Origin of the sequence: Erwinia sp. E602 (assembly GCF_018141005.1) — a bacterium.
Lineage (GTDB): Bacteria > Pseudomonadota > Gammaproteobacteria > Enterobacterales > Enterobacteriaceae > Erwinia.
The window spans coordinates 1,090,359-2,013,104 of sequence record NZ_CP046582.1 but is presented as its reverse complement, the minus strand read 5'-3'; the positions used below and the strand labels follow the sequence as shown (position 1 = coordinate 2,013,104).

Below are 922,746 nucleotides of genomic sequence, written 5' to 3'. Positions count from 1 at the left end.
ACCGCGGCCGGGATACGATCGACGCCGGCGATCGCGCACTCCGGCCGCTCGCTGGCGATGGCCAGCGCAATCGCGCCGGTGCCGGTGCCGAGGTCGAGCACCTGGCCGGGGCCGGCGGGCAGGCGCAGCAGCGCCTGTTCCACCAGCACTTCGCTGTCCGGCCGCGGGATCAGCGTCTCCGGTGACACGCTGAGCGGCAGCGACCAGAACTCGCGCTCGCCGGTCAGGTACGCCACCGGCTCCCCCGCTTCGCGGCGCGCCAGCAACGGCTCCAGCGCGGCCAGCTGCTGCGCGTCCAGTTCGCGATCGTCAAAGGCGATCAGCCAGCTGCGTGATTTGCCGGTCACCTGCCCCAGCAGGATCTCCGCATCCCGCTTCGGGCTGTCGCTGGCGGCCAGCCGCTGGGTGGCCGCACGCAGCCAGCTGCGGATCTGCATCAATCCTGCCCGGCGAGTGCCGCCAGCTGGTCGGCCTGATACTCCTGCACGATCGGCTCGATCAGCGCATCAAGCTTGCCTTCCATCGCCTCATCCAGGCGGTAGATGGTCAGGTTAATGCGGTGGTCAGTAACGCGCCCCTGCGGGAAGTTGTAGGTACGGTTACGGTCGGAGCGGTCGCCGCTGCCCAGCAGGTTACGCCGGGTGGAGGACTCTTCCTGATGGCGACGGGCCATCTCGGCGGCGTGAATACGCGCGCCCAGCACCGACAGCGCCTTGGCTTTGTTTTTGTGCTGCGAACGCTCATCCTGACACTCCACCACGATGCCGGTCGGCAGGTGGGTGATGCGGATCGCCGAGTCGGTGGTGTTCACGTGCTGACCACCGGCCCCGGAGGAGCGGAAGGTGTCAATTCTCAGATCGGACGGGTTAATGTCCGGCAGCTCGGCCTCCGGCAGTTCCGGCATCACCGCCACCGTACAGGCCGAGGTGTGAATACGCCCCTGCGATTCGGTTTCCGGCACGCGCTGCACCCGGTGGCCGCCGGATTCAAACTTCAGACGCCCGTAAGCGCCCTCGCCGATCACTTTGGCAATCACCTCTTTATAGCCGCCGTGTTCGCCTTCGTTAGCGCTCATCACCTCCACCTTCCAGCGGCGGGATTCGGCGTAACGGCTGTACATACGGAACAGATCGCCGGCGAAAATCGCCGCTTCGTCGCCGCCGGTGCCGGCGCGCACTTCGATAAAGCAGCTGCGTTCGTCATCCGGATCCTTCGGCAGCAGCAGGACCTGCAGCTGCTGCTCAAGGCTTTCGCTGGCGGCGCGGGCCGCGGTCAGCTCTTCCTGCGCCATTTCACGCATTTCAGGATCGCCGAGCATCATTTCTGCGGTTTCGATATCTTCCTGGGTCTGCTGCCACTGGCGGAAGCACTGGGTGACATCCGTCAGCTGCGCATACTCCCGCGAGAGCGCGCGAAAACGTTCCTGGTCGGCGATCACGCCGGCGTCGCCCAGCATCGCCTCCACTTCTTCGTGGCGCTCCTGCAGGGCTTCCAGTTTAGCAACAATAGAAGACTTCATTGATGGTGTTTTACCTTGTCAAAAAGAGGCGTAAACGCTATTCCAGCCCGAGGCCGTCGCGTAAAATTTGCAGGCGTTCGCCATCGCCATCGCGGGCGGCCTGCTGAAGGGATTTGGTTGGCGCGTGGATCAGGCGGTTGGTCAGTTTGCGGGCGAGGTCACGCATCACCTCTTCGGCGTTAGCACCGTTCTGCAGCGCCGCCAGCGCGCGCTCTTCCAGCTCGCTGCGCACCTGCTCGGCCTGCGACCGGTACTCGCGAATGGTTTCCACCGCGCTCTGCGCACGCAGCCACGACATAAATTCGCCGCTCTCCTGCACCACGATGGTTTCCGCCTGCACGGCAGCGGCTTTGCGCTGCGCCAGGTTGCTTTCGATAATCGCCTGCAGATCATCCACGCTGTAGAGGTAGGCGTTAGCCAGTTTGCCAACTTCCGGCTCCACATCACGCGGTACCGCAATATCCACCAGCAGCATCGGCTGGTTACGGCGCTGCTTCAGCGCGCGTTCAACCATACCTTTACCGATAATCGGCAGCGGGCTGGCGGTAGAGCTGATAATAATATCGGCTTCGGCCAGCCGCGCATCAATCTCCGGCAGGCTAATCACCTCCGCCCCCACTTCATCGGCTAAGGCCTGAGCGCGTTCGCGGGTGCGGTTGGCGATCATCAGTTTTTTTACTTTATGCTGACGCAGATGGCGCGCGGCCAGTTCAACGGTCTCGCCCGCCCCGACCAGCAGCACGGTCACATCGGCAAGGGATTCGAAAATCTGCCGCGCCAGGGTACAGGCGGCAAACGCCACCGATACCGCATTGGCGCCGATTTCTGTTTCGGTACGCACGCGTTTGGCGACGGAGAAGGATTTCTGGAACAGGCGTTCCAGCTCGCTGGAGAGCGAGTGGCCGCGCTGGGAGTCGGCAAAAGCTTTCTTCACCTGGCCCAGGATCTGTGGTTCACCCAGCACCAGCGAATCCAGCCCGCTGGCCACGCGCATCAGGTGGCTGACCGCCTCGTCACCCTGGTGCCAGTAAAGGCTTTTACGCACCTCATCGACGCTGAGCTGATGGTAATCACACAACCAGCTGACCAGCTGCTCCTGCAGGTTCTCCTGCTGTTCTACACTGAGGTAGAGCTCGGTGCGGTTACAGGTAGAGAGCACCACACCGCCCTGCACCAGAGGCTGCGCGTGCAGGCTGTTGAGCGCCAGCTCAAGCGTGTCTGGTGAGAAGGTCACACGCTCGCGCAGTGCAACAGGGGCCGTTTTGTGATTGATGCCGAGAGCCAGTAACGTCATGGTACGAGGTTGGGGTAATCCCACAGTTGTCAGGGTTTTGTGAAGCGCATTCTACAAGATGCGCGGGATCAATAAAAGCTATGCTTCATCTATCACTGTAACAAGCTCTGCCTCATATCCTTATTTTTGAGACCTTTTAAGCATTGACGCCGCCGCGTTAGCTGGTTAGCGTGACGGCTTGCGCGGCATGACTGCCCGAAACGAGTACAAGGAGCTTTTCTGACTATGTTAATGCCGACTCGCCGCCTGATGCGGCTGCTTCCTCTGGCCGCCGTGGTGCTGGCTGGCTGCGTAAGCACTACCGACCAGACCGCAAAACCGGGCCAGAGCCCCGACTCCCCGCAGTGGCGCCAACACCAGCAGGCGGTGGCTAAAATCACCCAGTTCCAGACCCGCGGTGCCTTCGCCTACCTGAGCGATAAGCAGAAGGTGTATGCCCGCTTTAACTGGCAGCAGACCGCGCCGGATCGTTACCGCCTGCTGCTGACTAACCCGCTGGGCAGCACCGAGCTGCAGCTCGACCAGCAGGGCCAGGTGGCACAAATCGTCGATAACAAGGGCAAACGCTACGTCAGCCGTGATGCCGCCGATATGATCTCCCAGCTGACCGGTATGGCGATCCCGCTGGAGAACCTGCGCCAGTGGATGCTCGGCCTGCCCGGTGAAGCCAGCGACTACCGGCTGGATGACCAGTACCGCCTGCGCGAGGTTAACTACAGCCAGGGCGGTAAACAGTGGCACGTCACTTACCAGGGCTACGACAGCAAGCAGAACCCGACGCTGCCATCGAACCTTGAGCTGACCGAAGGCAGCCAGCGCATCAAACTGAAAATGGACAGCTGGACCGTTAAATGACAACCGAATGGCCTTCGCCGGCAAAGCTGAACCTGTTTCTTTACATCACCGGCCGTCGCGCTGACGGCTATCACGATCTGCAAACGCTGTTTCAGTTCCTCGACTACGGCGACACCCTGCGCATTGAGCCAACGCAGGATGGCGAACTGCGCCTGCTTACGCCGGTGCCCGGCGTGCCGGATGCTGAAAACCTGATCGTGCGTGCCGCCACGTTGTTGCGCGATCGGGCGGCAGCACGGGGTACCCTGCCCGAATCTGCCGGAGCGCGGCTGGCGGTAGACAAGCGCCTGCCGATGGGCGGCGGGCTGGGCGGTGGCTCTTCCAATGCGGCTACGGTGCTGGTGGCGCTTAATCACCTGTGGCAGACCGGCTTCAGCCTGGCCGAGCTGGCGCACTCCGGCCTGCAGCTGGGTGCCGACGTGCCGGTATTCGTGCGGGGCTTTGCCGCCTTTGCCGAGGGCGTGGGTGAACAGCTGACGCCGGTGACACCGGCCGAGAAGTGGTATCTGGTCATGCATCCGGGGGTCAGTATCGCTACGCCACAGGTGTTTAACGATCCCGACCTGATTCGCAACACGCCAAAGCGACCTCTGGTGCAGCTTTTACAGGCAGATTTCCACAATGATTGTGAGTCAGCCGTAAGAAAACGTTTTCGCGAGGTTGAATCGCTGCTTTCATGGCTGCTAGAATACGCGCCGTCGCGCCTGACCGGAACCGGTGCTTGTGTGTTTGCCGAATTCAATACCGAGCAATCCGCCCGTCAGGTGCTTGAGCTGGCCCCGAAAGGGCTGCAGGGTTTTGTTGCGCGGGGCGTTAACGTCTCGCCGCTGCACCGCACCCTTTCAGAGCAACTGAGCTGATGTGACAGTGTCACCCGATCCGGATACTGCACATCGCTAACCATTTAACCCTGAGTAGCCGGTACCGCGTACACTATACTCAGGGGGAAATACACCCGTATGAAAACGTTTGCGGTATGTCGCCCGGTACCGTTTACGCTTTTTCATTCTCTGGACGCAAGCCTGAGGTTCTTCTCGTGCCTGATATGAAGCTTTTTGCTGGTAACGCCACCCCGGAACTAGCACAACGTATTGCCAACCGCCTTTACACCAGCCTGGGCGACGCCGCCGTCGGTCGTTTCAGTGATGGTGAAGTGAGCGTACAAATCAATGAAAATGTACGCGGTGGTGATATTTTCATCATCCAGTCCACCTGTGCCCCAACCAACGACAACCTGATGGAACTGGTTGTGATGGTTGACGCCCTGCGTCGCGCTTCCGCTGGTCGTATTACTGCGGTTATCCCTTACTTTGGCTATGCACGTCAGGACCGCCGCGTGCGTTCTGCCCGTGTGCCTATCACCGCCAAAGTGGTAGCCGACTTTCTCTCCAGCGTAGGCGTTGACCGCGTTCTGACTGTGGATCTGCACGCTGAACAGATTCAGGGCTTCTTTGACGTCCCGGTTGATAACGTATTTGGTAGCCCGATCCTGCTGGAAGACATGATGCAGATTGGCCTGGAAAACCCGATCGTGGTTTCCCCGGACATCGGCGGCGTGGTTCGCGCCCGTGCTATCGCTAAGCTGCTCAACGACACCGATATGGCGATTATCGACAAGCGTCGTCCGCGTGCTAACGTCTCCCAGGTGATGCATATCATCGGCGATGTTGCGGGCCGTGACTGCGTGCTGGTTGACGATATGATCGATACCGGTGGCACCCTGTGTAAAGCCGCAGAAGCGCTGAAAGAACGCGGCGCTAAACGCGTCTTCGCTTACGCAACTCACCCAATCTTCTCGGGTAACGCGGTGGAAAACCTGCGTAACTCGGTGCTCGATCAGGTGGTAGTGTGCGATACCATCCCGCTGCCTGCTGAGATCAAGGCGCTGCCTAACGTGCGCACCCTGACCCTCTCCGGCATGCTGGCTGAGGCGATCCGCCGCATCAGCAACGAAGAGTCTATCTCTGCGATGTTCGACCACTGATCGCCCTCGCCCGCCTGTCCGGCGGGCCTGGCCATCGGCTAAAGGGACCGGCTTAACCGCCGGTCCTTTTTTTATGGCGCAAGGCCGATGTGTTCTGCCAGATAGTCAATCAGCACCCGCAGTTTTGGCAGCAGATGGCGGTTGCCCGGCCACAGCAGGGAAAACTGCCCGCCGGCGGTAATATGCGCATCCAGCACGCTGGACAGTTCTCCGCTTTCCACATATTCCTGCACCGCGAAATCCGGCACGTAGATCAGCCCCAATCCGCGCCGGGCGGCGGAGATCTGCGCCTCCAGGTTGTTAAACACCAGCGGGCCACTCAGTGCCAGCCCGCTCTCTGCCCCACCGGTAAACTGCCACGGCTGCAGCTGGCCGCTGCCGGAAAAACGGTACAGCAGGCAGGCATGAGCCGTCAGATCCTGCGGCCGCTGCGGTACGCCGCGCGCGGCAAGATACTCTGCTGATGCCACCAGCCGGAAACGAAAGCTGCCGAGCCGGCGTGCCTTCAGCCGCGAGTCGGCAAAATCACCGCTGCGCAGCACCGCGTCATAACCTTCGCCGATCACGTCCACCAGCCGGTCGTTAAAATCCAGATCCAGCTCTATCTCCGGATAGCGGGCGGTAAAGCCGGGCAGCAGCGGCAGCAGCAACCGGTAGCCTATCGCCGGAAAACTCAGCCGCAGCCGCCCGCGTGGCTCTGCCATCAGCCGCGACAGCTCCTGCTCCGCTTCTGTCAGCTCCTGCACCACCCGCAGACTGCGCTCAAAAAACAGCAGCCCCTCTTCGGTCAGGCTCAGGCTGCGGGTGCTGCGGTTAAACAGGCTGACGCCGAGGCTGCTCTCCAGCCGCGCCACGCTTTTACCAATCGCCGAGGCCGACACGCCCAGACGCTCGGCGGCGGCCACAAAACTGCCCAGCTGCGCCGCCTGCACAAAGGCATGCAGCCCGCTCAAACTTTCCACGCTGCTCATTCGCGACTTTTTGTCCTTTATCTCCGGTCTTAAAGCCCGTTTATCACTCTGTCACGCCAATTTATCCTGCTTCTTTAATAATGAGAAGTGGAGATTACCGATGAGTTCACTGACCCTTGCGGCACATAGCAGCCGCTGGAGCATTGTGGCGGTGTGCAGCGCCGCGCTGATGCTGCCGCTGAGTTTTTCCGCCGGGGTGATCGCCACCCCGGCCATCGCCGTCAACCCTGGTGGTTCGCCGCTGGCACTAAGCTGGATAACCAACGCCTTCCTGCTCAGCTTCGGCAGCCTGCTGATGGCGGCAGGCACGCTGGCTGACCGCTATGGCCGCAAACGGCTGTTTATGACCGGCGTCAGTCTGTTTACCCTGCTGTCGCTGCTGACGCCGTGGCTGCCATCGGTGGTATGGCTGGATGCCGTGCGCGCGCTGCAGGGCGCGGCGGCAGCGGCGGCACTGGCGGGCGGCAGCGCCGCGCTGGCTAACGCCTTCGAGGGCCACGCGCGGGCGCGCGCCTTCAGCCTGCTCGGCACCAGCTTCGGCGTCGGGCTGGCCGCCGGGCCGGTGATCGCCGGGATGTTGCTGGCGTTCAGCGGCTGGCACAGCGTGTTCCTGTGCTGCGCGCTGTTTGGCCTGCTGGCACTGCTGACCGGCCAGCGGTACCTGCCCGAATCACGTAACGATGACCCGCGTCCGCTCGACTGGCCGGGGATGATCGGCTTCAGCCTGGCGCTGACGCTGTTCACCTGGGCACTGCTGCAACTGGCCGCCAGCGGCAGCAGTACCCTGACCAGCCTGCTGCTGGCAGGCAGCCTGCTGGCCTTTGTACTGTTTGTGGTTATCGAACTGCGCAGCGCCCAGCCGATGCTCGACCTGAGCCTGTTCCGCTACGGTCGCTTTATCGGCGTGCAGCTGCTGCCGGTGGCCACCTGCTACTGCTTTGTGGTGCTGCTGGTGCTGTTGCCGCTGCGTTTTATGGGTTTCTACGGCTTTGATGCCTTCACCACCGGCCTGCTGATGCTGGCGATTTCGCTGCCGATGCTGGTGGTGCCGGGGCTGGCGGTCAGCCTGACCCGCCGCTACTCCCCCGGAGCGGTGAGCTGTGCGGGACTGCTGCTGGCCGCCGCCGGCATTGTGCTGCTCAGCCAGGTGACGCCACAGAGTTCCCTGTTTCTGACCCTGCTGGCGATGGTGCTTATCGGCAGCGGCAGCGGCCTGCCGTGGGGGCTGATGGATAATCTGTCGGTCAGCGTGGTGCCGCCGCAACGGGCGGGGATGGCCACCGGTATTTTCAGTACGGTGCGCGTGGCCGGTGAAGGCGTGGCGCTGGCGACGGTGAGCAGCCTGTTCAGCCTGCTGGTGACCAGGCAGATGAACCTGGCGAACACGGCGCCGGAGCCGGCATCGGGTTTTTTAAATGGACTACCCTCGAATCCGCAGCTTATACCCATTATCGAAACTGCTTTTAACCAGCTGTTACTTGCACTGGCGGCTGTCACCTTGCTCTGCACCTGTGGCATCTGGTTGTGCCTGGTACGACCTGAAAATCGCTGAATGAATTCAGCCGGCTAAACGTCGCCACTTCGCTGTAAACAGTTATTCCGGAGTGGCGTTAACGACATTTTACTATCCCTTTAATAACTCAGCATAAATCATCGCAAATTAAAAATTACATATAATTACACTTCCGGAACACCTTTGAAAAATAACAGCGCTCGCCTTTCTGTTAAATAAATCCAAAACAAGACTGCAACTTATATCCGGTCGCTTATTTACTTAAGGGGAAATGAAATGCATGCTGATCGCGGTTACTGCACATCGATCGTCATTACACCTCATTATTGAAACGGAGATTTGACTATGACTTCTAAAAAAACCATCAGCATGAAGGATAAAAAATTCGATAATCAGAAAAGAGAGTATACTCTCAATAAGTCACCGGAATTTCTGGTGATAAGATTTAAACCTGACGCAAAAGCAGATGCTGAAAAAAACCTGGCCAGACTGCCTGTGGAAATACATTCAAAATTCGAGGCGGCCAGCGTGTTTGTCATCAGGGTCAGCGATCCATCTACAACAGACAACATTAAATCCTCGCTCCTGAAAAATCCGGACACGCGCTTCGTCGGCCATGCCTTTCTTATTAATGACGAGCCTGTCGTTTACACAGAAAACATCATCATTATCTTCAATGATAACAAGAGCGAATCTGACTGCAGGCGTTTCTTCAGTGAAAAAAATCTGACGGTTAAGCAACATATTCAGGAAACGGGCAGTACCTGGCTGGTAACACCTCAGCAGTCTCCCGGCAGCGACGTTTTCGAGCTCAGCAAAACGTTACTGGATGCCCCTGATGTTGAAGCCTGCTACCCCGAAATTGTCCAGCTGAAGAAAAAGAAAGTCATCCACCCTAATCAGTGGCACTTAAAACCAACGCTAATTACCTGGCAGGCAGTAATCAACGCCAGCGCCAATGTCGAAGAAGCACATAAATTTACTCGCGGGGAGGGAATTGTTATCGCCATTATTGATGATGCCGTTGATATTACCCATCCGGAATTCTCCTCTCCGGGTAAAGTCGTCAATCCGGCAAATTTTTCTGGCCGGGTTTTCGATACCAACCCGATGCCGGATAACGCCCGTCAGTCACACGGCACCCCGTGCGCCGGAGTGGCGGCTTCATCAGGGCTGTATGGCGCAACGGGCGTTGCGCCTGCCGCACATATTATGCCTGTCAAATATACGGAAGATCTCGGCTCACTCAATGAAGCCAGGCAGTTTATCTGGGCCGCCGATCGTGGTGCAGACGTTATCTCCTGCAGCTGGGGGCCACTTGATGGCGATCCCCTGGTTGAAGGCGATCCGCTTCACCACAGAAAATTCCCTCTTGCCCCTCACGTGAGGCGTGCCATTGAATATGCTGCCACCAGGGGCCGTAATGGCAAAGGATGTGCCATATTTTTCGCAGCGGGTAACGGCAACGAATCCGTTGATAACGATGGTTACGCCAGCTGTCCTTATGTTATGGCCGTTGCCGCCTGCAACTCTGAAAATATCAGAAGCTATTATAGTGATTACGGTAAGGCTATTTTCTGCGCTTTCCCGAGCAATGATCTGCTCAGTACTTCAACGCCCGGCATCTGGACAACCTCACTTACGCGTTGCGTTACTCACACAGAGGGTACGCTGAACAAGGGTGATGTTTATGGTAACTACACCAATAACTTTGGCGGGACTTCCAGCGCCTGCCCCGGTGCTGCCGGGGTGGCCGCACTGGTTCTTTCGGTTTATCCGGATATCTCACTGGACGAGCTAAGAAGCATCCTGAGGAAAACCTGCGATAAAATTGGCCAGCAGGGGCCCTCTTCTGACAAAAACTTCACGACATATGACCGGTCCGGACACAGTCTTGCGCTGGGTTATGGCAGACTGAATGCAGGTGAAGCCGTTAAGCTTGCGTTAAAACGTAAGAAAATTGCATCGGCGAATCTGCACTGTTGAAAATTGGTCAACGGCAGGTCGCCCGGAACGACTGGCCACCGAGGGTGGCCAGGACATCGCCTCCCCTCCTTTTTTACTCCCGGAGTTCAGCTTCCCCCTTTTGAAGAAGGGTCATTGGTGATACTTTGCTGTCATTATTATCTTAGGAATAATCCGAATATGGCGCTTGACGTCTACACGCTGTTCGTCTGCGAACTCAGTGTGCTGATGTTTTTAATCATCGTACTGCTGTTCGCATGGCGCGGCGCCCAGTACAATCCGGTGCTGGGGATCAACTGCCTGTCACTTACCGCCACGCTGTTAGCGATCGTTTTTAGCAGCCTGCGTAGCCAGGGTTACGTGTTTTTACCGCTGGTGGTGGGCAATATGCTGATGCTGTTCGCCTACGGCATTTTACTCTGCGCGTTCCGCTATTTTCGCGGCGCGCGCGCCGGGAAGCTGTGGATGGCAGGCATGGCGGTGTGGGCCTTACTCTGCCCGATACCGGCCTTCTATCAGTCGATGCCCCTTCGGGTACTGGTAATCTGCGTATTGTGTATTCTCTACACGGCCGCGATGATGCGCGAACTGTGGCGCGCGCGCAGCCTGCTGCCGGTCACCTTCTGGCCGGCGCAGCTGCTGCTGTGGATCCATCTGCTGTTCCACATCGCCCGCATACTGCTGGATGGCGGTATTCCCAGCCCGTTACACGGTGCGATCGGCGGATCTGTGTTCTCGGTTTACGTGATTCTGGAGTCGATTCTGATGGTGATCGGCATGAGCGTAACGCTGATGGCGATGGTTAACGAACGCACGCTGCTCAGGCACAAGCAGGCAGCCCTGCTCGATCCGCTGACCGGCGTCTGGAACCGGCGGGCGCTGTTTGAAAAGGCCGAAGTCACCCCGGCGGGCTGCGTCACCCCGCTGAGCGTGATGCTGCTGGATCTCGACCATTTCAAAAGCATCAATGATCGGTTCGGCCACGACCAGGGGGACAGAGTATTAATTGATTTCTGCTGCCAGGTGAAATCGGTGCTGCCGCCCGGCGGCTTTTTTGCCCGCCTGGGGGGCGAGGAATTTGCCACCGTATTAGCGCTGGGTGAACGGGAAACGATGACCTTTGCGGAGAGCATACGCGCGACGGTTGAGCACTCTACCCCTGGCGGCGTTAGCTATACGGTGAGTATCGGCGTGGCCAGCTGTCAGCCGGGGCACGACCATCTTGACGCGTTGCTCAGCGCCGCCGACGAGGCCCTGTACCAGGCTAAAACCGACGGCCGAAACCGGGTGAAGGCTTTTAAACCGGCATTAAGGGCTGAGGTGAGTATCGTACCGACAGCGACAGCGACAGGTTAAGCCGAAGCATGTCGCGGCAGATTAGAGGCCCGAGGGGCCGAAACAAGCCGCCGGGTGCGGTCACAGGCAAAGCTGACACAGACTTTGCGCCATAACAGCAACGCCTGCAGCGAACGGAGTCGCCGAAGGCGGAGACGTTATCAGGGTGGCAATGATGCTCAGTTGCCACCTGCCCGGCACTCAGTGCGGGCGATGATGTGAAGCGCTGTCCCCCTGGCGGCAGCGCTTGTCACCGCAGTGACGCACCCAGTAATAGCGGTCGGTGATCTTTTCGCGACCGCTGACGCGGGCGCCCACCAGCCACAGCAGCGCACCCAGGAAGATGCTGAAAATGGCCCCCTGCACCAGAAACTCATCAGAAGAGAACTGCGGCATCTGATTGACCACCGCGTAGGCCACGCCGGCGACCATCATCAGTAGCCCCAGGCCCATCAGACCATTACCTGCTATATGCGTATGTTTGCGTTTCATTAACCACCTCCAGTCCATCGTCGGGGCAAGATCCATTGCCGGATAATGCAAGTGTAGGAAATTGATCGTGCGGGTGGTGCTGCTTTGATCACACTTTTGGTACATTCTTTGACACAACTTTACGTCTAACCCGCTGAATTTGTATCAAAATTGAATAATCACCTGACTGAATTACTGTGAGCCAGCGCACAGAACGCCCCGCCCTTTGAGTTATCCGCCGCGCTTCAGTAAACTAGCCGCCTCGAACCGACCCTTCAGGGAATACACCACGTGAGTAGCATTAAACTGATTGTTGGCCTTGCCAACCCGGGCGCAGAGTACGCCGCCACGCGCCATAACGCAGGGGCGTGGTACGTCGATTTACTGGCTGAACGGCACAATCAGTCGTTAAAGGAAGAGAGCAAGTTCTGGGGTTATACCGCGCGCCTGAACCTCGGCGGTGAGGATGTACGCCTGCTGGTGCCGACCACCTTTATGAATCTGAGCGGCAAGGCGGTGGCGGCGATGGCGACCTTTTACCGCATTGCCCCGGAAGAGATTCTGGTGGCACACGACGAGCTGGATCTGCCGCCCGGGGTGGCAAAGTTCAAACAGGGTGGCGGTCACGGCGGCCATAACGGCCTGAAAGACATCATTAGTCGGCTGGGTAACAACGTCAATTTCCACCGCCTGCGCATCGGCATCGGCCACCCGGGCGATCGTAACAAGGTGGTCGGCTTCGTGCTGGGTAAACCGCAGGCGGCAGAGCAGACGCTGATTGATAATGCGGTGGATGAAGCGGCGCGCTGCACCGAGGTGTGGCTGAAAGAGGATCGCCTGAAGGCGATGAACCGCCTGCACAGCTACAAAGCGGGCTGAGTTGAACGGGCGGCGGCAAACGACGCGGCCCGCAGCGTTATCCGGCGGAACCGCCCTGCTCCAACGCGCTGAGCGCCACAGATGGCGCAAAATAGCCCTGCACGCCCCACACCTTACTGCGCGCCAGAATGGCGATCTGCGCCTGAGCGCTGACCCCCTCCACGATCACCCGGTTGGTATACTGACGAATATGGCTAATCAGCACCGAAAAAAACGGCTTGCTGACGTTATTCAGGTAGAACTGACGATCGAGCTTAACCGCTTCAAACAGGCTCGACTGCAGCGCATGCAGGTTGGCATCCCCGGCGCCCAGATCGTCCAGCCACAGAATATTCAGCTGTTCATGCAGCGCGCGCAGCAGCGGATTATCCATCCCGTCGTGCAGGTTAGGAAAATCCTCCGACAGCTTGAGCCGGATAAACGGCAGGTGCGTCAGGATCTGCTGCACAAACGGCGACTCGGTGATCGCCCGTGCCAGTTGAAAATCGATCGCCACGCTGCACAGCAGCCCGCGTTGACGGAAGTAGCCGGCGTACTCTTCAACGATCAGCAGCTGATTGAGCAGGCGATCTTCCGCACTGACCGGCCGCAGCAGCGTCTTTGAGGCCGTATCATGAACCTGCGGCCGGTAGCTGAGGTCGATGGCCACCAGCTCGCCGGTAAGTGACTGAACAGGAATACAAACAAAGTCATTTTTCATGCCATTGAGCCAGTTAACAGGCATCCTGCCCTGAATATATGCGCTGAGCAGATTGATTATAGGAGAAAATTCTTTAATCGCCGCCCCGATAAACGGGATAACCCTATTATCGGCAGCGGCGAGTTCAGCTTTATGGTTCAGGCATCATTGCTGGCGACTTTATAGTCGGGATCGTCCAGCTCGTGGCTGCAGAACGGGCCGGCCTGCTTAAGCAGGCTGATGCAGTCTTCGCTCAGATGCCGCAGGCGCAGCGTTTTACCGGCCTGCAGATAGCGCGCCGTCAGCTTATCGACAGCCTCCACGCCGCTGGAGTCCATTACCCGGGTACGGGCAAAGTCGATCACCACCGTCTGCGGATCGTTTTCGGGCTCGAACAGCTCCTGGAAGCTCGCGACCGAGCCAAAGAACAGCGGGCCGTCCAGCCGGTAGGTCTTCTGGTCGTTCTCCTGCTGCTGCGAAACGATGGTAATGCGCGCGTGCTGCCAGGCGAACACCAGCGCCGAGATAATGACGCCGCAGATCACCGCCATCGCCAGGTCGGTGAAGATGGTGATCAGCGTCACCGTCAGCATCACCACCGTATCCGCCTTCGGCATGCGCTTAATCCGCTTCAGCGTGCTCCATTCAAAGGTATTGATGCACACCACAAACATGATCCCGGCCAGCGCCGCCACCGGCAACAGCGCGATCCAGGGCGACAGGCTGATCACAAACAGGATCAGCAGCACCGCGCCGACCAGGTTGGAAATGCGTCCGCGTCCGCCGGAGGTGAAGTTGATAATCGACTGGCCGATCATCGCGCAGCCGGCAAAGCTGCCGAAGAAGCCGCAAATCGTGTTGCCAATCCCCTGCGCCACGCACTCCTGATTGCCTGCACCCTTCTTGCTGCCCATCTCGTCCAGCACCGCCAGCGTCAGCAGCGATTCGATCAGGCCAACCAGCGCGATCACCACCGCATAGGGCAGCACAATGGTCAGCGTTTCCCAGTTGAGCGGCACGGTGGGCAGGTGGAACGACGGCAGCGTGCCGGAAATATCCGCCAGGTCGCCAACGCGTTTGGTGTCCAGCCCGAAGCCGATGGCGATGGCGCTGATGGCGATCAGCGCCGCCAGCGAGCCGGGTATCGCTTTGGTGATTTTTGGAAACAGCCAGACTATCAGCATCGCCAGCGCTACCAGCGCGTACATCACCGGGCCCTGTCCCTTAATCATCGGCAACTGGGCCAGCATAATCACGATTGCCAGACCGTTGACAAAACCGTAGATCGCCGGCTGCGGCACCAGACGGATAAACTTACCCAGCCGCAGCACGCCGATCGCCAGCTGGATCAGCCCGGCCAGAATAGTCGCCAGCAGCACGTACTCGTAACCGTGCTGGACGATCAGGCTAATCAGCACCACGATAATCGAACCGGCCGCGCCGGAAATCATCCCCGGCTTACCGCCAAAGAAGGCGGTTACCAGGCCGAGGATAAAGGCGGTATGCAGGCCGATGGTTGGCGACAGGCCGGCCAGCAGCGAGAAGGCGGTGGCTTCGGGGATCAGCGCCACGGACACCACGGCTCCCGCCAGTACGTCATTTTTGACGCTTTTAGCGCTGAAGTTGTTCAGGTTAAACATGTTTTTCCACTATTTTTTAATATGCAGGCGTACACCCCGTCGTGCGGGGCGTGAGTGTTGTCGCAGGGACAACGGCAGGCAACGTGGCGTTGCGCAGACAGGATCGCGGTTTCAGGGTGGCGTGGGCAGCGAGCAAGGCATCTGCGCAGTTCTCCGGCATTCGTCAATTTTCGTCAGTATGAAAAAATGTGAGCGCTTTCACAAGTGAAAGCTGACTCGCCGCCGAGAAATCTGCGCCATCGCCACGATAATTACGTGTATAATGCGCGGTAACTTTTTCTGTCATTCGTCGCTGACGACGTCGGGGTCAGTAACCAACCCGATTTTTAGCTTATTAAGGTGATTCAAACATGGGATTCAAATGCGGTATCGTGGGCCTGCCAAACGTTGGTAAATCCACCCTGTTCAATGCGTTAACCAAAGCGGGTATCGAAGCTGCTAACTTCCCGTTCTGTACCATTGAGCCAAATACCGGCGTGGTGCCAATGCCTGATTCACGTCTGGACCAGCTGGCGGAGATCGTTAAGCCACAGCGCATCCTGCCGACCACCATGGAGTTCGTCGACATCGCTGGCCTGGTAAAAGGGGCGTCGAAAGGTGAAGGCCTCGGCAACCAGTTCCTGACCAACATCCGCGAAACCGAAGCCATCGGCCACGTGGTGCGCTGCTTCGAGAACGACAACATTATCCACGTGAATAACAAAGTGGACCCGGCCGACGATATTGAGACCATCAATACCGAGCTGGCGCTGTCTGACCTCGACACCTGTGAACGCGCCCTGCAGCGCGTGCAGAAAAAAGCCAAAGGCGGCGATAAAGACGCCAAAGCCGAACAGGCCGCGCTGGAGAAGTGCCTGCCGCACCTGGAGAAAGCCGGCATGCTGCGCGCGCTGGATCTGAGCGAAGATGACAAAGCGGCGATCCGCTATCTGAGCTTCCTGACCCTGAAGCCGACCATGTACATCGCCAACGTGAACGAAGACGGTTTTGAGAACAACCCGTACCTCGACACCGTGCGCGCCATCGCCGCCGCCGAAGGTTCCGTGGTGGTGCCGGTGTGTGCCGCTGTAGAATCGGACATCGCCGAGCTGGAAGACGGCGACCGCGAAGAGTTTATGGCCGAGCTGGGCATTGAAGAGCCGGGCCTGAACCGCGTGATCCGCGCCGGCTACGCCCTGCTGAACCTGCAGACCTACTTCACCGCCGGCGTTAAAGAAGTGCGCGCCTGGACTATCCCGGTCGGTGCCACCGCGCCACAGGCCGCGGGTAAAATCCACACCGACTTCGAGAAAGGCTTTATCCGCGCCCAGACCATCGGCTTTGAAGACTATATCGCCTGCAAGGGCGAGCAGGGTGCCAAAGAAGCCGGCAAAATGCGTTCAGAAGGTAAAGACTACGTCGTGAAAGATGGCGACGTGATGAACTTCCTGTTTAACGTCTAAACAGATTGCCGGGGTTCGCTGAACCTCGTCAATGTGCTGAACAGCTGAAAAATCCACGCGAAGGCGTGGATTTTTTCTTTTGCGGCTGACAGAGGGAAATCATCTAAAGATCATATTGCTGCGCGACTGGCTGGGTTGTGCCAAAAGCGGACGTTGCTAACACCGGCATGTACTGATCTGCGGGTAGCATGTCAAGACCTTACGGGCAGGGTTTAACAGGCATTCAGGCCATAAGGGGTTCGCTGATAGAGGGGGGCTTCAAGTGTTATGTTTAGAGTCGCCTGCAGGTACGAAAAAACCGCCAATCAAGGCGGCTTGCTGTAACTGAATTGCTGATTAGTAATCACAAATCAACTTTTGGTACGACTTCGTATATTGCTGCGTTGTTGATGTTACGATTTTGGAACTCAACTATAAACTCTTCCACTTCTGCCTTATCCCAGAGTTCATTAGCAGTGGTGCGGTGAATGGAGGTTATCCTGCGAAGAAGGTATAAAACCGCCCTTTCTGCTCGCTGTAAAATTAGCCTGCAGAGGGGCGGTTAAGCGACAGATACATGTCATAGTCCGCTGCATCGTGCTCGGTAAAGCTCTTGGGTATGAAGATGCCCGCAGAGTTCACCATCAGGCTGATGTCACGGTGATGCGTATTGATTTCCTGACGGATGGCGTTCATGCCTTCTTCAGTCATCAGGTTGGCGGCAATCACCGACAAGGAACCGGAGCCATACTGGCTCAAATCAGTTTTTACCGCTTCGGCTTTGTCTTTCCTGTTGCCCGTCAGCACCACGCTGCCGCCGGCGTTGAGCACCATACGCGCCGTTTCCAGACCCATACCGCTCGTGCCGCCAACGACCAGCAGCTTTTTACCTTTAAAGAAATCGCTCATTTCTGACTCCACTGTTTACAGGTTTTATTCTGCCGGCAGCCAGACTGCCGGCGTCGGGCACTCAGATACTGCAGCCACCGGTGCCACAGGTCTGACCGGCTGTTCCGGACAGTTCATCCTGTTTTTCATCCCAGACCTGGCGCAGGGCGCTGAGGAAGTTTTCGGCGGACTGGGCACCGCTGATGGCATATTTCTCGTTCAGCAGGAACATCGGAACGCCGCTGACGCCGATGGAACGGGCGTGTGCCTCATCTTCCGCCACGGAGGACCGGAAGGTCTCGCTCTCCAGCGCACGGCGCGCTTCATCCGCCTGCATCCCGGCTTCTTCAGCCAGCCTGATAAGTTCCGAGGGGTCAAAAATGGAACGCCCTTCGGTGGTGCCGGCCAGGTACAGGCGCTCTGCAACCGCATCACCCACGCCCGCCTGGCGTGCAGCAGCCAGCAGCGTCAGCGCATCTTCAGTATCGCCAAACAGCATGGTGTCAAAATTGTACTGAAGGCCTTCTGACTTACCGGCCGTTGCCACCTGATTCATCATCAGTTCGGCGCCCTGCTGCCCGCCGAATTTTTTATACAGCGCTTCCCGGAAGGGAAGTGCCGGGCGATCGCCTGAAATACGGAACGCGTGGTGGCGTATCACGACGCTGTCGCGGTGTTCGAAGGCGGCCAGCCCTTTTTCAAAGCGTTTTTTGGCGATCCAGCACCACGGACAGACTAAATCTGACCAGATATCCAGGGTGATAACAGGCTTGAGGGTTTGCATTTTTGTACTCCCGATAAATAGTTAAACTGGTCATTCCGGATGCCGTTACCCTGCGATGCCGCCGGGTAACGCGCCGGAAGGCATACCTTATTCAGCTGCCCAGACCGGATAGTCGGTGTAACCTTTTTCCGGATTGCCGCTGACGCCGTAATAAGTTGAGCGATCGCTTTCGGCCAGCGGCCAGCCGTTCTGCATCCTTTCGACCAGGTCCGGGTTAGCGATGTACGGGACCCCAAACGCGATCAGGTCGGCTTCGTTTTCTGTCAGCACGTCTTCGGCGAGCTCACGGGTGAATCCGCCGGCAGCGATAAGCGTCCCGCCAAATGCCTTGCGGAAGGCCGCTTTGAAGCCTGCGGGTACCGGCGCCTGGGTATAGACGGGCTGGTAGTAAAGATGCACGTAAGCCAGCTCGCGCTGCCCCAGCGCCGTTGCCATTTCACTCCAGGTTTCCTCTTCACCTTCATAAGGCGCGAGATCGTAAATACGCCCGAACGGGGAGAGCCTTACGGCAACCTTCGTGCTGCCAACGGCCGAAGAAACGGCGTCGATGGTTTCCAGCAGGAATCGCTGGCGGTTTTTAACGGTGCCACCGTAACCGTCCGTACGCTGGTTCAGGCCGCTGCTGAGGAACTGGTCAAAAATAAACCCGTTAGCCGCCATGATTTCCACGCCGTCAAAGCCGGCTTCCACTGCCAGACGGGCTGAATTAACGAAGTCCTGGGTAATGCGACGGACTTCATCCGTTTCCAGCGCACGCGGCACGCTCGGCGTTACGGGACCCGGTTCTCCGGAGTCAGTAAATGCAAATACAGTGGTGTTGGTTGCCTGCACGGTCCCTGACGAGACCGGTGCCGTCTGGCCCGGCAGCAGGGAAACGTGGGACATGCGGCCAACGTGCCACAGCTGGGCGAAAATACGACCGCCTTTTGCATGGACGGCGTCCGTCACCTTGCGCCAGCCTTCAACGTGCGCGTCGGTGTAAATGCCCGGGGTATAAAGGTAGCCACGCGCTTCTTCTGAGACCGGGAGTCCTTCCGTAATAAGAAGGCCTGCCGATGCACGCTGCGCGTAATAAAGCGCAACAACCTCATCCGCAACGTCATTCATCGTGCGGGTGCGGGTCATCGGGGCCATCACCACACGGTTTTTTAATTCGAGACCGGACAGGCTGTATGACGTGAATAACGTGCTCATTGAATACCTCGTAAATCATTGATTGAAATAGCCAGAATCGGGAAGTGGTTGCAGACATTTCAGGAGTCTCCTGGTGACGTCTGTATGCAGCATTCGCCGGTCAGCTGATGAAGGCCACTATACCTACCTACTAGTTGATAGGTCAACAGGAATTATTTATACTGTTTTTCATGTTCAGGAAAAGCTGATGCTCCGTTACAGGAATATCACATAAAAATCATTAGGATAGATATATAGTGCGTGAAATCACCAGCTACAACGAAGATAATTTTCGCGATATTGAACGCTATGAGGGGCTGTCAGTGGTGCGCTTTTCTGCTCCGTGGTGTCCGCCCTGTCAGACCAGTGAAGTATTTTTTAACGCCCTGGTCCTCCAGCTTGACGACGACGTTCAGGTGGGCAGGGTTAATGTCGATCAGGCGCCCGTGCTGACGACCAAATATGAAATCTGGGGCCTGCCAACGGTGCTGATATTCAAAGAGGGGCAGATGGTGAGGCGCATACCCGGCGTAAAGCATGCGGCCTATTATGCCAGCGCGATTGAAGAGGTAAAAAAAGGGCTGTAAGCCCTTTTTTATCGACCGTTGAGCGACTGTCAGCCTCTCATCTGGCTGACGGCATCCAGCGTGCGTGCAGAATAGACTGCGGCCGCGCCGGCATTCAGGTTGATGGCCACGCCCAGTGCCTCTGCAATTTCGTCATCGGTGGCACCGGCTTTGATGGCGGCCTCCGCGTGAAACGCAATACAGCCGTCGCAGCGGGTGGTGACTGCACAGGCGAGCGCGATAAGCTCGCGGACCTTTGCGCCAAGCAGATCGGTTTTGTTACCCGCGCTGCCGAGCGTCACCACGCCCTTCATGGTGTCAGGGGCAAGCTTGCCAAGCTGGCCAAGGCGCTGCATCAGTTCTGTGCGGTAATTGTTCCAGTCCTGCATTTTTTTAAGCTCCGGTTTTGAGATTCAGAAACATCAGTATATGTTTGAGGCTGTTGCTGAAGACTTCAGCTCTGCCCGTTGCCCGTGCCACGACGCTCGCCCCCTCACAGAGGTTAATAATCATCAGTGCGGCATCCGTGGCGCCAATTCCTGTAGAAAATTCACCGGCAGCAATCCCGCGCTCAACAATGCCTGTCAGCCAGATGATCTGCATATCGAAATAGAGCGACGTCTGCTCAATAATATTCTGGGGAAGGTTAGCCGTTTCGGCCGACAGCGCGCAGCACAGCGGCAGAAGTGAGGCCCGGTAACTCTGTACGAAGAGGTCCACGTAAGCGGCTATCTGCTCTGCCGGCGAGCTTTTTGTCGCCAGGATTTCATCAAAGGTTGCCCGGGTATCGACTAACGCCTGCCTGACCACCTGCTCACCAAGGAGGTCTTTCGTCGGAAAGTGATGGTGTATGCTGGGCTTGGTGATGCCGATAATTTTGGACAGATCGGCATAGCTGAAGGCAGAATAGCCTTTTTCCCGCATGAGATGCTCGGCCTCGCCGAGGAGTCGTTCCCGCGTCATCGTTGTCATAATTAACCCCATTCAATCTACTAGTTGGTAGATTATATTGTCATCATGGCTTTATGACAAGCCTTGTAGTAACAACATTCACCCTTGTTGTTACCGCGTGCCTGCATAAATTCTGCTGAATGACGGGAGTTTCGCGGGTCAAATTTGACTACCTATCAGTTGGTAGTTTACGCTCTGCCCTTTTTGGGAGCCCACGACCATGCGATTTTCCGTTGTTATCAAGATTGTTACTGCCATGCTCGCCTTTGCGGCGAATTCGATAATTTGCCGCGTTGCCCTCAGGGGCGGGCATATCGATCCGGTGACATTCACCGATCTGCGGCTGACAAGCGGTGCGCTGGTATTACTGCCGTTGTTAATCCGGCATAAAGAGAAGCTACGCGGTTCGCTTAACCTGAAAAACGCGCTGTTTCTGATGGCGTACGCGATGTGCTTTTCGGTTGCCTATATTCACCTTGATACCGGAACAGGCGCGCTGCTGCTGTTTGGCGTGGTGCAGCTGACAATGGTCGTGCACGGCGTACTCGCAGGAGAACGATTGACCATGCTGAGGACCACGGGACTGGTCGTGGCCGCAGGCGGCATTGGTGCGCTTCTGTTGCCTGGTGCGAAGGCCCCTCCGGTCAGCAGCGCGTTAATAATGGGCCTTGCAGGACTGGCCTGGGCGGCTTACACCCTTGCTGGAAGAAACCAGTCCGGGGGAGCCGTTGCCACCGCAGGAAATTTTCTTATTGCCGTGCCGCTGGCGCTTATCCTCACCCCGTTTATCAGCAGCGGCCTACATTCTGACGTTCAGGGAGTTATCCTCGCCGTGGTTGCCGGTGCGGCCGCCTCTGCCGGTGCTTACGTTCTCTGGTATTCCCTTTTGCCCCATCTTGACTCGGTAACGGCCAGCACGGTTCAGCTGAGCGTTCCCTGTCTTGCGATGCTGGGTGGCGTGTTGTTTCTGGGGGAATCCCTGAGTCTCAGGATGCTGCTGTCAACGGTGGCCGTGCTCGCCGGTATTGTTCTGGTGATCGGTGCCCCGCGCCGGAAACGGTAACACCGGGACGTCAGCCGCAGGAATGATTATGACTTGACAATCCAACTAGTAGGTAGGCAATCTCAGGGCAGGGCATAACCTCATGCCCATCCCCCTGCAGACTTACTCGTCGTAGGACTCGCGCAGGGCCGAGATTGTTAAAATACTTAACTGGATACCTGGATGAGATACGACTTTGATGAGATTGTCGACAGATCGGGAACGGACAGCCTGACCATTGAGGGCTGGCGTGAATATATGTTTGGCGGACATACCGGGGGCCTACCATCGGCACCTGAGGGCGGTTTTATAAACCTGTGGGTGGCGGACATGGCTTTCGCCACCCCCCAGCCCGTACTCGATGCTGTTCATGAACGGCTCAATAAAAAAATCCTCGGTTATACGCGGGCATATAACCCCGAATATCTGGAGATTTTTGCCAGCTGGTGCCAGCGACACTATGAATACCGCTTTGCGCCCGAAAGTATTGTGCTCTCACCGGGCATTATACCGGCACTCAACCGCCTGGTTCCTTTACTGACGCGCGAGAACGAAAGCGTACTGATCCTTACCCCTTCCTATGCGCCGTTCAAGAAAGCAGGAGAATACAGCGGACGCCGGGTCGTCAGCTGCCCTATGGTTCATGCCTCCGGAGAAATGTCGGTGGACTTTAGCGACCTGGAGCGGCTTGTTAAGGATCCGCAACTGGGCATAAAGGTCTTCTTCCTGTGCAATCCTCATAATCCAACCGGTCGCGTATGGCGCCGGGAGGAGCTGCACCGGATGGCAGAGATCTGCCTGCAAAACGACGTATGGGTCATCTCAGATGAAATACACTGTGATTTATCCCGCACGGGAATCAAACATACGCCGGCGGCTTCTCTTTTTCCGGACAGTAATAAGATTATCACCTGCATGTCTTCAAGTAAGACCTTCAATCTGGCGGGCAACCTGCTTGCGCATATCATGATCCCCGATCCGGTTATCCGCACGTCGTGGCTGAGGCTGTACGATGACATGCTTTCACCGCTGAGCCTTGTCGCCAACCTTGCCGCCTGGTCACAGTGCGATGACTGGCTGACGCAGGTCCGGCAATATATTGACGGCAATTTTGTATTTCTTCGCGCATGGCTTGAAGAACATCACCCACAGGTACGTTTTGATATTCCGGATGGCACCTATCTTGCCTGGCTTGACCTGAGCCCCCTTTCATCCGTCAGCGGAAAAGAATACACCGCCCTGTACTTCGCTCAACAGGCGGGAGTTCTGGTAGAGGATGCGGGAATGTTCGTTGGCAACGGCGATGGGCACATCCGGCTGAATCTTGCCTGCCCCCGCGCAATGCTGGAAGAAGGTCTTCGCCGCCTGACCCGATCGCTCAACACGCATTTCTGAAACGGCTCAGATATGTGCAATGCGCTGTCCGGAGCTGCAAGTATGAAGAGTGCCTATGTCTGAGCTGCTACTGGCGGAGAAGCAACGGGGCAAAAAGTGATGTGGCGCGCCGTGCTCAGCGAAAATGCGGATACCGTATCGAAGAGTTCAGGCAGTCATGAGAGATATTTGGAGGGACGACAGTGCGGGCTTCCAGCCCCCTGCATCTTACTGATGCAGGGGGCTGCTTCACGCTGATATCACGCTCTGGGCAATGATTAGACCAGGCGGGTGTTTACCGGCACCGGGTTTGCAAGCGTGTCATGGATCGGTGAGCTTTCCGGCAACAGCTGAACCAGCTCTTCGAGCTGCTCACGGCTGGCGGTCTTGCTGTTCAGACGAACGTCCACACGAATACTCTTCGCACCTTTGCGTACGTTTTTATCCAGGCCAAGGAATCCCTTCATATCGATGTCGAAATAGAGGTCGAGATCGATGCTTTCGAGCTCCACGCCTTTTTCAGCCGCCATCAGGGTGAGAGTCGCAGTATAACAACCCGCCAGCGCCTGCAGAATGTACTCAGTCGGGCTCATGCCTGAATCGGTGCCTAACAGGCCTGGCGGTTCGTCACCGATATTAGAAAACTTGCCAATGCGGCTGCGATCTTCCTTGCCATCCTGGAACGACGATCCAGTTTCAACGCGAACCGCCAGTCCACCATGGGAATGGGCTTTCACCTGGAAAGACATATTGCCCAGACCGGGCTCTGCGCGTACGGCTTCACGAACGTTGCTGATATCTTCGGCGGAAGCATGAGGTTTCACTAAATTAGACATTGGAGCTCCTGTGTTTTCATTAACGAAGGGTAGAATACTTAACTACTAAACTACCTACTAGTAGATAGGTTAGATGAACAAACTGAATTTGTCCAGCTTTCTGAGAAATGTGTAGCCGCAGGCAACTTCTGAGCGTGGGCCGTCCCGCAATCAAATGAGTAATAAGATGGAATGTCCGCTTATCGCTCATAGCAGACACTCTGCATTGCTTTTATCCTCCCCCGTACCGAGATCATGCACCCTATTCTGAGCAGATCTTCATGCGGTAACGTGGCACAAAGCTGTTGATGCAAACGTTGCCTGTTCTTTTCCCGCAAACTGAAGTCGGCCTTCCCGCCCTCACCCACCCGGTAACTTAATAGTCCCCTGCAGATCTAGGCGAAAACCATAGTCATCAAAGAAGCGCCGCCGGATTTCATGATCAATCACCGTAAAAGCGTCGCGTTTTTTATTGCAGCCAAAGGCCTTTTTATGGCGGTACGGGCTGAGATCGTGATGTTCCTGCAGAAAGCTTATCGTCGACTGCAGTTGTTCAATGGCCTGACTTTGCCAGGGCGGGATCTGCTCCTTTAACTCCACCAGATACAGCAGATTATCCGTGGTCAGCATACCATCACAGCGGCCGCGCCCGCGTTCGTCACTATCCTGCAGCACGCACTTATCAATCGCGGTAAAGGTGACAGCAAGCTGCGCCGGGTTCTCAACGGTCGCCACCCAGTTCTGCTGGTTTTCGGTATCCACATAGGCGGGCGTGCTGTTCTGGTTGTCACAGACGCCAAAGGTCTGCTGGGTAAAAGGGCCGCTCTGGCAGGCTGCCTGAAAAAAATCCATTTAAAGCTCCTCTTCCAGCTCCAGCAGCTGATCAAACAGCGTATTACCCATACGTAGCCACTCATTCAGCAGGTTTTTATCGGAGGGGATGCCCTGGTAAGAAGCCAGCCGGGTGATGCTGCAATCCTGGTCGTTACACTGGTAGATCGCAACGTCGTCTGGGGCCAGTAATGCCGTCTCAGGGATCAGGGCGCTGAGGCGGGGTAATAACGTTTCCCGCCCGTTCTCCGCGATGCGCTGCTGCAGATGTTTGCCCTGCACCGCCAGCGACAGATAGCTGACAATATAGGGGCTGTGGGTAGTGAGAACCAGCTGGTTGGCCGCCCCCTGGCGGTTAAATGCCAGCAGGCTTTTCAGCATTTCCCACTGCGAGGACGGGAACAGATTCTGCTCCGGCTCCTCCACAACATTAATAAACGCACTCTTGTTAAAACGTCCCGAAAGCACCGAAACGGCCACCCGTTTCTGCTCGGTAGTCAGACTGTTATTATCATAAATAGTCCTGATCTCCTGCCCGAAACGCGCAATCTCATCGGCGCTCATTGAAGCGGTTTGACTCTGGTTCTGCACCGCATTCGCCAGGTGCTGGCTGACTAGGTACAGCGGCACAAAAGACTGGAATCCGCTGGAGGCATCCGTCAGGCGCAGTTTATGGTCAGGACCTTTAAGGTTAACCACATCATTGAGCCGGTCATATTCGATCTCGCTGTTGTTGATCGGCAGTCTGACCGCTTTGCGCAGGCTCTGTTTCGCCTGTTCGAAAGCCGACAAAAACTCCTTCAGCGACTCAGAGGAGAGTTTCAGCTCACCCGGGCTGCGCACATAAGAGATAAAGTTGCGTTCAGCGGGCACATACATCACCTGCGGCAGCGCATAATTCTGACCAGGCAGCTCGCTAATACTCAGCTGGTTGCCGTTATAGCGGATTGCCCAGGCTTCCCCTTCGTACTCGATATCCGGCTCAGCGCCTTTATCCGCATGCTGATAATTTTCCAGGCGGTGATACGCCAGAAACATGCTTTTAAAACGTCCTTTGCGCTCAAACCACTTTTTGGGATAGTCACCGCGCACCAGCGCTTTTTCAATCCAGCAAAAGGTGGAGAATAGTTTGGCAAGTGTGCTCTTACCCGCGCCCTGGTTACCGATAAACACCGTGACAGGTTTAAATTCGATCCAGCCGTCATTCTCCGCGAGGCCCGGCCCTACCGGTCCGAAGTTTTTAACGCGCATACGGATCATGTTGTTTCTCCTGTTGGATAAATCGTTCAGTGCTGCTTGCCGCTGGCGGAACGCTCTCCGCCAGCACGCTGCTATCATCTTATGCTAACACACGAAAAACCGTGATATTTTTGTTGTTCCGCTTCATGTCGGTTGTGCGCCTGGCCCCATGCCCAGCAGCGCCTGCAACCGCGCCTCTGACTGCTCCCGTCCCTGCTGTAACATCGCCAGAACCGCCTGCTCTTCCCGCTGGTGCTGCGCGCCAAACAGGTCGATGCGATCCAACATATAGACGGTCAGCACGGTGCCCAGCCCGGTAATACAGCCGGTCAGCACCGCAACCAGCAGGGAGATCATATCGCCCGGCAGGATACTCAGCACCGCGCCGAGGGTTGTACTCAGGTACTCTTCCAGCAGCACACCGCCAATCACAAAGGCACCGCTGACGGCGATCTTCAGCCCTGCATCCAGCGCATCGGCACGGCGGGTGCCTTCAGGGCGCAGCAAGACGGTTTTCGCGGCGCGGAACAGCGAGAACACCCCTTCGCGGATCATCCGCACCAGATTTTTGGCGGTGGTAAAGAAGGTATTCAGCAGCGTGGTCAGCAGGCTGCTGATCAGGCCGCTGATCGCACCGTCACCAAAGGCGGAGAGCACGCCGCGCCAGTTATCCAGGCAGCGGGTGGCGACCCGCCCGGCGCGAAGTTTTAACGCCTCCCACACCTGTGGCTGGTCCACCGCGTCGCAGAAGCCGTTGTGCCAGCTGTCGTGGATCTCCAGCAGCAGGCCATCGATAAAGTCGGTCAACACCAACCCCATCGCCTGTTGCAGGCCCATTTTCCCTGCACCGATGGCGCTGGATTTCAGTAAGTAAGCGCCAAATTTCGCACTGCCGTAGTAACCCCAGCGCAGGCTGCTTTCATACTGCTGGCGCGCCTGCTGATCCAGGTCCTGCATCTGCTGCTGATCGACCGCATTCTGCTGCCGGCACTTCTCCAGCGCGTTCTGCTCTTTATCTTCCAGCGGGCCGTTCCTGGCTTTTTCCTCCAGCCGGGCAATCACTTTGTCACGATCCGCCCGGTTGTTATTCAGCCAGGTAATATACTCCTGCGTGCTTTTTTGCTGTTTGGATTCGTTGATCGAGTGGTGCGTATGGTGCAGGTTGCTGTCATGATTCGCCAGGTCAGCCCCGTTTGCCTCAGCCAGCGCCACGGCGGGATCATGGTGGATCTCATAGGCTGAAATCAGATGGTCCTGCTGGCTGCTGGTATTCCGCGCCAGCGGCTGGCCGGTGTAAGCATCCACTGCCTCACCCGCTTTCTTCTGTTTACTGTGCGTATTATTGTTCTTCTTGTAGTCAGTGTGCGAATGGTACGGGTCGCGATCATATTTGCCCCGGCTGTCATAACGTGCCTGCTCCTCTTTACTGGCATACACCCCGGCGCGGGCATTGTGCAGGGTATCGACGCTGCCGCCGGTTTTATCCCAGGCCGCGACCAGCGTGCCCAGCCCGAACGGGCCGATAATGCTGTGCAGCAGCCGCTGGCGGCACTCGGTCAGCATCACCGCCGTCTGCTCTGCCCGCCACTGCTGCTGAAAGTGCGCTACCCGCTGATGAGCCTGCCACGGGCTGGCTGCCGGAAGAGGAAGCGGCGCGTAAGCGCCAGCTTCCGTTGCGGCCACCGGCGTCACCGCCTGCTGACGGCGCTGCTGGTTCAGGCGCAGTAAAAGTGCTTTTTTGTCCATCATCCTCTCCTGTTACGATGCATCAGCAGACTGCCAAAACGCCTCATGCAGCACCGCGATCAGCGTGTCGGTCTCACTGCTGTCGATGCCGAGCGCCACAGCAGCGGCCAATGCATCCGTCAGGCTGGCCGGGCGGGTGATCTGGCGTTCAACTGCCGCCTGCATCACCTCTGAGAGATGGCTGCTCATCATTCCCAGGCAGCAGGCTTCAATGTCGCTGCGCACCGCTGACGGGGCAATCCCCTGTTCCTGCGCATAGGCGAAGGCCACGGCCAGCATCGCGGCACAGCGCTGCTCAAAACACCGCACTTCCTCCATGCGGGCAAACACCCGGTCGGCATACTCTTCGGTGGCCTGCTGGTGCCCGGCTGCCGTGCCCTGTTCAAAGGCGCTGTTGCGCTCGCGGCGAACGCTGGCCGCCGTGGATAAACCGACCATGCGCAGCATATTCGCCACCCAGCTGTCCGCATTCTGTTCATCCTGCCAGCGGTGGTACTCCCACCACACTTTGTCGGCTTCCGGCGTGGCATGAATGCGCTGACGCAGCAGCGCCACCTGCACCACCGCCGGAATGGTGACGCGAAACGCCGGGCCGGAGAGATCAAACGCGGTCCACAGGCCGCTGATCATCCAGCCCAGCGGGCCGAGGAATGAGGCGGCACCGCGGGCGGCCACAAAAGAGACGGCGGAGCTGACCACGGTGCGCCCGAGCAGTTGGCTGGCGAAAACGTTAGCAATCAGTGACGCCAGCAACAGGCCGTAGAAGTGGCTGGTCTGCAGCTGTGCCATTAGTTTCTCCTGCGGGAACAGCTGCGTGCTGCTCTGGCTGAGATCCATCTGCGTCAGCAGCTCGCGGCGCTGGGTTGCATCCATCCCTTCCCAGGCCTTGTGGGTGATCGCCGCCAGTACTGCCAGTTCGATGCGCTCCACCTCCCACGCCTGTTCATAGCTGGCCTTCAGTTTGTCAGCCACATCGATCACCACGGTTTTCCACTCCGGCCCGCTGCGACGGAACAGGTTCATCACGGTATTCCCGCCAAATTCACGCAGTTCTTCGGCGATCAGGTCGGCATACTGGCTGTGCGCCGGCTGATGCTGTTTGTAACGGGGTTTACTCTCCAGTCCGCTGCTGAACGCTTTGGTGATGTATTCCACCAGCGGGGCCAGTTCACTGTCTGAGGCCTTACGCAGGACGGGCAGTAACTGATGATCAACTGTACTCATGGCTCTGTTCCTGTTCTGTACTGAGATGTTCTGTGTCAACACTGTCTGGTCGCTTTGCCATAGCTGCCCCTTAAATGCTCCCTGCAGACGTAACGTATTTATGCTGTTCAGCTTTATCGGCAAAGAGCGAAAATACTTAAGCATGGCTTGACTCTCTGTAAGCGAACAGGCACATCATGCCTTAAGATGGCGACAAATTACCTCGCAGCGGCAGACCATCTCATCCCCTCACAGATTGCACAGTTAGCAACCTTCATGGAGCTCCATCCGTTAGTGTGCTCGCTGAGTCTTTGCTGCAGATTCTGTGCTGTGTTAGATCAGGCCGCGATCTGAGTTACTGTGCATTATTGAGATTACTCTTATTGCATGATATATATGCCAGTAGCAAGGATGCGTCTCATTCTCATGGAGAAGTTATCAGACTGCCTTTTGAATTCGCCTCCCCGCTCAGTTTTTTTTTATTAATTTAAACCTCACATTTAATCCTGTTAATTTTAGGGCTATGGAAAGTTCATGAAATTTACCCGGCATCTTGCCTCTTCAGTATCCTGTATTGCTTTAACACTCTGCCTGACCTCCTGTCTGACTATCCGTCAGGGCACGCCACGCCCAGGCGGCGTCATTGATATGATGGAAACACAGCACCGCGACAGCACCCGTTATGTCCATGAACATGGCGGGGAGGTGACGCTGCATACCTCACCAGTCCATTTTATGGAGCTCAAAGAATATTGTGTAAAAATCGGTGGTCAGTATGAGCAGTTGAGCAGCCTGGCTGGCTGGTGTATGAGCCCGCAAAATATTCCTCTATTTATAATTGGTTACGATCGTTATGACTACGATGTTGGCACCTTCTCGGTGTCAGAAAAAGGGACCGGCGTCAGCGATGCGTGGTGGCTGAAATACACTAAAGAAACCTATTCCAGCTTCTGGAATCTGCACAATGAACAATAAAAACAAGGGTTTTGCCACACTGTTAACGCTGCTGCTACCGGTGTTAGCGGGCTGTTCAGCCGATGGAAAACTGCGCATGGGGGAACCGCCGCAGGACGGGGTGATCAATTATATAGAAACCCGCTATCCGGCTCTCGCCGGGGGGATGGTCAGTTCCTGGCCCTATGCCACCCTGCACTCTGACGGCACCGTGTTTACTAAGCTGAAAAAATATTGTGCGGATCAGCAGGCTCTGTTTGAAAATCCGGTCTCCGGAGTGGGCTGGTGTCTGAGCAGCGAAGAGGTGCCGCTGTTCATCTTTTATAATGACCCAGCCGGTGGCACGGCAATCCGTGAACGCTCGACGAAAACCACACCGACAGAGTGGCTCAGCTATACACAGAAACAGTTTGCTCCATTGTGGAACCTGCACCGTCTGAAACCCGGCCAGTAAATCCGCCACACCCTGGCAACTCCGCCAGGGTGCACGGCCCCCCCACACTCTGCCTGGTTGAGATCGTTGGAGTAGCATCGGCTATCCTGTACCCGCCTGGTGGTTAAATTGTCATCGTGATTTCGGCTAGTGATTAGGCTTTCAATTTGTGCTACTGCTCTCCTGCCACCGCAGCGGATCTTGCCTTTCGCTGTGCCTGAGCCGTTGACGTCAGCGGGTAGCAAAAAACATTTTCACTGTGCTCAATATTCCTGTCATGCTCTTGCGCACGCAAACCCGAAGCAGAGGAAACGATGTTAACGCAGCAAACCCGCCAGAAGTTCGCGATCTACGCCCTGATGTTTCTGCCTGGCTTCACCTGGGCTTCATGGGTCAGCCGCACGCCGGTGATGCGCGACTCGCTCAGCGCCACCACCGAGATGATGGGGATGATCCTGTTTGGTTTCTCCTGCGGTTCAATGTTCGGCGTGTTTATCACCGGTAAGCTGATCGCCTGGATTGGCGCACGGCGCACCATTTTATACGGCATTCTGGTGCTGCTGGCGGGCGTCGTTACCCTGATGCTCGGTCTTGAAGAGCAGAGCCGGGCGCTGACCTTTATCAGCCTGATGTTGCTCGGCGCCGGCACCGGCATGGTCGATATCGTGGTCAACGTTGAAGGTGCGGCGTTTGAGCAGACGCTGAGTAAGTCGATCATGACCGTCATCCACGGCTTCTTCAGCCTCGGCACGCTGGTCGGCGCGCTGGCGGGCATGGCGATGACCGCGCTGGATATCTCAACCCTGTATCATTTCACCGGCGTGCTGGCGGTGATCGTCGCCATGACCGCCATCGTGCTGCGCCACTTCCCGACCGCCAGCGCCCAGGCGCACGCCGACAATCCGCCGACCGGCAGCTTCACCGCTCAGGTGATGCGCGAGCTGCGCGACCGTCAGCTGTTGATCCTCGGCGTGGTAATCCTCGCGATGGCGCTGGCCGAAGGTTCGGCCAACGACTGGCTGCCGCTGATTATGATCGACGGCCATAATCTCGGCCACACCGCCAGCACCCTGGTTTACGTCGGCTTCACCGCCGGGATGACCGCCGGGCGTTTTCTCGGTGGTTATCTGGTCGACCGGCTTGGCCGCGTATGGATGCTGCGCGCCAGCGCGGTGTCAGCGGCGGTTGGGCTGGTTATTGTGATCTTCGTTGACCAGCCGTGGCTGGTCGGTGCGGCGGTGCTGTTCTGGGGCATAGGTGCGTCGCTCGGCTTCCCGCTGACCGTTTCCGCCGCCGCAGAAGGCGGCAACAGCGCGGTGCGGGTGACCATTGCCGCCACCCTGGGCTACTTCGCCTTCCTCGTTGGCCCGCCGTTCCTCGGCTTCCTCGGCGAGCACGCCGGCCTGCGTCTGGCGATGCTGCCGGTGCTGGTGATGGTGCTGCTGGCGCTGTTCTGCTCGGGCTCGGCGAAAAAGGTGCAGGCGGCCTGACGACAGGTTAACTGGCGGGCGCGGGCTGTTCATCCCTCGCGCCCGCAGCCGGGTATCAGGTACACAGTCCCCACAGGGTTGATACGGTGCCCGCCGCTTTCAGAGCACAACATCCGTAGGGTGCCCGAAAATCACGCAACCGCCTGCGGATGCCACTGCCGTTTGCCATCAAGCGCATCGAATCAAAGGGGTCAACGCGTGTTGTACGGCTCAGTCAGCGGCAGTAGGTGGTTCAGCCGTACTTTTGCTGGTGTTTTTTCTTCCGCGCCAGATAGTCCTTATCCTCGCGTAGCCTGTCCCAGCAGGCCTTAAACACCGCGGCAGCGGCTGCCTTCTCTTCATTGAGTTGATAAGGCAGGATCTTCTTATCCGCATCGTACTTGCGCCCGCCCGGATGATTGGCATAACGGCGGGCGCGGGTGTAGCCCATCTGAATAAATTTGCGAGCCATATCCATGCCGACGAAATCATCCTGCTCACGATACTGTTCGAACAGCTGCATGATTTTTTTCGACGACTGTTCGGCTGCTGCGACATCCTTAAAACGCCAGTAAGGCAGGATCTCACTTTTATAGGGTTCGACCATTAAAACCCCCTGTTCGCCGCGCCCGACCTGATAGCGTTGCGGATCCCTGCGGAAGTCGATCTGTTTAAAGTCCTGCTGGTAATCAAACGCCTTCATGCCCAGGCTCCTTTCGTCCATACCGTTAATGTGCTGCTGTCTGTTCAGTGCCTCCGTAAGCCTGGCACAAATCCGCTAATGCCCCACCCCGGCAGGATGTTGAGCATTACCTCTGCGCCAGGCTTATCGGGGGCTCGGGCTGGCCATGGTGTCGCTGGGGTGTCGCTTCGGAGTCTGCGCCTGGCTTATCGGGGGGGACATCCGGAACGCGGACACGCTGTAAATACGTCCCTTGTATCTTGAATCTTGTAGTGGGTGGTGGTTAGCTACCACCATCTGAAACAGGGTGAATTTGATACATCCATAAGGTTATGACCTTGTCGTACAGCCTAAATCCCCTGTTTCGCCTTTCACGCCAGAACAGACTTTGAACGGCTGCCGGGAGCACTGACTCCGCATGCACAAGGATAATGGGCGTGATGGTTATATGTGAAAGGAGATGCATGATGATCCAGTTAGGTATTGACGTTGGAAAAAGTAAAATCGACCTCTGCCTGCTTCCCGACGGTCCCGACGGCAGGAAGAAAACGAAAGTACTGAGCAATGGTCCACGGGTTGCAGCGGCCGTTCTTGAATGGGTTGTGGCCAGGAAAGTGAACGTGGCCGACCTGCAGGTCGTTCTGGAACCCACGGGCACCTATCACGAACATCTGGCCTTTGGCCTTTACGACCAGGGCGTCAGAGTGGTTATCGCTAATCCGGCCCGCGTGAGGAACTTTGCTAACGGCATGGGGATCCTGACGAAAACGGACCGGGTGGATGCGTTTGTTCTTGCCTGCTACGGTGAGCTGAGAAAGCCCGAAGCGTGGAAGGCACCTCCTAAAGAAATCAGTGAGCTGAAGGCGCTACTGAGCAGGCGGGATGCTCTGCTTAAGGATGCGATGCGGGAAGACAACCGGCTGGAAAAAATCCTGTCAACGCGCCCTTCTCCTCTGGTTGAAACCTCCGTTCGTAAGATGATAGCCGTGTTGTACGGCGAACTTAACGCGGTGGAAAAACTCATTGATGAACATATCAACAGGTATCCCGGCCTTAAGCGTGACCTGGATCTGCTCACGTCCATCAAAGGCGTGGGGCGTCAGATCGGTCCGAACATGCTGGTCGCCCTGAAAAGCCACGACTTTGAGAGTGCCCAACAGGCCGCGGCCTGGTTTGGCCTTGTACCTAAGGAGAAGCGTTCAGGCACCTCGGTACACTATCGCGCCCGGCTGTCGAAAAACGGCCCCGCACACCTGCGGGCAAAACTGTTTATCGGCGCACTGGTTGCGGTGAAGTATAACAAGCCAATGAAGGCCCTCTACGAACGGCTGCAGGCAGGGGGCAAATGTAAGATGTCGGCGCTCGGAGCGGTGATGCGAAAGCTGGTTCATGAGTGCTTTGGGGTGCTGAAACATCAACGCTGCTACGATGAAAATTATGGTGCAGTGGGTTGACGTTCAAGACGGTAGCTGTACGCTCGGCGTCGCACATCCCTGTGCTCCGACGGTCCGCTTATCCGGATGTCCCCCCCGATTGCCTTTTAACTGTTGTGTCGCTGCTTTAAAACCTCTGTATTGGATCCAGCAATCAGCATATGAAATCCACCACTGACTGCAACACGATCGCATGACTATCTCACTGAGTACAAAACTCCGCCCTTAACAGCAATGCGGATGCCAGCAAGGGAGGCCGTTGGTGAACAGGTTAGCCGGGCGTATGCCGCAGGACGCGGCATCCGAGCCTACACGGACGTATTTACGGCGTCCCGGCGTTCTGTCACCAACGGCCGAACCCGGCACCCAGACAAAAAGCGATGCCCTTAATACAGCAACGCAAATGCCAGCAAGGGAGGCCGTTGGTGAACAGGTTAGCCGGGCGTATGCCGCAGGACGCGGCATCCGAGCCTACACGGATGTATTTACGGCGTCCCGGCGTTCCGAACCCGGCACCAGGACATACAGCGGTGCCCTTACTTACTACAGCAGCTCCGTTATCGCTTCTGCACTGAGCTGAACCAGCCCGGTTACCCCATAGTGATAGCCGGTTTTAGCGTGTCGAATGCGGATTTCACGGATGTGCGGGTTCGGGCTGGCGTCCAGCATCTGCCGGGTCAGCGGCAGAATCGCATCACCGTAATCCTCAAACAGCTCACCGGTGGCAATCACCAGGCGGATATTGTGGATCGGTGCCGTACAACAGATGGCGAAAAACAGCGCTTCGGCAGTGCGCTGCACGCCGGCGGCGCGATCGTCCCCGGTGACGTTAAACGCCTGCTCGATCCCCCCCGGCCAGGGCAGGTGCACAATCTCCGGGTAAAAACCGTTCTCCCCGAGCCCAGGCACGCCGTGGGTGCTGTAGCCATAGCCGAGACTGCCGAAACCCGGCATAAAGGCGACGTAAGACTCCCCCTGTGAACGCTTCGCCAGCAGCGAGTTGGTACAGTGGGCGATATTGTAGATACGGGTGACAATCCCGGTGGCCGCCTCAATCAGCGCCCTGAGGTTCACGTGGGTTTCGCGAAACAGCGGACAGTAGCGCACCACGCCGGTGTCCTGCTCAATTCCGCCCTGCAGCGCCAGGCTTACCACTCTGACCCGCGAGCGTGCCACGCGGGGGACGGCACAGAGCGCGGCAATGGTCGCTTCGGTAAAGGCCACCAGCTCATCGGGGGCCAGCCGCGCGGGCAGCAGTATCTGATGGCTGGCGAGGGGGGCGGCCTGGGTCTGATAATCGTTAAGCGTGGCCTGCAGGCTACTCTTGCGCAGCATAATGTTAATACTGAACAGGCTGCCGGACTTCACCGCCAGCCTCTGCTGCGGGCGGCCAAAGGTCACGTCGGCCATTTCCCGCTCCTCAATCAGCCCGTCGGCCAGCAGCTGTGCGGTCAGCTTGGTAATGTAAGCTTTGGTCACGCCAAGCCGCCGGGTCATCTCCGCCCGTGAAGCGTTTTCGCTGTGCAGGATGTTGAGGATCTGCTTCTTATAATCCACGTAAAAGTGCCTTAGCCTGTCCGGTTGCTTTGATCCCGCTAATCATAGCACTGCGACAGGCGGCTGGCTTTTGGTCACTCAGAGAAATTGCGCGGAGTGGTGAGGCAATCTGGCCGGGCAGGCAATTACTTCACCGTCACAATTATCCGCCGGTATGAGGTCAGCGACGGTTTGCCGTTATCGGTTACCGCGAGGATTAGATGCTCCGTGCCCGGACGCAGCGCTTTCACCTCAGCCTGTTCACCGCCGTTGTTACCCAGCGACAGCACCGCAGGCGCGTTCAGCCGGTCTTCACCCATGGTGCCCTGCAACGCATCCAGCGCCACCGGCGTTGAAATCGCTGAGGTGGCTTCCGGGTAGCGGAACCAGTTGTAGCTGAGTTTATCGCCGTCAGGATCTTTACTGCCTGCCGCATTCAGCGTCATCACGTCACCGGCCTTCGCCGTCAGCCTCAGCACCTGCTGACTGCTGTCGCCGTTGACCACCACCTGCGGATTATGGTTAGCCTGCTCAAACGGCTTGATCCCCCACTGCATACGCGCCGCGAAATCATGCTGGAACGCCTCACGCCAGCGCCAGATCGTTGCCTGGTTAGAGGTTACCGTTTTTCCGTCAGCGCCGGTCACCGTATCCGCACCGTTCGGGCTGCCGGGATAGAAATCGCCGCCGCTGGTCCAGACTGGCCGGGATTCATGCAGCGGCTGGCGCACGATATAACGCCCGCCCCACCCGCCCCAGCCGGGGTTCTGCTCGCTGTTCAGGCCGTTACGGATCAGGCCGAGAAATGCCGGGGTATCGCCTTCCATAATAAACATATACTTCAGATAGCCTTTGCCCATCGGCCCCTGGCTGCGGATGTGCTGATCCAGCCAGTGCTGCGACACGGTGGTGAAATCAGCGCCACTGCCGTTGCGGTAGTACATATCGCCGCTGATCCCGGTCCAGGTGGCACGCGCATAGTCCTCACCGCTCTGGCTGGACGGGTCGACGATATAGGTTATCTCCGGGTAGTGTTCCCGCACCCAGCTGCCCGCATCGTCCTGGTCGGAGATGGAGTAAACGATCAGGTTGCGGGTCAGCGCGCGCACCTGCTCCGCCGTCTGCTGCTGCGACAGATCCTGCAACGCCTGCGCCAGAGTATTGGCCCCGCCCCACAGGTTGATAAACAGCGGTCGGGCGCTATCCGTGCTGCGCTCAATGGCCTTCAGCAGCAGCGCGGAACCGTCGGTGCTTTTACCCGCACCGGTTGCGGCCATGCCGTAGCTGGCCTGCCCGGGGGCGATCAACGTCTGCAACTGCGCCACCGCCGGATAACCCGGCGCGTGTTTCAGCAGGTTCGGCTGCACTTCGCCATAGTGCCCGACCACCAGCTTAATCATATCGGTGTGCACTTTTTCCTTCTGCCAGGTGCTGGTGGTGGCCACCAGCCCTTCCACCTGCATCTCGTTGGCGTAGAGCAGGAAACGGGTCAGCGACATCTGGTCGTCCGGCTCGTTACCGATATCGGTCAGCACAAAGACGCGTGGTTTCTGCTGGTACGGCAGCACCTTGCCGGCCAGCGTCTGGATCGTCGTTTCCGCCTGCACGGTGACCGGCATCGCCGCCACCAGCGTGCCGCACAGCGCGGCCAGCAAGGTTATCTTCATTGTTACTGTCTGCTTCTTCGCCATCACTTTCCCGTTTCCCTGTTATTGCGCGTAGCGCCTGAATCACCGGCGTTCAACATAGTTAACCAAGGAAACAAAGTAAAAATAATTGGGCTGTTTTTGTGATATGGGTTGGATTATTCCTCCGACACTACTTTACAAAGAATAACTTGTTTCCAGGCGGTTAATCCTTATCATAGCGCGCACTGACTTAATGAGATTCTTAATGCGCACGCGACACACTCACGCCAGATGGCTTCTGCTGATTACCTGCCTGATCATGGCCCTGTGCCTGATCCAGCGGTCGTGGCTGCTGCGTGATGCACCCGTTGAAACGTCGCCGCAGGCGCAAACCCTGTCGGCTGTGTCAGCCACCGGGGCGTCGGTGCAGCAGGATCTCACCGTGAGTGGTAAACCTTGTGAGCTCAGCGCCCAGTCGCTGTTGGGCGCACAACCGCTGTTCTTCGATAGCGCGATCCCCGTACTGATCTCCTTCCTGCTGCTGCTCGCCGTGTTCAGCGAACTGCGGCTCGAAATCTGGCGGGACAAACCCGACCCTCTTCCCCGATCCCGAATCCATCTGCAAAACTGCGTTTTCCATGAATAAATAACGGCCTTTATTTCATTTAAGGTCAAAAAATTTCACTGGAGAAAATAGAATGTTAGCTACCATCAGGGGTGTATTCCTCCTGTTGCTGCTGTGCGCCGGTATTGCGCAGGCGGCAGACACAGGCTGGATGCAGACCCCACAAAATACTCACGCCCGCGTTCGTATCAGCGCGGAACAGAATCAGAACAGCGTTAACGCACTGCTGCAGGTTGAACTGGCCCCCGGCTGGAAAACCTACTGGCGTTCACCCGGCGCGGGCGGCGTTGCGCCGGCAATTAAGTGGAGCGGCGACACCCGCGCGCAGTGGTTCTGGCCAACCCCGCAACGTTTCGATATCTCTGGGATCAGCACCCAGGGCTATGACCGGCAGGTAACGATCCCGCTGGTTATTGAGCACAGTGGGACCGCACCGCTGTCCGGCACCCTGACGCTGTCTACCTGCAGTAACGTTTGCGTGCTCACCGACTATCCGTTTACCCTCGATCTCAACCAGGGGGGCGACGCGCAGTTTGATCGCGCATTCAGCGACGCCATGGCAACCATCCCTGCTCAGGACGGGGTAACTCAGGAAGTCAGCGCGCGCCAGCAGGGCGACCAGCTGCTGATCACCGCCCGTAAGTCCGACAACTGGCAGCTGCCGTCGGTCTATTTTGATCCGTTAAGCAACGGCGTTACGCCAGGTGAACCCACGCTTGAGGTAAACGGCAGCGAGCTGACCGTGAAGGTGCCGGTCACCGACGAATGGGGCGAAGGAGCAGGCAACCTGAGCGGTGAACCGCTCTCAATGGTGATTGCCGACGGCGACAAAGCACAGTACGTAACGGCGACGATTAACCAGGGTGACGCGACTGCCGGAACGCAGCCCGCCGCCGCCGGTTCACTCTGGGCCATGCTGCTTATGGCGCTGGCCGGGGGGTTGATCCTCAACCTGATGCCGTGCGTGCTGCCGGTGATGGGTATGAAGCTCGGTTCGGTGCTGAGCGCCGGTGCCGATCGTCAGCGCATCCGCCTGCGCTTCCTGCTGACCACCGCCGGGATCCTGACCTCGTTTGCCGTACTGGCCGCGCTGGTCACCGCGCTGAAGCTGAGCGGCATCACGCCGGGCTGGGGCACCCAGTTCCAGAACCCGTGGTTTATCGGCTTCCTCGTTGTCGTTTCGTTCCTGTTTGCGCTCAACCTGCTGGGGCTGGTACAGCTGCTGTTACCGTCCGCGCTGAACAACCGGCTGGCGACGGCCGGTGGCAACTCGCTGTCCGGCAGCTTCTATGAAGGAGCATTCGCCACGCTGATGGCAACCCCGTGCTCCGCGCCGTTCCTCGGTACCGCCGTCGCCTGGGCGTTCTCGGCCTCACTGCCTGAGATGTGGCTGATTTTCCTGACGCTGGGGCTGGGTATGAGCCTGCCGTGGCTGCTGGTAGCCCTCGTTCCACGCGTGGCGCTGTGGCTGCCTAAGCCTGGTCGCTGGATGAATACGCTGAAAGTGCTGCTGGGACTGATGATGTTCGGCTCCAGCCTGTGGCTGGTTACGCTGCTGAGCAGCCATACAGGACCAACGGTGGTCGCGGTGATTTCGCTGGTGATGGTCTGGGTGACGCTGGAAGCCTTACTGAAAACCCAAGATAAAACGCATCGTGGTGCCCTGCTGCTCACCGCCGTGCTGGCCGCCGCCGGTGGCTGGCAGATCCATGCGCTGGTCGATCCGACCTATGTGAATGAAAAAACCAGCCGCAGCGCCGCCATCAACTGGCAGCCACTGAGTGAAGAGGCGCTGAGCCAGGCACTGGCCGCCAATAAAAAAGTGTTTGTCGATGTATCAGCGGACTGGTGCATCACCTGTAAGGTTAACGAACTGCGCGTTCTGAAGCGTCCTGAAGTGATCGAGGCACTGAATCAGCCCGACGTAGTGGCGCTGCGCGGTGACTGGAGCCAGCCTTCGCAGGCCATCAGCGACTTTTTGCAAAAGCGTAACGCTTACGCTATTCCATTTAATCAGGTGTATCAGCCCGGCGACGATCGCGGCCATACCCTACCCACGCTGCTGGATACCTCCGGTTTGCTTGATGCACTAAACAAGAGCAATTAATGATGAAAAAACTTATCCTTGCCACGCTGCTTTTCTCCGCCTCACTGCAGGCGGCGGCCCCCTTCACCGCGGAACAGGAAGCGCGTATTCAGGCGCTGGTGCAGGAAACCCTGCTCGCCAACCCGCAAATTCTGGCGCAGGTGGCGGAAAAACTGAATCAGCAGAACACGGCAGCCAGTGATGCACAGTTCCGCAAAACGCTGCAGGAGAACCATGACGCCCTGTATAACGATGCCAACTCACCGCGCATCGGCGCAAAAAAAGCCGACCTGACGCTGGTGGTGTTCAGCGACTATAACTGCCCGTACTGCAAAAAATTCGATCCCTACATGGAAAAGATCGTGGAGAAGTACCCCAACGTCGCCGTGGTGATCAAGTTCCTGCCTTACCGCTCGGAAAGTTCGCTGACCTCAGCACGCGATGCGCTGACGCTGTGGAAACAGCAGCCCGATCAGTTCCTTAAGTTTAACAAGGTGCTGATGTCTAAGGTCGGCTACCACGATGACGCCAGCATCGCTGCGGCGAAGAAGAAAGCCGGTGTCAGCCTGACCAAAGCCGATGAGCAGAGCAGGCAGACCGTTGAACAGAGCCTGGCGCTGGCCGAAAAGCTGGGCATTCAGGGCACACCGGCCACGCTGATTGGCGATCAGATGCTTTCCGGCTGGGTGCCATATGAGCAGTTTGAAGCGATGGTTGGCGAAGCGCTGAAGAACGCGAAATCATAATCTTAGCGGCAGGCGTTAGGCGCCTGCCGGGCAAACGGAGTGAATTATGCCTTACCGGTATCTGACTTTGCTCACGGCTCTGCCGCTGATGGCCGGGGCCAGCGAAACGCTGCCCCCGGCCGTGCAGCACATTGAGAAACAGGGCATCACCATTATTAAAGAGATCAAAACACCGGGCGGGCTGCGCAGCTGGCTCGGTGAGTATCAGGGGACCGGGGTGAATATCTGGCTGACGCCGGACGGTCAGCACGCCATTTCCGGTTATCTGTACGATGCCGAGGGTAGTAACCTCAGTGAGCAGGTGATTACCCGTGAGCTGTACGTGCCTCAGGGGCGTGAACTGTGGAAAAAACTCAGCGCAACGGCGGGGATCCGCGAAGGTAACCCGGCGGCAAAACGCCAGGTGGTGGTATTTGCCGACCCGTTCTGCCCGTACTGTAAACAGTTCTGGGCCGCCGCCCAGCCGTGGCTGAAATCCGGCAAGGTACAGCTGAATACGCTGCTGGTGGCGGTGATGAATCCGCAAAGCGGCCCCCACGCTACCGCGATCCTGAACGCCGCCGATCCGGCTAAGGCATGGAGCGACTATGAGCTTTCCAACGGTAAAACGCTGCCACCGTTCCCGGAACAGACGCCGAAGGCGATTTTCAACGCCCTGCAGTATCACCAGCGGCTGATGGATGAAACCGGCGCTAACGCTACCCCGGCTATCTACTATATGAATGATAAGCAGGAGCTGCAGCAGGTGGTCGGTATGCCGACGGAACAGCAGCTGCAGGCGATGTTTGGCGAGAAGTGATTGCTGAAAAACCGGCACTCTCAGTACGCTGAAACAGAACGTTTGCTTAGCGGTCCTGCGGCTTAAGGATTATATCAGCGGTTATAGCGAAACAGAGAAGCACTCTGCGTCCAGCAGGGTGAAGCTGAACTGACGCTGCGACGAGCAGATCACCTGCCGATCGCGGGTAACGAAAATGGCCTCAATTTCCGGCTGATCTTTAAGACATCTCAGACCCTGCTCCACGCCCATGCCATACAGCAGCGTGGTCCAGATATCGCCGTCGATCGACTGGTCTGAGATTACCGTCACACTGAGCAGTTCGTTATCCAGCGGATAACCGTTTTGCGGGTCAAGGATATGGTGATAGCGGCGGCCATTCAGCTCAAAATAGCGTTCATAAACACCCGAGGTCACCACCGATTTTCCGCTGACCGAGACTACACCGATCGGTTCGCCTTCGCCGCCATACGGCCGCCTCAGGCCAATCCCCCACGGCTGCCCGGCACTGTTGCCCAGCGTCTGCACGTTGCCGCCCAGATTGATCAGCGCATCCACCACGCCCTGCTGGCGCAGATAATCACGCACCACGTCGGCGATATAGCCTTTGGCAATTGCGCCGAGGTCGATTTCCATCCCGGCCTGCGGCAGAAACACCGAGCGGGCGGCCGGATCAAGCACCACCTGACGGGCATCCGTCAGCTTCAGCAGCGCGGTAACGTCGGCCTGCGGCGGCACGCTGTTGCCCTGAAAGCCGATTTTCCAGCGCTTGACCAGCGGGCCGATGGCGAAGTTAAAGGCGCTGCCGGGCAGCACGCTGACCTGATGTGCCCGCGCGATCAGGTTGAACACCGGCTGACTGACCTGCACCGGGTGCTGACCGGCCGCCAGATTGACCGCCATCACCTGGGACAGCGCGGTGCGGTCCGCAGCGGTGTCCGGCAGCGGACGGTTAACGGTCAGCAGGTTCTCCTGCTGTTTAATCAGCCGAAAAACGTTGCGGGCCAGCGGCTCGTCCGGCTGCGGCAGCTTCAGCAGGATCGGCGACCCCATCATGACAGCCCGGTAGGCGTAGAATCCCGGTTGTGACATTGTCACGTCTCCAGTAAAAAAGGCAGGGAGTTCTCCCTGCCTGTATGCGGCGTTAGCGTCAGGATAATATGCTGTGCACATTCCTTCAGACAAGCGCACGGGTTGCACCGGTTTACTTCATGCCGCCAGCCCCGCTCACACGCCAGACTCACTAAGCAGGGTTAGCAACTCAGCAACTAAGCCTGCGCCCCCTGCCTGGCAAACGCCGCCGCGTTCCGCCCGGAGAGGATACCGAAGATAATAATATCCGCCACCGCGTTTCCGCCGATGCGGTTAGCGCCGTGAATGCCGCCGACCACTTCACCGGCGGCCCAGGCCCCCGGGATCACCTGCTGCTGTGCATCCAGCACCGCGGTATCGGTATTAATGGTCACGCCGCCCATGGTGTGGTGCACGCCGGGGGCGATGCGGATGGCGTGGTACGGGCCCTGATCCAGCGGGTGGCGCAGCGCGGTAGTACGGCCAAAGTCTGCATCGTTCTGCAGCTCAACAAAGCCGTTATAGCGTTCCAGCGTGCTCTGCAGGCTGGCCTTGTCCATATTCAGCTTCACCGCCAGCTCGTGCGGCGTTGGCGCGGAGATCACAAACCCTTTGGCGATATACTCATCGGCGGCCTTATTGTTGCGCCGCACCTGGTCGTCAAAGACGATCCACGCGCTCTTCTCCGGCAGGGCGATAATCTCAGCCGATACCTTATCGCGGGTCTCCATTTCGTTACAGAAGCGCTGACCGGCCTGGCTGACCAGGATCGCTCCGCCGCCGCGAATCGCCTCAGAAACGAGGTAAGAGGTGGTCTGCTCAACGGTCGGGTGGATCTGAATTTCGCCCATATCCACGGTGCCGGCGCCAATCTTCTGCAGCATGGCAATGCCGCTGCCGGTCGCCCCTTTATGGTTGGTGGTAACAAAACCGTCCAGCTCTGGCCGGTACTTCACCACCATCTCACGGTTGGCGCTGAAGCCGCCGGTGGCGACAATCACGCTTTTAGCATTCAGGATGCGGCTGTCGTTATATTCGTCCACCACCTTCACGCCGCAGACCGCGCCGTTCTCGGTCAGGATCTCCTCGACCGAGGTCTCCAGCAGCACCTCGATATTGCGCTGGTTAACGTTCTTCACCAGGCCGCTAATCAGGAAGCCGCCGACCGCCGAACGGTCCGCCGGGCGGTGGGTGCGGTCAATGCTCATGCCGCCGGTAATGGTAATATCGTTCAGCTCGATGCCGTTGCCCGCCAGCCACTCAATGGCCTCCGGCGCCAGGTTGACGAACTCGCGCAGCAGCTGCGGGTTGTTTTTAAACTTGCCGCCCTTCAGCGTCTCGTCATAAAACAGCTCTTTGCTGTCCTCAATACCTTTCAGCTTCTGGAAGCGGGTTTCTGCCGCGTTCATGCCCACCGAGGCTTTAATGGTGTTACCGCCGATGGTCGGCATCTTCTCGATAATCACCACGTGCGCCCCGGCGTCGCTGGCCTGAATCGCCGCCGCCAGCCCGCCGCCGCCGCTGCCGATCACCACCACATCGTAGTTCTGCGGCGCCTGCGGGTTACCGCCCTCTTCAATCACGTGCTCTTTGCTGGAGGTGGTCATCGCGCGGGAAACGGCTTTTTTCAGCGCCTCGCTCTGGGTGGTCGCCCCGGTAATCGCATCGACGTGCGGGCTGTTGGCCACCAGCATACGGTTACGCAGGCTCTCGAAGGTGCTGGTAAAATCGACGTCCAGCGAGTCGTCCGGCACCAGGGTAATATCGGTGATACGGTCAGTATCCAGCGTGACGTTGATTTTCAGCTTCAGCGCTTCGGCTTCCACCTTCTCCTGATAGACGCCGGCCTTGTATTTACGGCCACCGACGCTGACGTCGCGGATCATCGCATCGACCAGCGAGAAGCGCCACAGCGGTTCGGGAATGTTCAGCTCTTCACGGCGGGTGCTGTCGATAAACAGCTCCAGATGGTCGTTATTGATAATCCGGTCGGCCCAGTCCGGGTAGGCGATACAGGCTTTACCGATCGCCACCAGATCGTAACCGTGTTCCAGCGCACTTTCGGCATCAGCCTTGTTGATCACCCCGCCCACGCCGATCACCGGCACCTGCGCCAGCCGCGCCGAGCGCTCGGCCAGGTAACGGGTGATCAGCGGCGTAGGGTCATCGCGATCGACAATCGACGGGCGCAGCAGCTGGCCGACCGAGAAGTGCACGTAGTCCAGCCCCTTTTCAGCCAGCTTATCCAGCAGGAACAGGGTGTCGTCGAAGCGGATGCCCGGCACCTCGATCTCTTCCGGCGAGAAGCGGTAGCCGATAATAAAGTCGGCGTCGGCAAAGCGTTGCGCCATTTTATGGGTGATATCCAGCACCGCCAGCGGGAAACGTGCGCGGTTATCGCGGCTGCCGCCCCACTGGTCGTCACGCTGGTTGGAGTTCGGCGAGAAGAACTGCTGGATCAGGTAGGTATTAGCGCCGTGGATCTCCACGCCGTCGAAGCCGGCCTTAATGGCGCGGTTTACCGCATCACCAAATTTGGTGATCATCACTTCGACCTCTTCACCGCTCAGCGCGGCGGGCACGGTGGCCCCGGCACGCGGCGCGGCAATGGCGCTCGGTGCCACCGGCGTGCGGCCGCCGATCAGCTCCGGCTCGACCATGCGGCCGCCGTGGTAAATCTGCAGAATCGCCTTCGAGCCGCGCGACTGGATCGCCTCGGCGATACGCGCCAGGCCAGGAATTTTGTTATCGCTGTCGATGGCGATGGCGCCGGGGAACGCCGGCCCTTTGGCATCGATAAAACAGCACTCGACGATCACCGTGCCGATGCTGCCGGCGCGGTCGCGATAGTAGTCAACCAGTTCGCGGGTCACCGAGCCATCGTGAAAGCCGGTACAGGTGGTCATCGGTGCCATCAGCAGGCGATTTTTCAGCACGGCACCGTTAGGAAGTGTGAGTGGGTTCAGGACTGGGGTGAGCGTACTCATGAGGTGAACTCCAAATTAAACGTTTTGAATTCTTTTGCAAGCGCCAACTTTTTCAAGTGGTCAGACAACATGGAATTAATATACCCGTTTACATGGCTTAATTGCTATTAATTTAGTAATTCGCTGCGTTAAAAAACGGACGTTATTTAATTGAAGAAGGAAGGTGATCGCCAGACACTGATTGTTAACCAGGCATTGACAAAAATCAACTTTTCATTTACAAGATAAATAACCCCTTCGTGATCATAACGTTAAATTCATGCACTGGACTTGTCGTGCAGGGCGACTACAGTTAAGTGGGTCAAAATCTCACTGTAAGAAAATCCTTACTATTTAAATGATGACGATTTAACGCAAATAAAAGCTCAGCCCGATTTTTATTGATCCAGATCAAACTTCTTATTTACGGAAGTCGCATCATATTCACATAAAGCCAATATCGTCAGATGTGCTAAGACACAAACGATAACCCAGGCAGATGCTCAGGTTAAGTAACCGGACGATTACAAAAAGCACCTGTCATGCCGGGGCGCAAAACGATTCTTCTCAACGTGCAGATAAAAACTATGAAAACAACAGTGATAAATGACCCGCGCAAGGCGCAAGCCTCACCGGGCGCAAAGAAACACCTGCTGATGCTGTTCCTTCCGGTACTGGTCGCGGTACTGCTGCTGCTGGTGCCGGTCCCCGCCGGGCTGGAACCCTATGCCTGGCACTTTTTCGCCATCTTCGTTGGGGTGATTGTCGGGCTGATCTTTGAACCGCTGCCCGGCGCGGTGATCGGCCTGACCGGGGTGGTGATTATCGCCCTGTTCAGCCAGTGGCTGCTGTTCAGCCCGGCCGAGCTGGCCGATCCGAAGTTCAAAACCGCCACCCAGGCGTTTAAGTGGGCGGTGAGCGGCTTCGGTAACTCGACGGTGTGGCTGATCTTCGGTGCCTTTATGTTCGCCGCCGGCTACGATAAAACCCAGTTTGGCCGCCGTCTGGCGCTGATTCTGGTGAAATATCTCGGCCGCCGCAGCCTGACGCTCGGTTACGCGATTACCTTTGCCGACCTGCTGCTGGCCCCGTTCACCCCGTCGAACACCGCGCGCAGCGGCGGCACCATCTACCCGATTATCGCCAACCTGCCGCCGCTGTACGGTTCCAAACCGAACGACCCGAGCGCCCGTAAAATTGGTTCTTACCTGATGTGGGTAGCGATCACCGCCGCCTGTATCACCAGCTCGATGTTCCTCTCGGCGCTGGCCCCGAACCTGCTGGCGCTGGCGCTGGTGAAAAGCGTGGTCGGCTTTGATATCTCCTGGGGCATGTGGTTCCTCGCCTTCCTGCCGCTGGGCCTGCTGCTGCTGCTGACCATGCCGCTGCTGGCTTACTGGCTCTACCCGCCGGAAGTGAAGTTCAACGACGAAGTGCCACGCTGGGCGGTCAGCGAGCTGGAAAAACTCGGCCGCCTGAGCCGCAACGAGATCCTGCTGCTGGTGTTTGTGGTATCGGCGCTGCTGATGTGGATCTTCGCTACCGCGTGGATTGAACCGGCGATGGCCGCGCTGCTGGTAGTGGTGCTGATGCTGTGGACCGGCGTGCTGAGCTGGAACGACATTACCAGCAACAAACCGGCCTGGAACACCTTCGCCTGGTTCGCCACCCTGGTGGCGCTGGCGGATGGCCTGGCCCGCGTTGGCTTTATCGCCTGGCTGGGCAAAGAGGGCGGCGAGCTGCTGCAGGGCTATGACCCGCAGGTCTCCGCGGTGGTGCTGATGATCGCCTTCTACCTGCTGCACTACCTGTTCGCCAGCACCACCGCGCATACCACCGCGCTGCTGCCGGCGATGCTGACCATCGCCGCCGCCATCCCGGGCATCAATATGCCGGTGTTCTGCCTGATGATGTGTACCTCACTGGGCGTGATGGGCATTATCACCCCGTACGGCACCGGCCCGAGCCCGATTTACTACGGCAGCGGCTATCTGCCAACCAAAGACTACTGGCGTCTGGGCACCATCTTCGGCCTGCTGTTCCTGGTGCTGCTGATGCTGATTGGCTACCCGTGGATGGTGTTGATGTTCTGATTCGTCCAATCGGAGATGAAGATGTTGCGTTAGTGTTATATCATCCTTTCCCGCCGCCCCTCCCGTGGGGCGGCACCATAAAAATAAACTGCATTTCCATTTAGCCTGAACCGCAGCGGACTCCGTGCGGCTGCGGCTGATTAAGTGAGCAAACCATGTCAAACAAAGCGTTTTACTATCAAAACCCGTTTCCCCTCGCGAAAGAAAAAACCGAATACTATCTGCTGAGCAAAGAGCACGTCTCAGTCGCCGAGTTTGACGGCCAGCCGGTGCTGAAGGTCGAACCACAGGCGCTGACCCTGCTGGCGCAGCAGGCGTTCCACGATGCCTCGTTTATGCTGCGCGCCTCCCATCAGCGCCAGGTCGCCGCGGTGCTGGCCGACCCGGAAGCCAGCGAAAATGATAAGTACGTGGCGCTGCAGTTCCTGCGTAACTCCGAAATTGCCGCCAAAGGCGTGCTGCCCACCTGCCAGGACACCGGCACCGCGATTATCCTCGGCAAGAAAGGCCAGCGGGTGTGGACCGGCGGCGGCGACGAAGCGGCGCTGTCACAGGGGGTGTATAACACCTACCAGACCGATAACCTGCGCTACTCGCAAAATGCCGCGCTGGATATGTACAAAGAAGTGAATACCGGCACCAACCTGCCGGCGCAGATCGACCTCTACAGCGTCGATGGCGAAGAGTACAAATTCCTCTGTATGGCCAAAGGCGGCGGCTCGGCCAATAAAACCTACCTGTATCAGGAAACCAAAGCGCTGCTCAGCCCCGGTAAACTGCTGGCGTACCTGACCGAGAAGATGCGCAGCCTCGGCACCGCCGCCTGCCCGCCCTATCATATCGCCTTTGTGATTGGCGGCACTTCCGCCGACAGCACGCTGAAAACGGTGAAGCTGGCCGCCACCCACTACTACGACGAACTGCCGACCGAAGGTAACGAACACGGCCAGGCGTTCCGCGACACGGAGCTGGAGCAGCAGCTGCTGCTGGCCGCGCAGCAGCTCGGCCTCGGCGCACAGTTCGGCGGCAAGTACTTTGCCCACGATATCCGCGTGGTGCGTCTGCCGCGCCACGGTGCCTCCTGCCCGGTGGGCATGGCGGTCTCCTGCTCGGCCGACCGTAATATCAAGGCGAAAATTAACCGCGACGGCATCTGGATCGAGAAGCTGGAAGAGAATCCGGGGCAGTATATCCCGCTGGAGCTGCGCCAGCAGGGCGAAGGCGACGTGGTGCAGGTAGACCTTAACCGGCCGATGAGCGATATCCTGGCGGAGCTGACGAAGCACCCGGTCTCCACCCGCCTGTCGCTGAGCGGCACCATTATCGTGGCGCGCGATATTGCCCACGCTAAGCTGCAGGAGCGCATCGACAGCGGTGAAGGCCTGCCGCAGTACGTCAAGGATCACCCGATCTACTACGCCGGCCCGGCCAAAACTCCGGAAGGCTACGCATCAGGCTCCCTCGGCCCGACCACCGCTGGCCGCATGGACTCCTACGTCGACCAGCTGCAGGCCAACGGCGGCAGCATGATTATGCTGGCCAAGGGCAACCGCAGTAAGCAGGTCACCGACGCCTGCCACAAACACGGCGGCTTCTACCTCGGCAGCATCGGCGGCCCGGCGGCGGTGCTGGCGCAGCAGAGCATCAAGAGCCTGGAGTGCGTGGAGTACCCGGAGCTGGGTATGGAAGCGATCTGGAAAATCGAGGTGGAGAACTTCCCGGCGTTTATTCTGGTGGATGATAAGGGCAATGACTTCTTCCAGCAGATTAACGACAGCGCCTGCGGGAAGTGCGTGCGCTAGGTTTTTCAGGCCACCACCGTACTCGCCAGCGCCCGGTACAGCTTCTCCTCCGTCACAGTGAAGGGTAAATGGACGGCGCTGGCAGGCGGGACGTGAATATCGCGGGCAATCTGCCGCAGAATTGCCTGCGGCTCAGGCCCCAGCGCGGTCAGGCTCAGCGGGCTGTTAAAGCGCTGCAGCAGTTGCAGTAACTGCGGGTCGGCCACGCCATCATACTCCAGCAGCGACTGGATCAGCAGGCTGTAGCCGACCACTTCACCGTGCAGCAGACCGTGCAGCTGCGGCTGATGGGTCAGCCGGTTGTGGATTTCGTGCGCCACCCCCGCCGTCGGCAGCGCATCCTGAATGCTGTTCGCCAGCCCGGCCAGCACAATACTGGCTTCGATGGTTTTTTCCAGCGCCAGGCTAACCCGCTGCTGTGACACCGCCGCCACCCCCTCTTCCCCCCAGCGCAACAGCGCGTCCCGCGCCTGAGCGGCAGCCGCGACCTTAAGCTCCAGCCCCAGCCGGTGCGGGTTCTGCCGCAGGTAAGGGGCAAATTCATACCACTTAGCCAGCGCGTCGACGATCCCCGACTCAAGATAGCGCACCCCGGCGCGGGCGATCACCTCGCTGTCGGCCAGCGCCAGCAGCGGCAGCTTTTCCAGCAGCACGCTTTTCTGATGGCCGCCGTGCGGATGGTAAATCACCGCATAGGGCGACCAGGCCGCGCAGGTGGCAGCCTGGGTGGCGAAGCAGAATACCGCCACGCCGGGCAACGCGGCAGCGGCCGCTTTGCCGCAGTCCAGCACCCGGCCACCGCCGATCGCCAGAATACCCTGCGCCCCCTGCGCCAGCGTGCGCTGCTGCAGCCCGGCAATGGCGCCGTCGCTGCACTCGCCGTCAAGATAGTCAAGTTGCCAGCTTATCCCGGCGCGTTCCAGGCTGTGGCTCAGCGCCGGATCCACCGCCTGCCAGGCACGCGGTGAGGTCAGGATACGCAGCGTGGTGGCATGCGGGCGGATCAGTTCGCCGGTGCGGGCGGTCAGTCCCGCTTCCAGCAGCCACGCCTGTGGCGAAAGAACAGAGAGCATAGGTTTTTCCTGTGGGTTTCAGAGTGAGCAGGACGCGCTGACAAACGCAGGCGGCTGCCATGTCGTCACGTCCGGCAGCAACTGGCCGATGGATCAGGGCCGCTATTCACGGCGGATGCGCCGCGCCAGGCGGCTGCCCGCGGTCTGGATCAGCTGCACGATAACGATCAGCACCAGCGCGGTGAACAGCGTGGCAAAGGCGTCAAAACGCTGATACCCGTAGGTGATGGCCAGATCGCCAATCCCGCCGCCGCCGACGGTGCCGGCCATCGCCGTTGCGCCAAGCAGGCCGATGGTGGCGGTGGTCAGCGCCAGCGCCAGCGACGCCGCCGCTTCCGGCAGCATAAAGTGCCAGATGGTCTGCAGCACCGTGGCGCCCATCGCATCCGCCGCTTCGAGAATGCCGTCATCCACCTCCAGCAGCGAGTTCTCCACCAGCCGCGCAATATAGGGTGCGATAAACACCACCAGCGGCACGATCGCCCCGGCCGTCCCGATGGTGGTGCCGACCAGCATGCGGGTCACCGGCAGAATGGCGATCAGCAGAATAATAAACGGCAGCGAACGCACGACGTTAATCAGCGGGTTAAGCACCCGGTGAACGCTGCGCAAGGGTGCGATGCCGCCGGGGCGGCACACCACCAGCAGAATGCCCAGCGGCACGCCGAGCAGAGAACCCAGCCCCAGCGAGACGCCAATCATCAGCAGCGTATCGTGCAGCGCCAGCAGAAACTGCTCGCCGGTTACGGCGGTATTAAAGAACTCAAACATGGCTGATTGTCACTCCTGAAGCGCGCAGATCCCCGGTTGCACGGGCGACGGCCTGCGCATCCCCGTCTATCTGCACAATCATAAAACCGAGCAGGGTCTGCTGCACGTCGGCCATACTGGCAAACAGGATATTCACCTCAATGGCGTGATCGCGGATAATGCGGTTAATCACCGGCTGCTGTGCGCTGGCTCCGGCAAACTCCAGCCGCAAGGCCGGCTTCTGCGGCGTCTGTTGCAGATAGTCCAGCACCTGCTGCGGCAGACGATCGTGCAGCACCGACTGCACAAAACTGGCCGAAACCGGGTGCTGTGGCCGGGCAAACAGATCGAGGACCGATCCCTGCTCCACCACCCGCCCCTGCTGCATCACCGCCACTTTGTGGCACAGCGTCTGGATCACCGACATCTCATGGGTAATCAGCACGATGGTAATGCCGTAACGCAGGTTGATCTCGCGCAGCAGCAGCAGGATTTGCCGGGTGGTGTGCGGATCGAGCGCCGACGTGGCTTCGTCACACAGCAGCACCGACGGATTAGTGGCCAGCGCGCGGGCGATGCCCACCCGCTGTTTCTGCCCGCCGGAGAGTTCGTTCGGGTAGCTATGCGCTTTATCACTCAGGCCGACAAACGCCAGCAGCTCCGTCACCCGCGCCGCAATGGTGGCCTTATCACGCCCCAGCAGGATCAGCGGCAGCGCGACATTGTGAAATACCGTGCGCGAATTCAGCAGATTAAAATTCTGGAAAATCATGCCGATCTCTTTTTTCACCGCCCGCAGCCGCTGCGCCCTGATGCCGCCCAGCGATTCACCGTTAATCACTACTTCGCCACCGTCCGGCTGCTCCAGCCGGTTAATCAGCCGCAGCAGGGTACTTTTACCCGCGCCGCTGTAACCGACAATGCCGAAAATATCGCCTTTATCAACCTGCAGCGTCACCGCATCCAGCGCCTGGATGCGCCGGCCTTTGCGGGTAAAGGATTTACTCACCTTATTGAAGGCGATCATCGCCGCACTCATTTCAGATAATCGGGCAGCAGATACCCCTGATATTGTGGCGATGACTGAATATAGGATTTAAATTCCGCCGAGTGATAACCGGCAATAATATCCCTGGCAAACGCCGCCTGTTTATTTTTCCCGGCCACCGTCACCACATTAATAAAATTACTGCTGGCGTCTTCCAGCTTCAGCGCCGAGTTCAGCTTAATGCCGCTGGAGACGGCAAAATTACCCTGAATCAGGCCGTAGTCGACATCCGGCAGCGAACGCACCTGCTGGGCATTGTCGATCTCTTTCAGCACGATCTTATACGGGTTCTCACTGATATTGCGCTGCGAGAAAGTGGCAGGGTCGCTGTCTGCGCTGAGTTTAATCCAGCCGAGGCTTTGCAGCACCAGCGCGGCACGGTACTCGTTAGAGGCCTGATTCGGAACGGAAACGGTGGTGCCCGGCGCGGGCGGCGTGGCCAGAGTTTTCAGCTTACCGCCGTACAGCCCCATCGGAGGCGTCGGCACCTGCACGATGCCGGTATTGTCGATACCGAGACGCTCATTAACCGACTTCAGGTACACCGGGTGCTGCATAATGTTGGCATCAATGCTGCCCCGCGCCACCGCGTCGTTGACCTGAATACCGTCGCTGAAATCTTTATATTCTATCTGATACCCCTGCTTAATTAACCACGGGGCCACGCCTTTCTCGAACTGCTCTTTATACGGGCCGGGGTTAAAGCCGACACGGATCAGCTTACTCTCTGCCGCCTGTGCGATATTCACCCCGGCCATGCTGGTCAGCAGGGTCAGTACCGCCGCTGAAATAAGGTTCTTTTTCATTATGATTTTTCCGTTGTGTTTTAGCTATTTCGGATTAAACCACATCATTTTTCGGGTTGTAAGCGTCTGCGCCGGGTTTCATTTTGCTTTTTTATCACATCGATAATTGCCGCTGGCATATTCAGAAACCGGCAGCCGTTAGCGGATATTATTCTTAAGCGCGGCAGGCAATCGCTGCCCGGACGGCGCAGCGCTGTGAGATAGTAGATTAAAATAAACAGACAGAGAAACATCATGGCCGACTTTGCTGCCTCCCCGCTGGTTAACGCGCTGGAGGAGAATATTTTTAGCATCCTGGAAAAACTGGCCGCCGGTATCAGCAGCCCCACGCTGCCGCTGATTGACCTCTCCAGCGGCAGCCCGCGTCAGCCCACGCCGCCGGAAGTGGTCGACCGCCTGCAAAGCGCGGTGCTCGACGAAGCGAACCATCAGTATCCGTCGTTCTGGGGCAAGCCGCAGCTGCGCCAGGCCATCGCCCGTTTTTACCAGCGGCACTACGGCGTGGAACTGGACCCGGACCGTGAAGTGGCGGTGTTTCAGGGCTCGCATATCGGCGTCAGCGGGATTCCGCGCGCGCTGCTGCAACCGGGACAGTACCTGATCTCCACCGATCCCTGCTACCCGATCTACCGCTCGGCAGCGCTTCAGGCACAGGCGCAGTTTTACGGTATCCCGCTGGAAGCCGGGCGGCAGTTTCTGCCCGACTTCAGCGCGGTTCCGCAGGAGGTTGCACGTCAGGCCGGACTGTTAGCGCTGAACTATCCGCACAACCCGACCGGGGCGATGGCCACTCCTGAGCTGTTTGATGACGCGCTGGCGTTTGCCGAACGCTATCAGCTGCCGGTGTTGCATGACTTCGCCTATGCGGCGATTGGCCGTGAACCGGCGGATGCCCCGGTCAGCCTGCTGACACGCCCCGGTGCCAGAGCGCGGGCGGTGGAAACCTATACCCTGTCGAAAACCTTTATGATGGCGGGCTGGCGGGTGGGCTTTGCGGTGGGGAACGCCTCGATCATCGCCGCCTTTAAAAAGCTGCACAGCCACAGCTACAGCACGGTATTTGGCGCGGTGCAGGATGCGGCGATCGCCGCGCTGGCGCTGCCTGCCTCACGTATTGCACAGGGGGTGGCGGTGTACCACCAGCGCCGTCAGCGGGTGCTGGCGCGGCTGGCGGCGATCGGCTGGCCGGTACCGCCCGATCAGGGCAGCTTTTTCCTCTGGCTGCCGGTGCCCGCCGGCTTTCGCGCCCAACAGTTTACCGAGTGGCTGCTGCACAAGGCGCATATCCTGGTGGCGCCCGGCAGCGGCTTCGGCCCCGGCGGCGAAGGCTATATCCGCATCAGCCTGACCACCGACGATCGGGCGCTGGAAGAGGCGCTGACGCGTATTGCGCAGCTGAAATTGTTTGCTGGCTAAGCCGCCGGACTGGTCCTGTTACACTCCTGGCTTCTCCCCCCGCACAGCCGCCGGAGAAAGCGGAAGCGCAGCGGTGGCCCGTCTGGATGCTGTCCAAAACCCCTGACGGGATAAACGGCAGGCGATGAGCGCAAGATCGGTGGTGCCGGGAAAGAGGCGACGGCCCGCGGAAAAGCGGGCCGCCATGATAACAACGAAGGGATTAATGCAGGCTGACCTGCTCGCCGCCAGCGGGGGCAGTCGTCGGCCATTTGCGGAACGCCAGCACGGCGATGGTCAGCGCCATCACGCCAAACGCGGCACCGGCGTAGCCCACCGAATTCAGCGACAGGTTCATACTGACCGACTTGCCCAGCAGCGCGCCAAGCCCGATGCCGATATTAAAGATGCCTGAGAACATCGCCATACCGATATCGGTGGCCTCGGGTGCCAGGGTCAGCACCTTCAGCTGCATACCCATGCCGATAATCATAAACGACATGCCCCACAGCATGCTCAGCGCCACCAGCCCGTAAGCGCTGTGCGCCACCGTCATCATCGCGGTCAGGCACAGGGTCAGGGTGGCAATCGCCGTAATCATCAGGCCGGACAGGCGTTTTTCCGCATAGCGGCTGAAGATCACGCTGCCGGCAATGCCCGCCAGGCCAAACAGCAGCAGCAGCAGGGTGGCAAAGTTATGGCTCAGCCCGGCGATCTCCTGCACAAACGGCTCGATATAGGTGAAGGCGATAAAGTGCGCCGTTACCACCACCACCGCCAGCAGATAGAGGCTGAGCAGCGCCGGGTTACGCAGCAGGCCCGGCAGGCTTTTCACCGAACCGCTCTGCTCCGAGGTTACTTTTGGCATAATCTTCACCAGCACCGCCAGCAGCAGCATCGCCGCCACGCCAATCGCCAGGAAGGTAAAGCGCCAGCCAAAGCTCTGGCCGATGATGCGCCCCAGCGGCAGGCCCAGTACGGAAGCCAGCGCGGTCGCGGTCGCCAGCAGGCCGAGCGCCTGAGCGCGCTTGCCCGCCGGGGCCAGGCGGATTGCCAGCGAGGCGGTAATCGCCCAGAACAGCGCGTGGGCCAGCGCCACCCCGGCGCGGCTCACCAGCAGCACGTTAAAGTTCCACGCCACAAACGACAGCGCATGGCTGGCAGAAAACAGGACGAACAGGCAGAGCAGCAGCACCCGCCTGTCGACCTTACTGGTCATCAGCATCAGCGGCAGCGACATCAGGGCGACGATCCACGCATAGATGGTCATCATCACCCCGGCCTGGGCACTCTCCATGCCAAAGCTGGCGCCGATGTCTGACAGCAGACCGACCGGGATATATTCGGTGGTGTTGAAGATAAATGCCGCAACGGCCAGCGCCAGTACGCGCAGCCACGCGACTTTGCGTGACACGAGAGTAACGTCAGACATGATGGACTCCGCCAGAAAAAGAGGACAAGTAAACAGCGTGCTTATGATAGAGCCGCTGCCGCCCCGCCTTCAAGCGAAATGTGATCAACATCCCATTTTTTACACAAACTGCTTGCACTGATAAATACAGCTAATCCAGTTAATTAGAAACCTTTATCCCAAAAGGGATTGACGCCGTTATCACGCTGGAATATCTGCACGAAATACGTGACCGGGCAAGGTCAGGAAAAACGGTGGCGATAGCATGTAAACCGCCACGTCGTTTATCCGTTCCCGCTGCTGTAATAAGAGCGGGCGCTTACGCCCTTCTCTTCGCCGTCTGCGCATCCAGCGCCTGGTTAAACTGCGCCGCGCTCCAGCCCGCGTTCAGCGCTTCAGCCACCAGCTGCTGCTGGGTCTGCGGCACCAGTCCACCGAGCGGCGGATCGGTATCCAGATTGGTCGGGAACGAGTAGCCGCGCGCCGCCACCGCAATCAGCGCCTGACGCTGCGGCTCGTTCAGCGGTGAATCCAGCAGCTGCGGGTAGACCTGTTTCAGAATACGCTCATGGTTCACCTCCTCCATCGGCACGCCAAACGCCGACGACACCTGCAGCAGGTTGGCGGTGCGCACCTGATCGGCGGTGCTGTTATTACCGGCAGCGTGGAACAGCGCCGGGTTGAAGAACAGGCCATCGCCTTTTTCCAGCGGCAGCTGGATATAGTTTTCAGCAAAGTACGCTGCAAAATCCGGCTGGCGGTAGGCAATGTAGCCCAGTTCGTACTGATGTGACCACGGCAGCAGCCTGGTCGGGCCGGAGGCCAGCGGCATATCGCTGTGCGCCACCGCGCCCTGCAGGGTCATATACTGCGAGAGGATCTGCGCCGGGATCGGAAACTCAGCGGCAAAGGCGCTCTGCTGGAAGCCAAGGTGATAGTCGCGGTGCGCCTGCTGCGCCTCGCCGCCCGGCCGCACCTGGTTGACCTGCGAGGTCATGCGCCAGGCCGGGCCAAGCCACGCGTGGCAGATAAGCCCCAGCGTCGGGTTGGCGTAGTACTCACTGAATACCGCCGCATCGGTTTCCGCCAGCTTCTGCAGCGCGTTCCAGATGCGGCCGTTATTACCGGCTTTGGAGAAGTGATCGGCCTGAACCTTCGACTTCGCCTCCTCCGCCATAATCAGCTCAAACACCGCCGAGGCGCGATCGACCACCGCCGTGTCGGCATACAGCCCTTTCACCACCAGCACGCCCGGCCCGTATGACAGCGCCTGATGCAGCTCGCTGAGTACCGCGTGGCGGTCGCGGGCCGCCGCCGCGTCCAGCGCATCGCGCTGATAAATCAGTACCTCAGAGACCACCTCGCTGGCCAGCGGATAGTCAGCGGGGTTGACCCGCTGTTCGCAAAACGTTTTGAAGTCGGCAAGGGACGTCTGGTTCTCACTGGTAAAGTATTGCGCTGTCATGGTGACCTCATTATTCGGCAGTTTGCAGGGCGATGTGCCTTGTCTGTCACCAAACTAACAGTTACATTCAGGCAACAACACGGCAAAAACACCTCATAAACACCTCACATAACCATGAAGAAATTCAGCCATAAGCAGATTGCCGCCCAGTCCGGGCTGAGCCTTGCCACCATCGACCGGGCGCTGCACCAGCGCGGCCGGGTGCATCCGCAGACGCAGCAACGCATCCGCCAGGCGATGGCCGACCTGGACCTGCAGTATAAAGCCGGCCTGGCGCAGGGGCGCACGCTGTGGTTCGACGTGATCCTGCACACGCCCGAACGCTTCAGCGAGCTGGTGCGCGAGGCGTTTATCAGTCAGATTGCCAGCTTCGCGTCGTTTCGCATTCAGCTGCGTTTCCACTGCTTTGAGCAGATCGGCGTGGCAGAGGTGGACGCGCTGCTGAAAAAATGCGGTTCGGACAGCCACGGCATTATCCTTAAGGCGATGAACGACGCACTGCTGGTGCCCACGCTGGCCGGGCTGTTAAAGCAGCGGGTGCCGGTGGTGACGATCGTCACCGACGTGCCGGAGAGCGCCAGGCTGCGCTATATCGGGATGGATAACGCCAGCGCCGGGGAAGCGGCGGCGTTTCTGATGGCAAAGTGGCTGAAGCGGGGTAATGCACGGATTATGGCGGTGACCGGCAGCGGTGATTTTACCGGCGAGCAGGAGCGAATCGCCGGCTTCCGGCGGGCGATGCGCAGCTTTGATCCGGGCTGCACTCTGGACGTAGTGGCTGGCGGGTTCGGCATCGATGCGCAGATGCACCGGTGCGTCAGCGAGGCGCTGGCAAACGGCGAGGTGCCCGATGCGCTCTATACGGTCGGCGGCGGCAACGGCGGTATTCTGCAGGCGCTGGAGGAACGGGGCATCCGCCCGGACGCGGTGATCGCCCACGATCTTGATCGTGAGAACCGTGCGCTGCTGCAGGCCGGAAAGATCGATGCGCTAATCGAACATAACCTGCAGCTGGACGCCCAGCACGCCTTTCGCACCCTGCTGGCGTTTCACCACTTCCTGCCGGAGAGCGAACCCTGGGCAGCCTGGTCACGCGTCAATATTATCACCCGTTACAATATGCCGACCTGAGCGAGTAATATGACCTCGCGCTACGACAGGCCTGCCGGGGCGGTTACGCCCGTCGCCTTTCCGGTTGGCTGCATATCGGGCGACGACCACTGTGTGCGACTGTTCGCTGCTGCGCGCCTGGCGCGTACCCTTCGCCGCCTGCCGTGACAGTTTCAGCTGTACAGCGGCCGGATCCACGCTGAGTTCTGTTCGTGGCTGTCGACCACCGCATCGACAAAGGCCACGCCTTTCAGTCCGTCATACACGTCAGGGACGTAAACCCCGGCCGCCTGCGGTTCTCGCTGCTCATCCCGCGCGCGCAGCGCCTCGGCAAACCCGGCATACAGGCAGGCAAACGCCTCAATATAGCCTTCGGGATGGCCCGGCGGGGTGCGGGTGCGCGCCCGGGTCAGTTCGTCCAGCTCATTGCGGCCACGCTTGACGATCTGCGTGGTACCTTCCAGCGGGGTGTAAAGCAGCTCGTTGGGCTGTTCCTGGAACCACATCAGGCTGCCTGTTTCACCAAACACCCGCAGACGAATGCCGTTGGAGCAGCCAATCGCCACCTGCGACGACCACAGCAGGCCGCGTGCGCCCCCCTGGTAACGGATCATCACGTGGGCGTTATCATCGAGCGCCCGGCCAGGGACAAAGGTCGCCAGATCGGCGGCCACCCCTTCCGCCTTCAGCCCGGTGACGTAACCTGCCAGATGATAGGCATGGGTGCCGATATCGCCAATCGACCCGCCGCGACCGTTTTTGGCCGGATCGACGCGCCAGGCAGCCTGCTGATTGTTCTGCTGCTCAATGCCGGTCGCCATCCACTCCAGCGGATACTCCACCTGCACAGTGCGCACGCTGCCAATCAGCCCGGCCGCCACCCGCTGCCGCGCTTCGGCAATCAGCGGATAACCGGCGTAGGTGTAGGTAACGCCGAGGAACCGCCCGCTGCGTGCCACCACTTCCGCCAGCGCCTCGGCATCCGCCAGAGTGGCGGTCAGCGGTTTTTCGCATATCACATCAATACCGGCCTCCAGGCAGGCGCGGGCAATGGGATAGTGGGTAAAGTTAGGCGTGCAGATGGCCACCACGTCCACCCCGTCCTTACGCAACGACTCCGCCGCAATCATCGCCTGATAGTCGTCATAGGAACGATCGGCGGCGACAAAGTTCTGCGCGGCAAACGCGTGGCCGCGCTGTGCATTGACGTCAAACGCCCCGGCCACCAGCTCAAACTGGTTATCCAGCCGTGCTGCAAACCGGTGAATGCCGCCAATATAGGCCCCCTCCCCGCCGCCCACCATGCCGAGGCGAATGCGGCGGCCCTTCAGTGAAGATCGTGTCATCTCTGTCTCCTTACAGTCCAAGAATTCTGCGGTTAAGTGAACGGTCGGCATATGACTTACAGAAGTCATCAAAGGATTTGCCGGTAACGTGGATCTGATGGTCGCGAATAAACTGCGCCCCTTCGCGTGCACCATCCTCCGGGTTTTTAAAGCAGCACTCCCACTCCAGCACCGCCCAGCCGTCAAAGTCGTAGCCGGTCAGCTTTGAGAAGATCGCGCCAAAATCGATCTGCCCGTCCCCCGGCGAACGGAAGCGTCCGGCGCGGCGCGTCCACGGCTGATAGCCGCCGTACGCGCCGGTTTTACCGTCCGGGCGGAATTCGGCGTCTTTGACGTGGAAGGCTTTGATATGCTCATGGTAATGGTCGATATACGTCAGGTAGTCGATGCCCTGCAGCACCAGATGGCTGGGGTCATACATCATATGGCAACGCGGATGGTGGCCGGTTTTCTCTAAGAAACGCTCGAAGGTCAGGCCGTCATGCAGATCTTCCGTCGGGTGGATCTCATAACAGACGTCGACGCCCTGCTCGTCAAAGGCGTTGAGGATCGGCGTCCAGCGCCGCGCCAGCTCGCTGAAGCCCTCCTCGATCAGCCCCTCCGGCCACTGTGGATAGGGGTAGAGATAGGGCCACAGCAGGGTACCGGAGAAGGTGACATGGCGATCCAGCCCGAAGCGCCGTGACGCGCGCGCCGCCAGCAGCAGCTGTTCGCTGGCCCACTGCTGGCGCGCGACCGGATCCAGCCGCACTTCGGCGGGTGCAAAACTGTCGGCAGGCAGGTCAAACGCCGGGTGCAGCGCCACCAGCTGCCCCTGCAGATGGCTGGCGAGGTCGGTCAGCACCAGACCGTGCTTGTCCAGCACGCCGAGGATCTCGTCAGCATAGGTCTGGCTCTCAGCCGCCCGCTGCAGATTAATCAGCCGGGTATCCCAGCTGGGGATCTCCACGGCGCTGAAGCCTTTTTCCGCCGCCCAGCCGGCCAGGCCGTCCAGCGAATTAAACGGCGTATCGTCACCGGCAAACTGTGCCAGAAATACGCCGGGGCCTTTAATAGTTTTCATTTTCACTCCTTAAAAAAAGGCACCTGCCCCTACAACAGGTGCGAACACCTCAGCCTTTAATCAGGCGGCCAGCAAATTTTTATTCAGGCCAGGCTGATAACAAGGGTTAAACGTGATTATCTGGTCATAAACTGCTGATAGTTTTCTGGCGTCACCAGCTGGAACGGAATAAAGTTAATATCCTTAATCGCTTTGCCTTTCGCTGCCTGTTCCGCCATATCCACCGCACCATAGGCCTGGGATTTAGCATCCTGGAAAACGGTAACGGTCAGCATACCGGTTTTAATCGCCTGCAAACCATTTGGCCCGCCGTCGGTGCCGCCGACCAGAATATCTTTGCCGACTTTCAGCCCGTTGCTTTTAATCGCCATCGCTGCGCCAATTGCCATTTCATCGGCGTTGGCGGAAAGAATATCGATTTTCTCTCCGGCCAGGATCCAGTTATTCATCAGGTTCAGCCCCTCTTCACGCATCCATTTCGCGGTATCCTCCACGATGACATGCATATTCGGGTGCTGCGCAATCACCTCTTTCGCGCCCTGGGTACGGAAGCGGGTGGCATCATTGCTCAGCAGGCCTTTCATAATCGCCACATTCACGCTCGGGCGGTCTTTCACCAGGTCGGCCAGATAGGTCATCTGCAGGCGGCCGGCTTCGATCTCATCGCTGCCGATATAGCTGATGCCGTTACCCATCGTCGAATCACCGGGCATCCGGTTAAGGTAGATCAGCGGTATTTTCGCTTTGCGGGCGGCTTCGGTAATATTTTTGGTGCCCTGGGTATCCACCGGGTTAACAATAATCACGTCCACTTTGGCGCTGATAAAACTCTGCACCTGGCTTAGCTGTTTATCCACCGCCCCCTGAGCATCCTCAAACTGCAGTTTCATATCCGGGTACTGTTTTGACTGCTCAATCACATAGCCTCTCAGCCGTGAGAGAAACACATCATCCATCTGGGCAATCGTCACTCCAACCTGAGTGGCGAAGGCTGCGGGTGCAGCGGTTAATACGGCGAGACAGAGTAAGATTGTTTTTTTCATGATAGCGTTTTACCTTGTAGAGTATTCGACAGCCGGTGGCTGACAAACGGGTTCTATTATTTACGGCTATTATGTTGGGATTATTGCTGTAACATTGACTAGACACAGACTACCGGTTTACTGATGCAGCCGCGCGGCTGCGCAACCGCATCAATTTGCTGATATCGGCTAACAGGGTTCAGGTGATATTTCAGAGCCTGTCCCACCTGGCGTCATTTATTACAGCAACGCCTTCAGTCGGATGGGGCAGGCTTTTATCAGGGCGATCGCGTGGCAGGCGCGATAACCCTCTCAGATTACAGCGTCACCCAGCGCTGCTCTCTGGATGACACCAGCGCCGCATCCACCAGTTTCTGAATTTCCAGCGCCTCGCGGAAGTCCGGCCCGCTGCGCTCACCGGTGCGGATCGCCTGCAGGAACTCCAGCATTTCAATGGTCTTCAGATCGTTAAAGCCGATCTGGTGCCCCGGTGCCGGGCAGAACAGCCCGTAAGGCGGATGTTCCGGCCCGGCCACCAGCGTGCGGAAGCCGTTCTGCTGCTCTTGGTCACCGCTGCGGTAGAACTGCAGCTCGTTAAAACGCTCCTGGTTAAAGATCAGCGACCCTTTGCTGCCGGTGATCTCAAAACCGAGCTGCATCTTATGTCCGGTCGCCACCCAGTTGGCTTCAATCTGCCCCCGGCAGCCGCGGGCGAAGCGCACCGTCAGGCGGGCGATATCATCCACCTCCACCGCTTTCATTACGCTCGATCCGGCAGCCTCCGGGCGCTGCTTCACTACCGTATCGAGATCGGCAAACAGCGCCTCAATCGGGCCAAGCAGAAAACGCGCCATGCCGAGGATATGGCTGCCGAGATCGGCCACCGCCCCGGCGCCACCGGCCGGATCGAGCCGCCATGACCACGGCAGCTGCGGGCTGGTCATAAAGTCCTCGGCGTGGATGCCGCGAAAACCGCTGATTTCCCCCAACTCGCCGTCGGCAATCATCTGACGCGCCAGCTTCAGCAGCGGGTTTTTGACGTAGTTAAAGCCTACCTGGGTCTGCACCCCGGCCTGCTCTGCGGCGGCCGTCATCCGCGCCGCGAGGCTGGCGTCCGGTGCCAGCGGCTTTTCGCAGTGCACATGTTTACCGGCGGCGATGGCGGCCAGCGCCTGCTCAGCATGAAAGCGGTTCGGTGAGGTAATTGAGATCACCTCCACTTCCGGATCGTCAATCAGCTGCTGCCACTCCTGCGTCCAGCGCTGAAAGCCGAACTGCCGGGCGGTACGTTCTGCCGCTGCACCATCAATATCGGCCACGCTGACCAGCACCGGCTGTATATCACCGGAGAAAGTGGCGGCAGCATGCCACGCCATGGCGTGAGAACGCCCCATAAAACCAGTGCCGATCAGGCCAATTCCAATCCTGCGCATCTCTGTTTCCTTAGTCGAGGGTGACAACACTTCGGGTATCTGCGGAACGCTGGGCCGCATCGGCCAGCCTCAGCGCCTGGCAACCGTCGTTTACCGTGACCGGCATCGGCTGGTTAGCGCGCAGCGCGGAGATAAAGGCGTCGATCTCCAGCCGGTAGGCCTCGGTGTAACGGGCCATAAAGAAGTCCAGCAGCGGGCCGCGCGCTTCGGTTTGCTGCGCGTTGTAATGGCGCACGCTGGTTTCCCGCAGGTTGTCGTTGAGCAGCATGCCGGCGGAACCCAGCACTTCCAGCCGCTGATCGTAACCGTACACCGCGCGGCGGCTGCAGTTGATCTGGCACTGCTTACCGGAGGCGGTACGCAGCTGCACCATTACCGTGTCGTAATCGCCCAGCGCCGCCAGCTGCGGGGCAAACAGGCGGCTGCCGCTGGCAAACACCTCCACCGGCTCCTCGCCGAGGAACCAGCGGGCGAGATCGAGGTCGTGGATCACCATATCGCGGAAGATGCCGCCGGAGGTTTGCAGATAGCCGTAGGGGGCCAGATCCGGGTCACGGCTGGTGATCAGCAGCTGATGGAAATCACCAATTTCGCCTTCGGCAATACGGCGGTGGATCTCGCTGAAGCCGGGATCGAAGCGGCGGTTAAACCCGAGCATCACCCGGCGGGCATCGTCACCCAGCGCATCGCGGGCGGCAAAGGCTTTTTCCAGATCGAGATCGACCGGCTTTTCACACAAAACCGCTTTTCCCGCCCGTACCGCCGCCAGCATCAGCTCAACGTGGGTATGGGTCGGGGTGCCAATCACCACCGCGTCCACCTGCGGGTGGTTAATTGCCTCCAGCGGATCGGCGAAGGCGTGGCCGCCCCAGGCGTCGGTCAGCTGGCGGGCGTTTTCCACCAGCGGGTCGGCCACCGCCGCGAGGACCGCATGGGGGTGACGGGCAATATTAGCCGCATGAACCTGGCCGATACGGCCGGCACCGAGCATGGCAATTCTGATCATTCTGTTCTCCGAAACGGTTCAGGGTTGACGGCTCAGGGAAGCTGGCCCATCAGGGTGGTCAGTGCCAGCACCTGGGGATTCACCACCAGGCGCGGGTCCAGTTTGCCGCGCCAGAACGCGACAATATTTTCGGCCGCTGCCACCGACATTCGTCTGGCGGCTTCGGCGGTCAGCCCGGCGGAGTGCGGGCTTAAAATCAGCCGGTCGCGTTGTGCCAGCAGCGGCGAGTGCAGATCGGCCGGTTCGTCACGCAGTACGTCCAGCCCGGCACCGCCGAGGTGGCCACGTTCCAGCGCCGCCGCCAGCGCCGTCTCATCCACAATCCCGCCACGGGCGGTGTTAATCAGCAGCGCACCGGGCTTCATCAGCGCCAGCTCTGCGGCACCGATCAGCGGACGTTCACCGCTGAGCGGCAGATGCACGCTGACCGCATCGGCCTGCGCCAGCCCGTCGGCAATACTGGTCACCCGCTGCACCCCCTGTTCACTGAACGCCGTATCCGGCAGGTATGGGTCATACGCCATCACCTGCATGCAGAAACAGGCGGCCAGCCGGGCGACTTCGCGGCCGATGCGGCCAAAGCCGAGCAGGAACAGCGTGCGCCCCGCCACTTCTCCGGCGGAAAAACCGTTGCGGCGCTGCCACTCCCCTTCTCGGATACTGCGGTCGAAGTAGCAGACGCGCTTGGCCAGCGCCAGCAGCAGCGTTACCGTATGTTCGGCCACCGACAGCGAATTAACGTCGCCAACGATGGTCAGCGGGATCTGACGATCGGTCAGCGCATTCACATCCACCGAGTCATAGCCAACGCCGTGGCGTGAGACAATTTGCAGGCGCGGTGCGGCCGCAATCTCCTTCGCCGTCAGCGGCTGGGTACGGATCAGCAGGCCATCGGCCTCCGCCAGATACGGCGCGTAGCTCTCCACGCTGACCTCAGCCACCTGCTGCAGGGTAAAGCCCGGGGCCTGGCGCAGCACCTCCACCCCGGCCGGATCGATATTGCCGGCAATCAGAATATGTGGCATCTCAGTCGCTCCTTTCCGGGGTATTCGCGCCAGCTGGCAGAGCGGACGCGCTCAGCTCTGCATCCGTGATGTTTCCGGTTATCTGTAGCGTTAGCATCTCAATACCCCCCCTGCTGTTCAGTCGCCCGGGCCTGCCCCGCCGCGTCGCTCAGCTGGCGATAGTGCGCCACGCTGGCCGCCGCCGCGCCGCGCAGCAGCTGCACGTCGTTGGATACCGTCACCAGGTCGAAGCCCCAGCCGGTGGCCCGGGCGGCATACTCCGCTGAACCGGTATGCAGCCCGGCTTTTTTACCGGCCCGGTGTGCGCAGGCCAGCACCTGCTGAATCGCCGCCAGCATCTCCGGCTCTTCACGGTCAAAACCGGTACGGTATTTGCGCCCGGTCAGCCCCAGCGTCAGATCGGCGGGGCCGATATAGACACCGTCCAGACCCGGCGTGGCGAGGATTGCATCGAGGTTATCCAGCGCCTCACGGGTTTCAATCATCGCAAAACACACCACCTGCTGATCGGCGTACTGGCCGTAATCGGCTCCGGCGGCGAAGCTGACGCGGGTCGGGCCAAAGCTGCGGCTGCCCGCTGGCGGGTAGTGCATACAGGCGACCAGCTCGCGCGCCTGTTCGGCGGTATTGATCATCGGGCAGATAATGCCCCACGCCCCGGCGTCCAGCGCCTTCATAATGCTGCCCGGCTCCAGCCACGGCACCCGCACCATCGGGGCGACGCCGCTGGCGCGCATCGCCTGCAGCATGGTGGTGGCCTGTTCGTAGCCGACAAAACCGTGCTGCAGATCGATGGTCAGCGCGTCATAGCCCTGGGCGGCCATAATCTCGGCGGTAAACGGGCTGGCAATACTCAGCCAGCCGTTGAGCACCGGGTTGCCGTCCTGCCAGCGCTGGCGAATGTTATTGGTTTTCATCAAAGCTCCTTTACAGCACAACCTGGGTCAGTTTGACGTTGAGGTAGTCGTGGATGCCTTCTGACCCGCCTTCGCGACCCATACCGCTGGCTTTACTGCCGCCAAACGGCACTTCGGCGGCGGCCAGCGCGTAGCTGTTAATCCCGACCATGCCCGCTTCCAGCCGGGCGGCGGTTTCGCGGATCAGCGCCGGGTCGCGGGTAAAGGCGTAGGCGGAGAGCGCATACTCAGAGCCATTCACCCGTTGCCACAGGTCGTCGGTGTCGCTAAAGGCGGTGATGGCGGCAATCGGGCCAAAGTTCTCTTCGGCGATCGCCAGCGCCTCGTCGGGCAGATCGGCCAGCACCGTCGGGGCAAAGAAGTGGCCACCGTTGAGGCTGATGCGTTCCCCGCCGGTCACCACCCGGCCACCGCGCTGGCGTGCATCGGCGACAATCGCCTCCATCGCCTGCAGGCGCTGCGCGTTGATCAGCGGCCCCATCTGCGTGCCCTCATCCTGGCCGTACCCGACCTTCAGCTGGCTGGCGCGGCGGGCAAAGCCCTCAACAAACTGCGCGTAGAGGCTCTCATGGACATAAAAGCGGTCGCCGGTGACGCACACCTGGCCGCAGTTGGCGAATTTGGTCGCTACCGACAGATCCAGCGCCTTCTCAATATCAGCATCGGCATAGACGATCACCGGCGCATTGCCGCCCAGCTCCATGCTCAGGCGCTTGATGGTGGCGGCGGAGTCGCGGATCATCTGCTGACCCAGCCGGGTGGAGCCGGTCAGCGACACTTTTCTCACCTGCGGCGCCTCAATCAGCGGCTGATAGGTGTCGGCGGCCGGGCCAATCACCAGGTTTGCCACCCCGGCGGGCAGCCCGGCGCGGCGCAGGCACTCGAAAATCAGCATCGCGCAGCCCGGCACCTCGCTGGACGGACGCAGTACCACCGTGCAACCAGCGGCCAGCGCCGGGGCCAGCTTGCGTGCCACCAGCACCACCGGGAAGTTCCAGGCGGTAAAGGCTGCCACCACGCCGACCGGCTCATGAGAGACTTCACATCGCCCGCCCGGCACCCGGCTCTCAACGATACGGCCATACAGCCGCCGTGCCTCTTCCGCGTACCAGATAAACTGATCCACCGACAGTTCCCACTCACGCTTCGCCTGCGCCAGCGGCTTGCCGCTCTCCTGCGAGATGGTCAGTGCCGCCCTGGCGGTAATCGTCACCATCTCAGCGGCGACCTTTTGTAACAGCGCGGCACGATCCCAGCCGGCCGTGGCCTTCCAGCCGCTCAGCGCCCGTTCTGCACTGGCTAACGCCCGCAGGGTGTCTGCTCGTGAGGCAGCCTGCATCTCACCCAGCGGCTGATCGTTACCCGGATCGCTGACCTGCACCGTGACGCTGCTGCTGCCCGTGCACCATTTCCCGTCGATAAACTGTTCGAAATTGTCGTACATGATCGCCTGCTCCTCCGCTGTCTGGCTCCGTGCAGGCCCTGCTGGCCTGTTCAGGATAAAATCCGCGGGTCGGGTTACGCCTGCTGCGGCCCTCTCACGGCATCAATAATTGCAATACTAGTTTGATAGCAACAAAAATTGCAATAGCAGCAATGGAGGTGATAAAACAACGGTCACGGATAATTTAATCTCTTTAAATCAATAAAATGAACTCAAGCTATTTTCTCCGCCCGCTGCGAGGCAAAAAAAGTTAATGTGATTTTTTAGAGCAAAATCACAACTTTCACCGGATGTTTTGCGCGGGCGCAGCGGAATCGGTTAGAAATAATTGCATTGCCGTTTTACTTGCAATTTTTATTGCTGTAGCGTGCTGACCATCATGGCAACCGCCCCGACAGGAATCAGGAATGGGAAAAGAGAAAGCCACGCCAGCCGCCGTACCGCCGCTGCCGCACAGCAGTTATGAGCAGATTGTGAACGAGATCACCCGGCGCTATCCGCAGCTCTCCGACCGCTACCAGCAGGCGGCGCGTTACATTACCCAGAACCCCAACACGGTGGCGCTGGAGTCGATTAACGCGGTGGCCGCGAAATGCGGTATGCATCCATCGGTGCTGGTGCGTTTTGCCCAGGCCTTCGGCTACAGCGGGTTTAAGCAGATGCAGAGCGTGTTTCAGACCCGGCTGGCCACCGCCGCGCCGGGCTATAACGAACGTATTACCGCGCTGGAAGTCGACCTGAAAAAGAACCACCATCAGGGCAGCCTCGGTTTCCTGCAGAGCCTGGTGATCCGCGATATCGCCACGCTGCAGGCGCTGATCACCAGCACCTCAGAGCAGGATCTCGATGCCAGCGCACAGCTGCTGAAAGCGGCGGAGACCATTTATATCAGCGGCCAGCTGCGCTCCGAGCCGGTGGCCTCGCTGCTGCGCTATATGCTGACCATGCTCGGCCGTCGGGTGGTGTTGCTGGATGCGGCAGGCGGGCTGGCGCCGCAGATGGCCAGCCATATGCGTGACGGTGATGTGCTGATTGCGATTGCCTTCCGCCACTACGCCAAGGAGGTGATCGCCATCGCCGATGACGCCGCCGCCCGAGGCCTGCCGGTGGTGGCAATCACCGACGGCCCGCTGTCACCGTTGGCTAAAAGCGCCCGCGTGCTGTTTAACGTGCCGGAGGAGGAGTACAGCTTCTCGCGTTCGCTGGCGGCCCCGGTCTGCCTGGCGCAGAGCATCGCCCTGGCGTTAGCGGCGGTGCTGCAGCCGGAAGAGCAGGAGCCGCAGATCGACACGCTGACCGCGCTGGAAAAACGCGAAACCGGGCGCAAACGCGGCCGCAGCTGATTCTGGCTCCACCCGATAATTAACCGGTAAGCCCTCTGCCCGTTCGGGAAGGGGGTATTATCGCCCGAAAATGCAACTTTTATTGCAAAATATATTTATTACGCAATATCTGTTGTAACAGTAACCCCGATGCCGCTCCCCGGCATCCCGGCAGAGTGAGTTCCGATATGACTACAGTACGTTGCACCACCGCTCAGGCAGTCGTTCGCTATCTGAGCAATCAGTTTACCGAGATCGACGGGGAACGGCTGCCGCTGTTTCCCGGCGTGTTCGGCATTTTTGGTCACGGCAATGTGACCTGCCTCGGCGAAGCGCTGGAAGCGGTGCAGGACACTCTGCCCACCTGGCGCGGCCAGAACGAGCAGTCGATGGCGTTTGCCGCCGTCGGTTTCGCCAAGGCCCGGGTGCGCCGGCAGATTATGGTGGTCACCGCCTCCATCGGCCCCGGCACCACCAACCTGCTGACCGCCGCCGGGGTGGCGCACACCAGCCGCCTGCCGCTGCTGATGATCTGCGGCGACAGCTTTGCCCGCCGGGTTCCCGATCCGGTGATGCAGCAGGTGGAGCACTTTAACGACCCGACGATCACCGTTAACGATGCCTTTAAGCCGGTGTCGCGTTACTGGGATCGCATCAGCTGGCCGGAACAGATTCTATCGTCGCTGCCGCAGGCGGTGGCAACGATGCTCGACCCGGCCGACTGCGGCCCGGCGTTTATCGGCATCTGCCAGGACGTGCAGGAGCTGGCGTACGACTACCCGGAAGAATTTTTCCAGCCACGGATTCATCAGATGCCGCGTCCACGCCCCGACCAGCGGGTGCTGGCGCAGGCGGTGGAGGCGCTGCTGGCGGCAAAACGCCCGCTGATTATCGCCGGGGGCGGCGTGCGCTACTCGCAGGCCGAAGCCGCGCTGGCGGAATTTGCCGAAGCGCGCGGTATTCCGGTGGTGGAGACCATCGCCGGCAAAGGCAGCTTCAGCCACCACCACCCGCTGCATATCGGCCCGGTGGGCATTCTCGGCTCCACCTCCGGCAATAAGCTGGCCGCCGGGGCCGACGTGATCATCGCCATCGGCACCCGCCTGATGGACTTTGTTACGGGTTCGTGGACGGTATTTCATCCGCAGGCGCAGTTTATCGCCCTCAATGCCGCCCGCTTTGACGCCTGGAAACACCGCGCCATTCCGCTGGTCGCCGATGCGCGTGAAGGCCTCAGCGAACTGCATGCCGCGCTGGGCGACTGGCAGGCCGATCCGCGCTGGCTGGCCAGCGGCCGCGAGGCGTTTGACGGCTGGAACCGGCTGATTGCCGAAAAACAGGCCGATACCGGTGCCACCGTGCCGAGCTACGCCCAGGTGATCGGCGTGGTCAACGCCCGCGCCGCCGCGAATGACTACATTATCAGCGCCGCTGGCGGCCTGCCGGGCGAACTGGTAAAAGGCTGGCAGGTGAAAAACCCCGGCACGTTCGACTGTGAGTTCGGCTTCTCCTGCATGGGCTATGAACTGTCCGCAGGCTGGGGCGCGGCAATGGCCGGGCAGCATGAGGATGTCTTCGTGATGATCGGCGATGGCACCTACATGATGATGAACTCGGATATCTACTCCAGCGTGCTCTCCGGCCACAAATTTATCCTGCTGGTGTGTGATAACGGCGGCTATGCGGTGATCAACCGCCTGCAGAACGCCAAGGGCGGTGCGTCCTTTAACAACCTGCTGAAAGACTGCCGCGTGCAGGAACCCTTCCCGGTGGACTTTGTCGCCAACGCCCGTTCAATGGGCGCGCTGGCCCGTCAGGTCGGCTCGCTGGCCGAACTGGCCGACGCCATCGACTGGGCGAAAAGCAACGACCGCACTACGGTGATTTCCATCGTGACCGATCCGCACTGCTGGACGCCGGGCGATGCCTGGTGGGACGTCGGCGTACCGGAGGTCAGCGCACGGGAAAGCGTTAATGAGGCGCGTCGCGAGCACGTGGCGGGCCGTAAAAAACAGCGTACTGGCATTTAACAGAGAGAGTTGATCATGACGTTACAAGCAAAACTTGGCATCGCGCCTATTGCCTGGTCCAACGACGATTTGCCGCAGCTGGGCGGCGACACACCGCTGGAGACCTGCCTGGCGGAGAGCCGCGAGGCCGGCTTTCAGGGGGTGGAAACCGGCGGCAAATTCCCGAAAACCACGCCGGAACTGCGCGCCGCGCTGAACGCGCACCGGCTGGAGCTGGTCTCCGGCTGGTACTCCGGCACCCTGCTGGATAACAGCCTTGACGCGGAGATCGCACAACTACTGCCGCAGTTAACCCTGTTCCGCGACTGCGGGGCGGCCTGCCTGGTGTATGGCGAAACGGCGGGCACCATTCAGAACCAGCAGCAGATCCCGCTGGCGCAGCGCCGCCGCCTGACCGACGCGCAGATCGCGGCGTACGGCGACAGGCTGTCGCAGCTGGCGACCTTCTGCCGTGAGTTCGGCGTGCCGCTGGCCTTCCATCACCATATCGGCACGGCGATCGAGGATGAACACGACATCGACCGGCTGATGGCCGCCACACACCCGGACGTCGGCCTGCTGTTTGACGCCGGGCACCTGGTGTTTGCCGGCGGCGATCCGCTGCGGGTGCTGGAAAAACACGGCGCACGCATTAACCACGTCCACACCAAAGATGTGCGGGCAGAGGTGCTGACGGCGCTCGACTGGCAGCGCGACTCGTTCCTTGATGCGGTGCTGAAAGGCGTCTATACCGTACCCGGCGACGGCGCAATCGACTTTACAGCCATCGTCAGCAGACTGGCGGCCATCGGCTATCAGGGCTGGTTTGTGGTGGAAGCAGAACAGGATCCGGCCAAAGCACCGCCGTTGCAGTACGCGCGAATCGGTTATCAGACCCTGCACGCCGCACTCCGTGCCGCAGGCTACCAACTTAACGAAGGAGAGTTAGCATGAGTCAGTTAGCGAATAAAGTGGCGGTTGTCACCGGTGGCACCCAGGGGCTGGGGGCGGCGATTGCCGCACATTTTGTGCAGCAGGGTGCCGCTGGCGTGGTGATCTGCGGCCGTAATCAGGCCAAAGGCGATGCGGTTGCCGCACGGCTGGCGGAGCTGGGGCCGACGAAGGTGCTGTTTGTGCGTGCCGATCTCTCTTCGGTGGAGGAGTGCCGCAATGTCATCGCCCTTACCGACGCTAAGTTTGGCCGGGTTGACGTGCTGGTCAACGCCGGCGGTAAGACCGATCGCGGCTCGATTATTGATACCGACCCGCTGCTGTTTGACCAGATTTTTGCCACCAACGTGCGCGGACCGTTTTTCCTGATGCAGGAGGCGATCAAAGTCATGCGCCGGGAAAATACTGAGGGCAGCATCGTCAATATCTGCTCGATGTCCGGACTGGCCGGGCAGCCGTTTATTGCCGCCTACTGCGCGTCGAAAGGTGCACTGGCCACCCTGACCCGCAACACCGCCTATGCCCTGCTGCGTAACCGCATCCGCGTTAACGGCCTGAATATCGGCTGGATGGCCTCGGAAGGGGAAGACCGGATTATGAAGCAGTACCACGGTGCGGAAGATAACTGGCTGGAAGCGGCGGCCGCCTCCCAGCCGTTTGGCCGCCTGATCCAGCCGGAAGAGGTGGCACGCGCCGTCGGCTTCCTCGCCAGCGCCGAGTCCGGCCTGATGACCGGTTCGATGATCAACTTCGACCAGTCGGTATGGGGTGGCTACGATAATGCGGCAGCCCCGGCCGCGCCGCTGTAACGGCTACGCCATTGCTTCGGCAAGCAGAGCATAATCTGCACCCGGCTTAACCGCCGGGTGATCTGCGTTACAGGCGAGACCTGTATCATAAAGCATCTGCGTGCTAATTTTTGCTGTCGCAGCGCTGCCTCCCCTGAGAATTCCGCCCCTGTCTATTCTGCCCCCAGCTATCGCAAGAACCATCCAGCCTGGTTCATCGTCCTGCCTGAACACGCGGCTAAAAGAGAAACTTTGCCGACGTCATACAGAGTGCGGCCACGCCGAGAATGGTGGCGGTGATCCATTTTGTCTGTGCGCTGATCTCCCGGTGAAGCCCACTGACCTCACGGTGCAAATCCGATTTAGTTGCAAACTCTTCGCAGCGAGCTGTCAGTTTAGCCAGCTCCGTTTTGGTGGCAAACTCATCGCAGCGCGCGGTCAGCTTAGCCAGATCCGTTTTAGTGGCAAACTCATCGCAGCGCGCGGTCAGCTTAGCCAGATCCGTTTTGGTGGAAAATTCTTCCGAGCGGGTGACAAGCCGGGTCAGGTCGACTTTTATCTGGCCGACGTCGGTCTCCAGATGTTCCACTCGTTTCTCAAGTCTTTCCAGCATAGTGCCTCCTTTATTTGCCACTCGCCTGGCGCCAGGCTGATACGACAACGCCCTGTCAGAAGCCACACAATTAACGCAATAATTCATCGCGTCTTCCTGTATCAGAACATTCATCGCCAGACTCCTGTCATTGCTGAATTCGTCATTTTCCGGCCTGAAAAGACGGTAAAGACCACCGCCGAATTCATTTTCATTAAACTATTCACGGCTTCCTCATGCTTTCTGCCCTGACATGCGTTGAGATTAACATGATGCAGGATTATCTTCGTTTATATTTTGTACCCAACAGCGTAAATAGCATCTAAAGCAAAATCACAACACCATGTTAACACTGAAAAAAACCTGAAAATCCTCTTATTTTTTGTCATCACCAGTGTTTATATATAAAAACTGGAACAGAGCTCGCAAATATCACAGGCATGGAGAGGGGTATTAACAAAACACCTAATTCAATAGGGAGGTTAAATAAACGAATAGTGAGATATACCTGATGGAGTACGTGAGTGGAATTCTGGTAACGACATGATGTAACATGATTCAATAAATAACATCAGCTGTCGCACCGTTTTTTCCGTGCGCTGATCCTGCCAGATAATGGCGTTGTTCAGCGGCAGGCCGCTTTGCGCGTCCCAGGCCACCACGCTCTCGCCCTGATGCGCAAGGCCAATGGCATCAACAACGCCACAGTGGTTCAGGCAGGTACGAATATTGCGCAGGATCTCCAGCGGGTCGTGCTCCACCCAGCCCGGACTGGGAGTGAGCGGCATGTGGGCGATGGCCGCCGGTGAGATCTTGCGCTGTTTTACATCCTGCTTATTCAACCTGATCGTTTTTCGAGCAAAAAATGCTTTTTTAGAAATAGAAACAATTGCTAATAATAAAACAGCCATGTCTTACTTATTCGTTACACGCTTTCCGGTGTCAGCCGTTGGGCAATAACCTTTAAAACTTTTCCCTTACAAAACTTCCCCACTGCTTTTTAGGAATAATACTCAAACCCTGCTACGTTAAAATGATCTATAGTTCTCCTACCAACAGATAAAAAGGTGACACCATGAAAACCAAACTGATTATTCTTTCCGCACTGCTGGCTACTTCCAGCGCCTTTGCCGCGACGACTACCCACTCTTCTGATGCGGCAGTAGCTGAAGCGCACAAGGGTGCCGACACGGCCAAAGAGAAACTGCATCAGTCACAGAACGAAGGCAAAGAGCTGAAATTAAAAGCGGAACATGCTCAAGAAGGTAAAACCGGCACTACCGGCAGCAAAATTTCTGAAGGATCACAGAAAGCCTGGAATAATACCAAAGAAGGGACCGAAAAAGCCTGGGATAAAACCAAACAGGGTTCTGAAGAACTAAAAAACAAAGTCACTAACTAATCGTTATCAGGTCTGGTTAGCGTTTAGAAATAACCCCGGCGTGCATTGCGCCGGGGTTATTTTTTTCGTCTGGTTCTGCAACGCTTTTATCCCCTTGTCGCATCCTGTTTCAGGCGCATTACATTCTGCATACTCTGTCATCTACCGGCGTCAGATTGCACCCTGGGAGACCCTCCACCGCGATCTGAACAGGCAGGAAGAGCAGATTGTCGCCTGACGGCACTTGCCTGCCGCTCCGGTACCTGCTGCCAGGCACTGCGCACCTGCGCCATATCTCTGCCGCCGCGGTGACGAGCCTGCCGCAATATCGCCGGGGCGGTTGAAAACCGCCCACCCGCCGTGTGCAACGCCACGCCGTTTATCCCTTGCGGCACCCCGTGCCCTGCCATTAGGATAGAAAGCCAAAAAAGTCTTACCTCTGATAAAAGGACTCTGCATGGCGCTACGTCGCACGCTTGCCACCCCGCTGCTGGTCACCTTTGCCCTGCTCTCTGCCGCCGCACTCCCCGCCCACGCGGCCTCCTTCGACTGCCAGAAGGCCAGCGCCGGTATTGAGCAGGCGATTTGTGCCAGCAAAACGCTGAGTACGCAGGATGAGCAGCTGGCAGAGCACTATCAGCAGCTGATGACGCTGTCGCCGCAGACCGGCCGCGTGGCGCTGCGTAACGCCCAGCGCGACTGGCTGAAACAGCGTAACGCCTGCAGCAGTGACGCCGCCACGCGGGATGCCTGCCTGACACAGCAGCTGACCACCCGGGACGCCGTGCTGGTGCAGCTTCTGCAGCAGGCGCTCGACGCCTTTGACGCCGCGGTGGTGCTGATCCCGCGCGACCCGGCCACTGCGGCCAGGCAGCTGCGCCAGTTTGGCGGCCTGCAGGCCAATGCCTGGCTGGTTTATCTGCAGCAGTTTGAAGCCGCCAGCGGCCTTAGCCGACAGGATACGTTACAGGCGCAGAAAGAGGCGGATGCCGTGCTGGCCGGTCAGGACAGTTTCGCCTGGTCGATCCTGCAGGATACGCGGAAAGATGCCAAATCCACCCCGGCGGACAACGCCCTGCTGCTGCTGCGTATGAGCATCGAGCAGGATCCGTACCGCGAGGCCGGGCCGGCAGGGAAACCACGTGCAGAGAACCACTGCTTCGTGTTCAGCCGCCAGGGCGATGCGGCCTACACCGCGTTTGGGCCGCTGTATGGTTCCACCCGCGACGGCTTTGCACCAATCTGTGCCCCGCAGGGTGGCCTGTTTGAAAAAGCGGCGTGGAAGGAACTGGAGACCCAGTTCAATGCGCCGGAACGGGCCGTTTCATCCGGCGCGGGCACCATCCGGTTTGCCAGCTTTGCCGCGTGGCGGGTCCTCGCCCTGCGCGCCACGCTGACGCCGAAGGATTTTCTGCAAACTGACCGCCCTGTACCAACGGAAGACGCTGCGCCGCAGGGCGATGGCGCACAGCGTATTAAAGACTGGACGGACGAACGCGTGTGGCCGGCCACCCAGCGCCAGCAGGCGATTGCCGCCATCGATCCGGCCGTCGCCGCCACCGTGAAGTGGCTGCAGCAGGAGCGCGGTTTCAGTGAGGCAGAAGCGCAAACGGCGGGTAAAAATATCGTGCAGCAGTGGCTGGCGGAGCACCTCGATTACCTGAGCGATAACAGCGACAGCGAGTAACAGATCGTCCGCCCCGGTGGGTCCGGGGCGGCGATACGCAGCGAACGCGCCCGTCACCGCCTGCCCGTTGGTTAAGCCGCTGCCTGTTGTCGTTACGCTGCCTGTTTATCCGGGGTTCGCCCTCTCTTCCCTTCCGGCGATCAGAAACCGCTCTCCCTTAATCCCAGCGCCGCCACCCGCCGCCAGACACTACTGAACAGCGATTCGGCGTGCCCGTTGATCAGCACCACGCCGCGCAGCGGTTGCTGTACCACCGCGCTGCCCGGCTCCGGCTCCATCTCAACGCTGTACCACGCCTGAACCGGGCGCGGGCGGCTCTGGTCGTCACGCCGTACCGCGATCGGGCCGCCGCGATCCGAGGCCAGCGTTTCGCGATCGAGGACGGATGCCCCGGTCGGGGCGATCGCCGTCAGCCGCACGCTGATGGCCGCCCGCCCGGCATCGTCGGCAATAAAGCGGCCGGTTTCACCCGTTGCCAGCCGGTTAAGCTGCTCTTCCGGCAGGTAACCGCGCAGCCGCGCGGTCTGCTGGCTGACCACCCGCAGAAGGGGCAGATCGGCCGCCAGCCAGCGTCCGGCTGTCAGGTCATTCGCCAGGTCGCGCACCTGGCCATCTGCCGTGGCGCGGATCTGCAGCCGCTGCTGCTGCGCGGCCAGCCCGCGATACTGCGCCAGCGACTCGGCCAGCTCCTGTTGCAGCACCAGTGCGTCGGCTACCGTGTCCTGGCGTGCCGCCTGGCGTTTCAGCTGCAGCTGCAGAATGGCGATATGCTGGCGGGCAATGGTCAGCTGCGCCTCCAGATCCGGCGAAGCCAGCTCCAGCAGCAGCTGCCCGGCCTGCACCGGCTGGTTGTTCTGCACGTGCAGCCGCAACAGTTGTGCCGCTACCGGGGCGTACAGAGTGCTGACCTTCTCCGCTTCCAGCACCGCCGGCAGGGTCACCTGGCTTTTCCACGGTACAAACAGCACCAGCAGCAGCACCGCGGTCACCAGCGCGCTGCGCAGCAGGTTGCCACGCTGGCTGAACTGGCGCTGCTGCCACCAGTGGCGCACCTCTTTTATCACCGGCAGGCCAATAAACCAGGCCACTTCAACCATCATCAGAAAGATCCCCAGCACCTTGAAAAAGTAGTGATAAACGGTCAGCGCAATGCCCATAAACAGGAAAAAACGCCACAGCCAGGAGGCGTAACCCCATGTCAGCAGGCGGCGTGACATGCGCGGCGACCAGCGCTCCGGCGGCTGCTCGCCGTAGCCAAACAGCCGCTCGCGCAGGTGCCAGCGGCACAGCGCAAAGGCGCGCCCCTGCAGGTTATCCACCCGCAGCAGGTCGCTGAGCATAAAGTAGCCGTCAAAGCGCATCAGCGGGTTGATATTGACCAGCACGGTGGTGACCCAGGTGGCGCTGGAGAGCAGAAACGCGGCGGTGTGCAGCGGGCCGTCCGGCAGCAGCGACCAGGCCAGCAGGGCGACCACCGCCAGCAGCAGCTCCGCCAGAATGCCTCCCGCGCCGATCAGCAGCCGCGTGCGGTGGCTCTGTACACGCCAGGCGTCGCTGACGTCGGTGTAGAACATTGGAAACATGACGATAAAGGCCACGCCCATACTGCGCACCCGGCAGCCGGCGCGTTTGGCCATATACGCATGGCCCAGCTCGTGAATAAATTTGGCGAACACCAGCGCCACCCCGAAGGTGGCTGCCCCGGTCAGGCTGAACAGCCAGGAAAAAGAGTGGGTGTAGCGCGGCCAGTCACGGCTGACCAGGAACAGCCCGCTGAGCAGCATCAGCGGCATCAGCCCGGCCAGCAGCCAGACACCGTGTCGCTGCAGCAACGGCCAGCTGCGGTTGATAAAGCGGTCCGGCCGCCACAGCGGAATGCGGAAGAACAGGTACTGGTGCAGCGCCCGTTTCAGCAGGCTCTGTTTGCGCATCACCGCTTTCATCGCGTAGCTGCCGCGCTGTTCGGCATCGCTGGCGGCGATCAGGTCGTGGCTGCGCAGAAAGCGCAGCAGCTCGTCGAGGTCGTCCTGGCCCAGCGGCAGCCCGGCTTCGCGGTTGGCGGCCACCAGCACCCGATCGCTGTCGCCCAGCCGCCAGTGACGCAGCAGGCGCAGTGCGGTGACGTTGAGTTTGAAATACTGGCCGCTGAGGGCATCGGCCAGCGTCCACTGAGGCGCGCCGTCCAGCGCCGGGGCGGCCGGGGTCAGCTGCAGGTCGTCGCGCAGCGCCGGTAACAGGGCCATCGCTTACACTCCCAGCGTTTTACGCAGCGCCGCCAGCGGGCGACGGAACAGATAAACGCCCAGCGCCACCTTCTCACCGCTGACACGCGCGGTGCCACGCAGGCCGATGCGCGGGGCACGATCGGTAAAGCGGGCGTCCAGCCGGTAGGCCAGCCCCCCGCCGGGAGTCTGTGCAGCTTCATAGGCTACCCGTTCCAGCCGGGCATCGTAGCGCGTCAGCGGGTCGCTGTCCGGGAACAGCGCCACCGCCGCCTGCGCCGGGAATTCAATCGCATCCCCCACGTCGAGTTCAATTTTCAGCTCTGACTGCGCCGGGTCGGCCAGTTCCATCAGCCGTTCACCGGTGCGCAGCGGTTTGCCGGTCATGCGGTCGGCATCAGCAAACACGGCAATGCCGTCGCGTTCGGCACGGACTTCACTGCGCTGTAGCAGATCCTGCGCGTAGGCCAGCTCGGCGCGCTTCTGCGCCACGGTGGCCGCCAGCAGATCAAGACGTGATTTCGATTCGGCGTCCTGGAAGGCACGCTGGGAACCGGTATGCAGTTCGGCTTCGGCCACGCCAAGGGCGCGGGCGGCAACATCGGCCTGCGCTTTCTGCACGGTGTTGTCGAAGCGTACCAGCAGCTGGTCTTTCTTCACCGGCTGGTTGGGTTTAACCATAAATTCCGCGATTACGCCGTCCAGCGGCGCGGTGACCACCCGGCCGCCAAGCGGTACCACTTCCGCCGGGGCCAGCACCGTCTGGCGCACCGGGAACAGCAGGGCCAGCGCCGCCAGCACCACCGCGACGATCGCTTTCCGGCGTAAGCGCTGAGGTTGCCAGATTTTACGCGGCTCAAGCGCCAGCCAGGCGTGGCTCCAGGCCCCGGCCAGCTGTTCGCCCAGCAGGTATTCGGCCGGTTGCCAGGGGCGACCGCGTGCCAGCCAGACGCCGCCGAACACGCCACCGTCGCGCCCTTTCAGCGGCAGCCACAGCGCTTCCGCCGCCGACAGCGCCTGCCAGTCGTCACGGCTGGCCGCGTCCAGCCACTCTGCGCTGACCACGCCCGCCGCAGCGTGATGGTCGCCCTGCTGCAACTGTAATGCCGCCCGTTCGATAAAGGCGATAAACGGCGCGTGCGGGTCCGGTACCGATACCCCGGTCACCGCCCGCACCCGGCCGCCGATCAGCAGCGCCACATGACGAAACTCAAACAGGCCAAGGCCGTCGTTCACGATGCTGTAAGCGAGGGCTTCACTGCTGGCCGCCGCCCGCGCCTGATTCTCCAGCTGCAGGAAGGTGGCAAACGCGCGTTCGCCGGCGCTCTGCTGTGGCGCGGTCACGGCGCCACCGCGAACTGCGCGCTGCCGCTCATACCCGAGAGCAGGCCGTCAGCGTTACCGACCACTTTGCCGGTCAGGCCCAGCGTCTGGCTGCTTTCATCGATGCGTGCGCCGGGGCGCAGCACTTCTGCCGCCAGCGGCGTGCCGGTTTCATCCGGGGTAAAGGTAAACTTCTGCCCCGGTTTCAGCTGCGCCAGCCAGCGCGACGGCACCAGCAGGTGGATCTCCAGGTGACGGTTGTCAACGATCTCCAGCAGCGGCATGCCCTGGCCGATAAACTCGGACACCTGCGCCTTGCGCGTCACCACCTGCCCGGCGAAGGGGGCGATCACTTTGCAGTGGCTGGTCTGGATCTGATAGACCTGGCTTTCCGCGGCGGCCTGCGCCACTTTCGCCTCCGCCAGCGCCACCGCGTTGCGGCCGATCGACTTCAGGTCGGCCAGCTGGCGGTTCTGGCTCAGCTCCTGCTGTGCGGCGCGCATCGCCGCCTGTGACGCCGCCAGCTGCGCCTGATAGACGGCGCAGTCGAAGCGCACCAGCAGGTCGCCCTTCTGGAACGCCTGACCTTCGCGGAACGGCATCTCGACGATGCGGGCGTTCAGCTCGCTGGAGAGCGTGGCCTGATCGACGGCGCGCAGCACGCCGCGCGCCTGTTTACCGGCATCCGCCGTGGCCGCCGGTGCCGTTGTCTGCAACGGGTCGGCCAGCGGGTCCGGCGCTGTCTCTGCCGCCGGCAGCGGCGAGGCCGCTGCCAGCAGTGCCGCCATCATCCAGCGGGCGGCACGATTATTTGCTCTGTTCACGGGGAATTCCTGCTTAGCGTGCAATGTTACCGGCATCCCAGCGTTTTTCCGTCTGCGCCAGCGCGCGCTCTACCGAAGCCAGATCGGTCAGCTGCTGGCCGCCTGCCAGCGGGTCAAGACCCACGGTTACGAAGATCTGACCGTAAGCGTTGCGCAGCTCGGCGTAGGCAAGATCGTTACGCAGCGAGGTATTGACCGCGTTCAGTTCGCCCTGGATCAGCTGCAGTTCACCAATGCTGCCCGCCTGGAAGCGGTTGTTCAGCTGGGTGAGGATGTCGGCATCCAGCTGCTGCAGCTCTTTGCCGGTGTGGTACTGACGCTGCGCCTCGTTAAAGTTGGCGCGCGCCACGTACAGCTGCGCGAGGATCGCCATCGACATCGCCTGACGGCGCACTTCAGAGACGTCCTCACCGGCTTTCGCCACTTTATACGCCTGCGGGCCGCTGAACAGGTTAAACAGGTTCCAGGTCACTTTCGCCCCGGCGTCCACCCAGTGCTGATTGACCAGGAACGAGTTGCTGTCGTAGTTGCCGCCCACGGACAGCTCAATGCCCGGCAGCATGCGCAGCAGCGATTTACGCGTTTCCGCCGCGCTGATGCGCACCTGGTAATCCTGTTCGCGCAGCTCCGGGCGGTTAACCAGCGCCGCGTTTTCCAGTTCGGCGAACGGCACCTTCAGCGCCGGTTCCACCAGCTGCCCTTCCGCCGGCAGCGCCAGCTTATAGTCGCTGCCCAGCGGCAGGTTCATCAGCGTGGCCAGTTCGGTTTTCGCCAGCGACAGCGCGCGGCGCTGCTCTTCCAGCTGACGGGTGGCATCCAGCAGCGCGCGCTGGTAGCTGTAGGCTTCGACGATATCGCCCACTTTGCGCACCGACTGGGTGCGGCTGTTTTCACGCGCCATATTGACGCGCTCAATCAGCGCATCGATGCGGCCCAGCAGGCGCTCGGCCGCCACCGCACGCCAGTACGCGGACTGCACGTCCTGCACGATGGTATGGGTGACCTTGCGGCGGCGCTCTTCGGCGATCCAGCGTTTATCCGACTGCTGATGCGCGGTAACGTAGCTGACGCCGAAGTCGAGGATGTTCCACACCATGGTCAGGTCGCCAACTGAACGGGTCTGATCCTGCGAGGTGGACGGCTCCAGCGACTGGTTACCGGACAGCACGCTGCGGCTGCTGGAAGCGCTGATATTGTCACGGGTGGTGTAACCGGCCTGCGCCGCCATTTTCGGCAGCATATCAAAGCGCGACAGATCGACCTGCTGCTGTGCCAGCGCGCTCTCCATCACCTTCAGGCGCGATTCAAGGTTGTATTTCAGCGCCCGCGCGGTGGCGTCATTCAGGGTGATCGGCGCGGTGACCGGCTCCTGGTTGCTGAACATGGTCTTCAGATCGGCAGCCGCGCGCTGGCGGCTTTGATCTTTGTTGATCTGCTGGGTAGAGACGGCACAGCCGCTGACGATTAAGGCCAGCAGGGTCACACTGAAAACTTTTGCGCACTTATGCATATTCTTTTTTCACCCTTAATGGTGGTTTAGTTGTACGTGGTTCACCGATGCCCTGATTAAGCCTGCGGTGTGATGTCTCGTAATGCGCTTTCCAGCGCGGCGATCTGTTCTGTCCGTTCCGCTTCCGGCTGGCTCAGCTGCTGGCTGAACAGCGGCGTACCAAATACCGAGGTTGGCTGTACGGTCTGGTTAATAGTGTTGTCACTGACCTGCTGCCAGCTGCTGCCGGAGAACACTTCCAGTCCGGTGGCGCCCGGCAGCGCCGGGATAGCGAACTGGGCGGCAAGGCTGGAGCGGCCACTCATATCGCCGTTGACGTCGCTGCCGTGGCTGCGGCCGTCCACAGGCTGATAGTGGTTAACACCGTTCTGGCTGAACACGCCTGCCAGGGTTGAGGATCCGCTGCCGTCACCGCCCTGCTGGCCGCTGCTGAACGCCGCCGTAATCGACGGTGCATCGCCTGCCGGGGTGCCCTGCGGAGTAAACAGCGAGCCGCTCTCCTGCGGGCTGCCGTCACCCTGCGCCAGGCCGAGCAGGGTCAGCTGTTCGCGGGAATAGCTGGCGTTTTGCCCGCTGTCCACCGCGCTGTGACGCTGCTCGCTGCGGAACTGCGGATCGCCGTTGAGGAAGTCGGCGGTACGCAGGATAAAGCTGCTGCTGACCGATTCACCGAAGTGGTCGGTGGCGGTGATGCGCACGGTGATACTGCCCGCCAGCGTTGGCGTGCCGCTCAGCGTGCGGGTGGCCGGGTCGAAGCTCAGCCAGCCGGGCAGAGCCGAGCCATCGGCCAGCGTGGCCCTGTAGCTCAGCGCGTCTGCGCTGTCCGCATCGCTGAACGCACCGGCCGGCAGCGTCAGGCTGAACGGCTGCTGCTGGGTGGCCAGCGCATCGTTCAGTCCGCGGGTTTGCGGGGTGCTGTTGCTGTACGAAGCGTTGCTGATATCGCTGCCGACGCCGTTACCTGCGGCATCCGTCGCCAGTGAGGCGCTGGCGTTATAGCGCAGCTGCAGCGTGCCGTTGCCGGTGACGTTGGTCAGCTGGATCTGCCAGTGCGTGGCATCAATTGCGGTAACCGAAGTCAGTGTGGCGTTCAGCGAACCCGTGGTCAGCAGGCTGAAATCGGCCACGCTGAGACCGCTGACCCCCTCCGACATTTCCAGCTGATAGCTCAGCGTCTGCGCTTCGCCACCGGCGTTCAGCGTCAGGCTGACCGGCTGCGGATGCTGCGTGTCGATGGTGAAGTTGCCGGACGACACCAGGCCCTGACCGATATTCCCGGCCGCATCACGCACCCAGGTCTGGTTGAGCACCAGCTGGTTAGTCGCATCGGTCACGTCGGCGTTCGGCGTGTAGGTGCCTTTCCAGGTAATCCCGCCGTCGGTGGTGATCAGCTCGGACAGGGTGCCGTTCGGCGCGGTCAGCGCGTCGCGGGTCAGGCCGGAGACGGCTTCGCTGAAGGTGATGGTCACGGTGGACGCCTCACCCGCACGCAGTGCGGTGTCGCTCAGCTGGATAGTGGCGGTCGGCAGCTTCGTGTCGATGGCGAAGTTGTCAGACTCCACCAGCCCCTGTCCGGTGTTGCCTGCGGCATCACGAACCCAGGTCTGGTTCAGCATCAGCTGGTTAGTCGCGTCGGTCACGTCGGCGTTCGGCGTGTAGGTGCCGGTCCAGGTGATACCGCCGTCGGTGGTGATCAGCTCGGACAGCGTACCGTTCGGCGCGGTCAGCGCCTCGCGGGTCAGACCGGAGACCGCCTCAGAGAAGGTGATAGTCACGGTGGACGTTTCACCCGAACGCAGCGCGGTATCGCTCAGCTGGATAGTGGCGGTCGGCAGCTTCGTGTCGATGGCGAAGTTGTCAGACTCCACCAGCCCCTGTCCGGTGTTGCCTGCGGCATCACGAACCCAGGTCTGGTTCAGCATCAGCTGGTTAGTCGCGTCGGTCACGTCGGCGTTCGGCGTGTAGGTGCCGGTCCAGGTGATCCCGCCGTCGGTGGTGATCAGCTCGGACAGGGTGCCGTTCGGCGCGGTCAGCGCTTCGCGGGTCAGGCCGCTCACAGCCTCAGAGAAGGTGATGGTCACGGTGGACGCCTCACCCGCACGCAGTGCGGTATCGCTCAGCTGGATGGTGGCGGTTGGCAGCTTTGTATCAATCGCAAAGTTGTCAGACTCCACCAGGCCCTGGCCGATATTGCCTGCCGCATCGCGTACCCAGGTCTGATTAAGCACCAGCTGGTTAGTCGCGTCGGTCACGTCAGCGTTCGGCGTGTAGGTCCCTTTCCAGGTGATCCCGCCGTCGGTGGTGATCAGCTCGGACAGGGTGCCGTTCGGCGCGGTCAGCGCCTCGCGGGTCAGGCCGGAGACGGCTTCGCTGAAGGTGATGGTTACAACGGACGTCTCACCCGCACGCAGCGCGGTGTCGCTCAGCTGGATGGTGGCGGTTGGCAGCTGCGTGTCGATGGCGAAGTTGTCCGACTCCACCAGGCCCTGGCCGATATTGCCTGCCGCGTCACGAACCCAGGTCTGGTTCAGCACCAGCTGGTTAGTCGCATCGGTCACGTCGGCGTTCGGCGTGTAGGTGCCGGTCCAGGTGATACCGCCGTCGGTGGTGATCAGCTCGGACAGCGTGCCGTTTGGCGCGGTCAGCGCTTCACGGGTCAGGCCGGAGACGACTTCGCTGAAGGTGATGGTCACGGTGGACGCCTCACCCGCCTTCAGCGCGGTGTCGCTCAGCTCGATAGTGGCGGTTGGCAGCTTCGTGTCGATGGCGAAGTTGTCCGAGGACACCAGGCCCTGTCCGGTATTGCCCGCCGCGTCGCGCACCCAGGTCTGGTTCAGCACCAGCTGGTTAGTCGCGTCGGTCACGTCGGCGTTCGGCGTGTAGGTGCCGGTCCAAGTGATCCCGCCGTCGGTGGTGATCAGCTCGGACAGCGTGCCGTTTGGCGCGGCCAGCGCTTCACGGGTCAGGCCGGAGACGGCTTCGCTGAAGGTGATGGTCACGGTGGACGCCTCACCCGCACGCAATGCCGTATCGCTCAGCTGGATGGTCGCGGTTGGCAGCTTTGTATCAATCGCAAAGTTGTCAGACTCCACCAGGCCCTGGCCGATATTGCCTGCCGCATCGCGTACCCAGGTCTGATTAAGCACCAGCTGGTTAGTCGCGTCGGTCACGTCAGCGTTCGGCGTGTAGGTCCCTTTCCAGGTGATCCCGCCGTCGGTGGTGATCAGCTCGGACAGGGTGCCGTTCGGCGCGGTCAGCGCCTCGCGGGTCAGGCCGGAGACGGCTTCGCTGAAGGTGATGGTTACAACGGACGTCTCACCCGCACGCAGCGCGGTGTCGCTCAGCTGGATGGTGGCGGTTGGCAGCTGCGTGTCGATGGCGAAGTTGTCCGACTCCACCAGGCCCTGGCCGATATTGCCTGCCGCGTCACGAACCCAGGTCTGGTTCAGCACCAGCTGGTTAGTCGCATCGGTCACGTCGGCGTTCGGCGTGTAGGTGCCGGTCCAGGTGATACCGCCGTCGGTGGTGATCAGCTCGGACAGCGTGCCGTTTGGCGCGGTCAGCGCTTCACGGGTCAGGCCGGAGACGACTTCGCTGAAGGTGATGGTCACGGTGGACGCCTCACCCGCCTTCAGCGCGGTGTCGCTCAGCTCGATAGTGGCGGTTGGCAGCTTCGTGTCGATGGCGAAGTTGTCCGAGGACACCAGGCCCTGTCCGGTATTGCCCGCCGCGTCGCGCACCCAGGTCTGGTTCAGCACCAGCTGGTTAGTCGCGTCGGTCACGTCGGCGTTCGGCGTGTAGGTGCCGGTCCAAGTGATCCCGCCGTCGGTGGTGATCAGCTCGGACAGCGTGCCGTTTGGCGCGGCCAGCGCTTCACGGGTCAGGCCGGAGACGGCTTCGCTGAAGGTGATGGTCACGGTGGACGCCTCACCCGCACGCAATGCCGTATCGCTCAGCTGGATGGTCGCGGTTGGCAGCTTTGTATCAATCGCAAAGTTGTCAGACTCCACCAGGCCCTGTCCGGTATTGCCCGCCGCGTCGCGCACCCAGGTCTGGTTCAGCACCAGCTGGTTAGTCGCATCGGTCACGTCGGCGTTCGGCGTATAGGTGCCTTTCCAGGTGATCCCACCGTCGGTAGAGATCAGCTCAGACAGCGTGCCGTTCGGCGCGGTCAGCGCCTCGCGGGTCAGGCCGGAGACCGCCTCAGAGAAGGTGATGGTCACAACGGACGTCTCACCCGCACGCAGCGCGGTATCGCTCAGCTGGATGGTGGCGGTCGGCAGCTGCGTGTCGATGGCGAAGTTGTCCGACTCCACCAGGCCCTGGCCGATATTGCCTGCGGCGTCACGCACCCAGGTCTGGTTCAGCACCAGCTGGTTAGTCGCGTTGGTAACGTCGGCGTTCGGCGTATAGGTGCCGGTCCATGTGATCCCGCCGTCGGTGGAGATCAGCTCGGACAGCGTGCCGTTAGGCGCGGTCAGCGCCTCACGGGTCAGGCCGGAGACCGCCTCAGAGAAGGTGATGGTCACGGTGGACGCCTCACCCGCACGCAGCGCGGTGTCGCTCAGCTGGATGGTGGCGGTTGGCAGCTGCGTGTCGATGGCGAAGTTATCAGACTCGACCAGGCCCTGTCCGGTATTCCCGGCAGCATCGCGAACGTAAGTCTGGTTCAGGACGATCAGGTTAGTCGCGTCGGTCACGTCAGCGTTCGGCGTATAGGTGCCTTTCCAGGTCACGCCGCCGTCGGTGCTGGTCAGCTCGGACAGCGTGCCGTTCGGCGCGGTCAGCGCTTCGCGGGTCAGGCCGGAGACGGCTTCGGAGAAGGTGATGGTCACAACGGACGTTTCACCCGAACGCAGCGCCGTATCGCTCAGCTGGATGGTGGCTGTTGGCAGCTGGGTGTCGATGGCGAAGTTATCAGACTCGACCAGGCCCTGGCCGATATTGCCCGCAGCATCGCGAACCCAGGTCTGGTTCAGCACCAGCTGGTTAGTCGCGTCTGTCACGTCGGCGTTCGGCGTGTAAGTGCCGGTCCATGTGATCCCGCCGTCGGTGGTGATCAGCTCGGACAGGGTGCCGTTCGGCGCGGTCAGCGCCTCACGGGTCAGGCCGGAGACCGCCTCAGAGAAGGTGATGGTCACAACGGACGTTTCACCCGCACGCAGCGCGGTGTCGCTCAGTTCGATAGTGGCGGTTGGCAGCTGGGTATCGATCGCAAAGTTGTCCGACTCCACCAGCCCCTGGCCGATATTCCCGGCGGCATCGCGCACCCAGGTCTGGTTCAGCACCAGCTGGTTAGTCGCATCGGTAACGTCGGCGTTCGGCGTATAGGTGCCGGTCCAGGTGATCCCGCCGTCGGTGGTGATCAGCTCGGACAGGGTGCCGTTCGGCGCGGTCAGCGCCTCACGGGTCAGGCCGGAGACGGCTTCGCTGAAGGTGATGGTCACGGTGGACGTCTCACCTGCTTTCAGCGCGGTATCGCTCAGCTCAATGGTCGCGGTTGGCAGCTGCGTGTCGATGGCGAAGTTATCAGACTCCACCAGGCCCTGTCCGGTATTGCCCGCCGCGTCGCGCACCCAGGTCTGGTTCAGCACCAGCTGGTTAGTCGCATCGGTCACGTCGGCGTTCGGCGTATAGGTGCCGGTCCAGGTTATACCACCGTCGGTGCTGATCAGCTCGGACAGCGTACCGTTTGGCGCGGTCAGCGCCTCACGGGTCAGGCCGGAGACCGCCTCAGAGAAGGTGATGGTCACGGTGGACGCCTCACCCGCACGCAGCGCCGTATCGCTCAGCTGGATTGTCGCGGTTGGCAGCTTTGTATCAATCGCAAAGTTGTCCGACTCCACCAGCCCCTGACCGATATTCCCGGCCGCATCACGCACCCAGGTCTGGTTCAGCACCAGCTGGTTAGTCGCGTCGGTCACGTCGGCGTTCGGCGTGTAGGTGCCGGTCCATGTGATCCCACCGTCGGTAGAGATCAGCTCGGACAGGGTGCCGTTTGGCGCGGTGAGCGCTTCGCGGGTCAGGCCGGAGACGGCTTCGGAGAAGGTGATGGTCACAACGGACGCCTCACCCGCACGCAGCGCGGTGTCGCTCAGTTCGATAGTGGCGGTCGGCAGCTTTGTATCAATCGCAAAGTTGTCGGACTCCACCAGCCCTTGGCCGATATTCCCGGCCGCGTCACGCACCCAGGTCTGATTGAGCACGATCTGGTTGGTAGCATCGGTCACGTCAGCGGCCGGGGTATAGGTGCCCGTCCAGGTCACGCCGCCGTCGGTGGTGATCAGCTCGGACAGCGTACCGTTTGGCGCGGTCAGCGCTTCACGGGTCAGGCCGCTCACTGCTTCAGAGAAGGTGACGGTAATAACGGACGTTTCACCTGCACGCAGCGCGGTGTCGCTCAGTTCGATAGTGGCGGTCGGCAGCCTGGTATCAATCGCAAAGTTGTCGGACTCCACCAGGCCCTGGCCAATATTCCCGGCCGCATCACGCACCCAGGTCTGGTTCAGCACCAGCTGGTTAGTCGCGTCGGTCACGTCGGCGTTCGGCGTGTAGGTGCCGGTCCAGGTCACGCCGCCGTCGGTGCTGATCAGCTCTGACAGCGTGCCGTTAGGCGCGGTCAGCGCCTCACGGGTCAGGCCGGAGACGGCTTCGCTGAAGGTGATGGTCACAACGGACGTTTCACCCGCACGCAGCGCGGTATCGCTCAGCTGGATTGTGGCGGTTGGCAGCTGCGTGTCGATGGCGAAGTTGTCCGACTCCACCAGGCCCTGACCGATATTGCCTGCCGCATCGCGTACCCAGGTCTGATTGAGCACCAGCTGGTTAGTCGCGTCGGTCACGTCGGCGTTCGGCGTATAGGTGCCGGTCCAGGTGATACCGCCGTCGGTGCTGATCAGCTCGGACAGCGTGCCGTTCGGCGCGGTCAGCGCCTCGCGGGTCAGACCGGAGACCGCCTCAGAGAAGGTGATAGTCACGGTGGACGCCTCACCCGCTTTCAGCGCGGTGTCGCTAAGCTCGATCGTGGCGGTTGGCAGTTGCGTGTCGATGGCGAAGTTATCAGACGACACCAGGCCCTGTCCGGTATTGCCTGCGGCGTCACGCACCCAGGTCTGGTTCAGCACCAGCTGGTTAGTCGCGTCGGTCACGTCAGCGTTCGGCGTGTAGGTCCCTTTCCAGGTGATCCCGCCGTCGGTGGAGATCAGCTCGGACAGCGTGCCGTTAGGCGCGGTCAGCGCCTCGCGGGTCAGGCCGGAGACCGCCTCAGAGAAGGTGATGGTCACGGTGGACGCCTCACCCGCACGCAGCGCGGTGTCGCTCAGCTGGATGGTGGCGGTTGGCAGCTGCGTGTCGATGGCGAAGTTGTCAGACTCCACCAGCCCCTGTCCGGTGTTGCCTGCGGCATCACGAACCCAGGTCTGGTTCAGCATCAGCTGGTTAGTCGCGTCGGTCACGTCGGCGTTCGGCGTGTAGGTGCCGGTCCAGGTGATCCCGCCGTCGGTGGTGATCAGCTCGGACAGGGTGCCGTTCGGCGCGGCCAGCGCGTCGCGGGTCAGGCCGGAGACGGCTTCGCTGAAGGTGATGGTTACAACGGACGTCTCACCCGCACGCAGCGCGGTGTCGCTCAGCTGGATGGTGGCGGTTGGCAGCTGCGTGTCGATGGCGAAGTTGTCCGACTCCACCAGGCCCTGGCCGATATTGCCTGCCGCGTCACGAACCCAGGTTTGATTCAGCACCAGCTGGTTAGTCGCGTCGGTCACGTCGGCGTTCGGCGTGTAGGTGCCGGTCCAGGTCACGCCGCCGTCGGTGCTGATCAGCTCGGACAGGGTGCCGTTCGGCGCGGTCAGCGCTTCGCGGGTCAGGCCGCTCACAGCCTCAGAGAAGGTGATGGTCACGGTGGACGCTTCACCCGCTTTCAGCGCGGTATCGCTCAGCTGGATGGTGGCGGTTGGCAGCTGGGTGTCGATGGCGAAGTTGTCCGACTCCACCAGGCCCTGGCCGGTATTGCCTGCCGCGTCACGCACCCAGGTCTGATTGAGCACGATCTGATTGGTAGCATCGGTCACGTCAGCGTTCGGCGTATAGGTGCCGGTCCAGGTTATACCGCCGTCGGTGCTGATCAGCTCGGACAGCGTGCCGTTTGGCGCGGTCAGCGCCTCGCGGGTCAGGCCGGAGACCGCCTCAGAGAAGGTGATGGTCACAACGGACGTCTCACCCGCACGCAGCGCGGTATCGCTCAGCTGGATGGTGGCGGTTGGCAGCTGGGTATCAACCGTATATGGATCGGAAACGGTTAGCCCCTGCAGGGTATTCCCGGCACGGTCTCTGATGCCGCTGTTATCAAAGAAGATCTTATTATCAGCCCCGTCATTATCACTTTCCGCCGTCAGGATACCGGTCCAGGTGATACCGCCGTCAACAGACGTGAACTCACCCAGCGTGCCGCTGGTCGGGTTGAGGTTATCGCCGCTGAAGCCGCTGACCGCCTCGGAGAAGGTGACCGTTACGGCGGTGCTGGCACCGGCCTTCAGCGTGCTGTTATCCAGCGCAATGCTGACCGTCGGCCGCACGCCGTCGATGTCATAGCTGATGCTGGTGCTGCCCTCGCCCGCGTTGCCCGCCCGATCGCTGACGCCGGCATTATTCAGGGTGATCTGATTGCCTGCGGCAGTAATGCCCGTCGTCGGCTCCAGGCTGGCCTGCCAGGTCACGCCACCGTCGCTGGTGAACAGTGTACCAAGCGTGCCGTTTTCCACGGTGATATCGTCACGGGTCAGGCCGGTCACCGCTTCGGTAAAGGTGATGGTGACGGTGGCGTACTGCCCCATCCCCAGCAGCGGGTTATTAATGCTGATCGTGGCACCCGGCAGTACCGTATCCACCACGATCGCGCTCTGCCCGCTCAGCGAGTTCTGCGTACCCGCTTCCGGCAGCGTCAGATCGGCCGCCGTTCCCGCTGCACTTTGCAGCGTCGCACCGTTCAGTTGCAGCGCGGCGTTGCCGCTGACCTCAAGATCGGCGCTGTTGTCACCCGGCTGAACCAGATATTCGAACTGCAGCTGGTTCGCAGCGTTCTGCCCGCTATAGGTGGCATAACGGGTCGCACCGCCGACTTCAAGCTGCAGTGTCGGGCGACCATCGGTGGTGTCGACCACCATATCGGCGCTGTAATTAACGGTAATCACCACCGTCTGGCCACTTTTGTAGTAACCATCCGGGCTGGAGGCCGTCACGCTGGTGACCTGCGGGGCTTCTACTGGCGTGCCCTGCTCGACAATGACCAGCGAGTTCATCCACACGTTCTGGGTATCGATACCGCCATTCGCCGTGCCGCCGCTGTCTTTCACTCCGATCAGGGTGAACTGACGAAGTGTCCCGGAATTAACATCCCCGCTGGTGGTGTTGCTGGTGTTGCTGTAGCGGATCCCTTCCACCAGAGTACTGGCGGCTGCACCGCTGATGCCCCCGGCAGAAGAGAGGACCAGGCTGGCCGAAGATCCCGACACAATCAGACTCCAGCTGAGGCCATTCAACGCGGTGGTGCCAGAGGCCGACTGTCCAAGGGTGATGGTGGTGCCGTCAACACTCAACACCTCATGGTTGCCATCAATCAGCAAATCGGCCGTCAGGGTCAGTTGCGTTATGGTCTGTCCGGCTTCCACCGGATCGATGGTGACCTGGCTGAACAACTGGGCCTGTGGCGTGCCTGCGTTGAGCCAGGTGAGGCTGTTATTCAGGCTGATTAGCGGCGCGTCGTTAACGCCGTTCACCTCAACCTGCAGGGTGGCGGTACTGCTGGTGCCATCGTCACCGTCGCCGATCGTGATGCTGATACTGCGGGTGTCGGTGGACGGATCGCTGTTGTTACTGTTCTGGTAAGTCAGCGCACGGGTCAGCGCCTGCACCGCCTCCGGCGTGGCGTTCGCGTTAAACGCCACCACCAGGTCGTGCCCCTCGCTGCCGCCGCTGACGGTACCGATCTCCACGCCGTTATAGCTGACGCTGCTGCCGTTCACGCCGATGACGCTACCCGCTTCGCCGCCGGTACGGATGCTCAGCACATCTTCGCTGCCGTGGCCGTTAGCGGTGATCGACACGGTCAGGCTGCCGCCGTCAAAGTTGGCCGAGTCGCCGTCGGTGACGGTGGCATCGCTGCCGGCATCCAGCAGCACCGGCGCAGCGCCTTCAGTGTAAGTGACGCTGTCGCCGTCCAGCCCGCCGATCGTCGGCGCGCTGTTGGCCGCCGGGGCGATACTTAAATTGACCGTCGCGGTGATGCCGCTCCAGCTGCTGTCACTGCCGCCATTTTCCGTGCCGCCGCTGTCCTTCACGGTGTTCAGTACAAACTGGCGAATCGGGAACTGATCCGCCCCGCCACTGTTGCTGTAGGTGATCCCCGATATCACCGCGCTGGCCGCGGCGGCACCGATCCCCTCCGCCTTCGACAGCGTCAGGATATTCAGGCCAAGGTCGGTGGCGATCGTCCAGCTCAGGCCGTTGATCGCCGTGGTGCCGCTGCCCGCGACTAACGGGATCACGCTGCCGTCGATGCTCAGCACATCATGGTTGGTGTTATTAAACACGAAGTTCCATGAAGTGAGCGTCAGCTCAGTGATGGTCTGCCCGGCTTCCACCGGATCGATGGTGACCGGGCCGAACAGATTGACCTCGGCGCCGGGCTGCGTATAGAGGATGCTGTTGCCGTTGCCGCTAACCAGCGGCGCGTCGTTGACGCCGTTCACCTCAACCTGCAAGGTGGCGGTATTGCTGGTGCCGCCGTCCCCGTCGCTGACGGTAATGCTGATGCTGCGGGTAGCCGTGGACGGATCGGTATTGTTGGCATTCTGATAAGCCAGCGCGCGCGTCAGCGCCTGCACCGCGTCCGGCGTGGCGCTGGCGTTAAACGCCACCACCAGATCCTGCCCTTCGCTGCCGCCGCTGACGGTGCCGATCGCCACGCCGTTGTAAGTGACGCTGTTACCGTCAACGCCAATCACATTACCCGCTTCGCCGCCGGTACGGATGCTCAGCACATCTTCGCTGCCGTGGCCGTTAGCGGTGATCGACACGGTCAGGCTGCCGCCGTCAAGGTTGGCCGAGTCGCCGTCGGTGACGGTGGCATCGTTACCGGCATCCAGCAGTACCGGGGCAGCGCCTTCGGTGTAAGTGACGCTGTCGCCGTCCAGCCCGCCGATCGTCGGCGCGCTGTTCTGCTCTGGCTGGATCGCCAGGTTTACCCAGGTCGTGATATTGGCAGAAGAATAATCAACGCCGCCGTTATCCGTCCCGCCATTATCCCAGACGGCAGCGAACAGAATTTCACGCATGCCGGTGCTTTCGGTATTGTTATTGCGGTAGGTGATACCCGCCACCAGCGCCGTTGCGGCTTCCGCGCTGATGCCCTCTGCCTTAGTCAGGCTCAGGTAGCTCTGGCCGCCCGTCTGCGAGACGCTCCATCTGAAGCCATGATCCGCCGTGACGCCGCTGCCATTGGTCAGCGGCAGATCGCTGCCGTCGATATGCAACACTTCACTGCTGTTGGCGGAGCTGTTGTAGGACCAAATGCGGATCACAAAATCAGTGATGGCCTGGCCCGCTTCAACCGGATCGATGTTGATGCCGTTGAACAGGGTTAAGGCGCTGTCGCGCTCGCTGTAGCCGTAGCTGCCGCCGCTGCCCGCAACGACAGGCGCATCATTGACGCCAGTCACACTCACCTGCAGGGTGGCCGTATTGCTGGTGCCGCCGTCGCCGTCGCTGACGGTGATGCTGATGCTGCGGGTGTCAGTCGACGGATCGCTGTCGTTGCTGTTCTGATAAGTCAGCGCACGGGTCAGTGCCTGTACCGCTTCCGGCGTCGCATTTGCGTTAAACGCCACCACCAGATCGCTGCCATCGCTGCCGCCGCTGACGGTGCCGAACGCCACGCCGTTAAACGTCACGCTGTTCCCGCTCACGCCGATGATGTTACCCGCGTCGCCGCCGGTAAGGATGCTCAGCACATCTTCACTGCTGTGACCGTTAGCGGTGACGGCAGCGGTCAGGCTGCCGCCGTCGAAGTCGGCGGAATCACCGTCCGTTACCGTGGCATCGCCATTGGCATCCAGCACTACCGGGGCCGCGCCTTCGGCGTAAGTCACGCTGTCGCCATCCAGCCCGCCGATGGCCGGGGCGCTGTTGACTGTCGCGTCGAGCATGATATCAAACCAGGTGGATACCCCCGTCCAGTTCATGGTGTCGCTGCCGCCGTTTGCCGTGCCGCCGCTGTCCTTCACGCTGCTCAGCTCGAACTGACGGAAACCGTACTGCGCGTCGCTGCCGGTGTTGCTGTAGGTGATAGCAGACACCAGCGCGCTGGCTGCCGCGCCGCTGAGCCCCTGCGCTTTCGACAGCGTCAGGATTGAGATGCTGCTACCGCCCGATATCGTCCAGCTCAGACCACTGATTGCCGTGGTGCCGCTGCCAGCGGTTAACGGGATCACGCTGCCGTCAATGGTCAGCGCATCATTCATGTTGCCGTCGTTCCAGTAGTTCCAGATGGTCAGCTGCAGTTCGGTGATGGTCTGCCCGGCTTCCACCGGATCAATGGTTACCGAGTCGAACAGGGTCAGTTCGCTGCCGCGTTGCTGGTAGATCTGGTAATGACCACTGCCGTAAACCAGCGGCGCATCGTTCACGTCGGTGACGTTAACCTGCAGCGTGGCCAGGTTGCTGGTGCCACCGTCGCCATCGCTGACGCTGACGGTAACGGTGCGGGTATCGGTGGATGGATTGAGGTCGTTGCTGTTCTGGTAGGCGATCGCCCGCACCAGCGCCTGCACCGCTTCCGGGGTGGCGTTGCTGTTCAGCGTCACCACCAGATCGTTGCCGTTGCTGCCGCCGGTGTAGAAGCCGATATCCAGGCCGCTGTAGTTGACGATGCTGCCGTAGGCGGTGATCTGTTTACCCGGTTCACCGCCCGTGCGGATAGTCAGAACGTCTTCGCTGCCGTGGCCGTTAGCGGTGATGGAAACGGTGAGTGCGCCACCGTCAAAGTTCGCCGAATCGCCGTCGGTAATCGTGGCATCCGCCCCGGCATCCAGGGCCACCGCATCCTGCCCTTCGGTATAGGTGATGCTGTCGCCATCCAGGTTAGCGATCACCGGGGCGCTGTTCGCTGCCAGCGGGGCCAGCGCCATATCAAACAGGCCGATCATAGAGGCACTGTCGCTGTCCTTACCGCCGTTTGCCGTGCCGCCGTTGTCTTTCAGCAGCGACGCGCTAAAGGCGCGGTAGGTGATGGTACTGTCACTACCAATGTAGCTGTAGGTGGCCTCATTAAGAATGGCGCTGGCCAGTTCCGGGCTGACCCCTTCCGCTTTGCTCAGCGTCAGCGTGTAGCTCCCGTCTGCACTCTGCGTGACCGACCAGCTGAAGCCATTGTTCTGGGTAGTGCCACTGGCTTCAACCAGCGGGATAGCGCTGCCATCGATATGCAGAATATCTCCGGCACCATAGATACCATCGTTGCCGGTGTCGGTGTTGACGCCGCTTTCGCTGTCGCCGTAGACGTTGCTGACACTGCTGATCGCCATTTCCGTGATTAGCTGCCCGGCTTCCACCGTATCAATGTCCACCCCGAGAAACAGCAGCGCTTCACTGCCGCGTTCGGTGATGGTCTCCCAGTTACCGCCACCCGGGTTCTTCGGCGCATCATTGTGGCCGATCACCGCCACCTCCACGGTGGCAGGGGTGCTGGTGTGGCCATCGCCATCGCTGACCGTGATGCTGATGCTGCGCGTGTCGGTAGACGGTTCGCGCATGTTGCTGTTGCTGTAGGTTAAAGCGCGGGTCAGCGCCTGTACCGCTTCCGGGGTGGCGCTGCTGTTCAGTGACACCACCAGATCGTTGCCCGCCGTGCCGCCGGTGACCATACCGATTACCGTGCCGCCCCATGTAACGCCAACGCCGTTAAAGCCAATCTGCCCGCTGCCGTTTCCGTCATTGCGGATGCTCAGCACATCTTCGCTGGCGGTGCCGTTGGCGGTAATCGAGACGGTGAGTTTGCCGCCGTCAAAGTTGGCGGAATCGCCGTCGGTAACGGTGGCATTACCACCGACGTCCAGGGTGATGGCCGGGCTGTCTTCGATATAGGTGAGGCTGTCGCCGTTGAGGTTGCCGATCGCCGGCGCGGTGTTCTGCGCCACGCCGCCGATCGGTTTGATATCGATAATGTCAAAATTCTGCAGGACGGTCATTTCTGAAGAAGTGAACACCGCCTGAGTGATATCGTTGAACGACCCCTCCATATAATCCCACAGGGTCGGCGTGCCGGCGGCGCCAGAAAGACGCATGGCACCGGTGGAGCCATTGGCATAAGTGACTTCAACATCGACCAGATTAGTTTCAGACGCCAGCCTGAAGGCGGACAGGTCGAAGGTATAGCCGTCCGGTGCCCTGATGGTCAGCACCGTGCCGTTGCCGCTGACCGAATTATAATCAAAGGCATAAAGCCCCTGCAGCCCCCCTACCTGGTCAATGCTTAAGAAGCCCCCGGTCTGTGGCGCTGCAAAGGTAAAGGTATAGCCACCGATGTTTTTGGTGGCATACCAGGGGTCACCTCCGGTACCCGGAGCGATGTCGCTTCCGGTCAGCGTTACCTGAGTCAGCAGACCCTGATAGCCCTCCACCGCTAACGCGGTAGTCTCAATCTCCCCGCTGTGCTTCTCAAGCAGCCAGTTACCGCCCAGCAGGCTGCTGCCGGTGGCATCGCTGGAGGCGGCCACATCCGCGCCGGTGGCGGTAGCGAGATCGCTGATAAAGGCACTGCCGGTTGCGCCGGCACCGACATCGCAGCCGTAGAGCAGCAGATCGCCGTCGGCGGTCAGTGCCTGGCCGAGGGTGGTCAGCGCGGCCTGTACGTCGGCGGTGTGGATCGCGCTGTCGTTCAGCACGAAGCTGCCGAGGTTAATCTGACCATCAACGCCGTGGGAGAAGATATGCACCGCGTCGTAGCCGCTGTGGGTTGAGGCCCAGTCGGCGATCTGCTGCAGGCCGTTGCTGCTGCCGTCAATCAGCACCACCTCGACACCCGGTTTAATGCCCTCAATCAGGCTCTGATAGCCATCCACCGAGGTATCGACAAAGGCCACTTCTAGGCGTGGCGTGGCGGTGGCGGTGGCCGCAATCGCCACCGCATCACTGCTGGCGTTCGGGTCGCTGTTCTGGCTGACATCGCTGTTGTGGCTCTGCTGTTCAGCGCCCGCATCCTGCGTGGCGTCGCTCTGGCGGGTATCGCTGCTGGCGCTGGTCTTTGCGCTGTCGGCATGGTCATCGGCCGTTTTCGCTACCGCGCTGTCGCTGTTGCTCAGCGTGGTGGTCACCGTGGCGGCGACCGCACCATCGAACAGCATACGTGGCTCCAGAAGCCAGGCGGAAGGCGCAGCCGCTCGCGCGCCAGCATTGCTTTTTTGTCCACGTTTACCCCGGCCGGCGGCCGGTGCGTTGTTAACGTTTTTAAACCAATTCTGCCATGCCATGCTGACACTCCTGTGCAACGCCGCCGAAGTAGCTTCGCAGCGAAATAAAAACCGTTGATTGAATGTTGTAATTTCCGGCAGCGTCCAACCTTGACAGGGGAACGAAACCTGCTAAAAGGACGAAGATGCCGTTATATTTAGCAAAAAATATTTACGATTTAAAGAGGGGGAATAAGAAAAATCTTAATTTGAGATAAGGATAAAAATCGCGTTAAAACAGAGAAATAAAAAACCCGCGCCGGGGCGCGGGGGGAAATTTGCGATAAGTCAGAATTAAGTAAAATTAACGTTTTTACATTATCCCGCGCGGCGCTGACGCAGGGCATAATTCAGTACCACCGCAAAGCAGAGCAGCGGCAGCAGATAGGCCACCGCCGTGCTGTAGCGATCGGCCAGCGCCCCCATCAGATACGGCATAATCGCACCGCCGACAATCGCCATAATCATCAGCGAACTGGCGCGTTTGGTGTGGGTGCCCATGTTTTTCACCCCCATGGCAAACAGCGTCGGGAACATGATCGACATAAAGAAGAATACCGCCACCAGCGCCACCACCGACACGCCGTCAATCCCAGCCACCACCAGCGCGCTGAGCAGGATATTGATCGCCGCATAGGCCACCAGCAGCGTGGCCGGGCGAACATAGCCCATCAGCCAGGTGCTGAAGAAACGGCCGACCATAAAGCTTACCATCGCCACCGACAACAGGTAGGAGGCGTTCTGGTTCGACAGGGTTGCCCAGTGTTCGGTGGTGTAGTTAATAAAGAAGGCGCCGACGCCGACCTGTGCCGCCACGTAGAAGAACTGGGCGATGACCCCGCCGGTAAAATGGGCGTGCTGCCACAGCCCGCGACCGTCGTGGCTGCTCTGTTCCGCCTCCTGGCTGCGGATATCCGGCAGACGGGTGCGGCCAAAGATAAAGGCAATCACCAGCACCAGCGCGGCGATCGCCACATAGGTGGTTTTTACCGAGTCCAGGCCTGCCGTTCCGCTCTGCTGTGTGGCGGAGAAGAACAGCGAGCCGCCGATCACCGGCCCGACAAACTGCCCCAGCCCGTTAAACGACTGCGCCAGGTTGAGCCGCCGCTCCGCCCCTTCCGGCGCGCCGAGCACCGTGGCATAGGGGTTGGCCGCCGTTTCCAGGCAGCCTAATCCCAGCGCGATCACAAACAGCGCCAGCAGGAACAGGGCAAAACTGGCCGCCCCGGCGGCGGGCACAAACAGCAGCGCGCCCAGCGCGTAGAGGCACAGGCCAACCAGAATCCCGGCCTTGTAGCCGTAGCGTTCCATAAAGAAACCAGCGGGAAGCGCCACCACAAAGTAGGCTCCGAAGTAGGCCGCCTGCAGCAGGCCGGACTGGGCTTTGGTCACGTGCAATACTTCCTGGAAGTGCTTGTTGAGCACGTCGAGCAGCCCGTAGGAGAGCCCCCACAGGAAGAACAGTACGGTGACCAGCATAAACGCCAGCCGGAAAGCGGCAACAGCGGGCTGACCGGCGCGCTGCGCCGGGTGAACGGATTTATTGACGAGCATGTTTGGTTCCTCGGTTACTGTGGCCAGTACAGCGAAAAACACCGGCAATAACTGGCCCTGACGGGCCAGCGGATGAGTCAGTTACGGTTGGTCGGTCAGTGAAAAGATGTTTTCCATCGGCACCCACTTCTCGCCGTCCGGCGTCCATGGGGTGGCACACTGGTAGCGCCACATCAGCGCTTCCCACTCCTGCACCTTCGGGTGGCCGAGGCTGGCGGCGTTAAACGCGGCGGCATCGTAGTCAGCCCCGGTCTCCATCACCATCACCAGCCGGGTGCCCAGCAGGTAAATCTCCATGCTGAGAATGCCGTGCTGGCGCAGATGGGCGGCAATCTCCGGCCAGATACGCTGATGGTGCTGGCGGTACTCCGCGATCAGCTGCGGGTCGTCCTGCAGATCCAGCGCCTGGACGAAGCGCTTACCGCCGCTCATGTCAGCGCCCGGTCAAGATGCTGATAGCCGCCGTCCACCGACAGCCACTGCCCGGTGGTGTGCGACGCTCGCGGCGAGAGCAGGAACACCACGCTGTCGGCGATCTCCTCAGCGGTGGTCATGCGCTGCCCCAGCGGGATGTTCTGCGTAATCTGCTGCAGCTTCTGCTGCGGCTGGTCAAAGGTGCCGATCCAGCGCTCGTACAGCGGCGTCATCACTTCCGCCGGGATCACCGCGTTAACGCGAATGCCGTCAGCCAGCAGCGCCGCCGCCCACTCGCGGGTCAGCCCCAGCACCCCGCCTTTCGCCGCCGCGTAGCCGCTGGTGTTGCCCTGCCCGGTCAGCGCGGTTTTGGAACTGATATTGACGATCGCCCCGTGGCTTTCGCGTAAGGCATCCAGACACAGGTGCGCCATCAGGTAGTAGTGCACCAGGTTTTTCTCCAGCGACGCGACAAACGCCTCGCGCCCCGCCTCCAGGCCAACGCTGTCGTTGACCCCGGCGTTGTTCACCAGCCCGTCAATGCGGCCAAACTGCGCCTGCACCTGCGCCACCGCCGCCCGACACATCGCCTCATCCTGCAGCTCGGCGTGAATAAACTCTGCGGCGGGCTGCTGCTCATGCAGCTGCGCCATCAGTCCGGCAGGCGGCACGCTGTTGCTGATAATCACCGGTATCGCCCCTTCCTGCGCCAGGCTCAGCGATATCGCCGCGCCGATGCCGGAACCGCCGCCGGTCACCAGCACCACTTTGTCTTTCAGGTACAGATCCATCACCCTTCTCCAGTTATAAGCCTGTGCCGTCAGGCTCCAGGTAAATGCGGCTGGCGTTGCCGCCCAGTATCGCCGCCTGCTCGTCGGCTGACAGCGTGGCAATCGCCTGCTGGCACAGCTGCCAGCCGTGCTGATACGGCCCGTCCAGCAGGCACACCGGCCAGTCTGAACCGAACAGCAGGCGCTCAGGTCCGAACAGTTGCAGCGCCGCATCATAGAACGCCAGCAGCTCCGCGTCACCGCATCCGGCCGGTCGCGGTTCGGTCAGCAGGCCGGAGAGCTTGCAGCTGACGTGCGGCAGCGCCGCCAGCGGCGTGACCTGCCGCACCCACTGTGCCACCCCGGCGGCGATATCCGGCTTGCCGAAGTGATCCAGCACCAGCGCCCCCCGATCATGGCGGGCAGCGAAGGCCGTCGCCGCCGCCAGCTGATCGTGCGTCACCAGCAGGTCGTAGACGTAACCCGCCCGCTGGATCTGCTGCATACCGCGCGTTACCGCCGGCTGCTGCATCCAGCCCGCGCCGTCCGCCTCATCCTGGATCTGATGGCGGAAGCCGCGCAGTTTAGCCTGCCCGGACACCTCCTCCAGCGAGGCGGCCAGCGCCTCACCGGCCAGATCGACCCAGCCGACCACCGCCAGGATCTCGCGGTGGTCGCGGCTCAGCTGCAGCAGCCACTGCGTCTCCTGCCAGTGCTGGCGCGCCTGCACCAGCACCGCGCCATCCAGCCCGCGTTCCGCCAGCAGCGCCCCCAGCTGCGGCGGCAGAAAGTCCTGCCGCAGCTGCGGCATGGCGTCGCTTATCCAGCCGTACTCCGCCGGCTGGTAGCGCCAGTAGTGCTGATGGGCATCAATACGCAGCGGCATCGGCCAGCTCCGGCTGCTGATAACGGTACTGTTCGATGGACGACGCGTGCATCTCAATCGAGAAGCCCGGCGCGGTCGGCGGCATATAGGCCGCACCTTTGATCACGCACGGGTCAACAAAGTGCTCGTGCAGATGGTCGACAAACTCGATCACCCGCCCTTCGTGGGTCGCGGCAATCGACAGGTAGTCGATCATCGACAGGTGCTGCACATACTCACACAGCCCCACGCCACCGGCGTGCGGGCACACCGGCAGGTTGTACTTCGCCGCCATCAGCATCACCGCCAGAATTTCATTGACCCCACCCATGCGGCAGGAGTCAATCTGCACCACGTCAATCGCGCCGCGCATAATGAACTGCTTGAACATAATGCGGTTCTGACACATTTCGCCGGTCGCCACCTTGACCGGTGCCACGCCCTCGCGGATGCGGCGGTGCCCTTCGATATCGTCCGGGCTGGTCGGCTCTTCGATAAACCACGGGCGGGCGAAGGCCAGCTGGTTGACCCAGTCGATCGCCTCGCCGGTTTCCCACACCTGGTTGGCGTCGATCATCAGCTTACGATCCGGGCCAATCACCTCACGGGCGATGGTCACGCGGCGGATATCGTCCTGCAAATCGCGGCCAACCTTCAGCTTCAGATAGTCAAAGCCGGCGTCCACCGCCTGCTGACACAGTTTACGCAGCTTGTCGTCCGGGTAGCCCAGCCAGCCCGCCGAGGTGGTGTAGCACGGATAGCCCTCTGCCAGCAGTGACTGCAGGCGCGCTTCTTTCCCCTGCGCCCGCTCATGCAGCAGCGTCAGCGCTTCGTCCGGGGTAATGCAGTCGGTGATGTAACGGAAATCGATGCAGCGCACCAGCTCCTCCGGGCTCATCTCGCCGACCAGCTGCCACAGCGGCTTGCCTTCCGCCTTAGCCCACAGATCCCATACCGCGTTAACCACAGCGCCGGTGGCGAGGTGGATGGCACCTTTATCCGGGCCGATCCAGCGCAGCTGGCTGTCGCTGGTAAACTCACGCCAGAATTTGCCCATATCGGCGGTGATATCCGCCAGCCTGCGGCCCACCACCAGGTGCTGCAGCGCTTTGATCGCCATACAGCAGATCTCGTTGCCGCGGCCGATGGTAAAGGTCAGCCCGTGGCCGTTCAGCGCCGGGTTGTCGGTTTCCAGAATCACGTAGGCCGCCGAATAGTCCGGGTCCGGGTTCATGGCGTCGGAGCCGTCCAGCGACAGCGAGGTCGGGAAACGGATATCTTCGGTGCGTAAGGCGGTAATGGTGGTCATCGCTGCTTCCTTTTATTGTTATTTATGCCTGAACGGTTAACTGGCGCTGCTCGCCCAGCCCTTCGATGCCAAGACGCATCACCTGGCCGGCGCGCAGATAGACCGGCGGTTTCTGGCCGAGGCCGACGCCCGGCGGCGTGCCGGTAGAGATCACATCACCCGGCTGCAGGCTCATAAAGCGGCTCAGGTAGCTGATGATCTGCGGGATGGTAAAGATCATCGTGCGGGTGCTGCCGTTCTGATAGCGCCTGCCGTCCACTTCCAGCCACATGCTCAGGTTCTGCGGGTCCGGGATCTCATCGGCGGTGACCAGCCACGGCCCCAGCGGGCCGAAGGTGTCGCAGCCTTTGCCTTTATCCCAGGTACCGCCGCGCTCAATCTGATATTCACGCTCAGAAACGTCGTTGATCACGCAGTAACCGGCGACATGCTCCATCGCCTGCGCTTCGCTGATGTAGCGGCCGCCCAGACCAATCACCACCCCCAGCTCGACTTCCCAGTCGGTTTTCTGCGAACCGCGCGGGATCTCGACGTTGTCGTTCGGGCCGCAGATGGCGCTGGTCCATTTGTTAAACACCACCGGCTCCTGAGGGATCTCCGCGCCGGTTTCCGCCGCGTGATCGGCGTAGTTCAGACCGATACAGACAAATTTACCCACCTGACCGACGCACGGCCCGATGCGCGGGTTACCCTCCACCCGCGGCAGCGCGTTAACGTCCAGCTGGCGCAGTTTGTTCAGCGAGTCCGGTAACAGCACCTCGCCGCTGATATCGGCAAAATCAGCGGGCAGCGCGCGGATATGGCCCTGGTTATCGAGGATGCCAGGCTGCTCCGCGCCCGGCTGTCCGTAACGTAATAGTTTCATAAGTTCTCCTGGTGTTGGCGCGGCAGCTTAGTTGCTCCAGCCGCCGTCAATAATCTGTACCGTGCCGGTGGTGTACGAGCTGGCGTCGGAGGCCAGATAGAGCGCCAGCTGGGCGATCTCTTCCGTGGTGCCGATGCGGCCCACCGGCTGACGCGCCACAAACGCCTGATAGACTTCATCGATGCTGCGCCCCTCGGCGGCGGCCTGCTCGGCAATGCGCTGGCGCAGCGACGGCGACTCCACGGTGCCCGGGCAGATGGCGTTGCAGCGGATCCCCTGCTTAACGTAATCCGCCGCTACCGAGCGGGTCAGGCCGATCACCGCCGCTTTTGAAGCGCTGTAAGCAAAACGGTTCGGCACCCCTTTCACGCTTGACGCCACTGACGACATATTGATAATCGACCCACGCTGGCGCTCCAGCATCGCAGGCAGGAAGGCGCGGATAGTGTGGAACATCGCGGTCACATTCAGATCGAGGGCAAACTGCCACTCCTGCTCGCTGCAGCTGAGAATATCGCCGCTGTGCACCACGCCCGCGCAGTTGAACAGCACGTCCAGCGTGCCGATCTCCCCGGCCAGCTGGCGAATGGCCGCGCCGTCGGTCACGTCCAGACGGCGGGCGGTGATCCCCGGCAGATCCAGATTGCTGATATTGATATCGGTGGCGATGACCTCCGCCCCGGCGGCAGCAAACACTTTGGCGCTGTTCAGGCCAATCCCCTGCCCGGCGGCGGTGATCAGCACTTTTTTACCCTGCAACTGCATAGTGACTCCTGTACTTAAAGGACTAATGGTCAGGCCATTAAAGGTGAAAAAAAACGTTTTAAACCGAAACCGTATTGTTAAGATGAGGCAATGAATGGTGGTTTAAAACGACTTTTAATTAACGTAGTTGTCACACGTGAAAAACAATTCGGCAAGGAGTTTTGCCGTTAAATGCTAGCTGAATCGCTTAAGCTAAAAAACAAGCTGGGGCCACATGCCAATAAAAAAATTAGAAAATCCAAGGATTTACCGTCAGATTGCCGATCAGCTAAAAAACCTGATCGACAGCGGTGAGTTCCCGCCGGGCAGCAAACTGCCCGCCGAACGCGACCTTGCCAGCCAGCTGCAGGTGAGCCGTGCCTCGGTGCGTGAGGCGCTGATCGCGCTGGAGGTGATTGGTCTGGTGGATGTGCGGGTGGGCAACGGGGTGATCGTCTGTGACACCGGCAGCAAGCGCGCGGCGCCGTCCGCTGAACCGGTGATGGCCCAGGCCGGGCGCAATCAGTGGGCGGACGTTGACGATGAGCTGGATATCCAGCTGGACTTCAGCGCCGAGCTGCCGCCCTTCTCGCTGCTGCAGACCCGGCGGCTGATCGAGCCGGAAACCGCCGCGCTGGCCGCCCGCCACGCCTCTGACGCAGAGCTGCGGCTGATCCGCGAGGCTTACCAGCAGAACTGCTTTGATAACCGCAATAACTCCGCCACCCACCCCGGCGACCGGCTGTTCCATATCCGTATCGCCCAGGCCAGCGGCAACCCGGCCTACGCCTTTATCATCGCCCACCTGCTCGGCCACCGCTACGGCACCATGTTCCGCAGCCTGCAGCAGCACTATACGCCGCAGGATATGCCGCACCGCTCGGAGATCGAGCACCTGGCGATCCTTAACGCGCTGGAAGCCCGCGACGCCCGCGCGGCGAAAAAGGCGATGAAAGAGCATCTGGATGCGGTGATTGCGATATTTGGGCGGGGATGAAAAAGCATATGCATAACTACACAAAACAATTGCATATAAACGCATTTATAAGGTGTAATGGCAGCATGTAAACTCATAAACAGTCAATTCATCGTGATGCGTGTTTGGTTAGCCTGAGCGCCGAACATCACACGCGCCCCGGTAACACTGTTTCCTCTTTCTTAAAGGCAAAGGCTGTAATGACTCAAACCTATCGCGTGTTTATTGATGGTCAGGCGGGCACCACCGGCCTGCAGATCCAGCAGCGGCTGGCAAATCACCCGCAGATTGAGCTGCTCCAGATTGACGACGCGCAGCGTAAAGACGCCGCCGCCCGTCAGGCGCTGATGCAGCAGGCGGACGTCACTATTCTTTGCCTGCCGGACGAGGCGGCGAAAGAAGCGGTAGCGCTGGCCGATGCCGTTGGCGCGCGCGTGCTGGACGCCAGCTCGGCGCACCGGGTGCAGGCGGGCTGGGTGTACGGCCTGCCAGAGCTGGACGCAGGACAGCGCGACCGCATCCGCAGCGCCAGCCACGTCTCGAATCCGGGCTGCTACGCCACCGGCGCGATTGCACTGCTGGCGCCATTAACCCGCGCCGGCCTGCTGGCGGCGGATCGCGAGCTGGCGATTAACGCGGTTTCCGGCTACAGCGGCGGCGGCAAGGCGATGATTGAGAAGTACCAGCAGGCGGGCACCGGTTACGCCGGTTACGGGCTGGGCTTTAACCATAAGCACCTGAAAGAGATTCAGGCGTGGAGCGGGCTGAGCAGCCGGCCGATCTTCCAGCCGGCGGTAGGCGACTACGCGCAGGGGATGCTGGTGTTTGTGCCGCTGAACAACAGCGACGGCGCGGCGCTGCATCAGGCGCTGGCCGACTTCTATGACGGGCAGTCGTTTATCAGCGTCCGCGAGCACAACAGCTACGATGAGGAAACCGCCCCGTATCTGCTGCCGGAAGCGCTGAACAACACCAATCAGATGGAGCTGTTTGTGTTCAGCCACGCGGAACAGCGCCAGAGCATGCTGGTAGCGCGGCTGGATAACCTCGGTAAAGGGGCATCCGGCGCGGCGGTGCAGAACCTGAATATTATGCTCGGCCTGGCAGAAGAGACCTGCGTTAATCTCTGATACCGCCGGCGGTGCGTAAACCGCTCCCGTTCAGGCCTGTGTGCACGGTAACGGCATGCAGGCTTTACGGGCGCGGGTTTCCCTCTTCAAGTCTGTAACGCACTTTTTCCCTTTTGGCCGGCCAGAAAAACGCCGTCTGCCTCACATTTCCCGGTCACTGGCCGATCTTTTCGTGATTCTGGTCTAAAGTTTTGTGCAGGGTCAAACACTTACAGACCACTCTGGTCTGGACAAGGAGCACAGACGATGAAAAGTGTCGAAAAACGTCAGAGCCACAGCCGCATGTTCGCCCCGCTGCTGCTGGCCGGGCTGATGGCCGCCGCGGCCGCACAGGCGCAGGATAACCAGCGAATGCTGAGCAGTCATCCGCTGCCGCCTGACGTGCGTCTCGGGCCGCTGTTCCACGCGGTACAGTCGGCAAAACTCTTCCCGGATCAGAAAACCTTCGCTGACGCTGTACCGAAGAGCGATCCCTCGGCGATCCTCGCCGACTGGCAGATGCAGAAGTCACAGGGCAACTTCGATCTGAAACGCTTCGTTGCCACCAATTTTACCCTGCCGTCCGAGGGTGAGAAGTATGTGCCGCCCGCCGGGCAGAGCCTGCGTGAACATATCGACGGCCTGTGGCCGGTGCTGACCCGTTCCACCACCCGGGCCAGCGAGTTTGATTCGCTGCTGCCGCTGCCGAAGCCCTACGTGGTGCCGGGCGGCCGCTTCCGTGAAGTCTATTACTGGGACAGCTACTTCACCATGCTCGGGCTGGCAGAGAGCGGCCACTGGGATAAGGTGCAGGATATGGTGGATAACTTCGCCAGCGAGCTGGATAAGTACGGCCATATCCCCAACGGTAACCGCAGCTACTACCTGAGCCGTTCGCAGCCGCCGTTCTTCAGCATGATGATCGACCTGCTGGCGCAGCACGGCGGCGATGCGGTATACGCGAAATACCTGCCGCAGCTGCAGAAAGAGTATGACTACTGGATGGCCGGGGCGGATACGCTGGCCAGCGGCAGCGCGAAAGAACGCGTGGTGAAGCTGAAAGACGGCAGCGTGCTTAACCGCTACTGGGACGACCGCGACGTGCCGCGCACCGAATCCTATATGGATGATATCGCCACCGCGGAAAAGGCCCACGGACGCGATAAGAAAGAACTGTATCGCGATCTGCGCGCCGGGGCAGCCTCCGGCTGGGACTTCAGCTCGCGCTGGTTCGACAAGCCTGGCGATCTGTCCACTATCCATACCACGCGGATTATTCCGGTGGATCTCAACGCCCTGATTTACCATCTGGAAACCACCCTGGCGAAGGCCAGCGAAGTGGCGAAAAACGCGGACGCGGCCAAACGTTTCACCACGCTGGCCGAACAGCGTAAAACGGCGATCAACCGCACCCTGTGGGATGAGAAGCAGGGCTTCTACAGCGATTATGACTGGCAGAAAGGCAGCATTCGCCCGCAGCTCACCGCCGCAACGCTGTTCCCGCTCTGGCTGAAAATCGCCTCCGGTGACCAGGCCAGTCGCACAGCCAGCGCGGTACAGTCGCAGCTGCTGAAGGAAGGCGGCCTGCTGACCACCACCGTGAACAACGGCCAGCAGTGGGATGCCCCCAACGGCTGGGCGCCGCTGCAGTGGGTGGCCGTGGTGGGTCTGGATAACTACGGTAAGCCGGAACTGGCGAAACAGGTTGGCGTAAACTTCCTGCAGAACGTGCAGGCGACTTATGACAGGGAGCATAAGCTGGTTGAGAAATATGTCGTGGAAGGTAAAGGCCTTGGCGGCGGTGGCGGCGGAGAATATCCGCTGCAGGACGGCTTCGGCTGGACCAACGGCGTCACCCTGATGCTGATGGATCGCTACTGTCCGAAGGGGGTCACCTGTAATAACGTCGGCGATCTCACCCGCGCCGCGGCGCAGCCGGCAAAATAGACCCGTTCTCCTGCGGGCAGCCTCTGTGCCCCGCAGGAGACCTCAGCCGTCGTCAGGCGCAGCATACTCACTCCAGTGGTTGCCCGGCGCTGCCCCCCTCTTCTGGTCCGCTATGGCGGCTTTGCATCTGCAATGCTTACCGTAACCGGGGTTACAGGCGTAAAAAAAGGGAGGCATCTCTGCCACCCTCCTGTTTAGACCGTCAGGTTACGCTGGCGTTTTAACTGCGCACCTTACGGTAGATCCACAGCACCACGATGGCACCGATCACCGCCACCACAAAGCTGCCGAAGTTGAAACCATCTACTTTACCGAAGCCAAACAAGGTACTGATCCAGCCGCCAACCACCGCACCGACAACACCCAGAATAACGGTAATAATAAAACCGCCGCCGTCTTTACCCGGCATAATCCACTTGGCGAGAATACCGGCGATCAGACCAAAGATGATCCAGGACAAAATACCCATTTACAGCTCCTTTACGTTCACAATAAGAAAGACCCACGTTCTGTGCTGAACAAAGTATAGGACACAGATTCTAACCTTGTGATTTCAGACACGAATTTTTGTGGAAATTTTTACTCCGTCAGGTAAAAAAAACGTAAAGATTCTGCTTTAATGGCCGATATACCACGCTGGGCTGAGTGCCCGTGGTCCGCTACTTATCGGAGTTGCAAGTGAAACAGGAAGACAAAGAACAATACCTGAAACGTGGACCACTGGCCGTGCTGGCAGTCCTGCGCGAACTGCTGGAAAACCAGACCCCGGTGATGATCAACCACACCCGCGGGCAGTTTATCACCCGCCTGCTGGCTGCCGATCGCGATCGGGTGGTGATGGATTACGGCAGCAACGACTACGACAACCAGCTGGCGCGCGAAGCACAGAATTTACACGTGACCGCAGAAACGCGCGGTGCCAAGGTGGAGTTCGCTCTGCCTGCGCTGCAGGCCGACGAGCTGGATGGGCTGCCGGCCTTCACCGCCGCGCTGCCGGAGGTGCTGTGGATGATCCAGCGCCGCGAGTTTTTCCGCGTTCATGCCCCGCTGACGCCGGTGTTCTACTGCTATGTTCCCTGGCCGGACGGCAGCGGTGAAGGCCGCCTGCGCCTGCAGGATCTGTCGCTGGGCGGCATCGGCGCGCTGGCCGAGGGTCCGTTACCGGAAACGCTGCAGGACGGCGACACCATTAAAAAGCTGCGGGTGGATATGGGCGAGTATGGCCGCTTTGAAATCGACACTCAGCTGGTCACTATCAGTCAGCGCAGTGTGATTGGCAGTAAAAATCAGACTATCGTCACCCCGCGCCTGAGCCTGCGATTTGTGGCGCTGGAACCGGGCCAGGAGCGAGAGCTGCAGCAGGTGGTGTTTGCGCTGGAGCGGCTGGCCCGGGATAAAGCCAACCGCTTCCAGTAACGCAGAGGATCAGATGGTGCGGTAGGTGCTGTTCACCTTCCACAGATAGCGCGGTGCCTGCGCCGCCGGATGTTTATCCTGCACGTGGCGGGTGAACTCTTCCGGACTCATGGCGTTAATCATCGCAATGGCCCGGTCGCGGTCGCGTGAGAAGGTGCGCAGCAGCGCGCCGGCACCGTTAACGTAGGCCACGATGGTGGCATAGCGCAGCGTTTCCGGATTACGGATGCCGGCCAGCTGCTGCTGCTGCAGGATGCGCAGATAGGCGGTGCCGATATCGATATTTTTTACCGGGTCGCGCAGTTCAGACTTGCTCGGCTGGCCGCCCTTGCCCTGCGAACGGTACACTTCACGCCCGGCCGTCGAGGCTTTGATCTGCATCAGCCCCACCGCGTTCGATTTGCTGACCACCGTCGGGTTGCCGCCGGACTCCACCGCAATAATCGCATCCACCAGCTTCGGGTCAACGCCGTAGTTATGCGCCGTATGGCGGGTTACGCCGGACCACGGCTGCGTGGACTGTTTCGGCGGTGTGGTAATCAGCGGTGAAGAGGGCTGACTGACGATTCGTTTTGGGGTTTCGCTGGCGCAGCCCGCCAGCAGTAAGGCAGCGGCTATCGCTACCGTCTTCACGCTTGTTTTCACGCTTGTCTTATCCTCTGCGCTTTCGCTTCGCGCTACATATTACGGTATCGTAACGAACTGAGAATTACCGTAATTCTTAATTTATTAGCCGCCGTGAACGACTTAGCGTAAAGTTTTGTTTATCATCGCTCTGATTGGACATAACAGGCGAGAAATGATTCATTTCTGAGCGCGTAAATTTTCAGCAGCGCGCGGCGCGGCTGATTCTACCCCAGGTTATGTTCATCATTTATCGATCGCACAGTGGCGTCACGCGCGCCCCGCAGGGAGAAAAGTAAGCATTATGGCAATCACTCCGCGCAACATCCATCTGATCGCCCCTTCCGGCTATTGCCACAATCAGCCGGCGGCCCGTCTTGGCGTCGCGCGGCTGCGCGGCTGGGGGCATCGGGTCGATAACACTGCGGTCATTGAGCGCCGCGACCGGCGCTTTGCCGGCGACGACGATACCCGGCTGGCGGATATCAACCGGCTGGCCAGCATGGCCGAACTCCCTGATATCGTGCTGGCGGTACGCGGCGGCTACGGCGCCAGCCGCCTGCTCCCCCGGCTGAACTATGCCGCTCTCGGAGAACGACTGCGCGATGCGCCGCTGGCGCTTTGCGGCCACAGCGACTTCACCGCCATCCAGCTCGCGCTGCTGGCACAGTGCGGGGTAAAAAGCTTCAGCGGGCCGATGCTGGCCGCCAACTTTGGCCCGGAAACCCTTAATGACTTTACGCTTGGGTGCTTCTGGCAGGCGCTGAGCAGCGAAAGCTTCACCCTCGACTGGCAGACCAGCGAGGCGGCAGGGGAAGTTAACGCCAGCGGCACCCTGTGGGGCGGAAACCTGGCGATGATCGCCTCGCTGGCCGGCACGCCGTATCTGCCCGCGATTGAGGGAGGGATTATGGTGATCGAAGACATTAACGAGCACCCATTCCGCACCGAACGTATGCTGCTGCAGCTGCTGTACAGCGGCGTGCTGGCGCGGCAATCCGCTATTGTTACCGGCAGCTTTACCGGCGCAACGCTGAGTGATTATGACGGCGGCTACGATTTCCCGGACGTCTGGCAGCTGATCCGTAATCTGACCGGCCTGCCGGTAGTCAGCGGGCTGGCTTTTGGGCATGCCGCCGATACGGTGACGCTGCCGCTGGGGGCGCACGGCAGGCTGGCCGTTAGCGACGGCCACGCCGCACTGACCCTGTCGGACTATCCGCAGCTGCGTTAGTGACAATTTTTATCGTCACGCGCCGCAAAACCATGCTGCGACTGATAAATCCTGTTGAACCCCCCGACGGATACCTGTATTTTTATACAGATAAAAATCGTAAGGAGCAGAGATGTTTGTTGAACTGATTTATGACAAGCGCAACGTTGCCGGGCTGGCCAACGCCGGGGAGTTGATTCGCAACGAACTGGAAAAACGCGTGCAGCGCGTGTTTCCGGAAATGGAGGTCAAAGTCAAAGCGATGCAGGCGAACGGGGTGAAAACTGACGTCAGCAAAACGGACAAAGCCACGCTGATGCGGATTATTGAAGAGATGTTCGACGAGGCCGATCAGTGGCTGGTGTCCGAGTCTTTCTGACCAAAGCTGTACGGGCTGATGATATTTGCATAAATTTACACAAGGTTGCGGCGCTTTCGAGTTGCATTACCTGAGATTAGTCTTATTATTATTTTTAATCGATTTCCCTGGTGTTGGCCCGCAACTGAGCGTTTAGCGGGCTTTTTTTTGTCCCCAATATTAGCCACCCTGACCTGCCTGACTCTCCCCTCCTCCCTTCTGTTAAAGAACTCCGCGCGTTTATCCGTGCAGATCCGCCCTTTTTTTCGGTGAATATAGCCAATTACATTCATCGCTGAATGTATTAAATGCATTAATATATTGAGAAAAATCATCCTGTGCGAATCGCGTCGCAATTTTTGATCCCACGCATTGCACAGGCTGCGGCCTGGGGCCAACATAGCGCTGTGAGTCACTCCTGATAAGAAGAACAGACATGATGAACGCTGCCATACTCTGCGCCCTGCTGCTGGCGGGTGGTCCACTGATGGGATTTCTGGTGATTATTGCCGCCTGCCTCTCCGGCATGCTGCTGGAACGGCTTTGTCACCGGCACCCGGCGTCAACCTGACGACAACGGTTCGTCAGGATTGCGTTGCCCGACGGGCAGAGGCAACGCAATGGCGGGCAGCCGGGGGACCGGGCCGCCGCCGGGCGGTTAACGCTGGGTCAGATCGAAATGGCCGTTGCCCAGCATCGGGTCCCACTCCTGATCGGTCAGATCGTCAAAGGTGCTGTTGAATTTATCCCACTGATTGTCCCGCAGATAGCTCTGTACCGCCTGCGGCAGCTTGTCGAACACCAGCTCATCCTGAATGGCAAACAGGCTGTCGGCCAGCGTCAGCGAACGGATCTCGTACAGCGTCCAGCCATACTTTTTCAGTAACAGATGGTGCAGCGCATCCCTTCCTCTCAGCGCAGAGTAAAGAGACGCATTTTTAGTGCGGTATTCGTCCAGCAGACAGTCGAGGGAGAACAGCAGGAAGGCGCGGTTGTGAATTTTGATCCGGTCATCCGGCTCAACATCCTCGTCGTTGGTCAGGCCGCGAACTTTCGCAATCCGGTCTTTGATTTCCTGGAACAGATCGCCTAAACGTTGTGTCATATAACCCCCTTGATGACCAGACGATAATGCCAGGCTGAGATCCATGCCTGGGAGAACTGCCAGCGGGATTTTTTCGCCCCGCTTGTTAACAGTTTACATCAGAATGTTAAATTGTGTGGTGTTAACAGCAGATAACTGTCTGATGTCGGTATTATTTTCTGTCCGGGATCACAGAGCGTACACTTACGGCTGGCGACCACCGCATCCGCTATGCGCCTGGTGGGCAGGTGGGCAATAAGAGCCATATGGGGCAGACGCTAAGCCAGGGTTCCCGCTTCTGCCCGCCGGGCCAGCCAGGCGGCACCGCGCATTCCGCTGCTGTCGCCGTGCACTGCCGTCAGTACCGGCGTGCAGAAAGTATCGGTAAATACGTTGGGTGCCACCTGTGCGCCTATCTCCGCCACCAGCAGCGGCTCGTTTGACAGCCCGCCCCCCAGTACGATGACGTGCGGATCGACCATATTGACCACCGAGGCCAGCAGCCGCGCCAGCTGATCGCGGAAACGCGCCACCTGCTGCAGCGCCAGCGCATGGCCTGTGCGTGCCAGCTGCAGAATTTCCGGCGTGCTCAGCGCATCGCCCGTTAGCTGTAAATACCGCTCAGCAAAGCCGCTGCCGGAGATAAAAGACTCGCTGCAGTTATCGCGCCCGCAGTAGCAGGTCACCGCCGGGCCATCCGCCGCCGGGTGATATCCCGGCAGCGTCAGGTGCCCGCACTCTGCGGCATTGCCCCAGGCGCCGCTGAATATCTGCCGGCCGATGGCCAGCCCGCCGCCGCAGCCGGTGCCCAGCGTCAGCCCGAAGACCACCTCACTGCCCCGCCCTGCGCCATCGCAGGCTTCTGATAGCGCGAAGCAGTTGGCATCGTTTGCCAGAGAGACCGTTCTGCCCAGCCTCGCCCGTAGATCCTGCTGCAGATCTTCACCGTTCAGCAGCAGAATATTAGAATTTTTGATTTTACCGCTCAGCGCAGATACGCTGCCTGGCAGAGCAATACCGGGGGTCAGCGTTTCCCCGATATCCTGCTCAATCTGCGCAATAAAACGGATGACCTCATCAATAAACTGACGGTAGCCGTTTTTTACCGTCGCCGTGCGATAACGCCCCGCTTCCGTGCCGTTGCTGTCGATCACCACCGCCGCCATCTTGGTACCGCCAATATCTATCCCCAGATACATGCCGAATAGCCTCATCGTTAATTTAAAAAAAGTCCGTTTACTGCGCTATGCAGCGGCAAAGACACAGGCAAGCCCTGCATAATCCACCGCAGTAAACGTAGCTAATAAAGTGATTAATCAGAAATGGTATTTAAATCTTACCCGGGCACCGTAGCGGTCTTTATCATCCTGCTGCTGTTCGATATTCAGCTTCGACCAGTAGGCACCAAGATAAATATCAAAATTATTCATCTCCATCACGTTACGGATACGGTAAGAGGTGTGCAGCGTATGGATGGTGTATTTACCCAGAATAAATTCACCGTCACTGTTTACATCCAGGTTCGCCAGATTAAACTCTTTGACGTCATTATTGGCGTAAATATAGCCCAGCTCCAGATCGTGCCAGAGAATATTACTGCCGGCGCTGAAGTCTTTCTCCCCGGTGGCATCCAGCCAGGCGGTGCTCAGATTCAGCACCACGCCATCTTCCGGGTTAGCGCGCTGGCCGTTCCAGGTAAAGGTGGCACCGTAGCCGTTACGCTTTGACTGGTCGCTGAACTGGCCGTTACTGTCAGTGTAACCATAGGCGTTGCTGACCACGTTGCGCTCCATGGCGATGGCGGCAGAGAGATCGTTATACGACCAGGCCACCACCGGGCGCAGGTAAATGGTGTTCTTTTTATTATCCAGCGCGTTGCCGTGATAGTTCCTTTCCTGGAACAGCGTGGTGCCGTCGCTGGCCTGCGCATTGACTTCGAAATAGAACGGGCCGCTCTGTTTGCTGAGCTGCACGGCACCGCCGGAGCTGCTGCGGCCGCGCCCCTCTTTCATCATATAAATGTAGCCGTAGCCGTCGTTATAGAGGTTATTGGCAGTGTTACCCGAGTACTCAATCAGCGTATCCTGATTCAGCGGGAACATATCATAGGCTTCATAGCGGCCCACTTTGAATTTCCAGTCCTGCTCTCTGCCAAAGAAGAACGCGGCATCATCGAGGTTCATTGAGCCGGTCAGGTCGGCCAGCGGCTGCACGGTAAAACCGGCAAAGTTGCGGTTATCCATCAGCCGATAGCCGTCCAGGCCAATCAGGATGCGCCCGTTTACGTCCCAGCGCTCCGCATCACCGGCTTTCCAGTCTTTACCGGCGCTGGTACGCAGCGAAGTTAACTGCCCGGTGCGGCTGGCGGCATCGACGTTAAATTCAACGTCACCGTATAATTTAAGGCTGCCCTCCGGTGTATCAAAGGTGATCCCCGCCACGGCCGGAACGCTGAACAGGGTTAATACACAGAGGTAATTTCTGATATTCATGTTAACTCCATTATTATTTTAGATTAACTACATACCCACAGATATCCCGCTTAACCCGTTTATTCGGGTTAAGCCTGTAAAAAATAGTTCTCCGAGCGCAGAATAAAATCGTTATGGCTGTCTGACTGACTTAATTTATCAATCACGTCATCATCCAGAATATTGGTCAGGTAATCATAGATCAGCATACTGTCGGCAAACGCATCCCCGCTGATGGCCAGCATAAAGACCAGCCTGACAACTTTGCCCTCATCCCATTCGATGCCCTGCGGGAATATCGCCACCGCCACCACCGTACTGAGCGCCACCAGCCCCATCGGATGGGGGATGGCAATTTTATCATCCAGCAGCGTCGAGGCGCGCGCCTCACGCTCCATTACCGAATCCGCGTAGCTGGTATCCACCCGGCCACTGCTCTGCAGCTGCCCGGCCATCATGGCAATCAGCGCGGCTTTGTCGTAGTCCGCATCGCGAATGATGGTGAAATGTGCCGCCGGGAACCAGTTGCTCATCGCCTCCGGCGACGGTCTGGCCACGGACAGCAGCGGCTTAATGCTCTCCAGCTGGCCGCGATCGGGCAGCGGTGGCAGGCTGATGGTTCGCGGGTGCTTCTCTTCCACTTCCGCCAGCGTGACCACCAGGTCCTCCTCCACCTGCGCCAGCTGCTGATAGCGGGCCACAGAGAGGCAGCGATTAATCATAATGTTCGGGTACATACGGATAATCTTCTGGCACACCAGCCGGGTGGCGGCGTCTCCCTGATCGCTGACCAGCAGCGCGGTGACCGGGTGCTGCGCGTCCCTCGACTGCGTCTCCTCCAGAATGGCCCCGATATGCATCACCAGATAACCGATCTCGTCGTCGCTGATCGGCCCGCTGAACCACAGATCCAGCTCGCTGAACGCCGCCAGCGTCATTTCATAAATCAGCGGGTAGTGGCGTTTAATCTGTTCAATCAGCGGATTGATAATGGTTATGCCGAAATTCACCCGAATACGCATCGCGGTAATGTGTCTGAGCAGGTTTTCCCGCGACAGATCGTCATAGTTCAGCTCACAAAACCAGGCGCTGCTGATGTAGCTGAGAAAATGATTCATCACCGCCTGTTCGGCCACGTACAGGCCTGCGTTGGGCTGGCCGAGCGGGAGCGCGGAACAAAATGCCGCCAGGTTCATCGCCAGATAGTCCACCTCGCTCTGTTCCACCCCGCTGACCGCCAGCTGCAGCTGCAGGATCTCGCCGGCAAGCTGCTGCCACTGCGGCTCGACGTCGGGGAAGGTAAACCCGCCGATCGCCCTGCCGGCGCGGATCCTGCCGCAGGCGATGGCGCAGATCAGGGTAAAAAAGCGCAGGTTGACGTCGCTTAACGCCAGCCCCTGCAGCAGAAACGCCTGGCTGAGCGACTGTTTCAGGTCGGCAATCCTGCCCGACGTGGCAAACAGTGTCTGATACTCCTCTTCCACATCCTTCGCCTGCAGCAGATGTTCATAGATGCAGCGCCGCAACGCGGTTTCACTGCCGGCCAGGGTCAGCCGATCCTGGCCGTCGGCCTGCACCGCGATAGCGTAGTGGGCAAAGTGCCGCCGCAGCACCGCGACATCGTTGCGCAGGCTGTAGATACTGATAAACCAGCGGGCTTCCAGCGCCTCCAGCGACACCGCGCCATCCTGATGCAGCAGTGCCGTCAGCAGCGCGCGGCGACGCTCTGCCGCACAGCGCGCCTCTTTCCACGGACGCTGCGACTGTTCGAGCAGCGAACTGAACCCGGCGCGGTCGGCCACGTCAATCGAAAACCCTTTTTTACGATCGTAAATAAGACTGTTACCCGAGTGGCTGACGATATCGCTGAGCGCTTTCAGATCGCTGCGAATGGTCCGCGTGGAGACGTTCATCGCCTGCGCCAGCGCGCTTTGCGTCACGGTGCCCTGTGCAATCTGATTGAAAATATCTCTGACCCGCTTGTTGGTGAACAGTCTCATTTTTCCCTCGTTATTCCGTTTCTACATACAGCGTCTGCACATCGTTGCGGTTCAGCTGCTGCCTGGCGACCATCGGCGTCCGTTCATCCAGCATCACAAAACGCGCCCCGGTCAGCGACGGCACGCTGACCGCCCGGTCGCGCTGCGGATTGTACAGGCGCACGATGATGCCGCTACCCTGTTCCGCGCATTTGACCACGCTGACCAACGCATCATCCGGCCCGGCAGGCAGGTTAAGCAGGCTGTACTCGCGCGGCAGGTCGCGCGGCTGGTCCGCCAGACAGAAGCGCAGGCGTCCGTTAAGGAAATCGCTGTCCTGATACACCGGGAAGGTGGTCAGCCACTGTTTAGATACCCGGCCGTGTTGCGCCTGGTCAAAGGAGCCCTGGCAGATGCGCCAGGCGAAGCTGAAGCGCAGCTCCCCCTGCAGTTGGGCATCCGGCGTGGCGACCACCGACTCACCCGAGGCGCGGCCAGGACGATAGAGCAGATTTTCACGGCCCATATGGCTGAAGGTACGGAACAGGGTCAGGGACAGGGTATCGAACCGCTCACCGACCACTTCATACTCGCGCACGCCGTTGGTGTGCAGGGTGAAACCGTGCTGCTCTTCGTGCAGGCTGACGTAGCTCTGCATCGGTTCAATGGCGATCGGTTTTTCATGCCAGTTCTCCGCCTGCCACACCTGCAGTGATTCGCTCAGCGCAACCGGGCGGCTGACCACGCCGAACAGCTGGTCGGCATGGGAGACGCGGGCGGAGATATCGCTGGCAAAATGCACGCACAGGCGGTGGCTGAGCACCTGGTTATCCACCTTCACGTCAAAGCGGATCAGCGCGTCCTGTTGCAGCGTCACCGTAGCGGACAGGGTCATGCTGCCGCCGGTGACCCCCTGCGCCCGTTCGTTGAGGTCGTGCGGCACCGCCAGGCGGTACGTCAGCTCAAGCGACTGGCTGAGATCGTGCCCGCTGCGGCTGGCCGCCACCAGCGCCCCCTCAGAGGTGACGATCAGATCGTCGCGCGGCGGCGAGTAGTTGTAGGAGTCGCCGTCGTCGCCGTTTTCCACAAACAGCATCTGTCGCGGATAGCGTTTGCCGCTGGCTTTGTCGGTAATGGTCAGCAGCCCGTCCGCATCCACCTCGATGCGGTAGCTGGCGTTCTCAATCACCCGCTGGTCGTCCTGCTGCGGCCAGCTGGCGCCGTCGGCGCTGAAGTCGAGATGCCAGCGGCTGTAGCCGAGCGCCGGCAGTTCGCTGGCCGCCACGGTCAGCCGGGTACGGTAGACCTTTTCCGGCTTATGGTAAGGCTTGCCGGGGTTGAGGCGGATAGTCTGATTCAGCACGTAGGCAGTCAGCTCCTGCTGCTCTTCAATCACGTACGGCAGCGCCCGGCCGCGGGCATCACGCAGGGTGAACGGCAGCCCCGGCAGCCAGGCCTCAAAGGTGATCTGCGGTGCCAGCGGGCTGGTCAGCGGGTTAAACACGGTGAAGCTGTACTCTTCATCACGCGGTATACGCTGGCTGATTAAGCGGGTGTGCAGCTCCAGCAGACTGACCGCCAGATCGCGCGCATGAATATAGCGCTGGTGAATATCGCGGTTGGTCGCGTCGCTGTTGCAACCGCCAATGCTGTCGTGGGCGGCGTTATAGAACATCAGCTTCCAGATATCGGCGACGATCCTGGCCGGGTAGTCCAGCCCCAGCCCGCGGCCAATCGCCAGCACCGGTTCGAGGGTGTTGACCAGCAGCGCTTCGATCTCATTGTTCAGCTGTTTCAGATCCGCCCGGCAGGAGAAGATCGACTTGTGCACCCGCGAGTGCTTGCCTTCGGTCAGCTCGCCCGGCAGCACCCGCGCCTGCCCAGCGACCTCCGCCTCCAGCGCCTGCACAAACGCCAGCGGGCTGGCGACCTGATAGTGGCGCTGCGGGTCGCACTCGTTGAACTGGCGCACCAGCTGCGGCAGGTTTTCCCGGACCGGGGCCTGGTCGAAACCGTGCGGATAGAGCAGATGCTGTCGCTGGCTGCGCGCTTCGATGGCGGCCATTTTCTCATTCAGAAACGCCGGCAGGGTTTCCGGGGTTTCATCCAGCAGGCCACCGTAGTGATAGCCCCACGGCATCTGTACCGCGAACACCTGCTCACCGTTGTCACCCTGCCAGAAGAACTCGGTTTCGTGCAGCGTATTGTCGGCGATGCCGCGCCAGAACAGCGCGTGCTTAATACCGAACTGGCGGAAGATCTGCGGCATATTGCCGCCCTGGCCAAAGCAGTCCGGGATATAGCCGAGCGGCATCGCGTGCCCGGCCTCGGCGGCAATTTCCATGCCGTACCACAGGTTACGCACCACCGACTCCTGGTGCACCACCAGCATATCGGTCTGGGTAAACCACGGCCCGGTCAGCAGGCGTTGCTCCCTGACCAGCTTATACAGCCGCTCGCGGTCTTCCGGTGCCCACTGCAGGTAGCTTTCAATCAGTGAACTTTGCGCATCCAGCAGGTAGCAGGGAAAATCGGCATTCTCTTCCAGCACGCGCAGCAGATTTTTCACGTGGTTAAACAGATAAATCCGCGAGCGGGACTGGGTGAAGTACCACTCCTGATCCCAGTGCGTGTGGCTGTAAATATGAACGGTTTTCTGCTTCATCATCTCTCCTTAAGAACCGGACCAGGCGGTTAATCAAATTTGATTTCAATCTCTTCAGCGGCGACCGGACCGTTTTCATCGCCGGCGGCGCTGTCGTTAAAGTTGACCAGCATATTGGCCCCGATGGCGATTACCGCGGTACCCACCAGCGCCCCGGCAAAATAGGCCCAGGCGTTGCCGACGGTAAAACCGCCGTACAGCCCGCCCAGCGGCGGCATAATCGGGTAGGCTTTCAGCAGCGCCACCGTCATCGCACCCAGCGCACCGGCCAGCACGTTAAGCGGGATTAAACGCGCCGGATTTTTCAGGGTGAAGGGGATCGCCCCTTCCGAGATGCCGAGAATGCCCATAATCACCGAGCCGTTGCCCGCCTCTTTCAGCGTCTGGCTGAAGTTGCCGGGGCGCAGGAAGCGCGCCGCCGCGTAACCGAGCGGGGGAATAATGATCGCCACGTTGACGAGGATCGCCGGCATATAGACGCCGCTGAGGAACAGCACATTGCCGGTGCCCCACGCGGCCTTATTGACCGGGCCGCCGAGGTCAAAGCAGATCATGCCGCCCAGCACCACCGCCAGCAGCACCGTGCTGGTGCCGTCTTCGGTCATCTGCTGCACCCAGGCCATCAGCGAGGTGTTCAGCCAGCTTAAGACGTCGCCCAGCAGCAGCAGCATCACCAGTACCTGCAGCCCGACGGTGATAAACGGCAGAATAATCAGCGGCACCGAGGTGGCCGCAGACCCGGTGATCTGCACTTTGCGTGAGACCCACTCAGAGGAGTAACCGGCCAGCAGCCCACCCAGCGCCGCGCCGAGAAAACCGGAGCCGGTCAGCGAGGCGATCAGCCCGGCGGTAAAACCGGCGGCCAGCCCTTTTTTCCCGGCGATGGAGTAGGCCACGTAGGCACCCAGCACGTAGTTCATCAGGCCGATGATTTTAAAACCGGTCTCCTGGGTCAGGTACAGCCAGTGGCTCAACCCGTCCTGTTCGGCAAAGGCATTGAGATCGGCGGCACCGAAGGCCAGGCCGATAATTTTCGCCACCGCCACCATCAGCGAACCGGCAATAATGATCGGCAGAGCGAAGGAGATCCCGGTCATCAGATGGTTCTTGATATCGACCATTATTTTTTTCATTGCGGCACCTGATTTATGATTGCTGACGGGCGGCAACCGCCGTCACGCATTTGGCGATCACCTCGGCCGCATGGCCGACACACTGGCCGATTTTCACCCGGATAATCACTTTCCCGGCGAAGCGCTCCTCCTCTTCAATCGAGCGGTCGGCGGCGATCAGCACAAAATCGGCGGCGGCCACCTCCTGCGGGGTAATTTTATTCAGGATGCCCATCGCCCCCTGCTGCTCAATTTTGATCTGATGCCCCAGTTTGCTGCCCTCTTTCTCCAGCGATTTTGCCGCCATCGGCGTATGCGCCAGTCCGGCAATACAGGAGGTCACTCCGACAATATTCATGCGTCTTCCTCAATGGCAATGCGTGATTTCATAAATTCGAACAGCGCGTTTTCGCTTTCTGCAATGAACAGAAACTGCCGAAAATCATCCTCAACGATCTGGCTGGCCAGGCTGTTAATGATCTGCAGATGTAAAACCTTCGCCCCGGATTCCGGCACCAGTAAGCCGAAGATAATTTGTACCGGCTGGTCATCGAGGCTTTCCCACTCAATCGGCTGCGCCAGGCGAATAAAGATCACCCCGGTCTGGCTGACGTTGGCGGTTTTGGCGTGGGGAATGGCGATCTGATTTTCAAACCCGGTGGAGTACTGCTGCTCGCGCTGCCACAGGTCGGCCTCAATCGCGGCGGCGCTTTCCGCCCAGCCCTGCGCCACCGCATGGCGCGCCAGAAAGCGAAATATCTCCTGCTTACTGGTGAAGGCCTGGTTCAGAAAAATGTTCTCTCGTGCAATTAACATAAGGCGGCATCCCTTTGCGCGTGTCGGTGAATGTGAAGTCGAATTACAGTCTAAACCGGCTGACGGCGGGGTACAGACAGCGGGTTTCCGGCCGAAGGTGGAAATGGCTTATTGAACGGCGCGCAAACAGTGAGGTGATTCAAATAATGCGCACGTTTTGTGATAGCGGCAGGGTTTTCAGCCCCCCTTACCGCTGATTTTAAATATAAAAACTGTGAAGCGGAGGGGTTTTTAGTGATGCCCACAGGGCTTTTATTCGCCATTGCAGGCAGGGAGCGTGCGCCGATCCCTGTGCGTCAGGGCTTCAGAGCGTCAGAATATGGCAACACAGGCAACACAGGCGGCACAGGCGGCACAGGCGGCACAGGCGGCACAGGGATAGTACAGCGACGATTGACAAAGCGGCAGCGTTTGACAAAATGCCCCTCCTTTATCGGTCACTCATTTAACGGCCACGTCGATACGACGCGGGCCCTCAGGTAAAACGCATATCGCGACTATGAACACTATCCCCGTTACCCAGCTTGCGGATACGCCCGCCGTCACCTGTTCCACCTGCGCCGCCTGCTGCTGCCAGCTGGAGGTGATGCTGATCACCGATACCGGGGTGCCGAAACGGTTTATCGATTACGATGACTGGGACAGTGAAGTGATGCTGCGGCTGGACGATGGCTGGTGTGCGGCGCTGGACCGCAACACCATGATGTGCACCATTTACGAAAACCGCCCGCTGATCTGCCGGGAATTCGAAATGGGTGCCGACGAGTGCATTACCGAACGCCAGGGGATGGCGACGATGTATCGCTGAACCCGCTTACAACCGGCGCTTGCGTCAGGCTGCACAACGGATAACCGATACGGCATAAAATCTCCGCCCGCCGGGCGAGAATAAACGGTTTATTGGTTTCACCGTGGCCGAATACCGGGTAATAGTAGACTGGATAACTCACCCGCCCGGCAAAATCCTTAATCACCTGACGATACAGCTGCTTCTCGCTTTCAGCTGCACCCATCGCATAGAACTGACCAAAAATCACCGCCTTTGGATGGAAGTTTTTGCTGTACGTCAGCTGATGCAGCGTTCTGTCCAGTTGTTTGGCGGTGACGTTGGTATCCTCCAGCATCATCACCACACTCGCCTGCAGCTGACTCTTCGAGCCGTAAGACACTACCCGGCACAGTCCGTGATCCGTGCATTGAAGCCGATGATGTGTCAGCGACGCTGAGTCAATGGAAGGATAAGCGCGTCAGGGCTGCTACGGCAGCCGTGTGCCAGAAGCGGACGTTATCATTGCATGATTATCAATGCGCACAGGTCCATTAATCGGACACTAATGCTCTGAATAGTAAAAATAAATGTAAGGATACTCACAAAAACAACAACTTGCAGCCCTGTAAATTATGCACTTATGTTGCTTGTGTACATGACTCGTGTGAACTTAGATTCCGTAAGTGGTGAATGTTTATGATTTAGATAACATTAATTTAGTCTTCCCATGTTAAAATGCACAAATTTATCATTTGTTGATATCTATAGCGCAAGGGATTTTTAAAATAATTCAAAAGGAGTGTCAGTGATGCCAGGCATTATCAGCTTAACTTGGTTTGATATTTTAATGTTATTCATTATGTTGACAGCCCCTTTTTTCATGGGGTTTGTCACTCTATTTTTGTTGGTAAAATCCACCAGCCATTCAGGGGCTCGCTCCCTTTTTCTATGGCTGGTTTTACCTCAAATCCTGGCTACATTATTTTTCTGGTGGGTGCTATATTTTTACAACGTTTATACATCTATAAGCATAATCCCCATTGCTTCTGGATCAATACTGGGAGGGGTGGTGATTAGCTATCTCTTTTTCAGAGCAGATGCCCCTGTCATTTCCGGGATATTATGCGGGCATATTATTTCCCTTACATTGTTATTTATCACCATTAACACCACCAGTCCAAATTTACTTACAGAGTTGCAGACTGGACGAGACATCCACCAACTACTTAATATAGGTAAGAGTAAGGGAAGTGAGAGTTTCAATCGACGACTTGAGGATGTGGAGTTTCGTCAAGAAATGTTGGTTGAAGCTGTTAATAATTCAAACATGCCTGAAACGACGTTCCGGGAATTACTGTCCAGAGGTGCTAATCCGTTCCGGAAATACGCATTTAATGGTTCTATCTTTTCAACAGCGGTAAAGAATAATAATCTTAATGCGGTTCGCGTGTTTACCGAAAAGCTGGATGGTGATGATAAACAGGCAAAAAGCAACCGAGAATTTCTGCGTGCGAATAATCCATTAGATCAGCCTTTATACTTTTCAAGTACACCTACAGAAGAACAAAAAAGACAGTATATGGCTAGCGCGAAAATTATCCTCGATAAGATGCCTGAACTACTGAACGATAGGGTTTACTACAGAATAATACCTGAAGCTAACGCAGAGCTTATTCAATTTTTATGGGACTACCATCCTCCTGAAAAACCTGTTTACCGCATTCAGGCAGAAGCGCTTCTGGGGATAGTGGAGGTAGCGGATAAAATTGCCGCCGCTCCAGATATTCTTAAAGAGAAGCCAGCCGCAGATTACGCTGATTCGCTGTGGGAATACCTTGTTGAGTATTCTCCCCACGCTGTGATCCAGTCCATACTCGAGAGAAATGTGGTGCAGTGGGCTGATTATAAAGATAAAAAAGGGAACAATCCGGTGCTGGAAAAAGCTATCGGCCGGGCAGAAAAATACACTGGTGACGATCCGCAGGTACTGATCCTCGTGATGCACGACATACTAGCACAGGGTGCTGCATGGTCGCCGTCACAACTTGCTCACGGATTTTATACCGAGGGGGAGGGATCGCATGTGGTCAGTTCATTGCATAGTGCGGGTATAACCTGTACGCAGCTACGGGAAGCGCTGTCTAACTTTGTTGCTGGGAATACCTTTGATAATGGGGATCAACGAATCAAGGAGGTTTGTCAGGCGGGAAAATAAGTTTATACGCAAAACTAACTAAAACCTGATAACGGATCTTCCTGCTCTGGCGCTTAACGATGAAATTGTGCGATATGTTAACCACATAACGGGCCAGTAAGCCTGCGCAGTTGATGGTCTTGCACCGCCCCAGAACCTGTTCCTTATCAAGGATTCTGATGCAGAATGGCATTCTGATCCGAAACTGCGCATTGCCAACGCGCCGGGATGCAATCCCGGCAGCGCACACAATTCTGAGAAAGCCGCGTTCTCTCTACGACAAATTCAGCCAGCCAACCGGTCGGCGCGAAAACAGGGCTAAAGGGCTACGCTGCTTTCCACTTCATGCTGGAAAACATACGGGTCGGAGAGCAGCTCGAACTCTTCATCGTCCGGGTAGGTCACCGCCACATGATAGTTTTCTCCGGCAAAGGCTTTTACCGACTGCAGATCCTGCCAGTAAGTCGCCAGGAAGAAATGCTCCCAGCCGCCCTGGGTTTCCCTGCGGACATATGCACCTTTGTTGCCGGGGATGCTTTCTGAATGTTTTACCCCTGTCTTTTCCAGGTGTCTTGCAAAACCTTCAGCATGTTTAAGCGGAACACATCCGTGCCAGGTCCTTACAATCATTAGCTTTTCCTCTTTCTGTGGCAAAGAGTTAACCCTATCACTCTGAGCACCATTTGTGTATTTTTTGCAGTACTGTCCCCTGCCCACACGATCTCCAGCCCGCTCACGCCCTCGAAATCCCCGCCACGGGGCAGCGACTCCCCACTGATTTGGATCACAGAGACTGTTTAGCATGAATGCTGTTGAGGGATCACCGCAGATTTAAAAGCAGATTGCGGATTTGGGCTGACTCAGGTTTTATTTAATTCGCTCGCTAACCTGCCAGGAGTTATTCAATAAAGTTGTGAAGGGCAAAAATGACCAGCAGCCCCCCTCCGCAGGTGTTGACGTATTTTTTTAACCGGGATGGATTGCTCTTTTTTGCTGAAAAAATCAGGGTGTAGCTGATAACGATAAGCCAGACGCTCATAACCAGCACGTGCACGGAGGCTAAGGTCAGGTAATTGCCAACGCCACCCTGCTTACCGGCAAACTGGGAGACAACGGTCAGATAGAAAATGATGGCTTTAGGATTCAGAACGTTGGCAAGCCACGCCTCTTTTACCGTAACTGCAGACAGGCTTTTTTTGAGTTGAATGGGCCTGGCATCCAGGCCACTACGGATGAGCATCATCCCTAACCAAAGAAGATAGAGGGTTCCCGCAATTTTCAGAAAACCATAGACCGCCGGAGACGAGACAATCACGGCAGTTATGCCGAGTCCGATCAACAGCGCATGGGTGTAGATACCCAATGCTGTTCCGGCAAGGGTTCTTGCAAAGTCCGCTGCGTCCACCGGCCAGTGCGCTGCTCATAACAAGCGTGAAGCTTGCGCCGGGAGAGAGTGCAACGGGCAATAGTGCTGGAATAAAGCCGGTCAGATTGATGTCCATATGCTCCATTTAGCCCGTTCTGGGGAAGAGTTTTGCGGAAAGGTTTTTTCAGGCAAAAAAACGGGGGCCACCAGGGCCCCCGCTTTCACAATCACCCACTCACCACATTACATGTGAGAGATCATTGCATCGCCAAACTCTGAAGATTTCAGCAGCTTAGCGCCGTCCATCAGACGTTCGAAGTCGTAGGTCACGGTCTTGGCTGCGATCGCGCCTTCCATGCCTTTGATGATCAGGTCTGCGGCTTCGAACCAGCCCAGGTGACGCAGCATCATTTCAGCGGACAGGATCACGGAACCTGGGTTCACTTTATCCTGGCCCGCGTACTTAGGTGCGGTACCGTGGGTGGCTTCGAACAGCGCGCACTCGTCACCGATGTTTGCGCCAGGAGCGATACCGATACCGCCAACCTGTGCAGCCAGGGCGTCAGAGATGTAGTCGCCGTTCAGGTTCATACAGGCAATCACGTCGTACTCGGCCGGACGCAGCAGGATCTGCTGCAGGAAGGCGTCGGCGATCACGTCTTTGATCACGATCTCTTTGCCGTTGTTCGGGTTCTTGATTTTCACCCACGGGCCGCCGTCGATCAGCTCGCCGCCGAACTCCTGACGCGCCAGTTCATAGCCCCAGTCCTTGAAGGCACCTTCGGTGAACTTCATGATGTTGCCTTTGTGAACCAGGGTCACTGAGTCACGGTCGTTGGTGATCGCATATTCGATCGCCGCACGGACCAGGCGCTTGGTGCCTTCTTCTGAACACGGCTTAACGCCGATACCGCACTGCTCAGGGAAGCGAATTTTCTTCACGCCCATCTCTTCGCGCAGGAACTTGATCACTTTCTCGGCTTCCGGCGTACCCGCTTTCCACTCGATACCGGCATAGATGTCTTCGGCGTTTTCGCGGAAGATCACCATATCGGTGTCCTGTGGGCGTTTTACCGGGCTTGGGGTGCCGGTGTAGTAACGCACCGGACGCAGGCAGATGTAGAGGTCTAACTGCTGGCGCAGGGCCACGTTCAGGGAGCGAATACCGCCGCCGACCGGGGTGGTCAGTGGGCCTTTGATGGCCACGCGATACTCTTTAATCAGTTCGAGGGTCTCTTCCGGCAGCCAGACGTCCTGACCGTACAGCTCTACGGATTTCTCACCGGTGTAAATTTCCATCCAGGAGATTTTACGCTCACCGTTGTAAGCTTTCTTCACGGCAGCGTCGACAACTTTGATCATCACCGGGGAAACGTCTACCCCAATGCCATCACCTTCAATAAACGGGATGATTGGATTGTTAGGTACGTTCAGTTTTCCCTGATCCAGGGTGATTTTCTGACCTTCCGCCGGAACAACTACTTTGCTTTCCATCAACCTCTCCTTCGAGCGCTTTTTTGTTAATGACTTGTAAGATGCGCGTCAATACTACTCGAATATTGACTCTGCGCCAATCCTCTGAAGATTGAGGTATAATGCGCCTATTGTTCTCAAGTGCAAAGACCATGCGAAAAACTTCTGTTGCTAATCACCGCGTTAAACGCTCCAGCCCGCCACAGCGCCGCCCGGCTGCCCCCAAAGGGCCCCGCTGCGTGGTGCTGTTTAACAAACCCTTTGATGTGCTGCCGCAGTTCAGCGACGAAGCCGGGCGGCGCACGCTGAAGGATTATGTTCCGCAGCCGGGGATCTATGCCGCCGGGCGACTGGATCGCGACAGCGAAGGGCTGATGGTGCTGACCAACGACGGCGCGCTGCAGGCGCAGCTGACCCAGCCCGGTAAGCGCACCGGCAAAATTTATTATGTGCAGGTGGAGGGCGAGCCGGCGGAGAGCGATCTGCAGGCGCTGCGCAGCGGCGTGGTGCTGAACGATGGCCCTACCCTGCCCGCCGGCGTGGAGCTGGTGGCCGAACCGGCGTGGCTGTGGCCGCGCAATCCGCCGATCCGTGAGCGGAAGGCGATTCCCACCTGCTGGCTAAAAATCACGTTGTCTGAGGGGCGTAACCGCCAGGTGCGGCGAATGACCGCCCATATCGGTTTCCCGACCCTGCGCCTGATTCGCTTCTCAATGGGCGCGCTGCAGTTACAGGGGCTGGCACCCGGCGAGTGGCGCGATATTACCGACCAAATTTAACGCTGACCGCCCCCTGGCGCGCAGCAACCGGAGCCTGAAATGTTTAAACCCCACGTTACCGTCGCCACCGTCGTACAGGCCGCAGGCCAGTTCCTGGTGGTGGAAGAGCGGGTGCGCGGCCGCGCCACGCTGAACCAGCCCGCCGGGCATCTGGAGGCCAACGAAACGCTGTTGCAGGCCGCCGTGCGTGAGCTGTCGGAAGAGACCGGCATTGATGCCGTTCCGCAGGCCTTTCTGGCGATGCATCAGTGGATCGCGCCGGATAATACGCCGTTCCTGCGTTTCCTGTTCAGCCTGGATCTCCCGGCGATGGTCGAGACCTACCCACAGGATAAAGATATCGACCGCTGCTGGTGGCTGCCGCCAGAGGAGATCCTCACCTCGAAGAAGCTGCGATCGCCACTGGTGGCGGAAAGCCTGCGTATTTACCAGCAGGGAACCCGCCATCCGCTGGCCCTGCTCAGCGCCTTTCAGTGGCCGTTTAGCGAGGATGCGCGCGCCAGCAACGCATGATAGAATATGCCGCAATTTTATCAGAGCCGCCTTTAACGGCTCCTTAAAACCTCAGGTTGGGTATTAAATGTCGAACAGTATGAACAGCCAGAAAAAAGTGATCGTCGGGATGTCCGGCGGCGTGGACTCCTCCGTTTCTGCCTGGCTGCTGATGCAGCAGGGTTATCAGGTCGAAGGCCTGTTTATGAAAAACTGGGAGGAGGACGATGGCGAAGAGTACTGTACGGCAGCCACCGACCTGGCTGACGCGCAGGCGGTGTGTGACAAATTAGGGATCCATCTGCACACCATCAACTTCGCCGCCGAATACTGGGACAACGTCTTCGAGCACTTCCTGGAAGAGTACAAGGCCGGACGCACGCCTAACCCGGACATCCTGTGCAATAAAGAGATCAAATTTAAAGCCTTCCTGGAGTTTGCAGCCGAAGACCTTGGCGCGGACTTTATCGCCACCGGCCACTACGTGCGCCGCCATGACGTTGACGGTAAAAGTCAGCTGCTGCGCGGGCTGGACGGCAACAAAGACCAGAGCTACTTCCTCTACACCTTAGGCAGCGACCAGATCGCGCAGAGCCTGTTCCCGGTCGGCGATCTGCCGAAGCCGGAAGTGCGCCGCATTGCAGAACAGCTGGAGCTGGTCACCGCGAAGAAAAAAGACTCCACCGGCATCTGTTTTATCGGCGAGCGCAAGTTCACCGAGTTCCTGCGTCGCTATCTGCCCGCGCAGCCCGGCCCGATTGTCTCCGTAGCCGGTGATACCGTCGGTCAGCACCAGGGGCTGATGTACCACACCCTCGGCCAGCGCAAAGGCTTAGGCATTGGCGGCACCAAAGATCACGGCGAGGAGCCGTGGTACGTGGTGGATAAAGACGTGGCGAACAACGTGCTGGTGGTGGCTCAGGGCCACGATCACCCGCGCCTGATGTCGGTCGGCCTTGTTGCCCAGCAGCTGCACTGGGTGGATCGCACGCCGCTTACCGCCCCGCTGCGCTGCGTGGTGAAAACCCGCTATCGTCAGGAAGATATCCCCTGCACCGTCACGCCGCTGGACGATGAGCGCATTGAGGTGCGTTTTGATCTGCCGGTGGCGGCGGTGACGCCGGGCCAGTCCGCGGTGTTTTATCTGGATGACGTCTGCCTCGGCGGCGGTATTATTGAACAGCGTCTGCCGCTGGTTACTGCATAAAGCCGGGCCTCCCGCACGACGCGGGACGATAACAGGAGCCACCGTGGCAAAGAATTTTTATGATATTACCCTGGCACTGGCCGGCATCGGTCAGTCGGCGCATCTGGTACAGCAGCTGGCCCATCAGGGCAGCTGCCCGCCGGAGGCGCTGAAAGTGTCACTGAACAGCCTGCTGGATCTGAACCCGTCCTCCACGCTGGCGGTGTTTGGCAATGACGAGGCCAACCTGCAGTTTGGCCTGGAGACGCTGCTGGCGGTGCTGAACAGCAACAGCCGCCAGGGGCTGGGCGCCGAGCTGACGCGCTACACGCTGAGCATGATGGTGCTGGAGCGCAAGCTCAGCGCCAGTAAAACCGCGCTTAACGAGCTCTCCAGCCGCATCGCGCAGCTTGACCGCCAGCTGGCGCATTACGATCTGGAGTCGGATACGCTGATTAGCGCCATGGCCGGCATCTACGTTGATGTGATCAGCCCGCTCGGCCCGCGTATTCAGGTCACCGGTTCACCGGCCGTGCTGCAGAATTCGCAGGTGCAGAGTAAAGTTCGTGCGGCACTGCTGGCGGGTATCCGCTCGGCGGTGCTGTGGCAGCAGGTTGGCGGTGGCCGCCTGCAGCTGATGTTTTCCCGTGGCCGTCTTGTTAACGAGGCGAAAGCGATTCTGGCCCGCCTGAACGGGACCCCAACCTGATGTTTACAACCGATCCAGGAGTTGCACCAATGGAATTATCCTCTCTGACCGCCGTCTCACCCGTTGATGGCCGTTACGGCGACAAAGTCAGCCCCCTGCGCGGCATTTTCAGCGAGTTCGGCCTGCTGAAGTTCCGCGTTGAGGTTGAAGTTCGCTGGTTACAGAAGCTGGCGACCTGCGCAGAGATCAGGGAAGTTCCTGCATTTGACGCCGACGCAAACGCTTACCTTGATGCAATCGTCAGCAGCTTCAGCGAAGAAGACGCCGCGCGGATTAAAACTATCGAGCGCACCACCAACCATGATGTGAAAGCGGTTGAATACTTCCTCAAGGAGAAAGTGGAGAGCGTACCTTCCCTGCATGCGGTATCTGAATTTATCCACTTCGCCTGTACTTCAGAAGACATTAACAACCTGTCGCACGCGCTGATGCTGGAAACGGCACGTCGCGAGGTGATCGTGCCGTACTGGAACAAGATCATCGCCGCAGTCAAGGATCTGGCTGTGCAGTACCGTGATATCCCGCTACTCTCACGCACCCACGGTCAGCCTGCCACCCCGTCCACCCTCGGTAAAGAGATGGCCAACGTTGCCTACCGCTTCGAACGCCAGCTGCGTCAGCTGGAGCGCATTGAAGTGCTGGGTAAAATCAACGGCGCGGTCGGCAACTATAACGCCCACATCGCCGCGTATCCGGAAGTAGACTGGCACCAGCTGAGCGAAGAGTTTGTCACCTCGCTGGGCATTACCTGGAACCCGTACACCACCCAGATCGAGCCGCACGACTACATTGCCGAGCTGTTTGACTGCATGGCGCGCTTTAACACCATCCTGATCGACTTCGATCGCGACGTGTGGGGCTATATCGCACTGAACCACTTTAAGCAGAAAACCATCGCCGGCGAAATCGGTTCTTCCACCATGCCGCATAAGGTTAACCCGATTGACTTCGAAAACTCCGAAGGCAACCTCGGCCTGGCCAACGCCGTGATGCAGCATCTGGCCAGCAAACTGCCGGTTTCCCGCTGGCAGCGTGACCTGACCGACTCCACCGTGCTGCGCAACCTCGGCGTCGGCGTCGGCTACGCGCTGATCGCTTACCAGGCCACCCTGAAAGGCATCTCCAAGCTGGAAGTGAACCGCGACCGCCTGCTGGCCGAGCTGGACAGCAACTGGGAAGTGCTGGCCGAGCCGATCCAGACCGTGATGCGTCGTTACGGCATTGAGAAGCCGTACGAGAAGCTGAAAGAGCTGACCCGTGGCAAGCGCGTGGACGCCGAAGGCATGAAGGCGTTTATCGACGGCCTGGCGCTGCCGGAAGATGAAAAAACCCGCCTGAAGCAGATGACCCCGGCTAACTACCTTGGCCGCGCGATTCAGATGGTTGACGATCTGAAGTAATTTCCCCTGCGGGCCGTGTTTAGCGGCCCGCGTTAATCTGCTGTTTACCCCCTTTCACCTATACTGTTCCCGGTTTATGCTGGTGAACAGCGACGTCGTTTCTAAAGGAAAGAGCTATGCGAGTGTTAGTGGTGGAAGATAATCAACTACTGCGTCATCACCTGGCGGTACAGCTGCGGGATATGGGGCACCAGGTGGATGCGGCCGAAGATGCCAAAGAGGCGGATTATTTTCTCAGTGAGCACACGCCGGATATTACCCTGGTCGATCTCGGGCTGCCGGATGAAGACGGCATGGCGCTGATCCGCCGCTGGCGCAGTGAAGACGTACGCCAGCCGATTCTGGTGCTCACCGCCCGTGACGGCTGGCAGGCCAAAGTCGAGGCGCTGGAAGCCGGGGCCGATGATTACGTTACCAAACCCTTTCATATTGAAGAGGTGGTCGCACGGATGCAGGCGCTGATGCGCCGCAACAGCGGGCTGGCGTCACAGATTATTACCCTGGCCCCGTTCCAGATCGACCTCTCCCGCCGTGAGCTGACGGTCAATGAAAACCAGATCAAACTGACTGCCTTTGAGTACACCATTATCGAAACGCTGATCCGCAACGCCGGTAAAGTGGTCAGTAAAGATTCGCTGATGCTGCAGCTTTACCCGGACGCCGAGCTGCGCGAGAGCCACACCATCGACGTATTAATGGGCCGCCTGCGTAAGAAAATTCAGGCCGAGCACAGCGCGGAAGTGATCACCACGGTACGCGGTCAGGGCTACCGCTTCGACCTGTAACCCGATGAACCTGTTCTGGCGCAAAAAGCCGCTGTCGCTGCGGTTCCGTTTCCTGCTGGCCACCGCGGCGGTGGTGCTGATCATGTCCCTCTCTTACGGCATGGTCGCCGTGGTCGGCTACGTGGTCAACTTCGATAAAAACACCTACCGTGTCCTGCGCAGCGAAAGCAACCTGTTCTTTACCCTCGCACAGTGGCAGGACGGCCGGCTGAGCATCGTGCAGCCAGAGCGGATGACGCTCAACTTTCCGGCGCTGGTGTTTATCTATGACAGAAACGGCAAGCTGCTGTGGCAGCAGCGTGACGTGCCGGATATCAGCAGCAAAATCCGCCCCGAATGGCTGGATAAATCAGACTTCTACGAAATCGATACCAATAACCGAACCAGCCGCGAAGTGCTGGGCAACGACCGCGACGCGCAGAATAAACTGACCGCCTACGACGATGACGGCAACGACACCTTTACCCACTCGGTGGCGGTCAACCGCTACGAGGCCAGCGCCAACCTGCCGCCGCTGACCATTGTGGTGGTCGACTCCATTCCGCAGGAGCTGCAGCACTCCGACGTGGTCTGGTCGTGGTTCAGCTACGTACTGCTGGCCAACCTGCTGCTGATTATTCCTCTGCTGTGGCTGGCGGCGCACTGGAGCCTGCGGCCAATTGGCGCGCTGGCCCGCCAGGTGCATGAGCTGGAGAACGGCACCCGCGACGCGCTCGACCCGGCCCCCCCGCAGGAGCTGAAAAGCCTGGTCCGTAACCTCAACCTGCTGCTGGACAACGAGCGCCAGCGCTACACCCGCTATCGCACCACCCTCAGTGACCTGACCCACAGCCTGAAAACGCCGCTGGCGGTACTGCAAACCACCCTGCGCTCGCTGCGCAACGGCAGAAATCTGTCGGTGGAGCAGGCCGAGCCGATTATGCTGGAGCAGATCAGCCGCATCTCGCAGCAGATCGGCTACTACCTGCACCGCGCCAGCATGCAGGCCGATCACCACGCGCTGAAGCGCGATCTGCACTCGGTACCGGCGCTGCTCGATGGGCTGTGTTCGGCGCTGAATAAGGTCTACCAGCGTAAGGGCGTGGTGCTGACGCTGGATATCTCGCCCGAACTGGTGTTCGTCGGCGAGCAGAATGATTTTATGGAAGTGATGGGCAACGTGCTGGATAACGCCTGTAAATATTGCCTGGAGTTTGTTGAGATCAGCGCCCATCTTACCGAGAATTCGCTGCTGCTGATCGTCGAAGACGACGGGCCGGGCATCCCGGAGAGCAAACGTGACCTGGTGTTTATACGCGGCCAGCGTGCCGACACCCTGCGCCCCGGCCAGGGGCTGGGGCTGGGGCTGGCGCGTGAGATCCTTGAACAGTACAGCGGCGAAATCAGCGCCCATGAAAGCCCGCTCGGCGGCGCGAGGATGGAGGTCATTTTCCGCCGCCAGGAAGTGCTGCACGGCATCCCTTAGTCCTCGGACAGCGGTGGCCTGACAGGAACGGCCGCCGATGCACCCAGCGTTAATCCGCACCTGCTGATGACATTACCCTCCGGCTGCCCTGCCCTGTTATACTCTCTGCACATTGCCGCTGCACTCAGCCGTTTCAGGAAATTATCATGGATTATCAGCTCGACCTTAACTGGCCCGAATTTATTCAGCGCTACTGGCAAAAACGCCCGGTGGTACTGAAACGTGGTTTTAAAAACTTTGTTGATCCGATCTCCCCGGACGAACTGGCCGGGCTGGCGATGGAAAATGAAGTCGACAGCCGGCTGGTCAGCCATGACGAGGGCAAATGGCAGGTGGCTCACGGCCCGTTTCAGAGCTACGACCACCTGGGTGAGAACAACTGGTCACTGCTGGTGCAGGCCGTTGACCACTGGCACGCGCCGTCTGCCGCGCTGATGCGCCCGTTCCGCTTCCTGCCCGACTGGCGTACCGACGACCTGATGATCTCCTTCTCGGTGCCCGGCGGCGGCGTCGGCCCGCATTTCGACCAGTACGACGTATTTATTATCCAGGGCACCGGCCGCCGCCGCTGGCGCGTGGGTGAGAAAACCGAACTGAAGCAGCACTGTCCGCACCCGGACCTGCTGCAGGTCGAGCCGTTCGACGCCATTATCGATGAAGAGATGGAGCCGGGCGATATCCTCTATATTCCACCGGGGTTCCCGCACGAAGGCTACTCGCTGGAGAGCGCGATTAACTACTCCGTTGGCTTCCGTGCGCCGAGCGGCCGTGAGCTGATCAGCGGCTTTGCCGACCATGTGCTCTCCCGCGAGCTGGGCAGCCACCGCTTCAGCGATCCGGACGTGCAGCCGCGCGAAAACCCGGCGGAGATCCTGCCGTCCGAGCTGGAAGGCATCCGCCAGATGATGCTTAACGTCATCGACCAGCCGGGTCAGTTTAACCAGTGGTTTGGTGAGTTTATCTCGCAGTCGCGCCACGAACTGGATATCGCCCCGCCGGAGCCGCCTTACCAGCCGGATGAGATCTACGACGCGCTGCAGCAGGGCGACGAGCTGACCCGCCTGGGCGGACTGCGCGTGGTGTCAATCGGCGAGGCGGTGTTTATCAACGGTGAACAGCTTGATTCGCCGCACCGCGCCGCGCTGACCGCGCTGGCTAATCAGCTGACCCTGGGCCAGGCGCAGTTTGGCGACGCGCTGGACGACCCGTCGTTCCTCGCCCAGCTGGCGGCGCTGGTCAACAGCGGCTACTGGTATTTCGGCGACGAGGAGTAAGGCGATGAACCGCGAGCGCTGGGCGCAGGTCGACGGCTGGCTGGTGGAAACGCTGCTGCCGCAGGATGACGGGCTCAGCGCGGCGCTGGCGGCCAACCAGGCGGCGGGCCTGCCCGCCATTGACGTGGCGCCGAACCAGGGCAAGCTGCTCAACCTGTTCGCCAGAATGATCGGCGCAAAGCGGGTTCTGGAGATCGGCACCCTCGGCGGCTACAGCACGCTGTGGCTGGCGAAGGCGCTGCCGGAAGACGGTCAGGTATTTACGCTGGAGTTTCAGCCGCACCACGCGGCGGTAGCGGTGGAGAATATCCGCCGCGCCGGGCTGGCCGATCGGGTCACCGTGCTGGTCGGCCCGGCGCTGGAGAGCCTGCCGCAGCTGGCCTCGTCTGCGCCCTTCGATCTGGTGTTTATCGATGCCGATAAGCAGAATAACCCCGCCTACCTGGAGTGGGCGCTGAAATACTCCCGGCCGGGCACGCTGATTATTGGTGATAACGTGGTGCGCAACGGCAAAGTCGCCGACGGCGACACCACCGACTGGAATATTCAGGGCGTACGCGACTTCCTGCGGCTGATCGGCAACGATCCGCGGCTGGAGGCTACCGCGCTGCAAACCGTGGGCGAAAAGGGCTGGGATGGCTTTGTGCTGGCGCGGGTGAAGTAACGCGCTGTATAAATATGAAGTTCCGTTAGATGAGAGGCAACACAACTTCGTTTATCACTTTGAGTGCCAGGATGAATTCACGCGTGAATACGGGTACCAAAAAAAAAATTTAATCAGGGCCTGGACTGGTACCGGTTAGCATAAGGCACCATCATAGCCAGCGATACCAGCACGCCGCAGAGGGCGCTGAAAATCATTGAAAAGATAAACAGATCGGTATCGCGCAGCGGATTGGTTAAGTCAAGCAGCACCACGATATAGAACAGGCTGGAGGCCAGCGTCACGCTGGAGAATACCTGGTCAGCTTTGTTCTTCAGTGTGCTGAATGAGAATGGCGGCGTTTTATCTGACCGCCAGTCCCAGACAACATGCATCACCAGATAACTTACACATATCACTATATAGAAGTGGCACAGCTGCTGGTGATCGTGCGGGAAGTACCAGGCAGGCTGCATTACCGGGACTTCCAGGCGGCAAAAATATACAACGATGCCAGCACGGCAGCGCCCCAGGCTGCTCCGCTGTACATGACGTGCGTGGTCAGCTCAACCGAAGGTGCAATCAGCGGGACAAATCCGGACAGGCCAAACCCCCAGCCCGCCCCGCCGAATGTGGCTTTCAACAAGGTAATTAAACTGAAATCCATGCTCACCTCTCTTAGTTATTTCCGTAATAAACAGCAGAATCGCTGCAACGCAGAAAATAATAACGCGGTGAACAGAAATTAAAATCGTAAAATATCCAGTGACACCCACACAAATTCTGTTTTACGAGGCGTACCGCAAAAAATGTGTGGGCTTAACCGCTATTACATGCGTAATGCCGGGAAGCGTTCCAGTAATAAAGTAAACAGTGACTGCATTTGTTCCGTCAGCGGTAATTCACTACCCTGCCCGGCTTTTACCGCAGTGAACACCTCATGTTTCAGGAAATGCCGCCAGACCACCGGTCGTTCGGCAAGAAATGCCGTTAACAGCCGGTAGCGTTCCGGTGTCCACAGCGCTTCAAACGCCCGCCGCGCATCGCCGACGTCAAAATGCTCCCCGTCGGGTGCCGCCATCTGCGCCCGCAGCCGTGCGGTGCCTGCAGGATCCAGCTCGCCCTGCTGAACCGCCACGCCATACTGCTGACGCGCCGCCTGTTCGCTGAGAAAACCGCACTGCACGTCGCGCAGTACCGCCTGCGGATCGCGCCGGCGCGGATCGCCGTAGCCCCCTGCCCCCGGGCCTTTGACCGAGACAATATCCCCCGGTCCGCAGTGGATCACGTCGGTATTGCCATGCTCGGTCACATGGCCATCGGCGTGCCGGGTGCGGAACCACGAGGTACTGCCCGCCCGGCCGCCCGCCGCACCGGCGGAAGAGAAGACCGATCGGTTACGGTTTCGGGCGGTGATGGTGGTATTGGGCGCGAACACCTCAAAGGCCATCTCGGTGGCCAGGCCGCCGCGATACTCCCCCGCCCCGGCGCTGTCCGCCGCCAGGCCGTAGCGGTGGAAACGCACCGGCACTTCCGCTTCGTTGATCTCGATCGGCGTGTTTTTCAGGAACGCCGAGAGGCCGCCGGAGCCATCCGGTCCGTCGTGCTTCGGCGTGCCGCCCGCGCCGCCGCCCACCGGCCCCAGCGACGCCACCAGCGTGCGATTCTGCGCATCCACGGTACGGATGTTGATAATCGAGTTACCGCCCGGCGAGTTGGCGGGCAGCCGGTCCGGCAGCGCCAGCGAGAACGCGCCGACCGTGGCAATCTGCGACATCGCGCAGGTCAGCGAGCGCATGCCCACCGCCGCCGGTGCCTCACAGTTCATAATGGTGCCCGGCGGCAGGATCGCGCGGGTCGGCCGCAGCGTACCGGCGTTGAGCAGCAGTGAACGATCGAGGGTGGAGAGCACGTAGGTCACGCCCACCAGCGCCAGCGGATGACGCTCACGGCCGCCGGTGGGCATATTCAGCGACGACATCAGCTGCGGGTCGCTGCCGGTGTAGTCCAGCTCCAGGCTGTCACCCTTAACCCGCAGCGTCACCGCGATGCGGCACGGATAGCCGCCTTCACTGTCCTCATCGGCGTAGTCGGCATAGAAATAGTCGCCGTCGGGAATAGTGCGGATAATGCTGCGCGCCTGCTGTTCGGCATAGTCGAGAATGCCTTCCACACCGGTAAGGAAGTCGGCAATGCCAAAGCGGGCGATAATCTCCTGCACCTTGCGTTCACCGATGTTCACCGAGGCGATCTGCGCGTTAAAGTCGCCCCAGTTCTGATCCGGCGCGCGCACGTTCAGCCGCATAATCTGCGCCACCTGCTCGTTAAGCACGCCGTTGCTGATAATTTTCAGCGGCGGGATGCGGATCCCCTCCTGCACGATCTCGGTCAGCGACCGCGACAGTGAAGCCGGCACCGCGCCGCCGACGTCGGTATTGTGAATATGGCCGACCACAAAGCAGGCGATTTCGCCCTGATGGAAGACCGGTTTCCAGATATGGATATCCGGGGTATGCGTCGCCACGTTACCGGCGTAGGAGTCGTTAGTGATGCAGATATCCCCCTCCTGATAGCCGTCGATCAGCGCCAGCACCGGCCCGTAATCGATGCCGCTGTACCAGGGCGCACCGAAGCTGCGCGGCGAGGCAAAGGCCAGCCCGTCGCGGCTGACGATCTGGCAGGAAAAATCTTCCGTCTCTTTCACGAAGGTGGAGTGCGCGGTGCGCATCAGGGTAAACGCCATCGCATCGGCGGCGGCGGCACAGTAGTTGGCAAGAATTTGCAGGTTACGTCCATCAATGGCCATCAGCGTCTCCGGTTTGCGGGGTAATGATCAGGTTGCCGTAGCGGTCGACGTCGACCTGCATCTGCGGCGGTACACAGGTGGTGCAGTCGTCCTGGGCGATAATCACCGGCCCGGTGAGCCGGTGTCCGGCACCCAGCGCGCTGCGCGAAACGAGATCGACCTGCCACCAGCGGCCATCGATCCACGCGTCGACCTGGCGCTGCACCGGCACCGGACCACTGGCGCCAGCCAGTTCGGGCAGCCGCGGTTTTGGCGTTGGTGAGCTGAGCACCAGCCGCAGGTTGATCAGCTGCACGTCGGCGTGCGCGTCGTGATGGCCAAACAGCCGGGTGTGATGGGCGTCAAAGGCGCTGCGGATCGCTGCCAGGTCGCCGGTCAGCAGCCAGCTTTCCTGCAGCACCACGTCAATCTCAAACGACTGACCGCGATAGCGCATTTCGGCCGAGAAGCTGAACTGCGACGGCAGGTTCGGGCCATACTCACGGCTCAGCCAGCCGCTGGCCTCGTCGCGCAGCTGCTGTGCGTTAAGCCGCAGTGCATCGCTGACCGCCGGCGTCAGTTCGCAGTAGAGCGTGCGGATAAAGTCATTTTTGATATCGGCCACCAGCCCGCCAAAGGCGGCCAGCACCCCCGGCGTGGGCGGCACCACCACGCCCTTCAGCTTCAGTTCACGGGCGAGGAAGCAGCCCATCATCGGCCCGGCACCGCCGAAGGCGAGGAAGTAAAACTCACGCGGGTCGAGTCCAAAGCGTGAGATCAGCCCGCTGGTGTCGCTGTACATGCTGGAGATGGCCAGCGCGATGATGTTTTCCGCGGTCTCTTCGACGCTGATGCCCAGCGGCTGCGCCAGCTTCTCCACCGCGGCACGCGCGCCGGCCACGTCCACCTGCACGGCGTTATAACCGAGGTCGCCGTGGCCGATCAGCCCACAGGCGGCAAAGGCGTCGGTCGCCGTCGCTTCGGTGCCGCCGCGACGGAAGCAGACCGGGCCCGGCAGCGAACCGGCGCTGTCCGGGCCCACCTGTAACACCCCCAGGCTGTCGATCCAGGCGATCGAGCCGCCGCCCTGGCCGACCGAGGTGACCGACACCGATGGAATATAGATCGGGAAGTCACCGATAATTTCGCCGCTGCCGTACTCAGGGCGGCCATCAATGATTACCGCTACGTCGGCGCTGGTGCCGCCGATATCCAGGCTCAGCAGCCGGTCAAAACCACAGGTTTCCGCGATATAGCTGGCCCCAATCACCCCGGAAGCGGTACCGGACAGGACCATCTGCACACATTCGGCTTTGGCCTGATCCAGCCCCATCACCCCGCCGTTGGATTTGGTGATGCGCGGCGGCACCGGCACGCCCATCTGCTGCAGCGCCCGCTCAAAGGCCTCCAGATAGTGAATCACCTTTGGCTGCACGTAGGCGTTAATCACCGCGGTAATGGTGCGTTCGTACTCTCGAATAATCGGCCAGATCTCCGCCGAGCAGGAGGTGAGCAGTTCCGGTGCCAGCTCAGCCACGATTTCACGCACCTGCGCTTCATTACTGCCGTTGCGATAGCTGTGCAGCAGCGATACCACGATCCCCTGACAGCCCGCTTCGCGGGCGGCGGCCACCGCCTCCTCCACGCTGGCACGATCCACCGCCTGCAGCACCTTACCGTCACGATCGGTACGCTCGCGGATGCCAAACACCCGATCGCGGGAGATCAGCGGCACCGGGCGGCGTGAAAACAGGTCATGAATATGCGGGATCTTCAGCCGCGCCAGCTCCAGCACGTCGCTGAACCCGTCGGTGGTGAACAGCGCCAGCTTGACGCCTTTACGCTGGATCACCGCATTAACGCCAACGGTGGTGCCGTGGGTGAAGTAGCCGATCTCTGCCGGGTTAATGCCGTCGCGCTGTTGCAGCTGCGCGAGGCCGGTGGTGATTTCACTGCCGGGGCTGTCCGGCCGCGACAGGACTTTCAGAGTGCGGATGCTGTTGTCACGTTCATCCAGCACGGCAAAATCGGTGAACGATCCGCCGATATCGACGCCAACGCGGTAACTCATGGGGTGCGGTCCTCTGGTGGGGTGGGTATAAATTCCATTAGTCGCTCAGGCTTCGCCACCGCCTGCCAGCCGGCACGGCGATAGACGTCGTGGGCATCGTCGGTGGCCAGCATCCAGCGTTTGATGGTGCGCAGGTCGGGGTGGTTCAGAATGGCCGACGCAAACCAGCCGCCGAGGCCTTTACCCCGGTGCCCGTTATCAATAATCACGTCGCTGAGGTAGGCAAAGCGGCTGTAGTCGGTGATCAGCCGGCCAAAACCCACCTGCTGCTGCAGGTGCCAGATGCCAAACGGCATTGAGGCCGCCAGCGAACGGCGCGTCAGTTCGATGCTCTGCCCCTGTGCCCAGTAGCTGTGTTCGGTGAGCTGGCGATGTACCCAGTCAATATCAATTTTCTGCGGGTCACTGCTGAGCAGGTATTCATCACGCCGCCATTCGGCGAGGCGCGGGACAAACGGTTGCATAGGGGCTCCGGGGCTGTTTTCTGGCGATTAAGAAGAGTGTACGGCGATTGCCACGGGGAGTTTTTTGGTAACGCCGGGTAACTACGGCGTTTTGTGGGGAAATGCGTGCAGCCGGGGAAATTTTCTGCCGGGCGATCAAATGGCCCGTTCACTGTGGGTTTTGCGTTGCTGTCTTAAGGGCATGGCTTTTAGTTCGGGTGATGGGTTCGGCCGCGGGCGAAAAGAACGCCGGGACGCTGCAAGTACGTCCGTGTAAGCTCGGGCGGCGCTCCCTGCGCCGCACGCCCGGCTAACCTTTTCACCCGCGTCCTCCCTGTTGGCTGTTGCGTTGCTGTCTTAAGGCGTGGCTTTCGGTGTCGGGTTCGGATTCGTACTGACTTGGTCTGATTTGGTCTGATTTGGTCTGATTAGGTTTATTTGATTTTTTTGTCTGGTTTTAAAACAGCGACGCAGAAAATAGCAGGCAATCGGGGTTTATCCGGATAAGCGGACCTTCGGGCACACGGACGTGCCCGGCAGAGCCCAGGGACGTTACTGGCGTGTCCGCGTTCCGGATAAACCCCGATTAGCCGGGCACCGAAACCCGAAGCGACCAGCGGCCAGCAGCCAGCAGCCAGCCATTATCCGGGACAGGATTAAAACTCCACCTGCGTATGCCGCGCTATCAGCGAGCGCAACGGCACGGTGCTTTTCATAATCGGGGACTTGATCACGATGTAACTGAAGTACTTATCGATGCCCACTTTGGCATCCAGCAGCCCTTCAATCACCTCCTGATAATGTTCAATGCTGCGGGTGATAAAGCGTAACAGGTAGTCGTAACCGCCGGTGATCAGATGACACTCCATCAGCTCATCCACCTCACGGATCGCCTGCTCGAACTTGAGAAAATCCTCGCGACGGTGCCCCGAAAGCGTCACCTCGGTAAACACCGTCACCGAATCGGTAATTTTGGTCAGATTGATATGCGCCTCATAACCGGTAATAAAACCGGCGGTCTCAAGGCGTTTCACGCGTTGCAGGCAGGGGCTGGGCGACAGCCCAACGGCATCGGCCAGATTGACATTACTGATGCGGCCATCTTTCTGCAGCTGCACCAGAATATTAATGTCGATACGATCCAGTTTCATTAAGCCGTTCATAGCACCCCTTAAATTCACAACTGCGTCACATTATGCTGAAGATATAGCACGCTTTTTATCTGCCACGCCAGCGTTTTACTGCGCTATATCTTCAGGCCGTTATTATAAAAACTATAATAATATCAATAATAAATCAGTTTATGTGACCCTGCTGTCACCCCAGACGGCCGGTGGCCCGCGCCAGCGCAATATCAAAAATGTGCAGCGCCTCTTCCAGCTGCGAATCGCTGGTCACCAGCGGCGCCAGGAAACGCACCACGTTACGGTGCAGACCACACTTGATCAGCAACAGCCCTTCCTGGCAGGCGCAGTCGAGGATCTTTTGCGTCAGTGCGGCATCCGGTTTGCCGGTTTCAAAATCAATAATCTCTGCCGCCTGCATAAAGCCGATGCCGCGCACTTCGCCAATACAGGCGTACTTATCGGCCAGCTGCTGCAAACGTGCGTTCAACTGCTCGCCGAGCTGGTTAGACCGCTCCAGAAGATTGCCATGCTCCAGCAGATCCAGCACCGCCAGCGACGCCGCACAGGCCAGCGCGTTACCGCCGTAGGTGCCGCCAAGGCCGCCCGGGGTTGGCGCATCCATAATCGCCGCCTTGCCCACCACGCCGGAGATCGGCAGACCGCCGCCGAGGCTCTTCGCCACCGTCACCAGATCCGGCACGATGCCGGTGTGCTGGAAACCAAACATCTTGCCGGTGCGGCCAAAGCCGGTCTGCACTTCATCACAAATCAGCAGAATACCGTGACGCTCGGTGATTTCACGCAGCGCCTGCATAAAGGCTGGGGAAGCCGCGAGGAAGCCGCCGTCGCCCTGCACCGGTTCGATGATGATTGCCGCCACGCGCTCCGGCAGGATCTGCACGGCAAACAGCGTCTCCAGCGCTTTCAGGCAGTCCTGCTCTGAGACGTTGTGGAACGCGTTCGGGAACGGAACGCGGTACACTTCGCCCGGGAACGGACCGAAGTTCTGCTTGTAAGGCTGGCTCATCCCGGTCAGGGTGCAGCCCAGCAGCGTGCGGCCGTGGAACGCGCCGTCAAAGGCGATAATGCCGGAACGGTTGGTGTAGGCGCGGGCGATCTTCACCGCGTTCTCTACCGCTTCCGCACCGCTGGTGAAAAACACGCTCTTAAACTCTTCACCGGCACCCACCAGCCTGTTAAGACGGGACGCCAGGTCAATATAGCCCGGATAAGCCGCCACCTGGAAACAGGCGTGTGACACCCGCTGCAGCTGCTCGGTGACCGCATTCACCACCGCCGGATGGCTGTGGCCAACGTTCAGCACGCCAATGCCGCCGACGAAGTCCAGATAACGGTTGCCTTCCACGTCCCACACTTCAGAGCCCTTGCCTTTGGCAATCACAATCGGATGGGCGGTCACCACGCCGCGCGGGACGTTCTCACCGCGCTTGTCGAGGTACAGGGCGTTATCGGAAAAAGTCTGCTGCTCAGCCAGTAAATTATGCATATCTTTGCCTCATTGACATCAAGATGAAGAGTTACCCTGTTCGCCTTCAGGCAGCGCGGGCATAGGTCAAGTATCGCAATAAGCCGGACGCTGCTGCTGCCGTTCCCGGAACGGCAGCAGCATTAACTGTTGTAATCAATCGACGAACATCACTTAAATTTCTGCCGCCAGCGTTTCCTGCACCAGCGCCACAAACCAGCGGATGCCGTACGGGATCACCGCGTCGTTGAAATCAAATTCAGAGTGGTGCAGCGGGTGGCTGTCCGCCGAGCCCAGCCACAGATAGGCCCCTGGTTTCGCCTGCAACATAAAGGCGAAATCTTCCGAGGTCATCGCCGGTTTTGGCGCTTCGCCATACTCCAGACCGGCGCGGCGCGCGGCGCGCAGGGCGATCTGTGCCTCTGCCGCACTGTTAATGGTGGCCGGGTAGTAACGCTTATAACTGACCTCCGCCTGCAGGCCGTGCGCGGCGGTCACCGACTGCGCCAGCTCGCGCATGCGGCGTTCAATCACGTCCTGCACGCCGCCGTCAAAGCTGCGCACCGTGCCCATAATCTCCGCCTGCGCCGGGATCATATTGTGCGAGAAGCCGCCGTTGATTTTGGTTACCGTCAGCACCGCCGGATCGCAGGGGTCGAGGTTACGGCTGATAATGGTGTGCAGCTGCACCACCAGTTCGCTGGTGGCCAGCAGGGTGTCCGGGGTCAGCTGCGGCTGCGCGGCGTGGCCGCCGCCGCCGTGAACGGTAATGTTAAACACGCTGCCCGCCGCCATAATCGGCCCGGCGCGGGTCTGCGCCACCCCGGCAGGCAGCTGCGGCCAGTTGTGGATGGCGTAGACCGCATCGCAGGGGAAGCGGGTAAACAGGCCATCGTCGATCATCGCCTTCGCCCCCGCCATCCCCTCTTCCGCCGGCTGGAAAATGAAGTACACCGTGCCGTCAAAACCCGGATCGTCGGCCAGCGCCGCCGCCGCGCCCAGCAGCATGGTGGTGTGGCCGTCGTGGCCGCAGGCGTGGCAGACGCTGGCCGTCTGGCTGCGCCACGGCTGACTGCCGTTGTCCTGCATCGGCAGCGCGTCCATATCGGCACGCAGGCCGATGCTGCGCGAGCTTAACCCCCGTTTCAGCACGCCGACCACGCCGGTTTTACCGATGCCGGTGTGCACCTCCAGCCCCAGGTCGCTGAGGATCTCAGCCACGATGCCGGCGGTGCGGTGTTCGTTATAGGCCAGCTCCGGGTGCTGGTGCAGATCGCGCCGCAGCGCGACTAACGCATTAATATCCATATTAATATCCTTGTTGACGGTCGACGACGCCGACCATAGGTTCTCCGCGCTGATGGCGACGAATGTTGGCCAGCAGCGCGACAACGGCACTCTCCGGCTGGGTCTGGCTGGCGATATGTGGCGTCAGCCAGATCTGCGGATGGTGCCAGAATCGGTGCTCAGCGGGCAGCGGCTCGGGGGCGGTAACGTCGACCACCGCCGCGCTCAGCTGACCGGCGTCCAGCGCGTCCAGCAGATGCTGATGGTTCAGCTGCGCGCCGCGCCCGGCCTGCACCAGCGCCGCACCGGCGGGTAACTGGCCGAACAGATCGGCGTTAAGCATCCCTTCGGTGCGTTCGGTGAGCGGCAGCAGGCAGATGAGGATATCGCTGCGCGCCAGAAACTCACCCAGCTGTTCATCCCCTGCCCAGCAGCGTACCCCCGGCAGATCGCGCGGGGTGCGGCTCCAGCCGCCGCAGTCGAAGCCCATCGCCACCAGCGGTTTGAGCACCGCTTCGCCCAGTGTACCCAGCCCCATCACGCCGATGCGGCGTTTTGCTGCGGTTTGCACCGGGTGCGCCTGCCAGACGCCCGCACGCTGCTGCTGCAGGTAGCGCGGCATATCGCGATGCAGGCCGAGCACGGCAAAGGTGACGTACTCGACCATGCCGCTGGTCAGCCCCGGTTCGATCATCCGTACCACCGGCAGGTCGGCGGGCAGGCGTGAGTAGTCAAACTGATCGGCCCCGGCCCCGACGGAGAACAGCACCTTAAGATTGGGGAACTGCTGCATGATGTCTTCCGGCGGCTGCCAGGCGACCAGGTACTCCACCTCTGCGGCATTGCCCACGTCCGGCCACTGGCGGAAGCTGGCCTCCGGGGCCATGTCAGCCAGCAGACCGGCCCAGATACGCCCGCGCTCCGCTTCAGATTTGTAGACGATATTCATCAGGCCATCGCCTGGGACATCAGCCCGAACGCCTGCATGCCGCCGCTTTCCGGCCGCCACGGGGTCCCTTTAATCATGGTGGTCGGCGCGTCCACTTCCGGCAGCCCCTGTTCGGTCAGCCACGGGCCGATACCGGCCTCGCGGTCGGTGTCGATACGGACAAACTGTCCGCCCAGCGTACTCAGCAGCTGGCCGATCAACAGCTTCGCCGCCGCCGGAGTGCGGGCGGTCACCGGCCCAATGGCGTAACCGTGGCCGAAGCGGCGCAGGCAGGCAAAACCGGCCGCGGCCCCCTGCTCTTCCAGCACCAGAATGCGCTCCGCGCTCTCCAGCAGGTTAGCGATCAGCCGTGGCCGCTGCTGGCCGGTGGCCTGACGATCCAGCGCGGTCAGCAGCGTGGCGTCCTGCTGGCGGGCGCTGCGGATCTGCTGGTGCGCGGCGCAGGCAGGCGCGGCCACCGCCGGCAGCTGGCGGCACTGGTGCTGTTCGACGTGGCCGGTGGCGACAAAACCGAGCTTTTCATACAGCCCTTTGCCCGCTTCGGTGGCGTGCAGGCGGATATTGCTGCCCGCCAGGGTCTCAAGCCCGGCCAGCATCAGCTGCTTACCAATGCCGCGCCCCTGCTGAGCATCGTCAACGATCACCAGCCCGAGGGTGGAATAGTCCGCCCCCCAGCGCCAGGTGATCAGGGTGCCAATCAGCTCGCCGTTCTCCACGGCGGCAATCCCCTCGCCCAGCAGCAGCGCCTGCTGCCAGTCGCCCGGCCGGTGCGGCCACTGCAGTTTCTGCGTCAGCGCGAACGCCGCATCAAGGTGCGCGTCGCGCAGCGGAATAAATTCTACGGTCATGGTGATTCCTTACATCAGCCCGGGCGCTTTTAGCCCGGAACCGTCGGTGAGACGTTCGTAACGGAACGGGGCCGGGTCAACCACCGGCGTATCCAGCGTGGCAAGGTCGGCGGCCAGACGCCCGGCACCCGGGCCGATGCCGAAGCCGTGGGCGCTGTAGCCGGCGGAGATCACCAGCCCCGGCAGTTTGCCCACGGTGGAGATCACCGGCACCGCGTCCGGGGTGCTGTCAATCATGCCGCCCCACGCCTGCTCCAGGCGGATCTGCTGCATCTGCGGGAACTCGCTGCGCATCGCCGCCAGTCCCTCTTCGACCATCGCCATATCCGGGCGCGGGTCAAGAATACGCACCTGTTCAAACGGTGAGATGCCGTCCATCTGCCAGCGCGCCGGGGCTTCCGGGCCGCGGATAAACGGGGCAAGGCCGAGGTTCAGGGTCAGATTTTTACGCCGCGCCTTAAAGGTCGGCCAGAACTGCCGCGCGTAGCGCAGCCCCTGCGCGCCCGGCTCCAGGCGGCCACGGCCGGAGACCGACATGGTGTAGCTGCCGTCCAGCTGCGGGCGACAGGCAAAGCCCGGCGTGTAGAGCGGCAGCGCGATTTTCTGTTCGATCGGCGCGGTGCGGAAGGCGGTGCCGATCACGTTACCCAGCGGCAGATCGATGCCGTGGCGGCGGCAGAACATCGAGGTCCAGGCCCCGCCTGCGCAGATAACGCTGCTGGTTTTGATCAGGCCGCGTTCGGTGATCACGCCGCTGACCCTGCCGGCGGAGATATCCAGCCCGCGCACCGCGCACTGCTGGAACACGAATGCGCCCAGCCGCTGGGCGGCAATCGCCAGTCCGGGAGCCGCCAGCGCCGGTTCGGCGTGGCCGTCGGTCGGCGAGGAGATGCCGCCCAGCCACTGGCTGGTGCTGCCCGGCGTCAGCGCTTTGGCGCGTTCGGCGGTAAGAATTTCGCTGCTAAAGCCGTAGTTAGCCGCCATGCGGTTCCAGTTCTCCCAGGCGTTGATGTCGTCCTGGCTTCTGGTGGCATACACCAGCCCGCTGCGGCGGAAGCCCAGCTCTTCGCCGGTTTCGGCCGCCAGTTCGCTCCAGCGCTGGATGGCGTAGATCATCAGCGGCAGCTCGCGCTCGTCGCGGTTCTGCTGGCGGCACCAGCCCCAGTTGCGGCTCGACTGTTCGCCGCCCACCAGCCCTTTCTCAATCAGCACCACGCTGACGCCTTTTTTTGCCAGCTCATACGCGGCGGCGGTACCGGCAATACCGGCGCCAATCACCACCACGTCCGCCGACGGCGGGAAATACGGGCTGTCCTGAACGTATCGAATCGGTGCAGGCATGAATGTTCCTTACCAGTAATCGTTTAATTGGGTCATGTTATCGTCGGGCGGCATCTTCCCGCCCGTTCAGCATCGGCCTGCGCCGCTGACGTCAGAGGGCGATATCGCTCTCTTCATGTTCATCCAGCCAGCCCTGGCGCAGTTCCGGCACGGCGCGCTTCAGGCGCTCGTAGTAAATTTCCGTTGATGGCTTGTCGTAGTCAGCCCGCGCCACCTGGGTGACCATGCGGCCGTTTTTCATCACCACAATTTCGTCACACACCGAGCGCACCGCGTGCAGATCGTGGCTGATAAACAGCACCGTCAGCCCCAGCTCGCGGCGCAGCTCGGTAATCAGATCGAGTACCGCCGCCGCCACTACCGTATCCAGCGCCGAGGTGACCTCATCGCAGAGGATCAGGTCCGGCTCGGCGGCCAGCGCCCGCGCCAGGTTGACGCGCTGCTTCTGCCCGCCGGAAAGCGACCAGGGCTTGCGCCACAGTACGCTGCGCGGTAACCGCACCAGATCCAGCAGTTCGAACAGGCGTTTTTCCAGCGCGGGCCCGCGCAGGCCGTGAAACAGCTTCAGGGGCCGCTTAAGGATGGCCTCAATGCTGTGCGCCGGATTCAGTGCGGTATCGGCCATCTGGAACACGTACTGAATGCGCCGCAGCTCGTTTTCGGGGCGGCGATGCATATCCCCGTCAATGTAGTGGCCGTTAAACAGAATGTGGCCGCCGCAGGGCCTGTTCATGCCGGCGATAGCGTGCGCCAGGGTGGTTTTGCCGGAGCCGGACTCACCGATAATACCGATCGACTGGCCGCGATACAGGCTGAAGTTGATATCCTGCAAAATTTTCACTTTCGGCTGACCGTCCGCGTCGCGCGGGCCATAACCGGCCGCCAGGTCGCGCACCTGCAGCAGCGGTTGTTCCTCATTCTGCTGTGCCTGCCACGGGCTGGGGCGCGGCTGTTGCCGTGCCGCGTCCAGCAGCTGATGGCTGTACTCCGCCTGCGGGGCGTTCAGCAGCTGGCTGGTGGTGCCGTACTCGGCAATCTGCCCCTTCAGCAGCACCAGAATTTTATCGGCCATCTGCGCCACCACCGCCAGATCGTGACTGACGTAGATGGCGGTGGTGCCGCGCTGACGCACCACGCGGCGGAAGGCCTTCAGCACCTCCACCTGGGTGGTGACGTCCAGCGCGGTGGTCGGTTCATCGAGGATCACCACTTCCGGATCGCCAATCAGCGCCATGGCGGTCATCAGGCGCTGCAGCTGGCCGCCGGAAACCTGGTGCGGATAGCGATCGCCGATGGTGTCCGGGTTCGGCAGCGCCAGTTCGCGGAACAGCTCCACCGCCTTTTTCTCGGCCTCCGCGCGCTTCATCACGCCGTGGATCACCACCGGCTCGACCACCTGGTCCATGATTTTCATCGCCGGGTTGAAGGAGGCGGCGGCGCTCTGGGCAATATAGGCCACTTTGTTGCCGCGGAACTGGCACAGCTCAGCGCGTGACAGCGAGGTGACGTCGGTGCCGGCCACGTGAATGGTACCCCCGGCAATATGGCAGCCGTGGCGGGCATAGCCCATCAGCGCCAGCGCGATGGTGGTTTTACCGGAGCCGGACTCGCCGATCAGCGCCAGCACCTCGCCCTTCTGCACGGTGAAGTGAATATCCGAGACCAGGGTAATCTCCCGGCCGTCGTCGGCATGAGCGGTGACCCGCAGGTTGTCAACGGCGACCGTCGGTGTTGCAGTGTGCGGCATAATATTCATGCGGTCCCCTTAGCCAGCGTTGCCATCGGGCGCATCGCCTGCAGGCTGTCGATAAACAGGTTGGCACCGATGGTCAGGCTGGCAATCGCCACCGCTGGCATCAGCACCGCCGGTGAGCCGTCAAACAGGCCCTGTAGATTTTCACGCACCAGCGTGCCCCAGTCGGCGTACGGCGGCTGTACGCCGAGGCCGAGGAAGCTCAGGCCGCTGAGCAGCAGCACGATGTAGACAAAGCGCAGGCCGAAGTCGGTGAGCATCGGGTGCAGCATATTCGGCAGAATATCGTGGATCGCCACGTAGAGGCGGCTCTCGCCGCGCAGCCGTGACGCCTGCACGTAGTCCATTGACCGCAGGCTGGAGGCCATGGCGTAGGCGATACGATAGGCACCCGGCCAGTAGGTAAACACGGCGGTGATAATCAGCATCGGCAGCGAGGAGCCAAACACCGCGACGATCATCAGCGCCAGAATTTTCCCCGGCAGTACCAGCATCGCGTCGTTAATCCGCCCCAGCACCTCTTCCAGCCAGCGGCCGGCCACCGCCGCCAGCAGCGCCAGCAGCGTACCGACCAGGCTTGCCAGGATCGCTGCGGTCAGCGCCAGGCCAATCGAGTAGCGCGCACCGTAGAGGATGCGGCTGAAAATATCGCGGCCGAGGTAGTCGGTGCCGAACCAGAACTCGCGGCTGAACGAGCCGAACATCGGGCCGGCACCGATGTCCTCCAGATTGTGCGGCGCCAGCGCGGTGCCAAACACCGCCATCAGGATCCAGAACAGGGTGATCAGCAGGCCGCAACGGCCGCTGACGTTGAGAGATTGAAAGAAGCGCCACGGTAGCGTCAGTGTATTCATCAGCCCCTCCACTTAGGATTAAATGCAATGGTCAGCACGTCCGCCGCCAGTAACAGGGTCAGGTAGCAGGCGGCGAAGAACATCACGCACATCTGCACCACCGGCAGATCGCGGTTGCTCACCGCATCCACCAGCTGGCTGGCCACGCCCGGATAGCTGAAGATACTTTCGATAATGATCACCCCGCCAAACAGGTATGAGAGGCTGAGTGAGATGGCGTTGGCAATCGGCCCGACCGCGTTCGGCAGCGCGTGGCGCAGCATCGCGCGCAGCGGACTGACGCCTTTAAGCAGGGTCATTTCCAGATACGGGCTGTCCATCTGGTTGACGATAGCGGCGCGCGTCATGCGCGCCATCTGGGCAATAATCACGCAGCACAGGGTCATCACCGGCAGCGCAAAGGTGCGCAGGAAGCCGAGGAAGTCCTGATGGGTGGAGCCGAGCGACATCGCCGGCACCCACTGCAGCTTAACGGCGAAGATCAGCACCGCCACGGTGGCAATCAGGAATTCCGGCACCGCCACCACCGCCATGGTGCTGACCACCAGCGCGCGGTCCAGGAAGGAGCCGCGCTTCATGGCGGCGGTGATGCCGATGGCCAGCGCCAGCGGTACCGACACCAGGGTGGTGGTAACGGCCAGCTGGAAGGTGGCCGGAATGCGCTGGGAGACCAGCTGCGACACCGGCACGTTGCTGGCGAAGGAGGTACCAAAATCGCCCTGAACCATACCGGCCAGCCAGCTGACGTAACGTACGAGCAGCGGCTGATCCAGTCCCAGCTGCTGGCGCAGTGCCGCCACCGTTTCCGGGGTGGCTGACTGGCCAAGGATCATCTGCGCCGCATCGCCCGGCAGCAGGCTGGTGATAAAGAACACCAGCGCCGAGACGATGAAGAGCGTAAGTAAACCCGACCCTACACGCCGGAGTATCAGTTTGAGTATGTACCTGTTCATCGCCGTTCTCCTGCTTATGCAGCCAACCAGGCAAACTCGTGGAAACGATAGCCCATCATCATGCCAGACGGCCAGGCTTCCACCCCTTTCACTTTCTTACTACAGCCGTCCATCGAGCTGATGAAGGCCGGGATCAGCGTGCCGCAGTTGTCGTAGACCAGCTTCTGCATATCGCCGTACATCTGCTTGCGTTTGCCCTGGTCGCTTTCGCCACGGGCGGCGGCCACCAGCTGATCGAACTGCTCGTTTTTCCAGCCGGACTCGTTCCACGGCGCGGTGGAGAGATAGAACTGGGAGAACAGCATATCCAGCGTCGGGCGCGGGTTGACCGAGCCGTAGCCGATCGGATCTTTCATCCAGTGGGCTGACCAGTAACCGTCGTACGGCACGCGGCGCACCGCGACGTTGAGGCCGGCCGACCGGGCGATCTGCTGTACCAGCTGGCCGCCTTCCACCGCGCCTTCAATGTTTGGCGTGGTGATGATTTCGATTTTCGCCCCGGCCATATTGGCCTTCTTGATGTGGAATTTGGCTTTGTCGAGATCCAGCGGGCGCTGCGGCAGATCCTTGTTGAACATCGGGTGCCACGGCGGAACCGGGGTATCGTTACCGATATCACCAAAGCCCTGCAGCACGGTTTTAACGATCAGTTCACGCGGCTGCAGGTACTTCATCGCCAGCACGAAATCGGCGTTATTGCCTGGCGCGCGGTCGGTACGGATAATCAGGTCGCTGTACATGCCGGACTTGCTCTCCAGCACGTTGAACTGGCCGTTCTTACGCAGGCGGTTGACGTCACCGGCGGAGAGCGTGGAGACCATCTGCAGGTCGCCGGACATCAGCGCGTTGACGCGGGCGGCCGGGTCGGTCACGCCCATCAGCTCCACTTCGTCGAGGCGCGGCAGGCCCGGCTTCCAGTAGTTTTTGTTTCTGGTGCCGACGGTGCGCACGCCCGGCTGGAACTCTTTCAGCACAAACGGACCGGTGCCGATCGCCTTGCTGAAGTCTTTGGTGCCGTCCGGTACGATCAGGAAGGCGCTGGTGGCGAGCAGCGACGGCAGGTCGAAGTTCGGCTGGGTCAGCGTCAGGGTCAGCTCGCCGTCACTTACCGCCTTGATATCGGCAATCTGGCTGGCCAGGGTAATGGCGGTGGAGGCCACGGCCGGATCTTTATGGCGGTTCAGCGAGTAGATCACGTCGGCGGCGGTCAGCGCCTTGCCGTTGTGGAAGGTTACGCCGGAACGCAGCTTCACCTGCCAGGTCTTACCGTCGCTGCTCTCAATCGATTCGGCCAGCGCCGGCTGCGCCTTCAGCTCTTTATCCAGCTCGGTCAGGCCGCTGTAGAACATAAACTGGCGGCAGTAGTCGCCGCTGTTGCTGCCGCGCGCCGGGTCCAGCGTGTCGGTGGCAGAGGCGTTGGCCACCGCCGCGCGCAGCTTGCCGCCCATTACCGGGGTTTCAGCGGCGAAGCTGAACTCCGGGAAGCCGATCAGGCCGGTGCTCATCACCGCGCCGGCCGACAGCAGTTTCATCATCCCGCGGCGGGTAATGGCCACGTCCGTGATGGCCTGGGTTAAGGTCGGGTTAGCCTGGCTAAATTCTTTACGAAATTTACTCATCTGTGCACCCTCAAGTCGTTGTGTTTTTGTACCCTGGCAAATTCAGGCTGCGGCCAGCGCCGCAGCACGAAGCATGACGGGTTGTTATGAAAAGCGATCCTTCGCCTTGTAGTACAGTCCGGCCACCGGCAGGAACCAGGGTTTCCCGAAGTAACCGGGAACCGCCGGCCAGCTGCTGCGCTGCCACGGATTATCATTGGCTTTTTCGGTCAGCAAATCGGCCATCACCCGGCCCATCCACACCGACATCTGGGTGCCGTGCCCGCTGTAGCCCAGCGAGTAGAACACGCCATCCTGCTCGCCGGCGTGCGGCAGGCGGTCGGCGGTCATATCCACCAGCCCGCCCCAGCAGTAGTCGATGCCGACGTTGCCGAGATTGGGGAACATCTTCTGCATACCGGCCTTCAGCACGTCGCCGCTTTTAGCATCCGAGGTCGGGCTGCTGATGGCGAAGCGCGCGCGGCCGCCGAACACCAGACGCCGGTCGGCGGTGGTGCGCATGTAGTTGCCGAGGTTCAGCGAGGTGACGTAGGTGCGGTCGCCGGGCAGCATACGCTGCAGCACCCGCTCTTCCAGCGGCTCGGTGACCACCACAAAGCTGCCCACCGGAATAATGCGGCGCTGGAACCACTCAAACGGGCCGACGTTGGAGCAGCCGGTGGCCATCAGCACCTTCTCGGCGGTAATGGTGCCGCGTGCGGTGATCACCTGATGACGGTGGCCGTTCAGCCGCGTCAGGCCGGTAACCGCCGTCTGTGGATAGATTTTCGCCCCGGCGCGGGCGGCGGCGTTGGCGAGGCCGACGCCGAACTTGCCCATATGCATCTGGCCGCCGTGACGTTGTAACAAACCGCCGTGGAAGTCCGGTGAGTCGATCTCCCGCGCCACCTCTTCCCGGCTCAGCACTTCCACGTCCGGGTCAACATGGCGCTTCATCATTTCGCAGGCGGCGACCAGCGACGGCAGGTGGGAGGCCTTGCTGGCCAGCTTCAGCTTGCCGCAGCGGCGGAAGTCGCAGTCGATCTGCTCGCTGGCGACCAGCCCCTGCACGTAGTCCACCGCGCCGGCGAACGCCCGGTAGTAGCGGGTAGCCTGCTCAACGCCCTGGCTTTCGACCAGCGCCGAGAAGTTCTGCGCCACGCCGGTGTTGCAGTGGCCGCCGTTGCGGCCGGAGGCCTGGCTCATCACCTCGCCCGCTTCCAGCACCACCACGCTGACGCCGCTGCGCGCCAGGCTCAGCGCCGCCGAGATCCCGGTAAAGCCGCCGCCGATCACCACCACGTCGGCGCTGGCCGGTAAATCGCCGCCTGCCGCACCGGTGAACGCCGGTGCCGTTGCCTGCCAGAATGATTCGAGTTTCATCGCCTGCTCCTCTGCGCCTTACAGGCCAACCACGCCCGGAAGACCGCCAATATCGCGGATTTCGGTGTACTCATAGGCCGGGTTCGCCGGTCCGTGACCGCGGTTAACAAACACCTTGTTTTTGATGCCGAGGTCATAGGCGGTCATCAGGTCATAGCGCAGGCTGCTGGAGACGTGCAGGATCTCTTCCGGGCCGCAGTTGAGCTTGTTGAGCATGTACTCAAAGCCCTTCATCTGCGGCTTGTAAGCCCCGACCTCTTCGGCGGTGATGGTCATATGGATCGGTGCGCCAAGACGCGGGATATGGTGCTGGATCAGCTCGTCGGTGGAGTTGGTCAGCAGCACCAGCGGGATCTCTTTGGCCACGATGCTCAGTCCGGCCGGCACGTCCGGGTGCGGGCCCCAGGTTTTGCAGGCTTCCATCACCGCCGCGCAGTCGGCTTCGGTGCACTCCACGCCCCACTTGTTACAGGTGCGGTACAGCGCACCGGCCACCACCAGCGGGTAGAGTTTGAAGGCACCGAGCACTTCATCCATACGGTAGTTAGAGAAATCGTCGGTAAACGCCCTCATCTGCTCCGGCGCGACGCGATCGGCAAAGATGGTGGCGGCGGCGCCGGCCATATCAAAGTTAATCAGCGTGCCGTAACAGTCGAAGGTGATGAATTTCGGTTTAAACACAGCCATTGCGTTACCTCTGGAGAGTTCGTTACAGGGAGAAAATCAGAAATCGATCAGCACGCTCTTATAGCGCTGGCAGGCTTCAAACGCCTGACGACCGAGGTCTTTGCCAATACCGGAGCCGTTAAAGCCGCCAGTGGGGATGATAAAATCGCCGGAGCGACCGTAACGGTTGATCCATACCGTGCCCGCCGCGATGCCACGCATCGCCCGCAGCGCGCGGTCAATATTTTTGGTGTGCACCCCGGCGCACAGGCCGTAAGTGGGGTGTGAGGCCAGCGCCAGCCCTTCGGCTTCATCGTCGAAGATCTGCACGGTCAGCACCGGGCCAAAGATCTCCTCCTGCACCGCCGGATTATCCTGCTCCAGACCCGCCAGCAGCGTCGGCTGCCAGAAGTAGCCTTCGCCGGTGTCGGCAAAGCGGCCGCCGCCGACCAGCACTTCCGCCCCCTGCGCCCGGGCGCTGGCGATCACCGACTCGACCTTGCAGGCCTGGCGGCTGTCGATCATCGGCGCATAGCGGCTGCTTTCGTCCCAGGTGACGCCGGGGCGGAAGCTCTGGCACAGGGTGATCAGCTTCGCGATCAGCGCATCGGCAATGCCGCGCTGGACGATCAGCCGGGTGCCGGCCACGCAGGCCTGGCCGCCGTTGGCGGTGAAGCCGCGCAGGATGCGCCCGGCCACTTCATCCAGATCGCCGGCGTCGTCAAATACCAGCTGCGGGCTTTTACCGCCCAGCTCCAGCGTTACCGGCTTCATGCCGTTAAACGCCGCGTCGCTCATAATGCGTGCGCCGGTGGCGGTGGAGCCGGTAAAGGAGACCTTGCGCACCAGCGGATGGGCCACCAGCGCGCTGCCGGTGACGGCACCACCGCCCTGCACGATGTTCAGCACCCCGGCAGGCAGCCCGGCCTGCAGCGCCAGTTCGGCCAGCCGCACGGTGGAGAACGGCGTCAGCTCGGAGGGCTTCAGCACCACGGCATTACCTGCCGCCAGCGCCGGGCCACATTTCCACGAGGCCATCGACAGCGGGAAGTTCCACGGGGTGATGGCCCCGATCACGCCGTACGGCTCCGGCACCAGCATGCCGAGGCTGGCGTCGCGGGTTGGCAGCACGTCGCCGCTGAATTTGTCGGCGCATTCGGCGTAGAAGCGGATCGCTTCGGCGGTGAACGGGATTTCGTGGTTGACCACGTCGTGGATCGGCCGGGTGGAGCCCAGCGATTCCAGCTGCGCCAGCTGCGGGTCGGCGACGATCAGGTCGGCCCAGCGCCGCAGTACCGCGCCGCGCTGGCGCGGCGGGCAGCTGGCCCAGCCGCTTTCACGCACCGCGCGGTCCGCCACGCTGACCGCTTCATCAACCAGCTCGCGGCTGGCTTCGGTCATCTCTCCCGCCAGCAGACCATCGGAAGGCCGGTTAACCGCAAGCCGATCGCCGCTGCCGGCAACGTGCTGACCGTTGATATAATGCCCTGCGGGTAAGGCGATGTTTTCCGGTTTAAAACTCAGCATCTCGGCTTCCTCTGGCTCTGCTAATAAACAACCCGCTTGCCTGGGTTATTCGTAATTGTTTTAAGTAATGCAGAAAGTATGCCAGCCGTGGAAAAAATAATAATGCGTAGAAAGCAGCCCAAAAAAATTTTGTGCCGTAATGGCAGGCCTTTTTTGACAGATAAACCGACTGCTTAAATAGATGATTTACATCACAAAATAAACGCACCAGCATGGTGAAACTGGTACTAAACCTGCACCAGCGTGGCGCACCACAATAATGGGAAAATAGTTAAGTTGCGGGTTTTTCAGGCAAAAAAAAGCCTGCCCGTTTCGGGGGCAGGCTTTTTTTGAAGATTAAAACGTTATTTACAGGCTGCCAAAGTGGAAGGCTTTTGATTCCAGGTATTCGTCAATGCCGTAATGCGAGCCTTCACGACCGATGCCGGAGAGTTTTATGCCGCCAAACGGCGACTCGACCAGCGATACCGATCCGGTGTTGAAGCCGACCATGCCAAACTCCAGCGCTTCGCCGACCCGCCAGGCGCGGCGGATGTCTTCGGTAAAGAAGTAGGAGCCGAGGCCAAACGGCGTGTCGTTGGCAATGTCGATGGCCTGCTCTTCGGTATCAAAGATAAACAGCGGTGCCACCGGGCCGAAGGTCTCTTCGTGGGCGATGCGCATCGCCGGGGTGACGTCGGTCAGCACCGTTGGCGTGACAAAGGTGCCGGGGCCGCTGCTGGTGCCGCCGGTCAGCACCCGTGCGCCGTGTTTTACCGCGTCTTCAATGTGCGCGTTAACCTTCTCCACCGCCGCCGGGTTGATCAGCGGGCCGATGGTGCTGCCCGCCGCGAAACCGTCGCCGACTTTCAGTTTCGCCACTTCTTCCAGCAGGCGTTCGGCAAAGCGTGGATAGATGCCGCGCTGCACGAGGATGCGGTTGGCGCAGACGCAGGTCTGTCCGGCGTTACGGAATTTGCTCATCATCACGCCGGGGATAGCGATATCGAGGTCGGCGTCGTCAAAGACGATCAGCGGGGCGTTGCCGCCGAGTTCGAGGCTGAGGCGTTTGATGCTGTCGGCGCTCTGCTGCATCAGCAGCTGGCCGACGCGGGTGGAGCCGGTGAAGGAGATTTTGCGCACGGTGCGGCTGGCGGTAAGGGTTTCGCCAATCTCTTTCGGCAGGCCGGTGACCACCTGCAGTACCCCGGCCGGGATGCCAGCGCGCTGTGCCAGTTCGACCAGCGCCAGCGCCGAGAGCGGCGTGAGTTCAGAAGGTTTGACGATAATCGGGCAGCCGGCGGCCAGCGCCGGGGCCACTTTGCGGGTGATCATCGCAATCGGGAAGTTCCACGGGGTGATGGCCGCCGCGACGCCGACCGGCTGTTTGAGGACGAGGATGCGGCGGTCGCCGGACGGTGCCGGGATGGTGTCGCCGTAGATGCGGCGCGCTTCTTCGGCGAACCATTTGACGAATCCGGCACCGTAGGTCACTTCACCTTTCGCTTCCGCCAGCGGTTTGCCCTGTTCGGCGGTCATGATCGCCGCGAGGTCGTCGGCGTTGTCGAGGATCAGCTGGTACCATTTTTCCAGCAGCTGAGCGCGTTCGGCGTTAGGGGTTTTGGCCCAGCTTTTACGCGCGGCCTCGGCAAAGGCGATAGCCTGTTCGGTTTCCGCGGCACCGAGCGCCGGGATGGTGGCCAGTACCTCATTGGTTGACGGGTTGATGACCGGCAGGGTTTCACCGTTGATAGCATTTTGCCAGCGGCCGGCGAAGTAGGCCTGCTGGCGCAGCAGGGTTAGGTCCTGTAAGCGGGTTAACGGCATGAGTTTCTCCTTGAGGGTGAGCTGCGGGTTTGGGCGCAGCAAAGGCACAATTTCGGCGGCAATAAGCGCGATGTCACCACTGTAGCGGAGTGGCGGCGGCGGATGCTGCGCTATCGGTGTGGGGGATACGCTGGCGGCAGGGTTTTGTGACGGGAAACGAAATTTTATGCCGTGGGGGTGAGCGGCGGGTCGCTTAGCGCCGTAGGTCGCTTTGGATTTTAAGCCTGACTTATCGGGGCGTGGCTTCGGGGCCGCTTGTCGCTTCGGGTTCCGGTGCCCGGCTAATCGGGGAGTGGCTTCGGGGCCGCTGGTCGCTTCAGGTTTTGGTGCCCGGCTAATCGGGGCGTGGCTTCGGGACCGCTGGTCGCTTCAGGTTTCGGTGCCCGGCTAATCGGGGCGTGGCTTCGGGACCGCTAGTCGCTTCAGGTTTTGGTGCCCGGCTAATCAGGGTCTGGCTTTGGGGCCGCTGGTCGCTTCAGGTTTCGGTGCCCGGCTAATCGGGGTTTATCCGGATCGCGGACACGCCAGTAACGTCCCTGGGCTCTGCCGGACACGTCCCTGTGCCCGAAGGTCCGCTAACCCGGATAAACCCCGATTGCCTGCTATTTTCTGCGTCGCTGTTTTAAAACCAAAAAAAATCAAATCAAACTAAATCAGACAGCTTCCACGACTTAGTCTTCAGTATCCTGCCGAAAACGATGCCCTTTACAGCAACGCAGTAGCTGACAGGGAGGCCGCGGGTGAAAAGGTTAGCCGGGCGTGCGGCGCAGGGAGCGCCGCCCGAGCTTACACGGACGTACTTGCAGCGTCCCGGCGTTCTTTTCGCCCGGGGCCGAACCCGTCACCAGAGCGAAAAGCTACGCCCTTAAACAGCAACGCAACAGCCAACAGGGAGGCCGCGGGCGAAAAGGTTAGCCGGGCGTGCGGCGCAGGGGGCGCCGCCCGAGCTTACATGGACGTACTTGCAGCGTCCCGGCATTCTTTTCGCCCGGGGCTGAACCCGTCACCAGAGCGAAAAGCTACGCCCTTAAACAGCAACACAACAGCCAACAGGGAGGACGCGGGCGAAAAGGTTTGCGAGGCATAAGCCGCAGGGATGCGGCCTGGCCCGTCGATGATTTAAATCTGATAATCGATCACCGGTTCTTCTTCTTCCAGCGACAGCGCCTGGCGCTTAATCTCTTCCAGCGACAGATTGGCGTTGCACAGCTCAAGGAACTGCCAGACGTAGTTGCGCTGCAGCTGGCCACGCTTCAGCCCCAGCCACACCGTGTTCGGCTCAAACAGATGGCGCGCCTCCAGCCGGGTCAGCGGTGAGTGTTCGTCCAGCTGGCAGGCCTGGTCGGCCAGAACCCCTACTCCCAGCCCCAGCTCGACGTAGGTTTTCACCACGTCGGAATCCTGCGCACTCAGCACAAAATCCGGCTTCAGGCTGGCGGCATGAAACGCCCGGTCAACTTTGGAGCGCCCGGTAATGCCCTGGCGATAGGTGATCAGCGGATAGCGGCTCAGCGTAGCCAGGCTCACAGGCTGGTGCTGCTCCAGCTCATGTCCTTTCGGCACCAGCAGCGCATGGTGCCAGCTGAACCACGGGAAGGCGGCCAGCGCCGGATTATTGACCACCTGCTCGCTGGCGATGCCGATATCGGCCTCACCGGCCACCAGCATTGAGACGATCTCCTGCGGTGAACCCTGGTTCAGCTCCAGCCGCACATTGGGGTAAAGCGCACGGAACGCCTTAATCACCTTCGGCAGGCTGTAACGCGCCTGGGTGTGGGTGGTGGCGATGGTCAGCACACCGCTCGACTCGTTGGTGAAGACGTCGGCCAGGCGGCGTACTTTGCCGGCCTCATCAAGAATGCGTTCGGCAATGGTTAATAACGCCTTACCCGGTTCGGTCATGCCCAGCAGGCGTTTGCCGCGACGGATAAAGATCTCCACGCCCAGCTCATCTTCTAAATCGCGAATATGGCGGCTGACCCCGGACTGGGAGGTAAACAGCGCGTTTGCCACTTCGGTGAGATTGAACTCGCAGCGTGCTGCTTCTTTAATGATTTTAAGTTGCTGAAAATTCACGCGCGTTGCTCCCTCTGTTATCTGTTGGTTTACCTCATGTTAAGGATGCACATTGATAGCAACAAATAATAAAAAGAGGTTTTATATGCTTTTTGGTGATAAGAGAGGGAAGTGAGGCGCGCGGTGGCGCGCCCGGCACGGCGGATTAACCTACCAGCATCAGCTCGCGCTCTTCCGCTAACGGCTGGTTTATCAGTGACAGCAAAATGGTTTTTACCGCCTGGGCGGATGGCGACAGCGGCTGACGCGCAGAGACGTTGAGCGACAACGGCAGATTCAGCGACGGGCTGCCGATACGGGCCATCCACGCGTTGGTGCTGCTGACCAGCGAACGGGCCGCGGATTCCGGCAGCACGGTAACGCCCATTCCGCTGGAAACCGCGGCGGTCAGGGTGGCGATCGATTCGATTTCACCGATGATGCGTGCGCTGAGGCGGCGCAGCGAGAAGGCTTCATCAACGCGTTTACGTACCGCACTGTAGTCGCGCGGCAGGAACAGGTTCATCTGCGCCACGTCGGCAAGATCGACGTTGCTGCCAGGGCATGCGTCGGTGCCAACCAGGTACAGCTCCTCTTTCATCAGCGGCACGCTGGTGATCCCCGCAGTTGGGGTGCGATCGTAGAGCACCGCCATATCCAGCTGGCCATTCATCAGTTTCTCATTCAGCGATGCGCCGCTGTTTTCGTGCAGATAGACCAGTACTTCCGGGAACTGTTCACGCACGGTCTGCAGCAGCGGCATGGTCAGCGAGGAGGCTGCGGTGCCTGGCGCAAGGCCAATGGCGACCTGGCCGCTGAGCACCTGGCCTGCGTTGATGACCGCCATCTGGGCCTGTTCGCACTGGCGCAGGATGGTACGGGCATGGGAGTAGAGAATTTTACCGGCTTCAGTTGGCGTGACGCCGCGTTTGGTACGGATCAACAGTTGCTGGTCCAGCTCGTTTTCCAGCGTCGCCACCTGCTGGCTGAGCGCGGGTTGAGCAATATGCAGCACTTCCGCTGCCTGGGTCAGGCTGCCGATATCGACGATTTTCACAAAATATTTCAGTCGTCTTAAGTTCATGTTGCCTCCGTCCGGTGTACCGGTTGCCAGTTGCGCTGGCGGTTATAAGTTTTCACTCTGACCGGGGAGGTATTGCAAGGGGTGTGCCAGGAATTATCTGGCTGATATAAGAATAGGATTAAGGTCTTATCCTTATGATATACTTAACGTTAATTTATTAAAGTAAATAAGCCTTAATTTCCGGTCATAACTTTTTCATCGGCAATACCCGTGATATTGCACACCGGTGGTGCATTCTTTGCCTTCGTGCTGTGCAGGAAAAGTCTGGAGAACAGAGTTGAGTCAGGGTCGCTTCAGGTTCTGGTGCCTGGTCTGTCAGGGTGTGGCTTCCGGGACGCTGGTCGCTTCGGGTTCCGGTGCCTGGCATGTCAGGGTGTGGCTTCGGGGACGCTGGGCGCTTCAGGTTTTAGTGCCTGGCCTGTCAGGGTGTGGCTTCCGGGCCGCTGGTCGCTTCGGGTTCCGGTGCCCGGCTTATCGGGGTTTATCCGGAACGCGGACACGCCAGTAACGTCCCTGGGCTCTGCCGGGCACGTCCCTGTGCCCGAAGGTCCGCTTATCCGGATAAACCCCGATTGCCTGTTATTTTCTGCGTCGCTGTTTTAAAACCAAACAAAAAAATCAAATAAACCAAATCAAACTAAATCAGTCTAAATCAGACCTAATCAGACAGCTTCCACTAATTAATCTTCGGTATCCTGCCGAACAACGACGCTCTTTACAGCAACGCAGTAGCTGACAGGGAGGACGCGGGCGAAAAGGTTAGCCGGGCGTGCGGCGCAGGGAGCGCCGCCCGAGCTTACACGGACGTACTTGCAGCGTCCCGGCGTTCTTTTCGCCCGCAGCCGAACCCGTCACCAGAACGAGAAGCTACGCCGTTAAACAGCAACACAACAGCCAACAGGGAGGACGCGGGTGAAAAGGTTAGCCGGGCGTGCGGCGCAGGGAGCGCCGCCCGAGCTTACATGGACGTACTTGCAGCGTCCCGGCGTTCTTTTCGCCCGGGGCCGAACCCGTCACCAGAGCGAAAAGCTACGCCCTTAAACAGCAACACAACAGCCGACCCCATCACCAGAGCGAAAAGCTCCGCCTTAAGGCAGCAACGCAACAGCCCACCCCGCCATCAGAGCAAAAAGCCACGCCCTTGAAAGCAAAACAGGGTGCTGCACATACGCGCAGCACCCTGTTGTTGTTCTTTTAAGACTCAACGTTTCTTACGGTTACGGTACATATCGATGGATACCGCCGCCACGATAATCATCCCCTTGATAATGTCCTGCACGTAGGCATCCACACCAACAAAGGTAAAGCCACTCTTGATCAGGCCGAGGATCACCGCGCCAATCAGCGTACCGGTAATGCGCCCCACCCCGCCCATCAGGCTGCTGCCGCCGATCACCGCCGCGGCAATCGCATCCAGCTCGTAAGAGAGGCCCATGCTTGACTGACCGCTGCTGACGCGTGCCGCCAGTACCACCCCTGCCAGGCCAGAGAGTGCGCCGGCAATGGTGTAAACGATGATCAGATATTTGTTTACGTTGATGCCGGAGACTTTCGCCGACACCATATTGCCGCCGATAGCGTAAACGTATTTGCCGTAGCGGGTGTGCTTCAGGGCGATATGGAACAGCACCGCCACCACCAGGAAGATAATCACCGGCATCGCACCCTGACCAATGGCGGTGAAGCCGTCTGACAGGAAGCTGATTGGGTTACCCTGGGTGTAATACTGTGCCAGGCCGCGGGCAGATACCATCATGCCGAGGGTGGCGATAAACGGTGGAATACCGGTTTTAGTAATCAACACGCCGTTGAGAATACCGCAGATTAAGCCGACGGCGATCCCTGCGCCTATCGGCAGGACTGCAGGCATATTCACCAGCGACGGGAACATCGGCGACAGGCTGTCAGAGGTTTGCGCCAGCGAGGCCGCGACCACGGCGGACAGGGCGATAACCGACCCCGACGAGAGGTCAATACCGGTGGTAATAATGACCTGCGTAACCCCTACCGCGATAATACCGATAATGGCAACCTGCAGAACGATCAACACCAGACGGTTCGGGTTTAGCAGGAATGACTGATCGCGAACATACCAACCGAAGGCTTCAAAGATCAGCGCAATGCCGACCATTACAACGAAAATACCGGTATCTTTAGGCATTCTGCCTTTCAGACTGCTGAAGAAAGAAGGCGTTTCAGCGTGCTGTTGCGTTGTCATTTTCATATCACTCATGTGTGTTTACCTTTCGCCCTTACTCGGACGCCAGCGACAAAATAGTTTCCTGGTCAGCATCTTCTTTATTGAGGATGCCGGTAATACGTCCGCCGTGCATAACCATCACCCGGTCGCTCATGCCGAGAATTTCCGGCAGCTCTGAGGAGACCATAATGATTGCCACGCCACGGTTCGCCAGTTCGCTAATCAGGCGGTAGATCTCCGCCTTAGCACCGACGTCGATACCACGGGTAGGTTCGTCAAGGATAAGAATTTTCGGTTGTGCCAGCAGCCAGCGCGCAATCAGCACCTTCTGCTGGTTACCGCCGCTCAGGTTATTAATGATCTGGTCCATGGTCGGCGTCTTAATATTCAAGCGCTTAATCTGTTCCAGACAGTCTTTGGCCATCTGTGAGTGACTGACAAAGCCCGCGTTAGCGCTGTAGTTGGTCATCTTCACGATACTCATGTTCTCCAGTACCGACAGCACCAGGAACAGGCCGGACTTCTTACGGTCTTCGGTCAGGAACGCCAGCCCTTTGTCGATCGCCGTGGCCGGCGAGTCGATGCGGGTTGGCACGCCGTCGATGAGGATCTCACCGCCGTCGATTTCGGTCATACCAAAAAGGCTTTCCATCACTTCACTGCGGCCGGCACCCACCAGCCCGGCTACGCCGAGGATCTCGCCGCGGCGCACGTTGAAGTTGATGTCGTGGAACACGCCCTGACGGGACAGATTACGCACCGTCAGAACGTCTTCACCAATATTGGTATCAAATTTCGGAAACAGCTGAGTCAGCTCGCGACCCACCATCTGAGTGATCAGCGACTGACGCGTGTAGAACGACGTCTCGTTGCTGGCCACCCAGGTGCCGTCACGGAATACGCTGACCTCGTCGGTAATGGTAAAGATCTCATCCATCTTGTGGCTGATATAGATGATTGCTTTACCCTGCTCACGCAGATCGCGAATGATGGTGAACAGATGCGCCACTTCGGTTTCCGTCAGCGCCGAGGTCGGTTCATCCATAATCACGATATCTGAATTCCAGGAGACAGCTTTGGCGATCTCCACCATCTGCTGGGAGGCGATACTGAGATCGCCAACCATTTGTTCAGGGCGCAGACGGATATTCAGCTTAACCAGCAGATCTTTGGTTAAACGGTTGAGCTTACCGTGGTCAACGAAGCCGAGTTTCATCGGTTCGCGACCGAGCCAGATGTTTTCGGCGACCGTCATATGCGGTACCAAATTAAGCTCCTGGTGGATCATTGAGATTCCCGAACGCAGTGCATCCAGCGTATCGGTAAACTGCACAGGCTCCCCTTTAATGCGGATTTGCCCCTCATCGGGACGGTAAATCCCGATCAGGCACTTCATTAAAGTGGACTTTCCTGCGCCATTCTCACCCATCAGGGCATGCACCGTTCCCGGCTTAACGCGCAGTGACACGTTATTTAATGCTTTAACACCCGGGAAAAACTTACTGATGCCTTCGGCTTCTAGCGCATATGCGGACATTTAACACCTCCGTACAACTGTTTCGGCTACGGTTCTTATTTAAGGTTTTTGCTGGTAAATGCTTCGTAGTTATCTTTGGTGATCAGCTGGAATGGGATATCGACCATTTTCTGAACCTGCTCGCCCTTAGCCAGTTTCACTGCGGTCTGCACGGCACCTTCGCCCTGGCCTTTGGCATCCTGGAAGACGCTGGCAACCATCTTGCCGTTCTTAATCATCTGCAGCGCATCCGGTGTACCATCCACGCCCGCGACCAGAATTTTGTTGTCATTTTTACCCAGCGCCTGCAGGGCACCGATCGCCATTTCATCGTTGTTAGACGCGATGGCCTGGATATCGTCACCTGCCGTCAGCCAGTTACTGACCACGTCTACCGCGTCGTTACGGGTAAATTTGGCGGTCTGTTCCTGAACCACTTTCAGGCCAGGATATTTAGCCACAACGGCTTTCACGCCCTTGGTGCGTTCACGAGTGGCTTCGTTTGCCAGGTCACCCAGCAGAATTGCCACGTTGCCTTTATAATCCAGACGCTTGGCCAGCGCTTCCATCTGCAGGCGGCCCGCCAGTTCGGAATCAGAGCCTACAAAGGCCATTTTGCCGGTCAGTTCGGTGGCGGGTTTACGGTTAACGAACACCAGCGGGATGCCGGCTTTGGTGGTGAGGTCAACAATTGGCTTCACGGCGTTAGTGTCAACCGGGTTAACGATCACCGCGTCAACGCCCTGGCTGATAAAGCTCTGTACCTGTTGCAGCTGCTGAGCGACGTCGTTCTTGGCATCTTCAATCTGACCGTTAACACCGTCTTTCTTCATTTCCTTGCTGATGGAGTTGCGGACAATTGTCAAAAAGTTGTCGTCAAACAGTGCCATAGAGACACCTACCTGCACCTCTTTCGCGAAGCTGGTAACAGGTAACATACACACTAACAGTGACGCTAAAATTGTTTTTTTCACGTTCATGGCGGAGCCCTTTTATCGTTAGCATGCGCAGGCTGGCTGATACGACGAATGAAAAATATCTTTTACATTCACTCAACATCACCGACGACTTAATTAAAATGTAGGGGGTTATTATCTCGGGTCTATCTTTTTCTCCGATCGCCTTCGCGTCAGAATTTTTGTATTTTTTACAACAAGTTGAAAACCTGCCACTGCCAGACTTTCTCCCTTACTGTTCCACGTTGTCGTAAAACAGTTTTTTTGTTTCATAATCACGTCATTTGAAACTTTCGCTATGAAACCACCGAAACGCGTGTTTTAAAATCAGCAAATAACAAAAATTTGACACAGCTCTAACATCGCTCAGCTAATCGCTGGAAAGTGGGATCTGGCGCAAGAGATTGAAGATTGCCCGCTAACGTTAAAAAAGCGACAGGTTGCTGTTTTTGGCAGCAAACGCATCGGGAATGTGGAAATGGGCTTTGACAACGGCAGGCCATGCCGTTAACATGCGCCCCGTTCACACGATTCCTCTGTAGTTCAGTCGGTAGAACGGCGGACTGTTAATCCGTATGTCACTGGTTCGAGTCCAGTCAGAGGAGCCAAATTTGAAAACCCCGCTCAGGGAAACCTGAGCGGGGTTTTTGCTTTGGTCTGGCTTGTCACGGATGCAGCTTTATCTTTCCGGCGCTGCCCGCTCAACCGAGGGGTTGGGGCATCCAGGAACTCTGTAAATCTCAGCAACCACCTGCATCGTTGCTTCTTCGATGCTTCCTTCATTACGGCACAATACCCAGCCGCGATCGGCAATTTCTCGCTCGAACGCGCGGGTACTGGCGACATGCTCTTCCAGCTTATGCATCACGGTGCTGCTTAGCCCTCGCGATCGGGCCGCCGCCCTCGCCCATGAAATAGCTGGCGCGGTAACCACCCCGACATGCAGGTCTGGGGTTTGCACGTCTCGCTCAAGGTTAAGCTGTAAAATCTCTGCAAAAGGCACCATCCGGCGAAACGCGGCTTCCGACGGATACCAGCGGTCCATCAGGATAATGCTGCCCGGCGGCTGTCTGGTCAGCACGTGCCGGGAAATCCACGCGCGGCTATTGGCAAAGCGCTGACACACTTCCCGTTCCAAATCCAGGCTGGGATTTCTGACGAGCCGGTTAACAAGGGCCATGGTTTCCCCTCGCCAGGGATCGCTTTTTTTCTCACACAGTCGGACTACCTTCCGGTTGTCTGCCCTGAGTACCTTAGTGATGGCCTCCAGGAGCGTGGTTTTGCCGACCCCCTTGGGCCCATCCAGAGAAATAAAGAGCGGACGACTCATGGTTGAAACGACAACTGACAGAGGGTTTTTGTACAGTCTGAATCTGGCAACAGCATCTTACTTCCCTGGTGTAAATAGCGCCTCCGCTCCTGGCTCGTCGGAGCCACCTGGCGCGTCAGCGCAAACCGAAGGGAGGGGTGTTATCAACAAAGACGGATGAACGTCCTGACAAAGGTTTCTGACTCACGAGTCTGAAACCCAGAATTACAGCCGTTGAGGGTCATTGTGTATCTGTGTGACCTGCGTGCTGTAGTTTATGGGATCCGCTTAGAAAACGGAAAACTTCCCCTGTTAAGAGCGTTGATTAAGCCTATTCCCGGATCTACCGCTCACCAACGCGTAATAGGTCCCAGGCGGACATCCTGTTCTGCCCGGGTACCGGCTTAGCTAGCGCAATTTCTCCAGCAGCTGCTCGGCGCCTTTATCCACCCCCGTTTCTGCCGCACTCATTGATCCAAACGTAGCGCCTACGTTCATTGCGTTAGGATACTGCTCCGCGACGTAGGCCAGCAGAAGTTCGCCGTTCGCGGCATCTTTCACCTCAACGGCATAGTTGACGTATCCGCTCATCAGGCCGCGCCCGCCGCGTACGGACTGAACGATATTATAGGGGCCGCCGGCCAGGTCGAATTTCGTAATGGTCCCCACAAACTGGGGCGTCGTGTCCGCGCCGGCCAGCGTCAGCTTAAGCCGGAGAGCGGGAGCGTTCCCGGCGGAGGTGTTGACAGTAAACTTCTCCGCCAGCACTTCGGCGAACTTCTTCTGCATGTAGTCGGCCAGATTGCGCCGATCTTCCTGCGGCAGGTCATTAAACTGCGCGTCGCTGCCGCCGTAAATCTCGACGGGTTCGATAGTGATGCTGCGGTATTTGCTCCAGTCAACCGGGGCGGCGTAGCGGAAAGGTATCCGCGCGCTGTCGTCAGCCGTGTTGGGTAGCATTCTGGATGTGGCCTCGATGCCGGCATATTTCACCGGCGAGGTGGATGAACACCCCGCGGCGGCAATGATGGCGGTCAGGATCAGCGTGCGGGACAGCTGTTTAGTCAGGCAAACCATAGAAACACTCTCCGATCAGGTTTTTCAAAAATAAACTGTACGGTTTAGTTAACATGCTTTATCCTGACTCTGTCAACAAAATGCTTCATTTCGTATCTGTAATTTACTCATGGGGAGTCCGATATGATCGCATGGCTGATCATCACGCTGGAGAGTACGCCGCTGCGGCAATGGTTCATCTATGGGACTATGACGATAGTCGTGGCACTCACCTTAGCGATCACCGGTGGCAACCTCAGGGAAATCTGGCGCATCCGCCGATTCAGGCTGCATCGGGCCAGGTTCTATGCCATCAGGGTATGGGGATGTTCAGCCGGGCTGCTGCTGATTTTTTTGCTGGTCGAATGCATCGTGGTGGATACATTGGGGGTATTGACGCTTCTGGTACTGAGCGACGTGACGCTGTACTGAAAACCTTTCCGCGTCGTCAGCGGGCTGACGCGCCAGCGGTAAATACGTCCACGGCACTTTTAACCATCGCCACGATATCCTGCTGCGTATAAACCGGCATGTCATGTCTGAGAAAGAGCTCGTCAGCTTCGGCCCTTACCAGAGCCGAAAACTGTTTCGCTCTCAGTTCGGGGCTGGCGGGCCGCATGTCGCCAGCGTCAATGTGCTGCTCCATCAGTGCCGCCAGCGCGTTCATACTCTCGCGTACGCCGGACTCATAAAAGATATCGCCAATGCCGGAATGCCCCGCCTCACCGATAACCATGCGATACAGCTGAAGCCCCTTCCAGTCGGACGTCAGTGCACCCAGCATGCCTTCACCAAAGCGCTGCAGCCGGTCATTCAGAGAGAGTTTACTGCTGTCCTGACTGTGAAGATCGTCCGCCGCGCGCGTCAGAAAGTTGGTGCCGTAAGCCCTTACCACGGCATCAAGAAGACTTTCTTTGGAGGTAAAGTAGTTATAGAGCGTGGCTTTAGAGCATTCGGCCGTTCTGGCTACCCCTTCCATGGAAGCACGTTCATAGCCCTGTTCAAGAAAGACGGCCGTGGCAGCGTTAAGGATGTCATTTCGTTTCTGTTCAGTCAGTTTTCGCATGTCGTTTCTCCCTGTTAACTGCTGTCAGATTAACAGAACCGGCGGGTTCATTGAAGTTGCGCCAGGCAGAGGTTTTCACCGCTGATAAATCTGTGCCTCGTAAGGGCGTAAGCTTTGCCGTTGCCCCTGTTGCTGATAATTGCCCAGCAGCCGTTGCCAGCCTTCCAGTGGCAGCTGTTGGGGATCTATCTGCTGCTGATGGTCACTTACCCTAATGCGGCTGGCACAGGAACTCAGCTCAACGAGATTGTCCGCCCCCTAATGCCCTCAGCACACCTGCCGCCATCTGTTGTTTTTCCATATTCCCTCCTGAGCCTGTCGTGTTTTCCGCAGTAGCATAGGAGCGGCATCAGGCGAAGTGAAATTGATTTATCGCTGAGAGAAATAGAATCCATCTATACGAGCTAAAAATCGACAGCACCCTGACCTGTTTACAGACGGCGTTTAACCCTGCCCGATAGCGCCAGCAGATTATCGACATGGCGGCGTTATTCGGCGACGAGGTGATTTCACATATTGAGTTCCTGCGCGACAATAACGGAAATATCACCGCCAGCGGTTTACAACTGGTGCGTTATACCAGCGAAGCAAGGCTGAACGAGATCATGAACATCCTCCGCGTGCATGACGTGAAAATTAATAATCCCCACGTGTATCAGATTGAAGACGGTAAACAGGGAGAGATCAAACCTGAGGTCGTTTCCGTGAAAAACTGCTTTGAACCCAATGGATTACTCAACCTCAGTAAGCTGCGCAGCTGGGACGTGAGCGACCAGCTGTTATTGGATAAGGTTCCGCTTTTATTGTCTGAACGGTAACGATAATTACCTGCTTCAGCGCCAGAGATAAACGGCGCGCTGGTGACGCCTTTCGCGCACAGCACCTCGTCCGGCCCGTATTTGCCCAGCCGTTCTTTACCAGCACCCAGGACCTGGGCAGTGGCAACACCTACTCAACCGACCTGTACTGGAGCGCGACGGACAGCCTCTCAGCCGCTACTCGTTTATAGATTTAACCCAGCGCTGGCGCATCGAGCAGCAACAGTCTGAATATCTGGTATACGGTACCTGGTACTTCGGCGGTATGCTCAAAGGGCTGAGTCTGACTGATTTTGTCGGTGTGTAAACCCGATCAACTTCAGACAACCCTTTCTGGCAGAACCGGTTAGCGCTGGAATAGGCTTTTTAAGCAAAAAAATCGCTCAGGGGTAGCTGAGCGGTTTTTTTGCTTTTGGTGTTTCCAAAAAATGTTAACTTCACTTCCTTGCATCGCTCCGCCTCAACCTTAAGCAGCTACCCTTTTCTACCACATGCGTGACAGAGAGGGTGGCAGGCTTATCAGTTAATCGATGTACAAATCATTCCTGACCCCTTAGCTGAACGTCCAAACTCACTGTCAAACATCTAAAGTGGAGGTTAACATCTTAGTTTCAGCATGCTAAACGCTCTGTACGAAAAGCAATCATCACGAAAAAGGTCGTAACAGACTTAAGTCTTCCAGAGAAAACGTTTCTTACTCTGATAGAAGCAAGATAACGCTGGCATCTTGACTGAAACGAGATTAGGATTTGCAGAGTAGTTGCGGTGTCCGGTGAAAGATGATTCCTGCTGCACATACTTAAGTAGTAACTCCCCATTCCTCTTCGGTTTGGGTGACGCTCTTTTTCAGCGTAAGAACAACTGAAACTTTAAAAATCATAATAAAATCGGCAATTCTTACTTTTAAATAAAATCCATTCGGAAATTTTTTCAATTTAAGGATTTTAATATTACCCCAGGATAAGTTTTATATAATTTCACATGCACTATTAAATTGATGATTAATTATACAACTGAGGTATAAAATGGAAATTAGTGAAAAATTAGCAGCGCTTTCAGCAAAAATTAAAAGCCAAACTCATATGATCCAAACTGAAGAGGCAACAAAAGCTGCATTCGTGATGCCTTTTATAAGTACCATTCTTGGGTATGACGTTTTTGATCCCGAAGAAGTTACACCTGAATACATCTGTGACATTGGAACAAAAAAGGGTGAAAAAATAGATTACGCCATCAAAAAAGAAGGGGAGATACAAATACTAATCGAGTGTAAGAAAATAGGGGATCCGCTTTCAATCAATCATGCACAACAACTGTTTAGATACTTCCATGTTACAAGTGCAAGAGTGGCTATCCTTACAAATGGACAACACTACAAGTTTTTTACCGACCTGGACAAACCCAATAAAATGGATGAAAAACCATTTCTTGAATTGGATATGTTGGAAATTGACGAATATGCAATACCTGAGTTAATAAAACTAAATAAGAAAACATTTGATGTTGACTCAATTGTTAATGCCGCTGGAGAATTGAAATACGTAAGTCAAATCAAAAAAGTCATATCATCCATCCTTAACGAGGGTGATGATGACTTCACAAAATACATAGCCTCCAAGGTTTATGACGGTGTGGTTACTCAAAAGGTGAGGGATTTATTTACTATTTTAATTAAGAAAGGTTCGGCACAGTATCTCAATGACCAACTGAACATTCGTTTAAAAGGCGCAATGGTTAATACTAGCGTAGCCACTGAGAACATATCGCTAGGCAGTGATGTTATTACAGAACAATTAGATGATGATGCAATCATCACCACTGAAGATGAAATCAACTCATATCTTATTATTAAAGCTATTGCCAGCAAAAAAGTTTCCCCTGCAAGAATTTTCATGCGGGATTCTAAGTCATATTGCGCTATCCTTTTTGACGACAATAACAGAAAGCCCGTATGCAGACTGAGGTACAATACCTCACAAAAATACCTAAGCCTTTTTGATGCAGAAAAGAAAGAAATTAAATATCCTATCGATACACTTGATGACATTTACACTTATTCCGAACAACTACTCTCCTCTATCGAGGCATATTTAGAACCCTAAAAAAAATTCACAATTATATCATTCGGCAGCCTCGCATTAAAATGGCTGCCGCTTTTTTTCAGATTACATACCACCCCACGCTTTCTACTTCCCCCAGCAGTACGAATTTTCCAACATTAAGTCAGTGTGAAATACACCCCAGTTTATCCAGTGCGTTATTAATCGACTCTGCCCCACCGTAGAGATCGCTGCCGCTAATAGCGTGCGTCTTTCCCGCCACGGTGACCAGCAGCAGAGGCACGCCGGAGATGCCGTTGGAGCGCATTAACCGTTGTACGCCGCTGATGCGCTGCTGAGTGAGGTCGGCCAGTTCCGAGCCTGGCGCAAAAATGTCGGCGGTCAGTGACGGGGAGAGATGCGGATGGTGCACTGCGGCGTATGCCTGGCTGATTTTCAGCACCACGTCGCCGCGTGCCGTATCCTCCCCGCGCACGTAGCGTGCCGCCTGCAGTTCATGTAACAGACCGGCTTCTGCCGCAGATGAAATCTGCCTAAACGCCGTCAGGGCAAGGTTAAGCGCCCCGGAGTCAAAGCGGGCACCGGACAAAAGCAGGTGATGATACTGCCCGCTAAAAGGCTGACCGGTGAGCTGAGCGATCCTCTGGTCGTTTTTCCAGGCATGTGCTGCCCACTCTGGCGTTATCGGGCGGGCACCCTCCCCTGCAAACAGCCCGCTGGGCAGCAGGTACAGCTGGTGCGAAAAGGTGGCCGCCAGCCAGTCCAGCGCGGGTGCGCTGGCGTAGCACCAGCCGCACAGCGGATCAAAAATATACTCCAGTTTGTCAATCGGCATGTCGTACTCCATCGGGTTCGAATCTACCGATCATAGGTGCATTCAGGGATATGCAAAAGACGCCCAGGGTAGACACACTGTTGCACAAAGCGAACAAATCGGCCTTTTCATGATCGGTTGGGTAACGATCTGCGCCCGCTCAGAGAAAACCGAGCGGGGCTTTTGCGGTTTACCGGCTGCTCGCCAGCAGGAGGGTTTACATGCTATTCCCCCTCGGCGGGTCCGGCAGAATTCGCCCGGATTTTAAACCAGATGGCGTACATCGCCGGCAGGAACACCAGCGTAATAACCGTGCCGCCAAACGTCCCGCCAATCAGGGTATAGGCCAGCGTGCCCCAGAATACCGAGTGGGTCAGCGGGATAAACGCCAGAATGGCCGCCATCGCCGTCAGCAATACCGGCCGGGCCCGCTGCACCGTCGCCTCCACCACCGCGTCAAATGGCGCCAGCCCTTGCTGTTCGTTGTGATGGATCTGACCGATCAGGATCAGCGTGTTACGCATCAGGATCCCCGACAGCGCGATCAATCCGACCAGCGCATTGATGCCAAACGGCTGGTTGAACAGCAGCAGGGTGGGCACCACGCCGATCAGCCCAAGCGGCGCGGTGAGGAACACCATCACCATCGCCGACATCGACCGCACCTGCAGGATAATAATCAGCAGCGTCATGGCGATCATGATCGGGAACAGCGGTGCCATCGCTTCGGTGGCTTTACCGGACTCTTCAATCGACCCCGCCTGCTCGATGCGGTATCCGGGCGGAAGCGAAGCGATAAGCGGCTGCAGCGCCTTCGTGATGGCGGTGGAGACATCCGGCGGCTGCAGATGTTCGGCGATATCCCCGCGGACCGTTATGGTTGGGGTGCGATCGCGACGACGCAGAACAGGATCTTCCATCTGCACCTCAACCTGGCCAATCTGCGACAGCGGAATGCGCTGGCCGGCAGAGCCCACCAGGGTAAAACCGGCTATTTTTTCCGGATCAAGACGGATATCCCCTGCCGCACGCCCCATAACCTGCACCGAGCGGATATCTTCACGCACCGGGGTGATCGGAATGCCTGAAAGCAGGAACTGAAGCTGCTGCGCGACCGCGGTCGACGTCAGCCCCACCGCCTGCAGGCGATCCTGATCCAGCGTGAAGTGCAGCGCCGGCACCTTAGGCCCCCAGTCGGTGTTAACGGTCCTCATCATCGGGCTGTTCTGCAGCACCTGTTCTACCCTGTCAGCAATTTCGCGCAGTTTGCCCACATCCGCCCCCATAACACGCCAGGCCACCGGATAGGGTGAGTAAGGCCCAAACACCAGCTGAGTCACGCGCACGCGCGCCTCGGGTGCCAGGCCCTGCGCCGCGGCTTCACGAAGCCGGAACTTCAGCGCCTCACGGGCTTCCGGGTTGTCCGTCAGCACCACAATTTTCGCAAACGACGGATCGGGCAGCTCCGGCGCCATGGCCAGGAAGAAACGCGGTGAACCCTGGCCGATATAAGACGTCACCATTTTGGTCTCTTTCTGCTTTCTCAGCCAGGCTTCAACCTTCGCGGTTGCCGCGCTGGTTTGCTCAATCGACGTGCCGTAGGGCATCTGCACTTCGATCAGCACTTCCGGGCGATCGGAGGTCGGGAAAAATTGTTTTTTCACCAGCCCCATGCCGAGTATCGCCACCGTAAAGACGGCAATTACCGACCCGGCCACGATCCACTTACGGGCGATCACCCACGTCAGTAAGCGGCGAAAGCGGTTGTAGTGGCGGGTGTTGTAGATCGCCGCGTGCCCACCCTCTACCGTTTTGATCTCGGGCAGCATCTTCACGCCAAGATAAGGGGTAAACACTACCGCCACCACCCAGGAAGCAATCAGGGCGATCCCCACTATCCAGAACATGTTGCTGGTGTATTCACCGGCGGTGGATTGTGCAAAGCCGTTGGGCATAAAACCGACGGCGGTCACCAGCGTACCGGCCAGCATCGGCGCAGCCGTGTGGCTCCAGGCATAGGCCGAGGCTTTGACGCGGTCGTAGCCTTCTTCCATCTTCACCACCATCATCTCGATGGCGATGATCGCATCATCAACCAGCAACCCCAGCGCCAGGATCAACGAGCCCAGGGTAATGCGGTCAAAGTTTTTGCCGGAGGCCTCCATCACCACGAAGACAATCGCCAGCGTCAGCGGCACCGCCGCCGCAACCACCACGCCCACGCGCCATCCCATACTGACGAAGCAGACCACCATCACTACCAGCAGCGCGACAAAAAATTTGGTCATAAACTCGTCGACCGACGAACTGATGTTAACGGCCTGATCGGTGACTTTGGCAAGAGTCATCCCCAGCGGCATCCCCTCATTGATGCTGGCCGTTTCCGCATCCAGTGCCTTACCCAAATCCAGACCGTTCCAGCCGTCCCGCATGATGATGCCCAGCATCAGCGCCGGTTCACCCTGATTGCGGATCAGGAAGGTCGCAGGATCTTCGTAGCCCCGTTCAACGGTTGCCACGTCAGAAAGCTGCAGGGTTCTGCCCTGGACAATAATCGGCGTTTCGCGGATTTTCTCCAGTTTGTCAAAGGCACCGTCCAGACGGATAAACACCTGCGGCCCTTTGGTGTCAATCGAACCGGCGGGGGTCAGTACGTTCTGGCCGTTGAGGGCGGAGAAAATATCCTGCGGCGCGATGCCCAGCGTGGCCAGACGGTCATGCGAGAACGAGACAAAGATGCGCTCAGACTGTTCGCCGATGATATTGACCTTTTTGACCCCCGGCACATGCAAAATTCGCTGGCGTAACGCTTCCGCATCGCGCACCAGCAGCCGCTGTGGCTCCCCCTTCGCCTTCAGCGCAAACAGCGCAAAGGTCACGTCGGAGAATTCATCATTGACCATCGGCCCGATGACGCCGGCAGGCAGGTTTTTAGTTTCATCAGCGAGCTTTTTACGCGCCTGATAAAACTCTTCCTGCACCTGAGAAGGCGGCGTGCTGTCCTTCAGTGACAGCATGGTAAAAGCCAGACCGGGACGCGTGTAGGTCTCACTGCGGTCATACCACCTGAGCTCCTGCATGCGCTTTTCCAGCGGTTCAGCCACCTGGTCCTGCATCTCCTGCGCGGTGGCACCGGGCCAGGCAGAAATAATGGTCATCTGCTTGACGGTGAAGGGAGGATCTTCCGCCCGCCCCAGTTCAAAAAACGACAGGATACCGGCCACGGTGATCAGGATAATCAGGAACAGCGTAACTGAGCGCTCGCGTACGGCCAGCGCTGAAAGATTGAATCGCCCCCCGTTCATGGCTGGCTCCCGGCGATGTTGCTACCGCTCTGTTCAGCCAGGCGCACGGCCTCACCGTCATGCAGCAGATGCGCCCCCAGAGCGACCACCTGTTCCCCCGGTTTTACGCTGCCGGTCACCCGCGCGGCATCGTCACCTACCCCCTGCACCTGCACGGGCCGCCATGACACTCTGGCCGGTTTTCCTGAAATCACCCACACCCCCGGCCCTTTGCCCGGATCGTAGAGGGCCGCTAAAGGCACCTGCACCCTCTGGCCCGGCAATTTATCGTCGCTGATTTGCAGCGTCACCGTGGATCCCAGCGGCGCGCCGGCCATTGTCCCCTCAAGCACATATCTCGCCTCAAAGGTGCGCGTAACCGGATCGGCCGCCTCGGAAAGGAGCCGCAGTTTCGCCGGAGCTGGCTGCTTAACGCTACCGTACAACGTTGCCTCCGCCTCGCTTCCAACCGCCGGGCGTAACGTTTCGGGCAACTGCACGATGGCCTCACGCTGCCCTGCTCTGGCCAGACGGACCACCGGCTGACCGGCAGTGACAACCTGACCGGGTTCCGCCAGCGTTTCCATCACCACGCCGTCGGCGTCGGCCAGCAGCACGGCGTAGCCCGTCGCGTTTTGCGCCACATTCGCCTGCGCCTGCGCCGCACTGAGTTCAGCTCTGGCCGCATCGGCGGCGGCCTTAATCCGATCGTAGTCCGATGCCGATACCGCACCTGTGGCGACCAGCCCACGGTAGCGCGCCTCGTCATCGCGGGTTTGTTTAGCCCGCGCCCGTACGGCCGTGACGGCCTGTTGCTGAGCCTGCGCCTGCAGGCTGAGGTCAACCGGATCCATACGCATCAGTGGCTGGCCGCGTTTAACGGTCTGGCCGGTATCGACCAGACGTTCAAGGATTTTACCCTGCACTCTGAAACCGAGATCGCTTTGAACCCGGGCGACCACCACCCCGGTAAATGCGCGTGAGGCATCCAGCGCATTGACTACGGTCGCAGACCTGACCAGGGGCGGCTGGGTACGGGGATCGTCGGTACCGGTAGTGTCACCGCAGGCCACGAGAGCAAGCGGCAACAGGCAGACAGCGAAGGTGGCAGGATTGAGCCTGAGCATGGATTACCTTAATTGATTGAGCAGGACGGTAAGCGTATTCTCAAACCAGTGACCAAAAATGTCAATGGTCACTAATGGCGCTGACAGACCTCGCAGTATCATTGAGGATAAGAGCGCTGAGGGAGTCGCTGCTATCATTAGGGTTCAGTTGAGGTTTTCGACTAAGCGGCTGGCGCTGTGGCAACGCGGCCAGCATCTGCTGGATAAACTCGATGCAGGAGAGTCACTGTGAAAAAGAGCGAACTGCCGACCAAAATCTGCACGGTATGCGGACGCCCTTTCAGCTGGCGAAAAAAGTGGGAAAAATGCTGGGACGATGTGCGGAAGTGTTCAGAGCGCTGCCGGCGGCAAAAAGACGCCTCATAAGGGCCTGGAACGCGCTCGCCTGATAACCAGACAGAGCGAACTCACGCTGGAATAGCACTAATTCTTATATACTTACTGTAAGTATAAACATGTCATTAATAACAGTATTGACACTGGTTTTAAAATCCGTAGATTGGGCTTTAACGGCGGTGAAATATCAGATCGCCGTTCAGGTTGAAAGTGTTAGTTAATTTGAGTGTGAAGTGTAATTTGCGATAAAGGCCACGAAGTTTGTTGTATGGGACGTTGACGATAAGCGATGTTTGTTCTACGTCGACACAGCGTTAAGGCCACGTAATCATTTGCAATAATCGCAAATTTATGAGGAAACGCGACGATGTAAGGCCATGTTTTAAAAGTTATTACTTGCGATTCGATGGTGAAATCTCGTTGAGTTTAACGATCGCAACGGAAGTCAGGCCACGCATCAAAGAGTATATGTCGCGAGGGGAGATGTACCTGTTTAGAGTGCCATTCCTTCAACGTTACGAGGATGGCAGGTTAAGTATAACGGTCAATAGAGGGGGTTTTAACTGTTAACACCCAATATTATCTGTGTTAAACGCGTACATTTAAAAGCAGTATCACCGTAGTCTTCCTTTAAGTCTGTTAATGTTAAATTCGAAGTTCGTAGTAGATTAAAAGCCCTGACTGCAACGGTCGGGGCTTTTATTTATGTGGACTGACCTGTTGACCGGCGCACTCATCCCTCCTCTCACTGTTACCCCTGCGATGCTTCCCCAATAGCCAGACGCACCTGACGCACGTCACGAATCGGCGATACGCCGAATTGCCGCAGATACTCGCGGCTGAACTGTGACGCGCTCTCATAACCGACGATAAACGCCACGTCAGACGCGCGATACTCACCGGCCAGCAGCAGCTGGCGAGCCTCCTGCAATCGAAGCTGTTTCTGATACTGAACGGGGCTAAGGCCGGTCAGCGACAGAAAGTGCCGATGCAGGCTGGCCCGGCTCATGCCGCTGATGTCACACAAGGTTCCGATGCGCAACCGGGTGGTCGCGTTGTCTCTGATCCAGGCAACGGCGCGGCGGATGTTGCTCAGTGCGCCATCGGGCTGGGCAATTTGCCGCAGAAGTTGTCCCTGAGGCCCCTGCAGGAGACGATAAAGCAACTCCCGTTCAAGCATCGGGCCCAGAACCGGAATATCGTCGGGCGCGTCCAGCAAGGATAATAAACGGAGTAAGGTGTCGCGCAGCGGCGCGGTCATCGGATTGAGGGTGAGGCCAATTACCTGTTGCTCACGCTCGCGAACCGCCGGCATGGTCGACGCCAGCTCCGCCAGCAGGGCCGGCTCCAGCACCAGTGATACCGCAACGTAGGGCTGCCCTGCTTCATCATCAAAAATTTGTCCGCTCAGCGGCAGGTCCAGCGCGCTGATCAGATAATGTTCCCGGTCGTAGCTGAGGAGATGCTGGTTAAGCGCGACGCGTTTCGAACCCTGCAGGATAAAGCAGATCATCGAGCGATACAGGCAGGGTGCCTGCTCCGTAGAGCCTTGTCCGACGCAGAGGTCAACCCGCGGGATGCGCGTGGCGTTCAGCCCGGGCGAAGCGTGCCGCAGGGCGATAGCAAGATGGGGAGCTAAATCGTTATTCATCGCACGAGTATACCTCTGAGCGTAAAACAGACAATATGATTGAGACAATCAGGCAATATATTGAGCCGATCCGGCGTGTGTCCGCCCTCGGTCATTCCCTATCATAAGCGGGTCAAGAAAGCACCCGAGGGTGCACCCACTAACCTGAAAGAGACCGCTTATGACTGAAAAAATCGCACTGATCACCGGCGCCAGCCGTGGCCTTGGCCGCAACATGGCACTGCATCTCGCCAGGCGCGGCGTACATATTATCGGTACCTGGCGCAGCGCTGCCGTCGAAGCAGCGTCGCTGAAAGCGGAGATCGAAGCGCTGGGTGGCAAGGCGACGATGCTGCAGCTTGATATTACCGACCGCGCCAGTTTTGAGGATTTTTCACACACTTTAACCCATCGGCTGCAGGCCGACTTTGGCCGTGAACGCTTCGACTTCCTCGTCAACAACGCCGGCAACGGCCTGTTTTCAAACTTTGCAGATGCGACTGAAGAGCAATTTAGCTCACTGATCGCCACCCACCTGCAGGGGCCAATTTTTCTGACCCAGAAGCTGTTACCGCTGCTGGAAGACGGTGGCCGTATCCTCAACGTTTCATCCGGTTTCGTCCGCTTTACGTTACCGGGATACAGCATTTATGCGGCGGTGAAGGCCGCCGTCGAAGTGCTGACCCGTTACATGGCGGTAGAGCTTGGCACGCGTCAGATTCGGGTGAATGCCATTGCCCCCGGAGCTATCGCCACCGATTTTGGCGGCGGTGCGGTACGGGACAATGAGAATATTAACGCCTGGGTCGCTCAGGGGATTGCGCTGGGCCGGGTCGGTCTGCCGGACGACGTCGGTGGCGCGGTGGCCGCTATCCTGTCCGATGAGATGGCCTGGGCTAACGGGACCACCTTCGACGTTTCGGGCGGGCAGTTGCTGTAACCGCGGCCGCAGGTTTCTTGCCCCGCTCAGAGGATCCTGAGCGGGGCGTTGGCTGTTTACCCGCCGCGACAGCAACAGTATCAGTTAGCAGGGGGAGGACTGAGCATGGGTGATCTTAATCTGACTAAGGGATAGTCACCGCACTGGTACTATAGTGACCAATATTGTCATCGTTCACCACTCAGGGTGCTAAACTGCGCAGTATCAGCGATGAAAGCAGCACCGCGGCCGACGACGCCGTCTCAAGATTATATTGCAGCTGCACCGGGCAGATATAGGGCTGCATTACCAGACAGATCGCATCGGCCGTCTCATCCAGCGGCGTTTTTCGTTCAAACTCACCCGCCTGGCGGCCGGCAACAACGATCTGCTCAACCAGCTGACGCAGCCGTGCCTGATACGCCTCTGCCGACGGCCATTTATCACGTGAGGCAACCGCCGCAATGTCATAAAGCCTGCGATCGTGGAAAAACAGATCGCTGCCGGCTTCGGTCAGGGCACTGAACAGGCGGCGTAATTTTTCTGTCGCGCTGGGCGCGTCGGCGATCGCCGCATCGACAATCGCCATAATCATCGCCAGCCGGTTGCTGCAGATCACCTCACCGATCGCCTGCTTGGAGTCGAAGAACTTATAGATATAGGCTTTGGAGAAACCGATCGCTTTAGCCAGATCGGAGACGGTGGTTTTTTCATAGCCGTAATGGCTGAAATGTTCGGTGGCGGCTGCCACCACCCGATCGCGGACGCTGTGGTCCAGCGGGCCCCGAGGGGGATGAAGTTCTGTTTGTTTACTCATTTTTCCAGCTTAGCCTAATAAGGTACTGACAGACAACGAGTGACTGACTAATCATAAAGTCACAAGTAGATTAACACTGGTCCTCTCCGATGACGCAGTGAAGGCGGCCACCGAAGGTCGCCGTTCTCCAGAGGGAAACGATGCGTCGTGCGCTGCCCCCACTCAGCTAACGGCTAAGGCGTATCCACGTAAAGCCGGTTGCGGCCGGCCTGTTTGGCGCGATACATCAGCCGATCGGCTTGTTTGACGACGTCGGCGGGTTTTCTGCCGCTGACCGGCCAGCCGGCAATACCCAGCGAAACGGTAATAGTGCCGACGCCATTCACGGCTGAGCCAGCCACCCGCTTACGCACCCGCTCACCCACTTTTGCCGCCTCAACCAGCGGGGTCGCCGGCAGCAGCAGCATAAACTCCTCTCCGCCGATGCGGCAGACGATATCGCCCTCCCGGGAACACGCCTCAAGCAGCCGCGCCAGATGGCACAGGGTGGCATCGCCGGCCTCGTGCCCCCAGGTATCGTTAATCGCTTTGAAATGGTCGATATCCAGCACCACCACCGCAAATGGCTGGCCTGCGGCCTCCATCTTTCTCAGCGCTTCTCGTTTTGCCCGCCGGTTGGCCAGCCCGGTTAGCGGATCGGTGTGCGCCTGGGTATTCAGGCGACGGATGGTGTCCTGCATGGTACCCATGCCCTTCAGCAGCTCCTGCTTTATGCTGAAGGCTTCGCGGTACCAGGTCAGCACGCCGCGGATCCGCTCAATATTTTCACGTGTGTCAGGCCCGGCAACCCCACGGGCCAGCAGGCGCAGCGGCCGCGAGATCAGATGGGCCAGCCACCAGATAGCGACGACAATGGCAATTGCAAAAGGAAGGATGCTCAAAAACATCTTCCGGATCAGCGGTTCCAGCGCCACCAGCGTGGACGCCCGCGTGCGCTCAGAAACCACCAGCCAGCCGGATAAAGGCACTCTGGCAAAACCGGCAATAACGCTGTCCCCCTCGCTGGTCTGCAGTAGCAGCGGGCCGCTGCTTTCGCTCCGCGCGCAATAATACATTAACGCCTTGTCCACCAGCGTGCCGACGCGCGCCGGGTCCGGATGATGGATGATCCGGCCCACCCGATCGACAATGTATGTGCGGGTGCCGTCGCGGTTAAAGTGATCGCTGGCCAGGGTATGCAGCGTTCCCTGCTTGCGCACGTTGATCGCCCCACCAATCAGACCCCGATACTGACCGCCCTTGTCCCTGACTGGCATGGTAATAAACACCACCTGCCCGCCTGAGGTCGCCTCAAACACGTTGCTGACCATCGGCCGCTGCTCGCGCAGGGCCTCTTCACTGCCGTCGGCGTGCGTCACCCTCCCCAGCAGCCCTAACCGCTCAGGGGTCGCCTTGAGTATTTTACCTGCCGCATTAATGATGATGACGGCACCGAACGACGCATCCTGATCCAGCAGCCGGTGGGACTCCTCCGTTAACAGACGATCGTCCGTCAGCGCATCGCCGATCAGCGCGGCGCTGTACCCCAGCCTGCGGTGCGCTCCGTAGATGAAATCATCCACCCCGGAGGCGACTTTCAGGGCATAAGCCCGGCTGGACTCCTGAGCGTTTTCCAGCAACGCCTGACGCTGAACCTGCCAGGCGACAAATAAACTAATCAGCAACGTAACGACGAGGATGAGCAGGGAAGACAGGAGAATCACCCCGCGCAAATCTATCCTGGCGAACAGACCGGCAGATTTAATTCGTTTAAGCATAAGCCCTCGCACAGCGTTGCAGTCTCCAGATCGTTCCGGAATCCCTGATACCACACTACCACCTGAAACCGCGGGTGAAACCCTTTGGCTAACCCCGGCAACCAGGGGGGCTTAACCGTTGCCTACGGGGCACAACTGTCCAGCCACCGTCAGTCTGCAATTGGTCACCGGTAAGCGCAAGCGTTGGTTGATGTACGGGGTGATTTTCCGCCTTTGTAGCAGGGTGCCTGGTCCCCTGGCGGCGGCGATGCTTTATGACTTGCTTAACTATTTCTTGCCGCAGGTGAATAACATACAGACATACTTCAGCTAAAAATCACCATTGAAGCATGATCCACCCCACTTTATTTTCAATACAAAATGGACATCATAAGATGATTAGGTATTGAACTTCATTTAACCAAACAAAAAACACAACCCCCCCCGTACCACATAAAATACGTTCGTTATTGAAAACTCGCTCCCATATATCAGGGCTCCGGAATTTTCAATAACTCCCGGATTTACCTTATTCTGCTGATGCCTCGCGGTTTATAAATATCGCCTCCGGCTGCACAAAGTTATGCAATCTGAGCCGCGTCAGCGGCCACTCACCCACCTGGCTACGCAGCAGTCACGCGATTTCCAGCCCCGCCGACTTCTTCAGCGCCTCAATCAGCCTCCTCGTTACTCCGGTCAGCTGCTCCGGCGCATAGACCGCATAGAGGTCGGCCGGGATCGCCTGCACCATCGGGCGGAAGGTAACGCCCGGCCAGCTCATCTGCGCGTAGCTGTCGGCCATTATAGTCAGGCCAAGGCCGATACTGACCAGCGCCAGCACCGTCTGCGGCTCCACCGCTTCGCGCACCACCTTAGGGGTGAAACCGGCCTCGGCACACACCTTCTGCAGAAAGGTCCAGTCGGAGTGGACGGCGGTCATGGTGACAAAATCTTCCTCGCGCAGCTGACGAATGTCGATCGCCGGCTGCTGAGTCAGCGGGTGCTCCACGGGCAGCGCCACCATAAAGGTGGCGTCGTTAAGCTTTTCGCTGTGCAGCCCGCACGGCGGGTGGGTCTCCATGCGCCAGATGCCGGCGTCGATCTCGTTGCGCTGCAGCAGCGCCAGCTGGTCGCCCGGTGATTTTTCGTAAAACAGAATTTCGCTTGCCGGGTAGTCCTGCATATAACGGCGGATCGCCGGGCGCAGGCCGCCCCAGATGGCGGTGCCGACAATCCCCAGCCGGATGCGCCCGCTCTCGCCCCGGCCTATCTGCTCCACCTCGGCAAAGGCGCACTCGACGCTGTTAAGCAGCGCGCGGGTTTTATTCAGCAGCACCTCCCCGGCGTGGGTCAGCACCACGCTGCGCGAATGGCGCACGAACAGCTGGGTGCCGAGCTGGGATTCAAGCTCTTTGATATGGAAGCTGAGCGGCGGCTGCGACATATTCAGGCGGGTGGCGGCGCGGCCAAAGTGCAGCTCCTCCGCCACCGTCTGAAAGTAGCGCAGCAGCTTGAGGTCCGGGCGGTGCGGGCGGGATGACGGGTTCATGGGGTTTCCATAGCGGGAAACCCCATAATTTACCACCGCATTAGCGGCTTGTACCAGACGGAACGCTAATGGGTGACGGCGGCGGACGCGGCCGTGCGCGAGTGGCGCCAGGAGAAGCTGAACTGGAACACCACCGCCAGCACCAGCGCGTAGGCCGCAAATACCAGCCAGATGCTGGTCCAGTCTTTTACCCCGGCCACGGAGAAGTAGTCCACCACCCAGCCGCTGAGGATCGCGCCCAGCCAGGCGCCGACGCCGTTGACCATGGTCATAAACAGCCCCTGCGCGCTGGCCCGCATCCGCGAGTCCACCTCCTGCTCAACAAACACCGAACCGGAGATGGTGAAGAAATCAAACGCGCAGCCGTACACCACCATCGACAGCAGCAGCAGCACAAAACCAAACGCCGACGGGTCGCCCCAGGCAAACAGCGCAAAGCGCAGCACCCAGGCGATCATGCTCATCAGCATCACCGTTTTGATGCCGAAGCGCCGCAGGAAGTACGGAATGGTGAGGATAAACGCCACTTCCGAAATCTGCGACACCGACAGCAGCATCGACGGATAGCGCGTCACCAGGCTGTCGGCGAACTGCGGCTGGCGGGCAAAGTCGTGCAGGAACGGGCTGCCGAAGGTGTTGGTGATTTGCAGCACCGCGCCGAGCAGCATGGCAAACAGGAAGAACACCGACATGCGCGGGTTTTTAAACAGCACCAGCGCATCCAGCCCCAGCCGGTTGACCCAGCTGCGCGAGGGCAGCCCTTTGACGATCGGCGTGGTCGGCAGGGTCAGCGCATACAGCGCCAGCAGCAGCGATGCCCCGGCGGCGATAAAGAGCTGCACGTTGCTCAGCTCCAGCTGCAGCAGGCTGACCGCCCACATCGCCGCGATAAAGCCGACCGTGCCCAGCACGCGGATGGCGGGAAAGTGGCTGACGGTATCCAGCCCGGCCTTCTCCAGCCCGGCGTAGGCGATGGTGTTGGAGAGCGCCAGCGTCGGCATAAACGCCATCGCATTGCCCAGCATCGCCCAGAACATCAGCTGCGGCTGGCTGGCCCCGGCCGCCCACACCAGCATGCCGGCGCAGGTCAGGTGGCACAGCGCGTAGACCCGGTTGGCTGGCAGCCACTTATCGGCGACGATGCCAATCAGCGGCGGCATCAGCAGCGCCGCGATACCCTTGGCGCTGTAGACCAGGCCCACGTCGGCCCCGCGAAAGCCGAGGGTGTTAATCAGATAAGCACCCAGCGTGACCAGCCAGGCCCCCCAGATGAAGTACTGCAGGAACATCATAATCTTCAAGCGTAGTTGTATCGCCATCACGCTGCCCGCCGTTTAGTGTCTGCTCAGGATAGTTTGCCGAGGAAGCCGCAGATCAGATTGATAAAGTTCTGCTTAGAGAGCTGCGCGGCCGCAAGCGTTTGCGCATGGGAGAGCTCAACGTCACCGAGGCCTTCGGCGAGGTTGGTGATCGCCGCTACCGCCACCACTTTCAGGCCGCAGTGGCGGGCGCTGATAACTTCCGGCACCACCGACATGCCGACCACGTCACCGCCGATGATCTGCATCATACGGATTTCGGCGGCGGTTTCGAAGTTCGGGCCGGGATAGGAGACAAACACCCCTTCGGTCAGCGGGAAGCCCTGCTCGCTGGCCACCTGCTGCAGCACGCCGCGGTAGTCAGCATCGTAAGCGTTAGCCAGTGAGAAGAAGCGGTCGCCAAAGCGGTCGTCGTTCGGGCCGACGGTCGGCGTGCCGGGCATGGTATTGATATGATCGTTCAGCGCCACCAGGCTGCCGGGGCCGACCTCCGGGCGCAGAGAACCGGCGGCGTTGGTGGAGAAGAGGATTTCGCAACCGAGCAGTTTAAAAGTACGAATAGCGCTGGTCATCACCGCCATGCCGCGCCCTTCATAGAAGTGGCCGCGCCCCTTCATGCACAGTACCGGCACGCCGGACAGGGTTCCGGCCACCAGCTCACCGGCGTGGCCGTGTACGGTGCTGACCGGGAAGCCCGGCAGTTCGGCATATGAGAACACCACCGGATTTTCGATCTGCTCCGCCAGTTCCCCCAGGCCGGAACCGAGGATAAAGGCCACGCGCGGATTCAGGCCGTTGAGGCGTGAGCGGATAATATCGGCGGCGTAGAACGGGGAATTATCAAGAGAGGTCATCGGCTTAGCAGCTCCATATGTCGGTAGTAAGAAAGTAATGTGACGCTACTCTTATACCGATTTCCTGCAAAGCTTAACCAATACCGTTTAACCGCATGATTGATAGCGTAAATGTATCAATTGAAGATCGCGCCCGGGCGGGCCAGCACCTCAGCAATTATTTTGTCGGGGATTGCCTCAAGCCGGCTGCCCTGTCTGGCCTGCATATCAGTAATGACTCCTGAAGACTCCAGATAGTGCTGCATGGTGGAGCAGTGCCTCAGTGTCAGTACAGTTCAAGATGCAGCCTTCCCTGCCCCAGCAACTGCGGCCATAACTCACCCTCTGGCCACCCTGCCTCACGCGCCACCGCATCCAGCGCCGCCCGTACCGCGCTTTCGAGATGGTGCCGGTTGCCACAAAGGTAGAGATGCGCGCCGCGCTGCAGCAGCCCGGCAATCTGGTCAGCGTGATCGGCTATTGCGTGCTGCACGTAGTATTTGCTGTCGCCGTCGCGGGAGAAGGCGGTCAGCAGGCTGCTCAGTACCCCGTCGGCCAGATGCGCTTCCAGCTCCTGACGATAAAGGAAATCCACCTCGCGCTGTTTATCGCCAAAAATCAGGCAGGTTTCACGCTGCTGCCCGCTGGCCGTCATTTCACGAGTCAGGCCGATCAGCGGCGCGATGCCGGTGCCGGTACCGACCAGCAGCAGCGGGGCGTCAGCGTCCTCCGGCAGCCAGCAGGCGGGGTTGCTGCGCACAAAGATCTTCACCGCGTCCTGCGCCAGCAGCCAGCCGGTCGCCATCCCCTGGCGCGGGCGGCCGTCGCGCGCATAGCTGACTTCGCGTACGCAGAGATCCAGCGTCTGCTCATCGCCGGCCGAGGCGATCGAGTAGGCGCGCGGCAGGCACGGCGACAGGATCTCCAGCAGCTGCGCCAGGCTGACGGAGCCGGGCGGGCAGTGGTCCTGCAGCACGTCCAGCAGGTCTGCGCCCCACAGGTACGCTTCCAGCGCCTTACGCTGGCTGCTTTTCAGCAGCACCTTCAGCGCCTCGCTGCCGCCCAGCTTCGCCAGTTCGCGCAGCACGCCCTTACTCAGCTGGCGCAACTCTTTATCGCGCAGCTGGGTAATCGCCTGTTCATCGCCCAGTCCTGCCGCCAGCCCGGCCAGCAGCGTTGGGTCGTTCTCTGGTAAAACCCAGAGCGTATCACCGGCACGATAGCGGATGCCGCTGCCGCGGATATCCAGCCGGATATGCCAAGCGTGTGGCGCACTGCCGCTGAGGTGCGATCGTTCCAGCACCCGGGCGGTAAAGGCGTTCTGCTCGCCGTAAGGCGTCACCTGCAGCCGCAGCGCCTGCCCGGCCTCAGCATCGCCCTGCAGCACCTTTTCCACCACCGCCAGCCACTGGCGGAAGAAGTCCTGATAGCCAGCGTCGGCATCTACCCGGTTAATCAGCGCCTGCCCGCCCTGCGCGGCCAGCGCGGCGTCGAGCGCCTTGCTGAAGCCGCAGAACTGCGGATAGGCGGTATCGCCGAGGCCGAAAATGGCGTAGCGCAGGCTGCCAGGCGCGGCGTAGTGCGGCAGCTGCTCCAGCAGCCGGTCGGCGTTGGCGGGCGGTTCGCCGTCACCGAACGAGCTGGTCAGCAGCAGCAGCAGGTCGCCCTCATTCGGCTCCGCCTGCAGCAGCTGGTTCAGTTCCGTCACCTGCGGCGCGAAGGGCTGCAGGAATGTCGCACCGCCCAGGTATTCGGCCAGCGCCCGGGCGTTGCCGGATTCAGAACCGTAAGCGATCAGCACACGTTCGATGGGTTTGTTCATGGCTTAGTTGTCGTAAAATTCGTCGAACTGCTCTTTGGAGAACTCCACCGCGTCAAAGTCGGTCATCAGATCGTTGATCACCCGGCGGATGCTGATGTAAGCGTTGATATTGCCCTGCTGGTCATACAGCGGCTGCACCGTGGTATCGACCACGTACAGGCCACCGCCTTTACCGACGTTGGGGATGATACCGGTCCAGATCTCGCCCGCTTTAATAGTGTCCCACATCTCCTTATAGGTGGCTTTTGGCACCGAAGGATGGCGCACGATGCTGTGCGGCTGGCCGAGCAGCTCTTCGCGCTGGTAGCCGGTCAGGGTACAGAACAGATCGTTAACGTAGGTAATGGTGCCCTGCAGATCGGTAGTGGAGATCACCATCACGTTGTCGAGAGCGCTAATCAGCTGTGCGGAGTCGAGAGTCTGGGTCATAGGTCGTTCCTTGTGGTAAGCCTGGCCGTCGCTGCCAGTGCAGGGTGGAGTAACGTTGTTGCATCAACCATAAGATGCATTTCAAATACACCTTATACGATCCGCGATCAAAAAAGCAATCAAAAGCCGCGTAAAAAGAAACGGTATTATTGATGTAAATCAATAGATTGAATTATTACCAAAAGGTTAATCAGATGATGCGGGTGGGTTTCGCTTTGCCAGCAGGCAGCTGGCAGCGCCTGTCGCCGACGCCGCATACAGGACGACTGATGAGAATAAGTATCATTTAATTTACCACTGAAATTACCGATGCTATTATTGGCGCTATCCGACGTTCAGACCTGAGCGGCCCTTCCCCCAGCCAGCGGAGTTCCATGAATACACAGCGACATGCCCGCCAGGAACAACGCTTCTCGGTGGCAAACTTTCTTGAATATGGCCAGCGCCACGCCATTGACTACCGCTTTCCGGCGCTGGGCAGCGCGCCGCAGCGTTCGCTTGCCGCCACCGTGGTGCAGGGTTACGTCGACGAGCATCTGTTGCCCTCCGGGCTCAGCGTTACCTGCTCCGACCTGCAGATCGTCCAGCCGTATGAAACTACCTCCGCCGGCCACTCCCCGCTCTATATTCTGGTGGTGGTCAGCGGCTGCGTGCAGCTGTGGCTGAACGGCGAACCCCAGCTGATGCGCGGCGGCATGGCGCTGGCCACCTCAATTGGCGACCGGCTGGAGCTGAAGGCGCGCCACGACGCGGGCCAGCGGCTGGTTGCCATCACCCTGGGCATTAATCCGGCGCGGTTTCAACCGGGATCGGAGATCGCTACCCTGCTCGGGGCCTGGCAGCAGCGCTATCCCGGTTCGGAGGTGTGGCAGATCCCGGACCATCTGCTGACCGGGCTACGGGGGGTGCTGCAGCCCTGTGCCGATCCGCTGGTGCGCCAGCTGATGCTGGAGGGGCTGCTGCTGCTGCTGCTGGCGCAACAGCTGCTGGCCGAACCGGCCGAAGCCGCTTCACAGACGGGTACAGCAGGTACAGTATCTCGTTCAGGAATGGCGAAAACTGCGGGTAACACGGCGGCCATCCCGCAGGAAAGCCCACCGGCATTTGCCTCCGCCGCCGCTGAAGCCAGGGCAGACGCTGTGGCGACCGCCGGTATTACCCGGCCCGTTGCCGCCGCATCGCCGCAAAGCGGCATGGCGGTTGCCTCGTTAACCCCACCTTTGCCGCCCGGTGAACGGGCGCGGCTGGAGCAGGTGCGCCAGCTGATCGCCGCCAGCCCCGAGCAGCCCCATACGCTGGCAGAGCTGGCGCGGGCGGCGGCGATGAGCCCGAGCAGCCTGCGCAGCAAGTTCCGCCAGGCCTACGGCGACTCGGTGTTTAACTATCTGCGCGACTGCCGGCTGGCGCAGGCCAGGCGCTACCTGCAGCAGGGGCACAGCGTGCAGCAGGCGGCGTGGATGTCCGGCTACCAGCACGCCAGCAACTTCGCTACCGCCTTTCGCCGCCGCTACGGCGTGGCACCCAGCGCGCTGCAGGCCGGTTGAGCAAACACCCGATCCCGGTCGTCCTGTTCGCCTGTGACCGGGGCCCGCCTCATCACGAGCTGACCGGGCTGGAGATAGTTCCTGAAAGCAACGGACATTATCGCCGGGATCCTGACTGTGAATTACGCCGGATAACAGCGCCGTGGCGGTTGCCCCTGCCTCTGTCCGCCCGCTTTTGTCATCCCGCATACGCAATCCGGCAGTTCGCATAGGTGCGAATGCGAATCTTTCAGCAATAATAGCCGCCGCGAATTTGATAAAAACAGAGAGACTTTCTTTATGGCAAGGCACGGTTACCGGCATTTCTCCCTTCTGGCGCTCAGCATTGCGGCCTCCCTCTCACCGCTGGCGCAGGCCGCCACCGCTAACAGCGACGGCACGCTGGTGGTCACCGCCGGTGGCGGTAGCGCCGAAAACAGCGTTGCGCCCTATACCAACAGCGCCAGTAAATCGGCGGTGCCGGAAAGCCGTACCGCGCAGACTATCGATACCATCAGCAAGGCGGAAATTGAGAAGCGCCATGCAAATTCACTGAATGAGATCCTGCGCTACGAAGCGGGCGTGGCGACCGAAATGCGCGGCTCCACCACCTATATGAGTGAGTACAAAATTCGCGGCTTCAGCGCCGAGCACGAGTACTACAACGGGCTGCAGCTGCCGTACAACGTCAGCGGCAATACCAAAGCCGGCATCGATCCGATCCTGATCGAGCAGGTGGATATCCTGAAAGGCCCCTCCTCGGTGCTGTACGGCAACGCCTCGCCGGGCGGGCTGGTGAATATTCAGGGGAAAACGCCGAAAAAAGAGCAAAGCACCGAGGTGGAGTTCACCACCGGCAACCGCGCGCTGCGTGAAGGCACGCTGGACTCCACCGGCCAGATCGCCGACAGCGACTGGAACTACCGCTTTATCGGCAAGGCCAGCGCCGGTGACGATCAGGCACAGACCACCAAACATGAAGGCTATCTGCTGGCCCCGTCCGTCAGCTGGCAGCCATCAGACCAGACGCGCCTGACCATCGATGCCATCTACCAGGATCAGCCGAGCCTGACGCCGTCCAACCCGCTGCCGCTGGCTTACCTGCGCAGCGGTTCGGCCAGCCGTGATGACTACGCCGGCGACCGCTGGAACGGCTTCAAACAGCGCCAGACGCTGATCGGCTACACCTTCGAGCACCAGTTCGACAGCGGCTGGGGCGTGGTGCAGAAAGCACGTTATGCCCACGTGGAATCATACCAGCGCAGCATCTACTCCACCGGCACCAGCGGCAGCGACACCACACTGTCGCGCTTTGGTTACACCACCGATGAGTCGCTGAACAACGTTAATATCGACAACCAGCTGACGAAAACGCTCAGCCTGGGCGAGTGGAAACACCATCTGCTGGCCGGCGTTGACTATCAGCGCCTGAACGCCAACTTTAACTATGATTACGGCAGCGTTTACCCGGCGATCGATATGCAGAACCCGGATCACGGCGTGGTCACCGATAACAATCTCGGCCTGTATGCGGCCACGCGCCAGCATATGAGCTTTAACCAGGCCGGTTACTATCTGCAGGATCAGGTCGAATTTGGCGGGCTGAACCTGATCGCCAGCCTGCGCTACGACGACTACCGCTCCACCACCACCGATCACCTCAACGGTGGTGATAAAAGCTGGGTCGACCAGGATCGCGTCACCAAACGCCTCGGCGCGCTGTACCAGTTCGACAACGGCATCGCGCCGTTTATCAGTTATTCGGAAGGCTTCCTGCCGGTGTCGCCGATTGGCACGCTGAGCGCCACCCAGGTGAAACCGACCACCAGCAAGCAGGTGGAAGGCGGGGTGAAAACGCTGCTGGCCGACTACGCCACCACGCTGACCGCCTCGGTGTTTAAGATCAATCAGAAGAACGTGCTGACCACCGATAACACCTACGTGGGTGGGCTGGCGAACTACCGCCAGACCGGTGAGATCGAATCGAAAGGGTTTGAGTTCAGCGCGGTGAGCCGTCCGCTGGAGAACCTGAACCTGATCGCCAGCTACGCCTATACGCGGGCGATTAACGTGCAGGACGACCGCTATCAGGGCCAGCGCGCCACCCAGGTGCCGGAAAACACCCTGAACCTGTGGAGCGACTACACCTTTGCCAGCGGCCCGCTGAACGGGCTGATGCTTGGTGCCGGGATGCGCTATCAGGGCAAAACCGCGATTACCCCGGACAACTCGGTGCCCGCCATCGGCGGCAATACCCAGTTTGACGCCGCCGTGGCGTACGACATGGGGGTGGTCAGCAACAGCCTGAAGGGCTTAACCGTGAAGGCCGGGGCGCAGAACCTGACCAATAAGTTCACCTACACCTGCTACGACAGCAACTACTGCTGGATCGGCCGCGACCGCAGCTGGCAGGTGGGTGCCAGCTATAAGTTCTGATTTTTTCAGCATCTGAGGGCGGCAGGGAGGCCGCCCGCAATAGCGCAGCAAAGCCAGTGAACAGACCATCGAGGGGGTGACCGTAAAATTAATTAACGAACAAGGTTTTTTACGTTCTTGATTACTACTCTTTCAGTCATGCATTCTTTTGAGAAGATCGGCTACTGAGGAGAGTACCCCAATCACCTCGTCGTCAGAGGGAAGATCGCCGTCGTAAACCAGTTCAGAAAAAGCACCGTGGAAAACACCCCTGATATTTTCCCCGGTTTCAAGTGGCTGGCTGAAAAGCACACTCTCATGCAAAGGCTGATCAAGCCAGATTCCTGCATCTTCGAACTGATCTCTGTCGGCCTGTTTCACAAGATCGACCATATCCAAAAGTTCATCAGAATAAAAAAGCTGACTGTATTGTGCATCACGTTTAATCATGCATAGATCATATATATGCCGAATTTTATCAGATAATGCCTGCTGTGGGTCTTCGGACCTGGATGCTCTGACCAATCCTAATATTTTTTCCGCAACCGTTCGTTTGATGTCGAGAACGTTGATTGCAAATCTTTCCAGTCCGAAGCGTATAATCACCGCATCACCACCCTCAATCAGCCCTTTCCTGATGAATTCTGCAATCAGTGATTCAACAGGCATAGGAGAAAAAGGCTCAGGTGAGGTAAAACTGTTTATTTCCAGCAGAATAACATCCGAGGCGTGACCAAAATCTCCATCAACGATTCGTGGAAACTCATAATAGACTTTCCGGAATTGACTTCCTTTGGACTCACCAGGCCTCTCAACATAAGTCAATCCGGCAGAAATCCTTTGCTCAGCGGCCCTTATACGCTTTTTAATCTGGTTACCGCTAAGCGCCCGATGGTTAAACATGGCCAGATCGACATCTTCTGAAAACCTTTGAATCAGACCAAAGACCTTGGATAACGCCGTTCCACCTTTAAAAATAAAATCCTCCCTGAACTCAGACTGGCTTAGCTGGAGAAGGACTCGTGTAACCCAGTAATCCTTCTCGACATAAACCTCTGGGATCTTAAAGTGATCTGCTGTCCGGTTAATCAGTTCAAGAAACATTTCTGGATTATCATGAAGGTTCATTCGACATTCCATTTATCAGCATTATCCCAGGAACCGTCCAGTCCAACTCGGTAGCGAGTAGTCGGATTGAGCTGTTTTTTGATATTCTCCGCCATATTTATATTAATTTTCTCTGTCAACAACCCTAACAAGGCTCTCGTTGCAGGCGAATAAAAACCGGCCAGATTAATAATCTCATCAAGATCACTTTTGTCGATATCCTTCAGTTTCCCTGCCATCACCTTCATGACGGATGAAGGATTACTGTCCGGTATTTTCTTAATATCTGAAAGTACATCAAGGATCTCAAGATATTCTCTGTTGGATTCCGAAACAGGTGCTTTAGCTTTCACTAATTTAACTTCGATCGTGCCAAGATTCTTGCGCTGTGGTGATTTGTTACTGGCAATGGTAATCGTTCTGGGTACCTGAGTGGTCAGACCCAGTCTGTTATAGAGGCCTGTTCCCGTAACATAACCTCTCCGCTTGCCATCCTGATAGATGAAGGTGTTCAGCTTCTCAGTATCACTGAGCTGCATTTCGCCAAAAATCCCTTTCTTTGGACGATAAAACTGCCCTTTTGCGAACCTTTTAATGTCGCCATTCTTCACCAGGCGACTGACAACCTTCACCGTAGTTTCAGGATTTGAAAGAAATGGAGATAAATCTCCATAGGTAAAAATTTTACCCGGTTCAAATCGAGTTATCTCATTCTCAACCAAGGGTTTAATCTTCATATTGCTTCCCTCCTGATAAGTATTCTACACCCGCCTTAAAAAATGGAAAGTTTTTTTGCAGAAAAAAATGACATTTAGAGTAAATGGATTTACCATTTTCTAGCAAGAACATATGTTTAACTTATTGTATTTATTGAGTTAAATTTTAAGCCGCAACAACAAATAAGCGAACCAGCAGAGAGAGGAACTGACAGAGTTTAGGAGCAATCCGGCAGCCGCAAAGACTGCCGAATTAAACCGGACCCGGCAGGCGCCGAATCCGTGGTAGCACAGAGCGTTAGCCCAGCACCTTAAAGCGTTTGTCGTCTTCGATATAGGTTTTATCTTTCGCCGGGGCCTGGACAGAACCAAAGTTCAGGTGCGCGCGCAGTTTCCAGCTGGCCGGGATATCCCATGCCTCGCGCACGTCGTTGTCGATCAGCGGGGTGTAGTGCTGCAGGTTGGCACCGATCTCCTGCTCGGCCAGCGCCAGCCAGACGGCGTACTGGGCGATGCCGGTGCTGTGCTCAGACCAGATTGGGAAGTTATCGGCGTAGCTCGGGAACTGCTCCTGCAGGCCGGCAATCACGGTTTCATCTTCGAAGAACAGTACGGAACCGGCGGAGGCGGCAAACATATCCATCTTATCGCTGGTGCCCTGAAAATTCTCGGCCGGGACGATTTTGCGCAGCTGCTCGCGGGTGATCTCCCACAGCTTCTTATGCTCTTCACCGAACAGCACCACCACGCGGGATGACTGTGAGTTAAAGGACGACGGTGCCTGACGGACGGCTTCTTTAATCAGCGCTGCAACGTCTTCTTTCGACAGTGGCAGATCGTTACCCAGTACATAGATACTGCGACGCTTCGTGGCGATTTCTAAAAAATGACCCGACATAGTTCCTCCTGGCTGAGTTTCTCCGGGAACACCCCGGAGCCTTTCATACTATGAAAATTCTGATGAAAATGGCAGCCAAAAAATCTGTGGGTGTTGTTAAAAAAAACTGAACGGCCGCGGGCCGTTGCACGGTGGATTGCTTTCGCCTGCGCGATAACGTAATAGTAACCGCTCCTGAAATTGCGCCGTGTTGTGCCATGTCCCATTCCGATCGCTTTTATGAAAAAATTGAAACCACGCTGGGCGTGGATTACATGCTGCGCGCCGGTGAAGGCGTGCCGGTGGACGGCGTGGCGATCCGCCCGCACGTGCATCTGGAACATGAGATTATGTGGTTTCGTCGCGCGCGCGGCGCGTTCTCGATCGGCAGTGAAAAATTCAGCGTGCAGGACAACACCCTGGTGTTTGTTGGCTCGATGGTGCTGCACGATATGGAACTGGAGCACAGCGGCGATCATCAGCGCTTTTTACTGCAGTACCAGCAGGCCGTGCATCATCGCCTGAAATACCCGTTTCAGCTGGGCGATCTGCAGGCCGGTTTTGTGCTGCAGCTTAACCCGCAGCAGGCCGAGCGGCTGCAGTTTCTGTTTACCTGGTTTAGCGAGCTGCACGCCGCGCCGCAGGGCCCGGAGCAGATCGATCCGCTGCTGGTGCTGCTGCTCAACACGGTGTACGGCTGCGGCGAACAGGCTGATAAAGTCATCGTCAGAGGCGATAAGGCAGGCCCGTTCGATACGCTGATTGATTTTGTGGTGTGGCTGGAACACCAGCAGCGCTTTACCCTCTCACTGACCGAGGCCGCCGCCCGCTGCGGGCTCTCCACCAGCCACTTCTCGCGCACCTTTAAAAAGATTATGCAGGTCGGCTTTAAGGAGTATCTGATCCGCAAGAAGATCGCCCGGTCCGCAGAGTTGCTGAGAAACAGCGACCTGAGCATAACCGACGTCGCCTACCGCTGCGACTTTACCGACAGCGCCTACTACTGCTACAAATTTAAAGCGCTGATGGGGGTATCACCGAAAACCTTCCGCCAGCGCAGCCGCACCACCCGCCAGCTCTCCTCTTACCATGACGTGGCCGTGCTGACGCCTGCCGCCGACGGGTAGTGCGTCGCTATCATCATCCGCCTGACCAGGGCTTATCTCTGCGTTACCTGACTGAAACACTGCCAGCACCCTCGCCCAGCTGACCGCCCAACGGCTTCTTTGCAAAACAGTGATCGCCGTTACCCCTCCTGCGCAAGAAAATTATATTCCACTCGTTTTCCATTACATTATTGCGCCCTGATAAGGCCTATTTTTGATATCGCAAGCCCGGCTTGCCTGCCCTGACAATAAAATCAAAAAAGGACTCCCTATGTCTGCACTGACGTTCAGAGAAAAAATCGGTTACGGCCTCGGTGATGGTGCGTCAAACATCATCTGGCAAACCATCATGCTGTTTATGGCCTTTTTCTACACCGACATTTATGGCCTCAGCGCCTACCATATGGGCATTATGTTCCTGGTGGTCAGGGTGCTGGACGCCTTTTTCGACGTCTGGATCGGTTTCCTGGCCGACCATACGCTGACCAGGCACGGCCAGTTCCGCCCTTATCTGCTGTGGTTCGCGTTGCCGTTCGGCGTAATTGGTTCACTGACCTTTTACACGCCGGAGTTCGGCGAGACCGGCAAGCTGGTTTACGCCTATATCTCCTACACCGCGCTGTCGCTGCTGTATACGCTGGTTAACGTGCCCTACTGTGCGCTGATCAACAACCTGTCGCAAAACCCGGCGGAGCGGGTGTCGATGCAGTCTTACCGTTTCGCCTTTGCGGCGCTGGGCGGCGTTCTGGTATCGCTGGTGGCGCTGCCGCTGACCAAAGTACTGGGCGGCGGTAACCTGCAGCACGGCTACTTTTACGCCATGCTGCTGATGGGCGGGCTCAGCACGCTGATGTTTTACCTCTGCTTCGCCATGACCCGCGAGCGTTATATTCGCCCGGTAGACCGCAGCCAGAAGTTCAGCAGCGTGTTCAGCGAACTGCGCTATCTGGCGGCGGATGCCAACTGGCGCAAGCTGTTTACTCTCAACGTGGTAAACCTGACCGCCGGGATTTTAAAAACCGGTGGCGCCATGTACTTCGTGACGTATTACCTGCAGCGCCCGGAGCTGGTCAGCGTGGTGCTGACGCTGATCCTCGCCGCCAAGTTTTTTGGCTCAATGCTGACCCCGCTGGTTGCAAAACGCATCGAACGGCTGCGGGCTTATAAACTGGCGATGTCGCTGCAGGCGCTGATTATGATCGGTCTGTTTTTTGTCCCCTCGCAGCAGGCCGTCGCCATCTGCGCTCTCATTGGCATTATCCACCTGATTAACTCAATGGCCACGCCGCTGCAGTGGAGCCTGCTGAGCGACATCATTGACCATGTTGAACGGCAGGCGGCGAAATCATTTAGCGGGCTGGTGTTCTCCACCAATATCTTCGCCATTAAGGTTGGCATCGCCATTGGCGGTGCGCTGATGGGCTGGATATTAACGTTCGGCGGCTATACCGGGGGCGCGACACTACAGAGCGAGAGCGCCGTGCTGTGCATCCGGCTGATTTTCACCGTGATCCCCGCACTGCTGCTGCTCAGCCTGATCCTGATCCTCAGAAACTACCGCCACCACCCGGTTGCTGCCGAACACGCGCCGGCAAGTCCGCAACCCACCGTTAGCTCACTGGCTGACGCTCAGGGAGAGATAAAATGACCCCCATTACCAATCCAATTCTGCCCGGATTCAACCCGGACCCGTCGATACTCTTTGCCAACGGCGCTTACTATATCGCCACGTCGACCTTTGAGTGGTTTCCCGGCGTGTGCCTCTATAAGTCGTATGATTTAAAGCACTGGTCGCTGATAGCCCATCCGCTTAACCGGGTCAGCCAGCTGGATATGAAGGGCAATCCGGACTCCGGCGGCGTTTATGCCCCCTGCCTGAGTGAAAAAGATGGCGTGTTTTACCTGGTCTACAGCGACGTGAAAAACCTCAGCGGCCGCTTCTGGGACGTCAACAACTACGTGGTCACCACCCGCGATATCGAAGGCGAGTGGTCAGAGCCGGTCTACCTGAACGGTCGCGGCATCGACCCGTCGCTGTTTCATCACGCTGACGGCAGCACATGGCTGGTAAGCATGGAGATGAGCTACCGCGACGGCGGCAAGCCGGGCTTCCCGAAGTGGAACGGCATCATTATCCAGCAGTATGACCCGCAGCAGCAGCGCCTGACCGGCGAGTGCCGCACGATCTACGGCGGCAGCGAGCTGGGGATCACCGAAGGGCCGCATCTCTATCAGCGCGACGGCTGGTTTTACCTGCTGACCGCCGAGGGCGGCACCTTTTACAACCACGGCGTAACGATGGCGCGCTCGCGTAATTTACTCGGCCCCTATGAGACTGACCCGATCGGCCAGATGCTGACCTCGCGCTACGACTGCCGCCTGCCGCTGCAGCGCACGGGCCACGCCGACCTGGTGCAAACGCCGCAGGGCGACTGGTTTATGGTGCACCTGTGCGGCCGGCCGCTGCCGTCACGCGGCCGCAGCACCATGGGGCGGGAAACGGCGATCCAGGCGGTGTACTGGAACGAAGAGGGCTGGCTGCGGCTGACCAGCGGGAAAAACACCCCGCGGCTGCAGGTGCACTCGCCGCTGGCTGAGAGGCCGTGGCCGGCTCTGCCGGTGCGTGAGGATTTTGATTCACCGACACTGCCGCTGTGGCTGCAGACGCTGCGTATTCCGCTGCCGGAGTCGGTGTGCAGCCTGCAGGCACGTAAAGGCTGGCTGCGGCTGTACGGCCGCGAATCCCTCAGCTCGCGCCACTGCCAGAGCCTGGTGGCGCGGCGGCAGACGGATTTCGCCTTCACCGCGCAGACCTGCGTCGATTTCCAGCCGACCTCGTTCCAGCAGATGGCCGGGCTGGTGTGTATTTACGACACCACCCACTACCTCTATCTCTACCTGACGCGCGGCGCTGACGGCAGGCGCGTCGTTAATCTGATGATTAACGATCTCAACCGGCTCAGCCAGCCAACGGAAAGCGGCACGGAAACGGGCCATGACGGCCCGGTGTATCTGAAAGTGGAGGTCAGCTTCGACGCCGCGTTCTTCTTCTGGTCCGCCGACGAAACCACGTGGCAGCCGGTCGGCGGCTATGTTGAGTTCAGCAAACTGTCGGACGAATACTTTAAAGAGCGCGGCATCGAGCGCTTTACCGGCACCTTCGTCGGCCTGTGCTGCCAGGACTTTACCGGTGAAAACGCGTATGCCGACTTCGACTACTTTGAGTACCGGGCGGAGGAGCAGTGTGGTGGCGTGCTTACTTAGCGATCGTCTCCGTTGCGGTGTGCGTCAGCGCGCTGATCGCCGCGCTGGCTTCGGCCAGCCGCTGCGGCACCAGCTTGTAGAACACCCAGTTTTTGATGCGTTTTGAGGTTACCAGCCCGGCCTTCGCCAGCAGCTGCAGGTGGCCGGTAACGGTCGGCTGGCTGAGGCCAAGCTTTTCGGTGATAAAGCCGACGCAGACGCCATCCTCAACCAGATCGCCGTCGCGCTGGGCGGGAAACCAGGCGCACGGATCGGCCAGCCAGTGCAGTATCATCAGCCGCTGTTCGTTGCCCATCGCCCGCAGCAGTTCTGCCGTGGTCGTCATCTGCTTGTTCATATAGCCAAATACCTATATAGTTATTTCACAATACACTTACCGAGCCACTACTATGACAGACCCACAGCAAACGGCAACCGACACGGTCAGCGTGCAGGATATTGTTGCCGCTGCGGAGCGCATCCGTTCCACGGTGCGCACCACGCCGTTAGATCCCTCCCCCGCCCTCTCGGCACGCATCGGTGCGGAGCTGCGCCTCAAGCTGGAGAGCCAGCAGCTGACCGGCAGCTTTAAGCTGCGTGGAGCGACCAACGTGCTGGCCAGCCTGACGCCCGAACAGCGGCAGACCGGCGTGATTGCTCCCACCGCCGGCAACCACGGGCTGGGTCTGGCCTGTGCCGGCCATGCCACCGGCGTGCCGGTCAGCATCTACCTGCCGCACGCGGCAGATCCGGGCAAGGTCGCCACCATGCGCGATTTTGGCGCGCGCTTAACCTTCTTCGACGACGTTGAACAGGCTCGCCATGCGGCGCTGGCCGAGGCGCAACGCTCGGGTGCCGTCTTTGTGTCGGCCTACAACAACCTCGCCATGGTGGCCGGCGGCGGCACGGTCGGGCTGGAGATCCTGCAACAGTGGGCCGACGCGGAGATCATCCTCGTCAACATCGGCGGTGGCGGTCTGGCGGCCGGGATCGCAACGGCGGTGAAAGCGATCAATCCGGCGATTGAAGTATGGGGGATTCAGAGCGAGGCCAGCCCAACCTTCGCCCGCTGGATGGATGCGGGTGAACCCGTGCCGGTTGCGCACAGCCCGTCGGTTGCCGAAGGCGTCAGCGGCCCGATTGAAGCCTCCACCCTCACCTGGCCGCTGGTGCGCGACCGGGTGGATCGGGTGCTGACCGTTTCGGAAGCGGAGATCAAAGCCGCGATGCGCATCCTGCTTGACGTTGAGCGCCAGGTCGCTGAACCGTCCGGCGTACCGGCGCTGGCCGGGGCGCTGCGCTATGCGGGGGAGATCGCCGGACGCCGCACCGTGGCGGTGATCAGCGGCAGAAACGTGGCGGGTTCGCGCTATCTGTCGCTGCTTAACGACGCCTGATCGGCAACGTCAGCCCGATCGGGCTGGCTGCTGTAGCCCGCCTGATTGGCAATGGTACCTGTCAGCACGATTGCATTAGCCATCCTGGCCGGCAATGATGACCTGTCATCTCCACTGCATTAGCCATCCTGACCGGCAATGATGACCTGTCAGCCCAACTGCATTAGCCAGCCCTGACCCGTAAGGTCGGTGGCGTTACTTGTCTGCCTCAGCGCTCAGCCCGCAAATGACTGTAGCGAAGCCACGGTGGCGGTGGATCCGCCACAGACAATCACCAGCACGTTGTTCACCCCGTCCAGCGGCAGCTTCCGGCAGTACAGCGCCGCCAGCGCCGCGCCGCAGGCGGGTTCCACCAGCACGCGCTGGTCGTCCAGCAGGCTCAGGCAGGCATCCACGGCCTGACGATCGCTGACGGTAACGGAGGTAATATTCAGCTCACGGCTCAGATCCACGGCGCGCTGGCACACCTGGCGGGCACCCAGCGACGTCGCCACGCCGGACAGTTGCGCCAGTTCCACCGGCTGGCCCGCCGACAGCGCCGCCGCATATGACGCCATCCCCGCGGTTTCGACGGCATACACCGGCACATCCTGTAACCCGTTACGCAGCAGCCCTTCGCCCACGCCGGCCAGCAGGCCACCGCCCCCTACCGACAGCACCACCGCATCCGGCCGCACCCCAGCCGCCACCACTTCATCAATCATCGTCGCGTGGCCCTGCCACAGCAGCGGATCGTCAAACGGATGGATAAAGGCATCGTTGTCGGTCAGCAGCGACAGCGCCAGATCGTTCGCTTCTGCCCAGGTGCTGCCATGTACCCGGACCTCCGCCCCTTCCAGCACCAGCAGCTGGCGGGCGCGGACGGAGGCGGTTTCCGGCACCACCACGATGACCGGTACGCCAAGCTGCCGCCCGGCATAGGCCACCGCCAGCCCGGCGTTACCGCCGGAAGAGGAGATAAAGCGGCGGGCACCGCGCGCGTAGTGGGTTTCACAGGCGTGGCCGACGCCGCGAATTTTAAACGAGCCGGAGGGCTGCAGCGCCTCCATCTTCAGCCAGACGCGGGTCTGATTCAGCTGTCCAGGCGGCAGCGACTCCAGCAGCGGAGTGGTGATACTCAGTGGCATGTAACGCTCCATCGGAAAAGGGGATCCGGCAAAGGGATAGCGAGGATTTATTTCAACAAAATAGTGAAATTAACTCGAATAACTCTCACAGGACGTGGAGTAAATTACGCTTACAGACCACTTAAATCAACAATTTGTTTAACTAGTCTGACAGCTCAGCTGCTGTCCTGCTCAGCCCCCGCGAATCGTCCCGCGCCAGATAAATTCGGCCTGATAGCTGCGCGTCTCACCGGCGGTTTCCAGCCCCGCGTTCGCGCTGTCCCGCTCCTCCTTACGCTCCTGCGCCACCAGCCAGTTCACCGCGTCTTCGGCAAACAGCGCCACCGGTTGGGTGAAGGTGGTGAGGTTGTACGAGGACCAGCTGGCCTGCGGGATATCATCGTAACCGGCGATGCACAGGTCTTCAGGGATGCGCAGGGCAAAGCGGTGCCGCGCCTCATCCATAAAGCCGCAGGCCAGCAGGTCGGTGACGCAGAACACCGCGTCCGGGCGATCGCGGCGGGTCAGCAGCCGGTGGGCGAGGATCTGCCCGCTCTCGTAGGAGGTGGTGCCAAAGCGCTCGACGCTGACCTGCAGCCCGGCCGCTTCCGCCGCCTGCACAAATCCCTGTTCGCGGGCCATCAGGCTGGGCGTGCCGGCCAGCGAGTTGGCAAAGGCCAGACGGCGGCAGCCGGCGCGGGCGAAGGCCATCACCACCCGGCTGGCGGCCTCCTGACTGTCCTGATTGATGCTCAGCGACCCCGGCAGCACGTCATTACGGTTGATCAGCACCAGCCGCTGGCCGTGCCTGTGACACTGGCGGGCGATGGCGCTGTCCGGCATGCCGGAGAGCAGAAACGAGGCGTCGGCGCGGAAGTTAATCGCCTGCTGCAGCGCGGCGGCCACGCTGTCGTCGGAGCGGTCGGTGTTAATCAGCATGGTGATTTTACCGGCCGCCTGCAGCTGCAGGGTCAGCAGCCGCACCAGGCTGGCGCGATACGGGGTGGCCAGCTCCGAGACGATCAGGCAGACGATGCCGCTGCGGTGGCTGACTAACCCACGCGCCAGATGGTTGACGTGATAGCCGAGAGACTCCGCCGCCTGCATCACCCGTTTACGGGTGGCTGGCGATACGCTGGCTCCCGGCGTGAAGGTGCGTGACACCGCCGAACGCGACACGCCGGCCAGGTCGGCCACATCTTTTGCACTGACTACCGCCTTCTCCACTGCCATGCTGCACCCCCGCTGGTAAACGAAAACTGATTTTGTCGCAGTTTGCACGCATGTGCAAATAATATTGTTGCAATATTGTTCTGTTTTTGTGACGCAACCACTGAAATGCCATGCAACGCGATTGACAGGTTAATTGTTGTCCATTAATTAATTGCACACAAGTGCAAAAAAAACTCCGGCGACACCGTATCGCCACCCTACAGAACCAAGGAGAACACTATGTATCGTCTGACCCTGATTGCAGCCGTCGTCGCCGGATCCGCGTTCGCCGCCCCGGCCCAGGCGGCCGGCAAGCTGAATATGATCTGTTCCGCCGACGTGGTGGTGTGTGAGCAAATGACCAACCTGTTTGAAAAGCAGCACCCGGATATCAAGGTCAGTATGGTGCGGCTCTCCGCCGGGGAGGCCTATGCCCGCATCCGCACCGAGGCACGTAACCCGCGTACCGATATCTGGTGGGCGGGTACCGGCGATCCGCATATGCAGGCCGCCGACGAAGGGCTGACCCAGCCTTATCAGTCGCCGCTGCTCGGCGAGCAGCAGGAGTGGGCGCGCAAGCAGGCAGAGAGCGCCGGTTACCGCACCGTCGGCGTCTACGCCGGGGCGCTGGGCTGGGGCTACAACACCAAACTGATCGCCGACAAAAAGCTTAAGGCTCCGGCCTGCTGGGCCGACCTGCTGGATCCGGCGTACAAAGGCGAGATCCAGATGGCTAACCCGAACTCCTCCGGCACCGCCTATAACACTCTCGCCACGCTGGTGCAGATTATGGGCGAGGAGAAAGCCTTCGACTATCTGAAAAAGCTTAACGCCAATATCTCGCAGTACACCAAATCCGGCTCTGCCCCGGTGAAGGCGGCTGCGCGCGGTGAAACCACTATCGGCATCGTGTTTATGCACGACGCGGTGGCGATGCAGGTGGACGGCTTCCCGGTCAAGGCGGTGGCCCCGTGCGAAGGCACCGGCTATGAAATTGGTTCGATGTCGATCGTCAAAGGCGCGCGCAACCTCGCCAGTGCCAAAGTGTGGTACGACTGGGCGCTGAGCGCCGACTCACAGTCGCATATGAAAGATGCCAAATCCTTCCAGCTGCCGTCTAACCGCAACGCGGCGATCTCCGAGTACGCGCCGCGCTTTGAGAACATCAAGCTGATCGACTACGACTTTAAAACCTACGGCAACTCGGAAAAACGCAAAGAGCTGCTCAGCCGCTGGGATAAAGAGATCGGTGCCAGCGCGCAGTAACGCCGCCTACCCTGACGTCTGACGCCGTGCGGCCAACCCGATGCGCCGCACGGCCTGTTCCCTGACACCCGATGACCGAGGTGAAAATGAATGCGCAAAACCGCCGCCTGAACGGGGCTTTGCTGCTGGGTGCCTGCGCCCTGCTGCTGCTGCCGTGGTACAGCCAGGAAGCCGGCTTTTTCGATTTCGGCTGGCTGAGCACGCTATGGAGCGAGGCCGACAGCGCCCCCGCACTGTGGCAAATCGTCCTGTTTGAGCGCCCGTGGCTGGCCGTTGCCGTGCTGATGCTGGCGCTGTGCGGGCTGGCCCGCCTGCAACAGGCGGGGCCGCGACGCGGCACCCTGCTGATGGCCGCCAGCGCGGCCGCGATCCTGTTTTTACTGTTTGAAGGCCATGCCATCGGCTACAGCGGCTGGAACTGGCAGTGGAGCGAGCAGCTGTTTGGCACGCTCAGCCAGGGGCAGCCCGCCTTTGGTGGCGGGGCGATCCTGCTGCTCACCAGCCTGCTGCTGCTGTTCGCCTTCGGGCTGGCCGAGCGCGGCGCGCTGAAAGGCGATGCCTTTGTGGTGGCCGCGCTGGTGCTGCTGACCGCGCTGGTCAGCACCTTTGTGCTCTATCCGGTGCTGGGGATGTTTGTTGCCTCGGTGCAGGACGTCGACGGTTCGTTTAAGCCGGACGGGCTGATCGCCAACATTCAGGATCCGGCGATCTGGAGCCTCGGCTGCCTTGACGGCGGCACCTGCGGCACCGCCTGGCGTACCCTGTGGCTGGCGCTGATGACCGCCACCGGCTCCACCCTGCTCGGGCTGGCCTTCGCGCTGGCCGCCACCCGCACGCCGCTGCCGTTTAAAAAGGGGCTGCGCCTGCTGACGGTGCTACCGATCATCACCCCACCGTTTGTGATTGGCCTGGCGCTGATGCTGCTGTTTGGCCGCGCCGGCGTGGTCACCGAACTGCTCTCCACGCTGTTCGGCATCGAGCCGGGCCGCTGGCTGTACGGCCTGACCGGTATCTGGATCGCCCAGGTGCTGTCGTTCACCCCGATCGCCTTCCTGGTGCTGATCGGCGTAGTCGAGGGCGTCAGCCCGTCGCTGGAAGAGGCCTCGCAGACCCTGCGCGGCAACCGCTGGCTCACCTTCCGCCGCGTCTCGCTGCCGCTGATGGCTCCCGGCCTGGCCAACGCCTTCCTGATCAGCTTCATCGAAAGTATGGCCGACTTCGGCAACCCGATGGTGCTCGGCGGCAGCCACGGCGTGCTCTCCACCGAGATCTTCTTCTCGGTGGTCGGCGCGCAGAATGACCCGAGCCGCGCGGCGGTGCTGGCGATGATCCTGCTGTGCTTCACCCTCAGCGCCTTTATTGTGCAGCGGGTGTGGCTCTCCGGCAAAAGCTTCGCCACCGTCACCGGCAAAGGCGATGCCGGAACGCACTGCGGGCTGCCGCGCGGCCTGCGTTACGGTGTCTACGGGATGGTGATCCCGTGGGGCCTGTTTACGCTGGTGATTTACGCGATGATCCTCGTCGGCGGCTTTGTGCAGTCGTGGGGGCTGGACAGCAGCCTGACGCTGGCGCACTACGCCCGCGCCTTTGGCCTGACATGGAACGACGGCCAGATCCTGTGGACCGGCGTGGCGTGGAACTCGTTCTGGACCACGCTGGAGATCTCGCTGATTGCCGCACCGCTGACCGCCGCCGTCGGCCTGCTCACCGCCTGGCTGATCGTCCGGCAGAAGTTCGCCGGCCGCCAGACCTTCGAGTTTATGCTGATGCTCAGCTTCGCCATCCCCGGCACGGTGATCGGCGTCAGCTACATCATGGCCTATAACCTGCCGCCGCTGGAGATCACCGGCACCGCGATTATCCTCGTCGCCTGCTTTGTGTTCCGCAATATGCCGGTTGGGGTGCGCGGCGGTATTGCCGCCATGAGCCAGCTGGACCGCAGCCTCGATGAAGCCTCGCTGACACTGCGTGCAGGCAGTTTCCGCACCCTGCGTAAAGTGATCCTGCCGCTGCTGAAACCGGCGATCAGCGCCGCGCTGGTGTATGCCTTTGTCCGCGCCATTACCTCAATCAGCGCGGTGATCTTCCTCGTCAGCGCCCAGTACAACATGGCCACCTCCTATATCGTCGGGCTGGTGGAAAACGGCGAATACGGCGTGGCGATCGCCTATTCATCGGTGTTAATCGTGGTGATGCTGGTGGTGATCCTTGGCTTCCAGCTGCTGGTCGGTGAACGCCGCCTGCGCCGCACCACCCGACTTGCCACAATGCCGGTGGCCGCGCCACCGGCCCTGCATCAGGAGAAAGCAGTATGACCACAATCCGTTCCGGTTCGGTGGTGTTTGATAACGTCACCAAACAGTTTGCTGATTTTACCGCCCTGCCCGGTCTGTCGCTGACCGTGGAGCCGGGCACGCTGGTGACGCTGCTTGGCCCCTCCGGCTGTGGCAAAACCACCACCCTGCGCCTGCTGGCCGGCCTGGAGCACCCGACCTCCGGCCGCATTCTGATCGGCGGTAAGGACGTCACCCGCCTGCCCGCTAACGAGCGCGACGTGGCGATGGTGTTTCAGTCCTACGCGCTGTTCCCGCACATGAGCGCGCTGGACAACGTGATGTACGGCCTGCTCGCCAGCCGCCTGCCGAAAAAGGAGGCGCAGGACCGCGCCCGTGAAGGGCTGAAGCTGGTGGGGCTGGAGGCAATGGGCCAGCGGCTGCCCTCGGAGCTCTCCGGCGGCCAGCAGCAGCGCATCGCGGTGGCGCGCGCGCTGGTGCTGGAACCGCAGGTGCTGCTGCTGGACGAGCCGCTCTCTAACCTCGATGAGCGGCTGCGCCGCCGGGTGCGCAGCGAGATCCGCGAGCTGCAGCAGCGGCTCGGCTTTACCGCCGTCTACGTCACCCACGATCAGGAGGAGGCGCTGGCGGTCTCCGATAAGATTATTGTCATGAAAGAGGGGCATATTGCCCAGCAGGGCGCGCCCCGCGAGCTGTATCACTCGCCTGCTTCGGTATTTATCGCCGACTTTATGGGTGAGGCCAATATTCTGCCGTGCGACGTCGAGCGGGTGGAAAACGGCGAGGCGATCGTCGCCCTCGGCAGCCGCCAGTTTCGAGTTGCGGGCGCGGATGCCCGCCCTGGCGCGGCGCAGCTGTCGGTACGCCCGCAGTTTATCAGCCTGCAGGCCGCCGACAGCGGCGCGCTGACCGGGGAAGTGACCCACAGCACCTGGCTTGGCGATCACGTGGAGTATGAAGTGCAGAGCGAGCTCGGCACGCTGTTTATCGTGGATACGCAGATGGAACGCCAGCTGGCCCCCGCCACGCGGGTGGCGATCGATTTTAAACCTCAGGGGTTGGCGCTGATTGCCCGCTAATCCCCTTTTGCAAAAGGATGTTCTATGAGCGAACAGATTTCCCGGCGCCTGGCGCTGGCTGAACAGGTGGCACGCGAAGGCGGTGCAATGGCGCTGGACTATTTTACCCGCCGCGACAGCCTGGTAATAGAGACCAAACGTGACGCGCAGGATGTGGTATCGGAAGCCGACCGTAACGTCGAGTTACTGATCCGCGACCGTATTGCCGCTCAGTTCCCGGACGACGGCTTCCTCGGTGAAGAGTATGGCCTGCAGCCGGGCAGTTCCGGCTACAGCTGGGTGGTGGACCCCATCGACGGCACCAGCCCGTTTGTTAACGGCATGCCCAACTGGTGCGTATCGGTGGCGGTGATTTATCAGGGTGAACCCGTGATAGGCGTGATTATGGCCCCCTGCCAGCAGGAGTGTTTTGTCGCGGCCCGCGGCCAGGGCGCAACGCTGAACGGTAAAACCCTGCGGGTGGATCCGGCGCGTACGATGCAAAACCACGTCACCGGCTTTGGTGCCAACAGCTACGTAACGCCGGAGCGCGTCGGTGAGATTGCTGCCGATATAGTGCGCGCCGGCGGTAACTTCTTCCGCAACGGCTCCGGGGCGATGATGCTGGCGTGGGTAGCGGCCGGGCGGCTGGTGGGTTATTACGAACCTTATATGCACGCCTGGGACTGCCTGGCGGGATACTGTCTGGTGAATGAAGCCGGGGGCTGGACGCACGCATTTGATACTGAAGGTGAAAAACTCACCCGCGGTGCGCCGGTGCTGGCGGTAGCGCCGGGGGCAAAGGAGGAATTGCTGCGGATTGCCGGGCTGTAAAGCCCGGCAACTGTCTTTAGCTCAGATCGCTGCCGTTGGTGGCGATCACCTGCTGATACCAGTGGAAGGATTTCTTCTTATAGCGGTTGCCGCTGCCGTTGATGTTGTCATCAAGATCGACGTAGATCATGCCGTAGCGCTTGCTCATCTCACCGGTGGACATACTCACCAGATCGATACAGCCCCACGGGGTGTAACCCAGCAGATCCACGCCATCTTCAATTGCCCCGGCCATCGCTTCAATGTGCTGACGCAGATAGTTAATGCGGTAGTCATCGGCGATGTAGTGGTTTTCATCCGGCTTGTCGATCGCACCCAGGCCGTTCTCAACGATAAACAGCGGTTTCTCATAGCGGTCGTACAGCTGATTCAGCGCAATGCGCAGGCCGACCGGGTCGATCTCCCAGCCCCATTCGCTGGCTTCAAGGAACGGGTTGCGCGCGCCGCCCAGCAGGTTGCCGCTGGCGGCCTCGGCGGCCGGATCGGTTTTATAAATGGTTGAGGACATATAGTAGCTGAAGCCGATGTAGTCCACGGTGTGCTGCTTAATCAGCTCCAGGTCGCCCGGCTGAATGTCCAGCGTCACGCCCAGCGAACGCCACAGGCTCTGCGCATAGTACGGATATTTACCGCCCGCCTGCACGTCGGCGCAGTAGTAGTTAAACGCCTGGTTCTCTTTCAGCGTTGCCAGCTGGTTGATCGGGTCACAGTCCCAGGCATAGTTGGTGGCGAAGAGGATCATGCAGCCGATCCGGATCTGCGCATTGGTCTCATGAGCGATTTTTACCGCCAGCGCGCTGGCGACAAACTGGTTGTGCCACGCCTGGAATTTCGCCTGCGGCTCCAGCGCACCGCTCTGCACGGTCAGCCCCTGGCTCATCATCGGGAAGTGGGCGGCGCTGTTGATCTCGTTAAAGGTCATCCAGTACTTCACCTTATGCCCAAAACGCTCCAGCACCGTGCGCGCAAAGCGCTCGAAGTGGCCGATCAGCTCGCGGTTTTTCCAGCCGCCAAAGGCGGTGGCCAGGTGCAGCGGCATCTCGTAGTGGGAAATGGTGATCACCGGTTCAATGCCGTGGGCGATACAGGTATCGATCACCTGGTCGTAGTGGCTCAGGCCGGCTTCGTTAGGCTGCTGCTCAATACCGTTCGGATAGATGCGCGTCCAGCCGATGGAGAAGCGGTAACACTTGAAGCCCATTTCGGCAAACAGCGCGATATCTTCACGGAAACGGTGATAGTGATCGATGCCCTTATGGTTCGGATAGGTGTACTTATCGGCGTCGACGGTGAAGTCAAACTCCTTTGATGCGACGATCGCCAGGCGCTGCTTGCCGCCCGGAATGGCGTCAACGATCGACAGCCCTTTTCCCTCGGCGTCAAACGCGCCCTCTACCTGATTGGCGGCGGTGGCACCGCCCCACATAAAGCCCTGCGGAAAACGCTGTTGCATACACTGCTCCTGTAATCCCTGAAGTTCTCAGACTGCGGACGATGAGCCGGCACGATTCAGCCAGCTCTGCGCGGCAGATTTTAGAGGATTTAACCCGGGTGTAACAGGAGGACGTGCAGCAGGATGCCAGGCGGGCTGCCTTTACAGGAGTCAGGGTGCCGGTACCGGCAGTAAAGAGTAGGAAATATGGGTGCCGAAGATCAGGGATCCGGCAGCGGTCATCCGCGCCGCCGGACCCTGGTTCCGTCAACTCAGTCGCGCCAGCCGAGGCCCGGAGCAACGTGTTTCAGAATCGCCTCAATGGTATGTGCGCAGTAGTCGACGCCCAGCTGATTAGGCACGGTCAGCAGCAGCGTGTCCGCTTCGGCGATCGCCTCATCGGCCGCCAGCTGTTTAATCAGCACGTCCGGCTCGGCTGCGTAGCTGCGGCCAAAGATGGCGCGGGTGCTGGCATCCAGATAGCCTACCGAATCGCCCTCTTTACCGCTCTGACCAAAGTAGGCGCGGTCCGTATCATTCACCAGCGCGAAGATGCTGCGGCTGACCGATACGCGCGGTTCGCGGGTATGCCCGGCCTCTTTCCACGCCGCGCGGTAGGCGCGGATCTGCTTCGCCTGCTGGATATGGAACGGCTCGCCGGTTTCATCATCCTTCAGCGTCGAACTCTGCAGGTTCATCCCCAGCTTCGCCGCCCACACCGCCGTGGCGTTGGAGCTGGCACCCCACCAGATACGATCGCGCAGGCCGGCAGAGTGCGGCTCCAGCCGCAGCAGGCCAGGCGGATTAGGGAACATCGGCTGCGGGTTCGGTTCCGCAAAGCCCTCCCCTCTCAGCACCTCCAGCAGCGTTTCGGTGTGGCGGCGCGCCATGTCCGCGTGGTTCTCACCTTCAGCAGGCGCGAAACCAAAGTAGCGCCAGCCGTCAATCACCTGTTCCGGGGAGCCACGGCTGATGCCCAGCTGCAGGCGGCCACCGGCGATCAGATCAGCCGCGCCGGCGTCTTCGGCCATATACAGCGGGTTTTCATAGCGCATATCGATCACGCCGGTGCCCAGCTCAATGGTTCTGGTTTTTGCTCCGGCCGCCGCCAGCAGCGGGAAAGGTGAAGCCAGCTGGCGGGCAAAGTGGTGTACGCGGAAGTAGGCGCCGTCGGCCCCCAGCTCTTCAGCGGCGACCGCCAGGTCGATCGACTGCAGCAGCGTGTCGGCCGCTGAGCGGGTGGCCGAGTGTGGTGACGGAGTCCAGTGACCAAAGGACAGAAAGCCGATCTTTTTCATTAAAAAAACCCTCAGTTAGCAGCGAGCCGCTGATTTCAATCATATTACGTCCATTTTGCCGGGGACGACAGCGGGCAGATTAAGCCGTGCGTGCTTCCGGCTAAGCAGTAACCCTGACAGTGCGTTACATGAAATCTGCGTGAAGCCTCTGAAGATCAACAATCTGTCACCCGGTAAACCCGATTGAGCCTGCTCACTGTGCTTTTTGGCGATAAAATGATCACAAATCACTTGAAAGTACGAAATTTAACGTACAAAATAAGGAGGCGTTATGGGATTCAAGGACATTAAACATCAGGTAATACGTTGTATGCAGGCCGGGGCCTATCTGCACGAGACCCGACGTGACATTAACGCAAAAAACTATCTGGCTAACGGACGCCTCAATCGCGAGTGGGTCATTGAACTGCTCAGTCGCACCCGCGGCGATGAGTGGCGTTGTACGCCGCATCATCAGCACAGCGACATCGACGTGCATGTGTTCAGAACAAGCAGAAACGGCGTTGACTGGTACGTGAAGTTTTATTTCGTTGAACCGAATACGGTCTTCATCAGCGTACATCCAGCCATTGCCGGGGAGGAACAGAAATGAAAGTGTTCAAAGAGGGTGAGAACATCGCCGTGGTTTGCTACCAGTGTGGCAAAAGCACGGCCACTTTCCGGCTACGCGACGTTGATTTTGATGACCACAGCGGTACGGTGAAAAATATTCTGGCCGGGGTGTGCGACCAGTGCGATACCGTTGTCGCTATACCGCCGCAGTCTGAGCCGCAGATTAAGCGCGAATATGAACGGACGCACTCGGCGCTGGAGGTGCGGGTACCGGCGCACTTCCTGAATATCCTCAGCCTGGCAACGCTGAAAATTGCACCAAGGGTCAGTGACGAGTTCAGTAAGGTGCTGATCCTGTACTACCTGCACGCGCTTAACAGCGGACGCTTTGCACAGGATCAGTTAAAGACGCTGCTTGCCAGCGATATGGCTAAGGCCCGGGCGTCTAAACGCATTTCGATGAAAGTAAGCCATAACCAACTGGCCGAGCTTAACAGCCTGATGAAACAGCTGGCGCTGACCAAAACATCGGATGTTATCCGGGCGGTAATATTGAAAATCCATCAGGATTTGATTGAAGAGAAGGATCTTAGCGCCCTGCCGGAATTACGCAACGTGGCCGCGGCGCTGTATTAAGTCTGCAATAAGCCGTAAACCGTAAAAAGGCGGGAAACCTCTCCCGCCTCTGTCTTCTTTCAGGGAGTGGCCGCACGGTCGCGGCCAGCCCTGGATTATTTTTTCAGGCGGTACGCCACCACGCTGTCCCCCAGCGTGGTGCCCAGCGAGCCGTGCCCACCGGCAGCCACCACCACATACTGGCGCTGGTCGCTGCCCATGTAGGTGGCTGCGGTAGCCTGCACGCCGGCCGCGAGCTCCTGCTGCCACAGCAGCTCACCGGTGGTACTGTCATAGGCACGGAAGAAGTTATCCGCCGTTGCCCCGTGGAACACCAGGTCCCCCGCCGTCACCAGCTGACCGCCGTGCGCCACCATCCCCATCGGGAAACCAATCGGGAACGGCCCAGGCAGGAAGGTGGTTTTCAGGTTTTTGGTGCTGCCCACGCGGCGCAGCCACCGGGTTTTACCGGTGGTCAGATCCACCCCTGCCAGCTGCCCCCACGGTGGCGCGATGCACGGAATGCCCAGGCTGGAGGCAAAGCGCTGGATGTTAATCGCATTATCGCCCTGGTAGTTTTCGTTCCAGAACGGTGTGTTCTCTTTGGTGAACAGGCGCTTTTCTGCCGTTTGCGGCGTGCGCTTAATCAGGTTGTACTTGTAGGGCAGACGCACGGGAGAGGCGATCAGCAGCTGGCGCTGTGGATCGATCGCCACCGAGCCCCAGTTAAACACGCCGATATTGCCCGGGAACACCAGGGTGCCGGACTCGGTCGGTGGCGTCCACGGGTTGCCGTCATAGCGCAGCGAGTGGAACTCGATGCGGCAGGCCATCTGATCGAACGGCGAGATACCCCACATCGCTTTTTCATCCAGCGCTTTCGGAATAAAGTTCAGCGCGGATACCGGCTGGCTAGCGGCAAAGCTCTGACCGGTGACGCCGCCGCTGGTGGAAACTTCCTGCTGGTTAACCGGGTACACCGGCTGGCCGGTCAGGCGGTTAAGCACAAACAGGTTGCCGGTTTTGGTTGGCAGGATCACCACCGGCTGTTTCTGGCCCTGATAATCAATATCAAGGATCGAAGGCTGCGACGGATTATCGCGATCCCACAGGTCGTTGTGGGAAGACTGGAAGCGCCACTTAAAGGCACCGGTGTGCAGATCCAGCGCCACCAGGGTGTCACGGAACTTCTCAGTATTGCTCTCCGGCTGGCGTTCAATACCCACTTCATCCGGCGCGGCGTTACCAAACGGCACGTAGACCAGGCCATTTTTTACGTCGGCACTCAGGGTGGCCCACGCCAGCGGCGAGTCATGTGGATACTGCTGGTCAGCCGCGATCGGCTGGGTGTTTTCCGGATTGGCCGGATCAAAATTCCACACCAGTCGGCCGGACTGCACGTCATAGGCGCGGATCACCCCGGACGGGTTGCCGTTGCTGTAGCCGTTATCCATCGCCGCGCCGCCGACGATCACCAGATTACCGGCCACCAGCGGTGCGGAGGTTTGCATCAGCGCGTTAGGACGCACTTCTCCCATACTGGTATGCAGATCCACCACGCCCCGATTGCCGAAATCTTCGCACAGTTTGCCGGTGTCGGCATCCAGGGCAATCAGCTTCGCGTCAATGCTGGCGTTAAAAATACGTTTGCGGCATGCGGCAGCTGTCGCAACCTGTGCCTGAGCTGTCTCTGCGCCCTGCGGCTGTACCGAGCCGTCCCAGTAGCTGACGCCGCGGCAGGTCTGGTGCTGCCACATCAGCGAGCCATTATTGGTCGGCTGGTATTTCCACTTAACCGCACCGGTTTCCGGATTCAGCGCATGTACTTCATCGTGCGGTGTGCAGAAGTAGAGCGTATTGTTCACCTTCAGCGGCGTGGCTTCAAAGGTGTATTCGCTGGCGTCTTTCGCCGTATCACGCAGGTCGCCGGTATGATAGGTCCAGGCCACCTCCAGATCGCCTACGTTATCTTTAGTGATCTGGTTCAGTCGTGAGAAGCGCAGGCCGCTGTCGCTGCCGCCATAAGCCGTCCACTCCTCGCCTGCGCCATCGGTCAGCGCGCTGTTACGTGGCGTGGTAATGGTCCCCGGCTGCGGGAAGGGATCGTAAAACATCAGCCCGATAACGATAACGATCATCACCGCCACGGTGCCGCCCAGCAGCGGATGGAAGCGGCGCTCGTGCCCGGCCGCGCGGGTCAGCGGGCGCACAACCCACGGCAGCGCCAGCCACAGGCCGATCAGGCCGATCAGGTCGCCGCGAGGGATCCACTGCCATTTATCAAAACCAACCTCAAAAACAGTCCAGGCCAGCACCAGCCACATCAGAATGGCATAAATGGTCAGCGCAATAGCCTTATTACGGAACAGCGCAATGGCGGTTATCAGCAGCCCTACCGCAATAATGGCGTAAAACGGCGTACCCCCTGCCAGCAGCAGCTGGCTGCCCACATAGAGCATCGCAAGGCCGACCAGCGCAATCACCACGCTGGTAAATTTGTTAATCATGACTCTCCCCTGTGTGTTAATGCTGCCCGACAACGGCCGTGGCATACTTACGAATCTTTACCATAAGAATACATAAACATAACAAAATGGGTCAGTGATCATAACAACAGGCGATACAGGGTTATTAATCAATAACCTCCAACATTTTGAAATATATGGAAATATAATAAAAAAAAGCGTTGAGGGTTTTCCCTCAACGCCGTGCAGATAGCATAAATTGCTAATTTATCGGCGGCAGCTGCAGGTTGCTGCGGAAGTCATGGCCCGGATAGTCTTCATCGATCAGCTGGCGTTTACGCAGCTCCGGCAGCAGGCCGTTGAGCAGCAGATCCTGCTGGTCCGGCTGGCCCAGGCCGTGCAGCGAAATGACGTCCAGCACGCCGGCGCGGTAACGCTCTTCAATCGCGTCGGCCAGCGACTCCGGCGTGCCGGCGACAAACCAGTGGCCGGTCTCTTCTGCCTGAACGATCAGCTCGCGCAGCGTTAACCCCTGGCGGGCAAACCCGACGAAAATCTCCGCCCGACCGCGACGACGGTTTACCGCGTCCGTATCCGGCAGCAGGCTTTCCGGGATCGCTTTATCCAGCGGCAGTTCGGAGAGGTCGATCTCGCCGCCGAGCATATCCGCCACCCGCAGCCGGCCGCGATCCAGGTTAATCCGCTCATGTTTTTCCCGCAGGCGGCGTGCCACGTCTGCCGGGCTGTCGCCAATAATCGAGTGGAACGAGTTCATCACCAGCGGCAGCCCCTGCGGGCGGCCAAAGCCCTGTGCCCTGCGGCGAATTTCACTGACGAAGGACACGGCAGCGGCCAGCGTCGGCTGCGAGGTATAAATCACTTCGGCATACCGGGCACCGAGGGTAATACCTTCCTCCGACTGCCCCGCCTGAAACTGCACCGGACGGCCCTGCGGCGGCGGCGGCACGTTCAGCGGGCCGGCCACGGTAAACACCTCACCGCGGTAGTTGGCCGGGTGCAGCTTACGCGGATCGACGCTGACCCCGCCGCTGGCGCTGCGGGTGACCGCCTGTGGATCGTTGGCGTCAAACAGCGCGTTAACCACCTCAACAAACTCGGTGGCTCGCGCGTAACGCGCCTGCGGCGACGGCAGCACTTCGCCGAAGTTCTCCTCCCCCACCGACGAGGTGACGGCGTTCCAGCCCGCCCGGCCGCCGCTCAGGTGATCGAGGGTACCGACCTGCCGGGCCAGGTTATAGGGATGCTGGAAGGTGGTAGTGACGGTGGCAATCAGGCCGATCTGCGACGTGGCCTGGCTCAGCGCGGCCAGCGCGATCAGCGGGTCCTGGCTGCCGGTAATGCCGGCCAGCCCGGCCGGATCGCTCTGCAACAGATCGGCGGTAAACAGACCGGTGATTTTTTCACGCTCGGCAATTTTTGCCAGTTCGACGGCGCGGCGGATGCCGGTTGCCGGATCGGTATCACTGGCGGCGGCGAGCACGCTGGCCGCGCCGACCAGCGTTTTTAAACGTCTGCGATGAGTAGTCACTTTTTGTTCCTTTAATTCAAACGGATATCCGTTCAAATTAGAGAAATACGCAGTTAACGCCACCAACAAAAATGAATGTGGTTGGGTAAAAAACGTATAAGCCCGCGCGCGGTCGCCCGAAAAAACCGTTGCCGCCCCGCGCGTCGGCAGGCATCATGCTGTCGCCGAATTTTCCTGCCGTCTGCCGGTCGAAGGCCCGCCATGCACAACCGCTTCCTGCCCACCGCACTCGGGCTCTATCTTAACTATCTGGTTCACGGGATGGGCGTGCTGCTGATCGCCCTGAATATGCCGCCGCTGATGCAGCAGTGGCACACCAACGCGGCCGGCGTGTCGGTGGTGGTGGCCTCGCTGGGCATCGGGCGGCTGGCCGCGCTGCTGCTGGCCGGGGTGCTGTCTGACCGCTTTGGCCGTAAGCCGTTTGTTTACCTTGGGATGCTTTGCTACCTCGGCTTTTTTGTCGGTATCGTCAGCGCATCGTCGGTCGGCGTGGCCTTCGCCTTTGGCCTGCTGGCCGGCGTCGCCAACAGCCTGCTGGACGCCGGCACCTATCCGGCGCTGATGGAGTCGTTTCCGCATACGCCCGGCACCGCGCTGATCGTGGTCAAGGCGTTTGTTTCAGCCGGGCAGTTTCTGCTGCCGTTCCTGGTCGGCGCGCTGGCGCTGAGCCACGCCTGGTTTGGCTGGTCGTTTATGGCGGCAGCCGCGGTGATGCTGCTGAATGCCCTCTGGCTGCTGCGGCGGCCGTTCCCCGATCGTCATTACGCTGCGGCTGCCCGCACGCCAGCGTCTGCGCTGGCCGCCAAAGGCCAGCTCGGTGATATTCTCTGCTTCACGCTGTATGGTTATATTTCGATGGCCACCTTCTGGCTGGTCAGCCAGTGGCTGGCGCAGTACGGGATGACGGTGGCCGGTTTAGCCTGGGATTCCGCCCTGCGTCTGCTGAGCCTGTATACCGTCGGTTCGCTGTGCGGCGTGCTGGTGACGGCCGTACTGGCCGATAAGCGGGTGCGCAGCGCCACGCTGCTGCCGTGGTACAACGCCATTTCGGTGCTGGCACTGCTCACCGTCTGCCTGTGGCCCGGCCCGGTTACCGTGCGGCTGTTTGCGCTGGTATTCGGGTTCTCGGCGGCGGGCGGGGTGGTGCAGCTGGGGCTGGGGCTGATGGCGCAGCGCTTTCCCGACGCGCGCGGCAAAGCAACCGGGATCTATTACAGTGCAGGCAGCGTGGCCACCTTCACGGTGCCGCTGGTGGCGGCAAAGCTGTCGCAGACCAGTATCGCCAGCATACTGTGGTTTGATCTGCTGCTGGCCGCCGCCGGGCTGCTGCTGGCGGGGGTGATTAGCCTGCGTCAGCCCTCGCGCAAGGCCGCAGATAAAAAAACACGGCTCCGCCAGAGCGAAGCCGTATCAGTGGAGCAGAATTCCTCTCCGTCTGCAGAAAAACTGCGTGCAGATTAACGCACGATCAGCCCCAGCAGAATACCCAGCGCACCGAAGTCAGAGTCGCTGAAGGTGGTGTTCGCCAGGCCAATGCTGCCGAGCACCGGCAGCAGGAACACCGGAATAAAGGTGATCAGCAGGCCGTTGGTGAACGAACCGAGGATCGCCCCGCGACGCCCGCCGGTGGCGTTACCAAACACGCCCGCCGCCGCACCAACGAAGAAGTGCGGCACCACGCCCGGAATAATCACCGTCATGTTCAGCGCATACAGGATAAACATCCCCAGCACGCCGGCAACAAAGCTGCTGAGGAAGCCCACCAGCACCGCGTTCGGCGCGTACGGGAACACCACCGGGCAGTCCAGCGCCGGTTTGGCGTTCGGCACCAGCCTGTCGGAAATTCCTTTAAAGGCCGGGACGATCTCGGCAATAACCATACGCACGCCCTGCAGCACGATATAGACGCCGGCGGCAAAGGTGATCGACTGCATCAGCGAGAACATAAACCAGTTTTTACCACCGGCGTTCATCTCTTTCACCGCTGACGGACCGGCCACCAGGCAGGTGAAAATGAAGATAAAGAACATGGTGAAGGCAATCGCCACCGGCGTGTCGCGCAGGAACAGCAGGCTTTTGGGTACCTGCATATCTTCCGTCGACTTCTCTTTATTACCAAACTTGCTGCCGATAAACGCCGACAACAGCTGAGAAATTGAGGAGAAGTGGCCGAAGGCAACGTCATCCGACCCGGTGACTTTCTTCATATACGGGTGAATAATCGCCGGGAAGAACACCATTGATACGCCTACCACCAGCGAACCTACCGCAATCAGGCTGACGCCCTTCATGCCGGCGGTCGCCAGAATCACCGCCACCATCATCGACATAAACAGCGTATGGTGACCGGTCAGGAAGATGTACTTCCACGGCGTAAAGCGCGCAATGGCGATGTTAATCACCATGGCAAAGAACATGATCATCGCCATTTCGGTACCGAAGCTCTTCTGCGCCACGGCAACGATCGCTTCGTTATTCGGCACCACGCCCGGAATACCGAACGCATGATGGAAGATAGCGGCAAAATCGCTCAGCGAGGAGACGATCAGGCCGGCACCGGCACCGAGGATCAGGAAGCCCATCACCGTTTTGACCGTACCTTTAATCACTTCGGTGGCGGGCTTTTTCTGCGCCACCAGGCCAATCAACGCAATCAGCCCGACCAGGATCGAGGGTTCGGACAGCACATCACTCATTAAAAAACGGAAGAATTCCATTTTTAGCTCCGGTTACAGTGCGCCGAGTTCGGTTAAGGCGGCAGAAATACGCTCTTTCATCGCCACCTTATCCACCATGTTTTGCAGCGAGACGATCTTACCGCCCACCTGCTGCGCTACCAGCTGCTCGGCGATATCGGAGGTGCCAACGAAGATATCGCTGCTGGTCCCTTTCGCAGATCCCAGGTCAACGTGATCGACTTCAGCCGCCACACCCAGGTCTTTAACGATATTTTTAATGCTCATTTCCATCATCAGGCTGGTGCCCAGGCCGTTGCCACACACTACGGTAATTTTCATCTGTTGGTCCTCTGGTTGAATTCAGTAACGCGAAATAATGGATAAAATCTGACTGACCTCTGTCGCCGCCATCAATGCCGCGGTATCCTCAGGGGTATCAAAAAGCTGCGCCAGCGCGGTCAGGATGCCGATATGGCTGTTGCTGTCGGTGGCAGCCAGCACGATCAGCAGGTGCACCGGATCGTTACCTTCCGAGTCGAAGTTGACGCCCTGCTGTACCACGGTCAGGCTGACGCCGATCTTACAGGCACCCTCTTCCGGGCGGGCGTGCGGCATTGCAATGCCGGGGCCGACCACGTAGTAAGGGCCGATCGCTTCATGCGAGCGGTAAATAGCCTCGACGTAACGGGCTTCGATAGTGCCGTTATCGCGCAGCGGCTGGCAGCTGCGGGTGACCGCCTCACGCCAGTCGGTGCAGGCGGGCAGGATCTGAATGACCTCTGGAGTCAGTAAATCTTTCAACATGGGATGGTTACCTTAATGAATTTTCACGGGCAGAGTAGTGGCTCAGACAGCGGATTAATGTGACCAACATCTAAAAAGTTAACGCTAACTGTTATAACTATCATTAAATGTGACCGGCTTATCATAAGCCGGTGAAAGGCTTGTGCTCTGAAGACGGCAGCGGCACACTGCCCGCAGTCATCGCGCCGTTGGCGGTAGCAAAGGGAGAAACCAGGATGCGCAAGCGTCGTAGTAGTGGTCGGGTTACGCTGCAGGATGTGGCCGATTATGTTGGCGTGGGGATCATGACGGTGTCGCGAGCGATGCGCACTCCGGAGCTGGTCTCTGATAAAGTTCGCCAGCAGGTAGAAACTGCGGCCAGCCAGCTGGGTTATCAGGCCAGCCTGCCAGCCAGTGAACTGGTTGCTACCCCGGCTAATGGCCGGGTGACGCTGCAGGAGGTGGCCCGCCACGCCGGCGTCGGGCCGATGACCGTGTCCCGCGCGCTGCGCGATCCGTCGCTGGTTTCCGAATCTGCGCTGCAAAAAATTCAGCAGGCGGTGGCGGCAACCGGCTACGTGCCCAACCAGGCGGCGGCCGCGCTGGCCTCCGCACAGCTGCACACCGTGGCGGTGCTCTACCCTTTTCAGCACGACCGCGCCAGCAACCGCTTTGTGCAGGCGTTGCAGCAGACGCTGAGCAAACAGCCGTTTCAGCTGATCATGGCCTGCCACGAATACCATCAGTACGGCGAAACGCCGCTGGTGGAAAAGCTGCTGCAGAACCGCCCCTCGGCGCTGGTGCTGTTCGGCGCGCAGCTGTCAGAGAAGACCTGCGCGCTGATTGCCCAGGCCGAGCTGGTGACGGTGAACGTCTGCGGCGCGGAGCGCTTTCCTGCCGATATCACGCTGAATATGGCGATCGGTGACGCCGCCGAGCGGCTGACCCGCTATCTGCTGGACAAGGGCTACCGGCGCATCGCGTTTATCGGCGCACACACCGATAACCGCCTGCACCGTCAGCAGCTCAACGGCTGGCACAAGGCGATGCTGGCGCATTACCAGAACGCCGACCTGATGATCACCGTGCCGGAAGCGCCCACCCTGCAGCAGGGCCGCTACGCGCTCGGCCAGCTGTTGCAGAACCAGCCGGACCTCGACGCAATCATCTGCAGCCACGAAGAGCTGGCGTTTGGCGTGCTGGCCGAATGCCAGCGGCGGCTGATGAAGGTGCCCTATGACCTGGCGGTGGCCTGCCTCGACGGTTCCGATAACTGCGATCACACCTTCCCGGCGCTGACCTCAATGCGGCTGAACTATGAGCAGCTCGGCCAGCAGGTGGGCGAACAGCTGATGGCGATGCTCGATAACGCACCGCCGGCGCAGGAACAGCAGCTGAAATTTACTCTGGAGCCGGGGGCAAGTAGTTGAGCTCCGGTTCAGCAACCGCGGTCCGGCGCTCTGATCGCCGCCCGACAGCCTGCGCGCGCAGAGTGCCATTTTGCAGGAGAAGGTCCGCCGCAGAAGCACACTGCAACTGTTCGCTGCTGATGACAAACAGCCGGTGCGGATGCAGATCCCGGTCATTCCCCCACGCATAGCCAGCCCAGAAGGCGTGAAATTCACCCCACGAAGGAATGGATTTCAAAGGCCTTCCCTCCTCGCTGCCGTCCGAGAGGTAGACGTGGTAGTCCGGCTGGGCAAGGGCCCAGGCGATCATCACTTCCCAGAAACGTTTGCCGTCGCCGGTGTGTTCACTGTCTGACACCACGATCGCATAGCGTGACAGGAAATGGCGGAAGAACCGTTTCGCTATGCCGCTTACCACATCCTGGTGCTGCGGCAGCACGGTACGCCAGACCATAATCTGCGTACAGGTTTCGCGTAACGGGACAATATGTTTTAACAGCAGCAGCTTAACGGCATAAACGGTTTCCGGCTCTTCGGTTTCCGCAATCAGCCGGTACTGGTCTTCCTGCAATGAACTTACCAGCCGATAGCCCGGCGGCAGGCTGAACCCTTCCAGTGTAAAATCGCGCACGCCTTTGGCCAGAAAATAGCGCGTATCATCGCTGTTTCTTCCCGAAATAACGCTGCCGAATTTTTCATCAAAACCCGCAGCGGGTATCAGAAATGGCATCCCTGAATTCCTTATGGCTGTATTCATCCTCACCCTCCTTTTGCGTCACTCTGATTAAACCCGAACGCAGCAGGCGGCACCGCCGGTGGTCAACCCACCGGTAACGCTCACCTGACGCTACGCATCGCCGCTCTGACGATCAAGTATGCTGTTTTTTTCTACAGCATGCTTCCCAAAATATTTCCGAAAAGCACAATAGTTACATTCCGCTTGCGCACCGTCCCGCATCTTCGGATAGTCTGTGGTACAGACCCGCCACTATTCAAGGAGATAACATGACGCAAAACCTGACGGTCACCGCCGCGCTGGATACCCTGGAGACCCATTATGCGGCGGCGGTCGATGCGCTACGCGACGCCGTTACCGCCTTTATCGCCGATGGCACCCTGCCCGATGCCGCCGCGCGCGCCGCCGGTCTGTTCGTTTACCCGCAGCTGCGCGTAAGCTGGAACGGCGCGGCCCCGGCGCAGCGGCTGACCCGCGCCTTTGGCCGCTTTACCCGCCCCGGTAGCTACAGCACCACCGTTACCCGCCCGGCGCTGGTGCGGCGTTACCTGAGTGAACAACTGGAGTTACTGGCGTCGGAGTACCCGGTCACCATTGAGGTACTGCCCTCAGATCAGGAAATCCCCTTCCCCTACGTGATCGACGGTTCCGGCCTGGCGCTGGACCGCAGCATGAGCGCCGGCCTCGCCCGTCACTTCCCGACCACCGAGCTGGCGCTGATCGGCGACGAGAACGCCGACGGCCTGTTCCAGCCGGGTGAAACCTTCCCGCTGTCGCACTTTGACGCGCTGCGCACCGACTTTTCGCTGGCGCGGCTGCGCCACTACACCGGCACCCCGGTGGAGGATTTCCAGCCTTACGTGCTGTTTACCAACTACACCCGCTACGTGGATGAGTTTGTGCTGTGGGCCTGCGAGCAAATCGCTGACCCGGACTCGCCCTATCAGGCCCTCTCCTGCGCGGGAGGCATCACCATCACCCGCGACACGCCGCACCCGGAGCAGACCGTCACCGACGTGGCGTGGAAAAAGCACCAGATGCCGGCCTGGCACCTGATTGCGGCGGATGGCCACGGTATTACCCTGGTCAATATCGGCGTTGGCCCGTCGAATGCCAAAACCATCTGCGATCACCTCGCGGTGCTGCGCCCGCACGCCTGGCTGATGATCGGCCACTGCGGCGGCCTGCGTGAAAGCCAGACCATCGGTGACTACGTGCTGGCGCACGCCTATCTGCGTGATGACCACGTGCTGGACGCGGTACTGCCGCCGGATATCCCGATCCCAAGCATTGCCGAAGTGCAGCGCGCGCTGTACGACGCCACCAAACAGGTCAGCGGCATGCCGGGGGAAGCGGTAAAACAGCGCCTGCGTACCGGCACGGTGGTCACCACCGACGACCGCAACTGGGAGCTGCGTTATTCTGCTTCCGCGCTGCGCTTTAACCTCAGCCGCGCGGTGGCGGTGGATATGGAGAGCGCCACCATTGCCGCCCAGGGTTACCGTTTTCGTGTACCCTACGGCACGCTGCTGTGCGTCTCCGATAAGCCGCTGCACGGCGAAATCAAGCTGCCGGGCCAGGCCAACCGCTTCTATGAGGGGGCAATCTCCGAACATCTGCAGATTGGTATTCGCGCCATCGACCTGCTGCGCGCCGAGGGCGACCGCCTGCACTCGCGCAAGCTGCGCACCTTTGATGAACCGCCGTTCCGCTGATTCTGCGGCAGTACCGTATCTGCTGCCTGCGCGCTATTGCGGCTGACTGAATCGCACCCGTGCCGCCACGGCACGGGTCGCGTAAAAACACGGCGGGCCTTACGCCATGGCCAGGACAGATAACAAGCCACCCGCAGGTGACACCTGTCGCTGTTACAGGTGTCACATCCCGCCCGGTGCACCCCGGCACAGTGGTTCCGGTCAAAATTAACCCATTGAATTAAAACAACTTCACTTAACCTCCCGATCCTGGCACGCTTTTCGCAATTCCCTGCGCGAGTCTCTGCTCCGGCTGATGCATAAGGCACAGCAATGGACAGGGTTAAGCCAGTCTCAGGGAGACAGTATGAAAGCAGCTCGTTGGTATAAAGCACGCGACATCCGCATCGATGATATTGAAGAGCCCCAGGTTTCCGCCGGTCAGGTCAAGATTAAAGTCGCCTGGACCGGGATCTGCGGCAGCGATCTGCATGAGTATCTGGCCGGGCCGATCTTCGTTCCGGTCGACCAGCCGCATAAAATCAGCCATGACATTGCGCCGATCGTGATGGGCCACGAGTTCTCCGGCGAAGTGGTGGCGGTGGGCAGCGGCGTAACCCGCGTTAAGGCCGGCGACCGCGTGGTGGTCGAGCCAATCCTCTCCTGCCAGCAGTGTGAAGCCTGCCGCGAAGGCAAATATAACCTGTGCGGCGACCTCGGCTTCCATGGCCTGTCCGGCGGCGGCGGTGGCTTCTCCAGCTTTACCGTGGTGGCCGAGCATATGGTGCACCGCATGCCGGACGCGCTGAGCTATGAGCAGGGTGCGCTGGTTGAACCGGCCGCCGTTGCGCTGCACGCGGTACGCATGAGCAAGCTGAAAGCGGGTGACAAGGCGGCGGTATTCGGTGCCGGCCCAATCGGCCTGCTGGTCATTGAAGCGCTGCGCGCGGCCGGGGCGGCGGAAATCTACGTGGTGGAGCTGTCGCCACTGCGTGCGGAGAAAGCCCGCGAACTGGGTGCCAGAGTGGTGATCGACCCGAGCAAAGAAGATGCGGTGGCCAAAATTCGCGAGCTGAGCGCGGGTGGCGTTGACGTGGCCTATGAAGTGACCGGTGTGCCGGTGGTGCTTAAGCAGTGCATCGACAGCACCCGTTATGAAGGCGAAACCGTTATTGTCTCGATCTGGGAAGGTGAAGCCTCATTCCACCCGAACAAAGTGGTGCTGGCCGAGCGCAGCGTGAAGGGCATTATCGCCTATCGCCATATCTTCCCGGCGGTGATGGACCTGATGACCCAGGGCTACTTCCAGGCCGACAAGCTGGTCACCAAGCGCATCGAGCTGGAGCAGCTGGTCACCGAAGGCTTTGACGCGCTGGTCAAAGAGAAACAGCAGGTGAAAATCCTGGTGCGTCCGCCGCAGGACTAAGCACGGCCGCTAACGGCACGCTGGCCGCATCTTTGTTCCCCTGAAGAAGCCTGCCTTCGCGGCCATCAGCCCAGCCTGCGCACGTTACACCCGTTACGGTGCGCAGGTTACTCTTCCCACAGTATGTGCCCCTGCTCAATACGCCCCCATTAACTCCTGTGCAGCGGCGACCGTATGCCGTATCGCTGCATACGGCGGTAGAGCGTCATTCGGCTGATACCGAGCAGGCGCGCCACGGCGCTGTGGTTCCAGCGGGCGGCGTGCAGATGCTGCTCCAGCTCCTGCGCTTCCGGCGGTAAGCCCGGTGGGTTTTTCTGTCCGCTGCAGGCGGCGGCAGCTCCGTGACCTGACGCGCCGGCGTGCCCGGTCGCAGGGGCTGCCGGATGGTCTGCCGCACCGGCATACGACAGCGCCCCCTGTTGAGACGCCCCGGACGTAGCTGAGTTCATAACAAGATCCTGCGCCGCTGCGGCACGGGGAAAAATCTCTGCACTGGCGATGCCCTGCCCGCTCATCTGCAGCGTGTCCGGCAGATCGGCAGGTTCAATACGCCCGTTCAGGCTCATCGCGCTGGCGTAGTCCAGCGCGTTACGCAGTTCGCGCAGATTACCGGGCCAGCGATGTTGCTGTACACAGCGGCGCGCGGCGGGTGCCAGCTCCGCTTTACCGTCCAGCAGCGTGTCGATCAGCCAGTCCAGATCGCTGCGATCGCGGAGTGCGGGCAGCGTCACGCGTGCGCCCTGCAAGCGCCAGAACAGATCGGCGCGAAAATGCCCCTGATCCACCCGTTGCTCAAGCCGATGGTGCGAGGCCGAAATCACCCGAATATCCACCCTCACCGGCCGCGTTCCCCCCACCGGCAGCACCTCTTTTTCCGCCAGCACCCGCAGCAGCCGGGTCTGCATCTCCAGCGGCATATCGCCGATCTCATCGAGGAACAGCGTGCCGCCGTCTGCGGCCTGGATCAGTCCCGCCCGCGCCTTACTGCCGGCACCGGAGAAGCTGCCGGGCAGATGGCCAAACAGTTCACTCTCGATCAGCTGTGCCGGGATCGCCGCGCAGTTAACGGCGATAAACGGCCGTGCCCGGCGATCGCTGGCCTGGTGGAAGGCACGGGCAAAGTACTCTTTGCCGCTGCCGGTTTCACCCTGCACCACCAGGTTCAGCGAGGCGCTAAGCAGCCGGGCGGCACGCTGCAGCTGCTGATGCAGGGCCGCATCGCCGCCACACAGTGCCGCCAGCGGTGCGGGCAGTTCTGCGCACGCGTGCGCGGTGGGCCGGTTCGCGACACCGCGCGCTGCGTGCAGATCGGCAGACGCGCCCGCGGCGGGACGGTCAGCGACACCGCAGGCTGCATGCAGAACGGCGGACGCGGACGGGCGGTTAACGCCCTCTCGTGCAGCGTGCAGGTCCGCAGATACGTGCGCGGCGCGGCGTGCCGGCCGCAGCGGTGCAACCGCCGTGACAAACAGCTTATCGCCGCTGCGCGCCTGATCCAGCGTGGCAGGCTGCCCGCCGGCCAGCCACTGCGGCAGGCAGTCGAGGGTGGTGTTGAACAGACGCTCGATCGGCATCCCCAGCAGCGCGCTTTTGTCACCCGGCGGCGGCGCGCTAAGCCCCAGCTCGCCTTCCAGCAGGCGCTGGCCACGGTGGTTGTGGCCGACCAGCCGTCCGCGATCGTCGAAGGCGATCAAAAATTCCGGGCTGCCACCGACAAAGGGTGCACCCGCACTGAGCTGCAGCGTCCAGTTGTTCTGGTGACGATGGGCAAACCAGGCGTTCTCAATACGCGCAGCCCAGACCTGAGCAAGCTGCAGCGCCAGATGCTGGCTGGCGCGCGGCTGCGGCGAGCTGAGCGCCGAAATATCCAGAATCGCCTGCAGCTGCCCCTCGGGATCGAACAGCGGTACGGCGCTGCAGGTCAGCGGGATATGGGTTGCATCGAAGTGATCGGTCTGGTGCACGGTCAGCGCCCTGCCGGTAGCCAGCGCGGTGCCGACCGCACAGGTGCCGGCTACCGCTTCGGTCCACTCTGCGCCAAGAAACAGCCCGGCGCGGCGCAGGCTGACCTCCGCGTGGGCATCGCCCAGGTAATCTACAGTAATGCCGCTGGCGTCGGTCAGCAGCAGCACGTAGCCGGCCGCTGCGATCTGCTGATAGAGCTGCGTCAGGCCGTGGTGGGCGATATGGCGGAACTCCTCCATACGCTGGCGGTGTTCGCGCAGCTGCTGCCACGGCAGGATGCGCGCCTCCTGCATGCGCCCCGGCTCAAGACCGTGATGCGTGACGCAGCGCTGCCAGGAGTCGCCGATCAGCTGCTCCTGCGGCGAACGGGCCAGCCAGCGTGCAGGTTCAGACAGGTGTGCCATCACGGTGGCAATATGTTCACGCTGGTGCTGATTCACGGGATCCTCCTGTGGCGACATCAATAGTTGGCTGGCGCGGCTGACGTGGGCCGTTATCATACACCGTTTTGCCCGGACGACGTCGCCATGCGTAACGGGTCTGAACATTCGCGGGAATTTTTTTACCAGTCTGGTAAGGCTTCGGTGCGGTGCCGCAAAGCCAGCGCGGTTAGCCGTTAAAAAACGCGGACGGGGTTCAAAAAATGCCAGAAAAAAGCCGCCTGTAGAGGCGGCCCGGATGATTAAAGGCAGGTTGTCATAACAAAGCGTCAGACAACCGCCCTGAAGGCGTTACCATTTGTAGTCAACTGACGCAATTACCGAGCGACCGGTGCCGTAGAAGCAGGCGGAGTCACCGCTGCAGGAGGCCACATAATGCTTGTCACTGAGGTTCTGCACGTTGAGCTGCAGCGTGGCGCCGCGCAGTGAAGGCACCGCTTTACCCAGTTCATACTGCGCCATCGCGTCATACAACGTGTAGTGCGGTACGGTGTAAACCCCGTCGTCGCTGCCCGGCGCGGTACCGGTATAGCGCACGCCTGCACCCAGGGTAAGGCCGTCCAGCGGGCCGTTGAGGACGCTGTAGCTGCCCCAGGCCGAAGCCGCATGGCGCGGGATTGCCGCCGGGCTGTGGCCGACCTGCGAGGCATCCACCGACTCTTTGGTGACCACGGCGGTGTAGGTATAGGCGGCGGTCAGCTTTACCTCAGGAACCGGCTGCGCGTGCAGTTCGGTTTCCACGCCTTTCGAACGTACCTTACCGATCTGGCGGTAGTAGCTGGTAGCGAGCGCGCTGTCCCAGTAGAAGTCGGCGACGTTCTTCTGCTCAATATCAAACAGCGAGACGGTGATCATCGCATCACTGCCGGTGGGCTGATACTTAACGCCGATCTCCGCCTGCTTACCGGTGGTCGGCTTCAGCGGGCCGCTGCCCGGTCTGGCGTTCTCCAGCACCGGTTCGAACGAGGTACTGTAGCTGACGTACGGTGAAACGCCGGAGTCAAAGGCGTACAGCAGGCCGGTGCGGTAAGTGAACTTGCTGTCGTTAACGGTTTTATCGGTGCCGCCGCTGGTGCGGTCCCACAGACGCCCCTGCGACCAGTCGTTACGACCGGAGATCAGCAGGTTAAATCTGTTCCACTCCAGCTGATCCTGCAGATAGACGCCCACCTGATTCAGGGTTTTCTGCGTGTCCAGCGAGGTGTAGAACGCGCTCTCATTGACGTCAATATCAACCGGATTGCTCCAGTCGGTGTAGTCGGCATCCTGACGGGTAATCCGCGTGTTCACGTGGCTGTAGCGGTAATCCACCCCACCCAGCACCGTATGCTGCACGTCGCCGGTGGCAAACAGCCCTTTCAGATGGTTATCCACCCCCACTTCGTTGGTCAGCGCGGTTTCATGCTGCGGGCGGCGGCCGATGGTATGGTCGTTGGCATCATCGTTGAAGGTATAAACGATATATTTATAGTCTTCATCGCGGTGGGTGTAGCGCAGGTTCTGCTGGAAGGAGAGCGCCTCGTTAAAGCTGTGATCCAGCTCGTAGCCGATCGACAGCTGCCTGCGGTGCGATTTGTAATACTCTGGATCGTTGGCGTTGACGTTGTAGTCATACGGGATATACCCGACGCTGGTCGGCAGCAGCGTGCCCAGCGCCGGCAGGAAGTTACGCGACCCGGCGTTCGGTTCATACTGGTAGCTGGTCAGCAGCGTGAAGCTGGTGTCTTCATTTGGCAGCCAGGTGATGGCCGGGGCGATGGCGATGCGCTGCTGCTTATTGCCCTTCACCTCTTCATGCTTAATGCTGCCGATGCCGTTCAGACGGTAGAACAGCGTATTGTCATCATTTAAGCGCCCGCCAAAATCAAACGCCGCCTCGCCCAGGTGATGATTGCCGGTGCTGAGCTTCACTTCATGAATGCTCTCCGCCGTCGGTCGTTTGCTGGTCATCACCAGCAGCCCGCCCGGGCTGACCTGGCCATAGAGCACTGAGGCCGGGCCGTGCACCATCTCCACCCGCTCCAGCAGCCACGGATCGAACTGCCCTGCGCCACCGTTTTCGCTGGAAAGACCAAAGTGCAGGCCGTCCAGCAGCTTCGGCGCGTAGCGGAAGCCGCGGCTGATCACCTCATCGTTGCGGTTGGAGTTACCGCGATAGTTGGTGACCACGCCGCTGCTGTATCTCAGTGCGTCGGCAACCGAGGCCGGCCGCTGGTCGTCCATCTGCTCGCGGGTGACCACCGAGATCGCCTGCGGGGTTTTGCGCAGCGGAGTGGCGCTTTTGGTGCCGGCAGCGCTCTCTTTCGCCACAATACCGCCGGACGGCGCGGTGACGCTTTCGCCAGCCTCAGCGGTTACGGTCAGCGTTGCGTCCGCCGCGGCCACGGCATGGATGGCGGGCAACAGCAGCAGCGAGGACGCCAGCAGCAGGCGCACTCCGCAGGCCTCAGCGGGAAGGGTTATAGCGGATTTTGCCGGTTTATTTTGTTCAGTCTTCATCGTTATCCCTGTCTTACGACAGCCTTGCTAAATAAACACCAGAGAAGGCCGGTCGCCCTTTTTTAGGCGCGATCCGGCGAACATGGGTAACCCTTCGCCCCAGCAGGGTGGGTTACTTTTATTGCTGCGCGAAAAAAGCCTTACACCCACAGGAGTTAGCACCATTATCAGCAGCGCGAACGCATATTATTGCAAATGTAAATAGTTCTCAATACTATTCAGATTAGCATTATTATATTTGTCGATGCCGATGCAGATAACCTGTCGACATCTCACTGTGAACTAAGGAAAAAATCGTGATAAACGCGAAGTCGCTGCTCCCTCACGCGCAGCCGCGCGGCTGTGCCGCCGGCTGGCTGGCCGCTGACCACGTCGGGGAAGAGGCCTGGTGGCGAGAACTGGCGCACTGCGGTACGCCGCTGATCGAAACAGCGGACGACGACGCGCTGCTGATAAGCTTTTTCTGGCGCGATCCGGCAGGCGATGAAACGCGTTCGCCGGTGCGTCAGGTCTATATCAGCATTAACTGCGTCACCGATCATCATCACCCACAGCCGCAGAGCCTGCACCGCCTGCCGGGCACCGACGTCTGGCACTGGTCAGTCACGGTCGACGCCCGCTGGCGCGGCAGCTATTGCCTGATCCCGGCGGGCAGCGCCCAGCTGCCGCCCGCCTTCAGCGGCGATGCCGCCGCGCGCGCGCATCAGCAGCGCGAATGGTGGATTTCGCTGTTCCCGTTTGCCATCGCCGATCCGCTTAACCCCCGTGCGCCGCACTACAGCAGCCAGCGCCATCCGCTCTCTGCCGCCCATATGCCGCGCGCGCAGGAGCAGTCGGCCTGGCATCAGCTGGACGCCGGTCAACCGGCGCTGGCCGACCCGCAGCGCCTGCACAGCTTCAGCTGGGAGAGCAAACTGCTGGGCAACCGACGCCGCATCTGGATCTACACCACCGGTACCAACCCGACCCCGGAGACGCGGCCGCTGGCAATCCTGCTTGACGGGCAGAACTGGGTGGAGGGGCAGCCGGCCTTTGCCGCGCTGGACTGCGCCACGGAGAGCGGCCAGCTGCCGCCGGCGGTCTGGCTGTTTGTTGACGCGATCACGATGCACCACCGCGAGCAGGAGCTGCCCTGTAACGCGGCGTTCTGGCAGGCGCTGCAGCAGGAGCTGCTGCCGCTGGTAAGGGAAAAGGTGTCGTTCAGCGGGCAGGCCGACCACACGGTGGTGGCCGGGCAGAGCTACGGCGGGCTGGCGGCGCTGTACGCCGGGCTGCACTGGCCGCAGCGCTTTGGTCGGGTGCTCAGCCAGTCCGGCTCATTCTGGTGGCCGGAAGTACGGCTGATTAAAGAGTTTAACGGCGATCTGAACGGGCAAACCGGCTGGCTGACCGCGCAGGTGCAAAGCGGCGCGCTGCCGCCGTCGCGGCTGAAGATCTTTATGGAGGCCGGCGACCGCGAAGGCGATATGGCGGCGCTCAGCCAGCAGATGCATGAAGCGCTGCAGCCGGGCGGTCACGCGATTTATTTTCGCATCTACGCCGGCGGCCACGATGGTTTGTGCTGGCGCGGCGGCCTGATCGACGGCATGCGCTGGCTGCTGGCCGACCTGACGATCGCCACAGATGAGCACGCCACTGATGCCTGATCGGCTACCGTAGCGGCCTGATGCTCAGGTGCCGGACAGGGTCTGCCTGAGCGGTCACCCTGCGTCTGCACCCGTGATCCGCTGCCTGGCGCATAGCGTCTGACGGTCACCGATGCCCCTGGCCCCACCCGTTGCCCACACGGGCTGCGCGCTGCGGCCAGTTATCCGGGGCGGTGATAGCGCCCGCACGGGACGATCATCGGCGTGTGTGACACCGGATCGTCAACGATCACGCTCGCCATGCCAAACACCTGCTGCACCAGCGCGGCGCTGATAATCTCCGCCGGTTTGCCTTCCGCCACGATCGTGCCAGCGCGCATTACGATCAGATGGTCGGCGTAGCGGCAGGCCTGGTTGAGATCGTGCAGCACCGCCACCAGCGTGTGGCCGTGCTGCTGGTTCAGCTCGCGGAACAGATCCAGCAGCTCGATCTGATGGGCGATGTCCAGCCAGGTGGTGGGCTCATCCAGCAGCAGCAGCGGCGTCTGCTGCGCCAGCACCATCGCCACCCACACCCGCTGCCGCTGGCCGCCGGAGAGTTCGTCTACGCTGCGCTGCGCCAGATCGCTGACGTTAGTCGCCGCCATTGCCGCCTCGACCGCCTGGTGATCGGCCTCGCTCCACTGGCGCAGCAGGCTCTGATGCGGATAACGCCCGCGCGCCACCAGATCGGCGACGCTAATCCCCTCCGGCACGATAGCGTGCTGCGGCAGCAGGCCAAGCTGACGCGCCAGCGCTTTGGTCTCCATCTGGTGAATATCCTGACCGTCCAGCAGCACCTGGCCGCTGCGCGGTCTGAGCAGGCGGCACAGCGAGCGCAGCAGCGTTGACTTGCCGCAGGCGTTCGGCCCGATAATCACCGTGAACTTGCGGTCCGGGATCTGCACGCTGAGGTCGCGGGCGATCACCTTCTGTTCATAGGCCAGCGTCAGGCCGGTGGCCTGCAGGCGGGCTGAGATAGTATCCATCAACGTCGTGACTCCCTGATTAGTAATCCGATCAGATACAGGCCGCCGATGCTGACGGTGACGGCACCGACCGGCAGCTGTATCCCGTTAAATCCCTGCTGGGCGAGAGCGTCGGCCAGCAGCAGCAGCAGCGCGCCGGTGGTGGCCGCCGAGAACAGCGGCACGCCGGGCGCGGCGGTGAGCCGCCGAGAACAGCGGCACGCCGGGCGCGGCGGTGAGCCGCCGGGCGATCTGCGGCGCGGCCAGCGCGATAAAGGCAATCGGCCCGGCGGTGGCGGTGGCAACGGCGGTGAGCACGATCGCACCAAACATCAGCTGCAGGCGGCTGCGCCCGGTGTTGATGCCCAGCGCGCGGGCGCTGTCGTCCCCCATCTCCATCAGCTGCAGGCGGCGGCCCGCCAGCAGCACCGCGACCAGCGTCAGCGGCACCACCAGCAGCGCCGGCTGCCCTTTTGCCCAGGTCAGGCCGTTCAGCGTGCCTGCGCCCCACAGCGCGGCACTCATCGCCTTCTCCAGCGAAGCGCTGATAATCAGCCAGGTGTTGAGCGCCGACAGCACCGCACCAACGCCGATGCCGACGATAATCAGGCGAAATCCGGCGATGCCCTGCCGCCAGGCCAGCAGCCAGACCAGCGCGGCGGCGGCAATGCCGCCCAGCAGCGCGCCGAAGGCGGTCTGATAAAAGCCGCCGTTAAACAGCACGATCGCCACCAGCGCGCCGGTGTAAGCACCGGTATTAAAGCCGATCACGTCCGGGCTGCCGAGCGGGTTGCGGATCGCCGACTGGAAAATCGCGCCGCTGACGCCCAGCGCGGCACCGAGCACCAGCGCCAGCACCACCCGCGGCGCGCGCCACTGGGTAATCACCGTCACCACTCCGCGCGGCCCTTCGCCCTGCAGCGCCTGCCACAGCTGGCCCGGCGTCACCGTCAGCGTACCGTGCGCCAGGGCAAACAGCCCGGTCAGCAGCGCCAGCAGCAGCAGAATTAAGTTAACCCACAGTACCCGCCGCGACAGCCGCAGGCTGAGCGGGCCGCCGCGCCGGCCGATCAACACAACAGAATCAGACATCGGCGGCTCCTGACGATTTTTGACGGCGTACCAGCCAGATCAGCACCGGTGCGCCAAACAGCGCGGTGACCACCGAAACCCGCAGCTCGCCGCTGACCATCAGCCGCCCGGCGATATCCGCCGTCAACAGCAGGATCGGCGCCAGCAGCAGCGACCCGACTAATATCCAGCGCTGATCCGGCCCGGCCCAGCGCCGGGCAATGTGCGGCACCATCAGCCCGATAAAGGCGATCGGGCCGACCAGCGCGGTGGCCGATCCACAGAGCAGCGTCACCGCCAGCAGCGCCAGCAGGCGCACCGCAATCACCCGGGTGCCCAGCGCCGCCGCCAGCTCTTCGCCCATGCTTAGCGCATTCAGCGATCGCGGCGTGGCCAGCGCCAGCAGCAGGCCGACGATAATCGCCGGCGCCACCAGCAACAGGTTGTCCACCGAGCGAATATCCAGCGTGCCGGCCTGCCAGAAGCGCAGCTGGTCATAGGTTTGCGGGTTAAGCAGCGAGACCGATGAAGTGAAACCGTTAAGCACCGCGGTCAGCGCCACCCCGGCCAGCGTCAGCCGCACCGGACTGACCCGCCCGCCGCCGAGCGAGCCGATCAGCCATACCGCCACGCTGGCCAGCAGCGCGCCGGCCCACGCCAGCCCCAGCCAGCCCGCCATGCCGCTGACGTTAAACAGCGTGATGCCCAGTACCATGGCAAAGCTGGCCCCGGCGTTAACGCCGAGGATGCCCGGATCGGCCAGCGGGTTGCGGGTCAGCGCCTGGATCACCGCCCCTGCCCCGCCCAGCGCCAGGCCGACCAGCAGCCCGGCCAGGGTACGCGGCAGCCGCGCCTCAATAATCAGGGTAGCGTCCGCGCTGTGCAGCTGGCCGCTCAGGCTGTGCCAGACCACCGCCGGCGCGATGCTTTTCGCACCGATAAACAGGCTGGCGATGCTGACCAGCAGCAGCACCAGCAGTGCCAGGGCGATCGCGGGTAGCCGCGATCGCGAGGCGCGGTCGGGCGCAGAAGATCCGCTCAGGATTGCAGGGCTCACGGCGTTTTAAAGCGCTGTTCAATGCGCTCCAGCAGGTTGCTGGCGCTGTAGTAATCCAGCCTGAAGGTGTCCGGCCCGAACGCCCATACCCGCTTCGCCATCACCGGCGGCAGCGCTGCCAGGAACGGGTTGCTCAATACCTTAGCCACCGTGTCGTCGTCGGTGGCAAACAGCAGCACTGACTGACCCGTTATTCCCGCCGCCATCGTTTCGCCCGAGAGCTGGATAATATCGTTGCGCCTGCCCATGCTGCTGCCGCCATGCACCTCCGCCGGCGGCATTGCCAGGCTGAAGCCCAGTTCAGTGAGCAGCTTGCCCTGCGCCGAGGCCGGGGTCCACAGGTTGACCCCGCGCCCGTCCTCATAATAAACCAGCGCCGACACCGGCTGCGGCGGCAGGGTAATCGCCTGTTTCACCCGCTGCACGCGCTGCGCAAAGCGCTCGCTGACCCGTTTTGCATCGGTCTCATGGCCGGTGGCCGCACCCAGCTCCGCCGCCAGCTGCTGCCAGCTTTTATCGCCGTAGTCGACCACCAGCACCGGCGCTATCGCCGCCAGCTGCTCCTGCAGTTTCACCGCCGAATCGCCGCCGGTCGCCGCAATGACGATCAGATCCGGTGCCGCAGCGGCGATGGCCTCCGCATTCGGTTCACTGACATAGAGCGGCTGCAGGCCGCGTTCGGATGCCACCTGGCTGCACTGGGTGAAAAAGCCGCGATCGTCGGCCACCGACGTCCTGCGCGCGGTCGCCCCCGATCCCACCAGCGGCGCGTTAATTGCCAGCAGCGTGCCGGTCAGCGTCACGCTGGTTGAGACGATGCGCTGGGGTTGCTGCTGCAGGGTTAATGGCCCCTGCGGCGTTTGCAGGGTACGCGGCCAGCCGCTGGCTGACGGCTGAGCGTTGTTTTGCTGAGGTGCAGCCTGAGCCTGGTCGTTGCCTTTCTGCATCGCGGCCTGCGGCGGTTCCACGTGATGATCATCCGTGGCTGACGCCGTCGCTGAATCAGAGTGCGCTTGCGCAGCTGGCGCGGTGGTGTTTGGATCCGATTGCGTATTATCGCAGCCGCTAACGGCAAGAACGAGCAGTAGCGAGGTGAAGGTCATCGCGCGGCGCAGAGCGGAAGAGGAGAAATTCATGGCGATCAACTGACTGAAAATGAGTCTTATTATCATACCTGCAGACGCAGTGAAATCAAACGCTTTGCACTGCAGCCACGCAGTTGTCCTTTCCCATTTCCATTCCCCTGGCTACCCTTTTCGCCCGCGTCCTCCCTGTTGGCTGTTGCGTTGCTGTCTTAAGGGCGTAGCTTCCTGCTCTCGTGGTGGGTTCAGCTGATGCGTTGCTGTATTAAAGGCGCAGCTTTCTGTTCTGGTGGTGGGTTCGGCTGATGCGTTGCTGTATTAAAGGCGTAGCTTCCTGTTCTGGTGGTGGGTTCGGCTGTTGCGTTGCTGTCTTAAAGGCGCAGCTTTCTGTTCTGGTGGTGGGTTCGGCTGTTGCGTTGCTGTCTTAAAGGCGCAGCTTTCTGTTCTGGTGGTGGGTTCGGCTGTTGCGTTGTTGTATTAAAGGCGCAGCTTTCTGTTCTGGTGATGGGTTCGGCCGTGGGCGAAAAGAACGCCGGGACGCTGCAAGTACGTCCATGTAAGCTCGGGCGGCGCTCCCTGCGCCGCACGCCCGGCTAACCTTTTCGCCCGCGTCCTCCCTGTGAGCTGTTGTGTTGCTGTCTTAAAGGCGTAGCTTCCTGCTCTGGTGGTGGGTTCGGCTGTTGCGTTACTGTCTTAAAGGCGCAGCTTTCTGTTCTGGTGGTGGGTTCGGCTGATGCGTTGCTGTATTAAAGGCGTAGCTTCCTGTTCTGGTGGTGGGTTCGGCCGCAGGCGAAAAGAACGCCGGGACGCTGCAAGTACGTCCCTGTAAGCTCGGGCGGCGCTCCCTGCGCCGCACGCCCGGCTAACCTTTTCGCCCGCGTCCTCCCTGTGAGCTATTGTGTTGCTGCCTTAAAGGCGTAGCTTTTGGTGTCGGACTGGGCTTGGGGTTGGGCTTGGGGTTGGGCTTGGGGTTGGGCTTGGGGTTGGGGTTGGGCTTGGGGTTGGGCAGGATACCGAAGATTAAGTAGTGGAAGCTGTCTGATTTGGTCTGATTTAGTTTGATTTGGTTTATTTGATTTTTTTTTGTCTGGTTTTAAAACAGCGACGCAGAAAATAGCAGGCAATCGGGGTTTATCCGGATAAGCGGACCTTCGGGCACACGGACGTGCCCGGCAGAGCCCAGGGACGTCACTGGCGTGTCCGCGTTCCGGATAAACCCCGATTAGCCAGGTACCGAAACCCGCAGCGACCAGCGGCCCAAAAGCCACCCCCCGATTAACCAGGCACCGGAACCCGCAGCGACCAGCGGCCCAAAAGCCACACCCCGATTAGCCGGGCACCTGAACCCGAAGCGATCCGGCCCAAAAGCCACACTCCGATTAGTCAGGCACCTGAACCCGAAGCGACCCGGCCCAAAAGCCACGCCCCGATTAGCCGGGCCCCAAAATCTGAAGCGACCAGCAACCCTGTTTCGCTCTGATTAGACGTTAATCCAGCGCCCTTCAGTCGCCGATACGGCGATCGCTTCCAGCACCTTCGACACCTGCAGCCCTTCGGCGAAGTCTGGCCACATGCGGTCACCGGCCGCAATACCGTTAATCAGATCGCGAACTTCCACGGTCTTCTGATCGTTAAAGCCGATACCGTGCCCGGCAGAGATGCAGAAATTGGCATAATCCGGGTGCGCCGGGCCGGTAAGAATAGTTTTAAAGCCCTGACGGCCGGCGGGCTCATCGTGGATATACAGCTCCAGCTCCGCCATCCGCTCCTGAGTATAACGAAGCGTACCTTTGGTGCCGGTGACCACGTAGGTCAGCCCCATCTTGCTGCCGCAGGCGATACGTGAGGTTTCAATCACGCCGTGCGCGCCGTTGTCAAAACGCAGCAGCGCGCTGGCCTGATCTTCGTTCTCCACGTCGCGCAGCACCGCCGGGTTCTTCGGATCCGGGCGCTGTTTGATCACCGTCATCATATCGCCGCTCACCTGGTCGATATTGCCCACCAGATAGTGCGCCATATTGACGATATGGGCCGCCAGGTCGCCCAGCGCGCCGAGACCGGCCAGCGCCTTCTGGCAGTGCCAGTCCAGCGGTGTGGACGGATTGGCCAGATAATCTTCATTGTGGGTGCCATAGAAGTGCACCACCTCACCGATCTCACCGCGGGCAATGATCTCTTTCGCCAGCTGGCTGGTCGGGTTCTTCATATAGTTAAAGCCGACCAGCGTTTTCACTCCGGCCTGCTGTGCAGCACGCACCATCTCTTCGGCGTCCGCCACGTCCAGCGCCAGCGGCTTTTCAGAATAGACGTGCTTGCCGTGACGAATCGCTTCCAGCGCCATCTCTTTATGCAGGAAATTCGGCGCGCAAATGTCGACCACGTCGATGTCTGGATCGGCCACCAGCTCACGCCAGTCGCCGGTGGAACGGTTAAAGCCAAAGGCCTCCGCCTTTTCCCGCGCCAGCTCCGGGGTAACTTCCGCCACCATCTCGCGCACCAGCTCGCCTTTCAGGTTAAACACCGTCGGTGCCTGAGCGTAAGCAATGGCGTGGCAACGTCCGATATAGCCGGTGCCGATCAATCCGATTCTGACTTTTTGCATGGTGGGTCCTTAAGCGTAGGGGTTACAAAAATGAAATAAACGTGCAACTGGGATGGAATGTATATTCCGTTTATCGCCAACTCAAACTGAAAAGAGAGTAATCGTGATCGCGCTTGCGAAAAAACCTGCAACAGCACTGCAACGCGTGCTACAGGCTGCCAGACAAGGCGCAAAACGCAGATAAAAAGTCTGAAAAGCACAAAACCACGACAAAATGATGATTAATTCAGCAGTTGAACTAAATTCTCAGATCAGGCTTTGACATCCCCCCCACACCCCGATAATATCCGCCCCGTTCACACGATTCCTCTGTAGTTCAGTCGGTAGAACGGCGGACTGTTAATCCGTATGTCACTGGTTCGAGTCCAGTCAGAGGAGCCAAATTTGAAAACCCCGCTCAGGGAAACCTGAGCGGGGTTTTTGCTTTATCGGCATCACCTGCTAACTCCCGCTAGGCGGTTCGGTGCCCGATACCCGGCAGCCTGGTTTGCAGCTCCACGGGCAGAGATTCAGCTCATGTCTATTCTGCTATTCCCAATGGTTGTGACGTAGCACCCAAAGCATATTCGGTGACCACGATCCAGGTCGATCGGGGGCGGCGGCGGGATGATGTGGTCGCCGTGATGGAGCGGCTCAGGCAGACTGGAGATCGCCTGCTCAGCTAACGTCGCTCAGCCATCTCTCTCCTCCGCCCGGCACATGGCTTAACAGCTGCCGCGTGTACGCCGCCTGCGGGTCGGTAAATAACGTCTCCGCACTGCCCTGCTCGACCACCCGCCCGCGCTGCATCACCACCACGTAGTCGGAGATTTGCCGGATCACCGCCAGGTCGTGGGAGATCAGCAGATAGCTCAGCCCCAGCTCGCGCTGCAGGCGGTCCAGCAGGGTCAGGATCTGCGACTGCACCGCGGCGTCCAGCGCCGATACCGGTTCATCCAGCACCACCAGCTCCGGCGCAATGGCCAGCGCACGGGCGATCGCCACCCGCTGCCGCTGGCCGCCGGATAGCGCCCCCGGCCGGGATGCCAGCAGGCGCTGCGGCAGCTCTACGCTGTCCATCAGCTCTGCGGCGCGCGCGCGGCGGCTGCGGCGGTCGCCGATCCGAAACGCCTCCAGCGGCTCGGTGATAATCTCTTCCAGAGTCAGTTTTGGGTTCAGCGACGCATAGGGGTTCTGATAAACCACCTGCACCCGACGGCGAAACGCGTGGCGCTCGGCGCGCGAGGGGTGGCTGACGTCCTGACCGTCGAATTCTATCCGCCCGGCATCCGCCGTTTCCAGCCCGAGCAGCAGGCGCACGGTGGTCGACTTGCCCGAACCGGACTCGCCCACCAGGCTGGTGGTGGTGCCGCGCAGCAGCGGAAAGGAGACGCCGTCGACGGCGGTAAACAGCCCGCGACCGCCCTGTGCCGGGAACCGTTTCACCAGCCCTTCGGCGCGCAGCAGCACCTGTTGCGTCTTAACCGCCCGGCGCGGCGGCACGGCGAAGAAGGCCGGCGAGGCCTGCAGCAGCTGGCGGGTGTAAGGGTGGCGCGGCTGGGTAAACAGCGCGGCGGCCGGGCCGCTCTCCACCACCTTACCCTGCTGCATCACCAGCACCCGGTCGGCACGCTCCAGCGCCACCTGCAGGTCGTGGGTGATCAGCAGCAGGGCAATGCCCCTGCCGCGCACCATCTCATCCAGTGCATCCAGCACCTGCTTCTGCACGCTGACGTCCAGCGCGCTGGTCGGCTCATCGGCGATTATCAGCTTAGGGTGGTGGCTCATCGCCATCGCCAGCAGCACGCGCTGGCGCATGCCGCCGGAGAGCTGGTGCGGATAGCTGTGCAGCACCCGCTGCGCGTCGCTCAGCCCGACCTCGGCCAGCAGGCTTTCCACCCGCAGCGCCGCCTGATTTTTCGGCACGCCGTGCAGGGTCAGCGCCTCGCGCATCTGCGTGCCGATGGTCTGGATCGGGTTCAGCGCCTGCGCCGGGTCCTGCGGCACAAAGCCAATCTCCAGCCCGCGCAGCCGCTGCCACTGCCGCTGGCTGGCGTTTTCCAGCGGCTGGCCGCCGAGGGTTATCGCGCCGCTCACCCGGCGGGCGCTTCTGCCCAGCAGGCCCACCAGCGCCGAGGCGGTGGTGGATTTTCCCGAGCCGGAGCCGCCGACGATCGCCAGCACCTCGCCGGCGGCGATCTGCAGGTCAAGGCCGTCGACGGCGCGCAGCGTCTGGCCGTCCGCCAGCGCATAGTCAATGCTCAGCTGTTCAACCTTCAGCAGCGCTGGCTGATTAATCTGTTGCAGGGTCTGGCTCATCGTTCCTCCGCCTGGTCCTGAATAAAGCCCGCCACCCGGTTGGTGGCCAGTACCGCCAGCACGATCATCAGCCCCGGCAGCGTGGTGTACCACCAGGCGGCGGCAATGTAGTTGCGCCCTTCGGCGACCAGCAGCCCCCACTCCGGCTGCGGCGGCGGTGCGCCAAAGCCAAGGAAGCTCAGCGACGACACCGACAGCAGGGCGAAGCCCAGCTCCAGCGCGGCCAGCGACAGCACCGGTGCCAGCGCGTGCGGGATAATGTGGCGGCGGATTATGGTCAGATGGCTGACGCCGCCGGCCCGCGCCGCCTCGACAAACAGGTTCACCTTGCTGCGCAGCACTTCGCCGCGCGCCAGGCGGGCAAAGGTCGCCACCGACGACAGCCCGACGGCTACGGCGATATTCAGCGTGCCGAAGCCGAGCACGGTGACGATGGCCATCGCCAGCAGCAGGCTGGGAATGGCCATCAGCACGTCAATCGCCCGCATAAACAGGCGATCGGTGCGGCCGCCAGCGTAACCGGCGGTCACCCCGATACCGGCCCCGGCCAGCAGCGCAATCGCCACCGAAAACAGCGTCGCCTGCAGGGTCAGCGCGGTACCAGACACCGTGCGGCTGTAAATGTCGCGGCCTAAATGGTCGGTGCCAAACCAGTGGGCGGCGGAGGGCGGCTGCAGCGCCTGCTGCGGCACCCCGACCAGCGGGTCCTGCCCGGCGAAGAGGCCGGGAGCGATGCCCCACAGCGCCACCAGCAGCAGCACCAGCAGGCTCAGCCACAGCGTGACGGCCAGCCGCCGCCGGCTGCTCAGTCGGCGTTCGCCGGGTAAGATCAGGCTCATCGTGCCCCTCCGGCCGAAGCGTGGCTAATCCGCGGGTCTAGCAGCGGATAGAGCAGATCGACGATAAAGTTGACCAGCACAAAGATCGCCGCGGCGGTCAGCACCACCCCCTGCACCAGCGGAATATCCTGGGTGGAGACCGCGCCCTGCGCCAGCCGCCCGACGCCTTCGCGCGAGAAGATAGTTTCGGTGATCACCGCGCCGGCCAGCAGGTGGCCGAAGATCATCCCGGTCAGCGTCAGCAGCGGGATCGCCGCGTTGGGCAGCACGTGCCGCCACAGAAGGTGCGCCGTGCCCGCCCCCTTCAGCCGCAGCGCGTCGATAAACGGCCTGCGCCACACTTCACTCAGCGAACGATTTAATACCTGTGCCAGCGTTGCCGCCGTCGGCAGCGCCAGCGTTATCGCGGGTAACACCAGCGACCGCCAGCCCTGATTGCCCATCGCCGGAAACCACGCGTTGCTGAAGGAGAAGGCCTGCAGCAGCAGCAGCCCGAGCCAGAAGGTCGGCAACGCCGCCCCCAGCGACGGCAGCGCCAGCAGCGCCGCCTTCAGCCGACCGGCCGGCAGTACGCTGATCCCCGCCGCCAGCCCGCCGCCAAGCGGCAGCGCCAGCACCAGCGCACACAGCGCCAGCAGCAGGGTCGGCGGCAGCGCCTGTAACAGCAGCGCGGTGACCGGCTTACCGATGACGATCGAGCTGCCCAGATCGCCGTGCAGCAGGTCCCACAGCGACCAGGCATACTGCAGATAAAACGGCTGGTCGAGGTGGTACTGCGCCTTCAGCGCGTTCAGCTGGGCAATATCCACCGTGCTCTGCTCGCCCTGGTTCAGCATGATGGTGACCGGATCGGACGGCAGGATATAGAGGATAAAGAAGGTCAGCGTATACGCCGCCCACAGCACCGCCAGGCTCATCAGCACCCGCTTTAGCAGCCAGTGGAGCTGCGGGCGCGGCGCACGGCTGACCACAGAAGGATCCGGCGGTGCCGTCTGTGCACTGTTCTCACTCATCGGTTAATACTCCTCGATTGTCACCGCTCGGTTCTCACCAGTCTCTGGCATTTATCGGTGCTTACCCTCGGTTTTCACCGATCGGTTCTCACCGTTCTCAGACACTTATCGGTTATCTCCCACCCTTCCCCGTTCCCGCGTTACCGCCCCGGTTCAGGATTTTGGTGCCAGCCAGGCGTCGTACAGCTGGAAGCGTGACGACGCGTCAAAACGGAATCCGTGCACGTTGCTGCCGGTGGCGACCACCGTCGACAGTTCGACCAGCGGAATAGCGTCACCGTCGGCGATCAGCCCGCGCGCGGCTTCACTAATCAGCGCCTGGCGCTGCTGCGTATCCAGCGTCTGGCTGGACTGGTACAGCGCGGTATCGATGGCGTTCGCGGCACGTTTATTGACGTTGCGCCCGCCCGGGCTGGCGTCAAACACCGTGCGCAGCACGTCCGGATCGGAACGCGTCAGGTTGTAAAACTCGGCGACCAGGCTGCCGCTGGCCTGGCGGGCCACCACCTGGGCAATCGGCGTCTTCTCCAGCTGCATCTCAATGCCGGCCAGCTTCAGCTGCTGCTGCACCAGTTCAATAAAGGGAGCCGACTGCCAGTAGCTGACGGTAAAGCTCAGCCGCTGGCCGTCCTTAACCCGAATGCCGTCAGCGCCGGCCTGCCAGCCGCCCTGCTCCAGCAGCGCCTTCGCCGCAGGCAGATCCGCCTTCAGCTGGCCGCTGAGGTCCTCGTACAGCGGAGTGGTTTTCGCCAGCACCGAGCTGGCCGGTGACTGGTAGCGCGACAGGATCGGCTGCAGCGCGGCGCGGTCGATGGCCAGGTTAAGCGCCTGACGCACGTTTTTATCCGCCATCAGCGCCTTTGACTGGTTAGGGAACAGGCTGTAGACCACCCCGGGGTTGGCGCGGGCGATAATCGGCAGATCTTTCGCCAGGATCAGCGGCTCATCCTGCGGCGTGACGCCGGCGTTGAGATCCAGCTGGCCCGAGACCAGGCTGCCGAAGCGCACGCCGGACTCCGGGATCACCCGGTACTCGATCGCTTCCAGGTAGCTTTCACCCTGGTGCTGCGCCAGCGACGACGGCCACTGATAGCCGCTGCGACGGGTGAGGTCCACCTTCTGGTTGTGCACAAAGGCGGAGACGACAAAAGGCCCGGTGCCGATCAGTTCGCCCTGGCAGCGCGCTTCCGCCGACGCCTGCACCGTTTTACTGGCGAAAAAGCCGAGGCTCATGGTCGAGGTCGCCTGCAGGAACTGGGCGTTGGGCTGGGCAAACACTACGGTGACGTGCTGCGCGTCCGGGGTTTCCACGCCGGTCAGCCCCTTCAGATAGGTGGAGCCGAGCGAAGCGCGGGCACCTAACGCCACGATGGCCTGCAGGTTCTCCTTCACCGAGGCGGAGGTAAACGGCGTGCCGTCGCTGAAGGTCACGCCGTCGCGCAGGGTAAAGGTGAAGCGGCGGTTATCGTCGCTGACCTGCCAGGCGCTGGCCAGCCAGGGAACGATTTTGCCGCTCTGCGGGTCCTGATCGGTCAGCGAGTCGGTGATCTGCCGGCCGACGTTGAGCGAGTTGTTGTTGCCGGCCTGCTGCGGATCGAGGCAGTTAGGGTCGGTATCAATGGCGAGGGTCAGTTTGCCGCCGGAGACCGGCGTCAGCGGTTTTGCATCCGCCGTGCTGGCCGCATCCGGCTGGTCGCAGGCGCTGAGCGCCCCGGCAAACAGCAGCGGCAGCGCGAGGCGGCGCAGCCGGAACGAGTGAAACAGTGAAGCGTAACGATGGCCTTGTTGCACGTCCCTATCCTTTTATTTTTTAACCAGAGTTTTCTGGATAGTTCCATAAAAGGCGATGAGCGCTAAATATCAATACTTCCTATCCTCTGCCACGGTGCGGATATACCCTCAGGCGATCGGCGGCGGCGATTGGCATGTTTATCAGCGCTGCGCTGATGCACTTCGGCATCTCGTCCGGTTCCGGTGAATCTGCGCTGCTGATCCCGATCTTCTCACCGCTCGGTGACAACCCTGACCTGACACGTCAGGTTATGGTGCAGACGGTGCTGCTGGGTGAAGGCATTGTGAACTGCATCAGCCCCACCTCCGGGGTGCTGATGGCGGTGCTGGCCACCGCCGGTATTCCGTTCGGCAAGTGGCTGCGCTTTGTCGGCCCGGTCGTGGCGGTGTGGTTTGTTATCTGCATCGTGATGCTGAGCATTGGGTCCAGGCTGGCGGAAGTTAGCTCAGCCCCTGAATTCCCTCTTCCAGCAGGCGGATCTGCAACAGCGTCTGCTGGTCGCTGACCAGCTTTGGCTGCCCGTGGATCAGCGTGTCGTACAGGGCGTCGTAATAGCGCGCGTAGTCGCCGCGCTCAGAGACCACCTTCTGTTCGTGGAATACGCCCTGCTCGTCCACCCAGCTCAGCACGCCGTACTCTTCCGGCGTATCAAGGCCAAACCCGGGCTGATGCGGCAGATAAAACAGCTTCAGGTGCTCCTCCTGACGATCTTTTTTGTGCTTAACAAACGTGCCTTTGCTGCCGTAAACCACAAAGCTCGGGCGCTCTTTAACCCGGAAATAGCTGGATTTCACCGACACCTTCAGGCTGCGGTAATAGAGATCGACATCAAAATAGTCGTTCATTCGCCCCGGCCCCAGCAGCTGGCGCACGTCGTAGTGCACGCGGTCCGGCTCGCCAAACCAGGCGATCACCTGATCGAGGGTGTGGCAGCCGTGGCCATACAGGTAAGAGTCGATCTGGCTGAAGTGCGTGACCGACTGCGGCACCTCCGGGCGGAAGTAGTCGTAGTGCATCTCCAGCTCCAGCAGCTCGCCGAGCACGCCGGAGTCGATCACCCTGCGGGTGGTCAGGTAGTCGCTGTCGAAGCGGCGGTTCTGATAGCACTGGATCATCAGCCCGCGCTCTGCCGCCAGCGCAAACAGCCGTTCGGCTTCGGCCAGCGTGGCGGTAAAGGGTTTCTCCACCACGCAGTGTTTGCCGGCCAGCAGCACCTGTTCTGCCAGCGAAAAGTGGCTGGCGGAAGGGGTAGTGATCACCACCAGCTGGACCGCCGGGTCGCCCAGCAGCAGTTGCAGGTCGTCGGTGTAGTCAACCCCGGCCTGGCGCGGCCACTCACCGGCGGTTAACCGGCGGGCGTAAATGGTTTTCACGGCGATCTTATCGGCCCGCGTCAGCACAAACGGCAGATGATAGCGGTTGGTGCTTTTGCCGTTGCCGATAAAGCCAATGGTCAGTTTCTCTGTCATGCTCATGATACCGCTCCCGCTTCGTCGGCCGGGAAGACGATCCCCTGCTGCCGGCGGCCCTCTTCCATCACCTCGGCCACCTGGCGGCTGACGGTGAGCATTTTTTCTGCGCTAGCAAAATCGCGGCCGTCGATGATGCGGGCAAACTCCCGGAACTCATACAGCAGGCGGTGTTCCCCGTCGGTAAAGTCGTAGTGTTCGCTGCTGCCATCGTGACGGATCAGATCAAAGCTGACCGCCTGGCTGACCGGAAGCGTCAGGCTGATGCTGGCCTTTTCGCCCTGCAGCACCGACACGGTCGGGGCCTGGCAGTCTTTGGCCCCGATGCACACGCACTTAAAGCTGCCGTAGTCGAGGATCATCACGCCGCTGGTATCGATACCGCGCTGAATATTGGCCTGATAGCTGACCGCCTGCGGCTTGCCAAACAGGCCGATGGCGAAGTGGACGTTGTAGATATTGATATCCATCAGCGCGCCGCCCGACTTCTGCGGGTCAAAGGCCGCGTGTACCTCGCCGGCCTGGAACGCCGCGTAGCGCGAGGAGTACTGGCTGTAGTTGAGGCTGACCAGCCGCAGCTCGCCCAGCGCCGGCAGCGACTCACGCAGCGCGCGGTAGCTGGGCAGCGCATGCACGTTCATCGCTTCCAGCACCATCAGCTGCTTTTCTGCCGCCAGCGCGCTCAGCGCCGCCAGCTCGGTGGCGTTGCTGGTGATCGGTTTTTCGATGATCAGGTGTTTACCGGCCTGCAGCGCCTGGCGGGCGAAGGTAAAGTGCAGGTGGTTTGGCAGGGCGATATAGACCGTATCCACGTCGCTGGCCAGCAGCTCTGCGTAGTCGTAAAACACCGCGCCGATGCCGTACGTTGCCGCCAGCTGCTCCGCGTGCGCGCGGCTGCGAACGGTGGCCAGCAGCGACAGGGATTCAATCTCTACCTTATGCAGGGTGGTCAGCAGGTCCTGCACCATCTTACCCGTTCCAAGAATGGCTAATTTCATGATACCCCTCGTTAATGTTCTGATTCTGCCTCAGGGCAGCGGGCCGCTATCAGCCTCTGCGGCCAGCCCTCCGGCGGCCACAATCCCGCGCCCTGAGATCGCAATCGCTTATTAATAGCATAAAAACGCGCATAATAAAGCAAAATCACTTACAATCACTTAAGCGATATGCCATTTTATGGCAACGGGTGCGTCAGCGGTTGGCGTAACGCACCTGCCCCTTAAGCGTAACTGACGGACGTGATATGACCCAGGATGAGCGGCTGATTGAGCTGGAACAACGGATAAAGCGCCAGGGCAAGGTGACGCTGGAGGAGATCTGCCAGCAGTACGGTATCTCGACCGATTCCGCGCGGCGCGATCTGGTCAGGCTGAGCCACAACCCGCAGATTATGCGCATACGCGGTGGGGCGATTCTGGCCGAAACGCGGGTGGGCGTGCCCTTTGTTAACCGCCCGCAGTTTGACGAGACGAAGCAGCGCCTGGCGCAGGGGGCGGTACAGACCATCGCCAGCAACGAGATCCTGTTTATCGACGCCGGTACCACTTCGGTCGCCCTCGCCCGCCAGCTGACCCTGCCCGCGACGGTGATCACCAACTCGCCGGAGGTGCTGAACGAGGCGATCGGCAAGCCGTACGTCGCCATTACCGTGCTCGGCGGCAGCCTCGACGCCCACTCGCACGCCATCCTCGGCAGCACCACCGTGGCGCAGATCCGCCAGTATCACGCCGATCGGGCGATTATCGGCGTCAGCGCGCTGTCGGCCGCCGGCATCACCACCGAAACCGAAGCCGACGCGCAGCTTAAGCTGGCGATGGCGCAGCAGGCACGCAAGGTGGTGTGCATCACCGCGTTTGAGAAATTCAATACGCAGCTGATGCACCAGTCGTGCGGCTGGGCGGATATCGATCAGATCGTCACCGACCGCACGCCGCCGCAGACTATTCTGGCGCTGATTGAGCGGTTTGAGATTGAGTTGCTGGTGGTGGATAAAGACTCATTTTGATCAAAAAACAGACAGCTGCGTTCATAAATAAATAATTTTCAAACTGGCCAGGGCATTAACCCCTGCGCCACGCTTAGCCCATCTTTAAAAAACATCAAGGCACCTTCGGTAAATACAGGATAAATAATTAATTAAAGCCTTGTCAGACGACGCCGATAACCCAGAACTGTATTTTTTAACTTTACATCAGGGTTTATATGACTATCACACAACGTTTGTTGTTGGCATTTTTTCTGCTGGCATTATCCCTTTTCTCACTGGTTGCCGTTTCACTCTCGGTGATCTCGGGTTTTCAGTCGCGCTTTGAATTTGTCCAGGCGAATGCGATACCCAGTATCAAAGATCTGAACAAATCAATCAGTGCGACCAATCAGCTGGGCATTGCGCTGTACCGCCATCAGACGGCGACTAACAACGCCGACAAGACCGCCGCCGAGCAGAGGATCAACGGCCTGATGGACACGTTGAAATCGCTTACCGATTATTACATGGCGAACGACATCTCCAGCGATGAGGATAAGATGATGACCGAGCAGGCATTCGCGAATATCGATGCCGTTCGTGCAGCCCTGCCTGCTTTTTTAACCGCTTCCGCCAGCAATAACAATGATGCGGTTTCTCTGGACCTGCTCAAAGGGGAGAATGGCGTGGGTGCAGCCACCAGAAAAATGGAGTCAGCATTTACCAGGCAGATTGATTTAAATATTAAAATTGGTGATGAATTAAGAGTCATAAATAAGCGGATCTACTCGCAAACGTTTTGGATCATGACCGGTGTTTCGCTCGCCGTCATTCTGCTGCTTGGTCTGTTTTCTGTCCGAATCATCCTTGGCATTAAGCGCAGCCTGAACAGTATGCAAAACACCATGACCGAGGTCAGTAATACACTTGACCTGACGCGAGTGGCTTCCGTGCTGAGAAATGATGAAATCGGGCAAACCGCCACGGCGTTCAACAACCTGCTTAAAAAGGTTTCGACAACCCTGGTGTCGGTGAACCATGCGGCACAGTCTGTCAGCACGGGCTCTACCCAGATCGCCGCAGGTAATGAAGATCTGTCTTCACGCACCGAGCAGCAGGCAGCGTCGCTGGAGCAGACTGCCGCCAGCATGGCCACCTTAAGCGATACCGTCAGGCAGAACGCAGAGGGTGCGGTCCAGGCCAGCACGCTGGCGAATAATGCGAACGATCTCTCCCGGCAGAACGGCAATGCCGTCAGTCAGATGCTGGAAACCATGTCCGATATTCGCGGCAGCTCAGCAAAAATTTCTGAAATCACCGGGCTGATTGAAGGAATTTCATTCCAGACCAATATCCTGGCGCTTAACGCGGCGGTTGAGGCCGCACGCGCAGGTGAGCACGGCAGAGGGTTTGCGGTGGTGGCTTCTGAGGTGCGTAACCTGGCACAGCGCTCTTCTTCTGCCGCGCGCGAGATCAAGGACCTGATTTCAGTTTCCGTTTCACAGGTCGAGCAGGGACTGGAACAGGCAACGCAGGTTGGCGGCAATACAGAAAATGTCAGCACGGCGATTCAGCAGGTGGCCGATCTGGTTAATGAAATTGCTGCAGCAACCTCTGAACAGAGTAAAGGCATTGAGCAGGTTCATCAGGCCATCGGGCAGATGGATGAAGTCACACAACAGAACGCCTCGCTGGTGGAAGAAGCGTCCGCGGCATCAAAATCCCTGCAGGAGCAGTCGGAAACCCTTTCCGAACTGGTCTCCACGTTTACCCTGGAAGAGGATACTACCCGTGCCGTGCCACGGACTCAGGCCCCGCTTAGCCGAACGTCTCAGGCTCCAAAAAAACCCCATTTGCCTGCCGCAGACGCGAGTAAAGTAAACTGGGAAAGCTTTTAAGTTTTTGCGCCCCGGCACCTGAGAACACACCTGTCACAAGCGCTGGTACGTCAGCGCTTGTGATGTACTCATACTGAAATCTCCGCCATTGTGGGAAATGTGAGTCGGGGTGCCTCTCAGGGACGTTCAGCTGACATATCAGAGATTTCATCTACCCCGTCTGCAAAGGGTGGTCAGTCCACTTATCCCGGCGCTAACGGATAGATTACTCCGCTCCATTACTTAACAGGAGACTCGAATGTCACTGATTTCACAGCGCGTTGCGTCCGCCAGAAATGGCACTAACGATAAAGTTATCTGTCGTATGCCGTCCGGTTGGGCGGTGATGGGTGATGTTCAGTTCCTGACCGGTTACTGCCTGCTGTTGCCTGACCCGGTGGTGCCGGCTCTCAACGATCTGGATACAGCAGCCCGGCAACAGTATCTGCTGGATATGGCTCTACTGGGAGATGCCATGTTAGCGGCAACAGGGGCGTTGCGGATTAACTATGAAATTCTGGGCAACTCTGAACCGGAACTGCACTGCCATCTCTTCCCGCGCTATGCGTCTGAACCGGAACAGAAGCGCAGAATGCCGGTCTGGTTTTATGACTGGAAAACGGCTCCCCCTTACAGGGAAGATCAACACGGCGCGCTGAAGCATAAGATTGCCACTTTGTTGGGTGATGCGCTTCTCAGCAGATGCCCACAGAATCAACCCCGTTGAATTAACATTTTAAATATCGTATAACAACCGCCTCCGAGGGGTGTCCTGTGATGGGCTGAGATGGCAGCAATGCCGAACCCTTTGAACCTGATCTGGGTCATGCCAGCGAAGGGACGGGTCGACACCACAGCACCAGACTGCCTGTTCAGCGCGCCATTACGCCCGGATCTCCATACACTGACTGGAGGTCCTATGTACTATAATTCCGCTTCTCCTATTGATTTCAGCCACGGGCTGTTTGGCCGCCTGCGCGCCGCAACCAACGCCGACTGGCAGCACTACGTTAACCATCCGTTTGTGCAGCAGCTGGGCGCGGGCACCCTGCCCCACGAGGCGTTTCGCCGCTATCTGACCCAGGACTATCTGTTCCTCGTCCACTTCGCCCGCGCCTATGCGCTGCTGGTCAGCAAGTTCCATACGCTGCCGGAGATGCGTGCCGCCACCGCTTCGCTGAACGGCATCGTCGGCGAACTGCCGCTGCACGTCGGCTACTGCGAGAGCTGGGGGCTGAACGAAGCGCAGATGGCCGCCGAGCCGGAAGCGATGGAGACCATCAACTACACCCGCTACGTGCTGGATATCGGCCACTCAGGCGACGCGCTGGATCTGCTGGCGGCGCTGCTGCCCTGCGTGGCCGGTTACGCCGAGATTGGCCTGACACTGTTACGCAGCCCGGCCACGGTGCTGGAGGGCAATCCTTACGCCTCGTGGATCGCCAACTACGGCGACAGCGGCTATCACGCCAGCGTGCGCGCCTCGATCGATCTGCTGGAGCAGGCTGGCCGCGATCGCGGTGCCGAAAGCCGCTATGCCCGGCTGACGGAGATTTTCGCCACCGCCACCCGGCTGGAGTCGGCCTTCTGGCAGATGGGGCTGAACGCCGTTGGCCAGGCGGAACGCAGATAATGTCACAGCCGTTAACCACCCCGCCGCCCGGCATTCAGGTTCGCGACCTCAGCCTGCGGTTTGGCGCACGTACCATCTTTGAGCGGCTGAGTTTTGATATCACCGGCGGCAGCTTTGTTGCGCTGCTGGGGGCCAGCGGTGCCGGTAAGACCAGCCTGCTGAAGATACTTGCCGGGCTGGAGAACGCCAGTAGCGGCACGGTGAGCGGCAGCGACGGCCAGCCGATTGCGGGGCGCATCGCCTGGATGGGCCAGCAGGACCTGCTGTATCCGTGGCTCAGCGTGTTGCAGAACATCACTCTCGGCCCGCGCCTGCGCGGCGAGCGGCCGGATATGTCGCGGGCGCAGCTGCTGCTGGAACAGGTAGGGCTCGGCGGCCACGGCGACGATCTGCCCGCGGTGCTCTCCGGCGGCATGCGCCAGCGCGCCGCCATCGCCCGCACACTGTATGAGGATCGGCCGGTGGTGCTGATGGATGAGCCGTTTTCGGCGCTGGATGCGATTACCCGCGCCAGCATTCAGACGCTGGCGGCCACGCTGCTGGCCGGGCGCACGGTGCTGCTGATCACCCACGATCCGCAGGAGGCCTGCCGACTCAGCCACCGCCTGCTGGTGCTGCACCGCCATCCAGGCGGCATTGATGACGGCCACACTATCGCCGGGCTGCCGCCGCGCGCACCGGATAACGCCGATCTGCTGAGAAGCCAGGGCGAGCTGATGCGCCAGCTGTCGGGGGAAGCCGAATGATGCTCCATGAACGACGCCCTACCCGCTGGCTGACCGGAGAAGCCGAATGATGCCCCGTGAACGACGCATTACCCGCTGGGTGACCGGTGAAAACAGAATGATGCACCGCGACAGCCGTTTTACCCGCTGGCGGCGTGGGCTGACGGTGTTTGCCGGGCTGCTGCTGCTGTGGTGGGGAGTCACTACCTTTGGCGCGATCCCGGCCTTTCTGCTGCCCTCGCCCGCCGCCGTGGCGCTGGCGCTGTGGACCGGCCGCGACTATCTCGCCTGGCACACGCTGATTACCGCCTCGGAGGTGTTTTCCGGGCTGATCCTCGGCGTGCTGTTCGGCGCGCTGCTGGCACTGGCGATGATCGGCTCACCGCGCCTGCAGCGCTGGCTGATGCCGCTGGTGCTGACCAGCCAGGCGATCCCGGTGTTTGCCCTCGCCCCGCTGCTGGTGCTGTGGTTCGGCTTTGGCATGAGCGCCAAGGTGGCGATGGCGGTGCTGGTGATCTTCTTCCCGGTCACGTCGGCGTTCTTCGACGGCCTGCGGCGGGTGGACAGCGGCTGGCTGGATCTGGCACGCACGCTGGGCGCGTCGCCCCGGGCTCAGCTGCGCCACGTGCGGCTGATGGCGGCGCTGCCCGCCTTCGGCACCGGCCTGCGCATGGCCGCCGCCGTGGCCCCGATCGGCGCGATTATCGGCGAATGGGTCGGCTCCGCCGAGGGGCTGGGCTACGTGATGATCAACGCCAACGCCCGTATGCAGCCGGAGCAGTGCTTTGCCGCGCTGTTTATCCTGATTTTAATGACCGTTTCACTCTGGATAGCGGTGGATGCGCTGCTGCGGCGGCTGATCCGCTGGGCACCGGACAGCCGCTGATTAACAACGATAATAAGGGTTTACCATGCTGAAAAAGAACGCCTGCGCGCTGCTGTTAAGCGCCCTCTGCACCACCCCGGCGCTGGCCGCCGAAAAGGTCACGCTGATGCTCGACTGGTACGTGAATCCGGACCACGCGCCGATCCTGGTGGCCGAACAGATCGGTGCCTTTAAGGCCGAAGGGCTGGACGTTACGATCGTGCCACCGTCCGATCCGTCGCTGCCGCCGCGTCTGGTGGCGGCAAAGAAAGCCGACCTGGCGATCACCTATCAGCCGCAGCTGCACTACTTTGCCGATCGGAACCTGCCGCTGGTGCGCGTCGGTACGCTGGTCAACACGCCGCTGAACACGGTGATGACGCTGGATAAAAGCATCACCACCCCCGCCGGGCTGAAGGGAAAAACCGTTGGCTTCTCGGTGAGCGGCATTGAGGACGCCACCCTGAACACCATGCTGAAGCATGAAGGGGTAGCCACCACCGACGTTAAAATGATCAACGTTAACTTCCAGCTCTCCGGCGCGCTGCTGGCGGGCCAGGTGGATGCGGTGATCGGCGGCTATCGCAATATCGAAGCGCTGGAGCTGCAGCTGCAGGGCAGGAAGCCGGTGGTGTTTAACGTGGAAGATTACGGCACCCCGGCCTACGACGAGCTGATTATCGTCGCCAACCGCGACGACGTGGCCGCGCCGAAGGTGAAGAAATTCCTCGCCGCGCTGAAAAAAGGCGGCGAGTATCTGCAGGCGCACCCGGACGAGACCTGGAAAAAGTTTGCCGCCACCCATCCTGAACTGAACACCGAGCTGAACCGCCTGGCGTGGAAAAAGAGCCTGCCGCTGTTTGCCGCCGATCCGGCCCACCTGGATACCGCCCGTTACCAGGCCTACGAGCAGTTTATGTTCGACAATAAGCTGATTAAGAAAATCACCCCGGTGGAGCAGTACGCGGTAGAAATTAAATAATCGCGCTGCCGCAGTGAAAAAAGCTGTCCGAGGGAGATAATGAGAACTATTATCATATCGGACAGTTTACCCAGGAGCGGCGTTATGACTCAGGCAGTATCCTCCCTCACCACCGACTGCTGCATCGTCGGCGGTGGCCCCGCCGGGCTGATGCTCGGCTACTTACTGGCCCGCGCCGGCGTTCAGGTGGTGGTGCTGGAAAAGCACCCGGACTTTCTGCGCGACTTTCGAGGCGACACCATTCACCCCTCCACCCTGCAGATCATGCACCAGCTCGGGCTGCTGGAGGAACTGCTGACCCTGCCGCACCAGAAGGCCGAACGCCTGCAGGCGGAAGTGGGCGGCGAAGAGGTGACGCTGGCGGACTTCCGCCGCCTGCCGGTGAAATGCCGCTATATCGCCTTTATGCCGCAGTGGGACTTCCTCAATTTTCTCGCCGCCAAAGCCCGCGCGCTGCCCGGTTTTACCCTGCTGCAGTCCACCGCCTTTGGCGAACTGCGCTATGACGGCGATCGCGTCTGCGGCGTCACCGCGTTAAACGGCGAGCAGCAGACTGAGATTACGGCACAACTGGTGGTCGGCTGCGACGGTCGCCATTCGCGGGTGCGCCAGCAGGCAGGCTTAACCGGTCAGTCGTTCGGCGCGCCGCGCGACGTGGTGTGGTTCCGGCTGGATAAACAGGCGGACGATCCGCAGTGGGGCATGGGCCATAAGGGGCCAAAGCAGAACTTTATTATGATCGACCGCGGCGACTTCTGGCAGTGCGGCTATTCAATTATGAAAGGCGAGTATGCCCAGCTGAGCCAGGGGAATGTGGATGCGTTTAAGCAGCAGATTGCCGCCGTTGCCCCCTTCTCCGCCGAACGGTTAGGGCAGTTACAGGGCTGGCAGGACTTCCGCCTGCTGGAGATTAAAATTGACCGGCTGGATGCCTGGGCAAAACCCGGCCTGCTGTGCATCGGCGACGCCGCGCACGCGATGTCGCCGATTGGCGGCGTGGGAGTAAACCTGGCGATTCAGGATGCGGTGGCGGCCGCCAATCTGCTTACCCGCCCGCTGCTGCGAGGCAGCGTCAGCCTGCAGCAGCTGCAAAAGGTACAGAAGCGCCGCGCGTTTCCCACCCGCGCCACGCAGTTTATCCAGATTAAGATGAGCGGCAAAAAGCGCCCCGAGGGGCAGCCCAGCCCGCTGCCGCGCATTATCAAGCGCTACCGCTTCCTGCCTTACGTGTTTGGCTGGATCATCGGCCTGGGCTTCCGACGGGAAAAACCCCGGCTTTAGCTGGGGATACGCATCAACGGCCCGGCATCATTAACGCAGCGGTCAGAGCCGTTCGCCGTTCAGCCGTCGGATCTGGCGCAGGATCGCGCAGTGATCCAGCTCACCGTCACCGGCGGCGATCATCTGGGTGAACAGCTGATTGACGGTGGTGGTCAGCGGCAGCGACAGGCCCAGTTCGTCGGCCAGCGCCACCGCGCTGCGGGTGTCTTTCAGCTGCCATTTGGCCGGGCCGCGCGCGGCGAAATCCCCGCTGACCATGCGTTCACCGTGCTGGCGCAGAAGGGTGGAGTCGGCAAAACCGCCGAGCAGCGCCTCGCGCACCTGCACCGGGTCAGCCCCGCCGCGTTCGGCCAGCAGCAGCGCTTCCGACAGCAGTGACAGTGTGCCAGCCACCACGATCTGATTGACCAGTTTGGTCAGCTGCCCGGCCCCGACCTCGCCAACCCGCGTAACCCGCCCTGTTACCGCCAGCAGCGGTTGCAGACGCTCAATCAGCGCCGCATCGCCGCCGGCCATCAGCGACAGCGTGCCCTGCTCTGCGCCGCGCGTGCCGCCGGACACCGGCAGATCGAGAAACTCAACGCCGGCGGCGGCGGCCCGTTCGGCCTGCCCGCTGACAATCTCCGGTGACAGGGTGCTCATCATCAGCAGCGCCGTACCCGGGCGGGCCGCCGATAACGCCGCGCCGGGGGCGAAAATCGCCTGTTCACAGGCGTCAGCATCGCTGAGCAGGCAGATGAGTACTTCGCAGTGCGCCGCCAGCTCAGCGGGTGTGGCGGCCGGCGTGATGCCCTCGGCCACCAGCGGGGTTAGCTTCTCCGCGCTGCGGTTCCAGGCACTGACCTTCCAGCCCGCCACCGCCAGCCGCCGCGCGATCGGCGCGCCCATCAGCCCGGTACCCAGTATGCCAATATGATTATCACTCATCTGCTCTTCTCCTTTACCGCTACGTATCGTCATTACAGCACCTGTGCCCCGGTAACCACTACCGCCAGACGGTTACTGCGCGTCAATATCCTTGCCTCACTCATGCCGCCGGCCACGTATGTCGCATAGCAGACGCGGATCCGTTGCTGCTGCACGGCGGCCGCCAGAACGGTGCGGCGAAAGCCTGGACAGCATAAAGGCCAGTTTTGCAGCAAAATATGACCCGGCCTTACAATTTAGTGACATTTCTTTAAGAAGTTTACCTATTGTTTAAGGAGAATGATAATAACTATCATTCCTCTATTCTGAACTAACGCCGGATCTGCACACCATGAACAACACCTTCAAACTTAAGCTTTCCGCCCTGCTGCTGAGCACGCTGCCCGCGCTCGCCTTCGCCACCACCTACCCGCTGACCGTAACCGATATGGACGGCCAGCAGGTCACGCTGGATAAAGAGCCGCAGCGGGTGATCCTGCAGGACGGCCGCGATATTCTTAACCTGGCGCTGCTGGACCGTGAGAACCCGTTTAAACGCGTGGTGACGTGGAATAACCTGCTGAAGAAGCAGGACAGCGGCAGCTGGAATCTGTTGCAGCAACGCTGGCCGGAATCCGCATCGATTCTGGATATGGGCTTCTCCGATCAGGGGCAGGTGAATCTGGAAACGGTGATCTCGAAGCACCCCGACCTGATGATCGCCCAGCTGCGCGCCAAACCGGCCCTGCAGCAGACCGGCGTGCTGAAGCAGCTGGCCGACCTGAAAGTGCCGGTGCTGTTTATTGATGATGAGCTGCACGCGGTGCAGAATACTGCCAACAGCGTCACCCTGCTGGGTAAGGTGCTGAACCAGGAGAGCCACGCGGCGGAGTACACCACCTTCTATAACCAGAAGCTGACGGCCATTCAGAACGCGGTAAAAAACGTGTCGCCGAAGCCGCGGGTATTTATTGAACCGATTGCCGGCATCAGCGGCGGCGGTGACTCCTGCTGCTTTACCCATAGCCACAACGGCTGGGGCGGGCTGGCGGAAGCGGTGGGTGCGGTGAATATCGGCTCTGAACTGCTGCCGGGCGCGACCGGCGTGATCCCCGTGGAGAAAGTGATTAGCGAAAACCCGGACTACTATGTGATGAGCGGTTCCAAACGCGGCGGTAAAGGCAGCACCGTGATCCCGCTGGGCTATAACACCACCACCGATGAGATCAAGGCCACCTTTGACAGCCTGCGCAACCGTACCGGCGTAAAAGATATTCCGGCGGTGAAGGCGGGTAAGGTGGCGGCGGTCTACCACCACTTCTATAACCACCCGTATAACATTATCGGCATGGAGATCCTGGCGAAGGACTTCTACCCGCAGCAGTTTAAGGATCTGAACCCGGAAGCGGACTACCGCACCATCATCAGCCAGTTCACCACCATTCCGGCGGCACCGATCAACCTGCAGTACCATCCGGCGAAATAACCCCTCGCCCGCCCCCTCTGCCGCGCACTGCCCGCCAGCGCGCGGTTTTTTTTTTGGCTTTCAGCATGAATATTGCGGGCCTGCTTCCATCTTGTGGCTTCACCTGTTCTGTTCGCACAAAATGCCTCTCTCCGATTTGCCTGCACTGCGTTTACTGTTCGCCAGACGTGGTGCGGGAACTCTGCGATTAACGGATAACTTCAGAGACCGGAACACGTTAGCCTTTGTAAAAAGGTGGGGCTCAGGTCATTCACGACGTCAGTTCCTGTGTTACCATTGCTCACTTATCACACAGCGAGGTGCTTATGAAAAACGTGAATGCTCCAGAGGTAAACACTATTCTGCAACAGGCCGCTAAGGTGCCTGGAGTGGAAATCAATGGTCGCTCCCGGGAAGCACTTCGCCAGCAGTTCCGTCTGGCGCGCAAGGGAGCAACCAACGCCGAGGGAACCCCCATTGATAATCCGAAAAAGTATTACGTCGGTTGAGATCAATCCACATTTCGATGAAGTCAGCCTGTTTTTTGGTTTCGATAAAGAGGTTGTCGAATCGTACGAAGAGGACCTGCTTAATCTGATCGAGCTCTGGCTTCAGCAAGGCTTTGTCGATGTCTATCAACATGGCGATCTTTTTGCTTATGGCATGGTGAAAGACTCCAACTCCACGACTGGCTCCTCTCCCTGGTATATTGGTATTAATCATACCCGAGTCGATCGTACGGATGTCGATCCCCTGCTGGTTGTCACCTTCAGGGACGAACACCACGATGGGGGGATCGGGACGATCATGGTGTTACATAACCTGATATCCCATGACGAGATGTTCGGCTCTCTCCGACGTAAATACGATCGCGACTATATGCGATCGATTCGCGAGCGTCTGAGCGGGCAGATAACCCGCTAAACAGCACCGTGCGCGGCTGCCCCCCGGCGTTCCCACAAGGGAGGCGCACGCACCGTGCCACTGCGCCAGCTTAGATCTCTCCCGGACGTATCGCGGTTGCGCCCGGACGCTTTTCTGCCGTTACCGCTGCAGCCGGCGTTAACGGTGGCGCGACCGGCGTGACCCCGTGATCGTACTTCTGCTGCAGCGCGCGCTGCATCTGCTGCAGAACGTTGCCGTCCAGTTTGTAGTGCCGCAGATAGATCCACAGCGTCAGCATAAAGAACAGCAGCGGCACGACGATCATAATCCCCTGCATGCCGATCACCGTACTGGCCGACTGCACCGCACCGGGCACGTAGCCGACGATGCCCAGCATCACGCCGATCAGCAGCCCGGCGAAAGCCGCACCGGCCTTGACCACCATGGTCTGCACCGAGTAGGCGATGCTTTCGATACGCACGCCCAGCGCATAGTCGCCCCAGTCAACGGTGTCCGCCACCATGATCACCAGCAGCACCCAGAAGAACGCGCTACCGACGTTCGCCAGGATGCCGGAGAGCGAAATCAGCGTGGCGCTCTGCGGCGCAAACAGGCTCACCGCCAGCAGCAGCAGACAGCTGAGCACCGGCAGCACCGAGGCGCTGATCCACAGCGCCCGGCGCGAGAAGCGCGCCACCAGTTTCGGGAAGCAGAGGATGGCTACCAGGTTAGCGATGCCGGCGTACATCATATACCACGGGAACAGCTCCGCTTTGCCGACCACGTAGGTGAAGTAGTAGATGGCAAACGCGGTGATGACGTTGTGCGCGAGGTTCCACGCCAGCGCCATCAGCAGCAGTGCAAACAGCGGGCGGTTGCGGAAAATCATGCTTAACACCGCCTTCAGGGTGGTGTGTTCAGCGGCGGCAGGCGTGGCCGAGGAGGAGTACTTCTCTTCAATATTACGCAGGGTGATGATGGCGGAGGCGATAAAGAACGCCACGAGGATCAGAGAGAACAGCATAAAACCCTGCCCCTTATCGCCGTTGCCGAGGGCATTGACCAGCGGCAGGCCAATCACCCCGGTGGTATAACCGGCCAGGCTGGCGAAGAAGCGCGGCCACGGGATCAGCGCCTCACGCTCCTTTTTATCCAGCGTGATGCAGGGCACCAGCGACCAGAACGGCACATCCATCAGCGTGTAGGTAAAGCCCCACAGCAGATAGGTGGCCCAGATCCAGGCGATCAGCGCGCCGCCTTCAAAGTGGTGGGCGCTGAACACCGACACCAGCACCGCCGAGTTGGTCAGCGTGCCAGCCAGAATCCACGGCTTAAACTTGCCCCAGCGGCTGCGGGTGCGCTCGACGATCCAGCCCATCACCGGGTCGAACAGCGCATCCAGAATGCGCGCCACCAGGAACAGCGAGGCGACCATGCTGACCGACACGCCGACCACGTCGGTGTAGTAGTACATCAGGTACATATAGATAATGCCGATGGCAAAGTCCTTGCCGAAGGCACCGAGTCCGAAGCTAACCTTGGTTTTCAGTGACACGCTCATTGCTGCTCCGCACGTCCCCGACCGGCAGGCGATTTGCGCCACCTGCCGACCTTTCAGTGAGGGTTCCGGTTAAGGGTAAGTTTGGCGGGGGATCCCGGGTATGCGTTAGCGGTACGCCGGCAGCCAGTCACCGTGGGCGGCGATCAGCTCGTCACACAGGCGGATGGTGTCATCAATCGACAGCTCTGCCGAGGTATGCGGATCGAGCAGCGCGGCGTGGTAGATATGCTCTTTTTTACGGCTGACCGCCGCTTCAATAGTCAGCAGCTGGGTGTTGATATTGGTGCGGTTCAGCGCGGCCAGCTGCGGCGGCAGCGCACCGACGTGGCACGGCGTTACGCCCTGGCCATCCACCAGGCACGGCACCTCGACGCAGGCCTCCGCCGGCAGGTTGGTAATCAGCCCGTTATTCAGCACGTTGCCGCCGATCTTGTACGGCACGTCGGTCTCCATCGCTTCGATCATCCACGACGCATATTCGTGGCTGCGGGTATGGGTCAGGTTGTCATTCTGCGTCAGCCGCTCGCGCTGCAGCTGCCAGCGGTCAATCTGCTCAATGCAGCGGCGCGGGTATTCGTCGAGCGGGATGTTGAAACGTTCGATCAGCTCCGGGTAGTTACGCTTGATCCAGTACGGCATGTACTCGGCGTTATGCTCGGAGGATTCGGTGACGTAGCAGCCGAACACGCGCATGATTTCATGGCGCACCATATCGTCGTGCCTGTGCTGCAGCGCGGCGGCGCGGCGCTTGATTTCCGGGTAGAGATCTTCACCATTGCGGCTGATGTTCAGCAGCCAGGCCATATGGTTAATACCGGCGATTTGCCATTTTACGCCATCCGTCGGCATATCCACCGACTTCAGCAGCGTTTCGGCGCAGACCTGCACGCTGTGGCACAGGCCAACGGTTTTGATCCCGGTGTGCCGCAGCATCGCCCCGGTCAGCGAGGCCATCGGGTTGGTGTAGTTAAGCAGCCAGGCGTCCGGGCACACCGCTTCCATATCACGAGCAAACTCCAGCATCACCGGGATGGTGCGCAGCGCGCGGAACAGCCCGCCGATGCCCAGCGTATCGGCGATGGTCTGGCGCAGGCCATATTTTTTGGCAATCTCAAAGTCGGTAATGGTGCAGGGATCGTAGCCGCCAACCTGAATGGCGTTGATCACATAGCTGGCACCCTGCAGGGCGCGGCGACGATTTTCCACCCCGGCAAATTTTTCGATCCGTGCTTTGCCCTGGCTCAGATTGGCGTTGAGGTTATTCAGCATCTGCCAGGAGTCGTTGAGCCGCTGCTCATCGATATCGTAAAGGGCGATATCGACCTGCTGCAGCGCCGGGGTAGCCAGAATATCCCCCAGTACGTTTTTGGCGAAAACGGTGCTGCCGGCACCGAGAAAAGTAATTTTCATGGTCAGTTCCTTATCAGACATCGGGTGAAGTTGAACCCACTCTAGGCAAAGCCCGCGGGCCTGCCTATGTCATTTTTTGACATTGATATGGTGAAAAATGACGCTGAAATTGAACTGTGATCTGGCTCGCTAATTCGCCTCAGGAAAGCGTTAATAAAATGCTCAGGCTCACATCCTGCAGATATCGGGTCTGTTTTTTATGAAAAATATTGCTGTAATTCAGTCAACTACGGGAGAGTGGCATGATTCAGAAAGATATTAATCCGGATGATATCGCGCAGTTCGGGCTGAACATTTATCAGTACGGCCATGAAGTCTGTACCAGCCAGCACAGCTATGGCCCGGCGGTGCGTCAGCACTATCTTTTGCATTATGTGATACAGGGTTGCGGCACGCTCCATACTGAACAGCACAGCTGGCCGGTCAGACAGGGGGAAGCCTTTCTGATCTGGCCGCACGAAATTACCACCTACGTGGCAGATAAGCGCACCCCCTGGGAGTATATGTGGATTGAGATGGATGGCCTGATGGCGGCAAGAAGCCTGGAAAAATGCGGATTACGGCGCGATATGCCGCTGTACCGTCCAAAAGACCCTGATTCCCTGGCCGGTGAGGGCCGACTGCTGCAGGCGTTGATCGCCGAAGATCCACAGCATTCGCTGCGCATTACCGGGCTGACCTGCCTGTTTCTGGACGCGCTGATCGCCGGCAGCGCCAGCAGCCGCGCGGGCAGTGAAACCTCCAGCATCAGCCGGCATCTGGATAACGCGACGCAGTATATTGAACGCCACTACCACCGCAATTTCAGCATTGCCGAGGTGGCGGAATATTGCAATATAGACCGCAGTTATCTCAGCCGGCTGTTTCAGCAACAGTTTGGTTACGGGCCAAAACACTATCTGCTGCAGCTGCGTATGAATGTGGCCACCACGCTGCTGGCTGACCGGTCACTACCGGTGAAAGTAATCGCTTATTCAGTGGGCTACGGCAGCCAGATGCAATTCGCCAAAGTGTTTAACCACTACTTTCATTGCTCGCCAAGCGAATGGCGGCGCAGACAGGCCAATAGCGATATTTAAGCCAACGCTCACAGCACCGGTCGAAATTACGCCTGCGGCCGGCGTACGGCCGTTTTATCGTCCCGAAGCTGCGTGACCGCGCACCGCTATTTGTAAACTGCCCCGGCTGAGGGTACTCTGAGCGCGGTTTCCACAGTATAGAGAACGGACTGTCACCCGCTATGAACGCCCCCGCCAAACGTAAAAACGATCCCGAAGGGTTAAAAAAACGCATTCTTGCCAGCGCCCTGACCACCTTTGCCGAGTTCGGCCTGCAGGGCGCCCGCATGGAGCAGATTGCCGAAAATGCGCAGACCACCAAACGCATGGTGGTGTACCACTTCAGCAACAAAGAGCAGTTGTATATTGACGTGCTGCACCTGGTCTATCAGGAGATCCGTTCCCATGAGAGCGGACTGAATCTGGCGGAGATGTCACCGACCGAGGCGATTGCCCGGCTGGCCGAGGCCAGCTTTGATTATCACATCAGCCACCCGGACTTTATGCGGCTGGTGTGCAGCGAGAACCTGATGCGCGGCCGTTATATCAGCCAGTCGACGTCTATTAAGGCGCTGAACCAGAGCGCGCTGGACGTACTGGATAGCGTGCTGGTGCGCGGTAAGCAGAGCGGCGAGTTCGATCCACAGGTGCAAACCGTTGACGTCCACCGCCTGATCAGCAGTATCTGCACGCATAATGTTGCAAACCGTTACACCTTTCACACCCTGTTCGGCGGCGATGAGAGCGAACAGCAGAGCGTGGCCCGCAACCGCCAGCTGGTGGTGGAGGCGACGCTGCGCTACCTGCGCCCTGCCCGTTAAATCTGTACAGATAAATCCGTAATGTACAATTTTACCCCGTTACGTCTGCGTAACGGGGTTTTCTGGCTACCCTTAATACTGTGTTGCGTAACGATGTACGCAAAAGTCAGGCTTAAAGAGGTGCCGTCAATGACGCAAGAACGCTATCCCCGCCGCCAGCCGCAGCTGCCCGAGTCCCCCTCGCGCCAGTGGAACTGGGCGCAGAACGCCACGCTGGCGCATATCAGCCAGATTGATTACCCCGCCAGTGAGGCCGAACTGCAGGCGTTGTTGTGTGCCAGTCATGGCAGGGTGCGTATTATGGGCAGCCGCATGTCACCTGGCAGAATGCTGGCGCTGGCCGATGCCGGTGACCGTTTGATTGATACCTCGCAGCTGCGCGGCCTGCTTGCCAGTGATGAACAGAGCGCAACCTTCGCGGGGGGCACACCGCTGCATGAAGTCTACGAGGTGCTGACCGGCATGAACCGTATGCTGCCGGCTTCCCCCGGCGTTATCGCCGCACAAACGCTGGCCGGTGCGCTGGCGACGGGAACCCACGGCCAGGGGCTGCAACAGAGCACGATTGGTGACGAGGTGCTGGCAATCCGCATGGTACTGGCCGACGGCAGCATCGCTGAATTCGATCGTCAGCACGCGGATTTCCCCGCCGTACAGCTGGGTCTGGGCTGCCTGGGTGCAGTGACCGCCGTCACCCTGCGCACCTGCCCGCTGGGGATTTATACCTGCCATAAAAGCGCGGTCAGCGCTGACTCGCTCGCGGAAGATCTGCTGACCTGGAACCAGGACTACGCCTTAAGCAAAGCCTGGTGGTTCCCCGGCGAAAACCAGGTGCACCTGTGGACGGCGCGGGAAGCCACGGATGAGGAGCGGGAAAACTACCGCCTGAACGGCGACGATCTGCTGAAGTACCATGAAACTAACGATGCGATGAATCAGACGGTAGACCGCACGCTGGAGCATATGCGCAGCGACACGCAGATCGCCGATGAAAACGGCAAGCCGTTCCGCACCGTGACCCGCTTTAAAGACTTCACCGACGTGACCGGCGATATCTATCAGGTATTCTGTCGCGGTATTGCCACCCCGCAGATCAACGTTGAAATCGCCATCCCACTCGAACGTGCGCCGGCGGTGATTGAACGCATTAAGCGCTGGCACGCCGACGAACAGCCGCATATGCACTATCCGGTGATCCTGCGCTGCACGGGCGCATCAGAAAGCTGGCTGAGTCCGGCGTATCAGCAGGCCAGCTGCTTCTTTGGCTTTGTGGTCTATTACGCTGAAGACGGTTCACTCTCTGAAGAGGGGCTGGCGTTTATCACCGCGGTGGAAAAACTGCTGGCGGAAGAAGGTGGCCGGCCGCACTGGGGCAAATACTTCGACGCCTCACTGTATAACTGGGATCGGATTTACCCGCAGCTGGCGGCATTCCGGGCGGTGCGCGAACGGCTCGATCCGCAGCACCGTTTTAGTAACACCTTCAGCCAGCAGCTGCTTAAGGAGGCCACAGCATGATGGCATGGGCAACCCTGCTGACGCAGCCGGACTACCTGATCGGCGTGCGCGCACTGAACCGTTCTTTGCGGCTCAGCGACAGCCGTTATCCGCTGGTGGTGATGGTCACGGAGAATATCGCACCCGCAGCACGCCAGCAGCTGGAGTCAGAGGGCGCACTGATACGCGAAGTGGCTCCGCTCAGCCCCAACCCTGAGCTGGCCAACCGCTACGCCAACGCACGTTTTGCCGAGGTGTGGAGCAAGCTGCGGGCGTGGCAGTTAACCGAATTTTCCCGCCTCGCCTTTCTCGATGCCGATATGCTGGTAACGCAGAATATGGATGAGCTGTTCGGCCTGCCGCTGGCACCGGGTACCATTGCCGCCTGCCACGCCTGTCGCTGCAACCCGAATCAGATTGCCAGCTACCCCGCCGACTGGGTGCCGGAAAACTGCTTCTACAGCGTTTGCCGTGGGGTGGATCACGTTGAGCAGCCGGATAAAGTGGATAACTATCTGAATGGCGGTTTTCTGCTGCTGACGCCGGACCAGCAGGTGTTTGACCAGATGCTGGCGCAGCTGGCGGCGCTGGACGACCTCTCCGGCTATCTGTTTGCCGAGCAGGACTTCCTGAACCAGTTCTACCGCAACCGCTGGCAGCCGCTGCCGTATATTTATAACGCGCTGAAGACCCTGCCGCATCAGCACCCGGCCGTCTGGGATATCGATCGGGTGAAGAACATCCACTACATTATCGATAAGCCGTGGCAGCAGCAGCCCGATCCGCAGAGCCGCTACTATGCGCTGGATAAGGCCTGGTGGCAGGTGGCCGCTGGCCTGTAAATGGCCGCAAAAAACAGGCAGCGCGTCGGGTTAGTCAGCAACGCCTCACACGCGTCTGCCCTTGCAGCCACTGATCTGAAAAGAGTGGCTGGCGGGAAGCCGGGTAATCAACCCGGCACGTTGTCCTGAAGGCTCCGCCCGCCGGGGCGACGATGGCGGTATGCCACCTGTCTCAGCCCCTTAACGCACCGGTTCCGGCGTAAACAGCGGCACCGGCTGGCCGCTGATATAGCGTTTGCGCAGCTTCGCGGAGAGGGTGTCCATGGTCATCACCACCACCACCAGAATCAGGGTGATAAACATCACCACGTCCCAGTTCCACAGGCGCATATTCTCAGCGTAGATCAGGCCAACACCGCCCGCGCCGACAAAGCCGAGCACCGCCGCCGAGCGGGTGTTGGACTCGATCTGATACAGGCTTAGCGCCAGGAAGGCGGGGAACGACTGCGTGAATATGCCGTAGCGATGCTTCTGCAGCGCGTTGGCTCCCACCGCGTTCAGCCCGCGTCCCGGCGAGCGATCCACCGCTTCGTGGCCTTCGGCGTAAAGTTTACCCAACAGCCCGACGTCCTGCATCACGATCGCCAGCACCCCGGCCAGCGGCCCCATGCCCACCGCGCGCACGAAGATTAGCCCCCAGATCGCCATATCAATGCCGCGCATCACGTCCAGCAGACGGCGGATGACCAGCGCCAGCGGACGCAGCAGCGGCCCGGTCATCACGTTACGCGCCGCCAGGAACGACAGCGGCAGCGCCAGCAGCGTGGCGGTAATGGTGCCGGCAAACACGATAGCAATGGTGATAAAGATCTGCGTAAAGTAGTAGGCGAACGGCCAGCTGGCCACGTCATGCCAGACAAACATGCGCAGGAAGTAGTGGCCCAGCTGGGTCATTCCCACCGTCAGCTGCTGCCAGCTGATGCCAAAGGTGACGAAGAACCAGACGTACCACAGCAGGATCGCCGCGGCGATCAGGCCGATGCGCTGCAGATAGCGGCGCTGCAGGGAAAACAGCGCCTGGTGCTGCGCGCGCATGCGCTCCAGCTGTTCCGTACCGATCAGACCGATCATGCTTTGCTCCCTTCCACTACGCGCTGACGCAGACGCCCGGAGAAGGTGTCAAGCAGCGTGACCACCACGATGATCAGCAGCAGCGTCATGCTGACCTGATCGTAGCGATCCAGTTTAATGTTGGTCATCAGCTCCTGGCCGATGCCCCCTGCCCCCACCAGCCCGAGAATGGTCGACTGGCGGAAGTTGATCTCCAGACGCATAAAGCCGTAGGAGAGAAACGCCGGTTTTACCTGCGGCCACAGCGCAAAGCGCATGCGCTGCACGCGGGATGCCCCGCACGCCGCCAGCCCGCGCACCGGCTTGTCGGAGGCACTTTCAATCGCCTCATAGAACAGTTTGGTCAGGCTGCCGACGGTGTGCAGCGCCAGCGCCAGGAAACCGGGGATCACCCCGATACCAAAGGCCATCACAAACATTACCGCCCACGCCAGCTCCGGCATGGTGCGTAAGAAGGCCACCAGCGAGCGGATGGCGAAGCTGACGCCGCGCGGCGTGCCGGTATTGTTGGCCGCCAGAAAGCCGAGCACTGCGGCAATCATCACCGACAGCAGGGTGGCACCGAGCGCCAGCTGCAGCGTTTCCCAGATCAGCGGCAGCTGGATGTGCAGGCGGTAGCCCCAGTACGCCAGCGATCCTTCGGTGTGGCCGTCGGCAAACAGCAGCGCGACGTTCAGTCGCGGAATGGTTTCGGCCAGGTAGTCGAAGAAGTTGGGCAGCGAGACCCAGATGGTGTGCAGATTAAATTCGGCCATATAACCGGAGGCCAGATAAAGCACCACCAGCACCAGCGACCACAGCAGCGTGTCGCGCTTTTGCCGGCCGCGCACCTGCTGGTAATAACGCTCGAAGTCGGGATTTGTCATGGGTAACCCTGAGAAAAGGGCCGGAGATCCGGCCCCTGAATGCAGAAGGTAAGGCGGTGATTAACGGGCTTTGGTCAGCTCACGCTTCATGTCGATCACGGTCTGGTAGTCGGCCACGGTCGCTTCACCAATGTGCTGGGCACCGCCGACGGCTTTCACGAAGCAGCTGTGGTTCTCTTTATCCAGCTTCTTAATCGCGGTGATCAGCTTCGCCTTGAAATCGGCCGGCAGTTTGTTGCTGACCAGGATCGGGCCGTTGGGGATCAGCGGCGACTGCCAGATGATGCGTACTTTTTTCATCAGGTCCGGCTGGCCGGCGCGGATCATACGGGTGAAGGCGCCGCTGGTGTAGCCGGTGTTGTGGTCACCAATCATTGAGGCCCAGGTGACCGCACCGTCGAACTGGCCGTTCAGCACGCCCAGTACGTCCTGCTCGTGGCCGCCGGAGAAGGTGACGCTGGAGAAGAAGCCGTTGTATTTGTCGTCAACCGTGCCGCCGAACAGCTTTTTGAAGCTCTGGTTCGGGAACAGGAAGCCGGAGGTAGAGTCCGGGTCAGCCATACCAAAGGCTTTGCCCTTCAGGTCTTCCAGCTTCTGGTACGGGCTGTCGGCCTTGACCACCACTACGGAGTGGTAGCCGCGCGATTGGTCCTTGTCATCCACCACGATGCCGACCACGTCCACCGCTTTCGGGTCGTTGATATAGACCGAGGCAAAGGAGGAAGGTGACATGCTCAGCACCATATCCACTTTGCCGCCGATCAGTCCCTGGATGACGCCAGAGTAGTCGGACGAGTTGCGCAGTTTGGTGTCAACGCTCAGCTCTTTGTCGAAGAAATCTTTCACACACTGGTTATCACCGATCTGCTGGGTGGCGTTTTGCCCGCCCAGAATGCCCAGATTCAGCTCCTTTGGCGCATCGGCAGCACTGACGTTAGCGGACAGGGTGCTGATTACTGCGGCGGCGACGAAGATTTTTTTCATTGCTGTGTTCCGTATCCCAAAAGGTGTTAGTGAGGTTGGTTCAGTTCTTCGCCATACAGGGTATGGAGAAGGTCGTCGTTCAGCTGTGACGGGTGTCCGTCGAAAACAATGCGTCCTTTGGCGATGCCAATGGCGCGGGTGCAGTACTCTCTGACCAGTTCGACCGAGTGCAGGTTGACCATGACGCTGATGCCGTTTTCACTGACCTGGCGCAGGACGTCCATGATGCGGCGGGTGTTTTTCGGATCGAGCGAGGCGACCGGTTCGTCGGCCAGCAGTATTTTGGGGTTTTGCATCAGCGCCCGGCAGATCGCCACGCGCTGCATCTGGCCGCCGGAGAGGTTTTCCGCGCGCTGCAGCGCCTGCGGCAGCATGTTGAGCCATTCGAGCAGGCCGATGGCGCGGGCGCGGTCGGCGTCCGGGAAGACTTTGAAGAATGATTTGAGCGTGGAGGTCTGGCTGAGGCGGCCAAGCAGAACATTGGTCAGCACGTCAAGGCGCGGGACCAGGCAGAAGTCCTGGAAGATCATGCCGCATTCGCTGCGCCACTGGCGCATTTGCCTGGCGTTCAGCTCAACGATGTTCTGCTGCTGGCCGTTGTCCTGGAAGTTGACGATTTCGCCTTCGCTGGCCGGGAGGGTGCCGTTGAGGACGTGCAGCAGGGTTGATTTTCCGGCACCGGAGCGGCCGATGACCGCAACCAGTTCACCGGCGTGCAGGTCGAAGTTGATGTCGTGCAGGACGCGGGTTTGCGTGCCGTAGGCTTTGCCGAGTCCGTTTACTGCCAGCACTTTGGCCCTGGCTGCCGTGTGCGGGGCCGAGTTGTGCTGGTGGGCAATTTTTAACAGTGCCTGTGCCATAGTGTTACCGTCGTTGATCCGGCGGGTGCCGTGGTGCGCCCTATTAAGGGTTAGCGCGATGACGATTTAATGACGGGGAAGTGATGGAAAAAAGACAGCCGGGCATTATGGGGGGCCCGAGGCCAAAGGTGGCTTCTGGTTTCGGTGCCTGGCATGTCAGGGTGTGGCTTTGCGGCCGCTGGTCGCTTCAGGTTTTGGTGCCTGGCCAGTCAGGGTGTGGCTTCCGGGCCGCTGGTCGCTTCGGGTTTTGGTGCCTGGCCTGTCAGGGTGTGGCTTCCGGGCCGCTGGTCGCTTCGGGTTTTGGTGCCTGGCCTGTCAGGGTGTGGCTTCCGGGCCGCTGGTCGCTTCGGGTTCCGGTGCCCGGCTAATCGGGGTTTATCCGGAACGCGGACACGCCAGTAACGTCCCTGGGCTCTGCCGGGCACGTCCCTGTGCCCGAAGGTCCGCTTATCCGGATAAACCCCGATTGCCTGTTATTTTCTGCGTCGCTGTTTTAAAACCAGACAAAAAAATCAAATAAACCAAATCAGACCAAATCAGACCAAATCAGACCAAATCAGACCAAATCAGACAGATTCCACTACTTAATCTTCGGTATTCTGCCGAAAAACGATGCCCTTAACAGCAACGCAGTAGCTGACAGGGAGGCCGCGGGTGAAAAGGTTAGCCGGGCGTGCGGCGCAGGGAGCGCCGCCCGAGCTTACATGGACGTACTTGCAGCGTCCCGGCGTTCTTTTCGCCCGCGGCCGAACCCGTCACCAGAGCGAAAAGCTACGCCCTTAAACAGCAACGCAGTAGCCGACAGGGAGGCCGCGGGTGAAAAGGTTAGCCGGGCGTGCGGCGCAGGGAGCGCCGCCCGAGCTTACAGGGACGTACTTGCAGCGTCCCGGCGTTCTTTTCGCCCACGGCCGAACCCACCACCAGAACAGGAAGCTGCGCCTTTAAGACAGCAACGCAACAGCCCACCCTGCCATCAGAGCAAAAAGCCACGCCTTTAAGACAGCAACTCAACAGCCAACAGGGAGGACGCGGGTGAAAAGGTTAGCCGGGCGTGCAGGTTACTCGCTGCGTTCTATCTTCTTTGCTGCGTCGTCCAGCGCGTCAACGATCGCATACAGCGTCTGCCGGGAGATGCCCGGCTGCGCCAGACGGCCGTTCAGCGCCGTTTTGAAATTGTGGATCGCCCGCTCTATCTCCGGCAGGCAGCGGTTGTGCACCAGCACCGCCAGCGACGCCAGCCGCTGCATCGCCTGCGCCAGCAGCGGTGCCTGCTGCTGCAGCGTGGCCTGGCCCTCCGGCAGTAAGCGGTAGGCTTTACGCGCCGCCTGCGCATCCAGCACCGCGATCTGCTGTGTCTCTTCCAGCAGCGTCAGCGCCGGGTAGATCATGCCGGGGCTGGGGCTGTACTCACCGCCGGAGAGATCTTCAATAGACTTGATCAGCTCATAACCGTGCGCCGGGCTGTGGCTGAGAAAATGCAACACCAGCAGCCGCAGATCGCCAGCGTCGAGCATCTTTTCACGCCGGCGGCGGCGCGGTTCGCCGCAGGAGGATGGCGCATCGACGCCGGGCTGGGGTACAGAGGAGGATTGTTTCATCAGCGGCCTGAGGTAAAAAGCATCAACGTGCCGCCCAGCGCGGGCGGCGTAAACCTTACTTGTTGTGCCAGTATGCCACAGCACGCACGAAGCGTTCATCACAGCCGCGCTGGCCGATAAAGTAATCGCTGAGTTTTTTTACCGCCTCACCCTCCCCGGTAAGCCAGATAAAGTAGTCATCAGACGGGATCGTTACCGTATCCAGGGTGTTAATCAACGTATCGATGTGTGGGCCCTGCATATGGCCGCTGCCCAGCCAGTGAACGTGCAGATCGTTATGCACCTCCAGGTAGGCCGTGCCCGGTGCCGGATCGGCGAAGGCGTACAGGTGGCTCAGCTGCGCGGTCTGGGTCAGATTACGGCGCTTAAAGGCCGGCAGGCCGCTCTCGTCGGTGACGTAAAGCTGGAACCTGTAATCTTCCGGTACCACCAGCGAACCGCGCGGGCCGCCAATGGCCAGCGCATCACCGATCTGCGCCCTGTCCGCCCAGCCGCTGGCAACGCCGCCGTCGTGAATATAAAAATCGAGGGTCAGGGTTTGCTGCTCCGCGTCAAAAAACAGCGGTGTATAGTCGCGCGAGACCGGACGGGCGCCCTCTTTCCACACCACGCCGTCGGCCGTAACCTCTGGCAATGACAGTATGCCGCTGGCGGCATCCGGGAAAAATACCTTGATATGGTCGTCAAAGCCTGGCGAGGTGAAACCCGCCAGGTCGGCGCCGCTGAAGTCAATGCGCCAGAAGCTGTCAGCGATGCGGGTTTTTGCGGTGACGGTTAACTGGCGGAAGCGCAGTTCATTACGCACGCGTTCTGGCAACCGGCTGGACGTTTCGGACATGGTGGTTCTCCTGGTAATCGGAAATGGAATGATTCTTATTTGAGAATAAAAATATATCTATGATATATCTTACGCGCAAGCAGCATTTCGCCGGACGCTGGCAGATTTGTTGACAATCCGTGCTTATTCAGCAGCGGTCAGGGGCAACAGCGCTCACCTGCAGCGCGGGCGGCTGGCAGTCGGGGCACAAGCGTTTGCCCGCAGCGCCAGCGGCTGGCAGTCGGGGCACAAGCGTTTGCCCGCAGCGCCAGCGGCTGGCAGCCGGGCAACAGCGCTCACCTGCAGCGCCAGCGGCTGGCAGCCGGGCAACCGGTAACGGCCCCCGCAGCGCTGGCTAACCGCTGCCAGAAAACTGCCGGCAGCATGTGCTGAGCTGGACAGCCATTGCCTCACTCTGCCGGTTTACTTTCCGTGTTATCCCCACTCTCCGCCCTCTCCGCCTGCGGACGGTACTGCCACAGCCAGCGGCCGCTGTCGAGCCGTCGCCAGAAGCAGCGCCCCCGGATCATCCAGTCAATCACCATGCCCAGCCAGATGCCGACCACGCCAAACCCGAGCACGATGCCAAGCAGATAGCCCGCCACGATACGCCCGCCCCACATGCTGAGCAGCGACACCCACATGGTGTAACGGGCGTCACGTGCGCCTTTAAGCCCGGCGGGCAAGACCCACGAGGCCGCCCAGAATGGCATGAAGGCGGCGTTAAGCCAGACCAGCGTTTTGACCACCTCGATCACCGCCGGGTCTTCGGTATAGAACGCGGCGAGCACACCGGCAAACGGCACCGTCAGGAAGGCCAGCAGGGAGAGCGCGATGGTGGACATCCAGAAAATATGCCGCAGCTGGCGCTCCGGCTGTAGCAGCTGGCCACGGCCAAGCCGCGAGCCGACGATAATGGTGCCCGCCGAGGCCAGCGCATTGCCCGGCAGGTTGATCATCGAGGCGATAGAGAAGGCGATAAAGTTGCCGGCGATCACGTCGGTGCCCATTCCGGCGACAAACACCTGGGTCAGCAGTTTGCCGCCGTTAAACAGCACCGACTCAATGCTGGCCGGTACGCCGATGCCCAGCACCTCGCGCAGGATGCCGATATCCAGACGGCTGAAGTAGCTCTTAAGTGAGATTTTCAGTACCGGCACAAAGCCGATCATCAGCACATAGATCACCGCCGCCGCGCCGATATAGCGTGAGATAGTCAGGCCAAGACCGGCACCGATAAAACCCAGCCCGTCCCACGAGAAGCAGCCGTAGATCAGCACGCTGCTGATGGCGATATTGAGGATGTTCATACCGCCGTTGATCAGCATCGGGATTTTGGTGTTCCCCGCCCCACGCAGCGCGCCGCAGCCGATCAGGGCAATCGCCGCCGCCGGGTAGCTCCAGGCGCTGATCTGCAGATAGGAGAGCGCCATCATCTTGACCTCCGGCTCGGCCGCGCCGGCGATCAGGTCGATGATTTGCGGGCCGATAAACTCAATGGCTATCGCCAGCAGCACCGCAAACAGCGTCATGATCACCAGCGACTGCCGGGTAGCGGCCAGCGCCCGTTCGCGTTTGAGTTTGCCGAGGCTGAAGGCCACCACCACCGTGGTGCCGAGGTCAATAGCCGCAAAGAAGGAGATCACCACCATGTTGAAGCTGTCGGCCAGCCCGACCCCGGCCATTGCCTCCTTGCCCAGCCAGCTGACCAGGAAGGTGCTGAGCACACCCATCAGCAGCACACACAGGTTCTCAAAGAAAATCGGCACGGCCAGCGGCGTAATTTCACGCCAGAACAGCACCCGATAAGAGCGTCTTTTCGGGTACCACGCGCTGCGCCTGACGGCCTGCAGCAGCGAGTCGGTGAGTTTTTGCACGGTTGTACCAGCTAATAATTAGCAATCGAAGGAAGGATCACAGATATGATGGTAAAGCGTGCCGGATTATGCAAAATCTTTTTTGTTACACCAGCGCTTTCCCCAGGTGATCCTCAAGCACCCGCAACGGCGCGTTATCCGCCTGCTGCATATCCGCTACCGCCAGTAAAAACGTCTGCTCCAGCAGATATTGCCCGGCCATCGCCGCGTGGGGTGTCTGGTCGGAGAAACAGATCCAGCTGCTGCCCGCCGGAGGGCAGCACCGCTGTAAAAGCTAAACGCTGGCCCTGCGCAAGGGCCAGCGTAGCGCGGGCAGCCGGGTACCCGTCAGCCTGACGGCGAGATCCGGAAACGCGTCCGGTTAAAACAGACAGGCCGGGTTAGCCGTTATCACTGGATCTGACTCATCATTCGAATCACGGTTATCAACCGATGCCAGCTAGCGCACCCAGCGGCCGCGAATCGGCCGGGCGAAATACGCCAGCACCGCAATCATGCAGATCTCAATCGACACCGACCAATAGATATGGCCGAGGATTTCGCTGCTCAGCTCGGCCGCGTTCAGGTGCCATAGCCAGCCGGTAGCGCCGTCCGCGTAGACCGGGTTGCGGAAGCCGAGCACAGGTATCAGCAGGCCATGCATCACCACCGTGATGATTACGCCATACAGCGCGCCGAACCCCAGGCGGATTTTCGGCCAGTACACGGAGCCGACCACATAGACCAGCGCAAAGGCAAAGCTGAACAGCCAGTGGTAGAGCGTTACCGCGCCGGGCACGTTGATGCCCTGATAGAGGTAGTCCAGCGAGTGGGAGTTGATCCCCAGCCAGCCCAGCCAGGCATCAATATGCGCGCCGGGCGGCGAAATCTCACCGGCCATACGCGGCGGCATATTCACTTCCGAACCCCATTTCACCAGCGAACTGATAAATCCGCCGACCAGCGTGGTCCAGAGGATGACCTGACGGTTAGTTTTTATTTGCAGCATTGCATACCCTTTATGAGATGAAAAATAAGTTTCACTCATGCTAACGCGGGCAGTCAGAGGCCATATTGACCCACGTCAACGCCGCTTTCTGCACGGATTAAGACAACAGGAAACGCCCGACGTCTGACCGCCGGGCAGGCATTTTTGAACGCGGCTGTCAGACAATGGCCAGGAAGATGCAGACAGAAACTGGCGATTGTTTGCGCATTAATCTGCCCAAAAAAAACCAACCATTGACGAGAAGTTCAGCTGACGCTGGCTAAGGTACATGGACATCAACCCAGGGAGGAAACAGAACTATGAACAGTATCGTCAGGGGAGTGCTGAGTGCCGCAATGCTGATGATCCTCAGCGTATTCAGCAACGTGACTTTCGCGTACCAGGCAGAGGCGCAACTGGCTGAAACCAATCAGACGTCTTTGCCCCATCAGAGCATTGCCAGCGAAGGGACGGTGACCGTTGGCGGGAACAAGATTCCCTACCTGGCTGAAACCGGTCTGATGAACCTCAACACCAGAGATGTGCAGGAACCGGTTATCAGCCTGTTTTATGTCGCCTACTTTAAGAAGATTCAGCAAGGCGATCGTATCCGCCCGATCACCTTCATCTATAATGGCGGACCGGGATCCGCTTCTGTCTGGCTGCATATGGCAGCACTGGGGCCGAAGCGGGTAGCGCTCATTCCCCCACAAACAAATCAGCTCACATCAATGCCGTTAAAGGACAACGCTTTCAGCTTGCTGGACGTCAGCGATTTAGTTTTCATTGACGCACCCGGCACGGGTTACAGCCGTTTCATAAGCAATGCCGGCAGCGCAGAGGAACGGGCACAACAGAAAGCAGACAGTACGAAAAGCGTTTACAGTATCAGGGGCGATGCGGGAGCTTTTACCCAGTTTATCGTGCAGTTTCTTACCACTTACCAGCGCTGGGACGCGCCGAAATATCTGCTTGGCGAAAGCTATGGTACAACGCGAACCATAGCGCTGACACAGGAGTTGAAGAAACGGGAAATCGATGTAAATGGCATCATCCTGCTATCAGCCTTTCTTAACTTCAATATCACTAATAATGATGCGGGGAATAATCCCGGCATCGATCAGAGCTACTTCCTGACGCTACCGAGCTATGCGGCCACCGCATGGTACTATCACCGGCTGGCAGCCGGTTTCCAGAGCTTGCCTGACCTGCTGCAACAGGTTGAGACGTTTGCCAATGGCCCTTATGCGCAGGCGCTGATACAGGGCAACGCGTTAAAAAAGGCAGATCGCCTGCAAATCGCACGCCAGCTCTCGCAGTTTACGGCTATTCCGGCAGATGTCTGGCTGCGGGCTAATCTGCGGCTCAGCGCGGATGCCTTCGCCAAACGGCTGTTGCAGGACCGTGGTCAGGTGGTGAGCAAATTCGATACCCGCTACAGCAATCCAGAGATTGATTTTCTTAACGCGCCAGAAGACTATGATCCCTTGCAAAATACCCTGGCCCCCTCGCTGGTTGCGCAGTTTCACCGCTATCTGCAAAGTAGCCTGCGCTGGCAAAGTGACGAAGATTATTACGCCAGTAATGATGCGTTCTGGTACTGGAATTTGAACAGCGAGAGGGGCGTTGGCCGCTTTAATCTGTTACCGGATCTGGCGCAGGTGATGAAAATGAATCCAGCAATGAGGGTGCTGGTGGTGGGGGGAATTTATGACCTGTCGACGCCGTGGTATGTCGCCCGTTACGACATGATGCATCTGCCTGTGCCTGACAGCCTGATGAAAAACATCTCTTATTCTGCCGGTGAAACCGGGCATCTGCCCTACGCTGATGAAGCCGGGCTAAAGAAATTACACGCCGATATCAGCGCCTTTATCGGCAATACAGGCAGCTGAGGCCCGATAAATACCCTGACGTACAGTGGAGAACGAAACGCAGCCCTGCCTGCACGCCCCGTAGATTCGCAAGGATCCACAGGACGTGCAGCAAGCAGAGGGTTACTCAGGCTTCGGTTCACCCATCGCTTTCAGTTTTTTCGACAGGTCACGACGCTCTTTCGACAGGTCGGCGTTTTTGATGATGTAGTCATCAACGCGATCTTCGTAATCCACACGCATGCTGGCGATGATCTCCTGAATGGCTTCCACGCTCATGCCCGGTTTGATGTACTCGCTCAGGTTGTCGAGCAGCAGCACGCGCTTCTGGTTATCACGAATTTTTTTCTCGTTATCGTGAATTTCACGCTGCAGTTTGTTCTTGCGGCGGAACATCCGTACGAACTCAAGTACGTCCTGAAACGATTGCTTTGCATTTTCCATGAAGACACCTTTCATTTGGGCCTGTAATCACAGGCAACATTATCGTGACCAATACCCAGGCTGAGCGCTGTTGGGTACCTCAGCTTAGCGGCGCACCGCTGCCGATGGCAATTATCACTTTGCAGAATCGGATAGCGCTTATCTTACCCTGAAGACGTTATTCTCGCAGTAAGTACTTGCTGAATCGTTTTTATTTTCGCATCGCCAGGCGGATCAGTTCGGCCAGCCGCTCCAGCTGACGGGCCATTTCCAGGCTTAACCACAGGTAACCGTAGATCGGCGTTTCCACCCGCGGGTCGTTGCCTGAGTCGGCGATCAGCTGGCGCAGTTCGGCGCTGATTTCCGCCAGCGCTTCCCCGCTGAGGGCAATTTTTTCACCGTTACCGTCGATCAGCGCGCGGGAGAGCGCGCGCAGCGTCTCTTCGCTGGTCTGCTGCCAGCGCCGCAGCGCCGGGGCATGCAGCATAATCAGATGGCTTTCACGTGACGACCACCAGGCGTTGAGCTGCAGCTCAAGGGTGCAGACCAGGTTGCGGTTCTGCGTCTGGATGGCTTCAAACACCGAACGCGGAATGCGCGTCTCTTTGCTGGCCGGCTCCAGCAGCGCGCGCATTTTTACCACCTTGCCCAGCAGGCGCTGCAGTGGCCGGTTCAGCCGCGGCTGCTGCACCTGGTTGGGCGTAAACCCGGCGTGGTAGAGTTTGGCGGTCTCCAGCAGCGCGTCCGAGAGCTGAATGCGCCAGTGGGTCCAGGCCTTCTGCGGCCAGATGCTGGTAAACAGCAGCGCCAGCAGGCTGCCGAGGATCACATCACCGCCGCGCCACAGCGCGCTGGTCATATCCCCCGGCCTGCCGCCGCAGATCACCGCCAGGGTAATGCCGATCAGCAGCGCCATATAGGGGTGTTTACCCAGCGTGTAAAAGCCGCTAATAAACATCACGATCGCGCACCACACCAGCATCACCGGCAGGGAGATCAGCTCCAGCTTTAGCGCAATCAGCCCGGACAGCGAGCCAAATATCGTGCCGCCGATGCGCTGCAGCGCGCGGGGAAACACGCTGCCCCACGATGAGATCGGCCCCATCACCACCACCAGGGTAATCAGCGGCCAGCTGCCTTCGGGGATCTGCAGCAGGCGCACAAACAGAAAGGTAAGGATAAACGCCAGCGCAATGCGGATGCCGTGCACGGTACGGTAATTGCGGTAAACGCTGAACTGCAGGGCCGAAACCGGCTGGTCGGGTCGCACGTCTGGCTCCATAAAACCAAGAGAATGGCGCGACATGATAACCGAAACGCCGCGCCTGAACAGGCGCCGGCGGCGGATTTTTGGCGGAATTTCAGCCCGCCGGGCAGAAAAAACCATCGCAGCGGCGGGTGATAACAGAAACGTTACCACCACGTACCATCGGATTGATTTTATTAACGTTAAATCAACATAATACCGGTAAACACCTCAGCCCTGACCACCTGGCGACCTGAACAGGGCGGCGATGGCGGCGCGCAGGTAGTCCAGCAGCGCCGGCGTCAGCCAGGTGCCCTCAGTCAGCGACGGCTGCTGCTCCATTGCGGTACGGATCTTCTGCTGCGTGGCCGGGTTATCCCCCGCCCAGGAGTGAAACAGCTCCAGCCAGCGGCGGGCCAGCGCTGCCGCCTGCGGCGACTCTGCCGCCACCTGCTGCTCCATCGCCGTTTTAAAACGGGCAATCAGTTCAGGCCACTCGTTGATACGGTCAAAATAGTGCGCACGAACATAGGCGTATTCATTGTCATCCAGATAGCGGCGGTAGATCTGCAGCTTGCTCTCGGCAAACGCCCGGGTGATATACGCGGCGATCGCCGGAGTCACGCCGCTCAGCTCGCGCATCGCCGGCTGCTCCTCGTGCATCGCGTTCAGCTTCGCGAGAAACTGCGGGTTGCCGCCGGTATCACGCTCCAGGCAGCGCATCCAGCGGCGCGCCAGCTGCTGCGCATCGTCGGCTTCCGCTGCAACGCCCGCCGCCATCAGCGTCTGTACCTGCCCGGTCATCTCGCGCCACTCGGCTTCACGGGCCGCATCGGGCTGGCAGAACGGCAGCTGGTGCAGCTCATCAGCGGTAAAATAGTTGTCGTACATAGTCATCATCTCCAGCGTGGTCAGCCAGTCGTTAAGCTCCGGATCTTCACCCGCCTGCAGCTGCTGGTGCAGCGTCAGCAGGCGGCCGCGCAGCGCGGTGATTTCCGCCAGCTGCCGATCCAGCGCCGTGAGTTGCTGAGCAATCAGTGGCGTCAACGCCGATGAGGGCCGATCGAGCACCGCCTGGATCTCCGCCAGCGACACCCCCAGCCGCCGCAGCGCCTGAATGCGGTGCAGGCGGCTGACATCCTCGCGGCTGTAAAGCCGGTAACCGGCCGCGCTGCGCGCGGAAGGCACCAGCAGCGCGATCTGATGGTAGTAGTGCAGCGTGCGGATGGTCAGGCCGGAACGTTTTGCCAGCTCACCGGGTTTAAGTAACATCGTGCTCTCCTGTTATTACCGGGCTAAGGCTAAAGCCTGACGTAGCGTAAGGGTCAAGCACGGCGCTAAAAATGTTGCCAGGAGTGCGCCAGGTGCTGCCGCAGCCGCTCAATAAACAGCCGCACGCGCGGCGGCTGGTGACGGCCGCTCAGCCAGATGGCGTGCAGCGGCGCGGCCGGCAGCGGGTAGTTCTCCAGTACCGGCAGCAGCGCGCCGCTGCGCAGGTCGCCGGCCACGTCCCAGATCGACTTCATGGCGATGCCGGCCCCGTGCAGCGCCAGCGCGTGGGACGCCTCGCCGGTGTTGACCTGCAGGCGGGCGCAGATCGGCACGCTGCGCTGCTGCTCGCCGCTGCCAAAGCGCCACTCGGTGATGCCGGTATCACCGGTAACGATGCACTGATGGGAGCTGAGTTCTTCCAGGGTTTGCGGCAATCCGTGACGGGCGGCATAGGCCGGCGAGGCGCAGAGCACGCGGCGGTTGCCCGCCAGCTCGCGCGCCACCAGCCGTGAGTCGGCCAGCGCGCCGTAGCGGATCGCCAGGTCGTAGCCGCTGGCGGCCAGGTCGATCACCCGATCGCTGAGGTGCAGCTGCACGTTGACGCTGGGGTGATCCAGCATAAAGTCGTTGACGATCGGCGCCAGCCAGATGCGCCCCATGCTGTGGCTGGCGGTGATGCGCAGCGTGCCGCTGGCGCGGTCCAGCCGGTTGGCCAGCGCGTTGTCGATCGCCTCCAGCTCGTGCTGCAAACGCTGCGCGTGTTCGGAGAACACCAGCCCTTCGTCGGTCAGCGACACGTGGCGCGTGGTGCGGTGGAACAGCCGCACGCCGAGCTGCTGCTCCATCTGGGTCAGGCGCTTGCTGACCACCGCCAGCGACAGGCCAAGCTGACGCCCGGCGGCAGAGAGCGACCCGCTGCTGACAATTGCGTTAAACAGGGCGACATCGCGCAGATCTTTCAGCACAGGCAGGTTCACTTGTTGGGGGATGTGTCGGCTATTCTGGCACAGATTGCCTGTGAAATCAGCTGGCTGCAGGATATAAGGATAGTCGTGCGACGTATCTGTATGACGGTGCCGGACAAATAACGATGCTGTCAGACGTGGGCAGCAGCAGGCCAGGGAGCGAACTCTCAGCGTGTTTATCCCGGCAGGTAAATCACATGCAGAGTCAAAAGGGGAAAAAGGTGCTCAATAAACTGATCGACCTGGAGATAAAAACCATCATTTTCAGCAGCAAGGCAGGCAACATCATCGTCATTCTTCTTGCGGCATGTTTTTTCGCTGTTATCTGCTGGAACATCCCTGATAGGCGCTGGCTGGTGATCTTCACTGTAGTACTGATTATCTGGGAGCGAATTTTAATTCTGAAAATTAAAGAATTAAAAAACCATCAGATGACTGAGAAAGTAAGAATATCATCACCGTCCAGGTCTGACTGAGGCATAAGTTCAATCAGGCAACTTATCGGGCCGCGTCCAGCGCGGCCCGACTTATTCTGCTGCCGTTACAGCTTCTGCTTAATATAGTCGGTGATGCGGGTAATAATTCCGGCCTGCTCTACAGGTTGCAGCGTCACCAGCGGATAGCTGGCCAGCTCATTATCGCCCTCCACCAGGCGGATGGTGCCGACCTGTTCGTGCAGCTTCAGCGGCGCTTCCAGGTCTTTGCGGTCGATAACGTACTTCGCCTTCACCTTCTGCACCTCATCGCGCGGTAGGGAGAGATAGACGTCCTTATCGCTGCCCAGTGAAACGCGGTGCGGGTTTCCGTACCAGACGTTCTCGTGGCCGATCTCTTTACCGGCGTGGAACAGCTGCACGGTATCGAAGCTGTTCTGGCCCCAGGTCAGCAGCTTACGCGCCTGCTCTTCACGGCCTTTCGGGCTTTTCCCACCCATAATCACCGCAATCAGGCGGCGCTGCCCCTCGGTGCTGGAGGCGATAATATTAAAGCCGGCGCTTTCGGTGTGGCCGGTTTTCAGGCCGTCGACGTGCAGGGTTTTATCCCACAGCAGGCCGTTGCGGTTCTGCTGGGTGATGCCGTTCCAGCTCAGCGACTTCTCGCTGTACATCTGGTAGAAGTCCGGTTCGCCGCTGATGATCGCGCGCGACAGCACCGCCAGGTCACGCGCGGTGGTGAACTGCCCCGGCGCGTCCAGCCCGTGTACGGTTTCAAAGTGGGTGTTGCTCAGCCCGAGTTTGTCGACGTAGTGGTTCATCATGGTGACAAAGTTTGCCTGACTGCCCGCCACGTAGTCGGCCAGCGCCACGCAGGCGTCGTTGCCGGAGTCGATAATCACCCCACGGCTCAGGTCGCGTACCGAGACCTTTTCGCCGGGTTTAAGGAACATCAGCGACGAGCCTTTAAACACCGGGTTACCGGCCCCCCAGGCATCCTGACCCACGGTGACCATATCATCGCGGGTGATACGCTTCTGATCGATGGCGCGATCGACCACATAGCCGGTCATCAGCTTGGTCAGGCTGGCCGGGTTACGGTGTTCATCAGGATTACCGGCGGTGAGGATCTGCCCGGTGGTGGCGTCCATCAGCACCCAGGAAGCGGCGTCAATCGCCGGTGGCGTCAGGGGAAAGGCCAGCGCGGGTGCGCCGCTATCGGCGTGGGCAACGCTGCTCACCAGCACGGCCACCGTTAAACTTGCTACATGACGCTTCTTCAACACCTTAATCCTCATTGCTCAACAGGTAAAAAACTGCGCCTGTTTTACGGGATCTGGTGTGGCAGTGTGTGTCTTAATTGCAAGAAAATGTGTTTATTCAGCGAATTAGCCGATTTTTATATTCAACAACAGCCTGCATCAGGACGTTGCACAACTTATACCGGTGATTTTGCCGGATTAACTGACAAGGATTTCTTTATACCTCAGGCAAAGCACAGATGCGCGGCAGGCTAAGGGGTTTCGGTAATCCGGAGCTTCGCTCTTGAACAAAACCAACGGAATACCAGGGCGCTGATAACCAGAATGCGTGCGCTCAGCCCGTCGACATCTGAAATTTCGCCCGTGCCGGAATATGGTTTACCATGTAAGAAGCGGTGTTCGATGTCGCTCAGAACCCGATAATTTTTGGTACACGGCTAAACGTGGATTCTGTACACATTGGGTACAAGAAATGGCATGTACCCCCGCGAAAAGCAGCAAATCACTGTCAACGCGTACATAGTAAAAAGGTGGAAGAGTTAGTGTTAACGCTTTCGAATCAACAGGTTATTGAACAAAACTGAACGGATTTAAAATTTGAAGAACGAAACTGCACAGCCTACCTTCCTCTTCCATGATTACGAAACCTTCGGTAAAAGTCCGTCGCTGGACCGCCCTGCGCAGTTTGCGGCGATCCGCACCGATATGGATTTCAACCCGATCGGCGAGCCGGAGGTGTTTTACTGCCGGCCTGCCGACGACTATCTGCCGCAGCCGGAAGCGGTGATGATTACCGGCATCACCCCACAGGTGGCGCGGGCGCGCGGCGTCAGCGAGGCGGAGTTTACCCAGCGCATTCACCAGCTGTTCAGCCAGCCGAATACCTGCGTGGTCGGCTACAACAACGTGCGTTTCGACGACGAAGTGACCCGCAACCTGCTGTACCGCAATTTCTACGATCCGTACGCCTGGAGCTGGCAGCACGGCAACAGCCGCTGGGATCTGCTGGACGTGATGCGCGCCTGCTATGCGCTGCGCCCGGACGGCATCAACTGGCCGGAAAACGATGACGGCTTCCCGAGCTTCCGCCTGGAGCACCTGACCCGCGCCAACGGCGTGGCGCATGAAAATGCCCACGACGCGATGTCCGACGTCTGGGCGACCATCGCCATGGCGAAGCTGGTGAAGGAGAAGCAGCCGCGGCTGTACGATTTCCTGTTCAGCCACCGCAATAAGCAGAAGATCGGCACGCTGATTGATATTCCGCAGATGAAGCCGCTGGTGCATATCTCCGGCATGTTCGGCGCGGCGCGCGGCAATACCAGCTGGGTTGCGCCGCTGGCCTGGCACCCGGATAACCGCAACGCGCTGATCACCTGCGACCTGGCCGGCGATCTCACCCCGCTGCTGGAGCTGGACGCAACACAGCTGCGTGAACGGCTGTATACCCGCCGTGATGAACTAGGTGACCTGACGCCGGTGCCGCTGAAGCTGCTGCATATCAACAAGTGCCCGGTGGTGGCCCCGGCCAATACCCTGCGCCCGGAAGATGCCGAACGGCTGGGGGTGGACCGTCAGCGCTGTCTGGCAAATCTCGCCCTGCTGCGCCAGCACCCGGAAATCCGTGAAAAAGTGGTGGCGCTGTATGCCGAGGCCGAACCGTTTGCCGCTTCAGATGACGTGGATGCGCAGCTGTATAACGGCTTCTTCAGCGATGCCGATCGCCAGGCGATGAACATTATTCGCCAGACGCCCCCTGCCCATCTGCCGGCGCTGGATATCACCTTTAACGACGCGCGCATAGAGAAGCTGCTGTTCCGCTTCCGCGCGCGCAACTTCCCCGGCACGCTGGACGACGCCGAGCAGCAGCGCTGGCTGCAGCACCGCCGCGAAGCGCTCAGCCCGGAGCGGGTACAGCGCTATCTGCAGGAGCTGGAGATGCTGGCCAGCCAGCATGAAGGGGATGAGGCGAAACTGAGTCAACTTAAGGCGCTGTTTGAGTACGGCCGCGAGCTGGTCTCGTAAGCCACAGTGGCTGGAGGCCAGGCAAGTTGGTTAAGACCTGTTTGCCTGCCCTCTCACCGAGCAGTCCACAGTCACTGGCTAGTCTGTCAGTTCTTCACTGGAAAAGTACAGAGTACATCAGAGTTAGGTGAGATAAACTGTTCACTTAAGATAGATAATGTTAGGTCATTAAAAGTGCAGTATGAGTACGTCCGCAAGCTGATTTTGTAACCTGCCACCATTAAACCGCGTTATGAAAAAAACGCCGCAACGTCATTCATTAAGTCTTCAATGCACTGCGGCACGGGGTTAAGCAAGCTTCCGTTGACAATGGCCAGCACACGGAGATCCACAAAAAAGTGATGACGCTGTACGTCGAAGCTGAGCCCTTTTTCGCCTCAGATAATATCGGTGCGCAGCTGTATAGATGCTGGGGAGCCAGTATGAAGGGAATGAGGCGAAAACAGGCCAGTCAAAAGCGATGCCTCTGTATGTCCGCAAGTGTATGTCGTAACCGGCAATGCCTGGCTATTGGTATGGAGAGGCCGGTCGGTTTTTTAGCGTTTTTTGAAAGAATTAAAAAAGGCGTGCTGGTATAAATATCATGATTCTTTTAGCTATTATTAATATCATCAGGTAAAATCATATGTCTTCCGTTTCAAGTTGCTCAGTTTTTCAATCTCGAGAAATTATTAATTCGATTGCTGATAAAGTGAGTAGTAAAAGTCGAGTCTCCACCAATAATCTTCAAAAGCTTTTGAAAACAATTAAAAACACACCTGAAGGCTTTAGTTGTAATGAATATAAAAAAACAAGAGAAAAACTTTACAAGATGGCTGATATTTTGGAGAAACAAAACTCAAAAAAATATGAAAAAAAATCACTTGTTTTAAATAATGCCTGTAATTTGCTGGAAAAAAAACTTTCCCCAGAAGGGATAGCAGATCGTGTTAAAGTCGCGAAGGATAGCTTCACGAAAGAAATTAATGAAGCAGTGAAAACCATCAAAAACAAAATGGAAGTGATAAAGGGAAAAGCAAATTCATTTGAAGAAGAATTAAATAAAACCATCGAAAGCCTTCCTTCAAAAGAAAGTAAAGAAGAAGCAATAAAAAATATCAATAAAAGAAGTCTCAGTATTTTCAGGGAAAATTCAGCCACAACTCGCAGGTTATTCCCATCAACACTGGTCAAAGTTGAGAGGGAGTATTCACTCCAAAACCAGAGACATAATCACCGTGATTTAAATAAATGGACATCAATTCCGCATATATCAGAACAATTAAAGGATGCGAAAAATCTCTTGAATAAGGCTGAAGGATATATATCTGACTCAAGAAATCTGGAGTTTAATCAACCTGATGAAGTTGGCCGATTTGATCGTACCACACACCAAACCGACCTGGTTAAGTTTGCGGCAGAAATTAATGACCATGTTAATAATTTAGACTATCCCAATGTAAAGTTCTGAAAAAACAAGTCAGATAAACTGTTCACAATAATGCCCGGTCATTAAAAGTGCGGTTTGACCCGCAAACTGGTTTGTAACCTGGCACCATCACACCGCGTTATAAAAAGACCGCAACGTCATTCGTTGCGGCTTTTTTTATTTTCTTAGGTCACCGGGCTGAATCCGGCGATAGACCGAAGAGCATTTTTTTACATCAAATATTCACTACACTGCGGCACCGGGTTACGGAAGTTGCGGGTGACAAAGGCCAGGTAGATCAAATCAACCGCGCCCCGGATCAGGCCGAGCACCATTGAGCTCTCCTCCGGGTTAACCCACAGCGCCCAGGGTCAGCGCATCGAGCAGCGGCAGGATCAGAAAGGTGACGTTGTCTTTCAGCGTCTTATTATGCTTTTCACGGATCCAGAACTGCGAAATCACCGACAAATAAAGCAGCTGAAACTGCTGACCAGCAACCACCAGGAAGACCAGAATAAAAATGCTCAGTCAAAAGCGCTGTTTTAGAATACCCGCAAGTGGGTGTCATAAGCCACAATGGCTGGCTAACATGTGCCGTGGATCCGGCCAGCTTGCCTGGTCTCCCTTACTGAACCGGACATGTTCACTGGCTGTTCTGTCAACTCACAAGAAGGTTGAACCAGATAAATTAGGGTCACAGGAATGATGAGTGGATGAGCTCTCTATGTTTTAAAATATCCGACAATGTTAAACCATACGACTTAAATGTCGTTTTTTGATAGACGAAAAAATAAAATCAGTATAAATTGCAACCGTTTTCAGAGTTGATTAACAACATCCCTGGGAAATAGAAATCAACCCAAAAACCCATCATAATTACGGTGCTTTAGTCTAGAAAAAATAAAAAAAAGATAAATCAAGAAAAGTCTATTATTTAAGACTCGTTACCCTAGTATATAAAAATACTTATTGCCTATGATTTAACAATTCACCAGGAACCTTATGAACAACATATCACTATATTTCAAGGCTAAATATATCAATAGTGCAACTGCAGCTGTTGAGTTAGCCAAAAACAAGCCTTCTGAAAAAAATATCAAATTTGCAGAAAAAATATTAAGTGTTAAAATGGCTGCTGCAGATATATTGCTGGAAAGATCATCTGGTTGCAAAGGTTTTCACCAGATAAAAGCAGAAAAATACAGCTCATTGCTAAAGTGCATTGAATCATTGAAAAGTAATCAATTTCATGACACTTCCATTTCGAGCATTGTAAAATCATTACCAGAGAAACCCGAAAAATTACAACCCCCAGAAATAAAAGACTTTAGCGATAAAATGCTTTATAAATATGATCTCTCTGGTAAAGACTTGAGAGATTGTAATTTTCACAATGCAAATAAGTCAGGATGCATTATTGAAAGATTTAATAAGGAAGCTGATGACTTCTCTGGTTCATATATAGATGGGGTCGATTTAAGCAATACCCTTTTCACCTCTGTTAGTTTCTCTAACGCAAGCCTTATTGGCACAAAAGTAATCGCTAATTCAGCAGATTACTCTGGTTCAAAACTTGACAATGCAACTATTTCCTTCGATCTACCCGATCGATGGTGTGATTATGACATAGATGTCCTATTAAATGACTTGAATAATGACAGTACACTCTTTCATACAATTAGCACTATAAGTGATAATTATTCCGACCTCAAGACGACTCTTATGGAAAAAATTGTGAGATCTATTGAAGATAGCAATCTCGATATCAATCCAGCCTCTTTCCCAAGAGCATCGTTATTAAAAAACATTAACTCAAAAAATTATTATATGAAAAGTGATATAATAAAAAACTTCACTACAAAAGTAGTAAGTAGTGAATTGCAAAATGCTAATGATAAGATTACCCTGAAAAAATTATCACCAGAAGCTTTATCTCTTTGTGTAAAAACTATCGCTCAAACCACCAATGATGCAGAATTTCATAAACACACCATTGGCAACAATGGTTCTTTTATTCAATTAATGGTACTCAGCAATCATAATGATAATTTAGAACTTCAGAATCAGGCCAGATCGCTGTATAGTACATATCTTAGTATGGATGAAGTTAAACCTTTTGTCGAAAAAGAAGAATTCGGTAATGGTGAAAAAGAACCAGACTGGTCTGATAAAAGCAGCCTGAATTATATTCTAATTAATAATAACAAGGCTATGATTATTGATCAAAACAATATAAGTAAAATGTTACATCTTGAGAAAACCGCAACCAATGTACAATGGGATCATTTTTATCTTTACGATAATAATGAATGTCAGGCTGCAGGCGATATTAATCAAAAAGAACTGTTTGGTAATGATTTCAAGATATTTGAGGACAGCTACACCTATGACCTCAATCATTCCAGTATTTTTAATTTATTATCGACTCTGAATCTATCTGATTATCATGATCGGTTTAAATCAGTTTTGTCGGGTGAAACTGTGCCTGCTGAACTTAAGTTGGTTAGAACTGATGATCAATTGAAGCTTAATGATATATTCGCAAAAATATTGACTCGCCCAAATGATAGTGCAAAAGAAACTATGCTTATAACAGAGCACTATGAAAAACTAATTTCTGCATTCGATCTCGACTCAAAAAACAACACCGTCAAATCTCAAACTTTACTCAGTCTTGCAGCAATGTTTTCCAGATATTCATCAAGCTCAGTTTTTGGTACAGAAAGTGAATCTCCTCAGGTATTGAGGGATTATGCCTATGCTTTGATGAGCAAAGCAAATGAATTAAACCCAGAAGTAACAGGTGGTAATTTCAATGATTGGAAAAACAGACTACTTGGATTGAACGATGCATTCACTTGTACGGCCATACTTGCTTCAATAATGACTGAACATGCAAAAGCAAGTTTCAATGAAGTTATATCTAAAATAATCCCACCTGTTTGGGCATAAGTCACCTTACCTCAAAATAACTTTATGGTCATGAAAAACGTGACCATAAAGAATTTTGCCCATTAATTTATATACTTTATAAGCCAGTTAACAGCTCATGATGATTATGAGTTAGAGGAAAAACATCAGGAAATCGGACAATACGTTATTTATTAAAAAGGGTACCTGAATCGTAGGCCAGCCAACGCAAAGTAGCATAAAAAAATCCGTAATCACTGGAAGATTACGGATTTTTGTACAACAGCACGATCGTTTAGTCAGGAATTACCCGTCTCAGACAATTACATCAAATCTTCACTGCACTGCGGCACCGGGTTACGGAAGCTGCGGGTGACAAAGGCCAGGTAGATCAGGCCAACCGCGCCCCAGATCAGGCCGAGCACCATCGAGCTCTCCTCCAGATTAACCCACAGCGCGCCCACGGTCAGCGCACCGAGCAGCGGCAGGATCAGGAAGGTGACGTTGTCCTTCAGCGTTTTGTTACGCTTTTCACGGATCCAGAACTGCGAAATCACCGACAGGTTAACGAAGGTAAACGCCACCAGCGCACCGAAGTTAATCAGCGCGGTGGCGGTGACCAGGTCCATGCTGATCGACAGCAGCGCGATCGCACCCACCAGCAGCACGTTCAGCGACGGGGTGCGCCACTTCGGATGAATGTAGCCGAAGAAACGCTCCGGGAACACGCCGTCACGGCCCATCACGTACATCAGACGCGAAACGCCCGCGTGGGCGGCCATGCCGGAGGCCAGCACGGTGACGCAGGAGAAGATCAGAATGCCGAACTGGAAGGCTTTACCCGCCACGTAGAGCATGATTTCTGGCTGCGACGCGTCCGGATCCTTGAAGCGTGAGATATCCGGGAAGTAGAGCTGCAGGAAGTAGGAGACCACCACAAAGATCACCCCACCAATCAGCGCGGTGAGGAAGATGGCTTTCGGGATCACCCGTCCAGCGTCTTTGGTCTCTTCCGACAGCGAACTGATGCCGTCAAAGCCGAGGAACGAGAAGCAGAGTATCGTCGCCCCGGTGATCATCGGCACCACGTGTGCGTTCTCCGACCAGAACGGCTTAGTGCTGACCAGCGTACCGGCCCCTTCGCCGTGCGCCACGCCCCAGACCACCATCGCCATAATGGCGACCATGACCGCGACCTGCAGCACCACGATAACGCTGTTAAAGTTGGCGACGGTTTTAATGCCCTTCAGGTTAGAGAGGGTCATAAAGCCGACCAGCAGAACCACAAAGATCCAGGAAGGGACGCCGGGGACCAGCGCTTCCCAGTAAATCTTCGCCAGCAGAATGTTGATCATCGGCATAAACAGATAATCAAGCAGCGAAGACCAGCCGACCATAAAGCCGACGTGGGGGCTGATCGCCTTCTGTGCGTATGTATACGCCGAACCCGCGGACGGGAAGCGACGCACCAGCTGGCCGTAGCTCAGCGCGGTGAACAGAATAGCAATCAGCGCAAATGCGTATGCGGTAGCCACGTGACCATCGGTCAGGCCGGAAACGATGCCAAAAGTATCGAACAATGTCATAGGCTGCATATAGGCCAGCCCCATCATTACGACAGGCAACAACGTCAGCGTTTTTTTCAGGTGTGCGCGTGGCTGCGCGGAGGTATTAAGCGACATGGCTCAGCCTCCCCATAGCGTCAACCTTGCCGGGTTGAACCACAGGGAAACGTCGCGTAGTGCGCGAGTTTTTCATTTGAGGTGTCAGAGTAGTACGGGCGGGGGTGCAGGTGAAACCTGACGCGGCGCCGTAGTCGTCGCGCTGGCGGATACCGGCGCTGACGGGAGTAAGGTGGTGTTGCCCCATTGTTGTTTCCTCAGTAAAAACACGTCTCTACGCGTATGTAAAAGCGACTATCTATCCGGCATTTAACCGGCCTCGTTTGGTGCGAAATTGCGTTTTCCTGCACAAAAAAAAACCGGCCGCCGGAGTAAATCAGCGTCGGTTGCGATGGTCTTCTTTTTGCAGAGGCAATATTTTGCCCCAAAATAGCGCGCGATGGCAAGCCCCTTTGCCGGGCGGTAACAATTATTCACAACAAAAGCGGATACCTGCGTCTGTTCGGGCTTACGGGCCCTGGCAACCCGTACGCTAACCTCAGGCGTTTTTCAGCATCCAGTCAATTTCAGTGGCGGTAACCAGCCGCTCGAAATGCATCAGTTCATGGTACTTACAGCTGTGCCAGACAAAGGCGAAGCGCTGGCCGAGCTGTTTCTGCAGCGCCAGGCTCTCTTCAAAGGCGACCAGCGCGTCGCTCTGGCGGGTCGGCAGCGGCCTGCCGTCGGCTTCATGGCCGTTACCGGTAATCGCCGCCGGCAGCGGCAGCGGGTTGTCCAGCCCGTGCAGGATGCCGGCGAGGATCGCCGCCATCACCAGATAGGGGTTGGCGTCCGCGCCGGCCACCCGATACTCCACCCGGTGGTTATGGCGGTCGCTGCAGGGGATGCGCAGCGCCACGGTGCGGTTGTTGTGCCCCCACGAGGCCTGCAGCGGCACGTAGGAGTCCGGCAGAAAACGCCTGTAGGCGTTGACGTTGGGGGCCAGCAGCGCCATTGAGGCGGGCAGCAGATCGATCATTCCTGCCAGCGCACGTTTCAACAGCGGGGAGTCGCCCCCGTCTTCCAGCGCAAAGACGTTGCGCTGCGCCTCGTCAAACAGGCTGATATGCACGTGCATACCGCTGCCGGCAAACTCTTCATAGGGTTTTGCCATAAAGGTGGCGTTCATGCCGTGCTGTTCCGCCACCTGGCGGATCAGGCGCTTCAGCTGCACCGCGTCGTCGCAGGCGCTGAGCACGTCGCGGGTGTGGTGCAGGTTGACCTCAAACTGGCCGGGTGACGCTTCGGCCAGCGCGCCGTCCGCCGGAATGTTTTGCAAACGGGCGATGGTGTCTATCTGGCCGAGAACGTCGGCGAAATGATCGAGATTATCGACTGAATAGACCTGATTTTGCAGATTACGCTCGTCGCTGCCCGGCGCGCACGGCGGCTGGATATACCCTTCCGCATCGCGCTCCTTATCGACCAGATAGAACTCCAGCTCTACCGCTACCACCGGAGAGAGTCCTCTTTTGCGCAGCTGCTGCCACAGCGCATCGAGCACGTTTCGGGGTTCAACGTCAAAGGGAGTACCATCTTGATTACGCATGGTCAGCAACAGCTGCGCGAGGTGCTGCGGGTCTGCCGCGGAGGGAATTAGCGTGCCGCCAACCGGCAGGCAGAGGTTATCCGGTTCACCAAGCGACTGCCCGAGCCCGGACTCTTCAACGGTATTGCCAAGGATGTCCATGGCGAACACCGAGGCCGGGAAGTAGCAGCCCTTCTCAAGCTTACGCAGGCTGGTGATGGGGAGGCGTTTACCGCGAAACACGCCGTTAAGATCGTTGAGCAGGATATCGACATACTGGGTTTCGGGATAGCGTTCCAGGTAGCCAGCAACTTCTGCCTGGAACGCGCTGGTTCGTTTCTCTTCACTTAAACGCGTGAAATCTTCCACTTCGACAATATTGGTCATAATGCCACCCGTCAGGTTGTGCCAGCTGAGAGGAAGGCTGCTCAAAATAACAGCCACATATTTAACATAGCGCTTACGCATAGGCTGCGCAACGCGCAGGAATGCGACTTTTTTAGCCCGATCACGTTTGAATATTGACCACCCGGTTGCTAGATTGAAAATATATTGCACAGTCCGGCGCTTCACGCGCCATTCCGGTTGATATTTTTTACAACGCAGCAGGGAGTGGGATGGACACTATTTTTGACAGGCCGCTGATTGGCGTGGTGATGTGCCAGGCCGATCGCCATGACCACCCGGTGCAGATGGTACATAACAAGTACCTGGACGCGGTGCAGGAGGCCGGTGGCGTTCCGCTGGCGCTGCCGCACGGGCTGTACTCTCCTTCCCTTTTAGACCGCGCGCTGTCCGCGCTGGATGGCATCTTACTGACCGGCAGCCCGAGCAATATCGAACCCCACCACTACGGCGAATCGGGCGAAGAGGCCGATGCCGATCCTGGCCGCGACCGGCTGGCTTTTGCGCTGGTCAACGCTGCACTGGCACAAAAGATGCCGCTGTTCGCCATCTGCCGCGGGTTACAGGAACTGGTCGTCGCCTGCGGTGGCTCGCTGCACCGCCAGGTGCAGCGGGTACCGGGCCTGCAGGATCACCGGGAAGACGCGTCGCTGCCGCTGGAGCAACAGTATGCCCCGGCTCACGACGTCTGGCCGGAGCCGGGCGGCGTGCTGGAGGCGCTGCTCGGCCACACTGCGCCGCAGGCGGTGAACTCGCTGCACCAGCAGGGGATCCGTTCGCTGCCCGCTGAGCTGCGCGCAGAAGCACGGGCGGCAGACGGTCTGGTGGAGGCGGTCAGCCACCGTCAGCATCCGTTTGCGCTCGCGGTGCAGTGGCACCCCGAATGGCACAGCCGCGAGTCGGCGCTTTCACGCAGCCTGTTTGACGGTTTTATCGCCGCCTGTCAGCACTTTCATCAGGAATACCGCGCATGACCAATACCACACTTGCACCCGGCCGTCGGCTGGCCGATTTGCGCCAGGAGAAAGGGCTGTCGCAACGCCGGGTTGCCGAACTGGCCGGCCTGACCCACAGCGCCATCAGCACCATTGAGCAGGACAAAGTCAGCCCGGCGGTCAGCACCCTGCAAAAGCTGCTGAAGGTGTACGGAATGTCTCTGTCGGAGTTCTTCTCCGATCCCGTTTCCCGGCCGCCCAGGGTGGTGATTGAAGCCAGCGAACTGATCGAGATGGGCAGCCAGGGGGTGTCGCTGCGGCTGATCCCGAACAGCCGTCCGCAGCGCACGCTGGGCATGCTGCTGGAGACCTATGCGCCGGGGGCGACCACCGGCGAGAAGCTGCGCCATCAGGGCGAGGAGACCGGCACCCTGCTGGAAGGCGAGATTACCCTGACGCTGAACGGCCAGAGCTATCTGCTCACCGCCGGGCAGAGTTACGTCATTGATACCGCGCAGCCCCACAGTTTCAGCAACGTATCCGCCACGTATTGCCGCATTATCAGCGCGCATACGCCGGCCACTTTCTGACCGTACCGCCAGCCGGCAGGCGGGTTATCTTAACAAGGAGCAGGTGATGGAGCATGTGAACAGTTATTACGCCGCAACGGCCAACGATCACCCGCGCTGGCCGCGGCTGGAGGGGCAGGTTGAGTGTGACGTCTGCGTGATCGGCGGCGGCTTTACCGGCCTTTCGTCGGCGTTATTCCTCACCGAAGCAGGTTACGACGTGGTGTTGCTGGAAGCGGCGGTGGTCGGTTTTGGTGCCAGCGGGCGCAACGGTGGCCAGGTGGTGAACTCTTACAGCCGCGATATCGACGTGATCGAGCAGCGCTACGGCAAAGAGAGCGCCCGCCTGCTGGGCAGTATGATGTTCGAAGGCGCGGAGATCATCCGCGACCGCATCGATCGCTACGCCATCGACTGCGACTACCGCCCCGGCGGTATTTTCGCCGCGCTCAGCGCGCGGCAGATGCGGCATCTGGAGAGCCAGCAAAAAGTGTGGCAGCGCTACGGTAATCACCATCTGGAGCTGCTTGATCAAACCGGCATTCGCCGTGAAATAGGCAGCGAGCGCTACGTCGGCGGGCTGCTGGACCTGCGCGGCGCGCACCTGCACCCGCTGAACCTGGCGCTGGGCGAGGCGGAAGCGATTCGCCGCCACGGCGGGCGTATCTACGAGCAGTCTGCCGTTACCGGCGTCACCTACGGCGCCCCGCACCGCATCACCACCGCCGGTGGCGAGGTGCGGGCGCGGTTTGTGATCTTTGCCGGCAACGCCTATCTGGCACCGCACCTTGAGCCACGGCTGGCCAGTAGAAGCCTGCCCTGCGGTTCGCAGATTATCACCACCGCCCCGCTTTCCGCGGATCTCGCGCTGTCGTTGTTGCCGAACAATCACTGCGTGGAGGACTGTAACTATCTGCTGGACTACTTCCGCCTGACCGCCGATCGGCGGCTGCTTTACGGCGGCGGCGTAGTGTACGGCGCGCGCGAGCCGCAGGACGTGGCGGCGCTAATCCGGCCGAAGCTGCTGAAAACCTTCCCGCAGCTGGCCGGCGTAAAATTTGATTACGCCTGGAGCGGCAACTTCCTGCTGACCCTGTCGCGCATGCCCCAGTTCAGCCGGCTGGAGAACGGCGTGTACGCTATGCAGGGCGACAGCGGCCACGGCGTTACCCTTACCCACCTGGCCGGCAAGCTGATCGCCGAAGCGCTCAGAGGCGACGCAGAGCGCTTCGACGCCTTCGCTGGCCTGCCCCATCTGCCGTTCCCCGGTGGCCGCCGCCTGCGCGTACCGCTGACCGCCATTGGCGCGGCCTGGTATGCGCTGCGCGACCGGCTGGGGGTATGACGCCGCATCACCCCCCGCCCGGCATCAGGCCGGACCAGACGGTGCGCAGCGGGTGACCGGCTGTATGAATGGTCGTGCTGCTCTGCAACCGGACGCGGCGGTGACGCCGTGCGCAGTTCAGGCCAGCGGCATTTTCCCCGGATCGGGGTAGCGATAGCTGAAGCCCAGTTCGCGGCAGATTTTGCTGCCGTCGATCAGCTTACCGCCGTTGCGGGTGGCGCTATCGGCGACAAAGGTCGGGGGCGTCAGCCCCAGCTGGCGTGCCACTTCCGGGTAGAACTGCTGGCGGGCGGGGTGTAGCGGCGCGCTGAGGTTGTAGATGCGCCCGCCGCCCGGCGTGGTCAGCAGCAGGCGGATGGCCTCAACCACATCTTCCAGGTGCACCAGGTTGACCCCTTGTGCGCCGTTGCTCAGCCCCTCTTTGCCGGCGAGGAAGCGCCCCGGATGGCGCGCGGGGCCGACCAGCCCGGCCAGCCGCAGAATATCGACGGAGGTATTCGGCAGCTGATGCAGCCAGCTCTCCAGATCCTGCAGCGTGTGCCCGGCCACCGTCACCGGCGTTAACGGGCTGTTTTCATCGGTCAGCCCCGGCCGGTCGCCGTACACCGAAGTCGAACTGGTAAACACCAGGTGCGGCACCCCCGCCGCCAGCGCGCTGTCCACCAGCTGCTGCACCGCCAGCAGGTAGTTTTCACCGCCGGCGGCCGTACGACTGGCCGGCAGGGTAATCACCAGCGCGTCGACGTCGAGCAGCGCCGCCAGATCGTCCGCCTCGCAGACGATCTCCGGGTTCAGCGACAGCTGATAGCCGTCAATGCCACACATGCGTGCCGCCTCCACGCCGTCCGCCGTGGTTTTGCTGCCGCTCACCAGCCAGCCCGTCGCCGTCAGCGACAACGCCAGCGGCATGCCCAGCCATCCAAGCCCTACTATCGCGACCTTTTTCATCCTGGCTCCTGTGATTTTCGCCGTTGCCCGTTCAGGCTACGCCAGCCACCGCCGGGTGACAACCGACAGTTGATGAGAGAATCTTTCCGCCGTTAACAAAAAAGGGTTGCGCGGGGACGCTATTCTGGGTAGGTTATTTGTCACGATATGAATAGACATTCATGCAAAGAGATTACTATGACCCGCGTTCAGTTTAACCATCATCACCACCATCACCCTGACTAGTCTTTCAGGCGATGTGTGCTGGGAGACGTTCAGGATCTTCCAGCGGTGCAGAACGCGAACTCAGCCCCCGGAAGATCACCTTCCGGGGGCTTTTTTTTTGATTTAAATCGCCGCCAGAACGCAGAGTCAAGACGTTGAGCGCGAAGCAAACACCACAAGATCAGACAGGAAAAGGAAGATTAACCGATGTTAGATAACACCCGTTTACGCATAGCTATGCAGAAATCAGGCCGTTTAAGCGATGATTCACGCGAATTACTCGCCCGCTGCGGTATCAAAATCAACTTACAGCAGCAGCGCCTGATCGCCTTCGCCGAGAACATGCCGATTGATATTCTGCGCGTGCGCGATGACGATATTCCCGGCCTGGTGATGGACGGCGTGGTTGACCTCGGTATTATTGGTGAGAACGTGCTGGAAGAGGAGCTGCTGACCCGCCGCTCACAGGGCGAAGATCCGCGTTACACCACCCTGCGCCGCCTTGATTTTGGCGGCTGCCGCCTGTCGCTGGCGATGTCGGTCGATGACGAATACACCGGCCCCGAGTGCCTGCACAACACCCGCATCGCCACCTCTTATCCGCACCTGCTGAAAAAGTACCTCGATGAGAAAGGCGTCAGCTTCAAATCCTGCCTGCTGAACGGCTCAGTTGAAGTTGCTCCACGTGCCGGTCTGGCCGACGCGATCTGCGATCTGGTCTCCACCGGTGCCACGCTGGAGGCCAACGGCCTGCGTGAAGTGGAAGTGATCTACCGCTCGAAAGCCTGCCTGATCCAGCGCGACGGCGAAATGCCGGCCAACAAGCAGGAACTGATCGACAAAATGATGACCCGTATTCAGGGCGTGATTCAGGCGCGTGAGTCCAAGTACATCATGCTGCACGCGCCGAGCGACCGTCTGGAAGAGATCATCACCCTGCTGCCGGGCGCCGAACGCCCTACCGTGCTGCCGCTGGCCGGCGACAAGAGCCGCGTGGCGATGCACATGGTCAGCAGCGAAACGCTGTTCTGGGAGACCATGGAGAAGCTGAAGTCGCTGGGTGCCAGTTCAATTCTGGTGCTGCCGATTGAGAAGATGATGGAGTAAGCCGATGTCAATCGTGATGACCCCCGTAATCTGGCAGGAGTGCAGCGCAGAGCAGCAGCAGGCGCTGCTGCAGCGCCCGGCGCTGGCGGCTTCTGACAGCATCAGCAGCACGGTACGCGGCATCCTCGAGAAGGTGAAAGCCGAGGGCGACGACGCGCTGCGCTACTACAGCGCCACCTTTGATAAGACCGAGGTGGACCAGCTGCGCGTCAGCGAGCAGCAGATTGCCGACGCCGCTGCAAGGCTCGGCGATGAGATCAAACAGGCGATGGCGGTTGCGGTAGCGAATATCGATAAGTTCCACGTGGCGCAGCAGCTGCCGGTGGTGGATATCGAAACCCAGCCCGGCGTGCGCTGCCAGCAGATTACCCGCCCGGTGGCTTCGGTGGGCCTGTATATTCCCGGCGGCTCTGCGCCGCTGTTCTCCACGGTGCTGATGCTGGCCACCCCGGCGCGCATCGCCGGCTGTGGCCGCGTAGTGCTCTGTTCGCCGCCGCCGATCGCCGATGAGATCCTCTACGCCGCGCAGCTGTGCGGCGTGCAGGAGGTGTTCCAGGTGGGCGGCGCGCAGGCGATTGCCGCGCTGGCGCTCGGCACCGAGTCGGTGCCGAAAGTGGATAAAATCTTCGGGCCGGGCAACGCGTACGTTACCGAAGCTAAACGCCAGGTGAGCCAGCGTCTGGACGGTGCGGCGATCGATATGCCGGCCGGGCCGTCGGAAGTGCTGGTGATCGCCGATGCAGGCGCAACCCCGGATTTCGTCGCCTCTGACCTGCTGTCGCAGGCCGAGCACGGGCCGGATTCACAGGTGATCCTGCTGACCCCGTCGCTGGCGATGGCCGAAGCCGTGGCCGACGCCGTGGCCCGTCAGCTGCAGACCCTGCCGCGTGCGGCCACCGCCGCCAAAGCCCTCGAGAGCAGCCGCCTGATCGTGCTGCGCGACCTGGACGAGTGCGTGGCGATCAGCAACCGCTACGGGCCGGAGCACCTGATTATTCAGACCCGCCAGGCGCGCGATCTGGTCGACCGCATCACCAGCGCCGGGTCGGTGTTCCTCGGCGACTGGTCGCCGGAGTCGGCGGGCGACTACGCCTCCGGCACCAACCACGTGCTGCCGACCTACGGCTACACGGCGACCAGCTCCAGCCTCGGGCTGGCCGATTTCCAGAAGCGCATGACGGTGCAGGAGCTGACGCCCGCCGGGTTCCTCGGCCTCGCCGCCACCATTGAAACGCTGGCCGCCGCCGAACAGCTGGTCGCCCACAAGAATGCCGTTACGCTGCGCGTTGCCGCGCTGAAGGAGCAGTGATGAGTGCGATTGAGAACCTGGCCCGCGCCAACGTGCGCGCGCTGACCCCGTACCAGTCCGCGCGCCGCCTCGGCGGCAACGGCGACGTCTGGCTGAACGCCAATGAATACCCGCTGGCGGTGCCGTTTGAACTGAGCCAGCAGACGCTGAACCGCTACCCGGAGTGCCAGCCGAAGCTGGTGATCGAGCGTTACGCCGCCTACGCCGGGCTGAACGCCGACCAGGTGCTGGTGAGTCGCGGTGCCGATGAAGGCATCGAGCTGCTGATGCGCGCCTTCTGCGAGCCGGGTAAAGACGCGGTGCTGTTCTGCCCGCCGACCTACGGCATGTACAGCGTCAGCGCCGAAACCATCGGCATCGAGTACCGCACGGTTGAGGCCGGCGAAGACTGGCAGCTGAACCTGCCGGCCATCGCCGACCAGCTGGACGGTGTTAAGCTGGTCTACGTCTGCAGCCCGAACAATCCGACCGGCAATCTGGTCAACCCGGACGACATCCGTCAGCTGCTGGAGATGACCCGCGGCAAAGCGCTGGTGGTGGCCGATGAAGCCTATATTGAGTTCTGCCCGCAGGCCTCGCTGAGCGGCTGGCTGAAGGACTATCCGCACCTGGTGGTGCTGCGCACGCTGTCGAAAGCCTTTGCGCTGGCCGGCCTGCGCTGCGGCTTTACCCTGGCCAGCGCCGAGGTGATCGCGCTGCTGATGAAGGTGATCGCCCCTTACCCGCTCTCCACCCCGGTGGCGGATATCGCCGGCCAGGCGCTGAGCGACCAGGGCATTGCGCTGATGCGCGAGCACGTGGCGCAGCTGATTGCCAACCGTGAACAGCTGATTGCCGACCTGCGCACCCTCGATATCGTCGAGCAGGTGTTCAGCAGCGACACCAACTATATTCTGGCGCGCTTCGCGGCCTCCAGCGCGGTGTTTAAATCGCTATGGGACCAGGGCATTATTCTGCGTGACCAAAACAAACAGCCGGGTCTGGCCGGATGCCTGCGCATCTCCATCGGTACCCGTGAAGAGTGCGACCGCGTGGTCGCCGCCCTTAAAAACCTGCCCGGTGCTGCCGGGTCGACGGAGCAAGCATGAGTCAGAAAGTCCTTTTTATCGATCGCGATGGCACCATCATCTCTGAGCCGCCGGAAGATTATCAGGTTGACCGCATGGACAAGCTGGCGTTTGAGCCGGACGTGATCCCGGCCCTGCTGGCGCTGCAGACCGCCGGCTTTAAGCTGGTGATGATCACCAACCAGGACGGACTGGGCACCGACAGCTTCCCGCAGGCTGACTTCGACGGCCCGCACGATCTGATGATGCAGATCCTCAGCTCGCAGGGCGTGAAGTTTGACGAAGTGCTGATCTGCCCGCACAAGCCGGAAGACGGCTGCGACTGCCGCAAGCCGAAGACGAAAATGGTCGAAGCCTGGCTGGCCGAAGGCGCGCTGGACACCGCAAGCAGCTATGTGATCGGCGACCGCGTCACCGACGTGCAGCTGGCAGAAAACATGGGCATTACCGGCCTGCTGTACGGCAAAGACGGCGTGAGCTGGAGCAGCATTCAGCAGCAGCTGACAAAGCGCGACCGCTACGCGCTGGTCAACCGCAACACCAAAGAGACGCAGATTAAGGTGGAAGTGTGGCTGGATCGCGAAGGCGACAGCAGGATCAACACCGGCGTCGGCTTCTTTGACCATATGCTCGATCAGATCTGCACCCACGGCGGTTTCCGTATGAACATCGACGTAAAGGGCGACCTGTACATCGACGATCACCACACCGTGGAAGACACCGGCCTGGCGCTGGGCGAGGCGCTGCTGAAGGCGCTGGGCGACAAGCGCGGCATCGGCCGTTTTGGCTTCGTGCTGCCGATGGACGAGTGCCTGGCGCGCTGCGCGCTGGACATCTCCGGCCGCCCGCACCTCGAATATAAAGCCGAGTTCAGCTACCAGCGCGTCGGCGACCTGAGCACCGAGATGGTCGAGCACTTCTTCAGCTCGCTCTCCTACTCGATGGCCAGCACCCTGCACCTGCGTACCAAAGGCAAAAACGACCACCACCGCGTCGAAAGCCTGTTTAAAGCCTTCGGCCGCACCCTGCGCCAGGCGATCCGCGTGGAGGGTAACACCCTGCCCAGCTCGAAAGGAGTGCTGTAATGGACGTGGTGATCCTCGATACCGGCTGCGCTAACCTGTCGTCGGTGAAGTGGGCGATCCAGCGGCTGGGCTACGACCCGCAGGTCAGCCGCGAAGCCGATATCGTGCTCAACGCCGATAAGCTGTTTCTGCCGGGCGTCGGCACCGCCCAGGCGGCGATGGATCAGCTGCGCGAGCGCAATCTGATCGAGCTGATCAAAGCCTGTACCCAGCCGGTGCTGGGGATCTGCCTCGGCATGCAGCTGCTCGGCTCCGGCAGCGATGAGAGCGGCGGCGTGCCGACGCTCGGTATCATCGACCAGTCGGTGGATAAAATGCAGGACCTCGGCCTGCCGCTGCCGCATATGGGCTGGAACCAGATCACTTCACAGGCGGGCAACCACCTGTTCCGCGGCATTGACGACGGCGCCTACTTCTACTTCGTGCACGGCTACGCCATGCCGGTGAACGCGCACACCATCGCCCAGTGCAACTATGGTGAAGCCTTTACCGCCGCGGTGCAGAAAGATAACTTCTTTGGCGTGCAGTTCCACCCCGAACGCTCCGGTGCCGCCGGCGCGCAGCTGCTGAAAAACTTCCTGGAGATGTAACCGGCATGATTATTCCGGCGTTAGATTTAATTGATGGCAAGGTGGTGCGGCTGCATCAGGGTGATTACGGCCAGCAGCGCGACTACGGCAGCGATCCGCTGCCGCGCCTGCAGGCGTACGAGGCGCAGGGCGCACAGCTGCTGCACCTGGTGGATCTGACCGGCGCGAAGGACCCGGCTGCGCGGCAGATCCCGCTGCTGACCCGCCTGCTGGCGGGCGTCAGCGTGCCGGTGCAGGTTGGCGGCGGCATCCGCACCGCGCAGGACGTGGAGGCGCTGCTGAATGCCGGCGCCAGCCGCGTGGTGGTCGGCTCCACCGCGGTGAAGCAGCCGGAAGAGGTGCAGCGCTGGTTTGAGCAGTACGGCGCGGAAGCGATCGTGCTGGCGCTGGACGTGCGCATTGATGCGAACAACCGCAAGGAAGTGGCGATCAGCGGCTGGCAGGAAGCCGGCGGCATCACCCTGGAAGAGGTGATTGAACAGTTCCTGCCGTTCGGCCTGAAGCACGTGCTGTGCACCGATATTTCGCGTGACGGCACGCTCAGCGGCTCTAACGTGGCGCTGTACCAGGAAGTGTCCGCACGCTTCCCGCAGATCGCGTTCCAGTCCTCCGGCGGCATCGGTTCGCTGGACGACATCGCCGCCCTGCGCGGCAGCGGCGCGCAGGGGGTGATCGTCGGTCGCGCCCTGCTGGAAGAGAAATTCACTACCGCGGAGGCGATCTCATGCTGGCAAAACGGATAATCCCCTGCCTCGACGTGCGCGACGGCCAGGTGGTCAAAGGCGTGCAGTTCCGCAATCACGAAATCATCGGCGATATCGTGCCGCTGGCGCAGCGCTATGCTCAGGAAGGCGCGGACGAGCTGGTATTTTATGATATCACCGCCTCGTCCGACGGCCGCGTGGTCGATAAGAGCTGGATCTCGCGCGTGGCGGAAGTGATCGATATCCCGTTCTGCGTGGCGGGCGGCATTAAGTCGGTGGAAGACGCGGCGCTGCTGCTCTCTTACGGCGCGGATAAAATCTCGATCAACTCCCCGGCGCTGGCCGACCCGGAGCTGATCACCCGGCTGGCGGACCGCTTCGGCGTGCAGTGCATCGTGGTCGGTATTGATACCTGGTACGATGCGGAGACCGGCAAATACCACGTCAATCAGTACACCGGCGATGAGAGCCGCACCCGCGTAACCCAGTGGGAAACCCTCGACTGGGTGCAGGAAGTGCAGAAACGCGGTGCCGGTGAAATTGTACTGAATATGATGAACCAGGACGGCGTGCGTAACGGCTACGACCTGCTGCAGCTGCAGAAGGTGCGTGCGGCGTGCAAGGTGCCTCTGATCGCCTCCGGCGGTGCCGGCACCATGGAGCACTTCCACGAAGCGTTCCGTGATGCCGACGTGGACGGCGCGCTGGCCGCGTCCGTATTCCATAAACAGATTATCAATATCGGTGAACTGAAAGCGTTCCTGATTGAACAAGGTGTGGAGATCCGCGCGTGTTAACAGAACAACAGCTGGCCCGGCTGGACTGGGTAAAAACGGACGGCATGATGCCGGCCATCGTGCAGCACGCCGTGTCCGGTGAAGTATTGATGCACGGTTATATGAATCAGGAAGCGCTGGAGAAAACCCTGGCCACCGGTAAGGTGACCTTCTGGTCACGCACCAAACAGCGCCTGTGGACCAAGGGTGAAACCTCTGAGCACTTCCTAAACGTGGTCAGCATCACCCCGGACTGCGATAACGACACGCTGCTGCTGCTGGTTAACCCGGTGGGGCCTACCTGCCACCTCGGCACGTCCAGCTGCTTCTCGCCGGCGGCGGCGGACTGGACCTTCCTTTACCAGCTGGAGCAGCTGCTGGCCGAACGCAAGCACGCTGACCCGGAAAGCTCTTACACCGCGAAGCTGTACGCCAGCGGCACCAAGCGCATCGCGCAGAAGGTTGGTGAAGAGGGCGTGGAGACCGCGCTGGCCGCCACGGTGAACGACCGTCACGAGCTGACCAACGAAGCCTCGGACCTGATCTATCACCTGCTGGTGCTGCTGCAGGATCAGGATCTGAACCTGTCGACGATTATTGAGAATCTGCGTCAGCGTCATAAGTAATCCTGTGGGGCGCGTTCTGCGCCCCGCTTTTTTGCCATCGCTGGCAAGAGCCTTGCCCCCCTTCCCCCCTGCTTTCCACTCAACGGGTTAATGCCCGCCGACGTTCCTGCGGCTGCCGAACCGGTGGCGGTACCAGCGCGAGCCGCCGTTCAACATGCATTTTGCGCATAAAGGGTTTTCAGCACTGCCGCCAGCGGTTACTCTGTCTGGCCGTATCAAAGAGTCTGAGAATAATAGCAATTATGGCAAACACATCACTGAAAACCCGTCTGCGCCAGGCCGCAGCCCTCTCCCTGCTGGCCGTCTGTTCCTTCGGCGCACAGGCCAAAATCGATCAGATCCGCTTCGCCGTCGACCCGACCTACCCGCCGTTTGAGTCAAAAACCGCCGACGGCAAGCTGGTCGGTTTTGATATCGACCTTGGCAACGCGCTGTGCGCACAGCTGCAGGCGAAGTGCGTCTGGGTGGAGAGCCAGTTCGACGGTATTATCCCGGCGCTGAAGGCACGTAAGTTCGACGCCATCCTCTCCGATATGGGCATCACCGAAGAGCGTCTGAAGCAGATCGACTTCAGCGTACCGTTGTATGACACCCACGCGCAGCTGATCGCCCGTAAAGGCAGCGGCGTGCTGCCGACCGCCGAATCGCTGAAGGGTAAAACCGTTGGCGTGCAGCAGGGGACGGTGCAGGAGCGCTACGCGCTGGCAAAATGGCAGCCGCACGGCGTCAATGTGGTGCCTTACGGTGACCAGGCGCAGGTGGAGAGCGATCTGGTTGCCGGCCGCCTTGACGTGGTGTTTACCGATGCCGCCCAGGCCGCGATTGGCTTCCTGAAGCAGCCGCAGGGGCAGGACTTTGCGCTGGCCGGCCCGATTGTCGAAGATCCGATTATCGGCCCGGGCACCGCGATTGGCCTGCGTAAGGGCGATACCGAGCTGAAAAATGCTATCGACGGTGCCTTTGCCGAGATCAAGAAAAACGGCACCTTCGACACCATCCAGAAGAAGTACTTCGCCACCGACATCTCTATCCAGCAGAAGTAATCTGCCGGCCGCGCCCCGCGCGCGGCCTTTTCTTACCTGAAGGCTCTCTATGCAACAACGCCATCATCCGCTGCTCAGCGCCTCGCTGGGGACCCAGCGCGACATTATCAGCTATCACTTTGGTCAGCCCGGCGCGCGCCAGGTCTATATCCAGGCCGGACTGCACGGCGACGAACTGCCGGGCGTTACCGTCGCCTGGTACCTGAAAAACAAGCTGCAGGCGCTGGAAGCCGCCGGCCGCGTCGCCGCGCAGATTACCCTGGTGCCGGTGGCGAACCCGATCGCCCTCGGCCAGCACCTGCACGGCACCCACCTCGGGCGTTTTCACCTGCCGTCGGGACAGGACTTTAACCGGCGGTATCCGTTACCGGGCAAAGCCATCGCCGCCCTGCTGGCCCCGGTACTGACCCAGGACGTGGAGCAGAACCGCCAGCTGATCCGCCAGGCAATCAGCGACTGGTTCAGCCAGCAGCCGCCGCTCACCGAGCTGGACTCGCAGCGCCAGGTGCTGATGCAGATGGCCTGCCAGGCCGATCTGATGATCGACCTGCACTGCGACTGGGAGTCGCTGCCGCACCTCTACACCACCCCGCAGGCCTGGCCCGCCATCGAACCGCTGGCGCGCTACCTCGGCAGCCGGATACATCTGATTGCTGAGATCTCCGGCGGCGAGCCGTTTGATGAGGCCTGTACCGAACTGTGGAACAGCCTTAATCGTGAGCTGGGCGACCGTTTCCCGCTGCCGCCAGGCCTGCTGCCGGTGACGCTGGAGCTGCGCGGCGCGCGCGACGTCAGCCATGCGCTGGCCGAACAGGACGCCGACGCCATCCTTAACGCGCTGACCTACGCCGGGTATCTGTCGGGCAGCGCCCCGCCGCTGCCGCCGCTGGAGAACCCGCCGGTGCCGCTGGCCGGCTGCGAGTATCTCTCTGCACCGCATGCCGGGGTGATCCTGCACCGCCGTGAGGTGGGCGAATGGATCGCGCCCGGTGAAGTGGTGGCCGAGATCCTTGATCCGCTCAGCGACAGGCTGACCCCGCTGGTTGCCGAATTCGGCGGGTGGCTCTATGCCCGCCACTGGGTACGTTTCGCCACCGCCGGGATGCTGGTTACCCGGCTGGCCGGCGGCAACGCCGAACGCGAAGGTCCGCTGCTGGTGCCATAAGCGGCCACCAAACAAAAAAGGGCTTCCCATCACGGGAAGCCCTTTTTGCGTACGTCACCCTTTCAGGCGATCGTTATTTTCCGCGCAGACGATACTGGCGGCTGGCAAAGCGGCCGATGACCACGGCAGAACCGAGTACGGCACCGAACACCAGCGCGAGAAGCAGCGTCAGCGAACGCTTAGGGCTGTCACGGCGGAACGGGGTGTCGGGCTGAGAGATAAAGCGGAACGACTGCAAATTATCCACCTGAATTTTCAGATGTGTCAGAGAGAGCAGCGCACGCTGAGTTTCGTAATAGAGATCGTTAAAAGTCAGCGGCCGGGTATCTTCATTCGCAATCATCGCCTTCAGCGATGAGACGCCAAGCAGATACAGCGTGTCATCCGACAGGAATTCCGCCTGGCTGAGCTGGGAGTGGGTAATGTTAGCCTCTTCCGCTATTTTCAGCGATTGTCTGATCACCGCCATACGCTGCTCTTTCTTATCCAGCGCGACCTGTTTCTGCGCTGCCAGCGAGTCTGAAAGCTCGCGGGTTTTAACACTCAGACTGCGACGAATATCGGCACCATAATCTTCGACGACGTCATCATTCACTTTACTGATATAGCCGTTAAGCGCTTTTTTCGCCTCTTCTGCTGAACCGGCACAAAGGCAAACCGCAGCGAATCATTGCTGTTCTGTGAGACAGGCTCAACGGTCAGAGACTGTGGCTCGCCCTGATTTTTCAGTTCGCTGGCAAGCGCGCTCATCGATGCGCTGAAGCGGCCGAACAACTGTTGCTGGAGCTCGCCCAGAGCAGGTTTATCTCTGGGGTTCTGTTCATAGAGCACGCTGAGCGCTGCATTATAGTTAGCAACCTGTCCGGCCGCGGGCAGCGTCACAATCGCGCTGGAGGTCCATTTCTCTTTAACCACCGCCAGATAGCCGCAGGCCAGCAACAGCGCTATCAGCATGGTGGACAGGATAATGATTTTTCCGCGCCACAGTTGAGCGATAACATCCAGCAAGTCCAGGTCATCCTGACGATAGGTCGAATCACGGGATGCAGCAGCATACCCGGACATTTGATTGTCTTGGTGCATAATTGATTATTCCAGCGAGAAAAAAGCCAACACGGCGAGCGTGCTTAGATGAAAAAAAGAGTAGAAAAGTTAAGGCGATAAAGCAGTGTATTCTGCATAAAAACGGAAAAATCAGAAAGAAAACCTCCCGCCGGACGGCGGGAGGTCAATGGCAGATTAGTCCAGCCACTCGGTGTGGAACACACCGTCTTTATCAATACGCTTGTAGGTGTGAGCACCGAAGTAGTCACGCTGCGCCTGAATCAGGTTAGCCGGCAGCACCGCTGAACGGTAGCTGTCGTAGTAAGCGATAGCGGCAGAGAAGGTCGGCGTCGGGATACCGTTCTGCACGGCATAGGCCACCACGTCACGCAGCGCCTGCTGGTATTCGTCGGCGATGTTCTTGAAGTACGGTGCCAGCAGCAGGTTAGCGATGTCGGCGTTGTCGGCGTACGCATCGGTGATCTTCTGCAGGAACTGGGCGCGGATGATGCAGCCCGCACGGAAGATCTTGGCGATCTCACCGTAGTTCAGGTCCCAGTTGTTCTCTTCAGAAGCGGCTTTCAGCTGTGAGAAGCCCTGTGCGTAAGAGACGATCTTACCCAGGTACAGTGCACGACGCACTTTCTCTTCAAACTCGGCTTTGTCGCCAGACACCGGCTGCACGGCCGGGCCGCTCAGCACTTTAGATGCCGCAACGCGCTGAGTTTTCAGCGAGGAGAGGTAGCGGGCAAACACGGATTCGGTGATCAGTGACAGCGGCTCGCCGAGATCCAGTGAACTCTGGCTGGTCCATTTACCGGTGCCTTTGTTCGCTGCTTCATCCAGAATGACGTCAACCAGGTAGTTACCCTCTTCGTCTTTCTTGGTGAAGATATCTTTGGTGATGTCGATCAGGTAGCTGCTCAGCTCGCCTTCGTTCCACTCGCTGAAGGTTTTTGCCAGCTCGTCGTTGCTCAGGTTCAGGGCATTTTTCAGCAGGGAGTAGGCTTCTGCGATCAGCTGCATATCACCGTATTCGATGCCGTTATGCACCATCTTCACGTAGTGACCCGCGCCATCCGGACCCATATAGGCGACACAGGCTTCGCCTTCGGCGCGTGCTGCGATCTGATCCAGAATCGGTGCTACCAGCTCGTAGGCTTCTTTCTGGCCGCCAGGCATGATTGACGGACCCTTCAGCGCGCCCTCTTCACCGCCGGAAACGCCGGTACCGATGAAGTTGAAGCCCTGCTCAGACAGCTCGCGGTTACGGCGAATGGTGTCTTTATAGAAGGTGTTACCACCGTCGATCAGAATGTCGCCCTTGTCCAGGTGAGGAGTCAGAGAGGCGATGGTTTTGTCGGTCGCTTCACCGGCCTGCACCATCAGAAGAATACGACGCGGTTTTTCCAGGGAGTCGACGAACTCTTCTACGGTGTAATGCGGAACCAGGTTCTTACCCGGGTTCTCAGCAACCACTTCGTCCGTCTTCTCACGCGAGCGGTTGAAGATAGAGACTGAATAGCCACGGCTCTCAATGTTGAGTGCCAGATTACGGCCCATAACAGCCATACCCACAACGCCGATCTGTTGCTTGGACATACCTACTCCTGTCTACGTGATGTTTCCTGCAGTAATGTGACTGCGGTCAATGTTCTAAACATGTTAACTCAGGTTTAGGTGCAGTGGGTAGTGATTGATGCGATAGATTTTGACTGAAAATGAAAGGCGATTTATCGACTAACACGCTCATTTTATGGGGGTTTAAAACGCATTCCGCCATTTTTTTTCTCAAAAAGCTATCACGATTCAGCCTCATCGACTGGAAAAACGGAACTGACACTTCCCCTGAGGAAACATTCATTCATCGGTATAGAGTTTCAGATACTGTTTCAGGCAGTTTGACAGAGGAAAATGCTCAATAACGTGCTGACGACCAAACCGACCAAATTCCGCAGCCAGTGAAGAGTCGGTCAGAATGCGATACAGACAGTCTGCCTGGGCCGCGTAGTCATCGGCACTGCATATCAAACCCATTTTATTGGCGATCACCACCTCCGGGATGCCCTCGACATCAGAAGCGACGATGGGACGCGAGAACAGCGCAGCCTCGGTGAAGGTAAAACCGAATGCTTCGTAGAGAGAGGGGCAAAAAAACACGTCACAGCGTGCATAGAAGTGTTCAGGGTTGCCAATCCAGCCGTGGAACGTCACCTGTTGTTCAATGCCCAGTTCACGCACCAGCGCTTCACAATCTGCTCTGAGTTCACCATCGCCGACCATATCGAAATGCGCACCGGGCAGCTTACCCAGAAGGCAGGCAAACGCGCGGATAGCGGTCAGGGGGTTTTTCTGCGTATCGAGCCGGCCGACAAACAGGACCCGTTTTACCGCTTTGCCTTCTTCAGCCTCAGATAACGAGGGAGTAACCGGCGCCTGGTTTATCCACTTCTCAGGATTAATGCCATTATAAATAAAGCAATTCTTTTTCCAGAAAAACGGGCGATAATAGCGAAGATAGAACTTATTGACCGATACGTTAACATGGCCAAATTGCAGAGCGAATGCTTCAAGACCGTAATAAAACACTCTCTTAAGCAGACTTTCGTGCTCATGAAAGGCAATGCCATGCACGGTATGAATGACCTTTTTAATTCCCGCAAGTCTGGCGGCAATACGGGCGATAACCCCGGGCTTTGTCGAATTGGTATGAACGATGTCAAAACGATAGCGACGAAATATCTGCCACAGCTCGAGGGTTGCAGCAAGATCGTGAGGCCCTGTCGATCGGCACAGGTGCTTTGCCCAAATGATTTTTACGCCGGCCTCGGTGAAGGCCTGAATAAACTCCTCCCGCTGCCCTTCCGCTACCTGCTCTGCCTCAGAGCAGATAAGATATTTTTCGTCAAAGGGCAGATCTTTCAGAATATGTAAAGAAAAGTTCTGTACGCCGGATAATTTCGGCATAACCTGGACATGCGCAATACTAGGCATTGACCATCCTTGTCAGCAGCGACAGCATAAGATCTTTACGATAAAGCAGTTTTGTTTTCAGACTGCGTTCGCTTTTGAACCCGCAATGCGTTACCGCGCTGCCGTGACGACGGTAAAGAATATAGGGCTGAGCCAGGAATGTTACTTTTCCCCGCCAGCAGGCCATCAGGCCAAGCCACGTGTCATGGCCGATATCCCGGTCCGGGAACGGCAGCGCGCGGCGTAATACCCCGGCGCGAAAGGCCATACAGCATCCGTGGAAAGAGCTCTTCCACAGCGTGCGCAGCAGGCTCTTGCTGGGCGGGATGAATTCATACCAGGAGTTAATCAGCGTCTGGTGGTTGTCATCAACCACTTTGCAGTCGCAGACCACCAGGTCAGCGCCACTCTGCAATTCGGCCACTGCGGCCACAACGCGGCCCTCCAGCCACTCGTCGTCCTGGTCGGAGAGGAAAATAAATTCACCCTGTGCTTTCTCCAGCGCAGAGGAAAAACTGTTTTTCACCCGTGAAATGACGGGGGTGGCAGCCGGCAGCCAGTCACGCGAATGGCTGATAACCGTTACTCGTGGATCGTTAAACGCAGCAATAACCGCTAACGTACTGTCCTGACTGCCATCGTCGGAAATGATGACTTCATCATGCTCGTCCAGTTGTTTTAAAATACTCAGCAGCTGTTGGTGAATATAGTGTTCGCCGTTATAGGTGGCCATACATACTGAAATCATACTTCTTCACTTCTCCTGAAAATGTATCCTTTGATGAAAATCTTCAAGAAATCGAGATTACGGGTGCGCGCGGTCAGTTTTAGCATTCGCAGCGTCACAATCATCAAATACTGCAGGCTGTCGAGAGCAGAATCACGTTCGCAGCCCAGGGCACACTGGCAATAGAGTTTAAAACGACGCGCAAGCGCGGAAACATCGCGGGTGTCATTTGAAAAATCCTGCGTTGCGACAAAGTCGACAATACAGAATTGGGAATATTTTTTCCTTAAACGCTCGATAAACTGAAAATCGCTGAAGTCGAGGAAGGCGCGTTCATTATAGCCACCGACCTCCAGCAGTTTTTCAGTTGAAACCATCATACAGCTGTTGATGGGAGCCCAGTGCCGAAAGTCCGCTAAGCCACGGTGGACCTCTTTGGGCGAAAAGCCGCGATGGAAGCGGTACTCACAGGGTGAGCAGATCGCCCCTTGTTGAGTTTTAAGCACCGGGGCAAACAGCGGAAGCTGCGGATGCAACAGCATGGCATCACGATAACGTTCCAGGGCACCGTCCGGTAACAGGGTGTCCTGATCGAGCAACAGCAGCCAGTCGTAACCCTGTTCACTGGCGTAACGTGCGGCGGTGTTATAGGCACGGCTGACGCCGGAATTCTGCCGATCGTGATGATAGATAACCTCAACCGCTGCCGCGTCGGTGCCTGGCTGTTGAGGACTGGCAACGGGAGAATTATCATAAACGAAAATTTTATCGATCCCGAGCACACCGATATTCTGCGCCAGCAGAGAACAGACGCTCTGGCTGCCATTCAGCTTTGTTTTGTACAGAACAATAACGGGCAAAACTTTCATCATCACTCCCAAAATACCGACCACGGCAAAAGAATTTTATTATGATAAATATTAAGATAAAACATAAACAGGGTTATCGAAATGATTATACCTAACCCAACAGACTTCCTGGCGGACACCGACATCAGGCAGGGAAGCAGAAACACCTCTGAAAATCCAAACAACTCTGATATACGAATGCTAAAGGCAGGAATATCAAAAAACATCACCCAGAATAAAGAAGAAAAAATATAGAAGCGAAACATTGTATTATGAAACGGAGAGTGGCTGTATCTGCGGTTGGCAAATAAAAATATCAACGCAATTACTGCCAGCTTCAGCATCTGCATCATACTGAAAACATTGACTGGCTGCAGGGCTCCCGAGCGTGTTTCCTCACTATAGGCAAGGAACTTCTCCTGTACGAAGCCGATAGGTATATAGGAGAACACGCTCGCAAGTCCAAATTTCATAGCATACAAAACGTATGCAAAGACCAGCACAAAGATATAAATCAGAAGTTCTTTATTTTTGACCCTTCCCTTAGGCAAAAATGGCACAATTAAGAACATCAGTGCGGAATAATGGAAAAGGAAAGAGATGAAGATCAACAGATAATAGGTATATCTCCGGTTACTGAACCAGCAGACGATCGCGGCGAAAGCAATACCAATCGCAACACCGATGCGTATCTGCGTCATATCATGCAAAATATAATAATTGCAGTAATAAATCAGCAATGACAGCAGCGGATAGAGACTATACTTTCTCAGTAACTCATGTTTTACCGTGAGGGAAATAAAGGCAAACCCTATAAAAATCAATGCAGGGCTGTTAATCAGGTAATAAGAAAGCCATGTAAAGAAATAGAAGGCAGGCTCAATCAGATAAGTCTGCCCCTGAGTAATATAGCCGTAGATATTCAGATAACTATGATGATCGGGATCAATGTCTCCGCGTAGCGCGCAAAACACTAACAGCGTAACACACATAAATGAGAACATCAGCCGGGACAAATAAACCGGACATCTTCTGTCAACGGATACCAGCAGCATCCCCAGCAGAATCATATAACCGAAAATATAAATTATCATAGTTGAAAACTATTTGATGAAGCAGATATTTAGCTGCGCATCTTTTCCCTGGAAAAACTGAATGCCTTTCCAGGAATGACCGCCAACGCGAAAACACTTACTGATTAAAATAATGCCGGATTTCATCAATCGCCTGGATCACGTTTTGACGTGACTTTTCATGTTCGGCGAGAATATGTTCTGACACTTTATGGCGCGTGGCAGCGGCCCACTCCAGCTGCTGCGGCTCAAAACCGTAGGCCAGCCCGTAACGGTCGCTCTCCTGCGGGTACCAGTCAGTGATGCTGCGCCCTTTCCCCGGCACGACGATCGATTCACAGCCACTCAGCACGGCAAAAATAGAGTACGCGGTGTAATCATCATAGGAGATAAAACGTCGGGCGCGCCGGAACACGTTCGCCATTTCCTGATGGGACAGCCCATCCACCGCGACAGATCCTGCAGGGTGAACAGCGGGTTTATCGGTGCCTTTTCTCACCATATGGCAACATTCCAGCGTCCTGTTATCATCCGCACCTTCCACAGGCTGATAGATATCCAGCGGATAATAGATAACCTTGAGTTCATGCGCGGACAGCACCGAATCTGCACGGGAAAAGTCATCAATGGCGGAATTAAACTTGAACCAGAGTTCACCCTTACCGTAGTCAATCACGCCGGTATGATACCCCGGCTGGTGCAGAAACCAGCGGACCACGCGCTTCGCCCGCAGCGGATTGCCGTTGGTCACTTCAGGATAGACGACAACCGCATCGTCCGGCAGCTTGCCGTTCTGCCAGACTGGCGTCTGCCAGAGTGGGTTGGTCTGAAAACGTCGCTTACCGTAAACGTACCACTTGAGCTCTGCGGCAATCCTTTTCGGATCGGGCCGGTTAGTGCTGAGCGGGGTCGCGCCCACCAGCCAGGCGCGGCACCCTTCCAGCTGATTGATCAGGTGGCACAGACGGTGCAGAACAAGGATCCCGCCACTGTTCCCGTCATAGCTGTTGGCATAAATAAAGACATTCATTGGACACTGGCTCTTATTGTAATGTTAATTTTATTTCTGATAAGCAAAATGTAGCCACCGGTAAGAACCGTTCCCCCAAGGCCCTTCAGCATCAATATAGCGAAACTGACAACGCGACTTGTGGAGGGGATATCCACCCGGGCGATAAACCAGAACCAGACCAGCGAAATGAGTATGACCGGCAGCAGCATCTGGTAGAGCAATGCGGCTCCGGAGACAAAATAACGATGAAAGTTATAGCCTGCCCACAGCAGGAACAGCAGACCGCTGCTGGCCGCAAAAAACAGCGATGTCCCCTCACCCTGCCAGACGCGGGCAACAATGACGTTGAGAGGGACCACCAGCACGCTGAAGAGCAGATAGATCAGCGTATGGTTTTTCAGCTGGCCGGAACTGTATCGCAGTAAAAAACAGAGGTTAGAAAGCACGGCAAACACGCTACCGGCAAACAGCCACGGCAGGTAACGCGCGGCGCCCTCAGCCAGAACACGATCGTTGCTCCAGAGATAGAGAAGATCGTTGGCAAAGAAAAACATAAACGCGCTCAGCGGCACCAGCAGCAGGCAGACAAAACTGTAGGCAGCAAAAAAGAACCGCGCAAAGACGGCGAAATTTTTCTCATGCCAGCTACGCGTGAGCCTGGGCAACAGCACCTGGTTGAGGGGATCGCTGATGATGGCAACCACGGTAGTCAGTGACACCGCTACGCTGTATTTTGCGTAATCAGACAGCGCCATAAATCGGGTAAGCGCCAGCTTGTCTGACTGATTAACGATAATCCACAGTATGGATAACAGCGAAAGCTGTAACGCGAACAGCAGCAGGCTTCTTAACGACAGACGGTTGACCACTTCATTAACGTCGCGAAGTCCGGCAACAATCTTCCGTTTAACCCTCTCGCCGTAAAATATCATCAGCGAGGTGTTAATTATCGCGGCAATCAGCTGGGCGAAAAAATAAAATTTTATATCCTGCCGGTAATAGATCAGCAGCAGCAGGGCGCCGGGCTGTGACAGAGACATATAGACAAAGTTGATGGTAGCAAGCGTCGCCTGACTTTCATTCGAAAGCAGTAAACTTCGCCACGGCCCCTGAATATAGTGTACGGCGAAAATGCAAAACATCAGCGACGTACAGAATGCCACTTCCTGATGGCTGAGGCTGGTGTTCAGCCAGCTTTTACCGTAGTGCTGCGCCAGCAGGCTGCCCAGCAGCGCTACCGCGATCCCCACCGTCACAAACAGAATAATGACTTTACGAAACACACTGAGGAACTGACTGAACTGCCCCCGGCTGGTACGTGACACGATCGCCTGCCGGGTTAATACGCCGCCGATGCCGGCATCCAGGATGTTCATGCAGGCCAGCAGAATAGCAAAAAAACCTACCAGCCCGTACGCATCATAGCCGACCAGCTTTATGACCCACGGAACCAGAACAATGCTGATCGCAGCGGCATAAATCCTGACGCTGTAAATATAGGCCAATACATTAAGGTGTTTATTCATTATTGCGGAGGATCATAAGAATTTTTCAGCAGCGGCATCTTTCTCAGAAAGCAGAGGGCCGCCGGACGGCAGCGGCCAGCGGATATCCAGTACAGGATCGTTCCAGGCGATCCCCGCATCGCTCTGCGGATGGTAGTAAGCCGTCGTTTTGTAGACAAACTCAGCGCTGTCGCTCAGAACCAGAAAACCGTGTGCAAAGCCTTCCGGTATCCACAACTGACGTTTGTTTTCCGCCGAGAGGATCTCCCCCACCCACTGGCCACGCGTCGGCGAGCCGGGGCGGATATCCACCGCCACGTCAAACACCGCACCGGCGACACAACGCACCAGCTTGCCCTGAGCGTGTGGCGCACGCTGGTAGTGCAGGCCGCGTAATACGCCTTTAGAGGATTTAGAGTGGTTATCCTGCACAAAACTCACCGGGTGACCGACTGCCTGCTCAAAGACCTGTTGGCTGAAGCTTTCAAAAAAGAAGCCGCGATCGTCGCCAAACACCCGGGGTTCAAACAGCAACACGTCAGGTATTGCCGTGGTGATCACATTCATTATCAGTTCAGACCTTTAATCATTTTCAACAGATACTGACCGTAGGCGTTTTTCGACAGCGGTTCGGCCAGTTTGCGCACCTGCGCAGCATCAATAAAGCCTTTGCGGAAGGCGATCTCTTCCGGGCAGGAGACTTTCAGCCCCTGACGTTCTTCAATGGTCTGAATGAAGTTGCTGGCCTCGATCAGGCTGTGGTGGGTGCCGGTGTCCAGCCACGCGAAGCCGCGCCCCATCATCGCTACTGACAGCTCGCCCTGCTCCATATACAGGCGGTTAATATCGGTGATCTCCAGCTCGCCGCGCGGTGACGGCTGCAGGCTTTTGGCCATCCCGACTACGCGGTTGTCGTAGAAGTAGAGCCCGGTAACGGCGTAGTTACTCTTTGGTTCGGCTGGTTTCTCCTCCAGCGACACCGCCACGCCGTCCGCGTCAAACTCGACCACGCCGTAACGCTCGGGGTCATTGACATGATAGGCAAAGACCGTTGCGCCGGAAGTCTGGCCCACCGCCGACTGCAGCTCTTTTGGCAGGTCGTGGCCGTAGAAGATATTGTCGCCGAGCACCAGCGCACAGCTGTCTTCACCGATAAACTCTTCACCGAGGATAAACGCCTGCGCCAGCCCGTCCGGGCTCTGTTGCACCACGTACTGCAGGTTAAGGCCCCACTGGCTGCCATCGCCAAGCAGCTGTTCAAAACGCGGCGTGTCCTGCGGGGTGCTGATAATCAGGATATCGCGGATGCCGGCCAGCATCAGGGTGCTGAGCGGGTAGTAGATCATCGGTTTGTCATAGATCGGCAGCAGCTGCTTGCTGACCGCCATTGTCACCGGATAGAGACGGGTGCCGGAGCCGCCCGCCAGAATAATTCCCTTACGTGCCATCATGATTCTCTTATTTTTTACGTCCGCTTCGTGCGGAGCGGAAATGATTATTTTACCTGCAACGGCAGAATTTCGGCCAGCATCCGCTGAACCCCCTGCTGCCACTCAGGCAATTGCAGGCCAAACGCCTGCTTAAATTTTGCCGTATCCAGCCGCGAATTAAGCGGTCGCTGTGCCGGAGTGGGATAACCGCTGGTCGGCTGCGGATTAAGCTTCCGCAGCGCCAGCGGCAGGCCGGCTGCATCGGCTTCACTAAACACCAGCCGGGCATAGTCGTACCAGCTGGTCGTGCCGCCCGCCGCAAGGTGGTAAACCCCGGCCAGCGCCGGGTTAGCCAGCGCTTTAACCAGCGCATGGGCGCTACAGTCTGCCAGCAGGTCCGCGCCGGTCGGTGCGCCAAACTGGTCATTAATCACCGCCAGCTCTTCGCGCTGCTGGCCAAGACGCAGCATGGTGCGGGCAAAGTTATTACCGCGGCTGCCGTAGACCCAGCTGGTACGGAAGATCAGGTGCTGGTCACAGGCCGCAATAATTGCCTGCTCGCCGGCCAGCTTGCTGGCGCCGTACACGTTCAGCGGACCGGTGCTGTCGTCTTCCCGCCACGGTCGTTCACCGCTGCCGGAAAAGACGTAATCGGTGGAGTAGTGAATCAGCCATGCGCCCAGCTGCTGCGCTTCGCGGGCAAGCACTTCGACCGCCTGCGCATTCACCTGATAAGCGGCCTGCGGCTCGCTTTCGGCAAGGTCAACGGCGGTCCAGGCGGCAGCGTTAACAATCACATCCGGCCGCAGCTGGCGGACAGTCGCCGCCAGCAGTTCAGGCTGGCGCAGATCGCCACAGTAGTCGGCCGCATCGCTGGCCAGCGCCGTCACCTGGCCTAGCGGCGCCAGCGCGCGCTGCAGTTCCCAGCCGAGCTGGCCGTTTTTCCCTAACAGCAGGATCTTCATTGCTGACGACCCTGATAGTTGTGGTCGATCCACGCCTGATAGGCGCCGCTTTTCACGTTGGCAACCCATTCGGCGTTATCCAGATACCACTGCACGGTTTTGCGGATGCCGCTGTCGAAGGTTTCCTGCGGCTGCCAGCCCAGTTCACGGGCGATTTTGCCCGCGTCAATGGCGTAGCGGCGGTCGTGGCCAGGGCGGTCGGCCACGTAAGCGATCTGCTGGCGGTATGGCGTCTCTTTCGGCACCAGCTCATCCAGCAAATCGCAGATGGTTTCCACCACCTGCAGGTTCTGCTTCTCGTTGTGGCCGCCGATATTATAGGTCTCCCCCACTTCACCACGGGTCAGTACGGTATAGAGCGCACGGGCGTGATCGTCGACGTAGAGCCAGTCACGGATCTGGTCACCCTTGCCATACACCGGCAGCGGTTTGCCCGCCAGCGCGTTGAGGATCACCAGCGGGATCAGTTTCTCGGGGAAATGATACGGGCCGTAGTTGTTTGAACAGTTGGTCACCAGCGTCGGCAGGCCGTAGGTGCGCAGCCAGGCGCGGACCAGGTGATCGGAGGCGGCCTTAGACGCAGAGTAGGGGCTGCTTGGCGCATAGGGGGTGGTTTCGGTAAACAGCGGCAGGGGGTGCCCGTCGCTGACTTCGTCCGGGTGCGGCAGGTCACCGTACACTTCATCGGTGGAGATATGGTGGAAGCGGAACGCCGCTTTACGCGGCTGATCCAGTTCATTCCAGTAGCCGCGAGCCGCTTCCAGCAGCACGCTGGTACCGACGATATTGGTATGGATAAAGTCCGCCGGACCGCTAATCGAGCGGTCAACGTGGCTCTCTGCCGCCAGGTGCATCACCGCATCGGGCTGATGACGTGCAAACAGCTCCCGCATCGCCTGAGCGTCGCAGATATCGGCCTGCTCAAAGGCGTAGCGCGGGTCGGCTTCAACGCTGACCAGCGACTCTGGATTGCCGGCGTAGGTCAGTTTGTCGAGATTCACCACGCTGTCGGCTGTGCAGTTAATAATATGACGTACTACGGCAGAGCCGATAAATCCGGCTCCGCCGGTCACTAAAATTTTCACGCGTCAATTCTCTCTGATTATTTACGTCAACCGTTACCGGCGCGGCCCATTATCTGCATAATGTACCTGAAATCACTTTATTTAACAGTCAGTAAGCGAGCAAACGAAAGCTTAATGCGATAGGATGCGCCTACCCCGTACAGCAGGAAGAAGGATGCCGGCAAAAACAGCAGCAGCTGCCAGCCGTCCGGCACGTGGCAGCCATCAAGGATAATACCGGTCATTGCGCTGAAGACCTGTGCGGAGGTCATCACTAACAGCGTCCAGCGGCCGCTTAAGCCGGCACGCATCAGTATATGGTGCATGTGCTCACGGTCAGCGCGGAACGGGCTGACCCCGCGCAGCACGCGGCTGACCATCACCCGCAGCATATCCACCAGCGGTACGGCAATCAGCCACAGCGCGGTTACCGGGCTCATTACCGCCTCTTCGCCCTGGGTGGCAAGGATCAGCAGCCAGATCACCGTAAAGCCAATCAGCATACTCCCCGCATCCCCCATAAAGACTTTGAACTTGCGCCCCCACGGAATACCGAGGTTAAGCAGGATATAGGGAATACAGGCGGCCATCAGCCCCAGACACCACATCGCCAGCTCCGCGTTACCGCCCATCAGGAACACGATGCTCAGTGAACCGAAGGTCACGCAGGAGAGCGCGCCCAGCAGGCCATCAATACCGTCCACCATATTGAAGGCGTTGATGGCACCGATAACGGCAAATACGGTCATCAGCCAGCCGAGCCCGCCAAGCATCAGCGGATAGCCAAACAGAATATTGCCAAAGGAGGAGAGCGACAGCCCGCTGAGCACCATAACGATAGCCACGCCTGCCTGAATGCCTGCGCGAGGCAGCACCGGCAGATCGAAGCGATCGTCCAGGATGCCGACCACCAGCAATACGCTGGCGCACAGCATGTAAAGCGAGAAGTCCGGCAGCCAGCCCGGCTGCAGCAAATACATGATCCACAGTGAAAAATAAATTGAGACCCCGCCTACCAGCGGAATCGTGCCCTTGTGCTGTTTACGTCCGCCGGGTTTGTCAACCAAACCGACGCGGCGGGCAATTTTACGCGCAATAAACAGCAGTGCCATGGCACCGAGAAAAATAATGAGGATGTCCTGCATATCTCTGCACCCATAATCATTCAGATTGTGCGCTTCGCGCGTTTTTCCCACGCTACCGCCCCTGGCTTTCGCTACCAGCAGGCATAGGTGATGTCCATCATTGTTGGTAAGGCTAGAAGCTTTGGAACGGATTGTGTTCAGGAATAATCCTGAAAAGTCTATTCTGCTGCCGGACTGACTGCCTCTGACAGCCTAACTCCCGGTTACTACAGAGAAAACCCTAATCAGCAAACATCTTAAAATACGTTAAGAGTAGGGATTAAAGTCTGATTCTACGCCAGAAGCCTGCGGAGTATAGATTCAAACTGCATTTTTGGCAAAAAGTGTTAAAAATTAAGAAGTAAGAATAATCTCATTACGATCAAGGAATTAGAATTGCGAGGGAATATGAATGGGCGTAACTTACTGAAAAATAAAAACTTCCGCACGCGGAAGTTTTTTTACGAAATAATAAAGCTGTTCTGATGTTTTCTAACGATAGCCGTTCGGGTTTTTCGACTGCCAGTTCCAGGTATCTCGCATCATCTCATCGATACCGCGTGAGACGCGGAAGTCGAGTTCACGATCGGCCAGCGAGGCATCGGCCCAGAAAGCGGCCAGGTCACCGGCGCGGCGCGGCGAGATCTGATACGGCACCTCACGGCCTGAGGCTTTCTCAAACGCCCTGAGCATCTCCAGCACCGAATACCCTTCCCCGGCACCGAGGTTGTAGGCTTTATAGCCGCTGATGGCTGGCAGGTGATCCAGCGCCTTCAGGTGGCCTTCGGCCAGATCCATTACGTGAATATAGTCACGCACGCCGGTGCCGTCTTTGGTCGGATAGTCGCCGCCAAAGATGCCAAGCTTCTCCAGCCGGCCGATCGCCACCTGGGCAATGTAGGGCAGCAGGTTATTAGGGATACCGTTGGGATCTTCGCCAATCAGGCCGGATTCATGGGCGCCGACCGGGTTGAAGTAGCGCAGCGCGATAATCTGAAACTGCGGTTCGGCGACGGCGAAGTCGCGCAGGATCTGCTCGACCATCAGCTTGGAGGTGCCGTACGGGCTGGTGGTGCCGCCGATTGGCGTGGTTTCCACATAGGGCACCGGCGCGTCGGCACCGTAAACGGTCGCGGAAGAGCTGAAGATAAACTGATGCACGCCGGCAGCGCGCATCTCTTCCAGCAGCACCAGGCTGCCGGTGACGTTGTTCTGGTAGTACTCCAGCGGCTTGCGCGTCGACTCCCCCACCGCCTTCAGCCCGGCGAAGTGGATCACCGCATCGATGGCGTGGCTGGCGAAAATATCGCGCAGGCAGGCGCGATCCAGAATATCGCCTTCCACGAAGGTGGCGGTTTTACCGCTCAGCTGCTCAACGCGCTTTACCGCTTCGCGCGAGGCGTTGCTCAGGTTATCCAGTACAACCACTTCGCTGCCGCGCTGCAGCAGCGAAAGCACGGTGTGCGAGCCGATATACCCCGCCCCACCGGTGACTAAAATTGCCATGATGACTCCTTGCGGGCCACGCCAACGGGCAGGGCCCTGATTAACGTTGGCTTATTTCGCCAGGATTTTTTTAATCGCGTCGCGGAAATCGGCGCCCTGAGCATGGTTGCGCAGGCCAAGGGTAACGAACGCCTTCATATAACCGAGCTTACGGCCGCAGTCAAAGCTGTCGCCGCTCAGCAGGTGGGCATCCACCGGCTTTTTCTTGCTCAGGTTGGCGATGGCGTCGGTCAGCTGGTAACGGCCCCAGGCACCCGGCTCCAGATTTTGCAGCTCCGGCCAGATATCGGCGGAAAGCACATAGCGGCCCACCGCTGACAGCGTGGAGTTAAGCGCCTGCGGATTTTCCGGCTTCTCTACGAAGTCGACGATCGGGCTGACTTTACCCGGAATCGACAGCGGCTCCTGGGTGGTCAGCACCGAGTACTCGGAGAGGTCAGCATCATGCAGGCGGTGCGCCAGCACCTGGCTGCGGCCGGTCTCTTCAAAACGGGCGATCATCGCCGCCAGGTTGTAACGCAGCGGGTCGGCGGTGGAGCCGTCCAGCAGCACGTCCGGCAGCACCACCACAAACGGCTGATCGTGCAGCATCGGACGGGCGCACAGCAGCGCATTCGCCAGGCCCAGCGGCTGCGGCTGGCGCACGTTCATAATGGTCACGCCCGGCGGGCAGATCGACTGAACTTCGCTGAGCAGCGAGCGTTTTACGCGGGCTTCCAGCAGCGCTTCCAGCTCGTAGGAGGTATCAAAATGGTTTTCGACGGCGTTCTTAGACGCGTGAGTCACCAGCACAATCTCTTTGATGCCGGCGGTCACACACTCATCGACAATGTACTGAATCATTGGCTTGTCGACGATAGGTAACATCTCTTTAGGAATGGCTTTGGTAGCGGGGAGCATGTGCATACCAAGGCCAGCGACCGGGATTACTGCCTTAAGCTTGGTCATAGTTTTTCCAAATCAATAAGAGTGTAATTGTTCTTCGATTATGCATTAAAGGAATGATTCTTCAGTATAATCTTATTCTGAAATTTAAAAAGATCGCGGCAGAATAAAAAAACCGGCACAGCATGCCGGTTAACGTTCAAGATCTTTCAGCAACTTGTTTGCATCGCCGCTGTTTTTCGCTTCCGGGTTACGCCCCATCCACTCCTTCAGCCGCTGTTTCGCTTCATCACGCAGCTGCGATCGCAGCACCTGGTCGACCTTCAGGCTGTAGTTGATCTGCGACCAGGGCCCGTAGATGCGTAGCGGCACCGGGGTGGTCTGCAGGCGCCGCACCAGCGAATCATCGCCCTGCCAGCCGTCGGTCACGGTGACGCCGAAGTTCATATCCAGCGCGCGGTTGGCCAGATCGACGTTGCCGCTGCCGTTATAGTTGAGCGCAGAGCCACGCGCGTCGAGTTTGACAAAATCGAGCCGGCCGTTGTTCAGCGTGGCGCTGCCGGTAATCTGCTGCAGGTCCGGCTGCCCCTCCTGGCGATCGCCGCGCACCTTATCGCTGCTGTTCTCCACCGCGCGCTGCACCAGCTGTTGAAAATTAAGCCCGGCGATCTGTGCGTCGGCCAGCCGCATCTCGCCCTTACCGCGCCACTGGCGCTTAAAGGCGTCGACGGTTAAGCCGTCGCCGCTGAAAGCGCCGCTGAGCGACAGCTCGCCGCTGACCGAGTCCGGCAGCGCAAAGGCGTTAAGCAGCGGGCCAAGCGGCATCGACTTCAGCAGCGGCCGCACGCTGACCAGGGTCTGCGTCGGGGTGATCGTCAGAGTGGCAGGCAGAGAGAAACTGCCCGGCCCGCTGCGCCCGTCAAACTGGCTAACGGTCAGCTTACCGTCACGGTTGTCCGCCGCCAGCTGCACGCCATCCATATTGATGCCGCGCCACTGCAGGCGGTCGGCCTGCAGCGCCAGCGAGCCGTTAAAGCCGGCAAGCACCGACCCGGCGTGATCGTGCAGCGGCATATCGGCGATCACAGGCCCGCGCGAGGCGGCCGCAGCAGGCTGGGAAGCGGTACTGGCGGCGACCGGCATCGCCAGCAGCGCGTCAAGATTCAGGTTGCTGGCGTGCAGGCGGGCCTGCAGCTGCGGCAGCTCACCCAGCCGGCCGCTGAGGGTGCCGCTCAGCTGGCTGTCGTTGGCGCTGAGCTGCAGATCGCTGAGGCTGAAGTCACCGCTCTGGCCGTTCCAGCTGGCCTGCATACTGGCGCTGCCGCTGATGCCCTCAGTGGGCAGGTCAGCCCCACGCAGGCGATAGTCGAACCGGGTGATCGCTCCGCTGAGCTGGCGCGGGTAGCCGCTGAGGTCAACGTCGCTCTTCAGCGTCAGCTGCAGCTCGCGCTGGTCACGGTTAATGCGGCTGCTGACCTCCAGCTTTGCCTGCCGCGGCTGCGGCTGATCCAGCTGCAGGTTAAAGTCACGGACGTTAAGCTGGCTGCCGTCGCGCTGCTGCCACACCAGCAGGCTGTCGACGATCTTCAGATGCGCGATATCAAACGACCAGCCGTGGGTAACGTCGTCAAGCGGTGCAGAAGCAGAGGAGCCGGCCGGACCGATCGGCGCGTCCGGCGGGCTCTGGCGTTCGCTGTCGGGGATTAAGCGCACGACCGCGCCTTTCAGCATCACCTGTCTGACCGCCAGCTGATGGGAAAGCAGCGGCAGCAGGGCAACGTCCAGCCGCATATTTTCGGCGCTGAGCACCGGCTGGCTGGCCCCCGGTGCGGTGAGGCTCACCGGGCCGGAGAGGATGCTGAGCTGCGGCCAGACGTGCCAGCGCAGCTCGCCCGTCAGCGCCAGGCGGTAGCCGCTGCGCTGCTCCACCTGCCGGGTCATATAGCTGCGAAAGTCATTGGGATTGACCAGCACCACCAGCGCGGTCATGCCTGCCACTATCACCACCAACAGAATGGCTAACGTGGTTATCAATCTCTTCATGCCTTCCGCTCCTTAGTCTTCGTCAATACGGCTCGCGTCTGCGCCCTGCTGGCCTTTGTATTTGGCATCCTGCCGGCTGTTATACGGGCGGGCGGCAGGCCCCGAAAGGGGTTCGAAGCTCAGCGCGCCGATCAGCATGCCGGGGCGCAGCGCCAGCGGCAGCTTACCGGAGTTATAGAACTCCAGCACGATGCGGCCCTGCCAGCCGGGATCGATGCGGTGCGCGGTGACGTGCACCATCAGCCCAAGGCGGGCTAACGACGAGCGGCCGTCCAGCCAGCCGACCAGATCGTTCGGCAGGGTAACCGACTCCAGCGTCACCGCCAGCGCCAGCTCGCCGGGGTGCAGGAAGAACGCCTCCCCTTCCGGCAGCACGATCTCATCGCTCATTACCCGATCCAGCGCGGCGCTGACTTCGTGCTTCGGCCCGCTCAGATCGATAAAAGGCGCGGTGTGGCCGCGAAAAGTGCGGAACTGGTTGCCGAGGCGCACGTCGACGGTCGCCCCGCTGATGCGTTCAACCGGCGGGCGCGGCTCGATGCCTAGGCGGCCATCGTCGAGCCAGGCTTCTATATCGCGGTCACATAATCTCATTCGCTGACTCCCCTGGCATCACTGCCCGTAACTTATTCAAAAAACTGGGTGATTTTGGCCTTGAGGATATCGATAGCGATGCGGTTTTTACCGCCGCGTGGCACGATGATATCCGCATACTGCTTGGACGGCTCAATAAACTGCAGGAACATCGGCCGCACGGTCTTCTGATACTGTGCCATCACCGAGTCCATTGAGCGGCCGCGTTCGTTGACGTCACGCTTCATGCGGCGCATCAGGCAGATGTCCAGCGGCGTGTCGACGAAGATGGAGAAATTCATCTCGTCGCGCAGCCGCGCGTCGGTCAGCAGCAGAATGCCTTCCAGAATAATCACCTTCTTCGGCTGCAGCGTAATGGTCTGCGCGGTGCGGGTGTGCTCCACGTAGCTGTACACCGGCAGTTCGATCGCCTGGCCGGCCTTCAGCATCTGCAGATGCTGCAGCAGCAGGTTGTGATCCATGGCGCTGGGATGGTCGTAGTTAGTTTTAACCCGCTCTTCCATGGTTAAGTGGCTCTGGTCTTTATAGTAGGCATCCTCCGGGATCACGCCAATGTTTTCATCACCGACCCGTTCACGCACTTCACGGTACAGCGTGCTGGCGATAAGACTTTTTCCCGAGGCAGACGCGCCTGCGATACCTACAATGACGCACTGGTGTGACTTGTCAGTCATATTAAAGACCTGGTTCCAAAACAGAGAAATGAGAAGTAGCCTGCAAAATCGGCTTGCACAAAAGCGGCCAGCGCCCCGGCAGCCGAAGTTCATCAAGGCTTTGCGGGCGCAATTATAGGGAGTTCAACCGGTTGATGCCAGAAAAATGCGCCACGGTGATTTTCAGAGTTTCCCGTTTGGCGGCGCGGGATTTGCCGGGTAGAATCGCCTGCTGAATCGTTAAACAAGGAAAGGCCGTGTCGAACCCTGCAATGCATATTTTAACCTACTTCGGTGACAGTATGCTGTTGATCCCCACCGCGGTGATAATGGCGCTGCTGCTGCGCTGGAAAAATGACGACCGCCGGGCGGTGTGGTTCTGGCTGCTGGCGTTTGGCTGTGCCGGCGCGGTGGTGAGCATTTCGAAGATCGCCTTTCTCGGCTTTGGCATCGGCAGCGTGCGCTTCAATTTTACCGGCTTCAGCGGCCACAGCGCGATGTCCGCTACGCTGTGGCCGGTGATGCTGTGGCTGTTAACCGGGCGGCTGGCGCGCGGGTGGCGGCTGGCGGCGCTGGCGATTGGCTACCTGATCCCGCTGCTGGTCGGCATTTCGCGGCTGGCGCTGGACGCCCACTCGCCGAGCGAAGTGGTCAGCGGGCTGCTGCTGGGCTATACCCTGAGCAGCGCCTTCCTGATCGCCCAGCGCGGCATGCGCCCGCACGGTTTTTCGCTGGCGCAGCTGGCGGTGGCGCTGCTGCTGCCGGTGCTGCTGTTCAGCCAGGGGCGGGTGGCCACCACCCAGCAGTTCCTGCAGCGCCTGTCGGCGCAGCTGGCCGGTATTGAACAGCCGTGGACGCGCGCCGACCTGCTTAATCAGCGACGTTAAGCCCGCCGGGGCAGAGACGATTTAGCCACTGCCCACCTCCATTGTTATGCTAGCATTGCACATATGATCAAGAATGCGCCAAACCTGGCGCCGCAGTGGATATTTATGGATGGCAACCGAGACTCTGGTCAGCGTATCGCGCACCCGCACCACGTGGCTTAACGCCCTGCAGCTGGCACTGCTCAGTTTTACCCTGACGCTGTTCTGCCTCGAGCTGATCGTGGTCAGCGGCCATATCGCACCGCTGTGGCTCTCTACCCCGCTGATGACCATCGTGGTGTTCCGTAACCCGTCGCGCAGCCTGCCGCTGCTGCTGGCAGGCTGCGTGCTTGGCGTCAGCTGCGCCAACGCGCTGCTGCTTGGCCCCGCGTTCTCCAACGTTAAATTTCCGCTGATCAATCTGGCCCAGGCGCTGTTTGGCGGCCTGCTGCTGCGCCGGCTGCTTGACGCAGAGTCGCCGCTCGGTTCGCTGTTCGACTGGGCTAAAATGGTGTTCGGCGCGGTGCTGCTGGCACCGATGTTCGGCGCGCTGCTGGCCAGCTGGTTACTGCATATAACCCCGGGCGGATCGCCGCACTATTTTATCTCCTGGGTGGTATCCGAAGTGATCGGCATGCTGGCGATCGGCCCGGTCGGACTGCTGTGGCAGCGCAGCACGGTAAAACGGCTGCTGGCCGAGCGTGGGCTGGAGATCCTGCTGACCGGCCTGGCCACGCTGGCGCTGGTGTGGCTGGCTCTGCGCTACGTGCCCTGGCCATTTACCATGCTGGTGGTGATCCTGTTTTACAGCGCGGTGCGCCTGCCGAGGCTGGCGGCGTTCAGCGTGTTCCTGCTGGCGATCGCGCTGGTGACGCTGATCCTGACCTTCGAGCTGGCCGGCCACGACAGCCCCAACAGCCAGCTGTTAAAGGTTACCCCGTGGATCCCGTTTTTGCTGGCGCTGATCCCGGCGCATATGATGACCCTGGTGATGCACGCCTTCCGCGCCGACCGCCGGGGGATCATCGAGAGTGAAGCCCGCTTTCGCCACGCGATGGAGTTCTCGGCGATCGGCATGGCGCTGGTGGCACCGGCCGGACAGTGGCTGCAGGTGAACCGCGCGCTGTGCCTGCTGCTCGGCTACAGCGAAGCGGAGCTGAAGCAGATGACCTTCCAGCAGCTGACCCACCCGGACGACCTGCATGCCGACGTTGCTCAGGCCCACGCGCTGCTGGCCGGCGAAATGCAGAGCTACAGCCAGGAGAAACGGTACTACCGCCGCGACGGTGAACTGGTGTGGGCGCTGCTGGCGGTGTCGCTGGTGCGCGATGAGCAGGGGACGCCGCTCTACTTTATCAGCCAGATTGAAGATATCACCGCCATGAAACACACCGCCGGCGAGAATCAGCGACTGATGGCGCGCCTGACCCAGGCCAACGAGGCGCTGTATCAGGAGAAAGAGCGGATGCACATCACGCTGAACACCATCGACGAGGCGGTGATCGGCACCGACCGCGAGATGCAGGTCAACTTTATGAACCCGGTGGCAGAAGAGATGAGCGGCTGGCTGCAGCATCAGGCGATGGGGAAACCGCTGGCGGAGATCCTGCGCATCACCCGCGGCAGCCACGGCGAGGAGCTGGAGAACCTGCTGCAGAGCGGGCTGCCCTTGGCGGTGACGCCGCTGGTGGAAAACGACCTGGTGCTGCACAGCCGCAGCCACGCGCAGTTCGCCATTCACTACAGCTTCTCGCCGCTGACCACGCAGCAGGGCGACAGCATCGGCAGTGTGATGGTGATCCGCGACGTCAGCGAGTCGCGCGAGATGATCCGTCGCCTGAGCTACAGCGCCTCACACGATATGCTGACCGGCCTGCCAAACCGCGTCAACTTCGAGCAACAGCTCAGCCTGCTGCTGGAGAAGAACGGCGACCGCCCTACCCGCCACGTGCTGGCGTTTATCGATCTCGATCGTTTCAAGGCGGTGAACGACAGCGCTGGCCACGCGGCGGGCGATGCGCTGCTGCGCGAGCTGGCGATCGTAATGCGTCTGCAACTGCGCTCTCGCGATCTGCTGGCGCGGCTGGGCGGCGATGAGTTTGGCGTGCTGCTACCGGAGTGCGAGCTGGCGACGGCGATCGGCATCATCGAGCGGCTGGTGGCGGCGGTTAAAGCGCACCGTTTCCACTGGAATAAACAGGGTCATCAGGTGGGAGCCAGCGCCGGGCTGACGCGGCTGGACCCCGGTTTTACCGCCTCGGAGGCGATGGTGCAGGCGGATATCGCCTGTTATAACGCCAAGCACAACGGCCGCGGCCAGCTTTCGGTCTGGCAGTATCTTTAGCCCTTCCCCCGCCACCGGTGGCGGCCGTGGCGCGCGAATCATCCCGCCGCCGCTCTCTTCACTTGCCGTAACGCGCCAGACAGGCTAAAGTCGCCCCCTTTTTTTTCCCACACTCAGCGGAGGGGACGATGTTTATCGGTTTCGATTACGGTACGGCTAACTGCTCGGTAGCCATTATGGAGAACGGCGCGCCTAAGCTGCTGCCGCTGGAGCAGGGCTCACCCTATTTACCCTCAATGCTGTGTGCGCCGGTCCGCGAAGCGGTGAGCGAGTGGCTGTTCCGCCATCATCAGGTGCCGACGCCGGACGCCGATACCCAGGCGCTGCTGAAGCGCTCCATTTCCCTTAATCGCGAAGAAGATATTGAGGTCACGGCGGGCAGCGTAAAGTTTGGCCTGGCCTCGCTGGCGCAGTATATGGCCGATCCGGAAGACGTATGGTTTGTGAAGTCGCCGAAATCGTTCCTTGGTGCCAACGGTCTGAAGCCGCAGCAGGTGGCGTTTTTCGAAGATCTGGTGTGCGCGATGATGCTGCATATCCGTCAGGCGGCGGAGAGCGGGGTGCAGCAGAGCGTGCGTCAGGCGGTGATCGGCCGTCCGGTGAACTTCCAGGGGCTGGGTGGCGATGAGGCCAACCGTCAGGCGGAGGGGATTCTGGCCCGCGCTGCCAGCCGTGCCGGGTTTAGCGACGTGGTGTTTCAGTTTGAGCCGGTGGCGGCCGGGCTGGATTTTGAGGCGACGCTGAGCGAGGAGACCCGGGTGCTGGTGGTGGATATCGGCGGCGGTACCACCGACTGTTCGATGTTGCTGATGGGGCCGCAGTGGCACGATAAGGCCGATCGCAGCGCCAGTCTGCTGGGCCACAGCGGTTGCCGCGTGGGCGGTAACGATCTGGATATTATGCTGGCGTTTAAGCAGCTGATGCCGCTGCTGGGTCTGGGCGGTGAGACGCTGAAGGGAATGGGGCTGCCCGCCCTGCCGTGGTGGAATGCGGTGGCGATTAACGATGTGCCGGCGCAGAGTGATTTTTACGCCGCGGCCAGCCGTAAGCTGTTGCAGGATCTGATCCGCGACGCGCGCGAGCCGCAGAAGGTGGCGCATTTGCTGAAGGTGTGGCAGCAGCGGCTGGGCTATCGTCTGGTGCGCGCGGCCGAGGAGAGCAAGATCGCGCTGTCGCAGCAGGATCGCGTTGAGGCGTCGCTGGCGTTTGTTGATGCCGGTTTGTCGGCGTCGATTGGCGTGACGGATCTGGAGGCGTCGATCGTGCAGCCGCTGGAGCGGATCAGGGAGCAGGTGGCGGTGGCGCTGGAGAGCAGCGGGACGCGCCCGGATGTGATTTATCTGACCGGCGGGAGTGCGAAGTCACCGGTGCTGCGGGCGGCGTTGCAGCAGCAGCTGCCGGATATTCCGTTGGCCAGCGGCGATGATTTTGGTTCAGTTACGGCGGGGCTGGCGCGCTGGGCGCAGGTGATGTTCCGCTAAGGATGGTCGCCGGGGTCGCTTCAGGTCCCGGTGCCTGATAGCTTCAGGTCCCGGTGCCTGGTCGCTTCTGGTTCTGAGCCTGGCTTATCGGTGTGTGGCTGTGGGGCCGGGTCGCTGCGGGGTCGGGTGCCTGGCTTATCGGTGAGTGGCTGTGGGGCCGGGTCGCTGCGGGTTTGGGTGCCTGGCTTATCGGGGTTTATCCGGAACGCGGACACGCCAATAACATCCCTGGGCTCTGCCGGGCACGTCCATGTGCCCGAAGGTCCGCTTATCCGGATAAACCCCGATTGCCTGCAATGCCTTGTGTCGCTGCCTTAAAACACGTCCTGGATATACCTTTCAAATTCTTCAAATTCTTCAAATTCTTCAAATTCTTCAAAAATGAGTGTGTTTTGTTTTTGAGGCAGCAACGCAAATGTCAGTATGGGAGGCCGTTGGCGAGCAGGTTAGCCGGGCGTATGCCGCAAGGATGCGGCATCCGAGCCCCCAGGGAAGGGTTTACGGCGTCCCGGCGTTCTGTCGCCAACGGCCGAACCCGGCTCCCGGACGAAAAGCGACGCCCTTAAACCAGCAACGCGAACGCCAGCGGCCGAACCCGGCTCCCGGACAAAAAGCGATGCCCTTAAACCAGTCACGCAAAAGCTAAAAGAAGGGATGGACGCCCTCCCTTTAACGGCATCGGTGTGCCAGAGCCTGAGCTCAACAAGGTGAGAGCGTCCGTTGAGCCCGTACATCAGAACAGTTAAACGTCTTTGTGCTGGATGCCGAAGAGGGCAATTTCTATCCCTATGACGGTGAGCGGGTCCGCTATGACCAGCAATCTATTCCGGAAGGTGAAATCTGGAGCGTTCAGCCGGATGAAGCGCGGCTGGGTATTGTTCTGGTCGCCGAGGATGCCAGAAAGCATCCCCGGATTGCTGCCTGAAGATAGCTTAGTAGCTGCTGACCTCAGAGAGCAGGCGCAGATCGCTGTCGCTCAGCTGCAGCTCTGCGGCTTTGGCCAGCTCGTCGACCTGTGCCAGCGAGGTGGCGCTGACGATGGGGGCGGTGATCGACGGGCGGGCAATCTGCCAGGCCAGCGCCACCTGGGTCGGCGAGGCGTGATGCGCTTCGGCAACCTGCACCAGCGCATCCACAATACTGAGTCCGCGCTTGTTCAGATACTTCTCAACCACTCCTTTGCCGCGCGCGCTCTTCGATGCGTCTTCTGGCTTGCGGTATTTGCCGCTGAGGAAGCCGCTGGCCAGCGAGTAGTAGTTGATGACGCCAAGGCCGTGCGCCTGCACCACCCCTTCCAGATCGCTCTCATACTCACGGCGATCGTAGAGGTTGTACTCCGGCTGCAGCGTCTCGTAACGGGCAAAACCGTTATCACTACTGACCTGCAGCGCCTCTTCCAGCCGTGCGCCGGAATAATTTGAGGCACCGATGGCGCGCACTTTGCCCTCTTTCACCAGTGCGTCAAAGGTGGCCAGCGTCTCCTGCAGCGGCGTGTCCTGGTCGTCACGGTGCGCCTGGTAGAGGTCAATATAGTCGGTTTGCAGGCGCTTCAGCGAAGCCTCCACCGCCTGGCGAATATAGGCCGGGGCCAGGCCGGTTTTCCCGTTGCCGAGATCCATACCGACCTTGGTCGCCAGCACGATCTGGTCGCGCTTGCCGCTCCTGTGCAGCCAGTTACCGATAATGGTTTCCGATTCGCCGCCCTCGTTACCGTCCACCCAGCGCGAGTAAACGTCGGCGGTATCGATAAAGTTCAGCCCCTTCTCCACCAGCGCGTCGAGCAGGGAAAATGAGGTGGATTGATCGGCGGTCCAGCCAAACACGTTGCCACCAAAGGTCAGCCGCGGAACCTGAATGCCGGAACGGCCCAGCTGGCGATGTTGCAGATTGCTCATCTTTTCTCTCCTGTGGGGAATTAGGTGCGGATTGCGGTCTTAAAGATTAGCAGACTTATTATTTGGTGCTTCGCAATTATGTGGCAAAGCTTTACTCAATCAGCAACAGGGTAAGACTTTTCCAGACAAATGAGTAAATCGTGCCGGATGCTCAGCTGACAGGCATTTTTTCAGTGAATCGCAACGTTACCAGCGTTAAGGTCGATACGTTTTGCCAGGGAGAGAAAGGGAATTATGTTATCGCTTAAAGAAGTTCACACATTTTCAATCAACGCGTTACAAAATAAGCAGACTGAATCAGGTTTGTACCGCCGCTGCGAATATTTTATAGTGTGATTATTGAGCATGTCATGCCGCCCTAACGGAAATCTGCATCTACTAAGGAGAATATTATGACTTTTCAGGATTTACAGTTCGATGTTGCCGATACGCTGACTTCAATTGCTGAGAGCACCCACTTCTGGCTCAGTTTCGATGCTGAAGCGCTGGAGACGCTGACCAGCCCGGCGCTGGACCAGCTGGGTGACAATGCCGCCGGTAAAGCCGCCTGAAACCCGCTCTGCGGGTTTTTTATTGCTGTTTACCCCGCCCGATTTCTCCGCGATCTCACCGCCAGCCGGGTAAACCCGGCTATAGCGGCCTGGCTCTTCAGCCGACAAAAACGTCAACCCCCTGTTTTATTAGGGATTACACCGCTATACAGTTATCCTTATTCTCTTCATTATTCACGCTGCGATTTTAGCTAGACTTACTTCACTATTTTGCGGGTGCCCGCTTGCCCCGCCTGGGCCTGTGTCCCTGCTACCGGAGAGCAACATTTCATGAAAAAACAGCGTCGTGTGCCGCTAATCCCCCTTGCGATTATCATTGCTGCCCTGATCGGCGGCGGCGTTTACTGGTGGCATCAGCACGGCGCAGAGAGCAGCGCGCCAGCGGCCAGCGCCGGAGAACAGGGGCAGCGCGGTAAAGGGGCGGGCGGCGGGCGGCGCGGTGCGGGTGGCGGCACCGCCGCGCCGGTGCAGGCGGCGGTCGCGCGTGAACAGAGCGTCCCGCAGTACCTCTCCGGGCTGGGCACCGTCACCGCCGCTGGTACCGCCACGGTGCGCAGCCGGGTGGAGGGCGACCTGCTGGCGCTGCACTTTACGGAAGGCCAGGAAGTGAAAGCCGGGCAGCTGCTGGCGGAGATCGACCCGCGCCCGTACCAGGTGGCGCTGACCCAGGCCCAGGGGCAGCTGGCAAAAGACCAGGCGACGCTGGCCAACGCCCGTCGCGATCTCGCCCGCTATGAAAAGCTGGCGAAAACCAGCCTCGTTTCGCAGCAGGAGCTGGACACCCAGCGCGCGCTGGTCAGCGAAACCCTCGGCACCATTAAAGCCGACGAGGGTAGCGTCGCCAGCGCTCAGCTCAACCTCAGCTACAGCCGCGTCACCGCGCCGATCGCCGGGCGCGTTGGCCTGAAACAGGTCGACGTCGGTAACTACATCTCGTCGGGCGACACCACCGGCATCGTGGTGATCACCCAGACCCACCCGATTGACCTGATCTTCACCCTGCCGGAGAGCGATATCGCCAGCGTGCTCAGCGCGCAGAAGAGCGGCGAGGTGCGGGTAGAAGCCTGGGACCGCAGCAACACCCGCCTGCTGACCAGCGGCCGCCTGCTGAGCCTCGATAACCAGATCGACACCACCACCGGCACCGTTAAGGTAAAGGCGCGTTTCGATAACCAGGACGATACGCTGTTCCCCAACCAGTTTGTCAACGCCCGCCTGCAGGCCAGCACGCTGGAAAACGCCATCGTGATCCCGCCGGCCGGCCTGCAGATGGGCAGCGAGGGCCACTTTGTCTGGGTGGTGAACGGCGAAGGCAAGGTCAGCAAGAAGGCGGTCACCGCCGGTTTCCAGGACAGTGAAAAAGCGGTGATTACCGACGGGCTGAACGCCGGTGAACAGGTGGTGACCGACGGCATCGACCGGCTGACCGAGGGGGCGAAGGTTGAGGTGGTGGCGCCGCAGTCGACGCCGCTGACCTCGGCGCGCCACGCCCAGCCGGCGAAGGGAGCCAGCGACTGATGGAGGCGATGACACCCACGCCCGGCGGCGGCCCGTCGCGCCACTTTATTCTGCGCCCGGTGGCGACCACCCTGCTGATGGTGGCGATCCTGCTGGCCGGTATTATCGGCTACCGCGCCCTGCCCGTCTCGGCGCTGCCGGAAGTCGACTACCCGACCATTCAGGTGGTAACGCTCTATCCCGGTGCCAGCCCGGACGTGGTCACCTCGGCGATCACCGCGCCGCTGGAGCGCCAGTTCGGCCAGATGTCCGGCCTCAAGCAGATGGCGTCGCAGAGCGCCGGCGGCGCGTCGGTGGTGACGCTGCAGTTCCAGCTGTCGCTGTCGCTGGACGTCGCCGAGCAGGAGGTGCAGGCGGCAATTAACGCCGCCACCAACCTGCTGCCCGGCGACCTGCCCAACCCGCCGGTCTATAACAAGGTTAATCCGGCGGACCCGCCGATCATGACCCTCGCCGTCACCTCCACCAGCCTGCCGATGACCCAGGTGCAGGATATGGTGGAGAACCGCGTGGCGCAGAAGATCTCGCAGGTGAGCGGCGTCGGGCTGGTGACCCTCTCCGGCGGCCAGCGCCCGGCGGTGCGGGTGAAGCTGAACGCCCAGGCGCTGGCGGCGCTCGGCATCAGCAGCGAGACGGTGCGGACCGCCATCAGCAACGCCAACGTCAACTCGGCCAAAGGCAGCCTCGACGGCCCGGAACGCGCCATTACCCTGTCGGCCAACGACCAGATTAAAACCGCTGAAGGCTACCGCCAGTTAATCGTCAGCGTGCAGAACGGTTCGCCGGTGCGCCTCGGCGACGTGGCGACCGTGGAACAGGGGGCGGAGAACAGCTGGCTGGGGGCCTGGGCCAACCGCCAGCCGGCGATCGTACTCAACGTGCAGCGCCAGCCGGGGGCGAACATCATTGATACCGCCGATAATATCCGCCGCATGCTGCCGGCGCTGACCGCCTCGCTGCCGAAGTCGGTTGAGGTGCAGCTGCTTACCGACCGCACCACCAACATTCGCGCCTCGGTCAGCGACGTGCAGTTTGAGCTGCTGCTGGCGATCGCGCTGGTGGTGATGATTATCTACCTGTTTCTGCGCAACGTGGCGGCGACCATTATCCCCGCCGTGGCGGTGCCGCTGTCGCTGATCGGCACCTTTGCGGTGATGTACTTCCTCGGCTTCTCGGTCAACAACCTGACGCTGATGGCGCTGACCATCGCCACCGGCTTTGTGGTCGACGACGCGATTGTGGTGATCGAGAACATCTCGCGCTATATCGAAAAGGGCGAGAAGCCGCTGGCGGCAACGCTGAAGGGCGCGGGTGAGATCGGCTTTACCATTATCTCGCTGACCTTCTCGCTGATTGCGGTGCTGATCCCGCTGCTGTTTATGGGCGATATCGTTGGCCGGCTGTTCCGCGAGTTTGCGATGACGCTGGCGATCGCCATTCTGATCTCGGCGGTGGTGTCGCTGACCCTGACGCCGATGATGTGCGCGCGCATGCTCAGCGCGGAATCGCTGCGCAGGCAGAACCGCTTCTCACGCGCCAGCGAAGCGCTGTTTGAGCGGATCATCGCCCGCTATGGCCGGCTGCTGACCCGGGTGCTGAACCATCCGTGGCTGACGCTGGGCGTGGCCTTTGCCACCCTGGCGCTGACCGTGCTGCTGTGGCTGCTGATCCCGAAAGGCTTCTTCCCGCTGCAGGATAACGGCATTATTCAGGGCACGGTGCAGACGCCGCAGTCGGTGTCGTTTGCAAGTCAGGCGCAGCGCCAGCAGGCGGTGGCCTCCGTGATTATGAAAGATCCGGCGGTGAAAAGCCTGACCTCGTTTATCGGCGTCGACGGCACTAACCCGGCGTTGAACAGCGGCCGCCTGCAGATCAACCTCAAGCCGCTGGATGAACGCGAAGACCGCATTCCGGCGGTGATCGCCCGCCTGCAGCAGCAGGTGGCCGGGCTGCCGGGGGTGAGCCTCTATCTGCAGCCGGTGCAGGATCTGACCATCGACACCCAGGCCAGCCGCACCCAGTATCAGTTCAGCCTGCAGGCCGGCAGCCTCGACGCGTTAAGCCGCTGGGTGCCGCCGCTGCTGGAAGAGCTGCGACAGCTGCCGGAGCTGCAGGACGTCAGCAGCGACTGGCAGGACCAGGGGCTGGAGGCGTTTATCCGCGTCGATCGCGACACCGCCAGCCGCCTCGGCATCTCGATGGCGGACGTCGATAACGCGCTGTATAACGCCTTCGGCCAGCGGCTGATCTCCACCATCTACACCCAGGCCAGCCAGTACCGGGTGGTGCTGGAGCACGACACCAGCGCCACGCCGGGGCTGGCGGCGCTGCAGAGCGTGCGGCTGAAAAGCAGCGACGGCGGCAGCGTGCCGCTCAGCGCCATCGCCCGCGTCGAGCAGCGCCACGGTGCGCTGACCATCAACCATCTCGACCAGTTCCCGTCGACCACCTTCTCGTTTAACGTCAGCGACGGTTATTCGCTGGAGCAGGCGGTCAACGCCATTACCCGCGCCGAACAGGATCTGCAGCTTCCCGCCGATCTCATGACCCAGTTCCAGGGCAGCACCCTCGCCTTCCAGGCGGCGCTCTCCAGCACCGTCTGGCTGATCGTCGCGGCGGTGGTGGCGATGTATATCGTGCTTGGCGTGCTGTACGAGAGCTTTATCCATCCGGTGACCATCCTCTCCACCCTGCCCACCGCCGGGGTCGGCGCGCTGCTGGCGCTGATGTTCAGCGGCCACGAGCTGGACGTGATCGCGATAATCGGCATCATCCTGCTGATCGGCATCGTTAAGAAGAACGCCATCATGATGATCGACTTCGCGCTGGCCGCCGAACGCGAGCAGGGGATGACGCCGTACGACGCCATCTACCAGGCGTGCCTGCTGCGCTTCCGGCCGATTCTGATGACCACGCTGGCGGCGCTGTTTGGCGCGCTGCCGCTGATGTTCAGCTCGGGCGTCGGCGCCGAGCTGCGCCAGCCGCTGGGCACCGCAATGGTCGGCGGCTTAATCGTCAGCCAGGTGCTGACGCTGTTTACCACCCCGGTAATCTACCTGCTGTTTGACCGGCTGGCCCACGCCACCCGCCGCCGCCTGGCCCGCCCGGAGGCCGAGTGAGATTCTTCGCGCTGTTTATCCACCGGCCGGTGGCCACCCTGCTGCTGACGCTGGCGATCCTGCTGGCCGGCGGGCTGGGTTTCCGCATGCTGCCGGTGTCGCCGCTGCCGGACGTCGATTTTCCGGTGATCGTGGTCTCCGCTTCGCTGCCCGGCGCCTCGCCGGAGACCATGGCGTCGTCGGTAGCCACGCCGCTGGAGCGGGCGCTGGGGCGCATCGCCGGGGTCAGTGAGATGACCTCCAGCAGCTCGCTCGGCAGCACGCGGGTGATCCTGGTGTTCGACTTTGACCGCGACATCAACGGCGCCGCCCGCGACGTGCAGGGGGCGATTAACGCCGCGCAGAGCCTGCTGCCGAGCGGCATGCCGGGGCGGCCGACCTACCGCAAGGCCAACCCGTCCGACGCGCCGATTATGATTCTGACGCTGACCTCAGACACCTTCTCGCAGGGGCAGCTCTACGACTACGCCTCGACCCAGCTGGCGCAGAAGCTGGCGCAGATTGAGGGGGTCGGTGACGTCAGCGTCGGCGGCAGCTCGCTGCCCGCGGTGCGGGTCGATCTCAACCCGCAGGCGCTGTTCAGCCAGGGCGTGTCGCTGGACGCGGTGCGCGAGGCGATTGCCAACGCCAACGTGCGCCGCCCGCAGGGAGCGATCGAGGATAAGCAGCAGCGCTGGCAGCTGAAGACCAACGACGAGCTGCAGACCGCCGCCGAATACCAGCCGCTGGTGGTGCACTATAACAAGGGCGCGGCGGTGCGGCTGCAGGACGTGGCGACGGTCAGCGACTCGGTGCAGGACGTGCGCAACGCCGGCATGGCCAACGGCAGGCCGGCGATCCTGCTGATGATCCGCAAATCGGCGGACGCCAACATTATCGAAACCGTTGACCGCATCCGCGCCCAGCTGCCGGTGCTGAACAGGATCGTGCCGGCCTCGATCAGCCTGGAGCTGGCGCAGGACCGCTCGCCAACCATTCGCGCCTCGCTGCATGAGGTGGAGCAGACGCTGGTGATTGCGGTGGCGCTGGTGATCCTGGTGGTATTCGCCTTCCTGCGCTCGGTGCGCGCCACGCTGATCCCGGCGCTGGCGGTGCCGGTGTCGCTGATCGGCACCTTTGCCGCCATGTACCTGTGCGGCTTCAGCCTGAATAACCTGTCGCTGATGGCGCTGACCATCGCCACCGGCTTTGTGGTCGATGACGCCATCGTGGTGCTGGAGAACATCTCGCGCCACGTCGAGGCGGGGATGAAGCCGCTGCAGGCGGCGCTGCAGGGGGTGCGCGAGGTCGGTTTTACCGTGGTGTCGATGAGCGTGTCGCTGGTGGCGGTATTTATTCCGCTGCTGCTGCTCGGCGGGCTGCCCGGCCGTCTGTTCCGCGAATTTGCCGTCACCCTGTCGGTGGCGATCGCCATCTCGCTGCTGATTTCGGTGACGCTGACGCCGATGCTCTGCGCCCACCTGCTGCGTAAAACGCCGCCGCGCCGGCAGCCGCGCATCCGCGGCTTTGGCCGCCTGCTCACCGGCCTGCAGCGCGGCTACGGCCGCAGCCTGCAGCGGGTGCTTAACCACCCGCGCTGGACGCTGCTGGTGTTTGTTGCCGCCATCGGCCTTAACGTCTGGCTGTTTATCAGCATCCCGAAGACCTTTATGCCGGAGCAGGACACCGGGCGGCTGAACGGCTTTATCCAGGCCGACCAGAGCATCTCGTTCCAGGCGATGCGCGGCAAGCTGCAGGACTTTATGCGCATCGTGCGTGACGATCCGGCGGTGGAGAACGTGGTCGGCTTTACCGGCGGCTTCCGCACCAACAGCGGCTCGATGTTTATCTCGCTGAAGCCGCTCAGCGAACGCGGGGAGAGCGCGCAGCAGGTGATCGCCCGCCTGCGCGGCAAGCTGGCGAAGGAGCCGGGGGCCAACCTGTATCTGATGGCGGTGCAGGACCTGCGCGTCGGCGGCCGCGAGTCGAACGCCGGTTATCAGTACAGCCTGCTCTCCGACGATCTGGCCGCGCTGCGCGAGTGGGAGCCGAAAATCCGCCGCGCCTTTGCCGCGCTGCCGCAGCTGGCCGACGTGAACTCCGATCAGCAGGACGGCGGCGCGGAGATGGCGCTGACCTACGACCGCGAGAGCATGGCGCGGCTGGGCATCGACGTCGCCGACGTTAACGGCCTGCTGAACAACGCCTTCGGCCAGCGGCAGATCTCCACCATCTACCAGCCGCTCAACCAGTACAAGGTGGTGATGGAGGTCGATCCGCGCTGGACCCAGGACATCAGCGCGCTGGATCAGATGTACGTGATCAACGCCGACGGCAAGCCGATCCCGCTGTCGTACTTTGCCAGCTGGGCACCGGCCAACGCGCCGCTGTCGGTGAACCACGAAGGGCTGTCGGCCGCCTCGACCATTTCGTTTAACCTGCCGGAAGGGGTGTCGCTCTCCGAGGCGTCGGCCGCCATCGACCGCAGCGTCACCGCGCTCGGGGTGCCCTCCAGCGTGCGCGGCAGCTTCTCCGGCACCGCCGCCGAGTTCGAACAGTCGCAGGGCAGCCAGCTGTGGCTGCTGCTGGCGGCCGTCGCCACCGTCTACATCGTGCTCGGCATCCTTTACGAGAGCTACGTGCACCCGCTGACCATTCTCTCCACCCTGCCCTCTGCCGGGGTAGGTGCCTTGCTGGCGCTGCAGCTGTTTGGCACGCCGTTCAGCCTGATTGCGCTGATCGGCATTCTGCTGCTGATCGGCATCGTCAAGAAGAACGCGATTATGATGGTCGACTTTGCCCTGCAGGCGCAGCGCGGCGGGGCCAGCCCGCGCGAGGCCATATTTCAGGCCAGCCTGCTGCGCTTCCGGCCGATTATGATGACCGCCCTGGCGGCGCTGTTCGGCGCGCTGCCGCTGGTGTTCAGCGCCGGCGACGGCGCGGAGCTGCGCCAGCCGCTGGGCATCACCATCGCCGGCGGGCTGGTGATGAGCCAGCTGCTGACGCTCTACACCACGCCGGTGGTATTCCTGGCAATGAATAAGCTGCGGCGCAAGGCTAAAATGCAGCCGGTTGCGGAATAAAGGAGACGCTGATGCCCCCACTCAGTCACCCCGATCTACAGAGAAAAATTCCGGCGCAGGACGCCGGCCTTTCTGCCCGGCAGACCGGCGTTCAGCGCCCTGTTACCGATGTTTCGGGGGGCTGACATGGCGACTCATCCGGCCTCTGTGCGCTGGCAGCTGTGGATCGTGGCGTTTGGCTTCTTTATGCAGACGCTGGATACCACCATCGTTAACACCGCGCTGCCGTCGATGGCCGCCAGCCTCGGCGAAAGCCCGCTGAATATGCATTCGGTGATCGTCTCCTACGTGCTGACCGTCGCCATCATGCTGCCGGTCAGCGGCTGGCTGGCCGATCGCTTCGGCGTGCGCAACGTGTTCTTCAGCGCCATTATCCTGTTCAGCGTCGGCTCGCTGTGCTGCGCCCTCTCCACCAGCCTGGACCAGCTGATCCTCTCAAGGGTGCTGCAGGGCATCGGCGGCGCGATGATGGTGCCGGTGGGCCGCCTGACGGTGATGCGGCTGGTGCCGCGCGCCGAGTATATGGCGGCGATGACCTTCGTCACCCTGCCGGGGCAGATTGGCCCGCTGCTCGGCCCGGCGCTGGGCGGGGTGCTGGTCGAATACGCCAGCTGGCACTGGATCTTCCTGATCAACATCCCGGTGGGGGCGATCGGCGCGGTGGCCACGCTGATGCTGATGACCAACTTTACCGTCGCCACGCGACGCTTCGACTTCGCCGGCTATCTGCTGCTGGCGGCCGGCATGGCCGGGCTGACGCTGGCGCTGGACGGCCAGCGCGGTGAGGGTATGTCGCCGCTGCTGCTGTGCGTGCTGATCCTCGGCGGGGTATTTTCGCTGCTGTTCTACCTGCTGCACGCCCGCCACAACGAGCGCGCGCTGTTCAGCCTGACGCTGTTTGATAACCGCATTTACACCATCGGCCTGCTCGGCAGCCTGGCCGGGCGCATCGGCAGCGGCATGCTGCCGTTTATGACGCCAATTTTCCTGCAGATCGGCATGGGCTACAGCCCGCTGCACGCCGGGCTGATGATGATCCCGATGGTGCTGGGCAATATGGGCATGAAGCGCATCGTGGTGCGCATCGTCAACCGCTTTGGCTACCGCAACGTGCTGACCGGCTCCACCGCCGCGCTGGCGCTGGTGGTACTGCTGTTCCCGCTGGTGGCGCTGCTCGGCTGGGATCTGCTGCTGCCGGTGGTGCTGTTCCTGCAGGGGATGGTCAACGCCATCCGCTTCTCGGCGATGAACACCCTGACGCTGAAGGCGCTGCCGGACGCGCAGGCCAGCGAGGGCAACAGCCTGCTGTCGATGGTGATGCAGCTGTCGATGAGCATCGGCGTGACCGTGGCCGGGCTGCTGCTCGGCACCTTTGGTCACCAGGGCGCGGCGGGCAGCCCGCTGCTGCAGGAGGCCTTTATCTACACCTATCTGTGCATGGCGCTGGTGATCCTGCTGCCGGCCGCGGTGTTCTGGCGCGTGCCGCCGGAATCTGACCTTAACGCGCCGCTGGCGCGCCGGAGGAGATCGTAATGTTCGCCCGACTGCGTTTTGGCATCAGCGCCAAGCTGTTTACCGCCATCTTCTCCACCTGCATTCTGGTGGTGATTATCATGCACTGGGGGATGCGGCTGAGCTTCGAGCACGGCTTTATCGACTACATTAAGCGCGGTAACGAGCAGCGGCTGGTGCTGCTGAGCGACGCGCTGGCCGATCAGTACGAGGCGCACGGCAGCTGGGATTTTCTGCGCAACAACAACCGCATGGTGTTTACCATCCTGCGTTCGCTGGAGCAGAACCCGGACGCCAGTAAACCCCTGCCGCCGCACGGCTGGCGCACGCAGTTCTGGGTGCTCGATCAGCAGTATAAAGTGATGATCGGCCCCAGAGGCGATCCGTCGCCGGAGGGCACCCGGCGCAATATCACCACCAGCAACGGCAAGGTGGTCGGCTGGGTGGTCGGCTCGTCGTCGGAGACGCTGACCCGCAGCGCCGACATCAACTTTGACCAGCAGCAGAGCCGCACCAGCTGGCTGATCGTCGGGCTGACTACCCTGCTGGCGGCGCTGGTCACCTGGCTGATGGCGCGCGGCCTGCTGGCCCCGGTTAAACGGCTGGTGGAGGGCACCCACCACCTGGCGGCGGGCAACTTTGCCACCCGCGTGCAGGCCAGCAGCCGCGACGAGCTGGGGCGGCTGGGCCAGGACTTTAACCGGCTGGCCGGCACGCTGGAGAAGAACGAGAGCATGCGCCGCGCCTTTATGGCCGATATCTCCCACGAGCTGCGCACGCCGCTGGCGATCCTGCGCGGCGAGCTGGAGGCGATTCAGGACGGCGTGCGTAAGATGACCCCGGAGTCGATTCTCTCGCTGCAGAGCGAGGTCACCACCCTGACCCGGCTGGTGGACGACGTGCACCAGCTGTCGCTCTCCGACGAGGGGGCGCTGGCCTACCGCAAAAGCGACACCGACCTGGTGCCGCTGGTCGAGATGGTCTGCGCCAGCTTCCGCCACCGCTTTGAGCAGCGCGGGCTGGCGCTGGATCTGCAGCTGCCCGATGAAGCGCCGCAGTTTGGCGATCCGGACCGCCTGATGCAGCTGTTTACTAACCTGCTGGAGAACAGCCTGCGCTATACCGACGGCGGCGGCGGGCTGACCATCAGCCTGCAGACCGATACCGGAGGCAACCACCTGCGGTTTGACGACAGCGGCCCCGGCGTCAGCGACGAGCAGCTCGGCCAGCTGTTCGAGCGCTTCTACCGCGCCGAAAGCTCGCGCAACCGCGCCAGCGGCGGCTCCGGGCTGGGGCTGTCGATCTGCCAGAACATTGCCGAGGCCCACGACGGCACCATTACCGCGCAGCACTCGCCTGACGGCGGGCTGCGCGTTACCCTATCCTTACCGCACAAGCCACACTGACCGGGAGCCGCGATGACTGAGCCAACCGCACCACTGATTTTAATCGTGGAAGATGAACCAAAACTCGGCCAGCTGCTGATCGACTATCTGCACGCCGCCAACTACCGCACCCACCACCTGCTGCGCGGCGACGAGGTGCTGCCGTGGGTGAAGCAGCACTCGCCGGACCTGATGCTGCTGGACCTGATGCTGCCGGGCCTTGACGGCCTGTCGGTGTGCCGCGAGCTGCGGCGCTTCAGCGAGATGCCGGTGATTATGGTTACCGCCAAAACCGAAGAGATCGACCGCCTGCTGGGTCTGGAGATCGGCGCGGACGACTATATCTGCAAGCCGTTCAGCCCGCGTGAGGCGGTGGCGCGGGTGAAAACCATCCTTAAGCGCTGCCTGCGCCCGGCGGAGGAAGCCCAACAGGCCTCGCTGCTGAAGATGGACGAGCACCGCTTTCAGGCCAGCTGGGACGATAAGCCGCTGGACCTGACCCCGGCCGAGTTTCGCCTGCTGAAAACGCTGGCCCAGGAGCCGGGCAAGGTGTTCTCACGCGAGCAGCTGCTGAATCAGCTGTATGACGACTACCGGGTGGTCACCGACCGCACCATCGACAGCCACATTAAAAACCTGCGCCGCAAGCTGGAGCTGCTGGACGCTAATCAGCCGTTTATCCGTGCCGTGTACGGCATGGGCTACCGCTGGGAAGCCGACGTCTGCCGTTTGATGTAGATCAACACCTGCTCCTATCCTGCCCCGTAAAATCTCCCGCTTTACTGCGTCACCGCCCTGCTCCGGCCAGCTTCAGAAATGAAGCTGGCAGCGCTGCCAGCTTCAGAAATGAAGCTGGCAGCGCTGCCCCCGGCCCCGCAGCGGCCGCTGAGATAGCTTAACAACGCGTGGCGGTGCGCTGCTGCAGGGTGACCACCTGCAACCACACCGAGACCACATGATGTTTAAACCCGAACTGCTCTCCCCTGCCGGATCGCTGCGCAATATGCGTTACGCCTTCGCCTACGGTGCCGACGCCGTGTACGCCGGGCAGCCGCGCTACAGCCTGCGCGTGCGCAATAACGAATTTAATCACGCCAACCTCGCCACCGGCATCGCCGAGGCTCACGCGCTGGGCAGGAAGTTCTACGTGGTGGTGAATATCGCGCCGCACAACGCCAAGCTGAAGACCTTTATCCGCGACCTGGAACCGGTTGTCGCCATGGGGCCGGACGCGCTGATTATGTCCGATCCCGGCCTGATTATGCTGGTGCGCGAGGCGTTTCCGCAGGTCGATATTCACCTGTCGGTGCAGGCCAACGCGGTCAACTGGGCGACGGTAAAGTTCTGGCAGCAGCTGGGGCTGACCCGGGTGATCCTGTCGCGCGAGCTGTCGCTGGAGGAGATTGCGGAGATCCGCCGCGAGGTACCGGAGATGGAGCTGGAGATTTTCGTGCACGGCGCGCTGTGCATGGCCTACTCCGGCCGCTGCCTGCTCTCCGGCTATATCAACAAGCGCGACCCTAACCAGGGCACCTGCACCAACGCCTGCCGCTGGCAGTACGACGTGCAGGAGGCGCGGGAAGATGCGCTGGGCAATATCGTTGACGCCGCGCGGCCGGTGACGGTGCAGGAACGCGCGCCGACGCTGGGCTGCGGCCAGCCGACCGCGAAGGTGTTTACCCTGACGGAGGCGCAGCACCCCGGCGAGGTGATGAGCGCCTTTGAGGACGAGCACGGCACCTACATTATGAACTCGAAGGATCTGCGCGCGGTGGCGCACGTGGAGCGGCTGACGCAGCTTGGCGTGCATTCGCTGAAGATTGAGGGGCGCACCAAGTCGCACTACTACTGCGCGCGCACCGCCCAGGTGTACCGCCGCGCGATTGACGACGCCGCCGCCGGTAACCCTTTCGATCCACAGCTGTTGCAGTCGCTGGACGGGCTGGCGCACCGCGGCTATACAGAGGGTTTTCTGCGCCGCCACACCCACGACAGCTACCAGAACTATGACTCTGGCCACTCGGTTTCCGACAGCCAGCAGTTTGTCGGCGAGTTTACCGGCGAGCGGCGCGGTACGCTGGCGGAGGTTGAGGTGAAGAACAGGTTCAGCACCGGCGACAGCCTGGAGCTGATGACCCCGGCGGGCAATCTGCACTTTACGCTGGCGCAGATGGAGAACGGTAAGGGCCAGCCGGTAAGCGTGGCACCGGGCAACGGCCACCGGGTGTGGCTGCCGCTGCCGGAGACGGTTGAAGTGGCGTTTGCGCTGCTGGTGCGCAATCTGCCCGCCGCCGCAGACCCGGCTGAGCTAAGCAATCTGGCGAAAGAAGTTTCATAATGTAAATGATTTTTGATTGACGTCACATCTTACCGGCGACTTCCCGGTTATGATGCACCCGCTTCTAACGACGAATTAAAAAGGCGTTATCCGGTTATCTCCCCCACGCGGCTTACGCATCAGCAGCGTGCAGGTTCCCGGTCAGAACCACCTCATTAGGCCCGCCCGGCTCCCCCGTGCGGGCTTCTCTTTTTCTGAAATTCCCTTCACTTTTGACCGGCCGTTACCCGCTGGCGGCAGGATGTGCTATATGTTGATGCAATCCGTTGACCTTTCAGGAATATAAAATGGAAACACAACCTCTTACGCTGGCGATTCTGAACGGCAAGAGCGCCGGTAATGAAGAGCTGCGCGCGGCGATTAGCGCCCTGCGTGATGAAGGCGCGGCGCTGGAAGTGCGCGTGACCTGGGAGCACGGCGACGGCGATCGCTACGTGCGTGAGGCGCTGGCGCGCGGTGCGGCGACGGTGGTTGCCGCCGGCGGCGACGGGACGATTAACGAGGTGGCGACCGCGCTGGCGCGTCTGCCGGCGGGCAATCGTCCGGTGCTGGGTCTGGTGCCGCTGGGTACCGCCAACGATTTTGCCACCAGCTGCGGTATTCCGGCGGAGCTGGAAGCGGCGCTGCGGCTGGCGATTTTTGGCCGCGCGACGCCTATCGATCTGGCGAAGGTAAATGACGATCGTTACTTTATTAATATGGCGACCGGCGGGTTTGGTACGCGGATCACCACCGAGACGCCGGAGAAGCTGAAGTCGGCGCTGGGCGGGGTGTCGTACTTTATTCACGGGTTGATGCGTATCGATCAGTTGAAGGCCGATCGCTGTGAGATTAGCGGGCCGGATTTCAGCTGGCAGGGTGATGCGCTGGTGATCGGGATTGGCAACGGTCGTCAGGCGGGCGGCGGTCAGCAGTTGTGCCCGAGCGCGCTGATTAACGACGGTAAGCTGGAGCTGAGCGTGGTGACGTCGCAGGAGCTGTTGCCGACGCTGTTGCACCGGTTAACCAGCGAGGAGAAGGACCCGAATATGATTACGGCGTCGCTGCCGTGGCTGACGATTAGCGCGCCGCATGAGATGACGTTTAATCTGGATGGTGAGCCGCTGAGCGGGAAGGAGTTTCGCATTGAGGTGTTGCCGGATGCGCTGGAGTGCCGGTTGCCGCCGTCGTGTGAGCTGCTGGCGTAGCATTCGGAGCGCTTTGGGGCCGGGTCGCTTTGAGTACGGTGCCCGGCTTATCGGGGGTTTTGTTGAGCCCGGCGATGCAGGGGGAGACAAACAGCGTGCCGGTCCATGCGCCGCGGGCGGTTTTGCTGGCGACCAGCAGCCACATTAGCGCCAGCAGGCCGGTGAGCAGCGCGCCGAAGAGGCGGAAGAAGCTGACGTCCACCAGGGTAGCCAGTTTCAGAGTGGTGAGGGCGAAGACGCCCAGCGGGAAGGTGAAGCCCCACCAGCCGAGGTTAAACGGGATGCCGTCATGGCGGTAGTGGGCGGTGATCAGCAGCGCCAGCAGCATCCACCACAGTCCGCAGCCCCAGAACAGCAGGCCGGCGATCAGGCCGAAGCCCTGCGCCATGCTGGCGATCGCCGGCAGGTGGTTGGCGGCGAAGATCGCCGGGGCGTCGCCGCCGATTACCAGCATGCCCAGCGCGCCGGTGCCGATCGGGCCGAGCGCCAGCCAGCTTGAGGCCGCCATGCTCTGATGCGGCAGTTTGTGCAGCGCCATGCGCAGCAGCAGGATCACCAGGATGCTCATCGCGATCGGTACCGAGAACGCCCAGAGGACGTAGCTGGCGATCAGCGTGTGCAGCTGCGCGGCGCTGTCCGCCAGGTGCGGGGCCAGCAGGCCGCCGCTGACCGCGGCGACTTCGGCGGCGACCACCGGCAGCAGCCAGACGGCGGTCATCTGGTCGATGCTGTGCTGCTGGCGGGTGAACATCATGTAGGGGATGCAGATGCCGCACAGCAGCGACATCGCCACGTCCAGCCACCAGAGCGCGTGCGCCACGGCGATGACGTCGACGCCCCAGCGCGGCAGGCCGAAGGTGAGCAGGCCGTTGATGATGGTCGCCAGCCCCATCGGGATGGTGCCGAAGAACATCGAGACGGTAGAGTGGCCAAAGATGCGTTTGGCTTCGTCGAAGTACATTACCCAGCGCGCAAGGTAGAGCAGCGTGAACAGGCTGAACAGGACGATGTTGAGCAGCCACAGTCCTTCGGCGACGGCGTGCAGGCCGGGGATTTGCCACGGCAGGGCGGCCAGCGCCAGCGCGAGGATGCCGGTGCCCATGGTGGCGGCGAACCAGTTGGGGGTGAACTGGCGGATGGCCTCTTTCGGGCCGCGGAGGGCGGCCAGCGGGCGGCAGCCGCTATGTAATGCTGGGATCGTTGTGCTCATTATTGTTATCTCGCAGGTGATACGACAGCGTTACTCTACGTTCTAATCCCGGATTCCGGGAAACGACTTATGGCGATGGAATCTACCGCTTAAAGTGGTTTAAATTGAGTTAATCATCATTTTTTAAGGTATTTGTGCGGGATGGGGGATCGTTTTGAGGCCGCTGGTTGCTGGGGGTTTCGGTGCCTGGTTAATCGGGGGGGGCTTTTGGGCCGCTGGTCGCTGCGGGTTTCGGTGCCTGGTTAATCGGGGGGTGGCTTTTGGGCCGGGTCGCTTCAGGTTTTGGTGCCCGGCTAATCGGGGTTTATCCGGAACGCGGACACGCCAGTAACGTCCCTGGGCTCTGCCGGGCACCTCCCTGTGCCCGAAGGTCCGCTTATCCGGATAAACCCCGATTGCCTGCTATTTTCTGCGTCGCTGTTTTAAAAACAAAAAAAATCAGACCAGACCAGACCAGACAGCTTCTACTACTTAATCTTCGGTATCCTGCCGAAAAGCGATGCCCTTAACAGCAACACAACAGCCAACAGGGAGGCGTTACCACCACTGGTAAAAGTGGTGCACCGGACCGATGCCGTGGCCGACCTCCAGCGAGTCGGCCGCCTGCAGCGCGCCCTGCAGCCAGGCTTTGGCGGCGGGGACCGTCTCTTCCCAGCTGTTGTGGCGCGGGCGCAGCGCGGCCAGCGCGGCGGAAAGCGTGCAGCCGGTACCGTGGGTGTGGCGGGTGTTGACGCGCGGCGCGGTAAAACGCATCGCCCGTTCGCGGGTGAACAGCCAGTCCGGGCTTTCGGCGTCGCTGAGGTGGCCGCCCTTCATCAGCACCGCACCGCAGCCGAGCGCCAGCAGCGCCCTGCCCTGATCCTGCATCTGCTGTTCATTGACCGCCGGGGCGCACTCCAGCAGCGCCGCCGCTTCCGGCAGGTTGGGGGTAATCAGGGAGACCTGCGGCAGCAGCGCCTCGCGCAGGGTGGCGACCGCCTCGCTGGATAACAGCGGATCGCCGCTTTTGGCCAGCATCACCGTATCCAGCACCACCCAGGGCACCGACGACTCGCGCAGGCGCTGTGCCACCACCCGGACGATATCGCTCTCCGCCAGCATGCCGATCTTCAGCGCATCAATACGCACGTCCGACAGCACCGAGTCGATCTGCGCGCCGACAAAGGCCGGTTCGATGCGGTACACCGACTGCACGCCGCGGGTGTTCTGCGCCACCAGGCCGGTCACCACGCTGGTGCCGTACGCGCCCAGCGCCGAGAACGTTTTCAGATCGGCCTGGATACCGGCGCCGCCGCTCGGATCGGTGCCGGCAATGGTCAGGGCATTGATGCGTTTCATACCAGCGCCTCCGGGTCGAGCAGAGAGAGGGCATCGAGGAACGCCGGGATAAAGCTGCCGGGCCCGGCCGCCTGCGCGGCGGCACGTTCACCGGCCAGCGCCACCACCCGGCAGGCGCTGGCAACGTGTACCAGCCGATCGCCCGGCAGCGCGGCAAAGCCGGCGACCAGCGCCGAGAGCGCGCAGCCGGTGCCAACCACCCGGGTCAGCAGCGGTGAACCACCGGCTACCGCCAGGGTGCGGCTGCCGTCGGTAACGTAGTCGACTTCGCCGGTCACCGCGACGATCGCCCCGCTCTCCTGCGCCAGCCGTACCGCCGCCGCCAGCGCCGCATCGGAGCCGTGCTGCGTATCCACGCCGCGCCCGCCCGCGGCCAATCCGGCCAGCGCGAGGATCTCCGATGCGTTGCCGCGAATGGCGGACGGTTTAAGGGTGAGCAGCTGATGGCAGAAGGCGGTGCGGAATGAGAGTGCGCCCACCGCGACCGGGTCCAGCACCCAGCTGCGCCCTGCCCCGCTGGCAGCGGCCACCGCCGCCAGCATCGCTTCGCTGCGTTCACGCGTCAGGGTGCCGACGTTAATCAGTAAGGCATCGGCAATCGCGCTGAACTGCGCGGCTTCTTCCGGATCGATGACCATCGCCGGCGAGGCACCGGCGGCCAGCAGCACGTTGGCGGTAAAGGTCTGCACTACGTCGTTGGTCATACAGTGAATTAACGGGGCATGCTGGCGGAACAGCGCCAGCGAACGGGCCACATCTGCGTGGCCGAGGGGTACGGGTTGGCTCATCTTCTCTCCCAACCGGCGTTCAAGAAGGCGATGCCAGCACGGGCTGGGGCATCTGACTTCCCTCCGCTGGCATTATCCAGTTCAGGTGGTACGGGTTTTATCTCAGCCTGCGGTTAAGCAAGGGCACCCCGAGTCATAGTTGCGCGGGACAGGATAAGGGAGGGGGATGGGGGAAAGCAAGGGAGTAGTAATCTTGCTGCAGAGCACATTGCAGCCCATAAGCTTAAGTACCGTTCCATTCTGCAGACGCTCTAGAAACTGGCAGTTTAGCTGAGATGAAGAAACAGAGAGGTGAAACGATCAAGAAACCATTTAGCGAGAATGAATAATTCGCAAAAGGAAAAAAACTAGTTTGATATGACGGAAATTAGATGGATAAAAAATTTGATCATGCATATAGTGAAGAATTAATTAGAGATTTATCTAATATGTCATTAAGAAAAGTCTGCATTTAATTAACCACATTCTTTCAAAAAGTGATGGATTTATAACAAACTCAAGATATAGAAAGACGTAACACTTTCATAATTCTGTTCTGAACAGTTCGCATCAAGCCCTTATCAAGCATACAAGAGAGGAAATCAAAAGTATATTCAGTAGAGTTATGATATGGTATACTTGCCTCAGGTATAGTCCCCCCTGTAAATTTCATTGAAATACAATGCATATTAAAAACAGACCAGAGAGAAATTTCATGTCAACCATAAAAACAGATAGAGACCTAAGAATTGATCTTTTGAGGGTTACAGGCCTATTTTTAATCATTTTAGCGCATGTATCTCCCCCATTCTCCATTTTTCAACTCAGATCCTTTGATGTTCCATTGATGGTTTTTATTTCAGGAATGGCATACTTTGCATCAGAGAAAAAAGAAATAAGCATCACCGAGTACTTTTCCTCGAGAATTAGAAGATTAGCATTTCCAGCATGGGCTTTTCTGACAATTTTTTTCCTCACTATTTATATATGTAAAATTGAGATTTTTTTCGAATTCCTAACCTTATCAAAAATTATCCATTCTTATGCAATGGTTAATGGCATCGGATACGTCTGGATTATGCGAATATTTTTGATGATTGCTTTGCTCTCACCATTTTATATTAAAATATCAGGGCGGTTCAAAAACTGTGGGTTAGTTAACTTTTCATTTTTAATGATTATTTCTGCAAGTATCATATTTCAAGCAAGTAATGACTTCTCTAGCAAATTTGTAAGATTTCCTATAGATGAGATCATATTACCAGCCATATCGTATGGTGCACTGTTTATGCTAGGTTATAGATATAAAAGCTTTGATACGAAGGTGAAAATTCAGATCTTTGTCATCAGCTTACTAGCTCTGGTTGTCATTGAAATGTTCGCAATTAAAATCACAGGGGGGTATATATATCCACAAGACTATAAGTACCCACCGCAATCAGTGTACATTTTTTATGCCTTGACAACTATTCCTTTAATTGAATTAATAATGTCAAAAGTAGCATCTTATTTGAGTGGCCGCATAAAAGATTCGATTATTTACCTATCATCCAATACAATATGGATTTATTTCTGGCACATTCCTATTGTAGAATACTTTAGGATAAGTGGTGTTATGAATATTTTCTATCTGAAATGGTGCATTGCAATAATACTACCAATAACAGTATATTACTTTCAGAGAAGAATCATAACATACATATCCAAAAAAATTAGTAATAAAAAGCTATCTGTATTTATTAAGCAAACCTTCACTGGCTAAAAAAAAAGGAAGGTGTAATCACCTTCCTTTTATTTACACAGTAACTTTTTTTAGTTTTTTATTTTTGAAAAAACTTACCATTTTCTTTTCTAGTAGAGTGTAGATCAAGTATCCGAAAATTATAGAACATAGAACCATCAATACAAAAACGACATATACATTGAGAGAAAGGTGGCTATTTAAAATCGAAATTCCTTGGATGACAAATGGATGCGAAAGATAAAGGCTAAAAGAGATGTCACCTAAAAATAGTAAAAACAAAGATACCGGACCTTTCCAGGAAAATTTGTTTTCAACTACTAAAAACATTAATACTAATATGAAAGCATGTAAACCTTCATTAAGCACTCTCCCGCCTAAACCTGTATTGAAGAAAGCTATAGAATAAGCTAGCAAAAATGCTAAAACGGCATATAAATAGTCCTTCTTGAAAAACAGGTAAAGCCCTATCCCCAGGATAAATTCATACTTGATACTATATGAAGCAAAGCTTTGCAGACCAAAAAATGAAGATGAAACATCTATAGCCAAAAAAGTCAGTAGAACAAATATCAATTTCTCTCTATCTGTCCGAACCAAGAAAAAAGAGAATGCGAAATAAAAAAGGAACTCATATGTTAGAGTCCAGCCATTTTGTATAAGAAATTTTGTTCCATTCGGAACCGGGAGAAGGATGAATGATTGCAATATTCCGGTATCACCGCCTGATGAGTTTATTGATCCAGGCATTATACAAAAAATAGCCAAAGACAGAATGGTAAAAAACCAATACAAAGGTATTATTCTTATAATTCTGTCTTTAAAAAAACTCAATATATTTCTATTTTTGTTATCTTTAGCATCAACTCCAGTGATGAACATCATAATGAAGCCTGAAATCATGAAGAAAATATCAACACCAAATCCTGCGAAAGAGAAAAAGTCAGAAGTGAACAGTTTGGTTTGTGCAAGCTTATGCGATGAGTGTGAGAAAACAACACTTAAAGCAGCTATCCCTCTTAGTATCTGTATTGTATACATTTTATTTTGATGCATATCATTTCTCTGTTTTATCAGATGAGAGCTCATGAAGCTTTTTATTAATGAGGTTAATTTCCAGCAGTAAACAATTAATAATATTCAGCAGTCCACCGTTGTTTCCCTCAGCTGAAGATGACTTTATTAGCCCTATTAACTCAGGATTAACCCCCTCAGTTGTGAACGCCTCATTTATATTACCGACAATAGTATTGATATCACCATCCAATGAAAATACATCAGAGTACAATTGCCTGTATTTATCCCAAGCGGATAATATTTCACCGTTGGTGTGAAATTGTTTTTTACGTTCTAGCGATTTTTTAGAGTGATATAAACCATCAGAAACAGTGATGCTTGAAAGAGGACTTAGGTAGGTTCCGATATCTATGGCATACTGACCGAAAGTTAAAGAAGGCTGATTTTCGGTGTTAATTATCAATGGTAGTTTATTAAAGGTAAGTTTATGTTCGTTTTTATTATTCTCAAATGACAGAGAAATCCCTTCCTTGTTTAAGAAAGAAAGCTTAGTGCCAAAATGAATCTCGGAAAAATTTGAATAATTAATACTACCAACACTTATTTTCGAAGGAAGTCCAAACACACCTTCCCATTGTTTCTTTGTTGTAAAATCCCAAATTTGAAATGACCAATTAGATTGATTAATAGTACGTTCTTTTTTAGCCTGAAAACCTGTAAGGGATAGCTGAGTCAAACCATCGTACATCTGGAACGCTAGTCTAGAATTATAGCCAGACTCGACATCATCAGGAAATTCAATCCCAGACTTAGGATTCTGTAATCTTAGTGAACCTGAATGTGTCTCAACACCGTCAGGTAAAGAATTATTAATTAGAGGAAAAAGATTTTTATCGTTACCTGTGCCTAAAAGTTGTCCACGATAAGGTGAAATGAGATTTGTAACTCTTATACCCACGCAACCATCTGCAGGCATAAAATAATTAGGGACAGAATTATGATCGCCCTCAAAAACACAGTTCAGGAAGCGAGCATTCTGGAATGCAAAAAATTTCCTTAACCTATCTACCTCCCCCCAAACTACTGATGATGTATATGCGAGATCCTTAATAGTACCCTTTCTTGGAGACCAATTAATCGTCTCAGCGAGAAAGTTTTCAACAACGATATCACCACCAGAATGGGATTCCCCGTAAAATGATACCAAGCCTCCCTGATGGCTGCAATCTCGGTACCAATTGCGGTTGACACTATTATCGGGAGTCAAGCTGTTTTTCAAATATGTAAAATACCAAGAATTGACTACGTGTATCCTTTCAAAGGAACAGTAGTAAGCACCTGTGGAGTCGTACTTACCATTTTTTAATGGTGAGGGACCAGGTTGCATTTTTATTGCAATATTAACGCCACTAATATCAATATCCATTAATGTACAATACATATAACCCATATAAGAATCATCTAAGGAACTGAATGAGAATGCAGTTACACCAGAGTAATTCTTACTAAATCGAGTTGAGTCATCATTACATACTCTAACATTCTTTATCGTCGTTTGCGGACGAGATATTTTGAATAACTCAATGTTATGATTCCCAGGATAAAACCGTGCATTGCAAGCATCGAAGACATGTCGGAATAAAGCTTTATTATATCGGTCGTTTAGATAGGGGAAAAATATTGGTGATTTTAAAAGAAAAATGTCACTTGAGCGGCACTTTATGCTTTTACGCTCTTTAAGTGCTTGCAAAACTAAGCGTGAAAGCCCTAAAGAAGCATCCTCTTTCCCCGTAGTATCTATACCCTCTAAGTGCGGATGTAAATCTCCTCCTTCATTGACAGGTGACTTATTCAATGTTTCTTTAGCAGTAGCAGTAGCAGTTCCAACCGTTAACAATCCGAAGAGCTTAAAAAAGTTTCTACGTTTCAAGTTAGCTCCGATATTAACATTATTTGCTAGGTGTGATTTTTCCACCAAATAAAGTGAACAAATGACTTCTCAATATTAATTTTCTATTGAAAAAATAGTTTAGAATTGTGAGTGATAAAAACTCAGTCATGAGTGTTGATATTGAGGCACCAATAATACCGAACCAATAAATCGAAGGTAAATTTATCAAGACACTCAAAATTAAAGTGATGACAGTCTTTTTTGATAAATATTTATAGCCAGAAAATTTAGCAATAAGTCTTGCGGAAATAGTTCCAAGAGATGAGAAGCCAGTTGCTAAACACAAAATAACTAGAGGCCAATATGATTCACTATAGTCCTCACCATAAAGGAGGTTAATGAAAAAACCGCTGAAAAGGACGGCGCAAACAACAACAATTACTGTAATAATCAAGACTAAGATATTAAGTTTTTTATTTTCGCAAATGTGTCATCTAAGTTTTTAGATGCAAATATCCCAGGTAAGTTAGAAGTTATGAAAGAATTGGTAACAAAGGACCAGGAGCCCGCGAGAGTGACTGCAACTGAGTAAATACCAACAACAGCGTTAGATTCAAAAAAACCAATCGCGAAAAGTGACATTCGGGTATAGAGAGCTACCGAAATTGATGTAAAAACAAAAGTAGAACCCGTCATTAATAGATATTTAGAATATTTAATTTTTGCTCTATTTTTGAGTAGAGTTGAGCGATGTTTTGATTTAAATAAAATGTAACGTGCAAAAAAAGGTATCAAGCCGGTTAGGATGATTGGAATACAAAGATAAACTGCAGGCATGTCTGTATAAGCTATCCCCCATCGTATCGCGAGGCAAACCAGTAATGACAAACTATTTATAAATGTATTGAATTTCGACTTCAGAAGAGCGTCATAATAAATTGAATAAACATCTAGCGATGAAAAAAAACATGAAATACAGGCAGCTAAAATGTAATAGAAAGAATATTCTATTCTATTAAGGTAACACCAAGCTAAAATGGGAGCGGCAATGATACAAAATATAGACATTCGCAATAAGAATGTCGCATAGATGAGATTGACACCTGATTCAAGCTTCTTACTCAATCGCTTCATTATTATAATATCACTTCCCATCTGTGATATTATTTGTACAACTTGAAAGATTGATAATGCATAAGCAATGCTTCCGAAAACAGATGGCCCTACATATTTTGCCACATAGGATGTAACAAATATAAGTCCGAATATTCCTATAATCTTTTCAGACATCATCCATAAAGAATTATTCAATATTCGCCTATTCATTTTTTGCAATTCCGTTGTTCAATGAAATGTAGTGGCACTTTTAGAAACAAACTATCACTCTATTTAAAACACCAATAGAAGTATTAACTTTAAGTCCTGAAAAGGAAATTATCTGAGCATATCTGATTAAAGTTTTAATATATTCCTTAGGATTCTTAATGAAAACACTTACTGGAATTGATTTAAGCATTGCCTCTCGATTTATCAAATGACCTTGTAGATTATCTCTAAATGATGATCTACTTAAACGATTAACCTGAGAATCATCATTGACTATTCTCACAATCAAAGGAACATAAATAAAATCTAATGAATCTTTACTAACAACAGAAAAAAACCAATTTTCAGGAATGTATCTAACATTATTAGTTAAAGGAAAGAGATAATTTTTAATTAATTCTGTACGAAATAAATCAATCCGCTCTCCCTGCAGACTACTATTACTAAATTCGTTGTACCATGGTAACTTTATAGCTTCTTCTGAAATAGGCAAACCTATTTTCAATGCTCCGACATCTTTTGACTTCTTAGCTAAAAAACGTAGCCCGACAACATTTTTTTCGCCTCTAAATAAATTTAAAGATGTAAATAGATATTCCAAAGCATTCGGAGAGAATTCATCATCAGAATCTAAACCAATGAAATACTCCCCTTCCGATAGCATGACAGCCTTGTTCCACGCTGCTTGTTTACCTGCATTAGTTGTATGGAAATATCTGATTTTAAATTTGGGTGTGTCATTCAATATTTTTTGAATTGTCAGTTTAGTGTTATCTGTCGAACCGTCATCTATTATAATCCACTCAATTTTATCGAGAAACTTTTGTTCCTGTGTACTGATACTATTAAAACATCTTATTAATTCTTTTTCTCTATTATACGAAGGTGTAAATATTGAAATCAACATTTTATCTCTCTAAAACAGTAATCCATTGTTTAATGATTTCGTCGGTTGTAAAATTCTCAGACATCTCATAAGCTTTGGAAGAATATTCTTGTCTTATACTATCATCGAAGATCATTTTTTCGAGCTGCAATGCCAGTTCATTGACATTTTCAGGTTCAACGAGTACACCAGAATCATTTTTGAGTATATCAGCAGGTCCTGTTTCACAATTAAATGCTACTGCTGGTAACCCAAAGGTTAATGCCTCAACTAAGACTAAAACATACCCCTCGAATCTCGACGGGAGACAGAAGATGCCTGCTGAAAGAAAATGTTCCTCAATATTCCTTGTGGCTGGCTCGAAAAAAACATTATTTAACTTAAGATTTTCACTTAAATTTTTTAAATTCTGTTTTTCAATACCATCCCCAACAATCACTAATTTCCAATCATGTACTGATCTTATTTTAGCCCATGATTGAAGTATCATGTCGAATCCTTTCTGATGTTCCAATCTACCAATGCAAAGCACTGTCTTATTCTTATTATTATAAGAGTATTGCCTAGGAAAAGCTGATGGATTATGGATGGTTGTAATTTCAGCCTTTCTATTTTTTAGTTTAGATGCCCATAACTCACGATCGGTGTTAGTAAGAACAATCACATGATCTAGAAATCTTGAGGCAATCAACCTACCGATGTCCCTGCTTTTTTTGTTAAGATTACTATTGAAGTTAAAATGTTCCCAACAGAAATTACGTACTTTTTTCAAACCGAATGTAGCAGGAAAAGTATAGAAAGAAAGCGTGCTATCAACACAGATCAATGTATCAACTTTATTTTTTTTAATGAAATTTCGCAAAAAAACTATACCAGCGAGTAGTTTTTTAACTCCTCTAAGTTTTTTATTACCCGTGACAGATACCACACGAATATTACTATTTAGATCGAAGAAACTATCTTCAACTCCGTCCAACGTTAATATTGAAACATTATAACATCTCATATCTAATGCATTCGCAATAACAGTTGTTACTCTTTCCGTCCCACCAGCAGAACTTAAGCTATTTATTAAAAAACATAGTTCCTTCATTCGATCCCCTTAACAAGTAATCCTTCGAATTTTTTTCTAATATTCGTTCTATTTTCTAAATTAAAGTTACTTTTAATATATTGAAATGCTTTATATGAAGACTCTACTAACAGATCTTGATTTGAGCTTATTTTTTTTAAAACATTCACCAGATCATTAACATCATCGAAAATGAAACCATTCTCAGTATCCCTGATGTAATTCTTTATTTCTCCGACATTTCTAACTACAGGTGTTAAGCCAATGCTCATTGCTTCTAAAGTAGAAATACTCAGCCCCTCATACTCACTGGCCAAGCAAAACACATTCGCTTCATCAGAAACATTCGACAACCAAGCCTTAACAAAACCATGAAAAACAACTTGGTCTTGAAGGCCGAGACTTTTCGTCATTTTCTGGAGTTCTTGCTTAAAAGGACCATCACCATAAATATTGAGTTTAGCGATTATCCCTTGAGACTTAAGTATTGAAATGGCATTAATGATAACCTGATGCCCTTTGTTTTCAACCAACCTACCAACCGATGCAATATGCAATCCTTGATATTTTGTTGACCTTAATGGAATTTCATCTACATCGAAAAAACATAAAGGTATAACTTCGTATTCGAGCTTTTCAGGAAACACCCTTACTTTAAGTGATTCCAGGGTTGATACAGAATCAACCAAATAGGCATCACTTAAAAAATCAGTTTTTTTTATGAGCGTTTCTGCAATTTTTCTTCTGAACCTAGTGTTATGCTCAAAAGTCACTAATCTTATTTTGTTTTTTAAATTAGCAATACGACCTACAAGAGTCGCTTGTGGTAGAGAAGTAATTATAACGTCAGGTTCAAAGTCAGATATGATTTTTTTAAAATTATAGACAAATGATATAATATTTCTCATGGCTATGCCACGCGGGCTAAGATAGTGAATCCCTATCCTAGATTCAATTTCTTTCTGTAAAGATGTTTTATTTTTCCCCAATGACACTACTTTTAACTCAAAGTTATCGAAAAAACCTAAGTTGAGGAGATTGAGAAACCCAATTTCTGCTCCCCCTTCCTGAAATTCATTTATAATGTAGATAACTTTTTTTTTCATTCTTCTGACTTATCCTTAAGAATTCTAAACCCAGAACCTACTACCGTTAGATTCGATTCAATAGATTTCGTGACTACAGTACCAGCACCAATTGTGACATTATCACCAATCACTATATCATCACCAATAATGATTGCTCCGGCCCCGACACTTACATTATCTCCGATAGCAGTGGTGATAATTTCAAGACCAGCAGCAGAACCGATAGTAGTTGATTGCCTGATAGAAAAGTTGTCACCTATCGTAACACCACCATGAATAACAATTGCATATGGGTGGTAAATGATCAATCCCTGACCTATTTTAGTAGACGATGGAATCTCAACTGAAAAAATAAATTGGTTAAGTAACACATTTAATATATGAAAAGGGTACGCTAACTTACCAAGCACACCTTTTTTTCTGCTTAAAGTTGACATCCTGTATATAATCAGGACGGTCTTCGATTTTAAGCTAGGTTGCCGACGCAACTCTAAAAGTAAATTCCTGCTAAAGCTATTCTTCATCATCTACCCAATAAATTATATTTAATGTAAGTTTTTAGCAGAGCTGAAGCATTTTTCCTCGTCATACACCTGAACACATCCATTAAAGGAATCTTTTTTCCACCATTTATATAAAAACTACTAATCAAGTTTTTTTGATTAACTTTAGTGAGCAATTTCGCATGTTTTTCAATAAAGGATTGGATTCCTTTTAACCGTCTGTCTGATGTACTAATGCGCCCTTCTTCATGTTCCATATGGACAATATAGCTCAACTCTCCTGTGTTATACCCATTTCCATACTTTTGAAGTATCCTTATCCAACAGTCATAATCCTGAAAAGCTATCAAACTCTCATCAAAACCATTTATCGATTTTAAAAGTTCTGTTTTGATGAATATTTGATTTCCAATTTCATTACTATCGAGATTGTCCTCTATTACTAATTCCTTGCTTATACTATAAGCATGAATATCTTTCTTTTTAGTTCTGAAAACAAGTCCACTACTTATGAATGAATATTGGTTTTCTTTGTAGAATTGAACTAATGATAAAATTCTATCTGGAATAAACTCATCATCATCATCAAGGCCTGTTATAAACTCACCATTAGCAGCTTGTATAGCCAGATTTCTAGCATGGCATGCTCCCATACTAACTTGATTTCGAATGTATTTGATATTTGAATGATTTCCATATTCTTTCTCAACAAGCAGTTCAGTATCTGTTTGAGAACCATCATCTGAAATAATTATTTCTATATTTTCATAAGTCTGGTTTAATACAGAGTCTACTGCCCTTTTTAGCATAAGGGGTCTATTATGGGTCGGGATGTAAACAGTAACCATATCTTTTATCATATTATACTCCAGAATTAATTGTGTTTTTATAGAGTATCAAAGTCTCACTATTCATTTTATCTGATGTAAAATATTCAGAAAATGAAGAATAACCTAAAGATGATAATTTTTGTCTGTCATTTTTATCCAAATTGATTAGTACTTCCAAAAGCGTTTTTTTGTCATCGAGAGAGAAATGTATCCCACTATCTTTTTTTGAAATTAATTCGATAAATGGGGGTATATCACTTACTATTACAGGGGTACCATAGCTCATAGACTCCAGAGGGACCATGGCAAACCCCTCCCACCTGCTTGGCAAAATCACAAAATCCGACTCTAAATAATGCTTTTCAATCTTTTCCTGATTTAACCACCCCTTGTATGCGATGTTTAAATTATCATTAGATACGTTATATTTATCCCGAACATCGTTGACACTATCTCCGACAACGGTCAATTCTATTTTATATCTAAGCTCATCCTTATTAATAGAGTTAACAACGTCAATCAAGATATCAAATCCCTTTTGATAGTCAATTCGACCTACGAATAGGAGTTTAAAAACTCCTCCGTGATCATTTAACACCCTGCTATTTTTTTTTGTTTTTTTGTCTACACCATTATAAATCATCACCAATTTATCTTTTGCAAGACTCGCCTCTATCGCTGAAATATATTCATAATCACTAACACAGATTATCTTATCGCAAAAAAAAGACATTGCCTTTTCAATCTTGATATAACATTTTTTTTTCAGTGCTGATGTATCCATCAAGAAAGAGAAAGCATGTGGACTATAAATGATTTTGGTTTTTTTTCCACATATCAACCAAGCCATAGGCCTGGCAATCATACCTGCGAATGAGCTATGTAGATGCACTACGTCAGGCTTAGTCGAATACAATATACAAGCCGTTTTAAGTGCAAAATGTAATAGTGAGTTGATACTTCTCTTTTTTCTATTAAAAAAACGATACTCAACATCTCCATATAACTCAACATCCTTAGAATGCTCCAATGGGAGCAAGCAACTCACTTTTGTAACATCTGACTGTGATCTTTGATGGTGCACAAGTGAATGTAATACTGTACCAACACCACCCTTGGCTGTTTCCGCGATATGTAATATTTTCAAAGAATTCTCGACTATAGGCTTTTGATAGATTGAGTTTCAGCTGGAATATATTGACTAGGCTTTATATCTTCTTGAAGCAACGTTACTGTACTAGTAGTAAATAACTTGCCCCAAGATGGTAGATATATTCCACGGTATTGCCCTAGTGGTTTAACGCAAGCCAACAGTAGTGCACCTAGGAGTAAAAAATGCACTTTTTTTATTTTTGGTTTGAGCACATCCTGGGAAAACCGTTTCGCAAGATAGATCGACGCAACCAACTCTGTAAGGATCATATATCTGTTGAATAGTGTTGTCAGTCCAGAGAAAAGGAAGCAGATTATCAGCATCTGATATATGAAAAGTGATTCCCTATCATCTTTTTTATTCTTTATTAAAATAAAAGAATAAATTATCAATGGGATGAGAATGATCAGTTTCAGAACAAGATCATATCCATCTGAAGCCGAAAATGAGGAATACTCGCCAGACAAAACATATTGTTCTTTATACAGGTTCACTGCTGTTAGAATTGGTTTCAAAACTAAAAACAAAGCAGATATGAATAGATTTGCAACCCCCATTACCGCCATCAGCATAGACAATACGAGTACGGTTTTATAAAACCGCAAACTTACAAATCTAAATAAATTACCAACAACCAGAATCAAAATAGGCAATAGTATGAAAAAGTGTATTGCCGTACCAAGAGTAAAAATAACCACTGCGGTCTTTTTTTTGTTTTCAAAGAAAAAATAATAGCCCGCAATAAACAAACCTAATGCTGCTCCATTCCTCACTCCACTAGCACTGGCTATGAAGCTAGTACTCACTAAAACCACACAATAAAAGTAAAAGTTTATAAGATTGCTTTGACTATCTTTCTCTCGCTTTTTAAGTACCGAATATAACACAGTAAAAGTACAAAAAAATTGTATGAAAGTAGATATGGCTGGTATAAATTCCTTTTTTATATTGTTTTCTGACATGAAATCTATGAATGCGGAGATTGTTCCTATGTCAAAAAATATACTCATTAATGTGATACCTGTATAACCACCAGTATCATAGTAATCATAATACCTTACTATATCCCAACCAACATAAGGCCTCATCGTATAAGCCATTAGGGTGATTAAAAAAGTAAGGATTAAAACTGAAAAGTAACTATTCCTCCCTATATTCCTCAATGACATGACAAACCCAAGAATCGGGTTTATCATGAAAAACAGAGCGGAAAAGTACCCTTCCACTAAGTTATTCAACCTTATTTTCATACGATAAACCTTTCAAGTAATTCATTGAGTTATGAATAGAAAATTTTAACCCTAATTTATATCTAACTCATTTTGGCAAATTGAATTTACAAGTCAATTTATTGAGATCCAAGCGATTTCAATCCTTAATACTCTATTAGTACGCACCATCTCTTTTTAAAACAACTCCAACTGTTTTAAATAAAATGGCTATATCGTTCCACATTGACCAATTTTTTACGTACCATGCATCGAAATATACCCTGGTTTCATAATCAACATCACTACGACCACTAACCTGCCAAAGCCCAGTGATTCCAGGCTTACTCATTAAATAATATCCTACTTGTTCTCTGTAACGTTCTAGTTCCTCCTGAACAATTGGTCTAGGGCCAACTAAGCTCATTTCTCCCTTGATAACGTTAAAGAGTTGAGGCAGCTCGTCCATACTTGTGCGACGAAGCAAGTGACCTATCTTAGTAACCCGTGGATCATTTTTTAATTTAAAAGTCTCTTCCCATTCAGCTTTGGCGTTAGGATCTTTCAGCAAAAGTTCATCAAGTAACTCTTTGGAGTTAATAGCCATTGAACGAAATTTTAAGCACTTAAATTTTTTACCATTTTTACCTATCCGCTCGTGTCCATAAATTGCCGGGCCGCCATCCTTAGTAACTTTAGAACGGATGAATAATAATAACGGAGAAAGGATTAATATAATAAGAGAAGATGCGAGTACATCAAAGGTACGTTTTAAGATTCGAGACGACCATTTAGCTAAATTTTGATGCACTCTAAATATCATTACTTCGTGACTGAAGATAAACGACATATCTGTGCTATCTAACGGAACGCCTCGCAATGTCGGTATAACAGAGACGTATCTGAATCCTTTGAGCATCAGCTCTCTTAGCCAATCATTACGCAAATCAGCCTCATTATTTTCTACTGCAACAATGAACTGCATACGTTTATCAATTTTTTCATCCAAGTAACCGATGTTCGTGTTTATAACTGGAACGCCAAGTATTTCATTGGGTTTGAGCACCGCATCATTGCTATTAATAAAAGCGACAACCTGGAATCCTAAGTTAGATTCGCTGGTTATCGCGAGATACGCATCAATGGCATTTTTACCACTGCCAATTATAATTGTATCTCTACGCCATAAATTTAATCTGTGTAGAACTATTTTACTAACAACTCTCATGACTGGCATTATTAACAACAACAATATCCAAGTAAGCAACCAAAGATTCCTGGAAAAATACCATTTGGCAAAAGCAATAATCGCAATTTCAATAATAGCGAAGATAACTAAAGTACGTAAAACCTCTTTAAGTTCAAACCAAAAAGTCTTGCGATAAAAATAGTGTCGTAACCGCATTCCGAACCAAGCAATGCAGCATAATGCTAATGTCCAATGTACACTAATCCACCCGTCGATCGCCTCGTCAGGTATTCGGTCTGAGTAAATACCTGAATTAAAATTCAATATCCACATTGCAATGTATATTGCAGAAGTGAAGCTTATAAAATCAGATATACTCAACGTTAAACTTACCAAAAAATTTCTGGTTAAACGTGTCATGGTTCCTCACCATTTTCGCAAGATGATTGTTATTTATTAATTAGTTGTTATAAATTCTTACTGATACCCATAAATTAACATAAGTCACTACATATCTTTTCCAATTAAAAAACTCGACTTGACCTTAGGCCAAGTCGAAACTATCTATTTGTTTTTATCTTCGTATGAGTAACCATAGTTATTATAGCCATAACCATAATAACTACTTGCTTTTTTGATTACACCATTAAGGATACAACCTTTAATTGCTACTCCACTCTGTTCGAATCGTTTGAAACTAACTTCCATCTCTTTAGCTGTATTTTGTTCGAACCTAGCTACCAGTAATGTTGTACCCGCAAAACGACCAATAACTGCGGCATCGGTAACAGCCAGAATAGGCGGAGTGTCCACTAAAACTAGATCATAGTTATCACTAGCCCATTTCAACAGTTCATTAAAGCGAGGGTGCATTAATAGCTCGGCAGGATTTGGAGGAATCTGGCCTCTTGCAATGAAGTCGAACCCAGCATCTTTCACATTTTTAATTGAGTTATCTATTTTTACTTTACCAGACAGATAATCAGAAAGACCGTTATCTATACCAAGTCTGAAAATATCATGTGAATAACCTTTTCGCATATCTGCATCAATAAACAGCACGCGCTGTCCACTTTGAGCTATTACAGCAGCTAAATTAGTTGTTATAAATGTTTTTCCTGCGTTAGGACTGGCACCTGATATCATCAAGATGTTATTACTTGCTTCCATCATTGCAAAATGTAAGCTTGTCCGAAGGCTACGTATAGCTTCGATAGCTAAATCTGCCGGATTTTCAATTGCAAGGAAGCTTAAATTTTCTTTGCTCTTCCCTTTAACTTTCAGTAAACGTGCAGAAGCCTTACGCGCCATCCATTCTGAAACGGGTACGCTGGCATAAACATTAATTCCAAGTTCTTCAAGTTTCTCTGGAGAATCAATTCCTTTACGAAGAAATATCCTCAATAAAACAAGACCTACAGCTATAAATCCACCAAAAATCGTACCCAATAGCACAACTACTTTCTTATTAGGTTTAACCGGCTTTGGAGTAGTTGCTGCCTCATCTATAATTCTGACATTACCTATAGCACTGTTTTTTGCGATACTCAGTTCTTGTTGTCGGTTTAATAATTGCATATAAACCGCTCTACCAGATTCAACATCCCTGCTTAGACGCAGAACTTCTTGCTGAGTGCCCGGCATTGCAGAAACTTGTTTATTAAGCTTCTTCTTCTCCAGAAGTAAAGTTTCTCTTTTTTCAACTAGAGCTTTATAAGTCGGGTGCGATTTTGTATATAGTTGCGAAATTTCTGCTTCACGTAGAGTCATTTCATTCAATTGATTATCAACGTTTACTATCTGATCTAACGTTGATCTTGCTTCAAGATTCAGATCCACAGAGTCTTTTAACTTACGGTAGGCATTAAGTTTGTCTTCTGCACTGTCCAAATCGCTACGAACTTGCGGTAACTGTTGTTGTAAGAAATCTAAACTCTTAGTATCCTGGGCTGCCTGTCGGTCAATATTCTGAGCAAGATAATTTTCACTGATACTTTTGAGAATACGTTGAATCAATTCTGGTTTATCACCATTAATTGTCAAGTTTAGCATGCCAGTATCTTTACCTTGGTCTGCTGCACTAAACGACTTTTGAAGATTGTTTATAGCATCAAGGCGAGAGAGGTAATTAATCTTAAATATATCTCCCTGCTCACCTTTCAATTGCCTGACAAGTATTGACAAACCTTTTGCTTCAAGTAACTCCCCAACACGACCCTTTAATTCATAACCACCACCGGTCAATTCATAGCTATTTTTATCAACAACTTTCAATTCAAGCGGTGGTGTTTTCCCATCTTGATTTGCCACATACAGACGTGACACATCTAAATCGCCAGGCGGGTTACCTGTTAATCTTGCCCATCCTCTTCCAAAAATCGGAAAATACTTCTGAGATACTTGGGCTTGTAAATTAAGCTCATCGACTGTTTTCCCTAAAATCATCCTCGACTGAAGAAGAGCAATTTCCGGAGTAGATTCGGGCTGACTATTAGGTAACATCTGAGTCAAACTATTCAGAATAGCATTACCTTGTTTTTGTTCAACCTGAATCAAAGCATCAGCTTGATAAACTGGAGTTGAAAATAATGCATAGAAAATAGATAAAACAGTAAATACGGCAGTGATAGTGATAATGAGTTTACGATGGTCAATCAACTCACCAATCAATCTACTCAGATCAATTTCATCAGCATCCGGGCTGGCCGGTTTATTAGATAATACAGGAGACATAAATAAACTTCCTAAAGTTAACCACCCAATTTACGGACCCAGCTGTTGCACGCTTGATCGAGCAACTGGTAGACAAATTCAAATGCTTCCATACTTTGACGATAGGGGTCTGGTATCTCTTTCCCATCAAGCCAGTGACCATAGAGCATAGTCTTACCACGTGCTTCTGGTGCAATCTTAGTGACCTGCTCTATATGGTGTTTTTCCATAACTAGTATCAGATCATACTGTCTGCCTAAAGTGCCTGTAAATTGCTGTGCTTTGTGTCCATCCAACAGCAGTTCATGTTTTTGACTCACTGCAATTGCAGACGCATCTGCAGCATGATCAACTAAGGCCCCTACTCCTGCCGAGTCAATTTTTTTTCCTGGCAGAGCCTGTCGTAACAAACGCTCACCAATCGGGATCGACAGATATTCCCAGTACAAACTACTAGTATGGAATTAAACATTATTATTCCCAAGTTCTAATGTAGCGAACATTCTCAGTCATATCATGGACACCCGTTATCGTCGGCACTAACTGGGAAATCACACGGTTCCAACGTACCAATGGTGCAGTGGTGACATAGACAATATCGTAAGGCTGTAATTGAAATTCGGTACCTAACACCATCGCAGAAGCATCTTTAGCATTCAGTTGATAAATATTAGCAATTTTCCCGTTAGTTCGACCAGGCATCTGTCGAATCACAAATACACCTTGCGCATCGCCCATTGACTGAGAAATCCCCTCTGAACTACCAAGTGCTTCAGCTAAGGTCATGCCACTTCGATCCATTTTCAGGGTGCTTTGCTTGCCTACTTCACCCATAACAAATATTTTCAGATCATCATTACGTGGCACGAATAGAATGTCGCCAGGGAACAACATTTTGTTCTGAGTAAGATCGCCTTTTTGCATAAGTGCATAAAGCGAGATTTTGCTTTCCTTGCCATTATGAGTAAGCACCACGTTTCGCCAATCAGCATCGGCTGAGAGACCGCCAGCGGCATTGATCGCATCCATAACAGTCAGCGGAATGTTTGTAATTGGCTGCTGACCCGACTTTGAGACTTCGCCAGTAACATAGGCCTTTTGAGAGCGGAATGCGGCAACAGATACATCAACCTGTGGGCTTTCAACATAGGTAGCCAGGCGGTTTGCTATATCCTGACGAATCTCCGCAATAGTCTTACCCGCAACCTTTACCTTACCAATATAAGGATAGAAAATCGTCCCATCCGCATTCACCCAGTTGCCGGTGTCACTCGCGCTGCGGTACTGCCCCGCCGGGGTAGTCAGTTCCGGGTGGTCCCATACGGTTACCATCAGTACGTCACCTACGCCGATGCGGTATTCATAGCTTGTAATAAGGCTGTCCAGCTCTGGGTTCGGGCGGGAGATCACTGGCTCCGGACGCATACGATCGATTACGCTGGGGGTCAGTGGGAACACGTTGACCAACTGACTGATATCGAAGTTGCTGTCCTCTGCCTTAACTACGTCTTTGTCATAGGTGCTCAGTCCCTGCCCTGGAATAATCGTACAACCAGTTAACAGCCCTAAAGTTACTGCCACCGCCGAAAGCTTCAAAAGTTTTTTGGTCATAAGTTCGTATCATCAATGATTAGAATATTTATCTGCCCGCGGCCGGGCGGGGGGCCCCCGGTTCCGGCCACGAAATGTTAAGGACGGTTGCTGCCTTGATTGCAGCAGTGTAACCGTTTTAGGTTGAAGCTATTGTAGGTTAATCGCCCAAAAAAGGCTTTTTTTCAACGGGTCAACGCTGTGCGTTGGCCCGGTCAGGATAAGGTATGGTTATGTCTTGTCTGACGAATGCCGGATCTGGCGCAGTGAACGCCTGGGCTCATCGGCACCGGGCATCCGGGGTCGGGCTGAACTAAGCACTCTGAAGAGGTGGTCAGTAATGTAACGGGACCATAAAAGGACTGCATGTGAGGAGTGTACGCAACAGGTGACTCGTTCATCCAGCTGAAAACAGCCGTCACCTCACAGCAGTAAGGGTGCCCGCGGTTGACTCTTCCGCAGCCCTGGTCCCCTACTCTTTACCACGTTGCCATGCGCGTCTGTTCAATTATGGATCATCAAATTCGCGCGCTGAGCAATAAGAATCTAAGATAGTTAGTATTAGTACAGTGAATGAGAAATCGTGAAGCTGTGCATTTCATCGCCATTTTAGGGCGGTTCAGACAGGCTACCGCCCCAGGCTCAACAGCTACCAGTCCACTGTACGTCGCAATCATCACCAGCCCCCCCAGCGCGGGTTGTCCAGCGCCGGGTCGTAAGCAGTCTCAGTCATCTGATGAGAACTGTCTTAGGGGTGTACTCGTTAAGTAGGATTATTCTAAGTTAAATACTGTCGAAATGGGAGGGCTATCACGATATTTCTCTGACAGCTTATCGCAACGTGCCGGTTAGGAATAACGCCAGAATGCTCTGAAATAATCCAATTGAACCGATTCAAATCATTGAAATTTAACGAGTATTTTATTTCAACTTATTCCGATCTAAATTGTCAACCCGCGTCAAGTTTGTATAAATCAGATTTTTCTTAACTGGTCGGATATCTGGTAGATTCTTAGTCAATTTCGCTTTTTTTTTACCCTGTCCAGAAAGCAGGAATAATCAAGAGGTCAAAAATCAAACTTACTCATTAATAGTCCCGCAGGGTGATTTTCAGATGATATCATGCTGAGTTATAGCCGTCGTCGCCAGCCAAAACCGCCCAAATTCAATAAAAAACGACATAAACTGCCACGTAAAGTCAAAAGCCAGGCAGAAAAACCCTGAAACGGGTATTTAACCGCGTTATTTAGTTTATTCTGATTATTATTTAATGTTTTGCGATAAACTCTGTGACGTTGCCAGATGGCGTTTTGCTGCAGGAGTTTTACCCATGATCATCCGCCCGTTTACCGAAGCCGACCGGCCGTTTTTGCGTACGCTGTTCCTCGCTTCACGCAAGGCTAACTGGACCTGGCTGGACGACAGCGAGTGGCAGCTGGAGGATTTTGACCGTATTACGCTGGGTGAAACGGTGCTGGTCGCGGAAGAAGACGGCGAGCGGCTGGGTTTTGCCGCCCTGCTTGAGAACGATAACTTCCTGCACAGCCTGTTTATCGATCCGGCCCACCAGGGCAGCGGTGCCGGCAGCGCGCTGTTACAGGCGGTGCAGCAGCGGTTTACCTCGACCGGGGCGCTGAAGTGCCTGGCGGAGAATCTGCAGGCGCAGAGCTTCTATAAGAAGCACGGCTGGCGGGTGGTGGCGCAGGGTGAGAGCGATCAGGGCGAGTACCTGTTAATGCACTACAGCCTGTAGCAGCCCCCCTGCCCTGCTGACCACTGAACTGAATTTTTTACGGAAACCTTTACCCCCGATGAGCCACCGCCCTCTTTATGAGCAGGCCGGCATCAGCCAGAAAGCCTGGCTGATGCTGCAGTATCTGCACACCATCGCCCGCAACGATCGGGCCTTTACCCTGCAGGACACCGAGCTGAACCACCGCTGCAACGTCACGCCGGACAATAACTTTACGGTGATTAACGAGCTGTTTGAGGCGGGTAAGATCGATTTCGATTACCGCATGCTGGATGGCTTTGAACAGCGGCTGGTGCGGCTGGCCTGACCGGCCGTGGGGTCAGATGCCAGGGGCGTGCCCTGGCATCGACCGGCCGGTTATACGGCGCGGAAGGCAATGTCCTGCGGGATGACGTCGCCCTGCCAGTAGAGCTGCGCGGCCACCCGGCCTGCCAGTTCGCGGTACAGCGCGGTAAACTCGCTGTCCGGGCGGCGCACCACCGTCGGTTCGCCGAGGTCGAGGTCTTCGCGCAGGCTGATATGCAGCGGCAGCTGTGCCAGCAGGCGGGTGTGATACTGCTCCGCCAGCCGCTCCGCGCCGCCGCTGCCGAAGATCGTCTCTTCGTGGCCGCACTGGCTGCAGATGTGCGTGCTCATGTTCTCCACGATGCCCAGCACCGGCACGTTGACCTTCTCAAACATCACGATGCCTTTTTTAGCGTCAATCAGCGCGATGTCCTGCGGCGTGGTGACCACCAGCGCGCCGGTCACCGGTACGTTCTGCGCCAGCGTCAGCTGAATGTCGCCGGTGCCCGGCGGCATATCCAGCACCAGGTAGTCCAGCTCCGGCCACAGGGTCTCGTTCAGCAGCTGTATCAGCGCCTTGCTGGCCATCGGCCCGCGCCATACCGTGGCGTTATCGTCGGTGACCAGGTAACCGATTGAGTTGGTGGCCAGCCCGTGCGCCATAATCGGCGCCATATGGGTGCCGTCCGGCGAGCTGGGGCGCTGGTCATCGGTGCCGAGCATGTCGGGGATCGACGGACCATAGATGTCGGCGTCCAGCAGGCCGACCTTCGCCCCTTCGGCGGCCAGCGCCAGCGCCAGGTTGACGGCGGTAGTCGATTTGCCCACCCCGCCCTTGCCGGAGCTGACGGCGATGATGTTTTTGACGCCGTTAACGCCGGGGCGGTTTTTTACCCGCTGCAGCGTGGCCACGTCCAGCGTTAAGCGCCAGCTGATGGCGGCCGCCCCGGTCTGGCGCAGCAGTTCGGCGCTGAGCTGTTCTTTCAGCTGTTCAAACGTGCTCTGCCAGACAAACGGCATGCTCAGTTCCAGGTGCAGGGTGTTATCCAGCAGTGCGCAGTGGCGCAGCGCTTTCAGCGCGGTGAGGTTGCGCTGCAGGGTTGGATGTTCAAATGTGGTCAGCACGCCCACCACCACGGCACGCAGCGCTTCGGGGGTGTGGTGCCCCGGGGAGTGAAGGGTCATCCCGGCTCCTTGTTGACTGTTGTAAAATTGCCCATAACTGTCGGTAAGCATACCAGATCCCGCCTGGCCCGGCGCTCAGGGTGCTGAAAAATCTTCTGTTGCGTCGGCCTTAGTTGCCGCAGGGCGGCGCTTTCGGTTAGCATGTAAACCCCTTTTTCAACAGGTATAGCAAGTCTTACTATGACTCAAGTCGCGAAAAAAATATTGGTAACGTGCGCACTGCCGTACGCAAACGGCTCCATTCACCTCGGCCACATGCTCGAGCATATCCAGGCGGATATTTGGGTTCGTTACCAGCGAATGCGCGGCAATCAGGTTTATTTCATCTGTGCCGACGACGCACACGGCACGCCGATCATGCTGAAAGCCCAGCAGCTCGGTATCTCCCCGGAGCAGATGATCGCTGAAATGAGTCAGGAGCATCAGACCGATTTTGCCGGGTTCAATATCAGCTATGACAACTACCACTCGACGCACAGCGACGAGAACCGCGAGCTGTCCGAGCTGATCTACACCCGCCTGAAGGAGAACGGTTTTATTAAGAACCGCACCATTTCGCAGCTGTACGATCCGGAGAAAGGCATGTTCCTGCCGGACCGTTTCGTGAAAGGCACCTGCCCGAAATGTAAAGCCCCGGACCAGTACGGCGATAACTGCGAAGTGTGCAGCGCCACCTACAGCCCGACCGAGCTGATCGATCCGAAGTCGGTGGTGTCAGGCGCAACCCCGGAGCTGCGCGATTCTGAGCACTTCTTCTTCGATCTGCCGGAGTTCAGCGCCATGCTGCAGGCGTGGACCCGTTCCGGCGCGCTGCAGGAGCAGGTGGCGAACAAGATGCAGGAGTGGTTTGAGTCTGGCCTGCAGCAGTGGGATATCTCCCGCGATGCGCCGTACTTCGGCTTTGAGATCCCGGGTGCGCCGGGCAAGTACTTCTACGTCTGGCTGGATGCGCCAATCGGCTACATGGGCTCGTTTAAGAACCTGTGCGATAAGCGCGGCGATATCGATTTCGACGCCTTCTGGAAGAAAGACTCCGACGCCGAGCTGTATCACTTTATCGGCAAGGATATCGTCTACTTCCACAGCCTGTTCTGGCCGGCGATGCTGGAAGGCAGCAACTTCCGCAAGCCGACCAACCTGTTCGTGCACGGCTACGTGACGGTGAACGGGGCGAAGATGTCCAAGTCGCGCGGCACCTTTATCAAGGCCAGCACCTGGCTGCAGCACCTGGATGCGGACAGCCTGCGCTATTACTATGCCGCCAAGCTGTCGTCACGCATTGACGATATCGACCTGAACCTGGAAGACTTCGTGCAGCGCGTTAACGCCGATATCGTTAACAAGGTGGTTAACCTCGCCTCGCGCAACGCCGGCTTTATCACCAAACGCTTTAACGGCCAGCTGTCCGCCGAGCTGGCCGATCCGGCGCTGTATAAGACCTTTACCGATGCGTCCGCCAGCATTGGTGAGGCCTGGGCCAGCCGCGAGTTCGGCCGCGCCGTGCGCGAGATTATGGCGCTGGCCGACGTGGCTAACCGCTACGTTGACGAGCAGGCGCCGTGGGTGGTGGCGAAGCAGGAAGGCCGCGACGCCGATTTGCAGGCGATCTGCTCGATGGGCATTAACCTGTTCCGCGTGCTGATGACCTGGCTGAAGCCGGTGCTGCCAACGCTGAGCGAACGTACCGAAGCCTTCCTGAATCAGGAGCTGAGCTGGGACGGTATTCAGCAGCCGCTGCTGAGCCATACCATCGCCCCGTTTAAGGCGCTGTATGGCCGTATCGAGCTGGATAAGGTTAACGGCCTGATCGAAGCGTCGAAGGAAGATGCGGCGGCGGCGGCCAAGCCGGCGCTGACCGGTCCGCTGGCGGACGATCCGATTCAGGAGACCATCAGCTTTGACGATTTCGCTAAGGTGGATATGCGTATTGCGCTGATCCAGAACGCCGAGCTGGTCGAGGGTTCAGATAAGCTGCTGAAGCTGACGCTGGATCTCGGCGGTGAGACCCGTCAGGTGTTCTCCGGCATCCGCGCTGCCTATAACGATCCGGCGGTGCTGGTCGGCCGCCTGACGGTGATGGTCGCCAACCTTGCGCCGCGCAAGATGCGTTTCGGCGTGTCGGAAGGGATGGTGATGGCGGCGGGTCCTGGCGGCAAGGATATCTTCCTGCTCAGCCCGGACAGCGGCGCGCAGCCGGGGCAGCAGGTTAAGTAAGCTGGTTTGCGTTAGTTGTCTGTAAATGCGGTTACGATGGCTAGTCGTCTGTTAATGCGGGCTCCGGCTCAGGGAGCCCGTACACTCCGTAAAGACGCAAAAAACGTCATCCATGACAGCTCAGCACGGGCCTTCCCTGGCCCGTGATGCTTTACTCCGTGTACGGGCTCCCTTCGCTTTACGTTCTGTGTTGTCTTCAGATTGCTGTCAGATTCCCTTCGCTTTACGTTCTGTGTTGTCTTCAGATTCCCTTCGCTTTACCTTCTGCGTTGTCTTTAGCTTCTTGTTTGACTGCTTCGCTTTACCTGTTGCGTTGTCTTCATGTTGTTTGACTCCCTTCGCTATACATTGCATGTCGTCTGAATGCAGAACACGTGTTCGCTGCTGCTGGCAGTGGGCTGGCAATCGTCGTATGCTTAACGCTCTGAATTCCGGAGTGGTTTATGTCCCGCGTTCTTCTTATTGTGTTCCGCTATTGCCGCTCGTTTCTGGCGATTTACCTGTGCCTGATTGCCGGGCGCGGCATCTCGACCCTGCTTCCCGTTGCCATTCCCGGCAGTATTATCGGCATGCTGCTGTTGTTTACCCTGCTGGCGACGCAGCTGCTGCCGGTGGAGTGGGTGCGGCCCGGCTGCCAGCTGATTATTCGCTATATGGCGCTGCTGTTTGTGCCGATCAGCGTCGGGATTATGAACGACGTCGATATTCTCAGCGCGCAGTTTGCGCCAATCGTGGTCTCCTGCCTGGTGAGTACGCTGATCGTGCTGGTTACGGTGGGGCTGCTGTCTGAGCGTCTGCAGCGTAAGGAGGGGGATGATGTCTGATTTCGGTGATTTCTGGTGGGCGCTGCCGCTGACCGTTGGCGTGTTTCTGGCGGCGCGCTGGCTGGCGGCGAAGGCGAAGCTGTCGCTGCTGAATCCGCTGCTGGTCGCCATGGCGGTGATTATTCCGCTGCTGCTGGTGCTGCAGCTGCCCTACGCGCGCTACTTCGCCGGCAGCGCGCTGCTGAATAACCTGCTGCAGCCGGCGGTGGTGGCGCTGGCGCTGCCGCTGTATGAGCAGATCCATCAGATCCGCGCGCGCTGGAAGTCGATTATCAGCGTCTGCTTCATCGGCAGCCTGACGGCGATGGTCTCCGGCACCGCGATTGCGCTGTGGCTGGGCGCGACGCCGCAGATCGCCGCCACCCTGATGCCGAAGTCGGTGACCACGCCGATCGCCATGGCGGTTTCCGCTTCGCAGGGCGGAATTCCGGCGATCAGCGCTATCTGCGTGCTGATCGCCGGCGTCTCCGGCGCGGTGTTTGGCCATATGCTGCTGAACCTGCTGCGGGTGAAGCATAAGGCGGCGCGCGGGCTGGCGATCGGTAACGCCTCGCACGCTATCGGCACCGCGCGCGCGGTGGAGCTGGATGCGCAGGAGGGCGCGTTCAGCTCGCTGGCGCTGGTGCTGTGCGCCATTATCACCTCGCTGACCGCGCCGTTTCTGTTCCCGCTGCTGCTGCACTGGCTGGGCTGACAGCGGCACTCTCCCCTGCTCCCGTGCCCCCAGTGGCTCGGGAGCAGAATTTCTCTGTTTCCCTGTTACCTGTTACCTGTTACCTGTTACCTGTTACCCGTTACCAGGTGCCCGATATTCTATTCCCGCTGCCTGCTGCCCGCTGCACCTTGCCCGTCGCTGTTGTCCTCAACCTGCCGCCCGTGCCCCGTGCCCCCTACTCGCTAATCGTTACCCGCTGCCCGCTGCCCGCTGCCCGCTGCCCGCTGCCCGCTGGGGCAGTAAATGGTCTAAAACTTGCGATAAGTCTCGCATTTCTCACATATCTTTCATCTATTACATTGTCAGCGTGACATGAATCACATATAACAGGCTGCCGGCCCATTAGGATGGGCCAGTACTCCGTTTATGAGGTTCCGTATGCACCCACGTTTCCAGTCCGCTTTTGCCACCCTGCCCGCGGCGCTGCAGCAGGCCATTCAGCCGCTGCTTGACGCAGACGACTTTGCCGGTTCAATCAGCGCAGCCGACGCCGCCGCGCTGAAGCAGGCCAGCGGCCTGGACGACAGCCAGCTGGCGTTTGCGCTGCTGCCGCTGGCCGCCGCCTGCGCGGTTGCGCCGCTGTCGAACTTTATGGTGGGTGCCATCGCCCGCGGGGTCAGCGGCACGCTGTGGTTCGGTGCCAACCTGGAGTTCGCCGGGGCCACCATGCAGCAGACGGTGCACGCCGAGCAGAGCGCGGTGACCCACGCCTGGCTGCGCGGCGAGCGCGGGCTGGCGGCGATCACCGTTAACTACACCCCCTGCGGCCACTGTCGTCAGTTTATGAACGAGCTGAACAGCGGCAGCGATCTGATCGTTGAGCTGCCGGGGCGCGCCGCCGCCACGCTTGGCCACTATCTGCCGGATTCGTTCGGCCCGCGCGATCTGGAGATCGCCACCCTGCTGATGGATGAGGTCGATCACGGCGTGCAGCCGCGCGGCGACGCGCTGGAGCAGGCGGCGCTGGCCGCCGCGAACCGCAGCCACGCGCCGTACAGCGGAGCCTGGAGCGGCGTGGCGCTGGAAACCGACGACGGTGCGATCTTTGCCGGCCGCTACGCCGAGAACGCCGCCTTTAACCCGAGCCTGCCGCCGCTGCAGGGGGCGCTGAACCTGCTTAACCTCAGCGGCCGCAGCTTCGACCAGATCCGCCGTGGCGTGCTGGCGCAGGCCGGTGATGCGCAACTCGATCAGTCGTCTGCCACCGCCGCCACCCTGGCCGCGCTCGGCTGTCAACATTTCAGCCGCTTATCGCTGGGCGATCTGTAAGAATTTTTCTAATATTCGAGGATAATCGCAGCTTTTGTTATTGCGTGTTAACAAAAGCTGTACTTTCAGGCGATTTATTCTAGGATTGGCGCCACATCCCCAATCCCCACTGAGTAATGATTGCATGGAACTCGAGTACGAAAGTAAACGCCCCCTCTATATCCCTTACGCCGGCCCAATCCTGCTGGAATTCCCGCTGCTGAATAAGGGTAGCGCCTTCACCACCGAAGAGCGCCACGACTTTAACCTGCGCGGCCTGCTGCCGGAAACCGTTGAGAGCATCGAAGAGCAGGCGGCCCGCGCCTACCGCCAGTACCAGGATTTCAAGAACAATAACGATAAGCACGTCTACCTGCGTAACATTCAGGACACCAACGAAACCCTGTTCTACCGCCTGCTGGACAATCATCTGGAAGAGATGATGCCGATTATCTACACCCCGACCGTCGGCGCGGCCTGTGAGCACTTCTCTGAGATCTACCGCCGCGCGCGCGGCCTGTTTATCTCCTATCCGAACCGTGAAAACATCGAAGACATGCTGCAGAACGCCACCAAGCAGAATGTGAAAGTGATCGTGGTCACCGACGGCGAGCGCATCCTCGGCCTCGGCGACCAGGGCATCGGCGGTATGGGCATTCCGATCGGTAAGCTGTCGCTGTACACCGCCTGCGGCGGCATCAGCCCGGCCTACACCCTGCCGGTGGTGCTGGACGTCGGCACCAACAACCAGCAGCTGCTGAACGATCCGCTGTATATGGGCTGGCGCCACCCGCGCATCACCGGCGAAGAGTACGATAACTTCGTTAACGACTTTATCCAGGCGGTGAAGAGCCGCTGGCCGAACGTGCTGCTGCAGTTTGAAGACTTCGCGCAGAAGAACGCCATGCCGCTGCTGGAGCGCTACCGTGATGAGGTGTGCTGCTTTAACGACGATATTCAGGGCACCGCTTCCGTCACCCTCGGCACCCTGCTGGCGGCCAGCCGCGCGGCGGGCAACAAACTGAGCGAACAGAACGTGGTGTTCCTCGGGGCCGGTTCCGCCGGCTGCGGCATCGCCGAGCAGATTATCGCGCAGATGAAGTCCGAAGGGCTGAGCGATGACGAAGCGCGCGGCCGCGTATTTATGGTGGATCGTTTCGGCCTGCTGACCGACAAGCTGCCGAACCTGCTGAACTTCCAGAGCCGCCTGGTGCAGAAGAGTGACAAACTGGCCGGCTGGGACAGCCAGAGCGACTCGCTGTCGCTGCTCGACGTGGTGCGTAACGCCCGTCCGAGCATTATGATCGGCGTTTCCGGCCAGCCGGGGCTGTTCAGCGAAGAGATCGTGCGCGAGATGCACAAACACTGCGCGCGCCCGATCATCATGCCGCTGTCTAACCCGACCTCGCGCGTGGAAGCCACCCCGCAGGATATTATGGCGTGGACCGACGGCCAGGCGCTGGTCGCCACCGGCAGCCCGTTTGCCCCGGTCACCTGGAAGGATAAAACCTACCCGATCGCCCAGTGTAACAACTCCTATATTTTCCCTGGCATCGGTCTGGGTGTGATCGCCTCCGGCGCCACCCGCGTCACCGACAGCATGCTGATGGCCGCCAGCCGCGCGCTGGCCGACTGCTCGCCGCTGGCCAACGACGGCGAAGGCCCGGTGCTGCCGGAAGTGAAGGATATTCAGGGCGTGTCGAAGGTGATCGCCATGGCGGTGGCCAAAGCGGCGCAGCTGGCCGGCGTCGCGGTAGTGACGTCGGAAGACGTGCTGTCGAAAGCCATCGCCGCCAACTTCTGGCTGCCGCAGTACCGTAACTATCGTCGTACATCGATCTGATCGGCGTAAAGCGTCAGGGCTGCGGCCCTGACGCTGTTACCGCTGCACCTGCCACTCTCCTGCCAGCTTCCCGCACGCGATACCTGCTCCTGCTCCATACACCCGCTACCTGCTGATGCTGATGTTTTGTCCAGCGGCACGCCAGCTAGCCGCTGCCTCATCGTTAACCTGGGCCGGCAGACAACCCTTTGTCCCTCCTTTTGTCTGAAATCCCGCCAACCGGCACGCGTTGACTTGCGTCACCCCGCCGCCTCAAGTAGCCTTGAACCACCTTGCACTTGCTGAACCGGGTACCGAGCCGAATGCTGAAACGCCTGTTTTATGGTCTGATTATCGTCGTGGGACTGACGGGTCTGACCGCGCTTGGACTCGATCGCTGGATCAGCTGGAAAACCGCCCCCTACGTCTATGACGACCTGAAGTCGCTGCCGCACCGCCAGGTCGGCGTGGTGCTTGGCACCGCCAAGTACTACCGCACCGGCGTCCCCAATGAATACTACCTGTTCCGCATGCAGGGCGCGCTGAACGCCTATAACAGCGGCAAGGTTAACTATCTGCTGCTCAGCGGCGATAACGCCCAGCAGAGCTACAACGAGCCGATGACCATGCGCCGCGACCTGATCGCCGCCGGGGTCGATCCGGCCGATATCGTGATGGACTTTGCCGGCTTCCGCACCCTCGACTCGATCGTGCGCACCCGCAAGGTGTTCGATACCAACGACTTCATCATCATCACCCAGCGTTTCCACTGTGAACGCGCGCTGTTTATCGCCCTGCACAGCGGCATCCAGGCGCAGTGCTACGCGGTGCCGTCGCCGAAAAACATGCTTACCGTGCGCCTGCGCGAAGTCGGTGCGCGTCTCGGCGCGCTGGCCGATCTCTATATTATGAAGCGCGAACCGCGCTTCCTCGGCCCGCTGGTGCCAATTCCCGCCCGCCACGAAGTCGCCGAAGACGCCCAGAGCTATCCGGCGGTTACCCCGGAGCAGTTGCTGGGAATTCAGCAGCGGAAGTAAAAGGGAGCCAGTGATGGCTGCCCCGGACTGATGCTCAAGCCCTGACTGATATGGATGGGCAAATCAGATTGAGAACACAGTCAACGTATTCTGAAGCAAACCCGCTCGCGCCCCCCTGCCGTTTTCAATGATTGTAAGTTTCCCAGAAGCCAGCCATTTTCAGTTGCTGAGGGCAAAGACGTGAACTTTTTTTTGATTAATGGTGCCAAAATTAAAAAATGTCAGCTGACGAACATTAAAAAAGCCAGAAATGGCAAACTTAGAGATAATAATGATATAACCATGAAATCAATAAGGGCGAAAACTGCAAAGTGATCTTTGCAATGTATATGTGGTTTCTGAGCAAAGATTGATTATACCGGTAAAAGCCCTTCTATGATCACACATCCTGACCAGATGTAATCGTTCAATAGCATTTTACGAGGTGGATATCATGGCAACACCTGCATATTACAAAGATGGCGTGCCTTACACAGCCGAAGGCAGTCCAATCATCACTATAACCGGCGGCCCATTGGGCTCTAACTCTAACGAGGGCATAGGGTCAAGTCATCCAATTTATGTCGGTGTGCCGGGTCTTCCCCCCATGTCACACGGAATAGGCCCGATCAAAAACTATGACCCTAACAAATTAGGTCATTATAGTTTGGCAAAAATCAGGGATGCACAATCTAAAGTCAATGAACTGATTGTAAAAGCAAAAAAAGATTATCCAGAAAATGCAGAGGCCACTCTGGAGAACGCCAGGGTCATGCTGGCATCATTAAGAAAATCCGACATTATCGAACAACCCGATGTGAAAAATAAATCTTATGAACTGGAAGAAGCTATAAATGCTCTGGAAAAAAACATCACTCTCAAAATTGAAACAGAAAAAGAAATTAAAATAAAGGAAATAGCATCAGATAAAGCATTTGATGAATTTATTAACCGGAAGGACGTCCAGTTAGCCAACTTCAAAAAAAAACGACCCTCCGAGTTCGATTTTGCATTCAGTGTTAACCCTGTTTATCGTCATGTGGTTAAATTTTGGGATTCGATTTATTTATCAAAAATTCGTGAAGAGATGGTAGCTAAAAACAATTTAGTGACTTACCTGGATCGGGTAAAAGTAATTCGTGACGATCTAATAAAAAAAGAATCAGTGCTTGGTGAAATGAAAACATCTTTAAAGAAACCCACGGAAGAAAACACAGTAACAAGTAGCGATGACAATGCCCCTTACGAAAAAGCAATAAAATTGACTGCGAGTTTTTATAAGGAGTTAGCTGAAAAACTCGGAGATCGTGCAGCCAGAGCCGCTGAAGAATTAGCCATCAGCGTTAACGGGAAAAAAATTAGAAACGTTGATGAAGCTCTCAACGCATTTGATAAATACAAGGATGTTATAAATAAAAAATTTAGCACAAAAGATCGTGAAGCGATTACCAAAGCGTTGGAGTCAATTGACCGGGTCGAACTTGCAAAAAAATTCTCTATATTCAGCACTGCTTTCAAATACATTGGCAATACTGTTGATGTCTACGACGTTGCTATGGAGCTAAAAAAATCTATTGAAACTGGGGTCTGGCGTCCTTTTTTTGTCAAACTTGAATCTCTGGCAGCCGGGCGTGCTGCAACTGCATTAACTGCGTTTGCCTTTAGCCTCATCGCAGGTGCTCCACTAGGTATTCTTGGTTTTGCATTAATAATGACATTGATAGGTGCACTCGTTGATGATAAACTGGTCGAAAAAATGAATAATTTAATTGGATTATAAAATTTCACACCTGACCTTTCCTGGTCAGGTGTTTGATTGCGGTGAAAAGAGCATATCCTGTACTTAATGGTATAGCGAATAAAAAACAAAAAACAAACAAAATAGCTTGTAAACTGCCTCCTGTAGCGCTTGTGAAAAAATCCTTTTCCCAAAATTCTTTCTTTGCAAATTTTAATCCTATTTTTTTCATCACAAGATCAGAAAAAGGATAGAGTAAGCCACTGATAATAGAGAATAACAACATCACCGTTATTTTTTGACATCCTCTGTCTCTCACCCAGTCTTGAGAAACAAGCAACGCCGGTATACACCCCCAAATTAGCCTGATGAAATAACTCCTTAGTTTCATAAGCACCTCAAAAAAACCATATAAAACCATATAAAACCAAAAGTATATTTTTAAAATAATATAAAAAATTACCTTTTATGGCGCTTCCTCGGCCCGCTGGTGCCAATCCCCGCCCGCTTCACTGGCCGCCATCCGCCCTCCGCTGCGACAGCCTGATGCAGTAAACTGCCGGCAAAAAAAAGGGCCGCGATAAGCGGCCCTTGTGCTGATGGTGCAGAGATTACTTCTTACGCGCGTACTTCAGCGAGTCCAGCGCCACCGCGAAGATGATGATGCCGCCCTTGATGATGTACTGCCAGTACGGGTTGACGCCGATATAGGTCAGGCCGTAGTTGATCACCGTAAAGATGATTACCCCGGTTACCACCCCGGCCACGGTGCCCACGCCGCCGGCGAAGGAGACGCCGCCCACCACGCAGGCCGCGATCGCATCCAGCTCGTACATAAAGCCAAGGTTGTTGGTGGCGGAACCGATGCGCCCCGCTTCCAGCATCCCGCCGAAGGCGTAGAACACGCCGGAGAGCGCATAAACCAGAATCAGGTTGAACGGCACGTTAACGCCCGAGACTTTCGCCGCTTCCGGGTTACCGCCGATGGCGAAGATGTTCTTACCGAAGCGGGTTTTGGTCCACAGCACCCACACCAGCAGGATGGCGATAATCGCGTAGAAGGTGATGTACGAGAGTTTGAAGTCGCCGATGCGCAGGAAGCCCTGAGTAAAGGTGGAGAACTTCTCGTCAAAACCGGCCACCGGTGACGCACCGACGAAGTCGAAGTACAGCGAGTTGATGCCGTAAACGATAATCATGGTGCCCAGCGTGGTGATAAACGGCGTCACCTTCAGGTAAGCGATAATCACGCCGTTGACCAGGCCAATCAGCGCGCCGATCGAACAGACGATCAGGATCACCAGCGCAATCGGCATGGTTTCCAGCGTCGGGAACACCTTGTTAGCGTTGTCCATCGCCTGTAACAGCGTGGCCGCCACCACTGCCGCCAGCCCGACCTGACGGCCGGCCGACAGGTCGGTACCCTGGGTAACGATCAGCCCGGCCACGCCGAGTGCGATAATCACGCGCACCGAGGACTGGGTCAGAATGTTACTCAGGTTCATTAAGCTTAAGAACGTCGGGTCCTGGATAATGATGATCGCCAGCAATACCAGCAGCACCACATAAATCCCGCCCTCTTTTAAAAAGGTCAGCGCATTTTTCTTATTAACAGCGTTCATAGTAACAGCCCTTACATCATTAGAGGTGCAACGATGCCAGACGCAAGATTTCGTTTTGCGTGGTAGTTTTCGTTTCGACAATGCCCGCAACCAGGCCATTACTCATTACCAGTATCCGGTCGGTGATCCCCAGTAATTCGGGCATCTCTGACGAGATAATAATGATTCCCTTATTTTTCTTCGCCAGCTCGGCGATCAGCTGGTAAATTTCAAACTTAGCACCGACGTCAATGCCGCGCGTCGGTTCATCCAGCATCAGAATTTCCGGCTGGGTCAGCAGCCAGCGGCCGATAATCACCTTCTGCTGGTTACCGCCTGAAAGCGAACCGATCGAGGTATGGTGCCCCGGCGTTTTCACCCGCATTGAATCAATCACCCACTGGGTGTCGCTTTTCATGCGGCTGTTATCCAGCAGGCCGATTTTGTTTTTATACTGGCGGATATTTGAGATCAGCGAATTAAAGCCAATATCCAGGTAGGCGTAGATGCCGGTCGAGCGACGCTCTTCGGTCACCAGCGCAAAGCCGTGGTTAATCGCTTCGTTGGCGCTGTGGTTATTGATCGCCTTGCCGTGCAGCTTAATGGTGCCGCCCGATTTTTCACGAATGCCGAACAGCGTTTCCACGATGTCGGTACGTTTGGCCCCCACCAGCCCGGCAATGCCGAGGATCTCACCCTGACGCAGGTCAAAGGAGATATCGCGGATCGACGGCTGGCGCAGCGAGGTCAGGTTACGCACCTCAAGGATGGTTTCGCCCGGCACGTTGTGTTTGTCCGGGAAGCGCTGGTTCAGCGAACGGCCCACCATCATGGCGATGATCTTATCCATATCCAGCCCTTCCAGCGGCTGGGTGGCAATCCACTGGCCGTCGCGCAGAATGGTGATTTCATCACACAGCTGGAAGATCTCTTCCATCTTGTGCGAGATATAGATAATGCCGCAGCCGCGATCTTTCAGTTTACGGATAATGGTAAACAGGTGGTTAACTTCTTTCTCGGTCAGCGACGAGGTTGGTTCATCCATAATGACGATTTTCGCATTATAGGAGAACGCCTTGGCGATTTCGATCATCTGCATCTGCGACACCGACAGGTTAATTACCTTGTCGCGCGGATCGATATCGATATCCAGTTCGTCGAAGATCGCTTTAGTGTCGCGATACATTTTGTCGTGATCGACAAACAGGCCTTTTTTCGGATAACGGCCCAGCCACATGTTATCCATCACGGTACGTTGCAGAACCAGGTTTAATTCCTGATGCACCATCGATACGCCGTTTTCCAGCGCCTCTTTGGAACTTTTGTAATTAACTTCCTGCCCCTGAAAAAGAATGCTCCCCGCATCTTTACTGTAAATGCCAAACAGGCATTTTAATAAGGTCGACTTCCCGGCCCCGTTCTCACCCATCAGGGCATGAATGGAGTGCGGGCGGACTTTTAAATTGACATTATCCAGCGCTTTCACACCGGGGAATGACTTGCTGACGCCGGTCATCTCCAGCAAAAACTCACGCTCTGCTTTCACGTTATCACTGCCCATAATTCTACCTGGCTGAAAGAGTGTAAAGTCAGGTCACCCTGACTCAACGTCTGTTCCGGGGCGATTCACCCCGGAACAGAGGACGCTTATTTAGCGAACTGAGACAGGTTGTCTTTATCTACCGGTACATAAGCAACGCGGACTACTTTACCGTCCAGCTTGTAGTTGGTGCCTTCGGTGGCTGGCTTACCGGCCGCCAGGTTTTTCGCCATATCGAAGGTGGCTTTCGCCTGGTTGTCGGCGTCGTTCAGCACGGTACCGGCCATTGCGCCAGACTTAATCAGCGCCAGGGCTTCCGGCAGCGCATCGACGCCAAATACCGGGATGCTGGATTTGTTGTGCGCCTTCAGCGCTTCAACCGCACCCATCGCCATCGCATCGTTGTTGGCGATAATCACTTCAATTTTGTTACCGTTCGGGCCAGACAGCCAGGCGTCAACTTTGTCTTTCGCCTGTGCGGTATCCCACATCGCGGTATCCATATGCAGCTGCTGGGTTTTCAGGCCGTCTTTGTTCAGGGTGTCGATCACGTATTTGGTACGCGCTTCGGCATCCGGGTGGCCCGGTTCACCTTTCAGCAGAACGAACTGCACCTGGCCATCTTTGTTCAGATCCCAGTTCGGGTTGGCTTTCCAGTGCTTCTCAATCAGCTCGCCCTGCTTGATGCCGGACTCTTTTGAGTCGGTACCGACGTAGTAAGCTTTGTCGTAGCTGGCCAGCGCCTTAGCAGAGGGCTCTTTGTTAAAGAACACTACCGGGATATCGTTGGCTTTGGCTTTGCTGATTACCACCGCGGCGGCAGCCGGGTCAACCAGGTTAATCGCCAGCGCCTTCACGCCTTTCGCCACCAGCACGTCAACCTGGTCGTTCTGGGTAGACTGGCTGTTCTGTGAGTCATTCATTAACAGCTGTACGTCCGGGCTGTTTTTCGCTTCTTTCTCAATGTCTTTGCGCACCATCGACATAAAGTTGTCGTCGTACTTATAAATGGTTACGCCGATACGGGTATCTGCAGCCTGAGCCGTCGCGCCAAACATCATGCTCGCAACCAGTGCGGTAAGTGTGAATACCTTCTTATTCATGCTATCTCCGGTTTTATTGTAGGGTAGTACTCAACGTGAAATGCAGCGGTGGGCGGCACGTCACGGTCAATTAACTGGCGGTGTTACACCTTTGCGGTGCGTTACACCGGCCGACGATTGCTGACAAAACCCGACGTCCGTGTGCGGAAGACTTCCTGCTGGCTGTGTGGTAACGCTGCCATCATAGTGAAGGCGTTGTAATAGTTCTGTGAATTTACTCACAAATTGAAAACGGTTACACCGCTGAATCGCGCGGTAAAGTGACGGCCGCCACATTTTGCCGGATGGCGACCGAATGGCGACGCACCAGCGTCGGCATAAAGCAGTGCTGAGCGCTGGCGTCAAGCACGCCGGCCGCGCCCTTCAGCGCCAGTTCGGTGGCAAGTTTCGCCATAGAAACAATCGGATAGCGTACCGAGCTGAGCTGGGGATCGGTGTAACGGGAAATGGGAATATCGTCGAAACCGACCACCGAAACCTGCTGCGGCACCGCAATGCCGTTGTCCTTCAGCGCCGCCAGCGCACCGGCGGCCATGCTGTCGTTATAGGCGAACACCGCCGTCAGCTGCTGGTTGCGACCGAGCAGTTCGACCATCGCCGCTTCACCACCCTGCAGATCCGGCTCGCCGCTGGCGCACCAGCTCTCCTGCGGCGTTACGCCCTGCTCGCCCAGCGCCTGCGCCCAGCCGGCGTGCCGCTGGTCGTCATCCTCGATCGGATGCATCGACCCGAGATAACCGATGCGCTGGTGGCCATGCTGCTGCAGCATGCGCATCGCCATCAGCGCGCCGCTGACGTTATCGAGGCAGACGCAGCGGTGGGCAAATCCGGGGATCACCCGGTTGACCAGCACCATCCCCGGCACCTGCTGCATCAGCGAGGCCAGTTCGTCATCGCCCAGGGCTTTTGCGTGCACGATCAGCGCGTTACAGCGCTGACGAATCAGCACCTCAATCGCGTGGCGCTCTTTATCGGCCTGATGATAGGAGTTGTTGATCAGCACGTGTTTCTGCATACGCTGGGCGACGGTATCCACCGCTTTCACCAGCGCGCCAAAGAAGGGGTCCGAGACGTCCATCACTACCACGCCGATGGTATCGCTGACCTGGCTGGCCAGCGCCTGGGCGTTGGCGTTGGGCCGGTAGCCAAGGCGTTCGACGATTCTGAGCACCGCCTCGCGGGTGTCGACGGTGACCGCCGCACTGTTGTTAAGCACGCGCGAAACGGTGGCCACCGATACCCCGGCTTCGCGGGCCACATCGCGGATGGTAATCACAGGCGGATACCTGCGTTGAAAGTTTGCATAGCCGTTCCTGACCAGACGCTGTTACCGCGTATTGTGTCAGCCCTGAGCGCACCGCTGCGTGAAACAGGTCACAGCCTTGAAAACGGTTACATCGACCTGTAACAACTTTGTGATCGGGATCATGGTCCGCATATAAAAACGGCGGCTACCCACACCGTGGTAGCCGCCTTCTCTGTATTACTGGCGAGGGTCGGTCATTAATCAGCCCGGCTTGCCTTCGTTGATCTGTACACCGCCGGCAACCCCCGCCTCAAGCACCTGTTTATACCAACGGGCGATGACCAGCGGTGGGCCGTCAATCAGTTTGACCTCGCCCTGCTTATTACTCAGCTGCAGACAGGTTTTGCCATCGTTGCGGATAACAAAATCAGCCCGGCTGACAGAATAGGTGTGTGTATCAATCTTTACCTCCTTATCCGTCGCCAGCACCGTCCCCAAACGTACGGGGAGCGAAATACACAGCGTAGAAGATTTAAACGCATCGTGCGCCAGGGTCACCTTTTGCGAAATATTCAGCCCCTGCAGGTAACCCTGCTCGGTCAGGCTGATATCGAAAGGCGTACCATTGCTGACGGTAAACTGCAGCAGCCCTGCCTCTTTCAATCTGAATATCGACCGGCGAACGTTTGAATCGAACGTTTTCTCGCCCTCACGTTCTTTCAGCCAGGAAATGATCGATTTCAGCTGCGTTGCTGCGATTCCCCCGCGCTTCATCTCCATAAGAACTTTGATAATCTTGTTCTGTAAAGCCGATCTTCGAAACGATTTTTCGGAATCAGTCATAAACCGTACTGGGCACCTCCCTCAGACTTTAGGAATAGTTAGCCCTGCAAAGGCGCACTTCACAGAGTAACGACTTGGACTACGCTCTCACTTGTATTGCGACTGCGCTATTAATCAGGGTTAAGGTCACACCACAGGCTGACGGTAACCGACGGACAACCGAAGATACGGATAATAGTTAGTATCGCAATATCGTCTTATCAAGTTGATTTTGAAAAAAAATTAAACACTAATTGAGACTGTATCAAAAAGTCATCTGGCTGGGATATCTTGTGGCGGAACCTGAAACTTCAGTAGCGAAATTCCACAGTCAGAACAAATTATACTCATCAGAGAATTTTTCGCATTACGAAAATTCCTATACATGAAGCTGAGCAGATATCTTACGCGCACCGCAGGCTGTAAATTTTTCCTGTAATACCCCCAGGAGTGATAATTAAACATATTGTTAATACTCTCTTTTTCAGCTCATCGCATTATTAAATATAGCTAAAAAAACCCATTTTTCCAGCCGGACGTCTCCGGCCTGATTTTTCGGGGGCAGAAGAGTGATGGTTTAAATCACATCCCGGTATTCCGGCCAGGCAACGTGCGCCGCATCGGCCGGACCAAACCCGGCAAACAGTTCACCCTGGAAATTGATCACCCCTGCCGCCTCCAGCCACATCCACTCTTCCGCCTGGGTAATACCGGCAGCGACCGCGACAATTTCCATTGCCGAGCAGCAGCGGATAATCGCCTGCACCACCGCCTGCTTAGGCCCGCTGCGGTGAATGTCACGGATGATGCTGGCATCGATCTTCAAGCGTTCCGGCTGAATGCGCGTCAGCAAAGACAGCCCCGCCGCACCGGCACCGAAGTTGTTGATACACAAGCTGATACCGGCAGTTTTCAACGCGATTACGCCGGACATCAGCGCGCTAACGTCAGCAGGCAGCATTTTCTCATCGAGGCTGATCACGACCTGTTCCGGCACCAGCCCGGCCTCCCTGACCTGACGGGCAATCACCGACGCCACCGCAGGCACCGTCGCCAGCGTGTGCGCGGCCAGGCTGACGTTAAGCAGGGTTTTGTTATCGCGGCGATCGCTCCAGGCCGCCAGAATATCCTGCAGGCGCTGAAGATCGGCGGTGGCGTCCGGCGACTGCGCGGCATCATTTGCGCTCAGGCACACGCCCGCCAGTTCACCGTCCACGGCGTTAACCTCCCGCGCCAGCGGATCGACGATCGGCTGAAACAGCACCGGCGGGTGGCCGGCGTCATGGGTGGCCGGCGCAGCGTCGCGGACGGCCGCTGGCCCGGCGACAAACTCCCAGTATTCACCCGGTAACACCTCGTAATAATTCTCTTTTTCACGCGACTCAACGAAGGTGCGCAGGAACTGCAGCGCGCGATCGTTATAGGTCAGCTGATAGCGCGTGGTGCCTTTATCCAGCACCGCCTGCAGCACCTCTGACTTGTCATAGTCGCGCAGGTCGAACAGTTCCATCCCGGCGTTACCGAAGCGCCGGAGAGGGGCATAGTCGCGCATCAGCTCCACCAGGTTATGGTGCTTTTGATCGGCACAAATGCGCTGGTAAACGGCCTGTACACCTTCGCGAGGCCCTTCCAGCAGCTGAAAAAAGTGCGTACCGTTAAACAGCAGGATACCGGTGACCTGGTGGTGCGCGTTAAACGCGCTGGCCTTACTCACCAGGCTGGGCAGAGTTTTTACCGGCACATGCTCAGCGAGATGACTACGGTAAAGAATGGTGGTCAGCATCGGCTGCTCCGGTTGGGTTATCGGGGGCGCTGATATTAAAAATCAGACGCGTAAAATGAAACGGTTAATAAATATTTGCATGAAAATGGACGACTTGAAAGTCTCTGTTATGTAACAGCGATAGCCCCCGCGCCTCTGTTTTACTCATTAACAACCGCGTTATTAATTTTAACGGTCGGATATCACCCTGCAAAGGAGTAAAAAACATTAACCTGAGTGCTGCAAAGTTGATCTGTTTTGAGGTGATTAGGCAAAACAACACACGCTAATCACCTAAACGATCGTTTTTGCTAACTGAAATGAGGTGGGTTTTAAGATATTTCGGAAGTCGCGCAGTGCCGGCTACCGGGTGATTAAGCTGAGAAAATTTTTTTTGGCGAATGACGCCGCGTCACACTTTGCCGCAGGAGTTGCGTACGGCCAGGGGCGTGTCTCTGTTCACAATGATGAGATTTGAATAATAATCAACCAATAACGCTGTTCGGGCCCACATTAACCCTGAGGTTTCACCCGCACCACCTCCTTTTCACTCCCGTCAAAAAAAAAGGAGTGGTTGCAAACTGATTGCCGATAAAAACGATATTCCGAAGATAACGGTCAGAAAGAATGAAAATTATCAGAAATGATAATCAGTGCTCTTCTAAATCACCTTTGCAGCGGATGAAATTATTTACACCCGTTACAGCTAAAAAACCAGCGCCAAATTATACAGTTAAAAATGTATTGTACAGATATGTTTTCAGCTGTACAAACCCCTGTGATAAATAATTATGCTATTTACTGTTCTTTATTGTTCTTTTCTGTGCATGATGGAATACACGCAAACTCCGGCGGCTTTTGTCCTGCCTGTGAGAAATAAATTTGATTGCTCAGTTAAACAACAAAACGCAGCGGCCAGGCGAGGGATAATATGTCGACAGGTTTAAGCGAAACAGATGAACTCCGCGCCGTGATGGGCGCGGCGGTAACGACCATCATCAAAGCCGGGCAGCCGGTGACCCGGCTCAGCCTGATCGCCACGCTGACCCTTCTTGGCGGCCAGACCACCGACTCCCGGCGGCAACGCGTCTGCATCCGGGCACGCAGCCTGCTGGGAGAATACTTTACCTAGCCCTCTTCCCGCCGTTTGATCGCCTCAGCGGACGCTGCCGCCGCAGCGCTGCGTCAGCCAACGCCACAGCCACTCCAGCGGCCCCTGCCGGAACCGCTTAAGCCACAGCCACGAGAACAGCAGATTGACTGCCCAGATTGCCGGCACCATCAGCAGCAGCTGCGCGCGGCTGAACTGGTTAAACCACCCCAGACTGTTAAACAGCGTGGTACAAATCAGCGTCTGCAGCAGGTAGCTGGAGAGCGCCATGCGGCCTACCCGGCTAACCGCCGCGGTTAAACGCTCCGGCAGGGCCGGCCAGTAGCCGAAGCACAGCGCGGCGTAGCCCAGCGACTGCAGCGGGGCGCCGATCTCACGCGGCACCTGCAGGAAAAAACCGCTCCAGCGGAAATCCCAGCCGGTCAGGTACTGCAGTACGATTGACGGCAGCTCAATCGCCATCCCGGCCGCCACCAGTCGCCAGCCGGTGCGGCGGTAGTGGGCCGTGTCGAAGTGCCCCTGCAACCAGCCGTTACGCATCAGCGCAGCGCCGATCATCATCAATCCCGCCAGCTGCCAGACGTACTGTACCGCCAGCGCGATCAGCGCATCACCGACCATATCCAGCCGGTTCAGCAGCGCCTCGCTGCCGCCGTGGGTGCGCCAGAAGGTTTCGTACTGAACCGCTGCCGCCCCCGGCAGCCAGCCGCTACCCGGCTGTGAACCGGCCCCCATACCCAGCACCACCAGCACTCCGCTGCCAACCAGATACAGCAGCAGGCCGGTGTTAATCAGCTGACGAGGCGTCGCCACATCGCGGATCATCCGCCACACCAGCAGGCCGGTCAGCCCGTAGGCCAGCAGAATATCCCCCTCCCACAGCAGCAGCCCGTGCAGCAGACCCAACACGCACAGCCAGATAAGGCGTGACTGCAGCCAGCGCCCGCCGCGCGGCAGCAGCAGCTGCAGGCCGGCACCGAACAGCATGGCAAACAGGGTGAGAAATTTGGCCTGCGCCAGCAGATCCTGCGCCGCCCAGACCAGAAACTCACCGACTGTGGGCATCCCCTGCCAGGCCGGATTGACGTAAGCGGCTTTCGGCAGCGCAAAGGCGATAATGTTCATCAGCAGAATGCCAAGGATGGCAATGCCACGGATAAAGTCGAGGGTTACGATGCGGGGCATGATGGAGGTTCCGTCAGGCGGAGCGCTCCGGGCGCCCCGCCGGGTAAGGCTAATTAGCTGTGGCGCACCGCGCGCAGGAACTCCTGACGGGTGTTCTGGCTGGACTTAAACAGGCCGCCCAGCGAGGTAGTGGTCGTGGCGCTGGTGGCATCGCGGATGCCGCGCGCCTTCACGCAGTAGTGCACCGCGTCAATAGAAACGGCGACGTTGTTGGTGCCGAGCAGGGTCTGCAGCGCCAGCAGGATCTGCTGGGTCAGACGCTCCTGCACCTGCGGGCGCGAGGAGAAGAACTGCACGATGCGGTTAATCTTCGACAGGCCAATCACTTTGTCTTTCGGGATATAGGCCACCGTGGCCTTACCGTCGATAATCACAAAGTGGTGCTCGCAGGTGCTGGTCAGCGTAATGTCGCGCACCGTCACCATCTCATCAACCTTCATCTTGTTTTCGATCAGGGTGATTTTCGGGAAGTTGGCGTAGTCCAGGCCGGAAAACACCTCGTTAACGTACATTTTTGCGATACGTTTCGGCGTTTCCATCAGGCTGTCATCGGTCAGATCGAGGTTCAGCAGCTGCATAATCTCGGTCATATGGCCGGCGATCAGCCCGCGGCGGGTTTCATCATCCATTTCACGTGCTGGCGCACGTAACGGGGTTTCCAGACCACGGGCGAGCAGCGCCTCGTGAACAAGTGTGGCTTCCTGACTCAACGTCGCCATGTGCTTTTCTTCTCCGGCAGGTAAAAGCCGGGCATCGCGCGCCCGGCCGGGAATTCTGAGGCGGTATTCTGGTACACATTGGCCGCGTAATCCAGTGAATCAACCCTGTCAGTGATAAAACAGTGTCAACTGACGCCGCCAGCGCGCCGCCAGACCAGTATACCTGCCAGCAGCAGTGCGGCGGCGGCCACGTACAGCGCCGGGGCCAGCTGCCCGGTCAACGCGGTAGCGATCGCCGACAGCAGCGGCCCGGCGAGCTGGCCGATGGCATAGCCGGTGGTCAGCAGGCCGGCCATATAGCGGCTGTGCTCCGGCGCCAGTTCACGGCCATACTGCAGCGAGAGCTGCACCACGCAGAGGAAGCCGCCGCCCACCAGCAGCGCCCCCACCAGCAGCCCGGCCAGGCCCGGCAGCCGGTCGCTGGCCAGCACCCCCGCCCCCTGCAGCCAGAGGATCACCGCCAGCCGCCGGTTGCTCTGCCCCACGCGGCGGGTAAGAATGCCGAGCAGGATCCCCAGCACCGCTGCGCCGCCAAACACCGGCCAGACAAACTGAGAGACGATGCCAGGAAAGCGTTCGCTGGCCATCTGCGACAGAAAGGTGGCCGGCAGAATATAGCCGAAGCCCGCCAGGCTGTAGCTCAGCACCAGCCGCTTCAGCCCCGGCGTCAGCACCAGCGGCTCCGGCACGCTCTGCGGCCGGTGCAGATCGCCGCGCCGGGGCAACGAACGGGCGATGCTCACCACCAGCAGCAGCGCCAGCACCCCATAGGCCAGCCAGGCCCAGGCCGCGCTGGCTGCCTTACCGTGCAGCCATACCGCCAGCAGGCCGCTGAGGAAAATGCCGGTACCCGGCCCGGCAAACACCAGGGCGCTGAGCCCAGGGCGCTGATAACGGTGCAACACCTCATTGCTCCACGCCGCCACCAGCACCATCGCCCAGCCGCTGGCCCAGCCGATAACAAAGCGCAGCAGTCCGTGCAGCCACGGCCCTTCCACCGCACCTGAGAGCAGCGTCAGTGCCACCCCGCCCCACACGCCGGCCTGCAGCCGCCACTCCACCTGCCGCCGGGCGCGCATAGCGTCAAATGAACCGCACAGGTAGCCAAGATAGTTAAGCGCCGCCACCACCGCGGCGCTGGTCAGCGTCAGCTGATGTTCAGCTATCATTAAAGGGACCTGCGGGGTAAAGGCAAAGCGGCCGATGCCCATTGCTACCACCAGCGCCAGAAAGGCGCTTAGCGCCACGCGTACAGCCATGATGATGTTCCTTACTCTTTTAACGGTTGCCTGTAGCGTATCCGCCGGATATACTCACGAAAAGTGAATAATTAAAAACAAGTTACTTACAAATAGAGAATACATGGATCTGACCCAGCTAAAAATGTTCTGCGCGGTAGCGGAAAGCGGCTCGGTGGTACGCGCCGCGGAGCAGCTGAACCGCGTGCCGTCGAACCTCACCACCCGCCTGCGCCAGCTGGAAGAGGAGCTGGGCAGCGATCTGTTTATCCGCGAAAAGCAGCGGCTGCGGCTGTCACCGGTCGGCCATAATTTTCTCTGTTATGCGCAGCGCATTCTGGCGCTGAGTGAAGAGGCGCTGGCGATGACCCACAGCGGCGAACCGGCCGGTCATTTTGCCCTCGGCTCGATGGAGAGCACCGCCGCCAGCCGCCTGCCGGAGCTGCTGGCCGCCTTTCACCAGCGCTATCCGGCGGTGACGCTGGCGCTGACCACCGGCACCTCCGGCGAGATTATCGATCGGGTGCGCGCCGGTACGCTGGCCGCCGCGCTGGCCGATGGCCCGGTTAGCGGCGACGACCTCAACAGCTGCGTGGCGTTTCCTGAGCAGATGCTGTTGATCAGCAGCCTGGATCATCCGCCGATCGGCCAGCCAGCCGACGCCGCCGCCGCAACGCTGTTTACCTTTCGCAACAGCTGTTCCTATCGCAGCCGTTTTGAAAACTGGTATCGCGAAGCCGGTGTGCAACACGGCGCGGTCATGGAAATCTCCTCTTACCACGCGATGCTGGCCTGCGTCGCCAGCGGTGCCGGGCTGGCGATGCTGCCGGCGTCGGTGCTGGCGCTGCTGCCCGGCCACCAGCGGGTGCGTCAGCACCCGTTACCGGCGGAGCTGCGCGATACCGCCACCTGGCTGGTGTGGCGGCGTGATGCCTTCACCCCCAATGTGAAAGCGCTAAAGTACCTGATTATTGAGCAGTTTGATGAGAAGTCGAGCGCTTAATGGATTTTTTCCGATAGCCAGACTGAATCTATACCCCACCGCCCACGACCGCACCCCGGCGTGAGGCGACCACAGGAGCAAGAAATGCAGATGATTAAAACGCGTGCGGCCGTTGCCTGGGCAGCCGGCGAACCCCTGAAGATTGAAGAACTGGATCTGATGCCACCGCAGAAGGGCGAAGTGCTGGTGCGCATCACCGCCACCGGCGTCTGCCATACCGACGCCTACACCCTCTCCGGCAAAGATCCGGAGGGCGTGTTCCCGGCGGTACTCGGCCACGAGGGCGGCGGTATTGTTGAAGCGGTCGGCGAAGGCGTCACCAGCGTGGCGGTGGGCGATCACGTGATCCCGCTGTACACCCCGGAGTGTCGCCAGTGTAAGTTCTGCCTGTCCGGTAAAACCAACCTGTGCCAGGCGATCCGAACCACCCAGGGCAAGGGCCTGATGCCGGACGGCACCACCCGCTTCTTTAAAGACGGCCAGCCGATCTTCCACTATATGGGCACCTCCACCTTCTCTGAGTACACCGTGGTACCGGAGATCTCGCTGGCGAAAATCAGTAAAGAAGCGCCGCTGGAAGAAGTGTGCCTGCTCGGCTGTGGCGTCACCACCGGCATGGGCGCGGTGCTGAACACCGCCAAAGTGAAAGAAGGCGATACCGTGGCAATCTTCGGCCTCGGCGGTATCGGCCTGTCGGCGATTATCGGCGCGAAAATGGCGAAGGCTGGCCGGATCATCGGCATCGATCTGAACACCAGTAAGTTTGACCTGGCGCGTAAGCTGGGTGCGACCGACCTGATCAACCCGAAAGATTTCGATAAGCCAATCCAGGAGGTGATCGTTGAGATGACCGACGGCGGCGTTGACTTCTCCTTCGAGTGCATCGGTAACGTTAACGTGATGCGTGCGGCGCTGGAGTGCTGCCACAAGGGCTGGGGCGAATCGGTGATTATCGGCGTTGCCGGTGCCGGTGAAGAGATCGCCACCCGTCCGTTCCAGCTGGTCACCGGCCGCGTGTGGCGCGGTTCCGCCTTCGGCGGCGTGAAGGGCCGTACCGAGCTGCCGGGCATCGTCCAGCGCTATATGGACGGCGACTTCCAGCTTAACGACTTTATCACCCACACCCTGCCGCTGGAGCAGATCAACGAAGCGTTCGATCTTATGCACGAAGGCAAATCGATCCGTACGGTGATTCATTTCGATAAATGATTAGAAATTTTGCCTAAACAGAAGGTGCTGTATCAAGGCGGCAAGTGAGGCCATCCCCGGGAGCATAGATAACTATGTGACCGGGGTGGCCGAGCGCAGCCAACGCAGAGACAGCGCCTTCTGTGACGACATTAAATTTGCTAAACAGAAGGTGCTGTATCAAGGCGGCAAGTGAGGCCATCCCCGGGAGCATAGACAACTATGTGACCGGGGTGGCCGAGCGCAGCCAACGCAGAGACAGCGCCTTATGTGACGGCAAAGAGGAGGAAAAGTGGCTGATAATATGGAACTACTCGAAGAACACCGCATGCACGGCGGCTGGCAGCAACGTTACCGCCATCAGTCGGCGGTGCTGAACTGCCCGATGACCTTCAGCATCTTTCTGCCGGAGCCGAAGGACGATATTCCGCCGCCGGTGGTCTGGTTCCTCGCCGGGCTGACCTGCACCGATGAGAACTTTAGCGTTAAGTCCGGCGCACAGCGGGCTGCCGCCGAGCTTGGCCTGGTGCTGGTGATGCCGGATACCAGCCCGCGCGGCGAAGGCGTGGCGAATGATGAAGGGTACGATCTTGGCCAGGGCGCGGGGTTCTACCTCAACGCCACCCAGGCCCCCTGGTCGGCGCACTTCCGTATGTATGACTACATTAACGACGAACTGCCGGCGCTGATTGCCGACCGCTTTAAGGTCAGCGATCGTCAGGCGATCATGGGGCATTCGATGGGCGGCCACGGCGCGCTGACCCTTGCGCTGCGTAATCCGGGCAAGTTCAGCTCGGTCTCCGCCTTTGCTCCGATCGTCAATCCGCTGGAGGTGCCGTGGGGCCAGAAGGCCTTCCGCCACTATCTCGGGGACGATCGTCAGGCGTGGAAAGAGTACGACAGCTGCTGGCTGCTGAGCCAGACCAGCGACCAGCTGCCGATGCTGATCGACCAGGGCGACAGCGACCAGTTCCTCGCCGACCAGCTGCGGCCGGAGCGTCTGGCCGCCCTCGCCCGCGATCGCGGCTACCCGCTGACGCTGCGCATCCAGCCCGGCTACGATCACAGCTACTTCTTTATCGCCAGCTTTGTGGAAGATCACCTGCGCTTCCACGCGAAACATCTGCTGGTGTAGTCCCTCACGGGGCGGCATTCGCCGTCCCGCTTTTAAACCACATTTTTTCGACCTGCCTGCCTCATAAGCATTTTTTGATTTCAGGAATGACTGGCTGTGCTGTAGATTGCGGTTTTATTACACAACAGACCCCATCAGCCAGCCCGTTTATTCACAGGGGATGTCATGCCCGAACCTCTTTCAAAATCAACTGAGTACGCTCATCAGCTTATCGATATTCTCAAGTCAGGAGAACTGCTCGCTGAATGGGACCTGCACAGCTGGATCAGAAACATTAAAGCCTTAGGAAATTCAGCCCATGAGGAGTATCTGCTTGCCTTAGCCTGGGCAGCCTATGGTGACAGCGATAAAGCCTCTCCCCTGTTTGAGCGCGCGTTGTGTGTAGAGAGTGAAGCTGATGTAGTTGCTAAAAATTACCTTATTTTCGTTTCTCTGCGAGGAGAATTAGCCGATGCGGTTAAGCTGTCCTGGCGTCTCAGCCAAAAGTTTATCTCGCCAGAGATCCTCTGCAGAGCAATCTATTTGCATCTCTACTACGGTGAATTTGCAAAGGCTTTTGAGCTGAACAGAAAATTTCTCAGGATGGTTCCTCAGGCAGCAGAGCAACATTTCAGTGGCGACTTAGCCTCCCTGGAGTCCGGACTTGCCCGTTTCAGGTCGACTGCCAACATGTCCGATGCACAGTTTACTGTTCTGGTGAGATCCGTAGCCGCAATCATGCGTAAAAACAACGCCATTACCGAGCATTACTCTTTCCATTCACTGAATGAAGAAGCGATGAATGCGTACGTAGTAACCGTCGCTAACTGTAATGTCGATCGCGTGGCCGCTATGAATTTGCAGCTGGCCCTGGAGCTGGCAGAGCACGATGAACTGCTCAGCCTTAACTTTAGCGTCTGGTTTGAACAGGGCTCGATGCTTACAACACAGGAAACCGGACAATGCCAATAATTAGCACGGATTTTATCAATTTCGCGGAACAGTGCCTTGCCAGGAAGGATGAAATTGGCTTCAGAAACGCCGTTGGACGGGCTTACTATGGTGCTTATCATCACGTTATTTCAGCGATGAGCAGCGGCCCAAAGGACAGCCACAAAGATTTGATATCTTACCTGCAAGGCGATGCCTGGCGACTGGAAGCAGAAACGTACACCAGAAAAGAGCTGCTTGCTCTGGGCTATATACTCAAAGCAATGAAGGACCAGCGCACGATTAGTGATTATTTTTTAGAAAAAACAGTTACAAAAAACTCCGCCCTGATAGCAATTAAAAATGCCCACAACGTCATTGCACTCTGTAATCACGGGTACTAGTTACCCCGTCCTGCGATTTTAAATCATCACAGCGACGGGGGAACACGCCGCCAGGCCTTCTTTCGATTGAAACTGCAATTATCTCAGGCCACATCCCCCACCAGGCCATCAATCAGCACCTGCGGCGTACCGTGCGAACAGCGCTCAATGCGGCCGCGCACGCCGTAGACTTTCGCCAGGCTCTCCGGGGTGATCACCTCCTCCGGCGCACCGTCGGCAATCAGCCTGCCGTTCTGCAGCATCAGCACGTGTTCGCTGTGGCGCAGCGCGATGTTGATGTCATGCACCACCACCACGGTCACGATATTGCGCTGGCGGGTCTCGCGCGCCACCAGGTCCATCACGTGGAACTGGTAGTTAAGGTCGAGGGCGCTGAGCGGCTCATCGAGCAGCAGCAGCTCCGGGCGGCGGATCAGCGACTGCGCCAGCCCCACCAGCTGCTTCTGCCCGCCGGAGAGCTGATCGAGGAAGCTCATCGCCAGGTGGGCGATGCCCAGCTGTTCCAGCAGCGCCATCACCTCGGCTTCGCTGGCGGCGGTGCTGCGTCCGCCGGAGGCGCGCTGCGCCACGATAATCGACTCCAGCACGTGCAGGTGTACCCCGGCCGGCAGCGACTGCGGCAGGTAGACCACCCTTGATGCGCGGCGGGCAAACGGCAGGCTCATCAGCTCGTCACCGTTCAGCCACAGCTCGCCTCTGGCCTTATTCAGCCCGGCCAGCGAGCGCAGCAGCGTCGACTTGCCGCAGCCGTTCGGCCCCAGCAGCACGGTGATTTTGCCGCGCGGCAGCAGCGGAATGTTCAGGTCGGTAATCACCTGACGTTTTGGATAACCGGCGCTGAAGCCGCTGATTTTCAGTCCCTGCATCAGATATTCCCCCGATGGCGCAGAATAATACTCAGGAAGAACGGCACGCCGACCAGCGAGGTCACGATACCCACCGGAATGATCACCCCTGGCAGGATGTTTTTCGACGCCACCGAGGCCAGCGACAGCACCAGCGCCCCGGTCAGCGCGCTGGCCGGCAGGTAGAAGCGGTGATCTTCACCGAACACCATGCGCGCGATGTGCGGCGCAACCAGGCCGATAAAGCCGATTGGCCCGACAAAGGCCACCGCCAGCGCGGAGATAATACTGATGCGCAGCAGGGTGCCGAGGCGCAGACGACGCACGTCGATGCCAAAGCTCACCGCGCGATCCTCCCCCAGCCGCAGCGCGGTCAGTTTCCAGGCGCTCATCATCGAGATAGGTACCAGGATCAGCAGCGCAATGCTCAGCACCGCCAGCTTGTCCCATGATGAGCGCGCCAGGCTGCCCATGGTCCAGAACACCAGCCCCTGCAGGGTATCTTCGCTGGCGATAAACTGCATCATCGACACCAGCGCGTTAAAGGTGAACACCAGCGCGATGCCAAACAGCACCACCCCGGAGGTGGAGACCTGGGTCCAGCGGGTGACCGCGTCCAGCATCAGCGCGGCCAGCAGCGCAAACACAAAGGCGTTAGCGGAGATAAACCACTGGTCGGGAATGCCGGGAATGCCGATGCCCAGCACGATCGCCAGCGCGGCGCCGAAGGCGGCGGCAGAGGAGACGCCGAGGGTAAACGGGCTGGCCAGCGGGTTATTGAGGATGGTCTGCATTTCGGCACCGGCGAGGCCCAGCCCCAGCCCCACTACCACCGCCATCAGCGCATACGGCAGGCGGATATCCCAGACGATCACCCGGGTACCGGCATCCACCGACTCCGGCGAGATCAGCGTTTGCCACAGGGTGGCCAGCGACAGCCCGGACGGGCCAAGGGTAAAGTCGAGCAGCAGCGAAGCGAGGATCAGCAGCAGCAGCCCGCCCATAATCAGCAGCCGGTGCCGCAGCACCTGGTGATAACGGCCCATCGCGCCGTCGGGCGGGGTTTGGTCGGCGGACTGCGCCGAATCAACGCTTACACTCATCTTAAGACCCTGTTTCTCTGGTGAGGCGGCTACGCCAGCAATACGGCGGTAAAAGTAACGAAAACAAGAATAGTTATCAATGATATTCGTAACGGCGGTTAACAAAAAAAGGGCGCGAATAATCGCGCCCGGCAGGTTATTTCCGCTTACTTCCTGAAGGTGGGGAACTCCATTTCCCGGTACTTCACCACGCGGGTTTTGTGCGTCCAGCGGTAGCCCAGCCAGATCGCCAGGAACAGCGGCAGGCCAATATAGGTCGCCGCCACCCCGCCCCAGTCGATGGTATCGGCGAGGAACGCCTGATAGTTCTGGCCGAGGGTAATCATCAGGCACAGGACAAAGGCGAAGATCGGCCCGAGCGGGAAGAAGCCGGAGCGGTACGGCAGGTCGGCCAGATCCCGGCCCTGCGTCATATAGCCTTTACGGAAGCGGTAGTGGCTGATAGCGATCCCCAGCCAGGCGATAAAGCCGGTCATCCCCGAGGTGTTCAGCAGCCACAGGTAGACGGTCTGGTTGCCAAACATCGAAGAGAGGAAGCACAGCCCGGCGACCACGGTAGTGGCATACAGCGCGTTGCGCGGCACGCCGCCCTTCGACAGTCGGGCAAACATGCGCGGCGCTTTGCCTTCACAGGCCAGGGTATAGAGCATCCGCGTGGAGGCGTACATGCCGGAGTTGCCCGCCGACAGCACCGCCGTCAGGATCACCGCGTTCATCACCGCCGCCGCCGACAGCAGGCCGGCGTGCTGGAACACCAGCGTGAACGGGCTGACGCTGATGTCTTTCACGTCGTTGCGCAGCAGGCTCGGGTCGGTGTACGGGATAATCAGGCTGATCACCAGGATGGCAAACACGTAGAACAGCAGGATGCGCCAGAATACCTGACGCACCGCGCGCGGAATATTTTTCGCCGGGTCTTCTGACTCACCGGCCGCAATGCCGATCAGCTCGGTGCCCTGGAACGAGAAGCCAACGATCATCGCCACGCCAGTCATCGCCGCAAAGCCGCCGGCGAACGGCGCGTCGCCGGTCTGCCAGTTGTGCCAGCCGGCATTTTCAGCCCCGTGCAGAATGCCGACGATCATCGCCATGCCAACGACAATAAAGATAATCACCGTCACCACTTTAATCAGCGAGAACCAGTACTCCGCTTCGCCGAAGCCCTTCACCGAGATGTAGTTAAGCAGGAAGATCAGGCCGAGGAACAGCGCGCTCCAGATCCAGCCCGGGGTGTCCGGGAACCACCAGTTCATCACCAGCTGTGCGGCGACGAGGTCAACGGCGATGGTCACCGCCCAGTTGTACCAGTAGTTCCAGCCCAGCGCGAAGCCGAAGCCCTCTTCAACGTACTTTGAACCGTAGGTGGAGAACGAGCCGGAAACCGGCATAAAGGCGGCGAGTTCGCCGAGGCTGGTCATCAGGAAGTAGACCATCAGGCCGATCAGCGCGTAGGAGAGCAGCGCACCGCCCGGCCCCGCCTGAGAAATCGTGGCGCCGGAGGCGACAAACAGACCGGTACCGATCGAACCGCCAATGGCGATCATCGTTAAGTGGCGGGCTTTAAGTACGCGCCTTAAGCCAGGTTGTTGTGTTGTTTTTGTGTCATGATCCATGTGTTACCGCTGTCTGTGTCAAAAATGAGGCGCGATTATAGCAACCTGCCGCAGCGCGTATAGTGATTACCCTCGGTTATAAGTTAGGTTCATAATTTTGCCATAATTATTAGTTATGGCAGTTTTCGCAAGCGCGCTGGCCGCCAGGCTGAGGCCGGTTACGTCCGCCAGGGCCTACTCTTTACAGTAACTAAGGAAACGTTCCAGCGCCTTCGACAGGTGCTTCTGCCGGTGATGAATGCGGTACAGCGTGCGTTTCAGCTTCGGCAGTGGCGACGGCAGCGGCAGTTCCACCAGCGTGCCAATCTCCAGCTGCTCGGCGATCACCCGGCGTGACAGGCAGCTGACGCCCATCCCGTGGCGCACCGCGTGCTTGATCGCCTCTGAGTTACCCAGTTCCAGCGCCAGCTCAAAGCTCGGCAGGTGCGACAGCAGCAGATAATCGACGATCTCCCGCGTGCCGGAGCCGTGTTCGCGCAGGATCCACGGCGCTTCAGCCAGGCTGGCCAGCGTCACCGGCTGGCTGAGGATCGCCGCGCCGGGCGCGGTAAACACCACCAGATCATCCTCCAGCCAGGGCTCGGTCACCAGTTCAGCCATATGGCAGGGCCCTTCGATCAGGCCGATATCGGCCTGAAAATCGGCCACCGCGGTGATCACGTCCTGGCTGTTGCCGACGCTCAGCTCCAGCGGCAGCGTCGGGTAGTCGCGGCGGTAGCCGGCGATCATTCCCGGCAGCAGATAGTTGCCGATAGTGCTGCTGGCGGCAATGCGCAGCGCGCCGTTATCGTCGCGGAACAGCTGCTGGATCTCCTGGGCCTGCTCCAGCAGCCCGACGGCGCGTGGATAGAGCAGCCGCCCGTGCTCGTTCACCACCAGCCGCTTCCCGACCCGGTCAAACAGCTGTACGCTAAGCTGCCCCTCCAGATCGGCCAGCGCGGCGCTGACCGCCGACTGCGACAGCGACAGCACCTGCGAGGCCTGGGTGGTGGAGCCGCTTTTTAGCACTTCGGCGAAGACTTCCAGCTGGCGTAGCGTAATGTGCATAATCCTTCCCCTTCTGACTCTTGCTTCAAAAATGGCACTTAATGCCGATCGCTGCGTCGGCTGATTAATACTTATAGTGGTAGATTTCCAATATATAACCCGTGATTCTTTTAAGCAAATACGCGGCTCTTAAACTGCCTGTGAAGCAACTTCACTGACAGCTTACACCGGCAGGTGGGCTTTATACGGCATCTGTGAAGGCCATTTTCATCAAAACCTGCGTTCACCGCACGTTTGCAGTTATCATAACCGGCAGTAAAATCGAGTCATTAACAGGAGTAAGGCATGAAATTTATCGGTGCCCACGTTAGCGCCGCTGGCGGCGTGGACCAGGCGGTGAAACGCGCGGCAGAAATTGAAGCCACTGCCTTCGCGCTCTTTACCAAGAATCAGCGCCAGTGGCGCGCCGCGCCGCTGACGGATGAGGTAATTACCGCCTTTAAACAGGCGTGTGAGCAGTACCGTTTTACCCCGGCGCAGATCCTGCCCCACGACAGCTACCTGATTAACCTCGGCCACCCGGTTGAGGAGGCGCTGGAAAAATCCCGCGAGGCGTTTCTCGATGAGATGACCCGCTGCCAGCAGCTGGGGCTGAGCCTGCTCAACTTCCATCCGGGCAGCCATCTGCAGCAGATTAGCGAAGAAGCCTGCTTAAAGCGCATCGCCGAGTCGCTGAATATCGTGCTGGATAAAACCGAGGGCGTGACCGCCGTGATTGAAAATACCGCCGGTCAGGGCAGCAATCTGGGGTTCCGCTTCGAGCACCTGGCGGCAATCATCGACGGCGTGGAGGATAAATCCCGCGTCGGCGTCTGCATTGACACCTGCCACGCCTTTGCCGGCGGCTACGATCTGCGCAGTGAAGAGGAGTGTGAGAACACCTTTGCCGAATTTGAACGGGTGGTGGGTTTTCAGTACCTGCGCGGCATGCACCTGAACGATGCCAAAAGCGCCTTTAACAGCCGGGTTGACCGCCACCACAGCCTCGGCGAGGGCAATATCGGCAAGGCCGCCTTCAGCTGGCTGATGAAAGACCCGCGCTTCGACGGTATCCCGATGATTCTGGAAACCATCAATCCGGATATCTGGATCGATGAAATTGCGTGGCTTAAGTCGGAGCAGGTGTCGTCATAGTCGCGCAATCGCGGATGACAGATTAAGCCAGCATCAGGTTTGCGAAGCGGGCTTAACACCGCGTGTTGTAAGAGCCCACGATAATGTGGGCTCAGGAAGGATGCGGACAGGTGCTTATCTGCACCGATTTAAACCGGATAAATGCGCCCGCTTCCGCCAGGCATCTCAATGTTCAGACTGACCTTTCCGCCCAGTGCCTCAACGTACTTTTTTAAAGTCGCCAGCTTAATTTCCTCGCCTCGAGACTCAATCGCCGTAATGGCTGGCTGGCTGACGCCCATTTTAGCGGCCAGTTCACTCTGTGAAAGATGCTGTTCTTCACGTAACTGCCGCAAACGGATCTCAAGAATTTTTGCTTCCGTTTTCTCGCGAATACGCTGTTGAGACTCCGCAGAGCGCTCGGCAATCAGTTGGCTCAGTTTGGTCATGTGCTTATTCCTTCCAGATGCTTCGTGTATTCTGCATCAGCGATTTTTATCATCTCGCTGTAAAATCGCTTACTCTTCTGACCGGTTTTATCCCCCGCACACAGCACAATAGCCATTCTCAGGGGGTCAAAAGCAAAGAATGCCCTTACAGGGCGCCCGTTACTCTGAACACGCAACTCTCTCATATTTTTGAATGCAGAGCCTTTAATCTGATCAACATCTGGCCGTCCCAGTCTGGGTCCAAACAGCTCAAGCGTCTGCAGGCTGGAAAGCACATCCTCAATCATGGCTTCATCCTGACTTCTCAGCCACCGGTCAAAACGTTCTGTGGTATCAACAATCCATTTCTCCACCGCCAAATTCCTTTACTGTACACGTTGAGTCTAGCACTTTATATAAACCACAGTTTATATTTTTAGTTTTACGAGCGGGTCCGGATAAGAGGCAAAAAAAAGCCCCTGCGCAGGCAGGGGCTGGTTTGTATTACTCGGTGAATCAGGCTTTTGCCAGCTCTGCTTCCGGGCGCTTCAGCACCGCGTAAGTCAGGCCCGCCACCAGCGTACCGGCAACGATAGAGAGCAGGTAGCCAACCACCGGCGTAATCGCGCCCGGGATCAGCAGCACAAACAGGCCGCCGTGCGGTGCCATCAGTTTGGCGCCAATCCACATGGAGAGCGCACCGGTCAGCGCGCCGCCGACGATGCAGCAGGGCAGCACGCGCATCGGGTCACGGGCGGCGAACGGAATCGCGCCTTCAGAGATAAAGCACAGGCCGAGAACCAGCGCCGCTTTGCCGCCCTCCTGCTGACCCTTGTTGAACTTACGACGCGCAACCAGCGTTGCCACACCCATCGCCAGCGGTGGCACCATACCGGCCGCCATAATCGCCGCCATCGGCGCATAGGTCTGCGAGCTCAGCAGGCCGACGCCGAAGGCGTAAGCCACCTTGTTCACCGGGCCACCCATATCGGTACACATCATGCCGCCCAGCACCGCGCCCAGCAGCACCGCGTTGGCGGTACCCATGTTCGCCAGCCAGCTGGTCAGACCGGCCATAATGCCCGCCACCGGTTTACCCACCACGTAAATCATCAGCAGGCCGGTAATCAGGCTGGCGACCAGCGGGATGATCAGGATCGGCTTCAGCGCTTCCATACTGGTCGGCAGTTTGACCTTCTGGCTTAAGAACTTCGCCGCATAACCGGCGATAAAGCCGGCGATAATGCCGCCAAGGAAGCCGGCGTTGATGCTGGTGGCGATCATGCCGCCAATCAGGCCCGGGGTCAGACCCGGACGGTCGGCGATCGAGAAGGCGATAAAGCCCGCCAGCACCGGGACCATCAGCGCGAAGGCGCTGCCGCCACCGATCTGCATTAACGCGGCGGCCAGCGTACCCTGCTCTTTAAAGGCGGTGATACCAAAGGCGAACGACAGCGCGATGCTCAGGCCCCCTGCCACCACCATCGGCAGCATGTAAGACACGCCGGTCAGCAGGTGACGGTAGGCACCGGCCTTCTCTTTCTTATCATCACCTGCGGCGGCCTGCTGGCCACCCGCAGGCTGGTAAGGTTTGGCTTCCGCCACCGCTTTATCCAGCTCCTGCGCGGTTTTCTTCAGCGCCAGGCCGGTAGACGTACGGTACATCGGCTTGCCGGCGAATTTCGCCAGGTCCACTTCAATATCGGCCGCGACGATCACCAGATCCGCCGCCGCCACTTCTTCTGCGGTAATCGCGTTACCGGCACCCACGGAACCACGGGTCTCCACCTTCACCCACCAGCCGCGTTTTTTCGCTTCGGTGTCGATGGCTTCCGCCGCCATAAAGGTGTGCGCCACGCCGGTCGGACAGGCGGTTACCGCCACAATACGTTTCGGGCCGTTGCCCGCCGCCGCCACCGGTGCAGCCGCAGCAACCGCCGGGGCCTGGTAAGGCTGTGCATCGGTCTGCGCCTGCGCCAGCACCGCAGCCGGCTGGCTGAGCAGCTGCTGGATGTCGGCGAGGTAAATGGCTTTGCCGTTCAGCGTCGCGTCGGCCGGAATGTTTTTCCCGGCCACGATGATGCGATCGGCCTCTGCCGGGTTATCGGTCAGCGTCACGCCGGCGCTGGCCGCCGCGGCGGTGGTGATGTTTTTTGCCAGATGTCCGGTTGCCAGCCCCAGCGAAGAATCTATTATCAGCAGCGTTTTCATTATGGGTCTCCTGCTGTCAGGAATTGAAAGGTTTCAGGTCGACGCGCGCCATCATTGCGGCCAACTGGGTACGATCGGTAACGCCCACATTGCTCTGGCTGACGGCCATCGCCGCCACTGCCGTCGCCAGGCGCAGCGTGTGCTCGCTCGATTCACGCATCAGCAGGCCATAAATCAGGCCGCCAACCATTGAATCGCCGGCACCCACGGTGCTGACCACGTCACAGGCAGGGGGTTTGGCAATCCATTCCCCTGAAGCATTGACCCACAGTGCGCCTTCAGCGCCCAGCGAGATCACCACGTGGGCGATACCCTGCTCACGCAGCGCATGTGCTGCTTCAATCACATCTTGTAATGTCGGTAGTTTGCGGCCGGCCCAGATCTCCAGCTCGCGACGGTTCGGTTTCACCAGCCACGGCGCGGCTTTCAGGCCCGCTACCAGCGCTTCGCGGCTGCTGTCAAAAATGATGCACGGGCAGTGGCTGCGCAGCTGACGCATCCACTCGGTGAACGCGTCCGGATCGACGCCGGCCGGCAGGCTGCCGCTGGACGCAGACCATATCGAACTGGCCCAGCCAGGTCAGCGAGTCGGTGGTAAAGCGCTCCCAGTCCTGCCCGGTGACTTCAAAGCCGGAGAAGTTCAGGTCGGTGACGTCACCGCCCTGCTCGGTCAGCTTAACGTTGATGCGGGTACGGCCTTCCACCACCTGGAAGCGGTTGGCAATGCCAAGGTCGCTGAACAGGTGCTGGAAGCCGTCCTGGTTCTCTTTACCGAGGAAACCGCCGACGGTGACGTCGATGCCTAAATCTTTCAGCACTTTGGCAACGTTAATACCCTTACCGGCCGCGTGCAGCCCGGTGGTTTTCACCAGGTTGACTTCACCGCGTTCGATTTCCGGAATATAGCCGACCAGATCGTAAGCCGGGTTCAGCGTAATGGTGGCAACGCGTCTGCTCATTGTGCCCCCTCGCCCAGACCGGATGCGATGGCTTCGCCTACTGCATCCAGCGCCGCACGGGCATCTTCACCGCTGGCGGTGAAGCGCAGGCGATGGCCTTTTTTCACGCCCAGCGCCACCACCTTCATCAGGCTGCGGCCGTTGGCCGGCTTGCCGCTGCCGTCGAGGTTGGTGACGGTTACGTCGCAGTTAAACTGCTTGATCACGCTGACCAGCGCGGTGCCCGGACGGGCGTGCAGGCCGTGCTCGTTGCGGATCACAAACTCTTCGGTCAGCAGTTCGGCCTGCTCATCCACTATGCTGGTCAGCAGCGCGAGGATGCCGGCGGCGTCGGCCTGCAGCAGGCGATCGGCCTTCTGCGCAATCAGCAGGTCGCTCAGGTAGTTCAGCACGTGCAGCGGCTGGTCGTCGGCAACCGCCACGGTGACCAGCAGCGCGGCTTTCTCACCGTCAACCTCAAAGGCGTTCGCCGCGCGGGCAATCGCCACGCCGCTGGCGAGGTTGCCGACGGCGCTGTCGTTCAGCCAGATGCCCTGGCCAAGGTTCAGCGGCTTAGCGCCAATCACGCTGCTGACGAAGGCCGCGTCCACCGCGCCCGCCTGCTGCAGACGGCCGGCGTTCAGCGCCTGCAGGGTGATCAGATCGCCCGCCGCAACGTCGGTGGTAATCAGCGAAGCGTCAAATTTAAATTCGGCGGCCTGCTTTTCGCCCATCAGCAGCGCGCGCAGGGTTTCCGCCGAGTCGGTGCTTTTCAGCTGCTCTGCCACGCTGTCATCGCTCAGCACGTGGGTCAGCTGACGCAGCAGCGCCAGGTGTTCGTCAGATTTGGCGGCGATGCCGATCACCACCCAGGCGGTCTGATCGTCACCCCAGGCAATGCCCTGCGGAAACTGGAACACCTGCACGCCGGTGTTCAGCACCAGGTCGCGGGTGTCGGTGGTGCCGTGCGGAATGGCAATACCGTTACCGAGGTAGGTTGAGGTCTGCTGCTCGCGCGCAAGCATACCGTTTACGTAGCCTTCGCCGACGTTACCGGCGGCGGTCAACGCGGCGGCGACCTGACGGATGGCATCCTGTTTGTCGGCCGCCTGCGCGCCGGGCTTGATAGCACTCACTTCTAACTGGAACATGGAACCCTCGCTGCTGAATTTGAATCGTTTCAGCTTATCTGAGAATAAAAGCGTTATCACCGTGTCTGGGAAGCCGCAGGAGTAACGCTGAAACGTTTCAAGAAGTGTGGTCCCGACAGCCCGTTTTGTGCAAGATTTACCGCGTTTCATATAGCAGATTTTTGACGCTCCGCACATTTTTAGCTAAAACCAGCGCGGATTAATCCGGTGAAAACGACGGCCGGCTGACGCGATGCTGAACGCGATGGCCGATCCCGCTACCGGCGCTGACGCTGTTCAGCCTTTTGTGCAAAAAGTGCTTAAACCGGCATAGCTTATGCAACATCCGTGAAAGCGCTTTTTGATCGGCGGCAACAGGCGTAAAATTTGGCCGTTTTTATTCCTCTGACCGGTTCCCCTGACTATGCCTGTACCTTTAGCTTCCCCGCGCGCCCTGCTGCCCGACGGTAAATCGCTGGCGTTTCTGCTCGTCGCCTTCGTTTCCGGGCTGGCGGGCGCGCTGCAAACGCCAACCCTCAGCCTGTTCCTCAGCAGCGAGGTGCACGCCAGGCCGTTTATGGTCGGGCTGTTCTTCACCGTCAACGCGGTGATCGGTATCGTGGTCAGCCAGCTGCTGGGCCGCTACTCGGACAGTAAGGGCGATCGTAAAACGCTGATCTTCGTCTGCTGCCTGCTCGGTGCGCTGGCCTCAATGCTGTTTGCCTGGAACCGTAACTACTTTGTGCTGATGATCGTCGGCGTGTTTCTGGCCAGCTTCGGCAGCAGCGCCACCTCGCAGATGTTTGCGCTGGCGCGCGAGCACGCCGATAAAACCGGCCGCGAAAGCACCATGTTCAGCTCGGTGATGCGCGCGCAGATCTCGCTGGCGTGGATCTTCGGGCCGCCGCTGGCCTTCAGCCTGGCGCTGGGCTACGGCTTCCGCTCAATGTATCTGGTGGCCGCCGTGGCCTTTGCGCTCTGCGCGGTGGTGGTGCATACCATGCTGCCGTCGATGCAGAAAACCACGGTGACCACCGCCAGCGCGCCGCTGCAGGCACCGCGCCGCAACCGCCGCGCCACGCTGGTGCTGTTCCTCGCCAGTACGCTGATGTGGTCAAGCAACGGGCTGTACCTGATCGTGATGCCGCTGTACGTGGTCAACGATCTGCAGCTGCCGGAAAAGCTGGCGGGGATTATGATGGGGCTGGCGGCCGGGCTGGAGATCCCGGTAATGCTGTTCGCCGGGCTGGTGGCAAAGCGCTTTGGCAAACGGCCGCTGATGCTGATTGCCGCCGGGGCCGGGCTGCTGTTCTACGCCGGCACTCTGCTGTTCTCCAGCGAGCTGGCGATGCTGCTGCTGCAGATCCCCAACGCGGTGTTTATCGGGGTGATCGCCGCCATCGGCATGATCTACTTCCAGGATCTGATGCCCGGCCAGGCCGGGGCAGCCACCACGCTGTTTACCAACTCGACGCGGATGGGCTGGATCGTCGGCGGTTCGCTGGCCGGCCTGGTCGCCGAGGTGTGGAGCTACCACTCGGTGTTCTGGTTTGCGCTGGTGATGATGACGGCGTCGGTGCTGTGCCTGCTGCGGGTGCCGGAGCCTGGCGATCGACGGTAAACGGCTCAGGGCGCCGTAGCCGCTTCCAGATCCAGCAGCCAGACCAGCGCCGCCGCGCGGCTGCTGCCGCACATTTCGCGGTCGGGCTGCAGGCCAGCACAGACGGGCGGGCGCAGCGGCGAGCCAAAGATTTTACAGCGCTGGCGCTCGTCCAGCTGGATGCAGGGGGTGTTGGCCGGCTTGCCGTGCGGCATCCCCGGGATCGGCGATGAAATCGAGGGCGCGGTGCAGCAGGCCCCACAGTCAATGCGACACTCCATCTTCCATCCTTTATGCCGGGTGAGTGCGTGCACGATGCCCGCTTGCCCCCCTTAAAAAACGCGACAATAGCAGCAAGCCCGGCCAAATACTATCTTTGCGCTGCGGGGAAAGGGTGCCCGTTTTACGGCGATAAAATTTTCACGCAGCGGTACAGCAGACGCTTGCCTGGCGGGCTTTCCGCGAGTAACGTGTCGCGACAAATTATCCCGTTCAGCCAGTCGAGATCTGTGAAATGCCAAGAGCAAACGAAATCAAAAAAGGTATGGCCATCAGCTATAACGGTAAGCTGCTGCTGGTTAAGGATATTGATGTGCAGAGCCCGAGCGCGCGCGGCGCCTCCACGCTGTACAAAATGCGCTTCACCGACGTGCGCACCGGCCTGAAGGTGGAAGAGCGCTTTAAGGGCGACGATATCCTCGACACCATCTCCCTCAGCCGCCGCCAGGTCACCTTCTCCTATATTGACGGTGACGAGTACGTGTTTATGGATGATGAAGATTTCACCCCGTACAACTTTAAGCAGGAGCAGATCGCCGACGAACTGCTGTTTCTGCCGGAAGGCGGTATTCCGGGCATTCAGGTGCTGACCATGGACGGCCAGGTGCTGGCGCTGGAGCTGCCGCAGACCGTGGATATGGAAATTGTGGAAACCACGCCGGGCATCAAAGGCGCATCCGCCAGCGCACGAACCAAACCGGCCACCATGAGCACCGGGCTGGTAGTGCAGGTGCCGGAATACCTGAGCAACGGCGATAAAATCCGTATCCATATCCCCGAGCGCCGCTATATGAGCCGCGCCGACTAGTTATCGTCACCGGCAGGCCGCTGTTTTGTGTGCCGGGTTGCCGGGTTGCCGGGTTGCCGGGTTGCCGGGTTGCCGGGTTGCCGGGCAGAGTGGCGCATCGGCTGAGTGTTAAAGCCAGCGCGTAAAGGCCGTTTTAGGGGGGCGATGTCCGGTGACATCGCCCTTTTTGTTATGTTATAACAAAAGTAATATTCACCACGATTAAGGACGTAATGATGACCCGGGTTAACCTGATCACCGGCTTTTTAGGCAGCGGCAAAACCACCACCCTGCGCCACCTGCTGGCCAGCAAGCCGGAAGGTGAAAAGTGGGCGGTGCTGGTTAACGAGTTCGGTGAGATCGGCATCGACGGTGCCCTGCTGGCGGAAAGCGGCGCGGTGCTGAAAGAGATCCCCGGCGGCTGCATGTGCTGCGTTAACGGGCTGCCGATGCAGGTCGGGCTGAATACGCTGCTGAAGCAGGCGAAGCCGGACCGGCTGCTGATCGAACCGACCGGGCTGGGCCATCCGAAGCAGATCCTTGAAATGCTGACGGCCGATGTCTACCAGCCGTGGATCGACCTGCGCGCCACGCTGTGCCTACTCGACCCGCGCCAGCTGGCCGACCCTAAGGTGGTGGCCAACGAGAACTTCCGTGACCAGCTGGCCGCCGCCGACATTATCGTCGCCAGCAAGGCTGACCGCTGGGATGACGCCTGCCGCAGCGCCCTGCAGCAGTGGCAGCAGCAGGCCGGTGGCGATCGTCCGCTGCTCAGCGTGCAGCACGGCGCGGTGGATATCGCCCTGCTGGATACGCCGCGACGCAATCTGCAGCCGCTGCCGCAGCCGGAACATCATCACCCGCACGCAGCGCCCCGTTCGCCGCTGGCCGGAATGAAGCTGGACGCTGCGGCGCGCTGGCGGCGGGCGCTGAACCAGGGCCAGGGCTACTTTGCGGCGGGCTGGGTGTTTGACGGCGATACGGTGTTTGACACCATCGGCCTGCTGGAGTGGGCGCGGCTGGCACCTGTGTCACGGGTGAAGGGCGTACTGCGCATTGCGGAAGGCGCGGTGAGCATCAATCGCCAGGGCAACGACTTCCATATTGAGACCCGCGCCGCCGAGCCGCTGGACAGCCGCATCGAACTGATCCACGAGCAGCAGGCCGACTGGAATACTTTACAAACCGCTTTGTTGAAACTTCGTTTACACTCTGGGGCATAACCTGTGCGGCGCATTCCGCTCTACTTGATAAAGCCCCTGAAAAAAACATGACTTCAAAACGCCTGATACTGATTCTGCTGCTTAACGCCCTCGGCCTTGCGCTGTTCTTCTCGTGGTACCTGCCGGCCGGCCACGGCCAGTGGTTTGCCCTCGACAAGGCCATTTTCTACGGCTTTAACGACCACCTGGTGACCAGCAAACCGCTGCTGTGGCTGGTGGCGGTGACCAACTTCCGCGCTTTTGACGGCGTCTCGCTGCTGGCGATGGGCGCGCTGTACCTCTCTTTCTGGCTGAAAGAGACGCCGCAGGGCCGCCGCCGCATGCTGGCGATCGGCATCACCATGCTGATCACCGCCGTGGGCCTCAACCAGCTGGGCCACCTGATCCCGGTCTCCCACCCCAGCCCAACCCGATACTTCCCCGGCGTACACCACGTTGCGGAACTGACCGGTATATCAACCAAGGATGCCTCGGCGGACAGCTTCCCCGGCGATCACGGCATGATGCTGATGATCTTTGCCTGCTTTATGCTGCGCTACTTCACCCGCCGCGCCTTCGCTATTGCCGTGGCGATCGTGCTGGTGTTTGCGCTGCCACGGGTGATGATCGGTGCCCACTGGTTTACCGATATTGCCGTCGGATCGCTCTCCATCGTGCTGGTCGGCATGAGCTGGTGGCTGCTCACCCCGGCCAGTGATTTTCTGGTCAACGTACTTAACCGCAATTTACCGGGGAAATATAAACCGGTCGCATAATCGGGCTATTAGTTCGTCACATCGCTGTAACAGGGGGGACGTATATTCGCGTCCCACTTTTTCGTTTACGGCGTTAATGAGGATGCTTACCGGATATGATTAAGAGGATTTTGTTATATTTAGCCACTGCGGGCAGGGACCGGTAACTCGTTGTTGTCTAGCCGGATTATTCCTAATCTGACCGGGCAACCTGCTGACCGGCGCGATTTCGGGCGTTTTCTGTCTGGTACGGCCAGCAGATTGTCGAGAATATCGCCAATGCGTTATCCGGGATTTGACATCACAAAAAGCAATCAAAAACTCCTTAAAAATCCCTCGCCATGCGGCATCTAATGGGGTAATCTCGAATTCGATTAGGCAGGATGGCTAGAATATTTCAGGAATTTTACATTTTAAACTGTGCACAGTGCCACATTTTAAGCTTTCCGGAATTGTCTTACCGCACGGCGCTAATTACTCTCGTTTCGTTTCGTATTTTAACTAACGACGCCGTCGTTAAGGACCTCAAGGGATTACACGAACAATGGTCAAGTCTCAACCTTTCCTGAGATATATCCTGCGGGCCATCCCCGCCGTCGCCCTGGCGACACTGATGTCAGCATGCAGTTCGAACAGCGGACACCAAGTACAAACTGATACTCATGCAGTTAAGGACCAGAGTGGTTTTTTACTGCAAGCGTCTCAGGATGAATTCGAACAGATGGTGCAAAACGTGGACGTGAAGTCCCGTCTGATGGAGCAGTACGCCGACTGGAAAGGCGTGCGCTACCGTCTTGGCGGCACCAACAAACGCGGCGTTGACTGCTCTGCCTTCGTGCAGAACACCTTCCGTGAGCAGTTTGGTCTGGAACTGCCGCGCTCAACCTACGAGCAGGAAGACAGCGGTAAGAGCATTCAGCGCACCAAGCTGCGCCCGGGTGACTTAGTGATGTTCCGCGCCGGCTCTACCGGTCGCCACGTGGGCATCTATATCGGTAACGATAACTTTGTTCACGCCTCAACCAGCAGCGGCGTTACCATTTCCAGCCTGAATGAATCCTACTGGAAAAACCGTTACCGCGACGCGCGCCGGGTGATCAGCCGAACGCAGGGCTGACCTTCCCTGAGGTCCGCGAAAACGAGAGTAAAAAAACGCCGCTTGCGGCGTTTTTTATTGCCTGAAAAACAGCTAAAAGTTCCAATAATCAGAAGAAGATAGAGACAGCAGCCGCCCAACCGTTATATTCTGCTCCCTCACCAGAGAACGCAGTTTGCATTGATAAATAATAAAAAAACGGCTAAACGAGAGAACTTCCATGCCACTAGCAAAAACCTTCTCGCGGCACGTCAGCCATCCGCGCAGAATCATCTTTTTGAGTGCCAGCGCGGGATTGATTTTTTTTCTGTTGTTTATCAGTATCAGCCTCACCCTGAGCATGCAGCGTCATGCCGCCAGCCATGACCGGCTGGCCACCTGGACGCAACGCTACCTCAGCAACGTGTTCAGCGACCTGCAAAGCACGCTGGAACCGCTGCAGGCCGCCACGCTGGTCAGCTGCGAACAGGTGCGCGCAGACCTGACGCAGCGCGCGGCGTTTGCCGCCAATATTCGCGCTATCCTGCTGGTGAAAAACGATATCGCCTTCTGCTCCTCCGCCACCGGGCCGATGTCGCTCTCCATCCATCAGATTTCGCCGTTTACCGACGCCAGCCAGAGCCGCGACATTCGCCTGATCGCCGGCACGCCGATGGTGCGCAAACAGCCGGCGCTGGTGCTGTGGCTGGCCAACAACAGCCGTGCCGACAGCGGCATCTTCACCACGCTGAATATCGACCTGACCCCCTACCTGCTGCTGACCTCACGTCAGCAGGAGATCACCGGCATGGCCATCGCCGCCGGAGGCCAGGCGCTGACCACCTGGAATGAGCGGGTGATCGACCGCAGCGCCCTGCCCGACCATCCGCTGCGCACGGTAGCTGTGCCCGGCTATCCGCTAACGCTCTACCTGTACGGTGACAGCATGCCGCAGCGCGAAATCCATCTGATCCTGCTAAGCGGCCTGCTGATTGGCGTGGTGATTGCCTGCGCCTGCTACCTGCTGTTAATGCTGCGCCTGCGGCCGGGCAAAGAGATCCTGCTCGGCATCAAGCGCGGCGAGTTCCACGTTGAGTACCAGCCGGTTGTTGACGCACAGACCGGCCAGCCCTATGGCGTTGAGGCGCTGATGCGCTGGACCCACCCCACCGAGGGGCGCATCCCGCCGGATGCCTTTATCAGCTATGCCGAAGGGCAGAACCTGATCGTGCCGCTGACCCGCCACCTGTTCAGCCTGATCGCCCGCGACGCTCACCAGCTGCGCGAAGCGCTACCGGCCGGCACCCGGCTGGGCGTTAACCTGTCACCGCTGCATCTCAGCCACCCAACCTTCCGCCACGACGTAAACCGCTGGCTGGCGGCGATGCCGGAGGGACATTTTGTACCGATATTTGAAATTACCGAGCGGGCGATGATGTCGGGCAGAGAGGCGGACGATAACTTCGAGTGGATGCGACAGCAGCAGATCCGCATCGCCATCGATGATTTCGGCACCGGCCACAGCGCCCTGATCTACCTTGAAAAATTCCAGTTCGACTACCTGAAAATCGACCGCGGCTTTGTGCAGAGCATCGGTATGGAAACCGTCAACACCCCGGTGCTGGATACGGTGCTGGCGCTGGCGAAAAAACTTAACCTGAATACGGTGGCGGAAGGCGTCGAGACCGCCGAGCAGGCGCTGTGGCTGATCAACCGCGGCGTCACCCATATGCAGGGCTACCTGTTCAGCCGCCCGTGCAAGGTGCCGCTGCTGGTGGCGTACTACCAGAACGCCGCACGGCCAGCCGGGGCAACCTGTGCAACGGCTGACGGGAACTGTTAAAGCCGCCTGATTACCTTTACTATTAACGTTTAATTCCGAGGAGCCCGCAGGCCTATGATTGCGCGTCTTGTTGCCTTTGCTCTGTTCAGCCTGTCTGCGGCCGCTGTTCAGGCAGAAAAGATTACCGAGAGCTACAGCTTCGCCCAGCTGGGCACGCCGAAATATGCTGCCGGCTTCAGCCATTACGACTACGCCAATCCCGCCGCGCCGAAAGGCGGCAGCATCACGCTGTCGGCCATTGGCACCTATGACAATTTTAACCGCTATGCCATGCGCGGCAGCCCGGGTGCCGACACCGAGTCGATGTACGATCCGCTGTTTACCTCTTCCGATGATGAGCCGGGCAGCCTCTACCCGCTGGTCGCGGAGTTCGCCCGCTACCCGGACAACTATCGCTGGGTCGAAGTCAGCATTAACCCCAGGGCCCGCTTCCAGGACGGCACGCCGATCACCGCGGAAGACGCGGCCTTTACCTTCAATATGTTTATGACCCAGGGCGTGCCGCAGTACCGGGTGTATTACAAAGGGGTGACGGCCAAAGCCATTTCACGGCTGACGGTGCGCTTTGATCTGCCGCAGTCGGATCGTGACAGGATGATCTCGCTGCTCTCCTCGCCGGTGTTTCCGAAAGCGTACTGGCAGAGCCGTAAGCTGAGCGATCCCCTGCCCCACCCGCCGCTGGCCAGCGGCCCTTACCGCATCACCGCCTACAAAGTGGGTCAGTCGATTACCTATTCGCGGGTGAAAGATTACTGGGCGGCGGATCTGCCGGTTAACAAAGGGCGCTACAACTTCGACACTATCCGCTACGACTACTATCTGGATGATAACGTTGCCTTTGAAGCCTTTAAGGCCGGAGCATTTGATTTCCGTACCGAAGGGTCAGCCAAAAAATGGGCTACCCAGTATCGCGGCAGCAACTTCGACCAGGGTTACATTGTTAAACAGCAGGTGCCGAATACCGTCGCCACCGCCACCCAGTGGCTGGCGTTCAATGTGCAGAAACCTCAATTTTCCGACCGCCGGGTGCGCGAAGCGCTGTCGCTGCTGTTTGACTTTGAGTGGATGAACAAAGCGCTGTTCTATAACGCCTATCAGCGTGTCGACAGCTACTTCCAGAATACCGACTACGCCGCCCGGGGCTACCCGGATGCCAGAGAGCTTGCGATCCTCGCCCCGCTGAAGGGGCAATTCCCGCAGGAAGTGATCGACCAGATCTACCAGCCGCCGGTTTCCAACGGCAGCGGCTACGATCGCGGCAAGCTGCTGCAGGCGCTGACGCTGCTGAAACAGGCGGGCTGGGAGCTGAAAAATCAGCAGCTGATTAACGTGAAAAGCGGCAAGCCGTTCAGCTTTGAGCTGCTGCTGCGCAGCGGCGGCAACGATCAGTGGGTGCTGCCGTTTAAGCACAATCTGGAACGGATCGGCATCACCCTTAACGTGCGCCAGGTGGACAGCTCACAGTATCTGGCCCGCCTGCGCAGCCGCGATTTCGATATGCTGCCGTCGCCCTATCAGGCCTATGCCTTCCCCGATACCAACCTGCAGATCAGCTGGGCCAGCCAGTATATCGACTCCTCGTACAACCGGCCGGGGGTCAGCAGCCCGCTAATCGATAACCTGGTCGAACAGATCGTGCAGCATCAGGGCGATGAACAGGCGCTGCTGCCGCTCGGCCGGGTGCTGGATCGCGTACTGCTGTGGAACTACTACATGATCCCGATGTGGTACAGCGCCAATAACCGCTACGCCTACTGGAATAAATTCTCGATGCCGACCACCCGCCCCACCTATTCGCTGGGCTTTGACAGCTGGTGGTACGATGTCAACAAAGCCGCCCGCCTGCCGGCGCAGCGTCGTTAAGGAGCCTGACCTTGGGTGCATACATTGTCCGCCGTTTGCTGCTGATTATTCCCACCCTGTGGGCGATCATCACCATTAACTTTTTTATCGTACAGATAGCGCCGGGTGGCCCGGTGGATCAGGCGATTGCCAATATCCAGTTCGGCCAGACCACCGGCCTGCCGGGGGCGGCAGGTGAAGGCAGCGCCCACGGGCGCAGCACGCTCAGCAGCAGCCCCGGCGAAGGCCAGTATCGCGGTTCGCGCGGGCTGGACCCGGAGGTGATCGCCGAGATCACCCACCGCTACGGCTTCGATAAACCGCTGCACGAGCGCTACTTCACCATGCTGTGGAACTATCTGCGCTTTGACTTCGGCGACAGCCTGTTCCGCAGCAGCTCGGTGATTGCGCTGATCAAAGAGAGCCTGCCGGTGTCGGTGACGCTCGGTTTATGGAGCACGCTGATTATCTACCTGGTGTCGATCCCGCTGGGAATAAAGAAGGCGGTGCGCAACGGCAGCGCTTTTGATACCTGGAGCAGCACGCTGATCATCATCGGCTACGCCATTCCATCGTTCCTGTTCGGCATTATGCTGATCGTGCTGTTCGCCGGCGGCAGCTACCTCGACTGGTTCCCGCTGCGCGGGCTGGTGTCGCCGCAGTTTGACAGCCTGCCGTGGTACGGCAAGGTCACCGACTACCTGTGGCACATCAGCCTGCCGGTGCTGGCGACGGTGATCGGCGGCTTCGCCACTCTGACCATGCTGACCAAAAACTCGTTTATGGATGAGATCCGCAAACAGTACGTGGTCACCGCGCGGGCCAAAGGGCTGGATGAGAATAAAATTCTCTACCGCCACGTGTTCCGCAACGCCATGCTGCTGGTGATCGCCGGCTTTCCGGCCACCTTTATCAGCATGTTCTTCACCGGCTCGCTGCTGATCGAGGTGATGTTCTCGCTCAACGGCCTCGGCCTGCTGGGCTACGACGCCACCATTCAGCGCGACTACCCGGTGATGTTCGGCACCCTGTATATCTTCACCCTGATTGGCCTGCTGCTGAACATCGTCAGCGATATCACCTACACGCTGGTCGATCCGCGCATTGATTTTGAGGGACGCTGATGAGCCGCTTAAACCCGATTAACCAGGCGCGCTGGGCGCGATTCCGCCATAACCGCCGCGGCTACTGGTCGCTGTGGATCTTCGCCGTGCTGTTTATCCTCTGCCTCTTTGCTGAGCTGCTGGCTAACGACAAGCCGCTGATCGTCCACTACCAGGACCGCACTTACTTCCCGCTGCTGCTCAACTATAACGAAACCGACTTCGGCGGCGAGCTGCCGACGCCGGCCGACTACCAGGACCCGTGGCTGCAGGCGCGGCTGGCCAGCAACGGCTGGGCGCTGTGGGCACCGATCCGCTTCGGCGACGACACCATCAACTTCGCCACCACCCAGCCGTTCCCGTCGCCGCCGTCGGCGCAGAACTGGCTGGGCACCGACGCCAACGGCGGCGACGTGCTGTCGCGCATCCTCTACGGCACGCGCATTTCACTGCTGTTCGGCCTGATGCTGACGCTGTTTTCCAGCGTCATCGGCATCGTCGCCGGCGCGGTGCAGGGCTACTTTGGCGGCAGGGTCGACCTGTGGGGGCAGCGGATTATAGAAGTCTGGTCCGGCATGCCGACGCTGTTCCTGATTATCCTGCTCTCCAGCGTGATCCAGCCCGGCTTCTGGTGGCTGCTGGCGATCACCGTGCTGTTCGGCTGGATGAGCCTGGTCGGGGTGGTGCGCGCCGAGTTTCTGCGCACCCGCAACTTCGACTATATCCGCGCCGCACAGGCGATGGGGGTCAACGACTGGGGCATAATGTCGCGCCATATGCTGCCCAACGCGATGGTCGCCACCCTGACCTACCTGCCGTTTATTCTCTGCGGTTCGATCACCACCCTCACTTCGCTGGACTTCCTCGGCTTCGGCCTGCCGCTCGGCTCGCCGTCGCTGGGCGAGCTGCTGCTGCAGGGCAAAAACAACCTGCAGGCGCCGTGGCTCGGCCTGACCGCCTTCTTCTCGCTGGCGATCCTGCTGTCGCTGTTAATCTTTATTGGTGAAGCCGTGCGCGACGCCTTCGACCCAGGCAAGGCGGTCTGATATGGCACTTCTCTCTGTTAAAGACTTAAGCATTGCGTTCCGCCAGGGCGGCCAGCAGCGGGTGGTGGTCGAGGGCATGTCGCTGTCGCTGGAGGCCGGCGAGACGCTGGCGCTGGTCGGCGAGTCCGGTTCCGGCAAAAGCGTCACCGCGCTGTCGGTGATGCGCCTGCTGCCGACGCCGCCGGTGGTCTACCCGCAGGGCGAGATCCTGTTTGACGGCCAGAGCGTGCTGCAGGCCGACGAACGGACGATGCGCGGCCTGCGCGGCAACCGCATGGCGATGATCTTCCAGGAGCCGATGGTATCGCTCAACCCGCTGCACAGCATTGAAAAGCAGCTGTATGAGGTGCTGTCGCTGCACCGCGGCATGCGCAGCCAGGCGGCGCGCGCCGAAATGCTCAGCTGCCTTGACCGGGTCGGCATCCGCAATGCCGCCGGACGGCTGAACGACTTCCCGCACCAGCTCTCCGGCGGCGAGCGCCAGCGCGTGATGATCGCTATGGCGCTGCTGACCCGCCCGCAGCTGCTGATCGCCGATGAGCCGACCACCGCGCTGGACGTCACGGTGCAGGCGCAGATTATCAGCCTGCTGCACGAGCTGAAGCAGGAGATGAATATGGGGCTGCTGTTTATCACCCATAACCTGAACATCGTTAAGAAGCTGGCCGATAACGTCACGGTGATGCGCGAAGGCAGGGCGGTGGAGGTCAACGGTACCGCCGCGTTATTCAGCAACCCGCAGCATCCTTACACCCAGCAGCTGCTCAACGCCGAGCCGCAGGGCCGCCCGCAGCCGGTGGCCGCCGGCGTCGCGCCGCTGCTGCGGGTCAGCGACCTGCAGGTCGCCTTCCCGCTGAAAAAAGGGCTGATGCGCCGCACGGTGGGTTACCACCATGCGCTGAAGTCGCTGAGCTTCAGCCTGCGCCCCGGCGAGAGCCTCGGCTTAGTCGGCGAATCCGGCTCCGGTAAAAGCACCACCGGCCTGGCGCTGCTGCGGCTGATCGCCTCAAAAGGCGAAATCTGGTTTGATAACCAGCCGCTGCACCAGTGGAGCCGCCGGCAGATGCTGCCGGTGCGCCCGCAGATCCAGGTGGTGTTCCAGGATCCGAACTCGGCGCTCAACCCGCGCCTCAACGTACAGCAGATTATCGCCGAAGGGCTGCGGGTGCATCACCCGGAGCTGGACGCGGCAGCGCGCGACGCGCGGGTGGTGGCGGTGATGCAGGAGGTGGGGCTGGATCCTGAGACCCGCCAGCGCTACCCGGCGGAGTTCTCCGGCGGCCAGCGCCAGCGCATCGCCATCGCCCGCGCGCTGGTGCTGAAGCCCCGGCTGATCATTCTGGATGAGCCGACCTCCTCCCTTGACCGTTCGGTGCAGAAGCAGATCCTCAGCCTGCTGACGCGCCTGCAGCTTGAGCACGGGCTGGCCTACCTGTTTATCAGCCACGATCTGCAGGTGGTGCGGGCGCTGTGTCATCAGGTGGTGGTGCTGCGTCAGGGCGAGGTGGTGGAACAGGGCGAGAGCGAGAGCGTGTTCAGCGCGCCGCGTGAAGAGTACACCCGACAGCTGCTGGCGCTGGCCTGAGGTGCGGGCCAGGCCCGGTGCCCGTTAAGCAGCAGCGTCGATGCCGGAACAACGTCAGGTTCAGCGGCAGGTAAACGAAAGAGGACGGCGACGGGGACGTTAAGCTGCGCAGGTCAGTGGGTATAAGGCTCGGCGATGCCGACGCCGAAGTTTTTCAGCCGGCAGGTGGTGGTGCACTCATCCTGGCGGCAGACAAACAGGCACGGCTCCCCTTCCCACTCGACCACCGCGCACTCCAGCTCGATGCCGGCCAGCGCCTGCTGAATCGACTGCATAATATCCCAGGCGGAGGCCCCCTGATGGCTGAGCAGGCGCAGGCCGATCAGGTCGGCGTCTTCCGGCGGCCGGTTACACGCCTGGGCCACCACGCATTTTCCCTGCGCACCGGCACACCAGCGGTAGCTTTGCGGTAAACGATGTACCACAGAATGTTCCAGCGTATTCAAGCGGCGTTCCCCAGAGTGATTTTCAACAATAATTTCACAAATATTTTACAAGGTAAATCATCCGTTACCGGAATCAAGCCAACCTTCTGATTTTAATTGGAATTAAATGTTGAAGGAGATTTCTTACGGCATGGATGGTGCGTTTCGCGGTTTTTTTTTGAGAGCTGCCTCTCATTTATTTGTTATAAATACCGCGACTCTCGCCCGATGACAACCGTTTTCGCCATATTTTGTTACTTTTAGCGGGTTTGATTTTTACAAAAAATCAACAAACGCCGGGGCCACGCTGGCCACGGCGTCTGATTACGCGGCGCGCGCCGCCGGGCGGGAAGCCCAGCTAAACAGCAGCACCGACAGCGTGGCGCAGATAAAGATCGCCCCGACCATCGGCCAGGCGCTGGTAAAGGAGATCGTCGACAGCAGCGCACCGGCCAGCGCGCCGACGCCAAAGCGCAGGGTGCCCGCCAGCGATGACGCGGTGCCGGCGATATGCGGAAACTCGTCGAGGATCACCGCCATCGCGTTAGACGACACCATCGCCACGCAGCCGATAAACATCGCCACGCCAAACACCAGCGCCAGGAAACCGAGATCAAGCGCGCTGACCACCACCAGCCACAGCGCCATCGAGAACTGCACCAGCAGACCAAAGCGGAACATCACCAGCGGGCCAAAGCGGCGCACGCAGCGGCTGTTCAGCAGCGTCATCAGGAACAGGAACACCACGTTCAGCGCGAAGTAGTAGCCGAAATCCTGCGGGGAAATATGGTTCAGCTCGATGTAGACGAACGGCCCGGCGTTGAGAAACGAGAACAGCCCGGCAAACGAACAGCCGCTGGCCAGCATATAGCTGAACACCCGCCGGTTGCGGAACAGCGTCAGGAAGTTGCCCAGCGTGGTGCGCAGGCTGAAGCGCTGCCGCCGCTCTCTGGGCAGCGTCTCTTTGATCTGGGTCACCACCAGCAGCGTGGTCACCACCGCCGCCGCCGAGATGGTCCAGAAAATCGCGTGCCAGCTCCACAGCAGCAGCAGCCAGCCGCCGACGATCGGCGCCAGCAGCGGGGCGACGGTGGTCACCAGCATCACGAACGACATCATGCGCGAAAACTCCTCTTTCGAGTAGCTGTCGCGCATCAGCGCGCTGATCACCACGCTGCCCGCCGCGGCCGACAGGCCGTGCAGAAAGCGCATGTTAATCAGCTGCTCGATGCTGTTGGAGAGCGCACAGGCCGCCGCCGCCAGCGCAAAGATCAGCGTGCCGGCGGCGATCACCGGCTTGCGGCCAAAGCTGTCGGCCAGCGGACCGTAAATCAGCTGCCCGAGGGCAAAACCGAGGATATAGGCGTTGAGCGTCATCTGCACGCTGCCCGCCGACACGCCATACTCGCGGGCGATCTGCGGCAGCGCCGGCAGGTACATATCGATCGACAGCGGCATCAGCATCGCCAGCAGGCCGAGGATCACCACCAGCCCCACCGACGAGTTTTTTGCCGGCTCCGGCAGCGTCTCTTTCATCAGCGTGGCAACCCGACGCTGGCGATCTCGTCTGCCGTCAGCGCGCGGTATTCGCCCTCCTGCAGGGAGGCATCCAGCGCAATCGCGCCAATGCGCTCGCGGTGCAGCTCCACCACCCGGTTCCCCACCGCGGCGAACATGCGTTTCACCTGGTGATAGCGCCCTTCGCTGATGGTCAGCCGCACCACGTGGTCGCTGACCTGTTCAAGGCTGGCCGGTCGGGTCAGCGTTTTTTCGTTATGCAGCTGCACGCCTTCGGCAAACTGGCGTTCGGTGTCGTCGGACAGCGGCTGCTCCAGCGTCACCAGATAGGTTTTTTCACATTCGTGGCGCGGCGAGGTGATGCGGTGCGACCACTGGCCGTCATCGGTCATCAGCACCAGCCCGGTGGTGTCGATATCCAGCCGTCCGGCCGCGTGCAGCTTGTACGCGGTGGGTTCATGCAGGAAATAGAGCACCGTCGGGTGGTCCGGGTCGTCGGTGGAGCAGACGTAGCCCACCGGCTTGTTCAGCATAAAGTAGCGCGGGCCGTGCTGCTGCTGCAGCGGATTGCCGTCATAGGCTACTTCACTGTCTGCAGGTACTTTAAACGCGCTGTCGCGTACCACTTCACCGTCAATGGTGACGCTGCTGGCGCGGATCAGTCGCGCGGCGATAGCGCGGCTGACTTCCAGCTGCTGGGAAATAAATTTATCAAGTCGCATTAACTCTGCACTGCCTGTTATTGGAATCTGAACCGGACGAATATCGTCTGATGAGGTGTAAGCGTTCTGCTTATCCGGGGAAGCAACAGTATAGCCTGACTCGCCGCTCAGGCACAGGGGGTAACCTGCCCTCTGTGTGGATTCGTGGCATAATAGGCCAAACCTGCGCAAATTGAGTGTTCATGTCTTTTACGTTACGCCCCTATCAACAGGAGGCGGTGGATGCCACCATCGCCTACTTCCGCCGCTCGGCCGAACCGGCGGTCATCGTGCTGCCTACCGGGGCCGGTAAAAGCCTGGTGATCGCCGAGCTGGCCCGCGTGGCGCGCGGCCGGGTGCTGGTGCTGGCCCACGTCAAAGAGCTGGTGGCGCAGAACCACGCGAAATATCAGGCCTACGGCCTGCAGGCGGATATTTTCGCCGCCGGCCTACAGCGCAAAGAGAGCCAGGCGAAAGTGGTGTTTGGCAGCGTGCAGTCGGTGGCGCGCAACCTGGCCGCGTTTGACGCCGAATTTTCACTGCTGATCGTCGACGAGTGCCACCGCATCAGCGACGCCGACGACAGCCAGTACCAGCAGATCCTCGGCCATCTCAGAGCGCGCAACCCGCAGCTGCGCCTGCTGGGGCTGACCGCCACCCCCTACCGGCTGGGCAAAGGCTGGATCTACCAGTTTCACTATCACGGCATGGTGCGCGGCAGCGAGCAGGCGCTGTTCCGCGACTGCATCTACGAGCTGCCGCTGCGCTATATGATTAAACACGGCTTCCTGGTACCGCCGGAGCGGCTGGACATGCCGGTGGTGCAGTACGACTTCAGCCGCCTGCAGGCGCAGGAGAACGGCCTGTTCAGCGAAGCCGACCTCAACCGCGAACTGAAGCAGCAGCAGCGCATCACGCCGCACATCATTGCGCAGATCGTCGAATTCGCCCAGAAGCGCCAGGGGGTGATGATCTTCGCCGCCACCGTGGAGCACGCCCGCGAGGTGCTCGGCCTGCTGCCGGAGAGTAAAGCGCTGATCAGCGCAGGAACCCCGGGGCCGGAGCGCGACGCGCTGATTAGCGCCTTTAAGGCGCGCGAGCTGCGCTACCTGGTCAACGTGGCGGTGCTGACCACCGGCTTTGACGCGCCGCACGTCGACCTGATCGCTATCCTGCGCCCTACCGAGTCGGTCAGCCTCTATCAGCAGATCGTCGGCCGCGGGCTACGCCTGAGCCCCGGCAAACAGGACTGCCTGATCCTCGACTATGCCGGCAATCCGCACGACCTGTATACCCCGGAAGTCGGCGCGCCGAAGGGCAAAAGCGACAACCAGCCGGTGCAGGTGTTCTGCCCCGGCTGCGGTTTCGCCAACACCTTCTGGGGCAAAACCACCGCGGACGGCACGATAATCGAACACTTTGGCCGCCGCTGTCAGGGGGTGCTGGAGGATGATGACGGCCACCGCGAACAGTGCGACTACCGCTTCCGTTTCAAAAACTGCCCGCACTGCAACGCGGAAAACGACATCGCCGCCCGCCGCTGTCGCGAGTGCGACGCGGTGCTGGTAGACCCGGACGATATGCTGAAGGCCGCGCTGAAGCTGAAGGATGCGCTGGTGCTGCGCTGTGCGGCGATGCAGCTGGAGGCCGGCCGCGACGAGCACGGCGAATGGCTGAAGGCGCGCTACTTTGACGAAGAGGCCACCGAGGTCAGCGAACGCTTCCGGCTGAAAAGCCCGGCGCAGCGTACCGCCTTCGAACAGCTGTTCCTGCGTCCGCACCAGCGCGCGCCGGGGGTACCGCTCGGCTGGCAGACGGCGGCGGATATCGTCGCCCTGCAACCCCTGCTGCGCCACCCGGACTTTGTGGTGGCGCGCAAACAGCGCCACTTCTGGCAGGTGCGCGAAAAGGTGTTCGACTATCAGGGGCGCTATCGCCGTGCGAATGAGTTGCGTTAAAGCGACCGGCGTGATGTCAGCCAGTGAGCGCAGCAACAGGCAACCCTGACCCACCGCGCCGCAGATATCCCGTCAGTCCAGGGTATTAAGGCGGCTTTGCGGTTGTTATCTCGCGGCTATGCGGCTATAATGCCGCCCGCTTTTACCGGGATTTCCCGGCGAAAGTTGAACAATCAACCTGCTGATGGGTCGCCTTTAGCAGGAACAAAACTTAAAGAGATTTTAAAATGTTCACTATCAATGCTGAAGTACGTAAAGAGCAGGGTAAGGGTGCGAGCCGCCGTCTGCGTGTTGCTAACAAGTTCCCGGCTATCATCTACGGCGGTAACGAAGCAGCTGTTGCTATCGAACTGGACCACGACTCCGTAATGAACACCCAGGCTAAGCCAGGTTTCTACGAAGAAGTGCTGACTCTGGTTGTTGATGGCAAAGAAGTTAAAGTAAAAGTGCAGGCTGTTCAGCGTCACCCGTTCAAGCCAAAACTGCACCACATCGACTTCGTTCGCGCTTAATCGCCTGACCGAAACTGATGTAGAAGAAACGCCGCTCTGCGGCGTTTTTTTTGCCGGCTGCTCACTGGCTTACCGTTCAGCGCCGCTCAGACCGCGCACCTGTTCGGCACGGCCTGAGCGGATAAGGCAGATTATTTACCGCTGGAGCGGCGCTGCAGCTGGTCGCGCAGGTTCGGCGGCGTGCCTTTGATGGTCAGGGTATCGGTGGCCGGGTCCCAGAAGATACGCTCGCCTAACAGCATCGCGTCAAAGTTCAGCGTCAGCCCGCCGCCGCTGCCGGCAAATTTGGTCAGCTGGCGCAGGGTGCTGCGGTCGGCCGGGAAGGTCTCTTCCAGCTCGTAGCCCTGCTCGGCGGTAAAGGTCTGGAAGCTCTTCTCCCCCCACGGCGGCAGCTCGTCGGACAGCCCCTGCAGTTCAATCTCCTCCCCCGCCTTCAGCTGCTCGTTACAGTAGCTGTGGACCTGCTGACGGTAGTTCTGCCGCTCGTTCTTATCCAGGCTGACCTCGGCGCAGTAGTCGTCCACCGCCTGCAGCAGGCCACGGTTCTGCGCTTTGGTATCCAGCCCGACGCTGGCACCGAGGAAATCCATAAAGAAATCGGCCACCTTGCGCCCGACGCGGCCGCGCAGGAAGGTCAGATAACGGGTCGACTGCGGATTGGTTTCCCACTCGGTGAGATCGACGCGCGCCACGATATCGGCGTGGCTGATATCCAGATAAGCGGTGCTGCTGATGTCCAGCTCTTCGTTGACGCGCATGCTGTTCTGGCTGCTCAGCACCGCAATCAGCAGGTACTCCACCGCCAGATAGCGGTAGTGGCCAAACAGCACCACGCCGCCTTCGGCAAACGGGTATTTCCCCAGCTCGTCGCGCAGGCGGGCGCTGGCGGCGCGGCTGAAGGCGAGAAAATCGTCCTCGCCCTTACGGCAGTTGCGCAGCGCATCGGCCAGCTCGCTCTCTTCATTAAACAGGCCGTAGGCTTTGCTCTTGGCGCTGTAGACCCGGTGCAGCTCGTCCATCATCTCGCTGACGGCGGCGGTGGACGGCAGCAGCGTGTCGCGCAGCACCAGTTCAAGGGTCTGTTCATCGCGCTTGATCAGCTGATGAAGGGCAATCTGGTCGATATCGACACTCATGGGAAACTCTCCTGTAGGCAAGGGCGCGTATTCAACCATCCCGCGCGATTACAATCAACCACCACAACATTACCTGTCGCTGACGATAAAAAAGCAGAAAAAAACCCGCTGTTACGCTAAGATACCGCCTTTTCCTTCTTAGTAAAATTGACGCTATGCCACAATCATCCCGTTACAGCGACGAACGCGTGGAACAACTCCTCGCAGAAATGGTACAGGTACTGGAGAAAGACCAGACCCCTACCGATCTTTCCCTGATGGTGCTGGGAAACATGGTCACTAACCTGATCAACACCAGCGTTGCGCCTGCGCTACGCCAAACCCTGGCCAATTCGTTTGCCGAGGCGCTTAAGTCCTCGGTGCGCGACGATAAAGCCCACTGATAAGACGACGCTGATCCTGATATGGTAACAAACCAGCAGCGCTACCGTGAAAAAGTCTCCCAGATGATCGGCTGGGGGCACTGGTTCGCCCTGTTTAACATCATCGTTGCCTTTATTCTCGGCAGCCGCTATCTGTTTGTTGCCGACTGGCCGGCCTCGCTGGCCGGGCGCATCTATGCGTTCACCAGCTGGATCGGCCATTTCAGCTTTATCGTCTTTGCCGCCTATCTGCTGGTTATCTTCCCGCTGACCTTTGTGGTGATGTCACAGCGGCTGCTGCGCTTCCTGTCGGCGATTTTTGCCACCGCCGGCCTGACGCTGCTGCTGGTCGACAGCGCGGTGTTTGAGCGCTTCCACCTGCACCTTAATCCGGTGGTGTGGGAGCTGGTGGTCAACCCCGACCAGAGCGAGCTGGCGCGCGACTGGCAGCTGATGTTTATCAGCGTGCCGGTGATCTTCCTGGTGGAGATGCTGTTTGCCACCTGGAGCTGGCAGAAGCTGCGCAGCCTCAACCGCCGCAGCTTCGGCAAGCCGCTGGCCGGGGTGTTTATCACCGCCTTCTTTGCCAGCCACCTGATGTATATCTGGGCGGACGCCAACTTCTACCGCCCGATTACCATGCAGCGTTCTAACCTGCCGCTGTCGTACCCGATGACCGCCCGCCGGTTCCTCGAAAAACACGGCCTGCTGGACGCGCAGGAGTATCAGCGCCGGCTGGTGCAGCAGGGTAATCCGGAAGCGCTGTCGGTGGCCTACCCGCTCAGCGAAATCACCTACAGTGACAAAGGCAGCGGCAACAACCTGCTGCTGATCACCGTTGATGGCCTGAACGACGCCACCATGGCCACCGCGCTGCCGAACCTGACGCGCTTTGCCGAAAACAACGTGCGTTTCAGCCAGCACTTCAGCTCCGGCAGCAACGATGACGCCGGGCTGTTCGGCTTGTTCTACGGCATCTCCCCCAGCTATATGGACGGCGTGCTCTCGACGCGCATGTCGTCAACGCTGGTCAGCGCGCTCGGCCACCAGGGCTACCAGTTTGGGCTGTTTGCCAGCGACGGCTTTACCTCGCCGCTGTATCGCCAGGCGCTGCTGACCGACTTCTCGCTGCCGGCCGGCGGCGCGCAGCCTAATGCGGATACCACCCGCCAGTGGCAGAACTGGCTGGAAGGCCAGGCGAAAAACAGCGCGCCGTGGTTCTCCTACCTCTCCTTCTCCACACCGGAGGGAGCAGAGAACGATAAGCAGCAGGAGCGCCGCTACGCGCGCGGGGCGACGGCTGTCGATCAGCAGATTCAGGCGGTGCTGACCACCCTGGAGCAGAAGGGCCTGCTGGCCAATACCGTGGTGGTGATCACCGCCCGCCACGGCGTGGTGCTGGACGGCGAAGCCAACCCGGGCAACCGCGCCACGCGGCAGGTGCCGCTGGTGGTGCACTGGCCGGATACCCCGGCGCAGACCGTCACCCGGCTGACCGAGCATCAGGATATTATGGCCACGCTGATGCAGCGCCTGCTGCACGTGAATACCGCAGTGTCCGACTACAGCCAGGGTGAAGACCTGTTCGCCGCGCGCCGCCGCCACGACTGGGTGGCCAGCAGCAACGGCCACCAGCTGGTGGTGACCACGCCGCAGGAAACCCTGCTGCTGGACAACAACGGCGGCTATGCGGCGTGGAACCGCGCCGGCGAACCGTTAAAAGACCACAAGCCGCAGCTGACCCTGCTGCTGCAGGTGTTAACGGACGAAAAGCGCTTTATCGCCAACTGACTGACTAAATATAAGCCAGTCAACGATTTAGCCCCTTGATTTCGCAGAACGGTTGAGTAATATGAGGGGCAGATTTCGGCACGTAGCGCAGCCTGGTAGCGCACCGTCATGGGGTGGCGGGGGTCGAGAGTTCGAATCTCTCCGTGCCGACCAAAACGTTTAAAAAAGCAGCCTGTTAAGGGCTGCTTTTTTTATGGTAAGAGATGCCAGCTCCATTTTTATCTCTCTTTTTTATTGACTAAAAATCACTCAAAGCTGTTAACGATAACAACATGAGGGGCAGCTATCTGCTCAGGGAGAACTGGCTTATCCTTCTTACGAAAAGGTAGTTGCCAAGGAAAAGATATTGATGTAGCTTCCGCCGCCGTTCAGCGTGTTTCTCTTTCTCGCGATGATTTTTATTTCATCTTCCGTGCTGATAATGCCGATCTCTTTGCGCGCCAGCAGCGCCTTCTCTGCACGTATCGCGCCCCGACTGTGGCTGCGCAGCTCAAACCCTTACCGCACTTGTGCCTTTCACTGTCCACCACCTGACCGCGGTTCAGCAGATTTTTGCTGTCACGTTAAAGCATTAAAATGACATTTCCCCTGCATCAAAGATCGGTACACCACATCACGCCGGTTTAAAAAAACAGGCTACTTTTTGGGACGAATAAGTTTCCCACCTAATTCTTCAAGCGTGGCTTTACCGTCGAATAGCTTCTGACATCTATTCTTAATCTCATCGTCTCCGAGTGAAGCATCAAAGACTACCCTTTTGTTTTTCCTGATATCCCAGAGTCCAGGAAATGAATCTACAAAACAACTGAGATAAACAGGAGAAACATACTTGCCATCTAATGAAATTTTACCACCATACTGGTTATCGCCTACACCAAAAGGAATATCGCTATTTTTTCCACTAAAAAAACCCGGGCCTGATAGTAAGTTTTTATTACTGCCAAAGTTCGAAACTATAGCTGTATACGATAAAACCCTTACATCATTCAGTGCAACTAACAGAACCAGTCTTTTATCGAAATTTATATCGACAATGGTATCCAGCTTATCATCAGACTGCGGTATTTTATGAAGTTCTATACCATCTTCAGAACATCGAATAAGCTCATCGATTGACAAGTATTTATTAGTTGGGTAGATAAGCAACCCTTTTTCATCGTTGGTAATATCTATATACCCTCCGGTATTAAATCTATCTTCCCAGTTGTTTATTTTACATAAGAAATCCCCCCTCCCGTTATCATTAACAACATGGATGATGGAGCGTTCTTTTTTATCCATATACATCATGAAATCACTATAATGAATGACATTATTAGCACTGGCAGAGTAGGATATAAAAAGCAGAGTGGAAAGTAACGATTTACACTTCATCACTGAGAATCTCCTTAGCAGTCTTGGTGGTTTTTTTCCTGTCTTTAATACCAATGGCACCTCCATTAATTGCTCTGGTAACACTATCAACAACGTCGTTATCATCCCGCGACGTAACTTGATCAGAATCCATCACTTTTAATGTTTTATTTTTGAAGCACACGATATAAAACGCACCGGTATCAATGCAGTTATAGGGGTTTTCCGTCACTTTTTGTGGATCATCTATCTGAGGGGGCCTTTTAACCATCCCGTGAATGTTTTTTCTCCGGTACTGAGGATCTGTCCACCATGAGGCATCAAAACTGCTTTTTGATAACCATCCCCGGTATACCCAGTAGCTGGAGTAGGTATCCAGCCCGGTAAGCATTTTAAACCCACGCCCGCGAAACTTCTGCGCATCCACATCTCCGCAGTTACCATTGCGCCAGCTGTAGGAACTGGCTATAAAACCCCCGCTTCGATTATATTTATCACCAGAGAAATAGACATCCATTTCGGAAGCTATCGCACCATACCAGTGACCGAGTTCATTTGATTCATTTTTTTTAGAGTCATCTATGGTATCTCCACCAAAGTGCCTCCCATTTTCTGTAAGCTGTATCTGACTGTTTTCCTGCATAGAGCATAAATAACCTGACTCGACAGCCCCCTGCCCCAGGAAATGGCTTGCTCTGTTGAAGCCGGTAATGTTGTACTTTCTCATGACTACATTTATTGAAAAAAGATATTCTTCCGACTTATTTTTTATTTTTTTGATTTCATCTTCGCGCCTGACACTTGTAGTCGACGTCATTATTCTCTCAATCACCTCACACTCCAGCCATCCACATTTCCTGAAATGTGCGATAAACCGCCTCGGGTCAAAATGCCAGACCCGGCCCGTTGGTATCTCTGCGCAGTTCTCCAGCGCCAGTGCTTTCGCCAGCGCCACCAGTGAGCCCCAGTCCTGCCGGCTCATCGGCTCTTCCAGCACGGCGTTGGGCTGCTTCAGCCAGCCGTAGCGGCTTTCCACCGTGTCGGTGTCCCACTCCAGCGGGAAATGGCAGATCGTGCGGCTCAGATCCATACGGCCGGAACCCAGTATCGTCGGCGAACTGCACTGGCTGTTGCTGTCCTCGTCATCATCCACCAGTCTCCAGCCCGCCCAGTGCGGAAAATCCGCATCGCTGTATTTCTTTATGCTTTCCGCCGCCAGGTTGACGATGCCTTTTCCCTCCGGCGTATTGATGGTTCGCCACAGCGGCGCATCCGCCGGAGACAGCGTTTCATACCGGGTGTTGATCACCCGGCCAAAGCGCAGCAGCTCATAACCGGCGCTCGGGCTGCCGGGATAAAGCTTGAGCGCATTTTTGTACAGGCCGTATTCATATTCCGCCCCGTCTGCGTCGGTCAGCGCGTCGCCCACCTCGTCGTACTGAAGCGGGTCGATAACGTTCTGCCTGCGGGTTTTCATGATGCAGTGGCCGCCGCCCAGGGTCATTGAGACGAACAAATCAGCCGCTGTCGTCCTCAACGGTTCATCGCTGCTTTGCCCCGGCACCGCGCCGTAAACCGGCGTTCCGGCCGGAATGTAAAAGTGCATATCGCCGTAACAGGCGGTGGTGCGGCCATTTTTGCTCAGATCCAGCTCCGGAGTTGTGCGCCCGGTTATCCGGGCAATGTTCCCGTCGTCGCAGAATATCTGGAAGTGCACGCCACTCCTGTCATCCACCATGCCCACCGTGCCCAGCGGGGATTTGCGTTTCACCCGCTGGCCGGCGGCCACCGACGGAGCAAGATCCTTGATATGCATATACAGAGAGTACCAGGTGATTTTATCCTCCGGCTGGCTGCCGGTTTCGGCCACGTGCCTGATCAGCACGTAGCCGTTGTCGGTTTTGCCGTTGTAATTCAGGGGCGGATGCTGGCGTTTTGCGATATCAGAATGGCGGAATGAGACGATCCGGCCGTCGGCAATCGCGCGCAGCATCTCAGGCCGGCTTCCCGAATCCGCATGCCGGAGATGGATACCGCCATGCCAGGAGCGGTGCGCGTTCAGCGGATAGCCGCGCCGGGGATCGACCGGCATCATGCGCTCAATCCACGCTTCATCCGTTTCTGAATCACTTTTTATGCGCAAAAATGGCGGGCTGATTAACATGGGTACACTCCTTTGTTATGAAACGAAGAATTTCAGAGAGGGATCTTTCGCTTTCTCAGGCAGTTCGTGCAGCGGCTCATTTACACTGTGCCTCTGCTGCCGCTCATAGTGCCCCGCCCGGACGCGGTGATCCCCGAGCGTGGCGGACTCGATGGCGTTGGCGTCAATCGTGATGTAGCTTCCGCCGCCGTTCAGCGTGATTCTCTTTTTCGCGATGATTTTTATTTCATCTTCCGTACTGATAATGCCGATCTCTTTGCGCGCCAGCAGCGCCAGCAGGTCGTTCTGCGCCTGTATCTGTACCGGACCCTGGTTGGCGGTGAGCCTGATCCCCATCTTCCTGACGAACACGCTCAGCGCCTGGCCCACCCCGATAAACAGGTTTTTCACCACGCTGATGTCCGCGTGCTTTCCGGCGGTGGCCGTCAGGTTTTCGTCCGCCGTCAGCTGCAGACTGTTCCCGCTCACCAGCGCCATGCCGTCCGGGGCGCTCATCAGGATAACCGACTGCTTCAGTTCATTCAGACGCTGCTCCAGCAGCGCTATCTGCGCCTGCAGGCTGGCCGGACTGCCGCTGGCGGCCTGCGCATCATCGGATATCCCCTGCATCTGTGCCTGCGCGCCCTTCAGCAGGCTAATCGCCGCCTGCATCTCCCGCTGCTCACCCTGCGCCTTCGGCTGGCCGTCGGCGGTGATAAACAGTCCTTTCTCCGCCCGCAGCGTGCCCCAGCTGTCGCTGCGCAGCTCAAAGCCTTCACCGCGCTTCTGCTTTTCGCTGTCCACCATATGCCCGAGGTTCAGCTGGCTTTTGCCGCCGTACTCGGTGCTGAGCTTGATATGCTCCTGGCCCGCCGTGTCGTCGAGGCGCAGTTTGTTGTTCTTCGGCGTGCGCAGCACGTTGCGCCTGTAGTTGCGGATGGTGACGTGGTCGCCGTGCGCCGAGTCGTGCAGCACCCCGGCAATATACGGCCGGTCCGGGTTGCCGTGCTCAAAGGCTATCGCCACCTCGGTGCCCGCCAGCAGCGGCAGGTGCAGGCCGTAGGTGTCGCCCGCGTAGGGCCGCGCCTGGCGCACCCACAGGCTTTCAAAGCCGGTTTCCCAGCCCGCGCGGTCAAACAGCATATTCACGCGGTAGCGCCCGTCGCGGTCAATGTGGCCGTAGGTGTCGTTCACCGTGGTGCTGGTAACGCGCGCCGGTAACGTGCCCGCCATCACCGGGTGCGGGGGCGGTTCAGGGCGGAAGCCGTAGCGGTTGCCGAGCGGGATGCCCTCAAAGGCGGTTTCAAAGCTGCGGTCGCGCCGGGCGGTACAGGTGATGGCGGTGACCAGCACGCCGCTGCGGAACGCCCCGCTGACCTCCTCACCGCCGCTGACCGTCAGCTCGCAGCCGCAGGTCAGCTGCGGGCAGGTGGTGAGCGCGGAGACCCGCGCCTGGCCGTTCAGGTAGCGCTCGTGGCGCAGGCGGGCGTGGAACGCGCCGCTCTCGGGTTCCGGATGGGGGCTGTAGCCGTCGCCCGGCGTCAGCCAGTTGTCGGCCCAGTGGTAAGACTCGCCGTAGGTGGTGTCGTCGCCGCCGGTGACGTCCGCCTGCACGTTCATATCTTCCAGAGCGTTGCGGTAGTTATAGTCGCGCCCGCTGACGCTTTTCTCCACCACCGCAAAGCGGCTGGCGAAGCCCCACGCGCAATCCGTGGCGGCATCGTGCATGCCGGAGGGCGGTACGGCGGGCAGCGTCAGCCCTTTAACGTGGCCCTGCTTACCGTCGTAAAACGCCACCACGTCAATGTGCAGGCGGGCGTCGGGGGTGAAGCGGAACCAGATGCCGACCTCCCCCAGCAGGCGGGTGATAAACGTCAGGTCATCCTCGCCGTACTGCATCACCTGCTCGCGCGGCGGGTAGGCGTTGTTGAGGGTGAAGACAAAGTCCTGGCCGCGCATTCCGTGGCGCTCGCGCAGGATTTTCTCCACGATCTGCGGCACCGACATCTGCTGGTAAATGGCGTTCTGGCGGCTGCGCGACAGCAGGGCGAGCCGCGGCTGCAGGGTGACGGCGTAGTGGGTCTGGTCGGCGGAGGTGCCGAAACGTTCGAAACCGGTGACCACGCCCTGCACCACGCGCACCGGCTGCTGCACCTTTATGCCCCGGCCCTGGTCCGGCGGAGCCTGTAAGGTCAGCGAGGCGGGTTGCATCAGCATCGCCTCGCGGGTGATGGCGGGGTCGGCGCTGGTGAACTCAATGCGCCAGCGGAACGGCTCGCTCAGGCGCTCTTCGCCGCTAAACGCCAGCACGTCGGGCTGCGCGTCGCAGCCGCGCACCGCCAGCAGATGGTGGCTGTGGCTGAAAAAAGAGACCGGGTTGCTGCTCATGATGATGTCCTTATGTTTTGCTGCCGGAAGTCAGTGACAGACACGCTACCGCCCTTCGCTGTAAACCCGAGCGCGCGGGTCGACGGCAGGCTTCCCATTTTCTTACTTATATGCCCCCCATTGAGGTCAGATCAAACATTTACATGTGCTTCTCTAATCTCACTATAAGAAGAAATATTCATGTTTATTCCTTTAAAAATGGTGTTAGAAGCAAGTATTAAGCACACTTTTTTTACGTGTACACTGGTGACTATATAGTGAGCAGAACAACATAATCAATATGCAAATTGATAGAATGTGATCTGATTTATATAGGAATTATCTTACATTCGGGGTATGCAGATTGAGAAAAACAGAGAGTCGGCCAACTGAATAAATCCGAAAAATGAACAAAGAGAGCTGCTCAGCGATGTCCTGATAGGCTTCACTTCATACATATAATGAAATAATTTTAATGGATAACTAAAATGATAATCACTCATTGTGATTACATCAACTTCAGGTCTGTTTCGGAGATAAGTTACTGCGAATTTTGTTGTAGTCTTCTCCCCTGACTACCTGTGTCATGCATTTTATGTCATTGGTGACTGCTGCGGGCAGGGCTGGGTTTCGGGATTGAGTGCAGGAGGATGATCGTCACCTGTATCGCTCGCTTCAATCTACAAATTACGTTTGAGTTCACAAACGGCGATGCGTATGTCGTCAGCGATGAGGATTATCAATGATAAAAATACACCCCCCTCCACTACCCGGCGTCTGGTTTCCTGTCAGCCTGCCGTGTCGCCGGAGATGGCGGTAAACTGGCTGAAACACTGAAGTGAGTCAACCAGACAATTATACAGCCCCTAAAAATTGGTCAGGGTCATTTTCAGAAGTCACTCCGCAATAACTTCATTAGCAGACTGAGAAGCCAGTCAAGACACCGGGTAATCCCCAGCATAGTGGCAACGGTCACCACGAACTTTGACAACTCAGCGGGAGCGGCATACCACCCTGACAGAACCTGTACCCCGTTCAAAACGACACCGGCTATCAGTACTGATAAGGCAATAACTATCAGGCGGGACAGGCTGAACGTTTTGTATACCTTATCAGGTGTGTTGAGAATTTTTACCATGACCGGCTTCCAATGTAATCTCCTAAAAAAACCAATTAAAAAAATAGAATTATATTCCTAATCAGCACTCTAAGATAACAAGGGTAATTAAACACCACCTAATCAATAATTAATCTCAAAATTTAATCAGCGTCACATTATCTGAAAACTATTATAATAACAGGTCACACATCAGTGCTTTTGGCTAAAAGTACAATATAAATATAGATTTCACCCTGAATAAGCGAGAGTGTAAGTGTTGATCACCAGCTGGCACGACGCCGGTAACGAAGTTGTTTGGGATGCCATAACGCTCTCATCACCTGACATCTCAATACTTCAGTTCCATTGCCACTAGCGTAATGGTGGCGTACAACGGCGGGTAAAAACGTTAAACAACTTCATGGCGAATGCCCATACCACTTCCAGCAATTCCTCCGCCAAAAGCATAATCCAGGCCATTTGGGTTCCCTCTGTCAGACAAGGTCGTCCTCGGGTACGGCCGCAAGCTATCCGGGTCGTCCCGGATACGGCCTGAAGGGGATACATCTAAAAGGCTGTAAGATTGCCAGCCATCAACTTGATTTGATAAGTTTAAGGTCTGCTTTACGGCTTCTCTTCAGAACATCGTAAAAGTTTTCGTGAGAACCTAAACTTAGCAAATAGAGTTCTATCTTGCTTTCCACCCAGCTATAGCCCAACAACATCTGCTGGCTGTTTACTGAAAATTTGTGTACCCGCAGGTAGGAGAGGTCGCCTTTCTTTTGCTCTCCTACCGTCGGGTTTTCGATGATTTTTTCTATTTCATCTTCAATCAGCATCAACGAATCCTGATCAAATCGCTCCAGGCTTTTCGTGAAGCGATTGGTTTCGTACACATCAATCTGTGACTTTCTTTGTTCTGCGCACATATTTCTTTACCTTATTGTTTTCGACCTCACTTTGAGCGAGCAAAATCTCCCAGATAAAGCTAAACGGCAGGTCAGGGTTATCTTCAGCAATGCGCCCTATTTTTGCCCAGTATTCAATCTGTTTAGGGATGCTTCGGCTCGCGGCCTCGGCATGAACTTTTACATCGCTCACGAAGTCTTCATCAAGACGGACGCTGATGGCCATAATTTTTACTCCAGTAGCTCTTACTAACAACATGAACAGCAAGTGCGTTCGAAAAGTATAATGAGGTAACCTGGGGGGAAGCGGCTTGGCCTGGAACGAATCAGATATGAACATTGCAGGAGATTCAGTAAACCAGGCTAAGCGATGCAACCATCCGCACCTTTGCTCACATACGGTTACGAGAGATTACGACATTTAAGTGCATCAAGCAACATTTTGTCGCGTAATACCACCCTCTTCCAGAGAGCAGATAGCCTGTGCTGAAGATGAACTGATGGGCTCGCCTCTCATTCAAAATCCCTTCAAACCACGTGCTGCTCAACCGTTTATCAGCGTGCTGCTGAACTCTGCTCCCGGCATCATCTCCGTCAGGCCATCGGTGAGCATTTTTCCTGCCGCGTGTAACTCTTCCAGCGGCATCGCCGGCAGGCTTTCCAGAATAAACCACATCTGCGCATCTTCGGCGCACAGGCGGGTACGGATCCCCTGCCGCCAGTTCCAGCGGCGGCAGGGGACGCCCGCGTCGTCGCACCACACCACCTCCCCCGCTTCCGGGGACTCCAGCGCCGCCATGCTGCCGTCGCGCAGCACCCGTTTGCGCAGCGCCTCTGCCGAGCAGGGGGTACGCTTCGGTTTAGCGCCAAACTGGCGAAAGGCCTCTCTCATTCCATCAGCACTTCTCATTTGACTTAAAGAGCTTTCACAGACAATTTTCTTTCCAGACGGATTCTGTTCAGGAGTAGGATAACCGCTCGATACCATCACGGACCGAGGGGTTATTGAATGCCAGTCAATGAACGCATTAAACCGACATCAGGCACCCCTATTATGCCCGGCGGAGTCAGGCAGCTTACGATAGGTGAAATCGCTCTGGCGAGAACGCTGTACGGTGACAGCATTCGTTACAGCAAGGTGTGGGTGCACAGAGAAAGCTATCTGCCCTTCAATTTAATGCCTGTTGATATCGCCATGAGCCCTAACGGTGAAATGTGGTACAGAGAAGGAACTTATTCTCCCGATTTCTCGTTAGAACAACAATTAGTAAAAAAACACCGATTCATGCATGAAATGATGCATGTCTGGCAATCACAGAAGGGAATGTTCGTCAGAACCAGAGGGTTATTCTCTCGTTTTGCTGATTATAGTTACCATTTAGAAAAAGCAGATCTTTTTCACTATGGTTTAGAACAGCAGGCCAGCATTGTTAGTGATTACTGTCTACTTCTCAACTATGGTTTCAGCGATAACAATTACCTGCATGAGTATCTGGATTATAATCGTGAAGAGTCTACTTCTTCACTGATTAAAAGATATAAATCAGTTCTGAAAGGCTTCCCCGGATGAAAAATATCATTATTATAACACTTTCATTAATGTTAACCGGCTGCCCGGGTGGACCCAGAGCCCCTCACCCCAGATCCGTATTTATTAATGGCGACAATTTATGTTTCAGTCTGAATAAACATGATGTGTTGAACTACTACACAATAACATCCACTGAAACGGGTGACATTAAAACAATCAAATCATCAGGAGATAAAAAGCTGAATTTATCTTATCCGGAAAACTGCATAACAATAAAATGGAAGTATGGCTACAGCTATGTGATAAATTATGGACTCAATGACAAGAAATACACTCATGATTTTTTCATTGATAACAACGGACAATTAACCAACACAGGAGGTTTATGATGTCATTGCCCGCATATTTGTTTCTGTATGATGAGAGTGGAACACAGATAAAAGGTGATTGTATGGTACAAGGGAGGGAAGGTGCTATCGAAATAATGAATAGCAGTTTTGGTGTCAGGCAGAGTGTAGATAGCCATAGCGGTAACTTGACCGGCACACGTCAGCATGACCCCATTACAATCCACAAGCAACTCGATAAAATAAGTCCTTACCTTGCGGTCGCTGTTTGTGAATCAAGACGATTACAAAAAGCAGTTATTCAGTATTATGAAACAATTGAGTCTGGGATAGAGTCAATGATATATGAAGTCAGATTAGAGAACATCGTCATTTCCTCCGTTGATTTCACACATGTCTACTATCCTGGTAGTTCCTCTCCTAATATGCATGAGGTTGTAGGAATCAGGTTCAAAAGTATCGAGTGGTACTATAAAAAAGGCAACATTACCTACTCTGATTCGTGGATGAAAAAAAAGTGAATATCTCCTTCCTGCATGTTTGAAGTGTGTCGTGAGCTCCGGGATACTACTGTAGTAAATCCGGGCTGAGAGCAGAGAAACGTGGTTATCGGTAATGACCAGCATCGATTAGCCAGTGTGGCGCATAATGATGTCCTTGCTTAACATGCTCAGCCTGCAACCGCCAGCTGACTTTGTCACATAAAATAAAACAGGAGTCGCCATGTTTACCGGCCTTAGCGCTTTCCCCCTGACGCCGTTTAACGCGCAGGGCATTGATGAAGCGGCATTTATCCGCCTGCTTAACCGCCTGACCGCCGCCCGCGTAGATTCGCTGGGGGTGCTGGGGTCGACCGGCAGCTACGCATATCTGAGCCGCGAACAGCGCAGCCGTATTGCCCAGGTCGCCAGGCAACATGCCGGGGAGACGCCGTTAATGGTCAGCATCGGGGCGATTAGCACCGAACAGGTACTACATCTGGCCGACGACGCGCAGCGGGCCGGGGCAGATGCCCTGCTGTTACCGGCGATGAGCTATCAGAAACTGACTGATGATGAGGTATTTGGCCTGTTTGAGACGGTGACGCGCTATGTCTCGGTGCCGGTCTGTGTTTATGACAACCCAGGCACCACTCACTTTACCTTCTCCGACGACCTGCACGGCCGGATTGCCGCCCTGCCCGGCATTGCGTCGGTGAAGATCCCCGGCGTGCCGCCAGCGGCAGACGACGCCGCCGCACGGGTAAAGTCGCTGCGCGATCGGCTGCCGGGCCGGGTAACGATTGGGGTAAGCGGTGATGCCTTTGCCGCTGCCGGGCTGAATGCGGGCTGTGAGGTCTGGTACTCGGTGATGGGCGGCCTGTTCCCGCACGCCGCAAAAGCGCTGACCGACGCCGCCGCGCGCGGCGACCGTGCGCAGGTGGCTGAACTGGGCGCACGGCTGGAGCCGCTGTGGGCGCTGTTCCGCCAGCACGGCGGCAGCATCCGGGTGATCGCCGCGGCGGCCAGCGCGCTGGGCCTGACCGATGCCGACTGCCTGCCGCGCCCGCTGCTGCCGCTGGCAGCAAAGGATAGGGAAGAAGTGGCGCGGATTATTACACAGCTGGAGCTGGCCTGATCTGTTGCCGCTGCCAGCCACAGACCGGGAAGCAGTGGCGCGGATTATTATTCAGCTGGAGCTGGCTTGATCTGTTGCCGCTGCCAGCCACAGACCGGGAAGCAGTGGCGCGGATTATTATTCAGCCGGAACTGGCCTGATCTGTCGCCGCTACCTGTTTCCATTCAGCCCGCTGCACCCTTATTCGATACGCTTTGCCTCGTTCGCCCGGTAGCGGATAAACTCAAAGCTGGCGGGCTGACGATGATAAACCGCATCGACGCAGGCGATGCCGACAAACGAGCCGGTGAACTCGCCGTACTGACTGTATTCGTCGGAGAACAGCGCCGCGTCGTAACGCTGGCCGACCGGCTGATAGTGCACATCGTCGGTGGACCAGCTGAAGCCCATCTGTCGGCCGTCGATTTCCAGCCGCAGGTAGAGTTCACCGTCGGCCGGGTGGGCGCAGAGGTGGCGATCCTCCCTTTTCAACCCGTTATCCAGATGGACAACCGACAGTTCGGCCGAACCCGCGCGCTCGTCGAACGTTTTCTGCAGCAGCAGCCAGTTCATATTGTCGTAGTAGAGGATCAGCCCGGCGCTGTGCTGGAAAACGGCGGGTGAGAAATCCATGCGGGTGGTGACGGTGGCGTCCAGCGCGGTCAGCTTGCGCGCCAGCAGGCTGACCCGGTTTTCGGAACAGAGCGACTCCTGGCCGCGCAGCGTTACCCAGCCCGGTTTCACTGCGGTATTGGCGAAGGTCTCCGCCGCGATGCGCGGGGCGTAGAGGTGGATATCCAGCGGGCCGTCGTCAAAGCGGATCGCCCGATCGACGATCTCCGCAGGCTGTGGGCCTGCCACACCGGGAATATCAATCCAGTCGCGGGCGATATTGCCCCCGCCCGCCAGCCGCAGCCAGCCGTCCCCGGTCCAGTACGCTTCCTGAATCGCCGTTTCCCGCCCCAGCGGGCAGCACAGCTCCGGGCGCAGCGGGCGGCCGCACAGGTGCACCATATACACCCGGCCATCGTCGCACTCAACGTAGCTGGCGTGCCCGGCCTTCTGCAGGCCGGCATCCGGGTTAAAGCAGCCGGCGCGCAGGTAGTCTTTATCAAAGGCCGCCGCCGAGGTTTTGTCGATCACCAGCGGCGTATGCAGCCGGTCGGCGCTGGCCGAGGTGAGGATCGGGTTCTGCGGATCTTTCTCATACGGCCCGAGCACGTGGCGGGAACGCCCCATGGTGACGCAGTGGCCGTAGCCGGTGCCGCCTTCGGCGGTCATGATGTAGTACCAGCCGTTGCGTTTGGTCAGGTGCGCCCCCTCCGCGCCGATCTCGCCGTCGCCGGACCAGATGCGCTGCGGGAAACCGACCGTTTTGCCGCTGGCCGCGTCATACTCCACCACGCTGATCGCGCCGCTGTAGCCGTCGCGGGTTTCCCAGTCGACCGCCACCACCCATTTACGTCCGTCGTCGTCGTGCAGGATCGAGGCGTCATAGCCCGCCGAGTGCAGGTAGACCGGCTCGCTCCACGGCCCTTCAATATTCTCTGCGGTGATCAGGTAGTTATCGACGTCAAAGTAGCGCCCGTTCATCGAATTCATCACGCCGTACAGCACGTAGAACAGCCCGTCCGCCTCACACCAGGTGAGACAGGGTGCCCAGATGCCTTTGGCGGATCGCAGTTTCGTCAGGTCGGCCTGAGCGGAGGTGGTGATGACATGAGTTTTCAGCGTCCAGTTGCCCAGGTCGGTAGAGTGCCAGATCGGAATGCCCGGGAACCACTCGAACGAGGAAACGGCAATATAGTAGTCATCGCCACGGCGGCAGATCGCCGGATCCGGGTTAAAGCCTTTTAAAATCGGATTAGTGATAATCATTGATGCCTCACTCTTATTCGTTAACGTTAACTGACTTTTGCCAGGCCGGTGCGCACGCCGTTATCACTGCGGTAGCGGCCGATAATCAGCACCAGCGCCACCACCAGCAGCGCCGGGTAAAGGGTGAAAATCAGCCGGATGGTATGCACCGCGTCGGCGCCCTGCTGCGTTGCACCGCCGGTGTAGCCGCTCCAGGCCAGCAGCCAGCCGATCAGCGCGCCGCCCAGCGCGATGCCCAGCTTGATAGCGAACAGGTTAGTGGAGAAGACGATGCCGCTCAGCTTGCGGCCGGTCTGCCGCTCCAGCACGTCGACCACGTCGGAGAGCAGGGCCCACTGCAGCGGGGTGGCCAGCAGCTGAATAAAGTTAATCGCCACGATCAGCGCCAGGATCACCGCAATCGAGCCAGCGGGAATAAAGTAAAGGACCGCCAGCAGCACCGCTTCCAGCAGCATACAAATTTTAAAACCTTTAACCTTGTCGTAATTTTTAAAGAAAATCCCGGAGCACAGCGCGCCAAAAAAGGCCGCCACAATACTGACGGTTAAAAAGGTGGTAACCAGATCCGGGCGGCTCAGCACATAATTACAGAAATAGATCACCACGCCGGCTTTAAATATCACCGCCACCAGGTTCACCACGTTAAGAATAAATAGCGACAGCCACTCGCGGCTTTTAGTCAGTACCGCAATATCCTGCCAGACGCTGACGCGGCTGGTTTCAGGCGGGCTGATATATTTCTCGTGGGTCAGCCGGTAGCAGACCAGCAGCAGCACCGTGCCCAGCGCGCCGATCAGCACCATAGCGTGGAAGTAGCCCTGCTGCAGATTGCCGTGGCCCAGCCAGGCCACCAGCGGCAGCGCGGCCAGCGAGACGATCAGCCCGCCGCAGGCGCTCATCGCAAAGCGCCACGACTGCAGCGAAACGCGCCCGGCCGAGGTCTGGCTGAGATTGTTGATCATCGCGCAGTAGGGCACGTTGATGGTGCTGTAGAGCAGCGATAGCAGGGTGTAAGAGACGTAAGCGTAGGCCAGCTTACCGCCGTAGGAGAGGTCCGGCGTGTAGAAGGTCATCATACAGACCAGGCCAAAGGGTACGGCGAACCACAGGATCCACGGGCGGAACTGCCCCTTCGCGGTTCGGGTGCGGTCGGCCAGCGCGCCCATACCGATATCGAATACCGCATCAATCACCCGCACCGCCAGGAACATGGTGCCCATATGCGCCGGTGATAAACCGTAAACGTCGGTATAAAAATAAGCCATAAACAGCATAATGGTTTGCCAGACCAGATTACAGGCGGTATCCCCTAAACCATAACCAAACTTATCTGCACGCGTCAGTGTCGTTTCCGTCATTTTAAGCCTCGGTACCTGGAGAATATTATTTTGATTGTTTTTCTGGACGCAACAGCGCCGGCAATAAGATTATTGCTTTCCCCTGGGGGAGTCTGTATAAAATGGCGCGCGGGATATAAGAAAGGTGAACCTGATGCGTGATGACAATCCCATTTACGAAAATATAATTCTGTCTGACCACCGTTTGTTTTATCTGCAGAAATACGTGCTGCCTGACTACGCCGGCGAAGTTATCCCCTCGCACTTTCATTTTATGCCGGAAATAATGTGGTTCCGCCAGGCGGGCGGCAGCTTCACCATCAACGGCGACTGTTATCCGTTAAAAGACAATACGCTGGTTTACATCCCGCCGCTGATCCCCCACGAGCTGCAGCTCGACGCCGCCGCCCTGCACTACCGCTATCTGCTGCAGCTGGAGGACGATCTGCTGACCGGGCTGGCGGTCACCGGCTACCCGCAAAAGCAGAGTATCCCGCTGTTGATGGTGGTGCCGGAGCCGCTGGCCGGGCGGCTGGAAACGCTGTTCGCCTGGTGTGACGGCTATCAGCAGTTCCCGGCGCAGCAGGTGCTGTTTCGCAAAGCGCTGTCGCTGCTGCTGGAAGAGATCTTTCTGCTTACCCCCCAGCGCCACGACGGCTGGCAGAGTGAACGGCCCGGCTTTATGCACGACCTGCTGCAGGTGCTGCAGCAGATGGAGCGGGAAAACCGCTTTGAACTGGGTACGCTGGAGGCCGCGCAGCGCTGCGGCGTGTCAAAGTCCTACTTTTCCCGCCGTTTTAAAGCCCACTTTGGCATGACGTTTAAAGAGTACCTGCTGGTGAGAAAGCTGAAGTCGGCGGTGGGGCTGCTGCTGGCCGGTGAACGTAAAATCGCCGATATCGCCGAGGCCACCGGCTTTACCGACAGCGCCTATTTCACGCTGAAGTTCCGCACGCTGATGGGCTGTACGCCGACGGAGTTCCGGCTGCAGGCGGCGGGCGATCGCGGGGGAAAGGCGGTTTATCCGCCCCACGCGCCCGTCACGGCTAATGACTTTTTTATTAGCGCGAATGAATAGTCCGTATCTTTTTTAACCTTAATTTTACGCCAGCGTCCTGACCCCTGCTCAGCGTGGTGGCGCGGGGCTTGCACGGCGAAATCTGCGCTACGTGCCCCTTCCGGGACGTCGGTTCAGCTCAGACTAAACCCGTCATCCCCTTAAAGTCCCTGCTGGCGGCAGCCCGGTGACTGCCACACCCGCCGACAAAACGGGAATAAAAACGCGTGCGCTGAATCACAATGTCAGGTTCTGCAATATTTCTGTCACAAAAGCATCATATGCTGGTACTACACTTGAAGAGTCAAACGTTTAACGGAATTGAATAATCATGACAACCGTCAAGGCAACAAACCTGAAAGATGCGGAAGAGCTGCTCCACTCCGGGATCAACAAAGTCGAACTGGCTTACGATATCGGCAGCGACGACTTCTTCCGCCTCGCCAGCCGCTGGTGCGATCGTGGTGCGAAAATCTCCATGGGCCGTGATCATTTCGTGGTGTCGATTAAAGGGATGAGCATCCCACCGAACCACTAAGCCCCGGGATTTTGAAAACTGGCTGCTTACCTGTTTAAATAGCGTCTCAATCTGAACCGGTAAGTGGCTATGCACGCTGTCAGTCTTTCCGTCTGCCCCCCTTTTCTGCCGTCCGCCCGGCTGCAGCCGCTGGATTATGCCCCCGGCGTGATGCTGCTCGACGCCCGTTTTTACCCCGAGCATTTTGACGAATCGCTGTTTCAGCGCTTAGCCATTCCCGCGCCGGAACAGCTGCGCCAGGCGCTGCGCAAACGGCGGGCGGAGTATCTGGCCAGCCGTTACAGCGTGCAGCAGGCGCTGGCGACCTTCGGCATCGACGGCTTTATCCTGACCAGTAACGCGGCGCGCGCGCCCGTCTGGCCGGCCGGCCTTGGCGGGTCGCTGTCGCACAGCCATAACCGGGTGTGCGCGCTGTTCACCCGCGATAAGGATCGGCTGGTCGGTATCGACTGCGAGCAGGTGATGGCCGGGGCCACGGCGCGGGAGATGGCGGAGATGATCGTTAATCCGGCCGAGCGGCAGCGGCTGATGGCGCTGGATCGCCCGTTTCATCAGGCGCTGACGGCGGTGTTCTCGGTCAAGGAGAGCCTGTATAAGGCGGTCTGGCCGCATTTGGGGCAGTTTATGGAATTCAGCGATGCGGAAGTGGTGGCGGTCAGTGCGGATTGCCGGCAGATGCGGCTGCGGCTGACGCGAAACTGGTCAGAGACGTTTTATCAGGGGCGGGAATTTCAGGCGCGGCTGGTGTGGCAGCCCGATGAGGTGATGAGCACCGTCATCGGGTGGCACAACGACAGGCCGGATTAGTCACGCGTCTGATGCTCCCGTAAGGCGGGCAGGTCGTGCAGCTCCACGCCGTACAGTTCCACCATCGGCATCATCGCTTCCACCACCCGGCAGCTGTCCAGCGTCATCATGCCGGCCGGTACCTGAAAATAACGGGTAAAATGCAGCCATAAACCTTTCATCGGTGACTCCTCAGTTTTGCGGGCGGTTACCGGTTGCAAACGCCTTAACGGTAGTCAGTAAACCGCAAAACCGCCCTGCCACCAACCATCCTTTTCGCAAGCCTAATCCCGCGTTGTGGAAATAGACAGCGCGCAACGGCCGCGATGATTTCGGGAAATGAAAAAGGGGCGCGAAAGCGCCCCCTGCAGGTCCGGTTGCCTGTAGGGCAACCGGTTCAGTCGTTAACTCAGGTCCGCGCCGTTGCTGGCGATCACCTTCTGATACCAGTAAAACGATTTTTTGCGGGTGCGGGCGAAGGTGCCCTGCCCCTGGTCATCGCGATCGACCCAGACAAAGCCGTAGCGCTTGCTCATCTCCCCGGTGGAGGCGGACACCAGATCGATGCAGCCCCAGGAGGTGTAGCCGATCACCGGGATACCGTCGTCGATGGCGTCGGCCATCGCCTTGATATGCTCGCGCAGGTAGCTGATGCGGTAGTCGTCGTCGATCCCGCCCTGCGCGTTAACCTCATCCTTCGCGCCGAGGCCGTTTTCCACCAGGAACAGCGGCTTCTGGTAGCGGTCATACATCATATTCATGGTGATGCGCAGCCCTAACGGATCGATGCCCCAGCCCCATTCGCTGGCCTGGATATGCGGGTTTTTCAGCGATTTGACGATGTTGGCGGCGCTGCTGTTGTGCTCGTTCATCTCCGCCGAGGCGCAGCGCGAGGCGTAGTAGCTGAAGGAGACAAAATCGACGCTGTTTTTCAGGATCTCATCGTCGCCCGGCTCCATCACCACGCTGATGCCTTTTTCGCGGAACAGGCGGCGGGTGTACGAGGGGTAAGCGCCGCGCGCCTGCACGTCGATAAAGAACAGGTTTTCGCGGTCTTTCTCCAGCGCGGCCCACACGTCTTCCGGCTTGCACGACCAGGGGTAGAAGTTGCCGCCGGCCAGCATGCAGCCCACCTGATTCTGCGGGTTGACCTCGTGGGCAATTTTAGTGGCCAGCGCGCTGGCCAGCAGCTCATGGTGCGCCGCCTGGTATTTCACCTGCTCCGGGTTGTCCTGCGGCTCAAACACCAGCCCGGCGCCGGAGAAAGGGCTGTGCAACAGGATGTTGATCTCATTAAAGGTCAGCCAGTACTTCACCAGGCCGTCAAAGGCTTCAAAGCAGGTGCGGGCGTAGTGGGTAAAGAACGCCACCATCCTGCGGTTGCGCCACGAACCGTATTCGCGCACCAGGTGCATCGGCACGTCAAAGTGGCACAGCGTCACCAGCGGCTCGATGCCGTGCTTTTTGCACTCGCTGAACAGATCCCGGTAGAAGGCGATGCCTTCGGCGTTCGGCACGGTTTCATCGCCGTTGGGGAACAGGCGGCTCCAGGCGATCGAGGTGCGAAACACGCTGAACCCCATCTCCGCCATCAGCGCAATATCCTCTTTGTAGCGATGGTAAAAATCAATGCCTTCATGGCTGGGATAGAACTCATCCTCGCGCAGCGCAAAGCGTTTTTGCTGGCCGAGCTTAACCGCCAGCCGGTCTTTACCGTGAGGGATCATATCCACCGTGGTCAGCCCTTTGCCGCCGGCCAGATACGCGCCTTCGGCCTGGTTCGCGGCGAGCGCACCACCCCATAAAAAGTCCGCGGGGAAAACAGATGCTGGCATAGATACCTCTTCTCAGTTGGTCGTTTTTAAAACAGGTTGTTCAGCTAACGCGGGTGCCGCGCTGGCCTTGTCGGTTGCCGCTTCGGCCTCGACGGGAATATCGTCAAACCCCAGCAGCAGCGTGAGAATAAAGGAGAGCACCACCGCGAGGATCATCACGCCAAACACCCAGACGATGGTCATCGGGTTGGTCGGGTCAAAGAACTGCACGCTGGTGAACAGGCCCGGCGAGGCCATCGAGTGGCTGGCCAGGCCCGCGACGCCGGCCACGCCGCCGCAGACAAAACCGCTGATTAACGCCGCGATCAGCGGGCGCTTCAGGCGAATGGCGACGCCGTACAGCGCCGGTTCTGAAATACCTGCAACGATTGCCGAGGCCGCCGCGGCCAACGCCGTCTGGCGCAGCTCCGGGTTTTTGGTGCGCCAGGCCACCGCCAGTGAGGAGCCGCCTAACGACAGGTTGGCGCCGATTTCGGAGGGCATCACCATCCCCTCTTTACCGGTTTCGGCGATGGTCTGAATAATGGTGGGCGTAAACACCCGGTGCATCCCGGTCATCACCAGCAGCGGCCACAGCGCGCCCATGATCGCCACCGATAACCAGCCCAGGTAGCTGTGGATGGTGTAGACCAGCGCCGAGATGCCGCTGCCGACCCAGATCCCCAGCGGGCCAATCAGCAGGATGGCGATCGGCGCGGCGATCAGCACGATCAGCATCGGTTTAAGGAAGTTTTTCGTCACCGCCGGCGTGATGCGGTCAACCCAGCGTTCAATGTAGGAGAGCAGCCAGGTCATGATTAACGCCGGGATCACCGTGTAGGTATATTTCACCGCCGTGACCGGCACCCCCATAAAATCAACCGGCTGCCCCTGGGCCGCCTTCGCCATCAGATCGATAAACGCCGGGTGCAGCAGCACCCCGGCAATGGCGATCGCCAGCGACATATTGGTTTTGAATTTGACCGCGGCAGAGGCGGCCACCATCACCGGCAGGAAGAAGAACGCGCCGTCGCCGATGGCGTTAAGGATAATCAGCGTGGAGGAGCCTTTTTCGAACACCCCGGTCATATCGAGGATCATCGCCAGCAGCTTGACCATCGAACCGCCGATAATCGCCGGGATCAGCGGCGACATGGTGCCAATCAGCGCGTCGAGAATACCGGCCCCGATGCGCCTCAGGGTAAGCTTGCCTTTGGCAGGCGCGGGCTGTGCCGCCGCGGCCCCGGCGGGCAGCAGTTTCACCACCTCGGCATAGGCCTGTGAAACGGTGTTGCCGATAATCACCTGGCACTGATTTTCATTTCTCACCACGCCGAGCACGCCGCCGATCGCCTTGAGGCGGGCAACGTCAACGCGGGCGTCGTCGTTAAGCACAAAGCGCAGGCGCGTCATGCAGTGCGTTACCGCCGCAACGTTATTCACGCCGCCAACTGCATCCACTATCGATGTTGCTACCGCTGTATAATTTTTAGACATGAGGATGATTCTCGTAGGATAGGTAACCGGTCTCACACGATGTTGTTTATATTTTAAGTGAATATCAATAACTAAATTTAGTTAGCGCTTTTTTTGTGAACGGGATCGACATATGCAAAGGCAATCGGCGGGGAATCGCCTGCTCTGACGCGGGGTAATGTGTAGAATGACGGGTATTATTAACGGGTCAGGAAATCCCTATGTCGACCATGCAGGAAGTGGCAAAACTCGCCGGCGTCTCGAAAGCCACCGTGTCGCGGGTGCTCACCGGCAAAGGCTACGTCAGCGACGCCACGCGGGAGCAGGTGTTTAAGGCGATTGAACAGGCGGGCTATCGCCCCAACCTGCTGGCGCGCAATCTGGCCAGCAGTAAATCGCAGTGCATTGGCATGGTGGTCACCAACACCCTGTATAACGGCAGTTACTTCAGCGAGTTGCTGGCACAGGCGGCAAAAAAGCTGGAGGACAACGGCCGCCAGCTGATTCTGGTCGATGGCAAACACAGCGCAGAGGAGGAGCAGCAGGCGATCCAGTTTCTGCTCGGGTTACGCTGTGATGCGATTATCATCTATCCGCGCTTTCTGACCATCGCCGCGATGGATGAGATTATCGGCCAGCATAAGCAGCCGATCATGGTGGTAAACCGCCGGCTGCGGGTGCACCAGAGCCACTGCATCTGCTGCGATCACAAGGGGGCCAGCCTTAACGCCACCCGCCATCTGCTGGAACGCGGCCACCGCCAGATCGCTTTTGTCACCGGCTCGCTGGACTCACCGACGGCGATCGAACGGCTTTCAGGCTATAAAGAGGCGTTAAAACAGCACGGGATTGAACCGGACGAACGGCTGATCGTGCAGGGCAAATGGACGCCGGCCAGCGGGGCCGCGGCGGTGAGCGCATTGCTCAGCGATAACGTCTCCTTCAGCGCGGTGCTGGCCAGCAACGATGAGATGGCGATTGGGGCGATCAAGACCCTGACCCGGGCGGGCATCGCCGTACCGGCGCAGGTCTCGGTGATCGGCTTCGACGATACGCCGACGGCGGCCTGGCTGACCCCGGCGCTCTCCAGCGTGAAAGATCCGGTCAGCGGCATGATGAGCGAAGTGATTAACCGGCTGATCGCCATGCTCGACGGCGGTTACCTGTCGCAGGACAACCTGTTCAGCTCGGCGCTGCAGATCAGGGATTCGGTAAGCGAGGGGCCTTACCGGCAACAGTGATATGCGTGACGGATAGCCGGTAGCCAGAAGTCGGTAATCGGTAATCGGTAATCGGTAATCGGTAATCGGTAGTCGGTAGTCGGTAGTCGGTAGTCGGTAGTCGGTAGTCGGTAGTCGGTAGTCGGTAGTCGGTAGTCAGTGAGCGGCAAGCCTGGCGGCCCGCAAGGGTGGCCTGAATGAAACGTTAATCGCCACAGGCTGTGATGCCTGTGGCCAGGGTACGCCAGTAAACCTTATTATTCCCCCGCGACCAACCATCCTTTTCGCAACCCTAATCCCGCATTCCGGGATTAGCGGTTAATCCCGCCGTTTGAATGAGTTATGCCGGATTTGTTGTTTTACAGCCCTCCCCGCCCCCTTCAATAATTGCCGGTAATTGCTACGAACTCAAGGAACAGACATGGCTTACCGACTGAGCTTGCTGGATAAAAGCCCGGTGGCTGAAGGCGAAGATGCCTCTCAGGCGCTGGCCCGCACCGTAACGCTGGCGCAAAAGGCCGAGCAGTGGGGCTTTCACCGCATCTGGCTGGCGGAACACCACAACACCACGGCGCTGGCCGGCCCGTCGCCGGAGGTGCTGATTGCCTGGATCCTGGCGCATACCCAGAATCTGCGGGTCGGCTCCGGCGGCGTGATGCTGCAGCACTACAGCCCGTACAAGGTAGCCGAAAACTTTAACCTGCTGGCCTCGTTAGCGCCGGGCCGCGTCGACCTCGGCGTCGGCAAAGCGCCGGGCGGCCTGCCGCTCTCTACCCGCGCCCTGCAGCAGGGAGTGCATGCCGCCGAGAAAGGCGACTTCGCCAGCCAGCTGAAAGCGCTGGACGGCTGGCTGACCGCCCCACCGGCCGGTGCCGATGCCACAGACAGCCTGCAGGCCACCCCGCTGCCGCCGCACCCGGCCAGCCGTTTTCTGCTCGGTGCCAGTGAGGGCAGCGCGCAGCTGGCTGCCGAACTCGGCTGGGAGTTTGTCTACGCCGCGCACATCAACGGCAATGAACAGGACCTGGCGCGTTCGCTGGACGCATACCGCAGCCACAGCGGCGGCCGTCCTGCGCTGCTTGCGGTGCAGGCGATCGTAGCAAGCACCGCCGAACAGGCCAGCGCCCTCGCCACCGACCTGAAACACTTCCGCGTGCACGTCAATAACGGCCAGACCGTTAACGTTGGCAGCGTGGCCCAGGCGGAAGCCTTTATCCGCCAGTCCGGGGCCAGCGAACACCGGATCGAGCCGCGCGAGTCCACCGCGATTACCGGTACCGCAGAGCAGGTGCACCGGCATCTGCAACAGCTGCACCAGCGCTACGGCATTGAAGAATTTATTATCGACACCCCGGTCAGCCAGGGTGCCGCCCGCCTGAAATCGCTGGAGCTGCTGGCCAGCCACCAGCTGGTCGCGGCATAAGGAGCAGAGCATGAGCCAGACTTTAGAAGCACAGCTGGTCGCCTGGCGACGCGAGCTGCACCAGTATCCTGAACTCTCCAACGAAGAGTTCGCCACCACCGAACGCATTCAGAACTGGCTGCGCAGCGCGGATATCCGCCAGCTGCCGTTCGACCTGAAAACCGGCGTCATTGCCGAGATCGGCCAGGGCGAGCCGCTGATCGCGCTGCGCGCCGATATCGATGCGCTGCCGATCGACGAGGTCGCCCCGGTTGAATTCCGTTCAAAAAACCCCGGCGTGATGCACGCCTGCGGCCACGATATTCACACCTCGGTGATCCTCGGCGCGGCGCTGCTGCTGAAGGCGCGGGAGAGCAGCCTGCCCGGCCGCGTGCGCCTGCTGTTCCAGCCCGCCGAAGAGCGCTTTGGCGGGGCGAAAACGCTGATCGGGGCCGGTGCGCTGGAGGGCGTTAGCGCCATTTTCGGCGCACACAACGCGCCGGAGCTGCCGGTGGGCACCTTTGCCACCCGCGGCGGGCCGTTCTACGCCAACGTCGATCGCTTTGATATTGAAATTGAGGGCAAAGGGGCACACGCCGCCCGCCCGCAGGAAGGCGTTGATTCTATTGTGATCGCCAGCCAGATCGTTACCGCGCTGCAGACGCTGGTCAGCCGTAATTACAGCCCGCTGGAGTCGGTGGTGGTCAGCGTCACCCGCATTGAGGGTGGTAACACCTGGAACGTGCTGCCGCAGAAGGTGGTGCTGGAAGGCACCGTGCGCACCCATAACGATGCGATCCGCGCTGAGATCCCGGCGCGCATTGAGAAGCTGATTAGCAGCATCGCCGAAGGCTTTGGCGGCCGCGCACAGCTCAACTGGCACGGCGGCCCGCCGGCGGTGGTCAACACCGAACGCTGGGCGGAGTTCAGCAAACAGGTGGCGGCGCGCGCCGGTTACGAGGTGCGGCACGCGGAGGTGCAGATGGGCGGTGAAGATTTTGCCTTCTACCTGCACAACACGCCGGGCACCTTCGTCAGCATCGGCAGCGCCAGCGAGTTTGGCCTGCACCATCCCGGCTTTAACCCGGACGACTCACTGATTTATCCCGCCGCGCAGTTCTTCAGCCAGCTGGCCGAAGCCGCGCTGCAGGAAATTAACTGACCACGGCAGGCCGCAGGTTCATCTGCACTCCCCTGCCCGACCGTCAGCCCGGCTGCGGCGGCAGGGATAAAAAATAAAATAAGAGACATCACACATGATTAAAAAAGCCACACTCACCGCGCTGATCTCCGCCACCCTGCTGCTCAGCAGCGCCGCCTTCGCGGAAACCGTTAAGATTAACGGCACCGGCATCAGCGTTGAAGCCAATACCACGCCGATCCACGCGCCGGTTAACCCGGAAGCGGTGGCGCAGCTGCCGAAAAACCTGCGCCTCGCGGTGCCGGGCAAATTTACCGTCGCGGTCGCCGCGCTGAACTCGCCGCCGCTGGCGCTGTTCTCCGATGACAACAAAACCCTGCTCGGCAGCGAGGCGGATATCGCCCGCCTGGTGGCCGACAGCCTCGGCCTTGAGCTGAACATCGTACCGACCTCGTGGGAAGACTGGCCGCTGGGCGTCTCTTCCGGCAAATACGACGCGGCGATCACCAACGTCACCGTGACCAAAGAGCGCAAAGAGAAGTTTGACTTCGCCACCTACCGCCAGGACACGCTGGGCTTCTACGTGAAGTCCACCAGCAAAATCACCTCGCTGAAAAAAGCGGAAGATATCGCCGGCTTGCGCATCATCGTCGGCTCCGGCACCAACCAGGAGGCGGTGCTGCTGGCGTGGGACGCGGAAAACCAGAAGAAAGGCCTGAAGCCGTTTACGCCGATCTACGTGAAGGATGATGCGGCGCAAACGCTGGCGATCCAGTCAGGCCGCGCCGACGCCTTCTTTGGCCCGAACGTGATGGGCGCGTGGAAAGCGGCGCTGACCGGGCAGACCAGACTTGTTGGCATCGTTGACGGCGGCTGGCCGAAGGCGGCACATATCGCCGTCACGCTGAAGAAAGGCAACGGCCTGGTCACCCCGGTGCATACCGCGCTGAACGGCGTGATCAAGGGCGGCGAGTACGACAAAGTGCTGAACCGCTGGGGGGAAGGCGTGGAGCGTCTTGACCGGTCCGAAATCAACCCGCCAGGACTGGGCGACTAAAGGAGGCCGTGATGAGCCACGAACAGTTTCGTCAGCTCTCCCCGGAGGCGCCAGAACTGGCGCCGATTATCTCGGGTTTGTTTGATGAGTACAGCGCCCGCTACGGCAACTTCTTTGCGCGTCATGCCGAAGTTGAGCTGACCGAATGGTATCTGCCGCCGCAGGGGATGTTTATCGTGCTGGAGCGCGACGGCGAGATTATCGCCATGGGTGCCTACAAGCCCTATGACGCCGTGACCGCCGAGCTGAAACGCATCTGGACCCGTGGCGACCTGCGTCGCCAGGGGCTGGCGCAGAAGGTGCTGGTTGAGCTGGAACGGCGGGCGCTGGAGGCCGGCTACCGCCAGGTGTTTCTGACCACCGGCTTCCGCCAGCCGGAGGCGGTGCGCCTGTACCTCTCTTACGGCTACCAGCCGCAGTTTGATATCACCCGCGATCCGGTGGAGTACAGCCTGCCGCCGCACGACGGCCGCCTGCGCTTTCGCAAGCCGCTGGGCGATAACGTGCTGACGGAGGCCGTCGATGAAGCATCATGAACATCTGCGGGTGGTGCCCGCGCGCTATCCGCTGCGCATTCTGGGCGCGTTTCTGGCGCTGTTTATTCTCGCGGTGGTGATCCAGTCGGTGGCGTTCAACCCGCGCTGGGAGTGGGGGGTGTTTGCCAAATGGTTCTTTAACCCGGCGGTGCTCAGCGGGCTGGGGCAGACCCTGCTGCTGACGCTGCTCGGCACCGTCTTCAGCATCCTGTTCGGCGGCGCGCTGGCGCTGGCGCGCCTGTCGCCGTCGTGGCTGCTCTCCGGCATGGCGTTCGGCTATATCTGGCTGTTCCGCTCGCTGCCGCTGATCGTGGTGCTGATCATCCTCTACAACTTCTCCTATCTGTACGACACGCTGTCGCTGGGCATTCCCTTTACCCCGCTGAAGTTTGCTGAATACCAGACCATCGATATCCTCGGCCAGTTCAGCACCGCGGTGATCGGCCTGACGCTGGTGCAGTCCGCCTACACCGCAGAGATTATTCGCGGCGGCATTCTCGGCGTCGATCAGGGGCAGTTTGAAGCGGCAGCCGCGCTCGGCCTGCCCTCCTCGCGCCGCACGCTGCGCATTATCCTGCCGCAGGCGCTGCGCTCGATCATCCCGACCGGCTTTAACGAAATTATCAGCCTCGCCAAGGGCACCTCGATGGTGTACGTGCTGGCGATGCCGGAGCTGTTTTACACCATTCAGATGGTCTACAACCGCACCCAGCAGGTGATCCCGCTGCTGATGGTCGCCGCCGTCTGGTACCTGCTGATCACCACCGTGCTGTCGGTGTTCCAGCACTACGTTGAACGCTGGCTGGCCCGCAGCGCCACCCGTGAATCCTCCACCCCGCGCCGCCGCTGGTTTCAGCGCCGACCTGAAGCCAACATCACCCCGTTGAGGAGCTAACCATGTCAGAAGCTATTGCCATTCAGCCGCAGACGACGCGTGGTCATATTTCCATCACCAACGTCAGCAAACACTTCGGCCGCTTTAAGGCGCTGGACGACGTATCGCTGGAGCTGCCGCCGGGTTCGGTGACGGTGATCCTCGGCCCGTCCGGCTCCGGCAAATCCACCCTGTTACGGGCGATTAATCACCTGGAGCGGGTGGATGAGGGCTTTATCCGCATCGACGGCGAGTACATCGGCTACCGCCGCAAGGGTGACAGGCTTTACGAGCTGAAGGAAAAAGCGATCCTCAAGCAGCGCACCGAGGTCGGCTACGTATTTCAGAACTTCAACCTGTTCCCGCACCTGACGGTGCTGGAAAATATTATTGAAGCGCCGCTGGTGCACAAAAAGATGAACCGCGCCCAGGCGATTGAACGCGCCGGTGAACTGCTGGACGCGGTCGGCCTGCGCCACAAGGCGGACGCCTGGCCGCGCCACCTCTCCGGCGGCCAGCAGCAGCGTATCGCCATCGCCCGCGCGCTGGCGCTCGACCCACGGGTGATCCTGTTTGATGAACCCACCTCCGCGCTGGATCCGGAGCTGGTGGGTGAAGTGCTGGATACCATCAAAAAGCTGGCCCGCTCCGGCACCACGCTGGTGGTGGTCACCCACGAAATCGGCTTTGCCCGCGAAGTGGCCGACCACGTGGTGTTTATGGTCGACGGCCAGATCGTCGAGCAGGGCAACGCCCGCCAGGTACTGAACCAGCCGCAGCACCCGCGCACGCGGCGCTTTCTGGATAAAGTGCTGTAACCCCAGTCCCGGCGGCCTCGCCGGGATTTTTTTATTTCCCTCGCGCATAAAAAAACCGGCGGTTCAAAGTGAACTGCCGGTTATAACCATTTGGCAAGACGACGAGAAAGTTCAGGGAAGTTAACGGCGTTTGCAGTGCCGTTAAAAACAGCATACTCCCCCGCTAACCCGCTGACTAATAACAATAGTGGCTGAGGTTATGCGCTGAGGCGCTAGCGCCATTGTGCGCCGTTTACCCGCCCGGTTCCCCCCTGCGGCAGAACGCGTAACGCACTGGTCCAGGTCTGCGGAGCCGCTCGGTTAGCGGGTTAGCAGATTCACGCTTATTCCGGTCTCCGGGTCCGTTCCGTTACCAGCCTGGCAGCCCAGGCAGGTTCACGTTTATTCGCCGGTATCCGTACGCTGTACCGCGTCCAGCGTTGCCAGCTCGCGCTCGGCACCGGTCAGTTCGCTCAGGCGGCCGTCGCGCATCTCCAGCAGGCGGTCAGCGTGCTGGAAATAGTGATCATCGTGGCTGATGGCGATAATGGTTTTGCCCAGCCCCTGCAGCCACGGCAGCAGTTCACGATAGAAGATGCGGCGGAAGTGCGGATCCTGATCGGCGGCCCACTCGTCCAGCAGCAGGATATCGCGCTGTTCGGCGGTGGCCAGCAGCAGCGCCAGGCGCTTGGTCTGCCCCTTCGACAGCTTAAGGTCGAGGATGCGGTTGCCGTCCAGCTGGATCTTGTCCTGCATCTTCAGCCGTTCCAGCCACGCCTGCACCTGCTGCGGGTCGGCCGCTTCGCCCTGCTGGCCAATCAGCCGGTCAAACAGGTGCACGTCGGTAAACACCGCCGAGAAGCGGCGGCGATAGTTGTCCAGGTCGTTCAGGTCGACAGGCTGCCCGTCGATCAGGATCTGGCCGGAAACCGGCTGGTAGAGGCCGGTCAGCAGCATCGCCAGCGTCGATTTACCGCTGCCGTTGCCGCCGATCACAAACACCAGTTCGCCACGGTGCAGGGTCATATCGATCGGGCCGATGGCAAAACCGTTGTCACCGTAGTGGAACAAAACGTCACGCAGCTCAAGCGTCTGCCACGGCTGCGCCGCCCTGGCCTGCGGGAAGGCCGCGTTATAGGGTTCCAGTCTGAACGTCTCCAGCTTGTTAAACGCCACCTGGGCGGTCAGCAGGGTCGGCAGCGCGCCCACCGCAGACAGCATCGGCGTACGCAGGAACAGCAGGGTCAGCGAGTAGGTGGCCGCGACGGCGGTATCAGCCCAGCCCAGGGTATTCGCCAGGAAGAATGCGAGGCCGATCGCCCCCAGCATCATGATGTTCGACCAGTTTACCGCGCTGAGGTGATAGGTATCGGCGCGGATAATATTGTGCCGGTAGGTGCGCGCGTCTTCGCCGTAAACGTCGTCAAAAATCTGCTGCGCGCGCTGACGGTTCAGCGCCAGCTCTTTGCGACCTTCAATAATGGTCTGATAGTCGGTGTACAGGCGGTCTTCGGTCTCGCGCAGCGTGGCCAGGTGGCGGTAGACGCGCGCCACCAGCAGCCAGCCGCCGATGATGGTGATTGCCACCCACACCGAGGTCACCAGCAGCATTTTCGACGACAGCCAGCCCAGATAAGCGGCACAGCCGACGGTCAGGATAATGCCCTGAATCAGCTCCGGCAGGCGCACAAAGGCGATGGTTATCGCCCTTACGTCGCTGGTCAGCGCCGCCAGCAGCTGCGCGCTGCCGATCTGCTCAATACGCTCCACCCGGGTATCCAGGATCCGCTTGATAAACTCGCCGCGCAGTCGATAAACAAAGTGGTGGCCGAGCATGGTCAGCGCCAGCTGCGAGGCCAGCGTCACCGCCAGCAGCAGCAGCAGCAGTCCGAGGAATTTCGGCAGCACGCTGAGCGAGGTGTCCAGGTTAACGATCAGTTCGCGGTTGATAAAGGCAATCATACCGATCCCCAACGCCGCGCTGAGCAGGCTCAGCACGATGACCGCAATAAACGGCCAGCGATACTGTTTATAAACGACGTGCAGCAACTCCATAAAAACATCCCGGCTGGTAAAAAGCAGCCTGCAGTTTAATGAGATGCTTTTCGATAGCAATAACTATTCGCATTCCAGTAAATCCTGCCGCGGTTAACGGGCGCGGCGGAAGGTCAGATTGTAGCGAAACGCCCCGGCGTCAGGGTGGCTGCCCGGCTTGAGCGGCAGAATGCCGTGGAAGCGCAGCCGCGACGGCCCGCCCCACACCACCACGTCGCCATGCTCCAGCAGCAGCCGCTGCGTGGCGTCCGTGCGCTCAAAGCCGCCAAAAAGAAACACCGCCGGCAGCCCCAGCGACACCGAGACGATCGGCTGGCGCAGATCGCGTTCGTCCTTATCCTGATGCAGCCCCATCTTCGCCCCCGGCTCATAGCGGTTCACCAGGCAGAAGTCCGGGTTAAAGCCGCTGAATCCCGCCTCCCGGGCGCAGCTTACCGCCAGCTCGCGGAACAGTGCCGGCATCGGCGGGCAGCGCCCGGCATCGCTGCGCGGCTCAGCGTAGCCATAGCCCCGGCTTTCCGAGGCCCAGCCAAAATCACCGCAGTGGGTCATCGCCGCCGACATCCGCTGGCCGCCCGGCGTAAAGCGGTGCACGAACGGGTTCCGCGCGGCAATCTGCTGCACCTGCGCCAGTATCGCCCCCGCCTGCTCGCGGGCGCGACGGCGCAGCACCACCGCCCCCTCCGCCAGCGGCTCGGCCCAGGGCTCTTCGTCACCAAACAGATCGAGCATTACTCCCCCTCACTGCCGCGCCGGCGGCTGAATAAACGCGCTGAACTGTGGCGACATCCAGCTGGCAAACTGGTCGCCCTGCTTATAGATCAGATACACCGCCAGCTTCTCGCGCAGCGCCAGCGCCTTCGCCCGCTCGGTGCCCAGCACCATCAGCCCGGTGTCCCAGCCGTCCGCCTCCAGCGCGGTAGTGGCGATCACCGTCGCCGACACCAGCTTATGCTGAATCGGCTGGCCGGTGGCCGGGTCGATCACGTGCGAAATACGCCTGCCGTCCAGCTCATAATAGTTGCGATAACTGCCGGAGGTGCTGATGCCGTGCCCCTGCAGATCCACCACAGCCTGCACCGCGTTCTCCCGGTCAGTGGGCTTCTGAATCGCCACCTGCCAGCCGCGCCCCTGAGCAGGGGTCCCGCGCGTCAGCACCGCACCGCCCACCGACACCAGATAGTTATTGATCCCCTCCTGCTCCATCAGCCGCGCCAGATGATCGGTGGCAAAACCCTCGCCGACGGTAGAAAGGTCGACATACAGCTGGGGAAGATCCTTCTGCAGATAGGCCTGCCCGGCGCGGTTGATCACCTGCAGATGCTGCAGCCCGGTCAGCGCCTTCGCCGCCGCAATCTGCGCCGCATCCGGGATCTTCACCGGCTGCTTATCCGGCCCGAAGCCCCACAGATTGACCAGCGGCCCAACGGTAATATCCATCGCGCCCGCCGTCTGCTGGCCGATACGCAGCGCCACGGTCACGATATCCGCCATATTATTGCTTACCGGCCACGGCTCGCTGCCGCGATACTGATTAAACCGGGACAGCAGCGAATCGCTCTTCCACGTCGACAGCTCGCGGTCATCCGCATCAAGCTGCTGCTGCACCGCCTTTTGCAGCGCCTCGCGCCGCTGCGCATCCACCCCGGCCACGCTCACCCGCCAGAAGGTACCCATGGTTTTGCCTTCCAGCACCCAGGCTCGCTGAGCATCCTTCCCGGCCCCCTGCTCGCCACCACTATCACAGCCGCTCAACGCCGCAACCATCACCGCGACCATCACCGCTAACATCCATCTCATACGCATAACCACCACATCAACCCTAAACGCACCACCCCAAACGGGCAAAAAACACCACCATTCGTACCGAAGTTTGACAAACACCGATACTCACCTGTTCCAACCGGCAACGCGCCCCGGAACGCCCCTGCTGCAGAACCTGAAACACTGCGCAATTAACCACAGCCTCTCAAGAATCCGCCACACTGTGTCCCCCAATGCTCCTATCCATTCAATCAGAAACAACCCTCCTGCGCCCCCGATCGCCCAATCTGGTGCAACCTGCCCCATCACAGGGCGGCCACTCTGCCATAAACCGCCAACAACAGTTGTCGATCCGTGCGCTTGCACGCCACATTCCCCTGGCACGCTTCCTGCTTAATTAAACTATCGCCCCTCACCCAAGGCACCCAACCATGAACAACACCCACAAGCATAACAACGCCGCCAAAGAAAACCACGCCCGCAACCGCCTCTTGCGCTTCGCCCTCTTCACCCTCGGCGGCATGGGAATGGAAGGCACACCCCCGCCCAGCCCTGCGGACTCCCCGCTTAAATTTAAACCCTAGACGCAGCGCCCTAACCCCCAGCCCATCCCGAAGCCAATTATCAGGGAGGGCAGTGGGATGAGCCCGGAGCGGGGTAACCCGCGCAGGGTCGCCCGCTGACAGGCCCGAAACTCTCGATCCCACAGGCGACCAGCCCTGGCCCTTGCCTTAGCCTTAGCCCTTGCCTCAAGCCCTTCCCCCAGCCCACCCCAAAGCCGATTATCAGGGAGGGCAGTGGGATGAGCCCGGAGCGGGGTAACCCGCGCAGGGTCGCCCGCTGACAGGCCCGCCACTCTCGATCCCACAGGCGACCAGCCCTTGCCTTAGCCCTTGCCCTTGCCCTTGCCTCAAGCCCTTCCCCCAGCCCACCCCAAAGCCCGTCATCAGGGAGGGCAGTGGGATGAGCCCGGAGCGGGGTAACCCGCGCAGGGTCGCCCGCTGACAGGCCCGCCACTCTCGATCCCACAGGCGACCAGCCCTGGCCCTTGCCCTTGCCTTAGCCCTTGCCCTGGCCCCGAAACGTTTCACCCCCCGCCCCCAACAGGACATTTCACCGTCTATCCTTAAATTTCGACCTATATCCACATCAGACAATCTCGAGGCCACCGCATGGAATCTGCAACCGTATCCACCAGCTGGGGCGCCGAAACCCTCGCCCCAGACACCGTCTGGTTCCGCCTCTGGGCTCCCGGCCACGACCACATCACCCTGCAACTCAACGGCGAAAACAGCGACATGAACCCGGCCGCCGACGGCTGGTTCGAACTGCAGGTCAGCGGCGTCTCCCCCGGTGCGGAATACCGCTACCTGCTACCCGACGGCACAACCGTCCCGGACCCGGCCTCCCGCGCACAAAAGCACGACGTCAACGGCCCCTCCGTGGTAACCGACCCACACGGTTACAACTGGAAACACTCTGACTGGCGTGGCCGCCCGTGGCAGGAGATTGTCACCTACGAACTGCACATCGGCACCTTCACCCCTGAAGGCACCTTCCGCGCCGCCATCGAAAAACTGCCACACCTGGCCGACCTCGGCATCACCGCCATCGAACTCCTGCCGCTGTCGCAGTTCGGCGGCAACCGCGGCTGGGGTTACGACGGCGTCCTGCTCTACGCCCCGCACAGCGCCTACGGCACGCCGGATGACTTAAAAGCGCTGGTCGATGCCGCCCACGGCCACGGCATCTCGGTACTGCTGGATATCGTACTCAACCACTTTGGCCCGGAAGGCAACTACCTGCCGCTACTGGCCCCGGACTTCTTCGATAAACAGCGCCACACCCCCTGGGGAGCAGGCATCGCCTATCAGGCTGACGCCGCCCGCCGCTATATCGCCGAAGCCCCGCTCTACTGGCTGCGGGAGTACCGCCTCGACGGCCTGCGCTTCGACGCCATCGACCAGATCGAAGATGACTCGCAGCCGCATATCCTCGTGGAGATCGCCCGGCGCATCCGCGCGGAAATCACCGACCGGCCGATCCACCTGACCACCGAAGACTGCCGCAACATCATCGATCTGCACCCGCGCCACGCCGACGGCAGCGCGCCGCTGTTCACCGCCGAATGGAACGATGATTATCACAACGCCGTGCACGTGCTGGCCACCGATGAAACCCACGCCTACTACGAAGACTTCTCCCGCGAGCCGGAAGCCCAGCTGGCGCGATCGCTGGCCGAAGGCTTCGCTTATCAGGGCGAAGTCTCGCCGCAGAGCGGTGAAGCGCGCGGCGTGGACAGCCGCAGCCAGCCGCCGCTGGCCTTCGTCGATTTTATTCAGAATCACGATCAGGTGGGCAACCGCGCGCTGGGCGAACGGCTGTTAACGCTGGCCGGAGCGGAGCGTACCCGCGTGCTGCTGGCCGCGCTGCTGCTGTCGCCGCACAGCCCGCTGCTGTTTATGGGCGAAGAGTACGGCGAAACGCAGCCGTTCCTGTTCTTTACCGACTTCCACGGCGACCTGGCAGAGGCGGTGCGCAAAGGCCGGGCGAAGGAGTTTGCCGGCCACAGCGGCTACGCGGGCGAAGCGGTTCCCGACCCGAACGCGCAGCAAACCTTTGATGATTCGAAGCTGAACTGGCAGCAGGCGGACAGTGAAGACGGCCGCGCCTGGCTGGCCTTCACCCGCCGGCTGCTGCAGCTGCGCCATCAGCATATCGTGCCGCTGCTGGCGCAGGCTGGCGGCAACGCTGGCAAGGTGGTTACCACCGCAGCGGGCCTGGTGGCGGTCAGCTGGACGCTGCCGCAGGGCACGCTGTCGCTGGCCTTTAATATCGGTAAAAAGCCGCAGCCGCTGCCCGACCAGCCCGGTAAAACGATCTTCGCCTGGCCCGCTGGTGAAACCGCCAGCGGCAGTTCCGCTGCGCCAGAGCAGGCAGGAAAAGCCAGCGGCAGTTCCGCTGTGCCACAGCAGGCTGGAGAAGCGGCGCCGGCAGGCTCCAGGCCGGGCGGTGAGCTGCCGCCCAACAGCATCCTCGTGCGTTTGACAGCAGGGAAGAAAAAATGACCATTCCTACAGCCACTTACCGCATCCAGTTCCGCAACGGCATGACCTTTGACCGCGCGGCGGGCCTGGTGCCCTATATTAAACGGCTGGGCGCCAGCCACCTCTACGCCTCACCAGTCTTCACCGCGACCACCGACTCCACCCACGGCTACGACGTCACCGACGCCAACGAAATCGACCCGGCCATCGGCGGTCGTGAAGGCTTCGATCGCCTGGTTAAGGCGCTGAAGCAGGCCGGCCTGGGGCTGATTCTGGATATCGTCCCCAACCATATGGCCGCCTCGCTGGAGAACGCCTGGTGGCGCGACGTGATCGAACACGGCGCAGCCAGCCGCTACGCCGGCTACTTCGATATCGACTGGACGCAGCGCCTGACGCTGCCGTTTCTCGGCGACGATTTTGCCACGGTGCTGGAACAGGGCGACATCAGCGTCAAAGCCGATCCGCACAGCGGCCGCCCGGCGCTGGCTTATTTTGACAGTTTTTATCCGTTAACCCCGGCCAGCTGGCAGGGGCAGGAGGCGGCGGTGCTGGCGCTGACCGATAAGACGCAGATCGCCGCGTTGCACGATCGCCAGCCGTGGCGGCTGATGTCGTGGCGCGACGCCCCCGGTGAACTCTCCTACCGCCGCTTCTTCGAGATCACCGGGCTGGCCGGGGTGCGGGTGGAGGATCCTGCGGTATTTGCCGACAGCCACCGGCTGATCCTGGAGCTGGTGCACAGCGGCGCGGTGGACGGCCTGCGGGTCGATCACGTTGACGGGCTGGCCGATCCCAAAGGCTATCTGGAACAGCTGCGCGCGGCCGCCGGAGATGCTTGCTACATCACGGTTGAGAAGATCCTCAGCGCAGGCGAGCGGCTACCGGCGGACTGGCCGGTCTCCGGCACCACCGGCTACGAGTTTATTGAGGCGCTGGCCGACGTGCTGGTCGACGGTCAGCGCATTGACGCGCTGCGCGCCGCCTATCAGCAGCACGTCGGCCAGCCGCTGAAGATGGAGCAGGAGCTGCGGGCGGCGCGCGCGCTGATGGTCGATCGCAACTTTGCCGGCGAGTTCGCCACGCTGCTCAGCCTGGCCGTGGAAATCGCCGCGGCGGAAGGGGAAGCGCCGGACGATGACGCGATCCGCCACGCGCTGCGCGAGCTGCTGCTGGCCTTCCCGGTCTACCGCACCTACGGCACCGCTGCCGGGCTGCCGCAGGCTGACCAGGCGCTGCTGGCGGGCGTGGTGGAACAGGTCAGTCACGGCGCACACGCCGCCGACCCGCACGCGCTCGGCTTTATCGTGCGGCTGCTGCGCGGCGAAGCGGCCACCCGTGCCGAACGGGCGGACAGCTTCCGCACCCGCTTCCAGCAGCTCAGCGGCCCGCTGATGGCGAAATCGGTGGAGGACACGCTGTTCTTCCGCCACAGCATGAACCTGGCGCTGAACGAAGTGGGAGCCGAACCGCTGCCGCGCCGTTTCGATCCGCGGCAGTTTCATCAGGCGATGCGTGAACGTCTGCAGCAGCAGCCGGACGGCATCACCAGCACCTCGACCCACGATACCAAACGCGGCGAAGACGCCCGCGCCCGCCTGTACACGCTGAGTGAAGCCCCGGAAAGTTGGGCGGCGGCGGTGACGCGCTGGCAGCAGCTGAACCACAATGCGGTGCAACAGCTGGCCGATGGCCCGGCGCCGCGCCCGGCTGGCGAGTGGATGCTGTACCAGGCGCTGGCCGGGGTCTGGCCAGCGGAACTGCAGCCTGAAGATGCCGACGGGCTGCAGGCGCTGGAGGAGCGCTTCACCGCCTTCGTTGAAAAAGCGATGCGCGAAGCCAAGCTACGCACCGACTGGGCGGAGACCAACGACGCCTATGAACAGGCGGTGCTCGGCTACGCGCGGCAGTTGCTCAACCCGGCTAACCGGGCATTTCTGCAGGACTTTCACGCCACGCTGCAGCCGTTTATCCGCGCCGGGCTGCTGAACGGCCTGACGCAGACGGCGATCAAACTGACCGCGCCGGGCGTGCCGGATATCTACCAGGGCAGCGAAGGGCTGAACTTCAGCCTGGTCGACCCGGACAACCGCCGCGATCCGGACTTCAACCGGCTGCGACGGCAGCTGGAAGCCGGCCAGAAGCCGGATTCAATTTCGGCCGCTTTGCTGAACGGTCAGCTGAAACAACATACGGCAGACAACCAGCCCGACGCTATTCCGGCTGACCCGCTGAACGGCCAGCTGAAACAGCATGCGGCAGACAACCAGCCCGACGCCATCCCGGCCGCCTTGCTGAACGGCGAGCTGAAACAGCATGTGGTGGCTACGCTGCTGGCGCTGCGCAATGCTCACCCCGCCCTGTTCCGCCAGGGCGACTACCTGCCGCTGACCGTCGACGGGCCAGCGGCAGATCGCTGGCTGGCCTTTGCCCGCAGCGAGGGCGAAATCCGGCTAGTGGTGATTGTGCCGCGGCTGAGGCTGGACGATATCTACCGGGCTGAAGCCGGCGATACCCGTTGCGCTGATGCAGACGATGCGGCGCGGCCCGGCGCTGGCGATACCAGCTGGGCGGATACAGATGAGCTTAGCTGGGCCGGCGCCGGTGACACCAGCTGGGCGGATAAAGACGACCTGAACTGGGCCGGGGCGGGCGATAAGCGCTGGGACAGTGCAGAAAACGCAAACGGAGATCAACAGGCGGCAGGCGATGAAACAGCCGTTGCGGTTACCCGGCAGGCATCAGAAACACTCACTTTGCCGCCGCAACTGGCGCAGCGCCGCTATCAAAACGTGCTGACCGGCGAGACCAGCCAGCCGGGCAGCACGATTGCGCTGCCTGCCAGCGCAGAACCGGCCTTTATCGTGCTGGTGAGCCTTAACGGGAAGATTAAGTAATGACATTCGCTGGCTGAAAGAGCCTCCTTGTGATCCGACGCTGAGGCCTCCGGCGTTGAACACGGGACAGGGGCTTCGGGTTCAGCCAGCCTGTTGCTGTGTAGTGCTCGCGAATGGCTGACTCTCAGGAGTTAGCATTTTTATTCTGCTGTTAGCTGAAGTTCTGACCTTCTACGGAGAGAGTTATGTCACAGGGTACGCGTTTTGAAATTACAGCAGGACACGGGGAGCAGCTGGGTGCCAACTACGACGGCCAGGGCGTTAACTTCGCGCTGTTCTCCGCCTGCGCTGAGCGGGTGGAGCTGTGCCTGTTCGACCCCAGCGGCGAAAATGAGATTGCCCGGCTGGAACTGCCGGAGTATACCCACGAGGTGTGGCACGGCTACGTCCCTGGCCTCAAGCCCGGCACATTGTACGGCTATCGCGTTTACGGCCCCTACGATCCTGAAAACGGCCACCGCTTTAACCCTAACAAGCTGCTGCTTGATCCTTACGCCCGTGAACTGGCGGGTGACGTGCGCTGGAACGAGGCGCACTTCGCCTACGACCTGCACCACGAAGACAAAGACCTGACCTTTGATGAACGCGACAGCGCCCCCTTTACACCAAAATGCCGGGTCATCGATCCCAACGAATTTGACTGGCAGGATCACCAGCGGCCCAATATCGCCTGGCCGCAGGCGGTAGTCTATGAAACCCACGTCAAAGGCTTTACCCAGCTCAACCCGGCGCTGCCTCCTGCGCTGCGCGGCACCTATGACGGCATGGGCCACAAAGCCTCCGTCGACTACATCAAAAGCCTCGGCGTTACCTCGGTAGAGCTGCTGCCGGTGCACTGGTTCCCGGACGACCAGCACCTGCTGGATAAAGGGCTGAAAAATTTCTGGGGCTACAACAGCCTCGGCTTCTTCGCCCCGGCCAGCCGCTACTTTGGCCCGCGCGGCATCCAGGGCTTCCGCGATATGGTGCGCGCCTACCACGATGCCGGCATCGAGGTGATCCTCGACGTGGTCTACAACCACACCGCCGAAGGCAACGAACTGGGCCCGACCCTGTCGTTCAAAGGCATCGACAACTTCTCCTACTACCGTACCCTGCCCGACCAGCACCGCTACTACATCAACGACACCGGCACCGGCAACACCGTTAACACCTCGCACCCGCGGGTACTGCAGATGATTATGGACTCGCTGCGCTACTGGGCGGAATCGATGCACGTCGACGGCTTCCGCTTCGACCTCGGCACCATTCTCGGCCGCGAGCCGGAGGGCTTCGACCCGCGCGGCGGCTTCTTCGACGCCATGCGCCAGGACCCGCTGCTCTCGCGCCTTAAGCTGATCGGTGAACCCTGGGACATCGGCCCCGGCGGCTACCAGGTCGGCAGCTTCCCGCCGGGCTGGGCCGAATGGAACGACAAATACCGCGACACCGTCCGCGAATACTGGAAAGGCGATAACGTCACCACCGACTTCGCCGCCCGCCTGCTCGGCTCCGGCGACCTCTACGACCGCTTCGGCCGCCGGCCGTGGGCCAGCGTTAACTTTATCACCGCCCACGACGGCTTCACCCTCAACGACCTGGTCTCTTACAACGACAAACACAACGACGCCAACGGCGAAGACAACAACGACGGCCACAACGACAACCGCTCATACAACTATGGCGCAGAAGGCCCCACCGATGATGACAACATCGTCGCGGTACGCGAACGCCAGAAACGCAACTTCCTCGCCACCCTGTTCTTCTCCCACGGCACGCCGATGCTGCTGGCCGGCGATGAATCTGGCCGCAGCCAGCTCGGCAACAACAACGGCTACTGCCAGGACAGCGAACTCTCCTGGCTTCACTGGGACAACCTCCCCGCCAGCGCCGACGCCCTGCGCGACTTCACCCGCCACCTGATCGCGCTGCGCGCCGCCCAGCCGCTGCTGCGCCGCGAAAGCTGGCGTGACGGCCTTGACATCAAATGGTTCAACGCCGGCGGCGGCTTACAGCAGGACGAACAGTGGGATGAAGGCTCCACCATCGGCGTATACCTCGGCCGCGCCGACCTGCAGCCCGAGCCCGGCATCTGGCACGACGTGCTGATGCTCTTCAACCCCTTCGAAGGCAGCGTCCCCTTCCAGATCCCGCAGTTTGGCGAAGGCGGCTGGCTGCTCGAACTCTCCACCGGCGACCACACCCAACCCGGCCAGGCGATCACCAAAGAAAAAGACTTCGAACTGGAGGGCCGCAGCTTCGCACTGTTCCGCAGGCCATAAACACACTCACTCCCCCTCCCAGATAACGCCCAGCCATAACAGCCGTACATTATCAGGGAGGGCAGCGGGATGAGCCCGGAGCGGGGTAACCCGCGCAGGGTCGCCCGCATGACCGCCAGACACTCTCGATCAAACAGGCGACATGCCCTAAAAACCACAGCCAAAACAGCCATCAACAATCAGGGAGGGCAGCGGGATGAGCCCGAAGCGGGGTAACCCGCGGAGGGTCGCCCGCATGACCGCCAGACACTCTCGATCAAACAGGCGACATGCCCTAAAAACCACAGCCAAAACAGCCATCAACAATCAGGGAGGGCAGCGGGATGAGCCCGGAGCGGGGTAACCCGCGGAGGGTCGCCCGCTGACAGGCCCGACGCTCTCGATCCAGCAGGCGACATGCCCTAAAAAAAGCAGACGAAAAAAAACCGGGTTTCCCCGGTTTTCATCACATCAAACGCTGCAGCATCAGAACTGGTAAACCAGACCTACCGCTACCACATCGTCAGTATTCACACCGGCATCGCGGGTGAACTGACTCTCGTCCAGCAGGTTGATCTGATAATCAACATAGGTCGACATATTTTTGTTGAAGTAGTAAGTCGTACCCACATCAATGTATTTCTTCAGATTCTGCTTACCGTAACCCTCAACATCGGTACCACGAGAGTTAACAAACGCCAGCGACGGACGCAGACCGAAATCGAACTGATACTGAGCTACCAGCTCCCAGTTATCCGCCTTATCCGCGTAACCGTAAACATCGGCGCTGGTGCTGCTGCCGAAGCGGGTCGCATTGTAAGAACGGGTATACATTGCCGCCAGATAAACGTTGTTAGCGTCATACTTCAGACCACCGGTGTAAGCCGTGGCTTTATCACCGTGACCCAGCGCTGCCGGGCTGTTCTGATCGGTAGTACGGTCAGAAGAGAAGGTCGCCGCACCGATACCGAAGCCGGAACCGATGTCATAAGTGGTAGAAACACCCCAGCCGTCGCCGTTCTGACCCAGCACGTCACGGCCGTTATTCGACTCGGTGGCGCTGCTGTTCTTGCCCTGGTACTGCACGGCGAAGTTCCAGCCGTCAACCAGACCAAAGAAGTTGTTGTTACGGTAGGTCGCCATACCGTTACCACGGGAGAACATAAAGTTGTCCGCACCGTAGGTATCGCCACCGAACTCTGGCAGCACGTCGGTCCAGGCGCCAATATCGTAGGCCACGCCGTAGTTACGACCGTAGTCGAATGAACCGGCGTCGCCAAATTTCAGGCCGGCAAAACCAACACGCGTATAGCTGTTCGCGGTGCCCTGAGACTCAGCGCTGTTCAGCGCAGCCTGATACTCCCACTGGCCGTAACCGGTCAGCTCGCTGGAGATCTGGGTTTCGCCCTTAAAGCCAAAACGCAGGTAGGACTGATCGCCGTCGGTACCGTTGTCATCAGAGAAGTAGTGCAGGCCATCCACTTTACCGTTCAGGTCCAGTTTGTTGCCGTCTTTATTATAGATTTCTGCTGCGCCTGCGGAACCGGCTACCAGCAACGCTGGAACCATCAGAGAAAGAACGCGTAATTTCATTTCATTACCCTCTTGTTATCTGCTTATTTGCCACTGCGTGCTGAAGAGTAAAATTCAGCCTGAAATGTCATGTTAAGCCGTGGAGAGTAATTATCTATCGAGAAAATGATACTAATTTTCCAAAAGTGTTTCAAACATACTTACAAGTATTTCACTTTGTAATTTAAGCGGAACTTTTATGCAGCACAAATTGCAAAGTTATATAGCACTAATAATCAAAAAATAACAATACTCTTATTTTTCAGCAGATTAATCCTAATCATCAACCAGCGCACTGAATGGTAAAATTTTTTCGCGATCTGCCCTTATAATTACTCTGCTATCATCATTTTATTGAGCATTACCTTCATTCACCCCGAATGATTTGTTTTACCCCAGATTCCTGCCGAACCTCGTGTTCGGCTTTTTTTTTGCCGTTTTTTGCAGCATTGTCAACTCAGGTAAAGTTACCCCAGCTGAAAAAATTAAGCATGACTATTTCTGCACAATGTTATTCACCGCACGGATAAATCCGGCAGCAAATAGCGCCATCTTTACCACTTAATTATTACGGTTAAAAAATGGGTTACGGCCAAATTCCCTCGCGCACCTCTTGCGTCGCTTAACGGGATCGCCGCGGCGAAATGCTTCACTCCCCGCCACGCCGCCGACGGCGGCAGACAACCGCCAGCCACCCTCCTGCCCGGCTGTACACTCTGCCCGCATTTCGCCAGGAGTACTCTGGAAATTCTTAATAAGACGACGATTCCGATTAACAGCCCCCCACTTTCGGGTTATTACTTTGCCGCGCACCGGCAGTGGCTGAACGCAGGCCGCAGCGAGCCGATAAACACGCACTGGTGGGTGGTTTAGCTTCTTTAGCACATGTAAATGTGGTAAAAATCTGGGCTGAATTGGGACAGGCAGAACGGATAAAAATGACCACACTGGATGTACACATTACCGATAAGTCTGCGCGACTGACGCAACGCGCCACGCGCGTCGCCTTTCTCATCGCCGGTATCGGCATGGCCGCCTGGGCACCGCTGGTTCCTTATGCCAAAGATCGTGCCGCGCTCAGCGACGCCTCCTTTGGTACCTTACTGCTGTTTCTCGGCCTCGGATCGATGCTGGCGATGCCGCTGGCCGGGAGCCTTGTCAGCCGCCTCGGCTGCAGGCGGGTGATTACCGCCGGCAGCGCGCTGTTACTGTTGATGCTGCCGCTGCTGGCGGTGCTCTCATCGGCCCTTAGCCTCGGTGCCGCGCTGATGGTGTTCGGCGCGGCGATGGGCCTGGTCGACGTGGCGATGAATATTCAGGCGGTAGAGGTCGAAAAGCGCTCCGCGAAGGCGATGATGTCCGGCTTTCACGGTTTCTTCAGCATCGGCGGTATCGTCGGTGCGGGTCTGGTCAGCGCGCTGCTGGCGCTGGGCATGTCGCCGCTGCCCGCCGTGCTGACGATCGACCTGCTGCTGATAGTGCTGTGGTTCTGCAGCCAGCGCTATTTTCTTAACCGGCCGCTGCACCAGCCGGATGCGCCACTGTTTGTGGTGCCGCGCGGCTGGGTACTGTTCCTCGGAATTCTGTGCTTCATTCTGTTCCTGGCCGAAGGCTCGATCCTCGACTGGGGCGCGCTGTTCCTTACCCAGCATCGCGAGATGCCAACCGCTCAGGCCGGGCTGGGCTATGCGGTGTTCTCGGTGGCGATGACCATCGGCCGGCTGTGCGGCGACCGTATCGTTCACGCCTGTGGCCGCACGGCAACGCTGTTTGTCGGCTCACTGTGCGCGGCGCTGGGCATGCTGCTGGTGGTTGCGGTGCCCGCCGCCTGGGTCTCGCTGCTCGGCTTCCTGCTGGTCGGCTTTGGCGCCTCCAATACCGTGCCGATTATGTTCAGCGCGGCAGGGAACCAGACCGTGATGCCGGTTAATCTGGCGATCTCGTCAATGACCACCATCGGCTACGCCGGGATCCTGGCGGGTCCGGCGCTGGTCGGCTTTATCGCCCAGTGGTCCAGCCTGTCGGTGGCGTTCAGCCTGATCGCCGCGCTGCTGCTGCTGGTTGCCGCCAGTTCACGCAAGATTACCAGCTGACCGGGGAAAATGACGCATGCTGCCCAATAAGTTTCCCGTGACCGCCGGCAACGTCTCGCGCTTCTTTATGCTGTTTACGCTGGTGCTGCTGCTGGCCAGCGGTTTTATGATCGCCAACGCGGTCAACGCCACGCTGACCGCCCAACGCGATGTACTGTCCGATATCACCCACAGTATGCAAAAGCGCATCGACGCCTACCGCTTTGCCACCTGGCAGCTGTATGAAAATCTCGCCGCCACCGCCACCGGCAGCACCGCCGCCACCCTGCAGGAGACCCGCCTGCGGCCGGACGTCTACGCGCTGGAAAAAACCCGGCGTAAAACCGAGGCGCTGATCTTCGGCTCCCACGACAGCAGCACGCTGGAAATGACGCAGAGGATGTCCGGTTATCTGGACCAGCTGTGGGGGGCGGAAAACAGCACCTGGTCGATGTACTTTCTTAACGGCCAGGACAACAGCCTGATCCTTATCTCAACGCTGCCGTTGAAAGAGATGGCCACACAGACCAAAGACAGCGCCATCAGCAATATTGCCGAAGCGCGCCGCGCGGAGATGCTGCAGCAGGCTAACGCGCTGGACGAGCGTGAGAGTTTCTCGCCGCTGCGCCGTTTCAGCTGGCAGAACGCGCCCTATTTCACCCTGCGTACCACCTTCAACCAGCCGGGACACCTGGCGACCGTGGTCGCTTTCGATCTGCCGGTCAATGACATTATTCCCCCGGCGATGCCGCTGGACAACTTCCAGCTGCGCCAGGACACCACCCCGGTGGCCGAAGGCAGCGACGGCCAGCAGAACAGCGCCAGCACCCGCGTCAGCTGGGTGAGTCCGTTCGTCGAGATTACTGCCCCGCTCTCCAGTACCTCGCTGCAGCTGGTGTACCGCATTCCGGTCACCGGGCTGGCGCTGGAGACGGTGCGCAACCTGATCTGGCCGCTGCTGGCCAACCTGGCCCTGCTGCTGATGTCGGTCGCCGCCCTGCTGCTGCTGCGCCAGCAGTCGCTGCGCCCCAGCGAAAACCAGAGCGCGGAGCTGGACGCGCTGCGCATGCTTAATGAGGAGATCGTGGCGACGCTGCCGGTGGGGCTGCTGGTGTATGATTTTGCCAATAACCGCACCCTGCTGAGCAATAAAATTGCCGAGCACCTGCTGCCGCATCTTAACCTGCAGAAAATCATCAATATGTCCGATCAGCACCAGGGCATTCTGCAGGCGACGGTGAATAATGAAGTGTATGAAATTCGCCACCTGCGCAGCGCCATCTCGCCGCATACGCAGCTGTTTATGATGCGCGATCAGGATCGTGAGCTGCTGGTGAATAAAAAACTACAGCGGGCGCAGCAGGTGCTGGAGAAAAATCACCAGACGCGTCAGCAGCTGTTACAGAACCTGGGCTTTGCCCTGCAGCGCCCGTTACAGTCGCTGAACGGTGACCTGCAGACGCTGGCCGCCGGGCACGACGCCGCGCTGGCGGAGCGAACGCTTGCCGCCTCACAGGCGCTGAGCCAGCTGGTGGATGACATCGTGCTGCTGAACCAGCTGGAGACGCTGGACTGGGCGCCTAACCCTGCCGCCTTCAGCCCGCGGGCGCTGCTGGATGAGCTGGCGCTGGCGGTCCTGCCGGCGACGCAGCGCAAAGGACTGACCCTGCTGGTCGCCAGCCAGCTGGATGCCGAGCAGCTGCGTTATGGCGATCGGCAGGCGTTAGGCAAGATCCTCTCGACGCTGCTTGACTATGCGGTGACCACCACCGACTGGGGGCGCATCAGCCTGACCCTGGACGCGCCGGGCGATCGGCCCGACCTGCTGACCTTTGAGGTAGTTGATACCGGCAGCGGGCTGCGCGCCGATGAGATCGACAACGCCGATTTCCCATTCCTCGGCGAGACCCAGGCCGACCGCTACGGTCAGGCGTCGGGGATGGCCTTCTTCCTGTGTAAACAACTGTGCAAACAGCTCGGCGGCCGCTTTGAGGTGCAGGCCACGCCGCAGATCGGCTCGCGCTATAAAATTCAGCTGCCGCTGCCGGCGGCGCCCGCGCCGGAACAGGAAGAGCCGCTGCTGGAAGGCGTTAACGCGCTGATTGATATTACCGTTGATGATGTGCGTAAAATCGTGGTACATCAACTGTCTGCCTGGGGCGCTAACTGCATCACGCCGGATGAGCGTTTCTCAGGTCAGGAACATGATGTTCTGGTGACGGATGACCCGACGCGGCTGACCCGCTGGTCGCTGCTGCTCACCGACGATCAACCCGGCTACACCCGGCTGGCCGACGGCCAGTATCGGGTTAATTTCAACATCAGCAGCGCGATGCAGGATGCTCTGCTGCTGTTGATAGAACAGCAACTGGCCGAAGAGGAGCAGGCTGAGCTGCAGGGTGAACAGCCTGATATCGCTCAGCTTGTCGCCAGTGGCTATTTCCAGCTGTTCGTGGATACAGTACCCGATGATGTCATCAGGTTGTATAATGAGGCAGCAAACCAGGATTACGGTGCGCTGGCTCAAACGGCACATCGGCTAAAAGGTGTGTTTGCCATGTTAAATTTGCTACCCGGCAAGCAGCTTTGTGAATCGCTGGAACAGCACATTGAACAATGCAGCGATTCAAACATTAAAAATACCACCAGTGAAATTGACACTTACGTCAATGACCTGCTGCAGCAAGGTAACCCATAAGATGAATAACATGAACGTAATCATTGCCGACGACCATCCTATTGTCCTGTTCGGCATTCGCAAGTCACTCGAGCAGATCGAGTGGGTTAACGTTGTCGGCGAGTTTGAAGATTCTACGGCGTTGATTAACAGCCTGTCGAAACTTGATGCTCACGTGTTGATCACCGACCTGTCAATGCCGGGTGAAAAGTACGGTGACGGCATTACGCTGATCAAGTACATCAAACGCCACTATCCGGACCTGTCGATCATTGTTCTGACCATGAACAACAATCCGGCGATCCTCAGCGCAGTGCTGGATCTGGATATTGAAGGGATCGTACTGAAACAGGGTGCGCCAACCGACCTGCCTAAAGCGCTGGCCGCCCTGCAGAAAGGCAAGAAGTACACCCCGGACAGCGTGGCAAAACTGCTGGAGAAAATCAGCGCCGGTGGCTACGGCGACAAACGCCTGTCGCCGAAAGAGAGTGAAGTGCTGCGCCTGTTCGCCGAAGGCTTCCTGGTGACCGAGATTGCCCGCAAGCTGAACCGCAGCATTAAAACCATCAGCAGCCAGAAGAAGTCGGCGATGATGAAGCTGGGCGTCGATAACGATATCGCCCTGCTGAACTACCTCTCCTCGGTCAGCATGACGCCGGTCGACAAAGACTAACCGGGCAGGCCGCCTGACGGTGGCCCAGGGGGCGGGCGTGATGCAGCCCCCCGGCCCTTATCACCGCCCGTTAACCCCGCGCTTTCCGCACACTCGCAGCATAAAACTTCAGCGACTGCTGCAGCGTCTCCATGGTCACCGGTTTCGACAGACAGTTGTCCATGCCGGCGTCCAGACAGCGCTGCTTCTCTTCCGCCAGCGCGTTAGCCGTCACCCCCAGTACCGGGAAGGTGCGCCCCTGTTCGCGCAGGCAGCGGGTCAGGCGATAGCCGTCCATCTTCGGCATATTGACGTCGGTCAGCACGATATCTATCTCGTTGCGGCTCAGCACGCTTAGCGCGTCTTCGCCGTCCTGGGCGGTTTTCACCCGATAACCGAGCGAACCGAGCTGATCGGACAACAGCATACGGTTGATCGGATGGTCGTCGACCACCAGGATCAGAATATCGTCATTGTCAGCATCCCCGCGCGCGTCAGCCACGCTGACCGTATAAGGCGACGGCAGCGCCAGCGCCAGACGCCAGATCCGCGCCAGCAGCGCGGGCAGCTCATGGGGGGTGATGGTGCCGTAAACCCAGCGGCCGGGGCTCTGCTCCAGCGGGCCATCGTTGTGGCGGCCGTCAAAGCGTACCACCGCACGCACCGGGTGCGACGGCTCCAGCTCATAGTCGCAGACCACCACGTCATCCGCCTCCCCTTCCCCTGCGTAGAGTGCCACCTGCAGCCCCTGCTGCTGCAGCAGCGCGCTGAGGAAGTCGGCCAGCACCTGGTTACGCAGCGCCAGCCAGCAGCGTTTGCCCTGCAGCCCTTCCTGGCGCTCGGCCAACGGCGGATTGCTGCGATAAAGCGGGATGCGGATAATAAACTCGCTGCCCATCCCCGGTTCGGAATCAACCTCGATATCACCGTCCATCATGCTGGTCAGTTTTTCGCAGATCGCCAGTCCAAGACCGGTGCCCTGGAAGTGGCGCTGCACGCCGCTGCCCACCTGGAAGAAGGGATCGAACAGCCGGGTCAGCTCTTTCGCCGGGATGCCGACGCCGGTATCGCGCACGCGGAACGCCAGATAGCCGTCGCGCAGGTAAACGTGCAGGGTAATGCCGCCGGTATGGGTAAATTTGATGGCGTTATTAAGCAGGTTGGAGATCACCTGCTGCAGGCGCATCGGGTCACCGTTAAGCGACTGCGGGACGTCGCTGTCGATATAGCACCACAGCGTCAGCCGCTTCTTCACCACCATCGCCAGATAGTTGGCGGTGATGTGCGCCACCACTTCACGCGGCGAGAATTCGGCCGGCTCAATTTTCAGCTGCTCCGATTCGATTTTCGAGAAATCGAGGATATCGCTGATGATTTTCAGCAGCAGGCTGGAGGAGTTGTTCATCGCGGTGACCAGCGAATCGACCCCCGGCGGCAGCGATTTGGTCTGCAGCAGGTCAAGGTTACCGATAATGCCGTACAGCGGCGTGCGCAGTTCGTGGCTGACGGTGGCAAGGAACATCGATTTTGACTGGCTGGCCTGTTCGGCCGCCTGCGCCATCTCCTGCAGCGACTCCTCCATCTTGACGCGGGCGCTGACGTCCACCAGCACGCAGATCGCCACGTTCTCATTGCGATAGCGCGAATGCACAAAGCTGATCTGCAGGTTGGTATTGCTGCCGGTCAGCACGTCGACAAAGTTCACCTGCTGGCCGCAGATAATTTCGGTCAGCCGCTGGCGGTCTTCCTGGGTCAGCAGGGTGAGATAGTTGTGCGCCAGTTCGTTACTGAGGATGTTGGTGCCGTCGCTGGTGCGCAGAATACAGATGCCCACCGGCGCGGAGGCGACGATTTTACGGTTGAACTGCTCGTGCTCCTCCAGCCGGTAGGCGTTATCCTCGGCGGGCAGGAACATGCGCCGTTCAAACAGCCAGGCGAGGGTAAACAGGATCAGCGCGCTGAACAGGTTGAGCAGCAGCGCGTTGATGATCATGATTTTCAGCCGCTCAATAATCACCTCGGTCGACACCGAATAGACCACGCTGAGCGAGGACGGTAACAGCTTTTTCTTTAAAATCAGCTGATCGTAGCCCGCCACGTAGCCAAACCAGGCGTCGCTGTCCGGCAGGTCGTCCGCGCCGAAGCCGGGGCCGCTGCGCGCCGATGACAGCACCCGCTGATTGTTCTGATCGACCAGCGTCACCGTGACCGGCAGGCTGCCGGCGGTGATAAAGTCATCCATGCGGATGCTCTGTTCAATGCCGAGCAGCGCGGCCACCTTGTTGGCCACGTAAACCGGCATCAGCATATAGTAGTAGCCGTTGCCCGGCTGGCTGCCCGGCGCCACCCAGTAGACGCTGCTCTGCCGCTCCTCGTCATTGCCGTTGCGGTACTTGAGGATGCGATCCTGCAGCAACTTCAGCGCGCTTTGCCGGTCGACCGAAGCGCTGCCGACGCCGAAATCGGCCAGGCACTGGCTCTCGCCGCCGACAAAAAACACCCGGTTGAGATCGTAGGCAGCGGCAAAATTCTCTTTCCAGTAGTGCAGGAAATAGCTCAGCGACTGCAGGGAGTTGCTCCAGGTGCTGCTCATCGCGCTGCAGTCGGAGTCGGCGTACAGCGGATAGAACTGCGGCGCGGTGCCCTTGCCGGGAAACACGCCGTTGAGCACGTCCAGCCCGCTGGTCGAGGCGTTAAGGCGGTTTTCCGCAATAAACTGCAGCTCACGGGTTACGTCCGCCAGGTGGCGGACGTACCACTGGGCCTGGTCGTAGCTGTTGTTGAACTCCTGGCGTACCTGGGACTCTTTTTCGTGCAGCACGTTAATGATGTAAAAGGTGGTTAACAGCGCGCCCAGCGTCCACAGCATCAGCGCCAGCGCGCGAAACAGGTAGCGGGAAATCCTTAACGTTGTTCGAAAAGAGACCGGATATTTCAAGGGAGGAGCCTGGTGACAGCCATAGTGGCCGAATAATAAATAGGAGTGACGCTACAGTAGCGTCAGCCTGGTGAAAAAGCCAGTTCAGCCGCCGCTTTCAGGGGACGATTTCAGCCTGTTCCGAATGCCGGCTGCGCCAGGCCGTTGGCGTAAGGCCGGTGATACGGCGAAACTCGCGGTTAAAGTTCGATTTGGTCTGAAACCCGGCCTGTTCCATAACAACAATCACCGACGCATTGCTTTCCACCAGCAGCCTCATCGCCTCAGCAATGCGCCAGCCGTTGACGTAGTGCGACACGCTCTGCCGGTGCACGGCGTTGATCGCCGCAGAGACCTGACGCGCCGGAATACCGGTTTTCCGTGCCAGCATCAGCAGATTCAAATCGGCGCGCTGATACAGGCCCTCGCGCATCACCCCCTCCACCGCCGCCAGAATCATCGACTGCTGCGCGGCATCACCCCGGCTGGCGCACGCCCTCTCCGCCCCCGGAAGCGGCGTCTCGCCCCCGGAAGCCAGCAACGAGCCCGGCGTCTGCGGCATCGCGGGCAGATGCGCAGCGATAGTTTGCGCAGCAGCGGCAACCGGCCGGTGTGCGCCAGCGCAGACGGCTGCGCCCGGGTCCGCGACGTTTGCAGCACCCTCTCCAGCAACTGCCGCCGCTGCCTCTGCCCCTGCTGCTTCATCTCCAGCCCTTGCCGCGTGCTTCTCTGCCGGGCCCGGCCCCCCTGCGACCACCGGTGTCAGCACCAGTAATACTGAGAGCACCGCGCAGATCAGCAGGTTACCGCCCAGCAACAGGCCGCCGGTTCCCGCTCCAGCGGCAAAGTCGAACAGCAGCGTAACGGTGACGTCGAGCAGCGCCACCGCCACCAGCAGCCAGGCGGCGATGCGCCAGCCGGTGACCGTTAACGCGCTGTGGCTGAACGCGAGCGGATAAAACGCGTCGCTGCCGCCGCGCAGGCGGTGCAACATTGCGGCGGCGCAGCCCAGCCAGACGGCGGGCAGCAGCGGATCGATCGCCTGCGGCAGCCACGCCACCGCCGCCGCCATGGTCAGGATCGCCCCGGCAGCAGCAAGGTAACGCGGCCGCCGGCCCATCGCCTGCGCCAGCGCGGCGCGGCACAGCAGCGGCAGCGCGGTGGCGGTCACCGGCAGCAGCCGCGGCCAGCCGTTAGCACCCGGCAACGCCACCAGCCCGGCGTTCAGCGTGTGAACCAGGCAGATCAGCAGCAGCGCTCGCCACGGCCACCCCGTCGCCCGCCGTTGTAACAGCAGCAGCAGGCAGACCAGGCTGAGCAGAAAATTAACCGGTATCAGCATGGGACTCTATCGCGATCGAGGACGCCACGCGTCCGTAAACTTTTGATAATAGGCTTCTTTATACACAAGGAATCCAGAAAATGCGCGTAATAATTGTCTTACTGCTGCTGATTACCAGCTTCACCAGCCACGGTTATAGTGTGGGCAGCCAGCTTGAAACTGTCAGCAACGGCCAGCATGGCCGCCCGTTAAAAGTGAGGATTTTCTACCCCAGTGCCGACGCGGGCGTCCCCACGTTGCAGGGGGCGAATGCCGTTTTTAGCGGATTCAGTGCGATTGAGCATGCTCATCCTGCGCACGGACGTTTCCCATTGATCGTGCTGAGCCACGGCAGCGGCGGCAACAATACCAGCCTCGCCTGGCTGGCGGTGCCGCTGGCGGCCCGCGGGGCGATCGTCATCGCCGCCAGCCACCCCGGCAGCACCACCGGCGACTCGCGGCCGCAAACCGACCTGACGCTGCAAATCCGCGATCTCAGCCAGCTGATTAGCCACTATCTGCAGGCCCCGGCCTGGCGGCCTTACATCGACCGCAACAACGTCGGTGCCATCGGCCACTCTAAAGGCGGCTACAGCGTGCTGGCGCTGGCCGGGGCACAGGTGACCCGCGAGAGCCTGACCCGCTACTGTCAGCAGATGCCGCAGATGCCGGACTGCCAGTTTTACCAGCGCGGCGGCGTGCAGCGCGAGCAGACCGACAATGCCCGGCTGGCGGCCAGCTACCGCGATACGCGGGTGAAGTGGGTGGTGGCGCTCGATCCGGGCATGAGCTACGCCTTCACCCCGGCCAGCCTGCAGAGCATCAGCGTGCCGCTGCGGGTGATTGCCGCCGGCTACTACATCCGCGCCACCGGCGATATGACGCTGGGCGCAGAACGGCTCCCCCTGCCGGTAACGGTGCTGAAAGACGCCGGGCATTACGATTTCCTGCCGCTGTGCCAGCCGACGGCGCAGAAGATTTTAGCCGGGGAGGAGGAAGGGGAAGCCTTTATCTGCGAAACGCCCGCGGCAGAGCGAGAACTGATCCACCGCCAGACGATTGCGGCAGTCGGGGCGCTGATGCAGCGCGTCACGCATTCGGGAGGGAAATAACAGGCATAAAAAAGCCGGTTCAGCTGAACCGGCTTTTTATCAACGCTCGCAGGGTGAACGATTACTCGTCGTCTGCCTCAGCGGCGTCGTCATCGGCGTCGGCCGCATCGTCTTCCGCGTCCACTTCCGGGGCGATCTCGTCATCCCCTTCCGCCACGCTGCCGTCGATGGCGTCCAGCTCTTCTTCTTCCACCGGTTCCGCCACGCGCTGCAGGCCGACCACGTTCTCGTCTTCAGCGGTACGGATCAGGATCACACCCTGGGTGTTACGGCCCACCACGCTGACTTCGGAAACGCGGGTACGTACCAGAGTACCGGCGTCGGTAATCATCATGATCTGATCGCTGTCGACCACCTGCACCGCGCCGATCACCGGCCCGTTACGTTCGGTGACTTTAATCGAGATCACGCCCTGAGTCGCACGCGACTTGGTCGGGTACTCGCTGTTGGCGGTACGCTTGCCGTAACCGTTTTGCGTCACGGTAAGGATTGCCCCCTCGGCACGCGGTACGATCAGCGACACCACGCTGTCGCCTTCGGCCAGCTTGATGCCGCGTACGCCGGAAGCGGTACGGCCCATGGCGCGCACGGCGGTTTCTGCAAAGCGCACCACTTTACCGGCCGCAGAGAACAGCATCGCCTCGTCCTGGCCGTTGGTCAGCGCCACGCCGATCAGCTCATCGTCGTCACGCAGGTTCACCGCGATAATGCCGGCGCTGCGCGGACGGCTGAACTCGGTCAGCGCGGTTTTCTTCACGGTACCGCTGGCGGTAGCCATAAAGATGTTGAAGCCTTCCGCATACTCGCGCACCGGCAGGATCGCGGTGATACGCTCGTTGGCTTCCAGCGGCAGCAGGTTGACGATCGGACGTCCACGTGCGCCACGGCTGGCTTCCGGCAGCTGGTAAACCTTCATCCAGTACAGGCGGCCACGGCTGGAGAAGCACAGAATGGTGTCGTGGGTGTTGGCCACCAGCAGACGGTCAATAAAGTCTTCTTCTTTAATACGCGCGGCCGACTTGCCTTTACCACCACGGCGCTGGGCCTCGTAGTCGGTCAGCGGCTGGTACTTGACGTAGCCCTGATGCGACAGGGTAACCACCACATCTTCCTGGTTGATCAGGTCTTCGATGTTGATGTCCGCGCTGTTGGCGGTGATTTCAGTACGGCGTGCATCGCCAAACTGGTCGCGGATCAGGATCAGCTCTTCGCGGATCACTTCCATCAGACGATCGGCGCTGCCAAGGATATGCAGCAGCTCGGCGATCTGCAGCAGCAGATCCTTGTACTCGTCCAGCAGCTTCTCGTGCTCAAGGCCGGTCAGCTTCTGCAGACGCAGGTCGAGGATCGCCTGGGCCTGCTGTTCGGTCAGGTAGTACTGGCCGTCGCGGATACCATACTGCTCTTCCAGCCACTCCGGACGCGCGGCGTCATCACCGGCACGCTCCAGCATGGCAGAGACGTTGCCCAGCGCCCACGGACGCGCGATCAGGCCGGCCTTCGCTTCGGACGGGCTGGCCGCACGGCGGATCAGCTCGATAATCGGGTCGATGTTGGCCAGCGCCACCGCCAGGGCTTCGAGGATGTGCGCACGGTCACGCGCTTTACGCAGCTCAAAGATGGTACGGCGGGTGATCACCTCACGGCGGTGGCGGACAAAGGCTTCCAGAATGTCCTTCAGCGGCATGATTTTCGGCTGGCCCTGGTGCAGCGCCACCATGTTGATACCGAACGAGGTCTGCAGCTGGGTCAGTGAGTAGAGGTTGTTCAGCACCACTTCACCGACCGCATCGCGCTTCACTTCGATCACGATGCGCATGCCGTCTTTATCGGACTCATCGCGCAGGGCGCTGATGCCTTCCAGACGTTTCTCTTTCACCAGCTCGGCGATTTTCTCGATCAGGCGCGCTTTGTTGACCTGATACGGGATCTCATGCACCACGATGGTTTCGCGGCCGGTTTTGGCGTCCACTTCCACTTCGCCACGGGCGCGGATGTAAATCTTGCCGCGGCCGGTGCGGTAGGCTTCTTCAATTCCGCGGCGGCCGTTGATGATCGCGGCGGTCGGGAAGTCAGGGCCCGGGATGTGTTCCATCAGCCCTTCGATGCTGATGTTCTCATCGTCGATATAGGCGAGGCAGCCGTTGATCACTTCGGTCAGGTTGTGCGGCGGTATATTGGTCGCCATCCCCACCGCGATACCGGATGAACCGTTGATCAGCAGGTTAGGGATTTTGGTCGGCATCACTTCCGGGATCTGCTCGGTGCCATCATAGTTTGGCACAAAGTCGACGGTCTCTTTTTCCAGGTCCGACAGCAGTTCGTGAGCGATTTTTGACATGCGCACTTCGGTGTAACGCATGGCCGCCGCGGAGTCGCCGTCCACGGAACCGAAGTTACCCTGGCCGTCGACCAGCATATAGCGCAGCGAGAACGGCTGTGCCATACGCACGATGGTGTCATACACCGCGCTGTCACCGTGCGGGTGATATTTACCGATGACGTCGCCGACAACACGGGCGGATTTTTTATACGGCTTGTTCCAGTCATTACCGAGCACGTTCATGGCGTAAAGCACACGGCGGTGTACCGGCTTCAGACCATCACGGACATCTGGCAACGCACGGCCAACGATGACCGACATTGCATAATCCAGATAAGAGTTCTTTAACTCTTCTTCGATATTGACCGGTGTAATTTCGCGGGCCAGGTCGCTCATGGAGGCGCTTTCCTTACTGTTAATTCCCGGATTCAAAGGTGCGAAAGTATATCACAATGCGTCCAGGTGGTGAACGGAAAGCGGCGGTTTGGCCGCTTTATTGCATTCCCGGCCGGGTGGCTGGCGTTGCGCCGCCCACCGCCGCGTGGAAAGATGTATACTTCAGCAAATTTTGGCAGGAGTAAGAACCGAATGACGACGGAAAAACACCCGGCTGGCGCCAACGTAGACGCCAGCGAGATCGCAAAATTTGAGGCGGTGGCCTCACGCTGGTGGGATCTGGAGGGGGAATTTAAGCCCCTGCACCGTATCAACCCGCTGCGCCTCGGCTGGATTGGCCAGCATTCGGGTGGGCTGTTTGGTAAGAAGATCCTCGACGTCGGCTGCGGCGGCGGCATCCTCGCCGAGAGCATGGCGCGTGAAGGGGCCAACGTCACCGGGCTGGATATGGGGGCCGAACCGCTGCAGGTGGCGCGCCTGCACGCCCTGGAGAGCGGCGTCAGCATCGACTACGTGCAGCAAACCGTCGAAGAGCACGCGGAGCAGTTCGCCGGCCAGTACGACGTGGTGACCTGTATGGAGATGCTGGAGCACGTGCCGGACCCGCGTTCGGTGGTGCACGCCTGCGCGCGGCTGGTAAAGCCCGGCGGCGAGGTGTTTTTCTCCACCATTAACCGTAACAGCAAGGCGTGGCTGATGGCGATTATCGGCGCGGAGTACGTGCTGCGCATGGTGCCGCGCGGCACCCACGATATTAAGAAATTTATCCGCCCCGGCGAGCTGCTGAACTGGGTGGATGAAACGCCGCTGCGCGAGCGCCATATCATCGGCCTGCACTACAACCCGCTGACTAACCACTTTAAGCTGGCCCCCGGCGTCGACGTCAACTACATGGTGCACACCCACCGCGAACTGGCGGATTAACCCGCGGCGGGCGGATCCTTCCGCCCGTTTATTTCGCCGCCCTGCCGACGCCGGTTAGCAGGGCGAACCTGTTTACCCTGCTGGCGCCCTGCCCGCTCACCACACGGATATGCTGGCTTTTGCCGTCCCTTTAGTCGATTCGCAAAGAATGCGCAAGAATTCCGCGATCGAACTTTTTATGCAAAATAATTCTCTGCCCATTGACATCAACCTGGAGCCTTTAGATACGCGGACTTAGCCAAAAACCCCGTCACCCGCCCTCAAAACCCTGCGAAAATCAAGCCTTGTTAAGCATGGGGAAAACCCTAAAATATGCCCCATCTAGTGACAACAACTTCTTCCAACCCCTACATATAGTGTTTATCCACAGAGTTACTCACAATGAGCAGGCTGTGTATAAACGTGGGGATTATTTGCTATAAGGACAGGTAAAACGCGACATGAATCAGAGTCTGCTTGTAACCAAACGCGACGGCCGCACCGAACGCATCGATCTCGACAAAATCCACCGTGTGCTCGACTGGGCTGCCGAAGGGCTGCAAAACGTCTCCGTCTCTCAGGTTGAACTGCGTTCACATATTCAGTTCTATGAAGGCATCCGCACCTCTGATATTCATGAAACCATCATCAAGTCTGCCGCCGACCTGATCTCGCGTGACGCGCCGGACTACCAGTACATGGCCGCGCGCCTGGCGATCTTCCACCTGCGTAAAAAAGCCTACGGCCAGTTTGAGCCGCCGGCGCTGATTGACCAGGTGAAACGCATGGTCGATATGGGCAAATATGACCGTCACCTGCTGGAAGACTACAGCGTGGAAGAGTTCGCCGAGATGGACGGTTTTATCGACCACTGGCGCGATATGAATTTCTCCTACGCCGCGGTCAAGCAGCTGGAAGGCAAATATCTGGCGCAGAACCGCGTCAGCGGTGAGATCTACGAGAGCGCGCAGTTCCTCTACATCCTGGTCGCCGCCTGCCTGTTCTCCGGCTACCCGCGCGATACGCGCATGAGCTACGTTAAGCGTTTCTACGATGCGATCTCCACCTTTAAAATCTCGCTGCCGACGCCGATCATGTCCGGCGTGCGTACCCCGACCCGCCAGTTCAGCTCCTGCGTGCTGATCGAGTGCGGCGACAGCCTGGACTCGATTAACGCCACCTCCAGTGCGATCGTGAAGTACGTTTCCCAGCGCGCCGGTATCGGCATCAACGCCGGCCGCATTCGCGCGCTGGGCAGCCCGATCCGCGGCGGTGAAGCCTTCCATACCGGCTGCATCCCGTTCTACAAACACTTCCAGACCGCCGTTAAGTCCTGTTCACAGGGCGGCGTGCGCGGCGGGGCAGCCACGCTGTTCTACCCGATGTGGCATCTGGAAGTGGAAAGCCTGCTGGTGCTGAAAAACAACCGTGGCGTGGAAGGCAACCGCGTGCGCCATATGGACTACGGCGTGCAGCTGAATAAGCTGATGTATCAGCGCCTGCTGAAAAACGAAGATATCACCCTGTTCAGCCCGTCTGACGTGCCGGGCCTGTACGACGCCTTCTTCGCCGACCAGACGGAGTTTGAGCGCCTGTACACCAAATACGAAAAAGACGACAGCATCCGTAAGCAGCGTATCAAAGCGGTTGAGCTGTTCTCGCTGATGATGCAGGAGCGCGCCTCCACCGGTCGTATCTACATTCAGAACGTTGACCACTGCAACACCCACAGCCCGTTTGATCCAAGCATCGCGCCGGTACGCCAGTCGAACCTGTGTCTGGAAATTGCGCTGCCGACTAAACCGCTGCTGGACGTGAACGACGAGAACGGTGAAATCGCCCTCTGTACGCTGTCGGCGTTTAACCTCGGTGCCATCGACAGCCTGGACGACCTGCAGGAGCTGGCCACCCTCGCCGTGCGTGCGCTGGACGCGCTGCTCGACTATCAGGATTATCCAATCCCGGCCGCCAAACGCGGTGCCATGGGTCGCCGTACTTTAGGTATTGGCGTGATTAACTTCGCCTACTACCTGGCGAAGAACGGCGTGCGTTACTCCGACGGCAGCGCCAATAACCTGACGCATAAAACCTTCGAGGCGATCCAGTACTGGCTGCTGAAGGCCTCCAACGATCTGGCGATCGAACAGGGTGCCTGCCCGTGGTTCAACGAAACCACGTATGCGCAGGGCATTCTGCCGATCGACACCTACAAGAAAGATCTGGATGCGATCAGCAACGAGCCGCTGCACCTCGACTGGGAAGCGCTGCGTGAGTCAATCAAAACCCACGGCCTGCGTAACTCCACGCTGTCGGCGCTGATGCCGTCTGAGACTTCGTCGCAGATCTCCAACGCCACCAACGGTATCGAGCCGCCGCGCGGTCATATCAGCATTAAGGCGTCTAAAGACGGCATTCTGCGTCAGGTGGTGCCGGAGTATGAGCGCCTGAAAGACCAGTATGAGCTGCTGTGGGAGATGCCGAACAACGACGGCTATCTGCAGCTGGTTGGCCTGATGCAGAAATTTATCGATCAGGCGATCTCTTCGAACACCAACTACGACCCGACGCGCTTTGCCAACGGTAAGGTGCCGATGAAGCAGCTGCTGAAAGATCTGCTGACCGCCTATAAGTTCGGCGTGAAAACGCTGTACTATCAGAACACCCGCGACGGCGCGGAAGATGCGCAGGACGACCTGGCGCCATCGATTCAGGATGACGGCTGCGAAAGCGGCGCCTGCAAAATCTGATACAGCTGAACAGGGCCGGGGCAACCCGGTCTCTGTACGTGATACCGTCGGCCGGGCTCTCCCGGCCGCTATCTTTTCATACCGGCCGGCGTTTCCGGCATCAAGACACTGGAACTACTGATGGCTTACACCACGTTTTCACAGAATAAAAATGACCAGCTGAAAGAGCCGATGTTTTTCGGCCAGTCGGTTAACGTTGCCCGTTTCGATCAGCAGAAATACGACATTTTTGAAAAGCTGATCGAAAAACAGCTGTCGTTCTTCTGGCGTCCGGAAGAGGTGGATGTTTCCCGCGATCGCATCGACTATCAGGCGCTGCCGGACCACGAAAAACACATCTTTATCAGCAATCTGAAGTACCAGACCCTGCTGGATTCGATTCAGGGCCGCAGCCCGAACGTGGCGCTGCTGCCGCTGATTTCAATCCCGGAGCTGGAAACCTGGATTGAGACCTGGGCGTTCTCTGAGACCATTCATTCGCGCTCTTACACCCATATCATCCGCAACATCGTTAACGATCCGTCGCTGGTGTTTGACGATATCGTCACCAACGAGCAGATCCTGTCGCGCGCCAAAGATATTTCCGGCTACTACGACGATCTGATCGAGATGACCAGCTACTGGCATCTGCTGGGTGAAGGTACCCATCAGGTGGGCGATAAGACCGTTACCGTTAACCTGCGCGCGCTGAAGAAGCAGCTCTATATCTGCCTGATGAGCGTCAACGCGCTGGAAGCGATCCGCTTCTACGTCAGCTTTGCCTGTTCGTTCGCGTTTGCCGAGCGCGAGCTGATGGAGGGTAACGCCAAGATCATCAAGCTGATCGCCCGTGATGAGGCCCTGCATCTGACCGGCACCCAGCATATGCTTAACCTGCTGCGCAGCGGCGAAGACGATCCGGAGATGGCGGAGATCGCCGCCGAGTGCCGTCAGGAGTGCTATGACCTGTTTGTGCTGGCGGCCGAGCAGGAGAAAGAGTGGGCGGAGTATCTGTTCAGCGGCGGTTCGATGATCGGCCTGAACAAAGATATTTTGTGGCAGTACATTGAGTACATTACCAACATTCGTATGAATGCGGTGGGGCTGGATCTGCCGTTCAAAACCCGTTCTAACCCGATTCCGTGGATCAATTCGTGGCTGGTGTCGGATAACGTGCAGGTGGCACCGCAGGAAGTGGAAGTGAGCTCTTATCTGGTCGGCCAGATCGATGCGGAAGTGAACACCGACGATCTCAGCGATTTCGAGCTGTAAGCGGCCCGTTCGATGTCCCGTTCGTTGATTACGCTGCGTGCTTCGGGTACGCAGCTGGAGTGTCAGGGTGAGCACCCTTCCCTGCTGGCAACGCTTGAAGCACAGCAGATCTGCGTGGAGTATCAGTGCCGTGAAGGTTACTGCGGTTCCTGTCGCGTGCAGTTGCTGAAGGGCCAGGTGAGCTATGCTGAGAAGCCGCTGGCGTTTGTGCAGCCGGGGGAGATTTTACCCTGCTGTTGTCGGCCGCAGGGTGATATTGAGATCGATCTCTGAGGGCGGTTCAGGTCGCCTGCCTGCACCCTGGCAGGCTCCCATCGCTTTATGTTCTGAGTCGTCTTTTGGAGAAAACCGTTAAGTCCGTGCACGGCTCAGGGAGCCTGTACACTCCGCAAAGACGCAAAAAACGTCGTCCCTGACAGCTCAGCGCGGGCCTTCCCTGGCCCGCGATGCTTTGCTCCGTGTACAGGCTCCCTTCGCTTTACGTTCTGAGTCGTCTTTTGGAGAAAACCGTTAACTCCGTGCACGGCTCAGGGAGCCTGTACACTCCGCAAAGACGCAAAAAACGTCATCCCTGACGGCTCAGCGCGGGCCTTCCCTGGCCCGCGATGCTTTGCTCCGTGTACAGGCTCCCATCGCTTTATGTTCTGAGTCGTCTTTTGGAGAAAACCGTTAAGTCCGTGCACGGCTCAGGGAGCCTGTACACTCCGCAAAGACGCAAAAAACGTCATCCCTGACAGCTCAGCGCGGGCCTTCCCTGGCCCGCGATGCTTTGCTCCGTGTACAGGCTCCCTTCGCTTTACGTTCTGAGTCGTCTGTAGGGAAAAATCAGCATTCAGCAATGATTCATTAACTATGAGAGCGTTTCCACCACGTCGATCCAGCCGTGGCCGGTGGTGACGCTTTGTTCGTTCAGCCAGCGGCGCAGCATGTTCATCGCCAGCATGGCGACCATGTCCTGTCGCGCTTTCAGAGCGTACCGGCTGACGTTGAAGCGCACTTTCTGCGCGTGTGTCCCCTGCGGGGTGTGCAGCGCAAAACCCAGTAAGTCGTCATGGATGCCGCCGACCACCAGCCCCAGTTCGGCACCGCTTTCCAGCGCCAGCTGCTCTGCGCGGGCGGCCAGTTCGGCCAGCGTTTCCGGCTGGGTGGGCAGGATGTTACCTGCGGCCAGTTCGCTGCCGCCGGAGGCCAGCTGCCACTGCAGCAGGCCGGCGGTAAACTGCTCGCTGACGCTCAGGCGCAAATCGCGTTCATGCAGACGGCGCGCCAGCTGTTCCGGCAGCGTTTCGAAGCCTTCAAAAATGACGCTGTCGCCGGCCAGTTCGCGTACCTGTTGCCAGAATGCTTCCATCTCGGCCAGTCTTGACGCCGGGCCGTTCAGCTTCAGTTCGATGATCGGCATCGATGCGCGGTAGCCCATCACCAGCCCTTCCGGCAGCGCCAGTGCTTCGATTTCTGAGGCCAGGTCGCTTTCGCCCCGGCCAAAGGTGGTCATGCGCAGGCACAGCGGCGGCTCGGGCAGCTTAAAGCGCGCTTTCAGGCGCGGCAGGATCTGATCGGTGACCATGACCTTGTATTCCGACGGTACGCCCGGGGTGAAGAAGATCCAGCAGCGGTTCAGCTCAATCGCAAAGCCACAGGCGGTGCCAACCGGGTTATCGATCATCTCAGCACCAAGGGGGATTTCAGCCTGTTTGCGGTTGCTCGGTGCCATCACCTTGCCCCGGCTGGCAAAGAACGCCTCCATTTTTGCCAGCCATTCGGCGTGAATTTGCAGTGGAACGCCTGCCGCCGTGGCGGCGGCCAGTGCGCTGAGGTCGTCGCTGGTCGGGCCGAGGCCACCGTTGACGATCAGCACGTCGGCGACCTTGCTGCGTTCGGTCAGCACCTGCACCAGCTCCGGCAGGCTGTCGCCCACCGTCTGGCGGCTGGTCATCGGCAGGCCGTGCTCAAACAGCAGCGCGGCCAGCCAGGCGGCATTGGTATCGACGATCTGCCCGTGCAGGACTTCGTCACCCGTAGCGAGCATTTCCACTCTGATCATTGTTTTCTCCGGTAGGGTCGTTTTTTTCACTTTAAGAACAGCTCAGGAGAAAAACAATGGCTACTGTGCAATTAAAGCGACTCAGGCCAACGGCACCCGCTGCGCCACCAGAGTGAGGATGCGGTAAAGCGCGACGTGCTGCTGGTGCTGGTTAAAGACCTGTACGTCCCACTCCACCACGCCACAGGGCGGCTCGTCCGTTTTTGGGGCTTTTCTTCTCTTGCTCAGGCAGGTCAGCTGCGCCTGCAGGGTATCGCCGATTTTAACCGGATGGGTAAAGCGCAGCGCTTCCAGCCCGTAGTTGGCCAGCACCGGACCGACCCCGGCATCGACAAACAGCCCGGCGGCGGCGGCAACCACAAAGTAGCCGTGTGCCACCCGCTCACCAAACAGCGACTGCGCGGCGGCGATGGCATCGGTGTGAGCGTAGAAGCGGTCACCGCTCAGGTTGGCAAAACTGACGATATCCGCCTCGGTGATGGTGCGCCGGGCGGTCAGCACGCCGTCGCCCGGATGCAGCTCATCAAAATGCTTGCGGAACGGGTGGCGGTGGTCGGTGTGCAGCGGCGCGCCGCGCAGCCACTGGCCGCCCACCGCCGCCAGCATCAATGGGCTGCCCTGCACGGCGGTGCGCTGCATATAGTGTTTGACCGCCCGCAGCCCGCCCAGCTCCTCGCCACCGCCGGCGCGCCCCGGTCCGCCGTGAACAAGTTGTGGTAACGGCGAGCCATGGCCGGTGGACTCTGCCGCTGCCGCCGCGTCCAGTACCAGCAGGCGGCCGTGGGCACAGGCGACAGCCCGTACTGTCTGTGCCGCCAGCGCCGGATCGGCGGTGACCAGCGTCGCCACCAGGCTGCCCTGGCCCATCAGCGCCAGCGAAATCGCCTGTTCACGGCTGGCGTAACTCATCAGCGTGGCCACCGGGCCGAACGCCTCCACACCGTGTACTGCCTCGTTGTGCAGCGGGTCACGGCACAGCAGCAGGGTGGGCGGGTAAAAGGCACCCGCCGGGTTGCTGCCCTCGCTCAGCTCCAGTTGCGCCAGCGAACCGCCACACAACGCCTCGCAGCCGCTACTCAGCAGCCGGTCAACCTGCTGCTGCACCGCCTCACGCTGGGCGTGGCTGGCCAGCGCGCCCATGCTGACCCCGGGTAGCGCCGGGTCACCCACCACCACCGCAGCCAGCGCCTCAGACAGCGCCTGCTGTACCGCTGGCAGCTGCGTTTCAGGCACCAGAATGCGGCGGACAGCGGTACATTTCTGACCAGCCTTACTGGTCATTTCGCGTACGACTTCGTCAATAAATAGTGAGAATTCAGCCATTTTTGGCGTCACGTCATCGCCGAGGATGCAACAGTTCAGCGAATCCGTCTCCATACTGAACGGAATGGATTTCGCCAGCAGGCCAGGGTGAGCCCGCAGTTGCCTGCCGGTCTGCGCCGACCCGGTAAACGTGACCACATCCTGATAATCGAGATGGCTGAGCAGGTCCCCCACCTCACCGCAGATCAGCTGCAGCGCCCCCTCCGGCACCAGCCCGCTGTCGGTAATCAGCCTGACCAGACCCTGCGCCAGCGGTGCCGAGGTACTGGCAGGCTTGACGATCGCCGGCATCCCGGCCAGCCAGCAGGGGGCCAGTTTCTCCAGCATCCCCCAGCAGGGAAAGTTAAAAGCGTTGATATGCAGCGCCACGCCCTGACGGCTGCTCAGCAGATGCCGGGCAACAAACTGCCCCTGTTTTGACAACGGGATAGCGTCGTCTTCCAGCCACAGCGTGTCCTCCGGCAGTTCGCGACCGGCGAGGCTGGCATAGGTAAACAGCGTACCGATGCCGCCCTCAATATCCACCCAGCCATCGCGGCGGCTGGCCCCGGTGCGGGCCGAAAGGGCATAGAGGCGCTCTTTGTTGGCCAGCAAAAATTTTGCCAGTGCCTTCAGCATCTGCCCACGCTGCAGAAAAGTCATCGCTGCCAGCGCCTGGCCACCGTGCAAACGCCCGTAAGCCAGGCCTTCCGCCAGGGGCAGCCCCGCGCTGCACAGTTGATAATCGGCTTCACCGCTTAATGGATGGTCAAACCGGCGGGCGTTGCCTTTACCGAACGCCCAGATGCCACACAAATAACTGGTCACATTTTCCATTCTTCCTCCACCAATACCATTTAATGATACTTATCATTTTTATGGTGTATCACATTACAGCAAAATCTAACCAGCGCTGTTTTTGCTAAAAATGGAAAACGCATTTTTAATGCACTTGTCATTTAAAAAAATAAATCACTGTTAAATATAGTTTTTTAAAAATATTTGTGAAGCGCGATCGTAAAACCACATTTCCTGTGTGGATCAGGGAAGGCGCTGCTCGTAGAGTGAATAACTGATACTTATTTTTTCATTTAAAACCGAATAGTGAATCAAATTAAATGGAGAGCACGATGGATAACGCCGACCTGCAGAGGCGATTTGACGCCGCCATCGCCGACGAGCGGGCGATAGAACCCCGCGACTGGATGCCTGATGCCTACCGCCAGACACTGATCCGCCAGATTGGCCAGCACGCCCATTCTGAGGTGGTCGGCATGCTGCCGGAGGCGAACTGGATCACCCGCGCGCCCAGCCTGCACCGTAAAACAATTCTGCTGGCTAAAGTGCAGGATGAAGCCGGGCACGGGCTTTACCTCTACAGCGCCGCCGAAACCCTCGGCTGCAGCCGCAGCGAGCTGTATCAGAAGATGCTGGCGGGCCGGATGAAATACTCGTCAATTTTTAACTACCCGACCCCGGAATGGGCCGATATCGGGGTCATTGGCTGGCTGGTCGATGGCGCGGCCATTGTTAATCAGGTGGCGCTGTGCCGCACCTCTTATGGCCCCTACGCACGGGCGATGGTGAAAATCTGCAAGGAGGAGAGTTTTCACCAGCGCCAGGGCTATGACGCCTGTCTGGCGCTGGCCTGCGGCACGCCGCAGCAGCGCGCCATGCTGCAGGCAGCCATCAATCGCTTCTGGTGGCCGGCGCTGATGATGTTTGGCCCCAGTGACAAAGACTCCACCCACAGCGCGCAGAGCCTGGCATGGAAAATAAAGCGCCACAGCAACGACGAGCTGCGGCAGAAATTTGTTGATAACACCTTACCGCAGCTGGAGGCACTGGGAATGACCGCCCCCGATTCGGCGCTGCATTTTGATGAGGCCAGCGGTCACTATCGTTTTGGTGAGATCGACTGGCAGGCGTTTTATGCGGTGATCGCCGGCCACGGCATCTGCAATTACGAGCGGCTTGCGGCCAAAAACCTGGCCTGGCAGGCGGGCTGCTGGGTGCGCGAAGCTGCACTGGCCCACGCTACAAAACATCCATCCCACGCTGCAGGAGCACCTAATGACTCAGGAATGGCCGCTGTATGAAGTTTTTATCCGAAGCCAGCAGGGGCTGGCTCATCGCCACGTCGGCAGCCTGCACGCCGCCGACGGGCAGATGGCGCTGGAAAACGCCCGCGATGCCTACACACGGCGCGGGGAAGGCAGCTCGGTATGGGTGGTGCCTTCCGCGCAAATCTGCGCCTCACAGCCGGAGGATCGCGGCGCATTCTTTGACCCGGCTGACGATAAAATCTATCGCCATCCGACCTTCTTCCCGCTGCCTGATGGCATCAAAAATATGTGAGGCCGGATGAACCTTCCACAGGATGACCTGCTGCACTACGTGCTGCGTCTGGCGGATACGCCGCTGATCCTCGCCCAGCGGCTGGGCGCCTGGTGCGGCCACGCGCCGGAGCTGGAGATCGACCTCGCACTGGCCAACATCGCGCTGGATCTGCTGGGCCAGGCGCGGAATTTCTATCAGTACGCCGCCGGACTGGCCGGGCCGGGCTGGGATGAGGATCGTTTCGCTTTTCAGCGCGACGAATCCGCGTTCAGTAACCTGCTGCTGGCCGAGCAGCCTAACGGCGGTTTCAACGACACGCTGGTGCGCCAGTTCCTGCTGGATGCGTGGCACCACTGTCTGTACCGGCAGCTCAGCCTCAGCCGTGATGCGTCGCTGGCGGCGATAGCAGCCAAGGCGCTGAAGGAGGTCACCTATCACCTGCGTTTCAGCAGCGGCTGGATGATCCGCCTCGGCGACGGCACCCTGCAAAGCCATGACAGAATGCAGCAGGCGCTGAACGGGCTGTGGCGCTTTACCGCTGAACCCTTTCTCAGCGATGCAACCGAGCAGCGGCTGGTGCAGCAAGGGATCGCGCCCGATGCGGCCGCACTGCAGGCGGCCTGGCATACGCTGACCGCCCCGGTGCTGCAGGCCGCCACCCTGCCCCCACCGACTGAGGCGGCCTGGCGCCACGGCGGCAAACAGGGGCAGCACAGCGAACATTTCGGCTATCTGCTGGCAGAGATGCAGTTCCTGCCACGCAGCCAGCCTGGCTGCCGCTGGTAAGGGGGGACGATGAAGATCACACAAATGACTCTGCAGCATCCTGCTGTTGCTGGTATCTGGCGCTGTCTGCGGCAGATCCCCGACCCGGAGCTGCCGCTGTTATCCATTACCGAGCTGGGGATGATCCGCGCGGTCAATGCAGCTCCGGCTGGCTGGCAGGTGGTGCTGACACCCACTTACTCCGGCTGCCCGGCCACCAGGTTCCTGCAGGACGACATCCGCCAGCGGCTGCAACAGGCAGGGTATCCGTCGGCCGAGGTGGTGGTTAGTCTGCATCCGGCCTGGAGCAGTGACTGGATCAGTGAGACTGGCCGCCGCAAGCTGCTGGAGGCTGGCATTGCGCCGCCCCACCGCTGTGCGGCAGCGACGATCTGCCCTGTTGCCTGCCCGCGCTGCGGCAGTCTGCACACCGAACAAATCAGTGAGTTTGGCTCTACCGCCTGTAAAGCGCTGTACCGCTGCTGCGCGTGCCGCGAACCCTTTGATTACTTCAAGTGTCTGTGAGGGGAAAACGATGTCACAGTTTCATCATCTGACGGTAGAGGCCATTGAACGACAAACGGCCGATGCCGTGGCCATTACCTTTTCCCTCCCTCCGGGGGCGGCGGAGATCTGGCGCTTCACGCCCGGCCAGCATCTCACCCTGCGCGCCCGCGTTGATGGCGAAGATCTGCGCCGCTGTTACTCCATCAGCTCCGCGCCAGAAGATAACCGGCTGCAGATTGGCGTCAGGGCGGTGCCGGGCGGCCGCTTTTCACAGCATCTGCACCGGCATCTGCACCCCGGCGACACGCTGGACGTCATGCCGCCACAGGGGCAGTTTGGCTACCGGCCCCGTCCCGGGCACCAGGGTGATTATCTGGCACTGGCGGCAGGGTCAGGCATTACGCCGTTGCTGGCGATTATCAGCAGCACGTTGCAGCAGGAGCCCGACAGCCGCTTCACGCTGGTTTACGCCAACCGCCATACGCAGTCGGCGATGTTTCGCCAGACGCTGGCCGATTTGAAAGATCGCTTTCTGCAGCGGCTGCAACTCTTCTGGCTGTTCAGCCAGGAAAGCTCGGACAGCCCGTTACTCAGCGGGCATATCGACGCCGGGTACCTGGCGCAGCTGCATGCCCTGATCGGGCTGAACCACTTTCAACAGGCGTTTATCTGCGGCCCGACGGCGATGATGGACAACGCACAAAGCGCGCTGCGACAGGCCGGGATCGCCGCACAGAATATTCACCGCGAACAGTTTGATGCCGGCCACCAGCACCCGTTACCCATCCGCACCAGCCGTGATCAGCGCTGCGACGTGGAAATTCTGCATGACGGCCGCCGCCAGAAAATTGCCCTGCAGCCGCAGGACCGCAGCATTCTGGACGCTGCGCTGCGCCAGGGGATCGACCTGCCCTTCGCCTGTAAGGGCGGGGTTTGCGCCACCTGTAAATGCCGCCTGAAATCCGGCGACGTGACGATGGAGGTCAACTACAGCCTCGAACAGGATCAGCTGAACGCAGGCTATATCCTCAGCTGCCAGGCATGGCCGAAAGGCGACGGCGTGGTGCTGGACTTTGACGTTTAGGAGCCATGATGAACGAGACACCGAATTCACCACAGGCCAGCGCTGACGGCGGGCAGCAGGCCGGCGAACATCAGCCGCCGGTGCTTGCACGGCTGACGCACGGCGTGCTGCAACTTACCCTTAACCGCCCGCAGCGGCTGAACAGTTTTAATCCCGCGATGCACCTGGCGCTGGCCGCCGCGCTGGAACGCGCCGAAACCGATGACGCCGTGCGCTGCGTGCTGCTGACCGGGGCCGGCCGGGCGTTTTGCGCCGGGCAGGATCTCAGCGACCGCCGTACTCGCCCGGGCGATAACCCCGCCGACCTCGGGCTGTCGGTTGAAAAACACTATAACCCGCTGATCCGACGGCTGACCGCGCTGCCAAAGCCGGTGGTCGGCGCGATTAACGGCGTGGCAGCCGGAGCCGGGGCCTCGCTGGCGCTGGCCTGCGATCTGACGCTGGCCGCACGTTCGGCCAGCTTTCTGTTTTCATTCTGCCGCGTAGGGCTGGTGCCGGACAGTGGCGCCAGCTGGTTTCTGCCGCGCAAAGTGGGTTACGCCCGGGCGGCGGGTATGGCCCTGCTGGGCGATAAGATCGGCGCAGAGCAGGCCCTGAACTGGGGGTTGATCTGGCAGGTGTGGGAGGATGACCAGCTGGAAAACGCCTGCCTGCAGCTGGCGCAGCGGCTGGCCGGGCAGGCAACCGCCGCGCTGGGTATGACCAAGCGGGCACTGCAGGCAGCGGCCACCCACACCCTCAGCCAGCAGCTGGATCTGGAGCGCGACCTGCAACAGCAGGCCGGTCGCAGTGACGATTACCGCGAAGGCGTCAACGCTTTCCTGACAAAGCGGCAGGCACACTTCAGCGGAAGATAGCAGCCAACACGCCGCGCGGGGTCAGCACGGCAATCACATCATCTATCAGGGAGAGACAAAATGAGTAGCCTGGTTCCAACCCTTGATCCGATCGAATATGCCTCACGCGAGGCACTGGAAGCCCTGCAGCTGGAGAGGCTGAAGTGGACACTGCATCACGCCTGGGAAAACGTGCCGATGTACCGGAAAAAGTTTACCGCGGCGGGCGTGCACCCCGGCGATCTGCGGCAGCTGAGCGATATCGTTAAGTTCCCTTTCACCTCCAAGCAGGATCTGCGCGACAACTATCCCTTTGCCACCTTTGCCGTCCCCTGCGAGCAGATTGTGCGCCTGCACGCCTCTTCCGGCACCACCGGAAAACCGACGGTGGTGGGTTATACCGCCGCCGACCTGGCGCGCTGGTCCGGGCTGGTGGCTCGCTGCCTGCGTTCGGTGGGGGTAACCTCACGTGATAAGGTCCATATTGCTTATGGCTACGGCCTGTTCACCGGGGGGATGGGGGCGCACTACGGTGCGGAAAAACTCGGTGCCACGGTGATCCCGGCTTCCACCGGACAGACTGAAAAGCAGGCGCAGTTGATCCTCGACCTGCAGCCGGACGTAATAATGGCGACCCCGTCTTACTGTCTGGCGCTGACCGATGAGCTGGAGCGGCGCATGGGGGGTGATGCGCGCGGCTGCTCGCTACGGCTGGGGGTGCTTGGCGCCGAGCCATGGAGCGCCGCACTGCGCGGTGAGATCGAGAGCCGGTTGGGGATCACAGCCTGTAATATCTATGGCCTCTCCGAAGTGATGGGGCCGGGGGTGGCGATTGAGTGCGATGGCCCGGACGCCGGCTCTACCATCTGGGAAGATCATTTCTATCCTGAAGTCATCGATCCTCTGACGCTGGAACTGCTGCCTGCCGGAATACGCGGTGAGCTGGTTTTTACCAGCCTGAGCAAGGAAGCAATGCCGGTGATCCGCTATCGCAGCCACGATATGAGTTCTCTGTTGCCCGGCGGCAGTAGGCCGATGCGGCGCATGGCCGCTATCAGCGGCCGCTCGGACGATATGCTAATCGTGCGGGGTATCAACATTTTCCCCTCCCAGCTTGAAGAGCAGATTATGCGCTGCCCTGGCCTCTCCTCCCATTATCTGCTGGAAGTGAGCCGCAGCGGCAATCTTGACCACCTGGCGCTGCGGGTGGAGAGAAAGACGACGCTGGATGCCAGCCGCAGTGATGAAACCGCGAAACAGCTGCAGCACCATATTAAATCGCTGATTGGCATCAGCGCGCAGGTCAGCGTGGTTGAACCGGGTACGTTGCCGCGTTCTGAGGGAAAAGCGGTACGGGTTGTCGATAGCAGAGGAACACAGGACGCTGTACCGCATTGAATATGCTAAGGTAAAGGTTGTTTCCGTCCGCAACGGGGCACTGATGCCTGATAAACTCGATAGTTTTATTCGCCGCTCGCTGGCCGTACAGCCGCTGAGCGGTACTTCGCTAATTATCTCTCTGTACGGTGATGCGCTGAGTCAGCGTGGCGGCGAGGTGTGGCTGGGTTCGCTGAGCGCGCTGCTGGCGCCACTGGGCTTCAGTGACCGCTGGGTGCGCACCGCCGTTTTTCGACTGCAGAAGGAGGGCTGGCTGGAGGCGGAAAAAGCCGGACGCCGCAGCTATTACCGACTTTCTGAACACGGCCTGCAACAGTTCCGCCACGCGGAAAGCAAAATCTATCAGGGCGAACCCGCTTTATGGAACGGCGAGTGGGATCTGCTGCTGCTGGATGGGGTGGAAAAAACCGTACGCGCCCGCCTTCGGCAGTCTCTGGGCTGGCTCGGCTTTGGGCAGCTGAGTACAACGCTGCTGGCCGCCCCGGCAGACATCCGCCGCGACGTCACCGCCCTGCTCAGCGAACTCCCCGGGGGCGAGCACACCATCTGGTTCCGCGCACAGTCTGCCGGTGAACGTTCTGCCGGTTGTCTGAAGCGTCAGGTGGCGAACAACTGGGCGCTGGATGAGATGGCAGCGCACTACCAGCAGTTTATTGACGCGTGGCGCCCGCTGATGCTGCTGCTGCGCGATCGACAGCAACAGGTCAGTGAACAACAGGCTTTTGAGCTGTGCCTGTTGCTGATCCATGCCTGGCGCCGGGTGGTGCTGCGCGATCCACAGCTGCCTGACGCACTGCTTCCGCCGCAGTGGCCGGGGCACACGGCACGCCATCTGTGCATCAATCTTTACCGGCGTCTTGCATTACCGGCTACGCGGCGGGTCAGTCAGCTGGCAGAGAGTCGAATTGGCGAGTTGCCACAACCGTGCGCGGCATTTTATCAGCGCTTTGGCGGTCTGGAGTCTGTGGGTCATCAGCAGGCGACTGCTTAAGAAGGGGAAGCGGAACAGATCGGGGCAGAATAACGGCGCCCCTCAGGGCGCAGTTTGTGCAGCTTAGCGGCGTGCCAGCAGCAGGCCAACGACCAGCCCAACGGTGGCACCAACGCCAATCCCCTGCCAGGGTTTGTCATGCACGTACTCGTCGGCGCGGGATACCGCCTGGCGGGCGCGGTAGTAGTAGCTGTCCGACGCGTTGCTGATGCGCGTTTTAACTTCATCCAGCGACTTTTCGGCTTTGGCCTTCAGCTCAACGTACTTCTGATCGGCCGGGTCGCCCGACGATTTCAGCACCTCTTCCAGCGTTTTGGTCAGCAGCGCCAGGTCATCATCCAGGCGATTGTCATTAGGTTCATTTGATACAGACATCTTTCATCCTCCGTGGTCGAATTAATTGTCGCATTCACATTAACTATAGACCGTTTTTCGCCGATGAAATCACTGCGGTTACAGGATTTATCTGATAAATTCTGCGTGAACTGAATCAAACCCTGAGCAAGCTGTCGTAACTCCCTGTACCCGGAAGCCTTCCGGTTATGCGAATGTGTATTTTACATGCACGACAGTCACTACAAACTCGTTCACCTGAGGAAATATTTTCCGGCATGAATCGTAGAATGTTTATGAAAGCGTCAATGGCATTCGCAACCCTGAGCGGGATGTCCGGCTTATCCACCCTGTTCTCCCAGGCCGCCTGGGCAGAGAGCGATATTGCCGACGGCACCGCGGTGCGTTTTGATTTCGACGTGCTGAAAAAGCTGGCCGCAGACCAGGCGAAACATGCCTGGATCGGCGCACCGGCCCCGCTGCCGGACACGCTGGCGACCCTGACCCCGCAGGCCTATAACGAAATCCAGTACGACGCCGGCCACTCACTGTGGAACGGCCTGGATAACCGACAGCTTGACGTTCAGTTCTTCCACGTCGGCATGGGCTTTAAGCGCCGTATCCGCATGTTCTCGGTAGATGGCGACCGCCAGGCCCGAGAAATCCACTTCCGCCCGGAGCTGTTTAACTACAACAACGCTCACGTGGATACCAAACAGCTGGAGGGAAAAACCGACCTTGGCTTTGCCGGCTTCCGCGCCTTTAAAAAACCGGAACTGGCTAAACGCGACATCGTCTCGTTCCTCGGCGCCAGCTACTTCCGCGCCGTGGATGAAACCTTCCAGTACGGTCTCTCCGCGCGCGGCGTGGCCGTCAATACTTTCACTAACGGCAAGGAGGAGTTCCCGGACTTCACCGCCTTCTGGTTTGAAACGCCAAAGGCGGAAGACACCACCTTTACCGTTTACACCCTGCTGGACGGTGCCAGCTGCACCGGTGCCTACAAGTTCATCATTCACTGCGAAGAGAAACGCGTGGTGATGGAGGTGGAAAAACACATCTACGCGCGTAAGGATATCGAGCAACTGGGTATCGCGCCGATGACCACCATGTTCAGCTGTGGCAATAACGAACGCCGCATGTGCGACACCATTCACCCGCAGATCCACGACTCCGATCGCCTGGCGATGTGGACCGGCAGCGGCGAGTGGATCTGCCGCCCGCTCAACAATCCGCAGCGCCTGACCTTCAACGCCTACCAGGATGAAAACCCGCGCGGCTTTGGCATGTTGCAGCTGAATCACGATTTCCAGGATTACCAGGACGTGATTGGCTGGTACAACAAGCGCCCGAGCCTGTGGGTGGAGCCGACGGACAAGTGGGGCAAAGGTGCGGTGGCGCTGATGGAGATCCCAACCACCGGTGAAACGCTGGATAACATCGTCTGCTTCTGGCAGCCGGCCGAGCCGATCAAGGCCGGCAGCGCGCACAGCTACAGCTACAAGCTTTACTGGAGCGGCCTGCCGCCGGTACGCAGCGGCCTGGCGCGGGTGAACGCCACCCGCACCGGCATGGGCGGCTTCCCGGAAGGCTGGGCACCGGGAGAACACTACCCGAACGTCTGGGCGCGCCGCTTTGCGGTGGACTTCGTCGGCGGTGACCTGAAAGCGGCCGCGCCGAAGGGGATTGAGCCGGTGATTAATATCTCATCCGGCACCCTTAAACAGGTGGAGATCCTCTACGTCGAACCGATTAACGGTTTCCGCATCCTGTTTGACTGGTATCCGGACAGCGACGCCACCACCCCGGTGGATATGCGCCTGTTCCTGCGTACCAAAGACGATACGCTGAGCGAAACCTGGCTGTATCAGTACGCGCCGCCGCCGCCGGACAAACGCAAATACGTTGATGACCGGATTATGACCGCCGGTTAAACCATCGACAGGCGGCTGCGGCCGCCTGTTTTATTATCCGCGCAGCATATCAATGTGCGGAATGCCGTCCTCGTCGTACACCTCTCCCGTCGCTACAAAACCCGCGCTGCTGTAAAAGCGTTGCAGGTGCGCCTGCGCCGAAAGAAACTGCGGCTGCTGCGGCCAGTGGCGTTCACAGCAGGCTATCGCATGTTTGATTAAACGGCTGCCGAGGCTCAGGCCGCGCGCCTCGCTGCTGACGATCACCCGACCGATTTTCACCGGCTCGCCGGCGGCCTGTGGCGCGAGAATGCGGGCGTACGCCAGCAGCCGGTCTTGATACAGCCCGAGCAGATGGCGGTTGCCCCCCAGCAGATCGGCCCCATCAATATCCTGATAGACGCACCGCTGTTCAACCACAAACACCTGGCTACGCAGCGCCAGCAGCTGGTAAAGCCGGGCGGCGCTCAGCTCGCCGTGGTGTAGATCCTGCCACTCAATTTCCATCGTTTCCTCGCAAAAAAAATCGGGCCACAGGGGCCCGATTGTTATCGATATCCGAACGTTTTATCTCACGGCGTCGCCAGCTGCACCAGCGAAATCAGCGGCTGCGGGTAGACGCCCAGCAGCAGCACCAGCACGGCGGAGATCAGCACCACGATACCGCCCGCGGTAGTGGCCCAGTTCGCCGGGGTGTCGCGCTGCATCAGTTCCGGGCCGGCCAGATACAGGCTGACGGTAACGCGCAGATAGTAGTACAGGCCGATGGCGCTGCCGAGCACCAGCGCGCCGGTCAGCCACCACAGGTGCGCCTGCACGCCGACGGCGATCACGTAGAACTTACCGATAAAGCCGAGAGTCATCGGGATACCGGCCAGCGACAGCATCATCACGGTCATCACCGAGGCCAGGATCGGGCGATGCCAGAACAGGCCACGGTAGGAGTAGAGTGAATCGGCATCCGCGCCGCGATACGGGCTGGACATCAGCGTCACCACGCCGAACGCGCCGAGGCTGCTGAACAGGTAGCCGGCCAGATAAACGCCAACCGCTTCCAGCGACAGCCCCTGCGACTGCACGGCGATCAGCGCCACCAGCAGATAGCCGAGGTGGGCGATCGACGAGTAGCCGAGCAGGCGCTTGATGTTACGCTGCGAAATCGCCATCAGGTTACCGAACAGCATGGAGGCAACGGCAATAATACCCAGCACGGTGCGCACGCCTTCGCTGTCGACGGCCGGCGCGTTGATAAACAGACGCATCAGCACGCCGAAGATGGCAATTTTGCTGGCGGTGGCCAGGAAGGCGGTAACCGGTGCCGGAGCACCCTGATACACGTCCGGCGTCCACAGGTGGAACGGCACCAGCGACAGCTTAAAGCCGAAGCCGACGATCATCAGGCCAATACCGGCCAGCAGCAGCGGCTGCTGGACCAGGCTGTCGTTAAGGCTCTCACCGAGCGCGACGAAGCCCAGGTTGCCGCTGTTGGCATACACCAGCGCCATACCGAACAGCAGGAAGGACGACGCTGCGGCAGACAGGATGGTGTACTTAATCGCCGCTTCCAGCGACCGGTTCTGCTGGAAGGCGTAGCCCACCAGACCGAACAGCGGCAGCGACAGCAGCTCAATACCGATAAACAGCGCCGCCAGGTGGTTGGCGCTGGCCAGCACCACGCCGCCCAGCGCGGCAATCAGCACCAGCAGGTAGAACTCTTCTTTGTTATCCGGGTAGGTGCTCAGCCACGGATAGGCGAAGGTGCAGGTCGCCAGGCTGGCGAGGATCACCAGCCCGGTGTAGAGCATCGAGTAGCTGTCCACCCGCAGCAGCGGGGTGACGTCCATTGGCCCTGCCTGGCCGACAAAGTACAGTGAGAACAGCGCCAGGTTAAGACCAATCACCGCCAGCGTCGCATTGACGAAGTGGTTGCGTCGCCACGCAATGGACAGCATCACAACTACCACCGTCAATCCGACGATCAGCAGCGGTAGAAGCGCGATCAAGTGTTGAGGAGTTATTGTCATGGCGAATTACGGCCTTGTAGTTGAAATTGAAGCGGTAAACCACTGCTGGATATTACTCATCGCAGCGTGGGAGGTGTCCAGAATCGGCTGCGGGTAAACCCCCACCAGCACCAGCAGAACCACCAGGACCATAATCATCAGAAACTCACGTGGCGACATGCTGCGCAGTGGCGTATCTGACTTAGGCGCACCGTAGTAAGCGCGCTGCATCATGATCAGTGAGTAAACCGAGGCAAACACCAGACCGAAGGTGGCAATAACGATAATCACCGGTGCGCTCTGGAAGCTGCCGGTCAGGATCATAAACTCACCGACAAAGTTACCGGTGCCCGGCATGCCGAGGTTGGCCACCGCGAAGAACAGGGACAGCCCCGGCAGCCACTTGATGCGTGACCACAGGCCGCCCATCTGGCGCATATCGCGGGTGTGCAGGCGCTCATACAGCTGGCCGCAGAGGATAAACAGCGCCGCCGCCGACAGGCCATGGGCGATCATCTGCACCACTGCCCCCTGGAAGGCCAGCTGGCTGCCGGTGTAGATAGCAATCAGCACGAAGCCCATATGCGAGATGGAGGTGTAGGCGATCAGACGTTTGATATCGTACTGAGAGAACGCCATCCACGCACCGTAGAAGATGCCGATGATACCGAGCCACATGGCAATCGGTGCGAACTCGGCCGACGCGTTCGGGAACAGCGGCAGTGCAAAGCGCAGCAGGCCGTAGGCGGCGGTTTTCAGCAGGATCCCGGCCAGGTCAACGGAACCGGCGGTCGGTGCCTGGCTGTGCGCGTCCGGCAGCCAGCCGTGCAGCGGCACCACCGGCATTTTTACCGCGAAGGCGATAAAGAAGCCGAGCATCAGCAGGTATTCCACGCCGTGCGACATTGGCGTCTTCAGCAGCAGCTCGTAGTTGAACGTCCAGACGTTGGTAGCGCTGTAGTGCACAAACACCAGCGCCAGAATGGCGATCAGCATGATCAGGCCGCTGGCCTGGGTGTAGATAAAGAACTTGGTGGCGGCGGTAATTCGCGTCTTGCCGTCGGAAGCCTTGTGGCCCCACAGCGCGATCAGGAAGTACATCGGCACCAGCATCATCTCCCAGAAGAAGAAGAACAGGAACATGTCGATGGCGAGGAACACACCGATCACGCCGCCGAGGATCCACAGCAGATTGAGGTGGAAGAAACCGTGCCACTTCTCAATCTCGTTCCACGAACAGAGGATCGCCATCACGCCCAGCAGGCCGGTCAGCACGACCATCAGCAGCGACAGGCCGTCCAGCGCCAGGTGGAAGTTAATGCCGAAACGCGGGATCCACGGCACGGAGAATTCGGATTGCCACTGCGGCAGCCCGGTCGCCTGGGTCAGTGAGTAACCGCCCTGCAGCCACAGCTGCAGTGACAGGACCAGCGTCAGTCCCATCGCGATCAGTGCTATCCAGCGCGGTGCTTTCGGTCCGAAACGTTCGAACTGCCAGGCCAGCAGGCCACCGACGAAGGGTAGTATAATGAGCCAAGGTAATAACATGGCGATCTGTTCCCTTTAATGAATCTGAACGGGCCGATGACGCCCAACTTTCAGTTTGTTTTTAAGCCATCTTTTCGGGGGGGAAAGCCCCCCCACTCACTAACCTTTACAGCACCATCAACAGGCCCAGCACCACCACGGCACCGATGCTCATCGCGGCCAGATACCAGCGCAGATATCCGTTCTCACTCACCAGCAGCCCTTTGTTACTCAGGCTGGCCAGCCCTGCCGGGATGTTCATCAGCGAGTTCAGCGGGTCGCGTGAGAGCAGCCGGGCAATAACCAGGTAAGGCTTAACGAAGACTTTGTCGTACAGCCAGTCGAAGCCCCAGGCAGCAAACCACCAGGTGGAGAAGAAACGACCCGGCGCGCTGTTGGCGATGGAGGTCACCAGCGAGCGTTTGCCCAGCCAGAGCGCCGCGGCCAGCAGAATACCGACAATCGCCACCACGCCGGAACCGATCTCGAGCCACAACACGCTGCCGTGCGCCAGCTCGGTGGTTTCCGGCAGTACGCCGCGCAGCGGTGGCACAATCAGCGCACCGATAAAGGTTGAGAGCACCAGCAGCACCAGCAGCGGCAGGTGATGGGTAATCCCCTTGCCCGCGTGCGCGTGGATCTTCTCTTCACCGTGGAAGGTGATGAAGATCATGCGGAAGGTGTAGAGCGACGTCATAAAGGCCCCGGCCAGGCCGGCAACCATCAGGTTGAGATGACCGTTAGCCAGCGCACCGGCAAGGATCTCATCCTTACTGAAGAAGCCGGCAGTGATCAGCGGCAGTGCCGACAGCGCCGCGCCGCCTACCAGGAAGCAGGTGTAGACCAACGGAATGCTCTTACGCAGGCCGCCCATCTTGAAGATGTTCTGCTCGTGGTGACAGGCAAGGATCACCGAACCGGACGAGAGGAACAGCAGCGCTTTAAAGAACGCGTGCGTCATCAGATGGAAGATAGCCGCGTCCCACGCCTGCACGCCCAGCGCCAGGAACATGTAGCCAATCTGGCTCATGGTCGAGTAGGCCAGCACGCGTTTGATGTCGGTCTGCACCAGCGCGGCAAAACCGGCCAGCAGCAGCGTTACCGCACCAATAATGCCAACCAGGTGCAGAACGTCCGGCGTTAACAGGAACAGGCCGTGGGTACGGGCAATCAGGTAAACGCCGGCGGTGACCATGGTCGCCGCGTGGATCAGGGCAGAAACCGGGGTCGGACCCGCCATCGCATCGGCCAGCCAGGTCTGCAGCGGCAGCTGAGCGGATTTACCGACCGCGCCGCCCAGCAGCATCAGGGTAGCCCACTGCAGCATCTGGTTGTCAGCGGCGAAGTGCGCCGGTGCCAGTTCTACCACCTCACGGAAGTTCAGCGTGCCCAGCTCGTTCCAGAGGATGAACAGCGCAAACGCGAGGAACACGTCACCGACGCGGGTGATGACGAAGGCTTTCATCGCCGCCGCACCGTTGTTCGGGTTGGTGTAGTAGAAGCCGATCAGCAGGTAGGAGCAGAGGCCCACGCCTTCCCAGCCGAGATACATCAGCATCAGGTTATCGGCCAGCACCAGAACCACCATGCTGGCGATAAACAGGTTGGTATAGGCGAAGAAGCGCGAGTAGCCCTCTTCCCCACGCATATACCAGGAGGCGAACATATGGATAAAGAAGCCGACGCCGGTGACCACCGACAGCATGGTCAGCGACAGGCCGTCCAGCGTCAGGTTAACGTCAATCTTAAAGTTGCCAACCTGCATCCAGGTCCACAGCGCCTGGTTAAACACCTGCTGACCGTTGTTGAAGAAATCCACGCCGGCATACAGGGTGACCAGCGCCGCCAGGCCCACCGAGCCCATACCGACGGTTGCTGACAGGTTCTCGGACCAGCGGCCACGGGAGAACGCCAGCAGCAGGAAGCCGATCAGCGGAAACAGGACTGTTAAATAGAGAAGGTTCATCCGCGCATCTCGCTCACTTTATCAATGTTGAGGTTCTGGCTGCGGCGATGAAGCTGCAGCAGCAGCGCCAGGCCAATGCTGGCCTCCGCTGCAGCCAGGCTGATCGCCAGGATAAACATCACCTGGCCGTCTGCCTGGCCCCAGTAACTCCCCGCCACCACGAACGCCAGTGCCGCAGCGTTAATCATGATTTCGAGGCTAATCAACATAAACAGCAGGTTGCGGCGGATCATTACCCCGGTCAGGCCGAGGACAAACAGGATCGCCGCCAGAATCAGGCCGTGCTGCAGAGGGATCATAGCTGCTCCTCTTTACGATTTTTAGCCGCGTCAGCCGGGCGGTTGCTGAGCACCTCGCCCGCACGCTGTTCACGTCCGATGTGATACGCCACCACCAGACCGGCCAGCAGCAGCATTGACGCCAGCTCGACCGCCAGCACGTAAGGTCCGAACAGGCTGATGCCGACCTGTTTCGCGTCGATCATCGTGCCTTCGATGCCCTGGTCATTCACCGTGCGGATGGCATAGACAATCACCGTCAGCAGCACCAGTGACAGCAGGCCCGGGCCTGCCCACATGCCCGGCTTCAGCCAGTCACGCTCCTGCTGCACTTCGGCACCGCCGAGGTTCAGCATCATCACCACGAAGACGAACAGCACCATAATGGCACCGGCATAAACGATAATCTCCAGCGCACCGGCGAAATAGGCACCGAGTGAGAAAAACACGCCGGAGACCGCCAGCAGTGAGACGATCAGGTACAGCAACGCATGTACCGGGTTGGTGTGGGTGATCACGCGCAACGTCGCGACCACCGCCACCAGACCACACAGATAAAACGCAAATTCCATGCCTGGCTCCTTAAGGTAACAAGCCTTTGACGTCGATGGGTGGAGCTTCGTTTTCAGCGGAGCCTTTATCTTTACCGTCGATCGCCATACCCGCCATCCGGTAGAAGTTGTATTCCGGGTATTTGCCCGGGCCGGAGATCAGCAGGTTCTCTTTTTCATAGACCAGATCCTGGCGTTTAAACTCACCCATTTCGAAGTCCGGGGTCAGCTGAATCGCCGTGGTCGGGCAGGCTTCTTCACACAGGCCACAGAAGATGCAGCGCGAGAAGTTGATGCGGAAGAACTCCGGATACCAGCGGCCATCGGCCATTTCGGCCTTCTGCAGCGAGATACAGCCCACCGGGCAGGCAACCGCACACAGGTTACAGGCCACGCAGCGCTCCTGGCCGTCCGGATCGCGCGTCAGCACGATACGGCCACGGTAACGCGGCGGCAGATAAACCGGCTCTTCCGGGTACATCATGGTTTCACGTTTCGCGAAGGCGTTCAGGCCAATCAGCCAGATACTGCGTAACGTGGTGCCGAAACCAACGGCAAGTTCTTTTAATGTCATGTTCTTAACCCCTTACTGCGCCGTGTACAGAATCACTGCGGCGGTAGCCAGCAGGTTCAACAGCGTCAACGGCAGACAAACTTTCCAGCCGAACGACATTACCTGGTCATAGCGCGGACGCGGCAGAGCAGCACGAATCAGAATAAACATCATCATGAAGAAGGCCGTTTTAATAGCGAACCAGAAGATCGGTGGCAGCCACGGACCGTGCCAGCCGCCGAAGAACAGCGTCACAATCAGCGCGGAGACGGTGACGATACCGACGTATTCACCGACGAAGAACAGGCCGAACTTCATACCGGCATATTCAATGTGGTAACCATCGGCCAGTTCCTGCTCCGCTTCCGGCTGGTCAAACGGGTGGCGGTGACACACCGCAACGCCGGCGATACAGAAGGTCATAAAGCCGAGGAACTGCGGGATCACGTTCCACAGGTGAGTCTGGCTGTTAACGATCTCAACCATGTTGAACGAGCCGGCCTGCGCCACCACGCCCATTAACGACAGGCCGAGGAACACTTCGTAGCTCAGGGTCTGCGCGGAGGCACGCATCGCACCCAGCAGCGAGTATTTGTTATTACTCGACCAGCCGGCGAACAGCACCGCATACACCGCCAGGCCCGCCATCATCAGGAAGAACAGCAGGCCGATGTTCAGGTCTGCGCCCATCCAGGTGGAGGTAACCGGCACGATCGCCATCGCCAGCAGCAGCGAGGTAAAGGCGATCATCGGTGCCAGGGTAAAGATCACCCGGTCGGTAAACGGCGGGATCCAGTCCTCTTTAAAGAACATTTTGATCATGTCGGCCACCAGCTGCAGCGAGCCGCCCCAGCCGACACGGTTAGGTCCGTAGCGGTTCTGGAACAGGCCGAGCAGGCGACGTTCGCCGAAGCTCATAAAGGCACCGCAGCCGACCACCACGAACAGGATCACCAGCGCTTTACCCACGGCGATCAGCACATCAATCACTTCCGGTGTCAGCCAGTTCATTGGACTGCCTCCTGCAGATTGTCAATTTCAGCGCCCGACAGGAACGGCGGGATGCCCGGCAGACCGAGCGGCAGACCCACCTGCCCTGCCTGCAGCTGGCTGGAGAAGCGTACCGGCAGACGCAGCTGCTCACCCTGACAGGTAAACTGCAGCACCGCACCGGCATTAACGCCCAGCTTCGCGGCGTCCTGCGGGTTGACCACCACGCAAGGCGCGGCCATACGCTGCTGGATAACCGGTGCACGCTGGGTCATCTCCTCACTGCCAAACAGCTGGAAGTAAGGGGCGACGCGCCAGCTGTTCTCACTACCGGTAAAGGATGCCGGTACGTTATCGAACCATGCCAGCTGGCCTTCGGCCGCTTCGAACAGACGCACGCCCGGATCGCCGTTACGCAGTTTACCGCCCACTTCCGCCTGGAATTTATTCCATGCCTGCGGTGAGTTCCAGCCTGGTGCCCAGGCAAACGGGATCTGCGAGCGCGCGGCGCCCGGCTGGTTGTTCCCTTCCATCGAGAAGGCGAACATGGTGTCTTTATCCTGCGGCTGACGCGGTTCATGCACGCTGATGTTGGCGCGCATCGCGGTACGGCCGCTGGAGCGGTGCGGTGAACGCGACAGCTTCTGACCACGAATACGGAAACTGGCATCCGGCGCGGCGTCTTTGATCGCAGCCAGCTGCGGCAGTGCCGCCACACAGGCGTCAATCACGTGATCCAGCTGGCTCCAGTCCACTTCGCGGCTGTTGATGGTGCTCTGCAGGGAATGCAGCCAGCGCCAGCTCTCCAGCATCTGTACTTTTTCGTCGTAGTAAGCCGGGTCATACACCTGGAAGAAGCGCTGTGCGCGGCCTTCCTGGTTAATCACCGTGCCATCGCTCTCGGCAAAACTGGCCGTAGAGAGGATCAGGCCGGCCTGTTCGGTGGTTTTGGTGCGCTGATGGTCGATAACGATCACGTTGGCGGTGTTGCTCAGCGCCGCGTCAACCTGCGCTTTCGGCAGGTGGCGATAAAGGTCGTTTTCCAGCACGATAGCCGCATCGGCTTCACCGCTGGCCAGCTGGCTCAGCGCTGCGTCAAGCGTCTGACCGCCGATCAGACCGACACCGATGCTGTTTGTTGCCGTTGGCAGCAGGGTGATACCGACGTCGGCACCGCGCCCTTTCAGCGCTTTCGCCACGTTGGCCGCCGCCTGAATCACCGCTTCACTGCCGGCGTTGGTGCCGGAGATGATCAGCGGTTTACGGGCACCGGCCAGCGCCTGCACCACGACGTCGATTTTACCAGCGAGAGACTTATCAAGATCGCTCACCGCCGGTGCGCTGGCGTCCAGCTCATGGGCGATAGCGAAGCCGAGGCGCGCCTGGTCTTCTACCGGGGCGCGATAGCTCCACGCGGCGATGTCATCCATGCGGGTTTCGTCAACGTTAGTAATAAACAGCGGGTGTTTGGCGTTCTGTCCGATGTTAAGGATCGCCGCAATCTGCCAGTCGGCGACTTTCTGCGCCGCGGCCATATCACGGGATTTCCCCTTCACCGCCTGACGAACGGCCAGCGCAATGCGCGCGCCGGTCTGGGTCAGATCTTCACCCAGCACCAGTACCGCATCGTAGCTTTCAATATCGTGCAGCGATGGCGTGTGGATACCGCCGTCGCGCAGGATGCTCAGCATCAGCTCCAGACGCGCCTGCTCGCCCGCCGGGATGCCGGTAGAGAAGTTCTCAGCGCCGACCAGGTCGCGCAGCGCAAAGTTGCTCTCAACGCTGGCGCGCGGGGAACCGATACCGATTACCTTCTTCGCCTGGCGCAGCACATCGGCTGCCCCCTGCATCGCCTGCTCGGCGTTGAGGGCGATCCAGTCGTTGCCACGACGCTGCAGCGGCTGGCGCGGACGATCTTTCAGGTTTACGTAACCGTAACCGAAACGGCCCCGGTCACAGAGGAAGTAGCTGTTAACGGTGCCGTTGTAGCGGTTTTCAATGCGGCGCAGCTCGCCATAGCGCTCGCCCGGGCTGGTGTTACAGCCGATGCTGCACTGCTGGCAGATGCTTGGCGCGTACTGCATGTCCCACTTACGGTTATAACGCTCGGAGTGGGTTTTGTCGGTGAACACGCCGGTCGGGCAGATTTCTACCAGGTTGCCGGAGAACTCGCTCTCCAGCACGCCATCTTCCGGGCGGCCAAAGTAGACGTTATCGTGCGCGCCGTACACGCCGAGGTCGGTGCCGTCGGCGTAATCTTTGTAGTAGCGCACGCAGCGGTAACAGGCGATACAGCGGTTCATCTCGTGAGAGATAAACGGACCGAGATCCTGATTGCGGTGGGTACGCTTGGTGAAGCGGTAACGGCGGAAGCTGTGGCCGGTCATCACCGTCATATCCTGCAGGTGACAGTTGCCGCCCTCTTCACACACCGGACAGTCGTGCGGGTGGTTGGTCATCAGCCACTCGACCACGCTTTCGCGAAACTCTTTCGCTTCACCATCGTCGATTGAAATAAAGGTGCCGTCAGACGCTGGCGTCATACAGGACATCACCAGACGACCGCGGGTATCTTCGGCGTTAGCGTACTGTTTTACCGCGCACTGGCGGCAGGCGCCAACGCTACCGAGCGCCGGGTGCCAGCAAAAATAGGGAATATCGAGGCCGAGGGAGAGACACGCCTGTAGCAGGTTGTCTCCGCCATCCACATCATATTCTTTACCGTCTACATGAATTGTAGCCATAGTGAACATGCTTCCGTAAGGCCCGTCATAAACGGGCGTTAAACTTTGCTTACCAGCGCGCCTTTAACAGGTTGGGCTGGATGCCGCTAATTGCGTGAGCGTTGCTGTAAACCTGAGGCGCCATCCCCGCTTCGAACTCTTCGCGGAAGTATTTAATGGCGCTCTGCAGCGGCTCTACCGCACCAGGCGCATGCGCACAGAAGGTTTTACCCGGGCCGAGCTGGCGGCAGAGTTGCAGCAGGGTTTCAATATCCCCAGGCTGCCCCTGCTTACGCTCCAGCGCGCGCAGAATTTTGACGCTCCACGGCAGGCCATCGCGGCAGGGCGTACACCAGCCGCAGGATTCGCGGGCGAAGAACTCTTCCAGGTTACGCACCAGCGACACCATATTGATCTCGTGGTCCACCGCCATCGCCAGCGCGGTACCCAGACGGCTGCCGGCTTTGCCAATGGTGGCAAACTCCATCGGCAGGTCGAGGTGCTGCTCGGTGAGGAAGTCGGTCCCGGCACCGCCCGGCTGCCAGGCTTTAAACTTCAGCCCGTCACGCATGCCGCCGGCGTACTCTTCGAGGATCTCGCGCGCGGTGGTGCCAAACGGCAGTTCCCAGACGCCCGGGTTTTTCACCCGGCCAGAGAAGCCCATCATTTTGGTACCGGCGTCGTCGCTGGTAGAGATGTTCTTGTACCACTCCACGCCGTTGGCAAGGATCGCCGGCACGTTGGAGAGGGTTTCCACGTTATTTACGCAGGTCGGCTTGCCCCAGGCACCGGCCGAGGCCGGGAACGGCGGCTTGGAGCGCGGGTTGGCGCGGCGGCCTTCCAGCGAGTTAATCAGCGCCGTCTCTTCACCGCAGATGTAGCGGCCGGCACCGGTGTGGACCATCAGCTCGAAGTCAAAGCCGGTGCCGAGGATATTTTTACCCAGCAGGCCCGCTTCGGTGGCTTCGGCAATCGCGCGGCGCAGGTTTTCCGCCGCCTCGATATACTCGCCGCGCAGGAAGATGTAGCCGCGGTAGGTTTTCAGCGCGAAGGCGCTGATCAGCATGCCTTCCACCAGCTGGTGTGGCATCTGCTCCATCAGCAGACGGTCTTTATAGGTGCCCGGTTCCATCTCATCGGCGTTACACAGCAGGTAACGGATGTTCATGGACTCGTCTTTCGGCATCAGGCTCCACTTCAGGCCGGTGGAGAAGCCGGCACCGCCGCGCCCTTTCAGGCCGGAGTCTTTAACCGCATTGACGATCTCTTCCGGTGACATGCTTTTCAGCGCTTTTTCCGCGCCGGCATAACCGTTTTTGCTGCGGTATTCGTCAAAAAATACCGGTGCCTTATCCTCACGCATCCGCCAGGTCAGCGGATGGGTTTCGGCAGTACGCACGATCTGTCTCATTGATACTGCTCCAGTAATTTGACGATACCTTCCGGGGTCAGATGCACGTGGGTATCATCACCCACCATCATTACCGGCCCTTTGTCGCAGTTACCGAGGCAGCAGGTTGGCAGCAGGGTAAAACGCCCGTCCGCGGTAGTCTGGCCTGGCTTGATATGCAGATTCTCTTCCAGCGCCGTCTGGATCCCCTGATAGCCGGTGATATGGCACACCACGCTGTCACAGTAACGGATCACATGGCGACCCACCGGCGTGCGGTAGATCTGGCTGTAGAAGGTGGCAACGCCTTCAACGTCGCTGGCCGGGATGCCCAGTACGTCGGCAATGGCACCGATCGCGCCGTCCGGCACCCAGCCGCGCTGCTTCTGTACGATTTTCAGCGCTTCAATAGAGGCGGCACGGGCATCTTCGTAGTGGTGCTTCTCATGCTCGATGGCGTCGCGCTCTGTCGCACTCAGCATGAAAGCTTCAGTAACTTCGATCGTTTCGATCGCAATTCGTTGATCGTGCATAATTAGCGGTCCACGTCTGACATAACAAAATCAATACTACCGAGGTATACGATCAGGTCGGATACCAGGCTGCCGTTGATCACCGAAGGGATCTGCTGCAGGTGCGGGAAGCTCGGCGTGCGCACGCGGGTGCGGTAGCTCATGGTGCTGCCGTCGCTGGTCAGGTAGTAACTGTTGATCCCTTTGGTCGCCTCAATCATCTGGAAGGATTCGTTGGCCGGCATTACCGGGCCCCAGGAAACCTGCAGGAAGTGAGTGATCAGGGTTTCGATATGCTGCAGCGTGCGCTCTTTCGGCGGCGGCGTGGTCAGCGGATGGTCGGCTTTGAACGGGCCTGCCGGCATGTTCTTCAGGCACTGCTCCAGAATGCGCATACTCTGGCGCATCTCTTCCATCTTCAGCATCACACGGGTGTAAGCACAGCTGACGCCATCACCGATCGGCACTTCAAAGTCGAAGTTCTCGTAACCGGAGTACGGACGCCATTTACGCACGTCAAAGTCGAGACCGGTGGCGCGCAGGCCAGCACCGGTAGTGCCCCACGCCAGGGCCTCTTCCATGTTGTAGGCGGAAACGCCTTTAGAACGGGCAATCAGCACCGAGTTCTTCAGCGCGGTCTGTTCGTAGGCTTTCAGACGCTTTGGCATCCAGTCGAGGAATTCGCGCAGCAGGCGTTCCCAGCCTTTCGGCAGGTCATGCGCCACACCGCCGATGCGGAACCAGGCTGGGTGCATACGGAAACCGGTGATGGCTTCCACTACGTCATAAATTTTCTGGCGGTCGGTAAAGGCAAAGAACACCGGTGACATGGCACCAACGTCCTGAATAAAGGTCGAGATATACAGCAGGTGGCTGTTGATACGGAACAGCTCTGATAGCATCACGCGGATCACGTCCACGCGCTCGGGCACTTTGATACCGGCCAGTTTTTCTACCGCCAGCACGTACGGCATTTCGTTCACGCAGCCGCCGAGATACTCGATGCGGTCGGTGTACGGAATGTAGCTGTGCCAGGACTGGCGTTCGCCCATCTTTTCCGCACCGCGGTGGTGGTAACCGATGTCCGGCACGCAGTCGACGATCTCTTCACCGTCCAGCTGCAGGATGATGCGGAACGCACCGTGCGCTGACGGGTGGTTCGGGCCAAGGTTGAGGAACATAAAGTCCTCATTGGCCGTGCTGCGCTTCATGCCCCACTCTTCCGGCTTGAAGGTCAGCGACTCCATCTCCAGATCTTCTTTCTGCTTCGTCAGCTCATACGGGTCAAACTCGGTGGCGCGCGCCGGGTAGTCTTTCCGCAGCGGGTGCCCTTCCCACGTCTGCGGCATCATGATGCGCGTCAGGTGCGGGTGGCCAACCACGTCGATACCGAACATCTCCCAGGTTTCGCGCTCATACCAGTTGGCATTCGGGAAAATTTTGGTGATGGTCGGCACATGCAGGTCATTTTCAGACAACGCCACCTTGAGCATAATGTCGCGGTTGCGTTCAATGGAGATGAAATGGTAGAAAACGGAAAAATCCGCGGCCGGTAAACCGTCGCGGTGGGTACGCAGGCGCTCGTCCATGCCATGCAGGTCATACAGCATGACGTAGGGTTTTGGCAGCTTGCGCAGGAACTCAATAATTTCCAGTAACTGCTCACGACGCACCCAGACCACCGGCACACCGGTGCGGGTAGGCTGCACGGTAAAGGCATCCGGTCCAAAGCGGTTACGCAGCTCGCCGATCACCGGATCATCCTGGTGATCACGGGTTTGCCATAAAGGCTGAGCGAGATCTTGCGTGGTTAAATCTGTCATAGGTTATTCACCATGCTGGCCTGTCACACAGGCACTCAGTGTTGGCGTCAGGTGGGTCAGCGCAGATGACTTAGTGTTGTTTTGCGCGCTTGATTGACCACATCCATAAACTGCTGTCTTAAATTTCGTCAGGGGTTCGCAGGTTAGTCACCGCGATGCGCTCTGCCTGTTTGCGTTCGCGCTCAGACTGCATATTGGCGCGATAAACCCCCTGATCGCCCACCACCCACGACAGCGGACGGCGCTCTTTGCCGATCGACTCCTGCAGCAGCAGCAGCGCCTGCATGTAGGCTTCCGGGCGCGGCGGGCAGCCAGGGATGTACACATCCACAGGCAGGAACTTATCAACGCCCTGCACCACGGAGTAGATGTCATACATGCCGCCGGAGTTGGCACAGGCACCCATTGAAATCACCCACTTAGGTTCCAGCATCTGGTCATACAGGCGCTGCACTACCGGGGCCATCTTGGTGAAGCAGGTCCCCGCCACCACCATGAAATCGGCCTGACGCGGCGACGCACGAATCACTTCCGAGCCAAAACGCGCCACATCGTGCACCGCAGTGAACGAAGTTGTCATTTCGACGTAGCAACAGGAAAGACCGAAGTTAAACGGCCAGAGTGAGTTTTTGCGCCCCCAGTTCACCATGTCGTGCATGGCGTGTTCCAGCTTGCCCATGTAGACGCTTTGATGAACGTGCTTTTCCAGGGGATCGGTGACGATCTCCTGTTTCTGCAGGGGATAACGGTCGTTTTCGCCGTTGGGGTCTACGCGAGTGAGCGTATAGTCCATGTGTTGTGCCTCGCTGTTACTGCGTATGACGATTGGAATGCGAAATGGTGGTCTTCTTCACATCAAAGCGACGACGGGGCGGTGCCCAGTCCAGCGCGCCGATGCGAACGAGGTAAACCAGGCCAGCAAGCAGAACCAAAATGAAAATGGCGGCTTCTACAAAGCCGACCCAGCCGCTTTCGCGAATGGCAGTCGACCATGCATAGAGATAGAGGGCCTCAACGTCGAAGATGACGAAGAACATCGCGACCAGATAGAACTTGGCGGACAGGCGCAGTTTGGCGCTGCCAACGGAGGCGATCCCGGATTCAAAAGGGGTATTTGTATGCCTTCCGCGGGCTTTTGAGCCGAGGAACCATGCTCCGGCTAACATCAGGCAGCAGAGGCCGATGGAGACGACGAGAAAAACAGCAAATGCCCAATGATGGGCGACGACTTCTGTGGTTGTTGACATACCTTTGCTTACTCACCAAAAGTGGTGTCTCGCGTCCTGCTCTATGCTGGCAGTTAACAACACCACAACGATTCAAGGGAAGAATGAAAAAACCTTATAAATTTTGCTGTCACCAGAGTAGCCAGCAACTTTATGGGGTTTTTTACTCCTTTCACTAACCTTTTGTCAACTTAGACAAATGTATTCGCACATTAATTTACAGCCGCAACACCACATTAACAATTAGTGCCTAAAAAAAGCGCTAAATCGTGTCAGTGGCATCATGTGATCATAGTGCAGCGAGCAAATCCTTGCAGGAAACAGGTCTATGAATTTGTCTATTTTGGCAGGATTAGTCACGTTTTCCTGCCCCTTAATGGGGTTATTTTTTTGATCCAGGACACACTTTTATCTTTTTCGCATCAAAAACAGGCGACTCGGGGGGGCTAAATCAATTCAATAATTGAACCAATTGATTCATACCAGGAAGGAAGAATGTCGATTTGGCTTAACGGCTGCTTTTGCAGCAGGTGAATGGCGAAATGCGCTTTAACCGGGAGGTTCAGACAGAATTAATCACAATAAAAAGACCTTTCGGTGAATATTTCACACGAAAGGCCTTTTTTAAACATTTAAACGGGCAGCAGCGACTGACTAATGAGAAAAATAATCGTTTACGTTAACAGTCACTCTTCTTCGTCAAGGAAGACGGCACCGTCAGTCGTCGGCGTCACCGCCAGGCTGTACGGATCGTTACCCGACTCCATTGCGTTGAAGATTGCCAGCGCCAGCTCGTTATCGCTCTGCGGATTACGGCACAGCAGGTACTCCGTATCCGGCAGCGGCGGCAGGCCTTCCGCCGCCCCCATCACGCGCAGTTCCGGGCTCATCATCTCGACCGGACGCGCCGTCACGCCGAGGCCGGCTTTCACCGCCGCGCGGACCGCCGCCAGCGTAGAGGCCACGTAGGAGATGCGCCACGGGATACCCGCTTCGTTCAGATGGTCGATGGCCATGTCACGGTACGGGCTTGGCTCATCCAGCAGCACCAGAGGAATCGCTTCGCCACGCTGGAAGATGTAATCCGCCGCGCAGTACCACAGCGTTGGCGAGGTACGCAGCACCTGCCAGGTAAAGTTACCCGGACTGGAAGTGGTCACCACCAGGTCGACCTCGCCCTGATTGAGCATCTCCATCATAAACGGATTGCGCTTCACCCGAACGTCAATCGCCAGTTTCGGATAGACCGAGGTAACGCGGTTAAGCAGGAACGGCAGGATGGTATCGGAGGTGTCGTCAGACGCCCCGATAGTCAGTACACCCTGAATGTTGCTGTACATCAGCGAGGTGCAGGCTTCATCATTGAAGCGCAGGATTTTTCTGGCGTAACCCAGTAGCTGAATCCCATGTTCCGTGAGCAGCTTATTACGCCCATGTCGGGCAAACAGCTCTTTGCCGACCAGTTGCTCCAGTCGTTGCATCTGCTGGCTGACTGCCGACTGCGTTCTGCAGACCGCCGCCGCCGCCGCCGCAAAGGTATTCAGATCGGCAACGGCAACAAAGGTTCTCAGCAGATCGAGGTCGAGATTGAGTATCGGACGATTTGCGTTAGTCATGTTTTTCTTCACTTTATAAGTTTTTTATACAAACAGCTACCCTGGTATTACCAGCCCTATCAATGGGATAAGGCGATAACTAGTGCGCAATGGCGATAGTGCTAAGCAATGAAACATTGCCCGATGCATTACTTTCATTCGCTGACGTGAAGGACCTGGTCTCCCGCCTGCACTGACACATCACGCGCCAGCCGCATCGCTAAAGTGGAAAAGGTTCTTCCGTCTGATACATCATTAATGCACGCAGTACTAACCCATAAGTTGCAGGAAGCCGCGTCGTTGTCGTTATTGCTCCCCCGAGATGACTCAATGACGTGTTGAGAGGGGGAATGATGGGTCTAAAACAACCCTGAAAATTAAATTACCAGAACGCTGTGGAAACAGCTAAAAAGTTAAGTGTCACTTAAGCTTCAGGGGTATAAAAAGCATTTTTTCATTCCCCGCGACACCGGCTCGCCCGCTACAAAGTCTCCTGAAAGGTATCCTGACATACTGCCGTCTACTTTTTAAGCCCCAGGATGATTATTCTCATCACTAAAGTATGATTTAGTCGGTCACCCGCCGAAAGCAGGCAAAAAATTGGGCAAATCCGATTTTTTTTGCCTTCGCTCTGGTGCCGGAGGCATAACGTCAAACCCGACCCGCCGGTCGTTCAACTTTTACACAATCGACGAATTGAGCAAAAAACAGACAGACAAATAAGGCTTGTTTGACTGTTTACTTTATCATTAATCCATCATTTTTTACCTAAACGGGAGAGTTACAGATACGTAGTCTGCCCTTGAGGGGGCAAGAGTCTATACCGGAACTGGCTCAGGCAGCTATTAGTATCGACGAACGCCGCTTTACAAGCACGAAATGTCACCTTAAACCCCTGTTCGTCACCACTCTGCCAGTTGCCGGAAAAAACGTCCTTTAACCTGTCAAAGCCTGCCGCCGCCCTTCAAAAGCACCGGGGAGAGGAGTACATTGTGTGATGTTTCAATTTTCCCGGCGGAAAATGGCTTTCTGCCAGTCAAGGTGACAGAAGATGACCCCAATTGATAAATCCAGCAAACTGGATAATGTGTGTTACGACATTCGCGGCCCGGTGTTGAAAGAAGCCAAACGCCTCGAAGAAGAAGGTAATAAAGTCCTAAAGCTGAACATCGGTAACCCTGCCCCCTTTGGTTTTGAAGCCCCGGACGAAATCCTGGTTGACGTGATCCGTAACCTGCCGAGCGCGCAAGGCTACTGCGACTCCAAGGGCCTCTACTCGGCGCGGAAAGCGATCATGCAGCACTACCAGGCACGCGGCATGCGTGACATGACCGTGGAAGATATCTATATCGGCAACGGCGTGTCAGAGTTGATTGTTCAGTCGATGCAGGCGCTGCTGAACAGCGGTGATGAGATGCTGGTCCCCGCCCCGGACTACCCGCTGTGGACCGCCGCCGTTTCGCTCTCCAGTGGCAAGGCCGTGCACTATCTGTGCGACGAATCTGCCGGCTGGTTCCCGGACCTCGACGATATCCGCAGCAAGATCACCCCGCGCACCCGCGGCATTGTGATCATTAACCCGAACAACCCGACCGGTGCGGTATACAGCAAAGAGCTGCTGCTGCAGGTGGTTGAGATCGCCCGCGAACATAACCTGATTATCTTCGCCGACGAAATCTACGACAAAATTCTGTATGACGCCGCCCAGCACCACTCGATTGCTGCGCTGGCGCCGGACCTGCTGACCATCACTTTTAACGGTTTATCAAAAACCTACCGCGTGGCGGGCTTCCGTCAGGGCTGGATGGTGCTGAACGGGCCGAAGAAACACGCCAAAGGCTATATTGAAGGGCTGGAGATGCTGGCCTCAATGCGCCTGTGCGCCAACGTCCCGGCGCAACACGCGATCCAGACCGCGCTCGGCGGCTATCAGAGCATTAGTGAATTTATTCAGCCCGGCGGCCGACTGTATGAACAACGCAACCGCGCATGGGAGCTGATTAATGAGATCCCCGGCGTCAGTTGCGTGAAGCCGCAGGGCGCGCTGTATATGTTCCCAAAAATTGACGCGAAAAAGTTCAACATCCACGACGACCAGAAGATGGTGCTGGACTTCCTGCTGCAGGAAAAAGTGCTGCTGGTGCAGGGCACCGCGTTTAACTGGCCGTGGCCGGATCACGTGCGCATCGTCACCCTGCCGCGCGTTGATGACCTTGAGATGGCGATTAACAAGTTTGGTCGCTTCCTCGGCGGATACCGCCAGCTGTAACCCCCGCGTTCCTTGTGTTTTCCGTACGTTAACAGAGAGCGGTAACCCCGCTCTCTGTCATTTCCAGCAGAGGCAACATCATGAACCAGAGTCATTTTTTCGCCCACCTCTCGCGCCTGAAGCTGATCAACCGCTGGCCGCTGATGCGCAACGTGCGCACCGAAAACGTCTCCGAGCACAGCCTGCAGGTGGCCATGGTCGCCCACGCGCTGGCGGTGATTAAAAATAAGAAATTCAACGGCAACCTCAACGCCGACCGTATCGCGATGATGGCCATTTATCATGATGCCAGCGAAGTGCTGACCGGCGACCTGCCGACGCCCGTTAAGTACTACAACGCGCAAATCGCCCACGAATACAAAAAGATTGAGAAGATTGCCCAGCAGAAGCTGATCGAAATGCTGCCGGAAGAGCTGCGTTCGGCCTGGGCACCGCTGATAGATGAGCAACAGCACAGCGAGGCGGAGACCGCCATCGTCAAACAGGCGGACGCGCTTTGCGCTTATCTGAAGTGCCTGGAGGAGCTGTCGGCGGGTAACAACGAGTTCCTGCTGGCCAAGGCGCGGCTGGAGAAAACCCTCGCCCAGCGCCACAGCCCGGAGATGGACTACTTTATGACCGTATTTGTGCCGAGCTTCAGCTTATCGCTGGATGAGATTAGTCAGGAGTCGCTGTAAGCCGCATCAGACACAGGGCAGGTCAGAAAAGAAAAAAAGCACTGAGAGGATAAATACTCAGTGCTCTGATGCTAGCTGAATCGGCGGTCAGTGGCGGCGGTGGACGTGCACGAAACCTTCTGCATCTTTATGGATAATCAGCTCTTCCAGCGAGCTCAGCGCCATATCCACGTCCTCAAGCCGCGGCGCGTCGGCCGGAGCGTTGACGGCGATCACGTGGCAGCCGGCGGCCAGCCCGGAAAGGATACCGGCGGCGGCGTCTTCCACCACCACGCACTGTTCCGGCTCCAGCTCCAGCAGCTGCGCGCCGAGCAGATAGGCGTCCGGCTCCGGCTTACCGCGCGTCACGCGCTCAGCGGTGACAAAGGCGTGCGGCTGCGGCAGCCCGGCCACGCGGTGACGGGCGCTGGCCACCGGCACCGATCCCGAGGTCACGATCGCCCAGGGAATAGCCAGCTCGTCGAGGGTCGCCAGCAGCGCCAGCGCCCCCGGCAGCGCCACGATCCCCTCCGTTTCGGTCGCTTCCAGCTGCTCCAGCCAGAGGAACTCGGCGCGGATCGCCTCTTCGGAGGCACCAGGCATAAAGTGGCGCAGCGAGGTAATCGCCTGCTTGCCGTGGATAAAGGCGAGGATCTCGTCCGCCGCAATACCGTGGCGTTCGCCCCAGATGATCCAGGACTGCTCAACCACCGCCAGCGAATCCACCAGCGTACCGTCTAAATCAAATAAAAAGCCTTTACTCTTCACTGCATGTTTCCTTATCGGGCGTCAGAGATCGTCGAGGAAGGTTTTATCCAGCTGCCTGAAGGCGCGCTTCAGCACGTCGGCCAGCGACTGATAGGTAGGTTTACCTTCAACCGGCGCAATCGCCTGCCCGGCGGCCTGCAGCTTATCGCGCACGTCGTTAAACCAGCTGAGCAGGGTCGGCGGCAGCGGCGTCACCGAACGCTTGCCCAGCCACCACAGCCCCTGCATCGGCAGACTGCAGGCGAACAGCGCGGTGGCAATCGCCGGGCCAAGCTGGCCGCCCAGTGCGATCTGCCAGCAGAGAGTGAAAATCGCCACCGGAGGCATAATCCGGATCGCGAAGCGCGTAACGCGCACGATACGATTTTCAGGAAACATTGGGGCCAGACGCTTGTCAGCAGGCCAGGTTTTCATATAGTGCTGGCCAAGCTGAAACAGCCTGAACCAACCCACGGAGCCGGACTCATTCGCCATGGCGGACCTCAACTTCTGTCATAAAAATTAAAAAAATTCTGCAACCTAACAACTTTACATAACATGATTCAAAACATTTTGTCTTTGTGAGCCACTGTGGTTATCCTGTGCGCGTTTTCGAACGCTGTGCGGATAGCCTGCGATCGACAATTTAACAGGTCATTAAAAAGCAGACAGCATTTAAAAAAATCCTGTAAAATATCCAAAAATTTTTGCGGATCGCGGGACAAAGCTGAGCTCAGTATGACTTCAGTCATTAATGTACCAGCTTTCATGCGCTACGCTTCACTGTGTGAGTTTATTTTCGCCACTTTTAATCTATAGGACCTTCCATGTCGAGTAAGTTAGTACTGGTTCTGAACTGCGGTAGTTCTTCCCTGAAGTTTGCGATTATCGATCCGTCCAACGGTGACGAGTATCTGTCAGGTCTGGCTGAATGCTTCCACCTGCCGGAAGCGCGCATCAAGTGGAAACTGGATGGCGCCAAACAGGAAGCGGCATTAGGTGCCGGCGCAGCCCACAGCGAAGCGCTGAACTTCATGGTTAACAATATTCTGGCACAAAAACCAGAACTCTCTGCGCAGATTACCTCAATCGGCCACCGCATCGTCCACGGCGGCGAGAAGCTGACCCAGTCAGTGGTGATTGACGAGTCGGTGATTCAGGGCATTAAAGACGCCTCCTCTTTCGCACCGCTGCACAACCCGGCACACCTGATCGGGATTGAAGAAGCGCTGAAAAACTTCCCGCAGCTGGCCGATAAGAATGTGGCAGTTTTCGACACCGCTTTCCATCAGACCATGCCAGAAGAGTCTTATCTTTACGCCCTGCCGTACAAACTTTACAAAGAGCATGGCGTACGTCGCTACGGCGCGCACGGTACCAGCCACTTCTATGTCACACAGGAAGCAGCTAAGGTTCTGAACAAGCCGGTCAACGAAGTGAACATCATCACCTGCCACCTCGGTAACGGCGGCTCCGTTTCCGCCATCCGTAACGGCGAGTGCGTAGACACCTCAATGGGCCTGACCCCGCTGGAAGGCCTGGTGATGGGCACCCGCAGCGGCGACATCGACCCGGCGGTGGTGTTCTTCCTGCACGACACCCTCGGCATGAGCGTGGACGCGATCAACAAGCTGCTGACCAAAGAGTCCGGCCTGCTGGGCCTGACCGAAGTCACCAGCGACTGCCGTTACGTGGAAGATAACTACGACAGCAAAGCGGATGCGAAACGCGCGCTGGACGTTTACTGCCACCGTCTGGCCAAGTACATCGGCTCTTACAGTGCGCTGATGGATGGCCGCCTGGATGCGGTGATCTTCACCGGCGGTATCGGCGAGAACTCGGCGCTGGTGCGCGAGCTGTCGCTGAACAAACTGGGCCTGCTCGGCTTTGCCGTGGATCACGACCGCAACCTGGCCGCCCGCTTCGGCAAGTCCGGCTTTATCAATAAAGAAGGCACCCGCCCGGCCATCGTGATCCCAACCAACGAAGAGTTGGTCATCGCGCAGGACGCCAGCCGCCTGACCGCTTAAATCGTCTCTCTCCGTCAGCCCAGGCTGACGGAGTTGTTTTCAGCGCCAGAACAGTTTGATTGTCCGCCCGGCGCACCGCGCACCAGGGCGGCGGTAAGAGAGGTAAATGTGTCCCGTACTATTATGTTGATCCCTACCGGCACCAGCGTCGGCCTGACCAGCGTCAGCCTGGGTGTAATCCGTGCGATGGAACGTAAAGGCGTGCGCCTGAGCGTGTTCAAGCCGATTGCCCAGCCGCGCAGCGGCGGTGATAACCCGGATCAGACCACCACCATCATCCGTAAAAACTCCTCCATCCCGGCCGCCGAGCCGCTGGCGATGAGCCGCGTGGAATCACTGCTGGGCGCTAACCAGCAGGACGTGCTGATGGAAGAGATCATTGCCCGTTACCACGCCAATACCCAGGATGCGGAAGTGGTGCTGGTGGAAGGCCTGGTGCCGACGCGTAAGCACCAGTTCGCCCAGGCGCTGAACTATGAGATCGCGAAAACGCTGAACGCGGAGATCGTCTTTGTCACCGCGCTGGGTAACGACTCGCCGGCGCAGCTGAAAGAGCGCATCGAAGTTACCCAGAGCAGCTTTGGCGGCAACAAGAACAAAAGCATCACCGGCGTTATCATTAACAAGCTGAACGCCCCGGTCGATGAGCAGGGTCGTACCCGCCCTGACCTGTCTGAAATCTTTGACGACTCCACCAAGGCCAGCGTGGCCAATGTCGATCCAAAGCAGCTGTTTGCCAACAGCCCGCTACCGGTGCTGGGCTGCGTGCCGTGGAGCTTCGAGCTGATCGCCACCCGTGCGATTGATATGTGCCGCCACCTGAACGCGCGCGTGATCAACGAGGGCGATATCGCCACCCGCCGCGTGAAGTCGGTGACCTTCTGCGCGCGCAGCCTGCCGCATATGCTGGAACACTTCCGTCCCGGCTCGCTGCTGGTGACCTCGGCCGACCGCCCTGACGTGCTGGTGGCCGCCTGCCTGGCGGCGATGAACGGCGTCGAGATCGGTGCCATCCTGCTGACCGGCGGTTACGCCATCGACGCACCGATTCAGAAGCTGTGTGAACGTGCCTTCCAGACCGGCCTGCCGGTGTTTATGGTCGACACCAACACCTGGCAGACCTCACTGAGCCTGCAGAGCTTCAACCTGGAAGTGCCGAGCGACGATACCCTGCGCGTCGAGCGCGTACAGGAGTACGTGGCCAGCCATATCGACGCCGAGTGGATCGAGTCGCTGACCGCCACCTCCGAGCGCAGCCGCCGCCTGTCACCACCGGCGTTCCGCTACCAGCTGACCGAGCTGGCGCGTAAAGCCGGCAAACGCATCGTGCTGCCGGAAGGCGACGAGCCGCGTACCGTGAAGGCCGCTTCAATCTGTGCCGACCGTGGCATCGCCACCTGCGTACTGCTGGGTAACCCGGAAGAGATCCAGCGCGTCGCCGCGGCGCAGGGCGTCGAGCTGGGCAAAGGCATCGAAATCGTTGACCCGGTGGTGGTGCGTGATAACTACGTGCCGCGCCTGGTTGAGCTGCGTAAAAGCAAGGGCATGACCGAAGTGGTGGCGCAGGAGCAGCTGGAAGACAACGTGATGCTCGGCACCATGATGCTGGAAGCGGGCGAAGTAGACGGCCTGGTCTCCGGTGCGGTGCACACCACCGCTAACACCATTCGTCCGCCGCTGCAGCTGATCAAAACCGCGCCAAACAGCTCGCTGGTGTCGTCGGTGTTCTTTATGCTGCTGCCTGAGCAGGTGCTGGTGTACGGTGACTGTGCGATCAACCCGGACCCGAACCCGGAGCAGCTGGCCGAGATCGCCATTCAGTCCGCCGACTCGGCGCTGGCGTTTGGCATCGAGCCGCGCGTGGCGATGATCTCCTACTCTACCGGTAACTCCGGTGCCGGCAGCGACGTGGAAAAAGTCCGCGAAGCCACCCGCATCGCCAAAGAGAAACGCCCTGACCTGGTGATCGACGGCCCGCTGCAGTATGACGCTGCAATCATGGACGACGTCGCCAAATCCAAGGCGCCAAACTCGCCGGTGGCCGGCCGTGCCACGGTGTTTATCTTCCCGGACCTGAACACCGGTAACACCACCTACAAAGCGGTACAGCGTTCAGCCGACCTGATCTCCATCGGGCCGATGCTGCAGGGTATGCGCAAGCCGGTCAACGACCTGTCACGCGGCGCGCTGGTGGACGATATCGTCTACACCATCGCCCTGACGGCGATTCAGTCTAAACAGGCTGAAGGCTAAGTTCTCGCGGCGTTAAGCGCCGCTGCTGAAAAAGGGTTTGTGGCTTGCCACAGGCCCTTTTTTTATGGCTGCATCCCCTCTCTGCGCAGGCTCCATCGCACGTTAAACGAAAATTAGTTTCTTATATTGTGAAGCTGCTTCAGGCGTAATTCAGACGTTTCAGTGATTTTCAGCAAGTTAAAACGTATTGTTCTTATATACCCCTTCGCATCATAACTACATAACTAACAGGGAGGAATAAGAAGCGATATGACATACTTTGACGAGTTATCAGCGTTCGGCTTACCCAGGGAGCAAGTAGCGAGATTCAGCGTCTGCGATATTCACTATGAGGTATTTTTTACAGAGATAACTAAAGAAAATTCTTATGATTGCGCCGCACTTCTACCAGCAGAATTGCTATTACCCACGTATGCGCATCACTATGATGTAAATTTCGACACCAAGAGTAACAGGTTAAATCACACGCCTTTCAAAAGAGTTGCACTGCTTCCACCCGGTAGCGGTACACGTGTAATGAAATGCGTTGAAAGAGTAATTTTTGATCACTATACTCAATTTAATGTCGGTCTTTACACTTTTTCCCCAGCCGACCATAAACTCATGAACCTGTATTGCCGGTTTATTTCCAGGAAAAGACTGACAGGATATACCATTGAAGTGGGACTTGACCCATCAGGGAGAGCAAATGTCTTACGAACACCCAGATTCTATGACCCATTATGAACAATACCGGGTTCGCCAGCAGGAACGTGCCGCCAGGCTAATCCGCGCCATTGAAGAAGGCAGAACCCGAACGGTTTCTTCCGACGATCCGGTTATTGAGGTTATTACGCCACGATCGGCTACGACAGAGCCAGAGCATGGCGAGGTATTTGCCTGGAATGCTGACACCGGTGAGATGATAAGGCTAAACAGGCGGGTGATATTACACAGGTCTGGTCAAAGCACTGAGCGCTAATTACTGGATCACGCAATCCACCAGGATAAATTGGCACTGCACGTTCACAAGGAATAGTCTGATGATTGATATTGCCGAATTTACCACACTTAACGCCAAAACCGATCCCGCCGTTAATATCGCGATATCGCGGCTGATTTCTAAGCAGGGCATCAACGCCTGTGGCTCAGAGATCAAGCGCGGTCATCGTATCGGCTGCCACAGCCACACGGTGGGTGAAGAGTGGTACATCGTGCTGTCTGGCGAGGGCGAAATCTGGACAGCCGACGTGAAAGGGCAGCAGCTGCACAAAAAACGTGTCAATCCGGTAAAAGCAGGGTCAGTGTTCTGCATCTATCCCAGCACCGCCCACCAGATGCGGGCGATCACCGATCTGAGCTTTCTGTTTCTCTGCCCGGAATCACACGTTTCCAGTGACAGAACGTTGTTTGATGACCTGATTGACCCGGTCTGCCTTTAAGGTTAAACACGGTATTTCGGAAGAAAGCCAGAAAACTGGCCCGTAAAATCTGGTCAGCTTTCATTAATCAATTGACACGTCCTGAGTTGCCGATGATATGGGCGAACGACTTATCACTTCTTCTCGACCCATGCATTAAGCTGAAGGTTAAAGACTTTGTCTGCTGACTTAATCATTTCGGGCCGATGAGCAACAAAAATACGGGTTATTGGCAGACGACTAATAGAACGGGTAATTTTTTGCTCGTTGTCAATATCAAGGTCACTTGTTGCCTCATCAAGCAGCAAAACTCCGGGTTGTCGGTACAGCGCCCTGGCGATAGAAATACGTTGCCGTTGCCCACCTGAAAGGGTACTACCAATATCCCCAAGCATCGATTCATAACCCAGTGGAAACGTACTTATTTCTTCGTCAATTGCTGCATAACTGGCGCATTCAGCCATGCGCTCCAAATCCGGAGACTCTGAAAATCCGGTGATATTTTTCTGTAGGGTGCCCGCTAACAATTTGTCGTCCTGCATGACAAATGCGACATGTTCCCTGATAGCTCTTTTTCCGATACTGGACATACTCACCCCGTTAATAAAAATATCACCATTTGTGGGTTCATACAGCCCTGCAAGCACATGCAGAAACGTTGACTTACCACACCCAGAGGGACCAATGATGGCTACGCTTTCACCGGGCATCACCTCGATATTTATATTTTCAAATATATTAGATTCGGTTGGCGAATGACGGAACGATAAATTCCGCATCACAACATGTCCATTCAACTGCGCCGGGGATCTTTCTTCCTCAATTTTTTCTACGGGTGAAACAGCAATATCAGTGAGGCGCTGACTGTGCATGGATACCAGGCAGAAGTCAGAAACTGCGTTGACCAGTTTCACGGTGCGAGTTATCACCATGTCGGCATACAGCATCACTGCCAATAATGCACCAGTAGTTATCCCTTTATCAAATCCTAAGGCGCCCATGCTAAGCACGTAGATCCCCGAGAAGCCGATCAGAAGTACGGCCGCTGTGTTGGTCATAAGGTCAAGTTTAAATAGCTGGTTTCCTGCATGTGTGCTATTGACGACGTGATTTACCCACTCATGTCGACGAACGGGTGTCAGGTTAAGCATTTTGATAGCACTGATAGCTCTCACGGTCTCAAGAAAATGGGATGACTGAACCGCTTCAAAAGCGATATGTTCAATTTTACGGGTTCGGTATATAGAGAACAGGACTGCTTTCAGGGCGGCATATCCTGCAGCAGCAACTAACGGACCAATAGCCAGGAGAGGTGAATAGGTAAGAATGATAGCAATTGAAATGAAGATCACAATCGCATCAAGTAAGGAGGCTACCATATCAGCCGTAAAAGCTTCCTGGATGGCGGTCAGTGACTGGAAACGGGAGGCTATATCACCAGTATGCCGTTTTTCAAAAAAAGGCAGAGTGAGCTGTATAAGTCTGTTAAAGAACATTTCAGCCCACTTCACACCAAGCATATAACGAAGGTTCATTAATATCCAGGCGCGCACCACGGAAAAAGCGGACTTAATCAAAAGCGCAGCAATAACTACGATCCCGACAAAAAATATCCCTTCACGATCCGATGACCGAACAAGAGTATCAATAGTAAATTGTGACGCAGCGGGCACTGCAACAGAAAGCAGCTCCACCAGAGCAGAAAGCACGAGAACACCGGAAAAAATACGCGTCAGCCCCCTAACTCCACGGAAAAGGTCAGATACAGTCACATTCATTTTCAACGGTTTTTTGTCGAATGTTTCCGCTGGCCATGCTTCCATTATGATACCAGTAAATTTGTCCGATAATTCACGCAATGAGATACTGCGACGACCAATAGCAGGATCATGAATAACCGCCCCCCGATACGTCACTTTCACTAAAACCACAAAGTGATTGAATGACCAGTGAAGAATGACCGGACGGCTGAGCGAGCGAAGTTCGTCAAGCTCTACTCTTGAAGCGCGAGCCGTCATCCCCACCTGCTCAAATGCAGTGATAATTTCGCGCAGTGTCATTCCGTGGCTGGTTGTTCCATGGAGGGTACGTGCAGATGCGAGATCTACGTGTTTGCCGAAATAGCCCGTAATCATAGCCAAACATGCCAGCCCGCACTCATTTGTTTCTGACTGTAAAATCAGCGGTGTTTTTTGCAAGAAAAAAAACATTTATCAACTCTCAACCGTAATGCGGTTAATACTCTGTTTCACTGGAGAAAAAATCCATTCCCAGATGCGCCGATGCGTGGTCAATATATCTGCCTCAACTTCTACGCCAGCAGGGAGAATGCGCGTACCGGCATCTGGAACAATCAGCACTCGAAAACGACGATTATTGCCGGTAAGCGCCTCAGGGCTCGCACTTATAGCCGCAACAGTGCCGGGAACTTTCCCAAACCATTCCCAGGGTAGTGATGCAACCCGCATCAGAACATGCTGCCCTGTTTTCACTTCCTGCAGCGCAGACGGTGGAATCCACATTTCAACAAACGGACGCGCGTTCTCAGGTACCACAACTGCGGCAATCGCGCCCGCTGTCACTCTCTGACCTTCGAGTATACTCATAGAGGCGATGACACCATTAAGTGGGGCCACAAGACGGGATTCCACCACTGCAGATGCATTAATCACCTGCTGTTGCAGGGTGACTTTCTGCTGTTGTATCTCTGTGAGGGACTGTTTTTCCTGTGACCCTGAACGGGCTAACTCGTCCACTAACTGAAGCCGTTCCCCCTGTGCGCGTGCGATGTTAATCCGATACATATTCAGTTGAGCTACGGAAATATGATATTCATTTTCACGCTCAATTTTTTCCTGTACTGTAGTGACACCTTTTCGAAGCAACTGTTGGTAAAATGCCATCCGTTTTTTCAGACTGACACTATGTTCTAATTCGGCAGCAACTGCGGTCCGGATCGCTGAAATCTCAACTTCTTTAGTGTGGATTTTCTCACCTAAACGTTGACGTTCTTCACTTCCTTCTTTGCGCCGTTCCACCTCTCGCTTTTGCAATCCAGCTATTTGGCGCTGTGCTGCATCCTGCAGAGCCTGATTCATACCACCTCCGACATAGGTTACATCGCGCGAAAGTGTTGCGATTATGTCCCCTTTTTTTACTCTTTCCCCCTGACGTACCTTGATACGGACTATTACTCCATCCTGAATAAATACCGCCTCAGCAGCGGCAGGTTCATATATCACCCGACCACTAACAGGCACCCTCTGTGCATAGGTGGTAAATAAAAGGAGGGTAGTCACCAGAAAAACAATAACGGCGCACCACAGAGCGATTGGTAGCACTGATGGAGCTGACACGGTGAAATCACCAAGCCACGCATTATTTTTATATTGTGTCGCCTCGGAGCGAAAAATAGAATTATCTTTAGACATAGTATTAGTGACTGAGATACAACATACTTTCAGTAAAATTTAATATCACTTGACTCCCTCGCATAAATTCACATCGAATACACCATAAAAATTCAGATAAACATTAAAATTGAGCAAGCAATTAACTACCCATACGGAATTTTTTTCACCACCAGATGCATCATCAAACGATGAGATGCTTACTGGGTTACATTTAAACCTGAATAATCCATTCGACTTTCTAAAAAACATTTACAAACATGAACGACCTCCCAACATATACCTTTCTTTAACTTTAGCACCTCGATGCGTAAAATGGATTTTTTATTATTCCTTTTCATTTATAAAAACTTTTTTATTTTTGAAATCAATAATTATTGATCTATTTTTTAGCAGGTTATTTCCTATCAAACCATCAATTTTATCCATATGTTTGAAATCCCCAGAAACTATGACTGCACCAAACATTATAGAACTCCCTTTTTTTGAACTAATTGTGAGCTGTGTTGCAGTGCAATCATTATTGTTCATTTCCGGATCCACTGTTAAACAACTAACCAACTGGTAGTCTTTCAACCTTTCCTCCCATATTACTGACACAGTGGCTCCGGTGTCTAAAATCATATGATATGTATTACCCGCATGTTTCACCTCGAATAACAAACCATCACTGGTCAAATTAAAGCTATATTCTTTGTAGCTTTCCTTTAACTCATCAAGCTTTATATTTTTAGAAATTATTAAAGACTTTGATGCATAGTCCAGAGTGATAATTTTTTCTTTAAAAGCGCCAAGCCCAATCACTGAGCTCTTTGGAAGAGCACCTTTACCTGAAACCATCAATCCCCAAGGTTTAAAGGGAGTAATCATGACATCATCAAAAATCAACCCACTTAAATTAATCCTCTTCGCCAAATATTGAGTATTTTTTTGAATCCGGCCGCTTCCATCGGTACTTAGATAATCCTTAATCCTCTTCAATCCTTTTAAATTTTTCATTTCAGATTCCTTCAAATGGAAACCTAAAGTTGAACCTGTATCAATCATAGCATCAACATCATGTCCGTTAATTAAAAACACTGCGTGCGGGGTTTTATATTCATCAAAAGTCAGATCAAGATTAATGGAATTAGCACCATTAGCACAACAAGAAAAAGAAAGCAATGTTAGAGTTGTCTTTAAAATGCCGAGTGAAATAGATCTATTTTTTTTCATACACTAATCTCTTTTTTTTCAATATTTTTTATTATTGTTTCCTCTTCGATACCACTTGCTAGTAGATGAGCGACTGCACGACTCAGAAATATTTTCATTGAACTGCAAAATATTGTTTTATTATTAAACCTCCCATCTAAAGAAAACCTATTAACTAAACGCCCGCCATGACAAATATTACTCCATAGACAACCATGACAACCTGCAGGTAATACTGCGTTTAAATAAATATATTCTTTAAAGTTATTGTGTTCGAATACATCAGAAAGTGACATTTCATCTACGTGACCTAATGCATCAAATATTTTATCTGATGTTGAGCGTAAAGTATCATCTATACGAATAATCCCATCAGAAGTTACTGTAAAAGCATAGGCCGATTCTACATTAGCACTCATTCCGAGGACTCTACTAAATTGGTGATTAAGCATCGTCCCAAGGTAAGTGTTAAATATTCTAACAAACACCCCAGAGTTTCCATCTGAGAACCATTCATCTAACGCTTCAGTAAGAAACATTCCAATTCCTTGACTATCAACTTCATCATTATGGTGATCGTCGGGAATAAGGAAATCTATACGTTTACAATCTAGTACATCGACAAAATGTCGATAAATCTCGGCCCCGTTGGCTTTAGCGTTAGCTACAGAAAGTATTCCTGGCTCCCCTGGTATTCTGCCTGATTCCCACGCATCTTGAAGTAATCTGAATCCTTTTATTGTTCCCTCATAAGTACTTTTTCCTTTACGGTCTAGCCGATGGCGATCATTGATATGCTTAGGTCCATCAACAGATATGCTTACGTGTACTTTATGTTTTTCAAACAACACTATCCATTCTTCATCAATTAGAATACCATTAGTTTGCAGTGCTAATTCAAGTTTTGAATTGGAATAATTCCCACCCTTCAGAATTTCACACATTTCATCGAAGCGACTCTTTTTTATCATTAACGGTTCGCCACCATGAAAATCCACCTGTAAAACATTTATTTCATACTCTTTCACAGAACGTTCAAAAAAACCCCTCAAAGATAATATATTACTCATGGATATTACTGGATTACTCTCAGTGGCAAGTTGGTTCCCCATATTGAAAACATAACAATAGTCACAATTTATATTACATCTTTCACTTATTTTAAGTATTATTTCAAGATGTTTTATTTTTTCTTTATTAGCGCCCATGACTATCCTCCTTGGTAGACGTAAATGGGGGGTGTTACCCCCCATTGATACTGCTTAGAACCGCTTAGGCCAGTTTGCGAATGCATTAACCCAGCCACCCGAAACCGTATCCAGCAAGCCATCAACAAGTGCTTTTCGTTCTGCCTTTTTGGTCACAACATCGACATCGGTCAGTTGACAATTATTACGTTCAATTTCACGCTTTAGTGTTTTCATATCATTTCCTCTTGAACGGTTATGCTAGCGAATTATTTTCAACCAGCATTCACAGGGTACTTGGTAATATTGCATATGCAAACTATTTTAACCTGCCAACAGGTAAATTTCGTAAAACATAGCATATTTTCTTCTTATCTAATTATTTTCTTTATTAGGTCACTTAATAGCATACATATCCGATGAGCAATGGGGTTTTGTCGGGAGTAAAGTCCGGAAGAACTGACTCTGGTACGAATACAACACCAAAAATGGCGGCGTTCTGGTTTATAGTTTGGACCGCGCACGGATGATACCTGTCGTTAACTACTGATTCTGTTCACACCGTTTAATATCGGTGTAACATCAAGCGTATGGTTCGCCGATGCATCTGCTTCTCGCGCGCTGATGAGCTGTATGAGAAGTCATTGAAATTTTCATTGAAAAATATATTTAACAATAATATAAAACATTAAATAAAAATCATAATATGACAAAAATCCACGAAGGATACATAAAAATCATATTATCCGAAAGGCATTTGAGTGCCATTTTATCAATTCATTAAACCTCTACCAATGGCAGTGACCCCGAACGTTTGAAAAAACTTTGTGGGATATAGTTAGTGATATTATTATCATGACAGAAATCAAATAAGCTACGCTTGTTATTGACGCCAATTTTCTCATACATATTTTGCACATAATTCCCGACAGTGCGCTGAGATAACCCCAGACAACTGGCGGTCTCCTTCACCGTGTAGGTCTGCAACAGATAGAACAGGATTTCCCATTCACGATCGCTGAACAGCGCTGAAGGTGGCGTAAAAACCAGAGATGTCGGTATTTTTATTTTTTTCAGACGCGTAAGGACAATATTTTCCACCGGCCTGCCATGCCAGACAGTCCCCCGGCACGCGCCAGTTGCATCATATAGCGGAAACTTGTCGAAGAACCAGGGCTGCAGGTAGTCATGATTTTCATAAGCATGCACTTCCAGCGAGGTAACCTTATCACCCGACTCTTCGGTACGACGATCATGGCGACGAAATTCGTTGCCAAACTCAGACAGGCTACAGGGCAGTTCTTCATCAACACGCCCTTCGTAATCAAACTGTTCGCTGATGCCTAATAACCTGCTCTGTCTCTTATTCACAAAAACAAACTGTGACTCACGATTTTTTATCCCCCAGGGTTCATTACTTTGACTAAAAAAGTGAATCATTGACGCGAGTATTTCCTTCATTCCATTGTCGTTCATCATCCCGCCTCCCGAATATCTGCTTGTAAAAAGACTATCAATGTTCGCTCACTGATAAATTCATCAACCCGTTGAACTTAACAGTCAGGATACGCAACTTCCCTGTTGCGGAAAATTAAGAGGTTCACAGAAACGAAATTATGGATTTAATCCTATTGTTCCATGTTCTAACGGTTCTGTTCAGCCGGCTGTTTGCTCTTAAAAACCGGCCATTTCTTTACCTGACCCTGTTCATCAAAATAGCGCTCCGGCCAGATTTCCTGCGGGGTTGTGCCCAGCGCGAGGGCAATGATCAGTTCGCCTTTCGGCCAGGGTTTGACCAGCGCGTTAGCCAGCGTGCCGGATGCCAGCCCGTGCTCTACGGACAGCGCTGCCAGCGATCCTTTGCATTTGCGAATGGCCGCCAGAATATCCTGGCGGTGCCAGTTTTTTCGCGTTTGATTATCCATTGTGTCTCTCCCTGAGTTCCGGTTGGGGCCGGAGCATGGCGCAGCCAACGCCGGCCTGGAACGGTTAATTCAAACCCAGGCAGCCGCTCAGGAACAGGGTAATATTAACTCCATTCCGCGCGTTAAAACGCATGTTCTTACCGGCAGGATCGTGCGCCATCCTTGTATCTTGAATCTTGTAGTGGGTGGTGGTTAGCTACCACCATCTGAAACAGGGTGAATTTGATACATCCATAAGGTTATGACCTTGTCGTACAGCCTAAATCCCCTGTTTCGCCTTTCACGCCAGCATAGACTTTGAACGGTTGCCGGGAGCACTGACTCCGCATGCACAAGGATAATGGGCGTGATGGTTATATGTGAAAGGAGACGCATGATGATCCAGTTAGGTATTGACGTTGGAAAAAGTAAAATCGACCTCTGCCTGCTGCCCGATGGTCCCGACGGCAGGAAGAAAACGAAAGTACTGAGCAATGGTCCCCGGGTTGCAGCGGCCGTTCTTGAATGGGTTGTGGCCAGGAAAGTGAACGTGGCCGACCTGCAGGTCGTTCTGGAACCCACGGGCACCTATCACGAGCATCTGGCCTTTGGCCTTTACGACCAGGGCGTCAGAGTGGTTATCGCTAATCCGGCCCGCGTGAGGAACTTTGCTAACGGCATGGGGATCCTGACGAAAACGGACCGGGTGGATGCGTTTGTTCTTGCCTGCTACGGTGAGCTGAGAAAGCCCGAAGCGTGGAAGGCACCTCCTAAAGAAATCAGTGAGCTGAAGGCGCTACTGAGCAGACGGGATGCTCTGCTTAAGGATGCGATGCGGGAAGACAACCGGCTGGAAAAAATCCTGTCAACGCGACCTTCTCCTCTGGTTGAAACCTCCGTTCGTAAGATGATAGCCGTGTTGTACGGCGAACTTAACGCGGTGGAAAAACTCATTGATGAACATATCAACAGGTATCCCGGCCTTAAGCGTGACCTGGATCTGCTCACGTCCATCAAAGGCGTGGGGCGTCAGATCGGTCCGAACATGCTGGTCGCCCTGAAAAGCCACGACTTTGAGAGTGCCCAACAGGCCGCAGCCTGGTTTGGTCTTGTACCTAAGGAGAAGCGTTCAGGCACCTCGGTACACTATCGCGCCCGGCTGTCGAAAAACGGCCCCGCACACCTGCGGGCAAAACTGTTTATCGGCGCACTGGTTGCGGTGAAGTATAACAAGCCAATGAAGGCCCTCTACGAACGGCTGCAGGCAGGGGGCAAATGTAAGATGTCGGCGCTCGGAGCGGTGATGCGAAAGCTGGTTCATCAGTGCTTCGGGGTGCTGAAACATCAACGCTGCTACGATGAAAATTATGGTGCAGTGGGTTGACGTTCAAGACGGTAGCTGTACGCTGAAAATGTGCACATCACACGCCTGCCGCACTGCGTCGTCATTCACCAGGACAGGAGTAATAAAATGAGCAATCAGAGTATTCACCAGCGTCGTCTGGATGCCACACCGCGTGGCGTCGGCGTATTATGTGATTTCTTCGCCGTGAGAGCCGAAAATGCCACCCTGTGGGACCAGCAGGGGCGAGAGTACACCGACTTCGCCGCCGGAATTGCAGTACTGAATACCGGTCATCGCCATCCCAGAGTCGTGAGCGCTATCCGCGAGCAGCTGGAGTGCTTTACCCATACGGCTTTCCAGATCGTTCCCTATGAAAATTACATAACCCTGGCGGAAAAGCTGAATCAGTGCGTGCCAGTCGCTGGCCGCAGCAAAACCACCCTGTTCTCCACCGGGGCGGAAGCCGTTGAGAACGCGGTGAAGATCGCCCGCGCGGCAACCGGTCGCCCCGGGGTGATCGCCTTCAGCGGTGCCTTTCACGGCCGCACGCTGCTGACCATGGGCCTGACCGGTAAGGTCACGCCGTACAAAACCGGCTTTGGCCCCTTCCCGGGGTCGGTGTTCCACGCCCGCTATCCCAACGCACTGCACGGCGTCAGCGTGGATGATGCGCTGGAGAGCCTGGAAACCCTGTTCAAATGCGATATCAGCCCGCAACAGGTGGCCGCCATCATCTATGAACCGATTCAGGGCGAAGGCGGCTTCAATATCGCCCCGGCGGAATTTGTCAGCGCGCTGCGCAGGCTGTGCGACCAGCACGGCATCGTGATGATCGCCGATGAGGTACAGAGCGGTTTTGCCCGCACCGGCCGGCTGTTCGCCAGCGATTATTACCCTGAGGCCAGACCCGACCTGGTGACCATGGCCAAAAGCCTCGGCGGCGGCCTGCCGATCTCGGCGGTCAGCGGCCGTGCCGACCTGATGGACGCCCCGTTGCCGGGCGGGCTGGGCGGCACCTACGCCGGTAATCCGCTGGCGGTAGCGGCAGCGCTGGCGGTGCTGGAGGTGATAGAGGAGCAGCAGCTGTGCGAACGGGCGCTAAGGCTGGGAGAGGCGCTGGTGGCCACGCTGAGCGACTCTCGTCATCCGGCGCTGGTGGAGATCCGCGCGTTAGGTTCGATGGTCGCAGCCGAATTTATCGATCCACTCAGCGGCAAACCCGCAACAGATATCGCGCAGGCCATACAGCGCCGCGCGCTGGAGCAGGGGCTGATCCTGCTGACCTGTGGCGTGCACGGCAACGTGATCCGCTTCCTCTATCCGCTGACCATCCCGGATGCCCAGTTCAGCCGCGCGCTGACGTTACTGACGACCTTATTACGCGCATGAAATTCACCCCGGCGGGGAAAGGCAACATTGAGGCAGGAGAGTTTAACGGCGAGCTGGCGCGGGGAGAAGATGCGTCACTCCCTGGCCGGGTAAATCAGAGCGGAAGCAATAACGGGTTGTTGATGGCAGAGGGACCGGCGCATACCGCAGCGGCGTGCGCCGGTTAGAGGTTACTCGCCGGAGCCTGAGCGCCCCGGTTCACCATTACGCGTCATCCACAGCGACAGCGCCTTCAGCGAGTCGTCGGTGAACTCATCGCAGCGCTGGGTGATCTCTTCCGGGGTCATCCAGATGATCTCATCCACCTCTTCTTCCTGCATGGCGAACGGCCCGTGGGAGACGCAGCTGAACAGCCCGCCCCATACGCGACAGTGGGCGTTTTCGAAGTAGAACAGGCCGTGCTCGGCAAACGGCACTGCGGCGATGCCCAGCTCCTCTTCCGCCTCACGGCGGGCGGATTCAAGCATGCCTTCACCGCTCTGCACCACGCCACCGGCGGTGGCATCGAGCATGCCCGGCATAAAGTCTTTCGTTTCGGTGCGGCGCTGCACCAGAATTTTGCCCATGCCGTCGTGCACGACGATATACGTTGCGCGATGGCGCAAACACTGTGCCCGCATCTGCACACGGCTGGACTGTGCGATGACCTCGTTATGTTCATCAACGATGTCGACCCATTCCGTGCCCTGATCTTGCTCCACCATCCGAAACCCTTTTAGTTCTGGCGCCCGGCGCGCCGTTTGTGTGTTGTGCCGCGCGGTGCTGCGCGAGGCGCCTAAATTAATGTTTAACGCAGGCTGACGCAATCATCAATTTGTGCTCAATCCGCCTCAGGCCGGTTTTGATGATTCCGCCAGCCACAGCTGCACCGACGCACGCTGCCACTGGAAGTGCGCATAGTCGGCGATATGCGCCGGCAGCGGGTCGCCGTGCAGCGCCAGGCGGTTAAGCATCACCGCCAGATCGGTATCGGCAATTGACCATTCGCCAAACAGATTCTGCTGGCCTGCGGGGAGCAGACGCTCAACGGCGGCAATCAGTTTAGCGGCCGCCTGCTGCCCGGCGGCGTCCAGCGGGGCAAAGCGCTCGCCGGCAAACAGTACCTCGGTCGGGCGCTGCTGGCGGATCGGCATAAAGTCGCTGCGCAGCCAGGCCTGGATTTCTCGCGCTTTGGCACGTTTTTCCGCGTTGCGTGGATAGAGGCGCTCAAACTCCGGTGCCGGAAAACGCTCTTCGAGATATTCGCTGATGGCGGAAGATTCGGACAGCTGAAAGTCGTCCACCTGCAGCGTCGGCACCCGCTGCGTCAGAGAAAGCCGGCCATAGTCCGCCCCGTGATGTTCCTGCGCGGCCAGATCGACCCGCTTCAGCGCGAACGGAATGCCTTTTTCACTCAGGGAGACGTACACCGACATCACATACGGACTGAAAAAACTGGCGTCTGACCATAGGGTAATCGTTGGGTAACTCATCCGTGCATCCTCTGACGTTCAGCAATGGGAACCCTTTGTTTATCTGGTTTTTATGCCGAAGGCAACACCCTCGCCACGGCAGGTGAACAAATAATCTGCGCACGGCATTTGCCGTGCGCGCCATCACACGTCATCGGCAAATCCTGACCTATGCTAGAAGCAGACTGAAAGCAAAAAGGATCATCGCTATGCACATTCTTATTACCGGCGGCACCGGGCTGGTGGGCCGTCCACTGGTGTTACGCCTGCTGCAACGGGGTTATCAGGTCAGCGTGGTCACCCGTGACGTGGCGGCCGCGCGCGCGAAGCTGGGCGAACAGGTCAGCCTGTGGTCCGGCCTCGATCAGCAGCAGCATCTCAACGGCATTGACGCGGTGATCAACCTTGCGGGCGAGCCGATCGCCGCCAGACGCTGGAGCGAGGCGCAGAAAACCCGCCTGTGCCAGAGCCGGTGGCAGATAACCCAACGGCTGGCGGAGCTGATTGCCGCCAGCAGCGCGCCGCCGGCGGTGCTGATTTCCGGCTCGGCCAGCGGCTTTTACGGCAATACCGGCGAGCTGGTAGTCACCGAGGACGACCCGGGCCACAGCGAGTTTACCCATCAGCTGTGCGCTCGCTGGGAACAGCTGGCGCTGCAGGCGCAGAGCGATCGCACCCGCGTCTGTCTGCTGCGCACCGGCGTGGTCCTCAGCCCCGACGGTGGCGCGCTGGAAAAAATGCAGCTGCCGTTTAAGCTCGGCATCGGCGGGCCGCTGGGCAATGGCAAGCAGTATATGCCGTGGATCCATATTGAGGATATGCTGGCCGGCATTCTCTGGCTGCTCGATCACGCAACGCTACAGGGACCGTTTAACCTTGTGGCACCCTACGCGGTGCGCAATGAACAGTTCGCCGCGGCATTAGGCAAGGCGATGCACCGCCCGGCGTTTATGCGTACCCCGGCCACCGCGATCCGGCTGATGATGGGCGAATCCGCGGTGCTGGTGCTCGGCGGGCAGCATCTGCTGCCACAGCGGCTGGAAGCTTCCGGCTTCAGGTTCCGCTGGTACGATCTGGATAAGGCGCTGGAAAATGTGGTCTGACCACCGCTACAGTGCGTTATCCGTGCCCAAAAAACGGGGGTCTTATCGTTCGGCTTATCATCGCGGCGGCGGCGCAATCGGCAAGGCAGCCGGTAGATGCGGCGGCTGCCGCTCCGTTGCCTGAGATGCTGACCGCCGGTGACCGAGTTATCGCGCACGCTCAGCCATAGATCAGCCATAGAGTCGTCAGAGAGTCAGGCTTCAAGGAAAGCCATCCCCCCCAGCAGCAGACGTGCCTGAGCCCGCTCTTCCGGGCTGGCACCTTTATCGGTCACCTCCTGCATCAGGCAGGCATCCGGGTCCGGTAGCGCCAGCGGACGCTGGCAGCCGGCGTGTTGATACCACTCAAATGACCAGCGCTGGCTTTTGCGCTGGTAGTAAATAGTCAGCCAGCTGCTGCAGTGCGCCGGATAGCCGCTGCAGACTTCAATCTTTGGGTCAAACAGTTCACTTGCGGCACGCAACAGCAGCAGAATGCTGCCGCCGTACCCATTGGCCAGTGTTAAAATGGTATGCATTCCGTCCCTCGAAGGCAGTGGGTAACGTATGGGGTGGTGCCCGCAGGCAGGCGTACTAAGGCTTAAAATAAATATAGCCTTAACCCTTAACTTTACATCGTCAAACGCTAAAAAAAATGCTGCGCCCGGCGGGGATAATTTCCGTATGAAATTTTTGTTAAGCCGCATGCTACCCGGTTTAAATCCGCTACGCTTAGCTGTAGTGTGAAGTCGCCTGAGAGGCAACGCACGTGCAGCGTAGTAAGCAGACTTAACCAGCAGTATCTGACTCATGATAATGGATGGGGTACGCATGACGGAAAGTGAAAAACGTTTACGTGAACAACGGATCCGGTTAACCGAAACCGAGCGTCGTTATCGCAGTGCCTGCAAATTACGCACCACCACCTCGAGAGAGCTCGCCGAAATGCTTTGCGAGCTTGAACGGCTGAAAGCAGAGTTTTTACCAGGGGTAGCAGCCCAGTCAACTTCTACCGCTGCGCACTAAATTAACCTAACGCAGCCGGTATTTTCTGAAGCCTGGTAGAAGCTACCAGGCTTATTACGCAACGTTCAGATCCTGACGTCATATCTGCATAAGGTATGAATACATGATGCTTTAAACGAGAACACCTTACTACGTTTTATCCTGCCGATCGCCGCGGGCGCGTTCATGCTGATCCGATGGCTGACGGGCTGGCACTGTGAAGCCAACGCTGTCCGCCTGCTGCATCTTCGCGAACCACACCGCGCCTTCACGGGATAGCGTTCCCGGCTGGTGAAACGCCTTCAGCCAGCTGCGCGCGGCGCTGATGGCAATCAGCCGCTCGTCGCTCGGCTCATTTTCCGCCATCACCTGTAACTCTGTCAGTAACGTCCCCAGCGTAATTTCCTCCCTGTTGAAGATAAGACTGACGGCCGCTTCACCAATAATAACGTGCCCTTTCTCTTCATCAGAAATAATCAACATTAACCTCCCGTAGTGAATAAATATATTTTACTACGCCTTCATTATAGCATTTAAGAATTACCTCCCCTGATAACGGGATTATTCCTGGACTATTTCAGAGAGAGGTAAAAACGATGGAACAAATTAAATCGACGATATTTATTAATATTAACCCGTTGAATCAACAACATGGGCTATTTACTCACGCGGGTTAAGGGGGCATTTTTCGGCCCGGTGCGGGCATCAGGACGAGAGGCTGGGGCGGTAAGGGCGTGCCGCGGGCGGCAGACCGGCATAAATCGGAGGGCTGAAACGCCAGGGAGCCGCCCCCTGGCGTGTGACGTAATTACTTCAGCGCGCCGGAAAGGAACTGCTGCAGGCGCGGGCTTTTCGGACTGTTGAACAGCTCGTCGGGCGCCCCCTGCTCTTCAATTTTTCCCTGGTGCAGGAAGATCACGTGGCTGGAGACGTGACGGGCAAATTCCATCTCGTGGGTGACCACCACCATGGTTTTGCCCTCTTCCGCCAGCTTCTGCATGATGCGCAACACCTCACCGACCAGCTCCGGATCCAGCGCCGAGGTCGGTTCATCAAACAGCAGCACTTCAGGCTCCATCGCCAGCGCGCGGGCGATGGAGACGCGCTGCTGCTGGCCGCCGGAGAGGTGCACCGGATACTTGCCGCGCCCGCGTTCGTCGATGCCGACCTTATCAAGGTAGCGGATGGCGCGTTCGCGCGCTTCGGCTTTGCTCAGGCCCAGCACCTGAACCGGCGCTTCCATGACGTTTTCCAGCACCGTCATATGGCTCCACAGGTTGAAGTGCTGGAACACCATGGTCAGGCGGGTGCGCAGCGAACGCAGCTGCTCTTTATCCGCCACCTTTAGCTGGCCGTCGGTATCCCGTACCAGGTTGATGTTTTCATTATTGACCGCGATCGCCCCTTCGCTGGGTTTTTCCAGGAAGTTAATGCAGCGCAGGAAGGTACTTTTACCGGAACCGGACGAACCGATAATGCTGATTACGTCGCCGGCGTTGGCCTGCAGCGACACGCCCTTCAGCACTTCATGTTCACCGTAACGTTTGTGCAGCTCGGTGACGCTTAATTTATTTTCAGCCATCGTGTTTCTCAGTGGGACGAGGAAGGTTTAACGTGCGCCAGCCAGCGTTTTTCCGCTTTGCGGAACAGACTAATCAACACATATGAAATTACTAAATAGAGCAGGCCTGCCAGGCCGAAGGCGATAAACGGCTGGTAGGTAGCCGAGTTAATATCGCGGGCAATCTTCAGCAGGTCCGGCACCGTAGCGGTAAACGCCAGCGCCGTAGAGTGCAGCATCAGGATCACTTCATTGCTGTAAGCCGGCAGCGCGGTGCGCAGCGCCGAAGGCATAATAATGCAACGGTAGAGTTTAAAGGTCGAGAAACCGTAGGCGCGCGCCGCTTCAATTTCGCCGTGCGGGACGGAACGAATGGCACCGGCAAAGATTTCGGTGGTGTAAGCGCAGGTGTTCAGCGTCAACGCCAGCAGCGTACAGTTAAGTCCGCTGCGGAAGAAGGCGTTCAACAACTCGCTGCCTTTCACCACTTCCAGCGTGTAAAAGCCGGAGTAAAACACCAGCAGCTGCACGTAGAGCGGCGTACCGCGGAATACGTAGGTAAACAGCCACACCGGGAAACGCACCGCTTTGAACGGCGAAACGCGGGCGACAGAGAGCAGCACCGCCATGCAGCCGCCCAGCACCACCGAGACCACCAGCAACCACAGGGTAATCGCCACGCCGGTCAGGCGATAGCCGTCGGTCCACAGCAGGGCCTTCCAGTACTCCTGAATAATATCAATCATAAATCAGCCCTTTTGACGCCCACCGAATAACGGCGCTCCAGCCACCACAACACGCCGTTCGACAGCGTGGTGAAAATCAGATAAATAACCCCGGCGACGATGGCAAAGTAGAACGGCTGCCAGGTGGTTTTACCGGCCAGCTGCGTGGCTTTAACCACATCTTCCAGACCAAGCAGCGAAACCAGCGCGGTGGCTTTCAGGATCACCTGCCAGTTATTGCCGATCCCCGGCAGCGCGAAGCGCATCATGCCAGGAAACAGAATACGGCGGAAAGTTTGTGCAGAGGTAAAACCAAAGGCGGTAGCAGCTTCAATCTGCCCTCTCGGCACCGCCATGTACGCGCCGCGGAAGGTTTCGGTAAAGTACGCCCCGTAGATAAAGCCCAGTGTGATAATACCGGCCACCATCGGGTCGATATCGAACTGGTTCAGGCCCAGCAGGTCGGTCAGCTGATTGAGCGCAATCTGCAGGCCGTAAAAGATCAGCAGCATCAGTACCAGGTCCGGTACGCCGCGAATGAGCGTGGTGTAGCCTTCAAATATGCCCGCCAGCAGGCGGCTGTTGGAGAGTTTGGCCCCGGCGCCAATCAGTCCGAGTATAACGGCGAACAGTACCGAGCTGAGGGCCAGCTCCAGGGTCACCATCGCGCCTTTAAAAATGACTTCAGAGTAGCCATAAAGCATAAGCAATATCCTGTCGTAATCTTTTCATCGTGTAACTGCACCCCGGACGCGCCGGGGTGCCAGACAGGTTTTACTTAACCGCCATATACATCAAAATCAAAGTATTTTTTCGCAATCTTGTCGTAGGTACCATCTTTGCGCAGCTCATCGAACGCTTTGTCGATGGCGGCTTTCAGCGCGGTATCATCTTTACGCATACCGATACCGGTCCCGATGCCAAAGATCTTATCATCTTTTACCGCCGGGCCTGCAAAGGCGTAATCTTTACCGGCAGGCTGCTTGAGGAAGCCTTCGCTGGCCGCCACTTCATCCTGGAATGCGGCATCGATACGCCCGGCGGTCAGATCCTGATACACCAGGTCCTGGTTAGCATACGGCGTTACTGTCACGCCGTGCTGGCGCCAGTTGTCGTTGGCGTAGGTTTCCTGAGTGGTGCCCTGCAGCAGGCCGATGGTTTTGCCTTTCAGCGCCTCCAGCGTTGGCAGCACTTTGGAACCTTTTGGCGCAATCAGACGTGAATTGGCGGCATACAGTTTCTCAGAGAAGGCGATCTCCTGCAGGCGCTTTTCGGTGATCGACAGTGAAGAGATCACCGCATCCACTTTCTTCGCCTTCAGTGACGGGATCAGCGCATCAAAATCACTCTCAACGAAGGTACATTTGGTCTCCATCCGTTTACAGATTTCATTAGCCAGATCGATATCAAATCCGATCAGCTGCCCCTGTGCGTTCTTCATTTCAAACGGCGCGTAGGTCGGGTCGGTGCCGATACGCAACGTTTTCGGGCCGGCGGCAAATGCGCTACCCGCGGCGGTGATTGACAGTAACAGGGAGAGAGCCAGGACCTGCTTTTTCATAAAAACCCCTCAGTTTTTTTATTATGGTCGTGATGTTGTTGCGCAGGTTGATCTGCAGGTTCCATGCCAGTGTAACGGCAATGCCTGCTTTTTATTGCGCGGTGGGCAAGATAGCGTAATTGCCCGGTTTGCAGAAGGATTTATAGCAGGTTTATGATCCGTTCGCGGCAAGAATGTTGCACGATGGTGCATCCTTTGCACAAAATGCGATTCAGCATCAACATTTGCACTAAAAGCGCGCACTCAGGCAAACTTATGCACCCTGCCAGCGCGTAAACAGCTCCTGATCCAGCTCAATATTAAACTGATCGAGTACGCGATTGACGGTCTGATCGACGATGTCCATCACGCTGGCCGGTCGGTGATAAAACGCCGGTACCGGCGGCATAATAATCGCGCCCAGCTCGGCGGCGGCGGTCATTAGCCGCAGGTGGCCGAGGTGCAACGGGGTTTCACGCACGCACAGCACCAGCGGGCGACGCTCTTTAAGCACCACGTCGGCGGCGCGGGTCAGCAGGCCGTCGCTGTAGCTGTTAACGATGCCGGAGAGGGTTTTGATAGAGCACGGCAGAATGGCCATGCCGTCGGTTTTAAATGAACCGGAGGAGATACTGGCGGCAATATCACGCACGTCGTGCACCACGTCGGCCAGCGCCTGCACCTCGCGCAGGCTGACGTCGCTTTCCAGCGCCAGCGTCTGCCGGGCGGCGTTGCTGACGATCAGGTGGGTTTCCACGTCACTAACCTGCTGCAGTACCTGCAGGGTGCGGATGCCATAAATCACGCCGCTGGCACCTGAAAGTCCAATAATGATTCTTTTCATCATCTCTCTTTAAAAAAAATGGGCCGGAATTGCTCCCGGCCCATCTTACCTGCTTACACAGCGCGGCGCTTAGCCTTCGTTGTGAATTTCCAGGTTTTCCGCTTCGTTCTGCCGCGCCACGGCTTTGGCATCGTCATTGCGCAGCGACTGCAGGTACTCGAGGTACTGCTGGTCAACGTCTTTAGTGACGTAGATGCCGTTGAACACCGAGCATTCAAACTGGGTGATATCCGGGTTCTCTTCACGCACCGCTTCAATCAGGTCATCCAGATCCTGGAAAATCAGCGCGTCGGCACCGATCAGCTGGCGGATCTCTTCGACTTCACGACCGTGGGCGATCAGCTCGGTGGCGCTTGGCATATCAATGCCGTACACGTTCGGGAAACGAATTTCCGGTGCCGCAGAGGCGAGATAGACTTTTTTCGCCCCGGCTTCGCGTGCCATCTCAATGATCTGCTCGGAGGTGGTCCCGCGCACGATGGAGTCATCCACCAGCAGTACGTTCTTACCGCGGAACTCGGCACGGTTAGCGTTCAGCTTGCGGCGAACCGCGCTGCGGCGCAGGTGTTGGCCCGGCATGATAAAGGTACGGCCGACGTAGCGGTTTTTCACGAAGCCCTGACGGTAAGGCTTGTCCAGGATCCGTGCCATCTCCAGCGCGATATCGCAGGAGGTTTCCGGAATCGGGATCACCACGTCAATATCCAGATCTTCCCACTCGCGGGCGATCTTGGCACCCAGCTTGGTGCCCATGCGCACGCGGGCGCTGTAGACGGAAATTTTGTCGAGGAACGAGTCCGGGCGCGCAAAGTAGACGTACTCGAACAGGCACGGATGAACCTTCGGGTTCTCAGCGCACTGGCGGGTATACAGCTGGCCTTTTTCGGTGACGTAAACCCCTTCACCTGGCGCCACGTCACGCAGGAACTCAAAGCCCAGCGTATCCAGCGCCACGCTCTCAGAAGCCACCATGTATTCAATACGGCCATCGGCCAGCGGACGTTTGCCAATCACCAGCGGACGGATGCCGTTCGGGTCGCGGAACGCCACCAGGCCGTGGCCGATGATCATCGCCACGCAGGCATAGGCTCCGCGCACTTTCTTATGCACCGCGGCAATCGCGGCAAAGATGTTGTCCGCTTCCAGCGGATAGTGGCGGAACTGGTCCACTTCCTGCGCAAAGATATTGAGCAGAATTTCAGAATCTGACGTGGTGTTCACGTGACGGCGGCCGGTTTCGAACAGGCCTTTACGCAGTTCGTGAGCGTTGGTCAGGTTACCGTTGTGGGCAAGCGTGATCCCGTAAGGGGAGTTCACATAGAAGGGCTGGGCTTCGGAAGCGCTGGAGCTGCCTGCCGTTGGGTAACGCACGTGGCCGATACCCATATTGCCCTGCATACGCTGCATATGGCGGGCTTCAAAAACATCGCTGACCAGGCCGTTGGCCTTACGCAGACGGAAGCAATTTAACGCATCGATGGTGACGATGCCGGCGGCATCCTGCCCACGATGCTGCAGCACCGTTAACGCGTCATAAATCGACTGGTTGACCGGCGCAAAACCGGCGATCCCGACAATACCGCACATAATGACTTTTCCTCATGGCCGAACCCCGGTGCAATTACCGGGGCAAAAAACTCGACGAGCTTTTCAGGTAGTCAAAAAACCACCCGATGATGTAACTGAACTGAGGGATAAGCTTAGACTGTTGCCAGTCCGGGCTCTTAGCAAATCCGGTGAACGTATCGAGGAAAAACAGCATCGCGGCCACAATCAGCACGCCACGCAGCGCCCCAAAACAGACTCCCAGTACCCTGTCGGTACCCGACAGGCCGGTTTTTTCCACCAGCGAACCAATTACATAGTTAACGATCGCCCCGACAATCAGCGTGGCAACGAATAACACTGCAATGGCGATGCCGTTACGCACCAGTTCGTCTTCAAATCCGGTAAACCAGACGGCAAGAAAGGAGTAGTAATGACTGGCGACAAAGAATGCGCACCCCCAGGTGACGAGCGAAAGTGCTTCCCGTACAAACCCGCGGATCAGGCTGACCAGAGCCGAAAAACTGACGACCGCAATAATGACGTTATCTATCCAGACCATGAACGCTTCCAGTAATTACCCCTGGTATCCAGTTCGGGGCGAATTCTAACAGAAAAAGAAAACGTTTGCGTAGGCTTTTGCAGGGACGATTCAAATAATCATTGCCGTTGAAAAAACCAGCAAAAATCGCCCCGGTGCCGGCCTGAACACCCAAACGCAATCCGTTGATTTGCATTACATCCTAACGCCAGCGCCCGGAACAGCAGCGGGCTGTTCCGGGCGCAAGCAGGTTTTACCTGTTGATAGTATCGCTGCCGCCGTTCAGCGGCAGCCGGCGGATCACCGCGCGCTGTAGGGTTTAACCACCCCGCCCAGCCCGGAGATCCCCTGCAGTTCCCCCACCGCCGCCTGCATTTTGGCTTTCGAGGCATCAGGCCCGACAAAGATGCGGGTAATCTGCCCCTGCACCGGCGTGGCCGGAACGGTATAAGCGCGGTAGCCGGAGAGCCGCAGCTTAGCGACGATCTCATCCACCCTGGCCGCGTTCTTCAGTGCGCCCAGCTGCACCACCCAGGCCTGACCGGCTGGCGCGCTCTCGGCCGGTTTGCTTTCCGGCGCGGGCTGCGTTTGCGCCGGCGTTTCCACCGTCTTCGGCTGCTCAACCACTTTCGGCGCTTCTACCGGCTTCGGTTTTTCCACCGGCTTTGGCTTCTCAACCGGTTTCGGTTTCTCAACCGGCTTCGGCTGGGTCACCACCTTCGGTTTTTCGACAACTTTCGGCGTGTTCACCGGCTGCTGGACCGGCGGTGGGGAGACCAGCGTCGGCTGGTTGCCGGCCTGCGGCGTGGTTGAGCCGCTGTCCGCCTGTGAATTGTTACCGTTGTCACGTCCGACTACCGCCGACCCGGCGCCTTCCGGCGGCTGGGCGGGCAGCGACTGGGTAACCGGCGGCACCAGATCGGTCTCCTGCTGGTCTTCCGGCTTCGGCACCAGCGGAATGGCAGCAAACTCCTCTTTATAGTGCTTCTTTTTACCGTCGAGCAGCCCGGGCAGAACGATCACCCCGACGGCGACGATAATGATGGTGCCGACTAAACGGTTTTGAAACTTACTCGCCACTGCCGTTCTCCGTTGCCATCCATTCCATAACCGGTGCCACGGTGTGGAAAGAACCACACACCAGCACCACGTCCCGTTCACCGGCATGAGCCAGCGCCTGCTGATACGCCGCCAGCACCGAGCCAGACGCCTGCGCGCCCGGCAGATGCGCCATCAGCTGTTCCGCGCTTGCCCCGCGCGGCCCGTCGAGCGGCGCGCAGTACCAGTGGTCAACCTGCGGGCTGAGGCACGCCAGGGTTCCGGCAATATCTTTATCGTGCAGCATCCCGACCACCGCGTGCACCTTACCGTCACCCGGCAGTTCGGCCAGCCGGCTGGCCAGGTACGCGGCCGCGTGCGGATTGTGCGCCACGTCGAGGATCACCCGTGGCGACTGCGCCACGGTCTGGAAGCGGCCGGGCAGCAGCGCCTGATGCAGGGAAGCGCGCACCACGGCATCCTCCACCGCCAGCCCGGAGGCTCGCAGCGCCGCCAGTGCGGTGGCCGCATTTGGCAACGGCACCTGCGGCATGGGCAGCCCGATCAGGCTGCCCTGCGCGTCGGTAAATGACCAGCTGTCGCCGTCCGCGCGATATGACCAGTCGCGGCCCAGCTGATGCAGGTCCGCGCCCAGCTGCTGCGCCACCTCAGCAATGCTGTGCGGCATATCCGGTTCACCGACGATGGCCGGCTTACCGCCGCGAAATACCCCGGCTTTTTCCCGCCCGATGCTTCCGCGGTCCGGCCCCAGCCAGTCTACGTGATCGAGGGCGATGCTGGTAATGGCCGCCACGTCAGCGTCGACGATATTGGTAGCGTCCAGCCGCCCGCCCAGCCCGACTTCGAGGATCGCCACGTCAACCTGCGCCTGCTTAAACAGCCACAGCGCCGACAGCGTGCCGTACTCAAAATAGGTCAGAGAAGTGTCGCCGCGCCCGGCTTCAATCGCCGCAAAGGAGGCCGTATGGGCCGATTCAGCCAGCTCAGCGCCCTGGATGCGTACCCGTTCGGTGTAGCGGATCAGGTGCGGGGAGCTGTAGACGCCGACGCGATAGCCGGCGGCCATCAGCACGGTTTCCAGGGTGCGGCAGGTGGTGCCCTTGCCGTTAGTACCGGCAACGGTAAACACCACCGGGGCGGGTTTCAGCAGATCGAGCGTGGTGGCAACACGACGCACACGCTCCAGACCCATCTCGATTGCCTGAGAGTGTAAATGCTCAAGATAATAAAGCCACGTGGCAAGAGGCGACGTGGCTTGAGGAAGAGTGTCCATGTATCCCGTTCACCGCGTTTCGGTTCATTGGTAAAAGGGATCGCCAGGCGATCCCTTTCTCATCATCGGTCAGGCCTCGGGGCTCTGCGGGGCAGCGGGGGCTTCAGCAACGATATCTTCCTGCGGCGCAGGCAGGTTCATCATCTTCGCCAGCACGCTGGCCAGCTTAAAGCGCATCACCGGACGGCGGACGATCATATCGATCGCACCCTTCTCGATCAGGAACTCACTGCGCTGGAAGCCCGGCGGCAGCTTTTCACGCACCGTCTGCTCGATTACGCGCGGGCCGGCAAAGCCGATCAGCGCTTTCGGTTCAGCGATATTCAGATCGCCGAGCATCGCGAAGCTGGCGGATACGCCGCCCATGGTCGGGTCGGTCAGCACCGAGATATACGGCAGGCCGCGCGCCTGCATCTTAGCCAGCGCGGCGCTGGTTTTCGCCATCTGCATCAGCGACATCAGCGCTTCCTGCATACGCGCACCGCCGGAGGCAGAGAAGCAGATCATCGGGCAGCCGTCTTCCAGCGCCTGCTCAACCGCACGTACGAAACGTGCGCCAACCACCGAGCCCATTGAGCCACCCATAAAGGAGAACTCAAACGCGGCAGCCACTACCGGCATGCCGTGCAGGGTGCCTTTCATCACGATCAGCGCGTCGGTTTCGTCGGTCTCTTTCTGCGCCGCGGTCAGACGATCTTTGTATTTTTTGGAATCCCGGAATTTCAGCAGATCTTTCGGTTCCAGCTCGCTGCCCAGTTCAACCAGTGAACCTTCATCCAGCACGCTGTGTAAGCGGGCGCGACCATGCATACGCATGTGGTGGTCGCATTTCGGGCAGACTTCCAGATTGCGCTCCAGCTCGGCGCGGTACAGGACCTGTCCGCAGCTGTCACACTTGGTCCACACCCCTTCAGGAATGCTCGCTTTACGCGATGGGGTAGCGGTGCTTTTACTGAGAATTCGCTCAATCCAGCTCATTGATGACCTTTCTGTTTGAACCTGGTGCCCCGTTGGGGTTAGCCAGTTTTTTCTTTTTTTGTGCTGTCACTCATGCGCGCAGCACAAACCATAAATTGTCGCTCATTAAACCATAACCGCCGGAGACTGTGGATAAAAATCTGGTCACCGACGGCTGGTCTGAGACGTCCGCTTAGCGCTGTGGCTGTTTTCGCGCCGCGCGGCGGTGACGCCACACTTCAATTACGCCTGGCAGAATCGACAGCAGGATAATTGCCACAATCAACAGCTTAAGGTTCTCCTGTACCGCGGGCATATTGCCAAACCAGTAGCCCGCATAGGTAAAGAGCAGCACCCACAGCAACCCGCCCGAGACGTTGTACAGGGAAAAATGACGCCAGGACATTTTGCCCATTCCGGCCACAAAGGGCGCGAAAGTACGCACGATCGGCACGAAGCGCGCAAGAATAATCGTTTTCCCGCCGTGGCGCTCGTAAAAAGCGTGGGTTTTATCAAGATAGCTGCGGCGGAAGATCTTCGAACCGGGATTACTGAACAGTTTCTCACCGAACAGCCGCCCGATAGTGTAGTTCACCGCGTCGCCGAGGATCGCCGCCGCCACCATCAGCGCAACCATGGTGTGCACGTCGAGGTCATTGGTCGGCAGCGCCGCCAGCGCGCCGGCGACAAACAGCAGGGAATCCCCCGGCAGGAACGGCGTGACCACCAGCCCGGTTTCACAGAACAGGATCAGGAACAGAATGGCGTAGATCCAGAGACCATACTGCGCCACCAGTTCGGCGAGATGCACGTCGATATGTAAAATGAAGTCGATAACAAAACGAATCAGATCCATTCGGGCGTCCTTTATTACATCAGTCGAAGGTTAATCGGCAAGGAACAGCGGCCCCATCGGCGGGCGCGGTAAGTCAAAGTGCTCGGGGTAATCCACCGCAACCAGATACAGCCCCTCGGCGCGGGCGGTAGCGGCGGCCAGCGTGCGGTCTTTGGCCGCCAGCAAATCCGCCATCCAGGTTTCAGGCTGGTTACCGCAGCCGACCTGCATCAGGCTACCGACGATATTGCGCACCATATGGTGCACAAAGGCGTTAGCCTTGATATCGACCACCACGTACGAACCGTGGCGGCTGACGTTCAGGTGCATCACGTAGCGCATCGGCGTGCGCGACTGGCACTGCACCGCGCGAAACGAGGTGAAATCCTGTTCACCGAGCAGGCACTGCCCGGCGCGCTGCATCTTTTCCACGTCCAGCGGGTGATAAAAGTGGGTGATGCCGCCGCCGAGGATCGCCGGGCGCAGCCGCTCGTTGTAAATCACGTAGCGGTAGCGCCGCGCCGTGGCGCTGAAGCGGGCGTGGAAGGTATCCGGCACCGCCTTGACCCAGCGCACGGCAACGTCCGCCGGCAGGTGGGTGTTGGCACCCAGCGTCCAGGCGGCATCCTTACGCCGCGCGGTGGTCTCAAAATGCACCACCTGGCCGGTGCCGTGGACGCCGGCGTCGGTGCGCCCGGCGCAGAAGACCACGATCGGCTGATCGGCTACCTGCGACAGCGCCTTCTCCAGGTGCTCCTGCACGCTGCCCACCTCATTCTGACGCTGCCAGCCGTAATAACGGCTGCCGTCATACTCGATACCCAACGCCATTCTTAACACCGGCTGTGGCGCACTGCTGTCAGACATCAGTAAAAATACTCCTGCACCAGCCGTTCAGCGGTTTTCACCGCCATCAGCGCGCCGCCGAAGCGCACGTTGTCGGCCACCGACCAGAACTGCAGCAGCTCAGGGATGCCGTAGTCGTTGCGCACCGCACCGATGCTAAGATGCGCGCTGCCGGAGGCGTCGCCCACCGGGGTCGGGAAATCATCTTCGCCGGTAAGGTTGATATCTTCCCACTGCGCCAGCGCGTCGCGGGCTTCGTCAGCCGACATCGGGCGCAGGTTTTCCACCTGCACCAGCTGCGCGTTACCGTAGAACACCGGCGCCTGCACGCTGCTGACCGAAATCGGCAGGCCTTCATCCTGCAGCACCTTACGCACCTGCTCTACCAGGGAGCGTTCCTGCGCCACGCTGCCTTCGGCGTCCGCCAGCAGCGGCAGCAGGTTGAACGCCAGCTGGCGGCCAAAGTAGCCTGCTTCCGCCGGCAGGCCGTTCAGCAGCCGGGCGCTCTCGCCGGCCAGCGAATCAACCGCGACTTTGCCCCGTGCCGACACCGCCAGCAGGTTAGTCACCTGCAGACGGCCCAGCCCGGCGTTATCAATCAGCGGTTTAATCGCACACAGCAGCTGGCTGGTCAGCGCATCCGCCACGGTAACGATATTGCGGTTGCGGTAGTCGGCCAGCACCTGCGGGTTAACGTCCGGCACCACCAGCGGCACGTCCGGCTCAAGCGCATACAGGTCGCTGCTGTCGATCACCAGGCAACCGGCGCTGGCCGCGTCTTCCGCGTAGCGCGCCGAGGCTTCACGCCCGGCGGCGAAGAACGCCAGCTGCACCTGCGACCAGTCAAATTCTGCCGCATCGGTGACCCGCAGCGATTTCCCCTCATAACGCAGCACTTCACCGGCGCTGCGTTCGCTTGCCAGTGCATACAGCTCACCAACCGGGAACTGGCGTTCCGCCAGTATTTCCAGTACAGCTCCCCCTACTGCGCCTGTTGCGCCCAGTAGCGCGATATTCCAGCCGTCAGACATGTTGGTTTACTCCCGACCTTGACATAAAAAAGAGAGGCGGTGCTGTCACCGCCCAAAGATTCAGATTTTTCCCGCACCGCGCCCGGCTTAACACTGTACGACAGAGACGCCAGTCCGCCGGGGGGCCTCGCCGTCGCCGGTTACGGATTACTGCAGGATGGCGTTAAAGCCCAGTTTCACCAGCAGTGCGGCGGTGGACGCGTTATCGCACACCACCTGCAGCGACGACCACTCGCGCCGCTCCTGATAATTCTTGCGCAGGCGGTCAAACTCGCCCGGGATCGCCGCCACCCGGCGCAGCGGCGCATCGTCGCGGCGCACATCATACACCAGATGCACCAGACGTTTCAGCGTTGGCTGATCCAGCTCGCCGCTGAGGGTAATAGTGCCGAATTCGGCCGGCGGCAGCAGGGTGTCCAGCGGCACCTGCTGCGGCTGGCCGATAAACTGGCTCCACGCCTCGAACACCTGGGTGGTGCCGCGCGCCTTGCCTTCCAGGGTGTAGCCGGCGATGTGCGCGGTGCCGATATCCACCTTCTCCAGCAGCGGCACCGACAGGTCCGGCTCCGGCTCCCACACGTCCAGCACCACGCTCAGATCGTCACGATCGTCCAGCACCTGCAGCAGCGCGGCGTTATCCACCACCTCACCGCGGCAGGCGTTAATCAGAATGGTGCCCGGCTTCAGCGCCCGCAGCAGCGCCTCGTCGGCCAGGTGCAGGGTCTGATACGGCCCCTCTCTGAACAGCGGCGTGTGGAAGGTCAGCACGTCGGCTGCGGCCACCAGGTCGGCCAGCGGCAGGATGTCGCCGGCGTCACCGCGATCGGCACGCGGCGGATCGCACAGCAGCGTACGAATGCCCAGCGCCTCCAGCCGCGCCTGCAGGCGGCTGCCGACGTTACCGACGCCGACGATGCCCACGGTACGATCGGTTAAGCGGAAGCCGTCGCGCTCGGCCAGCAGCAGCAGCGCGGAGAAGACGTACTCCACTACCGCAATGGCGTTACAGCCCGGCGCCGCCGAGAAGGCGATCCCCTGCTCGCCAAGATACGCCTCGTCGATATGGTCGGTGCCCGCGGTGGCGGTGCCGACGAACCTGACCGGTTTGCCGGCCAGCAGCGCGGCGTTAACCTGGGTCACCGAGCGCACCATCAGGCCATCGGCATCTTCCAGTTCAGCCTGCGGCACCGGGCGGCCGGGCACGGCGACGACGTTACCGGTGCGGCTGAAGAGCTCGCGCGCGTAAGGCATATTTTCATCAACGAGGATTTTCACAATCGGTTTCCAGTTCGGGGGAGCGTGAGGGGCGTTATTCTGCCATAAAGCGCCGCCACGGACACCTGCGACCGCAGCGGGCGACAAAACATTACATGCAGTGCACGGTAGTGCTCCGGCACATTACATGCGCGCGCGGTAGCGCTCCGGCGTGGTGCCGGACTGCTGCTGGAACATGACGATCAGCGCCGACGCGGAGCTGTAGCCCAGCGCCAGCGCCACCTCCTGCACGCTGAGATTCTGTTCCAGCAGCGACACCGCGTGCAGAAAGCGCAGCCGCTGACGCCACTCGCTGAAGCTGAGCCCCAGCAGCGCCTGGCAGCGGCGCGACAGCGTGCGTTCGGTGGTATAGACCCGCGCCGCCCACTGCGCCAGGGTAGTATTATCGGCGGGGTTGCGCTCCAGCGCCTGCAGGATCGGTGCCAGCTGCCGGTCCTGGCAGCTGGGCAGATAGCTGGCTTCAATTTCCGCCTGGCGCAGCCGATCCAGCAGTACCTCGCACAGGCGCTGGTCCTCAGCCGTGTGCGGCACCTGCAGCTGACGGTCAGCAACGTCATCCATAATCGCCTGCACCACCGGCCCCACCCGCAGCAGGCAGGCGCGGGTCGGGAACCCCTGGCAGCGATCGGCGGCAATATTCAGCGTGCGGAAGTGGGCCTGCTTATGGTTATAGCTGGCGTGGGTCGTGCCCGGCGGGATCCAGATCGGGATACCGGCCGGGGTCAGCAGCCGCTCGCCGGCCACCTGCATCTCCAGCACGTTGCACCTGACGAAGATTGCCTGCCCCCAGGCGTGGCTGTGCGGCAGATATTCGGTCTGCGCGTTCGCCTGTTCATAGCGGAAGAACAGCGGCTCACCGGCCTCCTGCGGGGGAATATAGGTCAGTTGCTGAATCATCTTGTCTGCTCTGAATGAAGAGTTGTCTGATTATCGTTATCCGTTTCAATTGAGACAGCATTACACTGCTCAGCATTCTTTGCAACTTTGAGACCCGTTATGAACTTCCTTTTTCCGCTGCTGGCCGTCCTGATCTGGTCGGTTAACGCCGTGGTCAGCAAAATGTCGGCCAGCGCCATCGACCCCGCCGCCATCTCCTTCTACCGCTGGCTGATCGCCCTGCTGGTGCTGACCCCGTTCGCCCTGCCCGGCGTCTGGCGTAACCGCCGGCAGATTGCGCAGGTGTGGTGGAAACTGCTGGTGCTCGGCCTGCTGGGCATGGTGCTCTATCAGAGCCTCGCCTACTACGCCGCGCACAGCGTCAGCGCACTGTTTATGGGCATTCTTAATGCGCTGATCCCGCTGCTGACGGTGCTGCTCAGCGTGGTGCTGCTGCGGCTGGCCCCGACGCTGGGGATCCTGCTCGGCAGCCTGGTCTCTTTTGCCGGCCTGGTGTGGCTGGTCAGCCAGGGCAACCCCGCTCAGCTGCTGAGCCACGGCCTGGGCCACGGCGAGCTGATGATGTTTGCCGCCTCTGCCTCCTATGCGCTGTATGGCGTGCTGACCAAACGCTGGGCGCTGAACCTGCCAAACTGGCAGAGCCTGTGGGTGCAGATCCTGTTCGGCGTGCTGCTGCTGACGCCGGGCTTCCTGCTGGCGCCGGACGTCAGTCTCAACGCGCACAACCTGCCGCTGGTACTGTTTGCCGCCATTCCGGCCTCGGTGCTGGCACCGTTTCTGTGGATCCAGGGCGTGATGCGACTCGGAGCCAGCACCGCCAGCATCTTTATGAACCTGGTGCCGATCTTCACCGCGGTGATTGCCATCCTGTTCCTGCAGGAGTCGCTGCATCTGTATCACTTTATCGGCGGCGGCCTGACGCTGGCCGGGGTGGTGATGGCCCAGCGCCTGCGCACTGCGCTGCGCTGGCGGAAAAATCAGCCCGCCGCGGCAGCACCCTCATCCGACGTTGAATAATCTCTGGCCGCCGCTAACCTGAGCAGCGGCCGGCAGCGGACCCAGCCGATCGGCACCGCTGCTAACAACCTCCGTCTGGCCGGGGCGGCCCGCTCTGTATGCGCCTCTCCGGGCCAGGGCAGGCTGGCCATCTTTTTGCCCGTTTGCATCACGGTAAACGCCCACTTAATACCTTCTCCTGCCAGTAAATCCCCCCCACCTTACCCTTTTTCACGATATTTCCTCCTGCATGCCAGCCAGGTAAAAATTGATAACATCGCATTAATCGATTATTTGGCTGTTTTGCTATTTACCATTTTTCACGCTGATTTAAGATTGATCTCATAGAGCCTTAAATAAATACTCAGGTTCTATTCACATCGACAATCAATAATTCAGGCAAGATTAAAAGGAACTTACCTATGAGAACTTCGCTATTCCGCGCGTCGTTAGTCACCGCATCACTGCTGTCCACTCTTTCTGTCAGCGCCTATGATGGTGTTCTGACCTTTAAAGGTGAAATTACTAATACCACCTGCAAAATAAGTGTCAATGGTAACGGCAGTACCACCGAAATCACCTTCCCGCCAATCTCTGTCACCGCGCTGCCTGCGGCTGGCTCAGTAGCGAATGCCCAGCCGATTGTGATGCAACTCAGCGAGTGCCAGAACGCAACTGAAAATACCCGTGCGCTGTTTGAGAGCGTCAGTTCGGACCCGGTCACCGGCAACCTGGTCAATATCGGTACGGCCAGAAACGTCCAGGTACAGCTGCTTGACCAGGATCGGCAAAAAATCGCCGTCAATGATCCATCACAGAATCAGGGGCCTTCGTTCAAAATTAAAGACAATGCAGCGACGCTGAAATATTTCGCGCAATACTTCGCGGTGGATAAAGTCGTGGGCGGGAACGTCTATTCCCAGGTTAATTATTCAATCAATTATTTCTGACGCTTACGTCATTTACTGCAGTATAAAGTAAATCACTCCAGGGACAGTGGCTATGTTAAGGCTGAAAAGGATTTCATGGCGTACGTTCGGCCTGCTGCTGCTGCAGCTGCTGCCGGTGGCAGCTGCAGCCAACGTACTGGTCAACGGCACGCGGGTGATTTATCCGCAGAACCAGCGCGAGGTCGGCGTACAGCTGAATAACGACAGCAATCTGCCGGCGCTGGTACAGGCGTGGATCGACAAAGGCGATCCGGAACAGGACCTGAGTAAAATCAACGCGCCTTTTGTGCTGCTGCCGCCGGTTTTCCGCATGGAGCCGCACACCGGTCAGACGCTGCGTTTGACCTGGACCGGGGACGCTCTGCCACCCGATCGCGAGTCGGTGTTCTGGCTGAACGTGCTGGATATCCCGCCCAAAAATGCCGCGCTGGCGGGGACCAATACGTTGCAAATGGCGATCCGCACGCGCATTAAAATTTTCTTTCGCCCGTCCGGCCTGACGGCAGAGGGTGCCGCCTCGGCGGCCAGGCAATTGCACTGGCAAACGGTCACGACGGCCCCCCGCGCCTTACGTCTGGACAATCCCTCCCCATACTTTATCAACCTGTCGCGCATGGTTATCAACATGCCGGGTAAAACGCTGACCAGCCTGAGCGGAGAGATGATCCCACCGCTGGGCAGCGCCACGGTGCGTATGGACCAGCCCGTCGGCAGGTTAATGAATCCGACGATTAGCTACCACATTATTAACGACTACGGCAGCGAAACGACGGTGGATATCAAACCGACCGCAGACCGGAAATGATGGCGGATGGATCGGTACCCTTACCGCCGGCGCCCGGTGCAGCATAACGATCGGCGTCAGCAGCGCGAGGCCGGGCAGCCACGCCTGCCGCTCGCCCTGCTGCTGCTAACCCTGCTGCCCGGCGCGGCGCGGCCCGCCACCGGCGGCGACGGCGAGGCGCACTTTGACCCCGGATTTTTATACAAGCTCTCCCAGCCGGTAGATCTCACGCTGTTCGAGCGCCCCTCCCCGCTGCCACCGGGCCACTACCATCTCGACCTGCGTGTTAACGGCCGCCCGTACGGCCAGGGAGAGATCACCGTTAAACGCACGGCGGCAGCGTCGACGATCTGCATCGAAAAAGCGCTGCTGGGAATGCTGCCGGTAAAGCCACAGGGGATAAACAACGCCGCACTGCGGCAGCTTGACGATGAGGAGGAGTGCGTGACGCTGCCGCAGCTGATCCCGCAGTCGCGGATCCGCGCCGACCTCAGCCGTCTGCAGCTGCACATCAGCCTGCCGCAGGCGGTGCTGCAACACAGCGCCCGCGACAGCATCAGCCCGCTGCTGTGGGATGACGGCGTTAACGCGCTGCTGGCAGGCTACGACAGCAATTACTACGACTCACGCCAGGGCGGCACCCACTACCGGTCCTTTTACAGCGGCAACGAACTGGCGCTTAACCTCGGCGGCTTTCACTTTGCCCACCGCGGCACGCTCAGCTGGCAGCCGGAGCGCGGCAGCGACTACAACAGCCTGTTTAACGCTTTACAGCACGACGTCACCGCGCTGAACGCCCGGCTGACGCTGGGCGATGCCGATACCAGCGGCAACCTGTTTGACAGCTTCTCCTGGCGCGGCGTGTCACTGGCCAGCGACGAGTCGATGCTGCCCGACTCGCGCCGCGGCTACGCGCCGGTGATCCAGGGGGTGGCGCAGAGCAACGCGCACGTTAGCATCCGCCAGGGCAGCACGCTGCTGCTGGAGACCAGCGTGCCGCCCGGCCCGTTTCAGATCGACGATCTCTACCCTACCGGCTACGGCGGCGACATTGAGGTCACGGTCAGAGAGGCCGACGGACGCGAAAGCCGCTTCAGCGTGCCTTACGCTTCGCTGCCGCAACTGGTCAGGCCCGGTAACGGCCTGTTCAGCGTTACCGCAGGTACGCTGCGCAACCTGAACCATCCGGGAAGCCCGAAGGTGATTCAGGGCACGCTACAGTACGGCGTCAGTAATCTGCTCACCGCCTATGGCGGCCTGCTGACCAGCGAAGGCTACCGTTCGCTGCTGGCCGGCGGCGCGCTGGGCACGTCATTTGGTTCGATTTCGCTGGACACCACCACCGCGCAGACCCGCACCGGCGGGCGACTGCGTCAGGGGCAGCGCTACCGGCTCGCCTACAGCAAAGTCTTTATTAACAGCCAGACCACCCTCTCCGCCAGCGTTTCGCAGCTCTCATCGCCGGATTACCTCGACCTGAGCGACGCCGTCCAGTGGATATATCAGCAGAAACACCCTGTGCAGCCCGGTTTCGGCCAGCTGCGTCAGCCGCGCAGCCGCATGTCGCTCTCCCTGTCCCAGCGTCTGCCGCAGACGTGGGGGCAACTGAATGTGGCGCTGCTAACCCAGCGCCACTGGAGTAATGACGGCCAGGATCACCAGCTACAGGCCGGATACAGCAACGCGTTTGGCTCTCTCGCCTGGTCGCTCTCCGCCAGCCGGGTGCGCAGCCGCAGCGGCGAAGAGATGCTGTTCGCCCTGCGCATTGCGCTGCCGCTTGGTAACACCGCTCACTCGCCGTCGCTGAATATGAACCTCAGCCACGGCAATCAGGGCTCAGCCAGCCAGCTGGGGCTGAGCGGCTCACTGGACGAGCAGTTTCTCGACTACGATCTTGGGCTGAACCGCGATGAACAGCAGAGCAACAGCGCCAGCCTGACCACCAGCTGGCACCTGCCGGCCACCACGCTGGATAGCAGCATCAGCCTTGGCGGTCACAGCAGCGCGTGGTCAGCCGGACTGGGCGGCGGCGTGGCGCTGGTGCGCGACGGCCTGATCTTCAGCCCCTGGTACAGCGACACCATGGCGCTGGTGAGCGCGCCCGGTGCTACGGGGGCTGGCATCAGCGGCTATCCCGGAATAAAGCTGGACGGCAGCGGGCGGGCGCTGGTGCCCTGGCTGATGCCTTACCGGCGCAATGAGATCGCCATCGATCCACTGGGCCTGCCGCAGGACGTGGCGCTGCGCATCACCAGCCAAAAAACCGTGCCGCGTGCCGGTGCGCTGGTGCGGATGAACTTTGCCACCCGGATCGGCCAGCCGGTACTGATCCACGTAACCCGGCCTGACGGACAGGGTCTGCCATTCGGCGCACAAGTGAGTAATACGCGCGGCGATCCGCTTGGCAGAGTGACACAGGGCAACACTATTTACGTGCAACTTCCCCCCGGTCTCACCCACATGCGGGTGACCAGCGGTGAACAGCCTTTGTGCCAGATTGCCCTGCAACTCCCCGTAGCTATCGCCAAACCTGGCGGGATCCGCCAGCTCAACGCCGTCTGTCTTCCGATGACGGCTCGTTCCCTTCCGGACCCCAACGAGAAATCCTGATGAGCCTGCGCACGCTGTTGTCGCCCACCCTGTTTACCGTACTGCTGATCGCCAGCCTGCCGCCCTGTGCCGCGGCGCTCAACTGCGTCTCTGAGCAGGGGCAGAACCTGCCGCTCAACGCCCGCAGCGCCGGGCCGTTAAAAATCTCCGCTTCGCTGCCGGTCGGGCGGGAGGTGTTCCGCCAGCGCTATCCGTTGAGCGTCTGGTGCAGCATCAGCTCGCCGCAGTCGCAGGCAGAGAACCTGTGGCTGCATCGCCGTGACAGCAGCACCGCGCTCGGCAACGGCCTGACGCTGTTCACCACCCTTAACGGTGAACGCAGCAGCGAACCGGGCAGCGTCGACAGCGGGCTACGGGTCGACAACCACGCCGCTGCGGACGGGCAACCGTCGCAGCACTGGCAGCGGCTGACCTTCAGCGTCGAGGTCAGCATTGTGAAGACCGCGGAGACGCCGCCCGCCGCCGGGCGGGCGGCGCTGGTCAGCCCGCAGATCCCGCTGCTGGAGGTGGGGTCGCAACAGGGTGGGCAGCGGGTGACGCTCCTGCTGCAGGGGGCCGACCGCTGGCTGACCTTTGTGGCGCAAAGCTGCCGGGTGCGCGGTAACGCCGCCCTGACCGTCTCACTCGGCGGGGTCAGCCTGCGCGGCACCCGCGGCGTCGGTGCCACCAGCAGCGATAAACCCTTCCAGCTCAATCTGCTGTGCGACCGCGAGGTGGCGGGCAGCGTTGACGTGATGCTACAGCTGGACGGTGAGTCACCGGCGGGCGTCAGCGGCGCAGGGCTGGTGGCGCTGAGCGCGCAGCCGCTGGCCGCGCAGGGCGTGGCCTTGCAGATTCTGCACGGCGAGGGCCGTACCCCGCTGACGCTGGGGCAAGCCTGGCAGATTGCCCGCTATCCGCTGACCGGGGACGGCATCAGCGTACCGCTGATTGCCCGATACTATCAGTACGCCACCCACGTTAAGGCTGGAAAAGCGGATGCCACCCTCACATGGACGCTCAGCTATCGCTGATCGCCGGCGCAGGAAGCAGGAAGCAGAAGGCAGAAGGCAGAACGCAGAACGCAGAATGCAGAATGCAGAATGCAGAATGCAGAATGCAGAATGCAGAATGCAGAATGCAGAATGCAGAATGCAGGATGATAAGAAACAGAGGAACAGGGCGAGATGGCGGAGAAGCAGAAAAAAGTGGTGGAAAGGGGTACGAACGGGCCGCGACGGTCTGTTTATCAGACAGCGGGATTGTTATCATAGCCGATTACCATTCTGTGTTTTCCGGCGGCCCCGGATCTCGACCCTGACTGAAGGATTTCGCTATGCAACCGCTAAGTGGCCCCGGTGCACCTCTCCCTGCCGATCGTCCGGCTATTGACGCCCCCGGCGGCACGCCGCGCGTCCTGGCCGGCGACCAGCCGCTCACGCCGGCGCAGCGCACCACGCTGGAACGCCTGATCGTCAAAATTATGGCGCTGAGCACGCTGAAAGCGCCGGAGCTGTGGGCCGGTTTACGCCATGAGGTGGGGGTAAAAAACGATGCCGGACTGCTGGCGCGCCACTTTCCACAGGCTGAACAGTTTCTGAATACCCGGCTGAGCCAGGTACAGGACGGCCACGCCACGCGCCAGCTGCTGCAGCAGCTCACCGATCGGCTGCCCACCGGCAACAACCGCCAGGCGGTGAGCGACTTTATCCGCCAGCAGTTTGGCCACACCGTACTCAGCTCGCTGAATCCCGACCAGCTGCGCCAGGTGCTGACCATGCTGCAGAACGGCCAGATGGCTATTCCACAGCCGCAGCAGACGCCGCCGACCGGCCGCACGCTGCTGCCCGCCGAGCAGCAAACGCTTAACCAGCAGGTTACCCGACTGGCGGCCACCACCGGCGAACAGCCGGTGAAGCTGTGGGCGCTGGTGCTTAAGGTAGTGAACCTGCACAGCGGCGATCCGATCCCCGCGCGGGTGTTCCCGCTGCTGACCCAGTACCTGCACGCCAGCCAGACGCTGAACCAGCAGCCAGCCCCCACCCTGCATCAGCTGACCGCCGTGCTGAAGCAGCCGCCGGACAGCGGCGAACAGCGCATGCTGGAAGAGTACAGCCAGCAGCGCTTCGGCACGCCGCCGCAGTCCGTACTGACCCCGGCACAGGTGCAGGATCTGTTAAACCTGCTGTTCAGCCGCCGCGCCAGCGCCCTGCAGGAGCTGCCGCTGGCCGCCAGCCAGATCCACCCGCAGCCGCTGACCGGCAGCGCGCCGCCGCCGCTCCCTCCTGCCCCGCGCAGCAGCCGAACCTGGTTTACCGCCTTTGCGGCGGCCATCGTGGTGATGCTGATCCTGTGGATCCTGCTGTAAAGCTGACGTCTCCTGCGGTCTGCGGTCTGCGGTCTGCGGTCTGCGGTCTGCGCCGTCAGGATACCTTTGCTATGACAGCGATTACAGACATGTGCTGTTTTGCCGCACCGGCGGTGCGCATCCGGTGCCGGTCTGCTGAAAGCCAGCGCTACCGGCTGGCGGGTAACTGCCAGCCGGTAGCGCTGAAGCGGGAAGTTTCAGTTTAACAACCACACTCCGGCTGGCTGCTCTGCTGCGGCCAGCTGCCCGGCTCAGTGCCCGCCGCCAGCGGATGCTGGTCCCGCTGCCAGAAATCCAGCCCGCCGATCAGCTCCTTCACCCGCAGCCCGGCGGACGCCAGCTTCCACGCCCCTTTGGTCGAGCCATTGCAGCCGATGCCGTCGCAGTAGGTGATGTAGACCTTAGCCCGGTCCAGCGCCGCAAGGCTTTCTGCCGTCATCAGGCGATGGGGAAAACTGACCGCGCCGGGAATATGCCCACGCTGATAGTGCTGCTCAGATCGGGTATCAATCACCACAATCGCGTCAATGCCATGCGCCAGATCCGTTGCCAGATCCCAGGCGTCGGCGTAATGCGCCAGTTTTTCGGCCAGCCGCTGCGCGCTCTGCTGGGGTTCAGCGGGTGGAAAGGCCAGTACGGCGGATGCGGATGCTGTTGATAACTGCGAAGGCGACGCTAGCGCTGATGCTGATGCTGATGCTGATGGTGACTGCGATGGCGACGCTGATGCTGATGCTGATGCTGATGACATTGACATGCTCCCCGATAAATTCAGATTGCCATCATAAGGGCAGATCGGCCTTAATAGTAATACCCATTTTTCAGGCAGGATAAGACCAATTATGTCGCCAACCGCCGTCCCCTGGCTGCTGCTGCCACCGCTGTCGCCGCTCTGCCGCCACAGCGCACCACAGCAGGGCTGGATCCTCGGTTATTCGGCGTTGCAGCCCGGCGAAATTGTGCAGGCGGTCGATAAACTGGCGCGGCTCAGTTACCGCGCCTGACGCAGAAAGCTGAAGGTAATTATCAGCCCGATGGCAGCACAGGCAGCAGCGGCGAGGTACACCGAGCCGTAACCCAGCGCGCCGGCGAGCAGGCCGGTCAGCGGGCCGCTGGCACCGTAGGCAATATCCTGGAAAGCTGAGAAGCCGCCCAGCGCGGTGCCGCGCACCTGCGGCTCAACGCGTTTCAGCACTTCCAGACCCAGCGACGGAAATACCAGCGAGCAGCCGCAGCCGGTCAGCGCCGCGCCGGCCAGCGCCATCCAGCCATTACTCGCTATCCCCAGCAGCAGCAGGCCCACCAGTTCCACCGCCAGCGACACCAGCGCTACCCGTGCTCCGCCGAACTTGTCCGGCAGCCCGCCAAACAGGATGCGCATCAGCACAAACGACAGGCCAAAGGCGGTCAGCGCAAAGCCGGCGTTGCCCCACTGCTGGGCGGCGAAGTATAACGAGGTAAAGGTGCCGATCACCGCAAAGCCGGTGCCCTGCATCGCCAGCGCCCAGCCCGGACGCAGGATCAGCCCGACCACCTTCCACAGCGACGGCCGCTCTCCGCCGTGAACCGGTACCGCCCGCACCCAGCCGTTCAGCGCCAGCGCCAGCAGCGGCAGCAGCACGGTGGCCGCGCCCAGCGCCATAAAGCCCCACTGGCCGTGCAGCCACAGTCCAATCGGCGCACCGGCGGCCAGTGAACCGTAGATCGCCATGCCGTTCCACGACATCACCTGGCCGGAGCGCTTCGGCCCGACCAGCCCCATGCCCCAGGTCAGGTTACCGGTCAGCAGCAGGCTTTCACCAAAACCCAGCAGCAGCCGCCCGGCCACCAGCAGCGCAAATTTTCCCGCCACCGGCAGCGGCAGCAGCCCGGCCAGCAGATAGGCGACGCCGACCAGCGCCAGCGCCAGCATCCCCTGCCGGGCGGTGCGTTTAGCGCCGCGCTGGTCGGCCAGCCTGCCGGCATAACCACGGGTCAGCAGCGTGGCAAAAAACTGAATGCCCACCGCCAGCCCGACCATAACGTTGTTCAGGCCGAGCTCCTGGTGCACATACAGCGGGATCACCGGCAGCGCCAGTCCGGCGGTCAGATAGGCTAAAAAGACGGCGAACGAAATGGTCGCCAGCGGCACGGTGGTCTGCGCCGGACGGGTTTCTGTATGGCTGGACATGACGGTGGCTCCCTGGACAATCGCGGCTTCCCTGCCGGCGGCACGCCGCCTGCGCTGAGCGCCATTAGAATTTTTTTTTCAATAAAGCAAATACTGGCTTATAAGTTTCATTTCGTCAATCGTTGTCAACCAGCGTGCCGGCAGGTGCGGCAAAAATGATAGCTGAATCGTATAACTTGCCTCTCCCCCGCTACGCTGTTACATGACAGGCAAAGGCACCACGACAGGTGCAGGGCGCAATTTCCCCAGGTGACCAGGTGAATAGAGGTGGAACGACCGATAACAAAGAGGGCGTAGAGTAAAAAAGAGTTTAAAACTTCATCCTGAATGCTTCGGCCATCAAGCCAATTTTATGCATATTATTGTTATCTCGGGCCATTTTATGTGCGTCAGGTTTCAGAATAATAATCAGCAGGTAAGCGTCTGATTCCATCGCCCCCTGGCAGTAAACCAGATGCGCACTATCACTGGTTCTTCTGAACTGGCGGAGAAATTTCGGGAAAGGCGCACTGGCATCGGCCAGATGCAAATGCGCCACCTCTTCCCGTTTGACCAGAGGATATGTGGCGGCATCATCGTAAGGTGCATCGCGGCCAAACGTATCTGGTAGTACGCCATCCTGTTTATAACCGCGAAAATCCGCAACCAGGTCTTCAAGTTCCTGAGGTGCCAGCTGTTGGCTAATCAACGTCGACTTGAAAACCCTGATGCTCATTCCGTGAACTCCCTGAGGTCGTTATCTGAAGCGCGGTCTAGCAGCTCCTGACCGCTGGCGGTAATCTCGTTCAAACGCGCTGCATTGGGTCTGAAACGGGCAAGACCATGAACGGTCTCCTGCTTGTCCTGCAGCATGTCGATGAGCTCTTCGAACACTCTGGCGCTGACCATATAGCCCGCCGGACGATTGTTCGAGAGTACGGCAACGGGTTCATCAATAAAATACTTCGCCGGATTTTTTCTCAGCTCAGTGATATTTATCGTTTTCTCAGCAAGAATGCGCTCCATAATGTACTCCTCAGTAATCACAATAATGCACATCAAAGTCTACACCAATCCGTACTCACCTGCCACCGCACGAATCATCGCCCATGCAGAACCCACGCGTCATATGCTGCGCAAACCCGTTTTTTCTATGGAGGACAGAATGACAAGGAAGAGCGTGCTAATCGCAGTGATAATTGGCCTGACAGGCTGTGCCACCGTGCAAACCCGCACGCCGGAAACCTATCAGAAAAACTCGTTTTACTCCGGTACGCAGCAGGACGGTCGCTGCTTTTTTGACGCATGGATGTGTGCGCTGGATCTGCCGCTGTCGCTGGTTGGCGATACGCTGATGCTGCCGTTTGACGGCTGGTATTACCTGCAGACGCCAGCCGTAAAGCCTGAAAAGGAAAAGCAATAAGCGATCGCCAAAATCTGACAGACAGACAGACAGACAGACAGACAGACAGACAGACAGACAGACAGAGACAGAGACAGAGACAGAATACCTGACAGGGATAAGCAGCGCTGAGTACTGAAGGTGTATTAGTCGCAACGCGACAAAGGTGCATTAGTCGCAACGCGGCAGAAGCAGAAAAAACGGAGTGTAAGTATCGAAGCAACGGGGGCGGAGAGCCCGCCCCCGAAAGGATTACAGCTTACGCATGACCAGGGTGGCGTTGGTGCCACCGAAGCCGAAGCTGTTGGACATCACGGTTTTCAGCGGACGTTCGGTCGGCGTCGTCACGATATCCAGGCCTTCTGCAGCCGGGTCCAGCTCGTCGATATTGATGCTTGGCGCAACAAAGCCGTGCTCCAGCATCAGCAGCGAGTAGATGGCTTCCTGCACGCCGGCGGCACCCAGCGAGTGGCCGGTCATCGCTTTGGTAGCGGACATCGCCGGGGTTTTGTCCGGGAAGACCGCGCGGATCGCACCCAGCTCTTTCACGTCACCGACCGGGGTCGAGGTGCCGTGGGTGTTCAGGTAGTCGATTGGGGTATCCACGCCTTCCATCGCCAGACGCATGCAGCGCATCGCACCTTCGCCTGACGGGGCAACCATGTCGGCACCGTCAGAGGTCGCGCCGTAACCGACCACTTCCGCATAGATGTGCGCGCCGCGCGCCAGCGCGTGCTCAAGCTCTTCCACCACCACCATGCCGCCGCCGCCGGCGATGACGAAGCCGTCACGGCCTGCATCGTAGGTACGCGAGGCTTTTTCCGGGGTTTCGTTGTATTTGGTCGAGAGTGCGCCCATCGCGTCGAACTCGCAGGACATCTCCCAGCACAGCTCTTCGCCGCCGCCGGCAAACACGATATCCTGCTTGCCCAGCTGGATCTGCTCTACCGCGTTACCGATGCAGTGCGCAGAGGTGGCACAGGCGGAGCTGATCGAATAGTTAACGCCGTGGATTTTGAACGGGGTTGCCAGGCAGGCAGAAACGCCGGACGCCATGGCTTTGGTCACCATATACGGGCCAACGCCGCGCAGGCCTTTGGCACGCATGCCGTCAACGCTGGCCGCCTGATAGAACGGCGAACCGCCGCCGGAGCCGGCCACCAGGCCCACGCGTGGGTTGTTCTGGTACTGCTCATCGGTCAGGCCGGAATCCTTTACCGCTTCCTGCATGGAGAGGAAGGCATATACAGAGGCATCGCTCATAAAGCGCAGCATCTTACGGTCGATACGTGCGGTGATTTCGTCTTTAGACAGCTTGACGTTACCCCAGACGTGACTACGCATACCGGAATCTTTCAGCTCCTGCGAGAAAGTAATACCAGAGCGTCCTTCACGCAGCGACGCCAGAACTTCTTCCTGGTTATTACCAATACTGGAAATGATCCCCAAGCCAGTAATCACAGCACGTTTCATTCAATACCTCTTAACTTCTTCTATTAGGATTCGACACGCACTCTAGCGTACAGATGTACGCCGAACAAGTCCGATCAGCGTATCCTTGTGTAAATTTGCGTAGGCCAGCTCACATAGTTAGAATCGCGCCACCGCCTGATAACGAGCCTTTGCCCTTGAAAACCGCCCCTATAGAACACGCTGAGCTGAGCTGGAACGATCAGGGTACACCTGTATCCCGAGCGTTTGATGACGTCTATTTTTCTAACCAGAACGGACTGGAAGAAACGCGTTACGTCTTCCTCGACGGTAACGGGCTGCCGGCGCGCTTCGCCAGCCATCCGCGTGATCTGTTGATCGTGGCAGAGACCGGGTTTGGCACCGGACTCAACTTCCTCACCCTGTGGCAGGCCTTTGACCGTTTCCGTCTGCAGCAGCCGGACGCTGCACTGCAGCGGCTGCACTTTATCAGCTGTGAAAAATATCCGCTGCAGCCCGCTGACCTCGCCGCCGCCCACGCCAGCTGGCCCGAGCTGGCCGGCTATGCCTCCGCACTGCGCGCACAGTGGCCGCTGGCGCTGCCGGGCTGCCACCGCCTGCTGCTGGACGGCGGCCGGGTGACGCTGGATCTGTGGTTTGGCGATATTAACCAGCTTATTCACACTTTTGATGACACCCTGAATCAGCAGGTGGATGCCTGGTTCCTGGACGGCTTTGCGCCGTCGAAAAACCCGGATATGTGGACGCCGGAACTGTTTCAGTGCATGGCGCGGCTGGCCCGCCCCGGTGCCACGCTCGCCACCTTCACCTGCGCCGGCTTTGTGCGCCGTGGCCTGATTGACGCGGGCTTTGCGGTACGCAAACGCAAAGGCTACGGCCAGAAGCGCGAGATGCTGGTCGGCGAACTGCCTGCCGCCGTCACCCGCGCCCCGCGTGCCCCGTGGTATACCCGCCCCGCCGCCGGGGACGGCGATATCGCGCTAATCGGCGGCGGCATCAGCAGCGCGCTGCTGGCGCTGGCGCTGCTGCGGCGGGGCAAACGGGTGACGCTGTACTGCGCCGATGCCGCCGCGGCGGCCGGGGCCTCCGGCAACCGCCAGGGCGCACTTTATCCACTGCTTAACCAGCACGATCCGGCGCTGGAGCGGCTGTTCCCCGCCGCGTTTGTCTTCGCCCGCCACTACTATGACCAGCAGGGCGTAACCTTTGAACACGACTGGTGCGGCGTCACCCAGCTGGGGTGGAATGAGAAAAGCCAGGCGAAAATCGACAGGATGCTGCTGATGGGGCTGCCCGCCGAACTGGCCCGCGCGGTCGATACGACGGAGGCAGAAGCGCTGTGCGGCGTGGTCACCGGCTGTGGTGGTATTACCTACCCGCTTGGCGGCTGGCTCTCGCCAGCCGAACTGACCCGTGAACTGCTGCTGAAGGCTGAACGGGGCGGGCTGCAGCTGCGCTGGCAGCATGAGCTGATTGACATGCAGCGGGAGCAGGATGAGTGGCTGTTGAACTTCCGCGAACAACCCGCCGCCCGTCATCAGAACCTGGTGCTGTGCACCGGTCACCGGCTGACCGGCTTCAGCCAGAGCGAGCAGCTGCCCGCGAATCCGGTGGCCGGGCAGGTAAGCCATGTGCCGACCGGCCCGTCACTCGGTGCGCTGCGGCAGGTACTGTGCTACGACGGCTACCTGACGCCGGTCAGCCCGCAGTATCAGCAGCACTGCATCGGTGCCAGCTACCGCCGTGGCGAAACCGACACCGGCTACCGCGACAGCGATCAGCAGGAAAACCGCGCGCGGCTGATGCGCTGCCTGCCGGAGGCTGGCTGGCCGGAGGATATTGATGTCAGCGAAGGAGCGTCGCGCGGCGGGGTACGCTGCGCCAGCCGCGATCACCTGCCGCTGATCGGCGCATTGCCCGACTATCCGCAGCTGCTGGAACAGTACGCCGGGCTGGCGCAGCAGCAGGAAAATGCCGCCAGCGCGCCGGTGCACGCAGGGGCCTTTGTACTCGGTGCGCTGGGGTCACGCGGGCTGTGCAGCGGCCCGCTGGCCGCCGAGGTGCTGGCCGCGCAGATGTGCGGTGAGCCGATCCCGCTGGACGGCGCCACGCTGGCCGCCACCAGCCCGAACCGCTACTGGGTGCGTAAGTTGCTGAAAGGCAGGCCGGTTACTGCAACGAACTAGTCAAAGGATAAGTCTCCCCGATTGCCCGGCTGCTTTATCCCGTCCCTGGCGCTCCCGTTAGCCGTCATCTGGTTTATCTGGCTCGCCATTGACCCATGCCGCAAATGCAACAGGGCCCGCGGTTAACCAGCGGGCCCTGTGAGTCTGTTCAAACGCAATCGTGGCCGAATACCCGGCCAAAGCGATCAGGCCTCCTGCGTCGCCTGTTCAAACAGCTTCTGCCACATGCCGCGCACCAGCACCTGGTCACGCGGTGACAGTTCACCGGCCTGGATAGCTTTTTCCAGGCTCTGCTGTACCTGGGCGGTCAGCGCCTCGCGGCTGTGGTCGCCGCTCAGCTCCACTTCGGCGACCGCCAGCGTCAGGTGCCCGCGCAGGTAGCCGCCGGCAAACAGCTCGTCGTCGCTGGCGTGTTCGACCATATCGTCAATCAGGCCAAGAATACGCGACTCAAATTCGTCGATCATAACGTTCCTTAGTTAAGCAGTGCGCCCCGCCGGTTACAGATCTTCCGGCCAGGGAAACTGAGCCGCCGTCAGCGGGGGGGTAGAGTAAAAATCGCGCAGCGCGGCAATCAGCCGCGCCGGACGGGCAGGAATGCCGTTATCCAGATACGCCATCACCTGAGCGTGAACCTTGCGCTGAAACGCAATGCGATCCGGCTCACAATCCCCTTCGAGATTGTCACAGCTTACGTTGAACGGAAAGCCTGCCGCAACTGAAAACAGCCACTCCAGCGCCTGCGGCTTGATTTCGGCCGATTCAAACTTATTCTGCGTTTCGGCATCGCGGCCGTCCGGGCAGTACCAGTAGCCAAAATCCACCAGCTTGCGGCGTTCGGCACCGGCGATGCACCAGTGGGAGATCTCATGCAGGCCGCTGGCGTAATAGCCGTGAGCAAATACCACCCGGTTGCAGGGTGATGTCTCGTCAGCCGGCAGATAAATCGGCTCGTCATCGCCCTTAATCAGGCGGGTATTGAAGTCGTCAAGGAAGCAGCCGTCAAACAGCTCAATCAGCTGCGAATAGTGATGTTGCGTACTCATTGCATCGTTCGCCAAAGTAAAAAAACGCGCAATTGTCGCATTATGCGTGCTGAGTTTCGAGAACTATTCTCATCACCGCCGAAGCGGCTGCGACTGCTGGCGAAACGCCAGCGGTGGCAGGCCAAACTGCGCCTTAAACGCCCGCGAGAAGTGGAACGGTGAAACAAATCCGCACTGTTCGGCCACCAGCGCCACCGGCAGGCTGCTGCGGGTCAGCAGCCGTTCCGCATGGCGCAGGCGCACGTCACGCAGATAGCGAGCCGGGGTCAGCTGCAGATGCTGGCGGAACAGCGCGATCAGGTGGTTAACCGAGCAGTGGGCACGGGCGGCAATATCTTCCAGCGCCAGCGGGTGCTGATAGCGCATGGCGATATATTTACAGGCTTCACGCACGCTTTTGGGCATGGTTTGTGCGGCTTCCTCCTGCGGGCGTTCAGCGCAGGAGGCGTAGTACCACAGCAGCGTTTCGGCCAGCGACAGCAGCACCCTGGGCGAGCCGCTGCGCCGCGCGGTCAGGCTCATGCCCAGCTCCATCAACTGTTCCACCTGGTTATCCACGGCGATGGTCTGCGGCAGCGCGGCCAGCTGGGCGGCAATTCCCTCCGGGGGCACGGTAAAATCCAGCTGGCACCAGATATGCTCGCTCGCCACCACCGCATCAAAACGAAAGAGCTCGCGTTCCCCCGGCAGTAGCAGCGCCAGCGTGCCGGGCACCAGGTGCAGGACCCGGCTGCCCGCCTCAATGGTGACGCTGCCGCTAAGCAGCGCAATAAACTGCACGCCGCGCTGAGTACGCGGCCCGAGCGTCTCTCCGCTGGCATAACGCGACAGGCCGAACCATCCCTCGCCGGGTTGCGGATTAAGTGTGATTTCAGACATTTTCTTCCTGACTACAGGCATGTACCCGTGAGGGGCTGGCAGGCTATCTTTTCTCCCATCTTCAGCCGGATAGCGGCGGACACCAACGGATTTTGCAGGCAGTAATCGAATCTGCGATGCAGATCAAACTTTGATTTCAGACAGGAGTAAAAAGATGGCAAATGCCAGTATCCGCCTCGGCGTCAGCCCGCTGGCCTGGACCAACGATGTGCTGGAAGATCTGGGGGATAACGTCTCTGCCCTGCAGTGCATGCAGGAGGCCGCCGCCGTCGGCTATCAGGGCATTGAGCTGGGCCGAAAATTCCCACGTAAAACCGAAAATCTGCAGCCGCTGCTGGCGCAGAGCGGGCTGTCACTGGCCTCGGGCTGGTTCTCCGGCACGCTGGCCGATATCAGCGTGGAGCAGGAGCTGCACAACGTCGCCGCCCACGCCCGGCTGCTCAGCGGGCTGGGCTGCCGGGTGATGGTCTACGGCGAATGCGGCGGCATGCCGGGCGACTCGCCGCTGGACATCGGTATCTCGCATTCACCGAAGCTCAGCGCCATCGACTTCGACGCCTACGCGCAACGCATGAGCCGCTTCTCCTCGGCGCTGTATCAGGAGTACGGCCTGCGGCTGGCCTATCACCACCATCTGATGATGCTGGTTGAGCGCCAGGATGAGATCGAGCGTTTCTTCTCGGCCACCACCGCCGACGTCGGCATGCTGCTGGATACCGGTCACGCCGTCGCCGCGGGCAGCGATCTGTCAGCGCTGATCGACCAGTTCGGCAGCCGCATCTGCCATATCCACCTGAAGGATATCCGCCGCGAGCGGCTGGCGCAGGTTTACGCGCAGGATGAGAGCTTTAACCAGGGGGTACGCGGCGGCATGTTTACCGTGCCGGGTGATGGCTGGATCGACTATCAGCCGGTAGTGGATTTCGTTCTGCACAGTGGCTATCAGGGCTGGCTGATCGTCGAAGCCGAACAGGACCCGCAGGTCGCCCCGCCGGTGCCCACCGTCACCCGCGCCTTTAATCACGTTACTTCACTGTTTTCTCTGTAAGGAGTCACCATGTCTGACACTCTGAATATCGGCCTGATCGGCTCCGGCTTTATGGGCCAGGCCCACGCTGACGCCATCCGCCGCGCCGCCCTGCTCTACCCGAACCTGCCGAAAACGCCGGTGCTGTACGCGATTGCCGACCAGAACCAGGCGATGGCCGACCAGGCCGCCCGCCGCTTTGGCGCGCTGCACGCATTTGGCGACTGGCGTGAAATGCTGCAGGATCCGAATATCGACGTGATTGATATCACCTCCCCCAATCATCTGCATCATCAGATGGCGCTGGAGGCGATCGCCGCCGGTAAACACGTTTACTGCGAAAAACCGCTGGCGGTAACCGAGCCGCAGGCGCGCGAGATGGCGGAAGCGGCGCGCCGCGCAGGGGTGAAAACCATGGTCGCCTTTAACAATATCAAAACCCCGGCGGCGCAGCTGGCCCGGCAGCTGATCGACCGCGGCGAGATCGGCACCCCGGTGCGCTTCCGTGGCACCTTCGATCAGGGCTTCTATAACGATCCGGAGCTGCCGTGGTCGTGGCGCTGTTCGAAAGAGCTGGCCGGTTCCGGCTCGCTGGGCGACCTTGGCGCGCATACCCTGTCGGTAGCACAGTACCTGATGGGCGGCGTCAGTGAAGTGTGCGCCAGCGGCCAGACCCATCTGAAAACCCGCCCGGTACCGGGTGTGGACAGCGGCTACGCCAGCAAGGTGGAGGCCAACGCCGAACGCCGTACGGTAGAAAACGACGACCAGATGCAGTGCCTGGTAACCTTTGACAGCGGCGCCGCCGGGGTGATTGAGTCCTCACGCATCGCCGCCGGCCGCATCTTCGGCGTCTACTGGGAGGTCTCCGGCACCGAAGGCACGCTGTATATGGACGGCGAGCGCTTCAACGAGCTGCAGGTGTTCCGTTTCAACGACGACAAACGCGATCGCGGCTTTAAAACGCTCTACGCCGGCAGCCAGATCCCCTCTTACTCAGCGTTCTTCGGCTTCGACTTTGGCGGCGGCGGTCTGGGCTACTTCGACGTCAAGGTGCTGGAGGTGCATGACCTGGTGCAGGGGATCTGCCGCGACGACGACTGCTACCCGAACTTCGCCTTCGGCTGGGAGAATCAGCGCATTCTGCAGGCGATTGAAGACTCAATGGAACAGCGCCGCTGGGTGAACGTGACTAAAGGCTAGCTCGGTATCGCTGACAGAAGTCGCTGCAGATCCCGGTGCCCGGCTTATCGGGTCTTTCCGGAACGCGGACACGCTATAAACACGTCCGTGTGCGCTCGGCAGCGGCCATCCCTGGCCGCTGACGGTCCGCTTATCCGGAAAGACCCGATTGCCCGAAATTTCTGACGTCGCTGCCTTAACTCGGTCCGGATAGTGATCCTGTAGCAGCTCTTACAGACGTCTCATGCAGACAATGCCTTTTGCGTCCTTGAGGAAAGCACAGCCCTCCGACGCCGGATGCGGTGTTTTCGGCCAGACGACTCAAAACGTAAAGCGAGGGGAGCCTGTACACGGAGCAAAGCATCGCGGGCCAGGGATGGCCCGCGCTGAGCTGTCAGGGATGACGTTTTTTGCGTCTTTGCGGAGTGTACAGGCTCCCCGAAGCCGGATGCGGTGTTCCAGCAGACAATGCTTTTAGCGATTTCGTATCTGATTACAGCGCGTGGAACCACGCGGCGATTTCCGCACCGTGGCTGTCGTACAGCAGTTTGGCGCTCATCACCGCCGAAACGATAACGATCATCGGGCGGATCAGCCTCTGTCCTCTGCTCAGCACCATCTTCGCACCGAGCCGCGCACCTAACACCTGCCCCGCCATCATCACCAGCCCGACAACCCACACCACCTTGCCACCGATAATAAACAGCAACAGCCCGCCGAGGTTAGAGGTAAAGTTCAGCACCTTGGCGTGGGCGGTGGATTTAGCGAGGTTGTAGCCGCACAGGGTAACAAACGCCAGCGCGTAAAAAGAGCCCGCACCGGGGCCAAAGAAGCCGTCGTAAAAACCCACGCAGCCCCCGGCCACCAGCGCAAACGGCAGGCCGTGCAGGCGGCGCTGGCGATCCTCTTCACCGATCTTCGGCATCAGCAGGAAATAGAGGCCGATGGCGATCACCAGCAGCGGCAGCAGCTGACGCAGGATATCGCCCTTCACGTGCTGCACCAGCAGCGCACCGGCCAGCGAGCCGATAAAGGTCATGGCGATATTCAGCTTCTGCTCGCGCAGATTCACCGCCTTCATACGAATAAAGTACAGGCTGGCGGAGAACGAACCGCCCACCGACTGCAGCTTGTTGGTCGCCAGCGCCTGCGCCGGTGACAGACCGGCGGCCAGCAGCGCAGGCACGGTCAACAGCCCGCCGCCGCCGGCGATTGAGTCAATAAACCCGGCCAGCAGCGCCACCAGAAACAGCACGCCCAGCAACCACGGGGCAACGCTAATCCATTCCATAGAGATCCTTAACCAGAAAAGCGATGCTGTCGCGGCGCAGGATCACACCGGTCGCAGCAAAGCCATTGAACAGCAGGTTTACAGGAGCGGCACAGGCTGGCCGGATCCGTTTCAAGTGAACTACAGCAGATGTTTATCCAGCAGCGCCTGGCAGGCGGCAGGCAGCGGCGGCGGTTCGCGCTTAACCGGCGGCGTACTGCCCGGTTTCGGCGGCAGGAACCAGCTGTCGAGCTCGGCACCGCAGCCGTCACCGCCCGGCGGCAGCGGCTGGTCTTCGCACTGCAGGCTGCCCGCCGGGCAGCGCAGGCGCACGTGCATATGCGCGCGGTGCTGGAACCACGGCCGTACCTTACGCAGCCAGTCGCGGTCGGCACCGGCGTCGGCACACAGCTGCTTTTTAATCGCCGGATTCACAAAGATGCGCGTCACCTCATTGTCCTTCGCCGCCAGCTTAATCAGGCTGTCGATCTCCGGCCGCCAGTGGCGCGCCACCACGCTTTTACCGTCTGCGGCCACCAGATCCAGCGGCTGCGGCTTCAGCAGCATCTGCTGCGTCCAGCGCTGTTTCGGCAGCTGCAGCCAGATATCAACGTCCAGCCCCGACTGGTGGCTGGCGTGGCCGCTGCTGAAGCGCCCGCCGGCCGCCATGCCCATATCACCGACCAGCACTTCGCCCAGCCCGCGCTGCGCGGTCTGGCCGCTGAGCCGCTGAATAAAGGCGATCAGGTCCGGGTGGCCGAAGTAGCGGCGCTGGTCGGTACGCATCACCTGGTAACCCGGCGCCTCCAGCGGCAGCGGCTGCGCGCCAACGATACAGCCGTTGGAAAACGCGCCGATCGCCTGCGGCGCGCCGGCGATCGGCTGGTGAATGCTCTGCCACGGGGTGGCGGCCTGCGCCAGCGTCGCCGCCAGCAGCGCGGTCAGGGCGATCAGCGTGTTTTTCATCATTTACCAGCGTGGATAATCGGTGGTGACGTCGGCATTCTGCGCGCGGTGGCGCAGCAGGTGATCCATCAGTACGATCGCCATCATCGCTTCGGCGATCGGCACCGCGCGGATGCCGACGCAGGGATCGTGACGGCCTTTGGTGATCATCTCCACCTCTTCGCCGCTGCGGGTCAGCGTTTTGCCCGGCACGGTAATGCTGGAGGTCGGTTTCATCGCCAGGTTAGCGATAATCGCCTGACCGCTGCTGATGCCGCCAAGGATGCCGCCGGCGTGGTTGCTCTGGAAGCCGTCGGCACGAATTTCATCGCGGTGCTCGCTGCCGCGCTGGCTGACCACGGCAAAGCCGTCGCCGATCTCAATGCCTTTCACCGCGTTGATGCTCATCAGCGCGTGCGCCAGGTCAGCGTCCAGCCGGTCAAACACCGGTTCGCCCAGGCCGGCCGGCACGTTTTCTGCCATTACCGTCACTTTCGCACCGATCGAATCGCCCTCTTTCTTCAGGCCGCGCATCAGCTCATCCAGCGCTTCCAGCTTATCCGGGTCCGGGCAGAAGAACGGATTCTGCTCGACCTGCGACCAGTCTTTCAGCTCGCAGGCCACGTCACCGATCTGCGCCAGATAGCCGCGCACCACGATGCCGTGTTTCATCTCAAGGTACTTTTTGGCAATCGCCCCCGCCGCTACGCGCATCGCCGTTTCACGTGCCGACGAGCGGCCGCCGCCGCGGTAGTCGCGGAAGCCGTACTTCTGGTCGTAGGTATAATCGGCGTGGCCGGGGCGGTACAGATCTTTGATTGCGCCGTAGTCCTGCGAACGCTGATCGGTGTTCTCAATCAGCAGGCCGATGCTGGTACCGGTGGTTTTGCCTTCAAACACGCCGGAGAGGATCTTCACCTGGTCCGGCTCGCGGCGCTGGGTGGTGTAGCGTGAGGTGCCCGGGCGGCGGCGGTCGAGATCGTGCTGCAGATCGGCTTCGGTCAGCGGAATGCCCGGCGGCACCCCGTCAACAATGCAGCCAAGGGCGATGCCGTGCGACTCGCCAAACGTCGTGACCCGAAATACTTGTCCTATCGTATTACCCGCCATACTGGCTCCTCACTCAATCGGTGTTTTTAATTAATCTTTGTAGATTTTGAAGTGGTGCTGCGCCGCCACGATCTGATCGCGGGTCAGCATAAATACGCCGTCGCCGCCGTTTTCAAACTCCAGCCAGGTGAAAGGCACGTCCGGATACTGGTCGATCATATGCACCATGCTGTTGCCCACTTCGCACACCAGCACGCCTTCTGCGGTGAGGTAATCCGGCGCACAGGCCAGGATACGCCGTACCAGCTTCAGGCCGTCGCTGCCCGCCGCCAGGCCCAGCTCCGGCTCGTGGCGGAACTCGTCCGGCAGGTCGTCCATATCTTCCGCATCAACGTACGGGGGATTGGTGACGATCAGGTCGTACTGGGTTTTCGGCAGTTCGCGGAACAGGTCGGCACGGATCGGCGTCACCTGATGATCCAGCCCGTGGGCGGCGATGTTCTGCTCGGTAATCGCCAGCGCGTCGGTGGAGATATCCACCGCGTCCACCTCGGCTTCCGGGAAGGCGTAAGCGCAGGCGATGGCGATGCAGCCGCTGCCGGTGCACATATCCAGAATGTGCTGCGGCTGGCCGCTGATGATGCCGGCAAACTGACCGTTAATCAGCTCACCGATCGGCGAACGCGGTACCAGCACGCGTTCATCGACGTAGAATTCGTGGCCGCAGAACCAGGCCTTGTTGGTCAGATAAGCCACCGGGATGCGGTCGTTAACGCGACGGATCACCCGTTCAACGATGCGCTGGCGCTCGCTGGAGGTCAGCCGCGCGCGGTACATCTGCTCCGGGATATCCAGCGGCAGGTACAGCGTCGGCAGCACCAGCTGAACGGCTTCGTCCCAGGGATTGTCGGTGCCGTGGCCGAACCAGATTTCAGCAGCAGAAAAGCGGCTGACCGACCAGCGCAACATATCCTGAATAGTGTGCAGTTCACTGACTGCCTCATCGACGAAAATTTTGTCCATAGTGCCCTCCGCAGGCCGTACTGTTAAACCCGGGCGCTAGTTTGCCATGAAGCGGCAGAGAATTCAGCGCGAGGTGGTGAAAAAGCTGAGAATTATTAGAGAAAGAACGGCAGGCTGGTGGCGCGGGAACCGGGATTTGTTGGGGAACAACGCGGAGATTTACTTAAGCCCGGGGGCGGGAACAGGTAGACTACCGCCAGGAAAATATGATGACGACGACCTGCCGGGACACCGTTACGCAGCAGGCTGAGAGAGCAGTGACTGAAAAATGAATAAAAAAGAGAAGCTAAGCGTTGAAGACCAGGCACTTTTTCGCGGGCTGATGACCGGCACGCGCAAAATCCACCAGGACACTATCGTCCATCCGCCCGAGCGTAAGAAAGCCCGCGAGCTGCCGCAAAAGCGGCTGTTGTCCGAGCAGATGGACGCCAGCCACTATTTCTCCGATGAGTTTCAGCCGCTGCTGCCCGCCGAGGGTGCGGTGCGCTACGTGCGCAGCGACGTCAGCCATTATGAGCTGAAAAAGCTGCGGCGCGGCGACTATTCGCCGGAGATTTTTCTCGATCTGCACGGGCTGACGCAGAAGCAGGCCAAGCAGGAGCTGGGTGCGCTGATCGCCGCATGTCGCCGCGAGCACATCTTTTGCGCCAGCGTGATGCACGGCCACGGCAAACATATCCTCAAACAGCAGACGCCACTGTGGCTGGCGCAGCATCCGTGGGTGATGTGCTTTCACCAGGCGCCAAAACTGTTCGGCGGCGATGCCGCGCTGCTGGTGCTGATTGAAGTGGAAGAGTGGCAGCCGCCGATCCTGCCCTGAGCGATATGCACCTGACCACAGCCAGACGTATCTGTTGAGAAGCCGATGATGGCTGAAAGCCGTTGCTTTGCCGTCGTAGGGTACAGGCCGACGAAGGTAGTCGGACAGTCGGACAGTCGGACAGTCGGACAGTCGGACAGTCGGACAGTCGGACAGTCGGACAGTCGGACAGTCGGACAGTCGGACAGGGAGTTTACGTCGTCGAGGGGAGTCGTACCACTGACAGCGAGCGGCCCGGGTTTAGCGGGCCGCCTGCCGGGGATTACATCGCCTTCGCCAGTTTGGCCGGGCTGACCTGCCACAGCAGGGTGCCGTGGCCGCTGGCGTCGAGATCGACGCGGGCGATGGCCGAGGTGGCAAACATCGGCGGCGACTCCTGCGGGCAGAGCTCCGCCACCAGGTAGCCGACCAGCGGCAGGTGTGAGATCACCAGCACCGATTTTACTCCCTGATCTGCCAGCATCTGCAGATAGCCACCGACCGATTTCGGATCGCCACCCGGCGTGAGTTCCGGCAGCACATCTTCCCCCGCCGGCAGCGGCAGCGCTTCGCGCACCGCGTTCAGCGTTTGCCGCGCGCGCAGATACGGGCTGACCATAACCCGTTCAATCGTCACCGACTGGCCGTGCAGCCAGGCTGCCATCTGGCGCGTTTCGTTACTGCCGCAGTGGGTCAGAGGTCGGACAGAATCACTGGCTGCATCCAGAGCCGCATCGCCGTGACGCATTATGAAAACTTGCATAGAGCACCGCTGTTGTTAAACAAAAACGCCGGGGGACAACGCCACCCGACTCTTCATTCATTGAATGAACGGTGTGTTGTACCCCAATGGCTTGAGTATAGTCAACCGATTGTTTACTTAGTGAACGATGGCCGAAAAAACGCCCCGCTCACTCCTGCTGCCTGGCCAGATTAACCCGCTGCCCCGGCGTCATCCGCCAGCGTAACCGGCGGTGATAAGAAGCTTTCCCGCGCTTCCATCATTTTTTTGAGCCGTTCACAGGGGGCGAAACGCGGCCCGTAACGATCGGCCAGCTGTTCAAGCCGACTGACCACCGTTGCTGCGCCCAACTGGTCGATATAGCGGAACGGACCGCCGAGAAACGGCGGGAAACCGATGCCAAACACCGCACCGATATCGCCGTCGCGCGCGGAGCGGATCACCGCTTCATCCAGCGTGCGTACCGCCTCATTTAACAGCATCATGACACAGCGTTCTGCCAGATCTTGTGCGCTGAGACAACTTTTTGGCGTAACGGCCAGCAACCGGTAAATGGCCGGATCGGGCCGCCTGCCACGCGGCCAGCGCTGGCCGTACAGGTAGAAACCTCGCCCGTTTTTGCGCCCTTTGCGGTCATCCTTCTGCAGCGCCGCCATCGCCGCCGGCAGCGCGAAACGATCTCCCCAGGCCTGCTGCAGCACCGGCATCATATGGCTGGCGATATCGATGCCCACCTCATCCAGCAGCTGGAACGGACCGACCGGAAAGCCAAACTGCACCAGCGCGGCGTCCACCGCATCGATCGGTTCGCCCTCCAGCAGGCAGTGCAGCGCCTCCAGCATATAGGGGGCCAGGATCCGGTTAACGTAGAATCCGGCGCGGTCGGCCACCACAATCGGCGTTTTCCCCTGCTTTTTCGCCAGCGCCACCACCGTTGCCAGGGTCGTCTCTGCGCTGCCCGCATGGGGGATCACCTCGACGAGCGGCATTTTTTCCGGCGGGCTGAAGTAGTGCAGGCCGATCACATTTTCCGGCCGCTGCGCCTGGCGGGCGATATCGGCGATCGGCAGCGAGGAGGTGTTGGAGGCAAAAATGGTGGTCTCTGCACAGTGAGCCTCCACCTCCGCCACCATCTGCTGCTTCAGCGCCAGGTTTTCGAACACCGCCTCAATCACCACATCGCGCTGGCTGAACCCCTGCCAGTCGGTGCCGCCGCTGAGCAACGCCATCTGCTGCTGGCGCTGTACAGGGCTTAGGCGGCGGCGCTGCACCTGTTTACCGAGCACCTCCCAGCTGGTTTTCAGCGCACGGGCGACGCCCGCAGGCTGCAGATCTTTGATGCGCACCGGTAGCCCGGCGCGGATGGCGGTAACGCAGGCGATACCGCCGCCCATCAGGCCGCCGCCCAGTACGCCGATGCTGCGCAGCGGGCGCGGTTCTGCACCCGCGCCGCTCTCTTTTTTCAGCGCGGTGCTGGCGAAGAACAGCCCGCGCAGCGCGGCGGACTGCGGGGTCATCGCCAGTTCACCAAACGCCCGCGCCTCGGCGGCGTAACCGGTCGCGCTGCCCTGCTCCAGCCCGCAGCGCACCACGGCGATAATGCTGTCCACCGCCGGATAGTGGCCGTGGCTTTTGGCCCGCGCCCGGCGCTGCACCAGCGTAAACAGCACGGCGCGCCCCGGCGGCGTGGCCAGCAGGCGTTCACGCAGCGGCCGTGGCCGCGGCTTCGACTGTCGCCTTAACTGTGACTGTGACTGCGGCGGTGCCTCACCCGTCTGTGGCTGCGGCTGTGGCTGCGGCCGTGCCTTACCCGTGTGAGCCCCCTGCAGCGCCAGCGCCACCGCCGTTTCCAGCAGAATGGCGTGCGGCACAGCGTCGTCCACCAGACCGCATTTACGCGCCGCCGCCCCGCGCAGCGTGCGGCCGCTGAGCATCAGATCCAGCGCGGTGGACGCGCCGATCAGCCGCGGTAAGCGCTGGGTGCCGCCTGAGCCGGGCAGCAGGCCAAGCTGCACCTCGGGCAGGCCAAGGCGGGTAGTATCTTCCAGCGTGCAGACCCTGTGGTGGCAGGCCAGCGCCAGCTCCAGCCCGCCGCCCAGGCAGGCGCCGTGGATCGCCGCCACCACCGGCACCGGCAGCGCCGCAATCTCCGCCATCACCTGCTGCCCCTGCTGCGCCAGCGCCTGCGCCTGTTCTGCCGTGCGGCAGGCGGCGATCATGCCAATGTCGGCACCGGCAATAAAGGTATCCGGCTTGCCCGAGATCAGTACCACACCCGCCAGCTGCGGGTTAGCGCGCGCCTGCTGCAGCACCTCACGGATCTGCCCGGCAAACTCAACCTTCAGCGTATTGACCTTCTCACCGGGAACGTCAATGACGATCACCGCCACGTTATCCAGCCGCATTTGCAGCGTAAATGCCGATCTCTGTTCCATTATTCCGCCTCCAGAACCATTGCCGCACCCAGACCACCCGCCGCGCAGGCGGTAACCAGCCCCAGGCCGCCGCCGCGCCGCCGCAGCTCGTGCAGCGTCTGGGTAATCATCCGCGCGCCGGTGGCGGCAAACGGGTGGCCGTAGGCGATTGAGCCGCCCAGCACGTTAAATTTCTCCATATTCACCTCACCGAGCGCGTGCGGCCGCCGCAGTATCTCGCGGGCAAAGCGCTCGTCGGCGAAATGCTTGAGGTTGGCCAGCGTCTGGGCGGCAAAGGCTTCGTGCATATCAATCAGCGTCAGGTCGTTCAGGCCGATGCCGGCGCGATCCAGCGCCAGCGGCGAGGCGTAGGCCGGCCCCAGCAACATATCCTGGCGCACATCAATCGCGGTGAAGGCGTAGCTGCGCAGCCAGCCAAGCGGCTTCACCCCCAGTTCGCGGGCGCGGGATTCGGTCATCAGTACCACCGCGGCGGCGCCGTCGGTCAGCGGCGTGCTGTTGGCGGCGGTCACCGTGCCGTGCCGCCGGTCAAACGCCGGGCGCAGCCGGGCGTAATCCTCCGGCTTTGAGGCCTCGCGGACGTTGTTATCCTGGCGAAAAGGCTCGCGCCAGGGCGGCACGAACGCGGTCATCACTTCGTCGTCCAGCAGCCCCTGCTGCCAGGCTCTGGCGGCATGCAGGTGCGAGCGGTGCGCCAGCGCGTCCTGCTGCTCGCGGCTGATGCCGTGGCTTTTCGCCATCTGTTCGGCGGTATCCCCCATCCGCAGGCCGGTGGAATACTCCGCCACCGCCGGCGGCACCGGCAGCAGGTCACCGGGGCGCAGCCGCGTCAACAGCTTCAGTTTTGCGCCCAGCGAGCGGGCGCGGCTGAGATCCAGCAGCAGCCGCGCCAGGTTTTTACTCACCCCCACCGGCAGCACCGAAGTGGAGTCCGCACCGCCGGCAATGCCGGCCTGCACCACGCCTGCCAGCAGGCTCTCCGCCAGGCTGGCTACCGCCTGAAAACTGGTGGCGCAGGCGCGGCTGACGCTGTAAGCATCGGTATGCACGCTCAGCCCGGCGGCCAGCACGATTTCACGGGCAATGTTCGGCGCCTCCGGCATCTGCACCACCTGGCCAAACACCAGCTGTTCAATTGCCTCCGGCGGCAGTTCGCTGCGCACCATCAGTTCGCTGACCACCATCCGCCCCAGCTCCAGCGCCGGGATGCCGTGAAAGGCGGTAGCCTGACGAACAAAAGGGGTGCGCAGCCCGTGGGTGATGGCGATACGATCGCCCTGTCGGGTCAGTAAAGGGTGTGAGCTCATTATTTTCACCTGTTCGCATCGGTGCCGGCATCATTGCCAAAGAGGTCTGACCTGATCAGTGTTAACCAGAACCGTTATGGGTGCCACGGCAGAAGGGAAAAAATGCGAGACAAAACACGCTTATGGCAGTGAAAAGAGCGGGGCAGCCGGCGGTAAGCCGACCTTCAGAGTCGTCCCTTTACGTTAATCGCCGCTGCACGGAGCAGCGGCCGGGTCAGGGTGCGGCTGGCCGCAGGGTGATTAACGCAGGGCGAGCTGGAAAATCAGCGACTCCGCCTGGCAGCAGAAGGTAAATTCGCACTCCAGCTGCACGCCCTGCGGGCTCTCCGTCAGGCGGCTGGTGATTTCGCAGGGGTCGGACGCCACCGCCTGTGCACGGGCGCTCAGCGATTCCAGCATCGCCCGGGCGTCAGACTGAAAGGTGAAGTGCTGGCTGTAGCTGGCGGTACAGTCGCTGTTGTCGATCACGGTGCCGACATCGACACAACAACAGGCCGCCGTTTCACGGGCGGTACAGGCATTCAGGGCATCGCTCATCAGTTCCTCCGGTTAGCCACCCCCAGCGGGCGGCCGTCGCATTCAGATGCGATTGAGTCTACGCCCGCCGGGGGGAATGGCTCCAGCCATTCAACGAAGATCGCGCGCTTTATGATGAAAATCACGCTATTAATTGATCTGAAACAGGTGATACTGTGCCCGCCAAAAACATACCTGTAAGTTTTTGTTAGCGAGATCTCTTTTCTTGCATCATTTTAGCAATAACACGAAAACATGATTGCAACATGTGTACGGGTCAGTCCTATACTCTGGCAACTGGTCTGATTTGTTGTGCATGGGTCAGTCTGTGACATTCATGTTTCCTTGTTACGTCTGTAACAACGTTCAATAATAAATTATGAGGGTTGTGGTCATGAACCATAAAAACCTGTTTACCAAGTCTGCGCTGGCAGTGGCAGTGGCGCTGGTTTCAACTAACAGTCTGGCGGCTGGCTTTCAGCTGAATGAATTCTCCTCCATCGGTCTTGGCCGCGCCTATGCCGGCGAAGGTGCAGTCGGCGATACCGCCGCCTCCGCCAGCCGTAACCCCGCGACCATGGCGCTGATGGATCGGCCGATGTTCTCGGTTGGCGCGGTATTTATCGATCCGGACGTTAACCTTGACGGCACCAGCGGCCAGGGTAACAGCCTGAAGGCGGACAACATCGCCCCGACCCAGTGGGTGCCGAACATTCACTACGTGCAGCCGATTAACGACCAGTGGTGGATTGGCGCGTCATCCACCACCAACTATGGCCTGGCGACGGAGTTTAACGACGGCTACGCCGGCGGCCCGTTCGCCGGTAAAACCGACCTGATGACCCTGAACCTTAACCTGAGCACCGCCTACCGCCTGAACCAGCACTTCAGCTTCGGCGTCGGTTTTGATGCGGTTTATGCGCGGGCCAAAATCGAGCGTAACATTGGTGAGCTGGGTGCCGTATTGCCGGCAGCAGGGCTGCCTGCGGCTCCCGCGAACACGCAGATCGCCCACCTTAAAGGTGATGAATGGGGCTACGGCTGGAATGCCGGCGTGCTGTATGAGGTGGATGATAAAAACCGCTTCGGCCTGACCTATCGCTCTGAAGTTAAAATCGACTTTGACGGTGACTACCGCAGTGATATCCCGGTCGCCTATAACCCGATTGGCGGGCAGTTCGGTCTGCCAACGGGCACTGGCGGCGCGACCATTCCCGGCTCCCTCTCGCTGCATCTGCCGGAGATGTGGGAAGTGTCCGGTTATCACAAAGTGGCACCACAGTGGGCGGTTCACTACAGCATGGCTTATACCAGCTGGAGCCAGTTCCAGGAGCTGAGAGCCACCGGCAACGACGGCAAAGAGCTGTTCTATAAAGATGAGAGCTATCACGACGCTTACCGCATCGCGCTTGGCACCAGCTACTACTACGATGACAACTGGACCTTCCGCACCGGTATCGCTTTCGATGACAGCCCGGTACCGGCGGACAAGCGTTCAATCTCAATCCCGGATCAGGATCGTCTGTGGCTCAGTGCCGGTGCCTCTTATGCCTTTAACCAGAATGCCTCGGTCGACGTCGGTGTTTCCTATATGCACGGCAAAAAAGTCACCATTGAAGAAGGTACTGACCCGGTCGCCACTGCGCGGAACGGCGGGGTCGCCACGCCTTATACCTTTAACTCGGAAGGGAAAGCCCTGCTTTATGGTGCGAGCTTTAACTATAAGTTCTGATCGCATTTCATAAACGGTCGTGATCTGACGCCCTGCTCTTGCAGGGTGTTTTTTTAGTGCTGTTTGTTATCGTAAAATCTTTATATTCACGAAGCACACTTGACTGCTATTACCTCAATCATTACTTTCACCCTGCTAATTAGCGCACACAGATAAATTGAATGATATTAACAAGGAGCAGTTAAATGAAAGTTTTATCCCAGAGTGATATTGAACAGGTAAGCGGTGCAGGTGCGTTTAAGGATTTTCTGGTTGGCATCACTGAAACGACCTCAAAATTTGCTTATACCTGCGAAAAGGCGTTTGGTACCCTGAAAAACCCAACAGAGACCAGTAACGCTTATGTGGCGCGCCACACCCAGCCGGTGAAAGTATTTAGCGAAGGCGTGGAAAGCTTCTTCCAGGGACTTTTCGGCAACTCTGCCGCTTAATAATTCGCTCTGCTGTACGGGATAATTATTAGCACAATAAAAAAAGCATCTCATTTGAGATGCTTTTTTAACGTCATTCAGCCACGTTATTCTGCGTCAATGTCGTTCAGATCGTCCTGAATTGCCGCCGCGTTCGGGTTAGTCTGCGGGGTCAGCTTGCCGTCGCTGGCGAGGAAGTCATGATGCTGGAAATAGGCGGCGCGCACGAAGGCGTACGGATCTTTTGAGTTGCTCAGCAACGCATCGGAGTCCAGCAGCTGGGCACGGGTTTCCACCCCTTCCAGCGCCCACTTACCGGCGGACATCCACCAGGTCAGCCAGGCCAGCGGCGGGTAGACGTCATCCACCAGCCCGCCGATATCCTCACGCGGGGTGGCGCTGCCATAGCCCGGCACCACCACATAGGTGCCGTAACCGACGCCGTAATGGCCCAGCGTGCTACCGAAGCCGCGCGGCTCTTCCTTAGCCAGTTTCGGGTTGGCCATGGTCGCCACGTCAATAAAGCCGCCCATCCCCAGCAGGGTATTCAGGAAGAAGCGGTTGAAGTGCACCATCGCCTTGTACGGATTACCCTCAATAAAGTAGTTCACCATCGTGGACGGTTCATCAAGGTTGCTGAGGAAGTTGCCCAGCCCGGTACGCGCCGGCACCGGCACGTAATCGCGCCAGACCACTGCCACCGGCCTCACCACGTAGGGATCCAGCACGTTGTAGTTGAAGTTAAACATCGTGCGGTTGAAGCCTTCCAGCGGATCTGAACGGCCCTGTGGATCGTCGGCATTTTTCGAGCTGGCACAACCTACCAGCAGCACGCTTGCCAGCGCCAGGCCCGTCAGGCGATAGTTCATCATGTTCTCCCTGTACTGATTTATTGATTACCGCCCGTCACCTGCTGGTTAATCTCCACCGCAAGCTGCTGCTGACCGTCATAGGGGGTGACCGCGCTCTGACCGAACCAGTCACCCGGCTGCGGGTTGGCGCTGCCGTTGCGCGATATGCGCACCCGCACCTGCACCTGATGCTGCGCCGACAGCAGCCGCTGCGGCATCATGGCGTTGCTGTCATCCAGCGTGAGCGATAAAGGAAAATGGCTTAACGGCATCTTTTTTACCGCGACGGGAACCGGCGTGCTCCCGTCAGAGACGGAAATATACAACACTCCGCCCGCCGGTAACATTTTTTCTGCCCCGGCGGCCAGGCTGACCGTTAACGCCAGGTGACTGTTCTGCTTGCCGGATTCCGTCTTTGCCTGCTCGATACTGCGCTGAATCATCGCCACGCGCGCATCGTCAGGCGGTAATAACTGTAACATTTTTTGCCAGACTTCGATGGCCTGCGCATAGCGCTGACGCTCAAAAGCATTAAATGCCAACAAGCCCAGAATGCGCAGGTTACTGCCGTCCGCGGCCGCCATCTCATCCAGCAGCGCGGTGGCCTGCTGGTTATCCTGCGGGTCGGAAGAGCGGGTCAGCACTTCAGCATAGCTCAGCTTTGCCTCGGCATCCTGCGGTGACAGCTGCAACGCATGCCGGAACGCCTGGCCGGCGGTAGCGGCGTTGTTCAGCACCATCCCTAACCGGCCCAGCATCATCCAGTCGTTGACGTTCTGCGGATCCTGCTGCAGCTCGCTGCGGATGCCCAATGCCAGCCGCGCCAGCTGCTCCATACTGAGCGGCTTCGCGTTCGGGTCCATCACCTGGGCGCGCAGCGCCGGCAGTTCGTTTTTCACCTGCTGCCAGGCCAGCACCTGCGGCAGCCCGCCGGTCTGCAGGTACAGCCCGAGGCTGGCCAGCACCAGCACCAGCGCCCCCGGCAGCAGCCACAGGCGGCTGACCTGCCGCGCCTGAGGCGGCTGCTGGCCCGGCACGTCCAGCAGCAGGGTTTGCTGCAGCTCACGTACCATCTCCGGCCGCTCCGCCACCACGCCCTGTGCCTCATCTTCCTCCAGCTCCTGCAGGCGGCGCTGGTAGAAGGCGGTATTCACCGTATCACGATCGTCGGTGACGCCAGGCGGGCGCCGGCTGCCGGCGATCAGCAGCAGGGCCACCGCCGCGATCAGCAGCAGCAGTATCGTCAACATCAGGGCGCTCATGGTTGTTTCCTGTCTTTCTGCAGCAGCGCATTGAGGCGCTGCTGCTGCTGTGGATCCAGTTCGGCGGGCTGCACGCGTCTGCGGCTGCGCAGAATAATCACCAGCGCGCCGATCGCCACAAACAGCGCCGGGCCAACCCACAGGATCAGCGTTGAGGGGGTGACCGGCGGCTGATAGGAGACAAAGTTGCCGTAGCGGGCCACCATCCACGCCTTGATCTGTTCCGGCGTCTGCCCCTGGCGCAGCAGCTCATACACCTTCAGCCGCATATCCGCCGCGATCATCGCATTGGAGTCGGCAATGCTGTTGTTCTGGCATTTCGGGCAGCGCAGCGATTCAGTAATGTGGCGGTACTGCTGCTCCTGATTTACCGAATCAAATTTATAGGTATCAATATTGTCCGCCAGCGCACAGAGGCTGCTGACCATCAGCGCCAGCAGTAGCAGGTAACGTTTCACGATCCGGCCCCCTGGCTGTATTTCTGCCACAGCGGCTTCACCTGCTCATTCCACACGCGTTCGTTGAGATCGCCGGCGTGACGGTAGCGAATAATGCCGTTGCCGTCGATCAGGAAGGTCTCCGGCGCGCCGTAGACGCCGAGATCCAGCCCGAGCATGCCGTCACCGTCGTACAGGCTCAGCGCGTAAGGGTTGCCCAGCGTATTCAGCCAGTTCACCGCCTTTTGCCGGTCATCCTTGTAGTTCATGCCCACCACCCGCACGCCCTCAGCGGCCAGCGTATTCAGGTACTGGTGCTCGGCGCGGCAGGTCGGGCACCAGGTGGCCCAGACGTTAAGCAGCAGCGGCTTGCCGTCATGCAGCACCGACTGGTCAAAGGTTTTTCCCGGCTGGTCCAGCGACTCCAGCGTAAATACCGGCACCGGTTTACCCACCAGCGCCGACTCCAGCCGGGTGGGATCGTCGCCGTTGGCGTTACGGGTCAGCTGCCACAGCAGCGCCGCCGCCAGCAGCAGGAACAGCACCAGCGGGATATAAAGAATTTTCTTGTTCATGCCAGCTCCTGCGGCGCTTTCTTACGCGCACGGTAGCGCGGGTCGAGCAGGCAGAAAATGCCGCCCAGGGCCATAAACAGGCCGCCGAACCAGATCCAGCGCACAAAAGGTTTGTAGTAGATGCGTACCGCCCACGACCGGTCGTCCAGCTGTTCACCGAGCGCCGCGTAGAGGTCGCGGGTGATACCGCCGTCGATCGCCGCTTCGGTCATCATGGTACGCGCCACGCTGTAGTAGCGTTTCTCCGCCCGCAGCGTGGCCTCCGGCTTGCCGTTGCGGGTGACGTCAATAATGCCGACCCCGCCCGAGTAGTTCGGCCCCTGCAGGTTATGCACGTCGCGGAAGGTGAAGTGGTAGCTGTGGATGTCCACCGTATCGCCGGCCTTCATCCGCACGTCGCGCTCGACGCTGTAGTTCTGGCTGAAGGCGATGCCGATCACCGTCACCGCCACGCCGAGGTGGCCGAGCACCATCCCCCAGTGGCTGCGCGACAGATGGCGCAGGCCGCGCAGCAGGCTGTGACGGTGGGTGGCACGCTCGTGCAGCTCCATCAGCGTCAGGATAATCACCCAGACCGCCATCAGCAGCCCGACCACGGTCATCGCTTCGATACGGTCCTGCATCAGCCACGGCAGCAGCACCGACAGCAGCAGCGTTGCCAGCATGGCGATCGCCAGCCGCTTCCACAGCTTCTGCGGCTCATCGCGCCGCCAGCGCACCAGCGGGCCGATGCCGAGCATCAGCGCCAGCGGTGCCATCAGCCAGCTGAACAGCAGGTTAAAGAAGGGTTCACCAATCGAGATGCTGCCCAGCCCCAGCTGCTTATGCACCAGCGGCAGCAGCGTGCCGAGCAGCACCACCAGCATCGCGGCGATCAGCAGCACGTTGTTGCCCAGCAGGAACGACTCGCGCGACCACACCTCGCTCTGCACGCGGCTGCGTACCTTGCCGCCCTTAATGGCGTACAGCAGCAGCGAACCGCCGATGACGATAATCAGGAAGGCGAGGATAAACATGCCGCGCGCCGGATCGGAGGCGAACGAATGCACCGACACCAGCACCCCGGAACGCACCAGGAAGGTGCCGAGCAGGCTGAGCGAGAAGGCGGTGATCGCCAGCAGCACCGTCCACGCCTTAAAGGTGCCGCGTTTTTCGGTCACCGCCAGCGAGTGGATCAGCGCGGTGCCGGCCAGCCACGGCATAAAGGAGGCGTTTTCTACCGGGTCCCAGAACCACCAGCCGCCCCAGCCCAGTTCATAGTAGGCCCAGGCGGAGCCAAGCACGATGCCGATGGTCAGGAACACCCACGCGGCGGTGGTCCACGGCCGCGACCAGCGCGCCCAGGCGGTATCCAGCCGGCCGGCCATCAGCGAGGCGATGGCAAAGGCGAAGGCCACCGAGAAGCCAACGTAGCCCATATAGAGCAGCGGCGGATGGAAAATCAGCCCGATATCCTGCAGCATCGGGTTCAGATCGCTGCCGTCAATCGGCAGGTCCGGCAGCGTGCGGGTAAACGGGTTGGAGGTCAGGGTGATAAACAGCAGGAAGCAGAAGTTAATCATCCCCATCACCGCCAGCACGCGGGCGATAGCGTCGGCCGGCATGCTGCGGCTGAACAGCGCCACCGCCAGCGTCCAGGTGCTGAGCAGCAGCACCCACAGCAGCAGCGAGCCTTCGTGTGCGCCCCAGGTGGCGGCCACGCGGTACCACACCGGCAGCAGCGTATTGGAGTTATTGGCCACGTAGGCGACGCTGAAATCGTTGACCACAAAGGCGTGCACGAGGATCAGAAATGCCCCGGCGATGCAGGCAAACAGGCCGTAGCTGAGCGGACGCGCCAGCCCCATCAGCCGCTGGTCAAGGCGCGACGCCCCCCACAGCGGATAGACGCTGAGCAGCAGTGACAGCCCCAGCCCGAGGCACAACAGGAAACTGCCGATTTCCGGGATCATGGCTGCCCCTCCGCCGGCGCGGCGGCCGGATGGTTGTTCTTCATCGCGTCGCTGATCTCCGGCGGCGTGTACTTCTCATCGTGCTTCGCCAGCACCTCTTTAGCGACGATATGCGTGCGGTCCTGCAGCACGCCCTGCGCCACCACGCCCTGCCCTTCACGGAACAGGTCGGGCAGGATGCCCTCGTAGCTGACGCTGACCACGCCGCTGTTGTCATACAGCTGGAAGCTGACCTGCAGCGTTAACGGATCGCGGTGTACGCTGCCCGGCATCACCATGCCGCCGACGCGCAGGCGCTGGCCCGGCTGCGGCTTCTGCAGGTTTTCGCCCTTGCCGTTGATGATTTCACTCGGGGTGTAGAACAGGTCGATATTCGAACGCAGTGCGTACATCACCAGCGCCGTTGCCAGCCCCAGCCCGACGATCACCAGCAGCACCAGCAGCAGGCGGTTTTTACGGCGCGGATTCACGGTGCTTCTCCTGCCGCAGCGGCGGCTTTTTTGGCTTTGGCGGCGCGGATGCGCTGCTCGCGTAACTGGCGCTGGCGGATCTCATCCAGCAGGCTGCGGCGCTGCAGCAGGGTATGCAGCAGCAGCCCGGCCAGCGGGATCAGCGTGCAGGCCACCGCCAGCCAGACGTAAAAGGCGTAGCCGCCCATGGCGAAGAACTGCGCCCATGAAGAAAAAGCCGGCGTCATGCTTTGCGCCCTCCGTGGTTAACCAGCGCCAGCACCCACGGGCGATGGCGTTCGGCGGAGAGCAGCAGGTTGCGCAGGCGCATCAGGGTCAGAGAGACGAACAGCAGCAGGTAGCCGAGGATCGACCAGCGCAGCGGAATGCGCATGCTTGGATCTATCGCCTGCTGCAGCACGCCGGAGGAGCCCTGGTGCAGGGTGTTCCACCACTGCACCGAGTAGTGGATGATCGGCAGATTCACCACGCCAACCAGGATCAGAATGCTGGCCGCGCGCCCCGCCGTGCGGCGGTCGTCAAAGGCGTGATACAGCGCGATGGTGCCCATATAGAGGAACAGCAGCACCAGCTCCGAGGTCAGGCGCGCGTCCCAGATCCACCAGGTGCCCCACATCGGTTTGCCCCAGGCCGAGCCGGTTACCAGCGCGATAAAAGTGTAGACCGCGCCCACCGGAGCCATCGCCGCGGCGGCGAGGTCGGCGGTTTTCCACTGCCACACCAGCCCGGTGAAGGCGGCGATGGCCATTGAGGCATAGATGCCCATTGACCACATCGCCGCCGGCACGTGAAGGTAAATGATACGGTAGCTGTTGCCCTGCTGATAATCGGCGGGAGCAAAGCCGAAGCCCCACGCCCAGCCGAGCAGCAGCGCGGCAACGCCGGGCAGGGCAAACCACGGGATAAAACGCCCGCATAACCGGTACAGCCGCTCAGGCTGGCCCAGCTGATGGATCCATTTCCACATTGTCTTCTTGCTCACAGTAAAAATAATCGTTCTGAATCAGGTGCGCCGTTAAGGGTGACAGTCGGTTTTATTATTTTCTTAACGTTTACTGCACGCTTACCCGCAGCGCGGCTGCGGTAGCAAAAGGTGCCAGCGCCGCGCTGCCCGTCAGCAGCGCGCCGAGGATCGCCAGGTAGCCGTCGATCGGCAGCCCCTGGCCGGCGGCATCGATCGCCGCCGTGGCAAAAATCAGCACCGGTACCGCCAGCGGCAGTACCAGTAAACTCAGTAACACTCCGCCGCGCCGCAGGCCGACCGTCAGCCCGACGCCGATCGCCCCGAGAAAACTCAGCGTCGGCGTGCCCAGCAGCAGGGTCAGCGCCACCGCCCGCCAGCTGGCCATATCCAGCGACAGCAGCAGCGCCACCAGCGGCGACAGGATCAGCAGCGGCAGCCCGGTCACCATCCAGTGCGCCGCTACTTTTCCCAGCACGGTCAGCGGCAGCGGCGCGGGCAGCAGCAGCAACTGCTCCAGCGATCCGTCGATAAAGTCATCGCGGAACAGCCGCTCCAGCGCCAGCAGCGAGGCCAGCAGCGCCGCCACCCAGACGATGCCCGGCGCGATGCGCGCCAGCAGCTGCGGCTCCGGCCCCACGCCGAGTGGAAACAGCGTAATCACGATCAGGAAGAACCACAGCGGATTGGCAATCTCGCCGCCGCTGCGCAGGGCGATGCGCAGCTCGCGCTTTAACACCCGGATAAACATCAGGCGGCCTCCGGCGCGGTGAGGCAGATGCGGCCGATCGGGTGCATCGCCTCCGGCAGATCCTGGTGGGTGGTGAGGATCACCGCCCCGCCCTGCCGCGCATGGCGCACAAACAGCGCCGTCAGCGCCGCCACGCCGGCTTTATCGATCGCCGTCAACGGCTCATCGAGGATCCACACCCGCGCCTGGCTCAGCCACAGCCGCGCCAGCGCCACCCGCCGCTGCTGGCCGGCGGAAAGCTGGCCTGCCGGCACCGTTTCATAACCGGCGAGGTCCACCTGTTCCAGCGCCTGCCACAGCGCGTCCTGGCTGCGGTCAGGGTGGTAAAAACGCAGATTCTCAAACGGGGTCAGCACCGCCTTCACCCCCGGCTGGTGACCAAGGTAGAGCAGCTGCTGATGCCAGCTCTCCCGCTGCTGCAGAATACTTTTCTGCTGCCACAGCACCTCGCCCTGCTCCGCGCGGCTCAGCCCGGTCAGCAGGCGCAGCAGCGAGGTCTTACCGGCACCGTTCGCCCCTTCCACCTGCACGATATCCCCCGCCGCCACGGTAAAACTGAGATCGCAAAAAAGCACCCGCTCGTCGCGTACAAGGGTCAGGTTTCTGGCTTCAAGCATGAGGGAAGCATCGCGTGATGTTAAATTTGATGGCGGATAGTACCACAAAGATCGCGCCTTCCGAAGGCAGGGCAGGCCTGCAGCCCCCTGCCAGCCGGGCATTAAGGTCTTTTTCTGCTCAAAATCGCGCCGTTTTTAAAGCTTTGTTACCCTTTTAAACGACTGATGTTACGTGTTGATGTCCGTCCCGCCCTCCCTGACGCGCCGGTATTTTCTTCTTTTTTGCACCCGAGTGCAAGAAAAGCCGGGCTATGCTTAATCTTTCACACTCAGATTGCCGGGGAAATGATGGAAAACGCTCAAAATGATAAAAACGAGACCAACGAAGTGGACAGCGAAGAGAGCGAACGCGGGGAGGAGATTGAGGTAGACGAAGAGGCCCTGCCCTCGCGGGCGGCGGCGGTGCATGAACAGATCCGCCAGGAGGGCGAAAAGGAGCTGGAGCGTGACGCGATGGCGCTGCTGTTTTCCGCCATTGCCGCCGGATTGTCGATGGGCGCATCGCTGATGGCCAAGGGGATTTTCCAGGCCAACCTGGAGGGGGTGCCCGGCGCGTTTCTGCTGGAGAACCTCGGCTATACCTTCGGCTTTGTGATCGTGATTATGGCGCGCCAGCAGCTGTTCACCGAGAACACCGTCACCGCGGTGCTGCCGGTGATGCACAAGCTGAACGGCGGCAACCTGCTGCTGCTGCTGCGCCTGTGGGGGCTGGTGCTGGCCGGCAACCTGCTCGGCACCGGGCTGGCGGCGCTGGCCTTCAACCATCTGCCGGTATTTGACGACGCGGTGCGCGAGGCCTTTGTCAGCATCAGCATGAAAATCATGCATAACTCGCCGTGGGAGATGTTCGCCAACGCAATGATCTCCGGCTGGATCATCGCCACCATGGTGTGGATGTTCCCCTCCGCCGGGGCCGCGAAGATCTGGGTGATTATTATGATGACCTGGCTGGTGGCGCTCGGCGACCTGACGCATATCGTGGTCGGATCGGTGGAGATCCTCTACCTGGTGTTTAACGGTGACATCAGCTGGCAGCAGTTTATCTGGCCGTTCGCCCTGCCGACGCTGGCCGGCAATATCATCGGCGGCACCTTTATCTTTGCGCTGATCAGCCACGCGCAGATCCGCAACGATATGAGCAATAAGGCCAAAGCCAAGGCGCAGGCCGAGGCGAAGAAGAAGAAACAGCAGGAGCAGGGACAGGAGGATAAGTCGCCACAGGGACTGGAGTGAAGGGGGTCAGCCGCCCTGCATGAGATGTAAACCTCAGCATGACTCCAGCCGTGCTGGTGGATGAGTCGCCAGGCGTCGCACCGATGGCGACTCATCTCCCTGAACCGATATTGTTTTTGCCAGGTGAGTTTCGTAGAGTCGACCACAGGTGATAGCCTTTTTACAGGTAGCGGTTGCGGGTTAAGCGTGCCGTACAGATTATCTGTTAACCAGGGAACGTTGGACGTGAAGTCATTAAGAGGGAGCCTGATGACGACTGTATTGTATAAACCCGATGAATTTGCTGCCTGCGACTCAGCATGGTCCGTTAACGGTCATCCGGTCTCCCCCCGTTAACCCCTTTTTCAGCCCCCCTGCTCCTCGGGCCGGGCAACGCTCTCTGCCAGCCAGCCCGCGAAGTCGCGCATTGCGGCGGTCTCAACGCGGGACTGCAGGCGGGTCAGCCAGTAGCCGCCGAGGCTGACGGTGGTGGCAAAAGGCTGCACGATCCGCTCGCCGCGCAGCAGATGTTCAAACATCGACGGCGGGGCGAGCGCGATCCCCAGCCCGGCCTGTGCCGCTTCCAGCATATTTACCGACGAATCAAACATCATCACCTGCTGGGTGGGCAGCGGTGCGGGTTCCCCCACCGCCGCCAGCCACGTGGCCCACTCGTCGCGGCGATAGGACCGCAGCAGCACGCAGCGCTGCAGATCGGCAGGCTCACGCAGCCCGGCCGCCAGCGCCGGCGTGCACAGCGGGGCCAGCGGCGCGTCACAAATCAGCTGCGCCTCAGTGCCGTGCCAGGCACCGCTGCCATAACGGATGGCATAGTCCAGCCCCTCGGCAACGCTGTCCACGCGGTTGTTATGGGTGGAGAACTGCACGTCGATATGCGGATAACGCTGGCTAAACGCCGCCAGCCGCGGCAGCAGCCAGCCGGTGGCAAAGGTGCCCACCACGCCAATCTTGATTTTTTCCCGCAACTGCCCGCGTGAAAAACGATCGAGGCTCTCGGCGATACGGTCGAAGGCGTCGTTCAGCACCGGCAGCAGGCTTTCGCCCTCCGGGGTCAGCACCAGCCCGCGCGAATTGCGGATAAACAGCTGACGCTGCAGCAGCTGCTCCAGCGACTTAACCTGCTGGCTAATCGCCGCGTGGGTGACGTGCAGTTCGATAGCCGCCTTAGTAAAACTTAACTGCCTGGCCGATGCTTCAAACGCACGCAGCGCATTAAGGGGAAGATAACTGCGGGTCACGGCGTTTCCTGTTAGATTTTCTATTATCAGCCGTTATTTATCATCGATTGCCCTCGCCGGTCAATCTCTGCACAATCCACCACAGGAACCCGCACCCCGCCGGGCCAGATCACCCTCCATGGAAGATGACACAATGCTAAAGAAAACCTTAACCACCCTGCTGTTCACCGCTTTTGCCAGCGCACCACTGATAGCACAGGCGCAGACGCCGCTCAGCCAGCAGCAGGTGGCAAAAATCGTTAACGACACCCTTAGCCCGCTGATGGCGGAACAGCAGATCCCCGGCATGTCGGTGGCGGTGCTGGTCAACGGCACGCCGCACTACTTCAACTACGGCGTGGCGAATATCAAAAGCGGCCAGCCGGTAACCGCCGGTACCCTGTTTGAACTGGGTTCGGTGAGTAAAACCTTTACCGGCGTGGCCGGCGGCGTGGCGGTGCAGCGTGGTGAAATCCGCCTCGATGACCCGGCAGCGGACTACGCGCCACAGCTGAGCGGCCACTGGCGCGGCATTACCCTGCTGCAGCTGGCCACCTACACCGCCGGCGGCCTGCCGCTGCAGGTACCGGATGCGGTGACCGACCAGGCTGCACTGTGGCACTACTACCAGCAGTGGCAGCCGCAGTGGCCGGCGGGCAGCATGCGCAACTACTCCAACGCCAGCATTGGCCTGTTTGGCCAGCTGGCGGTGCAGCGCAGCGGGCTGTCGTTTGAAACCTATATGAATAAATACCTGTTTACGCCATTAAAGCTTAACGACACCTTTATTACGGTGCCCAAAGCAAAGGAGGCTGACTACGCATGGGGCTACCGCGACGGCAAACCGGTGCGCGTAACGCCCGGCATGCTCGATCAACAGGCCTACGGCGTAAAATCGACCGCACGGGATATGGCGCGCTGGATGCAGGCCAATATGGATCCGCAAAGCCTGCCCGCAGGCGACGCCACGCTGAAGAAAGCCATCGCCAGCGCGCAGACCCGCTACTACCGGTTCGGCGATATGTACCAGGGGCTGGGCTGGGAGACGCTGGACTGGCCGGTTGATGCAAAACGGCTGGTTGCCGACAGCGCCAACGGCGTCGCGCTGCAGCCGAAGAAGGCCCAGGCGCTGGTCCCCGCGCAACCGCGGGTGGCCGCCTCGCTGGTCAATAAAACCGGCAGCACCAACGGCTTCGGCAGCTATATCGCCTTTGTGCCGCAGCAGAAGATCGGCATCGTGATGCTGGCCAATAAGAACTTTGCGCTGCCGGTGCGGGTTGAGGCGGCACTGAAAATTCTGCAGGCGCTGGACCGGGAGCAGAGTACGGCGAAGGAGCAGCAGCAGAGCGCGGCGAAGCAGTAAACGGAGGCTCCTGGTGCGGTTTCGCACCGGGAGATTTCGATAGTGCAGGGCTGACTAAGGCCGACTGCTGGTAAAATGCGCAGTCAGCCGGGTAAGTGGTTAATCTTTGTCGAGTATTGCGCTATACTGCCCGCCGCTGTCTCCTTAGTTAAATGGATATAACGAGCCCCTCCTAAGGGCTAGTTGCAGGTTCGATTCCTGCAGGGGACACCATTTGCACTAATCCCAACGCCCTCAAGTCTACAAATCCCACTAGAATCAATCAATAAAGCTAAATCTCGTCCTCCCAACGTCTTCGATCGTCTATTGAAATCTACACACGTGGGGGTACATTAAAGGGGGAAAGCCAGAGGGTATGGTGAACCACTGGACAATCAGTTGCTAAACTGGAGCCGTGCTGACGTTGCTCAGACCCTTCAGGCCAATTAACGTCATCAGCAGAGATGAACACATCGGCCTGTCAGTGGCAGAACCCTGCATTACTACGTAAAATCTGATAACAGCTTCGTAAAATAAGGGTTTTTCCCATGTCTAAATACGCGCAGGCAGCAGTTGATACTGTAAGAAGAAATCAAAAAAAACAGTCACCGGATATGAGGCAGGAGTGGGAGATAACGATGGTTGAATATTTCCCGACTCAAAAATCTTCCCGAAAAAAGTCATGTCCTAAAAATGCGTTCTTAGGGCTATGTGAAGAGGGGTTGATAGCAGATATTCCGCAAGGGGATTACGGCGTCAACCCAGAAAGTTTAAACAAGTGTTATGCAGTCAAAGCAGCACTGCTGGTGTTCGAAGGCGTTATTGATAAGAAAATGCTTTGGAAAACCGTCTCTGGTGATGCCAAAACTCATAATTCCCAGATTGATATTGTGCTGGAATTGAACAAAGCAGGGTTGCTCAAAAAAAAGGTGTCCGGCCAAATTTAATTATGACCAGGGCAGTATATTTAAGGACGTTAGATATCGTTGCTGGTTGCTACCCTGCCGCTACCAAACGCTTTAGTGCTTACTCCATGCCTTGCCCGCTTTGGTCTGACAGTCAGCCTGATTAAGCCGCTCAGCTATAATGCGGCGATTGTCACATCCTTCCCGTAAAGCGTAAGCATGATGAGAAGTGTTCAATGCTGCCGAAAAAGAATGATTCTTTTCCCTCAACTCCATCACGATGCCGCATTAAACAGCACAGACAAAACGCCTTCTTACGCCGTATATCACATTGACATGTGCCCACAACGGTTCATGCTGTTTTTAGCTCAAAATTCACCCAGGGATGATCACCATGAAAAAAGCCACAGTGTTCAAAAACAACCGCAGTCAGGTGGCACGCCAGACCAAAGCGGTTGCCCTGCCTGAAGATATGAAGCCGGTCGATATCGTGGCAACTGGCCGTACGCGTATCATTACACCAGCGGGAGAAAGCTGGAACACCTGGTTTGACAGCAACGCTGTCACCGCTGATTTCATAAGCGCCAGGGAACAACCAGATGACCAGGTCAGACAGACTGGTCCCACCCCCACAGACGATGCTATCCGCGACTAACCCGAACCTTTAGATCTCTCCGCCCCACCCGGCAACCTCACCCTGAACCGATTCTCCCCCTGCTGATGCTCCACCTGAATTTCCCCGCCGTGCAGCTGCACAATCGCGCGGGTAATCGCCAGCCCCAGCCCGCTGCCGGGGGTGTGGCGGGCGTTGTCGGCGCGCCAGAAGCGGGTGAAGAGTTTATCGGCGTCCGCGATCGGGTCGCCGCGGTTGGTCACGCTGAGGGTAACGCCGTTATCGTCGCGGTCGCTGTCGATCCGCACCGTTTCCCCTTCAGGCGAGTGGCGGATGGCGTTGGTCAGCAGGTTGGTCAGCGCCCGCTGCAGCAGCAGTTCGTCGGCCAGCACCTCGCCGCTGGCGGTGACCTCCAGGCGGATCTCGCGCTCTTCCGCCAGCGGCGTCAGAAACGCCACCACCCGGCGGGTGAAGCGCGGCAGGTCGACCGGCATCAGGCTGAGGGCGATATTGCGGTGATCGGCGCGCGACAGAAACAGGATATTTTCAATCAGCCGGGTCATCTGCTCCAGCTCTTCTATATTGCTCTCCAGCAGCCCTTCATACTCTTCCGGCGATCGCGGACGTTGCAGCATCACCTGATTCTGCGCCAGCAGTACGTTAACCGGCGTGCGCAGTTCGTGGGCGAGGTCGTCGGCAAACTGCGTCAGCCGGGTGAAGTCCTCCGCCAGCCGCTGGCGCATCTGGTTCAGCGCGCTTCCCAGCGGCAGCAGTTCGGCAGGCAGACCCTGCAGCGGCAGCGGCGCGGCCAGCCCGCGGCTGTCGGTCTGCGCGGTTTGCTGGCTGAGCTGCGCGATGGCGCGCAGGCTGCGGCGGATCGCCAGCGGGCCGACCGCCGCAGCCAGCAGCACCGCCGCCAGGCAGAACAGCAGGCTGTGCTGGCGATACTGCCGCAGCACCTGCTGACGCTCTTCGGCGATACGCGCCACGGTGATGACCAGCGGGCCGGCGGCGTCGCGGCCGGTCAGCGCCAGCGCCGCGGCGTCGGTGCCTTTGCCGGTGTGCCACTGGTGTAACCGCGCAACGGTGGGCGGTGTTGTGGCAGGCAGCGCCTCCATCGCGGGCAGCCGCAGGCCGCTGTGGTTAATGTCGACGATCGCTCCCGCCTCCCCGCGCGTAATGCGCAGGATGTCCTGCCGCGTGTTCATCATGCGGTTAAAGTAGAGCGGCAGGGTGCGCGCTTCCGCGCCGTCGAGCAGCAGCTGGCGCAGCTGGGCGGCGCGGTTGACCAGCGTCTGGTTATCGCGCCAGACCAGTTCGGCGGCCAGCGAACGGTAGAGCGAAACGCTGACCAGCCCGCAGGTCAGCGCCACCAGCAGGGTAAAGGCCACGGTTAGTCGAACGGTCAGCGAGGAGCGCAGCATATCAGCCCTCCCCCACGCTAAGCCGGTAGCCCATGCCGCGCACCGTCTCGATCAGTTTGACCTCACAGGGGTCGTCAATTTTGCGGCGCAGGCGGCGGATCGCCACGTCGACCACGTTGGTTTCACTGTCAAAGTTGATGCCCCACACTTCGCTGGCGATCAGCGTGCGCGGCAGGATCTCACCGGCGCGGCTGGCGAGAAACCACAGCAGCGCAAACTCCTGCGGCGTCAGGTTTATCGCGGTGCCCGCGCGGCTGGCGCTGTGGCGCAGCGCATCAATCTGCAGGTCGGCTACGGTCAGCTGGCTGGCCACCTGGCTGTGCCGCCGCAGCTGCGCGCGCACCCGCGCCAGCAGTTCGGCAAACGAGAAGGGTTTGATCAGGTAGTCGTCGGCCCCCAGCTCCAGCCCCTTTACCCGGTCGGCCACCGAGTCGCGGGCGGTCAGGCACAGCACCGGGGTGGATTTGGCGGTGCGCAGGGTGCGAAGCACCTGCCAGCCGTCCATGCCCGGCAGCATAATGTCCAGCACGATCAGCGCGTACTCCTGCTCCAGCGCCAGCTGCAGCCCGTCGCGGCCGTCGGCCACCGCGTCCACCTGGATGCCCGCTTCGCGCAGGCCTTTGACCAGCCACGCCTGGGTACCGGCGTTATCTTCGATCAGCAATATTTTCATGAGGGAATTCTGGCAGAGTTCCCGGCGTGCGGCACCGGCTTTTTGCTCAGATGACAGGATTGTCATCAGGCTGTCAGCATGGGCGGCGGCCGGGCATGCGAGGATAACGGTCACTTACTCAGGAGAACTACGATGAAATACACACTGTTAAGCGCGACCTCCGCGCTGCTGCTGGCCGCCGCCTCCCCGCTGCAGGCCGCCACCCCGGCCGCTAACCTGTTGAGCGTCCACGTGCTGAACGAACAGACCGGCAAGCCGGCGGCGGGCGTTACGGTTACGCTGGAGCAGAAACAGGGCAGCGGCTGGAAATCCCTCGCCCGCGACGTCACCGATGAACAGGGCCGCATCAAGGCCCTGATGCCCGACGCGGTGAAGCAGACCGGTACCTATCGCGTGGTGTTCGCCACCGGAGAGTATTTCCACGCCCACCAGCAGGAGAGCTTCTTCCCGGAGATCCCGGTGGTGTTCACCATCTCCAGCACCCAGGAGCACTACCACGTGCCGCTGCTGCTCAGCCAGTACGGCTATTCCACCTATCGCGGCAGCTAAGTCCCGGTATGCGTGACCGCTTCCCCCGGCTGAACGGGGGAAGCCAGCCGCGCCAGGGGTAAACCCGGATACCGACGTTTGTGGAACCTGTTCAGAACCTGCCTTTTATCTCCACTACCGCGGTGGAAAATCTGCTTATCCACTCAATTTCCTGCCTCTGCTGCCGATAACCCTTGCCTGAGCATCCCACTCCGTTCACTTCACCGCAAAAGGATTTCCTATGACCCTCCGTTCCCGCTCTGAACTTAATTTCCGTTACGCCGCCGGCGCCCTGGCGACGGTTGAGATCAACCTGGACAGCCTGGAACGCGCTGGCTTCGGGCTGGAGGATATTCTTGCCCCGGCTCTGGCCCGGCTGGCGGCAGAGGATCCGGCGGCGTCCGCAACGGTTTACAGCCAGTCTCTGGTCAGCGTTAATTTCGGCCAGCCGTGCTGGTCGCTGTTTCTCGCCGTCTGCGGCAGCCCTGCGGCGCTGCGCGCGCTGGCCGCTGCGTTTCGCCCGTTGCCTGGGGTTGAGTCCCGTTTCAGCGATGAGATTGCGGTTAAGCGCGCTCAGGCCCGCTATCACCTGCAGGACGGTGCGCTGTGGCTGCCCGCCGATGAGTTCAGCTGGCAACGTTTCGCGCTGAACGGCTCAGAGGGAGAAGATGGCGATGCCGTTGAACCCGCAGCCTCATCTGACGCTGATGATTGTGCTTATGCCGACAGCGATGATGATAAAAGCCATCTGCAGGTGGGTGATGACGAAGACGAAGACGAAGACGAAGACGAAGACGAAGACGAAGACGAAGACGAAGACGAAGACGAAGACGAAGACGAAGACGAAGACGAGTCTGATCCGGACGACAACGACACGTCAACAGATACCGCACGCCGCAACGGCCGTAAGGTTCGCCGCCAAATCGCCCGCGCCGATGCCAGCGTAGGTACCATCCGGCAAACCATCGAGGAGCTGTTTGGCCTGCCTGCCGGATCGGTCGCGCTACGCGGTCCCGATGGTCGCCCGCTGCGCGCCGATGCCAGTATCAGGACGTTACGTAACCGCTGGTGGGGTGCTTAACGGCAAGCCTGAAAATCGCCCGGCACAGGCCGGGCGTTGTCGGCGCACCGGCTCAGTAAATCCGGTCGGCCTTCGCCTCGTCCAGCCAGGTCTTGAACTCCTCCAGCAGCAGGTCGTAAAGCCTTTCGTCCGGCAGGCTGGCAACGTCGTCGATGGCGAAGAAGTGGGTGTTATCTATACGCCGGTCTGTGAAGCGATCGAGCTCCTCAAGTATGCCGTAGTTGCTGCCGCCAAGGCCGACAAACTTCCAGAAAATTGGATAGTTGGCCGAGCGGCGGATCGCCTCTTTGATCGCCCGCGTTTTGCTGATGCCGCCGTCGGTAATAAACACCACGTAGACCGGCAGCTCGCTGTGGCGGAAAGTGTCGATCAGCTCCTCCATCACCGGCGGTTCGTTGTTGGTGCCGCCCAGCCCCGGCAGGATCTCCCACGCGGATTTACGCCCCTGCCCCTGAATCGCGGCAATATAGCCGTCGAGGTTATCCAGCGTAACGTCGGCGTATTTGGCATGTTTCTGGCCAAAACCCCACAGGTCCATCGCGCCGTCATCGTCAAACTGCACGGCCAGCACCGCGATCCGGTCCAGCACCGCCTGCACGTTGCCCTTTTTGAACTGGCCGGTCATCGAGCCGGAGGCATCCAGCACAAAGGCGACCCGCGCTTTCACCTGTTGCAGCCGGTGTTTGGTCAGGCTGACCGTGGCATTTTTTGCCAGGCTGACCAGCCGCGGCGCTTTGTCCTGCAGCTTTTTCTCCAGGCTGACGGTGGCGGCAGGTGCGGCAGTCGGGGCAACCCGCGGCGGCGAGGCAGTTGCCGGGCTGGCTGCAGCTACCGGGACGGGAGCGGCGGCAGTCGGGGAAGGAACGAGCGCCGGAGCAGCTGCAGGCGTCGCCACATCAACGCCGTAGTTCAGCGCCAGCGGCTCCAGCCCACCGTTGAAGCCCTGGCCCAGCGCCCGCAGCTTCCAGCCGCCGTGATGGCGGTAGATCTCGGCCATAATCAGCGCTTTTTCGCGGCGATCTTGGGTCTCCGGGCTGAAACGCGCGACCTGCTCCGCGGTTACGCTCAGGCGGCTCAGGCCCGCCAGGCTGTCCGCACCGTCAATCACCAGCGTGATGGCAATCTTACTGATATCCGCCGGGATCAACGCCAGCTCCAGCGTCACTATCGCCCCCTGCGCGGCGCTCTGTAACACAACCGAACGGCTGGCAGTGGCGGGCTGATTGAAGAAAATGAAGTCGTCATCGCCGCGGACCTTACCGGCCGCGTTGAGCAGGAACACACAGGTATCGAGTTCACTGCGAAACGCGGCGCCTGCCTCATACTCCAGCCGTAGCGTCAGCGTCGGGCTGCTTAACGGAATATTCTGACCAGCCTGCAAATCCATCGGCCATCTCCTCAAAAAAAAACTAAAAAAAACCCCGGACCGGCCGGGGTTTGCTGCTGCGGGGGTGATTAGATGTTAACACCGTGCTGGGAAGCCAGCGCGGAGAGGCCACCGGCGAAGCCCTGGCCGACCGCTTTAAACTTCCACTCTGCGCCGTGACGGTACAGCTCACCGAACACCATCGCGGTTTCGGTTGAGGCATCTTCAGACAGGTCGAAACGGGCGATTTCGCCGCCGTTGTCGTTGTTGAAAATGCGCATGTAGCTGTTGCTGACCATACCGAAGTTCTGCTTACGCGCTTCCGCATCGTAAATGGTGACCGCGAACACCAGCTTTTTCACCTCTGCCGGCACCTGAGACAGGGTAATTTTAACCTGCTCATCGTCGCCGTCGCCTTCACCGGTGCGGTTGTCGCCCTGGTGCTCAACGGAGCCACAGGCGCTGGTTTTGTTGTTGAAGAAGATAAAGCTGCTGTCGCTCAGCACTTTACCGTCGTCGCCGACCATAAATACGGAGGCATCAAGGTCAAATGCCTGACCGTCGGTGACGCGTGAATCCCATCCCAGACCCGCCATGGCAACGTTCATGGTTGGTGCTTCTTTAGTCAGGGATACGTTACCGCCTTTTACCAGAGAAACTGCCATTTTAAAGCTCCTGCATATGAGTGGTGGAGACGGGCGACGCGTGGCCGCCCGCGATGAGCATTAGATTAGGATGCGTTGATGCCGTACTGCGCGCAGACGGACGCCAGACCACCGGCATACCCCTGGCCGACCGCACGGAATTTCCACTCCGCGCCGTGACGATAGAGTTCACCGAACAGCATCGCGGTTTCGGTAGAGGCATCTTCGGTCAGGTCGTAGCGCGCCACTTCGCTCTTATCGTCATCGTTAACCAGACGGATAAAGGCGCCGGAGACCTGGCCAAAGCTCTGACGACGGGTCTGCGCGTCGTGGATGGTGACCACGAAGACCACTTTGTCGACGTCGGCCGGGATCAGGTCCAGCTTAATTTTCAGCGATTCATCATCACCGTCGCCCTCACCGGTACGGTTGTCGCCGGTATGCGAAACGGAACCGTCTTTTGAGGTCAGGTTGTTGTAAAAGATAAAGTCAGTGTCACCGCGCACTTTTCCGCTGGCCGTCAGCAGGAAGGCAGACGCATCCAGGTCAAAGTCCTGACCATCGGTGGAACGTGCATCCCAGCCGAGGCCAACGAGCACGTTCTTCATGGTTGGTGCCGCTTTGCTCAGCGAAACGTTACCGCCTTTAGAAAGAGAAACGCCCATTGTTATTACCTCTTAGTTATCTTTACTCAGATTAGTCGATGGCTACCGCGATCAGTTTCCTGCCTTTTCCTCGGGCTTGCCGGGGAACATCACGCTGATGATGATACCCGCTGCCAGCACGCCAAGGACGACAAACAGGCTTGCCGTGGCCGAAATACTGTAACCGTGGTGCCAGATGTGATCGGTTGCGTTGAGGCCCAGCTTCACCGCGATAAAGAACAGCAGCACGATAACCGCTTTCTCCAGGTGAACCAGATACTGCTTCAGGGCTTCCAGTACAAAGTACAGCGTACGCAGGCCGAGGATAGCAAACATCATGGCGCTGTACACAATCAACGGCTCGCGGCTGACGGCGATAATCGCCGGTACGGAGTCGAAGGCGAACATCACGTCCGAGAGTTCAACCACCGCCACACACAGGAACAGCGGGGTGGCATAGAACGCCGCTTTGCCGCCGCGGCCGATGGTCACGTCTTTGTTCTCCGGCTTTTTCAGCTCCGCATCCACTTCATGCTGCTTGAGCAGGAACGCGTTGCCGCGCAGCTTCGGCCAGATCGGGAAGAACCGTTTCACCATGCGGTACGCCAGGTGCTGAGAGTAATCTTCGATCTCGTCGCTGTCATCGCCGCTTTTCAGCATCATCACCGCGGTCCACGCCACGATCAGCGCGAAGACGATTTCAACGTACGGGCCAAGGCTCAGTAAGCCGGTACCGATGGCAACGAAAATGCCCCTGAAGACGATCGCGCCGATGATGCCCCAGTAGAGCACGCGGTGACGGTAGCGGTCCGGTACGGCAAACCACGAGAAGATCGCCATCATCACGAACAGGTTGTCGACCGAGAGGACTTTCTCCAACGCATAGCCGGTAACAAACAGGCTGGCGACTTCAGCACCGTGGTGGATGTAGAGGAAGCCGGCGAAACCCATGGCGACCGCTACCCAGAACAGCGACCACAGCGCCGCGCTTTTCAGCGAGATGGGCTTATCGCCCCGGTGCATAAACAGGTCAATTAAAATAGCGCCGACGGAGAGGGCGATAAACACAATCACCGTTTCAGTCGGGAAGCCGATATGCGTGGAAACCATAGAAAATCCTTAGAGAAAAACGACGTTACAGACCGAAAATGGTCGGATCAAAGCCCAGCGCGACGGCAATTTCGCGCACGGCATTTTGTTCATCAGCATCAAAGTTGCCGTCACTTTTACCCACGGCGATACCGACGCGGATCGCCAGCTGGGCGGCTTCAGGCTGGTCTTTCAGCGCGAGAATGTATTTCATGGTCTCGCCCTTGCCCACTTCAATGTCGAAATCGAAGCTGGTCACCAGCTTGTTGAAGAATTCGATCACTTCCGTGGTGTCAAACACCTTCAGCTCTTCGGAGTTGCGTAAAAAGCCGATCATTTTCTGCTTCTCATCGGCGCTGACGCCGTCAGAGGCCACCGCGATACGGGCGCAGACGGCGACGGTACCCTGCATAAACTTCTTGTTTTTGAAGCGGCTAACCTGTTTAGTCAGCTCTTCGCGGCCGGAGTTAAATGCCCCTTTAACCTTGTTTAAAAAACTCATGTTTAATCCTCTGTCAGTATTTATTTGGAACCCGCGCGCCAGTTGAATCCCCAGCCGAACGCGTTGTCCATATCAGAATGGCCGCTAAAGAACTGGTTGATACGCTCAACCCGGATGCTGCCGTTATCGTTGACCAGCCGGGCAATCGCGCACATGTTGCGGCGGTTTTGCCCCTCGGTGAGACGGGTTTCAATCGGCGGCTGGTCGGGAACGTGCAGCGTGACCACGCCGTCGGTTTTGTCCCAGCTGGCCGCGCCTTCATAGATAAAGGCGAAAATCAGCACCTCACGGATGTTTTTCCACTCGCGGCCGTTAACGTGCAGCCACTCACCGCTGCTGACGTCGCCGGTGCGATCGTCGCCCTGCAGCTGAACGTAAGGTTCCTGCTGCAGTGAACCAAAATTGCCGCCCAGGGCCTGGATCACGCATTTGTAACCGTCATCCAGCTCAACGAAGGCACCAAGGTCAAGATCCACGCCCTTGTTACCGCCAAACATGCCGCGCAGGCCGCCGCCCGAGGTGGTGTCGCGGTGCCAGTTGAGGTTGATGCGGATTTCGCCAAAGTTATCCCGCTTGGTCAGGCTGATCGACGGTTTTTCCTTGGTCAGCGAAACCTTGCTCAGGCTGATTTTAGCGGCCGGTGGCGCGGCAGGAGCCGGGGCTGGCGCAGCCGCTGGCGTCGGGGCAGGCGCTGGCGCCGGCGCGTCCGAGATATCTACGCCAAAATGCTCGGCCAGCGGCTTCAGGCCGCCGTTAAAGCCCTGGGCGATAAAGCGGAATTTCCATTCGTTATTACGGCGGTAAAACTCGCCGAGGATCAGCGCGGCTTCCTGACGGCCGTGCAGCTCAACGTTGCCGCTCAGCAATAGCGTGCCAGCCTGTTCAATATGGATCGCCAGCCGCTGCAGCCCGGCCACGGTCTGGTTGCCGTCACAGGTGACGGTGAAGGCGATCTTCTGCACGTCCGCCTGCAGGCGGTTGAGGTCAACGGTAAACGCCGTGTTATTCCCCGCGCTGCTCAGGCTGACGGTCTGGTCATCATTTTTTGGCTGACCGTAGAACACCATATCCGCGTCGCCGTTGACCTTGCCGCTGGCATACAGGCGGAAGGCCGAGGCGTCAACCGCGGCACCGGCGAGCACGCGAACGGTCAGTTGCGCGGCAGGAACGGCGGCATTGCTGCCCGGAGTCATGGTCATTAGCGCACCACCGTGGCGAGGATATCGCTCTGCATCGCATCGATGGTTTTGCCGCTGCTGGCCTGGCCATGGGCGGTGAAGTCCCACTGGCCGCCGTTGCGGCGCAGCGAGGCGATCACAATACCGGTATGGCTGCCCTGCTCGTTCAGCTGATAGCGGGCCAGCTCTTTACCGTTCTGATCGACCACGCGGCAGAAGGCATTTTCCACTTCGTTAAAAGTCTGGCCGCGGAAGCTGTTCACGGTGAAGGCGAGGTACTCGACCTGCGCCGGCAGCCGCGTCAGGTCGACGTTAATCACTTCGTCATCGCCATCGCCTTCGCCGGTGCGGTTATCGCCGCTGTGCACCACCGACCCACAGGAGGAGTCGAGGTCGCGGAACCACACCGTATCGATTTTGTGCCCGGAGGCGTCGAGCAGGATGCAGCTGGCATCAAGGTCGATGGCATCGTTACCGCCGCCAAACAGCTTGCCCATCAGACCTTTCTTTTTGATCGGATCCCAGCCCAGGCCGAAATGCAGTTTGTTCAGCGCGGAAGAGTGCTTACTCAGTGAAACCGTCTGGTTCTTGCTTAATGAAACCATGTCATCATTCCTTCAAAAGGGGTTTGAAAAGGCAATGGTGTTCACCACCCTGCTCCATAAGTCAAAAATCATATCATGATGCCCATTTCTCACAAGAATAATTTTTTACCATTGCAGAGAAATTTTATTTATCCATAACAAACAATAAGTTAACAGCTTATGCAAATGAGTAACAACGCCCGGTAAATGACATTACTTTACATTAAAATGTCTATATTTACCCAACCAGTCTTTCATCATATTATGATTGACAGCATTTTAACGGCTTACTACACTGCTACCCCATTCCCATCCGCAAACTTCCAGCACGGAACCGACTAATGACGCGTAAAATTTGGCTTATGGAAGGGTTATCCTCCCAGCGGGATATCATTCAGGGCATCCAGGCGGGTGCCGGGCAGTACCTGCATCCGGTATCCGTTTATGCCTCGCACCGCCATCAGCGTCATGAGATCCTCTCGCTGGCCGATTATGCGCTGAGCGAACCGGCAGACGATGAAGAGCGTCTTGCCTTTATCCTGCACACCGTGCGCAGCCACGGCATTGAGGCAATTCATACCGGCCGCAACGTGCGCTGGTTTGCCGCACGACGCGAAGCGATCGAAGCCAGCGGTGCCCGCCTGACCACCGGCGCGGTGAGCGATGAGTGGCTGGCGCTGGCGGATGATAAGGTCGCCTTTGCCCGCCATATGGAGAGCCTTAATCTGCCGGTGGTGCCCTCGCTGCGCGCCGACTCTGCCAGCCAGCTGCGCGAGCTGATCGCCAGCCGTCCGTTTGACGGCCTGCCGCTGTGCGTAAAACCGGTACAGGGTATTTATGGCATGGGATTCTGGCGGTTTGATGACGGTGCGTCGCCGATGGCGGCTTTCAGCCAGCCGGATTCTCGCCGGGTGCAGACCGCCACCTACCTGCAGGCGCTGGAAGCGGCGCCGGAGAGCGAGCCGCTGGTGCTGATGCCGTGGCTGCCGGGGCCGGAATACTCGGTCGATATGCTGGTGGAGCGCGGAACGGTGCTGGCCGCCGTGGCGCGGCGCAAAGAGGGCGCGCTGCAGCATCTGGAGAACAGCGGCGCGGCCTTCGAGCTGGCGCAGGCCTGCGCGGCGGCGATGCAGGCGGACGGCCTGGTCAACGTACAGACCCGCAACGACCACCACGGCAATCCGCTGCTGCTGGAAATTAATATGCGCCCTTCCGGCGGCATCGGCTATACCCGCCTGAGCGGGGTCAACCTGCCGGCGCTGTTTGCCCTGCGCCAGTTTGGCCTGCTCAGCCAGCAGCAGGTGATGGATGAAGCCCGCCAGGGTTTCACGCCGGCCACCGTGCGCGCGCTGACCACGGCAGTCACGTACTGCCCGTCCCTGACCAACCGCATTGATTAAGGATAGCCTGATGACATCCCCCTGGAGCCGAACGCTCTCCTGCGGCACGCTCAGCGTTACGCCGACCGGCGGCCACATTCTGCCGGACGATCTGTTTGAGATCGCCGAACGCCGTAACCCGAAGCGGGCCTTTCTGTTCGTCAGTAAGGTGCTCGGCCGGCATATTCCGGTCCGCCCGCAGACCATGCGCGGCGTCTATCGCCAGCTGGCCGACCGCTTCCCGCCGGTTGCCGATGGCCCGGTGCTGTTTATCGGCATGGCCGAAACCGCCGTCGGGCTGGGTGCCGGGGTGTTTGATGAGCTGCGTGGCCGCTTCAGCGAAGCGATCTATCTGACGTCGACACGCCATCCGCAGCCGGGCGAGCTGCTGTGCGAGTTTAAAGAGGCGCACAGCCACGCCACCGATCATCTGATCTACCTGCCGGCCGACCCCGCGCTGCGCCAGCGCGTGCTGGCCACCCGCACGCTGGTGCTGATCGACGATGAAGCCACCACCGGCAATACCTTTATTAACCTGCTGGAGGCGCTGCAGAAAGAGGGCGGCCTGGATCAGGTTGAGCAGGTCATTGCCGTGACGCTGACCGACTGGAGCGGCGACGCGCTGCCGCAGCGCAGCCCGGTGCCGGTCAGCAGCGTTTCGCTGATCCAGGGCCACTGGGACTGGCAGCCGCTGCCGGACGCGCCCCTGCCGGTGATGCCGGCGGTGAACGTCAGCGCCGCCGGCAGCGTAACCATCACTGGCAGGCAGAGCTGGGGCCGTCTGGGGATGACCGCACCGGCCGCCGATCTCGGCCGCCACCTGCAGGCACAGACGGGCGAGACCATTCTGGTGCTGGGCACCAGCGAGTTTGTCTGGGAACCGTTCCTGCTGGCAGAACGGCTGGCGGCGCAGGGGGCCGAGGTGCGTTACAGCTCCACTACCCGCTCGCCGATCGCCCCCGGCTTCGCCATTGAGTCGGCGATCGCCTTCAGCGATAACTACGGCCAGGGTATTCCTAATTTTGTCTATAACGTGGCGCACCAGCGCTTTGACCGCATTCTGCTGTGCAGCGAGACGCCGGCAGAGAGCATCGATCCGCAGCTCACCGAGGCCCTCAGCCGCGTTGCCGACCGCGTGGAGATCGTCAGCTATGATTAAACCAGTAATTTTTTCCGATCTCGACGACACCCTGTTCCAGACCCGCCGCAAAATGGTCGACGAGCTGGCGCTCGAGCCGTTCCGCACCGGCGCGCTGGATCGCAGCCTGCAGCCGCGCAGTTTTATGACCGAAGAGCAGGCGATGCTGGTGGACTGGATGCTGGAACACGGCGAGCTGATCCCGGTGACCGCGCGCGGAACCGAAGAGATCGCCCGCGTGAAGATCCCGTTTCACTCCTGGGCTGTCGCCACCCACGGCGCGGTGATCCTTAACCCGCAGGGTGAGGAGGACGCCGGCTGGCGCGCGCTGATGCTGGAGAAGCTGCGCCCCTATCGCGACGAGCTGCTGGCCATGCAGCAGACGATTACCGCGCTGATGGCCGAACGCAATATTAACGGCTGGGCGCGGATCAACTACGAGTATGACGACACGCCGGTTTACCTGGTGATGAAGCACCGCGACAGCACGCAGCTGGATGAGCTGTACGCCATCGCCGATGAGATCGACCGCCGCTTCCCGGCGACAAAATATTACCTGCACCGCAACAGCAATAACGTCGCCTGGCTGCCGCTGGTGGTGGAAAAAGGGCTGGCGGTCAGCTACCTGCTGGAAAAACTGCGCGCCGAGCGCGGGGTGTTTCCGGTGATCGGGCTGGGCGACAGCCTGAGCGATCACCGCTTTATGAAGCTGTGCAGCTGGTACGGTTTACCGCGCCAGAGCCAGTTTGCCGAACGTATTAACCAGACTATTTTTGGAGAATCGCCGCATGGCTGAGTCGGGCTCTTTTTCCGGATCGTACCGGGCGCAGGACGTCCATTTTCTGCTGAAGCCGGTAGAGATCGAGATGACGCCGGTCGAACGCAAAGAGCAGCTGATCCAGTCCGGCTCGCGCCACTACTCAGAGATGCTCAGCCAGGAGCCGGAGCCGGGGCGCGAGCATCTGGCGCTGTTTGAACAGGCGCTGGAGCAGGGAGCCGACCGGCTGGCGCGCGAAGTCACGCAACTGGCGCGGGCGCTGGCCGCACAGTATGGCGAAACGCCGGTGGTGCTGGTCAGCCTGGTGCGCGCCGGCGTGCCGCTGGGCGTGATGCTGCACCAGGCGCTGCGCGCGATGGGCCACCCGTCACACCACTATGGCATCAGCATTATCCGCGATCGCGGCATTGACAGTGCGGCGCTGAGCTGGATTGAGGCACGTCATGGCACCGCGGGCACGGTGTTTGTCGATGGCTGGACCGGTAAAGGGGCGATCACCGGCGAGTTAATTCGCTCGCTGCGCGGGCGGCCCGGCTATCCGGCGCAGCCGCGGCTGGTGGTGCTGGCCGATCCCTGCGGCCGCGCCTGGCTTTCCGCCAGCGATGACGACTGGCTGATCCCGTTCGGCATTATGGGCGCGCCGGTCTCCGGCCTGATTTCACGCTCGCTGTGGGCCGATGAGGGGCTGCACGGCTGCGTGCTCTGCAACCATCTGGCGCAGTACGACTGCAGCCAGCGGCTGACCGATCTCGTGGCCGCCCGCGCCGCGCCGCTGGCCGGGGAGCCCCTGCCCGCCTGCGTGCAGGACCCGGCAGCACAGCAGCGCCTGGCGGCACGCAGCGACGCCACCATCGCCCTGCTGGCGGCGCGGTATCAGGTCGACAGCGTTAACCGCATCAAGCCGGGCATCGCCGAAGCTACCCGTGCCGTTTTGCGCCGGGTACCCGATCACGTGTTAGTGCGCTCGCTGGACGACGCGGACGTGGCGCTGCTGGTGTCGCTGGCGCGGGAAAAGGGGCTGACCATCACCGTCGCCGGTGACGATATCGGTCAGTATCGTGCTGTGACCATCATCAAAAAGGTGCTCTGATGACGCCACGTCTCTCCCCCTGGCAGCTGGGGGCCACGCTGTATATGCCCGCCGTACGCGATGATATTGCGGACGTTATTCTGCATAACAAAATCCCCGGCCTGCGTTCGCTGGTGATCTGCCTTGAAGATGCCATCGGCGAGGACGATCTGCCGCAGGCGCTGCACAACCTGCAGCAGGTGCTGAACAGCCTCAACGCGGCGCGTCATGCCGCCGGCAGCGCGCACTGGCCGCTGGTGTTTATCCGCCCGCGCCACAGTGAGATGGGCGCGTGGCTGGTGGAAAACTGCGATCTGGCCGCGGTAGACGGGCTGGTGCTGCCGAAATTTACCCGCGATTCGCTGCCGGTCTGGTGGCAGATCCTCGAGCACAGCCACCTCAGCCTGATGCCAACCCTGGAGACGGAAGAGGTGTTTGACGTGCTGCAGATGCGCGAGCTGGCAGAGACGCTGCAGCAGCATCCCGTAAGGTCGCGTATCCTGGCGCTGCGCATCGGTGGCAACGACCTGATGAACATTCTTGCGCTGCGCCGTTCGCGCCACTACACGCTGTACGACAGCCCGATGGGTTACACCATTCAGATGCTGATCGCCGTGTTCGGCTCGCGGGACTTCGCGCTGACCGCACCGGTCTGTGAGCATATTGACGACCGGCAGATTATGGACAGCGAACTGGCGCTGGATATCGCCCACGGGCTGGTGGGTAAAACCGCCATCCACCCCAGCCAGATCGCCATTATTGAGCAGGCGCTGATGGTGTCGGCCAGCGATCATGAGGATGCGTTACGTATTCTTAACTCCAGCCAGGCGGTGTTTAAGTCGCAGGGTGCGATGTGTGAACCGGCAACGCACCGGCGCTGGGCGGCGGCGATCCTCGCCAGGGCGCAGGTGTACGGCATCGCGCCGGAAGCGGGCCAGCCGCTGCGCCGTTTTTCCGCCGGTTATTTACCTGAGATTTAAGAAATTACTGATATTGTCACCCGGGTTGATGCCAGGAGGGCGCCACATCACCTTCATCTATTAACGCAGGCGTTTACAGAACATGCAGCTGAGTACCCGTCAGGCACGTATTTACCGGTTAGCTTCACTGCTCGGCAGCGGCAAACCCGTCTCGGCAACCGCTATTTTGCACGATCTCGACTGTTCCGAACCGACCCTGACGCGGGCGCTGAAAGAGCTGCGCGACACCTGGTCGGCCGAGATCAGGTACAGCCGCGCCAGCCACACCTACCAGCTGACCGTCGCCGGGCAGCTGGATAAAAAGAACCTGCGGCGCATGACCGAAGCGCTGGAGGTGAACGCCCGGCTGAAGCAGAGCGAACAGGTCAGCCACGTGTCGCTGGATAAAGAGAAGAAAAAAGCCGTCTCGCTTTCGCTGCGCATGTCTGTGCTGCGTAAAATCGACCGCATCGTCCGGCTGAGCGAAACCACGCGCAGTGAGGCGGTAGAAATGCTGGTGGAGAGCGGCCTGGATGACCTGCTGAAGCGCCTGCAGGCGCAACAGCCGCCGCGCAGATCCTGATCTCAGGCTTGCCCCCCACCCTGCCGTTACCTGCCGCCGCCTGGCGGCGGGTACGCAACGGCAGAACGGCAGGCCATTTACCCTATCCTCACCTGTTACTCCCCCTGCCGCAGCGCCGCCAGCGACCGCAGATCGCTGCCGGTCGGTGACTGGTGAATGCGCAGGCCAAACTCGTCGACCACCGCAAAGATATGGTCGAAGATATCCGCCTGAATGCTCTCATACTCCAGCCACACCACGGTGCTGGTAAAGGCATACACCTCCACCGGCAGCCCTTCTGCGCCCGGCGCCAGCTGGCGCACCATCAGCGTCATATCCTGGCGGATGCGCGGATGCTGACGTAAATAAGCGTTAAGGTAAGCGCGGAAGGTGCCGATATTGGTCATCCGCCGCTGGTTAAGCGCGGAATCATCCGCCTTGTTATCGACGTTCCAGCTGGCGATCTGCTCGCTGCGCTCGGCCAGATAGGGCTGCAGCAGCCGCGCACGGGTCAGCCGCTGCAGTTCATCTTCGGTGAGAAAACGAATGCTGGTGGTATCAATGTTGATACAGCGCTTAATGCGTCGCCCGCCGGAGGCCGACATGCCGCTCCAGTTTTTGAAGGCGTCGGAAACCAGCGCATAGGTCGGAATAGTGGTAATGGTGTTATCCCAGTTGCGCACCTTCACCGTGGTCAGGCCGATATCGGTCACCGCGCCGTCGGCACCGTATTTGGGCATCTCCAGCCAGTCGCCGAGCTTGAGCATGCTGTTCGCCGACAGCTGAATACCGGCCACCAGCCCAAGGATCGGGTCCTTAAACACCAGCATCAGCACCGCGGCCATCGCGCCCAGCCCGCTGATCAGGATCGCCGGTGATTTACCGATCAGCAGCGAGATAATCATAATGCCGAGCAGAATCGCGCTCAGCAGCTTTATCCCCTGAAACAGGCCCTTCAGCGGAAACTGTGAGGCAAAAGCAAAGCGGTGCGACAGGCCGAAAATTACATCCAGCAGCGAGAAAAAGGCCATCAGCGCGAAGACCATCACCCACAGCTGGGCACAGGTGGTGACGATCGCCGCCACGTCGCTGCCCGGCTGCAGCCACAGCAGCGCCTGCACGTTGACAATCACCCCCTGCAGGGTAAACGCCAGCCGCTGGAACAGCTTATTGCCGGTAATCACCTGCAGCCAGAGATGGCTGCTGGCGGCGGCGCGCTTCTCGAAGGTGCGCAGCACCACGCGGTGCAGGATCAGGTGAACCAGCAGCGCGGTGAACAGGATGATGCCAAAGATAACCAGCGGCGAGGTGGTCGGGGTCAGCACGATACCGACGTGCCCGAGGAGTGATTCCAGATGCTGCATGATGCCTCCATAATTTCCAGCGAGGAGGAATGATGCCCAATGATAGCCGGGGGTTCAAGCCTGACGGCCTGCGGGATCGCTGGCCGCCAGGCGAACGACGGCTAAAATAAACGTTTCAGCGCCTCCATCAGCACCTGTTTCAGCGGTTTTCGCGGCCCGCGCTGCGCCTTTTTCAGCGCCTTCTGTTCTTTCTCCCACGCCAGCAGGTCTTTATAGTTACCTAACAGGCCTGACTTTTTGTGGTGAGAAATGGGTTTTTTGAATTCGCCAAGATAACCACGGGCGATAGCCGGCAATAACGTACGCTTGCCGCCATTATCAAGATCGAGAAAACTGTTAGTTTCGTCAAGCTTTTCAGGGATAGACATAACCAATTCCTCAGGCAATATTGATAAAATAGATAAAAACAGCAAAAACAATAAACCCACAGCCGGTAAAAATCATATCATTAAATGCTTTTCCGACCAGTAACGACTTCGCGTTATATTGAACCTCAACGTCTTTAATCGCTGCTGAGTACCAGTTAATCAGTAATGAAAGAGTACGCTCCCGATCTTCATTATGAAAATCATCATCCACCTCTTCAAGAGGAAATTCGGCCCGATTGGCGGATGCAACAGCTCTGAATACATAAGACCAGGCGCTGCAAAGAGTAACGAAGGCCACGCCTGCTGCCGTCAGTGCAGCGGCCTGCGCGGGTGAAGGAGCCACATGCAGAAGGACCCCGGTGTTATAGCGGATAATAATCACAAATACCGTGACAAAAATGCTCAGTGATGAAAAAAGCTTAAGCACGTTGCTCTCAAGATTTTTTAACGTCTCAAGAACATCCTGATAACGACTCGTCTTATATTGATACAGAAGAGTGGCACGGGCAATCTTCTCCTCATATTCATCAATAATGTTACTGACGCGGTTAACCTCTTCCATCCTTCACCTCAGCGCGCTAAAAAGCCACCCTACCACCCGCACTGATTTTTCAAACCCGAAAAAAAATTATTTACGACACTGCACGCAAAATAGATTTTGATTTTCATTTATTGCATAAAAAACCCCGCTGTTACGCGGGGATGTTATTAATACAGGTTACTCATTTATCCAACCTGTTTACGCGACTTTAAATACCGCGATATCCTCTGCCAGCTGTGAGGCTCACCGCTTCCCCCTCAATCCGCAGCAGCTGCTGGTTAAGCTGGCCGACGATGTTCTGCCCGCTCTGCTCAATCAACCGGTTGCTGGCATCGGTGACCCGCGGCTGACCGCGCAGCACCATCGCCAGCCAGACAATAAGCAGGGTCAGCAGCAGCATCAGAACCCCGCCTGCAGTTAATTTCCCTGATAAACGAACCGGCACCCACGACATAATGATTTCCTTGCTAATGAAAGTGAAAACACCCGATCAGAGATAAGTAAAAGGCTTATAAGTTGTTGTAATGGCCTTTTGCGCAGCGCCTTATGCGCAATCTGCAAAAGAGATCATCGGCCGGGGGTGGGGAAAGCTTTAGCTTTTTCAATAAATTGATGCAGATCAAACTATTACCCACAGGCTGCGGTAGCGAAAAAAACGGTCAATGTCATTCATGGTGCCAAATATGCATTTCATTCCCTCACCACGGCATTTCATGCCGTCTGCAGCCGTCCGCGGCAAACGGCGCTTTATCATGGCCCCAGTGAAGTTTTTTAATTTTCCCCGGGAGAAACCCATGAGTCGATCAACCCCACGCCCTGGCAGCAACCGCACCCGCTGGTTTACCCTGTGCGGCACCATCATCACCCAGTTTGCGCTGGGTTCGGTGTACACCTGGAGCCTGTTTAACGGCCAGCTGTCGCAGAAGCTGGACTCCACGGTCAGCCAGGTGGCGCTGGCCTTTGGCCTGCTGAGCCTCGGCCTGGCCGTCGCCTCTTCGCTGGCCGGCAAGCTGCAGGAGCGTTTTGGCGTGCGTAACGTCACTATCGGGGCCGGGGTGCTGATGGCGATCGGCCTGATGCTGACCTCCCAGGCAAATAGTCTGTGGATGCTCTATATCAGCGCCGGGGTACTGGTAGGGCTGGCCGACGGTGCGGGGTATCTGATGACGCTCTCCAACTGCGTGAAGTGGTTCCCGGAACGCAAAGGGATGATCTCCGCCTGCGCTATCGGTGCCTACGGTCTTGGCAGCCTCGGCTTTAAGTTTATCTGCAGCTATCTGCTCAGCGTTTTCAGCCTGGAGACCACCTTTATGATCTGGGGCGCGATGGCGATGACCCTGATCGTTTGCGGCGCGCTGCTGATGACCGAAGCACCGAAGCTGAAGGCCAGCACCAGCCTGGCACATACCGCACGGGATTACTCGCTGGCCGAGTCGGTGCGCACCCCGCAGTACTGGATGCTGGCGCTGATGTTCCTGACCGCCTGCATGAGCGGCCTGTATGTGATCGGCGTAGCGAAGGATATTGGTGAAAGCCTGGTGCACCTGAGCGCCGCTACTGCCGCCAGCGCGGTGACCATTATCGCCATTGCCAACCTCAGCGGCCGCCTGGTGCTCGGGGTTCTGTCAGATAAGATGGCGCGTATCCGGGTGATCAGCATTGCGCAGGTGGTGTCGCTGGCCGGGATGAGCATCCTGCTGTTCGGCCAGATGAATGAAACGCGCTTCTTTATCGCCGTGGCCTGCGTGGCGTTCAGCTTTGGCGGCACCATTACCGTTTACCCTTCCCTGGTCAGTGACTTCTTTGGCCTGAATAATCTGACTAAAAACTACGGCCTGCTCTACCTCGGGTTTGGTATCGGCAGCGTGCTCGGCTCGCTGATCGCCTCGCTGTTTGGCGGCTTTACGGTCACCTTCAGCCTGATTATGGCGCTGCTGGTAATCTCACTGCTGATGTCTGCCACCATCCGCCTGCCGCATAAACCGGTGGAGGAGCGTGCTGAATTGCAGCATGCCCGCGCTCAGTAATTTTCCCGCCCGCATCGTTTACGGTGCGGGCTTATTTCGTCCTGCGGCATAAAGGGTTTTAGTTGACGACCGCTGCTATTTGGGATTATTCTCACCACCGGCTCACTGCTTTCATCTTATTCTTATTCAACAATCCTACCTTTCCTTTTCAATGCCCTTCTGCTGAATTATTTTGAAATACCTTTTCCAGTAACTCGACACTCGCTGCATTATTCCTCCACTTTCCTGGCGTAATCTTGTATTCATTGCAAAAGCGCAGGAGAAGTATCATGAAAAATATAATCAAAGCGACCTCTGTTCTGGCACTGGTAGTGATGCTCAGCGGCTGTATTGTTGCCCCGCCTCACCACGGCGGCGGTGGCGGCTGGCACGGCGGTGGCGGTGGCTGGCACGGCGGTGGCGGTGGCTGGCACGGGGGCGGACATCATGGTGGTGGCCCGCGCGGCGGCTGGCACCGCTAAGGATTTCCGGGTGAGTCATTCACCCGACGCGGGCAAAGCCTGCACACGGCAATAATAAAAAAAGGCAGTAAAAAATTGGGCGGGGATTTCCCCGCCCTGCTTATTTTAACTTTTTATCTGATAGTTGCACTGATACCAGGCTTTCATCAGCCCGGGCACGTTGCTCTCTTGAGGATTCAGCGCTTCAACCTTATCAAATCCGCGGTCGCTGCAATAACGTTCAACGTCCTGCGTCATCGCCGTACGATTCACCTTCTGCGGGTCAAAACGATACTGCACGGTATTTACCGCCGGATCTTCATCCACTTTTTCAAATGCGCCGGGCTTACTGGCGGTACAACCGCTGAGTAATAACAGTGCCAGCGCGGACGTAATACATTTTTTCATCATGGCTCCCCTCTTGCAGTGCAACATGATAACAACCCGGTCTTCTGCGCCTATCAGACAATGGCCTATTTGCACTCCTTTACCTTTCACCGGCGTGGCACGCACGCGGCAATCCGCCCTGTGCCGGATAAAAGATAAGCAATGCAAAATTTTACCGATGGAATTGATTCGGGAAGACGTTTAGCGTTATCCGCGCTGCGGTGCGACTATGCACTCAGACATCGCGAGTTGTCTGCACAACACCAAGGTTTGTTACTAAAATTAGACTGTTTTATGCCCGCGGCGAGCGGGCTTTTTTTTGGAATCAACTACCTGTTCCGCTAATAATTATACGTAAAACACTGGCGGCATCTTTACCAGGAAGTGCCAGAACCGACTGATAAAGGTCGATGGTCATGTCGCATAACTTACCCCGATCCACATCCGCTTCCGCCGGTGCGTTCAGCGTTTGCAGATCGCTGCCCCAGCGCGAATAGAGTTTTGCCACCACCGTCTGCAGCTGGCTGCGCCCCAGCGACGCATCGAAAGGCTGCCCAGCCTGGCTGTTGGCCAGCAGGCTGTCCATTGCCCGCATCTCCCGGGCCACCAGCCCGGCGGGTAACACCTCCGCCACGCTGACGCCCCCCTCAACCTGCGGGAACAGGTAACGGAAGCACAGCCCGGAGCCGGACTGTTTAAACTGCTGCATCTCTTCCAGCACCACCTGCATATAGCGCAGCAGATCTTCATCACGCGCGTCGTTGACGCGCTGGTTCAGCAACTCGGCCATCAGCGGACGCAGGCCGTCAGTCGCCTGTTTCTCCTGCACCCCGGCGCGCAGCTGGCTGACCAGCTGCTCGTTCGCCTGCTGCCAAAGCGCAGGCTGCTGTACTTTGATAATCCGCCACACCGGCTGCGTGGCAAGCCGCGCCTGCGCATCGGCGATCGCGACGGCCCGCTGCTGCTGGGGCTGCAGCCAGCCGTAAAACAGCAGATTACCCGCCAGTAGCGGTAACACCGCCAGCAGCAGCGCCGCGATACGGCTTATTCTGGCGCGTTTCAGCAGCCAGAACACCAGCAGCAGCCAGATTGCCGCACTGAGGAGTGAAACGGGGATTGCGTAATGATTCACAAAAAATATCCTGAGCCGGGCCGCCGTTTGGGCAGGCCCGGAGAGTGAGGGTTAGTCCGCGCGGACGTCAATCAGCACCGGGCAGCCGGCGCGTTCGATCACCGCCGCGCTGCACGAGCCTTTTAACAGGCGGTTAAACGGCGAGAGGTGGCGGCGGCCCATGATAATCATCGTTGCATCAAGCAGCCGCGCCTGCGCGACGATAGTATCCGCAGACTCACCGGCGACCACGCGACCACGGGCGTTGATCCCGGCGCGCTGCAGTTCGGCCAGCGCACCACGCACCACCGATTCAGCGGTGTTCTGCTCGTCCTGGGCCAGGCTGAAGTCGCCAGGATCTTCACCGGCTTCAATTTCGTTGATGCCGCTTACCGCATAGCTGGCATCCACGCAGCACAGCACGACCACCCTCGCCTGCTGCGCCAGCGCCTGTTCAGCCGCCAGCGAAACCACCTTGCGCACCGCCGGCGAATTATCAACGGCGACCAGTAACGTTTTCATATCCCTCTCCTTAATCCCGTAAAGCGGCTTTGCCGATTTCGTCAATCAGCGCCAGTTTGCATTTGAGAATTTCGGCGCGGTTACGCGCTTCATGCTGCGCGAAACGCGCGCCGGGGATCAGCAGGCTGATGGAAAAGCGCCCGAGGATGGTATCGATGGCCACCGCCATGGTGGAGATACCTTCCAGCGTTTCGCCGCGGTCATAGGCCAGACCGGTACGGCGGATTTCCGCCAGGTGAGCGGTAAGCGCCGGGAAGTCGCGCACCGTCAGGTCGGTCATCGCCTCGTAGGCTTCACCAACCAGCTGACGCGCGGCGGCGTCATCTTCCAGCGCCAGCAGCGCCCGGCCACCGGAGGTGCTGTACAGGGGCAGATTCATGCCGATACGCGGCACCACCCGCAGTTCGCGGTCGGCGACCACGTAATGCACGATCGCCAGCTGCAGGCCGCTGGCCCTGGCCAGCGACACCGTTTCGCCGGTAGCATCAGAGAGCGCCTGCAGCCACGGCTGGGCAATGGCCACCACGTCGGTATGCACGCTGGCAATCAGGCGCAGCAGCGCCGGGCCGAGACGCACGCCACCGGCAGTACCGTTGCTGCGCACCAGCTGCACCGAATCCAGCGCGCTGACGATGCGCTGCACGGTGGAACGCGGTAAATCAACTTCCTGAGCGATCTCACCGAGGCTCATGCCGTTCGGTGTCGCGCCCAGCGCATCAAGAATTCTGGCCGCGCGGCTGATGACCTGAATTCCACTGGTCTTATCATCATCGCGGCACTGTGCAGATTCAGCCATAAAAAAAGTCTCTTTCCTTGCTATCGCAGCCCACTTTACCACTAAATGCACGTCCGGACACGCTGTACCACATTGCAATACAGCGAATCACGCTGTAATATTCACGACCAATGTATCACGATGCAATACATTGCATCGATAATGAAAATTTCGGAGTCCTGCTATGAATCCCCAGCCCGCGGTGCTGCCGCCGCCGCATCCCTTTTCGCTTCGCCTGGCGCTGGGGCTGGTCGGCGTGCTGATGGCGACGCTCTGTTCCGGCTTAAACGATCGCGTCACCGACATTGCTCTGGCCGATATCCGTGCGGCGATCGGCATCGACTATGACGCCGGCAGCTGGATCACCTCGGCCTACCAGGCCGCCGAAGTGGCGATGATGATGCTGGCACCCTGGCTGGCGGTGACCTTTTCCCTGCGTCGTTTTACGCTGGTAATCACGCTGGCATTTGCGCTGCTGGCCGCGTTGCAGCCGCTGGTGGTTAACCCGACGCTGTTTATCGGCCTGCGGGTGGTGCAGGGTCTGTCTGGCGGCGCGCTGCCGCCGATGCTGATGACGGTCGCCCTGCGCTTTCTGCCGCCGACCATCAAGCTGTATGGCCTGGCGGCCTATGCGCTGACCGCCACCTTCGGCCCGAATATGGCCACTTCGCTGGCGGCGCTGTGGACCGACTCGGTCGGCTGGCAGTTCACTTTCTGGCAGGTGATCCCGCCGTGCCTGATTGCCGCGCTGCTGGTCGGCTGGGGCATCCCGCAGGATCCATTGCGGCTGGAGCGCTTTCGTCAGGCCGACTGGCTGGGCGCGCTGACCGGCTGCAGCGGCATCGCCCTGCTGGTGTTGTCACTCACCCAGGGGGAGCGGCTGGAGTGGTGGGATTCGCCGCTGATTAGCGGCATGTTGCTGGCCTCGCTGGCGCTGCTGCTGGTGTTCTTTATTAACGAATGGTTCCACCCGCTGCCGCTGTTTAAGCTGCAGATGCTGGCGCGGAAAAATCTCACCCACGGCCTGCTGGTGCTGGCCGGGGTGCTGATGGTGTCGCTGTCCGGTTCTGCGCTGCCTTCCGCCTATTTTGGCCAGGTGGCCGGCTTCCGCAGCGCGGAGTTTGCCCCACTGGCGCTGACCATTGGCCTGCCGCAGCTGCTGATTGCGCCGCTGGTGGCGTCGCTGCTCAATCTGCGCTGGATCGACTGTCGCTGGGTGCTGACCGCCGGTGCCGGGCTGATAATCCTCTCCTGCCTGCTGGGCAGCCAGCTGACCGGCGACTGGGCGCGGCAGAACTTCTGGCTGATCCAGAGCCTGCAGGCCTTTGGCCAGCCGATGCTGATTCTGCCGGTGCTGATGAGCGCCACCAGCGTGGTACAGCCGCCGGAAGGGCCGTTTGCGTCGGCGATGTTTAACACCGTGCGCGGTTTTTCCAGCGTGGCGGCCGGCAGCCTGGTGGAGAACTTTCTCAGCCATCGCGAGAAATTTCACTCGCAGGTGCTGGTCGACGGACTGGGTAACCGCCCGTGGCTGCTGACCGCCGCAGACGCCAACAGCGCCAGCGCGCTGCGGCCGCTGCTGGCCGACGGGTCGGTGAGCTCCGCGGAAAACCTTGGCCACTTCAGCACGCTGCTCAGGCACCAGGCGACGATCCTCAGCATCAGCGACGCCTATCTGATGATTATCGGCTTCGCGCTGCTGCTGGTGCTGCTGACCGCCTGGCTGCCGAAGCGCGTCTGGCCGCCACAAACCCTTTTATCCCCTGTTATGCCAACCGCGAGAACATAATAATGAGCTTTACACCTGCGAAACGCACCGCCCTCCTCGTTCTGTTACTGCTGATTTTGCTGGCGGCCGCGTGGTGGGTCTGGCTCGCCGTCAACCGTCACAGCTACCGCACCGATGATGCGGTGGTCAGCGCCGACTACACGCTGGTGGCACCGAAAATCTCCGGCTATATCCGTGAGGTCAACGTGCGTGATAACCAGCAGGTACAGGCCGGTGACGTGCTGGCCACGCTGGACGATCGCGACTACCGCGTGGCGCTGGAAACCGCCGAAGCCAGCCTGCAGGTCAGCGAGGCGAAGCTGAGCAGCGTGCAGGCGCAGCTGGAACAGCAGCAGGCGAGCATCGCCCAGGCGGAAGCGGCGGTCAGCGCCAGCCAGGCCTCGCTGAGCTATGCCGGGCAAAACGCGGCGCGCTACCGTCAGCTGTTGAAAAGCGGCACCGCCACCGCCGATGAGCAGCAGAAATCCAGTTCGACCATGCTCAGCGCCGCCGCTCAGGTGAAGCAGTATCAGGCCGCCGCGCTGGCCGCCCGTAAAGAGGTGGCGGTGCTGCAGGCCAGCCTGAAGCAGGCGCAGGCGGATATCGCCGTCTCGACCGCCAGCGTCGACCAGGCCAGACTTAACCTCTCCTATACGCGCATTACCGCGCCGATCGCCGGTACCGTCGGCCAGCGCGCGCTGCGTCAGGGAGCGTGGGTGTCGGCCGGTACGCGGATGCTGGCGGTGGTGCCATTGCAGCAGAGCTACGTGCTGGCAAACTTCCTTGAAACCCAGCTGGCGCACGTCAGCCAGGGGCAGCCGGTTAGCATCATCGTGGATGCGCTGCCGGGGGTGACCCTGCGTGGTCATGTGGACAGCATCGCGCCGGCCACCGGTTCGACGTTTGCCGCTATTACCGCCGACAACGCCACCGGGAATTACACCAAAGTGGTTCAGCGGCTGCCGGTAAAAATCGTTCTGGATCAAGGGCAAGCCGATCTGGCCCGGCTGCGCGTGGGGATGTCGGTGGTGCCTGAATTAGAGATGCCATAAATGTGATAAAGATCGCAGCAAGATGATCTTTATTTTGCAGGGGTTTGCGGGTAGATTAGCCGACGATCCTGCCGTGAGTTACTCACGGCGACCCGATCCCGCTACCGTGGCGCTCTGCCCGGCCGGGATCGATTCTGTTCGCGTTACGCAGGTCCGGGATCGCCATTGCCGTAACCGCGCAGAGGAGCAGTACGTGAAATACGCGATGATGGGGATCTCTTTTATCCTGTTTATCTGGGCAGGAACATTTTACCTGATGCTGTAGCAGGTAAAACGGCGGGGCAAGCCGTGGCCTGCCCCGCAACGTTTCTCAGCCCTCTTCCGCGCCCGGTTTTGCCACCGGCGGGGCAATGCCGTCGTCTCGAAACATCGCCTTAATCCCTCTGACCGCCTGACGAATGCGATCGCTGTTTTCAATCAGCGCAAAGCGCACGTGGGTGTCGCCATAATCACCGAATCCGATGCCCGGCGAAACGCAGACTTTGGCCTTCTCCAGCAGCAGTTTGGCGAACTCCAGCGAGCCCATCTGCGCATAGCGATCGGGGATTTTCGCCCAGACGTACATTGAGGCTTTCGGATTATCCACCATCCAGCCCGCCTCATGCAGCCCTTTCACCAGCACGTCGCGGCGGCGCTTGTACTGCTCTGCGATATCGCGCACGCACTGCTGATCGCCCTCCAGCGCGGCGATCGCCGCCACCTGCAGCGGTGTAAAGGTGCCGTAGTCGTGATAGCTTTTGATGCGTGCCAGCGCCGCCACCAGCTCTTTGTTACCGACCATAAAGCCGATACGCCAGCCGGCCATATTGTAGCTTTTCGACAGGGTAAAGAACTCCACCGCCACGTCGCGCGCCCCCGGCACCTCCATAATCGACGGCGCTTTCCAGCCATCGTAAACGATGTCGGCATAGGCAAGGTCGTGGATCACCAGCACGTTGTACTGCTTCGCCAGCGCGATCACCCGCTCGAAGAAGTCCAGCTCCACGCACTGCGCGGTCGGGTTAGACGGGAAGCCGAGGATCATCATTTTCGGCTTGGGATAACTTTCGCGGATCGCCCGTTCCAGCTCGTTGAAGAAGTCCACGCCGGCCACCAGCGGCACCGAACGCACCTGTGCCCCGGCGATCACCGCGCCGTAAATATGAATCGGATAGCTGGGGTTCGGCACCAGTACCGTATCACCGTGATCCAGCGTGGCCAGCATCAGGTGCGCCAGCCCCTCTTTCGAGCCGATGGTGACGATCGCTTCCGATTCCGGGTCGATCTCCACCTGGTAGCGATCGGCGTACCAGCGCGAGATCGCCCGGCGCAGGCGCGGAATGCCGCGTGAGGTCGAGTAGCCGTGGGTGTCGTCACGCTGTGCCACCGCGCAGAGTTTTTCCACGATGTGCGGCGGCGTCGGGCCGTCCGGGTTACCCATGCTGAAATCGATAATATCTTCACCACGACGGCGCGCGGCCATTTTCAGTTCGGCGGTGATGTTAAATACGTAAGGGGGCAGGCGTTCAATACGGGAAAAACGGCGAGCGGAGCTGTTATCAGCCATAGTTATTTTCTCTCTTAACGTTAGCGCCCGGACCATCCGAGCGACGCTGACCACTGCGGTGGTCGAGCAATGAACATAACCGGAGAACGGAACCGCTGTCGAGAGGCTGATTAAAATTTTTATTCGCCGGGATTGATGCGTCCGAACAGCCAGTCGTTGACCCAGCGGCCGCGCAGCAGGTAGTTATCACGCAGCGTGCCTTCCAGTTCAAAACCGTTTTTTTCCAGCACCCGGCGTGATGCCATATTGCCCTCCACCACCTGCGCCTTGAGCTTGTGAAACTCACAGTCGGCAAACAGCCAGCGGCTCACCACCCCCAGCGCTTCCGTGCCGTAGCCCTGGCCAAAGGCGTCGCTGCACAGGGTGTAGCCGATCTCTGCCTGGCGGTACGGTGCCCACTCGGCGGTAACGCCGATCATCCCCAGCGACCGCCCGTCCTGCCGCCGACGGATGACGAGGCACAGCATATGAAAACTGGTCACCTGCCAGGGTGCCAGCCGGTCCTGGAATCGCTGACGAATATCCGCCAGCTGCGGTACGGCGCTGATAAATTCCATGCACACCGGATCAGAGTGGATCTGCAGGAACAGCGGCCAGTCTGTCGGCTGCATCAGGCTCAGAGTCAGTCGTTCACTGTTCAGCTGCATTTTTTGCTCACTAAAAGGGGAAGTCTCAACGAAAATGCCTCTCTTTTACCTGCCGCTTTTCGTCGTGTAGTGGACCATCATCGCAGATAACTTCGCGAAGAACGACCATGACCCGTCTCAGAATCGACAATATTCCGGACGCGATTCGACCGATCGCCGCGCGGCTGCGCAGGGCGCTGCCGGAGCATGTTCAGATCTTTAAACCGGCCAGCAGCTGGACGACGTGGCGGACGATTTTGAGAAGGATTTTCACGGCCGCCTTACGCCAGCCGATCTTACGGTGACGGGAGAACGGCAGATGAAGTAGCGGATTACGCTGGCTTTCCCTATCATAGGCCTATTCTGTTCCGCCAGCCGAGACGCCCGTGCATTCGATGTTTGAGATGTTGCTCGCCGTGTTTGATCGCGCAGCGCTGATGCTAATCTGCCTGTTTTTTATCACCCGCACCCGCCATTTTCGTCAGCTGCTGCAAAAGGAGGAGCACTCCCGTCAGGAGCTGGCGGCGGTCACCGCCATCTTCTCGCTGTTTGCGCTGTTCAGCACCTGGACCGGCGTCAACGTCGACGGCTCGCTGCTCAACGTGCGCACCATCGCCATTATGTCCGGCGGCATTCTGTTCGGCCCCTGGGTCGGCATCGCCACCGGGGTGATTGCCGGCACCCACCGTTTCCTGATCGACATCCACGGCGTCACCTCGGTGCCCTGCCTGATTACCAGCATCACCGCCGGCATTATTTCCGGCTGGATCAACCTTAAGGTGCTCAGGGAGCAGCGCTGGACCGTGGGTATTCTCGGCGGCATGCTGTGCGAATCGCTGACCATGCTGCTGATCGTGCTGTGGGCGACGCCGACCTCGCTGGGGGTGGCGATCGTCAGCGATATTGCGCTGCCGATGATCCTCGGCACCACCAGCATCGGCATTATCGTGCTGCTGGTGCAGAGCGTGGAGGGAGAGCGCGAGGCGATAGCCGCCCGCCAGGCCAAACTGGCGCTGGATATCGCCAATAAAACCCTGCCGCTGTTTCGTCAGGTCAACAGCCAGTCGCTGAGCCAGATTTGCGCCATTATCCGCGAGGATATTCACGCCGACGCGGTGGCGATGACCAGTAAAGAGCAGATCCTCGCCTACGTCGGCGTCGGCGAGGAAAATTACCATAACGGCGATGACGGCATCAGCCCGACCACCGCCACGGCGATCGCCGAGGGTAAAATCATCATTAAGAACAATGATGAGGCGCACCGCACGCCGGAAATCCACTCGATGATCGTCATCCCGCTGTGGGAAAAAGGCGAAGTGACCGGCACGCTGAAAATCTACTACCGCCACGCGCACCGTATCACCTGGTCACTGAAGGAGATGGCGGTCGGGCTGTCGCAGATTATCTCCACCCAGCTGGAGGTCTCCCGCGCCGAACAGCTGCGGGAAATGGCCAATAAAGCCGAGCTGCGCGCGCTGCAGAGCAAGATTAACCCGCACTTCCTGTTTAACGCGCTGAACGCAATTTCCGCCTCGATCCGCCTCAATCCGGACACCGCCCGCCAGCTGATCACCAATCTGTCCCGTTATCTGCGCTATAACCTTGAGCTGAATGACGATGAGATAATCGATATCAAGAAAGAGCTGTATCAGGTGATGGATTATATCGCCATTGAGCAGGCGCGCTTCGGCGACAAGCTGTCGGTATTTTACGATATTGAAGAGGACGTCAGCTGCTCGCTGCCCAGCCTGCTGATCCAGCCGCTGATTGAGAATGCCATCGTGCACGGCATCCACCCCTGCCGCGGCAAAGGCGTGGTGACGCTCGGCATCAACGACCTCGGCGATCGGGTGCGGATTACCGTGCGCGATACCGGCAACGGCATCAGCGAAGAGGTGATGGCGCGCGTGAGAAACAACGAGCTGCCCGGCAATAAAATCGGCCTGCTTAACGTTCACCACCGGGTCCGCCTGTTATATGGCGAGGGGCTGTCCATTCAGCGCCTGAATCCCGGTACCGAAATTTCCTTCTGCGTGAGTAAAAACGGTGGCCTGCTGCCGGGAAACCCACGCGTAACGCTGTCTGTCTGAGGCGGATAAACATATGAAAGCGATTATCGTTGAGGATGAGTTCCTCGCCCAGCAGGAGCTGAGCTGGCTGGTGCGCCAGCACAGTCAGATCGAGATTGTCGCCACCTTTGACGACGGGCTGGAGGTGCTGAAGTACCTGCAGACCCACCAGGTGGACGTGATTTTTCTCGACATCAACATTCCGTCGCTGGACGGCATGCTGCTGGCACAAAATATCAGCAAGTTTGCCAGTAAACCGCTGATCGTGTTCATTACCGCCTACAAAGAGCATGCGGTGGACGCCTTTGAGCTGGAGGCGTTTGACTACATACTGAAGCCGTATCACGAGATGCGCATCATCACCCTGCTGCGCAAGCTGGAGAGCCACAGCCAGCAGCATCCGCCGCTGAGCAGCGCGGCGTCACGCCCGGCGGCGCACACCGTCAATCTGGTGAAGGATGAGCGGATTATCGTTACCGATATCAATGATATCTACTACGTGGAAGCCCATGAGAAGCTGACGTTTGTCTATACGCGGCGGGAAGAGTACGTGATGTCGGTGAATATCAGCGAGTTTTGCAGCCGGCTGCCGGAAGCGGAATTCTTCCGCTGCCACCGCTCGTACTGCGTCAATATCAGCAAGATCCGCGAGATCGAACCCTGGTTTAACAGCACCTATATCCTCAAGCTTCGCGACCTGGAGTTTCAGGTGCCGGTCAGCCGCAGCAAGGTGAAAGCCTTCCGCCAGCTGATGCGCCTGTAGCGCAGCGGCTGGCGGAGCTTAGGCTTACAGTACGCGGCCCAGCGCCTGGCGCAGGTGCGCACCGGCGCCCAGCAGGCCCGGCTGATCGTGGGTGATCAGGTACACCGGGATATCGGCAACGTACGCTTTAAAACGCCCTTTATCTTCAAAGGCCGCGCGGAAGCCGGAGGCCTTAAAGAATTCGAGGAAGCGCGGCACGATGCCACCGGCGATATAGACGCCGCCGAAGGTGCCAAGGTTCAGCGCCAGGTTGCCGCCGAAGCGCCCCATAATCACGCAGAACATCGCCAGCGCGCGGCGGCAGTCGGTGCAGCTGTCGGCCAGCGCGCGTTCGGTAACGTCGCGCGGCTTCAGCGGTTCCGGCACCCGGTCATCGGATTTGACGATCGCCCGGTAGAGGTTAACCAGCCCGCCGCCCGACAGAATGCGTTCGGCGGAGACGTGGCCCAGCTCGCCGCGCAGCACTTCCAGAATCTGGTCTTCTTCTTCACTGTTGGCAGCGAAGTCAACGTGGCCGCCCTCGCCCGGCAGGCTGACCCAGCGCTGGTCAACGTGAACCAGATGCGCCACCCCCAGCCCGGTACCGGCACCGTAAATCGCTACCGGCTTGTCTTTAACCGGCGCGCCGCCGCCGAACTGCAGCAGATCGTCGGCAGACAGCATCGGCACCGCCATCGAAACGGCGGTGAAGTCGTTGATGATCTCCAGCTGATGCAGGCCAAGGTTGCCCTGCATCTCGCGGGTGGAGAAGCTCCAGTCATGGTTGGTCATCTCAACCCGATCGCCGGTAATCGGGCAGGCGATAGCGATGCACGCCTCGCGGATCTCCAGCTTCTGCTCGTCCAGGAACGTGCGGATCACCGCTTCCAGACTGGCGTAATCAGAGGTTGAAAAAGTTTTGGCCTGTGAAATGGCCCCGGTTTCGATCTCGCACAGCGCGATACGCGCGTTGGTGCCGCCGACGTCGCCGACTAGGGCAAACTGCGTCATGGTGGTTTAGCTCCGCTGAAAAGAATGAGCGTTACTATAAGTATCTGCAGGCAAAACAACAACTGCCGCCCTCACTCCACGCTGTTACGCTGCTCCAGCGACTGCGTCACCGCCGCCAGCAGCGGCGGAACATCCTGCTGCGGCAGCACCACCTCAATCAGTGACAGGCGCGAGGCATCCGCAATCTGTTCCAGCACGCCGTGCAGCTGCACGCCCTGGGTCACCCGCCAGCACTGCGCCTGGCTGCCGAGCTGCATCGCCTGCGGCAGGCGCGTCCAGTCCCAGCCGGGGATGTCGTTATAGCGCTGCTCAGCGCCGTGAATCGCCCGCTCGACGGTGTAGCCGTCGTTATTCAGCACGAAGATCAGCGGGTGCAGCCCGTCGCGCTGCATGCTGCCCAGCTCCTGGATGGTCAGCTGGGCAGCCCCGTCGCCGATAATCAGGATCGTCCGGCGCTCGGGCGCGGCCGTCTGCGCGCCAAAAGCGGCGGGCAGCGTGTAACCGATCGATCCCCACAGCGTCTGTACCACCAGCCGCGCCTCCGCCGGCAGACGCAGCGCCGCCGCGCCAAACGCCGCGGTGCCCTGATCGGCCAGCAGGATATCGCCGGGGCGCAGGAAGGCCTGTATCGCCTGCCAGAACCCCCGCTGGGTCAGGTCGTCCGCGTCCTCCTGCTCCATCTCCGGCGGGGCAATAATCTGCCGCTGCCAGCCGCTGCCGTACCGCAGCGCCAGCCGGTGCAGCTCCGCCAGCGCCTGCGCCATCGGGATGCCGCTGAACTCGCGGCCGGCGACCCGGCTGCTGAACAGGCCAACGTCGATATTTTTTTCTACGGGGATCTGCTGGGTGAAACCGGCGGTGATGGTATCGGTGTACTTAACGCCGACGGTGATAATAACCTCGCTCTGTTCAATCACCTCGCGGGTGGCAGGGGCGCTGCAGCGGCCGGCATAGGTGCCGGCAAAGCCGTACAGCGACTCCGGCAGCACGCTTTTGCCCATCAGCAGGGTGGCAAACGGCATCGGCACCTCGCTCAGCCAGGCGCTGAGCCGCTCGCGTTGCTGCGCCCGGTCGGCGAGAAAGTCGGCCAGCAGGGAAACGCGTTGAGCGGCGGCCAGTTGCCGCTCTGCCGCCATGCTAAAAGCCTGCAGCTGTTCGTTATCCACGCTCTGAGCGCGATCCAGCGGCATTACCGGCGGCAGGATGCGGCTGGCCGCTACGTTGGTCGCCAGCAGCAGGTAGACCGGGCGGCGCTCGCGCAGGGCGCAGACCAGCACCCGGTCAATTTCCGCCGCAGCGTTGTCGGCGGTCAGCACGCTGCTGGCGACCACCACCTCCTGATGCATACGCAGAAAGTGGCGGAAGTCGCCGTCGCCCAGCGTGTGGTGCAGCAGTTCCGCGCTGCGCTGCGAGGCCTGCGCCGGGGCACCGACAATGTGTACCACCGGCAGATACTCGGCGTAGCTGCCGGCCACGCCGTTCAGCGCGCTCAGCTCCCCCACGCCGAAGGTGGTCAACAGGGCCCCTGCGCCGCGGCAGCGGGCGTAACCGTCTGCCGCGTAGGCGGCGTTCAGCTCGTTAGCACAGCCGACCCACGCCAGCTGCGGATGCGCAATCACATGATCGAGAAACTGCAGGTTGTAGTCACCAGGCACGCCAAACAGATGATCGATGCCGATCTCATTCAGGCGGGCCAGCAGATAGTCGCTAACGGTATAGCTGTTCATCGCACACTCTCCGGTTGAGCTAACGCTTTGAGTATCTGCGATAATCAGACCTCTGGCCGCGATCGAACGTGCGACGGCCGCAGAATTTCCACGGCAAAACTGGCAAGCCAGCGTTACGCGCTACAAAGTGTCTGAGTTGCGATCTGCCGCGCGCTTTCGCATAGTGTAAACGTATACACTAAACCGCTGCGTTACCGGACTCATCTTCTTTTATGGGAAAATATTATGTTTTATCAGGCAGATGGACATCGTTATGACGGCATGACCTATCACCGCTGCGGGCGCAGTGGCCTTAAGCTTCCGGCGATTTCTCTTGGGTTATGGCACAATTTTGGTGACAGCACCCGCGTCGATAACAGCCGTGACCTGCTGCGCCACGCGTTTGATAACGGTATCACGCATTTCGATCTGGCCAATAACTACGGCCCGCCGCCCGGCTCCGCCGAGGAGAATTTTGGCCGCATCCTGCGCGAAGATTTTCGCCCGTGGCGCGATGAGCTGGTGATCTCCAGCAAGGCCGGTTACACCATGTGGGATGGCCCTTACGGCGACTGGGGTTCACGTAAATATCTGATTTCCAGCCTCGATCAGAGCCTGAAGCGCATGGGGCTGGAGTACGTGGATATCTTCTATCACCACCGTCCCGATCCGGAAACCCCGCTGGAAGAGACCATGACCGCGCTGGACCACATCGTCCGCCAGGGCAAGGCGCTGTACGTCGGGCTTTCCAACTATCCGGCCGGGCTGGCGGCAGAGGCGATTACGATGCTGAAACAGCTGGGCACCCCGTGCCTGATCCACCAGCCGAAGTATTCGATGTTTGACCGCGCGCCGGAAGGTGGCCTGCTGGACGTGCTGTCTGAGCAGGGCGTTGGCTCAATCGCCTTCTCACCGCTGGCCGGCGGCATGCTTACCGACCGCTATCTGAACGGTATTCCGCAGGACTCGCGCGCGGCCAGCGGCAGCCCGTTCCTCAGCAGCGACCGCTTAACGCCGGAGACGCTGGATAAGGTCAGCCGCCTGAACGCGCTGGCGCAGCAGCGCGGGCAGAAGCTGTCGCAGATGGCGCTGGCGTGGGTGTTGCGCGGCGACCGCGTGACCTCGGTGCTGATCGGTGCCAGCAAGGTCAGCCAGATCGACGATGCGCTGGGCATGCTGCAGCAGCGCACCTTTAGCGAACAGGAGCTGGCGCAGATCGACGCCATTCTGGGCTGACACGATCCTCTGAGCGAAACCGTATTCTTTGCAGTCTGTTACGGGCGATGGGCCCTGACAGGCTGCCCTGAATCCTGCTTTATACCCAGGCTGACGGGAGCCTGAAACCTGACGGCTCCCGGACCTGTTACCAGGCTGTTTTGCACTTTCAGCGTATCCGGACCTGTGCTTACCCGTTAGTTCCCGGCCGATCTGCCCAGCCGGTTTCACGTTGTCATAACGTCTGTAGCAGCGCAGTGAACCCCGCCCTGTGTCCAGAGACCTTCTCCAGACAACTCTTAAATCCGCGCCGGGGCCGATTTTTCAGAATCAGCCAGATAGTCTCACCGGATGACGCCTTATATTCTCCCCGTCAGGGCGGTGACGTTATGCCGCTGATAAGGAGAAACAATGAAACGCTTTCTGATTATTGCCAGCCTGCTGGCAGGTTTAGCACTTCCGCTTTTCAACACAGCACAGGCCACCGGTGCCAGCATTTCACTGCTGCCCGGCGTCACCCTCCATTTAGGCGACCAGGACGATCGTGGCCGCTACTGGGACGGCGGCCGCTGGCGCGACCGGGGCTGGTGGAAGAATAATTACCGCTACGACGAAGGGCGCTGGTGGCGGCACGCCGAATGGCGACGCCATGAGCAGATGCGCCGCCATCATCAGTGGGAAAAAGAGCGCCGCTGGCACGAACGTGAGCGGCAGCGCGAGTGGCGTCACCACGAGAAAGAACGTCGCCATCATGAAAAGGAGTGGCGTCGTCACCATTAACCCACAGCACAGCGCATCATGGCGCAGCTAACTGAACGCCATCGCTAAGGCATCATGCGAGTGACAGCGTTGCGCAGTTAAAAAAAAGCGGCTCATCAGGAGCCGCTTTTTTGCGTGAGGGTTCAGGTCTTCCCCGGATGAGCTCAGGTAACGCCATCAGCGCAGGTGGTGACGATCGCAGCGTTGCCTAGCGCAGCATCGATACCAGCAGATAGCCGTTCAGGATCACCACCAGGATGACGATCAGCCAGCCGATATTCTGCATCAGCCGCGAGTTGGTCATGTCGCCCATCAGCTGACGGTTGCCGGTAAAGGCCAGCAGCGGCACCAGCGCCAGCGCGATACCAAAGCTCAGCAGCACCTGGCTCATCACCAGAATGCGCGTTGGCTCGATCCCGGAGAGGATCACGATAAACGACGGCAGCATGGTGATCACCCGCCGCACCAGCAGCGGGATATGGAAGTGGATAAAGCCCTGCATCACCACCTGGCCTGCCATGGTGCCGACGACCGTCGAGGAGAGCCCCGCCGCCAGCAGGCTCAGGCCAAACACCAGCGCGGCGGAGCGGCCCAGCAGCGGGTCGAGGGTGACCCACGCCTCCTCCAGCTCGGCCACGCCGCTGTGGCCGCTAAAGTGGAAAGCGGCGGCGGCGGTGGCCATCATCGCCAGGTTAACGAAACCGGCGATGGTCATGGCGACCGCCACATCCATCCGCGTGGCGCTGTAGCGCTCGCCGCGCGTGCCGCCTTCATCCTTTTGCGTCAGCGACGAATGCAGGTAGATGACGTGCGGCATAATGGTGGCACCGAGCACCCCGGCCGCCAGCAGCACGGCGTCCGCCGTCGGCAGTGACGGGATCGCCATCCCTTTCACCAGCTCGACCACGTTCGGCTGCGAGAAGAACAGTTCAATAATGTAGGCCGCGGCAACGAACAGCAGCAAGCCGCCGATCAGCAGCTCCAGCGGTTTCTGCCCGCGGTTCTGCAGCATCAGGATCAGGAACGTGGCCACGCCGGTCAGCACCGCGCCCTGCAGTAAGCTGACGCCAAACACCAGTTTAAAGCCGATTGCCGCGCCGATAAATTCCGCAAGGTCGGTGGCCATGGCAATGATTTCCGCCTGTACCCAGTAGAACCACACCAGCGGGCGCGGATAGCGGTCGCGGATATGCTCACAAAGGTTTTTGCCGGTAGCTATGCCAAGCTTGGCGGACATCAGCTGGATCACCATCGCCATGATATTGGCCCACACCACCACCCACAGCAGCGTGTAGCCGTAGCTGGCGCCGGCCTGGATATTGGTGGCGAAGTTGCCGGGGTCGATATAGCCGATCGCGGCGATAAAAGCCGGCCCCATCAGGGCAAATTTGACTTTTCGCTGGCTGCGGATGCGCTGTTCTGCAGTACGACTTTCCTGCATGGTGGTTACCCCTGGTTGGCGTGGCTTCACGCCCGGTTCTGACAACGTAGTGATAAATACACCGGCATATCGGGTGTTTTATATCCACCAAAATAGCAAGCGCTAAAAGTTATAGCAATGGCTATAATTTGTATAAATATGTCAGCATGGCGCAAAAATGCGTCCTCAGACACTGTAGGGGATTGAGAATCTGCTTTCCAGACGCAGGCTGTTTTTTTCATCATCATTGAGCGCGTATTGCACTAAAGGCCCCCCTGCGCGGATAATCAACCACGCTGACGGCCGTTTACGGCCAAAAACCTGTGACGCCTCAAGCTTTTCTGCAATCCCATGCAATAGGTAATTGTTATATTGCGACGCAGTTCTCGTTTTTCCGCTCCTTGTTACATAGAATGTGCAACGAAATATAACTGCCCTCAAATTTGGAGCATACATGTCCCGCTATCTTCACTTCGCTTTGGCGCTGGCGCTGGTTGCCGTGCTGGCCTTACTGGTCAGCCGTGACCGCAAAAATATCCGCGTCCGCTTTGTCATACAGCTGCTGGTGATTGAAGTTGTGCTGGCCTGGTTCTTCCTGAACTCAGAAGCCGGCCTTGGATTCGTGAAAGGCTTTTCGGATCTGTTTGAAAAACTGCTTAAATATGCCGCAGAGGGGACTAACTTCGTCTTCGGTAATATGAGCGATAAGGGACTGGCCTTCTTCTGGCTGAACGTGCTTTGCCCGATCGTGTTTATCTCCGCGCTGATCGGTATTCTGCAGCATTTCCGCATCCTGCCGATCATCATCCGCGCCATCGGTACGGTGCTGTCGAAGGTGAACGGCATGGGGAAACTGGAGTCATTTAACGCGGTCAGCTCGCTGATTCTGGGACAGTCAGAGAACTTTATCGCTTATAAAGATATCCTCGGCAAAATGTCTGAACGCCGCATGTACACCATGGCAGCTACCGCGATGTCGACCGTGTCGATGTCAATCGTCGGTGCCTACATGACCATGCTGCAGCCGAAGTACGTGGTCGCCGCACTGGTGCTGAACATGTTCAGTACCTTTATCGTGCTGTCGCTGATCAACCCGTACCGCGTGGACAGCGAAGAAGATCTGAAGCTGAACAACACCCATCAGGGACAGAGCTTCTTTGAAATGCTTGGCGAATATATCCTCGCAGGTTTCAAAGTGGCAGTGATCGTGGCCGCGATGCTGATCGGTTTTATCGCGCTGATCTCCGCCATTAACGCCCTGTTCGACACCATCTTCGGCATCAGCTTCCAGGGCATTCTCGGCTACGTCTTCTTCCCGTTTGCATGGGTGATGGGCGTTCCGGCCGGTGAAGCGCTGCAGGTGGGCAGTATTATGGCCACCAAACTGGTTTCTAACGAATTTGTTGCCATGATGGACCTGCAGAAGATCGCCGGTACCCTGTCGCCACGTGCGGAAGGTATCCTGTCGGTGTTCCTGGTCTCCTTCGCTAACTTCTCGTCGATCGGCATCGTCGCCGGTGCGATTAAAGGTCTGCATGAAGAGCAGGGCAACGTGGTGTCACGTTTCGGTCTGAAACTGCTGTACGGCTCGACGCTGGTGAGCGTGCTCTCCGCTTCCATCGCCGGTCTGGTGCTGTAATTCTCTGGCGGGGCCGCCCGGCCCCGCCCGTAATTGCTGATTTTTTCTTTCTTATCAATTATTACGCATTTCCCCTCGCTGCCTTTCGGATCCAGGATTGAGCCACACCTCCCCTGCCCCGCGAACGACGCTCGCGTCATCGCCCCGATTCGGAACTGCTGATATGTCTGAGAAAAACCTGTTAATCCGTGATACACAACACCTCCTGAACGCGCTGAACGCCGGCGAAGAGCTGGCGCTGGTCGACGCCCGTGAAGAGGTGCCGTTTGCCGGTGGACATCCGCTGTTTGCAGTCAATATCTCGGTATCAAAGCTGGATATTGAGATCCTGAACCGCATTCCCCGGCTGAACACGCCGGTCACCCTGTACGATAACGGCGAGGGCCTGGCACGCGTGGCGGCCGAGCGGCTGCGGGAGATTGGTTATACCGACGTCGCCCTGCTGGCCGGTGGGCTGGCAGGCTGGGTGGAAGGCGGCGGTGAGCTGTTCAGCGGCGTTAACAGCCCGGCAAACGGCTTTGCCAGCCTGGTCGACAACTCTACGGCCACCCCACTGCTTGGCACAGAACAGCTGGCGCTGCAGCTGGAGAGCCAGGACAACGGCGCACGGTTAAGCGCGGTGGAAGCGCGTACGCTGGCCGATCGTGCCGGGGTGCAGCGCATCACTCTGGCCGGGTTGCAGCAGTGGCAACAGCAGGAGCGGACGCTGTACCTGTTTGATGTACGCGTGCTGGCGGAGTATCAGCAGGGGCACCTGCCTGGCTCACGCTCCGTACCTGCCGCGCACCTGGTAAAAGAGACCGATCAGTTCGCCAGCGTGCTGAATGCGCGCATCGTGCTGATCGACGACGGTGACGGCGTGCGTGCCGCCGTCGCGGCCAGCTGGCTGGCGCAGCAGGGCTGGCAGGTGGCGATCGCTGATGGCCTGCAGGCGGCAGACTTCAGCGTCAGCGGTGGCTGGTCACCGAAGGTGCCTGAACTGGATGCTCAGCCTCAGGTGACACCGGCCGAACTGACGGCGCGGCTGGCGGAAGGTGATACCCAGGTACTGGACTTCACCACCAGCGCCAACTACGTCAACGCGCATATTCCCGGCGCGGCCTGGCTGCAACGCTCGGCGCTGACCACCGCCGGGGCAGACGCGCTGCCCGCAGCAGAGCGCTACGTAGTGACCTGTGGCAGCAGCCTGCTGGCCGCTTACTCTGCGGAGCAGCTGCGCCAGCTGACCGGCAAAGAGGTGCAGGTGCTGACCGGCGGCAATACCGCGTGGAAAGCGGCCGGGCTGCCGGTGGAACAGGGTGAAACCACGCTGCTGCTGCCACGCATCGACCGCTTTCTCCGCCCGGAGGAGCGCAGCAACCCCAGCGCGGCAGAAATCGCCCTGCAGGACGCCTGGCGCCAGGGCCTGCCTGCGCAGCTGGCGCGTGACGGCAGCCACCGCTTTAAGGTGCTGGCCGCGTAAAGCGCAGCGTGGTGAGCGGCCAGCCGCGAACGGTGCATCGTCAAACGTGAACTGTGAACTGTGAACTGTGAACTGTGAACTGTGAACTGTGAATCGTGAACTGTGGGTTGCAGGCTGTAAGCGGTGAGCAGTGAGCAGTGAGCAGTGAGCAGTGAGCAGTGAGCAGTGAGCAGTGAGCAGTGAGTGATGAATAGCGGGTGGCGGGTCGGCAATGCCGGCCCGTTCTGTTTTCGGGGCGTGATTAAAATAGCCACCCGCCGATTTCAGACCGCAGAAACGACAAAAATCCGCCTGAGCAGATTTTGTGTTAAATCAGAAGATTTAAGAATTTTGGTGGAGATAAGCGGGATCGAACCGCTGACCTCTTGCATGCCATGCAAGCGCTCTCCCAGCTGAGCTATACCCCCACTGCATAAAACTTCGGCTTTCGGTGCCACCTCATCCTCTGGTAAAGATTTGGTGGAGATAAGCGGGATCGAACCGCTGACCTCTTGCATGCCATGCAAGCGCTCTCCCAGCTGAGCTATACCCCCAGTCCGAAAAGCCGTGTCGTGTTGACGGGGTGCATATTATGGAACGGGGGCCGGAGTGTCAACGGCAAATTTTAAAACTGCGACCGATCGCTGAAAAAGCCGCCACCGCGCTGAAAAAAGCACTAATTTGTCGGTTAATTCAACAGGCTAAGGCAAAAAGAAGGCGGCAATTCGCACCACTACGCAGAGCAAAAAGGCGTTTGCAGACAGCAGCTGGAGAAAAGAGTGCGGGCCGACAGGCAGATGAGCATGACAACGGCTTTACCCTGTGAGGCAGATAACCGTGATAATGGCTTTTGCCCTGTGAGGCAGATGATGACGATCGCGGCTCATGCTTTAGTCAATGGGTGACAAGGGTGAGAAGTGCCTTGCCAGTTCGCAGACAATGGAAAGATCGGCGGCGGCGGCGGGAACATCATCATTAATTGAGGCACGGCTTATGGCCGGGTGCACGGCAACAGAAATTGCCCACAAAGCGGGCAAGGTTTAGAAATATCAATACACATCAGTAATTTAGCATTTTCTGTTAAGTAATCGTTATTATGAAGAAAATTCACACTTGTATTTGTTAAAATCCCATGCAAAACTGCGCCCGCTTACGGATACCGGGGCCGTTATCGCGCAGGATAAGCGCCGCCGCCTCCGGTAGTTTCTCCTGTTACTTACATCCAGAGTCTCCCATGTCTTTGCATACACCAAAAGAAATCGCCGCCATTGCCGTGCAATCCGGCGTGGCGAAAAGTCATACCCCGATCTCCGCCATTCTGATCCTCGGTTTCATGGCCGGTTCCTTTATTAGCTTCGGCTTCCTGCTCTATATCCATATTGTTTACCAGTTGCCTCCTGAATGGGGTTCATTCAGCCTGCTGCTGGGCGCTGCGGTGTTTCCGGTGGGGATTATCCTGACCGTTCTGTGTGGCGGTGAGCTGCTGACCGGCAATATGATGCTGCTGCCGATGGCCTGGTTCTCACGCCAGATCCAGCTGAAACACGTGCTGCAAAACTGGTTCTGGGTGACGCTGGCCAACTTCCTCGGCAGTATTACCGTTGCATGGCTGTTTGGCCATATGCTGGGTATGACCGAAGGCGTGTTTCTGAAGAAGACGCTGGCGATTGCCAACGCCAAGGTCAACGCGGATTTCCTGCAGGCGTTTATTTCCGGCATCGGCTGCAACTGGCTGGTGTGCCTGGCTACCTGGCTGGCGTACTCCAGTAAAGACGTGGTCGGCAAGATCCTCGGCATGTGGTTCCCGATCATGGCCTTCGTGGCGATCGGCTTCCAGCACGTGGTGGCTAATATGTTTGTGGTACCTGCGGCAATCTTTGCGGGGTATCTGAGCTGGGGCGAGTACCTGCCTAACTTTGTTGCCGTGTTCCTCGGCAATACCGTTGGCGGCGCGGTGTTTGTTGGCCTCGCCTACTACCTTGCTTACCGTCCGCGCCCGGAAGAGAGCGCCCTTTCCCGCTGATCGCTCCCTCCCCTGCGGTCAGCGGGGGAGCATTTCCCGTCATTTCGCTCTTTTTCGCTCGTTTTGCTGCAAGGTTCGGCATTCTAATTGGTTGTTCGCGTGATGAATTGTTGTAATATGTTCAATTACTTTATTCGGCAAAAGGGACATTAAAGTGAAAAAGGATTGGTTAACACCGGAAGAACTGGCACAGCAAACGGGCTTCAGCAGACAAACCATCAACAAGTGGGTGAAGAAAGAGGGCTGGACCACCGCGCCGAAACCGGGCGTTCAGGGTGGAAAGGCGCGCATCATCCATATTGATGAGCGGGTAAGGCAGTATCTGAAATCAACACGCCACGCTGCCGAGCCGGCGGCGCATTATCGCGTTAATCAGAATACGTTACCGGCGCTGCTGGTCAGTTCGTTACAGCAACTCAGCAACGAAGAGCAGGAACAGCTGGCGGCACTGCTGTTGCGGGAAGGGATTCAGGGTATTCTGCAGCGGCTGGGCATCGGTAACAGCTGAAAAAAAACCGGCCATCAGGCCGGTTTTTTATTGCGCTTACTGCGCTTCGCGGGCGCTGATGTACTCCAGCGCTTTGCCAATCCGCGCCACGCTGCGCGACTGACCGATAGCGTGAACGGTTACGTCCAGCCCGGGTGACTGCCCGGCACCGGTCACCGCGACGCGCAGCGGCATACCGACTTTACCCATCCCCACTTCCAGCTCATCCGCGCTGGCCTGAATCGCCGCGTGCACGTTTTCCGCCGTCCAGTCGCTCAGGGCGGCCAGCTTGTCGCGCACCACTTCCAGCGGCTGACGCGCTACCGGGCGCAGATGCTTCTTCGCGGCGTCCGCGTCAAACTCATCAAATTCTTCATAGAAGTAGCGGCAGGAGGCGGCCATCTCTTTCAGCGTCTTGCTGCGTTCGCCCAGCAGCCTGACCAGCTGCGCCAGCTCAGGCCCGGTGCGGGTGTCGATGTTTTCCTGCTCGATATGCCACTGCAGCTGGGTAGCCACGTATTCCGGCGCCAGCGTATTGATATAGTGGTGGTTCAGCCACTGCAGTTTCTCAGTATTAAAGGCACTGGCAGACTTGCTGACCTGATCCAGCGAGAACAGTCTGGTCATCTCTTCCACGCTGAAAATTTCCTGATCGCCGTGAGACCAGCCCATGCGCACCAGGTAGTTAAGCAGCGCTTCCGGCAGGTAGCCGTCATCGCGGTACTGCATCACGCCCACCGCGCCGTGGCGCTTGGACAGTTTTTTGCCGTCGTCGCCGAGGATCATCGACACGTGCGCATAAACCGGAACCTGCGCGCCAATCGCCTTCAGGATGTTGATCTGACGCGGGGTGTTATTGATATGGTCTTCACCGCGGATCACGTGGGTAATACCCATATCCCAGTCGTCAATCACCACGCAGAAGTTGTAGGTCGGCGCGCCGTCGGTACGGCGAATGATCAGGTCATCCAGCTCCTGGTTGCTGAACTCGATCGGTCCGCGGATCTGGTCGTCGAAAATCACCGAGCCTTCCTGCGGGTTACGGAAACGCACCACGTGCGGTTCATCATCCGCGTGATGGTCGTGGCTGTCGCGGCAGCGGCCGTCATAACGCGGCTTCTCGCCGTTGGCCATCTGCGTTTCACGCAGGGTTTCCAGCCGCTCTTTTGAGCAGTAGCACTTATAGGCGCTGCCCGCTTCCAGCATCTGGTCGATCACGCTGTTATAACGGTCGAAGCGTTTAGTCTGGTAATACGGGCCCTCATCCCAGTCAAGATTCAGCCAGTTCATCCCATCCATGATCGCATCGATCGCCTGCTGGGTGGAACGCTCCAGGTCGGTGTCTTCAATACGCAGCACAAACTCGCCGCCGAGGTTACGGGCAAACAGCCAGGAGTAGAGCGCCGTGCGTGCGCCACCAACGTGCAGATAGCCGGTTGGGCTGGGAGCGAAACGGGTTTTGATTTTCATTAATGACTGCCTTATTACGCGAATGCTTTGGCCTGAGGCAGAGCCGATACCGGCCCTGCTTTGAGTGGCACATATTCTATCACCGCAGGGCGAATCCTCAACGCCAATCCCCCCTTATGCCGCAGTTGCATGAATAAAATCCGCCAGCCCGCGGCGGTTTTTGCCTGCAAACACAGCAGGTTGATTATTTTTACGACGAACGCACCTTTTCCCCGTAAAAAGCGTTGACTCATTTTGGCGGTTCCCTATAATGCGACTCCACACAGCGGGGGTGATTAGCTCAGTTGGTAGAGCATCTCCTTTACACGGAGGGGGTCGGCGGTTCGAGCCCGTCATCACCCACCATTCAAATTGAATGATGCCCGCAGTGTTAAGCAGTACCCGGAAATTCGCGTTATGGGTGATTAGCTCAGTTGGTAGAGCATCTCCTTTACACGGAGGGGGTCGGCGGTTCGAGCCCGTCATCACCCACCATAATTTGCGATATGTCCGGCAGCAGTAACGATATGGGTGATTAGCTCAGTTGGTAGAGCATCTCCTTTACACGGAGGGGGTCGGCGGTTCGAGCCCGTCATCACCCACCATATCGGGTCGTTAGCTCAGTTGGTAGAGCAGTTGACTTTTAATCAATTGGTCGCAGGTTCGAATCCTGCACGACCCACCAGTGTTAAGAAGGCGCCCTAAAGGCGCCTTTTTGCTGTGCGCAAATCGTCAGGGTTCGAACCTGCAGCAGGTTCGGGTCGAGCGACAGCGAGACAACGTTGCCAGCGGCAACGGCTTCCCTTTCACTTTCTTATCGCTTCTTTTACGCTTTATCGCCTCAAGCTCTGCGCCCCCGCTCCGATAACCGTTAATGGTTAACCAGAAAGGAGTAAACCATGTCCACTATCAGTACCAGCACCCCCTCGGTGACGTCCGGTTCATCTTCCGGCAGCGGCGGGGCTTCCCAGACGGCCAGTATTGCTAAACAGATCACCGCCCTGCAGCAGCAGTTGAAGGACCTCAGCTCGGACAATACCCTGACCACCGAGCAGAAACAGGAAAAACAGCAGCTGATTCAGGCGCAAATCCAGCTACTGGAGGCGCAGCTTGCGCAAATCCAGCAGCAGCAGGCGGAGAAGGCCGCCGCCCAGGCGCAGCAGAGCAAAGCCGCCGACAGCGGCAGCAGCAAGGTGGCCGACGGCGTCAACCGTCCAACCGAAACCAATACCCTGAACGTCTATATCTAAAACGGTGATGTCAGGCGGCGCTGTTGCGTCAGCAGTTCGGCCTGCTGGCGCACCAGCTGCCAGATTGCCTCACCGGCGGGCGTCAGCGAGCGGTTTTTACGCCGTACCAGCATAACGGAACGGTTTATTTCCGGCAGCAGCCGCCGCACCAGCAGCGGACGTCCCTCCGGCAACGGCAGCGCCAGCGCGGGAAGAATGCTGATGCCGATGCCCGCTTCCACCATCGGATAGAGGGTAACCGGGTGACCGATCTCCTGAGCAATCTCCGCCTGTACCTGTTGCTCCCGCAGCGCCCGATCGATCAGCACCCGACTACCCGAGGCATAGTCCTGCAGCACCAGCGTACGCTGGTTGAGCATCTGCCAGCTGACCGCGGCTTCCCGCGCCAGCGGATCGTCGCGGCGACACAGCAGCAGAAAGGGTTCTTCCAGAATCGCCTCGCACTCCAGGTCGTCATCCTGCAGCGGACCGATCACGATGCCAAAATCCACCTCGGCGTTACGCACGCTCTGCAACACCCACTGCTGCGGGCGATCGCGCAGCATCACCTTAATCTCCGGGTAGTGCTGCTGGCCGGCTGCAAGGCACTGCGGCATAAGATGGGCGGAAACCGTCTGGCTGGCCGCCACCCGCACCGTCCCGCTGCGCTGCTGACCGTAGCTGCGCACGTCGAGCAGCGTATTGTTCAGCTCCTCCAGCAGCCGCTCGAGCCGGCTGGCCAGCTGCTCGCCGGCTTCGGTCAGCAGGACTTCCCTTGTGGTGCGATCCAGCAGACGGATGCCCATCTCCGCCTCCAGCTCTTTAATGCTGTGGCTGACCGCCGACTGGCTGAGGCCAATCAGCTGCCCGGCCCTGCTGAAGCTGCCCTGCTGCGCCACCGCCACAAACACCCTGAGCTGACGTAAGGAGTAATTCATCTGTTTATTTCATATATGGATTCAATAAATCGATTTTATTTATAAACCGGTCAGATGCACAATAGCATCCATGATTTTTTAACCAGGCATTAACAATGGGCATTTTCCGTATCGATCCACTGATGTTGAAACTGATTATCACCGTGTTGCTGGCCAGCTTTCTGCCGGCGCGCGGTCACTTCGTTGATTTCTTTGAGTGGCTGACCACCGCCGCTATCGCCCTGCTGTTCTTTATGCACGGTGCCAAGCTCTCTCGTGAGAAGATCATCGCCGGCGGCGGCCACTGGCGGCTGCACCTGTGGGTGATGTTCAGCACCTTTGTGCTGTTCCCGGCGCTCGGCATGCTGTTTGTCTGGTGGCACCCGCTGCCGCTCAGCACCGAGATGTACACCGGCTTTATGTATCTGTGCATTCTGCCGGCCACCGTGCAGTCATCGATTGCCCTGACCTCACTGGCCGGAGGCAACGTGGCCGCCGCCGTCTGCAGCGCCTCAGCCTCCAGCCTGCTTGGGGTGTTTATCTCCCCCCTGCTGGTCGGGCTGCTGATGAATGTGCACAGTGACGCCGCCGGCGGCAGCGTTGAGCAGATTGGTAAAATTATGCTGCAGCTGCTGCTGCCGTTTGTACTTGGCCATCTTTCACGCCGCTGGATCGCCGGCTGGGTTGAGAAAAATCGTGGTCTGATTGGCAAAACCGACCAGGCGTCGATCCTGCTGGTGGTCTATTCCGCCTTCAGTGAAGCGGTGGTGAACGGCATCTGGCAGCGCGTGAGCGGCATGACGCTGCTGTGGATTGTGGTAGGGAGCCTGGCGCTGCTGTTCCTGGTGCTGGCGATTAACCTCGCCGCCGCACGGCTGTTTGGCTTCAACAGGGCTGACCAAATCACCATCCTGTTCTGCGGCTCGAAAAAGAGCCTCGCTAACGGCGTGCCGATGGCCAATATTCTGTTCCCGTCCGCAGCGGTGGGGATTATCGTGCTGCCGCTGATGATCTTCCACCAGGTACAGCTGATGGTCTGCTCTATGCTGGCGCAGCGCTATAAAAAAGCCGGTGAGAAGCAGGCTAAACAGGAAAAACAGGGCAGCGTGGCGGTTGAGTCGCAAAAATAAGCGGCGATGCCGGTAAAGCTACTGGGCTGCACCGGCATCACGGCTTGTCGCCAGGGTTAAGCGCCGAGCCCACGCCCCGGCAGGGTGCCACAGGCCTGCCCTTTCTGCGGCGGTGCCACCGTCGGGAATTTATCATCCGGCGTGATATAGACCGGGGTGGTTGCCACATAACCGTCTCTGAAGGTGGCTTCGACAAAGGTCGCCTGCCAGCCCTGCTGCTGCGAAGGTAGCGTCACGCGCGTGACTATTTAAAAGGGCTTATTACGGCTCAACCACGTTTTAAGGGGTTTACCAGCCCCTCCAGGCCTTCGATCTTAATCGCCAGCGTCAGCTGCATCAGCTCACCCAGGTGCCCTTGCGGGAACTCATCCTTGCGGGCAAACCACAGCAGATACTCCTCCGGCAGGTCGATCAGCACCCGTCCTTTGTATTTACCGAACGGCATCGGCGTATTGGCGATCTCCAGCAGGTGCTGCTTTTCCATCTTACTCTCCCAGCAGGCGGACCATCTCCGCTTCGTCAATCACCGCAATGCCCAGCTCCTGCGCTTTCGCCAGCTTGGAGCCGGCGGCTTCACCGGCGATCAGCAGATCGGTCTTTTTCGAGACGCTGCCGCTGACCTTAGCGCCCAGCGCCACCAGCCGGTCTTTGGCTTCATCACGGGACAGGATGCTCAGTGAACCGGTCAGCACCACGGTTTTACCGGCGAACGGGCTGTCGATCTCCTCCGGCCTCACCACCACCACGTCCGGCCAGACGACGCCCTTCTCAATCAGCAGGCGGATCACCTCACGGTTGCTCTCCTCATCGAAGAAGTTACGCACGTGGCTGGCGACCACGCTGCCGACGTCCGGCACCGCGATCAGCGCTTCCAGATCGGCCGCCATCAGCGCGTCCAGCGTGCCAAAATGCGCGGCGAGGTTGGCGGCGGTCGCTTCACCGACTTCGCTGATGCCCAGCGCGTAGAGGAACCGCGCCAGCGTAGTCTGCTTCGCCTTCTGCAAGGCATCAACCACGTTTTGCGCCGACTTTGGCCCCATACGATCCAGCCCGGTCAGTTTCCCCGCCGTCAGGTCGAACAGATCGGCCGGATTTTTGACGTACTCTTTATCCACCAGCTGATCGATGATCTTCTCGCCCATGCCGTCGATATCCATCGCGCGACGCGAAACGAAGTGTTTTAAGGCGCCTTTACGCTGTGCGCCGCAGATCAGGCCGCCGGTGCAGCGGGCGATCACTTCACCTTCGACGCGCTCAACGTCCGAGCCGCATACCGGGCAGTGGCGAGGAAAAACGACCTCACGCGCATCAGTGGCCGATTCCACCACGCTGACCACTTTTGGGATCACGTCGCCGGCGCGGCGGATCATCACCCGATCGCCGATCTTCAGCCCCAGCCGCTCAATTTCATCGGCATTGTGAAGCGTGGCGTTGCTGACCATCACTCCCGCCACCAGCACCGGCTCCAGCCGGGCAACCGGTGTGATCGCTCCGGTGCGCCCGACCTGGAACTCTACGTCACGCACGGTGGTCAGCTGCTCCTGCGCCGGGAACTTAAAGGCTACCGCCCAGCGCGGTGCGCGGGCAACAAAGCCCAGCTGCTCCTGCAGATCCTGCGAATCCACCTTGATCACCACGCCGTCAATATCAAAGCCCAGCGTCGGCCGGTCGGCTTCCACCTGCTGATAGAACGCCAGCACCTCCTGCGCCGTATGGCACAGGCGCACCCGGTCACTGACCGGCAGGCCCCAGGCCTGCAGCTGCTCCAGACGCGCCAGATGGCTACGCGGCATCTCGCCACCGTCCACCACGCCAATGCCGTAGCAGAAGAAGGTCAGCGGACGTTTGGCGGTGATGCGCGGGTCCAGCTGGCGCAGCGAGCCGGCCGCCGCGTTGCGCGGGTTGGCAAACACCTTACTGCCGGTGCGCCGCGCCTCGTCGTTCATTTTCTCAAAGCCGTCCTGCGGCATAAACACTTCGCCGCGCACCTCCAGCCGCGCCGGGATCTGCTCCCCGCGCAGCACCAGGGGGATGGCGCGGATGGTGCGCACGTTACTGGTGATATCTTCACCGGTCGTGCCGTCGCCGCGCGTGGCCGCACGCACCAGCAGGCCGTTTTCATACAGCAGGCTGACCGCCAGGCCATCCAGCTTCAGCTCGCAGCAGAAGGTGACCTCATCACTGCTTTTCAGCCGGTCCTGTACGCGCTTGTTAAAGGCGAGATAGCTCTCTTCATCGAAGGCGTTGTCCAGCGACAGCATCGGCACCTCATGCCGCACCTGGCCAAACGCCGCCAGCGGGGCGGCGCCCACGCGCTGGGTGGGGGAGTCCGGCGTGATCAGCTCAGGGTGCTCGGCTTCCAGCGCGCGCAGTTCACCGAGCAGCCGGTCATACTCGGCGTCCGGCACCTCCGGTGCGTCAAGCACGTGATACTGGTACTCGTGGTGGCGCAGCAGGGTGCGTAAATGGGTTAGTTGGTCGTGTACGGATTGCATAGCGGCACCATCAGAGATAAAAAACCCCCGACGGGCGGGGGTTCAGAAAACGGGTCGGTGAGTGAAACCTTAGTGACTGTTGGCGTCAATCACGTCGCGAATGCGCGACTTGTAGGTTTCCAGCTTTTGCGGCGTCATCATGCGGCGGTCGTCATCCAGCACCACGCCGCCGACGTCGTCGGCGATACGCTGGGCAGACTGCAGCATCAGCTTGAAGTTCTGATGCGCATCACCGTAAGAGGGCACCATCATAAAGATCGAGACGCCAGGGGTGGTAAAGTCCGACATGTTATCCGGGTTAAAGGAGCCGGGCTTAACCATATTCGCCAGGCTGAACAGCACCGGGCCACTGCCCGCCGGGTTCAGGTGACGATGGAAAATATTCATTTCGCCAAACTGGAAGCCGGCCTGCAGCACACCCTGCAGCAGCGCTTCGCCGCTGATGGTGCTACCGGCGTGGGCGGTAACGTGCAGCACCAACACCGTCTCTTTACGGCGCGCCTCTTCACGTGGCGAGGATGCGGCAGGCTGTGCCGGTTGCGCATGCGGCTCGTGGCGAGGCGCACTGGCCTCAACCCGCGGCGCCGCCGGCGCATGCGTCGGCTGAGCGGCAGCAGGGGTATGTGGCACCACCCCAGGCTGATGCGGCGCTGGCGCGTGCGGCGGCTGAGGTGCAGCCGTATGAGGCTGAACCGGAGCAGCGGCGTGCGGCTGAGGAGCAGCCGTGTGAGGCTGAACCGGAGCAGCGGCGTGCGGCTGGGGCACGGCGTGAGCCGGCTCACGCGCAGGGGCGGAGTGTGGCTCCTGCGGGTCGGCATAGCGCGCTTCAGGGCGCGGCGTACCGAACAACGGATCGGCGTCCGCTGCAGGTGCTGGCGGCGCATAATGGGCCGTTTCCTGACGAATTTCAGGCTGACGCGGTGGCTCATCCCCGGCGTTAAATCCGCTGAGCGACGGTTCTGACGGCTCCGGCTGGCTGCGATGCACGCGCACCTCACCCACGCCTTCGTGGTCATCCTCGAAAGACTCTTCTGGTTCCTGCTTTAAGCGCTTGTGCGGGCGATCGCGAAATACCGATGAGCGCTCTTTACGGCTGGTCCACAGACCGTGCAGTAACAGCGCTATGATTGCGATCGCGCCAACAACGATTAATATCAGACGCAAATCCTGCATCATTGTATTCTCTGTTGTTCCAATACCTTGCCACCGCGGCAAACTTTACCCTCTAACTGTATTTGCCAGCGTACACAAGTGCAAGTCTGTGCAGTATTTTCTGACAAATATCTCATTAATCGGGCGTTTTATCGCTGTTTTTTCAGCCAGCGCCGTCCTGTAAAGCGGAAAAAGCTGAGTTATGATAGCGAATCATTGACCGTTCACAGGAGTAACGCCGTTCATGGCACGTCCAAATAGCGATCCGGATCATAGCGGAATCCATTATTTCACCGAAGGCTGGCGGCTGATTACCCTGCCCGGTATTCGCCGATTTGTCATCATGCCGCTGCTGGTTAACATCCTGCTGATGGGTGGCGCGTTTATCTGGCTGTTCCGTCGCCTGGGCCAGTGGATGCCTGAGCTGATGGCGCGGGTGCCGGACTGGTTGCAGTGGTTGAGCTATCTGCTGTGGCCACTGGTGGTGCTGTCTATCATTTTAGTCTTTAGTTACTTTTTCTCCACCGTAGCGAACTGGATTGCGGCACCTTTTTGCGGGCTGCTGGCGGAACAGCTGGAAGCACGGCTTACCGGCGAGGCGCTGCCGGACGGCGGCTGGGCCGGGATGGTGAAAGATATTCCCCGCATTATGAAACGCGAATGGCAGAAGCTGGCCTATTACCTGCCGCGGGCGCTGGTGTTACTGCTGCTCTATTTTGTCCCGGGATTTGGCCAGATCGTTGCCCCGGTGCTGTGGTTCCTGTTCAGCGCATGGATGCTGGCGATCCAGTATGGCGACTACCCGTTTGACAACCATAAGGTGAGTTTCCCGCAGATGCGGGCCGCGCTGCGCCAGCATAAAGCGGTGAACATGCAGTTTGGCGCGCTGGTCAGCCTGTTTACCCTGGTGCCGGTGCTGAACCTGGTGATTATGCCGGTTGCCGTCTGCGGCGCCACGGCGCTGTGGGTGGATCGCTATCGCCCGCAGCTGGCCAGCAGCGCTTCGGGCCGTTAACCTCCCCCTCTTCACGACGCTGACCGTTCTTCTACGGGCATCATCCCCTCCCTTCCCTTCCCGCTGCAGGGCGGAATGGACCGCGGTGATGCCCGCTTCCCCACCCTGCCCGCGCTTATGCCTTTTCTTCAGGGCTTATTTCAGCAGAACATATATATATACGATTTCTTCACTTCCTTGAGAAATTGAACAAGGTATGCTCTAGGTCGTTCCCAATATTTCATACAGTTAAGGACAGGCTATGAGTAAGATCTATGAAGACAATTCTTTAACAATCGGTCATACGCCGCTGGTTCGACTGAACCGCATCGGTAATGGACGCATTCTGGCTAAAGTGGAGTCGCGTAACCCTAGCTTCAGCGTCAAATGCCGTATCGGTGCCAATATGATCTGGGACGCGGAAAAACGCGGCATCCTGAAGCCGGGTATCGAACTGGTTGAACCGACCAGCGGTAACACCGGTATTGCCCTCGCCTACGTGGCCGCCGCACGCGGATACAAACTGACCCTGACCATGCCGGAGACCATGAGCGTAGAGCGCCGCAAGCTGCTGAAGGCGCTGGGTGCAAACCTGGTGTTGACCGAAGGCGCCAAAGGTATGAAAGGCGCTATCGCTAAAGCGGAAGAGATTGTCGCCGGCGATCCGAACAAATACGTGCTGCTGCAGCAGTTCAGCAACCCGGCCAACCCGGCGATCCATGAACAGACCACCGGCCCGGAAATCTGGGAAGATACCGAGGGCGAAGTGGACGTGTTTATCGCCGGCGTCGGTACCGGCGGTACCCTGACCGGCGTCAGCCGTTACATCAAAAATACCAAAGGCAAAACAGCGCTGATTTCTGTGGCGGTTGAGCCGACCGACTCTCCGGTGATCGCCCAGGCGCTGGCCGGCGACGAAATTAAACCTGGCCCGCACAAAATTCAGGGCATCGGTGCCGGTTTTATTCCGGGTAATCTCGACCTGAACCTGGTAGACCGCGTAGTCGCTATCTCTAACGAAGAGGCTATCGCTACCGCCCGTCGTCTGATGGAAGAGGAAGGCATCCTGGCCGGTATCTCTTCCGGTGCCGCCGTTGCTGCCGCGCTGAAGCTGCAGGAAGAAGAGGCTTTAGCTGACAAAAACATCGTGGTGATCCTGCCCTCTTCCGGTGAGCGTTATCTCTCTACCGCACTGTTTGCCGACCTGTTCACTGAGAAAGAGCTTCAGTAAGCCCGGAACCGCCAGTTGCACAAAAAAGCACCCAAATGGGTGCTTTTTTGTGGCATACGTCAAACTTTTGCCACGTTACAGATTGCTTTTACCCACGGGTGTCTGGTATTTAAGCTGGCAATTATTTCGATCCGTAAAATTAATCGTAGCGTGACATGGATCGGGCTGAATCGATTTACTGATTTGGCGCATTACGGCAAAGCGCGGCATAATGTAAAGTGGAAAAACGGTGGCGAATCCGTGATTTTCTCCCGTTTTGATTCCTGCTTACCCGCGTCTTTTTGCAACGTTATTGCCGGACGCTCACCCATACAGGCCAGAGCCTCGTTAACCCGGTGCTTTGGACTTACAACACCAAACCTAATTAGTTGGGGAAACACCATGTTCCAGCAAGAAGTGACCATTACCGCACCAAACGGCCTGCACACCCGCCCTGCTGCTCAGTTCGTTAAAGAAGCGAAAGCCTTTGCGTCTGAAATCACCGTGACCTCTAACGGCAAATCCGCCAGCGCGAAAAGCCTGTTCAAGCTGCAGACCCTGGGTCTGACTCAGGGCACCGTGGTGACCCTGTCTGCTGAAGGCGAAGACGAGCAGAAAGCCGTTGAGCACCTGGTTAAACTGATGGCAGAGCTCGAGTAATCAGACCGCTTTCAGCTCGTGAGCCGCAGCGTTGTGGCGCAGAGTGCAGTTTTCTTGATCGCGGACAGCCTGTCCGCGATGTTATTTGCGTACTCTGACGCGGATACCTAATAAAACGGCGCTCAGGCCAGCACGCTGACTGGATAAACAGATGCAGTCATCCTGCGCACAGCGCCGGTGATAATCTAAGACAGAATAGGTAAGGTTATGATTTCAGGCATTTTAGCATCACCGGGTATCGCTTTCGGCAAAGCGCTTTTGCTGAAAGAAGATGAGATTGTTATTAACCGGAAAAAGATTTCTGCTGACCAGGTTGAGCAGGAAGTTCAGCGTTTTCTTGACGGTCGTGGCAAGGCTGCCGTGCAGCTGGAAGCGATCCGCGTTAAAGCCGGGGAAACCTTAGGCGAAGAGAAAGCGGCCATCTTCGAAGGGCACATCATGCTGCTGGAAGATGAAGAACTTGAGCAGGAAATCATTGCCCTGATCAAAGACGATCACGCCTCTGCCGATGCGGCTGCCTTTTCTGTTATTGATGGCCAGGCGAAAGCGCTGGAAGAGCTGGACGACGAATACCTGAAAGAGCGCGCGGCGGACGTCCGTGATATCGGTAAACGTCTGTTGCAGAACATTCTCGGCCTGCACATCGTTGACCTCAGCGCGATTCAGGAAGAAGTCCTGCTGATTGCCCACGATCTGACCCCGTCAGAAACCGCACAGCTGAACCTGAACAAGGTGCTGGGCTTTATCACCGACATCGGTGGCCGTACGTCGCACACCTCGATCATGGCTCGTTCTCTGGAGCTGCCGGCTATCGTCGGTACCGGCAACGTGACCAGCGTGATCAACAACGGTGACTACGTAATTCTGGATGGCGTAAACAACGAAGTTTACGTTAACCCGACCAGCGAGAAAATCGACGAACTGAAAGCGGTTGCTAATCAGTATTTGTCTGAAAAGAACGAGCTGGCCAAGCTGAAAGACCTGCCGGCCATTACGCTTGACGGCCATCAGGTAGAAGTGTGCGCTAACATCGGCACCGTGCGCGACGTCGCCGGCGCAGAGCGTAATGGCGCAGAAGGCGTGGGCCTGTACCGTACCGAGTTCCTGTTTATGGACCGCGACGCCCTGCCAACCGAAGATGAGCAGTTCCAGGCATACAAAGCCGTGGCTGAAGCCGTGGGTGCGCAGGCGGTGATCGTGCGTACCATGGATATCGGCGGCGACAAAGACCTGCCGTACATGAACCTGCCGAAAGAGGACAACCCGTTCCTCGGCTGGCGCGCCATCCGTATCGCGATGGATCGTACCGAGATTCTGCATGCGCAGCTGCGCGCCATCCTGCGCGCCAGCGCCTTTGGCAAGCTGCGTATCATGTTCCCGATGGTGATTTCCGTTGAGGAAGTGCGTTTCCTGAAAGCCGAGCTGGAACAGCTTAAAGTGCAGCTGCGTGCGGAAGGCAAAGCCTTCGACGAGAGCATTGAAGTCGGCATCATGGTCGAAACACCTGCTTCAGCCGTGATCGCCCACCACCTGGCTAAAGAAGTTGATTTCTTTAGTATTGGGACAAACGACCTGACGCAGTATACTCTGGCAGTGGATCGGGGTAACGATCTGATTTCCCATCTCTACAACCCAATGTCACCATCCGTACTGACGCTGATTAAGCAGGTTATTGATGCTTCACATGCGGAAGGCAAATGGACAGGCATGTGTGGTGAGCTGGCAGGCGATGAACGTGCTACACTACTGTTATTGGGAATGGGGCTGGATGAGTTCAGCATGAGTGCCATTTCTATCCCAGGCATCAAGAAAATTATTCGTAACACGAATTTCGAAGATGCTAAGGCATTAGCAGAGCAGGCGCTGGCTCAACCGACCGCGGATGAGCTGATGCAGCTGGTTAACAAGTTCATTGAAGAAAAAACACTCTGCTGAGGCCCGGAGACGCTGGCCCAATATGACTGCTTAGGAGAAAAACATGGGTTTGTTTTCAAAACTTTTTGGCGATAAGTCGGATTCCGCATCTGGTGCCATTGAGATCGTAGCGCCGCTGTCTGGTGAAATCGTCAATATCGAAGACGTGCCGGACGTGGTGTTTGCGGAGAAGATTGTTGGCGACGGCATCGCTATCAAACCATCTGGCAATAAAATGGTTGCGCCGGTTGATGGCACCATCGGTAAAATTTTCGAAACCAATCATGCGTTTTCCATCGAGTCAGACAGCGGCATTGAGCTGTTTGTCCACTTTGGTATCGACACGGTTGAGCTGAAGGGTGAAGGCTTTAAGCGCATCGCTGAAGAAGGTCAGAAAGTGAAGAAAGGTGACGTGGTCATCGAATTCGATCTGGCGCTTCTGGAAGAGAAAGCGAAATCTACCCTGACGCCGGTCGTGATCTCCAACATGGATGAGATCAAAGAGCTGGTCAAACTGACGGGTAGCGTCATCGTAGGTGAAACGCCGGTTATCCGCATCAAAAAGTAATCTGATGCGTCACAGAAAGCCCTCTGGCCACCCGGTCAGAGGGCTTTTTTTATGGCTCTGACCCGTCCTGAATAGCGTTGACACGTTTCCGACTTAATTCCGGAGAACGTGATGAATACTGAGTTCAAACGCACCCAACGAGATTACACTCTGTCTTTTAAACTGGCCGTTGTTGAGCAGGTCGAGAAAGGCGAACTGACCTACAAACAAGCCCAGCAGCGCTATGGCATCCAGGGACGTTCAACCGTTCTGTCCTGGTTACGCAAACATGGACGCCTTAACTGGAGTCCAACTTTGCCCAATCTCTCAACCAGGAGTCTGCCTGTGAATCAGCCCCCGACCCCTCTCACACCACAACAAAGAATCAAGGAACTTGAAGAACAGCTTGAACTGGTCAGCCAGAAAGCTGAGTTTTTTGAAGCGGTTGTGAACGTTTTAAAAAATGATTACGGGGTAAGCATCGTAAAAAAGCGGCCCGGGAAGTCCTCGCGCAAACTCCGGCCAAAAAGCTGACGGTCAGCCGTGTCTGTCAGTTTTTTGGGCACAGCAGACAGTCCTGGTACCAGCAAAACAAACGGGATATCGCCCGCCGGAGGCAGTCGGCTGAGGTCATACGTTTCGTGGCGAAAGTCAGGCTACGCCAGCCGCGAATAGGCACACGGAAACTTCATTACCTGCTTCACAGCCAGGCACAGATAGCCCCGCCAGTGGGGCGTGACAGGCTGTTCACACTGCTGTCTGAACACCGAATGCTGGTTCCCTGCAAGCGTGCATACCACAAAACAACTAACAGCCATCATCGGTTCCGCAGGCATCCAAATCTGCTAAAAAAGGGTCCAGACCAGGTGATAATTAGCCGTCCTGAACAGGCCTGGGTTGCAGATATTACATATCTTCCAACCCGGGGTGACATGGTTTATCTGAGTCTGATAACCGACGCCTGCTCACGTAAAATCATGGGCTACCACGTCCATGAAAGCCTTAAAACTGAAGAGGTTATGGAGGCGCTTCGCTGTGCCTTACGACACCGGCGCGGTCAACTGAAACTGATACACCACTCAGACAGGGGGATCCAGTATTGCTCGGAAAAGTATCAGGCGATGCATCAAAAATATGGAATAACCTGTTCGATGACCGATGGTTACGACTGTTATCAGAATGCGCTGGCAGAAAGAGTCAACGGGATACTGAAAACGGAATTTCTCCTGCACCGTCCGGCCGATCTGCATGAGGCAAAAAAAATGGTGGCGGAGTCGGTAGCAATCTACAACGGGGAGCGTCCACATCTGGCGCTAAAATATAAAACGCCTGATGAGGTTCATCAGGCGTTGATCGCTGGCTGAAGGTGTCAACTTATACCAGGACTAGTCACTCAAATGAGAGTGCTTCACGCAGGTTGTCGGGGACAGCGTCGCTGTCGGTCACCCGCAGCAGATCCTCCAGCAACGCCAGGTGGCTATGCAGCAGCGCCTGAGCCTGCTCCTGCTCCCCTGCCCTGAGCGCGCTGATAATCGCGGCGTGCTCATCCGACTGACAGCAGGGTGAGGCGTTACGCTGATAGAGCGAGACGATCAGCGCGCTGCGCACCATCAGGCTGGTCAGCATCTCATCCAGCACCCGGTTATCTGCTATACGGGCCAGCAGCAGATGGAACGCACTCAGCAGCCTGACCACCTCACGGCGATCGCCGCTGGCAATCGCCTGTTGTTCAGCCTGCATATGCCTGTCGATCGCCGCCTGGTGACGCTGCATTTTCTCAACGGTAATCTCCGCCACCAGTGCGCGCTCGAGAGCGCGACGCGCGCTGAACACTTCCCGCGCCTCACGCGCGCCGGGCTTTGCCACCCGCGCGCCGCGGTTGGGGGAAATCGTCACCACGTGCTGTAAGGCCAGCCGTTGCAGCGCAGCCTGAACGTGATTGCGGTTAGCCGCCAGCGCGTCAACAATCTGCGCCTCGACCAACCGCGTTCCGGGCGCAATGCGCTGTTCGGCAATCGCCCGTGAAAGCGCATCGATAACGCGCTGTACTTCCTGCTGCCTGGCACTGATGACCCGAGTGCTCATCGCGCTCCCCCTCCAGGTAAAAAATAAAAACGGGCGATCCGGCCCTCAAATAACCCAGTGTGGCAAACGTATGGTGAGCTCCAGCCCACCATCACGGGCGTTAACGGCCTTCACTTCACCCTGATGTGCCAGCACTACTTTACGCACGATCGACAAACCGAGGCCATAGCCTTTGCCTGAAAGTGGCGAATTCACGCGGACAAAGGGATCAAAAATACTGGAAAGCTTTTCGGCGTCGACGCCCGGCCCGCGGTCGCGCACGGTAATGTTCAGCCAGTGATGATCGCGCCGCAGGTCGATGGTGACCTGCTGCCCCTGCAGCGAGAAACGCAGCGCGTTGCGTACCACATTCTCTACCGCCGAGCGGATCAGATTGGCATCCCCCTTCACCGTATAATCCTGCTGCTGGTCGGCGTGCAGCAGCACCTCCACGCCCGGGATCTGCGCCTCGTAGCGGGCGTCGTTGGCTACCGCCTCCAGCAGCCCCAGCAGGTCAAAATACTGCTCATCAGGCAGCTTCTGGTGTTCGGCGCGCGACAGCGACAGCAGTTCGCCGATCATTTTATCCAGCCGCCGCGCCTCTTCATCAATACGATCCAGCGAGGCCTCCACCGAGGCCGGGGTCTGACGCGCCAGGCCGGTGGCCAGCTGCAGACGGGCCAGCGGCGAGCGCAGCTCGTGAGAGACGTCGTGCAGCAGTTCTTCGCGGGCGCTGACCAGCACCGACAGGCGTTCCACCATTGCGTCGAAGTCGGCGGCCACCACCGACAGCTCATCGTGGCGACGGCGCATGGCCGGAAAAAGCCGCACCGAAAGATCGCCTTTCGAAATACGCGCAAAGCCTTCGCTCAGCTGACGCATCGGCCGGGTCAGGTTCCACGCCAGCAGCAGGCTGAACAGCAGCCCGCAGCCGCCGCCGGCGATAAACAGCGGCAGCGGCATATTGAGAATGTCGCCGTGCCGCCGCTCCTGACGCTCATCCTCACGCAGGCTTGCAACGTCATAGCTCAGCTGCCACTGCAGGCCCTGCGCATCAGTGACCCGCTCCGTCAGCCGGGCAGGAAACTCGCCCGGCGGCGGACCGCTGGGCTCTGCGGCGTCCTCCGCCGCTGTCGATCGCGGATCGCGGCGTGGCGAACCTTCGCCGGTGGTTAAGGGTGGCGGAGAAGCGGCCCCGGCGGCAGGCGATCGGTGAATGGCAGACGCCGACGCCCCTGCGCTGGCGGACGGATCGGGCGACGTGCTGCCCAGCGGCTGCACCGAGAAGAAGCGGCGCTCGTCCTGGGTCCAGTCGGCGATCGTCGCCTGCAGCGCGTTCAGGCCCCCGTACTGCAGCACTGTGGCCGCAGAGGTCATCTGCAGTTCGGCGATGCGCCGGGCGGCCTGCATCTCCGGCGGCTCGTGGTGCTTGTTGCCGTAAAAGTTAAAGGTCAGCCACATAATCTGGCTGATGCCGATAAAGGTTAACCAGAAGCCGAGCAGAATTTTCCAGAACAGAATGCCGCGGAAGCGAGACTTCATCGGATACGGTAGCCGATACTGCGCACCGTTTCGATATTGACCGTCTCCCGGGTCAGGGCCGACAGCTTCTGACGGATATTGCTGATATGCACGTCGACGCTGCGATCGTAGGCTTCGCGCGGCCGTCCCAGCCCTTTTTCCGACAGTTCATCCTTCGACACCACCCGATCCGGCGAACGCAGCAGCAGGTCCAGCAGGTTAAATTCGGAGGCGGTCAGGTCGAACGGGACATTTTTCCACTCGCTGGTGCGGGTAGCCGGATTCAGGGTCAGATCGCCCCAGCCGATGACGTCTTTGTTCTCCACCACCGCCGGCTGCTCTTCCACCCGGCGCAGCACCGCGCGCAGCCGGGCGACCAGTTCGCGCGGATAGCACGGCTTCGGCACGTAGTCATCCGCGCCCATCTCCAGGCCAATCACCCGGTCAATGTTGTCACCTTTAGCGGTCAGCATTATCACCGGCAGGCGGCTGTTCTGACGCACCTGGCGCAGCACGTCGATGCCGCTCATATCCGGCAGCATGATGTCGAGGATCATGGCGTTAAAGTCGCCGGACAGCGCGCCGGCCACCCCGGCTTTGCCGGTCAGCACCAGCTGGGCGTCAAAACCTTCGGCAATCAGGTACTGGCTGAGCATGGTGCCCAGTTCAAGGTCGTCATCGACCAGTAAAATTTTCATACGGGATCTCTCAGTGGTATCGCCGCTATTTTCACCTGGCAAGGGTGAAGGCGCAGCCGCTTTTACCCAATCCTTACAGTTAGCTCAGGATCGGGGGCCGGTGTTATCCCCGTTTGAGCCGCACCGGCACAAAAAATTCCACGCTCTGCGAGAAAAAAACCGATTCCGGCTCAGTAGACGCCGGTTGAGAGATAGCGATCGCCGCGATCGCAGATAATCGCCACGACTACGCTGCCCGGCTGTTCAGCCGCGATACGCAGCGCGCCGGCCACCGCACCGCCGGAGCTGACGCCGCAGAATACCCCTTCCCGCCGCGCCAGCTGGCGCATGGTCTGTTCCGCCTCCTGCTGCGACATATCCAGCACGCGGTCAACCAGCTCCGGCCGGTAGATCCCCGGCAGATAGGCGGCCGGCCAGCGGCGGATGCCGGGAATGCTGCTGCCTTCGGCAGGCTGCAGGCCCACCACCTGCACCCCGGGGCTCTGCTCTTTCAGAAAACGACCAACGCCGCTGATGGTGCCGGTGGTGCCCATGCTGGAGACAAAATGGCTGATGCGCCCGGCGGTCTGCTGCCAGATTTCCGGCCCGGTGGTCCGATAGTGGCCTAGCGGGTTGTCCGGGTTATTAAACTGATCCAGCACCTTACCCTCGCCGCGCGCCGCCATTTCCAGCGCCAGGTCGCGGGCCCCTTCCATCCCCTGCTCGCGGCTGACCAGGATTAGCTCCGCGCCGTAGGCGCGCATCGCCGCCTGCCGCTCAACGCTCATGTTGTCAGGCATCAGCAGCCTCAGCGCGTAACCTTTCATTGCGGCGATCATCGCCAGCGCTATGCCGGTATTGCCGCTGGTGGCCTCAATCAGCACGTCGCCCGGACGGATCTCATCGCGGGCTTCGGCCTGTTGGATCATCGACAGCGCCGCGCGATCTTTGACCGATCCCGCCGGGTTGTTGCCTTCCAGCTTCAGCCAGATCTCACTGCCGTTGTCAGGCCCAAGCCGCTGCAGGCGGATCAGCGGCGTATTGCCGATTGTTTGTTCAAGTGTGGTCACAGTCGCACCCCGTACGCCGAAAACAACAGGGGCTGGAATTATCCAGCCCCTGTTTATAAGCCCATCAAAATATCAGGCGCTTTGCGCGAAGGCAACCGCGCGCAGCGCGGTATCCCCCTGATAGAGCCGCGCCTGCGCCAGGCCAACAAACAGGCGCTCGCCGCGCAGCGGCGAGGTCTGCTCGCCCTCCAGCACCACGGTGACCGGTTCGCTGCTCCAGCCGTCCGGCTGCACCACCAGCTGCCAGTAGTGGCCGCGCGGGCTGATCTCCAGCACCTTCACCGGCAGCGGTGACTCCAGGCTGCTCTGGCGGCTGACGCTGATTTCCCACGGACGCAGAAACAGCTCCACCGCCCCCTGGTGCGCCGGCGTGTAGCCCAGCGGCCAGTGGTGCGCCCCTACGTGGAAATGGGAACCGTGCACCTCGCCGTCGAAACGGTTTACTTCGCCGAGGAACTCCAGCACAAAACGGGTCGCCGGGTCGCGCCACACCTCTTCCGGCGTGCCGACCTGTTCAATGTTGCCCTGGCTCATCACCACCACCCGATCGGCCACTTCCATCGCCTCTTCCTGATCGTGGGTGACGAACACGCTGGTAAACTTCAGCTCTTCGTGCAGCTGACGCAGCCAGCGGCGCAGCTCTTTACGCACCTGGGCATCCAGCGCACCGAACGGCTCATCCAGCAGCAGGATCTGCGGCTCCACCGCCAGCGCACGGGCCAGCGCCACACGCTGTTTCTGGCCGCCGGAGAGCTGTGACGGATAGCGGTTAGCCAGGTGGGCCAGCTGCACCATCTCCAGCAGGCGGGTTACCTTCTGCTTAATCTCAGCGGCCGACGGGCGTTCGCGGCGCGGCAGCACGGTCAGGCCAAAGGCGATGTTGTCGAACACCGTCATATGACGGAACAGCGCATAGTGCTGGAACACAAACCCTACCTGACGGTCGCGGGCGTGCACCCGGCTGACGTCCTTACCGTGGAAGCTCAGGCGACCGCTGTTCTGGTTCTCCAGCCCGGCGATAATGCGCAGCAGCGTGGTTTTGCCGGAGCCGGACGGCCCGAGCAGCGCCACCATCTGGCCGGAAGGGATATCCAGCGAAATATCGTTCAGGACTTTCGTCTTGCCGAAGAATTTGTTGATGCTACCAATCTCAATGCTCATGATTCCCCTCCTGTTGCAAACGCTTCTGCTGGCTCTCTAACCGCCACTGCACCGCGCTCTTTAAAAACAGCGTCACTATCGCCATCAGGGTCAACAGCGCCGCGGCGGTAAACGCGCCGACGGTGTTGTAATCCTGATGCAGTAATTCAACCTGTAACGGCAGCGTGTAGGTTTCACCGCGCACCGACCCGGATACCACCGACACCGCGCCGAACTCGCCGATGGCGCGGGCGTTGGTCAGCACCACGCCGTAGAGCAGCGCCCAGCGGATATTCGGCAGGGTCACGCGCCAGAACATCTTCCAGCCGGAGGCACCCAGCAGCACCGCCGCCTCATCTTCGTGGCTGCCCTGGCTGAGCATCACCGGCACCAGCTCACGCACCACGAACGGACAGGTGACGAAAATGGTCACCAGCGCCATCCCCTGCCAGGAGAACATCAGCTGGATACTGTGCGCATCCAGCCAGCCGCCCACCGGGCCGTTGACGCCCCAGAACAGCAGGTACATCAGCCCCGCCACCACCGGCGACACGGCAAACGGAATATCAAACAGCGTTAACAGCAGCTGGCGTCCCGGGAAGGTGAAACGCGTTACCAGCCAGGCCAGCAGCGTACCGAATACCAGGTTAACCGGCACGGCCACCAGCGCAATCAGCACGGTCAGCCAGATCGAGTGCAGCATGTCGCTGTCCTGCAGGTTGCTGAACGTCGCCAGCAGCCCTTCAGAAAAGGCGGCGGCGAAGATCGCCACCAGCGGCACCACCAGCAGGAAAATCGAGATCAGCATGCCCAGGCCAATCAGGATCCATTTGCCCCACGGCAGCGGGGCGCGTCCGGCCTGTTTCAAATCGGTTACCTCTGCCATCAGTGACCTCCGATACGGCGGCCAAAGCGGCTCTGCAGGGTGTTAATCGCGAAGAGCAGCAGCAGCGACGCGGCAAGGATCACCGAGGCGATGGCGCTGGCCGCCGGGTAGTCAAACTCCTGCAGACGTACGAAGATCATCAGCGAGGTGACTTCGGTTTTCCAGGCGATATTGCCGGCGATAAAAATCACCGCGCCGAACTCGCCCAGGCTGCGGGTAAAGGATAACGCGGTTCCGGCCAGCAGCGCGGGTGCCACTTCCGGCAGCACCACGCGGCGGAAGCTCTGCCACGGGCTGGCGCCGAGGGTTTCAGCCGCCTCTTCATACTCCGGCCCCAGCTCTTCCAGCACCGGCTGAACGGTACGCACCACAAAGGGAATGCTGGTAAAGGCCATCGCCACCGCGATGCCCAGCCAGGTGTAGGAGACCTTAATACCAAACTGCGCCAGCCACTCACCGTACCAGCCGTTCACGGCGAAAATGCCCGACAGCGTCAGGCCGGCTACCGCGGTCGGCAGCGCAAACGGCAGGTCCATCAGGCCATCCAGCAGCGCGCGGCCGGGGAAACGGTAGCGGGTGAGGATCCACGCCATCAGCATGCCAAACAGCGCGTTGAAGATTGAGGCCACGCCCGCCGCCAGCAGCGTCACTTCATAGGCGGCCACCACCTGCGGGTTGGTGATGACCTCCCAGTACTGCGCCAGCGTCATCTGCGACAGCTGCATCAGCAGCGCGCTGATCGGCAGCAGCAGGATCAGGCAGGTGAAAAACAGGCTGCTGCCGAGGCTCAGTCCAAAGCCTGGCAGCACGCGCTTACTCGTGTTTGCAAACATCAGTTAACGCCCCGCCGCCAGCAGCTTGTCCAGCTCGCCACCGCTGACGAAGTGGGTTTTCATCACCTGTTCCCAGCTGCCGAACGCGTCTTCAACCCGGAACAGGTCGGTCTGCGGGAAACGGGCTTTCTGTTCGGCCATCAGCTGCGGGTTGTTCACCCGGTAGTAGTAACGGGTAATGATCTGCTGTGCCGCCGGGCTGTAGAGATAGTTAAGGTAGGCTTTTGCCGCCTCGGTGGTGCCGTTGGCCTCCGTATTTTTATCGACCCACGCCACCGGGAACTCCGCGAGGATATTGGTTTTCGGCACGATCACTTCGTAACCGTCTTTCTCATACTGGTTACGGATGTTATTCACTTCCGACTCAAAGCTGATCAGCACGTCGCCCAGCCCGCGCTCCACGAAGGTGGTGGTGGCACCACGGCCGCCGGTATCAAACACCTGCACGTTTTTCAGGAAGCGGGTCATAAACTGTTGGGTTTTTGCCGCATCTTTGCCGTCGGCCTTATCTGCCGCGCCCCAGGCCGCCAGGTAGGTATAACGGGCGTTACCGGAGGTTTTCGGATTCGGGAAGATCAGCTTCACGTCATCACGCACCAGGTCGTTCCAGTCGTGAATGTTTTTCGGATTGCCCTTGCGCACCAGGAACGCCATGGTCGAGTAGAACGGCGAGCTGGCGTTCGGCAGGCGCTGCTGCCAGTCGGCCGGGATCAGCTGGCCTTTGTCGTGCAGGATCTGCACGTCGGTCACCTGGTTATAGGTGACCACGTCGGCTTTCAGCCCCTGCAAAATCGCCAGCGCCTGCTTTGAGGAGCCGGCGTGCGACTGACGTATGGTCAGGGTGTCACCGGGGTGCTGCTCCGCCCACTGTTTTTCAAACGGCGTGTTCAGCGCGGCAAACAGCTCGCGTGACACATCGTAAGAGCTGTTGAGCAGCTCGGTGGCGGCGGCAGAACCGGATAAGAAAAGTGCCAGTACGGCGGCGCTGAGCCGTGTTTTAAGCGTCGGTATCGTCATGGTACACCCTGATAAGCTGAACTGGCTCGCGCCCGGAGACGTTCAGTTTATTTATAACCCCACTAAAAGCAGTAACGGTTTTATATACCGTTTCGTGATTTGCAATGAGAAAACGCTATAAGGGTGTGGAAATGATTATGCGAAGAAGCGCTAAGCCACGGGCTGACTGCCGGCAGCCACGCCCGCCGGGGCAGGCAGAGGGCTGCAGGGGGGAGCAGAAGCCAGCCGCTTCCTGCAATGCAGGCAGCGGGGACATTCAGGCATTCAGCCCGGCGCGGGATGCAAGGAGGTTCAGCCCACATCTTGCGGAAAGGCCGTAAACGCCGGCTGGTCGAACACGGTGATCGGCGGCAGCGGCTCCCGCCAGGCTTCAATCTCCACCCGGCAGCTCTGCGCGCTACAGCCCTGCCCCAGCCTTGAACTGCCGCGATCTTCGGTCAGCACGTTGGGGTTACCGTGCTTGTCGAGCGATCCGGGCTGGCTCGGGTCCAGCGGATCGTACCAGGCCCCGGTGGAGATCTGCACCACGCCGCGCAGGATCTGATCGCTGACCTGCGCCCCGGCGAGGATTGCGCCGCGCTGATTAAATACCCGCACCACGCTGCCGTGCGTAATACCACGGGCGGCGGCATCGTCCGGGTGCATCCACAGCGGCTCGCGCCCCTGAATCTTGGTGGCGCGGCTGACGCTGCCGTGGTCGAACTGGCTGTGCAGGCGGGTGCGCGGCTGGCTGGAGAGCAGATGCAGCGGCCACTGCTGCGCCTGCTGCTGCTGATACTGCGCCTCTTCGTCATCCCACCAGGCGTGGCCCGGACACTCGCGGTAGCCGAAGGCGGCCACGGTGTCCGAGAACAGCTCGATTTTTCCGGACGGCGTGGAGAGCGGATAGCGCTGCGGATCGGCGCGGAATTCCGCAAGAAATACCTGCGGCTTCGCCGGCGGCGCGTACTCCAGCACCCCCTGCTGCCAGAAATCGTCAAACGGCGGCAGCGTAATCCCCTCCTCCTGCGCGCGCGGCCGCGAATCATCGTACAGCTTGCGCAGCCACGCCGCCGGGCTGCGCCCCTCGCTGAACCGTTCGCCGAAACCGAGCCGCTCCGCCAGCCCGCAGAAGATCGCGTAGTCGTCACGCGCTTCCGCCACCGGTGCAATCAGCTGGCGCATGGCGATCATAAAGCCGTCGTGGCCGCCGCTGCCGATGTCCTCACGCTCCAGCGAAGTGGTCACCGGCAGAATAATGTCCGCGTGGCGCGCCTGCGCCGTCCAGTACTGCTCGTTAACCACCACCGTTTCCGGCTGCCGCCAGGCCTCGACCAGCCGGTTCAGATCCTGATGGTGATGGAAGGCGTTGCCCCCCGCCCAGTAGACCAGGCGGATATCCGGATAGCGCAGCGTCTGGCCGTCAAACGCATACTCGCCGCCGGGGTTGAGCAGCATATCGGAGAGCCGCGCCACCGGGATCACGCTGTTGACCTGATTTTTACCGGCGGGCAGCCGCGGGCCGGAGAACACCGCGCGCGCCGCCCCGGCGAGGTTGGTGCAGGCGTAGCCAAAGGCCAGCCCGCCGCCCGGCGTGCCGATCTGGCCGAGCAGCGCGGTCAGCGCCACCGTCGCCCAGTAGGCCTGCTCCCCCTGCCGGGCGCGCTGGATCGACCAGGAGATGTTGACCATGGTGCGGCTGGCGGCCATGGTGCGCGCCAGTGCGGCAATGTCACCGGCGTCCAGCCCGGTAATCGCCGCCGCCCACTGCGGCGTTTTCACCACGCCATCGCTCTCGCCCAGCAGATAGGCGCGGAACGGCGCAAAGCCGACGGTGTGGCTGGCGATAAAGCCGTGGTCGACAAGGTCTTCACTGACCAGCACCTGGCACAGCGCCAGCAGCAGGGCGGTGTCGGTGCCCGGCTTAATCGCCAGCCACCTGGCGTCCGGCACCGCGCTGAGGTCGTTTTTCACCGGGCTGATGTTGATAAAGCGCACGCCCTTCCGCTGCAGGCGATCCAGCCAGTGTTTCAGCATATGGTCGTTGGCCGCGCCGCCGTTCACCTGCGCGTTGCGCAGCGGCAGGCCGCCGATGGCGACGAACAGCTGGCACTCGCGCTCCAGTTCCGACCAGTGGGTATGCTGGCGGTGCAGCGGGCTGAGCGGGCCGAGAATGTGCGGCAGCACGCGCTCGCCCGCCGCGCTGCTGTAGGTGTTGGTGCTGGCGGTATAGCCGCCAAAGCCTTTCAGAAAGCGGTGCAGCTGGCTCTGCGCGTGGTGAAAACGGCCGGCGCTGGCCCAGCCGTAGGAGCCGCCGAAGATCGCCTCGTTGCCACAACGCGCCTTGACCGATCGCATCTCCCGCGCCACCAGGTCCAGCGCCACCTCCCAGCTCACCTCAACAAAGGGTTCTTTGCCACGCCCTTCGCGCGATGCCGGGCCGTGCTGCAGATAGCCGAGGCGCACCGACGGGCGCTTGACGCGGGCCTCACTGGTGACGCCGTCCGCCAGCGACTGCCCGATGCGCGACGGATTTTTATCCCACTCAACCGGTGAGACGCTGGTAATGGTTCCGTTATCGGTGGCGACGCGGTAGGTGCCCCAGTGCATCACGGCAAGGTGGTGTTCGTCTTTCATCTCTGGCTCACAAAAAAGGGAAAATACGGCAATTCGCCATCATAGCGCAGGCGTAAAATGGCTTATATGAATTAATTTCACTTTCGACATGAAGAAAGTCGAATATCCTCGACGACTGTTTTCCTTTATAACATTTTCAGCTATAAGATAGACGCTTTTGTTATTTCGGGTTGCCGGGCTGAATTGTCATGCTAGCCGTCCACCAGTTTACTACTTACACAGGGTTATAATAACAATGAAACACAACGTAAAACTGTTGCCGGTTGCCGTGGCATTATTATCGCTTGCCTCCGCCGCCACTTACGCCGCTGACGCCCCGTCCCTGCAGGGTAAAACCATCGGTATTGCGGTGGTCGGCACCCAGCATTTCTGGGATCGTGAAGCCTATAAAGGCGCCACGGAAGAGGTGGAGAAGCTTGGCGGCAAGGTGGTCGGCGTTGACGGCGGCAGAGATAACCAGGTTCACGCCAATAACCACGATATTCTGCTGTCGCGTAAAGTCGATGCGGTGATCAGTATTCTCGGCGACAGCGCCGTTGAACCGAAATTTAAAGCGCTGCGCGCGGCGAATATTCCGGTCTTTACCGTTGACCACGTCTCCGAATATTCCGTGAATAACACCACGTCAGATAACTATACGCTGGGTTCGACCATCGGCCGTTATATGGCGGACGAACTGGGCGGTAAAGGCAACGTGGCGGTATTTAACGCCTTCTCCAATGCCCTGCGGATCTGCGGCATTCGTTACGATCAGTGGAAGTATGTGCTGAAGGACTACCCTGGCATCCATATTATCCAGCCTGAACTGGCCGAGCAGTTTGCCAACTCGCCGGAAGACGCGCGTAAGAAAACCCTGGAGCTGTTAAGCCAGTATCCGAAAGGCAAGCTGGACGCGATCCACGTGGCCTGCTGGGACCAGCCGGCAATCGGTATCGTACAGGCGCTGGAAGAGACCGGCCGTGACAAAGACGTCAAGGTGACCGCCATCGACGCCGGCCCGGAAACGCTTGAGATCATGGCCGAGCCGGGCAGCCCGCTGGTGGCCAACGTCGCCCAGCAGCCGCACCTGATCGGCCAGACCTCGGCTGACAACGTGGCCCGCTACTTCGCCGGCCAGAAGCTGCCAACCCAGACCTTTATTCCGGTGCTGCCGGTGAAGGGCGAAGCGGAAGCGAAGGCCGTCTACAAACAGCTGGGTTACGGTGAGCTGAAGTAGTGAGCGCTGATAACCTGCAAACCACGGCAGCGGCTACCGGTCTGGTGATGGACCAGATCGGTAAGCGTTTTGCCGGCGTGGCCGCCTTAACGGCGGTCACGCTGCGTATCGCTCCCGGTGAAATTCATGGCCTGATCGGCGAGAACGGCGCCGGGAAATCCACCCTGATTAAGATCCTCGCCGGCGTTTACCAGGCCGACAGCGGCAGCGCCACGCTGGACGGCGTCAGCCTGCCGCTGGGCGACCCGGCCGCCATCGAGGCGCGCGGTATCCGGGTGATCCATCAGGAGCTGAACCTGATCCCGCACTTTACCGTGGCGGAGTCGGTGTTCCTCGGCCAGGAGCTGCGCCGACCGTGGGGCGCGCTGAACCGGCGGGCAATGATCGCCGCCACCGAAGCCTTTTTCCGCGATAACTGGCAGCTGCCGATTAACGCCAACCGCCTGATCCGCGATCTCAGCCTGGCCGAACGCAAGCTGGTGCAGATCGCCCGCGCGCTGATCGACGGTGCGGCAAGGCTGGTGGTGTTTGATGAACCGACCGCCCCGCTGGAAGCCCACGAAGCCAGCCTGGTGACCGGGGCGATCCTGCGCCTGCAGCAGCAGGGCATCGCCATTCTCTATATCTCCCACTATCTCAATGAGATCGCCTCGCTGTGCCACAACGCCACCGTGCTGCGCAACGGCGAGGTGGTCGGCTACCCGGACCGTGAGCTGCTGCAGAACACCGATGCGGTGATCAACATGATGGTCGGCCGCGATATCGCCCAGCTTTACACCCCACGCCAGCCCCGCGCTGCCGCCGTGCAGTCGCCGGTGCTGGAGGTGCGTAACCTTTCTGACGGCCAGCAGCTGGATAACATCAGCTTCGCTATTCAGCCCGGCGAAATTGTCGGCGTGGCCGGGTTGCTTGGTGCCGGACGCGATCTGCTGGTTGATACGCTCTACGGCCTGAAGCGTGCACGTCAGGGCGAGATCGTGCTCAACGGCCGCGTGCGGCGTATCCGCTCGCCGCAGCAGGCGATCAAGGCCGGCATGGCGTTAGTGCCGCGCGACCGCCGCCATCAGGGGCTGATCCTGCCCTTCAGCGCCACCGACAACATCAACCTGGCGACGCTGCCGCAGACCGCCACCTTCGGCTGGGAACACCGGGGCCGCGCCCGACAGAACGCCGAACAGTGGTTTGAACGGCTGAGCATCCGCCCGAATAAACCGGCGCTGCCGGTACGCCATATGAGCGGCGGCAACCAGCAGAAGGTGATCCTCGCCCGCTGGCTGGGCACCGACGCGCGGCTGTTTATCCTTGATGAACCGACGCTGGGGGTGGACATTGGCGCGCGCAGCGACATCTATCTGCGCACCCGCCAGCTGGCCGACCAGGGGCGTTCGGTGCTGGTCTCCTCCAGCGACGCCAGCGAGCTGCTCGGCCTGTGCGACCGCATTCTGGTGATGTGGCGCGGCGCGCTGGTGGCGAATATTCCCACGCAGGGGCTCACTCTCGATGCCCTGCTGATAGCGATTAACGGCGGGCAGGAACAGGCACTATGAGTAATCTGATTCACAGCCGGGGCGCGCCGCGCCTGACGGTTCTGCTGGAAAAATTTCCGCTGCTGCTGTTTGTCGCGCTGCTGGTCTGGCTGAGCGTGCAGTCGCCGTACTTCCTCAGCTGGCAGAATATCAGCCTGATGCTGGTGCAGAGCGTGCCGCTGGCGATCTTAAGCTTTGGTCTGGTGTGCGTGGTGGCGGTGGGCGGCGATGATGTGGTCTCCGGCGGCATCGACCTGTCGCTACCCGCCATCGCGGTGTTTGGCGTGGCGCTGCTCAGCCTCGGCATGGTGGAGTGGCACACGCCGTATCTGCTGCTGCTGCTGGCGGTGGTGGCGCTGTCGCTGGCCTGCGGCGCGGTGAACGCGCTGCTGGTGCTGGTGGCCGGGCTGCCGCCGCTGCTGGCCACCCTCTCCACCTCGGTGGCCTTCACTGGCCTGACCGACCTGCTGACCGGCCAGCGCCGCATCAGCGTCAGCGATCCGCTGATGAACGCCTTCCGCGACAGTACGCTGCTGGGCATTCCTTACCCGCTGCTGTGGCTGGCGGCGGTGTTTGTTCTGTTTCAGTTTATCGTCCACCATTCGCGCTTCGGCCAGCATATTCAGGCGGTGGGCGGCAATGCCGATATGGCACGGATGTCCGGCCTGAAGGTACGCGGCCTGACGCTGCGGGTGTGGCTGCTGGCCGGCGTGGCCGCCGGGCTGGCGGTGCTGCCGCTGCTGGCGCAGGGCTCCGGCAGCTCCAGCGGCACCGCCACGCCGCTGCTGCTGGAGACGGTGCTGGCGACCTTTATCGGCGCGGCATTCTCCCGCCGCCGGGTGGTGACCATCTGGGGCGCGCTGCTCGGCGCGGTGCTGGTCAACGCGCTGTCTAACGGGCTTGGGCTGCTCGGCGTTAATATTTTCTGGATGGGGGCGATTAAAGGCGTGCTGATCCTGGTGGTGCTGGCCGCGCCAGCCTTGCTCAATCGGGGGAGCGCACAGTGAGTCAGATCCTGCAAAATAGTGCGGCGGCAGGCAACCGCAACAACCTGCTGGCGTTAGCGTCACGCGGCGGCTTTGGTCTGCTGATGCTGCTGGCGGTGGTGCTGTTCAGCTGGGCCAATCCGGTGTTTTTGACGCTGGATAACTGGGGCAACCTGCTGCAGGGCAGCGCGGTGCTGCTGATCGTGGCGATGGCGATGACGCTGGTGGTCAGCGCTGGCGCGATTGACCTGTCGGTGGGCGTGGCGCTGGACTTTGGTGCCGCCTTTGCGCTGGTGGCGCTGAAAACCTGGGGGCTGCCGTGGCAGGCGGCGGTGCTCTGTGCCCTGTTTGGCGGTGCGCTGATCGGTGGCTTTAACGCCCTGCTGATCCTGGTCTTCCGCATCAGGCCGTTCCTCGCCACCCTCGGCACCTGGTTTATTGCCAGCAGCGTCGAACGTATCTATACCGACGGCGGCGGCGCGATCTCTTACCGCCGGATGGCGACGGAGTACCATGACCTGGCGGTAGGCAATCTGTGGGGCATCCCGATGCCGATCGTGATTGCGCTGCTGCTGTGGCTGGCGGTGTGGCTGCTGACCGAGCGCACCCTGTTCGGCAAGCGGGTGCGTGCCATCGGCCAGAACAGCGAGGCGGCACGGATTGCCGGTATTCGCAACGCGCGTACCCTGCTGCTGGTGCTGGTGGCCGCCTCGGCGCTGTGTGCGGTGGGCGGGGTGATCCTCTCCGCCAACCTGCGCCAGTTTACACCGCTGGCCGGGCAGGCTTATCTGATGGACGCCATCGCCGCGGTGTTTATCGGCACCGCATTTAACCGCTTTGGCCGCGCCAGCATTGCCGGCACGCTGGGCGGGGTGCTGTTTCTGGCGGTGGTCGACAACGGCCTGAACCTGATGGGGCTAAACTATCTGGTGAAGGATGCGCTGACCGGGGTGATCCTGGTGGTGGCGCTGGCCGTCTCCTTCTGGCAGGCGCGCGTTCGCCAGCAGCACGTCTGATTTCACGCCCGCCCCGTGCGGCGGGTATTTTTCCGGAGCGTAACCATGTCCAAATTTGATGCCGTGTTTGTCGGGCTGACCATTCTTGATATTGCCGGGCGGCCGGTGCAGGCCATTCCGCAGGGCGGCAACGTGGCGTTTATCGAGCAGATCCGCCTGAATCCGGCGGGCACCGCGGCCGGGGCGAATATCAACGCCGCCAAGCTCGGCATCCGCACCGCGGCGGTGGCCTGTCTGGGGGACGATGAGAAAGGTGACCTGATTCAGAGCAGCTATCGCCGGCTGGGCATCGATCTGTCGCTTCTGCAGTTCAGCCCGCAGCGGGAAACCTCGGCGACCATTCTGCCGATCCGCCCCAACGGCGAGCGCCCGGCGCTGCATTATCGCGGCGCGTCTGACGATCTGTTCGTCAGCGAGGCGCAGTTTGACGCGGTGCTCGACTGCCGCTATCTTCACCACGGCGGCAGCGGTCTGCTGGCGGCAATGGACGGCGGCCAGAGTGCGCTGTTGCTGGCAGCGGCAAAGGCACGCGGCATCGTGACCAGTTTCGATCTGATCGCCCCCGGCCCGGATACGCTGGCGCTGCTGAGGCCGCTGCTGCCGTACGTGGACTGGTTTATGCCGTCGCTGGAGGAGGCCGCCGCGATTTCCGGGTTGAGCGATCCGGAGGCGATTGCGGCGTTCTTCGTTGATTTGGGTGCGGCTAACTGCATCTTTAAGGACGGCGAGCGGGGTTCGTGGTTGTTCCAGTCGGGGCAGCCGGGGCAGCGTATTCCTGCCTGGCAGGTGGTGGTGCAGGATACTACCGGTTGCGGCGACGGTTACTGCGGCGGGTTTATCGCGGCGCTGGCGCGTGGGCTTGAGCCGGCGGCGGCCTGTCGGGTGGCTTCTGCGGTGGCAGCGCTGGTGGCAACCGGGTTAGGCTCTGATGCCGGGGTGGTTGACTGGGATCATACCGAGGCGTTTATGGCCGAGACGCCGTTGCTTGGCTGACAGATTAAGGGCATGGCTTCTTGAATTGGTGCCGGGTTCGGCCGTTGGGGGCATTTGCGTCGCTGATTTAAGGGCATGGCTTTGGGTTCTGATGCCGGGTTCGGCCGTTGGCGACAGAACGCCGGGACGCCGTGAATCCGTCCGTGGAGGCTCGGACGGCGCATCCCTGCGCCGTACGCCCGGCTAACCTGTTCGCCAACGTCCTCCCTTACTGGCTTTTGCGTCGCTGATTTAAGGGCATGGCTTCATATTCCGCGCCGGGTTCGGCCGTTGGTGGCAGAACGCCGGGTCGCCGTGAATCCGTCCGTGGAGGCTCGGACGGCGCATCCCTGCGCCGTACGCCCGGCTAACCTGTCCACCAACGTCCTCCCTTTTCAGTCATTGAGTTGCTGCCTTAAAAACCTAAAAGACCCGTAATAATGTTTTGATGTTTGATGTTTGATGTTTGAGCGCAGATAAAGAAAATTTCAGGACAGCAACACCAATGATTACAGGCAATCGGGGTTATCCGGGTTAGCGGACCTTCGGGCGCAGGGATGCGCCCGGCAGAGCCCAGGGACGTTATTGGCGTGTCCGCGATCCGGATAACCCCGATTAAGCCAGGCACCCAACCTGAAGCGACCCGCACCGCGCCAGCGCTAACCGTATCACTTCCACTGATACAGCAGCGGCTCCCCCGCCACGAAGCGCTGCAGATCGGCGGCGATCATCGCGGTGTGCTTCTCAATGCTCTCGCGGGTGGCACCGGCAATATGGGGCGTAATAATCACGTTTTCCAGCTCGCTTACGAACGGATGATCGCGCCACAGCGGCTCCTGATGATAAACGTCCAGCGCCGCACCGCCCAACGGCCCCTTGCGCAGTGCGTCGATCAGATCGGCTTCCACCACCACCGCCGCCCGCGAGGTATTAATCAGCAGCGCCCCCGGCTTCATGCTCCCCAACAGCGCGGCGTTCACCAGACCGTCGCTGTGCGCGCCGCTGCTCAGATGCAGGCTGACAATATCCGCCTCACGGAACAGCGCGTCCAGCGAGGTCTTCTGCAGCCCCGGCTCGTTAATCTCCTCCGCCGCCACAAACGGATCCACCACCAGAATCGCCATGCCAAACGCACGGGCGATACGCGCCACCCGGCGGCCGATATTGCCGTAGCCGATCAGACCAAGCGTTTTATTGCGCAGCTCGCTGCCCTTAAACACTTCATACGGGCTTTCCGGCGTCACGTCCCACACCACGTCGCGCTTCAGCCCGCTGGCCGTCTGCTGCTCCTGCTGTGCCTGACGGGTAAAATCACCGCGCTTCAGCGCCGCATGCGCCTGTGGAATATGACGCACCAGCGCCAGCATCAGACCAAAGGTCAGCTCGGCGGCGGCATCGGCGTTGCGGCCGGGGGTGAACAACACCTTAATACCGCGCGCTTTGGCGGCGGCGGTGTCGATATTCACCGGATTGGCGCGGGTACAGGCAATCACCTTCAGCTGCGGGCAGGCGGCAATCACCTCGGCGGTGACGTTATCGTAACTGGTGACGATGACGTCAGCGTCGTGCGCCAGCGCGATCAGCTGTTGCGGCGCAAACTTCGGCTTGCCGATGGCCCAGCCGTCCACCACCAGCTCTCCCAGCTGGCGAAACGCCTGTAAATCACCGGCGTACTCGGCGGTAAACACGATCTTCATTATTTTGATTCCTTTAAACGTTGCAGGGCCTGGTGGCGTGCCTGCCACACCGGCTGCAGCTGGTCGCGCAGCAGCCGGTAGACCGGGAACAGCTCCCGGTAACAGGCGTGCGCATCGGGGTCGGGTTGATAGCGCGTCTGTGCCACCGGCGGCACCTGATGCTGTGCGCCAACGCTACGCGCGGCCAGCAGCGCCGCGCCGCGCGCGCTCAGTTCGTTGAATTCGCTGGCGATCACCGTTCTGCCGGTGCAGTCGGCGATAATCTGCAGCCAGGTGGCCGAGGCCGCGCCGCCGCCGGTCAGGTAGAGTTCACCGCCGGACGGGTACTCCTGCAGCGAGTCGACGATCGCGTAGGCCAGCCCTTCAAACACCGCGCGCTGCAGTTCGGCGCGGGTGGTGTGCTGGCCGATGCCAAAGTAGCCGGCGCGGGCGGTCGGGCTGTAGAACGGGGCGCGTTCGCCATTGAGGTAGGGCTGCCAGAACACGCCGTTACTGCCGGGCGCTACGCCTGCTATCTCAACCTCCAGCTGCTGCAGGTCCGGCGTCAGCGCGATATGCTGGCGCAGCCAGTCGATATTCGGCGTACCGGCCTGCATCGGGAACAGATTAATAAAGCTGCCCGCCTCGGTGCTGCCGACAAAACGCGTGCCGTCGCTGACCGTCTCGCGGCTGGTGCAGACGATGCCGGTGCAGCAGGTGGTGCCCAGAATGGTGTAGATGTCGCCGTTGTGTACCGCGCCGCAGCCCAGCGCCGCGCTGCTGACGTCCAGCGCCCCGGCGGCCACCGGAATGTCCGCCGGCAGGCCGCAGCGTTGCGCCATTTCAGCGCTCAGCGCACCCGCCGGGGCGTCCGCCGCCAGCAGCGGTGGAAACTTATCGCGCAGGTGGCTGAGGCCCAGCTCGTCGAGCATCAGCGCAGAGAGCGTACCGGCCTGCTGATCGAGCAGCGAGGCGCTGGCATCAGTCAGCTCCAGCGCCGCCACCCCGGTCAGCCGGAAGCGCACCCAGTCTTTGGCGCAGAAGATATAGCGCGCCGCCGCCAGCCGCTCCGGCTGATAACGCGCCAGCCAGTGCAGCTGCAGGCTGCTGTTGCACGGCTGCAGGTGGGTGCCTGTTTCGGCAAACAGCCGCCGGTCAAGGCCCGGCCGCTGCAGCAGTTCGTGGATCAATCCGGCGCTGCGCGTATCGCTCCACAGCATGCCCGGCCCAACCGGATTGCCGTCGGCGTCGCTCAGCCAGACGCCCTCGCCCTGGCCGGCCAGCCCGATCGCCGCGATATGCCCCTGCGCCAGCAGCGGTGAACGCGCTACCTCGCTAAGGGTGCGCAGCACCGAATCCAGCATCAGCTGCATATCCTGCTCGGCATGGCCGCTGGCCGACAGGTCAGGGGCGGTATTTTCCGCCGCGCTGGCCACGGCGTTGAAGTCAGCGTCAAACAGCACCGATTTGACCCGCGAGGTGCCAATATCAATGCCGAGATAAAAATCCATAGATCAGCACCTGTTCACGCTGCCCGGCTCCCGCTTACGGCCTACAGGCGGCAAGGTGGCGGGCAGAAATAGACGTCTAAATGGCTAATCTGTGATGCTAACACCGGCAACAAAGGCGAGCAAACCCGAACGTCCGTTGACAGACAGCGGCTTATAGCGCGAATTCAGCTTTATTCACGCGTCTGTATTACAGGCCAGAGTAATTACCGCCAGATCGTCAGAAAATGGCAGCATGACTGCGATTAAATATTTATCCTTTACGCCAGATAATCTTGCTGATTTTCCAGCTTTTCAGCGTATCGTCCGCCGGCATCAGCCCTTCCGGGCCGTGCCATTCGCCGCTGAACAGGTAGCTGATATGCTCACTGCCCGGCGCTTTACACTCGACGCCGTCGCCGTCCGCGCCCTGGCCTTTGCGGCAGGCGCCAAAGGCCTTGCCGTAGAGGTCGCTGAACGGCGTGCCGATGCTGACGCCGGCTTCGCTCACCTGCAGCGACGAGCCAAACCAGTGGGTCGGCGACAGGCTGGACCATGACCAGGAGATCGGATTCCACCAGGTCGAGGCGCTGGGAGAGTCAGCGGCTGGAAGTGTAAAAAAGGATCTCAAGAAAATCCTTTTTTATTAGGAACATATACCGCCTATTTCATTGACAGCAACTTGTCATAATCAGGGAAAATATTCGGTATATCTTCACTGCTACCATCAGGATAAGTTGCTGTCAGATCGCCTGGATGATCAGGCGAATTTAATACAACAACTTTCATTAGATGAACAGCAGGTTCTATAGCTATATATCGTGTATTACTTAGACTAAAACGTCTGCGCCACCTTTCTGTTCCGGTCTCCCCCCCAAAAAACTTCAAGCTGACCGTATTGTCGATGTGATTAGAGACAATAGGGAAAAAGTCTGTTTTCAGTTCCTGCCGCACCCCGCTGAATGCTTTGGCCAGCCCGGTCCCGTAACCGTCACTGAGTCCGTAGTCACCGAAATCGAAGATATAACTGGTATCGATAACCTCTTTCCCCTTTACCAGTGGAACATCGTCCGCAATTCTGAAGCTCACCCTCAGCGAGTTCAGCTGCCACTGGCACGGGCCGCCACCATCCACGGCAATCCGCAGACGCCGGACATTGTTGCCATCGGGCGCACCGAATTGCCGTTCAACATCGTTATAGCCCGGAATATCATGCGGTTCACTGCTTGAGTTATAGCGGACTGATTTGCACTGCGTCGAACGGTAAAGCAGCTCGGCGGGCTGCAGCGTGATCCCCTCCGGGACACGGAAAGTCACATCCACCCCCTTTGCGCCAGACGGGGGGGAGAGCGTCCTGTCAGGGCGGTTATCACACCCGGAAAGCAGCATCACAGCTGACGCGATGACGGTGGTTTTACTGAGAAAGTTCAACTTCTTCCTCCGTTACCGCCGCAAAACGCAGCAGGGCATTTTTCCCGGTCTCATCTGCCTCTGTCCGCCTCAGCGCCACCGGCAGCATGTCCTGAAGTGCCAGAAATTCGCGGTTACGTTCAACCTCATCCGGATTGCTGTAGGCCGCGCCCTTCTCAACCTGATCCCGGAACATGACCCGCATCTCTTTCCGGTGCATCTCCCTGCCCGGATCGGCCAGCTCCAGCACCTGATTGTGAATATAGGGCAGGTAGCGGTGCGCCATCGAGTGGCTGCGGGGGTCGGTTCCGATGCCGTTCAGCGCCGGATTAGTATTCTGCGGAAAGGTCTTTGCCAGGCTGGCCGGGTTCAGGCACTGGATAAACGCTGCCTGATACTCAGCGGTGGATTTCAGGCACTCTTCATTGAGGGACGGCACGACATACAGTCTGGTGGACACAAAATGCCGGGTATAGACCTGCCCGTCGACCAGGCTTTTCTGGTTCGGACTGGCAGCCCGCATCGCGCACTGCTGCGCCCGGAAAAATATCACCGTACTGCCATGGTGCCAGTACGGGTCTTTTTTCTCCACAAGCTCTGTCGACTGGAACGTTAGGTCCCGCACCGCCACACTGAGTCCGGCGGCCGTAGTCAGTGACCAGTCAAACCCCAGTTTGTCGCCCAGGGGCCCCCACGATCTGTAAAACGCGTTATCAAGATCGGCATCCGGCGGGATCTGCGTGATCGTGTCATTGTCGTTGACGTGACGGAAGTGCGTGATGCCACCCAGAGAGGCGATCGCCGCGCGGGTGAAGGTCCGCGGCATTCCGTAGGTGTACAGCACGGGGTTAAAGGCTTTCATCTCGGCGGCATACAGGAGCGCCAGCGCCCCGCCCAGACTGTGACCGCAGACGAACAGCTTCTTTCTCTTACCTAAACCAGTCTTAACCGCGTCAAGCTTATCCCCGAACTTCCGTTTAGCCAGTTGCCAGGCTTCCAGAAAACCACCGTGCACGTTGCCCGCCCCAGCCAGCTCCGGCAGACACCGCTTCGGTGCGAAGGACAAATCTGTCAGGATATTCAGCAGAGTGTCGGTACCGCACCAGGCAACCAGTACGTGCGCCCCGCATTCCACCGTAAACAGGCGGGTATCACCTTCCCCCGTTGCTCCCACCCCAGTATTCATGTAGACAGGAGGCTGGTAGCGCTCCCGGAACGGTACATCCACCGCCAGTGTGTGAAAGTAAGACGGATACTCGGCAAACTGCGGGATGCAGGACAGATCCAGGCACTTCTGCCGGAAAAAATAATCGATGGTCGGGTTCTTCGCCTCGGCGGCATACACAAGGTCGGCCATGATGCCGAGGTTCAGCGCGTTCGCCAGGTCATAGTCCTTTGTGTCGTGCAGGGGCAGCACCCACGCCCGGAACGGGCAGACCTCAATCACGTGGCGCTGCTCCAGCGCATCCCGCGCAATTTTCGTCCCTTTCAGCGCCTTTCCGGGCGGAAAATGGAACACCGGCGGCTCAGGCGAGTCCCAGCCCGGCATCTCCGGTAACCTGTCGCACAGCTCCCCGATGGTCACATAGTGATGCCGGTATCCGGCGGCCTCCGCCTTCTCCTGCACGTCCGTGCGCCAGCTTTTGTCCCGCGTCTCCCGCCGAAAGGCATTACCGCTCACCGGCTGGCTGTTCGGGTTACGCCTGATACCCAGCGGGCGCTGCTCCATTTCATCGGCCAGCTGCTGCCCGTCCATTTTCACGTCAACGGCCAGCCAGTACAGGTCATCGAACCGCACTAGCCCCTGGCTGTCGGTGACGCCAGCGGGCGGATTAGGCGGCGGTGTGGGATCGAACCGGGTGTCGCCACCCCGCCTCAACATCGCCATTTCTGCCGCCGTGGCCAGCGGATGGTATTCCAACTGCACGTTCAGGCCGGAAACCGGGTTGTTGTTCTCATCCACAAACTGCAACTCCAGCCAGTGTTTCAGTTGCCTGCCACAAGGGACTTCTTTGTACTTCATCTTGTGACTCAGACAGGTCACTGTCGTATTGTCTGTCTCGTCTGCCATAGTTTTAAATCCTTTTAATTTCTCTGGTTAAATACCGGTCGATCATACATCAGGCAAAACTTAACCCAAACCTATTAGACGTCAACAACCCTGACATAGGGGGGGGAAACACACACCTCGCACAAAACCGTTCCGTCAATGTGAGTCCACAAGATGCTTAACCTCTAAATGGCTAATCCACGTTGCTAACACCGGCAACAAAGGCGAGCAAACCCGAACGTCCGTTGACAGACAGCGGCTTATAGCGCGAATTCAGTTTTATTCACGCATCTGTATTACAGGTGAGAGCAATGACCGCCAGATCGTCAGAAAATGGCGGCTTAATTGCGATTAAATATTTTGTCGGCAGGATAGCAAAGGGCAACGGCTACCCGCGGCGGGATAACTGCGATGACACGTTTTCTCAGGAGGGAGCGCAGTGCGCGCGCGTGAGGGGTCGGTCACGGTGAAATTACGGCAGATGTGGGGCCAGCAGGAGCAACATCCGCAGCAATGATGGCTGCACCTCTCCACATACTGGCCCGTTACGATTAGCGCCTTATCTACGCCAGATAATCTTGCTGATTTTCCAGCTTTTCAGCGTATCGTCTGCAGGCATCAGCCCTTCAGGGCCGTGCCATTCGCCGCTGAACAGGTAGCTGATATGCTTGCTGCCCGGCGCTTTACACTCGACACCGTCGCCGTCCGCGCCCTGGCCTTTGCGGCAGGCGCCAAAGGCTTTGCCGTAGAGGTCGCTGAACGGCGTGCCGATGCTGACGCCGCCGGCGGTTTTCACCCCGGCGTCGCTGACGTCAATGCGGCTTACCGTACCCTGCCCGCTCAGCTCTATTTTCACCTGCTTATCGCCGTTAATCGCCTGCCAGAACGACACCACGTTGCCGCCCTCGCTGCGCATACCCTGGCGCAGGGCGTAGTTGCCGTCCAGCCCTTTACCGATGGCGGCTTCGGTCATCGCGGTGCTGCCGGTGACCTCACCGACGCCGGCTTCGCTCACCTGCAGCGACGAGCCAAACCAGTGGGTCGGCGACAGGCTGGACCACGACCAGGAGATCGGATTCCACCAGGTCGAGGCGCTGGCAGAATCAGATGGCGCAGAGGAACCGGCGCAGCCCGCCAGCAGCAGGGTAGCGATTAACAGCGCCGGACGAGAATTTTTCATAACAACTCCTGAGTTCAGTATTCACAACTTCCGGTGCTTGGAGTGCAGAACGCTGAAAAAGTTTAAACGGCGGGATTCACTGATTCTCCTGCGGATCGAAGCAGTCGCGCAGGCGGCGCTGCCACAGTAATGCGCAGAGTGCGAACACGTCCAGCAGCATCACCCCAGTCACCAGCGGCGAAAGCGGATCGTCTCCCTGCCACAACAGTGCGGCCTGCAGCATCAGCATCACCAGCAGCGTGGCGCACAGCACCCAACGCCACGCCTGCCACAGGCGCGGCAGCCGCTGGCGATAGCCGGTCAACAGCAGGCCGGCGGCGGCGGGCAGCCCCAGCGCCAGGCCCAGCCAGAAGGCGGGGGTATCAGGGTAGAACAGCTCCAGCAGGCTGGCCCCCTGCTGACGTGATGCACCGGCCACCACAAACAGCACCCAGGTGCGGGCCTGCAGCAGCAGGATCGCCCAGAAGCTCAGCGGCAGGCGCAGCTGGCCTTTATTATCGTAATCATCGGGGGAGTAATTCACGGCGGTACGGTTATTATCATCATCAAATATGTCAATTGCGGCAACAGTGCCATCTTTGGCACGTGTAAGGCTGCGATGGCCCTGTCATTTTTAGCAGGAGTTTTGCCACGCCGGCACCGTCATCATCAGCAACATTTATACGACGTGGCCCCTCTCCATCGTGAGCATTGCTCCGGCGGCACCAGCAGGCGCTTCGGCGCAGGCTGCGCGATGTTTCACAGGGCTGCATCGGACCGCCCCGCATAAGCGATCAGTATTCGCGATCTTCGATCAGCCGCTTGCCGAGCAGCATGCTGTCGACGGTTTCATATTCCAGCTTCTCGTAGAAGCCGACCACCGCATCGTTCTCTTCCCGCACCATCACGTGAATTTTCGGGCAACCGCGCGCGATCAGCTTCTTCTCCAGCCGGTTGATCAGCGCGTTGGCAAAGCCGCGTCCCTGATAGTCCGGATGCACGCCGAGATAGTAGGCAGACCCGCGATGGCCGTCGTAGCCACCCATCAGCGTGCCGACGATTTCGCCACCGACCACCGCCACCAGAAACAGGTCGGGGTCGTGATTCAGCTTACGCTCAATATCCATTTCCGGATCGTTCCACGGCCGTAACAGATCGCAACGCTCCCAGAGCGTGATCACTTCTTCAATATCTTCCTGGCGGAAAGCACGGATTTCCATGGAATTACCCTGACCTTAAGCACAATTTGCTGATTATCACGCATTATTTCGCGCGTGCAACCCCTGTAACGCCGCCGGTGGCAAAAAAACCTTAATCCCTGAGGTATTACCTTGAAATAAAGCTTAAAAGTCTGAAACAGTTCCCGTCTCGCGGCGCACGGATTGTTACGCTATAACAGCTGCCATTAATGGATCCATTCGTGCTTACTTACCGCCAACGCGCCATTCAGGATGCTGCTATGAAAATGATTTCCAGGCTGACGCCGCTGACCACCCGCCGCCAGCTGCTGCTTTCCGGGCTGGCGCTGGCGCTGTTCGGCCGCAACGCCAGCGCACGTGAGGAGGATGTCACCCTGCACGTCGGCCAGCCGCAGCGTAAAACCCCAGCCAGCCCACCGCCGCGCCCGGGAGGCAGCAAAAAAATCGTCATGATTGACCCCGGCCACGGCGGTATTGACTCCGGGGCGGTCGGCCATGAAGGTTCGGAGGAGAAGCACGTGGTGCTGGAGATCGCCAACCACATCCGCCAGCGGCTGAGCAATCATCCGCATATTGAGGTGCGGCTGACCCGTGAAACCGACCACTTTATCCCGCTGGGTGAACGGGTGGAGATCGCCCATCAGCACGGCGCCGACCTGTTTATGTCGGTCCACGCCGACGGCTTTACCAGCCCGACGGCCAACGGCGCGTCGGTGTTCGCCCTCTCCAACCGTGGGGCCAGCAGCACCATGGCGCGCTACCTGTCACAGAAGGAGAACGCCGCCGATGAGATTGGCGGCGCGCAGGTGGCAGCGAAGGATCACTATCTGCAGCAGGTGCTGTTTGACCTGGTGCAGACCGACACCATCAAAAACAGCCTGATCCTCGGTAAACACGTGCTCAGCCAGATCCGCCCGGTACATCACCTGCACAGCCAGCACACCGAGCAGGCGGCGTTTGCGGTGCTGAAATCGCCTTCCATCCCCTCGGTACTGGTGGAAACCTCATTTATCACCAATCCGGCGGAGGAGCGGCTGCTCGGCACCACCGCCTTCCGTCAGAAGATTGCCGCGGCGATCTCAGACGGTATCGTCAGCTTTTTTGATGAGTATGATGCCAGCCGCCGCACCGGCTGAGGTATAATCCACGCGTCTCTCGCTATAAGGTCACTTCATGAACGCACCGGATATCGCCCAGGTTAAACAGTTTCTGCTCACGCTGCAGGATAATATTTGCCAGCAGCTGGCTCAGGCCGACGGCAGCGGCCGTTTTGAAGAGGACAGCTGGCAGCGCCCGGGCGGCGGCGGCGGGCGCAGCCGCGTGCTGCGCCAGGGAAGCGTATTTGAGCAGGCCGGCGTCAACTTCTCACACGTCCACGGCGACGCGATGCCCGCCTCGGCAACCGCACACCGCCCGGAGCTGGCGGGCCGCAGCTTTGAAGCGCTCGGCGTGTCGCTGGTGATCCACCCGGAAAATCCGTATGTGCCCACCAGCCACGCCAACGTGCGCTTCTTTATCGCCGAAAAGCCGGGCGCCGATCCGGTGTGGTGGTTCGGCGGCGGCTTCGACCTGACGCCGTTTTACGGCTTTGAACAGGATGCGGTGCACTGGCATCAGACCGCCTTGAATCTCTGTCAGCCGTTTGGCGACGACGTTTATCCACGCTATAAAAAGTGGTGCGATGACTATTTTCTGCTCAGACACCGTAACGAGCAGCGCGGCATCGGCGGGCTGTTCTTTGATGACCTGAACACCCCGGACTTTGCCACCAGCTTCGGCTTTATGCAGGCGGTGGGTAACGGCTTCCTTGACGCCTATCTGCCGATCGTTGAGCGGCGTAAAGCGCTGCCGTGGGGCGAGCGCGAGCGGCAGTTCCAGCTTTACCGCCGCGGCCGCTACGTTGAGTTCAACCTGGTGTGGGATCGCGGCACGCTGTTTGGCCTGCAGACCGGCGGGCGCACCGAGTCGATTCTGATGTCGATGCCGCCGCTGGTACGCTGGGAGTATGACTACCAGCCGGAAGCGGGCAGCCCGGAAGCGGCCCTCTACAGCGACTTCCTGCCGGTAAAAAACTGGATTTAAGTCTGTTCCGCCATGATAAACGATGGATCCCCTCACCGTCAGGTGCGGCAGGCACGGTGAGGTGACAGACGGCCGGGCGGGCACCGGCCGTCGGGTTCAGAGCGGGGAGGTTTGCGCTTCGACCACCGCCAGCGCCACCATATTGATGATGCGCCTGACCGAGGAGATCGGCGTCAGCACGTGGACCGGTTTGGCAATGCCCATCAGCACCGGGCCGACCGTCACGCCGTCCGAGCAGGATACGCGCAGCAGGTTGTAGCTGATGCGCGCCGCTTCAACGTTGGGCATGATCAGCAGGTTGGCCGAGCCTTTCAGCGGGCTGTCCGGCATCAGGTCGTGGCGGATGCTCTCCACCAGCGCCGCATCACCGTGCATCTCACCGTCAATTTCCAGATCCGGCGCACGCGCCTTCACCAGCGCCAGCGTTTCGCGCATCTTGCGCGCCGCCGGCGCGTTCGATGAACCAAAGCTGGAGTGCGACAGCAGCGCTACCTTCGGCTCAATCCCAAAGCGGCGCACGGTCTCCGCCGCCAGCAGCGTCAGCTCCGCCAGCTGTTCCGGCGTCGGGTCCTCATTGACGTAGGTATCGGCAATAAAGGTGTTGCCGCTCGGCAGCTCAAGCGCGTTCATCGCCCCGGCCACCCCGGCCTGATTGCGGAAACCAAACAGCTTTTCAACGATCTCATAGTGCTGCCGGTAGTCGCCGACGGTGCCGCAGATCAGCGCATCCGCTTCGCCGCGATGGACCATAATCGCGCCGATCAGCGTCGGATTGCCGATCACCGCGCGCTGTGCCTCCTGCGGCGAGACGCCACGGCGTTTCATAATCTGGTAGTACTCATTCCAGTACTCTTTAAAACGCGGGTCGGATTCGTTGTTCACCACCTCCACGTCTTTCCCCAGCTCAAATTTCAGGCCAAGCTTCTGCATGCGCATCTCGATCACGCTCGGGCGGCCGATCAGGATCGGCTTCGCCAGCCCGAGGCTGACCAGCTCCTGGGTGGCATGCAGCACCCGCGCCTCTTCGCCCTCCGCCAGCACCACCCGCTTCGGATCCTTACGCGCCTGCGAGAACACCGGCTTCATAAACAGGTTGGTTTTGTAGACGAACTCGGTCAGCTTCTCGCGGTAGGCGTCAAAGTCCGCAATTGGCCGCCGCGCCACGCCGGAGTCCATCGCCGCCTTTGCCACCGCCGGGGCGATCTGTACGATCAGCCGTGGATCAAAGGGTTTCGGGATCAGGTACTCGGGGCCAAAGCTCAGCTCCTGATCGCCGTAGGCGGAGGCCACCACCTCGCTCTGTTCGGCCAGCGCCAGCTCGGCGATAGCGTGTACCGCCGCCAGCTTCATCTCTTCGTTAATCGCCGTGGCGCCCACGTCCAGCGCGCCGCGGAAGATAAACGGGAAACACAGCACGTTGTTGACCTGATTCGGGAAGTCGGAACGGCCGGTACAGATAATCGCATCCGGGCGAACCGCCTTAGCCAGCGGCGGCAGGATCTCCGGTTCCGGGTTGGCCAGCGCAAGGATCAGCGGGTCGCGCGCCATTTTTTTCACCATCTCCGGGGTCATCACCCGCGGTCCGGAGCAGCCGAGGAAAATATCCGCCCCGTCGATCACCTCATCCAGCGTGCGCTTGCCGCTGTCCGCCACCGCGTAGGCCGCCTTGGTGCGCTCCATACTGGCCTCACGCCCCTGGTAAATCACCCCTTTCGAATCGCAGACCACGATATTGCGCGTCTGCATACCCAGCGCCACCAGCAGATTGAGGCAGGCTATCGCCGAGGCCCCGGCACCGGAGACCACCAGCCGCACATCGGCAATCTGTTTATTCACCACCCGCAGGCCGTTGAGCACCGCCGCGGTACAGATAATTGCCGTACCGTGCTGGTCGTCGTGAAATACCGGGATTTTCATTCGTTCGCGCAGCTTCTGCTCGATATAGAAGCATTCGGGCGCTTTGATATCTTCCAGATTGATGCCGCCAAAGGTTGGCTCCAGCGCCGCCACCACCTCAATCAGCCGGTCCGGGTCCAGCTCATCCACTTCAATATCAAACACGTCGATACCGGCAAACTTCTTAAACAGCACCCCTTTGCCTTCCATGACCGGTTTGCTGGCCAGCGCGCCGATATTACCGAGTCCGAGCACCGCGGTGCCGTTGGAGATCACCGCCACCAGATTGCCGCGCGCGGTGTACTTGTCCGCCGCCTGAGGATCGGCGGCGATCTCCAGGCAGGGTGCCGCCACGCCGGGGGAGTACGCAAGAGCCAGGTCTCGCTGGGTTGCCAGCGGCTTGGTGGGAGACACCTGGATTTTTCCCGGCACCGGATACTGGTGGAAATCAAGCGCGCTCTGTTTTAACTGGTCGTCCATTCGCAGTTCCTTTTCTTTGGCGAGGTTTGACCAGTCAGTATAGAGGGGCGATAACACGTAAAAACTTGAAGCAGTGCAAAAAAACGGCATTACACCCTGTTACCGCACGTTACCATTAACCCCCAGGCATTCCACCTTCCCCGTCACGCGATTTTCCTCATCTGCTATGCTTTATGGTGGCTTCGTCGCCGATGTTGCTGAGATAACGCCGCGCCGCACGTGTTCTGGCCGGCACTGTTCAACAAAACAGGGTGACCGCCACGTGGCATGGTGGAGTGCTTTTGCCTCCCTGTAGCCGGTGCAAAGCACCATTGGGCTGACCCATTGCAACAATCAGAGAAAGCGTATTTCTATTGTGCTGCGCCTGTTGCACTGTGATCCCCCCACATTGTTTATCCCGAGACTGATGCGCTTTACAAGGAGCTTAAAACCGATGAACCAGTTAGACGCACTGAAACAATTCACCACCGTGGTGGCTGACAGTGGCGATATCGAATCGATTCGTAACTACCATCCTGAAGACGCGACCACTAACCCGTCGCTGATCCTGAAAGCTTCCGGTCTTGACTCCTACAAGCACCTGATTACCGATGCCATCGACTATGCCAAACGGCAGGGTGGCAGCAAAGAGACGCAGATCATCAACGCCAGCGATAAAGTCGCCATCAACCTCGGTATGGAGATCCTGAAAAGCGTACCTGGACGCGTCTCTACCGAGGTGGATGCGCGCCTCTCCTTTGACCGCGGCATGTGCGTGACCAAAGCCGAGAAGCTGGTGCGGATGTACGAAGAGAACGGCATTCCGCGCTCGCGCATTCTGATCAAGCTGGCCTCTACCTGGGAGGGGATCAAAGCGGCGGAGGAGCTGGAGAAGAACGGCATTCAGTGTAACCTGACGCTGCTGTTCTCAATGGCGCAGGCGCGTGCCTGCGCCGAAGCAGGCGTTTTCCTCATCTCGCCGTTTGTCGGCCGTATTTACGACTGGTACAACAGCCGCAAGCCGCTCGACCCGTATGTGGTGGATGAAGATCCGGGCGTGGTGTCGGTGCGTAACATTTACGAGTATTACAAACAGCACCGCTACAACACGGTGATCATGGGTGCCAGCTTCCGCAAGGTGGAGCAGATTCTGGCCCTGGCCGGCTGCGACCGCCTGACGATCTCCCCGGACCTGCTGAAAGAGCTGCAGGCCAGCAACGCGCCGGTTGAGCGTAAACTGACCCCGTCCACCAACGTGCTGAACCCGCCGAAAGCCCTGACGGAAGCCGAATTCCGCTGGCTGCACAATCAGGATCCGATGGCGGTGGAAAAACTTTCCGACGGCATCCGTAATTTCGCCAGCGACCAGCAGAAGCTGGAAGACGTGCTGGCCGCCCGGTTGTAACTCCCTCGATTTCACCTCCTCTTCGGGCGGGTCACCGACCTGCCCGACCCACACGTCATGGAGAACCTTATGTCTTCACGCAGAGAACTGGCCAACGCCATCCGCGCCTTAAGTATGGACGCGGTACAAAAAGCCAAATCCGGCCACCCGGGTGCCCCAATGGGCATGGCCGACATCGCCGAAGTGCTGTGGCGCGAATTCCTGCACCACAACCCGAACAACCCGGCATGGGCCGATCGTGACCGCTTTATCCTCTCTAACGGCCACGCCTCGATGCTGCTTTACAGCCTGCTGCACCTCAGCGGCTACGATCTGCCGATTAACGAGCTGAAAAACTTCCGCCAGCTGCACTCGAAAACGCCGGGCCACCCGGAGCTGGGCTATACGCCGGGCGTGGAAACCACCACCGGTCCGCTGGGCCAGGGGCTGGCTAACGCCGTCGGGCTGGCGATTGCCGAACGCACGCTGGCCGCGCAGTTTAACCGCCCGAATCATGAGATTGTCGATCACTTTACCTACGTGTTTATGGGTGACGGCTGCCTGATGGAGGGGATCTCCCACGAGGTCAGTTCGCTGGCCGGCACGCTGGGGCTGGGCAAGCTGATCGGCTTCTACGATCACAACGGCATCTCAATCGACGGTGAAACCGAGGGCTGGTTTACCGACGATACCGCGAAGCGCTTTGAAGCCTACCACTGGCACGTGGTGCACGAGATTGACGGCCACGATCCTGACGCCATCAGCCGCGCGATCAAAGAGGCGCAGAGCGTCACCGATAAACCGTCGCTGATTATCTGCCGTACGGTGATCGGCTTTGGTTCGCCGAATAAGGCCGGCAAAGAGGAGGCGCACGGCGCACCGCTGGGCGATGAGGAAGTGGCGTTGGCGCGTAAACAGCTGGGCTGGAACCACCCGCCGTTTGAGATCCCGAAAGAGATTTATCGTCAGTGGGATGCGAAAGAAGCCGGTGCCAAAGCCGAGCAGGCATGGCAGGAGAAGCTGAATGCCTATCGGGCCGCCCATCCCGAACTGGCCGCCGAGTACACCCGCCGCATGAACGGAGGCCTGCCGGAGAACTGGCAGCAGGAGACGCAAAAGTATATCGAACGGCTGCAGGCTAATCCGCAGAAAATCGCCAGTCGTAAGGCGTCGCAAAATGCGCTGGAAGCCTACGGCCCGCTGCTGCCGGAGCTGCTGGGCGGCTCCGCCGACCTGGCACCGAGCAACCTGACGCTCTGGTCGAAGTCGACCCCGATCAAAGAGGATCCGGCCGGTAACTATATTCACTACGGCGTACGTGAATTCGGCATGACCGCGATTGCCAACGGCCTCGCCCATCACGGCGGCTTTGTGCCCTACACCGCCACCTTCCTGATGTTTGTCGAATACGCCCGTAACGCGGTGCGCATGGCGGCGCTGATGAAGGCGCGGCAGATTATGGTCTATACCCACGACTCGATTGGTCTGGGGGAAGACGGGCCGACCCACCAGCCGGTGGAGCAGCTGGCCAGCCTGCGCGTTACGCCGAATATGAGCGTCTGGCGTCCGTGCGATCAGGTGGAAACGGCGATAGCGTGGAAGCACGCGGTAGAGCGCCATCACGGACCAACCGCGCTGATCCTCTCCAGACAGAACCTGGCGCAGCCGCCGCGCAGCGCGCAGCAGCTGGCCGATATCTCACGCGGCGCTTACGTGCTGCAGGAGAGCGACGGCACGCCGGAGGTGATCCTGATCGCCACCGGTTCCGAGGTGGAAATCACCCTTGGCGCGGCGGCGAAGCTGCAGGCCAGCGGCCATCGGGTGCGGGTGGTGTCGATGCCGTCCACCGACCTGTTTGACGCGCAGGATGCCGCCTATAAAGAGTCGGTGCTGCCGGCAGGCGTAAGCGCGCGGGTGGCGGTGGAGGCCGGTATTGCCGACTACTGGTATAAGTACGTCGGGCTGAACGGTGCGATCGTCGGCATGACCGGTTTTGGTGAATCAGCCCCGGCGGAAAAACTGTTCCCGGAATTTGGCTTTACGGTGGAGAATATCGTTAGCCACGCTGAAGCCCTGCTCAAACCGCACTAACCCTGTTAACCACCCGTTTCAGGCCCCCGTTCGCGGGGGCTTTTTTATTACTGTCCCTGCGCCAGCATTTCAACCGTGCCCGCCGCCGCCGCCTCAGCGCGCTGCGTTACCCACAGCGTCGGCCATCGTTCGCTACCGTTCCAGCCGTCACACAGGCTTTGTTGCGCGTACTCCGCCAGACGGAACTGATGGCCGTCGTACTGCCAGCGTGTGGCGACGCCGCAATCCCCCAGCCCACGGGTTTTACTGAAGGTCTGTAGCTCACCGCGGGCGGCATCAAATTCGGCGTTCACCAGCTCCAGCTGGCGGCCGGAAGCGCCGGAGGGCACAAAGGGCAGCGTCAGCGTCAGCAATCGGGCAATAAACGGCGGCTGACGGTTGACCTCAAAGGCGAGATAAATCAGGTTGTAAGCCCCCATTTCACAGCTGACCAACAGCAGGGCTTTATTATCACTGAGCGGGGCTACCTGGCTTTCGCGACGCAGCGGATCGAGCGAACAGAGGTCGTTATCCAGATGCCAGCTGGCGTAATCCAGCAGCTGGCGGCTTTCCCGGCCGCTCAGCGCGCGTGGCGGACGCGGCGCGGAGGAAATCTGTGGCACGTCGGGCGGCGGCGGAAGATCGCTGACGTCCCCCGCACCGGAAGCGACCCACGCGCTGCCGCTCTTCACCCGCCCCTGCACTTCATCCATCAGCAGCAGCGCCGCCTTCAGTCCGTGCAGGGAGATCGCCGCCTGTGGGCGATACAGCAGCTGCAGGTTATCGGCATCCCGCACCTGCTGCAGAAACTCTTCAATGGCGATGGCATCAGCGGTGGACCAGTGGTGGGCGGTGACCTGCCAGTTTTTGAGATCGGGCTTCAGGCGCTTGCCGTCCAGCAGCAGATTGTCCTGCAACGTGCCGCCCGGCCGTTCACCGCTGTCGCGATTGCCATAATCAATGCTCAGCCGCGGCCGGTCATCCTCGCCGGCATCGCGCGTCAGCTGCATCACCAGGCCGTTACTGGCGGGGAAACTGCGCACTTCACAGGTGTTCAGGTTATTACAGGTGATTTGCCAGTCGGCGAAGATCTTCTGCAGCGGCTCCGCCTGCAGGCTGGCGATGCAGAACAGCGGTGCCAGGCCGAGCCAGACGCCACGCAAAGCCACGAGTTGTGCGATCCCTGAAGTGCTGAACATGGCGCGTATCACCTCCGGCGAGGGTAAACGCCCATCATCGCGGCAAGCGGCAGTGGCCTCAATCGGATTTATCGGACTGTGGGTCAGAGCGCAGAGCGCATCACACTCTTGCCCTCTCTTATCGATACTGAACAATTACAGAGGCGGGCGCTGGCAGGCTGACAGGCTGACAGGGTTACAGGGTTACAGGCGTTAGCCCACCCGCCACCAGCGTAATTAAAAATTTCAGAGGTGCAGCCAGCCTGCCAGCAGCGCATGCTGCAGCAGGGTGACGGTTTTGCCATCCTGAATACGGCCATCTTTAACCATCGTCCACGCCTGCGGAAAGGTCAGCTCCAGCACGTCGATATCCTCATCGTCGACGCCGCCGCCCGCGCTGGCGCGCTGCGCATCGCTGTATTCGGCGGCAAAGAAGTGGATAAGCTCGGTGACGCCGCCCGGCGACATATACAGCTCAAACAGTTTTTCCACCTCGCCCACCGCGTAGCCGGTCTCTTCAACTGCCTCTTTGCGGATACAGGTTTCGGGTGAGTCGTCGTCCAGCAGCCCGGCGCAGGCCTCAATCAGCATCCCGCTCGGATTACCGTTCACCCAGGTGGCAATGCGGAACTGGCGCGTCAGCACCACGCTGTTTTTTTCACGGTTGTAGAGCAGGATGGTCGCGCCGTTGCCGCGATCGTACACTTCGCGTTTATGACGCAGCGTGGCGCCATCTTTCGCCGTCAGATCGTAGGTGTAGTTACGCAGAACGAACCAGTTTTCAGAGAGGATTTTGTTTTTGATAAGGTCGATTCTGGCGGACATGAGGGGCTCCTGGCATTTTTCGGGAGCCTGCCATTTTAGACAGCTTGCTGCGGGAACGCTATCTGAAACAGACGGGGCAGTGGCCTGCCCCGTCTGACGCTGTAACGTCTTAGCGGTTCATCTCTTCGTCAGCCGCCGCGTGCTGCTCTTCGCTCAGCGAGTGGACACGCTTGCGCACCGCGAACCAGCCAATCACCAGCATCACCGCCAGCAGCGGGATAGAGGCGATGGTGTAGGTGCCGTTCGGGTAGTCGAACGCCATCAGCACCAGTACGCTGACCAGGAACAGCAGGGTCAGCCACGAGGTGAACGGCGCGAAAGGCATTTTGAAGCTCACCTCTTCCGCTTTCCCCTCTTTAATTGCCTTACGCAGGCGCATCTGGCAGACCACGATAAACGCCCAGGAGGAGATAATCCCCAGCGCCGCCACGTTCAGCACAATCTCAAACACGCTGGAAGGCACGATATAGTTCAGGTAAACACCGATGATGTAAACGCCAACGGTGACCAGAATGCCGACATAGGGCACGTGCTGCTTGCTCATCTTCGACATGCTTTTTGGCGCAGAGCCGCCCATCGACATCGAACGCAGAATACGGCCGGTAACGTACAGGCCGGAGTTCAGGCTGGAGAGCGCGGCGCTGAGTACCACGATGTTCATGATGCTGCCCGCGTAAGGCACGCCCAGTTTAGTGAAGAAGGTAACAAACGGGCTCTGACCGGCCTGGTAGGCATTCCACGGCAGCAGCAGCACCAGCAGCACCACAGAACCGACGTAGAACAGGCCGATACGCCAGATCACACTGTTGATCGCCTTCGGCAGCATGGTTTTCGGGTCTTTACACTCGCCGGCGGCGGTACCGACCATCTCGATTGAGGCGAACGCAAACACCACGCCCTGCACCAGCACCAGCGCCGGCAGCAGACCGTTCGGGAACATACCGCCGTTATCAGTGATCAGGTGGAAGCCGGTGGCGTTACCGTCCAGCGTTTTACCGCTGCCGAGGAACACCACGCCGACCACCAGGAAGATCACGATCGCCGCTACTTTGATCAGCGCGAACCAGAACTCCATTTCGGCGAACCACTTCACGCCGATCATGTTCATGGTGCCGACGATCGCCAGCGCGCCCAGCGCAAACACCCACTGCGGCACATCGCCAAACGCGCCCCAGTAGTGCATATAGAGCGCAACGGCGGTGATATCAACGATACCGGTCATCGCCCAGTTAACGAAGTACATCCAGCCGGCCACATAGGAGGCTTTTTCACCGAGGAATTCACGGGAGTAAGAGACAAAACTGCCGCTGGTTGGGCGGTGCAGCACCAGCTCACCCAGCGCGCGCAGAATAAAGAACGAGAAGATACCGCAGACTAAATAGACCAGCGCCAGCGCCGGACCGGCGGCCTGCAGACGGCCACCGGCACCAAGGAACAGGCCGGTACCGATGGCACCGCCGATCGCGATCATCTGCACGTGGCGATTGTCCATCGCCTTTTTATAGCCGGTATCGTGGGAGTTTAACCAACGTCTTTTCGCCGCACGGGTGTCCGCGCCGGCATTGTGATCTGCTTTCATATTTGACCCTATTGTCCTGTCCACAAGTGATGCGGTTACCTGTCCTGGGTAATCCTGTTTTTTTTATGTGCCATACAAACGTTTGCGTTGACTGCTGCAAGTCTGAACAATATGCCTGGTTTTATCGTCAGGACGATTTACAAATCCCAGGAAATTGCGGCGATGCATCCTAACCGTTCTGTGGAGGTGACGCAAAATATCCGCCGGGTAATTCGTGAGGTTTTGTGATTTTTGTCCGTTTACGCATAAAAAAACCGGCCACATATTGCGGCCGGACAGTGAAATCACTAAGGGACTACTACAGGGATAGGGGTACTGGACGGGATTAACACAAATTAACGATAGATTTCAGCGGTGCCGCTCCACAGGCTGGAATCACCGGGAGTGTCCGCGCTGACCACACGGTAGTGGCTGGCGCCGAGCGCATCGGCTTTCTTCGCCAGCTGATGTGTGGCGTCATCCAGAGTGCCTCTGACGCCAGAGACCTGCACGCTGCCGATGCTTTGCAGGCTAGTGGCCTGGCTGCCATTGACCTGGGTCGCTGCTAAAGTGGTAAACGAGGTGCCAGCCAGCAAAGTGGCCGCCAACAGTATCGGGAGTGTCTTTTTCATCTGGTGCTCCTCAGGGTGTTTGAACGTTACGGGATTGATTATTCACTTTTCAGTGAAAAGCAGCGTTCGGCGATGGTAAAAAGCGGTGCGAGTTTTGCCAGCAAACGTCAGCAATTGTGGTAAATCAGCATGGATGTAAGCAGATATTGCTCTGGTAACACCTGTCGGTGGCAGGTCAGCCGGTTCGGCGGCGTTACAGCACGTTCTGCCGCTCCGCGAGCGGCGTTAAGGTAAAAAACGCCCCCGTTTCAGCGAGGTGAATTTACACATTCTCCTCATTTTCTCCACGATTCGTGCTGCCGCTGCGTCTACAGTGTTATGCTGACGGAGTCTGTTGAATAAACTGATAAATTTGCTCCGCGATGAATGACCACCACGCCACATAAAAGCGGCGGCTTTCTTTAGTAATTCTGACTATCAGCAGCGGAGCCTGATAATGGCCAACTTTTTTATCGATCGCCCGATATTTGCCTGGGTGCTGGCGATTCTGATGTGCCTGACCGGCGGGCTGGCAGTGATGTCTCTGCCGGTGGAACAGTACCCGGACCTCGCTCCGCCAAACGTACGAATTACCGCTAACTATCCCGGCGCCTCGGCGGAAACGCTGGAAAACACCGTGACTCAGGTCATTGAACAGAACATGACCGGCATCGACAACCTGATGTATATGTCGTCGCAGAGCAGTAATACCGGCCAGGCCACCATCACCCTGACCTTCACCGCCGGCACTAACCCCGACGAGGCGCGCCAGCAGGTGCAGAACCAGCTGCAGAGCGCGCTGCGCAAACTGCCGCAGGCCGTGCAGTCGCAGGGGGTGACGGTGAACAAGACCGGCGACAGCAATATCCTGATGGTGGCCTTTGTCTCCACCGACGGCAGCATGGATAAGCAGGATATTTCCGACTACGTCGCCAGTAATATTCAGGATCCGCTGAGCCGTATTGACGGCGTTGGCCAGGTGGACGCCTACGGTTCCCAGTACGCCATGCGCATCTGGCTCGATCCGAACAAGCTGATTAACTTCGCGCTGACCACCGCCGACGTGGTCAGCGCCATTGAGTCGCAGAACAGCCAGGTGGCGGTCGGCCAGCTCGGCGGCCTGCCCTCAGTCGACCGCCAGGCGCTGAACGCCACCGTCAACTCCCAGTCGCTGCTGCAGACCCCGCAGCAGTTCCGCGACATCACGCTTAAGGTCAATACCGATGGCTCGGTGGTAACCTTAGGCCAGGTGGCGCAGGTGGAGCTGGGGGCGGAGAAGTATGACTACCTCAGCCGCTACAACGGCCTGGCGGCCTCCGGCCTTGGCGTTAAGCTGGCCTCCGGCGCCAACGAGTTGCAGACCGATACGCTGGTGCGCGCACGCCTCGACGAGCTTTCCCGTTTCTTCCCGCACGGCCTGGAAGCCAAAATCGCCTTTGAGACCACGCCGTTTGTAAAAGCGTCGATCGAGGACGTGGTCAAAACCCTGTTTGAAGCGGTATTGCTGGTGTTCCTGGTGATGTACCTGTTCCTGCAGAACTTCCGCGCCACGCTGATCCCGACTATCGCCGTGCCGGTGGTGCTGCTCGGCACCTTCGGCGTGCTCTACACCTTTGGCTACAGCATCAACACCCTGACCATGTTCGCCATGGTGCTGGCGATCGGCCTGCTGGTGGATGACGCCATCGTGGTGGTGGAGAATGTCGAACGCATCATGAGCGAAGAGGGGCTGTCGCCGCGCGAAGCGACGCGCAAATCGATGGGGCAGATCCAGGGGGCGCTGGTCGGCATCGCGCTGGTGCTGTCGGCGGTGTTTGTGCCGATGGCCTTCTTTGGCGGCACCACCGGGGCGATCTACCGCCAGTTCTCCGTCACCATCGTCGCGGCGATGGTGCTGTCGGTGCTGGTGGCGATGATCCTCACCCCGGCGCTGTGCGCCACGCTGCTTAAACCGCTGGAAAAAGGGCAGCATCACGGCCGTCGCGGTTTCTTCGGCTGGTTTAACCGGGTGTTTAACCGCAACGCAGAACGCTACGAGCGCGGCATTGGCCGTATCATCGCCAGAGGTGGCCGCTGGCTGCTGCTTTATCTGGCGCTGATCGGCGTGATGGCCTTCCTGTTCCTGCGCCTGCCGACATCGTTCCTGCCGCTGGAAGATCGCGGTATTTTTACCACTCAGGTACAGCTGCCCCCGGGTTCCACGATGCAGCAGACGCTGAAGGTGGTGCAGGACGTGGAGCATTACTACCTGACCGAAGAGAAAAACAACGTGGTGTCGGTGTTCGCCACCGTCGGCTCCGGCCCCGGCGGCAACGGCCAGAACGTGGCGCGGCTGTTCGTGCGCCTGACCGACTGGAAAGCGCGCAGCAGCGAGCACGACTCTTCGTTCGCCATTATCGAACGCGCCACCACCGCCTTTAAAAAGATTAAAGAAGCGCGGGTGATCGCCAGCAGCCCTTCGGCGATTACCGGACTGGGCAACTCGGCCGGGTTTGATATGGAGCTGCAGGATCACGGCGGGCTGGGCCACGACGCGCTGATGAGCGCGCGTGACACGCTGCTTGAAATGGCGCAGAACAATCCCTCGCTGACCCGCGTGCGCCACAACGGACTCGACGACAGCCCGCAGTTGCGCATCCATATCGACCAGCGCAAGGCGCAGGCGCTGGGCGTGTCGCTGGACGACATCAACGACACGCTGCAAACCGGCTGGGGCTCGACCTATGTGAACGACTTCCTCGATCGCGGCCGGGTGAAGAAGGTCTATGTGCAGGCCGCGGCGAAGTACCGCATGCTGCCGGACGACATTAACCGCTGGTACGTGCGTAACGGCAGCGGCGAGATGGTGCCGTTCAGCGCCTTTGCCAGCTCGGGCTGGGAGACCGGCTCGCCGCGGCTGGAGCGTTACAACGGCTACTCATCGCTTGAGATCGTCGGCGAATCGGCGGCGGGGGTCAGCAACGGCGCGGCGATGGACGTTATGGAGGGGCTGGTCAGCAAGCTGCCCACCGGCATCGGCCTGCAGTGGACAGGCGCCTCGCTGCAGGAACGGATGACCGGCGCACAGGCCCCTGCCCTTTACGCGCTGTCGCTGCTGGTGGTATTCCTGTGCCTGGCGGCGCTTTATGAGAGCTGGTCTATTCCGTTCTCAGTGATGCTGGTGGTGCCGCTGGGGGTGATCGGCGCGCTGGTCGCCACCTGGCTGCGCGGGCTGGAGAACGACGTCTACTTCCAGGTGGGGCTGCTGACGGTAATCGGCCTGTCGGCCAAGAATGCCATTCTGATCGTCGAATTTGCCAACGAGCTGAACACCCGTGGTAACGACCTGGTGGAGTCGACGCTTGCGGCCTCACGCCAGCGCCTGCGGCCGATTCTGATGACCTCGCTGGCGTTTATCTTCGGCGTGCTGCCGATGGCCACCAGCAGCGGTGCGGGTTCGGCCAGCCAGCACGCGGTGGGCACCGGGGTGATGGGCGGGATGATCTCCGCCACCGTGCTGGCGATTTTCTTTGTACCGCTGTTCTTTGTGCTGGTACGCAGGCGCTTCCCGCTGAAGACGAAACCTGGTACAAACACACCAGCCTGACCGGAAATGAAAAAGGCAGCCCGTTGGGGGCTGCCTTTCGTTGTACGGGTCACTGAAGATAAAGCAGGTGAATAACGTCGCCGCGCTTTTCTTAGCTGAAGCCAATTACTTGCGTAACATCGCTTCAATAAAGTCTTTCCAGTTCCCTAGTTCTAAATCAATCATAACGTCCTCACTTTTATTGTGGGGCCATGATAGTTGCTTTTTTGTTCAAAGAAAATACGAAAATTTCATTTGCTGCTATCGCTGAAACCATTTATGCCGGTTTATTGAACGATTTGTGGGGTGGCGCACATTCCGTTGCTGATGATTTCGCAGGGGATTATCCGGGTAATATCTAATCAGCTTGCTGTCAATGGCTGGAGCGGATGCAATGGGCCATTGTCTGCACCTGTTCAGCGAGCAGCCGAAGGATGCCAAACGCGACGGGCGGTGGATTGGCTTCGTTGAGGGGATATCTGGCGACGTTTACCAGCCGGACTGTAGGATATCTGGTGGCGTTCAGCTGCCGCGTTGAGGATTACATGGAAGAGTTTACCGACCCCGCTATGGGGGCCGTTAAGGCATTACTTCAGGATGATCACTTTATCGTAGCCGCCGCTGTCGCTGTCGATGTGGGTTTTAGCATCCGGATGATCCTTGATCACCGCATCGACAATCAGTGCGAACTCATCGCAACGCGACAGTTTCTTACGGGTAATCACAATGCTGGACTGCGTCTCTTCAACCGTATGCGCGGCTGACTCTTTCAGATAGTTCATCGCTCCCTTCCTCCTGATACGGGTTCTCTGCCCTGTGGATGTTGCGCTCGTTTTTGTGGTCATGCATTGAGCCAGATCCGAATATAGATGAATCCCACAAAAAACAGAAGGGTACGAAAGTCTGAGAATGGGATGAGTAGCATTCAAAGACACCGTTCACCGCTGTTAAATGCACGCAGGTTCGTCGTCAGACGGTACGTACTCTCCTTAACCACCTGATATCCGTAACCTACGGGCAACGTCTATTTTTCCAGCAAACCGGCCTATCTGTTCATCTGGCTGAATGACTTTTTCCAAACCCTTTTCACACCTTTCTCTTCAAGTTGTTGTGCCATCAGAGTTATTCAATGGAAAAAGCCGAAAATTAAAAAGGTTAATTAAAAACATCCTAAATACAACACATCATATTAAATCGTTACAACAAAAATATTTATTGACGCTTTAATCAGATTTGAAAAATGCTGAAGGCGTTCGTTTCAAAAGAAAAAACCCAACAAATATTACATACCCACCCCTCATAAACGGTACTTCTTTCACATCCTGACACATACAACTACTATGAATTACGAAAAAAGCCAAACCCTATAAACGCCATTTGACAGGACCTCACATCTTGATTGATTATCCATAGCAGAAAGCCTTAAATTAACCATCTCTCGTTGACGAGTTTTTTTAGAAACAGATCAATCATCCAGCCATCAGGAGAATTAAAATGAAAAAGAAAGAAATTAAAGCCACATGGATCTCCAGTGTGTTAAACCTTGACTGGCCATCTTCTGCATCACTAAAAATCAGTAATACTGAGGAACGTATTAAAAAACAGCAACAGGAGCTGATAAGCATTTTGGATGATGTTGTTTCTCTGAATATGAATGCTGTTATCCTCCAGGTTGTGCCCTGTTCCGATGCCCTCTATCGCTCTGAACGGCTACCCTGGTCTAAATACCTGACGGGTACGCTGGGTAAAAACCCTGGCTACGACCCCTTAGCTTTCGCTGTTGAGCAAGCACATATGAGAAACATCGAGCTACACGCGTGGGTTAATCCTTACCGTATCGCCATGAATGACAGCGATGCGACCCGAGAAGAACTCGATAATGCGTCAACAGATTCACCGTCTTCCGTGTTCAAAACACATCCAGAATGGACAGGGGTGGCGAATGCCCGTTTTGTGCTCAACCCGGGTATCCCGGACGTTCAGGCATGGGTAGTCAGTATCGTTGAAGAAATTGCGAATAATTACTGCGTAGACGGCATACAGTTCGATGACTATTTCTACTATGAATCCAAAACATCCGCACTTAATGACGACAGCACCTGGCTGAAATATAACAACGGATTTGCCACAAAAGGCGACTGGCGGAGGAATAATACCTATGCACTGGTCAAGGCATGCCAGAAGGTAATAAAGAATTCCAAACCTGATATTCAATTTGGCATCAGCCCTGCCGGCGTATGGCGTAACAAGTCGGACGATCCGCGTGGTTCAGAAACCCGTGCGGGGCTGACCAACTACGATTCTGCCTATGCCGACACCCGGAAATGGGTTACTGATGGCCTTATCGATTATATCGCCCCTCAGATTTACTGGACGTTTGCTCTTAAAGTTGCTCAATATGAAATTATTACCCGGTGGTGGGCTGACACCGTCAGAAATACGGGAACAGCTTTATTTATAGGCATGGCACTGTATAAAGTCGGTATACCTTCAAAAACCGAACCCGATTGGGCTGTTAATGGCGGTGTTCCAGAAATAACCCGCCAGCTTGATCTCAACGACTGTCTGGATGAAGTCAGTGGATGTATGCTGTTCCGTAGTGGTTTTCTTAAAGAAAAACAGACTAAAAGTGTCGTGAACTACATAAGAGAAAGGTGGGAAAAGCCCTCAGATTGTTAATCTTTACTGGCTCTCCCTCCGTTTCGGGCATGATTTTTCCTGTCCGCAGCCTGTTCATGTGATGATTGAAGAATGTAAATATCAACATCACAAAAAATTCAACGTATCAACCATAAAGACACAGTTGTCAGTAGCCTGTGAGATGCAGTGCCAGGGGAAAGTATCCTACGGAAATTAAATCAGGTGAATGGCTTAAGCCCCCTGGTGCTGCATATCAGCGCCAGGGGGCTTTAAACACAGGTCAATGCCTGCCCGACAGGCCGGTACTAAATGCGCGCAAGTTCATCCTCGGAAAGGCCCGTAAGCTCCTTAACAGAAACCCGGGGCATCCCTGACAGAAGCAACCTGCCAGCAATTTCGAGTTTGCTTTCCAGGCGCCCTTTCTGCTCGCCAGGCAGGATCCCTTTCTCCAGACCTTTTTGTTCAAGCTGTTGTGCAATAGTCATCAGTTCTTCCTCATGCTGTGGCACTTTCTGCGCCAGTCCGCGTAAGAAGGCTTCGGCGTCTTTTTCCTCACCTGTCTGGGTAATATAGTTTATCAACGTGACCAGTTGTTATCCCGTAGGATAACCCGCGATCAGGATCGTAGCCAATCGGTCAGGCAGCTCAGCGAGATCGCGCAGATGGATATGCTTTTGAATCAAAGTCAGGGCAGCCATACTGCGATGATGGATCAATCCCTGCGCATGGTGCATGATCTTCCTCATCCCGCAGCATGTTACGACTTTCTGCCCAGCGCGCTAAGACCGTAGCTGTTGCGCCATCATTCGACAGGGGACTCAATGAACAACAATAATGAAAACAACGTGCTGACCATGTACGGCATCAAAAACTGCGACACCATCAAAAAAGCGCGCAAGTACCTGGAGAGCCAGGGCGTGGACTATCGCTTCCACGATTACCGCGCCGACGGGCTGGATGCGGCGCTGTTAGCCCGCTTCGTTGAGGTGCTTGGCTGGGAGGCGCTGCTTAATACCCGCGGTACCACCTGGCGTAAACTGGATGAGGCGACGCGTAATGCGGTGAATAATGCAGCAGCCGCGCAGGAAGTGATGCTGGCGCAGCCGTCAATCATCAAACGCCCGTTGCTCTGCAACGCACAGGGCTCTATGCTGCTGGGCTTTAGTGAAGCCACTTACTCGTCGTTTATCCAGGAGAAGCCCTAATTATGTACTGTCCGGTCATTGAGCTGACGCAGCAGCTTATTCGTCGCCCTTCCCTCAGCCCCGATGATGCCGGTTGTCAGGCCATTCTGATTGCACGCCTGCAGGCGCTGGGCTTCACCATTGAACCGATGACCTTTGGCGACACGCTGAACTTCTGGGCGTGGCGCGGCCAGGGGGAAACCCTCGCCTTTGCCGGCCATACCGACGTGGTACCCACCGGTGACGCCAGCCGCTGGATCAACCCGCCGTTTGAACCGACCATCCGCGACGGCATGCTGTTTGGCCGCGGTGCCGCCGATATGAAAGGCTCGCTGGCGGCGATGGTAGTGGCAGCCGAACGTTTTGTGGCATCAAACCCACAGCATAAAGGCCGTCTGGCGTTTCTAATCACCTCTGATGAAGAGGCCAGCGCGGTTAACGGCACGGTTAAGGTGGTGGAAGCGCTGATGGCGCGTAACGAGCGCCTGGACTACTGCCTGGTTGCTGAGCCATCCAGCACCGAGGTGGTCGGCGACGTGGTGAAAAACGGCCGTCGTGGCTCGATGACCGCCAGCCTGACGATCCATGGCGTGCAGGGGCATGTTGCCTACCCACACCTGGCCGATAATCCGGTCCACCGGGCGATGCCGGCACTGAATGAGCTGGTGGCTACCGTGTGGGACCAGGGTAACGAGTTCTTCCCACCGACCAGCATGCAGATTGCTAACGTGCAGGCCGGTACCGGCAGCAACAATGTAATCCCCGGTGACTTCTTTGTGCAGTTTAATTTCCGCTTCAGCACCCAGCTGACCGACGCGCTGATCAAACAGCGTGTGCAGGAACTGCTGGATCGTCACCAGTTGCGCTACAGCATTGAGTGGAATGTCTCCGGCCAGCCGTTCCTGACGTCACGCGGCAAGCTGGTGGATGCGGTGGTTAACGCCGTTGAGCACTATAATGAGATCAAGCCCCAGTTGCAGACCACCGGCGGCACCTCCGACGGGCGCTTTATTGCCCGTATGGGTGCGCAGGTGGTGGAGCTGGGTCCGGTAAATGCCACCATTCATAAGATCAATGAGTGCGTGAAGGCCGCCGATCTGCAGCTGCTGAGCCGCATGTATCAGCGCATTATGGAGCAGTTGATCGCATAAAGGTGAAACGATGGAATTTTTAAAAGAGTACTGGTGGATCCTGGTGATCCTGCTGATGGTCGGCATTCTGATGAACGTCTATAAAGATCTGAAGCGCATCGATCATAAAAAGTATATGGATAACCGTCCCGAGCTGCCGCCACATCGTGATTTCAACCACAAGTGGGATGACGAAGACGACTGGCCGAAGAAGAAGTAATCCTCTCAGAAGGGCCAGCGTCGCTGGCCCTTTGCGTATTACATCAGCGTAATCACATCATCTTCGCCCGGCTTACCGCCGCCGAGCGCTTCGTCGAAGTAGCGGCGCGGCACGGTGGTCTGCAGGCGGTGGAGGGCAAACTGCATCGCACGGTCGTCGATGGCGTGCGGCAGATCGTCGACGATATCCAGGGTGACGTCGCCGCCCAGCGCGGTTAAACGCTCATCCGCTTCAACCGCGTGAGTCAGCGGCATCACCCGGTCATCATCACCGTGGATCAGATGGATGGTGGTACGGTTATCCGCGCGCAGCGGCAGCGTGGCGTAGCCGCCGCTAAAGGCCACCACCCGCCCGGCCAGCTCTGGCTGCGCTTTAACCGCTTCCAGTACCATCGTGGCCCCCTGGGCGAAACCGACCAGCGCGGTGGCGTCAGCCCGTAAGCCACTCAGCTGCTGCCAGTGGCGGACGCCGGCGATAAAGGTCGACATCACCGCATCCACCCGCGGCTGAGGGTCGTTATCCTCAGCGCTGAGCGGTGTGAACCACTGATAGCCGCCGTCGGGCGCCTGCTGCGGCCCGCCAAGGCTGACCACCAGCGCACGCGGGAAGGCGCCGGCAAACCAGCGGCCGATCTGGCCCATCGCCACCGGGTTATCCCCCGCCGCATGGTAGAGCAGAAACAGCTGCGTGGCCGGCAGCGACGGCTGTTGCACCACCACGTGGTGGCGTTCGTGGTTATCGTTCATGGTGTTCTCCTTAAGTGCTGGCAGGATCATACGCCCGCTACGGACAAAGAAAACCGGGGATTTTTGACCGGGTTAGTGAATTTATTGCAACGAACCCACCCACTCACACCAGGCGGCTGCCCGCTGCGGGTCCTGCGTCTGCAGCCCCTGCTGCGCCTCCTGACGCCAGGCGGCCAGCAGCGCCTTACGGCCGCTCAGGCCATATTGCTGGCAGATCTGCGCCGGGCTGCGCTTTTCCAGAATCAGCGCCCGCAGCAGCGGTAACCCGCTATCAGGCTGGCTGACCAGCCGCCCCAGCGCCGCAAGGCTGGCCTCCCACGGCCGGTGCGCCCAGGCGAAGCCGGCCAGTTCACGCCAGTCGTCTTCTTCCAGCTGATTATCGCCGCCAGCCGCCAGCGGCAGTGCCGGATCGTCCAGCCACTGGCGCAGCCAGTAGCCTTGGCGCTGCAGCCGCCGTTGCGCCAGCTGCGCCAGCTGGTGGCCCGCTTCGCTCAGGGGCAGGATCGCCATTGCGGTGTAGCAGCCGCTGCTGGCCTCGCGCTGGCTGCCGATGCGCACCAGCAGGAAGCCGCAGCGCTGCCAGAACTGCCACAGCCCGGCGGTAAAGCCGAAGCTGACCGAAAGGTAGTCCAGCCGCGCAGCCGCCTGCAGCGCGTGCGCCACCAGCTGCTGGCCGATCCCCTGACCGCGCAGCGGCGCGGCCACGGCGATACGGCTGATGCGCCGCGAGCGCAGCTGAGCCGCAACGCTGAAGCCCGCGTGCGCCGCCAGCGACTGCGCCAGCAGGTTGCCGCGCGGGCGGCGCAGCCCGGCCCACACCGCGTCGGCCAGCGCTGCAGGCAGCCCGCCCTCCTCCACCAGCCATAACGCCCCCTGCACCGTCTGTTCACGCTGCGCGGCGATAAAGTGCTGCCCCGGCGCATCCATCATCCGCCGTAAATCGAGCGGCGAGGTACGGTAATGGGCGCTGGTCAGCAGTTGATAGACTGCGGCCATAAGTTGCGGCTGCCGCGCCCAGTCCGCTTGTTCAAGCGGCAGATAGCGCGTGGCGCACGCCGGGGCATCCGCCACCCGATCGTCCAGCAGCAGCGCCTTAGAGATAAACGCTTCCAGCGGGTCGTCGGCCGCCCAGCGCAGCGCAGGATCCAGCCGCAAGTAGTGGCATTCCGGCAGCGCCGCGCAGAACTTCAGCAGGAAGCCGCGCCCGGTGCCCTCATAGCCCTGCACGGTAGTGGTCAGCAGCACGCGCGTGAAGCGGGTGACCAGCTGCTGTAGAATCGGAGCGGGGATCGCCGCCGCCTCATCAATCAGCAGCCAGTCGGCAGAAAAATGAGAGAACCGGGTTGCAGCGGGTGGCTGCGGGGCTGGCCCGGTCATAACGCCCTTTTTCATCGGCGGGCAGCCATCAGAGGGTAATGGCATGGGCTGAAGCGCATTCGGCCCCGTTGCAGCCGCTGAATCAGCAGCGCTGTTCATCTCAGCTAAGAGCCGATCCGGCGCGATAAAGTGAAACGCCTCGCCGGCAAACTGCGCCAGTACGTCGGTAGCCACCCTGGCCGGCGCGGTGACCAGGCAGCGCCCCGGCCAGCGGGCGGCAAGCAGGCCGGCCAGCGCCGATTTTCCACGCCCGCGCGGGGCAGTCAGCACCTGGATGCCGGGCGGGCTACGCAACAGCTGTGCAAGGATCTGCTGCTGCTGGCTGTTGTCGGGCAGCCAGGCGGGCGCGGTGGGCAGTAGGGAAAGCGCCAGCGGCGCATGCTGCCGCCAGACCGCCACGCGCGGGTCCTCTAGCATCAGCCGCTGCAGCCGCCGAACAAAGCGTGGGCTGGATTGCGGCTCTGCGCCTTCACTCCAGCGCAGCGAGTCTTCATCCGCCTGCTGCGGCCAGCCGTGCCACTCCGGTACCAGCAGCAGCAGCCAGCTGCCGGCGCGCAGCGTGCCGGCCAGCGCGGCCAGCGCCTCAGCGTGAAATCCGCGTCGGGCATCAAACACCGCGTGCTGAAACTCGCGGCCAAGTAGGGTGCGTACCGCAGAAGGTAAGCAGTGCGCAGGTTGTCGCGGAAGACTCTCTGTAACGTCCTCACTGCAGCGATCGTCTGACGTGGCCGGACTGGCAGCGGCCAGCCGCCGGGCACCTGCTACCACAATGTGTGCGCCGGTGACCACATCTGCAGAGTCAGCCTGTCGCCGGGTAGCGGCTGTCGCAATGGCCGCACCGGGGGCAACAACATATCGCCGGGAATATGATGCCGCAACGGACGGCGCAGCGCCGGGCGGCATATCCCCCACATAAAGCCAGTCGCCCGGCAGCTGCGCCATCACCGCCTGCGCACGCTGGGCCACCCAGGTGTCGTCACCGCTGATTACCAGCAGCCGCCGCCAGCCCTGCAGCAGCAGCTGCGCGGTGGCGTCCTGCAAATCCATCGCCGCTTACCCGCTAAAGGTGTTGCACTGCGCGGGGTTGCCGCTGTCAAAGCCCTGTTTAAACCAGGTCTGGCGCTGCTGTGAGGTACCGTGGGTGAAGCTGTCCGGCACCACCTGCCCCTGCCCACGCTGCTGCAGTCTGTCATCGCCGATCGCCTCAGCCGCATTCAGCGCTGACGCCAGATCCCCTTCCTCCAGGATATTTTCTTTCATCATGTAGTGCCCCCAGACGCCGGCAAAACAGTCCGCCTGCAGCTCCATCTTCACCGACAGCTGATTAATCTGCGTCTGGCTGGCGCCCTGCTGCATCTGCCGCACGCGTTGCTCAATGCCCAGCAGGTGCTGCACGTGGTGCCCAACCTCGTGCGCAATCACGTAGGCCTGCGCAAATTCGCCGCCCGCGCCGAGTTTGGTTTTCATTTCGTCGTAAAAAGAGAGGTCGATATACACCTTGCTGTCCGCCGGGCAGTAGAATGGCCCCATCGCCGACTGGCCGGTGCCGCAGGCGGTTGATGTCTGATTGCGGTACATCACCAGCACCGGCGGTTGCCAGGGTTTGTCCATCTGCTTAAACAGCTGCTGCCAGGTATCTTCGGTAAAGGCGAAGATGGTACGGCTGAAGCGCGCCGCTTCGTCATCCTGCGGCGTGCTGCGCTGCTGTTGCTGGCCGCTCTGCGACAGCGAGCTGCCGTCGCCGGTTAGCAGCGGCGTGAGGTCGTAGCCGTAGTAGCCGGCCACCATCACCAGCAGCAGCAAAACAATACCGCCCTTGCCGCGCGGAATGCGCATACGCCCACCGCCGACGCTACCCGACTGGTTACGTCGGTCTTCCACATTGTCGCTTTCGCGACGTCCCTGCCAGCGCATAGCGGCCTCTTTGATGTTCAGTGCGTTTGATAGGGCAATTCTAGTCGTGCCTGGGGGGGAAAACCAGCGGCAAAGGCGTTAGCGATCGGAGGAGTTCAGGGCAGACACCAGACCAACCCTGCCAGATAGCGAAAACAGACGCCCTTTCCGGGGGAGTAAACAGGGAGTTTGGGAGGAGTGACGAGGGAGGTAGGCGATCACGGTGGTTCAGCCCTGTCTGGCAACGCAGAACAGCACTCTTTCAAAGCAAGAGAACGGGAAACGGAGCAGAAGCAAAGCAGCTAAGACGAAGTGGCAGAAGGTGGCTATCCATCACGCCCTTTCCACGCCGGTCAGGCGGGGAAAGGGCAGCTTACCCGGAGGAAAGATGGCGCGGCGTTAGTCGAGCTTGACGCCCAGACGATTAGCCACTTCTTCGTAGGCTTCAATCAGGCCACCGAGGCTCTGACGGTAACGGTCTTTGTCCAGCTTCTCAAGGGTCTCTTTGTCCCACAGGCGGGCACCGTCCGGCGAGAACTCATCGCCGAGCACCACTTCACCGTTAAACAGGCCAAATTCCAGCTTGAAGTCAACGAGGATCAGACCTGCGTCGGCGAACAGCTTGCTCAGCACGTCGTTAGCCTTATAGGTCAGTTCGCGCATCCGCGCCAGGTTCTCTTTGTTCACCCAGCCGAAGGTCTCGCAGTAAGACTCATTGACCATCGGATCGTGTTTAGCATCGTCTTTCAGGAACAGGTCAAACAGTGGCGGGTTAAGGATTAGGCCCTCTTCCACACCCAGACGCTTCACCAGCGAGCCGGCAGCACGGTTACGTACTACGCACTCTACCGGCACCATATCCAGCTTTTTCACCAGCGCTTCGTTATCTGAAAGCAGGGCTTCCATCTGCGTTGGGATACCGGCTTCCTGCAGTTTAGTCATGATGAAGTGATTGAACTTATTGTTAATCATTCCCTTACGATCAAACTGCTCGATACGCTCACCGTCCAGCGCTGACGTATCATTACGGAATTCGAGTACCAACAGATCCGGGTTTTCGGTGCTGTAAACGGTTTTCGCTTTGCCGCGATACAACTCAGCTTTTTTTTGCATCTTGTTTAACTCCAACGTGAGTACCCTGAACATCGACCGGGTAGTGAATACTGTCGGGTCGGCATCGCCAACCGCTACAAATTTTCTGCGGGGGAATTATATGTGCCCCGGCTTAAAAACCGAAGCAATCGTTTACGTAAACTGAAAAGAAATAAAAAAAGGCCGGGATTTCTCCCGGCCTTCTGGCTTACCTGAATGCCGCCTGGAACACGGCCACCAGCGCATCGTTCTGCGACTGGGTGAGCGGATGCCCCTTCGGATCGAGGAACTGCAGGCTGCTGCGGTTGTCGAGGTCACCGACCTGCAGCTTATACTTGCCGTTAGTCAACTGCGGGTCTTTCGCGCCCAGGGTATCCCAGGTGCTGTCGGACGGTGCCTTGTAGGTAACCTCCAGGCTGCCCTGTGAACGGTTGCTGTCAGTCACTTCCATGCCCACACGGTTCAGCGTGGCCGGCAGACGCTGCCAGACCGCGTTAAACGGTGCACGGACAATCAGGTTTGGCAGGCCGGTATCATCGGCACCACTCTGCACGTCGATCTGGCTGACGCTGCGATTAGCGGCGGCATCTTCACGGCGTGTTTCGTCTTTATCCAGGCCGGTGCTGATTTCGTTCAGCATCTGCGCGGTGTAACGCTGCAGCTGCACCGGCGAATTAACGGCTTTACCTTCCTGCTCCAGCTCCAGCAGCTTGACGGTCAGCGCCTGCTGATAACCCTGCTGCTGCACGCTGATCTGGTAACGGCCACGGTACTGATGGTCTTCATCGGCGCGGTTCCACTGCACCCAGTCAGTGGTCAGCGACTGGCTGGCATCCTGACGGCTGGCAACCGGGAACTTCGCCGCTTCCACCGCACTTACCACCTGCGGCCACAGTGAACCGCTGCGGCTGTCCACCAGCAGAATTCCGCTGTTGCCTGCAAACTGGGTGCGGGTGCCGTTCATCAGCGCCAGCGTCTGGGACGGCGGACGAATATCCAGTTGCTTACCGACCTGGCCCTGACTGCTTGCGGATGGGATCTCATAATCGCCATTTTCCACCGGCAGGATCATGCCCGCAGGTGCGTGCAGATCGCGGAGCTCCGGCGATTTCAGGTAGGATTCATCACCGCTAACCTGACGCTTATAACGCTGGTCGCTTGAACATGCTGCCAGCAGCATCACTAACGACAGCCCCACCGCTTTCGCTACCGTGGACTTTTGTACTGAGTAAGCCATTACTTCTCCCTAAATTTACAGCAGGCCGGCTTTGATCAGCGCCTGCTCTACAACCGGACCACCGGCATCGGTCAGCGGCGTCATTGGCAGACGCAGCGTGTCGGTTGCAATTAATCCTAAACGCTTCGCAGCCCACTTGACTGGAATAGGATTGGGTTCAACAAACAGCTTCTGATGCAGGTGCATCAGGCGCTGGTTCAGGCGGCGCGCGTCGGCAAACCTGCCCTCTTTTGCCAGAGCGCAAAGTTCAACCATTTCACGCGCGGCGATGTTCGCCGTCACCGAAATCACCCCGTGGCCGCCCAGTTGCATAAAGTCCAGCGCCGTTGCGTCATCGCCGCTAACCAGCACAAAGTCTTCATCAACCAGCTCTTGGATCTGACTAACCCGCGATAAGTTCCCGGTGGCTTCTTTGATTCCGATAATATTTTTAATTTTAGCCAGGCGACCCACGGTTTCCGGCAGCAGATCGCAGCCGGTACGGGAAGGAACGTTATACAGCATCTGCGGCAGGTCGGTGCTTTCAGCAATCGTTTTAAAGTGCTGGTACAACCCTTCCTGCGTCGGACGGTTATAGTAAGGCGTCACTGACAGGCAGCCAATAACCCCTGAATTATTAAAACGTTTAGTGAGAGAAACGCCCTCGGCAGTGGCATTGGCCCCGGTGCCGGCAATGATCGGAATGCGACCGTCAGCGAGTTCCAGCGTCAGCATCACCACGTCGCCGTGCTCTTCATGGCTCAGGGTGGCAGATTCGCCGGTGGTTCCTACAGAAACAATTGCCGCGGTTCCGCTGGCAACATGGTAATCAATCAGTTTTTTCAGGCTCGCACGGCAAACGTTGCCTTTGTCATCCATTGGCGTGATGATCGCTACAAGACTTCCCGTAAACATTGGTCATTCCCTCCACAAACAAGTGCTTCATGGTACGGGGGAGCACGTCATAAAAGCAAGGGGACAAGGCGGCTCAGGCGCTTGTCAGCAGTTTTTTTTATGTTTACCTTAGGGTTATTAGTTTTTAGACAGGAAGCCCGATTTTGCCACACTCTTCACAACAGCATCTGGTTATCACCGCGCTGGGGGTTGACCGCCCCGGCATCGTTAATGCCATTACCCGCCACGTCAGCAGCTGCGGATGTAATATCGAGGATAGCCGGCTGGCTATGCTGGGCGATGAGTTCACCTTTATCATGCTGCTTTCCGGCAGCTGGAACGCCATCACCCTGATTGAGTCGACCCTGCCGTTAAAAGGGGCCGAGCTGGAGCTGTTGATTGTGATGAAGCGGACGCATGCTACCCCACGTCCGCCGATGCCGGCCACCGTGTGGGTGCAGGTTGAAGTGGCCGACTCGCCGCACATCATCGAGCGGTTTACCGACCTGTTTGACAGCCATCAGATGACGATTGCAGAACTGGTTTCCCGCACGCAGCCGGCGGATGAAAACCAACCCCCGTTACTCTATATTCAGATCACGGCACACAGCCCCGCCAGCCCGGATGCCTCATTTATCGAGCAAGCGTTCAACCACCTATGTACAGAACTCCAGGCTCAGGGCACTATTAGGACCGTCTCTCATCATGGTGCCTGATCGGCTGCCATCCTGATGAGAAACCGTTCAGACCTTACCCACAGCATGACGAATAAATACGGAGAGTAGTAATGAATCCACTGAAAGCCGGTGATGTTGCACCGAAATTTAGTTTGCCCGATCAGGATGGCGAACAAGTTAATTTAGCCGACTTCCAGGGACAGCGCGTTCTGGTCTATTTCTACCCGAAGGCGATGACGCCGGGCTGCACCGTACAGGCGTGTGGTCTGCGCGACAGCATGGATGAGCTGAAACAAGCAGGCGTTGATGTGCTGGGGATCAGCACCGATAAACCGGAAAAACTGTCGCGTTTTGTTGAGAAAGAACTGCTGAATTTCACCCTGCTGTCCGATGAAGATCACCAGGTTTGTGAACAGTTTGGTATCTGGGGCGAGAAGACCTTCATGGGGAAAACCTATGACGGGATCCACCGCATCAGCTTCCTCGTGGGCACTGACGGTAAGGTTGAGAAAGTCTTTGATGATTTCAAAACCAGTAACCACCACGATATTGTGATGGATTACCTGAGAAGCGCATGACGGTAAGCGGGCCGCAGGTCGCCTGCGGCCCGCTTCAGGCCTCAGTGGGTCAGAGAGTGGCTATCAGCAGGTAGTTCAGAGCAACCGCCCGCCAGCGTCACTCGGTTGCGCCCGGCATTTTTCGCCTGATAGAGCGCGTCATCTGCCTGCTTAAACGCCTGCTCCATGGTGCCGCCGCCGGCAGACCACGACGCCACACCAATCGAAATAGTAACGTGGCCGACCGGCTCCAGTGAGCGCTCACTAATCCGCATCCGTACCCGCTCCGCAATTGCCAGCGACGTCGCGCGATCGGCCGCAGGCAGGATCATCAGGAACTCCTCACCGCCGTTACGGCATACTACATCACTCTGCCGCGCCCCCTGCTGCAGCTGAGCCGCAATCGCTTTGATCACCTCATCACCGACGTCGTGGCCCCAGGTATCATTTACCCGTTTGAAGAAATCAATATCCAGCGCCAGTACGGCAAACGGCTGCGCGGTAGCGAGGAAGTAATCCAGTACCGCATTCAGACCGCGGCGGTTGAGCAGCCCGGTCATCGGATCGGTTTGCACCTCACTTTTCAGCCGGCCAATTTTATCCTGCATCACGCTGATTCCGGCCAGCATTGCCCGTTTGATTTGCGAGGCCTCATAGTACCAGGAGCGGATGCTGTTGATCTCGCCCGAAACGCCCGAGGTATCCATTTTGCTGGCCTTACGCGCCAGCTGCCACAGCGGCATGGCAATCAGCCGCGCCAGCAGCAGGGCGATGATCAGCGTCAGCAGCGCAAACGGCACCGAGTGTTTCAGCACCTGTAACAGCAGGCTGTTCAGGGGCGTGAGGGTGGCGGCGACCGGTTTCAACGCCACAATCGTCCAGCCGGCGGCCGGCACGCTGGCATAGCCGGCCAGCATCGGCTCGCCGTTACTGCCTGCTACCCGCTGATAACCGTTGACCTCGCGGGCACGTTGTTCATCGCTGACCGGTGGCAGCATTTTTTGCCCGATCATCTGCGGGTCCTGGTGATACAGCACCCGATTGCCGGCATCAATCACAAACAGCGACGAGCCGTCACGATAAAACTGTTCGCCCAACAGTTCGTTAAGAATACTTTTCTTTTTCAGGTAGATGGAGCCGCCAACATACCCCAGGTAGCTGCCGGTTTTCGACCAGATGGGCCAGGAAACAAACACCATCAGGTTACTGGCGGCAGAGATGGTCGGCTCGCTGATCAACGGCTTACGCTGTGACAACGCCTGGCGCGCGGCCCCCGAATTCAGGTGCATGCCTTTCAGCATCAGCGACTCAGGGGAGATCGCTTTGACCCAGCCGTTAGCGTCAACGATCACCACCGAGTTAAAGCTGTTGGTTTGCTCACGCAGCCGGTCTACTTCCGCCTGCAGTGTCGCATCGTTGTCGATGCCCTCACTCAGCGTTCTGGCACTGTAGGCCAGCTGTGACTGGGCCAGCTGGAAGAACAGTTCAGTGGTGGAGGCCAGCTTGGTGGCGTAAACGCGGTTTGCTTCCAGCGTATTACCGATCAGCACGTCGCGCTGTACCCGCCAGCTGGCGTACAGGGAATTGGCGAGCGTAATCACAATGCTGGCGACCGCCAGCAGCGTGATCAGGGTGCGCAAGTCGGTTTTGAGGCGCAGAATCCTCATCACCGGCTCACCGTTGTGATAAATGTCATGGTAGCGCCTTAATATTTTTTTATGCGCGTTGTAATAAGCGTGTGTGTAATGCCCTGGTGAATTGCCCGTCAATTGTACACGGCTGTACGGGTTTGAAAACAATTTACGTGAGCGCGGTAACAGAATGGACGCGTTTTTCGGTACTCCCGTCGAGGGGGCATCGCAACGGGTCATTAGCCATTTCCATCACCTCGCCTGATGGTTAAGATGGCAGGAATACGTGCTCTGCGTTGCGGCACGGGAAAGAACATTTCGGCGTTTTGCCGTTCAAATCTGGATGTCCTTATTAGGGTTTACCTATGCTTATGCGATTGAAAAAAAGCCTGCTGGCCGCAACAATCCTGACCGCCACGGCCCTGCCCGCGCTGCCGGTGGCCGCTGATATTAGCGACAATCTGCCGGATATTGGCACCACCGCGGGCGCCACGCTGTCGATCGGCCAGGAACTGCAGATGGGCGACTTTTACGTGCGCCAGCTGCGCGGCAGCGCGCCGATCATTAATGACCCGCTGCTTAGCCAGTACATCAACCAGCTGGGGCAACGGCTGGTTTCCCACGCCTGGTCGGTGAAGACACCGTTCCACTTTTATCTGATCCGCAACGATGAAATTAACGCCTTTGCCTTCTTCGGCGGCAACGTGGTGCTGCACTCTGCCCTGTTCCGCTACAGCGATAATGAAAGCCAGCTGGCCTCGGTGATGGCGCATGAGATCTCGCACGTCACCCAGCGCCACCTGGCGCGCGCAATGGAAGATCAGCAGCGCAGCGCTCCGCTGACCTGGGTCGGCGCGCTGGGGTCGATTCTGCTGGCGATGGCCAGCCCGCAGGCGGGTATGGCGGGGCTGGCTGGCACCCTGGCCGGCACCCAGCAGGGGGTAATCAGCTTTACCCAGCAGAACGAACAGGAGGCTGACCGCATTGGCATTCAGGTGCTGCAGCGGGCGGGGTTTGACCCGGAAGCGATGCCGGCCTTCCTGCAGAAGCTGGCCGATGCCTCGCGGTTTACGTCTAAACCGCCGGAAATTCTGCTGACCCACCCGCTGCCGGACAGCCGCCTGGCCGATGCGCGTAACCGCGCCAACCAGATGAAGCCGGTAGTGGTGCAGTCGTCACAGGATTACTACATGGCCAAAGTCCGCGCGCTGGGGATGTTCGCCACCGGCAAAAATCAGCTGGGCGAAGACCTGCTTGCCACCCTGGCGAAGGGCAATACCCGCGAGCAGGCAGCGGCGCGCTATGGTAAAGCGGTACTGCTGCTGGGCGAAAGCAAATTCGCTGAGGCCGGCAAACAGATCGCCCCGCTGCTGGCCAGCCAGCCCGGCAACCCGTGGTATCTGGATATCATGACCGATATTGATATTGGCCTGCATCAGCCACAGCAGGCCATTAACCGACTGTTGGCTGCTAAGGGCATTAACAGCAATCCGGTACTGATGCTGAACCTGGCGAATGCCTATGTTGAAGCGAAACAGCCGGCTAACGCCAGTAAGGTGCTGTATCGCTATACGTTCACCAATAAGGATGATCCCAACGGCTGGGATCTGCTGGCGAAGGCCAGCGCCGATCAGGGGCTGTCGGACGAAGAGCAGGCGGCGCGTGCGGAAGGGCTGGCGCTGGACGGCCAGCTGGATCAGGCGATCCGCAGTCTGAGCAGCGCCAGCGCGCAGTCTCCGCTCGGCAGCCTGAAACAGGCGCGCTACGACGCGCGTATAGATCAGCTGCGGCAGCTGCAACAGCGCTTCCGCCAGTATCAGAAATCGTAGTTTGTATTTAAGGAGGAAGGGAACCATGTCACAGGTTCAGATTTATCATAATCCACGCTGCTCAAAGAGCCGTGAGACGCTGGCGCTGCTGAATGAACGTGGCGTTGAGCCGGACATCGTGCTCTATCTGCAAAATCCGCCGGATGCAGAGACGCTGAAAATCCTTTTGAAACAGCTTGGATTCAGCAGCGTGCGTCAGCTGCTGCGCGGTAAAGAACCGCTCTGCAAAGAGCTGGGATTGCATGATGAAACGCTGAGCGAAGCGCGGTTGTTGCAGGAGTTAATCGCGCACCCGCAGCTTATTGAGCGTCCGATTGTGGTGGCCAACGGTAAAGCACGGCTGGGCAGGCCGCCGGAACAGGTGCTGGAAATACTGTAAAAGAAGGGCGAGGCGGTTTACGGTGAGTGCGGGTTGTTAATAAACCAACCCGTTACAGCGCCAGCGCTTCCTTAACAAACGGAATGGTCAGTTTGCGCTGGGCGCTGATCGAGGCACGGTCCAGCTGATCGAGGGTGACAAACAGCGTGCGCATTTCGCGATCCAGCCGTTTAAGCAGGAAACGACCGACGTCTTCAGGCAGCTCAAACCCGCGCAGTCGTGCCCGCAGCTGCAGAGCCTGCAGCTTATCGTCATCCGAGAGTGGCTGTAGTTTATAGATTTGCCCCCAGTCGAGGCGAGAGGCCAGATCCGGCAGCTGCAGATTCAGCTGCCGCGGTGGGCGATCGCCGGTGATCAGCAGGCGGGTTTTACCGGTTTCCAGAATGCGGTTGTAGAGATCGAAGATCGCCATTTCCCACGGCTGATCCCCGGCGATGCACTCAATATTGTCAATACAGACCAGCGCCAGCTGCTCCATACCGTCCAGCACTTCCGGCACAAACCAGGTACGTTTATCCAGCGGTACATAGCCAACCGCCTCGCCCTTAGCCGACAGCTCGGCGCAGGCGGCGTGCAGCAGATGGCTGCGTCCCCCGCCCTGACGCGACCAGAAGTACAGATAGCTGCCGTGTTCCTGGTGTAAAGCGCCCTGGAGCGCCGCTAACAGCGAAGGGTTCTCCCCCGGCCAGAAGCTGGCAAAGGTTTCGTCGTCGGGCAGATAAAGTGGCAGTGAAAGCTGTGCCGGCGTGTTCAGAATCACCTCAGGGTTTACGCTTGCAGAAAACGGCAAAAGTTTACCACAACTCCCCTGCGATCATGAAACCTTAACCCGAAATGCGATCTCCGGGTTTATGGCTCGATCGGCAATTGCCGATGGCGTCTGTAATCCTTAGAGTGACAATGATTTCGTTTAGTCACTATCTCCACGCGTTAACAGGGAGCGTTTATGTCTTATTTATCCTCGCTGCGCAGCGGGCTGCTGATTTTCATCCTGCTCGCCGCTCTCAGCAGCCATGCAACTGAACTGCAGCACTGGCCGGTAAAACAGGCAGCACAGCTGAGTGCTCTGATTAAACAGCACGCGAACCAGGGTGAATTTGCGGTATTCGATCTCGATAATACCATCGATCAGAATGATATTGAGGAAGCACTGATCCCCTGGCTGGAGCAGCGACAGCTGCTGACGCGCAAAACCATGCCGGTTTCACTGCAGTTGATGCCGTTCGACGATCGTCCCGGTGCGCCGGAGAGTCTTTTTAGTTACTACCACCGCCTGTGTCAACAGGATGAAATGATCTGCTATCCGTGGGCTGCACAGATTTTTGCCGGTTTTTCCATCGCCGAGCTGAAAGAATTTGTCACGGCAATGATGAAAGAGCAAAAAGCGATCGCGGTAGTGAAAATGCATAATGGCCAGCCACATCCCGGCCTGGTCTGGCCGCCAAAGCCGCTGCCGGGTATGCAGGAGCTGTTCAGTAAGCTGCGTGAGAGTGGCATTCGCGTCTATATCATCAGCGCCGCGCATGAAGAGCTGGCGAGGATCATCGCCAGCGATCCCCAGTACGGTTATAACGTGCCGCCGGAAAACGTGCTGGGGATCAACACGCTGCTTCGCGATCCCGTCACCGGCGCACTGACCACCGCGCGTAAGCAGATCCGTACGGGAGTTTATACGCCCGGAGGCAACGACAGCCTGGTACTGACCCCTTATCTGATCGGTCCGATGACCTGGTACGAAGGCAAAGCGGGCACCATTCTGGCCTATATCGATCAGTGGCGTAAGCCAATTCTGGTGGGCGGCGATACCCTTGGATCAGATACGTTTATGCTGCTGAACGGGGCCAACGTGGCACAGGGTGGGCTGCGGCTGTGGATCAACCGCAGCGAGGAGACACGCAGCCGGCTGAAGCTGTTTTTAAGGAAGGTGGTTTCCCGGCAGAAGGCAGCGGGCGCCACGCCGGACGGGGAGCAAAACTGGGTGATAGTGCAGCAGAGTGAACTGCAATAGGTGCCGGCATGAATAGCGTTAAGGCACACAATGACAGTGAAAATTTACAACTGTAGCGTTTATTTGTACCAGAAGTTAAACCACTACATTCTTCTACAAGGAGCCATGTATGAGTAATGATAGAGGTTCTATGACGGTGACCGGAAATGTCGGCCCAGGCAGGCCACCGGGTGGCAACGGTAACAATGGCGGCCATAGCGGCAACAAAGGAGACGGTAATGCTGGCAACAATAAAACTGGCAGCATGGTAGCTAAATCTGTTGGCGATCAACTAGCCAGAGGGGCAGGACTGGATCCCTCTATTTTTAAAAATTATTTTATTGGTGACGAGGGAGACGTTATAGGGGTGAGATTTGTCGATGGCTCCCCTACGGTCCCTGCAGGTGCCACTGTAATTGGTACATACGGTGTACGACTTGGCCCTCCTCCTTCAGGGATAATTAATGGAACAGGTAACCCGGGGGCTACACCTAAACCTGTAATTAATGATAATATCAAATTTATGCTGACATCTCCCAGAATTAATTTTAAGGGTGATATCTCAGACGCCAGATTAAAAACACTTAACAATACCATTGCTGTTAATAAACTTGATGCTGAAAGTGGACAGGCAGGGCAGCGCGTTAGAAACGCAAAAAAAGCAACCAGCCAGGCCATGGCTGAAATAAGTCTGATCAATGACATTCGCGATAAAAATAAAAATGACGAGGTGGATTTTCTGTTAAAATCAAGTTATAACTTATCCGGAACAGGTAATGAACTCAGTAAGTTGCTTGGTGATAAATACAGCACTATCGCAAATGAAATTGCAGAAGACATCAAAAATTTCCAGGGCAAGAAAATAAGAAGTTATGATGATGCTCTGAAATCAATCAATAAAATAACTAAAAACCCTGCAATGGCTATAAATGATGCCGACAAGGTCGCCATCACCAACGCAATTAAGTCACTGGAAGCTGATGACATAGCAAAAAATATTAAGCGGATAAGTAAGTCGTTTGCATATGCAAACCTGGCCGTTAAGATAGAAAACGTTCGCCAGAAAACTATCATCGGTTTTGAAACCGGTGACTGGGGCCCCCTGATGCTTGAAGTGGAATCATGGGTTGTCGGTGGCCTTGTCGCGGGTGGCGCTTTGGCTATACTCTCAAACTTTGTTGCACCTTACCTTGCCCTCCTTTTTGGAATGCCTCTCACTGCGGTGACAATTGCCGGGGTTATTATCATTGGAATATTAGCCTCTTTCATAGATGATAAGCTTGTAGATCGTATTAACAATGAGCTAATCAAGCCTGCGCATTGACAGGCTGATATCAGGGGGAAGAGTGCCCCCTTTTTTTATCCTTATAAAACAAACATGTCACATAAGGAAATAAAAAAAGAAAATAGGTCAACATTGACACAGAAAAATGTATACATGCAAAATAAATCAACAGAAAATACTCATTTCTCGATATGTATTTTACAAACCTGCCAGACTCCGTAATATCATGATTGCAAAACATCATAAATAAAAACACTGCAACATAAAAAAAAGGAAAAAGCAGACAGGAATGCAGCAGCTTTTTAAAATCACCTTTCCCTTTCATTACTACTTTCCCAATCGAAAAAATGAACCATAAAAATCCAAAAAAAGGTGCCGTCTTTACATAAGCACTCAAAAAAACGCTTAGTGCATAATGATGATATGATATTATTGCCGGCCAGTCACTCACGTATCGAATCACCCATCGCACAAAGTCTGACTCGGGGTAGATGACATAAAAAGAAAAAACACAAACCGAGGAAAACACTGAAAAAAACACATTTAAATAAAATAAGTTACTTATTCTATAACCGTCATGGCCATCCCTTTTTCTCGCATTCATAAAACCTCCTGTAAAAACCACCAGCCATTAATTGTAAAAAAATCAACTTATCATAGGTTACTGCACTGAAAACGTTTCCAACCTGAACATTAAAATTTCAATATTCATGTTTTCACAATGCCATACAATTCAGGTGAGGGAAAGTGATAATAATAGAGTAATGGCAACCTGATAAAAAACCCAGGTTTATTAACAGCCTGGGTCATGATTTTCCGGAGGATAATACGCCGTTCTACGTTACTTCGCGTCGCCGCGCTCGTCCGCCACGTCGATCACCTCTTCTTCTTTTCTGAACAGGCTGATGACTTTGAAGGTCAGGCTCAGCCCCACGCCAACGATGGTGGCCAGCGCCATCCCTTTCAGTTCGGCCGCGCCGATATGTACCTTGGCACCGCTGACGCCGATAATCAGGATCACCGAGGTCAGGATCAGGTTCTGCGCTTTGTTGTAATCCACTTTTGATTCAATCAGCACGCGGATGCCGGAAGCCCCAATCACCCCGTACAGCAGCAGCGAGACGCCGCCCATCACCGGCACCGGCACCGCCTGAATCGCCGCCGCCAGTTTACCGACGCAGGAGAGCAGGATCGCCAGGATCGCCGCGCCGCCGATCACCCAGGTACTGTAGACGCGGGTAATCGCCATCACGCCGATGTTTTCACCGTAGGTGGTGTTCGGCGTTGAGCCGAAGAAGCCGGAGAATACCGTGGAGATGCCGTTAGCAAACATCGAGCGGTGCAGGCCCGGATCCTTCATCAGGTCTTTTTTGACGATGTTCGCGGTCACCACCAGGTGGCCTACGTGCTCGGCAATCACCACCAGCGCCGCAGGGAGAATGGTGAAAATGGCATACCACTCAAAGCGCGGGGTGTAGAAGGTCGGCAGCGCGAACCATGGCGCATTCTGCACCGGGGTCCAGTCGACAATGCCCATGCCGTAGGAGAGCGCGTAGCCGACCAGCACGCCGATCAGAATCGGGATAATCGCCAGGAAACCGCGGAACAGCACCGAACCAAAAACGGTAACGCCCAGGGTCACCAGCGAAATAATAATGGTTTTGCTGTCCACCGCTGCGCCGTCAGCCGGCAGCAGGCCGGCCATACCGGCCGCGATGCCCGCCAGCTCGAGGCCGATCACCGCCACAATCGCGCCCATCGCCGCCGGCGGGAACATCACGTCCAGCCAGCCGGTACCGGCCTTCTTTACAATCAACGCCACCAGGCAGAACAGCACGCCACACATGATAAAGCCGCCCAGCGCCACTTCATAACCCAGCGGCAGCAGCAGCAGCACCGGGGAGATAAAGGCAAAGCTGGAACCGAGGTACGCCGGAATTTTACCTTTACAGATAAACAGATACAGCAGCGTACCGATGCCGTTGAACAGCAGCACGGTGGCCGGGTTGATGTGGAACAGGATCGGCACCAGTACCGTCGCGCCAAACATGGCGAACAGGTGCTGGAAGCTGAGTGGAATGGTCTGCAGCAGCGGTGGCCGCTCGTGTACGCCAATTGCGCGACGCGTCATGTTTTCATACCCCTATGAGTGTTTGCCATAAAAAAGCCGACTCTGCGGTCGGCTTATTCAAAAAAAAGAGTGTTTCAGGTCAGGCGTTATCGTCGCAGCCAGTCTGGACACGGCCAGCGCGCAGGGACCGGAGCGTACCATCAGTACGTGACGGTCACGAGCGCTGCCAGGGTACAAAATGGCAAGTAAGATAGCCTGAAACATAGTTACTTAGTACCGAAGATCTTATCGCCGGCGTCGCCGAGGCCGGGGATGATATACCCCTTCTCGTTCAGGCCCTGATCCACCGACGCGGTATACACCTCAACGTCCGGGTGCGCTTTTTCCAGCGCGGCCAGGCCTTCCGGCGCCGCAACCAGCACCAGCACCTTAATGCTGTTACAGCCGGCTTTTTTCAGCAGGTCGATGGTGGCAATCATCGAACCACCGGTGGCCAGCATCGGGTCAACCACCAGCGCCATGCGCTCTTCGATGTTCGACACCAGCTTCTGGAAATAAGGTACCGGCTCCAGCGTCTCTTCGTCGCGGTAGACGCCGACCACGCTGATGCGCGCGCTTGGCACGTGCTCCAGCACGCCTTCCATCATGCCGAGACCGGCACGCAGGATCGGCACCACGGTGATCTTCTTGCCTTTGATCTGCTCAATCTGTACCGGTCCGTTCCAGCCTTCGATGGTGACGGTCTCGGTTTCCAGATCGGCGGTTGCTTCATAAGTCAGCAGACTTCCCACTTCTGACGCCAGTTCACGAAAACGTTTGGTGCTTACGTCATGTTCACGCATCAGACCCAGTTTATGTTTGACCAGCGGGTGTTTGACTTCCACGATCTTCATTGTTGTACTCCCGGAGTGTTAAGCTGCAAAAAAAAATCGCGAGATTATAGCGCCATTTATCCCAAGCGCCATATGTCTTAGCGCAATAGTTTGCACTTCTTCGGCCACACCCTAAGGATTAACGAAAATCTGACTATCCGCAACGCACGCGCAGATGGCGCTCGCAAACGTTTGCCTGCGCTGGTAGAATTGCCGCGCTTTATTTTCAAACCACCAACCGCAAACCGCGTGGGGATTTCGCAGTGACCGACAAAACCTCTCTCAGCTATAAAGACGCCGGCGTAGATATCGATGCAGGCAACGCTTTAGTCGACCGTATCAAAGGCGTAGTGAAAAAGACCCGCCGCCCGGAAGTGATGGGTGGGCTGGGCGGTTTCGGTGCCCTTTGTGCACTGCCGCAGAAATACCGTGAACCCGTGCTGGTTTCCGGCACCGACGGCGTCGGCACCAAGCTGCGTCTGGCGATGGATCTGAAACGCCACGACACCATCGGTATCGATCTGGTCGCCATGTGCGTCAACGATCTGGTGGTTCAGGGCGCGGAGCCGCTGTTCTTCCTCGACTATTACGCGACCGGTAAACTGGACGTGGATACCGCGGCCAGCGTGATCACCGGCATCGCCGAAGGCTGTTTACAGTCTGGCTGCGCGCTGGTCGGTGGCGAAACCGCTGAAATGCCGGGCATGTACCACGGTGAAGATTATGACGTGGCCGGTTTCTGCGTCGGCGTGGTGGAAAAATCAGAAATCATCGACGGCAGCAAAGTGGCTGACGGCGACGTGCTAATCGCCCTTGGCTCCAGCGGCCCGCACTCTAACGGCTACTCGCTGGTGCGTAAAATTCTGGAAGTCAGCAACACCGACCCGGAAACCACCCAGCTGGAAGGCAAGACGCTGACCGACCATCTGCTGGCCCCAACCCGCATCTACGTGAAAAACATCCTCAGCCTGATCGAGCAGGTTGACGTGCACGCCATCGCCCACCTGACCGGCGGCGGCTTCTGGGAAAACATCCCGCGCGTACTGCCGGATAACACCCAGGCGGTGCTCGAAGAGTCAAGCTGGCAGTGGCCGGCGGTATTTGGCTGGATGCAGCAAGCGGGTAACGTCAGCCGTCACGAGATGTACCGCACCTTTAACTGTGGCGTGGGCATGGTGATTGCGCTCTCCCCGGCAGATGCGGATAAAGCCGTAGAGCTGATGACCGCTGCCGGTGAAAAAGCCTGGAAGATCGGCGTGATCAAAGCGTCTGATTCTGAAGAGCGTGTGGTTATTAACGCATGAAACGCATAGTCGTGCTGGTTTCCGGCAATGGAAGCAACTTACAGGCAATCCTGGACGCCTGCCAGCAGGGACGCATCGCGGGCAGCGTGGCCGCCGTGTTCAGCAATAAAGCGGCCGCCTTCGGCCTGGAGCGCGCCCGCGACGCGGGCGTCCCGGGCCACGCGCTGGCTGCCAGCCAGTTTGCCGACCGTGAAGCGTTCGACCGCCAGCTGATGCTGGAGATCGACGCCTATGCGCCGGATCTGGTGGTGCTGGCCGGCTATATGCGCATCCTCAGCCCGGCGTTTGTTCAGCACTACGCCGGGCGGATGCTGAATATCCATCCGTCGCTGCTGCCGAAATACCCGGGGCTGCATACGCACCGCCAGGCGATTGAAAACGGCGATAACGAGCACGGCACCTCGGTGCACTTCGTTACCGAAGAGCTGGACGGTGGCCCGGTGATCCTGCAGGCCAAAGTGCCGGTGTTCGCGGAAGACAGCGAGGAAGACGTCGCCGCCCGCGTTCAGCATCAGGAGCACGCGATTTATCCGCTGGCGATCGGCTGGTTCCTCAACGGCCGCCTGACGATGCGCGATGATGCCGCCTGGCTTGACGACCAGCCCCTGCCTGCCGAAGGGCATGCGTTCGAGTGATGTTCTCTACGGGCAGACGATCGTCTGCCCATTCTGCCCCGTCGTGCCATTACTTCAGCGGTTTTTTCGCCGTCTCCCGCACACCCCCCACCGCAATAACGCTCACCAGCAACGTCAGCGCAATATAACCTGACACCCACAGAACAGAACCCGATCCGCGGTAGAGTGCAGTAATAATCAGCGGGGCAAAGCCGCCGCCAGGGATGCCCGCCTGCGGATGGGGCGGAGGTCAGAAAAATCAACGGCGGATGCGTTCGGGGAGGTAGCGTGGCGGGTATGATGCCTGATTACAGGCCAGGTAGGGTGCGACCTGAGGGAGAAAGGACGCGGCGGGGAGAGTGGCCCCGCCCCGCCGGTCAGCCAAACCGCCCGGTAATATAGTCTTCCGTTTTGCGCTGGCGCGGCGCGGTAAACAGGTCGTCGGTTTCGCCAAACTCCACCACGCTGCCCTGATGCATAAACGCGGTGTAGTCGGAGACGCGCGCCGCCTGCTGCATATTGTGAGTCACCAGCACCAGGGTGAAGTGCTGCTTCAGCGTGCTCATCAGCTCCTCGATCACCAGCGTGGAGATCGGATCCAGCGCCGAGGTCGGCTCATCCAGCAGCAGCACCTCCGGTTCGATGGCGATCGCCCGGGCGATCACCAGCCGCTGCTGCTGGCCGCTGGAAAGCGTCAGCGCGTTCTGCCACAGGTTATCCTTCACTTCCGGCCACAGCGCGGCGGCGCGCAGCGCGCGCTCCACCGTTTCATCCAGCACGCGGCGGTCGCGGATGCCCTGCAGGCGCAGGCCGTAGACCACGTTGTCATAGATGCTTTTCGGGAACGGATTAGGGCGCTGGAACACCATGCCCACCCGGCGGCGCAGCGCAGAGAGATCCTGACCGCTGCCAAGAATCGACCGCTGCTGCAGGCGGATATCGCCTTCAATCCGGCAGCCGTCGATGGTGTCGTTCATACGGTTAAAGCAGCGCAGCAGCGTCGATTTACCGCAGCCGGACGGGCCGATCAGCGCGGTAATACGGTTCTTCGGCACCCGCAGGCTGATGGCGTTGAGCGCCGTTTTGCTGCCGTACCATAAACTGAGTTTGTCTATCTCAAGCGCGGTATCCGCGTCATCAAACGTTACCACCATCACTTTATCCTGTATTAGTGCATCAGCGCACGATAGCGCTCACGCAGGCGGTGGCGCAACAGCATCGCCACCAGGTTCAGCCCCAGAATCAACAGCACCAGCAGCAGCGCGGTGGCAAAAACCAGCGGCTTGTCGGCTTCGGCGTTGGGGCTCTGGAATGCCAGATCGTAGATCTGGAAGCCCAGGTGCATAAATTTCCTGTCGAGGTGCAGCCACGGGAACACCGCGTCCACCGGCAGTTCCGGCACCATTTTCACCACCCCCACCAGCATCAGCGGCGCGGTTTCTCCCGCCGCGCGGGCCACCGCCAGGATCAGGCCGGTGAGCATCGCCGGCACCGCCAGCGGCAGGGTCACGTGCCACAGGGTTTCCGCCTGGGTGGCGCCCAGCGCCAGCGAGCCCTGGCGCAGCGAAGGCGGAATGCGCGACAGCCCCTCTTCGGTGGCCACGATCACCACCGGCAGCGTCAGCAGGGCCAGCGTCAGCGACGCCCACAGCAGGCCGGGGGTGCCAAAGGTCGGATTGGGCAGCGACCCGGCGTAAAACAGCCGGTCGACGCTGCCGCCGACCAGCCAGACAAAGAAGCCCAGCCCGAAGACGCCATAGACGATCGACGGCACCCCGGCGAGGTTGACCACCGCAATGCGCACCAGCCGCGTCAGCAGGTTGTTGCCGGCATACTCGTGCAGCCAGATGGCGGCAATCACCCCTAACGGCATCACCACCACCGACATCAGCAACACCATCAGCACCGTGCCGAAAATCGCCGGAAAAACGCCACCGTCGCGTTGGTTCTGCGCGCCTGAGTCACTGACAAAATGCCACAGCTGCTGGCCAAAGTGCCGCCACTTCTGCCAGACGCTCATCGTATTCGGCTGCCAGGCCGCAATAATCTGCACCAGCGGGATGCTGTGCTGTACGCCTGCCGCATCGCGCAGCAGCAGCGTGGTTTCGGCGCTCTCTCTGTTCAGCGCCGCCAGCCGCGCGGCATAGCGGTCGAACTGGCGCTGCAGCTCGGCGCGATCGGCCTCATAGACCGACTGCGCCTGCGGGGTGAAGCGCTGCCCGGCGCGCTGTTGCTGCTGGCGTCTGTCCAGCTGGGTCAGCTGCACGTTCAGCCGCGCCATCTGCACCCGGCGCAGGCTGTCCGCTTCGGCGCTGCGCTCACTCGTCTGCTGCAGCAGCTGCTGCAGAGTGAGGGCCAGATTTTCCGCCATCAGCGGCTGTTGTCCTTCCCGTAGCCCCTCAAACCAGCCGTAGGCGTTACCGCCTGAGCGGCGCTGCAGCACCATCGCCTGCGGCGGATAGCTGATGCGGGTCACCTGGCTTGCGAGCACCGGCCTGAAATCCGGTGCGGCGAAATCACGGTTGCCGGTTTTCAACAGATAGCGGGTCACCGGATCGGGCAGCTTATCGGTGAACGGCAGGCCGCTGGCCTGCAGCTGCTGGCGGGAAACCTGATGAGTCTGGGCAATCTCACCCAGCAGAAAACTCTGTCCGTCAGGGGTACTGACCGCCATCAGCGCCACCGGCTGCGGCCAGAAGTAGCGAAGCCCCTGCCAGCCGAGCAGGCCGATCAGCAGCACAAACGCCAGCAGGCTGAACGCCACCGCGCCGCCGGTCAGCCAGCGCCAGCGGTGGTTATTGTTAGCCGCGTTGATCATCCCTGCACCTCCTGCTGGCCGTAGCGCTGCCGCAGCCGCTGCCGCACCATCTCCGCCAGGGTATTCACCACCAGCGTGAAGATCAGCAGCACCAGCGCCGACAGGAACAGAATACGATAATGACCGCTGCCCGCCGCTGCTTCCGGCATCTCCACCGCCACGTTAGCGGCCAGCGAGCGCAGCCCGTCAAACAGGCCACCGTCGGTGATCGGCGTGTTACCGGTGGCCATCAGCACGATCATCGTCTCGCCCAGCGCGCGGCCAAAACCTATCATCAGCGCGGCAAAAATGCCGGACGACGCACCGGGCAGTACCACCCGCGTCAGGGTTTGCCACTGGGTAGCCCCCAGCGCCAGCGACCCCTGCCCCAGCGAGACCGGCACGCTGAAGATAGCATCCTCGGCCAGGGTGAAGATCAGCGGCACCAGCGCAAAGCCCATCGCCACGCCGGCGATCAGCAGGTTACGCTGCTGATAGCCGCCGCTCAGACGATCGGCCAGCCCCTGCCCCCACAGCGCCTGCTCGGCCAGCGGCACCGCCCACAGACAGAACAGCGCGGTCAGCAGCAGCAGCGGCAGCAGGATAATCACCTCCCGCCCTTCGCCGAGCAGCCCGCGCCGCCAGCGGGCGGGCAGCCGCTGCACGGTCCAGCCACACAGCAGCAACACCAGCGCCAGCATCAGCGGCAGCAGCAGTACGCCGGAGAGGCGGCTGGCCACCTCAGGCGCCAGCCACAGCCCGGCGATCAGGCCAATCACCACGCTGGGCAGCGCGCCCATCATCTCAATGGTCGGTTTTACCCAGCGCCGCAGCGCCGGTGACATAAACCAGGCGGTATACATCGCCGCCGCCAGCGCCAGCGGCGTGGCAAACAGCATCGCCAGCCCGGCGGCTTTCAGCGTGCCGGCCACCATCGGTACCAGGCTGAATTTACCCTGGTAATAGTCGTTGGCGGAGGTGGACTGCCAGACGTAGTCCGGTGCCGGGTAGTTTTCATACCAGACTTTCTGCCACAGGCTGTTCCAGCTCAGGTCCGGCCAGGGATTATCCAGCCGGTAGTGCAGCCAGCTGCCCTCGCGCTCCAGCAGCAGACCGTCGCCTTCCGGACTGAACTGCGCAAAGGTGGCACCCGCGGGCAGCATGTGGGTGAGCACCGCACCCGGCTGTTTGCTGGCGTACAGCTCCAGCTCGCCCTGCGGGCTGAGGGTGGCAAACACGCGACGGTGTGGTTCAGCGATCAGCAGCGGCTGCCAGCGCGCGCCGTCGAAGCTGCGGATCTGGCGTAAATGCGGTCCGGCGGGGCCGGCCACGTCAAACCACTGCGTCACCGCACTCTCGTCGGCGATCAGCAGCGAGCTGCCGCCGCTGAGGATCGCCATACTGTTCGCCGGGCGGGCTAAGGTCAGCGCATCACGCAGCTGCGGTGCACCCTGCCCGAGCCGCCAGACGCGCAGCTGAACCCCCGACAATGCAAACAGCAGATTGCCGTCGGGTGACAGCAGCATCTGGCTGACGTTACGCAGGTTGATGCGCGTGCTCTGCGCCGGCTGCCCCTGCTGCAGCTGCACCAGGGTAATGTGGTCGTCACCGGCCAGCGCCACCCGCCAGCTGTCGGCAGCCGACTGGGCTACACTGAGCTGATGCACGCGCGTTTCCCCTACCGACAGCGGGACGCCGCCCAACGGAAAATGCCAGGCGGGGGGGCGATCGCGGGCAAACAGCGGCTGCACCAGCTGCAGGCTGCCGTTCTCCGCCAGCAGCAGCACGCTCTGATTATCGCTGCTGCGGCTGGCGACCACCGGCCCGGCCAGCAGCGCGGCCGGGGCCTGCTCTGGTTTACCGGTCAGCGAAATAAAGCGCCCGCGGCCCTGGTTGTCAATGCGCCAGCCCCACTGCTGTGCTTTATCGCTGCCCATGGCAACGACGGGCTGGCTCGGGCCGAGGGCAATCACCGTACCCTGCTGCATGGACGGCGCAATAAACAGCGGCACCACCACCCAGATCAGCCAGAAAAACAGCAGCATCATCACCAGCAGAATGGCGACCCCGCTCGCGGTCACCACGCGCCGCGTCAGCCAGTCGGTCAACTGGCGGCGGCGGGCGTTGTCGGGAACGGCAATGGGGTGTTCAGTCATACCGGATCGGGTTTCCATTAGGGAGTCTGGGCGCTATGGTGCCCGTATGTCGTTAATAAGACAATCAACAATCGTCGCACGATAGACAACGCTGCCATACTCTCGCCATAATGTTTCAGAATAATGGATACCTTAATCCTGAAGCAGCCAAACGGAGTAAAAATGGGTCAGGAAAAGCTGTATATAGAGAAAGAGTTAAGCTGGCTTTGCTTTAACGAGCGGGTGTTACAGGAAGCAGCGGACAAAACCAACCCGCTGATCGAGCGTATGCGCTTTTTAGGGATCTACTCCAATAACCTCGAAGAGTTCTACAAGGTTCGCTTTGCCGACCTGAAACGCCGCATTCTGATCGGCGAAGAGCAGGGTTCACCAAGCACGCCGCGTCACCTGTTGAAAAAAATTCAGGCGCGGGTGCTGAAGGCCGATCAGGAGTTTGACGGCCTCTATAACGACCTGCTGCTGGAAATGGCGCGTAATCAGATCTTCCTGATTAACGAACGCCAGCTCTCACCGAATCAGCAAAGCTGGCTGCGCCACTACTTTAAACATCATCTGCGCCAGCACATCACGCCTATCCTGATAAACCACGACACCGACCTGATCGAATTCCTTAAGGATGATTACACCTACCTGGCGGTAGAGATTATCCGCGGTGAGGATACGCGTTACGCGCTGCTGGAAATTCCGTCTGACAAAGTGCCCCGCTTCGTTAACCTGCCGCCGGAAACGCCGCGCCGTCGCAAGCCGATGATCCTGCTGGATAACATTCTGCGCTACTGCCTGGGCGATATCTTCCGCGGCTTCTTCGACTACGATGCGCTGAACGCCTATTCGATGAAGATGACCCGCGACGCCGAATACGATCTGGTCAGCGAAATGGAGTCCAGCCTGCTGGAACTGATGTCATCCAGCCTGAAACAGCGCCTCAACGCTGAACCGGTGCGTTTTGTTTATCAGCGCGATATGCCCAACGCGATGGTCGAGCTGCTGCGCCAGAAGCTGAATATCTCCAGTCAGGATTCGGTGGTGCCGGGCGGCCGCTACCACAACTTTAAAGACTTTATCGGCTTCCCGAACGTCGGCAAAGCCAACCTGGTTAACAAACCCCTGCCGCAGCTGCGTCACGTCTGGTTCGATCGCTTCCGCAACGGCTTCGATGCCATCCGCAATCGCGACGTGCTGCTCTACTATCCGTACCACACCTTTGAGCACGTGCTGGAGCTGCTGCGTCAGGCGTCGTTCGACCCGGCGGTGCTGGCGATCAAGATCAACATCTACCGCGTGGCCAAGCACTCGCGCATCATGGATGCGATGATCCACGCCGCCTATAACGGCAAAAAGGTCACGGTAGTGGTTGAGCTGCAGGCGCGCTTCGATGAAGAGGCCAATATCCACTGGGCCAAACGCCTGACCGAAGCCGGTGTTCACGTGATCTTCTCCGCCCCGGGGCTGAAAATTCACGCCAAGCTGTTCCTGATCTCCCGTAAGGAAGGCGACAACGTGGTGCGCTATGCACATATCGGTACCGGTAACTTTAACGAGAAAACCGCCCGCATCTACACCGACTACTCGCTGCTGACCGCTGACGCGCGCATCACCAACGAAGTACGCCGGGTGTTTAACTTTATTGAAAACCCGTACCGCCCGGTGACCTTCGAGTATCTGATGGTGTCACCGCAGAACTCCCGGCAGATGCTTTACCAGCTGGTTGATAACGAGATCGCCAACGCGCAGAAAGGGATACCTGCCGGCATCACGCTCAAAATCAATAACCTGGTGGACAAAGGGCTGGTCGATCGCCTGTACGCCGCCTCCAGCTGCGGGGTAAAAGTCGATTTGCTGGTCCGCGGCATGTGCTCGCTGATCCCCAATCTGGAAGGCATCAGCGAAAATATTCGTGTCATCAGCATCGTTGACCGTTATCTTGAACACGATCGCGTCTATATTTTCGATAACGGCGGTGACAAAAAAGTCTTCCTTTCATCCGCAGACTGGATGACCCGTAATATCGATCACCGTATTGAGGTGGCCGTTGCCCTGCTTGACCCGGTGTTGAAACAGCGCGTGCTGGATATCATCGCGCTGCTGCTGAGCGACACCATGAAGGCACGCTACGTTGATAAAGAGCTGAGCAACCGCTACGTGCCGCGCGGCAACCGCCGTAAGGTGCGCGCACAGCTGGCTATTTACGACTACATCAAATCCCTTGAGCAACCAGACTAATTAACTATGCCAATATCCCATAAAAGTACGCCCAGGCCACAGGAGTTCGCCGCTATCGACCTGGGTTCGAACAGTTTTCACATGGTGATTGCCCGCGTAGTGGACGGTGCCATGCAGGTGCTCGGCCGCCTTAAGCAGCGGGTGCACCTGGCAGACGGGCTGGACAGCAATAACGTGCTGAGTGAAGAGGCGATCCAGCGCGGGCTGAGCTGCCTGGCGCTGTTTGCCGAACGTCTGCAGGGCTTCAGCCCGGCCAACGTGACTATCGCCGGTACCCACACCCTGCGCCAGGCGGTGAACGCCGAGGATTTCCTGCAGCGTGCCGCAGACGTGATCCCCTATCCGATCGAAGTGATCTCCGGGCACGAGGAAGCGCGCCTGATCTTTATGGGCGTGGAACATACCCAGCCGGAGAAAGGCCGTAAACTGGTGATCGACATCGGCGGTGGTTCGACCGAGCTGGTGATCGGCGAGGACTTTGAGCCAAAGCTGGTGGAAAGCCGCCGCATGGGCTGCGTCAGCTTTGCCAATCTCTACTTTCCGGAGGGAGCAATCAGCAAAGAGAACTTCCGCCGCGCCCGGCTGGCCGCCGTGCAGAAGCTGGAGACCCTCGCCTGGCAGTATCGCCTGATGGGCTGGCAGTACGCGCTGGGCGCGTCAGGCACCATTAAAGCCGCCTGTGAAGTGCTGGTGGCGATGGGTGAGAAAGACAAACTGGTCACGCCGGAACGGCTGGAAAGGCTGTGCGATGAAGTGCTTAAGCACAAATCTTTTGACGCGCTGAGCCTGCCGGGGCTGTCTGAAGATCGCAAAAGCGTTTTTGTGCCGGGCCTCGCCATCCTGTGCGGCGTGTTCGATGCGCTGGCGATCCGTGAACTGCGTCTTTCCGACGGCGCGCTGCGTGAAGGCGTGCTGTACGAGATGGAAGGCCGTTTCCGCCACCAGGATATCCGCAGCCGCACCGCGCAGAGCCTGGCAAACCACTACGCCATCGACAGCGATCAGGCGCGGCGGGTGCTGGAAACCACGGTTGAGCTGTACGACCAGTGGCACGCGCAGAACACCCGTCAGGCCAATCCGCAGCTGGCCGCGCTGCTGAAGTGGGCGGCGATGCTGCACGAGGTAGGGCTGACCATCAACCACAGCGGCATGCAGCGCCACTCGGCCTACATTCTGCAGTACACCAACCTGCCAGGATTTACTCAGGATCAACAACTGCTGCTGGCAACGCTGGTACGCTACCACCGTAAGGCGGTGAAAGTGGACGATTTGCCGCGCCTGACGCTGTTCAAGCGCAAGCAGTTCCTGCCGATGGTGTTCCTGCTGCGCCTTGGCACGCTGCTGAACAACCAGCGCCAGGCCACCACGCGCCCTGAAAAGTTAACGCTCACCACCGACGAAGGCCACTGGACCCTGACCTTCCCGCGTGACTACTTCAGCCAGAACAACCTGGTGCAGCTGGATCTGGAACGCGAGCAGATTTACTGGAATGAAGTGGTGGGCTGGCAGCTCACTATTCAGGAAGAGTCCTGATCCTCAGGCGAGCCCCGCAGGTTCGGGCTCGCCTGAACCTGTTCAACTTATCGTGACCCTAACACCATGACCGCAAGATCCGACACCTTCTTTAGTGAAAAATATCAGCTTACCGCCCCGCATTCGGAAGTGGTGGCCGCCCTGCCACAGCTTACCCCTGGTCACGCCCTTGACGTAGGCTGCGGCAGCGGACGCAACGCCCTGTTCCTGAACAGCCACGGCTTTACGGTGACGGCCTGGGATAAAAACCCGGCCAGCCTGGCGACGCTTAACCATATTATCGACGCGGAACAGCTGACCGGCATCAGCACCGCACAGCAGGACCTCAACGACCTGCGCTTTAACGGCAGCTACGAGCTGGTGCTGTCAACGGTAGTGATGATGTTTTTACAGCCCGAAACCATACCGCAGCTGATTGCGGATATGCAGGCCAGCACCGTCAGGGACGGCTACAACCTGATCGTGGCGGCAATGGACACCAGCGACTATCCCTGCACGCAGGGCTTCCCCTTCACCTTTAAATCCGGCGAGCTGAGCAACTATTACCGCAAATGGCATATCGTTAAATACAACGAAAACGTCGGCCAGCTGCACAGAACCGACGCGCAGGGGCAACGGATCTCGCTGCGTTTTGCCACCCTTCTGGCGCAGAAGGGCAGCGTGAAAGCCTGATTCAGCGACGGGTCTCCGCCTGGCCGGAGACCAGCTCAGCCAGGGGTACCGGCGCACCGAACAGATAGCCCTGCAGATAGTCCACCCCCAGCTTGCGCAGCGCGCTGGCCGTCTCTTCCGTGTCGACAAACTCGGCGACAATCTGCATTCTTTTCAGCCGGGAGATCACGCAGATCGACTCGATGATCTGATAATCGAGGCTGCTGTGCAGCATATTGCGCACGAAGCTGCCGTCAATTTTCAGCATGTCGACCTGCACCTGTTTCAGGTGTGAATAACTGGCGTGGCCGGTACCAAAATCGTCTATCGCTACACGGCAGCCCAGCTGCCGCAGCTGGGCAATGGTGCGGTTGCCCCAGCTGTAACCGTTGAATATCGGCGACTCCTGCACCTCAACGATCAGCTGCCACGGCTCAATCTGGCTGGCCTCCAGACGGGCGGCGATCTCCTGCGCCAGCTTCGGACGGCATAACGAGGCAGCAAACAGGTTAACCGCAAAGCGAATCCCCGGCAGTTGCTCGCGATGGCGGGCAATAAAGGTCAGGGTCCGATCCAGCACCAGCCGATCCACTTCCCAGGTCAGGCCAAACTCCTGCACCACCGGCAGGAAATCCGCCGGTTTAATATGCTCTCCCTCGATATTGACCATCCGCAGCAGAATTTCGTAGTAGTCATCACCCCGTACGCCCTGAATTTTCTGCGTCATCAGATGGAAACCGTCATTTTTCAGCGCCAGCTGGATATCCTGCACCATCGCCAGCTTTTCGCTCAGTTGCCGTTGTGCCGGCACGTTGAGCTTCTGCTGCAGATTCTCCGCGTGTCCGCTGTGCAATGACACCTCCGCCATCGCGCTTAACTCCCCCAGCAGCTCGTACAACCAGGTCACCGGCGGATACACGCTACAGTAACTGATGCCGACGTCAGGATGGATCGGCAACCCGTCCCAACTCAGCTGATACTCCTTCAGCCGAACTTCCAGCCCCTCAATCCGCGCCGCATAGCACGGCAGCTTCAGGCGCAGCACCAGGTCAAAGCCCGGCAGCTGATAAATCCCCTCCCCCGGCTGCAGCCAGGGTGCAAGGTGGCGGGCGAGGTTGCGTTTGTACTCAATGCGCAACTGCAGGCCGTAGGTACGGCTCAGGCGGTCCAGATCGGGAATACGGATATAGCAAAGCACCGACCCACTCTGTTCGGTAAGGTGCTGGCCGAGCGCGCGCACGTTAAGCAGGCCGATCACCGGATCGGTTAAGGCCATCTGCCGCGCCTTTCTCAGCAACCGCCGCTGACGGGTGCTGATCGCCGACATCAACAGGATGGTCAGCGTAAACACCAGCAGATTGGCAGAGATCACCGCCAGATGATGCGGCTCCGTCGCCGGCGTCAGGAAGCGGTCACGCAGCTGGTAAAGTACCACCAGCAGCGTGCCCCAGCTCAGCGAGGTAAACAGATAGCCGAACCGGGTCGCCGCCCACAGCATCAGCGGCAGCAGCAGCGGAATGCCGTAATCGGTCGCCAGCAGATTTTCTTTGCTGGAACTGAACTGCGTGAGCATCACCAGCAGGAACCCGACCAGCAGTAACCACAGCAGCCACTCTTTCAGCGTCACCCCGGCGGCAAACTGATCGTGGCAACGGCGCTTCAGGGTGCGAATAAAGCGCGGGTTACGCACGATGCGAATCAAAAAATAGAACGGATGGGTCAGCGACAGCGACGCCAGCAGTACCGACTGATAGTTAAGCAAGGTGTGCAGCGAAAACAGATCGGCCGGAAAAACGGAGCGGCTTAGCGGCAGAATATTCAGCGGCATCACCGCCTGCATCAGCACAATAAACAGCGTCGGCATGGCGAAAGCCAGCCAGAACAGGCGCAGCGCCGCCACATGCACGTCGGCCAGGCTGTCCCGCCAGGGGCGGCCCGCCTGCCAGGTATAGCCCGCCCAGCACACCACCAGGGTTACCAGAAAAATAGCGACAATCACCGCCGCCTGCGGCCCGGTATAACGCTGGAAATAGTACAGGCTCAGCGCCGCGGCAATGCCGGGCAGCGCCGCCCAGTTGAACACCATCAACAGTGCGATGGCCAGCGCCAGCGGCAGATAGATCAGATAGACATAGCCCATCGGCAGCCATAATCTGACCGAAAGCAGCGATGCGGCAGGCAACAGCAGCAGCGCCAGTAGCAGGGGTAATCCCCAGAAACGGGCGATGAAGGATTTGAGGAAAACAGATTTTTTCATTGTTGTTATCGTGATGTTCGAAAGACTGCGCAGGTTTTTGCCACTGTTACAGATAAATTATACTGGATGATTACGGGAATTCACTAACTTACTGCGGCGTAATAGTAGGTGGCAAAGTGAAGAATTGATTGATGCAGATCAACTTTAACATGACTGGCGGACTGAACACCGCACTAATCCGTTAAACTGCTGCCATCGCACGACAATATTTTCATCTCAATTTTCTTGTAAGGCAAAAAGTGCGCATTGACCTCTCCGCCGGGCTGTGTCTAAATTAACCACCGCCTGCGGGCATTAAAAGGAAACCCTGCGTGAGTAACGCTATGACATTCAGAAAACGCTCCAGAACAGGTCGTATGACCCGCGTGGTGCTGCTGGTCAGCTTTATCATTCTGGCCGGACGGCTGATTTTTGTGATCCCCGGTGCCATTGAACATCATCAGCAACGGCAAAACGCCCCGGTGCCCACCCTCAGCACTGAACGTTAGCGCGATCGCGACGTAAGTACGCCCCCGGCAGATTGCAGTTCACTGACCCCCGTATGGCTAAAATCAGCTACGCTTAAGCTCTGTTTTCGCTTCCCAGACTCAAGGACGTTGTATGTCTGTTGTGCCCTCTCACGTTCAGCAACTGGCCGAAATTCGTAGCCGCCTTCTCAACCTGCTTCTCACCGATGACGACCTGGTCGATGCCCTGCTGCAACGTCAGGAGACGGACGCCCACCAGCAGCAACAGATAGACGAAATCGGGCAAATCCTGCCGCTGCTGCACCCCGCCGATATCGCCGACCTGCTGGAAGCACTGCCGGAGGAGCAGCGCCTGGCGCTGTGGAAACTGGTAGGCAACGACCGGCGCGGCCTGGTGCTGGTGGAAGCCTCCGAGAGCGTGTGGGAAAGCCTGATCGAGGAGATGAGCGACCGCGACCTGCTGCGCGCCATCGCGCCGCTGGATATCGACGACCAGGCGTGGCTGGCGAAATACCTGTCACGCGACCTCACCGGCCGGCTGCTGACCTCGCTGCCCGCTTCGATGCGCTCACGCGTGCTCGACGTCATCAATTTTGACCGCGACCGCGTTGGCCGCATCATGGACTTCAAGCTGCTGACGGTAAGGGCGGACGTAAGCCTGGCCACCGTGCAGCGTTTTCTGCGGCGGCGTAAAGCGATCCCCGGCGGCACCGATAAACTGTTTATCACCGACAAAAACAATACCCTGCTCGGCGAACTGCCATTAACCGATATTTTGCTGAACACCCCGGAGAGGAGGGTGTTTGAAGTGATGAACCCCCATCCCACCACCTTTTTGATTGATGACAAAGCCGAAGAGGCCGCAGGCTCGTTCGAGCGCTATAACCTGATCTCTGCCGCCGTAGTCGATGCCAAGGGCAAACTGATCGGCCGCGTTACCGTGGAGGACGTGCTCGATCTGGTGCGCGAGGAGAATGACAGCAGCATCCGTAAAATGGGCGGCGTCAACCCCGATGAGGACGTGTTTGCCCCGGTGCGTAAAGCGGTACGTAACCGCTGGACATGGCTGGCGGTCAACCTCTGCACCGCGTTTGTGGCCTCACGGGTAATCGGACTGTTTGAAGCGACCATTGCGCAGCTGGTGGCGCTGGCAACGCTGATGCCGATCGTCGCCGGCATTGGCGGTAACACCGGTAATCAGACCATCACCATGATCGTCCGTGCGCTGGCGCTGCACCAGGTCGAGCCCGGCAACTTCTCCTTCCTGATTGGCCGCGAACTCGGCGTGGCGCTGATTAACGGCCTGTTCTGGGGCGGCATCATGGGCGGCGTGACCTGGGCGATGTACGGCAATCCGGCGCTGGGCGGCGTGATGATGCTGGCGATGGTGCTCAACCTGCTGCTGGCCGCGCTGATGGGCGTGCTGATCCCGTTGCTGATGACCAAAATGAACCGCGACCCGGCGGTGGGTTCAAGCGTACTGATCACCGCGCTGACCGACACGGGCGGCTTCTTTATCTTCCTCGGCCTGGCGACCCTGTTCCTGCTGCACTAACCGCAGGTCGCAGAAGAACTCATTCACGATCGTCGTTATGATAACGGGCGATCTGCTGGCTGAGGTTAATGTTTAACGCGACCTGCGCGGTCTCCTGTACGGCGGGCGGCCAGCGGTAGCCGCCGCGATGCTCCAGCCAGCCCAGTACGTCGGCAAGGTGCCAGAGGCTGGCGTTGCCTTCCGACAGCGGTAACGGGAAGCTCTGGTAGTGGGTCAGCATCAGCTTACGCATATTTTGCCGTGACACGCCGATCAGATCGGCTACGTCGGTCAGGCCGACATAATCCGGTGCCACTTCAATTAAGCGTGCCGACGGCATCACGCTCTTAACCTGGCGCAGGGCGCTCTCTATCGCCTGTTCAGCCGACAATGCTTCACGCATAAATTCAAGCGCCATGCGCCCGGCAATGCCCAGCCCGATCAGCGCGTCATCACAGCCGGCCACCGCCAGTCGTTCCACCAGCAGATCGCGATCTTCCGCGTCGTCGGCCAGCTGGTATTTCAGTGTAAACGTGTATTCCATGGTTGTTTTCTCCCCTGTTCACCGCTGAACTGTTGCCACAGGCTACAGTGCTCCACCACCCGCCGCAGTTGCTGCGCATGGTTGTGTGCGTTCTTTGGCGTCGACCAGACACAGCTGATGCAAAACTCTCCGCACCGACACTGCGCGTCATTCCAGGGGCAGTACATTTTCCCCCAGGCGTGACTTCCGCCACTGACCACCCGCCAGCCCTGATGCTCGGCGAACTTCAGAACGGCTTCGATTTCCTTATTAGCATGAGTATGACGCGCCATGATGTTCTCCATTATGCTGGTCATTATTTTGGTTGTCAACTGACAACCTGTGAGTTTCATGGTTCACTGTGCCCGCGAAACCGGCGACGTGCCACAGGGTATAAGGGGAATGTCGAGAGAGGTCGAGGAGAAACTCAGCGTCTTGCAGACTCAACAGGGTTAATTGCGAGACGTTTCGCACAGAAAAATGCATTAGTCAGGTATCCGGTCGCTGAGTCAGGCAGTCAGGCAGTCAGGCAGTCAGGCAGTCAGGCAGTCAGGCAGTCAGGCAGTCAGGCAGTCAGGCAGTCAGGCAGTCAGGCAGTCCAGAATGCCCCGGAACGGGGCTCCTGGCTAGCGCATAAACAGGCCACCGTTAACATCCCAGGTCGCACCGCTGACCGAGGCGGCGGCGGGGGACGCCAGCAGCAGCACCATCTGCGCGACAAATTCCGGATCGCCCAGCTGATGCACCGGAATAGCCGCCAGCAGCGCCGGCAGGTTCTCCGGCGGCACCAGCGCGCGCACCGAGGGCAGATCCTGCGGGCCGGGCGCGATGGCATTCACGGTAACGCCATCGCCGCTGAGCGCGCGGGCAAACACCTTGGTCAGGGTGATGATCCCCCCCTTCGAGGCGGCATAATGCGCCCCCGAAGCCGTGCCGCCGTTCTGCCCGGCCAGCGAAGCCAGATTAATGATGCGTCCGTAACGCTGCTGAGCAAAATAGCGCCCGACCCGCTGGCACCCCAGAAACGTGCCGCGCAGGTTGGTGGTAATAACACGATCGAACTCGTCAGCTTCAATCTCCATCACCGGGGTAGCCAGCGTCAGCGCGGCATTGTTGACCAGCACCTGCAGCCCGCCAAAACGTGCGGTGATCTGTCCGATGGCGGCAGTAAAATCCTCCGGCCGGCGAACGTCCAGCTTTAGCCCCAGCGTGCGTTCACCCTGCGGGTCGATCGCCTGTGCCGCCTGCTGCGCGGCCTGCAGCGACAGATCGCCGAATGCAACAGCATAACCGCTGCGCCAGAGCGCACGGCAGATCAGCGCGCCGAGACCGGAAGCCGCCCCGGTCACCAGCGCCACCTGACTCATCGGCGGCCTCACAGGATGTAACCTATTGCCAGCAGATAGTCTTCAGCGTTGATCAGCCTTACCACCTTCTGCTGGATCAAAAAACTGTCCCCCTGCGGCACCAGCTGGTAGCTGACATCTGCCACCGTGTGATGCGTCAGCCCCTTTCGCTGCACCCACAGCGACTGGGCGCAGCGCAGATCAACGCGCCGTTCGCTGGCAGACAGCAGATGATGCCGCCCGCTGATGCGAATGGTACGTGCCTGCGGCGTGGCGGAAATCGCCTCGCCGCTGCACAGACGCTTAACGCGTTTCTCGCGCATCTGCTGGTCATCCAGCGCGTAGTTAAGCGTATTCGCAAAATCCTCGGTGGCCGGATCAATCGGCACCACGTACAGCCCTTCGGGGTGCCACAGCGCCAGCCAGTGGTGAAATGCTCCGCGGTCCAGCAGATCGGCTTCGTCGTTTATAAAGCCGATCGCCGCAGATAAAACCTGCTGCCGTTCGCTCATACTTCCTCCGCCGTCATCATTTTTTTCCACTGCTGGTAGGCGCAACGCATACCGGTTTCCGCGCTGACGTCGCTCCGCAGCCCATCTGCCGTTGGCCGTTCGCCAGGCAGGCCGCGGTTCAGCATGATCCACAGCCTTTCTTCCGCTTCTGCCCCCTGTTGCACCCGCTCCCAGGCTTCGGCATCGTCGGTGGTGCCGAAACCCATCGGCCCCTGAAAGTGTTCATGCAGCCGCAGCCGCACCTGGTTGGCGCACGCCGGCCCGCCCTTCATGGTCAGTGCAACGTGGTGAACCTCCGTTTCGCACACCGATATCGGCTGCAACACGCGGAAAAACGACAGGGAACATGCGACGTTAGGGAACAGATTGAGGTTGAAACCGCTTCCTCCTACCGCATGCACAATACGCCGCACCGCCGCCTCATCATGCCCTTCCCCGCGCAGCTGAGCAGCCAGATCGAGAAAACGCTCGGGGATCTCCGGGTCGGGGTTGTGATCGAGATCGATACGATCGGGGATCATTACCATCACGCTGTGCCCGTTGCCCAGCGACTCGACATAGCCGGGTCCACCGACAAAATCCAGCATCTCTTTGGTCTGCCGGTCGACCGAGCTGAGAAAGGATTTATGCACCACCGGAAAATGGTAGCTGTCGGTGGTATTTTCCAGCTGAATTTTCCAGTTGCCCGGAAAACGAAAACGCAGAGAAGAGGTCGCCTCCAGCGGATAACCGGCCCCCTGCTTCATAAACAGATCGATCCACTTCTTCGCCGCCCCGAGAAAATCACTCAGTGGTTCAATCTGATGGTTAAAGGTGGCGAAAATCATCCCGGCGTAGCTCTCCACCCGCAGACTAATCAGCCCCAGCCCGGCTTTGTTAAGGATGTTGCCGTAGCCTGCCGGGTGCGGCACACCGCGCAGCGTGCCGTCCAGGCCGTAGCCCCAGCTGTGATACGGGCAGACAAAACTGCGCGTTTTACCGCGCCGCTGCTCGCAGACCGTTGATGCCCGGTGACGGCAGCGGTTCAGCAGCACGTGGATTTCCCCGTTACGATCGCGAACCACGATCACCGGCTGGGTGCCGACGCTGGCGCGCTTAAAGCTGCCGGCCTCAGGCAGTTCGCTATCGTGGCCCACCCACACCCAGGTCTGCTGGAAAATCCGCTCCTGCTCGCGGGCAAAGATCGCTCCCGAGGTGTACAGCGAAGTGTGTACGCGATCGCTTTCAACCCGCTCAGCCAGCGGCGGCGCGGCGGTCTTATCGTGCAACATCAGTTCCATGATTGTGGCTCCTGTGATGGTGGCCAGCGTAAACACATCCACGCTGGCCTGGAGACGTCTTACCCGCAGTTTGCTTACTGGCTCAGGCCAGCGGAGCATGGAGATAGTCCAGCGGGCGGCTAAACAGATTGCGGGTGGAAAAGTGTGATATCAGCCAGCGGCCCTCCTCCCGACGAAAATTGATAAACAGCTCCGCCGCCTTTGCCGACGCGCTGTTATCACTCAGGGCGGCGAGCTGACACATTTTCCAGCGCCCCGCCGCGCTGTCTGCCGACAGTACCGAGATGAATTCAGCGGTCAGAAAGTGCACGTTAATGACAAAATGCGGCGGATCGCAGGCGTAACCGGCCATCATGGCGGTAATCGCCTGCCGGCCACAGTGGCTGCCCAGCGTAGCGGCATACAGCGGCCCGGTGCCCAGCCACTGCGCATCCGCGGTAAACAGGCGGCCAACCTCCTGCGCCACTTCGTCGCTGGTCAGGTTTTCGCACAGATGCAGATAGTCACTGACCAGACGACGAATCGCCGCTTCGGCTTCCAGCGTGGCCAGCCGCTCCATCAGCAAGGATTGCTCGCTCATCCGCTCCTCCTTACAGATAGCCGGGCAACGGCGCGCGGCCAAACAGCATCTGCCCGGCGTTGATCAGGGTTAGCTCGCCCATAAACGCATGCTGGGTAATCACCAGCGTATCGCGCACGTAGCGCTGCAGCGGGCTGCGCATCGCAATGCCGCCCATTCCGGAAAGCGCCAGCATGGCGGACGCGACCTTCGCCGCGGTGCGGGTCAGATGGGTTGACGACAGGCGCAGCGCGCTGACCTGCGGCGAAGCGGGCTCATCGCCCCGACACAGTACCTGCCACACCTGCTCAATAGCGTCGTAAAACCAGCAGCGGGCCGAGGCCAGCCCGGCTTCCGCGCGGGCGACGGCAATCTGCGCAAACTGGCGATCGGCCAGCAGCGGCGCGCCGGTCACCGAACGCTGACGTTCGGCAATCGCCAGGATTTCATCAATCGCGGCGCGGGCAATGCCCGCACTGACCACCGCCAGCACCTGGGTCGCCAGCGACAGCGCCGGGTAGCGATACAGCACGCCCTCCAGGTTGAGTGCCCCGCCGCGGATCAGCGTCCACTCCTCCGGTACAAAGGCGTTATCCAGCGTCAGGTCGTGGCTGCCGGTACCGGCCAGCCCGACGCTGTTCCACACCGGATCGATGGTCACCTGCGCCGCAGGCAGCACCGCCACCCGTGGCAGCGCGGTGGCCTGCGCACCGGTGGGCTGAATGCCCACGCCGATCAGATCGGCCCCCATGCAACCGCTGGCAAAACTCCAGCGTCCGGAGATGCAAAAGCCACCCGGCTCCACCGCCGCTGGGCATGAAGGAAACAGGCCGGCGGCGAACACCACATCAGGGCCGGACTGCCAGATCCGATCGAGCACGGCCGGGGGCAATCCACCGAGGTAAAAGGGGTTCATACCGAAGCTCGCCACCCAGCCGGCGGAGCCGTCAGCAGCTGCGATGCGCTCAATCAGGGCGCAGAACCCGCCGGGTGGCATCTCCATCCCGCCATATTTTTTCGGCACAAACGCCCGGTAAACCCCGAGCGAGCGGAATTTCTCAATCACATCCGCGCTGATAAATTTCTGCCGTTCAAATTCTTCGGCCCGCAGCCTGATGTCGGCCAACAGGCGGGACAGTTCAGCCGTGGAAACATCCCCCCCGAGGTTCTCTTGCGCTGATAAAGTAGAAGTGTGCACATATCCTCCCTGATTCCCGTTCCCCTCTTACAGGGCGGGTTAAACGGATGAGATCGATCGCGTTGGAGGGGCGCTGGCTTTAACCGAGTGGAGGGAACGGTGCCCGTAAGGATGACCGGATCGGCAACGGCCCTTTAGCCCGAAAGCGACGTTTTTTCATACAAGCATGAGGGGTAATCCTGTCACTCGCGGCAGTGATTACAAGAGGCTCGGCACGGATGGCTTACATTATCGCTGGCCGTCCATTTTCCAGAAATAAGGGGCCGTTAACCGGGGCCCCGGCGGTGGGCTATTTCACGGAGGAGAGGGAAGAGTCGTTCTGGCGATTGTCGTCACCCAGTCCGCCGATAAACGGCAGACGCAGCTGCAGCGGGGAAAAACCGACGCCGAGGTTCAGCCCGAGCAGATTGATCTCGACTCCCTCCTTCGCGCCCAGCGTCACGCCGGCTACGCCGAGCAGGGAGACCTGCAAACCGCGCCCGGAAGGCGGTAACCCCACCGGACGGGTCAACGGGCGGTAATCTTTACCCAGCGCATTCGCCGGCAGGTTCAGCTCCAGTGACGGGACCTCACGGCCTATATGGGCCAGGAAGGTATTGCTGTTGGGTCCGGGCCAGGCGTGATAGGTCTGCGGCCACGGGTAGGAGGCAATAGCAGCTTTGATCGCCGGGATCATCGCTTCGGCGGCCGGGCCTCGATGATCGACCAGAATACGCGGTCGCGCCCCGTACCAGTAACCGTCCGGCAGGTTGCTGTTCAGCCGCACCTTATCGCCGCTGCCCCAGCTGATCACCTCATAGCGGCTGTAACGGGTTTCCCCGGCGCGCTTAAAGATAATCCACGGATGCACCGCCACCTTGCCTTTCCAGCCAAAGGTCGGTGCGGCATACACCTGTACGATCGCCAGATTAGCAAAGCGTTGGGGATCGAGCGCCAGCCCGGACGAATCGCGCCGCGCCGATGCCCAGCCCTCGCTGCTCTGTTGCTGATGGCCCGCCGCCCGGGTCAGGCTGGCGGCCAGCGACAGCAGGATAATGGCCAGCAGGGCAAGGCTAAGCGCTTTCAGTGCAAACATCGTAAAACTCCCGGACGAAGGTAGCCTGCCAGCATCGTGTATTTTACGAAATTATGCACTCAAAAATTAACCACCAGTCTGCTTTATCCCGCCTGCAGCCAGGCATGCCGCCCTTTCCTGAAGCAAGGCCGCAAAAGCAAAATATCCTGCCTTTATGGCGTAGCCTTGCGGTGAGTTTACATTCTACGGTAGTGCTGTTACCGTACTCCTTGTGATATCATTTTTTGATAGCAAAAGGAGGGGTTGTCATTCACGGAGGATGAGATGAACCTTCTTAACAGCAAACACCTACAGACTATCGAGGTGATTTTTACCACACCCACCCACTGCACGCTGGAGTGGCAAAAAGTAGAGGCGTTACTGATGGCACTGGGTGCCGAGGTGTCTGAAGGCAGAGGGTCGCGTGTACGCTTTATGATCAAAGGCGTGGTGGCCACGTTTCACCGGCCGCATCCGGCGAAAGAGGCAAAACCCTATCAGGTACGCGACGTCAGAAAATTTCTTGAAACGATTGGAGTCACACCATGGGTACTATGACCTGGAGAGGCTACGCCGCCAGAATTGAGTACAGCGATGAAGATCGCTGCCTGATTGGTCATATCGTCGGCATTCGCGATGTGATCGGCTTCCATGCGGACAACGTTACCGATCTGCGCCGCGCATTTGAAGAGGCGGTGGATGACTATCTGGCCTTCTGCGCGGAGCAAGGCATCAAACCACAGCGCCCGGCCAGCGGCAAAATCAGCCTGCGCATCCCGCCGGAAATCCATGCGGCGGTTAACGCCGCCGCCGAACTGTCAGGCAAAAGCGTCAACCAGTGGATTAGCGATACGCTGGTCAAGGCGACGCATTAGTCACCATCACCAGCGCTGACTGGCGGAAGAGTGTGCCCGAGCGCTTATTCTACCGGAAACGATTTACTGCGGGTCAGGGATGAATGACGGCGCAGCCTGCTAACCGTGATAAATGACGCCAGCAGCAGCGCCGCCAGCGCACAGATGGCTGACAGACCGAGAACGCCGGACAATCCGCTGGCGTTCAGCACCTCCCCACCTGCCCAGGCTCCGAGCGCAATCCCGATGTTAAACACCCCGACGTAGAGCGCTGCGGCAATCTCCACTCCGTCGGGTGCCGTTTTGACGATCCACGTCATCAGCCCGACCGAGACGCCACCGTAAGCCAGGCCCCACAGCATCAGCACCGCGCCGCCTGCAACCGGCGATCCGCCTACGCTAAGCCACAGCAACGGCGTCAGCAGCAGTCCGGTCGCTATTGCCAGCAGCACCGGTAGCGCACGCCGCGCGGCAAGGGTTCCTGCGATAAAGTTTCCAGCGATACCGGCGATGCCATAGGCGAACAGCAGGCTGCTGACCCAGCGCGCGTCAAAGCCCGACCAGGAAACCAGCAGCGGGCGCACAAAGGTGAAGGCCATAAAATGACCGGCCACCAGCAGCAGCGTTAACAGCAGCCCGCCCTGTAAAGCGGGCCGGCGTGCCAGCCCGGCCAACTGGCGCAGGGTAACGGACGTTATCGCCGGCAGCGACGGCAGCGATGCCTGCTGCAGTATCAGCACCAGCGCGCTGAACAGCGCCATAACGGCAAATGCCCAGCGCCAGCCTGCAATTTCGCCAATCAGCGCGCCAAGAGGAATACCGAGCACTGATGCGGCAGCCACGCCGCCAAAGATCAGTGATGTTGCCAGCCCGACGTGAGGTGCTGCCACCAGCCTTGCGGCCAGCCCGCCGGCAATGGCCCAGATCCCGCCAATGCAGAAGCCAACCAGCACGCGGGCTGCCAGCAACCAGCCGATTCCCGGCGCCAGGGCCGAGGCAAGATTGGCAACCACCAGCAGTAACAGCAGCCCGCCGAGGAGTGTTCGCCGGTCAATATCGCCGGCAGCCAGCACCACGCAGGGCGCAAAGAGAGCCGCCAGCAGTGCAGGCAGTGACATCGTCAACGCTGCCGTCCCCACGGAGGTCTGCAGGCTCTCTGCGATGGGGGTGAGCAGTCCCACCGGCAGCATTTCGGTGGTTACGACGGAGAACGTGGACAGCGCCACGGCAGCCACCGCCAGCCAGGGGCGGCGCGCGACAGATAAGGAAATCAGGGGCATTATCGTTATCCTTTGTATGATATAACCAGGCCACGGAAGCCTAAGCAGCCCATGAAAAACAGAGCCTGAGGTCTACCGCCGGCAATGCCCGATAAGCAGCCAGACGGGTTTTTCTCCCTAAAAGGTCTCAGCCCGTGAGGGTGCGCACCGGCCGGTGAAGCCGGTTATCACGCATTACGTTCAGTCCGGTAACGCTGCGTGCCGCCCAGCCGATATGAACCCGCGATCGCCAGCAGCACGATCGCCGCGCCTGCCCCGATCGCTACGCTGAATCCGGCCTGCAAGCCGAAATAATCAACCAGGCGACCGGAGACCGCAGCCCCCAGCGCCACGCCGATATTCAGCCCGGCCAGCAGCCAGCTCATCCCCTCGGTAAGCTTCTCCACCGCGACCAGCCGTTCAACCAGCGACATCGCGATAATCATCGTCGGTGCAAAGCTCACACCGGCCAGCAGCACCGCGCCCGTCAGCGTGGTGATGCTGCCCGCCAGCCACAGCGGCAGGGTCGTCAGCGCCACGGCCAGCCCGCCGACCAGCAACTGCCGGTGCAGCGGCGTGGTTAAACGCAGCGCACCAAACAACAGCCCGGCGCTGCAGGAGCCAAACGCATAGGCTGACAGCACCAGGCTGGCCGCCGCCGGTTGCCCGCTCAGCTCTGCGAAGGCGACGCTCACCACGTCCACGCTGCCCACGATGATGCCCATCGCCATCATCAGCAGCGCCAGCAGGCGCAAGCCCGGCTGACCAATCGGCGAGCCACCGCGTACCGCTGCCGTCGGTGCTGAAGACGTTAGCGGTTCCGTAGCGCGCAGCCTCACCAGCGCCAGCGTGCCGCCTGCCAGCAGCAGCGCCGCCGCCAGTAGCCCCGCCTGTGGAAACGCGGCCACCGCCAGCCCGACCGACAGCGGCGGCCCGGCGATAAAAGTCACCTCATCCAGCACCGTCTCCAGCGAATTCGCGCTCTGCAGGCGCGGCTGGCCGCGATACAGCGCAGCCCAGCGCGCCCGCACCATTGCCGACATACCGGGCATAAATCCGGCCAGCAGCGCGCCGACAAACAGCAGCCCGTCCGGTGCCTGCAGACAGGTGGTCGCCGCCAGCAACAGCATCCCGGCCAGACTGACTGCGCTGGCAACCGGCAGCACACGATGCTGTGAATGGCGGTCCGCCAGCCGGGCGACCTGCGGCGACAGCAGCGCATAGCCCAGCACAAAGGTGGCGGACACCGCCCCGGCCAGCGTATAGCTGCCGCGCAGCTGGGCCAGCAACGTGATAATACCGATACCGGTCATCGGCAGCGGCAGGCGCGCCAGCAACCCGGCCAGCAGCAGCCAACGGGTGCCGGGGGCGCTAAACAGTTCGCGATAGGCTCTGAACATCTCTTCTCCCTGGTTTTGCCTGCCATCACAGAGGGTGGCAAGGACAATACATACAAAGCGTATGTTTAAGACTATAATCATACGCAGTGAATGTAAACAATCATACGAGATGTATGTAAGAGGTAATCATGGTTCGCCGTACACGTGCTGAGATGGAAGAGACCCGCGCCACCCTGCTGGCCACCGCCCGTACTTTTTTCTGTGAACACGGCTATGCCGCCACCTCGATGGACGATCTGACCGCCCACGCCGGCCTGACCCGCGGTGCGCTGTATCATCATTTTGGTGATAAAAAGGGGCTGCTGGCGGCGGTAGTAGAGCAGATTGATGCCGAGGTCGATGGCCGCCTGCAGGCGATTTCGGACAGCGCTGCAGACCCCTGGCAGGGCTTCCGCCAGCGCTGTCGGGCGTATCTGGAGATGGCGCTGGAACCCGAGATCCAGCGCATCGTACTGCGCGACGCCCGTGCGGTGCTCGGCGGGGCTACGCCGGAGTCGCAGCGCTACTGCCTGGACTCCATGCAGCGGCTGATTGCCGAAATGATGCAGCAAGGCATTGTGGCGCAAGCCGACCCGCAGGCGCTGGCCGCGCTGATCTACGGCAGTCTGGCAGAAGCGGCGGTGTGGATAGCCGGGGAAGAGGATGGCGATACGCGGCTGGAGAAGGGACTGGGGGCGCTGGAGCTGCTGTTAAAAGGGATGCTGGCGAAGGAGTAAGAGGACGAAAAAACTTGCAGGGATAAACACGGCTTTAGCCACTTCTTCCGGCTCACCGATCCTTACAAGCGACTAAATCAGTCTGATCATTCCGCCGGAAATCCATATGGATTTGGCCCTACTATACTGACGGTTTTGATAAAGTGACCGGATGCGCGCTTCATTTAAAAATCCTTTGATGTCTGGGGATGTTATTAAAGCCTGCTTTAACTATGCCACACCATATTAAAAGCTTCTTTAATAGAAGATGGCTTAGTTAAACATCCTTCACGGCGCTGGAGTTGCTGCTGCGGGGGAAGGCTGGTGAAGGTATAAGTCGCTTAAAAAGCTAACAGGTTCGCATACAGGCTAATGTGCAAGGTAGGGTTGCCAGGTGCCTGGCATCAGATTATCCCTAACATCTCCCCCTCAGCAGGGAGATAACGTTAAAAAGCCTCTGATGCCCGCATGAAAACAGTACCGCTGTATCTGAAATCTGAACCGGTCAGATCTGCGCCAGCCCGCCATCCACATACAGCTCGGTGGCATTAATAAAACTGGCATCGTCTGAAGCCAGGAAAGCCACGGCCTTAGCGACCTCTTCGGGCTCACCGATCCGCGCCAGCGGCACCCCGGTGGCCAGGCTGTCAAACAGCCCCTGACGGTGCTCCTCCGGCACCAGCCCACCCAGGCCTGGGGTACGAATCGGGCCAGGGCTCACCACATTGACCCGGATGCCGCGATCCTTCAGATCCAGCGCCCACGAACGGGCAAAGTTTCTGACTGCTGCCTTGCTGGCACTGTAAACGCTGAAACTGGCCGTGCCTTTGACGGCAGCCGTTGAGCCGGTCAGGATGACTGACGAGCCCTGTTTCAGCAGCGGCAACGCCTTCTGTACCGTAAACAGCAGCCCGCGCACGTTGGTGCCGAAGATACGATCGAAATGCTCTTCCGTAATCGCATCCAGCGCCATCATATCGCCACCGCCGGCATTCACATACAGGATATCAAGGTGCCCAGACTCGCCGGCAATGGTCGCGAAAACCCTGTCGAGGTCGGCTAATACCGCAGCATCCGCCTGAATACCGCTGGCCGCCGGGCCGATTGTCGCTACTGCCGTATCCAGCTCCTGCTGGCGGCGACCGGTAATAAAGACTCTGGCCCCCTGCTCAGCCAGCTCCTGCGCGGATGCCAGACCAATACCTGAACTTCCCCCGGTTACCAGCGCGATTTTTCCTGCTAATTTTTTACTCATGGTCTTTTTCCTCAACATAAATGGTTGATGTGTCATCTGTCTTTTCCAACCCGGTTTCACACGGGTCATCGCGGTTGCGCCACCGTTCCGCATTATGGTTAACATCACTGGCAAACCGGATGCTGCTGGCGATGAAACAAGCATATCGACGAACAGATGATTTCAAAATAGAATGAATTAAAACTCATCATTGCAGATTTGAAATGGCAAAATTTCCTGATTTTGAAGGGCTGGCGATGTTTGCCAAGGTGGCTGAAGAGGGGTCATTTGCCGCTGCGGCCAGAGCGATGGGCGTCTCCGTACCGACCGTATCGCGTGCCGTTGCGCGCCTGGAAGAACGGCTGGGCGGGCGGCTGTTCAACCGCACCTCGCGCCAGCTGGCGTTGACCGAATTCGGCCACAGCATGGCGGCGAAAGCCGCCGACATTTACCGCCAGGCGGAAGCGATAGAGAGCGAGGCCCATGAGCTCTCGGTGCAGCCGCGCGGCCAGGTACGCCTCGCCGTTCCCATGTCATTCGGGCTGCGCTGGGTGGCTCCGCTGATGCCTGAGCTGATCCGTCAGTTTCCGGAGCTGAGCGTCGATCTGCACCTCTCTGACCATTCAGTCGATCTGATAGCCGAAGGCTTTGATGCGGCGCTGCGTATTGCAGCGCTGCCGGACTCCTCGCTGGTGGCACGCCGCCTGTGCCCGGTGACGCAGTATCTGGTTGCCGCCCCCACCTGGATTGCCCGCCACGGCGCCCCTGACCACCCGCGGGCGCTCTCAGGGCTGCCCTGTTTCAGCTATGCCTGGCGGGCGCGCAGCCAGGTATGGCGCTTTACCCACACCAGCGGTGCGCAGGAGGATATCGTGCCCAACGGACCGCTGCGGGTCACCAACTCGGATGCTCTGCTCCCCGTACTGCTGGACGGGCTGGGTATCGCTGAGCTGCCGGACTTTATCGCCGCCGAATACCTGCGCGACGGCCGCCTGGTGCGGCTGCTGGATGAGTGGTCAATGACGCGGGGCGGGCTGTACTTTGTCACCCCCACCGCGCGAAGCCGACCGCTGAAGGTCAGAGTGCTGTCGGACTTTTTTGCGCAGCATCTGAGGGAAGCTCACTGGCATCGTAGTGAGTGAGTGAGTGAGTGAGTGAGTGAGTGAGTGAGTGAGTGAGTGAGTGAGTGAGTGAGTGAGTGAGTGAGTGAGTGAGTGAGTGAGCGGCGGGTACATTTACCACCGAAAGCAGCATTACATTTATGCAATGATGACTTTCATTCATTGCTGTTTTAGCGATTCCGGAAGTGATTTAAGGTGGTCTTACGCCGTAGTAACGGCCTGACCATCACGATTCCGGGAGCAGAACATCATGAAAACCGCCGTGCAGTTACTTCAGAACTACCTGGATGCTGTCCAGACCCCGCAACTTGCCGCGGCCCTGTTCGCCGACGACGGCGTGCTGGAACTGCCCTACCTGCAGACGCTGGGCCTGCCGCACCGGGCGCAGGGGCCACAGGCGATCGCGGCATTTATTGCCGGCCTGCTACAGAAAGTGCCTGATTTCCGCTTCCGCAATATCCAGTTCTTAATCGATACCCCTACCCAGGCGTTTGGCGAATACAGCGTTGAAGCCGCCATCGCCGGCACCGACCGCATCTATAAACAGACCTACGCAGGTCGCCTGGTCGCACAGCAGGGCAAAATCACCCTGTTGCGCGAGTCGCTGGATACGCTGGCGGCGTGGCGGGCGTTCTCCGGCGAGCCACAACACTGAACACCGCACCAGACCGAGAACCGACTGGCGCGATTACCGTCAGCCATCGCTTTCTTTCACTGAATCACAGGGAAAAATTATGAACACTATCACCTCCGACACACTTATCTCGCCGGCCGGCGATCACGATAAAACCCAACCGACAGCCATTATTGTCAGTGCTTACTATCGCGTACACCCGGATGACCGCCAGACCTTTATCGATGCCGTAACGCCTGAAATGCAGGCCGCGCAACAACTGCCAGGCTGCGTCTTTTATGCCTTTTCGCAGGATCTGGTGAATACGGATGCCTTCCATCTCTCCGAAGGCTGGGCAGATAGTGACGCCTACGAACGCCACGAACGCTCAGACAGCTTCCTTAAGGCGCTGGCGATCGTGGTAAAAAACGTGCGCATTCTGCACCGCGAAGGTATCCGCTACGACGTGGCGAAACAGCATATTGACGATCCTCGCGGGAAGGTGGCGTCGTGATTTGAGGGGGATTGTCGTGTGGGTAAGGCGAGGGACATGGATTTGACCCTATATATTCAGACGTTTTTCCTTCTCAGGGTTGAGATAATTTCCTGCGTATAAACTCCCACAGCGAACGATATCCCAGCGCACTGTGGGGATGGTGCTCATTGCAATGACTGAACGCTATCGACAGATTCTGTACCGCCGTTTCACTTTCCGGCTTTGGCATTACGCTGATGTAGTCACGCTTGATTGTCTTTACGAAGCTCTCTGCTATGCCGTTGCTTTCCGGGCTGCGAACAGCCGTTGTCCGCGGCTCCAGACCCAGCATCCTCGCGAGCGCACGCGTCTAATGGGCACGATACGCCGAACCGTTGTCTGTCAGCCATTCGACCGGCGTTAGCGGGAGCGGCCGCCCTCACGGCTGCCAGTCTGCGCCGATTCTTGGATTGAGGAGGATATCCACTTCATCTTCGTAAAACACCGGGTTTTTCTGGCTGCACTGTGCAAGAGTTGCGTGGATAGTGGCCATTTTTTCTTCTTTAATGCGGATCACAGATCCTGAGCGTCGGGCCAGCTCTTCGCCAGACCAGATCGGCCCAGGGAAGCCAGCGGCGGACGCGCCCGGGTGGCAGCGATTTCAGGCCATAGGTACCATAAAGAGTGAACCAGTTTATCCAGCGCCCCACGGATGAACGGGCGCAGCAGAGCGTTCAGGCAACCTCGCTGACGCTGTCTCCCCGGTCCAGCATCAGCAGGGCCATTATTACGAACAGCTATTTAGATCATCTTGGTTTTTTCACGTTACGTTTTTTTCTTCGACCTAATTCGCTCTCTGCTTTACGTTTGTTAAGAATATAGTGCACCTCACAAAACACACGATATTTTGAAAAGAAATGTTCAAAAGACTTATGCAAGTCCAGCGCCCATAAAACCCGCTCATCTTCAAATAAAAAGAAGTCACGCACTGCTTTGAGGTTTTCTCGCAGGTGAAATATATTATTCCTCAGCATTCTCAAAGCATCGTAATTCTTCTTCATTGCTTTACCTAATTCATCAGCAATTGGAATAAGCCTTTTAAAATTATCAGGTCGATGCTTTTCAAGCAGAACCCTTACATTCGATTTTTTAAACCCTTCACACACCACGGCTAAAAAACCTAGCCATGACGAGGCATATGACCGAAAGTTAACCTCGTCATTGATACTCACATAACCTTTACTATCGAATTTATCATTCATTTTCTGGTAGCTTTTAAACATCAAGTTTGCAATGGTAAAATGGTGAGTGCTCAATGTCAGAATTATATCTTTATTATTTATTGGAAGCATATCTCCAGGAAATCGATAATCTATATCAGCAGCATAAACTCTTGGAGCATTTACTAAATAAAACAGACAGGGTTCTGAATGTACCAATGCTCCTTCATTCAAAGCTGCCTTGAAACTAATCATCAAAGATTCTGTACTATTGAAACCATATTTGGCAATTTCATTCCCTGCAAATCGTATCAATCGCCACGAATCAAACCCACCAATTGCTCCGTCTTTGCCGAAGTCAAAATCGACTTCTCCGGAAATGAGGCCAACTGTACACCCAGCCCCATGCTTAAAAAAAGTAATCCCATCATCAAGATTTCTATTATAATAAAAATCAGATTCAATCCATTCAGCCACACTTGAAGGCATATTGATACCAGATCGCTGCATAAAAACCACAGCATCGAGGACGGATTTTTGAAAATCAGAAATTAAAGTAGCAAGCCCTTTATCCATCTTCCAGACCCTGTATATATTAAATTCAATGTCAAGACAGATACATTACCAGCAGCCACAAAAAAACATGATACAAGAGATGCTGTACAGCCCGCCGAAAAATAAACACTATAAAATTTGGTGTTAAAAAACTCACTACATGGCAGGAAATTCAAAGGATTAAAAAGCCCGTTTTTAAACGGGCTTAGGAATATTTTTTTTCAATTTTTATGCCGATCACTCCAGCAGCAGGATCACTCCCACTCAATCGTCGCCGGTGGTTTACCGGAAATATCATAAACCACGCGGGAGATGCCGTTCACTTCGTTGATGATGCGGTTGGAGACGCGGCCGAGGAAGTCGTACGGCAGGTGCGCCCAGTGCGCGGTCATAAAGTCGATGGTCTCGACCGCACGCAGGGAAACCACCCAGTCGTACTTGCGGCCATCGCCCATTACGCCAACGGAGCGTACCGGCAGGAATACGGTGAAGGCCTGGCTGACCTTGTTGTACAGGTCGGCTTTGTGCAGCTCTTCGATGAAGATCGCATCGGCGCGGCGCAGCAGATCACAGTACTCTTTCTTCACTTCGCCCAGTACGCGGACGCCAAGGCCCGGGCCCGGGAACGGGTGACGGAACAGCATCGCGTGCGGCAGGCCCAGCTCAAGGCCGATTTTGCGCACTTCGTCTTTGAACAGCTCTTTCAGCGGCTCAACCAGGCCCAGCTTCATCTCTTTCGGCAGGCCACCCACGTTGTGGTGCGATTTGATCACGTGCGCTTTGCCGGTGGCAGAGGCGGCAGATTCAATCACGTCCGGGTAGATGGTGCCCTGCGCCAGCCACTTCACATCCTGCAGCTTGGTGGCTTCTTCGTCGAACACTTCCACGAACACGCGGCCGATGATTTTACGCTTGGCTTCCGGATCGTTCTCGCCGGCCATCTGCTCAAGGAAGCGGTTTTCCGCGTTAACGTGGACGATATTCAGGCCGAAGTGGTTACCGAACATCTCCATGACCTGCTCGGCTTCGTTCAGGCGCAGCAGGCCGTTATCAACGAATACGCAGGTCAGACGGTCGCCGATGGCGCGGTGCAGCAGCATCGCGGTCACGGAGGAGTCCACGCCGCCGGAGAGGCCGAGGATCACTTTATCTTCGCCAACCTGCTCACGCAGGCGCTCGACCGCGTCTTCGATGATTTTGGCCGGGGTCCACAGCGCTTCACACTGGCAGATATCGCGCACGAAGCGCTCCAGCAGACGCTGGCCCTGACGGGTGTGGGTCACTTCCGGGTGGAACTGCACGCCGTAGAAGCGTTTTTCCTCGTTGGCCATAATGGCAAACGGGCAGGTATCGGTGCTGGCAACGGTAACGAAGTCAGCCGGGATGGCGGTGACTTTATCGCCGTGGCTCATCCACACGTCGAGCAGCGAATTGCCGTCGGCGCTGATGGCGTCTTCGATATCGCGGATCAGCGCGCTCTGGGTCTTCACTTCCACCTGAGCGTAACCAAATTCACGCTCGTTCGAGCCCTCTACCGCGCCGCCCAGCTGCATCGCCATGGTCTGCATGCCGTAGCAGACGCCCAGCACCGGCACGCCGGCGTTGAACACGTACTCAGGAGCACGCGGGCTGTTGTGTTCGGTGGTGCTTTCCGGGCCGCCGGAGAGGATGATGCCGTTCGGGTTGAAACCGCGGATCTGCTCTTCGGTGACGTCCCACGCCCACAGTTCACAGTACACGCCCAGTTCGCGCACGCGGCGCGCGACCAGCTGAGTATACTGTGAACCGAAATCGAGGATCAGGATGCGGTGTTTATGGATATTTTCCGTCGTCATTAGGCTATTCCAGGGCGATGTAAACAAAATGGGATGTAAAACGCCCGGCTGAGCCGGGCGGGGAAATCAGGGGTTATCAGGAACCCATGCGGTAGTTCGGCGACTCTTTGGTGATGGTCACGTCGTGGACGTGGCTCTCCTGAATGCCGGCACCGCTGATACGTACAAATTCCGCTTTGGTGCGCAGTTCGTCGATGGTACCACAGCCGGTCAGACCCATACAGGAGCGCAGGCCGCCCATCTGCTGGTGAACGATCTCTTTCAGGCGGCCTTTGTAGGCAACGCGGCCTTCAATGCCTTCCGGCACCAGCTTGTCTGCGGCGTTATCGGTCTGGAAGTAACGGTCGGAGGAGCCTTTCGACATCGCGCCCAGAGAACCCATACCACGGTATGATTTGAACGAGCGGCCCTGGTAGAGTTCGATCTCACCCGGGGACTCTTCGGTACCCGCCAGCATAGAACCGACCATCACCGCTGCGGCACCGGCCGCGATGGCTTTGGCGATGTCGCCGGAGAAGCGGATACCGCCGTCGGCGATAACCGGAATACCGGTGCCTTCCAGCGCTTCGACCGCGTCAGAAACGGCAGAGATCTGCGGTACGCCCACGCCGGTCACGATACGGGTGGTACAGATTGAGCCAGGGCCGATACCCACTTTCACCGCGCTGACGCCCGCGTCGGCCAGCGCACGTGCGCCGGCACCGGTGGCCACGTTGCCGCCCACGATCTGCAGGTCAGGATATTTAGCACGGGTGGCGCGGATGCGCTGCAGCACGCCTTCAGAGTGGCCGTGTGAGGAGTCGATCAGCAGCACGTCAACGCCGGCGGCAACCAGCGCGTCCACGCGCTCTTCGTTACCGGCACCGGCACCGACGGCTGCACCGACGCGCAGACGACCCTGCTCATCTTTACAGGCGTTAGGCTTACGCTCGGCTTTCTGGAAGTCTTTCACGGTGATCATGCCCAGCAGATGGAAGCTGTCGTCCACCACCAGCGCTTTCTCAACGCGTTTTTCGTGCATGCGGTGCAGCACCACGTCGCGGGCTTCGCCCTCTTTCACGGTAACCAGACGCTCTTTCGGCGTCATCACCGCGGAAACCGGCAGGCTGAGGTCGGTCACGAAGCGCACGTCACGGCCGGTGATGATACCGACCAGCTCGTTCTCGCCGTTGACCACCGGGTAGCCGGCAAAGCCATTCTGCTCGGTCAGCGCTTTCACGTCGCTCAGCGGGGTGGTTGGCAGCACGGTCTGCGGATCGGTGACGACGCCGCTCTCGTGTTTTTTCACCTTACGCACTTCTTCGGCCTGGCGTTCAATGGACATATTCTTGTGAATAAAGCCCAGACCGCCTTCCTGCGCCAGTGCGATCGCCAGATTGGCTTCGGTCACGGTATCCATCGCTGCGGAGAGCATAGGGATGTTCAGGCGAATGGTTTTGGTAAGCTGGGTGCTGAGGTCAGCCGTGTTTGGCAGAACGGTCGAGTGAGCAGGAACGAGCAGGACGTCGTCGAAAGTCAGGGCTTCTTTGATGATTCTTAGCATGGCAATATCTCAACCTCAGGGTGAATGAGAACTTGTAAAATATTGCCGCGGCATTATACAGGCCGTAATCGATTGCCTCCAGTACTTTTTACGAAAAACTCTTGATCCCTCCGCTGGGGCATGTAGTATCGGTTGATTAACCCTCTGATTTGAAATTTGATCTTCATCACAATGTCGCTACCGCCAACCGCCAATATTTTTACCGTCAGCCGTCTCAACACCACGGTGCGCAAGCTGCTGGAGATGGAAATGGGCCAGGTGTGGCTCAGCGCTGAGATCTCAAATTTCTCGCAGCCCTCTTCCGGCCACTGGTACTTCACGCTGAAGGATGACGGTGCCCAGGTGCGCTGTGCGATGTTCCGCAACAGCAACCGCCGCGTCACCTTCCGCCCGCAAAACGGTCAGCAGGTGCTGGTGCGCGCCACCATCACCCTGTACGAACCGCGCGGCGACTACCAGCTGATTGCCGAAAGCATGCAGCCCGCCGGCGACGGCCTGTTACAGCAGCAGTTTGAACAGCTGAAACAACGCCTCACCGCCGAAGGCCTGTTCGAACAGGCTCACAAACAGCCGCTGCCCACCCCGGCACGCCGGGTGGGCGTCATCACATCCCCCACCGGTGCTGCACTGCACGACGTGCTGCACGTGCTGCAGCGCCGCGACCCGTCGCTGCCGGTGGTGATCTACCCGACCCAGGTACAGGGCGCAGAAGCGCCCTCAGGCATCGTACGGGCCATTGAACTGGCTAACGCCCGCAACGAGTGCGACGTCCTGATCGTCGGCCGCGGCGGCGGCTCGCTGGAAGACCTGTGGAGCTTCAACGACGAACGCGTCGCGCGCGCCATCTTCGCCAGCCGCATCCCGATCGTCAGTGCCGTCGGCCACGAAACCGACGTCACCATCGCCGACTTTGTCGCCGACCTGCGCGCGCCCACCCCCTCGGCCGCCGCCGAACTGGTCAGCCGCAACCAGCTGGAACTGACACGCCAGCTGCAGTCACAACAGCAGCGGCTGGAAATGGCGATGGATTACTACCTCGCCCAGCAGCAGCGCAGCTTCAGCCGCCTGCAGCACCGTTTACAGCAGCAGCACCCCCAGCTGCGCCTCGCCCGCCAGCAAACCGCGCTGATCAAGCTACAGCGCCGCCTGGACGACGCCGTGCAGCTGCGCCTGCGCCAGGCCAGCCGCCAGCAGGAACGCGCCCAACAGCGCCTCAGCGCCATCCGCCCCGAACTGCGCTTAGAGCGCGCCCGCCAGCACCTCCAGCAGTGGCAGCACCGCCTGCAGCAGGCCCTGACCCAGCAGCTCAACGCCAGCAAACAGCGCTTCGGCAACCTCACCGCCCAACTCGACGGCGTCAGCCCGCTGGCCACCCTCGCCCGCGGCTTCAGCGTCACCACCGCCGCCGACGGCGAAGTCATCAAAAAAACCACCCAACTCAAGACCGGCGACACCCTGAAAACCCGCCTCGACGACGGCTGGGTCGAAAGCGAAGTCACCGCCCTCACCCCAACAAAGAAACCCCGCAAACGCGCCGCCCCGAAGCCCTGAAAAGCGCAGCCCTTAACAACCAGGCACCGCAGCAGCCCATTTTTCGGGAGGGCAGCGGGATGAGCCCGGAGCGGGGTAACCCGCGCAGGGTCGCCCGCTGACAGGCCCGGTGTATCTCAATCAACCAGACAACGAGCCCTTATCCCCAGAAAACCCGGCACTCCATTTTTCGGGAGGGCAGCGGGATGAGCCCGGAGCGGGATAACCCGCGCAGGGTCGCCCGCTGACAGGCCCGGTGTATCTCAATCAACCAGACAACGAGCCCTTATCCCCAGAAAACCCGGCACTCCATTTTTCGGGAGGGCAGCGGGATGAGCCCGGAGCGGGATAACCCGCGCAGGGTCGCCCGCTGACAGGCCCGGAGTATCTCGATCCAACAGGCAACGATCCCTTGACCTGAACCTGAACCTGAACCTGAACTTTTCATCAGGCAAAAAAAAGCCCCTCCGCAATGGAAGGGGCCTGATTCAGCTCGACGAATTAACCGGGCTTACTTATCCAAACCGTATGCAATCACATAATCACCACGGTCCGGCGACTGACGCGCCCCGCCCGCAGAAATCAGAATATACTGCTTACCGGTCTTCGGTGACACATAGCTCATCGGGCCACCCTGACTACCCACCGGCAGACGTGCTTTCCACACCTCCTTACCGGTTGAACTGTCAAACGCACGCAGATAGTAATCCTGCGTACCGGCGATAAACACCAGGCCACCCTGAGTCGCCAGCGTACCGCCCAGCGTAGGCATACCCACCGGCATCTGCGCCTTCATCTTAATACCGAACGGACCGGTATCCTGCACCGTACCCACCGGCACCTGCCAGACGATCTTCTGCGTCTTCAGATCGATAGCGGACAGCGTACCAAACGGTGGCTTCTGGCACGGAATGCCCAGCGGCGACATAAAGCGGTTCTTATTCACCGCAAACGGCGTACCTTTCAGCGGCACCGCGCCCATACCGGTATTCACCGCTTCGCCGCCGTTGCTGGCCGGACCACTGGTGGTTTTCGCCGGGATCATCTGAACCCACAGGCCCAGACGCATATCGTTGGCGAAGATATAGTGGTTGTTCGGATCGGTAGACAGGCTGCCCCAGTTCATGCCGCCCAGGGAACCCGGGAAGCTCAGGGACATATCGGTACCCGGTACGGTGTACAGGCCGTCATAACGCATGGACTTGAAGCCGATACGGCAGGCCAGCTGGTCAAACGGCGTGGCACCCCACATATCCGATTCCGTCAGCGTACCGGCACCAATCTCAGGCATACCGACTGACTTCGGCTGGGTTGGCGTGTACTGCTCATTCGGAATATTGCCAGGCTTAACCGGCACTTCCTTCACTTCGGTCAGCGGCTTGCCGGTCAGACGATCCAGCACGTAGATCTGGCCCGCTTTAGTGCCGATCACTACCGCAGGTTTGGTAGAACCGTCTTTCTGCGGGAAGTCGATCAGGCTCGGCTGCATCGGCAGGTCGAAGTCCCACAGATCGTTATGCACGGTCTGATAAACCCACTTCTCTTTACCGGTAGTCGCGTCCAGCGCCAGGATCGAGGCACCGTACTTATGATCCAGCGCGTTACGGTTGGCACCCCACAGGTCCACCGACGAGCTGCCCATCGGCAGGAACACGGTGTTCATCGCCGCATCGTAGGACATCGGTGCCCACGAATTCGGGGTACTGCGCACGTAGTTCTTATCGCTGCTCAGTGACGCATTCGGATCCGGGTTGCCCGGGTCAAACGCCCAGCGCATCGCACCGGTCACTACGTCAAAGCCGCGCAGCACGCCGCCAGGCATGTCGGTCTGCACGTTATCGGCTACGCGACCGCCTACCACCACGGTAGTACCGGCCAGGGTTGGCGCGGAGGTCAGCTGATACTGCGGGTCTGGCGCATCGCCCAGGCCGGCTTTCAGATCAACAAAACCTTTGTTACCAAAGTTCTGGCACAGCTCGCCGTTGTCGGCGTTAACCGCCACCAGACGTGCGTCGATGGTGTTCATCAGCAGGCGACGCTGGCAGGTATCACCGGCGGCCAGGCTCACCGCAGGAACCGGGGTAGAGTCCGGCACGGTTGGCTGCTGCAGCGGTTTGGTGGCGTCAAAATAAGCCAGACCACGGCAGCGGTTCCACACCTGGGACTGCGCGTTGATCTCGGTTTTCCACAGCTGCTTACCACTGTCGACGTCCACGGCGATAATGTTGTTGTGCGGCGTACACAGGAAGATGCGATCGCCAACCTGCAGCGGAGTCTGCTGATCTTCCGCGCCGTTACCGGTCGGGCTAATTGGCGTATCGCCGGTGTGGAAGGTCCATACCGGTTTCAGATCTTTCACGTTATCGCGGGTGATCTGGTCCAGCGCCACAAAGCGGCTGCCGCCGGCGGTGTTGCCGTAGTTATCCCAGTCTTTCTGCTGCTTGCTCTTATCGACCGGCACCAGCGGCAGTTCCTGACCGGCAAACGGCACGGTCGGGTGCGGCTGGAACATGCCCCAGAAGGTCGCCAGCAGGCCCACCACCAGCACGGCGCTGAAGCCGTAAGCGGGTTTAGCCAGCGTGGTTTTGCCTTCGCGCTTGCGCAGCGCGGGCAGCGTGATCAGCGCCAGCAACAGCATGCCGGCGAAGAACACCACGCGGGAAACCAGCGGCCAGAAGTCAAGGCCGACGTCGGCCAGCGCCCAGATCGCGGTACCGACGGCGGCCACCGCAAACAGGGTGACGGCTGAGGATTTACGACGGAAGAACTGCACGGCAGAAGCCAGCGTCACCAGGCCGGCCAGTACGAAGTACCAGCTACCGCCGAGCGAGATCAGCTTACCGCCGCCGATGATGAAATAGAGGCCTGTTGCAAGGAGAATGATTCCCAGCAGGAAGCACCACAAGCCCAGCCCTTTCGCTGACCCTGCATTTGTCTGAGGCATACAGAAATACTCCTGGAGAAAATAAGGCGCGAGTCGCTAAGACCTTATTTTTATTAACATCGTACACGGGTATAACCCGTCCTGCTTTACAAGCAACTGCCGCTATGGCACGGCTGGCGCGCCGGGGCACTGCTGGAAAGCGGCAGGATTGTACCACCAGGTTCATAATTTAATAAACAGAAAATTAACAACCCCTGTATGACTGCGCTCCCTGCTATTGGGTATAGCACAAAATGATTAACTGCATATTTTCCAGGGTTAACACTTTTTTGTGCCCAGCAAAAAGGGCCCCTCGGGGCCCTTTGCGGTATTAACGTTTGTTCTTTTTCAGATGGCTCATCAGGCGCTGACGTTTACGCTGCTGAGTCGGGGTCAGCAGGTTACGCTTACCTTCATACGGGTTCTCACCCTCTTTGAACTGGATGCGGATCGGCGTACCCATTACCTTCAGTGAACGACGGAAGTAGTTCATCAGGTAGCGCTTATAGGAGTCCGGCAGATCCTTCACCTGGTTACCGTGGATCACCACAATCGGCGGGTTATAACCACCGGCGTGGGCATATTTCAGCTTCACGCGGCGGCCACGTACCAGCGGTGGCTGGTGATCGTCAGTCGCCATATTCATGATGCGCGTCAGCATCGAGGTGTTCACGCGGCGGGTGGAACAGTCGTAAGCTTCGGTTACCGACTCAAACAGGTTGCCCACCCCGCTGCCGTGCAGCGCGGAGATAAAGTGGATGCGGGCGAAGTCGATAAAGCCCAGACGGAAGTCGAGGTTCTCTTTCACCTCTGCACGCGCTTCCTCTGTCATGCCATCCCACTTGTTGACCACAATCACCAGCGAACGCCCGCTGTTGAGAATAAAGCCCAGCAGCGACAGATCCTGATCGGAGATGCCTTCACGGGCGTCGATCACCAGCATCACTACGTTGGCATCTTCAATCGCCTGTAGCGTTTTGATCACCGAGAACTTCTCTACGGTGTCGGTGATTTTGCCGCGCTTACGTACCCCGGCGGTGTCGATCAGAATATATTCACGTTCGTCACGTTCCATCGGGATATAGATACTGTCGCGGGTAGTGCCCGGCATGTCGTACACCACCACGCGCTCTTCACCGAGAATACGGTTGGTGAGCGTTGATTTACCGACGTTCGGGCGGCCAACGATAGCCAGCTTGATCGGTAGCGTGCGCGGGTCAAACTCCTCTTCGGGCTCTTCTTCCACCGCTTCGCCACGGGCTTTAGCGGCTTCACGCTCCAGCTCTGCCCAGTAGGCGGCGTTCTCTTCTTCTTCGGTGATTTCGCGCGGGTCGACTTCGTCCATCCACGGCAGCAGCACCATCTCCAGCAGGCTGGTGACGCCACGGCCGTGTGAAGCGGCGATCGGGTGGATCTCGCCCAGGCCCAGCGACCAGAAGTCGAGCACGGCGGCATCGGCATCCAGACCGTCGGTTTTATTGGCCACCAGGAAGGTTGCCTTTTCACGGGAGCGCAGGTGCTTAGCAATGGCCGTATCGGCGGGCATCAGACCGGCACGGGCGTCTACCATAAACAGCACCACGTCGGCTTCTTCAATCGCCAGCAGCGACTGTTCGGCCATACGCGTTTCCACGCCCTCTTCGGTGCCATCGATACCGCCGGTATCAATACAAATAAACTCACGCCCTTCGACCTCGGCGCGACCATATTTGCGATCTCGGGTCAGTCCAGGGAAATCCGCCACCAGCGCATCTCGCGTGCGCGTCAAACGGTTAAAAAGGGTAGATTTTCCCACATTGGGACGCCCGACCAGCGCGACCACAGGTACCATATTAAAGCCTCATAACTGAAAAATAGGGCCCGCTGCGAAGCGATTTTCTGTCAAACACAGGATTTTAAGTCGCAGGGATCGGGCTGATGGCGCTAAGGATAACACGCCCGGAAAAAAACAAAACGGCTCCTGAACGTTCAGGAGCCGTTTTTTCCGCAATTCAGCCGTGGTTAATCACGGCCGGGTGCGGATGTTACCGCGGTGAGATTAACGCGTAATCGCGTACACTTCGCCGTCTTTGCTCTGGATCAGCAGCTTGTCGCTGGCCACCACCGGCTCGGTCTGGAAACCGGAGCTGTCCAGTTTCTGCTGAGCCACGAAACGCCCGTCTTCGGTGTTGATCCAGTGCAGGTAGCCTTCGCTGTCGCCAACCACCACGTAGCCGTTATAGAGCACCGGGGAGGTCAGGTTGCGGTGCAGCAGATCGCTCTGGCGCCAGATGGTCACGCCACCTTCGGTGCTCAGCGCAATGACGCGGTCATCCTGATCGACAAGGAAAATACGGCCACCGTCGACGATCATGTCGTGAACAGAGCCGATTTCACGCTTCCAGATCACCTGACCGGAACGCAGGTCGAGGGCGGTCAGGTTGCCGTTGTAGGCCAGCGCATACACCACGCCGTTTACCACGATCGGGGTGGTATCAACGTCTGCCAGGCGGTCGATCTCGGTCGCGCCGCTTGGCTGAGAGATGCGCTGCTGCCAGATAATCTGGCCCTGATTCAGGATCACGGCGCTGACGCGGCCGTTATCACCGCCGACGATCGCCGCACCAAAGGCGACGGCCGGGGCAGATTCACCGCGCAGGCTCAACGCCGGCATATCCAGGTTAACCGTCCACTTCACCACGCCGCTGGTCTGGTCCAGACCCTGCAGCATGCCGTTGCTGGTGTGTACCAGCACCAGACCATCGCTAATCACCGGGCGCGACAGCACTTCACCGGCGGCTTTGGTCTGCCAGGCCACGGAGCCGTCGCTGCTGTTCAGCGCGTAAACCTGCGCGCGCTCGCTGCCGACGTAGACGTGGCCGCCGTCAACGGTCAGGCCGCCGGACAGCAGGGCCGGGAGATTGCTGGAGAAGAAGCCGGTCTTTTCAGACAGGTCGACCTTCCACTGCTCTTTACCGTCGCCAGCGTTCAGCGCTTTTACCACGCCGTGGCGGTCTGCCGCATAAACGGTGCTGTCGGCCCAGGCCGGATGCAGGTTCGAGTAGAAGTCACCCACGCCGTTACCCACCGAGGTACTCCAGACTTTTTCCGGAGTAAACTGGTTTTGCACGGTTGGCAGAGGGGACATTTTGACCACGTCCTCTTCACCGCTAAACCATGAACATCCGCTGAGTAAAGTGACTGAAATCAGTCCCGGCAACAGTATCTTACGCAATTCCATGAAATCCCTCTTGTGCCTGTGCAGGCCAAATTATTCGCTATTAACCTGGCAGATTATTCATTTTCATTTGCAGCATCTCTTTCAGCGCGGAAGAGGTATCGGCCGCGACGCCTTTGCTCCACGCGTCGCGTGCGCCCTGGGTATCCCCTTTGCTGAGCAGCGCTTCACCACGAACATCGGCGACGATGGCTACCCAGCCGTCACCCTTGATGTTTTCCAGCGTTTTTAATACCGCATCCGGCTGTTTCTGCTGCAGCTGAATACGCGCCAGGCGCAGATTCAGTACCGCCTGCAGGTTGGCATCTTTGGTGTCCTGCAGACCGTTCTGCAGCTGTGCTGCCGCTTTATCCAGCTGATTATTGTCAACATAACGCTTCGCGAGGTCCAGCGACGCCAGCGCACCGTAGGTGTTGTTGTTGTCGCTGGCGAACTTCGCCGCCGCGTCAAGGGTAGCCGGTTTGCTGGCATCCAGCGCTGCGGTCACCTGCTGATAGGCCGCCGACGTCTCACGGGAGCCGCTGTCTTCATGACTGCTCCAGTATTTCCAGCCGACCAGGGCACCGACGCCCAGCACCACGCCAGCCACCAGCGCTTTTCCATTCTGAGCGAAGAAATTCTTCAGCGCGTCAACCTGTTCGTTTTCGTTGCTATACGATTCCACGCAGTACTACTCCTTTAAATCGTCTGTTTGCTTTGGGCTTAGTGCTGTAACATCGCCGCAAGCGTGGCGGCTACGTCCTGCTGCGCCAGCGTTTGCTGTTCGCCATTACGTAAATCTTTAATCACGACCTGCGCTTTCGCCACTTCATCTTCGCCGAGCACCAGCGCGACGCGGGCACCCCACTTGTCCGCACGGGCGAACTGCTTCTTGAAGTTGCCGCCGCCAAAGTTGGTCATCAGCTTCAGATCCGGCTGCGCGTCACGCAGCTGCTCTGCCAGCATCATCGCTGCGCCCTGCACCCCGGCACCTGAAGCGATAACATAGACATCAACATTGCGCGTCGGTTCAAATTCCGGGTTAACGGTTTGAATCAGCAGGACCAGACGCTCCAGCCCCATGGCAAAACCGACCGCCGGGGTGGCGCGGCCGCCCAGCTGCTCAACCAGGCCGTCATAACGGCCGCCGGCACAGACGGTGCCCTGCGAACCCAGGCTGCTGGTCACCCACTCAAATACGGTGCGGTTGTAGTAGTCGAGGCCACGCACCAGGCGCTGGTTGACGGTGTAAGCAATGCCGGCGGCATCCAGCAGCGCGCACAGGCCGCTGAAGTGTTCGCGGGAGTCGTCATCCAGGTAGTCGGCCAGCGCCGGCGCGTCGTTCAGCAGCGCCTGCACGTCCGGGTTTTTGCTGTCCAGCACGCGCAGCGGGTTGGTGTACATACGGCGCTTGCAGTCTTCGTCCAGCACCTCGATGTGCTGCTCAAGGAAGGCCACCAGCGAGTCACGGTAGTTAGCACGCGCCTCCAGTGAACCAATTGAGTTCAGCTCCAGGCGCACGTGCTCAGAGATCCCCAGGGCTTTCCACCAGCGGGCGGTCATCAGGATCAGTTCGGCATCGATATCCGGCCCCTGCAGGCCAAACACTTCGGCACCGATCTGATGGAACTGGCGGTAGCGCCCTTTCTGCGGACGCTCGTAACGGAACATCGGACCGATATACCACAGGCGCTGCTCCTGGTTATACAGCAGGCCGTGCTCGATACCGGCACGCACGGTGCCTGCGGTGCCTTCCGGGCGCAGCGTCAGGCTTTCGCCGTTGCGGTCATCGAAGGTGTACATCTCTTTTTCAACCACGTCGGTGACTTCACCAATTGCGCGCTTGAATAACGGCGTCTGCTCGACGATCGGCAGGCGGATTTCACTGAAACCATAGCTGCCCAGCACCTGCTTGAGGATCTGCTCAACGCGCTGCCACACGGCGGTGTCGGCAGGCAGGTAGTCGTTCATGCCGCGAATGGCCTGGATGTTCTTCGCCACGAATTCTCTCTCAAATTAAATGTGTCAGGGGAACGGCCGCCGTAAAGACCTGTTTTCAGGCCGGCGTGCGTCGCTCCCGGCTCATTACTTTTCGACCTGCTGTACGTTGATCCGACGGGTTTCGTCGAGGATCGTCGCTTTGGCGCGGATACGCGCTTCCAGCTGGTCAATCATATTGTCGTTATCCAGACGCTCGCGCAGGCGCACGCCGTCTTCGTAGAAACCGCTTTTCTTGCTGCCGCCGGTCACGCCCATGGTGGAGACGGTGGCTTCACCGGGCCCGTTGACCACGCAGCCAATGATCGAGATATCCATCGGGGTGATGATATCTTCCAGCCGCTGCTCCAGCGCGTTGACCGTGCCGATCACGTCAAATTCCTGACGGGAACAGGTCGGGCAGGCGATAAAGTTAATCCCGCGCGAGCGAATGCGCAGCGATTTCAGAATATCGAAACCGACCTTCACCTCTTCAACCGGGTCGGCCGCCAGCGAAATACGCAGCGTGTCGCCGATTCCTTCGGAAAGCAGCAGGCCGAGGCCGATGGCAGATTTAACCGCACCGGCACGCGCGCCACCGGCTTCGGTGATGCCTAAGTGCAACGGCTGATCGATCTGCTTTGCCAGCAGGCGATAGGATTCTACGGCAAGGAACACGTCAGAGGCCTTAACGCTGACCTTAAACTGGTCAAAATTAAGACGGTCGAGATGATCAACGTGGCGCATTGCCGATTCCAGCAGCGCCTGTGGCGTCGGTTCGCCATATTTTTCCTGCAGGTCACGCTCCAGCGAACCGCCGTTGACGCCGATGCGGATCGGGATGTTGTAGTGGCGCGCGCAGTCGACGACGCTGCGGATACGCTCTTCGTTACCGATGTTGCCTGGGTTAATGCGCAGGCAGTCCACACCGTATTCGGCGACTTTCAAAGCAATGCGATAGTCAAAGTGGATATCGGCAACCAGCGGTACGTTGACCTGCTGTTTGATCAGGCGGAAGGCTTCCGCGGCGTCCATGGTCGGCACGGAAACGCGAACGATGTCGACCCCTACCCGCTCCAGCGCTTTAATCTGGGCCACGGTGGCGGCGACATCGGTCGTTTTGGTATTGGTCATGGACTGGACGGCAATCGGTGCGCCATCCCCCACGGGCACTTTCCCGACGTAAATGCGTGTGGATTTGCGACGGGTAATGGGGACTTCACTGTGCATATTGGTTCTCCATAATTACTCGCGCCGGGGCAGAGGCGTTACTGCGCACCCAGAGTCAGGCGAGCAACCTGGTTAGTACGGATAAAACGGCTCAGATCGACAGGTTTACCCTGGTATTCGATCTGCACTGCGGCAGGTGCGCCGATTTTTAAGCGGTAAGGAGCGGTACCCGCCAGGCTGAGTTTACCACCGCTGCGCTGAACACCGCTGAACAGTTTTTTACCCGCCGCATCGGTGACTTCAAGCCAGCAGTCGTTGGTGAAATTCATCACCAGCGCGTTCGGGTCTGCCGCCGGTGCGCTGACCGCCGCGCTGCCGGTTGGCAGCTGTGCGCTGGCGTTATCCACCGGTGCCTGTGAAGGTGAAACCACCGCAGGCTGTGTGTTCGCAGCCTGAGCAGGTGCTGCCGTGGCGGCAGGCGCCTGAGCGGTCGCCGCAGGCGCCGCAGCTGCCGGGGCAGCGCCCGCCGCATCAGCGGCAGGCGTGCTGTCAGACGGCGCTGACGGTTGCAGTTCAATGTTGTTCGCGCCGTCGGCGCTGCCGTCGGTTAACGGAATCGACTGGCCGTTATCGCTGCCGACCGAGGCGTTCTGATCGGACATCGATACCAGGTCGTCCTGCGCGGCCTTGTGGTTCTGATACCACCAGGCGCCGGTCAGACCGACCACCACAAACAGCACCAGCCAGGTGAAGATCATCAGCCAGCCATCGCGCTTTTTACGGCGCTTGCCCAGTGAAAAACTCTGCATTGGCTGCACGCGGGCGGCCTGTACCGGTGCCTGTTTAGCCAGCATCGGTAACAGCTCCTCTTCGGGTACATTCACCAGGCGAGCATAGGAACGGATATAGCCGCGCAGGAAGGTCGAGGCGAGATCGGCAGGCGATTTGTCCTCTTCAATATCCCGCACGGTGGAAAGTTTCAGGCACAGGCGCTCAGCAACGTTCTGCTGGGTCAGCCCCTTGAGTTCACGGGCGCTGCGCAGGCGCTCGCCTGTGGAATTTACGTTAGATTTTTCTTGAGTGGCTTCAGTATTCATTAGCTAAAAAATGCTGGTACTGTATCGAAAGTGGAAAAATTCGCGCAAGCCGTGCTCCGTAACGCCTAACGTCATCGGGCCGGTTCTCCTGCGCGGCGAAGCGAATCTCTAACCACAGGCTCTCTGCCGAAGCAGGTAAAGACTGTTGGTAAACATCTAACAGGAGGCGCGATTCCGCACGTCTCCCCTTTCCATAGCGCCTTTCGGCTTCAGCCAGCAACAGCATCCCTCTGGCTGGATCGTACCGTACCGTCTTAGCCAGCGCATCACGTGCTGGCTCAGGCTCACCGGCATTCAGGTAACAGTAGCCTGAATTTTCAATACTGTCGGCCCGCAGGCCGCCTGTTGAAGATTCCGCCACCCGACTGAACTGCCGCTGTGCCGCATCATACTGCCTTAATCCGCAGAGAAACGCACCGTAATTATTAAGCACATAGCCGTTTTGCGGTGCCAGCTGCCGCGCCTGACGGTAGGACTCTGCCGCAGCCGCGGCGTCCCCACTCTGCTGCTGAAACCGCGCCATGGCCAGCCGGGTGCGATAATCCTCCGGGGCCAGCGCCAGCGCCCGCTGCAGATTGCGTTCGGCGGCGGATAACTCACCGCGCGCCAGCCATGCCAGCCCCAGCTGCAGGCGGGTATCGACCAGCGATTCCCGCTGCGGTGGTCGCTGGCAGCCACTCAGCAGCATGCCCAGCAACACGGCGGCCCACAGCCCCTTGCTCCCTGTTTTCACCCGTCCCTCCCGGCGCTTTATCTGGCTGAAAAAAGCCAGCCTGGCACCGTTCAGTGCGGGCGGGAAGCGCAAAGACGGTTATTGCAGCGGATTCATCGCTGTTTTCAGAGCGCCTTCACAGCGATGGATTCACCGGCCATCTTCTTCTTCAGCGTGCGTTTGGTACGGTCGATCACGTCCCCGGCCAGCTGGCCGCAGGCGGCATCGATATCGTCGCCACGGGTTTTACGCACGATAGTGGTAAAGCCGTAGTCCATCAGCACCTTGCAGAAACGGTCGATGCGGCTGTTAGAGCTGCGGCCATACGGCGCGCCCGGGAAGGGGTTCCATGGGATCAGGTTGATCTTGCACGGCGTATCCTTCAGCAGCGCCGCCAGCTCATGCGCGTTGTCGGTGCTGTCGTTGATGTGATCGAGCATCACGTACTCAATGGTCACCCGCCCCTGGTTGGCGTTGGACTTGCTGATGTAACGGCTGACCGCGCCAAGGAAGGTCTCGATGTTGTACTTTTTATTGATCGGCACAATATCGTCGCGGATGGCGTCGTTCGGGGCGTGCAGCGAGATCGCCAGCGCCACGTCGATCATATCGCCCAGCTTATCCAGCGCCGGCACCACGCCAGAGGTGGAGAGCGTTACGCGGCGTTTTGACAGGCCAAAGCCGAAGTCGTCCAGCATGATCTCCATCGCCGGTACCACGTTATTCAGGTTGAGCAGCGGCTCACCCATACCCATCATCACCACGTTGGTGATCGGGCGCTGACCGGCGACTTTTAACGCACCGATAATCTTCGCCGCGCGCCACACCTGGCCGATGATCTCGGACACGCGCAGGTTACGGTTAAAGCCCTGCTGGGCGGTGGAACAGAATTTACACTCCAGCGCACAGCCGACCTGCGAGGAGACGCACAGCGTGGCGCGGTCTTTTTCCGGGATATACACGGTTTCGACCTGCTGGCCACCGACCTGAATGGCCCACTTAATGGTGCCGTCGGCAGAGCGCTGCTCTTCGGCCACTTCCGGCGCGCGAATTTCGGCCATCTCTTTCAGCTTGCCGCGCAGCACTTTGTTGATGTCGGTCATCTCATCGAAATCATCACAGCAGTAGTGATAGATCCACTTCATGACCTGGTCGGCGCGGAACGGTTTTTCGCCCAGCGCGTGGAAAAATTCACGCATCTGCTGACGGTTAAGATCCAGCAGGTTGATTTTTTCTTTCTTCGGCGTGGCGATGGAAATGGCAGATGCGTCGGACGACGGCGTCACAATCAGTTCAGACATAATGTTCTCTGGCCTCGTTATTACACGTTATGGCACTGGTTTTGATGGGAAAAAGGAAAAAGAAACGCCCCTGACGAGCGAGCTCATCAGGGGCGAATTATTATACTCATGGTGACCGGAGGGTTAAAGCCGTTACTGAAATTATTTGTCAATAACACGCCGGTCGCCGGGCAGCCGGATTAACGGGTGCGCGGGCAGATCTCGCCTTCGCCGAAGAAATAGGCGATTTCGCGGGCAGCAGATTCAGCAGAGTCAGAACCGTGGGTGGCGTTCTCGGTGAAGCTGTCAGCGTAGTCAGCACGCAGGGTACCGGCCAGCGCGTTCGCCGGGTTGGTTGCGCCCATCAGGTCGCGGTGACGCTGTACGGCGTTTTCGCCTTCCAGCACGGAAACCACTACCGGACCAGAGGTCATGAACTCAACCAGACCATCGAAGAATGGCTTGCCCTGGTGCTCAGCGTAGAAGCCTTCAGCCTGCTCTTTGCTCAGCTGCAGCATTTTGCTGCCAACGATTTTGAAGCCAGCGCTTTCAAAACGGTTGAAGATGGCACCGATGACGTTTTTTGCCACTGCGTTTGGTTTTACGATGGAAAAAGTACGTTCAATAGTCATGTTGACCCCTGTCAATCTGATGAATGTAGCCGTAAAAAGTGTCCGGCCATGAAAAGGCCGCAGATTATAGGGGGCATCTGCCCTGATGCCTATGGGCAATCCGGTGATTTGTTGAAAAACCCGATCGACATCGCGGCTTTTTTGCCCCAACTGCGGCTATTTTACGCAGGCCGCCGACGGATGACCAGAACCGGCACCCTTTTCCTGCGCTGAATTAGTTGACCAGCATCACAGCGATCGGACGGCTGTCGGCGCGGCCGCGGTCGTCAACGGCGCGGATGCGGTACTGACCCGAACGCGTGGGCCGCCAGTCCAGCGGTTTGCGGCTGGCGCTGCTGCCGAGATAAATATCATCGACAAACCAGTACACCGTGCTGCTGTCAGCGTCGGTCACCGCCGCAAAGCTGATGTTCTCCTGCCCCTGGCGCGACTGGCGCAGGGTGTAGGTGGTGTTTCTCAGCGGGGAGGTAATGCGTGGTGCAGCACCGTCCACGCCGCCCGGCTGGCACTGCGCCTGCGGCGGCGGCCTCTTCGGCAATCCCGCCAGCGCAAACACCTGGGCGAGATCGGAGGGCCAGAACTCAAAGACCTGGGTATGCGTCTGCTGCGGGTCCCACGGCGGGCAGGCCACCTCACCGCTGTGGTTATCGATCTGCAGCGGGCGGTAGACCGTATCGACCTTAATCGGCGAGGTGCCGGGAATAAACCAGCTCTGCCCGCGCTGCTGGCACCACTGCGTCGGCAGGTTGCCGCTCGGCAGGCAGACCTCCACCCGCTTCAGCCGCGGCGGGAAGCGGTGCCCCGGCTCGCTCAGCCCCGGATAGCTGGCCTTAACGCTGTCGATAATATTGAAAAACAGCGGCGCGGCCGCCTCAGCGCCGATAAAAGCGCTGTTGCCCTGGCCGGCAAAATTCCCCTGCCACACCACCAGCACGTACGGGCCGAAGATCCCCACGCTCCAGGCATCACGGAAGCCCCACGAGGTGCCGGTTTTCCAGTAGACCGGCAGCGTGGACGGGCGCTGGGCCAGGGTGTCGCCGGGGCGGCGGTGCTGGCGCAGCATGTCCAGGGTCATAAAGCTGGCCTCTTCGCTCAGCAGGCGTACGGCGGCCGGCTGCGGATCGTCAGCGCGGAAACGCAGCGGCCGCAGCTCGCCGCGGTTGGCCAGCATCGCATACAGTTTTGCCAGCTCCTGGGCGGTGACCTCCCCGCCGCCCAGCACCAGCGACAGCCCGTAGTGGTTCTCGCTGGCCATGCCGCTGATACCGGCCAGCTGCAAAAACTGATAAAAACCGGGCTGATGCAGCTGCGAGGCCACCCACACCGCCGGAATATTACGGCTGAAGTTCAGCGCGTCGGTGGCGGTGACCGGGCCGAGGAAGCGACGGTCAAAGTTTTCCGGCGCATAGCTGCCAAACGCGGAGGGTACGTCCTTCAGCACCGTCAGCGGGTGCAGCACCCCCTGTTCAATGCCCAGCGCGTAGATAAACGGCTTCAGCGCCGAGCCAGGCGAACGCTTCGCCAGCGTGCCGTTGACCTGGCCGTAGATGTCGCGGTTAGCATAGTCTGCCGAGCCGACCAGCGCGCGCACCGCCATATCGCGGCTGTCCACCAGCAGCACCGCCGTATTGTGGATGCCGCGCCCCTGGTTGCGGCGGATAAACGCCCGCGCCTGGCGTTCCACCAGCTGCTGCATCCGGGCGTCCAGCGTGGTGCTGACCCACTGCCCGCCCGCCCCACCCGACTGCTGCGCGGCGGCCTGCAGCTGTTCGATAAAGTGCGGAGCAATAAACGGCAGCTGCTGCGGCTGGCGCAGCGCCAGCCGCAGGGTAAACAGGGCGCGCTGCCCGGCGTCGGTGGGATAGCGCCGCTGCCAGCGCTGAAATAGCCGGTTGCGCGCCTGCAGCAGCGGCGGGTTAAGCTCGCCGACCCGCGGGCTGATGCGCAGGCCTGGCGACTGTGGCAGCACCGCCAGGGTCAGCGCTTCCGGCAGCGTCAGCTGCGCGGGTGGCTTATTAAAGTAAATCAGGCTGGCCGCGCCGATGCTCTCAATGTTGCGGCCGTAGGGGGCGTAGTTGAGGTAGGCCTGCAGAATATCGTGCTTTGAGTAGCTCAGCTCCAGCTGCAGCGCGCGCAGCACCTGCAGCAGCTTGCCGCCGGGGGTGCGGGTATTGAGCTGCCAGCGCATGCGCGCCAGCTGCATAGTGATGGTTGAACCGCCCTGCATCCGGCCGCCGGCCACGTAGCTGCGCCAGAAACCACGCGCCAGGCTGAGCGGATTAAATCCCGGGTGGTAATAAAACCAGCGGTCTTCATGCAGCAACAGCCCGCGTACCGCCAGCGGCGAGACCGCCTCCAGCGGCGTCCACAGCCGGTAGCGATCGTCGCTGGCCAGCTGCAGGCGCAGCAGGCTGCCGTTGCGGTCGAGCCACGCCACCGACTGCGGCAGCCCGGCGGCCAGCGGCGGATGGGGCCACAGACGGAAGGCCACCAGCGGCGCCGCCAGCAGCAGCAGCGCCACCGCCACGTTTTGCGCCAGCCGCCGGCGGACGCCCGGCTTCTGACCGGCCATCACGGTGCGGCTTTCGCCGGCGCGTCAGCCACCACCTCCAGCCGCCCCTGCCCCGCCGACAGAGCCTGAATATCCCGGTTATACATCGCTTCACCGTAGGCCGGCGGGATGACAAAGCTGCCGCTGTTGGTGGCCTTGATCTGGTAGATAAACTCCTGCAGCTCGTTGCTGGCGCTGCCGTAGATAATCACCCGATCCTCACGGATATCACTGAAGTCCGGGGCCCAGGTCGAGCCGTTTGCCGCCAGCGGTGACCGCCAGCCGCCGGTGGCGTCCCCGCCTTCCTCATCGCCTTCCGGCGCCGGTGGCGTCTGCTGCACCACCTCAAAGCCCCCCGGCAGCAGGTCAACGATCGCCAGGTTGCTCAGCGCCGCCTGCGAGTTGGCGCGGATTTTCAGGTGCACGTTCAGCGTCTGGCCGACCGTTACCTGGCTCACCGGCTTGCCGTCCGGGTCGGTGTAGTCACGGGCGATCTCCAGCCCTTTGGCGATCGCCTGCTGTGGCGCGTGCAGGTCATAACCCGCCTGCGTCACCACGTACCAGGCCGGCGCCTTATCAGGGTTGCTGAACTGCAGCGAGGTGGCCGCTGAGGTGAACGTTCCCTGGGCAAACTGGCCGTTAAGCGAGGAGATTAGCGCTGCCGCCTGGCCGTTGCCCGCCTGCTGGGTAATGGTCAGCCGCTCGGCGCCGCCCGCCTGCTGCGCGTAGCTCTCCAGCGCCAGCACGCTCATCGCCGCCGAGAAAGTGGTGTAACGCTCTTCGCGCAGCGCCTGCAGCATATTCTCCAGCACCTGTGGCGGGATCTGCGCCACTTTGTCCGGGAAGGCGCGGGTAATCAGGTACAGTCGGGTGGCGTCCTGCACCAGCGGATCGTAATAGTTGTTGTTCCACCAGCCCTTATCCCACGCCCTGCTTAATGCCTGCCAGCTCGGCAGCAGCAGGCGATTCGCCTCGTCATCGGACTTCAGCAGCTTCCACGACGCCGCCAGGTAGAGCGCGCTGAGGTCGGTCTGCCACAGCTCAGGATAACGCTGCTGCAGCGCCTGCTGCACCGCCGCCAGGGCGTTAGTGGTCACCTCGCCCTGGCGGGTCAGCAGCCACACCGCCCAGCTGCGCAGGCGCAGCTGATAGAGATCTTCACCGCCGCCGGCCGCCATCACCCGCAGCGCGGCGTTGGCATCGTCGAGCATGCCGGCTGGCAGCGCGTAACCGGCCGCTTTCGCCTCCAGCAGGTACTGCACCACGTACGGCGTAACGAACGGGTCGGCCTGCGGCGAGGCCATCCACAGGCCGATCGCGCCGTCGGCGTTCTGCCGCGCGCGCAGCACGTCCATTACGCTTTTCACCTGCTGACGCACCTTATCGGCCTGCGGCCCGCCGCGCAGCTCCGGGTGCAGGCTCTGCAGCAGCAGCGGGATTGACTGGCTGACGATCTGTTCGGAACAGTAATACGGGTAGTTTGCCAGCCAGCCGGCCAGCCCGCGGGTCAGCACCAGCGGCGAATGTGACACCGCCGCGTCGCGCTGTGCGTAAGCGCTGAACATCTGCCGCAGGTTGCCGACCTGCTGCTCGCTGCCGCTCATGCGCCCCATCACCGTCTGGGTGCGGAACGGCATCGCCGGGCGCACCGAGGTGCTGATGGTGCGCTGGCTGCTGCTGCCGTCAGCGTACGTCGCGGTAAAGCGCAACGGCGCATCCCCCGGCTCGCCGCTGACCTTCAGGCGGAAGTTCACCACCCCTTCCCGCTTCGCGGCCAGGCCGATCGACTGCTCAGCCGCGCCCACCACCGTCAGCTGCGCCGGTGGCGTCAGTTGCACGTGAATCGGCAGCGGCTGGTCGCCCTGGCCCTCAAGGTTGTTGCTGACGCCGACGCTGACGTCGAACTCGTCGCCCGGTGCCACCATCGCCGGCACGTTCGGCGTCAGGATCACGTCATCACGTACCGTGGTGGCGCTCTGCGCTTTGCCAATTTTGTCCGCGGTTACCGCGATCGCCATCACGCGGATTTTGCCGTTAAAGTAGTCAGGCACCGGATAGCTGAACTGCTGCTGCCCGTTAACCTCGGTAATGCCCGACCAGTAGGCCACCGGCTTATCGCGCTTGCGCTTAAACGGGTTGAGGTGCAGGTCCATACCCTCGCCGCCGTCGCCGCCCGGCGCCGAAGTCAGCGCCATCAGCTTGCTGAACGACGGCAGGATCAGATCGAGGATTTGCGAGCTCTCCACGCTCAGCTCGCGCTTGCGGAAGAAGTAGTCCAGCGGATCGGTCAGCCGGTAGCGCGCCACCTGCAGGATCCCCTCGTCCACCGCGAACACCGCTACCTGCTGCGGCCCCTCGGTGGTAACGTCGATCTTCAGGTCCTGGCCCGGCTTTATCACCGCCGGGCTGCTGAGGGTAAAGCGGTTCTGCCGGTGCGCGTTGCTGATTTTAAACGGCATCACCCCGTAGCTCAGCGGGCTCATAAAGATCTCGTCGGAGTTGATGTCCCGCACGAACTGCACGTTGATATAGGCGTTACCCTCCAGTCCGGCGGGGATGCGGATCTTCTGCACCGAGGCGGTGGTATCGGAGTGGAACCACTGCCAGCTGTAAACGCGATCTTTCTCGATGGTGATCAGCCCGCTGCCGGTATAAGGCGCGTTAATCGCCACCTCAATCTCACCGCCCGGCGCATACTCCGCCTGGTCCAGCTTCAGCTTCAGTTCGGCGTTACGGTCCAGCGAACGGCTGATATTGCCCTGCCCGGCCACGCTGTAAGCGATGCGGTTCAGCACCTCACCCTTTGCGTTCTCCACCGCCAGCACGAAGTCGCCCGGCTGGTCGGTGGCCAGCGCCAGCGAATGGCCGGCGGCGCTGAGGTCGAGTGGCGCAGAAGAGAGCGGGATCTCCTTCAGCTTCGACTGATACTTATAGACGCCGGACTCCTGACGCGTCAGCACCGACAGGTATTTCTGCTGCAGCAGACGCAGCGTCAGCCCGTTTACCGCGATCTTCTCCAGCGACGGATTAATGGCGATCAGCTCAAGGTTGCGCTGCGCATTCTGATGAATATAGCCGAGGTCGCCGTCGGCCTTCGCGCCGATCAGGTAATCATACGGCGACACCAGGGTACGTGCGGTCGCCGCCACCGAGCGCCCGCCGCCGGCGACAAACGCCTCTGACAGCAGCTGCAGCTGGTACGTTGACTGGCCGAAGCCGCTGAGATCCAGCCGGATCGCCGCACGGCCGTCATCGCCGGTGGTGCTCTCTTCCAGTTCGGTGTCGTAGCCGTCGCTGGCGGAACGCGCCTCGTAGAAGGCGAAATCCGGGTAACGGTCAAAGGCCGGCCACACCGGGCGCAGCGTCAGTTTTGAGGTCACCCGCCGCCCCTGCGCCGGGGTGCCAAACAGGTTCTGCACGTCGATACTGGCCTGCAGCTGATCCGGTTTCACCCAGCCCTGCTGGTGATCCGGGGTCAGCGTCAGCTTCACCTTCAGCTGGTCCGGCTCAAACTCTTTCACGTTTACCGCCACGCTGCCGAGCAGCCGGGTGCCGTCTTCGTCCTTGCCCGGCAGGTAGAGGTACACCGTCCACTCGCCGGTCGGCGAGCTCTCTTCGGTGGTAAAACTCAGCTCGTTAAAGCCGCTGGCGCTGAGCGTCAGCGGCACGGTGCGCATCAGTTTATCGCGCGGGTCGTGGATTTCGGCCCGCACCGGAATGCCGGTGACCGGCACCGCCCAGTCGGCGGCGCGGGTGATCAGCCCGATATTAAAGGTGTCGCCGGGGCGATAGACGCCGCGATCGGAGAACAGGTAGCTGCTGAGCGTGCGGGTGTCCTGCGGCGTGGCGTCGCCCCAGACGTCAAAGCGCGAGAAGTCGAGGCCGCGATCGCTGTTGCTGCTGGTCGGCAGGAAGGAGACGTCACCGGCTTTTTCCACGAGGAACATCACCGGCTGGCGCTCGTTGTTATAGACCTCCAGCGACGGGAAGCTGACGTGGCCGTCGCTGCCGGTCTGCCTTTTCAGCAACGGCTCGCCGTTTTTCGCGATCACCGTCACCGTCGCTCCGTCCACCGGCTGCCCGCTGGCGATTGACTGCACAAACAGGTCGCGCGTCTGGTCCTGGGAGCGTTTAGCGATAATCCCCAGGTCGGTAACCACCACAAAGCGCGAGTCCCCCGCCGGCGGCGCGTCGCTCTGCTCGTCCTGATACTCGTCGCTCTGCGGCGCGTCCTCTTTCTGCCCCGGGGTCCACGGCGACAGGGTCAGCAGGAAGATGCCGCGATGGGAGTCGGCGTTGGTGGAGAGGTAACGCCCGAGATCGACGCCCTGATAGCTCACCTGGCCCGGCCGGGCATTGGCGATCGTCGTCTGATAACGGAAACGCTCGGTAAAGTACTCGTCGTTAAGGCGGTTAAACTCAGTAGAGGCAAACTCACCGCTTTTGAAAGAGACGATATGCTGCAGCTGGCTCGGGATCACCCGGCGAATATCCACCCGCAGCCCCGGCACGTTTCGCGCCGCCACGCTGATGCGCTTATCACCGTTGACCGACAGCAGCGCCCCCTCGGCGGCAAACTGCAGCAGCTGCGGATAGTCCGGCACCTGCACCACCCGCCAGACCTTCTCGGCCATTTTATACCCGCCGGAGGAGGTCAGCGCCGGGTTAATTTCCACCAGCATATAGCGCTGCACCGGAGCGCTGAATTTGAAGCTGAACTGCGGCTGCCAGCTCTCTTCGGCCTCGTTCTGCGTCAGCGCCAGCGGCTCGGCGCGGTCCAGCACCGCCTGATCGAGGTTATCGAGATCCCAGGCAGCCGGTTCCTGTTCCGCCTGCTTCGGCTGGCGCGGATCGTACTGCGGCAGCAGCCACGCCTGCACCGACCGGCCCAGCTCTTTATCGCGCACGGCATCGCTGAAGCCGATCACCAGCGCGTGCTCGCTCTGGCTGCCGGGCTTATCCACCACTTCGGCGGCCACGTCGCTGACGCCCAGGCTGTAGAGATTCGGCACCGTCACCCAGGCTTCCGCCTTACGATCCGCCACGTTGCCGGGGTGGGATGATTTCAGCCCCTTGCCGACCTGCAGATGCACCACGCCGCCGTGATCCATCGGCTGTAGCGGTTCCGAACGCACCCAGGCGTTCAGCTTTTTCTCATCCCAGTTCAGGGTAAATTTAAGCGGCTTTTCGGCCTGGCCTTTGGCGCTGGCCAGCCCGAGCGTCAGTTGCTTTTCCACGCCCTGCACGTCGGCCGGGGCGCTGAAGCGCAGGTTAAAGATGGCGCTGTGCTGGCTGCTCTGCTCGGGGTTCTGGTAGTACTCGCCGGAGGCGATCTGCCAGTCAAAGGCCGGCACCCGGAAGGTGTATTTCGTCTGCTGCAGGCGGATCTGGGGTGCCAGCAATACCTCCGGCTGCAGGGTAACCGCATACTCCGCTCCCAGCGGCAGCGGCTGCTTTGGCGTAAACAGCAGCGTGTTGGCGCTCTGCCACTGCCACTCGCCCGCAAGCGAAGGCTTCAGGCTGATGCCCTGCTGTACGGTTTTGCCCACCTGGGTGACCGGCGCGACCGAGCGGTTAAAGCGCAGCGTTAAGGTCTGCAGCGCCGGTTTCGCCTCGCTGTAATCGACCGGCGGCGGATTAATGACGTCCGCGCGGCTGTTCTCAACCGCCAGCGGTGCAACCTCGATCGGTTGCGGCCGGTTCTGCCACGCGTGCCAGCCGTAAACGCCAGCCAACGCCGCCACGCAGAGTAACAGCAGGCCACCCGCCACCTTTTTCGGATGCCGGGCTGTTCCGCGCTCCATGCGCCGTAGCCCTGCCCCCAGCGCGCTGCCCCAGCGCGGCGCACGCCAGTTAACTTCACCGAACAGCGGCCGCAGCAGCCAGGCAAGACCGCGCAGCAGTCCGCTCAGCAGGCGCCACAGCGCAAAAATCAGCATAAACGGCAGGCGCAGAAACAGTTTAAGCACATCCATCGGCAGGTTCCTTTTGTCCATCAGGGGGCGTGGCGAAACACGCTGTTACAAACGTCTTAAAATAGTAAACGCTCGGCGGCTGTTTATCTATCACTTGCAGGGGGCAATTTGCCAGTGGTTTCGCAACCGGTGCAGCAACCGGCGCATTTAGTCTTGTACCCGCTCACAAAATCGCTGACACTCAGCCCTACTATGCGAATGACGAGGCTGCTATGACCCCTTCTGCCCTTTTTGTTACCGCCGACTGGCTGGCGGAGCATCTTACCGATGACAACCTGCAGGTGATTGACGCGCGAATGCTGCCGCCCGGCCAGGAAAAGACCCGGGATATCCAGGCAGAATACCTGGCCGCTCACCTGCCGGGTGCACCCTTCTTTGATATTGAAGCGCTCAGCGACCATACCAGCCCTTACCCGCATATGATGCCGCGCGCGGAAACCTTCGCGGTGGCAATGCGCGAGCTGGGCGTCAGCGCCGACAAACACCTGGTGGTGTATGACGAAGGCAACCTGTTCTCCGCGCCGCGCGCGTGGTGGATGCTGAGCAACTTTGGTGCCGGGCAGGTATCGATCCTGGCCGGTGGCCTGGCGGGCTGGAAAGCCGCAGGCAAACCGCTGGTCACCGGTGCGGTCAGCCTGGCCGACGGCGAGTTCGAAGCGCGTCAGCCGGACCAGGCGGTGATCAGCCGCGTTACCGAGGTGCTGCTGGTCAGCCATGAGGGCGGCGCGCAGATCGTTGACGCCCGCGCCGCTAACCGCTTCCACGGCGAGGTGGACGAGCCGCGACCTGGCCTGCACCGTGGCCGCATTCCGGGCAGCCTTAACGTGCCGTGGAATACGCTGGTTGCCGACGGCGCGCTGAAACCGGCCGACGAACTGAAAACGATTTTCAGCCAGCAGGGCGTCGATCTCTCCCGGCCGGTGATCGCCAGCTGCGGTTCCGGCGTGACCGGCGTGGTGGTGGTCCTCGCGCTGACCAGCCTCGGCGTAAGCAACGTTACCCTGTATGACGGCTCCTGGGGCGAATGGGGCAGCCGCAATGATTTGCCGATTGTGAATGACAGCGTGGGTGAGGCAAAGGCGTAGAAAATGCGGTAAACGGCATCGGGATAACTTCTCACCTTTTCACCCCCGCACCTCGCGTAAATCAAACCTCACCGGCAGCGTGATGCTGAACGTCTCCTGCCCTGCCGCCATCTCTGCGGGTGGCGCGGGCACCGGTGAGGCGCGCAGCGGCAGTTCGCTGGCTTCTTTATCCAGCGCGCTGACGCCGCTGGAATTCAGCAGCTTTACCTTCAGCACGCTGCCCTGGCGGTTGAGGGTGATACTTATCTGCGCCACGCCTTCACGTTTCTGACGTAATGCGATACCCGGATAGCGCTTAAAGCGGCTGAGGTGTGCCAGCAGCGCGCCGCTCCATGCGGGGGCATTACGGCTCGGCTGCGGCGCGACCTGATTATGCGGTGCAGCGACCCTTTTGCCCGCCACCGGCGGCGGCGCGCTGGTATCCGGCGCAGCGCTGGCCTGAGAAGGCGCGCTATCTGACTGGCCCGGCTGCCGCACCGGCTTTAGCTCTGGCTTCGGCCTGGGTTTTACCCGAGGCCGGTTATCGGGCCGGGGTGAAGCTGCGGCAAGCCGTTCGGTGCCCTGTTCAGCCTCGGGCAGCTCTGGCGCGGCCTGCGGCGGCGGCGTGGCCTGAGTCTGCGCCACCGCCTGCCGTTGACGCACGCCGACCGGCATCTTTTCACTGTCCGGTAGGGATTCAGCCTGCTCTGCCACCGTCAGCATCACCATCGGCTGAGCGGCAGGCAGCGGCGGCGGCACCGCCGCCCGGTAGCAGAGCCAGGCCAGCAGCGCGCCGTGCAACGCCAGCGTCAGCAGGCTGGCGGTGACCAGACGGCATCTTTGCCGGGGTGCAGGGAAGAGGACGGCAGGCAGGACGAGGTGGTTTGACATAAACAGCGTTACCCGGAATAGCGATAAGAGGTGCCCGATAAGCCTGATAAATATCGGGGAATTACTGAGAGGTCACCCACCGGCGCGGAATCGGGTAGTCGGAAGGCAGATTACAGAAGAATACGTGTCATAAACTCATTGGTCCGGAATTAATCGCCAGGTTAAAACCCGTCGAACCCTCTGTGCAGAGTTTAATACCAGACTGAAAGAAAGGTACTGAACCGGAGCGGATGCCATCGCGGCCATCATTTCAGCAGGCCGGCATCAGGCGGTTACGAAACGCTGATCAAGTATGTCGACAGGATATCGATCTGCACCGGTTAAGTGTCGGGCAGCGAAGCGACTATGAAATCATGATCAGGTACGGCGATACGGAGGCGATCCGCACCGGCAGGGTTCCCGGCAGCGAGGCGATAATCGCCCCGGTATCGTTTAGCGGAAACGCCCCCGACAGGCGCAGCCCGGCGACCCGCGAATCACAACGAATAATGCCGCGCCGGTAGCGCCCCACTTCGGCGAGAAAATCATCCAGCCGCATACTGTCCGCCAGAATCATTCCCTGCTGCCAGCCCGGCTCCGCGCTCACCCGGTGCTCGCCGCCGTAACCCGCCGCGCCAAGCCGTCCGCCATAGCCCGCCCGGATCAAAATGCTCTGCGCACTGGCCGGTGAGTGAACGTTTACCTTACCGTGGTATACCGCGATATCGCTGAAGGCATCCCATAACCGCACGCTGAACCGCCCCTGCGCCACCAGTTCACCCTGCGGCAGCACCAGCCCTGGCGGCGGGCTCTCCGGCGCGGTGGTAACCATCATCTCTCCGCTCAGCAGGGTCAGCCGTTGCGGCATAACGCTGACCGCCGTTTGTGTATTGAGCAGCAGCCGCGTGCCGTCATCCAGCATTATCTGACGCTGTTCACCGGTCGCCGTGCGGTAATCGGCCAGCCACGGTCGCCAGGGGAGCGCCCCGGCACCGATGCCGCAGGCACCCACCACGCCCAAACCAGCCAGGCTGCGCAGCAACCGCCGCCGCCCGCGATCGGGCAGATGTGACAGGCTGCGCTGCGCCGCGCTGCCGTTCAGCAGTGAAAAACGCGACGAGAAGGTGGCGATATGCTGCCAGGCACGCTGGTTTTGTTCGCTGGCCTGCAGCCAGCTCTGCCAGTGGACGTTGTCTTCGGCAGTCGCATCCTCAGACATCAGTTGGGTCAGCCAGCCGACGGCTTCGCGGGCGCTTTGCGGATCGATATCCGCAGCGGCTGACGGCGTACGGGAACCGATCATGCTGACAGCGCAAAGAAGCAGTGCAGGTTGGCTCGCTGCAGATACTGTTTTACCGAGCTGGCTGATACCCGCAGGCGCTCGGCAATATCGCCGTAACGCATCCCCTGCAGGTGCGCCAGCAGGAAGGCTTCGCGCACGTGGGCAGGCAGGCCGTCCAGCGCCTGGTCCAGCTGTTCCAGCATCTCAATCGTCTGCTGGCGCACTTCCGGCGAGGGTACGCTGGCCTCCGGCAGCTCGCTGAGCGCCTGCAGGTAGCTCTCCTCGATTTTTTTACGCCGGTAGAAGTTGGCCACCAGCCGCCGCGCCACGGTGGCTAAAAACGGTCGGGGTTCCCGAATCGCCAGCAGCTGCGGGCTGACCAGAATGCTGATAAAGGTGTCCTGCGCCAGATCCTCAGCATGATGCGCACAGCTGACCTTCTGACGTAGCCAGTGGCACAGCCAGCCGTGATGCTCCATATAAAGCTGTTGGGCAAAACCGTGAGAGGTCGCGATCTCTTTGCTCGCCATCGGGAAACACCTGGTCTTAATGAGAGTGAAAATAACAATCATTATTATTTAGAAACTGTTACTCAGGGTCAAGCAGTTGCTGGGTTTTAACGCAGATTGCTGCGCCGGAAGACGATTGACTGGGGGAGATAAAATGCAGATTCGGGTTCGGATTCTGGCTCAGGGCAGACAGGAGTGACGTTACGCCGCCGGTCACGCTGTGGTAACCGGCGGCGGTTCAAGGCCAGTCGGCCCCTGTTCAGGATGGCGTCAGAAACGCTGGCTGACGCTGAACTTGAAGTTACGCCCAACGCCGGAGACCGACTCACCGAGATACGGGTAGTAGTCGTGATTAGTCAGGTTATCGACGGTGACTCTGGCTTCCAGACCTTTCCAGAAGTTCGGCTCCCAGGAGGCAAACAGCCCGTACAGCGCATAGCCGGACGTTTTAGGCAGCGCCCAGACTGACGCCATCGGATCGCCGTCTGCCGGCGAGCGGTCCTGTTTACGCACAAAGTCGGCGGTCATGCCGAAGGCCAGATTCGCCTGCGGCACCTTCATCCCCAGCATCGCGTGGGCGGTGGTCGGTGGGATCTCGGCGATCCAGGTTTCATTAGCCCAGGGGTCACGCGGTGACGCATCGCGCTTGCCGCGAATGGAGGAGAACGACAGGCTGCCAAACGCCCGCTCGCTGTCGTAGAACGACTCGACCTCAACCCCTTCAATCGTGTAACCCGGCAGGTTGCGGTAGTTGGAGAGCGGCTGCCCGCAGCTGCCGCCCTGGCTGGCCTCGCCACACAGCACGCCACGGCGATAGAAAATTTCGTTCTTGCCGCGATTGCGGAACAGCGTGGTGCGGATCTGCAGGCTGTCCTGTTGGGTCAGTACGTCGTTAAAGTCCAGCACCGCCCCCAGCCGGACGCCGTCGATGCGCTCCACCTGCAGGTTACGGCTGGTACCCGGCACGCTGGACGCGGCGGACTGCACCTCATACTGCTCGTCAATCACCGGCGCGCGCCAGGTGCGGCTGAGGTCAGCAAACAGTGAGACATTCTTCGTCGCTTTCCAGATGGCGCCGAGGTGCGGCGACCAGCCGGTATAGGTGACGCTGCTGTAGTCATGCCCTGCCAGTGGCGCGCTGTCGTTGTAGCGTGGTGCAGAGTTCGGCCGACCGGTATTGGTGACGTGGTCGTAGCGGACACCCGGGGTAATGGTCAGGTCACCCCAGCTCACCGCATCCTGCAGGTAAACGCTGCGGGTCTCCTGTTCGCCGGCCGGCATATAGTACGGCTGGAAGTACCCGTAGTTGTAGCTGGCGTTACCGGCTCCGGTCGGGTAGTACATCAGCGTATCGCGGTGGTGTTTGTGCACCTGTGCGCCCAGCAGCAATTTGTGTTCCAGCGGGCCGCTGCTGAACAGGCTTTCATTACTGATATCCAGCTGACGATCGGTATAACTGACCCAGCTCTCGTTACCCAGGGTGCCGAGATAGCTCGACTGCGAGGCGGAGTCCGGCCGCTTATCGTGCTGCTCGGTTTTCGAATACGCCAGCGCAATGGTCAGGTTGACCAGCGGCTGCGATTCCGGCATCAGGTTCCATTTTGCCGTGTAGTTGCTGTCTTTCTGGTCGCGGTAGACCAGAATTCGCCGCCAGGCTTCGTCGTAGCCGTAGCGGTCAATATTGGCCTGACTCGGCGCGGCGATATCATCACGCTTGGCGGCAAACGGCTGCCAGCCGTCCGATTCTGAACGCATCGCAGACAGGGTTAAGGTCTGCGAGTCGGTCAGGTAGAGGTTGGTCTTGAGCAGGTATGAGGCCTGATCGCTGCTGGAATAAGCAAAGCGCGTGCCGTCCGGGCGCTTAATGCTGCCGCCGTCACGCCTGCTGGCGTAGATCAGCCCGTCGGCAAACCCCTCTTCCGTGCGGCCATACAGCGCGCCGCTGTAAATGCCCTGGCGGTCGTTGGTGTGGTAGCTGTACTTCACCAGGCCACCAAGATCTTCCCCCGGCCGCAGCATGTCGCCCGCGTCTTTGGTTTCCATAGTGATGGTGCCGCCAAAACCACCGTTGCCGTTCTGAATATTGTGCGGGCCCTTATCAACGCTGACGCGCTTTAACAGCTCCGGTTCGATAAACACCGAGCCCTGACGATACTTTTCGAAGCCCTTTGGCGCGCCGTCCAGCACCACCCTGACGTCCTCCATATCGCCCATGCCCCAGATATTCAGGCTCTGCCCGCCCGGGCGCGGCGAACCGGCCATCGAAACGCCCGGCAGTTTGTCGAGCAGCGCGGCGACGTTGTCGGCCTGCACGCGGTCGATATCCTGCTGATCGAGCGTGGAACGCCCGGCGGCGGTGCTGTCGGACAGGCCGGCCACCACCGACAGCTCCGGAATGGCCATCACCGCGTCTGCCGGGGCGGTGGCCGGGGAAACGCCGATCAGCCGGTAACCGCCGGCGGTCGCTTCGGCCTGCAGACCGCTGCCCGCCAGCAGGGTACTGAACGCCTGGTCAACGCTGTAGTTGCCGTGCAAGCCCGGGGTCGTTTTACCTTCGGCCTGCCCCGGCGTGAAAATGATCATCACACCGGCCTGGCCGGCGACGCTGCGCAGCGCTGACGCGAGTTCACCGGCGGGGATCTGGTAAGCGCGTGCGCCAGGCTGCTGTGCGGCCGCCGCTGCGGCCAGTGCACCCGGCACCATTGCCGAGGCCAGCACGCCCGTCAGGGCAATGCCAGGCCAGACGGCCGCGCGTTTTTTAGCGGATGAGCGGAGGTGTTGCGATGCGCTGGCTGAATGGGACGTGCGCCGCGCGCCGCCCTTGTTTTTTATGGCCATAACGGGTTTCCCTGAGTGTATTGTCTGAAAGCTCACTACAGAGGTCACGCGAGGGGAAAAAACGGGCAGAATAAAAACAAAAAAACCGGCGGCAGCCGGTTTTACATGACAACTCTCCGCGAACTCACGCGCTTAGTCGATATTCTTCACCTTGAAGTCGCGCAGGAAGCTGCCCCAGCGGCGCTCGTAGAACGGGGTGATATGGGCGATAAAGAAGTGGCTGATGCCCTTTTCGCCCTCCACCACGTGGCAGATATCTACCGGTTCATCCTCCAGCAGCGTATCCGTCGCGACGCTGCCGGTCGCCTGGATGATCGCCTCAACGTCGCCGTCGGCCTCAATGCCGATCAGCAGGTTGGCCGGCTGGCCGGCGGCTTCTTTGATATGCGCCATCCAGGCGCGGCGCACCGACTTGTGTTTGGCAAACAGCTGGGTCAGCGAGTCGACCATCTGCGCCGGCAGTTCGGCGATCTCGGACAGCAGCAGCGCGCTGCCGCCCTCCAGCACCGTTTTTTCGCTCAGCGCGTTGCCCTCTTCGCCGAGCAGGTGGGCGATCTCACGCGCGGAGAACTCCTTGCCGCTCGGCAGCTTCGGGTTGAGGAACAGCGCCTGGCCGAGGGTCATTTCAAACAGCTGGCGCACCGGCATCACCAGGTAGGCCTGTTCGCCTTCGATCGCCTGCTCCATCGCCTGCGGCGAGGTGAAGAACGGGATGACGCGGCTGCCGTCCTCTTTTTCCCAGTGCAGCAGGTCGACCTGCGCGGGCTGGTTGCCGTGCTGCTCGCTGATGCTTTCGCCCGGCACGATCGCACTGGCCTCTAACAGCAGCGCAAAAAACTCCGGGCGGTGCGCCGGCTCGGTGGCTGCCAGGGTTAACACCTCTTCCAGGCGGGTATTGAGTTGGTTAATTTCCACGGGTGATTACGCCTTCGCCAGCAGCAGGTTAGCAACGGTGCGCACGCCCAAACCGGTGGCACCGGCCGCCCACTGGTCCACCGCACCCTTGCGGTAGGTAGCCGAGCAGTCGATGTGCAGCCAGCCTTTTTTGTAGTCGCTGACGAAATGCGACAGGAAAGCGGCGGCGGTGCTGGCACCGGCCGAGTGCGCCGGGCTGGCGATGTTGTTCAGGTCGGCGAAATTAGACGGCAGCTGGCTGCGGTGGAACTCGGCCAGCGGCAGGCGCCAGAAGGCTTCGTTTTCACCGGCGGCGGCGGTCAGCAGCTGCTGCGCCAGCGCATCGTCGAAGCTGAACAGCGCGTGATAGTCGTTGCCCAGCGCGGTCTTCGCCGCGCCGGTCAGGGTAGCCGCGTCAATAATCAGCTCCGGCTTTAATGCGCTGGCGTCGATCAGGCCATCGGCCAGCACCAGCCGCCCTTCGGCGTCGGTGTTCATCACTTCGACACTTTTGCCGTTGCGGTAGCGAATGATGTCGCCGAGGCGGAAGGCGTTACCGCTGACCATATTGTCGGCACAGCACAGAATCAGCTTCACGCGCTTGTTGAGGCCACGCACGATCGCCAGCGCCAGCGCGCCGGTCAGGGTGGCGGCACCGCCCATATCGGACTTCATCGAGTCCATAAAGCCGCTCTGCTTCAGGCTGTAGCCGCCGGTATCAAAGGTGATGCCTTTGCCGACCAGGCAGGCGTAAACCGGGGTGTCGTCGTTGCCGCCCGGATTGTAGTCCAGCGTCAGCAGCACCGGGCTGCGGGTAGAGCCACGGCCGACGGTGTGCAGGCCGCTGTAGTTCTGGTGGCGCAGATCGTCACCCTTGATGATGCGGTAGTTAACGCCATCACAGGTCACTTCGCACAGCAGATCGACCGCGCGGGTCGCCAGCTGCTCCGGGCCAAGATCTTCCGCCGGCAGGTTGATGGTGTCGCGCACCCAGTCGATAATTTTCAGCCGATTTTCCAGCTCCTGGCGATCGGCGTCGGCCAGCGTCGGCCACGTCACCTGACGTTCGCCTTTCGGGCCACGAAAGCCCTGCCAGAAGGCCCAGCAGCTCTCCAGATCCCAGCCGTCGCCGCTCAGGCTGACGTGGCGGATGCCCTGGCCGTCGATTTTACGCGCCGCGCGCTGGATAGTGGCCAGCACGTCGCCGCCGTGGGTATGAAGGGTGATCCCGCTGTCGTTGCTGCTGAGGATCGCTTTTTCGCCCCAGCGCGGGTCGGCCTTGGCCGTGGACAGGGTAAGGGTCATCACAGGGGTGGTCATCACAGGCTCCTTGATCGGTTTTATCGTGCGCGCCGGCGCTGTTCAGGGCCGACGGTTCACATTAGTTGTTTGTTGTTTTACATCAGACTATCAGAAAACGGCGGGGAATGTTTTCGGTGGATGCGTTCAGCCGCTTTCACCGTAAAAAAACGGGCGGCATATTTGCCGCCCGTTGGGGTCAACCACCGTTACAGGGTCGGGGTGCGCTGCCGTTCGGCCTGAAACGCCTGCCATTCCGCTGACAGCTCCCGCAGTCGGGAGACTGATTTACACACCAGCGCAATGCTGTAGTCGATCTCTTCTTCAGTCGTGAAACGCCCAAGGGAGAAGCGGATCGAGCTGTGCGCCAGCGCGTCGCTGAGGCCGATCGCCCGCAGCACGTAAGAGGGCTCCATACTGGCCGAGGTGCAGGCCGACCCGGTCGAGACCGCCAGATCCTTCAGCATCATAATCAGCGACTCACCGTCGACGTAGCCGAAGCTGACGTTGAGAATGGCCGGCGATCCGCCCTCCAGCTGGCCGTTGACAAATACCTGGTCGAGCTGGTTCAGCCCCTGCCACAGGCGGCTGCGCAGCGTGCCCAGCCGCGCCATTTCTACCTGCATCTCTTCGCGGGCAATACGGTAGGCTTCGCCCATACCGACGATCTGGTGCACCGGCAGGGTACCGGAGCGCATGCCGCGCTCGTGGCCACCGCCGTGGATCTGCGCGTCCAGCAGCACCCGCGGTTTACGGCTGACGTAAAGTGCGCCGATGCCTTTCGGGCCATACAGCTTGTGCGCCGAGAAGGACATCAAATCGACCGGCAGTGCGCCGAGGTCGACAGGCAGCTTGCCGACGCTCTGGGTGGCATCGACGTGGAACAGGATGCCGCGGGCGCGGCACATCTCGCCGATGGCGGCAATATCCTGCACCACGCCGATTTCGTTGTTGACGTGCATGATCGACACCAGCACGGTGTCGTCGCGCAGCGCGTCTTTAACCTGCTCCAGCGTCAGCAGGCCGCTGGCGTTTGGGTTCAGATAAGTGACGCTGAACCCCTGCTGCTCCAGCTGCGCGCAGGTGTCCAGCACCGCCTTGTGCTCGGTGGTACAGGTAACGATGTGGCGGCCTTTCTCAGGATTGGCGGTGGCTGCGCCCTTGATCGCCAGGTTATTGGCTTCGGTGGCACCGGAGGTAAAAACGATTTCGCGCGGATCGGCTCCCACCAGTTCAGCAACCTGGTTACGCGCCACGTCCACCGCCTCTTCCGCCTGCCAGCCGTAACGGTGCGAGCGCGAGGCCGGGTTACCAAAAGTCCCGTCCTGGGTCAGGCACTGCATCATTTTTGCGGCAACGCGCGGATCGGCCGGGGTAGTGGCGGAGTAATCGAGGTAGATCGGTAATTTCATTGCGGGAAAGCTCCGTACATGGGTTCATACCTGCACGGCGAAGTCGGTGACCGGTTCAGCGGCTGAACCCCGGCGTGGCTTACCTGGCGGTAAAAACCAAAACCCTTCACCGTTATCACCCCGGCCAGCGGGCCAAAGTGTCAGCGGTAAAGGGTCATTCCGGGGGCGGGAGCACCCCGCCCGGACTGCGATCAGGCGCGCAGGCGAATATCAATCGTATCCTGAATGCGGCCGTTTGGCACGCGACGGATTTCGTTGCTGTTCTGACGGTCGGCCACTTCCAGGATCTCCTGGTTGTTAACCAGCTCAGCCAGCGTAATGTTGTTGAGGAAGTCGCTGATGCGCTCGCTCAGATCGCGCCACAGCACGTGGGTCAGGCACTTTTCGCCGCCCTGGCAGCCTTCTTTACCCTGGCACTTGGTGGCGTCAACCGATTCATCAACGGCGGTGATCACCGCGCCGACCGCAATCGCGTCAGAGTCTTTACCCAGCAGATAACCACCGCCCGGACCACGAACGCTGGCCACCAGACCGTTCTTACGCAGGCGGGAGAACAGCTGCTCCAGGTAAGAGAGGGAGATACCCTGACGCTCTGAGATATCCGCTAACGGCACCGGCCCCTGGTGAGAGTGCAGTGCAACATCAAGCATAGCGGTAACAGCGTAACGGCCTTTGGATGTCAGTCTCATGGTGTATCAACCTCAGTGGTAATCCGGTAGGGATGTTCTCAAAAGATGGTCGAAGTTTTACATTCCCGAGTAAAACAGTCAAGTATTTATCTGACTAAAACACTCAACTATTTAACCTGGTAATCCACTCAACTATTATCCGCCGTTTTTAGGCCCGATACCCCTACTCGCCCTGGCGTTTTTCCAGCGAGGAGAGCATGCCGCGCAGAATCGCCAGCTCGTCACGCTCCGGACGCGCGCGGGTAAACAGGCGACGCATTTTGCTCATTACCTGGCCAGGCGCGTTTTCGCGGATAAAGCCGCTGGCCAGCATCATCTTCTCCATATGCTGGTAGAAACGCTCCAGGTCATCAACCAGCGGGTACGGGGATTCTTCTGCCGCCGCCACCTGCTCGCCTTCCTGCGCCTGCAGCCACGCCATGCGCACTTCATAGGCGATAATCTGCACCGCCATCGCCAGGTTCAGCGAGCTGTACTCCGGGTTAGCGGCGATCGCTACGTGGTAGTGGCACTTCTGCAGTTCGTCGTTGGTCAGCCCGGTACGTTCGCGGCCAAACACCAGCGCCACCGGCGCCTGCTGCCCCTCTGCCACGCTTTTCAGTCCGCATTCGCGCGGGTCGAGCATCGGCCACGGCAGCGAACGCGAGCGGGCGCTGGTGCCGACCACCAGCGAACAGCCGGCGATGGCGTCATCCAGCGTATCGACAATTTTCGCGTCGCCGATCACGTCGCTGGCACCGGCGGCCAGCGCGATCGCCTGCGAGTCCGGTTTCACCAGCGGGTTGACGAGGTAAAGGTTGGTTAAGCCCATGGTTTTCATCGCGCGCGCGACGGAACCCATGTTGCCGGTGTGGGAGGTTTCTACCAGTACGATTCGGATATTTTGCAGCATGAGAGAGTCAGGTTGAGGAATAATTTGGCGATGCTAACATATTTCCGGGACTTTTTCTTTTTTGTCCTGCTATACTACGCGCCGCTTTATAATCAAATCGCAAATTTTGACCAAACAGCTGATGCTGCAACAAGGCGGCAAGAGCGCGAATCCCGTGAGCTTACTCCAGTAAGCGACTCGGGTGAGTAAACGCAGCCAACGCAGTGGCAGCACCAGATGTGCCGGTCAAAATGTTCTTTAACATCCAGTGAGACGATACATGCATCCGATGCTCAACATCGCCGTGCGCGCTGCGCGCAAGGCCGGTAACGTAATTGCCAAGAACTATGAAACCCCGGACGCAGTCGAAGCCAGCCAGAAAGGCAGCAACGACTTTGTTACTAATGTTGATCGCGAAGCCGAACGCCAGATTATTGAGGTGATTCGCAAGTCATACCCAAAACACACCATCATTACCGAAGAGAGTGGTGAGTTAGCCGGTGAAGACCAGGATGTGCAGTGGATTATCGACCCTCTGGATGGCACCACCAACTTCATCAAACGCCTGCCTCACTTCTCTGTTTCTATCGCCGTGCGCATCAAAGGCCGCACCGAAGTGGCGGTGGTTTACGATCCAATGCGTAATGAACTGTACAGCGCCGTACGCGGCCAGGGTGCACAGCTGAACGGCTACCGTCTGCGCGGCGGCACCGCCCGCGACCTGGATGGCACCATTCTGGCCACCGGCTTCCCGTTCAAACTGAAGCAGCACGCCACACCGTACATCAACATCGTCGGTAAACTGTTCACCCAGTGCGCGGACTTCCGCCGCACCGGCTCTGCCGCGCTGGATCTGGCCTATGTGGCCGCCGGCCGCGTCGATGGTTACTTTGAAATCGGCCTGAAGCCGTGGGATTTCGCGGCAGGTGAACTGCTGGTGCGTGAAGCCGGCGGCCTGGTGACCGACTTCGTTGGTGCACACGGTTATATGCATTCCGGTAACATCGTCGCCGGTAACCCGCGCGTGGTGAAATCCCTGCTCGCCGCCATGCGTGACGAACTGAGCGAAGCGCTGAAGCGCTAAGCCGGCCGGGCGTCGCAGCGTGGAGAAACCTTCCCGCGCTGCGACGCTACTCTGGTTGCGAGTTGATGCCAGGCCCCTTCAGCCCTACCCCCTCTGAGTCAATCCTGACCTGCCTCCTCACTCTGATACCCTGTTTTTCAGCGAAACAGCGGACGAATGCCGCCTGAGATCGCCGGCTGGGCGCTGAGCCACAGCATCACCCCGATCGCCACCAGCAGTATTCCGCCGCTTAGCGCCAGGCAGCTTAACGCCACCTGATGCCAGGCCGCCGCCGGCCGGTTACGGCTGAGGCGCAGCGCCAGCACCCGCGACACCTGCACCAGCAGCGCCATTGCCGAGACGGTCAGCGCGGTACCCGCCGCCATCACCAGCGCCGAGAGTACGCCCCACAGATACACGCCGATCACCTTCGAGAACAGCAGCATCATGATCGCGCCCGAGCAGGGCCGCAGCCCCATTGACAGCACCACCATCAGCTTCGTTTTCCAGCCCACGGCGGCGGCCAGCTGCCGCGCGTCCGGCAGATGCTGATGGCCGCAGCCGCAGTGGGCTGAATGCTGATGGCCAGGCAGCGCCCTGGCGCCATTAGCCGTTGGCTCTGCGTTTCCTGCGCGCTGTAGCAGCGTGGCTGAGGTGATCTTTCCGTTCTGCGACCTGCCGGTCGACACAGCAGCAACGGCGGCGATCCCTACCGCCTGCCCCGCAGCCGCCATCGGCTCAGGCCTGGCAAGGACAGCAGCAGGTTCATTCACCTGCGGTGTGCCATCAGCAGGCCTGCCGGACGTCGGAATGGCATTAACAGATGCGTTGCCCACCGGGACGACCTCAGCCAGTGCGCCAGCGGCCCCTTCGTCAACGGGCCGCAGCGCCAGCCGCAGCCGGCCCAGCGCACGCCAGCACAGCCAGACGCCCAGCGCGGCCACCAGCAGATAGCTGCTTTTCTCCAGCCACCAGCTGCTGAGGTGCAGCTGCCGGGAGGAGAGCTGCAACGCCACCAGCATCACCGTAACCAGCGCAATCGCCACCCCGCCCTGCACGATGGCGGCGGCCAGCGTCAGCTGCAGGCTGGTTTTGATGCGGGTGGGATGGGTGGCGAGAAAGGTGGCGATCACCACTTTACCGTGCCCGGGGCCGAGCGCATGCAGCACGCCGTACAGCAGGCTGAAGCCCATCAGCGTCAGCCCGGCCTGATGCGGGTTGGCGGCGACCTGCTGCAGCAGCGCGGTCATCTGCTGGTGCAGCGCCTTCTGCCACAGCACGCTTTGCAGCAGGATCTGCGGCCACGCCTGCCAGGCGAACAGCGCCCCCCCGGCGAAGAGTATCACCAGCAGCCACAGCGGCCAGGCCTGCCGCCAGCGCGGTGCCGTAACCGGCATCACTGACATGTCAGCGTCACCGTCTGGGCAAACTGGCGGCCGAGATCCATCTCTTCCGCCGGGGCATCGGCTTTATCCAGTGACAGGGCATACGCCTGCATTGAGGCATCCGGTTTAGGGGTGTGCAGCGCCAGGCTGCACTGCGGCAGATCGGCGGGGACGGTCAGCGATTTTTCAGAGTCGTAATACATATCCACAAAGTAGGTCGGGTCAAAGGTGGTAAAGGTGTAGCGCTGGCCGCGCAGCGGCTGCGGGTGGGCCAGCGGTAGAATAAACTCCAGCACCGCCTGGTGCCCCTGGCGCGACAGATGGTACTCCGGCGGCAGGTTGTCGAACTTCACCGGCTGCTTCTGCTGATAAAACTCGCTGAAGTAGTGCTGGCCGAGCACGTTGGCCATGACCTCCGCCGCCAGTTTTTTCCACACTTCAGAACCGGGTTTCGCCTCACCGGCGTCGTACAGCAGGTCGGCTGAGGTGATTTCATCCATCACCCAGCGCATTTTCAGCCCGGTCAGGTTGTCTCCCTGGTGGACCAGCGTGGTCTGCATATCGATAAAGCTGTGCGGATGCGACCAGGCCAGCGGCGACAGCAGTACCGTGGTCAGCGCCAGCCGCTTAATGTAACTGTTATAATGTAACAATATCAACCTCTCGACGGTTTTCGACTCTTTTTTGTGACCTGACTTGAAAAGCGCTGAATAAACTCCGCCAGTTCCGGCCGGATGCGCGCGCTAACGCTATTCTTAGAGGAATAGTTAATTTCAGGGAGCGCCGATGATGAGTGAATGGCACCCCGCCGCCGCTATCCTGTCGAGCCCGCAGCGCCGCAGTCAGCTGATCCTGATGCTGTGCCTGCCTGGCCTTCCGGTCACGCTGGCGTCCGTCTGCCGGAATAACGGCGGCGATGACGCGCTGGCCCGGCAAGATATAGCGGAGGTGGCGCAGGAAATCCAGCGTTATCACCGCCTTGCTATCGCAGAGAATGCCGAGGGCCAGCTGGCGCTGAGCGGCACGCCGCTCGACCAGCGCTTATGCCTGTTGCACGGGCTGCGCCGCGCGCTGCGCCTGTCACCGGACTTTGTGCAGGGCTGGTTTGCGCAGCAGTTAAGGCAGCATCTGCTGAGCGGTCTGCCGGACAAGGCGCTGTACGACGAACGTAACCTGGGTGCGCTGATCGCCCACGCGGCGAAAACGCTGACCCGCCAGTTTAGCGAGCGTGACGGCCAGCTGATGCTGCTGTACCTGCAGTACGCGCTGGTGCACCGCAGCCCGCTGCAGTTAACCCCGGCGCAGCAGCGGTGGCTGGCGGCGAAAAACGAGTATACCCTGGCGCTGCAGATCGTCGCCTGCTGGCAAAAACGCGGCTGGCAGGCAACGGGAGAGTCGGACGCCGCACAGCTGGCGCTGCTGTTCAGCCAGCTGCATATGCCCAGCGCGGCCGCGCTGCTGGGGGATCACGAACGGCAGCTGCACGCGGCGGTGGAGCAGTTGATCGCGAACTTTGAACAACTGGCCGGCATGCGTTTTCACCATCCGGCGGGGCTGAGCGAAAAACTCTACAGCCACCTGGCGCAGGCGCTGGAGCGCGGCCTGTTCGGCATCGGCATCGACGGCGACCTGACGGAAGATATCGCCAGCCACTATCCGCGCCTGATGCGTACCACCCGTGCGGCGCTGGCCGGCGTGGAACAGCAGTACGGGTTGCAGTTTTCGTCGGAGGAGCTGGGGCTGGTGGCGGTGATATTTGGTGCCTGGCTGATGCAGGACGGCGCATTACAGGAGAAGCAGGTGCTGCTGCTGACCGGCGACAACCCGCAGCTGGAGCAGCAGATCGAGCGCCAGCTGCGCGAGCTGACCCTGCTGCCAATCGCTATCCGCTATCTGGACGTCGTCGACTTTCAGCGCAGCAGCGCGCCAAAAGGCATCGCGCTGGTGATCACCCCCTATGCCACGCCGCTGCCGCTCTACTCACCGCCGCTGATCCACGCCGAGCTGCCGCTGGGCGAACACCAGCAGCTTAGCATCCGCGCGCTGCTGGAGTCCTGACGGGGCTAGGCCACCTTCGGCCGCAGAAACAGCGCCGGCACGACCAGCAGCGCCATCACCCAGAACATGCCCGCCTGCAGGTGCTGGAACAGCACGCCGCAGACCATGGTCATCAGCGCGATCCCGCCGCCCATTGCCAGCGCCGAATAGAGCGACTGCAGGCGGATCACCTCCGCCCCCTGCCGGGCGGCGATAAAGCGCATCGCTGCCAGGTGGCAGACGGTGAAGCTGCCGCAGTGCAGGATCTGCGCCGCGATCAGCCAGCCGAGATCGGTGGTGCTGGCCATAATGCTCCAGCGTACGATGCCGCTTACCGCCGACAGCAGCAGCAGATCGCGCGCCGACCAGCGGCGGAACAGGCGATGGCTGGCGGCGAAAATCACGATCTCCGCCACCACCCCCAGCGACCACAGATAGCCAACCACGCTGGCCGGGTAGCCCGCCTCCTGCCACCAGATTGCGCTGAAGCCGTAATAGGCGGCGTGCGCCCCCTGCATCAGCGTCACGCACAGCATAAAGCGCCAGACGGCGCTCTCCGTCAGCAGCGCCGCCCAGCGGGTCTGCCCCGCCGGGCCGCCCTGCTTCGCCTCGCCCTGCGGCATCACCGCCGGCTGCAGCAGCATGCCGAGGATCATCGCCCCGCTGCCGGCACAGAGCAGCACCAGAATCGCATGGTACGAGAAGTGGCTGACCAGCACCCCGGTCAGCGCCGAGCTGATCACAAACGCCAGCGATCCCCACAGCCGCACCGGCCCGTAAGGCAGCGCGATCTGCCGCTGCCAGGTGGCGGCCAGCGCATCGCTGAGCGGCACCAGCGGCGAAAAGAACAGGTTAAAGCCGATCATCACCAGCAGCAGCCACAGCCACTGGCTGCCGAGCCAGAAGCCGGCGGCAAACAGCAGCGTTAATACCGCCAGCAGGCGCAGCGCGCCGACCAGCTTCGCCGGATCGTTAACGCGGGAGGCAATCAGCAGGCTGCCGGCGAAGCGGGCCACCAGGCCGCTGCCCAGCAGCAGGCCAATCTGCTCCGGCGACAGGCCGCGGCCTTTCAGCCACACCGCCCAGAACGGCAGGTAAACCCCATAGGCGAAGAAATAGGTGAAGTAGCTCAGCCCGAGCCAGTAGGTGGATCGTATCGTCATTTTCCCTCCGACAAAGTGCGGCTACTCTACACGCTGGCGGCGGATAAAAAAATAGCGGGACACTGACGTGTCCCGCTATCTGTGGGGCAGCTTCCATAACGGAACCGCCCTGCCTCACCGGAGGCCTTATGCGGCCGGCCGGTGGGTTATCTCACTTACGCGTAAACCGGGAAGCGTGCGCAGATTTCCAGCACCTGCTTCTTGACGCGCTCGCTGACCGCTTCATCGTTGATATTGTCGAGAATATCGCTGATCCAGCCAGCCAGTTCACGCACTTCAGCTTCTTTGAAGCCGCGACGGGTCACCGCAGGAGAACCGATGCGGATACCGGAGGTGACAAACGGGCTCTTCGGATCGTTAGGCACGCTGTTTTTGTTGACGGTGATGTTGGCGCGGCCCAGGGCGGCGTCAGCTTCTTTACCGGTCAGGTTCTTGTCCACCAGGTCCAGCAGGAACAGGTGGTTATGCGTGCCGCCGGATACCACGTTGTAACCACGGGACAGGAACACCTCAACCATCGCTTTGGCGTTTTTTGCCACCTGCTGCTGGTAGGTTTTGAACTCCGGCTCCATCGCTTCTTTGAACGCCACCGCTTTACCAGCGATTACGTGCATCAGCGGGCCGCCCTGGCCGCCAGGGAAGACGGCTGAGTTCAGCTTTTTGTAGAAATCTTCGTCACCGCCTTTCGCCAGGATGATGCCGCCGCGCGGACCTGCCAGGGTTTTGTGGGTGGTAGAGGTGACGATATGGGCATGCGGAACCGGGTTCGGGTAGACGTCTGCGGCGATCAGGCCCGCTACGTGTGCCATATCCACAAACAGGTAAGCGCCGACCGAATCTGCGATTTCACGCATTTTGGCCCAGTCGCACACGCCGGAATAAGCAGAGAAACCGCCAACGATCATTTTCGGCTGGTGCTGTTTCGCCAGCTCGGCCAGTTCGTTGTAGTCGATCTGACCGGTTTCATCGATGCCGTAAGGAATGACCTTATACAGTTTACCGGACAGGTTAACCGGGGAACCGTGGGTCAGGTGACCACCGTGCGCCAGGTTCATACCCAGAATGGTGTCGCCCGGCTGCAGCAGCGCGGTGTACACCGCGAAGTTAGCCTGAGAACCGGAGTGCGGCTGCACGTTAGCGTAGTCGGCACCGAACAGCTCTTTGGCACGGTCGATAGCCAGCTGCTCTACGATATCCACGTACTCACAGCCACCGTAGTAGCGCTTGCCCGGGTAACCTTCGGCATATTTATTGGTCAGCTGAGAGCCCTGAGCCTGCATCACGCGTGGGCTGGTGTAGTTTTCTGAAGCAATCAGCTCGATGTGCTCTTCCTGACGCACTTTCTCCTGCTCCATCGCCTGCCATAACTCGGCGTCGTAATCGGCAATGTTCATTTCACGCTTTAACATCTGCATCTCCTGACTCAACTGACTTTAAATAAGAAATGACCCCCTGAGGGGTGATGGGCAACAGTGTAAACTGTTTACCCACCCGTTGAATAGCATCAAAACTGCCTTTTTACGCAAACGATTGGCTCCAGTACTGGCAAGGGTTAGTTACGCTTTTTGCAACCCCTGATTTACGGATTTTTATTCATCTGCGGGATGCGGTTTTCTTATCCGCCGGGTGCGGCCTGCCGCTGAAAAAACAGTCATCACGCCAGAAAATGAGCGGAAACTCAGCTCAGCCGCGTGAAATCAGCTTCGGTGGGTGAAGTGGAATCTGGAGTCTGGAGTCTGGAGTCTGGAGTCTGGAGTCTGGAGTCTGGAGTCTGGAGTCTGGAGTCTGGAGTCTGGAGTCTGGAGTCTGGAGTCTGGAGTCTGGAGTCTGGAGTCTGGAGTCTGGAGTCTGAGAGGATACAACAGAGAGTGGTCAGCAACGGCTTGCTAATCAGGCAACCGGCAAATCCAGCCCGGTGACCCGGGCTGACGCACTGGCGAGATTCAGCGATCAGATCGCCTCTTCGTCTTCCTCACCGGTACGAATGCGCACCACGCGCGCCACGTCGAAGACGAAGATTTTACCGTCGCCGATTTTGCCGGTCTGCGCGGTGTTCATGATGGTGTCGACGCAGGTGTCGACGATGTCGTCCGCTACCACGATCTCAATTTTCACCTTCGGCAGAAAATCGACCATGTACTCGGCGCCGCGGTACAGCTCGGTATGGCCCTTCTGGCGGCCAAAGCCCTTCACTTCGGTTACCGTCATCCCGGTGATGCCGACTTCCGCCAGCGCTTCGCGCACGTCATCCAGTTTGAACGGCTTGATAATTGCGTCAATCTTTTTCATGGCAGACCTTTTTCTTCCCGCCGCGTCCGGACGGGTATTCATATGAGTATTCACCGGACAGGTCACGCTTCGCGGTCTGTCTCTGCTCTGAGGCAGCTAAACTACCATATCCAGGGCGACTAACGGCACTGAAAAATTACTCTTTAAAGTCGGCGGCATCCAGTTCATGTCGCGAGAGCAGCTTATAGAACTCGGTGCGGTTGCGCCCGGCCAGCCGCGCGGCGTTAGTGACGTTGCCGCGGGTCATCTGCAGCAGCTTGCGCAGGTAGTTCAGCTCAAACTGGTTGCGCGCTTCGGCAAAAGTCGGCAGCGCGGTGTTCTCACCGGCCAGCGCCTGCTCCACCAGCGCGTCGCTGATGACCGGCGCGGAGGTCAGCGCCACGCACTGTTCGATCACGTTGACCAGCTGGCGCACGTTGCCCGGCCAGCTGGCGGCCATCAGCCGGCGCAGGGCGTCGGTGGAGAAGCTGCGCACAAAGGGTTTATGCCGTTCGGCGGCCTGCTTGAGCAGGTGGCCGGCCAGCAGCGGAATATCTTCCGCCCGCTCGTGCAGCGCCGGCAGCTTAAGGCTGACCACGTTAAGCCGGTAGTAGAGGTCCTCGCGAAACTCTTTTTTCTCCATCGCCTTCGGCAGGTCGCGGTGGGTGGCCGAGATGATGCGCACATTGATATCCAGATCGCGGTTGCTGCCCAGCGGCCGTACCTTGCGCTCCTGCAGCACCCGCAGCAGCTTGACCTGCAGCGCCTGCGGCATATCGCCGATCTCATCAAGAAACAGCGTGCCGCCCTCGGCGGCCTGGAACAGCCCTTCACGGCTGCTGACCGCGCCGGTAAACGCCCCTTTGGCGTGGCCGAACAGCTCAGACTCCAGCAGCTGCTCGGGCAGCGCGCCGCAGTTGATGGCGATAAAGGCGTTACCCGCGCGCGGGCTGGCGGCGTGGATCGCCTGCGCCAGTACCTCTTTACCGGTACCGCTCTGGCCGTTGATCAGCACACTGACGTCGGACTGCGCCACCATCCGCGCCTGCTCCAGCAGCCTCAGCATCAGCGGGCTGCGGGTGACAATCGCCTCGCTCCAGGCGTTATCGCTGCCCGGCGCGCGCTGCGCCAGCGCCTCGTCAATCGCCTTATAGAGCGCATCGCGGTCGACCGGCTTGGTCAGGAAGCTGAACACCCCCTGGCGGGTGGCGGCAACCGCGTCCGGGATCGAGCCGTGGGCGGTGAGGATAATCACCGGCATGCCCGGCTTCAGCCGCTGGATTTCGGTGAACAGCGCCATGCCGTCCATCTCATCCATCCGCAGATCGCTAATCACCAGGTCGAAGGTTTCCCGGTTCAGCAGCTTCAGCGCCTCCGGGCCGCTGGCGGCGGTGGTGACTAAAAAGCCTTCACTGCTCAGGCGCATCCCCAGCAGCTTCAGCAGCGATGGGTCGTCGTCGACCAGCAGCAGGCGGGCGGCGTGTTTGCTCATGGGTTGGCATCCTCCCCGGTGGGGTTGCCCGGACGCGGGCTGCCTGCCGGCTCCGCGCGGTCGTCGGCGTGGCTGGTATCGCCGGCATCCGGCGCGCGGCGGGATGAGAGCTGACGTTCAATGTCGGTCAGGCTGTCGAGCTTGCGGCGGGTGTCCGCCAGCTGCTGGCTCTGGCTGCTGGCCTGCTGGCGCAGCGCGTCCAGCTGGGCGTCGCTGCTCTGCTGCAGATGGGCGTAACGCGTGCGCTCCGCAGAAAGCTGCAGCAGCGAGCCCTGCCCTTCCCGCCACAGCGTCAGCAGCGGACGCACGGCGGCCGGGTAATCGCTGCCGTAGCCGTCCAGCCGGTCAAGATACTGACGGCGCTCCACCGGCGTGACATTACCGTTATCCAGCAGTACCGCCTGTTTAAAGGTGCTCTGCCAGTTCTCAGCCGGCCAGCGGTGCGCTTCGGCCCGGGCAGCAGCCGGTGACAGGCGCTCTGCGCAGTCCATCGCCCGCAGCCAGTAGAGCGGATTATGCATCGCAGCCGTATCGTTAAATGACCAGATCGACGCACAGCCGACCTGGTGATAATCCACCAGGGTGCTTTCCGGTGGCGATCCGCTATGAATAGCGTCAGCGCCGCTGCGCGAGGGGGTGTTGCAGCCGGCCAGCAGGCCGCTGAGCAGCGCCACGGCGCAGACCGCGCCGTGGCGCAGGCTCGGTAGTTGAAAAAGAGAAAGTGTCAGTCGCATTAAGATCCGTTCCCGGCGGTGCTATTCAGTTCGATACGAAAGCAGACGTCTGCCTTAGCGTGCTCTGCCAGCTGCAGGTCGCCCTGCAGGCGGTGCAGGCAATCCCTGGCAATACTCAGGCCCAGCCCGCTGCCCTTCACAGCGCCTTTGCGCTGCAGGTTGCCCTGGAAGAAGGGTTCAAAGATCATCGCCCGCTCGCCATAGGGAATCGGCGTGCCGCTGTTGGCCACGTCGATAATCACCCGATCGCCCTGCTGGCGGCTGCTGATCCAGATGGTGCCGGACTCTGCGCCGTAGTGTAGCGCATTGGAGTAAAGATTATCGATGGCGCGCAGTAACAAAGTCGGTTCGGCCATGCAGGCGGCGGCCTGCAGGTCTGTTTCGGTGCGCATCGACTTGGCGCGGGCGGTCAGGCTGTGGGTGGCGATCAGCTGCTCAATCATCGGCGCCAGCGTCACCGGCTCCAGCACCGCCGGGCCGTCGGCCAGCTTGCGGTTGTAGTCGAGCAGCTGTTCAATCAGCCGCTGCAGGTGGCGGCTGCTGTCGTCGAGAATGCTGACCACCTCACGCTGGTCGGCGGTCAGCGGCCCGGCCACGCCGTCGGCCAGCAGTTCGGTGCCTTCGCGCATGCTGGCCAGCGGCGTTTTCAGCTCGTGGGAAATATGCCGCAGGAACTCGTGGCGCTGCGCCTCCAGCCAGGCGAGGCGCTCGCTCAGCCACAGGATGCGCTGCGCCAGCGAACGGATCTCACGTGGCCCCTTAAAGGCGAAGCTCTGGCCGAGAGGCTTCCCCTCCCCCAGCCGGTTAATCATCCGCTCCACCGCCTTTACCGGCCCGATAATCATCCGGGTACAGAGCAGCACCAGCCCGAGGCTGAGCAGAAACAGCGTCAGCGCCTGCCAGCCGAAGAACTGGCCGCGATCGGCAATTTCGCGCTGTAACTGCAGTCCACGGGCAAACACCACTTCGCGGGTAGTCTGCACCAGCTGCACGTTGGCCTGCGAGAACGCCTCCAGCGCGTCGCCCGCTTCCCTGACCGGGCCGCTGGTGGTGCAGTGCAGCTGGCTGAGCAGGGTCAGGTTCTGCCGCAGGCTCTGGTAGGTCGACATATCCGGCAGCACCTGGGCGTGGGCGTCCAGCATCTGTGAGTAGCGGCTGCGCTGGGTCTGATAGAGGCGCGCCAGCATCGGGTCATCCAGCACGCAGTACTGGCGGTAGCTGCGTTCCAGCTCCAGCGCGGTGCGCGCCATCGCCTCGCTACGGCGCACGTCGGTCAGCGTGGTGCGGTTGGTGTCCGCCGCCCGCTCGCTCAGCGCGGAGAGGCTCTCCCACGCCTGCCAGGCCAGCACCAGCAGCGGCAGCAGCACCAGTAAGAACGCCATCAGCACCAGCTGACGCAGGGAACGCGGGAACAGACGCCAACTTTTCACGGGCAGATCTCGTCGTCAACAAAACAGCGATGCTAACGGAGAGCGGCGGCGGAGGGAAGTGCGGCGTCAGGAAGTACGTTGTTGGGAAGCACTGTGTCAGGAAGAACGGCGTCAGGTGTCGTGAGTCGGGTCGGGCTAGCGGCAAAAAAATGGCCGGTTCAGTGAACCGGCCATCGGTGCCGCGACGGCTTACCATCGCGGCGGAAGAGGTGGTGCCTAACTCAACGTTTCGTCCGATGCTTGATAACGTCACAGAGTGAACGATTATCGGTGGGGTGGACGGCAGGCACCGTTTTGTGCGTCATTCGGGATGTTATGAGCTACTAGTCCGCTTGCGCAGGGCTGTCATAACCAGGTGAATGAGCCACTGAAGGTATTATAGCAATTGGCGTGCCAGTTTTGCAATAAGTGTAGTAACACCCTGTTAAACGGTGACTTATGTCATTTCAGCTGCTCATCACCCTGCGCATTGCCTTCTGATTTCGGTGACGACTGTCGCTGCAAAGCAACGCATTGCCAACCAGGAAAAACTCCGCCATTAAATTCAACAGGTTAAATGTCACCATATGACGACACTCCGGTTAACAGAGTGTCGCTAAAGAGTAACATGGCTTAATCAACCGTCCGCGCGGCACAGACATACGCCTGGCTGGAGGAAAAAGTTATGCGCACTACCGGTTATCCGGCCTCAGAAAAAAGTGTGGTACTACTCAGCTTTTGGCAGTTCAGCGGAATAACAGGGATGAAAAAGATCAGCATAAATCGGGCCATTGCCCTGGCCTGTTGCCTCACCGTCGCCATGCTGGCGCTGTGGCTGGCCGTTGCCGCTATCCACAGCCCACGGATCGCCCTTCCCCGCGTCAACATCGATCCGCAGCACTGCGATTCACCCGCTTATCTTCAGCACTATCAGAATCAACGCATGCTGAGGGAGCGGGACCCGCCGGGCGATGCTGAAACCGAAACCAATAAAAAGGCCGGGTTTCCCCGGCCTTCCTGTTAGCGGGTTAATTAACCCAGCTGTTTACGCGCATTGCGGAAAATGCGCATCCACGGGCTGTCCTCGCCCCACTCGGTTGGGTGCCAGGAGTTGCTGACGGTACGGAACACACGCTCCGGGTGCGGCATCATAATGGTCACGCGGCCGCTTTCGTTGGTGACAGCGGTGATGCCGTTCGGGGAGCCGTTCGGGTTGGCCGGATACTGCTGGGTGACCTTACCGAAGTTATCCACGAAGCGCAGCGCCACCAGGCCTTTAGCTTCCAGCTGTGCCAGGTGCGCATCGCTGCGCACTTCCACAAAGCCTTCACCGTGGGAAACGGCGATCGGCATACGGGAACCGGCCATGCCGTCCAGCAGCAGTGACGGGCTGGCCGCCACTTCCACCAGGCTGAAGCGCGCTTCAAAACGCTCGGACTGGTTACGCACAAAGCGCGGCCACTCTTCGCTGCCCGGGATCAGCTCGCGCAGGTTAGACATCATCTGGCAGCCGTTACAGACGCCCAGCGCCAGCGTCTGCGGGCGGTGGAAGAAGGTTTCGAACTCGTCACGCACGCGGGCGTTAAACAGAATCGATTTCGCCCAGCCTTCACCGGCACCCAGCACGTCACCGTAGGAGAAGCCGCCACAGGCCACCAGCGCCTGCATATCGGCCAGGCCACGACGGCCGGCCAGCAGGTCGCTCATATGGACGTCAACCGCGTCAAAACCGGCGCGGTGGAAGGCGGCCGCCATCTCCACGTGGGAGTTAACGCCCTGCTCACGCAGCACCGCCACTTTCGGACGGGCACCGGTAGCGATAAACGGCGCGGCGATATCTTCCTGTGGTGCGAAGCTCAGAGAGACGTTCAGGCCCGGATCGTTATCGTCCAGCTTGGCGGCGTGTTCCTGATCGGCACATTCCGGGTTGTCGCGCAGGCGCTGCATCTGCCAGGTGGTCTCGGCCCACCAGGTACGCAGGGTGGTACGGCTTTCGCTGTACACCGCAGAGTCACCGGAGGCGATCACAAAGCGGTCGCCCTGCGTCGCCTGGCCCAGCACGTGGACGCAGTCCGCCAGGCCGTGTTCAGCAAACACCGCCAGCACCGCGTCGCGGTCGGCAGCGGCAATCTGAATTACCGCACCCAGCTCTTCGTTAAACAGCGCAGCCAGGCTGTCGCTGCCCAGCGCGGCGATATCCACGTTGATGCCGCAGTGGCCGGTAAAGGCCATCTCGGCCAGCGTCACCAGCAGGCCGCCGTCGGAGCGGTCGTGGTAGGCCAGCAGTTTGCCGTCGGCCACCAGCGCCTGGATAGCGTGCCAGAAACCGGCCAGCTGCTGCACGTCACGCACGTCGGCCGGCTTATCGCCCAGCTGACGGTAGACCTGCGACAGCGCGGTGGCACCCAGCGCGTTAACGCCGCGGCCAAGGTCGACCAGCAGCAGGCTGTTATCGACGGTCTGCAGCTGCGGGGTCACGGTTTTGCGCACGTCTTCCACGCGGGCAAAGGCGGTGATCACCAGCGACAGCGGCGAGGTCATCTCGCGCTGCTCGGTGCCCTGCTGCCAGCGGGTCTTCATCGACATCGAGTCTTTACCCACCGGAATAGTGATGCCCAGCGCCGGGCAGAGCTCTTCACCCACCGCTTTCACCGCTTCGTACAGGCCGGCGTCTTCACCCGGGTGACCGGCAGCGGCCATCCAGTTTGCCGACAGCTTAACGCGGGTCAGCGGGCCAATTTCGGTGGCGGCGATGTTGGTCAGCGCTTCACCGACGGCCAGGCGGCCGGAGGCGGCGAAGTCAAGCAGCGCTACCGGGGCACGTTCGCCCAGCGCCATCGCTTCACCGTGGTAGCTGTCAAGGCTGGCGGTGGTGACCGCACAGTTGGCCACCGGGATCTGCCACGGGCCGACCATCTGGTCGCGGGCGACCATACCGGTTACCGAGCGGTCGCCGATCGAGATCAGGAAGGTCTTCTCGGCCACGGTCGGCAGGTGCAGCACGCGGTTAACCGCATCGGCAATCGAGATGCCGTTACGCACCAGCGGTTGCCCCTGAACCTGCAGCGTGGAGACGTCGCGGGTCATTTTTGGCGTTTTGCCCAGCAGCACGTCGAGCGGCATATCGATCGGCGTGTTGTCAAAATGGCTGTCGGCCAGCGACAGGTGCATCTCTTCGGTGGCTTCACCGATCACCGCGTACGGCGCGCGCTCGCGCTGGCACAGCTCGTCGAACAGCGCCAGGCTCTCCGGCGCAACCGCCAGCACGTAGCGCTCCTGCGATTCGTTACACCACACTTCCAGCGGGCTCATGCCCGGCTCGTCGTTGAGGATATCACGCAGGTTGAAACGGCCGCCGCGCTCGCCGTCGCTGACCAGTTCCGGCATGGCGTTAGACAGGCCGCCCGCGCCAACGTCATGGATAAACAGAATCGGGTTGGCTTCGCCCAGCTGCCAGCAGCGGTCGATCACTTCCTGGCACCGACGCTCCATTTCCGGGTTGTCGCGTTGCACCGAGGCGAAGTCGAGGTCGGCGTCAGACTGGCCGGAGGCCATAGAGGAGGCCGCGCCGCCGCCGAGGCCGATATTCATCGCCGGGCCACCCAGCACGATCAGCTTCGCGCCGACGGTGATTTCGCCCTTCTGCACGTGGTCGGCACGGATATTACCGATACCGCCCGCCAGCATGATCGGCTTATGGTAGCCGCGCAGCTCTTCGCCGTTGTGGCTGGTGACGCGCTCTTCATAGGTACGGAAGTAGCCGTTCAGCGCCGGGCGACCAAATTCGTTGTTAAACGCGGCACCGCCCAGCGGCCCTTCGGTCATGATGTCCAGCGCGGTGACGATGCGGTCCGGTTTGCCGAAATCCTCTTCCCACGGCTGTTCAAAGCCAGGGATACGCAGGTTCGACACCGAGAAACCGACCAGGCCGGCTTTCGGTTTGGCACCGCGCCCGGTGGCGCCTTCGTCACGAATTTCGCCACCGGAACCGGTGGCAGCACCCGGCCACGGCGAAATCGCGGTCGGGTGGTTGTGGGTTTCCACCTTCATCAGGATATGGGTCTCTTCCTGGTGGAAGTCATACCCGCCCTGCGGATCGGCGTAGAAACGGCCGACCTTCGAGCCTTCCATTACCGCGGCGTTGTCTTTATAGGCCGACAGCACGTGGTCCGGGGTTTTCTCGAAGGTGTTTTTGATCATCTTAAACAGCGACTTCGGCTGCACCTGACCGTCAATCACCCAGTCGGCGTTGAAGATCTTATGGCGGCAGTGCTCAGAGTTGGCCTGAGCAAACATATACAGCTCGATGTCGTTCGGGTTGCGCCCCAGTTTTTCAAACGCCGCCAGCAGGTAGTCGATCTCGTCGTCCGCCAGCGCCAGGCCCAGTTTGATGTTCGCCTGTACCAGCGCGTCGCGGCCGGCACCCAGCACGTCAACGCTCTGTACCGGCGCCGGCTGATGCTGAGCAAACAGCTGCTCAGCGTCGCTCAGCTCGCTGAACACGGTTTCCATCATGCGGTCGTGCAGCGCCGCGGACAGCTGCGCCCACTGCGCGTCGGTCAGCTCGGCCTTCACGTAGAACGCCAGGCCGCGCTCCAGGCGCAGCACCTGCGGCAGATCACAGTTATGGGCGATATCGGTGGCTTTGGACGACCACGGAGAGATGGTGCCTGGACGCGGGGTCACCAGCAGCAGACGGCCTTCCGGGGTATGCTCAGCGAGAGAGGGACCGTACTTCAGCAGGCGCTGCAGGCGCGCCTTTTCATCCGCACTGAGCGGCGCGCTGACATCAGCGAAATGGACATACTCGGCGTAAATATCACTCACCGGCAGGTGAGCGTCCTGAAAGCGGGTCAGCAGTTTGTTAATACGAAATGCCGACAGAGCGGGCGAACCACGCAGAATTTCCATCATTAAGATCTCTCGTCTCGAAGCGCCGGGCGACGCTTCATTGGGCGCAACAGGGAAAACGGGCGCTATTATAGAGAATTCCCCGCCGTTACGAAACCGTTTGCGCAGAATTTCATGCCGTGCAGAATTGACTGAAAATTACACAATCCAGGTGGATTTCTGTTGCGCCCCGCCGCCGAGTTGAGCAGAATGCCCCACGCTCAGGCCGAATTTCGACCCCATAAAACTGCTAAATAAGACAGATACCTGAGAACCATCGAGAGATAACTATTTGAAACGCCTAAAATTTAACTATCTTCTGATCGGGCTGATCACCGTGCTGCTCGCGCTGGCGCTGTGGCCGGCGATCCCCTGGTATGGCGGTGCCACCGACCGTATCGGGCAGATCAAATCGCGGGGCGTGCTGCGCGTCAGCACCATAAATTCTCCGCTTACCTGGTACACCGTCAACAAATCACCGGCCGGTATGGATTACGAGCTGGCAAAACGCTTTGCCGATTACCTCGGCGTGAAGCTGGAAGTGACCGTCCGTCCGAACCTGAGCGATCTGTTTGACGATCTGGAAGATGACAAAGCTGACGTGCTGGCGGCCGGTCTGATTTACAACCACGACCGGCTGACGCGCTTCCAGACCGGTCCCTCCTACTATTCGGTGTCGCAGCAGCTGGTGTACCGTATGGGCGCTGCGCGGCCTAAGAACCCGGGGGATCTTAAAGGCCGGCTGGTCGCCGCCTCCGGCTCGGCCTACCTGTCAACGCTGCGCGATATGAAGAGCAATCAGTATCCGGATCTCGACTGGGCGATCGCCACCGACCGCACCCCGCAGCAGCTGCTGGAGGCGGTGGCAGACGGCAAGCTGGATTACACCGTGGCGGATTCGGTGACCATCGCGCTGATGCAGCGTATCCATCCGCAGCTGGCCGTCGCCTTTGATATCACCGACGAAGAGCCGGTCACCTGGTACGTGCAGGATGAGAAAGACGACAGCCTCAACGCCGCGATGCTCGACTTCTTTAATATGATGGGCGAAGAGGGATCGATGGCGCGGCTGGATGAGAAGTATCTCGGCCACGTTGGCACCTTTGACTACGTCGACACCCGCACCTTCCTGCGGGCGATTGACGGCACGCTGCCGGACATTAAACCGCTGTTCGAGAAGTATGCGCAGAATATTGACTGGAAACTGCTGGCGGCGATCGCCTACCAGGAGTCGCACTGGAACCCGCAGGCCACCTCACCGACCGGGGTGCGCGGCATGATGATGCTGACGCGTAACACCGCCGACAGCGTCAGCGTGAAGGACCGCACCGACCCGGAGCAGAGCATCCGCGGCGGCAGCGTCTACCTGCAGCGGCTGATGGAGAAGGTGCCGGACAGCATCCCTGAAGATGAGCGCATCTGGTTTGCGCTGGCCGCCTACAATATGGGCTTCGCGCATATGCTCGACGCACGTAAACTGACGGATAAGCAGAACGGCAACCCGGACAGCTGGGCCGATGTCAAACTGCGCCTGCCGATGCTCAGCCAGAAACGCTACTACAGCCAGACCGCCTACGGCTTTGCGCGCGGCCACGAAGCCTATGCCTATGTGGAGAATATCCGCAAATATCAGCTGAGCCTGGTGGGTTATCTGGACGACCAGGAGCGCAAGCTGGCACAGAAGGCGGCTACCGAAGCCGAACTCGGCAGCGGTTACCCGGCGGTCGCACCGCAGCTGGCGATGAACTGATCAGTCCGCTGACGACGTGCCCTGCTGCTGCTGCTGGCGCAGCGCCTTTTTCTCGGCGCGACGCTGGCGGAAAAAGTCGCTGAGCATTGCGGCACACTCCTCTGCCAGCACCCCTTCATCGACCTGCACCTGGTGGTTCATACCCGGATGACTGAGCACGTCGATCAGCGAGCCGGCCGCGCCGGTTTTAGCATCGCGCGCGCCAAATACCAGCCGCCCTACCCGGCCGTGCACCATCGCCCCGGCGCACATCACGCAGGGCTCGAGGGTGACGTAGAGGGTAGTATCCAGCAGGCGGTAGTTTTCAATCACCTTGCCGCCCTGGCGCAGCGCCATAATCTCGGCGTGGGCGGTCGGGTCGTGGTGGCCAATCGGCCGGTTCCAGCCCTCGCCTATTACCCGGCCTTCATGCACCAGCACCGCACCGACCGGCACCTCGCCCTCCTGCCAGGCACGGCGGGCCAGCGTCAGCGCATGACGCATCCAGAATTCATCGTTATTGTCGCTCACCCGCGTCTCCAGCAAAAAAAAGCGCGACAGTATACCTTAAATAGTAAGGGTACTGCCCCGCCGTCGGCCGGATAATTTTGTCTGCCAGCGCACCGGCAGTGCCAGGCTGTAACAGACGTAAAGGCAGCTAAGGTGCAGCTGACGCAGGGCAGGTCATAAAGAAGCTGCCGTAGCCTTTACTCCAGCTGCTGTAGCTGACCGGTCGGCGTTACGCGGAAGCGGTGCTGGCAGAAGAACAGCAGCGGGTTATCCTGCTTGCTGTCGCTGTAGCCGCTGTAAAGCTGCAGCGGCGTGCCGATCTGTTCCTCAAGCTGCGCCACCTTCTCATGGCCGAGGCAGCGCATCGCCAGTACGCGGCCACCGCGGGCGGCCACCATCTGGCTGGCGATCAGCTTTACTTTGGGCAGAAACGCCGAGTCAAAATAGACCTGTTCCACCAGCGTCTGCGGTGAGCCGGTAATTAACCAGACGTCGGCATCGTCGCTGTTAAGGTAGTCGGTAAGGCGCTGCTGCACCACCGGAAAGGCGGTCACCCGCTGGCGGAACCAGGCGGCAAACTGCTTTTCACGCTGCAGCAGCCGGGATTCGCTGTGGCCAAAGGTGATCGCCCACAGCAGCAGGCTCATCGGCCAGCGCGCCGCACGGCCTTTCAGCAGCAGCGCCGCGCCAGTCACCGGCAGCAGCGGCAGTACCAGCAGCAGGTTAAGCGGCTGACGCCACAGCAGCCAGCGCATGTACGTGCCAAACATATCCTGCTGGTGCAGGGTACCGTCTAAATCAAAAAAAATTACGCGTCGTTCCCGACCAGTCGTCAAACCATACTCCTCAGGGGTTAAGTCCCTTCCGCTGCGCGAACCAACGCCGCTACCGATGATATTCAGCCACGCAGCAGGCGGTGAAAATACTGAACGGCAACATTAGCATAGCCAATCAGCACGCGGTCTGCTTTATGCCTGCAGCGCCGCCCGCAGAAAACCGTGATGCTGAGCCAGCCGTCGTTCAGCTTCCCCGGCGCTGATATCTGCGAGGATCATCAGGATCGCAGTCTTCACCTGGCTGCCGGCCTGCTTTAAGGCCGCCCGCGCCTGTTCAGCGTCACAGCCGGTGGCTTCGATCACCATGCGCTGCGCGCGATCGACCAGCTTGACGTTGGTGGCCTGCATATCCACCATCAGGTTCTGATAGACCTTGCCAACCCTGACCATCGCGCCGGTGGAGATCATATTCAGCACCAGCTTCTGCGCGGTGCCGGACTTCAGCCGCGTCGAACCGGTCAGCGCTTCAGGGCCGACCACCGGCGAGATGGCGATGGCGGCTTCGCGGGCAATTGGCGAGTCCGGGTTACAGGAGACGGCGGCGGTGGCGCAGCCGAGCTGGCGGGCGTAGCGCAGCGCGCCGATCACATAAGGGGTACGCCCCGAGGCGGCGAGGCCGACCACCATATCCTGCGGCGTCAGGTTTAACGCCTGCAGGTCGCTGGCCCCCAGCTGCGGGTCATCTTCTGCCCCTTCCACCGCCTTCAGTAGCGCGCCGGGGCCACCGGCGATCAGCCCAATCACCAGGCCGTGCGGCACGCCGAAGGTTGGCGGGCATTCGGAGGCATCCAGCACGCCCAGCCGGCCGCTGGTGCCCGCGCCGGTATAGATCAGACGCCCGCCCGACGCCAGCGCCGCCGCCGCCGCATCCACCGCCTCGGCCACCTGCGGCAGCGTAATACCCACCGCCGCAGCCACCGTAGCGTCCTGCTGATTAAATTTGGTCACCATTGCCAGCGTCGACAGGCTGTCGAGATCGAGCGTGTCCGGGTTTCGCGTTTCTGAGACCAGCGCACCGAGATTCATTGTTTCCCCTTACTGAGCTTTTTTGATTCTTTCAGGAATAATATTATGGAATATTTAATTCCCTGAGACGAGGACTTTCTGCGCGGCGGTGGAAAAAAATGCAGTTTAGGGAAGGCAAAGACGGGGAAGAGCCGGGTAGCGGGCGGACTGGCATAAACGGCGCGGGTATAACGGCGAACTCTGCATAAAAGTGTCCAGAATCGCTGTTGTTTGCGATCGGCCCTTTTCGTATAACCGCTTTTCACTCCTTCGGGCAACCCTGCCCACGCGCCATACTATAGCGGAAATCCTTCATGTTTATGAACTCTGTTCACCAGGGGGCGAATGCATTCGCCTTCAGCAACCGTATTATCACCGCAGAAAGCCACCGTCTGAGCCGTGCCAGCGGAACCTCACGCATTGAACACTGCACCCTGACCCAGGTTCACCTCGACTGCACTAATGCGGTCAACGCCGGTTCGCTGATTACGGTCGATAACAGCCGCCTCAGCGACTGTACGCTGCAAACCACCGGTGCACTGGCAATCGCTCACGGCCATATGCAGCGCTGCCGGCTGAGCGTAGAGGGGCTACTGCGCATCACGGCCAGCCACCTGCGCTGCTGCCACCTGCGGCTGCAGCCTGGTAGCGGGCTGATCGTTGAGGATAATGACTGCGACGTGCTGAACATCGACGGTACCGGTGGCTTTAGCCACACCTTTACTCTGCAGGGGCTGTTTACCCGCAGCCGCTTTAAGGGCCTGCTGATCGCCGGGGGCCAGTTGCAGGCGATCTTTTACCGCACGCTGTGGCGGGACACGCTGGTGCGCCACAGCGTGCTGAACCACTCGCTGTTTAACCGCTGCGTGCTCGACGACCTGCGTTTTCACGACTGCAGCTTTAGCGGCAGCACCTTTTCCCACTGTGAAACCGGGCAGAAACCGCTGGTGTTTGAGCGCTGCGATCTGCGCGGCTGCCGCTTTATTCAGATCCACCCGCGCCAGTGCCGTTTTATCGATTGCCGTGGAATCAGCGCTGCTTCCTTTACCCTGTAAACGGCTCCCGGCGCTGGCCGCCGCCATGAAATGAGAAATTTCACGTGTTTAATCATGGAATCTGTCAAACAGGGGGTTAGACTTAGGGTGCTGCCTGTTATCATTACAGATAATTCAATACGATGGACCCGCGTTCGCAAGAGGAAATGAGATGAGTTCACTGCTGCGTATTCGTCAGCTGTATCCCAGCCTGGCTTTGAATGAGCGTCGCCTGGCGGATTATCTGCTGTCGCAGCCGGACCGTGCCCGCCACCTGAGTTCGCAGAAGCTGGCCGATGAGTCGGGCGTCAGCCAGTCAAGCGTGGTTAAGTTCGCGCAGAAGCTGGGGTATAAAGGCTTTCCGGCGCTGAAGATGGCGCTGAGCGAGTCGCTGTCAGACAAAGAGGCGATCACCGTACATAACCATATCCTCAGCGACGACTCGCTGAAGGTGGTCGGTGAGAAACTCTTTACCGAGAAACAGTCGGCGATCCGCGCCACGCTGGATATCAACAGCGAGGAGATGCTGCTGGAGACGCTGCGCCTGCTGAAGAACGCCAACCGTATCGTGCTGGTCGGCATTGGTGCCTCGGGGCTGGTGGCGAAAGATTTCTCGTGGAAGCTGATGAAAATCGGCATCAGCGCGGTGGCCGAGCAGGATATGCACGCGCTGCTGGCCAGCGTGCAGGCGCTGGCGCCGGGCGACGTACTGCTGGCAATTTCCTACACCGGTGAGCGGCGAGAGATCAATCTGGCGGCGCAGGAAGCCCAGCGCATCGGAGCCACGGTGCTGGCCTTTACCGGCTTTACCCCTAACACCCTGCAGCAGTCGGCGAGCCACTGCCTCTACACGGTGGCCGAAGAGCAGACCACGCGTAGCGCGGCGATCTCCTCCACTACCGCCCAGCTGGCGCTGACCGACCTGCTGTTTATGGCGCTGGTACAGCGCGATCCGGAACGCGCCTCCAGCCATATTCGCCACAGCGAAGCGCTGGTGAAAAAGCTGATTTGAGTTATGCAATATTGCCGCTGCTGCGGCAATGCTTACCAGCCAGCGTTAACAACCGCCCCCGACGCTGGCTGGCTGGCTGACAAAGGCTGCCGTTCTTTGATATTCAGTAACCGCACTCAGGGAATGAAAAATGAAACTGAATGAACTGGAAAGTTTTACTTCTGACAAACTTAATCAGCTGACAAAAGATCTCAACGCACTTCATTATACCAATGATGGCGATCGGCTGACCTGGGGATTCAGCCCCGCCATTGAAATTAATGCCTGGGCTGAGTCCTTTACAACCCGGGATCAACCGGCTTATCACTCTGTTACTCTCACCCAACAGCTGGTGATCAGTATTCACCGTGATATTGAAGATTATTTGTGTTACCTGGAGAGTCATCAGGATGACGCTCTTTTCTGCCGGGTATTTGATGGGGTTGATCATCTCAGTTCAATGCTAAACGGCTTTACCCGTGAGCAATGCTTTAAAAATATCTATCTGGCCGCTATTGTCTGGATTTACTACCATGAACTGGGGCATCTTTCACAAGAACATGGCCTCATCAGGAAAAAGTACGTTAGCGAAAACACGTCTAAAATCGCGGAATGTTTCGCTCACTCCCGCGAGCCGCTGACCGGAAAAGCTGCTGCTATTTTTCACACCACTGAAATTGCCGCCGATTTTTACTCGGTAGTGTGCTGCTGCCGCGATCTTACACAAGCTGACTCGCCTGAAATTGTGCCTGTGATATTGCATCACCTCTTCTGTGGTATTACCCTGGCAATACATCGCTTCCATGGTGATCAGGGGTTCATCCCGCAGCAGGTACCAGAAGGGAAACATCCTAAGCCGCTGGTCAGACTTGAGTTAATGTACCCGTTAGTTGCGGAGGTTTTATCGTCTGGCCTGTATGAAAGCCGCCATCCAGACTTTGACAAAAAAAATATATTGGAGATCACCAGCCAATCGGCCTTCACCGTAGCATTGTTTTGGCTGAAGAAAAAATCGCTCGCGGACCAGCGCAATGCAGACTACTTTCTGCAGAGCATACTGTTTAAACCAGGCGTAATTGACTATCTGAAAATAATTATAGACACCTGGGATGAAATTGAAGATGAGATTCTGTCGCTCAAAAGATTTGGCGATTTTCCATTTATTTTAACCTTCAGCGATCAGTTACGTGAAAGAGCAGGGTGTCGGATTAACAAAAAAAAACAATTATCTGATTCTGATGATGGAGAAAATGATACAGATCAATAAAGAAAAAAGCTGCCGTGATATTTTTTACTTTTGCAGATTTGGTCGTAACGGATCCACGTCACGCTTCAGGCTTAATTGTTATGTCTTTACTGATCACCACCCGCTGCATCAACTGTGATATGTGCGAACCCGAATGCCCGAACGCGGCAATTAGCTTTGGCGCGGAGTTCTACGAAATTGACGGCGATCGCTGTACCGAGTGCGTCGGCCACTACGAGGTGCCGACCTGCCAGCAGGTCTGCCCGATCGATAACACCATTATCAGCGATCCGCAGCGCGTGGAGGATAATGCACAGCTGTGGGAGAAATTCGTGATGCTGCATCATTCAACGGAGCTGGCCCGCTAAAGCAGTCAGCTTCGTCACAACAAAACGGCTGAACCTGCCGGCCAGCAAATCAGCAAATCAGCAAGTCAGCAGGTCAGCGAGTCAGCGAGTCAGCGAGTCAGCCAGCCTGCAAGATAAGCAGGCACGTTAACGTACGGCGTCCTTAACTTTCAATAATCACCGTGGCACAGGCGTAGTGCCGCTCGTCGGCGAGCGTAACGTGGACGTGCGCCACGCCGAGCTTCTGCGCCAGCTCCTGCGCATGCAGGAAAAAGCGCAGCCCGGGTTTACCCAGTTCATCGTTGTAGACTTCGAACTGGTTAAACGCCAGGCCACCGCGAATGCCGGTGCCGAAGGCTTTTGCCGCCGCCTCTTTGACCGCAAAGCGCTTGGCGAGAAAGCGCACCGGCTGCTGATGGGCCTGATACTGCGCCCACTCGTTGGCGCTGAGCACCCGCTTTGCCAGCCGGTCGCCGGAGCGGGAGATCACCCCTTCAATGCGGGCGATCTCCACGATGTCGGTGCCGAGGCCGAGGATCGCCATTAGCGACGCGCTTCGCGCAGCAGCTGTTTCATCTCCTGCACCGCCGCGGCCAGCCCGCTGAACACCGCGCGACCGATAATCGCGTGGCCGATATTCAGCTCAAAGATCTCCGGCAGCAGCGCGATGGCCTGCACGTTGTGGTAGGTCAGGCCGTGGCCGGCGTTAACCTTCAGCCCTTTGCCGGCCGCGTAGGTGGCCGCTTCGGCGATACGCGCCAGCTCCGCGTCACGCTGCGGTCCTTCCGGCGCTTCGGCGTAGGCACCGGTATGAATTTCAATATAAGGCGCACCGGCCGCCACCGCCGCGTCAATCTGCAGGCGATCGGCATCAATAAACAGCGACACCAGGATACCGGCGGCGCTGAGACGCGCGACCGCCGCCGTCACTTTTTCCTGCTGACCGGCGACGTCGAGGCCGCCTTCGGTGGTTACCTCTTCGCGTTTCTCCGGCACCAGGCAGCAGAACTGCGGCTGTACCTCAAGGGCGATCGCCACCATCTCATCGGTGACCGCCATTTCAAGGTTCATCCGCGTCTGGATAGTCTCACGCAGGATGCGCACGTCGCGATCGGTAATATGGCGACGATCTTCGCGCAGGTGCACGGTAATGCCGTCCGCGCCCGCCTGCTCGGAGACAAATGCCGCCTGCACCGGGTCAGGATAATTTGTGCCGCGCGCGTTACGCACCGTGGCAACGTGATCGATATTAACGCCTAACAACAGTTCAGCCATGACGGTCCTCGGATGATCTTAGTGACTTCGGATTCTTGCAGCAGTGTACAACGTTCAGCGCGGTCAGGGGTATGACCTGCGCCTATTCGTCGCCGGATGGTGCAGCGGCCGCGCGTTTTTTCGGCACAAACTGGCGGAACAGTTCGGTACTTTTCAGCGGCCGCCCGCCCAGGTAGGGTTTCAGCGCCATGCGGGTGAAGCGTTTGGCGGCGCGCAGGGTATCGGCGTCGGGAAATTCGCGCTGCCACAGCGCGCGCAGCTGCCGGCCGGTAAAGCTGCGGTGGCCGGTTACCAGGCTGGCGATAAAGCCCTTCTCTTCGCGGTAGCTGTAGGTCATACCGTCGGCCACTTCCTCGCCGCTGCCGGCGCAGTGCAGAAAGTCGACGCCGTAGCCAAGGTGGCCAAGCATCGCCAGTTCAAAACGGCGTAAAGCGGGTTCGGGCGAATCGGCCGTGGCGGCCAGCGCCTGGATGCAGTGCAGGTAGTCGAAGAACAGTTCGCTGAAGGCGGTTTCGTGCTCCAGCACGCGGGAGAGCAGCTCGTTAACGTAGAGGCCGCAGTAGAGCGTGGTGCCGCTGAGCGGCAGCGCCAGCGATACCGGTTCGGCACCGCGCAGCGTTTTGACTTCACCGCGGCCGCCCCAGCGGACCAGCAGCGGCGTAAACGGCTGTAACGCCCCTTTCAGGCTGGAGCGTTTGGATCGGGCGCCTTTCGCCAGCACCCGTACCCGGCCATGCTGCTCAGAGAACAGATCGAGCAGCAGGCTGGTTTCGCTCCATGGCCGCGAGTGCAGGACAAAGGCGCGTTGCCAGCCGTCCATCAGGCTCAGAGGTCGTCGGTGTAGCCCAGGCTGCGTAAGGCGCGTTCATCATCCGCCCAGCCCGACTTCACTTTCACCCACAGCTCAAGGTGCACTTTCGCCTCGAACATCTCTTCCATATCGCGACGGGCTTCAATCCCGATGGTTTTGATTTTGGCCCCTTTGTTGCCAATCACCATCTTCTTCTGACCTTCGCGCTCCACGAGGATCAGGCCGTTGATATCGTAGCCGCCGCGCTCGTTGCTGACGAACTGCTCGATCTCAACCGTCACCGAATACGGCAGCTCGGCACCGAGGAAGCGCATCAGTTTCTCGCGGATGATCTCCGAGGCCATAAAGCGCTGCGAACGGTCGGTCACGTACTCTTCCGGGAAGTGGTGCTCCGCGGCCGGCAGCAGCTTGCGCACAATGCTGGCGATGGTGTCGACGTTGTTGCCCTTCTCGGCAGAGATCGGCACCACGTCCATAAAGTTCATCTGCTCGCTGAGGAACTGCAGGTGCGGCAGCAGAATGCTTTTATCAGTGATGTTGTCGACCTTGTTGATCGCCAGCAGCACCGGCACTTTGCCATCTTTCAGCTTGTTCAGCACCATCTCGTCGTCCGGAGTCCAGCGGGTGCCTTCAACCACGAAGATCACCAGCTCGACGTCGCCGATCGAGCTGCTGGCGGCGCGGTTCATCAGGCGGTTGATCGCCCTTTTTTCTTCCATATGCAGGCCGGGGGTATCGACGTAGATCGCCTGATACGCCCCTTCCGTATGGATGCCCATAATGCGGTGACGCGTGGTCTGCGGTTTGCGCGAGGTAATAGAAATCTTCTGACCCAGCAACTGGTTCAGTAAGGTCGATTTACCGACGTTCGGGCGGCCGACGATAGCAATAAAGCCGCAATGGGTAGTTTGTTCGTTCATTCAATTCCCAGCTTAATCAGCGCCTGTTCGGCCGCTGCCTGCTCAGCTTTGCGACGGCTGGATCCGGTGCCCACCACCGGATCTGCCATACCGCTCACCTGGCAGTGAATAGTAAATTCCTGATCGTGCGCTTCGCCACGCACCTGCACCACCAGATAGGAGGGCAGCGGCAGATGGCGACCCTGCAGAAACTCCTGCAGACGCGTTTTTGGATCCTTTTGCTTATCTCCCGGGCTGATCTGCTCCAGACGGCTGGCGTACCAGCTGAGGATCAGTTGCTCGATGGTCTGGATGTCACTGTCGAGGAAGACGCCACCGATCAGCGCCTCCACGGTGTCAGCCAGGATCGATTCACGACGGTAGCCGCCGCTTTTCAGCTCACCCGGTCCCAGGCGCAGACACTCGCCAAGGTCAAATTCCCGTGCCATCTCAGCCAGCGTGTTACCACGCACCAGCGTGGCACGCATGCGGCTCATATCGCCTTCATCCACGCGGGGAAAACGGTGATAGAGCGCGTTAGCAATGACGTAACTCAAAATCGAATCGCCGAGGAATTCCAGTCTTTCGTTATGCTTACTGCTGGCGCTGCGGTGGGTGAGCGCCTGCTGTAACAGGTCCTGATGAGTAAAAGTGTAGCCCAGCTTACGCTGGAGCTTGTTAATTACGATGGGGTTCATGCGTTACCAATTTCTGAATGCGTCAATTATGCTGCACACGGAACAGGGCTGAGCGTCGGGACCAACACAATCTGTTTCGTGTGCAGTGGCTCCCCGTTCGGGAAGCCAACCGTTAAATATCGTTTGCCGCCCGCAGGCGGCAGGCGGTTAGTGAATACCACCAATCCGGCTGAGACGGACGCCGGTCGGCCATTCACCTTCCTGTTTTTCGAAACTCATCCAGATCGCGGTAGCCTTACCGACCAGATTACGCTCCGGCACAAAGCCCCAGTAACGGCTGTCCGCGCTGTTATCGCGGTTGTCACCCATCATGAAGTACATGCCTTCGGGCACCACCCAGCTCGACTGCGGCTGTCCCGGCTGCTGGTAATAAGCACCCGGCTGGCTTGGCGCCTGGGTGACCAGCAGAATACGGTGCGTCACGTCGCCCAGGGTTTCATTGCGGGTGGCTAAACGCAGGCCGCCCTGCAGGGTTTCACCCTGTGGCTTCTGGAAGAACCCGTTGCCGGATTCATTGCCGCCGTAACCGTTAAAGGTCTGGATAAAGTCGCTCGGCTCAACGTCTGAGTAAGTGACCGCAAGTGCGCTGGTGCAGCTGGCGCTTGTGGTACAACCCGGAGCGATTGACACCGTTTTGCTCAGCGGATCGTAAGTCACCCGGTCGCCCGGCAGGCCGATCACCCGCTTAATGTAGTCCACGCTTGGGTCTTTCGGGTATTTAAATACCGCGATATCGCCGCGCTTAGGATGCCCGGTTGGGATCAGCGTGGTCTGGGTTATTGGATCTTTAATGCCGTAAGCGTACTTCTCCACCAGGATAAAGTCGCCGATCAGCAGCGTCGGCATCATCGAACCGGACGGGATCTGGAAAGGCTCATAAGCAAAAGAGCGCACGATAAACACAAAGAACAGTACCGGGAAAACCGACGCGGCGGTTTCCACCCAGCCCGGCTGTTTATAAGCCTTGCTCTGCTCTTCGCCGGCAGTCTGCGCCGCCGCGCGTTTCGCGCGACGAGCCGGTGCCCATTTGAACTTATCCACGCACCAGATAATACCGGTGATCAACGTCGCTATCGCCAGAATCAGGGCGAACATATTAGCCATTCCAGTTCCCTCACGGCCCCAAACGGGCCTTATTTACTCTCTTTACCCACGTGCAGAATGGCAAGGAACGCTTCCTGCGGCAGCTCAACGTTACCCACCTGCTTCATGCGCTTCTTACCGTCTTTCTGCTTCTGCAGCAGCTTTTTCTTACGGCTGACGTCGCCGCCGTAGCACTTGGCCAGCACGTTTTTACGCAGCTGTTTTACGGTTGAACGGGCAATGATGTGTGCGCCGATCGCTGCCTGAATTGCAATATCAAACTGCTGGCGAGGGATCAGCTCTTTCATCTTCTCTACCAGTTCACGGCCACGGTACTGCGAGTTGTCACGGTGGGTGATCAGCGCCAGCGCATCCACGCGCTCGCTGTTGATCAGCACGTCGACGCGCACCATATCAGAGGCCTGGAAGCGTTTGAAATTGTAGTCCAGCGACGCGTAACCGCGTGAGGTGGACTTCAGACGGTCAAAGAAGTCGAGCACCACTTCGGCCATCGGGATTTCATAGGTCAGCGCCACCTGGTTACCGTGGTAAACCATGTTGGTCTGCACGCCGCGTTTTTCGATACACAGGGTGATCACGTTGCCGAGGAACTCCTGCGGCAGCAGCATATGACACTCGGCGATCGGCTCGCGCAGCTCAAGGATGCTGTTCAGCGCCGGCAGTTTGCCCGGGCTGTCAACGTAGACCACGGCACCGTCGGTGGTTTCCACTTCGTAGACCACGGTCGGTGCGGTGGTGATCAGCTCCAGGTCGTACTCGCGCTCCAGACGCTCCTGGATGATCTCCATGTGCAGCAGGCCGAGGAAGCCACAGCGGAAGCCGAAGCCCAGCGCGGTGGAGCTTTCCGGCTCGTAGAACAGTGAGGCGTCGTTGAGGCTCAGCTTGCCGAGCGCGTCGCGGAAGGCTTCGTAATCGTCAGAGCTGATCGGGAACAGGCCGGCGTAAACCTGCGGCTTCACTTTTTTGAAGCCTGGCAGCGCTTTTTCCGCCGGGTTACGTGCCAGGGTCAGCGTATCACCGACCGGCGCGCCGAGGATGTCTTTGATCGCACAGACCAGCCAGCCCACTTCGCCGCAGTTCAGCACGTCGGTATCAACGCGCTTCGGCGTGAAGATGCCCAGACGGTCAGCGTTATAGGTCTGACCGGTGCTCATTACCTTAATTTTTTCGCCCTTGCGCAGGGTACCGTTCTTTATACGCACCAGCGACACTACGCCCAGGTAGTTATCGAACCAGGAGTCGATAATCAGCGCCTGCAGCGGGCCTTCCGGATCGCCTTCCGGCGGCGGGATGTCGCGCACCAGGCGCTCCAGCACGTCAGGCACGCCAACGCCGGTTTTCGCCGAGCAACGCACCGCGTCGGTAGCATCAATGCCGACAATATCTTCAATTTCCTGCGCCGCACGATCGGGATCGGCCGCTGGCAGGTCAATTTTGTTCAGAACCGGCACCACTTCCAGATCCATTTCCATCGCGGTGTAGCAGTTTGCCAGGGTCTGCGCTTCCACGCCCTGCCCGGCATCCACCACCAGCAGCGCGCCTTCGCAGGCCGCCAGCGAACGGGACACTTCATAGGAGAAGTCCACGTGGCCTGGGGTGTCGATAAAATTGAGCTGGTAAGTTTCACCGTTCTGCGCGTGATAATCGAGGGTCACGCTTTGCGCTTTGATGGTGATGCCGCGCTCGCGTTCTAAATCCATTGAATCCAGAACCTGTGCAGCCATTTCACGTTCGCTCAGGCCACCGCAAATCTGAATCAGACGGTCGGAGAGCGTGGATTTACCGTGGTCGATGTGCGCGATGATTGAAAAGTTTCTTATGTGCTTCATTTATATGGATTTTTTCGCATCAGGAAATGTTGAAATTCGCATGGTGGGTAGCGCTATGGGCTCATACCGCGATCGATTACGATGACCCCACCAATAATATGTGTCGCATCTTACACTGTTAGCCACCCAGGCGAAAGAATACAAGGTAACTTCTCCACGACATATCAACGGGGTGGAAACAGTACGGCAAACGAGAGTATCGCGATGCGTCGCTGTGGGATCGGTTCAGGAAGCCGTGATGCAGCGGTGTAAATGACTGGAGCGAAATGTCTGACCTGGGTGCGGTGTCTGCGGCAGCGATGAGCAACCGGAGACACCGCGCGAACTCAGGCATCGGTGATGACGCTAATCGCATCCGGCGGCAGCGCGACGCTGAGGATCACCGGCTGGTAAGCGGCGGCCCGGCCAAGCAGGCCGGAGATACCTCTGGCGACGATAAAGCCGCCCGTGCCACCCAGCAGCGCGCCGCTGGCCGCCGCCAGATCGCTGTGAAACAGCAGCTGGAACAGGCCGGCGACGATAAACAGCCCCAGCAGAGGCGTCATATAGACCAGCAGCGCGGAGCTGAGCAGGCTGGCTTCGGCAATGCCCAGTTCGATTCGCTGGCCAGGGATCAGCGGCTCGGCGCTGGCCACGGTCATCACGTGGGCGTTTTTCGGCCCCAGCTTGTTGAGCATATGGCTACCGCAACCTTTACGGGCAGAGCAGCTGCTGCAGGAGGTTTTTATTTCGGAGTGCAACGTGGCGACGCCGTTTTGCCACGAAACCACCGTGGCCCATTCTCTCATCATGGTGCGGTACCTAAAGTAATGCTGTCAGCGATGCGTTTGGCCGTGGCCGGCGGCAGTTCGCCGACCACGGTGATCTCCGCATTATTACGCACAACCGTCTGCACCGTACGACGCCCGGTGCGCAATTGCTGCGGTGCGCTGTTTTTATCGGCCATGGTGACGTTCACCGAGAAGCTGAACAGGCCGTCAGAGTAGAGACGCGACTCCACCGGACGGTTCAGCGACGGCAGCTGGCGGCGGTTCTGCGCCACCTGTTTCATGCCGGCGGGCAGCCAGCCGGTCTGCCAGTTGAACTTCACCTGGCTGCCGGCCGGTACCGCCAGCACCGGCGGCATCTGCGCGGTTTCCAGCCCGGCCATCGCCTTACTGACACCCTGGTCGACGGCGAAGCTGATCACCCGGTACTGTTCGAGGGTTTCACCGTCGCGATCCAGCAGGTCGATGCGCAGTGGCAGCTTAGTGTCGCTGTCCAGCCACACCATGTAGCCGTACTGGGTGCCGTCGCGCGAGACGATGCGGATCATCTCACACAGCTGGTCAGCCATGCGCATACGGCCAACCGGCACAAAATCGTAGCTGGCGGCCAGCTTCTGAAAATCGGCATACACCAGCGCCGGCAGAGAATCCACGATGTGGTCGCCGGTCATGGTGAAGGGCTCCAGCCCCGGTTCAAAATAGCTGATTTCGCTACCGCGCTGGATGATCTCACGACGCTCATCATCCATCTGCAGCAGCTGGGCGTAGGTTTTATTGCCGATTACCGCATGGCGATAGCGCAGAGATTCGATCCCCAGGCGGGAAACGTTGATATAGGCGAATTCATAACTGAGGGACTGGCTGGCCTGTTCCATCTGCTGTAACAGCGCCGCAGGCGCGGTTTGCGCCGGGGCGACAGTAGAGTAAATCAGGCCACCAGCCAGCAGGCTGACGGCACACAAAAGTTGCTTCATTACTGCTGCTGCATTCCTAACGACTGATTACCAGGGACCTGGGCAGCGGCCTGCTGTTCAGGGCTTTGATCTAGCTTCAGCTGGTCAGCGTGCAGGCGGCGCTGCAGTTCGTAATCCTGCAGCAGGGCGTTAACCCGGCGGCGCTGATCCTGAACCTGCTGGTTAGCATTGCCGCTGATGGCGTTGTCGGTCGGCACGCCCAGGCTGACCGGAGAGGCCTGCCCCATCACCGGCAGGGTGTTAAACACCGGTGTATCGACAGACTGCTGCACCGGCTTGTTATACTGCTGCACGCCAACGATCACCGCCAGTGAGACGCAGGCCGCCAGGCCAACCTGAGTGATCTGCGCGGCCCACGGACGCACGCGCCCCCAGAACGGCATCGCGGCGACGTCAGCCGGCTTTGGCTGCTCTTCCGTAATCAGATGCGTAATGCGCTGTGCAGGTTCTTGCTCGATCGCTGCCGCCACGCGGTCAGCGATATCAAAATTGAGCAGCTGTGGCACATCACCGCGGAGTGTATCGCGGATCAGATGATAGCTTTCCCAATTTTTTTGGAGTGATGCGTCTTGTGATAATTCAGCCAGCAGCTGGTTATCAACGCTCTCACCGTCCATCAGAGCGGAAAGTTGTTCTTTCTGCATGCCTCAATACCCTTCCTGTGTCCGCTATCGCTAGCGTTGGATAAGCGGTTGAATTTTATTATCGATAGCTTCACGGGCCCGAAAGATTCGTGAACGTACGGTGCCTACCGGGCAGTCCATGATAACGGCTATCTCTTCATAGCTGAGACCATCAAGCTCGCGCAGGGTAATCGCCATACGCAAATCTTCGGGTAGAGACTCGATGGTACGAAAAACAATTTGTCTCAGCTCTTCTGACAACATTAAGTTCTCAGGGTTCGAAATTTCTTTCAGTGCCCCCGCACTTTCAAAGTTTTCAGCGTCGATCGCATCGACATCGCTGGACGGCGGGCGGCGCCCCTGGGCAACCAGGTAATTTTTGGCCGTGTTGACGGCAATCCGGTAGAGCCAGGTATAGAAAGCGCTATCACCCCGGAACGACTCCAGCGCGCGATAGGCCTTAATAAACGACTCCTGAACTACGTCAGGTACATCTCCTGAGGGAACATAGCGGGAAACCAGACTGGCTACCTTATGCTGGTAACGGATTACCAGTAAATTGAATGCCTTCTGATCGCCTTTTTGTACCCGTTCAACGAGGACCTGATCCGTTATCTGCTCGCTCATCCGAGGTAAGGTCTCCCCAAATCATTTTCCACGCGTAACTGAACTCCCAGTGTAAACCCACTATCTTTTTTTTCGAGCAAGCAGGGGTTTTGAGTCAGGTATCTCTGGTTAGTTCCGTTACGCCATTATTTTTGTGATGCCACAGGTGCGCTTTTGCAGAAGGGCTGACTTTTTTATGCATTTTAGCCGTTCTGCTGGCCACTGCTGCGCTTCACCCCGCACCCGGTGGGGAGCAGGCGTGGCATTGACGCCGCAGAGTAACGCAACAGGCCCCATTTTTCACCCTCTAATCTTGTTGATTTACCACGGTTCACCATAGTAAACGTCACTCAGCAGATAATAGCATTCTGCAGCCGTTTTGCCGGGGCGAGGCTGTGCCACGCCCTGAAACGGCGGGGTGACTGCTGAAAAAAAAGCCATGTTCCCGCGCCACAATGGGTGTTATGCTCAGCAAACAACCTGTTTAGTAAATTAAACAACATGACCCAGACCTCTGAATACTGCTGTGACGTACTGATTATTGGCAGCGGCGCGGCCGGGCTGTCGCTGGCGCTGCGCCTGGCGGAACGCCACCAGGTGACCGTGCTGAGTAAGGGGCCGCTCAGCGAAGGCTCAACCCTCTACGCGCAGGGCGGAATTGCGGCGGTGTTTGATGAAACCGACAGCATTGAGTCCCACGTTGAGGACACGCTGATCGCCGGAGACGGGCTGTGCGAACGCGAAGCGGTGGCGTTTATTGCCGGCAACGCGCGCCACTGCGTGCAGTGGCTGATCGACCGCGGCGTGCCCTTTGACCGGGATATGACCGAGAACGCCCCGTCACTCTACCATCTGACCCGCGAGGGCGGGCACAGCCACCGCCGCATCCTGCACAGCGCCGACGCTACCGGCAGAGCAGTGGAAACTACCCTGGTCAGCCAGGCGTTAAGCCACCCGAATATTCGCGTGCTGGAGCGCAGCAACGCCGTCGACCTGATCGTCTCCGATAAACTCGGCCTGCCCGGTGAGCGGCGGGTGGTCGGCGCGTGGGTGTGGAACCGTAATCTGGAAGTGGTCGAGCGCTGCGCGGCGCGGGCGGTGGTGCTGGCCACCGGCGGCGCGGCCAACGTCTATCAGTACAGCACCAATCCGGACGTCGCCTCCGGCGACGGCATCGCCATGGCGTGGCGCGCCGGCTGCCGGGTGGCCAACCTGGAATTTAATCAGTTTCACCCCACCTGCCTGTTCCACCCCGAGGCGCGCAACTTCCTGCTGACCGAGGCGCTGCGCGGCGAGGGGGCGCTGCTGCTGCGCCCGGACGGCACGCGCTTTATGCCGGAGTTTGACCCGCGCGGCGAGCTGGCCCCGCGCGATATCGTGGCACGTGCCATCGATCATGAGATGAAGCGGCTGGGTGCCGACTGCATGTATCTGGATATCAGCCACCAGCCGGCGGACTTTATCCGCGCCCACTTCCCGACCATCTGTGAAAAGCTGCTGACGCTGGGCTTCGATCTCACCCGCCAGCCGATCCCGATCGTGCCCGCCGCCCACTACACCTGCGGCGGGGTGATGGTCGACCAGCGCGGGCGCAGCGACGTTAACGGGCTGTATGCGATCGGCGAGGTGAGCTATACCGGGCTGCACGGCGCGAACCGGCTGGCCTCAAACTCGCTGCTGGAGTGCCTGGTGTACGGCTGGTCGGCGGCGGAGGATATCGGCCAGCGGCTGGCCGAGACGCCGCTGGTCAGCGACCTGCCCGCATGGGATGAGAGCCAGGTAGAGAACGCCGACGAGCGGGTGGTTCTCCAGCATAACTGGCACGAGCTGCGGCTGTTTATGTGGGACTACGTCGGCATCGTGCGTACCACCCGGCGGCTGGAGCGCGCGCTGCGGCGCATCGCCCTGCTGCAGCATGAAATCGACGAGTATTACGCCCATTTCCGCATCTCTAACAACCTGCTGGAGCTGCGCAATCTGGTGCAGGTGGCGGAGCTGATGGTGCGCTGTGCGCTGGCCCGCAAGGAGAGCCGCGGGCTGCACTTTACCCTCGACTACCCCGCCACGCTCGACGACATCAGCCCGACCATTCTTAGCCCCGATCAGCGAAACAGATAGAAGTCGCGGGTCAGGCTGCAGTGCGCCTCAGAATAGTGGTTATCCGCGCCGCGGATGGTCATGCGGTCCAGCAGCTGTTCGCCGGGGGTAGGTGACAGCGCCAGCAGCACGCGGTTCGGCGGGCGGGTGTCGTTATCCGCCACGTCGGTGCGAAAACGCAGGTGCCAGCCGCGCTGCTGCGCCAGCGCCACCAGCCGGCTGCCGGCGTCTTCCGGCAGCACCACGCAGAAAAACCCCTCTTCGGCGATCAGGTTCTCGGCGCAGGTCAACAGCGCCTCATGGGTCAGCGTGGTGGTCGAGCGGGCGGCGGCGCGCTCGTCGCTGGCGCAGGCCGACCCCGGCGTAAAGTAAGGCGGATTGCTGACGATCAGCGAATAGCGATGCGCGCACTGCTGCGCCCAGCTGAGGATATCCGCCTGATGCACGCTGACCCGCGACGGCCACGGCGAGGCGGCAACGTTCTCCTGCGCCTGCCCGGCGGCGGCCGGATCCAGCTCAACCGCATCGATCTGCACGTCGGCGGCGGTACGCTGCGCCAGCATCAGCGCGATCAGCCCGCTGCCGGAGCCAATATCCAGCACCCGCTGCACGCCGGCCACCGGTGCCCAGGCACCGAGCAGCACGCCGTCGGTGCCGACCTTCATAGCACAGCGATCGTGGGCGATAAAAAATTGTTTAAAGGTGAAACCGTTAGCGCGCAGCGCGGCTTTCTGTGGAGACATTTGACTGACCTGAAAGAGAAACGGCGCTAGCATAGGACAATCTGCGGCGAAGGAAAAGTCATTAACCCGCGACAAACAGATGAAGATCGCGTTCAATCTGTCTATAATCAGCGCCCCAAACTGAGGAAGACCATGACTGTAACCACTTTTTCCGAACTCGAACTCGACGAGAGCCTGCTGGAAGCCCTGCAGGAAAAAGGCTTCACACGCCCTACTGCCATTCAGGCCGCGGCGATCCCGCCAGCACTGGAGGGTCGCGACGTTCTGGGTTCGGCACCAACCGGTACAGGCAAAACCGCGGCCTATCTGCTGCCCGCGCTGCAGCACCTGATCGACTTCCCGCGTAAAAAATCCGGCCCGCCGCGCATTCTGATCCTGGTTCCGACCCGCGAACTGGCGATGCAGGTCGCCGATGACGCGCGCGCGCTGGCGAAAAATACCCATGTGGATATCGCCACCATCACCGGCGGCGTGGCCTATATGAACCACGCCGAAGTGTTCAGCGAAAACCAGGATATCGTGGTCGCCACCACCGGACGCCTGCTGCAGTACATTAAGGAAGAGAACTTTGACTGCCGCGCGGTTGAAACGCTGATCCTTGATGAAGCGGACCGCATGCTGGACATGGGCTTCGCCCAGGATATCGAAACCATTTCGGCCGAAACCCGCTGGCGCAAGCAGACCCTGCTGTTCTCCGCCACGCTGGAAGGCGAAGCGATCAAAGACTTTGCCGAGCGCATCCTGAAAGAACCGGTTGAGATCGAAGCCGACCCGGCGCGCCGCGAACGTAAGAAGATCCAGCAGTGGTACTACCGCGCGGATGACTACAAACACAAAGTCGCGCTGCTGCTGCACCTGCTGAAGCAGGAGGAAGTGACCCGTTCGGTGATCTTCGTGCGTAAGCGCGAGCGGGTGCACGAGCTGTGCGGCGTGCTGCGCGAGGCCGGCATCAACAACAGCTACCTGGAAGGGGAGCTGGTGCAGGCCAAGCGTAACGAAGCGATCAAACGCGTGGAAGATGGCCGGGTTAACGTGCTGGTCGCCACCGATATCGCCTCACGCGGCATCGATATCGATGACGTCAGCCACGTGTTCAACTTCGATTTGCCGCTGACCGCCGACGTCTACCTGCACCGCATCGGCCGTACCGGCCGCGCCGGTAAGAAAGGCATCGCGATTTCACTGGTGGAAGCGCACGATCAGCTGCTGCTGGGCAAAATCAGCCGCTACATCAACGAGCCGCTGAAGTCGCGTACCGTTGATGAGCTGCGCCCGGTGACCCGCGCGCCGAGCGAAAAGCTGCAGGGCAAGCCGTCGAAGAAAGTGCAGGCCAAACGCCAGCAAGAGAAAGACAAGAAGAAAGCGGAAGAGAAGCCGCGCGTTAAGGAGCGTCACCGCGACACCAAGAACATTGGTAAGCGCCGCAAACCTGCCGCTGCAAAAACCGACGGCGCGAAGTAATCTCTCCGCCTGAAGGCATCACGCCCTTCCCTGCACCGCACGGTTCCGTCCGGTGACCTGACGGGAGGAGCAGCCCGGCCTTTGCCGCGCGGCTCCTCCCGTTTTTTTATCCCTGCATGCTGCCCGGTAACCCAGTGGCGATATCCCCTGACGCCGCTAAGCAAGCCGGTCGCGCGTCATCCCGCAAAGGGTGCGGCTAACCGGCGGCATTATCCTTATCCCCCGCAGGTGAACCCGTCGGGCTTTATCCCACGCAGAGTGCTGTTACCCGGAGACGTTATCCTCACAGGCGGTCAGACGAGCCGCCCGGTCTTCATCCTGTGGCGGCTGCCCCTTATCGCCATCCGCCCGTTTAACCCGCCAGCTGAACAGCAGCGTACTGGCCAGCGCCAGCGCCGCGACGCCGGCGGCGCCGTACAGCAGCAGGCCGCTAAAGCCGTCAGCCAGTGCCCGGCTGGCGATCCCCTGCGGCAGTTGCACCACCGCACCACCGGCGATACGCTCCGCCAGCGCGGCGGCATCCCCGACCTCCGGCAGCGTCCGCCGCAGGCTGGCGTTAATCCCGGCCACCAGCAGGCTGCCCATCAGCGCGATATTGACCGCCAGGGTGATCAGCCGGGCGCTGATATCAATGCCCGAGGCCATGCCGGCGCGGTCGCCGGGCACCGAGCCGGTAGTGGTGTTGGTGACCGGCGTATTGGTCAGCCCCAGCGCCGCGCCGGCGATCAGCGCCCCCGGCAGCAGGCTGAGCTGCAGCGCGACGGCGAGGTACATCAGCATAAAGCCGATGGCGATGGCGAACAGGCCCAGCGGGATGGTCTTCTCAGCGCCGTAGCGGGCGGTGAGCTTCTCGCCCAGCGGCGGCATCAGCAGCGTCGGCAGCGTATAGGCCAGCAGCGCCAGCCCGGTCTCCACGTTGCCATACCCCTGCCCGCTCTGATACCAGATCGGCAGATAGATCATTAACGGCCAGAAGCTGAAGTTCATCCCCACCGAGCCCATCAGCGCGCCGGAAAAGCGGCGAATGCGGAACACGCTGAAGTCGAACATCGGGTGCGGATGCCGCCGTTCGATGCGGATAAAGGCCAGCCCGCTGACCGCCGTCAGCAGCAAAATCCCCCAGGCGTAAGCGCTCTGCCAGCCGAGGCTGCTGCCCTGGGTAATCAGATAAGTGGCCCCCATCACCGTCAGCGACAGGGTCAGCAGCCCGGCGAGATCGAGCTTTTGCGCCTGGGCGTCGCGCGATTCGACCACGTTTTTCGCCGCCAGCAGCAGCGTGACCACGGCGATAAACACGTGCACCAGAAACACCCACTGCCAGCTGAACCACGCCACCAGCAGCGCGCCGACGATCGGGCCAAAGCCCAGCCCGAGGCCGAAGGTGATCCCCCAGGCGGCAAACGCCCGGCTGCGGGCACGGCCCTCAGGGAACTGGGTGGCGAGGATGGCGATCAGGCAGGTCAGCATCGCGCCGCCGCTCAGCCCCTGCAGGAAGCGGCCGACGATCAGCCAGCCGACGCTGCCGGCCAGCCCGCACAGCAGCGAGGTCAGGCCGAACGCCGCTATGGCGATCATAAACACCCGCCTGCGGCCAAAGCGGTCGGCCAGCGTGCCGGTCGCCATCAGCACCGTGGTGCAGGCCAGCGTGTAGGCGTTCATCACCCACTGCAGCTCGCGGAAGCTGGCGTGCAGCTGCTGCTCCAGCACCGGCGAGATCACCGGCACGCTGGAGATCTCCAGCCCCGACATCAGCGCCGCCAGACACACGGCGATCAGAGCCAACATATTTTTCATCATACAATCCTGGAAACGAAAACAGGCTGCCAGCATGAAAGATTCGCGGCGCGGTGGAAATGCGCGGGTATGCCATGTATCGTCAAGATTATGCCAACCTGACGATGATTCGCGAGATGACAACCTTCCCGTCCGCCCGCCCGCAGCCCGCCTGTTTCCCTGCCCCGCTTAACCGACGGCTGGTGTTACTGACCTATGAGTGCCTGTGCACCTTTGAATTTGGTACGGCGGTAGAGGCCTTTGGCCGCGCCGACGAGGTCACCGGCGCGCCGCTGTATGAGCTGTGCGTGGCCGCAGCGGAAGAGCGGGCGTTCGCCGCGCAGGGCGGCGTGCGGGTGATGGTCGACGGCGGGCTGGAGCAGCTGGCCGGGGCCGGCACCATCGTGATACCCGGCTGGCGCAGCATCCACGATACGCCCCCCGCCCCGCTGATCGCCGCGCTGCAGCAGGCGCACCGGGCGGGCAGCCGCATCGTCGCCATCTGTGCGGGCAGCTTCGTGCTGGCGGCCGCCGGGCTGCTGGACGGCAAACGGGCCACCGCCCACTGGAACAGCACCGAGGTGCTGGCGCAGCGCTTCCCCCGCGTGCAGGTGGAGCACGGGATGATTTACGTCGATGAGGGCAGCATTATCACCTCGGCCGGCGGCGCGGCCGGCGTTGACCTGTGCCTGTACCTGATCCGCCGCGACTACGGCATTGACGTAGCCAACCGCACCGCGCGGCGGATGGTGACGCCGCCGCTGCGCGAAGGCAGCCAGCCGCAGTTTTTGCAGCAGCCGGTGGCAAAGTCACCGAAAACGCTGGCCCCGCTGCTGGACGATCTGCGCAGCCATCTCAACACGCCGATGGTGATTGAGCAGCTGGCCGCGCGCGCGGGCATGAGCCGCCGCACCTTTCTGCGCCGTTTTCAGGACGCCACCGGCACCACGCCGGGCGAGTGGATGCTGAAGGTGCGGCTGGAGAGAGCCTGCGCCCTGCTGGAAGGCAGCGGGCTGAGCATTGACCGGGTGGCGGAACAGGCCGGCTTCGGCTCCGCCGGCGCGCTGCGCCATCACTTTCGCCAGCAGCTGGGCACCACGCCCACCGGGTGGCGCAGGCAGTTTCACGCCCGCAGCGCGGTGGCCTGACCGGCCAGCGTCTGGCAGATTAACCAGCCCCGTGCGTGCGATAACCTGAACCGCCAGCGTCTGGCAGATTAACCCAGCTCTGTCCGTGCGATAACCCGAACGGCCAGCGTCTGGCAGGTTAACCAGCGGGCCGACGCGGAGCGTAGCCGAAAAACGGCACCGCAGGCGCTGACCCGATCCGGCCAGCACCTGCGGTGCCGCGTATGTTGTGGCGTGGTTAGCGCCCGGGCTTACAGGCTTTCGGTAAAGGTACGGGTAATGACATCGCGCTGCTGTTCAGGCGTCAGCGCGTTAAAGCGCACCGCATAGCCGGAGACGCGAATGGTCAGCTGCGGGTATTTTTCCGGATCCTTGACCGCCTCTTCCAGCGTTTCACGGCTCAGCACGTTCACGTTAAGATGCTGGCCCCCCTCGATTTTCACCTGTGGCTTCATCTCCAGCGGCAGCTCACGGTACTCGATCGGGCCGAGTTCGGCGATCGCCACCAGCTGGTCCTGCTGGTAACCGGCTCTGGCGCACAGGCAACGCGCCTGCTCGCTGTCGCTGTCCAGCAGCCAGAACGAGTTGAGCAGGTCCTGATTGCTGGCGTGGGTAATTTGAATTCCGCTAATCATCTTAATCCTCCGGGCCGGGCGGCAGCGGAGGCATTCCGCCACCGTCATTCTGCGGCCAATGTGTTGAGCCTACCTGTATACCAGCCCGCCGCCCGCGGCGTTTTGACGCAAATCAATCTGTCCCGCTCAGGCAAACCACGTTAAGCTAGCCGGATTGTTTTTGATAAGGAGAGGGTAATGGTCAATACCATGACCTGGCACGACGTGCTGGCTGAGGAAAAAGAGAAACCTTACTTCCGTGAAACCCTGGCGAAGGTGAGCGCGGAGCGGGCGGCGGGTAAGACCGTCTACCCGCCGCAGAAGGACGTGTTTAACGCCTTCCGCCTGACCGAACTGGGCGCGGTAAAGGTGGTGATTCTGGGCCAGGATCCGTATCACGGCCCGAACCAGGCGCACGGGCTGGCGTTTTCAGTGCTGCCCGGCGTGGCCGTACCGCCGTCGCTGGTGAATATGTATAAAGAGCTGGTTACCGATATCCCCGGCTTCGAACGGCCGAACCACGGCTTCCTCGAGAGCTGGGCGCGCCAGGGCGTGCTGCTGCTCAACACCGTGCTGACGGTGGAAGGCGGTCAGGCGCATTCGCACGCCAAATTCGGCTGGGAGACCTTTACCGACAACGTGATCGCCACCATCAACCAGCATCGCGAAGGCGTGGTGTTCCTGCTGTGGGGCTCGCACGCGCAGAAGAAGGGCAGCATTATCGACCGCCAGCGCCACCACGTGCTGCAGGCGCCGCACCCGTCGCCGCTCTCGGCCCACCGCGGCTTCTTCGGCAGCGGGCACTTCTCGCAGGCCAACCGCTGGCTGAGCGAACACGGCGAAACGCCGATTGACTGGCAGCCGGTACTGCCGGAATAATTCCACAAAATTTCAACGGATCCAGATACCAAGATGACAAAACTAACCTTACAAGAGCAGATGCTTAAAGCCGGCCTGGTCTCCAGCAAGAAAGTGGCCAAGGTGCAGAGAACCGCCAAAAAATCCCGCGTGCAGGCGCGCGAAGCGAGAGAGGCGGTGGAAGAGAATAAAAAATCCCAGCAGGAGCGTGACAGGCAGCTGAGCGAGCAGCAGAAGCAGGCGACGCTGGCGAAAGAGTTCAAAGCCCAGGTTAAGCAGCTGATTGAGATGAACCGCATCAGCATCAACAAAGGCAGCATCGATTTTAACTTCACCGACGGCAATCTGATTAAAAAAATCGCCGTCGATAAGCCGACCCAGACGCAGCTGATTAACGGCCGCCTCGCCATCGCGCGCCTGACGGTGGATGGCAGCGCTGACAGCCACTACGCGATCATCCCGGCCATCGTCGCCGAAAAAATCGCCCAGCGCGATGCCAGCAGCATCGTGTTACACAGCGCGCTGACCGAGGAACAACAGGATGAAGACGACCCGTACGCCGACTTTAAGGTGCCAGACGATCTGATGTGGTAAGCAAAGGCGTGGTCTGCGCCGGCATTGTGTTTTACACTATGTGCCGTAATAACCGATCAGATTAACTCTATAAGTAGGCAACAATGGCGATGAACGGAACGATCACAACCTGGTTTAAAGATAAAGGTTTTGGCTTTATCAAAGATGAAAACGGCGATAATCGTTATTTTCATGTGATCAAGGTCGCCAACCCGGAGCTGATCAAGAAAGATGCGGCGGTGACTTTTGAGCCTACCACCAACAACAAAGGCTTATCTGCCTTTGCGGTGAAGGTGGCGGCAGAAGGTAAGTACATCTACATTGCCGGCGAGCGCCTGAAGCTCACCTCGATCAAGTCTTATCTGGTCTACAGCGAAGAGGTGCCGGCCGATCCGCGCATCGATAAAGAGAACACCGTGCTGTCGGTGGGTCTGCTGATGAGCAATATCCGGCCAAAAGCCGAAGCCGCTGCCGAAGAGATGCGCACGCTCAAAAAGCTGGCAATCACCACCTTCCAGGGCACCACGCTGATCTTCTCGCAGGATGAGATTGACGTGGATGCCACGGTAAAAATGCTCAAGATCTGATTTCGCCGATCCGACGCAGTACCGGCCTGCTGCACCAACCTTTGCAGCAGGCCAGCCGCGTACATCGTGTCGCTGCGGATGCCCCACCCCCTGTACTATTGCTCACAGTTTCCTGTTCCCTGTTCCCTGTTCCCCGTTCCCTGTTCCCTGCCCCCTGTTCCCCGTTCCCCGTTCCCCGTTCCCTTATTGCATGCTCCACGCTCGCCGTTTAAACCACCATTTACATTTCCTCACCTAAAAACGTGAGATTGCTCACTGACGCATATCAAGTTTTCCTTATGGGTGCCGATGCATTCTGCAAGAGAAGCCACCCGATGCTTCCTGTTAAGTCCAACCTTAGGGAAAACCTGCAATGTCATTCGTTAAAAATATGCGCGTCGGCGCGCGGCTCGGTGCTGCGTTCGGCCTGGTCATCCTGCTGCTAATCATCGTCAGCGCCACCGCGGTGAATAAAATCAACCATATCAATCAGACCATCGACAGCATCGTCAACGATCGCTACGCCAAAGTGCGGCTGGCGTTTGAGGTACGCGACGGGGTGAACGATCAGATTAAATTCCTGCGCGGGCTGGTGCTGGATACCGGCAACGAGGCGGGCAATAACAAGCGTTTTGCACAGATGGAACAGTCCATCGCACGAACTAACGCGGCGATCGATCGCATCGCGACGCTGCAGACCTCCGTGGTCGGCAAAAAGAAAATTCAGGCGGTGAAGGACGCGGCAGCGTCATATGATATCGCGCGCGACCAGCTTGCGGTGCTGGTACGCAGCGGCGATGTGGCGGCGGCGAAAGAGTTTGTGCTGCGCAGCATCACCACCTCGCAGAACGCCTTCCTGGATGTGGTGGTCAGCTTTGCCGACTCCCAGTCGCAGCAGCTGCAGCAGGAGGGAAAAACCGCGGTGGCCGACGCCGGTACCGCGATTAAGGTAACGCTGTTCTTCTCGGCGATGGCGATTATCGCCGCCGTGCTGCTGGGCGTGTTCCTGACACGTTCGATCGTACGCCCGCTGCGAGAAGCGGTGACGGTGGCGGAGAACGTCGCCGCCGGCGATCTGCGCACCACCATTACCGTGCACTCGGCGGATGAAACCGGCCAGCTGATGCAGGCGCTGAAAAATATGAACGCAAACCTGCTGCAGATCGTCAGCGAAGTGCGCTCCGGCACCGACCTGATCGCGACCGCCTCCGGCCAGATCTCCGCCGGCAATCTGGACCTCTCCTCCCGCACCGAGCAGCAGGCCAGCTCGCTGGAAGAGACCGCCTCAGCGATGGAGCAGATGACCGCCACGGTCAGGCTCAACGCCGACAACGCCCGCCAGGCTAACACGCTGGCGGCGCAGGCCTCTCAGGTCGCCACCGCCAGCGGCGACGCCGTGCGTCAGGTGGTCAGCACCATGGAGATGATTAACGGCTCGTCGCGCAAGATCGTCGATATCATCAGCGTGATTGACGGCATCGCCTTCCAGACCAATATCCTCGCGCTGAACGCGGCGGTGGAAGCGGCGCGCGCCGGCGAACAGGGCCGCGGCTTTGCCGTGGTGGCCTCAGAAGTGCGTAGCCTGGCGCAGCGCTCGGCCTCGGCGGCGAAAGAGATTGCGCAGCTGATCGAAGATTCGGTGGCGAAAGTGGATCAGGGTGGCCGCCAGGTGGCGACCGCCGGCTCAACCATGGATGAGGTGCTGGCCAGCGTTAACAACGTCACGGCGATTATGGCGGAGATCTCCAGCGCCAGCGCCGAGCAAAGCAGCGGCATTGATGAGATCAATAAGGCGATCGTGCAGATGGATCAGGTCACCCAGCAGAATGCGGCGCTGGTCAATGAGTCCGCGGCGGCGGCACACTCGATGCAGGAGCAGGCGGCACAGCTGTCGCAGGCGATCCGCGTGTTTAAGGTGGAAGCAGCGCACGGCTGAGGTTAGCCGGAGCAGAGCACAACCGTTGAGTTGGGCATCAGCCCTGTCACTCGGGTGTTATCCACCTTGACGGCTGGACATCAGTCCGTCGCACATGGATATCGCCAATCGTCGGTCAGGACGTTAGCCCATCGTACCAGGGATTTATCAACCGGGCTGGCCGTACGGCCAACCCGGGATCGTCCCTCCCGCCGGGCGGCGGGAGGGGGCGTCATCAGGCCTTGGCCTTCGAGACCGCCACCATGGCCGGGCGCAGCAGGCGACCGTTCAGGGTATAGCCACGCTGCATCACCATCAGCACGTGGTTCGGGGCAACCTCTTCCGATTCCATCATCGACATCGCCTGGTGAACGTCCGGGTTAAACGGCACGTGCACGTCACCGACCACTTCCACGCCAAACTTGCGCACCGCGCCCAGCAGCGACTTCATGGTCAGGTCGATACCTTCGATCATTGAAGCCAGCTCAGGATTGGTCTTATCGGCCACTTCCAGCGCGCGCTCGAGGCTGTCGATCACCGGCAGCAGTTCGTTCGCGAACTTCTCCAGCGCGAACTTGTGGGCTTTCTCCACGTCCTGCTCGGTGCGGCGGCGGATGTTTTCGATCTCGGCCTGGGCACGCAGCTGTGCTTCACGCACGCCGCCCTGGGAGATCGCCAGCTGTGCTTCCAGCTCAGCGATACGCTCATCACGCGGATCCACGCCTTCTGCTGCCGTCTCTGCGTCCTGGGTTTGCGCCTGCTCCATCTCGATATCGTCTGAGACTTGCTCGTTTGGTGTGTTCTGTTCTTTACTACTCATGAATTTCTCCGCGTTTGTGCATAATCATGTCGCTGGTTGGCTTATTATGGGGATCAGAATCGCGGTTTCAAGGGAACCAGTTACATTACCGGGGGACTTTTCCTCGTAAGGAACGCCAGCAACATGAATAATCCGTTCAACTGCATCGGGATCGTCGGCCACCCGCGCCACCCTACCGCGCTCACCACCCATGAAATGCTCTGGCGCTGGCTGACCGCGCGCGGCTATCAGGTGATCGTGGAGCAACAGATCGCCCGCGAATTGAAACTGAGCGGCGTTGCCACCGGCACCCTGGCCGAGATCGGCCGCCAGGCGGATCTGGCGGTGGTAGTGGGCGGCGACGGCAATATGCTCGGTGCCGCACGGGTGCTGGCGCGCTACGATATTAAGGTGATCGGCATTAACCGCGGCAACCTCGGCTTCCTGACCGATCTCGACCCCGACAACGCGCAGCAGCAGCTGGCCGACGTGCTGGACGGTGAATACTTCACCGAGAGCCGCTTCCTGCTGGAGGCGCAGGTGTGCCGCCAGCACGGCTCGCCGCGCATCGGCACTGCCATCAACGAAGTGGTACTGCACCCCGGCAAGGTGGCGCATATGATCGAGTTCGAGGTCTACATTGATGAGATCTTTGCGTTTTCCCAGCGCTCGGACGGCCTGATTATCTCCACCCCAACCGGCTCCACCGCTTACTCGCTCTCCGCCGGCGGGCCGATTCTGTCGCCGACGCTGGACGCCATCGCACTGGTGCCGATGTTCCCGCACACGCTTTCGGCGCGCCCGCTGGTGATCAACAGCAGCAGCACCATCCGGCTGCGTTTTTCTCATATGCGCAGCGACCTGGAGATCAGCTGCGACAGCCAGATCGCCCTGCCGATCCAGGAAGGGGAAGACGTACTGATCCGCCGCAGCGACTACCACCTGAACCTGATTCACCCGAAAAACTACAGCTATTTCAATACGCTGAGCTCTAAACTCGGCTGGTCAAAAAAATCATTCTGATTTTTGCATTGTCATCTTTACTGGTTATAAAACCAGTATATACTGTATGAAAAACCATATCTGTTTTTCTATACAGGAAGATGACTATGCTGGCACAACTGACCATCAGTAATTTCGCGATTGTTCGCGAGCTGGAGATCGACTTTCAGCGCGGCATGACGGCGATCACCGGCGAGACCGGCGCGGGTAAATCGATTGCGATTGACGCGCTCGGGCTGTGCCTTGGCGGCCGTGCGGAGGCAGATATGGTGCGCCAGGGGGCAGCGCGGGCCGACATCTGCGCGCGTTTCTCGCTGAAAGATACCCCGACCGCGCAACAGTGGCTGCAGGATAACCACCTTGACGACGGCGGCGAATGCCTGCTGCGCCGGGTGATCGGCACCGACGGCCGCTCGCGCGGCTTTATCAACGGCACCTCGGTGCCGCTCTCCCAGCTGCGCGAGCTGAGCCAGACGCTGATTCAGATCCACGGCCAGCATGCGCACCAGCTGCTGCTGAAGCCCGACCACCAGAAAGCCCTGCTCGACGCCTACGCCGGGGAAACGCTGCTGGTGCAGAATATGGCGCAGCGCTACCGCCAGTGGCACCAGAGCTGCCGCGCCCTCGCCCGCCATCAGCAGCTGGCGCAGGAGCGTGAAGCCCGCCGCGAGCTGCTGCAGTACCAGCTAAAAGAACTTAACGAGTTCGCGCCGGTGAGCGGCGAGTACGAGCAGATTGACGAAGAGTACAAGCGGCTGGCCAACAGCGGCCAGCTGCTGTCAACCAGCCAGCAGGCGCTGATGATGCTGGCCGACGGTGAAGACCTCACCCTGCAACGCCAGCTGTACACCGCACGCCAGCTGATGGAAGAGCTGGTCGAGCTGGATGACCGCCTGAACGGCGTGTACAGCATGCTGGAAGAGGCGGCGATTCAGATTAGCGAAGCCAGCGACGAGCTGCGCCACTATGTTGACCGGCTGGATCTCGACCCGAACCGCCTGCACGAGCTGGAGCAGCGCCTGTCGAAACAGATCAACCTGGCGCGCAAGCACCACGTCACGCCGGAAGAGCTGCCGGTGTTCTACCAGCAGCTGCTGGCGGAACAGCAGGCGCTGGACCAGCAGGAGAGCGACCAGGAGGAGCTGAGCCAGGCGGTGAGCGAACACCACGCCGCGGCGCTGAGCTGCGCCGATGATCTGCACCAGCGCCGCGCGCACTTCGCCGCCGAGCTGAGCGAGCTGATCACCGGAAGCATGCACACCCTGTCGATGCCGCACGGCCGCTTCAGCATCGACCTGCAGTTTAACCCGGAGCAGCTGACCGCCGAGGGCGCGGACCGCATCGACTTCCGCGTCAGCACCAACCCCGGCCAGCCGCTGCAGCCGCTGGCGAAGGTCGCCTCCGGCGGCGAGCTGTCGCGCATCGCGCTGGCGATTCAGGTGATCACCGCCCGTAAGATGGACACGCCGGCGCTGATTTTCGATGAGGTGGACGTAGGAATCAGCGGCCCAACCGCGGCGGTGGTCGGTAAAATGCTGCGCCAGCTCGGCGAGTCGACCCAGGTGATGTGCGTTACCCACCTGCCGCAGGTGGCGGGCTGCGGGCACCAGCACTTCTTCGTCAGCAAACAGACCGACGGCGAGATGACCGAAACGCAGATGCACGCGCTGGATAAACGTGCGCGCCTGCAGGAACTGGCCCGTCTGCTGGGCGGCAGCGAGGTCACGCGCAACACGCTGGCCAACGCCCGCGAGCTGTTAGCCGCCTGACGATGGCACTTTTCTTTCGCTTTGTGGTCATATCGTTGCTTCGCAGAGGTTTTAAACTGCGGAAAGGTTTATTATCATCGCCTGAATGATGACGTGTATATTACGCTGGTATCGTAGTCGTAAACCGATCGCTATCCCTGCCCTGCCGGGATACCCAAAGCCACAAAGGAATAAATATACTTATGCGCTGTAAAACGCTGACTGCTGCGGCGGTGGTTGCTCTGATGCTGACCGCCGGATGTTCCACTCTGGAGCGAGTGGTTTACCGGCCTGATATCAATCAGGGGAACTACCTGGTTGCCACTGACGTTGCCAAGATCCATACCGGGATGAACCAGCAGCAGGTTGCTTACGCCCTGGGTACGCCAATGATGCACGACCCGTTCGGCAGCAACGTCTGGTATTACGTGTTCCGCCAGCAGCCAGGCCATGAGCCGGTGAAGCAGCAGACCCTGACGCTGACCTTTGACAGCAACGGCACGCTGACCAATATCGACAACAAAGCCGCCCTGAGCAAGTCAGAAGGCTGAACCGCCGTCGGTGACGGTCGGCAGACGATAAGAGTTTAAAAGTAAGGCGCCTGGCGCCTTATTTTTTTTCCGCGCGCTCGGCGCGCTGGCGGCGCAGCTCTTTCGGATCGGCCAGCAGCGGCCGGTAGATCTCAATGCGGTCCCCGCTTTGCACTTCGTCCTGCAGCTTTACCGGGCGGCTGAATATCCCCACCTTGTTCTGCTGCAGATCGATGTCGCTGCGCAGGTCCAGCAGACCGGAGGCGATAATCGCCTGCTCTACACTGCTGCCTTCCGCCACCTTCACGCTGTAGAGATACTGCTTCTCCGGCAGCGCGTAGACCACTTCCACAGCAATATCAGGCACTGTAGACCTCTTTCGCTCGCTGGGTAAACGCCTGCACCATGCTGCTGGCCAGCTCTTTAAAGATGCGGCCAAACGCCAGCTCAACCAGCATATTGGTGAACTCAAAGTCGAGGTTCAGCTCAACTTTGCAGGCTTCGTCGCTCAGCGGCGTAAAGCGCCAGCCGCCGCTCAGCTTGCGGAACGGCCCGTCAACCAGCTGCATCTGGATGCTCTGGTTGTCGGTCAGCGTATTGCGGGTAACAAAGGTTTTACTGATGCCGGCTTTGGACACGTCCACCGAAGCGGTCATCTGCTGCGGGCTGGATTCCAGCACCCGGCTGCCGGTACAACCTGGTAAAAACGCCGGGTAGCTGTCCACGTCGTTTACCAGCCGGTACATCTGCTCAGCGCTGAACGGCACCAGTGCGGAGCGACTAATCTGTGACATATTGATTCCTGTCTATACATAGAACACCTAAATAATACCATTGACGACAATCAAACAAAAATTCTCTCCAGCCTGGCATCTGCTAGAATACCCTGTTCCCCCCGCAGGGCAGATGACGGGGGATGCCAAAAACCACCGTTTCATGTACACTAAGTGGCACTATGACAAAGAAAAAAGCACATAAACCCGGTTCCGCGACCATTGCCCAGAACAAGCGCGCCCGCCACGAATACTTCATTGAAGAAGAGTTCGAAGCCGGGCTTTCGCTCCAGGGATGGGAAGTCAAAACGCTCCGCGCCGGTAAGGCCAACATCAGCGACAGCTACATTATGCTGCGCGATGGTGAAGCCTACCTGTTCGGCTCCACCTTCCAGCCGCTGATCGGCGCCTCTACCCACGTAGTGTGTGACCCGACGCGCAGCCGCAAGCTGCTGCTGAAGCAGCGCGAGCTCGACACCATCCTCGGTAAGGTCAACCGCGAAGGTTACACCGTGGTGGCGCTGTCGATGTACTGGAAGAACGCCTGGGCCAAGCTGAAAATCGGCGTGGCGAAGGGTAAAAAAGAGCACGACAAGCGCGATGACATCATCGAACGTGAGTGGAAATTAGACAAAGCACGCATTATGAAGCACGCCAATCGCTAAGCCTCTGGTAAAGCGACAGGTTTTGCTGTTATACTGCTAAACAGTACTTGGGGCTGATTCTGGATTCGACGGGATTTGCGTAGCCCTAGGAGCATGCCGAGGGGCGGTTTGCCTCGTTAAAAGCCGCAAAAAAATAGTCGCAAACGACGAAAACTACGCTTTAGCAGCTTAATACCCTGCTCTGAGCCCTCTCTCCCTAGCTTCCGCTCTTAAGACGGGGATCAAGAGAGGTCAAACCCAAAAGAGATCGTGTGGAAGCCTTGCCTGGGGCTGAAGCACTAAAACTAATCAGGCTAGTCTGTCAGTGGCGTGTCTGTCCGCAGCTGACCGGCGAATGTAAAGACTGACTAAGCATGTAGTGCCGACGGTGTAGTAATTTCGGACGCGGGTTCAACTCCCGCCAGCTCCACCAAATTCTTCGACGGCGATACCAGAATCGTCCGTTCAGAAGTCCTGAAAGCCCGCAAAGTGAAAGCTTTGCGGGCTTTTTTGTGTCTTGTGAAAACCATGATTATCTTTATTATCAGCTGGTTGTAGATTGAAAAGTGATGCCAGCCAGCAAAAAAGCAGTGTAATGAGACAGTAAAGGACACTATCTGGGCCGCCATTAATCTCCGTTTAGCGCGCCAGCGTGGCGGGCTTCTCGCTGAGTATCCTCCCCGACCAAAAGCGATGGCGCGGGCATCAAGGCCATCAGCGGTGGCGGCAAAGTGGCGACAGACCCGAAGTACGACAATGCCTGGTCCACCTCTACCCCCGCGATGATACTGGCGGTGAACAACAACCCGACGCGCTTCAGCGACCGCAGCGGGGGCGTATCCCGCCGCCGGTTTATCCTGCCGTTCCCGGACGCCATACCGGCCAGCGAACGCGACCCGCAGCTGCTGGCGAAGATTGGCGGGGAGCTGGCGGTTATCGTTCGCCACCTTATTTAGTAGATTGATACGGTATTGAAGATGATTAGGGGATAACTACCTCATAGAAACTTCGTAGAGTAACATTTAGATTTTTTTCTTTACATGTAGCTGTAAGTAATTATCATTATTTTTAGAAGACTACCATTTTGGAGTGCAAATGAAAAAAATATTGGGAATTAGTTTACTATCTTTGGCATTTATTGGTGCTGCTAGTTTATACGTTGATTACTCTTTTAGAAATTCCGTGAAAGAGGATGAAGATGCTTGCAAGTTTTTGACCCCTTCTGTCGTAGCTAAATCGGTTGTTGCTAACCTTACTAACAAGAAGAACAGTGCCTTTCCTGGATTCAATTTAAAGAGAGAAGATGTGATAATAGACACCTCACGAGTTTCTATACAAGACACTATGGCTTATGTGCCTTTTACATTGACCAGTAGGCCCGGAGTAAAATACGTTGCAATGCCGAGGTGTGCCGACCTTAATGATGTAGAATACGGTGAGGAATAAAAAAAGGCCAGACCATGTCACATGGCCTTTTCAACTATTACTTCTTTCCTTTCATATGGACTTCACGTTGACCTTTTAGATAAATGTCATAACTGGTTCCATTGGTGGCTCTAAGTATATCTGTTAGTTTCTCACCTAAGCCGCCTCGCGAAGGGTCTTTATTTGCGTCATAAATATCTTTGGTTCCAAACACCACACCATTGTAGGTCCAGTTTCCGCCTTTATCGATTGTCACTGTTCCAGTTGTTTGCAACGATATGCCACCCAACATCAACCACTCCCAACGAGAACTCTTCCTGAAATCATAGCCGAATGAGCCATTTGTTATGTTAAAAGTTCCAATCTGATCTGATTTTAGAATCCGTTCTAATGGCGTCATGGCTGAGCTTGTGAACTCAAAACTTAACTGGTCTAGTTCAACCGACATAGACTCACCATTGCCAAAAATGTAGTGATAAAGCGCAGCCAGGGGGCCAAATGCAGAACCGCTTAGATTAACCTGATCTTCTGGTTTGAAGTTAGTGTTGCCATGTTGGTAGTTTGTCCAAAGCATCTCTGAGGTAAACCGGATTCGACGATCATCTGCATAAGCAGCACGTTGCAACCAATAATGAATGTTCGCAGAATTTTTGTTTTTATCCAAATAGTCCTTTATCCAATCAATAATTCTTATTGTTTACGTGCCATTTTCACATTCCTGTGTCATTTGCATGGCAATATATTGTTCCATATGGCCATTAAGAGGCGGCCCCCCAACGAACGGGGCAGTTGAAGTGGTCGGGATTGGAGGGGCGGTTGCATTGACTACCATTACTGATTCTGACATACACATATCCTTATATTTTAACTAGAATCAACGACAGGCTACTCCTAAATAAGAATCAGGGCAATTGCATGAATGTTTATTGCGCATTTTTTGTCTATAAAACGCACGTTCATGGCTTTTAAAATTCTCCGCTAAACGTACTATTCACTTTCAGAGATCTTCCAGCTTACTGATAACGTTGACCTGAGGTGATCGTCATGCGTAAAGCACGGTTAACTGAGCACCAGAGCATCGCCGCCCTGAAGTCTGTTGAAACCGACCGCAGCCATGCGGTTGCCTTTCACTACATGACTGAAATCTTCAATACTAACCTGCTGTTCGCCGCAATTGACTAACGGGATTAGAAATTACTCAGTACATTTATTATTTAAAAAGGTAATTGCAAAGCTCGGCGAGCGTGTTCATCGTATCAATCCCTGGTCATACAGAGTTCTATACGCATAAACTTCTGCACCATCCTTACCAACTATAAACATATCCCCACCCTTAAAAATCAACAAATCACTTATAGACGCCCCTCAAAACAGTCCATATCCTCCATCTCATATACCCACCAAAGGATTGATAATTGGACACGACAGAAGAGCTAAATGGAACCTATTTCTACGCTGGAAAATCTAATCTCAACGAGGCAGAAGTTCTGTTTTTGATTTTTTGTGAAAACACTGCCAGTCAGTGCGGCAGATTTTGGCGCTGTCGTTTCGCTAATATCCGGCCGAAACAATCTTGGTACTCGTCCCAAACCAGTAGGTGCTACCCTGGGAACATCCTATGCATCGAAAGCAGCCAGGAAAGTGTTTAAAAAAACAAAGTTTCCTTTCGGAATTTCAATGCCAACATGGCTTGGTGGTTACACTCCATGGACGGCAAAGCGAGTCATGGTGCGTAACATCGGAACATTTGTCGGGCGCTCCATTCCCCTGATTGGCATAATTATCCTGGCTGCCGATGTTTCAGCTATCATCTATCGTACAGTTCGAGACTACAACATCATCGCAAGGGGAGGAGATAAAGTATGGTAGATAATGTCGAACATCAGATTTACGAACTGATACGCCCCTATGCAGGCACCTACATTTTCAATATCAGAAAGGTTGAGTTAAATCGCGATACCGACCTCAAATCCGATCTTAGTATCGATGAACTTGAAGCTGAGGATTTAATGAACGATTTCTTCAATAAATTCAATGTCGACAAAGGGAAATTCAACATACAAACATACTTTCCGGACATCCCCTTTTCTCTTAATCCATTCAGAAAGACGGAACCGGTGTCGGTACCTGCATTTACTATCAATATGCTTATAGAGTCAGCTAAAGCAGGAAAGTGGTTGTTTGATTAAATATAATTAAGGAGAGTTATATGGCAGTTCCTGTACATTTATTTTTGACAGACGATGGCGGAGCCGTGATCCGGGGTTCGTGCGATGTAATAGAACGCGAAGGAAGCATTGAGTTAAGGAGCTTATACCACTGCCTGACGATTCCAACCGATCCTGCAACAGGGAGAGTCACGGGCACGCGTCAGCACTCCCCTTTCCAATTTACTAAAGAGCTGGATAGTGCCTCACCCTATCTTTTCAAAGCAGTAGCCACCGGGCAGACTTTAAGATCGGCTGAATTCAGATTTTATCATATTAATGATGCCGGGCAGGAAGTCGAATATTACCGAATTACACTGGAGAACGTTAAAGTGATCTCTGTCAGTCCGGTAATGCACGATACCCGGAATTGTCCGGGTACGGGGCATATGGAAGAAGTTGCCTTGTGTTATGAGAAGATCACACATCTGTACCGAGATGGTAATTTACTGGCTCATGATTCATGGAATGAGCGACCTTCAGCTTAAGAGAGTATTTAAACTCTCTTAAGCCGCCCTTACTGCCATCAGTCAACGGCAGAAGCCTGGCAAGATGAAAATGTGAGGAGACCGATCAGATGGTCAAACTGCTCCGGCGCCGTGCACGTAAGTTGCTCCATCGCCGGTGCGGCGTCGGTGTACAGCCATTATCTGGCTTCGGTCAGGTGGATACTGCACGTGGTGCGCTGCATCATGCTCCTGTTTATCTCTGCCCTGTTAACAGAATGAGATGTGGGCGATCGTGCTGCACTCCGGCGGCCAATGCCGATCGATGCACAGAGACTTTACTTTTCTACGGATAATGAAGATGTTTTAAACCGTCATTATGTTTTCTCTTTTCAATCCGGCCAGCTTATCGAAGATTGCAAACTCAGCGCTACCTCAGGATGATACGTTCCATTCTCCCATTACGCGGGCGACGCTAAACGAAGGTACTATCCTGTCCTGCCTGGCGGCCATCTCAACAACTGTGACATTTTTCACTCTTTACGGCTTCCCCCTTCCCCACACGCCACAACCCCTCGAAATCCTCCCCCCCACCACGCTTTTTTGTCTCTGTTAACTCTGGCATTTCTCTGCCGATCTTCGATAAAATCAGGCCATGAGCAAACTCTGCCAACTTTTTCAGTATCGCCAGCGGTGGTATGGATACGAAAAGCGGCTGAAATAGGGTATAAAGCCGCATGAAAATCCCAAACAGAATCCAGCCCCTGGTTGATGACGGCCTGATAGACGAAGTGCTGCAGCGGCTGAAGAGCGGTAAAGAAGCCGACGTGTACACCGTGCTCTGCAATGGCAACGTGCAGTGTGCCAAGGTGTACAAGGAAGCCACGCAGCGCAGCTTTAAGCAGGCCGTGCAGTACCAGGAGGGGCGTAAGAACCGCAGCTCGCGTAATACCCGAGCGATGCAGAAAGGGTCAAAGTTCGGCCGTAAGCAGCAGGAGGAGTCCTGGCAGATGGCCGAGGTCAACGCGCTGTTCCGCCTGGCGGATGCCGGCGTGCGCGTGCCGCAGCCTTACCTGTGCGTGGACGGCGTGCTGCTGATGGAGCTGGTCACCGACGGTGAAGGTAGCGTGGCCCCACGCCTTGGCGATATCAGCCTGTCGGCAGAGGAAGCCGTGGCGGATTTCGCCACCATGATCCGCAATATTGTCCGCATGCTCTGCGTGGGTATCGTGCACGGGGATCTGTCAGAGTTTAACGTGCTGCAGGATGCGCAGGGGCCGGTGATTATCGACCTGCCGCAGGCCGTGGACGCCGCCGCCAACAACCATGCGAAATCGATGTTCCAGCGCGACGTGAACAACATCACCGCTTACTACGGCCAGTTTGCGCCGCAGCTGCTGAAAACGCGTTATGCGAAAGAGATCTGGCAGCTGTATGAAGACGGCAAGCTAACCCCGGAAGTGCCGCTCACCGGCCTGTTCGTAGAAGAAGAGCACGTGGTGGATATGGACTCGCTGCTGGATGAGATTATCACCGCGGAAGATGAGTATTACGAGCGCCAGCGGGCGATCAGAGATCGTGACGAGGATTAAGGCAGGCAGTACTTTGTTACATGCCCCCTGCGGGGGCATCGAACTCCCGTTGCCCCCGCAGATGCTCAGCCCGCTACCCGGGTAAATTCGGCATCAATCGCTTCTGCCTGCGCTCGCCAGTCGGCGAAGCGTTTCTGACGGCTGACGCTTTCATTTAGCGACAGCTGCAGCAAGTCCAGCTCCTGCTGTAGCTTGATATACTCGGCGAAAAAGGTTGGCACAAATTCGTCAGCATCTAACGTCTCCAATAGCTCCGCACGTTGACCGTTAAAATTCTCCACCATTTTGGTCACTGCTTCCGAAAACATTTTTTCGCGCTTATGCTGCTCCCAGGAGTCCCAGGCTTCCATCGCCAGGCCCAACACGGATAAGGCACCATTCAATCCTTTCGCCAGGTTGACCGCTCCCCACGGTTTGAATTTCAGCATTTTTCCCAAATCCATCCCGACCATTCTCGCTAGGGAGACGACGCCATCGCGGGTGGCAATCACCGTACCGTTGTTGATGACCTTACTTTTCACCACGTAGTCCAACCCCTGCTTGCCAATTGCGGTCAGGTTTCCGTTATAGTGGCTGATGTCAGACTGATAACTCATTTCGAGGCGCTGCAGAGCCTGTGCAACGGTGCGCAAGCGGCGTTCAAACTCATTCTCCAGTCGGGTTGAAATGACAATCCCCTTGTCACCCACTTCGCGTTCAAAAAATTCACCGTACGTTTCCAAGCTTAATCCTTTAGCCTGCAAAATCAGATCGGTGAAGTAGCCCACCACGAACTCCTTCAGTTTGCTGCGAATTTCAGAAATATTCCCCTGCGTTGCCACAATCTCTTTGCGCATACGCTGATAGATAGATTGCAGATCCGCCACTTCCTGAGCGATGCGCTCATCATTCCCGATAGCCACCGGCAACTGGCGGGTCAGGATGTCCCGGATAACGCTTCTTCTGGTCTCTTCCGCCAGAGCCACCACACCACCGCCACGCGTGATTTTTTCACTGGTCGCCTCCTGTAATGCGCTGATATGTGAAAGCGCACGAAACTTATCAGGATGTTCCAGCCAGTGTTCCATACCCATATCAAACGGGTTCGCAGCCACAGCGACAATACTCAGTGCATCACGTTCATTGGGGGTTATAGCGATCAGGTCCTGCAGACGTGTAGCGACATTCTGGCGCTTCACGCTAGCGTTGGCCTGGTAATCATCTTCATCTTCCACATCGGCAACTTCGTCAAAACGACTGAGTACGAACACGGTGCGGTCGAGTAAGTTCAGCGTACGGAACAGCCAGTCCAGATCCGATTTATGACTCTCCTTGATCGGATTAGTGGAGTTCATCACGTACAGCACGAGGTGTGCTTCACTGACGTACTTTTTGGTTATCTCTTTATATTTTTCAATGGATTGAGCATCTTCGTTAAACTGCTCTTTGAAGCCAAATAATCCAGGGGTGTCAATCAGCACGAAATCGGAACCCACATCGTAAACTTTGACCTCATTAGAGGATTCCTGATGGCTAATTTTCATACTGGACTTGTCCAGCTTTTCCATCCAGGCTGCCGCAATTGAGGTTTTTCCTTCAGAAAAACCACCGATCAGCGCAATCTGCAGCTTGCCGTTGGCTGCATTGTCTTTGGCTGCCTGTAGCTTTTGTGTCATTCTGGTGTCTACCTGCACACCAACGGATTCACCCCGCTGCAGGAACTCGCTCAGGCTATTCAGCAGCTCCAGATTTTTTGCCTGCTGCGTTTTAAATATGTCCAGTGTCTTTTCCATGATTACACTCCAGGTGATTCGATACTGAGAGAAAGCTGACGCAGTTTCTGACCGGCGTCTTGCAGAATTTTATTGGTTTGAGCCGCCTGACGAACCGGTTCCTGTAGCATGGTTTTCAACTGATTAACTTTCTCTTCCAGCTCAGGAAAGGCGTTTTCCAGCCCGTCGCTGATCGACGCATTGATCTGGCCCGCCACCTTATTCAGATTTTCATCCGCAGACTGACGCTGCTGGGACATTTTGTAACCAGAGCTGAAGAAACTGCGCACCGCCTTGTAAAAGGCAAAAACCATTCCGGCCAGCGCGGGTCCCAGTACGATCCACCCCACCGGGTTCCATAGCATCAGCGCCCCACCGGCCAGTGTCGCCAGCACGCTGGTCAGTTTGATGCCGCTGTCAATATCGATCTTCACCTCAAACTTGCCGTCAAACTTCTGTTGTTGCAGCTTGGAATAGGTCGCGAGAATATCTTTAGCGTACTGCTGAAATCGGTGGACAATCTCTTCGGTTTCCTCTTTGAACAGATCAAGTTCGCGCTTGAGCAGACCCGGCAGCTCTTTTTCCAACTCCTTATGCTGCCGCGTCAGGCAATTTTCCAGCGAGCTTTTAAACTGGTCGTTACTGATATCATCGTCGATTTCTGCATAAACGCGTTTACGGGCACTGTTTTTGAATTTTTCGACGGCATCTTCACCCTGATTCGCCAGGCGAGACTTAAGCGAAGCCAGTGATATATCCAGCAACTGATGTGCATTCTTCATCTCTTCTTCCAGCTGCTTCGAGAGTTTTCCATAGGTCTCTTTCTGCAGATGCAGGATTTCTGCAGTTGCCTCTTCGAGGGTATTTCGTGCCTTGTTGACGTTTGAGCGCAGAATTTTTTCTTTACTGTTAGCGACCAGTTTCTCCGTCAACAGCGTCATAAAGCCATTTATCCCGGTTTTATCAAGCACCTGCTGCTGGTCGAGGTTCTCTAACAATTTGCTGCGTTTTTTCAGATTGTCTGAGCCTGGTACCAGATGTTCTGCCACGCTCAGAAACGCCGGCATCGCACTCAGGGTCCAGGTATCACAGTAATGATCACCAAGCTGTTCGCGCATTTTTTCATTGAGATCGCCCAGGCTCTCTTCTTCGTCAGCACTCAACAACGCCTGACGATTGAGCTGCATCGGGTTAGTTATACGCTTGTTAAACAGTGTCCAGACTTCTGTTTGGGCATTCAGGTGTGATTTGATCTTTTCCAGCGTGCCGGGATTACCTTCATCCCCTTTTTGCGGTGCTGTGGCCTTACTAGTGACGTAGAAGACCGCATGGGCGGTTTCTACCGCCTGCTGGATTTGTGCCAGCACCTTGCTCTCTTTGCCCTCAATACCGGGCACGTCAAGCAGAGCAAAGCTCTGCTGATTGATTTCAAACGGATAGGCTGTAGTACCGAGGGTAAAATCGGACACGCCGGTGCCGATGATCTCACCATCGGCCAGCCGGGCTAATTCTGCAAATTTTGCCTGCTGTGCCGCCTGCTTTTCCTGCAGCTCCCCATTTTGCGCCTCACAGTTTTCCTGCTCGCCTTCCAGGCCCTGCAATTCAGTGGCTTTCTCGATATTTAGCGCACGCTGCTGCACCAAAAGGTGCTGAAGTTTTTTCTGCTCCGGGGTCTTACGCCATAAATTGAGCATCTTTTGCCAGAGAGAACCAAGCTGTTGCTGTGCCTGAATCAGCGCGCTGAGTGCGTTGATCTGCTGCTGCAACAAGGTTTCACGCTCGCCGTACTGTGTATTGATTGTTTCCATCGCCTGGCTCAGCGCGTTGCTCCGTGCCTGATTCTCATCTAGCTGTCGCTGTAACCGATCGATATCGTTGTCAGTGAGCTGATGCTGATGCTGAAAATCACGGAAGGCTTTCTGGCGCAGCTGCTTACTTTCTTCCTTCAAGAGGATGCGCAGCGTTTCGATTACGGTCGATTTTCCTGCGTTAGTTTCACCATAAAAAGCGATGGTGAATCTCTCCCAATCCGCATTGCGTTTCAGGCTGGCAATATTGTCCTCCAGCAGCTGGTGAAAGGCCTTCAGCTTACTGCGCGCATCTGCATTGGTTTTTTGCAGCTTCTCGTCGGTACTCTCCTCGGTGAGGTTGCTGATGATACGCCCGACTTCCTGAGAAACCCTTTGATACAGCGAATGTGACCGTTCAATCTCAACTGACATATAACATCCTTTTTAGCTCAGCAATTGCCGTGTAGTAAGGGTAAACAAGCTGTACGTTTACCAAACAAACCCGGCAATGGCAGCCAGGCAATTCAGGGTACTGGTTTCAGAAATAACCCTATATGCAAAAGTTTAACCTCAACGGCTGACAGGTTGTGTCAGTCTGAGACCCTCAATGACCCCATAACTAACGGCAAAATGAGCAATTTCTTTAATGGAACGGGCAGTCGATGAATTCTGTAATCATTGTCACCCGTCATTCCGTTCACGGTTCCACTTCGCCAGATTCTTCAGCGGCTGCTTCACGTAGGGGCTGGCGTTGATCAGCGCGAACAGCAGCCTGTTGACCAGCGTGCCCAGCCGGTCCATCGGCCGGTCGATATCCAGAAACAGCACCGCGCGCAGTTCGTCGGTGTCGTTACGCACCTCATGCTCGTAAGAGTCATCAAACAGCAGCACTTTACCCTCCTGCCAGTGCAGGATCCGGTCGTCTACGCGCAGCCAGACCTTGTCGGCCTGTTTCGGTACGATCAGCCCGAGGTGGGCGCGCACCACCGCCCGCGTCGGCCCTTTGTGCGGCACGATATGGTAGTGCGGCTGGAGGATCGAGAACATCGCGGTGCGCATATGCGGGATCGCGGCGATCGCCGCCGCGGTGCGCGGGCACAGCGCGCAGTTGTCATCGATGCGCTTGCCGTAGATCACCATGCCGAAGGTTTTCCAGTTATCGCCCTTAGAGATGCGCTGTTGATCGGGGGAGATCTGATGGAAGGCGGGGATCTGCTGCGGATTCTCCAGCAGGTGTTCGAGTTCGGCGCGGATCGCCGGCCAGGCGGCTTCCAGCGCCGGCACCCAGTCGAAAACGCGGGTATCTATCTGCGGCGTGTCCGGGATCAGCGAGTGGCGCGACTGAAAGCGGCCGCTCCAGCGCAGCACGTGCTTGCCCGCCTTGATCAGCAGGCGTTGATACAGGGGCCGTCCTGGCCGGGGGTCAGCAGACATAGCTGGGTTCCTCAGGGTTAATTGCTGGTTGTTTATGCCGCCTCAGCGTGCGCGGGCCTGATACCCACGCTGCTGCATAAAGTCGGTCACCACGCTTAAGACTTCACTCAGCACCTCGTCCAGCGGCCGATCGGCGTCAATATTCGCCACCTGGCTGCCGCTGAAGGTCAGCCGTGGCGTGATGGCGATTTTTTTCGCCAGCGACGTGCGCCGGTGGTCGGGCTTGCGGTTACAGGCGACGTCGAGCGATACGTTGAGTTTGATCACCAGGTCGGGGCGAGTGCCTGTCATCCAGCGGAAGGCGCTCTTTTCCAGCCCGGCTAAACGGCTGACCAGCCGGCCGGCGGTGGCGTCTGCCGGCAGCAGCAGGCCATCGTAGCCACCCTGAATCTCCATTTGTGGGAACCGGTCCGCCAGAATAATATTTCCCCGGCGGCGCAGCTTAAGCATGCGGCGAAAGCGCAGCAGCCGGCGGAGCACAAAGGCCATGATCACCAGCGTCGTTAACGGGCTGTAGTGCGACCGGCTGACGCTGCTGCGGTTATGGTTAATTTTCTTTTTTAGAAAACGGCCCATCAACGGCAGCCTGACCAGCGCACGTTCCACATTACCCGCCTGTTTGCCCAGATGGACCCGCGTCGCCGGGCCACAGGTATGCAGATAATCCAGCAGACGTTCGCTGACGGTAGATTTTCCTGAGCCATCGCAACCCACGATCGCAATAAGTGGAGGCGTGTCTGATTGCATGAAGCACTCCCTTGTCTTTACATAGCGCATGTATTTAATCCCTGACGCGCTATTCTTTCCGGATAAAATTCATTTCCACCAATAATTTCACGCACCAGAAACCCTGACCAGTTACGATATCCTCACCCCGAAGAGAAATACGCTTAAGCCAGATTAAAATTCAAAAAACCAATTACGCATTGTATATGACTACCTTTCCATACCTTAATCATATCATGCTTAAATAACCACAACTGCTCGCGCACATCGCTTTTAAATCACCTCTGGCGAGGAAAGGCATTATTTTTATCTTTTAATGCGCAACCCTCTTATTCAGCCCGTACTCAGCGTTTACAGCACGCGTTCTGCAAGACAAATAACTTTGGCGGCAATAATATCGCGATTTCGTCCTCGTTTACTCTTCACACAGCGGTAACCATGAGTCAGAACATGAAAAATATGACCCGCCACCCTCCTGTCCGGGTTATTGCCATCACCGGTTGTGATGGCGCGGGTAAATCAACCTTAGCCTCCGGCCTGGTAAATCGTCTCTCCCCAGGCCTGTCCGCCGAGATCTGTTATCTCGGGCAGTCATCAGGCCGCCTCGGCGAGTGGATTAGCCGCCTGCCGCTGATTGGCGCGCCGTTTGGCCGCTATCTGTTAAACAGCGCCAGGCGGGTTCATCAGCGCCCCGGCAGCCCGCCGGGGAATATCGCCGCGCTGGCGATCTTCCTGCTCTCCTGCTGGCGGGCGGTTAAGTTCAGGCACATGCTGCACCGCACCCGCCGGGGGGTGCTGTTAATTACCGATCGTTATCCGCAGGCGGAAGCGGCCGGCTTTCGGGTTGATGGCCCACAGCTGGCGAGGGCGCAGGGCGGCAACCGCTGGATTAAGGCCCTGCGCCGGCGGGAACAGGCGCTCTATCGGTGGATGGCCTCATATCCGCCGCTGCTGTTGCTGCGCCTGGATATTGATGAGCAGACCGCCCATCAGCGCAAACCCGACCACGATATCGCGGCGCTGCGTGAAAAGATCGGCGTCATTCCACGGCTCAATTTTAACGGCGCCACCATTATCGACCTTAACGGACAGGAACCGGCCAGCAGGGTGCTGGATGCATCGCTGCAGGCCGTTCGCCTTTCACTGTCGCTTCCCCCTTCTGTGGATTAATCGCTTTATCACTATGAAAAAAAACGACCTTCCCCCTCCTGTTCCTGTCGCCCGCTCTGTTACCGGCATGATTGCCATCGTCGGCTGTGACGGCTGCGGAAAATCCACCCTGACCGCCGATCTGGTCACCAGGATGAATCAACAGCGCGCCACCACGCGCTGCTATCTCGGCCTGATTTCGGGGGAACAGGGCGATAAAATTAAGCGCCTGCCGCTGATCGGGGTCTGGCTGGAGCGCCGTCTGGCCGCCAAATCTGAGAAAACGCAGAGCATGCGCATCCGGTCGCCGCCGCTGTGGGCGGCGCTGGTGATGTACGGCCTCTCCTGCTGGCGGGCGAGGAATTTACGCAAGGCGCAGCGTCTGGCGGCCAGCGGCGTGCTGGTGATCGGCGATCGCTATCCGCAGGCTGAGGTGGCAGGTTTTCACTATGACGGGCCGGGGATTGGCCCTGAACGCGCTAACGGCTGGCTGATGACCCGCCTGGCGCGTAAAGAGCAGCAACTCTATCGGCAGATGGCGTTACTGCGCCCGCAGCTGATTATCCGTCTGGCGATTGACGTTGATACCGCTTTTTCCCGTAAGCCCGATCACAGCTATAGCGAACTGGGTGACAAAATCGCGGTGATGGCGCGCTTAAACTACAACGGCGCACGCATCGTCGATCTCGATTCCCGCGCGCCGTATCCGCAGGTATTAAGCGCGGCGCTGGCGGCGCTGTCCGGCGTGGCCGTGGCAGGCGAAGAGTCTGCCCCCTGCGGTCACAGCCTTTTTTCAAATAACCGGTAACGTTTGTAAGGGTCGGCGCCGATGCGTTCCAGTATGCCGCGCATGCCGGCGTTAGACTCTAAGATCCACGACATCTCCACGGACTCGATCCTGCGGCGCATTAACGCGTCGCGCAGGGCTTCAATCATCAGCAGTGCCACCACCGGCCCCAGGCGGCTGAACTGATGCGCCTTGATCACCCCCATCAGCGGCACCCGCGCGCTGCGCACCCCGCGCACTTTTAAACGCCACAGCAGCTTCGCCCAGCCAAACGGCAGCAGGCTGCCGTTTAAGTCAGCGATGGCCTCATTGATATTCGGCAGGCCGACGATAAAGGCGATCGGGTTACCCGCCATTTCGGCAATACAGATCAGATCGTCAGGCACCAGTAATTTAAGCTGATCGCCCATCGCGGCAAATTCATATTCGGTGAAGGGCACGAATCCCCAGTTGTCCTGCCAGCCTGAGTTAAATATTTCACGCAGCAGCTGCATCTCTTCAGCGAATTTTTTACGGTTGAGCGGACGGATGGTCACCTTATCGCGCGCGTGGTCCATCAGCTTGCGTAAAGAGGAGTTGAAGTGCAGCGTGCTCAGGCGCATCGAATAGGCCAGCAGGTCGATGCCTTTGCGATATCCCTGCTGCATTACCCGGTCGGCATACCAGGGTTTGCCGTGGAGCATCAGCGCCGATGGCGGCGTGTTAAACCCCTCTGTCAGCAGGCCGCTCTCCTGGTTAACGTTGAGGCTGAAGGGCCCGGTGATGTTGCGCGCGCCATTTGACCGTAACCACTCTTCGGCGGCGCTAAATAATGCGCTGAAGACCTGCGGGTCGTCGATGGCATCGATCATGCCGAAGTGGCCGGTATCGTCGCCGTAGCGCCGGCGGTGGAGGGAGTCAATCTGCGCGATGATGCGGCCAACCACTTTTCCTTCCCGCTCGGCCAGCCATGCCTGCCACTTCACGTGCTGCGCAGCAGGGTTGCGGGCGGACAGATGCTCCCGCCGTTCAAGACTGAGGGGGGTTATCCAGTTCGGGTCATTCTGAAAAAGCGTGGCGGGAAAGGCGATAAATGCACTGAGATCGCGTTTTGAGACAACTTTTTTTATTGTGATCATAAATACCATCATGTCAATTTTTTATAAAAATACAGAGTCAGCGCGGCCGGATAGATTAATTTCTTTACCCGCCCCCGCATTAACAAATCATGCTAAAGATATCGACACCATATAATTAACCACTCATGGCCGCCTTTAGCCAAACACCAGGAATAACCTGACAAGAACGGGCAATTAATGCTTTATAGCCACGTCCACCTCATACCGGGTAAAAAAGCACGGATCAGACATGACATTACGCAGAAAATAAATAGGATAATCAACTCCATTTCAGAGTCAGACATGAAACGTGGTCTGATGTTGTGCAAACTGATAACGCTGCGGGGCTTTGATTTGCTGTTAATCATACATTCAGCCCCGTCGTTGCTCTGTTTATTTAGCATGCGCACCGCATTATTCGCTGCGCATCAGCTATACAGGATGCCAGCGGCCTTACGTTATAAATACCCGGTTAATTAATATTCGCCTGCTGTAACGACATCAGGTACCGATTAAGAAAGGCCGGTCGTGATCACAATAATCAACCGTTTTTTTGTCTTTTAAGGATACGTTGTCAATGTCCGAAACCAGCTCGATCCATACCCTCCCCATCCGCTATGCTGATTTTCCTTCGCTGGCAGCGGCCCTGGATTACGCGGCACAAGGCAGCACCGGCATGAACTTTTACGACCGCCGTAATCAACTGGTAATTGCGCTGGAATATAGGGAGTTACGCCAGCGTGCGCGCCGGGCCGCCCGTCGCCTGCTGTCCATAAATCTGCCCCGGGGCACGCGCGTTGCGCTGTTCGCTGAGACCCGTGCAGAATTTGTCGACATTTTTTTTGCCTGCCAGTATGCCGGCCTGGTGGCCGTCCCGCTGGCCATTCCGCTGGGGGTTGGCCAGAGTGCGTCCTGTATCAGCAAACTCGAAAGGCTGCTCAGCAGCTGCCAGCCCGCCGTCATTATCGCCGGCAGCGAGTGGCTACCGCTGATCCATGCCGCAAAAATCCCCCCCGGTCTGCGCATTCTCAGCCATGATGACCTCAACGCCCTGCCTGAAAACGAGGTGACGCTGTGGGCTCCGGCTCCGGACGATATTGCCTATCTGCAATATACCTCCGGCAGCACCCGCTTTCCGCGTGGGGTAATCGTCACCCAGCGCGCGGTGATGGCCAACCTGCGGGCAATCGGTCAGGACGGTATTAAGGCGCACGCCGGGGATCGCTGCGTCTCCTGGCTGCCGTTCTATCACGATATGGGTCTGGTGGGCTTTATGTTAACCCCGATGGCGACACAGCTGTCGGTGGATTACCTGCGTACGCAGGACTTTGCCATGCGCCCGCTGTTGTGGCTGAAGCTGATTACCCGCAACGCCGCAACGATTTCGGTTGCGCCGCCGTTTGGTTATGAAATTTGCCTGCGCCGTTGCAGTGAGAAAGAGCTGGCCGAGCTGGATCTCTCCAGGTGGCGCGTAGCAGGTGTCGGCGCTGAACCGGTTCCCTCCGATCTGCTGACGCGCTTTTACCATCGCTTCAGTCAGGTGGGGTTTGCCCGCGATGCCTTTATGCCCTGCTACGGGCTGGCTGAAAACACCCTGGCGGTGAGCTTCTTCGATCGCGCAACCGGCCCGCAAAGCCACGTTGTTGACCGTCATATTCTGGAGCATGAAGGCCGCGCGGTTGAGCCGGCTGACCCGGCGCGCGCGCGGTCAACCTTTGTAAACTGCGGCAAAGCGCTGCCCGGCCATCGCATCGAAATTCGTAACGATCGGCAACAGCGGCTGCCAGAGCGTCAGGTCGGACATATCTGCATCGCCGGCCCCAGCCTGATGAGCGGCTATTATGGCGATGCGGCCTCACAACAGCAGATCCGGGCGAACGGCTGGATGGACACCGGCGATCTGGGCTATCTGCTGCAGGGCAACCTGTACATCACCGGCCGTAAAAAAGACCTGATCATTATCCGCGGCCGCAATATCTGGCCACAGGACATTGAAGGGGTGGCCGAATCAGAGCCGGAGTTCCGCAGCGGCGATGCGATTGCCTTTGTTACCACGCCGGGCGGTGAGGATGCCGCGCGCATTATTTTGCAGATCCAGTGCCGGATCAGCTCCGCCGAGCGGCGCAGCCAGATCGTTCATTCACTCTCATCACGTATCCAGAGCGAGTTCGGCGTGGCGGTAGATATTATGCTGGTGCCGCCCCACAGCATTCCCAAAACATCTTCAGGTAAACCCTCCCGCGCCGAGGCCAAAAAACGCTATCTGACCGGGTCGGGCGCGCCGACGCCGCGGCTGACGGGCCATGCGCAATGAACGCCACCGTGGCGTTAACCGGCGCGACCGGATTTATCGGCAAGCATATTGCCGAACATCTGCTTGCCGCAGGTTTTACCGTGCGCGCCCTGACCCGCTCGCCGGAGAAATCTGCCGACCGCAGGCTGGCCTGGGTCCACGGGTCGCTGGAGAGTCCCGACTCGCTGCGGGAGCTGGTCAGAGGGGCGGACTCGGTTGTTCACTGCGCAGGGCGGGTGCGCGGGCAGTCTCAGGCCGCCTTTATGACATCGAACGTTACCGGCAGCACGCGGCTGTTAGAGATGGCGAAGGCAAACAGCTGCTGTAAACGGTTCCTGTTTATCTCATCGCTGGCCGCCCGCCATCCGCACCTCTCGTGGTATGCGCAATCCAAATATGTCGCCGAGCAAAGGCTGACGGCCGAAAAAGGGCCGCTCGCGCTGGGGATATTTCGCCCGACGGCGGTGTACGGGCCCGGCGATAAGGAGCTGCAGCCGCTGTTCCGCTGGCTGCTGCGCGGCCTGCTGCTGCGGCTGGGCCAGCCGCAAACACAGCTGTCGTTTCTGCACGTCTGTGATTTAGCTAACGCCGTCACCCGCTGGTTGCAGCTTCACGACGACGCTGCCGCTCCTTATGAACTCTGTGACGGGCTGCCCGGCGGCTACAGCTGGCCACGCCTGCGAGAGATCGGCGCGGCGGTGCGCCATGGCCCGGTAAGACTGGTGGGCGTTCCGCTGCCCGTTCTCAGGCTGCTGGCCCACCTGAGCCAGGCCGTACAAAGGATCTCCCGCAAAGAGCCAATGCTGACGCAGAGCAAAATCGGCGAGCTGACCCATCCCGACTGGTCGGCGAGCAACCAGTTGCTGGCTGAACGCATTGCCTGGGCACCGACGATCCGCCTGGAACAGGCGCTGCGTGACGGTCTGTTTTGATAATACTGACGACAGGGTTACAGAGACGATGATGCAAAAACGCGAAATAGTGATGAACGATATTCTTGAATGCCTGCAGGAGCTGGTTGCCGGCACGCACCCGATCCGATCGGACAGCGACATGGTCGATGAACTCGGGCTCGAATCGATTAAGGTGATGAACCTGCTGATGCTGCTGGAGGACAGGCTGGATATCTCAATCCCGATTAATATTCTGCTGAATGTCAGAACGCCTGAGCAGTTACTGGAAGCTATTACGAAACACCAGGAGGAATGCAATGGGTTTATTTGACCGTTTTGAACACCTGGCTAACGAAAGAAAGCAGCTGCAGGCCTCCGGTTTAAATCCCTTTGGCACCTGTATTGATGAGATATTCTCCGCAACGCAGGGGCAAATTGGCGATCGCCATATTATTCTGGCCGGCACCAATAACTATCTCGGCCTGACGTTCAGCCCACAGGCCATCGCCGATGGCCAGGCGGCGCTGGCCGCCGAGGGCACCGGTACCACCGGTTCACGGATGGCCAACGGCAGTTTTGGCGGGCACCTGGCGCTGGAACAGGAGATCGCGGCGTTCTTCAATAAGCCTGCGGCGATCGTCTTCTCTACCGGTTATACCGCCAACCTGGGAGTGATCGGCACCCTGGCGACGCCGGATTCGGTGGTGCTGATTGATGAGGACTCCCACGCCAGCATTTACGACGCCTGTACGCTCGGCCAGGCGCAGATTATCCGCTTTCGCCACAACGACGCGCAGGATCTTGAACGGCGGATGGTGCGGCTGGGTGGGCGCGCGCGCGAGGCGCTGATTATCGTTGAAGGCATCTACAGCATGCTCGGCGACGTGGCCCCGCTGGCGGAAATCGTCGGAATCAAACGCCGCCACGGCGGCTATATCCTGGTCGATGAAGCCCACTCCTTTGGCGTAATGGGTGCCACGGGGCGCGGGCTGGCGGAAGAACAGGGCGTTGAGAACGATATCGACATTATTCTTGGCACCTTCAGTAAAAGCCTTGCCTCAGTCGGCGGCTTTGCCGTTGGGGATAAGGCGATGGAGGTACTGCGCTACAGCAGCCGCCCGTACATTTTTACCGCTTCGCCTTCGCCGTCGGTGATTGCCACGGTACGCTCCTCACTGCGCAGCATCGCCAGCCCTCATCTGCGCGAAAAGCTGTGGCACAACGCCCGCCGGCTCTATCACGGGCTGGCAGAACTCGGCTACCGGCTGGGGCCACGCATCAGCCCGATCGTGCCGGTGATAATCGACTCTAAGCAGGCTGGCCTGGCGTTATGGCGCAGGCTGATCGACAAAGGCGTGTATGTGAACCTGGTTTTGCCGCCGGCAGCGCCCTCAGGAATGACCCTGCTGCGCTGCAGCGTCAACGCCGCACACAGCGATGACGAGATTGACGCAATCATCCGGGCGTTTGCTGAACTGAGAAGATAAGGCGCGTGCCCTGACAGGTGATAGATGGCGGGTAAATGGTCGCAGATCACAGAGTAGCCGTTACCGGATCAGCTGATGGATTAAGCCGGTCACCTGACTCACCTCCTGCGGCGTCAGGGCACCGTCTTTGACCCAGCGTACACGCCCCTGTTTATCCAGCACGATAATCGTGGAGCTCTGCTCCTTCAGCCGCCAGGTTTTCGCACCCGTGCCCTGGCAGTCAATGACAAACTGCGCCCAGGGATAGCGCCGCTGGTTCTTCGCGATCTTCGCGCGCACGATAAATCCGCTGCCGAACAGTTCGTCGGCGGTATTTACGATGGTGGTGGGCTGAAAGCGATCGGCAGGAAAACGAGCGGCCTTAATCGCCTTGATCAGGATTGCGTTTTTCTTTTTTGCCGACCTGCGCCCGGCAATATACTGCACCACCCGTACCCTGCCGGCCAACTGCGCACTGCTCCACGACCGCAAGTGAATGTCATCGTTCTCCAGCACCATTTCCCCGCACTCGTCGATAGCCACCGGCGGTAGCGGGTGCCCGATCGGCAGATCGTGTGCGGGTGCCAGCGGCGGCAATATCAGCAGCGCCCACAGCAGCACGGTTTTCAGCTTCAAACCGGCACTAATCCCTGGCTGGCGTGCTCCGTCAGCAGCCGGAGCTGCTGGCTAATCGCCGCATCTAACGCATCGGGTGTGTCGTAATGCCGGCGGCCGGCGAGCTTGTCGGCCACCATTCCATCATGACGCTGGCCCATCAGCCCGTTGATATTCGCCAGGAAACGCGAGGTCTGATAGGCCTGTCGATCCGCCGGGTACAGCGATCTGAGGGTGTCGTAATAGGAGACCTGCTGGCTGATGATTTTACGCACGTCGTGAAACTCGGTGCCGGTCAGCTGCGGCTTGCTGCTCAACACCCGCAGCTCGTACATCTGCTGCTGGCAGTGGCGCATAAACCCCGGCAGATTATCAAGGCGCGTATGGCGCAGCGTACAGCGCATCAGCGCCCACAGCGGTCGGCTGAGAAGAACGGTCAGCAGGGTGCCGTACAGGCGCAGCGTCTGGTTATTGCCGTAGCGAAAGCCGTCCTGAAAATGTCCGAGAAATACCGTGATCAGTTTAAACAGCCGCGTTGAATCATGCTGCCGGCGATAGAGCCGCTGTGCGAAGCGCAGATGCTTGAAGCGTGCGCGGATGCTCTTGTAGCGCATCACCTCGGCCTCGGTGAGCGTTGCCCCTCTGAGCACTTTTCTGACCAGCGCGCGCAGCTCCCGCCGGGTAAAGCCCTGCTCCCACAGCTGCAGACAGAGGGCGTAGTTATCCTCGATCGTCGCCTGGGTGCAGGGTGCCGCCAGGGTGGCCGGTAAGCCACCGGCGTCACTGATGCGGTCATCTTCATCCAGCGCTGCAAGCAGCAGCTCGACCGCCTGAGCAGAAAACGTTTTGAGTCGGGTTTTGAACATCATTTTGTTATCTCAAGCGGCGTATCGGTGTGGATCGTGCGGCGATGTTGCCAGGCCCACAGGGTCAGAATCAGCATCATCAGGACCTCGAGGCACTGTCCGCCCAGGTAAGCGCAGGCCGAGCCCTGCACCCGGTAAACGTGTGACAGCACTACCAGCAGCGCAATATAGCCGGCAGAAGCGAGGGCCTGCACGGCTAACCAGGGGCGTTGGCGACCCGCCATCAGCAGCAGTGATTCCTGCGGAAAGCCGATCATCGATACCACCACCGCCCCTAGCATAATCTGGATTAAGTCGTAAGTTTCCAGATACTTATCGCCAAAGATCAGCGAGATCAGTGACTCACCCAGCGTTAACATCAGCAGAGAAAACAGCAGGCCAATCCCCCCTGCCAGCAGGGCAGCACGCAGCCCCAGCAGCCAGGGGCGCTGGCTGGCCGGATCCAGACGCATCACTTCAGGATAAAAACTCTTCTCCAGCAGTCTGGCAGGGGTGCCGGCGGCATCAATAAAGGTCATGGCAATTTTAAACAGCCCGGCCTCAACCGGCCCGATCACCACGCCGACCAGCACGGTGCTGCAGGAGTTGCGCGCCGCCCAGATCGAGTGCGACAGGTTGGTGGTCCAGACAAAGTTCCAGGCACCGGCAATCTTCCGCCCGACGCTGAACAGCGCCGGCCGCAGCGCGTTATCGATCCGCCTGCGGCGCAGCTCCCGCGCCGCTAGCCACCAGAACAGCAACCCACCAGCCACGTTAGCAAGATACCAGGAGGCAACAAAACCGGGAAAACCGGCACCGGTCAGCAGGGAGGCTACGCTGCCCAGCGCCAGCAGCAGCGGTTTAGTCGCCTGCTGGATGGCAATCAGGTCGAAGCGATCGCAGGCGCGTAAAACACCGCTCGGCGTCGAGGAAGCCATGGCGGGGATCAGCGTGCAGGAGAGCAGCGCCAGCCGGAAACTGCTGGCATCCAGCCCCAGCGAGGCGGAGAGAAACGGCAGTAACAGCATGCCGCCGGCGACGGCGACTGCGCTGCTCAACATATCCAGGCCGACCGAGAAGGTGATGACCTCCCGCACGCGCTGCGTATCCTGACGGGTCAGCGCCGGCACGCCGAACTGCACCACAAACTGCCAGGTCTGGAATTTGACGACATCGCTGACGGCTTTTGTATAGGCCTGAATCACCACCAGCACGCCAAACATCTCTGGCGACATCCCCCTGCCGGCGCAGGAGAGCGCCAGCAGGCCTAACAGTGCGCTCACCGCATTGCCGGAGAGCAAAAAGGCACTGTTCAGTAAAATAGTGCGAAATGCACCATCGGCAAACCAACGTCTCATCATTAATGACCTGCTATGCGGGCTGCGTTAGCCAGGGCGGATTAAGGAAACTCAACGGGGAGTTTTTTTAGATAGTATGATGGCGCAGGATATTTCCGCAGGTCATGTACTCATCGGAAACGTATTACCTGAAGTATCACTGTTGTACCTGATTAATTCATAACAGGTTGACTGACCGTCAAAGATCCGCTGCAAATGATAAATAATGTCGGTGCGGCAGGAGATGCGTATCGTGCTTTTAATCCGCAGGCGCCGCGCAGGCAAGCAGAGGCGCTGGTTATTTACAGATTGTCACCAGATGAATGAAAAATTAGCACCTTATGAACATATTGCCTCCGTTAACCGCTTCATTCTGTTGCCTCAAAAACAGCCGCGGCTTCTGCCGCCAGCATCGGGACGAAACCAGCGGGAAATATGACTCTTATTGAGCACTATATTATGCGTGAGATCCGCCGCCTGGTGATGGTTATCGTCGGTTTCCTGATCTTTATTTTTGCCATCTATTCTGCGCAACGTTATCTGACCGAAGCGGCAAATGGCACCCTGGCACTGAAAGCGGTCGCGGCGATCGTTTTTTATAAGGTGGTTGTTGCGCTGGAGATGCTGCTGCCGGTCGGCCTGTACGTGGCGGCCGCCGTGGCGCTGGGCCAGCTCTACAGTAACAGTGAGATCACCGCGCTTTTTGCCGCCGGCATCAGCCCGCTGCGCATCTATAAAGCGGTACTCATGCTGGCAGTACCGCTGGCGATGCTGGTCACCGCCCTGTCGATGGTTGGCCGTCCGTGGGCCTATGCGCAGATCGACCTGCTGCGGCAGGACGCACAGTCGACGCTGGACGTCGGCCATCTGCAGGCACAAAAATTTAATCTGGATGATAACGGCAGCATGATTCTGGCGCAGCAGGTTGACCGAAACCTGAATCATCTGTCTGACACGCTGATCTACCGCAGCACGGCGAATGTGACTACGGTACTGCGGGCCCGCTCGGCCAGCGTCGCCTGGCCCGACGGCGTGCCGGTAGTGACGCTGCTGGCCGGATCGGCTTACACCCTTGACCACCACGGCATGGCAGATAACCAGCATATCTATCAACGTCTGCAGCTGTACCCTGCGCCGGCGAAGCCGGATGACGATGCGCGCAGTAAATCCCTCTCCGTGCGGCAGCTGGTAGCCTCTTCTTCCCCGACCGATGCAGCTGAGCTGCAGTGGCGGGAGAGCCGCGGCATCACCACCCTGTTAATGGCGCTGATGGCGGTTTCGCTCAGCCGCCTGAAGCCACGCCAGGGGCGGTTCACCACTCTGTTACCGCTGGCGCTGGTGTTTACCCTGATTTTTTTTGGCGGTAACGTCTGCCGTACGCTGGTCGCCACGGGCACCCTGCCCGTCATGCCCGGCGTATGGCTGTTTTCACTGCTGATGCTGTTGGGCGTGGCGGCCCTGTCAGCGCGTGACTTCGGCCTGTTGCCGATCTTCTCCCGATGAAACTCGTCAGTCGTTATCTGGTGCGCCACGTTTTTATCGGATTTTTAGCCGCGGCCGCGCTACTGGTCCCGCTGTTTACCCTCTTTGATTTTATTTCTGAACTGGAAGACGTCAGTGCCCGGGGCTATCACTGGACGCAGGCGCTGGCCGTGGTGCTGATGCGCGTACCCCGGGTTATCGTTAACCTGAGCCCGTTTATTGCGCTGCTGGGCGGCATTGTCGGGCTGGGGCAGCTCTCTGCCAGCCAGGAGATGACCGCCATCCGCATGGCCGGTTACTCAGTGACCCGCATTGCGCTAGCCGCCCTGTCGGCCGGCGCGATTTTTACCGCCTCGCTGGCCGCCGTTGATGAGTGGGTGGCGTCACCGCTGCAGCAGCGCGCGCAAACGCTGAAGAACCGGGCGCTGGCAAACGGCCTCAACGGTGAAGCGTCACAGGGTGCGCTGTGGGCGCGGCGGGACAATGAATTTGTCAGGGTGAAGAGCGTCGATGCGCAGGGCCAGCCGGAAGGCATTGAGATATTTTACTACAACGCCGACTTTTCACTGCGCAGCTACGTGTATGCCGAGACGGCCACCCTTGCAGAGGGTGCCACCTGGATACTGCATCATGCCCGGCGGAAAGAGTGGTCAGGGGGGAAAGAGTCGATGGTCACTCAGCCGGTTTTACCCTGGCAATCGCTGTTTCCGGGCAACAATCTGCAGACGCTCTCTCTGCCCACCGACAGCTTCACCGTCTCTCAGCTCAGGCAATATATCGCCTGGCTGCAGCATACGGCACAGCCCGCCGCGCAGTACCAGATCGCCCTGTGGCAGAAACCCGCACGGCCGCTGCTGCTGCTGGCGATGATCTTACTGGCCCTTCCCTTCACCTTTGGCCATCCGCGAACGCCGGGGATGGGCAGTCGTCTGTCGCTGGGGGTGATTGTCGGCCTGCTGACCTGGATCTTCGTGCAGATTGTGATTAATTTAGGGCTGTTGCTGGCGTTTAACCCGGCCCTTACCGCACTCGGGCCGTCACTGTTGATGCTGATCGTCGCGCTGTTGCTGGTCGCTCGGGTTAACAGGAAACCTTAGCGGGCTCAATGCAGCTCAGCGGATAACTGCTGGATCCTACTTTTAACGTTAACCGTGCCTGCCCGACTGCCCGCCTTCAAATGCGACAGTCGGCAGATGATCTGTGATCCTTAGTTTATAAAATTCAAATATCACGGCGATTATCGCCGTAAAAATAAACTTCAACAAACCAAAGTCGCTCAAAGGTTTGCCAAAATTAAAATATACGGCAATAATCGCCGTATAAATATTAGGCTATAAACCAGAGGCAAACGTGCTCAATACGAAATCAAGGACCTTACTTAAAACGCTGCTGCCATCGGGACTGGTAGCAACCAAGTCATGGCTCATCACACAGGGTCTTAGCCTGCATTTTATTGATAATGCAGTTAAAAACCGAACATTGGTGCCACTGGCTGTTGGGGTTTATGTTCGTGATACCATTCAAGTCAGCTGGCAAGGGGTCATCGCCTCACTGCAACGTATGAGCGATATACCGCTACATGTTGGTGGACTTACGGCGCTTGATATTGCAGGACTGTCCCACTATCAATCGAGAGCAAAAGTCGCACTGGTGGCGCTCTATTCTTCTGAGCCGCTTCCAGCCTGGCTGCACAGGATTGAGCTCAACGCACGGTTTAGCTGGTACAGTACAAAACGCCTGTGGCCTGCATCGGTTATGGAAAACAGCCCCTTTATGCAAGAAAACCAGTGGCAGCCCTCACTTCCCCCGATGTTCTACTCAACGCCAGAAATGGCGATGCTGGAACTGCTAGCTAACGTTCCGGACAGCGTCAGTTTTGAGCATGCGGATCAACTCATGCAGGGAATGTCGACTCTCTCACCACGGCGGCTCAATGTTTTACTGAAGGCGTGCCGCAGTATTAAGATCAAGCGATTGTTTATGTGGCTGGCTCAGCGCCATAATCATGCCTGGCTTAAATACCTCACGCCTGACAGCTATGATTTTGGTTCCGGTAAGCGGGAAATTGCCAAATCAGGCCGTCTGGACAGGACGTGGAGCATCACCGTACCAAAGGAGTTGTAATCATCCATGGACAGAAGCAGCCTCTACTACCGTCAGGTACAGCTTTTATTAAAGCTCATCCCGTTTATTGCAGCACATGACTGCTTTGCACTTAAAGGCGGTACCGCCATCAATCTTTTTGTTCGGGAATTGCCGCGTCTGTCGGTGGACATCGATCTGGTATTTCTGCCGGTGATGAATCGCGATACCTCACTGGGCAGAATCAAAACGGCACTTGATGAAATAGCCACGGCGATTCTGACAGAAATTCGGTGCAGCCAGGTCAGCAAATCTTACGACGACAAAAGAGATGCGTTGCGGCTGAATATTGCCCACGGAGGGGTTCAGGTAAAAATCGAACTCTCACCCGTGTTACGCGGAACTGTCTATGATCCGGAAATGCTTGCGGTGAGCCACGCGGTGGAGGATGAGTTTGGTTTTGCAGAGATGCCGGTAGTGTCATTTTCCGACCTTTATGCAGGAAAAATCTGCGCCGCACTCGATCGCCAGCACCCCCGAGATCTCTTCGACGTAAAACTGCTGTTGGACAATGAGGGATTCTCCGATGAACTTAGGAAAGCGCTGCTGGTTTATATAATCAGTCATCCGCGCCCTGTCGCCGAGCTCCTGAGGCCTCGTTTCATCGACATATCTGCACTTTATGAGGGTGAGTTTCGTCACATGGCAGAGGTTGATGTTCCTCTGGCAGAACTGTCTACGGCACGGCAAAAAATAGTTGAACTGATTAATCAGTCAATGACCAGCGAAGAGCGGTCGTTTTTACTCTCCTTTAAAAACCGACAACCCGTGTGGACACTACTGGGGCTGCAAGGGGTTGAGCAGTTGCCAGCAGTACGCTGGAAACTGCAAAACCTTGCAAAAATGCCAGTGGAAAAACATGCTGATGCACTGGCAAAACTGCGTGATGTCCTGGGCGTTTAGATCAATGTGGGAATATCGGCTAAATCAGCTTCTGCGCGAGACACCGTATTAACCGTTATTCACCCAGACGTCATTGCACTGGCTAACCGCTTACGGCACTACCCTGCCCCGTACCACTACCTTGCCGGCCTTACTCTCCTGCTCACCGACCCGACGAATCGCCAGGTTCAGCGCCTGCCAGGCGATCTCCTGTAAATCATGGGTGATGCAGGGGAAGTGGAAGCCGTAGATACCGGCATTGGCCACCTCGTCGATGCTGAACAGTGACACCTGCTGCGTCAGCGCCAGCTTGTGCTCGATGCAGGCTTTGATAATCCCCAGCGAGATCTGGTTATTGCAGCCGACAAAATAGTCCGGTGCCGGGTTGTCCGTCAGCCAGCGGCGGGTCTCCTGCCAGGCGGCATCCATAAAGAAGTCCGCGTGCAGCACTTCAAAGGAGGCTATCCTGCCCTGCAGCGCCGCCTGCAGGCCGATCACCCTTTCGCGCGCCACGTTGGAATTTTCCGGGCCAGAAACCACCACCACCCGCTGCACCTGCTGCTCCAGCAGCCAGCGGCCAGCCTGCAGGCCACAGTCGAGGTTATCAATATAGACGCCGCTGCACCAGCCGGCGTCCAGCTCACGATCCACCAGCACCACCGGGATGTTCAGCGTCTCCAGACGCTGCAGATAGGCCGGGCGATAATGGAGATCGTTGGAGATCACCGACAGGATGATCGCATCAACGTTATAGCCCATCAGCCGGTCGATGATGCTGTTCTCCGTCTCCTGCGATTCATAAGAGTCAAACACCAGCGTGTCGTAGCCCAGCTTCTGCGCTTCCAGGGTCATTAGCCGGGTCAGGCCGCCGAAGAACGGGTTAGCCATATCCGGATTAACGATGCCGATGGTCTTACTGCTTTTTGCCCGCAGGCTGCGGGCGGCGGTATTCACTACGTAGCCCAGCTGCTCTGCCGTTGCCAGAATGCGCTGCAGGGTCTCCGGGTGCACCTTGTCCGGCTGCGAAAACGCCCTTGAAGCGGTAATTTTACTGACGTTCGCCTGCGCGGCAACGCTGGCCAGCGTTGCCTTTTTTCCCCGCGCCACAGCCAAATGCAACTCCTTAGTTAACCCACACGATTAAGCATCATTTTGTATCATTGCTGACATCATGACAGATCCGCTAAAGCGGTGCTATCAGAGATTATGCCCGCCAGGCGGTTAATCCGCGGGTCGGTGAAAATATCCAGCTCATCGCGGCTTTCGGAAGAGAACTCCGACACCACCGCGCCCTGCTCCCCGGCCTGGAACCAGTGGCGGGTATTGGGGGCAATGGTGTACTGCTCGCCGGGGCGCAGCAGGATATAGCGGGTGCAGCCGTACCAGGCTTCCGATCCGGGGGGCACCCGGCACACCGGTTCACCGCCGGCGTCGTTAGGCGTCAGGCTGTCGTCATCCACAAACAGATACACCTCCCCCCAGCGGCAGCGGAAGGTCTCCTGCTTGCCCGGCGTGCCGTCAAACGGCGGATGCAGATGCTCCGGACAGGTCTGGCGCGGGAACAGCACCAGCTCTTTGGCGCAGTAGCGCGGCGAGTTGACGTAGGTCAGCAGCTGCAGGCCGGAGGCCGGATCGTTCAGGCCAAAGCCCGCGATTTCAATGCGCTGGCGCTCCTGTTCGGTGAGCACAATGCTGGCCCGCTGCAGGTAATGCAGCGTCTGTGAGACGGCATCGGAAGCTGAAGTCATGGTTACCTCTGAGTGATTAACGGTATCGGTATCATTAGACCCGTCATTACCCCTGCGATTCTGTGATCCTGCTCTCTATCCGCTGAATACGCCCACCGCCGCTGCGAATGTTTGCTCAGAAAACTCTAAGTCGATCACAGTTTTCAGCGGAATATTACGCCAGGATGAGCGCATTAAAATGATATCGATACCATAAAAATGCATTCAGAGAGGCCATTATGAAAGCGTTAGTGTTGGCAGAAGCCGGTAAGATCGCCATTGAAGATCGCGAGTTTGACGAGGTGCTGGGTCAGGATGATGTGCAGATCAAAATCCACTCGGTGGGGATCTGCGGCAGCGATGTGCACTATTACCAGCACGGGCGCATCGGGCCGTTTGTGGTCAGGGCACCGATGGTGCTCGGCCACGAGGCTTCCGGCGTGGTGCTGGCGGTAGGCAGCAACGTGACTCACCTGCAGCCCGGCGACCGGGTATGCATGGAGCCGGGCATTCCGGATATGAACTCGGCGCAGACCCGCTCCGGCATCTATAACCTTGACCCGGCTGTGCGCTTCTGGGCCACCCCGCCGGTACACGGCTGCCTGCGCGAAAGCGTCATCCACCCCGCCGCTTTTACCTTTAAGCTGCCGGACAACGTCAGCTTTGCCGAGGGGGCGATGGTCGAGCCGCTGGCGATCGGCATGCATGCCGCCACCAAAGCGGGCATTAAGCCGGGCGATATCGCCCTGGTGATCGGTGCCGGTCCGATCGGCGTGGTCACCGCGCTGGCGGCGCTGGCAGGCGGCTGCTCTGACGTGATCATCTGCGATCTGTTTGATGAAAAGCTGGCGGTTGCCGCCAACTACGACGGTCTGCACGCGGTAAACATCAAATCCGGCGAGCTGGCGGGCAAGGTAGCGGCGCTGACCAGCGGTAACGGCGTGGATATCGTCTTCGAGTGCAGCGGTGCCAAACCGGCGATTGCCGGGGTGGCCGAACACGCCGCACCGGGAGCCACGGCGGTGCTGGTGGGCATGCCGGTTGACGCCGCGCCGATGGATATCGTCGCCGCGCAGGCCAAAGAGATCACCTTCAAAACCATTTTCCGCTACGCCAACATGTACCCGCGCACCCTGCGCCTGCTGAGCAGCGGCAGGCTGCGGGTTACCCCGCTGATCAGTCAGACCTACAAGTTTGCCGACAGCGTTGCCGCCTTCGATCGCGCCGCAGCCGGTAACGCCTCTGATATCAAAATCATGCTGGAGATGGAGTAAGCAGATGGCGCTTTATGCAGGCATCGACTGCGGCACCCAGGGCACCAAGGTGGTCATCGTCGATGGCGATACAGGCACCCTGCTCGGTGAGGGCAGCGCGGCACATCAGCTGATTGCCGACGCCAGCGGTCGCCGCGAGCAGCAGGCCGACTGGTGGATTGAGGCGCTGATTAGCGCCTTTCATCAGGCGGTGGCCGCGGCCGGCGTGGCGGCGGCGGATATCGTGGCGCTGGGCGTTTCCGGCCAGCAGCACGGTTTCGTGCCGCTGGATGAGCAGGGCAAGGTGCTGCACAACGTGAAGCTGTGGTGCGATACCGAAACCGACGCTGAAAATCAGCAGCTGATCGCCGCACTGGGCGGCGTCCCGGCTGCGCTGGCGCAGCTCGGGCTGCTGCCGGCCACCGGTTATACCGCCTCGAAAATTCTCTGGTTCAGACAGCATCATCCCGAAAAATGGGCGCAGCTGCACAGCGTGCTGCTGCCACACGACTATCTCAACTTCTGGCTGACCGGCGAACGGGTCGCCGAGTATGGCGATGCCTCCGGCACCGGCCTGCTCGACGTGCGCAGCCGTCAGTGGGACCGCCGCACGGTGGAGCTGATCGACGACAGCGGCCGCCTGTGGAACGCCCTGCCGCCGCTGCTCAGCGCCGGACAGTGCATCGGTACCCTGCGGCCGGAAGCGGCGGCGGCGCTGGGGCTCTCCCCGGCCACCCGCGTTGCCACCGGCGGCGGCGACAATATGATGAGCGCCATCGGCTCCGGCACCATCGCCCCCGGGGTGGTCACGCTCAGCCTCGGCACCTCCGGCACGCTGTTCGCCTGGTCGCCGGAACCGCTGGCCTCGCCCTCTGCGGAGGTGGCCGGTTTCTGTTCCAGCGATAATGGCTGGCTGCCGCTGATCTGCACCATGAACGTCACCTCCGCGACCAGCACGGTGCAGACCCTGCTGCAGGAAGATATCGCCGGCTTTAACCGGCTGCTGGAGCAGGCCGCGCCGGGCGCCGGCGGCGTGGAGATGCTGCCGTTCTTTAACGGCGAACGCGTACCGCCGCTGCCGCACGCCCGCGCCAGCCTGCACAACCTCGGCAGCGACAACTTTACCCGCGCCAACCTGGTGCGGGCGGTGGTGGAGAGCGCCACCTACGGCCTGCGCTACGGCATTGAGCTGTTCCGCCAGCAGGGAATAACGGTGAGTGAGATCCGCCTGACCGGCGGCGGCTCGCGCAGCGCGGCGTGGCGGCAGATTGTCGCCGACGTGATGGGCTGCCCGGTTATCTGCCTGCAGGTCGGCGAAGCGGCCGCGCTGGGCGGGGCGATTCAGGCGATGTGGATGACAGCGCTGGCGGATGAACACACGCCACCGTTCAGCCCGCTGCTGGCAAGACTCTGTCAGCGCTTTGTCGCCCTGGATCCGGCCACCCGCACCGAGCCGGACGCCGCGCGCCAGGCCGAATACGACACCCTTTATCAGCGCTATCTGCAGCGCCTGCAGCAGTCTTACCCGGAGGTTCAGCCGTGATCCGCGATCCGCAAACGCAACAATCCGCTTACCTGCTGGAGGTCAGCGGGGTCAGGAAGGCCTTCGGGCCGGTGGTGGCGCTGAAAAACGCCGAGTTCAGCCTGCGCAGAGGCTCGATCCACGCGCTGTGCGGCGGCAACGGCGCCGGCAAGTCGACCTTTCTCAGCATTCTGATGGGCTTTATCCAGCCGGACGGCGGCGACATCTTTATCAACGGCGAGCGCCGCGAGTTTCACCATCCGAAAGACGCGCTGCGCGCCGGGGTGGCCATCGTTCAGCAGGAGCTGAGCGCCATTCCCGACCTGACGGTGGCGGAGAATATCTGGCTGGGCCGCGAGCCGCAGCGCTTTGGCTTTGTGGATTTCGCCACCCTGAACAGGCGTACCACTGCCCTGCTGGCTGAGCTGGATTTTCATATCAGCGCCACCGAGAAGATGCGCAATTTAAGCGTTGCCGAGCAGCAGCTGGTTGAAATTGCCAAGGCGCTCTCCCACGCCAACGCCGACATCATCATTATGGATGAGCCGACCTCGGCGATCGGCGAGGAGGATGCGCAGAAGATCTTCCAGACCCTCAGGCGGCTGGCGGCGAAAGGCAAAGGCATTATCTACGTCTCGCATCGTCTGTCGGAGATCTTCCAGATCGCCGACAGCTACACCATCTTCCGCGACGGTGCCTGGGTGCACGAAGGCTTTATCGCCGATATCACCCGCGAGCAGCTGATTGAACACATCATCGGCGGCGAGTATGACAGCGAGTTCGCCAAGTTTAACCGCCCCGGCAGCGAGGTGATGATGGAGGTCAATAACCTGCGCTGGCGCCACCGGATCAAGGATATCAGCCTGCAGCTGCGCCGCGGCGAGATCCTCGGCATCTACGGCCTGGTGGGTTCCGGGCGCAGCGAGTTTCTCGATCTGATCTTCGGCATCGAACACGCCGACAGCGGCACCATCCGCCTCGGGGAGAAAACCCTCGCCCGCCACTCGCCGAAGCAGTCGATCGCCAGCGGCATCGCCTACGTCACCGAAGATCGTAAGGAGAGCGGGCTGGTGCTGTGCCGCTCGGTCAGCGAGAACATCAATATCGCCTCGCTCTCTGCGGTGAGCCGCGCCGGGTTTATCGACCACAAACAGGAGCAGGCGCGCACCGCTGACATGATCCAGCGCTTTAACGTCAAAACCCACGACGGCGAGCAGCCGGTCGGTAACCTCAGCGGCGGCAATCAGCAGAAGGTGGTGCTGGGTCGCTGGGCGCTGCTCGACCCGGAAGTACTGCTGCTGGACGAGCCGACGCGCGGCATTGACGTCGGTGCCAAGAAGGAGATCTACCGCTTTATGTCGGACTTTGCCCTGAAAAATAAGGGGATCATTATGGTGTCGTCCGAGCTGGCGGAGATCATCGGCATGAGCGATCGCATCCTGGTGTTCCGCGACGGTGAGCTGGCAGGCGAGCTGTCGGCAGCGGAAGCCACCCAGACAGAACTGATGAAACTCGCGGTTTAACAGAGAGATAATAAAATGACGACCACCCATTCCTTAACGCCCGGGCTGTCCTTTTTCACCCGCAACAAGCGCCGTATGCACAAGTACGGCATCATCCTCGCCTTTTTTGCTCTGTGCCTGATCGTCGCCGCCGTCGGCGAGTACCAGGTCTCGCAGGGGGCCTGGAGCAGCAACTACTTCCTCAGCAACGAGAATATGCTGATCGTGCTGCGTCAGGTGTCGATCAACGGCATCCTCGCCATCGGCATGACCTTTGTGATCATCACTGCCGGGGTCGATCTGTCGGTCGGCTCGGTGCTGGCGCTGAGCGGCATCGTCGCCGCGCGCTTTGCCACCAACAACGCCGGGCTGGCGATTGGCGATACCGCCCACGCGGTGATGATGCCGATGATCGTGGCGCTGGGCATTGGCATCGTCTGCGGGCTGATTAACGGCACGGTGCTGGCCCGTTATCGCCTGCAGCCGTTTATCGTCACCATGGGCATGCTCTCCGCCGCGCGCGGCCTGTCGATGCTGACCACCGACGGCAATCCGGTGTCGCAGCTTAACAGCGACTTCCGCTGGCTGGGCAACGGCTACACCGCCGGCATTCCGGTACCGGTGATTATCTTTATTCTGCTGTTTGGCCTTGCCTGGCTGCTGCTGAATAAAACCCTGTTTGGCCGCTACGTCTACGCGGTGGGCGGTAACCCGAAAAGCGCCCGCACCTCCGGGATTAACGTGGTGCGTATCAAGGTACTGGTTTACACCCTGTGCGCCGGGCTGGCCGGTATCGCCGGGCTGATCCTCACCGCACGCACCGGCTCGGCGCAGACCAACGCCGGAGCCGGCTACGAGCTGGACGCCATCGCCGCGGTGGTGATCGGCGGCACCAGCATGGCGGGCGGCGTCGGAACGCTGGTCGGCACCTTCTTCGGCGTGCTGATTATCGGCGTGATGAATAACGGCCTCGACCTGCTCGGGGTGCAGTCCTACTACCAGCAGATTATCAAAGGCGCGCTGATCGTTGTCGCCGTATTGCTTGACCCGTCGCGTAAGCAGCAGCGCGACTGACTTATAACAACAACACCCTACTGGAGAGAACCATGAATAAGACCAAAATTGCGTTGCTGACCTGTGCACTGACCCTCGGCAGCATGGCGGCTGCGCAGGCCGCCCCGGTAAAAATCGCGGTGCTGATGTACGGTAACAAGGCTGAATTTGTCCAGCTGATGGAGAAGTACGGCAAACAGCATCCGGCGGTGAAGAGCGGTGAAGCGGTGCTGACCTTCTATGACGGGCGCTATGATGCCTCGGTGCAGAACGACCAGGCGGCCACCGCCATCCAGACCCGCGCCGATGCGATTATCGTTAACCCGATGGATTTTGAAGCCAATATCGACATCGTCACTAACGCTAACGAGGCCAAAATTCCGGTGGTGGTGACCAATGCCCGCCTGAATACCGAAGCGATGACCGCCGAAGTGGTCTCCAACGATGAGCTGGGCGGCTATCTGGAAGCTAAAGCGGTACTGGATAAGCTCGACTGCAGGAAGAACAAGGTTAACGTGGTGATTATCGAAGGGCCGAAAGGCGGCAGCGGTGAGATCCAGCGCGGTAAGGGTAACGATAAGGCGATCGCCGAGTGTGGTGCCGGTCAGGTGACGGTGCTGGAGCGTAAAACCGCCAACTGGTCACGCGCCGAGGCGCAGCCGCTGATGGAGAACTGGCTGCAGAAGCACCGTGGCAAGATCAACGGCGTGATCGGCCAGAACGACGAGATGGCGCTGGGCGCCATTGAAGCGATTAAAGGGGCCGGGCTGAACGTGAAGGACTTCGCCATTGCCGGCGTCGACGGCGTTTCTGATGCGATCCACGCGGTGCAGGCCGGTGAGATGGTGTCGATTCTGCAGGATGCCAAAGGCCAGATTCAGGGCTCCATCGACGTGGCGCTGCGCGCCGTGAAGGGCGACAGCTACCAGCCGCAGTCCGATATCTGGCAACAGTACGCGAAGGATCTGAAGTGGGACGGCGGCACGCAGAAACATTATTACATTCCCTGGACCACCGTGACCGCCGATAACGCCCAGCAGCTGCTGGACGCGCGTAAGTAAGCCAGCGCTTCTCCTCCGGCAACATCGCCGGAGGAGGATCTGCGCATGCGGCTGCGGCCGTTACACTCCGGCCGCAGCCGCTTTTTCACTCTCCCCGTCAAACTCCTGCATAAAGGTAAATACCCCGGCCTTGCGCTGGTAGCTGTCGATCAGCGGCACCAGCCGGGTAAAGTGCTCACTCTGACAGTGTGCATCCAGCGCGGCCCTGTCCGGCCAGCTCTCAATAAAGATAAAATGCCCCGGATCGCGGTGGTCCGTAAACAGCTCGTAGCTGATACAGCCTGGCTCCTGACGGGTTTTCTCCACCAGCTCGCGGTAGAGCGGCATTACCGCTGCAATATGCCGGGTGCTGATAAAATCTTCGGCAATCACTTTCAGCATAGTTACTCCTTTTATCCGGTCGTCTGCGATCCCGGCCCGGTTATCTCAGCGCAGATTCAGCTGCTCTGCCGCCCGCTCCGCCAGCGGCAGCAGATGCCCCTGCGCATGAATGGCAAAGGTTGCCAGCCGCACCGCACCCTCTCCCTGCTGCAGGGCCAGCGCGGCCGCAAAGGCCTGATAGTGGGCGCTGGCGGTCAGCGCACTCTGCTGCGCCATCAGGCTGCTGAACAGCCCTGCGCCCGCCACCAGCGTGATGGCAAGGGATGCCAGCCGCACGCGGCGCTCCTGCTGCGGCAGCAGCGCGGCAAGCAGCCGTCCGGCCAGCAGGATCAGGCTCAGCGCGTTAAGCAGGATCAGCACGCTGCCGAGGGCCACCGTCAGACCGGCGCTGTAGATTACCCCCATGACCTGGCGTGTCGTTTCACGATCCAGCTTTACCGGCCGCGCCTTCAGCGGCGCGGTGACGCCGCTGGCCAGCTGCAGGCTGCGCAGCGCCAGCAGTTCACCTTCCGGCACCGGCCGATCGCTAACGCCGAAGGCAACGGCCAGCTGTGGCGTGGTTTTGTTAACCAGCAGCTTATTGACGCCAAACACGTTCGTTTTCTGTTCGGCGGGCATCGCCGCCACGCTGTCGGAAATAAAATGCAGTACCCAGGCTTTGGAGGCCCAGGTAGTGCCGGCAATCAGCGTCAGTGCCAGCAGGATTATCGCCAGCCCGCTGGCCTTGATCCGCTTCAGCAGCGGCTCGGCCACCAGCGTGGCCAGCAGCAGCAGCGTGCCGCTGGCGGCCATCAGCCAGAAGATCAGCGCGGTGGCGCGGAAGAAGCCGATCTCACGGGCGGCGTACAGCGCGCTGAGCGCAAAAGCCAGCCACAGCAGGGTGACCAGCAGCAGCACCAGGTTCAGCGAGAAAGCCGTCCAGCTGCGGCGGGCGGCGGGTTGGGTCAGTTGCTCGTCGAGCGGAGAGAGCGTCATGGGGCAGTCCGTTAGTGGGTTAAAACAGGCCAGAGAAATGACGCCGGCTTAAACCGGCGGCGTACCCAGCGAGGCGATCAGCTGTTCGGCGTCAGCGGCGCTGTACTCCGCGTTGTGCATCGCCATCGCGGCGCGGTCGGCGTAGTCGCTGGCGCGCTGCTGCAGCATCAGCGATTCCCCGGTCACCTCCTCCAGCGAGCTCATCGTCGATCGCGCCTGGCGCAGATGATCCTCACCCAGACCGATCGCCTGCTGTGCGGCGTGCAGGTTAAGACGTGCACGTTTGAGGATCTCCACCGCCTCGTAGGAGATCTCATTCAGCCCCGGCTGATGCGCTTTCTGAAAATCCAGCGAGCGGCTGTCGCTCCAGCGGCGCAGCAGCTCGCGGGATTCATCGTGGTACTGGTTCACCTGGTGCGAGAACAGCATCGTGTGCTCCTCCACCAGGTTGTAGATCGACTGGATCTGCAGGGATGCGTCCATTACAGGCCCTCTTTACTGTTGATCTGTCGCAGCGCTTCAAAGGCATCGCTCAGCTCTTCGCGCGCGCGCCACTGGCGGCTCTGGTACTCCTCAAGCGAACCCTCAAAGGCGTAGTGCCCCTGCAGCGCATCGGCCACCTCATCTTCTGCCTGCGTGGTGTGCTGGCTGGCGGTCTGGTGCTGGGCGCTCATCTGTTCCGCCAGCCGGCTGCCGTGCTGCGCCTGCTGCCAGGCTTCATCAGCCCACTGCAGCGCTTCCCGCGCGCTGTGGCTGGCCTGGCTGGCGCGATCCCGCGCCTGATCGGCGTGATGCAGCGCCTGTTCGGTTTTACTGACGCCCTCTTCGCAGCCACGGTGCCTGTTGAGGGCATCGTTCAGCCGCGCGATGGCATCCTGCAGCAGCGCCTTACAGTGGTTCAGCCGCTGCAGTGCGCTGTCGACGTTGCGCATTGCGCTGTTCATCCGCGAGGCTTCCGAGCTGCAGTTCGGCTGGATGCGTTCGCCCTTCGAGTTGGTGGTATACGAGCTGGTGCAGCGGTTATACGAACTGCGGGCGAAGTTCAGCTCATCTTCGGCGCTGCTGTACTGATGCTGTGCGCTGGCCACCTGGCTTTCGGCATGGATTTTCGCCGCCCGGCACTGGCTCACCAGCTGGACGGCCCGTTCCAGCGCCGCCCGCCACTCCGCGCTGGCACGCTGGCAGCGCTGAAACACGCTGGCCGCGTGGCGATGGGTCTGTGCCGCGCGTTCGTCGGTGCTGTTGGCCAGCTCCCGCACCGCATGGCTTTTCTCCTGCACCTCGTGCAGGTGCTGCGTGGCATCGTCGATCTGACTGCTGACCAGCGATACCCCCTCTTTGAAATCGGCCACCACGTTATCAGCGCGGCGGAAGTGGCCCTTGTTCTCCTGCTGCACCACGTTGAAGTTGCGGCTCCAGTCCAGCAGCTCCTGTTCGATCTGGTCGATCAGAAACTGGGCTTCACGCGGGGTCTGTGTCATTCCGTTAACCTTCTGATTGGGATTGTGCGGTCAGCTGTTCGAGCATGGCGTCCAGCCGCGGCAGAATAAGATGCAGGCGCTGCGCCTGCTGCTCAAAGCGCCGGGTAGCGCGCTGAAACTGCTGGTTGAACGCCTCTGCACCCTCGCCCTGATACGCCTGGCGCAGGCGGTGCCACGCGGCGATCAGGTTCTCGCGGCGGTGCTCCACCTCCTGCAGGCGGCGGGCGATGTCGTCACGATAGTCGCGCAGCCGTTCGGTCTGCTGCGCGCTCATCAGACGTTCCCCCGCAGATAGCTGGCGATCTGCCGCAGCTTCACGGCTAAGTGATCGTCCAGCGCCGGCGCGTCAGTTTTCAGGTACGCATCGTTCTCGGCGATGCACTCCTCAAGTAACACGGCGGTGGCGTGATGCTGTTCATCGCGCCACAGCTCACCCAGCAGCGCATAGCCCTCCTGCAGGCTTTTCTGCTGGCCGGCCAGCGCCTGGTGGAACGCCTCCAGCTCGCGCTGGAGGTTTCTCATCAGTGGATAGCTCTCATTCAGCAACAACGGGCACCCCGGCAAAGGATTTGTCCAGCATCTGCTGCAGCAGCTCGCGGGTCTGCTCGCGACCGATATCGTGGTCGAAGGCGTAGCTGCTGAACAGGTTACGGGCGCGCTCGCCCTTGACCAGGTCAACGTACATCGCCGCCAGCGGATGCTCGGTCATCTCTTCGATCTGCGTGGCCGCCAGCGAGGCGAACAGCGTCATTGAGTCGTCGGCGCTGAGCTGCTGCACCACGCGATGGATAAAGTCGCGGCCGTCGCGGGACGGATTCATAAAGCTCTGCAGCGCCGGTACCGACTCAGCGGAGACGATCACGTGGCGTGAGCGGTCGCTGCCACGGCGGACCAGGTCGCGCCAGGTGGCCCACAGGCCGCTTTCCGGTGCACCATACGGGTCGTAACCGTCAACCAGCGCGTTGATGCGGTCCGGCTCGCAGACCACCAGCAGCCCCTGGCGGGTGTGCGCGGCGTCGGCAAAACCGGTCAATGCCGCTTCGGCACCGTCGGCATCGGCGATAGTGACGTTTGCACCCAGCCCCTGCAGATACTCAGCAGCCGTGCGCACGATGCCGCCGCCCGGCAGATACGGATCCAGCGCGTCAATCACCGTCAGGTCAATCTCCTGCGGGTTTACGGTGGCAGGCAGGCCGATAATCATATTGGCCAGCATCGCCGCACGCAGCTCGGTGCGCGCACCGACCATCAGCAGGTTCTGGCCGCGGCCGCGGCGCAGAGTGCAGAGCGCGTGGGAACGCACGTCGAAGTTGCGCCCCAGCCACAGGCCGATCGGCCTGCCGGAAGGCGTCCACATCCGCTCCTCAAAACCGCCGTCGCGCAGCGGCGTGGCGGCAATACGCTGCAACTCGTCGATGGACGGCGGCGCGCTCTGATGCTTCATCACAAAGGCGTTATCGGCCAGCGTGCTGGCCATGGTGCCATCCAGCATAATTGGCCGTGACGCCTGCGGGCCGGCGTGGGCAACAATGCTATCGATCACCGCTTCCAGCGTCGGCTGGGTCTCATCTGCACCCTGATAGTCATCACGACGTGCCAGGCGAGCGACCGCACCACGGTGGTTATCGCCATCGCGACCGGACTGGGCGTTAATGACCAGCTCACCGGAGGCGGCCAGGTCGCGGATCAGGCGTTTACCCTCGGCGCCAAAGGCGGAGATGGTCTGAATATAGTCCTGTGCCAGCGACAGCGAGGCGCGCAGGTGGATTTCGTTAAAGTTACTGCTGCGCATCCCCTCCACGTCAAAGCGCTGGGCGCAGAGCAGCAGGTGGGTACCCGCCGCGCGCCCCATGCGCAGGATCGGGCCAAGTTCGTCCATGCCCGCCTGCGGGTCGCCCTCAAACACCAGCTGATATTCGTCGATAATCATCAGCATACGCGGCAGCACCTTGCCGGTTTTGCTGCGGTACGCGGCGAGGTTGTTGACGTTCTCATCCTTGAACAGCTCATAGCGGCGCTTCATCTCGGCGTGGAAGTCGGCGAGGATTTTGCGCGCGATCGCCGGACGGGTGCGTAGCGACACCACTTCCGCGTGCGGCAGTTGGTTGTAGAGTTTAAACTCCACGCCGTGCTTGGCGTCCAGCAGGTAGAGCTTCAGCTCATCCGGCGAGTAACGGCTGGTCAGGCCGGAGATAATCACGTGCAGCAGATGCGATTTACCGGAGCCGACCTGGCCGGCGATCACGCCGTGCGCCACTTCACCGGATGCGTGATGCTTACCAAACAGAATATTCAGCCGCTCGCCGACCGGCGTTTCAATACGTTCGGCCGAGCTGGCCGTCATCATCTCGTCTGCACTGGCCAGCGCGTTAAAACTGTTACTGCTCTGCTGGCGGTTGCTGGCGCCGGCCTGGTCGAGCAACTTCTCAATCTGCTGGTGGCTGGCGAATTCCGGGATCAGCAGCCCGCTCTCTTCACGACAGTCAATCACCACCGCATTCTCAAACGCTTTCATATCGAAATCACGCGGCAGCGGCGAGGAAGTGTTGTACTCCAGCACCAGATGACGGCCGGCGCGGGGTCCGGAGACGCCGATACGGGTCAGCAGTTCCAGCGCGCGCGGCTCACGCTCGTAGGCCGACGGGAAGTCGACCACCGCGACGATCTCAAAGGATTCACCGGAGCGGCTCTCTTTTGGCAGGTCAAGGAAACGGCCTGCACCGCCAACCACCCGCTGGTTAATGCGCTGGATATCCTGGGTGATGGTGGTCAGCGTCTCGCCGAGGGTGTTACCGGCCTTGCGCGTGCGCGGCAGGCTGGCCTCAAACGGGAAGGTGGCACCGAGCCCTTTCGGGTCAAACAGGGTAAAGGTCGAGCTGCCTGGCAGCAGCGCGGCGGTGCGCAGTACGATATCACGCTGCACCGCGCGCGAACGCTCAAGGCTGTTGTTGTCGGTCAGCAGGATCACCGCGCCTTCCGCCCGCAGCAGCGGCTGGTAAATCACCCGGAAGGCGTGTTTACCGTCAGGCTTGCGGACTGCCACCTGCCCGTAGAGGTAATACTCCAGCGGCGTCGGATCGTTATCCGCCTTAAACAGGTCCCAGAATTCGCTTCCCCATGGCGCGCACAGCGGCAGCGGGATCTGGTCATAAAGCGCTCTGACCCGCGCCTCTTCGGCGGCGAATTGCTGTTCCAGCGCAGGCGCCAGCAGTGGAACCGCGCTCTGCAGATAGCCCACCTGTTGACGGATTTTCCCTTCCAGTGCATCAATTGACTGGCGAGTTTTAGCAAGTTCCGCGCGCAGCGCCACGGAGCCGGATGTTGAGTTCATCGACTTTTCCCAATCAGAAGACAAGATAGAGTCCCCACAGCACAATGACGCCAAAGATAATCAGCTTGGTTTTTTTCTGGCGTTCGGCTTTCTCGGCCTGCTCCAGTTTTTGCGTCAGCTGATGGTAGTGGTTTTGCTGCTGGCCCAGCTGCTCGCCGAGCTGACCGAGGCTGGCGACCGTTTGCTGCACCTGAGCAAAGTCGAGTTCCTGAACTTCTGGCGGTTTACTGCTGCTGAACTTATTAAAATCTTTTGCAAGCTTTTCAGCAGCGGCGCTGGTGCGTTGGTACTGCTGCTGCGTCGCCAGCACGTCTTTAAAAGACTCGCTAAACTCGGTGACCAGTTGTGATTGTTGCATTGTCAAAATCCCTGTTCTGCAATGAAACGGCATCCCGTTTATCTGTTTAATCAGCGTATTAAAACTGAATTTTTAGCCGGTGATCCGGGCGGGGTGAGGCAGCTACAGGCGCGGTAAGCGCGCAGGGTTATTCCCTGCTATACGGCGGGTTATCGGCCTGTAGCGTTAAAAACCGTTAAATATTGCTAACTGGAGCAACTATCGTCAAGAGATAATTCTTATTATCCGAACAGGCTGGAGCAGGCACACAATCCAGGAAGTGCGATCAACATAAGGGGACAGACAGGGTAACCCGTCGCCAGCCAGATCCCGTTGTGCAGGTATAGCGGGGAGGTTTATCATCTTTCACAGCATTACCATAACCCAGCCGATCATCAGCCCGGGCTTACCCGCTGTACAGTCTGGCGGGACTCACCGTCGGGACACCCCGGCAAAATTACAGCGAATAGAGCGATCCAGTGGCGGTTAGTTTATCAGTGTGATCGCGTTATCCGCTGTTCCGGGTCTGCATCTCACCGCGCAGATCGCTGCGCTAAGCCAGAGCCGTTTCGGCGTTACTGTTACTCACTGCCCGGAACGCCGTAACCCGGTGCCCGGCGCGGATCCAGCGCGCGGGTGATATAGGCCGCCATTTGCGGTTCATAAGCCTGCCAAAGCGCCTCCAGTGCGGCCACCGGATCGGTGTCGCACCAGTCCACCCGCAGATCGACCACCGGCCAGGCGTAGTTATCCACCACGTTGACTGCGGCTGAATGTACCGGCCCGGCCTCGCCACCGGCAGTCAACCCGGCACGCAGGGCGGCAATCAGCCGCGTGGTAAACGCTCCTTTGACCTCAGTGAACGCCGTGGTCATTGCCGCGGTTACTGCCGGGCTGGCCAGCATATTTCCGCCCGCAATACAGTCCTGACCCTCGGCCACGCTGAAGGTGCCGAGCGTGCGATCGCCGCTGAAATGGGCCGTTCGCCCGGCAATGTCAATCACCGTCACCTGGCGGTACTGGCTGAACGCATCTTCTGCCAGCGCCTTGCGCAGCGCCTGCTCCGGTGCCAGGCCGTCTTCCAGGTGGCCCAGCACCCTCTGGCCGAGCACCGGCAGGGTGATATTCTGGCTGGATACCGCGCCCACCCCCGCCAGCAGCCACGGGCAGCGGGCACCCACGGCGATGCTGGATGAACTGATGGCAATGCCCAGCTGCCCGCTGTCCGGGCAGCGGGCCGCAACGGAAAAAGTCATTATGCCCCCTTAGTTGCGGCATCCCGGTCGTCCGGGATCACCGCAATCACGTCAATTTCCATCAGCCACTGCGGCTGCGCCAGCGCAGAGACCACCAGCCCGGTGGAGACTGGAAACACCCCCTTCAGCCATTTGCCCACCTCACGATAGACCGGCTCACGGTAGCGCGGGTCGATGATGTAGGTGGTGGTCTTGACGATATGGGAGAGATCGCTTCCCGCCTCCTCCAGCAGCTGTCTGACATTCTTCATGGCCTGCCCGGCCTGCGCCTGCGGATCGCCGAGGCCAACCAGCTTCCCGTCAAAGTCGGTGCCGACCTGGCCGCGAACATAGACCGTGTTGCCGGCGCGTACCGCCTGGCACAGGTCGTTATCCAGCGTCTGATTCGGGTAGGTTTCTTTGGTGTTAAACATGCGAATGCGCGTATGCGTTGGCATCTCTTTTTCCTCTTTAGTCCGTTGGTTCGGACAGCTGTTGCTGCCCGCTGTGTGCCCCTGCCGCCCGTCAGAATCAGGGCTGAAACTCGCTGTACCTGCGTTGCGTGGCAATATGATCGGCAATATGCCCTGCGTCATGCCACACGCCCCAGATAAACGACGACCCGCGGCGGGAGAGCCACGGCAGCCCGAGGAAGTAGACGCCCGGCTCGCTGGAGACCCCGCGCTGATGCAGCGGCCTGCCCTGCTGATCAAACGCGTTTACTTTCAGCCAGCTGTAGTCGGTGGCATACCCGGTGGCCCAGATAATGCTGCTGACGCCGGCTTCGGCCAGGTTCAGCGAGGAGAGCGGTGCGCTGACGCACGCGGGCAGCGGCAGAAACTCCCGCGCGGCAGATTCTTCCGGCAGATCGAGCCCGTTGCGGGCGATAAAGGCATCGGCGGCATCCAGCAGTGAAAGATAGTTTTCATCCCCCCGACGAATATTCTCTGCCAGGTCGGGCCGGAAGGTCACCACGCCCTGTTCAAACGCGTGAGTCATACCCACCAGCGTCACGCCCTGCTTCGCCAGCACGCGAAAATCGACGGTGTGCCCGCCGCGGGCGCCGCTCACCGCAATGGTGACGTGCTCTTTACCCGGTTCACTGGTTGTGGCATCCCACAGGCCGAGCACCCCCAGCCACCAGCAAAAATCGCGGTTGCGGTAGGCGCGCGGCGGGCGGTCGTGCGGCCCGACGGAGAGATAAACGGTTTTTCCTGCGCGCTGCAGCTCATCGGCGATTTGCACACCCGATGAACCGGCACCGACCACCAGCACGGCCCCTTCCGGCAGCTGCTGCGGATTGAAATAGTGTGCCGAGTGGATTTGATAAAGCTCAGCGTGCACCGGCGCAATGCGCGGGATCACCGGCACCTGGAAGGGACCGGTGGCGGCAACGATGCGCAGTGCTTCAATCATCCCGTCAGACGTTTTCACAGTGAAACCCGCCCGGCCGGTATTGCGCACAACGCTTTTCACTTCCACCCCGGTACGCAGCGGTACCTTGAATTTGCGTGCGTAGGCTTGCAGATAATCGGCAATCTGATCTTTGGGCACAAAGTCGCCCGGTGCCTGTCCGGAAAACGTCAGACCGGGGAAGCGATCGTGCCAGGCAGGGCCGTTGGCGACCAGAGAGTCCCAGCGCCCGGAACGCCAGGCTTCTGCAATTCGGTTCTTTTCCAGTACGAGGTGGGAAATATCGTGCCGGGTCAGGTGCTCGCTCATGGCGATACCGGCCTGGCCTCCCCCCACCACAAGGGTATCAACGACTGTTTTTTGCCTGGTCATACGGTTGTCCTTCGAAAATATCGGTCAGGGAACCCGTTCGTCGGACTTCAGGTTATTAGAGGGGGAACAGCGGGTAAATTATTATAAAGCTGGCCTCTGAACATAAAAAATATAGGGTGTTTCGCGACAGATTCATGGCTTATTTCCTCTTACCTTCCGGCGGGTAAACGGTGGTGCAAACCAAAGAAGCCGCTTTTAACAAAACAATCAAAACGTTAATCAGTACACTCAATTTCTTCAGAAAGTAAACAGGATGAATAATGAAGAGATTAGCCGTTGTCGCCTTTACCCTCAGCGTAACAACCAGCGCCTGTGCCTGTATCCATTTTCAGATTACTGCGCAGGATAAGACCCTGATTAATGCCCGTTCAATGGAGTTCGCTCTGGACAGCAAAACGGGGCAATCGCTCCCTGCTGATTTTGTCATTGTCAAAAAAGGGACGCCTCTGCCCGCTTCTGCCGGGCGATCAAAACTGGCTTTCGCCGGCATTCAAACGGCTTACGGGATATTAACGGAGGGTATCAATGAGAAGGGGCTGAGCGTAGCGCTGTTGTGGTTCGAAGACAGCCGCTACCCTGCGAATTTACATCAGCAAAACAGCCTGAGTAATACGGCGGTAGCAGGGTGGGCGCTGGGGCAGTTCTCCAGCGCCAAAGACGTTATTGCACAGCTGGGCAAAATGAACGTCTACAGTGCGGAATATGCGGATTATGGCGATGTCTCGCCGACGCACTACGCGATAACCGATAGTTCAGGCGCGAATTACGTTGTCGAGTTTAACAACGGAAAAATGAACGTGCTCGACAACAGCGCCAACCGACTGTTAACGAATGAACCCCGTCTTGAGACGCAATGGCAGAAACTGTCAGACTGGCTTGAGGTGCATCCCGAACAGAAGAGAGGCGGTGGAGCGCCCGGTACGCTGGACTCGTTGCCGGGCGGTTATGGTTCGATGGAAAGGTTTCTCAAAATATCGGTGCTCAAGGGATTATTGCCACCGGCTGAGAACAGCATTGCGGCCATTAATCAGTCGATTAATCTGTTGAACAACGTTGATTACCCTCGTGGTGTGCCTTCTGATACCTACGGTGACGAGGTACTCAGAGAGGAGACCAGCTGGGTTAGCCTGATCGACCTTAAGCGGCTGCGCTATTATTACCGCACGCATGATAATTACAATCTGCGGATGGTCGATCTGAGAAAAGTCGGTTTCGAAAAGGATGTGAAATTCAGCCTGTACGGCCAGGGTGGTCACATTATCAGCGTGACGCCGGGTGCCGGCAACGACGCATTATCCCTGATACCTCAATAGCCTGACGTCGCCATGAGCGTGCTTTTTTACAGTTCCCCCACCCTTACTGGCGACGGACATGATTCATGATCCCCCATTCAGCAGAACCCGCCATGCGCAACATACCGGCATTCAGATAGCGGCATCCTTAATTTAGCAACAAAAAAACCTTCTTAAGAAAATCTTTATTAATCAATTCATATTTTAACCACCCTAAAGCAAAAAAAGCCTTTTTATCGCAATTTAAGCAACTTCATTGATACTTCGCATTTTGTGATGCACAACACTTAAAAACACCCGCTATCCTTCGCTTGGATTTAAATTCAACATATAATCACGGGTAGTGGCAATGAAAAAAACCAAAAGCACATTAAATAATAACAGGCTATTGTTATCATTATTCTTAAGTACCGTTTCGACTGGAGTCATGGCAGACATTCCTAATGCCAGAAGTATTCCTGAAAACGTTGATTATCATCCAACGTCCTCCGTTACTGCTCAGTTACCGCCCGGTAAACCGGTAGAGAAAGCCCCGGACCTGTTCGGGGAAACCACCGGCCCGCTGCCCTTCTTCGGTAAGCAGATCCGCGAGCGGGGGTATGAATTACCCGATCCTTACGGGATTGGCTACAATTATATGGATATGCATCAGAATATTAATGTCAACAGCATTGGCTTTACCGGGCTAAGTATTGAGGGTGAGGCGCTTGACCCTCAATACATCAGGATTGATGCAGTTAAAACCCGACAGAAAAGTAAAAGCCAAATGGCAAGACTGGATACCTGGCTGTTTCCATTCATGAATATCTATGGGGTTGTCGGTCATACCAAAGGATCCTCTGTATCGAAAATAAATGTTGATGCATTCGATCTGGTTAAATTTAACAATCTCGATTTTAAACTCAAATTCAAAGGCACCACATATGGTGGCGGCACGACAATCGCTTATGGCTATCATAACTGGTTTGGTACAGCAGACTTTAATTACACCCGCACTACCTTCGATATTCTTGACGGAAAAATCAACGCCTTTACCTTTACGCCGAGAGTGGGCTACCGTTTTACCGTACCCGGATTTGAAAAATACGCTTTACCCCCTTCACATGCCAGCATATGGGTAGGCACCATGTACCAGGATGTCACCCAGGATTTCCACGGCAATATTAGCGATCTGCAAATGCCTGCCAGCCTGGTCCAGCTGGTGCATTTAGCAAATGCCGATAATAACGGCCGCTTCCACGTCAAACAGCACCTGAAATCCCCGTGGAATATGCTGGTTGGTGCACAGTATGAGCTGACCCGTAACTTCAATATCACCACCGAATTCGGTTTTGCAAAGCGTAACAGTCTGATGGTGGGTGGCGAATTTCGTTTCTGACTATGCCAGGACTTCTTTTATGCGGCCTGCTGCTGCTGCCTCCTCTGGCACAGGCCGTGCTTTTTGACCGACATAACGTTGATGAGCAGCATACCCCGCTCTCCACCCTGTCGTTAAGCGGTTTCGCCAGCTCCACCGGCGCGTCTGGGCTCGGCTATGAGAACAGCACTTTCCTGCAGAACGATCGCTGGCGCTTCTACCTGGAGGGCGTTCTGATGCGTTATCTGCTCTCTCTGCTGGTGCTGCTGTTGTCGGCCTGCCAGGCCCCGCCTTCTCAGTCCCTGCACCTGCCACCGCTGCAACAGTCCGTCGTCAGCGCACAACAGGCCTGGCCCGCCGTTCCGCCGCTGTCGCCCCCGTATGTCCTGCGCCCGTGCTGTGCGTTTGGTTATAACCTGCGCACGCAGCTGCTGAGCATCCCGGTGCCGTTTTACCAGCTGGATAACGTGGTCGACGCCGATAACACCGGCGTGCATCACTACAATAATCAGCCGCTTTACGCGCTGTTAAGCCTTGTCGGGATTAACGGTGAGCACAACGCGCAGATCTATACCCGGCGCGGTGGCTTTATCGATCTGGCGCATCTGCGCGAGACGGCAGACAACACGCTGTGGTTGTTTAGCCAGATCTGGCAGGCGGAAGGTCATCCGCGGCGTATCGCGCTTCATGATGAGCTCGGCGAACGCATTATCGAGCTGCTCGCCTTCGTGCCGCCAGCCAGCGCGACTGAACGCTACAATCTGGCGACCCGGCTGGCTGCGCGCGCCTGCCCGCGCCAAAGATCGCTTACCGCTACCGCGACTTTCCCGCGCTGGCGCAGGCTGCTGAGCAGGCCGACAGGTGGCAGCTGGCACAGTCTGGAGAAGCCTGTCGCTGAGCGTTGTGACACCGGCAACCATAAGAATACGTTATACTTCTTCGTCACCTACCCGGCCGCAGCAGCTTCCCCCTGGCTGCGCTCTTGCCCACCAGCCGCTGTTATTCCTCCAGGCAACCGTTTACCTGGGCAACATATGGCCTGAAATCTGTTTTTCGAAAAAGTTCCCTGCCAGCAAGCTTTATTTGTGATCATGGTCACACTTTAACTGAATTGAAATGAAACACAAATTGACAACTGTGAGCAATCTCTATTTCCTAAGGCACGAATCACGGCACACTGCCGCGGCATAACCCGTTGCCTTAACGGCTTTGCTTAACGCCGCCGTTTAATGACGCGATATAACCTAATCTGACCTGCGCGCTGGCCGCTGAGCCGGGTCCCTGAGCATGTGGTAATAATAATGAAATATAAAATTATGATGGCTGGCGCACTGGCTGCGCTCTCTTACACCAATGTCTCCGTCGCCGATGCCGGCAAAGCAGAGTACGTTTCCGACTGGTGGCATCAGAGCGTGAACGTGGTGGGCAGCTACCACACCCGCTTCGGGCCGCAGCTGAATAATGATGTTTACCTGGAATATGAAGCCTTCGCGCACAAGGACTGGTTTGATTTCTACGGTTACGTTGACGTGCCGAAGTTCTTCGGCGTGGGTAACGGCAACGATAAAGGCGCATGGGACGATGGTTCACCGTTCTTTATGGAGATTGAACCGCGCTTCTCGATCGACAAGCTGACCGGCACCGATCTGAGCTTCGGTCCGTTTAAAGAGTGGTACTTCGCCAACAACTATATCTATGATATGGGCGATAACCGCGCTAACCGTCAGAACACCTGGTATATGGGTCTGGGCACCGATATCGACACCCATTCTGATGTCGGCCTGTCGCTGAACGTTTACGCCAAGCGTCAGTGGGCCAACTACGGTGCCGCTAACGAAAACAGCTGGGACGGCTACCGCTTCAAGGTGAAATATTTTGTGCCGCTGACCTCCCTGTGGGGCGGTAACCTCAGCTACATTGGTTTCACTAACTTCGACTGGGGCTCCGATCTGGGCGACGATGCGGCACCGCTGCGTACCAGCAACTCCATCGCCTCCAGCCACATTCTGTCACTGGGCTACGATCACTGGCACTACTCGTTCGTGGCGCGTTACTTCCATAACGGCGGCCAGTGGAACGACGGCAACGAACTGGACTTTGGTAAAGGTCCTTTCACCGTGAAATCGAACGGCTTTGGTTACTACGTGGTTGTGGGTTACAACTTCTGATCCCCGCCCGGTTAAACCTCCGTTGAACGCGCCCATGGGCGCGTTTTTTTTGTCTGCCCTGAACCTTTATACTGTCGGAGCAATATTGCATCTGTTAATGGAGGTTCCATGTCTGCCAGGCTCACCGATAATCCCGTTAAACTACGGCCGCTGGAACGCGAAGATCTGCGCTTTGTTCACCAGCTGGACAACAACGCCAGCGTGATGCGTTACTGGTTCGAAGAGCCGTATGAGGCCTTTGTCGAACTCTCCGACCTGTACGACAAACATATTCACGATCAGAGCGAACGGCGGTTTGTGGTGGTGTATGAAGGGGTAAACGCCGGGCTGGTCGAGCTGGTGGAGATCGACCACGTTCACCGCCGGGCGGAGTTTCAGATTATCATCGCCCCCAGCCACCAGGGCAAAGGGCTGGCCAGCCGCGCGGCAATACTGGCGATGGACTACGGGTTTTCCGTCCTCAACCTGTATAAGCTCTACCTGATCGTGGACGAAGAGAATGAAAAAGCGGTGCACATCTACCGCAAGCTGGGCTTTGAAACCGAAGGGCGACTGATCCACGAATTCTTTATTAACGGTGAGTATCGCAACTGCATACGTATGTGCCTGTTCCAGCATCAGTATCTGGCGCATAACAAACCACCCGCGGCGATGGTCCAGCCTACCGCGCAGTGACTCCACAGCCCGGTTTCGCCTTACCGGCGGGCAACAGGCGCCGCGCTGGTCTGGCCCGTCCGGGCGGTGGCTGAAGCTTCAGGACGTTGCCCTTAGCTACTCTGGCGGGCAACGTTCATCCGCGTTCATCCGCGCGTCCGGATTAACCGCCGCGTGCCCCCACCGGGTTCATAATAGTATCCAGGCGTTCCGGTTCGATCTTATACATGCCGCCGTAGAACGGATCCACCAGCAGCCAGCCGGGGAAGCCGAGCAGCGGCACGTTGCCCAACAGATACCACAGGTTAGCACTCTCTTTTAACGGCAGGGTTTGCGGCACGTAGCCAGGACGCTCCAGCATCACCAGGTACTTTTTCTTGCCGAAGTAGTTACCGGTGGATTTGGCGAGGGTGACGGTTTTTGGCGTGAAACCCTCCGCTACCGCACGGCCCGTTTCATCCTGCACCACAAATTTCACCCCGGGCGGCTGTGTTTGCAGGGTCACGTCCTGCGTTTCGCTGCCGACAATCGTGGCACAGCCACTTAACATCCACGCTGCTGCCAGCGCTAATCCAAGACGCTTCATCGCTTATCCTGCCGTGATTTTCTGTGCAGACAGTGTAAGCGCGGGGGCGGAAGTTTTCATTGTTTACCCACGCATCTTAAGCCGCTAATACAGCAGCGATCTGCCGCTTGATCCGCGCATTGACCGCGTCAGGCCTCTGCAGGACGAGCCGCCCTGCGGATCGCATTACGCCGGGCACCGGGCGACAAAAGCGACAGTTAACCGAACATCCGCTCCAGATAGCGTTCCAGCGCGGCACGGGAGCTGAAACCGTGGGGAATGCCGTAATGATCGGGGGTGTCGCCGACCAGATAGATCGGGAACTGCACGTAGTGATCGCAGGTTTTCATCTCTGACGCGGGCACCGCAATGGTCAGGCTCTTCTCTTTGAGCGTCGGGTGGATGATCAGCGCGGTGCGCCCCAGCCTCGCTTCACGATTGACGTAGACATAATCATCACCGCGGCGATAGCCATAGGTTTTTGCGGTGACCGCATCCATCTCAAACCCGGCCTTCTCCAGAACACGGGCTACCTCATCAGGCCGTAAGTACATACTGTTTCCTCTAAGTCTGTCAGCCCGCCACCTTACCTCAGGCTGCCGGGCGAGGGCTTTCGGAATAATCCACAAACACGCGCAGCCACACCCGATCGTCGCGGGCTGTTCTATAGTTAATAGACCTTTTTCAGCCTGATGGAGCAAAAAATGTTCAACCGTACAACTAAAAGTGAGACGACCGACCTGAATCACGACGTGACGGCGCTGGCCGATACGCTGGATGAACTGCTGAAATCTTACGGCAGCCAGGCTAAAGAGGGGGTGGATGATGCCCGTTCGCGCGCAGAATCCTTACTGAAAGAGACCCGCGCGAAGCTGCAGGGTCCGAACGCCGTGACCCGGGCGGCGCGTGACGCCGGCGAACAGGTTAACAGCTACGTTCAGGAAAAACCCTGGCATGGGGTGGGTATCGGTGCCGCGCTGGGCGTGTTCCTCGGTGCGCTGATAGTTACTGCCACCAGCTCATCCCGCCGTTAGTGGTGCCGTAGCGCCCCACGAAATCTGTCTTTTTTTTGAGCAGGATCCCGTTTCGCAAGAGGCGGGATTTTTTTTATGGCGGGTATCTCCCCGCCAGGCCTTACGCCGCAAGGCCTCCCCAAAAATCAATAAAGCAAATGCAAATTTACTACATCTGGTACGGTTGATTTTCCTGGGCACTATATCTAGTATTTACATCATTGAGACCACCCAGGATGGTGTGTCAGTGGCGACACGATTACAGCAGTAAAATCGTGTCATTGACTACAACAACCCGCCCCATAGAGAAATACGAATCATGCGCATTATTATTTACACTAAAGATAACTGTGTCCAGTGCAACGCCACGAAAAATGCCATGGACAAGAAAGGTATCGACTATCAGTTGATCAATCTGGACAGTGAACCGGCGCACGTAGAAACCCTCAAATCACTCGGCTACCGCCAGGTCCCGGTGGTGATGGCCGAACAGGACCACTGGAGCGGCTTCCGCCCGGACAAAATTTCTGCGCTGAGCCACCTGGCCGCCGCGCGGGTGTAAAGCGATGACCACGCTGGTGTACTTTTCCAGCCAGTCAGAGAACACTCACCGATTTATCACCCGTTTAGATCTGCCCGCCTGCCGCATTCCTCTGGAGTGCGGCAGTTCGTTGCAGGTAGACCAGCCCTACATTCTGGTGGTGCCCAGCTACGGCGGCGGCACCAGCAAAGGCGCGGTGCCGAAACAGGTGATTCAGTTTTTAAACAATACCAATAATCGTCAGCTGATACGCGGCGTGATCGCCGCGGGCAATCGCAACTTCGGCGAGGCCTTCTGCCTCGCCGGCGACATTATTGCGCGAAAATGTCAGGTGCCTTACCTCTATCGCTTCGAGCTGATGGGCACCTCAGACGACATCGCTAACGTCTACAAGGGAGTAACCGAATTTTGGCAGCGACAGACAGCACACTCATAGAGGCCGCCGCGGTATCCGCGGATTATCATGCGCTTAACGCCATGCTCAACCTGTATGATGCCGAGGGCAACATTCAGTTTGAGAAAGACCGCGAGGCAACGCGCCAGTACTTTATCCAGCACGTGATCCCCAACAGCGTGCAGTTTGCCTCGGTGGCCGAACGCCTGCGCTATCTGGTTGCTGAAGGTTATTACGAAGCCGACGTGCTGAACGCCTACCCGTTTGAGTTCGTCTGCTCGCTGTTCGACCAGGCCTATGCGCGGCGTTTTCGCTTCCACACCTTCCTCGGTGCCTGGAAGTTTTACACCAGCTACACGCTGAAAACCTTTGACGGCAAACGTTACCTGGAAGGCTTTACCGAGCGTGTCTGCATGGTGGCACTGACGCTGGCTAAAGGTGACCAGGCGCTGGCGCTGTCGCTGACCGAAGAGATCCTGGCCGGGCGCTTCCAGCCGGCCACCCCGACCTTCCTTAACTGCGGCAAACAGCAGCGCGGCGAGCTGGTCTCCTGCTTCCTGCTGCGTATTGAAGACAATATGGAGTCGATCGGCCGCGCGGTGAACTCGGCGCTGCAGCTCTCCAAGCGCGGCGGCGGCGTGGCTTTCCTGCTCTCTAACCTGCGTGAATCCGGCGCGCCGATTAAACGCATTGAGAACCAGTCTTCCGGGGTGATCCCGGTGATGAAGATGCTGGAAGATGCCTTCTCTTACGCCAACCAGCTGGGCGCACGTCAGGGGGCCGGTGCGGTCTATCTCAACGCGCACCACCCGGATATTCTGCGCTTCCTCGACACCAAGCGCGAAAACGCCGATGAGAAGATCCGCATCAAGACGCTGTCGCTGGGCGTGGTGATCCCGGATGTTACCTTCCAGCTGGCGAAGGACAATCAGCCGATGGCGCTGTTCTCGCCGTATGACGTTGAGCGGATCTACGGCCTGCCGTTTGCCGATATCAGCATCAGCGAGAAGTACGAGGAGATGCTGGCGGACGAGCGCATCCGTCGCACCTTTATTAATCCACGTGAGTTCTTCCAGACCCTGGCCGAGATCCAGTTTGAGTCCGGCTACCCGTACATTATGTTTGAAGATACGGTTAACCGCGCCAACCCGATTTACGGGCGGATTAATATGAGCAACCTGTGCTCGGAAATTCTGCAGGTGAATACGCCCACCGAGTATAACGACGACCTGAGCTATCGTCGTATCGGCAAGGATATTTCCTGCAACCTCGGCTCGCTGAATATCGCCCACACCATGGATTCGCCGGACTTTGCCCGCACGGTGGAGATCGCGGTACGCGGCCTGACGGCGGTGTCTGACCAGAGCCACATCAATTCAGTGCCGTCCATAGAGCTGGGTAACGCCCAGTCGCACGCCATCGGCCTCGGCCAGATGAACCTGCACGGCTACCTGGCGCGTGAGCGTATTCAGTACGGTTCAGCAGCGGGTCTGGATTTCACCAATATCTATTTCTACACCATTACTTACCACGCGCTGCGCACCTCTAACCTGCTGGCACGCGAACGCGGCAGCAGCTTCAGCGGCTTTGCCGATTCACGCTACGCCAGCGGTGAATACTTTAATCAGTACGTGGAGCAGAGCTGGCAGCCGCGTACCGCCGAGGTCGCCGCGCTGTTTGACAGAGCCGGCATCGCTATTCCTACGCAGCAACAGTGGCAGGAGCTCAAGGCGGCGGTCATGCAGTACGGCCTGTATAACCAGAACCTGCAGGCGATCCCGCCGACCGGTTCGATCTCCTATATCAACCACGCGACGTCGAGTATTCACCCGATCGTCTCGCGCATTGAGATCCGTAAAGAGGGTAAAACCGGCCGCGTCTACTACCCTGCGCCGTTTATGAACAACGATAATCAGGACTACTACCGTGATGCCTATGATATCGGGCCGGAAGCGATTATCGATACCTACGCCGAGGCCACGCGCCACGTCGATCAGGGCCTGTCGCTGACGCTGTTCTTCCGCGATACCGCAACCACCCGCGATATCAACAAGGCGCAGATCTATGCCTGGAAGAAGGGCATCAAAACCCTCTACTACATCCGCCTGCGCCAGATGGCGCTGCAGGGCACCGAAGTGGAAGGCTGCGTCTCCTGCTCGCTGTAAGCCTGCGGGCCGCCACCGGCCCCGGCGACGAGATCTGAACCGGAAGGCCATCCGTTAGCGGGTGGCTTTGTTGCTGACCGGGCACCGCGCGGTATGCCCGATCGACTCCGCCCCCTTTTTTGCGGCCAGCCTTGCTGGCCCACTACCGACACAGAGAAGACATGAAAAGAATTCACGCGATCAACTGGAACAAAATCGAAGACGAGAAGGATCTGGAAGTGTGGAACCGCCTGACCAGCAACTTCTGGCTGCCGGAGAAAGTCCCGCTTTCTAACGATATCCCGGCGTGGAATTCCCTCAACGCGCAAGAGCAGCAGCTGACTATCCGCGTTTTTACCGGCCTGACCCTGCTGGACACCATCCAGAATACCCTCGGCGCGCCGGCGCTGATGGCCGACGCGCTCACCCCGCATGAAGAGGCGGTACTGTCTAACGTCAGCTTTATGGAGGCGGTGCATGCCCGCTCCTACAGCTCGATATTCTCAACCCTGTGCCACACCAGCGACGTGGACGCCGCCTACGCGTGGAGCGAAGAGAACGGCCCGCTGCAGCGCAAGGCAGAGATTATCCTGCAGCACTACTATGAAAACGACCCGCTGAAGAAGAAGATAGCCAGCGTGTTCCTTGAATCCTTCCTGTTCTACTCCGGTTTCTACCTGCCGATGTACTGGTCAAGCCGCGGTAAGCTGACTAACACCGCCGATCTGATCCGCCTGATCATTAAGGATGAAGCGGTGCACGGCTACTATATTGGCTACAAATATCAGAAGGCGCTGGAGCGCGAGAGCGCGGAGCGCCAGGAAGAGCTGCAGCAGTTTGCCGTGGAGCTGCTGCTGGCGCTGTATGAGAATGAGCTGGAGTATACCGACGCTCTGTATGAGGGCGTGGGCTGGCAGGAGGACGTGAAAAAGTTCCTGCACTACAACGCCAACAAGGCGCTGATGAACCTCGGCTACGAAGCGCTGTTCCCGTCGGAGATGACCGACGTGAATCCGGCAATCCTGTCAGCGCTGTCACCCAACGCCGACGAAAACCACGACTTCTTCTCCGGTTCCGGCTCATCCTACGTGATGGGCAAAGCGGTGGATACCGAAGACGAAGACTGGGACTTTTAAGCGTCCCGACGGGGTGGCCCCGCGCCGCCCCTGAATTCCCTCTCCCCTTCGCTACAGGCGTTATTTTTCAGCGAGTCAGCGCCGGATGTATGACAATTTCATGACCTGAAATCAGCCGCTATTAGCGGTTGACAACCGATTTGAATCGCCAAATTTGCCTCTGCCAGGGCCTTTCACCTGCCAAATAGCAATTTTTTTTCACCATCGCTAATTCGCTCTCATCCCTTATCCACACTGGAATTATCCGAAATACTCATCTCATTCTGCCGACCCGCCTGGCGGATTAAGGGTTGTCAGCAGGTCTCAGTGTGCTACGGTATATACCGACAATATTCAATCAGAAAGAAGAGCACTATAAGAAAATTAATTAACCAGGAAATTAACATTACATGGCAATTAAACTCGAAGTTAAGAACCTGTATAAGGTTTTCGGGGAAAATCCCGAACGCGCATTTAAATACATTGAAAAAGGGGTTGGCAAAGAGGCGCTGCTGGAGAAAACCGGCCTGTCGCTGGGCGTGAAAAATGCCAGTCTGGCCATTGAAGAAGGCGAGATTTTCGTCATCATGGGGTTGTCCGGCTCAGGAAAATCCACCATGGTTCGCCTTCTCAATCGTCTGATAGAACCGACCCGTGGTCAGGTAATCATTGACGGTGAAGATATTGCCAAAATATCCGCCGCTGAATTACGTCAGGTGCGCAGAAATAAAATCAGCATGGTATTCCAGTCCTTCGCGCTGATGCCGCATATGACGATTCTGAATAATGCTGCCTTCGGCATGGAATTAGCCGGCGTGGCCCTTGCCGAACGGCAGGAAAAAGCGCTGGATGCGCTGCGTCAGGTGGGGCTGGAAAATTATGCTCACGCTTATCCTGATGAACTCTCCGGCGGCATGCGTCAGCGCGTAGGTTTAGCCCGCGCCCTGGCGATCAACCCCGATATATTGCTGATGGACGAAGCCTTTTCGGCGCTCGACCCGTTAATTCGCACCGAAATGCAGGATGAGCTGGTCAAGCTGCAGTCGCGCCACCAGCGCACCATCGTGTTTATCTCGCACGACCTCGACGAAGCGATGCGCATCGGCGATCGCATCGCCATCATGCAGGGCGGTGAAGTGGTGCAGGTCGGCACGCCGGATGAGATCCTCAACAACCCGGCTAACGACTACGTGCGCACCTTTTTCCGCGGCGTGGATATCAGCCAGGTATTCAGCGCCAAAGATATCGCCCGTCGCAACGCTTCGGCACTGCTGCGAAAAGCGCCCGGCTTTGGCCCGCGCTCGGCGATCAAAATTCTGCAGGATAACGACCGCGAGTATGGCTACGTGCTGGAGAAGCAGAGGTTTGTCGGCGTGGTCTCTACCGACTCACTAAAAGCGGCGCTGGCCGCCGGTGAACCGCTGGAGAGCGCGCTGCTGGACAGCGCTCCGCCGGTTCCCGCCGACACCTCACTGGGCGATATGCTGTCGCTGGTGGCGCAGGCTCCCTGTGCCGTCCCGGTGACCGGTGACGAGGGCCAGTACATCGGCGTAATTTCGAAAGGTATGTTACTGCAGGCATTAGATCGTGATGGAGGCCAGCCATGAAACCAACTCAACCCGCGATGAACGATAGCGAAACGCAGGCGGCAGATGTGTCTGGCACACAGCCCGGCAGCGAAACGTCAGCCGCTAACGGATCTGCACCAGACGCGGCTTCCCAGCCCGCTAACGACAGCTCAGCCGCCAGCGATCCCTGGGGTTCGCCGGATGCGGCAGCAACACAGCAACCCGCCGCCGGCGACAGTTCAGCGGCCGATCCCTGGGGTTCCCCTGACGCGGCTTCGGCCTCACAGCCCGCTGCCGACGGCAGCGCCGCCGGCGCTGATGCCTGGGGCGATCCGACCGGCGGCCAGGCGGCCGGTGGCGGCAGCGACTGGCTGAGCAGCGCACCGGCGCCCGCGCCGGAGCACTTCAGCCTGCTCGACCCGTTCCATAAAACGCTGATCCCGCTCGACAGCTGGGTGACCGAAGGCATCGACTGGGTGGTTTCTCACTTCCGCCCGCTGTTCCAGGGTATCCGCCTGCCGGTTGACTATATCCTCAACGCCTTCCAGCAGCTGCTGACCGGCATGCCGGCACCGGTGGCGATCGTGCTGTTCGCGCTGATCGCCTGGCAGATGTCCGGCCTCGGCATGGGCGTCGCCACGCTGGTGTCGCTGATCGCCATCGGCGCGATTGGTGCCTGGTCGCAGGCGATGGTGACGCTGGCGCTGGTGCTGACCGCCCTGCTGTTCTGCATTGTTATCGGCCTGCCGCTGGGGATCTGGCTGGCGCGCAGCCAGCGGGCGGCGAAGATTATTCGCCCGCTGCTGGATGCGATGCAGACCACGCCGGCGTTCGTCTATCTGGTACCGATCGTAATGCTGTTTGGCATCGGTAACGTGCCGGGGGTGGTGGTGACCATCATCTTCGCGCTGCCGCCGATCGTGCGTCTGACCATTCTGGGGATTAAGCAGGTGCCTGCCGATCTGATCGAGGCCTCCGAATCCTTCGGTGCCAGTCCGCGTCAGATGCTGTTTAAGGTACAGCTGCCGCTGGCGATGCCGACCATTATGGCCGGTGTTAACCAGACGCTGATGCTGGCGCTGTCGATGGTGGTGATCGCCTCAATGATCGCCGTCGGCGGGCTTGGCCAGATGGTGCTGCGCGGCATCGGCCGGCTGGATATGGGGCTGGCCACCGTGGGCGGCGTCGGTATCGTGATTCTGGCGATTATCCTCGACCGCCTGACCCAGTCGCTGGGGCGTGACCGCCGCAGCCGGGGCAACCGCCGCTGGTACGCCAACGGTCCCCTGGGTCTGCTGACCCGTCCGTTTATCAAATAAATTTCAGGCGGCACCCGCCGGTGCCGCCTGCCTCCTCCGCACCACCGATGACAATAAGGAATCGCTATGCGCAAGACAGCACTGCTGGCCGCCGCGTTAACCACGCTGGCCGCCGCTCAGGTTTCCGCCGCCGATCTGCCGGGTAAAGGCATCACCGTGAAACCGGTACAGAGCACCATTACCGAAGAGACCTTCCAGACCCTGCTGGTCAGCCGCGCGCTGGAGAAGCTGGGCTACACCGTTGCGCCGACCAGCGAAGTGGACTACAACGTCGGCTACACCTCGATCGCCTCCGGTGACGCCACCTTTACCGCGGTCAACTGGCAGCCGCTGCACGACGATATGTACAAGGCCGCCGGCGGCGATGCGAAGCTCTACCGCCAGGGCACCTACGTTAACGGCGCTGCACAGGGCTATCTGATCGACAAGAAAACCGCTGAGAAATATCACATCACCAATATCGCCCAGCTGAAGGACCCGAAAATTGCCGCGCTGTTTGACAGCAACGGCGACGGCAAGGCAGATATGACCGGCTGTACGCCGGGCTGGGGCTGTGAAGCGGTTATCGTTCACCAGAACAAAGCCTTCGGCCTGGAAAACACCGTTGAAGCCAATATGGGCAACTACTCGGCGATGATCGCCGACATGCTGACCCGTTATAAGCAGGGCAAGCCGGTGATCTACTACACCTGGACCCCGTACTGGCTGAGCGACGTGCTGAAGCCGGGCCGCGACGTGGTATGGCTGCAGGTGCCGTTCTCCTCACTGCCGGGCGAGCAGAAAGACGTTGATACTAAACTGCCTAACGGTGCCAACTACGGCTTCCCGGTCAATACCATGCACATCGTGGCTAATAAAGCCTGGGCACAGCAGAACCCGGCGGCGGCAAAACTGTTTGCAGAGATGAAGCTGCCGATTACCGACATCAACGCCCAGAACGCCCGCATGCATGAAGGCCACGCGTCTGAGGCCGAGGTTAACGCCCACGTGGATGGCTGGATCAAGGCCCACCAGGCGACCTTTGACGGCTGGGTGAAAGACGCGCTGGCCGCGGCGAAGTAACCATCTGACCGGGCCCTGCCGGCCCGGATAAGCCCTGATTTACCGGGCGCGAAGGATGACCTTCGCGCCCGCCGTCTGTAACCGGTTTCTCTGCACACCGGCAAAATCGGGCGGATCGCATTCATATTCTTTTTGCTTAAGTTGCCGCACGCGTCCCTTCTGCCCCCTCCCCGTATTCAGGCCCGTCGCATGACCCTGCCCTGCCCGCCCACGACAAACTGGTTTGTCCTGTTAATTATTCTGTGAGTGAAATAGTTATTTGGGTTACTATTAGGACATGAGATATTTCTTACTCCAACACGATATGCTATGAAATCTTCCACTCCCGGGCTGAGCCCCGCCCTGGTCGCGCTGATGTCGCTCGCGACCGGCCTTGCCGTTGCCTGTAACTATTATGTGCAACCGCTGCTGGCCACCATCGCGCAAACCTTCGATCTCTCTTTCCATCAGGCCGGTTTTATCGTGACTACCGCCCAGCTTGGCTATGCCGCCGGACTGCTGCTGCTGGTTCCGCTCGGCGACCTGCTGGAGAGACGCGCGCTGATCGTCAGCATGAGCCTGCTGGCCGCCGGCGGCATGGTGCTGACCGCGCTCTCCCCCACTCTGCCGCTGATGCTGCTGGGTACCGCGCTGACCGGGCTGTTCTCGGTGGTCGCCCAGATTCTGGTGCCGCTGGCCGCCACCCTTGCCGCGCCGGAAAAACGCGGTAAAACCGTGGGCACGGTGATGAGCGGCCTGCTGCTGGGGATCCTGCTGGCGCGGACCGTGGCCGGCGGGCTGGCCCAGCTGGGCGGCTGGCGCACCGTGTTCTGGGTGGCCAGCGTGCTGATGGTGCTGATGTCGCTGGCGCTGTGGCGCTGGCTGCCGCGCTATAAGCAGTCGGTGCCGCTCAACTATCCGCAGCTGCTCGGTTCGATCGGAAGCCTTTATCTGCGCCATCCGATCCTGCGCACCCGGGCGATTACCGGCTGCCTGGCCTTCGCCAACTTCAGCGTGCTGTGGACCTCGATGGCGTTTCTGCTGTCGTCGCCCGAGTGGGGCTATTCCGAAGGTCAAATCGGCCTGCTCGGCCTGGTCGGCGCCGCCGGTGCGTTGGCCGCGCGGCAGGCGGGCAGCCTGGCGGATAAAGGCAAAGCGCGGCTCACTACCAGCGTCGGGCTGATTATCCTGCTTGCCTCCTGGGGCCTGACGGCGCTGGGCGCGCACTCGCTGCTGGCGTTGATTCTCGGCATTATCCTGCTGGATCTGGCGGTGCAGGGCGTGCATATCACCAATCAGAGCGTGATCTACCGCCATATGCCGGAAGCCCGCAACCGGCTGACCGCCGGCTATATGACCTGCTACTTCATCGGCGGTGCCGCCGGTTCGCTGCTCTCCGCCTCCGCCTACCAGACCGCAGGCTGGTATGGCGTCTGTGCGATCGGCGCGGCGTTAACGTTGCTTAACATTGTCAACTGGTGGTTAACCCGCCACCACGAAGCGGTTGCCGGGTGATTTTTCGCAAAAAGAATGAAGTTTTTTCGGGCTTTAGCCGCTTTTCTCAGAAATATCTCTCTGGTAAGGTGAGTCGAAATTTATTCATAACGGTGACTCTTTCAGATGCAATTAATTAGCCTGACAGGAGAAAGGCCGCGATGAACGGCAATCAACGCTGTCAGACCGTAGCGCACTGGGTTATGGAGTGACCCGGAAATTACAGATGAGGGTCACGGCGTTCGGACAACGTTTCCGATCCACGTGGATGACCAGAGTGCACGCTCATCGTTTATCTATACATTGCAACAAGTGAGGTCCCTTTATAATGGAAAGTTCTTTTACGCCCATTGAACAGATGCTTAATTTTCGTGCTAACCGTCAGAAAGATTTCCCGTTGCAGGAGATTATGCTGACCCGTCTGTGCATGCACATGCAAAGTAAGCTGTTGGATAATCGTAATAAAATGCTCAAGGCGCAGGGAATCAACGAAACGCTGTTTATGGCGCTGATCACGCTGGACGCGCAGGAAGACCACAGCATTCAGCCCTCGGAGCTGAGCTCTGCGCTGGGTTCTTCACGTACCAACGCCACCCGTATTGCCGATGAACTGGAAAAACGTGGCTGGATTGAGCGCCGTGAAAGCGAAAACGATCGTCGCTGCCTGCACCTGCATCTGACGCCTAAAGGCAATGAGTTCCTGCGCCAGCTGCTGCCGCCACAGCACCAGAGCCTGCAGCTGCTGTGGTCTTCCCTGAGCGATTCGGAAAAAAGTCAACTGGAAGGTATCACCCGCAAACTGCTGAACCGTCTCGATCAGATGGACGAAGAAGGCGTGATTGCTTCGCTGTCACGTTAAATGTTCCACTGATAGCATAATGTGCGACAAACGCCTTTCCAGAAATCGGTAGTTTATCCCTCCAAAATAAAAAAACATGCCAGCGCTCACCCGCTGGCATTTTCGATTCGGGCGCAGGCCGCCCACTAATGATGGCAAGAAGAATGGAGAACACCATGAGTGCAAATGGGGTGACGCAGGACCCGCAACAGCCGCAGGGGAAGAAAAAGACGCGTAAACGCGCGCTGCTGCTGCTGGCCGTTCTGTTGGTAATTATCGCGGGAGCGTATCTGATTTACTGGTTCCTGGTACTGCGCCATTATCAGGAAACGGATGACGCCTATGTAGCAGGAAACCAGGCGCAGGTGATGGCTCAGGTGTCAGGAAGCGTTAATAAAGTCTGGTTTGATGATACCGATTACGTCAAAAAAGGCGACCTGCTGGTCACGCTGGACCGCACCGACGCTGAGCAGGCGTTTGAAAAAGCGCAGACCGCGCTGGCCACTACCGTGCGCCAGACCCACCAGCTGATCATTAACGGCAAACAGTACCAGGCGACCATCGCACTGCAGCAAACCGCGCTGGAGCAGGCTCAGGCGGATCTCAAGCGCCGCGAGCCGCTGGGTGCCGCTAACCTGATCGGCCGTGAAGACCTGCAGCACGCCCGCGACGCGGTAGCCACCGCCAAAGCGCAGCTCGACGTGGCCCTGCAGCAGTACAACGCCAATCAGGCGATGATCCTTAACACCTCGCTGGACAATCAGCCGGCGGTGAAACAGGCGGCCGCCGAACTGCGTGACGCCTGGCTGGCGCTGCAGCGCACCAACGTGGTCAGCCCAATCAACGGCTACGTGTCACGGCGCAGCGTGCAGGTCGGTTCGCAGATCACCACCAGCACCCCGCTGCTGGCGATCGTGCCGGCCGATAACCTGTGGGTGGATGCGAACTTCAAAGAGACCCAGCTGGCAGGCGTGCGCATCGGCCAGCCGGCCACGGTGGTCAGCGATATCTACGGCGACGACGTGGTGTATCACGGCAAAGTGGTTGGCCTGGATATGGGCACCGGCAGCGTCTTCTCACTGCTGCCGGCGCAGAACGCCACCGGTAACTGGATCAAAGTGGTGCAGCGCCTGCCGGTACGTATCGAGCTGGACCCGCAGCAGGTGGCACAGCATCCGCTGCGCATCGGCCTGTCGACGCTGGTAAAAGTCGATACCGCCAACCGCGACGGCGCGGTGCTGGCCACCAGCGTGCGCAGCAAACCGGCCTATGAAAGTGACGCGCTGGCGCTGGATTTGGCTCCGGCCAATCAGCTTATCGCGGACATTATCCGTGCCAATGCCGGCTAACCCCGCAAGAGGCTGATATGGCACAAAAACCGCTTGAAGGCGCGCAGCTGGTCCTGATGACCATTGCGCTGTCTCTGGCCACCTTTATGCAGGTGCTGGATTCGACCATTGCTAACGTCGCCATCCCGACCATCGCCGGTAATCTGGGGGCCTCTAACTCCCAGGGTACCTGGGTAATCACCTCATTTGGCGTGGCCAACGCCATCTCGATTCCGATCACCGGCTGGCTGGCAAAACGCTTTGGTGAGGTGAAGCTGTTTATGTGGTCGACGATCGCCTTTGCCCTCGCCTCACTGGCCTGTGGCCTGTCGGAAAGTCTGACCATGCTGATCGTCTTCCGCGTGATCCAGGGGTTGGTGGCCGGGCCGTTAATCCCGCTGTCGCAGAGCCTGCTGTTGAGCAACTACCCGCCGGCAAAACGCAGCGTGGCGCTGGCGCTGTGGTCGATGACCGTGGTGGTGGCACCGATCTGTGGCCCGATCCTTGGCGGCTGGATCAGCGACAACTATCACTGGGGCTGGATTTTCTACATCAACGTGCCGATTGCCATCATCGTGGTGGCGCTGGCGTTGCAGTCGCTGCGCGGTCGTGAGACGGCGACGGTGATCCGGCCAATCGACACCGTCGGGCTGGTGCTGCTGGTGGTGGGTATTGGCTGCCTGCAGGTGATGCTCGACCGCGGTAAAGAGCTGGATTGGTTCAGCTCCGGCGAAATTATCGTGCTGGCGGTTGTCGCCGCCGTGGCGCTGGCGGCGCTGCTGATCTGGGAGCTGACCGACGATCACCCGATCGTGGATTTATCGCTGTTTAAGATGCGGAACTTCACCATCGGCTGCCTGTCGATCAGCCTCGCCTACATGCTCTACTTCGGCTCGATCGTGCTGCTGCCGCAGCTGCTGCAGGAGGTGTATGGCTATACGGCCACCTGGGCCGGGCTGGCATCGGCACCGGTCGGCATTCTGCCGGTGCTGCTGTCGCCGATTATCGGCCGCTTCTCGCACAAGCTGGATATGCGCATGCTGGTGACCTTCAGCTTTATTATGTATGCGGTGTGCTTCTACTGGCGCGCTTATACCTTTGAGCCGGGGATGGACTTTGGCGCGTCGGCCTGGCCGCAGTTCGTGCAGGGGTTTGCGGTGGCCTGCTTCTTTATGCCGCTGACGGCAATTACCCTCTCAGGGTTACCGCCGGAGCGACTGGCGGCGGCCTCCAGCCTGTCGAACTTTACCCGCACGCTGGCGGGTTCGATCGGTACCTCGATCACCACCACGATGTGGACCGATCGGGAGTCGATGCACCACGTGTATTTAAGCGAGTCGATCACCCCGTATAACGCCAACAGCCAGCAGGTCTACAGCCAGCTGGAGAGCATGGGGATGAGCCACGATCAGGCTTCCGCCTGGATTGCACAGCAGATCACCAATCAGGGGCTGATTATCTCGGCCAATGAGATCTTCTGGGCTTCCGCCGGCGTGTTCCTGGTGCTGCTGGCGCTGGTGTGGTTCGCCCGGCCGCCGTTTGGTGCAGGAGCGGGCGGCGGCGGCGCGCGCAGCGGCGGCGGTGGCGGTGGCGGCGCTCACTGATCGCTGTTCCTGCGTGATAGCAGCGGGGTGCACAGCCCCCTGCTCCACTGTAGACAGCGACGGCTGACGCGATCTCTGCGGCAGAGGCGTAAACAGGGTTAGAGAGTGATGAAGAGACGGAAGCTGATGCAGATGCAGAGAAAGATGCAAATATCATGACAGCGTTGCAGACAGCAAAATGGGCCCTCTCGGGCCCATTTTTTTACCTCTGATTCTGTCTCTGGCCAGGCCGTCATTATCACCTGCCCGTGGTGAGGCATCGCGCCCCACCCGCCAGCGCGGTTAGCCCGCGCACAACAGAATATCAGACGTTCTGACGCCACCATTCGGCCAGCAGAATACCGGTCGCCACGGAGACGTTGAGGCTCTCCACGTTGCCGGTACCGCCGATCGAGACGCTGAGGTCGCTCTGCTCGAAGGTGCTGTCAGACAGACCATCACGCTCCTGGCCCAGTACCAGTACCATTCTGGCCGGCAGTTCTGCCTGCGCCAGCGTGACGCCCTGGTGACTGGAGGTGGTGACGATGGTGTATCCCGCTTTACGGAACGCATCAAGGCCCGCAGCAAAGCTCTCACCGCTGATTGCCTGCACGTGCTCCGCGCCGCCTTCAGCGGTACGTACCGCCGCACCGGACTCCAGCAGCGACGCGTCCTGCACCAGCAGCCCCTTCACGCCAAAGTGCGCGCAGCTGCGCATAATGCCGCCCAGGTTGTGCGGGTTACCCACTTCCTCCAGCGCCAGCACGCAGTCTTTCTGGCCGGCCTGCGCCAGCCATTCGCTGACCGGCATACCGAAGCGTTTTTTAATCAGGAAGCAGACGCCGCCGTGATGCTCGGTTCCGGAGGCTTTCTGCAGCTCGGCTTCATCCACGGTGTGGTAAGCCTTGCGGTTAGCCGCCATATATTTTAACGCTTCACGGAAACGCGGCGTAACGCTCTGTACAAACCAGGCGCGCACGATCGACTCCGGGCGGCTCTGGAACAGCGCCTGACAGGCGTTTTCGCCGTACACGCGGGTCTCTTCCAGACGCTGACGGCGCAGCTGCTCAGGGTCGATAAAACTTTTACCGCTAATACCGCCGTGGTCCGGCTTGTCATCGGCAACCGCCGCGCCAGGCGCACGGGATACGGTGCGCCACGGCGAGTCAGAACGCCCTTCGTCGCGGTCGCGCCCGCCACGTGGCTTGCTGTCTGCACTGCGTGAAGGACGGCCTTTGGGATCCGGGCGAGGGCCCTTACCGGTACGTGGATTGTGCCCACGTTTGTCACCATCATCTTCACCGCGGACATACATCACTTTGACTTTACCGCTCTTACCTTTAAATTCGTCGTTCATTTTTCCTCCACCGGGCTGAGCGCGAAGCGCGCAGATTACCTGATGTCACAACAGTTAGCTATCAACTTCCAATAAAACGCCCGCGGCAACGCCCGTGCCGGGTTTTCCGGCCCGCACCCGCCGTCTGCAGATTGTCAGACCTTACCTATTATACCTATTGAACAAACCGCTTTGTCGCTATCGGGCCAACATCGCATAATAAATTTACTCTACTGCAGAATAAGGTAAGTGAGCGCTTACCATAACGATCGCTGAGGTGAATGATGAAAACGGTTTGTGCATCCTGCCAGTCAACCAATCGCGTCCCTGAAGAGCGGGTGAATGACGGGGCAAAATGCGGCCGCTGCGGCGACGCGCTGTTTGCCGGCCAGGTGGTGGATGCCACCACCGCCACGCTGGATAAATATCTGCAGGACGACCTGCCGGTAGTGGTTGATTTCTGGGCCCCCTGGTGCGGCCCGTGCCGCAACTTCGCCCCGGTGTATGAAACCGTGGCGCGCGAACGCAGCGGCCAGGTGCGCTTTCTGAAGGTGAATACCGAAGACGAACGCGCGCTGAGCAGCCGCTTTCGCATCCGCAGCATCCCGACCATTATGGTGTTTAAACAGGGCGAAGTGGCGGATATTCTCAGCGGTGCGATGCCCAAAGCGCCGTTTGACGAGTGGCTGAACGAGAACCTGTGATCCCTGCCTGAACACCTCTGCAGCCACGCCGCCCTGCACCCGCAGCTTTCCGGCCGGGCATACCCGGCCGTTATCCGCTAGAATGGCGTTTTCGCTGATACTACTCCATCTCCTACTATGACCGATAATGCCGTTCTTCGTCTGCGAACCGCGCGACTGGCCCGTGCCACCCGCCCTTTTCTCGCCCGTGGCAACCGCGTGCGGCGCTGCCAGCGCTGCCTGCTCCCTGAGAAAAACTGCCTGTGCGACACGCTGGCACCGCAGCAGGCGCGCAGCCGTTTCTGCCTGGTGATGTTCGACAGCGAACCGATGAAACCGAGCAATACCGGGCGGCTGATCGCCGATATTCTGCCGGAGACCGAGGCGTTTGGCTGGTCACGCACCGATCCGGACCCGGCGCTGCTGGCCACCGTCCACAACCCTGACGTGCAGCCGCTGGTGGTGTTTCCCCACAGCTATGCCGACCCCGGCCGGCCGGTGCTGCACGCTCCGCCGCTGAGCGGGAAACCGCCGCTGTTTATTATGCTCGACGGCACCTGGACCGAAGCGCGCAAGATGTTCCGCAAAAGCCCGTGGCTGGACGCGATGCCGGTGATGTCACTCAACCTGACCCGCCCTTCTAACTACCTGCTGCGCGTCGCGCACGCCGCCGGGCAGCACTGCACGGCCGAAGTGGCGGCCGAGCTGCTGTTGCAGGCCGGGGATACCGCCGCCGGAGAGGCGCTGTTTCAACACTTCGACCTGTTCCGCCAGCGCTATATGGCTGGCAAACCGCACCACCCGCTCTATCCGGCCGCCGGCGGTGAGAAAGGCAGCGATGACGAAAATCAATCCGCGATCGCTTAACTGAGCAACAGGCCAGCATCCTGCGGCAGGCCGGTGTAGAATCAGACGGATGGTATCCCTGAGGGAGCGAAGATGAGCCAACGTGGATTAGAAGCGCTGCTGCGACCGAAGTCGATAGCGGTGATCGGTGCCTCAACCCGGCCGGAGCGCGCCGGGTATCTGATGATGCGCAATTTACTCTCCGGCGGCTTCAGCGGGCCGGTACTGCCGGTCACGCCGAAGTACAAAGCGGTCTGCGGCGTGCTGGCCTGGCCGGACGTCGCCAGCCTGCCGCTGTCACCCGACCTGGCGATCCTCTGCACCCACGCGCGGCGCAACCTGGAGCTGCTGGCGGCGCTCGGTGAGCGCGGCTGTAAAGCCTGCATCATCCTCTCTTCACCCGCCAGCCAGGCCGCCGAACTGCAGGCCTGCGCCAGCCGCTGGCAGATCCGCCTGCTTGGCCCCAACAGTCTTGGCCTGCTGGCCCCCTGGCAGGGGCTTAATGCCAGCTTCTCACCGGTGCCGATCCAGCAGGGTAAGCTGGCGTTTATTTCACAGTCCGCCGCGGTTTCTAATACCATTCTGGACTGGGCGCAGCAGCGTAATCTGGGATTCTCCTGGTTTATCGCGCTGGGTGACAGCCTGGATATTGATGCCGACGACCTGCTCGACTTCCTGGCGCGCGACGGCAAAACCAGCGCCATCCTGCTCTATCTGGAGCACCTTAGCGACGCGCGGCGTTTTGTTTCCGCCGCCCGCAGCGCCGCCCGCAATAAACCGATTGTGGTAATCAAAAGCGGCCGCAGCCCGCACGCCCAGCAGCTGCTCAAATCCCACGGCGGGATGGATGCCGCCTGGGATGCCGCCATCCAGCGCGCCGGGCTGCTGCGGGTACATGACACCCACGAGCTGTTTTCCGCGGTGGAAACCCTCAGCCACATGCGGCCGCTGCGCGGTGAGAAACTGATGATCGTCAGCAACGGTGCTGCCCCGGCCGCGCTGGCGCTCGATGCGCTGGACGAGCGCAACGGCAAGCTGGCCACCCTCAGCGAGCCGCTGCTCAGCGCGCTGCGTGAGCTGCTGCCTGCAGGTGTCACCCCCGGCAATCCGCTGGATCTGAAGGATGACGCCACGCCGGAGCGCTACACCCGGGCGATCGCCCTGTTGCTCGACAGCCACGACGTGGATGCGCTGCTGATTATTCACGCCCCCAGCGCCGTCGCGCCGGCTACGCTCACCGCTCAGCGGGTGATTGAACTAATCCGCCAGCATCCGCGCAGTAAGCAGCTGGCGCTGCTGACCAACTGGTGCGGCGAGCACTCCTCGCTGGAGGCTCGTCGGCTGTTCAGCGACGCCGGTGTCCCGACCTACCGAACCCCGGAAGGGACGGTCACCGCCTTTATGCATATGGTGCAGTACCGGCGTAACCAGAAGCAGCTGCGGGAAACCCCGGCGCTGCCGCCTAACCTGACCGCCAATACGCAGGATGCCCACCGGCTGATCCAGCAGGCGCTGCAGCAGGGGCCGGTGACGCTGGATACCCACGAGGTGCGGCCAATCCTGCAGGCCTATGGTCTTGCCACCCTGCCCACCTGGATCGCAGGCGACAGCGCCGAAGCGGTGCATATCGCCGAGCAGATTGGCTACCCGGTGGCGCTGAAGCTGCGTTCGCCGGATATTGCCCACAAATCCGAGGTGCAGGGAGTGATGCTCTACCTGCGCACGTCAACAGAGGTGCAGCAGGCGGCGGACGCGATTATCGACCGGGTGAAGATGACCTCACCACAGGCGCGTATTCACGGGCTGCTGGTACAGAGTATGGCGAACCGTGCCGGCTCACAGGAGCTGCGCATCGTGGTGCAGCAGGATGCGCTGTTTGGCCCGGTGATCATGCTCGGGGAGGGCGGCGTCAGCTGGCAGGCCGACCGCCAGGCGGTGGTCGCGCTACCGCCGTTAAATATGACGCTGGCACGCTATCTGGTCATCCAGGCGATCAAGCGCGGCAAAATTCGCGGGCGCAGCGCGCTGCATCCGCTCGACGTGGCCGAGCTGAGCCGGGTGCTGGTGCAGGTGTCGAACCTGATCGTAGACTGCCCGGAGATCGTCCGCCTGGATATCCATCCGCTGCTGGCCACCGGCGATGAGTTCACCCTGCTGGACGTGACGCTGGAACTGGCCGAATTCCACGGCAGCGCCGAGGACCGGCTGGCAATTCGCCCCTACCCGCAGCGTCTGGAAGAGCGGGTGATCCTTAAGGACGGCCAGCCTTGCCTGTTTCGCCCGATCCTGCCGGAAGATGAACCGCTGCTGCAGCAGTTTATTGGCCGGGTGACCAAAGAGGATCTCTACTACCGCTATTTCAGCGAGATCAACGAGTTCACCCATGAAGATTTGGCCAATATGACCCAGATCGATTACGATCGTGAAATGGCGTTCGTCGCCGTCCGTCAGCATAACGGCAGCGAGGAGATTATCGGCGTTACCCGTGCGATCTCCGATGCCGACAATACCGATGCTGAATTCTCAGTGCTGGTCCGCTCCGATCTGAAAGGGCTGGGCATGGGCCGCCGCCTGCTGGAAAAGATGATCGGCTACACCCGCGACCACGGGCTGCAGCAGCTTAACGGCATCACCATGCCGGCCAACCGCAGCATGGTGGCGCTGGCCCGCAAGCTGGGGTTTAGCGTGGACGTGCAACTGGAAGATGGCATTGTCGGGCTTTCGCTGGCGCTGCAGGCTGCCGCCGGTATGGAAAAGTAAATCTCACGCCTTTTCTGCGATCTGGTGGTATTATTCGGGGTTAGGATCTTGATTTTATGGCAGGTGCCATTCAATGAACAGAGAAGAAACGCACCGTGATGTTGTCAAATTTTAAACGCAATAAACACCAACAGCACCTTGCGCAACTGCCAAAACTGTCACAGTCAGTTGCCGGTTTCACCACGCTGTTTTCTCCGGCTGATTTTCGCCAAACCTTACTGGAGAAGATCGCGACGGCAACCCGGCGCATCTGTATCGTCGCCCTCTATCTGGAAAACGATGACGGTGGCAGGAGCATCTTCTCGGCGCTGTACGAGGCTAAGCGGTTGCGCCCTGAGCTGGAAATCAAGGTGCTGGTTGACTGGCACCGCGCCCAGCGCGGTCGTATTGGCGTGGCCGCCGGTGTCACCAATGCCGACTGGTACTGCGAGATGGCCACCCGCCACCCCGATATCGCCATCCCGGTCTACGGCATTCCGGTCAACACCCGTGAGGCGCTCGGCGTACTGCATCTGAAGGGCTCGATCGTCGACGACACCCTGATTTACACCGGCGCCAGCTTTAACGATGTCTACCTGCACCAGCATCAGCGCTATCGCTACGATCGCTATCAGCTGATCGCCAATCCGCAGCTGGCCGATACCATGATCGACTGGATCGACAACAACCTGATTCAGGCCGAGGCGGTGCATCGTCTGGACCAGCACGAACGCCCGAAAAGCCCGGAAATTAAAAATGAAACCCGGCAGTTCCGCCAGGACCTGCGCGGCTATGACTATAAGTTTAAGGGTGATGCCGGCAATGAAGTACTGGCCGTGACGCCGCTGGTCGGCCTTGGCAAACACAGCCTGCTGAATAAAACCATTTATCACCTGATGCCGTGCACCGAGCAGAAGCTGACCATCTGCACCCCCTACTTCAACCTGCCGGCGATCCTGGCGCGCAACATTATCGCCCTGCTGCGCCAGGGGAAACAGGTTGAGATCATCATCGGCGATAAGACCGCCAACGACTTCTATATACCGGAGGATCAGCCGTTCAAAATCATCGGTGCGCTGCCCTACCTGTATGAGATTAACCTGCGCCGCTTCCTCAGCCGCCTGCAGTACTACGTCAGCGCCGGTCAGCTGACCGTGCGGTTGTGGAAAGACGGTGAAAACAGCTATCACCTGAAGGGCATGTGGGTCGACGAGGAGTGGATGCTGATTACCGGCAACAACCTCAATCCGCGCGCCTGGCGTCTGGACCTGGAAAATGCGGTGCTGATCCACGATCCGCTGCAGCAGCTGGCCGAACAGCGCGAGCATGAACTGCAGCTGATCCGTCAGCATACCACGGTGGTAGAACACTTCCGCGATCTGCAAAGCATCGCTGACTATCCGTTGAAAGTGCGCAAACTGATCCGACGCCTGCGGCGCATCCGTATTGACCGGCTGATCAGCCGCATCCTCTGAGCATTGCCACCTTGGTCAGGCCCTGTTTTAGCAGGGCTTTTTTACAGGAGTCCGCATGCGTCATCTTTTACCCCTGCTGTTGCTCTGTTGCAGCGGCTGCACTCATCTGGCGCAGGATCGCTGGACCGGGCGCGACAAAGCACAGCACTTTATCTCTTCCGCTTTCCTCACCGCCGCCGGTAATGCTTACGGCGAGCACCAGAACTGGAGCGAAGGGCGCAGCGCCACCTTCGGCCTGATGTTTGCCATCAGTCTGGGCGCAGGGAAAGAGCTGTACGACAGCCGGGAGGGCGGCACCGGCTGGAGCTGGAAAGACTTCGCATGGGACGTAGCCGGTGCCGCCACCGGCTACAGTCTGTGGAACCTGACACGCTAACGTGTTGGTCGGTGAGATCTGCGCTGCGGGTTACAGTTTCAGCCCTTTGCCACGGCGATGCAGCATCAGTGAAACGGCAAACGCCACGGCACCGAGAAGTGAGACATACCAGAAGAAGCTGGTTTCACTGCCAGCCGCTTTCAACGACAGCGCGACATACTCCGCCGAGCCACCAAACAGCGCATTAGCCACCGCATAAGAGAGCCCAACGCCGAGCGCACGCACCTGTGGCGGAAACATTTCAGCCTTAAGAATACCGCTGATCGAGGTGTAAAAACTGGTAATCAGCAGTGCCAGCATCACCAGCGCAAACGCCAGCAGCGGGCTGCTGACGCTCTGCAGCAGCGTCAGGATCGGCACGGTACAGACTGCCGCACAACCACCAAAGATCAGCATAGAGTTACGCCGGCCAATTTTATCGGAAAGACTACCGATCAGCGGTTGCAGCAGCATAAAAATAAACAGTGCCGCGGTCATCAGCATGCTGGCGGTTTTATGATCCATGCCCGCGGTGTTCACCAGGTACTTCTGCATGTAGGTGGTGAAGGTGTAGAAGCTCAGCGAGCCACCGGCGGTAAAGCCCAGCACCATAATAAACGCACGGCGGTGCTGCCACAGGCCCCGCAGCGATCCTGCATCTTTATGCTTGCGGGTCGCCGCGTCGGAGGTTTCATTCAGCGAGCGCCGCAGGTAAAGCGCAACAATCGCCAGCACAGCCCCCAGCGCAAAAGGAATGCGCCAGCCCCAGCTGCGCAACGCCTCATCAGACAGCACCTGTTGCAGCACTACCACCGTTAGCAGCGCCAGCAACTGGCCGCCTATCAGGGTAACGTACTGAAAAGAAGCGTAAAATCCTTTACGCCCTTCAACTGCCACCTCACTCATATAGGTGGCACTGGTACCGTACTCGCCGCCTACCGACAGCCCCTGGAACAACCTTGCCAGCAGCAGCAGCGCCGGTGCCCAGACGCCAATAGTGGCATAACCGGGCAGGCAGGCGATGACCAGCGAGCCAAAACACATCATACAGACCGAGATCAGCATCGAGGTTTTACGCCCGTGCCTGTCGCCGATGTAGCCAAACAGCCAGCCGCCGATAGGCCGCATCAGAAAGCCGGCGGCAAATACGCCAGCGGTTTGCAGCAGCTGCGTGGTGGTGTTACCGCTGGGGAAAAAGATATGTGCAAAATAGAGCGAACAGAACGAATAGACGTAGAAGTCGAACCACTCCACCAGGTTACCGGAAGAGGCGCCAACGATAGCGCGAATACGTTGTTGCGGGGTAAGCGAATCAGCGGCGTTAGCCGACAGCTCAGAGATGGACTCAGCCATGATTTATCCTCGTTAGTTAACCTTCTTAGCCTGATAACGGCGGCATCCTGCCGCAGAGATGTAAGAAAAATCTGTCTATAAGATTATGTTTTATAAGTTCTTTAAGCATTTACCGCCATTTGATTATGGCACAGTAAACGTATTACGCCTGTTCGAGTTAGGCAGGGTTAGCAGGAGGATGCTCTGAATAACCAGAGAGTGCGAGCTATCATATCGCAACGTTTTGGCTGGATGATTTGAAAGAAAGAGAACTGCCTCTTGCTTTATTCGCCGAAACTGAAGACGCAAAAAAGCCCCATGCTTTCGCATGAGGCTTATTGCTTAATTTGATGCCTGGCAGTTCCCTACTCTCGCATGGGGAGGCCCCACACTACCATCGGCGCTACGGCGTTTCACTTCTGAGTTCGGCATGGGGTCAGGTGGGACCACCGCGCTAAAGCCGCCAGGCAAATTCTGTTGTTTACGCCGCCCTCGCAGGCCGCGCAAATCAAAATCCGTTATGAACAAGCTGAAAATCTTTGCGTCTCTCGAACGCCACCAGAACGCTTCTGGCGTTGTAAGGTTAAGCCTCACGGGTCATTAGTACCGGTTAGCTCAACGCATCGCTGCGCTTACACACCCGGCCTATCAACGTCGTAGTCTTCAACGTCCCTTCAGGATTCTCAAGGAATCAGGGAGAACTCATCTCGAGGCAAGTTTCGCGCTTAGATGCTTTCAGCGCTTATCTTTTCCGCACTTAGCTACCGGGCAATGCCATTGGCATGACAACCCGAACACCAGTGGTGCGTTCACTCCGGTCCTCTCGTACTAGGAGCAACCCCTCTCAATTCTCCAGCGCCCACGGCAGATAGGGACCGAACTGTCTCACGACGTTCTAAACCCAGCTCGCGTACCACTTTAAACGGCGAACAGCCGTACCCTTGGGACCTACTTCAGCCCCAGGATGTGATGAGCCGACATCGAGGTGCCAAACACCGCCGTCGATATGAACTCTTGGGCGGTATCAGCCTGTTATCCCCGGAGTACCTTTTATCCGTTGAGCGATGGCCCTTCCATTCAGAACCACCGGATCACTATGACCTGCTTTCGCACCTGCTCGAGCCGTCACTCTCGCAGTCAAGCTAGCTTATGCCATTGCACTAACCTCACGATGTCCGACCGTGATTAGCTAACCTTCGTGCTCCTCCGTTACTCTTTGGGAGGAGACCGCCCCAGTCAAACTACCCACCAGACACTGTCCCCACGCCGGATTACGGCGCCAGGTTAGAACATCAAACGTTAAAGGGTGGTATTTCAAGGATGGCTCCACGCAGACTGGCGTCCACGCTTCAAAGCCTCCCACCTATCCTACACATCAAGGCTCAATGTTCAGTGTCAAGCTATAGTAAAGGTTCACGGGGTCTTTCCGTCTTGCCGCGGGTACACTGCATCTTCACAGCGAGTTCAATTTCACTGAGTCTCGGGTGGAGACAGCCTGGCCATCATTACGCCATTCGTGCAGGTCGGAACTTACCCGACAAGGAATTTCGCTACCTTAGGACCGTTATAGTTACGGCCGCCGTTTACCGGGGCTTCGATCAAGAGCTTCTCGCAGCGCGATAACCCCATCAATTAACCTTCCGGCACCGGGCAGGCGTCACACCGTATACGTCCACTTTCGTGTTTGCACAGTGCTGTGTTTTTAATAAACAGTTGCAGCCAGCTGGTATCTTCGACTGCCTTCGGCTCCACCCGCGAGGGGGTTCACCTACCGACAGCGTGCCTTCTCCCGAAGTTACGGCACCATTTTGCCTAGTTCCTTCACCCGAGTTCTCTCAAGCGCCTTGGTATTCTCTACCTGACCACCTGTGTCGGTTTGGGGTACGATTCGATGTTACCTGATGCTTAGAGGCTTTTCCTGGAAGCAGGGCATTTGTTACTTCAGCACCGTAGTGCCTCGTCATCACACCTCAGCGTTAGTAAGGTCCCGGATTTACCTAAGACCTCCGCCTACATGCTTAAACCGGGACAACCGTCGCCCGGCTAACATAGCCTTCTCCGTCCCCCCTTCGCAGTAACACCGAGTACGGGAATATTAACCCGTTTCCCATCGACTACGCCTTTCGGCCTCGCCTTAGGGGTCGACTCACCCTGCCCCGATTAACGTTGGACAGGAACCCTTGGTCTTCCGGCGAGCGGGCTTTTCACCCGCTTTATCGTTACTTATGTCAGCATTCGCACTTCTGATACCTCCAGCAGACCTCACAGGCCACCTTCGACGGCTTACAGAACGCTCCCCTACCCAACAACATTTACATGTCGCTGCCGCAGCTTCGGTGCATGGTTTAGCCCCGTTACATCTTCCGCGCAGGCCGACTCGACCAGTGAGCTATTACGCTTTCTTTAAATGATGGCTGCTTCTAAGCCAACATCCTGGCTGTCTGTGCCTTCCCACATCGTTTCCCACTTAACCATGACTTTGGGACCTTAGCTGGCGGTCTGGGTTGTTTCCCTCTTCACGACGGACGTTAGCACCCGCCGTGTGTCTCCCGTGATAACATTCTTCGGTATTCGCAGTTTGCATCGGGTTGGTAAGCCGGGATGGCCCCCTAGCCGAAACAGTGCTCTACCCCCGAAGATGAGTTCACGAGGCGCTACCTAAATAGCTTTCGGGGAGAACCAGCTATCTCCCGGTTTGATTGGCCTTTCACCCCCAGCCACAAGTCATCCGCTAATTTTTCAACATTAGTCGGTTCGGTCCTCCAGTTAGTGTTACCCAACCTTCAACCTGCCCATGGCTAGATCACCGGGTTTCGGGTCTATACCCTGCAACTTAACGCCCAGTTAAGACTCGGTTTCCCTTCGGCTCCCCTATACGGTTAACCTTGCTACA

General features: G+C 58.9%; 792 protein-coding genes, 10 tRNA genes, 2 rRNA genes, 1 other RNA gene, 21 pseudogenes, 2 riboswitches and 1 other annotated feature (2 of these 829 running past the window's edge). Of the genes and pseudogenes, 353 read left to right on the top strand and 473 right to left on the bottom strand.

Translation table 11 applies throughout. The features are described from left to right. The 3 genes in view from prmC to hemA are tightly spaced (at most 37 nt apart) and all read right to left on the bottom strand, a layout consistent with a single transcriptional unit that may run on beyond the window. Positions 1 to 437, bottom strand: partial view of a peptide chain release factor N(5)-glutamine methyltransferase gene (gene prmC / locus GKQ23_RS10460; protein ID WP_212410870.1) — the 5' portion only. Its footprint begins 400 nt before the window's first position; only the first 437 of its 837 coding nucleotides appear in the window; its start codon is at positions 435 to 437; its stop codon lies beyond the left edge, outside the window. Next, positions 437 to 1,519: a peptide chain release factor 1 gene (gene prfA, locus GKQ23_RS10455; protein WP_056234416.1), complete on the bottom strand. Its 1,083-nt coding sequence runs from the start codon at positions 1,517 to 1,519 to the stop codon at positions 437 to 439. The genes prmC and prfA overlap by 1 nt, the downstream gene beginning before the upstream one ends. Positions 1,520 to 1,556: 37 nt before the next feature. Then, positions 1,557 to 2,813, bottom strand: a complete 1,257-nt coding sequence (gene hemA / locus GKQ23_RS10450; protein ID WP_056234413.1) for a glutamyl-tRNA reductase — start codon at positions 2,811 to 2,813, stop codon at positions 1,557 to 1,559. 225 nt (positions 2,814 to 3,038) lie between these two features. Between hemA and lolB the strand changes: the two genes are divergently transcribed. From lolB to prs, 3 genes are all read left to right on the top strand, one after another. Continuing rightward, entirely contained in the window at positions 3,039 to 3,668 is a 630-nt protein-coding gene (lolB, locus tag GKQ23_RS10445; RefSeq protein ID WP_056234409.1) for a lipoprotein insertase outer membrane protein LolB, read from the top strand. Next, positions 3,665 to 4,528 carry a 4-(cytidine 5'-diphospho)-2-C-methyl-D-erythritol kinase gene (gene ispE / locus GKQ23_RS10440; RefSeq protein WP_212410869.1) on the top strand — a complete coding sequence of 288 codons (864 nt, stop codon included), beginning with the start codon at positions 3,665 to 3,667 and terminating at the stop codon, positions 4,526 to 4,528. Before lolB ends, ispE begins: the two co-directional genes overlap by 4 nt. Before the next feature lie 176 nt (positions 4,529 to 4,704). Continuing rightward, a complete protein-coding gene (prs, locus tag GKQ23_RS10435) occupies positions 4,705 to 5,652 on the top strand; it encodes a ribose-phosphate diphosphokinase (RefSeq protein ID WP_146005531.1) in 948 nt (315 codons plus the stop codon). Between the two features lie 71 nt (positions 5,653 to 5,723). Here prs and GKQ23_RS10430 read toward each other — a convergent pair whose 3' ends face one another. Then, the gene (locus GKQ23_RS10430; protein WP_212410867.1) at positions 5,724 to 6,614 is read right to left on the bottom strand and encodes a LysR family transcriptional regulator; all 891 of its coding nucleotides are present in this window, start codon (positions 6,612 to 6,614) and stop codon (positions 5,724 to 5,726) included. Between the two features lie 109 nt (positions 6,615 to 6,723). On the opposite strand from GKQ23_RS10430, the gene GKQ23_RS10425 reads away from it, so the two are divergent. The 3 genes from GKQ23_RS10425 to GKQ23_RS10415 all read left to right on the top strand — a co-directional run bounded on the left by GKQ23_RS10425 (position 6,724) and on the right by GKQ23_RS10415 (position 11,457). Continuing rightward, complete coding sequence (locus GKQ23_RS10425) at positions 6,724 to 8,175, top strand: MFS transporter (RefSeq protein ID WP_212410865.1); 1,452 nt, start codon at positions 6,724 to 6,726, stop codon at positions 8,173 to 8,175. A gap of 306 nt (positions 8,176 to 8,481) precedes the next feature. Then, the gene (locus GKQ23_RS10420; RefSeq protein WP_212410863.1) at positions 8,482 to 10,122 is read left to right on the top strand and encodes a S8 family serine peptidase; all 1,641 of its coding nucleotides are present in this window, start codon (positions 8,482 to 8,484) and stop codon (positions 10,120 to 10,122) included. A 159-nt stretch (positions 10,123 to 10,281) separates the two neighbouring features. Then, a complete protein-coding gene (locus GKQ23_RS10415) occupies positions 10,282 to 11,457 on the top strand; it encodes a diguanylate cyclase (protein ID WP_212410861.1) in 1,176 nt (391 codons plus the stop codon). Positions 11,458 to 11,637: 180 nt separating this feature from the next. Here the strand turns inward: GKQ23_RS10415 and ychH are convergent, their stop codons facing one another. After that, positions 11,638 to 11,928, bottom strand: a complete 291-nt coding sequence (gene ychH, locus GKQ23_RS10410; protein ID WP_212410859.1) for a stress-induced protein YchH — start codon at positions 11,926 to 11,928, stop codon at positions 11,638 to 11,640. A 270-nt stretch (positions 11,929 to 12,198) separates the two neighbouring features. On the opposite strand from ychH, the gene pth reads away from it, so the two are divergent. Further along, positions 12,199 to 12,786, top strand: a complete 588-nt coding sequence (gene pth / locus GKQ23_RS10405) for an aminoacyl-tRNA hydrolase (RefSeq protein ID WP_056234392.1) — start codon at positions 12,199 to 12,201, stop codon at positions 12,784 to 12,786. Positions 12,787 to 12,823: 37 nt separating this feature from the next. Here pth and GKQ23_RS10400 read toward each other — a convergent pair whose 3' ends face one another. Together GKQ23_RS10400 and GKQ23_RS10395 are read right to left on the bottom strand one after the other, a co-directional pair. Continuing rightward, positions 12,824 to 13,486 carry an EAL domain-containing protein gene (locus GKQ23_RS10400; RefSeq protein WP_212410857.1) on the bottom strand — a complete coding sequence of 221 codons (663 nt, stop codon included), beginning with the start codon at positions 13,484 to 13,486 and terminating at the stop codon, positions 12,824 to 12,826. 137 nt (positions 13,487 to 13,623) lie between these two features. After that, positions 13,624 to 15,105 (bottom strand): SulP family inorganic anion transporter, encoded by a 1,482-nt coding sequence (locus tag GKQ23_RS10395; RefSeq protein ID WP_212410849.1) that lies wholly within the window; start codon positions 15,103 to 15,105, stop codon positions 13,624 to 13,626. Between the two features lie 350 nt (positions 15,106 to 15,455). Between GKQ23_RS10395 and ychF the strand changes: the two genes are divergently transcribed. After that, on the top strand, positions 15,456 to 16,547 hold the full coding sequence (gene ychF, locus GKQ23_RS10390) for a redox-regulated ATPase YchF (RefSeq protein WP_212410847.1): 1,092 nt from the start codon (positions 15,456 to 15,458) through the stop codon (positions 16,545 to 16,547). Positions 16,548 to 17,084: 537 nt separating this feature from the next. Here the strand turns inward: ychF and GKQ23_RS10385 are convergent. The 3 genes and pseudogenes from GKQ23_RS10385 to GKQ23_RS10375 form a co-directional block, all read right to left on the bottom strand. Beyond that, positions 17,085 to 17,435 (bottom strand): annotated as a pseudogene (locus tag GKQ23_RS10385) (SDR family NAD(P)-dependent oxidoreductase); the annotation flags it as partial. Between the two features lie 61 nt (positions 17,436 to 17,496). After that, positions 17,497 to 18,198, bottom strand: a complete 702-nt coding sequence (locus tag GKQ23_RS10380; RefSeq protein WP_212410837.1) for a DsbA family oxidoreductase — start codon at positions 18,196 to 18,198, stop codon at positions 17,497 to 17,499. A gap of 87 nt (positions 18,199 to 18,285) precedes the next feature. Beyond that, positions 18,286 to 19,392 carry an alkene reductase gene (locus tag GKQ23_RS10375; protein ID WP_212410836.1) on the bottom strand — a complete coding sequence of 369 codons (1,107 nt, stop codon included), beginning with the start codon at positions 19,390 to 19,392 and terminating at the stop codon, positions 18,286 to 18,288. 236 nt (positions 19,393 to 19,628) lie between these two features. Here GKQ23_RS10375 and GKQ23_RS10370 point away from each other — a divergent pair, with 236 nt between their 5' ends. Then, positions 19,629 to 19,958: a co-chaperone YbbN gene (locus GKQ23_RS10370; RefSeq protein ID WP_212410834.1), complete on the top strand. Its 330-nt coding sequence runs from the start codon at positions 19,629 to 19,631 to the stop codon at positions 19,956 to 19,958. A gap of 29 nt (positions 19,959 to 19,987) precedes the next feature. On the opposite strand, the gene GKQ23_RS10365 is transcribed toward GKQ23_RS10370, so the two are convergent. Then, complete coding sequence (locus tag GKQ23_RS10365; RefSeq protein ID WP_118666014.1) at positions 19,988 to 20,326, bottom strand: carboxymuconolactone decarboxylase family protein; 339 nt, start codon at positions 20,324 to 20,326, stop codon at positions 19,988 to 19,990. 4 nt (positions 20,327 to 20,330) lie between these two features. After that, complete coding sequence (locus tag GKQ23_RS10360; RefSeq protein ID WP_212410826.1) at positions 20,331 to 20,909, bottom strand: TetR/AcrR family transcriptional regulator; 579 nt, start codon at positions 20,907 to 20,909, stop codon at positions 20,331 to 20,333. A 199-nt stretch (positions 20,910 to 21,108) separates the two neighbouring features. Between GKQ23_RS10360 and GKQ23_RS10355 the strand changes: the two genes are divergently transcribed. Both GKQ23_RS10355 and GKQ23_RS10350 read left to right on the top strand, forming a co-directional pair. After that, positions 21,109 to 21,951, top strand: a complete 843-nt coding sequence (locus tag GKQ23_RS10355) for a DMT family transporter (protein WP_212410824.1) — start codon at positions 21,109 to 21,111, stop codon at positions 21,949 to 21,951. A gap of 162 nt (positions 21,952 to 22,113) precedes the next feature. After that, a complete protein-coding gene (locus tag GKQ23_RS10350; protein ID WP_212410822.1) occupies positions 22,114 to 23,325 on the top strand; it encodes a MalY/PatB family protein in 1,212 nt (403 codons plus the stop codon). A 257-nt stretch (positions 23,326 to 23,582) separates the two neighbouring features. Here the strand turns inward: GKQ23_RS10350 and GKQ23_RS10345 are convergent, their stop codons facing one another. The 5 genes from GKQ23_RS10345 to GKQ23_RS10325 form a co-directional block, all read right to left on the bottom strand. Continuing rightward, positions 23,583 to 24,140: an OsmC family protein gene (locus GKQ23_RS10345; RefSeq protein WP_212410820.1), complete on the bottom strand. Its 558-nt coding sequence runs from the start codon at positions 24,138 to 24,140 to the stop codon at positions 23,583 to 23,585. Between the two features lie 339 nt (positions 24,141 to 24,479). Continuing rightward, on the bottom strand, positions 24,480 to 24,971 hold the full coding sequence (locus GKQ23_RS10340) for a hypothetical protein (protein WP_212410818.1): 492 nt from the start codon (positions 24,969 to 24,971) through the stop codon (positions 24,480 to 24,482). Beyond that, entirely contained in the window at positions 24,972 to 26,210 is a 1,239-nt protein-coding gene (locus GKQ23_RS10335; protein ID WP_212410816.1) for an AAA family ATPase, read from the bottom strand. Between the two features lie 123 nt (positions 26,211 to 26,333). After that, positions 26,334 to 27,938 carry a hypothetical protein gene (locus GKQ23_RS10330; RefSeq protein WP_249168503.1) on the bottom strand — a complete coding sequence of 535 codons (1,605 nt, stop codon included), beginning with the start codon at positions 27,936 to 27,938 and terminating at the stop codon, positions 26,334 to 26,336. Positions 27,939 to 27,947: 9 nt separating this feature from the next. Next, on the bottom strand, positions 27,948 to 29,159 hold the full coding sequence (locus GKQ23_RS10325; protein WP_212410814.1) for a YaaW family protein: 1,212 nt from the start codon (positions 29,157 to 29,159) through the stop codon (positions 27,948 to 27,950). A gap of 513 nt (positions 29,160 to 29,672) precedes the next feature. Between GKQ23_RS10325 and GKQ23_RS10320 the strand changes: the two genes are divergently transcribed. From GKQ23_RS10320 to GKQ23_RS10310, 3 genes are all read left to right on the top strand, one after another. After that, complete coding sequence (locus GKQ23_RS10320; RefSeq protein ID WP_212410813.1) at positions 29,673 to 30,113, top strand: hypothetical protein; 441 nt, start codon at positions 29,673 to 29,675, stop codon at positions 30,111 to 30,113. Next, positions 30,103 to 30,546, top strand: a complete 444-nt coding sequence (locus GKQ23_RS10315; RefSeq protein WP_212410811.1) for a hypothetical protein — start codon at positions 30,103 to 30,105, stop codon at positions 30,544 to 30,546. Before GKQ23_RS10320 ends, GKQ23_RS10315 begins: the two co-directional genes overlap by 11 nt. Positions 30,547 to 30,839: 293 nt before the next feature. Further along, complete coding sequence (locus GKQ23_RS10310) at positions 30,840 to 32,015, top strand: MFS transporter (RefSeq protein ID WP_212410809.1); 1,176 nt, start codon at positions 30,840 to 30,842, stop codon at positions 32,013 to 32,015. 232 nt (positions 32,016 to 32,247) lie between these two features. Here the strand turns inward: GKQ23_RS10310 and GKQ23_RS10305 are convergent, their stop codons facing one another. After that, complete coding sequence (locus GKQ23_RS10305) at positions 32,248 to 32,697, bottom strand: DUF4385 domain-containing protein (RefSeq protein ID WP_056234371.1); 450 nt, start codon at positions 32,695 to 32,697, stop codon at positions 32,248 to 32,250. 446 nt (positions 32,698 to 33,143) lie between these two features. Between GKQ23_RS10305 and GKQ23_RS10300 the strand changes: the two genes are divergently transcribed. Next, positions 33,144 to 34,130: an IS110 family transposase gene (locus GKQ23_RS10300; RefSeq protein WP_212411737.1), complete on the top strand. Its 987-nt coding sequence runs from the start codon at positions 33,144 to 33,146 to the stop codon at positions 34,128 to 34,130. A 522-nt stretch (positions 34,131 to 34,652) separates the two neighbouring features. On the opposite strand, the gene GKQ23_RS10295 is transcribed toward GKQ23_RS10300, so the two are convergent. Further along, positions 34,653 to 35,666, bottom strand: coding sequence for a helix-turn-helix domain-containing protein (locus GKQ23_RS10295; RefSeq protein ID WP_212410807.1), 1,014 nt, complete (start codon positions 35,664 to 35,666; stop codon positions 34,653 to 34,655). Positions 35,667 to 35,791: 125 nt separating this feature from the next. Then, positions 35,792 to 37,312: a DUF1593 domain-containing protein gene (locus GKQ23_RS10290; protein WP_212410805.1), complete on the bottom strand. Its 1,521-nt coding sequence runs from the start codon at positions 37,310 to 37,312 to the stop codon at positions 35,792 to 35,794. Between the two features lie 280 nt (positions 37,313 to 37,592). Between GKQ23_RS10290 and GKQ23_RS10285 the strand changes: the two genes are divergently transcribed. From GKQ23_RS10285 to dsbG, 4 genes are read left to right on the top strand one after another with little or no spacing between them, the layout of a single operon-like run. After that, complete coding sequence (locus tag GKQ23_RS10285; RefSeq protein ID WP_158239907.1) at positions 37,593 to 37,919, top strand: hypothetical protein; 327 nt, start codon at positions 37,593 to 37,595, stop codon at positions 37,917 to 37,919. 52 nt (positions 37,920 to 37,971) lie between these two features. Further along, positions 37,972 to 40,005 carry a protein-disulfide reductase DsbD gene (locus GKQ23_RS10280; RefSeq protein WP_212410803.1) on the top strand — a complete coding sequence of 678 codons (2,034 nt, stop codon included), beginning with the start codon at positions 37,972 to 37,974 and terminating at the stop codon, positions 40,003 to 40,005. Positions 40,006 to 40,007: 2 nt separating this feature from the next. Continuing rightward, entirely contained in the window at positions 40,008 to 40,730 is a 723-nt protein-coding gene (locus tag GKQ23_RS10275; RefSeq protein ID WP_056234353.1) for a DsbA family protein, read from the top strand. Positions 40,731 to 40,776: 46 nt separating this feature from the next. Beyond that, positions 40,777 to 41,529 carry a thiol:disulfide interchange protein DsbG gene (gene dsbG / locus GKQ23_RS10270; protein ID WP_212410801.1) on the top strand — a complete coding sequence of 251 codons (753 nt, stop codon included), beginning with the start codon at positions 40,777 to 40,779 and terminating at the stop codon, positions 41,527 to 41,529. Positions 41,530 to 41,610: 81 nt separating this feature from the next. Here dsbG and GKQ23_RS10265 read toward each other — a convergent pair whose 3' ends face one another. Together GKQ23_RS10265 and GKQ23_RS10260 are read right to left on the bottom strand one after the other, a co-directional pair. Continuing rightward, on the bottom strand, positions 41,611 to 42,600 hold the full coding sequence (locus GKQ23_RS10265) for an FAD:protein FMN transferase (RefSeq protein WP_212410799.1): 990 nt from the start codon (positions 42,598 to 42,600) through the stop codon (positions 41,611 to 41,613). 176 nt (positions 42,601 to 42,776) lie between these two features. Next, a complete protein-coding gene (locus tag GKQ23_RS10260; RefSeq protein ID WP_056234345.1) occupies positions 42,777 to 45,566 on the bottom strand; it encodes a flavocytochrome c in 2,790 nt (929 codons plus the stop codon). A 566-nt stretch (positions 45,567 to 46,132) separates the two neighbouring features. On the opposite strand from GKQ23_RS10260, the gene GKQ23_RS10255 reads away from it, so the two are divergent. Both GKQ23_RS10255 and fumA read left to right on the top strand, forming a co-directional pair. Beyond that, positions 46,133 to 47,638, top strand: a complete 1,506-nt coding sequence (locus GKQ23_RS10255) for a DASS family sodium-coupled anion symporter (protein WP_212410797.1) — start codon at positions 46,133 to 46,135, stop codon at positions 47,636 to 47,638. Positions 47,639 to 47,793: 155 nt separating this feature from the next. Next, positions 47,794 to 49,440 (top strand): class I fumarate hydratase FumA, encoded by a 1,647-nt coding sequence (fumA, locus tag GKQ23_RS10250; protein WP_056234341.1) that lies wholly within the window; start codon positions 47,794 to 47,796, stop codon positions 49,438 to 49,440. A gap of 5 nt (positions 49,441 to 49,445) precedes the next feature. Here fumA and GKQ23_RS10245 read toward each other — a convergent pair whose 3' ends face one another. The 4 genes from GKQ23_RS10245 to GKQ23_RS10230 form a co-directional block, all read right to left on the bottom strand. Beyond that, the gene (locus GKQ23_RS10245; protein ID WP_212410795.1) at positions 49,446 to 50,513 is read right to left on the bottom strand and encodes an iron-containing alcohol dehydrogenase family protein; all 1,068 of its coding nucleotides are present in this window, start codon (positions 50,511 to 50,513) and stop codon (positions 49,446 to 49,448) included. Between the two features lie 102 nt (positions 50,514 to 50,615). Further along, positions 50,616 to 51,284: a methionine ABC transporter permease gene (locus GKQ23_RS10240; RefSeq protein ID WP_212410793.1), complete on the bottom strand. Its 669-nt coding sequence runs from the start codon at positions 51,282 to 51,284 to the stop codon at positions 50,616 to 50,618. After that, positions 51,277 to 52,290 carry a methionine ABC transporter ATP-binding protein gene (locus tag GKQ23_RS10235; RefSeq protein ID WP_212411735.1) on the bottom strand — a complete coding sequence of 338 codons (1,014 nt, stop codon included), beginning with the start codon at positions 52,288 to 52,290 and terminating at the stop codon, positions 51,277 to 51,279. Before GKQ23_RS10235 ends, GKQ23_RS10240 begins: the two co-directional genes overlap by 8 nt. Positions 52,291 to 52,298: 8 nt before the next feature. Beyond that, on the bottom strand, positions 52,299 to 53,069 hold the full coding sequence (locus GKQ23_RS10230; protein ID WP_212411733.1) for a MetQ/NlpA family ABC transporter substrate-binding protein: 771 nt from the start codon (positions 53,067 to 53,069) through the stop codon (positions 52,299 to 52,301). Positions 53,070 to 53,351: 282 nt separating this feature from the next. Between GKQ23_RS10230 and GKQ23_RS10225 the strand changes: the two genes are divergently transcribed. Next, positions 53,352 to 54,533 (top strand): aminotransferase class I/II-fold pyridoxal phosphate-dependent enzyme, encoded by a 1,182-nt coding sequence (locus GKQ23_RS10225; RefSeq protein WP_212410791.1) that lies wholly within the window; start codon positions 53,352 to 53,354, stop codon positions 54,531 to 54,533. Between the two features lie 202 nt (positions 54,534 to 54,735). On the opposite strand, the gene GKQ23_RS10220 is transcribed toward GKQ23_RS10225, so the two are convergent. Next, positions 54,736 to 55,944 carry a sugar transporter gene (locus GKQ23_RS10220; protein WP_212410789.1) on the bottom strand — a complete coding sequence of 403 codons (1,209 nt, stop codon included), beginning with the start codon at positions 55,942 to 55,944 and terminating at the stop codon, positions 54,736 to 54,738. A 298-nt stretch (positions 55,945 to 56,242) separates the two neighbouring features. Beyond that, positions 56,243 to 57,388: a phytanoyl-CoA dioxygenase family protein gene (locus tag GKQ23_RS10215; RefSeq protein WP_212410787.1), complete on the bottom strand. Its 1,146-nt coding sequence runs from the start codon at positions 57,386 to 57,388 to the stop codon at positions 56,243 to 56,245. Between the two features lie 114 nt (positions 57,389 to 57,502). Here GKQ23_RS10215 and GKQ23_RS10210 point away from each other — a divergent pair, with 114 nt between their 5' ends. Further along, positions 57,503 to 58,519, top strand: coding sequence for a substrate-binding domain-containing protein (locus GKQ23_RS10210; RefSeq protein WP_212410785.1), 1,017 nt, complete (start codon positions 57,503 to 57,505; stop codon positions 58,517 to 58,519). 152 nt (positions 58,520 to 58,671) lie between these two features. Here GKQ23_RS10210 and GKQ23_RS10205 read toward each other — a convergent pair whose 3' ends face one another. From GKQ23_RS10205 to GKQ23_RS10170, 8 genes are all read right to left on the bottom strand, one after another. Next, positions 58,672 to 59,844 carry a Gfo/Idh/MocA family protein gene (locus GKQ23_RS10205; protein ID WP_212410783.1) on the bottom strand — a complete coding sequence of 391 codons (1,173 nt, stop codon included), beginning with the start codon at positions 59,842 to 59,844 and terminating at the stop codon, positions 58,672 to 58,674. Positions 59,845 to 59,854: 10 nt separating this feature from the next. Beyond that, a complete protein-coding gene (locus GKQ23_RS10200; protein WP_212410781.1) occupies positions 59,855 to 60,907 on the bottom strand; it encodes a sugar phosphate isomerase/epimerase in 1,053 nt (350 codons plus the stop codon). Positions 60,908 to 61,023: 116 nt separating this feature from the next. Next, on the bottom strand, positions 61,024 to 61,950 hold the full coding sequence (locus tag GKQ23_RS10195; protein ID WP_212410779.1) for a substrate-binding domain-containing protein: 927 nt from the start codon (positions 61,948 to 61,950) through the stop codon (positions 61,024 to 61,026). A gap of 296 nt (positions 61,951 to 62,246) precedes the next feature. After that, complete coding sequence (locus GKQ23_RS10190; RefSeq protein WP_212410777.1) at positions 62,247 to 63,362, bottom strand: Gfo/Idh/MocA family protein; 1,116 nt, start codon at positions 63,360 to 63,362, stop codon at positions 62,247 to 62,249. Positions 63,363 to 63,372: 10 nt separating this feature from the next. Continuing rightward, entirely contained in the window at positions 63,373 to 64,368 is a 996-nt protein-coding gene (gene iolG / locus GKQ23_RS10185; protein ID WP_249168502.1) for an inositol 2-dehydrogenase, read from the bottom strand. 32 nt (positions 64,369 to 64,400) lie between these two features. Continuing rightward, a complete protein-coding gene (locus tag GKQ23_RS10180; protein ID WP_212410775.1) occupies positions 64,401 to 65,393 on the bottom strand; it encodes a hydroxyacid dehydrogenase in 993 nt (330 codons plus the stop codon). A 98-nt stretch (positions 65,394 to 65,491) separates the two neighbouring features. Next, positions 65,492 to 66,310 carry an HpcH/HpaI aldolase/citrate lyase family protein gene (locus tag GKQ23_RS10175; RefSeq protein WP_212410773.1) on the bottom strand — a complete coding sequence of 273 codons (819 nt, stop codon included), beginning with the start codon at positions 66,308 to 66,310 and terminating at the stop codon, positions 65,492 to 65,494. Positions 66,311 to 66,320: 10 nt separating this feature from the next. Next, positions 66,321 to 67,754: an NAD-dependent succinate-semialdehyde dehydrogenase gene (locus GKQ23_RS10170; protein ID WP_212410771.1), complete on the bottom strand. Its 1,434-nt coding sequence runs from the start codon at positions 67,752 to 67,754 to the stop codon at positions 66,321 to 66,323. 407 nt (positions 67,755 to 68,161) lie between these two features. Between GKQ23_RS10170 and GKQ23_RS10165 the strand changes: the two genes are divergently transcribed. The 4 genes from GKQ23_RS10165 (at position 68,162) to GKQ23_RS10150 (ending at position 72,845) form a co-directional block, all read left to right on the top strand. Next, positions 68,162 to 69,097, top strand: coding sequence for a MurR/RpiR family transcriptional regulator (locus GKQ23_RS10165; protein WP_212410769.1), 936 nt, complete (start codon positions 68,162 to 68,164; stop codon positions 69,095 to 69,097). A gap of 167 nt (positions 69,098 to 69,264) precedes the next feature. Next, complete coding sequence (gene iolD, locus GKQ23_RS10160) at positions 69,265 to 71,106, top strand: 3D-(3,5/4)-trihydroxycyclohexane-1,2-dione acylhydrolase (decyclizing) (protein ID WP_212410756.1); 1,842 nt, start codon at positions 69,265 to 69,267, stop codon at positions 71,104 to 71,106. Positions 71,107 to 71,121: 15 nt separating this feature from the next. Then, entirely contained in the window at positions 71,122 to 72,039 is a 918-nt protein-coding gene (gene iolE / locus GKQ23_RS10155; protein ID WP_212410755.1) for a myo-inosose-2 dehydratase, read from the top strand. Continuing rightward, positions 72,036 to 72,845, top strand: a complete 810-nt coding sequence (locus GKQ23_RS10150) for an SDR family oxidoreductase (protein WP_212410753.1) — start codon at positions 72,036 to 72,038, stop codon at positions 72,843 to 72,845. The genes iolE (GKQ23_RS10155) and GKQ23_RS10150 overlap by 4 nt, the downstream gene beginning before the upstream one ends. A 217-nt stretch (positions 72,846 to 73,062) precedes the next feature. Here the strand turns inward: GKQ23_RS10150 and GKQ23_RS10145 are convergent, their stop codons facing one another. Beyond that, on the bottom strand, positions 73,063 to 73,437 hold the full coding sequence (locus tag GKQ23_RS10145) for a hypothetical protein (protein WP_212410751.1): 375 nt from the start codon (positions 73,435 to 73,437) through the stop codon (positions 73,063 to 73,065). A 461-nt stretch (positions 73,438 to 73,898) separates the two neighbouring features. Further along, positions 73,899 to 74,327: an FGGY family carbohydrate kinase gene (locus GKQ23_RS10140; protein WP_249168501.1), complete on the bottom strand. Its 429-nt coding sequence runs from the start codon at positions 74,325 to 74,327 to the stop codon at positions 73,899 to 73,901. 164 nt (positions 74,328 to 74,491) lie between these two features. On the opposite strand from GKQ23_RS10140, the gene GKQ23_RS10135 reads away from it, so the two are divergent. Then, the gene (locus GKQ23_RS10135) at positions 74,492 to 74,818 is read left to right on the top strand and encodes a hypothetical protein (RefSeq protein WP_212410749.1); all 327 of its coding nucleotides are present in this window, start codon (positions 74,492 to 74,494) and stop codon (positions 74,816 to 74,818) included. Between the two features lie 436 nt (positions 74,819 to 75,254). Next, positions 75,255 to 76,484, top strand: a complete 1,230-nt coding sequence (locus GKQ23_RS10130) for a lysozyme inhibitor LprI family protein (RefSeq protein WP_212410747.1) — start codon at positions 75,255 to 75,257, stop codon at positions 76,482 to 76,484. A gap of 140 nt (positions 76,485 to 76,624) precedes the next feature. On the opposite strand, the gene GKQ23_RS10125 is transcribed toward GKQ23_RS10130, so the two are convergent. From GKQ23_RS10125 to GKQ23_RS10070, 12 genes are all read right to left on the bottom strand, one after another. Further along, positions 76,625 to 78,727, bottom strand: coding sequence for an HlyD family efflux transporter periplasmic adaptor subunit (locus GKQ23_RS10125; protein ID WP_212410745.1), 2,103 nt, complete (start codon positions 78,725 to 78,727; stop codon positions 76,625 to 76,627). A 3-nt stretch (positions 78,728 to 78,730) separates the two neighbouring features. Beyond that, positions 78,731 to 80,050, bottom strand: a complete 1,320-nt coding sequence (locus GKQ23_RS10120) for an efflux RND transporter periplasmic adaptor subunit (protein ID WP_212410744.1) — start codon at positions 80,048 to 80,050, stop codon at positions 78,731 to 78,733. Next, entirely contained in the window at positions 80,047 to 80,853 is an 807-nt protein-coding gene (locus GKQ23_RS10115) for an efflux RND transporter periplasmic adaptor subunit (RefSeq protein WP_249168500.1), read from the bottom strand. The genes GKQ23_RS10120 and GKQ23_RS10115 overlap by 4 nt, the downstream gene beginning before the upstream one ends. A gap of 13 nt (positions 80,854 to 80,866) precedes the next feature. Further along, a complete protein-coding gene (locus GKQ23_RS10110) occupies positions 80,867 to 82,363 on the bottom strand; it encodes a TolC family protein (RefSeq protein WP_056234314.1) in 1,497 nt (498 codons plus the stop codon). Positions 82,364 to 82,419: 56 nt separating this feature from the next. Beyond that, on the bottom strand, positions 82,420 to 97,755 hold the full coding sequence (locus tag GKQ23_RS10105) for an Ig-like domain-containing protein (protein ID WP_212410742.1): 15,336 nt from the start codon (positions 97,753 to 97,755) through the stop codon (positions 82,420 to 82,422). Positions 97,756 to 98,178: 423 nt separating this feature from the next. After that, positions 98,179 to 99,414, bottom strand: a complete 1,236-nt coding sequence (fucP, locus tag GKQ23_RS10100; protein ID WP_056232809.1) for an L-fucose:H+ symporter permease — start codon at positions 99,412 to 99,414, stop codon at positions 98,179 to 98,181. An 81-nt stretch (positions 99,415 to 99,495) separates the two neighbouring features. Next, positions 99,496 to 99,846 carry an L-rhamnose mutarotase gene (locus GKQ23_RS10095; RefSeq protein WP_212410740.1) on the bottom strand — a complete coding sequence of 117 codons (351 nt, stop codon included), beginning with the start codon at positions 99,844 to 99,846 and terminating at the stop codon, positions 99,496 to 99,498. Then, positions 99,843 to 100,619 carry an SDR family oxidoreductase gene (locus GKQ23_RS10090; protein ID WP_056232813.1) on the bottom strand — a complete coding sequence of 259 codons (777 nt, stop codon included), beginning with the start codon at positions 100,617 to 100,619 and terminating at the stop codon, positions 99,843 to 99,845. The genes GKQ23_RS10095 and GKQ23_RS10090 overlap by 4 nt, the downstream gene beginning before the upstream one ends. A gap of 13 nt (positions 100,620 to 100,632) precedes the next feature. Next, positions 100,633 to 101,484 (bottom strand): amidohydrolase, encoded by an 852-nt coding sequence (locus GKQ23_RS10085; RefSeq protein ID WP_212410738.1) that lies wholly within the window; start codon positions 101,482 to 101,484, stop codon positions 100,633 to 100,635. After that, complete coding sequence (locus GKQ23_RS10080) at positions 101,468 to 102,772, bottom strand: L-fuconate dehydratase (RefSeq protein ID WP_212410736.1); 1,305 nt, start codon at positions 102,770 to 102,772, stop codon at positions 101,468 to 101,470. The genes GKQ23_RS10085 and GKQ23_RS10080 overlap by 17 nt, the downstream gene beginning before the upstream one ends. Before the next feature lie 22 nt (positions 102,773 to 102,794). Then, the gene (locus tag GKQ23_RS10075; protein ID WP_212410733.1) at positions 102,795 to 103,637 is read right to left on the bottom strand and encodes a fumarylacetoacetate hydrolase family protein; all 843 of its coding nucleotides are present in this window, start codon (positions 103,635 to 103,637) and stop codon (positions 102,795 to 102,797) included. Positions 103,638 to 103,664: 27 nt separating this feature from the next. After that, the gene (locus GKQ23_RS10070) at positions 103,665 to 104,402 is read right to left on the bottom strand and encodes an SDR family oxidoreductase (protein WP_212410731.1); all 738 of its coding nucleotides are present in this window, start codon (positions 104,400 to 104,402) and stop codon (positions 103,665 to 103,667) included. A gap of 214 nt (positions 104,403 to 104,616) precedes the next feature. On the opposite strand from GKQ23_RS10070, the gene GKQ23_RS10065 reads away from it, so the two are divergent. From GKQ23_RS10065 to treA, 3 genes are all read left to right on the top strand, one after another. Beyond that, positions 104,617 to 105,378 (top strand): FadR/GntR family transcriptional regulator, encoded by a 762-nt coding sequence (locus GKQ23_RS10065; RefSeq protein ID WP_101506345.1) that lies wholly within the window; start codon positions 104,617 to 104,619, stop codon positions 105,376 to 105,378. 179 nt (positions 105,379 to 105,557) lie between these two features. Then, positions 105,558 to 106,487 (top strand): N-acetyl-gamma-glutamyl-phosphate reductase, encoded by a 930-nt coding sequence (gene argC / locus GKQ23_RS10060; RefSeq protein WP_101506346.1) that lies wholly within the window; start codon positions 105,558 to 105,560, stop codon positions 106,485 to 106,487. Between the two features lie 246 nt (positions 106,488 to 106,733). Continuing rightward, the gene (treA, locus tag GKQ23_RS10055) at positions 106,734 to 108,413 is read left to right on the top strand and encodes an alpha,alpha-trehalase TreA (protein ID WP_212410729.1); all 1,680 of its coding nucleotides are present in this window, start codon (positions 106,734 to 106,736) and stop codon (positions 108,411 to 108,413) included. Positions 108,414 to 108,633: 220 nt separating this feature from the next. Here treA and GKQ23_RS10050 read toward each other — a convergent pair whose 3' ends face one another. After that, the gene (locus GKQ23_RS10050; protein WP_056232829.1) at positions 108,634 to 108,882 is read right to left on the bottom strand and encodes a GlsB/YeaQ/YmgE family stress response membrane protein; all 249 of its coding nucleotides are present in this window, start codon (positions 108,880 to 108,882) and stop codon (positions 108,634 to 108,636) included. Positions 108,883 to 109,091: 209 nt separating this feature from the next. Here GKQ23_RS10050 and GKQ23_RS10045 point away from each other — a divergent pair, with 209 nt between their 5' ends. Next, positions 109,092 to 109,829: a flagellar brake protein gene (locus GKQ23_RS10045; protein ID WP_056232831.1), complete on the top strand. Its 738-nt coding sequence runs from the start codon at positions 109,092 to 109,094 to the stop codon at positions 109,827 to 109,829. A 9-nt stretch (positions 109,830 to 109,838) separates the two neighbouring features. Here the strand turns inward: GKQ23_RS10045 and emtA are convergent, their stop codons facing one another. Next, entirely contained in the window at positions 109,839 to 110,474 is a 636-nt protein-coding gene (gene emtA, locus GKQ23_RS10040; RefSeq protein ID WP_233209014.1) for a membrane-bound lytic murein transglycosylase EmtA, read from the bottom strand. 283 nt (positions 110,475 to 110,757) lie between these two features. On the opposite strand from emtA, the gene ldcA reads away from it, so the two are divergent. From ldcA to GKQ23_RS24060, 3 genes are all read left to right on the top strand, one after another. Beyond that, positions 110,758 to 111,687, top strand: a complete 930-nt coding sequence (gene ldcA, locus GKQ23_RS10035; RefSeq protein ID WP_212410727.1) for a muramoyltetrapeptide carboxypeptidase — start codon at positions 110,758 to 110,760, stop codon at positions 111,685 to 111,687. Between the two features lie 112 nt (positions 111,688 to 111,799). Continuing rightward, positions 111,800 to 112,045 carry a DinI-like family protein gene (locus GKQ23_RS10030; RefSeq protein WP_212410725.1) on the top strand — a complete coding sequence of 82 codons (246 nt, stop codon included), beginning with the start codon at positions 111,800 to 111,802 and terminating at the stop codon, positions 112,043 to 112,045. A 415-nt stretch (positions 112,046 to 112,460) separates the two neighbouring features. After that, positions 112,461 to 112,595 carry a hypothetical protein gene (locus tag GKQ23_RS24060; RefSeq protein ID WP_256442895.1) on the top strand — a complete coding sequence of 45 codons (135 nt, stop codon included), beginning with the start codon at positions 112,461 to 112,463 and terminating at the stop codon, positions 112,593 to 112,595. Positions 112,596 to 112,682: 87 nt separating this feature from the next. Here the strand turns inward: GKQ23_RS24060 and GKQ23_RS10025 are convergent, their stop codons facing one another. The 8 genes from GKQ23_RS10025 to GKQ23_RS09990 form a co-directional block, all read right to left on the bottom strand. Continuing rightward, on the bottom strand, positions 112,683 to 113,129 hold the full coding sequence (locus GKQ23_RS10025) for a hypothetical protein (RefSeq protein WP_212410723.1): 447 nt from the start codon (positions 113,127 to 113,129) through the stop codon (positions 112,683 to 112,685). A gap of 257 nt (positions 113,130 to 113,386) precedes the next feature. After that, positions 113,387 to 114,307 carry an ROK family protein gene (locus GKQ23_RS10020; protein ID WP_212410721.1) on the bottom strand — a complete coding sequence of 307 codons (921 nt, stop codon included), beginning with the start codon at positions 114,305 to 114,307 and terminating at the stop codon, positions 113,387 to 113,389. Positions 114,308 to 114,424: 117 nt separating this feature from the next. Continuing rightward, positions 114,425 to 115,600 (bottom strand): carbohydrate porin, encoded by a 1,176-nt coding sequence (locus GKQ23_RS10015; protein WP_212410719.1) that lies wholly within the window; start codon positions 115,598 to 115,600, stop codon positions 114,425 to 114,427. A 68-nt stretch (positions 115,601 to 115,668) separates the two neighbouring features. Beyond that, complete coding sequence (locus GKQ23_RS10010; protein ID WP_212410717.1) at positions 115,669 to 117,579, bottom strand: PTS sugar transporter subunit IIA; 1,911 nt, start codon at positions 117,577 to 117,579, stop codon at positions 115,669 to 115,671. Positions 117,580 to 117,589: 10 nt separating this feature from the next. Then, a complete protein-coding gene (mngB, locus tag GKQ23_RS10005) occupies positions 117,590 to 120,226 on the bottom strand; it encodes a mannosylglycerate hydrolase (RefSeq protein WP_249168499.1) in 2,637 nt (878 codons plus the stop codon). A 26-nt stretch (positions 120,227 to 120,252) separates the two neighbouring features. After that, positions 120,253 to 121,356, bottom strand: a complete 1,104-nt coding sequence (locus GKQ23_RS10000) for a PTS fructose transporter subunit IIC (RefSeq protein ID WP_212410715.1) — start codon at positions 121,354 to 121,356, stop codon at positions 120,253 to 120,255. Between the two features lie 13 nt (positions 121,357 to 121,369). Continuing rightward, positions 121,370 to 121,693 (bottom strand): PTS fructose transporter subunit IIB, encoded by a 324-nt coding sequence (locus tag GKQ23_RS09995; protein WP_056232838.1) that lies wholly within the window; start codon positions 121,691 to 121,693, stop codon positions 121,370 to 121,372. Further along, complete coding sequence (locus GKQ23_RS09990) at positions 121,690 to 122,151, bottom strand: PTS sugar transporter subunit IIA (protein WP_212410713.1); 462 nt, start codon at positions 122,149 to 122,151, stop codon at positions 121,690 to 121,692. Before GKQ23_RS09990 ends, GKQ23_RS09995 begins: the two co-directional genes overlap by 4 nt. A gap of 499 nt (positions 122,152 to 122,650) precedes the next feature. Between GKQ23_RS09990 and GKQ23_RS09985 the strand changes: the two genes are divergently transcribed. Continuing rightward, positions 122,651 to 122,959 carry a YkgJ family cysteine cluster protein gene (locus GKQ23_RS09985; RefSeq protein WP_212410712.1) on the top strand — a complete coding sequence of 103 codons (309 nt, stop codon included), beginning with the start codon at positions 122,651 to 122,653 and terminating at the stop codon, positions 122,957 to 122,959. On the opposite strand, the gene GKQ23_RS09980 is transcribed toward GKQ23_RS09985, so the two are convergent. Then, positions 122,922 to 123,320, bottom strand: coding sequence for a hypothetical protein (locus GKQ23_RS09980; protein WP_249168498.1), 399 nt, complete (start codon positions 123,318 to 123,320; stop codon positions 122,922 to 122,924). The two genes, GKQ23_RS09985 and GKQ23_RS09980, sit on opposite strands and share 38 nt — an antisense overlap. Before the next feature lie 408 nt (positions 123,321 to 123,728). On the opposite strand from GKQ23_RS09980, the gene GKQ23_RS09975 reads away from it, so the two are divergent. Continuing rightward, positions 123,729 to 125,135, top strand: a complete 1,407-nt coding sequence (locus tag GKQ23_RS09975) for a hypothetical protein (protein ID WP_212410710.1) — start codon at positions 123,729 to 123,731, stop codon at positions 125,133 to 125,135. A gap of 297 nt (positions 125,136 to 125,432) precedes the next feature. Here GKQ23_RS09975 and GKQ23_RS09970 read toward each other — a convergent pair whose 3' ends face one another. From GKQ23_RS09970 to icd, 3 genes and pseudogenes are all read right to left on the bottom strand, one after another. After that, positions 125,433 to 125,744 carry a hypothetical protein gene (locus GKQ23_RS09970; protein WP_212410708.1) on the bottom strand — a complete coding sequence of 104 codons (312 nt, stop codon included), beginning with the start codon at positions 125,742 to 125,744 and terminating at the stop codon, positions 125,433 to 125,435. A gap of 268 nt (positions 125,745 to 126,012) precedes the next feature. Then, positions 126,013 to 126,616: pseudogene (locus GKQ23_RS09965) on the bottom strand (LysE family translocator). A 107-nt stretch (positions 126,617 to 126,723) separates the two neighbouring features. Continuing rightward, complete coding sequence (icd, locus tag GKQ23_RS09960) at positions 126,724 to 127,974, bottom strand: NADP-dependent isocitrate dehydrogenase (protein ID WP_056232847.1); 1,251 nt, start codon at positions 127,972 to 127,974, stop codon at positions 126,724 to 126,726. 101 nt (positions 127,975 to 128,075) lie between these two features. On the opposite strand from icd, the gene rluE reads away from it, so the two are divergent. The 9 genes from rluE to GKQ23_RS09915 all read left to right on the top strand — a co-directional run bounded on the left by rluE (position 128,076) and on the right by GKQ23_RS09915 (position 136,707). Next, the gene (gene rluE / locus GKQ23_RS09955; RefSeq protein WP_056232849.1) at positions 128,076 to 128,732 is read left to right on the top strand and encodes a 23S rRNA pseudouridine(2457) synthase RluE; all 657 of its coding nucleotides are present in this window, start codon (positions 128,076 to 128,078) and stop codon (positions 128,730 to 128,732) included. A 39-nt stretch (positions 128,733 to 128,771) separates the two neighbouring features. Continuing rightward, entirely contained in the window at positions 128,772 to 129,245 is a 474-nt protein-coding gene (locus tag GKQ23_RS09950; RefSeq protein ID WP_212410705.1) for an NUDIX domain-containing protein, read from the top strand. Positions 129,246 to 129,312: 67 nt separating this feature from the next. Beyond that, positions 129,313 to 130,431 (top strand): tRNA 2-thiouridine(34) synthase MnmA, encoded by a 1,119-nt coding sequence (mnmA, locus tag GKQ23_RS09945; RefSeq protein WP_233209017.1) that lies wholly within the window; start codon positions 129,313 to 129,315, stop codon positions 130,429 to 130,431. 43 nt (positions 130,432 to 130,474) lie between these two features. Beyond that, positions 130,475 to 131,119 carry a high frequency lysogenization protein HflD gene (hflD, locus tag GKQ23_RS09940; protein WP_056232854.1) on the top strand — a complete coding sequence of 215 codons (645 nt, stop codon included), beginning with the start codon at positions 130,475 to 130,477 and terminating at the stop codon, positions 131,117 to 131,119. Between the two features lie 29 nt (positions 131,120 to 131,148). Continuing rightward, the gene (gene purB, locus GKQ23_RS09935) at positions 131,149 to 132,519 is read left to right on the top strand and encodes an adenylosuccinate lyase (protein WP_056232857.1); all 1,371 of its coding nucleotides are present in this window, start codon (positions 131,149 to 131,151) and stop codon (positions 132,517 to 132,519) included. Between the two features lie 116 nt (positions 132,520 to 132,635). Further along, entirely contained in the window at positions 132,636 to 133,304 is a 669-nt protein-coding gene (phoP, locus tag GKQ23_RS09930) for a two-component system response regulator PhoP (protein WP_056232859.1), read from the top strand. Between the two features lie 4 nt (positions 133,305 to 133,308). After that, a complete protein-coding gene (gene phoQ / locus GKQ23_RS09925) occupies positions 133,309 to 134,769 on the top strand; it encodes a two-component system sensor histidine kinase PhoQ (RefSeq protein ID WP_056232861.1) in 1,461 nt (486 codons plus the stop codon). A 146-nt stretch (positions 134,770 to 134,915) separates the two neighbouring features. Beyond that, positions 134,916 to 136,043 (top strand): cupin domain-containing protein, encoded by a 1,128-nt coding sequence (locus GKQ23_RS09920; protein ID WP_212410703.1) that lies wholly within the window; start codon positions 134,916 to 134,918, stop codon positions 136,041 to 136,043. 4 nt (positions 136,044 to 136,047) lie between these two features. After that, entirely contained in the window at positions 136,048 to 136,707 is a 660-nt protein-coding gene (locus GKQ23_RS09915) for an O-methyltransferase (protein WP_056232865.1), read from the top strand. A 113-nt stretch (positions 136,708 to 136,820) separates the two neighbouring features. Here the strand turns inward: GKQ23_RS09915 and GKQ23_RS09910 are convergent, their stop codons facing one another. From GKQ23_RS09910 to GKQ23_RS09795, 24 genes are all read right to left on the bottom strand, one after another. Further along, positions 136,821 to 137,162 carry a hypothetical protein gene (locus tag GKQ23_RS09910; RefSeq protein ID WP_212410701.1) on the bottom strand — a complete coding sequence of 114 codons (342 nt, stop codon included), beginning with the start codon at positions 137,160 to 137,162 and terminating at the stop codon, positions 136,821 to 136,823. Then, positions 137,162 to 137,353 carry a hypothetical protein gene (locus GKQ23_RS09905; RefSeq protein ID WP_056232869.1) on the bottom strand — a complete coding sequence of 64 codons (192 nt, stop codon included), beginning with the start codon at positions 137,351 to 137,353 and terminating at the stop codon, positions 137,162 to 137,164. The genes GKQ23_RS09910 and GKQ23_RS09905 overlap by 1 nt, the downstream gene beginning before the upstream one ends. A gap of 162 nt (positions 137,354 to 137,515) precedes the next feature. Continuing rightward, entirely contained in the window at positions 137,516 to 139,492 is a 1,977-nt protein-coding gene (locus GKQ23_RS09900) for a hydantoinase B/oxoprolinase family protein (protein WP_212410699.1), read from the bottom strand. Continuing rightward, positions 139,482 to 141,542, bottom strand: coding sequence for a hydantoinase/oxoprolinase family protein (locus GKQ23_RS09895; RefSeq protein WP_212410697.1), 2,061 nt, complete (start codon positions 141,540 to 141,542; stop codon positions 139,482 to 139,484). Before GKQ23_RS09895 ends, GKQ23_RS09900 begins: the two co-directional genes overlap by 11 nt. After that, positions 141,539 to 142,006, bottom strand: coding sequence for a GNAT family N-acetyltransferase (locus GKQ23_RS09890; protein WP_212410695.1), 468 nt, complete (start codon positions 142,004 to 142,006; stop codon positions 141,539 to 141,541). The genes GKQ23_RS09895 and GKQ23_RS09890 overlap by 4 nt, the downstream gene beginning before the upstream one ends. Before the next feature lie 635 nt (positions 142,007 to 142,641). After that, positions 142,642 to 143,148, bottom strand: a complete 507-nt coding sequence (locus GKQ23_RS09885; protein WP_056232876.1) for an Lrp/AsnC family transcriptional regulator — start codon at positions 143,146 to 143,148, stop codon at positions 142,642 to 142,644. Between the two features lie 154 nt (positions 143,149 to 143,302). Further along, positions 143,303 to 144,619: a 4-aminobutyrate--2-oxoglutarate transaminase gene (gene gabT, locus GKQ23_RS09880; RefSeq protein ID WP_212410693.1), complete on the bottom strand. Its 1,317-nt coding sequence runs from the start codon at positions 144,617 to 144,619 to the stop codon at positions 143,303 to 143,305. A gap of 153 nt (positions 144,620 to 144,772) precedes the next feature. Then, positions 144,773 to 145,900 (bottom strand): M20 aminoacylase family protein, encoded by a 1,128-nt coding sequence (locus GKQ23_RS09875; protein WP_249168523.1) that lies wholly within the window; start codon positions 145,898 to 145,900, stop codon positions 144,773 to 144,775. Between the two features lie 7 nt (positions 145,901 to 145,907). Beyond that, positions 145,908 to 146,834, bottom strand: a complete 927-nt coding sequence (locus GKQ23_RS09870) for a glyoxylate/hydroxypyruvate reductase A (protein ID WP_056232881.1) — start codon at positions 146,832 to 146,834, stop codon at positions 145,908 to 145,910. Next, on the bottom strand, positions 146,834 to 147,682 hold the full coding sequence (locus tag GKQ23_RS09865; protein WP_212410689.1) for a GNAT family N-acetyltransferase: 849 nt from the start codon (positions 147,680 to 147,682) through the stop codon (positions 146,834 to 146,836). The genes GKQ23_RS09870 and GKQ23_RS09865 overlap by 1 nt, the downstream gene beginning before the upstream one ends. Before the next feature lie 9 nt (positions 147,683 to 147,691). Further along, the gene (locus tag GKQ23_RS09860) at positions 147,692 to 149,023 is read right to left on the bottom strand and encodes an FAD-binding oxidoreductase (protein ID WP_212410686.1); all 1,332 of its coding nucleotides are present in this window, start codon (positions 149,021 to 149,023) and stop codon (positions 147,692 to 147,694) included. Between the two features lie 91 nt (positions 149,024 to 149,114). Continuing rightward, positions 149,115 to 150,779: an ABC transporter ATP-binding protein gene (locus tag GKQ23_RS09855; RefSeq protein ID WP_212410684.1), complete on the bottom strand. Its 1,665-nt coding sequence runs from the start codon at positions 150,777 to 150,779 to the stop codon at positions 149,115 to 149,117. Beyond that, positions 150,776 to 151,630 (bottom strand): ABC transporter permease, encoded by an 855-nt coding sequence (locus GKQ23_RS09850; protein WP_056232890.1) that lies wholly within the window; start codon positions 151,628 to 151,630, stop codon positions 150,776 to 150,778. Before GKQ23_RS09850 ends, GKQ23_RS09855 begins: the two co-directional genes overlap by 4 nt. Beyond that, complete coding sequence (locus tag GKQ23_RS09845) at positions 151,630 to 152,583, bottom strand: ABC transporter permease (RefSeq protein ID WP_212410682.1); 954 nt, start codon at positions 152,581 to 152,583, stop codon at positions 151,630 to 151,632. The genes GKQ23_RS09850 and GKQ23_RS09845 overlap by 1 nt, the downstream gene beginning before the upstream one ends. Before the next feature lie 14 nt (positions 152,584 to 152,597). Continuing rightward, complete coding sequence (locus GKQ23_RS09840; RefSeq protein WP_212410681.1) at positions 152,598 to 154,202, bottom strand: ABC transporter substrate-binding protein; 1,605 nt, start codon at positions 154,200 to 154,202, stop codon at positions 152,598 to 152,600. Between the two features lie 84 nt (positions 154,203 to 154,286). Next, positions 154,287 to 155,564 carry an FAD-binding oxidoreductase gene (locus tag GKQ23_RS09835; protein WP_212410679.1) on the bottom strand — a complete coding sequence of 426 codons (1,278 nt, stop codon included), beginning with the start codon at positions 155,562 to 155,564 and terminating at the stop codon, positions 154,287 to 154,289. A gap of 18 nt (positions 155,565 to 155,582) precedes the next feature. Continuing rightward, positions 155,583 to 156,251, bottom strand: coding sequence for a haloacid dehalogenase type II (locus GKQ23_RS09830; RefSeq protein WP_056232898.1), 669 nt, complete (start codon positions 156,249 to 156,251; stop codon positions 155,583 to 155,585). Positions 156,252 to 156,287: 36 nt separating this feature from the next. Beyond that, on the bottom strand, positions 156,288 to 157,757 hold the full coding sequence (locus GKQ23_RS09825) for an aldehyde dehydrogenase (protein ID WP_056232900.1): 1,470 nt from the start codon (positions 157,755 to 157,757) through the stop codon (positions 156,288 to 156,290). A 348-nt stretch (positions 157,758 to 158,105) separates the two neighbouring features. Continuing rightward, a complete protein-coding gene (locus tag GKQ23_RS09820; RefSeq protein WP_212410677.1) occupies positions 158,106 to 159,563 on the bottom strand; it encodes an NAD-dependent succinate-semialdehyde dehydrogenase in 1,458 nt (485 codons plus the stop codon). 1,119 nt (positions 159,564 to 160,682) lie between these two features. Then, entirely contained in the window at positions 160,683 to 161,639 is a 957-nt protein-coding gene (cbl, locus tag GKQ23_RS09815) for an HTH-type transcriptional regulator Cbl (protein ID WP_056232904.1), read from the bottom strand. Positions 161,640 to 161,784: 145 nt separating this feature from the next. Beyond that, the gene (gene nac / locus GKQ23_RS09810) at positions 161,785 to 162,702 is read right to left on the bottom strand and encodes a nitrogen assimilation transcriptional regulator NAC (protein WP_056232906.1); all 918 of its coding nucleotides are present in this window, start codon (positions 162,700 to 162,702) and stop codon (positions 161,785 to 161,787) included. A 1,201-nt stretch (positions 162,703 to 163,903) separates the two neighbouring features. Continuing rightward, positions 163,904 to 164,926 (bottom strand): ABC transporter permease, encoded by a 1,023-nt coding sequence (locus GKQ23_RS09805; protein ID WP_162237182.1) that lies wholly within the window; start codon positions 164,924 to 164,926, stop codon positions 163,904 to 163,906. Positions 164,927 to 164,954: 28 nt separating this feature from the next. Next, positions 164,955 to 166,439, bottom strand: a complete 1,485-nt coding sequence (locus tag GKQ23_RS09800; protein ID WP_212410675.1) for a sugar ABC transporter ATP-binding protein — start codon at positions 166,437 to 166,439, stop codon at positions 164,955 to 164,957. Positions 166,440 to 166,474: 35 nt separating this feature from the next. Beyond that, positions 166,475 to 167,398, bottom strand: coding sequence for a sugar ABC transporter substrate-binding protein (locus GKQ23_RS09795; RefSeq protein WP_212410673.1), 924 nt, complete (start codon positions 167,396 to 167,398; stop codon positions 166,475 to 166,477). 508 nt (positions 167,399 to 167,906) lie between these two features. Between GKQ23_RS09795 and GKQ23_RS09790 the strand changes: the two genes are divergently transcribed. Beyond that, positions 167,907 to 167,982, top strand: a tRNA-Asn gene (locus GKQ23_RS09790). A 71-nt stretch (positions 167,983 to 168,053) separates the two neighbouring features. On the opposite strand, the gene GKQ23_RS09785 is transcribed toward GKQ23_RS09790, so the two are convergent. Together GKQ23_RS09785 and GKQ23_RS09780 are read right to left on the bottom strand one after the other, a co-directional pair. Next, entirely contained in the window at positions 168,054 to 168,704 is a 651-nt protein-coding gene (locus tag GKQ23_RS09785) for a dTMP kinase (protein ID WP_212410671.1), read from the bottom strand. A gap of 387 nt (positions 168,705 to 169,091) precedes the next feature. Then, entirely contained in the window at positions 169,092 to 169,760 is a 669-nt protein-coding gene (locus GKQ23_RS09780) for a DUF3313 domain-containing protein (RefSeq protein WP_212410669.1), read from the bottom strand. Positions 169,761 to 169,883: 123 nt separating this feature from the next. On the opposite strand from GKQ23_RS09780, the gene GKQ23_RS09775 reads away from it, so the two are divergent. Further along, complete coding sequence (locus GKQ23_RS09775; protein ID WP_101506498.1) at positions 169,884 to 170,171, top strand: hypothetical protein; 288 nt, start codon at positions 169,884 to 169,886, stop codon at positions 170,169 to 170,171. Positions 170,172 to 170,187: 16 nt separating this feature from the next. On the opposite strand, the gene GKQ23_RS09770 is transcribed toward GKQ23_RS09775, so the two are convergent. Continuing rightward, positions 170,188 to 170,805 carry a TetR/AcrR family transcriptional regulator gene (locus GKQ23_RS09770; protein ID WP_212410667.1) on the bottom strand — a complete coding sequence of 206 codons (618 nt, stop codon included), beginning with the start codon at positions 170,803 to 170,805 and terminating at the stop codon, positions 170,188 to 170,190. A gap of 395 nt (positions 170,806 to 171,200) precedes the next feature. Between GKQ23_RS09770 and GKQ23_RS09765 the strand changes: the two are divergent. Both GKQ23_RS09765 and GKQ23_RS09760 read left to right on the top strand, forming a co-directional pair. Beyond that, positions 171,201 to 171,623 (top strand): annotated as a pseudogene (locus tag GKQ23_RS09765) (FAD-binding oxidoreductase); the annotation flags it as partial. 1,025 nt (positions 171,624 to 172,648) lie between these two features. Then, on the top strand, positions 172,649 to 173,725 hold the full coding sequence (locus GKQ23_RS09760) for a type I restriction endonuclease (protein WP_212410665.1): 1,077 nt from the start codon (positions 172,649 to 172,651) through the stop codon (positions 173,723 to 173,725). A gap of 121 nt (positions 173,726 to 173,846) precedes the next feature. Here GKQ23_RS09760 and GKQ23_RS09755 read toward each other — a convergent pair whose 3' ends face one another. From GKQ23_RS09755 to GKQ23_RS09745, 3 genes are all read right to left on the bottom strand, one after another. Next, entirely contained in the window at positions 173,847 to 174,518 is a 672-nt protein-coding gene (locus GKQ23_RS09755; RefSeq protein WP_212410663.1) for a DsbA family protein, read from the bottom strand. A gap of 203 nt (positions 174,519 to 174,721) precedes the next feature. Then, positions 174,722 to 177,802, bottom strand: a complete 3,081-nt coding sequence (locus GKQ23_RS09750) for an efflux RND transporter permease subunit (protein WP_212410661.1) — start codon at positions 177,800 to 177,802, stop codon at positions 174,722 to 174,724. Next, a complete protein-coding gene (locus tag GKQ23_RS09745) occupies positions 177,799 to 178,908 on the bottom strand; it encodes an efflux RND transporter periplasmic adaptor subunit (protein WP_212410659.1) in 1,110 nt (369 codons plus the stop codon). Before GKQ23_RS09745 ends, GKQ23_RS09750 begins: the two co-directional genes overlap by 4 nt. A gap of 228 nt (positions 178,909 to 179,136) precedes the next feature. On the opposite strand from GKQ23_RS09745, the gene GKQ23_RS09740 reads away from it, so the two are divergent. After that, complete coding sequence (locus GKQ23_RS09740; protein ID WP_072166275.1) at positions 179,137 to 179,274, top strand: DUF2256 domain-containing protein; 138 nt, start codon at positions 179,137 to 179,139, stop codon at positions 179,272 to 179,274. Between the two features lie 721 nt (positions 179,275 to 179,995). On the opposite strand, the gene GKQ23_RS09735 is transcribed toward GKQ23_RS09740, so the two are convergent. Next, positions 179,996 to 180,895, bottom strand: coding sequence for an AraC family transcriptional regulator (locus GKQ23_RS09735; protein WP_212410658.1), 900 nt, complete (start codon positions 180,893 to 180,895; stop codon positions 179,996 to 179,998). A gap of 160 nt (positions 180,896 to 181,055) precedes the next feature. Here GKQ23_RS09735 and GKQ23_RS09730 point away from each other — a divergent pair, with 160 nt between their 5' ends. Beyond that, entirely contained in the window at positions 181,056 to 181,814 is a 759-nt protein-coding gene (locus GKQ23_RS09730; RefSeq protein ID WP_212410656.1) for an SDR family NAD(P)-dependent oxidoreductase, read from the top strand. A 181-nt stretch (positions 181,815 to 181,995) separates the two neighbouring features. Here GKQ23_RS09730 and GKQ23_RS09725 read toward each other — a convergent pair whose 3' ends face one another. From GKQ23_RS09725 to GKQ23_RS09695, 8 genes are all read right to left on the bottom strand, one after another. Next, complete coding sequence (locus tag GKQ23_RS09725) at positions 181,996 to 182,610, bottom strand: TetR/AcrR family transcriptional regulator (protein WP_101506495.1); 615 nt, start codon at positions 182,608 to 182,610, stop codon at positions 181,996 to 181,998. A gap of 173 nt (positions 182,611 to 182,783) precedes the next feature. After that, entirely contained in the window at positions 182,784 to 184,274 is a 1,491-nt protein-coding gene (locus tag GKQ23_RS09720; protein WP_212410654.1) for a sensor domain-containing diguanylate cyclase, read from the bottom strand. 706 nt (positions 184,275 to 184,980) lie between these two features. Then, on the bottom strand, positions 184,981 to 185,895 hold the full coding sequence (locus tag GKQ23_RS09715) for a LysR family transcriptional regulator (protein WP_056232938.1): 915 nt from the start codon (positions 185,893 to 185,895) through the stop codon (positions 184,981 to 184,983). A 65-nt stretch (positions 185,896 to 185,960) separates the two neighbouring features. Beyond that, a complete protein-coding gene (locus tag GKQ23_RS09710; protein ID WP_212410646.1) occupies positions 185,961 to 187,214 on the bottom strand; it encodes a nucleoside permease in 1,254 nt (417 codons plus the stop codon). Between the two features lie 26 nt (positions 187,215 to 187,240). Then, positions 187,241 to 188,068, bottom strand: coding sequence for a xanthosine phosphorylase (gene xapA, locus GKQ23_RS09705; RefSeq protein WP_212410644.1), 828 nt, complete (start codon positions 188,066 to 188,068; stop codon positions 187,241 to 187,243). A gap of 116 nt (positions 188,069 to 188,184) precedes the next feature. After that, positions 188,185 to 188,313, bottom strand: coding sequence for a hypothetical protein (locus GKQ23_RS24055; RefSeq protein ID WP_256442894.1), 129 nt, complete (start codon positions 188,311 to 188,313; stop codon positions 188,185 to 188,187). Positions 188,314 to 188,333: 20 nt separating this feature from the next. After that, positions 188,334 to 189,869 (bottom strand): sulfite reductase flavoprotein subunit alpha, encoded by a 1,536-nt coding sequence (locus GKQ23_RS09700; protein ID WP_212410642.1) that lies wholly within the window; start codon positions 189,867 to 189,869, stop codon positions 188,334 to 188,336. A gap of 3 nt (positions 189,870 to 189,872) precedes the next feature. Further along, positions 189,873 to 190,298 (bottom strand): PAS domain S-box protein, encoded by a 426-nt coding sequence (locus tag GKQ23_RS09695; protein WP_212410639.1) that lies wholly within the window; start codon positions 190,296 to 190,298, stop codon positions 189,873 to 189,875. Positions 190,299 to 190,672: 374 nt separating this feature from the next. Between GKQ23_RS09695 and GKQ23_RS23850 the strand changes: the two genes are divergently transcribed. Together GKQ23_RS23850 and GKQ23_RS09685 are read left to right on the top strand one after the other, a co-directional pair. After that, positions 190,673 to 191,842, top strand: coding sequence for a helix-turn-helix transcriptional regulator (locus GKQ23_RS23850; RefSeq protein WP_249168497.1), 1,170 nt, complete (start codon positions 190,673 to 190,675; stop codon positions 191,840 to 191,842). 279 nt (positions 191,843 to 192,121) lie between these two features. Continuing rightward, positions 192,122 to 194,257: a TonB-dependent siderophore receptor gene (locus tag GKQ23_RS09685; RefSeq protein ID WP_056232951.1), complete on the top strand. Its 2,136-nt coding sequence runs from the start codon at positions 192,122 to 192,124 to the stop codon at positions 194,255 to 194,257. 132 nt (positions 194,258 to 194,389) lie between these two features. Here GKQ23_RS09685 and GKQ23_RS09680 read toward each other — a convergent pair whose 3' ends face one another. From GKQ23_RS09680 to GKQ23_RS09670, 3 genes are all read right to left on the bottom strand, one after another. Continuing rightward, the gene (locus GKQ23_RS09680) at positions 194,390 to 195,364 is read right to left on the bottom strand and encodes a nucleotidyl transferase AbiEii/AbiGii toxin family protein (protein ID WP_212410637.1); all 975 of its coding nucleotides are present in this window, start codon (positions 195,362 to 195,364) and stop codon (positions 194,390 to 194,392) included. Continuing rightward, entirely contained in the window at positions 195,361 to 196,080 is a 720-nt protein-coding gene (locus tag GKQ23_RS09675) for a DUF6088 family protein (protein ID WP_212410635.1), read from the bottom strand. The genes GKQ23_RS09680 and GKQ23_RS09675 overlap by 4 nt, the downstream gene beginning before the upstream one ends. Before the next feature lie 277 nt (positions 196,081 to 196,357). After that, positions 196,358 to 196,957, bottom strand: coding sequence for a nitroreductase family protein (locus GKQ23_RS09670; RefSeq protein ID WP_056232956.1), 600 nt, complete (start codon positions 196,955 to 196,957; stop codon positions 196,358 to 196,360). 197 nt (positions 196,958 to 197,154) lie between these two features. Between GKQ23_RS09670 and GKQ23_RS09665 the strand changes: the two genes are divergently transcribed. The 3 genes from GKQ23_RS09665 (at position 197,155) to GKQ23_RS09655 (ending at position 201,306) form a co-directional block, all read left to right on the top strand. Then, positions 197,155 to 198,063: a helix-turn-helix transcriptional regulator gene (locus tag GKQ23_RS09665; protein ID WP_056232959.1), complete on the top strand. Its 909-nt coding sequence runs from the start codon at positions 197,155 to 197,157 to the stop codon at positions 198,061 to 198,063. 250 nt (positions 198,064 to 198,313) lie between these two features. After that, the gene (locus tag GKQ23_RS09660) at positions 198,314 to 199,690 is read left to right on the top strand and encodes a glycoside-pentoside-hexuronide (GPH):cation symporter (RefSeq protein ID WP_212410633.1); all 1,377 of its coding nucleotides are present in this window, start codon (positions 198,314 to 198,316) and stop codon (positions 199,688 to 199,690) included. Continuing rightward, positions 199,687 to 201,306: a glycoside hydrolase family 43 protein gene (locus tag GKQ23_RS09655; protein ID WP_212410631.1), complete on the top strand. Its 1,620-nt coding sequence runs from the start codon at positions 199,687 to 199,689 to the stop codon at positions 201,304 to 201,306. Before GKQ23_RS09660 ends, GKQ23_RS09655 begins: the two co-directional genes overlap by 4 nt. On the opposite strand, the gene GKQ23_RS09650 is transcribed toward GKQ23_RS09655, so the two are convergent. Continuing rightward, positions 201,299 to 201,643, bottom strand: coding sequence for a helix-turn-helix transcriptional regulator (locus GKQ23_RS09650; protein ID WP_212410629.1), 345 nt, complete (start codon positions 201,641 to 201,643; stop codon positions 201,299 to 201,301). The genes GKQ23_RS09655 and GKQ23_RS09650 overlap by 8 nt on opposite strands. A gap of 52 nt (positions 201,644 to 201,695) precedes the next feature. Here GKQ23_RS09650 and GKQ23_RS09645 point away from each other — a divergent pair, with 52 nt between their 5' ends. After that, the gene (locus GKQ23_RS09645) at positions 201,696 to 202,682 is read left to right on the top strand and encodes a threonine/serine dehydratase (RefSeq protein ID WP_212410627.1); all 987 of its coding nucleotides are present in this window, start codon (positions 201,696 to 201,698) and stop codon (positions 202,680 to 202,682) included. Positions 202,683 to 202,897: 215 nt separating this feature from the next. Here the strand turns inward: GKQ23_RS09645 and GKQ23_RS09640 are convergent, their stop codons facing one another. Together GKQ23_RS09640 and GKQ23_RS09635 are read right to left on the bottom strand one after the other, a co-directional pair. Then, entirely contained in the window at positions 202,898 to 203,809 is a 912-nt protein-coding gene (locus GKQ23_RS09640; protein WP_212410625.1) for a pyridoxal-phosphate dependent enzyme, read from the bottom strand. A 171-nt stretch (positions 203,810 to 203,980) separates the two neighbouring features. Further along, positions 203,981 to 205,021: a LacI family DNA-binding transcriptional regulator gene (locus tag GKQ23_RS09635; protein WP_212410617.1), complete on the bottom strand. Its 1,041-nt coding sequence runs from the start codon at positions 205,019 to 205,021 to the stop codon at positions 203,981 to 203,983. A gap of 219 nt (positions 205,022 to 205,240) precedes the next feature. Here GKQ23_RS09635 and GKQ23_RS09630 point away from each other — a divergent pair, with 219 nt between their 5' ends. The 4 genes from GKQ23_RS09630 (at position 205,241) to GKQ23_RS09615 (ending at position 210,452) form a co-directional block, all read left to right on the top strand. Beyond that, the gene (locus tag GKQ23_RS09630) at positions 205,241 to 206,266 is read left to right on the top strand and encodes an ABC transporter substrate-binding protein (protein WP_212410615.1); all 1,026 of its coding nucleotides are present in this window, start codon (positions 205,241 to 205,243) and stop codon (positions 206,264 to 206,266) included. An 86-nt stretch (positions 206,267 to 206,352) separates the two neighbouring features. Then, positions 206,353 to 208,581 (top strand): iron ABC transporter permease, encoded by a 2,229-nt coding sequence (locus GKQ23_RS09625; protein ID WP_212411723.1) that lies wholly within the window; start codon positions 206,353 to 206,355, stop codon positions 208,579 to 208,581. Further along, complete coding sequence (locus GKQ23_RS09620; RefSeq protein WP_056232974.1) at positions 208,578 to 209,639, top strand: ABC transporter ATP-binding protein; 1,062 nt, start codon at positions 208,578 to 208,580, stop codon at positions 209,637 to 209,639. Before GKQ23_RS09625 ends, GKQ23_RS09620 begins: the two co-directional genes overlap by 4 nt. 24 nt (positions 209,640 to 209,663) lie before the next feature. After that, positions 209,664 to 210,452 (top strand): inositol monophosphatase family protein, encoded by a 789-nt coding sequence (locus GKQ23_RS09615; protein ID WP_056232975.1) that lies wholly within the window; start codon positions 209,664 to 209,666, stop codon positions 210,450 to 210,452. A 16-nt stretch (positions 210,453 to 210,468) separates the two neighbouring features. Here GKQ23_RS09615 and GKQ23_RS09610 read toward each other — a convergent pair whose 3' ends face one another. Both GKQ23_RS09610 and GKQ23_RS09605 read right to left on the bottom strand, forming a co-directional pair. Then, entirely contained in the window at positions 210,469 to 211,905 is a 1,437-nt protein-coding gene (locus tag GKQ23_RS09610; RefSeq protein WP_212410613.1) for a glycoside hydrolase family 1 protein, read from the bottom strand. 251 nt (positions 211,906 to 212,156) lie between these two features. Further along, entirely contained in the window at positions 212,157 to 213,182 is a 1,026-nt protein-coding gene (locus tag GKQ23_RS09605; protein ID WP_056232979.1) for an LLM class flavin-dependent oxidoreductase, read from the bottom strand. Positions 213,183 to 213,453: 271 nt separating this feature from the next. Between GKQ23_RS09605 and GKQ23_RS09600 the strand changes: the two genes are divergently transcribed. After that, positions 213,454 to 213,774, top strand: a complete 321-nt coding sequence (locus GKQ23_RS09600) for a hypothetical protein (RefSeq protein WP_212410611.1) — start codon at positions 213,454 to 213,456, stop codon at positions 213,772 to 213,774. Next, positions 213,771 to 214,370, top strand: a complete 600-nt coding sequence (locus GKQ23_RS09595; RefSeq protein ID WP_056232983.1) for a hypothetical protein — start codon at positions 213,771 to 213,773, stop codon at positions 214,368 to 214,370. Before GKQ23_RS09600 ends, GKQ23_RS09595 begins: the two co-directional genes overlap by 4 nt. A gap of 95 nt (positions 214,371 to 214,465) precedes the next feature. On the opposite strand, the gene GKQ23_RS09590 is transcribed toward GKQ23_RS09595, so the two are convergent. After that, the gene (locus tag GKQ23_RS09590; RefSeq protein ID WP_212410602.1) at positions 214,466 to 216,856 is read right to left on the bottom strand and encodes a membrane-bound PQQ-dependent dehydrogenase, glucose/quinate/shikimate family; all 2,391 of its coding nucleotides are present in this window, start codon (positions 216,854 to 216,856) and stop codon (positions 214,466 to 214,468) included. A gap of 220 nt (positions 216,857 to 217,076) precedes the next feature. Then, on the bottom strand, positions 217,077 to 218,363 hold the full coding sequence (locus tag GKQ23_RS09585) for an NtaA/DmoA family FMN-dependent monooxygenase (RefSeq protein ID WP_212410600.1): 1,287 nt from the start codon (positions 218,361 to 218,363) through the stop codon (positions 217,077 to 217,079). Positions 218,364 to 218,564: 201 nt separating this feature from the next. On the opposite strand from GKQ23_RS09585, the gene GKQ23_RS09580 reads away from it, so the two are divergent. Next, positions 218,565 to 219,824, top strand: a complete 1,260-nt coding sequence (locus GKQ23_RS09580) for an MFS transporter (RefSeq protein ID WP_212410597.1) — start codon at positions 218,565 to 218,567, stop codon at positions 219,822 to 219,824. On the opposite strand, the gene GKQ23_RS09575 is transcribed toward GKQ23_RS09580, so the two are convergent. The 3 genes from GKQ23_RS09575 to GKQ23_RS09565 are packed head-to-tail and all read right to left on the bottom strand — an operon-like array spanning position 219,821 to position 221,845. After that, on the bottom strand, positions 219,821 to 221,080 hold the full coding sequence (locus GKQ23_RS09575; protein ID WP_056232991.1) for a PTS ascorbate transporter subunit IIC: 1,260 nt from the start codon (positions 221,078 to 221,080) through the stop codon (positions 219,821 to 219,823). The genes GKQ23_RS09580 and GKQ23_RS09575 overlap by 4 nt on opposite strands. Before the next feature lie 12 nt (positions 221,081 to 221,092). Beyond that, the gene (locus GKQ23_RS09570) at positions 221,093 to 221,380 is read right to left on the bottom strand and encodes a PTS sugar transporter subunit IIB (protein ID WP_056232994.1); all 288 of its coding nucleotides are present in this window, start codon (positions 221,378 to 221,380) and stop codon (positions 221,093 to 221,095) included. Positions 221,381 to 221,401: 21 nt separating this feature from the next. Beyond that, the gene (locus GKQ23_RS09565) at positions 221,402 to 221,845 is read right to left on the bottom strand and encodes a PTS sugar transporter subunit IIA (RefSeq protein ID WP_056232996.1); all 444 of its coding nucleotides are present in this window, start codon (positions 221,843 to 221,845) and stop codon (positions 221,402 to 221,404) included. A gap of 215 nt (positions 221,846 to 222,060) precedes the next feature. Here GKQ23_RS09565 and GKQ23_RS09560 point away from each other — a divergent pair, with 215 nt between their 5' ends. Further along, positions 222,061 to 223,254: a LacI family DNA-binding transcriptional regulator gene (locus tag GKQ23_RS09560; protein ID WP_056232997.1), complete on the top strand. Its 1,194-nt coding sequence runs from the start codon at positions 222,061 to 222,063 to the stop codon at positions 223,252 to 223,254. A 103-nt stretch (positions 223,255 to 223,357) separates the two neighbouring features. Here the strand turns inward: GKQ23_RS09560 and GKQ23_RS09555 are convergent. Then, positions 223,358 to 223,990 (bottom strand): annotated as a pseudogene (locus GKQ23_RS09555) (hypothetical protein); the annotation flags it as partial. A 248-nt stretch (positions 223,991 to 224,238) separates the two neighbouring features. On the opposite strand from GKQ23_RS09555, the gene GKQ23_RS09550 reads away from it, so the two are divergent. Both GKQ23_RS09550 and GKQ23_RS09545 read left to right on the top strand, forming a co-directional pair. After that, positions 224,239 to 225,684: an AMP nucleosidase gene (locus GKQ23_RS09550; protein WP_056232999.1), complete on the top strand. Its 1,446-nt coding sequence runs from the start codon at positions 224,239 to 224,241 to the stop codon at positions 225,682 to 225,684. Between the two features lie 346 nt (positions 225,685 to 226,030). Further along, positions 226,031 to 227,089 (top strand): 2,3-butanediol dehydrogenase, encoded by a 1,059-nt coding sequence (locus tag GKQ23_RS09545; protein WP_212410595.1) that lies wholly within the window; start codon positions 226,031 to 226,033, stop codon positions 227,087 to 227,089. Between the two features lie 149 nt (positions 227,090 to 227,238). Here the strand turns inward: GKQ23_RS09545 and GKQ23_RS23845 are convergent, their stop codons facing one another. Together GKQ23_RS23845 and GKQ23_RS09530 are read right to left on the bottom strand one after the other, a co-directional pair. Beyond that, the gene (locus tag GKQ23_RS23845) at positions 227,239 to 229,494 is read right to left on the bottom strand and encodes a sigma-54-dependent Fis family transcriptional regulator (protein WP_249168496.1); all 2,256 of its coding nucleotides are present in this window, start codon (positions 229,492 to 229,494) and stop codon (positions 227,239 to 227,241) included. A 291-nt stretch (positions 229,495 to 229,785) separates the two neighbouring features. After that, positions 229,786 to 231,993 (bottom strand): TonB-dependent siderophore receptor, encoded by a 2,208-nt coding sequence (locus tag GKQ23_RS09530; RefSeq protein WP_212410593.1) that lies wholly within the window; start codon positions 231,991 to 231,993, stop codon positions 229,786 to 229,788. A gap of 296 nt (positions 231,994 to 232,289) precedes the next feature. On the opposite strand from GKQ23_RS09530, the gene fes reads away from it, so the two are divergent. Then, positions 232,290 to 233,639, top strand: coding sequence for an enterochelin esterase (gene fes, locus GKQ23_RS09525; RefSeq protein WP_249168495.1), 1,350 nt, complete (start codon positions 232,290 to 232,292; stop codon positions 233,637 to 233,639). A gap of 161 nt (positions 233,640 to 233,800) precedes the next feature. Here the strand turns inward: fes and GKQ23_RS09520 are convergent, their stop codons facing one another. From GKQ23_RS09520 to GKQ23_RS09500, 5 genes and pseudogenes are all read right to left on the bottom strand, one after another. After that, positions 233,801 to 234,607 (bottom strand): ABC transporter ATP-binding protein, encoded by an 807-nt coding sequence (locus GKQ23_RS09520; RefSeq protein ID WP_101506609.1) that lies wholly within the window; start codon positions 234,605 to 234,607, stop codon positions 233,801 to 233,803. Beyond that, positions 234,607 to 235,678 (bottom strand): annotated as a pseudogene (fepG, locus tag GKQ23_RS09515) (iron-enterobactin ABC transporter permease). The gene GKQ23_RS09520 and the pseudogene fepG overlap by 1 nt, the downstream one beginning before the upstream one ends. Next, on the bottom strand, positions 235,671 to 236,714 hold the full coding sequence (gene fepD / locus GKQ23_RS09510; RefSeq protein WP_101506607.1) for a Fe(3+)-siderophore ABC transporter permease: 1,044 nt from the start codon (positions 236,712 to 236,714) through the stop codon (positions 235,671 to 235,673). The pseudogene fepG and the gene fepD overlap by 8 nt, the downstream one beginning before the upstream one ends. Further along, positions 236,711 to 237,661, bottom strand: coding sequence for a Fe2+-enterobactin ABC transporter substrate-binding protein (gene fepB / locus GKQ23_RS09505; RefSeq protein WP_212411711.1), 951 nt, complete (start codon positions 237,659 to 237,661; stop codon positions 236,711 to 236,713). The genes fepD and fepB overlap by 4 nt, the downstream gene beginning before the upstream one ends. Before the next feature lie 1,615 nt (positions 237,662 to 239,276). Then, the gene (locus tag GKQ23_RS09500; RefSeq protein ID WP_212410585.1) at positions 239,277 to 240,398 is read right to left on the bottom strand and encodes a Gfo/Idh/MocA family protein; all 1,122 of its coding nucleotides are present in this window, start codon (positions 240,396 to 240,398) and stop codon (positions 239,277 to 239,279) included. Positions 240,399 to 240,703: 305 nt separating this feature from the next. Between GKQ23_RS09500 and GKQ23_RS09495 the strand changes: the two genes are divergently transcribed. After that, a tRNA-Asn gene (locus GKQ23_RS09495) sits at positions 240,704 to 240,779 on the top strand. Positions 240,780 to 241,055: 276 nt separating this feature from the next. On the opposite strand, the gene GKQ23_RS09490 is transcribed toward GKQ23_RS09495, so the two are convergent. The 4 genes from GKQ23_RS09490 to GKQ23_RS09475 all read right to left on the bottom strand — a co-directional run bounded on the left by GKQ23_RS09490 (position 241,056) and on the right by GKQ23_RS09475 (position 246,339). Further along, on the bottom strand, positions 241,056 to 242,696 hold the full coding sequence (locus tag GKQ23_RS09490) for an ABC transporter ATP-binding protein (RefSeq protein ID WP_212410583.1): 1,641 nt from the start codon (positions 242,694 to 242,696) through the stop codon (positions 241,056 to 241,058). After that, the gene (locus tag GKQ23_RS09485) at positions 242,693 to 243,535 is read right to left on the bottom strand and encodes an ABC transporter permease (protein WP_101506391.1); all 843 of its coding nucleotides are present in this window, start codon (positions 243,533 to 243,535) and stop codon (positions 242,693 to 242,695) included. The genes GKQ23_RS09490 and GKQ23_RS09485 overlap by 4 nt, the downstream gene beginning before the upstream one ends. Then, a complete protein-coding gene (locus tag GKQ23_RS09480; protein WP_056233018.1) occupies positions 243,532 to 244,548 on the bottom strand; it encodes an ABC transporter permease in 1,017 nt (338 codons plus the stop codon). The genes GKQ23_RS09485 and GKQ23_RS09480 overlap by 4 nt, the downstream gene beginning before the upstream one ends. Positions 244,549 to 244,701: 153 nt before the next feature. Continuing rightward, positions 244,702 to 246,339: an ABC transporter substrate-binding protein gene (locus GKQ23_RS09475; RefSeq protein WP_233209022.1), complete on the bottom strand. Its 1,638-nt coding sequence runs from the start codon at positions 246,337 to 246,339 to the stop codon at positions 244,702 to 244,704. Positions 246,340 to 246,473: 134 nt separating this feature from the next. Here GKQ23_RS09475 and GKQ23_RS09470 point away from each other — a divergent pair, with 134 nt between their 5' ends. Continuing rightward, positions 246,474 to 246,845, top strand: a complete 372-nt coding sequence (locus GKQ23_RS09470) for a hypothetical protein (protein WP_249168494.1) — start codon at positions 246,474 to 246,476, stop codon at positions 246,843 to 246,845. On the opposite strand, the gene GKQ23_RS09465 is transcribed toward GKQ23_RS09470, so the two are convergent. Continuing rightward, positions 246,781 to 247,815: a Gfo/Idh/MocA family oxidoreductase gene (locus GKQ23_RS09465; protein ID WP_233209023.1), complete on the bottom strand. Its 1,035-nt coding sequence runs from the start codon at positions 247,813 to 247,815 to the stop codon at positions 246,781 to 246,783. The genes GKQ23_RS09470 and GKQ23_RS09465 overlap by 65 nt on opposite strands. Further along, positions 247,812 to 248,807 carry a Gfo/Idh/MocA family protein gene (locus tag GKQ23_RS09460; protein ID WP_212410581.1) on the bottom strand — a complete coding sequence of 332 codons (996 nt, stop codon included), beginning with the start codon at positions 248,805 to 248,807 and terminating at the stop codon, positions 247,812 to 247,814. The genes GKQ23_RS09465 and GKQ23_RS09460 overlap by 4 nt, the downstream gene beginning before the upstream one ends. Positions 248,808 to 249,052: 245 nt before the next feature. On the opposite strand from GKQ23_RS09460, the gene GKQ23_RS09455 reads away from it, so the two are divergent. The 8 genes from GKQ23_RS09455 to GKQ23_RS09420 all read left to right on the top strand — a co-directional run bounded on the left by GKQ23_RS09455 (position 249,053) and on the right by GKQ23_RS09420 (position 257,138). Beyond that, a complete protein-coding gene (locus tag GKQ23_RS09455; protein WP_101506394.1) occupies positions 249,053 to 249,814 on the top strand; it encodes a DeoR/GlpR family DNA-binding transcription regulator in 762 nt (253 codons plus the stop codon). Positions 249,815 to 250,011: 197 nt separating this feature from the next. Then, the gene (locus tag GKQ23_RS09450) at positions 250,012 to 251,673 is read left to right on the top strand and encodes a methyl-accepting chemotaxis protein (RefSeq protein WP_212410579.1); all 1,662 of its coding nucleotides are present in this window, start codon (positions 250,012 to 250,014) and stop codon (positions 251,671 to 251,673) included. Between the two features lie 238 nt (positions 251,674 to 251,911). After that, positions 251,912 to 252,379, top strand: coding sequence for an HIT family protein (locus tag GKQ23_RS09445; RefSeq protein ID WP_212410576.1), 468 nt, complete (start codon positions 251,912 to 251,914; stop codon positions 252,377 to 252,379). 26 nt (positions 252,380 to 252,405) lie between these two features. After that, positions 252,406 to 252,510, top strand: a riboswitch (TPP riboswitch). A 61-nt stretch (positions 252,511 to 252,571) separates the two neighbouring features. Beyond that, entirely contained in the window at positions 252,572 to 253,285 is a 714-nt protein-coding gene (gene tenA, locus GKQ23_RS09440) for a thiaminase II (RefSeq protein ID WP_212410574.1), read from the top strand. After that, positions 253,285 to 254,031 carry an ABC transporter ATP-binding protein gene (locus GKQ23_RS09435; RefSeq protein ID WP_056233040.1) on the top strand — a complete coding sequence of 249 codons (747 nt, stop codon included), beginning with the start codon at positions 253,285 to 253,287 and terminating at the stop codon, positions 254,029 to 254,031. The genes tenA and GKQ23_RS09435 overlap by 1 nt, the downstream gene beginning before the upstream one ends. Before the next feature lie 97 nt (positions 254,032 to 254,128). Next, on the top strand, positions 254,129 to 254,896 hold the full coding sequence (locus GKQ23_RS09430) for an ABC transporter permease (RefSeq protein ID WP_212411709.1): 768 nt from the start codon (positions 254,129 to 254,131) through the stop codon (positions 254,894 to 254,896). Positions 254,897 to 254,921: 25 nt separating this feature from the next. Next, positions 254,922 to 255,857, top strand: coding sequence for an ABC transporter substrate-binding protein (locus tag GKQ23_RS09425; protein WP_056233042.1), 936 nt, complete (start codon positions 254,922 to 254,924; stop codon positions 255,855 to 255,857). Between the two features lie 84 nt (positions 255,858 to 255,941). Further along, positions 255,942 to 257,138 (top strand): FAD-dependent oxidoreductase, encoded by a 1,197-nt coding sequence (locus GKQ23_RS09420; RefSeq protein WP_101506398.1) that lies wholly within the window; start codon positions 255,942 to 255,944, stop codon positions 257,136 to 257,138. Positions 257,139 to 257,180: 42 nt separating this feature from the next. Here the strand turns inward: GKQ23_RS09420 and GKQ23_RS09415 are convergent, their stop codons facing one another. Continuing rightward, positions 257,181 to 258,065, bottom strand: a complete 885-nt coding sequence (locus tag GKQ23_RS09415) for an NAD(P)-dependent oxidoreductase (protein WP_212410562.1) — start codon at positions 258,063 to 258,065, stop codon at positions 257,181 to 257,183. 331 nt (positions 258,066 to 258,396) lie between these two features. Between GKQ23_RS09415 and GKQ23_RS09410 the strand changes: the two genes are divergently transcribed. The 3 genes from GKQ23_RS09410 (at position 258,397) to GKQ23_RS09400 (ending at position 260,433) form a co-directional block, all read left to right on the top strand. Continuing rightward, complete coding sequence (locus tag GKQ23_RS09410; protein ID WP_056233048.1) at positions 258,397 to 259,530, top strand: ABC transporter substrate-binding protein; 1,134 nt, start codon at positions 258,397 to 258,399, stop codon at positions 259,528 to 259,530. A gap of 305 nt (positions 259,531 to 259,835) precedes the next feature. Further along, positions 259,836 to 260,018: a hypothetical protein gene (locus GKQ23_RS09405; RefSeq protein ID WP_146005511.1), complete on the top strand. Its 183-nt coding sequence runs from the start codon at positions 259,836 to 259,838 to the stop codon at positions 260,016 to 260,018. Further along, complete coding sequence (locus GKQ23_RS09400; RefSeq protein ID WP_212410560.1) at positions 259,987 to 260,433, top strand: hypothetical protein; 447 nt, start codon at positions 259,987 to 259,989, stop codon at positions 260,431 to 260,433. Before GKQ23_RS09405 ends, GKQ23_RS09400 begins: the two co-directional genes overlap by 32 nt. Positions 260,434 to 260,503: 70 nt before the next feature. Here GKQ23_RS09400 and melB read toward each other — a convergent pair whose 3' ends face one another. Both melB and GKQ23_RS09390 read right to left on the bottom strand, forming a co-directional pair. Then, positions 260,504 to 261,955 (bottom strand): melibiose:sodium transporter MelB, encoded by a 1,452-nt coding sequence (gene melB / locus GKQ23_RS09395; protein WP_212410558.1) that lies wholly within the window; start codon positions 261,953 to 261,955, stop codon positions 260,504 to 260,506. A 105-nt stretch (positions 261,956 to 262,060) separates the two neighbouring features. Continuing rightward, positions 262,061 to 263,365 (bottom strand): alpha-glucosidase/alpha-galactosidase, encoded by a 1,305-nt coding sequence (locus GKQ23_RS09390; RefSeq protein WP_101506400.1) that lies wholly within the window; start codon positions 263,363 to 263,365, stop codon positions 262,061 to 262,063. Between the two features lie 242 nt (positions 263,366 to 263,607). Here GKQ23_RS09390 and GKQ23_RS09385 point away from each other — a divergent pair, with 242 nt between their 5' ends. From GKQ23_RS09385 to GKQ23_RS09370, 4 genes are all read left to right on the top strand, one after another. Further along, on the top strand, positions 263,608 to 264,444 hold the full coding sequence (locus GKQ23_RS09385) for an AraC family transcriptional regulator (RefSeq protein ID WP_212410556.1): 837 nt from the start codon (positions 263,608 to 263,610) through the stop codon (positions 264,442 to 264,444). A gap of 161 nt (positions 264,445 to 264,605) precedes the next feature. Next, positions 264,606 to 265,244 carry a TetR/AcrR family transcriptional regulator gene (locus tag GKQ23_RS09380; RefSeq protein WP_212410554.1) on the top strand — a complete coding sequence of 213 codons (639 nt, stop codon included), beginning with the start codon at positions 264,606 to 264,608 and terminating at the stop codon, positions 265,242 to 265,244. Between the two features lie 129 nt (positions 265,245 to 265,373). Next, a complete protein-coding gene (locus GKQ23_RS09375; RefSeq protein ID WP_212410552.1) occupies positions 265,374 to 266,762 on the top strand; it encodes a D-arabinono-1,4-lactone oxidase in 1,389 nt (462 codons plus the stop codon). Next, positions 266,759 to 267,583, top strand: a complete 825-nt coding sequence (locus GKQ23_RS09370; protein WP_212410550.1) for a glycosyltransferase family 8 protein — start codon at positions 266,759 to 266,761, stop codon at positions 267,581 to 267,583. Before GKQ23_RS09375 ends, GKQ23_RS09370 begins: the two co-directional genes overlap by 4 nt. Positions 267,584 to 267,763: 180 nt before the next feature. On the opposite strand, the gene phnE (GKQ23_RS09365) is transcribed toward GKQ23_RS09370, so the two are convergent. From phnE (GKQ23_RS09365) to GKQ23_RS09325, 9 genes and pseudogenes are all read right to left on the bottom strand, one after another. Then, positions 267,764 to 268,654: a phosphonate ABC transporter, permease protein PhnE gene (gene phnE, locus GKQ23_RS09365; protein WP_056233065.1), complete on the bottom strand. Its 891-nt coding sequence runs from the start codon at positions 268,652 to 268,654 to the stop codon at positions 267,764 to 267,766. Further along, a complete protein-coding gene (gene phnE, locus GKQ23_RS09360) occupies positions 268,651 to 269,520 on the bottom strand; it encodes a phosphonate ABC transporter, permease protein PhnE (protein ID WP_212410548.1) in 870 nt (289 codons plus the stop codon). The genes phnE (GKQ23_RS09365) and phnE (GKQ23_RS09360) overlap by 4 nt, the downstream gene beginning before the upstream one ends. Positions 269,521 to 269,580: 60 nt before the next feature. Next, positions 269,581 to 270,504, bottom strand: coding sequence for a phosphonate ABC transporter substrate-binding protein (gene phnD, locus GKQ23_RS09355; RefSeq protein ID WP_101506405.1), 924 nt, complete (start codon positions 270,502 to 270,504; stop codon positions 269,581 to 269,583). 26 nt (positions 270,505 to 270,530) lie between these two features. Continuing rightward, the gene (gene phnC / locus GKQ23_RS09350) at positions 270,531 to 271,364 is read right to left on the bottom strand and encodes a phosphonate ABC transporter ATP-binding protein (RefSeq protein ID WP_212410546.1); all 834 of its coding nucleotides are present in this window, start codon (positions 271,362 to 271,364) and stop codon (positions 270,531 to 270,533) included. A gap of 1,058 nt (positions 271,365 to 272,422) precedes the next feature. Next, a complete protein-coding gene (locus GKQ23_RS09345) occupies positions 272,423 to 272,962 on the bottom strand; it encodes a PadR family transcriptional regulator (protein WP_212410544.1) in 540 nt (179 codons plus the stop codon). 55 nt (positions 272,963 to 273,017) lie between these two features. After that, the gene (locus tag GKQ23_RS09340) at positions 273,018 to 273,800 is read right to left on the bottom strand and encodes a siderophore-interacting protein (RefSeq protein WP_212410542.1); all 783 of its coding nucleotides are present in this window, start codon (positions 273,798 to 273,800) and stop codon (positions 273,018 to 273,020) included. 389 nt (positions 273,801 to 274,189) lie between these two features. After that, on the bottom strand, positions 274,190 to 275,656 hold the full coding sequence (locus GKQ23_RS09335) for an EmmdR/YeeO family multidrug/toxin efflux MATE transporter (protein WP_212410541.1): 1,467 nt from the start codon (positions 275,654 to 275,656) through the stop codon (positions 274,190 to 274,192). Between the two features lie 85 nt (positions 275,657 to 275,741). Then, a pseudogene (locus tag GKQ23_RS09330) lies at positions 275,742 to 275,909 on the bottom strand (Kdo hydroxylase family protein); the annotation flags it as partial. Positions 275,910 to 276,095: 186 nt separating this feature from the next. Continuing rightward, complete coding sequence (locus GKQ23_RS09325) at positions 276,096 to 276,644, bottom strand: DUF1440 domain-containing protein (protein ID WP_212410539.1); 549 nt, start codon at positions 276,642 to 276,644, stop codon at positions 276,096 to 276,098. 299 nt (positions 276,645 to 276,943) lie between these two features. Between GKQ23_RS09325 and GKQ23_RS09320 the strand changes: the two genes are divergently transcribed. After that, complete coding sequence (locus tag GKQ23_RS09320; RefSeq protein WP_212410537.1) at positions 276,944 to 278,518, top strand: S10 family peptidase; 1,575 nt, start codon at positions 276,944 to 276,946, stop codon at positions 278,516 to 278,518. A 102-nt stretch (positions 278,519 to 278,620) separates the two neighbouring features. On the opposite strand, the gene GKQ23_RS09315 is transcribed toward GKQ23_RS09320, so the two are convergent. The 4 genes from GKQ23_RS09315 to GKQ23_RS09300 form a co-directional block, all read right to left on the bottom strand. Beyond that, positions 278,621 to 278,941: a DUF496 family protein gene (locus GKQ23_RS09315; RefSeq protein ID WP_056233087.1), complete on the bottom strand. Its 321-nt coding sequence runs from the start codon at positions 278,939 to 278,941 to the stop codon at positions 278,621 to 278,623. Positions 278,942 to 279,131: 190 nt separating this feature from the next. After that, positions 279,132 to 280,190, bottom strand: coding sequence for an FUSC family protein (locus tag GKQ23_RS09310; protein ID WP_056233471.1), 1,059 nt, complete (start codon positions 280,188 to 280,190; stop codon positions 279,132 to 279,134). A 207-nt stretch (positions 280,191 to 280,397) separates the two neighbouring features. Continuing rightward, the gene (locus tag GKQ23_RS09305; protein ID WP_212410529.1) at positions 280,398 to 281,438 is read right to left on the bottom strand and encodes a MerR family transcriptional regulator; all 1,041 of its coding nucleotides are present in this window, start codon (positions 281,436 to 281,438) and stop codon (positions 280,398 to 280,400) included. A gap of 65 nt (positions 281,439 to 281,503) precedes the next feature. Continuing rightward, positions 281,504 to 282,403 carry a LysR family transcriptional regulator gene (locus tag GKQ23_RS09300; protein ID WP_212410527.1) on the bottom strand — a complete coding sequence of 300 codons (900 nt, stop codon included), beginning with the start codon at positions 282,401 to 282,403 and terminating at the stop codon, positions 281,504 to 281,506. Positions 282,404 to 282,528: 125 nt separating this feature from the next. On the opposite strand from GKQ23_RS09300, the gene GKQ23_RS09295 reads away from it, so the two are divergent. Continuing rightward, the gene (locus GKQ23_RS09295; RefSeq protein WP_212410526.1) at positions 282,529 to 282,879 is read left to right on the top strand and encodes a hypothetical protein; all 351 of its coding nucleotides are present in this window, start codon (positions 282,529 to 282,531) and stop codon (positions 282,877 to 282,879) included. Between the two features lie 65 nt (positions 282,880 to 282,944). On the opposite strand, the gene dacD is transcribed toward GKQ23_RS09295, so the two are convergent. Further along, a complete protein-coding gene (gene dacD, locus GKQ23_RS09290; protein WP_212410524.1) occupies positions 282,945 to 284,120 on the bottom strand; it encodes a serine-type D-Ala-D-Ala carboxypeptidase DacD in 1,176 nt (391 codons plus the stop codon). Between the two features lie 576 nt (positions 284,121 to 284,696). On the opposite strand from dacD, the gene sbcB reads away from it, so the two are divergent. Next, entirely contained in the window at positions 284,697 to 286,124 is a 1,428-nt protein-coding gene (gene sbcB / locus GKQ23_RS09285) for an exodeoxyribonuclease I (protein WP_212410522.1), read from the top strand. 625 nt (positions 286,125 to 286,749) lie between these two features. Continuing rightward, positions 286,750 to 287,574 carry a hypothetical protein gene (locus GKQ23_RS09280; protein WP_212410520.1) on the top strand — a complete coding sequence of 275 codons (825 nt, stop codon included), beginning with the start codon at positions 286,750 to 286,752 and terminating at the stop codon, positions 287,572 to 287,574. A gap of 188 nt (positions 287,575 to 287,762) precedes the next feature. Here GKQ23_RS09280 and GKQ23_RS09275 read toward each other — a convergent pair. Further along, positions 287,763 to 288,015: pseudogene (locus tag GKQ23_RS09275) on the bottom strand (putrescine/spermidine ABC transporter); the annotation flags it as partial. 519 nt (positions 288,016 to 288,534) lie between these two features. Between GKQ23_RS09275 and GKQ23_RS09270 the strand changes: the two are divergent. Continuing rightward, complete coding sequence (locus GKQ23_RS09270) at positions 288,535 to 290,484, top strand: pentapeptide repeat-containing protein (protein WP_212410519.1); 1,950 nt, start codon at positions 288,535 to 288,537, stop codon at positions 290,482 to 290,484. A 281-nt stretch (positions 290,485 to 290,765) separates the two neighbouring features. On the opposite strand, the gene GKQ23_RS09265 is transcribed toward GKQ23_RS09270, so the two are convergent. Both GKQ23_RS09265 and GKQ23_RS09260 read right to left on the bottom strand, forming a co-directional pair. Continuing rightward, on the bottom strand, positions 290,766 to 292,124 hold the full coding sequence (locus tag GKQ23_RS09265; protein WP_056233212.1) for an APC family permease: 1,359 nt from the start codon (positions 292,122 to 292,124) through the stop codon (positions 290,766 to 290,768). A gap of 478 nt (positions 292,125 to 292,602) precedes the next feature. Beyond that, on the bottom strand, positions 292,603 to 294,018 hold the full coding sequence (locus GKQ23_RS09260) for a glutamine synthetase family protein (protein ID WP_056233214.1): 1,416 nt from the start codon (positions 294,016 to 294,018) through the stop codon (positions 292,603 to 292,605). A 230-nt stretch (positions 294,019 to 294,248) separates the two neighbouring features. Here GKQ23_RS09260 and puuD point away from each other — a divergent pair, with 230 nt between their 5' ends. Genes puuD through GKQ23_RS09245 form a run of 3 tightly spaced genes read left to right on the top strand, consistent with a single transcriptional unit; the run spans position 294,249 to position 296,885 of the window. After that, the gene (gene puuD / locus GKQ23_RS09255) at positions 294,249 to 295,010 is read left to right on the top strand and encodes a gamma-glutamyl-gamma-aminobutyrate hydrolase (protein ID WP_212410517.1); all 762 of its coding nucleotides are present in this window, start codon (positions 294,249 to 294,251) and stop codon (positions 295,008 to 295,010) included. After that, positions 295,007 to 295,561: an HTH-type transcriptional regulator PuuR gene (gene puuR / locus GKQ23_RS09250; RefSeq protein WP_212410515.1), complete on the top strand. Its 555-nt coding sequence runs from the start codon at positions 295,007 to 295,009 to the stop codon at positions 295,559 to 295,561. The genes puuD and puuR overlap by 4 nt, the downstream gene beginning before the upstream one ends. Before the next feature lie 46 nt (positions 295,562 to 295,607). Then, entirely contained in the window at positions 295,608 to 296,885 is a 1,278-nt protein-coding gene (locus GKQ23_RS09245; RefSeq protein ID WP_305827365.1) for an FAD-binding oxidoreductase, read from the top strand. Positions 296,886 to 297,002: 117 nt separating this feature from the next. On the opposite strand, the gene GKQ23_RS09240 is transcribed toward GKQ23_RS09245, so the two are convergent. Then, positions 297,003 to 297,833 (bottom strand): SDR family oxidoreductase, encoded by an 831-nt coding sequence (locus GKQ23_RS09240; RefSeq protein ID WP_212410511.1) that lies wholly within the window; start codon positions 297,831 to 297,833, stop codon positions 297,003 to 297,005. A 177-nt stretch (positions 297,834 to 298,010) separates the two neighbouring features. Between GKQ23_RS09240 and hisL the strand changes: the two genes are divergently transcribed. The 11 genes from hisL to GKQ23_RS09185 all read left to right on the top strand — a co-directional run bounded on the left by hisL (position 298,011) and on the right by GKQ23_RS09185 (position 307,509). After that, on the top strand, positions 298,011 to 298,058 hold the full coding sequence (gene hisL / locus GKQ23_RS09235; RefSeq protein ID WP_100396937.1) for a his operon leader peptide: 48 nt from the start codon (positions 298,011 to 298,013) through the stop codon (positions 298,056 to 298,058). Further along, positions 298,034 to 298,156: a sequence feature (His leader region), on the top strand. It overlaps the preceding gene by 25 nt. 88 nt (positions 298,157 to 298,244) lie before the next feature. After that, a complete protein-coding gene (gene hisG / locus GKQ23_RS09230; protein ID WP_056233224.1) occupies positions 298,245 to 299,144 on the top strand; it encodes an ATP phosphoribosyltransferase in 900 nt (299 codons plus the stop codon). A 4-nt stretch (positions 299,145 to 299,148) separates the two neighbouring features. After that, positions 299,149 to 300,453, top strand: coding sequence for a histidinol dehydrogenase (gene hisD, locus GKQ23_RS09225; RefSeq protein WP_212410509.1), 1,305 nt, complete (start codon positions 299,149 to 299,151; stop codon positions 300,451 to 300,453). After that, positions 300,453 to 301,541, top strand: coding sequence for a histidinol-phosphate transaminase (gene hisC, locus GKQ23_RS09220; RefSeq protein ID WP_056233227.1), 1,089 nt, complete (start codon positions 300,453 to 300,455; stop codon positions 301,539 to 301,541). Before hisD ends, hisC begins: the two co-directional genes overlap by 1 nt. After that, complete coding sequence (gene hisB, locus GKQ23_RS09215) at positions 301,538 to 302,605, top strand: bifunctional histidinol-phosphatase/imidazoleglycerol-phosphate dehydratase HisB (protein WP_212410507.1); 1,068 nt, start codon at positions 301,538 to 301,540, stop codon at positions 302,603 to 302,605. Before hisC ends, hisB begins: the two co-directional genes overlap by 4 nt. Next, a complete protein-coding gene (gene hisH / locus GKQ23_RS09210) occupies positions 302,605 to 303,195 on the top strand; it encodes an imidazole glycerol phosphate synthase subunit HisH (protein WP_056233231.1) in 591 nt (196 codons plus the stop codon). The genes hisB and hisH overlap by 1 nt, the downstream gene beginning before the upstream one ends. Before the next feature lie 5 nt (positions 303,196 to 303,200). Then, positions 303,201 to 303,938, top strand: coding sequence for a 1-(5-phosphoribosyl)-5-[(5-phosphoribosylamino)methylideneamino]imidazole-4-carboxamide isomerase (hisA, locus tag GKQ23_RS09205; protein WP_212410505.1), 738 nt, complete (start codon positions 303,201 to 303,203; stop codon positions 303,936 to 303,938). Beyond that, on the top strand, positions 303,920 to 304,696 hold the full coding sequence (hisF, locus tag GKQ23_RS09200) for an imidazole glycerol phosphate synthase subunit HisF (protein ID WP_056233235.1): 777 nt from the start codon (positions 303,920 to 303,922) through the stop codon (positions 304,694 to 304,696). Before hisA ends, hisF begins: the two co-directional genes overlap by 19 nt. Then, positions 304,690 to 305,301 carry a bifunctional phosphoribosyl-AMP cyclohydrolase/phosphoribosyl-ATP diphosphatase HisIE gene (hisIE, locus tag GKQ23_RS09195; RefSeq protein WP_056233236.1) on the top strand — a complete coding sequence of 204 codons (612 nt, stop codon included), beginning with the start codon at positions 304,690 to 304,692 and terminating at the stop codon, positions 305,299 to 305,301. The genes hisF and hisIE overlap by 7 nt, the downstream gene beginning before the upstream one ends. A gap of 242 nt (positions 305,302 to 305,543) precedes the next feature. Further along, a complete protein-coding gene (locus GKQ23_RS09190) occupies positions 305,544 to 306,344 on the top strand; it encodes an ABC transporter substrate-binding protein (RefSeq protein ID WP_212410503.1) in 801 nt (266 codons plus the stop codon). 49 nt (positions 306,345 to 306,393) lie between these two features. Beyond that, positions 306,394 to 307,509, top strand: a complete 1,116-nt coding sequence (locus GKQ23_RS09185; protein ID WP_212410501.1) for a succinylglutamate desuccinylase/aspartoacylase family protein — start codon at positions 306,394 to 306,396, stop codon at positions 307,507 to 307,509. A 73-nt stretch (positions 307,510 to 307,582) separates the two neighbouring features. Here GKQ23_RS09185 and GKQ23_RS23840 read toward each other — a convergent pair whose 3' ends face one another. The 19 genes from GKQ23_RS23840 to udk all read right to left on the bottom strand — a co-directional run bounded on the left by GKQ23_RS23840 (position 307,583) and on the right by udk (position 326,976). Continuing rightward, a complete protein-coding gene (locus GKQ23_RS23840) occupies positions 307,583 to 308,104 on the bottom strand; it encodes a hypothetical protein (protein ID WP_249168493.1) in 522 nt (173 codons plus the stop codon). Beyond that, positions 308,101 to 308,592: a Wzz/FepE/Etk N-terminal domain-containing protein gene (locus GKQ23_RS23835; protein ID WP_249168492.1), complete on the bottom strand. Its 492-nt coding sequence runs from the start codon at positions 308,590 to 308,592 to the stop codon at positions 308,101 to 308,103. The genes GKQ23_RS23840 and GKQ23_RS23835 overlap by 4 nt, the downstream gene beginning before the upstream one ends. Before the next feature lie 156 nt (positions 308,593 to 308,748). Further along, positions 308,749 to 310,155 (bottom strand): NADP-dependent phosphogluconate dehydrogenase, encoded by a 1,407-nt coding sequence (gndA, locus tag GKQ23_RS09175; protein WP_056233244.1) that lies wholly within the window; start codon positions 310,153 to 310,155, stop codon positions 308,749 to 308,751. A gap of 258 nt (positions 310,156 to 310,413) precedes the next feature. Further along, the gene (locus GKQ23_RS09170; RefSeq protein WP_212410499.1) at positions 310,414 to 311,547 is read right to left on the bottom strand and encodes a glycosyltransferase family 4 protein; all 1,134 of its coding nucleotides are present in this window, start codon (positions 311,545 to 311,547) and stop codon (positions 310,414 to 310,416) included. Beyond that, the gene (locus GKQ23_RS09165; RefSeq protein WP_212410497.1) at positions 311,540 to 312,259 is read right to left on the bottom strand and encodes a glycosyltransferase; all 720 of its coding nucleotides are present in this window, start codon (positions 312,257 to 312,259) and stop codon (positions 311,540 to 311,542) included. Before GKQ23_RS09165 ends, GKQ23_RS09170 begins: the two co-directional genes overlap by 8 nt. Positions 312,260 to 312,270: 11 nt before the next feature. Beyond that, the gene (locus tag GKQ23_RS09160) at positions 312,271 to 313,125 is read right to left on the bottom strand and encodes a glycosyltransferase (RefSeq protein WP_056233249.1); all 855 of its coding nucleotides are present in this window, start codon (positions 313,123 to 313,125) and stop codon (positions 312,271 to 312,273) included. After that, complete coding sequence (locus GKQ23_RS09155) at positions 313,125 to 314,195, bottom strand: EpsG family protein (RefSeq protein WP_056233251.1); 1,071 nt, start codon at positions 314,193 to 314,195, stop codon at positions 313,125 to 313,127. The genes GKQ23_RS09160 and GKQ23_RS09155 overlap by 1 nt, the downstream gene beginning before the upstream one ends. 97 nt (positions 314,196 to 314,292) lie before the next feature. Beyond that, positions 314,293 to 315,204, bottom strand: coding sequence for a WavQ (locus tag GKQ23_RS09150; protein ID WP_101506559.1), 912 nt, complete (start codon positions 315,202 to 315,204; stop codon positions 314,293 to 314,295). After that, positions 315,201 to 316,712 (bottom strand): lipopolysaccharide biosynthesis protein, encoded by a 1,512-nt coding sequence (locus GKQ23_RS09145; RefSeq protein WP_212410493.1) that lies wholly within the window; start codon positions 316,710 to 316,712, stop codon positions 315,201 to 315,203. Before GKQ23_RS09145 ends, GKQ23_RS09150 begins: the two co-directional genes overlap by 4 nt. A 12-nt stretch (positions 316,713 to 316,724) precedes the next feature. After that, entirely contained in the window at positions 316,725 to 317,258 is a 534-nt protein-coding gene (gene rfbC / locus GKQ23_RS09140) for a dTDP-4-dehydrorhamnose 3,5-epimerase (protein ID WP_212410491.1), read from the bottom strand. Positions 317,259 to 317,260: 2 nt separating this feature from the next. After that, positions 317,261 to 318,142 (bottom strand): glucose-1-phosphate thymidylyltransferase RfbA, encoded by an 882-nt coding sequence (gene rfbA, locus GKQ23_RS09135; RefSeq protein ID WP_056233261.1) that lies wholly within the window; start codon positions 318,140 to 318,142, stop codon positions 317,261 to 317,263. 44 nt (positions 318,143 to 318,186) lie between these two features. Then, positions 318,187 to 319,086 (bottom strand): dTDP-4-dehydrorhamnose reductase, encoded by a 900-nt coding sequence (gene rfbD, locus GKQ23_RS09130; RefSeq protein WP_212410481.1) that lies wholly within the window; start codon positions 319,084 to 319,086, stop codon positions 318,187 to 318,189. Beyond that, the gene (gene rfbB / locus GKQ23_RS09125; RefSeq protein ID WP_056233265.1) at positions 319,083 to 320,171 is read right to left on the bottom strand and encodes a dTDP-glucose 4,6-dehydratase; all 1,089 of its coding nucleotides are present in this window, start codon (positions 320,169 to 320,171) and stop codon (positions 319,083 to 319,085) included. Before rfbB ends, rfbD begins: the two co-directional genes overlap by 4 nt. Before the next feature lie 77 nt (positions 320,172 to 320,248). Further along, complete coding sequence (wecA, locus tag GKQ23_RS09120) at positions 320,249 to 321,295, bottom strand: UDP-N-acetylglucosamine--undecaprenyl-phosphate N-acetylglucosaminephosphotransferase (RefSeq protein ID WP_056233482.1); 1,047 nt, start codon at positions 321,293 to 321,295, stop codon at positions 320,249 to 320,251. A 471-nt stretch (positions 321,296 to 321,766) separates the two neighbouring features. Next, the gene (galE, locus tag GKQ23_RS09115; protein WP_212410479.1) at positions 321,767 to 322,780 is read right to left on the bottom strand and encodes a UDP-glucose 4-epimerase GalE; all 1,014 of its coding nucleotides are present in this window, start codon (positions 322,778 to 322,780) and stop codon (positions 321,767 to 321,769) included. 51 nt (positions 322,781 to 322,831) lie between these two features. Further along, entirely contained in the window at positions 322,832 to 323,728 is an 897-nt protein-coding gene (gene galF / locus GKQ23_RS09110; RefSeq protein ID WP_212410478.1) for a UTP--glucose-1-phosphate uridylyltransferase GalF, read from the bottom strand. 129 nt (positions 323,729 to 323,857) lie between these two features. Then, positions 323,858 to 325,708 (bottom strand): outer membrane assembly protein AsmA, encoded by a 1,851-nt coding sequence (gene asmA / locus GKQ23_RS09105; RefSeq protein ID WP_212410476.1) that lies wholly within the window; start codon positions 325,706 to 325,708, stop codon positions 323,858 to 323,860. A gap of 12 nt (positions 325,709 to 325,720) precedes the next feature. After that, positions 325,721 to 326,302, bottom strand: coding sequence for a dCTP deaminase (gene dcd, locus GKQ23_RS09100; protein WP_101506555.1), 582 nt, complete (start codon positions 326,300 to 326,302; stop codon positions 325,721 to 325,723). Between the two features lie 32 nt (positions 326,303 to 326,334). Further along, positions 326,335 to 326,976, bottom strand: a complete 642-nt coding sequence (gene udk, locus GKQ23_RS09095) for a uridine kinase (RefSeq protein WP_056233274.1) — start codon at positions 326,974 to 326,976, stop codon at positions 326,335 to 326,337. Positions 326,977 to 327,227: 251 nt separating this feature from the next. Here udk and GKQ23_RS09090 point away from each other — a divergent pair, with 251 nt between their 5' ends. From GKQ23_RS09090 to GKQ23_RS09075, 4 genes are all read left to right on the top strand, one after another. Then, a complete protein-coding gene (locus GKQ23_RS09090) occupies positions 327,228 to 327,842 on the top strand; it encodes a phosphatase PAP2 family protein (protein ID WP_212410473.1) in 615 nt (204 codons plus the stop codon). A gap of 109 nt (positions 327,843 to 327,951) precedes the next feature. Beyond that, positions 327,952 to 330,165: a diguanylate cyclase domain-containing protein gene (locus GKQ23_RS09085; protein WP_212410471.1), complete on the top strand. Its 2,214-nt coding sequence runs from the start codon at positions 327,952 to 327,954 to the stop codon at positions 330,163 to 330,165. Positions 330,166 to 330,293: 128 nt separating this feature from the next. Continuing rightward, the gene (gene yegD / locus GKQ23_RS09080) at positions 330,294 to 331,646 is read left to right on the top strand and encodes a molecular chaperone (protein ID WP_056233280.1); all 1,353 of its coding nucleotides are present in this window, start codon (positions 330,294 to 330,296) and stop codon (positions 331,644 to 331,646) included. Between the two features lie 754 nt (positions 331,647 to 332,400). Then, complete coding sequence (locus GKQ23_RS09075) at positions 332,401 to 332,571, top strand: hypothetical protein (protein WP_156365556.1); 171 nt, start codon at positions 332,401 to 332,403, stop codon at positions 332,569 to 332,571. A gap of 7 nt (positions 332,572 to 332,578) precedes the next feature. Here the strand turns inward: GKQ23_RS09075 and GKQ23_RS09070 are convergent, their stop codons facing one another. Further along, the gene (locus tag GKQ23_RS09070) at positions 332,579 to 333,541 is read right to left on the bottom strand and encodes an aldo/keto reductase (RefSeq protein ID WP_056233284.1); all 963 of its coding nucleotides are present in this window, start codon (positions 333,539 to 333,541) and stop codon (positions 332,579 to 332,581) included. 392 nt (positions 333,542 to 333,933) lie between these two features. Between GKQ23_RS09070 and GKQ23_RS09065 the strand changes: the two genes are divergently transcribed. The 9 genes from GKQ23_RS09065 to yegS all read left to right on the top strand — a co-directional run bounded on the left by GKQ23_RS09065 (position 333,934) and on the right by yegS (position 348,213). Continuing rightward, entirely contained in the window at positions 333,934 to 334,092 is a 159-nt protein-coding gene (locus GKQ23_RS09065; protein ID WP_212410461.1) for a hypothetical protein, read from the top strand. A 270-nt stretch (positions 334,093 to 334,362) separates the two neighbouring features. Next, on the top strand, positions 334,363 to 335,610 hold the full coding sequence (locus tag GKQ23_RS09060) for an MdtA/MuxA family multidrug efflux RND transporter periplasmic adaptor subunit (RefSeq protein WP_212410458.1): 1,248 nt from the start codon (positions 334,363 to 334,365) through the stop codon (positions 335,608 to 335,610). After that, positions 335,610 to 338,729, top strand: coding sequence for an MdtB/MuxB family multidrug efflux RND transporter permease subunit (locus GKQ23_RS09055; RefSeq protein ID WP_212410454.1), 3,120 nt, complete (start codon positions 335,610 to 335,612; stop codon positions 338,727 to 338,729). Before GKQ23_RS09060 ends, GKQ23_RS09055 begins: the two co-directional genes overlap by 1 nt. Then, positions 338,726 to 341,791 (top strand): multidrug efflux RND transporter permease subunit MdtC, encoded by a 3,066-nt coding sequence (gene mdtC / locus GKQ23_RS09050; protein WP_212410452.1) that lies wholly within the window; start codon positions 338,726 to 338,728, stop codon positions 341,789 to 341,791. The genes GKQ23_RS09055 and mdtC overlap by 4 nt, the downstream gene beginning before the upstream one ends. Positions 341,792 to 341,917: 126 nt before the next feature. Next, positions 341,918 to 343,324: a multidrug transporter subunit MdtD gene (gene mdtD / locus GKQ23_RS09045; RefSeq protein WP_212410450.1), complete on the top strand. Its 1,407-nt coding sequence runs from the start codon at positions 341,918 to 341,920 to the stop codon at positions 343,322 to 343,324. Then, positions 343,324 to 344,709: a two-component system sensor histidine kinase BaeS gene (baeS, locus tag GKQ23_RS09040; protein WP_212410448.1), complete on the top strand. Its 1,386-nt coding sequence runs from the start codon at positions 343,324 to 343,326 to the stop codon at positions 344,707 to 344,709. The genes mdtD and baeS overlap by 1 nt, the downstream gene beginning before the upstream one ends. A gap of 12 nt (positions 344,710 to 344,721) precedes the next feature. After that, on the top strand, positions 344,722 to 345,426 hold the full coding sequence (gene baeR / locus GKQ23_RS09035) for a two-component system response regulator BaeR (protein ID WP_056233295.1): 705 nt from the start codon (positions 344,722 to 344,724) through the stop codon (positions 345,424 to 345,426). A gap of 220 nt (positions 345,427 to 345,646) precedes the next feature. Next, positions 345,647 to 347,026, top strand: coding sequence for a tRNA 5-hydroxyuridine modification protein YegQ (gene yegQ / locus GKQ23_RS09030; protein ID WP_212411706.1), 1,380 nt, complete (start codon positions 345,647 to 345,649; stop codon positions 347,024 to 347,026). A gap of 287 nt (positions 347,027 to 347,313) precedes the next feature. Then, positions 347,314 to 348,213, top strand: coding sequence for a lipid kinase YegS (yegS, locus tag GKQ23_RS09025; RefSeq protein WP_212410446.1), 900 nt, complete (start codon positions 347,314 to 347,316; stop codon positions 348,211 to 348,213). Here yegS and GKQ23_RS09020 read toward each other — a convergent pair. The 3 genes from GKQ23_RS09020 to thiM all read right to left on the bottom strand — a co-directional run bounded on the left by GKQ23_RS09020 (position 348,110) and on the right by thiM (position 351,549). Next, complete coding sequence (locus GKQ23_RS09020; RefSeq protein ID WP_212410443.1) at positions 348,110 to 349,423, bottom strand: TDT family transporter; 1,314 nt, start codon at positions 349,421 to 349,423, stop codon at positions 348,110 to 348,112. The genes yegS and GKQ23_RS09020 overlap by 104 nt on opposite strands. Before the next feature lie 537 nt (positions 349,424 to 349,960). Further along, positions 349,961 to 350,761 carry a bifunctional hydroxymethylpyrimidine kinase/phosphomethylpyrimidine kinase gene (gene thiD / locus GKQ23_RS09015; RefSeq protein WP_212410441.1) on the bottom strand — a complete coding sequence of 267 codons (801 nt, stop codon included), beginning with the start codon at positions 350,759 to 350,761 and terminating at the stop codon, positions 349,961 to 349,963. Further along, the gene (gene thiM, locus GKQ23_RS09010; protein WP_212410439.1) at positions 350,758 to 351,549 is read right to left on the bottom strand and encodes a hydroxyethylthiazole kinase; all 792 of its coding nucleotides are present in this window, start codon (positions 351,547 to 351,549) and stop codon (positions 350,758 to 350,760) included. Before thiM ends, thiD begins: the two co-directional genes overlap by 4 nt. A gap of 41 nt (positions 351,550 to 351,590) precedes the next feature. After that, a riboswitch (TPP riboswitch) is annotated at positions 351,591 to 351,690 on the bottom strand. A 520-nt stretch (positions 351,691 to 352,210) separates the two neighbouring features. Between thiM and GKQ23_RS09005 the strand changes: the two genes are divergently transcribed. Continuing rightward, positions 352,211 to 353,290: an acyltransferase gene (locus GKQ23_RS09005; RefSeq protein WP_212410437.1), complete on the top strand. Its 1,080-nt coding sequence runs from the start codon at positions 352,211 to 352,213 to the stop codon at positions 353,288 to 353,290. A 33-nt stretch (positions 353,291 to 353,323) separates the two neighbouring features. On the opposite strand, the gene GKQ23_RS09000 is transcribed toward GKQ23_RS09005, so the two are convergent. From GKQ23_RS09000 to GKQ23_RS08935, 15 genes and pseudogenes are all read right to left on the bottom strand, one after another. Next, positions 353,324 to 354,325 (bottom strand): acyltransferase, encoded by a 1,002-nt coding sequence (locus GKQ23_RS09000; protein WP_212410435.1) that lies wholly within the window; start codon positions 354,323 to 354,325, stop codon positions 353,324 to 353,326. Between the two features lies 1 nt (position 354,326). Further along, a complete protein-coding gene (locus GKQ23_RS08995) occupies positions 354,327 to 356,216 on the bottom strand; it encodes a hypothetical protein (protein ID WP_212410433.1) in 1,890 nt (629 codons plus the stop codon). Positions 356,217 to 356,235: 19 nt separating this feature from the next. Further along, positions 356,236 to 356,523 (bottom strand): polysaccharide biosynthesis C-terminal domain-containing protein, encoded by a 288-nt coding sequence (locus GKQ23_RS23830; protein WP_249168522.1) that lies wholly within the window; start codon positions 356,521 to 356,523, stop codon positions 356,236 to 356,238. Between the two features lie 110 nt (positions 356,524 to 356,633). Further along, positions 356,634 to 357,470: an oligosaccharide flippase family protein gene (locus GKQ23_RS08990; RefSeq protein ID WP_249168491.1), complete on the bottom strand. Its 837-nt coding sequence runs from the start codon at positions 357,468 to 357,470 to the stop codon at positions 356,634 to 356,636. Positions 357,471 to 357,543: 73 nt separating this feature from the next. Further along, complete coding sequence (locus tag GKQ23_RS08985) at positions 357,544 to 358,410, bottom strand: glycosyltransferase family 2 protein (protein WP_212410430.1); 867 nt, start codon at positions 358,408 to 358,410, stop codon at positions 357,544 to 357,546. A 1-nt stretch (position 358,411) separates the two neighbouring features. Beyond that, positions 358,412 to 359,482, bottom strand: a complete 1,071-nt coding sequence (locus GKQ23_RS08980; RefSeq protein WP_212410428.1) for a glycosyltransferase family 4 protein — start codon at positions 359,480 to 359,482, stop codon at positions 358,412 to 358,414. Continuing rightward, the gene (locus GKQ23_RS08975; RefSeq protein WP_212410426.1) at positions 359,479 to 360,567 is read right to left on the bottom strand and encodes a glycosyltransferase; all 1,089 of its coding nucleotides are present in this window, start codon (positions 360,565 to 360,567) and stop codon (positions 359,479 to 359,481) included. Before GKQ23_RS08975 ends, GKQ23_RS08980 begins: the two co-directional genes overlap by 4 nt. Further along, the gene (locus tag GKQ23_RS08970) at positions 360,564 to 360,986 is read right to left on the bottom strand and encodes a serine acetyltransferase (RefSeq protein WP_212410425.1); all 423 of its coding nucleotides are present in this window, start codon (positions 360,984 to 360,986) and stop codon (positions 360,564 to 360,566) included. The genes GKQ23_RS08975 and GKQ23_RS08970 overlap by 4 nt, the downstream gene beginning before the upstream one ends. An 86-nt stretch (positions 360,987 to 361,072) precedes the next feature. Beyond that, on the bottom strand, positions 361,073 to 361,912 hold the full coding sequence (locus tag GKQ23_RS08965; RefSeq protein WP_212410417.1) for a glycosyltransferase: 840 nt from the start codon (positions 361,910 to 361,912) through the stop codon (positions 361,073 to 361,075). A gap of 1 nt (position 361,913) precedes the next feature. Continuing rightward, positions 361,914 to 363,029: a glycosyltransferase gene (locus GKQ23_RS08960; protein ID WP_212410408.1), complete on the bottom strand. Its 1,116-nt coding sequence runs from the start codon at positions 363,027 to 363,029 to the stop codon at positions 361,914 to 361,916. 11 nt (positions 363,030 to 363,040) lie between these two features. Continuing rightward, positions 363,041 to 364,135 carry an EpsG family protein gene (locus GKQ23_RS08955; protein ID WP_212410400.1) on the bottom strand — a complete coding sequence of 365 codons (1,095 nt, stop codon included), beginning with the start codon at positions 364,133 to 364,135 and terminating at the stop codon, positions 363,041 to 363,043. Between the two features lie 286 nt (positions 364,136 to 364,421). Continuing rightward, entirely contained in the window at positions 364,422 to 365,852 is a 1,431-nt protein-coding gene (gene wbaP / locus GKQ23_RS08950) for an undecaprenyl-phosphate galactose phosphotransferase WbaP (RefSeq protein ID WP_212410398.1), read from the bottom strand. Between the two features lie 144 nt (positions 365,853 to 365,996). Beyond that, positions 365,997 to 368,165 carry a polysaccharide biosynthesis tyrosine autokinase gene (locus tag GKQ23_RS08945; RefSeq protein WP_212410390.1) on the bottom strand — a complete coding sequence of 723 codons (2,169 nt, stop codon included), beginning with the start codon at positions 368,163 to 368,165 and terminating at the stop codon, positions 365,997 to 365,999. A 17-nt stretch (positions 368,166 to 368,182) separates the two neighbouring features. Further along, a pseudogene (locus GKQ23_RS08940) lies at positions 368,183 to 368,616 on the bottom strand (protein tyrosine phosphatase). A 2-nt stretch (positions 368,617 to 368,618) separates the two neighbouring features. Next, positions 368,619 to 369,755: a polysaccharide export protein gene (locus GKQ23_RS08935; RefSeq protein WP_212410388.1), complete on the bottom strand. Its 1,137-nt coding sequence runs from the start codon at positions 369,753 to 369,755 to the stop codon at positions 368,619 to 368,621. Positions 369,756 to 371,064: 1,309 nt separating this feature from the next. On the opposite strand from GKQ23_RS08935, the gene GKQ23_RS08930 reads away from it, so the two are divergent. Both GKQ23_RS08930 and GKQ23_RS08925 read left to right on the top strand, forming a co-directional pair. Continuing rightward, positions 371,065 to 371,487, top strand: coding sequence for a GNAT family N-acetyltransferase (locus GKQ23_RS08930; protein WP_056233332.1), 423 nt, complete (start codon positions 371,065 to 371,067; stop codon positions 371,485 to 371,487). 58 nt (positions 371,488 to 371,545) lie between these two features. Beyond that, on the top strand, positions 371,546 to 371,794 hold the full coding sequence (locus GKQ23_RS08925) for a hypothetical protein (protein WP_056233334.1): 249 nt from the start codon (positions 371,546 to 371,548) through the stop codon (positions 371,792 to 371,794). A 50-nt stretch (positions 371,795 to 371,844) separates the two neighbouring features. Here the strand turns inward: GKQ23_RS08925 and apbC are convergent, their stop codons facing one another. Then, positions 371,845 to 372,957, bottom strand: a complete 1,113-nt coding sequence (gene apbC / locus GKQ23_RS08920) for an iron-sulfur cluster carrier protein ApbC (protein WP_212410386.1) — start codon at positions 372,955 to 372,957, stop codon at positions 371,845 to 371,847. 180 nt (positions 372,958 to 373,137) lie between these two features. Here apbC and metG point away from each other — a divergent pair, with 180 nt between their 5' ends. The 7 genes from metG (at position 373,138) to GKQ23_RS08885 (ending at position 382,576) form a co-directional block, all read left to right on the top strand. Continuing rightward, positions 373,138 to 375,171: a methionine--tRNA ligase gene (gene metG, locus GKQ23_RS08915; protein ID WP_212410384.1), complete on the top strand. Its 2,034-nt coding sequence runs from the start codon at positions 373,138 to 373,140 to the stop codon at positions 375,169 to 375,171. Positions 375,172 to 375,614: 443 nt separating this feature from the next. Then, the gene (locus GKQ23_RS08910) at positions 375,615 to 375,995 is read left to right on the top strand and encodes a CidA/LrgA family protein (RefSeq protein ID WP_212410377.1); all 381 of its coding nucleotides are present in this window, start codon (positions 375,615 to 375,617) and stop codon (positions 375,993 to 375,995) included. Beyond that, the gene (locus GKQ23_RS08905) at positions 375,988 to 376,689 is read left to right on the top strand and encodes a CidB/LrgB family autolysis modulator (RefSeq protein WP_212411703.1); all 702 of its coding nucleotides are present in this window, start codon (positions 375,988 to 375,990) and stop codon (positions 376,687 to 376,689) included. The genes GKQ23_RS08910 and GKQ23_RS08905 overlap by 8 nt, the downstream gene beginning before the upstream one ends. Positions 376,690 to 377,088: 399 nt before the next feature. Next, a complete protein-coding gene (gene cdd / locus GKQ23_RS08900) occupies positions 377,089 to 377,979 on the top strand; it encodes a cytidine deaminase (protein WP_212410375.1) in 891 nt (296 codons plus the stop codon). Between the two features lie 124 nt (positions 377,980 to 378,103). Next, positions 378,104 to 379,801, top strand: a complete 1,698-nt coding sequence (locus GKQ23_RS08895) for an NAD-dependent malic enzyme (protein WP_056233346.1) — start codon at positions 378,104 to 378,106, stop codon at positions 379,799 to 379,801. A 302-nt stretch (positions 379,802 to 380,103) separates the two neighbouring features. Then, positions 380,104 to 380,817: an outer membrane permeability protein SanA gene (sanA, locus tag GKQ23_RS08890; protein ID WP_212410373.1), complete on the top strand. Its 714-nt coding sequence runs from the start codon at positions 380,104 to 380,106 to the stop codon at positions 380,815 to 380,817. Positions 380,818 to 381,250: 433 nt separating this feature from the next. Then, positions 381,251 to 382,576 (top strand): colicin-like pore-forming protein, encoded by a 1,326-nt coding sequence (locus tag GKQ23_RS08885; protein WP_212410371.1) that lies wholly within the window; start codon positions 381,251 to 381,253, stop codon positions 382,574 to 382,576. Positions 382,577 to 382,580: 4 nt separating this feature from the next. On the opposite strand, the gene GKQ23_RS08880 is transcribed toward GKQ23_RS08885, so the two are convergent. The 7 genes from GKQ23_RS08880 to GKQ23_RS08850 all read right to left on the bottom strand — a co-directional run bounded on the left by GKQ23_RS08880 (position 382,581) and on the right by GKQ23_RS08850 (position 390,629). After that, positions 382,581 to 382,925 (bottom strand): colicin E1 family microcin immunity protein, encoded by a 345-nt coding sequence (locus GKQ23_RS08880; RefSeq protein WP_212410369.1) that lies wholly within the window; start codon positions 382,923 to 382,925, stop codon positions 382,581 to 382,583. A gap of 220 nt (positions 382,926 to 383,145) precedes the next feature. Then, a complete protein-coding gene (gene mglC / locus GKQ23_RS08875) occupies positions 383,146 to 384,156 on the bottom strand; it encodes a galactose/methyl galactoside ABC transporter permease MglC (protein WP_056233350.1) in 1,011 nt (336 codons plus the stop codon). 19 nt (positions 384,157 to 384,175) lie between these two features. After that, the gene (gene mglA, locus GKQ23_RS08870) at positions 384,176 to 385,696 is read right to left on the bottom strand and encodes a galactose/methyl galactoside ABC transporter ATP-binding protein MglA (RefSeq protein WP_056233352.1); all 1,521 of its coding nucleotides are present in this window, start codon (positions 385,694 to 385,696) and stop codon (positions 384,176 to 384,178) included. A gap of 86 nt (positions 385,697 to 385,782) precedes the next feature. Further along, positions 385,783 to 386,778, bottom strand: coding sequence for a galactose/glucose ABC transporter substrate-binding protein MglB (gene mglB, locus GKQ23_RS08865; RefSeq protein ID WP_056233354.1), 996 nt, complete (start codon positions 386,776 to 386,778; stop codon positions 385,783 to 385,785). A gap of 235 nt (positions 386,779 to 387,013) precedes the next feature. Continuing rightward, the gene (gene galS / locus GKQ23_RS08860; protein ID WP_056233356.1) at positions 387,014 to 388,054 is read right to left on the bottom strand and encodes an HTH-type transcriptional regulator GalS; all 1,041 of its coding nucleotides are present in this window, start codon (positions 388,052 to 388,054) and stop codon (positions 387,014 to 387,016) included. A 231-nt stretch (positions 388,055 to 388,285) separates the two neighbouring features. Further along, positions 388,286 to 388,867 (bottom strand): hypothetical protein, encoded by a 582-nt coding sequence (locus tag GKQ23_RS08855; protein WP_212410368.1) that lies wholly within the window; start codon positions 388,865 to 388,867, stop codon positions 388,286 to 388,288. A gap of 556 nt (positions 388,868 to 389,423) precedes the next feature. Further along, entirely contained in the window at positions 389,424 to 390,629 is a 1,206-nt protein-coding gene (locus tag GKQ23_RS08850; protein ID WP_212410366.1) for a diguanylate phosphodiesterase, read from the bottom strand. A 910-nt stretch (positions 390,630 to 391,539) separates the two neighbouring features. Here GKQ23_RS08850 and GKQ23_RS08845 point away from each other — a divergent pair. Beyond that, complete coding sequence (locus tag GKQ23_RS08845; RefSeq protein WP_146005499.1) at positions 391,540 to 391,740, top strand: hypothetical protein; 201 nt, start codon at positions 391,540 to 391,542, stop codon at positions 391,738 to 391,740. 24 nt (positions 391,741 to 391,764) lie between these two features. Here GKQ23_RS08845 and yeiB read toward each other — a convergent pair whose 3' ends face one another. From yeiB to GKQ23_RS08830, 3 genes are all read right to left on the bottom strand, one after another. Continuing rightward, the gene (gene yeiB / locus GKQ23_RS08840) at positions 391,765 to 392,904 is read right to left on the bottom strand and encodes a DUF418 domain-containing protein YeiB (protein WP_056233377.1); all 1,140 of its coding nucleotides are present in this window, start codon (positions 392,902 to 392,904) and stop codon (positions 391,765 to 391,767) included. 53 nt (positions 392,905 to 392,957) lie between these two features. Continuing rightward, positions 392,958 to 393,623, bottom strand: a complete 666-nt coding sequence (gene folE / locus GKQ23_RS08835) for a GTP cyclohydrolase I FolE (RefSeq protein WP_056233378.1) — start codon at positions 393,621 to 393,623, stop codon at positions 392,958 to 392,960. Between the two features lie 125 nt (positions 393,624 to 393,748). Next, the gene (locus GKQ23_RS08830) at positions 393,749 to 394,882 is read right to left on the bottom strand and encodes a YbfB/YjiJ family MFS transporter (RefSeq protein ID WP_056233380.1); all 1,134 of its coding nucleotides are present in this window, start codon (positions 394,880 to 394,882) and stop codon (positions 393,749 to 393,751) included. A gap of 103 nt (positions 394,883 to 394,985) precedes the next feature. Between GKQ23_RS08830 and GKQ23_RS08825 the strand changes: the two genes are divergently transcribed. The 5 genes from GKQ23_RS08825 to GKQ23_RS08805 all read left to right on the top strand — a co-directional run bounded on the left by GKQ23_RS08825 (position 394,986) and on the right by GKQ23_RS08805 (position 399,500). Then, positions 394,986 to 395,864, top strand: a complete 879-nt coding sequence (locus tag GKQ23_RS08825) for a LysR family transcriptional regulator (RefSeq protein WP_056233382.1) — start codon at positions 394,986 to 394,988, stop codon at positions 395,862 to 395,864. A gap of 84 nt (positions 395,865 to 395,948) precedes the next feature. Next, a complete protein-coding gene (locus tag GKQ23_RS08820; protein WP_056233385.1) occupies positions 395,949 to 397,073 on the top strand; it encodes an S-(hydroxymethyl)glutathione dehydrogenase/class III alcohol dehydrogenase in 1,125 nt (374 codons plus the stop codon). A 271-nt stretch (positions 397,074 to 397,344) separates the two neighbouring features. Beyond that, complete coding sequence (gene fghA, locus GKQ23_RS08815) at positions 397,345 to 398,187, top strand: S-formylglutathione hydrolase (protein ID WP_305827363.1); 843 nt, start codon at positions 397,345 to 397,347, stop codon at positions 398,185 to 398,187. Positions 398,188 to 398,352: 165 nt separating this feature from the next. Next, entirely contained in the window at positions 398,353 to 399,138 is a 786-nt protein-coding gene (locus tag GKQ23_RS08810; RefSeq protein WP_212410364.1) for a hypothetical protein, read from the top strand. Further along, positions 399,129 to 399,500 (top strand): hypothetical protein, encoded by a 372-nt coding sequence (locus GKQ23_RS08805; protein WP_212410363.1) that lies wholly within the window; start codon positions 399,129 to 399,131, stop codon positions 399,498 to 399,500. The genes GKQ23_RS08810 and GKQ23_RS08805 overlap by 10 nt, the downstream gene beginning before the upstream one ends. Before the next feature lie 83 nt (positions 399,501 to 399,583). On the opposite strand, the gene GKQ23_RS08800 is transcribed toward GKQ23_RS08805, so the two are convergent. The 4 genes from GKQ23_RS08800 to yieE all read right to left on the bottom strand — a co-directional run bounded on the left by GKQ23_RS08800 (position 399,584) and on the right by yieE (position 404,108). Continuing rightward, positions 399,584 to 400,366 (bottom strand): ABC transporter ATP-binding protein, encoded by a 783-nt coding sequence (locus GKQ23_RS08800; RefSeq protein ID WP_056233388.1) that lies wholly within the window; start codon positions 400,364 to 400,366, stop codon positions 399,584 to 399,586. Then, positions 400,366 to 401,448, bottom strand: a complete 1,083-nt coding sequence (locus tag GKQ23_RS08795) for an iron ABC transporter permease (RefSeq protein ID WP_056233391.1) — start codon at positions 401,446 to 401,448, stop codon at positions 400,366 to 400,368. Before GKQ23_RS08795 ends, GKQ23_RS08800 begins: the two co-directional genes overlap by 1 nt. A 146-nt stretch (positions 401,449 to 401,594) precedes the next feature. Continuing rightward, entirely contained in the window at positions 401,595 to 403,061 is a 1,467-nt protein-coding gene (locus tag GKQ23_RS08790) for an amino acid permease (protein WP_212410361.1), read from the bottom strand. 174 nt (positions 403,062 to 403,235) lie between these two features. Continuing rightward, positions 403,236 to 404,108 carry a DNA-binding transcriptional regulator YeiE gene (yieE, locus tag GKQ23_RS08785; protein ID WP_101506267.1) on the bottom strand — a complete coding sequence of 291 codons (873 nt, stop codon included), beginning with the start codon at positions 404,106 to 404,108 and terminating at the stop codon, positions 403,236 to 403,238. Positions 404,109 to 404,393: 285 nt separating this feature from the next. On the opposite strand from yieE, the gene nfo reads away from it, so the two are divergent. Further along, entirely contained in the window at positions 404,394 to 405,242 is an 849-nt protein-coding gene (nfo, locus tag GKQ23_RS08780) for a deoxyribonuclease IV (protein WP_056233397.1), read from the top strand. A gap of 128 nt (positions 405,243 to 405,370) precedes the next feature. Here nfo and GKQ23_RS08775 read toward each other — a convergent pair whose 3' ends face one another. From GKQ23_RS08775 to fruB, 5 genes and pseudogenes are all read right to left on the bottom strand, one after another. Beyond that, positions 405,371 to 405,670: a helix-turn-helix transcriptional regulator gene (locus tag GKQ23_RS08775; RefSeq protein WP_056233399.1), complete on the bottom strand. Its 300-nt coding sequence runs from the start codon at positions 405,668 to 405,670 to the stop codon at positions 405,371 to 405,373. Further along, on the bottom strand, positions 405,667 to 405,957 hold the full coding sequence (locus tag GKQ23_RS08770; protein ID WP_249168521.1) for a type II toxin-antitoxin system RelE/ParE family toxin: 291 nt from the start codon (positions 405,955 to 405,957) through the stop codon (positions 405,667 to 405,669). Before GKQ23_RS08770 ends, GKQ23_RS08775 begins: the two co-directional genes overlap by 4 nt. Before the next feature lie 208 nt (positions 405,958 to 406,165). Then, on the bottom strand, positions 406,166 to 407,860 hold the full coding sequence (gene fruA / locus GKQ23_RS08765; RefSeq protein WP_056233401.1) for a PTS fructose transporter subunit IIBC: 1,695 nt from the start codon (positions 407,858 to 407,860) through the stop codon (positions 406,166 to 406,168). A gap of 16 nt (positions 407,861 to 407,876) precedes the next feature. Continuing rightward, positions 407,877 to 408,819 (bottom strand): annotated as a pseudogene (fruK, locus tag GKQ23_RS08760) (1-phosphofructokinase). Next, positions 408,816 to 409,949, bottom strand: a complete 1,134-nt coding sequence (gene fruB, locus GKQ23_RS08755; protein WP_212410357.1) for a fused PTS fructose transporter subunit IIA/HPr protein — start codon at positions 409,947 to 409,949, stop codon at positions 408,816 to 408,818. Before fruB ends, fruK begins: the two are co-directional and overlap by 4 nt. Positions 409,950 to 410,352: 403 nt before the next feature. Here fruB and GKQ23_RS08750 point away from each other — a divergent pair, with 403 nt between their 5' ends. Beyond that, complete coding sequence (locus tag GKQ23_RS08750; protein WP_056233407.1) at positions 410,353 to 411,549, top strand: sugar efflux transporter; 1,197 nt, start codon at positions 410,353 to 410,355, stop codon at positions 411,547 to 411,549. 5 nt (positions 411,550 to 411,554) lie between these two features. Here GKQ23_RS08750 and GKQ23_RS08745 read toward each other — a convergent pair whose 3' ends face one another. Further along, complete coding sequence (locus GKQ23_RS08745) at positions 411,555 to 411,809, bottom strand: YkgJ family cysteine cluster protein (protein ID WP_056233409.1); 255 nt, start codon at positions 411,807 to 411,809, stop codon at positions 411,555 to 411,557. A gap of 233 nt (positions 411,810 to 412,042) precedes the next feature. Between GKQ23_RS08745 and yeiP the strand changes: the two genes are divergently transcribed. From yeiP to yejF, 9 genes are all read left to right on the top strand, one after another. Further along, the gene (gene yeiP, locus GKQ23_RS08740) at positions 412,043 to 412,615 is read left to right on the top strand and encodes an elongation factor P-like protein YeiP (RefSeq protein ID WP_056233411.1); all 573 of its coding nucleotides are present in this window, start codon (positions 412,043 to 412,045) and stop codon (positions 412,613 to 412,615) included. A 215-nt stretch (positions 412,616 to 412,830) separates the two neighbouring features. After that, on the top strand, positions 412,831 to 413,817 hold the full coding sequence (locus tag GKQ23_RS08735; protein ID WP_212411700.1) for a GTP-binding protein: 987 nt from the start codon (positions 412,831 to 412,833) through the stop codon (positions 413,815 to 413,817). 47 nt (positions 413,818 to 413,864) lie between these two features. After that, positions 413,865 to 414,572, top strand: a complete 708-nt coding sequence (locus GKQ23_RS08730; protein WP_212410355.1) for a phosphatase PAP2 family protein — start codon at positions 413,865 to 413,867, stop codon at positions 414,570 to 414,572. A gap of 523 nt (positions 414,573 to 415,095) precedes the next feature. Further along, complete coding sequence (gene mepS, locus GKQ23_RS08725; protein ID WP_072166294.1) at positions 415,096 to 415,668, top strand: bifunctional murein DD-endopeptidase/murein LD-carboxypeptidase; 573 nt, start codon at positions 415,096 to 415,098, stop codon at positions 415,666 to 415,668. Positions 415,669 to 415,867: 199 nt separating this feature from the next. Continuing rightward, complete coding sequence (locus GKQ23_RS08720) at positions 415,868 to 417,469, top strand: cyclic di-GMP phosphodiesterase (protein ID WP_212410353.1); 1,602 nt, start codon at positions 415,868 to 415,870, stop codon at positions 417,467 to 417,469. A 54-nt stretch (positions 417,470 to 417,523) separates the two neighbouring features. Beyond that, a complete protein-coding gene (locus GKQ23_RS08715; RefSeq protein WP_212410351.1) occupies positions 417,524 to 419,332 on the top strand; it encodes an extracellular solute-binding protein in 1,809 nt (602 codons plus the stop codon). Positions 419,333 to 419,343: 11 nt separating this feature from the next. Further along, positions 419,344 to 420,435 (top strand): microcin C ABC transporter permease YejB, encoded by a 1,092-nt coding sequence (locus GKQ23_RS08710; RefSeq protein ID WP_212410349.1) that lies wholly within the window; start codon positions 419,344 to 419,346, stop codon positions 420,433 to 420,435. Next, positions 420,435 to 421,460 (top strand): microcin C ABC transporter permease, encoded by a 1,026-nt coding sequence (locus GKQ23_RS08705; RefSeq protein WP_212410347.1) that lies wholly within the window; start codon positions 420,435 to 420,437, stop codon positions 421,458 to 421,460. The genes GKQ23_RS08710 and GKQ23_RS08705 overlap by 1 nt, the downstream gene beginning before the upstream one ends. Before the next feature lies 1 nt (position 421,461). Further along, complete coding sequence (gene yejF, locus GKQ23_RS08700; RefSeq protein ID WP_056233427.1) at positions 421,462 to 423,045, top strand: microcin C ABC transporter ATP-binding protein YejF; 1,584 nt, start codon at positions 421,462 to 421,464, stop codon at positions 423,043 to 423,045. A gap of 113 nt (positions 423,046 to 423,158) precedes the next feature. Here the strand turns inward: yejF and GKQ23_RS08695 are convergent, their stop codons facing one another. The 3 genes from GKQ23_RS08695 to rsuA form a co-directional block, all read right to left on the bottom strand. Continuing rightward, a complete protein-coding gene (locus GKQ23_RS08695) occupies positions 423,159 to 423,491 on the bottom strand; it encodes a YejG family protein (RefSeq protein WP_056233429.1) in 333 nt (110 codons plus the stop codon). Positions 423,492 to 423,794: 303 nt separating this feature from the next. Beyond that, the gene (locus GKQ23_RS08690; RefSeq protein ID WP_212410345.1) at positions 423,795 to 425,006 is read right to left on the bottom strand and encodes a Bcr/CflA family multidrug efflux MFS transporter; all 1,212 of its coding nucleotides are present in this window, start codon (positions 425,004 to 425,006) and stop codon (positions 423,795 to 423,797) included. Then, positions 425,006 to 425,710, bottom strand: a complete 705-nt coding sequence (gene rsuA / locus GKQ23_RS08685; RefSeq protein ID WP_056233433.1) for a 16S rRNA pseudouridine(516) synthase RsuA — start codon at positions 425,708 to 425,710, stop codon at positions 425,006 to 425,008. The genes GKQ23_RS08690 and rsuA overlap by 1 nt, the downstream gene beginning before the upstream one ends. Before the next feature lie 182 nt (positions 425,711 to 425,892). Here rsuA and GKQ23_RS08680 point away from each other — a divergent pair, with 182 nt between their 5' ends. Together GKQ23_RS08680 and rplY are read left to right on the top strand one after the other, a co-directional pair. Beyond that, positions 425,893 to 427,647, top strand: a complete 1,755-nt coding sequence (locus tag GKQ23_RS08680) for a DEAD/DEAH box helicase (protein ID WP_212410343.1) — start codon at positions 425,893 to 425,895, stop codon at positions 427,645 to 427,647. Between the two features lie 227 nt (positions 427,648 to 427,874). After that, entirely contained in the window at positions 427,875 to 428,159 is a 285-nt protein-coding gene (gene rplY / locus GKQ23_RS08675) for a 50S ribosomal protein L25 (protein ID WP_056233438.1), read from the top strand. A 131-nt stretch (positions 428,160 to 428,290) separates the two neighbouring features. On the opposite strand, the gene yejK is transcribed toward rplY, so the two are convergent. Continuing rightward, a complete protein-coding gene (yejK, locus tag GKQ23_RS08670) occupies positions 428,291 to 429,295 on the bottom strand; it encodes a nucleoid-associated protein YejK (protein ID WP_056233439.1) in 1,005 nt (334 codons plus the stop codon). 155 nt (positions 429,296 to 429,450) lie between these two features. Between yejK and GKQ23_RS08665 the strand changes: the two genes are divergently transcribed. The 3 genes from GKQ23_RS08665 to GKQ23_RS08655 all read left to right on the top strand — a co-directional run bounded on the left by GKQ23_RS08665 (position 429,451) and on the right by GKQ23_RS08655 (position 431,601). Continuing rightward, positions 429,451 to 429,678: a YejL family protein gene (locus GKQ23_RS08665; protein WP_056233442.1), complete on the top strand. Its 228-nt coding sequence runs from the start codon at positions 429,451 to 429,453 to the stop codon at positions 429,676 to 429,678. Positions 429,679 to 429,699: 21 nt separating this feature from the next. Beyond that, positions 429,700 to 431,448 carry an LPS biosynthesis-modulating metalloenzyme YejM gene (gene yejM / locus GKQ23_RS08660; RefSeq protein ID WP_212410341.1) on the top strand — a complete coding sequence of 583 codons (1,749 nt, stop codon included), beginning with the start codon at positions 429,700 to 429,702 and terminating at the stop codon, positions 431,446 to 431,448. Between the two features lie 76 nt (positions 431,449 to 431,524). Continuing rightward, positions 431,525 to 431,601, top strand: a tRNA-Pro gene (locus tag GKQ23_RS08655). A 189-nt stretch (positions 431,602 to 431,790) separates the two neighbouring features. On the opposite strand, the pseudogene GKQ23_RS24170 reads toward GKQ23_RS08655, so the two are convergent. The 7 genes and pseudogenes from GKQ23_RS24170 to GKQ23_RS08625 all read right to left on the bottom strand — a co-directional run. Next, positions 431,791 to 431,898, bottom strand: a pseudogene (locus GKQ23_RS24170) (DUF2345 domain-containing protein); the annotation flags it as partial. A gap of 186 nt (positions 431,899 to 432,084) precedes the next feature. Next, on the bottom strand, positions 432,085 to 432,825 hold the full coding sequence (locus GKQ23_RS08650) for a hypothetical protein (RefSeq protein ID WP_212411983.1): 741 nt from the start codon (positions 432,823 to 432,825) through the stop codon (positions 432,085 to 432,087). Then, a complete protein-coding gene (locus GKQ23_RS08645; RefSeq protein WP_212410339.1) occupies positions 432,812 to 434,965 on the bottom strand; it encodes a M23 family peptidase in 2,154 nt (717 codons plus the stop codon). The genes GKQ23_RS08650 and GKQ23_RS08645 overlap by 14 nt, the downstream gene beginning before the upstream one ends. A 15-nt stretch (positions 434,966 to 434,980) precedes the next feature. Continuing rightward, complete coding sequence (locus GKQ23_RS08640; RefSeq protein WP_212410337.1) at positions 434,981 to 437,332, bottom strand: type VI secretion system Vgr family protein; 2,352 nt, start codon at positions 437,330 to 437,332, stop codon at positions 434,981 to 434,983. Positions 437,333 to 439,003: 1,671 nt separating this feature from the next. Continuing rightward, the gene (locus GKQ23_RS08635) at positions 439,004 to 439,249 is read right to left on the bottom strand and encodes a type II toxin-antitoxin system RelE/ParE family toxin (protein WP_371820127.1); all 246 of its coding nucleotides are present in this window, start codon (positions 439,247 to 439,249) and stop codon (positions 439,004 to 439,006) included. A 58-nt stretch (positions 439,250 to 439,307) separates the two neighbouring features. After that, on the bottom strand, positions 439,308 to 439,544 hold the full coding sequence (locus tag GKQ23_RS08630) for a ParD-like family protein (RefSeq protein ID WP_056239676.1): 237 nt from the start codon (positions 439,542 to 439,544) through the stop codon (positions 439,308 to 439,310). A gap of 318 nt (positions 439,545 to 439,862) precedes the next feature. Continuing rightward, positions 439,863 to 440,306 (bottom strand): B3/4 domain-containing protein, encoded by a 444-nt coding sequence (locus GKQ23_RS08625; RefSeq protein ID WP_371820207.1) that lies wholly within the window; start codon positions 440,304 to 440,306, stop codon positions 439,863 to 439,865. Positions 440,307 to 440,327: 21 nt separating this feature from the next. Here GKQ23_RS08625 and GKQ23_RS08620 point away from each other — a divergent pair, with 21 nt between their 5' ends. From GKQ23_RS08620 to GKQ23_RS08605, 4 genes are all read left to right on the top strand, one after another. Further along, the gene (locus tag GKQ23_RS08620) at positions 440,328 to 440,888 is read left to right on the top strand and encodes a type IV secretion protein Rhs (protein WP_212410328.1); all 561 of its coding nucleotides are present in this window, start codon (positions 440,328 to 440,330) and stop codon (positions 440,886 to 440,888) included. Beyond that, entirely contained in the window at positions 440,885 to 441,238 is a 354-nt protein-coding gene (locus GKQ23_RS08615) for a putative T6SS immunity periplasmic lipoprotein (RefSeq protein WP_212410320.1), read from the top strand. The genes GKQ23_RS08620 and GKQ23_RS08615 overlap by 4 nt, the downstream gene beginning before the upstream one ends. After that, on the top strand, positions 441,238 to 441,717 hold the full coding sequence (locus GKQ23_RS08610) for a type VI secretion system tube protein TssD (protein ID WP_212411698.1): 480 nt from the start codon (positions 441,238 to 441,240) through the stop codon (positions 441,715 to 441,717). Before GKQ23_RS08615 ends, GKQ23_RS08610 begins: the two co-directional genes overlap by 1 nt. A 202-nt stretch (positions 441,718 to 441,919) precedes the next feature. Further along, positions 441,920 to 442,813 carry a dihydrodipicolinate synthase family protein gene (locus tag GKQ23_RS08605; RefSeq protein ID WP_212410318.1) on the top strand — a complete coding sequence of 298 codons (894 nt, stop codon included), beginning with the start codon at positions 441,920 to 441,922 and terminating at the stop codon, positions 442,811 to 442,813. A gap of 180 nt (positions 442,814 to 442,993) precedes the next feature. Here the strand turns inward: GKQ23_RS08605 and GKQ23_RS08600 are convergent, their stop codons facing one another. Beyond that, the gene (locus GKQ23_RS08600; protein ID WP_249168490.1) at positions 442,994 to 444,670 is read right to left on the bottom strand and encodes a glycoside hydrolase family 43 protein; all 1,677 of its coding nucleotides are present in this window, start codon (positions 444,668 to 444,670) and stop codon (positions 442,994 to 442,996) included. A 26-nt stretch (positions 444,671 to 444,696) separates the two neighbouring features. Further along, positions 444,697 to 446,028 (bottom strand): glycoside-pentoside-hexuronide (GPH):cation symporter, encoded by a 1,332-nt coding sequence (locus tag GKQ23_RS08595; RefSeq protein WP_212410316.1) that lies wholly within the window; start codon positions 446,026 to 446,028, stop codon positions 444,697 to 444,699. A 184-nt stretch (positions 446,029 to 446,212) separates the two neighbouring features. On the opposite strand from GKQ23_RS08595, the gene GKQ23_RS08590 reads away from it, so the two are divergent. The 3 genes from GKQ23_RS08590 (at position 446,213) to GKQ23_RS08580 (ending at position 448,409) form a co-directional block, all read left to right on the top strand. Further along, entirely contained in the window at positions 446,213 to 447,085 is an 873-nt protein-coding gene (locus GKQ23_RS08590; protein WP_212410314.1) for a helix-turn-helix transcriptional regulator, read from the top strand. A 310-nt stretch (positions 447,086 to 447,395) separates the two neighbouring features. Further along, entirely contained in the window at positions 447,396 to 447,602 is a 207-nt protein-coding gene (locus tag GKQ23_RS08585) for a hypothetical protein (protein ID WP_056239662.1), read from the top strand. A gap of 69 nt (positions 447,603 to 447,671) precedes the next feature. Next, a complete protein-coding gene (locus tag GKQ23_RS08580) occupies positions 447,672 to 448,409 on the top strand; it encodes a 4'-phosphopantetheinyl transferase (protein ID WP_212410312.1) in 738 nt (245 codons plus the stop codon). On the opposite strand, the gene GKQ23_RS08575 is transcribed toward GKQ23_RS08580, so the two are convergent. The 3 genes from GKQ23_RS08575 to ascF all read right to left on the bottom strand — a co-directional run bounded on the left by GKQ23_RS08575 (position 448,406) and on the right by ascF (position 451,699). Next, the gene (locus GKQ23_RS08575; protein ID WP_200929794.1) at positions 448,406 to 448,570 is read right to left on the bottom strand and encodes a hypothetical protein; all 165 of its coding nucleotides are present in this window, start codon (positions 448,568 to 448,570) and stop codon (positions 448,406 to 448,408) included. The genes GKQ23_RS08580 and GKQ23_RS08575 overlap by 4 nt on opposite strands. Before the next feature lie 222 nt (positions 448,571 to 448,792). After that, positions 448,793 to 450,223 carry a 6-phospho-beta-glucosidase gene (locus tag GKQ23_RS08570; RefSeq protein ID WP_212410310.1) on the bottom strand — a complete coding sequence of 477 codons (1,431 nt, stop codon included), beginning with the start codon at positions 450,221 to 450,223 and terminating at the stop codon, positions 448,793 to 448,795. Between the two features lie 12 nt (positions 450,224 to 450,235). Further along, a complete protein-coding gene (gene ascF / locus GKQ23_RS08565; RefSeq protein WP_212410308.1) occupies positions 450,236 to 451,699 on the bottom strand; it encodes a PTS cellobiose/arbutin/salicin transporter subunit IIBC in 1,464 nt (487 codons plus the stop codon). A gap of 200 nt (positions 451,700 to 451,899) precedes the next feature. On the opposite strand from ascF, the gene GKQ23_RS08560 reads away from it, so the two are divergent. The 7 genes and pseudogenes from GKQ23_RS08560 to GKQ23_RS08530 all read left to right on the top strand — a co-directional run bounded on the left by GKQ23_RS08560 (position 451,900) and on the right by GKQ23_RS08530 (position 458,726). Next, positions 451,900 to 452,919, top strand: coding sequence for a LacI family DNA-binding transcriptional regulator (locus tag GKQ23_RS08560; RefSeq protein WP_212410306.1), 1,020 nt, complete (start codon positions 451,900 to 451,902; stop codon positions 452,917 to 452,919). Between the two features lie 400 nt (positions 452,920 to 453,319). Next, a complete protein-coding gene (locus GKQ23_RS08555; RefSeq protein ID WP_212410304.1) occupies positions 453,320 to 454,321 on the top strand; it encodes an LLM class flavin-dependent oxidoreductase in 1,002 nt (333 codons plus the stop codon). 10 nt (positions 454,322 to 454,331) lie between these two features. Then, a complete protein-coding gene (locus GKQ23_RS08550) occupies positions 454,332 to 455,462 on the top strand; it encodes a M20 peptidase aminoacylase family protein (protein ID WP_212410302.1) in 1,131 nt (376 codons plus the stop codon). A gap of 100 nt (positions 455,463 to 455,562) precedes the next feature. Continuing rightward, positions 455,563 to 456,498 (top strand): annotated as a pseudogene (locus tag GKQ23_RS08545) (ABC transporter substrate-binding protein); the annotation flags it as partial. Positions 456,499 to 456,509: 11 nt separating this feature from the next. Continuing rightward, entirely contained in the window at positions 456,510 to 457,034 is a 525-nt protein-coding gene (locus GKQ23_RS08540) for a GNAT family N-acetyltransferase (RefSeq protein WP_212410294.1), read from the top strand. Next, the gene (locus GKQ23_RS08535) at positions 457,021 to 457,929 is read left to right on the top strand and encodes an amino acid ABC transporter permease (protein ID WP_056239636.1); all 909 of its coding nucleotides are present in this window, start codon (positions 457,021 to 457,023) and stop codon (positions 457,927 to 457,929) included. The genes GKQ23_RS08540 and GKQ23_RS08535 overlap by 14 nt, the downstream gene beginning before the upstream one ends. A 2-nt stretch (positions 457,930 to 457,931) precedes the next feature. Beyond that, complete coding sequence (locus tag GKQ23_RS08530) at positions 457,932 to 458,726, top strand: amino acid ABC transporter ATP-binding protein (protein WP_056239634.1); 795 nt, start codon at positions 457,932 to 457,934, stop codon at positions 458,724 to 458,726. Positions 458,727 to 459,107: 381 nt separating this feature from the next. Here the strand turns inward: GKQ23_RS08530 and GKQ23_RS08525 are convergent, their stop codons facing one another. The 3 genes from GKQ23_RS08525 to apbE form a co-directional block, all read right to left on the bottom strand. Then, positions 459,108 to 460,760, bottom strand: a complete 1,653-nt coding sequence (locus GKQ23_RS08525) for a multidrug ABC transporter permease/ATP-binding protein (protein WP_212410289.1) — start codon at positions 460,758 to 460,760, stop codon at positions 459,108 to 459,110. A 93-nt stretch (positions 460,761 to 460,853) separates the two neighbouring features. Continuing rightward, the gene (gene alkB / locus GKQ23_RS08520; RefSeq protein WP_212410288.1) at positions 460,854 to 461,492 is read right to left on the bottom strand and encodes a DNA oxidative demethylase AlkB; all 639 of its coding nucleotides are present in this window, start codon (positions 461,490 to 461,492) and stop codon (positions 460,854 to 460,856) included. A 9-nt stretch (positions 461,493 to 461,501) separates the two neighbouring features. Next, a complete protein-coding gene (gene apbE, locus GKQ23_RS08515; protein ID WP_212410287.1) occupies positions 461,502 to 462,566 on the bottom strand; it encodes an FAD:protein FMN transferase ApbE in 1,065 nt (354 codons plus the stop codon). Between the two features lie 389 nt (positions 462,567 to 462,955). Here apbE and GKQ23_RS08510 point away from each other — a divergent pair, with 389 nt between their 5' ends. The 4 genes from GKQ23_RS08510 (at position 462,956) to glgX (ending at position 470,729) form a co-directional block, all read left to right on the top strand. Then, positions 462,956 to 463,108 carry a hypothetical protein gene (locus GKQ23_RS08510; protein ID WP_212410286.1) on the top strand — a complete coding sequence of 51 codons (153 nt, stop codon included), beginning with the start codon at positions 462,956 to 462,958 and terminating at the stop codon, positions 463,106 to 463,108. 588 nt (positions 463,109 to 463,696) lie between these two features. Then, a complete protein-coding gene (gene treZ, locus GKQ23_RS08505) occupies positions 463,697 to 465,592 on the top strand; it encodes a malto-oligosyltrehalose trehalohydrolase (RefSeq protein WP_212410285.1) in 1,896 nt (631 codons plus the stop codon). Further along, positions 465,589 to 468,468, top strand: a complete 2,880-nt coding sequence (treY, locus tag GKQ23_RS08500; RefSeq protein WP_212410284.1) for a malto-oligosyltrehalose synthase — start codon at positions 465,589 to 465,591, stop codon at positions 468,466 to 468,468. Before treZ ends, treY begins: the two co-directional genes overlap by 4 nt. Before the next feature lie 185 nt (positions 468,469 to 468,653). Then, positions 468,654 to 470,729 (top strand): glycogen debranching protein GlgX, encoded by a 2,076-nt coding sequence (gene glgX, locus GKQ23_RS08495; RefSeq protein ID WP_212410283.1) that lies wholly within the window; start codon positions 468,654 to 468,656, stop codon positions 470,727 to 470,729. Between the two features lie 465 nt (positions 470,730 to 471,194). Here glgX and ompC read toward each other — a convergent pair whose 3' ends face one another. Beyond that, complete coding sequence (gene ompC, locus GKQ23_RS08490; RefSeq protein ID WP_212410282.1) at positions 471,195 to 472,301, bottom strand: porin OmpC; 1,107 nt, start codon at positions 472,299 to 472,301, stop codon at positions 471,195 to 471,197. A gap of 917 nt (positions 472,302 to 473,218) precedes the next feature. Between ompC and GKQ23_RS08485 the strand changes: the two genes are divergently transcribed. The 3 genes from GKQ23_RS08485 to rcsB are packed head-to-tail and all read left to right on the top strand — an operon-like array spanning position 473,219 to position 477,702. Next, complete coding sequence (locus GKQ23_RS08485; RefSeq protein ID WP_212410281.1) at positions 473,219 to 474,373, top strand: MFS transporter; 1,155 nt, start codon at positions 473,219 to 473,221, stop codon at positions 474,371 to 474,373. 16 nt (positions 474,374 to 474,389) lie between these two features. Next, the gene (gene rcsD, locus GKQ23_RS08480) at positions 474,390 to 477,050 is read left to right on the top strand and encodes a phosphotransferase RcsD (RefSeq protein WP_212410280.1); all 2,661 of its coding nucleotides are present in this window, start codon (positions 474,390 to 474,392) and stop codon (positions 477,048 to 477,050) included. A gap of 1 nt (position 477,051) precedes the next feature. Beyond that, entirely contained in the window at positions 477,052 to 477,702 is a 651-nt protein-coding gene (rcsB, locus tag GKQ23_RS08475; RefSeq protein ID WP_056239598.1) for a response regulator transcription factor RcsB, read from the top strand. Positions 477,703 to 477,772: 70 nt separating this feature from the next. On the opposite strand, the gene rcsC is transcribed toward rcsB, so the two are convergent. Next, positions 477,773 to 480,619, bottom strand: coding sequence for a two-component system sensor histidine kinase RcsC (gene rcsC, locus GKQ23_RS08470; protein WP_212410279.1), 2,847 nt, complete (start codon positions 480,617 to 480,619; stop codon positions 477,773 to 477,775). Positions 480,620 to 480,716: 97 nt separating this feature from the next. Continuing rightward, entirely contained in the window at positions 480,717 to 481,940 is a 1,224-nt protein-coding gene (locus tag GKQ23_RS08465; protein WP_212410278.1) for an AraC family transcriptional regulator, read from the bottom strand. A gap of 80 nt (positions 481,941 to 482,020) precedes the next feature. Here GKQ23_RS08465 and GKQ23_RS08460 point away from each other — a divergent pair, with 80 nt between their 5' ends. Then, positions 482,021 to 483,031 (top strand): hypothetical protein, encoded by a 1,011-nt coding sequence (locus GKQ23_RS08460; RefSeq protein ID WP_212410277.1) that lies wholly within the window; start codon positions 482,021 to 482,023, stop codon positions 483,029 to 483,031. A 61-nt stretch (positions 483,032 to 483,092) separates the two neighbouring features. On the opposite strand, the gene gyrA is transcribed toward GKQ23_RS08460, so the two are convergent. Next, complete coding sequence (gyrA, locus tag GKQ23_RS08455) at positions 483,093 to 485,750, bottom strand: DNA topoisomerase (ATP-hydrolyzing) subunit A (RefSeq protein ID WP_056239588.1); 2,658 nt, start codon at positions 485,748 to 485,750, stop codon at positions 483,093 to 483,095. Between the two features lie 192 nt (positions 485,751 to 485,942). On the opposite strand from gyrA, the gene ubiG reads away from it, so the two are divergent. From ubiG to yfaE, 4 genes are all read left to right on the top strand, one after another. Beyond that, positions 485,943 to 486,674 carry a bifunctional 2-polyprenyl-6-hydroxyphenol methylase/3-demethylubiquinol 3-O-methyltransferase UbiG gene (gene ubiG, locus GKQ23_RS08450; protein WP_056239587.1) on the top strand — a complete coding sequence of 244 codons (732 nt, stop codon included), beginning with the start codon at positions 485,943 to 485,945 and terminating at the stop codon, positions 486,672 to 486,674. Positions 486,675 to 487,114: 440 nt separating this feature from the next. Then, positions 487,115 to 489,400 (top strand): class 1a ribonucleoside-diphosphate reductase subunit alpha, encoded by a 2,286-nt coding sequence (gene nrdA, locus GKQ23_RS08445; protein WP_212410276.1) that lies wholly within the window; start codon positions 487,115 to 487,117, stop codon positions 489,398 to 489,400. A 120-nt stretch (positions 489,401 to 489,520) separates the two neighbouring features. Next, positions 489,521 to 490,651 carry a class Ia ribonucleoside-diphosphate reductase subunit beta gene (gene nrdB, locus GKQ23_RS08440; protein ID WP_056239582.1) on the top strand — a complete coding sequence of 377 codons (1,131 nt, stop codon included), beginning with the start codon at positions 489,521 to 489,523 and terminating at the stop codon, positions 490,649 to 490,651. A gap of 12 nt (positions 490,652 to 490,663) precedes the next feature. Beyond that, positions 490,664 to 490,924 (top strand): class I ribonucleotide reductase maintenance protein YfaE, encoded by a 261-nt coding sequence (gene yfaE / locus GKQ23_RS08435; RefSeq protein ID WP_056239579.1) that lies wholly within the window; start codon positions 490,664 to 490,666, stop codon positions 490,922 to 490,924. A 577-nt stretch (positions 490,925 to 491,501) separates the two neighbouring features. On the opposite strand, the gene GKQ23_RS08430 is transcribed toward yfaE, so the two are convergent. Together GKQ23_RS08430 and paaZ are read right to left on the bottom strand one after the other, a co-directional pair. Next, entirely contained in the window at positions 491,502 to 492,695 is a 1,194-nt protein-coding gene (locus GKQ23_RS08430; protein ID WP_212410275.1) for a nicotinamide mononucleotide deamidase-related protein YfaY, read from the bottom strand. 81 nt (positions 492,696 to 492,776) lie between these two features. Further along, the gene (gene paaZ, locus GKQ23_RS08425) at positions 492,777 to 494,834 is read right to left on the bottom strand and encodes a phenylacetic acid degradation bifunctional protein PaaZ (RefSeq protein WP_212410274.1); all 2,058 of its coding nucleotides are present in this window, start codon (positions 494,832 to 494,834) and stop codon (positions 492,777 to 492,779) included. A gap of 293 nt (positions 494,835 to 495,127) precedes the next feature. Between paaZ and paaA the strand changes: the two genes are divergently transcribed. Genes paaA through paaX form a run of 8 tightly spaced genes read left to right on the top strand, consistent with a single transcriptional unit; the run spans position 495,128 to position 501,918 of the window. Continuing rightward, positions 495,128 to 496,096 (top strand): 1,2-phenylacetyl-CoA epoxidase subunit PaaA, encoded by a 969-nt coding sequence (gene paaA / locus GKQ23_RS08420; protein ID WP_212410273.1) that lies wholly within the window; start codon positions 495,128 to 495,130, stop codon positions 496,094 to 496,096. Further along, a complete protein-coding gene (gene paaB, locus GKQ23_RS08415) occupies positions 496,071 to 496,355 on the top strand; it encodes a 1,2-phenylacetyl-CoA epoxidase subunit PaaB (protein WP_056239566.1) in 285 nt (94 codons plus the stop codon). The genes paaA and paaB overlap by 26 nt, the downstream gene beginning before the upstream one ends. 6 nt (positions 496,356 to 496,361) lie before the next feature. Continuing rightward, positions 496,362 to 497,123, top strand: a complete 762-nt coding sequence (paaC, locus tag GKQ23_RS08410) for a 1,2-phenylacetyl-CoA epoxidase subunit PaaC (RefSeq protein ID WP_212410272.1) — start codon at positions 496,362 to 496,364, stop codon at positions 497,121 to 497,123. Between the two features lie 9 nt (positions 497,124 to 497,132). Further along, the gene (paaD, locus tag GKQ23_RS08405) at positions 497,133 to 497,627 is read left to right on the top strand and encodes a 1,2-phenylacetyl-CoA epoxidase subunit PaaD (RefSeq protein WP_056239560.1); all 495 of its coding nucleotides are present in this window, start codon (positions 497,133 to 497,135) and stop codon (positions 497,625 to 497,627) included. A gap of 10 nt (positions 497,628 to 497,637) precedes the next feature. Beyond that, positions 497,638 to 498,693, top strand: a complete 1,056-nt coding sequence (gene paaE, locus GKQ23_RS08400) for a 1,2-phenylacetyl-CoA epoxidase subunit PaaE (protein ID WP_212410271.1) — start codon at positions 497,638 to 497,640, stop codon at positions 498,691 to 498,693. An 8-nt stretch (positions 498,694 to 498,701) separates the two neighbouring features. Then, the gene (gene paaG, locus GKQ23_RS08395) at positions 498,702 to 499,550 is read left to right on the top strand and encodes a 2-(1,2-epoxy-1,2-dihydrophenyl)acetyl-CoA isomerase PaaG (protein WP_212410270.1); all 849 of its coding nucleotides are present in this window, start codon (positions 498,702 to 498,704) and stop codon (positions 499,548 to 499,550) included. 60 nt (positions 499,551 to 499,610) lie between these two features. Further along, complete coding sequence (locus GKQ23_RS08390) at positions 499,611 to 500,927, top strand: AMP-binding protein (RefSeq protein WP_212410269.1); 1,317 nt, start codon at positions 499,611 to 499,613, stop codon at positions 500,925 to 500,927. Positions 500,928 to 500,970: 43 nt separating this feature from the next. After that, positions 500,971 to 501,918 (top strand): phenylacetic acid degradation operon negative regulatory protein PaaX, encoded by a 948-nt coding sequence (gene paaX / locus GKQ23_RS08385; protein ID WP_212410268.1) that lies wholly within the window; start codon positions 500,971 to 500,973, stop codon positions 501,916 to 501,918. Positions 501,919 to 501,981: 63 nt separating this feature from the next. On the opposite strand, the gene elaB is transcribed toward paaX, so the two are convergent. After that, positions 501,982 to 502,293: a stress response protein ElaB gene (gene elaB, locus GKQ23_RS08380; RefSeq protein ID WP_056239550.1), complete on the bottom strand. Its 312-nt coding sequence runs from the start codon at positions 502,291 to 502,293 to the stop codon at positions 501,982 to 501,984. Positions 502,294 to 502,529: 236 nt separating this feature from the next. On the opposite strand from elaB, the gene GKQ23_RS08375 reads away from it, so the two are divergent. Next, the gene (locus tag GKQ23_RS08375) at positions 502,530 to 504,185 is read left to right on the top strand and encodes a glucan biosynthesis protein D (RefSeq protein ID WP_212410267.1); all 1,656 of its coding nucleotides are present in this window, start codon (positions 502,530 to 502,532) and stop codon (positions 504,183 to 504,185) included. A 33-nt stretch (positions 504,186 to 504,218) separates the two neighbouring features. On the opposite strand, the gene GKQ23_RS08370 is transcribed toward GKQ23_RS08375, so the two are convergent. The 15 genes and pseudogenes from GKQ23_RS08370 to lrhA form a co-directional block, all read right to left on the bottom strand. After that, positions 504,219 to 504,671, bottom strand: coding sequence for a GNAT family N-acetyltransferase (locus tag GKQ23_RS08370; RefSeq protein ID WP_212410266.1), 453 nt, complete (start codon positions 504,669 to 504,671; stop codon positions 504,219 to 504,221). Positions 504,672 to 504,736: 65 nt separating this feature from the next. Further along, complete coding sequence (nuoN, locus tag GKQ23_RS08365) at positions 504,737 to 506,188, bottom strand: NADH-quinone oxidoreductase subunit NuoN (protein WP_056239542.1); 1,452 nt, start codon at positions 506,186 to 506,188, stop codon at positions 504,737 to 504,739. Between the two features lie 6 nt (positions 506,189 to 506,194). Continuing rightward, a complete protein-coding gene (gene nuoM / locus GKQ23_RS08360; RefSeq protein WP_101505251.1) occupies positions 506,195 to 507,715 on the bottom strand; it encodes an NADH-quinone oxidoreductase subunit M in 1,521 nt (506 codons plus the stop codon). Between the two features lie 106 nt (positions 507,716 to 507,821). Beyond that, complete coding sequence (nuoL, locus tag GKQ23_RS08355; RefSeq protein WP_212410265.1) at positions 507,822 to 509,660, bottom strand: NADH-quinone oxidoreductase subunit L; 1,839 nt, start codon at positions 509,658 to 509,660, stop codon at positions 507,822 to 507,824. After that, the gene (gene nuoK / locus GKQ23_RS08350; RefSeq protein WP_056239530.1) at positions 509,657 to 509,959 is read right to left on the bottom strand and encodes an NADH-quinone oxidoreductase subunit NuoK; all 303 of its coding nucleotides are present in this window, start codon (positions 509,957 to 509,959) and stop codon (positions 509,657 to 509,659) included. The genes nuoL and nuoK overlap by 4 nt, the downstream gene beginning before the upstream one ends. Then, the gene (gene nuoJ, locus GKQ23_RS08345; protein WP_056239527.1) at positions 509,956 to 510,510 is read right to left on the bottom strand and encodes an NADH-quinone oxidoreductase subunit J; all 555 of its coding nucleotides are present in this window, start codon (positions 510,508 to 510,510) and stop codon (positions 509,956 to 509,958) included. Before nuoJ ends, nuoK begins: the two co-directional genes overlap by 4 nt. Before the next feature lie 10 nt (positions 510,511 to 510,520). Beyond that, positions 510,521 to 511,063, bottom strand: a complete 543-nt coding sequence (gene nuoI / locus GKQ23_RS08340) for an NADH-quinone oxidoreductase subunit NuoI (protein ID WP_056239524.1) — start codon at positions 511,061 to 511,063, stop codon at positions 510,521 to 510,523. A gap of 12 nt (positions 511,064 to 511,075) precedes the next feature. Beyond that, positions 511,076 to 512,053 carry an NADH-quinone oxidoreductase subunit NuoH gene (nuoH, locus tag GKQ23_RS08335; protein WP_056239521.1) on the bottom strand — a complete coding sequence of 326 codons (978 nt, stop codon included), beginning with the start codon at positions 512,051 to 512,053 and terminating at the stop codon, positions 511,076 to 511,078. Beyond that, the gene (nuoG, locus tag GKQ23_RS08330; RefSeq protein ID WP_056239518.1) at positions 512,050 to 514,776 is read right to left on the bottom strand and encodes an NADH-quinone oxidoreductase subunit NuoG; all 2,727 of its coding nucleotides are present in this window, start codon (positions 514,774 to 514,776) and stop codon (positions 512,050 to 512,052) included. Before nuoG ends, nuoH begins: the two co-directional genes overlap by 4 nt. A gap of 49 nt (positions 514,777 to 514,825) precedes the next feature. Continuing rightward, positions 514,826 to 516,166 (bottom strand): NADH-quinone oxidoreductase subunit NuoF, encoded by a 1,341-nt coding sequence (gene nuoF, locus GKQ23_RS08325; RefSeq protein ID WP_056239514.1) that lies wholly within the window; start codon positions 516,164 to 516,166, stop codon positions 514,826 to 514,828. After that, on the bottom strand, positions 516,163 to 516,678 hold the full coding sequence (gene nuoE / locus GKQ23_RS08320) for an NADH-quinone oxidoreductase subunit NuoE (protein ID WP_056239511.1): 516 nt from the start codon (positions 516,676 to 516,678) through the stop codon (positions 516,163 to 516,165). Before nuoE ends, nuoF begins: the two co-directional genes overlap by 4 nt. 2 nt (positions 516,679 to 516,680) lie before the next feature. Continuing rightward, positions 516,681 to 518,494 (bottom strand): annotated as a pseudogene (gene nuoC / locus GKQ23_RS08315) (NADH-quinone oxidoreductase subunit C/D). Between the two features lie 104 nt (positions 518,495 to 518,598). Continuing rightward, entirely contained in the window at positions 518,599 to 519,273 is a 675-nt protein-coding gene (locus tag GKQ23_RS08310; protein ID WP_056239505.1) for an NADH-quinone oxidoreductase subunit B family protein, read from the bottom strand. Between the two features lie 16 nt (positions 519,274 to 519,289). After that, entirely contained in the window at positions 519,290 to 519,727 is a 438-nt protein-coding gene (locus GKQ23_RS08305; protein WP_056239504.1) for an NADH-quinone oxidoreductase subunit A, read from the bottom strand. A 665-nt stretch (positions 519,728 to 520,392) separates the two neighbouring features. Continuing rightward, positions 520,393 to 521,322, bottom strand: coding sequence for a transcriptional regulator LrhA (gene lrhA, locus GKQ23_RS08300; RefSeq protein ID WP_056239501.1), 930 nt, complete (start codon positions 521,320 to 521,322; stop codon positions 520,393 to 520,395). A 1,030-nt stretch (positions 521,323 to 522,352) separates the two neighbouring features. Here lrhA and GKQ23_RS08295 point away from each other — a divergent pair. Together GKQ23_RS08295 and yfbR are read left to right on the top strand one after the other, a co-directional pair. Beyond that, entirely contained in the window at positions 522,353 to 523,570 is a 1,218-nt protein-coding gene (locus GKQ23_RS08295) for a pyridoxal phosphate-dependent aminotransferase (RefSeq protein ID WP_056239498.1), read from the top strand. An 80-nt stretch (positions 523,571 to 523,650) separates the two neighbouring features. Next, positions 523,651 to 524,247: a 5'-deoxynucleotidase gene (gene yfbR / locus GKQ23_RS08290; RefSeq protein ID WP_056239495.1), complete on the top strand. Its 597-nt coding sequence runs from the start codon at positions 523,651 to 523,653 to the stop codon at positions 524,245 to 524,247. Positions 524,248 to 524,334: 87 nt separating this feature from the next. Here the strand turns inward: yfbR and GKQ23_RS08285 are convergent, their stop codons facing one another. Then, positions 524,335 to 524,994 carry a sugar phosphatase gene (locus GKQ23_RS08285; RefSeq protein ID WP_056239492.1) on the bottom strand — a complete coding sequence of 220 codons (660 nt, stop codon included), beginning with the start codon at positions 524,992 to 524,994 and terminating at the stop codon, positions 524,335 to 524,337. Positions 524,995 to 525,015: 21 nt separating this feature from the next. Further along, positions 525,016 to 525,468: a terminus macrodomain insulation protein YfbV gene (yfbV, locus tag GKQ23_RS08280; RefSeq protein ID WP_056239488.1), complete on the bottom strand. Its 453-nt coding sequence runs from the start codon at positions 525,466 to 525,468 to the stop codon at positions 525,016 to 525,018. A gap of 332 nt (positions 525,469 to 525,800) precedes the next feature. On the opposite strand from yfbV, the gene ackA reads away from it, so the two are divergent. The 4 genes from ackA (at position 525,801) to GKQ23_RS08260 (ending at position 530,677) form a co-directional block, all read left to right on the top strand. Further along, entirely contained in the window at positions 525,801 to 527,003 is a 1,203-nt protein-coding gene (gene ackA / locus GKQ23_RS08275; protein WP_056239486.1) for an acetate kinase, read from the top strand. 108 nt (positions 527,004 to 527,111) lie between these two features. Next, positions 527,112 to 529,256 carry a phosphate acetyltransferase gene (gene pta, locus GKQ23_RS08270; RefSeq protein WP_101505249.1) on the top strand — a complete coding sequence of 715 codons (2,145 nt, stop codon included), beginning with the start codon at positions 527,112 to 527,114 and terminating at the stop codon, positions 529,254 to 529,256. A 688-nt stretch (positions 529,257 to 529,944) separates the two neighbouring features. After that, entirely contained in the window at positions 529,945 to 530,217 is a 273-nt protein-coding gene (locus GKQ23_RS08265; protein WP_212410263.1) for a hypothetical protein, read from the top strand. A gap of 61 nt (positions 530,218 to 530,278) precedes the next feature. Continuing rightward, the gene (locus tag GKQ23_RS08260; protein ID WP_212410262.1) at positions 530,279 to 530,677 is read left to right on the top strand and encodes a cupin domain-containing protein; all 399 of its coding nucleotides are present in this window, start codon (positions 530,279 to 530,281) and stop codon (positions 530,675 to 530,677) included. Positions 530,678 to 530,790: 113 nt separating this feature from the next. Here GKQ23_RS08260 and GKQ23_RS08255 read toward each other — a convergent pair whose 3' ends face one another. The 7 genes from GKQ23_RS08255 to GKQ23_RS08225 all read right to left on the bottom strand — a co-directional run bounded on the left by GKQ23_RS08255 (position 530,791) and on the right by GKQ23_RS08225 (position 538,372). Continuing rightward, the gene (locus GKQ23_RS08255; RefSeq protein ID WP_212410261.1) at positions 530,791 to 532,866 is read right to left on the bottom strand and encodes a peptidase domain-containing ABC transporter; all 2,076 of its coding nucleotides are present in this window, start codon (positions 532,864 to 532,866) and stop codon (positions 530,791 to 530,793) included. 3 nt (positions 532,867 to 532,869) lie between these two features. Next, positions 532,870 to 534,087, bottom strand: a complete 1,218-nt coding sequence (locus GKQ23_RS08250; RefSeq protein WP_212410260.1) for an HlyD family secretion protein — start codon at positions 534,085 to 534,087, stop codon at positions 532,870 to 532,872. Positions 534,088 to 534,393: 306 nt separating this feature from the next. Continuing rightward, positions 534,394 to 535,281, bottom strand: a complete 888-nt coding sequence (locus GKQ23_RS08245; protein ID WP_212410259.1) for a hypothetical protein — start codon at positions 535,279 to 535,281, stop codon at positions 534,394 to 534,396. Next, positions 535,278 to 536,468 (bottom strand): cyclophane-forming radical SAM/SPASM peptide maturase XyeB, encoded by a 1,191-nt coding sequence (gene xyeB / locus GKQ23_RS08240; RefSeq protein WP_212410258.1) that lies wholly within the window; start codon positions 536,466 to 536,468, stop codon positions 535,278 to 535,280. Before xyeB ends, GKQ23_RS08245 begins: the two co-directional genes overlap by 4 nt. A 54-nt stretch (positions 536,469 to 536,522) precedes the next feature. Next, a complete protein-coding gene (xyeA, locus tag GKQ23_RS08235; RefSeq protein ID WP_212410257.1) occupies positions 536,523 to 536,684 on the bottom strand; it encodes a XyeA family cyclophane-containing RiPP triceptide in 162 nt (53 codons plus the stop codon). 543 nt (positions 536,685 to 537,227) lie between these two features. Then, on the bottom strand, positions 537,228 to 537,926 hold the full coding sequence (locus GKQ23_RS08230; RefSeq protein WP_249168489.1) for a helix-turn-helix transcriptional regulator: 699 nt from the start codon (positions 537,924 to 537,926) through the stop codon (positions 537,228 to 537,230). A 164-nt stretch (positions 537,927 to 538,090) separates the two neighbouring features. Continuing rightward, positions 538,091 to 538,372 carry a helix-turn-helix transcriptional regulator gene (locus GKQ23_RS08225; RefSeq protein ID WP_212410256.1) on the bottom strand — a complete coding sequence of 94 codons (282 nt, stop codon included), beginning with the start codon at positions 538,370 to 538,372 and terminating at the stop codon, positions 538,091 to 538,093. A gap of 376 nt (positions 538,373 to 538,748) precedes the next feature. On the opposite strand from GKQ23_RS08225, the gene GKQ23_RS08220 reads away from it, so the two are divergent. The 3 genes from GKQ23_RS08220 (at position 538,749) to GKQ23_RS08210 (ending at position 541,252) form a co-directional block, all read left to right on the top strand. Continuing rightward, positions 538,749 to 539,735 carry an IS110 family transposase gene (locus tag GKQ23_RS08220; protein WP_212411678.1) on the top strand — a complete coding sequence of 329 codons (987 nt, stop codon included), beginning with the start codon at positions 538,749 to 538,751 and terminating at the stop codon, positions 539,733 to 539,735. Between the two features lie 87 nt (positions 539,736 to 539,822). Continuing rightward, entirely contained in the window at positions 539,823 to 541,085 is a 1,263-nt protein-coding gene (locus GKQ23_RS08215; RefSeq protein WP_212410255.1) for a 4-aminobutyrate--2-oxoglutarate transaminase, read from the top strand. After that, positions 541,082 to 541,252, top strand: a complete 171-nt coding sequence (locus GKQ23_RS08210; protein WP_212410254.1) for a hypothetical protein — start codon at positions 541,082 to 541,084, stop codon at positions 541,250 to 541,252. Before GKQ23_RS08215 ends, GKQ23_RS08210 begins: the two co-directional genes overlap by 4 nt. Positions 541,253 to 541,255: 3 nt before the next feature. On the opposite strand, the gene yfcD is transcribed toward GKQ23_RS08210, so the two are convergent. Next, positions 541,256 to 541,789, bottom strand: coding sequence for an NUDIX hydrolase YfcD (gene yfcD / locus GKQ23_RS08205; RefSeq protein WP_056239470.1), 534 nt, complete (start codon positions 541,787 to 541,789; stop codon positions 541,256 to 541,258). A 126-nt stretch (positions 541,790 to 541,915) separates the two neighbouring features. After that, complete coding sequence (gene yfcF / locus GKQ23_RS08200; protein ID WP_056239467.1) at positions 541,916 to 542,557, bottom strand: glutathione transferase; 642 nt, start codon at positions 542,555 to 542,557, stop codon at positions 541,916 to 541,918. Between the two features lie 188 nt (positions 542,558 to 542,745). On the opposite strand from yfcF, the gene GKQ23_RS08195 reads away from it, so the two are divergent. Continuing rightward, positions 542,746 to 543,639 carry a TIGR01777 family oxidoreductase gene (locus GKQ23_RS08195; RefSeq protein WP_056239462.1) on the top strand — a complete coding sequence of 298 codons (894 nt, stop codon included), beginning with the start codon at positions 542,746 to 542,748 and terminating at the stop codon, positions 543,637 to 543,639. 194 nt (positions 543,640 to 543,833) lie between these two features. Here GKQ23_RS08195 and GKQ23_RS08190 read toward each other — a convergent pair whose 3' ends face one another. Continuing rightward, entirely contained in the window at positions 543,834 to 544,157 is a 324-nt protein-coding gene (locus GKQ23_RS08190; protein WP_056239460.1) for a hypothetical protein, read from the bottom strand. Positions 544,158 to 544,449: 292 nt separating this feature from the next. Here GKQ23_RS08190 and GKQ23_RS08185 point away from each other — a divergent pair, with 292 nt between their 5' ends. Continuing rightward, complete coding sequence (locus tag GKQ23_RS08185; protein WP_212410253.1) at positions 544,450 to 544,644, top strand: hypothetical protein; 195 nt, start codon at positions 544,450 to 544,452, stop codon at positions 544,642 to 544,644. Between the two features lie 129 nt (positions 544,645 to 544,773). Here the strand turns inward: GKQ23_RS08185 and GKQ23_RS08180 are convergent, their stop codons facing one another. The 17 genes from GKQ23_RS08180 to GKQ23_RS08100 form a co-directional block, all read right to left on the bottom strand. Continuing rightward, positions 544,774 to 545,106, bottom strand: coding sequence for a hypothetical protein (locus tag GKQ23_RS08180; protein ID WP_056239457.1), 333 nt, complete (start codon positions 545,104 to 545,106; stop codon positions 544,774 to 544,776). Between the two features lie 325 nt (positions 545,107 to 545,431). Then, a complete protein-coding gene (gene hisP, locus GKQ23_RS08175; protein WP_056239454.1) occupies positions 545,432 to 546,205 on the bottom strand; it encodes a histidine ABC transporter ATP-binding protein HisP in 774 nt (257 codons plus the stop codon). Positions 546,206 to 546,213: 8 nt separating this feature from the next. Further along, positions 546,214 to 546,930: an ABC transporter permease gene (locus GKQ23_RS08170; RefSeq protein ID WP_212410252.1), complete on the bottom strand. Its 717-nt coding sequence runs from the start codon at positions 546,928 to 546,930 to the stop codon at positions 546,214 to 546,216. Then, positions 546,927 to 547,613: a histidine ABC transporter permease HisQ gene (locus GKQ23_RS08165; protein WP_056239445.1), complete on the bottom strand. Its 687-nt coding sequence runs from the start codon at positions 547,611 to 547,613 to the stop codon at positions 546,927 to 546,929. The genes GKQ23_RS08170 and GKQ23_RS08165 overlap by 4 nt, the downstream gene beginning before the upstream one ends. Positions 547,614 to 547,687: 74 nt before the next feature. Continuing rightward, positions 547,688 to 548,470: a lysine/arginine/ornithine ABC transporter substrate-binding protein ArgT gene (gene argT, locus GKQ23_RS08160; protein WP_056239442.1), complete on the bottom strand. Its 783-nt coding sequence runs from the start codon at positions 548,468 to 548,470 to the stop codon at positions 547,688 to 547,690. Between the two features lie 253 nt (positions 548,471 to 548,723). Then, positions 548,724 to 549,293 (bottom strand): UbiX family flavin prenyltransferase, encoded by a 570-nt coding sequence (locus tag GKQ23_RS08155; RefSeq protein WP_212410251.1) that lies wholly within the window; start codon positions 549,291 to 549,293, stop codon positions 548,724 to 548,726. 69 nt (positions 549,294 to 549,362) lie between these two features. Next, positions 549,363 to 550,880, bottom strand: a complete 1,518-nt coding sequence (purF, locus tag GKQ23_RS08150) for an amidophosphoribosyltransferase (protein ID WP_056239437.1) — start codon at positions 550,878 to 550,880, stop codon at positions 549,363 to 549,365. 34 nt (positions 550,881 to 550,914) lie between these two features. Continuing rightward, positions 550,915 to 551,400, bottom strand: coding sequence for a colicin V production protein (gene cvpA / locus GKQ23_RS08145; protein WP_056239434.1), 486 nt, complete (start codon positions 551,398 to 551,400; stop codon positions 550,915 to 550,917). After that, positions 551,384 to 551,575, bottom strand: coding sequence for a hypothetical protein (locus GKQ23_RS08140; protein WP_212410250.1), 192 nt, complete (start codon positions 551,573 to 551,575; stop codon positions 551,384 to 551,386). The genes cvpA and GKQ23_RS08140 overlap by 17 nt, the downstream gene beginning before the upstream one ends. A gap of 104 nt (positions 551,576 to 551,679) precedes the next feature. After that, on the bottom strand, positions 551,680 to 552,459 hold the full coding sequence (gene dedD / locus GKQ23_RS08135; RefSeq protein WP_212410249.1) for a cell division protein DedD: 780 nt from the start codon (positions 552,457 to 552,459) through the stop codon (positions 551,680 to 551,682). Beyond that, the gene (folC, locus tag GKQ23_RS08130) at positions 552,449 to 553,711 is read right to left on the bottom strand and encodes a bifunctional tetrahydrofolate synthase/dihydrofolate synthase (protein ID WP_212410248.1); all 1,263 of its coding nucleotides are present in this window, start codon (positions 553,709 to 553,711) and stop codon (positions 552,449 to 552,451) included. Before folC ends, dedD begins: the two co-directional genes overlap by 11 nt. A gap of 69 nt (positions 553,712 to 553,780) precedes the next feature. Beyond that, the gene (gene accD, locus GKQ23_RS08125; protein ID WP_056239421.1) at positions 553,781 to 554,689 is read right to left on the bottom strand and encodes an acetyl-CoA carboxylase, carboxyltransferase subunit beta; all 909 of its coding nucleotides are present in this window, start codon (positions 554,687 to 554,689) and stop codon (positions 553,781 to 553,783) included. A 172-nt stretch (positions 554,690 to 554,861) separates the two neighbouring features. Continuing rightward, positions 554,862 to 555,524 carry a DedA family protein gene (locus GKQ23_RS08120; protein ID WP_212410247.1) on the bottom strand — a complete coding sequence of 221 codons (663 nt, stop codon included), beginning with the start codon at positions 555,522 to 555,524 and terminating at the stop codon, positions 554,862 to 554,864. Between the two features lie 30 nt (positions 555,525 to 555,554). Continuing rightward, positions 555,555 to 556,370, bottom strand: coding sequence for a tRNA pseudouridine(38-40) synthase TruA (gene truA, locus GKQ23_RS08115; protein ID WP_212410246.1), 816 nt, complete (start codon positions 556,368 to 556,370; stop codon positions 555,555 to 555,557). Then, on the bottom strand, positions 556,370 to 557,380 hold the full coding sequence (locus GKQ23_RS08110) for an aspartate-semialdehyde dehydrogenase (protein WP_212410245.1): 1,011 nt from the start codon (positions 557,378 to 557,380) through the stop codon (positions 556,370 to 556,372). Before GKQ23_RS08110 ends, truA begins: the two co-directional genes overlap by 1 nt. 147 nt (positions 557,381 to 557,527) lie before the next feature. Continuing rightward, positions 557,528 to 558,655 (bottom strand): 4-phosphoerythronate dehydrogenase PdxB, encoded by a 1,128-nt coding sequence (gene pdxB / locus GKQ23_RS08105; RefSeq protein ID WP_212410244.1) that lies wholly within the window; start codon positions 558,653 to 558,655, stop codon positions 557,528 to 557,530. A gap of 123 nt (positions 558,656 to 558,778) precedes the next feature. Further along, positions 558,779 to 559,552: a helix-turn-helix domain-containing protein gene (locus GKQ23_RS08100; protein WP_212410243.1), complete on the bottom strand. Its 774-nt coding sequence runs from the start codon at positions 559,550 to 559,552 to the stop codon at positions 558,779 to 558,781. Positions 559,553 to 559,651: 99 nt separating this feature from the next. Here GKQ23_RS08100 and GKQ23_RS08095 point away from each other — a divergent pair, with 99 nt between their 5' ends. The 7 genes from GKQ23_RS08095 (at position 559,652) to GKQ23_RS24050 (ending at position 567,445) form a co-directional block, all read left to right on the top strand. Further along, a complete protein-coding gene (locus GKQ23_RS08095) occupies positions 559,652 to 560,569 on the top strand; it encodes a DMT family transporter (RefSeq protein WP_212410242.1) in 918 nt (305 codons plus the stop codon). Positions 560,570 to 560,970: 401 nt separating this feature from the next. Then, positions 560,971 to 561,498: a fimbrial protein gene (locus GKQ23_RS08090; protein WP_212410241.1), complete on the top strand. Its 528-nt coding sequence runs from the start codon at positions 560,971 to 560,973 to the stop codon at positions 561,496 to 561,498. Between the two features lie 52 nt (positions 561,499 to 561,550). Beyond that, positions 561,551 to 562,303 carry a molecular chaperone gene (locus tag GKQ23_RS08085; RefSeq protein WP_212410240.1) on the top strand — a complete coding sequence of 251 codons (753 nt, stop codon included), beginning with the start codon at positions 561,551 to 561,553 and terminating at the stop codon, positions 562,301 to 562,303. A 6-nt stretch (positions 562,304 to 562,309) separates the two neighbouring features. Then, positions 562,310 to 564,892, top strand: coding sequence for a fimbria/pilus outer membrane usher protein (locus GKQ23_RS08080; RefSeq protein WP_212410239.1), 2,583 nt, complete (start codon positions 562,310 to 562,312; stop codon positions 564,890 to 564,892). After that, complete coding sequence (locus tag GKQ23_RS08075) at positions 564,892 to 565,905, top strand: fimbrial protein (protein WP_212410238.1); 1,014 nt, start codon at positions 564,892 to 564,894, stop codon at positions 565,903 to 565,905. The genes GKQ23_RS08080 and GKQ23_RS08075 overlap by 1 nt, the downstream gene beginning before the upstream one ends. A 302-nt stretch (positions 565,906 to 566,207) precedes the next feature. Next, on the top strand, positions 566,208 to 567,239 hold the full coding sequence (gene flk / locus GKQ23_RS08070) for a flagella biosynthesis regulator Flk (protein WP_212410237.1): 1,032 nt from the start codon (positions 566,208 to 566,210) through the stop codon (positions 567,237 to 567,239). A gap of 71 nt (positions 567,240 to 567,310) precedes the next feature. Further along, the gene (locus GKQ23_RS24050; RefSeq protein ID WP_255354464.1) at positions 567,311 to 567,445 is read left to right on the top strand and encodes a hypothetical protein; all 135 of its coding nucleotides are present in this window, start codon (positions 567,311 to 567,313) and stop codon (positions 567,443 to 567,445) included. Here the strand turns inward: GKQ23_RS24050 and GKQ23_RS08065 are convergent. Beyond that, a complete protein-coding gene (locus tag GKQ23_RS08065; RefSeq protein ID WP_212410236.1) occupies positions 567,442 to 567,990 on the bottom strand; it encodes a rhodanese-like domain-containing protein in 549 nt (182 codons plus the stop codon). The two genes, GKQ23_RS24050 and GKQ23_RS08065, sit on opposite strands and share 4 nt — an antisense overlap. Positions 567,991 to 568,081: 91 nt before the next feature. Here GKQ23_RS08065 and GKQ23_RS08060 point away from each other — a divergent pair, with 91 nt between their 5' ends. Then, the gene (locus GKQ23_RS08060) at positions 568,082 to 568,243 is read left to right on the top strand and encodes a hypothetical protein (protein ID WP_212410235.1); all 162 of its coding nucleotides are present in this window, start codon (positions 568,082 to 568,084) and stop codon (positions 568,241 to 568,243) included. Here the strand turns inward: GKQ23_RS08060 and GKQ23_RS08055 are convergent. The 3 genes from GKQ23_RS08055 to yafN all read right to left on the bottom strand — a co-directional run bounded on the left by GKQ23_RS08055 (position 568,231) and on the right by yafN (position 570,414). Next, entirely contained in the window at positions 568,231 to 569,409 is a 1,179-nt protein-coding gene (locus tag GKQ23_RS08055; RefSeq protein WP_212410234.1) for an MFS transporter, read from the bottom strand. The genes GKQ23_RS08060 and GKQ23_RS08055 overlap by 13 nt on opposite strands. Before the next feature lie 310 nt (positions 569,410 to 569,719). Continuing rightward, entirely contained in the window at positions 569,720 to 570,118 is a 399-nt protein-coding gene (locus GKQ23_RS08050; protein ID WP_212411676.1) for a type II toxin-antitoxin system YafO family toxin, read from the bottom strand. 2 nt (positions 570,119 to 570,120) lie between these two features. Next, on the bottom strand, positions 570,121 to 570,414 hold the full coding sequence (gene yafN / locus GKQ23_RS08045) for a type I toxin-antitoxin system antitoxin YafN (protein ID WP_056239744.1): 294 nt from the start codon (positions 570,412 to 570,414) through the stop codon (positions 570,121 to 570,123). A 139-nt stretch (positions 570,415 to 570,553) separates the two neighbouring features. Between yafN and GKQ23_RS08040 the strand changes: the two genes are divergently transcribed. Next, positions 570,554 to 570,811, top strand: coding sequence for a YceK/YidQ family lipoprotein (locus GKQ23_RS08040; protein ID WP_212410233.1), 258 nt, complete (start codon positions 570,554 to 570,556; stop codon positions 570,809 to 570,811). Positions 570,812 to 571,042: 231 nt separating this feature from the next. On the opposite strand, the gene fabB is transcribed toward GKQ23_RS08040, so the two are convergent. After that, the gene (gene fabB, locus GKQ23_RS08035) at positions 571,043 to 572,263 is read right to left on the bottom strand and encodes a beta-ketoacyl-ACP synthase I (RefSeq protein ID WP_056239376.1); all 1,221 of its coding nucleotides are present in this window, start codon (positions 572,261 to 572,263) and stop codon (positions 571,043 to 571,045) included. Positions 572,264 to 572,418: 155 nt separating this feature from the next. On the opposite strand from fabB, the gene mnmC reads away from it, so the two are divergent. Then, positions 572,419 to 574,428 (top strand): bifunctional tRNA (5-methylaminomethyl-2-thiouridine)(34)-methyltransferase MnmD/FAD-dependent 5-carboxymethylaminomethyl-2-thiouridine(34) oxidoreductase MnmC, encoded by a 2,010-nt coding sequence (gene mnmC, locus GKQ23_RS08030; protein ID WP_212410232.1) that lies wholly within the window; start codon positions 572,419 to 572,421, stop codon positions 574,426 to 574,428. Between the two features lie 185 nt (positions 574,429 to 574,613). Here mnmC and GKQ23_RS08025 read toward each other — a convergent pair whose 3' ends face one another. The 3 genes from GKQ23_RS08025 to GKQ23_RS08015 form a co-directional block, all read right to left on the bottom strand. Beyond that, positions 574,614 to 574,895, bottom strand: coding sequence for a YfcL family protein (locus GKQ23_RS08025; RefSeq protein ID WP_056239369.1), 282 nt, complete (start codon positions 574,893 to 574,895; stop codon positions 574,614 to 574,616). Positions 574,896 to 574,928: 33 nt separating this feature from the next. Beyond that, positions 574,929 to 575,474 carry an elongation factor P hydroxylase gene (locus GKQ23_RS08020; protein ID WP_056239364.1) on the bottom strand — a complete coding sequence of 182 codons (546 nt, stop codon included), beginning with the start codon at positions 575,472 to 575,474 and terminating at the stop codon, positions 574,929 to 574,931. 72 nt (positions 575,475 to 575,546) lie between these two features. Then, the gene (locus GKQ23_RS08015; protein ID WP_212410231.1) at positions 575,547 to 576,353 is read right to left on the bottom strand and encodes an AraC family transcriptional regulator; all 807 of its coding nucleotides are present in this window, start codon (positions 576,351 to 576,353) and stop codon (positions 575,547 to 575,549) included. Positions 576,354 to 576,507: 154 nt separating this feature from the next. On the opposite strand from GKQ23_RS08015, the gene iolE (GKQ23_RS08010) reads away from it, so the two are divergent. Further along, complete coding sequence (gene iolE, locus GKQ23_RS08010) at positions 576,508 to 577,401, top strand: myo-inosose-2 dehydratase (RefSeq protein WP_212410230.1); 894 nt, start codon at positions 576,508 to 576,510, stop codon at positions 577,399 to 577,401. Between the two features lie 9 nt (positions 577,402 to 577,410). Beyond that, positions 577,411 to 578,583, top strand: coding sequence for a Gfo/Idh/MocA family protein (locus tag GKQ23_RS08005; RefSeq protein WP_212410229.1), 1,173 nt, complete (start codon positions 577,411 to 577,413; stop codon positions 578,581 to 578,583). Between the two features lie 472 nt (positions 578,584 to 579,055). Here GKQ23_RS08005 and GKQ23_RS08000 read toward each other — a convergent pair whose 3' ends face one another. The 4 genes from GKQ23_RS08000 to prmB all read right to left on the bottom strand — a co-directional run bounded on the left by GKQ23_RS08000 (position 579,056) and on the right by prmB (position 582,850). Further along, positions 579,056 to 579,853, bottom strand: a complete 798-nt coding sequence (locus GKQ23_RS08000; RefSeq protein WP_056239354.1) for a sulfite exporter TauE/SafE family protein — start codon at positions 579,851 to 579,853, stop codon at positions 579,056 to 579,058. A 120-nt stretch (positions 579,854 to 579,973) separates the two neighbouring features. Next, a complete protein-coding gene (gene mepA, locus GKQ23_RS07995; RefSeq protein WP_212411668.1) occupies positions 579,974 to 580,798 on the bottom strand; it encodes a penicillin-insensitive murein endopeptidase in 825 nt (274 codons plus the stop codon). A gap of 3 nt (positions 580,799 to 580,801) precedes the next feature. Further along, the gene (gene aroC, locus GKQ23_RS07990) at positions 580,802 to 581,887 is read right to left on the bottom strand and encodes a chorismate synthase (protein ID WP_056239351.1); all 1,086 of its coding nucleotides are present in this window, start codon (positions 581,885 to 581,887) and stop codon (positions 580,802 to 580,804) included. A 30-nt stretch (positions 581,888 to 581,917) separates the two neighbouring features. Beyond that, on the bottom strand, positions 581,918 to 582,850 hold the full coding sequence (gene prmB / locus GKQ23_RS07985; protein WP_056239348.1) for a 50S ribosomal protein L3 N(5)-glutamine methyltransferase: 933 nt from the start codon (positions 582,848 to 582,850) through the stop codon (positions 581,918 to 581,920). Positions 582,851 to 583,118: 268 nt separating this feature from the next. Between prmB and smrB the strand changes: the two genes are divergently transcribed. Next, the gene (gene smrB, locus GKQ23_RS07980) at positions 583,119 to 583,670 is read left to right on the top strand and encodes an endonuclease SmrB (RefSeq protein WP_056239345.1); all 552 of its coding nucleotides are present in this window, start codon (positions 583,119 to 583,121) and stop codon (positions 583,668 to 583,670) included. Between the two features lie 262 nt (positions 583,671 to 583,932). On the opposite strand, the gene sixA is transcribed toward smrB, so the two are convergent. From sixA to GKQ23_RS07960, 4 genes are all read right to left on the bottom strand, one after another. Further along, the gene (gene sixA, locus GKQ23_RS07975; RefSeq protein WP_212410228.1) at positions 583,933 to 584,412 is read right to left on the bottom strand and encodes a phosphohistidine phosphatase SixA; all 480 of its coding nucleotides are present in this window, start codon (positions 584,410 to 584,412) and stop codon (positions 583,933 to 583,935) included. Positions 584,413 to 584,582: 170 nt separating this feature from the next. Next, a complete protein-coding gene (gene fadJ / locus GKQ23_RS07970; protein ID WP_212410227.1) occupies positions 584,583 to 586,826 on the bottom strand; it encodes a fatty acid oxidation complex subunit alpha FadJ in 2,244 nt (747 codons plus the stop codon). Then, positions 586,826 to 588,133 (bottom strand): acetyl-CoA C-acyltransferase FadI, encoded by a 1,308-nt coding sequence (fadI, locus tag GKQ23_RS07965; protein WP_371820120.1) that lies wholly within the window; start codon positions 588,131 to 588,133, stop codon positions 586,826 to 586,828. The genes fadJ and fadI overlap by 1 nt, the downstream gene beginning before the upstream one ends. Before the next feature lie 240 nt (positions 588,134 to 588,373). Further along, positions 588,374 to 588,670, bottom strand: a complete 297-nt coding sequence (locus tag GKQ23_RS07960; RefSeq protein ID WP_212410226.1) for a DUF406 family protein — start codon at positions 588,668 to 588,670, stop codon at positions 588,374 to 588,376. 373 nt (positions 588,671 to 589,043) lie between these two features. On the opposite strand from GKQ23_RS07960, the gene fadL reads away from it, so the two are divergent. Further along, positions 589,044 to 590,381, top strand: a complete 1,338-nt coding sequence (fadL, locus tag GKQ23_RS07955) for a long-chain fatty acid transporter FadL (RefSeq protein WP_056239333.1) — start codon at positions 589,044 to 589,046, stop codon at positions 590,379 to 590,381. Positions 590,382 to 590,566: 185 nt separating this feature from the next. After that, on the top strand, positions 590,567 to 590,812 hold the full coding sequence (locus GKQ23_RS07950; RefSeq protein ID WP_056239331.1) for a hypothetical protein: 246 nt from the start codon (positions 590,567 to 590,569) through the stop codon (positions 590,810 to 590,812). Positions 590,813 to 590,898: 86 nt separating this feature from the next. On the opposite strand, the gene mlaA is transcribed toward GKQ23_RS07950, so the two are convergent. The 10 genes from mlaA to ccmA all read right to left on the bottom strand — a co-directional run bounded on the left by mlaA (position 590,899) and on the right by ccmA (position 598,667). Further along, a complete protein-coding gene (mlaA, locus tag GKQ23_RS07945) occupies positions 590,899 to 591,660 on the bottom strand; it encodes a phospholipid-binding lipoprotein MlaA (protein WP_212411664.1) in 762 nt (253 codons plus the stop codon). A 20-nt stretch (positions 591,661 to 591,680) separates the two neighbouring features. Next, on the bottom strand, positions 591,681 to 592,904 hold the full coding sequence (gene ccmI / locus GKQ23_RS07940) for a c-type cytochrome biogenesis protein CcmI (protein ID WP_056239326.1): 1,224 nt from the start codon (positions 592,902 to 592,904) through the stop codon (positions 591,681 to 591,683). Next, positions 592,901 to 593,362 carry a cytochrome c-type biogenesis protein gene (locus GKQ23_RS07935; RefSeq protein ID WP_056239324.1) on the bottom strand — a complete coding sequence of 154 codons (462 nt, stop codon included), beginning with the start codon at positions 593,360 to 593,362 and terminating at the stop codon, positions 592,901 to 592,903. Before GKQ23_RS07935 ends, ccmI begins: the two co-directional genes overlap by 4 nt. Then, complete coding sequence (locus GKQ23_RS07930; RefSeq protein WP_056239323.1) at positions 593,359 to 593,916, bottom strand: DsbE family thiol:disulfide interchange protein; 558 nt, start codon at positions 593,914 to 593,916, stop codon at positions 593,359 to 593,361. The genes GKQ23_RS07935 and GKQ23_RS07930 overlap by 4 nt, the downstream gene beginning before the upstream one ends. Continuing rightward, positions 593,913 to 595,868 carry a heme lyase CcmF/NrfE family subunit gene (locus GKQ23_RS07925; RefSeq protein WP_056239320.1) on the bottom strand — a complete coding sequence of 652 codons (1,956 nt, stop codon included), beginning with the start codon at positions 595,866 to 595,868 and terminating at the stop codon, positions 593,913 to 593,915. Before GKQ23_RS07925 ends, GKQ23_RS07930 begins: the two co-directional genes overlap by 4 nt. Next, complete coding sequence (gene ccmE / locus GKQ23_RS07920) at positions 595,865 to 596,338, bottom strand: cytochrome c maturation protein CcmE (protein ID WP_212410225.1); 474 nt, start codon at positions 596,336 to 596,338, stop codon at positions 595,865 to 595,867. The genes GKQ23_RS07925 and ccmE overlap by 4 nt, the downstream gene beginning before the upstream one ends. Further along, the gene (gene ccmD, locus GKQ23_RS07915) at positions 596,335 to 596,565 is read right to left on the bottom strand and encodes a heme exporter protein CcmD (protein WP_056239314.1); all 231 of its coding nucleotides are present in this window, start codon (positions 596,563 to 596,565) and stop codon (positions 596,335 to 596,337) included. Before ccmD ends, ccmE begins: the two co-directional genes overlap by 4 nt. Then, positions 596,562 to 597,305 carry a heme ABC transporter permease gene (locus GKQ23_RS07910; protein ID WP_056239311.1) on the bottom strand — a complete coding sequence of 248 codons (744 nt, stop codon included), beginning with the start codon at positions 597,303 to 597,305 and terminating at the stop codon, positions 596,562 to 596,564. The genes ccmD and GKQ23_RS07910 overlap by 4 nt, the downstream gene beginning before the upstream one ends. A gap of 85 nt (positions 597,306 to 597,390) precedes the next feature. After that, the gene (gene ccmB, locus GKQ23_RS07905) at positions 597,391 to 598,050 is read right to left on the bottom strand and encodes a heme exporter protein CcmB (RefSeq protein WP_212410224.1); all 660 of its coding nucleotides are present in this window, start codon (positions 598,048 to 598,050) and stop codon (positions 597,391 to 597,393) included. Further along, positions 598,050 to 598,667 (bottom strand): cytochrome c biogenesis heme-transporting ATPase CcmA, encoded by a 618-nt coding sequence (ccmA, locus tag GKQ23_RS07900; protein ID WP_212410223.1) that lies wholly within the window; start codon positions 598,665 to 598,667, stop codon positions 598,050 to 598,052. Before ccmA ends, ccmB begins: the two co-directional genes overlap by 1 nt. A gap of 288 nt (positions 598,668 to 598,955) precedes the next feature. On the opposite strand from ccmA, the gene GKQ23_RS07895 reads away from it, so the two are divergent. Then, entirely contained in the window at positions 598,956 to 599,900 is a 945-nt protein-coding gene (locus tag GKQ23_RS07895) for a formate/nitrite transporter family protein (protein ID WP_212411663.1), read from the top strand. Positions 599,901 to 600,244: 344 nt separating this feature from the next. Here GKQ23_RS07895 and ampR read toward each other — a convergent pair whose 3' ends face one another. Further along, on the bottom strand, positions 600,245 to 601,138 hold the full coding sequence (gene ampR / locus GKQ23_RS07890; RefSeq protein ID WP_212410222.1) for a LysR family transcriptional regulator AmpR: 894 nt from the start codon (positions 601,136 to 601,138) through the stop codon (positions 600,245 to 600,247). Between the two features lie 133 nt (positions 601,139 to 601,271). Between ampR and ampC the strand changes: the two genes are divergently transcribed. From ampC to vapB, 4 genes are all read left to right on the top strand, one after another. After that, complete coding sequence (gene ampC / locus GKQ23_RS07885) at positions 601,272 to 602,480, top strand: class C beta-lactamase (RefSeq protein ID WP_212410221.1); 1,209 nt, start codon at positions 601,272 to 601,274, stop codon at positions 602,478 to 602,480. A 138-nt stretch (positions 602,481 to 602,618) separates the two neighbouring features. Beyond that, a tRNA-Arg gene (locus GKQ23_RS07880) sits at positions 602,619 to 602,693 on the top strand. Positions 602,694 to 603,007: 314 nt separating this feature from the next. Then, positions 603,008 to 603,406 carry a hypothetical protein gene (locus GKQ23_RS07875; RefSeq protein WP_212410220.1) on the top strand — a complete coding sequence of 133 codons (399 nt, stop codon included), beginning with the start codon at positions 603,008 to 603,010 and terminating at the stop codon, positions 603,404 to 603,406. Positions 603,407 to 603,758: 352 nt separating this feature from the next. Next, positions 603,759 to 604,019, top strand: coding sequence for a type II toxin-antitoxin system VapB family antitoxin (vapB, locus tag GKQ23_RS07870; RefSeq protein WP_212410219.1), 261 nt, complete (start codon positions 603,759 to 603,761; stop codon positions 604,017 to 604,019). On the opposite strand, the gene GKQ23_RS07865 is transcribed toward vapB, so the two are convergent. Together GKQ23_RS07865 and hprR are read right to left on the bottom strand one after the other, a co-directional pair. Beyond that, positions 604,016 to 605,401 carry a heavy metal sensor histidine kinase gene (locus tag GKQ23_RS07865; protein WP_212410218.1) on the bottom strand — a complete coding sequence of 462 codons (1,386 nt, stop codon included), beginning with the start codon at positions 605,399 to 605,401 and terminating at the stop codon, positions 604,016 to 604,018. The two genes, vapB and GKQ23_RS07865, sit on opposite strands and share 4 nt — an antisense overlap. A gap of 1 nt (position 605,402) precedes the next feature. Continuing rightward, the gene (gene hprR / locus GKQ23_RS07860; protein ID WP_212410217.1) at positions 605,403 to 606,074 is read right to left on the bottom strand and encodes a response regulator transcription factor HprR; all 672 of its coding nucleotides are present in this window, start codon (positions 606,072 to 606,074) and stop codon (positions 605,403 to 605,405) included. A gap of 132 nt (positions 606,075 to 606,206) precedes the next feature. On the opposite strand from hprR, the gene uraH reads away from it, so the two are divergent. After that, positions 606,207 to 606,623 carry a hydroxyisourate hydrolase gene (uraH, locus tag GKQ23_RS07855; RefSeq protein WP_212410216.1) on the top strand — a complete coding sequence of 139 codons (417 nt, stop codon included), beginning with the start codon at positions 606,207 to 606,209 and terminating at the stop codon, positions 606,621 to 606,623. A gap of 220 nt (positions 606,624 to 606,843) precedes the next feature. Further along, on the top strand, positions 606,844 to 607,683 hold the full coding sequence (locus GKQ23_RS07850; protein WP_212410215.1) for a hypothetical protein: 840 nt from the start codon (positions 606,844 to 606,846) through the stop codon (positions 607,681 to 607,683). Positions 607,684 to 607,735: 52 nt separating this feature from the next. Here the strand turns inward: GKQ23_RS07850 and GKQ23_RS07845 are convergent, their stop codons facing one another. From GKQ23_RS07845 to GKQ23_RS07815, 7 genes are all read right to left on the bottom strand, one after another. Further along, the gene (locus GKQ23_RS07845; RefSeq protein ID WP_212410214.1) at positions 607,736 to 609,070 is read right to left on the bottom strand and encodes a VWA domain-containing protein; all 1,335 of its coding nucleotides are present in this window, start codon (positions 609,068 to 609,070) and stop codon (positions 607,736 to 607,738) included. A gap of 68 nt (positions 609,071 to 609,138) precedes the next feature. After that, positions 609,139 to 609,714, bottom strand: coding sequence for a TerD family protein (locus GKQ23_RS07840; protein WP_056239266.1), 576 nt, complete (start codon positions 609,712 to 609,714; stop codon positions 609,139 to 609,141). A 65-nt stretch (positions 609,715 to 609,779) separates the two neighbouring features. Continuing rightward, on the bottom strand, positions 609,780 to 610,358 hold the full coding sequence (locus GKQ23_RS07835) for a TerD family protein (protein WP_101505222.1): 579 nt from the start codon (positions 610,356 to 610,358) through the stop codon (positions 609,780 to 609,782). Between the two features lie 51 nt (positions 610,359 to 610,409). After that, the gene (locus GKQ23_RS07830; protein ID WP_212410213.1) at positions 610,410 to 611,447 is read right to left on the bottom strand and encodes a TerC/Alx family metal homeostasis membrane protein; all 1,038 of its coding nucleotides are present in this window, start codon (positions 611,445 to 611,447) and stop codon (positions 610,410 to 610,412) included. A gap of 25 nt (positions 611,448 to 611,472) precedes the next feature. Next, complete coding sequence (locus GKQ23_RS07825; protein WP_056239257.1) at positions 611,473 to 611,928, bottom strand: tellurite resistance TerB family protein; 456 nt, start codon at positions 611,926 to 611,928, stop codon at positions 611,473 to 611,475. A 20-nt stretch (positions 611,929 to 611,948) separates the two neighbouring features. Continuing rightward, entirely contained in the window at positions 611,949 to 613,127 is a 1,179-nt protein-coding gene (locus GKQ23_RS07820) for a TerD family protein (RefSeq protein WP_212410212.1), read from the bottom strand. Beyond that, a complete protein-coding gene (locus GKQ23_RS07815; RefSeq protein ID WP_056239250.1) occupies positions 613,127 to 613,711 on the bottom strand; it encodes a TerD family protein in 585 nt (194 codons plus the stop codon). Before GKQ23_RS07815 ends, GKQ23_RS07820 begins: the two co-directional genes overlap by 1 nt. Before the next feature lie 320 nt (positions 613,712 to 614,031). Between GKQ23_RS07815 and GKQ23_RS07810 the strand changes: the two genes are divergently transcribed. From GKQ23_RS07810 to GKQ23_RS07785, 6 genes are all read left to right on the top strand, one after another. Continuing rightward, positions 614,032 to 615,090 (top strand): ATP-grasp domain-containing protein, encoded by a 1,059-nt coding sequence (locus GKQ23_RS07810; RefSeq protein ID WP_212410211.1) that lies wholly within the window; start codon positions 614,032 to 614,034, stop codon positions 615,088 to 615,090. A gap of 10 nt (positions 615,091 to 615,100) precedes the next feature. Next, positions 615,101 to 616,228: a phosphoribosyltransferase domain-containing protein gene (locus tag GKQ23_RS07805; protein ID WP_212410210.1), complete on the top strand. Its 1,128-nt coding sequence runs from the start codon at positions 615,101 to 615,103 to the stop codon at positions 616,226 to 616,228. Further along, positions 616,221 to 617,003, top strand: coding sequence for a hypothetical protein (locus GKQ23_RS07800; RefSeq protein WP_101505220.1), 783 nt, complete (start codon positions 616,221 to 616,223; stop codon positions 617,001 to 617,003). The genes GKQ23_RS07805 and GKQ23_RS07800 overlap by 8 nt, the downstream gene beginning before the upstream one ends. Then, complete coding sequence (locus tag GKQ23_RS07795) at positions 616,996 to 618,075, top strand: cysteine protease StiP family protein (RefSeq protein ID WP_212410209.1); 1,080 nt, start codon at positions 616,996 to 616,998, stop codon at positions 618,073 to 618,075. Before GKQ23_RS07800 ends, GKQ23_RS07795 begins: the two co-directional genes overlap by 8 nt. Beyond that, positions 618,075 to 619,034, top strand: a complete 960-nt coding sequence (locus tag GKQ23_RS07790) for an HpcH/HpaI aldolase/citrate lyase family protein (protein WP_212410208.1) — start codon at positions 618,075 to 618,077, stop codon at positions 619,032 to 619,034. The genes GKQ23_RS07795 and GKQ23_RS07790 overlap by 1 nt, the downstream gene beginning before the upstream one ends. Before the next feature lie 82 nt (positions 619,035 to 619,116). Then, complete coding sequence (locus GKQ23_RS07785; RefSeq protein ID WP_212410207.1) at positions 619,117 to 619,596, top strand: tellurium resistance protein TerW; 480 nt, start codon at positions 619,117 to 619,119, stop codon at positions 619,594 to 619,596. Positions 619,597 to 619,691: 95 nt separating this feature from the next. Here GKQ23_RS07785 and GKQ23_RS07780 read toward each other — a convergent pair whose 3' ends face one another. The 4 genes from GKQ23_RS07780 to GKQ23_RS07765 form a co-directional block, all read right to left on the bottom strand. Further along, on the bottom strand, positions 619,692 to 620,939 hold the full coding sequence (locus tag GKQ23_RS07780) for a mechanosensitive ion channel family protein (RefSeq protein WP_056239235.1): 1,248 nt from the start codon (positions 620,937 to 620,939) through the stop codon (positions 619,692 to 619,694). A 101-nt stretch (positions 620,940 to 621,040) separates the two neighbouring features. Next, positions 621,041 to 621,307, bottom strand: a complete 267-nt coding sequence (locus tag GKQ23_RS07775; RefSeq protein WP_056239232.1) for a hypothetical protein — start codon at positions 621,305 to 621,307, stop codon at positions 621,041 to 621,043. A gap of 10 nt (positions 621,308 to 621,317) precedes the next feature. After that, entirely contained in the window at positions 621,318 to 621,869 is a 552-nt protein-coding gene (locus tag GKQ23_RS07770) for a hypothetical protein (RefSeq protein WP_212410206.1), read from the bottom strand. A 187-nt stretch (positions 621,870 to 622,056) separates the two neighbouring features. Then, a complete protein-coding gene (locus tag GKQ23_RS07765; protein WP_212410205.1) occupies positions 622,057 to 622,248 on the bottom strand; it encodes a hypothetical protein in 192 nt (63 codons plus the stop codon). Between the two features lie 394 nt (positions 622,249 to 622,642). Between GKQ23_RS07765 and GKQ23_RS07760 the strand changes: the two genes are divergently transcribed. Further along, positions 622,643 to 623,875, top strand: coding sequence for an MFS transporter (locus tag GKQ23_RS07760; protein WP_212410204.1), 1,233 nt, complete (start codon positions 622,643 to 622,645; stop codon positions 623,873 to 623,875). A 269-nt stretch (positions 623,876 to 624,144) separates the two neighbouring features. Continuing rightward, a complete protein-coding gene (locus tag GKQ23_RS07755; protein WP_212410203.1) occupies positions 624,145 to 624,336 on the top strand; it encodes a hypothetical protein in 192 nt (63 codons plus the stop codon). A gap of 105 nt (positions 624,337 to 624,441) precedes the next feature. On the opposite strand, the gene GKQ23_RS07750 is transcribed toward GKQ23_RS07755, so the two are convergent. The 4 genes from GKQ23_RS07750 to GKQ23_RS07735 form a co-directional block, all read right to left on the bottom strand. Continuing rightward, entirely contained in the window at positions 624,442 to 624,723 is a 282-nt protein-coding gene (locus GKQ23_RS07750) for a hypothetical protein (RefSeq protein WP_056239733.1), read from the bottom strand. A 304-nt stretch (positions 624,724 to 625,027) separates the two neighbouring features. Next, the gene (locus tag GKQ23_RS07745) at positions 625,028 to 625,834 is read right to left on the bottom strand and encodes a hypothetical protein (protein ID WP_212410202.1); all 807 of its coding nucleotides are present in this window, start codon (positions 625,832 to 625,834) and stop codon (positions 625,028 to 625,030) included. Between the two features lie 51 nt (positions 625,835 to 625,885). Beyond that, a complete protein-coding gene (locus tag GKQ23_RS07740) occupies positions 625,886 to 626,335 on the bottom strand; it encodes a universal stress protein (protein ID WP_056239218.1) in 450 nt (149 codons plus the stop codon). A 10-nt stretch (positions 626,336 to 626,345) separates the two neighbouring features. After that, positions 626,346 to 627,131, bottom strand: coding sequence for an IclR family transcriptional regulator (locus tag GKQ23_RS07735; RefSeq protein ID WP_056239215.1), 786 nt, complete (start codon positions 627,129 to 627,131; stop codon positions 626,346 to 626,348). Positions 627,132 to 627,294: 163 nt separating this feature from the next. Here GKQ23_RS07735 and GKQ23_RS07730 point away from each other — a divergent pair, with 163 nt between their 5' ends. From GKQ23_RS07730 to ypdK, 3 genes are read left to right on the top strand one after another with little or no spacing between them, the layout of a single operon-like run. Next, positions 627,295 to 628,899, top strand: a complete 1,605-nt coding sequence (locus GKQ23_RS07730; protein WP_101505213.1) for an MFS transporter — start codon at positions 627,295 to 627,297, stop codon at positions 628,897 to 628,899. A gap of 2 nt (positions 628,900 to 628,901) precedes the next feature. Beyond that, positions 628,902 to 629,930, top strand: a complete 1,029-nt coding sequence (locus GKQ23_RS07725) for an HlyD family secretion protein (protein ID WP_056239208.1) — start codon at positions 628,902 to 628,904, stop codon at positions 629,928 to 629,930. Between the two features lie 22 nt (positions 629,931 to 629,952). After that, positions 629,953 to 630,195: a membrane protein YpdK gene (gene ypdK / locus GKQ23_RS07720; protein ID WP_212410201.1), complete on the top strand. Its 243-nt coding sequence runs from the start codon at positions 629,953 to 629,955 to the stop codon at positions 630,193 to 630,195. A gap of 45 nt (positions 630,196 to 630,240) precedes the next feature. Here the strand turns inward: ypdK and alaC are convergent, their stop codons facing one another. Together alaC and GKQ23_RS07710 are read right to left on the bottom strand one after the other, a co-directional pair. Beyond that, complete coding sequence (alaC, locus tag GKQ23_RS07715) at positions 630,241 to 631,476, bottom strand: alanine transaminase (RefSeq protein WP_056239201.1); 1,236 nt, start codon at positions 631,474 to 631,476, stop codon at positions 630,241 to 630,243. A gap of 119 nt (positions 631,477 to 631,595) precedes the next feature. Next, positions 631,596 to 632,123, bottom strand: coding sequence for a GNAT family N-acetyltransferase (locus tag GKQ23_RS07710; RefSeq protein ID WP_212410200.1), 528 nt, complete (start codon positions 632,121 to 632,123; stop codon positions 631,596 to 631,598). Positions 632,124 to 632,230: 107 nt separating this feature from the next. On the opposite strand from GKQ23_RS07710, the gene GKQ23_RS07705 reads away from it, so the two are divergent. From GKQ23_RS07705 to GKQ23_RS07695, 3 genes are all read left to right on the top strand, one after another. Further along, entirely contained in the window at positions 632,231 to 632,407 is a 177-nt protein-coding gene (locus GKQ23_RS07705) for a hypothetical protein (RefSeq protein WP_212410199.1), read from the top strand. 99 nt (positions 632,408 to 632,506) lie between these two features. Next, positions 632,507 to 634,192, top strand: coding sequence for a sensor histidine kinase (locus GKQ23_RS07700; RefSeq protein WP_305827403.1), 1,686 nt, complete (start codon positions 632,507 to 632,509; stop codon positions 634,190 to 634,192). A gap of 13 nt (positions 634,193 to 634,205) precedes the next feature. Continuing rightward, a complete protein-coding gene (locus GKQ23_RS07695) occupies positions 634,206 to 634,934 on the top strand; it encodes a LytTR family DNA-binding domain-containing protein (RefSeq protein WP_056239195.1) in 729 nt (242 codons plus the stop codon). 24 nt (positions 634,935 to 634,958) lie between these two features. Here GKQ23_RS07695 and glk read toward each other — a convergent pair whose 3' ends face one another. After that, positions 634,959 to 635,924: a glucokinase gene (gene glk / locus GKQ23_RS07690; protein WP_212410197.1), complete on the bottom strand. Its 966-nt coding sequence runs from the start codon at positions 635,922 to 635,924 to the stop codon at positions 634,959 to 634,961. 71 nt (positions 635,925 to 635,995) lie between these two features. After that, entirely contained in the window at positions 635,996 to 637,651 is a 1,656-nt protein-coding gene (locus GKQ23_RS07685; RefSeq protein ID WP_212410196.1) for an alpha-keto acid decarboxylase family protein, read from the bottom strand. Positions 637,652 to 637,876: 225 nt separating this feature from the next. Between GKQ23_RS07685 and GKQ23_RS07680 the strand changes: the two genes are divergently transcribed. Both GKQ23_RS07680 and GKQ23_RS07675 read left to right on the top strand, forming a co-directional pair. Continuing rightward, complete coding sequence (locus tag GKQ23_RS07680) at positions 637,877 to 638,866, top strand: aldo/keto reductase (protein WP_056239186.1); 990 nt, start codon at positions 637,877 to 637,879, stop codon at positions 638,864 to 638,866. Positions 638,867 to 639,256: 390 nt separating this feature from the next. Continuing rightward, positions 639,257 to 639,625 (top strand): DUF2502 domain-containing protein, encoded by a 369-nt coding sequence (locus GKQ23_RS07675; protein WP_056239184.1) that lies wholly within the window; start codon positions 639,257 to 639,259, stop codon positions 639,623 to 639,625. A 187-nt stretch (positions 639,626 to 639,812) separates the two neighbouring features. Here the strand turns inward: GKQ23_RS07675 and GKQ23_RS07670 are convergent, their stop codons facing one another. Next, the gene (locus GKQ23_RS07670) at positions 639,813 to 641,045 is read right to left on the bottom strand and encodes an Nramp family divalent metal transporter (RefSeq protein ID WP_056239178.1); all 1,233 of its coding nucleotides are present in this window, start codon (positions 641,043 to 641,045) and stop codon (positions 639,813 to 639,815) included. A gap of 433 nt (positions 641,046 to 641,478) precedes the next feature. On the opposite strand from GKQ23_RS07670, the gene GKQ23_RS07665 reads away from it, so the two are divergent. Next, entirely contained in the window at positions 641,479 to 642,663 is a 1,185-nt protein-coding gene (locus GKQ23_RS07665; RefSeq protein ID WP_056239175.1) for a NupC/NupG family nucleoside CNT transporter, read from the top strand. A 163-nt stretch (positions 642,664 to 642,826) separates the two neighbouring features. Next, positions 642,827 to 644,125 carry a rhodanese-like domain-containing protein gene (locus GKQ23_RS07660; RefSeq protein WP_212410195.1) on the top strand — a complete coding sequence of 433 codons (1,299 nt, stop codon included), beginning with the start codon at positions 642,827 to 642,829 and terminating at the stop codon, positions 644,123 to 644,125. Between the two features lie 331 nt (positions 644,126 to 644,456). On the opposite strand, the gene GKQ23_RS07655 is transcribed toward GKQ23_RS07660, so the two are convergent. Next, positions 644,457 to 644,532: transfer RNA gene (locus GKQ23_RS07655), tRNA-Ala, on the bottom strand. 50 nt (positions 644,533 to 644,582) lie between these two features. Then, positions 644,583 to 644,658 (bottom strand) — tRNA-Ala (locus tag GKQ23_RS07650). Between the two features lie 680 nt (positions 644,659 to 645,338). Here GKQ23_RS07650 and GKQ23_RS07645 point away from each other — a divergent pair. Next, on the top strand, positions 645,339 to 646,127 hold the full coding sequence (locus GKQ23_RS07645; RefSeq protein WP_212410194.1) for a formate/nitrite transporter family protein: 789 nt from the start codon (positions 645,339 to 645,341) through the stop codon (positions 646,125 to 646,127). A gap of 154 nt (positions 646,128 to 646,281) precedes the next feature. Further along, positions 646,282 to 646,635, top strand: a complete 354-nt coding sequence (locus GKQ23_RS07640) for a YfeC-like transcriptional regulator (RefSeq protein ID WP_056239168.1) — start codon at positions 646,282 to 646,284, stop codon at positions 646,633 to 646,635. Between the two features lie 36 nt (positions 646,636 to 646,671). Here GKQ23_RS07640 and gltX read toward each other — a convergent pair whose 3' ends face one another. Both gltX and GKQ23_RS07630 read right to left on the bottom strand, forming a co-directional pair. Continuing rightward, entirely contained in the window at positions 646,672 to 648,084 is a 1,413-nt protein-coding gene (gltX, locus tag GKQ23_RS07635; RefSeq protein WP_056239165.1) for a glutamate--tRNA ligase, read from the bottom strand. A gap of 14 nt (positions 648,085 to 648,098) precedes the next feature. Further along, entirely contained in the window at positions 648,099 to 648,317 is a 219-nt protein-coding gene (locus GKQ23_RS07630; RefSeq protein WP_056239162.1) for a hypothetical protein, read from the bottom strand. A 36-nt stretch (positions 648,318 to 648,353) separates the two neighbouring features. Between GKQ23_RS07630 and GKQ23_RS07625 the strand changes: the two genes are divergently transcribed. The 5 genes from GKQ23_RS07625 to GKQ23_RS07605 all read left to right on the top strand — a co-directional run bounded on the left by GKQ23_RS07625 (position 648,354) and on the right by GKQ23_RS07605 (position 649,313). Next, positions 648,354 to 648,429 (top strand) — tRNA-Val (locus tag GKQ23_RS07625). A gap of 53 nt (positions 648,430 to 648,482) precedes the next feature. Then, a tRNA-Val gene (locus GKQ23_RS07620) sits at positions 648,483 to 648,558 on the top strand. Positions 648,559 to 648,592: 34 nt separating this feature from the next. Then, positions 648,593 to 648,668 (top strand) — tRNA-Val (locus GKQ23_RS07615). A gap of 4 nt (positions 648,669 to 648,672) precedes the next feature. Next, positions 648,673 to 648,748, top strand: a tRNA-Lys gene (locus tag GKQ23_RS07610). A 214-nt stretch (positions 648,749 to 648,962) separates the two neighbouring features. Next, positions 648,963 to 649,313: a FlxA-like family protein gene (locus GKQ23_RS07605; protein ID WP_056239160.1), complete on the top strand. Its 351-nt coding sequence runs from the start codon at positions 648,963 to 648,965 to the stop codon at positions 649,311 to 649,313. Here GKQ23_RS07605 and GKQ23_RS07600 read toward each other — a convergent pair. After that, positions 649,310 to 650,230, bottom strand: coding sequence for a LysR family transcriptional regulator (locus GKQ23_RS07600; protein WP_212410193.1), 921 nt, complete (start codon positions 650,228 to 650,230; stop codon positions 649,310 to 649,312). The two genes, GKQ23_RS07605 and GKQ23_RS07600, sit on opposite strands and share 4 nt — an antisense overlap. 95 nt (positions 650,231 to 650,325) lie before the next feature. Here GKQ23_RS07600 and GKQ23_RS07595 point away from each other — a divergent pair, with 95 nt between their 5' ends. Further along, entirely contained in the window at positions 650,326 to 651,339 is a 1,014-nt protein-coding gene (locus GKQ23_RS07595) for a bile acid:sodium symporter family protein (protein WP_212410192.1), read from the top strand. A 56-nt stretch (positions 651,340 to 651,395) separates the two neighbouring features. Here GKQ23_RS07595 and GKQ23_RS07590 read toward each other — a convergent pair. The 4 genes and pseudogenes from GKQ23_RS07590 to zipA all read right to left on the bottom strand — a co-directional run. Then, a pseudogene (locus GKQ23_RS07590) lies at positions 651,396 to 651,551 on the bottom strand (PhoPQ-regulated protein); the annotation flags it as partial. Between the two features lie 56 nt (positions 651,552 to 651,607). Next, positions 651,608 to 651,823 carry a DUF3820 family protein gene (locus GKQ23_RS07585; RefSeq protein ID WP_212410190.1) on the bottom strand — a complete coding sequence of 72 codons (216 nt, stop codon included), beginning with the start codon at positions 651,821 to 651,823 and terminating at the stop codon, positions 651,608 to 651,610. Position 651,824: 1 nt separating this feature from the next. After that, the gene (gene ligA / locus GKQ23_RS07580) at positions 651,825 to 653,834 is read right to left on the bottom strand and encodes an NAD-dependent DNA ligase LigA (protein WP_212410189.1); all 2,010 of its coding nucleotides are present in this window, start codon (positions 653,832 to 653,834) and stop codon (positions 651,825 to 651,827) included. Positions 653,835 to 653,903: 69 nt separating this feature from the next. Next, the gene (gene zipA, locus GKQ23_RS07575; protein WP_212410188.1) at positions 653,904 to 655,010 is read right to left on the bottom strand and encodes a cell division protein ZipA; all 1,107 of its coding nucleotides are present in this window, start codon (positions 655,008 to 655,010) and stop codon (positions 653,904 to 653,906) included. Between the two features lie 220 nt (positions 655,011 to 655,230). Here zipA and cysZ point away from each other — a divergent pair, with 220 nt between their 5' ends. From cysZ to GKQ23_RS07545, 6 genes and pseudogenes are all read left to right on the top strand, one after another. After that, on the top strand, positions 655,231 to 656,001 hold the full coding sequence (cysZ, locus tag GKQ23_RS07570) for a sulfate transporter CysZ (RefSeq protein ID WP_212410187.1): 771 nt from the start codon (positions 655,231 to 655,233) through the stop codon (positions 655,999 to 656,001). Between the two features lie 241 nt (positions 656,002 to 656,242). Beyond that, entirely contained in the window at positions 656,243 to 657,211 is a 969-nt protein-coding gene (gene cysK, locus GKQ23_RS07565; RefSeq protein ID WP_212410186.1) for a cysteine synthase A, read from the top strand. A gap of 381 nt (positions 657,212 to 657,592) precedes the next feature. Beyond that, positions 657,593 to 657,850 carry a phosphocarrier protein Hpr gene (gene ptsH, locus GKQ23_RS07560; RefSeq protein ID WP_034916267.1) on the top strand — a complete coding sequence of 86 codons (258 nt, stop codon included), beginning with the start codon at positions 657,593 to 657,595 and terminating at the stop codon, positions 657,848 to 657,850. A 207-nt stretch (positions 657,851 to 658,057) separates the two neighbouring features. Next, positions 658,058 to 659,785: a phosphoenolpyruvate-protein phosphotransferase PtsI gene (ptsI, locus tag GKQ23_RS07555; protein WP_212410185.1), complete on the top strand. Its 1,728-nt coding sequence runs from the start codon at positions 658,058 to 658,060 to the stop codon at positions 659,783 to 659,785. A 43-nt stretch (positions 659,786 to 659,828) separates the two neighbouring features. After that, complete coding sequence (crr, locus tag GKQ23_RS07550; RefSeq protein WP_212410184.1) at positions 659,829 to 660,332, top strand: PTS glucose transporter subunit IIA; 504 nt, start codon at positions 659,829 to 659,831, stop codon at positions 660,330 to 660,332. A 111-nt stretch (positions 660,333 to 660,443) separates the two neighbouring features. Next, positions 660,444 to 661,700, top strand: a pseudogene (locus GKQ23_RS07545) (IS3 family transposase). Here GKQ23_RS07545 and GKQ23_RS07540 read toward each other — a convergent pair. The 9 genes from GKQ23_RS07540 to GKQ23_RS07500 form a co-directional block, all read right to left on the bottom strand. After that, a complete protein-coding gene (locus GKQ23_RS07540; RefSeq protein WP_212410183.1) occupies positions 661,701 to 662,396 on the bottom strand; it encodes a GntR family transcriptional regulator in 696 nt (231 codons plus the stop codon). 45 nt (positions 662,397 to 662,441) lie between these two features. Beyond that, on the bottom strand, positions 662,442 to 663,917 hold the full coding sequence (locus tag GKQ23_RS07535) for an ATP-binding protein (protein ID WP_212410182.1): 1,476 nt from the start codon (positions 663,915 to 663,917) through the stop codon (positions 662,442 to 662,444). Further along, positions 663,914 to 664,594: a response regulator transcription factor gene (locus GKQ23_RS07530; protein WP_056239123.1), complete on the bottom strand. Its 681-nt coding sequence runs from the start codon at positions 664,592 to 664,594 to the stop codon at positions 663,914 to 663,916. Before GKQ23_RS07530 ends, GKQ23_RS07535 begins: the two co-directional genes overlap by 4 nt. A 170-nt stretch (positions 664,595 to 664,764) precedes the next feature. Continuing rightward, the gene (gene cysM, locus GKQ23_RS07525) at positions 664,765 to 665,643 is read right to left on the bottom strand and encodes a cysteine synthase CysM (protein ID WP_212410181.1); all 879 of its coding nucleotides are present in this window, start codon (positions 665,641 to 665,643) and stop codon (positions 664,765 to 664,767) included. A gap of 72 nt (positions 665,644 to 665,715) precedes the next feature. After that, the gene (cysA, locus tag GKQ23_RS07520) at positions 665,716 to 666,804 is read right to left on the bottom strand and encodes a sulfate/thiosulfate ABC transporter ATP-binding protein CysA (RefSeq protein WP_212410180.1); all 1,089 of its coding nucleotides are present in this window, start codon (positions 666,802 to 666,804) and stop codon (positions 665,716 to 665,718) included. Next, positions 666,794 to 667,669 carry a sulfate/thiosulfate ABC transporter permease CysW gene (cysW, locus tag GKQ23_RS07515; RefSeq protein WP_212410179.1) on the bottom strand — a complete coding sequence of 292 codons (876 nt, stop codon included), beginning with the start codon at positions 667,667 to 667,669 and terminating at the stop codon, positions 666,794 to 666,796. The genes cysA and cysW overlap by 11 nt, the downstream gene beginning before the upstream one ends. After that, the gene (cysT, locus tag GKQ23_RS07510; protein ID WP_212410178.1) at positions 667,669 to 668,502 is read right to left on the bottom strand and encodes a sulfate/thiosulfate ABC transporter permease CysT; all 834 of its coding nucleotides are present in this window, start codon (positions 668,500 to 668,502) and stop codon (positions 667,669 to 667,671) included. Before cysT ends, cysW begins: the two co-directional genes overlap by 1 nt. Before the next feature lie 3 nt (positions 668,503 to 668,505). Further along, positions 668,506 to 669,519 (bottom strand): sulfate ABC transporter substrate-binding protein, encoded by a 1,014-nt coding sequence (locus tag GKQ23_RS07505; RefSeq protein ID WP_212410177.1) that lies wholly within the window; start codon positions 669,517 to 669,519, stop codon positions 668,506 to 668,508. Between the two features lie 291 nt (positions 669,520 to 669,810). Then, a complete protein-coding gene (locus GKQ23_RS07500; protein ID WP_212410176.1) occupies positions 669,811 to 672,135 on the bottom strand; it encodes a molybdopterin-dependent oxidoreductase in 2,325 nt (774 codons plus the stop codon). Between the two features lie 235 nt (positions 672,136 to 672,370). Between GKQ23_RS07500 and GKQ23_RS07495 the strand changes: the two genes are divergently transcribed. From GKQ23_RS07495 to GKQ23_RS07475, 5 genes are all read left to right on the top strand, one after another. After that, complete coding sequence (locus tag GKQ23_RS07495) at positions 672,371 to 673,351, top strand: sugar ABC transporter substrate-binding protein (protein WP_056239107.1); 981 nt, start codon at positions 672,371 to 672,373, stop codon at positions 673,349 to 673,351. Positions 673,352 to 673,398: 47 nt separating this feature from the next. Then, on the top strand, positions 673,399 to 674,898 hold the full coding sequence (locus GKQ23_RS07490) for a sugar ABC transporter ATP-binding protein (RefSeq protein WP_056239722.1): 1,500 nt from the start codon (positions 673,399 to 673,401) through the stop codon (positions 674,896 to 674,898). Then, positions 674,895 to 675,884 (top strand): ABC transporter permease, encoded by a 990-nt coding sequence (locus tag GKQ23_RS07485; RefSeq protein WP_212410175.1) that lies wholly within the window; start codon positions 674,895 to 674,897, stop codon positions 675,882 to 675,884. Before GKQ23_RS07490 ends, GKQ23_RS07485 begins: the two co-directional genes overlap by 4 nt. An 83-nt stretch (positions 675,885 to 675,967) precedes the next feature. Next, on the top strand, positions 675,968 to 676,879 hold the full coding sequence (locus GKQ23_RS07480; protein ID WP_101505281.1) for an ABC transporter permease: 912 nt from the start codon (positions 675,968 to 675,970) through the stop codon (positions 676,877 to 676,879). A gap of 45 nt (positions 676,880 to 676,924) precedes the next feature. Further along, positions 676,925 to 677,872 (top strand): carbohydrate kinase family protein, encoded by a 948-nt coding sequence (locus tag GKQ23_RS07475; protein ID WP_212410174.1) that lies wholly within the window; start codon positions 676,925 to 676,927, stop codon positions 677,870 to 677,872. Between the two features lie 647 nt (positions 677,873 to 678,519). Here the strand turns inward: GKQ23_RS07475 and GKQ23_RS07470 are convergent. The 9 genes and pseudogenes from GKQ23_RS07470 to GKQ23_RS07435 form a co-directional block, all read right to left on the bottom strand. Next, the gene (locus tag GKQ23_RS07470; RefSeq protein WP_212410173.1) at positions 678,520 to 679,548 is read right to left on the bottom strand and encodes a 2-hydroxyacid dehydrogenase; all 1,029 of its coding nucleotides are present in this window, start codon (positions 679,546 to 679,548) and stop codon (positions 678,520 to 678,522) included. Further along, positions 679,548 to 681,038: an FGGY-family carbohydrate kinase gene (locus GKQ23_RS07465; protein WP_212410172.1), complete on the bottom strand. Its 1,491-nt coding sequence runs from the start codon at positions 681,036 to 681,038 to the stop codon at positions 679,548 to 679,550. The genes GKQ23_RS07470 and GKQ23_RS07465 overlap by 1 nt, the downstream gene beginning before the upstream one ends. Before the next feature lie 250 nt (positions 681,039 to 681,288). After that, a pseudogene (locus GKQ23_RS07460) lies at positions 681,289 to 681,522 on the bottom strand (DUF1131 family protein); the annotation flags it as partial. A 24-nt stretch (positions 681,523 to 681,546) separates the two neighbouring features. Then, positions 681,547 to 681,645: pseudogene (locus tag GKQ23_RS24165) on the bottom strand (hypothetical protein); the annotation flags it as partial. Between the two features lie 32 nt (positions 681,646 to 681,677). Continuing rightward, a complete protein-coding gene (locus GKQ23_RS07455) occupies positions 681,678 to 682,445 on the bottom strand; it encodes a hypothetical protein (RefSeq protein WP_212410171.1) in 768 nt (255 codons plus the stop codon). Beyond that, positions 682,429 to 684,495, bottom strand: coding sequence for a lipase family protein (locus GKQ23_RS07450; protein ID WP_249168487.1), 2,067 nt, complete (start codon positions 684,493 to 684,495; stop codon positions 682,429 to 682,431). The genes GKQ23_RS07455 and GKQ23_RS07450 overlap by 17 nt, the downstream gene beginning before the upstream one ends. 538 nt (positions 684,496 to 685,033) lie before the next feature. Next, positions 685,034 to 685,654, bottom strand: a complete 621-nt coding sequence (locus tag GKQ23_RS07445) for an RpoE-regulated lipoprotein (RefSeq protein WP_212410170.1) — start codon at positions 685,652 to 685,654, stop codon at positions 685,034 to 685,036. 76 nt (positions 685,655 to 685,730) lie between these two features. Continuing rightward, a complete protein-coding gene (locus tag GKQ23_RS07440; protein WP_212410169.1) occupies positions 685,731 to 686,177 on the bottom strand; it encodes a DUF2919 domain-containing protein in 447 nt (148 codons plus the stop codon). Positions 686,178 to 686,427: 250 nt separating this feature from the next. Then, positions 686,428 to 686,853 carry a GNAT family acetyltransferase gene (locus tag GKQ23_RS07435; RefSeq protein ID WP_056239082.1) on the bottom strand — a complete coding sequence of 142 codons (426 nt, stop codon included), beginning with the start codon at positions 686,851 to 686,853 and terminating at the stop codon, positions 686,428 to 686,430. A gap of 239 nt (positions 686,854 to 687,092) precedes the next feature. Between GKQ23_RS07435 and amiA the strand changes: the two genes are divergently transcribed. Both amiA and hemF read left to right on the top strand, forming a co-directional pair. Continuing rightward, positions 687,093 to 687,968, top strand: a complete 876-nt coding sequence (gene amiA / locus GKQ23_RS07430) for an N-acetylmuramoyl-L-alanine amidase AmiA (protein ID WP_212410168.1) — start codon at positions 687,093 to 687,095, stop codon at positions 687,966 to 687,968. 37 nt (positions 687,969 to 688,005) lie between these two features. Beyond that, on the top strand, positions 688,006 to 688,914 hold the full coding sequence (gene hemF / locus GKQ23_RS07425) for an oxygen-dependent coproporphyrinogen oxidase (RefSeq protein ID WP_212410167.1): 909 nt from the start codon (positions 688,006 to 688,008) through the stop codon (positions 688,912 to 688,914). A gap of 96 nt (positions 688,915 to 689,010) precedes the next feature. Here hemF and maeB read toward each other — a convergent pair whose 3' ends face one another. Continuing rightward, positions 689,011 to 691,290 carry an NADP-dependent oxaloacetate-decarboxylating malate dehydrogenase gene (maeB, locus tag GKQ23_RS07420; RefSeq protein ID WP_056239073.1) on the bottom strand — a complete coding sequence of 760 codons (2,280 nt, stop codon included), beginning with the start codon at positions 691,288 to 691,290 and terminating at the stop codon, positions 689,011 to 689,013. Between the two features lie 433 nt (positions 691,291 to 691,723). On the opposite strand from maeB, the gene tal reads away from it, so the two are divergent. Both tal and tkt read left to right on the top strand, forming a co-directional pair. Next, positions 691,724 to 692,674 carry a transaldolase gene (tal, locus tag GKQ23_RS07415; protein WP_101505193.1) on the top strand — a complete coding sequence of 317 codons (951 nt, stop codon included), beginning with the start codon at positions 691,724 to 691,726 and terminating at the stop codon, positions 692,672 to 692,674. A 69-nt stretch (positions 692,675 to 692,743) separates the two neighbouring features. Beyond that, positions 692,744 to 694,744 carry a transketolase gene (gene tkt, locus GKQ23_RS07410; RefSeq protein WP_212410166.1) on the top strand — a complete coding sequence of 667 codons (2,001 nt, stop codon included), beginning with the start codon at positions 692,744 to 692,746 and terminating at the stop codon, positions 694,742 to 694,744. Between the two features lie 47 nt (positions 694,745 to 694,791). Here tkt and GKQ23_RS07405 read toward each other — a convergent pair whose 3' ends face one another. The 4 genes from GKQ23_RS07405 to GKQ23_RS07390 form a co-directional block, all read right to left on the bottom strand. Then, on the bottom strand, positions 694,792 to 695,922 hold the full coding sequence (locus tag GKQ23_RS07405) for a DUF1176 domain-containing protein (RefSeq protein ID WP_101505191.1): 1,131 nt from the start codon (positions 695,920 to 695,922) through the stop codon (positions 694,792 to 694,794). A 225-nt stretch (positions 695,923 to 696,147) separates the two neighbouring features. Next, positions 696,148 to 696,726, bottom strand: a complete 579-nt coding sequence (gene nudK / locus GKQ23_RS07400; protein WP_212410165.1) for a GDP-mannose pyrophosphatase NudK — start codon at positions 696,724 to 696,726, stop codon at positions 696,148 to 696,150. Between the two features lie 109 nt (positions 696,727 to 696,835). Continuing rightward, the gene (gene ansP / locus GKQ23_RS07395; protein ID WP_056239057.1) at positions 696,836 to 698,305 is read right to left on the bottom strand and encodes an L-asparagine permease; all 1,470 of its coding nucleotides are present in this window, start codon (positions 698,303 to 698,305) and stop codon (positions 696,836 to 696,838) included. 335 nt (positions 698,306 to 698,640) lie between these two features. Further along, positions 698,641 to 698,916: a DUF1471 domain-containing protein gene (locus GKQ23_RS07390; protein WP_056239054.1), complete on the bottom strand. Its 276-nt coding sequence runs from the start codon at positions 698,914 to 698,916 to the stop codon at positions 698,641 to 698,643. 436 nt (positions 698,917 to 699,352) lie between these two features. On the opposite strand from GKQ23_RS07390, the gene acrD reads away from it, so the two are divergent. Continuing rightward, on the top strand, positions 699,353 to 702,481 hold the full coding sequence (acrD, locus tag GKQ23_RS07385; RefSeq protein WP_056239051.1) for a multidrug efflux RND transporter permease AcrD: 3,129 nt from the start codon (positions 699,353 to 699,355) through the stop codon (positions 702,479 to 702,481). Positions 702,482 to 702,586: 105 nt separating this feature from the next. Here the strand turns inward: acrD and ypfM are convergent, their stop codons facing one another. Then, positions 702,587 to 702,646: a protein YpfM gene (ypfM, locus tag GKQ23_RS07380; RefSeq protein ID WP_101505280.1), complete on the bottom strand. Its 60-nt coding sequence runs from the start codon at positions 702,644 to 702,646 to the stop codon at positions 702,587 to 702,589. A 26-nt stretch (positions 702,647 to 702,672) separates the two neighbouring features. On the opposite strand from ypfM, the gene GKQ23_RS07375 reads away from it, so the two are divergent. Next, positions 702,673 to 702,822 (top strand): hypothetical protein, encoded by a 150-nt coding sequence (locus GKQ23_RS07375; protein ID WP_212410164.1) that lies wholly within the window; start codon positions 702,673 to 702,675, stop codon positions 702,820 to 702,822. Positions 702,823 to 702,854: 32 nt separating this feature from the next. Further along, entirely contained in the window at positions 702,855 to 702,998 is a 144-nt protein-coding gene (locus GKQ23_RS07370) for a hypothetical protein (protein ID WP_212410163.1), read from the top strand. A 49-nt stretch (positions 702,999 to 703,047) separates the two neighbouring features. Here the strand turns inward: GKQ23_RS07370 and GKQ23_RS07365 are convergent, their stop codons facing one another. Continuing rightward, on the bottom strand, positions 703,048 to 703,242 hold the full coding sequence (locus GKQ23_RS07365) for a hypothetical protein (RefSeq protein ID WP_212410162.1): 195 nt from the start codon (positions 703,240 to 703,242) through the stop codon (positions 703,048 to 703,050). Between the two features lie 712 nt (positions 703,243 to 703,954). On the opposite strand from GKQ23_RS07365, the gene GKQ23_RS07360 reads away from it, so the two are divergent. Continuing rightward, positions 703,955 to 705,139 (top strand): glycoside hydrolase family 10 protein, encoded by a 1,185-nt coding sequence (locus GKQ23_RS07360; RefSeq protein WP_212410161.1) that lies wholly within the window; start codon positions 703,955 to 703,957, stop codon positions 705,137 to 705,139. A gap of 266 nt (positions 705,140 to 705,405) precedes the next feature. Here GKQ23_RS07360 and GKQ23_RS07355 read toward each other — a convergent pair. After that, a pseudogene (locus GKQ23_RS07355) lies at positions 705,406 to 705,807 on the bottom strand (Rpn family recombination-promoting nuclease/putative transposase); the annotation flags it as partial. 114 nt (positions 705,808 to 705,921) lie between these two features. On the opposite strand from GKQ23_RS07355, the gene GKQ23_RS07345 reads away from it, so the two are divergent. The 3 genes from GKQ23_RS07345 to GKQ23_RS07335 are packed head-to-tail and all read left to right on the top strand — an operon-like array spanning position 705,922 to position 707,634. Further along, a complete protein-coding gene (locus GKQ23_RS07345; RefSeq protein ID WP_056239038.1) occupies positions 705,922 to 706,305 on the top strand; it encodes an ArsC family reductase in 384 nt (127 codons plus the stop codon). A gap of 2 nt (positions 706,306 to 706,307) precedes the next feature. Then, positions 706,308 to 707,435: a succinyl-diaminopimelate desuccinylase gene (gene dapE / locus GKQ23_RS07340; protein WP_056239035.1), complete on the top strand. Its 1,128-nt coding sequence runs from the start codon at positions 706,308 to 706,310 to the stop codon at positions 707,433 to 707,435. A gap of 10 nt (positions 707,436 to 707,445) precedes the next feature. After that, positions 707,446 to 707,634 (top strand): YpfN family protein, encoded by a 189-nt coding sequence (locus tag GKQ23_RS07335; protein ID WP_056239032.1) that lies wholly within the window; start codon positions 707,446 to 707,448, stop codon positions 707,632 to 707,634. 38 nt (positions 707,635 to 707,672) lie between these two features. Here the strand turns inward: GKQ23_RS07335 and ypfH are convergent, their stop codons facing one another. From ypfH to dapA, 6 genes are all read right to left on the bottom strand, one after another. Then, positions 707,673 to 708,380 (bottom strand): esterase, encoded by a 708-nt coding sequence (gene ypfH, locus GKQ23_RS07330; RefSeq protein ID WP_212410158.1) that lies wholly within the window; start codon positions 708,378 to 708,380, stop codon positions 707,673 to 707,675. Positions 708,381 to 708,461: 81 nt separating this feature from the next. After that, the gene (locus GKQ23_RS07325) at positions 708,462 to 710,804 is read right to left on the bottom strand and encodes a tRNA(Met) cytidine acetyltransferase TmcA (RefSeq protein WP_249168486.1); all 2,343 of its coding nucleotides are present in this window, start codon (positions 710,802 to 710,804) and stop codon (positions 708,462 to 708,464) included. Positions 710,805 to 710,810: 6 nt separating this feature from the next. After that, complete coding sequence (locus GKQ23_RS07320; protein ID WP_212410157.1) at positions 710,811 to 711,671, bottom strand: neutral zinc metallopeptidase; 861 nt, start codon at positions 711,669 to 711,671, stop codon at positions 710,811 to 710,813. A 378-nt stretch (positions 711,672 to 712,049) separates the two neighbouring features. Further along, on the bottom strand, positions 712,050 to 712,763 hold the full coding sequence (gene purC / locus GKQ23_RS07315) for a phosphoribosylaminoimidazolesuccinocarboxamide synthase (RefSeq protein WP_212410156.1): 714 nt from the start codon (positions 712,761 to 712,763) through the stop codon (positions 712,050 to 712,052). 187 nt (positions 712,764 to 712,950) lie between these two features. Further along, positions 712,951 to 713,979 (bottom strand): outer membrane protein assembly factor BamC, encoded by a 1,029-nt coding sequence (gene bamC / locus GKQ23_RS07310; protein ID WP_056239022.1) that lies wholly within the window; start codon positions 713,977 to 713,979, stop codon positions 712,951 to 712,953. A 15-nt stretch (positions 713,980 to 713,994) separates the two neighbouring features. Continuing rightward, a complete protein-coding gene (gene dapA, locus GKQ23_RS07305; protein WP_056239020.1) occupies positions 713,995 to 714,873 on the bottom strand; it encodes a 4-hydroxy-tetrahydrodipicolinate synthase in 879 nt (292 codons plus the stop codon). Between the two features lie 143 nt (positions 714,874 to 715,016). Between dapA and GKQ23_RS07300 the strand changes: the two genes are divergently transcribed. Together GKQ23_RS07300 and bcp are read left to right on the top strand one after the other, a co-directional pair. After that, positions 715,017 to 715,568 (top strand): glycine cleavage system transcriptional repressor, encoded by a 552-nt coding sequence (locus tag GKQ23_RS07300; protein WP_212410155.1) that lies wholly within the window; start codon positions 715,017 to 715,019, stop codon positions 715,566 to 715,568. 71 nt (positions 715,569 to 715,639) lie between these two features. Then, positions 715,640 to 716,107 carry a thioredoxin-dependent thiol peroxidase gene (gene bcp / locus GKQ23_RS07295; protein ID WP_056239015.1) on the top strand — a complete coding sequence of 156 codons (468 nt, stop codon included), beginning with the start codon at positions 715,640 to 715,642 and terminating at the stop codon, positions 716,105 to 716,107. Positions 716,108 to 716,148: 41 nt separating this feature from the next. Here bcp and GKQ23_RS07290 read toward each other — a convergent pair whose 3' ends face one another. Next, positions 716,149 to 717,753: a sensor domain-containing diguanylate cyclase gene (locus GKQ23_RS07290; RefSeq protein WP_212411655.1), complete on the bottom strand. Its 1,605-nt coding sequence runs from the start codon at positions 717,751 to 717,753 to the stop codon at positions 716,149 to 716,151. 329 nt (positions 717,754 to 718,082) lie between these two features. Between GKQ23_RS07290 and GKQ23_RS07285 the strand changes: the two genes are divergently transcribed. Together GKQ23_RS07285 and arsC are read left to right on the top strand one after the other, a co-directional pair. Then, a complete protein-coding gene (locus GKQ23_RS07285) occupies positions 718,083 to 719,546 on the top strand; it encodes a M48 family metallopeptidase (protein WP_056239011.1) in 1,464 nt (487 codons plus the stop codon). A gap of 25 nt (positions 719,547 to 719,571) precedes the next feature. Beyond that, positions 719,572 to 719,925, top strand: a complete 354-nt coding sequence (gene arsC / locus GKQ23_RS07280; RefSeq protein ID WP_056239010.1) for an arsenate reductase (glutaredoxin) — start codon at positions 719,572 to 719,574, stop codon at positions 719,923 to 719,925. Between the two features lie 52 nt (positions 719,926 to 719,977). Here arsC and hda read toward each other — a convergent pair whose 3' ends face one another. After that, positions 719,978 to 720,679, bottom strand: a complete 702-nt coding sequence (hda, locus tag GKQ23_RS07275; protein WP_212411653.1) for a DnaA inactivator Hda — start codon at positions 720,677 to 720,679, stop codon at positions 719,978 to 719,980. Between the two features lie 192 nt (positions 720,680 to 720,871). On the opposite strand from hda, the gene GKQ23_RS07270 reads away from it, so the two are divergent. Together GKQ23_RS07270 and GKQ23_RS07265 are read left to right on the top strand one after the other, a co-directional pair. Continuing rightward, the gene (locus tag GKQ23_RS07270) at positions 720,872 to 721,933 is read left to right on the top strand and encodes a haloacid dehalogenase-like hydrolase (RefSeq protein ID WP_212410154.1); all 1,062 of its coding nucleotides are present in this window, start codon (positions 720,872 to 720,874) and stop codon (positions 721,931 to 721,933) included. A gap of 109 nt (positions 721,934 to 722,042) precedes the next feature. Further along, positions 722,043 to 723,236 carry a colicin-like pore-forming protein gene (locus GKQ23_RS07265; RefSeq protein WP_212410153.1) on the top strand — a complete coding sequence of 398 codons (1,194 nt, stop codon included), beginning with the start codon at positions 722,043 to 722,045 and terminating at the stop codon, positions 723,234 to 723,236. A gap of 10 nt (positions 723,237 to 723,246) precedes the next feature. Here the strand turns inward: GKQ23_RS07265 and cui are convergent, their stop codons facing one another. From cui to upp, 3 genes are all read right to left on the bottom strand, one after another. Then, entirely contained in the window at positions 723,247 to 723,801 is a 555-nt protein-coding gene (gene cui, locus GKQ23_RS24160) for a colicin immunity protein Cui (protein WP_212410152.1), read from the bottom strand. Between the two features lie 237 nt (positions 723,802 to 724,038). After that, on the bottom strand, positions 724,039 to 725,328 hold the full coding sequence (gene uraA, locus GKQ23_RS07255) for a uracil permease (RefSeq protein ID WP_056239005.1): 1,290 nt from the start codon (positions 725,326 to 725,328) through the stop codon (positions 724,039 to 724,041). Between the two features lie 206 nt (positions 725,329 to 725,534). Next, complete coding sequence (gene upp, locus GKQ23_RS07250) at positions 725,535 to 726,161, bottom strand: uracil phosphoribosyltransferase (RefSeq protein WP_056239002.1); 627 nt, start codon at positions 726,159 to 726,161, stop codon at positions 725,535 to 725,537. A 242-nt stretch (positions 726,162 to 726,403) separates the two neighbouring features. Here upp and purM point away from each other — a divergent pair, with 242 nt between their 5' ends. Further along, entirely contained in the window at positions 726,404 to 727,444 is a 1,041-nt protein-coding gene (gene purM / locus GKQ23_RS07245) for a phosphoribosylformylglycinamidine cyclo-ligase (RefSeq protein ID WP_056239001.1), read from the top strand. Beyond that, entirely contained in the window at positions 727,441 to 728,079 is a 639-nt protein-coding gene (gene purN, locus GKQ23_RS07240; protein WP_212410151.1) for a phosphoribosylglycinamide formyltransferase, read from the top strand. Before purM ends, purN begins: the two co-directional genes overlap by 4 nt. Positions 728,080 to 728,435: 356 nt before the next feature. On the opposite strand, the gene pstB is transcribed toward purN, so the two are convergent. From pstB to GKQ23_RS07225, 3 genes are read right to left on the bottom strand one after another with little or no spacing between them, the layout of a single operon-like run. After that, positions 728,436 to 729,212, bottom strand: coding sequence for a phosphate ABC transporter ATP-binding protein PstB (pstB, locus tag GKQ23_RS07235; RefSeq protein ID WP_212410150.1), 777 nt, complete (start codon positions 729,210 to 729,212; stop codon positions 728,436 to 728,438). Between the two features lie 14 nt (positions 729,213 to 729,226). After that, on the bottom strand, positions 729,227 to 730,876 hold the full coding sequence (gene pstA / locus GKQ23_RS07230) for a phosphate ABC transporter permease PstA (protein WP_101505181.1): 1,650 nt from the start codon (positions 730,874 to 730,876) through the stop codon (positions 729,227 to 729,229). Beyond that, the gene (locus tag GKQ23_RS07225; RefSeq protein WP_212410149.1) at positions 730,873 to 733,029 is read right to left on the bottom strand and encodes an ABC transporter permease subunit; all 2,157 of its coding nucleotides are present in this window, start codon (positions 733,027 to 733,029) and stop codon (positions 730,873 to 730,875) included. Before GKQ23_RS07225 ends, pstA begins: the two co-directional genes overlap by 4 nt. Positions 733,030 to 733,173: 144 nt before the next feature. Here GKQ23_RS07225 and ppk1 point away from each other — a divergent pair, with 144 nt between their 5' ends. The 3 genes from ppk1 to tehB all read left to right on the top strand — a co-directional run bounded on the left by ppk1 (position 733,174) and on the right by tehB (position 737,439). Next, positions 733,174 to 735,234: a polyphosphate kinase 1 gene (ppk1, locus tag GKQ23_RS07220; protein WP_056238987.1), complete on the top strand. Its 2,061-nt coding sequence runs from the start codon at positions 733,174 to 733,176 to the stop codon at positions 735,232 to 735,234. Positions 735,235 to 735,240: 6 nt separating this feature from the next. Then, entirely contained in the window at positions 735,241 to 736,767 is a 1,527-nt protein-coding gene (ppx, locus tag GKQ23_RS07215; protein ID WP_056238984.1) for an exopolyphosphatase, read from the top strand. A gap of 66 nt (positions 736,768 to 736,833) precedes the next feature. Then, positions 736,834 to 737,439: a tellurite resistance methyltransferase TehB gene (tehB, locus tag GKQ23_RS07210; RefSeq protein WP_056238982.1), complete on the top strand. Its 606-nt coding sequence runs from the start codon at positions 736,834 to 736,836 to the stop codon at positions 737,437 to 737,439. A 1-nt stretch (position 737,440) separates the two neighbouring features. Here tehB and GKQ23_RS07205 read toward each other — a convergent pair whose 3' ends face one another. Next, entirely contained in the window at positions 737,441 to 739,675 is a 2,235-nt protein-coding gene (locus GKQ23_RS07205) for an EAL domain-containing protein (RefSeq protein ID WP_146005431.1), read from the bottom strand. A gap of 323 nt (positions 739,676 to 739,998) precedes the next feature. Between GKQ23_RS07205 and GKQ23_RS07200 the strand changes: the two genes are divergently transcribed. Together GKQ23_RS07200 and mgtE are read left to right on the top strand one after the other, a co-directional pair. Then, positions 739,999 to 740,163 (top strand): YfgG family protein, encoded by a 165-nt coding sequence (locus tag GKQ23_RS07200; RefSeq protein ID WP_369814391.1) that lies wholly within the window; start codon positions 739,999 to 740,001, stop codon positions 740,161 to 740,163. A gap of 112 nt (positions 740,164 to 740,275) precedes the next feature. Then, the gene (gene mgtE / locus GKQ23_RS07195) at positions 740,276 to 741,697 is read left to right on the top strand and encodes a magnesium transporter (protein WP_101505180.1); all 1,422 of its coding nucleotides are present in this window, start codon (positions 740,276 to 740,278) and stop codon (positions 741,695 to 741,697) included. 19 nt (positions 741,698 to 741,716) lie between these two features. Here the strand turns inward: mgtE and GKQ23_RS07190 are convergent, their stop codons facing one another. The 8 genes from GKQ23_RS07190 to GKQ23_RS07155 form a co-directional block, all read right to left on the bottom strand. Then, positions 741,717 to 742,220 carry an AlpA family transcriptional regulator gene (locus tag GKQ23_RS07190; protein WP_212410148.1) on the bottom strand — a complete coding sequence of 168 codons (504 nt, stop codon included), beginning with the start codon at positions 742,218 to 742,220 and terminating at the stop codon, positions 741,717 to 741,719. Beyond that, a complete protein-coding gene (locus tag GKQ23_RS07185; protein ID WP_212411651.1) occupies positions 742,199 to 742,492 on the bottom strand; it encodes a hypothetical protein in 294 nt (97 codons plus the stop codon). Before GKQ23_RS07185 ends, GKQ23_RS07190 begins: the two co-directional genes overlap by 22 nt. Before the next feature lie 333 nt (positions 742,493 to 742,825). Next, the gene (locus GKQ23_RS07180) at positions 742,826 to 743,566 is read right to left on the bottom strand and encodes an SDR family NAD(P)-dependent oxidoreductase (RefSeq protein ID WP_212410147.1); all 741 of its coding nucleotides are present in this window, start codon (positions 743,564 to 743,566) and stop codon (positions 742,826 to 742,828) included. Between the two features lie 8 nt (positions 743,567 to 743,574). Then, positions 743,575 to 744,057, bottom strand: coding sequence for an aromatic-ring-hydroxylating dioxygenase subunit beta (locus tag GKQ23_RS07175; protein WP_101505175.1), 483 nt, complete (start codon positions 744,055 to 744,057; stop codon positions 743,575 to 743,577). Then, on the bottom strand, positions 744,054 to 745,337 hold the full coding sequence (locus GKQ23_RS07170; RefSeq protein ID WP_212410146.1) for a Rieske 2Fe-2S domain-containing protein: 1,284 nt from the start codon (positions 745,335 to 745,337) through the stop codon (positions 744,054 to 744,056). Before GKQ23_RS07170 ends, GKQ23_RS07175 begins: the two co-directional genes overlap by 4 nt. A gap of 82 nt (positions 745,338 to 745,419) precedes the next feature. Beyond that, positions 745,420 to 745,917 (bottom strand): nuclear transport factor 2 family protein, encoded by a 498-nt coding sequence (locus tag GKQ23_RS07165; protein WP_212410145.1) that lies wholly within the window; start codon positions 745,915 to 745,917, stop codon positions 745,420 to 745,422. 10 nt (positions 745,918 to 745,927) lie between these two features. Continuing rightward, a complete protein-coding gene (locus GKQ23_RS07160; protein ID WP_212410144.1) occupies positions 745,928 to 747,094 on the bottom strand; it encodes an acyl-CoA dehydrogenase family protein in 1,167 nt (388 codons plus the stop codon). Between the two features lie 289 nt (positions 747,095 to 747,383). Next, positions 747,384 to 748,169: a DUF3750 domain-containing protein gene (locus GKQ23_RS07155; protein ID WP_212410143.1), complete on the bottom strand. Its 786-nt coding sequence runs from the start codon at positions 748,167 to 748,169 to the stop codon at positions 747,384 to 747,386. 264 nt (positions 748,170 to 748,433) lie between these two features. Between GKQ23_RS07155 and GKQ23_RS07150 the strand changes: the two genes are divergently transcribed. After that, on the top strand, positions 748,434 to 748,706 hold the full coding sequence (locus GKQ23_RS07150; protein ID WP_212410142.1) for a type II toxin-antitoxin system HicA family toxin: 273 nt from the start codon (positions 748,434 to 748,436) through the stop codon (positions 748,704 to 748,706). Beyond that, positions 748,694 to 749,023, top strand: a complete 330-nt coding sequence (locus GKQ23_RS07145) for a type II toxin-antitoxin system HicB family antitoxin (RefSeq protein WP_101505170.1) — start codon at positions 748,694 to 748,696, stop codon at positions 749,021 to 749,023. The genes GKQ23_RS07150 and GKQ23_RS07145 overlap by 13 nt, the downstream gene beginning before the upstream one ends. 44 nt (positions 749,024 to 749,067) lie before the next feature. Here GKQ23_RS07145 and GKQ23_RS07140 read toward each other — a convergent pair whose 3' ends face one another. Together GKQ23_RS07140 and GKQ23_RS07135 are read right to left on the bottom strand one after the other, a co-directional pair. Continuing rightward, entirely contained in the window at positions 749,068 to 750,282 is a 1,215-nt protein-coding gene (locus tag GKQ23_RS07140; protein WP_212410141.1) for an MFS transporter, read from the bottom strand. Between the two features lie 167 nt (positions 750,283 to 750,449). Next, a complete protein-coding gene (locus GKQ23_RS07135; RefSeq protein WP_212410140.1) occupies positions 750,450 to 751,661 on the bottom strand; it encodes an MFS transporter in 1,212 nt (403 codons plus the stop codon). 128 nt (positions 751,662 to 751,789) lie between these two features. Here GKQ23_RS07135 and GKQ23_RS07130 point away from each other — a divergent pair, with 128 nt between their 5' ends. Further along, positions 751,790 to 752,377 carry a TetR/AcrR family transcriptional regulator gene (locus GKQ23_RS07130; RefSeq protein WP_212410139.1) on the top strand — a complete coding sequence of 196 codons (588 nt, stop codon included), beginning with the start codon at positions 751,790 to 751,792 and terminating at the stop codon, positions 752,375 to 752,377. A 484-nt stretch (positions 752,378 to 752,861) separates the two neighbouring features. Here the strand turns inward: GKQ23_RS07130 and GKQ23_RS07125 are convergent, their stop codons facing one another. Then, complete coding sequence (locus tag GKQ23_RS07125; protein WP_212410138.1) at positions 752,862 to 753,611, bottom strand: SDR family NAD(P)-dependent oxidoreductase; 750 nt, start codon at positions 753,609 to 753,611, stop codon at positions 752,862 to 752,864. A gap of 203 nt (positions 753,612 to 753,814) precedes the next feature. On the opposite strand from GKQ23_RS07125, the gene GKQ23_RS07120 reads away from it, so the two are divergent. The 3 genes from GKQ23_RS07120 to GKQ23_RS07110 all read left to right on the top strand — a co-directional run bounded on the left by GKQ23_RS07120 (position 753,815) and on the right by GKQ23_RS07110 (position 755,838). Next, positions 753,815 to 754,732, top strand: a complete 918-nt coding sequence (locus GKQ23_RS07120) for a LysR family transcriptional regulator (RefSeq protein ID WP_212410137.1) — start codon at positions 753,815 to 753,817, stop codon at positions 754,730 to 754,732. 229 nt (positions 754,733 to 754,961) lie between these two features. Beyond that, a complete protein-coding gene (locus tag GKQ23_RS07115; protein ID WP_212410136.1) occupies positions 754,962 to 755,366 on the top strand; it encodes a nuclear transport factor 2 family protein in 405 nt (134 codons plus the stop codon). A gap of 79 nt (positions 755,367 to 755,445) precedes the next feature. Next, on the top strand, positions 755,446 to 755,838 hold the full coding sequence (locus GKQ23_RS07110; RefSeq protein WP_212410135.1) for a putative quinol monooxygenase: 393 nt from the start codon (positions 755,446 to 755,448) through the stop codon (positions 755,836 to 755,838). A 73-nt stretch (positions 755,839 to 755,911) separates the two neighbouring features. Here the strand turns inward: GKQ23_RS07110 and GKQ23_RS07105 are convergent. The 5 genes and pseudogenes from GKQ23_RS07105 to guaB form a co-directional block, all read right to left on the bottom strand. Beyond that, a pseudogene (locus GKQ23_RS07105) lies at positions 755,912 to 756,238 on the bottom strand (integrase core domain-containing protein); the annotation flags it as partial. Positions 756,239 to 756,244: 6 nt separating this feature from the next. After that, positions 756,245 to 756,587: pseudogene (locus GKQ23_RS07100) on the bottom strand (helix-turn-helix domain-containing protein); the annotation flags it as partial. 18 nt (positions 756,588 to 756,605) lie between these two features. Next, positions 756,606 to 757,595, bottom strand: coding sequence for a hypothetical protein (locus tag GKQ23_RS07095; RefSeq protein ID WP_212410134.1), 990 nt, complete (start codon positions 757,593 to 757,595; stop codon positions 756,606 to 756,608). Positions 757,596 to 757,828: 233 nt separating this feature from the next. Beyond that, a complete protein-coding gene (gene guaA, locus GKQ23_RS07090; RefSeq protein WP_056238947.1) occupies positions 757,829 to 759,409 on the bottom strand; it encodes a glutamine-hydrolyzing GMP synthase in 1,581 nt (526 codons plus the stop codon). 76 nt (positions 759,410 to 759,485) lie between these two features. Next, positions 759,486 to 760,952 carry an IMP dehydrogenase gene (guaB, locus tag GKQ23_RS07085; protein ID WP_056238944.1) on the bottom strand — a complete coding sequence of 489 codons (1,467 nt, stop codon included), beginning with the start codon at positions 760,950 to 760,952 and terminating at the stop codon, positions 759,486 to 759,488. Positions 760,953 to 761,123: 171 nt separating this feature from the next. Between guaB and xseA the strand changes: the two genes are divergently transcribed. Next, a complete protein-coding gene (xseA, locus tag GKQ23_RS07080; protein ID WP_212411643.1) occupies positions 761,124 to 762,503 on the top strand; it encodes an exodeoxyribonuclease VII large subunit in 1,380 nt (459 codons plus the stop codon). 490 nt (positions 762,504 to 762,993) lie between these two features. Here the strand turns inward: xseA and GKQ23_RS07075 are convergent, their stop codons facing one another. From GKQ23_RS07075 to GKQ23_RS07020, 12 genes are all read right to left on the bottom strand, one after another. Further along, positions 762,994 to 765,426: a glucose/quinate/shikimate family membrane-bound PQQ-dependent dehydrogenase gene (locus GKQ23_RS07075; protein ID WP_212410133.1), complete on the bottom strand. Its 2,433-nt coding sequence runs from the start codon at positions 765,424 to 765,426 to the stop codon at positions 762,994 to 762,996. Between the two features lie 310 nt (positions 765,427 to 765,736). Further along, a complete protein-coding gene (gene der, locus GKQ23_RS07070) occupies positions 765,737 to 767,236 on the bottom strand; it encodes a ribosome biogenesis GTPase Der (protein WP_056238936.1) in 1,500 nt (499 codons plus the stop codon). Positions 767,237 to 767,443: 207 nt separating this feature from the next. Further along, positions 767,444 to 768,625: an outer membrane protein assembly factor BamB gene (gene bamB / locus GKQ23_RS07065; RefSeq protein WP_056238932.1), complete on the bottom strand. Its 1,182-nt coding sequence runs from the start codon at positions 768,623 to 768,625 to the stop codon at positions 767,444 to 767,446. A gap of 40 nt (positions 768,626 to 768,665) precedes the next feature. Then, complete coding sequence (locus GKQ23_RS07060; RefSeq protein ID WP_056238929.1) at positions 768,666 to 769,286, bottom strand: YfgM family protein; 621 nt, start codon at positions 769,284 to 769,286, stop codon at positions 768,666 to 768,668. A gap of 38 nt (positions 769,287 to 769,324) precedes the next feature. Continuing rightward, a complete protein-coding gene (gene hisS, locus GKQ23_RS07055) occupies positions 769,325 to 770,602 on the bottom strand; it encodes a histidine--tRNA ligase (RefSeq protein ID WP_056238927.1) in 1,278 nt (425 codons plus the stop codon). 84 nt (positions 770,603 to 770,686) lie between these two features. Beyond that, positions 770,687 to 771,808 carry a flavodoxin-dependent (E)-4-hydroxy-3-methylbut-2-enyl-diphosphate synthase gene (gene ispG / locus GKQ23_RS07050; RefSeq protein WP_056238925.1) on the bottom strand — a complete coding sequence of 374 codons (1,122 nt, stop codon included), beginning with the start codon at positions 771,806 to 771,808 and terminating at the stop codon, positions 770,687 to 770,689. 38 nt (positions 771,809 to 771,846) lie between these two features. Further along, positions 771,847 to 772,845 carry a cytoskeleton protein RodZ gene (gene rodZ / locus GKQ23_RS07045; RefSeq protein ID WP_212410132.1) on the bottom strand — a complete coding sequence of 333 codons (999 nt, stop codon included), beginning with the start codon at positions 772,843 to 772,845 and terminating at the stop codon, positions 771,847 to 771,849. Next, entirely contained in the window at positions 772,835 to 773,533 is a 699-nt protein-coding gene (pilW, locus tag GKQ23_RS07040; RefSeq protein WP_056238918.1) for a type IV pilus biogenesis/stability protein PilW, read from the bottom strand. The genes rodZ and pilW overlap by 11 nt, the downstream gene beginning before the upstream one ends. A 149-nt stretch (positions 773,534 to 773,682) precedes the next feature. Next, complete coding sequence (locus GKQ23_RS07035; RefSeq protein WP_056238915.1) at positions 773,683 to 774,858, bottom strand: bifunctional tRNA (adenosine(37)-C2)-methyltransferase TrmG/ribosomal RNA large subunit methyltransferase RlmN; 1,176 nt, start codon at positions 774,856 to 774,858, stop codon at positions 773,683 to 773,685. Between the two features lie 179 nt (positions 774,859 to 775,037). Next, positions 775,038 to 775,469 carry a nucleoside-diphosphate kinase gene (gene ndk / locus GKQ23_RS07030; RefSeq protein ID WP_056238913.1) on the bottom strand — a complete coding sequence of 144 codons (432 nt, stop codon included), beginning with the start codon at positions 775,467 to 775,469 and terminating at the stop codon, positions 775,038 to 775,040. A gap of 214 nt (positions 775,470 to 775,683) precedes the next feature. Then, positions 775,684 to 778,041: a penicillin-binding protein 1C gene (gene pbpC / locus GKQ23_RS07025; RefSeq protein ID WP_212410131.1), complete on the bottom strand. Its 2,358-nt coding sequence runs from the start codon at positions 778,039 to 778,041 to the stop codon at positions 775,684 to 775,686. Continuing rightward, complete coding sequence (locus GKQ23_RS07020) at positions 778,041 to 783,995, bottom strand: alpha-2-macroglobulin (protein WP_212410130.1); 5,955 nt, start codon at positions 783,993 to 783,995, stop codon at positions 778,041 to 778,043. Before GKQ23_RS07020 ends, pbpC begins: the two co-directional genes overlap by 1 nt. Before the next feature lie 212 nt (positions 783,996 to 784,207). Between GKQ23_RS07020 and sseA the strand changes: the two genes are divergently transcribed. Continuing rightward, complete coding sequence (gene sseA / locus GKQ23_RS07015) at positions 784,208 to 785,080, top strand: 3-mercaptopyruvate sulfurtransferase (protein ID WP_212410129.1); 873 nt, start codon at positions 784,208 to 784,210, stop codon at positions 785,078 to 785,080. Between the two features lie 39 nt (positions 785,081 to 785,119). Here sseA and GKQ23_RS07010 read toward each other — a convergent pair whose 3' ends face one another. The 9 genes from GKQ23_RS07010 to trmJ form a co-directional block, all read right to left on the bottom strand. Beyond that, positions 785,120 to 785,950: an energy transducer TonB gene (locus tag GKQ23_RS07010; RefSeq protein ID WP_212410128.1), complete on the bottom strand. Its 831-nt coding sequence runs from the start codon at positions 785,948 to 785,950 to the stop codon at positions 785,120 to 785,122. A gap of 343 nt (positions 785,951 to 786,293) precedes the next feature. Further along, complete coding sequence (locus GKQ23_RS07005; protein WP_212410127.1) at positions 786,294 to 787,232, bottom strand: FecR domain-containing protein; 939 nt, start codon at positions 787,230 to 787,232, stop codon at positions 786,294 to 786,296. Continuing rightward, on the bottom strand, positions 787,229 to 787,741 hold the full coding sequence (locus GKQ23_RS07000) for a sigma-70 family RNA polymerase sigma factor (RefSeq protein ID WP_056238896.1): 513 nt from the start codon (positions 787,739 to 787,741) through the stop codon (positions 787,229 to 787,231). Before GKQ23_RS07000 ends, GKQ23_RS07005 begins: the two co-directional genes overlap by 4 nt. 249 nt (positions 787,742 to 787,990) lie before the next feature. Then, entirely contained in the window at positions 787,991 to 790,558 is a 2,568-nt protein-coding gene (locus GKQ23_RS06995) for a TonB-dependent receptor (RefSeq protein ID WP_212410126.1), read from the bottom strand. A 132-nt stretch (positions 790,559 to 790,690) separates the two neighbouring features. Further along, positions 790,691 to 791,467, bottom strand: coding sequence for an enhanced serine sensitivity protein SseB (sseB, locus tag GKQ23_RS06990; RefSeq protein ID WP_212411634.1), 777 nt, complete (start codon positions 791,465 to 791,467; stop codon positions 790,691 to 790,693). Positions 791,468 to 791,479: 12 nt separating this feature from the next. Beyond that, a complete protein-coding gene (pepB, locus tag GKQ23_RS06985; protein WP_212410125.1) occupies positions 791,480 to 792,772 on the bottom strand; it encodes an aminopeptidase PepB in 1,293 nt (430 codons plus the stop codon). A 188-nt stretch (positions 792,773 to 792,960) separates the two neighbouring features. After that, positions 792,961 to 794,163, bottom strand: a complete 1,203-nt coding sequence (locus tag GKQ23_RS06980; RefSeq protein WP_212410124.1) for an IscS subfamily cysteine desulfurase — start codon at positions 794,161 to 794,163, stop codon at positions 792,961 to 792,963. Between the two features lie 191 nt (positions 794,164 to 794,354). Continuing rightward, positions 794,355 to 794,852, bottom strand: a complete 498-nt coding sequence (iscR, locus tag GKQ23_RS06975; RefSeq protein WP_056238886.1) for a Fe-S cluster assembly transcriptional regulator IscR — start codon at positions 794,850 to 794,852, stop codon at positions 794,355 to 794,357. A gap of 163 nt (positions 794,853 to 795,015) precedes the next feature. Further along, positions 795,016 to 795,744 (bottom strand): tRNA (cytosine(32)/uridine(32)-2'-O)-methyltransferase TrmJ, encoded by a 729-nt coding sequence (trmJ, locus tag GKQ23_RS06970; protein ID WP_101506435.1) that lies wholly within the window; start codon positions 795,742 to 795,744, stop codon positions 795,016 to 795,018. Between the two features lie 259 nt (positions 795,745 to 796,003). Between trmJ and suhB the strand changes: the two genes are divergently transcribed. Beyond that, positions 796,004 to 796,807 carry an inositol-1-monophosphatase gene (gene suhB, locus GKQ23_RS06965; protein WP_056238881.1) on the top strand — a complete coding sequence of 268 codons (804 nt, stop codon included), beginning with the start codon at positions 796,004 to 796,006 and terminating at the stop codon, positions 796,805 to 796,807. 137 nt (positions 796,808 to 796,944) lie between these two features. Here the strand turns inward: suhB and GKQ23_RS06960 are convergent, their stop codons facing one another. Both GKQ23_RS06960 and GKQ23_RS06955 read right to left on the bottom strand, forming a co-directional pair. Further along, positions 796,945 to 798,192 (bottom strand): nickel/cobalt transporter, encoded by a 1,248-nt coding sequence (locus GKQ23_RS06960; RefSeq protein WP_212410123.1) that lies wholly within the window; start codon positions 798,190 to 798,192, stop codon positions 796,945 to 796,947. Next, positions 798,183 to 798,824 (bottom strand): DUF1007 family protein, encoded by a 642-nt coding sequence (locus GKQ23_RS06955; protein ID WP_212410122.1) that lies wholly within the window; start codon positions 798,822 to 798,824, stop codon positions 798,183 to 798,185. Before GKQ23_RS06955 ends, GKQ23_RS06960 begins: the two co-directional genes overlap by 10 nt. Before the next feature lie 133 nt (positions 798,825 to 798,957). Here GKQ23_RS06955 and csiE point away from each other — a divergent pair, with 133 nt between their 5' ends. Further along, a complete protein-coding gene (gene csiE / locus GKQ23_RS06950; RefSeq protein ID WP_212410121.1) occupies positions 798,958 to 800,229 on the top strand; it encodes a stationary phase inducible protein CsiE in 1,272 nt (423 codons plus the stop codon). A 5-nt stretch (positions 800,230 to 800,234) separates the two neighbouring features. Here csiE and GKQ23_RS06945 read toward each other — a convergent pair whose 3' ends face one another. From GKQ23_RS06945 to GKQ23_RS06920, 6 genes are all read right to left on the bottom strand, one after another. Then, a complete protein-coding gene (locus tag GKQ23_RS06945) occupies positions 800,235 to 801,371 on the bottom strand; it encodes a 3-phenylpropionate MFS transporter (protein WP_212410120.1) in 1,137 nt (378 codons plus the stop codon). A 155-nt stretch (positions 801,372 to 801,526) separates the two neighbouring features. Continuing rightward, a complete protein-coding gene (glyA, locus tag GKQ23_RS06940; protein ID WP_212410119.1) occupies positions 801,527 to 802,780 on the bottom strand; it encodes a serine hydroxymethyltransferase in 1,254 nt (417 codons plus the stop codon). A 541-nt stretch (positions 802,781 to 803,321) separates the two neighbouring features. Next, positions 803,322 to 803,660, bottom strand: coding sequence for a nitrogen regulatory protein P-II (gene glnB, locus GKQ23_RS06935; protein ID WP_056238873.1), 339 nt, complete (start codon positions 803,658 to 803,660; stop codon positions 803,322 to 803,324). A 136-nt stretch (positions 803,661 to 803,796) separates the two neighbouring features. After that, positions 803,797 to 805,131: a two-component system response regulator GlrR gene (gene glrR, locus GKQ23_RS06930; RefSeq protein ID WP_212410118.1), complete on the bottom strand. Its 1,335-nt coding sequence runs from the start codon at positions 805,129 to 805,131 to the stop codon at positions 803,797 to 803,799. Then, positions 805,128 to 805,865 (bottom strand): two-component system QseEF-associated lipoprotein QseG, encoded by a 738-nt coding sequence (gene qseG, locus GKQ23_RS06925; RefSeq protein ID WP_212410117.1) that lies wholly within the window; start codon positions 805,863 to 805,865, stop codon positions 805,128 to 805,130. The genes glrR and qseG overlap by 4 nt, the downstream gene beginning before the upstream one ends. Next, a complete protein-coding gene (locus GKQ23_RS06920) occupies positions 805,865 to 807,295 on the bottom strand; it encodes a HAMP domain-containing sensor histidine kinase (protein WP_212410116.1) in 1,431 nt (476 codons plus the stop codon). The genes qseG and GKQ23_RS06920 overlap by 1 nt, the downstream gene beginning before the upstream one ends. Before the next feature lie 664 nt (positions 807,296 to 807,959). On the opposite strand from GKQ23_RS06920, the gene GKQ23_RS06915 reads away from it, so the two are divergent. Further along, positions 807,960 to 808,298, top strand: coding sequence for a hypothetical protein (locus tag GKQ23_RS06915; protein ID WP_212410115.1), 339 nt, complete (start codon positions 807,960 to 807,962; stop codon positions 808,296 to 808,298). A gap of 8 nt (positions 808,299 to 808,306) precedes the next feature. Here GKQ23_RS06915 and purL read toward each other — a convergent pair whose 3' ends face one another. Further along, positions 808,307 to 812,188 carry a phosphoribosylformylglycinamidine synthase gene (gene purL, locus GKQ23_RS06910; RefSeq protein WP_212410114.1) on the bottom strand — a complete coding sequence of 1,294 codons (3,882 nt, stop codon included), beginning with the start codon at positions 812,186 to 812,188 and terminating at the stop codon, positions 808,307 to 808,309. A gap of 268 nt (positions 812,189 to 812,456) precedes the next feature. On the opposite strand from purL, the gene mltF reads away from it, so the two are divergent. Continuing rightward, positions 812,457 to 813,914, top strand: a complete 1,458-nt coding sequence (gene mltF, locus GKQ23_RS06905) for a membrane-bound lytic murein transglycosylase MltF (protein WP_101506440.1) — start codon at positions 812,457 to 812,459, stop codon at positions 813,912 to 813,914. Here mltF and tadA read toward each other — a convergent pair whose 3' ends face one another. The 3 genes from tadA to murQ form a co-directional block, all read right to left on the bottom strand. After that, positions 813,915 to 814,424 carry a tRNA adenosine(34) deaminase TadA gene (gene tadA / locus GKQ23_RS06900; RefSeq protein ID WP_101506441.1) on the bottom strand — a complete coding sequence of 170 codons (510 nt, stop codon included), beginning with the start codon at positions 814,422 to 814,424 and terminating at the stop codon, positions 813,915 to 813,917. Between the two features lie 176 nt (positions 814,425 to 814,600). Beyond that, the gene (gene yfhb, locus GKQ23_RS06895; RefSeq protein ID WP_056238848.1) at positions 814,601 to 815,239 is read right to left on the bottom strand and encodes a phosphatidylglycerophosphatase C; all 639 of its coding nucleotides are present in this window, start codon (positions 815,237 to 815,239) and stop codon (positions 814,601 to 814,603) included. A 132-nt stretch (positions 815,240 to 815,371) separates the two neighbouring features. Further along, positions 815,372 to 816,265, bottom strand: a complete 894-nt coding sequence (murQ, locus tag GKQ23_RS06890; RefSeq protein ID WP_212410113.1) for an N-acetylmuramic acid 6-phosphate etherase — start codon at positions 816,263 to 816,265, stop codon at positions 815,372 to 815,374. A 293-nt stretch (positions 816,266 to 816,558) separates the two neighbouring features. Here murQ and GKQ23_RS06885 point away from each other — a divergent pair, with 293 nt between their 5' ends. The 4 genes from GKQ23_RS06885 to GKQ23_RS06870 all read left to right on the top strand — a co-directional run bounded on the left by GKQ23_RS06885 (position 816,559) and on the right by GKQ23_RS06870 (position 819,883). Next, complete coding sequence (locus GKQ23_RS06885) at positions 816,559 to 817,299, top strand: pentapeptide repeat-containing protein (RefSeq protein WP_212410112.1); 741 nt, start codon at positions 816,559 to 816,561, stop codon at positions 817,297 to 817,299. 151 nt (positions 817,300 to 817,450) lie between these two features. Further along, the gene (locus GKQ23_RS06880) at positions 817,451 to 818,290 is read left to right on the top strand and encodes a MurR/RpiR family transcriptional regulator (RefSeq protein ID WP_056238839.1); all 840 of its coding nucleotides are present in this window, start codon (positions 817,451 to 817,453) and stop codon (positions 818,288 to 818,290) included. 130 nt (positions 818,291 to 818,420) lie between these two features. After that, positions 818,421 to 819,536: a hypothetical protein gene (locus GKQ23_RS06875; RefSeq protein ID WP_212410111.1), complete on the top strand. Its 1,116-nt coding sequence runs from the start codon at positions 818,421 to 818,423 to the stop codon at positions 819,534 to 819,536. Between the two features lie 80 nt (positions 819,537 to 819,616). Further along, positions 819,617 to 819,883 (top strand): YfhL family 4Fe-4S dicluster ferredoxin, encoded by a 267-nt coding sequence (locus GKQ23_RS06870; RefSeq protein WP_212410110.1) that lies wholly within the window; start codon positions 819,617 to 819,619, stop codon positions 819,881 to 819,883. A gap of 142 nt (positions 819,884 to 820,025) precedes the next feature. On the opposite strand, the gene acpS is transcribed toward GKQ23_RS06870, so the two are convergent. The 11 genes from acpS to rpoE all read right to left on the bottom strand — a co-directional run bounded on the left by acpS (position 820,026) and on the right by rpoE (position 829,469). Continuing rightward, the gene (acpS, locus tag GKQ23_RS06865; RefSeq protein WP_056238828.1) at positions 820,026 to 820,406 is read right to left on the bottom strand and encodes a holo-ACP synthase; all 381 of its coding nucleotides are present in this window, start codon (positions 820,404 to 820,406) and stop codon (positions 820,026 to 820,028) included. Further along, on the bottom strand, positions 820,406 to 821,137 hold the full coding sequence (gene pdxJ, locus GKQ23_RS06860) for a pyridoxine 5'-phosphate synthase (RefSeq protein ID WP_056238827.1): 732 nt from the start codon (positions 821,135 to 821,137) through the stop codon (positions 820,406 to 820,408). The genes acpS and pdxJ overlap by 1 nt, the downstream gene beginning before the upstream one ends. An 82-nt stretch (positions 821,138 to 821,219) precedes the next feature. After that, positions 821,220 to 821,957 (bottom strand): DNA repair protein RecO, encoded by a 738-nt coding sequence (recO, locus tag GKQ23_RS06855; RefSeq protein WP_056238824.1) that lies wholly within the window; start codon positions 821,955 to 821,957, stop codon positions 821,220 to 821,222. Positions 821,958 to 821,962: 5 nt separating this feature from the next. Continuing rightward, positions 821,963 to 822,868 (bottom strand): GTPase Era, encoded by a 906-nt coding sequence (gene era, locus GKQ23_RS06850; protein WP_056238822.1) that lies wholly within the window; start codon positions 822,866 to 822,868, stop codon positions 821,963 to 821,965. Beyond that, positions 822,865 to 823,545: a ribonuclease III gene (gene rnc / locus GKQ23_RS06845; protein WP_056238818.1), complete on the bottom strand. Its 681-nt coding sequence runs from the start codon at positions 823,543 to 823,545 to the stop codon at positions 822,865 to 822,867. The genes era and rnc overlap by 4 nt, the downstream gene beginning before the upstream one ends. A gap of 147 nt (positions 823,546 to 823,692) precedes the next feature. Next, positions 823,693 to 824,649: a signal peptidase I gene (gene lepB / locus GKQ23_RS06840; protein WP_212410109.1), complete on the bottom strand. Its 957-nt coding sequence runs from the start codon at positions 824,647 to 824,649 to the stop codon at positions 823,693 to 823,695. Positions 824,650 to 824,678: 29 nt separating this feature from the next. Then, positions 824,679 to 826,478, bottom strand: a complete 1,800-nt coding sequence (gene lepA / locus GKQ23_RS06835) for a translation elongation factor 4 (RefSeq protein WP_056238811.1) — start codon at positions 826,476 to 826,478, stop codon at positions 824,679 to 824,681. A gap of 326 nt (positions 826,479 to 826,804) precedes the next feature. Then, positions 826,805 to 827,269 (bottom strand): SoxR-reducing system protein RseC, encoded by a 465-nt coding sequence (gene rseC, locus GKQ23_RS06830; protein WP_056238808.1) that lies wholly within the window; start codon positions 827,267 to 827,269, stop codon positions 826,805 to 826,807. Next, positions 827,266 to 828,219 (bottom strand): sigma-E factor regulatory protein RseB, encoded by a 954-nt coding sequence (gene rseB / locus GKQ23_RS06825; RefSeq protein WP_056238805.1) that lies wholly within the window; start codon positions 828,217 to 828,219, stop codon positions 827,266 to 827,268. The genes rseC and rseB overlap by 4 nt, the downstream gene beginning before the upstream one ends. Next, on the bottom strand, positions 828,219 to 828,863 hold the full coding sequence (gene rseA / locus GKQ23_RS06820; protein WP_101506445.1) for an anti-sigma-E factor RseA: 645 nt from the start codon (positions 828,861 to 828,863) through the stop codon (positions 828,219 to 828,221). The genes rseB and rseA overlap by 1 nt, the downstream gene beginning before the upstream one ends. Before the next feature lie 30 nt (positions 828,864 to 828,893). Further along, complete coding sequence (gene rpoE / locus GKQ23_RS06815) at positions 828,894 to 829,469, bottom strand: RNA polymerase sigma factor RpoE (protein WP_056238795.1); 576 nt, start codon at positions 829,467 to 829,469, stop codon at positions 828,894 to 828,896. Positions 829,470 to 829,949: 480 nt separating this feature from the next. Between rpoE and nadB the strand changes: the two genes are divergently transcribed. Then, positions 829,950 to 831,566, top strand: coding sequence for an L-aspartate oxidase (nadB, locus tag GKQ23_RS06810; RefSeq protein WP_212410108.1), 1,617 nt, complete (start codon positions 829,950 to 829,952; stop codon positions 831,564 to 831,566). Here the strand turns inward: nadB and GKQ23_RS06805 are convergent. Beyond that, a complete protein-coding gene (locus GKQ23_RS06805; protein WP_101506687.1) occupies positions 831,551 to 832,288 on the bottom strand; it encodes a tRNA1(Val) (adenine(37)-N6)-methyltransferase in 738 nt (245 codons plus the stop codon). The two genes, nadB and GKQ23_RS06805, sit on opposite strands and share 16 nt — an antisense overlap. Positions 832,289 to 832,420: 132 nt before the next feature. Between GKQ23_RS06805 and srmB the strand changes: the two genes are divergently transcribed. Continuing rightward, positions 832,421 to 833,749 carry an ATP-dependent RNA helicase SrmB gene (gene srmB / locus GKQ23_RS06800; protein WP_056238790.1) on the top strand — a complete coding sequence of 443 codons (1,329 nt, stop codon included), beginning with the start codon at positions 832,421 to 832,423 and terminating at the stop codon, positions 833,747 to 833,749. A 264-nt stretch (positions 833,750 to 834,013) separates the two neighbouring features. On the opposite strand, the gene GKQ23_RS06795 is transcribed toward srmB, so the two are convergent. Beyond that, the gene (locus GKQ23_RS06795; protein WP_212410107.1) at positions 834,014 to 835,543 is read right to left on the bottom strand and encodes an MFS transporter; all 1,530 of its coding nucleotides are present in this window, start codon (positions 835,541 to 835,543) and stop codon (positions 834,014 to 834,016) included. Between the two features lie 116 nt (positions 835,544 to 835,659). Between GKQ23_RS06795 and GKQ23_RS06790 the strand changes: the two genes are divergently transcribed. Then, positions 835,660 to 836,670 (top strand): helix-turn-helix domain-containing protein, encoded by a 1,011-nt coding sequence (locus tag GKQ23_RS06790; protein ID WP_212411627.1) that lies wholly within the window; start codon positions 835,660 to 835,662, stop codon positions 836,668 to 836,670. A 230-nt stretch (positions 836,671 to 836,900) separates the two neighbouring features. On the opposite strand, the gene grcA is transcribed toward GKQ23_RS06790, so the two are convergent. Then, positions 836,901 to 837,284, bottom strand: a complete 384-nt coding sequence (grcA, locus tag GKQ23_RS06785) for an autonomous glycyl radical cofactor GrcA (protein ID WP_212410106.1) — start codon at positions 837,282 to 837,284, stop codon at positions 836,901 to 836,903. A 177-nt stretch (positions 837,285 to 837,461) separates the two neighbouring features. Here grcA and ung point away from each other — a divergent pair, with 177 nt between their 5' ends. The 4 genes from ung (at position 837,462) to GKQ23_RS06765 (ending at position 841,196) form a co-directional block, all read left to right on the top strand. Next, positions 837,462 to 838,142, top strand: coding sequence for a uracil-DNA glycosylase (gene ung, locus GKQ23_RS06780; RefSeq protein ID WP_056238778.1), 681 nt, complete (start codon positions 837,462 to 837,464; stop codon positions 838,140 to 838,142). Between the two features lie 33 nt (positions 838,143 to 838,175). After that, positions 838,176 to 838,715 carry a DUF2058 domain-containing protein gene (locus GKQ23_RS06775; RefSeq protein ID WP_056238775.1) on the top strand — a complete coding sequence of 180 codons (540 nt, stop codon included), beginning with the start codon at positions 838,176 to 838,178 and terminating at the stop codon, positions 838,713 to 838,715. Between the two features lie 83 nt (positions 838,716 to 838,798). Further along, positions 838,799 to 839,281 carry a cold-shock protein gene (locus tag GKQ23_RS06770; protein ID WP_212410105.1) on the top strand — a complete coding sequence of 161 codons (483 nt, stop codon included), beginning with the start codon at positions 838,799 to 838,801 and terminating at the stop codon, positions 839,279 to 839,281. Positions 839,282 to 839,633: 352 nt separating this feature from the next. Then, positions 839,634 to 841,196 (top strand): methyl-accepting chemotaxis protein, encoded by a 1,563-nt coding sequence (locus GKQ23_RS06765; RefSeq protein ID WP_212410104.1) that lies wholly within the window; start codon positions 839,634 to 839,636, stop codon positions 841,194 to 841,196. Between the two features lie 214 nt (positions 841,197 to 841,410). On the opposite strand, the gene grpE is transcribed toward GKQ23_RS06765, so the two are convergent. Continuing rightward, entirely contained in the window at positions 841,411 to 841,995 is a 585-nt protein-coding gene (gene grpE, locus GKQ23_RS06760) for a nucleotide exchange factor GrpE (RefSeq protein ID WP_056238766.1), read from the bottom strand. 123 nt (positions 841,996 to 842,118) lie between these two features. Between grpE and nadK the strand changes: the two genes are divergently transcribed. The 3 genes from nadK (at position 842,119) to bamE (ending at position 845,275) form a co-directional block, all read left to right on the top strand. Then, positions 842,119 to 842,997: an NAD(+) kinase gene (gene nadK, locus GKQ23_RS06755; protein ID WP_056238763.1), complete on the top strand. Its 879-nt coding sequence runs from the start codon at positions 842,119 to 842,121 to the stop codon at positions 842,995 to 842,997. 86 nt (positions 842,998 to 843,083) lie between these two features. Beyond that, positions 843,084 to 844,745 carry a DNA repair protein RecN gene (gene recN, locus GKQ23_RS06750; RefSeq protein ID WP_212410103.1) on the top strand — a complete coding sequence of 554 codons (1,662 nt, stop codon included), beginning with the start codon at positions 843,084 to 843,086 and terminating at the stop codon, positions 844,743 to 844,745. A gap of 182 nt (positions 844,746 to 844,927) precedes the next feature. Continuing rightward, complete coding sequence (bamE, locus tag GKQ23_RS06745) at positions 844,928 to 845,275, top strand: outer membrane protein assembly factor BamE (protein WP_056238758.1); 348 nt, start codon at positions 844,928 to 844,930, stop codon at positions 845,273 to 845,275. A gap of 58 nt (positions 845,276 to 845,333) precedes the next feature. Here bamE and GKQ23_RS06740 read toward each other — a convergent pair whose 3' ends face one another. Next, entirely contained in the window at positions 845,334 to 845,621 is a 288-nt protein-coding gene (locus tag GKQ23_RS06740) for an RnfH family protein (RefSeq protein ID WP_056238755.1), read from the bottom strand. After that, positions 845,614 to 846,048 carry a type II toxin-antitoxin system RatA family toxin gene (locus GKQ23_RS06735; RefSeq protein ID WP_056238750.1) on the bottom strand — a complete coding sequence of 145 codons (435 nt, stop codon included), beginning with the start codon at positions 846,046 to 846,048 and terminating at the stop codon, positions 845,614 to 845,616. The genes GKQ23_RS06740 and GKQ23_RS06735 overlap by 8 nt, the downstream gene beginning before the upstream one ends. Before the next feature lie 161 nt (positions 846,049 to 846,209). Here GKQ23_RS06735 and smpB point away from each other — a divergent pair, with 161 nt between their 5' ends. The 4 genes and pseudogenes from smpB to GKQ23_RS06715 all read left to right on the top strand — a co-directional run bounded on the left by smpB (position 846,210) and on the right by GKQ23_RS06715 (position 848,117). Further along, positions 846,210 to 846,692 carry an SsrA-binding protein SmpB gene (gene smpB / locus GKQ23_RS06730; RefSeq protein WP_056238748.1) on the top strand — a complete coding sequence of 161 codons (483 nt, stop codon included), beginning with the start codon at positions 846,210 to 846,212 and terminating at the stop codon, positions 846,690 to 846,692. 49 nt (positions 846,693 to 846,741) lie between these two features. Further along, positions 846,742 to 847,104: a transfer-messenger RNA gene (gene ssrA, locus GKQ23_RS06725) on the top strand. A gap of 210 nt (positions 847,105 to 847,314) precedes the next feature. Further along, positions 847,315 to 847,624, top strand: a pseudogene (locus GKQ23_RS06720) (DNA primase); the annotation flags it as partial. 142 nt (positions 847,625 to 847,766) lie between these two features. Beyond that, entirely contained in the window at positions 847,767 to 848,117 is a 351-nt protein-coding gene (locus GKQ23_RS06715; protein ID WP_212410102.1) for a hypothetical protein, read from the top strand. 37 nt (positions 848,118 to 848,154) lie between these two features. Here GKQ23_RS06715 and GKQ23_RS06710 read toward each other — a convergent pair whose 3' ends face one another. Beyond that, positions 848,155 to 848,760 carry a lipid II-degrading bacteriocin gene (locus GKQ23_RS06710; protein WP_212410101.1) on the bottom strand — a complete coding sequence of 202 codons (606 nt, stop codon included), beginning with the start codon at positions 848,758 to 848,760 and terminating at the stop codon, positions 848,155 to 848,157. A gap of 380 nt (positions 848,761 to 849,140) precedes the next feature. On the opposite strand from GKQ23_RS06710, the gene GKQ23_RS06705 reads away from it, so the two are divergent. From GKQ23_RS06705 to GKQ23_RS06685, 5 genes and pseudogenes are all read left to right on the top strand, one after another. Then, positions 849,141 to 849,278: a hypothetical protein gene (locus tag GKQ23_RS06705; protein WP_212410100.1), complete on the top strand. Its 138-nt coding sequence runs from the start codon at positions 849,141 to 849,143 to the stop codon at positions 849,276 to 849,278. 233 nt (positions 849,279 to 849,511) lie between these two features. After that, positions 849,512 to 849,965: pseudogene (locus tag GKQ23_RS06700) on the top strand (STM2901 family protein). Then, positions 849,959 to 850,285: a DUF1493 family protein gene (locus GKQ23_RS06695; RefSeq protein ID WP_212410099.1), complete on the top strand. Its 327-nt coding sequence runs from the start codon at positions 849,959 to 849,961 to the stop codon at positions 850,283 to 850,285. The pseudogene GKQ23_RS06700 and the gene GKQ23_RS06695 overlap by 7 nt, the downstream one beginning before the upstream one ends. 20 nt (positions 850,286 to 850,305) lie before the next feature. Next, positions 850,306 to 850,791 (top strand): type VI secretion system tube protein TssD, encoded by a 486-nt coding sequence (locus tag GKQ23_RS06690; protein ID WP_212410098.1) that lies wholly within the window; start codon positions 850,306 to 850,308, stop codon positions 850,789 to 850,791. A gap of 695 nt (positions 850,792 to 851,486) precedes the next feature. Further along, entirely contained in the window at positions 851,487 to 852,341 is an 855-nt protein-coding gene (locus tag GKQ23_RS06685; RefSeq protein WP_212410097.1) for a PA4780 family RIO1-like protein kinase, read from the top strand. Positions 852,342 to 852,406: 65 nt separating this feature from the next. Here the strand turns inward: GKQ23_RS06685 and GKQ23_RS06680 are convergent, their stop codons facing one another. The 4 genes from GKQ23_RS06680 to GKQ23_RS06665 all read right to left on the bottom strand — a co-directional run bounded on the left by GKQ23_RS06680 (position 852,407) and on the right by GKQ23_RS06665 (position 858,063). After that, positions 852,407 to 854,113: a LeoA/HP0731 family dynamin-like GTPase gene (locus GKQ23_RS06680; protein WP_212410096.1), complete on the bottom strand. Its 1,707-nt coding sequence runs from the start codon at positions 854,111 to 854,113 to the stop codon at positions 852,407 to 852,409. A gap of 2 nt (positions 854,114 to 854,115) precedes the next feature. Continuing rightward, the gene (locus tag GKQ23_RS06675) at positions 854,116 to 856,314 is read right to left on the bottom strand and encodes a hypothetical protein (RefSeq protein ID WP_212410095.1); all 2,199 of its coding nucleotides are present in this window, start codon (positions 856,312 to 856,314) and stop codon (positions 854,116 to 854,118) included. Between the two features lie 249 nt (positions 856,315 to 856,563). After that, a complete protein-coding gene (locus GKQ23_RS06670; protein WP_212410094.1) occupies positions 856,564 to 857,316 on the bottom strand; it encodes an aspartyl/asparaginyl beta-hydroxylase domain-containing protein in 753 nt (250 codons plus the stop codon). A 42-nt stretch (positions 857,317 to 857,358) separates the two neighbouring features. Beyond that, positions 857,359 to 858,063 carry a thymidylate kinase gene (locus GKQ23_RS06665; RefSeq protein ID WP_212410093.1) on the bottom strand — a complete coding sequence of 235 codons (705 nt, stop codon included), beginning with the start codon at positions 858,061 to 858,063 and terminating at the stop codon, positions 857,359 to 857,361. A gap of 417 nt (positions 858,064 to 858,480) precedes the next feature. On the opposite strand from GKQ23_RS06665, the gene GKQ23_RS06660 reads away from it, so the two are divergent. After that, positions 858,481 to 859,212, top strand: a complete 732-nt coding sequence (locus tag GKQ23_RS06660; RefSeq protein ID WP_212410092.1) for a hypothetical protein — start codon at positions 858,481 to 858,483, stop codon at positions 859,210 to 859,212. 13 nt (positions 859,213 to 859,225) lie between these two features. After that, positions 859,226 to 859,999, top strand: coding sequence for a hypothetical protein (locus tag GKQ23_RS06655; RefSeq protein WP_212410091.1), 774 nt, complete (start codon positions 859,226 to 859,228; stop codon positions 859,997 to 859,999). Here GKQ23_RS06655 and GKQ23_RS06650 read toward each other — a convergent pair. After that, on the bottom strand, positions 859,972 to 861,096 hold the full coding sequence (locus GKQ23_RS06650) for an N-acetyltransferase (RefSeq protein ID WP_371820105.1): 1,125 nt from the start codon (positions 861,094 to 861,096) through the stop codon (positions 859,972 to 859,974). The two genes, GKQ23_RS06655 and GKQ23_RS06650, sit on opposite strands and share 28 nt — an antisense overlap. A 556-nt stretch (positions 861,097 to 861,652) precedes the next feature. On the opposite strand from GKQ23_RS06650, the gene GKQ23_RS06645 reads away from it, so the two are divergent. From GKQ23_RS06645 to GKQ23_RS06630, 4 genes are read left to right on the top strand one after another with little or no spacing between them, the layout of a single operon-like run. Next, positions 861,653 to 863,389: a fatty acyl-AMP ligase gene (locus GKQ23_RS06645; RefSeq protein WP_212410090.1), complete on the top strand. Its 1,737-nt coding sequence runs from the start codon at positions 861,653 to 861,655 to the stop codon at positions 863,387 to 863,389. Further along, a complete protein-coding gene (locus GKQ23_RS06640) occupies positions 863,386 to 864,300 on the top strand; it encodes an NAD(P)-dependent oxidoreductase (protein ID WP_212410089.1) in 915 nt (304 codons plus the stop codon). The genes GKQ23_RS06645 and GKQ23_RS06640 overlap by 4 nt, the downstream gene beginning before the upstream one ends. Before the next feature lie 31 nt (positions 864,301 to 864,331). Next, on the top strand, positions 864,332 to 864,592 hold the full coding sequence (locus tag GKQ23_RS06635; protein ID WP_212410088.1) for an acyl carrier protein: 261 nt from the start codon (positions 864,332 to 864,334) through the stop codon (positions 864,590 to 864,592). Then, positions 864,579 to 865,748, top strand: coding sequence for an aminotransferase class I/II-fold pyridoxal phosphate-dependent enzyme (locus GKQ23_RS06630; RefSeq protein WP_212410087.1), 1,170 nt, complete (start codon positions 864,579 to 864,581; stop codon positions 865,746 to 865,748). Before GKQ23_RS06635 ends, GKQ23_RS06630 begins: the two co-directional genes overlap by 14 nt. A gap of 60 nt (positions 865,749 to 865,808) precedes the next feature. Here GKQ23_RS06630 and GKQ23_RS06625 read toward each other — a convergent pair whose 3' ends face one another. From GKQ23_RS06625 to GKQ23_RS06615, 3 genes are read right to left on the bottom strand one after another with little or no spacing between them, the layout of a single operon-like run. Next, positions 865,809 to 866,363 carry a YtfJ family protein gene (locus GKQ23_RS06625; RefSeq protein ID WP_212410086.1) on the bottom strand — a complete coding sequence of 185 codons (555 nt, stop codon included), beginning with the start codon at positions 866,361 to 866,363 and terminating at the stop codon, positions 865,809 to 865,811. Next, the gene (locus tag GKQ23_RS06620) at positions 866,360 to 867,211 is read right to left on the bottom strand and encodes a hypothetical protein (protein ID WP_249168485.1); all 852 of its coding nucleotides are present in this window, start codon (positions 867,209 to 867,211) and stop codon (positions 866,360 to 866,362) included. Before GKQ23_RS06620 ends, GKQ23_RS06625 begins: the two co-directional genes overlap by 4 nt. Continuing rightward, positions 867,208 to 868,545 (bottom strand): lipopolysaccharide biosynthesis protein, encoded by a 1,338-nt coding sequence (locus tag GKQ23_RS06615; RefSeq protein WP_212411621.1) that lies wholly within the window; start codon positions 868,543 to 868,545, stop codon positions 867,208 to 867,210. The genes GKQ23_RS06620 and GKQ23_RS06615 overlap by 4 nt, the downstream gene beginning before the upstream one ends. Positions 868,546 to 868,768: 223 nt before the next feature. Here GKQ23_RS06615 and GKQ23_RS06610 point away from each other — a divergent pair, with 223 nt between their 5' ends. From GKQ23_RS06610 to GKQ23_RS06590, 5 genes are all read left to right on the top strand, one after another. Then, positions 868,769 to 868,963 (top strand): hypothetical protein, encoded by a 195-nt coding sequence (locus GKQ23_RS06610; protein ID WP_212410085.1) that lies wholly within the window; start codon positions 868,769 to 868,771, stop codon positions 868,961 to 868,963. After that, on the top strand, positions 868,960 to 870,027 hold the full coding sequence (gene lptF, locus GKQ23_RS06605; RefSeq protein WP_212410084.1) for an LPS export ABC transporter permease LptF: 1,068 nt from the start codon (positions 868,960 to 868,962) through the stop codon (positions 870,025 to 870,027). The genes GKQ23_RS06610 and lptF overlap by 4 nt, the downstream gene beginning before the upstream one ends. Then, positions 870,024 to 871,103, top strand: coding sequence for an LPS export ABC transporter permease LptG (gene lptG / locus GKQ23_RS06600; RefSeq protein WP_212410083.1), 1,080 nt, complete (start codon positions 870,024 to 870,026; stop codon positions 871,101 to 871,103). Before lptF ends, lptG begins: the two co-directional genes overlap by 4 nt. Before the next feature lie 253 nt (positions 871,104 to 871,356). After that, a complete protein-coding gene (locus GKQ23_RS06595; protein ID WP_212410082.1) occupies positions 871,357 to 872,130 on the top strand; it encodes a type IV toxin-antitoxin system AbiEi family antitoxin domain-containing protein in 774 nt (257 codons plus the stop codon). A gap of 6 nt (positions 872,131 to 872,136) precedes the next feature. Continuing rightward, positions 872,137 to 873,051, top strand: a complete 915-nt coding sequence (locus GKQ23_RS06590; protein ID WP_056238664.1) for a nucleotidyl transferase AbiEii/AbiGii toxin family protein — start codon at positions 872,137 to 872,139, stop codon at positions 873,049 to 873,051. A 90-nt stretch (positions 873,052 to 873,141) separates the two neighbouring features. On the opposite strand, the gene GKQ23_RS06585 is transcribed toward GKQ23_RS06590, so the two are convergent. Both GKQ23_RS06585 and GKQ23_RS06580 read right to left on the bottom strand, forming a co-directional pair. Further along, positions 873,142 to 874,143, bottom strand: a complete 1,002-nt coding sequence (locus tag GKQ23_RS06585; RefSeq protein ID WP_056238661.1) for a LacI family DNA-binding transcriptional regulator — start codon at positions 874,141 to 874,143, stop codon at positions 873,142 to 873,144. Positions 874,144 to 874,199: 56 nt separating this feature from the next. Further along, positions 874,200 to 874,778 (bottom strand): D-lyxose/D-mannose family sugar isomerase, encoded by a 579-nt coding sequence (locus tag GKQ23_RS06580; RefSeq protein ID WP_212410081.1) that lies wholly within the window; start codon positions 874,776 to 874,778, stop codon positions 874,200 to 874,202. Between the two features lie 218 nt (positions 874,779 to 874,996). Here GKQ23_RS06580 and GKQ23_RS06575 point away from each other — a divergent pair, with 218 nt between their 5' ends. The 5 genes from GKQ23_RS06575 (at position 874,997) to GKQ23_RS06555 (ending at position 881,148) form a co-directional block, all read left to right on the top strand. Further along, on the top strand, positions 874,997 to 876,031 hold the full coding sequence (locus GKQ23_RS06575; RefSeq protein WP_056238653.1) for an NAD(P)-dependent alcohol dehydrogenase: 1,035 nt from the start codon (positions 874,997 to 874,999) through the stop codon (positions 876,029 to 876,031). Positions 876,032 to 876,035: 4 nt separating this feature from the next. Further along, positions 876,036 to 877,553, top strand: coding sequence for a xylulokinase (gene xylB, locus GKQ23_RS06570; RefSeq protein ID WP_056238647.1), 1,518 nt, complete (start codon positions 876,036 to 876,038; stop codon positions 877,551 to 877,553). After that, positions 877,550 to 879,055 carry a sugar ABC transporter ATP-binding protein gene (locus GKQ23_RS06565; protein ID WP_212410080.1) on the top strand — a complete coding sequence of 502 codons (1,506 nt, stop codon included), beginning with the start codon at positions 877,550 to 877,552 and terminating at the stop codon, positions 879,053 to 879,055. Before xylB ends, GKQ23_RS06565 begins: the two co-directional genes overlap by 4 nt. Before the next feature lie 75 nt (positions 879,056 to 879,130). Next, a complete protein-coding gene (locus GKQ23_RS06560) occupies positions 879,131 to 880,108 on the top strand; it encodes an ABC transporter permease (RefSeq protein WP_369814397.1) in 978 nt (325 codons plus the stop codon). Between the two features lie 32 nt (positions 880,109 to 880,140). Beyond that, positions 880,141 to 881,148, top strand: coding sequence for a substrate-binding domain-containing protein (locus GKQ23_RS06555; RefSeq protein ID WP_101506304.1), 1,008 nt, complete (start codon positions 880,141 to 880,143; stop codon positions 881,146 to 881,148). Between the two features lie 60 nt (positions 881,149 to 881,208). Here the strand turns inward: GKQ23_RS06555 and GKQ23_RS06550 are convergent, their stop codons facing one another. The 11 genes from GKQ23_RS06550 to GKQ23_RS06500 all read right to left on the bottom strand — a co-directional run bounded on the left by GKQ23_RS06550 (position 881,209) and on the right by GKQ23_RS06500 (position 890,673). Then, on the bottom strand, positions 881,209 to 881,529 hold the full coding sequence (locus GKQ23_RS06550) for a putative quinol monooxygenase (RefSeq protein WP_056238636.1): 321 nt from the start codon (positions 881,527 to 881,529) through the stop codon (positions 881,209 to 881,211). Positions 881,530 to 881,574: 45 nt separating this feature from the next. After that, positions 881,575 to 882,504: a hypothetical protein gene (locus tag GKQ23_RS06545; RefSeq protein ID WP_212410079.1), complete on the bottom strand. Its 930-nt coding sequence runs from the start codon at positions 882,502 to 882,504 to the stop codon at positions 881,575 to 881,577. Between the two features lie 48 nt (positions 882,505 to 882,552). Next, entirely contained in the window at positions 882,553 to 882,987 is a 435-nt protein-coding gene (locus GKQ23_RS06540) for a hypothetical protein (RefSeq protein ID WP_056238627.1), read from the bottom strand. Continuing rightward, the gene (locus GKQ23_RS06535; protein WP_212410078.1) at positions 882,987 to 883,985 is read right to left on the bottom strand and encodes a hypothetical protein; all 999 of its coding nucleotides are present in this window, start codon (positions 883,983 to 883,985) and stop codon (positions 882,987 to 882,989) included. The genes GKQ23_RS06540 and GKQ23_RS06535 overlap by 1 nt, the downstream gene beginning before the upstream one ends. 4 nt (positions 883,986 to 883,989) lie before the next feature. Continuing rightward, on the bottom strand, positions 883,990 to 884,259 hold the full coding sequence (locus tag GKQ23_RS06530; RefSeq protein ID WP_056238621.1) for a hypothetical protein: 270 nt from the start codon (positions 884,257 to 884,259) through the stop codon (positions 883,990 to 883,992). After that, entirely contained in the window at positions 884,259 to 884,507 is a 249-nt protein-coding gene (locus GKQ23_RS06525) for a hypothetical protein (RefSeq protein WP_101506302.1), read from the bottom strand. The genes GKQ23_RS06530 and GKQ23_RS06525 overlap by 1 nt, the downstream gene beginning before the upstream one ends. Before the next feature lie 13 nt (positions 884,508 to 884,520). Further along, positions 884,521 to 887,316 carry an FtsK/SpoIIIE domain-containing protein gene (locus GKQ23_RS06520; protein ID WP_212410077.1) on the bottom strand — a complete coding sequence of 932 codons (2,796 nt, stop codon included), beginning with the start codon at positions 887,314 to 887,316 and terminating at the stop codon, positions 884,521 to 884,523. 13 nt (positions 887,317 to 887,329) lie between these two features. Beyond that, positions 887,330 to 887,674 carry a hypothetical protein gene (locus GKQ23_RS06515; RefSeq protein WP_056238610.1) on the bottom strand — a complete coding sequence of 115 codons (345 nt, stop codon included), beginning with the start codon at positions 887,672 to 887,674 and terminating at the stop codon, positions 887,330 to 887,332. Positions 887,675 to 888,234: 560 nt separating this feature from the next. Next, complete coding sequence (locus GKQ23_RS06510; RefSeq protein WP_212410076.1) at positions 888,235 to 888,909, bottom strand: DUF1028 domain-containing protein; 675 nt, start codon at positions 888,907 to 888,909, stop codon at positions 888,235 to 888,237. After that, on the bottom strand, positions 888,909 to 889,346 hold the full coding sequence (locus GKQ23_RS06505) for a RidA family protein (protein ID WP_056238603.1): 438 nt from the start codon (positions 889,344 to 889,346) through the stop codon (positions 888,909 to 888,911). Before GKQ23_RS06505 ends, GKQ23_RS06510 begins: the two co-directional genes overlap by 1 nt. Before the next feature lie 73 nt (positions 889,347 to 889,419). Continuing rightward, positions 889,420 to 890,673 carry an NAD(P)/FAD-dependent oxidoreductase gene (locus tag GKQ23_RS06500; protein WP_212410075.1) on the bottom strand — a complete coding sequence of 418 codons (1,254 nt, stop codon included), beginning with the start codon at positions 890,671 to 890,673 and terminating at the stop codon, positions 889,420 to 889,422. A gap of 260 nt (positions 890,674 to 890,933) precedes the next feature. On the opposite strand from GKQ23_RS06500, the gene GKQ23_RS06495 reads away from it, so the two are divergent. From GKQ23_RS06495 to speG, 5 genes are all read left to right on the top strand, one after another. Continuing rightward, positions 890,934 to 891,986, top strand: a complete 1,053-nt coding sequence (locus GKQ23_RS06495) for a linear amide C-N hydrolase (RefSeq protein WP_212410074.1) — start codon at positions 890,934 to 890,936, stop codon at positions 891,984 to 891,986. A gap of 328 nt (positions 891,987 to 892,314) precedes the next feature. Continuing rightward, a complete protein-coding gene (locus GKQ23_RS06490; protein ID WP_212410073.1) occupies positions 892,315 to 893,343 on the top strand; it encodes a hypothetical protein in 1,029 nt (342 codons plus the stop codon). Between the two features lie 2 nt (positions 893,344 to 893,345). Further along, the gene (locus GKQ23_RS06485; RefSeq protein ID WP_212410072.1) at positions 893,346 to 894,365 is read left to right on the top strand and encodes a DUF4056 domain-containing protein; all 1,020 of its coding nucleotides are present in this window, start codon (positions 893,346 to 893,348) and stop codon (positions 894,363 to 894,365) included. Between the two features lie 258 nt (positions 894,366 to 894,623). Continuing rightward, positions 894,624 to 895,490 (top strand): nucleoside-specific channel-forming protein Tsx, encoded by an 867-nt coding sequence (locus tag GKQ23_RS06480; RefSeq protein ID WP_056238586.1) that lies wholly within the window; start codon positions 894,624 to 894,626, stop codon positions 895,488 to 895,490. Between the two features lie 108 nt (positions 895,491 to 895,598). Beyond that, positions 895,599 to 896,165, top strand: coding sequence for a spermidine N1-acetyltransferase (speG, locus tag GKQ23_RS06475; RefSeq protein ID WP_212410071.1), 567 nt, complete (start codon positions 895,599 to 895,601; stop codon positions 896,163 to 896,165). 142 nt (positions 896,166 to 896,307) lie between these two features. Here the strand turns inward: speG and GKQ23_RS06470 are convergent, their stop codons facing one another. Together GKQ23_RS06470 and GKQ23_RS06465 are read right to left on the bottom strand one after the other, a co-directional pair. Further along, positions 896,308 to 896,730: a hypothetical protein gene (locus tag GKQ23_RS06470; protein WP_056238579.1), complete on the bottom strand. Its 423-nt coding sequence runs from the start codon at positions 896,728 to 896,730 to the stop codon at positions 896,308 to 896,310. A gap of 197 nt (positions 896,731 to 896,927) precedes the next feature. After that, positions 896,928 to 897,263, bottom strand: a complete 336-nt coding sequence (locus GKQ23_RS06465; protein WP_056238574.1) for a DUF2002 family protein — start codon at positions 897,261 to 897,263, stop codon at positions 896,928 to 896,930. A gap of 150 nt (positions 897,264 to 897,413) precedes the next feature. On the opposite strand from GKQ23_RS06465, the gene GKQ23_RS06460 reads away from it, so the two are divergent. The 12 genes from GKQ23_RS06460 to emrB all read left to right on the top strand — a co-directional run bounded on the left by GKQ23_RS06460 (position 897,414) and on the right by emrB (position 911,108). Continuing rightward, positions 897,414 to 897,743 (top strand): DUF883 family protein, encoded by a 330-nt coding sequence (locus GKQ23_RS06460; protein WP_056238571.1) that lies wholly within the window; start codon positions 897,414 to 897,416, stop codon positions 897,741 to 897,743. Between the two features lie 298 nt (positions 897,744 to 898,041). After that, positions 898,042 to 898,284, top strand: coding sequence for a glutaredoxin-like protein NrdH (gene nrdH / locus GKQ23_RS06455; RefSeq protein ID WP_056238568.1), 243 nt, complete (start codon positions 898,042 to 898,044; stop codon positions 898,282 to 898,284). A gap of 4 nt (positions 898,285 to 898,288) precedes the next feature. Further along, entirely contained in the window at positions 898,289 to 898,699 is a 411-nt protein-coding gene (nrdI, locus tag GKQ23_RS06450; protein ID WP_056238564.1) for a class Ib ribonucleoside-diphosphate reductase assembly flavoprotein NrdI, read from the top strand. A 41-nt stretch (positions 898,700 to 898,740) separates the two neighbouring features. Continuing rightward, positions 898,741 to 900,822, top strand: coding sequence for a class 1b ribonucleoside-diphosphate reductase subunit alpha (gene nrdE, locus GKQ23_RS06445; RefSeq protein WP_249168519.1), 2,082 nt, complete (start codon positions 898,741 to 898,743; stop codon positions 900,820 to 900,822). Positions 900,823 to 900,983: 161 nt separating this feature from the next. After that, a complete protein-coding gene (nrdF, locus tag GKQ23_RS06440) occupies positions 900,984 to 901,937 on the top strand; it encodes a class 1b ribonucleoside-diphosphate reductase subunit beta (RefSeq protein WP_056238559.1) in 954 nt (317 codons plus the stop codon). Positions 901,938 to 902,326: 389 nt separating this feature from the next. Further along, positions 902,327 to 903,523: a glycine betaine/L-proline ABC transporter ATP-binding protein ProV gene (gene proV, locus GKQ23_RS06435; protein ID WP_101506295.1), complete on the top strand. Its 1,197-nt coding sequence runs from the start codon at positions 902,327 to 902,329 to the stop codon at positions 903,521 to 903,523. After that, the gene (gene proW, locus GKQ23_RS06430) at positions 903,520 to 904,803 is read left to right on the top strand and encodes a glycine betaine/L-proline ABC transporter permease ProW (RefSeq protein ID WP_233209005.1); all 1,284 of its coding nucleotides are present in this window, start codon (positions 903,520 to 903,522) and stop codon (positions 904,801 to 904,803) included. The genes proV and proW overlap by 4 nt, the downstream gene beginning before the upstream one ends. Before the next feature lie 66 nt (positions 904,804 to 904,869). Next, complete coding sequence (proX, locus tag GKQ23_RS06425; RefSeq protein ID WP_212410069.1) at positions 904,870 to 905,865, top strand: glycine betaine/L-proline ABC transporter substrate-binding protein ProX; 996 nt, start codon at positions 904,870 to 904,872, stop codon at positions 905,863 to 905,865. A 309-nt stretch (positions 905,866 to 906,174) separates the two neighbouring features. Next, positions 906,175 to 907,359, top strand: a complete 1,185-nt coding sequence (locus tag GKQ23_RS06420) for an MFS transporter (RefSeq protein ID WP_056238541.1) — start codon at positions 906,175 to 906,177, stop codon at positions 907,357 to 907,359. A 307-nt stretch (positions 907,360 to 907,666) separates the two neighbouring features. After that, positions 907,667 to 908,197: a transcriptional repressor MprA gene (gene mprA / locus GKQ23_RS06415; RefSeq protein ID WP_056238538.1), complete on the top strand. Its 531-nt coding sequence runs from the start codon at positions 907,667 to 907,669 to the stop codon at positions 908,195 to 908,197. A 155-nt stretch (positions 908,198 to 908,352) separates the two neighbouring features. Next, on the top strand, positions 908,353 to 909,525 hold the full coding sequence (emrA, locus tag GKQ23_RS06410) for a multidrug efflux MFS transporter periplasmic adaptor subunit EmrA (protein ID WP_056238536.1): 1,173 nt from the start codon (positions 908,353 to 908,355) through the stop codon (positions 909,523 to 909,525). 17 nt (positions 909,526 to 909,542) lie between these two features. Further along, positions 909,543 to 911,108, top strand: a complete 1,566-nt coding sequence (emrB, locus tag GKQ23_RS06405) for a multidrug efflux MFS transporter permease subunit EmrB (protein ID WP_212410068.1) — start codon at positions 909,543 to 909,545, stop codon at positions 911,106 to 911,108. Between the two features lie 304 nt (positions 911,109 to 911,412). Here the strand turns inward: emrB and GKQ23_RS06400 are convergent, their stop codons facing one another. Further along, positions 911,413 to 912,444 (bottom strand): tRNA/rRNA methyltransferase, encoded by a 1,032-nt coding sequence (locus GKQ23_RS06400; RefSeq protein ID WP_056238526.1) that lies wholly within the window; start codon positions 912,442 to 912,444, stop codon positions 911,413 to 911,415. Between the two features lie 263 nt (positions 912,445 to 912,707). Between GKQ23_RS06400 and trxC the strand changes: the two genes are divergently transcribed. The 5 genes from trxC to GKQ23_RS06375 all read left to right on the top strand — a co-directional run bounded on the left by trxC (position 912,708) and on the right by GKQ23_RS06375 (position 918,542). Then, positions 912,708 to 913,127 (top strand): thioredoxin TrxC, encoded by a 420-nt coding sequence (gene trxC, locus GKQ23_RS06395; RefSeq protein ID WP_056239685.1) that lies wholly within the window; start codon positions 912,708 to 912,710, stop codon positions 913,125 to 913,127. A 117-nt stretch (positions 913,128 to 913,244) separates the two neighbouring features. Further along, entirely contained in the window at positions 913,245 to 913,973 is a 729-nt protein-coding gene (locus GKQ23_RS06390) for a tRNA-uridine aminocarboxypropyltransferase (protein WP_056238523.1), read from the top strand. Positions 913,974 to 914,045: 72 nt separating this feature from the next. Then, positions 914,046 to 916,712: a bifunctional acetate--CoA ligase family protein/GNAT family N-acetyltransferase gene (locus tag GKQ23_RS06385; protein WP_212410067.1), complete on the top strand. Its 2,667-nt coding sequence runs from the start codon at positions 914,046 to 914,048 to the stop codon at positions 916,710 to 916,712. A 98-nt stretch (positions 916,713 to 916,810) separates the two neighbouring features. After that, positions 916,811 to 918,166: a CDP-diacylglycerol--serine O-phosphatidyltransferase gene (gene pssA / locus GKQ23_RS06380; protein WP_212410066.1), complete on the top strand. Its 1,356-nt coding sequence runs from the start codon at positions 916,811 to 916,813 to the stop codon at positions 918,164 to 918,166. A 55-nt stretch (positions 918,167 to 918,221) separates the two neighbouring features. Then, positions 918,222 to 918,542, top strand: coding sequence for a YfiM family lipoprotein (locus tag GKQ23_RS06375; RefSeq protein ID WP_056238515.1), 321 nt, complete (start codon positions 918,222 to 918,224; stop codon positions 918,540 to 918,542). Between the two features lie 30 nt (positions 918,543 to 918,572). Here the strand turns inward: GKQ23_RS06375 and GKQ23_RS06370 are convergent, their stop codons facing one another. From GKQ23_RS06370 to GKQ23_RS06360, 3 genes are all read right to left on the bottom strand, one after another. Continuing rightward, positions 918,573 to 919,874, bottom strand: a complete 1,302-nt coding sequence (locus GKQ23_RS06370) for an MFS transporter (RefSeq protein ID WP_056238513.1) — start codon at positions 919,872 to 919,874, stop codon at positions 918,573 to 918,575. Positions 919,875 to 920,205: 331 nt separating this feature from the next. Then, a 5S ribosomal RNA gene (rrf, locus tag GKQ23_RS06365) occupies positions 920,206 to 920,321 on the bottom strand. Positions 920,322 to 920,432: 111 nt separating this feature from the next. Beyond that, positions 920,433 to 922,746, bottom strand: a 23S ribosomal RNA gene (locus tag GKQ23_RS06360) (it continues 594 nt past the right edge of the window).

Coding starts and splice junctions, on each gene's coding strand:
- GKQ23_RS07130 (WP_212410139.1), top strand. CDS start 751,790: ATGGTTCGCCGTACACGTGCTGAGATGGAAGAGACCCGCGCCACCCTG.
- bamE (WP_056238758.1), top strand. CDS start 844,928: ATGCGCTGTAAAACGCTGACTGCTGCGGCGGTGGTTGCTCTGATGCTG.
- GKQ23_RS06530 (WP_056238621.1), bottom strand. CDS start 884,259: ATGAGCGCGCAGCAGACCGAACGGCTGCGCGACTATCGTGACGACATC.
- yegQ (WP_212411706.1), top strand. CDS start 345,647: ATGTTTAAACCCGAACTGCTCTCCCCTGCCGGATCGCTGCGCAATATG.
- pilW (WP_056238918.1), bottom strand. CDS start 773,533: ATGCTGCTGAGTGGCTGCCAGCGACCACCGCAGCGGGAATCGCTGGTC.
- rseA (WP_101506445.1), bottom strand. CDS start 828,863: ATGCAGAAAGAACAACTTTCCGCTCTGATGGACGGTGAGAGCGTTGAT.
- uraH (WP_212410216.1), top strand. CDS start 606,207: ATGAAATACACACTGTTAAGCGCGACCTCCGCGCTGCTGCTGGCCGCC.
- GKQ23_RS07600 (WP_212410193.1), bottom strand. CDS start 650,230: ATGAATTACTCCTTACGTCAGCTCAGGGTGTTTGTGGCGGTGGCGCAG.
- GKQ23_RS08020 (WP_056239364.1), bottom strand. CDS start 575,474: ATGAGTACGCAACATCACTATTCGCAGCTGATTGAGCTGTTTGACGGC.
- ackA (WP_056239486.1), top strand. CDS start 525,801: ATGTCGAGTAAGTTAGTACTGGTTCTGAACTGCGGTAGTTCTTCCCTG.
- arsC (WP_056239010.1), top strand. CDS start 719,572: ATGTCACAGGTTCAGATTTATCATAATCCACGCTGCTCAAAGAGCCGT.
- phnE (WP_056233065.1), bottom strand. CDS start 268,654: ATGATCGGTCTGATCGGTACGGAACAGCTGGAGCGCATGCGCGCGCAG.
- fumA (WP_056234341.1), top strand. CDS start 47,794: ATGTCAAACAAAGCGTTTTACTATCAAAACCCGTTTCCCCTCGCGAAA.
- purL (WP_212410114.1), bottom strand. CDS start 812,188: ATGATGGAAATTCTGCGTGGTTCGCCCGCTCTGTCGGCATTTCGTATT.
- smrB (WP_056239345.1), top strand. CDS start 583,119: ATGAATAAAAAAGAGAAGCTAAGCGTTGAAGACCAGGCACTTTTTCGC.
- elaB (WP_056239550.1), bottom strand. CDS start 502,293: ATGTCTGTATCAAATGAACCTAATGACAATCGCCTGGATGATGACCTG.
- dsbG (WP_212410801.1), top strand. CDS start 40,777: ATGCCTTACCGGTATCTGACTTTGCTCACGGCTCTGCCGCTGATGGCC.
- trxC (WP_056239685.1), top strand. CDS start 912,708: ATGAAAACGGTTTGTGCATCCTGCCAGTCAACCAATCGCGTCCCTGAA.
- ung (WP_056238778.1), top strand. CDS start 837,462: ATGGTCAATACCATGACCTGGCACGACGTGCTGGCTGAGGAAAAAGAG.
- cysK (WP_212410186.1), top strand. CDS start 656,243: ATGAGTAAGATCTATGAAGACAATTCTTTAACAATCGGTCATACGCCG.
- mprA (WP_056238538.1), top strand. CDS start 907,667: ATGGAAAGTTCTTTTACGCCCATTGAACAGATGCTTAATTTTCGTGCT.
- GKQ23_RS09830 (WP_056232898.1), bottom strand. CDS start 156,251: ATGGCTGTGTTTAAACCGAAATTCATCACCTTCGACTGTTACGGCACG.
- fadJ (WP_212410227.1), bottom strand. CDS start 586,826: ATGGAACAGAGATCGGCATTTACGCTGCAAATGCGGCTGGATAACGTG.
- GKQ23_RS07000 (WP_056238896.1), bottom strand. CDS start 787,741: ATGGCGAGCAAAGAGATCGCGACCTCTCACGGTTTTGCCCAACAGCTT.
- rpoE (WP_056238795.1), bottom strand. CDS start 829,469: ATGAGCGAGCAGATAACGGATCAGGTCCTCGTTGAACGGGTACAAAAA.
- GKQ23_RS10285 (WP_158239907.1), top strand. CDS start 37,593: ATGGCCCTGTGCCTGATCCAGCGGTCGTGGCTGCTGCGTGATGCACCC.
- phnC (WP_212410546.1), bottom strand. CDS start 271,364: ATGGCACAGGCACTGTTAAAAATTGCCCACCAGCACAACTCGGCCCCG.
- rsuA (WP_056233433.1), bottom strand. CDS start 425,710: ATGCGACTTGATAAATTTATTTCCCAGCAGCTGGAAGTCAGCCGCGCT.
- GKQ23_RS08190 (WP_056239460.1), bottom strand. CDS start 544,157: ATGCATACCATTTTAACACTGGCCAATGGGTACGGCGGCAGCATTCTG.
- GKQ23_RS09165 (WP_212410497.1), bottom strand. CDS start 312,259: ATGGCCACCTATAACGGCGAACACTATATTCACCAACAGCTGCTGAGT.
- GKQ23_RS08550 (WP_212410302.1), top strand. CDS start 454,332: ATGAGCCAGACTTTAGAAGCACAGCTGGTCGCCTGGCGACGCGAGCTG.
- GKQ23_RS08830 (WP_056233380.1), bottom strand. CDS start 394,882: ATGGCTGTACGCGTGGCGCTAAGCGCCTTTCTGGCGCTGGTGGTAGCA.
- GKQ23_RS08530 (WP_056239634.1), top strand. CDS start 457,932: ATGTCAGAAGCTATTGCCATTCAGCCGCAGACGACGCGTGGTCATATT.
- GKQ23_RS06515 (WP_056238610.1), bottom strand. CDS start 887,674: ATGCAACAATCACAACTGGTCACCGAGTTTAGCGAGTCTTTTAAAGAC.
- ypfH (WP_212410158.1), bottom strand. CDS start 708,380: ATGAACGATAACCACGAACGCCACCACGTGGTGGTGCAACAGCCGTCG.
- yfcD (WP_056239470.1), bottom strand. CDS start 541,789: ATGGTGGAGCAAGATCAGGGCACGGAATGGGTCGACATCGTTGATGAA.
- recO (WP_056238824.1), bottom strand. CDS start 821,957: ATGGACGGCTGGCAACGCGCCTTTGTCCTGCACTCGCGGCCATGGAGC.
- GKQ23_RS10260 (WP_056234345.1), bottom strand. CDS start 45,566: ATGAGTACGCTCACCCCAGTCCTGAACCCACTCACACTTCCTAACGGT.
- GKQ23_RS06770 (WP_212410105.1), top strand. CDS start 838,799: ATGGCGATGAACGGAACGATCACAACCTGGTTTAAAGATAAAGGTTTT.
- GKQ23_RS09895 (WP_212410697.1), bottom strand. CDS start 141,542: ATGAGTTACCGCGTTGGCGTCGATATCGGCGGATCGTTCACCGATTTT.
- yeiB (WP_056233377.1), bottom strand. CDS start 392,904: ATGCCCCGCATCGTAACCCTCGACTTTATCCGTGGCATTGCCATCCTT.
- GKQ23_RS07155 (WP_212410143.1), bottom strand. CDS start 748,169: ATGTTTGCACTGAAAGCGCTTAGCCTTGCCCTGCTGGCCATTATCCTG.
- GKQ23_RS06655 (WP_212410091.1), top strand. CDS start 859,226: ATGAAAAAAAACGACCTTCCCCCTCCTGTTCCTGTCGCCCGCTCTGTT.
- GKQ23_RS08465 (WP_212410278.1), bottom strand. CDS start 481,940: ATGCTGATACCGGTTAATTTTCTGCTCAGCCTGGTCTGCCTGCTGCTG.
- GKQ23_RS07435 (WP_056239082.1), bottom strand. CDS start 686,853: ATGGAAATCCGTGCTTTCCGCCAGGAAGATATTGAAGAAGTGATCACG.
- GKQ23_RS08880 (WP_212410369.1), bottom strand. CDS start 382,925: ATGAAACTAAGGAGTTATTTCATCAGGCTAATTTGGGGGTGTATACCG.
- GKQ23_RS08945 (WP_212410390.1), bottom strand. CDS start 368,165: ATGTCTCCTGTATTATCTAATAAACCGGCCAGCCCGGATGCTGATGAA.
- GKQ23_RS06875 (WP_212410111.1), top strand. CDS start 818,421: ATGAAACTGAATGAACTGGAAAGTTTTACTTCTGACAAACTTAATCAG.
- GKQ23_RS08955 (WP_212410400.1), bottom strand. CDS start 364,135: ATGGCTTATACGATGAGGCCTTATGTTGGTTGGGATATAGTAAGGTAT.
- GKQ23_RS09455 (WP_101506394.1), top strand. CDS start 249,053: ATGACCCAGGATGAGCGGCTGATTGAGCTGGAACAACGGATAAAGCGC.
- yfbR (WP_056239495.1), top strand. CDS start 523,651: ATGAACCAGAGTCATTTTTTCGCCCACCTCTCGCGCCTGAAGCTGATC.
- argT (WP_056239442.1), bottom strand. CDS start 548,470: ATGAAAAAGCAGGTCCTGGCTCTCTCCCTGTTACTGTCAATCACCGCC.
- GKQ23_RS09950 (WP_212410705.1), top strand. CDS start 128,772: ATGTTTAAACCCCACGTTACCGTCGCCACCGTCGTACAGGCCGCAGGC.
- GKQ23_RS07270 (WP_212410154.1), top strand. CDS start 720,872: ATGTCTTATTTATCCTCGCTGCGCAGCGGGCTGCTGATTTTCATCCTG.
- GKQ23_RS10310 (WP_212410809.1), top strand. CDS start 30,840: ATGTTAACGCAGCAAACCCGCCAGAAGTTCGCGATCTACGCCCTGATG.
- GKQ23_RS07725 (WP_056239208.1), top strand. CDS start 628,902: ATGAGCTTTACACCTGCGAAACGCACCGCCCTCCTCGTTCTGTTACTG.
- nuoG (WP_056239518.1), bottom strand. CDS start 514,776: ATGGCTACAATTCATGTAGACGGTAAAGAATATGATGTGGATGGCGGA.
- paaB (WP_056239566.1), top strand. CDS start 496,071: ATGACTCAGGAATGGCCGCTGTATGAAGTTTTTATCCGAAGCCAGCAG.
- GKQ23_RS09800 (WP_212410675.1), bottom strand. CDS start 166,439: ATGTCCGCATATGCGCTAGAAGCCGAAGGCATCAGTAAGTTTTTCCCG.
- GKQ23_RS07165 (WP_212410145.1), bottom strand. CDS start 745,917: ATGAGCGAGCAATCCTTGCTGATGGAGCGGCTGGCCACGCTGGAAGCC.
- GKQ23_RS08970 (WP_212410425.1), bottom strand. CDS start 360,986: ATGTCAACTTTAAGCAGAAAAAAAGGTGTGCTTGGTAAGTTAGCGTAC.
- GKQ23_RS06665 (WP_212410093.1), bottom strand. CDS start 858,063: ATGCAATCAGACACGCCTCCACTTATTGCGATCGTGGGTTGCGATGGC.
- GKQ23_RS09375 (WP_212410552.1), top strand. CDS start 265,374: ATGACGCAAGAACGCTATCCCCGCCGCCAGCCGCAGCTGCCCGAGTCC.
- GKQ23_RS07135 (WP_212410140.1), bottom strand. CDS start 751,661: ATGTTCAGAGCCTATCGCGAACTGTTTAGCGCCCCCGGCACCCGTTGG.
- GKQ23_RS07685 (WP_212410196.1), bottom strand. CDS start 637,651: ATGAACAGCTATACCGTTAGCGACTATCTGCTGGCCCGCCTGAATGAG.
- gyrA (WP_056239588.1), bottom strand. CDS start 485,750: ATGAGCGACCTGGCCCGCGAAATTACACCGGTCAATATCGAAGAAGAG.
- GKQ23_RS08625 (WP_371820207.1), bottom strand. CDS start 440,306: ATGGTATCGAGCGGTTATCCTACTCCTGAACAGAATCCGTCTGGAAAG.
- truA (WP_212410246.1), bottom strand. CDS start 556,370: ATGTCTGACAGCAGTGCGCCACAGCCGGTGTTAAGAATGGCGTTGGGT.
- GKQ23_RS08910 (WP_212410377.1), top strand. CDS start 375,615: ATGTCCCGCGTTCTTCTTATTGTGTTCCGCTATTGCCGCTCGTTTCTG.
- GKQ23_RS07770 (WP_212410206.1), bottom strand. CDS start 621,869: ATGGAAGAGGTTAACCGCGTCAGTAACATTATTGATGAATATGAGGAG.
- GKQ23_RS09380 (WP_212410554.1), top strand. CDS start 264,606: ATGAACGCCCCCGCCAAACGTAAAAACGATCCCGAAGGGTTAAAAAAA.
- xylB (WP_056238647.1), top strand. CDS start 876,036: ATGGCGCTTTATGCAGGCATCGACTGCGGCACCCAGGGCACCAAGGTG.
- GKQ23_RS10240 (WP_212410793.1), bottom strand. CDS start 51,284: ATGTTTGAGTTCTTTAATACCGCCGTAACCGGCGAGCAGTTTCTGCTG.
- GKQ23_RS09145 (WP_212410493.1), bottom strand. CDS start 316,712: ATGAATAAACACCTTAATGTATTGGCCTATATTTACAGCGTCAGGATT.
- GKQ23_RS09005 (WP_212410437.1), top strand. CDS start 352,211: ATGCATATTAAAAACAGACCAGAGAGAAATTTCATGTCAACCATAAAA.
- GKQ23_RS08000 (WP_056239354.1), bottom strand. CDS start 579,853: ATGGAATGGATTAGCGTTGCCCCGTGGTTGCTGGGCGTGCTGTTTCTG.
- GKQ23_RS06390 (WP_056238523.1), top strand. CDS start 913,245: ATGACCGATAATGCCGTTCTTCGTCTGCGAACCGCGCGACTGGCCCGT.
- GKQ23_RS09240 (WP_212410511.1), bottom strand. CDS start 297,833: ATGAAAAAGGTCGCGATAGTAGGGCTTGGATGGCTGGGCATGCCGCTG.
- GKQ23_RS09610 (WP_212410613.1), bottom strand. CDS start 211,905: ATGCAACAGCGTTTTCCGCAGGGCTTTATGTGGGGCGGTGCCACCGCC.
- GKQ23_RS07335 (WP_056239032.1), top strand. CDS start 707,446: ATGGAATTTTTAAAAGAGTACTGGTGGATCCTGGTGATCCTGCTGATG.
- GKQ23_RS08745 (WP_056233409.1), bottom strand. CDS start 411,809: ATGGAGTGTCGCATTGACTGTGGGGCCTGCTGCACCGCGCCCTCGATT.
- sanA (WP_212410373.1), top strand. CDS start 380,104: ATGCTGAAACGCCTGTTTTATGGTCTGATTATCGTCGTGGGACTGACG.
- tal (WP_101505193.1), top strand. CDS start 691,724: ATGAACCAGTTAGACGCACTGAAACAATTCACCACCGTGGTGGCTGAC.
- trmJ (WP_101506435.1), bottom strand. CDS start 795,744: ATGCTGCAAAATATCCGAATCGTACTGGTAGAAACCTCCCACACCGGC.
- GKQ23_RS10145 (WP_212410751.1), bottom strand. CDS start 73,437: ATGCTGGAAAGACTTGAGAAACGAGTGGAACATCTGGAGACCGACGTC.
- GKQ23_RS08195 (WP_056239462.1), top strand. CDS start 542,746: ATGCACATTCTTATTACCGGCGGCACCGGGCTGGTGGGCCGTCCACTG.
- GKQ23_RS08630 (WP_056239676.1), bottom strand. CDS start 439,544: ATGGCCATCAGCGTCCGTCTTGATGAAGACTTCGTGAGCGATGTAAAA.
- GKQ23_RS10275 (WP_056234353.1), top strand. CDS start 40,008: ATGAAAAAACTTATCCTTGCCACGCTGCTTTTCTCCGCCTCACTGCAG.
- cui (WP_212410152.1), bottom strand. CDS start 723,801: ATGAATGCGAGAAAAAGGGATGGCCATGACGGTTATAGAATAAGTAAC.
- nrdF (WP_056238559.1), top strand. CDS start 900,984: ATGAAAAGAATTCACGCGATCAACTGGAACAAAATCGAAGACGAGAAG.
- upp (WP_056239002.1), bottom strand. CDS start 726,161: ATGAAGATCGTGGAAGTCAAACACCCGCTGGTCAAACATAAACTGGGT.
- glnB (WP_056238873.1), bottom strand. CDS start 803,660: ATGAAAAAGATTGACGCAATTATCAAGCCGTTCAAACTGGATGACGTG.
- hemF (WP_212410167.1), top strand. CDS start 688,006: ATGAACGCACCGGATATCGCCCAGGTTAAACAGTTTCTGCTCACGCTG.
- GKQ23_RS08820 (WP_056233385.1), top strand. CDS start 395,949: ATGCAGATGATTAAAACGCGTGCGGCCGTTGCCTGGGCAGCCGGCGAA.
- purF (WP_056239437.1), bottom strand. CDS start 550,880: ATGTGCGGTATTGTCGGGATCGCCGGTTTTGCGCCGGTCAACCAGTCG.
- GKQ23_RS09820 (WP_212410677.1), bottom strand. CDS start 159,563: ATGCCGTTAACCCGCTTACAGGACCTAACCCTGCTGCGCCAGCAGGCC.
- GKQ23_RS10015 (WP_212410719.1), bottom strand. CDS start 115,600: ATGAATATCAGAAATTACCTCTGTGTATTAACCCTGTTCAGCGTTCCG.
- GKQ23_RS09595 (WP_056232983.1), top strand. CDS start 213,771: ATGAAAGTGTTCAAAGAGGGTGAGAACATCGCCGTGGTTTGCTACCAG.
- glgX (WP_212410283.1), top strand. CDS start 468,654: ATGTCACAGGGTACGCGTTTTGAAATTACAGCAGGACACGGGGAGCAG.
- GKQ23_RS06400 (WP_056238526.1), bottom strand. CDS start 912,444: ATGAACGACGAATTTAAAGGTAAGAGCGGTAAAGTCAAAGTGATGTAT.
- GKQ23_RS09995 (WP_056232838.1), bottom strand. CDS start 121,693: ATGAATATTGTCGGAGTGACCTCCTGTATTGCCGGACTGGCGCATACG.
- proW (WP_233209005.1), top strand. CDS start 903,520: ATGAAACCAACTCAACCCGCGATGAACGATAGCGAAACGCAGGCGGCA.
- GKQ23_RS09445 (WP_212410576.1), top strand. CDS start 251,912: ATGTCACTGATTTCACAGCGCGTTGCGTCCGCCAGAAATGGCACTAAC.
- GKQ23_RS10215 (WP_212410787.1), bottom strand. CDS start 57,388: ATGACAGCGCAATACTTTACCAGTGAGAACCAGACGTCCCTTGCCGAC.
- glyA (WP_212410119.1), bottom strand. CDS start 802,780: ATGTTAAAGCGTGAAATGAACATTGCCGATTACGACGCCGAGTTATGG.
- bamC (WP_056239022.1), bottom strand. CDS start 713,979: ATGGCTTACTCAGTACAAAAGTCCACGGTAGCGAAAGCGGTGGGGCTG.
- GKQ23_RS09090 (WP_212410473.1), top strand. CDS start 327,228: ATGCATATTTTAACCTACTTCGGTGACAGTATGCTGTTGATCCCCACC.
- GKQ23_RS09060 (WP_212410458.1), top strand. CDS start 334,363: ATGAAAAAACAGCGTCGTGTGCCGCTAATCCCCCTTGCGATTATCATT.
- GKQ23_RS08930 (WP_056233332.1), top strand. CDS start 371,065: ATGATCATCCGCCCGTTTACCGAAGCCGACCGGCCGTTTTTGCGTACG.
- GKQ23_RS06960 (WP_212410123.1), bottom strand. CDS start 798,192: ATGTCAGTGATGCCGGTTACGGCACCGCGCTGGCGGCAGGCCTGGCCG.
- GKQ23_RS10195 (WP_212410779.1), bottom strand. CDS start 61,950: ATGAAAAAAACAATCTTACTCTGTCTCGCCGTATTAACCGCTGCACCC.
- GKQ23_RS08770 (WP_249168521.1), bottom strand. CDS start 405,957: ATGATTGAGGATGTGCTTTCCAGCCTGCAGACGCTTGAGCTGTTTGGA.
- GKQ23_RS08570 (WP_212410310.1), bottom strand. CDS start 450,223: ATGCCAGCATCTGTTTTCCCCGCGGACTTTTTATGGGGTGGTGCGCTC.
- mgtE (WP_101505180.1), top strand. CDS start 740,276: ATGTCTGTTGTGCCCTCTCACGTTCAGCAACTGGCCGAAATTCGTAGC.
- iolG (WP_249168502.1), bottom strand. CDS start 64,368: ATGATCAGAATTGCCATGCTCGGTGCCGGCCGTATCGGCCAGGTTCAT.
- GKQ23_RS09725 (WP_101506495.1), bottom strand. CDS start 182,610: ATGAGTAAACAAACAGAACTTCATCCCCCTCGGGGCCCGCTGGACCAC.
- GKQ23_RS07820 (WP_212410212.1), bottom strand. CDS start 613,127: ATGACCATGACTCCGGGCAGCAATGCCGCCGTTCCTGCCGCGCAACTG.
- GKQ23_RS09855 (WP_212410684.1), bottom strand. CDS start 150,779: ATGAATATTATGCCGCACACTGCAACACCGACGGTCGCCGTTGACAAC.
- GKQ23_RS10170 (WP_212410771.1), bottom strand. CDS start 67,754: ATGTACGACAATTTCGAACAGTTTATCGACGGGAAATGGTGCACGGGC.
- hisB (WP_212410507.1), top strand. CDS start 301,538: ATGAGTCAGAAAGTCCTTTTTATCGATCGCGATGGCACCATCATCTCT.
- GKQ23_RS07185 (WP_212411651.1), bottom strand. CDS start 742,492: ATGGCGCGTCATACTCATGCTAATAAGGAAATCGAAGCCGTTCTGAAG.
- GKQ23_RS09590 (WP_212410602.1), bottom strand. CDS start 216,856: ATGATTAACAAATTTACCAGCGTGGTGATTGCGCTGGTCGGCCTTGCG.
- GKQ23_RS09635 (WP_212410617.1), bottom strand. CDS start 205,021: ATGGCAGTGGAGAAGGCGGTAGTCAGTGCAAAAGATGTGGCCGACCTG.
- GKQ23_RS08965 (WP_212410417.1), bottom strand. CDS start 361,912: ATGATAAAAGATATGGTTACTGTTTACATCCCGACCCATAATAGACCC.
- qseG (WP_212410117.1), bottom strand. CDS start 805,865: ATGCGACTGACACTTTCTCTTTTTCAACTACCGAGCCTGCGCCACGGC.
- GKQ23_RS09885 (WP_056232876.1), bottom strand. CDS start 143,148: ATGAACGGCTTAATGAAACTGGATCGTATCGACATTAATATTCTGGTG.
- GKQ23_RS07480 (WP_101505281.1), top strand. CDS start 675,968: ATGCTGCTGGCGGTGGTGCTGTTCAGCTGGGCCAATCCGGTGTTTTTG.
- GKQ23_RS07125 (WP_212410138.1), bottom strand. CDS start 753,611: ATGAGTAAAAAATTAGCAGGAAAAATCGCGCTGGTAACCGGGGGAAGT.
- GKQ23_RS24060 (WP_256442895.1), top strand. CDS start 112,461: ATGATGAACGCTGCCATACTCTGCGCCCTGCTGCTGGCGGGTGGTCCA.
- GKQ23_RS09970 (WP_212410708.1), bottom strand. CDS start 125,744: ATGATTGTAAGGACCTGGCACGGATGTGTTCCGCTTAAACATGCTGAA.
- emrB (WP_212410068.1), top strand. CDS start 909,543: ATGGCACAAAAACCGCTTGAAGGCGCGCAGCTGGTCCTGATGACCATT.
- mglB (WP_056233354.1), bottom strand. CDS start 386,778: ATGAATAAGAAGGTATTCACACTTACCGCACTGGTTGCGAGCATGATG.
- GKQ23_RS06620 (WP_249168485.1), bottom strand. CDS start 867,211: ATGATGTTCAAAACCCGACTCAAAACGTTTTCTGCTCAGGCGGTCGAG.
- GKQ23_RS07775 (WP_056239232.1), bottom strand. CDS start 621,307: ATGTCTATCCCTGAAAAGCTTGACGAAACTAACAGTTTTCTCGATCTT.
- GKQ23_RS08090 (WP_212410241.1), top strand. CDS start 560,971: ATGAGAACTTCGCTATTCCGCGCGTCGTTAGTCACCGCATCACTGCTG.
- GKQ23_RS06485 (WP_212410072.1), top strand. CDS start 893,346: ATGCCAGGACTTCTTTTATGCGGCCTGCTGCTGCTGCCTCCTCTGGCA.
- guaA (WP_056238947.1), bottom strand. CDS start 759,409: ATGACGACGGAAAATATCCATAAACACCGCATCCTGATCCTCGATTTC.
- GKQ23_RS08895 (WP_056233346.1), top strand. CDS start 378,104: ATGGAACTCGAGTACGAAAGTAAACGCCCCCTCTATATCCCTTACGCC.
- GKQ23_RS09480 (WP_056233018.1), bottom strand. CDS start 244,548: ATGAGTGAGAACAGTGCACAGACGGCACCGCCGGATCCTTCTGTGGTC.
- GKQ23_RS09990 (WP_212410713.1), bottom strand. CDS start 122,151: ATGTTAATTGCACGAGAGAACATTTTTCTGAACCAGGCCTTCACCAGT.
- GKQ23_RS06685 (WP_212410097.1), top strand. CDS start 851,487: ATGAAAATCCCAAACAGAATCCAGCCCCTGGTTGATGACGGCCTGATA.
- GKQ23_RS08080 (WP_212410239.1), top strand. CDS start 562,310: ATGGATCGGTACCCTTACCGCCGGCGCCCGGTGCAGCATAACGATCGG.
- GKQ23_RS07320 (WP_212410157.1), bottom strand. CDS start 711,671: ATGCGCTGGCAGGGACGTCGCGAAAGCGACAATGTGGAAGACCGACGT.
- GKQ23_RS09305 (WP_212410529.1), bottom strand. CDS start 281,438: ATGTTACTTAAACCCGGTGAGCTGGCAAAACGTTCCGGCCTGACCATC.
- GKQ23_RS10425 (WP_212410865.1), top strand. CDS start 6,724: ATGAGTTCACTGACCCTTGCGGCACATAGCAGCCGCTGGAGCATTGTG.
- GKQ23_RS06510 (WP_212410076.1), bottom strand. CDS start 888,909: ATGACTTTTTCCGTTGCGGCCCGCTGCCCGGACAGCGGGCAGCTGGGC.
- GKQ23_RS09805 (WP_162237182.1), bottom strand. CDS start 164,926: ATGAAAATGACAACGCAACAGCACGCTGAAACGCCTTCTTTCTTCAGC.
- lptF (WP_212410084.1), top strand. CDS start 868,960: ATGACTCTTATTGAGCACTATATTATGCGTGAGATCCGCCGCCTGGTG.
- GKQ23_RS06980 (WP_212410124.1), bottom strand. CDS start 794,163: ATGAAATTACCGATCTACCTCGATTACTCCGCCACTACCCCGGCCGAT.
- iolE (WP_212410230.1), top strand. CDS start 576,508: ATGGCAAATGCCAGTATCCGCCTCGGCGTCAGCCCGCTGGCCTGGACC.
- GKQ23_RS06880 (WP_056238839.1), top strand. CDS start 817,451: ATGAGTTCACTGCTGCGTATTCGTCAGCTGTATCCCAGCCTGGCTTTG.
- GKQ23_RS07225 (WP_212410149.1), bottom strand. CDS start 733,029: ATGGAAACCCGATCCGGTATGACTGAACACCCCATTGCCGTTCCCGAC.
- GKQ23_RS10375 (WP_212410836.1), bottom strand. CDS start 19,392: ATGAGCACGTTATTCACGTCATACAGCCTGTCCGGTCTCGAATTAAAA.
- GKQ23_RS08060 (WP_212410235.1), top strand. CDS start 568,082: ATGTCGCCAACCGCCGTCCCCTGGCTGCTGCTGCCACCGCTGTCGCCG.
- GKQ23_RS09860 (WP_212410686.1), bottom strand. CDS start 149,023: ATGCCTGCACCGATTCGATACGTTCAGGACAGCCCGTATTTCCCGCCG.
- GKQ23_RS07865 (WP_212410218.1), bottom strand. CDS start 605,401: ATGCTGCGCTCCTCGCTGACCGTTCGACTAACCGTGGCCTTTACCCTG.
- GKQ23_RS10350 (WP_212410822.1), top strand. CDS start 22,114: ATGAGATACGACTTTGATGAGATTGTCGACAGATCGGGAACGGACAGC.
- GKQ23_RS07595 (WP_212410192.1), top strand. CDS start 650,326: ATGGGCATTTTCCGTATCGATCCACTGATGTTGAAACTGATTATCACC.
- GKQ23_RS08485 (WP_212410281.1), top strand. CDS start 473,219: ATGACCACACTGGATGTACACATTACCGATAAGTCTGCGCGACTGACG.
- GKQ23_RS10305 (WP_056234371.1), bottom strand. CDS start 32,697: ATGAAGGCGTTTGATTACCAGCAGGACTTTAAACAGATCGACTTCCGC.
- GKQ23_RS08120 (WP_212410247.1), bottom strand. CDS start 555,524: ATGGATCTGATTCGTTTTGTTATCGACTTCATTTTACATATCGACGTG.
- acpS (WP_056238828.1), bottom strand. CDS start 820,406: ATGGCGATCCTCGGCCTCGGCACCGACATCGTGGAGATCGCCCGCATT.
- cysT (WP_212410178.1), bottom strand. CDS start 668,502: ATGTTTGCAAACACGAGTAAGCGCGTGCTGCCAGGCTTTGGACTGAGC.
- GKQ23_RS07800 (WP_101505220.1), top strand. CDS start 616,221: ATGATTAAACCAGTAATTTTTTCCGATCTCGACGACACCCTGTTCCAG.
- GKQ23_RS10200 (WP_212410781.1), bottom strand. CDS start 60,907: ATGAAAACTATTAAAGGCCCCGGCGTATTTCTGGCACAGTTTGCCGGT.
- GKQ23_RS09975 (WP_212410710.1), top strand. CDS start 123,729: ATGCCAGGCATTATCAGCTTAACTTGGTTTGATATTTTAATGTTATTC.
- GKQ23_RS10415 (WP_212410861.1), top strand. CDS start 10,282: ATGGCGCTTGACGTCTACACGCTGTTCGTCTGCGAACTCAGTGTGCTG.
- GKQ23_RS10125 (WP_212410745.1), bottom strand. CDS start 78,727: ATGGCCCTGTTACCGGCGCTGCGCGACGACCTGCAGCTGACCCCGGCC.
- GKQ23_RS07895 (WP_212411663.1), top strand. CDS start 598,956: ATGGAAAACGCTCAAAATGATAAAAACGAGACCAACGAAGTGGACAGC.
- GKQ23_RS09460 (WP_212410581.1), bottom strand. CDS start 248,807: ATGAAATTAGCCATTCTTGGAACGGGTAAGATGGTGCAGGACCTGCTG.
- GKQ23_RS07845 (WP_212410214.1), bottom strand. CDS start 609,070: ATGGATTTGCAGGCTGGTCAGAATATTCCGTTAAGCAGCCCGACGCTG.
- GKQ23_RS08110 (WP_212410245.1), bottom strand. CDS start 557,380: ATGTCTGACGGCTGGAATATCGCGCTACTGGGCGCAACAGGCGCAGTA.
- hisA (WP_212410505.1), top strand. CDS start 303,201: ATGATTATTCCGGCGTTAGATTTAATTGATGGCAAGGTGGTGCGGCTG.
- GKQ23_RS06870 (WP_212410110.1), top strand. CDS start 819,617: ATGTCTTTACTGATCACCACCCGCTGCATCAACTGTGATATGTGCGAA.
- paaX (WP_212410268.1), top strand. CDS start 500,971: ATGCCTGATAAACTCGATAGTTTTATTCGCCGCTCGCTGGCCGTACAG.
- GKQ23_RS09410 (WP_056233048.1), top strand. CDS start 258,397: ATGAACAACACCTTCAAACTTAAGCTTTCCGCCCTGCTGCTGAGCACG.
- GKQ23_RS10345 (WP_212410820.1), bottom strand. CDS start 24,140: ATGTCTAATTTAGTGAAACCTCATGCTTCCGCCGAAGATATCAGCAAC.
- GKQ23_RS09370 (WP_212410550.1), top strand. CDS start 266,759: ATGATGGCATGGGCAACCCTGCTGACGCAGCCGGACTACCTGATCGGC.
- GKQ23_RS08055 (WP_212410234.1), bottom strand. CDS start 569,409: ATGTCCAGCCATACAGAAACCCGTCCGGCGCAGACCACCGTGCCGCTG.
- ptsH (WP_034916267.1), top strand. CDS start 657,593: ATGTTCCAGCAAGAAGTGACCATTACCGCACCAAACGGCCTGCACACC.
- xyeB (WP_212410258.1), bottom strand. CDS start 536,468: ATGGGCGCTAATAAAGAAAAAATAAAACATCTTGAAATAATACTTAAA.
- aroC (WP_056239351.1), bottom strand. CDS start 581,887: ATGGCGGGTAATACGATAGGACAAGTATTTCGGGTCACGACGTTTGGC.
- GKQ23_RS09730 (WP_212410656.1), top strand. CDS start 181,056: ATGACTGAAAAAATCGCACTGATCACCGGCGCCAGCCGTGGCCTTGGC.
- GKQ23_RS23850 (WP_249168497.1), top strand. CDS start 190,673: ATGAATACACAGCGACATGCCCGCCAGGAACAACGCTTCTCGGTGGCA.
- asmA (WP_212410476.1), bottom strand. CDS start 325,708: ATGAAGAGATTGATAACCACGTTAGCCATTCTGTTGGTGGTGATAGTG.
- GKQ23_RS08720 (WP_212410353.1), top strand. CDS start 415,868: ATGCCACTAGCAAAAACCTTCTCGCGGCACGTCAGCCATCCGCGCAGA.
- yfaE (WP_056239579.1), top strand. CDS start 490,664: ATGTCCCGTTCGTTGATTACGCTGCGTGCTTCGGGTACGCAGCTGGAG.
- mglA (WP_056233352.1), bottom strand. CDS start 385,696: ATGGGCAGTGATAACGTGAAAGCAGAGCGTGAGTTTTTGCTGGAGATG.
- GKQ23_RS09470 (WP_249168494.1), top strand. CDS start 246,474: ATGTTTATCAGCGCTGCGCTGATGCACTTCGGCATCTCGTCCGGTTCC.
- GKQ23_RS10050 (WP_056232829.1), bottom strand. CDS start 108,882: ATGGGTATTTTGTCCTGGATCATCTTTGGTCTGATCGCCGGTATTCTC.
- GKQ23_RS09530 (WP_212410593.1), bottom strand. CDS start 231,993: ATGAAGACTGAACAAAATAAACCGGCAAAATCCGCTATAACCCTTCCC.
- thiM (WP_212410439.1), bottom strand. CDS start 351,549: ATGAGCCAACCCGTACCCCTCGGCCACGCAGATGTGGCCCGTTCGCTG.
- GKQ23_RS08220 (WP_212411678.1), top strand. CDS start 538,749: ATGATCCAGTTAGGTATTGACGTTGGAAAAAGTAAAATCGACCTCTGC.
- GKQ23_RS09785 (WP_212410671.1), bottom strand. CDS start 168,704: ATGAGTCGTCCGCTCTTTATTTCTCTGGATGGGCCCAAGGGGGTCGGC.
- GKQ23_RS07020 (WP_212410130.1), bottom strand. CDS start 783,995: ATGGATGTGCTTAAACTGTTTCTGCGCCTGCCGTTTATGCTGATTTTT.
- GKQ23_RS07785 (WP_212410207.1), top strand. CDS start 619,117: ATGCAGCTGAGTACCCGTCAGGCACGTATTTACCGGTTAGCTTCACTG.
- GKQ23_RS07205 (WP_146005431.1), bottom strand. CDS start 739,675: ATGAAAAAATCTGTTTTCCTCAAATCCTTCATCGCCCGTTTCTGGGGA.
- GKQ23_RS09735 (WP_212410658.1), bottom strand. CDS start 180,895: ATGAATAACGATTTAGCTCCCCATCTTGCTATCGCCCTGCGGCACGCT.
- GKQ23_RS06420 (WP_056238541.1), top strand. CDS start 906,175: ATGAAATCTTCCACTCCCGGGCTGAGCCCCGCCCTGGTCGCGCTGATG.
- paaD (WP_056239560.1), top strand. CDS start 497,133: ATGAAGATCACACAAATGACTCTGCAGCATCCTGCTGTTGCTGGTATC.
- GKQ23_RS10080 (WP_212410736.1), bottom strand. CDS start 102,772: ATGACCACCATTACCGCCTTACGCACCGAAGATATCCGTTTCCCGACC.
- GKQ23_RS10265 (WP_212410799.1), bottom strand. CDS start 42,600: ATGTCACAACCGGGATTCTACGCCTACCGGGCTGTCATGATGGGGTCG.
- GKQ23_RS07285 (WP_056239011.1), top strand. CDS start 718,083: ATGCTTATGCGATTGAAAAAAAGCCTGCTGGCCGCAACAATCCTGACC.
- pepB (WP_212410125.1), bottom strand. CDS start 792,772: ATGACCACCCCTGTGATGACCCTTACCCTGTCCACGGCCAAGGCCGAC.
- pssA (WP_212410066.1), top strand. CDS start 916,811: ATGTTGTCAAATTTTAAACGCAATAAACACCAACAGCACCTTGCGCAA.
- gltX (WP_056239165.1), bottom strand. CDS start 648,084: ATGAAAATCAAAACCCGTTTCGCTCCCAGCCCAACCGGCTATCTGCAC.
- GKQ23_RS07695 (WP_056239195.1), top strand. CDS start 634,206: ATGAAAGCGATTATCGTTGAGGATGAGTTCCTCGCCCAGCAGGAGCTG.
- GKQ23_RS09500 (WP_212410585.1), bottom strand. CDS start 240,398: ATGCAAAAAGTCAGAATCGGATTGATCGGCACCGGCTATATCGGACGT.
- GKQ23_RS07680 (WP_056239186.1), top strand. CDS start 637,877: ATGTTTTATCAGGCAGATGGACATCGTTATGACGGCATGACCTATCAC.
- GKQ23_RS07850 (WP_212410215.1), top strand. CDS start 606,844: ATGACCCTCCGTTCCCGCTCTGAACTTAATTTCCGTTACGCCGCCGGC.
- GKQ23_RS09170 (WP_212410499.1), bottom strand. CDS start 311,547: ATGCCTAGTATTGCGCATGTCCAGGTTATGCCGAAATTATCCGGCGTA.
- GKQ23_RS07115 (WP_212410136.1), top strand. CDS start 754,962: ATGAAAACCGCCGTGCAGTTACTTCAGAACTACCTGGATGCTGTCCAG.
- GKQ23_RS08430 (WP_212410275.1), bottom strand. CDS start 492,695: ATGATCAGAGTGGAAATGCTCGCTACGGGTGACGAAGTCCTGCACGGG.
- GKQ23_RS08375 (WP_212410267.1), top strand. CDS start 502,530: ATGAATCGTAGAATGTTTATGAAAGCGTCAATGGCATTCGCAACCCTG.
- GKQ23_RS10290 (WP_212410805.1), bottom strand. CDS start 37,312: ATGAAGATAACCTTGCTGGCCGCGCTGTGCGGCACGCTGGTGGCGGCG.
- GKQ23_RS09420 (WP_101506398.1), top strand. CDS start 255,942: ATGACTCAGGCAGTATCCTCCCTCACCACCGACTGCTGCATCGTCGGC.
- GKQ23_RS09680 (WP_212410637.1), bottom strand. CDS start 195,364: ATGAACCTTCATGATAATCCAGAAATGTTTCTTGAACTGATTAACCGG.
- ypdK (WP_212410201.1), top strand. CDS start 629,953: ATGATCTTTATTTTGCAGGGGTTTGCGGGTAGATTAGCCGACGATCCT.
- mdtD (WP_212410450.1), top strand. CDS start 341,918: ATGGCGACTCATCCGGCCTCTGTGCGCTGGCAGCTGTGGATCGTGGCG.
- GKQ23_RS10400 (WP_212410857.1), bottom strand. CDS start 13,486: ATGAAAAATGACTTTGTTTGTATTCCTGTTCAGTCACTTACCGGCGAG.
- cdd (WP_212410375.1), top strand. CDS start 377,089: ATGCACCCACGTTTCCAGTCCGCTTTTGCCACCCTGCCCGCGGCGCTG.
- GKQ23_RS09295 (WP_212410526.1), top strand. CDS start 282,529: ATGCTGTCAGACGTGGGCAGCAGCAGGCCAGGGAGCGAACTCTCAGCG.
- GKQ23_RS10030 (WP_212410725.1), top strand. CDS start 111,800: ATGTTTGTTGAACTGATTTATGACAAGCGCAACGTTGCCGGGCTGGCC.
- rfbA (WP_056233261.1), bottom strand. CDS start 318,142: ATGATGGCACGTAAGGGAATTATTCTGGCGGGCGGCTCCGGCACCCGT.
- argC (WP_101506346.1), top strand. CDS start 105,558: ATGACTCAAACCTATCGCGTGTTTATTGATGGTCAGGCGGGCACCACC.
- galF (WP_212410478.1), bottom strand. CDS start 323,728: ATGACCAAGCTTAAGGCAGTAATCCCGGTCGCTGGCCTTGGTATGCAC.
- GKQ23_RS06495 (WP_212410074.1), top strand. CDS start 890,934: ATGAAGAGATTAGCCGTTGTCGCCTTTACCCTCAGCGTAACAACCAGC.
- ychH (WP_212410859.1), bottom strand. CDS start 11,928: ATGAAACGCAAACATACGCATATAGCAGGTAATGGTCTGATGGGCCTG.
- galE (WP_212410479.1), bottom strand. CDS start 322,780: ATGGCAATTTTAGTCACCGGTGGGGCGGGGTATATCGGCTCGCACACC.
- GKQ23_RS10210 (WP_212410785.1), top strand. CDS start 57,503: ATGAAGAAATTCAGCCATAAGCAGATTGCCGCCCAGTCCGGGCTGAGC.
- GKQ23_RS10395 (WP_212410849.1), bottom strand. CDS start 15,105: ATGTTTAACCTGAACAACTTCAGCGCTAAAAGCGTCAAAAATGACGTA.
- GKQ23_RS10225 (WP_212410791.1), top strand. CDS start 53,352: ATGGCCGACTTTGCTGCCTCCCCGCTGGTTAACGCGCTGGAGGAGAAT.
- GKQ23_RS07925 (WP_056239320.1), bottom strand. CDS start 595,868: ATGATCCCGGAAATCGGCAGTTTCCTGTTGTGCCTCGGGCTGGGGCTG.
- GKQ23_RS09625 (WP_212411723.1), top strand. CDS start 206,353: ATGAATGCGCAAAACCGCCGCCTGAACGGGGCTTTGCTGCTGGGTGCC.
- rcsB (WP_056239598.1), top strand. CDS start 477,052: ATGAATAACATGAACGTAATCATTGCCGACGACCATCCTATTGTCCTG.
- GKQ23_RS06660 (WP_212410092.1), top strand. CDS start 858,481: ATGAGTCAGAACATGAAAAATATGACCCGCCACCCTCCTGTCCGGGTT.
- GKQ23_RS10130 (WP_212410747.1), top strand. CDS start 75,255: ATGGCGCTACGTCGCACGCTTGCCACCCCGCTGCTGGTCACCTTTGCC.
- GKQ23_RS07740 (WP_056239218.1), bottom strand. CDS start 626,335: ATGAAAACGTTACTGGTCGCCGTTGATAATTCGCCGGCGGTGCGCAAG.
- GKQ23_RS09695 (WP_212410639.1), bottom strand. CDS start 190,298: ATGACCCAGACTCTCGACTCCGCACAGCTGATTAGCGCTCTCGACAAC.
- lepA (WP_056238811.1), bottom strand. CDS start 826,478: ATGAAGCACATAAGAAACTTTTCAATCATCGCGCACATCGACCACGGT.
- GKQ23_RS08800 (WP_056233388.1), bottom strand. CDS start 400,366: ATGCAGGGACTGAAAATCAGCGGCTTCAGCGCCGGTTATCCAAAACGT.
- GKQ23_RS08155 (WP_212410251.1), bottom strand. CDS start 549,293: ATGAAAAGAATCATTATTGGACTTTCAGGTGCCAGCGGCGTGATTTAT.
- GKQ23_RS08525 (WP_212410289.1), bottom strand. CDS start 460,760: ATGGAGTTGCTGCACGTCGTTTATAAACAGTATCGCTGGCCGTTTATT.
- GKQ23_RS06575 (WP_056238653.1), top strand. CDS start 874,997: ATGAAAGCGTTAGTGTTGGCAGAAGCCGGTAAGATCGCCATTGAAGAT.
- pstA (WP_101505181.1), bottom strand. CDS start 730,876: ATGATCAACGCGGCTAACAATAACCACCGCTGGCGCTGGCTGACCGGC.
- GKQ23_RS10025 (WP_212410723.1), bottom strand. CDS start 113,129: ATGACACAACGTTTAGGCGATCTGTTCCAGGAAATCAAAGACCGGATT.
- sixA (WP_212410228.1), bottom strand. CDS start 584,412: ATGCAAGTTTTCATAATGCGTCACGGCGATGCGGCTCTGGATGCAGCC.
- srmB (WP_056238790.1), top strand. CDS start 832,421: ATGACTGTAACCACTTTTTCCGAACTCGAACTCGACGAGAGCCTGCTG.
- uraA (WP_056239005.1), bottom strand. CDS start 725,328: ATGACGCGTCGCGCAATTGGCGTACACGAGCGGCCACCGCTGCTGCAG.
- GKQ23_RS10325 (WP_212410814.1), bottom strand. CDS start 29,159: ATGAGTACAGTTGATCATCAGTTACTGCCCGTCCTGCGTAAGGCCTCA.
- GKQ23_RS06775 (WP_056238775.1), top strand. CDS start 838,176: ATGACAAAACTAACCTTACAAGAGCAGATGCTTAAAGCCGGCCTGGTC.
- GKQ23_RS09430 (WP_212411709.1), top strand. CDS start 254,129: ATGATGCACCGCGACAGCCGTTTTACCCGCTGGCGGCGTGGGCTGACG.
- GKQ23_RS09435 (WP_056233040.1), top strand. CDS start 253,285: ATGTCACAGCCGTTAACCACCCCGCCGCCCGGCATTCAGGTTCGCGAC.
- cysZ (WP_212410187.1), top strand. CDS start 655,231: ATGGCACGTCCAAATAGCGATCCGGATCATAGCGGAATCCATTATTTC.
- GKQ23_RS07465 (WP_212410172.1), bottom strand. CDS start 681,038: ATGGATTTTTATCTCGGCATTGATATTGGCACCTCGCGGGTCAAATCG.
- GKQ23_RS10255 (WP_212410797.1), top strand. CDS start 46,133: ATGAAAACAACAGTGATAAATGACCCGCGCAAGGCGCAAGCCTCACCG.
- icd (WP_056232847.1), bottom strand. CDS start 127,974: ATGGAAAGCAAAGTAGTTGTTCCGGCGGAAGGTCAGAAAATCACCCTG.
- GKQ23_RS07765 (WP_212410205.1), bottom strand. CDS start 622,248: ATGCTGCTGCTGACCCTGCTTATTGTCTGGCTGGCGATGGTGCTGCGC.
- GKQ23_RS07660 (WP_212410195.1), top strand. CDS start 642,827: ATGTCTGAGAAAAACCTGTTAATCCGTGATACACAACACCTCCTGAAC.
- GKQ23_RS07530 (WP_056239123.1), bottom strand. CDS start 664,594: ATGAAAATTTTACTGGTCGATGACGACCTTGAACTGGGCACCATGCTC.
- GKQ23_RS06640 (WP_212410089.1), top strand. CDS start 863,386: ATGAACGCCACCGTGGCGTTAACCGGCGCGACCGGATTTATCGGCAAG.
- GKQ23_RS07730 (WP_101505213.1), top strand. CDS start 627,295: ATGAATCCCCAGCCCGCGGTGCTGCCGCCGCCGCATCCCTTTTCGCTT.
- GKQ23_RS07705 (WP_212410199.1), top strand. CDS start 632,231: ATGACCCGTCTCAGAATCGACAATATTCCGGACGCGATTCGACCGATC.
- puuR (WP_212410515.1), top strand. CDS start 295,007: ATGACCAATACCACACTTGCACCCGGCCGTCGGCTGGCCGATTTGCGC.
- accD (WP_056239421.1), bottom strand. CDS start 554,689: ATGAGCTGGATTGAGCGAATTCTCAGTAAAAGCACCGCTACCCCATCG.
- yejF (WP_056233427.1), top strand. CDS start 421,462: ATGGCACTTCTCTCTGTTAAAGACTTAAGCATTGCGTTCCGCCAGGGC.
- xseA (WP_212411643.1), top strand. CDS start 761,124: ATGTCGCTACCGCCAACCGCCAATATTTTTACCGTCAGCCGTCTCAAC.
- GKQ23_RS07735 (WP_056239215.1), bottom strand. CDS start 627,131: ATGGCTGAATCTGCACAGTGCCGCGATGATGATAAGACCAGTGGAATT.
- treY (WP_212410284.1), top strand. CDS start 465,589: ATGACCATTCCTACAGCCACTTACCGCATCCAGTTCCGCAACGGCATG.
- GKQ23_RS09280 (WP_212410520.1), top strand. CDS start 286,750: ATGTCTTCCGTTTCAAGTTGCTCAGTTTTTCAATCTCGAGAAATTATT.
- nuoJ (WP_056239527.1), bottom strand. CDS start 510,510: ATGGAATTTGCGTTTTATCTGTGTGGTCTGGTGGCGGTGGTCGCGACG.
- yeiP (WP_056233411.1), top strand. CDS start 412,043: ATGCCAAGAGCAAACGAAATCAAAAAAGGTATGGCCATCAGCTATAAC.
- GKQ23_RS07805 (WP_212410210.1), top strand. CDS start 615,101: ATGACATCCCCCTGGAGCCGAACGCTCTCCTGCGGCACGCTCAGCGTT.
- GKQ23_RS10065 (WP_101506345.1), top strand. CDS start 104,617: ATGCCAATAAAAAAATTAGAAAATCCAAGGATTTACCGTCAGATTGCC.
- gndA (WP_056233244.1), bottom strand. CDS start 310,155: ATGTCCAAGCAACAGATCGGCGTTGTGGGTATGGCTGTTATGGGCCGT.
- tehB (WP_056238982.1), top strand. CDS start 736,834: ATGACCGCAAGATCCGACACCTTCTTTAGTGAAAAATATCAGCTTACC.
- mepS (WP_072166294.1), top strand. CDS start 415,096: ATGGTCAAGTCTCAACCTTTCCTGAGATATATCCTGCGGGCCATCCCC.
- pbpC (WP_212410131.1), bottom strand. CDS start 778,041: ATGGCCGGTCAGAAGCCGGGCGTCCGCCGGCGGCTGGCGCAAAACGTG.
- GKQ23_RS07145 (WP_101505170.1), top strand. CDS start 748,694: ATGGGTACTATGACCTGGAGAGGCTACGCCGCCAGAATTGAGTACAGC.
- GKQ23_RS06505 (WP_056238603.1), bottom strand. CDS start 889,346: ATGCCAACGCATACGCGCATTCGCATGTTTAACACCAAAGAAACCTAC.
- phoP (WP_056232859.1), top strand. CDS start 132,636: ATGCGAGTGTTAGTGGTGGAAGATAATCAACTACTGCGTCATCACCTG.
- GKQ23_RS06645 (WP_212410090.1), top strand. CDS start 861,653: ATGTCCGAAACCAGCTCGATCCATACCCTCCCCATCCGCTATGCTGAT.
- GKQ23_RS10340 (WP_212410818.1), bottom strand. CDS start 24,971: ATGGATTTTTTTCAGGCAGCCTGCCAGAGCGGCCCTTTTACCCAGCAG.
- GKQ23_RS08610 (WP_212411698.1), top strand. CDS start 441,238: ATGTCATTGCCCGCATATTTGTTTCTGTATGATGAGAGTGGAACACAG.
- GKQ23_RS08600 (WP_249168490.1), bottom strand. CDS start 444,670: ATGATTATCACTAATCCGATTTTAAAAGGCTTTAACCCGGATCCGGCG.
- GKQ23_RS08845 (WP_146005499.1), top strand. CDS start 391,540: ATGTCGACAGGTTTAAGCGAAACAGATGAACTCCGCGCCGTGATGGGC.
- GKQ23_RS09605 (WP_056232979.1), bottom strand. CDS start 213,182: ATGAAAAAGATCGGCTTTCTGTCCTTTGGTCACTGGACTCCGTCACCA.
- GKQ23_RS08795 (WP_056233391.1), bottom strand. CDS start 401,448: ATGAGTGTAAGCGTTGATTCGGCGCAGTCCGCCGACCAAACCCCGCCC.
- GKQ23_RS10205 (WP_212410783.1), bottom strand. CDS start 59,844: ATGACACGATCTTCACTGAAGGGCCGCCGCATTCGCCTCGGCATGGTG.
- GKQ23_RS06790 (WP_212411627.1), top strand. CDS start 835,660: ATGACAACCTTCCCGTCCGCCCGCCCGCAGCCCGCCTGTTTCCCTGCC.
- fadI (WP_371820120.1), bottom strand. CDS start 588,133: ATGAGCTCACACCCTTTACTGACCCGACAGGGCGATCGTATCGCCATC.
- hisH (WP_056233231.1), top strand. CDS start 302,605: ATGGACGTGGTGATCCTCGATACCGGCTGCGCTAACCTGTCGTCGGTG.
- GKQ23_RS06370 (WP_056238513.1), bottom strand. CDS start 919,874: ATGGCTGAGTCCATCTCTGAGCTGTCGGCTAACGCCGCTGATTCGCTT.
- GKQ23_RS09520 (WP_101506609.1), bottom strand. CDS start 234,607: ATGGATACTATCTCAGCCCGCCTGCAGGCCACCGGCCTGACGCTGGCC.
- GKQ23_RS07265 (WP_212410153.1), top strand. CDS start 722,043: ATGAGTAATGATAGAGGTTCTATGACGGTGACCGGAAATGTCGGCCCA.
- GKQ23_RS09650 (WP_212410629.1), bottom strand. CDS start 201,643: ATGAACAAGCAGATGACGACCACGGCAGAACTGCTGCGGGCGATGGGC.
- nuoM (WP_101505251.1), bottom strand. CDS start 507,715: ATGTTATTACCTTGGCTCATTATACTACCCTTCGTCGGTGGCCTGCTG.
- murQ (WP_212410113.1), bottom strand. CDS start 816,265: ATGAATCTCGGTGCGCTGGTCTCAGAAACGCGAAACCCGGACACGCTC.
- cvpA (WP_056239434.1), bottom strand. CDS start 551,400: ATGGTCTGGATAGATAACGTCATTATTGCGGTCGTCAGTTTTTCGGCT.
- prfA (WP_056234416.1), bottom strand. CDS start 1,519: ATGAAGTCTTCTATTGTTGCTAAACTGGAAGCCCTGCAGGAGCGCCAC.
- GKQ23_RS06535 (WP_212410078.1), bottom strand. CDS start 883,985: ATGACACAGACCCCGCGTGAAGCCCAGTTTCTGATCGACCAGATCGAA.
- GKQ23_RS07120 (WP_212410137.1), top strand. CDS start 753,815: ATGGCAAAATTTCCTGATTTTGAAGGGCTGGCGATGTTTGCCAAGGTG.
- alaC (WP_056239201.1), bottom strand. CDS start 631,476: ATGGCTGATAACAGCTCCGCTCGCCGTTTTTCCCGTATTGAACGCCTG.
- GKQ23_RS08245 (WP_212410259.1), bottom strand. CDS start 535,281: ATGAAAAAAAATAGATCTATTTCACTCGGCATTTTAAAGACAACTCTA.
- folC (WP_212410248.1), bottom strand. CDS start 553,711: ATGGACACTCTTCCTCAAGCCACGTCGCCTCTTGCCACGTGGCTTTAT.
- GKQ23_RS07175 (WP_101505175.1), bottom strand. CDS start 744,057: ATGAGCGAACGGCAGCAGGTTTTATCTGCGGCGATCGGCTTTATAAAC.
- nrdI (WP_056238564.1), top strand. CDS start 898,289: ATGACCACGCTGGTGTACTTTTCCAGCCAGTCAGAGAACACTCACCGA.
- GKQ23_RS08015 (WP_212410231.1), bottom strand. CDS start 576,353: ATGTCTGAAATCACACTTAATCCGCAACCCGGCGAGGGATGGTTCGGC.
- GKQ23_RS07180 (WP_212410147.1), bottom strand. CDS start 743,566: ATGAGTCAGGTGGCGCTGGTGACCGGGGCGGCTTCCGGTCTCGGCGCG.
- phnD (WP_101506405.1), bottom strand. CDS start 270,504: ATGAAAAAAATCTTCGTCGCCGCCGCAGTAATCAGCACCCTGTCCGCT.
- paaC (WP_212410272.1), top strand. CDS start 496,362: ATGAACCTTCCACAGGATGACCTGCTGCACTACGTGCTGCGTCTGGCG.
- GKQ23_RS08605 (WP_212410318.1), top strand. CDS start 441,920: ATGTTTACCGGCCTTAGCGCTTTCCCCCTGACGCCGTTTAACGCGCAG.
- GKQ23_RS06465 (WP_056238574.1), bottom strand. CDS start 897,263: ATGTACTTACGGCCTGATGAGGTAGCCCGTGTTCTGGAGAAGGCCGGG.
- GKQ23_RS08065 (WP_212410236.1), bottom strand. CDS start 567,990: ATGTCATCAGCATCAGCATCAGCATCAGCGTCGCCATCGCAGTCACCA.
- fabB (WP_056239376.1), bottom strand. CDS start 572,263: ATGAAACGTGCTGTGATTACTGGCTTGGGGATCATTTCCAGTATTGGT.
- nac (WP_056232906.1), bottom strand. CDS start 162,702: ATGAACTTAAGACGACTGAAATATTTTGTGAAAATCGTCGATATCGGC.
- GKQ23_RS08690 (WP_212410345.1), bottom strand. CDS start 425,006: ATGAAAGAGACGCTGCCGGAGCCGGCAAAAAACTCGTCGGTGGGGCTG.
- GKQ23_RS08855 (WP_212410368.1), bottom strand. CDS start 388,867: ATGACTGATTCCGAAAAATCGTTTCGAAGATCGGCTTTACAGAACAAG.
- ndk (WP_056238913.1), bottom strand. CDS start 775,469: ATGACTATTGAACGTACTTTTTCCATCGTAAAACCAAACGCAGTGGCA.
- vapB (WP_212410219.1), top strand. CDS start 603,759: ATGAAAAAAGCCACAGTGTTCAAAAACAACCGCAGTCAGGTGGCACGC.
- GKQ23_RS08100 (WP_212410243.1), bottom strand. CDS start 559,552: ATGATTCAGCAACTGACCTATATTCCCCCGCAGGAGGCCGGTGAGCCG.
- GKQ23_RS09320 (WP_212410537.1), top strand. CDS start 276,944: ATGAACAGTATCGTCAGGGGAGTGCTGAGTGCCGCAATGCTGATGATC.
- GKQ23_RS09655 (WP_212410631.1), top strand. CDS start 199,687: ATGACCCCCATTACCAATCCAATTCTGCCCGGATTCAACCCGGACCCG.
- GKQ23_RS08255 (WP_212410261.1), bottom strand. CDS start 532,866: ATGTTTTTTTTCTTGCAAAAAACACCGCTGATTTTACAGTCAGAAACA.
- GKQ23_RS09570 (WP_056232994.1), bottom strand. CDS start 221,380: ATGAAAATTACCGTAGTGTGTGGCAACGGCCTGGGCACCAGCCTGATG.
- paaE (WP_212410271.1), top strand. CDS start 497,638: ATGTCACAGTTTCATCATCTGACGGTAGAGGCCATTGAACGACAAACG.
- csiE (WP_212410121.1), top strand. CDS start 798,958: ATGATGAGTGAATGGCACCCCGCCGCCGCTATCCTGTCGAGCCCGCAG.
- GKQ23_RS09850 (WP_056232890.1), bottom strand. CDS start 151,630: ATGAATACACTGACGCTACCGTGGCGCTTCTTTCAATCTCTCAACGTC.
- GKQ23_RS07200 (WP_369814391.1), top strand. CDS start 739,999: ATGACATTCAGAAAACGCTCCAGAACAGGTCGTATGACCCGCGTGGTG.
- GKQ23_RS09775 (WP_101506498.1), top strand. CDS start 169,884: ATGATCGCATGGCTGATCATCACGCTGGAGAGTACGCCGCTGCGGCAA.
- GKQ23_RS09085 (WP_212410471.1), top strand. CDS start 327,952: ATGGCAACCGAGACTCTGGTCAGCGTATCGCGCACCCGCACCACGTGG.
- gabT (WP_212410693.1), bottom strand. CDS start 144,619: ATGCATAATTTACTGGCTGAGCAGCAGACTTTTTCCGATAACGCCCTG.
- puuD (WP_212410517.1), top strand. CDS start 294,249: ATGGACACTATTTTTGACAGGCCGCTGATTGGCGTGGTGATGTGCCAG.
- GKQ23_RS07140 (WP_212410141.1), bottom strand. CDS start 750,282: ATGCCCCTGATTTCCTTATCTGTCGCGCGCCGCCCCTGGCTGGCGGTG.
- fucP (WP_056232809.1), bottom strand. CDS start 99,414: ATGCTCGTCAATAAATCCGTTCACCCGGCGCAGCGCGCCGGTCAGCCC.
- grcA (WP_212410106.1), bottom strand. CDS start 837,284: ATGATTAGCGGAATTCAAATTACCCACGCCAGCAATCAGGACCTGCTC.
- mngB (WP_249168499.1), bottom strand. CDS start 120,226: ATGATGAAGCAGAAAACCGTTCATATTTACAGCCACACGCACTGGGAT.
- GKQ23_RS06945 (WP_212410120.1), bottom strand. CDS start 801,371: ATGACGATACGATCCACCTACTGGCTCGGGCTGAGCTACTTCACCTAT.
- recN (WP_212410103.1), top strand. CDS start 843,084: ATGCTGGCACAACTGACCATCAGTAATTTCGCGATTGTTCGCGAGCTG.
- GKQ23_RS07495 (WP_056239107.1), top strand. CDS start 672,371: ATGAAACACAACGTAAAACTGTTGCCGGTTGCCGTGGCATTATTATCG.
- GKQ23_RS06650 (WP_371820105.1), bottom strand. CDS start 861,096: ATGATCACAATAAAAAAAGTTGTCTCAAAACGCGATCTCAGTGCATTT.
- GKQ23_RS08990 (WP_249168491.1), bottom strand. CDS start 357,470: ATGATGTCTGAAAAGATTATAGGAATATTCGGACTTATATTTGTTACA.
- yfbV (WP_056239488.1), bottom strand. CDS start 525,468: ATGGCGAATGAGTCCGGCTCCGTGGGTTGGTTCAGGCTGTTTCAGCTT.
- GKQ23_RS23835 (WP_249168492.1), bottom strand. CDS start 308,592: ATGCACCAAGACAATCAAATGTCCGGGTATGCTGCTGCATCCCGTGAT.
- GKQ23_RS07290 (WP_212411655.1), bottom strand. CDS start 717,753: ATGAGGATTCTGCGCCTCAAAACCGACTTGCGCACCCTGATCACGCTG.
- GKQ23_RS10135 (WP_212410749.1), top strand. CDS start 74,492: ATGAAAACCAAACTGATTATTCTTTCCGCACTGCTGGCTACTTCCAGC.
- GKQ23_RS08640 (WP_212410337.1), bottom strand. CDS start 437,332: ATGAGCAGCAACCCGGTCTCTTTTTTCAGCCACAGCCACCATCTGCTG.
- GKQ23_RS06385 (WP_212410067.1), top strand. CDS start 914,046: ATGAGCCAACGTGGATTAGAAGCGCTGCTGCGACCGAAGTCGATAGCG.
- GKQ23_RS06695 (WP_212410099.1), top strand. CDS start 849,959: ATGGTAGATAATGTCGAACATCAGATTTACGAACTGATACGCCCCTAT.
- GKQ23_RS08230 (WP_249168489.1), bottom strand. CDS start 537,926: ATGATGAACGACAATGGAATGAAGGAAATACTCGCGTCAATGATTCAC.
- GKQ23_RS10020 (WP_212410721.1), bottom strand. CDS start 114,307: ATGTATCTGGGGATAGATATTGGCGGTACCAAGATGGCGGCGGTGGTG.
- GKQ23_RS09185 (WP_212410501.1), top strand. CDS start 306,394: ATGCAACAACGCCATCATCCGCTGCTCAGCGCCTCGCTGGGGACCCAG.
- GKQ23_RS08665 (WP_056233442.1), top strand. CDS start 429,451: ATGCCACAATCATCCCGTTACAGCGACGAACGCGTGGAACAACTCCTC.
- GKQ23_RS09915 (WP_056232865.1), top strand. CDS start 136,048: ATGAACCGCGAGCGCTGGGCGCAGGTCGACGGCTGGCTGGTGGAAACG.
- pdxJ (WP_056238827.1), bottom strand. CDS start 821,137: ATGGCTGAACTGTTGTTAGGCGTTAATATCGATCACGTTGCCACGGTG.
- GKQ23_RS09660 (WP_212410633.1), top strand. CDS start 198,314: ATGTCTGCACTGACGTTCAGAGAAAAAATCGGTTACGGCCTCGGTGAT.
- GKQ23_RS09260 (WP_056233214.1), bottom strand. CDS start 294,018: ATGACCAATATTGTCGAAGTGGAAGATTTCACGCGTTTAAGTGAAGAG.
- GKQ23_RS07445 (WP_212410170.1), bottom strand. CDS start 685,654: ATGAAAAATTCTCGTCCGGCGCTGTTAATCGCTACCCTGCTGCTGGCG.
- GKQ23_RS06715 (WP_212410102.1), top strand. CDS start 847,767: ATGAAAAAAATATTGGGAATTAGTTTACTATCTTTGGCATTTATTGGT.
- udk (WP_056233274.1), bottom strand. CDS start 326,976: ATGACTGACAAGTCACACCAGTGCGTCATTGTAGGTATCGCAGGCGCG.
- ispG (WP_056238925.1), bottom strand. CDS start 771,808: ATGCACAGTGAAGTCCCCATTACCCGTCGCAAATCCACACGCATTTAC.
- dapA (WP_056239020.1), bottom strand. CDS start 714,873: ATGTTTACGGGAAGTCTTGTAGCGATCATCACGCCAATGGATGACAAA.
- GKQ23_RS08310 (WP_056239505.1), bottom strand. CDS start 519,273: ATGGACTATACGCTCACTCGCGTAGACCCCAACGGCGAAAACGACCGT.
- GKQ23_RS06670 (WP_212410094.1), bottom strand. CDS start 857,316: ATGTCTGCTGACCCCCGGCCAGGACGGCCCCTGTATCAACGCCTGCTG.
- GKQ23_RS07405 (WP_101505191.1), bottom strand. CDS start 695,922: ATGTTCAGCACTTCAGGGATCGCACAACTCGTGGCTTTGCGTGGCGTC.
- apbE (WP_212410287.1), bottom strand. CDS start 462,566: ATGCGTATGAGATGGATGTTAGCGGTGATGGTCGCGGTGATGGTTGCG.
- GKQ23_RS09640 (WP_212410625.1), bottom strand. CDS start 203,809: ATGCCACTGAGTATCACCACTCCGCTGCTGGAGTCGCTGCCGCCTGGA.
- GKQ23_RS08210 (WP_212410254.1), top strand. CDS start 541,082: ATGAAATTCACCCCGGCGGGGAAAGGCAACATTGAGGCAGGAGAGTTT.
- GKQ23_RS09150 (WP_101506559.1), bottom strand. CDS start 315,204: ATGAATGTCTTTATTTATGCCAACAGCTATGACGGGAACAGTGGCGGG.
- yfcF (WP_056239467.1), bottom strand. CDS start 542,557: ATGAGTTACCCAACGATTACCCTATGGTCAGACGCCAGTTTTTTCAGT.
- GKQ23_RS09900 (WP_212410699.1), bottom strand. CDS start 139,492: ATGGCCATTGATGGACGTAACCTGCAAATTCTTGCCAACTACTGTGCC.
- GKQ23_RS09405 (WP_146005511.1), top strand. CDS start 259,836: ATGAAAAACGTGAATGCTCCAGAGGTAAACACTATTCTGCAACAGGCC.
- GKQ23_RS08305 (WP_056239504.1), bottom strand. CDS start 519,727: ATGTCAACAACCACAGAAGTCGTCGCCCATCATTGGGCATTTGCTGTT.
- GKQ23_RS09615 (WP_056232975.1), top strand. CDS start 209,664: ATGAGCGAACAGATTTCCCGGCGCCTGGCGCTGGCTGAACAGGTGGCA.
- GKQ23_RS08085 (WP_212410240.1), top strand. CDS start 561,551: ATGTTAAGGCTGAAAAGGATTTCATGGCGTACGTTCGGCCTGCTGCTG.
- GKQ23_RS07755 (WP_212410203.1), top strand. CDS start 624,145: ATGAAAAATATAATCAAAGCGACCTCTGTTCTGGCACTGGTAGTGATG.
- GKQ23_RS06580 (WP_212410081.1), bottom strand. CDS start 874,778: ATGACTTCAGCTTCCGATGCCGTCTCACAGACGCTGCATTACCTGCAG.
- baeR (WP_056233295.1), top strand. CDS start 344,722: ATGACTGAGCCAACCGCACCACTGATTTTAATCGTGGAAGATGAACCA.
- crr (WP_212410184.1), top strand. CDS start 659,829: ATGGGTTTGTTTTCAAAACTTTTTGGCGATAAGTCGGATTCCGCATCT.
- proV (WP_101506295.1), top strand. CDS start 902,327: ATGGCAATTAAACTCGAAGTTAAGAACCTGTATAAGGTTTTCGGGGAA.
- GKQ23_RS10245 (WP_212410795.1), bottom strand. CDS start 50,513: ATGCTCTCTGTTCTTTCGCCACAGGCGTGGCTGCTGGAAGCGGGACTG.
- GKQ23_RS09905 (WP_056232869.1), bottom strand. CDS start 137,353: ATGGATTTCAGTTTAATTACCTTGTTGAAAGCCACATTCGGCGGGGCG.
- paaA (WP_212410273.1), top strand. CDS start 495,128: ATGGATAACGCCGACCTGCAGAGGCGATTTGACGCCGCCATCGCCGAC.
- GKQ23_RS24055 (WP_256442894.1), bottom strand. CDS start 188,313: ATGCAGCACTATCTGGAGTCTTCAGGAGTCATTACTGATATGCAGGCC.
- GKQ23_RS10090 (WP_056232813.1), bottom strand. CDS start 100,619: ATGGATCTGTACCTGAAAGACAAAGTGGTGCTGGTGACCGGCGGCGGT.
- lepB (WP_212410109.1), bottom strand. CDS start 824,649: ATGGCTAATATGTTCGCCCTGATTCTGGCGATAGCGACGTTGATCACC.
- hemA (WP_056234413.1), bottom strand. CDS start 2,813: ATGACGTTACTGGCTCTCGGCATCAATCACAAAACGGCCCCTGTTGCA.
- GKQ23_RS07710 (WP_212410200.1), bottom strand. CDS start 632,123: ATGCAGCTGAACAGTGAACGACTGACTCTGAGCCTGATGCAGCCGACA.
- GKQ23_RS07370 (WP_212410163.1), top strand. CDS start 702,855: ATGGGCCATTGTCTGCACCTGTTCAGCGAGCAGCCGAAGGATGCCAAA.
- ptsI (WP_212410185.1), top strand. CDS start 658,058: ATGATTTCAGGCATTTTAGCATCACCGGGTATCGCTTTCGGCAAAGCG.
- yieE (WP_101506267.1), bottom strand. CDS start 404,108: ATGCACATTACGCTACGCCAGCTGGAAGTCTTCGCCGAAGTGCTAAAA.
- GKQ23_RS08390 (WP_212410269.1), top strand. CDS start 499,611: ATGAGTAGCCTGGTTCCAACCCTTGATCCGATCGAATATGCCTCACGC.
- dcd (WP_101506555.1), bottom strand. CDS start 326,302: ATGAGATTATGTGACCGCGATATAGAAGCCTGGCTCGACGATGGCCGC.
- suhB (WP_056238881.1), top strand. CDS start 796,004: ATGCATCCGATGCTCAACATCGCCGTGCGCGCTGCGCGCAAGGCCGGT.
- thiD (WP_212410441.1), bottom strand. CDS start 350,761: ATGAAACGCATCAATGCCCTGACCATTGCCGGCACCGATCCGAGCGGC.
- GKQ23_RS07390 (WP_056239054.1), bottom strand. CDS start 698,916: ATGAAAAAGACACTCCCGATACTGTTGGCGGCCACTTTGCTGGCTGGC.
- phnE (WP_212410548.1), bottom strand. CDS start 269,520: ATGACAAATCCCGACTTCGAGCGTTATTACCAGCAGGTGCGCGGCCGG.
- GKQ23_RS06540 (WP_056238627.1), bottom strand. CDS start 882,987: ATGGACGCATCCCTGCAGATCCAGTCGATCTACAACCTGGTGGAGGAG.
- GKQ23_RS06630 (WP_212410087.1), top strand. CDS start 864,579: ATGGGTTTATTTGACCGTTTTGAACACCTGGCTAACGAAAGAAAGCAG.
- GKQ23_RS09155 (WP_056233251.1), bottom strand. CDS start 314,195: ATGATAATTTATATTTTCGGTTATATGATTCTGCTGGGGATGCTGCTG.
- GKQ23_RS07950 (WP_056239331.1), top strand. CDS start 590,567: ATGAAAGTTTTATCCCAGAGTGATATTGAACAGGTAAGCGGTGCAGGT.
- purN (WP_212410151.1), top strand. CDS start 727,441: ATGAAACGCATAGTCGTGCTGGTTTCCGGCAATGGAAGCAACTTACAG.
- GKQ23_RS10095 (WP_212410740.1), bottom strand. CDS start 99,846: ATGAGCGGCGGTAAGCGCTTCGTCCAGGCGCTGGATCTGCAGGACGAC.
- rseC (WP_056238808.1), bottom strand. CDS start 827,269: ATGATGAGAGAATGGGCCACGGTGGTTTCGTGGCAAAACGGCGTCGCC.
- GKQ23_RS09600 (WP_212410611.1), top strand. CDS start 213,454: ATGGGATTCAAGGACATTAAACATCAGGTAATACGTTGTATGCAGGCC.
- GKQ23_RS07110 (WP_212410135.1), top strand. CDS start 755,446: ATGAACACTATCACCTCCGACACACTTATCTCGCCGGCCGGCGATCAC.
- GKQ23_RS09575 (WP_056232991.1), bottom strand. CDS start 221,080: ATGGAATTCTTCCGTTTTTTAATGAGTGATGTGCTGTCCGAACCCTCG.
- GKQ23_RS08370 (WP_212410266.1), bottom strand. CDS start 504,671: ATGGAAATTGAGTGGCAGGATCTACACCACGGCGAGCTGAGCGCCGCC.
- mnmA (WP_233209017.1), top strand. CDS start 129,313: ATGTCGAACAGTATGAACAGCCAGAAAAAAGTGATCGTCGGGATGTCC.
- GKQ23_RS07810 (WP_212410211.1), top strand. CDS start 614,032: ATGACGCGTAAAATTTGGCTTATGGAAGGGTTATCCTCCCAGCGGGAT.
- GKQ23_RS06500 (WP_212410075.1), bottom strand. CDS start 890,673: ATGACCAGGCAAAAAACAGTCGTTGATACCCTTGTGGTGGGGGGAGGC.
- GKQ23_RS07700 (WP_305827403.1), top strand. CDS start 632,507: ATGTTGCTCGCCGTGTTTGATCGCGCAGCGCTGATGCTAATCTGCCTG.
- purC (WP_212410156.1), bottom strand. CDS start 712,763: ATGCAAAAAAAAGCTGAGTTGTATCGCGGCAAAGCGAAAACCGTTTAC.
- paaG (WP_212410270.1), top strand. CDS start 498,702: ATGAACGAGACACCGAATTCACCACAGGCCAGCGCTGACGGCGGGCAG.
- GKQ23_RS10420 (WP_212410863.1), top strand. CDS start 8,482: ATGACTTCTAAAAAAACCATCAGCATGAAGGATAAAAAATTCGATAAT.
- era (WP_056238822.1), bottom strand. CDS start 822,868: ATGAACGAACAAACTACCCATTGCGGCTTTATTGCTATCGTCGGCCGC.
- GKQ23_RS08560 (WP_212410306.1), top strand. CDS start 451,900: ATGTCGACCATGCAGGAAGTGGCAAAACTCGCCGGCGTCTCGAAAGCC.
- GKQ23_RS10165 (WP_212410769.1), top strand. CDS start 68,162: ATGGGAAAAGAGAAAGCCACGCCAGCCGCCGTACCGCCGCTGCCGCAC.
- GKQ23_RS06480 (WP_056238586.1), top strand. CDS start 894,624: ATGAAATATAAAATTATGATGGCTGGCGCACTGGCTGCGCTCTCTTAC.
- hisC (WP_056233227.1), top strand. CDS start 300,453: ATGAGTGCGATTGAGAACCTGGCCCGCGCCAACGTGCGCGCGCTGACC.
- glk (WP_212410197.1), bottom strand. CDS start 635,924: ATGACGCAGTTTGCCCTAGTCGGCGACGTCGGCGGCACCAACGCGCGT.
- GKQ23_RS10380 (WP_212410837.1), bottom strand. CDS start 18,198: ATGCAAACCCTCAAGCCTGTTATCACCCTGGATATCTGGTCAGATTTA.
- GKQ23_RS06520 (WP_212410077.1), bottom strand. CDS start 887,316: ATGAACTCAACATCCGGCTCCGTGGCGCTGCGCGCGGAACTTGCTAAA.
- GKQ23_RS09910 (WP_212410701.1), bottom strand. CDS start 137,162: ATGCAGCCTGCCTGGTACTTCCCGCACGATCACCAGCAGCTGTGCCAC.
- GKQ23_RS10230 (WP_212411733.1), bottom strand. CDS start 53,069: ATGGCCGGGGTGAATATCGCACAGGCGGCAGAGAGTAAGCTGATCCGT.
- GKQ23_RS09750 (WP_212410661.1), bottom strand. CDS start 177,802: ATGAACGGGGGGCGATTCAATCTTTCAGCGCTGGCCGTACGCGAGCGC.
- hisF (WP_056233235.1), top strand. CDS start 303,920: ATGCTGGCAAAACGGATAATCCCCTGCCTCGACGTGCGCGACGGCCAG.
- GKQ23_RS07345 (WP_056239038.1), top strand. CDS start 705,922: ATGAACAACAATAATGAAAACAACGTGCTGACCATGTACGGCATCAAA.
- fruA (WP_056233401.1), bottom strand. CDS start 407,860: ATGAAAACGCTGCTGATAATAGATTCTTCGCTGGGGCTGGCAACCGGA.
- GKQ23_RS06470 (WP_056238579.1), bottom strand. CDS start 896,730: ATGAAGCGTCTTGGATTAGCGCTGGCAGCAGCGTGGATGTTAAGTGGC.
- GKQ23_RS09665 (WP_056232959.1), top strand. CDS start 197,155: ATGTCCCATTCCGATCGCTTTTATGAAAAAATTGAAACCACGCTGGGC.
- fepB (WP_212411711.1), bottom strand. CDS start 237,661: ATGCAGAAAGGCAACGACCAGGCTCAGGCTGCACCTCAGCAAAACAAC.
- GKQ23_RS06560 (WP_369814397.1), top strand. CDS start 879,131: ATGCACAAGTACGGCATCATCCTCGCCTTTTTTGCTCTGTGCCTGATC.
- GKQ23_RS07010 (WP_212410128.1), bottom strand. CDS start 785,950: ATGTCAAACCACCTCGTCCTGCCTGCCGTCCTCTTCCCTGCACCCCGG.
- GKQ23_RS10000 (WP_212410715.1), bottom strand. CDS start 121,356: ATGAAAAAAATAATGGTCGATATCAAGAACCATCTGATGACCGGGATC.
- nuoL (WP_212410265.1), bottom strand. CDS start 509,660: ATGAACCTTCTCTATTTAACAGTCCTGTTTCCGCTGATCGGCTTCCTG.
- GKQ23_RS07670 (WP_056239178.1), bottom strand. CDS start 641,045: ATGCAGGAAAGTCGTACTGCAGAACAGCGCATCCGCAGCCAGCGAAAA.
- yegS (WP_212410446.1), top strand. CDS start 347,314: ATGGAAACACAACCTCTTACGCTGGCGATTCTGAACGGCAAGAGCGCC.
- yejM (WP_212410341.1), top strand. CDS start 429,700: ATGGTAACAAACCAGCAGCGCTACCGTGAAAAAGTCTCCCAGATGATC.
- GKQ23_RS09450 (WP_212410579.1), top strand. CDS start 250,012: ATGACTATCACACAACGTTTGTTGTTGGCATTTTTTCTGCTGGCATTA.
- GKQ23_RS08730 (WP_212410355.1), top strand. CDS start 413,865: ATGACTTCAAAACGCCTGATACTGATTCTGCTGCTTAACGCCCTCGGC.
- ascF (WP_212410308.1), bottom strand. CDS start 451,699: ATGTCTAAAAATTATACAGCGGTAGCAACATCGATAGTGGATGCAGTT.
- GKQ23_RS08585 (WP_056239662.1), top strand. CDS start 447,396: ATGACAACCGTCAAGGCAACAAACCTGAAAGATGCGGAAGAGCTGCTC.
- GKQ23_RS07790 (WP_212410208.1), top strand. CDS start 618,075: ATGACGCCACGTCTCTCCCCCTGGCAGCTGGGGGCCACGCTGTATATG.
- GKQ23_RS07815 (WP_056239250.1), bottom strand. CDS start 613,711: ATGGTTTCATTAAGCAAGAACCAGACGGTTTCACTGAGTAAGCACTCT.
- nuoI (WP_056239524.1), bottom strand. CDS start 511,063: ATGACATTAAAAGAACTTGCCGTTGGTTTCGGCACCACGTTACGCAGT.
- GKQ23_RS09425 (WP_056233042.1), top strand. CDS start 254,922: ATGCTGAAAAAGAACGCCTGCGCGCTGCTGTTAAGCGCCCTCTGCACC.
- ccmI (WP_056239326.1), bottom strand. CDS start 592,904: ATGAGCGCCCTGATGTTGACGATACTGCTGCTGCTGATCGCGGCGGTG.
- xyeA (WP_212410257.1), bottom strand. CDS start 536,684: ATGAAAACACTAAAGCGTGAAATTGAACGTAATAATTGTCAACTGACC.
- GKQ23_RS08095 (WP_212410242.1), top strand. CDS start 559,652: ATGAACTTCCTTTTTCCGCTGCTGGCCGTCCTGATCTGGTCGGTTAAC.
- GKQ23_RS10365 (WP_118666014.1), bottom strand. CDS start 20,326: ATGCAGGACTGGAACAATTACCGCACAGAACTGATGCAGCGCCTTGGC.
- GKQ23_RS09675 (WP_212410635.1), bottom strand. CDS start 196,080: ATGAAGATTAAACCCTTGGTTGAGAATGAGATAACTCGATTTGAACCG.
- GKQ23_RS10360 (WP_212410826.1), bottom strand. CDS start 20,909: ATGACAACGATGACGCGGGAACGACTCCTCGGCGAGGCCGAGCATCTC.
- GKQ23_RS07075 (WP_212410133.1), bottom strand. CDS start 765,426: ATGCCTCAGACAAATGCAGGGTCAGCGAAAGGGCTGGGCTTGTGGTGC.
- GKQ23_RS06550 (WP_056238636.1), bottom strand. CDS start 881,529: ATGCTGAAAGTGATTGCCGAAGATTTTATCAGCACCCGGCATATTGCA.
- GKQ23_RS06805 (WP_101506687.1), bottom strand. CDS start 832,288: ATGTCTCCACAGAAAGCCGCGCTGCGCGCTAACGGTTTCACCTTTAAA.
- GKQ23_RS10335 (WP_212410816.1), bottom strand. CDS start 26,210: ATGATCCGTATGCGCGTTAAAAACTTCGGACCGGTAGGGCCGGGCCTC.
- GKQ23_RS09755 (WP_212410663.1), bottom strand. CDS start 174,518: ATGCCGATTGACAAACTGGAGTATATTTTTGATCCGCTGTGCGGCTGG.
- GKQ23_RS09870 (WP_056232881.1), bottom strand. CDS start 146,834: ATGAATATCGTCTACAAATCTGAAGCGGAGCGCGGGCGTATCTGGGCC.
- rfbD (WP_212410481.1), bottom strand. CDS start 319,086: ATGAAGATCCTGCTGTTAGGGAAAAACGGCCAGCTCGGCTGGGAACTG.
- ppx (WP_056238984.1), top strand. CDS start 735,241: ATGCCAATATCCCATAAAAGTACGCCCAGGCCACAGGAGTTCGCCGCT.
- GKQ23_RS06705 (WP_212410100.1), top strand. CDS start 849,141: ATGCGTAAAGCACGGTTAACTGAGCACCAGAGCATCGCCGCCCTGAAG.
- GKQ23_RS08580 (WP_212410312.1), top strand. CDS start 447,672: ATGCACGCTGTCAGTCTTTCCGTCTGCCCCCCTTTTCTGCCGTCCGCC.
- GKQ23_RS06610 (WP_212410085.1), top strand. CDS start 868,769: ATGCGTATCGTGCTTTTAATCCGCAGGCGCCGCGCAGGCAAGCAGAGG.
- GKQ23_RS07360 (WP_212410161.1), top strand. CDS start 703,955: ATGAAAAAGAAAGAAATTAAAGCCACATGGATCTCCAGTGTGTTAAAC.
- rplY (WP_056233438.1), top strand. CDS start 427,875: ATGTTCACTATCAATGCTGAAGTACGTAAAGAGCAGGGTAAGGGTGCG.
- bamB (WP_056238932.1), bottom strand. CDS start 768,625: ATGGAATTGCGTAAGATACTGTTGCCGGGACTGATTTCAGTCACTTTA.
- GKQ23_RS06915 (WP_212410115.1), top strand. CDS start 807,960: ATGCGCACTACCGGTTATCCGGCCTCAGAAAAAAGTGTGGTACTACTC.
- nuoE (WP_056239511.1), bottom strand. CDS start 516,678: ATGCACGATCAACGAATTGCGATCGAAACGATCGAAGTTACTGAAGCT.
- GKQ23_RS08025 (WP_056239369.1), bottom strand. CDS start 574,895: ATGATCGACGAATTTGAGTCGCGTATTCTTGGCCTGATTGACGATATG.
- nrdB (WP_056239582.1), top strand. CDS start 489,521: ATGGCTTACACCACGTTTTCACAGAATAAAAATGACCAGCTGAAAGAG.
- GKQ23_RS07540 (WP_212410183.1), bottom strand. CDS start 662,396: ATGAGCACTCGGGTCATCAGTGCCAGGCAGCAGGAAGTACAGCGCGTT.
- hisD (WP_212410509.1), top strand. CDS start 299,149: ATGTCAATCGTGATGACCCCCGTAATCTGGCAGGAGTGCAGCGCAGAG.
- treA (WP_212410729.1), top strand. CDS start 106,734: ATGAAAAGTGTCGAAAAACGTCAGAGCCACAGCCGCATGTTCGCCCCG.
- GKQ23_RS07035 (WP_056238915.1), bottom strand. CDS start 774,858: ATGTCTGAACTGATTGTGACGCCGTCGTCCGACGCATCTGCCATTTCC.
- GKQ23_RS08215 (WP_212410255.1), top strand. CDS start 539,823: ATGAGCAATCAGAGTATTCACCAGCGTCGTCTGGATGCCACACCGCGT.
- pstB (WP_212410150.1), bottom strand. CDS start 729,212: ATGGTGGTAACGTTTGATGACGCGGATACCGCGCTTGAGATAGACAAA.
- folE (WP_056233378.1), bottom strand. CDS start 393,623: ATGGCGACGTTGAGTCAGGAAGCCACACTTGTTCACGAGGCGCTGCTC.
- iolD (WP_212410756.1), top strand. CDS start 69,265: ATGACTACAGTACGTTGCACCACCGCTCAGGCAGTCGTTCGCTATCTG.
- GKQ23_RS09685 (WP_056232951.1), top strand. CDS start 192,122: ATGGCAAGGCACGGTTACCGGCATTTCTCCCTTCTGGCGCTCAGCATT.
- iolE (WP_212410755.1), top strand. CDS start 71,122: ATGACGTTACAAGCAAAACTTGGCATCGCGCCTATTGCCTGGTCCAAC.
- GKQ23_RS07450 (WP_249168487.1), bottom strand. CDS start 684,495: ATGGCAGACGAGACAGACAATACGACAGTGACCTGTCTGAGTCACAAG.
- GKQ23_RS07170 (WP_212410146.1), bottom strand. CDS start 745,337: ATGGAACTGATGTTGCACGATAAGACCGCCGCGCCGCCGCTGGCTGAG.
- lolB (WP_056234409.1), top strand. CDS start 3,039: ATGTTAATGCCGACTCGCCGCCTGATGCGGCTGCTTCCTCTGGCCGCC.
- GKQ23_RS10085 (WP_212410738.1), bottom strand. CDS start 101,484: ATGCCGCTGCGTATTGATGCCCATCAGCACTACTGGCGCTACCAGCCG.
- GKQ23_RS09795 (WP_212410673.1), bottom strand. CDS start 167,398: ATGAACGTGAAAAAAACAATTTTAGCGTCACTGTTAGTGTGTATGTTA.
- GKQ23_RS08140 (WP_212410250.1), bottom strand. CDS start 551,575: ATGCAAATCAACGGATTGCGTTTGGGTGTTCAGGCCGGCACCGGGGCG.
- GKQ23_RS09160 (WP_056233249.1), bottom strand. CDS start 313,125: ATGATGAAAGTTTTGCCCGTTATTGTTCTGTACAAAACAAAGCTGAAT.
- GKQ23_RS06795 (WP_212410107.1), bottom strand. CDS start 835,543: ATGAAAAATATGTTGGCTCTGATCGCCGTGTGTCTGGCGGCGCTGATG.
- GKQ23_RS07675 (WP_056239184.1), top strand. CDS start 639,257: ATGAAACGCTTTCTGATTATTGCCAGCCTGCTGGCAGGTTTAGCACTT.
- GKQ23_RS07910 (WP_056239311.1), bottom strand. CDS start 597,305: ATGTGGAAATGGATCCATCAGCTGGGCCAGCCTGAGCGGCTGTACCGG.
- yegD (WP_056233280.1), top strand. CDS start 330,294: ATGTTTATCGGTTTCGATTACGGTACGGCTAACTGCTCGGTAGCCATT.
- GKQ23_RS07475 (WP_212410174.1), top strand. CDS start 676,925: ATGTCCAAATTTGATGCCGTGTTTGTCGGGCTGACCATTCTTGATATT.
- treZ (WP_212410285.1), top strand. CDS start 463,697: ATGGAATCTGCAACCGTATCCACCAGCTGGGGCGCCGAAACCCTCGCC.
- GKQ23_RS08645 (WP_212410339.1), bottom strand. CDS start 434,965: ATGTTAATCAGCCCGCCATTTTTGCGCATAAAAAGTGATTCAGAAACG.
- GKQ23_RS08575 (WP_200929794.1), bottom strand. CDS start 448,570: ATGAAAGGTTTATGGCTGCATTTTACCCGTTATTTTCAGGTACCGGCC.
- nuoF (WP_056239514.1), bottom strand. CDS start 516,166: ATGAGACAGATCGTGCGTACTGCCGAAACCCATCCGCTGACCTGGCGG.
- GKQ23_RS07630 (WP_056239162.1), bottom strand. CDS start 648,317: ATGAGTCAACGCTTTTTACGGGGAAAAGGTGCGTTCGTCGTAAAAATA.
- lrhA (WP_056239501.1), bottom strand. CDS start 521,322: ATGACTAACGCAAATCGTCCGATACTCAATCTCGACCTCGATCTGCTG.
- GKQ23_RS09545 (WP_212410595.1), top strand. CDS start 226,031: ATGAAAGCAGCTCGTTGGTATAAAGCACGCGACATCCGCATCGATGAT.
- GKQ23_RS09245 (WP_305827365.1), top strand. CDS start 295,608: ATGGAGCATGTGAACAGTTATTACGCCGCAACGGCCAACGATCACCCG.
- mglC (WP_056233350.1), bottom strand. CDS start 384,156: ATGAACGCTGTTAATAAGAAAAATGCGCTGACCTTTTTAAAAGAGGGC.
- glrR (WP_212410118.1), bottom strand. CDS start 805,131: ATGAGCAAACACGCCGCCCGCCTGCTGCTGGTCGACGACGACCCATCG.
- GKQ23_RS09835 (WP_212410679.1), bottom strand. CDS start 155,564: ATGAAACTCGAATCATTCTGGCAGGCAACGGCACCGGCGTTCACCGGT.
- GKQ23_RS07830 (WP_212410213.1), bottom strand. CDS start 611,447: ATGGTTTCCACGCATATCGGCTTCCCGACTGAAACGGTGATTGTGTTT.
- GKQ23_RS10320 (WP_212410813.1), top strand. CDS start 29,673: ATGAAATTTACCCGGCATCTTGCCTCTTCAGTATCCTGTATTGCTTTA.
- iscR (WP_056238886.1), bottom strand. CDS start 794,852: ATGAGACTGACATCCAAAGGCCGTTACGCTGTTACCGCTATGCTTGAT.
- GKQ23_RS09920 (WP_212410703.1), top strand. CDS start 134,916: ATGGATTATCAGCTCGACCTTAACTGGCCCGAATTTATTCAGCGCTAC.
- GKQ23_RS09985 (WP_212410712.1), top strand. CDS start 122,651: ATGAACACTATCCCCGTTACCCAGCTTGCGGATACGCCCGCCGTCACC.
- GKQ23_RS09745 (WP_212410659.1), bottom strand. CDS start 178,908: ATGCTCAGGCTCAATCCTGCCACCTTCGCTGTCTGCCTGTTGCCGCTT.
- GKQ23_RS08180 (WP_056239457.1), bottom strand. CDS start 545,106: ATGTTGATTATTTCTGATGAAGAGAAAGGGCACGTTATTATTGGTGAA.
- nrdH (WP_056238568.1), top strand. CDS start 898,042: ATGCGCATTATTATTTACACTAAAGATAACTGTGTCCAGTGCAACGCC.
- GKQ23_RS10315 (WP_212410811.1), top strand. CDS start 30,103: ATGAACAATAAAAACAAGGGTTTTGCCACACTGTTAACGCTGCTGCTA.
- rfbC (WP_212410491.1), bottom strand. CDS start 317,258: ATGAATGTGATCACCACGGCAATACCTGACGTGTTGCTGTTTGAACCC.
- flk (WP_212410237.1), top strand. CDS start 566,208: ATGCAACCGCTAAGTGGCCCCGGTGCACCTCTCCCTGCCGATCGTCCG.
- proX (WP_212410069.1), top strand. CDS start 904,870: ATGCGCAAGACAGCACTGCTGGCCGCCGCGTTAACCACGCTGGCCGCC.
- tkt (WP_212410166.1), top strand. CDS start 692,744: ATGTCTTCACGCAGAGAACTGGCCAACGCCATCCGCGCCTTAAGTATG.
- melB (WP_212410558.1), bottom strand. CDS start 261,955: ATGAGCGTGTCACTGAAAACCAAGGTTAGCTTCGGACTCGGTGCCTTC.
- GKQ23_RS09270 (WP_212410519.1), top strand. CDS start 288,535: ATGAACAACATATCACTATATTTCAAGGCTAAATATATCAATAGTGCA.
- rseB (WP_056238805.1), bottom strand. CDS start 828,219: ATGAAGCAACTTTTGTGTGCCGTCAGCCTGCTGGCTGGTGGCCTGATT.
- ccmB (WP_212410224.1), bottom strand. CDS start 598,050: ATGTTTATCCGGGTGTTAAAGCGCGAGCTGCGCATCGCCCTGCGCAGC.
- wecA (WP_056233482.1), bottom strand. CDS start 321,295: ATGCAGGACATCCTCATTATTTTTCTCGGTGCCATGGCACTGCTGTTT.
- GKQ23_RS10190 (WP_212410777.1), bottom strand. CDS start 63,362: ATGCGCAGGATTGGAATTGGCCTGATCGGCACTGGTTTTATGGGGCGT.
- mepA (WP_212411668.1), bottom strand. CDS start 580,798: ATGAAAAACACGCTGATCGCCCTGACCGCGCTGCTGGCGGCGACGCTG.
- GKQ23_RS09020 (WP_212410443.1), bottom strand. CDS start 349,423: ATGAGCACAACGATCCCAGCATTACATAGCGGCTGCCGCCCGCTGGCC.
- GKQ23_RS07645 (WP_212410194.1), top strand. CDS start 645,339: ATGTCTTTGCATACACCAAAAGAAATCGCCGCCATTGCCGTGCAATCC.
- wbaP (WP_212410398.1), bottom strand. CDS start 365,852: ATGACACGTTTAACCAGAAATTTTTTGGTAAGTTTAACGTTGAGTATA.
- ispE (WP_212410869.1), top strand. CDS start 3,665: ATGACAACCGAATGGCCTTCGCCGGCAAAGCTGAACCTGTTTCTTTAC.
- GKQ23_RS10075 (WP_212410733.1), bottom strand. CDS start 103,637: ATGAAACTATTACGTTACGGACAGCCGGGCGCGGAGCAGCCTGGCATC.
- GKQ23_RS08595 (WP_212410316.1), bottom strand. CDS start 446,028: ATGACGGAAACGACACTGACGCGTGCAGATAAGTTTGGTTATGGTTTA.
- GKQ23_RS09385 (WP_212410556.1), top strand. CDS start 263,608: ATGATTCAGAAAGATATTAATCCGGATGATATCGCGCAGTTCGGGCTG.
- GKQ23_RS06675 (WP_212410095.1), bottom strand. CDS start 856,314: ATGTCAGTTGAGATTGAACGGTCACATTCGCTGTATCAAAGGGTTTCT.
- GKQ23_RS09325 (WP_212410539.1), bottom strand. CDS start 276,644: ATGCTGCAAATAAAAACTAACCGTCAGGTCATCCTCTGGACCACGCTG.
- cysA (WP_212410180.1), bottom strand. CDS start 666,804: ATGAGCATTGAGATTGGTAGCATCAACAAATTCTTCGGCAAGACGAAA.
- GKQ23_RS06590 (WP_056238664.1), top strand. CDS start 872,137: ATGGACAGAAGCAGCCTCTACTACCGTCAGGTACAGCTTTTATTAAAG.
- GKQ23_RS09315 (WP_056233087.1), bottom strand. CDS start 278,941: ATGGAAAATGCAAAGCAATCGTTTCAGGACGTACTTGAGTTCGTACGG.
- GKQ23_RS07585 (WP_212410190.1), bottom strand. CDS start 651,823: ATGGAAAAGCAGCACCTGCTGGAGATCGCCAATACGCCGATGCCGTTC.
- GKQ23_RS06765 (WP_212410104.1), top strand. CDS start 839,634: ATGTCATTCGTTAAAAATATGCGCGTCGGCGCGCGGCTCGGTGCTGCG.
- GKQ23_RS07470 (WP_212410173.1), bottom strand. CDS start 679,548: ATGAAGATCGTGTTTACCGCCGAGTACGCCGGTGATTTACAGGCGTTT.
- GKQ23_RS06635 (WP_212410088.1), top strand. CDS start 864,332: ATGCAAAAACGCGAAATAGTGATGAACGATATTCTTGAATGCCTGCAG.
- bcp (WP_056239015.1), top strand. CDS start 715,640: ATGAATCCACTGAAAGCCGGTGATGTTGCACCGAAATTTAGTTTGCCC.
- GKQ23_RS08810 (WP_212410364.1), top strand. CDS start 398,353: ATGCCCGAACCTCTTTCAAAATCAACTGAGTACGCTCATCAGCTTATC.
- GKQ23_RS07750 (WP_056239733.1), bottom strand. CDS start 624,723: ATGAAAAAATGTATTACGTCCGCGCTGGCACTGTTATTACTCAGCGGT.
- GKQ23_RS09770 (WP_212410667.1), bottom strand. CDS start 170,805: ATGCGAAAACTGACTGAACAGAAACGAAATGACATCCTTAACGCTGCC.
- ppk1 (WP_056238987.1), top strand. CDS start 733,174: ATGGGTCAGGAAAAGCTGTATATAGAGAAAGAGTTAAGCTGGCTTTGC.
- prmB (WP_056239348.1), bottom strand. CDS start 582,850: ATGGACAAAATTTTCGTCGATGAGGCAGTCAGTGAACTGCACACTATT.
- GKQ23_RS24050 (WP_255354464.1), top strand. CDS start 567,311: ATGACAGCGATTACAGACATGTGCTGTTTTGCCGCACCGGCGGTGCGC.
- ccmA (WP_212410223.1), bottom strand. CDS start 598,667: ATGCTTGAAGCCAGAAACCTGACCCTTGTACGCGACGAGCGGGTGCTT.
- GKQ23_RS09485 (WP_101506391.1), bottom strand. CDS start 243,535: ATGAGCCTGATCTTACCCGGCGAACGCCGACTGAGCAGCCGGCGGCGG.
- GKQ23_RS07150 (WP_212410142.1), top strand. CDS start 748,434: ATGAACCTTCTTAACAGCAAACACCTACAGACTATCGAGGTGATTTTT.
- ligA (WP_212410189.1), bottom strand. CDS start 653,834: ATGCAATCCGTACACGACCAACTAACCCATTTACGCACCCTGCTGCGC.
- GKQ23_RS07760 (WP_212410204.1), top strand. CDS start 622,643: ATGAGTCGATCAACCCCACGCCCTGGCAGCAACCGCACCCGCTGGTTT.
- GKQ23_RS07005 (WP_212410127.1), bottom strand. CDS start 787,232: ATGATCGGTTCCCGTACGCCGTCAGCCGCTGCGGATATCGATCCGCAA.
- GKQ23_RS08295 (WP_056239498.1), top strand. CDS start 522,353: ATGACCCCAATTGATAAATCCAGCAAACTGGATAATGTGTGTTACGAC.
- GKQ23_RS09560 (WP_056232997.1), top strand. CDS start 222,061: ATGCGCAAGCGTCGTAGTAGTGGTCGGGTTACGCTGCAGGATGTGGCC.
- GKQ23_RS07365 (WP_212410162.1), bottom strand. CDS start 703,242: ATGAACTATCTGAAAGAGTCAGCCGCGCATACGGTTGAAGAGACGCAG.
- GKQ23_RS06995 (WP_212410126.1), bottom strand. CDS start 790,558: ATGGCCATAAAAAACAAGGGCGGCGCGCGGCGCACGTCCCATTCAGCC.
- dapE (WP_056239035.1), top strand. CDS start 706,308: ATGTACTGTCCGGTCATTGAGCTGACGCAGCAGCTTATTCGTCGCCCT.
- GKQ23_RS09550 (WP_056232999.1), top strand. CDS start 224,239: ATGACGCAAAACCTGACGGTCACCGCCGCGCTGGATACCCTGGAGACC.
- speG (WP_212410071.1), top strand. CDS start 895,599: ATGTCTGCCAGGCTCACCGATAATCCCGTTAAACTACGGCCGCTGGAA.
- GKQ23_RS06525 (WP_101506302.1), bottom strand. CDS start 884,507: ATGAGAAACCTCCAGCGCGAGCTGGAGGCGTTCCACCAGGCGCTGGCC.
- fruB (WP_212410357.1), bottom strand. CDS start 409,949: ATGTTCCAGTTAGAAGTGAGTGCTATCAAGCCCGGCGCGCAGGCGGCC.
- GKQ23_RS08825 (WP_056233382.1), top strand. CDS start 394,986: ATGGATCTGACCCAGCTAAAAATGTTCTGCGCGGTAGCGGAAAGCGGC.
- GKQ23_RS09670 (WP_056232956.1), bottom strand. CDS start 196,957: ATGTCGGGTCATTTTTTAGAAATCGCCACGAAGCGTCGCAGTATCTAT.
- rnc (WP_056238818.1), bottom strand. CDS start 823,545: ATGAACCCCATCGTAATTAACAAGCTCCAGCGTAAGCTGGGCTACACT.
- sseA (WP_212410129.1), top strand. CDS start 784,208: ATGACCCCTTCTGCCCTTTTTGTTACCGCCGACTGGCTGGCGGAGCAT.
- GKQ23_RS08850 (WP_212410366.1), bottom strand. CDS start 390,629: ATGCTGACCACCATTCTTTACCGTAGTCATCTCGCTGAGCATGTGCCG.
- tenA (WP_212410574.1), top strand. CDS start 252,572: ATGTACTATAATTCCGCTTCTCCTATTGATTTCAGCCACGGGCTGTTT.
- paaZ (WP_212410274.1), bottom strand. CDS start 494,834: ATGGAAAATGTGACCAGTTATTTGTGTGGCATCTGGGCGTTCGGTAAA.
- GKQ23_RS09865 (WP_212410689.1), bottom strand. CDS start 147,682: ATGACCGTAGAATTTATTCCGCTGCGCGACGCGCACCTTGATGCGGCG.
- GKQ23_RS07605 (WP_056239160.1), top strand. CDS start 648,963: ATGTCCACTATCAGTACCAGCACCCCCTCGGTGACGTCCGGTTCATCT.
- baeS (WP_212410448.1), top strand. CDS start 343,324: ATGTTCGCCCGACTGCGTTTTGGCATCAGCGCCAAGCTGTTTACCGCC.
- GKQ23_RS07840 (WP_056239266.1), bottom strand. CDS start 609,714: ATGGCAGTTTCTCTGGTAAAAGGCGGTAACGTATCCCTGACTAAAGAA.
- nuoH (WP_056239521.1), bottom strand. CDS start 512,053: ATGAACTGGCTGACACCGGAAGTGATTGATGTGCTGATCGCCGTGGGT.
- nadK (WP_056238763.1), top strand. CDS start 842,119: ATGAATAATCCGTTCAACTGCATCGGGATCGTCGGCCACCCGCGCCAC.
- GKQ23_RS09700 (WP_212410642.1), bottom strand. CDS start 189,869: ATGAACAAACCCATCGAACGTGTGCTGATCGCTTACGGTTCTGAATCC.
- mlaA (WP_212411664.1), bottom strand. CDS start 591,660: ATGAACTATCGCCTGACGGGCCTGGCGCTGGCAAGCGTGCTGCTGGTA.
- GKQ23_RS08460 (WP_212410277.1), top strand. CDS start 482,021: ATGCGCGTAATAATTGTCTTACTGCTGCTGATTACCAGCTTCACCAGC.
- GKQ23_RS07375 (WP_212410164.1), top strand. CDS start 702,673: ATGATAGTTGCTTTTTTGTTCAAAGAAAATACGAAAATTTCATTTGCT.
- nudK (WP_212410165.1), bottom strand. CDS start 696,726: ATGTCCGCCAGAATCGACCTTATCAAAAACAAAATCCTCTCTGAAAAC.
- nrdA (WP_212410276.1), top strand. CDS start 487,115: ATGAATCAGAGTCTGCTTGTAACCAAACGCGACGGCCGCACCGAACGC.
- GKQ23_RS08775 (WP_056233399.1), bottom strand. CDS start 405,670: ATGACCAAACTGAGCCAACTGATTGCCGAGCGCTCTGCGGAGTCTCAA.
- GKQ23_RS10070 (WP_212410731.1), bottom strand. CDS start 104,402: ATGCAGTTGCAGGGTAAAAAAGTGCTGATCACCGCCGCCGGGCAGGGG.
- GKQ23_RS07500 (WP_212410176.1), bottom strand. CDS start 672,135: ATGAAAGACGAACACCACCTTGCCGTGATGCACTGGGGCACCTACCGC.
- GKQ23_RS07485 (WP_212410175.1), top strand. CDS start 674,895: ATGAGTAATCTGATTCACAGCCGGGGCGCGCCGCGCCTGACGGTTCTG.
- fadL (WP_056239333.1), top strand. CDS start 589,044: ATGAACCATAAAAACCTGTTTACCAAGTCTGCGCTGGCAGTGGCAGTG.
- GKQ23_RS09340 (WP_212410542.1), bottom strand. CDS start 273,800: ATGTCCGAAACGTCCAGCCGGTTGCCAGAACGCGTGCGTAATGAACTG.
- acrD (WP_056239051.1), top strand. CDS start 699,353: ATGGCCAACTTTTTTATCGATCGCCCGATATTTGCCTGGGTGCTGGCG.
- GKQ23_RS10330 (WP_249168503.1), bottom strand. CDS start 27,938: ATGATGGACAAAAAAGCACTTTTACTGCGCCTGAACCAGCAGCGCCGT.
- emrA (WP_056238536.1), top strand. CDS start 908,353: ATGAGTGCAAATGGGGTGACGCAGGACCCGCAACAGCCGCAGGGGAAG.
- grpE (WP_056238766.1), bottom strand. CDS start 841,995: ATGAGTAGTAAAGAACAGAACACACCAAACGAGCAAGTCTCAGACGAT.
- GKQ23_RS09845 (WP_212410682.1), bottom strand. CDS start 152,583: ATGAACAGGTACATACTCAAACTGATACTCCGGCGTGTAGGGTCGGGT.
- yejK (WP_056233439.1), bottom strand. CDS start 429,295: ATGAGTGTCGATATCGACCAGATTGCCCTTCATCAGCTGATCAAGCGC.
- GKQ23_RS07875 (WP_212410220.1), top strand. CDS start 603,008: ATGTCTAAATACGCGCAGGCAGCAGTTGATACTGTAAGAAGAAATCAA.
- GKQ23_RS06545 (WP_212410079.1), bottom strand. CDS start 882,504: ATGACGCTCTCTCCGCTCGACGAGCAACTGACCCAACCCGCCGCCCGC.
- ampC (WP_212410221.1), top strand. CDS start 601,272: ATGCTAAAGAAAACCTTAACCACCCTGCTGTTCACCGCTTTTGCCAGC.
- GKQ23_RS10180 (WP_212410775.1), bottom strand. CDS start 65,393: ATGCCACATATTCTGATTGCCGGCAATATCGATCCGGCCGGGGTGGAG.
- GKQ23_RS10105 (WP_212410742.1), bottom strand. CDS start 97,755: ATGCTGTTCGATGGTGCGGTCGCCGCCACGGTGACCACCACGCTGAGC.
- purB (WP_056232857.1), top strand. CDS start 131,149: ATGGAATTATCCTCTCTGACCGCCGTCTCACCCGTTGATGGCCGTTAC.
- GKQ23_RS06615 (WP_212411621.1), bottom strand. CDS start 868,545: ATGAGACGTTGGTTTGCCGATGGTGCATTTCGCACTATTTTACTGAAC.
- GKQ23_RS07535 (WP_212410182.1), bottom strand. CDS start 663,917: ATGAAGTCTCGCTTCCGCGGCATTCTGTTCTGGAAAATTCTGCTCGGC.
- GKQ23_RS08005 (WP_212410229.1), top strand. CDS start 577,411: ATGTCTGACACTCTGAATATCGGCCTGATCGGCTCCGGCTTTATGGGC.
- GKQ23_RS10150 (WP_212410753.1), top strand. CDS start 72,036: ATGAGTCAGTTAGCGAATAAAGTGGCGGTTGTCACCGGTGGCACCCAG.
- GKQ23_RS08540 (WP_212410294.1), top strand. CDS start 456,510: ATGAGCCACGAACAGTTTCGTCAGCTCTCCCCGGAGGCGCCAGAACTG.
- GKQ23_RS09415 (WP_212410562.1), bottom strand. CDS start 258,065: ATGAGTGATAATCATATTGGCATACTGGGTACCGGGCTGATGGGCGCG.
- GKQ23_RS10300 (WP_212411737.1), top strand. CDS start 33,144: ATGATCCAGTTAGGTATTGACGTTGGAAAAAGTAAAATCGACCTCTGC.
- GKQ23_RS10235 (WP_212411735.1), bottom strand. CDS start 52,290: ATGATCGCCTTCAATAAGGTGAGTAAATCCTTTACCCGCAAAGGCCGG.
- xapA (WP_212410644.1), bottom strand. CDS start 188,068: ATGACCTCTCTTGATAATTCCCCGTTCTACGCCGCCGATATTATCCGC.
- GKQ23_RS08265 (WP_212410263.1), top strand. CDS start 529,945: ATGTCTTACGAACACCCAGATTCTATGACCCATTATGAACAATACCGG.
- GKQ23_RS07505 (WP_212410177.1), bottom strand. CDS start 669,519: ATGACGATACCGACGCTTAAAACACGGCTCAGCGCCGCCGTACTGGCA.
- GKQ23_RS08170 (WP_212410252.1), bottom strand. CDS start 546,930: ATGATTGATATTATTCAGGAGTACTGGAAGGCCCTGCTGTGGACCGAC.
- GKQ23_RS09465 (WP_233209023.1), bottom strand. CDS start 247,815: ATGAGCATGACAGAGAAACTGACCATTGGCTTTATCGGCAACGGCAAA.
- guaB (WP_056238944.1), bottom strand. CDS start 760,952: ATGCTAAGAATCATCAAAGAAGCCCTGACTTTCGACGACGTCCTGCTC.
- GKQ23_RS08905 (WP_212411703.1), top strand. CDS start 375,988: ATGTCTGATTTCGGTGATTTCTGGTGGGCGCTGCCGCTGACCGTTGGC.
- nuoN (WP_056239542.1), bottom strand. CDS start 506,188: ATGACAATAACTCCTCAACACTTGATCGCGCTTCTACCGCTGCTGATC.
- GKQ23_RS10175 (WP_212410773.1), bottom strand. CDS start 66,310: ATGAAAACCAATAACATTCGCCAGCGCTGGCAGGACGGCAACCCGGTG.
- smpB (WP_056238748.1), top strand. CDS start 846,210: ATGACAAAGAAAAAAGCACATAAACCCGGTTCCGCGACCATTGCCCAG.
- GKQ23_RS08635 (WP_371820127.1), bottom strand. CDS start 439,249: ATGCTGATTGAAGATGAAATAGAAAAAATCATCGAAAACCCGACGGTA.
- nfo (WP_056233397.1), top strand. CDS start 404,394: ATGAAATTTATCGGTGCCCACGTTAGCGCCGCTGGCGGCGTGGACCAG.
- GKQ23_RS09055 (WP_212410454.1), top strand. CDS start 335,610: ATGGAGGCGATGACACCCACGCCCGGCGGCGGCCCGTCGCGCCACTTT.
- GKQ23_RS08985 (WP_212410430.1), bottom strand. CDS start 358,410: ATGTTGATTTCAATATTTACACCTTCGTATAATAGAGAAAAAGAATTA.
- GKQ23_RS09645 (WP_212410627.1), top strand. CDS start 201,696: ATGACAGACCCACAGCAAACGGCAACCGACACGGTCAGCGTGCAGGAT.
- GKQ23_RS08750 (WP_056233407.1), top strand. CDS start 410,353: ATGCCTGTACCTTTAGCTTCCCCGCGCGCCCTGCTGCCCGACGGTAAA.
- GKQ23_RS09840 (WP_212410681.1), bottom strand. CDS start 154,202: ATGAGTAAATTTCGTAAAGAATTTAGCCAGGCTAACCCGACCTTAACC.
- GKQ23_RS09265 (WP_056233212.1), bottom strand. CDS start 292,124: ATGTCGCTTAATACCTCCGCGCAGCCACGCGCACACCTGAAAAAAACG.
- GKQ23_RS08165 (WP_056239445.1), bottom strand. CDS start 547,613: ATGCTTTATGGCTACTCTGAAGTCATTTTTAAAGGCGCGATGGTGACC.
- GKQ23_RS10280 (WP_212410803.1), top strand. CDS start 37,972: ATGTTAGCTACCATCAGGGGTGTATTCCTCCTGTTGCTGCTGTGCGCC.
- GKQ23_RS06680 (WP_212410096.1), bottom strand. CDS start 854,113: ATGGAAAAGACACTGGACATATTTAAAACGCAGCAGGCAAAAAATCTG.
- GKQ23_RS09715 (WP_056232938.1), bottom strand. CDS start 185,895: ATGAACCCGTCATCCCGCCCGCACCGCCCGGACCTCAAGCTGCTGCGC.
- GKQ23_RS07095 (WP_212410134.1), bottom strand. CDS start 757,595: ATGGATAAAGGGCTTGCTACTTTAATTTCTGATTTTCAAAAATCCGTC.
- GKQ23_RS07795 (WP_212410209.1), top strand. CDS start 616,996: ATGGCTGAGTCGGGCTCTTTTTCCGGATCGTACCGGGCGCAGGACGTC.
- GKQ23_RS07325 (WP_249168486.1), bottom strand. CDS start 710,804: ATGGATTTGCAGGACGCCACCGCGCAGCTGCTGCTGCAGGGCTGGCGG.
- lptG (WP_212410083.1), top strand. CDS start 870,024: ATGAAACTCGTCAGTCGTTATCTGGTGCGCCACGTTTTTATCGGATTT.
- GKQ23_RS08805 (WP_212410363.1), top strand. CDS start 399,129: ATGCCAATAATTAGCACGGATTTTATCAATTTCGCGGAACAGTGCCTT.
- GKQ23_RS08075 (WP_212410238.1), top strand. CDS start 564,892: ATGAGCCTGCGCACGCTGTTGTCGCCCACCCTGTTTACCGTACTGCTG.
- GKQ23_RS08225 (WP_212410256.1), bottom strand. CDS start 538,372: ATGGATAATCAAACGCGAAAAAACTGGCACCGCCAGGATATTCTGGCG.
- yafN (WP_056239744.1), bottom strand. CDS start 570,414: ATGGAGCGCATTCTTGCTGAGAAAACGATAAATATCACTGAGCTGAGA.
- GKQ23_RS08980 (WP_212410428.1), bottom strand. CDS start 359,482: ATGAAGGAACTATGTTTTTTAATAAATAGCTTAAGTTCTGCTGGTGGG.
- ldcA (WP_212410727.1), top strand. CDS start 110,758: ATGGCAATCACTCCGCGCAACATCCATCTGATCGCCCCTTCCGGCTAT.
- GKQ23_RS08885 (WP_212410371.1), top strand. CDS start 381,251: ATGGCAACACCTGCATATTACAAAGATGGCGTGCCTTACACAGCCGAA.
- GKQ23_RS10140 (WP_249168501.1), bottom strand. CDS start 74,327: ATGGCTGTTTTATTATTAGCAATTGTTTCTATTTCTAAAAAAGCATTT.
- rcsD (WP_212410280.1), top strand. CDS start 474,390: ATGCTGCCCAATAAGTTTCCCGTGACCGCCGGCAACGTCTCGCGCTTC.
- GKQ23_RS08935 (WP_212410388.1), bottom strand. CDS start 369,755: ATGACCAAAAAACTTTTGAAGCTTTCGGCGGTGGCAGTAACTTTAGGG.
- cysW (WP_212410179.1), bottom strand. CDS start 667,669: ATGGCAGAGGTAACCGATTTGAAACAGGCCGGACGCGCCCCGCTGCCG.
- GKQ23_RS08555 (WP_212410304.1), top strand. CDS start 453,320: ATGGCTTACCGACTGAGCTTGCTGGATAAAAGCCCGGTGGCTGAAGGC.
- GKQ23_RS08705 (WP_212410347.1), top strand. CDS start 420,435: ATGAGCCGCTTAAACCCGATTAACCAGGCGCGCTGGGCGCGATTCCGC.
- GKQ23_RS07825 (WP_056239257.1), bottom strand. CDS start 611,928: ATGAGTTTTTTAAACAAGGTTAAAGGGGCATTTAACTCCGGCCGCGAA.
- GKQ23_RS08040 (WP_212410233.1), top strand. CDS start 570,554: ATGACAAGGAAGAGCGTGCTAATCGCAGTGATAATTGGCCTGACAGGC.
- GKQ23_RS09190 (WP_212410503.1), top strand. CDS start 305,544: ATGGCAAACACATCACTGAAAACCCGTCTGCGCCAGGCCGCAGCCCTC.
- hprR (WP_212410217.1), bottom strand. CDS start 606,074: ATGAAAATATTGCTGATCGAAGATAACGCCGGTACCCAGGCGTGGCTG.
- ubiG (WP_056239587.1), top strand. CDS start 485,943: ATGACGACGGAAAAACACCCGGCTGGCGCCAACGTAGACGCCAGCGAG.
- GKQ23_RS07835 (WP_101505222.1), bottom strand. CDS start 610,358: ATGGGCGTTTCTCTTTCTAAAGGCGGTAACGTTTCGCTGAGCAAAGCG.
- hisG (WP_056233224.1), top strand. CDS start 298,245: ATGTTAGATAACACCCGTTTACGCATAGCTATGCAGAAATCAGGCCGT.
- GKQ23_RS08925 (WP_056233334.1), top strand. CDS start 371,546: ATGAGCCACCGCCCTCTTTATGAGCAGGCCGGCATCAGCCAGAAAGCC.
- GKQ23_RS09760 (WP_212410665.1), top strand. CDS start 172,649: ATGGAAATTAGTGAAAAATTAGCAGCGCTTTCAGCAAAAATTAAAAGC.
- GKQ23_RS06690 (WP_212410098.1), top strand. CDS start 850,306: ATGGCAGTTCCTGTACATTTATTTTTGACAGACGATGGCGGAGCCGTG.
- GKQ23_RS10220 (WP_212410789.1), bottom strand. CDS start 55,944: ATGTCTGACGTTACTCTCGTGTCACGCAAAGTCGCGTGGCTGCGCGTA.
- zipA (WP_212410188.1), bottom strand. CDS start 655,010: ATGATGCAGGATTTGCGTCTGATATTAATCGTTGTTGGCGCGATCGCA.
- GKQ23_RS09780 (WP_212410669.1), bottom strand. CDS start 169,760: ATGGTTTGCCTGACTAAACAGCTGTCCCGCACGCTGATCCTGACCGCC.
- der (WP_056238936.1), bottom strand. CDS start 767,236: ATGGTACCTGTGGTCGCGCTGGTCGGGCGTCCCAATGTGGGAAAATCT.
- GKQ23_RS06375 (WP_056238515.1), top strand. CDS start 918,222: ATGCGTCATCTTTTACCCCTGCTGTTGCTCTGTTGCAGCGGCTGCACT.
- ccmD (WP_056239314.1), bottom strand. CDS start 596,565: ATGACGCCGGCTTTTTCTTCATGGGCGCAGTTCTTCGCCATGGGCGGC.
- GKQ23_RS08735 (WP_212411700.1), top strand. CDS start 412,831: ATGACCCGGGTTAACCTGATCACCGGCTTTTTAGGCAGCGGCAAAACC.
- ychF (WP_212410847.1), top strand. CDS start 15,456: ATGGGATTCAAATGCGGTATCGTGGGCCTGCCAAACGTTGGTAAATCC.
- GKQ23_RS08535 (WP_056239636.1), top strand. CDS start 457,021: ATGAAGCATCATGAACATCTGCGGGTGGTGCCCGCGCGCTATCCGCTG.
- GKQ23_RS09345 (WP_212410544.1), bottom strand. CDS start 272,962: ATGAAACAATCCTCCTCTGTACCCCAGCCCGGCGTCGATGCGCCATCC.
- GKQ23_RS09630 (WP_212410615.1), top strand. CDS start 205,241: ATGTATCGTCTGACCCTGATTGCAGCCGTCGTCGCCGGATCCGCGTTC.
- GKQ23_RS09565 (WP_056232996.1), bottom strand. CDS start 221,845: ATGTTGAAAGATTTACTGACTCCAGAGGTCATTCAGATCCTGCCCGCC.
- GKQ23_RS06555 (WP_101506304.1), top strand. CDS start 880,141: ATGAATAAGACCAAAATTGCGTTGCTGACCTGTGCACTGACCCTCGGC.
- GKQ23_RS07780 (WP_056239235.1), bottom strand. CDS start 620,939: ATGCAGCATCTGGAATCACTCCTCGGGCACGTCGGTATCGTGCTGACC.
- GKQ23_RS10110 (WP_056234314.1), bottom strand. CDS start 82,363: ATGCATAAGTGCGCAAAAGTTTTCAGTGTGACCCTGCTGGCCTTAATC.
- apbC (WP_212410386.1), bottom strand. CDS start 372,957: ATGACCCTTCACTCCCCGGGGCACCACACCCCCGAAGCGCTGCGTGCC.
- GKQ23_RS08260 (WP_212410262.1), top strand. CDS start 530,279: ATGATTGATATTGCCGAATTTACCACACTTAACGCCAAAACCGATCCC.
- GKQ23_RS08250 (WP_212410260.1), bottom strand. CDS start 534,087: ATGTCTAAAGATAATTCTATTTTTCGCTCCGAGGCGACACAATATAAA.
- GKQ23_RS08790 (WP_212410361.1), bottom strand. CDS start 403,061: ATGGATCATGACACAAAAACAACACAACAACCTGGCTTAAGGCGCGTA.
- nuoK (WP_056239530.1), bottom strand. CDS start 509,959: ATGATCCCTCTGCAGCACGGCCTGATTCTGGCGGCGATCCTGTTTGTC.
- ansP (WP_056239057.1), bottom strand. CDS start 698,305: ATGAAAGCAGATCACAATGCCGGCGCGGACACCCGTGCGGCGAAAAGA.
- nadB (WP_212410108.1), top strand. CDS start 829,950: ATGACCCAGACCTCTGAATACTGCTGTGACGTACTGATTATTGGCAGC.
- GKQ23_RS08615 (WP_212410320.1), top strand. CDS start 440,885: ATGAAAAATATCATTATTATAACACTTTCATTAATGTTAACCGGCTGC.
- GKQ23_RS09065 (WP_212410461.1), top strand. CDS start 333,934: ATGACTTTTCAGGATTTACAGTTCGATGTTGCCGATACGCTGACTTCA.
- phoQ (WP_056232861.1), top strand. CDS start 133,309: ATGAACCTGTTCTGGCGCAAAAAGCCGCTGTCGCTGCGGTTCCGTTTC.
- GKQ23_RS06490 (WP_212410073.1), top strand. CDS start 892,315: ATGAAAAAAACCAAAAGCACATTAAATAATAACAGGCTATTGTTATCA.
- nrdE (WP_249168519.1), top strand. CDS start 898,741: ATGCTCAACCTGTATGATGCCGAGGGCAACATTCAGTTTGAGAAAGAC.
- GKQ23_RS10010 (WP_212410717.1), bottom strand. CDS start 117,579: ATGAGACTGTTCACCAACAAGCGGGTCAGAGATATTTTCAATCAGATT.
- GKQ23_RS09710 (WP_212410646.1), bottom strand. CDS start 187,214: ATGGCGATACAACTACGCTTGAAGATTATGATGTTCCTGCAGTACTTC.
- GKQ23_RS08715 (WP_212410351.1), top strand. CDS start 417,524: ATGATTGCGCGTCTTGTTGCCTTTGCTCTGTTCAGCCTGTCTGCGGCC.
- GKQ23_RS08185 (WP_212410253.1), top strand. CDS start 544,450: ATGACGGAAAGTGAAAAACGTTTACGTGAACAACGGATCCGGTTAACC.
- GKQ23_RS07930 (WP_056239323.1), bottom strand. CDS start 593,916: ATGAACAAGAAAATTCTTTATATCCCGCTGGTGCTGTTCCTGCTGCTG.
- maeB (WP_056239073.1), bottom strand. CDS start 691,290: ATGGACGACCAGTTAAAACAGAGCGCGCTTGATTTCCACCAGTATCCG.
- rluE (WP_056232849.1), top strand. CDS start 128,076: ATGCGCCTATTGTTCTCAAGTGCAAAGACCATGCGAAAAACTTCTGTT.
- GKQ23_RS09825 (WP_056232900.1), bottom strand. CDS start 157,757: ATGCTGAGTTTTAAACCGGAAAACATCGCCTTACCCGCAGGGCATTAT.
- GKQ23_RS07665 (WP_056239175.1), top strand. CDS start 641,479: ATGTCCCGCTATCTTCACTTCGCTTTGGCGCTGGCGCTGGTTGCCGTG.
- GKQ23_RS09000 (WP_212410435.1), bottom strand. CDS start 354,325: ATGCATCAAAATAAAATGTATACAATACAGATACTAAGAGGGATAGCT.
- rodZ (WP_212410132.1), bottom strand. CDS start 772,845: ATGAATACTGAAGCCACTCAAGAAAAATCTAACGTAAATTCCACAGGC.
- GKQ23_RS09580 (WP_212410597.1), top strand. CDS start 218,565: ATGCACAACCGCTTCCTGCCCACCGCACTCGGGCTCTATCTTAACTAT.
- GKQ23_RS10355 (WP_212410824.1), top strand. CDS start 21,109: ATGCGATTTTCCGTTGTTATCAAGATTGTTACTGCCATGCTCGCCTTT.
- GKQ23_RS09890 (WP_212410695.1), bottom strand. CDS start 142,006: ATGCAACCGTTTGTCCCGCGCCTCGCCGAATGGCGGCGTGATGAATAC.
- GKQ23_RS07190 (WP_212410148.1), bottom strand. CDS start 742,220: ATGGAATACACGTTTACACTGAAATACCAGCTGGCCGACGACGCGGAA.
- GKQ23_RS08680 (WP_212410343.1), top strand. CDS start 425,893: ATGTCTTTTACGTTACGCCCCTATCAACAGGAGGCGGTGGATGCCACC.
- GKQ23_RS06735 (WP_056238750.1), bottom strand. CDS start 846,048: ATGTCACAGATTAGTCGCTCCGCACTGGTGCCGTTCAGCGCTGAGCAG.
- GKQ23_RS07960 (WP_212410226.1), bottom strand. CDS start 588,670: ATGAGCGATGCCCTGAATGCCTGTACCGCCCGTGAAACGGCGGCCTGT.
- hisP (WP_056239454.1), bottom strand. CDS start 546,205: ATGGCTGAAAATAAATTAAGCGTCACCGAGCTGCACAAACGTTACGGT.
- GKQ23_RS09620 (WP_056232974.1), top strand. CDS start 208,578: ATGACCACAATCCGTTCCGGTTCGGTGGTGTTTGATAACGTCACCAAA.
- GKQ23_RS06885 (WP_212410112.1), top strand. CDS start 816,559: ATGTTTATGAACTCTGTTCACCAGGGGGCGAATGCATTCGCCTTCAGC.
- GKQ23_RS09070 (WP_056233284.1), bottom strand. CDS start 333,541: ATGAGCAATCTGCAACATCGCCAGCTGGGCCGTTCCGGCATTCAGGTT.
- amiA (WP_212410168.1), top strand. CDS start 687,093: ATGAAAATGATTTCCAGGCTGACGCCGCTGACCACCCGCCGCCAGCTG.
- GKQ23_RS06460 (WP_056238571.1), top strand. CDS start 897,414: ATGTTCAACCGTACAACTAAAAGTGAGACGACCGACCTGAATCACGAC.
- GKQ23_RS07490 (WP_056239722.1), top strand. CDS start 673,399: ATGGACCAGATCGGTAAGCGTTTTGCCGGCGTGGCCGCCTTAACGGCG.
- GKQ23_RS09490 (WP_212410583.1), bottom strand. CDS start 242,696: ATGAGCCAGACCCTGCAACAGATTAATCAGCCAGCGCTGCTGAAGGTT.
- metG (WP_212410384.1), top strand. CDS start 373,138: ATGACTCAAGTCGCGAAAAAAATATTGGTAACGTGCGCACTGCCGTAC.
- GKQ23_RS08975 (WP_212410426.1), bottom strand. CDS start 360,567: ATGAAAAAAAAAGTTATCTACATTATAAATGAATTTCAGGAAGGGGGA.
- GKQ23_RS08620 (WP_212410328.1), top strand. CDS start 440,328: ATGCCAGTCAATGAACGCATTAAACCGACATCAGGCACCCCTATTATG.
- GKQ23_RS09390 (WP_101506400.1), bottom strand. CDS start 263,365: ATGAAAATTACTTTTCTCGGTGCCGGCAGCACCGTTTTCGCCAAAAAC.
- alkB (WP_212410288.1), bottom strand. CDS start 461,492: ATGCTCGATCTGTTTGGTGACGAAGAGCCCTGGGCCGAGCCGCTGGCG.
- GKQ23_RS08510 (WP_212410286.1), top strand. CDS start 462,956: ATGAACAACACCCACAAGCATAACAACGCCGCCAAAGAAAACCACGCC.
- ompC (WP_212410282.1), bottom strand. CDS start 472,301: ATGAAATTACGCGTTCTTTCTCTGATGGTTCCAGCGTTGCTGGTAGCC.